The organism is Bradyrhizobium sp. CB1717, from assembly GCF_029714325.1.
In the GTDB taxonomy this organism is placed as follows: Bacteria; Pseudomonadota; Alphaproteobacteria; order Rhizobiales; family Xanthobacteraceae; genus Bradyrhizobium.
This window is the reverse complement of record NZ_CP121666.1, coordinates 1252185-2154079: the sequence shown is the minus strand read 5'-3', so window position 1 is coordinate 2154079 and position 901895 is coordinate 1252185. Positions and strand designations below refer to the sequence as shown.

Sequence of the window (901895 nt, the reverse complement as noted above, 5' to 3'; positions counted from 1 at the left end):
GCACGCAGCCGGCTGAGCCGGCGCCGACGATGACGTAGTCGAATTCGGGATCTGACGGCGTGAGGGAGGAATTTGCGTTCATGCGCTACTGTTCTTCTTGTTGGTGGGGGCGTTTCCAGCTCGTGAGTAGCACAATCATGCGCGCAGTCGCAGCGCCTCGACCAGCGACTTGAACGCACGGGCATATTCCGCGCCCGCCCTTGCGATGTCGGCGCGGCCGGCGCAGGCGACTGCGGCCTCAGTCACGGCGCCGAGCAGCAGGCGCGCCAGCGGCTCGACCGGCTGTCGGGCGATCAACCCGGCTTCCATCGCAGAGGAAAGCGCGCGCGGCATCTTGCCGCCAAAATGCTGCGCGTCGATCTCGCGCCAGCGTTCCCAGCCGAGCACGGCGGGGCCATCGCGCAGGATGATCTGGCCGGTCGGTCCCTTGGCGGTCGCGGCAAAATAATGCTGGGTGCCGGCGACCATCGCGGCGAGCACGTCCTTCTCGGCCCGCGCCGTGCGGTCGATCTCGGCAACGAGATCGCGCGAGACCTGGTCGAACACGGCTTCGAACACCGCCTCCTTGGTCTTGAAGTGATGATAGACCGCGCCCTTGGCGACGGAGGCGCCTTCGGCAATCTCGTCCATCGTGGTGGCGGCAAAGCCCTGCGTCCCGAACAGCCGGCGCGCCGCCGTCAGGATCGCCTCCGATGTTGCCGCCCGCCGCTCCGCCTGTTTCGCCATGAGTCTCGTCTAATGCATGATGGGTTGAAGTCGAAGCGAGTTCGCGATCAGCGGCGGTCTCTCCGTTCCCTCCCCCCTTGCGGGGGAGGGTCAGGGAGGGGGCCACACGGGGACTCTATCGATCGCGCATGCGCTCGGTGCATCATCAACAACTGGCACTCTTTGCTGGGCCACCCCTCTCCCTAGCCCTCCCCCGCAAGGGGGGAGGGAACGCACCTTCGTTGCAGCGCTAGTCTCATCCCATCAGGCTGTAATCGAATTCGGCGCAAGCGGCCAGTTGACTTTTCGACTATCGGTCGGTATTTACCGACTATTAGTCGGTTTTACTCGTGAGGTCGCCATGCCCAGCCGTGACATCGTCGAAGCTTTTGCGAAGCGACTGGAGGATGGGGACTTCGTCGGCGCGATAGAACAATTCTACACGCCGGATGCCGCCACCTATGAGAACAACGCTGCACCTACGATCGGCCGCGACAAGCTCGTTGCCAAGGAGCGCGGCGTGCTGGCAGCCTCCAAGGAGGTCAAGGCGGTCCGCGTCGGGCCAAGCCTGATCGACGGCGACCACGTCGCCTCGCGCTGGATTTTCAGCTTCACCAATGTTGAAGGTGTCACGCGGACGCTAGACGAGATCGCATGGCAGACCTGGCAGGGCGACAAGCTTGTCGAGGAGCGGTTCTATTACGACCCGAAGCAGCTGGGGCGATGATGTTCAGAGCACTGCTGTCATTGCCCGGCTTGACCGGGCGATCCAGTATGTTGAAGAGCTCGCTCTCGCCAAATCCGCCGCGGTGTACTGGATGCCCCGGTCCCGTCTCCGCCAAGGCTACGCCGGGACCACAAGGGTGCCTCTGCTCGTCGGAGCTTTAGCGAAGGCGGCAAGCCCGGGCATGACAGCCGGGGTGGCGAAACGGCGCGCTACGTTTGCAAGCGCTTTCGTGATCGATGTCAGCTTGGATCGCCAGATGCGATCATCGCGTCTGCGAGCTTGCGCATCAAGCGCACGAGGTCCTCGACATCCTGATCGTCCCAGCTCGCGAACATCCCGCCGACGATGCGTTCGCGCGCCCGGTCCACCGCGTCGGTCATGGCCTTGCCGCTCGGCGTGACGGTGGCCTCGCTGACGCGGCGATCCGTTTCGCTGGCGTGGCGCTTGACCAGGCCCAGGCTTTCCAGCTTCGCGACCTGCCGGCTGACCGTGGTGTAGTCCCGCCCCATCCGATCGGCGAGATCGACGACGCCGATCGGACCGCGCCGCTCGATGCCGACGAGCAGCGGAAACAGGGCGCGATCGAGCGATATGCCGGCCTCGCGGATCATCATCTCGTCACCCTGCCGGCGGTTCATGACGCTGAGGATGTCGATCAACGCCTCGTGAAGCGAACGCACCTGTTTTTTAATATGTGTATTTTGCACCCTTCTTGACACTCCGGCTGCCCTCCACTTAATATGTGCATATTACACATATCGAGGATCCCATGACAAAGCAATTCACGGCGGATGTCCTGATCTGCGGCGCCGGCGCGGCCGGCCTGACGCTCGCCATCGAGCTCGCCCGGCGGGGTGTCTCCTTTCGGCTGATCGAGAAGAACGACGGTCCGTTCCACGGCTCCCGCGGCAAGGGAATCCAGCCGCGCACCCAGGAAATCTTCGAGGATCTCGGCATTCTCGACCGTATCGTCGCGGCTGGCGGCCACTACCCGCCGGAGCGCAAATACCTCGGCGACGGCAGCTTCATCGAGACGGAGATCGCGGAGCACATCGCCCCGACACCGGCCGAGCCCTACCACATGGCGCTGATGCTCCCGCAATTCCTGACCGAGGACGTGATGCGCGAACGCCTGCGCGAACTCGGCCAGCACGTGGAGTTTGGCCGCGAGCTGACCGGCTTCGAGCAGGACCAGGACGGCGTGACCGCGCGCCTGGCAGGCAGGGACGGCGAGGAGACCATCCGGGTGCGCTACCTCGTCGGCGCCGACGGGGGCCGCAGCTTCGTGCGTCATGCGCTCGCTATCGGCTTTCCGGGCAAGACGCTCGGCGTGCGTGCCATCGTTGCAGATGTCGTGCTGACGGGGCTGGACCGTGGGGCGTGGCATCGCTTCCACGACGGTGCGATGGATCGGCAGATGGCGCTGTGCCCGCTGGCCGGAACGGAGCTCTTCCAGTTGCAGGCGCCGGTCCCGCTCGAAGGCCAGGTCGATCTGTCGGCCGAAGGGCTCTCGGCCATGATCGCCGAACGCACCGGGCGCAGCGATATTCGCGTTCACGCCGTGCATTGGGCATCGGCCTATCAGATGAACGCGCGTCTTGCCGATCGTTACCGGGACGGCCGCGCATTCCTGATCGGCGATGCCGCTCACATTCATCCCCCGACCGGAGGTCAGGGTCTCAATACCAGTGTGCAGGACGCCTACAATCTCGGCTGGAAGCTCGCCGCCGTGATCGGCGGGGCCGTCGCAGCTCTGCTCGACAGCTATGAGAGCGAGCGCCGTCCGGTTGCGGCCGCCATGCTCGGCCTTGCCACAAAATTGCTGGATGCCGCCAAGCGCGGCGACATCAGGCGCGGCCGCGAGGTGCAGCAACTCGACATCGGCTATCCCGGCTCGCCGCTCGCGCTGGAACAGCCGGAGCGCGTGTCGGGCCTGCTCGCGGGAGATCGTGCACCGGATGCGCCGCTGCGCGGCGCGGCCGGACAGCCGATGCGGCTGTTCGAGTTGCTCAAAGGGCCTCATTGGACGCTGCTTGGCTATCAGGCGAGACGCGACGCGGTGCCGGCGCGCACGGGATTGCGCATCCACTGCATCGGCCCGGATGGCGAACTCGTCGACGAAGGCCAGCACTTCCGCGGCGCCTACGCCGTCTCGCCCGGGGACTGGGTGTTGATACGTCCCGACGGCTACATCGGCGCCTTCGTGGGCTCGCAGCAGACCGAGGCGCTCATGCGATTCCTGCACGAACAAGGCGTGGTCTGACGAATCGTTCTATTGCGATCCGAAGCGATCGGGGCGGTGATCGCGCCCTTCCTGACACCGGTGTCATCGCCCGGCTCGACCGGGCGATCCAGTATTCCAGAGAACGGCATTGAAGAGCTCGCTCTCGCCACATCCGCCGCGGCGTACTGGATGCCCCGCCGGAGCCTGTCATCGGGCTCGCCGAAGGCGAGACCCGGTGGCGGGGCATGACAGCGGAACTAGTAGCGAACTTGTTCCTTCCGTTACATCCGTAACGTAAGGCGCCGCATTTGTATCGATTTGTTATCGATACCTTCCTTTGAACACGCAGAAGTGGTCGCGACCACCCTGGCAAGCGTGGATAATTCATAGTTCGTCAAAGGTTTGCGGAGAATTCTTCGGATCGAGCCGGACAAACGGCCCTGCTGCTAGGCTCTGGAATGCGGACTCAACTGACCAGCTATTTCGCGCGGCTGTTCGCCGGCGATCTGTCGGCGTTCGGCGGTCCCGCAACGGACGAGGCCGTGGCGGGCCACATCCGCGCCGAACAGATGTCGCTGGTGCTCGGCTATTCGGTCGGCATCATGCTCGCCAATGCCTGCAACGCCATGGTGCTGGCCATCGCGCTGTGGGGCTCGCCGGACCGGACGTTCGCCCTGATCTGGGCGACCACGGTAGCCGTCGCCGCGATCGCGTTCGGCCTGCAATCCCACGGCGCGCGGCGCATCACCAAGCCACACTTCGTCTCGCAGCGCGCCATGCATCGGCTGGTGCGCAATGCCTTTCTGCTCGGGGCGGCCTGGGGCATCGTCCCGGTCGCCTTCTTCGCCAATGCCTCGACCGGCGGCCAGCTCGTCATCACCTGCCTGTGCTCGGGAATGCTGGCCGGCGGCGCGCTCGCCTTCGCCACGATCCCGATCGCGGCCATCGCCTTCACGGCCCCGATCTTCGTCGGCATCGCCATCTGCCTCGGCAGGAACGGCGACCTCGCCTTCCTGCTGATCGCCTTCCTCGTCGTGGTCTATGGCAGCGTGCTGCTGCGCGGCGTGTTCGTCAATTCGTTCTCGTTCGCACGGCGCGTGATGCGGCAGATCGAGGCCGAGCGCACGGTGCGACAGGACCCGCTGACGCAACTGCCCAACCGCTTCGCCTTCAACGAGACGCTCGATGCCGCGCTGAAGCGCCTCGCGCTGTCGGGCGAGGAGTTCGCGGTGCTGCTGCTCGATCTCGATCGCTTCAAGGAGGTCAACGACAAGTTCGGCCATCCCGCCGGCGACGAATTTTTGGTTCAGGCCGCAAGCCGACTACAGCGCTGCACCCGCGCCGCCGAGCACGTCGCGCGCATCGGCGGCGACGAGTTCGCCCTGGTGATGGCCAATCTGGCGCGGCCCGAGGATGCACTCGAGATCGCCGAGCGCTTCGTTGCGGCCTTCGACGAGCCGTTCCAGATCGAGGGCCGCCAGATCGTCGGCGCGACCAGCGTCGGCATCGTGCTGGCCCCTCGCGACGGCAACATGGCGCTCGACCTCATGAAGAACGCGGACGCTGCGCTCTATCGCGCCAAGAAGGCGGGACCGGGCACGGTCTGCTTCTTCGAGCAGGCCGACGACAGGCTGTCCCGCGACCGCAAGGCGCTGCAGTCGGACCTCGAGGGTGCCATCGCGCGCAACGAGCTGTTCCTGGTGTTTCAGCCGTTCCTCGATCTCGGGAGCAATCGGATCACCGGTTTCGAGGCGCTGCTGCGTTGGCAGCATCCCTCGCGGGGCCTCGTGCCGCCGAGCGAGTTCATCGCCATCGCCGAGGAGACCGGGCTGATCCACGAGATCGGCGAATGGGTGATCCGGCGCGCCTGTGCGACGCTTTCGGACTGGCCCGAGGACATCAGGGTCGCCGTGAATTTCTCCGCGGCACAGTTTCACAACACGGCCATCCTCCAGACCATCGTGCAGGCCCTCGCCGATGCGAAGGTCTCTCCCAACCGCTTCGAGATCGAGATCACGGAATCGATGCTGCTCTCGAAATACGGCTCGGCCGCATCGATCCTGAACGCGCTGCTGCAACTCGGCGTCACCGTGGCGCTCGACGATTTCGGCACCGGCTTCTCGTCGCTGACTTACCTGCGCAAGCTGCCGTTCAGCCGCATCAAGATCGACCAGTCCTTCATCCGCGACATGCTGGTGCAGCCGGACTGCGCCGCGATCGTGAAGTCGGTGATCTCGCTGGCGCGCGACCTCAACATCGCCGTGGTTGCCGAAGGCGTCGAGACCGCCGACCAGCTCGAATATCTGCGCCAGATCGTTTGCGACGAGGTGCAGGGCTATCTGATCAGCCGGCCGGTATCGGCCGATAACGTACTGGCGCTGCTGAATACGAAGAAGCTTCGGGCGGTCTTCGCGGCGTAGACACGCTGCACACACACATCAGCCTGCGGGCGGGACGCGAAACCCGCAGCGCCCGATCGTCATTGACCCGCATCCATCCTCGACCAAAGCCGAATAGCACTGCGAGGTCCACGCGCCTAGATTGAACGCGTAAAGGCAGGTTGTCGGCGGGCAAGCAGGGGAGACCGCATGATGAGCAGCTTCCTTCGACGCTTGTGGCAACGGCGCAAGAAAAAATCGCTGGGTAATACGGAGCCTGCTTCGGACAGGACCGCGTCTTCTTTCGAACAACTCGAAGGCAGGGATCGGCGACACCTGCTGCAAGCGCTGTCGGTCCTCGCGACCGGCAGTGCGCTGACTGGGATATCACACCCGGCCGAAGCAAGAGATTCAAGCGATTTGCCGCCGCCGAGACGCGCGCTGACCGGCCGCGACGAGGCCGGCAAGTCGGTGCTGACGTCTTTCGACGTGACGCCGAAGGTGGTCGAGATCGATGCAAATCCCGGACTGACTTTCTATGAACTGTATATGACCGAGGGCGTGCCGGAGCTCACTGGTCGAGAGCCAGATCCGATGTTGAAGGGAACGAAAGCCTTTCCGGGTCCCGGAGGCACGATGTTTCGTCTCATCTCCTATCCGCCGAAGCGCCCCGAAGGCTGGAAACCGCCGCCTGGAGTCACCTTCGAGAGCGGGCTCAGAGAAATGTCGGAGAAGATCCCTGCCATGGGAGATCATTTTGACCGCGCCGCTCCGGGGATGCACACATCGGACACCATCGACTACGGGGTCGTGGTTCGTGGCGAGATGACACTGGAGCTGGACGACGGGCAGAAAGTCCATTTGCGTCAAGGCGACTGCATCGTCCAGAACGGAACGCGCCATCGCTGGCGCAACCCGTTGCCGGAGCCCTGTCTCATGGCGTTCATCTCGGTCGGCGGGAAGCGCGCCTGACACAGAAGAGTCGGGTGACCGCAGTGGGGCTCGGCTTCCAGGCAAAGCGGACGCGACGAATTGATCGTGACACGTCCTGTGACCAGGCTTGGTCAGACCGCGTCGGCCCGCAGCAGCGTGTCCACCGTGATGGTGCCGCGCGCGCGGGAGACGCAGGCGCAGATCTTCTGGTTGCTCTGTTTCTGGTGATCGCTGAAGAAGACGTCGCGATGGTCGATCTCGCCGTCGACCTCCACGACGTCGATGGCGCAGAGGCCGCATTCGCCGCGCTTGCAGTCGTACATGACGTCGTGGCCGCTGGCGTTGAGCACGTCCAGCATCGAGCGTTCGCGCGGGATCTCGAGCTCGACATTCGAGCCCTTCAATCTCACGCGAAAAGTTTCGGTCGGCAGCGTGCCGCTGGAGCCGAAGGTCTCGTAGCGGAGAGCGGGCAGCGGATGGCCGGCGCCGATCCAGGCGTGACGCGCGGCATCGAGCATCCGCATCGGGCCGCAGAACAGCGCCAGCGCGCCTTGCGGAAGTGAAGCAAACAGAGCGTCGAGATCGAGCCGCCGGCCTTCATCGCTGGCATGGACGACCAGGCGCTCCCCGAGCATGGCGGCGAGATCGTCGAGATAGGCGGCCTCACGGCGCGAACGCACGGCATAATGCAGCGTGACGCTTGCCCCGCGCCGGGCCAGCGCCTGCGCGGCGCCGAGGATCGGGGTGATGCCGATGCCGCCGGCGATCAGGCAATAGTTTTCCCGCGCCCAGTCCACCGCGAGCAGCGATGCGGGCTGGGTGATGTCGAGCCGCGCACCCGCCTGCAAGGACCACATGTAGCGCGAGCCGCCGCGGGAATCATCAGTGCGGCGCACCGCGATTCGAAGGCCCTGCGACGAGGCCTCGCCGACCAGCGAATAGGACCGCGTCTCCGGCTGGCCGTCGATGGTCACGCTGACATTGATGTGGCTGCCGACCGGATAGGCCGCGCCGTCGAACTGATCGGGGCGGATCAGGAATTCGCGGATGCCGGGGGCGAGATCGCGCGTCGAGACGAGCGTCGCCGGGGTCCAGGTTTCGATGAAGCGCATGGCGACTGCCCTCAATCGGTTGCGGTCTTGATCAGCGCGAGCGCAGGCAGGAGGTCGAGATGGGTCCGGTTGCGCAGCGCGAGCCTCAAGTTGCGAACCGCAAGCCGGGCATGCTCGCGCATGATGGCTTCGGCGCGCGCGCCTTCGCGGTTCTCGATCGCGTCGATCACGACGCGATGGTGCTCCTGCCCGATGATCAGGATCTGCTGCGCCTCGGGAAGCGCCGACTGCGCCATCACGAAGCCGCTTGGCGACGCGAACGGCAGTGCCGAGGCGCGGTCGATCTGGCGGATCAGCGGCGGGCTGCGCGACAATTCCGTGAGCACCGCATGGAAGCGGGCATTGAGCGTGACATAGGACGAGAAGGCCTCGATCGAGATCGGCACCTGGCGCAGCAGCTCGTCGATCGCCGCGAGGCACTCCTTGAGCGGCTCGAGCTCGCGCGCGGAGACGCCGCGCTCGGCGGCAAAGCGCGCAGCGAGGCCTTCCAACGTGCCGCGCAGCTCGATGGAATCGGAGATGTCGCGCTCCGAAAACGCCTTCACCATGAAGCCGCCGGAAGGGATCCCCTCCAGCAGGCCCTCCTCCTCCAGCCGCACCAAGGCCATGCGCACCGGCGTGCGCGAGGCGCCTGTGGTCTCCACCGCCTGCAGCTCGGAGATGCGCTCGCCGGGGCGCAAGGAGCCCGACAGGATCTGGTCGCGCAGCGCGAGCTGCGCCTTCACGGTCTGCGAGATGGAGCGGTCGACCTCACGCTCGGGCGCTACTTTCATTTGTCCCTACTCCGCGGCCTGAAGGCGCGGCGGCGGATTTTCCTTCGCCACCATCCTGTCGATCAGCTTGCGCGTCCACATCGCGCCGGCGTCGATGTTGAGATTGTAGAACACGCGATCGGGATTCTCGTCCATGGCGCGCTGCTGCGCTTCCAGGATCATCTCGTCCTCGCGGAAGATGCCGGAGACGCCCTCGCGGATCTCGGTGGTGATGCGCTGCTCGCCGATCTGATAGTTGCGCACGAAGGCCCAGAAATAATGGCAGGTCTTCTCGGTCTCCGGCGTGATGGTGTTGAGCACGAAACCGTTGACGCCCTGCGAGCGGTCGCCTTCCGGCGCGCCGGTGCCTGTCGGCGCCACGCCGACGTCGATGGCGATGGTGCACGGCGCCTCGAAGCGGATGATCTGCCAGCGGTCGACGAGACCGGACTTGCCGAGCTGCTTGGCCCAGAACGGCGGCGCCTCGATGCCGCGCATCCAGCGCGTCACCGTCACAGTTTTCTCGCCATGGGTGACGTCGAACGGCGCCTCGGCGACCGCATCGTTACCGATGGAGGAGCCGTGCACGAAAGTCTCGTGGGTGAGGTCCATGAGATTGTCCAGCACGAGGCGGTAGTCGCAATTGACGTGGATGGTCTTGCCGTCGCCGGCCCAGGCCGGATCGTCGTTCCAGTGCATGTCGGGCACGAGCGCGGGATCGGCCAGCGCGGGATCGCCCATCCAGAGCCAGATGTAGCGGTGGCGCTCGACCACGGGATAGGCGCGCACGCAGGCGGACGGGTTGATGGTCTCCTGCGAGGGCATGAAGGTGCAGCGGCCCTGCGCGTTGTACTTCAGGCCATGATAGCCGCAGACGACAGTGTCGCCCTCGAGCCGGCCCTTGGACAGCGGCACGAGGCGATGCCAGCAGGCATCCTCCAGCGCGGCCACCGAGCCGTCGGCCTTGCGGTACATCACGATGTGCTTGCCGCAGATCGTCCGCGGCAACAGCGCCGGCTTCACCTCCGCATCCCAGGCGGCGGCGTACCAGGCGTTCATGGGGAAGGGTTTTGTCATAGGTCTCACTCCCACGGCTTATGTATGCGTTATGTATACAATAACGGGGAGATAGAATTGTTCAAGGCCAAAATAGGCGTATCAAATTACCTATAGCCTGTTTGATGTATACATATCTAACCAGTACGCCGCGGCGGACATTGGGTTCACACAACTGGGGCCGCGGCGCACTGGATCACCCGCTTTCGCGGGTGATGACAGCGGAGAATACGGCAGCCCCTCCCTCGGAGAGGCGCAAGAAAGGCGCGCCGGCCGCAGGGCCCTTACGCCCCGAACACCTTCGCCAGCCCGGCCTGAGCCTCTTCCTGAATCCGCTTCAGGTGTTCGGTGCTGCGGAAGCTTTCTGCATAGATCTTGTAGACGTCCTCGGTCCCCGACGGCCGCGCAGCGAACCAGCCGAAATCGGTCTCGACCTTGATGCCGCCGAACGGCTGGCCGTTGCCCGGCGCCTTGCTCAGCGTCGAGCGAACCGGATCGCCGGCGAGATCCCTGAGGCCGAGCTGCTCGGGGGTGACGGATTTGAGGATGTTCTTCTGCGGTGTCGTGGCCGCGACGTCGATGCGCGCGTAGTGCGGCACGCCGAATTCGGCGGTGAGGTCATTGAACAGCTGGCTGGGATCGCGGCCGGTCTTCGCCATGATCTCGGCGGCGAGCAGGCCGAGGATGATGCCGTCCTTGTCGGTGGTCCACACCGTGCCATCGCGGCGCAGGAACGAGGCCCCTGCACTCTCCTCGCCGCCGAAGCCGAAGCCGCCGCTGACGAGGCCATCGACGAACCATTTGAAGCCGACCGGCGTCTCCACCAGCTTGCGGCCGAGCTTCTTGGCGACGCGGTCGATGATCGAGCTCGACACCACGGTCTTGCCGATCGCGGCATCCCTGCCCCAGTCCGGGCGGTGCGCGAACAGATAGGAGATCGCGGTCGCCAGATAATGGTTCGGATTCATCAGGCCGCCGGTGCGCGTGACGATGCCGTGGCGGTCGGCGTCGGTGTCGTTGGCAAAGGCGACGTCGAAACGGTCGCGCATGCCGATCAGGCTCGCCATCGCGTAAGGCGAGGAGCAGTCCATGCGGATCTTGCCGTCCCAGTCCGCGGTCATGAAGCGGAAGGTCGGGTCGATCGCTTCGTTCACGACCGTGGCGTTGAGGCCGTAGCGCTCGATGATCGGATGCCAGTAATGCACGGCGGCACCGCCGAGCGGATCGACGCCGATCCTGATGCCGGCGGATTTGACCAGGTCGAGATCGACGACATTGCCGAGATCGGCGACGTAAGGCGTGATGAAGTCGTACGGACGCACGTTCGCGGCCTTGCGCGCCCTGGCGTAGTCGATGCGCTTCACGCCCTTGAGGCCGTCGGCGAGATAGGCGTTGGCGCGCTTCTCGATCACGGAGGTGGCGTCGGTGTCGGCGGGGCCGCCATGCGGCGGATTGTATTTGTAGCCGCCGTCCTCCGGCGGATTGTGCGAGGGCGTGATGACGACGCCGTCGGCAAGGCCGCTGCTGCGGCCCTTGTTGTAGGTCAGGATCGCGTGCGAGATCACGGGCGTCGGCGTGTAGCCGCCGTCCTTGTCGATCATGATGTCGACGCCGTTGGCGGCGAACACTTCGACGGCGCTGACCAGCGCCGGCTCCGCCAGTGCATGGGTGTCGATGCCGATGAAGAGCGGGCCGGTCAGCCCCTTCTCCTTGCGGTAGTCGCAGATCGCCTGCGTGGTCGCGAGGATGTGGCCCTCGTTGAAGGTGTTCTTGAACGAGGTGCCGCGGTGGCCGGAGGTGCCGAACGCCACCCGCTGCGCCGGATCCGCAACATCGGGCTTGCCCGCAAAATAGGCCGTCACCAGCCTTGGAATGTTGGTGAGCGCGTCCGGCGAGACCTGCTTGCCCGCCGCGGGATGAACATCAGCCACTGAATGATCCTCGTCTTGTCGTGAGTGCGGGACACCATAGCATCGGCCGGACCGCCGCCAAATGCACAACACGCGCGAGGGGCTGGCCGTTCCTGAGATCATGCTATGGTCTTTCAGATCGGGGCTTTTTCGAGTCGGGGCATGACGACGCTGTTTCACAGGCTCTTGGTTGTTCTGATGGCCTGGCTCGTGATGGCCGGCATCTTGCCCAATGCGATGGCTGCGGAATTCTACACAGAGGATCTGCGCATCCCGATGGCGGAGGCCGGGGCGCAGGGGCTGGAGGCGTTCCTGGTTCGCCCCGCGGGGACAAAGCGCTATCCGCTGGCGCTGCTCAGCCACGGTTCGCCGCGCAAGTTCGAGGATCGCGCGACGATGTCGGCGCACAAGTATTACGGCATCGCGCTGGAATATGCCCGGCGCGGCTTTGCCGCGCTGATCGTGATGCGGCGCGGCTACGGCACATCACCCGGCGGCCGCGTCGACAGCGTCGGCGGCTGCGCCAATGCCGCCTATTTGCCGGCGGCGGCGGTTGCGGTTGCCGACTTGCGCGCGGCGATCGATGCGATGGCACGTCGGACCGACGTCACCACGTCAGGCATGATCGCGGCGGGCCATTCCGCCGGCGGGCTCGCCACCGTCGCGCTGACCGCGCAGGCACCAAGCGGCCTCGTCGCCGCGATCAGCTTCGCCGGCGGCCGCGGCTCGCGCGACGACGACGACGTCTGCAACGAGGATGGGCTGGTGCAGGCCTTCGCCAGCTTCGGCAAGACCTCGCGCGTGCCGATGCTGTGGGTCTACGCGACCAACGACAACTTCTTCGGTCCCGATCTCGCGCGCCGGCTCTATGACGGGTTTCGCGGCAATGGCGGCACCGCAAAATTCGTCGCAGCGCCGGCCTACGGCGACGATGGACACTATCTCTATTCCGTGGCCGGCCGCCCGCAATGGACGCCGTATGTGGACACGTTCCTGCGCGAGCGCGGGCTGAACCACGACATCCTGAGCCCGCCCGATCCGCTGCCTCCGCCGGGCCGGCTCAACGAGGCCGCGCGCGCCGAGTTCGCGCGCTATCTCGCCAGCACGCTGCCGCACAAGGCGTTTGCGGTGTCGCCGAACGGCGGCTACGGCTGGCGTTCGGGGCGCGCCACCGCCGACGAGGCCCAGCGCGATTCGCTCGCCGCCTGCCTGAAATGGTCGCCGACCTGCACGCTCTATGCGGTCGACGACCGGCTGGCCGGGCCTGCGCAGAAGGCATCGGCGGACCAGAGCGCCCGCGCGCGATAGGGGCTAGGGCCGTTCGCTGAGTGCGAGCTTGTAGCCGACGCCGGTGACGGTCGCGATGACCGGCGTGCCGCTGCCGACGAGCTTGCGGCGCAGCCGCGCCACCAGCGCATCGACGGTGCGGATGTCGACCTCGGCCTGGCGGTTGCTGACGACTTCGATCAGATAGTCGCGGCTGAGCGGCCGACCGTCGGCGCCGACCAATGCGGCGAGCAGGTCGAATTCGGCGCGCGTCAGCGCCACCGGCTTGCCGTCCGCGCCGAGCAGCTCGCGCCGCGTCAGGTCGATGATCCAGTCGCCGAAGGCGATCGAATTGTGGTTGCGCGCCGCCTTGCGGTCGATCGAGCGCCGCCGCAGCACGCTGCGCGCGCGCGCGAGCAGGTCGCGCAAATTGATCGGCTTGGTGACGTAATGATCGCCCGCGATCTCGAGGCCGAGGATGCGATCCACATCGGTGTCGCGGCGGGTCACGAAGATGATGCCCGCATTGCTGGTCGCCTGGATCTCCTTGGCGAGCTCGAAGCCGTCGCCGTCGGGCAGCTGCACGTCGAGGAAGACGAGATCGGTGCGCGAGCGCAGCGCCTGGCGGCACTCCGCAACGGAGCCGGCACCGACCACGTCGAAATTGTTGTCGTTGAAATAGCCGACCAGCATGGTCCGCGTTACCGGATCGTCTTCGACCACGATCAGCCGCTCACGGCCTGCGGGACGCAAGTCCTGACGTGCGGAATCAGCCACGATGTTGGATGTCCTGTGTGCGGGCGCCCCGGCCTGAAAAGTCACGCCGTCGCGCAACGCATTGTCTTGTGAACGTACATTCACAGCTGGTTCGAGCCCCCGAAATTGCCTGCCGAATATTAGGCGTGTTGTGCTGCCCAAACAATATTGGTCACAGTGTTGGCGCATTAAGTATGAATTGCCCCACACTTCTCATCCGATGCATCATTATGCCGACATGGCTCGCGCCGGCGCCCGCGGTGCCAGCTCGACAGCGCCAATCCCGTACATCCGCCTGCGGATTCAACCGCCGGTTAACGTAAAGAAAGCCTTCGGCTTCGGGAAAGCCGGCCGGGCCTCTATGGTCCCGCCTGCAGATGGGAAACCCGAAGGAGCAGGCGTGATGCAGGGGCAGCCCCGGCCGGTTGCCGGTCGAACCGAGAGAGCCGCAGCGCCCTTCGGCCGTTCGCACAGCCTCGACTTCCTGCGCGGTCTTGCCATCGTCGGCGTGATGGCGATCCACGTTTCCCAATCTTTTCCATCGAACATCCGTGCCGTCGACTTCGCCTTCATGTGCGGCTGGACCGGCGTCAACGTGTTCTACTTCGTCAGCGCCATGACGATGTGCCTGATGTGGACGCAGCGCACGGAGACGAACCCGACGCGCAAGTTCTACATCCGCCGCTTCTTGCGCATCGCGCCGCTGTTCTGGCTCGCGATCCCGCTCTATCTCGCCGTCAACGGCACGGGCCCGAGCGCTAACGCGCCCAATGGCATCGGGCCGCTCCAGGTGATCCTGACCGCAACGTTCCTGCACGGCTTCTGGCCGGACAGCGTCAACAGCGTCGTGCCGGGCGACTGGTCGATCGCCGCGGAGATGACGTTTTATCTCATCTTCCCGCTCCTGATCACCGCGTTCGGCGCGCGCCGCCACTTCTATCTCGGGCTGGCGATCGTGCTGCATCTCGTCAATGTCTGCCTGTTCAAGCCGTTCGCCTTTGCGCTGTTCTCGGCCTATTACGGACCGGGACACGAAGCCTTCGTCTGGAACGCGCTGCATATCAGCTTCCTGAACCAGCTTCCGGTCTTCCTCGTCGGCTGCGCACTGTTCTTCGCGCTGCGCGACGGCTTTGCGAAGTCGGACGCCGCGATCTTCGCCCTCTTCATCGCGCTGTCCCTCATCGCGGATCGCGCCACCGGCTCTCATGAGTTCAACTATCTGATGATCAACCTCGTGCTCGGCGCGCTGGTTGCCGGCTGCATTCGCCTGGCGATCCGCTGGTCGCCGATCGAGGCGCTCGGCCGCAATTCCTATTCGATGTACCTGTCGCATTTCGCCGTGATTTACGGCCTGCGCCAGGTCTGGCCGCTCGCGGACGGGCTGGTCTCGCTGCTCATCGCCTATGCCGTCACCGCCGCGCTCAGCTACCTCGTCGCGCGCGCGACCTGGCAGCTGATCGAACGGCGCGCGCAGGATCTCGCGCATCGTCTGACGACCGCGGGCTCCGGCAGCTCAGCCAGGCGGCTTGACATCGCCGCCTCTGCGACAGCCATGCGTTGAACGCTCCTGTCTCCATGCTCGGCGGCCTGTGCGGCTTGCCTCGCTGCCCGCTTCGACTCTACTGTGAAGGATCGTCACGCTGGAGTAGCCGCCATGGAAGTCATATTGCTCGGCACCGGCGGCCCGCGCCCGGACCCGCGCCGGATGGCGACGACCACGCTGATCAGGCTCGGCGAGGAGAACATCCTGTTCGACGCTGGCCGCGGCGTCATGGTGCAGCTCCACAAGGCCGGCGTGCCGCTCGGCGCCATCGACACGGTCTTTCTCACCCATCACCACTTCGACCACATCGGCGACCTCTACGACGTGATGCTGAATTCATGGATGCATGGGCGCAAGGACGAGCTGCGCATCTTTGGGCCGCCCGATACCGAACGGCTGGTCAACACACTGGTCACGCAGGTCTACGACAAGGACATCGCCTGGCGCGATCAGGGCGAGCCGACCTTCGGCGGCTGGAAGCCGGTCGTCGCAACGGACATCATTCCGGGCCGCGTTCTCGACACCGGCCGCTGGAAGGTCAGCGCCGAGCTCGTCTCGCATGGCGACGGCCTCGACATGTCGCCGGCGTTCCTGGCGCGCTGGATGTGTCTCGGCTACCGCTTCGAGGCGGAGGGGAAAGTCATCGCGATCTCCGGCGACACGGTCCCCTGCCCCGGTCTCGAGCGGCTGGCTGAGGGCGCAGATCTGCTCGTCCAGGTCTGCTTTCTCGCAACGCCCGAGATCAACAACGAACACTTCCGGCGGCTAGCGAAATACACACTCGCCTGCGGCGATACGGTCGGCAAGGTCGCGGCCAAGGCTGGCGTGAAGAAGCTCGCGCTGACCCATCACCGGCCCCGCACCGACGATGCCATGCTGAACGCGCTGCTCGCGGATGTGCGACAAGACTATTCGGGTCCGGTCGTGATCGGCGAGGACCTGACGCGGATCGAGGTCTGAGGACGCCGATCTCAGGATGATGCGACGTCGATCCGGAACGACAAGCGCTCTTCCGCGCCAGGCGCGATATGCATTAGGCCGGGTTTGTCGCTGAACTCGCCGTCGAAGCCGGCGGGGCTGGCATGGCCGCGCCAAGGCTCGATGCAGAGGAACGGCGCACCCGACGGTTTCGACCAGACACCGAGCTCGCGAAAACCCTGCCAGGACATCTTGAGCCGGGGCCCGGTCGATGTGCTCGCGCCTGCGGCAAAGCGAACCGCGTTGCTCTCGATCCGGTCGAAGATGATGGCGTCGTCGACGAACAGGGATTCGGACAGAGGCAGCACCGTGTCTTTGACGGGGGTTGCCTCCGCCGCCGCGCACAGCAGGCCGCCGTCGAGACGACGGATCGGAGACGACTCTGGCTTCGAGAAGGTCAGCGCATAGCTTTCCTTGGACACACCGGGCTGAAGCGGCCAGTTGAAGGCGGGATGGCCGCCGAGCGACGCCGGCAGGATTTCCTTGCCGGTGTTCGCAACCGTAAGCGAGAGATCGAGACCGGTCTCGTCGATCGTGTAGATGGCGGTCAGGCGGAACGCGAACGGATAGAGCGCGCGCGTCGCTGCGCTGTCTTCGAGCACCAGCACGCAACGGTGCTCACTGCGCTCCGCCCACTGGAAGCGGCTGTCGCGCGCAAAACCGTGCTGGGTCATCCGATAGGTCTTGCCCTTGTGCCGCAATTCGTCATTGGCGAGACGCCCGACGATCGGAAACAGCAGCGGCGCGTGGCGCGGCCAGGCCGGTTCGGCCTGCCAGACGAATTCGACGCCGGCCTCGTTCCTCAGCGAGCACATTTCAGCGCCCTGCGCCTTGATGGTCGCGGTCAGCCCGCCGCTGCGGATCGTATGCGTGTCGTCGGTCATGACAATCTCCATGGCGGCAGCGAGGCTGACGGGCCAAGGCGCGGCCTGATGCGGCCGCATCATATCGCACCAGAGACGATTTCGCCCGCCCCAGGACGAGGCGGGCGAAGCTCGAACTTCAAACGGCTCGCTTAAGCCTGCGCCGGCGGGCGGCCGACGCTCTCGTAGGTGAAGCCGGCGGCCGCCATCTCTTCGGGGCGATAGATGTTGCGGAGGTCGACCACGACGGGCTGCGCCATGGTCGCCTTCAGCCGGTCGAGATCGAGCGCGCGGAACTGCACCCACTCGGTGACGATGACGAGGGCATCGGCGCCTTGCGCGCAGGAATAGGCGTCCTCGCAATAGGTGATGTTGGGCAGCTCAGCCTTCGCCTGCTCCATGCCGACGGGATCGAACGCCTTCACGTTCGCGCCCATGTCGATCAGGCCGGTGACGAGTGGGATCGACGGCGCATCGCGCATGTCGTCGGTGTCGGGCTTGAAGGTCAGGCCGAGCACGGCGATGGTCTTGCCGCGCAAGCCTCCGCCGAGCGCCTGACTCACTTTCCGCGCCATGGCGCGCTTGCGGTTCTCGTTCACGGCAAGCACGGATTCGACGATGCGCAAGGACACGTCGTAGTCCTGCGCGATCTTGATCAGCGCCTTGGTGTCCTTCGGGAAGCACGAGCCGCCGAAGCCGGGACCGGCATGCAGGAACTTGGTGCCGATGCGGTTGTCGAGGCCAATGCCGCGCGCGACCTCCTGCACGTTGGCGCCGACCTTCTCCGAGAGGTCCGCGATCTCGTTGATGAAGGTGATCTTGGTCGCGAGAAAGGCGTTCGCGGCGTATTTGATCATCTCCGCGGTGCGGCGCGCCGTGAACATCAGCGGCGCCTGGTTCAGCGACAGCGGGCGATAGATGTCGCCCATCACCTTGCGGCCGCGCTCGTCCGAGGTGCCGACCACGACGCGGTCGGGGAACTTGAAGTCGCGGATCGCCGCACCCTCGCGCAGGAATTCGGGGTTGGAGGCGACCACGACGTCCGCCTTCGGGTTGGTCTCGCGGATGATGCGCTCGACCTCGTCGCCGGTGCCGACGGGCACGGTCGACTTCGTCACCACGACGGTGAAGCCGGTCAGCGACTGCGCGATCTCTTTCGCGGCGGCATAGACGTAGGACAGGTCGGCGTGACCGTCGCCGCGGCGCGAGGGCGTGCCGACCGCGATGAACACGGCGTCCGCATCGGCGACCGGCTTCGACAGGTCAGTGGTGAAGTCGAGCCGCTTGGCCTTGACGTTGGTTGCGACCAGCTCGTCGAGGCCGGGCTCGTAGATCGGGATCTCGCCGCGGTGCAGGGCCGCGATCTTCCTCTCGTCCTTGTCGACGCAGGTGACGTCGTGACCGAAATCCGCAAAGCAGGCTCCGGACACCAGTCCCACATAGCCCGTTCCGATCATCGCGATTCGCATGAAAAACTCTTTCCGTTGAAGACGGATGTTCCACTGAACACCCTAGACCATTTCTCTATCAGGCCGCACGCACAACATTAGGGCAGGTTGCATCGCACAGCGAATAATCCTTAGCCGCCGCGCGTGACAGGAATTGCGGACATCCTCTGAAATACGGAACATGCAATTGTGCATTCTACGTATGCGAGAGATACGCCGCATATGCGCGCGTCAGGCCGTCGTGAAGCGACGTCGTCGCGCGCCAGCCGAGTTTTGCCAGACGGCTGACGTCGAGCAACTTGCGCGGGGTGCCGTCGGGCCGCGACGTGTCGAAAGAGATCTCACCGCTGTAGCCGACGATGTCGGCGACGAGGCGCGCGAATTCGGCGATGGCGATGTCCTCGCCGGTGCCGATGTTGACCAGTTCCGCGCTGGAATAGGTCTTCATCAGGTGCACGCAGGCATCTGCCATGTCGTCGACATAGAGGAACTCGCGCCGCGGCGTGCCGGTGCCCCAGACCACGACGCTCTTCGCGCCCGACACCTTGGCCTCGTGGAAGCGGCGGATCAGGGCGGCGACGACGTGGCTCATTTCGGGGTGATAATTGTCGCCGGGGCCGTAGAGATTGGTCGGCATCACGCTGATGAAATCGCAGCCGTATTGGCTGCGATAGGCCTCCACCATCTTGATGCCCGCGATCTTGGCGATCGCATAGGGCTCGTTGGTCGGCTCCAGCGGGCCTGTCAGCACCGAGTCCTCGCGCAGCGGCTGCGGCGCCAGCTTCGGATAGATGCAGGAGGAGCCCAGGAACATCAGCTTCTCCGTGTCGTTCCGATGCGCGGCCTGGATCACGTTCGCGGCGATCGCGATGTTGTCGTAGATGAACTCGGCGCGCAGCGTATCATTGGCGACGATGCCGCCGACCTTTGCGGCGGCAAGGAACACCACCTGCGGCCGCACCCTTGCGAACCAGTCGAACACCGCGGCCTGGTTGCGCAGATCGACCTCGCCCCTGGCCACCGTGACGAGCTGGACGTCCTCCGCTCCGAGCCGGCGCACGAGCGCGCTGCCGACCATGCCGCGATGGCCGGCGACGTAGACGCTCTTGCCCCTCAGCTCAAACGCTGTGTTGGCCACGGCCTGCATCCCGCTTCGCCTCGGCCAGATCGCTTCTCATCATCTCCGCGACGAGCTCCGCAAACGTCCGCTTCGGCGTCCAGCCGAGCACCTCGCGCGCCTTGCTGGCATCGCCGATCAGGAGATCGACCTCGGTCGGGCGGAAATAGGTCGGATCGATCTTCACGACCGTCTTGCCGCTCTTCTCGTCGATGCCGGTTTCCTCGACGCCCTTGCCGCGCCAGACGATGCGGCGGCCGACCTGCGCGAACGACAGCTCGACCATCTCGCGCACCGAGTGCATCTCGCCGGTGGCGAGCACGAAATCATCCGGCTTGTCGGCCTGCAGGATCTTGTGCATGCCCTCGACGTAATCCCTGGCATGGCCCCAGTCGCGCTTCGCCTCGAGATTGCCGAGATAGAGCGTGTCTTCCAGACCCATCTCGATGCGCGACACGCCGCGCGTGATCTTGCGCGTCACAAACGTCTCGCCGCGGATCGGGCTCTCATGGTTGAACAGGATGCCGTTGGACGCGAACATGCCGTAGGCTTCGCGGTAGTTCACCGTGATCCAGTAGCCGTAGAGCTTGGCGACGCCATAAGGCGAGCGCGGATAGAACGGCGTCGTCTCCTTCTGCGGAATCTCCTGCACGAGACCGTAGAGCTCGGAAGTCGAGGCCTGGTAGAACCGCGTCTCCTTCTCCATGCCGAGGATGCGGATCGCCTCCAGCAGGCGCAGCACGCCGAGGGCGTCGGCGTTCGCAGTGTATTCCGGGCTCTCGAAGCTGACGGCGACGTGGCTTTGCGCGGCGAGATTGTAGATCTCTGTGGGGCGGATCTGCTGCACCAGGCGGATCAGATTGGTCGAATCCGTCATGTCGCCATAGTGCATCAGGAACGGCACGTTGCCGACATGCGGGTCCTGGTAGAGATGGTCGACGCGGGCCGTGTTGAACGAGGACGAGCGCCGCTTGATGCCGTGCACGACATAGCCGAGCGACAGCAGATATTCGGCGAGATAGGCGCCGTCCTGGCCGGTCACGCCGGTGATGAGAGCGATCCGCTCAGCCATGATCCGCTCAGCTTTGGGCCTGCGCCAGGTTCCGGGTCAAAAGGGGTTCGGAGGACGGATAACCACCGTTCGCGCCCGCTGACAAGGTCACCGGCGGCCAAAAGCGCAAGAACCACCGTAAAGCCGGGCGTCACGGGCGGCACGCAAGGTGCCGCCGATCGCGGAATCAGAGGCCGTGATACCCGCGGTACCATTCGACGAAGCGGCCGAGGCCGTCTGCAATCGACGTCGACGGCGAGAAACCGACGTCGCGCTGGAGGGCGGAGATGTCGGCGCGCGTCTCCAGCACGTCGCCGGCCTGCATCGGCAGCAACTGGCGGATCGCGGGCTTGCCGATGATCTTCTCCAGCGTCTCGACGAACTCGATCAGATTGACCGAGCGGTTGTTGCCGATGTTGTAGACGCGATACGGCGCATAGCTCGACGAATTTTCCGGCTGCTCCGCGTTCCACGCAGGATTCGGCGCCGCGGGCCGGTCGAGCGTGCGGATCACACCTTCGACGATGTCGTCGACATAGGTGAAGTCGCGCCACATGTCGCCGTTATTGAAGATCTTGATCGGCTCATTGGCGAAGATCGCGCGCGTGAACAGCCAGGCGGCCATGTCGGGCCGGCCCCACGGACCGTAGACGGTGAAGAAGCGAAGGCCGGTCACCGGCAGCTTGTGAACATGCGCGAACGTGTGCGCCATCAGCTCGTTCGCCTTCTTGCTCGCGGCGTAAAGGCTGACCGGGTGGTTCACCGAATGCTCGGTCGAATACGGCAAGGTGCGGTTGGCACCGTAGACGGAGCTCGACGAAGCGTAGACGAGATGCTTGAGGCCATGGCGCCGGCCGGCCTCGAGCACGGTGACGAAGCCGTCGCAATTGGCGCGGATACTGGTGATGGGATCGTCGATCGACGCACGCACCCCGGGCTGCGCCGCCAGATGCACGACGCGGTCGGGCGAGACCTCGTCGAACACGCGCGTCACCGCGGCGAAATCAGCAAGATCGATCTCGTCAAATCTGAAACCCGGACGGTTCTCGAGCGTTGCAAGACGCGCACGCTTCAGCGCCGGATCGTAATACGGTGTGACTGCATCGATGCCAACGACCTGCTCGCCGCGCGCCAACAGCCGTTCACAAACGTGCATTCCGATAAAGCCGGCAGCACCGGTCACGATCACTGGCCGCAAAGTTGTCACCTCGTTCATTCCGCGCATGCAATGCCAGACCAGGACATGAGAGGCAAGGTTTGGACGATTGCGACAGTCATCAAATCAGGCGTCCATGTAAGCGCATCGAAATGTGTAGGAAACATGATGGCGCCATGCATCGTCGCATGCTATCGGCCTCGCGAAGATGCTCGGACGATAGCGCCAACTGTGCTACAGGTCATAGATCATCTCTTCGGCGCGAATGCTTAGTCTTGAGGCAACGCTCGCGCCAGACACTCACCAAGAACAAGTCCCCCACCAAGAAAAGATCGGCTTTGAAACTTTCCATCAACGGCAGGTTCCTGTCACAATCGCTTACGGGCGTGCAGCGCTACGCCGCCGAAATCGTCAAGGCGATGGACCGCTTGCTCGCGAGCGGAGAGGCTCCACGACAACTGGTGGACGCAGAGTGGCAGATTCTCGCGCCACCGAATGCCCAGACGCTTCCCGGTCTTCGCCGCATCAACGTCAAGCAGGTCGGATCGTTGCAGGGCCACGCGTGGGACCAGATCGACCTGGCGCGCGCAGCCGCCGGCACGCGCCTCATCAGCCTTGCCAATTCCGGCCCGGTGCTCCATCGCGACCATCTGGTCGTGATTCACGACGCGCAGGTTTTCAGGCGGCCGGACTTCTTCAGCTGGCGCTACCTCGCCTTGCATCGGACGCTCGACCATTTGCTGGCCCGCGCCGCAACGATCGCAACAGTTTCCGCATTTTCGCGCAACGAACTTGCCGAGGTGCTGTCGCTGGATCCCGCCGCGATCCCCGTCATTCCAAACAGCGCAGAGCACTTCGCGACCGTCGCGCCGGATTTCTCGATCATCGATCGACTGCGTCTTGCGCCCCACCAGTTCTTCCTCTTCGTCGGCTCGATGACGAAGAACAAGAATGTCGACACCGCCGTTCGCGCCGCCGAGCGGCTCGGCCGCGCCGATTTTCCGCTGGTGGTGGTCGGAGGCGACAACAGCAAGGTGTTTGGCGACAGCGCCACCGAATCGCGCACCGGCATCGTTGTCGCCGGCCGCCTGACGGACGAGGAAATCGCGGCGCTGTTCGCCCGGGCCGCGGCGTTCGTTTTTCCGAGCCTCTACGAGGGCTTCGGCATCCCTCCCCTGGAAGCGATGTACTTCGCCTGCCCGGTGATTGCGAGTTCCGCCGCGGCGGTGCGCGAGACTTGCGACGATGCCGCCGTCTATTTCGATCCGCTCGATGCGGACGGGCTGTCGGCGCGAATGCACGAAAGGATTGTACTCGGCAGGATTTCGCCTGCGGAACAGGAGAGGCAGCAAAAGCGCCTTGCGACATATTCCTGGGCCAAGTCGGCCGCAGCAATGCTCGAATTCCTCGCCAAACCGGCTCCGCAAACCGCATCGGGGCGCCTCGTACAATGAAGCGGCCCAAATATTGCTGCTTGGCGGCGCTAGATGTGTGTCCGCAAGATCCGGCGCCTGCAAGTCAAGGAAGGAATGACCGTTGTCCAGCGGCCTGAAAATTCTGCATGTCGCCGAGACGGTCAGAGGCGGCATCGCGACCTATCTCAACGAGTTGCATCCGCATCAGTGCGCCAGCTTCGGCCGCGGCAACGTCAACTATGTCGTTCCGTCCGACCATCGCGGCGATCTGGTGAACATCGAGGATGATGCCGTCACCACGTTTCCGCGCGAGGGCCGCAACGCGCTCGGCCTGTTTCGCATGCTGTTCGCGACGATGCGCGCGGTCCGGCAGCTGCGGCCCGACATCATCCATCTTCACTCCTCGTTCGCCGGGCTCGTGGTGCGCCCGGTGCTCTGGCTGACCTATCGGCGTTCGCGAATCGTCTATTGCCCGCACGGATGGGCGTTCGGCCGCGAGACCGGCCGCCTCAGCCGCGAGGTCACCAAGTTCACCGAGCTCGTGCTGTCGAAATTCACCCATCGCATCGTGTGCATCTCGGAGAGCGAGCGGACCGATGCCATGCAGGTCGGAATCGCGGCGAATCGCCTCGTTCTTGTGCACAACGGGATTTCCAGGCAGCGTCCCGTGCTCGACCAGAGCGCAGCGCCGTGGCGGTCGGAGAAGATCAAGGTCCTCTTCATCGGACGCCTCGACCGCCAGAAGGGGTACGACCTCCTGATCGAGGCCGCGCGCGCGCTCGGAAATACGCTCGACGTGCGTCTGATCGGCGCTTCGGTCGTCAGCAAATTCCACCGAAGCGACCTGCCAGCCAACGTGACATTTCTGGGCTGGATGAATCGCAACCAGATCGAGGCCGAGCTGGACCAGGCCGACATGGTCGCGATTCCCTCGCGCTGGGAGGCGTTTGGGCTGGTCGCGATCGAGGCAATGCGTGCGGCCAAACCGATCATCGCCTTCCGCATCGGCGCCCTGCCGGAAATCGTCGAAGACAGCGCGACGGGCGTACTCTGCGACGAAGTCTCGGCGGAAAAGCTGGCCGAAGGTTTTCAACGCGCGACGCGAATGGACCTGCCTGCGGTCGGCCGGGCCGGCTATGAGCGCTTCGCCCGCCTCTACGACATCGAGCAGACGCACCGGACCTTGAGTCAGGTCTATGCCGACGTCCTGCACATGCGCCAGAGCGAATCCGGGCAGCAGGCGAAGCTGCAGTCCGACCTTCCGAACAATCTACGACCGTGATGACCGGCCGATCAGGCCATGCGGCGGCCATCTTCCTGCGCGAACTCGCCGTCGGTCACCCGATTGTCGGAGAACGACCAGGCGATTGCGGACGCAACGATCATCGCGCAGGTGAGAAAGCCTGCTGCGAACAGCAGTGATCCGGTCTGCAACATCGTCTTCGCCTTCCCTGTTGTTTGACCGTGCAACTAGCCGGATCAGGATTAGGAAGACCTTACGGACGCCAGCGTGACGCCAGCTTCCGAATCTAAGCGTTAACGGAGGCGAAATCCCGCCGCAGAAATTTCCGCCGGCAGCCGATCACGAGAGCACTCGAACCATCGGCGCGCGTGCGACCAACAAGTTCGACAACAGCCTCAATCGTGACATTGATCCGACACGTGTACGTCTAGTTTGCAAACTGCTTATAAATCAGGAACCCGTCGCACAGATTTTGAACAGCCATCCTTACGTGAATCGCAGTTCGCAAGTGGCAATAAGGTCACAGCCATGAGTGCTTTACCATAAAGTCGAAGACGTAGCAGTGACTCAGCAGCACGGGATTTGTACGGTGTTTCCGATTTTAAATGAGTACGAGGGAATGGCGGTGGCTAAGACCGAACGTTTTTCTTTTGATTTCGGGATTAGCCGAATCCTGGCAGTTGCTGCGATCAGCGTATCCCTGGCGGGTTGCGCGGGCTTCATTCCCCTGGACGCTCCGGATGCCGTGGCCACGCAAACAAATGCCGCGCTCGTCACCGAGCCGTCGGCGCCGCTGTCCTACGCCCTGATGCCGGTCAATCCGGCGATCATGCAGGCGACCAATGCGTTCACGGACTCCTCCGGAATGGTGTTCTCGCGTCTTCCCGGCGGCAATTATCGCGACGTCACGATCGGCATCGGCGACATCGTCACCGTGACCGTGTACGAGGCCCAGGCCGGCGGCCTGTTCATTCCGCGCGAAGCGGGCGTGCGGCCGGGCAATTTCGTCGATATTCCGAGGCAGCAGGTCGACCAGTCCGGCAACATCAACATTCCCTACGCCGGATCGATCAAGGTCGCCGGGCTGACGCCGCGCGCCGTTTCGAACATCATCCGCGAGCGCCTCAAGGACCGCGCCATCGACCCGCAGGCCGTCGTCAGCGTCGCCGAACAGCGCGGCAACCAGATCAGCGTGCTCGGCGAAGTCAATTCGCCGCTACGCTTTCCGGTCGACCCGGGCGGCATTCGCCTGATGGGCGCGATCGCGCGCGCCGGCGGTCCCAAATATCCGTCCTATGAGAGCACGATCACGATCAAGCGCGAGGGCCGCACCTACAGCGAGTCGATGTCGTCGGTGGTGCACCACCCCGACCAGGACGCCCTGCTGGCGCCGGGCGACGTCGTCTTCCTGACCCGCATCCCGCGCGTCTACATGGTGTTCGGCGCGACGCCGTCGCCAGGTTCGATCGGCGGCACCAACAACCGCCGCTTCTCGTTCGAGAACGACAACATGTCGCTGGCTGAAGCCATCGCGAAGGCGGGCGGTCTCGACGCGGCACGCGCAGACTCCAAGTCCATCTACGTCTACCGGTTCGAGCCGAAGCCGCTGCTGCAGCAGATCGGCGTCGACGTCTCGCAGTTCCCGACCAAGACCGTTCCCGCCGTCTACAAGTTCGACATGAGCAAGCCGGACGGCTGGTTCCAGGCGGATACGTTCCGGATGCGCGACCATGACGTGATTTCGGTCGCGGAATCGCCGTCGATCGAATTCATCAAGCTCATGAACCCGCTGAACGCGGCAACCACCAATGCGGACAACATCAGCTCGGTGGTCGTGAACTCCAAATAGCCCAACTCAGCGCGCTCAATGACGAGCGCGCAGACAAGGTCGCCTCACCCCATTGGGGCCACACAAGAGGACTAGCCTTGTCGGGTTGACGCGAGCAGGAGTGGATACGAGCGTGACGGAGCAAAAGAGGAAACGCGCGACGCGTCGTTTCCGGACGCTGATATGTGGGCTCTGCGCCGCGGCCGGCCTCGTCTATCCTGCGAACGCGCAGAATGCGCAACCACTCGATCAGCGCTTCCTGCTGGGCGTCGGCACGCATCAGGGCCTCGGAGGCGTCACCAGCGCCCGCGGCTACGTGCCCGCCATCGCCATCAAGCAGATGAAGGAACTCGGGGTCACCTCGTTCCGGGACGACTTCCCCTGGTCGGATTTCGAGCTGCCCGGCAAGCGGCTCGGTTTCAATGCCCTGAACGGCCGCCTCGAGACCCAGATCAGGACCAGCGGCGGCATCCCGCTGCTCATTCTCGGCGCCGGTCATCATCTCGTCCCGAACTCCGATCCACCGACGACCGACGAAGCGCGCCAGCGATTCGTCGCCTACGCCGCGACCGCCGCGCAAGCGGTCGCGATGCGGCAGCCGATCTTCGAATTGTGGAACGAGTACAATCTGCGCGCGCGCGCAGAGCCGCAATTCACGGTCGAAAATTACGTGACGCTTGCCCGTCTGGTGCAGCCCGCGGTCAAGCAAGCGGCCCCCTCCGCGCCCTTCGTGATCGGCGCGCTCGGCGACGATCCCGGCTGGAAATTCACCGACGCGCTTCTGAAGACCGACGTGGCCCGCATCGCGGACGGCATGTCGATCCACATCTACAACCATTGCCTGCCGCCGGTCGGGCGCACCGCGACCGAAGCGATCGAACGGCTGGAAAACTTTCATCGGCGCGTCGCACAGGCGACCGGCAATCCCGACTATCCGATCTATCTGACCGAGACGGGATGGCCGACACCAAACGCGAAATGCGGCGTCAACGAGCAGCTGTCTGCCGACAACATGGCGCAGATGATCCTCTGGGCATCGACCGCAGGTCCCTGGCTCAAGGGAATATGGCTCTACGAGCTGAAGGACAGCGGGACGAAGCCGGGCGATCTCGAGGACAATTTCGGCATCTATCATTTCGACAATTCGCCGAAGCCCGCGGTGTGCTCCATTCGCGAAAGCTGGGCCTTCGTCCGCAACAGCCTGAAGGCGACGCGAACCACGCCGGCGCCGGGTGTCGTGCAGATCCGCAGCGAGAGCGGATCGGACACGAAATTGGCGCTGTGGTCGGAGAATCCGTCGAAGCGCTTCGAGGTTCGATTAAAAAATGCAGAAGCGAATGTCGAGATCGGCTATGTATGTCAGCAAGCGGCAAGTTCTGCGCCTGGCGCGTGGACGGCGTTGTCGACGACGCCGCTGCTTGTCAGCGTCAAGGGCTCGGCCGTGCCGGATTTCGAGATTCGGCCATCGAACTGACGCTGCGGCTGGCTGCTGAATCCGGGGCTCCCCTTGAAGATACTGATCGTTAACACGCTCTATCCGCCAGAAATCATCGGCGGTGCCGAAGTGTCCGTGTCGTTGCTGGCGGAAGCGCTGGTCCAGCGCGGTCATCAGGTTTCGGTGGTCTGCCTTCAAAACAAGCAGGATCGCAGCGTCGACGACATCAAGGGCGTGCGGGTGTATCGTGTGCCGCTGGACAACGACTACTGGCCGTTCAGCAACGACAGGAAGCCTTCTTCAGTCCAGCGTCTGAAGTGGCATCTTCAGGATACCTGGAACCGCAAGTCCGCGGCGCGCTTCGCCGAAATCCTCGACATCGAGAAACCGGAGGTCGTCCACACCAACAACCTCACCGGATTTTCGGTCTCGTTGTGGTCGGAGGCCAAGCGGCGCAACATCCGGATCGTACATACGCTGCGTGACTACTCCCTGCTCTGCAAGCGTTCGACCTTGTTTCGCGGAGACGCGACATGCACGCAGCGTTGCACGATGTGCGCGGCCATGACCTCGCCCTATCTGCTGGCCTCGCGCATGGTCGACGCGGTGGTCTCGAACAGCCAGTTCGTGCTCGACCAGCACACCAAGCTGAAATATTTCCCCGGCACCGACGGCCGCGTGATCTTCAACATTGCCGATCCGAGCTCGGTGGTGCCCTCACCGTCCTCGAGCTCGGACGATCTGATCTTCGGGTTTATCGGCCGGCTCGAGGCCGAAAAAGGTATCGAAGTAGTCCTAAAAGCCACCGAGCAGCTCCCCAACGAGGGGTGGCAGCTGAAAATTGCCGGAAAGGGGCTTGAGGACTACGTGCGGGCGCTCAAGAGCCGCAGCAGGGGCAACATCGAATGGCTCGGCTTTGCCCGGGCGGCCGAATTCTATGCCAGCATCGACGTCTGTCTGGTGAGCTCGGTCTGGCCGGAGCCGCTGCCGCGGACGTTGATCGAAAGCATCAACGCGGGCCGGACGACGATTTGTTCGACCGCGGGAGGGATTCCCGAGATCGCGGGGTTTTCCAATATGGTCGGGTCCTACGAGCCCAACGACCATAAGCGACTGGGAGAATTGATGCTGAAGGCCCTCAACGAGAGATCGCGCTGGAAGGTTGCGCGGCCTCCACAGCCGGGATTTGCCGAAAGGTTCTCGGCAGATTCGGTGACAGGACAATATTTGGACGTCTATTTGAATAACAATCGAACCAACCGGCAATAAGCCGAAACGGAGATTTCAGAAAGCCATTTGGCTGGAAAGCTGGACAGACCTTTTCCGATGAAGATCCTTATCACGTCATCCCTCTATCCGACGCCGTTGGCTCCGAAGGTGGTCGGTGGCGCGGAAACATTCGTCCGCCGCCTCGCCGAGACCCTGGTGGGGCAGAACGACAGCGTGGAAGTGATACGTGCCGCGTCTGTCTCGAACCAGCCAATGGAAAGCTGCAACGGCATCGACGTGTATTCGGCGCCCGTGCACAATATCTATTTCCCCTTCGCCAAGCAGCACAGCTCGCCCGCGCGCGGCATCTGGCACGCGATCGAGGACTGGCAGCAGATGTCGGAGATCGTCGCAGCCAGGATCAAGGCGTTCAAGCCTGATATCCTGCACTCAAACAATCTTTCCGGGCTGACCACGGCCGTATGGCGGACCGCGGCGGAGCTCGGCATTCCGGTTCTGCACACGCTTCACGATTACTATCTCACCTGCCCCCGCTGCTCGCGCTTCTCGGACGGGCACGCCTGCGAGGCGAGCTGCATGAGCTGCCAGCTGCTGACCTTTCGCCGCCGCGGCGCGACGAGACATCTGGACGCCGTCGTCGGCGTCAGCCAGCGCATTCTCGACATCCATACCCGGCTCGGTCTCTTCACGCAGACACCGCTCAAGATCGTCATTCGAAACGCCTCGACGGCCGACGTCGGCAGCGAAGAGACGGCCATCGTCGACGGCACCGTCACCTTCGGCTTCATCGGCCGGCTGACCGAAGAAAAGGGCATCTACAATCTCGTTCGCGCCATCGCGACGCTCCCGCCCGAGCGGATCCGGCTCGTCATCGCGGGGCACGCCTCCGAGAGCCAGCGCAAGCAGATCAAGGAGCTGGCCCCGAACGCGCGGATCGAGTTTCTCGGCTTCGTGCAGCCGAAGCAGTTTTACGAACAGGTGAACGTCGTGGTCGTGCCCTCGGTCTGGGAAGATCCAAGCCCGCTCGTCGTCGCCGACGCGCAAGCCGCTTGCAAGCCCCTGCTCGGCACCCCCTTCGGCGGCATCCAGGAATCGATCAAGCCCGGTTTGACCGGCTGGCTGACGTCACCCGATCCGGCCTCGATCGCCAAGAGCATTCTGGCGATCGTCGAATCTCCTGAGCAGATTCAGGAGATGAGCGGTCGATTGAAGTCCGGCATCGATAAATGGGCCTTTGACGACGTGGTCACCGGTTATCGCAACGCCTTCGACCAGATCATGCGCAGCCGCGGCATGGCTCGCACCTGAGACAGGCGGACTGAGATGCCGCTGACGCCCCTCGACCATTCCCCCCTATTCCCTCACGCGCATCGTCAGACATGACCAGCCTGCTCGCATTCGGCAGCTATATCTACCAGAGTGCGTCCGCGATCATTCTGATCTTCGCCGTCAGCCATATCCTCTCTCCGGCCCAGTACACCTCGTTCTCGCTGGCGCTGGCGACGAGCCAGCTGTTCTGCGTCTTCGTGTTCGAATGGCTGCAACTGGCCGGCGTCCGCTTCCTCGCCGCCGCTTCAGGCGCAGAGGCGGCGCGTCTGCGGTTCTCGCTGTTTGCCGCGGGAGGGCTCAGTGCGCTGGTTCTGCTGCTCGTCGGCAGCGTGGCTGGGCTGTTGGGTACGCTCGAGGCAGGCGTCGTCGCCCTGGCGCTGGCGCTGGCCGTGCTGCAAGGCGGCACCGATCTGTATTTCATGATCGTGCGCGTGTCCGATCGGCTGGCGACAGCATCAGCCCTGCTGATCCTGCGCGCCAGCGTACTTCTGGCCGGCGCGGTTGCGGCCGCGCACCTCCACGGCACCGCGGCGGCGACGCTGTGCGGCATCGCCGCGGGCTACGGCGCCGTGCTTCTCGTGAGCCTGGTCGTACATCGCATCTCGCTGCAGCGACCGTCGCGGCATGCGATGCTGGCGGATTGGGGCAATTTCTGCCGCTATGGCATCATGGCCGCGGCCGCCTCCGTCATCCATCTCTCCGTCCCCGTCACGCTGCGCCTGATCGTGATCGCCACGCTCGGCCGGGCCTCGACGGGAGCCGCCGGCTTCTCGATGGCGATCGACCTCCTGCAACGGCCGTTCTCCGTTCTGGTGGCTGCCATTCACACCGTCTGCTACCCCAATGTCGTCGTTCAATTCGAGCGCAGCATCGACGGCGAAGCGCGCAGGACGACCGCCCGCATGCTCGACTTCATCCTGTGTGCGACGATCGTCATGCTGGGCGGGTTGATCGGCCTTCTGCCGGACGCGGCGCACCTGTTCGTTCCGGCCGATCTACTGGTCGATTTTCTCGGCGTCGCACCGGTCGCCGCGATCTTCTATTTTCTCCACACCCATCTTCAGGCCACGCTGGCGATCGTGCCGCATTTGACCAAATCGGCAACGCGGCTGGTGGTCGTCGCGGCGTGCCAGCTGGTGCTGGTGTCAGCGGCAGCTTCGATCGGCGCGTTGCTGCATATATCGGTCGCGGGACAAATCGCGAGCGCGGCACTGGCCACCGCGCTCGTCATCCTCTTCGCCAGCGGCCCGCTGATCCGGTTCCGGGCGGCGCCGCGCGCGCTGCTGATCGTTGAGGCAACCGTCGCAGCCGCCGCGGTCGCCATGCTCGCGACGGCCCCCTCGGATTCCCTGCTCTGGCTTGCGGGGAAGATCGCCGTTGCCGGCCTCGCCGTCGTCCTGGTGACGTGGCGAGGCGACCTGCTGGCTTCGGCACGCAGCTAGAGCAAGCCTAGATCAAGCCTTCACCGCGTGAGCCAGCGCAGTGCCGCTGGTATCTCCGGTCAAGCCGTAGATCCTGAGGGTCTCGTCGACCATCGGCCCGACGCCGAAATATTGCTGGGCGCGCGCAAGGGCATTGCGCGACAGCGCAGCGCGGGTTGCGGGATCTGCCACTTTCTCAAGCGCCCCGACGAGCGCATCGACGTCCTCGAACGGCACGATGAAGCCGGTCTGACCTTCGATGATCTGGTCCGTCGCGCCCCCCGCCGGGGTGCGCACGGGAACCAGCCCCGTCGCCATGGCTTCGGCAACGCCGAGCGGGAATCCCTCGAACCGGCTCGGCAGCGCGAACACGTCGGCGGCCCAGAGGATCTCGCGGACGTCGCCCATGAAGCCGAGGAACTTGAAGGTGTCCTTGTCCTTCTCATCGGCAAAGGCAAACGACTTGATTTCCTTCTCGCGCTCGGCGCCGCCGCTGCCGACGAAGTAGCACTTGATATCGATGGGCGAAGGCGTGGCGCGGTCACGGATCTTGCGCGCCGCCTTGATGAGAAGGTCGTGGCCCTTCACCCAGGCGAGACGGGCCGCCAGCAGGCACATGAACTCGCCCTCGGCGACGCCGAATTTCGCGCGGGCATCGCGGCGCTCGGCATCCGACGGCGGGCGGAAATGCACGGTATCGACGCCGCCATACACCTTGGCGATCCGGTTCTTGCCGAACAGCACGTAGCGCCTGAGATGCCGGAGCGATTCCTCCGACATCAGAATGAGGGTGTGCGGAAAGAACAGGTTGAAGAACAGGATCTGGACCGGGCTGAACGTCGACTGCGGCGCATTCTGCACCTTGTCGATGTTCCCAAGCACCGATGGATGATAGGTCGCCACGCAGCGCGCGCCGGTCAGCAGCGACAGCAGCCGCCCCCACATCAGCATGCCGAGCCCATGGACGTTGATCACGGAGATGTCGTTCTCCCGGATCAGCTTCCAAAGCTGGATGAAGATCGCCAGCGCGGGCAGCTTGCGAAGTCCGGGAACGACGTGCCACTGCTTGACGGCCGCCGCCAGCTTCTGGCGCTTGTATTCCGACTTCTCGTCCGACCGCACGATGCCGGAGACCAGGTGGATCTGCACGCCGCGGGCGTGCAGCCCCGTGGCCAAGGTCTCGCAATAGGATGCAATCCCGTCATTGCAGTTCACGACCTCAACCAGAAACATGACATTCGGGGCGCCCGACATGGGATCCTTCATGGGAATGGCCTTCTACTCCGTTCGATCAACGAGACTTTAACCTGTGCTTAGCGGCAAATTTCGTGCCGTGCCAGCGGTTTGCCCGCAATAGCTTTGCGCGCCTAACATATTGACGTTGCGGATCTGCGACAGTCGACAGGCCGGCAAAAGCGGCTTCAGAAGCCGCGTTTCTTCAGTTCAGCGGCTTCCTCCGGAGTGAGCTTGCCCCCCGCAAAGCGCGACACGAGGTAGAGCGCGACCTTCGGTCGGTCCAAATCGTACATCAGGCCAAAGCGGTTTTCCGGAGGCTTCTTGGCCGGCTCGTCGACGATTTGGTAGATGTTGATGGCATCGACCACGACGTCCTTCTGGTCCCTGATCGCCGTCAACATACCGTTCAAATTCCGCAGACAACGCTCGGTTGCAGCGTCCCCAGGAGCGTTGCCGTAATCGGGCTTGTAGATCTCGCCGCAATTGACCTCGTTGAAGAGAACGTGCCGGCGATAGGACGCGAGCTTCTTGAACAAGTCGAAGCGCGGGTTCCAGCCGTTCCAGGCATGACGCATATCCTGTCCCAGCACTTCATAGTAATGGTAGGAAATCAGGTCATAGTGCACGCCGCGCGACTCCATGAAATCCAGGAAGCCGAACATCGTGGAGGTGGTGTTCAGGATCTTCTTCAGGTGCAATCCGCTCTCCTGGTTGATCCGGTCGATCGCGTCAGACGCCCCGCGCAGAACGGCGGCCCAATCCTCCATGGCCGGCATCTCGAACTCCGCAGCGGTCATCCCCTGGCCGAAAAGGCGCTTGTCGTTGCGGTCGCGCGCAACGAGATTGATCTCGTTCTCCAATTCCCACTGATCGATCTCATTCTTGAACTGTTTCACGAACGCATACGTCCGGTTGTATCCCTGCTGATACAATGCCTCGCGATCACCGGCAGGATACAGGCCTGCATCGGTGCGATCGCCCCAACGGAACGGGAAGCCGAAGACCGGCTGCAGTCTTATCCCGTAAGCCTTGGCCAGCTGGAATGTCTTCGCGAACGCCGGACCTCCCGTCTGCTCGTTGTCCTTCGTCAGGTTCACGCCCCATCTGATCACGGTGAAGCCGCGCTCCCTCATCACGCGAAAGAACGGCTCGGGATCCTTTCGCATCGCTGCGGGTCCGTTCAGGCCCCACTCCAGAGCCTCGGCAGACGACGACACCGACGCGCTCGTCGCCGCGACAAAAAGAAGCGCGCTGATCTTTGCTAGAAAGTTCCATCGCATCCGAATTCCTGGCTCCTCGCAGCTCTCGGGAAACTTCGGCAGACTCCAGTCGAGCCTTCGACGCCAGAACAGTCGTCACATTCGAAGTTCGGCCCGTGCATTTACGGCAACCCGCTTCTAGGCAATTCGATCTGCTCTGGCCATAGGCTTAATGGCGCTTAACACAATCGAGCTCGATGCTGCCTGCGCGACAAGCAGATGCGCTTTGATTGAGCAGCGGCACAACATCGATGCAACATCGTCGTTGCCTCGCCATCGCGACGTCATGCTGCAAGCACATTAGCGTGGTCTTCACAGATGAAGCTCAGTGTAAGCAAGCAGAGATTCGTGCGCTGTGAGCGCCGCGCAGGAAAGTCTCAACGAGAGAATTTCCGGGGTGCTTTCATTTTTACCGATCTCACCAACTCGAAAAACAGAGATTGGCCGATACGACAGACACAGGCGGCAACGAACTCTCGCGTTCCAGAAAAGGCTCTGAAATACCGATGACCACCGCATCACCAGATCAGACGATCCTGTCGGCGAGCACCTTCATCAGTTCCATCGGCGTCAATACCCACGTTGGTTATGGGTGGGGAGGCTACAACAACCTCGCACTCGTAGAGGACAACCTCAAATATCTCGGTGTTACGAAGCTGCGCGACGGACTTGCGACGAGCCCGGCCGCCCAACCGGTCATCGATGGCCTCGCCAAGGACGGGTACAAGTTTGACCTCGTGGTCCAGTCGAAGGTTGCGATCGGCGGCACCTCCGCGCTCCAAGATTATCTCGATGCGGTCAAGGCGTTCGCGACCAGCCATCCAGGCAGTGTCATCGCGCTCGAGGGCCTCAACGAGGTCAACGTCGATGAATTCAACTACGACGGAACCTTGACCATAGAGGCCGCGGCGCGGTTCCAGACCGCCTACTACAACGCCATCAAGGCCGACGGCACGCTCAGCAAGATTTCGGTCTACAACCTGTCGCTGGGTTACAACGACACCACCGACTACGCAAAGCTCGGAGACCTCTCGGGCTCGACGGATTACGCCAACTCCCACGCATATGTCAGCACGAGCCTGACGCCCGCGGCCGCCCTTCAAGCCCTGCTCGGCAATGCCACGTCGGTGACCGGCACCGATCCGGTCGTGATCACCGAGACCGGCTACACCACCAAGAGCGACACACCTTATATTGGCGCCAACGAGAACGTGCAGGCGAAGTCGATCCTGAACACGTTGGTCGATGCCTACAAGGACGGCGTCAGCACAACTTATCTCTATCAGCTGCTCGACGCTTCGGCGAGCAACGATCCCACGGACTCCGAATCGCACTGGGGCCTGTTCAACAGCGACGGAACTCCGAAGCTCGCCGCGACCGCGGTCCACAACCTGACGACGATCCTGGCCGACGACGGCAAGGGCGGCAATGCGCCGACCGCGTCGCTGAACTATACGCTCGACGGCCTGCCTCCGAGCGGGAACAGCATGGTTCTCGGCAAGAGCAACGGCGCCTACGAACTGGTGGTGTGGGCGGAACCCAAAGTCTGGAACGACGCGACCGACACCGAGATCTCGAACCCGACCAGTTCCGTTACGGTGAACCTCGGCAGCGTCCATCACCTGATCAGCGTCTACGATCCGCTGAAGGGCAGCACCCCGATCGCCACCTATACCGACGTCAGCCAGATCGTGGTTCCGGTCTCGGACCACCCGCTGATCATCGAGATCGACGCTCCGACAGGAGGCGGCACGACGCCGCCCGCCGTGACCGATGTCAGCGGAACCGCTGAGGACATCGTGTCGCAGATGTCCGAGCTGAACGGCTCGGCTTCGCTTCAGACCATCACGCTCACCGACACGCACGTGCTTCCGGTCGCCTCGATCTCGACCATGGAGTACATGATCTCGCACTATACGAAGGCGCTGGCGGCGATCCAGGGCGGCTACCAGTTCTCCGTCACCAATTCGACCGACACCTGGAGCGTGACCAAGGTCTACGACTCCTCGGCAAGGCTTGTATCGACGAGCACATCCAACTTCACGAACGGCGTCATCACCAGCAAGGCCACGATCAATACCGACGGCTCGACGGAGAGCATCGCCTACATCGACGGCAAGATGGTGCGTGACGTCACGGTCACTGCGATCGGCGACAAGGACACCAAGACCTACGATGCGAGCGGCAATTTGATCGCGGACCTCGTCCAGAACAAGGACGGATCCTCCTCGAACACGCTCTACTCGGCCGGCGTCAAGACCAAGATGTACGTCACCAATGCCGACCGCACGCACGACAACTACTATTACAACATCACCGGCCAGTCCTACACGACCGAGCACGACCAGCTCGACGCCAGCGGAAGGCTGCTCTCCGTCGTCCGCACGCATGCCGACGGCTCCATGGCCTACAGCCAGGTCTTCAACAGCGACGGCAGCAAGGTCACGACCCTGTACGACTCCACGGGGCACAAGACCACGATGATCACCGTCACATCGGCGGCGACCACGACCAACCTCTACACCACGGATGGCTCGCTCAAGCAGACGATCGTGCAGACGACCTCCGGCAACGTGACCACCACGAACTACAATGGTTCGCTGCTGGCGTCCGTCTACGTGGTCAATGCCGACGGGTCCAAGGATTCGAAATTGTATGACGCCAAGGGCGTCATCGCGAGCGACCTGCTTCAAAACGCCGACGGCTCGTCGTCGAACACGCTCTATACGGGGGGCGTCAAGACCAAGACCTATGTCACCAACGCCGACGGCAGCCGCGACAACTATTATTTCAACATCACCGGCCAGTCCTATACCAGCGAGCACGACCATCTCGATGCAAGCGGCAAGGTGCTGTCGGTGAGCCGAACGCATGCCGACGGCACCATGGCCTACAGCGAGGTGTTGAACGGCGACGGCAGCAAGGTCACGACCCAGTACGACTCCACGGGCCACAAGACCTCGGTCGTCACCACGACGTCGACGGCCACCACGACCGAGTTCTACACCACCGCCGGCGTGCTCAAGCAGACGGTCGTGCAGACGACCTCCGGCAACGTGACGACGACCAACTACAATGGCGCGCTGCTGGTGTCGGTCTACGTGGTGAACGCCGACGGCTCGAAGGACTCGAAGCTCTACGATTCCAACGGCATCATCGCGAGCGACCTCGTTCAGAACAAGGACGGCTCGTCCTCGAACACGCTGTACACGGCCGGCGTCAAGACCAAGGCCTATGTCACCAACGCCGACGGCAGCCGCGACAACTACTATTACAACATCACCGGCCAGTCCTACACGACCGAGCACGACCACATCGATCCAAGCGGGAAGCTGCTGCTGGTCAGCCGCACCCATGCCGACGGCTCGATGGCCTACAGCCAGGTGCTGAACAGCGACGGCAGCAAGGTCACGACCCAGTACGACTCCACCGGCCACAAGACCTCGGTCGTCACCGTCACGTCGTCAGCCACGACGACCGATACTTACGACCCGTCGTCCGGCGCACTGAAGCAGGAGATCGTCAAGACGAGCTCCGGCGACACCACGACGACGAACTACAACGGCACGCGGCTGGCATCGGTCTACGTGGTCAACGCCGACGGGTCAAAGGACACCAAGCTGTACGACTCCAACGGCATCATCGCCAGCGACCTGGTCCAGAACAAGGACGGCTCGTCCTCGAACACCGTCTATTCGGCCGGCGTCAAGATGAAGCTCTACGTCACCAATGCCGACGGCAGCCACGACAATACCTTCTACAACATCACGGGCCAGAGCTATACGACCGAGATCCAGCACCTTACCGCGGCCGGCACGCTGACGACCCTGACCCGGCTACATGCCGACGACACGCTTGCCTACAAGCAGGTGATCAACAGCGACGGCAGCAAGGTCACCGATCTCTACGACAGCACCGGTCACAAGACGAGCGAGATCCTCAACGGCACCGATGGGTCGACCACGACGGACACCTACGATTCGTCCGGCGCGACCACCCAGCACGTCGTCAAGACCGCCGGCGGCGATGTCACGACGACGAATTACGCGAACGGGCTGAATTCGTCGATCTATGTCGTCAACGCCGACGGCACCAAGGAGACCAAGCTGTTCGACAGCAGCGGCAGCCTCTCCAGCGACTACGTGCTGAACAAGGACGGGTCGAATTCGACGACCATCTACACGTCAGGCGTCAAGACCAAGGCCTACATCAACAATGCCGATGGCAGCCACGACAACTACGCGTACAACATCACCGGCAAGAGCTACGTGACCGAGCACCAGCACCTCGATTCCTCGAACAAGGTGACGCTACTCGAACGCTCCCACGCGGATGGCACGCTCGACTACACGCAGGTTCTCAAGTCGGACGGCAGCAAGATCACGGATGTTTACGACAGCACCGGGGTCAAGACGACGGAGACCATCAACAACGCCGACGGCAGCTCCGACATCTTCAAGTTCCAGCTCTCGGGCCTGCCGGGCGCCGTCGAGCACGACAGCTACAATTCCAGCGGCTCTCTGCTCGCGATCGACGTGACCAACAGCGACGGCACCCACAGCGTCACCGCGGTGAGCGCGGGACTGACGCTGGCCGGCGGAAGCGGCAACGACGTTTTCTCCGCGGCGCCGGGCACCACGACCGTCATGTTCGACGGCGGCAACGATCAGATCAAGAGCTTCCACGCCGGAACAGCGTCCAACCACGACACGATCGAAATCCTGAAATCACTGGTGGCCGACTACAGCCATTTGCAGATTTCGCAGTCGGGCTCGGATACGCTGATCCAGCTCTCGACGAACGACTCGATCCTGTTGAAGAACGTGAATTCGACGACGCTCGATCACGGCAATTTCCTGTTCGTCTGACACGATGACAAGCGCCGGCAGGTGTGAACCTGCCGGCGCAATGACGGCACCCACAGCGTCACCGCGGTGAGCGCAGGACTGACGCTCGCCGGCGGAAGCGGCAACGACGTCTTCTCCGCGGCGCCGGGCACCACGACCGTCATGTTCGACGGCGGCAACGATCAGATCAAGAACCTCCACGCCGGAACAGCGTCCAACCACGACACGATCGAAATCCTGAAATCACTGGTGGCCGACTACAGCCATTTGCAGATTTCGCAGTCGGGCTCGGATACGCTGATCCAGCTCTCGACGAACGACTCGATCCTGTTGAAGAATGTGAATTCGACGACGCTCGATCACGGCAATTTCCTGTTCGTCTGACACGAAGACAAGCGCCGGCAGGTGAGCCTGCCGGCGCGATCTCTGTGACAACAGGACGAGCGACTTCAGTAGGACCGGAGCGCAGTGGCCGCGCAGATGTCGAACTCCCGGCCGGCAGTCATTTCCGTACGGCTGCGTCCTCAATCTCCATGACTGTACGATCGGGCGCCGACAAGCGCAGTCGTGCAGGCCATTTGATTTTCTTGAGAAGTTTCCTGGCGCCCAGCGCCGGGCGTTCGACACACCACCATGAAAAGGCTGCAAAGCAGACAGTTGCTACGACAGCCGCTGCCGATCCCAGGTTCAGACCCGGCCACAGATGAGCAAAGGCCTGCTGAAGCGGGAACCCGTACAGATAGATGCCGTAAGAATAGTCTCCGCTGAGCATGACCTTGTTTCGAGCGGGATTGGCAACCCCCAGGAACACCGTCACGTATGTCAGCGGGACTGCTACGACAAGGTCGCCATTGGGAAGGCGGAGCAAGAAATACGAAACCGCCAGGGCGATGCCGAACAGCGCAAAAGACCACTTGATCTTGCTCGCGTAAAAGTAGAACAGCACGCCAACCAGAAACGATATCGGCAGCACCGCGGCCTTGGCAGTCAATGGCGACTTCGCCTCATGAACGCTGTACCAATACATCGCGAAGAGATGTGCTGCGACAATTGCGACGATCAACAGCGTCCTGCTCTTCTTCAAACCTGCAAACGCAAGTGCCCCGAGCACAATGTAGCAATCCAGTTCCCACGGGATTGTCCAGAGCTGCTGATTGACCATGTTCGGCCGCGGATTATCCAGAAACACGCCGGGCAGCGTGAAATGGATATATCCAATGATGTTCAGGAGGTAAGCCCAGAACTTGGGGTGCGAAAAATACTCGGAGAGCGGTAGCGCCGTGAACAAGGCGCCGATCACAAACGCGCTCAGGACAACTTCCGCAATCAGCGCAGGCGCAAGCCTGATGATACGGAGTGCAAAGAATTCCGGCAAGGTTTGCGTCCGCACCAGGCTGCCGGCGACCAAAAAGCCGCTCAGTGCGAAAAACATAGGCAATATGCAGGCCACCAGCGGGCGAACAACGGGCGTGAGATAGGCGCTGGCTGCCTCGTCGCCCAAACCAGTCTGGAAGATATGTACCGCGACTACGCTCAAAGCGAGAGCCAGTCTGAGATAGTCAAATCCAGTTGGCCGACCATTGGCCGCTGCAATCTTGTCCTCAAGCGTCATCGAATATTTCCAGAACTGCATTTGCCTAAACTCATAATGATTGCAGATGAGAAGCAATGCAACATCATTAGAGATGATCAGCAATGCATGTTGGTGCGAGGGTTTCACGCACGCATTGAGATCGACGACGGAACTGCCCGCATGCGGCTCAGAGACGTTCTGCGCCCGCGCTTGCTCCGTGGATTGAATCGCGAAGCGCTGATCGTCTCTCGTCAACGTCAGGAGAAAAGCCGTTCGTGATCCTCGGAGCGCCAAACATTCGCCGCGCCAGAGATTGTTGTGCTCACGCTCATGCGCAAGCGATTGCCTCCTGCCGTCGACGAACAACCAGACGGCAGGATGCGCGCGCCCGTCGCGCTGCTTCAGGCGCGCATGCGGCCCGGTGCTTGCGAGCGCACGACCCGCGCGGGTGCTCCCGCAGCGACGGAGTGCGGCGGAACATCACGCGTCACGACCGCATTGGCCGCGACGTTGGCGCCTTCGCCAATCGACGTCGGGCCGACGATGACGGCGCCGGTATAGATGACAACATTGTCGCCGATGGTCGGGCAACCCGGCTCATCCCAGGCGCGCCGTCCGAGCGTGACATTGTGATACAGCATCACGGAACGGCCGATCCGGGCGCCCTCGCCGATCACGACGCCGGTCGGATGCGGCAGAATCAGACCCGGCCCGATCTCTGCGAGAACCGAGATGTAGCAGCCGCGGCGCATCAGCGCTCGCACCAGCAGCCAGGTGATCTGATGCCCCCAGCGGGTCTGGAAGCGCAGCATCTTGGCTATCCGCCAGGTCGTGATCACGGCAAAGCCCGGGCTCGTGAGCAAGGCGATGAAGGCTGCCCCGACACCGGACTTGCCGGTGTTCGCCATCAGGTCCTCGCGCCACGGAATTCCCGCCTGAGGCTCGCTCCCCATTCCCGCTCCTGAAGACATCCACCAATCTCTACTAACTTGCCGAGGGAAGATTTGCCTGAATCGACGGAGCCGACCCACCAAGCAGCGACTGCACGCTGCTCCAGATCCGGCGCCTGAAGACCACATAGCTGCCGAGCACGATCAGCACATAGACCGCCGTCGCAATCAGCCAATGCGACAGGCTTGCAACATCTGCCTTCGTCGCGACGAGCGCACACGCGGCGCCGAGCGTCGTGGCGACGGTGGCCGGCATCAGGGCCCCGAACAGCGATGCATAAGGGACCGCGCAGCTCCTGGCTCCGATCACCAGCATGAGCGCGCAAACCAGGATCGATACGACCAGATACACGACAGCCACGGCCGTCAGCCCGAACGGCAACGCGATGAGGAAGGCGAGAATCATGCTGGCGCTGTTGGCGGTGCTCACCCAGAACTGAAGTCGTGCCTTGTCGTGCGCCAGCAGAACCGGGCCGGCATAGGCCGCGATCGACTGCGCGGCGCCCGCCGGCGCGAGAATGGCGATCAGCGGCAACACTTCCTGCCAGTGCGCCGACAGGAATGTCGCAACGGGATATTTCAGCCCGAATGTCAGATAGATCATCGCCGGGAACGTGATCATCGCCGTCATGCCGAGAACCGCGCAGATCGCCGCCCTGCGCCGCTCCTGTTCCCGCTCGCCGTTCATCCGGCTCAGGGTCGCCATCAGAACTCCGCCACCCGGCCACGAGAGGATCATCAGCGGCAGCGTCATGAACTGGAAGGCGAGACCGAACAGGCCGACCGCCGCCGCGCCCAATTTGGCGCCGATCATGAGATTGCCGACGTTTCTCGCAGCGAAGTTGAGGACGTTCGAAGCCAGCACCCAGCCGCCGAACGACAGCATCAGGGCGACGCTGCGCCATTTGAAGGACAGGTGAATGTGGCTCCTGGTGTTCACATAGAACGCGACGGCGCGTACCGCCTGCATCAGGACGTAATACGCGATCAGCGCCCAGATTCCCCAGCCCAGCACGGCGCCAGCCACGCCGACGATCGCAGCAATGAGGGCCGCTCCGGCCTCGATCAGGGCGATCGTCTGATACCGCAGGGACCGCTCCAGAACCGCGCGCGGTCCCATCGCGGAGATCGACAGCACCACCGAGCCCGAGAGCGCGGCCAGCACGGCCGGCAAGCCCGGCATATTGACCGCGGCGCCGAGCGGCTTCGAGGCTGCGGCCAGCACCAGGGCGCAGCCGATCCCGATCGCAACCATCAGGGTTGTCGCGGCACCGGCTTCCTCCTTCGTCAGCGAGCTCCGCTGGATCATCGCGCTCGACAGCCCGAGATCGGTCAGCATGGAGATGAAGGCGATGAACGGCAGCGAAAACGCCACGAGCCCGAATTCGGTCGGCGTCACGAAATAGGTGATCAGCAGCGTGATGAGGAACTGAACCGCCGACTTGACGACGTTCACGCTCGACATCGAGAGCAGATTCTTGATGATCATGACGTCACCCGTGCAGGATCCGGCTGAAACGATGGCATGGGGACGCGCTCAACCAACATAACGGGCTTCACGACGCACTCCGAAAAACAGGCCCCGCAGCGCCGGATCGAGCAAGCGGCGGAGTCTCACCTCGATCAGCTCGTAGCTGACCGTACCCGCTATCAGTGACGCCATCAGGCCGAGGCCCGCAAAGGCGGCCCAGAGCAGCCACAGATTGACGCCATGCGCCGCCAGCTTCACGCCGATGATCTGCAACGGGAATAGCGCAAAAGGATGGACCAAATAGAGGCTGTAACTGATCTTTCCAAGGAACTGGAGGAACCTGCCGCTCAGCGCCACGGCAACACCGGAGTCGGGAGCAAGGACCATTCCAAACAGCAGCGCCCCCGGGACCAGCCCGACCAGCGGATGCACATGTTCGATCGACACGTACATGGCGGCGCCGCAGACGATGCCGGCCAGTACCCCGCGCCAGCCGCCGATTCGGATCCGCCAGTCGATCAGACTGAACAGCAATCCGACGAGGAAGAAGGCGGCGATCGGCCGGAAGACAATGCCGGCAACACCGAGCAGGATGAACGGCGTCGCCAGCAGCCAGTTCCTGCGCTGAACCGCCATCACAAAGACAATCGCGAACAGAATGTAGAACGCCCATTCGTAAGCCAGCGTCCAGGCGTTCTGCTGGCCGATCGGCAATCCCAGCGCGTCCGGCAAGAACGCAAGATTGACGAAGAACAGCTTGAGATATGTCGCCAGGTCGATGCCCTTGAAGAACTTGTAGCCGACCAGGGGGCCCGCCGTGAACAGGATCAGATGCAGGATCACGAAGACGGGCAGGATTCGCAGGGCGCGATCGAGAAAGAACTTCGCGACACTGCGGTGGCGCATGAGGCTCGCCGGGATCAAGAAGCCGCTGATCATGAAGAACAGCTCGACCCCGTGCCCACCCATGTTGACCGTGGCTTCGAGCCACGGCCAGATCGGAGGCAGGAAGCCCGCCAGCAGCGGCATGTCCTGCAGATGCACGATCAGCACGCTGAGCGCCGCGACGCCGCGCAGCCCCTGGATCGCCTCCACGAAATTCTTGCTGTCTCCGCTCACTGCTGCGATCCGATCCCGAGATGAAGGAAAGTTCCGGACCGGAGCCCGCGCTGCGCACCGCAGCTCATTGCATATGGCAACATGGCCTCACGCCGGCCGCGAAACCAGATCATCGACATCAGGCGCCAGCGGCGCCGCGCTCGAGGCGATCCTGTCAGCCCTCCCCTTTTCTCGCGCGAAGACCTCGCTGAAGACCACACTCAGCATGATCAAGCCGCTTGCCGGACCATAGGCCAGGACAGTGATGGTGAAGAGATTCATCGCGACAGCGAAAGAGAGCTTGTAGATGTCCCTGGTCCTCGCGACCGCGAGAATGACCAGGATCACGAACACCACGAAGATCGGCCCGAACATCAGATACGTGCCGAGGTAGAAATTATCCACCGGCACGTAATAGCTGAGCTTGTTCGAGAACAGCAGTTGCGGATAGTTGAAGCATCCGAGGCCGCAGCCGAAGAAGAAGCCCACCGGCATGAGATCGGCCATGTAGACGAATGGCAGTTGCCAGCTGTTGTTGACGCGGTCCTGCAGGCTGTACAAGCTGCGCGATATGCTGACGAGCGAGCTGCCGGAGAACAGGGCCATCAGCAGCGCGGGTACGAGGATCGACAGGAACGACAGCAGCGCCATTCGGCGCAGCATGGGAAACTTCTCGCGCTCGGGCAGAAGCCGGACAATGACCAGACAAACGACGTAGATCACCATCACGCCCAGCGAGGTCTTGCTGGTCGTCAGCTTGATCGCATAGAGGCCGACCGGCGCCCAAAGCAGGCACCACAGCAGGCTGCGGCGCACCGACGTCACCACGTAGGTGATGAACACGAAGAAGGCGGCCATGGTGCTGTCGGCCGCAAGGCCAGCCAGCCGCGTCTCCGACGCCGCCCACCAGAGCCGGCTCGCCTGCCGCGTCCCTCCGAAGGTCTCGTAGGCGAAACCGACCCACGGCAGCTGAATACGGGAGGACAGGAAAATGCCGAAAATCGTGAGGTAAAAGAGGGGATGAATCCAGGCCAGCAGTCGCCGGTACTCGCCGAAATTGCGGCCGCAGAAGCAGAACCCCACGAACACCGGTGCGATCATCTTGAACGACGATATCATGCCGGTGAAGTAGCCGAGGAAAACGTATCCGAGATAAAGCGCAAACGCGATGTAGAACAGCGTCAGGATCGCAACCAGGCTTCTCCCCACCAGGATGTAGCGCTGGATGAACGCGAGGATGCAAACCATCGCGAAGATGTCGGGCAGGAACCAGATGGGGTCGATCTTGGCGACCGCCAGGTAATAGCGCAATGCGCCGGCGAGCGCGTCGCGATAGAAGTAGAGAACCAGCGCGATCGCCTCAAGATTGAAGGTCGAGCCGCTCGCCTGCGCGCCATCGTCGATGGGCGGTTCCGCGAAGCGGAAGCCCGGAGCAACAAGCGTTGAAGATGATGGATGAGCGGCCATCGATTCACTCGGCTGCGGCGAGCGAATTGGCTGGACGGGGCTTGAGCAGCCCGAGAACCAGCCGCGACCCCGGCATTTCGATGGTGGCGTAGGTCAGGTTCGAAAGCGCGAGCACCGCGCCAACGAAAGCGACGAGCAGCACCGAGGCTGGCAGGCCGGGCAGCAGACCATCCAACGACTGGAAACGGGCCGTTCCAACGCCGCGCGCAAAATATTCGAGCAGAACGAGCACCAGCGCGTGGACCATGTAGATCGAATAGGACCGCTTGCCCAGCCACACCAGCGGCTTCGCCGTCAGCAGTTCGGGCAAGGGACGATCGGGGAACACCATCAGCGACCCGAGCAGGATCGCAAAGACAACCGGCGCGACGAAGCTGATGACCGGCAGCCACCCGACCACCGAGATGATCACGATCGCCGTAACCGCCGCGCCGATCTGCACGGCCGACTGAAGCACAGGGCTCACGTCCGGCCGCACCATTGCCGCCGCGCGAACCGTCAGCACCCCGAGGAAGAAGCTGAGAATGCAACGAACGATGCCGAACTGATAATGAAAGTCCAGGGTTTCCATCCGCAGCACGAACAGGATGATTCCGAGGCTGCCCACAACGAGCAGGATCGAGAGGGCGTAGACCATGCGGACGTTCCTCGCGGCCTGCGCCACGAGCATGACGGCTGCGAAGACGAGGTAGGTGTAGAACTCCGCACTGATGCTCCAGCTCGGCCCGTTCCAGCTCAGATAGCCGATGATGCCGGACGCCTGCAGCAGCAGGAGGTTCACCACGAAGGAGACGTAGTTGTTGACCACCATCTCGGGTGACGCGAAGTGCAGGACGCCGATCGCCACCAGGCCCATCTTCATCAGTCGAAACGACAGGAAGGCGAGCAACGTCGCGAGGTGAAGCGGATAGATTCGCGCAATACGCCGCGAGACGAAGTCACGGAAGTCGAACCCGCCGAATTCCGACTTCATGTAGCTCATCGAAATGACGATGCCGCTGAGCACGAAGAACAGGTCGACGCAGAGCCACGAATTATGAAAGAACGCGACGTCGATCCACGCCCGATGCGGCAGGATCGTCTTCAGCAGCTCCGAGCCGACAAAATGGTGAACGACGACACACAAAGCCGCGATACCTCGAACGCTGTCGAGCGGCACGTAGTGAGCTTTGGGCTTATGAACCGGCAAGGCAGAGCACCTGACAATGAGCTAGAGCAAAATGCTGCGTCGCAACATAATGCCTTTCTTCGACCTGCGGTTCAACTGGCAACACCCAAATTGAACCGAGATTTATCGAGATGCTTAGCGCTCATCGTCGCTTGATGTTCGGCCGTTGCATCCATTGATGGTAAACGCGCCGATCGTGCTGAAATCGTGACAGGCTGCGCAATAACTTGATCTCGCGCGAAGTTCTGATAGCTCCGTCTGCGCTGAGCTGAATGACAGAGGGGCCTTTGGGCGCGATATCGCGATTTTTCGCCACAGCCGTGTTTGTGCTGGCGCCACTTCCGCTCGGATCCCTCGACCTCGTGTGGATTTGCTTCTGGAATTTTCTGCTCGTTTGCAGCCTGTTGACGGCTGATCTCTCCGTCGTGAGCCGTCGCAATGCCATGCTGCTGATTCCGGTGGCAATCGCCGTCACAACAGTGGGCGTCATGATCGCGTTACAAATGTGGAGCGCCCCTGCTGCACAATCGGCAGTCATCTGGGAACTGCCACGACGACTGTTCGGCATCGCATTGCCGGACCGCCTCTCCGCGACCGCGCGCGGTCCGTGGCTGGCGTTTGGTTCGGTCCTGCTGCTGTCGCTCGCCTTCACCCGCGCAATCATTCTTGCAAGCGATGCGGGAGCCGCGCGCTCGCTGCTACGCATACTGGCGTGGGCGGGCTGCCTGTATGCACTCTATGGAATTCTCGCCGAGCTGATCGCGCCTGACATGGTCCTGTTCAGGCAGAAGGACGCCTATCTGGGCTTTGCCACGGGAACGTTCGTCAACCGAAATACGGCGGCGACGTTCTGGGGCACCTGCGCTCTGCTGTTTCTGGTGCCGCTTCTGCGCAGCATGCACCGTCAGGAAGGCGGCGCGCCAGCGCAACCGAACTGGCGATCGCGGCTGGAAGAGGTCCTTTCCGCGCCGATAGCGCTCGGCGCAGGCTTCGCGATCTGCACGATCGCGCTCGCCATGACTGGATCACGGGCGGGCCTGCTGCTGTCGGTCGGTGCGTTCGCGCTCGCCATCGTCCTTTATCTCATTCCTCTCGAGCTCGGCAGATCGAGGAAATGGCTGGTCATCGGAGGTTCGGCGGCGGCGGCGCTGGTGCTGTTGCAACTCGTCGGCGGCCTCGTGGCCGGCCGAATCATCGAATACGGGCTGATCGATCCTCAGCGGCTTGCCGCCTATCAGACATCGGCGGGAATCATCGCCGATCACCCGCTGCTTGGCATTGGACTGGGCAACTTCGAGGCGGTTTTTCCCGCCATTCGGCCCGCAGCACTCGGCAGTCTCGGCATCTGGGATCGCGCTCACAGCACACCATTGGAAATTGCCGTCGAATTGGGCATTCCCGCCTTCGCCGTGATCGCGCTCGTCAGCCTCTGGTGCTTTTACCATTTGTTCACCGGCAGCTTGCGCCGGAAGCGTGATCGCTACATACCCGTTATCGGCGCAAGCGTCGCCGTGTTGGGGGTTACACATAGCTGCATCGATTTCTCGCTACAAATCCCCGGCTACGGCGTGTTTTTCGCGGCCGTTGTCGGATGCGGCCTCGCGCAATCGCTACCGTCACAATTTCGAAAAGAACGTGGCAAGTTGGTGCAAATCGAGTTAAACTGAAAATATTGGAATTGGGCAGGGCAATGATTTGGAATTTTGATAGGCGCTTTGGCGCGATCGTCGGAGCACTGGCGATGTTCGCCGGAACGTCGGCGGCATTCGGCGCAACGGGTGTCAGCTCGGGCTGCGTTGCCAACACCGGGATCGTTTCAGCGGAACGTGCGACCGACTTTCTCGCCAATCCGAGCGGCTTGCTCGACCAGTTCAAGGACGGACAAGGCGGCCTCGCATCGGCTGTTCGCGACCTCCTGACCGCCCGCCCCGAGACCGTCGAGGGCATTGTCTCCCTGGCGAAGGCCAGCAGCGCGGATCAAAGCCGCGCCATCGGCGCCGGCCTCGGCACTGCCGCCTCAACCTGCGTCCTGTCGCAGCCTCAGGTTGCCCAGTTGATCCAGGAAGCGGTCCTCAGGACAGAAAATCCCGACCTCATCACGTCATTCACCAGCATCACCGGCGATATCCCGACCGAAGCGACGAACGGCGCCGATCCGACCGGCGAGACGACGGCCGGAGGCGGCCCGGGCGCGACCGCTGCGGAAGCCCGCGCTGGCGCGGCAAGCTCGACGACGCTCACGGCCCTGAATCAAGCCGGCCCCGGCGCGGCGTCGCAGACCCTGTTCGCGGCGACGACGACTTCGATTCTGACGACTTCGGTTCTGACCTCGGTGAGCCCGTCGCGCTGATGACGGGCAGCGCTGCGTTGGCAGCGCATTAACCACCCCGCTCCGGCCGGTCCAGCGACCGGCCGATTTCGCTACAATTGTAAATTTCCGCGGAACCAAAGTTCAAATCGTTTGTGAGATACCCGTAGCGTCAACAAGAAAAGACGAGACGGGGATGTCATGAGCTGGATCATCAAATCGCTGGTCGCGATCGGGATCGCGTCGACCGGTGCCGCCGCCAAGGCCGAAATCGTGAACGACAGTTCGCTCAGTCAGGCGAAGGGTGCGTTCATCCGCGAGTACGACAATGCGCTCGCGCCGCTGCAGTTCGTCAAGTTCTGCATGAACAACGGCAGCGAATGCGCCGCCGACGCCGCAGAGCGGACCCTGCCCTCGGGCGAGCGGGCCATGAACACGCTGCGCGAGGTGAACAGCGCGGTCAACGCGTCGATCACGCCGATGCAGAAATCGACCAATCCGATGGTGGCACGCTGGACGATTGCGCCGTCCGCCGGCGACTGCAACGACTACGCCGTCACCAAGCGTCATCAGCTCATCGAGATGGGCTGGCCGAGCTCGGCGCTGCGACTTGCAGTTGTGCTAACAAATGGCGGCCAGGGCCATCTCGTGCTGGTCGCGCGGCTCGCCGACGGCGACTTAGTCCTGGACAATCTGTCCGCTTCGGTGCGCCCCTGGAATGCGGCGGAATACGAGTGGATCTCGATGCAGTCCGCCGGCAATCCGCGGTTCTGGGTCGCGATCGGCGAGCATGGCGAGCGCCTTCGCGCCACCCGTCTCGCGATGCTGCGGACCGTCCAATAACCGCACGACGTTTCAGTCTACCCGCCTCTCAGTCACAAGTTCCGGCAGGCGCGAGGAGATGGTCGATGGACCGTCCCTCGCGCCTTTGTCGTGGGTAGTGGTGTTTGCCTAAGAATCGTGCTTCACGCATGCGGACATGTGCAAACATGTCGCTGAATCTGCCCGATCGCAGCACAAGCTTCGTTCATGTTGAATTGCGGTGGCAAGGATGGCAATTCGGTCCGCGCTGGTTTATATTTTGCGCCGCACAAGAATTTGACATAGTTTTGGGCCATCAAGGACCTACGGCCTAAATCCCCCACACTGCCATCAATCCTTCGCAACGAGATATGAGCGCGATCCTCCTCAAACTCGATAGCTTGTTGCGTGGCCATGCTGTGGCCTCACGGATCGCTGCAGCCCTCGTCGTTGCACTGTGCGCGAGCTTCGCAACGCCGGTGCAGGCTCAATGCGTCGACCGCGCCGAGCGCGCCCCTCCGGCCGCAGTCAGCGCCTTCATCGCGGACCCGACGGTCATTCTTCGATCGTCAAAGAACGACAGAGACAAGCTGACGGGCCGGCTGACCGGGGTGCTGGTGACGGATATCGCTGCACTCGATTCGGTTCGTGCGATGCTGCGCGAGGCCAGCCAGGCCGATCGCATTGCCATCGGCGCCGGGCTTCATCGTGCTGAAGACCGTTGCGTGTCCACCAAGCCCGACGTCGCACGCAGGATCAGCGAGTTCGTCGCCAAGCTGCACGACGGCGCCGTGCTCAAGGGATATTTCGGGGACCAGGATGCGGCGACGGCGCCCGCGCCGGGCAGCCCCGCTCCACCTGCAGTGCCGGCAGGCTCAAGCTCGAGCGCCGGTCTGATGTCGGGTGAATGGAAGACCGAACTCGCCGATCCGTTCAAACCCGTCCCCCTTCCCGAGTGACAACCTCAAGATTTCCAGAAATGTTTCAGCCACGAGATCAGTTTCCGCACCGCCCGAGATATGCCATCGAGGTCGGTGGCACGACGCTCAGCGCCGAGCGCGCTCTGGACATCGTGCGACGCCAGTGGCCGCTGATCGCGGCCGTCGTGGCCGGCGCGCTCGCACTCGTTCTCGTCTACCTTATCGCCGCGACGCCGATGTACACGGCGAATGCGCGTATCCTGATGGACACGCGTCAGACCCAGGTGCTGGATAAGGACAGCGGAACGGCGAATGCGCTGATCGACCCGGGTTTCGTCGACAGTCAGGTCGAGATTCTCCAGTCCGACGACTTGCTGCTGTCGATCGTCCGGCGCTTGAAGCTTACCGAAGACGCGGAGTTCAACGGCTCGGAGCCCGGATTGATTCCGCTGGTCATCGGCAAGGTCATCGGGCTGTTCGGATCGGACGGCCCTCCCAGCAAGGAGCGGGTCGAGCGGGGCGCGGTCGAGCTGCTCCAGAAGAATCTCAAGGTCGAGCGCGTGCTGACGACCTATGTTCTCTCCATGAATTACCGCTCGATCGATCCGAACAAGGCTGCGAAGATCGCCAACGCGATCGCGGACGCCTATATCGTGGGTGCCCTGGAGGCGAAGTATCAGTCGACCAAGCGCGCCGGCGAATGGCTTCAGCAGCGCAGCGCCGAGCTGCGCGAGCAGGCGACGGCCAGCGACCGCGCCGTGCAGACCTTCAAAGCTGAGAACAACATTGTCGGCACCAGCCGCGGCCTGATGAGCGAGCAACAGCTCGCCGACGCCAACTCGCAGCTCGTCACTGCGCGCGCGGCAACGGCAGAAGCCAAGGCTCGCCTTGACCGGATCGAGGCGCTGCTCGACAAGGATCTGGTCCAGCCGACGGTCACGGACGCCCTCAACAACACCGTCATCACGCGACTTCGCGCCCAATATCTCGACCTCGCGGCCCAGTACGCCGACTGGTCGAGCCGTTACGGCAAGACGCACCAGGCTGCCATCAACCTGTCCAACCGCATGGAAGAGTTGCGCAAGGCGATCGCGGACGAAGTCCGCCGCATCGCGGACGCCTATCGCAGCGAATACGAGATTGCCAAGAGCCGCGAGACGTCGCTGGACGAAAATCTCAAGAATCTGGTGTCCCAGGCCAGCAGCACCAGCCAGGCCCAGGTCAAGCTGCGCGACCTCGAGAGCGCGGCGGACACCTATCGCAACCTCTACAACAACTTCCTCGAAAAGCTCCAGAACGCGACGCAGAATCAGAGCTTCCCGATCAGTGAAGCCCGCATCATCAGCACGGCGGTCAAGCCGGACAAGAAGAGTTCGCCCAAGACGCTGCTGGCGCTGGCCGGCGGCCTCCTCGGTGGCCTCTGCTTCGGCTTCGGTGCCGCCTTCACGAAGGAGCTGATGAGCGACGTGCTGCGCTCTCCGAGCGACGTCGAGGACCAGCTCGGGGTGAAATGCCTCGGTGTCCTCCCCGACATTCGTCCGGCAAGAACGTCGGCGGACCATCCGGAAGCGAACGTATCCAGTTACGTCGTCGAGCACCCGTTCTCACGATTTGCCGAGACGCTACGAAACATCAAGGTGTCGATCGACGTCGCGCGGCTCTCGCGCGAGGTCAAGGTGATCGGCATCCTCTCGTCCCTGCCGAAGGAAGGAAAAACGACGGTCGCCGCCAATTTCGGTCATTTGACCGCGTTGACCGGCCACCGCACGCTGCTTATCGACGGCGACCTCCATACGCGCTCGCTGACGCGGGCGCTGGCCCCCCATTCCAAGACCGGCCTCGTCGAGGCCCTCAAGGATCCGCGCTCGTTCGGCTATCACATCCAGCGCAGCAAGGAGAGCGGGCTCGACTTCCTGCCCTCCGTGGTCGCATCGCGCATGGTCAATTCGGCGGACGTGATCGCCTCCAAGGCAATGGCCGACCTGCTCGCGGTGGTGCGCGAGGAGTATGAGTACATCGTCATCGATCTGGCGCCGGTGATGCCGGTGACCGACGCGAAGGCGGTCAGCCATCTCGTCGACGCCATGGTCTACGTCATCGAGTGGGGCCGCACGAGCCGCAACGCGCTGCAGGAGTCGATGGCGAGCTCCGAAGGCATCCAGAAGAAGCTCCTCGGCGCCGTGCTCAACCGCGCCAATCCGAAGATGCTGAAGCGGATCGAGGCGTACAAAGGCTCGCACTACAACAGCTATTATGTCGAGGGAGCCTAGCGCCACCGAACCGGCAGCGCAGGCGGGAGAACGGGCGTTTCGCTGGCTTCTGCGCGGCTCGACCGTCGCACTCGCTGCGGTCACGCTGGTCTGGATTGCTGCCGTCGTCCCCGATGTGACCAATCCCGCGGTTCCGCAAATCGCAGGCCGCGTCGCGCGCGGCGAGCGCTATGATGTCGATCGGTTGAGATGGATCGTCGCGGACAATCTGCCGTCCGCGCGCCGGTTATGCAGCGCCAAGACGCTGCGCGAACTGCTGCTGCTGCAGCTCGCGATCGCCGACGAATCCGCGCGCACAGGCAACCCGAAACAGATCGACGTCGACACCGACGCGGTCGCGTCCACGAGCCGGGCCTTGCTGGCGTGCGCACCGACCGAAGCGCTGGGCTGGTTCGGCAGCTACTGGGCCGAAATTCGCCAGGTGGGCTTTGGACCGCGAACGGCGGAGCTGCTCGACCTGTCCTATCGCTTCGCGCCGCACGAGGCCTGGCTCCAGCTCATCCGCGCCCCGCTGGCGCTTCGCGTCTTCCACGCGGCCTCGCCCGCGCTCAAAGATTACGCCACCCAGGACTTCGCCGACATCTTCCAGGCCCGCCTGTTCCCCAGCGCCGCCACGCTCTATCAGGCGGCAGGGACGGAGGCGCGGATTGCGCTGCTCGACCGCACTTGCACGGCCCCCGAAGCCGATCGCGACCTGTTCTCGCATTTCGTCGCGGAGAAGGGACTGCGGATACGTCACCGCTGCTATCCAGCCGACGGCGACGGCTTTCGTGTGAGCCGCTAGACCTATTTCAGCTCGGTACGCGGCTCACCCTGCGAGCGGGTTTCGGGCAGGTATTGCAGGAAGAACGCGGTCGGCCCGCGGGTGCGCCAGCCGTGTCCGTTCGCAGCCCATCCCTGCGGGATCGCGATCGCACCACCGAACGCGGTCGGGCCGAAATTCCAGAGCGACGGGGTGTGGATGGCGGTGTGGTTGAAGCCCGATGCCGTGTCGAGTTCGCCAATGATCAGGAATTGCTGGTTCTGCTCTTTGGACGGAGACTGCTACAGTCCCCCGGTTCTCAACTGCAGCCCGGCTCAGTAGGCTTCCTGGTGAATCAGCGCCAGTGCGGTCTTCAGGATGATCCTGATGTCGAGCCAGATGCTCCAGTTACTGACGTACCAGACGTCGTACTCGACCCGCTTTTCCATCAGATCGATGGTCGGCGTCTCGCCGCGGAAGCCGTTGACCTGGGCCCAACCGGTCAGGCCCGGCTTCATGTGATGCCGGTAGACGTAATTGCTGATGAGCTGGTCGTAGTAGTTGTCGTGCGCTAGCGCATGCGGGCGCGGCCCGACCAGCGACATCTCGCCGCGCAAAACGTTCCAGAGCTGCGGCAACTCGTCGATGCTGGTCCGCCGCAGCACGCGGCCGACACGGGTCACCCGCGCGTCGCTCTTGGTCGCCTGCGTGACGACATGACCGTTCTCCGCAACGGTCATCGAGCGGAACTTCCAGATCTCGAACTGCTTGCCGTTGAAGCCGCGCCGGAACTGCTTGAAGATCACCGTGCCCTTGGAATCGAGCTTGATCATGATCGCCGCCGTCACCAGCAGCGGCGCCAGCAACAAAAGGGCGAACGAGGCAATGCCGATGTCGAGGCAGCGCTTCTGCGCCTGCTCGAACACGCTGAGCGGCGCACGCTGGATCTCGATCGCGACCGTGCCGCTGACGGGCTGGAACGGACGCGAGACCAGATCGGCGATCGGAAAATCCGGCAGCAGACGGATCGGCTGCGGAACGACGCGCAGGTGCTGGCTCAGCTTCTGGAGAAGCGGCATCTCGTCCCAGTCGATGACCAGGAGATATTCTTCCACGTCCGCGGTCCGGGCCTGACGAATGATGTCGCGGATCTCGCGATCCCAGCCTGCGCCCTCCTCGGACGGCTCGAGCACGAAATGCCGCACGACGTTGAAGCCGTGCTTGCGCAGATCCTTGAAGCGGGTCGAGGTGAAATCGAGCGGCTTGAGGCTGAGCAGCACGACCTTGCGGTCGACGAGACGGCCTTTGGCATAGCTCGAGGTGAGGCCCAGGCGCCACAACGCGCGCAGTCCGCCCAGGGCAATGCCGCCGGTCGCGGCGAAGAGCAGCGTGGTTCCGCGCGACAGATCCGCAGACGATTTGAGCAAGAACGCCTCGACGGCGAGAATGGTCAGCGAGATCAGCCAGACCGCCAGGCTCTTGCGCAGCTGCCACATCGTGTTCAGCAGGCGATGGTGATCGTAGACGCCCTGGAAGTAGGCGATCATCACGAACACCGCGGCGACGACGAGACCGGCTCCGACGGATGAATCCTGCTCGACCACCAGCGCGCGATACAAACCGCTCGCCGCGAAATAGCTGAGCAGCACCGCGACGAAGTCACCGGCGATCAAAGCCACCTGGAGGGGTCTCTGGAGGGCACCGCGTCGGTTCGATATACCCGAATAATAGTTTTCCGAACCGTAAGTTGCTACAGCCATCCGAACCTCGCTGCCTCGTCACGCTTCTCGCAATCAATGCGAGCAAATCGATCCAAATTCTCGACGTGCGCCGAAGTATATCTTAACTAAACAAAGCGACATTGCGGCAGTGCACCGAAAAAATCAAATCGATTTTTATGCAATGCAGCGTCGCTGCAAGAGAATGCTCAAACTACTGTCACACACGTGACAATTCTGCGGGCATCACGCCACGATTTCCGTCAAATCGCGTCATTTGCGCGCAGCGCGTCGCGCGCATTTGAACGACTGTTCAACCATGCCGCTTAAGCCGTTATTAGCTCGCGGCCATTAACACTCGTGACCAATTCGGGGAGTTGTGTCGTGAGTACGGTTGCCGTTTTCAGCTTGTTGATTGGATCGTTGCTGGGAGGCCGATTCCGCATCTTCATCCTGCCGCCTATCATCGTTGTCGGTGCGGCGATCCTCGGTGCGGGCTTGACTTGGCAAGGACATGATTCGGCTCACACCGTTGTGACGATTCTTGTTTTTGCGGCCGTGCTCCAGCTTGGCTATTTCTGCGGCGCGGCTCTGGTCCGCGCACGGGCGTCCGCCTATCGCGGCAAGGCCGCGCCCTCGTTCGACGGCCGTAGCTTCGGCTAGTCGGCTGGACGCGCTGGGGATCGACGGCTCGCCACGCGCGAGATATCGGTCAGTAGCACAAATCAACCTTCAGAAGCGGAAGCTAGGGAAAAAGCGGCTCGTGGCGCGCCGTTTTCGCCGATAGCATATTGACATCCCGGGCGAAGCTCTCTGAAAGAGTTGCACCCCATGCCCACGACCGCGCCCAAAAATTCGCCACGGCCGAAGCTACCCAACGGCGTGCGCATCTATGCGATGAGCGACATCCACGGCTGCGCGCATCTGCTCGAACAGATGTTTGCCGTCATCGACGCGGACATGGCGAACAGCCGGCCCTATCGCGCCATCGAGGTCTTCCTGGGCGACTACATCGACCGCGGGCCGGATTCGCGCCACACCCTCGACCTCCTGATCAGCCGCAGCCGCCGCCGCAACACGGTGTTTCTCAAGGGCAATCACGAGGCCTATTTCACGTCGGTGCTGGAGGATCCCTCGCGCACCGCTGACTGGTTTCAATTCGGCGGACTGCAGACCTTGATGTCGTACGGCGTGTCGGCGGCGCCCGGCCTTAGCAAGGACGAACAGTCCGACCTCGTGCGCGAGCTCACATCCGCGATGCCGCCGGAGCACATCGCATTCCTGCGCCAGTTGCGGCCGACATTCACATGCGGCGACTTCTTCTTCGTCCATGCCGGGGTGCGCCCGGGCATCCCGCTCTCCGAACAGCGCGAGTCCGATCTGTTGTGGATCAGGGACGAATTCCTCCAGAGCAAGCGGCGGTTCGGCAAGTACGTCGTGCACGGTCACACGCCGGTGAAGCAGGCCGAGCTGCTGGAGAACCGCGCCAACATCGACACCGGCGCATATGCCACCGGAAATCTGACGCTGCTGTCCATCCAGGGCAACAGCATGCTCGCGATCTAGCGGCCTGCGCCCAACACTCTAATTGGTGGAGCTTGCCGGAGGCTTGTATTCCGGAAAGCGGCTCAGCATCGCCGCCTTCAGGAACTTGAAATGCGCGATCGAGGCGCCAAGCTCCTTGAGCCGGCGCTGGCCGTTCAGGATCTCCTTGTCGAACAAATCCTGGTGATGGTTGTCGAGTGCCTCGCGCTCGAGATATTCGTCGTCGCCATTGCCGATGGTCACCGCCGCACGCGCCAGCACGTCTTCCACCCGGCGGTTCAAGCCCGACTGCTCCCGTTCCGCCGCGTGGAGCGCATCCTCGATCGCGCTCATGATGGCTTCGATGCGCGTGCGATCGGTTTCGGCGTCGCGCTCGGGCGAGCGCGCCCGGAAGGTCTGCTCTCCCCCGAAACGGTCTTTCAGGAAGTTATGGGTGCGGGCCCGCAAGAAGAGCTGAAACATGCGTGCATTTTCCGGTTCGAGGCGCCAGACCAGAAAATGGGTCCGGGATGGTTAATAAAGGTTGAATCCTTCACGCCGTTCGGTGCGGCTTTGCGCCATCCAGGCCTTCCAGGCACCCTCGTGCTTCTCGTAGAGCTCAAGCCGGCGCCGCTCGCCGGCATCCAACCACGTATCGCGGCCGTCGGACGCCAGCTGCACCCGGCCCGGCGCCTGTCCGCTGTCGAGCCGCTCGAACTCGAACGTCTCCTCGGGCGTCAGGCCAATCAGGACGCGCCGGCCTCCCGCATCGACGAAATACCGCCGCGGCGCGGTGTTCGTCGAACTGGTGAAGGCGTCTACCCGCGTGCCCGTCATGATCCACTCCCCCTGCCGCGATACAAACCGGCGCGCCACGCCGGTTGTAAATCATAGAAATACTCGCAAGCACTCTCGCCGACGTGATGCGCCAGTCTCGTCTTCGAGTTGTGTCGAGATCATGATGAGCGCCGCTGATTTTCTTGCCACGCCCGAGATTTATTTGGGCAGCACCGTGCTCGCGAAGCGATCGGTCGCGCGCTCAGCTGAAGAACCAGAGGAACAACCTCACCAGCAACAGCGTGATGAAATACACCCATCCCGCCATCGCAATCAGCGCAACGCTGAAAAATGCGCCTTCAAATGCCCACTCTCTGATCTTCGTGAGAGGAATCGCCGCTCGCGCTTTTTGAAGCATCTCGGTCTTCTGATTTGTTTGATTTGTTCGTGGTCGTTGGCGCGACCATAGCCGAACGAATTCGACGATCTCGTGACGTCTCGCCTGAGCGAAGCGCAATGCTGCTCGTCGAGATTGAGTGCGGCACGCGCGCCGTCGCGACTGGATCGATTCTGGTTCGGCACGGTTGCGATCGGCGCCGCGTGGTGATTCAATCCAAATCGACTCCGCCCTCGGCGAAGCGCGGCCGTCGCGACAACGATTCTGCCGTCGCACTCAAGTGATCGTGGCGAGACGATGTCTGCGGGTTTGACGCCGCGCCCATCACTCGCGGATGCCGCGCTTGGCGCGCCGGCTCCGATGGCCCTGGCTTCGGACAAAGTTGCGCGGCCCGATCGGCTTCGTCACGGGTCCACGACCTCACGCCACGCCGTGAATCGCGGCGAGGTCGAACGCGAGCCGCGGCCCTTCGAACTCCATTGCGACCATCGGCGCGCGCGGATCGGCCATGGCCGACGAAAACCCCGTGGTACTACGGAGCGGCGCACGCCGATTTCATCGCGGTAAGGTTGAGCGGTTAGCTTAATCCGCGGTGTTTGTTGCGAATGCCGAAGGATCGCATATCCATCTCCGCACCGGGCTTTCCCCAGGCCCGGCCCCACCAAGCAAAGCCGTCGAGCGAACGTGGGTCCGCTTGGCGGCTTTGTCGTTGTGTCGACGAGAGGATGATTTCGGTTATGGCGCGCAGGCCCTGGTCGTTCAAGGAAGACCGCCGGCTGATGGAGTTGGCCAAGTCTTCGACATCGCTGGAAGAGGCGGCGAAACTTCTCGGTCGCTCGCCCGACGCGATCAAGCGCATGGCCTTGCGCCTCGGCCTGTCGCTGAAATCCAAGAGCACCAAGAAGAACTGACGCCCGCCGCACCGGCCATGCACGACAGTTCACGGACGAGCGCGCCTCCCCGCATCAAGCGACGACGGAAGGCCGCCAAACGGCGCAATCCGAATACCTCCAGCACACTCGATCTCTCCGCGCCGGGATGTTAAGCTCCCCGGCGACGAAGATTGAGCGTCGTTTTTCGGCGGAGAATGATCGCGCGACCGGCTGCGATATCCGCCCGATCGGTTGTTGGAGGAATGCATCATGTTGTCCCGCGCACTCGCCGTAGCCCTGCTCCTGGCTCTGCCTTCAATGGCGTCGGCGCAGGTCCCCGTACGGTTCGGATTCCCGAACGGTGCGCCATGGTGCGCCTTTGGCTTCGATTGCAGGTTCCTCAACTACCGGGAATGCGCGGACTGGATCTATGACCCGGCGCGGAACTGCCTCAAGAATCCGTACTTCGCGGCCCACTACCCGACCAATGTCGACAAGGGCTGGTCCTACAATCGGCGCTGAACGTCACGTCCCGCGAACGACTTTGTCACCGTCAGGCGCGTGGCTTCGCGCCTGAGCGTTCATCCGCTGAAGGTTCATGAACTTTAACGATGTTCTTGGCTTTCGAAAGCGGCTGGCCGGCAGAGCCTTTATGCTGGCGCCATGCGCCGCAACCATCTCATCGCAGCCGCGGGAATCTGCCTCGCGCTCATCATCTACGCCACGCTCGCCAAGCTCGCGGGCAGGCCGGTGCTCGTGGGCCACGCGGAGGCCTATTGGGTCGTCGTCATCGAGCGCTTCAGCGCCTATGGCCTGTTGGGCTTCCTTCTGTCGTTCCTGTTACCCGGGCGGCTCAAGCTGGCTTGCATGTTCGTGGTGGCCGTCGCGATCGGACTCGAGGTTCTGCAAGCAGTAACGCCGGATCGCGATCCGCGGCTCGTAGATGTGCTGCAGAAGGCCGCCGGCGGCAGCGTCGGCGTCCTGCTGGCCCAAACCATCCTGGCTTTCCTGCCGCGGTCGCCGTCCTAGGAGTGCAGGTGACGCAGCGGAGTTACGCCACGCCGCGCCTGAAGCTCTCCTGCTCGGTCGCGAGAACGCCGGACATCTGCCGATGGGTCTCGCGCAGCGCCGCGATCGCATCGTCGAGCGCGAAGTCGGCCTCGCGAATGGTCTCGAAAAACCGGGCCATCATTACAGGGTTCAGCTTGACGCGGGTATTCCCGTCGCGGCTCTTGCGGCGGTCGAGCGACAGATGCAGCGCCTGCAGCCGTGCTTCGGCAGCACTGCAGCCATTGAGTGTCGCGAATTCATCATAAGTCATCCAGATCTGAGGCATGTCCCTGTCCGCCTTTTGTTATGGGCCTCAACCTAGAGGTCACCTCTAAAAGCAGGGTTGCTGCAGTGCAGTCTCGCGATGTTTTCGCGACAACAGCGTCAATGCAAAGCTAAGACGCCGGCGCTTCAGGACAGGGGAGTCTTGGTCGGCGTGAACACGGGGCGTGGCCGGGTACGGTTGTCGAGGCCCTTCGGCAGCTTGTCGGTATTGAGCTTCACCACCGCGCACCGGGCGTCGGAGGCCGGGGCATCCTCCTGGCTGTAGATCAGCGTTGCCTCGAACTTCACGCCGGGTGCTTCCCTGGCCGTTCCCGAACAGGTCGCCAGCAGGCCGTTGCACACACCCGAGAGATCGACCTGGACCTGGTCCGGCCCGAACACATTCGACGGACCATCGGTGTGCCGGTTCACGGTCAAAACCGCCGAGAAGCGCTTCTCATCGACACGATACGAGCCGCCATAGGTGAAGAAGCTGTCGCTGCCTGAAATCCGGCCCTCGGCGAGATCCACCACGCCAGTGCCCTGGCCACGCGCGGTCCTGAACCAGGCCGCGTATTTGCCGTCTCTCAACATACGAAATTTCTCGACGCGAAGTTGACGGGCTATTTGCGACCAACTCTGGGGCGCGACAATGGCCAACCCGCCGGCGCTGTCGACAAGGTTAACGCCCCGAAAACCCGATCCGTCGAATTGCGGCCGAGGCGCGAGGCGACGCGGGCGCGGACATCAAAACAATTCTATGCCGTCATCGGCGGCCTCAACCGCCTCGACGCGCCGCGTGGCGGCGATCGACGCAAGCCCGAGCGTCTGCAAGAGTTCACGGTGGACGTCCCGCTCGCGCTCCATCGTGTAGCGCGCGAAGAGATCGTCGAGCAGAGCCTCGTCCTGCGCTCGCGGCTGCAACCGCTGGGTGCCCGCGCCCGCACTCTCGAGGCGCGCCGCAACAGCAGGCAGGGCGGCGGAGCCTTCGCCAAGCGTGGTCATCAGGCCTTGCGCCGAATTCATCAGGCCTTCGAATTCGGCGCCTTCGTCGACGAGCCGGCTCATCAGCTTGTCCAGCCGTTCGTTGCCCGCCTCGACCTCGCGCAGCGCCTGGAGGATTTGCGGCTCGAGCTGGGCGAGTTGCGTGGGATCACCCTGCACGCGCAGCTCCTTCAGCTCTCTTGCCGAACGCTCGATGCCGTCGAGCACGGGTCTCAACCGCGCCGCGCCCGCCGAGACCTGGTCCGCGGTCGCCTTGAGCTCGTTGGCGATGACGACGAAGGCGCTGCCGCGGCTGCCGAGATGGCTTGCCTTCAGGCCGGCATTCATCCCGATCAGGGTGATGTCGACGGTGGCCTCGGCAAGGTCCGATATCGCCTGGCGAAACTTCGCCAGCGTGTCCTCGACGATCGCGAGCGCGTCGTCGACCGAACGGCCGGCGCCCTCGCAAGTGGAGATCAATGTCGAGGCATGTGCCAGCGTCTGCTTGATGCCCGTCAGGAACGACGACGAGCCGCCGTCCTCACCGCCGAACAGCGTGCGGCCATGGCCGACGACGCTGCCCGCATCGTTCAGGATCGCCGTCAGTGCCCGGACGATCTGTCCGATGTCACTGCCGAACTCGCGCTGGGCGTCTATGAGCAGGGCCGCCTGCAACTGGCAGATCGCGCGCGCGCCGTCGTCGCTTGCATCCGGTTCGGGCACGAGGCTCGGGGCCGAGCTCGATGCAAGGCCGAGACCGTGACAGACATGCTCGAGGCGCTGGCGCGTGCTGTCGCCGGCCTGCAGCGAGATGATCGCGCTGCCGACCGCCTCGGCGATCTTCCTGGTGCTGGCGCCAGCGAGGTCGGCCAGATGGCTGCTCTTGCTGCGCTGGTCGCGCAGTCCGCTATACGCCGCGCCGAGCTCTGCGCTCTCCGATACCAGCTGATTCCGGTAGCGGCTCTCGAACTCCTTCTGCCGACCGGAGGCGGTGGCGACGGCTTCCGACAGGCGCTGCTGGTCTTTTCCGCACTCCTCGAGCGAGCGCTGCACGGCCTTTCCGAGGTCATAAGCTTCTTGGGTGAAGGCGAGAAAGCCCTCACGATCGCCGTCGAGCGAGGCCGCCTCGATCCGCGCACTGCGCGCGATGATAGTGATCATCTGGATGTGCTTGAACAGCGGCTTCAGCAGCGAGGACGCCTCGGCGGTGCTCGTGCCGATCGTCGCAAGCAGGGCGCTCTCGGCCGGCAGCGCCTGCGCCAGCTCGCTGAGCCGGGCGGAGATCTCCTGCAACGCGGTCGCGGCGCCTTCGATCTCGGCGCCCGAGAGCTCCCCGGAGAGCGTCGCGAGGCCCTGGTTCAGCTCCTTGAAGATGATGTGGCCGCGGCCGAGCTCGTGACCGACCCGCGCGAAGACGTCCTCGATGCGCGACGAGACGTCCTCGATCGCGGCGATCGCCTCGGTGAGCGTGTGGGGTGGAATGGCGGGCATCGCGCTCAACCTGCCATCACGGCATGTCCGGCCTGGTACCAGGCCATGATCTCGCGCGGGATATTGTGCAGCGAGACGACCTTCTCGACGCCGCCATGGGCGATGGCTTCCCTGGGCATGCCGAACACCACGCAGCTCTCTTCGTCCTGCGCCCGGGTCGAGGCGCCGAGCTTGCGCATCTCCAGCATGCCGCGCGCGCCGTCATCGCCCATGCCGGTCATGATGACGCCGAGCGCATTGGCGCCGGCATGCTGGGCCGCCGAGCGGAACAGCACGTCGACGGAGGGGCGATGCCGCGACACCGGCGGGCCGTCCTTGATCGCGATCTGGTAGCGCAGGCCGATGCGCTGGAGCAGCATGTGGCGGGCACCGGGCGCGATATAGGCACAGCCCGGCAGCACCGGCTCGCCGTCCTCGGCCTCCTTGACCCGGATCTGGCAGACGCTGTCGAGGCGCCTGGCAAAGGCCGCGGTGAAGCCCGCCGGCATGTGCTGGACGATGACGATGGGCGGGCAATGCGGTGGCAGCATTTCGAGGACGTCGTTGAGCGCTTCGGTGCCGCCCGTCGAGGCGCCGATACACACGATGCGTTCCGTCGTCGGCCGGACCTTGCCCTGCACCGGCGGCGGGATGATGGCGTCGGCCGTCAGCTTCCGCTCGATCACGCGGCGCTCCGAGCGCGGACGGACTCGCGCACGCGCTGCCGATTTGACCGCCTCGCGCAACCGCGTCGAGCATTCGAGCAGCGCCTGCCGCGTGTCGATCTTCGGCTTCGGCACGATGTCAACCGCGCCCGCCTCGAACGCCTCGAACATCACGTTCGAACCCTCTTCGGTCAGCGAGGAGCAGATGATCACCGGGATCGGACGTTGCGCCATGATCTTGCGCAGGAACGTCATGCCGTCCATGCGCGGCATTTCGAGATCGAGAATGATGACGTGGGGCAGCTCCTTCTCGAGGCGGCGGGCCGCGACGAAGGGATCTGAGGCGGTCGCCATCACCTCGATATCAGGGTCTTCGGAAAGGATGGTCTGGAGGATTTGGCGCACCGACGCCGAATCGTCCACGATCAGCACGCGAACTTTCTCCCTCGGCATTGTGGTTGCGCTCCGGCTAGACCTGGAAAATGGTTGGCTGAACTTGCTTCAAGCCCGGCACTGCACTGTGAATCATCGATTCCGAATGTCCGACCAGCAGATAGCCGCCCGGCCGCAAATGGCTGCACAATTGCTGGATCACCTTGCGCTGCGTCTCGCGCTCGAAATAGATCAGGACGTTGCGGCAGAAGATGATGTCGACGTCGCGATCGACGGGATAGGACGCATCCATGAGGTTCATCCGCATGAAATGCGTCATGCGCCGCAGCTCCGGCACAACCCGCACCTCGCCCCGCGACTTGTCCCGTGACGACAGGAAGTATCGCTTCACGAAGTTCTCAGGCACCGGTGCGAGCACATCGCGGGTGTAGATCGCGGTCTTGGCGAGACGCAGCACGGCCGTCGAAATGTCGGTTCCGAGGATGCGATACTGCAAGCGCGAGCCGTTTCGCGTCATGTCGTCCAGCACCATCGCCGTCGTATAGGCTTCCATTCCGGTTGAGCTCGCCGAGCTCCAGATCTTCAGGTTCGCGTTCCTGCGGCCATGCGATTTGAGCAAAGCGGGAACGGCGACGTCCCGCATGAAGGTGAAGTGCTGGGGTTCGCGGAAGAAGTCGGTCTTGTTGGTCGTCACCACATCGATCAGGTGGGTGAGCTCGGTGTCGAAATGGTCGGCCTCGAACAGGTTGTCGACATATTCGTTGAGGTCGGAAAAATTCAACGCGCGCACGCGCTTGTGCAACCGCCCCTCCAGCATCAGCCGCTTGCCTTGCGGCAGCTTGATGCCGACCTGTCCCTCGATCAGTTCGGCAATGGTCCGGAAGTGGCGGTCCGACAGATGCACGGCCGTATCCTGCACGGCGGGCATCATGGCTGCATGCCTCGGTCCGGGACGGCCGCCTGCACTGAATGTCGGGCCGAACGGGCCATCTTGAATCCTACACGTCTACGCAATGACTGAAGACAGATCGGCCCTCCGATTGGGGGGCCGATCCCACAAAGAAACTCAGCGTTGGAACTCGGCGTCGCGGTCATCCTCGCCGTCGTTCATGTCGAAGGCGAAGCCGCCGCCGCCGGCGACCTTCACCGCGCGCGCGGGCCTCGCCATCGGCTTCTTGGCGGGACGCTCCGCCGCCGCCATGGTCGCCGCCTTGGCGCGCAACTGGGTCACGGCCCGGTCGATCGGTGCGGCCTGGCCCTTTCCACCCTGCTCGATACGGAAATAGGCGATGGTCGACTGGAGCTGCTCGGCCTGGGAGGCAAGCTCCTCCGACGTCGAGGACACCTGCTCGGAGGCGCTGGCGTTCTGCTGGCCGACCTTGTCGAGCTGCTGGATTGCCTGGTTGATCTGCGCCGAGCCGACGTCCTGCTCGCGGCAGGCCGCGGTGATCTCCTCGACCAGCTCCGCGGTCTTCTTGATATCAGGAACGAGCTTGGCGAGCATGGCGCCCGCCTCCTGCGCCACCTTGACGGTGTCGGTCGAGAGCGTGCCGATCTCGGCTGCGGCCGCCTGGCTGCGCTCGGCAAGCTTGCGCACTTCGGATGCGACGACCGCAAAGCCCTTGCCGTGCTCGCCGGCGCGCGCGGCCTCGACTGCCGCGTTCAGCGCCAGCAGATCGGTCTGGCGTGCGATCTCCTGCACGATGGTGATCTTCTCGGCGATGGTCTGCATCGCGTTGACGGCGCGCCCCACGGCTGCACCGCTGGCCTCGGCGTCCTTGGCGGACTGTGCGGCGATCTTCTCGGTCTGGTTGGCGTTGTCGGCATTCTGCTTCACGTTCGAGGCCATCTCCTCCATCGAGGAGGAGGCTTCCTCCGCGGACGAGGCCTGCTCGGTTGCACCCTGCGAGAGCTGCTCGGCGCTGGCGGAGAGCTCCTGGCTGCCGGCGGAGACGTTCTGCGCCGCGGTCAGGGCTTCCGACACGATCTGCCGGAGCTTTTCCACCATGCGCTCGAGCGCGAGGCCGAGCGTGTCCTTGTCCGACAGCGGCTTGGCTTCGACCATGAGATTACCCTGCGCGATCTCGTTGGCGAGGGCCGCGGTGGCATTCAGGTTCACCGTCATCGCGTTCAGCGACTTGATGAGGTCGCCGATCTCGTCGTTGCTGGAGGACTCGATCTTGCGGCTGAGATCGCCGATCGCGACCGCGTCGGCGAGGCCGACGGCCTGGGCCAGCGCCCGGCTGATGTTCATCGCAATCCAGGTCGCGGCGACGGCAGCGACCAACAGCGAGGCGATGACCAGGCTCATCAGCAGCAGCTCTGCACGCGAGCCGTCCTGCTTGGCCTGTTCGGCCTGCTCGGCCATGTTCTTCTTGACGTTCTTGATGTAGGCGTCGGCCGCTTCCAGCGCGTCAGCGACGAACTTGCGGCCGTCGTGCATGGAACGGTCCAGCGCCTTCGGCTTGTCCGTCTTCGCAAGCCTGACCGTCTCATCCTGATAGGCGTTCAGCTTGGCGAACGCGACGTTGAAGCCTTCCATCAGCTTCTTGCCGCCTTCGCTGGCGGCGGCGTAGATCTCGTCCTTGGACTTGGCGACCGCTTCGCGGTTCTTGGCGAGGTCGGCGACGAACTGGTCATACTCGGCATCGGACGCCGCCAGGATCGAGTTCTTCTCGGCGCGCACCAGGAACAAAACGCCTTCCTTCAGTTCGGCAGCCTTCTCCATACGGCCCGCGCGGGCGACGAGGACCTCGGTGATGCCGACCATGTCGGCCAGCTTCAAGTAGCCGACCGCACCGGCGATCATGGAGAGCAGGATGACGACGCCGAAGGCGCTGGCAAGCTTGGCTTTGACGGTGAATCTCATTGTGGGGCTCGTTGGTTCGAATTGGGGTGCTTACGCTTGGCCACGCTTCACACTTGCAAACTCAGGCGGCGCGCGGCGCATCGGCGCCGGCATCGCTTGCTTCCGGGATCCTGTCGTTCGCCATCAGCTTGGCGAGGTCGAAGATGACGACGAACTTTTCGCCCTTGCGGCCGATGCCGACGGCATAGTCGGATTGCCACTTACCGCCGACCTCGGGGATCGGCTCGATCGCCTGCTCGTCGATATCGGTGACCTCGAACACGCAGTCGGCGACGAAGCCGACGCCGACCAGACGGTCCTTCATCGGTACGTCGAGAATGATGATGCGGGTGGCTTCAGTGGCCGCGACGCTGGGCAGGCCGAGCTTGGTTCGGAGGTCGACGATCGGATAGCCGCTGCCGCGCACGTCGATCATGCCGAGCAGGAAGCTCGGTGCATGCGGCAGCCGCGAGATCGGCCGCATGTCCAGGATTTCGCGGACGTTGCGGATGCTGATGCCGAACGTCTCGCCAGCGAGCCCGAGCGTCAGATATTGCGAGGTTGCGGCCATGATGCAGTCCAGGGGGTCCGAAGGTTTTGGAAACGAGCACGGTCCGGCGCGAAGCCGGACCGGTCGATCAGCGTTGGAACTCGGCGTCGCGGTCGTCTTCGCCGTCATGCATGTCAAAGGCGAAACCGCCGCCACCGGCGACCTTCATCGCGCGGGCCGGCTTGCGGACGGGCGCGGGCTTCTTCGCGCCGCGATCTGCTGCCGCCATGTGCGCCGCCTTGGCGCGGAGCTGGGTGACGGCGCGATCGATCGGCGCGGGTGCGGCGCTCTCGCTGCGTCCGGCATGCTCGATCCGGAAGAACGAGATGGTCGACTGGAGCTGCTCGGCCTGCGAGGCGAGTTCCTCCGAGGTCGAAGACACCTGCTCGGACGCGCTGGCGTTCTGCTGGCCGACCTTGTCGAGCTGCTGGATCGCCTGGTTGATCTGCGCCGAGCCGACGTCCTGCTCGCGGCAGGCCGCCGTGATCTCCTGGACCAGAGCGGCGGTCTTCTTGATGTCGGGTACGAGCTTGGACAGCATGTGTCCTGCTTCCTGCGCGACCTTCACGCTTTCCGTCGACAGCGTGCCGATGTCGGCGGCAGCGGCCTGGCTGCGCTCGGCGAGCTTGCGCACTTCGGAGGCAACCACCGCAAAGCCCTTGCCATGCTCGCCGGCACGCGCGGCTTCGACCGCCGCGTTGAGCGCGAGCAGGTCGGTCTGGCGGGCGATTTCCTGCACGATGGTGATCTTCTCGGCGATGGTCTGCATCGCCTCGACGGCGCGGCCGACGGCGACGCCGCTGGCCTCGGCATCCTTGGCCGACTGGCCTGCGATCTTCTCGGTCTGGTTGGCGTTGTCGGCGTTCTGCTTCACGTTCGAAGCCATTTCCTCCATCGATGAGGAGGCCTCTTCCGCGGACGAGGCCTGCTCGGTCGCGCCTTGCGAGAGCTGCTCGGCACTGGCGGAGAGTTCCTGGCTGCCGGCGGAGACGTTGCTGGCCGCGGTGAGCGCTTCCTCGACGACCTGCCGAAGCTTCTCGACCATCAGGTTCAGCGATTTGACGAGGTCACCGATCTCGTCATTGCTGGAGACGTTGATGGTTTGGCTGAGATCGCCGCTCGCAACCGCGCCGGCAAGGCCGACCGCGCGACCAAGGCCGCGGGCAATACTCATCGAGATCCAGATCGCCGCGATCAGACCGATCGCGACCGAGGCCAGCACAGCCGAGATCAGCATCATGTGGGCCCGGTTGCCGTCCTCGTGAGCCCGTGCCGTCTGGTCGGCCATGTTCTTCTTGACGTTGGTGATGTAGACGCTGGCGGCTTCCATGGCTTCGCCGACCGCCTTGCGAGCCTCAATCGACGAGCGCTCGATGGCCTTCGGCCTGTCGGTCCTGGCGGTCCTGATGACGTCGTCCTGAACGGCATTCATCCGGACGTAGGCGGCGCCGAAATTCTCAATCAGCTTCTTGCCCTCGGCGGAGGCCGCGGCATGGATCTCCTCCTTCAGCTTCAGCAGCGTCTCGCGCTGCTTGGCGATCTCGGCGGTGAAGCGATCGGCCTCACTATCCGGCGCGAGAAGCAGATTCTTCTCGGCCCGGACCTGGGATAGAATTCCCTTTTCGATTTCCGCCGCACGATCCATCCGGCCGGCGCGCGACACGAGGCTGTCGGCGGTGTCGATCATCTCGCTGAGCTTCACATAAGCGAGGCCGCCCGCCGCCATCGAGAGCATCAGGACCACGCCGAACGCGCTGGCAAGCTTTGCCTTGACCGTAAATCTCATTTCCAGCCCCTACCCCAGTCTCGCCCGAGACCTCATTTCAATTCAGGATGCGTTCCATGTTGGGAACGATGACAAACTCTTCACGCCATTTGGCGATGAAGCGAATGAACTCCGGCTTCCAATGCATGCCGACGCGCGGCGTCTGCTGCACGTCGGTCTGCGATATCTCCGTGACCTCGTAGACCTTGTCTGCGGTCACGCCGACCAGAACAGGCTCGCCGTCGAGCTCGAGCTCGATCACGACGATGCGCGTGTCGGCCGAATTGTCGAGCTGCGACATGCCGAAGCGGAGGCGCAGATCGGCGAGCGGAATGACGTTGCCGCGCACGTTGATCACGCTGGGAACGAAGGCCCGGGCGCCGGCGACCTTGGTCACGGGCACGGGATCGATGATCTCGCGCACGAGGCCGGCGTCGAGCGCGAACTTCTCCTCGCCGAGCCCGATCATCACGACCTGCATCGCACCCGTCTGATGCTCTCCGGCCAAGCTATCGTTCATCACGCCGCCTCGCTGATGTGCTGCTTCTCGACCTTCGACTGCGCCAGCGTGACGAGCTGGGCGACGTCGAGGATCAGCGCCGCCGTGCCGTCACCGAGAATCGTCGCGCCGGAGAAGATCGTGACGTCGGAATGCAGCTTGGAGAGCGACTTGATCACGGTCTGGTGGTTGCCGATGATCTGGTCGGCGACGAGGCCGACACGGGTCTCGCCGGTCGAGATGATGATCGTCTTCTGGTGCTTGTCCGGCGAGCCTGAGGCCGTCAGAAGCTCGCGGAGGCGCAGGAACGGCACGAGGTTGCCGCGCACGTTGAGGAAGTTGCGGCCGCGCGAACGCTCGTCCTCGGCCGTCAGCTCGACGCATTCCTCCACCGCCGACAGCGGAATGATGTAGCGGCCTTCGCCGACGCGGATCAGGAGACCTTCGATGATCGCGAGCGTCAACGGCAGGCGCAGCGTCACCGTGGTGCCCTGGCCCGGCCTGGTCGACAGGTCGATCGAGCCGCGCATGTTCTCGATGGTGCGCTTGACCACGTCCATGCCGACGCCGCGGCCCGACAGCGCCGAGATGGTCTGCGCGGTCGAGAAGCCCGGATGGAACAGGAACTGGTGGATCTCGTGGTCGGTGAGCACGGCGCCGGCGGCGATCAGGCCCTGCTCTTCCGCCTTGGCACGGATGCGCGCGGTGTTGAGGCCGCCGCCATTGTCCTTCACCGTGACGAGCACCTGCGCGCCGGAATGAACGGCAGCGAGCTCGATCCGGCCCTGCTCGGTCTTGCCGTTGGCAGCGCGGGTTGCGTTGTCCTCGATGCCGTGGTCGATGGCGTTGCGGATCAGGTGCACCAGCGGATCGGCCAGGCACTCGATCATGGTCTTGTCGAGCTCGGTGTCTTCGCCCGTCGTGACGAATTCGACGGGCTTCGACAGATCGCGCGACAGATCGTGCACCAGGCGGCGGAAGCGGCCGAACAGCGAGCCGATCGGCACCATGCGGGCGCCCATCGTGGTGTCGCGCAAGGAGGACGCGAGACGCTCGATCTCCTCGGCGATCATCTTGATCGAGAGATCGGAGCCGGAGGCGGCGAGCTGGCTGAGCCGCGCCTGGGCAATGACGAGCTCGCCGACCCGGTCCATCAGCTCGTCGAGGCGCTCGGCCTGGACGCGAACGGTGGCGATGCCGCGCTCTTCGCGCTTGGCCTCGGCCTTCGGCTCCGGCTTGGCTTCGGGCTTCGGCTCAGCTTTTGCGACAGGCTGCTCCGCAATCGGGGCGGCAGCAATCTCGACCACCGGCGCAGCCATCTCGGCCATGGGCACCGGCTCCTCGTCGAGGAGCAGGAACAATGGCGCCGGGGCCGGCGCTTCGATCTGCGCGAGCGGCGAGAGCGTCAGCTTCATCTCGTCCTGGACGAACATGAAGACGTCGTCGATCGCATCCTTGTCGCAGGCCGCGTGCAGCTTGACGTCCCACTTCAGATAGCAGTCTTCCGGCTCCATCTCGTCGAGGAACGGGATGCCATCGGTGACCGGCACGACGAAGCAGGGGCCGAGCTTGCAGAGATCCTCCAGCAGGTCGAGCGGGTTGGAGCCGTTGCGCAGGATGTGGGATTCGAATTCGAGATAAAGATGCCAGCCGGCCTGCTTGCTCTCAGCTGACGCCAGCGGCGGCGCTTCCGCGATCGCGACGACCGGAGCTGCGGGCTGATCCGCCGAGACGAAGCGCCTGAGGTCGTCGAGGATGGCTTCGCCGATGATATCGTCGGTCGACTGGGGATCCTCGATCAGGGTGCGGATGTAATCCTTGGCAGCAAGGGCGACCGAGATCAGCTCCTGGGTCGGCTTGATCTCGCCCTTGCGGACGCGATCGAACGCGGTCTCGAATTCGTGGGTGAAGGAGGCGACCTTGTCGAAGCCGAACATGGCTCCCGAACCCTTGATCGTATGCAGGGCGCGGAAGGCGGAATCGACCAATTCGCGGTCGTCGGGACGCTGGCCGAGATCGAGCAGAGCCCCTTCCAGGACCTCGAACAGCTCGCTGGCTTCCTGGCGGAAGACCTCGGTCGGGTCCATCGCGCTCATGCGCGCACCAGCTTGCCGACGACGGCGAGCAACTGCTCCGGCTTGAACGGCTTGGTGATCCAGCCGGTGGCGCCGGCGCTCTTGGCTTCCTGCTTCACCGAATCGTTGGATTCGGTAGTCAGGAACACGATGGGCATGCCGACCGCGCTCGGCAGCTTGCGCAGCGCCCGGATCAGCTCCAGCCCGTTCATGACCGGCATGTTGAGATCGGTGATGACGAGGTCGAGCTTGCCGGCCTGGGCCTTGGCGAGCCCTTGCGCGCCGTCACCGGCCTCGATCACGCTGTGACCGGCCGGCTCGAGCACGACCTTGATCATCTGCCGGATGCTGGGGGAATCGTCGACCGTGAGAATCGTGGCCATTAAGTGCCATCTTTCTTTTGCGGGAACTGCTGATCGATCATCGCATCGCTGGCGAAGCCGGCGCGGCGAAGGGTGTTGCGCAGAGACTGGGAGAATGAGGTGAGCACCACCGGGCGGCCCTGGGCCTCGCCCGTCTTGGCGGTCGACAGCAGAAGCTGGATCGAGGTCACGTCGGCCTTGTCGACGCTGGAGCAGTCGATCTCGAGCCGGTCCTGCCGGCCGAAAGCCTCGCGGATCAGGTCATAGACACTGCGGATCGCAGCGATACTGCAGTCTGCAGGCAGCCGTAGGGACCACTTCGGCTCAGTGACATCAGACGACATTCGTCCCCCAAAATTTCCGGGGACTCACTGCACGCATGGCGCGAATCCCGCGCGACGACTATTCGGTATGGAGAGTGTGCAAACCCCTAATGGATACCTCCGTACAACTACGGGTCACAATTCGAAGAACTTCGCGTATGCACGCAGGCCTGCATGGCTCGCTCAAATCTCATGCGCCGCGCGCAGTCATGAAGCAGCTTGCCGCCGGTGAAACGTTTGCTTCGCGTTAAATCGCAAAGGCTAGTTGTTGAGGTCATACCTCGCCATCCGAACAAGTCCGCAGCCGATGCTGACCCAAGCGCTTCTGGTTGACGACAGCCGCTCCGTCCTCAACTTCCTGAAACGACACATCGAGGCCGAAGGTCTGGTCGAGGCCACCACCTTCCTCGATCCCGTGGACGCGCTGGTCTGCGCGCGCGAGCGCGTCTTCGACCTCGTGCTGGTCGACTACGAGATGCCGCACATGGACGGCATCAGCTTCATCCGCACGCTCCGCACCCTTCCCGGCTGCGCCGACATCCCGATCGCGATGATCACGTCGCGCCAGACCGACGACGTGAAGATGGAAGCGCTGCAGGCTGGTGCAACCGATTTCCTGCCCAAGGCACCGCAGAGCGTCGAGATGACGGTGCGTCTGCGGAATTTGATTCAGCTTGGTGCAGCCGTACGCAAGCTCAACGATCGCGCCGCGCATCTGGCCAGTGAAGTCGCAGCCGCGACTCGAAAGCTCGGCGAGCGCGAGGAGGAGATCATCCTGCGGCTCGCGCTGGCGGTCGAATACCGCGACAACGACACCGGCGAGCACACGCTGCGGGTCGCCCGCTACAGCCGCATCATCGCCGAGCAGCTCGGCCTGCCGGTCCGGCTCTGCCGCGACATCTATCTGGCCGCCCCCCTGCACGACGTCGGCAAGGTCGCCATTCCCGACAACATCCTGCTCAAGCCCGGCAAGCTGACCGACGAGGAGATGGCGGTGATCCGGACCCACGCCAGGATCGGCGAACGGATCCTGGCGGACTCCAGCTGCGAGCTGATCCAGCTCGGCGCACAAATTGCCGCAGGCCATCACGAGCGCTGGGACGGCGCGGGCTATCCGAACGGCCTCAAGACGGACGAGATCCCGGTTGCCGCACGCGTGGTCGCGGTCGCCGATGTCTTCGACGCGCTGACGACGCGGCGGCCGTATAAGGAGCCGATGCCGCTCGAGGTGGCGCGCAATTACCTGATCGAAAACGCGGGACGGCAGTTCGACCCGGCCTGCGTCGAGGCCTTTCTGTCGCGCTGGGACGAGGTCGTGAAGATCGCCGCCGGACAGCAGGCGACACCGTTTGTGAAGACCGAGCCCACGCTCGCTCCTATTATAGAGAGCGCAGCGGAGAGCCGTCCGGTCGAGGAGCGCGCGCCCGGGGCGGTCCCGGCCATCTGACATTATCCATCCCGCCAACAGCTTGCCGCAGCTCCGGTTTCTCCGGTCGCCGGGTTGAACCTGTTCCTGCTAGAGTGGCACCAATAATAAAGAGTGATTCTGGTCACACTTGCCTGGGCGCGCCGCTGCTAAGCATCGGACCTGGACGGGGACCGGCAATACATCGGTCGAATTGGATGAGAGCTCCCATGAGAAGTCTGATCGGCGTCGCTGTCGGCGCGTTCTGTGTTGCGGCCCCCGCCTTGGCGGAGACCCCGGCCGCAATTGTCGAGGATGTACAAGGCAAGGTCGACGGCATCGCCTTCATGGACTATGTGGCGCCGGGCAAGATCATCAAGCTCGGACCCAAGGCGAGCATCACGCTCAGTTACCTGAAATCCTGCCAGCGCGAGACGATCAGCGAAGGCGTCGTGCTGGTCGGCGCCGAGCAGAGCACGGTGCAGCTCGGCGAGGTCAAGCGGGAAAAGGTGCCCTGCGACACCAATGCGGCAAAACTGTCCGAGCGAGAGGCCAACCAGAGCGCCGCGACCACCTTCCGCACGATGCGCTCGGATGCCAAGGGCTCCCCAGCCAAGCTGCCGACGCTCTACGGCACAGCCCCGCTGGTGCAGGCCAAGAGCGGCAGCACGCTGGTGATCGAGCGCACCGATGGCAAGGAGCCCACCATCACCGTGCCGCTCAAGAACGAGGTCATGGTCGGCGGCAAGTTCTATGATTTTGCCAAGGCCGGGAAGTCGCTGACGCCGGGCGGCAGCTATCTCGCCATCCTCGGCGCCAAGCGCTACGCATTCCAGGTCGATGCCAGCGCCACGTCATCGCCGACGCCGATCGTCGGCCGCCTGCTGCGGCTCGAATAGGCGGCCTAGCGACGGCGCGATGCGGCGGATCGGCAGGCGGGACATCGTTGCGGCGATCCTGATCGCGCTCCTTGCGGGCGCGGTCTTCACGTCACCACCGCTTCAGACGCTGCAAGGTTTCTCCCTCGACATCCTCACCGCGCTGCGCGGCAAACTCGTCCCCGACCGCCGTGATCCCGCGACGTCGCCGGTCGTCGTGGTGGCGATCGACGGGGAGACCTACGACACGCCGCCCTTCAAGGGATCGCCGACGCAGACCTGGACGCGCGAGATCGGCCGGGTGCTCGGCAGCATCTCCGAGGGCGGCGCCAAGGTGATCGGCTTCGACGTCATCTTTCCGAGCTCGATCGAACAGTCCGAGATTCCCTTTGGCGAAGCGCCGCTCGGCACGCGCATGAAGGGCTTTGACCGGGACTACCTCATCGCGCTGCGGCAGCTCTCCGACAGCGGCAAGCTGGTGCTCGGCGAAATCCTGAGCAACGACCATCCGGACAGGCCCTACCGCGCGCAGCAGCTCGCGGTGAAGAACAATATTCGCGCTCTCAACGTCCATACCGACACCGACGACGTGATCCGGCGGATGCCCCTGAGCTTCTCCATCGACGGCAAGCGTGTTCCCGCGATGGCGGTCGAGCTCGCTGCCCGAGCGCTCGACGCCAAGTCCGAGATCGCGCCGTCGGGTGAGACGAACTTGTCCGGCTATGCCGTCCCGAGCGCAGTGCCCAACACGCTGACGCTCAACTTCCGCGGCCTCGGCCGCGACGTCCCGGCCTATTCATTCGCCGACCTGCGCGCCTGCGCCGACAAGGGCGACCGCGATTTCTTCCACCGCGCATTCGACGGCAAGGTCGTACTGCTCGGCACCATCCTGAATTTCGAGGACCGCAAGCTCACCTCGATGCGATTGTCCGGCGGACATGACGGCTCGCCGGCGCCACGATGCGCCCTGCCCTCCCCCACCGGCACCGCGCAGAAGGCCCGTAGCGACATCGCCGGCGTGTTCGTACATGCCGCTGTCGTTCGGAATCTGATCGAGCATGACGCCGTGACCGAGCTCGGCTTTCCGGCACGAACGATTCTCACGATTGTGCTTGCGGCGATCATCGCCTGTGCGGCCTGCATGCTCGCGCCTGGCGGCGCGCTGATCGCCTGGCTCTCCGTCACCGCCGTTTACACAGCCGTGGCCGTCGGCGCGTTCGTGCATGCGCTGGCGCTGCCCCTGACGGAGCCTGCGCTCGCAAGCCTCGTTGCCCTCGCGATGATGATCGGCTATCGCTTCGTCCTTGCCGATCGCGACGAGCGTTTCCTGCGCAAGAGTTTTGCGCTCTATCTCGCGCCCGAGGTGATCGAGACCATGGTCGCCTCCGGCAAGATGCCGGCGCTCGGCGGCGAGATGCGCAACGTCACCATGTTCTTCTCCGACCTCAGCGGCTTCTCCTCGATCGCAGAGACGATGACGCCGGGCGAGCTGGTGACGCTGATGAACGAATATCTCTCCGCCATGACCGACATCATCGAGGGCCATGGCGGCTACGTCGACAAATATATCGGCGATTCCATCGTCGCGATGTTCGGCGCGCCCGCGGATGATCCCGCCCACGCAAGCAACGCCATCCGCGCCGCGTTGAAATGCCACGAGAAGCTGGCAGAGCTCAACGCCAACAACCCCGCCTTCGCCGGTCACGGCCTGTCACACCGCATCGGCCTCAACAGCGGCGAAGCCGTGGTCGGCAATATCGGCTCCCGCCGCCGCTTCAACTACACCGTGATGAGCGACACCGTGAACGTCGCCTCGCGACTCGAAGGCGCCAACAAATATTACGGCACCGCGATCATGGCCTCGGAAGCGACGGTTGCGCAGACCGGCGACACCTTCGCCTGGCGCGAGCTGGATGCAATCAGGGTAATGGGCCGCGGCGAAGCGATCAGGGTGTTCGAGCCGCTGGCGGACAGGGGCGCCGAGAAGGCCGCGCAGACGAAGGTGGCGGCGGCCTATGCGGAGGGGCTGGCCTGCTGGCGGGCAAGGGAGTTTGCGAGGGCGGCTGATGCGTTCGGGCAGATGGCGGAGAGCGATCCGGCATCGGCGCTGTTTGCAAAACGCGCGAAAGTGCTAACGCAGAATCCGCCGCCGCCGGACTGGACACCGGTCAATACGCTGGAAGGGAAGTAGCCGAGAGCACTAGCTTTCCCTCTCCCCTTGTGGGAGAGGGTGGCTCGCCGCGTAGCGGCGAGACGGGTGAGGGGTCTCCCTCCGCGCGCACTCTCACATTTGATTTTGCGGAAACACCCCCTCATCCGGCGCTTCGCGCCACCTTCTCCCACAAGGGGAGAAGGGATGGCAGCATCGCGCGCGGCGAGATCATGCCCCTAAAACGGCAGACCCACATAATTCTCCGCAAGCAGACGCTGCGCCGTCTCCGACGAGAGCAGATAGTCCAGCTCGGTCTGTTGCAGCCGATCCTCATATTCGATCCGGTCGGGGAAACGATGCAGCATCATCGTCATCCACCAGGAGAAGCGCTGCGCCTTCCAGATCCGCGCCAGTGCCTTGGCGGAGTAGCCTTTGAGGCCGGAATCGTCACCGCGCTGATAGTGCGCGAGCATGGCGTGATAGAGATAATAGATGTCGGAGGCGGCGCTGTTCAGTCCGCGCGCGCCGGTGGGCGGCACGATGTGGGCGGCATCGCCGGCGAGGAACAGGCGGCCATAGCTCATCGGTTCGGCGACGAAGCTGCGCAATGGTGCGATGCTCTTCTCGATCGACGGCCCCGTGATCAGGCGGCCTGCGACGTCGTCCGGCAGGCGGCGCTTCAGCTCGGTCCAGAAAGCATCGTCGCTCCAGTCCTCCACCTTGTCGGTCAGCGGCACCTGGATGTAGTAGCGGCTGAGCACCTGCGAACGCAGCGAGCAGAGCGCAAAGCCGCGCTCGTGCTTCACATAGATCAGTTCGGGCGACACCGGCTTCGTGCGCGACAGCACCCCGAGCCAGCCGAACGGATAGACCTTCTCGTATTCGCGCAGCACGTCCTTCGGGATCGATTTGCGGCTGACGCCGTGAAAGCCGTCGGCGCCGACGACGTAGTCGCAATCGACGCGGATGGTCTCGCCATTCGCGCGGTAGGTCACGTAGGGCCGGTCCGAGGTCAGCTCGTGCGGCGTCACATCCTCGGCATTGTGCACGACCTTGCCGCCAAAGCGGTCGCGCGCCTCGTAGAGATCGCGCGTGAGCTCGGTCTGGCCGTAGACCAACACCGAATTGCCGCCGGAATGCTTGTGCAGGTCGATATGGGACAGCGCCCCGTCATGGGCAATCTCGAATCCGTTGTGGATCTCGCCCTCGCGGTCCATCCGCTCGCCGCATTGCGCCTCGCGCATCAGCTTTGCAAAACCGTGCTCGAGCACGCCGGCGCGGATGCGGGCGAGCACATGATCGCGGCTGTATTTCTCCAGCACGATCGTGTTGATGCCCTTGAGATGCAGGAGCTGGGACAGCAGCAGCCCGGACGGCCCACCGCCGACGATACAGACCTGAACTTTCATTTTTGCGTCCTCCCGTCGGCACTTTTTTGCAGATTTGGCTGTGCAAACCGATGGAGGGTTTCGTCATTGTCTTGTACTATTCGAACATGCGAAGCGCGGCCCCCGCCCCGGCGATCCGGGTCTACAATCTGTTCGGCGAATCCGGCGATCTGCCCGACGTCGTGCATTGCGAGACGATTGCGTCTCGCTCGGTGCTGCATGACTGGACCCTGGCCGTGCACCGTCATGCCCGGCTGCACCAGGTGCTGCTGATCGAGCGCGGCGGCGGCGAGGCGACGCTCGACGGGCGGGTGGTGCCCTTGAAGCCGATGCAGATCGTCAACGTGCCGGTCGGACACGTCCACGGCTTCCGCTTCGAGCCGGATACCCAAGGCTGGGTCTTGACCATCGCCGCCGAGATCCTGGACGAGGCGCTGCTCGCCGCCGAAGGCCTGCGTGGACCCTTGTCGCGATCTGCCGTGGTACGCGGTACGCCACAGATCCGCACCACCATGAAGCAGATTTTTGCCGAGCACGCCGCGCGGGATTTCGGCCGCGCCCATGTGCTGCGCGCGCTATCGGCGGCCATGATCGGACTGGTGGCCCGCGCGATCACCAGTGAGAGCGGCGGCAATGGCACTGCGGAAAGCGGCCTGTTCCGGCGTTTCGAGGCGTTGCTGGAGCAGCATCATCTGGAACGCTGGAGCGTTGCGGACTACGCAGGCGCACTGTCGATCACGCCCACCCATCTCAACCGGATCACCCGGGCGGCAACGGGCGATACCGCCTCGCACCTGATCCTCAACCGGCTGATCCGCGAGGCGCGGCGCAACCTCGTCTACACCAACCTGCCGGTCTCGACGATCGCCTACGCGCTCGGCTTCGAGGATCCCGCCTATTTCAGCCGGGTCTATGCGGCCGCCACGGGATTGTCGCCGCGCGCCTTTCGCGCGCAGCTTCACGACGGCGAAGCCTGACACATCGGACGAAAGACCACGCGCGCTGATGGTCGGAGGCCACGCCGCAGTCGCGTTGGTTGCCGGCGCGCCCCACTTACCTTCGTATATGGGGCGCTATCCTTTGGATAGAGGCCCCTTACCTCAGTACAATTGAGCAGGGAATGCGCTCGCCTTAGCGTGGCTGCATTCGGCGCCCTGGCGCTGGTGGCATCGAACCCTCCCTAACCTTGGCGCAAGGCGGCCACCCCTGTCCGGTCGCCGGCGCCGCTTTTTCGGCAAGCCACCGGCGCCTTCAGTGTTTTCCGCCGACACACGGTGCCCTGCGGCCGAACAGGCTGGCTTCGTGCGGAACTGGAGATTTGTCCATAATGTCTTCAATTGGGAAGATCGCACTCTTTATCGATGGCGCCAATCTCTATGCCACCTCCAAGGCGCTCGGCTTCGACATCGATTACAGGCGTCTGCTCGGCGAATTCCAAAGCCGAGGCACGCTGTTGCGCGCCTTCTACTACACGACCGTCATCGAGGATCAGGAGTTCTCGTCAATTCGTCCGTTGATCGATTGGCTCGACTATAACGGATACACTGTCGTCACCAAGCTCACCAAGGAGTTCGTCGACGCAAACACCGGCCGCCGCAAGGTGAAGGGCAGCATGGATGTCGATCTCGCCGTGAGTGCGATGGAGCTTGCCGAACATGTCGATCAGATCGTGTTGTTCTCGGGCGATGGGGATTTTCGTTCGCTGGTGGAATCCCTGCAACGCCGCGGCGTCCGCGTGACGGTCGTCTCCACGCTCTCTACTCAGCCCCCCATGATCGCCGACGACCTGCGCCGGCAGGCGGACGTCTTCATCGATTTGGCCGAGCTGAAACAAAAGGTGGGGCGCGATCCGGTCGACCGCCCGGCATCGCGCGAGGTGCGGCAGCCACCGCAATTCCTCGCGCGCGGAACGATCAAACGCGACGACCGGGTCGAGTGACCCTGCGCGACGATCGCCGGATCGTCACACGTCGAAGAACACCGTCTCCTCCGGCCCCTGCAAATTGATCGTGAAGGAATACACGACCTTGCCGGCGCGCTCGCTGCGCGTTGCGATCAACGTCTTGCGGCGCATCGGCTGCTCGATCAGGTTGAGCACGGGATCGGCGGCATTGGCGGCCTCTTCGTCCGAGAAATAGAGCCGCGTGTTGAGACCGATATTGATGCCGCGCGCGACGATCCAGACATTGACGTGTGGCGCGCATTTGCGTCCCGTCTTGTCGGTGATCGCGCCGGGCTTGATGGTCTCGAAGGTGACGAGGCCGCTGTCGAAGTCGGAACCGGCGCGGCCCCAGCCGCGAAACTCCTCCTCCAGCGCGCCGGCCGAGCGATCCGCCGGATGGTTGTAGCAGCCGGCAGCATTGGCCTGCCAGATTTCCAGCAGCACGTCCCGGAGCGGCGAACCTGCGCCGTCGAGCACCCTGCCTTCCAGCGTGATGCGTTCGCCCTTGGTGTTCGGCATCACCAGCACGTTGGAAAAGTTCTTCTCGAAGATGTCGAAGCCGGCCATCGCGGGGATCAGGCCGATATGGACGTAGGGCCCGGCGGTCTGCGAGGCGGTTTCCTTGAGATAGTTGAGCGGCTGCGGCATGGACTTAGTTCCCCGCGGTGCGATTTTCGAAATAGGTGGAGCGCTGGCCGCGCAGGACGATGTCGAAGCGATAGGCGAGCGAGTCGAACGGCGTCGAGGCGTTGAGGTCGAGCGGCGCGACCAGGCGGTCGAGCGCATCCTTGTCCGGAATGGTCGTCAGGATCGGGCAGACCGGGATCAGGGGATCGCCCTCGAAATACATCTGGGTGATCAGCCGCTGCGCAAAGCCCGAGCCGAACACCGAGAAGTGGATGTGGGCGGGGCGCCAACTGTTGACGTAGTTGCGCCAAGGATAGGGGCCCGGCTTCACGGTGCGGAAATAATAGTAGCCGGTGTCGTCGGTCAGGGCGCGGCCGCAGCCGCCGAAGTTGGGATCGACCGGCGCCAGATACGTGTCCTTCTTGTGCCGGTAGCGGCCACCGGCATTGGCCTGCCAGAATTCGACCAGCGTGTTCGGAACGCCCCGGCCGGTCTCGTCCAGCACGCGGCCGTGGACGATGATGCGTTCGCCGACGGGATCGCCGTCCTTGGCGTAGTTGCGGATCAGGTCATTGTCGAGCGGGCCGAGATCGTTGTGGCCGAACACCGGTCCCGTGATTTCCGAGACCGAGTTCTCCAGCGACAACAGCGCCTGGCGCGGGGAGCGCAGCACCGAGGATTTGTAGCCGGGCGCATGTGCCGGCGGATGGATCGAGCGGTCGCGCTGAAAGAAGCCGCCATCGCCGAGCGGCGGCGTGAACGGATCGGGGCGGTTGAGGCGGGGATCCTGCAAGGCTGTCGCCTGGGCATTCATCGGCGTTATCTCTCCCTGTGGCGCCGGTCCGGGCGCGCGGCTTATTGAACGATAATGCTGCCACCCATTCTCAAGATAAATAGATCGATTATAATGAATTCCATGAAAGAAATCGATCATTTGGCCCTCGACGGCCACGCCCTCGAACTGTTCCTCGCGGTGCTGGAGGAGGGATCGGTGACGGCGGCGGCAACCCGGCTCGGCCTGACGCAATCCGCGGTCAGCCACGGGCTGAACAAGCTGCGGCAGATCGCGGGCGACCCGCTGTTCGCCAAGTCCGGCCGCGGCATCGTCGCCACGGCGCACGCCCAGGCCCTCGCGGCGAAGGCGCGCGCGTTGATCGACGAGATGCGCAGCTTTGCCGGCGGCGTCAGCTTCGCGCCGGCACAGGCCCAACTGTCGCTGACGATCGCCGCCAACGACTTCCAGCGCGACCTGCTGCTGCCGCGCTTCTTCGGCCATGTCGCCGACCAGGTGAAGAACCTGAACCTGCGCGTCATCCCCTCGCAGTCCCCCTCGCCCGCGATGCTGCGCGAGAACCGCTGCGATCTCATGATCACGCCGCTGCCGCCGTCCGGCGTCGACATCGTGCAGAAGCGGCTGCTCAGCGATCACTACGTCTGCTACTATGATCCCAAAGCGCGCGCGGCGCCTTCCGACCGCAATGCCTATCTCGCGGCGCGCCACATCACCGTCGTCTATACCGACAATGAGCGGCTCGACTTCGACCGCCGCCTGGCCGCCAACGGCTTCCACCGCGACATCGCGATCTCCGTGCCGAGCTTTTCCGGCGTGCCCTCGTTCCTACGCGGCTCGCAGATGCTCGCGAGCATGCCGAGCCTGCTCGCGTCCGGCGTGATGGGCGGCTTCGCGCAAGCGCGCATTCCGTTGGCCTCGCGCACCCGCACGCTGGCCGAGCTTCCGATGTTCATGGTCTGGCACCAGCGCTACCAGAAGGACCCCGCGCATCGCTGGATTCGGAGCCAGCTCGAGACCGTCGCGACGACGGCAGCCGGAGACTGAGCCCCCGCTCCAATTTCGGGAAAGCCAGCCCCTCGCCAAACCCACTGGTTGGGCGGGGGCCGCCACGCTAGAATTGCCCCATGACAGTGACCGATATTGCGAGCCGAACCTACAATCACAGCTGGCGGCTGGATCCCATCATCCGCAGCCTGCTTGATACCGACTTCTACAAGCTATTGATGTTGCAAATGATTCGGGAGGATTACCCGGATCAGCAGGTGACCTTCTCGGTCATCAACCGCTCGCGCCATGTGCGGCTCGCCGAGATCATCGACGAGGGCGAGCTGCGCGCCCAGCTCGACCACGCCCGCACCATCCGCTTCACCAAGAAAGAGCTGATCTGGCTGGCGGGTAACACGTTCTACGGCAAGACCCACATGTTCTCGGCGGACTTCATCCGCTGGCTTGCCGAATTCCGCCTTCCCGAATACGAGTTGCGCAAGGTCGACGGCCAGTATGAATTGCACTTTCATGGGCCGTGGACCCACACCTCGATGTGGGAGATTCCGGCGCTCGCGATCCTGAACGAGCTGCGCTCGCGCGCGGCGATCAAGGGCCGCGGCCGCTTCGAGCTCGACGTGCTCTATGCCCGCGCCAAGGCCAAGCTGTGGACCAAGGTCGAGCGGCTGCGCAAGCTGGAGAATTTGCGGCTCTCCGACTTCGGCACCCGCCGCCGCCACGGCTTCCTCTGGCAGCGCTGGTGCGTCGAGGCGGTGAAGGAAGGCCTGGGCTCCTCCTTCATCGGCACGTCCAATGTGCTGCTCGCGATGGACAACGATCTCGAAGCGATCGGCACCAACGCCCACGAACTGCCGATGGTCGCGGCTGCGCTTGCCAAGGACGACGAGGAGTTGCGCTGGGCGCCCTATCGCATTCTCGACCAGTGGCGCCAGACCTATGGCGGTAACCTCCTGATCGCACTGCCCGATGCCTTCGGTACCAAGGCCTTCCTGCGCGATGCGCCGGAATGGGTCGCCGACTGGACCGGCTTCCGCCCCGACAGCGCACCGCCGATCCAGGCCGGCGAGGAGATCATCGCCTGGTGGGAGAAGAAGGGCCGCAACCCCAGGGACAAGCTGCTCGTGTTTTCCGACGCGATGGACGTCGGCTCGATCGAGGAGACGTATCACCATTTCACCGGCCGCGTGCGACTGTCGTTCGGCTGGGGCACCAACCTAACCAACGACTTCGTCGGCTGCACGCCGGACGGCTCGTTCAATCTCGATCCGATCTCGCTGGTCTGCAAGGTGTCGTCGGTCGACGGACATCCCGCCGTCAAGCTCTCCGACAATCCGGAGAAGGCAACCGGCCTGCCCTCGGAGATCGAGCGTTACCTGCGCGTGTTCGGCGACGCCGGCCGCGTACGCAAGCCGGTGCTGGTCTAGCAATCCTCTCGGTCGGGTAAACAGCACGCGACGAATGCGCGGCATTGATTGGCCGATACCGCGTCAGTTCCGCTTTCTCGGTATTTGAAGCGATCTGCGGCCATCCGCTTCACGACGCCTTCACCCTGCGACGCAGTCCCTGCATTTTTCAGGTCGAGTTAAGCAACCTTCTCCTCTACTTGACGTTGCAGGCGCAACCGCTCCGCTGGGGTCGTTGAGCGATTTGGGGAACGCAGGGTGTTTCGCAGAACAGCGTCGTCGACGAAGGAACGCAGCTTCCTTCACGTCATCAAGCTCGTCTCGCCTTTCGTGATGGTCGTCGTGCTCCAGGCGACGATTGCAGGATTCAGCCTCGAGGTGATGTCGTCGGTCCGCGCCTATGTCGCGGGTGAAGCGCTATGGTCGCGCTCGCAGAAGAACGCGGTCTATTTCCTCAATCTCTATCTGCATTCGGGCGAACCGAGCCAGTTCGCGCAGTATCAGGCCTCGCTCGCCGTGCCCATCGGCGACGAGTTCGCACGCTGGGCGCTCGAGCGCGCTCCGGTCGACGTCGAGGCTGCCCGCATCGGCTTCCTGCAAGGCGGCAACCATCCCGATGACGTTCCGGGATTGATCTGGCTGTTTCGCTACTTCAGTGGCGTCAGTTTCCTCCAGGAAGCGATCCGCGAGTGGACCGCCACCGATCCCATGCTGCTGGAGCTGAGCGTCTTCGGCGAGGTCATCCGGTCCGAGCTGGCGAAGGGCCCCGTTCGGGACAACGGCCGTCTGCAATTCCTGTCGGCGAGGCTCTCGGAGCTCAACGCCCAATTCACGGTGCATGCCAAGCGCTTCTCCACTGTGCTCGGCGAAGGCTCCCGCGCCATCAAGGTGACGCTCACCTGCATCAACATCGCGACCGCCGCGACCCTGATCCTGCTCCTGATCTGGCACACGCGACGGCTGGTGCTGCAGCGACAGGCCTTCGAAGACGCACTACATGCGGAGAAGGAGCGCCTCGCCTGGCAGGCATCGCACGACTGGTTGACAGGCCTTTCCAACCGCCGCGCCTTCGAGGCGCGCCTGCAAGGCGAGCTGGACAATGTCGCGGCGGGTCCGCTGGGGCTGATCCTGCTCGACCTCGACCAGTTCAAGAACGTCAACGACAGCTGCGGCCATCTCGCGGGCGACCGCCTGCTCTGCCAGGTCTCCAGCCTCCTGCAACGGGACCGACGGCCGCATGATCTGGTGGCCCGGCTCGGCGGCGATGAGTTCGGCCTGATCCTGCCACAGTGCTCGCCGTCGAACACCGTCGACATCGCCGAACGGCTGCGACGATCGCTCGAGCTGTTCAGCTTCACCTGGGACGATCGCGGCTTCGCGGTGACCGCCAGCGTCGGCGTCACCTGCATCGCCGACCGCGACACCACGCTCGAGGAGGCGATGCGGCGCGCGGATGCCGCCTGCTACCGCGCCAAGGAAAAGGGACGCAACCGGGTCCAGGTCGACAGCGGGCGGCCGGACGTCCTCGTCGTTGCAGCCCGGCCGCGTGAAGCCGTCGTGGCGCGAGGCTGATCGGGCGCCGGCGGCCCCTCCCACCCGCTTGCGGACGTCATCGAACGGCGTCGAGACGGCGCAGCTATGTGACACCGCAGCCACATTTCTCCCAAAATTGCCTCGCCTTCGCATTACGCCATACCGCCTTGCGCGCCGATCCACGATGGCGGAGACCTCCGCCGCTAAGCATAGCACCGGCCAACGTTGCGGCTCGAATCCACTCGGACCGTGCCGTGAGAGGAGTTTGCAGGTGCTTTGGAATGGTTTGTTGCCCCCGCCCGGGATCCGTCGCGCGAAGACGTCTCGGCACGCGCTTCTTTTGAGCACCGCGGTCGGTGCCTTCGGCATGGCTAGCACGCTGCCATGGTTCGCCGCGCCCGCAGAGGCGGCGTGCGCGATCACCGGAAGCGGTACACAACTCGGGCTCCAGTCGGGCGATTTCGTCACCTGCACCGGCGCGGGGAACACCGCCGTTCAGACCAACCCGGCAGTCAGCGGCGTCACGGTCAATATCGGCGACGGCGCCGCGACAACCCTGGACGGCGCGGCCTCTCCTGGCATCGCCTTCGATACGGCATCGAACAGTGTGATCAATATCTTCAACAGCGCAGCGATCACCTCCGCCAATTCGGGCATCGCGCTCTCCGGCGGCAGCAACAACACCGTGACCGTAGAAGCCGGTGCGACCGTTGGTACGACGAGCCTCGGTTCGATTGCGGTCGTTGTCGATGGCTCGAGCAACAACAACGTCATCATCGGAGGTACTGCTGGAAATCTGACCTCCGGAACGACGGGCCTCGGCATCACCAACGCCGCGGGCAACAATCAGGTCAGCATTCTGTCGGGTGGCGTCGTCCAGGCGAACAACAACAACGCCGTCAATCTCAACGGCGCGGGCGACGGCAACGTCATCAACAACGCCGGCACGATCTCGAGCGCTTCGAACTACGCGATCTTCGGCTCGGCGAGCCAGGACACCGTCATCAACTCCGGCACGATCAGCGGCAATTTCGCCAACAGGGCTGTCGACCTCAAGGACGGCAACGACGTCTTCGAGCTGCGCGCAGGCTCGAACATCACGGGCTGGGTTCTGGGCGGCAACGGAACGGACACGCTGCGATTCGGCGGAACGGCCGACAGCACGTTCGACCTCAGCACCTACGGCGCCGCCAAGCAGTTCCGGCAGTTCGAGGCGTTGGAAAAAACCGGCAGCTCAATCTGGACGCTGACGGGCTCGACCACGGACACAGCAACCATGGATGTCCAGGGCGGCAGCCTCATCGTCAACGGCGGGATGCCCAACGTTGCGACGACGGTCAGCGGCGGCACCCTCGGCGGCAACGGCGCCATCGGCGATCTCACCGTGCTGTCGGGTGGCAGGGTCGCACCCGGCAATCTCGGTAAGCTCACGAGCTACGGCAATACCACGTTCAACGCCGGCTCGACCTACGCGATCTCCGTCAACGCGGCCGGACAATCCGACAAGATTGCCGCCGTAACCGCGACGTTGAACGGCGGCACCGTCGCCGTCACCACGCTTGCGGGCGCCTACGCCTCCTCGACGCAATATACCATCCTCAGCGCAGTGAGCGGCCTGACCGGAACCTTCTCCGGCATAACGATCAACGGATATAATCCGCAGTTCTTCACCTCCGCCCTCAGCTATGACGGGTTCTCTGTCTTCCTGACACTCAACTACAACACGGCCGCCTTCTCCACCGTCGCCCAGACGCAGAACCAGAAGGCCGTGGCGGGCGCACTGAGCGCATTCGGCGCGAACCTGCCCTTCCTCTCCTCCTTCGCAGGCCAGAGCGACGCCCAGCTCCGCTACAATCTCGATCAGCTCTCGGGCGAAGCTGCCACCGGCGCGCAGCAGGGCGCGTTCCAGTTCACCAGCCAGTTCCTCGGCCTCATGCTCGATCCGTTCGTGAGCGGACGCGGTGGCACGAGCGCCGGCGACACCGCGCTCGGCTTCAGCCCGGAGCGCGCCGCGCTGCCGGAGGATATTGCCCTCGCCTACAACAAGGTTCTGGGCGCCCCGCCGACGAAAGCTCCGGCCTTTGCGGAGCGCTGGACGGCCTGGGGCACGGCGTTCGGCGGCACCAATCGCACCAGCGGCGATCCCGTCGTGATCGGCAGCCATGATTTGAGCGCGCGCGCCGCAGGCGTTGCGGCCGGTGCCGATTATCATGTCAGCCGCGATGCGCTGATCGGCTTCGCGCTCTCGGGCGGCGGCACGAAATGGGACCTCGCGCAGGCGATCGGCGGCGGCAAGAGCGATGCGATGCAGGCCGGCGTCTACACCGCCATACGCAACGGGCCGGCCTATTTCGCTGCTTCTCTCGCCGCGGCCAATCATTGGATGTCGACCGACCGGCTCGCACCGTTCGGCAATCAGCTCACCGCGAAGTTCGACGCACAAACCGTCGGTGGCCGCATCGAGGGCGGCTATCGCTTCGCCACGCCGATCGGCGGCTTCACGCCATACGCTGCAGCGCAGGCGCAGGCGTTTCGCACGCCGACTTACACCGAGACCGATCCGGCCGGCAGCGGCTTCGGCCTGACCTATCAGGGACGCACCGCCTCCGACACCCGGAGCGAGGTCGGTGCGCGTTTCGATCGTGCGACACTGCTCACGCCGAACTCGGTCCTCACGTTGCGCGGTCGCGCGGCCTGGGCGCATGATTGGGTCAGCGACCCGACGCTCGTCGCTGCATTCCAGGCGCTGCCTGGCGCGAGCTTCATCGTGAATGGCGCGACGCCGGCAAAAGACGCCGCGCTCGCGTCCGCCGGTGCCGAGCTGAAGTTTTCGAACGGCGTCGCGCTGTCCGCCAGGTTCGACGGCGAGTTCGCGGCGCGCAGCACCACCTATTCCGGCACTGCGAGCCTGCGATACGCCTGGTAGCGGCGACGCCTCATCGAGATAACCCTGCGCCGACCGGCCGAATCCCGAGACCGGCAAGATGCGCGTCGATAAACTGTTCGATCTGCTGGCGCAGCATCTGCGGCGGCACGGCCACCATACGCTCCTCGAGGCCGAGCGAGATGATGCCGTGCACCGCGGAGAACAGGGTGCGCGACAGCAGCGCGATCTTCACGTCATCCGCATCCGGTAGCACCCGCACCAAAGGCGGGTGCATCAGCGCGAAGGCGTCCATCACCATCTGAAGGATGTCGTCCGGATAAGGACGATCGTCCTCCATCCGATGCTCGAACAGCGAGCGCAGCAGATTGGCGTGCTCCGCAAAGAATTCGAGATAGGTCTCGGCAAGCCCATAGAGCTGGCGAACGGGATCCTCTGCCGGGACCCCACGCAGCCGGGCCGTGAGCGCCTGAACGGTCTCCCGGTTGACGGTCAGGATCACCCCGTCGAAGTCGCCGAACTCGTTATAGACGCTGCCGACCGAGCACCCGGCGGCCTCCGCGACGTCCCGAACCTTGAGTGATCTCAATCCCTTAAGCGCAATGATGGTGCGGGCGATCTCCAGGATCTGGAGCCGGCGCCGATTTTTTTTCTGGTCCCGCAGCGATTCTTCTTGAACATTGTTCATTTTCAAGCTACCAATGTGAACATTGTTCAACTTAACCCGGAGACCTGCAAAATGCAAACCCTCGCTGTTGATATCGCCGCCACCTTCGTCGATGACGCCGCAGCCCTCGTGACCGACCTCGGCCGGGCCCTGCTCAAGTTCGCGATGGGCCCGATCGATCGCATCGCGAACGCCTGCGACATTGCCGGCGTGCTCGCCGAGCGGCGCGCGACCTTCCGGATGTGGCGGGCCAACCGTGGCCGCGTCCGTCGCGAAGGCCGCCGGTTCAGCCTGCTTGGTCGCCTCTCGCCCTTTCGCCACCTCGCCCATCTCACCTGAGACGCGCGCCGCGAAACGGCTCGAATGCAAGGAAAGGCCGCAATGAAGGGCTTACCATTTGCCGACATTCGCAGCCGATGTCGCGAGCCTAACCGGTGCGGTTCAGTTTTTGCTCACGGCCCGTCGCATATCCGGGTCAGAGCGGCCCTTCCGCCCAAAGCTGACGTGGCCGCAACGGGAAATTTGCGAACCTAACGAGACCATTTGGAGACCAACAGGATCAGAGGGACCAAGGGGACAGAGCAGACCGACGACAACAGTCACTCTGCAATCGCTCGTCCCACGCCCTTCCGGTCGTGACACTTTCACCGCCAAAGCAACAACCTCAGGCTGCCTTTCCAAAACAGGACTAGTCATGATCAGGGAATTGATGTCGTCACGCCGCTTCGCGCCGCTGTTCTGGGCGCAATTCTTTTCGGCGCTCAATGACAACGTGCTCAAGAACGCACTCGTCATCATCCTGCTTTACAGTGCCGCGACCGGCCATGGCGATGCGCTGGTGACGGTGGCAGGCGCCGTCTTCATCTTCCCCTACTTCATCCTGTCCGGGCTCGGCGGCCAACTCGCCGACAAATACGTCAAGTCCGTCGTCGCACGGCGGCTCAAATTCGTCGAGATCTTCGCCGCAGGTTTTGCCGCCGCCGGCTTCTTCCTGCATTCGGTGCCGCTGCTGTTCGCAGCGCTCGCACTGTTCGGCACCATCGCCGCCCTGTTCGGCCCCGTGAAATACGCCATGCTGCCGGACCAGCTCGAGCTCGGCGAGCTCGCGACCGGCAACGCGCTGGTCGAAGGCGCGACCTTCATGGCCATTCTGCTCGGCACCGTCGCCGGCGGCCAGTTCGTGGCCGGCTCGGCGCATATGGGCTGGGTCGCATCCGCCGTGATCGTGCTGGCCCTGCTGTCCTGGGCTTTCGCCTCCCGCATTCCGCAGACAACGCCCTCCGCGCCCGATCTGCCCGTCGACGCCAATCCCTGGACCTCGACGCTCGGCCTGCTCAAGACGCTCTACGCCGACCACCGGCTGTGGGACGGCACCGTGATCGTCTCCTGGTTCTGGCTGGTCGGGGCCATCGTGCTGTCGCTGCTGCCGGCGCTGATCAAGGAGGTGGTCGGCGGCACCGAGGGCGTGGTGACGCTATGTCTTGCGATCTTCGCGATCGGCATCGCCATCGGCTCGCTGTTTGCCGCAAGCCTGAGCCACGTTCGCCCGAACCTCGCGCTGGTGCCGATCGGCGCCGTCATCATGGGGTTTGCCGGCCTCGATCTCGCCTGGGCCATCGGTGTGACCACCAAGGGCCAGGACATCACCGCGGTCGATTTCGCGACCTCGTTCGCGGGGCTGCGCATGCTGGCCGACTTCGTCGCCTTCGCGTTCGGCGGCGGCCTGTTCGTCGTCCCGTCCTTCGCCGCGGTCCAGGCCTGGTCGGAACCTTCCGAGCGCGCCCGCATCATCGCCGCCGGCAACGTGCTCCAGGCTGCCTTCATGGTGATCGGCTCGCTGTTCGTCGCGCTGTTGCAGGCGGGTGGGCTGCATGTCGGCTGGATCTTCTTCGGCCTCGGCCTCGCCAGCTTCGGCGCGGTGTGGTTCGTGCTGACGAAATGGGGCAAGGAAGGCGTGCGCGATGCCGGCGGACTCTTGTTCCGCGCCCTCTTCCGCACCGAGGTGCGTGGCCTCGAAAACCTGCCGCCTCCGGGCACGCGCATGCTGATCGCGCCCAACCATGTCAGCCTGATCGACGGGCCGCTGCTGCACGCCGTGCTGCCGATCGACGCGAGCTTCGCGGTCGATACCGGCATTGCCAAAGCCTGGTGGGCCAAGCCGTTCCTGCGCGTGGTCAAGCATTACACCATGGATCCGACCAAGCCGCTCGCCGCCCGCGACCTGATCAAGCTCGTCGCCGCGGGCGAGCCTGTCGTCATCTTCCCGGAAGGACGCATCACGGTCTCCGGGTCGTTGATGAAGGTCTATGACGGCACCGCGATGATCGCGGACAAGGCCGACGCCGTCGTCGTGCCCGTCCGCATCGAAGGCGCCCAGCGCTCGCATCTCAGCTACCTCAACTCTAGCCAGATCAAGCGCTCGTGGTTTCCGCGGGTGACGGTGACGATCCTGCCGCCGGTCAAGCTGCCGGTCGATGAGGCGCTGAAGGGCAAGGCACGCCGCAATGCCGCCGGCGCCGCACTCCAGGACGTGATGATCGACGCGATGGTCAAGAACGCCATGCTCGATCACACCCTGTTCGAGGCGCTCGGGCACGCCTATCGCGACCGCGACACCGGCAAGGTGATCATCGAGGACGCGCTCGGCACCAAGCTGACCTATCGCAAGCTGATCCTCGGCGCGCAGGTCCTGAGCCGGAAGCTGGAAGACGGCACCTCCGCCGGCGAGAATGTCGGCGTGCTGCTGCCGAACTCCGCGGGCGTCGCCGTCGTCTTCATGGCGCTGCAAAGCATCGGCCGCGTGCCGGCGATGCTCAACTTCTCGGCCGGCCCGGTCAACGTCCTCGCCGCCATGAAGGCCGCGCAGGTCAAGACCGTGCTGACGTCAAAAGCCTTCATCGAGAAGGGCAAGCTCGACAAGCTGATGGCCGCGATCTCCGCGGAAGCGCGAGTAGTCTATCTCGAGGACGTTCGCGCCTCGATTGGCCTGGCCGACAAGATCAAGGGCCTGCTCGCGGGCACCAAGCCGCGCGTGTCCCGCCAGGCGAATGATCCGGCCGTCGTGCTGTTCACCTCGGGCTCGGAGGGCACGCCGAAGGGCGTGGTGCTGTCCCACCGCAACATCCTCGCCAATGCCGCGCAGGCGCTGGCGCGGGTCGACGCCAACGCCAACGACAAGGTGTTCAACGTGCTGCCGGTGTTCCACTCCTTCGGCCTAACCGGTGGAATGATGATGCCGATGCTCGCGGGCATTCCGATCTACATGTACCCCTCCCCGCTGCACTACCGGATCGTGCCCGAGCTGATCTACCAGACCGGCGCCACCATCCTGTTCGGCACCGACACGTTCCTCACCGGCTATGCGCGCTCGGCGCATGCCTACGACTTCCGCACCCTGCGTCTCGTGATCGCCGGTGCCGAGGCGGTCAAGGACCGCACGCGGCAGGTGTTCATGGAGCGCTACGGCATCCGCATTCTCGAAGGCTATGGCGTCACCGAGACGGCGCCGGTGCTGGCGATGAACACACCGATGGCCAACCGTCCCGGCACCGTCGGCCGCCTGTCGCCGCTGATGGAAAGCCGTCTCGATCCGGTCCCCGGCATCGAGGAAGGCGGCCGCCTCTCGGTGCGCGGGCCGAACGTGATGCTCGGCTACTTGCGGGCCGAAAATCCCGGCGTGCTGGAAAAGCTTCCCGAAGGCTGGCACGACACCGGCGACATCGTGGCGATCGACGCCGCCGGTTTCATCACCATCAAGGGCCGCGCCAAGCGCTTTGCCAAGATCGCGGGCGAAATGGTCTCGCTGTCGGCGGTCGAGGCCATCGCGACGGCGCTGTGGCCGCAGGCCGCTTCGGTCGCCGTGTCGATCCCGGACCAGCGCAAGGGCGAGCGCATCGTGCTGCTGACCACGGAGAAGAATGCCGAGCGCAGCGCGATGCAGGGCCAGGCCAAGACGATCGGCGCCTCCGAGCTGACCGTTCCCGCGACGATCATGGTGGTCGACAAGGTGCCGCTGCTCGGCACCGGCAAGACCGACTATGTCACGGCAACGACGATGGCCCGCGAGCAGGCGTCCTCGCCGGAGCGGGAGGTCGCGTAGGACAGATGGACGAGGCGCCTCAATCAGGCGACGCGCGATGCCCCGGAGTGGTTCTGCTTCACGGCATCGCGCGGACCTCGGCGTCCTTGACCAAGCTGGAACGGGCGCTCGAAGCGAGCGGGTTCGCGACACTCAACATCGACTATCCCAGCCGGCGCAAGCCGATCGCGGCCATCACCGACGACATTCATCCTGCGATCGCCCGTTTCGCCGAACGTGACGCGCCGCTGCATTTCGTCGCGCATTCGATGGGCGGCCTCGTCGCGCGCGCTTATATCGCAAGACACCGCCCGGCCCGGCTTGGCCGCGTCGTGATGCTGGGCACGCCGAACAGCGGCAGCGAGGTCGCCGACCTCCTGCGGGGATTTCCGCCCTACCGCGCATTCTATGGGCCAGCCGGCCTCGAGCTCACCACCACGCCTGCGACCGTGCCGAATGCCCTCCCCGCCATCGACTATCCGGTCGGCGTGATCGCCGGAACCCGCTTCATCGATCCCGTCGCCGGCCTCTTGGTTCTGCCGAAACCGAATGACGGACGCGTATCGGTGCAGAGCACGATGCTGGCCGGCATGACCGACCATGTCGTCGTCAAGGCGTCCCACACCGGGCTTCCGCGTCACGCCGCCGCGATCGAACAGACCATCGCCTTTCTGCGCGACGGCCACTTCCGGCCGACCTGATTAACTAGCCGAGCGCCGCTCCTGCGCGTAACGCACCAGCGCGGCGAAGCGATAGATGCCGTGCACGAACTTGCCGTAGGGCATGGTGATGAACAGTGCGAACACGGCGCCGAGGTGCAGCGCGAGCAGCGGCCCCATCGCGGCCGTCTCGCGCAGGATCAGCAGCAGCATGCCGGTGAGCCCGGTCAGGCACAGCATGGTGATGAAGCCGACGTCCATGCCGTAGCGGCTCTCGTCGAGCAACGCCGGATCGCGCCGCACCTTGGCCGTGAACAGGCCGACCGGGCCGATGATCAGGCCGATGCCGCCCAACGTGCCGAGCACGACCGGCAAGTCCCACCACGGATATGGCGCCTCGCGCCCGAGCAGATAGTGATAGAGCGTCGCGACCGAGGTCGCCGCAAAGCACAGCAGGAAGCCGTAGAAGGTCAGGTGGTGATACAGCTTGCGCCGGTCAGTTGGCTTGTCGTCCTCGTCGTAGCAGCCGACGCCGCCGCCATGGAGATAGCGCAGCTCACCGGCATCGCGGATCGCCTGGAAGATCGAGCCGCCGTCGGCGCGGCCACCGATGGTTGGACCGATGTCGCGCCAGAACGCGCGCACGCTTATGACGAGGGCCAGGATGGCATACAGGAAGGCGGCGCTGAACAGCGCAGCCATCGCATTGTGCGGCATCAATCTGTAGAACGCGCCGGGCCCGGTGTGGACGCCGAACAGCACGTTGCGATCGTTGAGACCGGCGAAGCCGAGGATGAACGCCGCCATGCTGAGCGCGGCGACGATGCTGATGACGAGGCCGTTGCGCGCGAAGGCGCCGGACAGCGCCTGCGGCCAGGCATAGGCCGCATAGGACTCGGCGCGCGCGACCGCGAGCGTCTTGGGAACGTTGACGTTGAACTCGTGCGGCGGCGAGAACTGGCAATCGACATAGCAGGCGCCGCAGGAATGGCAGAGATTGGCGAGATAGTTGAGATCTCCGTCGGAGAAGGCGCGCCGCATCTCCATCGCCGGAAATACTGCGCACAGTCCCTCGCAGTAGCGGCAGGAATTGCACACCGTCATCAGACGGTCGGCCTCGTCGAGGATTTTGGTTCCGTGCATGGCTCTACTTCGTCAGGCCCTTCGCCTCGAGCCATTTCTGGATCAGGCCCGCGACCTCGAGGTTGTTCTTGTCCATCATCACCATATGCGAATTGCCCTTGATGCCGGCCTGCGGGAGGTCGACAATGTCGACGCTGCCGCCGGCCGCCTTGATCGCGTCCGCAAAGGCGACGCCGTTGGCACGGATCTTGGGCCAGCGGGCATCGCGCTCGATATAGTCGCCATAGATGATGAGGGTCGGAATGTTCTTCAGCACATCCGCCTTGGCGGGGTCTCCGATGCCGGCCGGCTCGATCGCGATCAGCGCCTTGACTTTGTCGGGCCGTGCCTGCGCCGCCTTGAAGCCGAAGCTGCCGGCCTGGCTATGGAACAGGATCACCGACGGGCCGACGCGATCGATCTCGGCGATATAGGCCGCGACGGTCGCATCGTCCGTCGTCGTCCAACGCGGCACGTTCTGCTTGACGAAGTTCTCGTAGCCCTCGACCGGAAACTGGTTGCCCGGCAGCACCTTCCGCTTGGCAGGATCGGGATCGTAGGAGTTCGGCCCATCGCCGATGCGGAAACGCTCGAACGGATTGGCCGTGGTGAGGAAGACCGGCTCGCTCTTGAAAATGTCAGGATATTGCGCCCAGCCTGCACGTCCCCGCTCCACCGCATCGGAATTATAGACCGCCCATCCCTTGCGCAGAAAGTAGTTCAGCCAGCCTTCGCGTCCGTCGGGCGTGGTCTCGTAGGTGACGCCGGTCAATCCGCCGCCATGCCACATCAGCAGCGGATAGGTCCCCTTCTCATTGGCGGGCAGGAAATATTGCACGTACATCTGCTCGACCTGATACGTGCCATTGGGATCGACCTTGGCCGGCACGCCGCCGGGCGTGAACATGACCTCCTTCACCGGCTTGCCGGAGATTTCGACGAGACGCCCGCCGACATGGAACGAGCCCATGTCGCGCAGGGTGATGGGCTCGGCGGCGCGGGCGTGGCCGGCGATCAGCAGCGCCGTGATCGAGGCAATGGCAATGCGCGACATGGTTTCTCCCTTTGTCTTTCTTCTTGATCGCTAGTTCTTGGCGTGGCGTGCCGCTTCCCGTCCCGCGATGCGTCCGAACACGCTGCCGATGGTCATGCCCATGCCGGCCGCATAGCCCTTGCCGAGCACATTGCCCGCCATGATCTCGCCGGCCGCGAACATGTTGGCGGACGGCTTGCCGTCAGCCATCAGCATCCGCGCCTCCTTGTTCACGCGCGTGCCGAGATAGGTGAAGGTGATGCCGGGCCGGACCGGATAAGCGAGATAAGGCGGCGTCTCGATCTTGCGCGCCCAATGCGTCTTGGGCGGCGTGATGCCCTCGGTCACGCAGTCATCCAGGATCGTGTGGTCGAAGGTGCCGGGGCGCACCGCGGCGTTGAACTCGGTGATGGTCTTTTCGAGCGCGGCCCGATCGAGCTCCAGCTTGCCGGCAAGCTCGGCGATGGTCTGTCCGGCGATCGGCGGGAACAGCGTCGGCATGAAGCTCGTCACGACAGTGGAGTCGAAGATGATGTAGGCGATCTGGTCCGGCTGGGCCGCGACCAGTCGGCCCCAGATGGCGTAGCGCTTCGGCCAGATGTCCTCGCCCTCGTCGTAGAAGCGCTGGGCGTGCTTGTTGACGACGATGCCGAACACGACGGAGTCGTGGCGCGTGATGATGCCGCCGTCGAATTTCGGCGCGCGGGCGTCGATCGCGACCGCATGGCACTGCGTGGGATCGCCGACCTCCTGCACGCCCTTGTCGAGCAGCATCTTCAGGATCGAGCCGCGATTATAGGGCGTGCCGCGGATCAGGAAATTGTCGGCGGCCTCCCCCCAGTATTGCTTTAGCCATTCGATGTTGGCCTCGAACCCGCCGGCGGCGGCGACCAACGAGGTCGCGCGGATCTCCGTCTCGCCGTTGATCGGCCGGTTGAGGCGCGCGGCGAGGAACATGCCGTCCTCGATCACGAGGTCGGTGACCTCGGCGTCGTATTCGACATCGACGCCGAGCCGTTCGGCGGTGAGATAGAGCGCATTCAGCATTGCCCGGCCGCCGCCGAGGAAGAACGAGTTGGTGCGGCCGAGGCTCAGCGTGCCGCCGAGCGAGGGTTGCCAGCGCACGCCCTGCTCCACGATCCAGTTCAGGATGTCCTTGGACTCCCGGATCATGTGACGGGCCAGTTCCTCATCCGTCTTCCCGCCGGTGACGCGCAACAGATCCTCCCAGAACTCCTCCTCGGTGTAGGGGCCGGTGAGGATTTCCGTGGCGGCGTCATGGGCGCAGCGCATGTTGCGGGTGTGACGGGTGTTGCCGCCGCGGTAGAATTTTGGCGCGCCTTCGAGCACGAGGACGGAGGCACCGCCTCGCCGGGCGCTGATCGCCGCGCACAGCGCCGCGTTGCCGCCGCCGATCACCAGCACATCGTATTTGCTGCTCATGCCGTCTGCCCGATGCGACGAGGTCGGAGAAGTTCTGCCCGCCGGCAGGCCTCGCTACGCCAGCCCGCCATTGCGCACTTTTGTATACAAAGATATACAGAACATCCGCAAGCGGCATCTCTGCATGGGCAAGATGCGCCTTGCGCTCCGAGGGGAACATGGCCAGACGTCCGGCAAAGGCAAGCGGATCAATCGCCCGCGGCGCTGGTGTCGCGCTGGGCGAAGCCGTGTTCCGCTCGCTGTGCGAGGCGCTGCAGGCCGGCAGCTACCGCGCCGGCGACCGCCTGCGCGAGGAGGAGGTCGCCCAGCGGCTCAAGGTCAGCCGCACACCGGTGCGGGAAGCACTGGGCCGGCTCGCGGCGCGCGGTTTCGTCGAGCCCGCCGGTGGCCGCGGCCTGATCGTGCGCAACCTCGACATTTCAGAGGTGCTCGAGCTCTACGCCATGCGCGAGATCATGGAGGGTGCCGCCGCGCGCCTCGCCGCCGGGCATGCCTCGGCCACGGAGATCGACGCACTCCGGGATATCGAACAGGTCTTTGTCGAGGCGTCCACGACCGACACCGCCGAGATGGCGAGGCTCAACCGCGCCTTCCACGAGGCGATCTGCCGCGCCGCACGCAACCGCTATCTCGACAACGCTTCGCGGGAATTGCAGGACTGGATCGCCCTGCTCGGTCCGACCACCTTCACAGTGACCGGACGCCCCTCGACCAGCCATGGCGAGCATCAGGCCATCATCGACGCGATCGCCGCGCGCGACGGCGACAAGGCCGAGCAGCTTGCGCGCGCGCATATCCGGGAAGCGCTGCGCTGCCGGCTGAAGCTGTTGCAGAAGCAGTAGACGAGCCGCTCACGCGAGCACGTCCGCGACGACCGCCTTCAGGACATCCCTGACGTCACCGGGCTTCAGCCGCACCTGCAAGCCACGCTGGCCGCCATTGAGATAGACGAGGTCATGCAAGAGCGCGCGCTGCTCGATCACGGTGCGCACGAGCTTGCGCTGCCCGAACGGGCTGATGCCGCCGACCTTGAAACCGGTGACGCGTTCGGCCTCCGGCGGCTTCATCATCTGCGCCGACTTGCCGCTCGCGGCCGCCGCTAGCTTCTTCATCGAGACCTCCTGATCGGACGGCACGATGACGCAGACCGGCTTGCCGTCCACCAGCGCCATCAGCGTCTTCAGGACACGCGCGGGGTTCTCACCGAGCGCGGCGGCGGCCTGGAGCCCGATGCTCTCGGCGTCGGGATCGTAGTCGTAGGTGTGAACGGTGAAGGCGACGCGAGCGGCTTCAAGCGCGCGCGTGGCTGGGGTGACTTTGGACATGGGTGATGTCTAGCATCGGTGCGGCGCGGCGCGAAGCGACGAGGGACGCTCGGCACGATCTCTCCCCGAGGTCGTCCTGGCGAAAGCCAGGACCCATTACCCCAGGGGGGAGTTTGGAGCACACTTGGCGCCCGGGAGTGCTACCGCCCCAATCGAGAGATCACGCGGTATGGGTCCTGGCTTTCGCCAGGACGACACCTGAGTGTTCGGCTGACACCAGAACCACGCAACCTAGGTCGAGACTACTCCGCCGCGTCGCGCATCTCCGCGCGCTCGGCCCGGGCCGCGCAGAACTTGAACTCTGGGATCTTGCCGAACGGATCGAGCGCGGGGTTGGTGAGCAGGTTCGCCGCCGCCTCCGCGTAGCAGAACGGCATGAACACCATGTTCTCCGGCACGTCGCGGTCGGAGCGGACCTTGACCTCGACGGCGCCGCGCCGGGTCTCCAGACGAATGAAATCGCCCGGCGCGAGCTTCTTCTTGCGCATGTCCTTCGGCGACATGAAGGCGACCGCCTCCGGCTCGATCTGGTCGAGCACCTGCGCGCGGCGCGTCATCGAGCCGGTGTGCCAATGCTCCAGCACGCGGCCGGTCGACAGCACCATCGGATATTCGGCGTCGGGCAGCTCGTCCGGCGGGATGACCTTGGCCGGCACGATCTTGCCGCGGCCGCTCGCGGTCGGGAAGCCCGTGGTGAAGATGATCTCGTTGCCGGGCTTGTTCGGATCGTCGGCTGGATAGGTGACGGCGCCTTCGCGCACCAGCCGCTCCCAGCTGATGTTCTTCAGCGACGGCATCAGCTCCGCCATCTCTGTATAGACGTCGCCGGGGCCGGCATAATTCCAGGGCAGGCCCATGCGCTTGCCGATCTCCTGGATGATCCAGAGATCCTGCCGCGCATCGCCCGGCGGCTTGATCACCTGGCGCGCGAGCTGCACGCGGCGGTCGGTGTTGGTGAAGGAGCCGTCCTTCTCGGCGAAGGCCGAGGCCGGCAGGATGACGTCGGCGTGGAACGCAGTCTCGGTGACGAAGAGATCCTGCACCACGAGATGATCGAGCATGGCGAGCGCGTGGCGCGCATGCTGCAAGTCGGGATCGGACATCGCGGGGTTCTCGCCCTCGATATACATGCCCTTGATCTCGCCGGCGTGGATCGCGTTCATGATCTCGACCACGGTCAGGCCGCGTACGGGATCGAGGTCCTGCTGCCACAGCTTTTCGAATGCACCGCGCAGGTCGTCGCGGCCGACCGGCTGGTAATCCGGCAGAAACATCGGGATCAGGCCGGCGTCGGAGGCGCCCTGCACGTTGTTCTGGCCGCGCAGCGGATGCAGGCCGGTGCCGGGACGGCCGACCTGGCCGGTGATCAGCGCCAGCGCAATCAGGCACCGCGCATTGTCGGTGCCGTGGACGTGCTGGCTGATGCCCATGCCCCAGAAGATGATCGACGATTTTGCCCGCGCATAGGTGCGCGCGACCTCGCGCAGCGTCTGCGCCGGGATGCCGCAGATCGGCTCCATCTTCTCCGGCGTGAACTCCTTGATCTTCTCCTTGAGGTCCTCGAAGCCCTCGGTGTAGCCGGCGATGTACTGGTCGTCGGTCAGACCCTCGGTGATGATCGTGTTGATCATCGCGTTCAGCATGGCGACGTCGGAGCCGGGCTTGAACTGCAGATGCCTGGTCGCATGACGCGACAGCGACTGCCGGCGCGGATCCATCACGAACAGTTTTGCGCCGTTCTGCTTGACCGCGTTCTTGATGAAGGTCGCGGCGACCGGATGGTTCACGGTCGGGTTGGCGCCGATCACGATGATGACCTCGGCATCCATCGCGGCGGAGAACGGCGCCGACACCGCACCGGAGCTCAGGCCTTCGAACAGCGCCGCGACCGAGGAGGCGTGGCACAGGCGGGTACAATGGTCGACATTGTTCGAACCAAATCCGGTGCGCACCAGCTTCTGGAACAGGTAGGCCTCTTCGTTCGAGCCCTTGGCCGAGCCGAAGCCGGCCAGCGCCTTCACGCCCTTCTCGTCGCGGATCTTGACGAGGCCCTTGGCCGCGATGTCGAGCGCCTCTTCCCAGCTCGCTTCACGGAAATGGGTGAAGGGATTGGCCGGATCGACCTGGTCGTTGGCGTCCTTCTTCGCATTCGGCAGCCGCACCAGCGGCTTGGTCAGGCGGTGCGGATGGTGGATGTAGTCGAAACCGAAGCGGCCCTTGACGCAGAGGCGATTGTGGTTGGCGGGGCCGTCACGGCCTTCCGCGTAGATCACCTTCTCGTCCTTGACCTCATAGGTCACCTGGCAGCCAACGCCGCAGAACGGACAGAGCGAATCGACCTTCTTGTCCGCATAGGTGACGCGAGTCTGGTTGTCGTCGAGCATCACGGCCGGCATCAGGGCGCCGGTCGGACAGGCCTGCACGCATTCGCCGCAGGCAACGCACGTGGACTCACCCATGGGATCGTCGAAGTCGAACACGATCTTCGAGCCATGGCTGCGATAAGCCATGCCGATGACGTCGTTGACCTGGACCTCACGGCAGGCGCGCACGCAGAGGCCACACTGGATGCAGGCATCGAGATTGACGCGCATCGCCGGATGGCTGGCGTCGGTCTCCCAGCGTTCGGCGGCGGGGAAGCGGCTCTCGGTGACGCCGGTCGTCTCGGCCCAGTGCCAGAACTTCGAATCCGGATCGTGCGAGGTCTCGCGCGCCGGCTGGTCGGCGACGAGCAGCTCCATCACCATTTTTTGCGCCGACACCGCACGCGCGGATTCCGTCTTCACCTTCATGCCGACGGACGGCGTGCGCTTGCAGGACGCCGCCAGCACGCGCTCGCCCTCGATCTCGACCATGCAGGCGCGGCAATTGCCGTCGGGCCGATAGTCGGGCGCCGGCGAGTAGCAGAGATGCGGAATGTCGCGACCCTGACGTTTGGCGACCTGCCAGATCGTCTCGCCGGGATTGGCCTCGACCTGCTTGCCGTCGAGCTCGAACGTAATCTTCGTCATTCGGCCGCTTCCTTGAACTCGTCAGGGAAATATTTGATCACGGAGGACAGCGGATTCGATGCCGCCTGTCCGAGCCCGCAGATCGAGGCATCGCGCATCGCCTGGCTCAATTCTTCCAGCAATGCCCGGTTCCAGACCGGCTTCTGCATCAGCAGCGCCGCCTTCTGGGTTCCGACGCGGCACGGCGTGCACTGGCCGCAGCTCTCGTCCTCGAAGAACTTCATCAGGTTCAGCGCGGCTGCGCGCACGCTGTCCTTCTGCGACAGGATGACGATCGCCGCCGAGCCGATGAAGCAGCCGTATTTCTCCAGCGTGCCGAAATCGAGCGGGATGTCGTCCATCGATGCCGGCAGGATGCCGCCGGAGGCGCCGCCGGGCAGATACGCATAGAACTGATGACCGTCGGCCATGCCGCCGCAATATTCGTCGATCAGCTCGCGCACGGTGATACCCGATGGCGCGAGCTTCATGCCGGGATTTTTCACGCGGCCCGAGACCGAGAAGCTGCGGAGGCCATGACGCTCATGGCGGCCGTGGCCCTTCCACCAATCGGCGCCCTTCTCGACGATGTCGCGCACCCACCACAGCGTCTCGATGTTGTTGATCAGCGTCGGCAGACCGAACAGGCCGACCTGGAACGGATAAGGCGGCTTGTGCCTGGGCAGGCCGCGCTTGCCCTCGATGCTTTCCAGCAGCGAGGATTCCTCACCGCAGATGTAAGCGCCGGCGCCGCGGCGCATGTGCAGCGTCGGACCGCCCGCGGGCAGCTTTGCGATCTCGCGCTCGAGGAGCTCGCGCGAGGCCGGATATTCGTCGCGCAGATAGATGTAGACGTCGGAGGCCTGCACCACATGCGCGCCGATCAGCATGCCCTCGATGAAGCGATGCGGGTCGCTTTCGAGATAGACGCGGTCCTTGAACGTGCCGGGCTCGCCCTCGTCGCCGTTGATCGCCATCAGCCGCGGACCGGGCTCGCCCAGCACGGCGCGCCATTTGCGTCCCGTCGGGAAGCCGGCGCCGCCGAGGCCGCGCAGCGAGGCATCGTCGAGCGACTTCAGGAGATCGTCTGTCGACAGCGCGCCCGAGCGCAGGCGGCCCAGCAGCTTGTAGCCGCCGCCGGCCACATAGGCGTCGTAGTCGACATAATCAGGCAGATGCGCGTGGGTGTCGCCGGCATTCGCGGCCGCCATCACATTGGCGACGGTCGCATGGTCGACGAAGTTGTGGCCGACTTCGGCGGCAGGCGCGGTATCGCAGCGACCGACGCAGGGCGCGCGCACGACGCGGATGCCGGGGCCGGACGCACTCTGAAGATCCTCCAGCAGCTTCTCGCCGCCGAGCATGGCGCAGGTCAGCGAATCGCAGACACGGATCGTCAGCGGCGGGATGTTGGGCTCGCCCTCCTTCACCACGTCGAAATGCGCGTAGAAGGTCGCGGTCTCGAACACTTCGGCGAAGGCGAGCTTCATCTCGTCGGCGAGCGCGGCAAGGTGCGCGGCCGATATCTGGTGATATTTGTCCTGGATCAGGTGCAGATATTCGATCAGGAGGTCGCGCCGCCGCGGCCTGTCGCCGAGCAGCTGCTCGATCTCGTGCGCGGCGATCGGATCGACCTGCCGCCCCTTGGGCGTGGCCTTGGCGCGTCGGCGTCCCTCACCGGGATGCTCGAACGGGCGGACCTTCTGCGCGTCGTGGCTCATCGATTCGTCTCGATCTCGTCTTTTAGAACGGCTCCAGTTCTAGCTTCTGGCATGCCAGATGCCAAGCAAATTATCATGCTCGCGGAAGCAGTTAAGCGCAGCCAAAGGGCAACCCTGGATCGCTGCCCGGACACGGCCTTGCGTTCGTCCAACGCGCCAACTGATAGAACGAAGCCTGAATTGGTCTGGAGATCAATAAAGGCTTCCTATGCTGCGATAGCGAAATCGTATCGAGCTCCCGCTCCGAGGCTACAGGTGACCCACCATGCCCCCGACGCTGATGGGTCAGCTCTTTCCCATGCACTCCTCGATATAGAACCAGCGGTCATCGCCAGCCAGCCCCTTGGACTTCACCTCGGCGCGGCAGGCCTTGAGCTTCGGCTTGTTGGCCGCCCACTTGGCCTTCATGTCCTTCAGCTTCTGCATAGTGAGCTTGATCTTGCCCGGCTTGGCTTCGGTCGTCGCGGCCGGTGCAGCGGGTGCGGTTGCGGTCTGTGCAGACGCGGTGTGGAGGCCCGCGGCCAGCAGCATGGCGGCGAGGCAGATACGGGTGCGAAGCATAGAGGTCCCCTAAGTCTCATTCTTGGTGATGTCTAAAAGGCGAACGCCGCGGGACGCCGATGATGAGCATCCCGCGACTGTGTTGATGGCGATCAGAATATCTTGACCGCGCTCTCCAGCGTCTTCCAGACACCCCAGAGCAGGGGAACGCCGACGAAGGCCCAGAAAAGCGCCGCCTTGGCGTCGAGCCCGCCAAAGCCGATGCCGTAGGAGCCGTGCGGTCCCGCGGCCGCCGCGCTGGCACTGGCCGCCTGCAGCTTGGCAACGTCGGCCTCCTTCATGTGCCACTTCGCGTCGACCGGCTTGACCAGATAGTTGCAGATCAGGCCCGCGATCAGCATCGCGCACAGGATGTACATCGTCGTGTTGTAGAGCTGGTCGCGCGGCACGCCGGCCGCGAGCTGGAACTCGCGGATGTAGTTCACGACGACCGGGCCAATGATGCCGGCCGTCGACCACGCCGTCAGCAGCCGGCCGTGGATGGCGCCGACGAACTGGGTGCCAAACATGTCGGCCAGATAGGCCGGCACGGTGGCAAACCCGCCGCCATACATCGACAGGATGATGCCGAAGCCGAGCACGAACAGGAGCTTCGAGCCCATCGCCGCAAAGGTCGGCGCCAGCGCGTAGAGCACGATGCCGAGGATGAAGAACGTGTAGTAGGTGTTCTTGCGCCCGATCTTGTCCGACAGCGACGCCCAGAAGAAGCGGCCGCCGATGTTGAACAGCGACAGCAATCCGGCGAAGCCCGCGGCGATCGCGGCGATCTGCGCCTTCTGCCCGGCATCGAGTGCGTTGAAGCCGACGTCAGGCAGGCCGATCAGCTTGCCGCCGAAGATCTCCTGGAGCATCGGCGAGGCCATGCCGATCACGCCGATACCCGCCGACACGTTCAGGCAGAGCACCCACCAGATCAGCCAGAACTGCGGGGTCTTGTGCGCGTCGTTGAGATGGACGTTGTTCTTCGAGATCATCGCGTTGGCCTTGACCGGCGGGGTCCAGCCCTCGGGCTGCCAGCCGGGCGGCGGCAGGCGATAGCGGAATGCGCCGATCATCATGAACACGAAGTAGATGACGCCCATCGCGACGAAGGTCTCCCAGACGCCGACCGAGGTCGGGGTCTTGAAATAGTTCATCAGCAGGTTCGCCAGCGGCGCGCCGATCATGGCGCCGCCGCCGAAGCCCATGATGGCCATGCCGGTCGCCATGCCGCGGCGGTCCGGGAACCATTTCACCAGCGTCGACACCGGCGAGATGTAGCCGAGGCCAAGACCGATGCCGCCGATCACACCCGAACCCAGCCACATCAGCCAGAGCTGGTGGGTGTAGATGCCGATCGCGCCGAGGAAGAGTCCGCCGCACCAGCACAGCGCCGAGACGAAGCCGGCCTTGCGCGGACCGACCCGTTCGAGCCAGCCGCCCCACAGCGCGGCGGAGACGCCCAGCAGCACGAAAAACAGCGTGTACATCCAGCCTAGGCTTGCAACCTTCCAGTCGCAGGTGGTGGTGAACAGCTCCTGCACCAACGACATGTCTGCGCACGCCTTCGGCGCGGTCACGCCGATCGCGCGCGACAGCGGCAGCCAGAACACCGAGAAGCCGTAGGCCATGCCGATGCAGAGATGGATGCACAGCGCTGCCGGCGGCACCAGCCAGCGATTGAAGCCGGCGGTCGCGATCGTGCGTTCACGATCGAGGAAGCCGGAGGCACCAACAGGTGCAAGAACGGTATCGGCAGTTGTCATAAGCATTACCTCCAAAGCGTGGCCTTGCCGGCGCATCCGTTTGAGACCGGTCGCACGCGTGCTGGGCAGCCGCGCATGACCGGTCGAACTTCATGCCGAAGTGGAATCGTCTCGCGCGCATCTCGTCGTGTGCGCCAAGCAAGCTGCTGATCGCGGGTGATGTCCCTTCGCCTCGCAAGCAGCGTTGCAGTGACGGCTATCGCGCCCTCATCCCCCTCAACACCCTGTCTTGGAATGAGCAACGCGCGTGCCAGATATCGCGCCATGACGAATCAATGACTTCCCGCAGCGCAACGTGCCGCGCGGGACAAAATGTCCTGAACTCCTCGGACAAAATGTCCAATCAAGTCGCCTCGGGCAGCCACACCGTGAATGTACTCCCGGAACCGACGCGGCTCTCCGCGGTGATCTGTCCGCCCTGGCGCTTGATCAGCGTCTGGCTGATGGAGAGGCCCAGCCCGGTGCCTTGCCGCCGTTTCGTCGTGTAGAAGGGATCGAAGATCTTTTCGATCACCTCAGTGCTCATGCCGATGCCGGTGTCGGCGACCTCGATGGCGACGCCTTGATGGCCGTCGCGCTCGGCATCGAAGGCGCGGAGCGTCAGGGTTCCGCCATCCGGCATGGCGTGGATCGCGTTGACGATCAGATTGACCAGCACCTGCTGCAGCTCGTTGCGGTTCATCAGCACCAGACGGCTGGCGCGGTCGTCCCTGATGACGGCGATGTCGGTCTTGTTCAGGAGATGCTGCACCAGCGGCAGACAGTCCGACATGATGCTCGCCGGCGCATGGCGCTCGACATAGCCGGCATATTCCTCCGGCCTTGCAAACTGCAACAGCTTGGTCACGATCTGGCTGATGCGGTGAATCTGCTCGTCGAGCAGGCGGAACTCGACCTTCGCCTTGTCGGCATCAGCCCCGAACACACTGCGGATGACGTCGAGATTGCCCTGCATCACCGCGATCGGATTGTTGATCTCGTGTGCGACGCCCGCGGTGATCTCGCCGATCGCAGCCAGCTTCTCCGACATGATGAGCTGCTTGGTGGTTGTCTCGAGCTTGAGATTGGCGTGCTCGAGGTCCCGGGTCCGCTCCCGCACGCGGACGTTCAGCTCCTCGTTCCATTCGCGGAGCTGCCGGTCGCGTTCCTGGATCTGGTCGAGCAGGCTGTCGAGATGAACCGCGACGCGGCCGATCTCGTCACCCGAGACAGGCATCTTGGTGCGGGCGGAGAGGTTTCCCCGCTCCACCTCGCCAATCGTCGCGGTGACCCGCTCCAGCGGCATGAAGATCGAGCTCGCCCAGCGCAGAAAGATCGGTACGGTCGCGGCAGTGATCGCAATGAACGCCGCGATGACAATCACCAGCGTCTGGTACTTGGCTTCGCTGAAAGGCTTTTCCAGAAAGCCGACATAGAGCATGCCGACGCGCTTGCCATAACTGTCGACCAGCGGCTCGTAGGCGGAAATGTACCAGTCATTGACCACAAAGGCGCTGTCGAGCCAGGTGCGTCCCTCGCCCAGTACGGCGGAGCGTACCGCCGCCGAGACGCGCGTGCCCAGCGCGCGCCGCCCCTCGAACAGACGGACGTTGGTCGAGATCCGCACGTCCTCCAGGAACAGCGTCGCGGTGCCCTGGCTGCCCTCCGGCAGGCTCGCCGCGCGATAGACGAGGTCGTTGATCGTGTCGATGAATTCGAGATTCTGGTTGAGCAGCGTGCCTCCGACCAGCGCCGCGGCGCCGCCGTCAGGCAGCATCGCGCGGCTCGCCGCATGCACGACCATGCCGCGCGTCTCCGTGCTGCGGTCAGTCGGCACCGCGTTCGGCGTCGGCACGAGGTCCAGGCGCGCGCGCTCGGCCAGGGTCGGCGAGATCGCGGCGAGCTCGTCATTGGAAAAAATGTCGATGCCCGTCGCCGGAACCTGACCCGACAGCGCCGACATGATGATCGGCCAGTCGTTTCTCGGTTGATGCTGCAACGGCGGCGATGAGGCCAGGATGTCGCCGCGGCCGTTGGTCAGATACAGGAAGTCGAGACCGATTTCCTTGCGGGTCTCGTCGAGCAGATCGCGCAGGGAGCCGCGCGCATCCGGCGCCAGCACCTCGTGGAAGCGGGCCGACAGGCCGAGCGCCCGGAGCTGGACGCCGGTCTTTTCGAGGATGCGGGCGAGATATTGGTGGGCGATGGTGAGATCGCCGTTCACCTTGGAGATCAAGGTCGCGTCGAATTTTGCGTTCCAGCGATAGATCGCAACGCCGAGCAAGAGCGGCAGGATGACCAGCATCGGCAACAGCGCGATCGCGAGCAGCCGGAAGCGCACGGAGCGTCCCCGCACGGGCTCATCGCTGCGGCCGGCCGCATCAGACATCCCACAACGCGCATTTGCGGTCGATGGTCTTGCGCGAGATACCGAGCCGCCGCGCCGCCTCCTCGCGATTGCCACTGACCTCTTTCAGCACGCCGAGAATGTGACGGCGCTCGAGCTCCGCGAGACTGTCGGCAGGCGCGGACTGGCCGTCGTTGCGGGGACCGGCGAAGTCGTCGGGGAAAGCGCCGAGAATCAGCGTGCGCTCGATCAAATTGCGCAGCTCGCGCACATTGCCCGGCCAGTCATAACTTGCGAGCGCCGCGCGCACCGAAGCGTCGATCGGGACCGGTGGCATGCCGAGCTGCGTCGACAGCTTGCTCATGAAGATGGCGGCGAGCTCCTGCACGTCGTCGCCGCGATCCTTCAGGAGCGGCAGGTGGATCTGCATCACGTTGAGGCGGTAGAACAGATCGGCTCGAAAGCGGCCCTTCTCGACCTCCTTCTGGAGCTCGGCATTGGTTGCGAAGATGAAACGCAAGTCGACCGGAACCTCGCGCTCGGATCCGACGGGACGGACGCGGCGGTCCTCGAGCACGCGGAGCAGCTTGCTCTGCATCGGCAGCGGCAGCTCGCCAATCTCGTCGAGGAACAGCGTGCCGCCATGCGCATACAGGAACAGGCCTTCGCGCCCGGAATCGGCGCCGGTAAAGGCGCCCTTGATGTGTCCGAACAGCTCGGCCTCGATCATGTCGGGCGGGATCGCTGCGCAATTCACGGGCACGAAGGGCTTGTCGGCGCGGTCGGACAGCGAGTGGATCGAGCGCGCTGCCACTTCCTTGCCGGTGCCGGATTCGCCGGTCAGGAGAACCGAGGTCGGCAGGCGCGCAACGCGTGCGATGGTCTCACGCACGCGTAGCGTCGGCGCCGACTGTCCGATCAGGTTGTCGCGCAGGAAGGTGCGGTCGGACGAGGCGCGCAAGGCGTAGCGCAGGACATAGTTCTCGCGCTGGAGGCGGACACGGTCGAGGCATCGCGCCACCGCGTTGAGGATCTGGTTGGAGCGGAACGGCTTGAGCACGAAATCGGCCGCGCCGGCGCGCAGGGCCTGGATCGCGGTGTCGAGGTCGGCATAGGCGGTGATCAGGATCGCGTCGGCGAAAAAGCCGACAGCGCGCTGCTCTGCGAGCCAATCGACGCCATTCTTGCCCGGCATGATGTTGTCGAGAATGACGACGTCGTAGCGGTTGGAATCGAGCTTGCGCGAGGCCTGATCCGTGTCGGCCGCCTCGTCCACCAGCTTGCAGCGCGGCGCAAGCGTGCGCGACAGGAAATTGCGCATGCCCGGCTCGTCGTCGACGATCAGGATGGAGGCCTGCGCCAGTGCGCTGAACTCGGGACCTGTGGCCGTCTTGCCGAGCTTGACGGCAGGCTCGCGGGCCGCCGCGGAACCTGCAGCTGCGCTTGCCTTCGATGTTGAGAGATTCATGCCCGACGTCTTAGGTTTGAGATCATCCACCGCAACAACCGGGCCTTTTCGCATTGCAGCGAAGCTCCCGCCGTTCCCCAGGGGGCGCAGCATAGTCAAGCGTTGCGGCCGTGAACATTCGCCTTTCTACGGGCCGTCGCTCTTTTCGACCAGGAACACGATGCGCGCCTCGTTGCGCTCGGTGATCTCGACCTTGTCGCCGGTCTCGCGGATCAGGTTGGGGATGTCGATCACCGAGAGGGGATCGGTGCAGTGGACCTCGAGCTGGTCCCCTGCCTTGAGCGGCTTGAGCGCCTTGCGGGTCTTGAGGGCCGGTAGCGGGCATTTCAGCCCGGTGAGATCGAGAGTCGTCCTGGTCATCGCGGCAACATGGCGGGACGGGCAGGCGGCGTCAACGCGGGCATCAGATCAGGCCGGCGTAGGGCAGGAAGCCGACGCTCTGCCCGGGCTCGACGCCCGTGACGGCTTCACCGAGCTCGACCAGGCCGTCGGTCTCGAACAGCGACGACAGCAGTCCGGCGCCCTCGCGCGGGAACTTGGTTACCTCGAGCGTACCGTCCTGCCCCTTGCGGAGGAAGACGCGGACATATTCGCGCCGGCCTTCCTTCTTCCTGTAGGTAAACGCAGCCCGCACCGGGATCGGCAGCAGCGGCTCCGGGAGGGCACCCGCCAGCGCCAGCACCGTCGGCCGCACCACATGGACGAAGGTGACGAAGCTCGCGACGGGATTGCCGGGCAGGCCGATCAGCGGCGTGCCGCCGATGATGCCCATCGCCACCGGACGGCCCGGCTTGATCGCCATCCGCCACAGCACGAGCGAGCCGACGCTCTCGACCGCCGCCTTGACGTGGTCCTCCTCGCCGGTCGAGACGCCGCCGGTGGTGAGAATCAGATCATGCGCGCCTGCTACCTCCTTCAGGCCGCTCGCAAGCGACGTTCGCTCGTCGCGCAAAATGCCGAGATCGCTGACCTCGCAACCGAGCCGGCGCAGCATTGCCATCAGCATGAAGCGATTGGAATCGAACAGCTGCGCGGTCGCGCGCGGCTCGCCCGGCGAAGCCAGCTCGTCGCCGGTCGAGAACACCGCGACACGGATGCGCCTGACCACATCGAGCCTGACAAGGCCGAACGCCGCGGCAAGCGCGATATGCTGCGGCCGCAAGCGCTGGCCGCCGCGCAGCGCAACCTGTCCCTTCGGAATGTCCTCGCCGGCGGGGCGGACATTCGCGCCCGGCTTCAGCCCCGGCGGAAGCACGATCCGGCCGGAATCGTCGATGCGGACATCCTCCTGCATGAAGACGGTTTCGGCCTCCGGCGGCATCGGCGCGCCCGTGAAGATTCGCGCGGTGTGGCCGGGCTTGATCGGTGCCTGCGCAAGACCACCGGCCTGGATGCGGCCGTCGAGCGGGAATGCCTGCTCCGCAGCTTGCGGAAGGTCCGCGTTGCGCACGGCATAACCGTCGACCGCAGAGTTGGTGAACGGCGGCAGCGGCAAGGGCGCTGCAATATCGCGCGCCAGCACGCGCCCGTCAGCATCGACGAGCGCCACGGTTTCCAGATCGACAATCGCGTTGACGCGCGCCGTGATCAGGCCAACGGCCTCGTCGACCGACATCATCGGTCCGCCGAAGGCAAAGCAATCGTCCGACAGTTGCGCCATGGTGCCTCGTCAGCGTGTCGCGGCGCTTCTTGCCACCGCTTCCTCGACCGGCATCGCCGCACGCAGCAGCAGCGCGGCCACAGCGGGGATATCATCGAGATGGACGGTCGGCAGCCGGGTTTCAATGGCGGTGTCGGTCGCGATCCCGGCAATTCCGGGATCGTCGGGAAACAGCAGCGGCTTGCCATTGGCGGCGCGATGCACCTCGATCTTGCGATGCGGCTCGCGTTTGAAGCCCTCGACCACGACGAGATCGACCGCAGAGAGCTTGCTCAATAATTCCGGCAGCCGCGGCTCCGCCGCGCCCCGCAATTCATGCATCAAGGCCCAGCGGTTTGACGAGGCAACCAGCACCTCCGCCGCCCCCGCCTCGCGATGCCGCCAGGAATCCTTGCCGGGCACGTCGACGTCGAACTGGTGATGCGCATGCTTGATGACGGAGACGCGCAGGCCTTGCGCGTTGAAATTCGGGATCAGCCGCGTCAACAGCGTGGTCTTTCCCGCACCGCTCCAGCCTGCAAGGCCGATGACTTTCATAACCCTTCGATCTCCGCCAACGGCTCGCCAGCCGATGGAACCACCAGCCTCTCCCCGTCATTGCGAGCGCAGCGAAGCAATCCAGACTGTCTCCGCGGATGCATTTCTGGATTGCTTCGCTCCGCTCGCAATGACGAGCGGAGGCATTTTACCCATTCCCAGCCATGCTTATATCGGCTTGAGCGGAATGTCATGCTAACGTCGCGGCCATGATGAAGATCGACAAAGCCCCGGTGCCCATGATCGTCCCCAATCCGGACGACCCGCGCCTGACCCAGAGCGTGACCGGCACCGATCAGACCGGCGCCAGGGTCGAGATCAAGGTGCCGATGGAGCGGCCACTGACGCTCTACCTGAACGCCCAGGAGATCGTCACCATGATGACGATCGGCGACTATCCGGAATATCTGGCGCTCGGCTACCTGCTGAACCAGAACATGCTGAAATATAATGACGTGGTCACTGAGGTCGAATACGACGACGACCTCCAGGTGGTGGTGGTGCGCACCGAGCACCACACCAATTTCGAGGCCAAGCTGAAGAAGCGCACGCAGACCTCGGGCTGCGCGCAAGGTACCGCCTTCGGCGATCTGCTCGAAGCCGTTGAGAGCGTCGCGCTGCCGAAGGCCGAGCTGCGCACATCCTGGCTCTACCAGATGACGCAGACCATCAACACCATGCCCTCGCTGTACCTCGAGGCCGGCGCGATCCACGGCTGCGTGCTGTGCAAGGAAGGCACGCCGCTCTGCTACACCGAGGACGTCGGCCGGCACAACGCCGTCGACAAGATCGCCGGCTGGATATACCGCCACGGCGTCGACCCCTCCGACAAGATCCTCTACACCACCGGGCGGCTAACCTCGGAGATGGTGATCAAGACCGTGCGGATGGGCATTCCGATCCTGGTGTCGCGCTCCGGCTTCACCGCCTGGGGCGTCGATCTCGCAAGGCAAGTCGGGCTGACGCTGGTCGGACGGACGCGCGGAAAGCGCTTCATTGCGCTCGCGGGCGAGGAGCGCATCGTCTACGACCAGAACCTCGCTTACGTCGAGGAGGAATCGGCGAAGCACAAGCGCAAGGGTGAAGGTGGTGACGATTGAAATTCCCGCCACGAGTGTTCCGCCGACCGTTGGCGTGCTGCTGGCCGGTGGCCTCGCGCGGCGCATGGGCGGCGGCGACAAGCCGATGCGCACCATCGGCGGCCGCACCATTCTGGAACGCGTGATCGCGCGCCTGAAACCTCAATGCAGCGGGCTGATCCTCAACGCGAACGGCGATCCCGCGCGTTTCGCAGCCTTTGGCCTGCAGGTCGTCGCCGACGACGTGCCCGGCTTTCCCGGACCGCTCGCCGGCATCCTCGCCGCGCTGGACTGGACCGCCGCGAACCGGCCTGACGTCGCATGGGTGCTCAGCGCCGCCGGCGACTGCCCGTTCCTGCCGCGCGATCTGGTCGCACGCCTGCACGAAGCTCGAAGCCGAGAGAACGCGCAGCTAGCAGTGGCGGCATCCGGCGACCAGTCGCATCCGGTGATCGGCTTGTGGCGTGTTGCCCTGCGCGACGAGCTGCGTCATGCACTGGTCGTCGAGGACCTCCGCAAGATCGATCGCTGGACCGCGCGATATCCGCTCGCGACGGTGACTTGGCCGGCCGAGCCGCTCGATCCGTTCTTCAACGCCAACACGGTCGAGGACATCGCCGAAGCCGAACGGCTGGCGGCGCTGGATGACGCGTTGTAGCGAACTTACGATTTGGGAAACTCGCCGAGAAGCTGCGTCCAGATGATCGCGAAGGCGATCAGGCCGCAGAGGCCGACGACCGTGGAGAATCGCGGGAGGCGCCCGATGGCGACCAGCAGCCAGGCCGGCAGGAAGAACAATCCGAAGATCATGCCGAGCGGGAACACCGCCAGCCATTGAAAGCCGGTGCCGTCGCCCTGCGGGACATGGGCGATGAAATAGAAGGTGTAGAGCCAGAACAGCGTCCCGGCAGCTGCGACGTACGCGGCGATCTTGCGGAAATTCAGGGGAGTTGTCGCGGTCATGGCTTGGCTCATAGGCCTTGGTCGCGGCGGCGGCCCTGCGAGTTCATGGAGCCTTTGAACTGGACCGGGCAAGGGAGCGACCACAGATCGGGAAATTGCCCCCGGATGAGCCATGGCCGCCTCTCTCTTGACTACCATCTTCGAATTCGTCGAATTCGTGTTCGATCTTTCGGATACGGTCGAACGCACGAAGCAGCTGAGCAAGCCTGACATCGTCGAGGTCCCGCCGGACCCGAAGCCGCTGTCGCCTGCCGCGCAGCGTGCACTTGCCGAAGCAGAAGAGCGCGAACGCCTGCGCGATCAGGCGGCCAGCGGCACCGACCAGGCGTCGTAGCCGTAGACCCAGCTCGTATCGGTCCTTTCCTTCAGCCAGATGTTGGCGCGCGAGGTCTCCTGCACCCGCGTGGTCCGCCCTTTCCGCGTCGCCTCGAAGCGGCGGAATGCGTCGGCAACACCGTCGCGATCTACACCGGCGAGGCAGCGTGAAAGAACGGCCGCGTCCTCGATCGCCATGGCCGCGCCCTGCGCCATATAGGGCGTCATGAGATGGCAGGCATCGCCGAGCAGCGTCACCTTGCCGTCGGCCCAGCGATCGAGCGCCTCGCGGTCCATGATTGCCCATTTGTGCACGTCGGGACACGCCGCGAGCACCTGCCCGACCTGTGGATGGAAGCCTTCGAAGGAGGCACGCAGATCGCGGACGTTGCCCTTCGCCGACCATGACTCGATGCGGAAATCCGGCTCGGGCTGGCTGGTGACGAGATAGACTTCGCTACGATCCGGCCTGACGTAGTAGATCACGATGTGGCGGTCCTCGCCCCACCACTTCGTGCAGTCGTCGATCTTCTCCCCGCCGAGCAGAGCGGCGGGATAGGTGGTGCGATAGGCGATGCGGCCGGTGAACCTGGCCGGCGCGGTGTCGAACAGGATGTCGCGCACCGACACGCCGTCCGCGCCGACCACGGCATCGGCAACGGCGCTGGTGCCGTCGGCAAAGGTGAGCCGGACGCCATCGCCAGTGTCATCCAGACCGGCCAGCTTGTGGCTCAGCCTCACAACTTCGCGCGGCACCACGCTCGCGAGTGCCGCGTGCAGATCGCCGCGATGAGCCAGCAGATAGGGCGCGCCGAACTTCTCTTCCGCGCTCTCACCAAAAATCATGTCGAACTTGATGTCGCCGCTCTTCCAGTCGCGATTGTTCCAGGACCGCGGATAGAAGGAGCGCTCGCGCATCCGCGCCTCGAGCCCGAGCGCGCGCAGCACCTTCATGGCGTTGCAGCCGATCTGGATGCCGGCGCCGATGCGGGCGAATTTGGAGGCCTGCTCGTAGACCGTGACGTTGACGCCGACGCGTCTCAGCGCCGCGGCGGTCGCAAGCCCGCCCATGCCGGCACCGACGATCGCAACCGAAAGCGGCCTTGCCATCGCGTCCCCCACCCTGTCGCGCGGCTTGCATACCGCGTCGTCTACGCAGTCCGGAAGCCCGCGTGCTCCAGTGCGGCGCGCGCCTCGTCCGAGCCGAGCGCATCGAGAAACGCCTGCACCGCCGGACGGTCTTTGCGCGCCGTCACCAGCGCGAAATCATAATGCTCCTCCGCGAGCGGAATGAAACCGAGGCCGGCCGCATGGGCGACCGGCGCAATGGTCATGCCCCAGTCGGCGCGGTGCTGCGCGACGGCCGCGGCAACGGCGTTGTGCGAACGCGGCTGGTTCCAATAGCCCTCCGGGCGTGCACCGCCGAGCAGCCGGTCGATCAGGATGCGCGTGCCGGCGCCCTGGTTGCGGTTGACCATGATGCAGGCGGCGTCAGTGAGCGCGGCGGCGACAGCATCCTTTGCGCCCAGGCCCTCGAACCGCGTGTCGCCCTTGCGGAAGACGATGCCCTGCATCCGCCGCCAGCCGGGGACGAGCACGAGGCCCTCGACGAGATAGGGCGTGTTGTAGGTCTCGCTCTTGTCGTCGAACAGATGGATCGGCGCGAGATCGCATTCGCCGCGCTTGGCCGCCGCAAGGCCGCCGAGGCTGCCGACCGCGATCGAGCGCACGGTCAGGCCGGCATGCGCGAGCTGCGCGGTGACGAGATCAAGGCCGGTGCAATGGCTGCCGACAATGACGAGATCTGGCACCCGCACATGCGGCGTGAACAGTGTCACCTCGGTCTCGGTGCCCGCCGGCATCTGGTCGGCGAGCGCGTCGATGCGCAGGAAGCCGTCGGCCTGTGCGAAGGACGTGATCGCGCCAGAGCCCTTTCCGGAGGGATAGGCGATCAGGCTGTTCTTGCCCTCAACCAGCGAGACCATGACGAATTCGGTTCGGCCGAGCTCGGAGGCGATACGGACCGGCACGGTCGCGCTGACCTTGGCATCGGAGCGCGGCGGCAGCCCGGCCATCCTGCGCAGCACCGGCACGATCATGTCGTGGAAGGTGAACATCGCCGAGGTCGGAAAGCCCGGCAGGATCACCACCGGCTTGCCGTCGCACACCGCAAGGCACAGCGGCTTGCCGGGCTTGAGCGCAACGCCATGCGCGATGATGCCGGGCTGGCCGAGCCGGCCGATGATGCGATGGGACAGATCGCCCGCGCCCTTCGAGGTGCCGCCCGAGAGCACCAGCATGTCGGCGTCTTCAAGCGCGCGCCGCATGGCGGATTCGAGCTTGGCCTCATCGTCGGGAATGGCGCCGAGGAAGATCGCCTCGCCGCCGTTCTCGTCGATTGCAGCCGCGACGATCGCGCCGTTGGTGTCGTAGATTTCTGCGGGGGCGAGCGCCTCGCCGGGCTGCACCAGCTCGTCGCCCGTGGAGATGACTGCGACGCGCGGCTTGCGCGCCACGGTCACCTCCGCGATCCCGCAGGCCGCCAGCATGCCGATCTCGCGCGAGCCGATGAGGGTGCCCGCACGCAGCAGCGCCTCGCCGCGCGCAATGTCGGAGCCGGCGTAGGAGACGAACTGCCCGGGCGAGACGGCACGGCGGACGTCGATCGCATCGGGTCCGGCCGGCTGGGTGTGCTCGACCATGACGACGGCATCGGCGCCGCGCGGCAGCGGGCCGCCGGTGGCGATCGGTGTGGCGGTGCCTGCGCCGACCTGCATCCTCGGCGCGGTGCCGCAGTGAATGGTCTCGGCGTTCAACGAGAGCCGAACGGGTGCGCCTTCACCCGCGGCGGCGAGATCCGCCGAGCGGACGGCAAAGCCATCGACGTTGGAACGATCGAACGGCGGCACATCGATAGGCGCAGCGATGTCCTCGGCAAGCGCTGCGCCGAGCGCAGCAGCGAGCTTGCGCGGCTCGCTCGGGATCGCGCGCGGGAACAGCGCCGCCTCGAAGCGCGCCAAGGCCTCCTCGCGCGAGAGGATCTTGAGGAACTGCTCCTGTTCGAGCGCGCTGCGGCCTTGCGATTGCGGGATCATCGACATGCCGGAACCCATATCACTCCTGCATCAGATAAGCATCGACGGGCGTAGCCGCCGCAAATCCCTCGTGGCTGGCGGGAGTGATCAGCCATGCATCCGCACGGGCGATGGCCTGGAGCGGCCACTCTCCCACCGCAAGCGGCATCCACGCATGTTGTTCCTCGGCCAGCAGCGCGATTTCGGCAATGCCCACCGTGGATGCGATCTTTCGCGCGAGCGGCAGAGTCATTTGCCGGCGCGGCTGCCGTGCCGACAGACGATCGACGAGCGGAAGCACCAGCGCCAGCCAGGCCGCAAGCGCATGATCGGGCGAGCCGGGCAAGGCAACGACGGGAACCTTGCCAAGCCGCCCGACCGCAGCGGTGCGGCCGGGCTGAACCGCAAGGCCATGGGCGAGCACCTCGCCGCGCCGGGCCAATGCGCTCACCGCAGCATCCCGGCGACCGAGGCCGCTGCCGCCGACCGTCAACAACAGGTCGCAAGTGGACGCATCGAGCACATCGGCAATCGATGCGTCATCGCATGCGGCGGCCTCAAGCGTCTGCACATCCAGTCCAGCTGCACGGGCGATGCCGGCGATCATATGCGCCGTCGTCGTCGCGCCCGGTACGTTGACGATGCGCAGCCGCGGTCGCCGCACGCTCAGCCCCTCCACCGCCGCGACGCCCGCAAGCAACAGGTCGGCCGGACCGACCGGGTATCCCTCCGCACCGGCCGTCGTGCCGGCGGCAATGTCGGCTCCGGCGCGCCGGATACCCTGCCCCGGCACGCCCTCCGCCAGCACTTGCACAAGCGGCCCCGATACCTCCACGGCGTCGGCATCGAGCACGCAGTCGCATCCCTGCGGCATCGCATCGCCGGCATCGACCCAGACAGGGGCCGTCGCCAGAGGCAGCGGCGCATAGGCGGACGCGCCGACGAGATCGTTGGCGCGCAGCGCCCAGCCGTCTGCGGCGGCGATGTCATGAGGCGGATAGGCCGCCATCGGCGGCGCGCCCGCGGCGACGCAGCCAAGGGCCACGGACAGCGGCAATGCGACCGGCGCGACCGGATCAACGCCTCGCAGCAACGCGGCGAGTGCGGTGTCGAGCGGCGTCAATGATGACGGCAGGCGCTGGGTCATGCGCCATGATGGATCATGCCTCGCCCGGTTTGGCAACCGCAGCAGATGAGGATCTCAGCCGCCCGTCTTGTCCGCATTTGGAAAGAACAGCTGCTGGCCGTCGACCTTGTAGGCGGCGATCGCAGCCTGCCCCTCCGGCGAGATCAGCCAGTCGACGAAGGTTTGCCCCAGCTCCTTCTTCACGTTCGGGAACTTGTCGGGGTTCATCAGCATCACGCCGTATTGGTTGAGCAGCCGCTTGTCGCCTTCAACGACGACATCGAGATCACCGCGATCCCTGAAGCCGATCCAGCTGCCGCGGTCCGACAGCACATAGGCGTTCGCGGTGCGTGCAGCCTCGAGCGCCGCGTCCATGCCCTGCTTGGCCTCGCGATACCAGGCGCCCTTGGCGGCGGCGATGTCGATGCCGGCGACGATCCAGAGCGCGAGCTCTGCAGCGTGGGTGCCGGAGCGATCGCCGCGCGTCACGAACGGCGCGCCCTTGGCCTCGATCGCCTTGAGCGCGGTCGCGATGTCCTTGCCCTTCACGCCGGCGGGATCGCTCTTCGGCCCGATCAGCACATAGTCGTTGTACATCACGTCGAAGCGCTTCACGGCAAAACCGTCGGCGACGAATTTTTCCTCCTGCGGCCGCGCATGCGTCAGCACGACGTCCGCCTCGCCCTTTCGCGCGCCGTCCAGCACCTCGTCGGCGCGCCGCGCGATCACCCTCACATCGATGCCGGTCTTGTCGCGGAAGATCGGCAGCAGATGATCGAGCAGGCCGGACTCCTGCGTCGATGTCGTCGTGGCCAGCACGATCGCGCGATCCTCCGCGAAGGAGGCCGCAACGCCCACAGCAAGGCCGCAGAGAAGCGCGAATGCGACGGACAGGCGGCGAGCGGCCATGAGTTGGTTCCCTTCGATATGACGCGATCATGATGATGGATTGCGCCGCACTCGTGACGCCAATCGCGCTCCGCCCGGGATATTTCGGCAACGAATAACGCGGCTCGGCGATCGCAAACGGCCCGTTGCAAAAGCATTCGCGACGGCCGCAGGGTCCGCACCATTCGAACGCTTCAGGATCGTTCACCAAAGCAGAAATCGCGTGCGCGGATGTGTTGCAAAGCAACGAGATGATCGGGCATGGTTCCCGCGGACACAAAATGAACTGCAGAATTCCACCTGCGACGAACGTCCAAAAAGAAGCAAGAATTTGCATAGGAATGCAGGATGGAATTCCTGACGACCAGTGAAGCCGCTGACTATCTCCGACTTGGCGAACGCAAGCTCTACGAACTCGTCACCACCGGTGCGATCCCCTGCAGCAAGGTGACCGGTAAGTGGCTCTTCCCCCGGCACGAGCTCGACCTCTGGGTCCTCTCGGGCCTCGCGCGTCCGGCGGGCATGCTGACCACCGAGCCGCCGCCCGTCATGGGCGGCAGCCAGGACGAGCTGCTCGATTGGAGCCTGCGCGAATCCGGCTCGGGCCTGGGATCGATGAGCGAGGGCAGCGCGCGCGGACTCGAGCGCCTGCAGCGCGACGAGGTGATGGCCGTGGCCCTGCACTTCCACAGCCTGGATGCCACCGGCAATCTTGCCGCCGACGCCAGTGTGACGGCGTTGCGGGACGCTCCGGACCTGCATGACGCGCTGCTGGTCGCATTCGTGCGCCGCGAGCAGGGCCTCGTGCTGCCGCCGGGCAATCCGAAACGGCTGCGCGGGCTCGCCGACGTGCTCGCGGTCGGCGCCAGGATGGCGATGCGACAACAGGGCACAGGCGCGCAGATGCTGCTCGACGCGCTGCTGAAGCGCGCGGACGCCACGACGCGCGATTTGCGGCGGGTGGAGACGCCCGCCCTCACCGGGCCGGATCTCGCCGAAATGGTCCGCGCCGGACAAGCCGATTGCGGGGTCGCGACGCGCGCGGCGGCGCGCTCGGCCGGCCTCGATTTCGTGCCGCTGGTCTGGGAGAACTTTGATCTCGCGATGCGGCAACGCAGCTATTTCCGCCCCGCGATGCAGGCGCTGATCAGGTTTCTCAGCGAAAGACGGCTGCGGCAGCGCGCCGAGGAGTTGACCGGCTACGACCCCTCGCCGGCGGGACAGATCCGCTTCGCGGCCTGACGTTGACGCCCACCCCTGAATAGTTGCAAAAGAAACCAATTCAGCCGGGCCATACCCGGCAAAAGCAACGCCGGCCAACGCGCCGGATCAGGGGAGGACAAACGTGAAGCGAGCGAGATTTGGACTGCCGGTCGCGGCTGCCTTTGCGGCAGCGCTGCCGCCGGGCGCCGCCATGGCGCAGGTATCCGACAACGTCGTCAAGATCGGCGTGCTCACCGACATGAACGGCCCGGCCTCGGCGCCGACCGGCCAGGGCTCGGTGACCGCGGCGCAGATGGCGATCGACGATTTCGGCGGCACCGTGCTCGGCAAGCCGATCAGCGTCGTGGTCGGCGATCATCAGCTCAAAGCCGACATCGGCGCCTCGCTCGCGCGGCGCTGGTTCGACGTCGACCAGGTCGACCTGATCGTCGACGTACCGGTCTCCGCGGTCGGGCTCGCGGTGCAGAACATCGCCAACGAGAAGAAGCGACTGTTCATCACCCACTCCACCGGCACCGCGGATTTCCACGGCAAGTTCTGCTCGCCTTACGCGATCCAGTGGGTGTTCGACACCCGCGCGCTCGCGGTCGGCACCGCGGATGCCGTGGTCAAGCGCGGCGGCGACAGCTGGTTCTTCATCACCGACGACTACGCCTTCGGCCATTCGCTGGAGCGCGATGCCTCCAGCGTCGTCACCGCCAATGGCGGCAAGGTGCTGGGTTCGGTGCGGCCGCCGCTGGCAACGCCGGATCTCTCCTCCTTCGTGCTGCAGGCGCAGGCCTCCAAGGCCAAGATCATCGGCATTGCCGCCGGCCCCCCCAACAACATGAACGAGATCAAGACCGGCTCGGAGTTCGGCGTGTTCAAGGGCGGCCAGCAGATGGCGGCGCTGCTCGCGCTGATCACCGACATCCACGGCCTCGGTCTGCAGGCCGCGCAAGGCCTGCTCCTGACCACCTCGTTCTACTGGGACATGGACGACAAGACCCGCGAATGGTCGAAGCGCTATTTCGCCAAGATGAACAAGATGCCGTCGATGTGGCAGGCCGGCGTCTATTCCAGCGTGATGCACTATCTCAACGCCATCAAGGAGACCGGCACCGACGACCCGCTCAAGGTCGCGGCAAAGATGCGCGAGAAGCCGATCGAGGATTTCTTCTCCCGCAACGGCAAACTGCGCGAGGACAATCTGATGGTCCACGATCTCTGGCTGGTGCAGGTGAAGACGCCGGAGGAGAGCAAATATCCGTGGGACTATTACAAGATCCTCACCACCATCTCCGGCGACAAGGCGTTCGGCCCGCCGGACCCGGCGTGTCCGCTGGTGAAGAAGTGACGGTGTAGCGTCATTCCGGGGCGCGCAACAGCGCGAACTAAGGTGCGCAATTGCGCACCTGAGAATCTCGAGATTCCGGGTTCGGTGCGTTGCACCGCCCCGGAATGACGGTCGCTTTAGGCGACCGTCATTTCACCACGCCGATCTCGCGAAAATACTTCACGACGCCCGGATGGATCAGCTCCGGCCGCGGCGCGGCCGCGACGGTGTTCGCCGCCGTGGTCTCGCAGGCCTGCGCGAGTGCCTTGCAGAACGTCGCCTCGGCGCCGTGCAGCGTCTTCGCCAGGCGATAGGCGACGTCGTCGGGCAGATCCTCGCGGGTGAGGACAAAGCTCCACGAGCCGAGCGAGGCGATCGGCTCGGACTGCTTGGGGTAGCTGCCCGCCGGCACGGTCAGCGGCTTCAGGAACGTATGCCTGGCGCGGATGCGGGTGATCTCCTCCGCGCTTGGAGCGATGAAGCGCGCGCCTGACGCGCTCGAGGCCACCGCGGCAAAGCCGGGCCAGCCGATGCCGGCGCCCCACAGTGCGGCGACGCGGCCGTCCTCGACCATCGCGGGGCCATCGCCGGCGCGGTCGAGATAGATCGCTTTGAAGTCCTCGTCCTGCTTCAAGCCGAGACCGTCGAGCACATAGCGCGCCAGGATCGGCAGGCCCGAGCCTTTGGCGCCGAACGCGACGGGCTGGCCGACGAGATCGGCAATCGTCCTGTAGGGACTGTCCGCGCGCACCACGAACATGCCGGGGTTGGAATAGATCGCGGTGAGAATCTTCAGCCGCACCGGCGCGCGGCCGATGCCCGCAAAAGCCTCATAGGCCGGCTCGCCTGCGACCAGAGCGAGATCGAGCTCGCCCTTCTCCAAGAGCGGAATGTTCTCGTTGCTGCCCTTGGTGTTGCGCGGGGCGATGGTGATGACCGGATCGGCCGCGTTCATCACCTCGGCGAAGGCGTTGCCATAGAGCGGGAAGCCGCCGCCGGGCGTCGCCGTGCCGAGGCTGAGTGTCGTGGTCGGAATGGCGTTGCCTCCGGTCTGGGCAGCGGCGGGGCTTACGAGCAGCGCCGCTGCGAGAAGGATGATTGCGAATCTCATGGGCGTTCCCGGCGGGCCTGCGTCAACACCGACTTGCGACGATGTAGGCAGCCGCGCGTTTTTGTGAAAGCATGCCCCCAACGACAATAGAACAATGGGAGGTGTCATGTTGCGAATTTTGCGTAACGGTGTTTTCGGGCTCGCAGTTCTCTTAGGTCTTTTCAGCACAACCCCTCCCGCCGCGGCCGCCTATCCCGACCGCCCCGTGCACTGGATGATCGGCTTCGCCGCCGGCGGCCCGGTCGACATCGTGGCGCGGATCATGGCGCAGGCGCTCTCGGATCGCCTCGGCCAGCAATTCATCGTCGAGAACCGCACCGGCTCCGGCGGCAACATCGCGGCTGCGGCCGCGATCAACGCAGCCCCCGACGGCTACACGCTGCTGTTCGTCGCGCCCAACAACGCGATCTCGACCTCGCTCTACAAGAAGCTGCCGTTCGACTTCCTGCGCGACACCGTGCCGGTCGCGAGCATCATGCAGCTCACCAACATGCTGGTGGTATCCAACGCGTTTCCCGCGAAGACGGTTCAGGAGTTCATCGACTATTGCAAGGCCAATCCGGGCAAGATCTCCTATGCCTCGTCCGGCAACGGCACCTCGGTGCACATGTCAGCCGAGCTGTTCAAGGTGATGACCAAGTGCGACATGATCCACGTGCCCTATCGGGGATCCGCGATCGCCTTCCCCGACATCATCTCCAACAAGGTGCAGCTGATCTTCGACAATTTGCCCTCCGCGCTGGAGCAGGCGAAGGGCGGCAATGTCCGCGCCCTCGGGGTGACCTCGCCGCAGCGCTGGCCGAGCGTGCCCGACGTGCCCGCCATCGCCGAGACCGTGCCAGGCTTCGAATCGGTCGGCTTCTACGGCATCTCCGCGCCGAAGGGCACCCCGAGCGAGGTGATCGAGACCCTCAACAAGGCCATTGGCGACGCGCTGAAGGACCCGAAGGTGATCGCCCGCCTCGCCGAGACAGGCGGCATCCACAAGCCGATGACGCCCGCCGAGTTCGGCAAGCTGGTCACGGACGAGACCGAGAAGTGGCGCAAGGTGGTGGAGTTCGCGGGGGTGTCGGTGGACTAGCGGCGACTCGGCGGCGGGGCTTGCCGCGCGCCGGCAGGACGTTTGAGGGGACCAACAGGCCCTCTCAAACAAAAAGTGCGAAAACAACCCCATGCACAGTAGAAGAGCTAAGCAATTACAGTGGGTTACGGAAACGAACAGACAAGCCGCCACTTGAGCGGTTTGACCCGTCGGGCAAAACAGGATTATAAGGGCATCATCGCAAATTTCGGGTATTCAAAAATTTCCGGCGATGCCGCGCTGACGTTTCCATTCGCCAGAGCGAGCATTGCACCCCCGCCTCCATCCCTGTAAACGAACCGCGCACCGTTGCCGGCCGCACTCCCGCAGCCGTCCCGCGGCGGGGCCTGTAGCTCAATGGTTAGAGCCGGCCGCTCATAACGGTCTGGTTGCAGGTTCGAGTCCTGCCGGGCCCACCAGCCTTCGCTCGCTTCGCGAGCTTCGGCTAGGCGAGCCAGCGCCACGGATGCCAAGCGAAACGAGTGAAGGCTGCCGCGCCAAAGGGCGAAGGCGGGCGCCTGGGCATGCGAGCTATGGCTTGGCAAGCCACGCGGGGTTATCGCACCAGAAGCGCCTCATCGCGTTGCTCGCTGCCATACTGCAGCAGTCCGCAAACGGCCGAAAAGCCGCCTCTGAGCATCTCTTGCAACTGCGCGGACCAAGGCCCCGCAGAAGTGTAACAGTCGGCTTTTACTCACGAGCGGCCCGCTTGTAGTGCGCCGGCGTCACGCCGGTAGCGCGTCGAAATGCTCGCGTGAAACTGGATTGTGACGAGAACTGGCAATCAAAGGCGACCTCAGTGAGCGACAGCTTCCCCGCCATGAGGAGCTTCTTGGCGCGCTCTAGCCGGCGTTCCCTAACGTAGCCATGCGGCGGCGTCCCGACACTGGCCGCAAATGCGCGCGTAAAATGGAACACGCTCAGACATGCGATGCTCGCGAGATCGCTCACCGTAATTTCCTCAGTGAGGTGATCTTCAATGTAGGCGAGAACGCGCCGCAATCTAACATTGTCCAGCCCGAATTTTGGCTCGCGCTGCAGGCGGTGCCGCGGACTTTCCGAATGCTCGTGCAGCAGCCGCGCAGCCAAAAACAGCGACGCAGTTTCGACCAGCATACGCCCGGATGGCGTGGGATCTGACATTTCTCGCAGCACCGACAGAGCAATCTGGTTGATGACGCTGTCTTGTACACCGGACATATAGCGGATCGATTGTCCGGGGAATTGAGGCAGGTTGAACTCGGTCTCCAGGCGGCTGAACGCGATTCTTGGAAGATACAAGTGAGCGACTTCCAGTTCCGGCGAAGCGATCCGGATCGCGTCTGCTCTGGCGGCCATAGGATTGAGCCAGATCGTCCCGTTGGAGGGACGGACTTGCCGCAGCTCGGCTCCGACTTTGCAGGTCACGGCTCCCTTGTCCGAGCCGTTGACCATGACCGCCACCTCAACGTCCTGACCTTCAGCCCCGGGGCCTTCACAGCTAGAGTGAGATCGAAACTCTGCGAAGAGCGTCGACCATCCCAAATGATCCGACGACCTCAGGAGTCGGGAGGCAGGGTATTTTTTGGAACCTTCTAAAGACAGGGTATCCAACATGTCAGCCAAAAACGTCGTAACAAGCCATCATCTGCTTGAGGGTACGGAAGCAAACCACACAACTACGCATCCACGCCAGCACACAATGTGCGTAGTAACAAACCCGTGTTCAGCGCCCGACAATTCGACATCGGCATTTCCATGGGAGCAGTTCGTCCGCGGGGAAATCCATTTCACCGTCGGACGCGTCGAGGCGCTTGCGCTTCTACGACCCGACGCGATGTGGCGCCATGACGAGAGATCGATCTCCCTTGCCGCGTCCACTACGTGCGCCTATTCGCGTGTGATCCGACACTGTCTCATAGAGAAACCAGCTGCGCCCCTCGGCTTCGTCGATCCAGGTTTCGAGCAGACTCGTCGTCGCGATGTCATGACCCTCATCGCATTTCCTGTGGAGGCGACGCATTGCCGACTCGAGTCGCAGGCTGTCCTCTCTCAACTCGGAAAGCATGGCTTGCGGGTCGAGATCCTCGGCTTCGCTGTCAATGATGCTTTGGAGACGGGCGATGTGCCCAATCGAACGAAGGGTCGTGCCGCCGAGCTTGCGGACGCGTTCGGCTAGCGGATCGGCGATGTTTAGAATTTGGACACTCTGCTCATCGAGGAGAAGATGATAGTCGCGAAAATGTGGACCGTTCATGTGCCAATGAAAGTTCTTTGTCTTGAGATAAAGAGCAAACACGTCGGCCAACAAGCTATTCAGCGCAGCGCCGATTTCGCTGACAAGATTGACCGGCAGATCATTGAATTCCTTCGTCGCGCTCATTCGGGCGCTGCTTTCGCTCATAGTTGTTGGCATGGCCATTCGATCCCTCACTTCTTTTGAGATTCGTTGATCGATTTTGTATTTCTCGAGATAGGCCTGAGGGGCGGCCAGGGTCGCCATGACTGAAGACCAGGGGCTGACCACTGCGCCAATCCTTGTAGTAGATCCCGGTCTCGTCCCTGGTCGTGGGGAGTCCTGCTTTGAGTTGATCCGTGTACGGGGGCGATGGAAATGGGCGCGGCGGCCAAGCGCCGCCGCGCAGCGGACTGTCAGTTCGTCGCAGCTTCGAGATGCCGCCGCACACCCTGACTGACCTGATCGATCGCAGCCTCGGTGGAGGGAACATGTCGCAGCGCGTTCAGCAGCACGAAATCGTGAATCGTCCCGTTGTAGCGAACGGCATCGACGCTGATCCCGGCGTCCTTCAGCTTGCGCGCATAAGCCTCACCCTCGTCACGCAGCGGATCGTTTTCGGCCGTGATGACGAGCGCGGGCGGCAGCCCTTCAAGCGCGTGGGTGTCGGCGCGGAGCGGCGAGACATAGGGATTGTCGCGGGTCTTGGTGTCAGGAGCGTAAAGGTCCCAGCCATACTTCATGAAAGCACGGGCCAGGAAACGGCCGGTCCCGTACTCATGGTAAGACGCAGTATCGACGCTAGCGTCGGTCGCCGGAATGAGGAGCACCTGGTAGCTGATCCTGGGTCCCTTGCGATCCTTGGTCATGAGAGCAAGTGCGGCAGCCATGTTGCCGCCGACCGAGTTGCCCGCCACGGCAATTCGGGTGCCATCGGCACCAAACTCCCCGGCGTGCTCGGAGACCCACTTCAGTGCGGCATAGCACTCGTCGAGCTGGGTCGGAAATTTGGCCGCCGGCAAGGGGGTGTACTCGACGAACACGCCGATCTGCCCCGAGCCGACGACGAGATCGCGCAGCAGGCGCTGATGGTTCTCGAAATTGCCGACGATCCAGACGCCGCCATGGATGAAGAGCAGCACACCGGGCTTTCCGCTCACGTGCTCGGGCTTCATGATGTACAACTTCACGGCACGACCATCTTGCGTGACGGTCTTCTCGATTGTCGTGACGCCTGACATGTCGACGGATGTCTGCGATTGGAGCCCGGTGAGAACGTCCTGCGGCTTTGGCTGCGGCAGATCCCAGAACGGACTGTTGTCCTTATTGATCTTCGCCAGGAATGAGCGGATCTGGGGATCGATCCTGGGGTCAGTCGCGGCGTTCGGAGCCGCTGAGGCGATCTGGGTCATGAGGCTTGCTCCGATTGTCAAGGCTGCGAGTTTGGCAGTTCGGTTCATGGATTGGTCCGGATGTTTTGTGGCACATGAAGGCTTGCACGAGATCGTTTACGGGCCCTACCGAGGGCCTTCTGTCCCGTCGCGGCTGTTGTATTGATCGAATTTGCTGTCGCGGCGATCGTGGGCCAGTTACACCAATGTCCTGGGCTTCAGGAGGTCAGGAAGCCCAACCCGATGCAGCATCTCGGCGCGCACGCGGTCGATCACCGCAAAGCTGACGCTTGCACCGTCCTCAGTCGGGTCATAGTGGATCCGGAACGGACGCTTGCCAAAGGGCATGCCGACCACCTTGACGATCTCGTCGGCCACCCCATTGGGGTCTGCGTCGTCGGGGACGATGGCGGCGAAAGCCTTGAGCACCTCCTCGCCGAAGCCCTTGTAGGGACCCAATTCATATTCCGCGACACGCGCCTCGTCGGCCGGACGCCCCGAATGCAGGAAGTGGTTCGTGCCCTTGGTGAACGCACCGGGCACCACGATCGTCGTTTCAATGCCCCAACGCGAGAGCTCGCGCGCGTAGAGGACGGCCAACGAGTCCATAGCGGCCTTGGCCGCGAAGTAAGGGGCGAGGTAGGGCGGCGTTCCGCCGGCCGAGCTGCTGCTCGACACCCAGACCATCAGGCCCTGTTTCGCCGCCCGCATATGCGGAACGACGGCGCGGTTGACGCGCTGCGTGCCGAGCACGTTAACGTCGTACTGCTGCGCAAACTGCTCGGGCGTAAACGCTTCGGCGGGGCCAAACATCATGTGACCGGCGTTGTGGACCAGCACATCGACTTTGGCGCTGTCAGCTACGATCCTCTTGATCGCCGCATCGACGGACGTCTCGGACTGAACGTCAAGCTCTATTGTGCGCAGGTCGATGCTGTCGCGCTTTGAGGCTTCAGTCAACTCGGCCGCGTTCTCTGCGTTGCGGCCGGCGACGTCACGCATGGAGGCATAGACGGTGTGTCCGGCTTTGGCGAGCGCCTCAGCGGTCAGGCGGCCGAAGCCGCTGGAAGCGCCAGTGATGAGAATGACTTTCTTGCTCATGACGAAATCTCCTTGATGACAGTGGTGCTGTTGCCGTTGGGGACCGCGCATAGTCGGATGCTGCCGTTGGTGCGGAGCCGGGCCGTCGATCTACGTGCCGCTCAGCACATGCCGCCGTTGGCACGGATCGTCTGGCCATTGATCCAGCCGCCCTCGGGGCCGACAAGGAAGGCGATCACGCGAGCGATATCCTCGGTCCGCCCGAGGCGTTCGAGCGGATTCAGTTTCGCCATGTGATCGATGAGATCCTGGCTCTTGCCGTGCAGGAAGAGCTCGGTCGCGACCGGGCCGGGAGCAACGGCGTTGACGCTGATACCTCGGCCGCGCATCTCTTGCGCCAGAACCTGCGTCAGGCCTTCGACGGCGGCCTTGGTGGCAATGTACACACCGTAGGTCGGCAGACGCACGCCGATCACGCTGGAAGAGAAGTTGACGATACGTCCTCCGTCGCGCAAGCGCTTGGCCGCCTCACGGCACGGATTAAACGTGCCCTTGAGATTGATCGCGATAATCTGGTCGAAGGTCTGATCGTCAACCTCGGCTATTTTGGCTAGTTTCATGATGCCAGCGCAGTTGATGACCACGTCGATGCCGCCAAACGCCGCTTCGGCCGCATCAAACATCGATGCGACCGCAACCGGATTTGCAACGTCCGCCTTGACAGCGATGGCTTTGCCGCCCGCCGCCTCAATTTTTGAGACAATTTCCTGGGCGGGAGCCGCGTTGCCTACAAAGTTCACCACGACCCGGAAGCCATCGCGCGCGAGACGCTGCGCGACATCGGCGCCGATACCGCGCGACGAACCTGTAATGATGGCGACTTTGTCTGACGATTGGCTCATAACCCCGTGTCCTTTCAATTCAGCATGCGCTGATGTGTCTTGTGGCGCATGGAGGCTTGCACAAGTGATTTATGAGCCCTGTCGAGAGCCTTCTGTCCCCTCCCTGCTGTTGTATTGACCGAATTTGCTGGACCAACTGGCCTGCTGGCAAACTACGACCAGTAAGCGCTCGCTTCGGTGGGAGGCGGGCGTCTCAAACAGAAGAGCCTCACCGGCAGGGCAGCGCACCAGTTTCGCACCAGACACAGCGTGAACAAAACGGGTTGAACGCGATCGAACCCAAACGAAAACGCGAGAAAATCAACGAAAACGATCGATATCCCGTCGCTCATAACGGTCTGGTTGCAGGTTCGAGTCCTGCCGGGCCCACCAGCCTTCGCTCGCTTCGCGAGTTCCGGCTGGGCAAGCCCGTGCAACGAACTCCCAGCGAAGCGAACGAAGGCTGTCAAGCCGAAGCCTGCAGGGCGAAGGCGCACCGGATTCGGGGACATGCGCTGCCGAGAGTTCGCCGCTTCCGCTTGATGGGATGTTTTGTGCACTGTCACCGTTTGCCGAAACCCGCTTCCGAAGCTGCCAGCGTGCTTGCACGCAAGACAGATCGATTCCCGCTGAGTGGTGCCGGCGACGTGAACACATACGCATTATTTGCGGAGCTATTTTCCCAACTGACAAGAGCGGGTGGGCGCGCGGGCATCATCGTGCGGACTGGTATCGCGGCCGATAGCTCAACAAGCGTATTTTTTCCGCGATCTTGTCGTCAATCGAAGGCTCTTCAGCTTCCATGATTTTCAAACCGGCCTCGGTCATTTTGACGACATCGGTCACGCACGATTCAAATTTTGTTTTTTGACCTTGGGGCAGGCAAACATCCGCCCGCGTGGTCGTTGCCACCGTGCGCGGCGATGAACATGGCGACGGCCGACCGGCAATAGGATTCGATTTCGTTGTCGTCCTCTGCTCTCGCCTGATCGAAGCGTGCGATCATCAGGAGATCGGATCCTTTGAAAAGCGCGGCAAACAAGCGGGCGGACCGGAGAGGATCGGGCACGTTCAGAACCGCCTTCACGTGCAGCTGACGCAACAGGGCCTCGATTTGGCCGATGACATGGGCGGGGCCGGCTTCGAAATGGAGCCTGCTTAACGCGTTTTGACTCGTCTTGTCGGCCATGACCATGGCTTCGACACTGCGGACGTCTGATCTCAACAGCGTGCGAAGCAGTAATGATCCCACCGCCATGAGCGTATCTTCGACCGAAGCCTCGACGCCTTCAAGAAGGGTCTGTGGTGCAAACAACTGATGGCAGCCGGCCGCCATGGCCGCGCTGAACAGCGCCTCCTTGTTCTCGAAGTGCCTGTAGATGCTGAGCTTCGATATCTTCGCCCGCTGGGCGACCTTGTCCAAGGTCGTCGCTTGAAAACCCAATTCCACAAAGAGTTCGCGCGCGGCGTCGAGGATCGTTTGGCCAAGCGCCTCGTTGGCGGGCCGGCCGCGCCGGCCCTGGCTGTTTTCGGTCACAACAATTCCAGTACTTGACAGTATTCTAATTCTTGCATTACGATACCATGAAGTATCTGAAATGTGCAAGCCAATGGGTAGGTTTCAATTTGTCCATGCAACGACGAGCCCTGCTGAAGTTGGCTGCGCTTTCCACCATCGGCCTCGCCCGCGCTCAGGCCACCGCCAAGCCCAACCCGCCTCCCTCCATCCACAACACGGATCCCATCACCATGGATGACGTCATCATCATCGGCGGCAGCTTTGCCGGTCTCGCCGGCGCCCTGCAGCTCGGCCGTGCCCGCCGCAAGGTCACCGTTCTCGATACCGGTCTGCCGCGCAACCTGTTCGCAGCCCACTCGCATGGCCTGCTCGGCCACGATCACAAGCCGCCGCTGGATATCCTGGCCGAGGCGCGGCAGCAGCTGGCGCGTTATCCCACGATCAAGCTGGTCAGTGCCCGGGCCGAAAGCGTCTCCGGCGCCATCGACGATTTCAATGTCCTCACGTCCGATGGCCAAAGCTTTGCGGCGCGTCGTCTGATCCTGAGCTATGGTGTCGCCGACCAGATGCCTGATGTTCCGGGCTACGCCGAAAGCTGGGGCACGTCCATCGTGCCCTGCCCCTATTGCGACGGCTTTGAAGTCGCCGGCCAGCATTGGGGCCTCGTCTGGTCCAGTCCGCAGTCTCACAATCAGGTCAGGCTGTTCCACGATTGGACCGACAAGTTGATTCTCTTCGCCGATGGTCACGACATTCCGCCCGATATCCGGGCCGATCTGGCGCGCCGCAACGTACCTGTCGTCGATGGCCGGATCGTCGAGATCGCCCATCACAAGGGCCATATCGCCACCGTCAATCTCGATACCGGCCGCAATGTCGCGGTCGACATCCTGTTCGCCAATCCGCGCAACAAGCCGTCCGCAAGCCTGCATGAATCACTGGGCCTTGCCACCGTGGCGACGCCCGCCGGCATCGTCCTCAAGGTCGACGAGCGCCGTCAAACCAGCATGCCTGGCATCTACGCCGCCGGCGACCTCGCCACGCCCTTCTTGCCCTCGGTCACCCAGGCATCATCGCAGGGCGCGATGGCGGGCATCTTCGCCCAGCAGTCGATGGTGGTTTGAGAGCACAGATTGGAGATGAGCATGGCCGTGGAACCGGACAGCGCGGGTGTGCGCTTCCCTCCGCCCTTCGTCTATCTGGGAGCGCTGCTGTTGGGGCTGGCGGCGGAGCGGTTCGTCACCCTGCGCTCTTTTGGCATCGACTGGCGGTTGCTGGTCGCGACGGACGCGCTGCTGTTCGTTGCCGGCGCGGCGATGATGCTTGCGGCGGCGGGGCTGTTCCGGCGGCTGGGCACCAACGTTCCGCCGTCGCAGCCAACGACCCTCATCGCAACGACCGGTCCTTATCGGTGGACCCGCAATCCCATGTATCTCGGCATGGCGCTTATCTATGCCGGCCTTGCGATCGGCTTCGACGGGCCGATCGCCTTCGCCTTGCTCCCGTTGGTGCTGATCGCGATCCAGACGCAGGTGATCGCCCGCGAGGAGCGCTATCTCGAAGCGAAGTTCGGGGACGACTACCGCCGCTACAAGGCCGAGGTTCGCCGCTGGCTCTGACTACTGCGCCGCTGCCGTCTGCGTGGCCGCCCGTCAGCCAGCTTTCCCAACAGATCGCCGTCGTTACCCGGAGCAGCTTTCAATATCTGGAAAGTATCCATCCGTCTTGCAGAGCCGTCGGCCATCCAACAACAGGGGGCATCAATGGTCTACAGTCTAATTGTCAAAAAAGAGATCCGCAGGAGCTTCGATCATGTCAACAACCAGCGTTGGGATGATGCTGCAAAGGGCCTAACACCAAACGCGTATCACTGGGTTGCCGGAGATCATGCGTTGGGGGGTGAGCGACATGGAAAGCAATCGGTGAAGCAGTGGTTCGAGCGCATGGGCCGTGTTTTCCCGAAGCTTCACATAGATATTGAGCAGGTCGAGGTGACGGGTTGGCCATGGAATACCACAGTGTTCGTCAAGTGGCGGGCCAACGCGAGGCTACTTGACGGCCAAAGCTCGTATGTGAACAGGGGCGTCCACGTCTTCAGGTTGCGATGGGGCAAGGTTTATTCGATTGAGGAATACTTCGACTCGCAGGCTGCAGAACGAAGCCTCGCTATCCAAGCTCGTGCCGGTTTGGATGAAGCTGCGGCTGGACCAATCGTGAGCTAACGCGGATCATTCGTGTGATGCCGCCATCAGCGCACAGATTCCCTTCTCCGGTTGCCGCGGGCGCGGTTGTCCTTCGAAGTTCGGCGCAAGGCGGCACCGATCTCGACGCAAGAGGCGATCACACGCAGGTCTGGCGTCTTATCGCTGGTGGAGGCGGGATCGCTGGGGACGATGCGCGCTTTGGCATCGGAGCGCTTAGTCAAAAGCGCATCAAACAAGGATATGTCATGGCACAGCACAATGCCGATCGGGTCGCCGACTGGAATGGCCAAAGCGGGGAGCGCTGGATCGCCCACCAGGCCCGGCTCGACGCCAGGCTGGCGGTGTTCGGCCAGGCCGCGATCGAAGCCGCCGCGCCCGCGGCGGGCGAGCGCGTGCTGGACGTCGGCTGCGGCGCGGGCGCGTCGAGTCTGGCACTGGCCGCGCGCGTCGGCGCGGGGGGCCAAGTGCTGGGCGTGGACATATCCGAACCGCTGATCGCCCGGGCGCGCGCGCTTGCGCCAGGGGATACGCCGGCCCTGTTCCGCGTGGCCGACGCCAGCAGCGCCGAGCTGCCCGAGGGGGCGTTCGACATCCTGTTCTCGCGTTTCGGGGTGATGTTCTTCGACGATCCGACAGGGGCGTTCGCCCATATGCGCCGCGCGCTCAAGCCGGGCGGGCGGGTCGCTTTCGTCTGCTGGCGTGGCGCGGCCGAGAACGATTGGGTGCGCCTGCCGATGGGCGCGATCAAGGGCATCGTCCCGCCGACGGCGCCGCCCGATCCCGAAGCGCCCGGCCCATTCTCGTTCGGCGATCGGGAGCGGGTGGCTCGCATCCTGACGGCGGCCGGCTTCACCGATATCGCTATCGCGCCCTTCGATGCTTCCGTCCCGTTTGGCGAGGGCGCGACGCGGGACGCGGCGATCGACGACGCGGTGAAGATGACGTTCGAGGTCGGCCCGCTGTCGCGCGCGCTCGCTGATCAGCCAGAGGACATCCGCGCCCGCGCCTCGGCCGCGGTTCGTGCCGCCTTCGCGGGCCGCGCCGGCGAGCGGTCGGTGATGATCAACGGCGCGACGTGGATCGTCACGGCGCGCAATCCCGCAAGCTGATAGCGATTAGCAAGGGAGACGCCCCGCTCGGTGGAGGGGGGCATCTTTGGCCGGTCACGACCTCCTGAAGACGGACCGAATTTGACGAATGCGTCACTGAGGATCCGCCGCTTCAGCTTGCAGAGTTTTGTGCACTGTCACCGTTATCGGGGGGCGCGGCAAGCGGAGGCCCTATTGCAGCTTTTCGACCTTTGCCGGCAGGTCGGGATATCGGCCAATTCTGTAGGTCGCGTTCTTGCACGTCAGAACCCAGACATCGTAATCCGGCTTTGACAGCTTGACGTCGCGCGTTGCCTTCTGCGGCTGGTCGCAATCGAAGCCTTGGCTGCGGATTTGAGCTGCGAGCGTACTCGTAGCGGTTTGCGCTTTGGCAACGTGTCCGAAACGCTCGCCGCTCGACAGCACGGCGAGGAAAAGAATGGCCAAGAGCGGAAGAGTTTTCTTTGTGCGTTCCATGCTTGCCCTCCTTTGGGGGTGCGATCACCGTTCGCCCGGCCACCATGTTTAGCCGGATCGCTCACCGACCTCTATGTTCGTCCTGCGTTCGCAGTTTCTCGGAAATCCCTTTCGCAGTTTTCTGATCTCAGGTCCTCCGCATCTCAGCATATCCTGGCATTGTCGCCCTCGTCACAAGTATGGCCGGGCCAGCCCCGGACCGATGGACCGAACCATATTGGAATGCCGCCCCAGATGATCCAGCGGCCATCCGGTTCAACCGGAAGCCTCATAGGCACGCGGATTTTGACGCGTGGCTCGCGAGCCACGGCGGATGACGTGAGCATGGCGATCGCGATCAATCCAATCGACAAGAGCTTGATTGTAGTCATTGAACTTGCCTTCCAGCCCTTGATGGGGCTGCAACCTTAACCCGTTTCTTCAACCCTCGTGCAGGCGAACCTGTGCCGCCTCGCTCAATCATTGGCGTTCCAACTTGGAACATTCGCCCGCGCAGCCCTTCGCAAAGCCATCTGAGCGTTTCGAAGCTAACGCTCGTTGTTGGAGATCTTCAGCCACGCCAAGGTGCACAAACGGCAGCCGTCGTTCGGGAGCACTTACCGCTGTTACCCTGCTCGTCAAACTCGCGACGTTTGAAGGGGCATGATTTCGGGCGCGTCCCCATCAACAGGAGAAACATACCGCGCTCGGCTTGGTACTTGGCTTCGGCACGGGTACTTTCCCAACCCTGCAAGGCGGTGTCGCCTAAGGGGGCACATACCCGCCATTCCCACTTACGACGGCGAGCGGTCTGTCTGTTGATCGCCCCATATATGGTAGTCTGACCTATTGCGAGGTTCACCATGAGGAAGACGTTATCGGCTCTCGCTGCCGCCGCGACTTTGGCCGCTTTAGCAGGCTCGCCAGCGTATCCGCGCGATGATTACGGACCCGGCGGCAATCCGTATCCGCGCACTTATCCCGGACCACCACGCGGCACGCCGTACTGGTCGGGCTATGTCGATGCCCCGGTTGGCGAGGCGATGCCTCCCTGCCACTGGAATACCCAGCGCTTCTGGGACGGGCAGGGCTGGCGGGAGCGCCGCGTGCGAACCTGCGGCAGCGATCCAGCTTGGCCTTCCAGGCCTTAGAAGCCGAAGACGGCTCGCGCAGCGACGCACAATGCCGCCGCTCCTGGCATCGCCAACGTGGTCAGTGCGATGAATAGACGATCGTGCAGCCCCATCGAGCAGGCAGCGATTACGGTGACAGTGCTGGACTGCAATTGCCGTCGAACGCGGCCGGCTTGAGCTGCACGAAAGCGGGACTTGCGTGCGATTGCTGAGCCAAGGCGAGGATCGCTATGCTCGTATCAGCGGTGCCGCAGACCGCCATGCACATTCGGAGAGTGGGCCGTGATCAGGTTTTTGTGCTTCCGGGCCGCCGCTTCGGCCTCGCGTGCAAGTCGTTCAGCCTTTAGCCTCTCGCGGTTCGCATGAAACGCCGCTTGGGTGCGTTCATACTCGGACATCGTCACTTTGGCATCGGTTTCCTTGAAGAGCCTTTGCGCCTCACGCTGGGCGGCAGTGGGCGGCTTCCATCCGTAATTGTGGGCGGTCATTCCCTCCTCCTTCGGTGATAGCCGTAAGGGCTTGTTGGGTCCGACCGTCAAAGTCTCTTCCTGTTTTTCAGTTACCGCAATCGAATATTGGCCAGTCCTTCCTGCGCCGGCCATAGATCCGCCCGGCTGGATCACAGCCACCTGCAATGGGATTCCGATCTCATCACTTCGCGCGGACGGCGCACAGCCTTGATTGCTCCGGCGCTGCCGAAAGCTAGCTGGCAGAGACGGCCCCGGCCGTGGGGTTTCGTGGGGGCGTTGAGGCCGGGGCCGTTTGGGGTGCTTGGACTTTGGGGAAGATCAAGCGACTATGAGCTTACTCAGCTCGCAGCGCCGTTCTGTTCGTTTCAACACATTGTCGGTACTCTTCCGGATAGGAACAGCAAACTCTTGCGCAACGAATGACCGAACGGGGCTGCGGCGGCCTTTCGACGATCCGATTGAGGTGGGTAGCCGCAAGCTGGTGACGCTGCGCGATGCCAGGGAACACATCGCCGCACTGCCGAAGAAGGAGCACGACACGCCGGCCCAATCGTCGATTACCTCAAGTCACTTTCGGCAGGACACTCCCCAGGGCTATCGCACCAGCTTCGCAGCAGAAACAACCTGAACGAATCGCAATGAACGCGATCGAATGTTGATGAAAGTGCTGAAAGATCAACGAAGCTGACCGTTATCCTCGCGCTCATAACGGTCTGGTTGCAGGTTCGAGTCCTGCCGGGCCCACCAATAAATCGATCACTTTGCCGGGCCGCGACAAGCACTTCACTTCCGCTGAAGCGGGCGCAGGGGTTGTCGCGGGTTCGGGCTTGAAGAATGCGGAAAGTGGGTTCGCAGACGCGGACGACGTCGAGAGAGCTGCAAGAAATACAGAAGCGGCGGAACAAGATCGCAAATGACCGGACATGAAAACCTCCGGTATTGCGCCCCCTGCCCCGACACGAGCTTTGGCCGCGGCCTAGGTCGCAATACGGTTCAAATCCGGCAATGCGGCGGATTCATTTTCGCCGCAGGCGAGATGAGTGCGGAGCGGGGGAATTGATGTAAAGGCTGTAACCACACCCGAACGGATGTAGCCGATGTTACGGCTGCCGGACGAGCGCTATGTCCGAACTGACGGCTGGGCATTCGACCTTCCCGGGACGACATTCTCTCCGGAGTGCAGAACCCGTCCGATCGCACGGAGCGATTGCGATGAGGGAGGCCACGATGGATTTTACGCGGATGTCGGATGGAATCCGGCTGCATCACGCCTCTCATCGCCACGATGGGTACGATGGCGCGGACGAATTGGGCCCTGCGTCGAGTGCTCCGTTCGTGGCTGACCCGGTCGGCGGTGGCGCCCTGGTCCATCGTCCCGGCCCGTTTGCTGGTCCTGGAGCATACGCCGCGAGCGCGAATACCCATCATAGAGACTCCGACCCGGTTCAATCCAAACATCCCCCATCGGGTGGCGAGATGGGCGGCCACGCCGGCAACCACGCCGCAGAAGGCCTGGATGTTTCGTCCACGAAGCCTCCTGCCGGCGCATCCTTTCCCGAGAAGGGCATTGCTTCGCTCGAGAGCGGGGCGAACACGGCAGGGAACGGCGGAGATGGCTTCTTTTACGGAAGTATCATTCACGCGTCCCTGTTGATCTACGAACCGATCAACATTTCGATCAGCGTGGGATACGGCTCGGTCGCCCTGGCCAACCAGTCCAACGATTTGAATGTCGATCAATCCGCTTTTCAAATGGCCGGCGTCGGCGGCCATGGCGGCAATAACAACATTGCAGCGGGTGGGAGCATCAGTACGTTTTCAGGCTCCGGCGTGATCGCGAGCGGCGACAACAGCGCCGGAAACGGCGGCAGCGGCCATTTCTCGGGTGCGATCGTGGACGCTCCCGTGGTGATCTATCATCCGATCAATATTGCGTTGGCGAGCTCGGGCGGCACGGCACATGCAAGTCAGTCGAACACGGTCGACATCGACCAATCGGCCACGCAGATCGCGGGCGTCGGCGGAAGCGGCGGACATGGCAATGTGGCCGCCGGCGGCAGCGTCATCACGCTCGACCCCAGTTGGGGATCGAGCATCTTTGACGTTCAAACGGGCGGAAGCCAGGCCGGCAATGGCGGTGACGGCATGTTCTACGGGGAACTCGTCCATACCTCGTTTGTCGTGTACAACCCGATCAACATCGCAATCGCGGGCTATGGCTCCAGCGCTTACGCGGTCCAGATAAATGATGTCTCCGTGGATCAATCCGCGGTTCAGATCGCTGGCATTGGCGGGCACGGCGGCAACGACAACGCCGCAGCTGGCGGCCATGCAAACCTTCTCTCCCATAATCCGTGGGGCGGGTCCGATACGATCGCGACCGGTTCGAACAGCGCAGGCAATGGCGGCAACGGTTATTTTGCGGGCAGTCTGATCGACGTCAGCGTCGCGATCTATGCACCCATCAACATAGCAATCGCAGGTCCACATTCGACGGCCGTGGCCGATCAGGTCAACAACGTGCACATCGACCAGAGTGCGACCCAGATCGCCGGCGTTGGCGGGGACGGCGGCTCCGGCAACCTCGCGCTGGGTGGCGATGCCGCGCATCTCTTGTCGGATCTTCACCTGGTGGCATAACGAAACATCGCATCGCTCGCATGGCCGATCGCATCGCGGCACGCGCCGTCGCCGCTCTTCGCATGCAAAGCCCGCGCAGAGGCGCCCTCCGCTGACAAAATGTCGTACTTTCGTACGTAGGCCCATCAAACCGGATGGTGTCCGATTTGACATCTATCGTTCCCGCGCACGGGCGGATCAGACTTGCCGTGCGCGTCCGCCTGATCGGGATGGATGTTGCACGACAGCCAACAAAACGACGGAGGCCTCAAATGATGCCAAAGGCAATCAACATCTCGGATACGATCAAGGTCAAATCGATCGATACCGGTGGTCAAAGTGCCGGAAATGGCGGCGACGGTACTTTCAAGGGAGCCATCATCAGCAAGCCGACTGTCAACTACGATCCGACCAACAAGGCGGAAGGCGCCGACGTGCACGTGAGCACCGGCGATCACGTCAAACAGACGGCGGATTGGGATGCCGGCGGCGCCAACGCCAAGGCCTCGGTGTTCTCCAAGGCTCATGGCGGAGACGCCGAGTCGAACGGCAGCCAGAAGTCCTACAGCGGCTACGATACCTCCAAGGTCTACGCCAACACGGATGCCACCCAGATCAACAAGCTCGCGGTGGACCAGCACCAGGAAGTTGTCGCCGGCATCGGCGGCGATGGCGGAGACGGCAACTTCGCATGGGGTGGCGGGGTGACCTTCCATCTCGACACGCTCTGACGAGCCGCTCGTCCGACTGGCGGGACCGGCTGCCGCGGCCGCCGGTCCCGGATTTCACGCCAAAGATCTACCGATGCCGTTGCCGGATTGCGTTGACCATCGGTCAAGTGCGCCGGACCTCGATTTCAGGCGGTGACGATCATGCTGATGCCGCCCATTCGGTTGCCCATCCTGCCGCAGATCCGGACGCCACTGCACACAGCCCTCCGGTCCTGCGTGGGACCGCTAGGTCTCGTATTCGCATATAGCTGCAGTTACAATCTGCTACTGTTTGCACCCTCCATCTATCTTCTTCAGATCTACGACCGGGTGTTGTCGAGCCGGAGCGGCGACACGTTGCTCCTGCTCACGCTCATAGTCGCGATCACAGTGGTCGTCGGCGGCGTGTTCGATGCATTGCGGCGCGCCGTCCTTGGACGCCTCGGCGCCTGGCTCGACGATCGCCTTCGTCCCTGCGTGCTTTCGGCCGGCCTCGAATCGGCGTTTCGCAGCGATTGGACGCAAGCGTCGGGCGCATATCGGGACCTCACCGTGCTGCGCCAGTTCGTCGAGTCCGGCTCATGTACGATGCTGTTCGACGCGCTCTGGGCGCCCTTGTTCCTCCTTGTCCTCGTTCTGATCCATCCCCTGCTTGGCGTGGTGGGCGCCTGTTGCGTCGCCTTCCTGTTCGCACTCACGGTCGCCGGAGAGCTGGTCACGGAAGACGCTTTGCTCAGGTCCAGCGCCGCGCTCTCCAGAAGCTACGGTCGCCTTCAGACTGCCGCGAGCAACATCCACATGATCCGCGCCATGGGAATGTTCGATAGCGCTGCGCGCATGATCCACCGTGACTCGCAGCACGCGCGCAGAGAGCACGACGTGGCGCTCCGGCGAGGCGAGATCGTCTCACTGGCCGCCAAGCCGGTTCGCGCGCTGTCGCAGGTCTTGATCATGGGGGCTGCCGCGTGGCTCGTCCTCGATCACGGAAAAAGTCCGGCAATCATCTTTGCTTCTACGCTGATGTTCAGCCGGGCGCTCGCGCCGGTCGAAAGTGCGGTCGCAGGCTGGAAATCACTCGTGACGGCCGTGAGCGCCTGTCAGCGGCTCGGCGCACTTCTCGCCGCATTCCCGGTCGCCCGGCAGGAGAGCGCGGGCGTTTTCCCGCCGCAGGCGCGAAGCGGCCTCGTCGTCGACAATGTGGGCGTGTGGCTTGCGGGGACCGACCATCTTCTGCTGAACGGCGTCTCCTTCAGCCTCATGCCCGGAGAATGCCTTGGCATTATCGGTCCGTCCGGGTCAGGCAAGTCCTTGCTCGGCCAGGTGATCGCCGGGCTCTCGATGCCGACGCATGGCCGTGTCCTCCTCGACAATACCGACGTCTCGCTGCTTCGCGAGGGCCGAAACGGCGACGGCCTCGGATATCTCCCTCAGGACATCAATCTGATCGGCGACACCATCAACGACATCATCGCACGCCTTGAAGATGCGGACCGGCGGAAGGTCGTCGAAGCGGCCAAGCTCGCCGGAATCCATGGGGCGATCATGCGCCTGCCGCAGGGTTACGACACGGTGGTTCACAGTGAAACAATCTTCTCACGCGGGTATCGGCAGCGCCTCGGTCTTGCCCGCGCATTTTTCGGCAGTCCACGCCTCATCGTTCTCGACGAACCCAACGCCAGCCTCGACTACGGGGGCGAGCGAATGCTCCTGGATGCCATCGAGCGCATGAAGCTCGCGGGCGTCATCCTCGTCGTCGTCACTCACAGGATGGGTCTCCTCGCCGCCACGGACAAGATTGCCATCATGGAAGACGGTGCGGTCGCCGCGTTCGGCGACAGCGAGGACATCTTTGAACGGCACCTGAGCCGACCCCAGGTTACTTCGCAGGTTGCGCCATGATCTGGAATTCTCTCACCATCTGGAAGCATCCTGCCGTCTCGAGACTTCCCATGATCTGGGACCGGCTCATGCGAGCGCCGGCGTGCCCCCCGCCCGCCCGACGATCTGGCGTCGTGGTAACCGCAATCGACGATTTCGAGCCTCTGGAATTTCCATGGTGCTCGACGCCTACGCCGACCTCGCCACGCGGAAGGCTTCGCGCTATCACCGTCGCGGGCAATCTGCTGGTGCTCTGCTTCATGCTGGGGCTTGGTACATGGGCGAGCCTCGCGCCTCTCGAGAGCGCCGCGATCGCATCCGGCGTCGTGGAATCGGAATCGAGTCGCAAGACGATCCAACATCTGGAAGGTGGTATCGTCAGCAAGATCCTGGTTTCGGATGGCGATAGCGTGCGCAGCGGCCAAACGCTGGTCGCGCTGGAGGATACCCGGGCGAGCTCGGAGGTGCAAAGTCTTCAAGGTCAATTCTGGGATGCAGCTGCTCGTGCCGCACGGCTTCAAGCAGAGCAGCAGAGATTCGAGAGGATCGCAATTCCGGACGCGCTGGAACAGGACAGCAGGCAGAGCGGAGTCGCCGCCGCTGCAGTGTCGGCCCAGCAATTCATTTTCCAGGCACGCCTGCAGGTTCACGAGTCGCAGCTTGCGGTCATTCGCGAACGAAGGCGTCAGGTCGAGAAGGAGATCGAAGGTCTCAAGGCCCAGGAAACCGCCACCGGGCAGCGGGTCGACATCGTTCGGGAGGAGCTGGACATGGTCGCGACCCTCGTCAACAAGGGGCTCGAACGGAGGCCGCGGCTTCTGAACCTGCAGCGGGAGCTGGCCGACGTTGAGGGCCGCCGCGGCGAGATCGCCGCGCAGATTTCCCGCGCCGCGCAAGTCATCAGCGAACAACAGGCCACCTTGTTCAAGCTCGAGAGCGAGAGGCAGAACGAGATCGCACAGTCGCTTCGTGAAGCACAGAACCAGATATTCCAGCTCCGCGAGCGGTTGCTTGCGGCCAGGGACCAGCTATCGCGAACGGAGGTCAAGGCGCCAGAGGACGGCGTGATAACCGATTTGCGGATTCATACAGCCGGTGGCGTCATCGGAGCGGGCGCTCCGCTCATGGACCTGGTGCCCCGGCAAGACCGTCTCATCGTGACCGCGCGCCTGAGGCCCGAGGATATCGATGTGGTTCATCCCGGCCTCAATGCCGAGGTTCACCTCGTACCGTACAATCAGCGTCGCGTGCCTCGCCTGAAGGGAACTGTCGTGCACGTGTCCGCAGACCGGCTCCTCGACAAGCGTACCGACCAGCCATATTACGCGACCAAAATCCGGATCGACGACGCGCAGATCGTCGCAAACGACATCCCGATCGTCCCCGGCATGCCGGTTCAAGTGTTCATCACGACAGGGCGCGGTACCGTGGCTCTCTACGCGCTCAGGCCCCTGCTCGACAGCTTCCGTGGTGCATTCAGAGAGGACTAAGTCTCCTGCATCGGACCTGCGCCGGGGTCGTGGTCGCGACCCTGCGCCGGCAACCGGCCGCGCCAGCGGAGCACGGCTTCCGTCCGATTGTGCGCAGCACATTTCCGCATGATATGCTGGATGTGCATTTTGACTGTGCTTTCCGAGAGGTTCAATTTGGCGGCGATCAGCTTGTTGGGCAGGCCGAGCTCCAATTCCGCCAGAACCTGTTGCTCACGAGGCGTGAGATCCGTCACGCTCCTTTCGATAGTCACTCCGGCTCCCTCGTTCACAAGATATGCGCGCGCAAGCCCGCGTGCATCTGGCGCCTCGAAATCCGGTATCCTGTTCATCCCGGCGACGGGCAACGGCCTGTAGACGCCGCCGACCAGGACAAGACGCAGGCCAGCTATGGCGATCTCGATCGGCAGCGAGGTAGAAAGAAAGCCGCGCACGCCCCGCTGCATCGCGGCCTGCACGGTCGGCTCGTCGTCATGGTTCGACAGGATTGCAACGGCGGCGTTGGGACAACACTCCGCGACGAAGGCGAGACTGCCCTCAACCGAGGGATCGTCGATGGGCTTGTCTGCGATACTCAGCACCACCAGACGAACATCGCGGGTTGACGTGGAGTCCAGGCTTTCGACCGTTGCCATGTCGAGGATCTCGAATTCCGCCAGTTCCCGCCTGAGGACGCTCAGAATACATGTGCGAGGCAACAGGAGCGGTTCGACGATTACCAGAACCGGAAAGTGAAGCGATCCATCGAGCCGCTTTGAGGAGTTGGTTATGTCGTCCATGATTTCCTCGAGATGAAAAGAGCTTCCGCCAAATTCCCATTCCGTATTGCGTCTCCCCTGCTGCTGCATTCAGCCTGAATGAACATCACGAGAGCGGCGCAGTGCCGCCGCCAGTGTTATCCACTGCGGGTTTACCTGGCGCCTGGGTGGAAATTCTTTCCGCTCAAATCATTTGGGCGCGTACCGCGCGGTGACGCAGTCGACGCATTCCCTAATTGCAGATATTTCGATACGCCGTTGACGCCGCCGACCCCGACTTGCCGTCGACGACATATGCTTCATCCTCCTTCACGAGATAAAGAAACGGTCTCTCTCCGGTCTCGCCGCCTGATGTGCTTCTTCCCTTCACACGCCCGCAAATCGTATCCACGGGGCGTCCAAGCGTGTTCTTTCGCATCGTGCGCTTCATTTCGGTGAATTCGGCCGATCCTGGATCCTCCATCTTCGTGGCGATGGTGACCTTCGCCTTTTCCAGGACAGAATCCGATACTTCCGCGGGCCGTTCGGATGCCGGGACGCTGACCCTCGTCCGCGGTGACGCCGCTTTGGCGAGGTCGACCGATCCGCTCTTCTTTGGTGATGATTTCTTGCCGGACGTTCCCGGAGTTGCAGAATTCGATTTGACGATCACGGGATCCGGCGCCAATGCCGTCGGCGTTGGCTGCGCAGGTCGGGCGACCGCAACCCGGTCGAAACAGGGTCGTGACGCACACCCAAGGAAATACCCTCGGGAAGGCGCGAACCAGCCAAAGCCGATCAGGACTCCTGCCAGCACTCCAACAAAAAGCAGTCCCATGCGATTCCCTCCCCGGGAGCTCGGCTCGCACTTGCAAGTAGGACTAATTCCGCGCTGGTGATCCATCTGTTGCGCAAAAGCGTTAAACGCCTATTAAGCGCGCAGTGGCCCGATTTGGTCCGGTCTTGGACCCCTCTGCAACTTGCGTGTTCGAAGGTCCGCTTTGCACCACCAAAGGCTGCCGATGACCGGCTTATGGCCCACAGGCCAATTCCGGAGCACCGCACCAGTTTCGCACCAGAAACGCGTGAGCGAAACGGAGCGAAGGCGACTGGGATCGAGCAAGACCGCAGGAAGAACAACGAAGCTGACCAATATTCTCCCGCTCATAAACGCCTGGTTGCAGGTTCGAGTCCTGCAGGGCCCACCCGCACATCAACTGGTAGTAGTTCAGCTGTCGTCAAAACGATCCAAAAACCGAGCCTAGTATCAAGACAGCCACAAGCGCGATAATGCAGCTGACGATCACCGTCATCACCATGTCGAGATAGCTTTCGCGGTGAGTCAGGCCACTGATTTGCAATAGCAGCAATACCGTACCGTTGTGCGGAAGCGCGTCCAGGGTACCCGCGCTCATCGTCGTTATACGATGCATCAATTCGTGATCGATGTGATGCTCAGCGGCAAGACGCACGAAGTCGTCGCCAAACGCATTGAGGACAATTGCCATGCCGCCGGAAGCAGTACCAGTCAGCCCGGCCAGCACATTCATCGAAACGGTCAATGCGACCAGCGGTCCTCCAGAAACCGAGAATACCGCATCGCGAACCGTCGCAAATGCCGGCAACGCGGCAACCACTGCGCCGAAGCCGACAAGACTAGCGATCATCAGCATCGGTAAGGCCGCAGAATTTGCGCCAGCGTCGAGACTTTCGCGGAGGGATGGCAAGCGTCGCAAGTTGATGAGGAGAACGGTCACGTTTGCTGCCGCGAGAGCCACGACAACGGACCAGACACCAGACACGGCCCCGATTGTAGTCCCGCCCCACTGGTCCTTGGACAGGAACGAAAAATCGAGCCGCGGGAATACGACAAGCGACATTAGGAAATTCGTGACGATAACGACGACGAGGGGCAGCACGGCTAGGGCGAAGCTCGGTCCGCTCTCGGCCCGCTTGCCATGCGGCAACTCGGCCGGGTCGAAGTCGCCCGCCGGCGCCGCCTGCTCGCGAACCATCTCGCTAACGACAGGAGCAGTTTCCGCCTCGCCGCCGTAGCCTTCGCCAGCCTTGCGCGCGGCCGCCTCAGCGCGGCCAAGCCACCACATGCCAAAGGCGAAGATGATGGCCGACGCGATGATACTCAGTCCGGGGGCCGCGAAGGTGGTGGTGCCGAAGTACGGCATCGGAATGGCGTTGTTGACCGAAGGCGTGCCCGGCATCACCGACATGGTGAACGTGAATGCACCGAGGCCGACGGTTGCCGGCAACAACCGGCGCGGGATATCCGCGGCCCGGAACATCTCATGAGCCATGGGCACAAGCACGAAAAATGCCACGAACACACTCACGCCGCCGTAGGTCACAATGGCCGAGGCGATCACCACCGCGAGTATCGTGCGGCTGGTTCCCAGCTTGTTGGTCAAATATTGCGCGATGGAACTGATCGAACCGCTGTCGCCCATAAGCTTTCCGAACAGCCCGCCCAGCATAAACATGGGGAACCATTGAGCTACGAACCGCGCTGCGCCGCTCATGAACGTCTGCGTCCAGTGGGCGAGCAGCGGTTCGCCTGAGAAACTGGCCGCGATGAGGGCTGCGATGGGAGAAACCAGCAGAACACTGACGCCCCGATACGCGAGCCACATGAGGAGGGCTAAGCCGAGCAGTACCCCAAAGAGTCCCATGGTTCACTTTCTCCGAATCGAGGCCGATGATTGAGCCGTCGCTGTCTTGCTTACGGACCGCCCCAATCAAGCAGGCTTTTCGGCATCGCGCGTAACGGCAGATGCCGGCTCCAGGCGTTGCCGCGGCAGCAGGAACAGCCACGTCACAAGGACGAAAGGGGCCGTCAGCGCCGGAATGGCGAACGGGGTCAGCGCAACGTTCAAGGCTGACTGGGTGATCACCGTGAACACCGTGGCGAGGGCCGTGTAGGCCACGACGCGCCAACTCGGCTGATAGAAGACGGTACCAAGTGCGATCGCTGTCAGGACCGGGCTGAATCCAAGGAGACCGCCGATGATCAGGTCGCTCTCGGCGCCGAAAAGATGAGCCGTCAGTACAGCCAATATCGCGCCTCCGAGAGCGAAGGCAGCAGCTGAGAGCGAGCTCACGGCGAGCCCCGCAAGCAGGAGCAGCGCTGCGATGGCACTGGCTTTTAGAAAGACTTGCGAAATGCTCAGGAACATTCCCTGGGCAAGATCAATCAACTGGAGCGGGCTGGCTTGGTAGGGCTGGAACGCGGTGACTATGCTGCCGGACGGCAGTGCTCTTCCCGCGAGGCCGGAAAATCCATACGTGGCCAACAAGAGAAGCCACGTTGTGAGCACGAACGGAAATGTGAGTGCGCCACCCCATGGTTTGACGACGTTGGTGGTGGCAAGCATCACGACGACGGATACGGCCGCTCCGAGTATCACATACACCCAAAGCAGCGCTCCGGGAGCCAGGAACGTCGCCAGCGCAAGGCCGACGAGGATGCCGTTGAAGCCATAGAGCCCGGAATGGAGCGACTCGGTATCGACGCGAAGCCAATGCGCCGTCAGGTTTGACACGACGACGGCGAGGACGCCCGCAATTGCTACTTGGGGCACACCAGCTACGTATGACCCCCAGGCGATTGCGGCCAGAAAGAGAATCCCCGTCAGCGGGTTGTCCTGAAACATGACTTGCCCGATGCTGCGCAAATTGATGTCCAAGAATCGCAATCCACCTGACGAGGCGCAAAGGCTTTCCCAGCTTGCCAAGATCTTTTCCATTGCGGCCTCCTCGAACGTGTCGTCCCGCTGCTGGCGGTCAACCGTTGGCATCGCCGATCCGCTAACGCCACAGATAGGGCGGAGGTAGTGCGGCGCCGATGACCTCTTCACGTACCACTCCCCAGAACTCGCGTACCTTGGCCTTCACCTGCGTGGTTTCGCGGCCCAGCACCTTGTAGATCAGGCCGGCATCATTCGGCAGATGACAAGCGCCGAACGCCAGGCCATCCGCAAGGTTCACACCGGCCCCCGCCCGCTCGTGGATGCGTTCGGCCGTGTCTTTGGGTGCGCACAGGATCACGTTGGCGAACACGTCAAAGGAGTCCATCACGCCGGTCTGCCGCATCCCGTATCGCCGCGGCTCGATCACCAGCTTCTCCGTGAACAACGCACGACCATCGGGACGCACCGCGGACGTCGCTATCGACAATACCGTTGCTCCGAAGCACTCGTCGGGATGATGGTGCTTGCGGCCCGGCTGAATGATCTCCGAAAGGAGGAGTGTGGCCGACGGAGCAACGGAGATCTGTGTGTCGCTGAGAAACCGCGAATGCCGATGCGGGATCACGGGGTCGGGAAGAAACTCCAGATAGGCGTCATCCGCAAGCGTAATGGTCTGGCTCTGCGCCGCATAGTTGGCGTCCATCGCGTGAATCTTGGTCGCCGATTGCGAGGTGACGTGCGCCTGTGCGCGTGGACCCAAGGTGACGTCGAGAGCAAGCCTGTCCCCCTGGAGCACGCAGCCCGTGGTCGTGATGAGGAACACGAAGGCGAGCCCCGGCATTCCTTCGTCGCAATGGAGCGCACGCTGAACCATGTAGGGCGAGCGGCGCTCCAGGTTCGCCAAGATCGTGTGGCCGGAGCGGCGCTCGAAGCCCAGACGTAGGAAGCCCGTCTTTCCGACGGTACGGCTCCTCATCTGCAGTGGCTCATCCTGAAACAGGGCGAATTCCGGCCTCGATGCGCCAAGCGCTTCAGCGCGACTCCAAGGAGGGAGGGCCGCCGGTATCATGCTGTCCGCCGTGACCGTGGCTTGATGTCGAACAGGAATTCCCGCTCGATCCGCGCGACCAGTTCCGGAATCCCCTCCCCCGTCTTGCAGTTCGTGAACAGGAACGGCTTGAGGCCGCGCATCATCTGCGAATCCCGCCTCATCACGTCAAGGCTGGCGCCGACGTGAGGCGCAAGATCGGTCTTATTGATGACCAGGATGTCGGAATGGGTGATCCCGGGTCCGTTCTTGCGGGGGATCTTGTCGCCGGCGGCGACGTCAATGACATAGATGAAATAGTCCACCAGCGCCGGCGAGAACGTCAGCGTCAGATTGTCGCCTCCACTTTCGATCAGCACGACATCGCTATCCGGAAAGCGCCGCTCCATATCCTCGACGGCGGCGAGGTTCATGCTTGGGTCTTCGCGCACCGCCGTATGAGGGCAGGCACCCGTCTCCACTCCGATGATGCGCTCCTGGAGCAGAACGCCCTTGAGGGTCCGCTGGACATGCTTGGCGTCTTCGGTCGTGACCACGTCGTTCGTAATGATGAGTACCTTGATGCCGAGATCGAGCAAACGCGGTGTAATGGCTTCCACGATTGCGGTCTTGCCCGACCCGACCGGGCCGCCGATGCCTATGCGCGTGATACTGTTCGACATTGGAAACTCCATGCGACGTCAGTTCATGAACAGGCGAACATGCGCTCGGGCGTGGACAGCGGCCAGAATTTCCGTCAACGGAGCAAAGCCTGCCATGTCGGCAAGCCGCGCCGCTGCCGCGGTCGCGTACATCTCTGCTGCCTGTCCAGTGAGCTCGTAGAGAATCTTCTGCGTGTCCACGTGGCTGACCCTCATCAGCCGCAAGGCGGCGCCGAGGATCGTCGTCGCGACGCCATACTGGTGCACGACAAACGCCTGGCTGGCAGGCAGCCTCTGTACGGCAAAGCAGATCGCCAGCGCCGTGGGGTAGCAACCTGGAGTTACGGACGATTCAATGCATTCGCGCCACCTGCGAAGCAGCGGCACGCCCACCACTTTCACGCCCATTTCTGTGAACTTCTTACCCATGCGAACCGACATGACCCGCGCCTCATCGGACAGCTTGCGCGCGTAGACCTGCGCATCGATTCGGACGAGGGTGTCGACGTCGTCGGCAGTTGCCGCGCGATGCGCAGCGATCAGGGCGATGCAGTCGCCACGCGCCGCCTGCTCGATGGCGGTATGCGCGAACGCGCGAAGTGTGGCCACGTCGGTGACGACGCCCTCCTGAACCGCGGATTCCAGGCCGGAAGAAAACGAGAATGCGCCAATGGGGAACATCGAGTCACCAAACTGCAGCATCCGCGAAAGGAATGCGGCGCTGTTCGACGCTTCGGCGCAGTCACTCTCGATGGTCACGTGCAGAACCGGTCGTTGCCGGCGATGTTTGCCCCTGAACGGCGGCTCCCGGATGGGCGTGGACGTGCGTCGGCGGATGCCCATGCACGTGTCCCGTCTCGGCCTCGACACCGGCGTAGCTGTCATGCGCGTGTGAATGCACCGGTCCTTCCGCGCCGCCGAAAAGCCGACGTGATTCATGCGGAGCGAGGTAGGGAACGACCTCTCGGCCAGGCACGAACTCGTAGCGAATGCCGTCAAAACGATGCGTATTCATGACGGACGCCATGACCTTGCGATCGACGGTCAGCGGGACGTAAACGAGGTTGTCCTTGACCAGCGCCGGCCAGTGTTGATTGCCCATCGCGTGGCCCAATTCAACACATGTGCGCATTGCCACTTCGGGCGAGAGACTCGTCAGATCGTGCAGATGCACGATCATTACGTCGCGCAGCTCGATTCGCGCGACGAGTGCCGAGAGCGCCTGGGCATCCCACAGCAGAACGTCGCCATCGCGGATATGCGTGCCACGATCGATGGAGACTGCGACCTCAGCGCCTTTTGTGGTCGTCTTGCGGAAGCGGCTCTTTTGCGCCTCCCACTGGTCGATCTCGATCAGGTCTATGTCGGCAGCGGCCAAACGCCCGGTCCATGCCGGATCACCGATATTGCCCAGAACGGTCTCGATCAGGATCACGGCAGGCTCCTCAGCTAAAGAAATACTTCTGGTTCAGCGAGATCGCCTTCAAGGGAGGAACGGTCGCGTGCTTGCCGTCGACGGTCACGGCGAACGTTTCCGGACTGACCTCGATCTTCGGCGTCCCGGCATTTCGAACCATGTCGCGCTTGCCGATCTTACGCACGTTTCTCACCGGCATCACCTGCCGGCGGAGCCCCAGGCGATCCTTGATCCCGGCGGCATGCGCCGCACCGGAGACGAACGTGATGCAGTTGGCCGCCAACGCATCACCATAGGCACCAAACATGGGCCGATAGTAGGTGGGCTGCGGCGTTGGCAAGGACGCGTTCGGATCGCCCATGACCGCCCAGCTTATAAAGCCGTTCTTGATGATGATCTTGGGCTTGGCGCCGAAGAACGCCGGCTCCCAGAGGACGAGGTCAGCGATCTTGCCGACCTCAACCGATCCCAGCACGTCTGCGATACCGTGCGTGATCGCCGGATTGATCGTGATCTTCGCCACGTAGCGCAGCACCCGGAAATTATCGTTGCCCGGCGCATCCTCCGGCAGCTTTCCGCGCCCGGTCTTCATTGCATCGGCGGTCTGGATGCAACGCAGCCAGCATTCCCCGATGCGTCCCATGGCCTGCGAATCGCTTGAGAACATCGAGATGACGCCGAGATCTTGAAGGACGTTTTCCGCGGCGATGGTCTCGGCGCGGATGCGGCTCTCAGTGAATGCCACATCCGACGGGATGTCGGGGCTGAGGTGGTGACACACCATGATCATGTCATAGAGCTCCGCCTGCGAATTGATGCCGTAGGGGAGCGTGGGGTTGGTCGAAGACGGCAGGACGTTGGGAAGGCCGGCGATCTTGATGATATCCGGCGCATGGCCGCCGCCGGACCCTTCGGTATGGAACGAATGAACCGTCCGCCCCTCGAACGCCTCTATCGAATCGTCGATGAAGCCGGACTCGTTCAGCGTGTCGGTATGGATGCACACTTGAGTGTCGGTCTCGTCCGCGACGGTGAGCGCGGACCGAAGTACTGCCGGGGTGGTGCCCCAGTCTTCGTGACATTTCACGCCAACCGCGCCCGCTTCGATCTGTTCAACCAGAGCCGCCTTGCCGTGTCCGTGCCCCTTGCCTAGGATGCCGACGTTGAGCGGCCAGTTTTCGAACGCGCGTAACATCATCCTGATGTTTCCGGGACCCGATGTCACCGTCGTCGCATTTGAGCCGTCTGAAGGGCCCGTACCGCCGCCGATCAGCGTCGTAGTGCCGTTTGAGAGCGCCGCCTCCGCCTGCTGAGGAGAAATGAAATGAATGTGCGTATCGATCCCGGCGGCGGTCAGGATTAGGTGTGAGCCTGAGATAGCATCGGTGGCCAGTCCGATCTCAAGGCCAGGCGTAACGCGATCCATCGTCTGCGGATTGCCGGCCTTGCCGATCGCACAGATGCGGCCATCCCTGATGCCAACATCCGCTTTCACGACGCCCAGAACCGCGTCGATCACGGTCACGTTGGTAATCACGAGGTCAGGAGCACCGCCCGCGCGGGTCACCTGATTATCCATGCCCATGCCCTCACGCATGCTCTTGCCGCCACCGAAGACGAGCTCGTCGCCGTAGCCGCCACGCAAATCGCGCTCGATCTCGACGAACAAGCCCGTATCGCCCAAACGGATGCGATCACCCGTCGTCGGACCGAAGAGGCCGACATATTCTTGCCGAGACATGGTAGGCATACTGGCCCTCGTTCAAGATTTGCCTTTCGACGCGACGTCACGCCTTATTTCGAGCGGAAGCCTCGCTTCGTCGCCTGCGCCACCGCCTTGGATTTGACCGAGGCGGCGTCCTGGCCTGCGGTGGGACCGTCGACGAGATTGTTGAAACCATAGACGGCGCGTTTGCCGCCGTAGGGAACCAGCTGAACATCGCGTTCGTCACCGGGCTCGAACCGCGTTGCCGTCGATGAAGGAATGTTCAGGCGTAACCCGAAGGCCGCAGCGCGATCGAATTCCAGCGCAGGATTGACCTCGAAAAAGTGGAAGTGCGATCCGACCTGGATCGGGCGGTCACCCGCATTGCGCACCTTGAGCGTCGTCACCGGACGGTCGGCATCGAATGTGATCGCCGCTGAACTGCACACGTAACCGCCGACCGGTACGTCCTCTGTCGCCGGGTCGATCGTTGCGGCAACAGCGGGGCCCACTTTTGGTCCAGCCATGTTAGCCTCCTGTCAGGCACTCACTGGATGGGCGTGTGCACCGTCACCAAGCGACTGCCGTCGGTGAACACCGCCTCGATCTGCACCATTGGAATGAGATCGGCGACGCCATCCATCACATCAACCTTGGTCAGAGCGGTACGCGCCTCATTGGTGACGTCTTCGATTGTCTTCCCGGCGCGAGCACCATCCAGGGCGACCGCCGAGATGACAGCGACCGCTTCTGGATAGTTGAGCTTGAGGCCCTTGGCTCTTCGTTTTAGTGCAACATCTGCCATCATGTAGACGAGCAGCTTGTCGAACTCTCTCGGAGTCAGCTGCAAAGGATCCTCCCAAGGCCGGGCCGCCGGGGAAAAGGCAGTCAGGTTGAAATATTGGCGGGCCGGCCCTGCAAGGATCATCCGGTGTTCTACTTGGTTTCGTATCGGAAACTACTTAGTGACCAAGTGTCGTCGCGCGCGGCTCCTGTGTTCCTCAGTGTGATGGAATTTGATGAACATCATACCGCGGCTATGATGGGCCTCGTGGGTCTGGGCGTTCGCGCTGTACGCGGACCATCCCGCGGTCGTGTCGACCGCCTTGGCGATGATGTCGTTTGCTTGAACTTGACGCCGCGGAAAGACTCTTCCGCTCGGCCCTTCGCCACGGTGAACTCCGCGCCTCGCGGCAATCGGTCTCTTTTTCTTGAAGGCGATCCGAACCGGTTCCTGCAAGATTTGCCGACCTTGCGAGCGCACACCGACTACCAGGACAAGTTGGTGCGCGCCGATCTGCACCGCGGGCTATCCGGAGCCACTATCGACACCGCTTGGCCTGACTATCACGGTGTGGTGTTGACTGCCCCTCGCAGCTTCGCCACGTCTGCCGTGGTCACGGCTGACGCAGCATTCGACCAGCTTTGGCGAACAAATGTCCCAAGTGCAGCGACCTCATCATCCTTCAACCGCCAGCCGAAGCCCGGCATGACAAGCCGCTCTGGACGCTCGCTTGTGGACGGTATCGCATCGCCGTTTAGGATGAGCGAGATCAAGCCGCCCGAGCGCTGCCACCGGTACGGACGGCGCGAAGGTCTCGTTGAGGGACGCGCCCCTTTTTCATTCATGATCGGGCTGCCAGGAATGTTCATTCGCTTACTATGTGGGTCGTCGGCTGCAAACGCCTTTTGGTTGAAAGCGCCCGCTATGATCCCAATCGACGATATTGCAAACGGCTCTCGCGTCAGCTCGTGTTCGCGATGCCTCTCAGCATCCTAAGCTTGCTGGACGAGCGCATGCAACGCTTTGACCGCGGCCTCCCGGTCCTCCACGGGGACAAACAGGCTGACCGAATGCGGTGACAACACGTACCTGTCAGGGACAATCCCGTGAGCCCCAAGAACCTGCAACGCGCTGAACGGCAATTCCGACGAGATGCCGCCGAAGCAGGTGAGACTCACCGAGCTTGACGCTTCGCGCTGCTTGCGCAGATCCTTGGCGTGCTCCAGCGTGCGCAACAGGGCATCCAACCACTCCGTATCGCACGCCACGGTCATGCTGGTCTTTCCTGCGGCGAAGTGTGATGCAAGGAGCTGCGGCCACGACAGGCTGTTTTGCTTGAGATGCTGCGCGAGTTTCTCGAAACCGTGATTGAGATCCCTGGAATCGATTTCCACATGCTCAATACGAGCGATCGAGTTGACGGCGAGAACCTTCCCGTTTTCCATGCCTAAAACCTCTTTCATCACTTGCGTGCTGTGTTCGACGCCACCCCACTGCTTGAGGACCAGAGGCACATCCTGACTTTGCGCCAGCGCTACGCTGCGAAAATGCAGGATCTTTGCACCCCAGAAACACATCTCCGACAGGGATGCGAAGTCCACGTGCCGCAGGGGCCTTGCATCCGGCACGATGCGCGGATCGGCCGAACAGATTCCGTCGACCTCCTTGATGATTTCACAGCGTTCGGCTTTCAGCGCAGCGGCCATCGCGACGGCCGTGGTGTCGCTGCCGCCCCGGCCGAGCGTGGTGATTTCCCTGGTCGCCGGGTTCACGCCCTGGAATCCTGCCAGCACCACAACGCGTCCGCGATCGAGCTCCTCGAGCACGCGAATGGGCCGTACATCCAGAATTCGCGCGGAGGAATGGGAGTCGTCGGTCATCACGCCGGCCTGGCTGCCGGTGAAGCTGATCGCAGGCACGCCGAGATCGGAAAGCGCCATGCTCATCAGGGACATGCTGATGCGCTCACCGGTCGTCAGCAGCATATCGAGCTCGCGTCGGTTGGGAGCAGGGCTCACCTGATAAGCCATCTGAATCAACTGGTCGGTGGTCGTGCCCATGGCGGAGACGATCGCCACGACACGATGACCGCGGCCGTGCAGGTCGGCGAGACTGCGCGCAACCGCGCGAATCTTCGCCGGTGTTTCAAGACAGACACCACCATATTTCTGCACGATGACGGGATGATTGCGCATCTAACCTCGCTCGGAAGCCTTGCTCGTCTCGCCCATCGAACCGACACCGCCTATCCAGGTGCCGACGACCTCAAAATTCGGATTGAAGGCGACAAGATCCGCGCGGTATCCCGGCGCGATCCGTCCAAGCTCGGAGCCAAGGCCCAGAAATGAAGCGGGCGTCCGGGACGCCATGATGAGGGCATCGACGAGCGAGATTCCGATGAGCGCAATTGCGTTGCGTACCGCCTCGATCATGGTGAGGTGAGCGCCCGCGAGTGTGCCATCCCGGCCAGTCAGGCGACCGTTCTGCAACGTGATCTCCCTGCCCTGAAGCATGAATTGCCGGTCGTTCGTCCCCGCCAATGGCATGGCATCGGTGACCAGCATCAATCGATCGCGTCCCTTACAGCGGAAGGCAACACGCAAAGCGGTGGGGTCGACGTGGATGCCGTCGCAGATGATTCCTGCGAACAACCGGTCATCGCCCAGCGCGGCGCCCACCAGGCCCGGCTCCCGGGCGTTCAACTGCGACATGGCATTGAACAGATGGGTCACCCCCGAGACACCGCGATCGACCGCCTGCCCGATTTCGGCTGCGGTGGCGTCGCTGTGACCGGCCGCGATACGCAATCCGGCGCCGATCAATTCATCGATCATGGACGCGGGCACGCATTCCGGGGCCAAGGTCACAATGGAGCGACCGCGGTCCCCGAAACTCTTGATGGCGGCGAGGTCGCGCCGATCGGGCACGCGTATCTCGGCGTCCGGGTGAATGCCCTTGCGGGACCTGTTGAGGGCCGGACCTTCCAGATGAAAGCCGAGCACGCCAGGAATTTCGAGGCACGCCTCGGCTGTTGCAGCCAATCGTTCGATGACCTCGCTTCGATCGGAGATGAGGGTCGGCAAGCAGCCCGTGGTGCCGGCCTCGCGGTGCGCCTCGACGATGCGGCGAACGCCGGCCTCGGTTGGCTGGTCGTTGAGAAGAACGCCACCGCCTCCGTTCACCTGGATGTCGATGAATCCGGGTGCAAGGACCGCGTCCCGGGGAAGGCGGATCGACGCTCCCGCGGCCTCGTCGAAGCGGATGCTTTCAATCCGTCCCTGCGCGATCCTGACCGATCCCGGCCCGCGCATGTCGATGCCATCAAAGATGTGCTGTGCAGCAATCGTGAGAGAGGCAGAACCAGCGTGGCCCATCTGTATCGATCCGGGAATGGCCGTCACGGACTCGTGAGGCGAATCTCGCACAAGAGTTCATATGTACGCCACGGGGACCTTGTCAGGACCCCAAGCGAAACCTTCGCGTTAACTTTCCATGGGAACAAAAGGTACCACGTATCTCGGCATTGATGGCGGCGGAACCCGCTGCCGCGCCCGGATCGAGGACGAAAATGGCAAGGCGCTCGGAGAGGCGAGCTCGGGGCCGGCCACAACGCGGATCGGCGTCGACAAGGCCTGGCGGTCCATCATGGAGGCCACCGAAGCAGCGGCCACACGGGCCGGACTGAGCCGTGAGGATTTCGCCCAAATGCACGCCGGAATTGGCCTTGCCGGTATTGGTCGCCGGGGCGCGAAAGCAGCGCTCGGCGAGATCGCGCATCCCTTTGCGTCCGTCAACTTCATCAGCGACGGCCTCGCGGCCTGTCTTGGCGCCCATAGCGGCGCGGACGGAGCCATCGTCGTGGCCGGCACAGGCTCGGTCGGTGTCGGCCTCGTCGACGGCCGCGAGGTCCGTCTCGCCGGTTACGGTTTTCCCGTGTCGGACGAAGGCAGCGGCGCCGACATCGGCCTGCAGGTTGTCCGATTGGCGCTGCGCGCCGCGGATCGCCGCGGCGAGTTGACGCCATTGCTTTCAGAGGTGCTGGGCGCATTCGATGATGATCCCTATCAGGCGGTGGCCTGGTCCGAAGAAGCCAGAGCCGCAGACTACGCCGCATTCGCACCGATCGTGATGCGGCACGCCAATCAGGGTGATCCAATCGGCCGTCGCATTGTCGAACGCGCGGCCGATGCCATTGGCGATCTGCTCGATCTATTCCTGGCGAGAGGAATCGACCGGCTCTCGCTGGTGGGTGGGCTCGCAGAAGCCACTACGCCCTGGCTGACGCCCGACCTGCGCGCCCGCCTGAAGCGTCCTGACGGCGATGCGGCGGCCGGCGCGTTACTGGTGGCGCGAGGGCGGCTTGCACTACCCAGAATGGAAACCGAGCATGAGCCGGCTTCAAAATTCCGCGTTTGATGGCGCATGGATCAACAATATGGCCACCGAAGAAGTCGATCCCCGCTTTGCCGATCTTGATGCATGGTCGCTGGCCACGGCGATGGAGGCGATGTGGGAGGGCCAGCTTGCGGCAGTCGCTGCGATCGGCCATGCCCTCCCCGCGATCACCGCGGCGACCGAAGCGGCCAAAGCGGCGCTCGGCGATCACGGTCGCCTTGTATATGTCGGCGCCGGCACCTCGGGGCGCGTGGCGGTCCAGGACGGCGCCGAGCTGACGCCGACCTTCGCCTGGCCCAAAGAGCGCGTCCGCTTCGTCGTCGCCGGCGGAGACAGTGCCTTCGTCACAAGCATCGAGGGCGCGGAGGATGACATTGATGATGCGATCGCGCAGATCAATGCCGTGCGGCTCACAGCTCATGATGTGGTGATTGCGGTCGCCGCCAGCGGGACAACGCCGTTCACGGTCGCGGCGCTGCAGCAGGCAGGCTCCTGCGGTGCGGTGACGGTGGGTGTCGCCAACAATCCCGGCACCGCACTGCTGGCATCGGCCAAGTTTCCTATCCTGATCGAGACTGGCCGCGAGCTGATCGCCGGCTCCACGCGGATGAAGGCCGGCACTGCGCAGAAGGTCGTGCTCAACCTGATCTCCTCTGGGATCATGCTGCGTCTCGGCCGGGTGTATCGCGGCATGATGGTGAACATGCAGCCGACCAATGCCAAGCTGAAGCGGCGCGCCGAGGCCATGGTGGCGCAAATCGCCGACTGCGATCCGTCGCACGCGGCACGCTCGCTCGAGCAGGCCGAAGGAGACGTCAAGACGGCAGTCCTTCTGGCGCTGGGCGTCGACAGGGCTGATGCCGAGACCATTCTGAAGGACGGCGACGGCAATCTCCGGCGCGTGTTTGCCGAGCTCGCCAGGGATCGAGACTCCGATCGGAACTCGGATCGGGACTCGCATCCTGACCGGCATCCCAAGGCACCGGCGGCACGCAAGCAGGGCGGAGCGGTTAAGTCGTGATGACATCCGCGATGGCGAGTGAAATCCTGGAAAGCACCGATACTGTCGCGAAAATCGTTCGCGGCCGTCCCGCCACGCGCGACATCGCGCAGCGAATTGAGATAGGCTCGGCCCCCCTGTGCGTCGTGTGTGGTCGGGGAAGCTCCGGGCATGCCGGAGTTTTCCTGAGATACCTTGTCGAGACGCGGCTTCGCCTTCCCGTTTCAGCAAGTGCTCCCTCGGTGATCACGGCATTTCGCACACCCCTGATGCTGCGCGATGCGCTGTTCATCGTGATCTCGCAATCCGGGCGCAGCCCGGATCTCGTCGCAGCGACAAGGTCGGCGCGCGCTTCGGGCGCCCGCACCATTGCCATCGTCAATACGACCTCGTCGCCGGTGGCTGACGAAGCAGAGTTCGTCGTTCCGATCGAAGCCGGCCAGGAGCATTCAGTTGCAGCGACAAAGACCGTCATCGGCTCGATGGCCGCCAGTGCCGGACTGGTTGCCGAGCTGGCGCAAGATCGTGCGCTGCGGTCAGCCCTCGACCGGCTGCCCGAGCGCCTGCGCCATGCGCTGGCGCTCGACTGGTCCGGGATTGCCGATGATCTCGTCAAGGCGTCAGCGGTGTTTGTGGCAGCTCGAGGCCTGGCGCTGGGCTCGGCGCGGGAGATCGCGCTCAAGCTTTCGGAAATCCTGCGCCTGCCCTCCATCGGCTTGAGCGCCGCCGAGTTGCAGCATGGGCCACGTGCCGCGCTGTCGCCGCGCACGCCCGTTCTCATGATGCGCCTCATGGATGAAACTGCGGCCAGTGTGGACGCACTTGCAGAGGAATTGCGTGAGCAAAAGGTCGCGCTGCATCTCTGCGGCGGACCGCACGGCTCGCTGCCCTGGCTGGCCGAGGACGACCCTGCCACCGACGCGATCACCATGCTCGTTCCGGCCTACCGGATGATCGAGCAGGCGGCATGTGCCCGCGGATTTGACCCGGATCGTCCGCCTCGCCTGAGCAAGATTACCGAGACGTTTTGACAGCTGACCGATCGCGGGCCTATTGGCCCGAAGCCGAGGTTGTCCGGTCCCGCGCTAGCGTTCGCGCCAAGCGCGCATCAACTGATCGGAGAGCGGCTTGACGAGGTACGACATCACCGTGCGCTGACCGGTCTGGATGAAGGCTTCGACCGGCATGCCGGCGATCAGCTTCAGCTCGCCCAGGCGCGCGAGCTCCGCCTCGGGAACGGCGATGCGGGCGACGTAGAAGCTCGCCGTGCTCTTCTGGTCGACTGCGACGTCGGCAGAGACGTTGCTCACCTCGCCGTTGAGTTGAGGCGTGGTGCGCTGATTGAAGGTCGTAAAGCGCAGCAGCACCGGCTGGCCGACCGACAGACGATCGATCTCATGCGGGGGAATCCGCACCTCGACGACGAGCGCATCATGGGCGGGGACGATGAGCATGATCTGCTCGCCGGCGCTGATGACGCCGCCGACGGTGTGCAGCGCCTTGATGCACGGTGCCGTCCTGCGGCGCCCGAATATCGATGCGCTTGAGCTGATCCTCGGCTGCCACGCGTTTCTCAACCAGCTCCGAGGTTTTGGCGCGGATCTCGGCGAGATCCTTTCCGACCTCGCTACGCAGATCCTGATCGATCTGCATGATTTGCAGCGTGGTCTCGGTGATCCGGCCCTTGGCTTCGGCGATGGCGGCGACCAGCGCGCCGCGTTCGCCATGCAGGCGCACCGCGTCGCGCTCGAGCGTGGTCAGGCGCGTGATCTGGACCAGATTCTTTCGCCACAGGTCGCGCACGCCCTGAAGCTCCTGGTCGATGAAGATGGTTTCGCGGTCTTTCGCCTGGATCTGCTCGTCGAGCCCGCGGATCTGCTCTCGAAGCTGGCCGATGCGCTCATCGAGCTGCGCCTTCTTGCCGGCGCGGGCGGTGCGGCGCAGCTCGAACAGTTTACGCTCGCCGACGATCAAGCGGGCGACGTCCGGGTCAGCGGCACGTGCGACGAGCTCCGTGGGAAAGCCGAGCCACTCCTGGCCGTCGCGCTCCGCCTCGAGCCGCGCCCGGCGCGCCGTCTGTTCGTCGAGGCTCTTTACGACGATCAGGAGATTGGCTCGCGTCACCGTCTCGTCGAGGCGCACGATCACGTCGCCGGCCTTCACCTGGGCGCCATCACGCACGTTGAGTTCGCCGACCACGCCGCCGGTCGGGTGCTGCACTTTCTTGGTGTAGCTGTCGACCACCAGCGTGCCGGAGCCGACGACGGCGCCGGCCAGTTCCGTGGTCGCCGCCCAGCCGCCGACGCCGCCGGCAAGAATGACGACTCCCGCAAGGCCGGCGCGCAGGTGCTGGCGGATCGAGAGCGGAACCACGTTCATCGGCTCGCGGTTCATGGACCAGCTCCCTCGGTCACGACCTTGAGCGGCACTGCTGGCCGCGGCTGCATCATCTTGGCCAGCAGCGCGTCCTTCGGTCCGAACGCCTGCATGCGCCCCTCGGCCATCACGATCAATTGGTCCACGCCGGCGAGCGCGCTGGTGCGATGCGCGACGACGATGACAATGCCGCCGCGCGCGCGCACGCCGAGAATGGCTTGCGTCAGGGCCTGGTCGCCCTCGGCGTCGAGATTGGAGTTGGGCTCGTCGAGCACCACCAGGAAGGGGTCGCGGTAGAGCGCGCGGGCAAGCGCGATGCGCTGCCGCTGCCCGGCAGAGAGCGCCGCGCCACCTTCGCCGATCGGGGTGTCGTAGCCCTTTGGCAATCGCAGCACCATCTCGTGCACGCCGGCCGCCCGCGCGGCCGCGATCATCGCCTCCGCGTCGGGGGCCGGCTCGAAGCGGTTGATGTTCTGCGCCACCGTGCCGGCGAACAGCTCGACGTCCTGCGGCAGATAGCCGATGTGGCGGCCGAGCGCCTCGGAGCTCCATTGGTCGAGCGCGGCGCCGTCCAGCCGCACCTTGCCGCGCGCCGACACCCACACGCCGACGATGGCGCGCACCAGCGACGACTTGCCCGATGCGCTCGGACCGACGATGCCAAGCCCCTGTCCCGGGGTCAACGCGAAGGACGCTTCCTGGACAACGACGGTCTGTTCGCTCGGCGGCACCACGGACACGGCCTCGACGGCGAGCGCTTTGCATGGTGGAGGCAACGGCGTCTTCTCGTCCTCGGCCGGAAGCTGCGCCCAGTGCTGCTGCAGACGTTTCCAGCCCTGTCGGGCCGCGATCAGGCTCTTCCAGTGGGCGATGGCGAGCTCGACCGGAGCGAGCGCGCGCGAGGCGAGGATCGAGCCGGCGATGATGATTCCGGCGGTCGCCTCCTGGATGATGACGAGATAGCCGCCGACGCCAAGCACAGCCGATTGCAGCACCATGCGCAGCACCTTGGAAACGGCGCCGAAGCCGCCGGTGATATCGGCGGCGCTACGCTGGATAGCCATGTAGCTGTCATTGGCCTCCGCCCAGCGCGCGGCAAGGCGCCCGCGCATTCCCATGGCCTGCAATGCCTCTGCATTCCGGCGGCTGGCCTCGGCGAGCGCATTGCGCTGCGCGATCTGGCCGGTGACCTCCTTGGTGCGTTCGCGCGTCAGCCGGTTGGTCAGGAGGGTCAGGGACACGAGCAACAGCGATCCGATCGACGCCGTGAGTCCGATCAGCGGATGAAACAGAAAGCAGATCGCGAGGTAGAACGGGATCCATGGCAGATCGAACAGCGCGGTCGGGCCGAGCCCGGAGAGATAGCTGCGCACCTGGTCGAGATCGCGCACCGGCTGCAGCCCATCGCCGCTCGCGCGTGCCCGCAACGGCCAGCGCGCGACGATGTCGTAGGCGCGCGCCGAGAATGCACGGTCGAGCCATTCGCCGATGCGGACGAGGATGCGCCCGCGCAGAATGTCGAGGAACGCCTGGAACGAATAGAGCGCGCCGACCAGTGCGGCGAGGCCGATCAGCGTCGGCACGCTGCGGCTAGGCACCACGCGGTCGTAGACTTCGAGCATGAAGAACGAGCCGGTCAGGTACAGCACGTTCAGCATGGCGGTGATCAGGCCGAGCCCGACCAACACGCCGCGACAGGCCTGAAGCGGCGAGGACCGGAGACGCGCGTGTGGTGACTGATTGAAGTCAGGTTCTTGAAATTTCATGCAGCATGACCCGCCCGATGTGAGGTGCCGGCTGCGCGCCAAAGCTGCGCGCAGCCGGCGGCTTGCGGTTCAGACGTTGATGACGCCGTCGTGGTTTCCGTCGATCTTGACGGAGAAGCTGCTGGACGCCGTATCCCCGTCGGCATCAGCGATCTGAACGGTGAAGTCGAGCTTTTCGTCGGGCGCCGGCTGCGACTGGATCAGGCTGAACCCGCCGATATCGAACGTGTTGTTATCGTTGCCGGCAATGCCGTCATTGACGCTGATGTTTTCGATCAGGACCCGGTCGTGGGTCGTTGCACCCGTCGACCACGACACCTTGTCGCCGGTGCTCAGCCCGGTGATGATCAAGTTGCCGTCCTGGTCGATCGTGGCAACGGGAGTAAATGACGTGTTGCCCGTCTTGACGACGAAGTCGGTGACCGATGCCGACGTGATGTTGACGTGCTGGTCGTTGGTGAGCCCGTCGATGAAATTCACCCCCGCTTCCTTGGCGGTGTTGAAGGCCGTGATCTTGACGGTGACGGGACCAATGCCCGGGTTGGTCTGGTTGACGGTGAAGGACGCGCCGGTCGCATTGAAGACGTTCTGGAAGTCGATGTTGGCTTCGACGTCCGCCTCGTTCTGGTCCAGATTGGGCACGAGGAAATTCGTATTCGTACCCGTCACGTAGGTGATGTACGCGCCTTCAGTGGGGTAGTTGGCGTTGTCATTGAGCTGGTTGCCGTTGACACCGAACGAGGTGGTGCTGCCGGCCTGACTGATATTGAGCACGTCCTTGGTCGTGATGTTTCCGCCCTGGGACTGGTTCAGCGGATTTTCCCCAACCACCACGATCTGGGTGGAGTTCGGATCGCCGAAGGTCATGAACAGATTGCTGCCGGAGGGCGCGCCGGCAAAGCTGAAGCTGATCTCCGCGGGCGGGGGATTCTGCAGGACGTCGAAGGTGTAGTTGCCGCCGGACAAGGTCAGCTTGAAGAAGTCGATGTCGTTTGCAGTGTGAGTGCCGCTGTTATCAACGTCCTTGTAATAGGTAGCGACAGTGTCGCTGTTCGAGAGATCCCGGAGCAGCGTCATCTGCGAGACCGTGCCATCGAGGATCGTCAGGCTCGCCGGCGAGCTCGTGATGCTGTAGGTCGCCGGATCATCCGCTCCGACCACTCCGTTGAGCGTCTTGGTTACGGTAGAGAGAGCAGAGAAGTCCACCTGCCCATCGGCGATGGGCCCGATGGTCGGCCCGTCGTCCTGGAACTGCACGGCATCGCCGATGCCGGTCGAGCTCGTCGCCGTATCGCCGTCGCCGTCTGTGACCGTCACCACCGCCAGCAGCGCACTGTCGGTGATCGACACCGAATCGTCGGGATTGGTGGTGGTCGGGTGCTTCAGCGAAGCGTACTGCGCCACGCTGACGACGCCGCTCGAGCTGTTGATCGCCACCGCGAAGGCCGCCGCCCCGGCGGCGCCGCCGATGCGGCCGACCACAAGGCTGCCTTCCTTGAACAGGAAGATGCTGGTGCCGTTGGTGGTGTCGAGGCCGGAATCCACCCCGGTGGCAGAGACATCCAGCGAGAACGCAATCGTTCCGCCCTCCTGGTCCGCGCCAAGCGAGCTTCCGGTCGAGCTCACGACAGCGTTTGGGTCCTGCGCATAACCGGTCGGGCTGAGGTCGGTACTGACATTGCTGACGCCAGCAAACAGCGCGATCACGCCTGCCGCGGTGGTGTCATCGGCATCTGCCTGGATACCCGCGGTCTCGTCATGCGCCACCGTCGGTGCGCCCTGCGCGATCCCCGCCGTCGGGCCGTCGTCCTGGAACTGCACGGCATCGCCGATGCCGGTCGAGCTCGTCGCCGTATCGCCGTCGCCGTCTGTGACCGTCACCACCGCCAGCAGCGCACTGTCGGTGATCGACACCGAATCGTCGGGATTGGTGGTGGTCGGGTGCTTCAGCGAAGCGTACTGCGCCACGCTGACGACGCCGCTCGAGCTGTTGATCGCCACCGCGAAGGCCGCCGCCCCGGCGGCGCCGCCGATGCGGCCGACCACAAGGCTGCCTTCCTTGAACAGGAAGATGCTGGTGCCGTTGGTGGTATCGAGGCCGGAATCCACCCCGGTGGCAGAGACATCCAGCGAGAACGCAATCGTTCCGCCCTCCTGGTCCGCGCCAAGCGAGCTTCCGGTCGAGCTCACGACAGCGTTCGGGTCCTGCGCATATCCGGTCGGGCTGAGGTCGGTGCTGACATTGCTGACGCCCGCAAACAGCGCGACCACGCCTGCCGCGGTGGTGTCATCGGCATCTGCCTGGATACCCGCGGTCTCGTCATGCGCCACCGTCGGCGCGCCTTGCACGATCCCTGCCGCCGGCCCGTCATCCTCGAAATGCACGGACGTGCCGACCACGGCGCTCGTGGCGTTGGCGCTGCTCAAGCTGAAGCCGCCGATATCGAAGGTGTTGTTGTCGTTGCCGGAAATGCCGTCGGTGGCGCTGATGTTCTCGATCAGGACGCGGTTGTGCGTTCCGCTCGTGGTCCACTGCACCTTGTCGCCGCTGCTCAGGCCGGTGATGATCAGGTCACCGTTGGCGTCGATCGAGGCGGCCGGAGTAAATGACGTCTTGCCGGACTTGACCACGACGTCGGTGAGCGAGAACGAGGTGATATTGACGTGCGCGTCGTTGGTGAGTCCGTCGACGAAATTCACGCCGGTTTCCTTGGCGGTGTCGAAGGCCGAGATCTTGACTGTGACGGGCCCGATGCCCGGGTTCGTCTGGTTGACGGTGAAGGACGCAGTGCTCGCATTGAAGACGTTCTGGAAGTCGATGTTGGCTTCGACGTCGGCCTCGTTCTGGTCCAGGTTGGGCACGAGGAAGTTCGTGTTCGCGCCCGTCACGAAGGTGATGTACGCACCTTCACCGGGGTTGATCTGGTTGCCGTTGACGCCGAACGAGGTGGTGCTGCCGGCCTGGCTGATATTGAGCACGTCCTTGCTCGAGATGTTTCCGCCCTGGGATTGATTGAGCGGGTCCTTGCCGATCACCACGATCTGGGTCGAGTTCGGATCGCCGAAGGTCATGAAGAGGTTGCTGCCGGACGGCGCTCCGGCGAAGCTGAAATTGATAACCTCGCTGGCCGCGACCTTGAGGTGGGTGCCCAGGTCAAGGGAGTCATCGGGGTTGGTGCCATCCGGATGCTCCAGCGCCTCGTACTGGACGCTCCAGAACTTGCCGCCGCTCACCGGGCTCCCGGTCTCCTCGAGATAGACCGCGAAGACGATGGCGCCGGCCGCAGTCTTTCCGAGCACGATGTTGTCGTTCTGGGTATCCGTGTACAGAAATACCTCTTCGCCGTCATTGGTGAAGAGGCCGCTCGTGTCGCCGTCCAGCGCACCGCCGCTCCCGTCCGTGAAGGAGATATTGCCGACCGACCCCGTGACGCCGCTGATGGTGATGACGTTGCCGGTGCTGACCCCGTGGTTGATCTCTGTGGCCGGAGCGCCCAGTGCCGTCAGCCGACTTGAAAACGCGGTCGGGAGGGCCGTGTTGGTATCGTCATTCTGCAGGCCGGCGGTTTCGTCGAGGGTAACGGTCGTGCCGGTGACGGTGACTGTAAGTGCCATGATATCCATCCTCCAAAATGACTACGGTGAGGTATGCACTCCAGAAATTTCACGCGCGGGCTCTTCGGCGATCCACCGTGTTTGCCACGAGGAGCCGTCGGCTCGTTGCGAACGATAGGCCAAAGGAAATGGGGCGTAGCGAAGCTACGCGCCTACTTCGCGCCCGCCCTTCCTACCCTGCTTGAAGGATCAGTGCGGAAAACGAACACCGGCAAGAAAATGATCAAACACTTTTGCATGCTATGCTCCCTCGATCTGCTGCAAACCGCTTCGAAGGCAAGTGGAGAGGCAAACGAGACGCCGTAGCTGAAATTGCAACATCAACGCATACGAAGCGGCCTGCCCGCGTGACCAAATGTAAAATCTGCAATCGTTGACGCGTAGCGCTCGCGGAAGACATTCGAGGCAGGCCTACGCATCGAAGTTCCCCAGTTAGACGCCAAGAAGGTTCCCGGTAAATGGGCGAAAAGGCATTACCGATTTCGGGGTAAGACACCCCGCCGCACCGACTGTTCTGACAGGACGACGGCGATGTTGCCGTACACGCCTGCAGAGAACACTGATGCAGCCAACGGGAGCAAGTGCCGGCGCAGCCGCAGCCGCTGCTTGAGAATGTCCGTCAAACGGAGGTATCCGGCGGCCCCTCCCGCACGTCCCTCATCCCTCCACCCGATACAGCCGCCAGCGCTCCGGCACGCCCTTGAGCCTGTGCACGCCGTGATCCCTGAGGCTGATCGCGGACTGCGCTTTCAAGAGCTCCTTCACCGCGCTCGAGACCAGGACCTCGCCTGCGCGCGCCTTGGCGGCGATGCGGGTGCCGATATGGAAGGCGAGGCCGACCATCTCGCCGCCGCTGATCGTGTACTCTCCGGCGTGCAGGCCCACCCTGATCTCGAGGCCCAGCGTGCGCACGGCCTTCTGGATTGCGGTCGCGCAAATGATGCCGGCGGCGGGCGCCTTGAAGGTCGCCAGCACGCCGTCGCCGGTGGTCACGACCTCCTTGCCGCGCGAACTCTTCAGCTCCTTGCGGACGGCGGCGTAATAGAGGCCCACAACCTTGGTCCAGCGCGCGTCGCCGAGCTTGGCGGCCTTTGCTGTGGAGCCGACGATGTCGACGATCAGGATGGTGGCGAGCGCCTGCTTGAGCTCGGCGCTGCGTGCAGCCGACGGGCGCCGGTTCGCGATGGCCCCGGTCAGCGGCTCATAGCGGTGGTTGCGTCGCCGCGCGATCGCGGCCCTGACATAGTCCTGGGCACGCTGCGCCGTGCGGCAGCGGATCGTCTTCTCCTGCGGCACGCGCGTCCAGTAGACCGTGCGCACGGCACCCGCGCCATGCACCTCCACGGCGCCCCACTTCAGGAAGATCGTCGAGCCGGCACGCCTGATGCACCACGCTTTCGACGTGTACCCGGAGACGTTCGACTGATGGACACCGATGCGAAGGAATTTGGGCATGAACGGGTGGCTGATCGCAGGACAGTCTGGGCGGACCCGGGCCAAAAGGTAGTCGGACATTCCTGCGTTGGCAACGGTGCTTCCCGGCCCGCTACTCGGTTCTCCGCATCCTAAGCTCCCCTGCCGTTGCCCTGCTTGCCGATCGTGCAGCGCCACCCAGCCAGACGTTCGGCCGGATGCTGCGCCATCCATTCGGCGAGCTGCGGCGCGCCCATCAGGCAGGACTGCATCGTCACATCGGCGAAGTCCGACGTCGTGACGATCTGTTCATGACAGTCCGTCGGAGAGGCAAGACGACAGAGCACGGCAATGATCCGGATCATCTCACGCAAGCTCCCTCGACCAGTCGTAGCCGGCTCCGGCGGACGAGCGCGCCACCGACCTGTCTGCATCGGCGCTCGAGGCCTTTTCGGCGCGCCGCTGATAGTCGTCGGCCAGAATCTTCAGCCGCGTCGCAACCGCATCGTCGGTCATGCTTCGGGCCGCGCGGAGCAGGCTCTGCGCCGTTTCCATGTAGGCCTTGCCTCGTCGTGACATCTGGAGCGTCATGGGGTCCTCACGCGGTTCTCTGCAAGCGTATCGAAGGCGACGGGAAAGCGGCCCACCCAGTCGCGGTCGTCCTGGCGGCGCGTCGCGAAACGTTCGACGCACTTCTTCGAGCAAAGAGGCCTGCGCCACGCGTAGTACCGAACGAGACCGAATCTGCCGTCGCAGACCGCACATCGCCCGGTTCGACCATGAAGATTCTCGGAGCAGGTTGGCATTGAAGCCTCCTCTTGTTGTCACGCCAGATGCCGCCAATCACCTCTTCTGTTGCACCGGGAGTTGTCTCGGTTCCCGATGAAGCGGGCGGCATTCACCGCCAACGAACTCACCTTACGAGTCCCGCGCGGCAATCTCTTTCAACAAGGTGCCCTCAATTGCCCGTCCGCACGACGCGCGGCTCCGCGGATGAAGGGTGAGCCGGCAAACCCTGCGTTTGCGCAGCCGACAGGCCTGGCCAGAACACGCTTGGCCGCAAGGTCCGGATTTTCGTTCGATCTCGGAAACGTCACGAGAAGGCAGGCGCGGTCGCGGGCGCGACGGCGCTAGGCGCAGGCATTCAAGCCGGCCCTGACCGGAAGACGACATGGAAGCGGGTGACGCGACCGCCGGTCTCGCGCGCGTCAGCTAGGAAACGCAAACAGCTCGATCGGATCGCTGAAGCCACGCACCTCGTATTTGCCGACGCGTTCCAGCTCAAATTTCGGCTGTACGAACTCGGCGAAGTCGCGCGACAGCAGCACGTTGCGCCCGAGCTGCTTGGTAAGCGCTTCGAGACGCGAGGCCATGTTGACGGCGGGGCCGATCACGGTGAAGTCGAGCCGGCTCGACGATCTGATATTGCCGTACATGACGTCGCCGACATGGACGCCGATGCCGTAGTTCAGTGGCGCGCGGGCACTGCTCCTGTTGCGCTCGTTCAGCGCGGCCATGGCTGCCCTCGCTTCGCTCACGGCATGCAGCAGGTTGGCGCAGGCATCGGGCTGGCTCAGCGGAAAGATCGCGAGCAGGCCGTCGCCGATAAATTTCAGGATCTCGCCGCCATGCCGCGCGATCGGCTCCGACATCGCGTCGAAATAATCGTTGAGGAGATCGATGACGTCGTCGCGCGGCCAGTTGTCGGAGATTTTCGTGAAATCGCGCAGGTCGCAGATCATGATCGCGGCGCGCACCGTGGTGCCGGTGCCGCGCCGGGTGGCGCCGGCCAGGATCAGCTCGCCGGCATGGGCGCCGACATAGGTCTCCAGCAGCGTTCGCGCCAGACGGTTCTTGATGCGGATCTCGCTGACCAGTGCCAGCACCGGCAGCACGTTCTTCAGGGCCGCGATATGCGCATCCTCGAAACCGCCGGGCCGGTCGGTCGCGAAGGTGACGAAGTGGCGCTTGCCGAGCGTGTGATGGAGCGGCCAGGCAACGTAGTCGGTCAGGCCTTTCGCGCGCATCTCGTCATAAAGCGCGTGCTTGCGGCCGAGCGACGGATCGCCTTCGAGCTTTTCGCGGAGCTCGGTCGCGCCGTCCATCATTTCGTTGATAGGACTGCCGATGAACTCGGATCGCTCGAGCACGTCGAAGTCGACCCGCGTTATCTTCGCCTCGCGCATGCCGTCCGACCACATGAAACCGGCGCCGAGCCATTGCGGATGCTGGATCCGGACGTGCATCGTCGACCGCTTGAGCGGAATGCCCGCCTGCTGGAGGCGGATGCACATCTCCGCGAAGATATTGTCGATGAAGCGCTCGTCGCGCGTGCCGTTGGTGAGCCAGTGGACGACGCCGTCGGACAGCGTGGGGGAATTTTGGTGTGGCGCATTCATATCCGGCCCCTTCGCGGCGGTCTGCATCGAGCAGATATCGTGCGCCGGCGCCGCGGCGTCAACCTAGCCAGTTGCACGGATTGTGCCAGGGGCGGTTGCAGCCTAGCCGACGGGCTGGATCGACGCCAAAACCGCCACGCCTGAAACGAGCGCCAGACTGGACGCCTCGGTCAGCTCGACCTTCAGCGTACATTCGTGCGAAATCGCAAAATTCTCCCCGCCGAGACGGATGCGGCAGTCGCCATGCGCGACGTAGACCAGATGCGTGCCGGCGGACAATGGCCGTTCGTCCGGTTCCCTCAGCGCCACGAGCTCGATCTCCGCAACTCCCCGCCGCGCCATTAGGTTCACGACCTCGACGGGACCTGCTTCCAGCGCGGTGACGATCTCGAGCTCGCCGGTGAAGCGCACCGCCGTAAAGGGTTCACGCTCGTCGAATTCCTGCGTCGGCGACTTCAGCACCAGCCCGCGCCCCTTGACGACCATCTGCAGGCGGTCGATGCCGGGCATGTGGGAGAACGGACCGGGCGCCACGATCGGCGTGGAGGCAAAGCGCCAGAGCAGGCTGTTCCAGTCCTTCACCGGGCTGTCTGCACGATGGGCGCCTGCAATATCGGTGAATATGCCGCCGCCGTTCTTCCAGGGCGAGCGAGTGTAGTGTTCGGGTTTCAGCAGCGTGGTTTTCATGTGTTGGGGTCGTCCGGGATCGCAGAGGAGATATCACGCCCGCATCATGCGCGTGGCGAGCTTGCTTTGCCAATCCATTCGACGGCCGTCCCCGATTCAGCGGCTGGACGCCTTGACCAGCGGACATTTGCTCTCCGCGAGCGGCCAGACCGTCTCTTCAGGCGGAATCTTGCCCACGATCTCGAAATAGTCCCAGGGGTATTTCGAGTCCGACGGCTTCTTGACGCGGACCAGATACATGGTGCGCGTAATCCGGCCATCCTCGCGAATGCGCGCATCCTCCGAGAAGACGTCCCCGACGGGGAGCGCTTTCATCGCGGCTGCGACCTTGTCGGCGTCATCGGTGCCGGCGCTGGCGACGGCTTTGAGATAGTGGCGCACAGCGCCATAAACGCCGGCATGCAGCATCGACGGCATCATCCCGGTTTTCGCGAAGAACGTCTTCGACCAGGCGCGCGTCGCCTCGTTCATGTCCCAGTAGGACGCCGTGGTCAGGTAAGTGCCCTGCGCGTCCTTGAGACCGAGGGAATGCACGTCCTGAAGGAACAGGATCAGCGCGGCGAGACTCTGGCCGCCTTGCGTCAGGCCGAATTCGCCGGCCTGCCGCATCGCGTTGACAGTGTCGTTGCCTGCATTGGCGAGGCCGATGACCTTGGCGCCGGAGGATTGCGCGCTCAGCAGGAATGAGGAGAAGTCCGGCGTGTTGAGCGGATGGCGGGCCGCACCCAGCACCTTGCCGCCCGAGGCGGTGATCACGCTGGTCGCGTCCTGCTGGAGCTGATGGCCGAAAGCATAGTCCGAGGCCAGAATGAACCAGCTGCTGCCGCCGGCCTTGACCACGGCAGACGCGGTGCCGTGGGAGACGGCGTAGGTGTCGTAAGTCCAGTGGAAGCCGTAGGGCGAGCATTGCTCATTGGTGAGCGCCGTCGTGCCGGGACCCGAGTAAAGGACGATCCGCTTCTTTTCCCGGGCCAGGCCCTGGACCGCAAGCGCAACGCCCGAATTCGGCACATCGACGATCGCATCGACGTCCTCGACGTCGAACCAGCGGCGGGCGATCGCGGAGCCGACATCGGCCTTGTGCTGGTGATCGGCGGAAATGATCTGGATCGGCTTGCCCAGAACCCGGCCGCCGATTTCATCGGCCGCCATTTCCGCGGCGACCAGCGAGCCCTTGCCGGTGATGTCGGCGGTGACGCCGGCCATGTCGGTGAGCACACCGAGCTTGACGACGTCGCCACTGACTTGTGCCTGTGCGGCAACGGGAAACGCAGACAGCAGCAGAGCGCGCGCAATCCAATTCATCTGTCGTCCCCCTCGATGCGATATCTCAGCATTTGACGGCGTCGAGCCAGGCCAGGATCATGGCGGCCAGATCGTCGCTGTTGTTCTCGATCATCATCATGTGACCGTTGCCCTCGATGCCGCGATCCGGAAGCCAGACGAATTCTGCGCCGAGATAGCCGGCCGTCGCCGCATCAACCTCGCGCGGATGGCGGGGATCGCGGTCCCCGGTCACGATCATGATCGGCGTGGACCGCAGACGCATGGGATCGCCGATCCTGAGCCCGCGGCCGGCGATGTTGAAGCGCTCGTTCAGGATGCGTGCACTCTCCGGCGCGAATGAGCGGCAGTAGTTTTCGAACGCGCCCTGCGGAAAGCGCGGCGCATTGGCCCAATAGGCCGCGGCAAAGTCCGCCGTCAGCCGCACCGGCATGGTTTCATCCGAATAGACCGGGTGGCCGGCGCTGGCATCGTCACGCAAGGCGAGGATCGATGCGGGATCGTCGGGCAGATCGCGCAGCAGATTGGCCGGCGGCCCCGGCGCGATGCCGATCACGGCGCGGACGAGATCGGGACGCCGCTCCGCCATCCACCATGCCATCGGCCCGCTCGCCGAATGCACCAGCAGCACGGCAGGGCCGATCTGCTCGACCAGCGCCAGCAGCGAGGTGGCGACGTCAGCGGTGCCCAGCCGCGGAAAATCCGCCGGCTGCGGCGAACGGCCGTGGCCGGGCCAGTCCGGCACGAACACATCCCGGCCGGCCGCGGCGAACCGCACCGCCCAGCCCGGCCGCCCATCCGGCGTCGCCAGATAGCAGGTCCCGGTGTGACCGCCGCCGTGAACCATGACGACGGGCGCCCTGCCCGTGGCCGCGCGCGGTGATGGCACATGATCGACATAGACCGGATGCGCCGGCGTTCCCGCATAGAAGCACCGAACCTCGCTCTCGCGCGATGGGTCTCCAGCGCTCCGCCCGGCCGGCGTCGCCTCCATCCGTTCCTCCACAACTATCGACGACGGCCGTTCTTGCGGGTCGCGCGGCGATGTTAAGATCATGCCGGATCGAAAAGCAATCAGAAAGTCTCATATGAGACCATCTCGAAAGTCACCGAACGGCACGACCAAAGGCCTCCCACCGGAGCGGGAGCCGCTCGCGACGGTGATCGGGGGGACCGAGCTCCAGATCGCGTATCGGATGGGTTACGTGCTGAACTTCTACCGCGAGCCGTCGTTCCGGCGGATCGAGATGGAACTAGGTCTGACGCGACCGGAGATCGTCACCCTGATCTTCCTGAACTTCCGCGAAGGCGTGACCGCTAGCGAGATCTGCGAATTCTCCGGCCATCTCAAGGCCAATATCAGTCGCGGCATCATCGCACTGGAGAAGAAGAAGCTGATACGGCGCGCCGCCGACAAGACCGACAGCCGCCGTCAGCAATTGTTCATGACGGCGGCCGGCCGCGCGCTCTACGCGCGATACATCCCGGTCCTGCGCGAGCGGGAGCGCGCCATGCTCGCGTGCCTTACGCGGGCCGAGCGCAACGAATTCGAGCGCCTGCTCGACAAGCTCGCCGCGCACGTGCCGCAATGGGCCGCGCTCGACGAGCTCTGAGACCAGAACAAAGCAGCAGGCGGATGCCCGCTCACTCCCCCTTGCCGCCCTTCAGCTTCGGCAGGGTCTCGACGATCTTCTGCTTGCCGTCGATGATCTCGGCGAGGAAGCTGGCGCGGTCGATGTCGCCGTTCTGGTCCCAGCTGGCTTCCATCAGCATGCCAGGGGCCTTGTCGGGCGTCAGGGTCAGGCCTTTCATGGCCGCGCCGAAGGCCTTGCTGTCGAACTTGCCGATCTTCTCGGTGACGTATTTGACGAGATAGACCGCGGTATAGCCCTTGATGCCGTTGTGATCGGGCCGGTACTTGTAGCGCTCGCTGAACTTCTTCGTGAAGTCCTCGATCGCCGGCACAGGTGCATCGGCGGACAGGCCGACATGGCCGCGCACGCCATTGGCGGCGGGGCCGGCGAGCTCGACCACCTTCTGGCTGAGCAGCGTAGTCTCGCCGAACAGCGGCGTCGACAGGCCCTGCCGCTTCGCCTCGATCAGGAAGCGGGCGCTTTCCTCCTCGTTGGTGTAGACGAACACGGCATCCGCCTTGGCGCCCTTCAGCTTGATGACGTCGGAGCCGAAATCGACCTGGCCCTGCTCGGTCGAGATGTCGGCTGGGACCTCGATGCTGCGCGCCTTCATCTCCTTCAGAAAATTGTCGCGGCCGCCCTTGCCGAAATCGTTGTTGACCCAGACCAGGGCCACCGACTTCACCTTGAGCTTGTCGTGCAGGTAGTTGGCGATCTTCGGCATCGAGAATTGCTGGCCGAAGGCGGTGCGGAAGACCCAGGGATTGCCCTGCGTGGTGATATCGGCGGCCTCGGCGCCGACGATCTGCGGAATCTCGGCTTGTTGCGTCAGCGCCATGTTGACCTTGACCGAGCCGGAATAGATCGGCCCGAGCACGACGTAGGGGTCCTTGTCGAGGACCTTCTGCACCTGCGCGCGCGAAATGCCGGGGTTGCTCTGGGTGTCCAGATGCTCGGTCTGGATCTTGCGGCCCAGAATGCCGCCGGCGTTGTTGATCTCGTCGACGGCGAGCGCAACGCCGTCGCGCCAATTGGTGCCGGACACCGCGCCGGGCCCGGACAGCTCGATGACGTCAGGGATGTACACGGTGCTCTGCGCCTGCGCGACGCTTGCCCACAACGATGCCGCAATCGCGATGCCGACCGGCCCTGCAAGATGCCTCATGACGTCCTCCCTGCCATTTTGCTCTGTTGTTGTCTCGTTTGATCCGTCCCGCCGTCGAAGCCGAGCAGCCTTGCCGGCGTTCGCCACAACAGGCGATGCTGATCGCCGGGATCCGGAAACAATTGTGTCAGCACCGCGAGCAGCGGCCCGTAGTCGAGCCGTTCGGCTGCGCGCAGGAACGGATAGTCCGAGCCCCAGACGCAGCGGTCGAGCGTGAAGGCCTCGACCAGCGCTGAGATGAACGGCCAGGTGTCTTCATAGGGATGGGGCTGCTGCGAGAACTTGTAATAGCCTGAGAGCTTGATGTGCGCGTCGCGCGCGCGGCCGATCGCCAGCAGCGCCTGGAACGCCTTGCCTTGCAGGCCCTGCGCGACCGATGGCCGGCCGCAATGATCGAACACCAGGCGCACGTCGGATTTTTCGATCAGCGGCAACAGGTCGAGCAACTGGTCCTGCTCGACCTGGATCTGGAGGAACAGGCCGAGGCTCGTCAGCTTCTCCAGCAGCGGCGCGGCCTCGAGATAATAGGCGGCGCCGTGGAACGGTACGTTGAAGGCGACGCCGATCACGCCGGCGGCTTTCAGCCGCTCGAGCTCCTTGATGTCGACATCGTTCTCGACGACGGCGACACCGCGAAAGCGGCCGCCGCCCTGCTTCAACGTGTCGAGCAGGATGCGGCTGTCGCTGCCATAGCCGGTATTGGTCGCGACCACGAGCGCGTGCCTGACATCGAAGGCGTCGAACACGCGGAGCAGCTGCGCCGCGGGCGCGATCTCCTGCCCGCTCGGCCGATATGGCGTATCGTCAGCATAGGGAAAGCGGACGGGATCGATGGCGTGGATGTGGCAATCGATCCTGGGAGACACCGGCAGCGTCATGGCGCAAAGCTCCCCGGCGGTTCAGAACGTCGCCTCGATAGCCTTGATCAGCTCGGGCGTGACGTCAGGCATGACACCGAACCAGGCCTTGAAGGCAAGCCGGGCCTGGTTCAGCAGCAGGCCGAGCCCGTTCACGGTGACGCAGCCGCGCGCGCGGGCCTCGGCGAGGAACGGCGTCTCGAGCGGCGTGTAGATCAGATCGGCGGCGAGCGTTTCCGCCCGCAAGCGCGACAGGTCGATCTCCAGCGCGTCCTTGCCGACCATGCCGCGATCGGTGCAGTTGACGAGCAGCGCGACATCGCCAAGCGCCGCGCCGCGATCGTCCCACGCAACCGTGCTCACGGCAGAGCCGAATTCCCTTGCGATCGCCTGGGCCTTCTCGGCCGTGCGATTGGCGATGCGGATCTCACGCGCGCCGTTCTCGAGCAGCGCGACGACCACCGCGCGCGAGGCGCCGCCGGCGCCGAGCAGCAGGATCGGCCCGGCATCGCCGCGCCAGTCGGCCCTGGCGTCGCGCAGGCTCTGCACAAAGCCGTTGCCGTCATTGTTGAAGCCGGAGAGCGTGCCATCCTGTTCGACGACGATGGTGTTGACGGCGCCGATGCGCTTTGCCGTCTCGTTGACGCGGTCGAGCAGCGGCATCGCCGTCTGCTTGTGCGGCATGGTGACGTTGCAGCCGCGGAAGCCGAGCGCGACGAGGCCGCGGAGCGCATCCTCGAGCCGCTCCGGCTTGACCGCGAGCGGCACATAGCTGCCGCGGATGCCATGCGCCTTCAGCCAGTAATTATGAATGACCGGCGAGCGCGAATGCGCCACCGGCATGCCGATGACGCCCGCCAGTCCAAAGCCATCCGCCTGCGACATGCTGCGCTTCCATCCTCGGGCTGCCGGCGCATTTTCGCGGGGGCAGCTTGTTCCTCCATGGCCACGCCTTTGGCGCCCGACCATGCTATTTGGTCATTTGTCCAATTCTATTAGGCGGAACGGCTATCGGACGCAATGTGAATCTCGGGGTGGCTGCGCCGCGAATGCGGATCGATGGGACCGCGTGTCAGCTCATTCGTCCCACAAGCGAGACGTCATCCTGAGGTGCGCGCCCTTGCGCGCCTCGAAGGATGGGCCGCAAGCGCCTGTGGCCCATCCTTCGAGGCTCACCTTGCGATGCGAATGCATCGCAAGGTGAGCACCTCAGGATGACGTTCAGTGGGTGTGGTGAACACCGTAGCCCGGATGGCGTAATCCGGGGGCGGCTCCGGCGATGAGAGCGCGGCTTTCGATGAATCATACACCGCCATCTGCGAGCCGGCGTCGGCGCGTCATTTCGACGTCAGTGCCGCTATCGGACGCCAGCCGGCGTCAGGCGCGGCCGCGATGAATTGCCGGCAACGATCACGCATCAGTTCGGCGGGGCGATCATGAGCGCGTTGCTTCAGCACGGCCTCGAAATCGGCGAGCGCGGCGGCAAACCGGCGCGCCTGATAGTTGGCGAGACCGTGCTCGTAATCCGCGATCCAGCCGGCTTCAGTCACGCCTTCATCCACGATTCCGATCAGCTCGTGGACGGAGAGCCCCTCCTCGCGTCCGTAAACCGCGATGCTCTCGATCTCGCGCGTGAGGACGGCGCCGCGCGCCAGGCGTTCGGTCGCCTCGCCGATCAGGATGCGCGTTCCATAGGATTTGTTGGCGCCTTCGAGCCGGCTGGCGACGTTCACGGCATCACCGATCACGGTGTAGTTCAGTCGCAGCTCCGAGCCGATATTGCCGACCAGCATGCGGCCCGAGTTAATGCCGATGCGGATCTGAAGCGGCTGGCCGAGGTCGTCGACAAGGCCGGACTCGTCCATTGCCCTGCGGCAGGCCAGCGCGGCGCGACAGCAGCGCACGGCGTGATCTCCTTGCGGCTGCGGCGCGCCCCAGAATGCCATCACGGCGTCGCCGATGAACTTGTCGATGGTGCCGCCATTGGCGACGATGATTTCCGACATGAGGTCGAGATAGCGTGACAGCAGCGGCACGACGCGATCGCCCATTCGCTCGGACAGTCCGGTGAAGCCGGCGATGTCGATGAACATCACGCTGAGCTCCTGGATGCTGCCGCCGGGCCTTGCCTCGACGCCTTGACGCAGCAGGGCACGGACGAGATCGGCGGGGATGAACTTGCGGAACGCGGACAGGCCGGCGGCCATCTCGGCGATGGCACCCGACAGGGTCGCAATTTCCTTGAGCCGCGACGGATGGCGGCGGACCTGCTCCAGCGCAAATGCTTCGACATGGCGAAGCTCGCCGACGACGCGCGACAGCGGCGCCGCAATGACGGAACGCGCCAGCACCGCCGACGCCAGCGCCGCGAGCACGGCGCCGACGGCAAGGCCGAGGATCAGACGGTGAAGCGTCGTCTCGACGGGTCCGAGAAATTCGGCCTCCGGGATCACGGTTGCGAGCGACCAGCCGGGAAACGGCAGCGGCGTCAGCGCGACCTCGTAGGCCGCGCCGCCCGATGTCAGGCGGCTCCGCCAGGCCTCCCTGCGGCCGGCCTCGCCCGCCTTGTCGAGCGCTGCACGCGCCAGCGGGAGCAGGGTGATGTCGCCGCGCGCAGGGTGCAGCTCGTCGGCATCCTTGTCCGGGGCTGCGACGAGCTCACCGCTGCCATCGACGATGAAGGCGGTTCCCGTACGACCGACCTCGAGCTGCGACAGGAATCGCGCGAGCCTCGTATATTCGATCACAACCGCCAGAACGCCTTGCCGCTCCTGATAGACGTCGATCGGTCCCGCAAAGGCAATCGACGGTCGCTCGCCGGTCGGATGGTCCATCACCCTGAACCATTGCGGGTCGTCCGCGGTGAGCCCGGCCTTGAACCAGGCCTGATCGGCCACGCGGAACTCGGTCGGCTCGAAACGGCGGCTCGCGAATTCGATGTCGCCGGGCACGACGTCATATTCATCGACGCGGCGCTGACCCGGATGATCGGTCAGCGAGATCTCCATCATTTCCAGCCGGTGATCGCCGAGCTTGTGCGCGGCGAAGAACGAGCCGTCGGGCCATCCGAAGGCGACCCAGGAGATGGTGGCCTGCGACTGCAACTGCGAGAGAAAGACGAACTCGCGCTTGTCGGCCTCTCGGGTATCGAGCACGTTCTGGAGGAACAGGGTGCGGATCGCAGTATGCGCGGCGCGCGCCTCGTCGACGATGGCCGAGACCTCCTTGCGCACTGCCGCCACGATCTGCTCGTTGATGGTGGAGGCGAGTTGCCGGCTGGTCGCCTCAGCCGTGCGCCACCACAACAGGCTGGATAGGGCAGCCGTGAGCAGGATCGCGGCCAAGACCAGGGCGGACACCGCGAGACGAATGCTGACCGTCAGCCTTGCAACCGCCTGAAGCCTCCGTCCCGGATCGACATTCATCGCCGTTTTCGCCTTCGCGGACCTGCGCATCCTCTGACATCGCTCTACGGTGCCGGGCGCCATTCGTTACGTCTGGCAGGCGCGGCTCATCCCCGCCAATGCCCTGCGGCTAACGTCTCGATAGAGCCAAGGCATTGGATTTGCGCCGGCGCTTGCCCGTTAATCCCGGCCCAAGCGCACCAACCGGGCGCCCCGACCAATCGGCCTCACGGACTCGTGAGCATCCCGGCAGTAACGCCGGCTGCGCGCGAAACGAAGAAGACCATGCGCCTTCGCCTGCCAGGCGATGCATCTGAAAAGGAGAACTTCGATGTCTGCCAAATACGTCGTCACCACGCTCGCTCTCGCCGGCGCCATGTCGACCGCGCTCGCGACCCTCGCCGCCGCCGGCCCGCTGACCAAGGCCGAGGCCGATGCCGCCATCGCCGCCAAGAAGGAAAAGTGCTTCGGCGTCGCGCTGAAGGGCCAGAACGATTGCGCGGCCGGACCGGGCACGACCTGCCAGGGCACCTCGACCGTCGACTTCCAGGGCAACGCCTGGAAATTCGTCCAGGGCGGCACCTGCACCAGCATCGAGCTGCCGGGGGGCAAGAAGGGCTCGCTGAAGCCGGTCTGACGCGGCCCGGCCAGTCCATCACGCCAACACCCAAGGAAGCGGAGACGCATCATGATCACGGCCACCAAGCCCGCCACCGTGCCGCTCCGCTTTTCACTTCCGATCGGCGGTGTCGCCGGAACCAGCTTCAAGCCCGAGCACCTTCCGGCCATTCTCGAAGCCGGCCCGCAAGCCGGCTTCTTCGAGGTGCACGCCGAGAACTACATGGGCGCGGGCGGAGCGCCGCATCGCGCGCTCGAAACGATCCGCCGCGACCATGCACTGTCCCTGCACGGCGTCTGCATGTCGATCGGCGGGCCGCAGCCGCTCGACAAGACCCATCTGGCGCGCTTCCGCAGCCTTGTCGCGCGCTATCAGCCGGCGCTGGTCTCCGAGCATCTGGCGTGGTCGACGCATGAAACCAGCTTCTTCAACGACCTCCTGCCGCTGCCCTATACCGCGGCGACGCTGGCCAGCGTCTGCGATCACATCGACGAGGTGCAGGAGGCGATCCGCCGTCCGCTGCTGCTGGAGAACCCGTCGACCTACGTGACCTTCCGCCAGTCCACGATGAGCGAGACCGAGTTCATTCGCGCCATCGTGCGGCGCACCGGCTGCGGCCTGCTGCTCGACATCAACAATGTGTTCGTGTCCGCAACCAATCACGGATACTCCGCGCTCGACTATCTCGCCGATTTTCCGCTGGCCCACGTCGGGGAGATTCATCTCGCCGGCCACGCGGAGCAGGCCGACGACGACGGCAATCCCCTCCTCATCGACAGCCATGACGGCCCGGTCGCGGATGCCGTGTGGAAGCTGTACGAGATCATCGTCGCGCGGCACGGCCCCGTGCCGACGCTGATCGAATGGGACAGCAAGATCCCGGAATGGCCGATCCTGCGCGCCGAAGCCGCCGCCGCGCAGGCGATCCTCGATCGCTGCCAGACGGCCGCAGGAACGGAGGATCGCCATGCGGCCTGAAGCTGACCTCGGATTTGCCGCGGCCTTCGCGCCGCCGCTGCTCGACCCCGCGCGTGACGCGCCGACGGCCGTGATCGGCCGAAACGGCATGCCGGCAGGCCGACGCTATGACGTCTACCGCAACAACGTCACGGTGAGCTTGATCGATGCGTTGGCTGCGATCTATCCGGCCGTGCAGCGCGTCACCGGCACCGATTTCTTCCGCGCCATGGCGCGCTTCCATGTCCGCAGCACCCCGCCGGCCTCGCCGTTGCTGTTCGAATATGGCCGCGACTTCCCGGACTTCATCGCCGGGTACGAGCACGCGCAGGCGATGCCTTGGCTCGCCGACGTGGCCCGCATCGAACGCGCCTGGCTCGACGCCTATCATGCTGCCGACGCATTGCCGCTGGCGCCGGCGCGGCTGTCTGCCATTGCGCCGGAGCGGCTTGGCGATCTCGTCTTCACGCCGCATCCGGCCGCACGGATCGTACGATCACACTATGCGGCCGTGACGATCTTTGCCGCCAACCGCGACAGCACGCCCGCGGCGCGCATCGACGCGTCGACGCCGGAAGACGCCCTGATCACCCGTCCCGCCTTCGACGTCGTGGTACGCCACCTTCCGCCCGGCGGCGCCGTCTTTGCCGCCAGCCTGATGTCCGGCGAGCCGCTCGGCGCGGCCGCAATGGCGGCGTTCGACGCATCAGCCGACTTCGACATCGCCGCGAACATCGCCGGCCTGATCGAAGCCGGCGCGTTCATCTCAATTGCCCTAGGAGATCCGGCATGATTACGGACCAGCGCATGCCCGCGAGCGGCAGCCTTCAACCCCTCGGGCTGCTCGTCGACAAGGCCAATCAACTGGTGCAGACGCTTGCCACCCCGTCGCTGGTCCAGCTCGTGCTGCGCGTTGCGCTTGCCGTGCCGTTCTGGCGCTCGGGCATGCTCAAATGGGCCGGCTTCCTGCGGCTCAACGACACCGCCGTGACGCTGTTCAGCGACGAGTTCATGCTGCACCTGCCGGGCGGGCCTTATCATTTTCCGGCGCCGGCGGTGATGGCCTTCCTGTCGGGCTCGGGCGAGATCATGTTCCCGATCCTGCTGTTGCTCGGACTGGGCACGCGCTTTGCCGCGCTCGGACTGTTGTTCATGACAGTGATCGTCGAGCTCACGGTGCCCGACGGCTGGCCGATCCATCTCACCTGGGCGGCCATGGCGCTCGGCATCATGGCTTACGGGCCGGGGAACGTCTCGCTCGACCATCTCATCTGTCGCGCGCGATCGCAGGCACGATGAGCGTCGTTGATGCGTAGCCCGGATGGAGCGCAGCGCAATCCGGGGCTACTCTCGCGAGAAGGCAGCGGCAGCGGCCCCGGATTACGCTTTCGCTCCATCCGGGCTACGAAGAAGGCGAACGACGCTGCCCTTTACATCCCACTCAACCCGCTATCCACCGCGAGCGTTTGCGCGGTGACGTAAACACTTTCGTCCGACAGGAAGAACAGCACGGCGTAGGCGATCTCCCAGGCCGTGGCCTGGCGGCCGAACGGGATGTGGCCCTTGCCGCGCGAGGGGCGGCCGGCGCCGGCTTCGCGGCCGTTGGGAGTGTCGACGAGGCCGGGATAGACGAGGTTGGCGCGGATGCCGCGGCGCGATCCGAGATGGGCGATGTTGCGCATCAGGCCGCCGAGCGCGGCCTTGGAGGAATCATACACCGCCATCTGCGAGCCCGCCTTCAGCGCGGCGATGGAGGAGATGAAGACGATGGCACCGCCATTGTCGAACTTCGGCATGGCGGCGCGGCAGCACAGCATGGGGCCTCGGACATTGACGTCGTAGATCTTGTTCCACTCTTCGGGGCTGACGGCATCGAGGCCGACCTTGCCGAAGGTGCCGATGTTCAGCACCATGCCATCGAGGCCGCCCATGGCGCGATGGGCGTCGTCGATCATGCTGAGGACGTCGTCTTCGCGCGTGACGTCGGCGGCAATGGAAAAGGCCTCGCCGCCTTCGTCGGTGATGCGCTTGACGGTCTGTTCGGCGGATGTGCGGTTGAGATCGGCAACCGCGACCTTCGCGCCCTCGCGTGCGCACAAGATGCTCATGGCGCGGCCGTTGCCGATCGGGTCGGTTGCGGCATCGAACACGCGCTGGCCGCCGCCGACGATGAGGATGCGGCGACCTTTCAGGCGCCCCCTGCCCGGCGCCTCGCCCGAGGACTCCGCGCTGAGCGGACGGACGTAGCGCTCCGGCTTGGTCTCGGTATCCGTCATCTCAGCCGCCCTGCTTCTTGCCGCCGTCATAGACCTTCATGCCGGCCGCGGGATCGAGATCGGTCTCGGTCGCTTCAGTCAGGCGCGCCATCATCATGTAGAAGCCGAGCGCGACGATGGATTCGACGATCTCCTGGTCGCTGAAATGTTTTCGCGCGGCAGCGAAGGTGGCCTCGGGCACGCGGACGTTCTCGACGACCTCGCGGCCGAACTTCAGCAGTGCGCGCTCGGCATCGCTTAAGCCGGCGGCATCATAGTCGGAACGCTCCACCGGATCGACCTGTGCCTGTGTGCAGCCGACGCCGAGCGCGATCGGCACGTGCTGGCGCCATTCATAGGCACCGCCCTCCAACTGCGCAGCCTGGAGGATCAGGAGCTCGCGGTTGACCGCGCTGAGCTTCTGCTTGTGCAGGATCGAATTGCCGAGCCGCATCGCCGGGATCATGTTGGCCTCGGCATGGGCCATCATGCGGAAAATGTTGAGCTTGACCGGCATGCGGTCGAACGAGGCGCGGATGTCGCCGCCCGTCGTCTCCGGATCAATCAGGGGCAGCCTTGCCACGCGTCTCTCCCTTGGGCTTTCGTTTCTTGTTGTCGGTGTCATTGCCCGCCGCGATCAGCGACAGGAAGAAGGCGAGATAGCGGTCGATCGCCTCGATCACCTTCGGCCGCGGCGACGGCACCGCACCCATCACGTAATGCTCGAGGCGGATGTAGATCAGGCCGGCCGCGAACAGCCGCGCGGTCTCGCGCGGATCCGGCGTCGAGATCAGGCCGGCGAGCGCGAAGCCGCGGAAATAGTCCGTCATCAGACTCTGCTCGCGCGCATAGAAGTGGTCGGCGAATTTGGCGCGGATGCCGGGCACGCGGTTGCGCTCGGCGGTGATGACCTTCTGGAACTGATGCTCGCGCGGGTCGGACCATTGCTCGACGAGGTCGAGCGCGAACTGGCGGCAAAAGGCGGCGGGCTGGCGCGCGAGCTGCCTGTAGCGCGGCTCCTCCAGCCGGCTCGCCGAGCTGGCCGGGCCGTGCTCGCTGACGATCGCTTCCAGGATCGCGGCCTTGCCGGAGAAATGATTGTAGAGGCTGCTCTCGCGGATGCCGACGCGGCGCGCCAGCTCCCGCATCGAGGCGCCGCCATAGCCGCTCTGCGCGAACAAATTGAGCGCTTCGGTGAGGATGCGCTCGCGCGTCGTGGGCGCAGCCGCTTCCGCCGCGCTGGAGGTGTGGACAGCCATGTGGACTTGACTAACGAACGATCGTTCGCTAGTCAACCGTGCGAACGATCGTTCGTTTTCGATACGACGATCGCCAGCCACGACGCAGCCAGAGCTCTGCACGAGCGGGTGGCATTCAACTCCGCTCGATAAGCGGAGAGCAATTGGGGGAACAACACCATGGCGCGCCTCGCTCGCCTTTTGCCCGCGCGGCAAATCATCGTGACGCTTCGCATCGTCACGTCGTCACTGCTGATCTTGTCTGCGGCACCGTCCGCACACGCCGAAGACCCCGCCGCCTATCCTACGCACAAGATCAAGATGCTGCTTCCCTACGCGGCCGGCGGCGGCGGCGACGTGGTCGGCCGGCTGCTCGCCGACAGGATGGGCAAGACGCTCGGACAGAGCATCTATATCGAGAACCACACGGGAGCGGCCGGCACGCTCGGCACACAGATGGTGGCGGCGTCGCCGAACGACGGCTACACCATCACGGTCGGCGGCATGACCACGCACGTGCTGGCGCCGGCGATCTATCCAAAGCTGCCCTACGATTCCATCAAGGATTTTACGACCATCGGCCGCGTCGGCGTCTCCTCGATCATCCTGGTGGCGACCAGGGATTTTGCCGCCAACGACATCAAGGGCCTGATCGCGCTCGCCAGGAAGGGCGAGCCGATCCAGTACGGCAGCTGGGGCATCGGCTCGACCGGGCAGTTCTGCGCGGAGATCCTGATGCAGCAGACCGGCATCAAGATGGAGCACGTGCCGTTCAACGGCATCGCCAAGCTTGCCGGCGACCTGCTCGGCGGCCACATCTCGCTGGCGACGCTGGACGTTGCGACCGCGACGCCGCTGGTGAAGGACGGCTCGATCAAGGCGCTGGCCGCCTGCGGCGAGCGCTCGCCGAGCCTGCCTGACGTCGCGAGCTACAAGGAGCAGGGCGTACCGTTCGACCGCAGCCTGTCCTGGGCGATGTACGCGCCCGCGGGTCTCGCTCCGCCGATCGCACAAAAGCTGTCGGCGGCACTGAAGGACGCGCTCGGCGATGCCGAGGTCAAGGAGAAGCTGCTGAAGCTCGGCATCACGCCGCAATTCGTCTCCGGCGAGGAGCAGCGCGACATCAACGCCCGCGACATCGCGGCCTGGAAGCAGGTTGCCAAGGACGCGGGCATCGAGGTCAAGTGAGCAACGTGACAGGAGGAGCGCGGGCATGAGCCGTATCTTCGGCGCGGTGCGCCAGAACGGATATGTGGTGCGGGACATCCACGCCGCGATGAAGCACTGGATCGAGGTGATGGGCGTCGGCCCCTGGTATTACATGGACCGGGTCAAGACCGACTGGTTCCGCCATCGTGGCCGGGACTCATCGGTCGAGATGAGCATTGCGCTCGCCAATTCCGGCGATCTGCAGATCGAGCTGATCCAGCAACGCAACGACGCGCCCTCGCTGTACAAGGAGTTTCTGGACGCCGGCCACGAAGGGCTCCAGCACATGTCGTACTGGAGCCATGACTATCAGGCGCTCTACGACAAGGCGATCGGGCTCGGCTACAGGGTCGGCCATGAGGGCCAGATCGGCGGCGACAAGGGACGCTTTGCCTATTTCGACACGCAGGCGCATCCGGGCACCGTGATCGAGATCTCCGACATCAGCGGCACCAAGGGTCCGTTCTTCGAGAAGGTCTGGCAGGCGGGCTTGAACTGGGACGGCACGCGGCCGATCCGCGAGGTCGGCGGCGGGAGGTCGTAGGACCGGTCGCCGGCCCGGCGATGTTGTTCGAATCGTGCAAGACGCGGCAGGAACCGGCGCGATTTACGTCGTTGCTGGCACGACAGAGAAGAAATCCATGCTAACTTGAGCCTCGTGTCCGAACCTTCAGCGAGGCAAGCATGTCCAACACTGACAAGGTTTTCGCCGGCTCGATTCCGAAAATCTATGACGAGTATCTCGTCCCGCTGATCTTCTCCGTCTATGCGCAGGACATGGCACGACGCGTCGCCGCTCGCTCTCCTTCCGTGCTGCTCGAGATCGCCGCCGGCACCGGCGCCGTGACGCGCGCCGTGGCGGCGGCGCTTCCGCGCGGCGTCCGCTATGTCGCGACCGATCTCAACGAGCCGATGCTCGCGGTCGCCGCGCAGCGCCAGGCGGATGATGATCCCATCACCTGGCGCCAGGCGGATGGAATGGCCCTGCCCTTCGGCGATGCCGAGTTCGACGTGGTTTGCTGCCAGTTCGGCGCGATGTTCTTTCCGGACCGCATCAAGGCCTACGGAGAGGTGAAGCGGGTCCTGAATCCGGGCGGCACGTTCGTGTTCAACGTCTGGGATCGCATCGAGGACAATGTGCTCGCGCACGAAGCGACGGTCGCGCTCGCAAAGCTGTTTCCCGACGATCCGCCCCGTTTCATGATCCGGACGCCGCACGGCTATCACGACAAGGCCGTCATCAGAACCGATCTCGAACGTGCGGGTTTCCGCGACATCTCGATCGAGACGCGATCCGAGATCAGCCGCGCACCGTCGGCCGAATACGTCGCGATCGCGCTCTGCCAGGGCACGCCGCTGCGCAGCGAGATCGAGGCCAGGGACGCCGGCAAGCTTCAGGCTGCAACCGACATCGTTGCCGAGGCGCTCCGGACGCGCCATGGCTCCGGAGCGATCGACGGCAAGATCCAGGCGATCGTGATCGAGGCACGTCCGTAGTTACGGGCTTCGGTCTGGCAGGCCGAGGCCGCGCGCCTTACCACCAGTTCCGCTGCATCGGCTGCGTCGATTGATAGTACTGGTACCCGCCGCGCTGCCTGCGCGGATTGACCGGTTGCGCGTACGGATCGCGCTGCTGGAAGAAGTAGCCGAAGCCGTTGCCGCCATTGTCCCAGCCGTCATCGCTGGCAATGTCCATCGACGGCGCGGTCGGCTTGCGCGTGATGAAGCCGCCCTGGGGATGGTTGCTCAGCACCGCGACGAATTCGGTGCGGTAGTTGGTCTCGCTGCTCAGCGGCTCGTCCGAGATGATGATCGAGGAGCGGGGCAGCGCGGTCGGGCCGATGCGATCCCACACCTCCTGCGGGATGGTGATGCGATCGAGCGCGTTCTTGGCGTCGTCGCCGCTTTCGATCGTGACCACGCTCCAGCGCAGGCCGGCATCGGTCTTCGCCATCGCTGTGAAGATGTGTGTGCCGAGCGGCTGGTCGGGATTGCGGATCGTGACGGGGACCTCGATGCTGGTGTCGAACACCTCGCCGCCGCCGTCCGGCGCCGGCTTGTGCGTGTTCCGCCGCACATAGAGTTTCTGCGTCGCGCGGCTGATATAGACCGAGACCGGCTCGAGCGCGAGCTTGGCATCGGTCGCGGCCTTCACCGCGTCGGCCTTCTTCGCCGCAGCTACCTTCGCCGCCTCTTTCGTCGCAGCGACCGCGTCACGCTTCGGCTGCGCCGCGGCCTTGGCGGCATCGAGCTGCGTCGTCGCATCGGCGGCCTTCGTCGCCGCCTTCTGCTTCAGCTCCTCGGCCTTGGCGCGGGCCTGATCGGTCTTTGCATTCGCAAGCGTCTTGTCGGCGAAGGCGAGCTCGGCATCGGCGCGGGCCTTCTGCTGCTCCAGCTTGCGCAGCGATGCCGGGAGCGAGGCCGCCTCCTTCGCTGCCGCGGCCGCAGCCTTCTTGGTCTCGTCGGCGGCCCTCGTGGCTTCCTCGGCCTCGGCCGAGAGCTTGTCGGCCCGGCTCGGTACCGCCGCAATGGCCTCCCGCTTCGGCACGAACAGCGACGGGTGCGAGAAATCGACCGGCGCCGCGTCGTTCGGCGAGATGATCACGCGCATGCCGATGTTGGTCCTGTCGAACAGGTTCTCGGCAAAGCCGAACGGCATGCGCACGCAGCCATGCGAGGCGGCATAGCCGGGCAGCGGCCCGCCATGCAGCGCGATGCCATTCCAGGTGATGCGCTGCATGTTCGGCATCCAGGCATCGTCATACATGGTCGAGCGGTGGTCCTTGTCCTTCTCGACAATGGCGAAGACGCCGGCCGGCGTCTCGCGCCCGGTGGTGCCGGTCGAGACCGGCGCACGCAGGATCCAGCCGTCGGCGTCGTAGAAGGTGACCTGCTGGCTCTTGATCGACACGATCGCCATGATCGGCTCGCCGGCCTCGCGCTGCGCCACCGCCTCGGCCGGCTGGCGCGCCTGCTTGGCTGCGGACGCCGGGCCCAGCGTCGCCAATGCGACCATCGCCGCCAGCGTCACAATTCCGGGAGGCCCCCAACGCCGCATCGCCACGGTGGATTGCGCCGTTGTCATCAGGTTTTTCATGCCATCCTCGGTCGGAATGCCAATCCGCGCGTGCCGGTCAAATGTCAGTTTGCGATCTCTAAATTAAGAAATCACAGCCGCCATACGTTCCGTCTGTGGCGAGATTCGGCACGATCCGGCGGCAAATCTCTCATATACGACGGCCCGCACGGGCGGAAGGGCGCTTGCGGCCGGGGCTGGTCCGGAGCTGGCCGTCCACCGCTGCGGCAGAATGTCCGGGGGCGGCCGGTGGTTGGCCTGGCCTGACGTCGGGGCGGCGAGACCACGCCAGACAGAGGCACGCTAGACGCCCAGCGCCTTCCGGTTGAAGGTCCGCAGGACACGGACCGACAGCGTGCGCACATTCGCGACATTGAGCAGCCAGGCCGCGGCGGCGTAAGCAAGCCCGCCGGCAAGGCTCACGATGATCAGCGCGACGAGGCCGGTGCCGCTGGCCTGGGAGCGCGCGAACAGGATCGCAGCCGCCATCGCCGCTGCGGAGACGGCCACGCCGGCGAGGCGGCCCGCGTCGAACGGCACGGGATGGGCGCGGTGCATCAGGACAACCGCGACGACGAAGCCGATCGCCTCGGTCGCAAGCGTTGCCAGCGCGGCGCCATAGATCCCGTAGCCCGCCACCAGCGCGAACATCAGGGCCACGCTCACCACCAGCGTAAGGAAGGACTGCGCCGCCAGCATGAAGGGACGCTCGGCGAGCTGAAAGCTGATCTGGACGTAGAACTGGTTGGCGATGCCGAACAAGCGGGCGAGCACCAGGGTCGGCAGCAGCGCCGACACGCCGGCGCGGAAATCGACGCCCACGAGCGTGCCCGCAACCTGGTCGGTTGCGAGCGCCAGCCAGATCGCGACGGGCGCGACGACGACGAGCAGCAGCTCGAGGCTCTCGGTCAACCGCTCGCGCGTGACCTCGCTGTTGTTCTCCGACAGCGACCGGAACACGAGAGGCACGGTCGCAGCGGCAACGCTGGACGCGATCATCACCATGAACTGGCGCGGCAGGTCGGCGGCAACGCCGAAGATGCCCGCGGCGTCCTTGCCGAGGAGATAAGCGACGATGAGACGGTCGCAGCTCGAATACAGCGCGACCGAAAGTCCGGCCAGCGTCAGCGGCAGGCCGTAGCGCGCGAGCTGCATGAACTGGCTGCGCTGGAAACGCGCGATCCTGGTGCGGTCGCCGACGAGATTGAGGACGATGCCGGTGAGCGAGCCGAGGCCGAACGCGGCGAGCAGGCCAAGGCCGCCCCAGCCGAGCCAGATGCCGACGAGCCCGAAGCCGACGCTCGCAACGCTGCGCACGATCGAGATCGCGGCGAAACGATACGGACGCAGCTTGGCGCGTTCGAACTCCTGGCCGACATCGACCGCGTTGGCCATGATCGCAACGAACATGCTGGCAAGCAGCAGCTCGACGCTGACATCGCTGCGGAACAGGAACACGAGCGGGGTGGTGGCACAAAGCACGGCGACCGTGAGCCCGAAGGCGACCATCGCCGTGCCGCGAAAATCCACCTCCGCCGACATCGCCTGATAGCGCGACACCGACAGTTTGATCCAGGCAAAGAAGACCGCACCGAGAATGCCGGCAAGGCTGATACCGACGACGTAGACGCCGTATTCCGCCGGGCTCAAAAGCCGCGTGTAGGCGGTGACCGCGAAGAAGCCCACCGCCGCCGGCAGGATGTAGGCCACGAGGTAAATCGAGAAATGGCGATTCAGCATGCGAGCACGGGACCGGCGGCGCCTTGAGGATTAACGAAGCGTTAAAACAGTTGGCCTTTGCTGCGGTCATCGCACTGCGCCGCCAGCACCGGCCAAGATAGTCGCATCAGCCTGCAATTCGGATCGCGAATGAAACGTGTCAGCGGTTATCGCGCGTTAGCGTTAAATTTGCCCTGTCCTTGTAGGAACCGGCGGGATCACGGAAAAGAAGCAATAATATCAAAAGGTCGCCCGACCCATCCGATGCGTGGACGTGACTGACATGGACGTTGCCGAGCGAACACGGGCGCACCCCACCTCCTCGCCGCATGGCGGCACTGACGCTCCGCTTGTTCCGGCGGATTTCGGCGCGCAAAGGCGCGACAGGATGGTCCTCAACCTCTTCTTTGAAGAGCGGGACGACCGCTGGTTTCCTGGTGACCGTCACATCCGGCCGCTGCTGCGGCGCCTGGTCAAGGGCGAGTCCTTCATCAGCGGACAGCGGCGCGTCCTCCTCAATCTGTGCGCGGGCCTCGACCGGCTCGGCATCCGCTACCGCGTCAACGACTATCGCTACATCCAGAAGCATCCGGAGGAGCTCGCCTGCATCCTCGGGCGGCCGTTCGTGCTCGACTGGTTCAAGTGGAAGAACCCGCTCCTGCTCGGCGTCGCCATGTATGACCACCCGGTCGATGCACCGGAACGCCTGAAGGACCTGCAGGTGAAGCGCGTCCTGGTGCCGTGCAGATGGTACGCCGACATGTTCCGTCCACACTGGCCCCATGTCGATGCCTGGCCCGTCGGCATCGACACCGACCTGTGGACGCCGACGCAGGTCGACCGCAAGAGCGTGGACGTGCTGCTCTATGACAAGGTTCGCTGGGACTATGAGCGATATGAGTCCGAATTGATCGAACCGATCCGCAGGCATCTCGAAGCCAGCGGCCGCACGATCGAGGTGATCCGCTACGGTCACTACAAGGAAGACGACTACAAGGCGGCGCTGGCGCGTTGCCGCAGCATGATCTTCCTGTGCGAGCATGAGAGCCAGGGCATCGCGTGCCAGCAGGCGCTGTCGAGCGGCGTTCCCGTCTTTGCGTGGGATCGCGGCGGGCCGTGGCAGGATCCGAAGTATTTTCCGCAGAAGGTGAGGTACGAAGGCGGGGTGTCCTCGGTGCCCTACTTCGACGCACGCTGCGGCATGACCTTCACCGATGCGGCCGGTTTCGTCTCCACCTGGAGCGAGTTCTGGTCGCATGTGAGCGCCGGCGACTTCGCGCCACGCGACTACGTGACCGAGAATCTGACGCTCGAGAAGGGCGCGCTTCACTATTACGAGATCGCCGAAGCCGTGATGCAGAACCACGCGTGACCAGGCTCGACAGACGCCAATTTCTCCTCGGCAGCGCCGCGACGCTCGCGGCGGGCGTCTCCGCGTCGGCCTTACCGGCCTCGAAGCTCGCCCAGCGCCGTCGGGGCTTTGGTGCGGCGGCCACGCTCTGGGACCTGCAGGCCGACCCCAGGCTCGGCGAAGCCATCAGCACCTATTGCACGCAGGTGGTGCCGGTGCTCGAACTGAAATGGCCGATGCTGCGGCCGGACGCGCACACCTTTGCCTTCGAGCGCGCCGATGCGATCCTGGACTTCGCGCAGGCGAACGATCTGACGATGCGCGGACACACGCTCGCCTGGTATCACGACATTCCGGACTGGACCAAGCAGATCAAGGACGCCAAGGGTGTCGAGCGCACCTATCGCGACCACATCGGCACCGTGGTGTCGTATTACAAAGACAAGCTGACGTCGTGGGACGTCGTCAACGAGCCGATCCCGGACAATCCAAAGGGGATCACCGACCGACGTGATACGTTCTGGACGCAGCATCTCGGCAAGGGCTGGATTCCGCTGGCGTTCCGCACGGCGGCCGCCGCCGACCCATATGTGAAGCTCGCGATCAACGAATACGACATCGAGTCGGCGAAGGACTCCTTCATCGCCAAGCGCGCGGCCTATCGCAACCTGATCATGGAGCTGCTTGACCAGGGCGTTCCGCTGCATGCCGTCGGGCTGCAATCGCATCTGCATGCCGAGCTCGAGATCGACACGCATGGGCTCGCCGAATTCGTCACCGAGCTGCGCTCCTGGGGCCTCGAGGTTCTCGTCACCGAGCTCGACGTCGACGACCAGAAGCTGACGGGCGGTCCCGCGGAGCGCGACGCCATCGTCGCCAAGCGCGTCGACGATCTGCTGACGGCCGTCTCGGCCAGCGGCCCGGTGCGCTCGATCCTGACCTGGGGCCTCTCGGATCGCTACAGCTGGATCAACGGCACCTTCGCCCGAACGGACAAGCAGCCGAACCGCCCGCTGCCGCTCGACGGCGAGTTCAAGCCAAAACCGTTCATGGACGTCATCAGCAAGTTCACGAAGGACGTCTGAAGCCTAGCGTGTCTTGGAAGGCTAGCACGTCTTGGGCGTCTCGAACGCGGGCGCGTCTCCGATCTGATCGGGAGCCAGGCTCGGACTGCGCCTGTCAGCCGAGTTCAGCCTGAAGACGTCGCGAATGTCGTCGATCGAGGTCGACGAATAGGACTGGATGCAGAGCGCGACCTGCTCGGGCGAAGCTGAGCGCATCATCGCTTCGATCGCCGGCCGGCCGAGCCGGGTGTCGTCCCAGTGCGACACCGCGATGCTGTCTTCCGTGACCCGATGGGTGGCCAGATGCTCCGGCGAACTGGCGACGAAGTTTCCGTAAAGCAGATACTCGGAGAATTTCTTCTTCCGACACAGTGCCAAAGCCCAGCTCAGGCCCGTCGCCGACTTGATGGCGTCGGTCATCGCGCGCGCGGTGTCCTTGTCCCAGACCAGCGCGTTGCCGACATAATCGTCGGCCGGGAACGCGCGCTCCCTGACACCGAGAAGCTGGTCGACGGTGCGCAGCCACAGCACATGCAAGGGGTGGTCGGCGTCGATCCCCTTGCGCGTGACGAAGAGCGGCGTCTTCTCGCCGCCGGCATACTGGCCGACGTTGAATTCCCGGAAGAACAGATTGTCCGAATCCAGGATGCAGACGCGCTGCTCGGGCGCGTTGAGGACGCCGGCGATCTTCAGGATCTGTTGGATGTGCCAGCCATGCACGGGCGACGACAGCAGCGACAACCAGACGCGTCGTTTGCTGATGAACTGCAGCGACGGCGGCAGCGCGAACAGCCATTTCGGCAAGTAACGCGAGGCCGGAACGATCACGCGCTTGTCGGACGCAAAGCGGTCAAACAGCGGCACATCCTCATCGTTAACGAGAACATAATGCCGCGTATATCCCGTCAGCCAGGTGTCGATGCTCTCGCCAAGCAGCGAAAAGCGTTCGATATCCTTGGCATAGCTCGCAGTCAGCAGGGCAACGGAATGCATGGGCGCGCTCGGATGGCGATCAGGCCGCACTCATAGCGGCGGCGGGAGGCGCTGGAAACTCACAAACGGAATCAAGGTAAAATGAAACGAAGCGTTAGCCATCCGACGGCAGGCCCTGCTCAATCCCCCGGAAGCGTAGTGGCGCGAGGGCTGATGCCCGCTGCCACCAGTCGGCGACGCGGTCGTCGAGCGCGGTCACACCGCGGCCATGGCCGGGAAAGATGCGGATCTGCTGCACGGCCTCGGCTTCGAAGCCCCTGCCGCGCCGCGTGATCATGAGGGCGGCGCCCTCGCGATCCCGCTGGGTCAGCGGCACCAGGAGGCGGCCGCGCGGACGGAGCGACTGGAGCCAGAGCGGATGCGGATGCGGAAAGCCGGCATGCACGATGATCACGTCGGCGGCCTCGCCGACGTCCTTGCAACCGTCGCCGTTGACGACCGTGACGTTTCCGTAGCCGCGCAGATAGTTCGTTGCGCGAGCCGCGAGCCGTTCGTCGTATTCGATCGCGTGCACGCTGCCCTTGGGGCCGACCATCCTCGACAGCACTGCGGAGAAATAGCCGAGGCCGGCGCCGATCTGCACGACACGGTTCCCCCGCTTGACGTCGAGCACGTCGATGAAATGCGCCCACAGGCTCGGCAGGCCGGTGTCGAGCCTGCGGCGCGCGTCGATCGCGACCAGCACGTTCTCATAGAGATGAACGGGATCGGCGTCCGGCGTCAGCCGGTAGCTGCGCGCCGCCTCGCTCTTGATACGCCAACGGCCTCCGGGCAGAAAATCTTCGCGCGGAACGGCAGCGAGCGCTTCGAGCAGGCGGGGCGAGGAAATCCGCTCGCGCCTGGCAATCAACTCCACGTAGCGCGCACGCGCGGCGGCAAGATCGCTCATCTCGCCGCATCGGCCTGTTCACGGACCGGCACATCCGCATCGAGCTCGTTGACCAGCTGCATCGCCTGCTTGAGGTCCGGGGTGTAAAAACCCTCGCTGAACCTGTTGACGATCGGCACGAGCAGCAGACGAGCGTGCTCCCGCTTGCCGGCTTGATGCGACAGCCGCGCCAGGCTGACGGCGGTGCGAAGCTCCCAGGACAGCGCGCCCTGCTTGCGTGCGACATCCAGCGACAGGCCGAACAGCTCCTCGGCCTCCTGCACCGAGGCGGGGTCGCCGTCCGACAGGGTGATCTCGCCCTGCAGGCGATAGACCTCGGCGAGGTAGGAATGATCGCCCGTCCGCCTGGCGGTCGCGAGCGCGCCGTCCAGCGCGCGCAAGGCGGCATCGCGCATCCCGACCTTGGCATAGGCTTCAGCGAGCAGGCAGCGGAACCAGCAGCCGGCGAGCCAGGAATCCATCGCCTCGTATTCGTCGAGGCCGAAGCGCATCTGGCTAAGACCTTCGTCAGCCTCGCCGAGCTGCGTCAGTGCCCATCCGCGCAGGATCGCGGCCTGCTGCTTCCAGTGCAGGAAATTGTGCTCGGTGGCGATGATCATGGCGCGGTTGGCATGGTCGCGCGTGCCCTCGACGTCGCGCAAATGCTGGCAGAGATAGGCGCCGAACACGAGCGCGAAGGCGAGCGTGAAAGGATGGCGGATCTTCTCGGCATTGGCGATCGCCTGCTCGCTGTGCTGGCGCGCTGCGTCGGGCCGGCCGAGGAACCAGAGCAGATAGCCGAGATAGGACAGCGAGACGACGCCGGGATCGGTGCCGTGCCGCTCCATCAGATCGGAATGCAGGTCGGGGCTGTAGAGGTTGATGCAGCGATGCAGATGATGCTGCGAGGCGGCAAAGCGGCCGCGATAGAGCATGGTCATCGCGATCGAACGGTGCGCCTCGATCAGATAGCCGGTCTGCTGCGCCGGCTGCGACCGCTCGTTCAGCCGCTCGCGCTTGGCGAATTTCAGGAGCTCGACGCTGAGATCATGCGCGCGGGTGAGATCGGCGCGGATGAAATGGCAGACCCAGAGGCCGCGGGTCGCGGCGAAGGCCTTCTCGTCGTCGTCGAGCTGCTGGCCGAGCTCGAGCGCGCGGGTGTAGTTCTCCTCGACCTCCTGCACCGCGTAGCCCTTGGCGGCGATCAGCGCGTTGCCGAGCGCGATCCGCAGCTCGAGCTCCATCTCGTCGGCGCCCTGCATGCGTGCATTAGCCTGCACGACGCTCAAGCCGCGGCGCAGATGGCCGATCGCCTCCAGATTGGCGCCGCTCCTGGCCGCCTGCTTGCCGGCCTTGAGCCAGAAGCTCGCGGCACCCTCGCTCTGGCCGGATTCGGTGAGGTGATGGGCCAGCAGCTCCGGCTCGCGATCGGTCTTCTCCGGATACATCTCGGCGAGCACCTGCGCGATGCGCGCATGCAGCTTGCGCCGCTCGCTGTGCAGGAGGCTCGCATGCGCGGCGTTCTGGATCATCACGTGCTTGAAGGAGTAGAGCGCATCCGGCGGATGGCCGCGCCGCATGACCAGCCCGGCCTCCTCCAGATGATTGAGCGCGGCCTCGATCTGCTCCGCCGGCGTGTTGGCGACGGCCTGCAGCGTCTCGTAGGAGAACTCGCGGCCGATGGTGGCGCCGATCTGCGCGATCCGCTTGAACGGGCCCATCCGATCGAGCCGCGCCATCAGCGAGTCCGTCAGCGTTGCCGGGATCGCGAGCTGCCGCCACGGGCCCGACAGCACGTAGCGCCCGTGCCGCTCGGTCAGGAGATTGGATTCCAGAACGGTTTTGGTGAGCTCTTCGAGGAACAGCGGCACGCCGTCGGTCTTGACGATGATCTCCTCGACGACCTCCTTGGGCAGCTCCCGTCCGGCGACGCGCTCGACCAGCGTCGTGCGCAGCTGCCGGCTCAGGCGATTGAGCACCAGCGTGGTGATGTGCGAATGCGCGTTCCAGCTCGGCTGGAATTCGGAGCGCGCGGTGATGATGACCAGGATCGGCCGGTTCTGCACCCGGTCGACGAGCAGGTCGATCACCTCGCGGGAGGTCGGGTCGATCCAGTGCAGATCCTCGAACGCGATCACCAGCGGCATCTCCCGCGCGAGGCCGAGGAAGTGATTGACCAGCGCGGCGACGGTCGCATCCTTCTGCTGCTGCGGCGACAAATCGAGCGGCGGATAGCGATCTCCGGTCGGTATCGACAGCAGCGCGGCAAACAGCGGCGTGACCTGCTCGATGTCGCCATGCGCGGCGGCGATCGCGGTCTCCAGGCTCGCCAGCGTCAGCGCGGAGGTATCCTCGCGGTCGAGGCCGAGCGAGAATTTGAGCTGCTCGGCGAACGGATAGAACGCGGTCGAGGTGTAGTAGGGCGAGCACTGGAACGAGACCTGACCGTGCCGGTCGCCCGATATCCGCTCGAAGATCTCCTGGATGATGCGCGACTTGCCGATGCCGGGCTCGCCGAACTTGACCACGACCTGGCCGTCGCCGTCCTTGGCCTGCTGCCAGCGGCCCATCAACAGCGCAATCTCCTCCTCCCGGTTGACGAGCGGCGTCAGCCGCGCGCCCATCGCCGCGGCGAAGCGGGTCTCCACCCGCGTAGCTCGCACCACGTGCCAGGCCTGCGCCTTTTCCGAGATGCCCTTCAGCGCATGGACACCGAGATTGCGGTAGTCGAACTTCCCCTTCAGGAGCGACTGCGTCGAAGCGGAGATCACGACGCCATTGGGCGGCGCCAGGGCTTGCAGGCGCGCGGCAAGGTTGACGGTTTCACCGACCGCGGAGTCGCGCTCTTCGGTGCCCTGCCCGACGAGATCGCCGACCACCACGAGACCGGTCGCGATCCCGATGCGGACGGCCGGCGAATGGCTGAGCGCACCGCGCGGCTCGATCGCGCGTGCGGTCGACAGCACCCGCACGATCTCCAGACCTGCACGCACCGCGCGCTCAGCGTCGTCCTCATGTGCGGTCGGATAGCCGAAATAGACGAGAATGCCGTCGCCGACGAAACGGGCGGCAAAGCCCTCGTAATGCTTGACCACGCGGACGCAGGTCTCGCGGAAGCTCGCGATCATGTCGCGCACGTCTTCCGGATCGAACTGCACCGAGAGCGAGGTGGAATCGACCATGTCGCAGAACATGGTGGTGAGCTGACGCCGTTCGGCCCCGACCTCCGCCCGGGTCTGCGGACGTGCCGCCGCGGCCGGCGGCTCCGCCGTTTCAGCCTGGAATAGCGCCGCCATCGCCCGCTGCAGCCGCTTGCGATCGCCAAGCGGCAATCCGAGCTCGACCAGGTCGGATTCGGTGAGATCCCCCAAAACGTCGAGATCGAGGCGGTGCTGTGCGAAAAGGTCGGAGTAGTGGCCGAGGCCGACGCCCTCGAGCCAGCGCTTCAGCCCGCCTTCCGCTGCCGTACCCGGCTCATTCTCCAGCATGGTGATTCTGCCCGACCTTCACTCCGTCGAAGGGCTTTGGGGCCCCTCAACCACAGATTTTGGGGCCCGAACTTCACCTCAGACTGGACGCGTTCCCTAACTCTTGAGAAGAATAGCTCAATCAGATCAAAAGGGAATGGCATTGTCGGACATTGCATCCGGAGCGGGATCGGTCGGCGCGAGCCTGGAAACGAAGATCTTTTCCCATATCGGCGGCCTTCTCGACTTCCACGCCCGCAGGGCTCCTGCGGCGCCCGCTATCCTCGCCCCTGGACGGCCAGCCCTCACCTATGGCGCGCTTGGCGAGCGGACGCACGATCTCGTGCACACGCTGCGTGGGCTCGGCATCGCGTCTGCGGACCGGGTCGCCGTCGCGCTGCCGCGCGGCGCCGACAGCGCGCTGGCCCTGATCGCGGTCGCCTCAAGCTGCGCCTGCATCCCCGTCAATCCCGACCTAACCGCGGACGAGCTGCAACGCTATTTCAGCGAATTGAAGCTGACGGCGCTCGTCACCCGCGCCGACATGAACTCACCCAGTCGCGACGTCGCCAAGGCGCTCGATATCACGGTGATCGATTTCGTGCCGGGGCCGAAAGACGATCTCGGCGGCTGTACATTCATGGGCCCGGCCGTCGGGCCTGCAAGTGCGAGCGGCGCCTCGCGCGGCGACGACGACGCCTTCATCCTGCTGACGTCGGGCACGGCGGCGCGGCCGAAAATGGTGCCGCTGACGCATCGCAACGTGTGCCTCTCTGCCTACAATGCCGGCCGCGTGCTGTCGCTCACATCCCATGATCGCCTGCTCAACGTCCTGCCGCTGTTTCACGCCCATGGCTTGATCTCCGGCCTTCTGACCGCGCTCGCTGCCGGCTCGAGCGTGATCTGCACCGACGGCTTCGACGCCGCGTCCTTCTTCGGCTGGATGCGGGAGCTGCAACCGACCTGGTACACGGCAGTGCCGACCATTCATCGCGCGCTGCTGACGGCGGCGGAAGCGAACCCCGATCGCGTCCGAGCCTCGTCACTGCGCGTGATCCGCTCGGCCTCGGCCTCGCTGGCGCCCGCTATCCTTGCCGGACTGGAGGCGACGTTCGGCGTTCCCGTGCTCGAGACCTACGGCATGACGGAGGCGGCCTCGCAGATCGCGGCCAATCCGTTCGAGCTGCGCAAGGTCGGATCGGTCGGCCGCGCCGCGGGGCCCGAGATCGCGATCATGGACGAGGCGGGCCGCGCGCTCGCGGGCGGCGAGCACGGCGAGATCGTGCTGCGCGGCGCGAATATGACGCGTGGCTACTATAATGACGAGGCGGCGACAGAGGCCGCCTTCCGCAACGGCTGGTTCCGGACCGGCGATCTCGGCTATCTCGACACCGACGGCTATCTCTTCATCGTCGGCCGCATCAAGGACGTCATCAACCGCGGTGGACAGAAGGTCTCGCCGCTCGAGGTGGAAGACGTGCTGCTCAGCCATCCGGCGGTGCTCGAGGCCGGCGTGTTCGCCGTCCCGCATCCGAAGCTCGGCGAGAACGTCGCTGCCGTCGTGGTGCTGCGGCAAAATTCCGAGGCGAGCTCGGACCAGCTGCGCCAGTTCGCGCGAAAGCGTCTTGCGGCCTACAAGGTGCCGAGCCTGATCCGCAGCGTGGCGGCGCTGCCGAAAGGCGCCAGCGGCAAGGTCAAGCGCAACGCGCTGGCCGGGTTGATCGCGGAGACCGCGGATGCCGGCGAGACGCGCCTGCCGCGCAATGCGCTGGAGACCCAGCTCGCGGAGATCTGGGCCGGCCTCCTGGAGCTGCAGCAGGTCGGCATCGACCAGGACGTCTTCGCACTCGGCGCGGACTCGCTCGCGGTGACGCAGATGCGCTCGCGCCTGCGCGAACGCTTCAGCGTCGACTTCTCGTTCGAGGACATCTTTGATTGCGCCACGGTCACGGCGCTTGCGGCCCGGATCGAGACGGCAGCAACGCATCGCGACGTGGCGCTGCCGGCCTGGCGTCAGGCCGCTGCAGTGACGGCGGACGTGCCGCTGTCGTTCCAGCAGCAGCGGATGTATCTGCTGTCGCGGCTCGATCCGACGCGCTACAATTACAATGTCGTCGAAGTCGCGATGCTCAACGGCCTGGTCGACGTCGCCGCACTCTCTGCGAGCCTCGCCGCGATCTGCGCGCGTCATGAGGCGCTGCGCTCGGTCTTCATCGAACGGCAGGGCGAGCCGGCGCAGCGCGTGCTGCAATCCCCGCCGCGGTTCGAGCCGATCAAGCTCAAGCCCTGCCCCACGGACAAGCGGGCGACAATCATCCGGCGTGAGGCGCTCGAGCTCGCGCAATACAAGTTCGACCTAGCGCACGAGCCGCCGCTGAAAGTCACGCTGCTGTCGTTCGACAAATCCAGCCACGCGCTTGTCGTCAACGTCCATCACCTCGTCACCGACGGCTGGTCGCAGCGGTTGTTCTGGGAGGAGCTCGCCGCCCACTATGCCGCAGCACACAAGAAGGACGTGGCGGCGCTGCCCTCGCCCGCCTTCCAGTATCGCGACTTCGCGCTCTGGCAGCAGGGCTGGGCGCAGACGCCGGCCGCGAAGGAGCAGCTCGATTACTGGCGGGCGCAGCTCGACGGCGTCACCACGCTGCCGCTGCGGACCGACCGGCCACGGCCGGAGGTCTGGAGCGGTCATGGCGCCCGGCACTATTTCGAGTTCTCCAAAATCCTCTCGGGCGACGTCCGCGCGCTGAGCCAGGCCCAGGGCGTTACGCCCTTCATGACCCTGCTCGCGGCCTTCCAGTGCCTCCTGTTCCGGCACACTGGACACGAGGACGTCGCGACGGGATCGCTGATCGCCAACCGCAACCAGATCGAGAGCGAGCGGCTGATCGGGCTGTTCGCCAACACCCTGATCCTGCGCAACGATTTTGGCGGCGATCCGAGCTTCGGCGAGATGTTGCGGCGGGTGCGTCAGGTGACGCTGGATGCCTACCGCAACCAGGACCTTGCGATCGAGGAGGTGCTGCGCGCGCTGCAGGTCGCGCGAAGGACGGACGGCAATCCGCTGTTCCGGATCATGTTCATCCTCCAGAACGCCTCGATCGAGGCGGCGCGCTTCCCCGGCCTGTCGACGCGGCGGCTGGAGATCGATCCGAAGGTGGCGCGCTTCGACATCACGCTCGAGCTGGTCGAGGCCGACGGGCGATTTACTGGCTTCTTCGAATACGCCACCGATCTGTTCGACGCGGCAACGATCGAAGGCATGGCCGCGCAGTTCAAGACCCTGCTCAAGGCCGTCATCGCCGATCCGGAACAGCGCATCTCGCGCCTGCCGCTGCTGACCGAGGCCGAACGCCGGCAGGTGCTGGCGAAAGGCCACGGCGTGCCGGCCAACTTCGCCGCGCGCGGCAATCTGAGCGAACGCTTCGAACGCCAAGCGAAGAAGACGCCGAACGCGATCGCGGTGTCGGACGGTCGCGCATCCCTGAGCTATCGCGAGCTGGCGCGCCGCAGCCAGGCGATCGCGCGCTGGCTCCTGCGCGAGGGCGTGGGGCCCGAGACGGTGGTCGCCCTGCTCGCCGAGCGCGGCCCCGATCTGCTCGCTGCGATGATCGCGGTGCAGCGCGTGGGCGCGGCCTTCCTGAACCTCGATCCGGACCAGCCGACCGCACGGCTCACGACCATCCTCGGATCGAGCTGTGCCCGCGTGCTGCTGACCGGGCGCGCCCAATCGGCCCTGGTCGAGGCGCTGCTCGAGCCGCTGGTCGAGCGCATTCAGGTCGCCGAACTCGACGACACCATCGCGCCTGGGATGACCAAGCCGGCCCGCGCCGCGCGGCGGGCAGCCTCGAGCCTTGCCTATCTCATCTATACGTCCGGCTCCTCCGGCGCGCCGAAGGGCGTCATGATCGAGCAGCGCGGCCTGTCGAACCATCTGGCCTCGCTGATTGCCGAGCTGAAGCTGTCGCCTAAGGACGTGATCGCGCAGACCGCCCCGCAGAGTTTTGTCATTTCCGTCTGGCAGTTCCTCGCCGGCCCCATGGTCGGCGCGCGCGTGCATGTCTGCGGCACCGCGACCGTGCAGGACCCGATCCTGCTCGCCCGGGAGATCGAGCGCGAGCACATTTCGGTGCTCGAGATCGTGCCCTCACTGCTCCGCGTGATCCTCGATCGCATGGACGAGGCGCAGGTCCGGCGCGTCTTCGCGAAGTTGCGGGTCCTGATCTCGACCGGCGAGCCGCTGCCGGTCGATCTCTGCCGCGCCTGGTTCGCTCGCTGCCCGAAAGTGCCGCTGATCAATGCCTATGGGGCGTCGGAATGTTCCGACGACGTGTCGCTGCATCGCCTGACCAAGGCGCCGGCGATAGCGACGGGCAACGTTCCAGTCGGCGCGCCGCTGCCAAACACCCAGCTCTACGTGCTCGACGCCAACCTCCAGCCGCAGCCGGTCGGCGTGACCGGCGAGCTCTGCATCGGCGGCGCCGGCGTCGGCCGCTACTATGTCAACGATCCCGCGCAGAGCCGGCAACGTTTCCTGCCCGATCCGTTTTCGCGCCAGGCAGGCTCCCGCCTCTACCGCACCGGCGATCTCGCCCGCCGCCGCACCGACGGCACGATCGAATGCCTCGGCCGCGCCGACCATCAGGTCAAGGTCCGCGGCTACCGCATCGAGCTCAAGGAGATCGAGAACGCGCTTGCCGACCATCCTGACGTGCGCACCGGCATCGTCGAGCCGCGCCCCGAGGCCGGCGGCGATGTCAGACTGATCGCCCATATCGTCGCCAGGCCCGGCAGCCGGGTCAGCGCCAGCGAGCTGCGCGAATTCCTGAAGAGCCGGCTGCCCGGCCATGCCATCCCGTCCGCCTTCCTGTTCCTGGACCAGGTGCCGCTCAACGCCCATGGCAAGATCGATCGCTCCGCGCTGCTGGCACCCGCACAACAGGAAACCTCCGCGCCAGATGCTGCCGCCGTGCCAGCGCGGCATTTTACCGAAAAGGTGCTCTCCGACATCTGGATCGACCTGCTGAAGGTCGAGAGCCTCGGGGTGACAGACAATTTCTTCGATCTCGGCGGCCACTCGCTGCTGGCCGGCCAGGCGATGGCGCGCGTCGCCCGGGCGCTCGGCGTGTCGCTGCCGATCAAGACCATTTTCGAGGCGCCGACGGTCGCAGAGCTTGCCCGTCGGGTCGACGAGGCCCTGGCAGCGAAACCGCACAAGCCTGCCGCAAGCGTATCGCGGCTGATCGAAAGCGGTCCGCCGACGCTCTCGATCGCGCAGGATCAGACGATTCGGATCGAGCAGAACCTGCCGGGCCTGCCGCTGTTCAACCTGCCCTTCGCCTTCCGGCTCGACGGCCCGCTCGATCCGGCCATCCTCGCGCAAGCATTCGGCGACATCGTGCGCCGCCATGAATCGCTGCGGACCGGTTTCGGCTGGAACGGCGAAGAGCCCGTCAGCCGCATCGCCGCTCCCAGCGAGCTCGGGCCCGTCCTCACCGTCGAGGTCATCGGCGACGGGCGGCCGCACAACAACAAGCGGCGCAAGGCGCTCGAGCTCCGGAAAATCGATCTGCTGATCGAGCAGGAGACTTATGCCCCATTCGACATCGCACGGCCGCCGCTGCTGCGGGCGCGGCTGTTACGGCTCCATGCCGACGACCACGTGCTGCTGCTGACGCTGCATCATGTCATTGCCGACGGCTGGTCGATCGGGGTGCTGTTCGAGGAATTGTCCAGCCGCTATGCGGCGCTGGCCGGGCGCCCCGCGGCGCCGCTACTGAGGCCGCCGCCGGCCTTTTCGGACGTCGCGCGCTGGCAGCGGTGGTGGTGTGGCACCGACGCTGCCCGTCGCCAGGCCGCCGACTGGACGGAGAATCTGCGCGGCGCGGCTCCGATCTTCGAGGGCGAAGCGGACCCCGGCGCGTCCACCGGGCACCATCCGCTCCGGCTCGAGGCCGATCTGATCGCGCGACTCACCGCGTTCGCCAGTCAGCACAACGCAACGCTGTTCATGTGCCTGCTGACTGGCCTGAAAGCCCTGCTGCTGGCGCGGACAGGCCGCACCGACATCTCGGTTGCCACCGCCATGGCCAATCGCGCCCAGCCGGACACCGACCGCATCGTCGGCCCGTTCGAGAACACGGTGATCGTCCGTACGACCATCACCGCGGATCTGTCGTTCGCGCAGGCCCTGAGCCGGGTGCGCCAGAGCGTGCTCGATGCGCATGCGCGGCAGGAGCTGCCGTTCAACATGCTGGCCGACCATCTGGAGCGGGAGGGGATCGACCCGGCCGCACTGCTCCAGGTCTATTTCACGCTGCAGAATCCGCTGCGCCAGCCGCTCGATCTGCCGGAGATTGCAGTGCAATCGATCGGAAATATCGCGCGCGAGGGCCAGCCGGTGCTGCCGATCGACCAGACCTGGCTGTCGCTGATGCTGAAGGAGCGCCCGACCGGAATCACCGGTTCATGCAATTACAAGCACGAGCTCCTCGACGGCGGCACGGTCCGCACATGGATGGCGGATCTCGTCGCGCTGCTGGCGGCGGCCGTCGACCAATCCGGCACACCACTCGGCCAACTGCTCGCGCGCAAGGCGGCATGACCGGCCGTACACGAGGGCGAATACAGGTTCACTCGTCAAAGCTGTGCATGATCAAGTTGCATCTTGATTATTTGGCGCCATCGCGCAAGATTATTCCTGCCTTTTTGATTTGGACGATTATTTTCAACCGGGGGAGTGCGTTATGGGTTTCATCAAATTTACCAAGGGCACCTCGTTGAGCGACAAGGACCGCAAGGCCTTGCAGAAGCTGCTGACCAACGAGAAGAAGAAGCTCCAGGCCGCGATGAAGGACGTCGACGCCAGCCTTTCGATGCTGGGCGGGTCGAAGAAGGCCAAGAAGAAAAAGTAAGACTAGTCGGCAGGGGCGCCGCACCAATCTTCAGGCTTCATTTTTCGGCCTCCGGTTTTCAAATTGGGCCGCTCGCTCGTCGAGTTGGGGTCTCGCACAAGCTTGCGCCTGTAAACCGGCCTGCAAATCGACAAGAATTTGCCTGGGTGGACCGCTAAGACCGGTCCACTGGTTGATTCTTGCTCAGTTGATTCTTCCGTCAGCGCCGGGGATTTGGCCTCTGCCTGACGCCAAAGGCCCAATTGATGGCAGACGACAGAATTGAACTGTTTGTCGGACTGATCGCGACCATTGACGCGCCGGGCGCAGCCGATGCGTGCCGACGGCTGCTCTCGGTCGACGAACGGATCCGCGCCGACCGCTTCAAGTTCGAGCGGCATCGGCGGCAATATATATTCGCACATGCCATGCTGCGCCTGGCGCTGTCCCAGATCGCGCCGAATGTCGCTCCCACCGACTGGTCCTTTGGGGCCGGCCGCTATGGGCGCCCGTTCGTCGCATCGCCCAAAACCTCGACCGCGCTGCATTTCAGCCTGTCGCACGCCGACGGCTGCGTTGCCTGCGTCGTATCCGGGCATGAGGCGGTCGGCGTCGACGTCGAAACAGTGTCACGGCGCGTCGCCCCGCTTTCCACCGCGAATCGCTTCTTTGCGCCGGAGGAGGTCGAAACGCTGCGCAGGCTGCCGGAGCCGGCGGCGATCGAGCGCTTTTTCGACTATTGGACGCTCAAGGAGGCCTATCTGAAGGCCAGGGGCTTCGGGCTCAACCTACCGCTCGACGCCTTCGCGATGCAGGTTTCGCGCGAGGCCATCGAGATCAGCTTCAAGCCCGATATCGTCGACGATCCCTCGGGATGGCGCTTCTCACTGTGCTCGCCCTCGCCCTCGCATCGCCTCGCGATCGCCGACGGCTCCCGGGCGCACGGCGGCCTTCCCATCAGCCGCAATGCCTGGCCGCTCCAGGAAGCGGCTGAATGACGACCTCGCGGCTGCGCGTCTTTCCCGCGATCTCGCGCAACCGCGATCCCAAGCAATATGTCGGTGAGCTGATGCGGGTGGCAGAGTTCGCCGACCGCAACGGCTTCGAAGGCATTCTGCTGTTCGAAGGCAACGACGTGTTCGTCGAGCCCTGGGCCATGGCCCAGCACATCATGGCGGAAACGACGCGAAGCTCGCCGCTGATCGCCGTCAACCCAATCTACATGCACCCGTTCACGGCAGCGAAATTCGTCTCGTCGTTCGCGCAGCTCTACGGCCGCAAGGTCTACCTCAACATGATCACGGGGACCGCGGTCAGCGACTTGCAGGGCCTCGGCGACGAGCAGACCCATGCCGACCGCTATGTCCGGCTCGGCGAGTTCGTCGCGCTGATGCGCCAGCTGCTCTCGAGCTCGCGGCCGGTGACTATCGAGGGCCGGTTCTACCGTGCGAGCAACCTGCAACTTCGTCCACGCCTGCCGGCGGAGCTGATGCCGGAATTTTTGATCGCCGGTCAATCGGAAGCAGCGCAGCGCGTGGCCAAGGAGACCGGCTGCATCAAGATGCAGATGCTGCCGCCCGATCTCGATGATGGCTTCGCGGCACCCGGCATGAACTTCGGCATCTTCGCACGCGAGAGAAGCGACGAGGCCCGGCAGGCGGCGAAGGCACGCTTCCGCAACAACCCCGATGATCGCGAGCTGCTCGCGCTCACCGTGGAGAACAGCGACTCCGTATGGAAGCGGCGGCTGTATGAGGGACGAAGCGGCGAGCTTCAGGACAATGGCTACTGGCTGCTGCCGTTCCTGACCTTCCAGGCCGACTGCCCCTATCTCGTCGGCAGCTACGAGGAGATCGGCACGAGGCTGAAGGCGTTTGCGGCGAAGGGACTGACCACGATCATGCTGGACATGGTCGCGGACGAGATCGAGATGCAGCACGTCCGCAAGGCGCTGGCGGCGAGCGGGATGTTTTAACTACTGATCACACTGCATCCACATCGTCATTGCGAGGAGCCCTTGCGACGAAGCAATCCGGACTGATGTCCGGGAAAGATTCTGGATTGCTTCGCTTCGCTCGCAATGACGGAGAATGACGGTCTATTCAGCGAAAATCACCTTGCCTCTTCAAATCCCGCCAGCACCGAAGTCAAATTCGCGCCGAGGATATCCGAGAGATAGCCGCCTTCCTGCACGAACACGGTCGGCAGGCCCAGCTTCGCGATGGCCTGGCCGATGCGGCGGAAGCCGGGCGTGGTAACGGCAAGGCCCTTCAGCGGATCGTGCTCGGAGGCGTCGAGACCGAGAGCGATGACGAGAGCGCCGGGCGCAAAGGACTCGATCGCCTTGCGCGCCACGTCCATCGCCTGCATGTAGCCGTCGTCGCCGGTGCCGATGGCGAGGGGAATGTTGAGATTGGCGCCGAGGCCGGGACCCTCGCCGCGCTCATGCGCATAGCCCCACACATAGGGATAGTAAGCGACGGGATCGGCATGGATCGAGATCGTGTAGACGTCAGGCCGCGCGTAGAAGATGCCTTGCGTACCGTTGCCGTGATGGACGTCGACGTCGAGGATCACGACGCGCTCGTGCTTGAGCCGCAGATGCGCCGCCGCGATCGCGCTGTTGTTGAGGAAGCAGAAGCCGCCGGCCAAGTCGCGATAGGCGTGATGGCCCGGCGGACGGCAGAGCGCGTAGGTCGCGTCCTCGCCGTCCATCACCATCTGCGCCGCCGTGACCGCAACGTCCGTTGCGGCACAGGCCGCCGCCCAGGTGCCCGGACCGATCGGCGCCGCGGTGTCGGCGGTGTGCCAGCCGAGCTTGCCGACGATATGGGTGGGATAGGTCGCGGCGTGGCGCACGGGATGGATGTTGCCGATCATCTCTGGACCGGAATCGCCAAGCGCGGTCCAGGCGTCCCAGGCTTCGCTCAGGAACGTCAGGTATTCCGGACTGTGAATGCGCGCCCGCGGCCCCTGCCCGAACTTGGTCGGCTCGACCAGTTGATGCTTGCCGTCCTTCAGGCCCTTGAGCAGCCGGTCGGCGCGCTCGGGCTGCTCCGTGGTGCGCTTGACGACGCCGCGCACCAGGAAGAATTGCGGATCGTGGCTGCGATGCAGTTCGGTATGGACGGCTTTCACTCAAACACTCCGTGGTCGCGTGCTGCACTCTCGTTCTGACGCGTTTTCTTTACGCGAACCGGTATCCACTTCGCTTGAAAACGCTTTGACGGTGCCACAGATGTCTTGATGCCTGCGACGGCCGGATGCAAGCAAGAAGAATGCCGTCCTCGCGCCACTGTTCTGCGCGGGAAGCAGACCGGCTTTAAGCGGCTCGGCTCAGCAGCGCCCGCGCTGAAGGCAGTGCTCACGGCCTTGCTGGTCGGTGCGGAAGGCCTCGATGAAGCCGCCCTGACGCTGGGTGACGAAGACGGTCTTGCCGTCGCTGCCGCCGAAGGCAAGGTTGGTCGGCTCCTTGGCCCTCAGCGGGATCTCGCGCTCGACCGCGCCGGTCGGCTTCATCAGCGCGATCGTGCCCTTGAGGATGCGCGCGACGTAGAGACGGCCGGCAATGTCCGTGCGCAGGCCGTCGATGGTGTCGGGCTGAAACGCCTTGACCAGTCTTGCCGCAGTGAGCTCGTTGCCGTTGATCGCATAGGACCAGATCTGGCCGCTGCTGGATTCACCGACATAGAGCGTCTTGCCGTCGGGACTGAGATCGATGCCGTTGGTGGTGCCCATCGCGCGCGGCGCCGACATCACCTGCCCGTGCACCGATCCGTCCGCGGCTTTCGCGATGCGCCAGATGTGGCCTTCGCGCCCCTTCCAGTTCGGATCGCTCGCATAGATCGTGCCGTCGCGGGCGATGGTGATGTCATTGGGCTGGTTCATCTCGTCGGAGTGGAACCAGACGGCAGGCTCGGTCGCGCCCTTCGCCATCGCGAAGATGTTGTGCTTCTTGTAGTCGGCGATGAACATGGTGCCGCTGCGATCGAAACGGATCGCGTTGCCGACGCTGCCTTCGGGGAGCGTCGTGAACAGCTCCGACGCCGCACCGCCCGCGGGCAATTTGCCGATGGTGCCGGGCTTGCCGAAATTGACGACGAACAGATTGCCGTCGAGATCGGCGGCGGGCCCTTCGATGCCAAAGGTGTATTCGCTGGCTGGCGTCACCTGCACGCTGTCGAACAGTGTTGTTTCGGCAGCGGCCGGCGGCGTCGCGACAAGCAAAATGCTACTGCACAGGCACCAGAAATTCCTGCCGGATGTAATAGCCATCGTCGTCGGTGCACTCGCCGTTCAGATAGGGATCGGCCGGCCGGAAGAATCGGCTGAAGCCGGGTCTGTCTACAGCGCTCCTTTGTGTCACGACGACGACCTTTGCGGCCGGTATTTCGCCGCATTCCTTGTTGGTTTTGCTGAAAAACTTCCGCTGCGGCGGGCCAGGCTTGATCCGCATCCGCGTGCCCGGAACCATTTTGGCGACGAGCAGGTCCGCGGTGTCGAGCAGGCGCGTGTAACCGGGCTCGGTCTTCGGCAGGCTCTCGCCGCCCGGTGGCATCAGCTTCTCGGCCCCGAGGCCGCGCAGGCGCGTGCGCAGCTTGCCGGCATCGGGATCGCCCGGATAGATCCAGCCGTCCTGCGCCAGCATGAAGCGCAGCGCAGTTGCGTCCTTCTCTGCGTCCGTTTGACCAGCCTTCAGGCCGAAATCGGAATGGCAGCCGAGGCAATGCTTCTCGACAAGGCCCTTGCGCAACGTGGTGAGGCGAACGCTGTTCTGTGCGTCCCTGGCGACGAAGGCCGCGAGCTGGTCGACCATCGCCTGGCTGCGCGTGTCGCAGGGGAGCGGCTGAGGCGGATTGCCCGCGGCGCGATCGATCCGGATCACGGTCTGGTTCTTGTCCTCGACCAGCCAGATGGCGCCGTCCTCCGCGACCGTCATGCCGACCGGCGCGCCCTGCGGCCGCGCGCCGTTGACGCGGTGCCAGCCGGCAATCAGTTCGTCGAACGGCGCGGCGGCGACGTCGGTGCCGTCGGCCTGAAAGCTGTGCGTCGGATCGGCGGCGCAGCTGACGTGGTAGCGCACCGGCGGAGCGCTCAGCCTGGGAAAGCCGTGATCGTCGACATCGTAGATGAGGACACGGCTGCCGGTCGGACGATAGCCGTGCAGGCCGACCAGCAGCTTGCCCTCCAGCTCCGGAAATTTGGCGCCGTGGTAATAGAGCATCGCGAGCGGCGCACCATGCGGCGGCATCAGCGAGAGCGGCGGCTTGTAGAGCGCATTGGCCGTGCAGAACGATTTGTAGATCCCCGATTGCAGCACGAGCTTGAATTCGGGGCTCGGCGTCGACAGGTCGTAGCAATAGGGCCAGCCGTAGTGCCTGCCCTGCTCGATCGCGTTGATCTCCTCGTTCGGCTTGAAGATATCGGGCAGGTCGCGGCCGTTCTCGCCTTGCAGGAAGGCGTAACCGGCATCCGGAAAACTCGGGTGCAGCGCCAGCGCCATCGAGTTGCGCAAGCCGCGCGCATAGACGGTGTGCGGCGGATCGAGATCGCCGGGCTTCAGTGCCGGGAAGTCGCCGCTTGCGGGTGGCGTGAACAGCCAGATCGCGGCCATCGCCGAGCCGCCTTCGGTCGCGGCACAGGGCTTCGTGATCGGCGCCGGCGTGATGCAGTCGTCGCTATGCGAGCCGACATTGACGAACAGCCGGCCGTCGCGATCGAAGACGAACTGCTTCAGCGGGTGCGCGCTCTCGTCGAGCCTCGTGCCGTCAGGCAAGGTGATCCGGCGCCCGGGCATGTGGCGGATGATGGTCTCGACCGTGCTGCGAGGGTTATCCGCCAGCGGGTCGAACCGGAAGATCGTCTCCGCGGTCGAGGCATAGAGCTTCTTGTCCGGGCCAATCACGAGGCCGAACGGGTATTCGAGCCCCGTCAGTAGCTCCTTGAACCGCTTGCCCTCTCCAGCGCGCGGATCGAGCAGCAGCAACCGCCCGTCGGTGTGACCCCAGCCGCCCATGTCGGCGACCACGAACAGGTCACGGCCGGGCACCTGGACGATCGAACGCGGGAATTTGAGGCGGTCCTCCTCGCTGGCAACGAGGCCGGCGCAAAATCCGGCCTTCATGTCGAGCTGAATCCGGGGAAAGGCGAGGTCGCCGCTGCCGCAGCTGTCCGAACCGATTGCGTAGCCGCTCTTCCTGTCCGGCTCGGACGAAGCCGGGCCGAAGCCGAGCAGCGCGGCGGCCAGGACTGCCAGCAGGCGCAGATTTCGCCATTCGCTCCCGAAGGTGAACTGGTTCACGGTGCCCCCGACTTCCCGGGGACGCTTGTTCCATGGCGCCCGAGCGCCGTCCAGTCATCACTCGCCTGTGATTAAACCTGTAACGAGCTTGGTGGCGACCAATCTCCGTAAATTCCCTTACCGGGCTCGACCCGAATGTTTCGCGAATGCTTGGGGTGGTATCGGTTTGCCGTCCCAATCGCTTTCTACAGGAGGCGCTTATGGTCCAGGTCTATTTTCACTGCTCCAACACCGAGGGCACGCTGATCGACCGCTACGGCGCCGCCGTCGCCAGTCTGACCGAGGCGCGCGACCGCGCGACCCAGATCATGCACTCGATGATCCAGACGCCCGGTGCCGAAGACTGGCGCGACTGGGTGATCCACGTCAGCGATGACGATGGCGAGGAGATCTTCGATCTCCCCTTCACCGCCATGCTCGGCAAGCCGCACTGAGGTCGGTGCCATGTTGCTCGCTTCACTCAGCCTGCTCCGCCAGCCCCTGACTTTCGTCGCCAGCAAATGGCAGACGCTGGTGAGGGTCGCCGGCAACCCCTACCGCCCCGAGCTTCATTACATGCGCGGGCCCGGCCCGAAATGGCGCGCCAAATATCAGGCCAGCCGGCTCGACCGGTCGCTCTGAGCGCCGCGCCTTCGGCGCTTTTCAGCCGATTTCCATCTCTTCGTCATCATGGCCGGGCTCGCCCCGGCCATGATGCGTTTGGGGACCGCACCGCCCTTCACCGCCCCGTAAACTTCGCCTTGCGCTTCTCGACAAAAGCGGTGCGGCCTTCCACGGCATCCGCACTCCTGCGGATCGTGGCCTGCAGCTCGATCTCGCGGCCGAACTGCGCCTCGTAGGTCGAATGCTCGCTCTCCTCGACCAGCGCGCGGGTTGCGACCAAAGCGCGCGTCGGGCCCTCCGCCAGGCGGCGCGCCAGCACCAACGCCTCGTCCATCAGCTTCTCGTCGTCGACGACCTGCCGCACCAAGCCGATCTCCTGCGCGCGCTCCGCCGTCAGCGGCTCGTTGAGCAGCATCAGCTCGAGTGCGCGCTGCCGGCCGACCAGGCGCGGCAGCAGCCAGGTCGAGCCGAGATCGGGCACCAGCGCAATGCGGCTGAACACTTGAATAAAACTCGCCGACCGCGCCGCGACGATGATGTCGCCAGCCATCGCAAGGCTGAAGCCGCCGCCGGCCGCCACCCCGTTGACGGCGACGACGACGGGCACTCGACATTCGCGCAGCGCCCGGAAGGCCGGCCAGTAGAAGCGCATCACGCCCGCCGCGATGTCCTCGCCGAGCGCCTCGGACGCCTTCAAATTCTGCCCTGAGCAAAAACCGCGCCCGGCCCCGGTGAGGACCAGGGCACGCACACCCTCGTCCTGCGTCATCCCGGCGATGGCGGTGGCGAGCGCGCCGAGCAGATCCGGCGTCATCGCGTTCAGGCTCGCGGGCTCGTCGAGGGTCAAAATCCCGACCGCGCCATCCCGCGCTTGTTTCACACCTGCCATGTCGCGTCTCCTTTGGATGTTCTCGTTGGCGGCAATGTGCCATTGTCCGCGCGCTCCGCCAATGCGGAGCCTCGACGTCAGCGCAACGAAGCCATGACAAAGACAACAAGACACAGATCAAGACGACACCATGCCTCATCAGTTCAGCCTCGCCCAGACTGTCCGCAAACCCGCCGTCACCTCCAAGGGCGGCATCGTCGCCGCGCAGTCGCGGCGGGCGGCCGAAGTGGGCGCCGAGGTCCTGGCGACGGGCGGCGACTGTGTGGACGCGATCGTTGCAACCACCATGGCGCTGAACGTGCTGGAGCCCTGGAACAGCGGCATCGGCGGCGGCGGTGCCATGGTGCTCTACCGCGCCAAGGAAAATCGCTATGAGGTGATCGACTACGGCATGTGTGCGCCGCAGAGCCTGCGCACCGCCGATTATCCACTCAGCGGTGAAGGCGCGGCCTCCGATCTGTTTCCCTGGCCGCGGGTGAAGGACGATCGCAACATCCACGGGCCAGGCTCGGTCGCAGTGCCCGGCGTCGTCGCCGGCATGGAGGAGGCGCATCGCCGCTACGCGAAGCTGCCGTGGAAGGATCTGGTCGCGCCGGCCACAGCGCTCGCCGGCGAAGGCCTGCTGGTCGATTGGTGGACCACGCTGACGATCGCGAACTCGGCGGCCGACCTCCGGCGCTATCCCGCAAGCGCAGCGACATTCCTGAAGGACGGCCTGCCGCCAAGTTCGCCCTGGGGCATCAAGTCCGAGACACGGCTGCCGCTGGAGAGTTTGAAGGCGACGCTGTCACATCTCGCCGACGCCGGCCCGCGCGATTTCTACCAGGGCGATCTCGCCAGGAGCATCGCCTCCGACATCAAGGCCGACGGCGGCTCGCTGTCGGTGGAGGATCTCGCCGCGTTCCGCAGCCATCCGCGCGAGCCGCTGGCGATCCCCTATCGCAGCGGCAAGGTGTTTGCGACGCCGGAGCTCACGGCCGGGCCGACCATGGCGCATGCGCTGCGCCTGTTGCAGCAAAGCCTGAAGCCCGCCAGCGCGCCGGACACGGCCGCCTATATCGAATATGCGCTTGCCCTGCAGGCAGCCTTCCGCGAGCGGCTCAAGGACATGGGTGATGCCGACGGCAAGCGCTCGCTCGGCGCCGAATATCTTGCACCCGCCTGCACCACTCATTTCTCCGTGGTCGACCGCCACGGCAACATCGCGGCGGTGACGCAGACGCTGCTCTCGTCGTTCGGCTCGAAATACGTGACGCCGCACACCGGCATCGCCATGAACAACGGCATCATGTGGTTCGATCCGACGCCGGGCACCACCAACTCGCTCGCAGCAGGCAAGCGCTGTCTCACCAACTACACGCCCGTCATCGCCGAAACCGCGGACGGCAAGCGCCTCGCAGTCGGCGCCTCCGGCGGCCGCCGCATCCTGCCGTCGGTGATGCAGCTCGTCTCCTTCGCGATGGATTTCGGCATGGACCTCGATGCCGCCATCCACCAGCCTCGCATCGATGCCAGCGAAGGCGCGGTGGTGATCGGCGATTCCCGCCTGCCGGCGGAGGTACGCCAAGCTCTCGCCGCGCGCTTCGACTATGAAGAGAGCCGCGTGCAGGCGCTGCCGCAGAAATTCGCCTGCCCGAGCGTGGTGATGCGCGACGGCGAGGTCAATTCCGGCGCGGTCGAGATCTTCCAGCCCTGGGCCGACGCGGTGGCGGAGACCTAGAGTCCGTTGACGAGAGAGCGTGCCAGCGGTGAGCCGCGGGCACGTCACAAGCGCGAATGTGCCAGCACGCGTTGAGCGGATGCGCGATCGTGCATCTCCGCGAGCGTCACGACTCCTCCACATTTGCAAGGAACTTAGCTGCGCGTCGTTCGTTCATCGAACGGACAAGTGCGCTCGCCCCACTGGAGGACACATGAAGAAACTTGCGCTCGCCGCGTCGCTGATCGTTGCAGCTGGCCTCACACTCACCAGTCCCGTGCTAGCCAAAGGCGGCCATGGCGGTGGACATGGTCATGGACATGGCCATTCGATGGGCCATCATCACCATGGCGCGCCGTACGGATGGTACCATGGGCGCAAGGTCGGCTGGCGCGGTCACGGGTGTCCGCCCGGACTGTGGAAGCAGGGCCGCTGCTGACGCGATCCGCAATTTTCTGCAAGGCGCCGCCCCTCACAAGGCGGCGCCTTCTTCATAGGCCGAGCCGGTCCCGCACGCGGCCCGCAATCACGGCGGTCGCGACGCCAACCGGCCAGAACGCGTGCATCGGGATCGGCTTGATGCCCGTGATGGGCATGTCGAGCTCGGCCTTGGTGCCGCCGATCAGCCGTCGGGCGAGCTGCGCGCCCATCGCCGTCGAGAGCGCAACGCCGCGGCCGTTGCATCCGAGCGAGATCAGGATGCTCTCCGCGGGCTCGTGCACGTGCGGATAGTGGTCCTTGGTGATGGCGAGCCGGCTATTCCAGCCATGGGTCCAGGCGACGCCCTTGATTTGGGGCCACAGCCTCTCCGCATAACGCATGAGATAGGTGACGTCGTGCGGAGAGTTGATCCACCGCATCGGGCCGCGTCCGCCCATCAGAAGGCGGTTCTGCTGGTCGATGCGATAATAGACGGTGATGTGGCCGCTTTCGTAAAGAACAGGGCGCGTCGGCATGATCGAACGGGCGACCGCGTCGGAGAGCGGCGCGGTGGCGGCGATCGAGGAAAACACCGGAACGATGGTGCGGCGGAGCGCCGGCCAGAGATCGTCGGTAAAACCGTTGGTGGCGAGCAGCACTTTCTCCGCATGCACGACCGCGCGCGGCGTCTCGATGCGCCAGCGGCTGCCGTCGCGGCGAAGCGACAGCGCCGGAGTTTCGCCATGGACTTTGGCGCCCGCCGAGATCGCGGCGCGCGCAAGGCCACGGGCGTAGCTCAGGGGATGCAGATCGCCGCCGCGGGTATCAAGCATCGCACCGATGTAGCGGTCGGTGCCGGTCATCTCGCGCAGTTGCTCGCGGTTCAGATACGTCACGGGCATGCCGCGGCGGATGCATTGCTGTGCGGTGTTTTCGATCGCAGCAGCGCTGGCCAAATGATAGGCCGCGCGCAGGGTGCCGTTCTGCCGCGCTTCACAGGGGATCTGGTAGCGGCGGATCAGGTCGTGCGTGAAGTTCGTGGTGCCGTAGGAGAACTCGATCATGCGGCGGCCGAGCTCGGCGCCGAAGTCCGCCTCGATCTGATCGGGGTCGTGCTTCAATCCGGGATTGGTGTGGCCGCCATTGTTGCCGGATGCGCCCCAGCCCGGCTCCTGCGCCTCCAGCACCAGCGCCTCGACGCCCTGCTCAGCCAGATGCAGCGCGGTGGACAGGCCGGTATAGCCGCCGCCAATGATTGCGACGGAAACGCTCTTGTCTGTATCGAGCGGCGGCGCCGCGACCGGCGCGACGGCGGTGTCGGCATAGAGCGAGGGCGGCAGAGGCAGGCGCGCATTCATGGCGAGAACCGATCAGAGCGGGTGCAGCACACGGCGCAAGAAGTCCTGCGTGCGCGCGTGCTGCGGTTGATTGAGCACCGATTTCGCCGGCCCCTGCTCGACAATGACACCGCCGTCGATGAACAGCACGCGGTCAGCGACGTCGCGGGCAAAGCCCATCTCGTGGGTGACGACGACCATGGTCATGCCGTCGTCAGCGAGCTTGCGCATCACGCCAAGGACATCGCCGACGAGCTCGGGATCGAGCGCCGAGGTCGGCTCGTCGAACAGGATGGCCTTGGGCTGCATCGCCAGCGCCCGCGCGATCGCGACGCGCTGCTGCTGGCCGCCGGAGAGCTGCGGCGGATGGGCATCGGCCTTCTCGGCGAGCCCGACCTGGGCGAGCAGCGCGCGGCCGCGCTCGAGCACCTGGGCACGCGGCTCCTTCTTCACGAACAGCGGACCCTCGACCACGTTCTCCAGCGCGGTGCGATGCGGGAACAGATTGAAGCGCTGGAACACCATTGAGACCTGGGTGCGGATGTTCACGATCGATGGCGCGTCGCGGTCGACCTTCAGCCCCTCGACGCTGATCTCGCCGCGGTCGTAGCTTTCGAGCCCGTTGATGCAGCGCAGGATGGTGGACTTGCCCGAGCCGGAGGGCCCGATGATGCAGACCACCTCGCCCTTCTCGACGGAAGCCGTGATGCCCTTGAGCACCTCGACCTTGCCAAAACTCTTGTGGACGTCGCTCAGCTCGATCATCGCTTGCCGGCCCGCTTCTCGAAATGACGGACCAGCAGGATCAGCGGGATACTCATGGTGAGATACATCAGCGCAACCAGCGTGAACACGTTGGTGTTCTTGAAGGTCGAGGACGCGATCAGCTTGCCCTGCAGTGCGAGTTCGGCGACTGTGATGGTCGAGGCTTGCGAGGAGTCCTTCAGCATCATGATCATCACGTTGCCGTAAGGCGGCAGCACGATGCGCACGGCCTGCGGCAGCACCACGCGGCGCATGGTGAGCCACCAGCCCATGCCGATCGACTGCGCCGCCTCGATCTGTCCCTTGTCGATCGCCTCGATACCGGCCCGGAAGTTTTCGGCCTGATAGGCCGAATAGGCGATGCCAAGCCCGAGGATGGCGGCCTGCAAGGCCGACAGCGTGACGCCGAGATCCGGCATCACGAAGTAGAGGTAGAACAGCAGCACGATGATCGGGATGCCGCGGATCACGTTGATCAGGCTGGCGCTGAGCATCGACAGCGCCTTGATGCCGGAGACCCGCATCATCGCCCAGATCAGACCAAGTACCGTCGAGAGCAGCAGCGAGCCGATGGTGACGACGATCGTCAGCGCGACGCCGTTCATCAGGATCGGGAAGAACTCGGCGGCGTCGTGCAAGAAACCCTTCATCGGGCAGCCTTCGATCGATCAGGTCTAGCCAATCAACCCTGCGCCTTTTGGCCCCACTTCTCGAGGATCTTGTCGATGGTGCCGTTGGCCTTCAGCTTTGCCAGCGAGGCATTGATCTTGCCGAGCAGCGCGGTCTCGCCCTTGCGCACGCCAATGCCGACCGAGCCGACGGTGACGGGCTTGTAGCCGTCGACGAGACGCACCTCAGGGAAGCCACCCTGCTTCAGATTGTAGGCGAGGATCGGATAGTCGGCATAGCCGGCCTTGAGGCGGCCGGTGTTCACGTCGCGCAGGATGTCGGGAATGGTGTCGTACGCTTTCACGTCGGCAAACAGGCCGGTCTTCTTCAGCGCGTCGACGAAGGCGGTGCCCACTTGCGCGCCGACCGTCTCACCCTTCAGGTCTTCCTGCGTGGTGTAGGCCTTGGTGTCGGTCTTCGGCACCACGAGGCCCTCACCGTAGCTGTAGATCGGGTCGGAGAAGTCGACGACCTCCTTGCGCGGCGCGGTGATGAACATCGCAGCCGCAATGATGTCGATCTTGCTCGAGGTCAGCGACGGGATCAGCGCCGAGAACGCCATCGGCTCGATCTGCACGTTGAGGCCGGCATCCTTGCCGACCTCGGTGATGATATCGACCATGATGCCCTGGATGGTATTGGTCTTGGTGTCGAGGAAGGTGAAGGGGATGCCTGTCGGCGTCGAGCCGACCTTCAGCACCTGCTGCGCCGAAGCCGGCGCCACGGCCGTCAGTGCGAGCGCCGCGACTGCGGCCTGAACAAAACGCTTCATCGCATCCCCCTTTGGGTCCGGCCGGTGCCGGCGCTCGCAGATGTCTTGATCGCAGACGTTGCGGGCCAAGCCGTTTCGGCCTATTTTCACCAATATGAAAATTTGGTCACACTTTCGCTGATGATGCAAGCGGTTTTCATGCACATGAAGGAAGCGGTTTGACGTGAGCGGTGGCAAAAGAATGCGCAAACCGGCCGCCGCGAAGCCGGCCAGGAAGGTGAAGGCCAAGGCCGTCGCCAAGCCTGTCACCAAGCCGGCCGAGCCCGCGATGGACATCGCGGTCGGTCGGCGCATCCGCGATCTCAGGCGCGCCAGGCAGTTCTCGCTGGAGACAGTCGCGGCCCGGACGGATCTGTCGATCGGCTTCCTCAGCCAGATCGAGCGCGGCCTGTCGTCGCCGTCGCTGCGCGTCCTGGCGACGCTTGCCGACGTGCTCGGCGTCGGCATCGCCGCACTGTTCGGCGCGAGCCCGAGCGCCGACGGCGCATCCGACCAGGTGGTGACGCGCGGGCTGCAGCGGCCCGAACTCAAGCTCTGGCGCACCGGCGTCTCAAAACAATTGCTGAGCCCGGCGAGCGCCGACAATAGGCTCAATCTGTTCCTGGTGCATCTGGAGCCCGGCGGCTCCACCGGCGACGAGCTCTACACCCATGACGGCGAAGAAGCCGGCCTCGTGCTCGAAGGCGGGATGATGCTGACCGTGGACAGCGAGACCTGGTCGCTGAAGACCGGCGACAGTTTTAGATTTGCGAGCCGGCGGCCGCACCGGTTTTCCAATCCGGCGCAGGATGCGAAGGCTGTGGTGCTGTGGGTGAACTGCGTGACGGGAGCGGGGTAGTTTCGTCGAACGCGGTCTGCTGGCATGATGTGAAGGCATTCTTCAGGACAAGGGCCCCGTCGATGGATGACCTCATCATGGCTGCGATCCGGCGGCGGCTGAAGACGAAACCCACTGATCTCGGCCAGCCTCCGCGCACGGGACTGATCCCCGCCAAGATCGGTGATATTGCCTCCGACGAACAGCATCTTCGTTTCAGGTTCCCGCCCCTCCTGAAACGAATGTACGCGGATATCGGCAACGGAGGTTTTGGTCCGGGATACGGGCTCATCGGACTGACGAACGGCGTTCCCGACGACACCGGCAAGACCGCTGTTGCGATTTACGATTTGTTTCGGAGCGATCCGGAGTTGGCTTGGCCGAATGGCCTGCTGCCGATCTGCCATTGGGGATGCGCCATCTATTCCTGCGTCGATTGTCTCGACCCGGATTTCGGGATGCGGATCTTCGATCCCAACGGTCATGATGGCGACGACTGGAGCGACGCGTTCTTCGAGGAGTCACTCAGTTTCGAAAACTGGATCAGCTCGTGGGCATCCGGCGTCAATCTCTGGGACGCCATGTACGGCGATGATGGCCACATCGCCCGGATCCTGTCCGCGCGTCGGAAGGAGCCTTGAGCCGAGCGCGACCAAATCGTCCCGTCATCCTGAGGTGCTCGCGCAGCGAGCCTCGAAGGATGCACGGCCCCGAGAGAGCCGGGCCGTCGCCCTTCGAGGGCCGCTACGCGGCCGCCTCAGGGTGACGGTGATGGAATTGGATGCACGGCTGCTTCCACATCGTCATTGCGAGCGAAGCGAAGCAATCCAGACTTTTACCGCGGAGGCAGTCTGGATTGCTTCGTCGCCAGCGCAAAATTGCTTCGCAATTTTGTCGCGGGCTCCTCGCAATGACGAGGGGATAGAGTGTTATCCAAACCGATACTTGTACCGATCCACCGACAGCGCACTGACGTCGATGTCCGGCTTCTTGCCGGACAGCATGTCGGCGAGCACGCGGCCCGAACCGCAGGACATGGTCCAGCCGAGCGTGCCGTGGCCGGTGTTGAGGTGCAGGTTGGCGAAGTGGGTCGGGCCGATCACGGGCGGGCCGTCCGGCGTCATCGGACGCAGGCCGCTCCAGAACGTCGCCTTGGAGAGATCGCCGCCGCGCGGGAACAGATCGGTCAGGGAATGATCGAGCGTGGCGCGGCGCGCGTCGTACAGCTTGCTGGAATAGCCCGAGATTTCGGCGGTGCCGCCGACGCGGATGCGATTGCCGAGACGGGTGATCGCGACCTTGTAGCTCTCGTCCATCACGGTCGATTCCGGCGCGCCGGAAGCGTCCTTGATCGGCACCGTGATCGAATAGCCCTTCACCGGATAGACCGGCAGCGAGATGCCGAGCGGCGCGACGAGCCGCGGCGACCAGCTGCCGAGCGCGAGCACGTAACTATCTGCCTGCAACAGGCCGGCACTGGTCGCGACACCGCTGACACGCGCGCCGTCGGTGACGATGCGATCGATACCGGTGTTGAACATGAAACGCACGCCGAGCGCCTGGGCGTGCTTGGCCAGCGCCTGCGTGAACATGTGGCAGTCGCCGGTCTCGTCCTGCGGCAGGCGAAGCCCGCCGGCGAACTTCTCCTTCACGCCGGCGAGCGCCGGCTCGACCGCGATGCAGCCCTCGCGGCTCAGCACCTCGAAGGGCACGCCATACTGCTTGAGTACGGAGATGTCTTCGCCGGTGCCATCGAGCTGGGACTGGTAGCGGAACAGCTGCAGCGTGCCCTGCGAACGCTCGTCATACTGGATGCCGATGTCGCGGCGCAGATCGCGCAAGGCATCGCGGCTGTATTCCGCGATCGGAATCATCCGGCTCTTGTTGACCGCATAGCGCTCGCTGGTGCAGTTGCGCAGCATCTTGAGCAGCCAGACCCACATCACGGGGTCGAGCTTCGGCCGGATCACCAGCGGGCCGTGCTTCATCAAGAGCCACTTGACCGCCTTCACCGGCACGCCGGGACCGGCCCAGGGCGAGGAATAGCCGGGCGACACCTCGCCGGCATTGGCGAAAGAGGTCTCCAGTGCCGGCTCGGCCTGACGGTCGACGACCGTCACGTCGTGGCCGGCACGTGCGAGGTAGTAGGCAGAGGTGACACCGATGACACCGCTGCCGAGGATCAGAACTTTCACGCTTGGTCAAACTCCCGCGGCATCACGCTCGCCTCTGCAAGGAAACAACTCGCAACGGCGAGAGCAATTATCAGGCCACCTTCTTGATGGCGTCGCCGAGGATCGAGACCATCTGGTCGATGTGGCTCTTCTCGACGATGAGCGGGGGCGACATCGCGAAGCTGTCGCCGCTCATGCGCAGATAGAGGCCGGTGTTGAAGCAGTCGACCATGACGTCATAGCCGCGCGCGCCGACGACGCCGTCGCGCGGCGCCAGCTCGACCGCGCCCATCAGGCCGCAATTGCGGATGTCGACGACGTTGGGCAGACCTTTGAGCGAATGCAGCGCATCGCGCCAGTATTCGGCAATCGACGCACCGCGCGTGAGCAGGCCTTCGTCCTTGTAGATGTCGAGCGTCGCGATGCCGGCGGCGCAGGCGGTCGGATGCGCCGAATAGGTGTAGCCGTGGAACAGCTCCATCTGATTCTCGGGGCCGACCATCATGCCGTCATGCACCTTGCGGCTCGCAAACACGGCGCCGCAGGGAATGGTGCCGTTGGTGATGCCCTTGGCCGTCGTCATCAGGTCAGGCGTGACGCCGAAGAAGTTGGCGGCGAACGGCGTGCCGAGGCGGCCGAAGCCGGTGATGACCTCATCGAAGATCAGCAGGATGCCGTGCTTGTCGCATATCTCGCGCAGGCGCTGCAGATAGCCCTTCGGCGGCGGCAGCACCGCGGTCGAGCCCGGGACCGGCTCGACGATGACGGCGGCGATGGTCTCGGCGCCGTGCAGGGCCACCAGACGCTCGAGATCGTCGGCGAGCTCGACGCCATGCTCGGGCTGGTCCTTGGCGAAGGCGTTACGGGTGAGATCGTGGGTGTGGCGGATGTGGTCGACGCCCGGCAGCAGGGTCGCAAACGCACGGCGATTGGCGACCATGCCGCCGACCGAGGTGCCGCCGAAGCCGACGCCGTGATAGCCGCGCTCGCGGCCGATCAGGCGGGTGCGGCTCGACTGGCCGTTGGCGCGATGATAGGCGAGCGCGATCTTCAGCGCGGTGTCGACCGACTCGGAGCCGGAGTTGGTAAAGAAGATGCGATCGAGGCCCTTCGGCGCGATCTCGGCGAGGCGCTCGGCAAAGTCGAAGGCCAGCGGATGGCCCATCTGGAACGTCGGCGCGAAGTCCAGTGTCATCAGCTGCCGCTCGACCGCGGCGGCGATCTGCTTGCGGCCGTGGCCGGCATTGACGCACCAGAGGCCGGCGGAGCCGTCGATCACCTTGCGGCCGTCGACGGTGGTGTAGTGCATGCCCTCGGCGGAGGAGAACAGGCGCGGCGCCTTCTTGAACTGCCGGTTGGCCGTGAACGGCATCCAGAACGAGTCGGTCTTGATAGTGTTCGGAATCTGATGAAGGGTCACGGCCGCGCTCCTTTGCTGACATGCTAGCAGAGCCACGGCTTGAAAAGCGCAACAAGTCCTTTTCTGGTGGCCTGCAAGCCATTGATTTCACTGGGGCGGCCGGTCCATATTTGCGCGATCCGCAACACCTGCAACACGGGACTTGGCCATGAGCGTCGACATCGGTGGACGGCTGCGATTCATCCGGGCGCGCCACAAGCTGTCGCAGCGTGAGCTGGCCAAACGCGCCGGCGTCACCAATTCGACGATCTCGCTGATCGAGTCCAACCAGATGAACCCGTCGGTCGGCGCGCTCAAGCGCATCCTCGACGGCATCCCGATGGGGCTCGCCGAGTTCTTTGCGCTGGAGCCGGAGTCCAGGCGCAAGATCTTCTACCGCGCGGAGGAACTGACGGAGGTCGGCAAGAAGCCGATCTCGTATCGGCAAGTCGGCGACAATCTGTTCGGCCGCAGCCTGCAGATTTTGAAGGAACGCTACGAGCCCGGCAGCGACACCGGACGCGTGCATCTCGTCCATGACGGTGAGGAAGGCGGCATCGTGATATCAGGCAAGCTCGAAGTCACCGTCGAGGACGAGCGCCGCATTCTCAATCCAGGCGATGCCTATTATTTCGAGAGCCGCCGCCCGCATCGCTTCCGCTGCGTCGGCGGCAAGGCGTGTGAAGTAATCTCGGCGTGCACGCCGCCGACGTTCTGACGCAGGATCGGCGCATCCGGTATCCTACGGAGCTACCGGTTTCTTACGGAGCTTGAGCCATCTCAATTTCCGCGGCCCGCACCGCTATATATCACGAACCGTAGCCGAGCAGCCTGGCGCCGAGGTGCTGAGGTTATGGCCCCGGACGTTTGAGCTTTTTTGGGCACTCCGGGGCCGCTCCGTAACAGGTCTCGCAGATGAAGATCACGCTCGCCAACGCAGAAGCCGCACTCGACGAAGTCCAGCGCGATGCCGACAAGCTCCGCTCGCAGGAGCTGCGCAAGGCCATCGCCGACTACATCGAGATGCAGCGCGAGGCGCTCAAGGCGGTCCGCAAGAAGCTGCATTAGCGAGACGCGGCGGAGCGAGAGGATCTCGCCCCGCATTCTGTCTCAACGCTGCGTCAGCAACTCCTCGATCCGGATCGGGAAGCGGCGGACGCGTACGCCGGTGGCGTGCCAGACGGCGTTGGCGACCGCACCGGCACTGCCGGTGATGCCGATCTCGCCGACGCCCTTGATGCCGAGCGCATTGACATGCGGATCGTGCTCCTCGACCGTGATGACGTCGAGCGGCGGCACGTCGGCATTCACGGGGATGTGGTACTCGCCGAGATTGGCATTCATGATCCGGCCGCTGCGGCGGTCGGTGATGGCTTCCTCGTGCAGCGCGAACGACATGCCCCAGATCATGCCGCCGAACAGCTGGCTCTTCACCAGGTGCGGATTGACGATCCGCCCGGCGGCGAAGGCGCCGACCATGCGGGTGACGCGGACCTGGCCGAGCTCGGGATCGACCTTCACCTCCGCGAACACCGCGCCATGGGCATGCATCGCATATTCCTGCATCGCCGCAGGGTTCGGCGCACCGGTGCCGCGCGCTTCGACCTCGGCGACGCCGGCACGCGCCAGGATCTCGGCATAGCTCTCGCTGCGGCTCTCGTCGTCACGACGGACCAGCCTGCCGTCCCGCGCGATCACCCCCGCATTGCCGGCGCCGAACAGCGGCGAGCGTTCGTCTTTCGTGGCGAGATCGGCGAGCTTTGCAATCACGGCCGCGCCGGCGCTGTGGATCGCCGCACCCGCGGTTGCCGTGTGCGCCGAGCCGCCGGCAATGCCGGCATCGGGCAGGTCGGATGTGCCGGCCTTGAACTCGACGCGGTCGATATCGAGGCCGACGGCATCGGCCGCGATCTGGGCGAGGGCCGTCCAGGCGCCCTGCCCCATGTCATGCGCGCCGATCTCCATGAGGCCAGAGCCATCGCGGCGGATCGCCGCGCGCGCTTCGGCCTGGAACATCAGCGCCGGGAAGGTCGCGGTGCCCATGCCCCAGCCAACCAGAAGACCGGCGTCATCGCGCATTTGCCGCGGCTGAAGCGGACGCTTTGCCCAGCCGAACCGCGCCGCGCCCTGCTCGTAGCAGGCACGCAGTGCCTTCGAGGAGAAGGGCCGTCCGGTCATCGGCTCGACCTCGGCGTAGTTCTTCAGGCGGAAGGCGAGCGGATCGATGCCGCAGGCCCAGGCCATCTCGTCGATCGCGCTCTCGAGCGCGATCGAGCCGGTCGCCTCCCCCGGGGCGCGCATGAACAGCGGCGTGCCGGTGTTGACGCGCACCGCATCGTGCGAGGTGCGGATTGCAGGCGCCGCATAGAGCGTGTGCGAGGCATCGGCGGCGGGCTCGTAGAAATCGTCGAACGTGCTCGACACCGTTCGCGCGTGATGATCGAGCGCGGTCAGGCGTCCCTCGCCGTCGGCGCCGATGCGTAAGCGCTGCCGCGTCGGTGCGCGGTGACCGACCGGGCCGTACATCTGCTCACGGCGCAGCACCAGCTTCACCGGCCTGCCGACGAGCTTTGCCGCCATGATGCCGAGCGTTGGTGGCCCGGCCATCAATCCCTTGGAGCCGAACCCGCCGCCGAGGAACGGACTGCGGATGTGGATCTTGTCGTGCGCGATGCCGAACAATTCGGCGATGCGCGCCAGCGACAGCATCAGGCCCTGTGTCGGCATGTCGATCTGCAGACGGTCGCCGTCCCAGGAGGCAACGATCGCATGCGGCTCCATCGCGTTGTGATATTGCGGCGGCGTCTCATAAGTCGCGTCGATCTGCTTTTCAGCCGTGGCGAGGCCAGCCTCGACATCGCCGCGGTGGCTTTCCGTGGGATTGCCGACACCGACGACCGGCGGCACGAAGCTTTCGCCGGCATCGAGCCCCACGAGCGCCGGCAACGTTTCGTAGCGCGGCGCCAGCAGCAGCGCGCCTTCCGTCGCCGCCTCCAGCGTCTCGGCAATCACGACGGCGATCGGCTGGTTGGCGTAGCGGACCTCATTGCTTTGCAACACCTCCATCCGAAACACGAACGGATTGGTCTTGATTTCAGGATCGATTGCGAGCTCAGGCTTGTGGTCCGGCGTCATGACGTCGACGACGCCGGGATGGCGCTTGGCTGCCGCGACATCGAGCGAGACCACGCGGCCGCGCGAAATGCTCGCGACCGCCATCACCGCAAACAGCATGCCGGGCGGATGATTGTCGGCGGCGTAGGTCGCCTGTCCCTTGACCTTGAGGACGCCGTCGCGGCGGGTCAGCGGCTGGCCGATGTTCGAGCCGTGCCGCAAATGAGCGGGCGCGCTGGTGAGATTGAGCTCAGGCATGGATGGCTCCGGACATGGAGGCAAAGGGAGAAGCCGGCAGCGCGGGGATACGCGCGGGCGTACCGGCAGCGGCAAGTAGCAGCGCGCGCACGACGATGCGGCGCGCCAGCTCGATCTTGAAGGCGTTGTCGCCGGACGCCTTTGCGTCGGTGAGCGCGCGCCAGGCCGCCTCCTGGAAGGCGTCGGCCGTCGGTGCGACACCCCTCAGAACGTCCTCCGCGGCACGGGCACGCCAGGGCTTTGCGGCGACGCCGCCGAGCGCAAGCCGCGCGTCGGCGATCCTGCCGTTCTCGATCCGCAATGCAGCCGCAGCCGAGACGACGGCAAAGGCATAGGACGTACGCTCGCGGACCTTGAGGTAACGCGCGTGCGCGGCAAAGCCGCGCGCTGCGGGCGGCAGCCGCACCGCGACAATGAGGTCGCCGGGCTCGAGCGCCGACTCACGCTCGGGCGTGTTGCCGGGCAGGCGATGCAGCTCGTCGAGCGCGATCTCGCGCCGTCCGTTCCTGCCTTCGATCTCGACGACGGCGTCGAGCGCGACGAGCGGCACGCAGAAATCGGACGGATGGGTGGCGATGCAGCTCTCGCTCCAGCCAAGCACGGCATGACCGCGGTTCTCGCCGTCGCGAGCGTCGCAGCCGGTGCCGGCCTTGCGCTTGTTGCAGCGGCTGGCGGTGTCGTAGAAATACGCACAGCGCGTCCGCTGCAGCAGATTGCCGCCGACGGTCGCGGCATTGCGCAGTTGCGCGGACGCGCCGGAGAGCAGCGCTTCGGCGACGGACGGATAGGATCTTGCGAAATTTGCGTCGTGCGCGAGATCGGCGTTGCTGACGAGGGTGCCGATGCGCAGCGATCCATCGGCGAGAGTCTCGATCTGATCGAGCCCGTCGAGATGCGTGACATCGACGAGGCGATCCGGCCGGCTGACGCCGCCCTTCATCAGATCGAGCAAATTGGTGCCGGCGGCGAGATAGACCGCGCCCGGCTGGGCGGCGGCGGCAACGGCTTCAGTGACCGTGGCGGGCCTGACATAATCGAACGGTTTCATGCGGAGCGCCTCTGGTTGGTTTCGTCCATGCCGGCCTGCGCTTCCCTTACGGCATCGACGATGCCGGCATAGGCGCCACAGCGGCACAGATTGCCGCTCATGCATTCGCGGATGCGTTCGGGATCGTTGCCGGCCTGCGCCTCTTGCATCATGCCGATCGCGCTCATGATCTGGCCGGGGGTGCAGAAGCCGCATTGAAAGCCGTCGTGGGCGATGAAAGCGGCCTGGACCGGGTGAAGCTGGTCGCCCCGCGCGATGCCTTCGATCGTGAGGATGTCGGCACCGTCATGGCTGATGGCGAGCGCGAGGCACGAGTTGATGCGCTTGCCGTCGACGAGGATGGTGCAGGCGCCGCACTGGCCGCGGTCGCATCCCTTCTTGGTTCCGGTCAGATGGAGGCGCTCACGCAGGAGATCGAGCAGCGTGACGCGCGGATCGTCGAGGACGAAGTCGCGCCGCGCACCGTTCACGGTGAGGCTGATGGAGTGGTTCATACAAGGCTCCGATCAGATATGGACATGGCTCATCGGGCAGCGCGCCACCGCCGTGGCCGCCGTCGATTTCGAGTTGACCGGGCGGAGCCGGGCCAACATCTCGGCGAAGATACGGAGGCACCCTCCGCTTAACAAGGGCCGCGGAAAAATATTTGGAATTCGTCAAAGCCCGTGCGCATACAACGCGATGCAGCCAGCCAAGGGTTCAACAAGGGTTCAATCTAACCAATTCGTGATCTACATTGCCTGACATGGACGACCACACCGACCAGACCCGAAAACCCCGCGCCGATGCCGTACGCAATCGCGAGCGCGTGCTCGAAGCGGCCAAGGCCGTGTTCAGCGCTGGCGGCCCTGAGGCGAGCCTGGAAGCCGTGGCCAAACGCGCCGGCGTCGGCATCGGCACGCTCTACCGGCATTTCCCGACGCGCGAAGATCTGTTCGAGGCGGTGTACCGGCGCGAGGTCGAGCAGCTCAGCGAGCTCGCCGAGCAATTGAAGACTACGAAGGATCCGATCGACGCGCTCAGGCGCTGGCTGCGCTCAGGTGTCGAATTCGTTGCCACCAAGAAGGGCATGGTGGCAGCCCTGGCACTCGCAGTGCAGAGCGGGTCCGAGCTGCATGCCTTCTCCTTCGAGCGACTGACCACGGCGATCGGCTCGCTGCTCCATCGTGCCGTCGCGGCCGGCGAGATGCGCGCCGACATCAGTCCCGAGGACTTGCTGCGCGCGTTCTTCGGCATGTGCTACATGCACGACCAGCCCGGCTGGCAGTCCTCGGTGCTGCGGATGCTCGACGTGTTCGTCGACGGTCTGCGGGTGCAGATGGCCGCCAAGGCCAAGCCGCGCCCCACGGCGAGGTCAGCGAAACCGGCGGTGAAACGCAAGCGATAGCGAGCCCGTATTTCCCATTGGGCGTGCTAGGATCAGCACCGCCGGGATTTCAACGCGGAGCCTGTCATGCGCATTGCCGCCTTGCTGGTCGCTCTTACTGTTGCCCTTGGTATTGCGCTTGGCCCTGTCGCAGCACGCGCTGGCGATGTCTCGGCGGCACAGGGCGTCATTCAAGCCCAGGAGCGGGCCTTTGCCCGCGACGATGCGGCCGCGGCCTATTCCCACGCCGCGCCGGCGATCAAGGAGATTTTCCCCGCCCCCGACATCTTCATGTCCATGGTGCAGAACGGCTACGCGCCGGTCTATCGTCACAAGAGTTTCGAATTTGGCGAGAGCAAGAGCGAAGGCAGTTGGATCGCACAGCGCGTCCATATCATTGATGCCAATGGCGAAGCCTGGGAGGCGCTCTACACGCTCGAGCAGCAGCCGGACGGCAGCTACAAGATCACCGGCTGCTCGCTCCTGAAGGCGGGGCAGGCAGTCTAAGTCGCAAAGCCCGGTCCGGTCTTCACCAAGCCCATCCGCGAGCGGATCAGCAGCAGCACGACGATGCCGATATTGAGCGCGTTCCAGGCGACGCCGTTGGCGAAGGCCGCGCCGTAGGAGCCGGTAGCATCGAAGATCACGCCCGACACCCAGCCGCCGAACGACATGCCGAACACGGAAGCAAAGATCACGATGCCAACGCGGGTTGCCGCTTCGCTGGCCGGCATCGCCTCGCGCACGATGATGGCGTAGCTCGGCACGATGCCGCCCTGGAACAGGCCGAACATCGCGGAGATCAGATACAGCGAGGTCAGGCTGTCGAAGAACAGATAGAACACCAGCGCAAAGCCCTGCGCCAGCGATCCGACCAGCAGCGTACGGATGCCGCCGATCTTGTCGGCGAGATAGCCCGAGCCGATGCGACTGACGATGCCGCAGCCCATCATCAGCGACAGCATCTCGGCGCCGCGCGCGACGCCATAGCCGAGGTCGCCGCAATAGGCGACGATGTGGACCTGCGGCATGGCCATGGCGACGCAGCAGGAGATGCTGGCGATCGAGAGCAGCACCGTCAGCGTGTTGGTCGACAGCCTGAGATCGACCCGCGGCGGCGGTGCCTTGGCGTGGTCGTGGACCGCGTCGTCGCCCATCTGCGCGCGCAGGACCAGCACCAGGATCGTCATCAGGCTCACGCAGACGAGGCCGATGCCGATATGGGTGTGGCGCCAGCCGATCGACTGCATGCCCCAGTTGACGATCGGGGGCCACATCGTCCCGGCGAAATAATTACCACTGGCGACGATGGTCACGGCGAGCCCGCGATAACGCTCGAACCAGTGCGAGGCCTCCGCCATCAGCGGCGCGAAGGTCGCGGATGTTCCGAGCCCGATCAGGAAATACGCAGCGATGAACTGCCAGAGCTGCGTCGAAAGTCCCGCCAGCGTGTTGGCGACGCCGAGGAAGGCGATGCTGATCGCCATCGCAGGCACGATGCCGAACCGGTCCGTGATCTTGCCGGCGATGACGCCGCCGAGCCCGAAGCCGAACATCATGAGGGTGAAGGCCAGCGACACCGCGCCGCGCGTAGCCGCGAATTCGGCCTGCACCGCCGGAATCATCACGACGATCGCCCACATGCCGACGCCGCCGATCGAACCGATCACCAGCGCAGTGACGAGTCGCATCCAGGCCTGACGGGAATCAGGGCTGAATGAGTCTGGTCTTTGTTCGGGATGATTTGGCGCGTGCACGGGCCGGACCATGGCCCGCGGATCGCCACACGGTCAAGCAACGTGGCGATATATTGGGCATGCGCGGTGCACTGCGGTAAGAAGGAGCTTGGCGAACGCGCGATTTGCCATTAGTTTGCAATCAGCGTGTGCAACCTTGCCGCGCGAGGAGCCTATTGGCGGAATGTTGTTGCGATTGACGCGATCGATGCGGATCAGGGTGGGGCGGATCATCGCCCTCGCCTATCTGTTCTGCGTGCTCGCGCCGGCAGCAAGCCTTGCCTTGGGCAATGGCCCTGCGCCGTGCCTTGACGACGCACTCCTCGCCGGTCCCGTGCCGGCGCATCACCAGATGGCGAGCCATCAGCATGGCGATGCCTCGCACGAACATGCGGGAACTCACGCGCATCACAAGACCGCCGCGAAAGACACACCCGCTCCACATCATCATGGCGGCAAGGGAACCGTTGGTCCGTGCTGCGCGATGATGTGCGTGAGCGCGCTGCCGGCCGATCTGCCCAGCGTCGCCACGCCGGTCCAGCCGACGTCGACCTGCGCGCCCGAGATCGTGGTCAGCCTGCACAGCGCGGCGCCGCCCCAGCACTACCGCCCCCCCATCGCCTGATCTGACGCAACGACGTCGGTCCGAGCGCGCTTTTGCGCGCGCGAACCTGTGGTTTCCAGATCAGGGATGAATCATGCTTGCGCTTTCCGGGGCGAAGTCCGCCGCCGCATCTGCGGTGGGTGGACGACACTTTCGATTCAATTGGCTGCTGCCGGCCTTTGCCGCGCTGGCGCTGTCCGGCTGCATGCCGGCAACGACACAAGTTGCCAGCGCCGACCCCGCCGATCCCGCGGCGAAGGTAGCACGCGTCGGCTATCGCTCGACCATCGCGCCCTACAGCAGCCTGCGGCCGGCGACACCGGCGCCGTGGCGGGACCGCAACGACGCCGTCACGCCGCAGCCGAAGCAAGACCGGTAGGAACGCGCCATGGCACATCATTTTGCGCGCAGCCTGCTCGTGCTCGCTGCGTTCGGACTCTCCGGCTGCGTGGCGTTCTCGCCGGACGGCGGCATGACGACGGTCTCGGAGCTCACCAGCCAGACCATCAACAAGGACGTTGCCTTCGTGCGAACGGCCGAAGGTGCCGAGACCGTCACCGCGACCGTCCGCCGGTTGCTGGCGCGCACGCTGACCATCGAACCGGCCGTGCAGATCGCTCTGCTCAACAACAAGGGGCTGCAAGCCGCTTACAACGAGCTGGCGCTGGCCGAAACCGAGCTGGTCGAGCAGAGCCTGCCGCCCAATCCCGTGTTCTCGATCTCGCGGATTTCGGGCAATGGCGCGAGCGAGATCGAGCGCCAGGTTGTCGGCGACATCCTCGCCCTCGCAACACTGCCGTTCCGCTCCGAGATCGCGCGCGACCGCTTCCGTCAGGCGCAATTGCGCGCGGCGCTGGCGACGCTGCGGCTCGCTGCCGACGTGCGCCGCGCCTATGTCCGCACTGTTGCCGCCAACGAGATGGTGGCGCTGCTGACCGACGCGAAGGCGACGGCGGAATCGACCGCCCAGCTTGCGGTCAAGCTCGGCGAGACCGGCTCGCTCAACAAGCTCGACCAGGCCCGCGAGCAGGTGTTTTATGCCGAGACCACCGCCGATCTCGCGACGGCGCGGCAGACGGCGACGAGCGCGCGCGAAAGACTGGCGCGGCTGATGGGGCTGTGGAACGACGGCCTCGACTTCCGTCTGCCCAACCAGTTGCCGCCGCTGCCGCGCCGTCCGCAGGCCTTGCCCTCGATCGAGGCCGATGCGGTGGCCCACCGCATCGACCTGCAGATCGCGCGGCTCGAGCTGACGGCGCTGGCAAAATCGCTGAACCTCACCGAGGCGACGCGTTTCGTGACGCTGCTCGATCTCGCCGGCATCTCCCGTCGCACCCAGGATCCGGAAGGGCCGCCGTTCCGCGAACGCGGCTTCGACGTGCAGTTCCAGATCCCGATCTTCGATGGCGGCGAGGTGCGGGTGCGGCAGGCGGCCGAGACCTACAATCTCGCTTTCAACCGCCTGACCGAGCGGGCCGTGAATGTCCGCTCCGAGGCGCGCGATGCTTATCGTGTCTATCGCTCGACCTACGACATCGCCGGCCACTACCAGCGCGAGATCGTGCCCCTGCGCAAGATCATCACCGAGGAGATGCAGCTGCGCTTCTCCAGCATGCAGGTCGACATCTTCGCGCTTCTGACCGAGGCACGGCAGCGCCTGGCGTCACTGCGCGGCGCGATCGACGCCAAGCAAAGTTTCTTCCTCGCCCAGTCCGACCTGCAGACCGCCGTCAATGGCGGCGGCGCGCCTGCTGGCGGCGGCGAGACTTCAACCACCATCGCCGCGGCAGCGCCAGCCGACGGCGGCCACTGAGATGGAGGCCAAGATGTTTTCCCGCCGAGGATTTTTGGGCACCGCCGCGCTTGCCAGCGCGTCGGCCATCAGCGGCCGCGTCCAGGCCGCATCGATTCCGGAAGCGCCCACCATGGACAAGGTGGTGATGCAGCCTCCGCTGCATCCGATCAGCGGCCCCGACTATCGCCCCGTGGTGACGCTGAACGGCTGGTCGCTGCCGTTCCGCATGAACGGCGACTGGAAGGAATTCCATCTCGTCGCCGAACCCGTGGTGCGCGAGTTCGCCGAAGGCATGAAGGTGAATCTGTGGGGCTATAACGGCCAGTCGCCGGGCCCGACCATCGAGGCAGTCGAGGGCGACAAGGTCCGCATCTTCGTCACCAACAGACTGCCCGAATACACCACCGTGCACTGGCACGGCATGATCATCCCCAGCGGCATGGACGGGGTCGGCGGATTGAACCAGCCGCACATCGATCCGGGCAAGACCTTCGTCTACGAGTTCGAGATGAAGAAGAGCGGGACCTTCATGTACCACCCGCATTCCGACGAGATGGTGCAGATGGCGATGGGCATGATGGGCATGGTCGTCGTGCACCCGCGCGATCAAAGCTTCCGCCCCGTCGACCGCGACTACGTCTTCGTAATGAGCACCTATCGCGTCGACCCCGGCACCTATCTGCCGCAGGTCAACGAGATGACCGACTTCAACATGTGGACCTGGAATTCGCGGGTGTTTCCGGGGATCGATCCCCTGCCGGTGCGGCTCGGCGACAAGGTGCGCGTGCGCATCGGCAATCTCAGCATGACCAACCATCCGATCCATCTGCACGGCCACAGCTTTGCGGTGACCTGCACCGACGGCGGCTGGATCCCGGAGAGCGCGCAATATCCGGAGACGACGACCGACGTTCCGGTCGGCGCGGTCAGGGTGTTCGACGTGCTCGCCGACAATCCCGGCGACTGGGCGTTCCACTGCCACAAATCGCACCACACCATGAATGCGATGGGGCACGAGGTGCGCAACCTCATCGGCGTGTCGCGCAAGGATCTCGCCAAGGCCGTCGGCAAGCTCGCACCTGACGGCATGGCGATGGGCTCGACCGGCATGGCCATGGGCAACATGGAAATGCCCGCGCCCGACAACACGCTGCCGATGATGACCGGCACCGGTCAATTCGGTCCGATCGAGATGGGCGGCATGTTCACGGTGATGAAGATCCGCGAGGACCTCGCGCGCGACGATTACCGCGATCCCGGTCCGTACAAATTCCCGCAAGGCACCGTCGCCTACGAGGTCACGGCGCCGGCCGCGGAGCCGGCGCGGCAAAAACCAGGCAGTCCGCCGATGAAGAACATGAAGATGTGAGCGTTTCGATGAACCACCAACTGGAGACTACAATGAAAAAGACCGTCACATTCGTCCTCGCGCTGGCAGCGCTCTCGATCTCGTCCGCCGGCGCGCACGAAAATCACGGCCAGGCGTCCTTTTCAGCGGGCGAGCCCGGCGATCCCAAGAAGCCGGCGCGCACCATCGAGGTCTCGCTAAGCGAGATGTCGTACGAGCCGTCGAAGATCAATGTGAAGCGCGGCGAGCAGATCCGCTTCGTGCTGCGCAACGTCGGCAAGGAGGACCACGAGTTCCTGCTGGCGACCACCAAGGAGAACCTCGCGCATGCCGAGGTGATGAAGAAGCATCCGCACATGGAGCACGACGAGCCGAACGGGGTGCGGCTTGCGCCGAGCAAGACGGCCGAGATCGTCTGGAAATTCACCAAGGCCGGCACATTCGAATTCTCCTGCCTGATCCCCGACCATCGCGAGTACGGCATGGTCGGCCACGTCACCGTGAAATGAGCCAAAGGAGAGAGCCATGAACAAGATCATCCGCATCGCTGCAGCGCTCGCGCTGAGCGCAGGCCTGGCCTTCGGCGCGGTCGCGGCGCAGAGCGCTTCGATCAGCGGCGAGATCAAGAAGATCGACGAGGGCGCGGGCAAGATCACGCTCAAGCACGGCCCGGCCAAGAGCCTCGGCATGGAGGAGCCCATGACCATGGTCTACCGCGTCAAGGACCCCGCCATGCTCAAGCAGGTGAAGGTCGGCGACAAGGTGACCTTCGAGGCCGAGGAAGCGACCTCGGGGTACACGGTGACGAAGATGGAGAAGGCGAAGTAGGGGGCGGCCCCTCTCAACCGTCATTCCGGGGCGGTCCGCAGGACCGAACCCGGAATCTCGAGGTTCCGGGTTCGGCTCTGCGAGCCGCCCCGGAACGACGTCCGGATAGTCCCCGAAACACCCCGGTCTGCCCCCTGCCATCCCCTCCGTTAACCCTTTGCTAACCATACACCCGGCAAGAATTGCCCAGTGAAGTCGAGTGTCGTCAGCCGCGTAGAACGGGAGCTCCCGTGGACGCCAGTGCGGTGCCTCACTTTCGGAACGGCGGCCCATCGGCCGCCGCGCAGACGTTTGGGGCGCGCGGCCGGCAGTCGCGCGGGGAGGCAGCTACCATGGTCGACGTCACCGCGGGACAGGGCGTAGGCGCAGCAAAGCCCGGCATCCCCTCCCTCAACGAGATCGTCAATATTCTCAAGCGCGGCGACATCGCGCTGGCGCTCGGCATTCTCACCATCCTGGTGGTGCTGATCCTTCCCCTGCCCGCGATCGTGCTGGACCTGTTCCTGGCGATCTCGATCACGCTCTCGATCCTGATCCTGATGACCTCGCTGTTCATCCAGGCGCCATTGGAATTCTCGGCCTTCCCGACCATCCTGCTGATCTCGACCATGCTGCGCCTGTCGCTCAACATGGCCTCGACCCGCCTGATCCTGTCGCACGGCCACGAGGGCACGGACGCCGCCGGTCACGTCATCGAGGCCTTCGGCAGCTTCGTGATGGGCGGCAATTTCGTCATCGGCATCATCGTCTTCGCCATCCTGATCATCGTCAATTTCGTCGTCATCACCAAGGGTTCGGGCCGCATCGCCGAAGTCGCCGCGCGCTTCCACCTCGACGCCATGCCCGGCAAGCAGATGGCGATCGACGCCGACCTCTCCGCCGGCCTGATCGACGAGAAGGTCGCCAAGCAGCGGCGCAAGGAGCTGGAGGACGAGAGCGGCTTCTTCGGCGCCATGGACGGTGCCTCCAAATTCGTCCGCGGCGACGCCATCGCCGGCCTTTTGATCGTCTTCATCAACGTCGTCGGCGGCATGATCATCGGCGTGGCGCAGCAGGGCATGTCTTTCGCCGACGCCGGACGCAGCTACACGCTGCTGACGGTGGGTGACGGCCTCGTCACCCAGGTGCCGGCGCTGATCGTCTCGACCGCCGCGGGCCTGCTCGTCTCCAAGGCCGGCGTCTCCGGCGCCGCCGACAAGGCGCTGATGAAGCAGTTCTCCGGCTATCCGCAGGCGCTGGCGATGTCCTCGGCGGTGATGCTGGTGCTGGCGGCGCTGCCGGGCATTCCGACCATTCCCTTCCTGGCGCTCGGTGCCGGCGCCGGCGCGCTGGCCTGGCACGCCCGCAACCACAAGCGCACCGCCGCGAAGGCCGAGGAAGCCGCCACCGCCGCGCCTGCCGCCGGTGCACCGGGTGCGCCCGGCGCGGCCGCGGCGGAAGAGCCGATCTCGGCTGCGCTGAAGATCGACGACCTCAAGATCGAGCTCGGCTATGCCCTGCTGCCGCTGGTCAACGGGCCAGACGGCACCGACCGCCTCACCGAGCAGATCAAGGCGCTGCGCCGCTCGCTCGCGATCGAGATGGGTTTTGTGATGCCGGCGGTGCGCATCCTCGACAACGTCCAGCTCGAAGCCAACACCTACATCATCAAGATCAAGGAGGTCGACGCCGGCACCGGCAAGATCTGGCCGAACCAGTTCATGGTCATGGACCCCGGCGGCAGCCAGGTTCAGGTGCCCGGCATCCACACCACCGAGCCGACCTTCGGCCTGCCCGCAACCTGGGTCGATGCCAGCCTCAAGGAAGAGGCCTCGCTCAAGGGCTACACCGTCGTCGACGCCGCGACCGTGCTCTCGACGCATCTTACCGAGCTGCTCAAGGCCAACATGTCGGACCTGCTCTCCTATGGCGAGGTGCAGAAGCTGCTCAAGGAGCTGCCGAAGGAGCAGAGCGAGCTGGTCAAGGACATCGTCCCCGGCCAGGTCACGGTCTCCGGCATCCAGCGCGTGCTCCAACTGCTGCTCGCCGAGCGCATCTCGATCCGCGACCTCTCGACCATCCTCGAGGGCATTGCGGACTCGCTCGCCTTCTCGCGCAATCCCTCCACCATGGTCGAGCACGTCCGTGCTCGCCTTGCCCGGCAGATCTGCGCGCAAAACACCTCATACAACGGCTATCTGCCGCTGATCGCGCTGTCGGCGCGCTGGGAGCAGGCCTTCGCCGAATCCATCATCGGTCAGGGCGAGGAGCGCAGCCTCGCGATGCAACCCTCGAAGCTCTCGGAGTTCATGACCGCCGTGCGCGAGGCCTTCGAGCGCGCCGCCCGCGAAGGCGAGGCACCGGTGCTGGTCACCTCTGCGGCAATTCGTCCCTTCGTGCGCTCTCTCGTTGAGCGGTTCCGCGCCCAGACCACCGTGCTGTCGCAGGCTGAAATCCACCCCAGGGCGAGGTTGAAAACGGTCGGAAGCATCTGATTTGCCTTAAGAAGCCGTGTGTTTTTCGGCCACAGGCAAATGGTTTTTGAGTTCCTGGCGCCTTGTGGACCAAAGCCCCAAAAGGCTCCCGGAAGGCACATTACAGCTTTGAAATAATTATAAAAAAGAGCGATCAAGAGCCGTTTTTGATCGCGATCTTTCACGTCCTGTCACGCTCTTGTGATCGCCTCTTGGGAACGAATCCGCCCAATACTACGTTGTTGGGCACCGGAAGCATGAACCTGCCTCAAACGGCCGGCGACTACTTCGGGTAGGTGGCGGCAGGAGGCTTCCATGAACCACTCGATCTACAGCGCCGATCGCGCGACCCATTTGAAGATTGTGGTCGTCGCCCTCGTCGCAGGGATCGCGGTGGCGGGCTTCGGCATCACGGCACGCTCGGGTTCGGATGAAGGTCTGACCCAGACGGCCCGCGTCATCAAGGCCGGCAAGCCGGTCGTTATCACCAGCTCGAACGCGTCCCTCGTTCGATAAGGAGATCTGACAAGTTTTGTGAATTCACGCGGCTCTTTACCAGCCCCCCAAAGTCGCCACGTGGATATGTAGACGACCCCAACCCCAAGTCGACTACGGAAAGCGCCCGCCCCCCACGGGCGCTTTCTCACGTCTGGGGTAACTCGCGTGATTGCGAATTCGCGCCTCAACCTCGTCATTGCGAGGAGCTCTTGCGACGAAGCAATCCAGGCTGCCTCCGTAGAAGCAGCCTGGATTGCTTCGCGACGCTCGCAATGACGGTGTTTGGGGTACGGGCGCGGCTTCTCAATTCGCAACTTCATCGCAGACACATCTTCGCCTCCTCGCGGCTCATCTCGCCCGAGCTTTGCCTGGCCGCTTCACCCTCAAATGAAAGAGGGCGCAGGGAAGACCGGGTGCCGGCTGGCACCCGCGGTCCACTGTGCGAGGTTGCAGTCAGAAGATTTGCACAGCGGCATACAGGTGAAGCCTGAACATCCGGCCTTCCCTGCGCAGTGGTTTGACCGCTTATGTCGTGATCTCCCCGGGGAGCGATGCACTATTGCCCCCGTCGCCTTGCGGATGATCGATGCGAGAGCCCGGTTGGGCCGCGCATCACCACAAGACTTGGCGCACAAACCCCGGGCGCCAGGACCACACGATTTTGCCGTACGCCGATCACACCGGTCGTGTGCGCGACGTTTTTGCTCACGGTCGCCCGCCCTGCAAAACCCTTCGCGCCGATGTGACCCACGTCCACCGCCGCCCGGCCCACGTTCGTGACGATCGCGATACGCCCCTCTTCCTCGGGCCGGGTTGCGGCGACACATACGTCATTTCCGAATTTCGGTAAAGTGGAATATTTTTGCCGGCGGATATTGCCCCACGCCTCGTGTGTTTTGCCCGTCAGGCAACGCAAGGGATTGTGGATTGCCGGGCGTGCCTTGACAACGAATGGCTTTGCCCGGTCCCGGGCCCGAAATGGTTCGCACTGCGCCATCGATCGTCGAGAATTCGACATGGACTATCAAACGCATATGGCTCGCCGGATTAGTAGTGATAAGTAGCTTCTCAATTGTATTTTTGGTCGATGGTTGAGCAACGGGTGGTGCGTTTTGTCCGACAGGCAACGCAAGGCTGGCAGGCGACGCTGCCTCGCGCCAAAAACCAGAAGGAGCGGCTGACGCCGCTCCTCGAAGCATGACGAGTCGAGTTCAGGGGGTTTGTGGAGCTGGACCGGGTACCCTGGGTACCAAGCCACCACCCCCTCCAGTGACCTCGTCCAACTGTTCGTCCTTGAGGGCCCCATTCTCTATCTTGTCGACGGGCTCGCGGCTTTTGTTCGCCGGCTTCGAGTCAACGCTCTCGTGCTCGCTGGTCATCGTGCAATTCTCCAGGTGAATAAACTAACGGACCAAATGTCGTCCTTCCGAATACAAGAATACTTTCGCTTTTTTTCCGGAACATGTCGAGCACCGACGAAAACAGCTTCGTGGCATCGCTTGGCTTGGTGGATGCCCCGTCCGTCTCAGCGGCGCCCTCCATAAGTCGGCGGCGGCGCCTGCACGGTCGGTGCGGCCGCCGCGAACAGCTCTTCCTTGCTGCCCGTCAGCGGCGGATAGATGCGCTTGCAGTTGATGGCCTGCTTGGTCGCCTTCGCGGCCGCGCCGGTGGTGCGGACCTCGCGATCCCACCCTTCCGTGTAGAGCGCGCCCCAGCCGCCGAGATCGAGCACGGTGACGTACCAGTCGATCCGCAGCGGCAGCATCGGCTCACCGACGAGATCGGCGACCACATTGTGGCCGGCGAAGCGGCCCATGGGCCGGGCGAACTGGCAGGACATTACGGTCGGATGCAGCCCGTCGACGACGCTGGAGGCGACGTCGCCGGCCGCGAACACGCCAGGCAGATCCGCAACGCGCAAGAAGGGATCGACCAGCAGGCGCCCGAGGCGATCGCGCGCGCCCGGAAAGTTTTCGGCCAGCCGGCTCGCACGCATGCCCGCGCACCAGATCACCGTCTGCGCCGCAACGAACTCGTTCGAGCTCAGACGAATGCCGGCGGCCTCGATCGAGACGACGCGCACGCCGAGCCGCGTCTCGATATCGAGTGACGACAAGGCCGTTTCGATGACGGGACGCGCATGCACCCCGATGGTGGCGCCGACCGCCGGGTTGGGATCGACCAGGATGATGCGGCGGCTGCCGATGATGCCGGCACGCGCCAGCCTGTCAGGCATTTCGGCCGCGACCTCGATGCCGGTGAAGCCGGCGCCGACCACCACGACGGTGGATCGCCCCGGCGACGGTGCGCTGCGCCCGAGCGAAATCAGATGATCCTCGAGGCGAAGCGCCGCGGCATAGGCATCGACATCGAAGGCATGGTCGGCAAGGCCCGGAATGTCGGGACGCATGACTTCGCTGCCGAGCGCCAGCACGAGGCGGTCATAGCTCAGCGTCTCCTCCCCGCCGCTGGTGACGAGCGATATCGTACGATGCGCCGGATCGATGGACTCGACCTCGCCGAGGCCATGCGTGACGCCGATCGGATCGAGCAATTGCGCGAGCGGAAGCGCGACCTCGCTGAGGTCGGTCTCGTAATTGCGCACGCGGATGTTGTGATAGGGGTTGCGGTCGATGAGGCGGATCTCGATGTCACGGCCGCCTGCGCCGATCTCGTCGCGCTTACGCGCGGCGCCGATGGCCGCCCACAGACCCGCAAACCCGGCGCCGAGCACGACGATACGCGCCATGTCCGCCTACTCGCACTTTCCAAAGAGAATCCTGCGGCCTGCCCGCGCGGCTAGATATAGCCCATTCGTCGGGATCGACCAACTGCGGCGGCGCTGGGCCGCTGCACAAAAACCTTGGCCTCACGCCTCGCGCAGTTCCGACGGCGTCGCGCCAAAGCGCTTGCGGAAGGCGCGGTTGAAATAGGACAGGTCGGAGAAGCCCGAGGAATGCGCGATGTCGCTGATCTTGCGCGCCCTCGCGCGGGGATCACTGAGCTGCTTTCGCGCCAGCAAGAGGCGCTGCTCCAGCACGAATTCGGTGAAGGTGGTGCCGGCCTGCTCGAACAGGCGCTGCGCCTGGCGCGGGCTGAGCCCCGAGCGTGTCGCGACTTCGGCGAGGCAGAGATCGTTGCGGCCGAGCGCGGCCATCACGTCGGCCTGCATCAGGTCGAGGCGGGCCGCCGCGTGCCCGCGGCCGCGCGCGAGGCTTGCATGCTCGGCATCGGTGCCGAGCAGGAGACCGACGAGATCGACCATGTGCTGCGCGGTCAGGCGCTGGCCGACGGCGTCGAGATGCGGCGCGTGATTGGCGGCGAGCGCATGGTAGCGGAAGATGGTCTCGGCGACCGCGCCGTCGGAGAGCACTTGCGACAGCTTCTCCTCGGCGCGCGGATTGATGTCGAGCAGCGCGCGGCGCGGCATGCGGATGCTGGTGAAACGATCCTCAATGGTGTGGCCGACGGTACCGGTGATGCCCATGTCGACGAGCACCATCTGCGCTGGCGCAAGCTCGACGGTGTGGCCGTTCTGCCCGACGCGGACGAGGCCCGCATGCGCCGCGATCAGCACGAGATCGTCGCTGCCGTCGGCAAGGTGGCTCTGGCTGCGCGAATATTGCGCGGAGGCGCCTTCGGGGATGGCGAGCACGATATTGTCGACCACGCTGACCTGGAGCCGGCAATCGATGCTGTCGCCATGGCTCGGTCCGATGTCGAGGCCGCAGGCCCCGACGGCCCTGTCGCGCCAATGTTCGAAGGCCGGACCAATCGGCAGGCCCACATATTGGTGAATGAAGATGCCCGGCGTTTTCGCTGCATCCATCTGATGTCTCGCCCCTCTTCGGCACAATGATCGGCCGCGCCGACTGCAAATTCCGGGGATTTGACGCGGCGAATTGCGGGGAGGTTCAAACCGGGACGGGATTTGGCCGGGCTTGTCGAAATGCGACGTCGGGATGGACGGGGGCGACAATTGGGGGCGCGCTCTCGTAGCCCGGATGGAGCGCAGCGAAATCCGGGACGGTCTTTCCGCGTCGCGAGGCCCCGGATTTCGCTTCCGCTCCATCCGGGCTACGACGGGCTCGCCCGGACCGTCGATTAAGCCACTACTTCTTCGCAGGCACCTGCGGCTGGGCCGGCGGCACGGTCTCGATCAGCTTGCCGGAAAACACCGGCGCGGAGGTCGGCTGGCCGCTGGGCGAGCCGCCGGCCTGCTCGACGGTGACGGCATAGGTCGCGCCGTTGACGAGATCGGCATCGTAGCCGGCGAGCAGCGGACGCGCGGTGAACTCGCCTTGGCCGATCACGCCGAGCGAGCGCGGACGCGGCAGCTTGTCGGAGATCAGCCAGAGCTCGAAACTCTTGCCGGGCTCCGGTGTGGCGCCGACCTTGCGCACGGTGAAATTCCGCGTCGCGCCGTCGATGGTGAGGATGAAGGCCGGGCCGCCGCCCTGGCCCTGCAGCAGCGCGACATATTGCGCGGACGCGGCGAGCGGTGCCGGTGCCTTGACCTCGACGGTCTGGATGCGCGGTGCGGGGCGCAACGCGCCGGGCAGCGCGTCGGGCTGGAAGATCTGGAGCGACAGCGTCACCAGCAGCGCGGCCGCGAGCGCACTGAGGACGGATGCGATGCTGCGCCAGCGCTTCACGCGGCCTTCGAGCCGGATCACATTGCTGTTGTCCGCGATCGGCGCCCGCGGCTCATGCACCACGCCCGGATCCGGCGCATGGACCTGCGGCATGAAGATCGGCGTGACATCGGACAGCGTATCGGAAGCCGGCCGCGCCGCTTCCGGCGGCTCCGCTGCGGCAGGCTGCGGCTCGGCCGGCGGCGCGCTGTCCAAAGACGGCGGCAACACAGCGTCAAACGGGGAAGGTTCCGGCGCAGGCGCGGGAGGCGGCGTGGCTTCAGCCTGCGCGGGCTGCTCCTGTGCAAAGCCCGTCCGCGCGAGCTCGGCCCTGATGTTCTCCCACACGATCGGACGCGGCTCGATCGTGCCGACCATCTGGTTGAGGACGCCGAGCCGATAGGACCAGGCCTGCACGATTTCGGCGAACGCCTTGTCCACCGCCATCATGGTCTGGACCTGCGCGCGCTCGTCGGCGTCGAGGGTGCCGAGCGCATATTCCGCGGCGAGCGCGATATGGTCCTCCGTGTAGGCCATCAATTGCAGTCCAGAACCTTCCTCGTCGTCCGAGCCATCACAATCCGAGGCACTCCCGGATATCCAGCATGCTGCGCCGCAGCCACGTCTTCACCGTGTTGACGGGCGCGACAAATTTCTCCGCCAATTGCTCGCGGCTCCAGCCGTTGTAATAGGCGAGCAGCACGAGCTTCTGGCGGTCCGGCTCGAGCCGGCCGATGCATTCCAGGAGCCGCTTCAGCTCCTCGGTCATCTCCCGGCGCGCCAGCGGATCGGGACTGTCGGCCGCAACCTCCATCGCCTGAGGCTCTTCCTCGATGGAGGCTTCCGACTTCTTGCGCACGATGTCGATCGCACGGTTGCGCGCGATCGACGCCATCCACGTGATCGGCGACGAGAGCGCCGGATTGAACTGGCCGGCACTGTTCCAGATCTTGACGTAGGCCTCCTGAATGACCTCCTCTGCGAGATCCTGCCGACGCAAGATACGGAGCACGACGCCATAGAGTTTCGCGCGCGTAGCGACGTAGAGGCGCTCGAACGCGGCCTGATCGCCCCTGGCGACCGCCTCGATCAGCCCGACCAGCTCTGCTGGCGTCAGCATTCAGCCCCCCAACACGTGGGCCGTCGCGTTCCGCGCAGGCCCCGGCACTTCGCTACCATAGCGCGCGGCAAAGCCGACCACCAAGGGGCGTGGCGCCGCGCTGTGGACAGCCCATACGAAAACCCGGACCTTGCGGGTCCGGGTTTCCTAAATTCTCGACGGTTCGGGCGACTACCGCGTCAGGCAACCGCGCCGATGCGGGCGCGCATCAGGCCGATGCTGTCGAGGTCGGCCTGCTCGCGGGCGTTCTCCTCGGCGCGTTCGCGGGCCTGGTCGCGCTCGTCGAGGAGCTCGACCTTCTTCAGCTCCTCGAAGGCCTCGGCCAAAGCGGCCTTGGCCTCGTCGAGCTGGCCCTTGAGCTCGTCGGCCGAGCGGGTCAGGTTCTCGCGGCGCTGGATCGCGGCTTTGGCGTAGGTCGGATAGGCGAAGTGCGAGGGATCGTTGATCCCGGCACGGTCCTGCTCGGTCTGGATCTCGCGTTCGAGATCGACCGACATCCGCTGGAAATCGGCGATCATGGTCTCGATCTGGGTGACCCGGCGGCGCTTCTCGTCGACCTGAAACTTCTTCAGGCGGATGAGGGTATCACGTGACTTCATCGACTCGTACTCCCCAGAAGTCCCCTAGCTGCACGACATACACACATTGGGACGGCACCGGTCTCCCCACAGGCCCGATTAGGGCCAAGACCGGCTCTGCTACTCTGTGGGATCGGATGATGAACTGACAAAGTTAGCGTTCCGTTTCCAAATTGCCGAGGATTTGCGCCAACTGCCGATAGCCGTCCGCCAGTGAGGCATTTTCGTCCTTGCGCTGCCGCAGGAACGCTTCCAGCGGCTCGTGCAGCCGGATCGCCTCGTCGACCTCCGGGCTGGACCCCGCCCGGTAGGCGCCCAGCCGGATCAACTCCTCCATGTCGGCATAGGTCGCCATCACCGCCCGCGCCTTCTGGATGGTCGGCCAGAACTGCGGATCGGCCGATTTCGGCATGGTGCGGGAGACGGATTTGAGGATGTTGATGGCGGGGTAGCGGCCACGCTCGGCGATCGAGCGCTGCATCACGATGTGGCCGTCGAGGATGCCGCGGACGGCGTCCGCGATCGGCTCATTGTGATCGTCGCCGTCGACCAGCACGGTGAAGATGGCGGTGATGGCGCCTTCGCCAAGGCCCGGCCCCGCCCGCTCCAGGAGCTTGGGCAGCTCGGTGAACACGGTCGGCGTATAGCCCTTGGCGGTCGGCGGCTCGCCGGCGGACAGGCCGATCTCGCGCTGGGCCATGGCAAAGCGCGTCACCGAGTCCATGAGGCAGAGCACGTCCTGGTCCTCGTCGCGAAAATACTCGGCGACCGCGAGCGTCAGATACGCCGCCTGGCGGCGCATCAGCGCCGGCTCGTCGGAGGTTGCGACCACGACGACGGAGCGTGCGAGGCCCTCCTCGCCGAGATCATCCTGCAGGAACTCCTGCACCTCGCGGCCGCGTTCGCCGATAAGCCCGATGACGCTGACGGCGGCATCGACGTTGCGCGCGAGCATCGACAGCAGTACCGATTTGCCAACGCCGGAGCCTGCGAAGATGCCCATGCGCTGGCCGCGGCAGCAGGTGAGGAAGGTGTTCATCGCGCGCACGCCGAGATCAAGCGGCGCGCCGACGCGCTTCCTGGAATGCGCCGGCGGCGGCGTATTGCGGAACGGCATCGGCGAGGAGCCCTGCGGCAGCGGCCCCTTGCCGTCGATCGGCTCGCCCAGCGCATTGACCACGCGGCCGAGCCAAGCCGACGAGGGCCGCACCTGGTTGGCCGCATTGGCGATGACCGCCTTGCAGCCGCGGCGCACGCCATCGAGCCCGGCGAACGGCATCACCACGGCGTTGTTGCCGGAGAACCCGATCACCTCGCAGGGGATGGAACGGTTGGCGCCGGTCTCGATCACGAGCCGCGCACCGACCGACATCGCATGGATGGGACCTGCCACCTCGACCATCAGGCCGCGCACGCCGACCACACGGCCATAGATGTTGACGCCGTCGATGTCGCCGATCTGTTCGGCAAGAGCCTTCATACAAGGGCCTTCATGCAAGAGCCTTCATAAGGGGCGCGCCTTCATAAGAGGGCTTTCATGAGGTGATCGCCGTCGTGCTCCGGGCCTTCACGGTGAAACTCTTAAGTTTCGCCATATTTCTGAACGGCGCTTAACTCCGTGTTTACCCGCATCATTAATCATTGCGTCACTGTCTTTGTGACTGAGCGTGACTCCCCTTCAGAAGAAGGCTGAGTCGCGGGAGTCGGTTAGGCCCGTCTCTTAAAGTGGAGCTTGAACAGATCGGGGTAACGAAAGCTGCTTCCAGCGCAAGACCTTAGGGCGATTCGACAAAAATTGCACCGGGGGGACTTGCGTTCCAGAATCAGAGTTTGTTAACCATCTGTTGTCAGGATCCGAATCAGTTGTTCAAAGGCGTTTTGTTGAGTGCCGCGAATGCGGCCGACCTGACGCCCAGGAGCGGCGACTATGGGGAACTGGCATGCGCGTTTTGCTGATTGAAGATGACAGCGCCGTCGCGCAGTCGATCGAGCTGATGCTGAAGTCTGAGAGCTTCAACGTCTACACGACCGATTTGGGGGAAGAAGGCGTCGATCTCGGTAAACTTTACGATTACGACATTATTCTCCTCGACCTCAACCTGCCCGACATGTCCGGCTACGACGTGCTCAAGCAGCTCCGGGTCTCCAAGATCAAGACACCGATTCTGATCCTCTCCGGCCTCGCCGGCATCGAGGACAAGGTCAAGGGTCTCGGCGTCGGCGCCGACGACTACATGACCAAGCCCTTCCACAAGGACGAGCTGGTGGCCCGCATCCACGCGATCGTGCGGCGCTCCAAAGGCCATGCCCAGTCGGTCATCCAGACCGGCGACCTCGTCGTCAACCTCGACACCAAGACGGTCGAAGTCGGCGGCCAGCGCGTGCACCTGACCGGTAAGGAGTACCAGATGCTGGAGCTGCTCTCGCTCCGCAAGGGTACGACCCTGACCAAGGAAATGTTCCTCAACCACCTCTATGGCGGCATGGACGAGCCCGAGTTGAAGATCATCGACGTCTTCATCTGCAAGCTCCGCAAGAAGCTCGCCAACGCGTCCGAAGGCCGCAACTTCATCGAGACCGTGTGGGGCCGCGGCTACGTGCTGCGCGAGCCGCACGAGCACGAAGAGCGCATCCCCGCCTGATCCTGGGTTTACGTCGCAAGCCCCCGGGGGCTTGCTCCTCCCAGCCTGGACCCCGCCGCAAATGGCGGGGTTTTGTTTTTAGGGGTGTCTTCTCCCTCTCGCGACTTGGGCGCGCGCCTCGTCCTTCGAGATGGCCACAGAGACATTGCCGCCATAGACCTGCCCTCTGTTAACGTTTGAACCGCTATCCTCCTCTCGCCGACGAATGGTCGCTGCACGATGGGGGAACGATGATCCTGCAATCACTCGCCGGCCTGCTCGCCTTCCTGGTCTATTTCTGCACCGGGCTGATTGCGATCGTGGCGTATCTGTTCGTCTATACCCGCATCACTCCCTACAACGAGTTCCAGCTGATCCGCGACAACGAGCCGGCCGCCGCGATCGCGCTCGGCCTCAGCCTGCTCGGCTTCGTGGCGCCGCTGGTCAGCGCCATCGCGCATTCGGCCAATGTGCTGGACTGCCTGATCTGGGCAACAATCGCGCTGATCGTGCAAATCATCGTGTTCTTCCTCGTCAAGGTGCCGGTGCCGAACCTGTCGGCGCGGATCGCCGCCGGCGAGCTTGCGCCGCCATCTGGCTCGGGCTGTCGTCGCTCGCCGCGGGCCTGCTGAACGCCGCCTGCATGATCTACTGACATGGTAGCGAAGTGATATGGCCAACAAGCCCCCCAGCCAGGAGTTTAGCAGGCGCCGGCCGCGCCTGCCGGCGGACCTGCCGCTGCCGCCGAGGGAGCAGCCGGTGAAGCGCTCCGGACATGTGGCGCTGCTGGTGATGGGCACGATCGCGGTCGGCACCACCGCCTACACGCTGATGCCGCGGCAGAGCTGCGACCCCCCTCCTCCCGGGACGGATCCAGCGGTGCAGACGAGCACCGCGTGCACCAGCAGGAGCAGCTCCTCGGGCGGCAGCGGCGGCTCGGGCTCATCGTCGCGATCGAGCTTCTTCAGCAGCGATTCCTCGAGCCATTCCTCGTCGAGCACGTCATCCGACTCCGGCCACAGCAGCGTGAGCCGCGGCGGCTTCGGCTCGTTCGGGCACGGCTTCTCGGGCGGCGGCTGACCCATGCAGCGCATCATCTGTCTGGAGCGCGACGACTGGCGAGAGACCGCAGCGCAATGCGGCTTCGTCTTCCACACCATCGGCGGCGACCGCTATTGGGACGAGCGCGCCTATTACGGTTTCACGCTCGACGAGATCGAGCGCTGTATCGAGACGCCGACCGGCGAGATCGACGCAATGTGCCTGGAGCTTGCCGGCCGCGTGATCGGCGACGAGCGTCATCTGCGGCGCCTGAAGATTCCGGAAGCGTTCTGGGATTTCATCGCCGCGAGCTGGAAGCGCGACGACCGCAGCCTTTACGGCCGGCTCGACCTGAAGTTCGACGGCAAGGGGCCGGCAAAGCTGCTCGAATACAACGCGGATACGCCGACCTCGATCTTCGAGGCGGCCGTGTTCCAATGGACCTGGCTCGAACAGGCAATCGAGCGCCGCATCATTCCCTCGCGCGCCGATCAGTTCAACTCGATCCACGAGCGCCTGATCGCGGCATGGAAGACGATCGCCGCCGGCCGCCATCTGCATCTCACCGGCGCCACTGACAATGACGAGGACGCCGGCACGCTCGCCTATCTCGAAGACACCGCGCGCCAGGCCGGACTCTCGACCACGCTGCTCGACATCGGGCAGGTCGGCTGGCGCGAGGAGCCCGGCGGCTTCGTCGGTCTCGACGATGCCGACATCGCGCTCGCCTTCAAGCTCTATCCCTGGGAATGGATGTTCCAGGACGCCTTCGGCGCAAAGCTCGAGGACGCCGCGACGCGCTGGATCGAGCCGCCATGGAAGGCGGTGCTCTCCAACAAGGGCATTCTGCCGCTGCTCTGGGAGATGTTTCCGAACCACCCCAACCTGCTGCCGGCCTTCTTCGAGGATGATCCACGCGCTGCCGAGCTCGGCAGTTCCTATGTGCGCAAACCATTGCTGTCGCGCGAAGGCGCCAATGTCACGCTGGTGTCGGGCGGCACGCCGCTCGACGAGCAGGCGGGCCCCTATGGCGCTGAAGGTTTCATACGGCAGGCGTTGGCACCGCTGCCGAATTTTTCAGGCTTCTATCCGGTGATCGGAAGCTGGCTGGTGGACCATGAGCCGTGCGGCTTGTCGATCCGCGAGGACGAAAGCCCGATCACGGGCAACAGCTCGCGGTTTCTACCGCATGCGATTTTGTGAGACGCGCTCGCGCCCCCGTCGATGAGGGCGCGCGAGCGCGAAGGTTATCGCGTCGGATCAGGGCGTCTTGACGATGAATCGTCCGTCGTACAGGAAGGCGCCCTTGAAGCCGCTCTTCGCACTTTCGAAACCGCCGGTGCCCGTCGCGTTGGCGTACATCCCGGTGCCGGACAGGATCGTATATTCGCCCTTCGCCTTGCCGTCCTTGATCGCACCGGTGTAGCGCGCCGTGATCGAGGAGCCATCGTCGAAGGTGTAGGTGCTGTAGCCGAACATCGGCCCGGAGCCCTTGAGCAAATCACTGGAGTTGACGAAATCCTTCACGGCGATGCGGCCGTCCTTGAAGATGGCGACGCCAAACATCTTGCCGGACATGACCGTCTGCCCTTCGACATTCGCGACCTCGGTGACCTTGACGTCCACCGGCTTGGTGACGAGCTTGAATTCGAGCACTTGCTCACCGGCGCGAGCGGTCGCCGGCAACGAAAGCGCAATCAATAAAAGGTACGAGGCACAAGACATTCGCATGGTATGCCCTCCTCAAATTCGTTCATGATGGAATGGAATCCCGCTCGGTTGGGCGGGACCATCGGCAGCATAGCACAACCTTCAGACTCTCATCAGGGCCGCAAACATGTTGCATCGCGGCGCGAGCTCTGTTGCGCGGTAGCCGAGTAATTCGCGAGCGCTCGAACGCGCGTGCAGCGTCGCGCGTCAGGCGTCGCCGATCGTTCGCGGCAACGGCGTTCTGTCAGATTGCCGGCGTTCGGCCACTTTACCTCGCCGCGGCGACCTTCAGCGGCTGCGGCATCAGTCCGCCCATCGCCCGGCCGGAACGCGCGGGGTTGAGCTGATAGAGGCCACGGCGCTCGGTGATCGGGCGGAACGCGTCGGTGATGCCGACGACGGATTCGGCAGCGCCGAGCAGCAGCGTGCCGTCGGCCTCCATCGCCTTCGCCATGCGCTCGAAGATCACCGCCTTGGTGTCCTGGTCGAAATAGATCAGTACGTTGCGGCAGAAGATCACGTCGAACGTGCCGAGATGGGAGAAGTCCTGCAGCAGATTGAGCTGGCGGAACTGCACCATGGCGCGAATGTCGGCGTTGAGCTGCCAGAGCTCGCCGACTTGCGTGAAGTATTTCATCAGATGCTGGATCGGCAGGCCGCGCTGCACCTCGAACTGGCTGTAGACGCCGGCCTTGGATTTCTCCAGCACCTCCTGCGACAGATCGGTGGCGACGATCTCGATGCGCCAGCCGGCGAGAGCCGCCCCCATCTCCTTCACGCACATCGCGATCGAGTAAGGCTCCTGCCCGGTCGACGAGGCCGCCGACCAGATGCGCATCGACTTGCGCGCGGCGCGGGCCTGGATCAGGCCGGGCAAGATCGTCTCGCGCAGATGATCGAATGGAATCTTGTCGCGGTAGAAGAAGGTCTCGTTGGTGGTCATGGCTTCGACCACGTCGGTCGCAAGCCGGCCGTCGCCGTTCCTGATCTTGAGCACGAGATCGGGAATGCCGGGAAGGCTCGCCTTGCGGGCGAGCGGCAGCAACCGGCTCTCGACCAGATATTGCTTGTCGGGCGAGAGATCGAGACCCGAGCGCTCTTTCAGGAACTTGCGCAGATAATCATAGTCCGTCGGGGTCACGAGCGGTCTCCCGCGAACAGGCGGTTGACCTTGGCGCCGATCTGGTTGAGCGGCAGGATCGCCGCGCAGATGCCGGCATTGGCAGCGGCGCCCGGCATGCCCCAGACCACGCTGGAGGCTTCGTCCTGCGCAATCACGCTGCCGCCGGCGGCAACGATGTCCTTGCCGCCGCGCATGCCGTCCGAGCCCATGCCCGTCAGGATCACCGAGAGGATGGCGCCGTGCCAGATGTCGATGGCGGAGGTGAAGAGCGGATCGACCGCGGGCTTGCAGAAATTGACGGCGGGCCCGTCGTCGAGCGCGATCACCGTGTCCGCGCCGCTGCGTGCGAGGCGCATGTGCTTGCCGCCGGGCGCGAGGTAGATGCGTCCCGGCTTCACCGGCTCGCCGTCAACCGCCTCGGCGGCCGGGCGGCGGCTCGAACGCGCCAGATGCTCGGCAAGAATGGTGGTGAAGGTCGGCGGCATGTGCTGGGTGACCAGCACCGGGAAACGGTCGATCACTGGCCCGAGCTCGGTGACGAGCGCCATCAGCGCCTGCGGACCGCCGGTCGAGGAGCCGATCAGCAGCACCTTCGGTGCCTGGGTCGAGAACGGACGCGTCGACAGCGCCCCCGACGACGGAGCATGCACGGCCGGAGCGGGCGCCGGCGCGACAGGCCGCGCGATCGCCGGCGCGCGCGCAGCCGGGGCCGGGCTCGCCGGCGCGAGCGGCGGGCTCGCGACCGCAGGCTTGCGGCGCAGCCGCGCACCGAGATGGCGGATCTTCTGGATCAGGTCATGATGGAAGGTGTCGGCGGCCGACGCCTCGCGCGTCGATTCCGGCTTCGGAATGTAGTCGGCCGCGCCGAGCGACAGCGCCTTGAAGCTGATCTCCGCGTTGCGGCGGGTCAAGGTCGAGGCCATGATGATGACGAGATCGCGCTTTTTCGCCAACAATTTCGGCAGCGCCGAGATGCCGTCGAGCTCGGGCATTTCGATGTCGAGCACCGCGACATCGGGGTTGATGCGTTCGAGCTGGTTGACCGCCTCGAGCCCGGTGCGCAAGGACGCAGCGACCTCCATGTCGTGCTCGGCGCCGATCCAGCGCGAGATCAGACCGCGGATGACGACGGAGTCGTCGACGATCATCACCCGCAGCGGCCCGGCTTCGCGCGACGTGCCCGTGGTCGAATTACCTGCGAACGCAACACTCATTACTCACCAACTCAGACTGAAACGGTTCAGTTGAAAACAATCGCCGAAGGATCCGTTCAGCCTCCGGGCGTTCGCTCAGATAAGTCCGACTTCCTGGAACTTCGCCGTCACGATGTCCTTGTCGAACGGCTTCATGATGTACTCGTTGGCGCCGGCGTGCAGCGCACGTGCAATATGCGCAACGTCGTTCTCGGTGGTGCAGAACACCACCTTGGGCTGGTCGCCGCCGGGCATGCGGCGGAGATGACCGAGGAACTCGTAGCCATCCATGACCGGCATGTTCCAGTCGAGCAGCACCGCGTCGGGCAGTCCGCGCTTGCAGGCCTCCAGCGCCTTCTCACCGTCCTCGGCTTCGAGGATCTGGAAGTCGAGGCCCTCCAGGATCCGGCGCGCAACCTTGCGGATGACGCTGGAATCATCAACGACGAGACAAGTTCGCATGTGAACCTCTGCTTCTTCCTATCCCCTTGCGGGGACACTTCCAATTACTGGCACGTCGGCGGCAATGCCGCCGTATCAAGCCGCCATCATCTCGGGCGCGAGCTCGAGGACGCGATCGACGTCGAGCACGACCATGAGCTGGCCGTCAAGGCGGTGGACGCCGCCGGCGAGCTTGGCCATGCGGGGATCGAGGTTGACGGGGTTCTCCTCCATGCCGGCCTCGGGCAGGCGCAGCACCTCGCCGATCTGGTCGATCAGCAGGCCATAGGATTCACCGCGCAAATCGACGCCGACCGCCATCGGGGTCTTGCCGTCCTCGTCCCTGGGCAGGCCGAGACGCGAGCGCATGTCGACCACGGTGACGATGCGGCCGCGCAGGTTCAGGACGCCCGCGATCTCGCGCGAGGACAAGGGCACGCGGGTGACGCGCTCGGGCATGAACACGTCCTGGACGCGGGAGATCGGCAGGCCGAACAGCTGGCCGCCGATCATCGCGGTGACGTACTCGACCATGGCGCCTTCGCTGGACTGGGTCTTCTTGGTCATAGGCGTATCTCCTGATCCCTGTCCTGCTTATGCCGCGGCCCGGCTCAGCTCGGAGGCGCCGGCGGCGCCTGCGGTCTGCTCCTTCAGCGCCGCGATCAGACCGGGACGGTCGAACTTGGCGACGTAGTCGTGGAAGCCGGCCTGACGGCCGCGCTCGATTGCCGCCGGCGACACCAGCGCCGACAGGCCGATGATCGGCGTCGCGGCGAGGTTGTTGTCGGAGCGGATGGTCTCGGCGAACTCGAACCCGTTCATGTCGGGCATCTCGATGTCGGTCAGGATCACGTCGAAGCTCTGCGCGCGCAGCGCAGCCAGGCCCTCCTGCGCGGTCGGCGCGGTGCGGACGCGGTAGCCGGCCGCCTTCAGCACCGGCGCCAGCATGTTGCGGAAGAATGCGGAGTCGTCGACCAAGAGCACCGACTGCGAGTGCATCGACGGCTTCATCTCCTTGCGGGTGAACCAGTCGGCGAACGCCATCGGCAGGAAGTGGCCGACGTCGATCACCTCGGTGGCCTGGCCCTTGATCACGGCCGAGCCGAGAATGCCCTGGCTGGAGCCGCCGACCTCGATGTTGAGCCGTTCCTCGACGATGTCGATGATCTCGTCGACGACGAGGCCCATGGAGCGGCCGTCGTCGGCGAACACCAGGATCGGCTGGGCGCCCTGGCTGGCAATGGTGACGCCTTCCATGGCCACCAGCGGCATCAGCTGCTCGCGGTACTGCACCATGTAGCGGCCGTTGGAGAACTCGATCTTGTCGGCCGGCAGCTCTTCCAGGCGCGTGACGAGGCCGAGCGGGACCGCCTTGGGCTGCGACGAGCCGGCGCGGAAGACGAGCAGCGAGGTGGTCTGCTCGCCCGAGCCGATGTGGTGCGCGCCGTTCTCGTCGCCCATGTCATGGGCCGAGGAGCCGGCGGCGCCGAGCGCCTTGGCAATGCCGTTGGGATCGATGATCATGATGACCGCGCCATCGCCCAAAATGGTGTTGCCGGAGAACATGTCGATGTGACGGAGTTTCGTGGACATCGGCTTGACCACGATCTCTTCGGTGTGGAACACGCCGTCGACGACGATGCCGAAGGTCTGGCTGCCGACCTGCGTCACCACGATGAAGCCGTTCTCGGGATCGCTGGCCGCGCCGTCGTCGATCTTGAGGAGCTTCTTGAGGTGGATCAGCGGCAAGAGCTTGTTGCGCAACCTGAGGACCGCCGTGTCCTTGATGCGCTCGATGCGGTGCTCGGAGTTGGCGCGGGCGCGGACCAGCTCGACCACCGAGAGCTGCGGAATGGCGAAGCGATCGCCGGCGGCCTCCACGATCAGCGCCGAGACGATGGCGAGCGTCAGCGGGATCTTGATGGTGACGCTCGAGCCTTCACCCGCCACCGACTTGATGTCGATGGTGCCGCCGATCTGGTCGATATTGGTGCGCACCACGTCCATGCCGACGCCGCGGCCCGAGACCGAGGTGATGGCGGCGGCGGTCGAGAAGCCCGGCGCGAAGATGAACTTGTGGATCTGGGCTTCGCTCATCTTCTCGAGCTCGGCCTCGGTGACGAGACCTGAGGAGATCGCCTTGGCCTTGATCCTCTCGGTGTTGAGGCCGCGGCCATTGTCGGCGATGCAGATGATGATGTGGCCGCCTTCGTGATAGGCGGACAGGCGAATGGTGCCCTGCTCGCCCTTGCCGCTCGCCAAACGCTCGGCGGGGGTCTCAAGACCATGATCGGCGGAGTTGCGCACCATGTGGGTGAGCGGGTCCTTGATCAGGTCGAGCACCTGGCGGTCGAGCTCGGTGTCGGCGCCGTGCATCTCCAGCTCGATCTGCTTGCCGAGTTCGCTCGAGAGGTCGCGGACGATGCGGGGCAGCTTCTGCCAGGCATTGCCGATCGGCTGCATGCGCGTCTTCATGACGCCTTCCTGCAGCTCGGCGGTGACGTTGGAGAGGCGCTGCAAGGGCACCTTGAACTCGGTGTCCTCGTTGCGGCGGGAGATCTCGAGCAGCTGGTTGCGGGTCAGCACCAGCTCGGAGACCATGGTCATCAGATGCTCCAGCGTATCCACGTTGACGCGGATCGACTGGTTGGCGATGCGGTCGCCCTCGCTCGCGGTCTCGTCGGCCATCGACTTCTTCGGCGCGGCTTTTTCCTTGGCGGGCTTGGCGGCTTCCTTCGCGGCAGGGGCCGGCGCTTCAGCAGCGGGTGCGGGCTCCGCCTTGGCGACGGGCGCAGGGACCGGCGCTTCGATCGCGGTCTCGCGGAACGCGCGCTCGAGCTCGTCGAGCGAGACTTCGCCCGGGCGCAGCGGACGCTCCAGGGTCTGCTCGATCAGCGAGCCCGTGGTCATCTCTTTGGCCGGCGCAGCGGCAACTGGTGCTTCCGGCGCCAGCGGCGGCGCTTCGGCAACGGGAGCTGCACCGGCCGCCATGGCGGCCATGCCCTGCTCGACCATCGCTTCCAGCTTGTCGATGAGGTCGCGGTCGTTACCCTCGGGCTCGGCTTCGGTCGCCTCGAGCCCGGCCAGAATCTCCTTGATGCGGTCGATCGAGGACAGGATCACCGTCACCGCTTCGGCGGTCACAGGCATGCCGTCGCGAAACTTGCCCATCAGCGTCTCGCCGGCATGCGCCAGCGCTTCGAGCCGCGGCAGGCCGAGGAAGCCGCAGGTGCCCTTGATGGTGTGGACCAGGCGGAAGATGTTATCCAGGATCTTGGCGTTGTTCGGCTCCTGCTCGAACTTCACCAGCTGATTGTCGACGGTGTCCAGGCTCTCGCTGGTCTCCGTCAAAAACTCCCGCAACAGATCATCCATGAAAACAGGCCTTCATACAGGGAGGGCGCGCACGAGGCGTGATGCGCCATTTTCCGAATGGGGCCAGCTTCACCGCAAAGCGTTTAATAATGGTTGAGTATGTGGAAAAGAACGGAACCAACAAAGAGATAAGGCGCTCCGGACAAGCCGAAGCGCCTCGTAAAGATTGGCTTAACCTCTGAGCGCGCGGTCCGCGCGTTTACGAAGCGGTAACGATGATGGCTTCACCCTCGGGCTTGAGCGTCACGGTGAGCCCGCAGGCCTGCGCGAGCAGCCGCGTATAATAAGGCTGGATCGCGTGCGCATCCGCGGCAGGTCCCCGTTCGCCGCTCAGGAGCTCGGAGATGTTCTGCGGCAGGCGCGCATTATGTCCGGTCGCGGTGATGCGGAAGCTCATCGTCTCGCCCTCGCCGATCGGATCGACCGTCAGCATGCCGCCGCGCGGGATCGTATGCTGGGAAACGACCAGCATGTTGAGCAGCAGCTTGACGCGATTCTTCGGCAGCAGGAGCCGCGGCAGATTCCACGTGATCGAGCACTTGCCGTCCTCGATGTGGCCCTTCGCCATGGTCTGGGCATCGCCGAGGTCGATCTGGGCGCCGGACGAGCCGGCGGCACCGAAGGCGAGACGGCAGAACTGGAGGCGGGCGGAGGCGGTCTTGGCGCTCTTGCGAATCAGGTCGAGCGCGAACTCGCGGTCCTCCGGCTTGGGATCGTCGTCGAGCACTTCGAGCCCGTTGACGATGGCGCCGACGGGGCTGATGAGATCGTGGCAGACCCGCGAGCACAGCAGCGCGGCGAGTTCGAGCATATCGGGAGCAGTAGCGGTCGCGGGCGACGAGGCGTCAGACATATAATGGGGTCCTGGAGGGTTCCTGGAATTGCACGGCGCTGGACGCCGCGAATCACGCATGCTTGACGGATGCTGCGGGTTCTAACATTCGCCAGCCGGTGACAGCTAGCTTGCGATAGGTTCGAAGCGGCCATAACAGCGCGGGCGAATCAACTGAGAGGGCAAGACTTGCCGATGAATGAGGCATGCAGGTGAGGATCATCGAGGCCGAGGCCGCATCCGGATTGATGGAGCCGCTCACCGCGCTGGTGGTAAAGGCGGGCGAAGCCATCCTCGCCGTCAACCGCGCGGCGATGCGGGTCGACGGCAAGCAGGACGGCTCGCCGGTGACCGAGGCGGACCTTGCCGCCGACCGCATCATCGCCGACGGCCTGGCCCAGCTCGCGGGCGACGTCCCGACGCTCTCGGAAGAGCGGACCCAGCTCGCCGCTCCGCCGTTCCAGGGCAGTTTCTTCCTGATCGATCCGCTCGACGGCACCAAGGAGTTCGTCGCCGGCCGTGACGAGTTCACCGTCAATCTCGCGCTCGTGACCCGGGGCGTTCCCTTGCTGGGGATCGTCAGCGCCCCCGCACTCGGGCTGCTCTGGCGCGGCATCGTCGGCCGCGGCGCCGAGCGCGTGCGGTTTGACCGCGCGGCCATTGGTGACGCCGAGCCGATCCACACCCGCAAGCTGCCGGCACCGGGCGCGCCCTGGGTCGCGGCGGTGAGCCGGTCGCATGGCGATCCCAAAAGCGAAGCGTTCATCGACAACAGGCCCAACGCGCTGAGAAAGACCTGTGGCTCGGCCGTGAAATTCGGCCGGATCGCGGAAGGCAGCGCCGACATCTATCCCCGGTTCGGGCCGACCTCGGAATGGGACGTCGGGGCCGGCTGCGCGGTCGTGACCGCCGCCGGCGGCAGGGTGACCGATGGCAAGGGCGGCGAGCTCAGCTTCGGCCAGCGGCGCGATACCGGCTTCATCATCCCGGAATTCGTCGCCTGGGGCGACCCGCAGGCGGTAGGCCGCTACTGACCGAGCTGCTCCTGGAGCGCCGGCCACCGCTTGCCGACCTCATAGAGGAAGCGCTCCGGATCGGCGGCGAAGGCGTCGCGATTGGCTTCCCGGCTGAACAAATAAAGCCGTTGCGCCACGATCGCGAAGAAGCGGGGGTTGCCGGCGACAGTGACGCCGCGGGCGATGTCGGCGGGGTCATAGCCGCCAAACTGTGGACCATAGACCTCGGGATGGGCCAGGAAGGAAGCCCGGTTGCCCTCATTCCGGAAGCGCCAGACCGCGCCCCAGAGGTTGGCCTCGAACTCGGCCGTGCCCTGCTCGGCGGCGCCGTCGACGAAATAGCCGACCGGGTCGAAACCTTCGATGGCGACGCCGCTGAACCGGTTGACGACGATCCGCTCGGTGGTGGCAGCCTGGGCCGGCAATCCCGGGCAGGCGATCCAAATGGCCGCCAGCAGGCCGAGGAGACGGCCGATCAAGGCAATTCCGGGGCGCAAAGGGCTATCTTCCTGCCGTTGTGCCGTCATAGTTGCTGCGGATAACATCCGAGTCGAGGGGACATCCGGCGCAACCTAGGGCCGTGCCTGTTGGCGTCAGGTTAAGGAAGCGATCGGATTCGATACCAGGGGTTCTTTTATGACTTTCGCATCACGCCTTGCTGCGCTCGCGCTTGCCGCGATGGTCGGCTGGATCGTGCCGGCCTCGGCCCAGCAGGCGCCGCCGCCCAATCTGCCGCCGCCGCAGCGCACTCCGACGCCCAGTACCTATGGGCCGGACGAGCTGGTGACGGCCGGCCACCGCTTCTTCGGCAACGTCTCGCGCGGGCTCGCCTCGATCATCGAGAAGGCGGTCAGCCAATGGGGCCTGCCGAACGGCTACATCCTGGGTGAGGAAGGCTCCGGCGCCTTCGTCGCCGGCCTGCGCTACGGCGAGGGCACGCTCTACACCAAGAACGCCGGCGACCTCCGCGTCTACTGGCAGGGTCCCTCGCTCGGCTTCGACTGGGGCGGCGACGGCGCGCGCACCATGACGCTGGTCTACAACCTGCCCGCCACCAACGCGATCTACCAGCGCTTCGCCGGCCTCGACGGCTCGGCCTACATCATCGGCGGCTTCGGCATGACGGCGCTCACGGCCAACAACATCGTGCTGGTGCCGATCCGCTCGGGCCTCGGCCTGCGGCTGGGCGCCAATATCGGCTACCTCAAATACACGCCGCGCGCGACCTGGAACCCCTTCTAGGGCTCCTTCCCATCCTGTGAGGGATCAAGGTTAACGACAGGCCGGGGCTGGCTTTTTGCCGGCCCCGCATGCATTGTCGTTGGTGAATTTTTCCTTAAGCTTCGGAGTTCTGGCCCATGGTCGAACCGATCATGTACCTGGCGATCGGTTTCCTGCTGGCGATGCTGTGCGGGCTTGCCATCGTGCCGCTGGTGCATAACCGCGCGGTGCGCCTGACAACGCGCCGGCTCGAGGCCGCCACCCCGCTGTCGATGGCGGAGATCCAGGCCGACAAGGATCAGCTCCGCGCCGAATTCGCCATGTCGGCGCGACGGCTCGAGATGAGCGTCGAGCAGCTCAAGAACAAGACCACGAGCCAGCTCGCCGAGCTCGGCAAGAAGAGCGACGCCATCAACCGCATGAAGATCGAGCTGGGCGAGAAGAACGCCACGATCTTCGCGCTGGAGGCGCGCGAGAAGGCGGTGAAGGAACAGCTTCGGGCCACCGAAGAGGAATTCGCCGCCAAGACGGAAAGCTTGCGCTCTGCCGAGAATGCGCTGACCGACAAGCAGCACGAGCTCGCCAAGATCAATTCCGAACTGTCGGACCGCTCGATGATGGCGGAGAGCCGCCAGGTCGAACTGGTCGCGGTGCGCACGCAGATCGAGGAGCTGAAGAACCGCGTCGGCGATGCCGAGAAGGAATTTGCCGCTACGCAAGCGCGCCTCGCGCAGGAGCGTACCGAATCCGAGACCGCCTCGCGCGAGCTCGGCGATGCCCGCGGCCGGGTCGAGAATCTGAGCCAGCGCGTCACCGATCTCGATCGCCAGCTGATCGTGCAGGTCAAGGAGGCCGAGATGCTGTCGGGGCGCGTCGCCGACCTCGAGGGCCGCCTTGCGACGCAGGGCAAGCTGCTCGCCGAGCGCGACTACGAGAACAACCAGCTGCGCCAGGCCAACGAGACCTCGGAGCGCACCGCCAAGGAGCTGCGCGTCGAGATCGCCGCCCTGAGCGGCGGCAAATCATCGGCCGCGTTCGAGGGGCTGCGCGCGGAAAAGGCCGCGCTGGAGGAGCAGCTCCGCTCCGCGCGCGACGAGCGCGCAAAGCTGCAGCGTGACATCAACGCGATCCAGCAGCAGGCGGAAAGCTCCTGGGCGACCGAGCGGATGGAGAACGCGCTGCTGCGCGAGCGCATCAACGACATCGCCGCCGAGGTTGCCAAGCTGGCGATGCAGCTCGAAGGCCCGAACTCCCCGATCGAGGCGCTGCTGGCGGCCGAGGCCGGCCAGCCGCCGAAGCCGGTGCCCCGCCCCGCCAACGACGCCACGACCAATGGCGCGGCAGCAAGCCCCCTGCCCGAGGGCGGCGGAACGCTGGCCGAGCGCATCCGCGCGCTCCAGGCCCACGCCTCCCGCGCCCGCCAGCAGGGCGCGTAAAGCGGGCCGAAAAGGCGGTTTCCCTGGCGAATTGCGTGATCGAGCAAGGTTTTCCGGATCCATGGCGCCTGGAAACTTGACACCTCAAGCCCGCACTTCTAAATCGCGGGCTCCAATGCGTCGGCCGGTCGAAAGTCCGGCCGCCTGCATGATGGTCCCGGGCGCATAGCTCAGCGGGAGAGCGTTCCCTTCACACGGGAGAGGTCCAAGGTTCGATCCCTTGTGCGCCCACCATTAAAACCCCTGTTATTCCAGAGCTTTTCGTAATTATGTCGCCTTGGCCTATTCGGCAGGTGCAGGCACGAAAAAGCAGAACTAAGCAGCAACACGCGGGGAATGACGGGGGAATTTGTTCTCGCCGTGTTCTGGGGTCAGAGGAGCTTTGCTCCTACTTCTTCATCCCATTCCAACTCGCATAACACTTCGGTATGCACCGACGTTTCCGCAGTTAAGTATTTGGCGTTCTCGGTCAGAAGCTTCCGAGCGGCCTCCTCCGCCTTAGCTTTCGAATCGCAGCGCTCACTGAAGCTTGCGATCACTTCTCCAGTCCGCTGAACCGCATCCCATTGCAATATCTCGACATGTGCGTACCAGACACCTCGTCCAGTGCGCCGGCGACCTTGAATCTCCCGATAACGGTCGGCGGCTTCGGCAATGCCGAGCCATAGCGGTCCATCCGCTTCGGTCTTAGCAATCTCGCGCGCCTCGAACGCAGCGCCCTTCAGAGCCGGCTCGCTTAGCCATTGGAGCTTGTTGGCGATGCTAATCAGGCTCGTCCTGATCTCGCGGATCGCCTCTTTGGCCTCGTAGGTCACTTTGGGAGGCTTCGGAGTGGACCCCTTGGCCCGCTCTATGCGAGGTTGGGCCGCGCTCTTACGCCGCCAGATATCATCCGCAATGGCCTCCAGGTCCTCCTTCGAGAGCATCCAGCGGTTCTCCCGCTCCCACTTCTCGCGATTGAGCTTAGGGGTGAGATCGACGATTTTGGTCTGCGGCTTACTCAGAGACTCTTCGAGCGCCATACCCGTTTCGAGCGCGGCGAAGCCAGAAGCAACCAGGTCCTTGTGTACCTGGCCCTTCTCATCGAACGTCAGGAAGCTCCCCTGCGCTCTCTCGATGCGCACCGGCTTCTTTCCCTCGTTCTCGATGATGACGTCAGCAACCTTCTGCTTAGTGCCCGCGTACTGCGGCATCGCATCTTTGCCTCGGATCAGACCCATCATCACGCGCTGCGAGATGCTCTGGAGGCCGTCCTCCGCAAAAAGATAAAACCGAATTGAAAGACCCATGCGACCCGCCCTGCCCGATCGAGCGGACATGTTTCCGCACGTCTTTGCGCCGGGCAACTCCTAAAAGATGGGAGATTTCCGACCGCCTGCGGCTTGCGCTGATGCGGTGCCCCATCTGTCGTGCAGGCCTGGCTGATCAGCCTGCTCTCGTCGATAAGCTCGACGGCGGGGTCTTCACTTGAGATTTCTGGAGGCGGCGTTTGACCGCGCGAATGACGCCTTCGACCGCCTCAATCGGACGCAAGCCGTAGCGGCTCGGGCGTCATGTCGGATCGCATACGATTTCCTCCGTCGTTTCAGCCGCGCCGGCTTGCACTACAGATCAATGACGATGTCGCCCTCGGGCCGCGAGCAGCAGATCAGCACGTTGCCATCGGTCGGCGCGTCGATCGGCTCCGGCCGATAGCTGATCGTTCCCGCCACAAGTCCGGACTCGCAGGCGTGGCAAACTCCGGTTCGGCATGACCAGCGCACGGGCACGTCACAAGCCTCTGCCAGGTCTAGCAAGCTCGGAAAGGACGCTTCCCACCGGACATTGAGGCCACTGCGCGCAAAGGAAACCATCGGTCCGGTGTCGGGAGAGCCCGCGGGCAGATGTGGCGGCGGGCGCGTGACTGGCGCAATGCCAGGTGTACTGCCCGGCTTGGCGCTAAACATCTCCGTACGAATGTGAGCGCGTGCGACGCCCAGCGCTGTCAATCCGGCAGTCAGAGCGTCCATGAAGGGTTGCGGCCCGCAGATATAGAATTCGGCGTCGCGGGGGATGTCGAGCTTCCGAAGCACTTCGGCATTCAGGTGCCCAGCAGCATCGAAGTCCACGTTGGGGCGATCTCCGGGATCCGGCGAACTGTAGCAGATGTAACTGTGCCGGTGGGGCAATGCGTCGAGCAGCAGGCGCGCCTCAGCGGCGAAGGGATGCTCGCGGCCGTTGCGGGTCCCGTACAACCACCAGACCTCCCGCATAGATACTTCGGCCGCGAGCACATGGAGCATTGCGAGCACAGGCGTCACGCCGATCCCGGCGCTGAGCAAGACGAGGGGCCTGTCGCCTTGCCGCAGCGTGAAACTGCCTCGCGCGGCGCTTGCCTGCACGATGTCGCCAACCTCGAGTTGGTCGGCGACATAGGAGCTGGCCGCGCCGCGCGCTTCCCGCTTGATGCTGACACGATAGGACGGCGCGGCGGGATTTCCCGATAGCGAATAGCTTCGCATCAGCGCAGGCGCGGAAGCCGGCCCAAACCGAAGTACAAGGAATTGTCCGGGAAGCGCGGCAACGACGGACTGTCCATCCGCCGGTTCGAGCACCAACGACGTCACCGCCTCGCTCTCCCGCAGTTTGCGCGCGACGCGAAACGGGCGGAATCCGCGCCAAGCCGGCGGCGGCCCGGACGCTGCGACAAGGCCGGGGTTTCCATTCGCCGCGCCATCCTTGCGCTGCTGCTCCAGCAGCGACTCAAAGGATTTCCGCCAGCCCGCGCTCAATGCCGGAATGCGCAGCGCTCGCTCCAACCTGTCGCGGGGATGACCCGGCGTGTAAAGCAGCGCGTTGATCTCGAAGACGGTCATGCGCTCGGCGCCGACCGATATCCGCGCAATCTCGTCGCCGGCCTCCACCTCTCCTTCCTCGATCACACGAAAATAGAAGCCGGGCCTGCCATGCTTGACCAGCAGCGCGGCCATTTCCGGTTCATTCATGCGAATGCCAACCCGGTAACAGGTGACGCGCGGCTGCGTTACTTCGAACAGCGCGACGCCGATCCGGTAGCGGTCACCGATGCACACTTCGGAATCGGCGAGGCCCTCCACCGTGAAGTTTTCACCGAATTGTCCGTAAGCAAGATCATTTCGACCAAGTTCGCTCCGCCAATACTGCAGGGAATCCAATTGATATACGAACACCGCGCGGTGTTCGCCGCCGTGGCCCGCAATGTCGCCTTGTCCGTCGCCGTCGATGTTAAGCCGGCGCACCATGCGCGGACCTTCGACCGGCTCTTTACAAACCCCGGTATGGACGGTTCTGCCCCGCCATGAGATGTCACGCGGCAAACCGACATTGACTGAAAGCAAGCGTGGCACTGTGGTTCTCCTCTCAGCTGGACGCTGGCAGGGCGACTTGTTCGTCGAGAGTTTAATAAATGTATGGTATGCACCTTTGCTCAGAAGTGTCGACCCGAGACGGGAGGCTGAGATGGATGATCACGAAAAGCTGTCTGCTTTGCACCGCCACTGGGATGCCTCGGACGCGGGTGAGTTCGAGGCCGAGCATGAAATCTACCGCGAAGATGCGGTGCTCGATTATCCACAATCGGCCGAACGCATCCATGGCCGGCGCAACATCCAGGAAAGCCGCTTCCTGCAGCCCAACAAGAAGCACTTTGCGGTGCGGCGGATTCTCGGGGGCGGGGATCTATGGATCACCGAGTTCGTCCTGACCTATGACGGGATACCGTCTTACGCGGTCAGCATCATGGAATTCCACGAGGGGCGCGTTGCTCACGAAACGCAATATTTCGGCGACCGATTCGATCCGTCGCCCTCGCGTGCGCACCTTGTTGTGCGTTCGGATTGATCGCCAAAATCTCGGGATCCTCCAATTTGATGGATGTCAGCTTTTGGGCCCGTTGCTGACCTTCGCGCGCTGAGCCGTTATGTCTGCTGCAGGAGATGAGCCGACCCTGTTGAAGCAGTCTGCCAAGGGCAGCTTCCAAACCGGACCAAACACCGGAGCATCCAATGCAATTGCATCCGTCACGCGACGGATGTATTGATGTCACGACTCACTTTCTAGTGTCATGCCTAATCAGTTTTTAGTGGAGAGCATGATGAAGACAGGAATTGCTACAGCGTCAATTTTCGCAGCAACGGTCTTGACTGCCAACGCTCAAATGCCCCGAATAGAGGTCTATCCGATCACTTCTGTCACTCTCAAAGACCCAGATCTTTTGGCTGGTCGAAGAGATGGGCAACTGGTGACCGTTGCAGGTGAGTTGCGCATCCCAAGAACTAAGACTGAAAAGTTGCCTGCTGTGGTCCTACTTCACGGCTCAGCCGGTATAGGGGCATGGATGGAGGATTGGTCGAAGGAGTTACACCAACTCGGCATAGCATCATTTGTAGTCGATAGCTTCTCAGGACGCGGGATCGTCACGACTGTCAATGATCAAGCACAGCTTGGGCGCCTCAACATGGTTGTCGACGCCTATCGGGCTCTCGACGTGCTGGCCAAGCACCCGCGAATCGACCCAAACCGCATCGTCGTAATGGGCTTTTCGCGAGGAGGACAGTCGGCACTCTACTCGTCCATGAATGTATTGTACGAAACGCTCGGCCCGGCCAACAACTTGCGTTTTGCAGCACACATTGCCTTCTATCCGGACTGCACGACGACGTATCTCAAAGACGGCGACGTGAGCGGCAAGCCAATACGCATCCTCATTGGCACGGAGGATAACTACAGTTCCATTGACGCCTGTCGCAGCTATGTGGATCGACTAGCAAAAGCGAGCAAAGACGCCACGATGATTGAGTATCAAGGTGCGCATCACAACTTCGATATTCCGGTCTTTAAGACACCCGTAGTTTCGAGGGGGGCGATTGTGGTGCGCCGGTGTCGCTTGGCGGAGGATAACGATCATACAATAATCAATCGTGAGACACAGAAGCCTTTCACCTATAACGATGCTTGCGTCGGAAGAGACCCGACTCTCGCTTATGACGAGGCTGCAACCAACCAAGCTCGCGTGTTTATAGGGGAGTTTTTAACGCAAACTTTTCAATGAGGCGGCTGCATTTCGTGCTTTTGCAAAGAGCGTCCACTTCGCCTACTGGGCCATCGCGTCAGTTGGCGCAGTGCTGCGACATGTCCAGTGCCGGGGGGGGGGACCGGAAGTCACGAACTCAGGTGCAGACCGACGCGATTGACCCAATGGAGACATCGCAGCCTTTGTGTTTGGTGCTATGATTGGGCCGCCAACGGCAAATGCAGCATCTAAGTTTAGGGGATTCCCATTGGGGCCTAAAAACGAGTCCGGACTTCAACGCAAGCCTCTCGTCGGCGAACGGGCTCTGGAACGTGCCGAGCGCTTGGCCAATCTGCTGGCCTCCATAGTTGAGTCTAGCGACGACGCGATTGTGAGTAAGAATTTAGATGGCGTTATTACAAGCTGGAACAAGGCGGCCGAGCGCATTTTCGGTTACCCGGCCACCGAGGCGATCGGGCAGCCCATTACACTCGTGATCCCGGAGGACCGGCTCAGCGAAGAACGGGAGATTTTAACCCGCATCCGACGAGGTGAGCGCATCGACCATTTTGAGACTGTCCGGCGACGTCGGGATGGTAGCTCAATCGTCGTTTCGCTGACTGTTTCTCCTGTCAATGATGCCCACGGCAACATCGTCGGCGCATCAAAGATCGCTAGAGATATTACCCAGCAGAAGCGAACTCAGGAGCAGATTAGCATTCTGGCTCGCGAGGCGGAGCACCGAAGCAAGAACATCCTCTCGAACGTACAGGCAATTATCAATCTTTCTCAGTCCGACACCTCCGAGGGTCTCAAGCAAGTGATCAGCGGGCGTATCCAAGCGATGGCAAATGTTCATTCGCTGTTTGTTGAAACGCGGTGGATAGGAGCCGAAGTCTCGGCGATCGCAAAGCAGGAGTTGGCCCCTTATCTCGAAGAGGGCCAGGAGAAGCGGATTGTGATAGAGGGGCTGCAAACGGTGTTAGAACCCACCGCTGCGCAGGCGGTTGCTGTGGTCCTGCATGAATTAGCAACCAATGCCACCAAGTATGGAGCGCTATCTAACGCAACAGGCCGGATAGAATTGGCCTGGTCGCGTACCGAGGATGGACAGCTGATGCTCCGCTGGACCGAATTGGGCGGACCCAGGGTAAATGCGCCCCAACGCAAGGGATTTGGTAGTCGCCTCATCGAAGGAACGATCAGCCCACTTGGCGGGAAGGTGCTCTTTGAGTGGCGCGCGGAAGGGCTTGTTTGCGAAATCGCCGTTCCGACGTGAAAATTCCAATCGAACGGGGCTTCGCTACCTTCACGGTGGCAACTTCTGCTCATGGCCCCTTAGCTGACCTGTCGATCTGCGCATCCAATGTCCGCTTGCTTGGGCGGCGCGGACGAAGCTATGCCGGAATCTGCAAGATGAATTAATGAGTGCACGCCCTAATCTAGCTCGAGCCGGATCAACTCCGATCGGCTCTGCGGTGGAAATGGAAAGGGCGAGACTTTGTTATCAGCCTCTCCCTTAGCCTAACCTAAACCTATAAAGCCCGGCATCCGACCGAAGAGCGCTAGAGCTTTGTCTGAGAATCAGGACACGGGGTCTTCATCTGCAATCTCTAAAGCGTAACGCCGCAACATGAAGCACGTCGATCTCCGTCCCTACGCCGATCCAGAGACTGCCGCGCGCAAGCTAGTCGAAATCGCTGCCGCCACGCACGCCGTCCAAGACGGCAGGATCTACATCGAGCGGATCAACTCGAAATTCGTTGCGCTCCTGAATGGCAGCAAGGGCCATCCCGAGTTCGGCGCCGGCCTCGCATACGCCAAAGAGCGCGGTTGGCTCGAGGTGCACGAGAGCGGCACTTACGTGAAGCTGATGCCGCCGGGAGAGGATCTGCTGGCTCGTTAGCGCGAAGGGCTCTCCGCCACCCTCGCTTCTCGCTTTTCCATCTGCTCCTTGACGTAGAGGAGGATCATTCGCCGGGTGTCCGGGTCAGTTATTTTCTGGAATGCTTTGAGCAGTCGCAGCATTTCCAGATCTTCGATTCTGTTCGACATTGCAAAAGCCTCGATGGAAAAAAGCAGCCGTCCACATCGGGAAAAACATGCAACACCTCGGGTGCTATGGGAACACAGAACTCAGTCTGCACGGTCCGCTTTCCACACGCTCGACGCGCAGTAGCCCGCGCGCGTTCTGGGCGGCTCGACGGAGTTGGCCCGTATCATGCGAGCGCTGAACCGGAATTGCGTCCCCGAACCCGAAGGGCAAAGATCCGCACTGGGGACGACGCAAGCTGAAAGGGACAAATGCGAGGCCGCCAACAGAGGCGCCCTAATTCAACTTCTGGCGTAGCCGCTTGATGATCTCCCGGAGATCGGCCGCATATTCCTCGACAATCCGACGCGCCTCAAGCGCGTCGGATTGGCTTCCTTACCTTCCTGCTTGTCAGGAGCGGGCATGACCTGGATGGTCCGCCCGGGAAGATCGGGAACTTTGATCTAGCTCAGGCATGCAACGTCCTTGGCGGTGCGGATATGCCCCAGCGCGACGGGCGAGTTCCTCAGGTCCTACGCCGATTCACAGCTGTTATCGACGGAATCGTCCCTTTGGGCTCGAAATAAGGGCTTCCATTCAAAGACGAGCCCGCCGACCGACGCGGCCTCAAGCTGGCGGTGCGGCCTGATGATCCCGAGAGGGGAAGGAGAGCTTTGATCCAGGGCCACGCCAGATCACTATTCTTGAGTTGTAATTCGTGGTAATGCACGCAATGCCACGGAGGGATAAACATGGACTCCGAGAAGCGGCCACCATCTTGCACCGATCAGTTTGACAAGCCACTTGAGCCTAAGTCGGGCTCGGACCGGTGGATAGACAGTTTCATGAAGCGCCTGATCGAAGTGTTGGATCGTATCGCGGGCAAGAAGTAAGGTCGCCGACTGAGTCGGCATCTTTAGTAAATGCCACCGCCAGCACCGCGCCGCGCGGTCAGGCCGACGTCTCACGTGTCAGACGGGCAATTTTTCGCGGACCGTCCCAAACCTCGACAGCAGGGTGAGCATCGAGCAACTTCTCGGCTCGTTCTTTGGCGGCTTCATCAGTAGGACTGTCGATTTCATACACCGCGCGCGCAACACCGGATAAATCGACTGCATACGCAACGTATCACATGGCATTTTTCCCCATTCAGGGAGATTCCGTTACGATTCTTCTGTGCTCGTGGAGTTCCTAGTGAGGACGGGAATTTGTCGCTTAGGTCGCGCTTCAGGCGCCGATCAAGATTTACCGATGGAACACGGGGTGCCGGTTGCTCGGCTGGTACGTGAGAAGGAACCAGGACAACAACGGTTGCCTATCTTGGACTCCGATCAGTGGAGTTCTGCGTATGGCCTCGCCGTCAATCATGACCGGGCGTGGTCGCGTTCAACACATGGTCGCGCGACGTGACAGATGATATCGCAGATGAACTGCGCCCGCGTTGCGCGGATGAAGGAGAGATGCCGGCGGCTTTGGCGGAGTTCTTGGATCAACATGGCGGCTGAGTGAGACATGCGCCCCAACCTAATGGCGGCGACGTTCTCTCCGTCGTCAGTGGTAAGGTCGTCTATCTCGCAGGTCGCGATCTTGCCGACCATGACGGCGGCGCCGATCACATCGCCGGGGGCGCTTCTCGCCCTTAGGACCTCTTGGCATCGATGACGGTCCGTTCGTTCTTGCAGACGGAGCAGATGCCAGCTCCCCGCGTGAAATCGCTCGTCGTCCCTAGCGCGGCCGTGATCTGAGCGGAATGCGCATGGGCCGTCAGACCGAGCGCATCTACAATACAGCCGTCGCAAATCGGTGCACCGTGAATGGTTACGTGGTCGTTTATGCGTTGAGCAACCAGGGCCATCCCGATAGGCTAATGCTTAGCGGTAAGCTTCGCAAGGGAGGGGCAAATGGCGGTAAAGAAAACGCACGTCTCGGTCTATGACGAGCGGGGAACGCGCGGGAAGCGAATAAAGACCGGTCAGGGTTGGCGGCTTGTCCGCGTCCGCGGAAACAAGCAGTTCGTGGGATCGCTGCTGAAGACCGTCAAAGTTGGCGATGAGACAATCGCGATCTTCCGACTCCGGAAATATTCAAACTGAGACACTGCCTGCGCTCCCGACGCCGAGGCAGCTGGTCATGCTGGAAAGGGAGCTCTGTTCCCATCGAACGCTCCCGACCAGTGCACTGTCAGCCTATTCCAACCAGCCTGGAAGCCAAGAAGCGTGAAGCTGCTCGCCCCGGCGAAAATCTCCTCGCCTTAATGGGAACGTCTCCGTTCCGAATGCTTATCCGGGAATGGACGAGTCGGAGCTCGCGAAGCTGGAGGCGCTGCCATGAAGCGCCATGCCATGAGCAAGTCTTTCGGTAATGGCGCCGGCCACGTTCTGCGCCGGCACAACAGCGCCATGCTGCAGTTCAGCTGGTACGGCAAGCCCGACGGATCGGCCAGATATGTCGAGCATGCCAACCGCTACGCCCGCAATGGCGTGGAGTATTCCAGCCTCGCCGCCCTCCTCCGCGCTGTCGAGGCCGAGCACGCTCAGAAGAAGCCCTGATATGGAGCGCGAGGGACAAAAGGTCAAAAGGACCTCGTACAGCGCAGCGATTGACTTGCAAAACGAATGGAGACGGCCCCGGTCCTGAGCTTGGAGGAGAGGATATCAGGCCGGGGCCGCTAAGTAGCGCCAGGCCCCGAGCTCGGACCAAGCGATGTGGACTCATATCAAGGCGCACCGCGTAGTTCTGTTCGCTTCCGCACTGTTCCAGGCAGAAACTCGCACGGGCAGCGGCTTCCAACGAACGGGTCTGCTAGGACGGGAACGATTGACCGATTGCCAAGTTTTCCCGATGCCCTTCGGTAGGGCAACTCGAACGGCCCCCGGCTTCCCAAGCCCCCCTGCGAGCCGGGGGCCTTTTTCTCGCGCCGATTTAGACACCAATCCACATTGGTTATTGCCGGGACCGAATTTTTCGGGAAAACTCGGCAATGCCGGGGCTGGCGAAGCGATTTCATTTCGGAATTATTGAGACCCGGCAGGGACCGCTGTTCAAAGCAGCGGTCCTTTGTTTGTGAAAGCCTACTACTCTTAGCGTTGCATCAACGCGAGAAGCCGTTGTCGGTCTTGCTGACGCTGGCGCTGGACCCCGCGCATTATTTCGAGTTCGGCCTTGGCCTCACCGACATCCTGCCCCTCTCGTTTCAGATCAAATATAAGCGCCTCTTGCCTGGCCATCCGTCGTTCCGCTTCGACGACTTCATGTTCCAGTCGCCTCAATTCATCGAAGAGCGCATCGTTGAACATCGAACCGGCGCCACGCAGAAGAGAGACACTACCCCGCACAGCCTTTCGCCGCTGGAAGGTTGCCTGACAGAATGCGCCAAGCACAGCGAAGCTAGACCCCTGGGAAAACCTAGTGTGTACACTTTTGAACAAAGGCGATGCCTTTTTCGCGATCGGACGCCGCGAGCGAAGACTAAGACACCATATGTCGCCGGACTTCACCTGGCTGCATGTTCAGTGCGGCGGCGGCGCTCGCGTCTAGCTCTCGTTGAATGAGGCTGGCTGTCCATCCCTCGGGGATGGCATCGAGCACGTAATCAACCGCCTTGTCGCGTTCGGTCGCGGCGAGCCAAATCTGGCACTCGCCGTTGTCAGTGATCACCTGAACTAAATGAACCCGTTGCATGACGGCCTAATGCACCGGTTCGGGCTTGGTTTCTTAAGGACACGCCCGCGCGGGCCAGGATTAGACACGTCCGGAGTGGGTGCCACTTTCGGACAATCGTTATTCTTTATTGGTGGTCGTAAAATCGGGCGGCCTCCGGGCTAATCCCCAGCCTCGGTGCCCCGGAGCGCAGGCGGCCTCGCCATGTGTAACAGCGTTGGCGGGGCCGCTGCGCGTCTGAGTGGCGCCCGCACGGACGAGAGCCGCCAAACTGTGTGGCGGCCCTTTTCTGGCGCGGCGCCATCCACTCCACCTTGGAGAGACTATCTGGCCAGGAACGACTCTCCAGCGGACAGGATTAGGTTTTGGTCTGTGGCGATACCAGGTCTCGCCATCCACCCGGGACGGCCCATCGTTCGACAGCGAGCGGCGGGCGCTGGCCTGTTTCCGAGCGCGGTGGTCTAGTTTTGATTTTCGCAGTGGCTAATTTGAATTGTGTCCACTATGGAACCGACAACCGCGCATCGGCGTATTTAGATTAAGTTCCAGTAAGCCCCACGGATTAGGACCCGTATTGGAGGTTGCGATGAGTGAGCGGCGTCGGTTCAAGCAAACAAGCACACTTGAGGTCCGTCTAGCCGAAGAAGCAATTCGCCTACGTGATGAAGCCAAATCGCTTCCACCTGGGGCGGCTCGCGAGGAGCTGCTGCGAAAGGCGCGACAGGCGGAAACCGGCTCGCACATGAGCGAGTGGCTGCGCTCGCCCGGCCTACAGCCGCCGAAGTAAAGCCCATGCTCATCGCGTTTCCCATTGCGCTTCCGCTTATAGTGTAATGGGAGGCGCAGATGGATCATCGCGGAATAGAATTTTCGGTCGTCCAATCGCTTTCTCCCAAGGGGTGGAAATGGATTGTTTACCTTGGCCATATGGAGAAGGTTGGAGGCACGCACTTCGATCGCCAGAGCGCAATTAGGCGAGCCAAGCGGTTCATCGACGATTATCTTGCGAAGAAGGAATGTCCAGAACAGAAGTAAGGCCGCCTCAGTTGGCGGCCTCTTCATTCATCGAAGCCCTCTGTCACCGGCGTAAGAGGGTCCCAAGTGCTTACTCAGGCGAGCAGCGACCCCGCCAATGCTGTTACACATGGCGAGGCCGCCTGCGCTCCGGGCCGGTTGGAGTGCGACCCGAAGCCGACAGATATTACTGCTGCATGCTTCAGGATGCTAATGCTCCAAAGGAGCACTCAATTAGGATTGTCCTAATCTGGCAGCACGCGTGTCCTTATTACGAGGCGCTCCGATTTGCAGTGTGCTTCCAAACGGTCGGCCCCGCTGTCCGCTTGCCGAGTTCGGCGGAGCTGTTCAAGCCCCTCTTCGATCAATCGGAGATCATCGTGAACGTACTTGGTTGCAGGGCCGGACATGGATTGGAGCAATTCGCGCCGAAGATCTCTCATATCTTCCAGGGCCTGCTGGTTCCTCAAGCGGACGTAAACCGAGACGACTGCTTTACACGACATGGCATTCCCAGATTGAACGGCAGTGGCAAGATGGAGCGCCCAGCCCGCCCGGCTGTGGCGAGCTGGGACTTAGTCGGCAACAGTCTCGCGAAGGAGGGCACACAAGACTGATCATTGAACTGGCCTTCGGGGCGCTCGTTCCTAACAGCGATGGCGTCTCATCGGCCGAGCCGCCGCTCAGCCTTCTTGCGGCTGCTGCCGACCTTCTATCGCTTTCTTCACCGCGGAATCTTCCTCAGCGAACCTCGTAATCCGGTGCGGTCCTAACTAGGAAGTCGCTCATTAAATTTAGGACACGGTATCTTTTTGGACTGCGGAAGTGAATCCCGAGCAGGAGGATGCCAACGGCGCGCCGCATTTAGTCTGGTGCGTCGGGCGGTCTCGGTGCGTCTCGGATCCAGCCCCCAGAGATGCCCGGGGCCGTTCGTACTCCGCAATATCGGCGGACTCATCCTCGAGGAGTTCCGCGACGGTGCGGCCTTTCGCGAGACCGACGAAGGCATCGACCATTCCACGCTGATCGACGACCTGCTCACCGGGCAATATGACCGGGTGCTTCGCGTCGTCGCGTTCAACCCGGTCGAGGGCTGGTCGCGCGACGCATCCGAGGACATCGCGCGCGAGCTCGAGCGCAGGATGGCTGCTGAAGGTCACGAGATCTCGGACGCTCTGAAGGATTTCATCGAGAGCCAGCTTGGCCGCTCGATCGGCGTGCAGCTAGCGCTTCCACTCCGGTCCTAAAGCACCAGACACACCAACCAGACCGAGAGCGAGCAGCAGACCGCAATTCCAAGGTATGGCAATGCAATTGTCATCGGTCCCTCACTGACGAAATCCCGACGCTCAAATCGAACGCAAGATTCGCATATTCGCGGCCGCGTGACTATCTCGTTCTCATGCCCAGCACATTCGAGTTTTGCCTACCGACCGCGGCCAAGGCCGTCCCCGATGGCCCCGACTGGTTCCACGAGATCAAGTATGACGGGTACCGCCTGCGCGTCGAACGCAGCGGCCGCAGCGTGCGCCTCATCACCAGGAACGGCCACAACTGGACCGACCGCTATCCCTGGATCGTGCAGTCGGCGCTGCGCAACCGCGAGCAGCAGTTCGTCATCGACGGCGAGGCTGTGGTGCTCGGCGTCGACGGCGTCTCCGACTTTGACGCGCTGCACTCGCGACGGCACGACGAGGAGGTGCAGCTTTACGCGTTCGATCTCCTTGCGCTCGGCGGCGAGGATCTCAGGCCCCTGCCGCTGGAGATGCGCAAGACCAACCTCGCCCGGCTGCTCCGCGGCCGGCCCGACGGCATGTTCGTGGCGCCGTTCGAGAGCGGCGCGATCGGGCCCGATCTGTTTCGCGCGGCCTGCGACCTCCGCCTCGAGGGCATCATCTCCAAGCGCCGCGATCGCCCCTACATCGCCGGCCGTACGCGCGAATGGGTCAAGGTGAAGAACCGGACGCATCCGGCCATGAGCCGCGAGTTCTAAGTCCGCTCACAAACGAACACCGGAAGTCTCGCGGCTTAACTGTGATCGGTGGCTTGCGACCCGTAGGAGGGCGTCATTTCTGGCAGGACTCAAGTCCTCCCCGTCTCTTTTCTCCAATGCGACGCTGGAGAGTTGTAAATAGGTTTAGCAGCTTCTCTCCGTTTAAGTCGCCGTGCCCATTGATGAGTCCAGAACTCGCGGAGAGAAACCAAAACGGGGCCTTCCGCTGCGAAAAATGATGCGCTCGTTCACAGACGGTGATCTCCCCGCTTTCGGCTATCGAAGCATTGTGGGTCAAAAACGATTCGGAATTTCCTATCGTTGTTAGGGCGTTTCGCCACTGATCAGGTCGGACCTGATTGGTTGTTACTGTGCCACCCAGGACGCCGAGCGGGAATAAAATTCTAGTTGCCCAGTCCGCTTCTGATCCCACTGCCACCATGACAGGGGAATAAAAAGGATCGTTTGGATACTCGGACCAGAGGGAATGCAAAGATGCAAATCGCGTTGCCTCAATAGCTGGGTTTATTAAAACCACCAGGTCCCCGAACCCCGCAACCGAAGGGGCGAGCCTATTGTGAATCACATCAGCTCCATAGCGGAGCGCAAAAGACTGAGAGTTCGCTTGAAAGACGATCAAACCTCCGAAGCTATGGCCGATTACGTACATCTTTGGAACCGGTCCCTCCGACAGTTGCGTATCAAGCGCCATTTGTTGGTCCGCCTTAACCTGCCGCAAAGTTGCAAAGAATTCCTGCACGGCCCCTGATGCAATTCTGTGGGCGGCAGCTTTTCGCGACCAAAACGTAAGAACGTTTAGCGGGAAGCGAAGCGTTTCCCCTGGCCAGCCTATGAATACGCCGACAACTCTTCGACCATTGCTTTTCTCTGCTTCCAATCTCAGAAAATCCCTGAACTGATTCACATGAGCATCTTTTGGATGGGCGTTGTGCTGCCATCCATGGACGAACACAAAGACTTCAACTTCAAGCGGGGAGGCGTTAATCGTGTCACGAATGAGTCGAAGGGCTTTAAAAGATTGCCGCTGATCAAAATAGGCGCCTTGGTCATCAAATTCGACGAATGCAAGAGGTGGCCCGCCGACTTCTTGCTCGACTGAGCCGCAAATATCGTCCGGGCCACACTTTGGTCCAATCTCGTGAAAGGACCTATTGGGGGTTCTGTGAAAAGCAAAAATTATACAAAGAAGCGCAAAAAGGGCGGTGATACGCCTACGTCTAGATCTCAATAGTCGCCGAAGCGAGCGATGAGTGAAAGCGAGTGTCGACGTCAATAGACGAACAATATTAGACTTGAGGAAGAGAAAGGATCGTAGCGCGGATTTTGACCAGATCATTGGTTCGGCTCGCTGCTCGACGAGGATCTCTCCCCCACTCATTCTCTGTATGCAGCTTTAGCTAGCGGTCCCGTACCTCGTTGGCCCTCGCTGCCGGTTCATCGTAAGCGGACTATGGCGAAGCCGGCAGGCTGTGCATCGTCCCAGGTCGGCTAGCCGCGCCTACGTGTTTGATCCCGCCAAGGTCGGATTATGTTCAGGGTATACGTGCGCCGTCATAAGTATTGCAATTCTGACCCGTGCATTGGACGACGAGGGTGTTATTCGGCCAACAGTCATATTGCTGAAGAGTGCCGGCTGGAACATAGCGGACCACAAGGTTGAAACGGACCCATTGCCCTGTTGGCCTATTCTTAGGAACGACAGCATAGAGGCCCAGACCGTCTTCACCAGTCCTTTGAATTGATCCGTTGAAAGTAGACGGGCCTGTGATCGAACCATTCTTTATGTCGATCGCAGCCTTGCAGATTGTGTAACCGTTCGGGGAGTCAAATTTGGCGTAATACTCCTCGCCAGGATGTCTATCAATGCGAGCAGTCGTTGCTACGTTTCCTGAGCGATAGTATTGCCGCGACTGCTGCGCCGCTGCGCGGATGGCCGCGGCTTGGCTCGAGCAGTCAACTCCATACGCTGCGCAGCCGGCTGTTATAAGCGCTTGTGCTTCTTGCGAGCCCAACTCCTTCCAAGTTTTCAAAAGGAAACCGCCACCTTCCCATGCTTGGAAGGTTTCTGGGCGATCGATCGGCTGAGCTGAAGCGGAAACACTGATCCAGAGAAAGGTAGCAATCAACGTCGCTAGACGAAGCATGGGACATCTCCATTTAGGAAGTTGCGCACTCTCCTCATGGCAAGCTCAGGAACCGTCCACGTCGGAACGGCCGAATGCCATGACTATAGTTTTTGTTTCACTCTCTATCTCGGCGAGCGTCACGCCTTCCGGTGCATTTGCGGACTATCTGCTCCAGGTCGTGCCGAGTTTGAAATCTAGACTCTTGCCATCCCCCGATAACACGGCCTCCGTTCCTGGATTGCCCCACTTCTGCACCCAAAACGTGCGACCGGACCTAAATTCTCCCACGGCCTGATGGTCGCATTCATTGATAAAATGCAGTGTTGAACCGTCTTGTATTACGCGCGGGTCCCTAACTACCTGACCGCACCCGCCGCAACCCCTTGTACATTTCCAGTCTCCTTCAATTGACGGCGCTGTCCCTTGCGCCGAAGCCGAATTCGCAGCAAAGGCCAAAACTATCGCGCTAAAGAGCAGCCTGAGTTGCATGTTGATCTCCCCGAGAGATTGTAGACGGATATTCTACAACCAAGAAAAGTCGCAAGACTATCCCCTGAACCGTTTGCCGCTGACGATTGCGGAGTACCCCGAAATCGCGAGCGACTTCGGAACTCTAAAGGAAGTTTGCCGGAAGCAACTGATGTCGCCGGTTGGCCCAACGCGGACCTCTAGGGTGAGGCACGCTACGCGCCGCTATCACGGGCGGAGCGGATCTTAGCAGATCGAAAAAGGCCGACATCGGGAGGGATATCCGAGCTGGTCGGTCGCCTCAGCCAGCGATCAATATCTGAGACGTGGGGACGCGCTCACCGGAAGCTACTCGTCGCTCTAAATCGTTGCGGGCGGTCTCCGGCAGCGCCGAAGACGAAAGAGCAACCAAGGCGCGCCATGACAGCCGACAGGTGATTTCGTCTCGCTCGCCATAGTACCGGGCAACGCGCATCAAATCGGAGATTCTGGAGGCGTCAAGGTCGCACTTTGCGCGCGCCAGCTCGCCGAACTTCCGGTTATTCGGTGTCTGCTCCCTTAGGGCTAAGAGCTTGCGCCCGAGCTCGATTTTGGCTTGGTTCTCAGCAACACGAGTGACCGAGCGCGGCAACTTCTTCTCGGCCCTCGGCCGCTCCTGCTTTGGTGGCGCGGCGAAGATGATGGCCAGCTCCCGGAAGAGGCCAGCCGCCACGCCATGGCGCTGTGGGACGGCCTGGCGGTTCGCTCGGGCTTGAGCGCGGATTTCCCCTAGGTCGATTGAATCGAGGGCATCGAGCCACGCCAAGCCTTTCTGAGGCCATTCTGGATGGGCCAGCATCACGTCGCTCAGCCCTCGCAGGACGAAGTCATTCACATGGGATGAGTTGCCCTCGGTCTCTAGGAGCGTCCGTAGGAGCAGGACAAAGTGCCCTTCGCCATGATCTTTGTAGAGCGCATGGAGGACCGACTCGGCTTTCGTTTGCCCTGGCTGAAGGCGCTGATTTGTTGGGATGATTTTCAAGCCCAGCTCGGCGCAGAGCTCCCGCACTCGCGAATAACGGGCCAGTTTCCTGCCTTTCCGGCAAGCTTGGGCGGCTCGGGGCGCTCTGTCCGGCTCTAGCTGCATCAACTTACGCTCCTGATCAGTTCTCTTGCGGCCCGCATCAACGCAGATACCTCTCGCCGTCTCCCGATCGCCTCAGCCGAGTAATATCCGTGCTTGAAGTTGTGCTTGTTGCCCTTTGGAGCTCCGGGCGATGGTCCACCATGCATCCTGCAGCGACCGTTAGGCATCGCGAGCGACTGGCACGGCTTCCCGCTCCTGGTTTTCGCTCCGCATCGCATGGGGTTGATCCTCCAATTTCCCAAGCCCCCCGGCCCCCTGGGCTTCCACAACACCAACTACAGCCTGTCCGCCCGCGTGGACGTGCACATGCTCAACGGTCACCTTCTGCTGCCCCTTGCCTCGGTGCCGGTTAAGCGCCTCAAGAAGGGTGGCAAAAGTGCGGGAGAGCTTGTTGGCCTGCGTGAGGGCTTCAGAGCGCCCCACGAAGGGCTGTTCAGGGAGCATCGCTCTCCGATGGCATTCCATAGCGGCATTGTGTGTGCCGATCATCTGAGCCATCAGCATCCCCTCGAACTCGTCTTGGGGCTTCATGCAAAGCAGGCCGACCAGGACGCCCTCTTCCCGCTTGGCATCGTCAGCCGCCTTGTTCGTCTTCCAAAGTGTAGAGATTGCCTGACTGGCTACGATCTCATTCCAGTCGTCAGCTTCGGACCCTCCGAAGGGTTTGAGGGCTCCCTTGAGGGCCTTACGCAGGTCCAGAAATATCGTCCTCGGTATAGCCGCGATTGGGTCATTCTCCTCCGGTTGCTCGGACCCCGACGACGGGGTTGTCACGGGAGCAGAGGCTTTCACCGGGCGCGCACGAGCCTTCTTGGGCTGCGCCGAGCCTGCTTTTGTCTTCCGCTTGGGGGTGGACGCCATTGGAGATGCTTTGATTTGCTTTACATGCCGAGCCGGTCAGCGATGGCCAGGATCAGTGCGCGGTTCTGCTGGTCCGGCGTATAGTGCTCCCACTGGCAGCGCTGTTGATCTTCCGCGCCTTGATTTCGATCGCAGCCGCCATCTGGGCCATTTCAGTCGTTGCTTCGTCGTGCGCCTCGATGGTTCTCTCGGTCACCTCGACCAACTTCGGCATTTGCATGGGCTCGAGCAGGGCTATATCGAACCCGAGGATTTGATGTTCTCGCCTGTTGGCGGCGATGCGCTTCTGCCCCGCCTCGATCTGCTGCCAGGCAGCCACCGCTCGGCGGTGGGCGGCATTGAGCTGCCCCATCGCGTCGTTGAGAGGCTGCGCCGCCTTAGACTTTGCCACCTCAGCAGCACGCTGAGCATCGAGCTTCCTGAGCCTCAGCAGGTCGTTGTGGCTATAGCCTCCGATGTCTACGCTTTGCCCAAAGTGTCCGCGGACGCGGGAAACTATCGCGTCGTATTCCGTCCGCTCGGGATTTTGATACATCTTAATTCCTTGTTCCGTTCACTGCCGTTCGAGCAATCATTGTGATGGCTGCGCCGATGTGCTCGCCGTCTACGCCGCTCAGCATTCCGTAGAGGAGCAGCAGGAGTTGGTCCGGCATGAACCAGGCTCTTAGCGCTAGCGCTGATGCCACTTCCGCTTCCAATGTCCTTGCCCGATCCCATTCGCTCTCCGGCAATCCGGCGGAAATCAGTTCTTCATCTGTCAGTCTTGGCGGAATGGCGCCTACCTTGGCTGCCAACAGCAGAGTGTCGAGAAATCCACGCTCGACATCACCTAGATCACCGAACATTCCCATCAAGACGTGTGCCAGGAAGAACGGCGAGCCCGCGTCTAGCGAATAACGAACCGCTTCCCGGAAATGTTCACGCCCTGCCAGGTAGTCGAGCTCAAAGAAGGCCGTTCGATCGGGTACCCAGTATCGGATAATTCCGCCGGTTTTCACGAATGAGGGCAATTGACCCGCCGACGCGTCAGCTACATCTTGAGGAGTAAGACGGATCAAGTGCATCGCCCTCCAACACTGGAAAAGGCCCTAGCTGCCGCCATGTCCCGAGAACCGATCCTCACCCGAACCGGCCGCGTGGTGGTCCCTGCGATTGCCCTGTCGTTTGCGGTCATGGCCTCGGCGCGCGCTCTTGGTTTCGAAGGCACCGTTTTGGGTACGCTTGGTGTTCTGTTCATAACGCACATCATCTCCGGGATTGCGAACGCGATCTTGGAGTATCGGCGTCGTCAAGAAGCCTATTGCGCAGAGCTGGACCGGATACGGCGGTGGCAAGAGACGCAGCCTGACCCACTTGGTCGAGACGTTTCTGAAGACCAGACAACCTTAGACGGTCGGATAAAAGCTCTCCTGTCAGGGCATTGAAGTTGTGGTCGCCAATCTTGCGGGTGAGAAGCGGCGCGATCTGGCTGTACGCGTCGGAGTAACGCTGAGCCCTTGCCCCCTCTAGGATCGTCTGGGGTTTCATCCACTCAGGAATAAAGGAGGCTGGCCTGGTGATATCCAGGTTGGACACATAACCCATTTCGCTCGGGGTCGGCAGCATCGCGCCCACGCGCTCTCGCTTCGGCGTAGTCTGGCTACCGCCGATTACATTCTCGACTTTTCCCTTACCTAGGACCTCCGCCTCGAGGTCGCCGACCAACTTGTCGGCTCGCTTTTGTCCGAAGAGCAGCTCTAGCTTCTGCCGTCCAGACTTGCTGAGCAGCATGTTGCGAGCTGTCGTGTCGCCGCGTACGCTGTTGTCAATCACCTGCTGAATGGCATCGCGAGCGCCCTGGAGGCGAGCTGCGCGCTCCGGCGTCGAGAGATTGATCAGCTCATGCGCAAGCTCATCGTATCGAGTGTTTCTCGCAAAAGTCTTCTGGCCCTCCTCGATTTGATGAAGCAGTTCTGACTGCTCCGCAAACTTCTCACGTGCCTTTTGCCAAATCTTGCCAGCCGGTGTCTTGTCAATCTCCGAGAGAAGCTCACCCTTCAGGTTGAGCAACTCGCGCGCCAGCTCTTTGTCGGGCTTCGTCCGATCAAGCGCTTGAGTGACACGGCGATCGAGACCGCGCTTCACATAGTCCCAAGTTTCAGCGGTAGGAAATTCTTTCTGCGGCCCACCAGTGAAGAACTTACGATTAATGGGCCTCCCAGAGATCCCGGAAAGCTCCTCCGCCAAATCGAACGCACCGGCCTTTTCCAACCGCGGAATAAGCGCCTTGATCTCCTCGGTCGGCTGCACCGCCATGGTGCGGAACTGATTGTACAGCGCGTCGGTACCGCTACTCCGCGCCTTTTCAATCGCTCTGGTCATGTCAGCGATCGGCACATACGGGACAGTGTTTTGGTCCAGCGACTGCTCGATGCGCTGCGCTTGCCCCGCAGCGCGCTGCCTATACGCATCCCGGACAACTTGCTTGTGAGGACCGGGAATGTCCGCGAGCCCGCCAGCAAGGTCTGTGGTGGCCTGGTTCACGTCCGCAAGCATGCCGGCGGGGCCGAACTTCCTTTGTGCCTCGGCGATTGAGGCCGGAGTCTCGCCCTCCAAGGCGTTCACGAGCATGTTGCGGCCAACAGAATTGACACCAGCCAGTTCGCCCGTTCGCCGTGGGAGCCACTGCATTAGCTTATTTGCCCCCGACGAAATCGCCTCGCCGGCCATGGGCCCGATAGCGCCGCCCACCATCGCGAGCGGGACAGGCCCCAGGAAGCCCTGATCGAGCGGGTTGTTGCCCTTCAGAAGCTGGTTCGCAGTTTCGAGCACTCCCATGCCTCCAGCGCCCTGGTAAACACGTGCGCCAAGTGAGTTGCCCTTAAGCCCCATCATCCGCGCGCCGATACCGGTCTGAGAAGCCGGGCCCAACAGCATCATCGCGCCTGCAACGTCAGCAGCGGTTGAGGCGACCGGATGCTGTTCGGCGTACTGGTGGTTAGCTTCGTCCTGCTTGGCCAGGTTGGCTTGGTACCTATCGGCAAAATTCGGCTCACTACCAGGCCGCTTCTCACCTGTGACGAGATCAGAAATTGTCTTCGGCTTCACGAATAGCGGCTGAATGGCCGCGCCGGCTGCCGCCGTTGCCTTATCGAACAAGGGCCCTACGATCGGGATGCTGGACACCATCCGGTTATTGAAGCCGGACATGTCGGCCACGTCGCCACGCGGCCGTGGACGTTCAGCTGCCTTGACCTTAGCCTTTTCCACCGGCGCAGCATCAGCCTTGCGCTCGTACCGACTGAAAACATCGTCATCAGTCGCTGGGACAGATGAAGCCTTCGGTTTCACATCCCGCGAATAACGATCAAAGATATCGTCACTCACGGTGCACGTCCCCTAGCAGCTTCCACTTCTCGGCAATCCGCATGCCTTCCTTGACCTTCTCACGCTCGGCCTCTGGCAGCTTGCGAACGGCCTCCTGGCCCTTCTTGTCCATGATGTCGTAGACGAAGGCGCGCGGGTCCTGCTTCGTCGCCCACTGGAGCATGAAGCGGTTGAAGGTGCCGGGCTGGGCCTTGCCCGCCTGCACAAGGTCGTTGAATTCGAGCGCCGCGGCCTGCTGCATGCGCTCGATGCCAAGCGCCACCTTGGCGAGCTCCGTCGCGGAGAGCTTGTCCATGTGCACGTTCGGGTTGGACGTGACGGCGGTAGCGAGGCCATCGTTCGTCTTTGGCCCGAGCGTCGCGGCAGCCTGCGAGGCATACTGCGTGAAGTACTTTTTGAGCTCGTTGTAGTCCTTGATCTTCTCTGGATCGATGCCGGCGAGTTTGCCGGCACCTAGAGACTGCGCGGTCGATTTGACCTCGTTCCAGCGGTCCGACAACGGGCCGATATCTTCTGGACGCATGCGCTCTAGGATAGGGATCGACTGACGAAGCGGATTGATCCGCTGAGCATACCTTCCCGCGTTAGTCATCGCCTCGTTGTAAGACTGAGCAGCGCCCGTGAGAGCCGTTTCCTCGCCTGGCGCAAGCTTGGTTACCGGCCGCGCCGCGCTGAAGCGATCGTTGAAGCTGGGCGCCTCGTACACACCAGACTTCACGCCCTCCTCGTCTCCGACCACCTTGGCGCTGGAGGGGACCTTGGCGCGAGCAGGAGCGCCATTGGCCGCTGGGACCGCACCACCGGCGGCCGGAGCCGCGGCGACGCGCGGCGCGCGTGCGGGCACCGCTGGGGCCGCAGCGGGCGGTTGAATGGGCGGGTTGCCATACGTTCCCATCGTCGTCTCTCGTCCGTAGTTCGGACTGTTGGGATCGCTATTGATAGTCGGCTGCCCAGGCGGCAGGGTGTTGGGGACGTAGCCCCGATCCTCGATGTAGTTCTTGAACGAGGGCAGGCCGACTAGCTTGTTGCCGCCACCAGTCGCCATAGCTTCTGTCTCGCCGATATAGGCCTTGCCTTTCTGCCAAGCGTCGAGTGTCTGCCCGTGCACATTCCTGATCGCTTGGGCCTGCATGCGAGGATCTGATGGGAACCCTTGCATGAACTGAACGGCGTGCTGGGCGGTCATTGCATCGCCTTTTGTCAGCCGACCAAGAGTGTCCCAAAGCTTGCCAGTGACATCCTTGGTGCCGAGATCAGGATCAGCCAACAGCCCCGATGCCGCGTTGTTGACCATGCCGAAACGCTCGGTGGCGAGCTTGATGTTGTTCAGCTCGACCTCTTGCCGCGCCCTCTGAGTCGCCAGGAGCTGATTCTGAAAGTCAAAGGGCCCCGCATTCATCGCATCGCGATACAGAGACGTGTCGAACTGGCCGAAATCTGCCATCGGTTAGCCTTTCAAATCCTCTGATTTCCTCTAAGCGTCGCGGTGGCCGCTCGTGGCCGGCAGTAGCTATCATCGGGCATTTGCCGTGCCGCAAGCGCGGCCAAGACCAAAACAGATGACATTCCTGGGCTCCCTAGAACTTCGTGTTATCGACCACCAGACCAGTGGTCGGCGCACCCGCATTGTTGATGGCATTTGTGCACCCGTTCGGATTTATCCGCCCCACCACCGTCACGTTAGCGGCACTGCCACCTTGCCTAGTGATAACTGAAGTGCAGTTGGAGCCGCCGGTCACGCCAAAGATCTCCACGGTGGTATTAGCCCCAGGAATGTTGACGAAGATCGGTGTGGCGACGTTCTCCGAATGCCAGCCGCGGATGCTGACGATGCCGCCGGTGGAGATCAAGATACCCGAGCCGGTGTAGTTCGTCGCGCTCTCGACGATGGTATCGGTGAAGGTGATTGCGGCTGCGCCGTAGGTGACGGAAACGGCTTGAGCATTGACTGAGGAGGCGCTCGTTGTGCAGAACAGGCCTCGAACGACGAAATTGGCAGCGCCGCCGAAGCCGGTGTCGCCGAGCAGGCACATACGCTTGCCGGCGTAGATGGTAACGTTCTCGACGATGACGCCCTGCTGCGAGTTGTTGGTATAGAGCATGGCCACGCCGGCATTCGGCGTGCCATTGCCTGTGAACAGTTGGATATCGCTGATCCTACCATTGAAGCAGGCGCGCAGGGACGAGGGATTACAAAGGGTAACGAAGTGTGTGCTTGGGCTGTCGCTGTCACACTGTTTTAGCAGAGATGACAATTGGCCAACGCCGCGGAGCCAAGAGCCATCTGCAGTAATTAGGCCGCCACAGATTTTATAGGTGCCCTTCGGGACAATGATAGTTGAGCCCAGGTAGCCGCCGGCATCGGCAGACCCGACCCCATTAAGGGCGTAGATTTCCGCAGAGGTGAAAGCTGCAGCGTTGTCGGTGGCGGGTCCGTCCCCGCCAGATGCGGTCCAATCACCCCTGGCACCGAATTGGAGCACGTTGAGATAACCTGGTTGATCCGGGGCAATTTGCCACCGGTTTCCCGCGGTGTCGGTGAAGCTGCCAAGTGGCGCGCCGACGGTCGCAACAGTCCAGGTAAAACCTGACCCCGTGCCGCCGATGTACGCATTGGAAACTGTCAGGACATCGCCGACCACGCAGCCGGAGCCCTTGAGCCCGATAAGTGCCACCGCGGTGACTGCGTTGCCGGACACCGTGACGTTGGCCTGAGCAACACAATGGCCCGACGAAGCCAGTGGCACGCCGGTATAGCTGCCGTTAGTGTAAGCCGATCCAGCCGCGGAGATAGTGCCAGTCTGCGGAGCAGCGTCCAGGAAGCCAGAGGAAGCGTTGACCTTCTGCAGGATAGCGCCGCCACCATCACCAGGAAGCGCATAGCCCTGCGTTGTGACCCCGTTGAACGCCGATAGGTCGAGCGTGGCGGCGACTGCGCGGCTCGGCAACACCGGGTTGATGCCACACTGCCAGCCAGTGCCGGAAACCCACTTCGTAAACTGGTACGTAAGCGTACAAGCGGTCAGGGTGATGTCGGACGTGGTTGCACCATCCAACGAGCCCTTCATGGTGTTCGCGGGGCCAGGAATGATGTTTCCATTTGCAACGAACGGACTGCTTGGGGAGGCGCCGCAATCCTTGAGAAGTCCCGTGGTGCCGTCGTAACAGGCGAAGTTGTTGTTGCCGACAGGTGCAGTCGGCATGATCGAGTTGATCAGATCATTCTGAAAAGCGCGGACACCAGACGGCGTGATCTGGCCGGTGGTTTGGTCCGGGAAGGTCGTTCCGACTTCAGTGTTGAGCTGCGCTTTTGTCTTTTGAGCATGCCCTGGCGCGCCCAAGCTCACGGTGATGGCGAGCGACACACCAATGAAGATCCTTAACCGAGGCCCGAGCGTCATCGGCCACCCTCGAAGCTTCGGGAGAACGATCCAGCCTCAAACCCGCCGCCAGGCTTCTCGATGGCGAGACCCCAGACGACGCCTACGATGATGAGCAAGCCGAGCGCCAACGCGCGGGTCAGATTGATCATGCTGCCCCCTCGTTCCGTCACGCAAACGCCCAGGCGATGTTATCGCCGTCGTTCACAAACATGTCTTGCCGGCCAAACGACGGATCGTAAAAGCGGCGCGGCGTGACCCCATCCGTCACCTGCGCAAGGGTTGCGTTCTGGCCGATCACGAAGAAAATCGGAGCACTTGCCCAAATGGAAATAAGCGGCTGGAAATTTCCTGGTCTCGACTGAGGCGCCCTTGCGGTCGAAGCCTGCGCTGTCGCCATGGTCTGCGATGCGGTCTCCGACCCAAGCAGTGCGGCCGGGCCAAGACCCTTGGCGTTTGCACCCGCGCCAACTGCCCCAACGCTGCCATAGCCAAACTCAATATGAACTCCGGTAAGTGCCATTAGGCCGCTCCCAACTCAACCTTGACCCCATCCCGTTCAAGGCGGTCAAGCATCGCCAAACGGATGTAGTCAGCGCGGCTCGTGAGCTTCTGCGCAGCAGCTCGGTCTAGCGCTGAGGTGAGCCCCTCAGTTGCCCTCACCTGCAACATCACGTTCAAACTCACTGATCTTGTAGTCATGAACGGTCCGAGAAAGTTTGGTAGCTTCCCACTCGCCCGAGTGAGGACGTGGTCCATCCAACCGAGTGGACGGCGGGCGACTTCTCACATTGACCCAGGAACCGGGCGCGAGCTTGCTCGCGAGCAGCAGGTGCACTTCTCTGCGATTTGAATACGTACGAAAACACCGAATGAGCCTCGTTGTGACGGCTAGCCGCAAGTCAGGTGCGGCGCATGCGATAGGGAATACACGCGCATGACACGAAGGCGGTAACGTGCTTTTCCGGCATTTCCGATTGTTCTGATTATCTGTGCCCGCTCATAACAAATCGGCGCTCTGGGACCCAGCTGCGGTAGCGCTCAGGTTGCCGCATTCCGCGCGCGATGACGGTTGTGGCGTCGAGCATGATCGATCTCAGCTCCGACTCTCGGCTTCGCAGCCACCCACTCTATAGTCATTGCTTTCTTGGGATGCGTCGGAACTACGCTGCGCAAAAAGATGCGCCTGCGTCGCCGCGGGTCAAAGGACAAGCCGTGTCAATCCACCGCAAATGCACAAAACAGTCGGCATTGCGGAAATTGATGCATATCGCTATCTTCGGTTGTTTTCGATATTCAATATTTTATTCGCGTTGGGTGGACGAAATGGTCTCTCGAACTGCTGAAAAAATAGCAGGTGCACTCTCATTGGCTGTCGGTGGGGCCCTGTTGATCCTTTGGTTTAACCATCCGCGCGAAGCGGTGCTGATCAAAACCAAGGAAATCTCATCGGAGATGTACGAGCTTGAGGCCGAAAAAGAATTGACCTCTCCCAACACGTATCGACTGGCTTCGGCTGATCCTGAACCAGCGCTGCGCGTCATCCAAACCAATCTGGCCATTGAATACACCGAACAAGTACCGAGAGGCTCTGCTGCTCATGTTACAGTTCGAGTGTCCCAGGAAAGACGGATCAAATCACTGTCAGAGAGGCCGAGGCCTGACAGGGTGTTTCCGATCGATCGCTTGGAGTGGCCGATCAATCTAACATTAAACGTTCATGGAAGGTCGGAAGCCAAAACCTTGGGAAAGGGTTCGCCGCTACCTGCCAAACTCATATGGGTGCCTGCTATAGATCCCGAATTGACGAACGTCGTCGCAATACTGAGCGTGAGACATGACATCGGAAACAATCCCAAGCTTGAGAAAGCGGCCCGCCAGAATGTCGCCTCCACTCAAACGAAAGTTAGCGTAAACGACCAAGGATCCGCAGTCAGCGGCACAGCGGACGACGTTCCTTTGGAAATATCGTTCACCAAGTTTGGGTTGCCGGCGTGGCTGTGGGAGTACGTCACGTTAGGAGGGTCTGTCCTGAGCTTTATTTTTGGCTGCGCATTTCTTACCGGCATCGCTTCTCGGGTATGGTCTCGCTTGTTTGGACACCCCCGAGCCGCAAATTATACGTAATCTTTGCGTGCGTGGCGCGAGAAATGCGCAACAAAACTAACACCGAGCCGACTTCGCGCAAGTCCATGAAGGTTGCTCGCTCAAAGCGAGCTCAATAGCCAACGCAGCTTCGAACGCGAACGCGTCTTTCCGCGATTTCCGGTTCTTCGGATTATTTTTTCGGGAGCGGCACGTTCAGCCTTGCGAAGTAGCCAGTGATGAGCGGATCTTCGCGGTTGCCGGTGAGATATTTGGCGAGCGCGCCTGTGTTGCCATCTAGAAGCATTTGTAATGCGATGCAGCTGACGCGCCAGCGCCCGCCAATAAGTCGGCCTAGTCCATATGCTTCGCACCAGTTGATGATGGTCCGCTGCGTCACGCCAGCTCTCGCCGCAGCACGGGCTGATGTCAGGGCTTCTTGCGGAACAAACGGTTCAAGAGTGTGCCAATCCTCCATAACTAGCCGTTCCGTGCTGTCCGGCCGCGCGTCGCCAGCTGATCGGCGAGCTCGTTCATCCGATCGCCATTATGGCCTCCTACCCACTTCCAGCCGATCGAGCGGCCCGCTGTCATGGCATCCAGCTTCCGCCAGCGATCGGCATTCGCCATGTCGGTGCCGTTCTTTTTGAAGTCGCGCGCCCGCCACTTGTGTCGCCACATCGTCATGCCCTTGATCAGATATTCCGAGTCCGAGATCACGATCGCACGGCAGCCGTCCGGCAGGGCTTCAATCGCCATGATTGCAGCTGCCAACTCCGCGGCGTTGTTCGTCCCGCGCCATCCGCCGCCGAACAGCTCCACCCGGATTCCATCCGCGAGGATGACAGCGCCCGCGCCGACCACGCCGGGATTCGTCGGAGCCGCGGAGCCATCGCACCAAATGTTGACCTCAACCGCGCCAGAAACGACCTCGCGCGCTTTAGCAAGATCGGATGTGCGAAGAGCGTATTTCGGGGCGAGCGTATCAGCAGGCACCATAGGCCGCCCTAGGGGCATCCTGAAAGGGGCCGGTTTCGGCTGGGCAGGCTTTGCCTTTTTCGCGGAAGGCAGAACGCCGTGCCTAGCAAGGTTGGTGGCCTCGCGGCCGAACGGGTCTCGGTCCAATCGGGAATACCAAGGTTCGAACGTGGGACGGCGCTTATTCCAATTCATGCGGCTGCTCATGCCCGAGCCTCCGCCTGGGGGAATGCTACCCGAACGGTTGGCAGATCTGGTTCAGTGTGGGATTCCCCACCCGAAAACTCCGGCCTCCATGGAATTGACCTTTCTTCCCCGTAATAAATACCCGACCTGTCAACTTGCTCAGGCCGGCGAAGGCCGCCAGGCCTCGGCCCCTTGGGGCCGGCGCGAAGCGCATCTCGCCCGCTACGGGGACTCGGTGACACTGATTCATGCCCCCTTAATACATAGAAAGAAACAGGGCACGATTCAGTGCCACGCGCCTTTTCGCGGCGCCGGAACCACGTTCTGCGAGAAATACCCTCCGCCTTCCACGGTTCGGCCCGGTTGATGCTTTCGGCGTGGGGTTTGGCTCCCTTGGCCTTCCTGCGGTTTCTCTCGCGCTGCCGGCGCTTCTCTTTCTGCATGGCGTTGCGCTGGCGCTTGGTGAAGTCGACCGCGCCGATGGTGTGGACTTCCAACAATTGGCGATCGGCGAAGGATAGGCCGATGCGCTTCGCCATTTGGTCGGCATCCTGCCAGCTGGCGGTCAGCTCCGCGGCCTCCGCCATGGCCTCCGCTTCCGGCAATGCCCATGGTGCGCGGCCATTGATGAAGCCCGTGAGCTTTTCCATGACAGAACCTCCGGCGAAGGACAGGCAGTCGGCGAAGGCTTGCAACATGTGCCGGCCTTCAGCATCGTCCGGAAGGAACGTCCCGTACCAATGATGGAAGATCCGCTCCATCTCTCGGATGCGAAGCTGGGCAACGGCCGAGCGCTTATGGCGGCGCTGACGATCGCGAGCAACCGCGTCGTATCGAAGGGCGATTAGCCGATGCTGCGTCGCCTTGGGTAGTGCTCGGACAGCGGGACACGTCATTTAGCGCCCCTCTTGGTTCAAGAGGGCAGTGGCATCGCACCCGACGTCGGCGCGCGCGTCTTTCAATTCAGTCGCGCCTGTGCTATCGAACAGATTATTCAAGTGAAGTACTCCTATCTGACCCGGCGGCGTTCCAGCGCTTGCCGGGTTTTCGTTTGGGGATTTGTCGAAGTGCGAGCAGGTGCCCGCGTTCCTGGGGCTACGCCGCTTGCCGGATTTCAGCGGTGTTGCGGATTTCCGGGCCGAACTTGGCCAACGCCCAGTCGTCAAGGCCCTGACGCGAATAGAGCGGAAACCGCCCAGCCTTCCGGAAAGGAGGGCCTTTCGAGCTAACACAGGCAAGCTTCGCCAACGTTTTTGGCGAACATGGGATCCCAAATTTTGCGGTGATGTATTCTGCGGCTTCAGTCCTTCGCAGCGGGCGCTCGTCGATCATTTTTCTCCTCACGGGTTCGCCGTTCAACGTGAGGAATATCGCCGCAAACGACGGCAAAGTGGATGGATTACTCTGGAGTTTGATGGAGAACTACGGAGCTGCCTTGCGCCCACTTTCCTTATATGCGCGAGCGAGACGTCTCGCCTTGCTCTCCCGTGAGCCGCCCCCATGGGCGCGATCGGCGACGGAATCGGCGGCCGCTTGAATGGATGCAACTTCCAGATTGAGCAGCTTTCTCTCCATTTCATCTAGCAGGCCCGCATCAACCGCGCTGTAGAGGCGCTTCCTATCTCTCGATGTTGTCACTGGTTCGATGGTCGCCGGTTTGGCCGGTTGCTCCGAAAGCCACGCTAGAAACCCAGCTTTGTCCCCGATGCGAACATCGAACCACCTGGCAAGATGCAGGCGATCGAACTTTGCATCATCTTGTGCGGGGACACTGGAGGCATCCAATTCCAGCACATTGCTGCCGCGCCCAATTCTATATTCTGCGTCGAAATAGGCCCGCGCTATAGTTTCGACCCTCTCCGAGTTTTCACCGAGCATCCCCACAAGGGGAAAGGTACCATCTGCCGCGGCCCGACATAGCGCCCTGCATGCTTGCGACCGCCGCGCGGCAGCCTCAACGGCGCCTTGGGATGGCTCACCGGCGCCGAAGGCCATCATGTCAATCGCTTCCAAGAGCCAGTTCGTCCGCAGCCCACTAGCTTGCCTGATCGCCTCTATGATGGTCCCAGGCCTAGCCCAAGGCGCGGCGGCAAAGGCATGCCAGTGCTCAAGTTCTTCGCGCGCCGCAAGCGTCCTCGGATCTTCTGGCGCTGACTCGAGCGACCTAGCAAAGTCGTCCGGGCCAAACTTACTCTCGTCGGGCATCGCACCTCCGCGGGCGCATCCGCAATGTGGCCACCGCGGCAGGCCGGTGCGGTACCGGCTGTTCGACCCGTCGGTCTAGCCGCGGCGATCGGACGTGGCTCAGATCTTTAGAGCGATGAGCGCACGAAGATATTCGGTACCGTTTGCAGGAGCATGATCAAAGCCAATGCGCGAGAGATAGGAGTTCGCAGCTTCAACAAACCCTTCTTCCTGCTCATATCGCTGAGTCAGAAGGCTGAGCTCAGCTCCATCACTACGCTCCAGATCGCTTGCCAACCGGTCCAAAAGTGCCGCCGCCTTTGCGTTCCGCGCGTCTTCTGGATGCTCCCTGGCTTTCGTACGTCGCCATTCGGCGGCGCATTGCAAGCTAATGATCTCGCTCTCGAAATCAGGCATCGGCGTACTCCTCAGTTATGCGGCTGAGCATCCAGCAGCGTTGGATCGACCCACAAGGCAACAGCTTCAGCCCATTTTGCGCCGGATGTCGCCAAGCGCAGCAATGTCAGGGCTATGGAACGACGGATCTGCGCTCTCCAAGAGCGCTTCGAGACGGGAGATTCTGGCTCGTAATTCTTCGAGTGCATCCGTATCCGCCTTATCCTGGACGCGCCGCTTTGTGAGCGCCCGCAATTGCTCGAGCTCCTCGCCTCGGATGCTCACGCGGCAATCTTGATACCAAACGTCGCGAATTCGCGAGGGATTCCAGTTCTTCAGTTGACGCCCCACACGACGCAAAGCCGATTTGACGCTCTCGCCGGCGGGCCCCCTCCCTGCCAGCTCCCGGATCAGTGTAGAGGCCTCTTGCAGCGCAAGCTCACTCGTCATCGCTAACGACGCCTTATCCCGAAATTCCGACATTCTCTGTGCTCTCCTGTTCAGGAGATGGCGCAGAAGTTGGCCTACTCACATTTCTTGCGGACCGTTCAGTTTGGCGACAGCACGGACCGCGAATTACGATTTCTCCTCGGCGCCCTCGCGCCGCTCCTGCTCACAAGAGGATAGAGATAATGAGGGTGCGATACCGGGCGAACCCAACGCCGAAGACTGAACGGAAGACTCAGTTGGCCGCTGCGATAAGCCGGTATCGTGAATGGGATGCAGAAATGACCCGTCAATTCGGGCCATCGTATCATTTGGCGCTTGGTTTCCCGGTGCACTGAATGTGGGAGCGCCGGGACCGAACAAATCCGGCCGCAGCTCTTCACGGGAAATGCCGCTGATGCGCTCTATCGGAATCACCCTCTCCGCCGGAATCCGAGACCACTGATAAATGGCCTGCCGATTGATCTTCAATGCCTCGGCGAGGGCGGTAACGCCGCCAGAGAGGCGGGCTGCTTTTTTGACGGTCTCATGCATGAGGGCTATGTCTAGCATACTAGACGGGGGTTCGTCCAGCAAAACTAGACAATGCGCTTTAATTCTAGACATGGCATCCCATCCCAATGAGAACAATTGGGAAAAGACTTGCCTTCGGCCTGGAGCACCGCAAGCGGTCCGCTTCAGCGCTGGCGCGCGCCCTCCATGTAAGCAGGGGAGCAGTCGATAATTGGCTTAAAGAGCGAAATGACCCGTCTACGGACAACCTTATTGAGGCTGCCATGGACCTTCAGATGAGCTTCGAGTGGCTCTCCACTGGCAGGGGAGACCCCTTCGATTTTCGGCCTCCGTCAGCAATGAAACACCTCCAGGGAATTTTAGAGTACCGCCCGGTTGTTACCCAGGTCGTCCGCGCGCCATTCTATGGTGACAGATTTGCAACTGTCCCTCTCATCCCAGCAAGAGCGGACTGGGCAGTCTCAGATACATGGCTCTTGCATGATCCGTGGCGCGATATGGAAACAATCCTCGTAGCGAACGATAAACGAGCACCCAAGGCCGATCTTCGCGCTTTCAGGTGCGACGGGGATTATATGGGCGGCGTGGGAATTGCGGCTAATGACATCGCTGTGGGCGTAGCCCCGTCGAGCGCCAGCATCGAGCTGAGAAGCGGGCAACTGGTGGCGTCGAGCCGCCGCATCACCGACGATGAGATTGAAATCTCATTGCGCGAAGTCAGCATGGAGGGAGCTATCGCAAGCCTTCAGACACGCCCGCTGAAAGGAAAGCCTGACATCTTGCGGATGCGCGAGCCATTCTCCTCGGAATGGGAGGCGAACGACAACGATGGGCGCATGGTTACGATTCTCGCATTCATCGTGCGCATTATGAAGGATGTAACAATTTAGTCTAGCGCACTAGACAGTTTGTCTAGTTTGCTATACATTATTGAAGTCAGCCACGGAGGACTTCAAATGGACGCTAATTTAAGGCCCAACCTTGCGCCGATCACGAGCCGGGGAGGCACTTCGCAGCCTGCGATCAATTTCGCCTGCCCCGCCACATCGACCACCCTCAGCATGCTCACCGCGAGCCTTGAAGCGGCCGTCGAAGAGGCGAACAGATGGGGCCCTCTCGAGGCCGACCTAGAAGAGGAATTCCTTCGATCGCTGCCGCCACCGCCGAAGGTCTTCGCCGGCAGAGTGAGCGAAATGAGGGTCATTCAAGAGGGGGAGCCTGACATCGTGTCTCCGGCCCGCGATCGGTTTTATCAAAGCCGTGAGCGAATCTTGGAAGATTACTCAAATGCCCTCTCCAAGGCGGTGGGCGCCCCGAGCCATCAGGCGATCAAATCGAGATTTGATGCTCTGCTCGCCGAGTTCGATCGACAGAAGGAAGCTCTGCCACACCCGAAGCCGTCAAAGGCACTGCGAGACGCGCGGCGGAAGGCTAGGATAGCCTACAGCAATTTGAACGCGGCCGAGATGGCAGTCCTAAATTACTGCCCCCAGAGCCCTCAGGAGGTCGCAGACCTTCTCGCCTTCTGCAGCCGCGACAACGAGATCTTTTCGGACACACTTGATCTCAAGCAGGTGATGCAGAACGCTGCCGAGGCTTTGGCCGAGTGCACCAGAATGGTGTGAGGAGCCCAGAATGACCGATGCTGAGCTGACCGAGTTCGCGGAGGACTTCCGCGAATCCGTCTTGGATGGCGGGCCGAGCGACATGATGTGCGCCGCTGTGTGCTGGCCGCTCGTGCCGCTGCTCAACATGAGCGGAGTGAAGTGCCGCTCGATCGAATCCGACCTGGGCGAGCTGAACCACGTCTGGATCTTGCTGGAGGACGGGCGGGCCTTGGACCCGACGCTAGACCAATTCAATTATCTGTTCGATGAGAACTACCCAACGGTGTATCTCGGGATGCCGACCAAGTACCACCCGCAGCCACCAAGATGAGAGTACGCCCATGAGAAAGCCAATGGAGATCATGTCCACGCGGGTAGCGCCCGCAACCATGGAGATGGTCAATGCGAACGAGAGACTACCGCCGCCATCAGACCGAACGCCATATGCGGCGCCGTCTGAAGGAAGACAGGAACCAGCACTACACCGATCTGAATTGCGCGTGCTGGACCGATCCGAAAGCAATGGCGCGGTTCAAGGAGCAGCCAAAGCAGGATTGCTGGTGCTGTCGGAATCCTCGGCACTATCCGGGGCTCGACAAGCGCCTCACCATACAGGAACGGCGCGCTTTCTGTGCGCCTATTGAACGCGACGCATGATGCCCTGGAGCGAACGTCTCTGCGGTAAGGACCCCAACTCGCTGATCCGTTCGAGTTCATGGGCGGCTAAGGCAAGGAGCAGCCGCCGTGCGGCAGATGACACTAAGCGACCTCATTACCTTGGCCGATTCCAACCACGATCTCATGGATGGCACCATGGGGCCGCTGCGTTCGGTCATCACCAGCCATGACGTGGTGATTGGCATTTGGCCGGACCGCGCTCAGCCGGAGGGCTGGGGCACGAGGGTCCTCAAGGGGCTTCCCGTGATCCAAGAAGCGGCTGGCAGCGTCGCGGACTATCAATGCAGGCTCACCGCAATCAGGTGTGAGAGCGCCTCTCAGGCCCACGGCTTGGCGCTCGTTTTCGGCGATCAGAATGATCATAGTGCAGGAGTACCAGTCGATGACGGACGATCCGGTCCACGCGAAGCTTGATCTCTTGGTCCACTCCGCGATGGAGGCCAGAGGAGAGAGCGACCGAGCCCGCGGCGCTGTCCTTAGAACCCAGTGGCTAACCTGTGCGATCTGCGTTTTTGCCGTCCTGGCCGCCGCAGCCGCCATCTTCAAGTCCATGCCGGCTTGAGCGGGGCCCCGCTTGGACCAACTCCCATCCGAGACGCCCAAAACCATGGATGAGGCCGCAGCCTTCTTCCGGGTCAGCCGCCGTTGTTTCCAGGACTTCTTGCGCGATCACCCGTTTTACCGGACGATGGGGCGACGAAAGCTCTTCTTCCCCGAGCATCTGGCCCGCCTCAAGGAAGCATTATCAGAGCCATGCCCCTCAGCCTCCGACCACCGCGGAAAGGTAAGACGCCGAATTACGAGATCCGGGGCACCTACCTCGGAGTCCACGTTGAAACAACTGCAGGCACTCCTGAACTTCGGGTCGCCAAGCGGGTCCTCAAGGGCATCAAAGAGGCAATCGAACGTGGTGAATATCGGAAGCGTGAGGAGGTAGCCCCTGAGGCGCCAAAGCCGCCGACATTCGCCGACGCCACCCTCGCCTATCTCAAGGCAGGTGGCGAGGCCAAGTTTCTCGGCAAGATCATCGAGGCAACCGGCGACCACGCGTTACGCGACAAGCCTCTCGCCGAGATTGACCAGCTCGCGATCGACAACGCGGCCCGCGGGGTCTACCCGCTCGCCCCTGCGACCACCCTCAATCGGCAGTTCTACACGCCGGTCTCAGCCGTGCTGAAGCACGCCGGGATCGAGCTCAAGATTAAGCGGCCGAAAGGCTGGCGCGGCAGCAAGGCGACCGAATGGCTCGAGCCGGATCAGGCTTTCGAGCTGATCAGTGAGGCGTACCGTATCGAGCCCGAATTTGGCCTGTTCTGCCTCACCCTGCTCTACACTGGGATGAGGCTAGGCGATGCCACGGAGGAAGCCCTCCTGCGTGGCCTCCGGCTCGACCAGGCCCTGCTCTACCTCGGCGCCACGAAGAACAGCGAGCCCCGTCCGGTGCATCTGCCCCCGATCGTGGTGGAAGCCTTCCACAAGCAGCCGGCGCGCCCTGTGAGGCCGCGCAAGGCATCCGGAGTGGTTTTGGCGAATGGTGCGGCAGGCCGGGATAGAGCCGGCGCTGGAGTGCCATTTCTAGAGCGTCACCCGGACGAGAAGCTGTTCCGCTTCTGCAAGGGCGGCAGGCTTTACAAGATGCTCTACTTGGCGCTGGACCGTGCCGGAATAGTCCTGCCAAAGCGCATGCGGGGCTTCCACATCTTCTGCCACACCTACGGGACCTGGATGCACCGGTATGGCGGGTTGGACACGTACGGCCTCACCCGGACTGGGCGGTGGAAAGATCCAGACTCTGCGGACAGGTACAAGCACACGATGGCCAGCGCAGAGGCGAGACGGGCCGATCTATTGCCGGTGCCGAATACGAAACGAGCCACTTCACGGAAGCGCGTATGATGTATCGTCTGGCGACAATTCTGGGCTTCTTGTTCGCTCTTTCTTGTCACTCCGAAGCATGGGCGGGCTGCCCCGACGGCACCGTCGAGATGTCTCCGGGGCAATGTGTTCCCACTGCAATCGGCGAACTCGGCGGTGATGATGATGAACCGACGCCACCGGCTGCCGTGGGTTCGGCTTGCGATACCAAGGAGTTGCTAGAGAACTTCAAGTGGTTTCATGGCGACGCACCGAAGAACTCCCACACTGCTGAAGTGAGAGGAATTTTGATGCGCATCGCGAACTACGACACCGCAACCGCGATCAAGAGCATGCGTGCTGCCTACAAGGAGGGACAGCATCATAAAGCGACGGTGGCCGCCCTTGTTGATTATTGCGACGATGAGTCCGTCCGACGAACCGCCTACAATTTCGTAGAAGCTGGCCGGCTACAAAAATGCGGCGATCCTGCGCCCGCCCTTTCGGCCACATGCATGGACATTCGCGAAAACATCAGGTGGGCGCTTGATGATGCCGAGACATGCTTCATCTATGCTCACTGGTATATGAAGTTAGCGCTTGCAGAGATTACGATGCCTCTCCGCGAGCGAGGTCAATTGATCCGAGAGGGATTCAAGATAGCTCAAGGGCACAAGCAGGAGGTGTTCGACTCGATCGACTATATTGGGGATGCCCTGCTTGTCGAAATGGTCCGTAACTACGACAAGAAATCCCACCTATTGGAAGGCCATGATTACAGGAAGTACAATGGAGCCGAAGCGGCTTGTCCTGGCATAAAGAAGCGGTTTCGCCACTGGACGTACGGCAGCCCTCCATAACCTCCTGCCCTCGTTAGGAAAACGCGAAATTGGTTAAGGACCACGCCAGCGGTCGCGCTGTGCGTGGCGGATCGAGTATGGTCTATTTGCGACCTACTAGAAGCTGCACTATCGTTGGAGCCCAACCGACCTGTGCGAATTAAGCGACAGTTCACGGTAATCGACGGTGGAAAAAATTAACCTGCGTTAATTCCTGTAATTTCAACGACTTAGCCTACAGGCGACTTCAAATTTATGTTGACAAATGGCAGCCAATCCACTATATCCACAGCCGTAATCGCTGAGCGGGTGACCCTCAGCTCCCCGTCGGTCACGGCCGGCGGGGTTTCTATTTCTGAGCCCCCTCCAAAAGCTAGGGCGGCCCTCTACGTAGACGGTTTCAACCTCTACCACGCCATCGATGCGCTAAAGCAGCCTCACCTCAAATGGCTAAACCTCTTTAGCCTTGGCTCCCGCATTCTGAATCGCAACAAAGAGCAGTTGGTGAAGGTCCGCTACTGCACGGCCCTAAAACCGGGCGATAGTGAGAAGAATAAGAGGCATCGCGAATACATTACCGCGTTGAAGTGGTTCAACGTGAAAGTTCAAGAAGGCCACTTCATCGAAGATGAAATCGATTGTCGTCGGTGCGGACATACATGGGATGCCCCAAAGGAGAAAGAGACCGACGTTAATGTCGCGCTCCTTCTTTTCGATGATGCGTATCAAGACGTGTTTGACGTCGCCTACCTTCTTACGGCTGATTCAGATCAGGGCGCGACGGCGCGAATGCTTAAGCGCCGTTTCCCAGAGAAGCGATTGATAAGTGTTGTGCCGCCGGGGATGGACGCCAGCAAAGCCATCATGACCTACGCGGACGGTCGATACACGTTGAACGCGGACCTGATTGAAGAATGCCTCTTGCCAGGAATGGAGATCGATACCTCTCGCGGAGGTCAAGTCGCCTTCCAACGCCCAAAGGAATATGAGCCCCCAGCCGGATGGGTGGCCCCGGCGCTGCGTCCCAAGAAGGCGAAAAAGCAAGTGTCCTAATTCGCCTCTGCGGGTGTCATGAATGAGACAGAAGGTAGCTCTTGCTTTCACGGTCGTCGTAATCGTGGTCAGCACATACTTTCTGTACGACGACTATACGAAGTGCCAGCAGGAATACCATCGTGGCTGCGCTCCAGCCGTCGGCAGTGGTCCAGTCTCAAAATGAGGTGTCCTAATCTGCCAGCGCGGATGTCCTAATTAGGACAACACCCGCCCAACGAAAGCGGGGAAAAGACGGGGAAATCGCACCTGCCATTAAATTCGCCAGCCGGATCAACCACAAGCGTGGCCTTCACACGGGAGAGGTCCAAGGTTCGATCCCTTGTGCGCCCACCATCCATCCCCTGCCCCCATGCCGGTTGCGGACGATCATCCACGCTTGGAGGCGTTCGGCGCCGTCCAAATCAAAAATGTCAAAAACAACCCCATGCACAGTAGCCGGCGTCAGTCGGATCAATGTGTTACGCCTTTTCCGAATCCCACTTGCTCCGTCGGGCAAAACAGGGGCATGATGGCATGATCCCGCGAGAGGCTAGCGTGCGGTTCTAATGCGCCAGCAGGACAGGCAAATCCGCGTGCTCCATGATATAGCTGGTCGCCCCACCGAAGATCATTTGCCGCAGGCGAGTGCGGGTGAAGGCTCCCTTGATCAAGAGATCGCAGCCGTGAGCTCTGGCGGCATCGAGGACCGCCTCTCCGGTGTCGCGATTCTCCAGCTCAACCCTTATCACATGGGCTGCAACGTCGTTGTACCGCAGCTGTTGGACGATCCGATCGGCAGATGGTCCTGGTACCCCTTGGCCGCCAATAACGGTCAGGACCGATACCCTTTCGGCCGAACGAAGCAACGGCATGGCAAATGCGTTTGCCCGAGCTTGCTCGGTACTACCGTTCCAGTGGATCATGATGTTCGTCGCGATGCTTCTTGATGCGTTCAATGGCGCCAGCAGGACCGGCCTGCCGCTCTCGAACAACGCGGATTCGATCGCGCGACGGTGAGGGCCCGCAGCATCAGCGTCGGACCGTGCCATCACGATCAGATCGAAAGCGCGTCCATAACTCCCGACGAAGTCTTCGCCCTCAGGCGCGTTTTCCAACCAGCCGAAGCATGCTCCGCTCGATCCCGCAGCCGCTCGAGGAATATCGTGCCTCAGCATGAATGCCTCGAAAAAGTTGCGCATGTCGTTCAATTCGGCTTCGCTCTTCTCCTGGTACGAATCTAGAGGAATGCCGGTGGCCAATTCTGCGGTTAGATATCGGGGGATGCCGAACCGGAGTGGAAAAGCTTCGACGTAGGCGCCGGAACGTTGCGCGAGGCCCACGACGACATCGAGCGTGGATGGCATCATCGAAATATTTTGGAGCGGAACCAAGAGCGTCTTCATTCGTACCTCCCGGTGTTTTCGGTGAACACAGACGTAGGATGCCTAATCTCACTTGGGATAGCGGCGACCATGGTCTCACCTTGCGAGCCGTTCCGGTTTGTCATCGACCACGACAAGGGTTCCGGTCATGCCGCCTGCTCGAGCCTCGTATCGATCTCCTGGCGCAGCGCGGCGAAGTCGATTGGTTTGGTCAACAGGTCGGCTGCGCCGCTCGCCAGCGCTTTACGCTTGGTCTCGGCATCACCGTAGGCCGTGATCATGATGACCGGTACATCGGGGAGGGCCGAGCGCACGATAGGTAGCATCTCCAGCCCGCTCATTCCGGGCATGTTGATGTCGGACAGGATCAGAATCAGGGTGGCATCCTCTATCTCGGCCGCACGCGCCAGGGCCGCGGGTGCGGACGATGCGAACTCCATGAGAAAGCGGCCGGCGCGCAGATCGCGCCGAAACTGCTGGCGGAACAACGCCTCGACGTCCGGCTCGTCGTCGACGACCAGTATATAGACGCTCAACTTCTGCCTCCGGTCTGCAATGGTGCCGCCAGCGTACGCGGCAGCGTAATGATGAACTCGGTATAATCGCCAGGCGCGGTATCGACTTCGATGCGGCCGCCGTGCTGCTTCACAACGATGTCGTGGCAGATTGACAAGCCGAGTCCGGTTCCTTCGCCCGCGGGCTTGGTCGTGAAGAATGGGTTGAATATCTTCTCTCTCACCTCGGCTGGGATGCCGGCGCCATTGTCGCGAATCCGGATTTCGACGGCGCCGCCGAGACTTGTGGTCGTCGCGCGCAGTCTCGGCTCGAAGCCGTCGCCGACGGCGTCCCTTTGTTTGCTCGCCGCGTAGAATCCGTTGGAAATGAGATTGAGGAACACCCGCGTGATCTCCTGCGGATACAGCTCGATCGCCCCTGCAGACGGATCGAGACTCCTTTCAAGCGTGATATTGAAACCTGCTTTTTCAGCGCGCGCACCGTGATAAGCAAGATTGAGACTTTCCTCGACGATGGCGTTGATATCGGCCGAGCGGCGTTCGCCGGACCCCTCGCGAGAGTGCAGAAGCATATTCTTGACAATGGAATCGGCGCGCCTTCCGTGCTGCACGATCTTTTCCAGATTGCCTTGCAGCGTTTCTATCAGCGCGTCGATGTCCCGCCTTGCTGCCTCGCCGAGTGCGACTGAGCGCAGCCCGTCGCCGAGCTCGTCGATCAGCTCGGAGGAAAGCGCGGCAAAATTATTGATGAAATTGAGCGGGTTCTTGATTTCATGTGCGATGCCGGCGGTAAGTTGCCCGAGCGAGGCAAGCTTCTCGGTCTGGATCAACCGATCCTGCGCATTTCGCAATTCCTCGAGCGATTGCCACAATTCCATGGTGCGCTCGCGCAGTTCATTCAGCAGGGCGCGCATTCTCGATCGCGATCACGGCCTGGTGCGCGAAATTGGACACGAGCTCGATCTGCTTGTCTGTGAAGGGTTTAACTTCCTGGCGGAAGATCGTGATGGTGCCGACCAGTTCGTCTTCCTTGAGCATCGGCACGATGACGAGGGTCCTTGCGCCGGCAAGGTCGGCAAGCGCGCGAACGTTCAGGTTGCCTTCGACGTAGGGCGGCTGAGTCCTGATATCGTCGATATGAACCGTCTGATGAGTTTTCTCGACGGTGCCGAGCCCGCTCGCCGGATGTGGGCGAATGCTCTGGTATAGCCGGGTATCGACATAGGCTTGCGGCGCGTTGTGAAGTGCGACCGTGCGAAAGCCGCCGTCCTCGTAGAGATTCATGGTGCCGAAGCCGGCGCCGCAAATTCGCGTCGCATTCTCCAGCATCTTTTGGAAAACCGGAGTCAAGGCGCCCGACGAAGCGCTTATGATTTCCAGCACCTCCGACGTTGCCGTCTGCCGCTCCAGCGATTCGTTCAGTTGCTCGAACAGACGCACGTTGCCGATGGCGATGACGGCCTGATCCGCAAAGGTCTGCAGCAGGTTGATCTGCTTCTCGCCGAATGGGCGCACCTCCGTACGCCGCAGCACGATCGCACCCATGCTCTCGCCTTCGCGCAAAAGCGGCACACTCAGAACGGTGCGAACGTTGGAGCGAAGCGCAAATTCCCGCCCTGTCGGGAATTCCTCCCCTTCGGGCCCGAGCAGGTCGCGCACATGGATGGTACGGCGGTCGACAATGGCCCGGCCACTGGGCGATTTGACATTGATCAATCGCCGGCTCCACACCACGGGAACTTGTCCATGGTGCGCCTGGACAACGATCTCGTCGCCATCCCTCAGAACGACCAGCGCATCATATGCCTCGCAAAGTCCGCATGCGCTTTCCACGATGGCCTTGAGCACCGGACCGACCTCGGTCGGCGAGGACGCGATAACCCGCAGGATATTGGCGCTGCCGGTCTGGTATGTCAGCGCCTCAGACAGGTCTCGCGTCCTGGTCTGCAATTGTTCGAAGAGCCGTACATTCTCGATGGCGATCACGGCCTGGTCGGCAAAGCTCTGCACGATCTCAATCTGTCGCGGGGTAAACGGGCCCGGCTCCGGTCGCGCCAAACTGAGCACCCCGATCGCGGCGCCCTCGCGTACCAGAGGTATGTTGAGGGTCGCGCGATAGCCGCCGATTCTCGCGAGGTCAGGCCGCGAGAAGTCGCGGTCTTTCATGAGATCGGCGACATGGTCGACCCGGCCAGTGAGCGCTGCCCGGCCGCTCGGCGTGTCGCGGCTCGGCGCAAGCGGTTGGCTCTTGCGTAGCGCGACCCATTCCGGTGGGTTGTTATACGCGGCCTCCAGATGCAGCAGCCCATCGCGAATGAGATAGATCGCTGCTCTGGGGTCGCCGCAGAGCCGTGCGGCCGAGCTGACAAGCGTCTCGAGAACATTGGGCAAGTCGAACGCCGAACGGCTGATTACCTTGAGCACGTCGGCCGTTGCGGTCTGCTGGCGCAGCGACTCGCTGAGATCCTCGGTGCGTTGGCGCAACTCCTTGAGCAACCGCGCATTCTCGATGGCGATCACGGCCTGATCGGCAAATGTGGCTGCGAGCTCGATCTGCTTTTCCGTGAAAGGCTGCACGCGCTTGCGAGCGATCACGATCGCGCCGATCGGCTCATTCTCGCGCAGGAGGGGAACACCGAGCGCCGTGCGCTGACCAGCCATGGTGATGGACTCGCGCAGGCCGTATTCGGGATCGGCCGCGACATCGAGGACCTGCACCGGACGGCGTTCGAGCACGGCCCGACCTGTGACCGTGCTCTGTCCGGGGGTAATCGGGTGCCCTCGCAGAAACTCGATGTAGTCCTCGGAAAAACCTACCGCGGCTCCGGCCAGATATTCATCGCCCTCGCGGCGCATGATGAATGCCATCTCCGCTTCGCACAGCCGCGCCGCCGAATCGACCAGCGTGTTGAGCACGGTTTGCAGGTCGAAGGTCGAGCGGCTGATCACCTTCAGCACATCGGCAGTCGCAGTTTGCTGCTGAAGCGATTCGGCGAGATCGCGCGTCTTCGCCTGGACCTCATCGAACAGCCGGACATTCTCAATCGCGATCACGGCCTGATCGGCGAAGGTGGAGACCAGGTCGATCTGCTTGTCCGTGAACGAGTTCACGATCTTGCGGCCCAGGAACAGCACGCCGATCGCTTCCCCGGACCGAAGCAAAGGTACGCCCAGGAGGGTGCGATAACCGCCTGCCCTCTGCTGCTCGGGATAGGCGTATTCGGGATCGACCAGGGCATCCTCAATCTGGACGGCTTTGCCGCACAGCAGGACGCGCCCAACCACGCTGCCGCGTCCGGCATTGAGCCGAATGCCCGCCGAGACCTTGGCCCACTCGGGCGAGAAATTGTACCGAGTTGCATGATGGTAGGCGCCGTCGGTCTCCTGCCGGACGATTGCCGCCATGTCGGCGCCGCTCAGCCACGCCGCCGATTCCGTCAGCGTGTCGAGAACCTTTTGCAGATCGAACGTCGACCGGCTGATCACCTTCAACACATCGGCGGTCGCGGTCTGCTGCTTCAGAGCCTCACTCAGGTCATTGGTGCGTTGCTGAACCTGATTGAACAGCCGCGCATTCTCGATGGCGATAACGGCCTGATCGGCGAAGGTCTGCAAAAGTTGAACATGACGTGGACCGAAGGTACCGGGCTCGACTCGCGTGACGCTGATCATGCCGATCACCGCGTCGCCGGTCGTGAGCGGAACGAACAACATGCTGCGAAACCCGCGGGCGCGCGCGATGAATTTGATCTCGTTCGTCAGCGCTTCAGTGTCGGGGGTCGGTACCACGTTACCCGCCTGGGTTCTTGCGAAACCCTCAAAATCGGCGATCGGCCTCGGAAACATATTCTTCAGAGTCTCGTCGGCGGCAGAATTCGTCGGCGTGAATGCACTCAAGTGGGCAGTGCCGTCGATGAAGCGGAATACGGCCGTCGAAAAGCCGCCGAGCAAGGCATTGGCCCGCTTCGCGATTGCATCGAAGACCGGCTTCACCTCTGATGGCGAACTGGCAATGATCTTGAGAATGTCCGCGGTGGCGCTCTCACGATCTTGTGCGGCGCGCAATTCGGCGAGGAGCCGCGCGTTCTCTTGCTGCAAATCCACCACCACGTCCTGAGGAAGCGCGGCCATGATGAAAATCCACGTCGCCAGCCAGTTCGGGCCGACTTAAAATCTGATCAAGGAAAGCGTCAGGAATTATTCCACTCTCGGGTGCTTCCGACCAGACGTATCGTGAGTTGATTTTCCATCAACTACGCGTCGGCCCGAGCTTAGGAATACCTCAGCTTCCTCCCGGCGGTGGTCCTTGATCGCGCTGGATCTCGGGGCCTCAAGGTTTGATCCCTCGCGCGCCCCCCAATACTCCTCCTGAACCATGCCGATTGTGGAGATCACGACGCGTACGGCGGACAAGCCGCGCGCGATGACGGAGCAAGCTTCAAGCAGCCCGCTGCGGCCGCCACGCCGCGTAGAGACCGACGAGGGTCCCGATGGCGACCAGCGCCGCCGCCAGCAGCACCTGCAATTGCCCGTCATCGGTGGGGCCGACGGACGACACAAGCCTGGTCACGACGACGAACAGAATGCCCACCGAGGCCGCCGCGGCCACGCACAGATGCGCGAGCTCTCGCGTCAGGTTGCCGCCGAGAAGTCCGAGTGCCGTAAAATACATCGCGCAAGCGTTGGGGTGAACGAACAAGGCAACGCGCGCGTAAGGACCGTAGGTGTCGAGGAGAGACTCGCATCGGCTCAGTGCCGCTTTTGAGGCGACCCGCTGCAGGAGCGGTCTGAAGAAACGCGCCTGTCCGTAACTCAAGACGGCGCCCACGATGATGGCCAGCCACGCCATGATGAAAACGGGCATGTCCGCGGACTTCGGACTGAGCGCCACCGACATCAGGATGAGCGCGGTCCCGGGAAAATAGCCAAAGTAAGGGAAGACCGACTCCAGCAGCACACAGACGAACATGAAGACCGGAAACCATGCTGAACCGGCCGCCCCTTGGACGACGGCGTTCAAGTCGAAGAAGTTTGTCTTGTACAGGACGAGGTACATGCACATGGCAAGTCCCGCCAGTGCGTAGAACGGCAACGCTCCCGACAGAAACCGTTTCATTCAACTATCGGGCTTCGTTTCACGGACACGGCGGGAGCCATCTTACGCAATCGATACAATCTCGATCTCCTGCGTGCCCGCCCCCACGACGTCCCCCACCGCCTTCCCCATCAGCGACCTCGCGACCGGCGAGACGAACGAGATCGAGCCGGCCTTCGGATCGGCCTCGTCCTCGCCGACGATGCGATAGGTCTGCACGCGGCCGTCGGGGCGGCTGAAGGTGACCGTGCTGCCGAAGGCGACGATGTCGGTCGAGGTCGGAGTAGGCATCACCCGCGCCGTGCGTAGCCGCTCCGTCAGATAGCGGGCGTCGCGCAACGGCACCGCCGACTGCCGGCGCTTCTCGTTGACGTCGTCGATGGCCTGCGCGGCCTCATAGGCCTCGCGCGCTCGCTGGAGCTGCGTCTGCAAGGCCTGCAGGCCGGCTTCAGTCACGAGGTTCGGATGGGGCGAGATCGGGCGATCCGGCAACAGCGTCTCGGACGCGGTCTCGGCGCTTTCTTCCTTGGTGAAGGCGACGCTCAATTCAAGAATCCTGTCGAACTGTCTGGTCGCGGCGCCGCGCGCCGCCACTAGGCCCGGTTATATCTCAAGTGCGACAAAACGGCGGAGTTTGACGACGAGATCCGGCATCGCCTGGCGGAACCTGGTCGCGTTCTGGAAGCTGGTGGAGAACGGCGCGAAGGTGATCATCGCGTTCCAGTGCCGGTAACCATAGACCGTCACGGAAGCGCCGGTCGCCGGGAAATCCTCGATCTTGCGGAGTTCGCCGAGCACGAGATCGGCAATCGCTTCCGCCGGCAGCAATTGCCTGCCGTCCGGCGTCGTGGCGATCCTTACGGGCGGTTCGGCCGGCTTGGTTGCCGCGGGCGCGGCATTGGTCGCATGGTCGGGCCTGGGCGATTCGGCATCGGGGCTGGACGCCGCGACCGGCTCGAATGCATGCGTCGGGGCCGTCGGTGGAACCTCGGTGAGCGGCGGCGGAGCAACGATGTCTGCGCGCTTGTTGCCTCCGAGGATGCTGCTGATCATGGCCACGAGGCCAGCATCCTTCACGTCGTCGCTCATTACGTCCCCCGGCACGCCCTTCGGCCTTGACGTACTTTAGCACCGCTCCGGCAGACCGCCACAATGGTTATGCAGTCCGCCTTTGCTTGACCTGGCCAGCTCGCCTGCAGTCCATCCTTCGAGACGCCCGCCTGCGGCGGGCCTTCAGGATGAGGTTACGTCTTGCGGCGAGATGTCAGACCCTCATGGTGAGGAGCCCACCGAGGCGGGCGTCTCGAACCATGAAGGCCATGCAATCCGTCACTGCTTCTCGAACGGAATATATTGCTGGTACTGCTTCGGGACCGAGCTGCGGTAGCGCGCGGGCACGGTGCCGCTGTCGATCGAATGATCGATCTCCTGCTGCCGGGTCATCTTCTTCTTTGCCGGCTTCTTCGATGCGCTCTTCTTGGAGTCGGATGGCCGGCTGGCATCGGTGGTCGCGCCCGGCGCCGTCGTCGCGGCTGGCGCAGTGGTTGTCGCCGCAGGCGCCGCGGTGCCGCCGGCAGCCGGTGCGCTCTGCGCCAGCGCGAGCGATGATTGCGCGAGAAGCGCCAGCGCTGCTGTCGCAGCCAGCAAATATGATCTTTGCATCAGAACCTCCAAAAATTGACCTGACCCAAATGAGGAAAAGCGTAAGCTTTCGGGAGAGGCGCGCGCAAGTCCGTCGACGATAGGTCGGAACCAGGTGGCGAACTGTGGCCGAGATCACATTGTTCGCCGCGGCTTGCCTCATCATGGACGCATGTTGAACGCGCCGCCCACTGCGGACACCAAGACGAGCACGACAAAGTGTCGGACAAGTCGCGGAACACGCAAGTTGAGCTGGTGTTCCTCATCCCCCGTTCTCGAAGGAGACTGAAATGCGTCGCACCATCCTCACCCTCGCATCATTCGCAGCGCTGATCGCCGTAGCATCCCCGGCGGCCCAGGCGCATCCTGCAAACGATCGATATTGCCTGCAGGGCCGCATCTGGGGCTATCCCGGCAACTGCCAGTTCGCGACCTATCAGCAGTGCCAGGCCTCCGCCTCCGGCACGTCGGCCTATTGCGGCGTCAATCCGCGCTACGCGTTCTCGCAGCAGCGTTACTACTGATGTGATTGCGGCGTGCGCGCTGTCACGCGCGCGCCGCCACAATCTTCACGTGACGACGATCGACCGCGCCGACAGCCGGGCGAGTCGATATCGCACCCGCGGCTCGCGCACGTCGATGACGAGAATGTTATCCGTCATCGCTTCGGGAAAAATTTGCAAAGCGCGGCCGCAGCTTGCCCGCACCCCTCCGCTTCGGAACAGCATCGACATCGCGCACAGTGTGAAGCCGCGGCTTGTGGCGCGCCAAAATCCCTGATCTAGCTTCGCCTGCATATTCTGCTCTGAACAACTTTAGCTTTATTCGTTCCGTCGTGACTTTTTTTCAGGGAGGTGTTTTCAATGAGCAGCCGCCACGCAATTGCTCCGCGCGGATTGAACGCAACCCGTTCGCCGCTTTCGCAAGGCCGCTTCGGCCGCATGTTTCGCAAGCTCACTCCGGCAAAATTCGGCGCCAGCGACTCCGCCAACATCGCCAACCTTTCGGCGCTGGCCGACAAGATGGTCGGCAAGTTCGATGAGCCCAAGGACGGACCGGACGCGGAGGAGAGCGGCATTCCCTCGCTCTACACCTATTTCGGCCAGTTCATCGACCACGACATCACCTTCGATCCGGTCAGCTCGCTGACCAGGCAGCAGGATCCCGACGGGCTCGTCGACTTCCGCACGCCGTCATTCGACCTGGACAACGTCTACGGCCGCGGGCCGAACGACCAGCCCTACATGTATGACGGCAACAAGTTCCGCCTCGGCGAGAAGCTGAGCGGCACGGGCGTGGCCGACAGCCACGACCTGCCGCGCTTCAAGGGCCGCGCGCTGATCGGCGATCCCCGCAACGACGAGAACAGCATCGTCTCGCAGTTCCAGGCGCTGATGCTGCGCTTCCACAACCGCATGGTCGACGACAATGACAGTCTGTCGTTCGAGGAGGTGCAGCAGCGCGTCCGCTTCCATTATCAATACGTCGTGCTGAACGACTTCCTGCCGCGCATCGTCCACGCCAGCGTGCTGGACGAATTGAAGACCTCAGGGCACTACGACCGCAGCAAGCTCGCCCACTACCACTGGAAGACCTATCCGTTCATGCCGGTCGAGTTCTCGGTCGCGGCCTACCGGCTCGGACACTCCATGATCCGCCCCGGCTATCGGCTGAACGATGCGGACAACATGCTGCTGCAGATCTTCCCCGATCCGAACAATCCCGATCACAACGCGCTGACCGGCTTCCGTGCCATGGGCCCGGGACGCGCCATCGACTGGGGCCGCTTCATCGATCTCGACACGCGGCCCTACGGCGTCGAGGACGACGACACCAATCCCGACAACAAGCGGCGGCTGCAGTTCGCCTATCGCATCGACGCATCGCTGGTCGATCCGCTGCGCAAGCTGCCGCCAGAGGTCGCATCCAATCCGGCGTCGCTGGCGCTGCGCAATCTCGAGCGCAGCTGGCGGCTCGGCCTGCCCTCGGGCCAGGCCGTCGCCAGGGCGATGAACCTGACGCCGCTGACCGACGATCAGATCATCATCGGCAAGGCCGTCGACGAGCCCGGCCCTGACGATCCGCAAGCTCCGATCGCGACCATTGCGAACGGCGTGTTCGCCGGCAACTGCCCGCTGTGGACCTACATCCTGGCCGAGGCGCGGCAATTCCAGACCGCCGTGATCATCCCCGCCACCGGTGCGCCGGCAGGCGGAATCAACACGCCGCAGCTCGGCCCCGTCGGCGGCCGCATCGTGGCCGAGGTCTTCCTCGGCATGCTGTTCGGCGATAATTCCTCCGTGCTGTCGCTCGACCCGCAATGGACGCCGGTGACGGGCTCGGGCTTCGCGCTGAAGGACCTCGTCGCCTACGCGCTCGGCCAGGGAGATCCGCTGCACTGAGCGCGCGACGGAAGACGATGTAAGGGCCGCTCGCGTCACGCGGGCGGCCCTGTACTCACCAGTCGCGTCCGGTTTGCTCTTTGAAGGCGACATTGAAAACGACATGCATCATGTCGGCCTTGGGCCAGAAGCTGACCTCGCGATTGGCTTATGGGCCCGGCATCATCATGGTCGGCGTTTCCAGCAGGGAAAAGTCGTAGCCCTCGCAGCTAACATTCGGGTTGGTGGGCGCAAACATGCCGAGCGGGTTGTCCTTGAACAACCAGGCATGCAGATCATAGTGCACAAACTCCTTTGGAATGAGCGGCTCATGTCCTTCCATCGGGCCCATAAAGGGTTGGTCGAAGAGAGAGGGATGCTGCGTGGTATCTGCCGTCAGGGGCACCAGCCACTCAACAGCTACGAGCTTCAATTCCTTGCCCACGGGCTCGTAGATCAGGACGTTGGGCTTCATCGGATCGGGAGCGCCTCGCACCGTGAGATTGACAAAGTGCACTCCCATAGCGCCTTTGGCATACTCCATGTGGTGCGGTATTTTCTCGCCAGAATAATGCACGCAGCCCACCGTCGACAGGTAGCGGTCGCGCACGGCTACCTTGTAGTCCTGGTATTTCTCCAGCGATTTGCGCAACGTGTCGAGTTGAGCCTTGTAAGGCTCTTCTGCCGCAATTGGTCCGAGTGCTGCACCGATAAAGGCAAGACCTAGCGCGGCGACGAAGGTACCACGGACAGATTTGCGCATGTTCCCTCCTGGCTTTTCATCAATGCGATGTCGGAATGAGCTGACCTAACAAGGGTGGGCGTTTTTGCCATTTCCAACAAGACGGTAACAACCTCGCGGCCCGCCAATCGCGATGGAAAAATGGTGGTACTCCGTCTTGGGCGTACATGGGCCTCGGATCGCTCAGCCGACGGACCGCGTTCTTCATCGGTCGACTGTGAAGAGGATATCTCAATCGGGTCAAAAGCAGTCGTTGTTGGTCAGGCGGGGCGACTTCCGCCTTGTCCTCGATATCCGACGCTTGAAGGCACACGCCCTAATGCGCGGCCCCTAATCCGTTCTCCTCCAGCCGCGCCGCGAACCAGCGCGACAGCGGGTCGTCGACGGCGCCGCTGACATAGACCTCCGACATCGTCACCTGCTGCTTGTCCAGCACCAGCAGCACGCCGATCCAGTAGGGAAACCAGACATGCACGTCGGTGAGCGCCCGCAGCTTGTGCTGGTCGTGCTCCAGCGGCGTGTGATTGCTCGCCTTGCGGATCTCGACCGTGAGCAGGTTGTTGGGAATCTCGCGCTGGTGCACGGCGACGTCGGGGTAGATCGACTTGCCCAGATGATCGTCCGTCGAGATGATGGTGCCGTGGGGCAGATGCAGCGTGCGCTCGCCGAGCCGGTCGTAATTGCAGTCGACGGCCCAGCCCGAGAACTGGCGCTCCAGATAGACGGCGAAGCGGTGCGTGATCGCGCGCTCGCCGATGTCCTTCTCGAACAGGAATCCCTCGTGGGCGTAGAAGTCCCGGAGCGCCGCGGTCACCTTGTTCAGCTCGGTCTGCATCGTGCCTCCGGGCCCATCCCGCGCACCTAGTTCGGTGTCGTCCCGGCGAAGGCCGGGACCCATACCGCGAGGTCTATCGAGTGTACACGGTGCACGTACCGGACTCCGAGTCTTCGCCAAACCTCTCCCTGGGGTTATGGGTCCCGGCTTTCGCCGGGACGACGTCGGGAGAGAAACTTAGGCAACTACATCTGGACTTCGATCAGCCGCGGCCCGGGCTCGGCGACGGCCTCGGCCAGCGCCTTGTTGAACTCGTCGGCATTGGTGACGGCACGGCCGGGCACGCCCATGCCCTTGGCCAGCGCCACGAAGTCCAGCGTCGGCCGGTCGAGGCGGAGCATGTCGTTGGCGCGCTGGCCGGGCTCGCCGGCGCCGACATTGTCGAACTCGCCGCGCAGGATCTGGTAGATGCGGTTGGCGAACACGATGGTGACGATGTTGAGGTTCTCGCGTGCCTGGGTCCACAGCGACTGGATCGTGTACATCGCGCTGCCGTCGCCGACCATGGTGATGACCTTGCGGTCCGGGCAGGCGATCGCAGCGCCAATCGAGAGCGGCGTCGAGAAGCCGATCGAGCCGCCCATGTTCTGCAGCCAGTCGTGCGGAGCCGCCGCCGCGGTCGGCGGGAAGAAGCCGCGACCGGTGGTCAGGGACTCGTCGACCATGATCGCGTTCTCGGGGATCGCACAGGCGATCGCCTGCGCAATCGAGGCGAAATTCAGCGCGCCGGTCGGCTTGACCAGTTCAGCCAAGGCCTGCGGCTTGACGTCCTTCGCGCTCGCCTTCACCGCGCCGGCCAGCGCCTCGAGGGCTGCGACCGAATTCTCGCCCCAGGAGGTCATGCGATGCACCTCGCAGCCCTCGGGCTTGAGCATGCTCGGCTTGTTCGGATAGGCGAAGAACGCCACGGGATCGTCGGACTCGACCAGCACGATGTGACGGAATTTCGCCAGCATCGGCAGCGCGTTCTCGATCACGTAGTGGATGCGGTCGATCGAGTAGCGGCCGCGGCCGCGCGCCATCTTCGGGCGGAAGGTCGGGCCCATCACGGTGCAGCCGGTCTTGCCCGCGATGCGCTCGGCAAGCGCCAGGCCCTGCTCGCTCAGCGCGCTGCCGGTCATCAGGAGCAGCGTGCCCTCGCCGTCACCGTGCAGGATCTTCGCGGCTCGCTCGACCGCCTGCGGCGAATAGCTGGCGCGCTGCTGCTCGGCCGGCACCTCGGCGATGCCGTCGGCCTCGTTCCAGGCGGTGTCGGCGGGCAGGATCAGGGTCGCGATCTGCCCCGGGGCGCTTTTGGCGGCGGCAATCGCCGCGGCGCCGTCGGCGGCGACCGACTTGGAATTCGGCGAGGTCCGGACCCAGGACGACATCGGCCGGGCCAGGCCCTCGATGTCGGAGGTGAGCGGGGCGTTGTAGTCGATGTGGTAGACGGCGTGCTGGCCGACGATGTTGACGATGCCGGAATTGGCCTTCTTGGCGTTGTGCAGGTTGGCAAGGCCGTTGGCGAGGCCGGGACCGAGATGCAGCAGGGTCGAGGCAGGCAGGCCCTTCATGCGATAATAGCCGTCGGCCGCACCCGTCACCACGCCTTCGAACAGGCCGAGCACGCAGCGCATGCCGGGAACGCGGTCGAGCGCCGCGACAAAATGCATCTCGGAGGTGCCGGGGTTGGTGAAGCAGACGTCGACTCCACCCTTGACCATCGTCCGCACCAGGCTTTCCGCACCGTTCATTCTTTTTGCTCCCGCTACCGGCGATTTCCAGTGATCATCCGATCAATCATTGTTCGCAGGCCTCGTCAAAGCAATAGCGGCCGTTGCGGCCCTGCCCCGCGCCGCGACACGCCGGCTTGGCTAACGCCCCGTTCCGATGGGATCGGAACGGGGCGTTAGATTCTTGTTTTGACGCGTTTTCTTTATGCGAACCGGTATCCACTTCGCTTGAAAACGCTCTGACGCTTTCCGGCAATCTGGCCCGGTTGCCGATTTGGTAACGCCAATCGTTAAGCATGGCCTGCCTCACGGGGGCGTGGCTTGCGAAACCCTCGCAAATATGGCCTCTGACGTTCGTTGAATCGATTTTTTCCGGGGGAGACAATGATCCGGTTTTTTGCCGCGCCGATTGCCGCCATCGCACTTTTGACCGCCACGGCCGGCGGCGCACTCGCCGAGGAGTTCGACTCCCGCGACATCATGGGCGGCGGCCCGAACTTCTTCCGCGGCGGCGCGAGCCCGATCCCCCGCTCCACTGTCATGTACAACGGCAACTATGCCCCCGGCACGATCGTGGTGAATACGTCCGAGCGGCGGCTGTATCTGGTGCTCCAGAACGGCCAGGCGCTGCGCTACGGTATCGGCGTCGGCCGCGACGGCTTCCGCTGGGGCGGGGTGCACAGGATCACCGCCAAGAAGGAATGGCCCGACTGGACGCCGCCCTCGCAGATGCTGGCCCGCCGGCCCGACCTGCCGCGCCACATGAAGGGCGGCATCGAGAACCCGCTCGGCGCCCGCGCCATGTATCTGGGATCGACGCTCTATCGTATCCACGGCTCCAACGAGCCGGAGACGATCGGCCAGGCGGTCTCCTCGGGCTGCTTCCGCATGACCAATGACGACGTCACCGACCTCTACAGCCGCGTCTCGGTCGGCACCACTGTGGTGGTGCTGAACAACTGACCGAACAGCCACAGCAGGAACCTGCAGGGCGCGTGAATTTGCGGTCTTGTGTGCGCGACGCGAATACGGCAGCGTCGCACAACGATGAGCGCATTGGACCTGCCCTCGGCTGCCCTTCGCATCGCCCTGCTGGCGCTCACCACGCTCACCTGCGTGCCTGACACCGCTACCATGGCCGCCGCGGGCGAACTGCCCGCGATCGCGTCACGCCAGCGCGCCGAGAAGAAGAGCTTTACCGACAACGAGATCGTCGAGGGTTTTCTCAAGACCGCGTTCGGCGCCGAATATCACCTCGCCGGCCGCGTCGATCGCATCCGCAAGTTCGACGGGCCGGTGCGCGTGTTCGCCGAGAGCGATCGCGCCGACCGCAAGACACAGCTGGCAAAAGTCGTCGCCGACATCGGCAAGCGCGTGCAGCATCTCGACATCGCCATGATCGACAGCAGCGAGGCGGCGAATGTGCGGGTGAAGCTGGTGCGCGACCGCGACCTGTTCCGCACCCTCACCAGCTTCTACGGCGTCGAGAAGGCGCGCGAGATCCGCTCCTCGCTCGATCCGCAGTGCCTGTCCGGCTTCCGCAAGAACGACAATTTCGAGATCGAGCATTCCGACGTCATCCTCACCGTCGACAACGGCGATTTCACCTTCCTCGACTGCGCCTATGAGGAGCTCCTGCAATCGCTCGGGCCCATCAACGACACCGCGAGCGTGCCGTGGACGATGTTCAACGACAACGTCTCGATGGGCTATTTCGACGTCTACGACCAGTACATCCTCAATTTGCTCTACGACCCCCGCATCAAGCCCGGCATGACGGTGCCGGAGGTCAAGGCCGTGCTGCCCGAGGTGCTCGCGGATGTCAGGGCGTGGGTTAAGCGGGTGAATGATCTGAGGGAGTGACCTTCGCGCAGTGACGCTTTTTTCCCTCTCCCCTTGTGGGAGAGGGTGGCTCGCCGCGATAGCGGCGAGACGGGTGAGGGGTATCTCTCCGCGAGTCCCACTCCCACTGACGCGTGCGGATGGATACCCCTCATCCGGCGCTTCGCGCCACCTTCTCCCACAAGGGGCCTGTTGCGTAATTCGCCAGTTGTGATTCCCTAGGGCAAAGCCTTGAGGGGATGACGATGGCGGTTAAGCGGACGGGACAGCCGAGCTTTGTGGAAGCACTGATGCCGAAGGGGGCCGGCGCCAATGCAGCGCTGGATCGGCTGGCTGGCCTGGTCAAGTGGTACCGGTTCGAGAAGCTGATCGGCCATCTGCGGGATGAAGGGAGCCCCGGTCGTCCAGGCTATCCGGTGCTGGTGCTGTTTCGTGCGGTGCTGTTGCAGTCGCTCTATGGTCTTTCGGAACGCGAACTCGAGGAAGCGTTGGGCGACCGGTTGTCGTTCAAGCGCTTCGTCGGTTTGAGCCTCGAAGATGCGACGCCCGACCACACGGTTCTGAACCGCTTCCGGAACCAGCTCGTCGAACAAGGGCTGTTGGAGAAGCTGTTTGGCGAGCTGGATCGCCAGCTCGAGAATGCCGGGGTCATCCTCAAGCGCGGCACGATGCTGGATGCGACCTTGATCCAGGCGGTGTCAACCCCTCCGAAGCAGGATCGTCCCTCAAACGACCCAGATGCCCGGTTTACCAAGCGGCAGGGCAAGGGTGGTTCGACCTTCGGCTACAAGGCTCACATGGGTGTCGACGAGGGATCCGGCCTGATCCGCGCAGTCCTGACCACGCCCGCCAATGTCAACGACACAACGCCGGCCGACGAACTGATCCGTGGCGATGAAGCCGTGGTGTGGGCCGATGCAGCCTACGACACCCATGCCCGACGGGCTCGGCTGAAAGCGGAAGGCAAGAAGCCCCGCATCGCCCGTCGTCCCAACCGACATCACCCGGAGCTACCGCCTCGGCTCAAACGCTACAACCTCCTCATCGCGCGCCGACGAGCCCAGGTCGAGACCACCTTCGCCACTCTCAAACGCCGCATGCGGCTGACCTGCATCCGCTATGTCGGTCTCATGAAGGCAAGCGGGCAGGTCCTGCTTGCCTCCATCGCGTTCAACATGAGGCGCTGGGCCGCGCTCGCCGCCTGAGACGCCCGCCAAGGGCACCAAGTACAGATCTCGGCCTGACAATCGGCGTCAACACAGCCCTCTCTCCCTACGTCTCCTGCCTCAAAAGGCCGTAGCGCAACAGGCCCACAAGGGGAGAAGGGAAGAAGAGAGAGCCTACTGCACGAGATCAGCCACGGTGGTCGCCGCCTTCAGACCCGTGCCGGTGAGGACCGCGACCGTGGTCTCGTTCGCCTTGATCGATCCAGCCGCGGACAGTTTGTCCAGTGCCGCAGCCGCGCTGGCGCTGGTCGGCTCGGCGAACAGGCCCTGCCGCGCGAGACGACGCAGGGCCGCGACGATCTCGTCCTCGGTGATCGCGACGGTGCCGCCGCCGCTCTCGCGCAAGGCGGCGATGATCTCGCGCAGGCGCAGCGGATTCTTGATCGCGGTGCCTTCGGCGATGGTCTTGTGCACCTCGCGCGCGACGGGCGTGTCGACGCCGGCCTTGAAGCTCGCATCGATCGGCGAGCAGTTTTGCGGCTGCGCCGCGAACAGGCGCGGCAGCTTCGCGATCTGCCCGGCCTTCAGGAGCTCGCGGAAGCCGAAGGCGCATCCCAAGAGACTGCTGCCGGCACCGACGGGGACGATGACGTTGTCAGGGGCGCGAAAGCCGAGATCCTCCCAGATTTCATAGGCGAGCGACTTGGTGCCTTCGAGGAAGAACGGCTGCCAATTGTGGCTGGCATAAAACGTCTGGCTCGACTGGCGGATGGCCTCCGCTTCCGACTCCTCGCGCGGGCCTTCGACGAGCTGCACCGTCGCGCCGTAAGCGCGCACCTGCGCGATCTTCGCCGGCGACGTCGAGGCCGGCGCCAGGATCTTCACGCGCATGCCGCCGGCAGCACCGAGCCCCGCCATCGACGAGCCGCCATTGCCGGACGAGTCCTCCAGGATGGCTGAGATGCCGATCTGGCGCAGGAAGGACAGCATCACCGCGGAGCCGCGGTCCTTGAAGCTGCCGGTCGGGTTGAACCATTCGAGCTTGAACAACGGGCGCAGGTCACCCCAGTCCTGCTGAACCAGCGGCGTGCAGCCTTCGCCGAGTGAGATCGGCTTTGCGATCTCGACCGGCAGCGCCGCCCGGTAGCGCCAAAGCGACCGCGCGCGGCCATCGATGTCCTCGCGCGAGATCCCCGCCCCCGGCGTCACCAGCAGCGGCGTGCGCTCGTCCGAGCACCAGCGCGGCTGGTCGAGCGGGTAGAGCTTTCCGTTGCGGGGGTCGATGTAGGCGGCGGTGGGCATGGGCGGTCTCCAGGGCGATCCGCTCGATATGTCCGAATATGCAGCTTTTATCCAGCCGCCTGTTTCGGGGGCGTAGCGACACCCCTTCAAAAATTCGAACAATTACATACATATAGGGCGCATTCGGGCGCTTTTCGTCGATCCGGACGAGCAGGAGGGCGCCGCTGGCCGCGCGCCACGATTAACTTGTCTGTCGTGCCTCGCCGCTACAATATGTTGGATTGAGCTTGCGTCGCCGGTGCTCCGCACCGGCATGGCAAGCGAGCCAGGCCCGTCCAAGCGGCGGGCCGTTGGCTTTTTGGGAGCCTGGACATGAGCCGCGCGAACCGTACCGACCACATCCGCCTGACCTCCCATCCGGAGCCGGGCCGGAAGGCCGCCTTCCCGATCCATTGGGGCGCCACTGACGCGCGCGCCCGCGGGCCGATCATCGGCACGGTGTCGCGCGCCGGCGATCGCAACGTGATCGGCAGCCATGGCGGGTCCTACGCGATGTACCGGGCGCTCGCGGTCTCCGCCGGCGCGCTCGATCCGATCCGGCGCCCGGATCTCACCAACACCTTTCCGGCCGCGACCATCGGTCCGTTCGAGCAATGGCGTGATCCCGCAAAGATCGTCGCGCTCGATCCCTGGGGGCACTTGGTCGCGGAGAATTTCGGCAAGGACATCGCCGAGGGTGTCGATATCCGCCCGAGCATCGCGGTGACGCGGGCGCGGCTGGACCTCCCGGAGATCCGCGAGGCGCTGGCGGCAAAGCGGCTGCGCGCGGACGGCGAGGTCGTGCATGCCAATGGCAGCGTCTCGGTGGTGAAGATTGCGATCGATCCGGTCTGGTACCTGCCCGGCCTTGCGGCGCGCTTCGGCACCGGCGAGACCGAACTGCGGCGCACGCTGTTCGAGCAGACCGCCGGCATGTTCCCCGAGCTCGTGACGCGCCCGGACTTGAAGGTGTTTTTGCCGCCGATCGGCGGCACCACCGTCTACATGTTCGGCGATGTGGCAAAGCTGCCGGACCATCGCACAAAAATCACCTGCCGCGTGCATGACGAATGCAACGGCTCCGACGTGTTCGGCTCCGACATCTGCACCTGCCGGCCATACCTCATCCACGGCATCGAGGAATCCGCGCGCGGTGCGCAGGAGGGCGGGCTCGGGCTCGTGGTCTACAACCGGAAAGAGGGCCGCGCGCTCGGCGAGGTCACCAAATTCCTGGTCTACAACGCCCGTAAGCGCCAGGAGGACGGCGACGCCGCCGCGGCCTATTTCGAGCGCACCGAATGCGTCGCCGGCGTCCAGGACGCGCGCTTCCAGCAATTGATGCCCGATACCATCCACTGGCTCGGCCTGAAGCGCATCGACCGCTTCCTGTCGATGAGCGACATGAAGTACGACGCGCTGACCTCGCAAGGCATCGACATCGTCGAACGCGTGCCGATCCCGCCGGAGCTGATCCCGGCCGACGCCTATGTCGAGATCGCAGCGAAGAAAGCCGCCGGCTACTACTCGACCGACATCGCGCCCGAGAAGGACGTGGACGGCGTAGTCGGCCGCTCGCTGGAAAAATACTGATCGCGCGATGGCGGAAGCTTTGGAATTGCAGGCCCGTTCGCTGCTCACCGCAAAGGCGGTGCGCGCGCGCGCCGGGCAGATGCTCGAGCTTGGCCTTGCCGGCGGGCTTACACATTTCACCATCGATCTCGATCGCATGGACGGCGTTGCCGAGGCCGTGCTCGCGGTCACGCGAAAAGCCTATCCGACGCTGGATGTCCCCTTCCACGCGCGGTGGCGGCACTTTGTGCTTGGCGGCATCGACCGCTGGGCGCGGCTGGCGGATGCTGCATCGTGGCCGGACCGCGCGGCGCGGGCGCGCGCCGAGTTCGACCTTGCGATCGTCAGCGTGCTGCTCGACGCCGGCGCAGGCGCTGCGTGGCGCTACCACGATGCGGTCACTGGCGAAGCCATTGGGCGATCCGAAGGGCTTGCGATTGCGAGCCTCGACATGTTCGCAAGCGGGCTCTTCTCGCATGATGCCCGCGCGCCGTTCAGGGCCGACGCGGACGTGCTGGCAAGGCTGCCCCTCGCCGCCCTCACCTCCGCCTTTCAGGTCAGCGATGGCAATCCGCTGCTCGGGCTTGAAGGACGCACCGATCTGCTGCGGCGCCTCGGCAAGCAGGTCTCGGAGCGTGCCGACGTGTTCGGACTGCGCGACACGCCGCGGCCGGGCGGGCTGTTCGATCATATCGCGGCGCAAGCCGTCGGCGGAGCAATCGGCGCGCCCGCCATCCTGTCGGCGGTGCTGAACCAGCTCGGGCCAATCTGGCCGTCGCGGCTCGAGCTCGCGGGCGTCCCGCTCGGCGATTGCTGGCGGCATCCGGCGATCAAGGCCGACGATGCGACAGCAGGCCTGGTGCCCCTGCACAAGCTGTCGCAATGGCTGAGCTATTCGCTGATCGAGCCGCTGCAGCGCGCGGGCTTCGCGGTTACCGACATCGACGGGCTGACCGGGCTTGCCGAATACCGCAATGGCGGCCTGTTCGTCGATCACGAGGTGCTGCGCCTGCGCGATGCCGCGGATGCCGAGCGTGCGCATGCAGTGGATTCCCTGCTCGTCGTGGAATGGCGCGCGCTGACGGTTGCGCTGCTGGATCGTCTTGCCGAACTCGTTCGCGCCAAGCTTGGCCGGACACCCGAGACATTACCGCTCGCCAGCATTTTGGAAGGCGGCAGCTGGGCCGCCGGCCGCGCCATTGCGTTTGCGCGCCGCCCCGATGGTTCGCCGCCGCTCAAGGTGATCAGCGACGGCACGGTTTTCTGACCCTCTCCCCTTGTGGGAGAGGGTGCCTCGCGAAAGCGCGGCGGGTGAGGGGGTGTCTCCGCGGACACCTCTCTCATTGGAGTTCGCGGAAACGACCCCTCATCCGGCGCTTCGCGCCACCTTCTCCCACAAGGGGAGAAGGGAAAAGCAAGAGCAACCGATCATGGAAGGCGTCACGATCGTCGATCACCCGCTGGTGCAGCACAAGCTGACCCTGGTGCGGGACAAATCCATCTCGACCAAGTCGTTCCGCGAGCTGATCAAGGAGATCGGCATGCTGCTCTGCTACGAGGTGACGCGCGACCTGCCGCTCGCCGACACCGTCATCGAGACGCCGCTGGCGACGATGCACTCGGCCAAGATCGCCGGCAAGAAGCTGGTGTTCGTGCCGATGCTGCGCGCCGGCACCACCTTCGTCGACGGCATGATGGACCTGGTGCCGACCGCGCGCGTCGCGCATATCGGCCTCTACCGCGAGCCGGAGAGCTTTGCCGCGGTCGAGTATTTCTTCAAATCGCCGTCGGACCTCGGCGAGCGCCTCGCCATCGTGGTGACGCCTGTCGTCGCCACCGCCAACACGGCCGTCGCGGCGATCGACCGGCTGAAGGAACGCGGCGCCAGGGACATCCGTCTCGCCTGCCTGATCGCAGCGCCGGAAGGTCTCGAGCGGCTGCGTGGCTTGCATCCGGACGTACCGATCTGGACCGCGGCCGTGGACGAAGGCCTGGACGAGAACGGTTTCATCCTGCCCGGCCTCGGCGACGCCGGCGACCGCGCTTACGGGACGCGATAAGCGCGAAGCAGATTCTTGTTTGACGCGTTTTCTTCACGCGAACCGGTATCCACTTCGCTCGAAAACGCTCTAAACCTTCCCGCTGCCGCAGATCAGCTTCAGCGCCTGCCATTCCTTGTCGGTCAGCAGCGGCGGGCCGCTGGCGGGGCGATCTTCCTTCGTCATGCGGGCAAGGCGGTCCTCGGTCAGCGGATGGCTCGCGAGGATATTCGTCAGACCCGAGCCGCCTTCCTTGCCGGTGATGCGGAACATCAGCTCGGCCGCGGGCTTCGGCGAGCGGCCGAGCGCATGCATGATCTCGATCGCGAACGTATCCGCAGCGGTCTCGGCTTCGCGCGAATAGGAGGCCTCGACCACGCTGCGCGAGGCGAAGATCACCGCGGACGAGCCGGTGACGTCGCCGAACAACAGGCCGATCAGGAACGACGTGCCGCCGTTGTAGATGAGGCCGCGCATGTTGTCGTGATGCTTGAGATGGCCGAGCTCGTGGGCGAGGATGCCAGCGATCTCGTCGGGGCTGTCGGCCTTGTCGAGCAGGCCCTTCAGCAGGAACACCTTGCCGCCGGGCAGCGCGAACGCATTCGGGATCGGGGTCGGCAGCACGCCTGCCGTCATGGAATCGTCGTCGAGGCCGGCGGCATCGCGCAGGCGGTTGACGAGCTTGGTGAAGGCGGCCTTGCCCGCGGCATCCTCGCAGACGCTGCGGCCGAAGATGGTCTTCACCTGCACTTCGGCGGCATCGCCGATCCGACGTTCGACTGGCTTCGGCACCAGCGGCGCGAGACGGTCGGCGGCGAGTGGCACGCCGAACAGCACGACGCAGACGATGGAGACGGCAGCCGCCACCGACCAGCCGACGATCTTGGCGATGCCGCGGCGCGAGGTCTGGTGCTCGTCGAGCCGGATGCAGCGGGCAGCCACGTCCGCCGCCAGCGCAACGTCGCGGATCTCGAGCCGCGCCAAAGGCGGTGCAGCGGTGCAGGCGAGACGCAGGACGCCAGCCGGACTGTCGGCGCGGCGGATGTCGGCATAAGCCCAGTGCACGGGCGTTCCGCCCTCCTCGACGATCTCGAGCGCATCACTGAGCGTCAGCGTCACCTGCCGCCTGCGGCTGGATACGCCGTCGAAGAAAACCGTCGGCTTTGCCGACTGCGCCGGGGCCCCGGTGGACACATCACTCACAGCTCAGAATCCCGCGACATCGAGCCCGTCGGCAAAGCCTTCGCCGAGCGCGCTGGCAAGCTCGCCGCTGCCGCGCACATCCGCGGCGGCCGCGATGTTGTGCACCTCGACGGTCTCCAGCACCTTGGCCCAGAGATCGCGCTGAAGATAGACGCGCATCACGATGTTGATGGCAAGGGCGACCGCGAAGTAACCGATGACCATGATCACCAGCATCGGGATGCTCTTGGCGGGATCGCCGGACCCGAACAGCTGCTCGGCCGAGAGGCCGCTCAGCTGGACGACAAGCGCGGTGGCGCCGCCGAGATAGGCGCCGAAGATCATCGAGAGCAGCACCCACCAGCCGATCACCTTCCAGTACAGGCCGTAGAACGCGTTGTGCGGAAGCTCCGAGGAGAGGCTGACGCCGCCGATGCGGATGCCGTCCAGCCACCAGCGCCACTCGCGCGCCTTGAACTCGGCATAGAAGAACGGCGCGAGCGGAAAGATGATCAGCGCGATCGGGCTCAGCAGCCACAGCCACCAGCCGCGCTTGAAGAAGGTCCAGCCATTGCCTTCGAAATCGCCGCGCAAATCGCCGTAATGGGTGTGCCGCATCTTGTAACGTTCGAGTGACGCCTCGCGCCAGGGCAGCGCCAGGCCGAGGGTCAGGAACACGAGCGAGCCCCACGCCATGGCGCGGAACGAATAGGCCCAGCCCGAGCCGTCCATCCAGAACCGCACGCCGCGCCAGACCGTGCGGGTCAGGCGATAGCGCCGCGCGCGAAAGATCGCGAACTGCCCGAAGGCGTAGAAGCTGATGAACAGCGGCGTCGAGGCAAAGCCCTGCCAGCGCTCGAACTCGATGCCGATGAGGAAGTAGGCGAGATAGATCGGCACCAGGATCGCAAGCGCGAACAGGAAGCCGACCAGCAGCTCCTTGCCGCGACCGGTATATTCGGCCGCATCGCCGTCGATCGCGGTGTGCGTCCACAAATGACGGCGGATGTCGGTGACCAGCCAAAACCGGTAGAAACCGAAGGTGACGAGCTCCAGCATGGCACCCTTGGTGACCATATTGAAGAACCCGGGCCGGTTGCCGGTGAAATCCACCCGGGTCGGCGGCAACGGCGGCGGGACCGGTTCGGAGCCGATGGGGGTCCATTGCATGTCGTTCACGGCGGCAACCTCGGGGTGCGGACCTGTCGGGGTCAAACTTATAGATCAGAGATTGGTCGATCCCCAAGATGGGCGGGTTCGATTTACCCCGATTCCAGGTCGATTTCTTGCATGATTTCATGACGAACGGCGTGCGGCAGGTCACGTCGGCGATGTCCCCGGACCCTCTCGCAAGGGTTGGATGTGGCAAAACTCTCCCTTGCTCCGGCGCAGACAACGGGTTGTAATTGCAAATCAAATACCGCAGCGCAGAATTCAAAAAAGACGCGCGGAGGAACGCCAGGGAGAACGGTCATGCATGGGACCATCGAGAACGCGTCCAAGCTCGATGCACTTCGCGAGCGCGCATCGACATTGCCGCTGGAGCAATTCGATCCCGGCGATCCGGAACTGTTCAGGACCGATACGTTCTGGCCCTATTTCGATCGCCTGCGCCGGGAAGATCCCGTGCACTACTGCAAGGACTCGATGTTCGGCCCGTACTGGTCGGTGACGCGGTACAACGACATCATGGAGATCGAGACCAACCATGCGGTGTTCTCCTCGGCCTCCGCGCTGGGCGGCATCACCATCCGCGACATCGATCCGGATCTGCGCCGCGAGAGTTTCATCTCGATGGACCCGCCGCGCCATGCCGCGCAGCGCAAGACGGTGGCGCCGATGTTCACGCCAACGCATCTGGACAATCTCGCGTTCAACATCCGCGAGCGCTCGGCCGAGTGCCTGGACAATCTGCCGCGCGGCGAGGTGTTCGACTGGGTCGACCAGGTCTCGATCGAGCTCACCACGCAGATGCTCGCGGTGCTGTTCGACTTCCCCTGGGAGGACCGCCGCAAGCTGACGCGCTGGTCGGATGTCGCCACCACCATTCCCGGGCCTGACGGCCTCGTCGGAAGCGAGGACGAACGGCAGGCCGAGCTGACGGAATGCGCGGGCTATTTCTCGAGGCTGTGGAAGGAGCGCATCGAACAGCCGCCGAAGAGCGACCTGTTGTCGATGATGGCGCATGGCGCCGCGACGCGCGACATGGACGCGAAGAACTTCCTCGGCAATCTCGTCCTCTTGATCGTCGGCGGCAACGACACCACGCGCAACACCATGTCGGGCTCGCTTCTCGCGCTGAGCCAGCATCCGGAGCAGTATCGCAAGCTGCGCGAGAACCCGGCGCTGCTCGACAGTTTCGTGCCGGAGGTGATCCGCTGGCAGACGCCGCTGGCGCATATGCGGCGCACCGCGCTCGCCGATTTCGAGTTCCGCGGCAAGCAGATCAAGAAAGGTGACAAGGTCGTGATGTGGTATGTCTCGGGCAACCGGGACGAAGAGGCGATCGAAAAGCCCTACGATTTCATCATCGACCGCGCCCGCCCGCGCACGCACCTCTCCTTCGGCTTCGGCATCCACCGCTGCGTCGGCCTCAGGCTTGCTGAACTCCAGCTCAAGATTATTTGGGAAGAGATTCTCAAGCGCTTCGACCATATTGACGTGGTCGGCGAACCCAAGCGGGTCTATTCGAGTTTTGTGAAGGGACTCGAGACGTTGCCGGTGAAGATTGCGGCGTGATGCGTGAGAACTCCCTCTCCCGGCGGGGAAAGGCGATGCGAGAAAACACTGGAGCTACGATCATGAATATCCAAGCACCGGTTAGGGTGGACAAGGCCGAACGCATGCACAGGGCGCGCGAGGAGGCCTATGCGACGCCGCTGTCGCAATTCCATCCCGGCGCGCCACGGCTGTTCCAGGACGACACGCTGTGGCCGTGGTTCGAGCGGCTGCGCAAGGAGGAGCCGGTGCATTACTGCACCAATGCGCCGATCGAACCGTATTGGTCGGTGGTGAAGTACAACGACATCATGCATGTCGACACCAATCACGGCATCTTCTCGTCGGACTCCACGCTCGGCGGCATCTCGATCCGCGACGTGCCGGAAGGCTACGACTATCCGAGCTTCATCGCGATGGACCAGCCCCGGCATTCGGCGCAGCGCAAGACGGTATCGCCGATGTTCACGCCGACACACCTGGACGAGCTGGCCAAACTGATCCGCCAGCGTTCGCAGACCGTGCTCGACAATCTGCCGCGGAACGAGACCTTCAATTTCGTCGAGCGCGTCTCGATCGAGCTGACGACGCAAATGCTGGCGACGCTGTTCGACTTCCCCTGGGAGGAACGGCGCAAGCTGACGCGCTGGTCCGACGTCTCCACCGCGCTGCCCAAGAGCGGCATCGTCGCCTCGGCCGAGGAGCGCCGCCGCGAGATGGACGAGTGCTACGCCTACATGTCGAAGCTCTGGAACGAGCGCGTCAACTCCGCGCCGCGCAACGATTTGCTGTCGCTCATGGCCCATAACGACGCCACGCGCCACATGGACCCCGACAACCTCATGGGCAACATCATCCTGCTCATCGTCGGCGGCAACGACACCACGCGCAACACCATGACCGGCTCGGTGCTGGCGCTGAATGAGAACCCGGAGCAGTACGAGATGCTGCGGAAGAATCCCGCGCTGATCGATTCCATGGTGCCGGAGGTGATCCGCTGGCAGACGCCGCTCGCGCATATGCGGCGCACCGCGCTTGCCGATACCGAGATCGGCGGCAAGCATATCAAGAAGGGCGACCGCGTCGTGATGTGGTACGTCTCCGGCAACCGCGACGAGGAGATGTTCGACCGACCGAACGATTTCATCATCGACCGCCCGCGCCCGCGCACGCACCTCTCCTTCGGCTTCGGCATCCACCGCTGCGTCGGCATGCGCCTCGCCGAACTGCAGCTGCGCATCGTCTGGGAGGAGATGCTGAAGCGGTTCGACCGGATCGAGGTGGTCGGCGAGCCCAAGCGGATCTATTCGAGCTTCATCAAGGGGTATGAGACGCTGCCGGTGAGGATTCCGGCCTGAGCTCTATCCTCCGTCATTGCGAGCGCAGCGAAGCAATCCAGAATCCCTCGGCGGAAACAGTCTGGATTGCTTCGCTGCGCTCGCAATGACGAGTTCCGGGATGCACATCCCCGTCTCATTCGCAGTGCCCGGCCCAGCTATAAAATTTCGGCATGACAGCTCGCGCCAGATGCGAAGGCACGATGGAGCGCGACTGTTCTACGACACGGCATCTAACTCAGCTTGATGTCCCACACGCCTTCCTTGCGGCAGGCGGCGACCTCCTCGCGCAGGAGCGCGGTGATGGCGAGCGAGGCCGTCGAGGGCGGGCGGTCGATCGGAGAAGCGAAAATGAGCTCGCGCGTCATCGGCTTGGACACGGCGGTGGTTTCCAGCCGCCCCTCCGCGACCTCGCCGTGGACCGACGAGGGCGGCAGCAGCGCGAAACCGAGACCCTCCTCGACGAGGCTCGTCAGCACGCGGAACGAATCCGCCTCGAGCTGGACGTCGAGCTTGATCTTGCGCTGGGCCGCGGCGTGCTCGATCAGCGCGCGGAGGCCGTGGGAATGACTGGGCAGCACCAGGCGTTGCCGCAGCAGCCAGCCGATGTCGACGCTCTTCTTGCGCGCGAGACCGCAGCCGCCCGGGCCGACCGCGACGATGTTGTCGCGACCGAGGCTCTGCACGTTGAGATGCAGATCGGCCGAGCGGCCGTAGAGGATGGCAAGATCCATCTCGCCGCGATGCAGCCATTCGACCAGGTGCCCGCTGTAGCTCTCGACGATGCGCAGCGAGATGCCGGGAAACTTTTCGACGCAGCGCCGCGCAAAGCGCGCCGACAGAACGCAGCTCACGGTCGGAACCAGGCCGAGCACGACCTGGCCGGACGGCGGCCCCTTCGCGGACTGGATGTCGTCGCGGATCTGGTCGATCTGCCGCACGATGCCGGAGGCGCGCGCGAGCAGAAGGCGCCCCGCTTCCGTCAGCACCATGCCGCGGCCGTTGCGGGTGAACAGCTCGGTGCGCAGCTCGTGTTCCAAGAGCTTGATCTGCCTGGAGAGCGCCGGCTGCGCCACGCGCAGCGTGTCGGACGCCTTGGAGAGGCTGCCGAGCTCCGCCACGCAACTGAAGGTCCTGAGCTGCCGGAAATCCATGCTTGCCAATCCTGGAAGGCTACTCCATACGCTATAACAAATGAGCATAGGGGGCTGGCGTTGTTTTCACAACGCCTGAGGATCGGCCGGCGTTATCTTAACTGCCGCACCCAACGGGAAACGCCATGAGTGAACAACACCACACCGAAGATCACGCCGACATCCGCGAAGCCGTCGCAAAGCTCTGCGCGCAGTTTCCCGGCGAATACTGGCGCAAGCTCGATCGCGAGATGGCCTATCCCAAGGCTTTCATCGATGCGTTGACCGAGGCCGGCTATCTCTCGGTGCTGATCCCGGAAGAGTATGGCGGCGCGGGGCTGAAGCTGTCGGCTGCGGCGGCGATCCTCGAGGAGATCCAGCGCGCGGGCTGCAACGGCGGCGGCTGTCACGCCCAGATGTACACGATGGGCACCGTGCTGCGGCACGGCAATGCCGAGCAGAAGGCAAAATACCTGCCGAAGATCGCGAGCGGCGAATTGCGCCTGCAGGCCTTCGGCGTCACCGAGCCGACCAGCGGCACCGACACCTCCTCGCTGAAGACCTTTGCGCGCAAGGAAGGCAACGACAGCTACATCGTCAACGGGCAGAAGATCTGGACCAGCCGCGCCGAGCATTCCGACCTGATGGTGCTCTTGGCGCGCACCACGCCGAAGGAGCAGTCCAAGAAGCGCACCGATGGTCTGTCGGTCTTCATCGTCGACATGCGCGAGGCCAAGAACAACGGCCTCGAGATCCGCCCGATCCGCACCATGATGAACCACGCCACCACCGAAGTGTTCTTCACCGACATGAAGGTGCCGGCCGAGAACCTGATCGGCGAGGAAGGCAAGGGTTTCCGCTACATTCTCTCCGGCATGAATGCCGAGCGCATCCTCATCGCTGCCGAATGCATCGGCGACGCCAAATGGTTCATTGCGAAGGCGACGAACTACGCCAAGGAGCGCGCAGTGTTCGGCCGGCCGATCGGCCAGAACCAGGGCATCCAGTTCCCGATCGCCAAGGCCTACGCCTCGATGCGCGCGGCCGAATTGATGGTGAAGGAGGCGACGCGCAAATACGAGGCCGGGCTCGACTGCGGCGCGGAGGCCAACATGGCCAAGATGCTCGCGGCCGATGCGTCGTGGGAGGCGGCGAACGCCTGCATCCAGACCCATGGCGGCTTCGGCTTTGCCGAGGAATACGACGTCGAGCGCAAATTCCGCGAGACACGGCTCTACCAGGTGGCGCCGATCTCGACCAACCTCGTGCTGTCCTACGTCGCCGAGCATGTGCTCGGCATGCCGCGCTCGTACTGAGGTTGCGCCATGGGAGCACTTGACGGGATCAGGGTGATTGCGGTCGAGCAGGCGGTCGCGGCGCCGTTCTGCTCCTCGCGCCTGGCGGATGCCGGCGCGGAGGTGATCAAGATCGAACGGCCCGAGGGCGATTTCGCCCGCGGCTATGACGCGGCGGCGAAGGGCCAGAGCAGCTACTTCGTCTGGCTCAACCGTGGCAAGCAATCGGCGGTGGTCGATCTCGCGACGAAAGAAGGCTGCGCAGAGCTGGAGAAGCTGATCGCCAGCGCCGACGTGCTGATCCAGAACTTGAAGCCGGGCTCGATGGACAAGCTCGGCTTCTCGCGCGAGCGGCTTTTGAAGGACTATCCAAAACTGATCTCGTGCACGATCACCGGCTATGGCGACGAGGGCCCCTACGCGCATCGCAAGGCCTACGACCTGCTGATCCAGGCCGAGAGCGGGCTTGCCTCGATCACCGGCAACCCCGATGGCGCCTCGCGCGTCGGCATGTCGATCGTGGATGTAGCGACCGGCGCCACCGCGCATGCCGCGATCCTGGAAGCGCTGATCGGGCGCGGCCGCACCGGCAAGGGTGCCGACATCCGCATCTCGATGTTCGACGTGATGGCGGACTGGTGCACCGTGCCGCTGCTCAATGCGGAGGCCGGCAATCCACCCAAGCGCATGGGCCTGCGCCATCCCTCGATCGCGCCCTACGGCGTGTTCACCTCGAAGGACGGCAAGGACATCCTGATCTCGATCCAGAGCGAGCGGGAGTGGAAGACGCTGTGCGTGAAGGTGCTTGATAAGCCCGACCTGCCGGCCGATCCCCGTGTCGCCAACATGGTCGAGCGCGTGCGCAACCGCGACTTCACCGACAAGACCGTCGCCGACATCTTCGGCAGGATGACGCGCGACGAGCTCTTGAAGCGGCTGTCGGATGCCGACATCGCCTTTGCCGAGGTCAACACCATGGCCGACCTCACCAACCACCCGCATCTGCGCCGCATCGAGGTCGACACGCCGAACGGCCGCGTCAGCTATCCCGCGCCGGCGCCGATCATTGTCGGTGAGAGCCGCAGCTATGGCGCCGTGCCGGCCATCGGCGAACGTCCATCCAAGAAATAACAAGAGCGAGGCATCATGACCGAGAAGCTCGACATCGATCATCTGCGGCAGTGGATCGGCCGCAGCACTGAGGCCACCGACATCGTCACCGCGCAGCTCGTCATGGGCCTGCGCGCGACGCTGTTCCAGGAGGTCGGCGAGCCCAAGAAGGGCGATGCCGCGCCGTTCACGGTGCATTGGTGCCTGGCGCAGCCGGTGTTTCCGATGTCGATGCTGGGGCCCGACGGTCACCCGACCCGCGGCGGCTTCCTGCCGCCGGTGCCGCTGCCGCGCCGGATGTGGGCCGGCGGCGAGATCGAGTTCCTGCAGCCGCTTCGCGTCGGCGATGAATCGACCCGCACCTCGCGCATTGCCGACGTTCAGGTGAAGACGGGATCGACCGGCACGCTGTGCTTCGTCTCGGTCGAGCACAGCATCTCCTCTCCGCGCGGCACCGCCATCCGCGAGCGGCAGGACATCGTCTATCGCGAGATGACGAGCAGCGCGCCGGCCGGCGGCAAGGCGCCGCCTCCGCCGCCCAAGGCGCAGCACCGCGAGACCCATGTCTCCGATCCCGTGCTGCTGTTCCGCTATTCCGCGCTGACCTTCAACGGTCACCGCATCCATTACGACCGCGACTACGTCACCAAGGTCGAGGGCTATCCTGGCCTGATCTTCCACGGCCCGTTGCAGGCCGCGCTGATCATCGAGATGGCGGCGAAGTTGCGTGACGGCAGGGCGCCGAAGAAGTTCACCTATCGCGGGCTTCAGCCGCTGTTCGAGGGGACCGAGTTCTCCGTCAACGCCAATGACAGCGGCGAGAGCATGGAGCTGTGGACCGCGAATGCGGAAGGGCAGCCGACGATGAAGGGCACGGCGGTGTGGTAGGGCTCTCTCCTCGTCGTTGCGAGGAGCGAAGCGACGAAGCAATCCAGACTGCCTCCGCGGAAAGATTCTGGATTGCTTCGCTTCGCTCGCAATGACGGGTGGGCTGGTAGCGCGCCAATAAACAAGGGACGGAAACCATGGCCAAGAACGGCAAGACCGGCAGCAAGTCCGTCACCGTGAAGCAGGCGACGCTCGACCTGCTGCGATCGTTCGGCATCGACCGTGTCTTCGGCAATCCCGGCTCGACCGAGCTGCCGTTCCTGAGCGACTGGCCCGATGACATCGACTACGTGCTGGCGCTGCAGGAGGCCTCCGCGGTCGGCATGGCCGACGGCTATGCGCAGGCGACGCGCAATGCCGGCTTCGTCAATCTGCATTCGGCGGCCGGCGTCGGCAACGCCCTTGGCAACATTTACACCGCGCACCGGAACCAGACGCCGCTGGTGATCACCGCGGGTCAGCAGGCACGCTCGATCCTGCCGCTGCAAGCCTTCCTCTACGCCGAGCGCGCGTCGGAGTTTCCGCGGCCTTACGTCAAATACAGCGTCGAGCCGGCGCGGGCCGAGGACGTGCCGGCTGCGATCGCACGCGCCTATTACACCGCGATGCAGCCGCCCTGCGGGCCGACCTTCGTCTCGGTCCCGATCGACGACTGGGCGCATGCCTGCGCACCGGTCGAGGCGCGCAAGGTCAGCCGGGAGATCGGGCCTGAGCCGGAGGCGATGAAGGCGCTCGTTGCCGCGCTTGGTTCGGCAAAGCACCCCGCCCTCGTCGTCGGCCCCGGCGTCGATCGCGCCGGCGCGGTCGACCTGATGGTGCGGGTGGCCGAGAAGGCCAAGGCCGGCGTCTGGGTCAGCCCGTTCTCGGCGCGCTGCTCGTTCCCGGAGCGGCATCCGCAATTTGCGGGCTTCCTGCACGCCTCGCCCGCGCAACTGTCCGATGCTTTGCGCGAGCACGATCTCGTCGTCGTCATCGGCGCGCCGGTCTTCACCTTCCACGTCGAGGGCCATGCCGCGATCTTCGATGGCGGCGCGACGATCTTCCAGATCACGGATGATGCGGATGCGGCGGCGGTCACGCCCGTCGGCACCAGCATCGTCGCGACGATGAAGCCGGCGCTGAGCCTGCTGCTTGACCTCCTGCCCGAGAGCGAGCGCGCCACGCCCAAAGGTCGCACGCTGCCGCCGGCGCCGCAGGCCGCCGATCCGCTGCCGGTGGAGTTCCTTCTGCATTCGCTGTCGCAGGCGATGCCTGACGGCGCCTCGCTGGTCGAGGAAGTGCCCTCGCACCGGCCGGCGATGCAAAAATTCCTGCCGATGCGCGGCCAGGACAGTTTTTACACCATGGCGAGCGGCGGCCTCGGTTATTCCCTGCCCGCCGCGGTCGGCATGGCGCTAGGCAAGCCGAAGCAACGTACGGTCTGCCTGATCGGCGACGGCTCGGCGATGTATTCGATCCAGGCGCTGTGGACGGCCGCGCAGCGCAAGCTGCCGCTGACCATCGTCGTCATCAACAATTCCGGCTACGGCGCGATGCGCTCGTTCAGCCAGGTGATGCAGGTCAGGAATGTGCCGGGGCTGGAGCTGCCGGGAATCGACTTCGTGCGGCTCGCGGAGGGTATGGGGTGCCATGCCGTGCGGGTGAGCAAGGCGGCGGAGCTCGGCGAGGCGTTGAAGCGCGGCATGGCGTTCGCGGGCACGAGCCTGGTGGAGGTCGTCGTGGATTCTGCGGTGCCGGTGCTGTACGGGCAGAAGCATTAGGGGCGCACGCCCCATCCACATCGTCGTCCTGGCGAAAGCCAGGACGACATCGAGATTTTAGCTCGCACCCGAAACTACGACGCCAAAAATCCCCCGTCCGCCGCGAGCACGTGTCCGACCACGTAGGACGACGCGTCCGACGACAGCCATACCACGGCTTCCGCCACCTCCTCCGGGCTGCCCATCCGCCGCAGCGGCAGGCCGGCGCTGACGGTCGCGACATCGCCGACGCCGGCGCGCAGCATCATGTCGGTGACGACGCGGCCGGGCGCAATCGCATTGATGCGGATGCCGCGCGGGGCGTTCTCCATCGCCGCCGAGCGCGTCAGCGAGATCGCGGCAGCCTTGGAGGCCGAATAGAGCGAGAAGCCCGGATTGGGATTGCGCATGCCGCTGACGGAGGCGTTGACGACAATGCTGCCGCGGCCTTTCGCGAGCATCGCCGGCAATTGATGGCGCAGACAGAGAAACAGCGCGCGGACATTGGTGTCGAACACGCTGTCGTAGATGTCGGTGCCCTGCTCTTCCAGCGGCGCACGGCGCTCCTGGAAGCCGGCATTGTTGAAGGCGACGTCGAGCCGGCCGCAACGCTCAACGGCAGTGCGTACCAGCCGTTCGACATCCTCCTCGCGCGTGATGTCGGTCCTGAGCGCGATCGCTTCCACGCCGAGCTCGTGGCACGCCGCGGCGGTCGCCTCGATCTCGGCTTCGCGCCGGCCGGCAATGACGACCGCTTCCGCCCCTTCGGAGGCCATCCTCAGGGCCGTGGCGCGGCCGATGCCGCTGCCGCCGCCGGTGACCAGGCAGACCTTGCCCTTCATCCGCAGGCCGGCTGGCAAAGTTCCGGTCATGGTCCACTCCAAAACGCTTGCGCGCGCCGCTGCGCGCATATAGTTGTATGATACAACTATACACGGAGAGTCAAGAGATGGCCGAGCTTGCGCTGATCGACGACATCCGCGCCGCCTCGCGGCTGATGGTGCGCGAGCTCGGCTTCATGGATGCGACGGTGGCAGCGTCGGACTATCCGCCGTCGGCGGTGCACACGATCCTGGAGATCGGCATCCGCGGTCCCATGACGTCGGGCGAGCTCGGCGATTTCCTGCGGCTGGAGAAATCCAGCGTCAGCCGCCTGGTACGCAAGCTGATCGATTGCGGCGAGCTCAGGGAGACGCCGGACGAGCTTGACGCGCGCAGCAAGCTGCTGTCGCTGACGGCGAAGGGCCGGCGCACGCTAGAGGCGCTGCACGCGTTCGGCCGTCAGCAGGTCAGCGGCGCGCTTGCGGCACTGACGCCGGCGGAGCAGCGCACGGTGCGCGAGGGGATGATGCTCTATGCGCGGGCGTTGAGGGCGAGCAGGATGGAGGATGAGGTGGAATCGACCGCCTAATCAAAGGTGTCGTCCTGGCGAAAGCCAGGCCCCATTACCCCAGGGAGCAGTTTGGCGAAGACTTGTCGTTCGGTACTTCTATCTCGGCAAGATCGATGGACCTCGCGGTATGGGTCCTGGCTTTCGCCAGGACGACACCGAATTTGCGGCAACAGCCTTCCCCTACTTCCCGAACTCCTCCCGCATCTTGGCCTGGATCTTGGCCATGCCGCCGATCCAGCGGTCGTAGTTCTCGGTCTTCTTGCGCATATAGCCGAGCACCTGGGGGTGCGGCAGGATCAAAAACGTCTCCTGCTCGAGGCCGGCGAGCACGTCTTTTGCGACCTGCTCGGGCGTGAGGTCGCCGTCGCCGGATTGCGGGCCCTTGGGGATCGCGCGGAGCATGTTGGTGTCGACGCCCTGCGGGCAGAGGATCGAGACCTTGATATTGTCAGCCTTGTGCGAGATCGCGAGGTTCTCGGCAAAGCCGACCGCGGCATGCTTCGTCGTCGAATAAGCGGGGCTGCCGACCTGCGACAACAGACCTGCGGCCGAGATCGTGTTGAGGAAATAGCCGCGGCCGCGCGCCTTCATGCGGGGGATGAGATGCCGTGCCGCATAGACATGAGCCATGACGTGGATCGCCCAGCTTCGCTGCCAGGGTTCGTCGGAGGCGCCGCCGGCATTGACCGACATCGGATCGAAGCCGCCGCCGATGCCGGCGTTGGAGCAGAACAATTCGATCGGGCCGAACTGCCGCTCGGTCTCCTCGATGACATGGGCGATGTCCTTTTCCTGCGCGACATCGCATTTGAACGCGGCGCCATCGACCATGGCGGCGACGGCCCTTGCATTGGCGGCGTCCATGTCCGCGACGACGACCTTGGCGGCGCCCGCCTTGTGAAAGGCCTCGCACAGCGCCTTGCCGATGCCGTTTGCGCCGCCCGTGACGACCACGACCTTGCCGGTCACCTGCATGCGACGTCTCCTCTTGTCTGTATTGTCTTGCACCGCTTTACCGCGCCGCTTATTCCGCGTCGCGGGTCCTGCTCAGCTCAACACGAGGTCGAGCACTGCGGTATAATGGCATGCCGCGCCGGCCAAGACAAAGCCGTGCCAGATCGCATTCTGGAAGCGCAGCCGCCGCCAGGCATGGAAGATCACGCCAAAGCTGTAGAGAAGCCCGCCGGCAAGGATGAAGCCCAGCACCAGCGCGGGCAGCGCCTTGACCACGGGGCCGTAGAGCATGACGCCGCTCCAGCCCATCGCGAGATAGATGCCGACCGAGACGCGGTCGAACCGTCCGGGGAAGAAAAGCTTCAGCACGATGCCGAGAATGGCGACGCACCAGACGCCGGCAAGCAGCACCAGTGCGAACACGCTGTCCTTCACTTCCAGGATGAACGGCGTGTAGGTTGCGGCGATCAGCAGATAGATCGCGGAATGGTCGAAGCGCCGCAGCAGCCATTTCGCCGGCGACACCGGCCAGAGATTATAGGTCGCCGACAGCACCAGCATCGACAGCAGGCCGGCGACATAGATCGAGACGCCGACGATGTCCGTCGCGTCGGAATAGACCGTCGTCAGCACCACCAGCACGGTCGCGGCGATGAGGCCGGAGAGCACGCCGATCGCGTGGACGACGCCATCTGCGATCAGCTCGGCGCGGTCGTAATCCCAGCCGATCACGTCGGCGGCGGCGTGGACGGAGGAGGACGCAAACTGTTTCAACTGGAACACGGTCATGGCAATCCGCAACAGCTAGAGGCAATGCCCTCTTGTATGGGTGTTTGGGGACCGGCGCGTCGTTCAAACGGCTGATTTGCCGACAAAGGCGGTGGAAGTATGAAAGCTTGATTTTCCTCAACCAGTTGCCACTTTTGTGACTAATCCGATTTGCGTACCCCTCGCCCGAGCCCCCTCACGTTCATATGGCATTCAGTTTCCAGGATATGGTCGAGGAGGCGCGGCTGTCGGCCCGGGCGCTGATCGACTATGGCGAGCATTTCTTCAACCCGACGGTGCGGCTTGGTGTCACCGGCCTGTCGCGCGCCGGTAAGACCGTATTCATCACCGCGCTGATCCATGGGCTGACGCGCGGCGGCCGGTTTCCGGTGTTCGAGGCCTATGCCTCGGGCCGGATCGCACGGGCGCATCTGGCGCCGCAGCCTGATGATGCCGTGCCGCGCTTTGCCTATGAGAACCATCTGCGCGCGCTGGTCGAGGAACGGCGCTGGCCGAATTCCACCGTCGACATCAGCGAGCTCCGCCTCGTCATCGACTACCAGCGCCCGAACGGCGCCGACCGCACGCTGACGCTCGACATCGTCGATTATCCCGGCGAATGGCTGCTCGACCTGCCGCTGCTGCAGAAGAGCTACGAGCAATGGTCGGCGGAGAGCCTGGCGCTGTCGCGCGAGGCGCCGCGCGCGCATCTTGCGAGCGAATGGCACGCGCATCTCGCAACGCTCAAACCCGAGGCGCGCGAGGACGAGCAGGCGACGCTCACGGCCGCAAAACTCTTTACGAACTATTTGCGCGCCTGCCGCGACGAGCGCTTTGCGATGAGCCTGCTGCCGCCCGGCCGCTTCCTGATGCCAGGCAATCTCGCCGATACGCCGGCGCTGACCTTTGCGCCGCTCGACGTGCCCGCGGGCGGACAGGCGCCCGAGGGATCGCTATGGGCGATGATGGTGCGGCGCTTCGAGGCCTACAAGGACGTCGTAGTGCGGCCTTTCTTCCGCGATCATTTCGCGCGGCTCGATCGTCAGATCGTGCTGGCCGACGCGCTCGCCGCGTTCAACTCCGGCCCCGAGGCGCTGCACGATCTCGAAGCGGCACTGGCCGGCATTCTCGACTGTTTCAACATCGGCCGCAGCACGATCCTCTCCAGTCTGTTCCGGCCGCGCATCGACCGCATCCTGTTCGCCGCGACCAAGGCGGATCACCTGCACCATTCCAGCCACGACCGGCTCGAGGCCGTGCTCCGCCGCGCCGTCTCGCGTGCCGTTGCGCGTGCGGAAGATACCGGCGCGGCGATCGATGTCGTGGCGCTCGCCGCCGTCCGCGCCACAAGAGAAGCTCAAGTCGCGCATGGCCGCGACAAATTGCCGTCGATCCTGGGAACGCCCGCCGCGGGCGAGAGCGCCGGCGGCGAATTCTTCGACGGCAACACGGAGGTTGCGACCTTTCCGGGCGACCTGCCGCTGGATCCCGAGCCGCTGTTCAATGGCAGGGACGCGTTCCAAGGGTTGTCGACACATGCCGCCGAAAAGAGCGATTTCCGTTTCCTGCGCTTCCGCCCGCCCAAGCTCGAACGCGAGAGTGGCGGCGAGCCAGTGCTGCCACATATCCGCCTCGACCGTGCCTTGCAGTTCCTGATCGGAGACAAGCTCGCATGAACGACCGATCGAAGCCACGGCGGCCGGCGACATTCCGGCTCGACGATCCCGGCGTCGTCGTCACGGAAGCCGACGAGACCAGCCGGCTCGGTCGCGCCACCATCCAGATCACGCCGGAGCCCGATCCATCGACATTTCCGGTGCCGGTTCAGGCCGCGCTGCCGGCGCGGCGTGGCTTTCCCTGGGGCACGGTGTTCTGGTCGGGGCTCGCGGGATTGACGCTGCTCGGCGTCGGGCTCGGGGTGGTGCATCTGATCGAGGACCTGTTTGCGCGCAGCGAAACGCTCGGCTTCGTCGGCGTTTCCTTCGCCTTCGTCACCGCGCTCGCGCTTGCTGTCGTGATCGGGCGCGAGGCCTTCGGGCTGGCGCGGCTTGCGACCATCGAGAAGCTGCATGCACGCGCAGCCGCGGTCCTTGCCAGCGACGACCGCAAGGAGAGCCGCGTCATCGTGCAAGACCTCCTGAAGATCGCACACCAGAACCCGCAGCTCGCCCGTGCCCGCGCCACGCTCGAAAGCCATGCCGGCGAGATCATCGACGGCGCCGACATGATCCGGCTCGCCGAGCGCGAACTGATGTCACCGCTGGATATCGAGGCGCGGCGGCTGGTGTCGTCAGCGGCGCAAAAGGTCTCGATCGTCACCGCGGTCTCGCCGCGCGCGGCGATCGACGTGCTGTTCGTGTTCGTCGCCGCGCTGCGCCTGATCCGCCAGCTCGCCTATCTCTATGGCGGGCGTCCCGGCGCACTCGGCATGATCCGCCTGCTCCGCCACGTCATCGCCCATCTCGCCATCACCGGCGGGATGGCCGCGAGCGACAGCCTGGTGCAGCAGATGCTCGGCCACGGCATCGCGGCAAAACTGTCGCAGCGGCTGGGTGAAGGCGTGCTGAACGGCCTACTGACCGCGCGGCTGGGCCTCGCCGCGATCGACGTGACGCGGCCGCTGCCGTTCGCGGCGCTGCCGCCGCCGAAGCTGTCGGATCTGGCGACGGATTTGTTGCGGAAGAAGGATGACGAGGAGTAGCGCTCTTGCTTACCCTCCCGTGGAGGGGGAGGGTCGGCTCACATGGAGCGCAGCGAAATGTGAGACGGGGTGGGGTGACGGTCTCTCCACCTCGAACACTGCCCGCGAGGAGAGATCACCCCACCCCGCTCGCGCTTCGCGCGATCGACCCTCCCCCTCCAGGGGAGGGTAAGAGAAGGCGCGCTAGGCACGCGCCCGCTTCTCGAATTCCCCCGCCAGCACGCGCCACCAAAACAGCGGCGAGTCCTTCGGCGGCGACAGCTCCGGGGTCCAGCCGGAGAGCTTTTCGATCACATAGGTATCCGTCACAACGCCGCGCCAGCGGCGCTCGACTTCGCCGAGCGGCTCGCGTTTCGCCGGGATATTCTCCCACTGCGGCGAACGGTTGTCCGGCACACGGCCGACATAGATGCCGGCATGTCCCCTGATCTTGTCCATGCCCGGATCGGCAAAATCCTGGAAGCGGCCGCGCTCGTTGATCTCGATGACGGGCACGCGGCCCCGGAACAGCCAGCGCATCATGGCGTAGGTGCGATAGTCCGTGGTCGCGATCCAGGTCGCGCCTGTTTCGTCGAGGGCGGCCTGCGCGCGCGCCGCGACCTGCTCGTAGCCGGCCTCCGCACCGATCGGATCGATCTTGCCGAGCAGATTCCAGGGGGCCGCGACGTAATAGAGGAACACGATGACGACGAAGGCGGTGCCCGAGACGATCGCCGTCTTCGCCCAGAACAGGCTCGACCGGATCATCCGCGCCGACCATTTTTCACGCGGCAGCATGACCAGGTTCACGGCCGCAGCCGCAAAGCCGACCGGCCACATGAACATCGGCCAGGTGTCGCCGACCCGCAGCGTCAGCGATTTCACCAGGAAATAGAGAAACGGCACCAGCACCGCAGTCGACAGCAGGATCGCAACCGGCTCGCGCGTGCGATAGCCGCGCCATGCGGTCATCACCAGGCCCGTCAGCACCACCGGCAGCATGACAAAGCCGACGAGGCCGAATTGCAGGCCGATGTAGTCGCCGACCGTGCGCAGCGAGATGCCGTAATTGGTGGTGGCGCGCACGCCCTGGAAGCGGATCGAAGCCCAGTCGTGCTGCACGTTCCAGATCAGCACCGGCGAGAACACAGCGAGCGCGACCAGCACCGCGAGATAGGGATAAGGGCTGCGCAACCAGCGCCAGCGCCAGTCCGGCACCAGCAGAAAGGCGGCAACCGCCGGCGCGAACATGACCACGGTGAATTTCGACAGCATCGCGAGGCCAGCGAACAGGCCGGCCGCCAGCCACCAGCGGCCGTCGCCGCTCTGCGCCAGCCGCACCAGGGACCATATCATCGCCACCGCGAACGGGATCATGGCGACATCAGGCGCGACCTTGGCCATCAGCAGGCCGTAATAGAGCGCGGCCTCCGACATCAGCACGGCGAATACGACCGCGCGAATGTCGTGCGTGAGGCGGCGGACGATGTCGGCGAGCAGCAGCTGCGTCACCAGCATCGCGACGATGCCGCCGAAGCGGACGCCGAGCGTGGTGTCGCCGAAGATCGCGGTTCCGAAACGGATCAGCCAGGCGATCCCCGGGGGATGATCGAGGAAGCTGAGCGCAGCCTCCTTCGACCAGGTCCAGTAATAGGCTTCATCCGTGCGCAGCTCGATCGCGGAGGCGTAAACGATGCGAAGCGCGGTCATCGCCGCGATGATCAGCACGGCAACAAGGATGAGCCGGCGCTCGGCGCCGTCTGGCTTCGCGGAGATGTCGGGAGCGATCGTCACGGCCGCGCTTTTCCCCGACTTGGGAGGGGGAGTCAATGTAGGGGGGCGTTGCGGTCGGTGTCTGCCGTTCCGGGCAGACTCGTAGGGTGGGCAAAGGCGCTCTGGCGCCGTGCCCACCACTTCCAATGGTGGGCACGCTCCGCTTTGCCCACCCTACGATACTTACCGTTGCGTAACCTTGCCGCGCATGTGATCGGCCAATCTGTCCGCGGGCGGAATTAAACGCTAGGCTGGCTGTTCTCCTTGATGAACTGATACAACCGAATCATGGCCACCGCTCCCGTCCATATGCCCGAACTCGTCCGCGCCACCAGCGTGCGGCAGGTGCGGCTCGTCTGCGGCATCATCCTGTTCTCTTATGTGGTCAGCCATTTCCTGAACCATGCGCTCGGCAACATCTCGGTCGACGCCATGGAGGCCGGTGTCTACTACCACATGCTGTTCTGGCAGTTCCTGCCTGTCGCGATCGTGTTCTACACGGCGGCGCTGACCCATATGGGGCTCGGCGTCTACGCGCTGTATCAGCGCCGGCAGTTCCGCTGGAAGACCATCGAGCCATTGCAGCTCGTGCTGGGACTGAGCATCCCGGCCCTCGTCATGGCGCATGTGATCGGTGTGCGGCTGGGCCAGACGCTGTACGGACACCAGAAGCACTATCCGCAGGAGCTCCATCTGTTCTTCATCGGCGCGCCCGGCCGGCTCTGGCAAATGACGATCCTGCTCCTGATCGCCTGGATGCACGGCTGCATCGGCATCTATTTCTGGCTTCGGCTGAAGCCGTTCTTCGCGCGCGCGGCGCCCTATCTGCTCGCGGCCGCCGTGCTGATCCCGACGCTGTCGCTGCTCGGAATCTACCAGGGCGGCCGCAGCGTCATGCTGGATGCCGACGACGGCGAATGGCGTACCCACAATCTCACGCGCCGCCAGCTCGGCTCGGTCGCCGAAGCCAATACGCTCGACCGCATCGCCGGCGGCCTCACCGCCGGTTATTTCGGATTGCTGGGACTGGCGCTGGCGGCGCGCGGCGTGCGGGCCTGGCGTGAGCGGCGCGGCGGCATGATCGCGTTGTCCTATGGCAACGGCAAGACGGTGCGCGTGCCAAAAGGCCTCTCCGTGCTGGAGGCGAGCCTGCGCCACAACGTGCCGCATGCCAGCGTCTGCGGCGGCCGCGCCCGCTGCTCGACCTGCCGCATCCGCGTCATCGGCGACCATGGCGCCCTGCCCCAGCCGTCGCAGCGCGAGGCCTTCGTGCTGGCCCGTGTCGGCACCGCCGATCCGTCGATCCGGCTGGCGTGCCAGCTGCGTCCGGAATGCGACCTCTCGTTCTTCCAGCTCTTCACGCCCCATACACATGCAGCGGACGGGCAGGCCACGACGCCGGCGCGCATTGGTCAGGAGCGCTATCTCGTCAGCCTGTTCGTCGACATGCGCGGCTCGACGCAGCTCGCCGAGAAGCGGCTGCCGTTCGACACCGTCTTCATCGTCAACCGTTTCCTCGGCGCGGTGTCGCAGGCCGTGATCGCGAATGGCGGGCAGCCCAACCAGTTCGTCGGCGACGGCATGCTGGCGCTGTTCGGGCTGTCGGCGGATCCGCAAGAGGCCTGCCGCCAGGCGCTGAAGGCTGCCAGCAGCCTCGCCGCAAACATCGACGAGTTGAACCGGCTCCTCAGCCACGATCTGCGCGAGCCGATCCGCTTCGGCATCGGCATTCACGGCGGCGAGGTCATCATCGGCGACATCGGCTACCGCGATCACATCGTCTTCACCGCCCTCGGCGACGCCGTCAACGTCGCCGCGCGCCTCCAGGACATGACCAAGACCCTCGCCTGCGAGGCGATCGTCTCCGAGGAAGTGCGCCGCACCGCCGGCCTTGCCGACGACGCCCTGCCGCAGCAGGAGGTCGCGATCCGCGGCCGCGACGAGCCGATGGCGGTGCGCGTGGTCGCGGATGCGAGGGAGCTGGCGGTGCTGGTCGATCGCGGCGCGCTGGTGGCGGCTTAAGACATCCACGAAGGCGGTGCGCTCCCTCTCCCGCTCGCGGGAGAGGGCTGGGGAGAGGGTGTCTCCGCAACGGGGCAGTCCCCTAGAGGAGAAAGCCCTCACCCGGCGCTGCGCGCCGACCTCTCCCGCAAGCGGGAGAGGTGCACCGCAGCTGCGGCTATAGCTCGGCTCAATCTCGTTACAAGCGTAACACCGGCTTGCTGCAATGCAGCGGCATGGGCTTGCTGCGAAAGCACGAATTGACTTCATCCGAGTCGTTGCGACAGATGAGCGCGGGATCGCGATGATGACCGCTGGTCCAACGATAAGCTCCGGGAGGAGACCACATGTTCGATCGACGCGACCTGCTCAAAGGAGCGGGGCTTGCCGCTATGGCGGCCACACTGAATTCCACCAAGGCGCTGGCCCTGGACACCGTCACCCTGCCCTTCGTCAATGGCGAACGTCCGCTGGTGAAATATCCGCAGAAGCGGCCGATGATCGGGCTCACCAGCCGGCCGCCGCAGCTCGAGACGCCATTTGCGGTGTTCAACGACGGGCCGCTGACGCCGAACAACGCCTTCTTCGTGCGCTACCACCTCTCCGACCTGCCCTACAATCTCGACCCCGACAAGTTCACGCTGGAGGTCAAGGGCAAGGTCGACAAGCCGCTCAAGCTGTCGCTGAAAGACATCAGGAAGATGAAGGCGACCGAGATCGTCGCCGTCAACCAGTGCTCCGGCAACAGCCGCGGCTTCTTCGAGCCGCGCGTCGCCGGCGGCCAGCTCGCCAATGGCGCGATGGGGTGCGCACGCTGGCGCGGCGTGCCGCTCAAGGCCGTGCTGGAGATGGCGGGCGTGCAGGCCGGTGCCAAGCAGGTGACGTTCAACGGCATGGACGGCCCAGTCAGCGACAAGACGCCCGACTTCATCAAGGCGCTCGATATCGATCACGCCACCGACGGCGAGGTGATGCTGGCCTATGGCATGAACGGCGAGGATCTGCCGTTCCTCAACGGCTTTCCGCTGCGCCTGGTCGTGCCCGGCTATTACGGCACCTACTGGGTCAAGCACCTCAACGAGATCACCGTCATCGACAGCGTCTATGACGGCTTCTGGATGAAGTCGGCCTATCGCATTCCCGATACGCCGAACAATGCGATCGAGCCGGGAACCGCGCCGAAGGCGACGATCCCGATCAACCGCTTCACCATCCGCTCCTTCATCACCAGCGTGCCCGATGGCGCCAAGCTGAAGGCGGGGACTGTGACTCTGCGCGGCATCGCCTTCGACGGCGGCAAGGGCATCAAGGATGTTCAGGTCTCCACCGACGGCGGCAAGACCTGGGCGAGCGCGAAGCTCGGCAAGGACCTCGGCAAATACGCTTTCCGCGAATGGAAGCTGCCGGTGAAGCTCGCGGCCGGCGCCGTCGAGCTCAAGGTCCGCGCCACCGGCAATGGCGGCGAGACCCAGCCGGATACGCCGCGCTGGAACCCGGCGGGTTATTTGCGCAACGTCGTCGAAACCGTCCGCGTCAGTGTGGCCTGAGGGGGAGAAATGATCATGCAGCGCACCGTTCTCCTAGCCGCCTCGCTCGCCCTCGCCGCCGCAGTGGGTTCGGCGCTCGCAGCGCCGGTCAACTACAAGACCCCCGACGAGGTCGCCGCGTTCAAGCCCGGGCCCAATCTCGAGGTGGTGCAGGGCAATTGCACCGCCTGCCACTCGTCCGACTACATCAACACCCAGCCGCCGATGAAGGACAAGAAGGGCTTCTGGCAGGCCGAGGTGACCAAGATGATCAAGGTCTATGGCGCACCGATCGACGACGCCGATGTCGGCAAGATCGTCGATTATCTGGCCGCGACTTATTGACGGACGCGACGCGGCGCGCGGGCCGATTGACCGCGAAACGGGCAAAACCGGCAAAAACGCCGCGAAGTTGAGCGGAATTCGGCAAAAGGCGGATGTGGTTTGAGCTACCAAGCCTGCCACATTCCGCGTATCCTGTTAGGACCGAACCGGCCGGTTGGCGGGGACTGGCGGTTCGAGATCTCGGAGGAAGACCCGCGGAGAAGTCGTGATGGCTAAAGGTACGGTCAAGTGGTTCAACCCGACGAAGGGTTATGGATTTATCCAGCCTGCGTCGGGAGGCAAGGATGTGTTCGTGCATATCTCGGCAGTGCAGAAGGCCGGTCTGTCGACCCTGAACGAGGGACAGACGGTTGAATACGAAGAGATCGCAAACCGGGGCAAGACCTCCGCAGAGAACCTCAAAGTATAAGCCCGCCAGCATTTGCTGCCTCCCGGACCGCTTCCGGGAGCGAGGCCAAAAAAATTTTGAAGACGGCCAGTGCATTCGACGACAGGCGTTGCGACTGCACACGGAGGGCTATTTTCCCGCGAAGACCGCTCATTCAACGCCACGGCAATGACAATCGCGACGGCACTTCGCTAACCCACCGGCAACGGTGCGTCGCGCTTGATCTCCTCCATCACCGCATAGGTCCGCGTCTCGCGCACGCCCGGCATCGACAGCAGCGTCTCGCCGAGGAAGCGTCGATAGGCGGTCATGTCAGCAAGCCGCGCCTTCACAAGATAGTCGAAGCCGCCGGCAACCATGTGACACTCCAGCACTTCAGGAGCGAGCTTCACCGCGCGCGCAAAGCGCTCGAAATTGTCGGGCGTGGTCTTGTCGAGCAGGACCTCGACGAACACGAGCAAGCCGAGACCGAGCCGGTGCGGATTGAGCCGCGCGCCGTAGCCCTCGACAAAGCCCTTACGCTGCAGGCGCTTCAGCCGCTCGCCGATCGAGGTCGGCGACAGGCCGATGCGTTCGGCGAGCTCGACATTGGCGATGCGTCCATCTTCCTGCAAAATCGAGAGGATCTTCCGGTCGATTCGATCCAGTTCCATATTTTATCTTGTAGATGTTATATCTGACTTCATTTTCTAAGGCAAAATCGCTAATTTGTCTATCGAACTACGGTAGCGCGGCCCTTATCCTGGATTTGAGCCACAGGACACGCCATGCCGAACATTCCGCCGCCCTTCACCGCCCCCTACGCCCCCGATGATGCCGAGATCGCCGCACGGCTGCTGCCGGCCTCGCATCTGGCCCCGCCGCAGGAGGCGCGGATCGACCGCACCGCGACGCGGCTGATCGAGGCGATCCGCAAGCGCGACGACCGGCTCGGCGGCGTCGAGGACATGCTGCGGGAGTTCGCGCTGTCGACCAAGGAGGGCCTCGCGCTGATGGTGCTGGCCGAGGCGCTGCTGCGCGTGCCTGACGCGCGCACCGCCGACCAGTTCATCGAGGACAAGCTCGGCGAGGGCGACTTCATCCATCACGAGACCAAGTCCACGGCGTTCCTGGTCAACGCCTCGGCCTGGGCGCTTGGCCTGTCGGCGCGGGTGATCCAGCCCGGCGAGACGCCCGACGGCACCATCGGCCGTCTTGTGAAGCGGCTCGGCGCGCCGGCGGTGCGCACCGCCACGCGCCAGGCGATGCGGCTGATGGGCAATCATTTCGTGCTGGGCGAGACCATCGAGCAAGCGCTGGAGCGGGGACGCCCGCGCTCCGGCCAGAAGCCGCGTTATTCCTTCGACATGCTCGGCGAAGGCGCGCGCACGGCGGCGGACGCCAAGCGCTATTTCGATGCCTATGCCAGTGCGATCGAAACGATCGGCAAGGCGGCAGGCGATCATCCCCTGCCCGACCGGCCGGGCATCTCCGTAAAACTCTCGGCGCTGCATCCGCGCTTCGAGGCGATCAGCCGCGACCGCGTGATGGCCGAATTGGTGCCGCTGCTGCTGGACCTCGCGCAGCGCGCCAAGGCGCATGATCTCAACTTCACCGTCGATGCCGAGGAGGCCGACCGGCTGGAGCTGTCGCTCGACGTGATCGCGGCAACGCTCGCCGATCCCTCGCTCAAGGACTGGGACGGCTTTGGCCTCGCGATCCAGGCCTATCAGAAGCGCGCCAGCGCGGTGATCGACTACGTCGATGCGCTCGCCCGCGCGCACCACCGCAAGCTGATGGTACGGCTGGTCAAGGGCGCCTATTGGGACACCGAGATCAAGCGCGCGCAGGAGCGCGGGCTCGACGGCTATCCCGTGTTCACGCGCAAGGCGATGACGGATCTGAATTACGTCGCCTGCGCGACGAAGCTTTTGGCCTTGCGGCCGCGCATCTTCCCGCAATTCGCCACCCACAACGCGCTGACGGTCGCGACCGTGCTCGAGATGGCCGGGGGCAGCAGCGGCTTCGAATTCCAGCGCCTGCACGGCATGGGCGAAGCGCTCTACGAGCAGCTTGCCAAGGACCACCCTGATATCGCCTACCGCACCTATGCGCCGGTCGGCAGCCATCGCGACCTGCTGGCCTATCTGGTGCGGCGGCTGCTGGAGAACGGCGCGAACTCATCCTTCGTGGCGCAGGCCGCCGATTATCGCGTACCCATGTCGGCGCTGCTGCAGCGTCCGGCAGACGCGATCGTGCGGCCGCAAGCGGCGGCGCATCCCAGAATTCCGTTGCCGTGCGATCTGTTCGCGCCGGAGCGGCGCAATTCGCGCGGCGTCGAGTTCGGCGCGCGTGCCGCGCTCGATCAGTTGCTGACGGCGGTGAAGGCCGGGGCGATCGATCTCAAGCCGATCGCTGACGCAACGCCTGAGCAGGCCAACGCAGCGGTCGCAGCAAGCCGCGCCGGTTTTATCGCCTGGAGCCGGACGCCTGCGGGCACACGTGCGGCGGCCCTGGAGCAGGCTGCGCATCTGCTGGAGAGCCGCGGCGCTCATTTCATCGCGCTGCTCCAGCGCGAGGGCGGAAAGACGCTCGACGACGCTTTATCCGAGCTGCGGGAGGCCGCCGACTTCTGCCGCTATTATGCTGCGCAGGGCCGAAAACTGTTCGGCGTTGAGGCCGCCATGCCGGGCCCGACCGGCGAGAGCAATGCGCTTGGCCTGCGCGGCCGCGGCGTCTTCGTCGCGATCTCGCCCTGGAATTTTCCACTGGCCATTTTCCTCGGCCAGGTCACGGCGGCGCTGATGGCCGGCAACAGTGTCGTCGCAAAACCTGCCGAGCAGACACCGCGCATCGCGCGCGAGGCGGTCGCCCTGCTGCACGAGGCCGGCATTCCCAGGAGCGCGCTGCATCTCGTCACCGGGGACGGCCGCATCGGCGCGCTGCTCACCGCGCACCGGGATATCGCCGGCGTCGTCTTCACCGGCTCGACCGAGGTCGCGCGCAGCATCAACCGGACGCTCGCGGGCAAGGACGGGCCGATCGTCCCGCTGATCGCCGAGACCGGCGGCATCAACGCCATGATCGCGGATGCGACCGCGCTGCCCGAGCAGGTCGCCGACGATGTCGTGACCTCCGCGTTCCGCTCCGCCGGCCAGCGCTGCTCGGCGCTGCGGCTGTTGTTCGTGCAGGAGGACGTCGCCGACCGCATGATCGAGATGATCGCGGGCGCGGCGCGCGAATTGAAGATCGGCGACCCCGCAGATGTCGCGACCCATATCGGGCCGGTAATCGACGTTGAGGCCAAGCAACGCCTCGATGCGTATATCGCACGGATGAAGACCGAGGCGCGGCTGCACTTTGCCGGCTCCGCGCCCGAGGGCTGCTTCGTCGCCCCGCACATTTTCGAGCTCAGGGACGCCAGTCAGCTCACCGAGGAGGTGTTCGGCCCGATCCTGCATGTGGTCCGTTATCGCGCCGAGAACCTCGGCCGCGTGCTTCAGGCGATCGAACGAACCGGCTACGGGCTGACGCTCGGCGTCCACTCCCGCATCGACGACACCATCGAAGCCATCATCGAACGCGTCCAGGTCGGCAACATCTACGTCAACCGCAACATGATCGGCGCCGTCGTCGGTGTGCAGCCGTTCGGCGGCAACGGCCTGTCCGGAACCGGCCCCAAGGCCGGCGGCCCGCACTATCTCGCACGCTTTGCGACCGAGCAGACCGTGACGATCAACACCGCGGCAGCGGGCGGCAACGCTGCGTTGCTTGCGGGGGAGGAGTGAAGCCCTGCGCCTGGCGCCGTTGCATCCCGCCGAAACATCGGTCTAATGCTGCCAGACTTGGCCTGCGCGAATTCCAGCGCACGGGAAACGACAAGAGCGAGGGAGCAACGCCGCGATGGACAAGGGCATTTTTGCGGGGCTGAAGGTTCTGGACTGCGCGAGCTTCATCGCAGCGCCCGCGGCCGCGACCGTGCTGTCGGATTTCGGCGCCGACGTCATCAAGATCGAGCCGCCCGGCGCTGGCGACCCCTATCGCAATCTGCCCAACCTACCCGGCTATCCCACCGGCGAGCACAATTTCGCCTGGCTGCTCGAGGCCCGCAACAAGAAGAGCATCGCGCTCGACCTCGCAAAGCCGGAGGCGCAGGCCGTGCTCTACAAGCTGGTGGAAGAGGCCGACGTCTTCATCACCAACATGCCGCCGCCTGTCCGCACCAAGCTCGGCATCACCTACGACCATCTCGCCCATCTCAACGACCGGCTGATCTACGCCTCCTTCACCGGCTATGGCGAGAAGGGCGAGGAAGCCAACAAGCCCGGCTTCGACAGCAACGCCTATTGGGCGCGTTCCGGCCTGATGGACCTTGTCCGCGCCGACATCGATACCACGCCGGCGCGATCGGTCGCCGGCATGGGCGACCACCCCTGCGCCATGGCGCTGTACAGCGCCATCGTCACCGCGCTGTATCAGCGCGAGAGGACCGGCAAGGGCTCGCATGTCGCCTCCAATCTGATGGCGAACGGGGTGTGGGCGGCGAGCGTGCTGGCACAGGCAAAGCTCTGCGGCGCCAAGTTCAGCGAGCGGCGACCGCGCGAGCGCGCGCTGAACGCGGTCGCCAACCACTACCAGTGCAAGGACGGCCGCTGGCTGATCCTGTCGCTGCTGAACGAGGAGAAGCAGTTTCCGACGCTGACCAAATGCCTCGGACGCGAAGACCTGATCAATGATCCCCGCTTCGCCACCAAGGCCGACCGTCATGCTCGCTCGGTCGAGCTGATCAAGATATTGGACGAGACCTTCGCCACCAGGGATCTCTCCGAATGGCGAAAAATCCTCGACGGCAATGGCCTCGTGTTCGGCGTCGTCGCCATTCTGGACGACATCCCGAACGACAAGCAGATGCTCGACAACGAGGTGCTGGTCCCGTTCGAGAACGACACCATGCTCACCATCAACAGCCCGATCTGGATCGACGGCGTCAAAAAAGTCCAGCCGCGCAAGCCGCCCGCCGTGGGCGAACACAGTGACGAGATTTTGCGCGGGGCGGGATACGACGAGGCGGCGATCAAGCAGCTGCGGGGTTCGGGAGCGGTGGGGTAGGTCACGGCGTAAGGCAGGCCACGCTCGCGACACACACCGCCGTCGTCCCGGCGCAGGCCGGGACCCATATCCCAGAAAGGAAGTTGTCGCACGAAGCTGGTCACTCCGAGTCTTCGCCAAATCACGTTCGGTGGTTATGGGTCCCGGCCTTCGCCGGGACGACGATGACGTGATAGCTTGCCTTCACAACTGCCATCGCTGCGAGGTCCCATGCCCCTCTATCGCCTGCACTACTTCCCCGAATCCGGCAACAGCTACAAGCTGGCGTTGATGCTGACGCTTTGCGGCGAAGCGTTCGAGCCGGTGTGGACCGACTTTGGCGGCGGCGTCACCCGCACCGCGGAATGGCGCAAGGCCGTCAACGAGATGGGCGAAATTCCCGTGCTCGAAGTGGACGGCGTGAAGATGACGCAGACCGCGCCGCTTCTGCTCAAGCTCGCCGAACAATACGGCCGTTTCGGCGCCGAGACGGAGGAGGAGAAGTTCGAGCTGCTGCGCTGGCTGTTCTGGGACAACCACAAGCTCACCGGCTACATGGCGACCTACCGCTTCATGCGCGCCTTCACCGAGAAAAACGATCCGCAGGTGCTGAAGCATTTCCGCCGGCGGCTCGACGATTTCCTCGGCATTCTCGACGGACATCTCCAGCAGAACGCCTTCGCGATCGGAGCCAAGCCGACGGTCGCCGATATCTCGATGATGGCCTATCTGCATTATCCGAGCGATGAGCACGGCTTTGATTTCGCACAAGGTCATCCCGCCATCCACGCCTGGCTTGGCCGCATGGCCGCACTGCCCGGCTGGATGCCGGCCTATGAGCTGCTGCCGGGAAAGCGGATGACGAATTACGCGAAGTGAGCACTCTTTCTTCTCCCTCTCCCGTTCTTACGGGGGCGCGGCGAGCTTCGCTCGAAAGAGTTTGCGCGGCTTACCTCAGCGCCAGCCAGCCGAGCGTGAACAGGATGCCGCCGACGATTACGACCACCGCGACCGCCCAGATGCTGACGCGAGCGCTGCCGGTGATCTGCTTGGCTTCCTCATTGCGCGCGATCTCGCGATTGCGCATCTTGTTGGCTTCGCTCGTGTCCGTCATGGGTCATCCAAACCAGGTTGGAGGCGGCCTAACGCGTCTTGATGAAGCACATGCCGATGCGGCGCGAGGCCGCGGCAGCCTGACAGGTCAAGCCTGTAGCACAGCTCCATGACGTAAAACTCGCGTCCCGCGTTCCCGATCCCGCATCTTGCAGGGAACAATGCGCGCCCCAGCCGTCCTGATATTCGGTGCCGGCCAGCTCCGCGCTGCCGCGAGTCTGCGGCCGGCTGGCAAATCCGCGTGAGAAATCAGGGCGTTTGCCCGCGGCGAACGCGGTCAGGATGTCGCGGCGGCGCACCTGGTCGCCGACAAAATGCGGCGAGGCCGGCACGATGGTGGAATTGGACGGCTTGTCGGCGAGCCAGTCGACGCCCGGGAAATGGAAGCCGCCGATGCCGCGGGTCTGGTGGCAGCCGGCGCAGGTGACGTCGTTGAGGCGGCGCTGGAAGCCCGCGACCGAGCGGATGTTCTGCAAGTCACCGCGCGCGGCCGCCTGCTTCAGCGCGCCGACCACGTCGTCGTCGGTGAAGACCGGATTGTCCTTGCCCTCCCCTTTTCCTTCCCTTTGCATCATGCCGAACTCCGGCTGCAACGGCGAAGCATCGAGGCCGGTCGGCGTCGGCACGACCGCGGCCTTGGCGAGGAATTTCTCGGGGATCAGCACTGTGCCGCGATCGAACTCGCGGAGATTTTCCGGCGCGAGCAGCCAGGACTTGAAATCGCGCCGGAGATCGTTGTCGGCAAGGATCCGGTCGCGGTCGATCTGGTTCTCCAGCGTCGATTCCTCGAACGTCTTCGTCGTGGCGTTGTACTTGAAGACCTTGAGCAGATAGTCCGAGCGGAAATCGTGCAGCGCCGATTTCGGCGCGATCGAGATCTGGATGTTGGTCTCGATGCGATCGAGCATCGCGTCGTGAGGATAGAAGCGGCCGCCGATCAGCCCCTGCCAGTCGCCATTGTCGAGCCAGCGCCGCGCGACCTCGGCGCAGCTGACCGGATTGCCGCTCGCATCCGTCTGGCGCGCGTCGCGGGCCTTCAGCACCAGATTGAACGTCATCGGCAGCCGCGCCGCCGTCTTGGCCCCATCAGGCCCGGCATCGAAACGCGTCAGCCGATAGATCAACCTCATCTCGCCGCAAGACTCTTCCGACACATAGGCGCGGTCCATGCGGTTGACGATGCCGGCCAGCACGAAACGCGTGTTCGGAGATTTCAGCACGGCCCGATCGAACAGCTGCACGTCAACGCCTTCGCCGACGCCGATGGTCTCGCTTGGAAAGGCGACTTTCTGCTGCGCGATGTAGCGATCGAACTCTGCATCGATCGCGGGCGGAATGTCCTTCAGCTGCGGCAGCCAGGCGAACAGCAGATCGGTCGTCAGCGGAAAATTCGCGTTGCGCTCCGGCCATAACAGGCGCGAGATCGTCAGCTGGTCGTCCTGGTCGAGCTTGCGCAGCAGGTCGGGATCGGTGATCGCGGTGCCGCGCGCCAGCTGCGCGTTCTCAGCCGCCGAGAGCGACATGACGCCGCCGAACAACACGACGACAGCAACGAGAATTCTCAATGCGCGGCTCATGCCTCAAGTAACACCGCGCAAGCGCGCCTATTCAAGCAAAAAGGCGCTTCACATGGTGGTGAAGCGCCTCTTCCAAAGTCGAATATCGAACGCTTAGCGTGCGACGATCAGGCCCTTGCTGGTGACGACCACCCAGCGGCCGTCCTGGCGGCGGATCGCATCGACGCGGCCAACGCCGGGGATGGGATCGCCGGCATAGACCTCATAGAGGCCGTCGCGGCCCTCGATCAGGGCGCCGCCATTGGCGACGTCGCGCAGCCTCCAGCCTTCGAGCGTCGGCAGGCGGCCGACCTCGGTCTTGGGCGCGGCGGGAACGGGCGCCGGAGCGGCAGCCGCGGTCGCAACCTGGGCCGGCGCGATAGAGCCGGTGGTCTCCTTGGGCGCCGCGGCGGCCTGCGCGGGAGCGGCAGGCGGCGTGGCGCGGAGCTTGTCGACGGTCTCGGACAGCTTTGCCAGCTTCGCCATCGGCTCGGCCTGCGCCTTCTCGAGCTTGTCGAGACGGTCATTGGCGCGGTTGAACTGGGTGAGGCCGGTCTTGGAGCTGTGCTCGACATTCGCCTTGAGCGCGACGAGGTCGGCATCGATCCGCGCGACGGATGCGTCCAGCGCGCTGGTATCGGCGACCTGCACCGGCGCGGCGGCCGGGGCTGCGAAGTGCATCATGCCAGCCGTTGCCAGCGCGCCGCTGATCGCACCGACGCTGGCCGCGATCGCCACCACCGCGGCCATGGCCGAGAGGCGACGCTTGCTGCCGGCCTCGCGTGGCTCGTCCGCCTTCACATGCGGGGCGAACTCCTCGCGTTCCCAGGCGCGGTCGGCAGGCGGCATGACGATGAGCTTGCCGAGCTTCGGCTCGGGCTTTGCTTCAGCCTTCGGCTCGACCTTGGCTTCGAACTTCGGCACGTCGATCCGCGGTGGCTCGATCCTTGGCGGCTCGACCTTGATCGGGTCTGGCTTCGGCGGCGCTTCGTGGTCGGGGGCGATCGAGGGGGCGTCGATACCGGCAGCAGCCTCGACGGCCTGCGGCGCTGCGGCGTCGACAGCACCGGAATCCTGGGCAGCCTGCTCAGCCATTGGTTCGCTCACGGCTCAAATACTCCAGTCTGGATTGACCTTTTGGTAACTTTCATTGCTTGCGAAATCCTTACCTTCGGACCCGCTTACCGAAATTTTAGGAACTCATCCGGGGCTGAATTGGGCCGGGAACGTGGAACCGATGTGGCGGGCGTGAAACAGTTTGTAATCGGGGCAAGATGAACGGCCGCGGAATGGACGCTGGGCGCCCTTTGAGGGCCGCTCCGCTCGCACCTCGGAGTGTCGGCGAGAGGGTCGGGCCCCGCAGCTTCCACATCGTCATTGCGAGCGCAGCGAAGCAATCCAGAGTCTTTCCGCGGGGACGGCCTGGATTGCTTCGCTGCGCTCGCAATGACGGAGTGCCTTCTACCAGCCCGTCACATCACCACTGGTGCATCCGGCAGCTCGTTCGCATGCGGGCCCTGCGGCGGGAAGTGCCGTGCCAGCTCGCGCGACACCGCCGCGATGCCGGCGATCACGCCGCGCTCGAACTGGCCGGACCTGAACTCGGACTCCATGGCCCGGCAGATGGTTTCCCAGCCGGCCGCACCGACCTTCGCGTCGATGCCGCGGTCGGCGATGATCTCGACGTCGCGGTCGGCGAGCAGGAGATAGATCAGGACGCCGTTGTTGTGCGCCGTGTCCCAGATGCGCAAATGCGAGAACAGGTCGAGCGCGCGCTCGCGTGCCGGCTGGTTGCGGAACAGCGGGCGGCCGTCGAGCGCACCTTCGACGACGAAGCGGACCTGGCCGGAATGGGTGGTCTCGCCCTGCCGGATCGCCCGTTCGATGCGGTCGAGCGCGGCTTGCGGGAAGATCTGCCTTGCCCGCCAATGATGCTGCACGAGGTGTCTGGCAATGCGCTTGATGCTCATGACCGCTACCAGCTCCCCGAGGCGCCGCCGCCGCCGAAGCTGCCGCCTCCGCCGCTGAAGCTGCCGCTGTCACTGGACGACGAACCGCTGCTCCAGCCGCCGGACGAGGAGCCGCTCGACCAGGAACCGCCGCGCGAGCGGCCTGTGCCCGGCGTGATCGCCGAAAACAGATCAGCGACGAATCCGATGATGAAGCCGAGACCACCCAGCGCGAGGGCAAGTGCGAAAGACCCGAGGATGATCCAGGTCAGCGCGGCGATGATGCCTCCGGTGACGAAAGATCCGAGCAACCGCCCCAGCGTGGCACGGAAGAACCCGCCCACCCCGATGGAGGCGAACAGCGTCACGATGAAGAGCGGCGCGAGGTCGTCCAGGCTGCCGAATTTCACGGTGGGCGAAGGAACCGGCAATGGCTCGCCATCGATCACCCGCATCATGCGCTCGACGCCATCAGTGATGCCGCCGGCAAAATCGCCCGTCCTGAATTTCGGTGTGATGATCTCGTCGATGATGCGCCGCGAGGTGACGTCGGTCAGCGCGCCTTCGAGGCCGTAGCCGACCTCGATGCGCAGGTGACGGTCGTTCTTGGCGACGATGAGGATCGCGCCGTCGTCGACCTTCTTGCGGCCGAGCTTCCAAGCCTCGGCGACGCGGATCGAGAACTGCTCGATCGTCTCCGGCTGCGTGGTCGGCACGATCAGCACGGCGACCTGGCTGCCCTTGCGCGTCTCGAAATCGCGCAGCTTTTGCGTGAGCGCAGCGATGTCGGCGCTGGAGAGCGTGCCGGTCTGATCGACCACGCGGCCGGTGAGCTGGGGAACGGCGACGTCGGCGGAGGCGGGGAATGCGAAGGCGAGGAGAAGTGCGACGATGAACCACACACCCGCTGTCATCGCCCGGCTTGACCGGGCGATCCAGTATCCCAGAGCCGCCGGCGGACTACGGAGAAGCCGCGGCGTACTGGATTCCCCGCTTTCGCGGGGAATGACAGCGGTGGGTGGGGCGAAGCGCATTCGCAAAATCGAACGCGGCTACTTCGACGGCGCAGGCGCCGGGTTGAAATCCACCTTCGGCGCGGTCGAGATTTCCTTCTCGTTCTCGACCGAGAAGTTCGGCTTCTCCTTGTAGCCGAACGTCATCGCGGTGAGGTTGGTCGGGAACGAGCGGATGGTGACGTTGTAGTCCTGTACCGCCTTGATGTATCGGTTGCGCGCCACCGTGATGCGGTTCTCAGTGCCCTCGAGCTGGGACATCAGATCCTTGAACAGGGCGTCCGACTTCAGCTGCGGATAATTCTCGGTGACGACCAGGAGGCGCGACAGCGCGCTGGAGAGCTCGCCCTGTGCGGCCTGGAATTTCTGGAACGCTGCGGCGTCGTTCAGCACCTCCGGCGTTGCCTGGATGCTGCCGACCTTGGCGCGGGCGTTGGTAACCCCAAGCAGCACGTCCTTCTCCTGCTGCGCAAAGCCCTTCACCGAGTTGACGAGGTTGGGCACGAGATCGGCGCGGCGCTGATACTGGTTCACGACCTCGGACCAGTTGGCCTTGATCTGCTCATCCCCGCTCTGGATCGCGTTGTAGCCGCAATTGGTCAGGCTCAGCGAAGCCAGCGCCGCCAGCACGGTGAGGATCTTGCGCATTAAATTTCTCCCGGTGGAATCTCGTGCAAACTACCAGAAGGGCTTCGCCGAGTGTCGAGATTTCTTCCGTCATTCCGGGGCGCGAAGCGAACCCGGAATCTCGAGATTCCGGATTCGATGCTTCGCATCGCCCCGGAATGACGGCAGCAGATGCCCGCACGCCAGCCAACTGACGCAAGCCTCTTGCCTATCCGCAGGCGACATAGTCAACTCTCGGCAACAAGACGAAAAACGCCAGGGGGGGAACGCGATGAACTCGTTCGAGACCATCCTCGTGGAGAGGCCGGAGCCGGCGATCACGCGGGTCGTGATGAACCGGCCCGAGGCGCGCAACGCACAGAACCTGCAGATGACCTACGAGCTCAACGCCGCCTTCGATGCGGCGGTGCAGGACGATGCGGTCAAGGTCATCATTCTCGCCGGCAGCGGGCCGCACTTCTCGTCCGGCCACGATCTTCGTCCCGGCGGCAAGAACACCGCCGGCGTCGATTTCCCGCCGATCGGAAATTGGGGCGGCTTCGCTGAACCCAACGCTCACGGCCGCTTCGCGCGCGAGCAGGAAATATATCTCCAGATCACCCGGCGCTGGCGGAACCTGGCCAAACCGACCATTGCCGAGGTGCACGGCAAGTGCATCGCGGGCGGCTTGATGCTGGCCTGGGCCTGTGACCTCATCGTCGCCAGCGACGATGCGCAGTTTTGCGATCCCGTCGTCACCATGGGTGTCTGCGGCGTCGAATGGTTCGTGCATCCCTGGGAGCTGGGTGCGCGCAAGGCCAAGGAGTTTTTGTTCACCGCCGACAGCTGGAGTGCGCAGGAGGCGCACCAGCTCGGCATGGTCAATCAGGTGGTGCCGCGTGCGGAATTGTCGGCGCGCGTGCTGGAGCTGGCGCGGCGGATCGCAGCAAAACCGTCCTTCGCGCTGAAGCTGACCAAGGAGGCGGTGAACCGCTCGGTCGACGTGATGGGCCAGCCCGCCGCGATCGACCAGGCCTTTGCGCTGCATCAGCTCTGTCACGCCCATAATCTCCAGGAGTTCGGCATGATCGTCGATCCATCCGGCTTGCATCCCTCCGTGCGCAAACCGCCCGCGGCCGCGGAGTAGATGCGATGGACCTGAACCTCAGTGACGAGCAGCGGCTGCTGCGCGAGAGCGCGGACCGCTTCGTGGCCGAAAGCTACGATGCGGACCATCGCCGCAAGATGGCGAGTGATCCGCTCGGATACAGCCCCGATGTGTGGAAGCAGTTTGCCGAGCTCGGCTGGTTGGCACTGCCGATTCCCGAAGAGTTCGGCGGGCTCGGCGCCGGCGCGGTCGAGATCGGCATCTTGATGGAAGCCTTTGGCCGTGGCCTGGTGTCGGAGCCCTATGTGGCAACGGTCGTGCTGGGCGCGACGCTCATCGAGCGATGCGGCAGTGCAGCCCAGAAGCAGGGAATCCTGCCCAAGGTCGCCGACGGCTCACTGAAGCTCGCCTTTGCGCATTCCGAACGCACGGCACGGTTCGATCTCGCCAAGGTCGCCACCACCGCGAACAAAACGGCGCAAGGCTGGCGCCTTGCCGGAAACAAGATCACCGTGCTCGACGGCCACGCCGCCGACGAGTTCATCGTCTCCGCGCATCTCCATGATCATCAGGGACCATCGGGGCGGATCGGCCTGTTCCTGGTCCCGGCGACGGCGGCAAGCCTTATCATCAGCGACTATCCCCGCCTTGGTGGCGGGCGCGCCTGCAACATCGAACTGTCGGATGTGCATCTGCCAGAGGATGCCCTGCTCGGCGACGGACACGACGCGCTCCCCGCGATCGAATGGGCCGTCGACCGCGCCATGGCGGCGCTTGGTGCGGAAGCCGTCGGCATCATGCAGACGCTGCTGGACACCACGCTCGAATACACCAAGATCCGCAAACAATTCGGCCGGCCGCTCTCGGCCAACCAGGTGATCCGCCATCGCCTCGCCGACATGGCGATGCAGGTCGACGAGTCACGCTCGATGGCGCTGCGGGCTGCGTTGAAGGTGGATGCTGCGCCGGTCGAACGGGCGCGGGCCGCGTCGGGCGCGAAGGCGAAGATCGGCAAATGCGCGCGCTTCGTCGGCGAACAGTCGATCCAGCTTCACGGCGGCATGGGCGTCACCGAGGAGCTCGAGGTCGGCGCCTATTTCAAGCGGCTGGTCGCCTTCGACACGCTGTTCGGCGGCAGCGCGCATCATTATGCCCGCCACGCGCAGCTCGGCCGCTCGGCCTGACACTGGGAGAGCCTCATGGACTTGTCGTTCAATGCCGAGGAGCGCGCCTTCCAGAGCGAGGTGCGCGGCTTCATTGCGAAAAACCTCACCGAAGAGATGAAGCGCGCGACCGCGCTGACGCCATCGGTGTTCTCCGACCCCGACATCGGCATGGCCTGGCAGCGCGCGCTGCACAGGCAGGGCTGGGGCGCGCCGGGCTGGCCGGTCGAATATGGCGGACCGGACTGGACGCCGGCGCAGCGCTGGATTTTTGAGACCGAATCCGCGCGCGCCGGCGTACCGAATGTCAACGTGATGGGCGTGAAGATGGTGGGGCCCGTCATCATCGGCTTCGGCTCGCCGGAACAGAAGAACTTCTACCTGCCGCGCATCCTCTCCGGCGAGGACTACTGGTGTCAGGGCTATTCCGAGCCGGGCTCCGGCTCGGACCTGTCCTCGCTGAAGACGCGCGCGGTGCGGGACGGCGACGACTACATCATCAACGGCACAAAAATCTGGACCACGCACGCCCATCATGCCAACCGCATGTTCGCACTGGTGCGCACCAGCGACGGGCCGCGCCAACAGGACGGCATCAGCTTCATCCTGATCGACATGAAGACGCCGGGTATCACGACGCGGCCGATCCTCACCATCGGCGGCGACCACGAGGTCAACCAGGTGTTCTTCGACGACGTGCGCGTGCCCGTGGCCAATCGCGTCGGCGAAGAAGGCAAGGGCTGGACCTACGGCAAATATTTGCTGGAGTTCGAGCGTGGCTCCGGCATCGCCTCGGCCAAGCTGCGCGAGGGGCTGAAGGCGATCGCGGATCTTGCTGCGTCCGATTTGACCGGGCGCGCGATCGACAGCCCGGACATCGCAACGCGCATCTCGGAGGTGGAGGTCGACATCGACGCGCTGGAGATGACCGAGCTGCGCGTGCTCTCGGCGCTGCAGACCGGACAGAATCCCGGCGCGGTGTCGTCGATCCTGAAGCTGCGCAACAGCGAGATCCGCCAGGCCGTGACGCGCCTCGGCGTCGACGTGATCGGCCACGACGCCCTCGCGGTCGAACCGATGCGCCCGCTCTACAGGCTCAACCACGAACCGGCGATCCCGGAGGACATGCTGACGGTGGTGCCGGAATATCTCAACGGCCGGGCGTACACGATCTTCGGCGGCACCTCGGAGATCCAGCGCGACATCATCGCGAAGATGATGCTGGGGATTTGAGGCTACGTCTCTCTCCACCGTCATTGCGAGGAGCCCTTGCGACGAAGCAATCCAGAATCTTTCCGCGGACGGAATCTGGATTGCTTCGCTGCGCTCGCAATGACGGTGCACGTGGGAGTGTTACCCGGCCGCCTTCGCGTCCCTGATCGCCTGCCAGATCTTCTGCGGCGTCAGCGGGGTGTTGAGCTGCGTGATGCCGAGTTCGGCCAGCGCGTCCATCACGCCGTTGGTGACGCAGGGAGGGCCGCCGATGGCGCCGGATTCGCCGCAGCCCTTGGCGCCGAGCGGATTGGTGCGGCAGGGCGCGGTATCGTCGAGCGTCACCACGATCGGCGGCACGTCGTCGGCGCGCGGAATGCAGTAATCCTGGTAGCTCGCGGTGAGGAGCTGGCCGTCGGCATCGTACGAGACGCCTTCGTAGAGCGCCTGGCCGATACCTTGCGCGACGCCGCCGTGGATCTGGCCAGTGACCAGCATCGGGTTAACCGCGACGCCGACGTCGTCGACGGTGGTGTAGCGCACGACCTTGGACACCCCGGTCTCGGGGTCGATCTCGACCTCGCAGATATGCGTGCCGTTCGGCCAGCTCGGTCCATCGACCTCGCCTTCGGAATCGACGCTGAGCTTGGCGCCGCTTTCCTTCTCGGCGAGATCGAACAGGCTGATGCGGCGGTCGGTGCCGACCACGGTGAGCATGCCGCCCTGGTACTCGATGTCCTCGATAGAGGTCTCAAGCACGTTGGCCGCCTTCTCGCGCGCCTTCTGGATCAGGTCGTTGGAGGAGACCGCAACCGCGGTGCCGCCGACGAACAGCGAGCGCGAGCCGACGCTGCCGAAACCCATGGCGAGATCGGTGTCGCCCTGGACGACGTCGATCCTGTCGAGGGGAATGCCGAGCGAGTCGGAAATCATCTGGGTGTAGGTGGTCTGCAGCCCCTGCCCCATCGCCATGGTGCCGGAATGCAGCACCACGCGCCCTTGCGAGGTCGCGTGCAGGCTGACCTTCTCGGTGTGGGCGCGGCCGCCGGTCCATTCGATGTAGGAGGTGAGCCCGCGGCCGTAGAGCATGCCCTTCTTCTTGGCGGCCTTCTTGCGCGCGGCAAAGCCGTCCCAGTCGGCGAGCTTCACGGCACGGTCGAGCATGTGGGCGAAGGCGCCGGAATCGTAAACCTGCCCGGCCGCGTTGGTGTAGGGCAGCTGCGCCGGCTTGATGTAGTTGGCTTTGCGGATCGCACGCGGATCCATGCCGATCTTTCGCGCGGCGGCGTCGAACAGGCGCTCGACGATGAAGACCGCTTCAGGACGGCCGGCGCCGCGATAGGCACCGACCGGCGCAGTGTGGGTCATCACCGACTGCACCTCGAAATGCACCAGCGGCAGGTCGTAGACGCCGGTCTGCACGAACGGGCCGAGCACCAGCGGAATGATGTTGGCCGCGCCCGAGGAATAGGCGCCGGTGCAGCCGATCGACTTGACGCGATAGGCCAGCACCTTGCCCTTCTCGTCGAGCGCGAAGGATGCCGTCGAGGTGAGATCGCGGCCGTGGGTGCCGCCGACGAACTCGTCGGTGCGGTCGCCGCGCCAGCGGATCTTCTTGTTCAGCTTGGTCGCGGCATAGGCGACGATGCCGTCCTCGGGATAGAGGTTGGTCTTCTGGCCGAAGCCGCCACCGATGTCGCCGACCAGCACGCGCACGCTGTCCTTGGGACGCTTGAGCACGGCTTCCGCCAGCACGTCGCGGGTCGAGGCCGGCGTCTGCGACTGCACGTGCAGGAGGAGACGGCCGGTCTTCTTGTCGATCTCGGCAATGGTCGAGCGCGGCTCCATCGCGGAAGGCACGAGACGCTGGCTGACGAGATCGAGCGCGACCGTATGCGCAGCCGTGGCAAAGGCCTCGTCCACCTTGGCGGCATCGCCGTAAGCCATCGCGCCGACGATGTTGTCGGGCGCCTCCGGCCACACCACGGGCGCGCCGGGCTTCACCGCCTCGACCGGATCGACCACCGCGGGCTGCACGTCGTATTCGACCACGATCGCTTCAGCCGCGCTCTGCGCTTCCGCGCGGGAGGCGGCGACCACGGCCGCGACCGCTTCGCCGGCGTAGCGCACGATCTCATGGGCGAGCAGGCGGCGCGGCGGCACCGTCATCGGCTTGCCGTCGGGACGCTTGAAGATGCTCAAGGTCGGGATGGCGCCGATGTCGTCCTTGACGAGGTCGGCACCGGTGTAGACCGCGGTGACGCCGGGCATCGCGACCGCCGCGCTGGTGTCGATCGAGACGATCTTCGCATGCGCATGCGGCGAGCGCAGCACGTACAACCACAGCGCGCCGTCTTCCGGCTTGTCGTCGATGAATTGCCCCTTCCCGGTCAGCAGCCGCTGGTCTTCCAAACGCTTGACGGGCTGGCCCGCTCCGAAACGCAAATTGCCGGGAAGAATGTTCATTCCGTGGGGTCCTCAGGGTCTTTTCGAAACTGCGGGCAGCCTTTTAGCGGATCGATCAGGGGCATGCCAGCCGCGGTTTTGGGCGGGATATCCACGATTTCGGCATGCCGTCCGTTAAATCTGCGATTCCGTAGGGTGGGCAAAGGCGCGCTCTTCGCGCGCCGTGCCCACCACTCTCAACAACGGGCAAATGGTGGGCACGCTACGCTTTGCCCACCCATCATGGGGACGACCACTCGCTACGCCAGCTCCCGGAGCGCCGCTTCCACCACCTTGCGCGCATCGGCCGTCAGCGGGGCCTGTGGCGGGACGGGATCGCCGATGTCGTAGCCCTGAATTGCAAGGCCGGCCTTGATGCAGGCGGCGAGGTTGAAGCGGGCGAAGGCTTCGTTGATGCGCCAGAGCCGGCGCTGGAGCACCATGGCCTCGTCCCAGCGGCCGGCCCTGCAGAGGTCGTAGAGCTTAACGCTCTGGCGCGGGATGATGCAGGCCGGACCCGCCATCCAGCCGAGCCCGCCGATCAGCATGACCGCCGCCGGAATATGGGCGGAGGCCGAGAACACGCGCAAACCATCGCCGCAGCGGTTCATGATCGAGAGCAGCCGGCCGGTGTTGGTCGAGGCGTCCTTGATGTAGCCGATGCGCGGATGCTCCGCGAGCCGCGCGATCACGTCGAGGGTGAGGTCGGAGCGCTGGAATTGCGGATTGGTGTAGATGACAACGGGAATGTCCACGGCGTCCGCGATGGCGCGGAAGTAGGATTCGACCTGGGCATCGGCGAGCGGGAAATAGGCTTCCAGGATCGCCAGGATGCCGTCGGCACCGAGCTTCTGATAGGCCCGTGCCTGCGCCACCGCATCCGCGGTCGAGGTGGAGGCGACGCCGGCCACGACCGGCACGCGGCCCTTTGCGGCTTCGATCGTGGTCTGCACGATCGCGCTCCGCTGCGCGGCATTGAGATAAGCGAACTCGCCGGTCGAACCGAGCGGCGTCAGTCCGTGCACGCCGGCACCGATCAGGTCGTCGCAGAGCTTTGCGAGCACGTTCGTCCGCACCGTGCCGTCCGCATCGACGGGGGAGACGAGGTAGGGAAAGACGCCGTGGAATTCGGACATGTCGGGGGCTCCGGAAGCTGGCACCCCAGAGGTATTAGCAACCCCCGTCCCGGCGATCAAACCTTGAGCAAGCGTACCCGCGTGCCCCAGGGATCGATCGCCTCCACGCCGTTGCTTAGCGCCGTGACGTTCACACCGCCCTTGCGCAGGCGCTCTTCCTGCGCGGCGAGCAGCTCCTGCTTCGCCATCACCAGCGAGAACCAGGCAAGACCGGTCGTGGAATCGTCGCGCTGGCCGGCGCCCTGGCTCTGCCAGACATTCATGCCGAGGTGATGGTGATAGCGCCCTGACGACAGGAACGCCGCGCCGTTGCGCTTGCGCGTCGGGTCGAGGCCGACCGTGCCGTGATAGAATCGCTCGGCCTCGGCGAGATCGCCGACGCGCAGATGCATGTGGCCGACGCGCATACCGTCCGGCGCCTTGGCGTAATCAGGGACGCGCGTATTGGTCAGCGACAGCAAATCGGGAATGTTGAGCTCGTCCGTCGCCATCTTCACGCTGCCCTCGCTCCACTGCCACTGCGAGGGATCGCGATCGGCATAGACCTCGATGCCGTTGCCTTCGGGGTCGTCGAGATAGACGGATTCGCTGACGAGGTGATCGGCAAAGCCCGACAGCTTCACGCGGTGCGAGGCGGCGTGGACCAGCCAGCGTGCGAGGTCCTTGCGGGTCGGCATCAGGAAGGCGGTGTGGTAGAGGCCGGCGGCGCTGCGCGATTCAATCGCGGCATCGGGACGGGCTTCCAGCACCAGCAGCGTGATGCCGCCAGTGCCGAGCTTCGCGCCCGCTGCCGAGCGGTCCATAACGGTGAGCCCGATCACGTCGCGGTAGTAGTCGGCAACCGTATCGAGATTCTTGACCCGGAGCGTCACCATGCCGACCCGCATCGGCGTGCGGCTGGCATAGGTCGGGCCGCCGCCCTGCGGGTTGCCCTCGGCACGCGCCGCGGCTGCGGCCGCCATCGCAAGCGAGGTGGCACCGGCGAGGTGAAGCAGGGTGCGGCGGGTGAGATCGATGGTCATCAGTCGGGGCTCGCTGAAATCCTTGAGGCCATAGGGCGCAATTTTCGGGATTGCTACACGTTCCCGTGAGGCGCTCCCAATCACATGTTCGTCGGCCGTGGTCCTACGGAGGCCTGCCTCTTTCCTGGCCACCCGGCCAGTTTCGCAATCGCTCGCGGCATCCCAGATTGAGGACAACTTACAGGAGCCCGCCATGACCGATCTCAGCCCCCTGTCCTCACTGTCGTCCGCGCTCGCGGACGTGGTGGCGCGCACCGCGCCGTCCGTCGTCTCCGTGCATTCGCATCGCTCCCGCTCGACCGGCTTCGTCTGGAAGAGCGGCCTGATCGTCACCGCCGACGAGGCACTGGCCGACGAGGGCGAGGTCGAGATCGGCCTCGACGACGGCGGTCGGGTCGCCGCCACGATCGCCGGCCGCGACCATACGACCGACATCGCGCTGCTCCGCGCCAACATCGCTCTCACGCCGGTCAAGCTCGCCGCCACGGTCCCGCCGCTCGGCGCGTTGTCAATCGTTGTCGCCACCCATCGCGAGACGCCGAGCGCGGCGCTCGGGATGATCTCGGCGTCCGGCAAGAGCTGGCGCTCCTTGCGCGGGGGCGACATCGATGCCCGGATCGAGCTCGACGTCCGTCTGCGCGAAAGCCAGCAGGGCGGCCTGGCGCTCGACGCATCGGGCGCAGCCTTCGGCATGGCCGTGCTCGGGCCGCGGCGAGTGCTCGTCATTCCGACCGCGACGATCGAGCGCATCGCTCCGCAGCTCGAGACGCGCGGCCGCATCGCCCGCGGATATCTCGGCCTCGGGCTCCAGCCGGTGCGGCTCGACGACGGCATCGGTGCGATGGTGATGAATGTCGACAAGGCCGGACCTTCGGCCGCGGCCGGCATCCGCCAGGGCGATGTGATCGTCGCAGTCAACGACCAGAAACTGTCAGGCGTGCGCGCGCTGTCGCGGACGCTGGGTCCGGCCAGCGTCGGCGCCGTGGTCGATGTCGCGGTGCGCCGCGGCGGCGAGCCGGTCAGCTTCAAGGTCACGGTCGGCGAGAGGCCGGAGGCGTGAGCGCGGACAAGACCGCCGAGATCGTGCTCGCGCTGGAGATCGACGATCCTGCGCTGGCCGATCGCCTGACGGCGCTGCTCGGCAATGTCAGCGGGATTCGCCTCGCCGGGCCCGGTGAGCAGGCCGCGGCGACGGTCGTCGCCCGCGATCCGCGCAGCATGCCTGAGGACATCGCGCTGACGCAGCGCGAGCTCGACGTGCTGGCGCTGATGGCCGAGGGCTCGTCCAACAAGATGATCGCGCGTCAGCTCGGCATCTCCGTACACACCGTGAAATTCCATGTCGGTTCGCTGCTCGACAAGCTGGATGCCACCGGCCGCACCGATGCGGTCGCGCATGCGGCACGCCGCGGCGTGATCGAGCTCTGAGCGGCGTGGATCAATCGCCGACGGCAATCTGCGCCAGCGCGCGCATGCGGTCGGTGTCGACGACGCGGCCGTGGCTGATGACGACGCGCGGGGGGCTGTGGAAACGCAGCGCCTCGGTGACGTCGCCCTGCTCGAGGATGACGAGATTGGCCGCGCAGCCGAGCCCGAGGCCGTAGCGTTCCAGATTCATCGCCGTCGCTGCGCGCGTGGTGATCATGTCGTAGAGCGTCTCGAGCTCGCTCTTCCCGGTCATCCAGAGCAGATGCGAGGCGAGGAACGCCACTTCCAGCATGTTGTTGCGGCCAAGCGGATAATAGGCGTCGGAGATATCGTCCTGGCCGAGGCAGACATTGATGTCGGCGGCCAGCAGCTCCTTCACGCGCGCATGCAGCGGCCCGTTGTGGGGATTGCTCACGACGCTGACGCGGGCCTTTCCGAGCAGCCCCATCAATTCGCGGAGGTAATTGTCGGGATAGAGCGCCATCGCCCGGCAATGATGCGCGAGCGCCCGGCCCTCGACGCCGCGGGCGATCACCGCGCGCGCCATCATGTCGAGCGTGCGCATATTGGCGTCGCCGACATCATCCAGCAGCATCGAGACGTCGGCCCCGTGCTGGGCCGCAAGGTCGAAGCAGAAATCGATGTGGCGACGCCGGTCCTCTTCATCGGCTTCGATCCAGGGGATGCCGCCGACGATATCGGCCCCGAGCGTCATCGCCTTGCGCATCAGATCGTCCGCGCCGGGCTCGCGAAGCAGGCCGTCCTGCGGGAAGGCCACGACCTGAATATCGACGATGCCGCGAAATTCCTCGCGAATGGCGAGCAGCGCCTTGATACCCTCGAGCCGGGCCTTGGTGTCGACATCGGCGAAGGCGCGGATGTGGAGATTGCCGTGGAGCGCGGCGAGCGCCACCGCACGCCGCGCGTTCGGGACGATCCAGGACGCGTCATAGTTGTTCTTCACCACCGCGGCGAGCTCGACCGCCTTCGCCGCCTCGCTCATGCCGCCGCCCTGATAGGCCGCGAGCGCCGCCTCCGACATCATCGGCAGGGTCCAGACCTTGCAGAGATGCAGATGCGGATTGACGAAAGCGGGCGTGACCAGACCGCCGCGGGCATCGACGAAGGATTGGGCGCCGGTCTGCAGCCGGCTGCCGATTGCGGTGATCACGCCATCGGTGATTCCAATGTCGACGATCTCGCGGCTGCGCGTGCGGGCGTTGGTGATGACGAGGTCTGGCAGGCGGGACATTGCAGGACTTCCACTCGATACCAGGGCGATCATGCAAGTTGGGTGCCGGTATGCGGAAACCGCAACCGGACGGTCAGACCCGGCGCATTCTCATGCAGTGCAATCTCGGCGCCATGAAGGCGCGCGACGGCGGCGACGAGGCTGAGACCGAGGCCGTTGCCCGGCGTGTAGCGGCTCTGCTCGAGCCGGTAGAAGCGCTTGAAGACGTGATCGCGCGCCTCGGTGGGAATGCCCGGTCCGTCGTCGGCGATCGCGATCACCGCGCCACCATCGGCGCTGCGGCAGGTCACCGTCACCTGCCCGCCCTTGCGGCCGTGCTTGATCGCGTTGTCGACGAGATTGGCGACGGCGTCGAACAGCAGGTCTCGGTCGCCCGTGATCGGCACTTCGCGGTCGCCGTCGAGACTGAGGCGGGTTGCGACCTGTTCGGCGGCGGCGTCGTAGAGCTCGACGACCTCGCCGGCGATCTCGGTCAGGTTCAACGCACGAAAGGCGCTCCGGCGTGCGCGGGTCTCGATCTCCGAGATTCGCGTGATGGAGGCGAACATGCCGAGCACGGCATCGAGATCGGCGATGGTGTCGCCGATCAGCGCCGCGTCGGCCTCGCTGTTGCGCGGCGTATGATAGGCCTTCTCGAGCCGGCCGCGCATGCGCGTCAGCGGCGTGCGCAAATCGTGGGCGACGTTGTCGCTGACCTGCTTGACCTCGCCCATCAGCGTCTCGATGCGGTCCAGCATCTGGTTGAGGTTTTCGGCGACACGGTCCCACTCGTCGTGGCTGCCGCGCAACGGGATGCGCCGGTCGAGGCCGGACAGCATGATGGCACGGCTGGTCGCGTTGATCTCCTCGATCCGCCCGACCGTGCGCCGCGTCACCAGCACCGCCGCAAGGCCGGCGAGGACGAGGAGCAGCACGGCGACCGCGACCATCGCGAGCTCGATCATGCCGGTGAAGCCGCTGTGATCGCCGGCGTCACCGACGCGGCTTTGCACATAGCCGATCGTGCCGACATAGACGTAGGCCATGATCGCCGCGACGATCAGCCCGAATGCCGCGATCGCCATCAGCGCCAGACGGAAGGTCGAGGAGCGGAGCGTCTTAGCCAGGAGCACGGAGGCAATATCCGATGCCGCGGATGGTATGGATCAGCGGATAGGCCTGGGCATCGTCGACCTTGCGGCGGACGCGGCCGACATAGACGTCGATGATGTTGGTGGAAGGATCGAAATGCAGGTCCCAGACGTGCTGGAGCAGCATCGCGCGGGAGACGACGCGGCCCTCGTTGCGGACGAGATATTCGAGCAGCTGGAATTCGCGCGGCAGCAGCGGAATCTTGCGGCCGCGGCGGCTGGCGCTACGTGCGATCAGGTCGATGGCGAGGTCGCCGACGCGCAGCAGCGTCTCCTTGGCGATGGTGTCGCTGCGCCGGCCCAGGGCCTCCAGCCGCGCCAGCAGCTCGACGAAGGAAAACGGCTTGACCAGATAGTCGTCGCCGCCGGCGCGCAAGCCCCGGACGCGGTCGTCGACCTCGCCGAGCGCGGAGATGATCAGGAAGGGCGCTGCAATGCCGTCGTCGCGCAACTGGCGCATCACGGTGATGCCGTCGATGTCGGGCAGCATGCGGTCGATGGTGATCACGGCATAGTCGCGCGCGACGCCGTGGCTGAGGGCCTCGCGCCCGGTGGCGGCGAGATCGACGTCATAGCCAGAGGTCGTCAGCTCCTCGACGAGCTGGCCTGCGGTTTCCGGATCGTCCTCGACGACCAGGATGCGGCGGTGACCTCCGGTCATGCGAAACTCCGCGCGACGATCGCCACCAGACTATCCCGTTCCGGGGCTGAGCGGAACTGCCCGATGGCGATCGCGACAATGGTGCGGTACGGCGATGCGACTACCAATAGTCTCCGCACACATTGACCCATTGCCACCCATAGGGCGTCCAGCTCCTGCGCCAGCAGCCGTCGTCGTAGTAGTTGGCATAGATGAACGGCGCGCCGACGAAGGCGAACCGACGGAAGTGATGACGGTGGAAGAAGGCATGGCGGCCGATGAAGGGCCTGCCGTGCCAGCCCGTGCCGGCAAACCGCGGTCCGAAGGCGGCGCGGGTCGCCAGCGGGGCTCCGGCAAAGCGGGGGCCGATGGCGGCGCGGGCGGCCATCGGCGAACCAACGAAGCGGGCACCACCGAAATGGGCGCCGCCCATCCCGCCAAATCGCATGCCGCCGCCACCCATGCCGCCACCGCCGACATGCATGCCACCACCACCGAAGTGGCCACCGCCGCCAAAGCCGCCATGGCCACCACCGCCGAAGCCGCCGTGACCTCCGCCACCCATGCCGCCACGGGCGAGCACTGGTGAACCGAGCGCCATCATCGCGGCGACCGTCACCGCAGTGAGGCCTTTGAGAAGCCTGTTGTCCATCGAAGCATCCTCCGTGCTGCGCGGCGGTATTTCTGCCGCGTCAGAAGGATCAGATGAGAGGAAGGGACACGCACCTTCAACTTACAAACGCGCCAGATTCTGACGCGGAAGTTAGGGAAGCGGAGCTCCGCTCTCTCCTCGTCATTGCGAGGAGCCCTTGCGACGAAGCAATCCAGACTGTTTCCGCGGCGGAAATCTGGATTGCTTCGCTGCGCTCGCAATGACGACGTGGAGAGAGTTTTCCATACGTCGAGCAGCTAACCTCTCCCCGCAAAGAGCGGGGAGAGGTTGAAGATTCACGCCCGCTTCCCGTTGCTCTTCTCCGCAGCCCTGCGCATGGCCTCGGCAAGCGCGCCGCCGCCGGAGGATTCCTGCTTGCGCGGCGCGGACGAGGTCATGCGGCTCGCGTTGCGCTGGCCGTTGTCGCGCTGCATGCCGGGGGCGTCTTTCTTGGCGCCGACCTCGTCGTCGAGCCGCAGCGTCAGCGAGATGCGCTTGCGGGCGACCTCGAAGTCCAGCACCTTCACCTTGACGATGTCGCCAGGCTTCACCACCTCGCGCGGATCCTTGATGAAATTCTTCGACATCGCCGAGATATGGACGAGGCCATCCTGGTGCACGCCGATGTCGACGAAGGCGCCGAAAGCGGCGACGTTGGTCACGGTGCCCTCGAGGATCATGCCCTTCTTGAGATCCTTGATCTCCTCGACGCCTTCCTTGAACACGGCGGCCTTGAATGCCGGACGCGGGTCGCGGCCGGGCTTTTCCAACTCGCGCAGGATGTCGGTGACGGTCGGCAGGCCGAAGGTCTCGTCGACAAAATCCTTCGGCTTCAGCGTGCGCACGATCTCGCTGCTGCCGATCAGCGCCTTGATGTCGCTCTTGGTCGCCTCGAGAATGCGTCGCACCACCGGATAGGCTTCGGGATGCACGCCTGACGCGTCGAGCGGGTCCTCGCCGCCGAGGATGCGCAAAAAGCCCGCGCACTGCTCGAACGCCTTCGGACCCAGCCGCGGCACGTCCTTGAGCGCCTTGCGCGACTTGAACGGGCCGTTGGCGTCGCGATGCGCCACGATGCTCTGGGCAAGGCCCGAGCCGACGCCCGACACGCGCGCGAGCAGCGGGGCCGAAGCGGTGTTGACGTCGACGCCGACGGCGTTCACGCAGTCTTCCACCACGGCATCGAGCGATTTGGCGAGCTTGGCCTGGCCGAGGTCGTGCTGATACTGGCCGACGCCGATCGCCTTCGGCTCGATCTTGACGAGCTCGGCGAGCGGATCCTGCAGGCGCCGCGCGATCGAGACCGCACCGCGCAAGGTGACGTCGAGGCCGGGCAATTCCTCCGAGGCGAAGGCCGAGGCCGAATAGACCGACGCGCCGGCTTCCGACACCACGATCTTGTTCATCTTCAGCTCGGCGAGGCCCTTGACGAGATCACCCGCGAGCTTGTCGGTCTCACGCGAGGCGGTGCCGTTGCCGATCGCGATCAGCTCGACGCGATGCTTCATCGCGAGCCGGCCCAGCGTCGCCAGCGACTCATTCCACTGCCGCTGCGGCTCGTGCGGATATATCACCGCAGTATCGACCACCTTGCCGGTGGCGTCGGTCACCGCGACCTTGACGCCGGTGCGGTAGCCGGGGTCGAGCCCCATGGTGGCGCGGGTGCCGGCGGGCGCGGCCAGCAGCAGGTCGCGCAGATTGGAGGCGAACACGCGCACCGCCTCGGTTTCGGCCGCATTCCAAAGCCGCATGCGCAGGTCGATGTTGAGATGCACCTGGATCTTGGTGCGCCAGGCCCAGCGCACGGTGTCGATCAGCCAGCGGTCGCCGGCACGCTTGAGGTCGGCGATGCCGAAGCGCTTCATGATCTTCAGTTCATAGGCGCTGGGCACGCCGGGCGGCGGTGCTTCGGCCTCGGGCTGGATCTGGAGATCGAGGATCTCCTCCTTCTCGCCGCGGAACATCGCGAGGATGCGGTGCGACGGCAGCCTGGTCAGCGGCTCCGAGAAATCGAAATAGTCGGCGAACTTTTCGCCCTCGGTCTTCTTGCCGTCGCGCACCTTGGAGGCCATTCGCGCGTTGGTCCACATCTCTTCGCGAAGCGCGCCGATCAGGTCGGCGTCCTCGTCGAAGCGTTCGACCAGGATGGCGCGGGCGCCGTCGAGCGCGGCGGCAGCATCCGCAACACCCTTCTCGGCGTTGATGAAGCCTTCCGCCACGACCTTCGGATCGTTGCCAGGCTCGGCGATGAGCTGATTGGCGAGCGGCTCGAGTCCGGCTTCCTTGGCGATCTCCGCCTTGGTGCGGCGCTTCGGCTTGAACGGCAGATAGATGTCTTCCAGGCGGGCCTTGCTGTCGGCGGCCATGATGGTGGCTTCCAGCGCGGCATCGAGCTTGCCCTGCTCGCGGACCGATTCGAGGATGGCCTTGCGGCGGTCCTCGAGCTCGCGCAGGTAGACCAGGCGCTCCTCCAGGGTGCGCAATTGCGCGTCGTCGAGCGCACCGGTCGCTTCCTTGCGGTAGCGGGCGATGAAGGGAACCGTTGCGCCGCCGTCGAGCAGCGTCACCGCCGCCTCGACCTGCTCCGCCCGAACCCCAAGCTCCTGCGCAATTTTCTGGTTGATATTTGCCACGCGAGAATCCCTCTATCCAAGCACGCGACGCAGGGGCGAACCACCGGCCGCGGGACGCCGCTTATGGACCAACCAAGGTTGATTCATCAAGGTGCGGCGCGCAACCGTCGACAGAGGATTTTTTTGCTGGATCGATGCGATCTCGCCACAATCGTGGGGACGGCGAAGGCTGCGCACATACTCCGCCGTCGTCCTGGCGAAAGCCAGGACCCATACCCCGGAATCCATCGATTGCTGACGGTATGAGTACCGACCACGAATCTTCGTCAAACCACTCCCTGGGGTAATGGGTCCTGGCTTTCGCCAGGACGACACCGAGAATGGCGCACATGGCCTCGGTATCTTGACAGCCGCCCTATTACCCAGGCTGTTTGCGCAGCCGGACCACCGAACTCCAAGGACCAGTCATGCGTGCAACATCGGTCGGCGTCTACAAGATCGCCACCACGGGCCCCGGCGACATCTCCGGCCTCATGGCCATGATCGGCTCCGGCGCGATCGATCCGAAATCGATCCTCGCCATTCTCGGCAAGACCGAGGGCAATGGCGGGGTCAACGACTTCACCCGGGAGTACGCCGTCGCCGCGCTGTCCACAGCACTGGCGCCGCAACTCGGTCTCACCCCGCATCAGGTCGAGCAGCGCATCGCCTTCGTGATGTCCGGCGGCACCGAAGGCGTGCTGAGCCCGCATATCACGGTGTTCACGCGCCGCGAGGCCGAGCGCCCGGCGGGCCTGTCCGGCAAGCGCCTGAGCATCGGCATGGCGCACACGCGGGATTTCCTGCCCGAAGACCTTGGGCGCTCCGCACAGATCGCGGAGACGGCCAAGGCTGTGAAGGCCGCGATGGCGGATGCCGGCATCCTCGAGCCCGCCGACGTGCATTTCGTGCAGATCAAGTGCCCGCTGCTGACCAGCGAGCGTGTCGCGGCGGCAAACGCGCGCGGCAACAAGACGGCGACGACGAGCTCTTACAGCTCGATGGCCTATTCGCGCGGCGCCTCCGCGCTGGGGGTTGCGGTCGCGCTCGGCGAGATCGGCCCCGACGTCCGCGACGAGGACGTGCTGAGCCGCTACGAACTGTACTCGAACGTCGCATCCACCTCGTCCGGGATCGAGCTGATGCACAATGTCGTCATCGTGCTCGGCAACTCGGAGTCGTCAGCGAGCGCATTCGAGATCGGACACGCGGTGATGGACGATGCGATCGACGCGCCGGCTGTGGTATCGGCATTGAACAGCGTCGGGCTTGGCGTCGCACCGCAAACCAGCGCGGGCCGCGCGCTCGTCAACATCTTCGCCAAGGCGGAAGCTTCGCCTGACGGCAGCTTGCGCGGCTTTCGCCACACCATGCTCGAAGACACCGATATCAGCTCGACGCGCCACGCCCGCGCTGCAGTCGGCGGCCTGATCGCAGGCCTTGCCGGCACCGGCGCGGTTTACGTGTCCGGCGGCGCCGAGCATCAGGGCCCGGCCGGCGGCGGCCCGGTTGCGGCGATCGCGCGACTGTCGGATTGATAGAGCGAGCATCCCGGATCGTCCGACCTCTCCGCCCGGCGCAACCCTGCCCCTCGCGCCGGCTCAGTTGATTCACGCGGGCCATTGCGAAAAAGGTGGCGCCGCACCTTAAGGGGATTTTGACTGCATGACTTTGCCGATGAGCTGGAATGAATGGGCGCAGCACGATGGCGTGGCGCTGGCGGCGCGCGTCCGCAAGGGCGAGCTGACGGCGAAGGAATTGGCGCGCCAGGCCGCCGCCGGCGTCGCCAAGGTCAATCCGGCACTGTCGGGCGTGGTCGAGCTGTTCGAGGACGTGATCGCCGATCCTGCCAAGGACGGCGCCAATCTCGCAGGCCCCTTCGCCGGCCTGCCTTTCCTGATGAAGGATCTGGGACCGACCATGAAGGGCCGGCTCCAGGAGATGGGTTCGCTGCTGATGCGCGGCAATCGCGCCGCGGCCGACACGTTCCTCACCGGTAAATTCCGCCAGGCGGGGCTCAACCTGATCGGACGCACCACGACGCCGGAATTCGGCGTATGCAGCTCGGCCGACAATCCCGCCGTCTATGTCACCCGCAATCCCTGGAATACCGACTACACCACCTGCGGCTCGTCGGCGGGCAGCGCGGCGATGGTCGCCGCGGGCGTCGTGCCGATCGCGCATGCGACCGACGGTGGCGGCTCGATCCGCATTCCCGCCGGCGTCAACGGCAATATCGGCCTGAAGGTCTCGCGCGGCGTGTTCTCGCTGGCCCCGCACATGTCCGATCTCACCGGCCTCGTCTCGATCCAGGGCTGCCAGTCGCGCTCGGTGCGCGATACCGCCGCCTTCGTCGATCACGCCCGCGGGCCTGCGCCCGGCGAGTTCATGCCGTTCTGGACCACCGCGCAGCCCTATTCCGAGATGATCAAGCGCGATCCGACAAAACTTCGCATCGCGCTGTCGCACACCTGGGGCGATTACACCGCGACGCCCGAGCTCGCTGCCGAGTTGGAGAAGACCGGCCGCTTCCTCGAAGGCCTCGGCCATCACGTCGATTACGCGCTACCCGAGCTCGACTTCCGCGCCGCCTTTGCGGCGCAGACGACCTGCTACATCTCGAATTTCGCGGTGGTGATCTCCAACATGCTCGCCGCGCGCGGGCTGGAAAAGCCGCCGGAAGATCTGATCGAGCCCATGAACATCAGGATCTGGGAAGCCGGCCGCCACACGACCTTCGCCGAGCGGGCGAAGATGCAGGCCGTGTTCAACACGACGTCACGCGGCTTCGGCGCGTTCTTCGAGCAGTGGGACGTGATCCTGACGCCGATCACCGCGCTGCCGACGCCGAAGGTCGGCACCAGGGAATATCTCACCATCTCCGACAACCCTGACGTGCTCGACTGGTTCGGCAATCTCTGGCGCTTCTTCGCCTTCACGCCGCTCGCCAATCTCTGCGGCATGCCCGCAATCTCGATGCCGATGGCTGCCCAGGACCACGGCCTGCCGCTCGGCATCCAGGCCATCGCCAAGCAGGCCAATGACGGCCTGCTCTTGCAACTCGCCGCCCAGATCGAGCGCGCGCTCGACGGCAAGTGGAACGGCGGCAAAAAGCCGAAGGTGCATGTGAGCTGAGGCGAAGCTATTTGCTTCGAAGGGCGGCGCGCTTGCGGCCATCCTTCGAGACGCCCGCCGTTGGCGGGCCCTCAGGATGAGGTTTCGCGGCGAGAATATCAGACCCTCATGATGAGGAGACCGCGAAGCGGTCGTCTACGGACGACGCTTCGCGTCGCCGCGAGAACCATGCAGGCCCGCGCGACGGCCTTCAGTTCTTCATCGCCGGAATGTCCTCCGCCGGCTGCTGCTGGCCCTGCTTGTACATCGCGAGCGCCTTGTCGAGCGCTTCGCGTAGCGCGAGCGCTGCAGGGACACTGCAGCGCAGATGCGCGGTCTGGACCACGTCGACCCTGACGGCGGCACCGACCGGCATCAGCAGGTTCGCGGCGAGCTCGATCTGGATCGCACCATTGTGATGGCCGAAGCAGGATGCACCGTCGAAATAGATGATCGGCGCCCGCTCCGAGCTCGAGATCGAAATAGTGGCGAGCCCCTGGGTGGTGCCGGGTGTCTCGGGGTCGGTCATGGGTGCTCCTTGCGGGCATTGGACGAACGAAGCGCCCACCATCGTTGCTTTGGCCTGCCCTGTCGAGGCCAAACCGCCCCCCGGGGCCGGCGTCCCGGGCGAGGCGTATTTGGGGTTTTGCGCGGCGGCGGGCGCTGGTCTAGAACAGCGCCATGTCCACTGTACCTGCCACGCTCCCGTTCGAGGAACTCGCCGAGGCCATCAAGGGCCGCCGCTCCGACTACGGCCATATCAGCGGGCTTCAGCTCGATCGCTTCGCACCTGGCGAGGCCTGGTCCAGCCTGCCCTATCGTCCCGTCTTCGTCGGCGACACCGAGACCGGCGTTCTGCATGGCGGCGTCGTCACCGCGATGCTGGACGAGAGCTGCGGCATGGCGGTGCAACTCTCGCTCGACGGCACGCGCGCCATCGCAACCCTCGATCTGCGGATCGACTACCAGAAGCCGGCGACGCCCGGCCTCGACATCAAGGCGCATTCGGTCTGCTACCGCACCACGCGCTCGATCGCCTTCGTGCGCTCCACCGCCTATCAGGAATCCGAGGACGATCCGGTCGCGACCGCGACCGCCTGCTTCATGATCGGCGCCAACCGCACCAACATGCTCGCCGACCGCCGGATGGATGCGCGCAGCATTCCGACGCTCGAGGCGCCTGAGGATCCCGATGGTCCGTTCGCACGCAGCCCGTTCGCGCGCGCTCTCGGCATCCGCGTCAACGACGACGGCACGCTGACCATGCCGTTCTCGCCAAAGATCATCGGCAATCCGATCCTGCCCGCGATCCATGGCGGCATGACCGGCGCCTTCCTCGAGACCACGGCCATCATCGGGGTCGCGCGCGAACTCGGCGCCGCCACGCCGCCCAAGCCGATCGGACTCACTGTCAACTATCTCCGTTCCGGCCGCGCGCTCGATACCTTTGCCAACGTCTCGATCGTGAAGCAGGGCCGTCGCATCGTGACCTTCGAGGCGCGTGCCTGGCAGGACGATGCGGACAAGCCGATCGCCACCGCCTTCGGTCATTTCATGCTGCGGCCGACGCCCGGAAGTGACGAGGAATAGACGTATTTTCCCTTGACGGAGGGGGGCCGGGCCACAACGATAGCGCGGTTCCTGCGAGAGGTATTGGATTGCGGCATCCGATCGACATCGTTGCCATGTTCGCTGCGATCTGGCTGCTCGCCTCGATGGTGCTCGACGCGCTGACGCCGAAGGAGCTGACGGCGATCATGATCGCCATCGCGATCGGGCCCGCCATCGTCATCACCGCCGTGTTTTACTATCTGCGCTGCCCGCGCACGGATTTCGCAGTGATCTTCGCGGCACTCTGGCTGATCTCGGATATCGCCATCGCCTTCATCTCGCCGAAGGAGCTGCCGCATTTCCTGATCGTGCTCGGCTTCGCCCCGGCCCTGCTGATCGGCATCGTGCTGCACTGGCAGCGCTTCCAGCGCCGCCACGAGCAACTGCCCGCGCCGTCGGTGAAGCGCAGTTAGCGCGGCAGCAAATTCGTCTTCGCGAGATCGAGCACCTCGTCACCGCGGCCGTTCATCACGGCACGCAGCACCCAGAGGCTGAAACCCTTGATCTGCTCGGGCGTGATGGTCGGCGGCATCGACAGCTCCTGCTTTGCGGTGACGACGTCGAGCAGTGCCGGCCCGTTATGGGCCAGCATCTCCTTCATCGCGCCCGGAAGCTCGCCGGGGTCCTCGACGCGCTTCGCAAAGATGCCCATCGCGCGTGCCATCGCCGCGAAGTCGGGGTTCTCCAGGTCGACATTGGTGTCGACGAAACCGGCCGCCTTCATCTCCAGCGCGACGAAGCCGAGCACGCCGTTGTTGAAGACGACCACCTTCACCGGCAGCTTCATCTGCGTCAGCGTGATCAGATCGCCCATCAGCATGGTGAAGCCGCCGTCGCCCGACAGCGAGATCACCTGGCGGCCGGGCTGGGCGGCCTGCGCGCCGATCGCCTGCGGCATGGCATTGGCCATCGAGCCGTGCACGAACGAGCCGATCAGCCGGCGCCGGCCGTTCATGTCGAGATAGCGCGCGGCCCACACCGTCGGCGTGCCGACATCGGCGGTGAACACGGCGTCGTCGGAGGCGTGGTCGCTGATGATTTTTGCGAGATATTGCGGATGGATCGGCTTGCTGCCCGGCGTACCCTTGGCGAGCGAGTCCAGGCCTTCGCGCGCCTTCCTGTAGTGGGCGATGGCATCGTCGAGATGCCGGCGCTGCGTCTTGGTCTTGAGCAGGGGCAGCAGCGCCTCGATGGTCAGCTTGACGTCACCGACGAGACCAAGGTCGATCTTGCAGCGCCGCCCGAGATTTTCCGGGCGGATGTCGATCTGCGCGACCTTCGCGTCGGTCGGAAAGAACTGCTTGTAGGGAAAATCGGTGCCGAGCATCACCAGCGCGTCGCAGGCATGCATGGCGGCGTAGCCAGAGGAGAAGCCGATGAAGCCGGTCATGCCGACGTCGTATGGGTTATCGTATTCGACATGCTCCTTACCGCCGAGCGCATGCACAATCGGGCTCTTCAGGGCTTCGGCCAACTGCATCAGCGGCGCATGCGCGCCGGCGCAGCCGCGGCCGCAGAACAGCGTGATGCGCTCGGCACCGTTCAGAAGATCGGCGAGCGCCTGCAGCTCATCCGCCTGCGGCACGACCTTCGGTGCCGCCAGCGCAAGCCCGCGCGCCGTCGACAGCGCACGCTTGGGCGGCGAACGGAACGCGACATCGCCGGGCATGGCGACGACGGCGACGCCGCGCAGGCCCACCGCCGCGCGGATGGCGTTTTCCAGCACGTAAGGCAGCTGGCTCGGGTCCGAGACCAGCTCGCAATAATGGCTGCATTCGCGAAACAGATTCTGCGGGTGGGTCTCCTGGAAATAGCCGCCGCCGATCTCGGCGGTCGGAATTTGCGCCGCGATCGCCAGCACGGGGACGCGGCTGCGATGCGCGTCGAAAAGGCCATTGATCAGATGCAGATTGCCGGGGCCGCAGGAGCCGGCGCACACCGCAAGGCTGCCCGTCATCTCGGCTTCACCGGCGGCCGCGAAGGCTGCGACCTCCTCGTGGCGAACATGGATCCATTCGATGGTACCGCGGCGGCGCAGCGCCTCGGTCAGGGCGTTCAGGCTATCGCCGACAATGCCGTAGATGCGCTTGACGCCGGCCTGTTCGAGCGTTGCCACGAACAGATCGGCCACGTTGTTGATCGCCATGTCGGTCCCCTGCTGTCGCCAGTCGCACGTCTACGATGCTCGAATCTCAGCATCGCGGCACAATGCGGCACAATAAGCCACGGCAGGATCACGGCTAGTTTATTGCCGGTTCAGTCTTTCACAATCGCCCGATCATAGGCCGCGATCGTCACCCTTGCGCGCGCTGCGACATCGGCTGCACTCATGCCGGGCTTGTAGAGGCTGGAGCCGAGCCCGAACGCCGTCACACCACCCTTGATGTACTCGGCAAAGTTCTGGTCGGAGACGCCGCCAACGGCGGCGATCATCACGCCTGCCGGCAGCACGGCGCGGATCGCGGCGATGCCGGAGGCACCGAGCACGCTCGCCGGAAAGAATTTGAGGCCCGATGCGCCGGAGCGCGCCGCCAGCAGCGCCTCGGTCGGCGAGAACACGCCCGGCAACGTCACCATGCCGTGCTGATGCGCGCGCGCCAGCACGTCGGTGTCGACATTGGGCGAGACCATCAGCCTGCCGCCGACATCGTTGAGACGATCGACGTCTGCGGCAGTCAGCACCGTGCCGGCGCCGATCAGCACGCCAGCGGGAGCGAGCTTCACGGCAAGCCCGATCGAGCGGAACGGATCGGGCGAGTTCAGGGGAATCTCGATCGCGGTCATGCCGGCCTCGATCAGCACGCCGACGATCGCCTCGGTCTCTTCGGGCTTGACGCCACGGAGGATCGCGACCAGCGGGCGCTGCATCGGCGGAAAGGGAACGCTCATCTCAAAAGTCCTTCTATTTCGTCCAGATCGCCGCTGCCGCCATCGACAGGCCACGGCGGACCGCTTCATCCGCATCGATCGGCTGCACGTTGACCGACAGGGCATCGAAGGCGTGCCGGTACAGCGTCGCCAGGCGGCCCGAGGCAATTAGCGTGATGCCTGCTTTCGGCACCGTGCCGCTAAGCCCTGCCGCCAGCTCGGCACCGATCAAGGTGCCCGACAGCGTTTCGCGCGCCGCAGCCGGCGTGCCGCCGAACAGCAGCTGCCTTGCGCGCGCGCCGAACAGCAGGTTCGCCGCAAAGGCGGGTGCTTCATACGCAGCTTTCACCGCCATCTTGAAGCTCGAAACGTCCTCGGCGTCATCGGCGCCGGCGACCGCGAGCGACAGGATGGTCTCGCGCGAGACCACGCTGAAGAGCTCGCCGGTCATGAAGGTGGAAAAGCGCATGACCGTGCCATCAGTCACGCGCACCCATTTCGAATGCGTTCCTGGCATGCAGACCAGCGCCTCGCCGGCGGCCTGAAGACCGAGCGCGCCAAGCAACTGCGTCTCCTCGCCGCGCATCACGTCCGGCGTTTTTGCGTCGCGCTGGGCGATGCCAGGCAGGATGCGGATGTCGCGGGCCTCGCCCGGCACGCGCGCGGCCTGCTGCAGGACGGCGGAGAGCGGCGCCGGCGTGTCGACATAACCGGCCTCGACCCATCCCGTCTTGGCGCCGGCCATGCCGCAGACGAGAACCGGCAGATGCGCGGGTGCCTCGACTGCAGCAAGGTGCGATTGCAGCACACCGGCAAAGCCGGCCTTCGCCGCGGCCAACATGCCCTCGCCGCTGCGCCGCTCCGACAGTATCTGGCCGGCGCGATCGACCAGCCACAGGCGAAAACTGCTGGTGCCCCAGTCCACCGCGACATAGGCGGGTTCGGTCATCGTATCCTCGTCTCACCGGCAAGACGCCGTCTCGCGACAATGAGACGGTGCCTTGGAAATCTGCCCCGGGATATCGGCTATTGCGGCCGCAAACCAGCCTTTTCTCGCAGGTCTGAGGCGCGAGGCGCGCTGGCACACCGCTTGCTGAAGCGTCTCCACTCACATCCGTGAACCGCGCAGCAAGACGCGTCAATTATGGAGAGGAAACCCATGGAGATCGGCTATTTCACGATGCCTTCGCATCCGCCGGAGTGCGGCCTGAAGGAAGGAAACGACTGGGACCTGCAGGTCATGCGCTGGCTCGACGAGCTCGGCTATCAGGAGGCCTGGGTCGGCGAGCACCACACCGCGCCCTGGGAACCCAATCCCACGCCGGACCTGCTGATCGCGCAGGCCTTGATGCAGACCAAGAAGCTTCGCATCGGACCGGGCGGCTTCCTCTTGCCCTATCATCACCCGGCCGAGCTCGCCAACCGCGTCGCGATGCTCGACCACATGTCCGAAGGCCGGCTCAATTTCGGCGTCGCGGCCTCGGGGCTGCCGAGCGACTGGGCGATGTTCAACGTCGACGGCATGAGCGGGCAGAACCGCGACATGACGCGCGAGGCGCTGGAGATCATCCTGAAGCTCTGGTCCGATCCCGCGCCCTTCACCTACAAGGGCAAGTTCTGGACGGTGACCAAGCCGGACACGATGTTCGATTTCCTGAAACCCCACATCAAGCCGCTGCAGGCGCCGCATCCGCCGATCGGCGTCGCCGGTCTGTCGAAGAACTCGGACACGCTGAAGCTTGCGGGCGAGCGCGGCTTCATTCCGATGAGCCTCAACCTCAACCCGGCCTATGTCGGCAGCCACTGGGATTCGGTCGAGATCGGCGCGGCCAAGACCGGGCGCAAGCCGAACCGGCAGGACTGGCGGCTGGTGCGCGAGGTGTTCGTTGCCGATACGGATGAGGAGGCCTGGAGGCTCTCGACCGGCGACATGATGGGCCGGATGATGAGCGAGTACTTCCTGCCACTGCTCGGCCATTTCGGCTTCAAGGATTATCTGAAGCACGCGCCCGACGTGCCCGACAGCGATGTGACCGTCGAATATTGCGCCAAGCGGAACTGGATCGTCGGCTCGCCCTCGACCGTCGCCGAGAAGATCGAGAAGATCTACGACGAGGTCGGCGGCTTCGGCGTGCTGCTGGTGTTCGGCTTCGACTACAAGCACAAGGCCGAGGCCTGGCACCACTCACTCTCGCTGCTGAAGAACGAGGTGATGCCGCGCCTGACGCATCTCGGCTCCGCGAAGAAGGCGGCTTGACCCGATGCGGGTGCGGCGCGATCGTGCCGCACCCGCATTCATTTGGGAGATTTCCGCGTGTCGGTGGACGCCAAGGATTTCAAGCAGGCGATGCGCCAATGCGCCGGCGCCGTGGCGCTGGTCACGGTCGGTGCCGAGCATGGCAAGCGCACAGGCCTGACGGTGACATCGGCCTGCTCGCTGTCGGACAACCCGCCGTCGCTGATCGTCTGCGTCAACCGCAATGCCAGTGCGCACGCGCGCATCCGTGAGGAAGGCGCGTTTGCGATCAACTTCCTGCACGAGGATCACGCGATGCTGGCGCTGACCTTCAGCGGCCAGAAGGGCGTCAACGGCGACGACCGTTTTGCCTTCGGGCAGTGGACCCGCGGCGCAACCGGCGCGCCGCTGCTGACGGATGCGGTCGCCGCGTTCGACTGCGTGCTGGCGCAGGAGTTCGAAACGAAGACGCATTCGATCTTTGTCGGCGAGGTCCGTGGCGTCTCGCATGCGGATGCCGCCAAGCCGCTGGTCTATCTGCGCGGCCATTTTCACACGCCGCACGAGATGCGCGAGACGGTCGCGCTCGGCGACCTCGATGCACGGCATCTAAGCTGGACGGATTTTTCGTAGGGGCGTTTACGCTCCAAGCGCGGTGCCCTTCCTTCTCCCCTTGTGGGAGAAGGTGGCGCGAAGCGCCGGATGAGGGGTTCTCTCCGCGAACTCAGATGAGAGATGTGCTCGCGGAGAGAACCCCTCACCCGTCTCGCCGCTACGCGGCGAGCCACCCTCTCCCACAAGGGGAGAGGGGACGAAAGAGCACTACTGCGCCGTCTCGATCTTCATCGCTTTGATCTTGCGATACAGCGTTGCACGGCTCAGCTTCAGTGCACGCGCTGCTTCCGTCACGTGGCCACCATGCTTGCGTAGCGCCTCGACGATCGTGGCGCGCTCGGCCGCCGCGAGATCCGGCTCCGTCGTCCTTCCACCAAACGGCGGCAGATCGAGATCGGCATCCGTGATGACACTGTTCTCCGCCGTGCAGCCGGCGAGCCGCAGCACGTGACGGAGCTGGCGCATGTTGCCGGGATAGGGATAGGCCGAAAGCAGTGCCCAGGCCTCGTCCGACAGCCGGCAGTTCGGCGCCTCCTCGCGCGCGATCTGGCGGATGATGTCGTCGCGGTCGGCGCGCTCGCGCAACGCCGGCAGGTGCACCTCCATGCCGCGGAGACGGAAATAGAGGTCGGCGCGGAAGGCACCCTCTTCCGCCATGCGGCCGAGATCGCGGTGGGTGGCGCTGATCAGGCGGATGTCGACGGCTACAGGCTTGAGCGCGCCGAGGGGCCAGACCTCGCGGTTTTCCAGAACGCGCAAGAGGCGCGTCTGCAGCGCGATCGGCATGTCGCCGATCTCGTCGAGGAACAGCGTGCCGCCATCGGCCTGCACGATCAGCCCCTTGGAGCCCTCGCGCCGCGCGCCGGTGAAGGCACCGGCCTCATAGCCGAACAGCTCGGCATCGATCAGGCTTTCCGGCATCGCCGCGCAGTTCAGCGCGACATAGTTGTTGCGCGCGCGATTGCTCGCGGCGTGGATGGCGCGGGCGAACACGTCCTTGCCGACACCGGTCTCGCCATGCAGCAGCACCGGCAGATTGTGATCGCCGATGCTTCGGAGCCGCTTCACGCTCTTGACCAGGCCGGGATCGCGGCCGGCGAGCCGATGCAACGCGTCGAAACGATCGGCGGGCGCATCGCGGCGCGGCGCCTGCAATTTTGCACGCAGCGGCGGGGCAACATGCCCCTGTCCCAACGGGCTGCCGTCGGCGTGGCGCAGCTCGACCATCTCGTCCGTGCCACGCGCGGCATGATGATCGAACCTGATGTAGCGCGACAGATCGATGCCGGAGGCGATCAGGCCGTCTGTGAGGCCGAGCAGCGCACGCGCCGAGCGGCAGGCGCCGACGATGCGGCGGTCCTCATCATAGGCGATGAGGCCGCTACCGCCGTCGCCGGGCACGGTCGCGATCCAGGCATTGCGGAAATGGCCGCGGAAGATCGCGCCTTCCATCCGCCGCGTCGCCTCCATCGTCACCGCGAGCGCGAGCTGATGCGCGGCGCGCTCGAGATCCTCGCGGCAGGAGGTGATGTTCACCGCGCCTGCAAGCCGCCCGGCCTGGTCGAACAGCGGCGCCACGGCGCAGGAGAACATGTGCCATTGCGCGCGAAAATGCTCGTCGCGGTGCACCAGGATCGGCTTCTGCTCGGCGAGCGCGGTGCCGAGCCCGTTGGTGCCCTCAAAAGTCTCGGCGAAGTTGGAGCCGGTGTAGATCTTCCAGTCCAGAAACATCTTTGCGTCGGCTTCGCCCGGCAGGCGGCTGAACAGCATGGTCGCGTTCGCATCCGCGAGATTGACGCAATAGCCGGCGTCGCGCAGCACACGGGCGAGATCGTCGAGCTCGGGCGTGGCGAGCCTGATCGTCTCTTCCATGGGCTCGGCGATGTGACGGATCTCGGCTTCGGTCAGCGTCTGCGGCGGGCCCTGGCGGGCGGGATCGAGCTTGTGGCTGATCAGGCAGCGTCGCCAGGAATCGGCAATCCGCGAGGAGGCATCGACGTCGGCCAAGCGGTCAGTAACCTGATTGGCGACGGACAAGACACGGGCGACATGGTTCGAGGCCGAAAGGCTGGCCATCGCGGACGTCTCCACCCTGTATTATTGTGCAAAGTCTGGCACCACGGATGGGGATGTCAATCGGGAACAGGGAACGCAGCTATTGCTGCACCGCCCTCACCACGTGTCGATGCACGGCCGCTTCTTCGCCGTCCGCGCCGGCGGCTTCGGCACTGAGCGCAAGCCCGCCATGATCCAGCGCCGCGTCTCGGCGGGGTCGATGACGTTGTCGATCTCGAACACCGAGGCGATCGAGACCGCCTTGCCGTTGGCGTAGAGCTCGGCGACCTTGTTGCGGTAATAGGTCTCGCGCTCCTCGGGATCGGCGATCGCCTCCATCTCCTTGCGGAAGCCGAGACGGACATAGCCCTCCAGGCCCATGCCGCCGAACTCGCCGGTCGGCCAGGCCGCGGTGAAGAACGAGGCGTGGAAGCCACCGCCGATCATCGACTGCGCACCGAGGCCATAGCCCTTGCGCAGCACGATGCCGAAGAGGGGCACGGTGAGGCTGGCGCCTGTCACGAACATGCGCGAGACGTGGCGCACGATCGCGGTCTTCTCGGCCTCCGGGCCGACCATGAAGCCGGGCGTGTCGCAGAGCGAAACGACGGGTAAGTCGAACGCATCGCAGAGCTGGAGAAAGCGCGCGGCCTTGTCGCCGGCATCGGCATCGATGGCGCCGCCGAGATGGCGCGGATTGTTGGCGATCAGGCCGAACGGTTTTCCTTCGATGCGGATCAGCGCGGTGATCATGCCGACGCCGTAGTCGCGGCGCAGCTCCAGCACCGAGTCCTTGTCCGCGACGAGGTCGATCACACTGCGGATGTCGTAGACGCGCAGGCGGTTCTCGGGGATGGCGCGGCGGAGCAGGCGCTGGTCGGCGGCTTCCCAATCCGTCACCGCGCCCTGGAAGTAGGAGAGGTATTTTTGCGCGATGCGCGTCGCCTCCTCCTCGTCCTCGACGAGAATATCGATGACGCCGTTCGGCGACTGGAACGTAACCGGGCCGACCTCCGCCGGATGATAGACGCCGAGCCCGCCGCCCTCGATCATCGCCGGGCCGCCCATGCCGATCGAGGCGTTCTTGGTGGCGATGATGACGTCGCAGCAGCCGAGCATCGCCGCGTTACCGGCAAAGCAATAGCCGGAGACGACGCCGATGACCGGCACGAGGCCGGAGAGCCTTGCGAACTGCACGAAGGAGGGACCGTCGAGGCCGGTCATGCCGAGCCGGTCGGTGTCGCCGGGACGCCCGCCGCCACCCTCGGCATAGAACACCAGCGGCACGCGCCAGTCCTCCGCCAGCGTCAGCATGCGGTCGATCTTCTTGTGGTTCATGTGGCCCTGCGTGCCCGCAAGCACGGTGTAGTCGTAGGCCACGACGATGCAGCGCGCGCCTTCCGGACCGAATTTCCCGGCATTGACGGTGGCGACGCCCATGACGAGGCCGTCGGCCGGCGTGTTCTTGATGAGATCGTCGAGCTTGCGCCGGCGCCGCTGCGCCGCAATCGCAAGGCTCCCGTATTCCATGAACGAGCCGTCGTCGACGAGCTGAGCGACATTCTCGCGCGCGGTGCGCTGGTTGGTGTTGCGGCGGCGCTCGACCGAGGCGGGGCGGTTTTGGTCGAGCGTATTGGCCTGGCGCGCGATCAGCTCGGCGAGATCGGCGCGGATGTGGTCGAGATCGATGTCGGCTTCCGCCGCCGCGCTGTCGGCCGCGACGTCGAGCGGCTCCAGATACATGATCGCTTCGCCATGCATCAGCGTGACGCCGTCGCCGGCGACGAGTTTTGTCACACGCCCACCCTGCTCGGCCATGACGAGGTGCTCCATTTTCATGGACTCGATTACGGCGAGCTGCTGGCCGGGGCGCACGACCTCGCCTTCCTTGACCTGAATGGTGACGATGGTCCCTTGCAGGGGCGCTGCGACCATGACCGCGCCTTCGGGCACGGCTGGCGCGACATGCGCTTCCGCACCGTGACCGACGCGGTCGGTCGCCGCAAAGTAGAGCGGCTTGGCCGCTCCTTCCTCTGCCTCGACCAACTTTGCGATGTTGCGATCGATAAAATCGGTCGCAATACGGTTCGTCCTGAAGTCGGGATGCGCCAGCACCGCCTGGAGGAAGGCGCTGTTGGTGACGACGCCGTCGATCCGGAACTCGCGCAGGGCGCGCGACGCCTTGGCGACCACATCATGCCAGGCCTCGCCTGGCGTATGCACGATGACTTTCGCCAGCAGCGAGTCGAACGCCGCGCTGGTCTTGTAGCCGGCATAGCCAAAACTATCGACGCGGACGCCCGGTCCCGACGGCGGCTCGAACACCGCGAGCACGCCGCCGGTGGGGTGGGTCGCGCCGGTCTCGTCCAGAGTCTCCATGTTGACGCGGAGCTGCATGGCATAGCCGCGCGGCTTCGGGATCGAGCCTTGCGCGAGGTCGAGGGAAGCCAGCGAAGCGCCCGCGGCGACCGCGAGCTGGGCGCGGACGAGATCGAGGCCGAGCACCTCTTCCGTGACGGTGTGCTCGACCTGGAGCCGTGGATTGGCCTCGATGAAGGCAAAGCTGTCCTCGGCGGTGCCGTCGACCAGGAATTCAAAGGTGCCGAGATTGTCGTAAGCTGCCGCCGTCGCCAGCTGCTTCGCAGCCTCGATGATGCGGCCGCGTAGGGGATCGCTCAGCGACGGGCTCGGCGCCACCTCGACCAGCTTCTGGTGCCGGCGCTGGATGGTGCATTCGCGTTCCCAGAGATGGGAGATCGCGCCGTGCCGGTCGCCGATGATCTGGACCTCGATGTGACGCGCCTGCCGGATCAGGCGCTCCGCATAGACACCATCGAAGCCGAACGCCGCCTTGGCCTCGGACTGGCAGCGCGCATAGGCCTCGGCCAAATCCGCAGCGTTCTCGACCACGCGCATGCCGCGGCCGCCGCCGCCCGCCATCGCCTTGATCACGATCGCCGCATTGCTGCCGAGCGAGGTGAAGAATGCCGAAATCTCCTCCAGCGACGAGGGGCCGCTGGTGCCGGCGATGATCGGCACGCCGCAGCGCTTGGCCAGTTGCCGCGCCGCGACCTTGTCGCCGAACAGTTCGAGCGCCGTCACCTTCGGCCCGACGAAGGTGATGCCGGCGTCAGCGCAGGCTTTTGCGAATGCCGCGTTCTCGCTGAGAAAGCCGTAGCCGGGATGCACGGCATCGCAACCGACAGCCTTCGCCGCCTTCACCACGGCGTCGATGTCGAGATAGGCCCGCGCGCCGCGGCCGGGGATTTCGACCGCCTCGTCGGCGACCCGGACATGCAGCGACAGCGCATCGTCGGCGGGATGGATCGCGACCGTCGCGATGCCGGCATCGGCCGCCGCGCGCGCGATGCGGATGGCGATCTCGCCGCGGTTCGCGATCAGTAGCTTTTTGAACGACATCGTCTCTCTCACTCAGACAGCAGCAGGAAGATTTGGATTGAGGTCCTGCTTCTTCACCTTGCCCGTCGCCGTCAGCGGCAGGGCTTCGATAATACGCACTTCCGGGATCTTGTAGATGGCCATGCGCTCGGCGCACCAGGCGCGCAGGTCTTCCGCGGAGATGGTGCCGACCGCCTCCGGCTTGAGCTGGATATAGGCGACCGGCACCTGCCCCTTATCGAGATCGTCGCGCCCGACCACGCCCGAGCCCAGCACCTTCGGATGCTGGCCGAGCAGCGCCTCGATCTCCGGCGGGAATACGCTCATGCCCTTGACCTTGAGCATCTCCTTGCGGCGGCCGAGGAAGTGCAGAAAACCGTCCTTGTCGATGGTACCGATGTCGCCGGTGCGCAGCCAGCCGTCGACGAGCGACTCCGCGGTCGCCTCCGGCTTGTTCCAATAGCTCTTGAGCAGCGACGGCGTACGCACGCGGATCTCACCTTCGGCGCCGAGCGGCAGCAGCGCGCCGGTCTCGAAATCGGTGATCTTGAACTCGGCGCCGGGGACCGGCAGGCCGACGAAGATCGGCTGGTTGTTGAGATCGAAATCGTCGTCCTGGAAACCGGCGGTAAACGTGTTGGAGGTGTGGGTCTCGGTCATGCCCCAGGCCGCCTCCATCAGGATGGTGCCGGTGAGGTCCTTCCAGCGCCTGCGATAGTCGGCGTTGAGCTTCTTGACGAAAGAGACGACGCGCACCTGCTTCAACGACGACAGGTCGAACTCGCGCCAGCGCGGATGGTCCATCAGCTCGACCGCTCCGTCCACCGGCATGGCCGTGATGGTGACCTTGTACCTGTCGATCGCGGCCATCGCGCCGACGGCGTCCCAGCGCGCGAGCAGCACCAGCGTCGCGCCGGAGAACAGCGGGAAGATCAAGCCAAAGTTCTCGCCGGCGATCCAGAATTCCGGAAAGAACGACAGGAATACACTGCTCTCGTCCGACAACACCGAAATGCCGTAATTGGCGGCCGCCGTGTAGACCATGTCGCGATGAGTATGGACGCATCCCTTGGGCATGCCGGTCGTGCCGCCCGTGTAGTTGAGCGCGGCGACATCATCGAGGCCGGGCGGCGGCAGCGGCGTGGGCGCCGGCATCGCGGCGAGCGCCGGCAGCAGGTCGGTGGCGCCCGGGACCGCGACGCGCGGCGCGCGGATCGAGTCCGGCGTCGGGAACGCCGGCACAGACGGCACCACATCGGCAAAGCTGGTGACGATGATCTCACGCAGCTTCACATCGGTCCTCACCTGCTCGACGACGGGAACGAGCTGGTCCAGCGCCACGATCACTTCGGCCTGGGTGTCGTTGAGCTCGTAGGACAATTCGAACGCGCGCGACAGCGGGCTGACGGGGACGTGGACCGCGCCGAGCTTCAAGATGCCAAAGAACACGATGTGGAATTGCGGGCAGTTCGGCAGGAAGACGGCGACGCGATCACCCTTGTGCACACCCTTCGCCTGCAGCAGCGCCGCAAAGCGATCGCTCTGCCGATCCAGATCGGCATAGGTGGTGACGTGCCCGTAGAAGATCACCGCGGGCCGCTCCGGGCTCCGCTTCGCCCAGGCGCGCAGATATTCCGTCAGGGGAACTTCGCCGTGCAGATAGTTCGGCGAGCGCGGCATGCCGTTCGGCCAGGCCTTGTCCGACAGGCCGCGCAAGGTGGCGAGATAGTCCTTCTCGTTGAGGCCTGCACTCATGGCGTCTTTTCCCGTGCTGCTTTTCTTATCGCGAGGGACACAATCTGCCGTCACTCGACCTCGTTACACGTCGAGCACGGCAGAGTTCATGTCAAGGAAAACAGTTTTCCGCAGCACGGCCGATGCCGCGACGCGGAAAAACCAGACACTACGAGCTGATGAGACGAATGATCCGCCGCACGGCGGACGGGATCGGCGCGATAACAGGCACGGTGAACATCGGCTGAAGCTCGCGCGCCGCTTCGCCCAGCGGCCCGCCGCCGATGATCACCGCCTCAGCGCCGTCCTGTGCAATGCAGGCCTCGACCGCGCCGGCGAGCGCTGCGCGCAGCCGCGCCGGATCGCGCATCAGCACCTCGGGATCGCCGCCGGCAAAGCGCGAACCGGTATAGCGCGAACGCAATCCCAGCGTATCAGGCAATGCATCGATCTTCGCTTTCAGCAGCGGCGTCGTGGTCGCGACGCCGAACCGGCGACCGTTCTCGGCGGCTTCCAGCATCGCGGATTCGCCGATGCCCACGGCAGGCAGCGTCATCGCCGCCTTGATCCCGGCGAGGCCTGGATCGCCGAATGCCGACACGATGATGCCGTCGCACTCGCCGCCACGGACACGCGCAATCTCCTCGACCTCTGAAGCAGCAGCCGCCAGCGCATCCGCCGAGACGATCATCGCGGGCGCACGCGTTGCCGTGGCGCCGACAATATCGAAATCATCGGCGGCAGCGGACCTGGCGATCGCCATCATCATCGTGGTGGTCGCCTCATTGCTGTTCGGATTGATCAGAAGGATGCGGCGGCGCCGGTCGGAGTCTTGGCCCATCCCCCCGCTATACTAGGCCGCACGCACGCCCGCAACGAAGGTGCTGACCTCGTCCTGGAGCGATTGCAGCTTCTGCGACAGCCGGCCGCTCGATTGCAGCACGAGGCCGGCGGCCTGACCGGTCTCGGCGGTCGCGTCGGTGACGCCGGAGATATTTTGCGAGACCTGGTCGGTGCCGGAGGCCGCCTCCTGCACGCTGTGCGCGATCGCCTGCGTCGCGGCGCCCTGCTCCTCGACCGCGGCCGCGATCGACGAGGAGATCTCGTTGACCTCCATGATGGTCTTGCGGATGCTCTCGATGTTGCCGACCACCTGGTTGGTCTCGGCCTGGATCGCTGTGATCTGCGCGCCGATCTCGTCGGTCGCCTTCGCGGTCTGGCTCGCCAGCGACTTCACCTCGCTCGCGACCACCGCAAAGCCCTTGCCGGCCTCGCCCGCCCGCGCCGCCTCGATGGTGGCGTTGAGCGCGAGCAAATTGGTCTGCGAGGCGATCTGGTTGATGAGGTCGATGACCTCGCCGATCTTGTGCGCAGCGGCGGCGAGCCCCTGCACGGTATCGTTGGTGCGCTGGCCGTCGGCGGCGGCCTTGTCGGCCACTGATGCGGCCTGCGCGACACGCTGGCTGATCTCGGTGATCGAGGACGACAGCTGGCCCGCGGCGGACGCCACCGTCTGCACGTTGGCCGAGGCCAGCTGGCAGGCAGTCGCGACGAAGCTCGCGCGATCGGTCGCCTTGTTCGCCGTCTCCGACATGCCTTGCGCGGCCTGCTGCATCTCGCGCGCTTCGTTGAAGACGTCGCGGACGACGGCCTGGACGCTCGCCTCGAACTTGCCGGCGAGATCGGCCATCGCCTTGCGCTTCTCGCCATCCGCCTTGCGCTTCAGCTCGTTCTGCTCGGCATGCATCTGCTGCACCGCCGACGCATTGTTCTTGAACACCGCGAGCGCCTTGGCGAGCCCGCCGACCTCGTCGCGACGATCCGTATAGGGTACCTCGAACGCGCTGTCGCCGGCGGCGAGGCGCTCGGTCAGCGCTGTGATCTTCGCGAGCGGCTTTGTGACACTGCGGCCGATCACGAACGAGGCGCCGAGGACCACGACCAGCACCGCCAGACAGATGTAGGCGAATGTCATCGCGTTCTGGCGGAACACGGCGTCGACGTCATCAAGATAGATGCCGGTGCCGATGATCCAGCCCCAGGGCGTAAAGCCCTTCACATAGGAGATCTTTCCGACCGGCTGGTCGAAGCCGGGCTTCGGCCAGAGATAGCCGTAGAAGCCCGCGCCCTTCTTGTTGACGACGTCAACGAAGCCCACGAACAGCGCATTGCCGGCCGGATCCTTCATTCCGGAGAGATCCTTGCCGTCGAGCTCGGGCTTGATCGGATGCATGACCATCCTGGGGGTCATGTCGTTGATCCAGAAATACTCGACCTTGTCGTAACGCAGGCTCTTGATCTCGGCCATCGCCGCGGCCTGCGCCTGCTCGCGCGGCAGTTTTCCTTCGCTCTCGAGCTTCTGGAAATGAGCCAGGATGCTGTAGCCGACGTCGACCATGTGCTGCGTCTTGGCCTGACGATCGGCGATCATCTGCGCGCGCAAGGTCGAAAGCGCGACCGGCGCCAGCACGATCATGCCGAGCAGGCTGATGCCGACAATGAGGACCAGCTTGAAACTGATGCGGGAGAAGATCATCGGGGCTCGCAAGAATTGGAAGGCTGATATGCCAATTTATCCCGCGCCCCTTAGCAAAGCTTTAAGCATTCGGGTTCCCGAAGGCCCGCTGAAACACGGCTTCGCCGGCCGTACCGCGGCCCGGCTCTTTAGATCTAGAAGACCTCGATATCGGCCCTCGAAGCGTTGACTTGGCGGACCCTCTGGCCGAACGATCGGTGCAGATCATCGGCGCAGCCGAAGCGCTGCGCGCCGCCAAAGGCCAGAGGCTCAATGTATCAATCGACATACGCCAAGCCCCTCGAACTGCCCGCACTGACCGCAGCGGAGCGGCTCTTCGTCTGGGGATTTCGTGCGAAGGCGCGAAGCGGCGGCGCCGTTCCGACGGCGGCCGACATCCAGCAGGTGTACGACCACTTTCGCGTTGGCGACGCCGTGCCGTCGCTGGAATCCATCATCGAGATCTTCGCCTGCACGGCGCATACGGCGATCGAGGTGCACTGTCCCACCTGTCCGCGCATGTCGGAGAGCGAGTGCGGAATCTTGCGGGCAATCGCCGCTGCGCAGAAGGAGCGCGACGACGTCGCACGCGAGCAGTTCGAGTGCTGGCTACCGCCGGTGGGCGCGGATTGGGCGCTGGCGCCGGTGCGGGGACTCGCGACCATCTTCCGCATGGCCGGCCTCATGCTGCCCGACCGGCACGTCTCCTCACGCGACCATGACCGGACGATGGCGATGAAGAGCTGGTTCGTGGGCAGCGCCACATTGCACTGACGAGATCGTTCATGATGCAGGCCATTTGCGATTCTGCGCTGGATCCGGAAGCCGGTCCGTCGCGGCTCTGTCCGCTGCAGGCCGCGCTTTCGACCCCTCGAAGCGTCGAAGGCTATGATGATTTCTGCCGCGTCGCGCTGTCGCTGTTCCGCTTCATTGGAGCTGCCTATGCGACCGGCGCATCGGATTGCTGGGAGGCGGCCTATCGCTTTGCCGACGAAGCGCCCGGCATTGCCGACAGCCCGCTGCTGGTCGCGCGCGCAGCTGCGCTGGTCAGGATCCTGCGCAGCGGCCGGCCGTGCGAACTGTGCTTCATGCCGCCGTCATGCAAGCGCCTGTCGAAGGACGAGGCGGAGTTGATGCGATTGCTGGCGATCGCACGTAGCAAGCGGCCCGGCGAACTTGAATCGGTCGTCAGTCAATTCGTCGGCAACGAGAACGAGATTGCGGCAACACGAGCAGTCAACGCGCTTGCGGTCTGCTGAGCTCTAGCCGCCCTTCTTGTCGAGCATGAGATCGATTGTGTGTGCAGCGATCTTGCGCAGCTGAGCTTCGTCGCCGTAAGCGCGCTCGAGCACGGCGAGACCGCGCGTCACGGTGACGATGTGCAGTGCTGCGGCCGCCGGATTGCCGTTGAACTCGCCTCGTTTCGCACCCGCCGACAACGTGTCCTGAACAAGCGCGGTGATGCGGGAAACGAGACTCGCAAAGGCCTGGCGTGCCTCTTCATCCAGCCCTTCGCCTTCCACCGCGCCGAGCTCCATCAGGCCGCGCGTGGTCGGACATCCCCGCGGCGGCGAGCCGGAGCGGAAATTGCTGATGGTGAGGTCGAAGAACGCGGTGAGACGTTTGCGCAAGGACCCCGTCCCGAGCGCCTTTTGCAGGGCGAGCAGATAGTCGCCCGCGTAACGCTCATAGGCCTGAAGGAACAGCGCTTCCTTGCTGCCGAACGCATTGTAGAGGCTGCCGCGCTGGACACCGGCGTCGCGCGCGATGTCCGACAGCGAGGTACCGCGAACGCCCTTGCGCCAGAACTGGTCGAACGCGATGCGCAGGACGTCGTCGTGATCGAATTCGCGCGGCCTCAAATGTTGCTCCTTCAAAAGTATTTGACACAGCGTCAAGAACATGGTTTCTCGACATCGTGTCAAAAACAAATTGGGATTGATATCCCGTTTCGTCAATAAGCCGGCGGCCGGCGCGGATGATGCGCCTGGCCGATCAGGCTCGCATGCAGAGGGACGTACGATGCCTCTCCTCCACATCTCGATGCGCGCCGGAAAGCCGGAGGCCTATCGCCGGGCGATCCTCGACGGTCTCTACCGCGCGATGCGCGAGGCGCTGAACGTGCCTGATGGCGACGAGTTCATGACCATCAGCGAGCTTTCGCCCGCGAACTTCCGCTGCGGCAATGCCTACGGCGTCAACCGCAGCGAGGACGCCGTGCTGATCCAGATCACCGTGTTCGCCTCGCGCACCCCCGAGCAGAAGAAGGCGCTGTACCGGCGGATCGCCGAGCTGCTCGGCGAGAGCCCGGGCATCCGGCCCGAGGACGTGTTCGTGAACGTGCTCGACGCGCCCAAGGAGAACTGGTCGGTGGGGCACGGCATCGCGCAATTCGCGTGAACGTGCCGGGCGCGGAATTGCCGGCGCCTCTTGAGAATTGACCGCCGGCGCGTTCGACGAGCCGCTGGGTGCGACGCCGGATCGGCATGTGCACTGGACGTCCCGCGCGGCGTGGTATGTGCACGGCGACGGATTGCCGGTGGAGGATTGAGGCTCAGCTTCCCGCATGCGCCCCGTGGTGACCGTGATAAGCACTCGGCGAGGGCCAGGTCCACCCCTTCAATGCCGTTCGATCCGGCTCGAAGATTTCGATCTTGAGCGGATGGCACGCCGCGGCATCGCTGGAATGGGTTGCGCTGCAGTCTCCACCGGGACAAGCCGACAATGCTCCGAGCAGATCGATCTCCGCGAAAAACTCGATGAAGTCGCCGGGGCGGACCGGGCTTGCCTTCATGAAATACTGGTGCGTGTCCTTGGTGAAGCCGGTGCACATGAAGACGTTGAGCACGTCGTGGACATGATGCTCCACTGCATGCGGCTCCATCTTCAGTTCGGTCGCCAGCGCACGCGACAGGTTGGAGTGACAGCAAAAATCGTAAGCCGTGCCGTTCAACAGGAGATTTGTATAAGGGTCGCAGCGCGTGCCGATCACATCGTGAATGCCGGCGCCGTCCGCGTCGAAGCCGTACCAGCCGAGCGTATCGTGACTGATGGTCGCCATCGGCCGAAGATAGGGCATATTGCTCCAGAGCCGGTCACCGGTGCCGACATGCGTGCCATGGAGCGCCCGGGTCTTGCCGCTGAAGAAGCGCTCGGAGAGATCGTCCGCGTTCCAGAGATTGAGGTCGCCGACCTGAGGGCCTTCGATACTGACGATGCGGAAGAACTGGCCGCGCACCACGCGAAAGGCACGGGCATCGCGTGGCGGCACGATGAGCTCGTGCGTCTTGACCATCGCACGGCGGGCTGCTTCGAGCGCGGCCATATCCGGCCCGGGCATCGTCCCGGCCGGATAGACGATGGCCGGCTTGGCAGCGCGGCGCGAGGCGGCATCAGCGGGGGCTGGCGGGATATTTGGAGGCATTGTTCAGTCTCGGATCGACTCGGCAAGAGGAGAGGCGGTGGCTGACGGCGGAAGCGGTTGACCCTACCGCCTCGCCTCAGCCGCCGGCAACGCACGCTTCCATGGTCCAGTCGAGCTCGGCCTGCGAGAGCACGCCGAGCTCGGCGATGAAGACGATCCGCGTTCGCGGCACGCCTGTCGGCGGCGCCTCGCCCGGCGCGAGCGTGGCGCGGCCGCCGGCGAACTGGAACACCATCTGGCGTCCCGGTTGCTCGACGGTCTCGAACAGACCTTTTGCGCGCGCGAGCTTTGGTGCGAGCCGGCCGATGGCCTGCTGCAGGCGCGGCAGCGAGATCGGCCGGTCGGAGGTCCAGCTCAGCGTCTCGAAACGTTCCTCGGCCGGCCGTTTCGGTCCCGGCTCGCGCGGGGTTGGCGCGCGATCGACGGCTGCGGGGAACAATAGCGCAGACGGAATCTCGCCGTGGTTCGCATCGACCACTACGGCGGGGACACGCTGGGCGCGGATGGCTTCGCGCATCCGCGCGGCTGCGCCCTCGTCCGCCAGATCGAGCTTGCTGAGCGCCACGATATCGGCGACGCGCAATTGCGACCGCAGCAGCGCGTCATCGAGGGCGGCTGGCGGTGTCCCCGCGTCGAGCACACAAAGCACGGTTTCGAGCGGCGCCTCGCGCAGGATCACCGGGTCCATGAGGTTGCGCACGATGTCGGCGGGATCGGCGACGCCGCTGGTCTCGATGACGATGTACTCAGGCCTGGGATCGCGCCGCAGCAGGGTCGCAAGCGTGCGGAGCAGATCGCCTTCGAGCGAGCAGCAGATGCAGCCATTGGCAAGGCTGACCACGCCGTCGCTCGCGCCCGCGATCAGCTCCGCATCGATGTTGATGGCGCCGAAATCGTTGACCACGGCGGCGATCCGTCGCCCCTCTGAATGCGCGAGCAGATGGTTCACGACCGTGGTCTTGCCGGCCCCGAGAAAACCCGTCACCAGGAGAACGGGGACCGGCATGGCTTAGCCCTCGACGACGGGGCGGCGCACCGGCTTCCCCGGCCGCGCGTTCACGTCCAGAATGCCGTCGCTGATCAGCGGCTGACCGCTGACGATCAGGTGCCGCACGCCTTCCGACGGGCGGTTCATCGCCGTGAAGGTCGCGCGGTCCGACAGCTTCTCGTAATCGAACACGACGATGTCGGCATCGGCATCCTTGGCAAGCCGGCCCTTGGCGCGCATCGCAGGCGTGCTCTGCGACAGGATCTCCGCCGGGATCAGCGCGCATTTGCGCACGCCTTCCAGCAGCGACACCGCTTTGCGCTCGCGCACCCATTCACGAATGAACTTGGTGAAGCAGCCGGCCGAGCGCGGATGCGAGGTGGCGTCATCAGGCAGCGGCCAGGCGTCGCCAGTGTAGGTCTTGCCGTCCGAGGTCGTCCACGGCATCGCATCGGAGGCAATGGCGCCGCCGGGATAGAGCACCGACATGTCGAGCAGGTCGCGGTGATGCGCATTGTGCTCGGTATCGAGGATGTGCCAGAGCACCAGCGATGACGGCTCTTCGGCCTGAGCCTTGAGCAGCTCCTCGCGATCGTGGAAGCGGTAGCCGTCGGTCACGCGCTGCACGGAATCGTACCCGGTGCCGTTGCGCTCGACGAATTGGGGATCGCTGAAGAAGGCGGCGGCGAGCACGGTCGAGCCGGTGCCGTAAGGATAGGCTTCGACCGTGATCGGCAGGCCCTGCGCCTGCGCCTTCTCGACCAGCACGCGGCAGCGCTCGATGTCGGTCTTGCTCGACGAGTTGAAATGGCAGATGTGCATGTGCGCGCCGGTGGCGCCGGCATAGCCGATCAGGCGGATATAGGCTTCCACCGCGCTCTCGGGGTCGATGCGCGACATGAAAGCGACGTGGGTAAAGGTCGGCACGTCCTGCTTCGCGGCGAGCTGGCACACCGCGGTCAGCTCCTGCACGCCGGCGCCCGGCGCATAGGCATTGAGGATGCCGATCCCGATGCCGCCCTCGTTCAGGCCGCGGTTGAGGCGTTCGAGAATGCCGGCGACTTCCGCATCGGTTGCGACGTTGTCCATCCAGCGGCGATCGCGCATGGCGTTGCCGAACGCCTCCAGCGAGCTCTCCGCATTGGAGCCCGTCATGGCGCCGATGCGGGCAAAGGCCCAGTTGGTGGCGGCGCCATAGTTCAGCACGCGGCCCTTCCGCGCCTGGCGCTCATACCAGGACCCGACCGGCAGCACGCCGGCTTCGAGATCAAGCGTCGTCGTGACGCCGTCAAAAGCCTGCATGCGGTCGGCCGGGATCGACTGGCCATGGGCATGGAGATCGATGAAGCCGGGCGCGACCACCAGGCCAGTGGCGTCGATCACCCGTTCGGCGCCGCCAAGCCCCGTGCCGACAGCGGCGATCTTGCCGTCCACCACCGCCACATCGCCGATGGCATCCATCCCACTCGCGGGATCCACCACCCGGCCGCCAGAGATCACCAAACCGCTCATCTCGTCACTCCGAAAAGCCATTGCAAAAACCTCCAAAGGCCCGGCAGCAGCTCCGGAGGCACGTCGGCGCGCATAGTGCAGATTCTGGAGAGAACGACCACCACCACCGATGCCGATGCTGCATGCTTGTAAGTGAGGCCGATGAACGCAGGGCGTGTATCGGGACCGGAGCGCAACAACGCCGCTGCGTCAATTCGCCGGTCCAATCGGCACGCGCCCGCGCTCTCGCGGCAGGATCTGCCCGAGCTGTGCTTCGCTTCACACCCTCTCTTGGGAAAGGGCGCAGGGAAGACCGGGCGCCAGCTGGCACCCATAAGACCCCTGCCCTGAACGAATGCACACGCAATGCACAGGGGAGACACAGGGCAGCCGAAACCAGGCCTTCCCTGCGCGATGGTCTGACGGCCTATGCCGCGCTCTCCCGGGAGCCAAGTTCCTTCTGGCCTCCCTCGCCTCCGCGAAAGTCACGGCACCGCGCCAGTTGACGCGATGACGCCTTCGCCAGGGCTTGACCGTAGCAACGACGGCCAGGACCACACGGTTTCGCCGTACGCGGACTGACCCTGCTTCGCCAGAGGCACCACAGGACTTGAGCGCCGTCCGTCTTCGCGGTCCGCGCCATGCTCACGAGGTTCATCTCGCCCTGCACGCGCAAGCTCCGCCTTTAACGCCGCCCGCGTCCACCGCAACCCAGCCCGCGCTCGAAACGACGTACGACCGCCCCTTTGGTGGGCTGGGATGGGCGACACATACGACAAATCCGAATTTCGGTAAAGTGGAATATTTTTGTGGCGAGAGGTTGACAGTGACACGGGCTGTTTTGCCCGACGTCAGTAGCTCCCATCCACCCCCGCCGACACCGCACTGCGGATCGGTCTTCACGATCGGCGCGGCACGCGGACGCTATGGTGCATGCATCCGCGAAGTAACTCTGCACGGTCCTGCCGTCTTCTCGCCCCCATTGTCATTCAGTGAGACAGGCGGGGCGGCTTACGGTGGGCATAGTTCCCTGGGGTTCCGTGTGATCGTCCGACGTCTTCTGCAACCCGACTCCCGTCATTCTGTTTCGCGCCGCGCTCTCCTCGGCGGACTTGCGTCGGCAGGGAGTGCCCTCGCGCTCGGCGGATGCGCTGGCTTAGGCGCGACCGGCGCGCGCTTCGACGCGTCGTCCCTCTCCGTTGACCCCACGTTGCTCGTCACCACCACGCGCAAGCCCGTGGGCGGCGGCCGCACCAAACCCTGGTTCGGGCCGGAGCGCGCGACGAGCATGACGGTCGCGCGGGCCAGGCTGGTGGCCCCGGACGAGAGCCGTCTTTCCCTCGCCTCGGTGGGACTCGGCGATTGGCGTCTCGATCGGATCGAACCGGTGTCGGCCGACGCCGGCGATCTCGCTGCGCAGGCCGGCGGAGGCGACGTGCTGATCTACGTGCACGGCTTCAAGCAGACATTCGAGACGGCGGTGCTGGATGCCGCCCATCTCTCCGATGGGATCAAGTTCCGCGGCCGGACCATGGCATTCTCCTGGCCCTCCAAGGCAGGACTGTTCGACTATGCCTATGACCGCGACAGCGCGATGTGGTCTCGCGACGATTTCGAGCGCGTGCTCTCTGCGCTCGTGTCGGCGCCAAGCAGCGGTCGCGTGCACATCGTTGCGCACAGCATGGGAACCATGCTGACCCTCGAAAGCCTGCGTCAGCTCTATGCGCGATACGGCGACACGGTCACGAGCAGGATCGGCGCGGTCGTGTTTGCCGCGCCCGATATCGACATGGACGTGTTCTCGTCGGCCATCCAGCGCATCGGCCCGCTGGCCGGCAAGATCACCGTGATCGCCGCGACGAACGATCGGGCACTCGCGCTGTCGGGCCAGATCGCAGGTGGAATGACCCGGGTCGGCGCCGCCGAGAAGGCCGCCATCGCGCGGCTCGGTGTGCGTGTGGTCGATGCCTCGCAGGAAGGCTGGGGCATCATCAACCACGATCTGTTTCTTTCGAATGCGGACGTGCAGCGGGTGATCCGCCGCTCGATCGACGGCACGACGGCGTAAGAGAGCACCCGCGCCGAGCCGCGCGAAAAGCCTGCTCCTGCGCACGCTCGCTGCGGCTCCGAGGGGAAATGAATTGCAGCTTGCGGATGGAAGACCTATGTTGGGTCTCTAGTCAGGCAGCCGCCCATCGTATGGCGAGAGTCTGCAGGGTCGACCTCACGGTGGATGGTTTCCATTCAGCATCGGAGGTGATGCCATGGCCATTGCTCCCACGCTCCAGAAATACCTCGCCGCTGAGAACATCCAGTACGAGGTGATCCCGCACGAACTCAGCATGACGTCCGCTCGAACGGCCCAGGCATGCCATATCTCGGGCGACCGCCTCGCCAAGGGCATCGTGTTGCGGCGCGATGGCGGATACATGCTGGCGGTCCTGCCCGCATCGCACCACCTCCGCCTGTCGGACCTGAGGACAAGCCTCGGCGACAATGTCCACATGGCCGATGAAACCGAGATCAATCGGCTGTTCAGCGACTGTGCACACGGTGCAGTCCCTGCCGTCGGCAAATGCTACGGATTGGATATCATCGTCGACGACAGCATCGAGGCACAGCCGGACATCTATATGGAAGCCGGCGATCATGAGACGCTGCTTCATATGGGTCACACGCAGTTTGCGCGCCTGACGGCCAACGCACCGCACGGGCGCTTCAGCGCGCATGACTGAAGATTTTGTACACCGCCCATTGCCCTTGCTATCCTGGGCGGGAACTCTGGCCGCGAAGCGCCGTCATACCTGAGCAGGTGGCGGCGAGAGCGCTCGTCTGGTCGGAGTTCGGAAGATGGGGGTGCCGCTGCATTGCATCAACGCGACTGAAACCCACGAACGGAGGCGCGCCATGAAGGTCAAAGACGTGATGCACAAGGGTGTCGACTGGGTCAGCCCCGACACCCCAATCACCGAGCTTGCCAAGCTGATGCGGGCGCATGACATCGGCTGCATTCCGATTGGCGAGGATGACAAGCTGGTCGGAATGGTGACCGACCGCGACATCGTCTGCAAAGGACTCGCGAGCCACGGCTTCGATGCCGGCCGCGCGAAAGCGCGCGACGTGATGACCGAGGGCATCCATTGCTGCCGCGAGGACGATGACCTCGCCAAGGCGATGCATCACATGGAGAAGCTGCAGGTCCGCAGGCTCCCGGTGATCAACAAGAGCAAGCGGATGGTCGGCATCATCAGCCTGGGTGACGTCGGTCATTCCACGTCGGGTGATATGCTGACCGAGACCGTCAGGAGCGTTTCGGCGCATCACTGAACTTGCGGCCAGGACTTACGGCAGGGCTTCTCTCGCGATCGCCGCTCGAACAGGCGTTGAGGGGAGCCCGAGCCATGCGCTCGTCATGCAACAATCGCGCGGCGCGGAAGCGACGGCGCGATGTGGCGCATTTTGCGCCGGAGTGAATGCAAGGCGGGTCCACTCGATCTCGTCATCAGCGGCGGCGCTGCGGCGCGCAAACCTACCACGATCTGTTTCTTTCGAATGCGGACGTGCAGCGGGTGATCCGCCGCTCGATCGACGACACTACGGGTGATAGAGCGCCCGCGCGGCCGGCCTACGCGATCAAACGCTGCACCAATTCCGACTCACTCGAATACGTCAGGAGCGCCTCGTGAGTCGCTCGAGTAATCCCAACATAGGTCACCCGGACACACTCCTCGACGGTCTCGCCGTGGCGGCCGAGCAAGCCCAAGCCGGCAATGGCGACGCAGGGAAACTCCAGCCCCTTCGCGGTGTGCATGCTCAAGAACCGCACGGCCACCCGCTTGACCGAAACTCTGTTGCGGTTGTCCTTGGCCATATCGATCGGCACATCATGCCTGGCGAGTATCTGCCCGACCCGCCCGCCGATCCAGTGCTCGGTGTAGAGACACGCCATCTGCGACCACTCGTACCCGGCCTTTTTCCTATCGAGAAACCACTCGGCGACGCAGTGAGCCTCTGCGTCGATGCTCACGCACCGCCGTACGGCGGGCTCCACTCCCTGCCGGCCCGCATCTTCGGGCAGCAGGATGGCGCGCTCATCGTCGGCCGTGATGCCCGGAGCGCCAATGACGTCTGCAGCGAAGCGTTTCGCGAAGGCGACGATTTGCGCAGTGTTGCGGTAGTTGACTTTCAATACGCTCGTTCTGCCCTTGGCCTCAATTCCGAGTTGGCTCCATACCGGGCGTTCGCGCCCTTTGTAGATGGCTTGGATGTCGTCGTAGACGACCATCAGCGCCTTCGTGCGCCCGCAGGCGGTCGAACTGCGGCATGGACAGCGGCTGTTCGGGACGCGGATGAACCATGCGCCACAATCTGGTCCGGAATTCTTCGGGATCCACGGTCTCCGTCATTTCATCCTTGAAAAGACACAGATGCTCGGCCAGCACCTCCTTGAGATTGGTCTGATCGAACTGCTTGCGCGTGATGTTCGTGAATACGGCCCCAAAGCCGAACGGAACAATGGACCGGCCCGCGAAACGATGACCGGGCGGAAACAACAATTGCCCGTCGCGCTCCAGCGTGCGCACGACCTCGAACGTATACCTGCGCGCCTGCTCGAGGGGATTGCTCTCCCGTACAACACCACGACTGGTCAGCAACTCGACCTTTGTCTTGTCCGCCGAAACAATCGTCTCCAGGCGCCAGTCTTTCACCTCGAGCACGAGCAGGCCGTTCGCGGGGTGAACGATGATGAAATCCGGATGCCGGTTGAGGGGGCCGACAGGGAGATAGTGCCAAACGACAGCGTTCTCTTCGAGGAAGTCCTTGAGTCGTTCCGCCAGTCGTAGCTCCCCACGACTGTCGAAGCGTGCGAAGCCGAGACTGGGGATCAGGATGGCCATGTGACGACCGCGAGCGCCATTGCGGACCACCTTGTGAGGCTACGTGCGTAGCAGGGCGGTCTCTCCAGGCTCACATGGTTGCCTAGAGTGTGCAGGTTTTCAATGGCTTCGGATTTGTCTGGCGCTCCCTAGGGGAATCGAACCCCTGTTTCAGCCTTGAGAGGGCCGCGTCCTAACCGCTAGACGAAGGGAGCGTGAGGGACAGGACATAGCCGCGAATTTTGCCCACGGCAAGGTGGGATTCACGGGTTTCAGATGGCCTTTTCCACGGTCGTCCTGGCGAAAGCCAGGTGAACTCGGGGGGACCCATGACCCCGAATGGTGATGGTTAAGGCACTTCGGAGTCATGATCTCGTTCACCCAACTGGATTCGGTGGCTATGGGTCCTGACCTTCGCCAGGACGACGCCGGGGTTTTGGCGAATATCCGGGCGGCCTCACGGCTCGTTGGCGAATTTCAGCTTTCCGGCCGGCCTCAAGGTGTGGGCGTCAAAAGTGCGGATCTCGGTGACCCCGCCGATATCGAGCGTGATCACCAGGCGGTCGCCGGCGACCCCGGTCGCGACGATCCTGGCGCCCTTGGGCAGGGTGGCGGTGACGTCGCCGGCGGCTTCGACCGCCCTTCCCTCCGACTTGAAAAGGCGGTAGCCCACCGCGATCAGCACGGCGCAGATCGCCAGCGCCGTGGTCAACCCCGCGATCAGCATCATCCGCCGCACCCGCGCGAACAGCGCGGCCTGCTCGGGGGTCGGTTCGGGAATAGCGGTTTCGGTCGTCATGGAAAGTCTTGGCCCTAAAAGTCTTGGCTCTGCGCAGAGGTTGGAGGTTGTCGTCGCCGGCGACGAGGGTTCGCCCCGGCTCGACCGCGTGCTAGCGGCGCACCTCGCCGACCTGTCGCGATCGCGGCTGAAAGCCCTGATCCTGGCGGGCGCGGTGAGCCTGAAGGCTTCCGCCATCCGCGACCCCGCTTATCACGTCGCATCCGGCGATACGATCATAATCGACGTGCCGGAGGCGGCGCCCGCCGAGCCGAAAGGCGAGGATATCGCCCTCGATATCGTGTTCGAGGACGACGACATCATCGTCATCAACAAGCCCAAGGGGCTGGTGGTCCACCCCGCGGCCGGCCACGAGACCGGCACGCTGGTGAACGCGCTGATCGCCCATTGCGGCGCTTCGCTGTCGGGCATCGGCGGGGTGCGCCGGCCCGGCATCGTGCACCGGCTGGACAAGGACACCACAGGGCTGATGGTGGTCGCCAAGAACGACCTCGCCCATGCCTCGCTGTCGGCCCAGTTCGCCGACCACGGCCGCACCGGCGAGATGAAGCGCGGCTACATGGCCTTTGCCTGGGGCGTGCCGAACCGGCATCGCGGCACAGTCGATGCGCCGATCGACCGCCACCCGCACGCCCGCGAGAAGATGGCGGTGCGGCAGGGCGGCCGCGAGGCGGTCACCCATTGGGAGATCCTGGAGAGCTTTTCGGCGCGCGACGGCAAGCCGATCGCCGCCCTGCTGTCCTGCGAGCTCGAGACCGGGCGCACCCACCAGATCCGCGTCCACCTCGCCCATATCGGCCACCCCCTGATGGGGGACGCCGTCTATGGCCCGCATTTCAAGACCAAGGCGAACCAGCTCGGGCCGGAATCGCAGGGCGCATTAACCGCGCTCGGGCGGCAGGCCCTGCATGCCTATCTGCTGGTATTGGAGCACCCGAGGACGGGAGAATTACTCCACTGGGAGGCGCCTCTGCCGGAGGATTTGCTTCTCCTGGAGGGCGCACTGAAAGCGGCGCTATGACGCAGGTCGTTTAAGAAAGGCGTTACATTACAAAAAGTTATAGCTGCCACACGGGGACGTGACGTCAGCAATCCTTCCCTTTTCACCCCCCCATGGGGTATATTGCGCCTGCGTTGGAAATGACCAGCGCGGAACATCGCAGCCCGGCCGGCTTTGACACAGCGGTCGTCTGCCTGGCCCGCCGCTATCGGGGGCCTGAACCTTTGGAGGGCGCACTATGGCCCGTACCGCTGCTTTGCCGGTCCTCAATGGAGAATCCGGCCTTTCTCGCTACCTCGCCGAGATCCGCAAGTTCCCGATGCTGGAACCCCAGCAGGAATACATGCTCGCCAAGCGTTGGCGCGAGCATGATGATCGCGACGCGGCGCACCAACTCGTCACCAGCCATCTCCGCCTCGTGGCCAAGATCGCCATGGGCTATCGCGGCTACGGCCTGCCGATCTCCGAGGTCGTCTCGGAAGGCAATGTCGGCCTCATGCAGGCGGTGAAGCGTTTCGAACCCGAGAAGGGGTTCCGTCTCGCCACCTACGCCATGTGGTGGATCAAGGCGTCGATTCAAGAGTACATCCTGCGTTCCTGGTCGCTCGTGAAGATGGGCACCACCGCGAACCAGAAGAAGCTGTTCTTCAACCTGCGCAAGGCGAAGAGCAAGATCAACGCGCTGGACGAGGGCGATCTCCGCCCCGACCAGGTCGCGACCATCGCCAAGCGCCTCGGCGTGACGGACCAGGACGTGATCGACATGAACCGCCGCCTCGGTGGCGACGCGTCGCTCAACGCCCCGATCCGCGACGACGGCGAAGCCGGCGAATGGCAGGACTGGCTGGTCGACAACACGCCCAACCAGGAAGCCCTGATGGCGGAGCACGAGGAGTATGATCACCGCCGTGACGCGCTGAACGGCGCCATGGGCGTGCTCAACCCGCGCGAACGCCGCATCTTCGAGGCCCGTCGCCTCGCCGATGAGCCGATGACGCTGGAAGACCTTGCCGCCGAGTTCGGCGTGTCGCGCGAGCGCGTCCGCCAGATCGAGGTCCGCGCCTTCGAGAAGGTGCAGTCCGCGGTCAAGGGCACGATCGCAAGGCAGGAACAGGCCGCGCTGGAAGCCGCTCACTAAGCGGGCTTGCGCGGCAAGAGATTGGCGGATCGAAAGAGACGAAAAGCCGGCGGCAACGCCGGCTTTTTTCTTTGCGTGTGAGCTGCGGCATGTTTCGCGGCGATGCCGGGGGCATCTTGAACGCCCGTGACGGGTGGCCCGACAAACTCTTGTCGGGCCACATCCGGAGAACGGACACGCGCCGTGTCGATCATCCTGCAATCCACCGTCGGCGGCTTCGAAGCCCAGTTCATGCGCAAGCTGCCGCTGGTCGAGCAGGCGATGCGCGAGCACGGGCTCGAGCCGTCCGAGTTCGTGATCTCCAAGGACTATGCCTCGACCGCGACAGTGCCGTTCGTCGGTCCCTTCTTCTACGATTACAGCGTGTTCTTCGGCGAGGAGACATTCACCGTCACCGAGCCGAACGACATGGTGTTCCTGGACTACTTCTTCAAACGCGTGCTGGCTGCGGACGGCCCGCCGGAAGTACCGCGGCGGCCGGGCCTGATCCGGCGGTTGTTCAGCTGGATGGCGCAGCCGGTTTAACTGCTCTTCCCCCCTCCCCTTGCGGGAGAGGGTGGCTCGCCGCAGAGCGGCGAGACGGGTGAGGGGTTATCTCCGCGCGTGGCTCTCATGCGATTGAATTCGCGGAGAGAGACCCCTCATCCGGCGCTTCGCGCCACTTCTCCCGCAAGGGGAGAAGGAAGAGCACACCGCCGACGCCTCACCGGCCTACTCCCCCCAAATCCTCGCCAGCGTCGCGAGCCAGCAGCCTTCGCAATAGCGCGCGTCCTTGTAGTCGATCCAGTTGTGCGCATAGACGTGGTCCAGCGGGATGTCGTAGCGCGCGCGCAGCACCTTCACGAGGATCTTCCATGCCGCGACCTGCGCCTCGGTCGGTCCCGTCGTGACGTCAGGATAGTTGCCGGCGAACTCGACGCCGATCGAATTGTCGCGCACGACCTGGCGATAGGTCGGCTTGTTATCGATATACTTGTTGTCGTTGCGGTTGGCGCCGTCGCCGTGGGTCGGCACCAGGGTCTCGGCGACCGCCCAGTAGACCGTGCCGTCGGTCTCCACCCACACCGTGACGCCGCGGCGCGTCGGATTCCTCGATTGCTCCGCGGCGCCGCCGCGGGCCGAGCCCGCCGGCCCCTCGGTCTGGTGCACGATGATGTTGCGCCACGGATGGGCGCTGCGGACATCGCCCCAGGGCGCGAGCCAGACCATCTTCAGGCCGGGAATGTCGGGCGTGCCGGGGGCGCGCGCGATCTTCGCGAACTCGGCGTCGGTTGCGGCGGCTGGCGAGATCAGAAGAGCGGCGAGGATGGCCGCGAGCAGGCGAGACTTCATCATGCGGGGTCCAATGACGGACCAGATCGTAGCAGGCTTTACGCGAATGTGCGCTTGCCCTCGGCCGGGCTGATCGGCTCCGGCGCGAGCGGCGGGGCCGGATCGTAGACCGCAAAATCGTTCTTGCCGTTCTTCTTGGCGGCATAGAGGGCGTGGTCGGCATGCGCGATGAGGCGGTCCGGGAATTGGCCGATGCCGCGGTCCCACTCGGCGACGCCGATCGAGATCGCAATCGGGATCTCCTTGGCCGTGCAGGCGGCGGCATCCTGGCGGCAGACCTCGAGCACGCGGCGGGCGATCGCGGCAGCCTCGCGCAGGGACGACGACGGCAGCACGATGCAAAACTCGTCGCCGCCGGTGCGGGCGAGCATGTCGCCGGGCCGCAACCGCGTCTGCGCCATCAGGGTGAAGTGGCGCAGGCATTCGTCGCCCGCGGCATGGCCGTGGGTGTCGTTGATGGTCTTGAAGCCGTCGAGGTCGATCACCAGCAGCGAGAACGGCTCGCCGCTGCGCTCCGAACGGGCGCATTCCTCGGACAGGCGCTGCAGCAGATGGCGCCGGTTGGCGACGCCGGTGAGATCGTCGAGCAGCGCGAGGTCGGCGACCTCGCCCCGCAGCCGGTCCATCGCCATCAGCAGGAAGCCGAAATTGAGCGTCATCGACAGGAACAGCAGCCCCAGCACCATGACGGCATGGTTCTGACCGCCCGCGACGGCCGAGAAATCATAGCCGAGCAGATTGCCCACCGTACGCACCAGCAATAGCCCGATGATGCTGAGAATGACGATGCCGGACAGCCGCGCGCCCGGGCTGACGCGGCCCTCCGGCGGCAGCAGCAGCAGATGCAGCGCCAGCACCAGCGGCAGCCCCTGCCCCACCGTGTAGCTGAGCATGCGCAATTGCATGTGCTCGAAGCCGATCATGAAGAACACGACGCCGGCAAGGCTCAGGCATTGCGCTGCGATCATGATGCGCCAGGAGACCGGCCGGTCATAGAAGCGCTGAATGCCCATGGCGGCGAAGCAGCTCGCCGCCATGACGCCAGCAGCGCCAAGCAGCAGCGGCACGGGGGATGTGACGAACAGGCGGATCAGGGCCGTCATCGCGCCGGCCGCGCCGACGAAGGATGATGCCATCCAGAACCGCGCGGCGGCGAATTTCGGATAGGAGCGCGTCACGTAGGCCCAGATCAGGCCGAGCGCGAGGAAGTTGACGACGAAGACCGTCCACAGTGTCGGTACGTTCAGCATGGCGAGCGCAGCGCGCACAGCGTCGCGTCCCCCATTCCTGGCAGCCGTCCGTCCATGACCCATCCCCGTCTTCTTGCGGGGAACAATGCGCGGGTCGCACTTAACGGAGTCTCACCGCGATCCTTCAAAGCGCGCCTTTGGTTTTGGATTCATGAACGGCGCGGCCGCGTTGTCGGATCGTTAGGCATGTCGCCGCTGTCCGCGCGACGCGTTCGATGCGGATTCGCAGACAAAAATCACCCGAAAATGCATCTGAGCTGTGGATAACGCGATGACACGGATGTGACAGCACAGGGCAGAGCCCTGCGAATCTGCTGAGTTTATGGTCGAGGATATTGCGAGGCTGGCCCTCCGCCGAGCATCCCTCGTGTCGCGTTCCACCATTAAACCCTAAGAGGATACTATGGCTAAGAAAGCGAAGAAGGCGGCGAAGAAGAAGGCGAAAAAGGCCAAGAAGGCGAAGAAGAAGTAACGAGGCTTCTTTTTCTTTGCCCGGGTGGAGCCTCGCTCCGCCCGGGCTTCGGGATAGATTGGTTCGAAGGTGGCGGGCGCGAGGCTCGCTTTTTTATTGGCTGCTTTGCGACGAGCTCCGCTCTCTCACTCCCTCTCCCCGCCCTTCGCGGGGAGAGGGCGGGGTGAGGGGCCTCTCTCCACACGCGCGATTGTCGCGGGACCTGTACCCCCTCACCCGCATCCCATCTGCGATGGGATGCGACCTCTCCCCGCAAGCGGGGAGAGGTTGAAACCTATCGCTCCGCGAACGCCAGCTTGGCGCCGAGTGCGGCAAAGCCTGCCGCAAAGCTGCGGCGCAGCCAGGCCATCACGGCGGGGCGGGAGATGACGCGCTCGCGCACCGAGGCGGCGCACAAGCCATAAATGGCGAACACCACAAAGGTCATCGCCATGAAGGCACCGCTCAACTCGAGCATCCGCGCCAGCACATGGGCCTCGTCCGCCGCGACGAACTGCGGCAGGAAGGCGAGGAAGAAGATCGACAGTTTTGGATTGAGGATGTTGATCAGGAAGCCGGTGACGACGACCCGGCCGCTCGACCGCTCGCGGATCTCGCCCTCAACTGCCAGCGCCCCGGTTTCGCGCAGCGCCTGCCAGGACATGTAGAGCAGATAGAGCACGCCGCCCCATTTCAGCGCGGCGAAGGCGAGCGCGCTGGTATGGAGCACGGCGGCAAGCCCGAGCATCGCAGCACACATGTGCGGCACGATCCCGAGCGTGCAGCCGAACGCGGCAGCGAGGCTGGCGCGCGAGCCGCGCGTCAGTGCCGCCGCCAGGGTATAGAGCACGCCGGTGCCAGGCGAGGCGACGACGATGAGCGAGGTGAGCAGGAAGGACCAGGACATGAGCCAAGGCTATCACCGCAGCTCGCGGCAGGAAAGTCGGCCCATGCGATCGGCCGTCAGGACAGTTGCGCGATCTCGGCCTCGCGCAGCACGTCGAGCGGCGCCCAGGGCTTGGCCCAGAATTTCGCACCATCGGGCAAGGGCTGCCTCAAGGGACGGCCGGAGGTGACGACGACGTCGAGCCGGGGATTGCGGTCCTTGGCGACATACGCAAGCTCGACGCCGTTCATGCGACCCGCAAGCTGCACGTCGGTCAGCATCAGGCAGAGCGCACCGGCGTTCTTCTCCAGCACGCGTTCGGCCGCCTCGGCGCTTTCGCACTGGATGACCTGATAGCCGCTCTCTTCCAGCAGGAGACACAGCATCTCGCGCTGCATGGCGTCGTCTTCAACGATGAGCGCTGTCGCGCGAAATGGCTTTGCTTGTCCCATCGACGGCTCCCAAATACCTGCGTTGGTAACGTATGTTAAAAACCCCAAGCGGCTACGGTTCGGTTTCATTTCAAAAAAATGTAAATCGTGGTTCCATCATCGGGGACTTGACGGGGGAGATCATGACTGCGATTCGCGGCGCCGCCGCCATTACGGGAGCTGCGAGCGGCATCGGCCGCGCGCTGGCCATCGAGCTCGCCCAGCGCGGCTGCGACCTCGCGCTTGCCGACCGCGACGAGGCCGGGCTGAGATCGCTCGCCGCGGAACTCGGCACGAGCCGCAAGGTCAGCGTCATCGCGTCGATGTCGGCGAGGCGAGCGACATCGCGCGCTTCGCCAGCGAGGCGACGGCGGCGCATCCCACGCTCGGCATCGTCGTCAACAATGCCGGCGTTGCGCTGCTGGGGACGTTCGAGGAGATCGACCAGGCGCAAATGGCGTGGCTGTTCGGCATCAATTTCTGGGGCGTGGTGCACGGCACGCGCGCCTTCCTGCCGCATCTGAAGACGCTGCCGGAGGCGCATGTCGTCAACATCTCCTCGATCTTCGGCATCATCGCGCCGCCGGGACAATCGGCCTATGCCGCGGCGAAGTTCGCGGTGCGCGGCTTCTCCGAGAGCGTGCGCCACGAGCTTGCGGTGGCGGGCAGCCCAGTGAAGGTCTCGGTGGTGCATCCCGGCGGCATCGCCACCGCGATCGCGCGCAATTCCCGCACCGGGGCCGGCGTCACCGACAATGCGCGCCGCTCGCAGATGATCGAACGGTTCGAGACCGCGGCGAAGACCACGCCGAAGGACGCCGCGCTGCGCATCCTCAAGGGCATCGAGAGGAACGAGCCCCGCATCCTGATCGGCAATGACGCAAGGTTCATGGACCTGTTGCAGCGCTTCCGCCCTGGGACATATTGGGCGCCGCTGCAACGGCGGCTGGAGAAGATGGCGAAGGGGAAGTGAGCCGGGGACGCGATGGCATTGCCTCGCCCTCCGCTGCCGTAGGGTGGGCAAAGCGTAGCGTGCCCACGACTTCCGACAACTGATGGAAATCGTGGGCACGGCGCTTCGCGCCTTTGCCCACCCTACAAGACCGTGTGTGTACTCACTGCCCGGCCAGCCGATCCGCGAAATACCCGATCGTCTTGCGGTAGACCACTGCCCTGTTCCACTCGCGCATCGCCTCGAAATTCGCGGTGCCTTCGCCGTAGGGCTGGCCCATCTTGAAGCCGCTCGTGTGCAAGAGGTTCGCGGTTGAGGCGAGCACATCAGGAACGCTGTGGCGGAGATCGACATGGCCGTCGCCGTCGAAATCGACGCCGTACTTGATGTAGGACGACGGCAGGAACTGGGTCTGGCCGATCTCGCCGGCATAGGCGCCGATCAGGTCGCGCAGCGGCAGGTCGCCGCGCTGCACGATTTTGAGCGCAGCGAGCAGCTCGCCCTGGAACAGGTCGGTGCGGCGGCAGTCATGCGCGAGGGTCGCCAGCGTGCGGATCACCGGCAGCTTGCCGATGTCGCCCTTGCCGAAATCGCTCTCCAGTCCCCAGATCGCGACCAGGATGTAGCGCGGCACGCCGAACTGCTGCTCGATGCGCGAGAGCAGCGCGGCGTGACGCTGCAGCAGCGCCCTGCCGCCATTGATGCGGCCCGGGCCGACGCGGGTCGAGACATACTGCTCAAAGCTCTTGTTGAAGGTGTAGCGCTGGCGCCGGTCGAAGGCGAGCACGGCGCCGTCCTGGGTGATGCCGCTGAACGCTGCGCTGGTCACGTTTCCCGAGACGCCGGCGCCTTGCGCTTCCGAGGCCATGGTGGCGATGAAGCTGTTGAAGTCGCCGCCGCAGCGCGCGGCCTGCGCCGAGCCGCCGGCCAGACCAAGGAAGCAGGCAGCGGCCAGAGCGTATCTCAACATGTCGAGCGATCCCCCCAAGAAATCCCAGTGCGAAGCAGCGCGCGATCATGCCCGGGAAAGCCGCCAGCGTCAAAGCGGCACGCTTGATCCGCATCAACGTGTCTGGCGCCCCGCTTTCTAGACTGGCGGGGAGAGCCGTCCAGGAGAAGTGCCAATGACCGGAATTCCCTTGACCGCCGAGCAGATCCGCAATGCGCCCGCACCGGTGCGGCAATGGATCGAGCAGGAGGTAATCAATTCGCTCGACCTTGCGTCGCGCACACCCGCAGCGGTGCCGCCGCAGGCCGCACATCTCGTCGCCTGCAGCGTGGAGGACATGGCCGGCGTGCTCGAGCACATCCGCGGCGTTTTTCCTGCCGTGAACGCGCTGTTCGAGCTCGGCCGTCCCGGCATCAGCTTCGGCGAGCCCGCGGTGATGACGTTCCGACTGATGGACATCCTGCATCACACGCGCCTGCAGGACATCGGCCAGGTCATGACGTGCCTCGAGATGCTCAACCAGGCGCTGACCGAGGTGAGGAAAGACGCCACGGTGCGGTTCTGCGGCTTCGACAATGAGGGCAACTGCCTGATCGCACCTCAGACGCAAGCGTGCATCGCGACGCTATGGCAGACCATGATGGAGCGCCAGCAGGCGGCGCAGGCAGGCGAGACCGCCAGCCGGATCGCGCCGGCGGCTTGAGAGCGACGACATCGTGGTGCGAGCGACACGACGCGCGGCGTAGCTCGCAACTCCGTCGCGCTCCGGAATGACGGATGAGAGAACAACCTCTACGATGCGGGCGCTGGTGTAGGAGGCGATGAGCCATGCCTGACAATCATCAATCTCGACCAACCCGCCTCCTGCGCATCCCGCTGTTCCGCCTGCTTGCCATCAACCTCGCGATCGGTGCCTGCGCAGCAGTGCTGCTCGTCGGCGGGCTGCTCTGGCTCAACCCCGGGCATCTGCGCGAGCTGATCTTCGCCGACCGCATGCCCGGCATCGCGCTCGTTCTGCTGCTCGCCTCGTTCCTCATCACCTTCGGTTCCGCCGCAATGGGCAGCGCGATCATGGCGCAGGGACGCAAAGAGGATGATGGTGGGCACAGCGGCGGGGACAGATCGCGGCTCGCCGTTCAGGAGGCGGCGCAGCGCCCGCGCACGCCTTGAGAATACCCACGCAGTGATGGAACTCGGCTCCGCCCAAGGGAACCGCATGTCTGCACGTAGACGGGAAGACGTGCAGCGGGGCGCAATTCTCTACAAGGCGTGCAACGCCCGCTGCATTGCGAGAACCTTCAATATGAACAAAGCGCTTTAATGATCCAAACAATTGCTTCGACGTGCATCGGAACTTAACTTTACGATCACCGCATATCTGCTGCGCTCGCTGCGACACCAACGCTCCGACGATTTGGCTTGCCACGGCATGACGCAACCTATAGTCTTCTATTTTAGGTTGTTGCCCTGCCAGCCCCGGGCGACGCTGAAGACCAAAAATAGACGGCGGGCTTTGCGGCCCGCCGTTTATTGAGGGTTCGCACCGGACCTTCGAAAAGCGCGCAGCGCTTCCCTCCTGCAAGAAAATGCCGCCGATCGACGGCGCGGAGCCCTCCGCAAGACCACGGCTTGCATGCCGACAATCGCGAAAGCCATTTGACTGCGGCGTCCTGATCGACGACAAGCCGCCATGGCCAAGAAACCCGGAACCAACCCCAAAGGCGAATTCGCCTTCTTCAACGTCGTCTATGAAGACGGCTCCCAGCGCTCCAATCGCCGCGTGCCCACCGAGTTGCTCGGCGGCCTCGACGGCGACGAACCCGCCCGCAGCTTCATCATGGAGCAGGACCGCGAGATCGCGGAGAAGAGCGGCCGCCCGCCGCTGGCGATCAAGAGTCTCGACCGGGTGGGCGCGAAGAAGAAGTAGGTCGATACAGGCAGGCGCTTACCAGCGCCCGCTCCACTTATTCCAGGCAAACAGCAGATCGGCAAAACGGTCGTAAAAGAACCGCGTGAACGGCAGCGCCACGCGATTGCCGAACAGCGCCGCAAGCCACCCCTCCCCCGGCGTTATCAGCCACAGCGCAATCGCGACATCCGCGCCGACGATGAGCCGGCCGGCCTCATCGGTCGCGTGCAGGCGACGCCTGATGTCGTCGAGCGAGGCGCCAAACCGCGCCAGCGCATCCGGCTGCTCGTTGATGTCCTTGAACTCGACCGTGCCCGCGCGCACCAGCGCCAGCAGCTTGTTGCGCTGCCAGTCGATGCCAGCATCACAGACCGGGCAGCGGGTGTTGTACCAGACGGTGAGATGGGAGTCGGACATAGCCTGACGGGGTTAAGACCAAGCGGAAAGAGGCAAAGGCAGAAACGAGCAAAACAACGGCATCGCGTACTTTGCGGCTTACTATCGCCCCGAAGAAATCCCGCCGCCAGCGCAAACAAAAACGGCGGGCTTTTGGCCCGCCGTTTTCGTTTGGATGGATGCCCGGGGTCAGGCCCGGCACGACAATCCGAATTTAGTTGTCCAGGAACGACCGCAGCTTCCTCGACCTTGACGGATGCTTCAGCTTGCGCAGCGCCTTGGCTTCGATCTGGCGGATGCGCTCGCGCGTCACCGAGAACTGCTGGCCGACTTCTTCCAGCGTGTGGTCGGTGTTCATGCCGATGCCGAAGCGCATGCGCAGGACGCGCTCTTCGCGCGGAGTGAGCGAGGCGAGCACCCGCGTGGTGGTCTCGCGCAGGTTGGACTGGATCGCGGCGTCGATCGGCAGGATCGCGTTCTTGTCCTCGATGAAATCGCCGAGATGTGAATCCTCTTCGTCACCGACTGGCGTTTCGAGCGACAGCGGCTCCTTGGCGATCTTGAGAACCTTGCGGACCTTTTCCAAGGGCATGCCGAGCTTCTCAGCGAGCTCTTCCGGGGTGGGCTCGCGGCCGATCTCGTTGAGCATCTGGCGGCTCGTGCGCACGATCTTGTTGATCGTCTCGATCATGTGCACGGGGATGCGGATGGTGCGCGCCTGGTCGGCAATCGAGCGGGTGATCGCCTGCCGGATCCACCACGTGGCGTAAGTCGAGAACTTGTAGCCGCGGCGGTACTCGAACTTGTCCACTGCCTTCATCAGGCCGATGTTGCCTTCCTGGATCAGGTCGAGGAACTGCAGGCCGCGGTTGGTGTACTTCTTCGCGATCGAGATCACGAGACGGAGGTTGGCTTCCACCATCTCCTTCTTGGCCTGGCGTGCTTCGCGCTCGCCCTTCTGCACGGAGTGCACGATCTTGCGGAACTCGACGATCTCGAGGCCGGTGAGGGCAGCGAGCTGATGCACCTCGTGGCGAAGGTCCTTGATGCGGTCCTTCTCGTGGTGGACGAAGTTCTTCCAGCCCTTTGCGGAAAGCTTCGAGACGCGGTTGAGCCAGCGCGGATCGAGCTCCGAGCCGGTGTAGTTGCGCAAAAAGTCTTCGCGCGCGACGCCGTGGCTGTCGGCAAGGCGCATCAGGCGGCCCTCGTGCGAGACGAGGCGCTTGTTGATGTCGTAGAGCTGCTCGACGAGGCTGTCGATGCGCGCCTGGTTGAGGCGCAGCGACTTCACCTCGACGATGATCTCGTCCTTGAGCTTGCGGTACTTGCGCTCCTGGTGCGGCGACAGCGAGGGCCCGTGCGAGGTGCTCTCGAGCTGGTTCTGGATGTCCTGCTCCTGGAGCTTGCGCAGCTTCTTGTAGCTCTCGGCGATCTTGTCGAAGATCTCGACGACCTTCGGCTTGAGCTCGGCCTCGATCGCCGCGAGCGACATCTGGTTCTCGAACTCGTCGTCCTCGTCCATGTCGGCTTCGGCGGCGACCTCGCCCGGATCCTTCTCGGCTTCGCCGTTGCCGGCGGCGGGAGCGGCGCGGAACGGGGTCGGCGACGGCGGCGCGGCGGGCGGCGCGACATGCGCGGGCGCAGCACCGGTCGCGGCTGCGGCCTCGCCGCCTTCGGCAGAGGCTTCGCCGCCTTCGCCGGCGGGGCCGCCGATCATCGCGGTGTTCATGCCGCCCTTGGCGTCGGGACCGGCATAGGTCGCTTCGAGATCGATGATGTCGCGAAGGAAGATCTTGCCTTCGTTGAGCTCGTCGCGCCAGATGATGATGGCCTGGAAGGTCAGCGGGCTTTCGCACAGCCCTGCGATCATCGCCTCGCGGCCAGCCTCGATGCGCTTGGCAATCGCGATTTCGCCTTCGCGGGAGAGCAGCTCGACCGTGCCCATCTCGCGCAGATACATGCGCACGGGATCGTCGGTGCGCTCGCCCGGCTCGCTCTTCTTGACCTCGGTGACGGCCTTCTGGGTGACCTCGACGAGCTCGTTGTCGGTCTCGTCCTCGCCGCCCTCGTCCTTGTCCTCCTCGCCTTCGCTGTCGTCGGCTTCGGTGACGTTGATGCCCATGTCCGAGAGCATCGACATGATGTCCTCGATCTGTTCGGGCGAGGTCTGGTCGGACGGCAAGACTTCATTGAGCTGATCGAAGGTCACGAAGCCGCGCTTCTTGGCCTGCTTGATCATCTTCTTCACTGCCGCATCGGACAGATCGAGCAAGGGCGAGGGCGCGTCCTGGGAATCCTTCTCGGGAGCATCCGCTGCCTTGTCGTCTTTTTCCTTGTCCTTCGCCTGCAGCGTCTTTGCCTTGGTGGCCATCCATTGCTCCTAAACGCGCTTCATGCGAGACGTTCGCCGCGCCCGCTTGAATTCACTTGAACCTGTTGCTCGACGCTCTCGCTTCGGCAGCTCTCGACACGGAAAGGGCGGCGCGCATGTCTCTCGCCACCCCCAACTCTCTCTCGCCGGAATTGCCTAACGCTTCGTGAGCCTCTTTGTCGCGGCGGATGCAGGTGTAGTGCCAACAGCTATTGCGCGGATTCATTCCTGACGCGTCTGTTCTGCCTGCGGCCGCCTCTGGGCCAAAGTGCTACAAGACCGTTAAGCCTCGATTAACCCTGTTTTTGCCGCCAAACCTTGGATTTGGCGAGTCTTTTAGCGGTTCCGGCCCCGGCCGTCCGCATGATTCTTTCATCACACGCTCTTCTGGAACCGACCCGACAGCTCGCCAAAACCCTCGATCAGGGCCTCGGTACCGTCGACTTCGGCCATCCGGGCCTTGACGTCACGCAGCCATGCCAAACTGGCCTCGCTGGGGTCCTCCCCCAAGGCCAGCTCGGCGTCCTTCAGCTCTCTAAGTAGTGAATGCCATTGCCGATGCAAGGCAACCAGCTGATGCCAGGTGGCAAGAACGTCGTCCCTAGCGGCCCCCTCGCGGGCGCCCCACACTGCCGCGGTGGTGATAGCGTTCTCAACCCTTTGAAGTAACGGGGTAAATCCGCCCTTCTCAAGGTCGGCGCGCATCTTCTCGGCCTGCTCCCCGGGGTCCGGAGAATGATGATGGTCGTTGGCGAAGGCAGCGATAATGCCGGCCCGGAGCTTGTGGGCCTCGGGATGGGCCAGCTCCAGGGCGGCCACCTCCTCCAGGTGGTCGTGTAGCAGCCAGGGATGGTTGATCAGGATTTGCAGGATCAGGGCCTCGCGGCGGGAAATGGCACTTCTCTGTCCGCGCATGATCGGGCTGGCCGCCAGCTGCGGGCTCGCCGCCTGGTAGGGGCCGGAGGGCAGCAGGGTCGGACCGGGGGCGCCGCGGCGGCCGCCGCCAAATCCTCCACCGAATCCCTGGCCGCCGAATCGATTCGCACCGCCCCCGCCCCGCGGCTGGAACGACCGGCCGCCCTGACCGGGGCGGAAATTGCCGCGCCCGCCAAAGCCGCCGCGCCCGCCTTCGGGAGCGAAGGTGCGCTGCAGCCGCTCGACGAAATCGTCGCGGTAATAGCGCCGCACCACCTCGTCGCGGATGCCGTTGGACAATTCCTTGATGCGCGCTTCCAGCGCGGCACGACGCTCCGGGGTGGCAAAATTGCCGCCTTCGAGCTCGCGCGACCAGAGCATGTCGGCCAGCGGACGCGCGGCCGCAATCACCTCTTCCATCGCGCCACGGCCGCCGGAGCGCACGAGATCGTCGGGGTCCTGCCCTTCCGGCAGCAGCGCAAAACGAAGACTCTTGCCGGGCGCAAGGAAAGGCAGCGCAAGATCGGCAGCGCGATAGGCCGCCTTCTGTCCGGCGCGGTCGCCGTCGAAGCAGAGGATCGGCTCGTCCGCCATCTTCCAGAGCAGCGCGAGCTGGCTTTCGGTCAGCGCGGTGCCGAGCGGCGCAACGGCGCCTGAAAAGCCCGCGGTGACCATGGCGATGACGTCGACATAGCCTTCGACCACGATCAGCGATGCGCCGTCATGGGTGGCTTTGCGCGCGGTCTGGTGGTTGTAGAGATTGTCGCCCTTGTGGAAGAGCGGGGTCTCCGGCGAGTTCAGGTATTTTGCCGGAACGTCCTTCTCCAGCGCGCGCCCGCCGAAGGCGATGACGCGGCCGCGCAAATCGGTGATCGGAAACATCACGCGATCGCGGAAGCGGTCGTAAGGAACGGGAATATCGTTGCCGGCCACGAGCAGCCCGGTCTCGACCATGTCGTCGACGGAGATTCCGAGCTTGCCGAGATGCTCCTTCAGCGCGAAGCGATCGGGCGAGGCGTAGCCGAGACGGAACTGCAATTGCGTCGCCGGCGAAATGGCGCGGTCCGCGAGATAGCCGCGCGCTTTCGCGCCGACTCGCGAGGCCAGCGTCTCCGCAAAATACTTGGCGGCGAGATCCATGACGTCATGCAGCGAGCGCCGCCGCTGCTCCTCGCGCGCCGCGTTGGGCGTCACCGCCGGCAGCGGCAGGCCCGCCATGTTCGCGAGCCGCTCGACCGCCTCGGCGAACGGCAGGCCGTCGGTTTCCATCACGAAATTGATGATGTCGCCGTGCTTGCCGGAGGAGAAGTCGTGGTAAAAACCCTTCTGGTCGTTGACGTAGAAGGACGGCGTCTTCTCCTGCTGGAACGGCGACAGCCCCTTCCACTCCCTTCCCGCCTTCTTCAGCTTGACGCGCTTGCCCACGACTTCGGAAACCGAAAGCCGGGCACGAAGCTCGTCGAGAAATTGGGGCGTGAAGCGCATGGCGTCTGTCTAGCGCGAAACCGTGTGAGTCGGGCGAAGGATCAGGGATATAGGGACGGCCTCGCCAAAAGTCAGGTTTAGGCGGGTTATCCGGGTTATTCGACCTATGCACAGGGCTTCCGTCATCTCCCCGTCATTCCGGGGCGATGCGAAAGCATCGAGCCCGGAATCCATGGCGCCGCCGGGATGCTCGGAGAAATGGATTCCGGGCTCGCGCCAAGTGACGCGCCCCCGAATGACCGGCGAGAGCCACTTGAACCCCGCCCGGTTCCACGCTTCCATACCCCCATGTTCAGGACCTTTCGAGGCGGCCACAGCGGGGGCTGGCGCGTCACCTCGATTTCATCGGTGACGGGCGAGCCCCTGCCCTTCATGCCGGCGCTGTCGGTGACCGACAGCGACGCGGTCTCGTTGCCGCTGGTGCCCTCGCGCAATGCCTGGCGGCTGGTCGGCGTTGCCAGCAGCTTGCGCTACACCGAGCGGTCCGAGAAGCAGCAGCTCGTGGCCGTGCAGGCCGGGCTTGGCCGCCCTGAGGCCACCAGCGCAGCGCTGATCCCGATCCGCAAGTCGCAGGCCTGGTGGGAACTGACCCAGGAAGAGCGCCGCAATATCTTCGAAGACCGGTCGCATCACATCGCCGGCAGTCTTCGTTTCCTGCCCGCGATCGCGCGTCAGCTCTATCACTGCCGCGACCTCGCCGAGCCCTTCGATTTCCTGACCTGGTTCGAGTTCGCGCCCGCGGATGCCTCGCTGTTCGAGGAGCTGGTGGCGATGCTCAGGCAGACCGAGGAATGGAGCTACGTCGAGCGCGAGGTCGACGTGCGCGTGGTGAAGGAAGTGCTGTCGGCGTAGAACCACGATGACGGTGCGCTCCCCCGCCCCGTTCTTACGGGGAGAGGTGAAGTCCGCATCTGCGATCAGTGGTTGAGGAAGCGTCCCGACGCGATGCGGGGCAGATCGGTGACGGGCCAGTTGTAGATATAGGTCCAGGCCTTCTCGGATGTGCCGTCCGGCAGCGTCACGTCGATCAGCTCGCGCAGATATTCGGTCGGCTCGGGAAAGCCTTCGCCGCAGGCTTCATACATGTCGAGCTCGCGCAGCAGCTCGTCGGCCACGCGCATCTGAAAGAGCTCGCCATGGACGAGGTCGGAGGACGCGTCCGACAACAGCAATCCCGGATAATGCTTGATGAGGAACAGCCGGCCGCGGCAGGTTGCCTCGCCGATGAAGTCCGCGTGCTGCGCAAGCAGCCGCGCCATCGGATGGTCGAAGCCGCGCATCAGGGTGCCGTAGACGAAGAGACGGTTGGGGGTCATGGGGGGTCTATAGCTGCGATTGATGCGGAGCGACAGCTTTACAAACCGCCGTCGTCCTGGCGAAAGCCAGGACCCATAACCACCGAATGTGGGAATGGGCAACCTGATGGCGACATCGCGCCACACTAAGGCCAGGACGACGTTGGGGAAGCATCGTGCCCGCTACCGTCATTGCGAGGAGCTCTTGCGACGAAGCAATCCAGGCTGTCACTGCGGAAACAGATTGGATTGCTTCGCTTCGCTCGCAATGACGAGCTTGGACCCCCTCACCCCGCCTTCACCACGTCCGCGCCGACCACCTCCTCGCTCACCACCACGAATTTCTTCAGCTCCATCCGGCCGAAGCTCGTCGACAGCGCGACGTCGGCGGCGTCGCGGCCGGTGGCCATCAGGATGCGGCCGATGCGGGGGGTGTTGTGGCGGGCGTCGAAGGTGAACCATTGGCCCGAGAGCCAGGCCTGAAACCAGCCGGAGAAATCCATCGGGAACGGTTCGGCCGGGATGCCGATGTCGCCCATGTAGCCGGTGCAGTAGCGCGCGGGGATGCCCATGCAGCGGCAGAGCGCGACGGCCAAATGCGCGAAGTCGCGGCAGACGCCGGTCTTCTGCTCGTAGACGTCGTGCGCCGACTTCATGTGATGGGCATGCTCATAGCCGAAGGTGACATGCTGATGCACGAATGCGGTGAGCGCCGCGACTCGATTCCAACCGGGCTCCGTCTTAGCGAACAGCGACCAGGCGATGTCCGTGAGCTTGTCGGTCTCGCAATAGCGGCTCGGCATCAGATAGAGCAGCAGTTCGTTCGGCAATTGCTCGATCGGAATCTGCTGCGCATCCGGCATCACCTCGTCGGGCAGGCCGCTGTCGCGCACCAGCGCGCTGCCCTTCAGCGTCACGCCGCCGGCCGGCGCCATGAGGCGGCCGCACACATTGCCGAAACCATCGTGATAGAAGCGGATCGGAACGTCGGGCTCGGCAACCACCGTCTCCCGGCCGATGATGTCGGCCTGCCGCGAGGGGTGGATGTTCAGCATGATCACCATCGGCGTCGGCTGCACCGCCGCGTAGGTGATCTCGAAGCCGACCCTGATCTCCATCTACGAAACCTCTGTCTCCATCTCTGCATCGCTGTCCTGGTCGTCCGAGACCACCTTGATGTTCACTTCCATCTCGTCGAAGGCGTCCTCGGAGCCGATATAGACGCCATGCAGCGGGATCGCCTGACGCGGGTCGCGGGCGACCGCGACGCGGATGAGGTCGCGGGTGCCGACGATGCCGTTGGTCGGATCGAACTCGATCCACCCCGCGCTCGGCAAGTACACCTGCACCCAGGCGTGGGTCGAGCCGCCGCCGACATGGCGCTGCGCGATATCCTCGGGCACGAAGATGTAGCCCGAGACGAAGCGCGCGGCGATGCCGAGCTGGCGCAGCGCCTCGATCATGAACAGCGCATAGTCCCGGCAGGTTCCTGTGCCCGACTGCAAAGTATGAAGCGGATGCTGCGTGCCGGGCTCGTGACGCTTGCGGTATTTGAACTGCTTGCGGATGGCGTGCGTCATGCCGCTCAGGATCTTGAAGGTCGGCGTCGGCGCCTCCTCGTCGAGGAAGCCGCGCGCCCATTCTCCGATCTCGGCGTCGGGATCGGCATATTGCGGCGTGATGTACTGGACGAGGTCGGCAAACTCCTCGTCGTCATAGACGAACGGATAGAAATAGGCGGCATCGTCCGCGGTCAGCGCGAACTCGTCGACCGGATTGTGCTCGACGGTAACGTGCCAATCGAAGGTCAGATGATCCGCGCGCTCGTCGAAACTGGCGATCGCAACCGAGTTGCCGAACACGTCGTGGATCCAGCGCAGCGACATCGGCTCGGGCGAGATCTCGAGCCTGGATTCGAGCACGCGCAGATCATGCCCGTCGCGCGGACGCAGCATGATGCGGTGTTCGCCGAACGCCACGGGGCGGTTGTAGCGATATTCGGTCTTGTGATGAATCGTGAGCAACGGCATCGTCCGGCAATCATGGTGATTTTGGGCGGACCAATCTATACCGATTCCTGCCCAATTTTCGGGGTGACTGCTTTTTCCATAGGCAATCAGGATGGCTTTAGACACAGCCGGCGCGGCCGATCAACTGCTCGGCGAGGGTGACATTCCGCCAGTGCATGAGGTGAATGCGGAAGGCACATCGCCCTTCCTGCTGACCTCCGATCACTACGGACGGGTGCTGCCGCGCGCGCTCGGCGATCTCGGCATTCCCGAGAGCGAGCTCGTCAGGCACATCGGCTGGACATCGGCATCGCAGGGGTCGCCGAGCGCCTCGCCCACATGCTCGATGCGCATCTGATCGCGCAGCGCTATTCGCGGCTGGTGATCGACTGCAACCGTCCTCCCGGCGTTGCGAGCTCGATCCCCGTGATATCAGAGGCAACCACGATCCCGCGCAACGAGGCGATCTCCGACGCCGAGCGCGCCGCGCGGCGGCGCGAGATCTTCGAGCCCTATCATCATCGTATCGACACGACGATCGGCCGGCGCCTGCACGACAAGCGCCCGACCGTGCTGGTGTCGCTGCACAGCTTCACGCCTGTTTATGCCGGTGTCGCCCGGCCCTGGCACATCGGCGCGCTGTACAATCGCGACCCCGTGCTGCCGCGGCTGTTGCTGAAACATCTTCGCAGCGAGAGCGATCTCGTCGTCGGCGACAACGAGCCCTATGCGGTGAGCGACCTCACCGACTACACCATCCCCGTGCATGGCGAAGCCCGCGGCCTCGCCAACACCGGCATCGAGATCCGCCAGGACCTGATCGCGGACCAGTCCGGCCAGCAGCAATGGGCGGAGCGGCTGGCGCGGATTTTTGCGGAGATCGAAGTGGAGCTGCGGGCGGAGAGGTTGGTCGACTAGCCACCCCGCGTTGCGACGAACAGCGCCAGCGCGGCGAAGATCGCGGCGATGCCCCACAGCACGTAGGCCATGCGGCCGTCGCCGCGGGCCTCTAACGTGGCTTCGGCCGGATTGTCGGGATTGACGCGGACCTCGACGGTCGCGCCGTCCTGGTAGCGAGACATCAGCTTCTTCAGCATCTCGTCGGAAGCCGACGGCGTTTCCGCCGCGACGCGCGCGCATTCATTGGTGTAACTGATGTTCTGGTAGCGATAGGTGTAGGTCACGCGCTTGCCGAACATCTCGAGGCCACGCGCCTCGCCGGGCTCGCTGGCCTCGTGATACTCCTCGATGCCCGACAGCTTGATCGTGCCCGGCACGACCGGCCAGCGCGTCGCCATCGACGCCTGCCGCTGCACGGCCCACGCCATCAGCGCGATGACGAGGCCGAACGCGCCGAAGGCGACGACGAGGCCGGCAAGGTCGGGCCGGCCGATGTGATGGGCGAAATATTGGTAGCTCTGGTTGAGGCCGAAGACCGAGCCGAAGATGATGGCGAGCACGATCGCCGAGCCGATGCCGAGGCAGCCCCACAGCCCCTTCGGCAGGTCCCGCTCCAGCACCGCCTGATCGGGATGGCGCGGATTGTAGTAGACGGAGACGATGCTGCCGGCCGGATATTTCGCCAGCTTCTCGGCGACCTGGAAATTGCCGAGGTCCTCGCCGATCGAGATGCGGCTGCCGCGCAGCTTGCGGCCGCCGACCGAATATTCGTAAGTGACGTTGGCGAAGTTGCGGCTCTCGGTGCGGTAGCCATCCTCGCGCTCGTCATCGGACACCTTGACCTCGCGCACCTCGGCGACCGAGGTGATGACCTTGCCCGCGGCTTGCGGCCAGCTTCGCGCCTCGCGCGCCTGCCAGGTCTTGACGATGGCGGCAATCAGGATGAGCGCGAGCGGCGCAAGCAGCATCGCGTAGACGAGCGGCGGCAAATTCGGCACGGTCAAAATCCTTGGGTCAACGGCAATGCTTCCTTGGACGCATCACCGCCGCCGCAGGTTCAACCGGGCTGTCTGCTCATTTGGCCCTTGTCAGCGCCAGCCAGATACCGCCGCCGATCATGAAGCCGCCGGAGATACGCGACATCATCCGGGTGCGGCGGGCCGAGAAGAATTTCCGGGCGCGGCCGGCTGCGATGGCATAGAGCGCGTCCGTCATCACCGCGGTGACCATGAAGGTGGCGCCGAGCAGCGCGACTTGCGGAAAGTGCGGCTGGCTCATGTCCATGAACTGCGGAATGAAAGCGCCGAAGAACACCAGCACCTTCGGGTTCGACAGCAACACCAGGAAGCCTTGCAGGAAGAACCCGCCGCGCGGCGGCGGAGGCGGCGCGTCGACATCGACGCCCTCGACCGGCGCCCAGATCAGCCTGATGCCGAGCCAGACCAGATAGGCCGCGCCGGCAAAGCGCACCCAGTCGAACCAGTAGCCCATGGTCGCCATCAGCGAGGTCAGGCCGATCGCGACGATGCCGATGACGATGGCAAGACCCGCTTGCGCGCCGGCAACGTTGGTCAGCGCCGCGCGCGTGCCATGGCGCAGGCCGTTGGCGATGACGAGCGTCACGATCGGACCCGGCAGCAACGCCAGCGCAATGCAGGCGGCGACGAAGGCGAGATAGGCTTGCATGGACATCATGGGGAGGACTCGGCTGAGGGCGGATTGGGGGTATTAATGCATGGGATGGGCGGGAACGGAAGCGAGATGAGCGCAGGGCGCGCGGCAGTCAGCGGTGTCATACCCCGCGAAGGCGGGGTATCCAGTACGCCGCGGCCTCTCCGTATCACACATGCGTCTCTGGAATACTGGATCCCCCACCTTCGCGGGGGAATGACAGCGGAGAATGTGGAAGCGGGCGTACGAGCATCACCGACCGTCCAATGCTTCGGCCATCCACCTCTTCATCTCCTCCGTTTCCAGGAACACCAGCGCCGCACGCTGCACGGCATTCGCCTCGCCTGCGCCTTGCGCCACCGCGACCAGCAGATCGCAGCGGCGCGACAGCGCGAGGCCGGCGGCGGCGTGGCGGGTGCCGTCGGGCATGTCGAGGTCGTAGTGCCTGATGCGGCCCTGCATGGCGGCGATGCCCACGGCGTGCCCCGGTGCGACGGGGGCAAAGCGCGGACTGATCAGGTCGATGTCGGTGACGCGGTCGACCTCGTCGTCATCGGCAACGCCAGTGTCGCAATTGCAGAAGCCGCGCTTGGCGCGGATGTAGAGCTCGGCACCATCGCATCCGCCGGCGATACAGCGGAACGCGCGGCCCGCGGGCCAGCCGTCGCGGGGAAACGGCCACGCGATCTCCCGCCATCGCCCGCCGCGCTCCGTCCCATCGGCATGCATGCTCGCAACCGCACCGAGCGCGATCACCGCAGCCGCGATGTTCATTGCGTGCCGCATCAGTTCCTCGGCAAACCGGCCACAGCGCGCGCGGGACCCGTCAGTTCGAGAATGTGCAGGCCGGTATTGGCGCGGTCGACGATGTAGATGTAGCCGCGATCATCGGTCTCGACATTGTTGGTCTGGATCGCGACTTTGCAGCGCTCGCCGCCCTCGACGGGAATGCAGCGCTTGTCGGTCGCCGCAGTGATCGCCGGGATGAAATAGCCGACTTCCTTCGGATGATAGGGATCGCGGATATCGAGCGCGCGTACGCCGGCGTTGAAGAAGGCGATGAAGGCCAGCTTCTTGTAGTAGACCGGCGTCATGCTCTCGTTCGACGAATGCGAGCCGAACCGGCCGCCGCGCTGGCAGAACTGCCCGCTCGCCTCCGGCACGGTATAGCTCGAGATCATCATCGGCCGCGTCTCGGTGGTGACGTCGGCAAACCACACCATCTGCCGCGCCTCGCCGCATTCGTTGAGGATCGCCTCGTCCACGATCATGACGATGTCGCGCGTCTTGCCGTCCTTGTCCTCGGCAAACTCCGCAACCGGCATGTCGAGCATCGGGAACGTGGTATGGGCGCCATTGAAGGCGGACATCGGCATGCGCGCAATCTCGGGAAAGCGGAGATTGTCCGCCGTTGGCTCCTTCGGCCCGCTCAACAGCTTCTCGCGATCGACGATCTGCAATATGCCGCCCTTGTTGGTGCCGTAGCCGAAATAGACGCGGTTGCCGCTCGGCCCGGTCGAGATCGGCCCGTGTAATTCGGTCGGCACCGCGCCGGTCGAACCCGGCTCCTGACCCGGCAGGCCGAAGTCGCGGATCTTCTGCGGATGCGCGGGATCTGAGAGGTCATAGACCTGCGTCATGCGGCGGGTGCGCCAGTCCGGCGCACCCGAGACGAGAAAGGCGATGCCGGTTTCGCATTCCCACCAGCTCTTGTGCGTGTCCTTCAGGCCGGCGATGCGCGTGATGAGCACGGGGCTGGCGGGATCAGTGACGTTCCAGATCTCATGCGCCTCGCTGCCGAAGGTGCGCAGCATATAGACTGCGCTGGGATCGCCCTTCGGCAACGCCTTGCCGTCGCAGACCCGCACCATCTGTGCGCCGCCGGACTCATACTTGCCCTCCTGCCCCGGCAGATGCCGCAGATACTTTGGACGCGCGGGATCGGTGACGTCGACGATCGAGGTTCCGTTCGGCTCCGCCTGCCCCGTCATCGGATTGACGGGCGCGGGCACATCGTCGGTGCCGCCGTGATGGCCGATATAGGCGATCCAGCGATCGCCCTGATGGTGGATGGTTGGCTGATAGGCGCTGCGCGCCTGGAGGTCGTTGGTGCCGACCAGCTTCATGTTGGAAGCCTCCGGCGGCGCGCCGATGGTCTGCTTCTGCGCGTAGGCCGCGGTGCCGCAGGCGAAAAGAACGAGGCCTGCGGCAGTCAAGACACAACGGAACATCAATGTCCTCCCGGAACCAATCTGCGTTGGCTGAGATGAAAGGCTAACACAGGCATTTGCGAGCGACCAAAACACGATTTCGCGGCGGTCATTCCGGGGCGCACGAAGTGCGAACCCGGAATCTCGAGATTCCGGATAACCGCTGCGCGGTTTCCGGAATGACGTCGGGCTTGACATGCAACCATTTGGTTGCCTATTATCACCGCCATGGATGAAGTCTTCAAAGCGCTCGCCGACGCGTCCCGACGCTCGCTCTTGGACAGGCTTCACGCCAGGAACGGCCAGACGCTGAACGAACTTTGCGAGGGACTCGCGATGACGCGGCAGGCCGTCACCAAGCACCTTGCCATTCTCGAAGAGGCCAATCTGGTCACGACCATCAGGCACGGCCGCGAGAAGCTGCACTACCTCAACCCGGTGCCGATCCATCAGATCGGCGAACGCTGGATCAGGAAGTTCGAGCGCGACAAGCTCGTCGCGCTCGGCGAGTTGAAACGCCAGTTGGAGAAGCGCGATGAGTAAGCCGCAATTCGTCTATGTGAGCTATATCGAGACCACGCCGGAAAAACTGTGGGAGGCGCTGACGTCGAGCGCGTTCACCAAGCAATACTGGTTCGGCGCCGAGGTGAAATCGGACTGGAAGGTCGGCTCGCCCTTCGCGCTTCTGCTCGATGGCGAGGTCACCGATTCCGGCGAAATCCTCGAAGCCGATCCGACGCGGCGCCTCTCTTACAGCTTCAAGCACCACAAGTTCGAGGAACTGCGCGGCGAGCCGATCTCACGCGTCCTCTTCACCATCGAACCATTCGGCGCGCTCGTGCGTTTGACCGTGTTGCATGACGGCTTCGTCGAGGGCGGCAAATATCTCGGCGCCGTCTCCAACGGCTGGCCGGCGATCCTGTCCCAGCTCAAGAGCCTGCTCGAGACCGGCAAGCTGCTCGGCATTCCGCGCGCAGCCCTGAACAAGGGATTCGATGCAAAATGAACCTCGATCAATTCAGGCCGCTCACGGTCTACACCATCTACATCGCCGCGACGCCGGAGAAGGTGTGGGAAGCGCTGACCTCGACCGAGTTCAGCAGGCAGTATTTCTTCGGCAATGCCGTGGAGGTCGAGCCGCGCCTTGGCGGCGCGTTCATCGTGCGCACGCCTGATGGCGCGCTGCACATCAGCGGCGAGGTCCTCGCCTATGACCCGCCGCGAAAGCTCTCCGTCACCTTCAACGTCAACTGGCCGGAGCTGATCGAAAAGCTCGGCCCGACGCTCGTGACCTACGAGATCGAACAGGTCGGCGATGCGGTTCGTCTCACCATGAGCGAAGGCCATGACCGGCCGCTCAGCGACGATATACTCGAAGGTGGACGGCAGGGTTGGCCGGCGATCCTCTCCAGCCTCAAGAGCGTGCTCGAGACCGGCAAGCCGCTGGTGGTGAAAATGGGCCCGCCGCAGCGGATGCTCGACGCGTTGAGGGCGATGGGGATCAAGACGCCGTAGATGCGCCGAGGGTCTCCGCGAACTCGGTATCGTAGGGTGGGCAAAGGCGCACTTGCGCCGTGCCCACCACTGACCCAATACAGCACAGACGCGGTGGGCACGCTTCGCTTTGCCCACCCTACGGCACCGCCCAAGGGGTGGAGGGAGCGATAAGCTACACCGGCACCACCAGCCGCCGGTACAAATGCCACGTCGCGTGCCCGAGCACGGGCAGTGTCACGATCAGGCCGAGAAAATACGGCAGCGCCGAGACGATCAGCAGCATCACGATCACGGCGGCCCAGCCGATCATCGGCAGCGGGCTGGTCACCACCGCCCGCACGCTCGTCACCATGGCCGTGACGAAATCGACCTCGCGATCGAGCAGCAGCGGAAACGACACCACGGTCAGCGAGAACAGGATCAGCGACAGCGCGGCGCCGACCGCGTTGCCGATGGCCAGGAACAGCAGGCCTTCGTTGGTCGTCAGCACCACCGTCATGAATTCCTGCAGGCTCGAGAACGAGGCATGCAAGCCGAGCAGCAGCGCGATCAGCAGCCGCACCTGGTACATCCAGATCACGAACACGAACAGCGTGACGAACGCCATCCAGCCAATTTCGCTGCGCGCGCGGACCGCCGACCAGATCGCGCCGAACGAAACCGGCTCGCCCCGCTCGCGGCGGCGGCTGACTTCGTAGAGGCCGATCGCCACGAACGGGCCGATCAGCGCGAAACCGGCAGCCAGGGGATAGACCAGATAGACCATGCCGAAGGCGGTGAGGCAGAGCATGATGGCGATGCCGCCGGCGGCGTAGAGCGCGCCGAAGCAAAGCCCGTAAAGCGGCAGCGCCTGGAAGTCGCGCAGACCCTCGACCAGCGCCTCGGCGATGTCGGTCGCCACGACGGGACGCACGACCGGATCGACCTTGCCCGAGATGGACATCAGCTTCCTCCTGATTTGCCGGCGCGATCTCCGTCGCACGCGACCTCGATATTAACGCCCTCCCGCACCTCGCGCACGCGCAAGTTGACCACGGAACGACGGTATCGCGGTGAGCCCGCAGCGCCTCCTCGGCCACCCGCCAAGCGTGTGCGTCAAAATCTTTCCTCGCTTTTCGGCACGATGCCTATGGACGGAGCGGAGGGCGGTGCCGCAAATTGTACCTCCGCCCCCCACACGCGATGACCAGAGTGGACCATTCGACCGATGAGCTTGCGTACCCGGCTACTGATCCTCGTCATCGCGGCCATGCTGGTGCCCGCGGGCCTCGTCGGCTTGCGCTTCATGCAGAACCGCAGCAGCGACATCAACGCCGCCCTGACCAATCTGGCGGCGGCGGCCGACGAGATTGCAAGCGACCTGAACGAGAAGATCCAGGGCACCGCGCAGCTTCACTATGGTCTAGCCCGCGCCCGCGACCTCGACACCCGCGACAAGGCGGCGTGCTCGGCGTTCCTGTCGGAAGTGCGCGAGGAATACCCGCAGTTCACCGGAATATTGACCATCGATCCCGACGGCAGCCTGTTCTGCGACTCGCTGCGGACCAACCGCAGCCTCGATCTCCGGGATCGCGCCTATTTCAAGCAGGCCCTGGCCTCGAACCGCGTCGTGCTCGAACCGGTGTTTGGCCGTTTGACCGGAATATCGGTGCTCCAGATCGCTTATCCGGTGCGGACGGAAGCGGGCGCATTGAAGCTGATCCTGCTGGCTTCGTTCAACCTGCGCAAATTCGCGGAGTTTCACCACAGGCGCCTGCTCGCCGAGAAGGATGTCCTGCTGGTCGACGGCAAGGGCACGGTTCTGGTCGCTCCCTCCGGAGCAGGCTGGTCCGTGCCCGTCGGCGGGTCGATCGCGGGATCCGAACTGTTCCGCTTCGCGGCAGCGCCCGACCGGGAGTCCTTTCACGAGGTGACCGATGGCGAGGGCCGCACCCATGTCTGGAGCGTCGCCGCCCGCTCGCCATCGACCCGGGATGCCGGTCTCTACATCCTGGTCGGACGGTCCAAGGATGGACTGGTCGCGGCGGCGAACCGCCGGCTCTACGAGGACCTGGCGATCCTCACCGTGGCCTCGCTGCTGCTGCTGGCGGCGGTCTTGATCCTCGCGACCGTGAGCGTTGGGCGCCAGGTCGGACGGCTCGCCGCGATGGCGAAGAAGCTCGGGCGCGGCGATCTCAGCGCGCGGATTCCGCCGCCCCATCCGGGCGGCGAGCTCGGGGGGCTGATGACCCTGCTCAACGACACCGCCGAATCGCTGCAGCAGCAACGCGCCGCCATCGCCGACCTCAACCAGAAGCTCAGCCAGTCGCAGAAGATGGAAGCCATGGGCCAGCTCACCGGCGGCGTGGCGCACGATTTCAACAATCTCCTGACCGTCATTCTCGGCAACTCGGAGCATCTGGCCGACCAACTGGCGGGCAACAAGGAATTGCACCGGATCGCCGGCGACATCGCGACCGCCGCCGAGCGCGGCTCCGACCTGACGCGGAGCCTGCTCGCCTTCGCGCGCAAGCAGCCCTTGAGGCCGCGCGACATCGACATCGCCGGCAAGCTGCTCGAAATGGAACCGTTGCTGCGCAGATCGCTGGGCGAGCACGTCGAGTGCACCTTCGCGCTCGATGCGGATCTATGGATGACCAGCGTCGATCCCGGCCAGCTGGCGACCGCGCTGCTCAACCTCGTGCTCAACGCGCGCGACGCTTTGCCCGACGGCGGCAAGCTGACGGTCGAGGCGCGCAACATCTCGCTCGGCGACTCCGACCTCGACGTCAACGGCGAGCCGCGGCCGGGCGACTACGTCATGGTGGCCGTGACCGACACCGGCACCGGCATGACCGCCGAGGTGGCGAGCCGCGCCTTCGAGCCTTTCTTCACCACCAAGGAGGTCGGCAAGGGCACCGGGCTCGGCCTCAGCATGGTCTACGGTTTCGTGCGACAGTCCGGCGGGCTGGTGCAGATGCAGTCCGAACCGGGACACGGCAGCGTCGTCAGGCTGTTCTTTCCCCGTCTTGCGACGCCGCCGGCCGAGGATCCATTGCCGGCAGAGCGGACCGCAGCGCCCGATGGCAGCGAGACCATTCTCGTCGTCGAGGACGACGACATGGTGCGGGCCTATGTCGAGAACGAGCTGAAGGCGCTCGGCTACCGCGTGATCGCGCGGTCGAACGGTCCCGCGGCGCTGGACCTGTTGCGCCAGCGCGGCGACGTCCATTTGCTGTTCACCGACGTCGTGATGCCCGGCGGCATGTTCGGACCGGAGCTTGCGCGGCAAGCAACGGCGCTGCGGCCCGGGCTCAAGGTGCTCTTCACCTCCGGCTACACGCAGGATCCGGTCAAGACGCCCGACGGGGTCGGCAACGCCCGCATCCTGACAAAGCCGTTCCGGCGCAAGGATCTTGCCGCGATGCTGCGGGCCGCCCTGTCGGCGCCGTCGCGATAAATCAGGACGAGAACGCGAGCTGGAGCGCCACGCCGAGATTGGCCGCGAACAACGCCGCGTCGATGACGAAGATCCGGAGCATCGGGCCTTTCAACACGGGCCAGTAAGCGACGCCGACACGTCCGCCGCGCATCAGCACGGGAAGGTTGTAGACGAACTGGCTGAAATGGCAGGCAGAGAAGAACAGGAACAGCACGAGCTGCGCCTGGACCGGCTGGAAGAACAGCGGACGCGCAGCCAGGAGATAGAACGACAACAGCCCGATCGGCAGGTTCATGCCGCCGAGGAACGCGACGCTCGCTGCCAGGGTTGGCGCGATCGGATTGCTGCGCTCTTCCCGCGGCAGCAATATCTTCAGCGTATTGCGTTGGGCGATGCTGAACTGGATGAAGGCACCGACAAACCAGAGCGTGTTGAGGAGCAGAACGATATCCAAGAGACGCATGACTATTTTCCGTAAAAAGCTTCGCTGCGGATCACACGGCCCGCATCGTCGAAGTCCATGAATTCGCTGGCGCGCGTGCCACCCAATTGCCACCACACCGTCAGCCGCGCGATCGTCTCGTCCCAACTCCAGCTGACGATCTTCAGGTCCGCGCTTTCGATGTGGCCATAGGCTTGCCGCCAATAGGCGCGGATGTTCTCCGCGCCGGTGACGGTGGGCGATCCGGTCAGTTCGAGCGCGAGAGGACTGCGCATCTGCGCATCGTCGGCGAAATGCGCGACGACCGCGTCGATATCGACCTTGCACCAGTTCGCGCACCATGCCGCGACGAAACGTTCGGCCGCCGCGCGATCCATCTTCCCTGCGCTCATGGCAGAGCCCTCCCCTGACCCGTTGGCCGGAAAGTGGCAAAGCCGCGCTCTCATGTCAACCATATTGACTTGAGAAGCGGGTCAATTGTTGTCGGCGATCGCCTCCATGACGGTCATCCAGGCCGCCGTACCAGATGCCCCGGCGCGATCGAACGCCTGGCGCATGACCTTGCGCTCGTGGTCCGATGCCCTTTGCTCGATGCGTTGCCCCGCAGCCGTCAGGCGCAGCAATTTCGAGCGATGCTGCTCGGGCGAGCGCTTCGACGTCAGGAGCTTGCGCTCCAGCAGCAGGTTGAGCGGCCGGTTCAGGGCCTGCTTGGAAATGCCGAGGATCTCGATCAGCGCGCCGATCGCGATATCGGGCCGGCGCGCCACGACGTAGAGGATGCGATGGTGCGGGCGCGACAGACCCTGCTTGGCGAGATAGTCGTCGGCCTCCAGCGTCATCCCGCGCCAGCCGTAATACATGAGCTCCAGCGCCGCATCGAGATCGTGCAGCTTCGCGAGCGAAGCGCGATGCAGCCCCGCGGCTTGAGACGTCTTCGGCATGGAAAAAACTAACCCCTCGCCCGCAGCTCGCGCCGCAGCACCTTGCCCGTGGCCGTCATCGGCAGCGTCTCGGCGAACTCCACGTAGCGCGGATATTCGTGCGCGGCGAGCTGCACCTTCACGAATTCCTGGATCTCGCGCGCGAGCGCGTCGTTGCCGGTAAAGCCTGGACGCAGCACGATCCACGCCTTGATCGACTCGGTACGGATCGGATCGGGGATGCCGACCACGGCGGCCATCGCCGCCGACGGATGCTTCATCAGCGTGTGCTCGATCTCGGACGGGCCGACGCGATAGCCGGCGGTGGTGATGACGTCGTCCTCACGGCTGACATACCAGAAATAGCCGTCCTCGTCCTGCACGCCGAGATCGCCGGTGAGCAAAAACTCGCCGGCATACTTCTTCGCCGTCGCCTCCGGATTGCGCCAGTATTCGAGCATGGTGACCGGGCACGGCTGGCGCACGCCGATGATGCCGCGCTGACCGCGCGGCAATTCCTCGCCCTTGTCGTTGACGATGCGGACGTCGAAGCCCGGCGTCGCCTTGCCCATGGCACCGGGGCGGATCGGAAAGAGATTTGAGTTGCTGCCGATCACGAGGTTGCACTCGGTCTGGCCGAACACCTCATGCGCGTCGATGCCAAAAGTCTCGCGCACCCATCCCAGCAATTCGCCGCCGAGGGATTCGCCGCCCGTAAAAATGCTGCGCAGCCTGACGCCGGGATGCTTCACGCCGGCCTGGCGCATCAGCTTCAGCGCGGTCGGCGGCAGGAAGACGTTGCGGACGGAAAGATCGGCCATCATCTGCATCGCCGCCTGCGGCTCGAATTTTCGCGCGCGATGGCCGACCAGCGGGATGCCGTGATACCAGAATGCCAGCAGGCCGTTGACGAGGCCGCCGATCCAGGCCCAGTCGGCCGGCGTCCACATCAGATCGCCGGGCCGCGGCAGGAAGTTGTGACACATCTCCACATTCGGGAGATGGCCGAGCACGACGCGATGCGCATGCAGCGCGCCCTTCGGGTTGCCCGTGGTGCCGGAGGTGTAGATGATCAGCGCGGGATCATCGGCCGAGGTGTCGACGTTTGCAAAATCTTCGGACGCGGTCTCGATCGCTGACCAGAACGGCTTTGCGCCGGCGTGGACGGCGCCGCTCGTGACATAGATGTCCTGCAGATAGGGCAGCCGATCGCGGATCTTCGTGAGCTTCTCCCAGCCAGCCTCATCGGTGATGATGGCTCTTGCCTGCGAATTCGACAGGCGGAATTCCAGCGCGTCCTCGCCGAACAGCGCAAACAGCGGGATCGAGATCAGCCCGGAGCGGAACGCGGCCATATGCGCGATCGGGAGCTCCAGCGACTGCGACAAAAAGACCGCGACGCGGTCGCCGCGGACTAGCCCATCCGCCTTCAATACATTGGCGAAGCGGCGCGACATGTCCGCGACCTCGTCGAATGAGGTGCGCGTGGTGACGCCGTTCTCGTCGACATAGATCAGCGCGAGGCGCCCGGTGCCGTCGGCATGGCGATCGCAGCACGCCTCCGCCATGTTGAAGCGCGCGGGGATGTCCCAGCGGAAGTTGCGATAGAGCTCGTCGTAGGTTGCGGCTTCGGTCAGCATCGGCTTGGTCGTCTTCCCGGTGTCTTGTTGTTATTGCACAGGTTCACCGCACGGTCGCGAAGAACTTCCTGACATCGCGCACGAACAGCTCCGGCTGCTCGAAGGCGGCGAAATGGCCACCCATCTCCATCTCGCTCCAATGGGTGATGTTGTGGAAGTTCGGTTCCATCCAGCGTCGCACCGGCGTGATGATCTCCTTCGGGAACACCGCGACGCCCGTCGGCACCTTGACGACCGGCGTCGTGCGGCGCTTGCCGAAGCTCTCCCAATAGAGCCGCACCGACGAGGTCGCCGTCTCCGTCGCCCAGTACAGCATGACGTTGTCGAGCAGCTCGTCCCTAGTGAAGATGTTTTCGGGATGGCCGTTGCAATCGGTCCAGGCCCAGAATTTTTCCAAAATCCAGGCCGCCTGCCCGCTCGGCGAATCCGTCAGGCCATAGCCGAGCGTCTGCGGCCGCGTCGACTGCTGTCTTGAATAGCCGGAGTCGAGATCAACGTAGTGCTTGAGGCCGACGAGCGCGCGCTTCTCCTCCGCTGTCGGCTCGCCCTCGACCTTCGGCGCCGCGTTGAAGGCGAGCGTGATGTGGATGCCAGCACAGTGCTCGGCGTCCTGCGCGCCGAGCGAGGTCGTCACTGCCGAGCCCCAGTCGCCGCCTTGCGCGCCGTAGCGTGCATAGCCGAGCACGTCCATCAGCTTCGCCCAGGTCGCCGCGATGCGGTCGACGCCCCAGCCGGTACTCTTCGGCTTGGCGGAGAAGCCGAAGCCCGGCAGCGAGGGACAGATGACGTGGAAGGCATCGGCGGGACTGCCGCCATGCGCGACGGGATCGGTGAGCGGCACGATCACCTTGTGGAATTCGACGATCGAGCCGGGCCAGCCATGGGTGATGATCAGCGGCAGCGCGTTTGGCTCTTTCGAACGCACATGGATGAAATGGATGTCGAGCTCGTCGATCTCGGTGGTGAATTGCTCGAAGCGATTGAGTTTTGCCTCGCGGGCGCGCCAGTCGTAGCCATCAGCCCAATAGGTGCAGATCTCCTGGATCCATTGCAGCGGCGCGCCCTGGCTCCAGTCATCGACGAGCTCCGCCTCCGGCCAGCGCGTGCGCGCGAGGCGCGATTTGAGGTCAGTGAGGATGTCGTCGCTGATGGCGATGCGGAACGGTTTGATGGCGCCGGTCATCGGTTGGCTCCCCATTTTTCTTGTCGAAAGAGAGTAGACCGAACTGATGCCGCATCAAAGATACCCATCCTCCCCTGGAGGGGGAGGATCGGTTCGCATAGAGCGAAGCGGCATGCGAACCGAGGTGGGGTGACAGTCTCTCCGCGGAAACGCTGCCCGAGTGGAGAGATCACCCCACCCCGCTCGCGCTACGCGCGATCGACCCTCCCCCTCCAGGGGAGGGTACGAACGAGCTAGCCCGACAGCGCGGCCTTCACCAGGCCGCTCGCCTTGCCGAAATCCATCTGCCCCGCGTATTTCGCGCGCAGCACGGCGATGACCTTGCCCATGTCCTTCATGCCGGCGGCGCCGGTTTCAGCGATCGCGTCCGCGATCGCCTTCTTCACCTCGTCCTCGGACATCTGCTTCGGCAGATACGCCGAAATCACCGCGATCTCTTCCCGCTCTTGCGCGGCGAGCTCGGCGCGGCCGCCCTTGTCGTAGAGCTCCACTGATTCCTGGCGCTGCTTGATCATCTTCTGCAGCACCGCGAGCAGGTCGGCGTCCGTCAGCGGCGGCTTGCCCTGGCCGCGCGCGTCGATGTCGGCGTTCTTGATGGTCGAGTTGACCATGCGCAGCGTGGACAGCTTGCGCTCGTCCTTGGCCTTCATGGCCTCCTTGACCGCATTGTTGATGTCGTCGCGCAGCATGATCGCCTCGTTTGGAAACAGTCCGGAAAGACTCGTGGTCTACAACAAGATCGGGGGTCAATATAGGTGCTTGCATGAAGACCGGAAAGCATCTCGCCATGTTGGCGGCCTGCCTCGGGGTGCTCTGGGCAAGCCGTTTCGGCCCCTATTCCTGCGGCGCGCTGCCGGGCTTCACCAGCGAAACCAGCTCGTCCTGGCTCGCCGTCGCCGTGAATGGCCTCTTTCTGATCCTTCTGCTGTACCTGCCGGTCTACGATTTCATATCCCCCAAGCTCGGCTGGGAGACGAAGTTCAATCCGCTCGTGGTCTACGAAGGCGAGCACTCGACGAATCCGGTATCGACGAAGGCCCGGCGCGTCCTCTACGTGGTCGATGTTGCCGTGGCGGGCTTCTTCCTCCTGCCGCTGTGGACCAAAGCCGCCTATTGCGGGTGAGCGGCTAACTCGCGAACCATTCGGTGAGCGCCTGCGCCGTCGCTTCCGGCTGTTCCGGTTGCGGCAGGTGCCCGCAGCGCTCGAGGATCACGAGCCTGGCGCCGGCAATGCCCTCCGCCATCTCCTTCGAGAACGCGTTGGGGATCGTGTTGTCCGCGTCGCCCGTCAGCACCAATGTTGGACACTTGATGGCTGAAAGCGTCGGGCGTGAGTCCACTCGCGCGATGATCGCGGTCTGCTGCCGCAGATAGCCCTCGACGCCGACGTCCTCGCCCTGCTCGTGCACGAGCTGGCGGATGCTTGCATCGTCACGGCGCGATGGGTGCACCAGTTCGGGAAACATCTCCTCGCGCGCCGCGCGCAGCTCGCCGCGCCTGGCGCGCTCCATCAGGCCGCGCCGGCGCGCGGTCGCCTCCGGCGTATCGGGTCGGGCCTGGGTGTTGATCAGTGCAAGCTTCAAAACCCGCTCGGGCGCCTGGCGCATGATCTCGAGCGCGATGTAGCCGCCCATGGAATGGCCGGCGAGCGCGAAGCGCGGCGGCGCCTCGCCCAGGACCCGGGCGGCGATCGCCGCCATGCTGTTGTCGCGGATATGGTTGGCAATCATCACCGGACCGAGCCGCCACAAGGCAGGGAGAACCGGGGCATAGATCCGGGCCGAGGAAGCCAGCCCCGGAATCAGCAGAATCGGGGTGGTCTGGTCCATTATTGCCTCGCAAGCCCCTCAAATTGCCGGAAATTATGCGGCCGAGCTTAAGTGGCCGAGACCGGCTGTCAAATATGCAAAAACGCATGTGAATCGGCCCCCTCCCGCTTTGACGGGCGCGTGTTGGGGGCTTATGAAACGGGCTCATGACACAACATGACAACGATCCCGCTTGGCCGGACCACAAACCGACCGCGCTCCTCGTGCTTGCCGATGGCACGGTGCTCGAAGGCTTTGGTCTCGGCGCCGAGGGCCACGCCGTCGGCGAGGTCTGCTTCAACACCGCGATGACCGGCTATGAGGAGATCCTCACCGATCCCTCCTATGCCGGCCAGCTCATCACCTTCACCTTCCCGCATATCGGCAATGTCGGTACCAACGAGGAAGACATCGAGACGGTGAACATGGCCGCGACGCCCGGCGCGCGCGGCGTGATCCTGCGCACCGCGATCACCGATCCTTCGAACTACCGCGCCACCAAGCATCTCGACGCCTGGCTGAAGGCACGCGGCATCATCGGCCTCTCCGGCATCGACACCCGCGCCCTGACCGCGCTGATCCGCAGCAAGGGCATGCCCAATGCCGTGATCGCGCATTCCAAGACCGGCGAGTTCGACCTGCACGGCCTCAAGGAAGAAGCGCGCGAATGGCCCGGTCTCGAAGGCATGGACCTCGTGCCGATGGTCACGAGCGGCCAGCGCTTCACCTGGGACGAGACGCCGTGGCTGTGGGACAAGGGCTTTGGCCGGCAGGAGAAGTCCGAGTTCAACGTCGTCGCCATCGACTACGGCATCAAGCGCAACATCCTGCGCCTGCTCGCAGGCGTCGGCTGCAAGGTGACGGTGGTGCCGGCGACGACCTCGTCCGAAGACATCCTGGCGATGAAGCCGGACGGCGTGTTCCTGTCCAACGGCCCGGGCGATCCGGCCGCGACCGGCAAGTACGCGGTGCCTGTCATCCAGGACGTGATCAAGTCGGGCACGCCGACCTTCGGGATTTGCCTCGGCCACCAGATGCTCGGCCTCGCGGTCGGCGCCAGAACCAAGAAGATGCATCAGGGCCATCACGGCGCCAATCACCCGGTCAAGGACGAGACCACCGGCAAGGTCGAGATCACCTCGATGAACCACGGTTTCGCCGTGGACGAAAAGACCTTGCCGAAGGGCGCGACGCAGACCCACATCTCGCTGTTCGACGGCTCCAATTGCGGCATCCAGCTCGACGGCAAGCCGGTGTTCTCGGTGCAGTATCACCCCGAAGCCTCGCCCGGCCCGCGCGACTCGCACTATCTGTTCCAGCGCTTCGCCGATCTGATGCGGCAGAAGAAGAGCGCGTAAGGCGCGTTCTCCGCGAAACACTTCACGACAAAAGCCCGGGCTCGCCCCGGGCTTTTTCGTCATTCCGGGCTCGACGCTGCGAGTCGCCCCGGAATGACGGTGGAACGAGGAACGCCGTCTCACGCCGCTCGTTGATCCCTGGTATCCTCCGCGCGGGAGTCTGATCATGTCCGTCGTCCGCGACAAGGCCGAGCCGCTCGCCATCGTGTTCGAGGATGACGGGCTCGTGCCGAACAACATCCTTCCATTCCTGGTCTACCAGGGCGCGGTGAAGCTCGATCCGAAGCAGCCGGAAGAGACCGTCGAAAACCTGTTCGAAGCGAACGGATGGGGCGGGACGTGGCGCAACGGCGTCTACGACTATCTGCACTATCATGCGACGGTGCATGAGGTGCTCGGCGTCGCGCGGGGCAATGCCCGCGTCCGCTTCGGCGGAGATCATGGCCAGGAGCTCGAGATCAAGGCCGGCGATGTCGCGATCCTGCCGGCCGGCACCGGGCATCAGTGCATCAAGGCGAGCGATGATTTCTGCATCATCGGCGCCTACCCGCCAGGCAGCAAGATGGAGATCACGCGGGCGACGGCGGAGAACCACGCGAAAGCGCTGAAGACGATTCCGAAGGTTGCGCTGCCGCCTGCTGATCCCGTGACGGGGAAGGATGGCGCGCTGATGCGGTTGTGGGGGTAGCAGCACGCGCAGTGCCGTAGGGTGGGTTAGCCGAAGGCGTAACCCACCACCATCCATCTCCGAGGAAGCAGAAGAGGTGGGTTACGCTACGCTAACCCACCCTACAGCAGTGCCTACGCCGCGTTGCTGCCTTCTTGCCGGGTTGCCTCGAACAGGAACCATGTCCGACGCTCGGTCTCGTCGATGAAGACTTCGAGGATGCTGGCGCTGGCGACGTCGCCGGCCTCGTCGCAGACGTCGTGCGCCTTGCGCATCGCTGCCGCGACGTGCTTGTTGTCCTGCATCAGCTCGCGCAGCATCTCGCGTGGCGGGACGTAGTCCTCGTTGTTGTCCTTGATGGTCTGGAGTTTTGCGACCTGGCCGATCGATTTCAGCGTGGTGCCGCCGATCTTGCGGACGCGCTCGGCGAGCTGGTCGGTGGTGGCGAAGATCTGGTCCGACTGCTCGTCGAGCAGCAGATGGTAGTCCCGGAAGTGCCGGCCGCTGACGTGCCAGTGGAAATTCTTGGTCTTCAGATACAGTGCGAACGCGTCGGCCAGAAGCACGTTCAGTTGCTCCGAGACCTTCTTGACCCCGTCTGGCGACAGATCGGTGGGGGTGTCGAGATCGGGCGAGACCTTGTTGTTGGTTTTGCTCACGGGAAACCTTCCTGTTAGGACGCGGACATTGACGGCGCGCCGTCGCACCCCTAACGCAAGGCGGGCAGCCCCAGTTCCTTGGCAGGAACCCTTTGGCCGGGACCCTCGGATACCATGGACGATTGGATCGATTATTACGACTCGACGCATACGATCTATGTCAGCAAGCTGCATCGCGACTTGCACTTCCAGATCATTGCGCGGGACATCATCGGCTACATCACCTCGCCCGAGGCGACCGTGCTCGACTACGCCTGCGGCGAGGCGCTGTCGGCGAACCAGGTGGCGGCCGCCTGCGGCAAGCTGATCCTGGCCGAACCGGCGCCGGGCGTGCGCGGCCGGCTGATCGCGCGGTTTGCCCCCAACACCAAGATCCGCGTCCGCTCGCTCGATGACGTCCGCAAGATGCAGGACCAGTCCGTCGATCTCGTGGTGATGAACTCGGTCGCGCAATACATGACGGGCGAGGAGCTCGATGCCGCGCTGCTCAATATCCGGCGATTGCTGACGCGGTCCGGGAAGCTGGTGCTCGGCGACATCCTTCAGCCCCAGGTCGGCATGTTCAGGGACGTGATTGCGCTGCTCGGCTTCGGTCTGCGTCACGGCTTCCTGAAGGACGCGCTGATCGGGCTGATCAGCACTGCACTGTCGGATTACCGTCAGTTGCGCTCGAAGATCGGGCTGCAGCGCTACAGCGAGGACGAGATCACTGCGAAGCTGAAGGCGGCCGGCTTCGCGGTCCAGCGCGCCCATACCAATATCGGCCACAATCGCTGGCGCATGACCTTCGTCGCGCGACCTCCCATGGTTCGTTAAGCATAACAATTAGCCGTTGTGGCTTGTCGCACCGCAACTGGTAATGATCGCGCCGGCCCGGTGGCGGAAGCGTCTACGCGAGGGCGGTGCAACGCTCTTCATCCTGGTTCAAATCCAGGCCGGGTCTCCAGCCTTCGCTGCTTACGCAGCTTCGGCTAGGCAAGCCAGCCTTGCCGCGCCATAGCTCGCAGAGCGGCGGCGGGTTCGGCTGGGCGAAGACGGGCTTTGCCTCCACGCGCAACCGTCTCATTTTCGGTCAACCTCGACCAATTCGCAGCCGGACACGAGCGGCAGCCGGTCGGCATCCTTGGCTGCGGAGCTGAGCACGGCGTCGAGCAGGCCCGGGAAGCGCGCCTCCAGATCCTCACGGCGCAACCGCATGAAACGGTTGGTGCCCGCCAGGCGCGTCCGCATCAGGCCGCAGTCGCGCAGCTTGGCGAAGTGATAGGCGAGGTTCGACTTGCCGCTGAGCGCGCTGAAGTCACTGCAGCGGAGTTCGCTGCTGACACGTTCCTGCTGGGCGAGCTGGTAGACGATCGCCAGACGGATCGGATCGCTCAGGCAATCCAGCACCATCGGCAGTTCGATTTGCTCGCGGGTGGGATGGTGGGGCGTGCGGCTCATGGTCCGAAAATCATAGCGATGCGACCGCAATGTTCAATAGTTCTTGAACTAATTGACACTGATATCGCTTCGTTCAATAGTTCAATAAACGTTGAACATAGGAATTGTTTGCAATGAGCGTCTTCTGGCTGGCCCTCGGGGCCTTTGCGATCGGCACTGAAGGCTTTGTGATTGCTGGGCTTTTGCCTGCGATTGCGAGCGACCTGTCGATCTCGGTCTCGGCCGCGGGCCAATTGGTCACCGCCTACGCCCTCACCTACGCCGTGGGCTCCCCCATCCTGGCGGTCGCGCTGAACAACATCGACCGCCGCACCGTGCTGGCCTTGGCACTGACGACCTTCATTGCCGGAAACCTCGCGGCGATGGTGGCCTCCAACTACGCCCTGCTGCTGGCCTCGCGGATGCTGATGGCGCTGGGGTCCGGGCTGTGCATGCCGACAGCGCTCGCCGTATCGGTCGCCGTCGCCTCGCCCGAACGGCGTGGCCGCGCGGTGGCATTGGTGACCTCGGGCCTCACGGTTGCGACCGTCATCGGCGTTCCCCTCGGCAATCTCGTCGGGAGCTTGTTCGGCTGGCGCGCGACTTTTGCCATGGTGGCGCTGATCGGCGCTGTCGCACTCGCCGGCCTGCCGCTTGGCCTGCCCCGCGGCCTGCCGCGCAACACGGCTTCGCTCAGCGACCGGCTGGCAGTAGCGCGGCACGGCAACGTGCTGGTCGCGCTTGTGATCACGATTTTATGGGCGCTCGGCGGCTTCACCGTGTTCACCTATTTCGCGGTGCCGCTGCGCGGCCTCGGCTTTGATGCCTCGCAGATCAGCCTGGCGCTGCTGGTGTTCGGCGGCGCGGCTGCGATCGGGAACATGCTCGGCGGCGCGCTGGCCGACCGGCTCGGCACGCTGACCACCGCAGCCCTCGGGCTCGCCGGCATGGCCGCTGCGCTGATCCTGCATTCGCTGGTCCTCAAATTGATGCCCGGGCAGGCGCATTACGCCGTGCTGGGCGCGATCTTCCTGTGGGGCATCTCGGGCTGGGCGTTCTATCCGGCCCAGATCGCCAGCATCATCCGGATCGAGCCGCAGGCCTCGATGATCGCGCTCTCGCTCAACGCCTCCTCGATGTATCTCGGCTTCGCCATCGGCGGGGCCTTGGGGGGAGCGGTGCTGGCCACCCTGTCGCCGACCGACCTCGGCTGGATCGGCGGATCGAGCGTCGCGGCCTCGCTTCTGGTGCATCTCGCCCGTGGCTGGCAGGCCCGGCCAAAACCGGTCAAAATTGCCGGTTGATGGGCGTTTTTCGGGGTTTCGCCGCCCCGAAAACTGGTCTAAGACCCACCCGCGCGCGAGGGAGACCCCCGCGCTCTCGCTCAAGGGACGCGCGGCAAGCGCGCCCTTTTTTTGTGCCCAAAATCCAGCCCGCGAGCGGTGATGCCTAAACGAACCGACATCTCGACCATCCTGATCATCGGCGCCGGCCCCATCGTGATCGGCCAGGCCTGCGAGTTCGACTATTCGGGCACGCAAGCAGTGAAGACGCTGAAGGAAGAGGGCTATCGCATCGTCCTCGTCAATTCCAACCCGGCCACGATCATGACCGACCCGGAACTGGCCGATGCGACCTATATCGAGCCGATCACGCCGGAGATCGTCGCCAAGATCATCGAGAAGGAACGTCACGTCATTCCCGGCGGCTTCGCGCTGCTGCCGACCATGGGCGGCCAGACCGCGCTGAACTGCGCGCTGTCGCTGCGCCGGCAAGGCACGCTGGAGAAATTCGACGTCGAGATGATCGGCGCCACCGCCGATGCGATCGACAAGGCCGAGGATCGCCAGCTCTTCCGCGAGGCCATGACCAAGATCGGGCTCGAGACGCCGAAGTCGCGGCTGGCCAATGCGTCCGAGCTGAAGAAGTCCTTCCGCGACAAGTACCACGCCGAACGCGAGAAGCTGTCGGGCGCCGCGCTCGAAGAGCTCGACCGGCAATGGACCCTCGGCGAGAGCGACCGTCGCAAGCGTTACCAGGAATACGCCTTCGGTCAGGCCATGATGGCGCTGTCCGAAATCGGCCTGCCCGCGATCATCCGGCCCTCCTTCACCATGGGCGGCACCGGCGGCGGCATCGCCTACAACAAGGAAGAGTTTCTCGACATCATCGAGCGCGGCCTTGACGCGTCCCCCACCAACGAAGTCCTGATCGAGGAATCCGTCCTCGGCTGGAAAGAGTTCGAGATGGAGGTGGTGCGCGACAAGAAGGACAATTGCATCATCGTCTGCTCGATCGAGAATTTCGATCCGATGGGCGTGCACACCGGCGACTCCATCACGGTGGCTCCGGCGCTGACGCTGACGGACAAGGAATACCAGATCATGCGCGACGCCTCGCTGGCGGTGCTGCGCGAGATCGGCGTCGAGACCGGCGGCTCCAACGTGCAGTTCGGCGTCAATCCGGAAGACGGCCGCATGGTCGTGATCGAGATGAACCCGCGTGTGTCGCGTTCGTCCGCGCTGGCCTCGAAGGCCACGGGCTTCCCGATCGCCAAGGTCGCGGCAAAACTCGCGATCGGCTACACGCTGGACGAGATCGCCAACGACATCACCGGCGGCGCGACGCCGGCCTCGTTCGAGCCGACGATCGATTACGTGGTAACCAAGATCCCGCGTTTCGCCTTCGAGAAATTCCCCGGCGCCTCCTCGACGCTGACGACCTCGATGAAGTCGGTCGGCGAAGTCATGGCGATCGGCCGCACCTTCCAGGAGAGCCTGCAGAAGGCGCTGCGCGGACTGGAGACCGGCCTCACCGGCCTCGACGAGATCGAGATCGAAGGACTCGGCCGCGGCGACGACAAGAACGCGATCCGCGCCGCATTGGGCACGCCGACGCCGAACCGCATCCTGCAGGTCGCGCAGGCGATGCGGCTCGGCTGGTCGAACGAGGACATCTTCAATTCCTGCAAGATCGATCCGTGGTTCCTCGGCGAGATGCGCGGAATCGTCGACATGGAGGAGAAGGTCAGGAAGCACGGCCTGCCCGGCAATGCTTTCGGCATGCGCACCCTCAAGACCATGGGTTTCTCGGACGCGCGACTTGCGGTGCTCGCGCAGACGACGGAGGCCGAGGTCACCGCGAAGCGCCACGCGCTCGGTGTCCGTCCGGTCTACAAGCGCATCGACACTTGCGCGGCTGAATTCGCCTCGCCCACCGCCTACATGTACTCGACCTACGAGTCGCCGTTTGCAGGCAGCACCGCCGACGAGAGCACGCCGTCGGACAAGAAGAAGGTCATCATCCTCGGCGGCGGCCCGAACCGCATCGGCCAAGGCATCGAGTTCGACTATTGCTGCTGTCACGCCTGCTTCGCGCTGCATGATGCCGGCTATGAATCCATCATGGTCAACTGCAACCCGGAGACGGTGTCGACCGACTACGACACCGCGGACCGGCTCTATTTCGAGCCGCTCACCGCCGAAGACGTGCTGGAGATCATCGCGAAGGAGCGCTCGAACGGCACGCTGCACGGCGTGATCGTGCAGTTCGGCGGCCAGACCCCGCTGAAGCTCGCGCGTGCGCTGGAGGCCGCCGAAGTGCCGATCCTCGGCACCTCGCCCGATGCGATCGACCTCGCGGAAGACCGCGACCGCTTCAAGCGCGTGCTCGACAAGCTTCGCCTCAAGCAGCCGAAGAACGGCATCGCCTATTCGGTCGAGCAGGCGCGGCTCGTCTCCGCCGATCTCGGCCTGCCGCTGGTGGTGCGTCCGTCCTACGTGCTCGGCGGCCGCGCGATGCAGATCATCCGCGAGGAGAACCAGCTCAACGACTACCTGCTCGGCACGCTGCCGGAGCTTGTGCCCGCCGACGTCAAGGCGCGCTACCCGAACGACAAGACCGGGCAGATCAACACCGTGCTCGGCAAGAACCCGCTGCTGTTCGACCGCTACCTGTCGGATGCGACCGAGATCGACGTCGACTGCCTCTGCGACGGCAAGGACACCTTCATCGTCGGCATCATGGAGCACATCGAGGAAGCCGGCATCCATTCCGGCGACTCTGCCTGCTCCCTGCCGCCGCACTCGCTCGACACCAAGATGATCGCGGAGCTGGAGCGGCAGACGCGCGAGCTGGCGCTCGGCCTCGACGTCGTCGGCCTGATGAACGTGCAATACGCGATCAAGGACGGCGAGATCTACGTGCTCGAAGTCAATCCGCGCGCCTCGCGCACGGTGCCGTTCGTCGCCAAGGTGATCGGCACACCGGTCGCCAAGATCGCGGCGCGGATCATGGCCGGCGAGAAACTCGCCGACTTCAAATTGAAGAAGGCCGATCTCAAGCATGTCGGCGTCAAGGAATCGGTGTTTCCGTTCGCCCGCTTCCCCGGCGTCGACACGGTGCTCGGCCCCGAGATGCGCTCGACCGGCGAAGTCATGGGCATCGACCGCTCCTTCGCGGTGGCATTCGCCAAGAGCCAGCTCGGTGGCGGCACGCGGGTACCGCGCAAGGGCACGGTGTTCGTCTCGGTGCGCGAGAGCGACAAGGTCCGCATTGCCGACGCGGTGCGCGAGCTGCATACGCTCGGCTTCAAGGTGCTGGCGACCTCGGGCACGGCGCGCTTCCTGACCGACCAGGGCATCCCGGCGGAGAAGGTGAACAAGGTGCTGGAGGGACGGCCGCACATCGTCGACGCCATCACCAATGGCGACGTCCAGCTCGTCCTCAACACCACCGAAGGCCCGCAGGCGCTCGCCGACAGCCGTTCGCTGCGGCGCGCGGCCCTCTTGCATAAAGTGCCGTATTACACCACTCTTTCCGGGGCCGTGGCGGCCGCGCAGGGCATCCGCGCCTATCTGGGCGGGGACCTTGAGGTTCGTACCCTGCAGAGCTACTTTTCGGAAACCTGATCGCGAGCGGCGGTGAACCCGCCGCTAAGTGATTGGCAATGAAGCTACAATGGCCGGAGGAACTGTCCCGGCCATGTGGTTGTTCTGTTCCGGCGCCAGACCCACATAACGTTCCGGTGGCGGCGTGTTCAGCCCCGGAAATATCGACGAATCAAGGTTGCCGCGCCCCTCTGTGGGGCGCGCCGGCCGAAGGACGAGAGAAGAGATGGAAAAGGTTCCGATGACCCAGGCCGGCTTTGTCGCGCTCGGGGAAGAATTGAAGAAGCGCCAGTCGGAGGACCGTCCGCGGATCATCGAGCACATCGCCGAGGCGCGCTCGCACGGAGACCTGTCGGAAAACGCGGAATACCATGCCGCGAAGGAAGAGCAGTCCCACAATGAGGGCCGCATCGCCGAGCTCGAGGACAAGCTCGCGCGCGCCGACATCATCGACATCTCGAAACTGTCCGGCGACACCATCAAGTTCGGCGCCACCGTGACGCTGGTCGACGAGGACACCGAGAAGAAGACGGTGTGGCAGATCGTCGGCGAGGTCGAGGCCGACGCCAAGAAGGGCCGCATCTCCATCACCTCGCCGCTCGCCCGCGCGCTGATCGGCAAGAAGAAGGGCTCGACCGTCGAGGTCAATGCCCCCGGCGGCGCCAAGGCGTATGAGATCACCAAGGTGGAGTGGCGGTAAGCATTTGCCGCTGCGGGTAAGATGACGTTTCGAAAAGGCCGCGCGATGCGCGGCCTTTTTGTTTCGGGGTGTTGTGCGCGACGTGAACTCGCACTCTCACCGCGTTATTGCGAGCGCAGCGAAGCAATCCAGACTGCCCTCTGCGGAAAGACTCTGGATTGCTTCGCTGCGCTCGCAATGACGGAGCAGACCGCGAGCTGGTCTTCACCTTCTCCCCGCCTGTGGGGGGAGGTCGGAGTAGAGCTACCGCCGTCCCTTCACCTCGAGCGGCACCGCCGCCTCGTATTTCGAATTATGCAGCACCAGTGACGTCCGCACGTTGCGCACGTGCGGAGCGGCGGTCAGGTGCGTCACGAAATCCTGGAACGTCGCCATGTCTGGCGCGACGCATTTCAGGATGAAATCGACCTCGCCCGACAGCATCCAGCACTCCCGCACCAGCGGCTCGGCGCGGACGAACTCCTCGAAGGCGCGCAAGTCAGCCTCGGCCTGGCTGGACAGGTGCACGGCCGCGAACACCGTGACGTCGAAACCCAGCTTTCGCGCATCCAGCAGCCCGCGATAGCCGTGGATGTAGCCCTCCTCTTCCAGCGCCCGGACCCGGCGCAGGCAGGGCGGCGGCGAGATGCCGACGCGCTTGGCCAGCTCGACATTGGTGATTCGACCGTCGGCCTGAATCTCGGTGAGAATTTTCAGGTCGATCTCGTCTAGGCTCCGCGACACGTGATTGGAACTCCTGGCCTTTGCGGCGGTATTGGGTGGGTCTGTCGCAATCCTCATAGCTTAGTCCGCACGGTTAGCGCAATTTTATTGCGCGTGCAGCGCAATCGAATTTTGTTCCCTGTTGGAAAAATCCGCCGACAGGGAATGCAATTCTTGCATAGCTCACCAGAAGGCTTAGATTAGCTCTGATATTTCAGCGCCTCCGCGAGGCCTCCCGGCACGTTCCGCGCCCGCGCTGCAAATCCCCCGTGAAAGGCGTCCATCGAAATGTCCGCTCCTGTTCATGCAAAGGTCGTCATTATTGGCTCCGGCCCCGCCGGTTACACCGCCGCGATCTACGCCGCGCGCGCGATGCTCGAGCCGATCCTGATCCAGGGCATCCAGCCGGGCGGCCAGCTCACCATCACCACCGACGTCGAGAACTATCCGGGCTTCGCCGACGTGATCCAGGGTCCCTGGCTGATGGAGCAGATGGAGAAGCAGGCGGTCCACGTCGGCACCAAGATCGTCACCGATCTGGTCATCAAGCTTGACACGATGCAGCGGCCGTTCCGCCTCACCTGCGACAGCGGCGACGTCTATCTCGCCGACGCCGTCATCCTCGCCACCGGCGCGCAGGCGCGCTGGCTCGGGCTGCCGTCCGAAGCGAAGTTCCAGGGCGGCGGCGTCTCGGCTTGCGCCACCTGCGACGGCTTCTTCTACCGCAACAAGGAGGTCGTGGTGGTCGGCGGCGGCAACACCGCGGTCGAGGAGGCCCTGTACCTCACCAACCATGCCTCGCAGGTCACCATCGTGCATCGTCGCGATCACTTCCGTGCCGAGCGCATCCTGCAGGAACGCCTGTTCAAGCACCCGAAGATCAAGGTGATCTGGGACTCCGCCGTCGACGAGATCTGCGGCACCGAGAACCCGAACAAGGTCACCCATGTCCGCCTGAAGAACGTCAAGACCGGCGCGCTCACGGACGTGAAGACTGACGGCATCTTCATTGCCATCGGCCATGCCCCGGCGACCGAGCTGGTCAAGGGTCAGGTCAAGCTCAAACCGTCGGGCTATGTCGAGGTCGCCCCGAACTCGACCGCGACCTCGGTGCCCGGCCTGTTCGCCGCCGGCGACGTCGCCGACGAGACCTATCGCCAGGCCGTAACGGCCGCCGGCCTCGGCTGCATGGCAGCACTCGAAGCCGAACGTTTCCTGGCCCTGCGCGCCAGCGAGCGCGCCGCAGCGGAATAAAGATCATGCCCCGAACACGCGACGGATTTACGGATATGGACTGGGACAAGCTGAAGGTGTTTCACGCGGCGGCGGAAGCGGGCAGCTTCACGCATGCGGGCGAGCAGCTCGGCCTGTCGCAATCGGCGGTCTCCCGCCAGGTCTCGGCGCTGGAGCAGGAGCTATCGGTCTCGCTGTTCCACCGCCACGCCCGCGGCCTGATCCTCACCGAGCAGGGCGACCTGTTGTTCCGCACCGCGCATGACGTGTTCATGCAGCTCCAGGCGGCGCGCGCGAAACTGACCGACAGCCGCGAGCGGCCGAGCGGCGATCTCAAGATCACCACCACGCCCGGCGTCGGCATCAACTGGCTGATCCCGCGGCTCGGCGAATTCACCGCGCTCTATCCGGAGATCCGCATCTCGCTGATCGTCACCGACGAGGAGCTCGATCTGTCGATGCGCGAGGCTGACGTTGCCATCCGCACCCGCAAGCCGACGCAGCCGGATCTGATCCAGCGCAAGCTGTTCGCGATGGGATTCCACGCCTATTGCTCGCCGGAATACATCAAGCGCTTCGGCACGCCGCGGACGCTGGAGGAACTCGACTCCCACCGCATCATCACGCTCTCCGACGGCAACTTCGCGCCGCATCTGCAGAACCGCAACTGGCTGGTCGAAGCCGCGCGCAACGGCTCGGGTCCGCGCGAGGCGTACTTCAAGGTCAACAACATCCTTGGCCTCGTGCGCGCCTGTCAGCAGGGCCTCGGCATCGCCGCGCTGCCCGACTATCTGGTCGAAGAGCAGAGCAAGCTCGTACAACTGTTCGGCGAATCGGATTCGATCCAGCTCGACACCTATTTCGTCTATCCCGAGGAGTTGAAGACAGTCGCGCGCGTGCAGGTGTTCCGCGACTTCGTGGTGAGCAAGGCGCAGCGCTGGCCGTCCTGATTTCCGCATGTCTGACATGCGGCCTCGGCTGTTGCTGCATGGCGCTCGTCAAGCCCATACTGTTTGCACGCTGAGCCTTCGCGTTGCGCATTTGTCCCCCTCCTCCAGTGGCGCGGGAGTTCAGTAATCCCTCTTGGAAGGTGATTGTGTCGGCCTCACGTGGCCAATACCTAAGCCGGGCCCTTCGGGTCCGGCTTTTTTTCTGCCGAATCCGGCGTTCGCCTTCCGCGTGTATTGACAGTTCCACCTATCCCCCGCATCATTTGCAAATGATCACGAAGTCGTGCGCACGCGTTTCGAAAAAAGGCCCCCATCCGGGGACCTCGGAGTTTTGCGCGCGCTTTTAACGGCTTCGTCATCGCGAGCTAAATCCCGAAAACCCCGCCGCCTGGACGGGGTTTTTTCATGTGCCCTCCGTCTCAGGTTTTTCCCGAGAAGGAGATGGAACATGACCGGACTACGCGAACATTTGCACGGGCTCTGGCTGCCGCTGGTGACGCCGTTCCGTGATGGCAAGCTGGACGAGACCTCGCTGCGAAGGCTGACGCGGCATTACAGCGCCCAAGCCGTCGACGGCTTCATTCTGGGGGCAACCTCGGGAGAAGGCATGACACTGCGGGAGGGCGAGCTCGAGCGCCTCGTCGCAATCGTCCGCGACGAGATGGCATCCGGCCGCCGCAACGTTCCGATCTGCCTCGGCCTGTCGGGCGCCGACACCGCACGGCTGAAGGACCGCCTCGATGAAACCGCGGACTGGCCGATCGAGGGCTACCTGATCGCGAGCCCTTATTACGTGCGGCCGTCGCAGCGAGGGTTGCTGGCGCATTTCGAGACGCTCGCCGACCACGCGGCGTGGCCGATCGCGCTCTACAACATTCCCTATCGCTGCGCGGTCAACATCACCAACCAGACCATGCTGCGGCTCGCCGAGCATCCCAACATCGTCGGCCTCAAGGATTGCGGCGCCAGCCGCGAGCAGTCGATCGCACTGCTGCGCGACAGGCCGAAGGGTTTTCGCGTGCTGACCGGCGAGGACGCGAACTATCTCGAGGCGCTCACCGACGGCGCCGACGGCGGCATCGTGCTGTCCGCTCATGTCGAGACCGCGACGTTCGCGGCGGTGTACACTGAAGTGAAGCGCGGTAACCATGACGCAGCGCAGGCGCGCTGGAATGAGGTCGCCGAGCTGACGAAGCTGCTGTTCACCGAGCCGAGCCCCGCGCCGGCGAAGTACTGGTTATGGCGCAGCGGTTTGATCGACAGCCCCGAAGTGCGCCTGCCGATGGTGGAGGTGAGCAGCGAGCTTGCCGCCACGATCGATCGCGAGATCGAACGGCGGATGAAAGTCGCGGCGTAGCGCTTCCTTCGCCTCGCCCCGCTTGCGGGGAGAGGCCGGAATTTGCGCCTGCGCAAATTCCGGGTGAAGGGGAGCTTCCACGAGGCCAGCTGCCAACGCATTTGCGGAGGCAGCCCCTCACCCCACCCTCTCCCCGTAAGAACGGGGAGAGGGAGTGAAGCAGCGTGCCCGCTTGGTTAACCGCGCACCAACACCCTTCGCGCCTGCCGCATGGTGCATCCACGGCTCGTTTACGAGACCGCGCCTATCGTTCTTCCCAAAGTCGACCAAAAGGGGGGAATGACCATGGGGTATCGCACCCGGCCTACGGCCGCGCAGCAATTCGCGCCCGCCGATCTCATGCAGGGAATTCTCGTCGTCTCGTCGTTCGGGTTCTGGGCGGTGGTGCTCGGCCTGGTGCCGGTGCTGGTGTTTCGGGTCTGGCTGGCCTGAGGCAGCGACCCGCGCGGATGGTTAAACGCAAGTGGCAAATGCGCTCAAAATGCGAGCGGGCTTGCAAGCCGGAAATTTAAAACATCCCGCGTAGCGTGATGCCCATAAGCGAAGAAATCGCGGGGGCGTTTGTGAATAGTCATAATGAAATGGCGTCGCATTTCGGCGCCGGACAGCAGCACCTGTCCACCGAGGAGAGCTTCACCACCGGGGACATTCTCTGGGCCGTCGGCATCTGGTCGGTGATCCTGACCCTGTCGCCGGTCATCGTGTTCTACATGCTGATGGTGGCGTAAGCCTCATCTCGGGATTCCGGGTCTGGCGCTGACGCGCCATCCCGGAATGACAAGAGAAGCCCGGAAACGCAAAACGCGCGGACCTTCCCGCGCGTTTTCCGTCCGGGGAATGATTTATGAAAATTACGCCGCCTGCTTGTGCATTGCGCCGGATGCCGACGCCGAGCCGCGAATGGCCTTGACCGAACGCTCGATCGCCGCCCACAACCTTGCGATTTCCTGAGCCGCGCGGCTCTCGGCCTGATACTCGCGCGCGCCTTCGCCGTGGCTGAGCGCCATCAACAAATCCGAACGATTGGTGATCTGACCGCCCCACACCGGAGCGCGGAATTTCGCCAGCGCCTCGCGGGCGATGGTGACGATCGGGCTTTCGGCTTCGTCGCGCTTGGCGGGAGCACCGTTGAGCACGACCGCGTAGGGCTTGCGCGCCGCGCGGCACATCTGGATGGTTTCCTGCACCGCGTTGACGTCGAACACGCCGGGACGGGCGGGGATGACCACCATGGTGGCATTCTTGATCGCGTCGTCGACGACGGCCGAGAGGTTCGGCGGCGTGTCGATCAACACCCATTCATAACCGTCGCGCTTGGCAGCGGAGACGATGCCGCTGACCGAGTTCACGGCGGCCTTGATCGGCGGCTCGTTGGTACCGCGCAGCTTGTGCCACAGCGTCAGCGAGCCCTGCGGATCCGCGTCCACGAGCATCACCTGCTTGCTCGCCTTGATCTGCGCGGCGAGATGTGCAGCCAGGGTACTCTTGCCCGAGCCGCCTTTACGCGATGCAAAAACAATAACGTTCATACCCTTGGCCTCCAGATTGACCCCAGGCTGCGAAAATGAATCAGCGCGCTGATTCGGGAAAGAAAAATTTACCGGGAGTTGCTTGGCCGCCACGAAATAACAAGTCGTGTTGGCTTTTGAGTCACACTGCTGCACGCGACGAGACACAAACCGCAATGAATCGCGCTTGAAGCGTGCATATGTGCGGTTTTTGAGCAGCGCGGCGGCAAAACCGAATGCAACCTTGCCGGGCAAACCTTCTTCCAACTCTTTTCGGCCGCATGTAGCGGTAATCGCCGCAGGTCCGCGCGCTTGGGCTGCGAACAAAACGAGTCCGGCGCTGTCGCAGGGCTGACGCCGCAATCATCTGGTTCGAGGATCGAAGAAACCGCTTTCACGCCTCCCGCGATCGGAGGACAGCGCGGGACATGCAAATGCCCGGGGCATCGATCGTGACGAGGCGCCCGGGCATCAGCAGGTTTCAAACAAGGAACGCGCGTGCGGGGCGCTCAGCCCTCGTCGGTTTTCTTCTTCTTGCTCGCCTTCGCCGCCGGCTTGCTGCTCTTCTTCGCCGACGATGCGCTCCTTGACGTAGCCTTGGGCGCGATGTTGGTCGGCCGGCCGGCGCGGGTCTCGCCGGGCTCGGGGCCCTGGCGGAAGAACGCCTTGCACTGCGGCGACAGCTGCGCCTTCTTCTGGATCATGCAGGCGGTGATGGCATCGACGTTCGGAACGAACTCGCCGCACAGCCGCATCGCATCCGGCGTGCAGGCCTGCTGCTGCTCCGGCGTGTAGGCAAAGCCTGCACCCGGCTGAACCAGCGCGGCCAGGGCAACCCCGGCGATTGCAGCAAGAACGGATTTCCCAGAGCGAAGCGCCGGCATCGATCCCCCCAATGTCTGACCGGGGCGGAGTGTGGGTGAACCGCGGTTCGTTGGCAACGAGGGCCAAGGCGAAAGCTCAGACGTGTGCGGTCTCGGCAACAGGCGGCGGTTCGCCACAACCTCCGCTGTCGTCACCCGGCTTGACCGGGTGACCCAGTATTCCAGAGACGCCTGACGTTCCCCGAGGGGCCGCGGCGTACTGGATCCCCCGCTTTCGCGGAGGATGACAGCTGTGTGTGGGGGAAGACTGCGGCTAACCCTCTGACGAGACTGGCGAGATCGGCTCCTCTCGCCGGCCCCGGCGCCCTCAAAACAAAAACTGCGAAAACAACCCCATGCACAGTAGCCGGGCCTTGATGATCCTACGGATTTTACGAATCCGTTTTGACTCGTCGGGCAAAACAGGGGCATAATGCCAGCATCGAAAATTGCGTGGGGTGGTCGGCCGATCCCCGTGAGGTCAAAGGGGCGCATGGCCACCATCCTGATCGTCGCACCGGTGTTCGCCCTGATCGCGGCGGGCTATGCCGCGGTGCTGTTTCGCTTCGTCTCCGAGACCGCGCACAAGGGCATCTCCGAATTCGCCTTCAGCATCGCGATCCCCGCGCTGCTGTTTCGCACCATCGTCGTGTCGGAATTCCCCGACGTCAGCCCCTGGCGGATGTGGGGCAGCTATTACGGCGCGCTCGCGCTGACCTGGGTCGCGGCGCTGATGCTCTCGGCCCTCTTGCGCGCACGGCGCGAGGATCACGAAGACGGCGTCGTGTTCGCGATCGGCTCGGTCTACGGCAACATCGTGATGCTCGGCATTCCGCTGGTGCTCTCCGCGCTCGGCAATGAGGCCGCAGGCCCCATGGCGCTGATCCTGTCGGTGAACACGCCGCTGCTCTGGCTCTGCGGCATCCTGCAGATGGAGCTCGTCAGCCAAAAGCGGACCGGCTCGCCGCTGTCGATCATCTGGCCGGTGCTCGCCGATCTCTCACGCAATCCGCTGATGCTGGGAATAGGCTTCGGCGTGGTCTGGCGTTTTACGGGCCTCGGCCTCAATCCCGTCGTCGACCGGACGATCGAGCTGCTGGCGCAGGCGGGCTCGCCGGCCGCGCTGATCGCGCTCGGCATCAACCTGTTCCGGTTCGAGGTGAAGGGCGAGAAGCTGAGCATCCTCGTGCTGTGCGCGCTCAAGCTGCTGGCGATGCCGGCCGCAGCGTTCGCGCTGGCAAAGCTGCTCGCCCTGCCGCCGGTTGCTGCCGGCGTCATCGTGCTGTTCGCGGCGATGCCGACCGGCGCCAACGCCTACATCTTCGCGGTCCAGTATCAGCGGCTGGTGAACCCGGTGTCGGGCGCGGTGGCGCTGGGCACGGTGCTGGCGGCGGTGACGTTGCCGGTGGTGGTGATGATGGTGGCGGGGGCGAGGTAGGGCGCCTGACGACTGCGAAAGCCGCTATTCAATACGCTGGCCCACGCGCCAGGCCATCTCCCAGAAGTCTGCCTCGAGCCGGGTGGCTTCCTTGAAGATCGCAATCAACTCGGCCTCGCGGGCCGGCGTGGCGTAGAGATCGGCGAGGTGCTCCAGGTGCGCCCGCGCTTTGGCAGCGACCTCCTGGTACGGCACGCCGGCGTACTCGGCGATCCAGACCCGGTAGGCGTTGGTCGCAGCGTCCGCATCGGGGCGCGAGGTGAGCCGCGATGCGATCTCCGCGTACCCGATCACGCAAGGGGCAAGCGCCACCTTGAGTGCCAGCAGATCGCCGCGCATTCCCGCGTCGAGCACGTAGCGCGTATAGGCCAGCATCTCGGCCGCCGGAGGGGCCCGTTCAAGGTCGGCCGGGGATAGACCCCAATCGGCACAGAGCTTCACGTGCAGGTTCATCTCGACATCGAGGATGGCCGAAAGGCCGGCCGCGGTTTCGCGCATGTCGGCAAGCCTGGGCGACTTGTAGACCGCGAGCGCGTAGGAGCGAGCAAACTCGATGAGGAACAAATAGTCCTGAACGAGGTAGTGACGAAACGCCGCTTCGGGGAGCGAGCCGTCCGCCAATGCGTTCGTGAAGGGATGCTCGGTGTAGGCCCGCCACTCAGCGGATGCCTCTGTCTTGAGACGCTCGAAGAAACTCACGATCTTTTTCGCCCGGCTTGTTTTTGGCTCGCTACCGATAGCGTATTGCGAGCCGCGGAGCCACGGTGACAGCGCACAAATTGGCTTTGAGCAGCGTTACCGAAGGAGCACTCCCCGGGTCGAGAGTTTTGTGCACTGTCACCGTAATCCCGTAATCCCGGCGAGCAGGTTCCATGAGAATTTGGTGCGCGAATTGAAACCGCGTACTCCGCTCGTTGGTTGGAGAATAATAGAAACTGTTCTCGGAGATCCCCCCATGAGCGACCAGGATATGCTCATCCTGTCCGGATTGGCCGGCCTCGCGTGGTGGACGTACGTGTTTCTGCCGCTGGTCTTTTTCTATGGCTGAGGACGGGTTGTCGCGATTCGCGTTATGCACTGCGGTGAGGTAGCTGCTTCGGTACTGCGCCTCGTGGGTGCTGGTAAGTCGCGAAACCGAGATGATCAGTTTTCGATGTGCTTCACCGTCGAGATCGGCCATCGACCTTCATGTCCCGCGACCGAGATGCGAGTGCTCATCATCGAGATAGACGCCGTCAATTGTGCCGCCCTTGCCGTCGGTCAAGACGACGGCCCTGCCGACCAGTTCCTTCTCGGCAGCGTGCAATTCTCGCAGGATGTTCATGGCACGCCGATCGCCAGTGCTCGATGCACTCGTGCACGAAAAACCTACAGGTGCCGAGAAGTTTCCTGCGCGTAGGAATGCACTAAAGTGGTGCATGTACCTGCATACTCTTTTTCGTTGACCGGCGGCGGCGATTGCGGTGACAGTGCATTAAATTGATCTTCGGAGCACGCCCGTGCACCATCGGTAGTTTAGTGCACTGTCACCGTAATCACGGTGGTGGTGTGGGTGGTTAGGTAGCGGCGTGCAGTTCACGGGCTACTTCATTCGAAAACGATTGCGTAGCGCCAGACCAAGCAAAAAGAGTAGAGCTACACCCGATATTGACTGCAGCGCGCCGATCGCCCGCGTCGTGTCCGATAGGCATTCGACCATATCCATCGTCATGATCTCTCGCCTATCAGGCAAGAAAACGAAAATATTTGCAAAGCTCAGTTTAACGGCAAGCCTGACCGGCATCCGCATGCCGCAATGTATTGGCGTCAGCGCAAAAGCCGCAGCACCTGCTGCGAAAACTCCAAATAACCACAACGACGGCCGCACCACACTGCTCCCGTACGCTGAAGCATCATCAGCGTGATGTTCTTGTGCTTGCTGCCGCCGAGACTTTCGAGATAGGCGATCCCCTTCGGGGTGCGCAGCTTTTGGACGCTCATATAACGAAGAAAGGTCTGATAGGCCGGACCGTCTGCACTCGGATGTTTGAAACCGGTGAAATAGTCCAGCGCCTTTGGCCCATCGTTGTCGAGCTTGCCAAAAAAGAACCGCTCGATCTCCGTGTTGGTGATCCGCCCCCATTGTATCGTGTAGAGATCATCCTCGGCGAATATCTGCGCTGGCGACCACTCATGGACATCATGACGCGTGTACTTATGACCACCGGGGCTCGTGACCTCGTCGGGTGAAGGTCCAACCGAAAATATTTGTTTTGCCCCGATAGCATGAAGCGGCGCTGATACCACTCGGGGACGTAGTGATTATGCCGGTAGTCGGTGGAAGTCATTTTAGCGCACGAACGAATATCGTCTCCGAATCAGGGAAAGGAACCTGATCAAGATATCCTATCTATGCTTGTTTCATGGAGTTGAGGCACGGTTTGCGCGAGCGCTATCAGCAGTCCACCGGCCGTGGGCCGCCTTGGACGGTCAGAAGACCGCAGCGTTCACCTAAGATCGGACGCGCAGCGAATGCTCTGGATTTTCGCTGGTACAGTTGGGTGGGCTCGAACCACCGACCTCCTGTTCCACAGACAGGCGCTCTAACCAACTGAGCTACAACTGCATCCTTGCGAGCCGCCCTGGGGGACGCCTGAAAAGGCCTGACGCCGAGGGAGCTGGACGGGGCGGAAACTAGGTGCAACGGCTCCGTTTGGCAAGGCCGCTGCCGGGCTAAAATCCGGCCAAAATCACCTTATTCCAGAACAAAACCCGGGCCCTGGGGCCCGGGTTTCTTAACTTGATCGATCCGCCGGTCCGCTCAGGCGGCGGGCTTGTAGAACTTCGCAGCACTCGCCTTGATCGGCTCGGCGGTCTCGTTGGCGACGCGCTGGCTGATCTCGACCAGCTCCTTGGCCTGGGCCTGGAAGGTCTCGAGCTGCTTGCGGGCGTGGCCGTTCCAGAGCGCGAACGCGTCCGACGGCGACTTGGCGCCGAGCAGCTCCTGGGCGAAGTCCAGCGAGGCCGTGGAGTTGGCCTTCATGAACTCGACCAGCTTGGCTGTGTACTCGCTGGCGCCCTTGGAGGCGCAGGTGAACACGGCCTCGACGGTGCCGTTGTGGGTCTCGGCCACGTCCTTGAACTTGGCGTAGCTTTCGCGGGCCTGCGACACGCCCTTCTCGGCGAACGCACGCATCTGCTCGGGGACCTCGAACGGAATGATCGAGGCAGAAAACGGATCAGTCGCACCTGTCATGGTTGTCCCTCACGCTAATCTTGCAAAAAATGGAGTGAGCCTTACGGCGCGCCCGCCGGCCAACCGGGGCCATCTGTTGGCGGGTACGAAGACTGGATACGCGAAACAAACGAGATGACTCGCCCAGCGCCCAGCATTGTGGCTGCCTAACATGTCAACATTGTGCAGCGCAATGCATCGGGCGGGTGCGGCGCGAAATTTAATCTCGGGGAAGGCGAGGTTCCTCAGGGAGGGAACCCGAGGTTGAGGTAGTCGGGTGCGGGAGGCACGGTGAAGGCAGCGGGCTTTCTTACCCTCCCCTGGAGGGGTCCGGGACGAGCGAAGCTCGCCCGTGGGTCGGCTCGCAGCGCGTAGCGATGCGAGACGGGGTGGGTGACAGTCCCTCAACGGAGGCGGTGCCCGAGGGGAGAGATCACCCCACCCCGCTCGCGCTGCGCGCGATCGACCCTCCCCCTCCAGGGGAGGGTCGGCACCGCATCGTGCGGCGGGCAGCCAGCTCAGCCTCGGCAGCCGGCCTGATGATCGTCGCGCCCAGCGAATCCTGCGGATGCAGGCGGGCTGCGGCTTGCGGGTTCGACCGGATTAAGGTTATCGCGGCTTTGGACCTGCCTTTCGGGGCCGGGGCCGTGGACCTGCCCGCGCCCGCGGGCGATACTAACCCTTTCTTAAGGCTGCCATTCCGGCAAGCCGCCCCGCCAAGACGCCGACAGCGAGACGTGAAGCCGGTTGGATGAGTAGTTCGGATTTCCAGTTGCGAGGTGTGGGCGATCCGCGGCTGGCCGTGCATTCGACCTCGCAGCTCCCCACCTGGCTCTTCGCGATCGACGGCACCCGCGTGCTGTGGGCCAATCCGGTCGGCGCAAGATTGTTCGGCGCGGCCCATGCCACGGCCCTAGCAGAGAAGATTTTCGGCCCCGCCGACAGCCACCGCCGCCAGGTCGCCCGGCTCGCCCGCCAGTTGCCGGCGAGCGGCGGCGTGCGGCTGGAGCGGCTGCGCGGCTTCGGCGCCCGGCTCGGCACCCTGATGACCTGCGCCTGCGCGCGGCTCGACTTCGCCGACGGCAAGAACGGCGTGCTCGTCACCGCGCTGGATCCGACCGGACAAGCCATGCCGCTGGTCGAGCGGCTGCATCGGCTGGTCGAGGCCGCGAAGGTGCCGATGGCGGCGTTCGCGCCCGACGGCCTGTTCGTCGGAGCCAGCGAGGCCGCCCGCTCCCTGCTCGGCTTCCGCGACCTCGACGAGGCCGGCCTCGAACAGGCGCGCAGCGATGCGCTGAGAAGCGGCCGCGTCGAGACGCCGATCGGCATCGGGCAGATGGTGCTGCAACGGGTCGGCACGGGCGCCGATGTCGGCCTGGTCGCGCTGATCGAGCCGGCGGCGGCGCAGACGGCGGCTGCGAGCACGGATGCTGCGCGCGAAGCTCCCGTGCCTCCCGCCACGGCGCCGGAGAATGTGCAGTCTGCACAGCCGAACGAGGCATCCGGCATCACGCTGTTCGACGCCTTTGCCGAGCCGGCCGAGACGGCTGCGGCGAGCGAGCCGCCGGCAACGGAAACGACCGGCGAAGCCAGCGACACCGCGCCAAAGACTCCGGTTGAAAACCCGCACGCAGCCATTGTGCCGCCGCAGGCCGTGCCCACCACTGGTGGCATGGTCGAGCCGCCGCCCGCTCCCGCAGAGCCACCGCGCCAGCATCCGCTGCGTTTCCTCTGGCAGATGGATGCGGAGGGCCGCTTCGTGCTGGCGTCCAGCGACTTCATCCGCCTGATGGGCGCGCACACCGCGGCCGGCTTCGGCCGCCCCTGGCGCGAGATCGCCGAGGAATTTTCGCTCGATCCCGAGGGGCGCGTCGCGCAGGCGCTGGCCAGCCACGACACCTGGGCCGGGATCACCGTGAACTGGCCGGCCGACGGCGGCGAGCATCTGCCGGTCGAGCTCGCCGGCCTGCCGGTCTACGACCGCGATCGCAACTTTGCGGGTTTTCGGGGCTTTGGCGTCTGCCGCGATCTCGACGGCCTCAACCGGCTCGATGCGCTGCGCCGCTTCGAGCTGCTCGTCGAACCGCACGGGCCGCAAAGCCCGTCCGCCGATAGCGTCGAGCCGGAGCCCGAGCCGGAGGCAGCGGCGCCGCCGATCGAGCCACCGGCACCTGAGCCTGAGCCGACACCTGAGCCCGTCGCTGAACTGCCCGAACCAACCACCGAAGCGAATTCACACCCAACCGACTTGGAAACGCCAGTGGAAACGCCTCCCAACGTCGTGCCGTTCCGCAGCCCCGGCGATACCAGATCGCCGACGCTGACGCCGGTCGAGAACAGCGCGTTCAACGAGCTCGCGCGGCAATTGTCCGAGCGGCTCGAACGCGAGCGCGAGAGCATCGCAGCAGCCGGCGCCGAGCCGGCGGCCGCGGAGATCACAGCCGAGCTGCCGCCCGAGCCTGAGCCCGAACCTCTGCCGCCGCCCGCCCCAGCCGAATGGCTGACCGAGGCGGCGCCGCCGGCGCGCGGCACCAGCCTGCGCGACCGCACGCTGCTCGACCTGTTGCCTTCAGGCATTTTGATCTATCGCCTCGACCGCCTGCTCTACGCCAACCCGGCGTTCCTCGCGCGCATGGGCTATGACAACCTCAGCGCGCTGGAGCATGCCGGCGGGCTGGACGCGCTCTATGTCGAGCCGGGCGTGTCGTCGGCCTCTAGCACCTCGCAAGGCGGCACGCCGGTGACGATCAGCGCGACGCTTGCCAACGGCGAAGCGCCGCTGCCGACGACCGACGCGCATCTGCACAGCATCGACTGGGACGGCGACAGCGCGCATGCGCTGATCTGCGCGCTGCCGCAAGCCGCACCCGCTGCCCTGGCGGTCGCAGCGCCGCCCGTCGTTGCCGAGCCCATCGTCCCCGAGTCCTTTCCCTACGCGCCCGATCTCGAGCCTGCGGCCGGCGATGCCGACGCGGAAGATCTCGCCGCGATCCTCGACACCACGGCCGAGGGCATCGTCATGTTCGATGCCGAAGGCAACATCCACGCCTGCAACCGCAGCGCCGAGGCGCTGTTCGGCTATGACGGCGAGGCGCTGCTCGAGCAGAATCTGGCGACGCTGTTCGCGCCCGAGAGCCAGCAGGTCGTCGCCGACTATCTCGACAGCGTGAAGGGCCAGGACATCGCGAGCCTGCTCGACCACGGCCGCGAGGTGCTGGGACGCGAGAAGAAGGGCGGCGTCATTCCGCTCGCGATGATCATGGGCCGCACCCGGCCCGACGGCCCGAACTTCTTCGCCGTGTTCCGCGATCTCTCCCAGAGCAAGAAGGGCGAGAGCGAATTGACGCAGGCGCGCCGCCTCGTCGACGGCGCGGCGAATGCCAAGGCCGACATGCTGGCGCGCATCAGCCACGAGATCCGCACCCCGCTCAACGCCATCATCGGCTTTGCCGAGGTGATGATCTCGGAGCGCTTCGGCACGCTCGGCAACGAGCGCTACGGCGAATACATGAAGGACATCCGCGCCTCCGGCGAGCGCGTCATCGCCATCATCGACGATCTGCTGGAGCTGTCGCGGATCGAGACCGGCAAGCTCGACCTCACCTTCGCCAATCTCAACCTCAACGACCTCGTCGAAGCCTGCGTCACCGTGATGCAGCCGCAGGCCAATCGCGAGCGCATCATCATCCGCACCTCGCTCGCGCATGCGCTGCCGCAGGTGAGCGTCGACGCGCGCGCGATGCGGCAGATCACCATGAATTTGATCTCGAACTCGATCCGGCTGGCGAGCGCCGGCGGCCAGGTCATCGTCTCCACGGCGATGACCGACCGCGGCGAGATCGCGCTGCGCATTCGCGACACCGGCCATGGCCTCTCGGAGCGCGAGGTCGCCGCCGCCATGGAGCCGTTCCGCACCCCGCCGCCAGGGGATGCCGCCGACAATTCCGCGCTCAATCTGTCGCTGACGAAAGCGCTGGTCGAAGCCAATCGCGCCCGGTTCAACATCAAGAGTTCAGGGAATTCCGGCACGCTGATCGAAGTGGTGTTCGCACCGGCGCTGGCGAAGGCGTAGATCACGCCCCCGACACGCAGCTGCTATTCGAGGGATCGGATCCCCCGCGGATCGCGCCACTGGTTCGAGGCGACGTAGTCGATCTCGCCGCGCGTGGTGCCGATATCCATGAGCTCCCTGTCACTCAGGTTGCACAGGTCGGCCCGCACCCTCTCGTGGCTGCGCCATTGCTGAAATGCATGCCAATATCGCTTGAAGAAACTGGAAACGTGCCGCGCCCTTGTCGCGGTCCGTCCTGGTCCTGCTGCACCATAGGTTATGCTCATCACAGCATCTCCCCCGGGTGTTGCTTTTCATCGGATGTGTGTGCCAGGCGATGCGAGATAATGCTCGGCGTACGGCTGACCTGCGAAGGGTACCCTGCCGCGGTGTTCCCGAATGTGAACAGGTTCACATGACCAATACGGTTTTCGCCGAATCGTGCGCAATGAAAAAGGCACGGCGCCGCAAGCGCCGTGCCTTTCGTTAGTCCAGGCGTTCAGATCAGCTGTAGATCTCGAACAGGCCGGCGCCGCCCTGGCCGCCGCCAATGCACATGGTCACCACGCCCCACTTGGCCTTGCGCCGCGCGCCTTCCTGCAGCAGATGGCCGGTGAGACGCGCGCCGGTCATGCCGAAGGGATGGCCGATCGCGATCGAGCCGCCGTTGACGTTGTACTTGGCGGGATCGATCTCGAGCTTGTCGCGGCAATACAGGCACTGGCTGGCGAAGGCCTCGTTGAGCTCCCACAGATCGATGTCGTCGATCTTGAGGCCGGTGCGCTTGAGGAGCTTCGGGATCGCGAACACCGGACCGATGCCCATTTCGTCGGGCTCGCAGCCGGCGGTTGCCCAGGCGACGAAGCGGCCGAGCGGCTTGAGCCCGCGCTTCTCGGCGTCCTTGGCTTCCATCAGCACCACGGCGGCGGCGCCGTCGGAGAGCTGGCTGGCATTGCCGGCGGTGACGAACTTGCCGGGGCCCTTCACCGGCTCGAGCTTGGCGAGGCCCTCCATCGTGGTCTCCGGCCGGTTGCATTCGTCGCGATCGACGACGTAGTCGACGATGCTCTCGGCCTTGGTCTGCTTGTCGACGACCTTCATCTTCGTCTTCATCGGGACGATCTCGTCCTTGTACTTGCCCGCCTGCTGGGACGCGGCCATGCGGCGCTGCGATTCCAGCGAGAACTCGTCCTGGTATTCGCGGCTGAGCTTGTAGCGCTCGGCGACGATGTCGGCGGTGTCGATCATCGCCATGAAGATGTCGGGGGCGACCTTGAGCAGTTCCGGATCGACCCATTCCTTCGGCGAGCCGCCGCCGGGGATCGAGATGCTCTCGACGCCGCCGGCGACGATGCAGTCGGCGCCATCGGAGCGGATCGAGTTCGCGGCCATCGCGATCGTCTGCAGGCCCGAGGAGCAGAAGCGGTTGACCGAGACGCCGGCCGTGGTCTTCGGCAGGCCCGCGAGCAGCGCGGCCTGGCGGCCGATGTTCGGCGCGCCATGGGCGCAATTGCCGAGATAGCAGTCCTCGACATAGTCCTTCTCGACGCCGGCGCGGTCGACCGCATGGTGGATGGCATGCGCCGCGAGCGACATCGGCGGCGTGATGTTGAACCCGCCGCGGCCGGATTTTGCGAGGCCCGTGCGCGCATAGGAAACGATGACGGCTTCACGCATTGTTTTCTCCCTTGTCGAACGATTTTGAACGGAGCGTAGTTACGAGGCGTCCTGGACGCCATTGGTACACTGAGATTGGCTGGTGCGGGGAAAATAAAAACGCCGCCTCCGGCGATGGAGACGGCGTTGTTCCGCGTGTCGGAATATATGATGGCCGTCATTCCGCGGTGTGCACACCGCGGGACGACCGCGCCTTAGAACGTCAGCGCCTTGGCCTGCTTGACCTGCGGCAGGGCCTGCACCTTGGCGAGCAGGTCGGGCGGCACCGCGCCGTCGACCTCGACCAGCGCAATGGCATCGCTGCCGGGAGCGACGCGGCCGAGATGGAAGGTGGCGATGTTGATCTTGGCATCGCCGAGCAGGCTTGCGAACCTGCCGATGAAGCCCGGCTTGTCCTCGTTGGTGATGTAGATCATCGACTTGCCGAACTCGGCGTCGACCCGGATGCCCTTGACGTCGACGAGGCGCGGCTTGCCGTCGTGATAGACGGTGCCGGAGACCGAGCGCTCCTGACGTTCGGTCGCGACGGTCACGGTGATCAGGCTCTCATAGTCGCTCTGGGCCGCGCGCACGATCTCGTCGACGACCATGCCGCGCTCCTTGGCGACGACGGGCGCCGAGACGACGTTGACCTCGCCCAGCATCGGCCGCAGCAGGCCCGACAGCACCGCGGAGGTGATCGCCTTGATCTTCATCTCGGCGACGTGGCCCTCATAGGTGATCTCGACCTTGAGGATGCCTGACTCAGTGAGCTGGCCGGCGAACGAGCCGAGCTTCTCGGCGAGCGCGATGAACGGCTTCAGCTTCGGCGCTTCTTCCGCGGTGATCGAGGGGAAGTTGACAGCGTTCGAGATCGCGCCGGTCAAGAGGTAGTCCGACATCTGCTCGGCGACCTGGAGCGCGACGTTCTCCTGCGCTTCCGTGGTGGAGGCGCCGAGATGCGGGGTGCAGATCACGTTGGGATGGCCGAACAGCACGTTGGAGGTCGCAGGCTCCTCGACGAAGACGTCGAAGGCGGCACCCGCAATGTGCTTGGAGTTGAGCGCCTCGACCACGGCCTGCTCGTCGACGAGGCCGCCGCGGGCACAGTTGATCAGGCGCACGCCCTTCTTCATCTTGGCGATCGCGGCCGCGTCGATGATGTTCTTGGTCTTCTCGGTCAGCGGGGTGTGCAGCGTGATGAAGTCGGCGCGCTTGAGGAGATCGTCGAGATCGACCTTCTCGACGCCGATGTCCTTGGCGCGCTCGGGCGACAGGAACGGATCGAAGGCGACGACCTTCATGCGCAGGCCGAGCGCGCGGTCGGCGACGATCGAGCCGATATTGCCGCAGCCGACCACGCCGAGCACCTTGCCGGTGATCTCGACGCCCATGAAACGGTTCTTCTCCCACTTGCCGGCCTGGGTCGAGGCGTCGGCCTGCGGGATCTCGCGGGCGAGCGCCAGCATCAGGGTGATGGCGTGCTCGGCGGTCGTGATCGAATTGCCGAACGGCGTGTTCATCACGATGATGCCCTTGGCCGTGGCGGCGGGGATCTCGACATTGTCGACGCCGATGCCGGCGCGGCCGATCACCTTGAGGTTGGTTGCCTTCTCGAGGATCTTGGCGGTCGCCTTGGTCGCGGAGCGGATCGCAAGGCCGTCGTAATTGCCGATGATCTCGGCGAGCTTGTCCTTGTCCTTGCCGAGGTTGGGCTGGAAGTCGACCTCGACGCCGCGGTCCTTGAAGATCTGCACGGCGGCGGGCGAGAGTGCGTCGGAAATGAGAACTTTGGGTTTGGTCATGGGGATGTCTTCCTTCACACCCTCCCCTGGAGGGGGAGGGTCGGCGCGAAGCGCCGGGGTGGGGTGAAGCTGCAACAAAGAAAATTGCCGGTGCGCCGTGTGGAGAGATCACCCCACCCCGCCGCACCTGACGGTGCGTCGACCCTCCCCCTCCAGGGGAGGGTCAGAACATCACGCCGCCTTGGCGAGCGTGGCCTTGGTCTCGGCGAAGGCCCAGTCGATCCACTGCGTCAGCAACTCGACGTCCTTGGCTTCCACCGTGGCGCCGCACCAGATGCGCAAGCCCGCCGGCGCATCGCGGTAATAAGCGAAGTCGTAGCCGGCGCCTTCCTTCTCGACCAGCGCCACCAGCTTCTTGCTGAACTCCGCCTGCGCGTCGTCCGAGAGCGAGGTGATCGCGGGATCGGTGAACTTCAGGCACACCGAGGTGTTGGAGCGGATCGAAGCGTCCTTGGCGAGGAAGTCGATCCACGGCGTCTTCGCCTTCCAGTCGGCGAGCACCTTGGTATTGGCGTCGGCGCGCGCGATCAGCGCCTTGAGGCCGCCGATCGACTTGGCCCAGTTCAGCGCGTCGAGATAGTCCTCGACGCAGAGCATCGACGGCGTGTTGATGGTTTCGCCGACGAAGATGCCTTCGTTGAGCTTGCCGCCCTTGGTCATGCGGAAGATTTTTGGCAGCGGCCAGGCCGGCTTGTAGGTCTCGAGCCGCTCCACCGCGCGGGGCGACAGGATCAGCATGCCGTGCGCGGCTTCGCCGCCGAGCGCCTTCTGCCAGGAGAAGGTGACGACGTCGAGCTTGGCCCAGTCGAGAGCTTGCGCGAACGCGGCGGAGGTCGCGTCGCAGATGGTCAGGCCTTCGCGGGTCGCGCTGATCCAGTCGGCGTTCGGCACGCGCACGCCCGAGGTTGTGCCGTTCCAGGTGAAGACGACGTCGCTCTTGGGATCGACCTTGGAGAGGTCGGGAATCTCACCGTAAGCAGCGTTGAGCTTGGTGACGTCCTTCAGCTTCAATTCCTTGACGATATCGCTGACCCAGCCCTCGCCGAAGGATTCCCAGGCGAGCGTGGTGACGGGCCGCGCACCGAGCAGCGACCACAGCGCCATCTCGACCGCGCCGGTATCGGAGGCCGGCACGATGCCGATGCGATAATCGGCGGGCACTTCAAGCACTTCGCGCGTCAGATCGATCGCGAGCTTGAGCTTGGTCTTGCCGACCTTCGCGCGATGCGAGCGGCCGAGGGCTGCGTCCTTGAGATTTTGGGCGTTCCAGCCGGGGCGCTTGGCGCAGGGGCCGGAGGAGAAATGCGGCACGGTCGGCCGCGAAGCGGGCTTCGCTACAGTCATGATCTACCCTTCCAGATAGTAAGCCTCCCGTTGGGGGGAGGTGTCCCGCGGCGGCTGATACGGGAAACGGGAAGAGTCGTCAAGGAAGTTCGGGCGTCTCACGCTGGAGTGAAGGCGCCTCGGGGGCGATTTCCGGGGACTCGACGGCAGTGAGCGCATTCAGCAAGTCCGTGGCCTCGCTGATCAATTGCGCGGCACGGCGGCGGCTGCCGACTTTCAAAATGCACTTGTCGTTGGCCTGCACAACGTAGTCGTTGCCGACCTTGATCATGGAATAGCTTGTCATCGAAATCCCCGAACCGACCGAGCCCGGTGTCTGACGCTGCCTAGCACCGATCGTTCCCGCGTCCACGTGAACGACGGACGGGTAGTTTATCAGCTCTTAAGATGAACGAACGCACGCTCCGATTTCGCTGATCACGCAACGCTTGCGAGGTGTTGCCTCAAAAGCGGACAGTCATGCCGACATGGCTCGCTGTGAATCCCAGCCGCATGTAGAAGCGCTGCGCATCGACGCGCGTCTGATGCGTCAGCAGTTCGACCAGATTGCAGCCGCGCGCCTTCGCTTCCGCGATGGCCCATTGCACCAACTGCTCGCCGATGCCGCGGCTGCGACAATCAGTGGCAACGCGCACGTCTTCGAGCAGTCCGCGGATGCCGCCCTGCGAGCTGATGCCTGAGAGAACAGCGAGTTGCAGGCAGCCGACCACCCTGCCCTCGCTTTCAGCAACGACGAGCGTCAGATTTGGATCGCGCTCGACCCGCTCGAATGCCGCGTAGTAGGACGCAGGCAGCGGATCCTCCACGCGCTCGCGCGCGCGCCCGAGATGGTCATCGGCGAGCATCGCCACGATCGCCGGCACGTCCTCGCGGCGCGCGGGACGGATCGAGACGGACTTATCGTTCATACGGGAAACTCCAAAAAACTCAGCGCCAAGACTCAGCGCGAAGACTCAGCGCGAAGACTCAGCGCGACGCCGGCAGGCCGAGAAAGGCCTCGGCCTCGCCGATCCAGCGGCGGATGGCCGCATAGCGACCGAGATCGAAACCGCCTTCATGCGCGACGCGCGTATAGGCGAGCAGCGAGACGTCGGCGAGCGATACCATATCGCCGGCGAAGAAGCGGCCGGTGGCGAGATGCTGCTCCATGCGGTCGAGCGCCGCATAGCCGCGCTTGACCTTTTCAGGATCGAGCTCGGAGGCGTCCTTGCCGAGATAGACGATGAGGAAGCGGCACACGGCGATATAGGGCTCGTGGCTGTACTGCTCCCAGAACAGCCATTCGTCCATCTTCGCCGCAGCGAAAGCGTCACGCGGAATGAGGACGCTGTCGCGGGCGAGATAGCGGATGATGGCGTTGGACTGTGCCAGCGAGCGGCCGTCGTCGAAGGCGACGGTCGGCACCTGGCCGGCGGCGTTCATCTTGAGGAATTGCGGCGTGCGCGTCTCGCCCTTGCTTGTGTCGATCTCGATCCACTGATAGGGCAGCGCGAGCTTGTCGCAGACCCACTTCACCTTGAGACAATTGCCGGAATTGCTGTCGCCGTAGATCTTCATCGCTGCCGCCCCGCTGTCGGAACGACAGAGCATCAGGACGAAGCGAAGCTGTCAACAGGAAGCGGACCGCTCAGAACTTGTAGCCGAGGCCGAGGCGCGCGTTATTCAGCGTCACCTGCGTGTTCATGACGGGAGAGAATCTCACATATTCATATTCGACGCGCGCGAACAGGCCGTCCCAGATGCAGTATTCGAGACCGAGACCGGCGGTCCAACCCACTGCGAAATTATTGGTCCTGTGCTGCGTCTGGGTCTGCGATTGCGCCGGAACGGGGTTGGTCGGGCCGATGATCGTGATGACATTGCCGAACGCATCCGTGACCGTCGAGTCCTGCCGCAACGTCACGTTGCTCGTCACCGTGCGGGACACGTCCATGCGTCCGACGGCCGCTCCGGCGAACATGTAGGGCATGAAGCCGCCGCCGTCCCAGCCCATGCGCCCGCGCAACGTGATCATGTCCTTGACCTGTGCCGCAGCGGTACCGGTCAGTGTCACGCCATAGTTGTTGGTGATGCCCGGGGGGCGCGTTTCGCCGGCCGGGTTGACGATCATGAGCGAGTTCGAGCCCGACGTCGACGTCGCGAGATTGTTGAAATAGGTGTAGGTGCCCTCGAGGCTGAGGATGGCATCATACCATTGCCAGTTGCGGCCGATGAAACCACCGAAATTGGTGCCTTGCGTGTTGGTCTTGTTCATCAGCGACCACGTCGACGTCGGCTGCTGGAGAACGCTGTCGCGGAAGATGAAGTTGGTCAGCCCGACCACGCTCTGGCTGAAATCGCTGGCGTCGCTGGTGTAGCCGGCGTTGGCGCCGACATAGAAGCCGTCCCAGTTGCGGGACGTCTTCGACAGGCCGTCGGTGATGCCGCCGCGCAGGACCGGGAGATCCGGCATATCGGCCGCGTGTGCGGCAGACACCGTCCCCAACATCGCCGCCGCCAACAAAAGCCTACGCATCGCAACGCTCCAAATCGGACTCGAACTTTCGCCATGATCATGGCTCGTTAACCTTAACCAATGGTTGCCTCCGGCGATTTCGCCGCCGTCGGGCCATGAAAAATCCGCAAAGCAAAACGGCGCGGGATGATCCCGCGCCGTTAAGAGACGTTAAGCGATGGGCTTGAGGATCAGCCCTTGGTGACGAGCGGCTGCGGCACGTAGGCCGGCGGGCTGTTGAGATCCCAGCGCACGCCGAGCTTCAGATCGTGCGAGGTGAGCTCCTTGATCTTGATCGAGGTCGGGCCCGAAGCGCTGTTGTCGAACAGGCGGAAGTTGCCGGGCGCTGCGTCGCCGAGGTTCATGTAGCTGTAGGCCAGTTCGACGGTGAACCCGGGATTGACCTTGTAGGCGAGACCGGCGTGGGCGGCCCAGGCAAAGTTCCACTTACCGTTGTCGGCGAAGTAGGCGACGCTGTTGGACAGCGCGCCGCCGCTGAATGAAACGCCGTCGTCGCGGAAGCCGCTGATCTTGTTGTAGGAGCCGCCGACACCGGCGCCGATGAACGGGGTGATGCACCACCAGGTGCCGAGGTCAACATAGGCATTCGCCATGACGACCCACTCGGACTTGCTGCCGGTGTAGTTGTTGACGCCGACGAAGCCGGGTCCGAAGACGTTGTCGCTGCCGTGCAGGTTGGCCTTGCCACGGTACTGGCCGATCACGTCGGCGCGGAACCAGTTGTTGAAGCGATAGCCGACGCCGAGATCGAACAGCGGCGACGAGTCGAATCCGAGACCTTCCGTCGACTTCGTATAGCCGGCCGGCAGGGAGGCATCGATGCTCTTGGCGCGCTGGTTGGTCATGCCGACGTCGCCGCGGAGATACCAGCCGCCGAAGTCGGCGGGCGGAGCCGGCGGGGCGTACATGGGAGGCGGCGCCGCGATCGGCATATCGGCGGCAAACGCCATCGACGAGATCAGGGTTGCCGCACCCGCGGCAAGGAGAGACTTAACGCTACGCATTGGGCTTCGTCCTTATGGCCGGTGAGGCAAAATGCAGACGCCCCACGTTCTGGAAACTCACGACCCGGACGATGGCAGCAAATGTTTAAGCGCCACTTAACCCTAATTTTTAAGGTTGATTTTTTCTCACTGCACACGCGGATGCGGTGCGAGCGTTGCAAAAATGCAGCGCTCGGCGCTGCACGCCCGCCCCAATTGCTAACGATCGATGAAGCCGCAAGGCAGCAAGGAAAGGTTTGTTAACGCGCGGGCTGCTGCAGCTTGGGCAAGAAGACCGCCAAAAGTCCGATCGCCGGCAGGTACGCGCAGACCTGGTAGACGAACTCGATCGAGGTGTGATCGGCGAGCTTGCCGAGCACGGCGGCCCCAAGCCCTCCGATACCGAAGGCGACGCCGAAGAACACACCGGAGATCATGCCGAAGCGGTGTGGCACCAGCTCCTGCGCGAACACGATGATCGACGACGTCGTCGAGGAGATGATGAGGCCGATGATGACCGACAGCACCGCGCTGGCATAGAGCCCGGCATAAGGCAGCGCCAGCGTGAACGGCAGCGCGCCGAGGATCGAGATCCAGATCACGATCTTGCGGCCGAAGCGATCCCCCAAGGGGCCGCCGAAGAACGCGCCGACCGCGTTCGCCGCGAGGAAGATGAAGAGATAGATTTGCGCGGCCTGCGTCGACACGCCGAACCGGTCGATCAGATAGAAGATGTAGTAGCTCGACAGGCTCGATACGTAGAGCTGTTTTGAGAACAGCAGCGCCACCAGCACGAGAAGTGCAACGGCAACACGGCGCGAGCTCGGCGCGCCGGGCTGGGTGTGGACGGGCGCAACCTTCTTGGTCGTGATCTGCGGCGCGTACCAGCGCCCGATGCGCCAGAGCACGACGATCGCGAGGAACGCGATCGAGGAGAACCAGGCGATGCTGCCCTGCCCGAACGGCACCACGATCAGCGCGGCCAGCACCGGCCCCATCGACGTGCCGAAGCTGCCGCCGAGCTGGAACACCGATTGCGCAAAACCGTAGCGGCCGCCGGAGGCGAGCCGCGCGATGCGCGCGGATTCCGGATGAAACACCGCCGAGCCGAGGCCGACCAGCGCGGCGGCGGCGAGGATGATCAGATACTGGTGCGCGACGCTGAGCAGCAACAAGCCGAAGAAGGTCGAGGCCATGCCGATCGACAGCGAATAAGGCTGCGCCTTCTTGTCGGTGTAGTGCCCGACCACCGGCTGCAGCAGCGAGGCCGTGAACTGGAAGGCGAGCGTGATCATGCCGATCTGCGCGAAGTCGAGCGCGTAGGTGTCCTTCAGGATCGGATACACCGAGGCGATCAGCGACTGCATGGTGTCGTTGAGGAAGTGCGAGAAGCTGATGCCCGCCAGCACGACATAGGCCGGCCCCGCGCTCGGCTTGGCAACGGGCGCGACGTCGGCAACGACGACGGGCTCGGTCAGCGTTTCCTCTGAGACGACGACAGGCTTGTTCAATGCAGCGATCCCGGCAGGCGCGGCGAACCGCCGCATCCGCTCATTACGATGCGGCGCGCGGTGGAACCACCGCCAAACGCAAATGGCTGGGATGCGTGGGTCTTACCCTCTCCGCGAGTCCGATATCGTAGGGTGGACAAAGGCGCCCTTGCGCCGTGCCCACCATCTTTCCTATACGGCTCCAGAAGCGTGGGCACGCTGTCGCTTTGCCCACCCTACGATACTGCCCGTGGGGTGCGATCACGCCACCCCGCTGGTGCTTGAAAGACCTTACGCCGCAGCCTGGCCCAGCGCCGAGACGATGGTATCGACGACGTCCTCGACCAGATGGCGGTCCTCGCCTTCGCCCATGACGCGGATCACCGGCTCGGTGCCGGAGGAGCGGATCAGAAGGCGGCCGTGGCCGTTGAGGCGCTTCTCGCCGTCGGAGATCGCCGACTTGACGTCGGAATCGTCGAGCGGCTTCCCGCCCTTGTGGCGGACGTTCTTGAGGATCTGCGGCAGCGGATCGAAGCGGTGGCAGACCTCGGACACAGGACGGCGCAGCTTCTGCACCACGGCGAGCACCTGCAGGGCAGCGACAAAACCGTCGCCGGTGGTGGCGTAATCGGACAGGATGATGTGGCCGGACTGCTCGCCGCCGAGATTGTAGCCGCCGTTCAGCATCTGCTCGAGCACGTAGCGGTCGCCGACCGGCGTGCGCATGAGATCGAGCCCCTGCCCCTTGAGGAAGCGCTCGAGGCCGAGATTGGACATCACGGTGGCGACGATGCCGGGACGCGACAGCCGACCGTCTTCCTTCCAGCTCTGCGCGATCACCGCCAGCAGCTGGTCGCCGTCGACGACGTGGCCGCGCTCGTCGACCAGGATGACGCGATCGGCGTCACCGTCGAGCGCAATACCGATGTCGGCGCGCATCTCGCGCACCTTCTTCGACAGCGCTTCCGGCGAGGTCGAGCCGCAATCCTTGTTGATGTTGAAGCCGTCGGGCTCGACGCCGATCGGCACGACGTCGGCGCCAAGCTCCCACAGCGCTTCGGGTACCACCTTGTAGGCGGCGCCGTTGGCGCAATCGATCACGACGCGCAGGCCCTCGAGCGAGAGATCGCGCGGCAACGTGCGCTTGGCGAATTCGATGTAGCGGTCATGCACGCCGTCGATACGGCGGGCGCGGCCGAGGCTCGCACTCTGTGCGAGACGCTTGTCGATGGGCTCGTCGAGCAGCTGCTCGATCTGCCGCTCGACGTCGTCGGAGAGCTTGAAGCCCTGCGGCCCGAACAGCTTGATGCCGTTGTCCTCGAACAGATTGTGCGAGGCCGAGATCATCACGCCGAGATCGGCGCGCATCGACTTGGTCAGCATCGCAACCGCCGGCGTCGGCATCGGGCCGACCAGCAGCACGTCCATGCCGACCGAGGTGAAGCCCGCGACCATCGCGTATTCGATCATGTAGCCGGACAGGCGGGTGTCCTTGCCGATCACGACCCGGTGGCGGTGATCACCGCGCTGGAACGCAAGGCCTGCGGCCTGGCCGACCTTGAGCGCGAGCTCCGGCGTGATCAGTCCGTTGGCGCGGCCCCGAATCCCGTCCGTCCCGAAATATTTGCGACTCATATGGTCCCCCGAGCAACAACCAGGGATCCCCTCTACAACCACGGGCTGCCGAACAGGCCCCGCATCCCTGATTTGCTGAGGTCTTATAAAGCCATCGCGGCTAACTTGGCTTCAAAAAATATAATGAATCATTACGGAACCGGCGCCGCGGCCGCCTTGGTAACACATTGTTAACATTATAGTTCCGGTGTGACCAGCGGAAAGCAGGCGGAACTCGCCCTAATCCGAGCGCTTCACATGGCCGTCGCCGCGGCTCGGCGCCGGCTGGGTGACGTTGACGGGATCGGAGCCCGGAAAGGTCTCTTCCAGCCCCTCCTCCAGCGCGTCCTCGAGATCCTGCTTCTCCTTGATCTCTTCCGGCGAAGGTCTCGCGTGCGGCTTCGTCATGGCGGCCTCCTCTCAAACGATTTGGCTGTGCATCCAACCATGCTAGATGACCCCTCGATCTTCCGATGCAAGACTCTTGGGTAAAGACGGGCCGGGAAACGTTCATGAAGCACATCACCTGTATCGACGATCTTCGGGCGCTGCATAAGCGCCGCGTGCCGAAGGCCTTCTTCGACTATTGCGACCGCGGCTCCTATGCCGAGGAAACGCTGCGCGCCAACCGCGAGGACATGCAGGCGATCAAGTTCCGCCAGCGCATCCTGGTCGACGTCTCCAAGCGCGACACCTCGACCACGATCCTCGGCGAGCCCTCGACCATGCCGCTGATCCTCGCGCCCGTCGGCCTGCTCGGCATGCAGCATGGCGACGGCGAAATCTACGCCTGCCGCGCCGCGCAGGCCGCCGGTATCCCGTTCACGCAATCGACCATGTCGATCTGCTCGATCGAGGACATCGCTGCCAATGTCGAGAAGCCGTTCTGGTTCCAGCTCTACGTGATGAAGGACCGCGGCTTCATCAAGGAACTGATTCAGCGCGCGGCAGCAGCCAAGTGCAGCGCGCTCGTGCTCACCGTCGACCTGCAGGTGATCGGCCAGCGCCACGCCGACATCAAGAACGGCATGACGGTGCCGCCCGAATGGTCGCTGTCGAAGCTGCTGGATTTCGCCAGCAAGCCCGCCTGGGTCTCCGGCGTGCTGCAGGGCAAGCGCCGCACCTTCGGCAACATCGCCGGCCACGTGAAGAACACCGAGGATCTCAACCGCCTCGCCGAGTGGACGGCGTCGCAGTTCGATACGTCCTTGAACTGGAAGGACGTCGAGTGGGTCCGCAGCATCTGGCCGGGCAAGCTCGTCATCAAGGGCATTCTCGACGTCGAGGACGCCGAGGAAGCCGCCAAGACCGGCGCACAGGCCCTCGTCGTCTCCAACCATGGCGGCCGTCAGCTCGACGGCGCGCCGTCCTCGATCGAGGTGCTGCCGGAGATCGCGGACGCTGTCGGCGACAAGATGGAGATCATGTTCGACGGCGGCATCCGCTCCGGCCAGGACGTGATGCGCGCGCTCGCGCTCGGCGCAAAGTCCTGCATGATCGGCCGCGCCTATGCCTACGGCCTCGGTGCCGGCGGCCAGGCCGGCGTCGCCAAGGCGATCGACATCATCCAGAAGGAGCTGCTCACCACCATGGGCCTGTGCGGCGTCAACCGGATCGACGAGATCGACGATCACGTGATTGCGGTGTAGCCGCAGCGGCAGTGCCGTAGGGTGGGCAAAGCGAAGCGTGCCCACCAATGTCCGTAACACGCAAGAAGACGTGGGCACGGCGCAAGTGCGCCTTTGCCCACCCTACGGGTTCTCGACGTGACGGAATGCCGTCGCCACAAACTCCGCTGTCGTCCCGGACAAGCGCAGCTTCCGACAACGCGCAGCGTTGTCGGAAGCTGCGCGCTGATCCGGGACCCATAACCACCGGCGGGTGTGGTTTACGGGGACTCGGAGTGACCCGCTTCGCTTAGGGCGCGCTTGTCCGGGACGACAGCTGAGATTGTGGAGACAGTGTCCCGCCTCACATCGGCGGCGTAATCCCATCCCGCCCGACATTCACCCGGTTGGCCTCCAGCGACCCATCCTCCTTTTTCGCTGCGCCGAAGATGATCAGCCTGGCGCCCGGCTTCACGTCCGACTTGTCGGTGGCGACGAAGGTGACGATGGGCGTATCCGGCGGCACCACGACTTTCTTCTCGCCGTCCTTGTATTTCAACGTGATGTTCTGGCCGTCGGTGCCCTTCACCGTCTGCGCCACGGTGGCGTTGGTCATGGTCGAGTTGGCGCGGGCATCCCAGGGGCGGAAGCCTTCGGCGGCGCCGCGCTGGTTCTCGGGGAAGATGTGCACCGCGATCGCCTTCTGGGTGCCGTCGGGCTCGGGCATGGCGGTGACGCCGATATAGGAGCCTTCCTTGATCTCCGACAGCTCGGTCTTGACCACGGCGAAGACGGCGACATTGTCGGTCATCTTCACCTTCACATCGCTGCCCTCGCGGGTCTTGATGCCGAGCAGGTTGCCGTCGACGCTCTCGATGGTGCCGCGGATGCGCACCGTCGGCGCCTGCTGCGCCAAGGCGATCGAAGCAAAGGCAACGGCGAAGAACGCCGCGAGCGAAGGCGATTTCGACATGGTGTTTCTCCGGGGAGTTGGCTGGACCGGGAATAAACACCGCGCGTGCCGTCCTATTCCAACGGTCCGTAGCCCGGATGGAGCGCAGCGCAATCCGGGACAGACGTACCGCGGAGAAGGTCCCGGATTTCGCTACGCTCCATCCGGGCTACGAAGGGCGCATCACATCGGCGGGGTCAGACCATTGAGGCCGACGCTGACGCGGTTGGTCTCGAACGAGCCGTCCGGCAGCTGCTTCATGAAGGCGATCACCTTGGCGCCGGGCTTCAGCTCGCCCTTGTCACCGGGCACGAAGGTCACGACCGGCGTGTTGTCGGGAACAAACACCTTCTTCTCGCCGTCCTTGTACTTGACCAAGAGCGTATGGCCGTCATTGCCGACCACGCTCTCCGACACCGTCGCATTGGTCATGCTGGAATTCGGCTTGAGATCGTAGGGCCGCGAGCCTTCGCCGGTGCCGCGCATGCTCTCGGGAAACACGTGGACCTCGACCGCGTTCTGGCCGCCGTCCGGTCCCGGCACGGTGGTGGCGCCGACGAAGGATCCGACCTTGATGTCGGCGAGTGAAATCTTTGTAATTCCCGACACGCTGACGTCAGGGGCGATACGCAGCTTGACGTCCTCGCCGCTGCGCGACTTGACCTGCATGGTGTCGCCGCTGACGCTTTCGATGGTGCCGCGCACGCGCGTCGGCACCGGCGCCTTCTGCGCGACGGCCGCAAGAGTCGAGACGGTTACCATCGCGACGGCGACGAGCGGGCGTATCAAGGTTGTACGTTGAATAGTCATGACGGTCTCCGATTGTCCCACGGGGATAGAACTCCGGAGGTGGTGTGCTATTCGCCGTTACCCTCTCAAGTCTTTGTGAGATCGGCCTCGACCAGCGCCCGCAGCTCAGGCGTGACTTGCGGCCTGCGGCCAAACCACAGCTCGAAACCGCGCACCGCCTGGTGCAGCAGCATGCCGAGCCCGTCGGCGGTCTTCAGCCCGCGCGCCTGCGCGGCGGCCAGCAACGGCGTCACCAGGGGAACGTAGACGAGATCGGCAATGACGGCTTCTTGCGGCAGGCGTGACACGTCGACGTCGAGTGACGGCTGGCCGTGCATCCCGAGCGAGGTCGTGTTGACGAGAAGTCTTGCGCGCGGCAGCACGTCGCCGATCGCGTCCCACGTCACAGGCTGCACGTTCGGACCGAACTGTCCTGCAAGCGTCTCGGCCCGCGCGATGGTGCGGTTGGCGAGATGGATGCGCTTGATGCCGCGCTCGCGCAGGCCGAACACAACCGCGCGGGAGGAACCGCCGGCGCCAAGCACCAGCGCTTCTTCCGCCTTGTCCCAGCCGGGCGCGCTGGCATCGAGATTGCCGATGAAACCTTCGACGTCGGTGTTGGTCGAGCGCAGCTCGCCGTCTTCGAACCACAGCGTGTTGGCGGCGCCGACGGCCCGCGCGCGCGCGTCAGGTGTCGAGAGCCCGAGCACGGCCTCCTTGTGCGGGATGGTGACGTTGGCGCCGACAAAGCCGCGCAGCGACAGGCGCAGCACGAAATCGCGCAAATCCTCGGGCGGAACCGCCTCGATGACGTAGCCGCCTTCAATGCCGAGCGTACGCAGCCAGTAACGATGGATCAGCGGCGAGCGCGAATGCGCGGCCGGCCATCCGATCAGGCAGGCTGCGGGAGCCTTGGTCACGGTCGTCCTTCCCCTCAGTCGTTTCCGTGACGATCCATTTCGCGTCCCGCGGGCGCTGTCAAGCGCGCGGGAGCCGCATCGCGGCGCAGCAGCAGGAGACGATCAAATCACCCTGAGCGAGACGTGCGCGCCGTCAGCCCGCCGCGGGCTTGTCGGCCGCTCGACTCTTGATGTCGGCGACGGCGCGCTCGAGGCTCGTGCGATAGCGCGCGCGCGGCGGCGTCACGCCATGGGTCAGCAGCGCGCGACGGACGGCGGGCGAGGCGCCGGTGATGAACAGGCGGATGCCCTGGCGGTGGGCCTTGGCGGCGACCCGCCCGAGCACGTTCGCCGCCGTCGAGTCCAGGAACGGCACCGCGGCGAAATCGACCACGAAGGCCTTGCGCTTGTCGGCGATGCCGTCGAGCACGCCGCCGATCGCCGAGGCCGCGCCGAAGAAGAACGCGCCGGTGATGCGATAGACCAGCACGTCGCGATCGACCGCAAGCGCGGGGTCGTAAGGCACGCGCTCGCCATTGCCGTCGTCGGGACGGTCGCCCGGCACCAGCGGGGAGCGTTCCTCGATGCCGGTCATCTCCGCCATGCGGTGGATGAAAAGCACTGCGCCGAGCGCGAAGCCGACCAAAATGCCTTCGGTGAGATCGCGGAAGATCGTGAGCAGGAAGGTCGCGAGCAGCACCACGGCATCGCCCCAGGAGGAGCGCAGGAGCGTGGCGAATTCCTGCTTCTCCGCCATGGTCCAGGCGACCACCACGAGCACCGCGGCGAGCGCGGCGAGCGGGATGTAACTGGCGAGGGGCGCAGCGATCAGCATGAACAGCAGCAGGAAGACCGAGTGCAGCATGCCCGCCAGCGGCCCGCGCGCGCCGGCGCGGATGTTGGTGGCCGTGCGCGCGATCAGGCCGGTGACGCAGATGCCGCCGAACAGCGCCGAGCCGATATTGGCCGCGCCTTGCGCCACCAGCTCGCAATTGGAGCGGTGACGGCGTCCGGTCATGCCGTCAGCCACCACCGCCGACAGCAGCGATTCGATTGCCGCCAGCAGCGCAAAGGAAATCGCGTCGGGGAGCACCGCTTTCGCCTTCTCCAGCGAGAACACGGGGAGTGCCGGCGAGGGCAATTCGCGCGGAATGCCGCCGAAGCGCGAGCCGATGGTCTCGACCGGCAGCGAGAACGCCGCGCATGCGACGGCCGCGAACACGACCGCGATCAGGATGCCGGGCCAGGACGGCCGCCAGACCCGCAAGGCCGCGATGATGGCGATGCTTCCGAGCGCAACGACAACCGCCGACGGATTGACGGTGTGGAGGCCGCTCGCGAGCGCGGCGAGCTTTGGCACGAACTCGCTGGGCTCCTTGCCCGCCAGCGTTATCCCTGAGAGATCGCGGAGCTGGCTCGCAAAAATGATCACCGCGATGCCGGCGGTGAAGCCGACCGTCACCGGATAGGGAATGAACTTGATGTAGGTGCCGACGCGCAGGAGCCCTGCGGCGATCAGGAACAGGCCCGCCATCATGGTGGCGAGGATCACGCCGTCGACGCCGTGCCGCTCCGCGGTCACCGCGACCAAGACGATGAAGGCACCCGCAGGACCGCCGATCTGGAAGCGGCTGCCCCCGAGCAGCGACACGATGAAACCGCCGACGACGGCGGTGTAGAGGCCGCGGTCCGGCGTCACGCCCGAGGCGATCGCGATCGCCATCGACAGCGGCAGCGCGACGATCGCGACCGTCAGGCCCGCGAACACGTCGGCGCGAAAGTCCGCGATGCCGTAGCCTTCACGCCAGACGGTGACGAGCTTTGGCAGGTAGAGTTCGGTGAAGGTCGGCCTGCGAAGCTGGTGCAGCCGGCTTGCGTGATCGCTGGTGATGCTCATGCCCCGAAGTGCTCCGCTGCCCACAACGCTCCGATGCATCGTGCGGCCGCGTGCGTCGGCGCGACGGTGCGTTAGTTCAAACTGCTCGAGGCATGATCATCACGAGATCACGCCCCGACCCGACGCGGCGGCCCCGGCTCCTTCAGCCGAACGCCGCGCCCGCCGCTGTCGCTGCGCGCCTGCTCGCCGATCAGCTCGACGCCGGCCCGGTCGAACGCCTCGACCACCCTCATCAAGGTCTCGACCACGCCGCGCACATTGCCGGTCGAGGCCTCCATCCGCTGGATGGTCGGCAGCGACACGCCGGCGAGCTCGGCCAGGGTTTTCTGGTCGATGCCGAGCAGCGCACGGGCGGCCCGCATCTGGAACGAGGTGATCACCTTGGCCTCACGTATCAGGAGTTATAAGTGATATCTTGCACATATACAATGATGTAAAATACATCATTTGTGGGCGAATGCAAGAGACTGCCTGTCTGTCTTCTCCGTCATTGCGAGGAGCTCTTGCGACGAAGCAATCCAGACCTCCTCGGAGACAGTCTGGATTGCTTCGCTGCGCTCGCAATGACGGTAGGGAGGAGAGCGCGAGAGTCCAACGTTCACCGCACGTGTGAGAACAGCCCCTCACCCCTCCCTGTCCCCGTAAGAACGGGGAGAGGGAGTGAGAGAGGCGTACGTCCCTCACTGCGCGAGAGACAGATTCACGCCGCGTGCTGATGCGCGGCGATGATCTGGTCGGCGGCGCGGCCCGTGACTTCGGCCATGTGGTCGAACTGGCGGGTGAAGCTGCCGGCGCCTGCTGTCGCGGAACGCAGCTCGACGATGAGCTCGCCGATCTCGGCTTCCGGCATCATGGCGCGGACGCAGTCCCAGCCGCTCCAGCCGTCGCGGGTGTCGAAGCCGAGGATCTGGCCGCGCCGCGCCGACAGGATCGCGTTGATCTTGGCGGTGGCATCGGTCGGACAGACGATCTCGACCACGTGGATCGGCTCCAGCAGCACCGGCTGGCATTGCGGCAGGCCTTCGTTGAGCCCGACCCGCGCTGCCGTGCGGAAGGCGAGATCGGAGCTATCGACGCTGTGATAGGAGCCGTCGGTCAGCGTCACCTGCACGTCGGTGACGGGAAAGCCGAGCGGACCGCGCGTGAGGCCATCGACGACGCCCTCCTCCACCGCCGGGATGTAGTTGCGCGGCACCGCGCCGCCCACCACCTTCTCGGCGAACTTGAAGCCGTCGCCGCGCGGCAGCGGCTTGATGTCGAGCACGACATCGCCGAACTGACCGTGGCCGCCGGACTGCTTCTTGTGACGACCCCGCTGGGTAATCGGCTTGCGGATGGTCTCCTGGTAGCCGATCGCGGGCGGATGCGAGGTGACCTTGACGCCGAAGCGATCGCGCAAGCGCTCGCTGGCGACGCGCAGGTGCATCTCGCCCTGGCCCCACAGCACGGTGTCGTGGGTCTTGGGATTCTGCACGATCAGGAGCGAAGGATCCTCCTCGTGCAGCCGCGTCAGCGCCTGGCCGAGCTTGACGTCGTCCTTGCGGTCGGTGGCCGCAACCGAGATCGCGAGCACGGCCGATGTCGGCTCCGCCGTGACCAGCGCCTCCGGCTGCGTCTTGCCGCTCGAGACCATGTCGCCGGTCTTGACCGGATCGAGCTTGGCGAGCGCCACGGTGTCACCGGCTTCCGCCGAGGCACGCTTGGTGTCGTAGGCGCCGTTGACGGCGAGGATGCCGGAGATGCGCCCCGCGCCGCCGGAGGAAGATTGCAGCGTGGCGCCGTCGTCGAGATGGCCGGCGACGAGCCGCGTCAGCGACAGCTTTCCGCCGTGCTGCGAATGCAGCGTCTTGAAGACGTAGCCGAGCGCGTCCTTGCTCTCGGGCGCACCGAGGCGCTTGGCGGTCTCGGCGATGCCGGGCGCCTCGTGGCGCAGCGCCTTCATCAGGCGCAGCACGCCGTTTTCGCGCGCGGCAGCACCGATCAGCACCGGGCAGATCAGCCCTTCGCGCAGTTCGCGGGCGAGATCGTCGAACACGGCATCGCGGGGCGGCTGGATGTCCTCCAGCAACTGCTCCATCAGGGCGTCGTCGTGATCGGCGAGCTTCTCCAGCATCGAGAAGCGGGCTTCCTTCTCGCGGTCGAGATCGCCGCCTTCGAGCGCGACCACCTCGGAGGCCTTGTGCTCGCGATAGATGAAGGCGCGCTCCAGCGCGAGATCGACGAAGCCCTCGATCAGCTCGCCCTTCCAGATCGGGATCTGGCGCAGCACCAGCGGCACGCGGGAGGCGGGCTGCAGCATCGCGAGGGTCTCGCGGATGCGCTGATTGGCGCGGTCGATCTTGTTGAGGAACAGGAAACGCGGGATCTTCAGCTCCTCCAGCTCGCGCAGGATGATCTGAAGTTGCGGCAGCTTCTTCTCGTCGGCCTCGCAGACCACGATGGCGGCATCGACCGCGGGCAGCGCGGCGCGCATGTCGTGGGCGAACTCGACGGAACCGGGACAATCCAGGAAGGTGTAGCTGTCGCCCATGAAACTCGTGGTGGCGGCAGTGAGGCCGACGGTCATCTTGTGATGACGGGCCTCCGGGGAGGCGTCGCCGACGGAAGTTCCGGCGTCGACACTGCCGGCGCGCGGGATTGCGCCCGTTCGCGCCAATATTGCTTCAAGAAGTGTGGTTTTACCGCTTTGGAAAGGGCCCACCAGCGCGATGCACCGTGGACCTCGGGGACTTCTGACGTCTTGTCCCATTTCGCCGCCTCCTTTGTGTGGAGCTCGGCCCATGATTGGGTCGGCAAACGCAGATGCTCTGCCCGTCCCTCAGATTTGGCAAGCATCAAACGTCGCTGCGGTGCGTCGTCCGTAAAATCGCGCCGCTTCGCGCGGCGCGATCACACGCAAAAGTGTTAACGGCCCGGACGCAGTTCCAGGCTTTCGAGACCGGCGGCGACGCTGAGGCCGACCTGGCCCTGCACGCTGAGCGGCTGGAGCGCGATCGAGTTGTTGGAGCCGCCGATCAGCACGTTGCCGCCGACGCCGACGCCGAGCGCGGCGCTGCCCTGCGCGCCAGCATAATTGCCGGAGAGGTCGCCGGGACCGAGCCGGTCGACCGGCGCGAACACGCCCCAGGCCAGCGTGGTCTCCTGGGTGATGCCGATGTCGAGGCCCACTTTCCGGATCGTCGCGACATAGCGGTCGTCAGGCAAGCCGTCGGCGCGCAGCACGCATCCGAGATTGGTCACCGATCCCACGATGAAGCCGACGCTGGCGCCGCCGCGGCATTCGAGCACGCCGACCCGGACCATCCGCTGCTGCTGCGCGCTGCCGCCGGTGACCGAGGCAACGAGGCTCGTGGCGACGAGCCCGGCGAAGATGAACGAACGGCGCATGAATGTCTCCGGCGATGAATAGGATGCGAGCAGGAAGGACGCGGCACACGCCGCGCGATGGTCTATGCCACAAGAGCCGCGGTGGTGCCAGATAGCGCGCGACCAGAAGCGTGCAAACAATAAAAAGGCCCGCACGAAGCGGGCCTTTTCAATTCGCACTGTCTTCGGCTCAGCGCAGATTGCCGCAGAAGCGCTGGATGCGCTTGCAGGCGTCTTCGAGGTCGGAGGTCTTGGTCGCGTAGGAGATGCGGAAGGCCGGGCCGAGGCCGAAGGCCGAACCCTGCACCACGGCGACGCCTTCGGTCTCCAAGAGCTCGGTGACGAACTGCTCGTCGTTCGAGATCACGTTGCCCGACGGCGCCTTCTTGCCGATCGTGCCGGCGCAGGACGGATAGACGTAGAACGCACCCTCGGGACGCGGGCACTCGATGCCGTTCGCCTGGTTGAGCATGGAGACGACGAGGTCGCGGCGCTCCTTGAACACCTTATTGTTGGCGGGGATGAAGTCCTGCGGACCGTTCAGCGCTTCCACCGAGGCCCACTGCGCGATCGAGCACGGGTTCGAGGTCGACTGCGACTGGATGGTCGACATCGCCTTGATGAGCTGGGCCGGGCCGCCGGCATAGCCGATGCGCCAGCCGGTCATGCAATAGGCCTTCGACACGCCGTTCACCGTGAGCGTGCGGTCGTAGAGGCTGGGCTCGACCTGCGCGACCGTGGTGAACTGGAAATCGTCATAGACGAGGTGCTCGTACATGTCGTCGGTCATCACCCACACATGCGGATGCTTGACCAGCACGTCGGTGAGCGCCTTCAGCTCGGCCTTGGTGTAGGCAGCTCCCGTCGGGTTCGACGGCGAGCACAGGATCACCCATTTGGTCTTCGGCGTGATCGCGCGCTCGAGCGCCTCGGCCCCGAGCTTGAAGCCGGTCGCGGCGGTGCAGACCACCGGCACCGGCTCGCCGCCGGCGAGCGCCACCATTTCAGGGTAGCTGACCCAATAGGGTGCGGGGATGATCACCTCGTCGCCCGGATTGATGGTCGCCATCAGCGCGTTGTAGAGCACCTGCTTGCCGCCGGTGCCGACGATGATCTGGTTCGGCTTGTAGACGACGCCGTTCTCGCGCTGAAACTTCGCGATGATGGCTTCCTTCAGCTCGGGGATGCCGTCGACCGCGGTGTACTTGGTCTTGCCGGCCTCGATGGCGCGGATCGCCGCGAGCTTGATGTTGGCGGGCGTGTCGAAGTCGGGCTCGCCGGCACCGAGGCCGATGACGTTGCGGCCCGCCGCTTTCAGCGCGCGTGCTTTATCCGTGACCGCGATGGTCGCGGACGGCTTCACACGGTCGAGCGCAGCGGCAAGGAAGGACATCGTCATCTCCTGACAAGCGTCGTGAACCCTTTGGCCTCACGACTCTGATTGTGGGAATGGAGCTACCCTAAAACGTGTGCCGCTGCACCGCAAGAAACTTCGGCCCGATCCCGCAAAAGTTTACGAATTTCGCCGCTTCGAGGCGCAATTTCCCGCAATTTTCCGTAACTTTGCCGCGCAAACCCCTCATATCCGGCAAGGCTTGTCCTCGGAGCAATTTCAGGCCGTTCGGGCGCCAAGAACCGACCGCGAGGCTGACGTTTTTCGAGGACGTCCGGGAGCCTTCAGCCGAGCGTCGACACCCGGCTCGATCACGGCCGCTCAACGGCTCGCTCGATGCGAGGCGCAACGCGTCCAAGCGTTGACGCAAGCGTGATCTTGATTTGCGGCGTCGCGCGGAAAAGATCTTCCGCGGCATTGCAGTGCGGTAGGGTTTTCGAGTTTTTCTATTGGCCGGCTCTTGCGGCGGATTCGCATCGGCATCATTGTTTAGCCGCGGCGCGTGGGCAGGACGCGTCGCACTTCCCCGTCCAAGGTTTAGAACTCTCAGAATGTACAAGCTCTATTCGATGCAACGCTCCGGCAACAGCTACAAGGTCCGCCTTGCGCTGGCGCTGTTGAACGTACCTTACGAAGCGGTGGAGGTGGACATTCTGCGCGGCGAAAGCCGCACGCCGGACTTCCTGTCCAAGAACCCGTCGGGCCAGGTGCCGCTGCTCGAGGTCGGCGAGGACCGCTTTCTCGCCGAGTCCAACGCCATCCTCTGGTACGTCGCCGTCGGCACGCCGCTCGCACCGGAGAACCGCATCGACCGCGCCGAGGCGCTGCAATGGATGTTCTTCGAGCAGCACGCGCTCGAGCCGAATATCGGCGCCGCCTATTTCTGGCTATCGCTGGTGAAGGGCGGCCGCGACCTGCAGACCCACGCGCTGGAGGACTGGATGGAGCGCGGCTATGGCGCGCTCCAGGTGATGGAGAACCACCTCAAGACCAGCCCCTACTTCGCCGCCCGCCAGCTCACGGTCGCCGACATCGCGCTCTACGGCTACACCCACCTCGCCGATCGCTGCGACTTCGACCTCGAGGCCTTCCCGGCGATCCGGGACTGGCTCAACCGCGTCGAGGCCGCCCCCGGCTTCGTGTCGATGGACTGGCGTCCGGCCGACATCGACGACCCCGCCAGCATCGCGGCGGGGGCCTGAAAATTGGTGCAGCGCTGGGGAATAGCGGGCACAGCGTTAATCTTTGCCGCAATCCCGCCATCTTTGCCGCGGCAGCTGCCGCAATATTGCCGGTTGAAATGGTGAAATTATTCGGCGTCGCGGGTGATTCGCTCGCACGTTGAAGGATTTAGACCATGACTCGGGCGTCCGGCACGGCAGGCTTTCAGGGCCAACCCGCTACCGTTTCGTCTTCCCGGCTGACCAATGCGGTCGCGGCCTCGCTTGCCGTCGCTGCGCTTTCGCTGTGCCTGATCGTCACCCTGACAGTGCTGTCGACCAAGGCGACCATGGCGATGGGCCTGCCGGTCTGATTCCCGTTTCATCCTGGACTCGCCTTCAAGGTGCCGCGCGGCCCGCGCTGACCGGCATCGCGACGGGACGTCGATGAAATCACCTGTGGTCGTCGTTGCAATTACCCTGACCGCGGCCATCCTGGTCGCGGCATCGCTGTTGATTTTCACCGGCATGCGCAAGAGCTCGGGCACCTCGACGCTGAATGCGCCGGCGTTGCAGCAGCGCGTCAGGCATTCGCATTTGGTCTAAAATCATCCGAAATCTTGGCGCGCCCGCGCAAGCCGCCCTTAAGCACTCCGCACGATTCCTCACCGCGCCGGCGCAACAATCGGTCAGTGTTGCGGCGTTCCCTCGTTCAGGGAGGAACGAGACAGGCCATGCGGTCCGGATGGCGCGCAATCTGCGGCCCGATGCTGACGGTAGCGATCACGCTGCTGGCGATCCTGCTCGATCGCTCCATTCACATTCCCTCGCCTGCCCCACTTTTCGTCTGCGTCGTCGCACTTGCCGGCGCGCTGGCGGGTTTCGCCTCCGCCATGGCCAGCGCGGCCCTCGCGGTCGCCGGCGCGGCGCTGTTCTTCGCCGGCCATCGCGCCGTGCCCTTCCATGCCAGCGCGGACTTGGTCGGCCTGCTCGCGGTGACGGCCTTCGGCACCGCAGGCATCACCGGCCTGATGCGCGAGCGGCTGCTCGCCGCCTTCGCCACCGAGCGCCAGAGCCACGCCACCGCCGCGCGGCTGTCGGCCGCACTCGACCAGGTCGACATCGGCATCGTGCTGCTCGACACGGAGACGCGGGCCGAATTCATCAACCGCGCCTTCCGCGATTATTTTGCGGTGCCGGACGACATCGCCGACGGCAAGCCGCCCTTCATCGCGCTGATGTATCACAGCCGCGACACCGGCGCGTTCGAACTGCCCGAGGACGAGCTCGGCACCTTCATCGCACAGCGCATGGAGATGGTGCGGATCGGCGATGCGACGCCGATCAACATCAAATTGCGCAATGGCGAGGTGCTGCGCTTCGTCTGCGCCGCGCTGCCCGACGGCGGGCGCATGCTGAGCTACACGCCGGTTACCGACCTCGTGCGCCACACCGATGCGCCGGCGCGCGCCGACTACTACCGCTCGCTGCGCGATCCCCAGAGCCGCAAGCTGATCCGGTATCTGCGCGTCGCGGAGTGATGTTGCTTCAGCGTGCGAACATCAAATGCCGGCGCCCGCGGAAGCAGCCCCTCACCCCACCCTCTCCCCGCAAGAGCGGGGCGAGGGAGCGAAAGACCGGTGCGTCCCTCACTCAAACAAGCATTTGCTGTCTTAACCTCTCCCCGCCCTTCCGCGGGGAGAGGTCGGATTGCCCCGGCGACGCGAAGCATCGTCCGGCCCAATCCGGGTGAGGGGCATGGCACACTGTCGCCATGACTGCATGCCCCTCCGACTCCCAAGATAATTGATCGCCTTGCCCTTCATCACGTATGAAGGACGCTTCATCGATCGCGGAATTCTCACATGTCGCTCATCATTCGCTCCGTCACGAGGCAGGACTACGATCAATGGCTCCCGCTCTGGGACGGCTACAACGCTTTCTACGGCCGCTCGGGCCCGACCGCGCTTGCAGGTGAGATCACGAAGATGACGTGGCAGCGCTTCTTCGATGCCTATGAGCCGGTGCACGCGCTGGTCGCCGAAAGCGACGGCAAGCTGCTCGGACTGACGCACTATCTGTTCCATCGCAGCACCACCGCGATCGAGCCATCCTGCTATCTGCAGGACCTGTTCACGCTCGAAGCCGCCCGCGGCAAGGGCGTCGGCTCGGCGCTGATCCATGGGGTGTATGAGCGGGCGAAACTGGCGGGTTCGCCGCGGGTCTACTGGCAGACGCACGAGACCAACGTCACGGCGCAGAGCCTGTACGACAAGGTCGCGGAGCGCTCCGGCTTCATCGTCTATCGCAAGCTGTTCTGATCCCCGCGCACAGCCTGTGGATAACTTGGCCTGTCACCGGCGCGTAACATAGCGGGACTACGCTGCACCTGCGTCTGATCAGGCCCCCCGTCACCGATCAAGCGCCCCAAAGCGGTCCCCGTCAGTCGCCGCGTCTGACAGGGGCCGCATTTTTTGTGCGCGCTGCCGGCATGGCAGCAGCGCGGCGGGCAGCTTGCTGCTGCGGCACACGGCGGTCAGAATGCCCGCCGCTCATCTCCGACAGGATCTTTCATGGAAATTCGCAATCTCGGCGCCTCCGGCCTTCGCGTGTCCGCGGTCGGGCTCGGCTGCAACAATTTCGGCCAGCGCACCGACCTCGAGACCTCGCGCAAGGTCATCCATCGCGCGCTCGACCTCGGCATCACGCTGTTCGACACCGCCGACATCTATTCGAACATGGGCGGCTCGGAGACCGTGCTCGGCACCGTGCTGGGCGATCGCCGCAAGGACATCGTGCTGGCGACGAAATACGCCAAGCCCATGGCCGAGGACGGCACCAAGCAGGGCGCCTCGCGCCGCTACATCATGGAGGCCGTGGAAGCGAGCCTGAAGCGACTGAAGACCGATTACATCGATCTCTATCAGCAGCACGATTACGACCCGCTGACGCCGATCGAGGAGAGCCTGCGTGCGCTGGACGATCTGGTCCGCCAGGGCAAGGTCCGCTACATCGGCAATTCGAATTTTCCGGCCTGGCGGATCGCGGAAGCGGAGTACGTCGCGCGCGCGATGAATGTCAGCCGCTTCGTCTCCTGCCAGGACGAATATTCCCTGCTCGTGCGCGACATCGAGAAGGACCTTCTGCCGGCCGCGACGGAATACAAGCTCGGCCTGTTGCCGTTCTTCCCGCTCGCGAGCGGGCTCTTGACGGGCAAATACAGGAAAGGCGAAGCCGCGCCTGCCGACACCCGCTTCGGCAAGGTGCCGCGGCTGCGCGACCGCTACGTCACGCCGCGCAACGAGGACATCGTCGAGAAGCTCCAGGCCTTTGCGCAAGCGCGCGGCCACAGCATGCTCGAGCTCGCCTTCTCCTGGCTCGCGGCGCGCCCGCAAGTCTCGAGCGTGATCGCCGGTGCCACCCGCGTCGAGCAGATCGAGGAGAACGTCAAGGCGATCGCCTGGAAGCTCAGCGCCGACGAGATGGCCGAGATCGACAGGATCACGCTGGGCTGATTGCTTGCGGCGCGGCGCGCTACTTCGCGCCGCGTCCCACCGTCTGCATCACCTCAAAGCCCTCGAACTGGGGATGACCGAGATAAAGCGGCTTGTTGTCGCCGGCCCGGTGATGCGCGGCGCGAAACGCCTCGGACTTGGTCCAGGCCTCGAACGCGGCATGGTTCGCCCACACCGTGTGCGAGGCGTAGAGCGTGTGATCCTCGAGCTCGGGGCCACGCAGCAGATGGAATTCGACGAAGCCCGGCACCTTGTCCAGATGCGTATCGCGAGTAAGCCAGACCTGCTCGAAGGCAGCTTCGGAGCCCTTGGCGACGCGGAAGCGGTTCATGGCGATGTACATGGGTGGTGTCTCCTGTAAGCGGCAATTGTGAGGAACGCACCGCCCTCTCACTCCCTCGCCCCGTTCTTACGGGGAGAGGGTGGGGTGAGGGGCTGCTGCCGCGAGTTCAGTTTGAATTGTAGGCGAAGTGCGTGATGCGCGCATGGTCAATGTGGGAGTCGGATGGACTACCCTCTTGGCAACAGCATGCCCTGCCCCTCACCCGGATTGCTGCGCAATCCGACCTCTCCCCGCAGAAGTGCGGGGAGAGGTTAAGTCACACCTCCTGCCGTCGCGAGTTCAGCCTGAATTACGGTGAGAACACCTTCGATATTCCCAAGGACATCGTTGTTCCAGAAGCGAAGCACCTTGTACCCCTTCTCTCTCAAGCGTTCGTCACGAATTGCATCTGCCGCGGATTCATTGTGCTGTCCACCGTCGACTTCGATGATGAGCCGTTTCTCGCGGCATACGAAGTCGCAGATGTAGCCGATGATCGGCTCCTGCCTGACGAATTTTTGCCCATCGATCCTCCGATTGCGAATGCGGTTCCAGAGAACGGTCTCGGCATCTGTTTGATCCGCACGCAAGCGCCGTGCGAGTCGGATGACTTTTTCGCTATGGCTGCGCATTGCCCTGCCCCCACCCGTGATGGACGCACCGCTCTCTCGCTCCATCGCCCCGTTCTTACGGGGAGAGGGTGGGGTGAGGGGCTGTCTCCGCGAGTTTGGTGTGAATTGTAGATGCGGTCCGCTCAACCGCAATGGTCTTGCGAGTCGGAGGGATTTGGTTCGTGGCAACAGTGTGCCCTGCCCCTCACCCGGATCGCGCCGGACGATGCTGCGCATCGCCGGGGCAATCCGACCTCTCCCCGCAGAAGAGCGGGGTGGGTTAAGCCACCAGCCCCTTCATCGGTCTTGCGCCTGCGCTGTCCGGAAACACCGTCTCCGCCAGCACACGATCGGACAGGCCAAACTGGTCCTGCAGCACGCCCTTGATCACCGCGCGCAGGTCCGTTGTGGGCTTGAGGTCACGGGCCTCATACAAGTTCGCGAGCTTGAGGCCCGGCCAATCCGAGATGACGCGGCCGCCTTTCACGGCGCCGCCGGCGAGCAGCGCGATGGTGCCGGTGCCGTGATCGGTGCCGTCGGTGCCGTTGATGCGCGCGGTGCGGCCGAACTCGGTGGCGACGACGACGACGGTGTCGCGCCAGCGCTCGCCGAGGCCGCTCTCGAATTCCGCGAGCGCACCGTCGAGCCCGCCGAGCAGGAAGGCGAGACGCCCCACGGGGCCGCCCTCATTGGCGTGCGTGTCCCAGCCGTCGAAGGCGAGCGCGGCGATGCGCGGGCCATCGTCGGCCGCCATCAGCTTGGCCGCGCCGCGCGCGACCTGGCGCATCTGCGCGACCTGATTGCCGCCCTTCGGCTTCATGTCGTCGCCGCTTGCGACCTTGTCGAGCTGCAAGCCTTGCGACAGCGCCGAGGCCAGCGCGGGATCGCGGTGTCGGTAGAGATCGACGAGCCGCATCGCGGTGTCGTCGTCGGCCTGCGGCAGCGCGACCGGCGCCCAGCCGACCGTCGGCGCATTGCCGCGCAATACCAGCGGCGTGGTCGGACCGACCGCAAGCCCACTCGAAACGCGCTCGCCGCGCGGCAGCGCCTCCAGCGCACGGTTGAGCCAGCCGGACTGCACGCGGCCCGGGCCGGCGTAGCCGCTTTCGAGCACGTCCTGGCCGTCGAAATGCGAGCGGTCGCGATAGGGCGTCGCCACCGCATGGATCACCGCAGCATGCCTGTCGCGATACATGCGCGCGAACTCCGGCATCGCCGGATGCAGCGCGAAGAAGCTGTCGAGCATGATCGCGGGATGCGGGCCATCGACCGTGAGGGCGATCGAACCGTGCAGGCCGGCGTAATCGGGGTCACCGAGCGGCGCGACGCTCGAGAGCCCGTCGAGTGCGCCGCGCAGGATCACGACGATCAATCTGGCATCACGCCCGCCAGCGGCGCGCGCGAATTTCGGCAAGTAAGCCCACGCCGCGAAGGAGGCGCCGCCGAGCAGAAGGCCGCGGCGCGAGGTGAGGAGGCGGTTCTCGACGCAGTCGATCATCTTCATCTCCTCTGCATTTCCGGGGACATCAGCAGCAGCGCCAGCGCCTGCTGGCGCGACTCTGCGCGCTCGATGGTGCGGCGCGTCTCGATCGAGGCCGCATCGGCCGCGGCGAATTCCAGCAGGTCGAGCGGGTCGATGTTGTTGCCGAGCCGCGCGCCCATTTGCGCGGCGATGTCGAGCCTGAGCTTCATGCCTTCGGGCGCGGCCCAGGCGGCGCTGGTATCCGGGAAACCGTTTGGCCCTGCCGGCGACCACAGCGGCTGTCCGAGCAGGTTGAGATTGTTCAGATACGCCCCGGGATCCTCGGGCACCCGCGCAAGCAGCCGGCCGCTCGCGACCAGGAAATCGTAAGGGCTGCGCATCTTGGTCAGCGGCGCTTTCCAGGCCTCGTCGGCATCGACCAATGCGGTTGCCATCGCCTTGAGATCGCCGTCGGTCCTGACGAAGACATCGCGCAGCCGCGCGACGAGCGCCGGCGGTGGCTCGTCGGCGACGAAGTGACGGACGAACTTGGTCGCGATGAAATTCGCGGTCGATGGATGGCGGGCGATGTCGGCGAGCGCGGCTTCGCCCTGCGCAAGGCCGGTCGGCTCATAGGTCTTGCCGAGCAGCATTTGCGGCCCGGGCTGGTGCGCATTGGTGTTGAACACGAAGGAGCCTGGTGTGCCGAGCTGCCCCTGCCGGCCGGCATAGGTCCAGCCGGTGATGATGCGCGCGAGCGAGGTGACGTCCTCCTGCGTGTAGCCGCCGCCGACGCCGAGCGTATGCAGCTCCATGATCTCGCGCGCGAGATTTTCGTTCAGCCCGCGCTTGCGGTTTTGCCCTGCGCGCGAGTCCGGACCCAGCGATTGCTGGTTGTCGAGGAAGAACAGCATGGCCGGATGCTGCTCGACGGCCTTGAGCATGTCGGCGAAGCGTCCGAGCACATGCGGCCTGATCGCCTCGCGCTCGAACGCGCCGGCCCAGATCCGCGCCAGCTCGCCCTTGCTCGCGGAGATGCAGAAATGGTTGGACCAGAACACGACGAGACGCTCGGTGAAGCCGCATTCGACCAGCGTCGCGCGCTGCAGGCGCGCGAGCGCCTCGGCACGAAAGGTTTTCTGGATCACGTTGAGCGGTTGCGGCGCGGGTTTTGCGGCCGGCGGCGTGGCCGCGTTGGGCTGCATCGTCTCGGGCCTGGCCGGCGCCTCAGCCGGCTTCGCGTCCGCCATCTGGCCGGCGATCTCGGTTGCGGCTGTGTTCAGTGAGAGGTTGCGGCGCAGAGCGGGCTTCTGATCGGCGGGCGCCTGCGGCGGCGTCTCCGCGGGCGCGGCGGCCTTGGCAGTTTCCTTGGCAGTTTCCTTGGCAGCCTCGCGCGCCTGCTTGACCTGGTCCTGATAGGCAAACACCGCCTGCCCGAGTTGCGGCGTCGATTGCAGGCCCGGCGCCTCCAGCAGCACGCCATTGGGACGGGCCAGTTCCGCCTTTACAAAGCCGCGCGGATCGGATGCTGCATTGATGAGGTCGCCGGAGGCACCGCCGCGGGCGCCGAAGCCGAAACGGTTGAGCGCAACGAGGGCGGCTTGCGAATCGCGGGCCATCGATTTGTCCTTCGCGGATTGCCAACCGCTTTCCTGATGCGTGCTCGGCGCATAATATACCGCAGCAACAGATGAACCCGACATGAAAATGACGGTGCAGCTTTTGGGCAAATCATGACAATTCCGAAAGAAATGCCGTCAGCGCCGGCACTTGCGCGCCGCCTCATCTGCGCCCGCTGCGGCAGTGAATTCGGCTGCGATTTGTCGGGCAATTGCTGGTGCGCAGAGGAGACGGCGCGGCTGCCGATGCCGGTCAAGGGCGAGGATTGCCTGTGCCGGGAGTGCTTGCGCAAGGCTGCAGCGGAGGCGAGCGCTGCTCGCTAGATGCGAGAGAGATCGCCACACCTTCGGTGTCGTCCCGGCGAAGGCCCGCCCTACACCTCAAACCCCGGCGATTTGCGCGCCATGCCGTCGAACGCATCCAGCAATTTCTCGCGCCAGGCGTAGACCGGATCGTCCACCTCCAGCAGCTTGAACGGGCTCACCACGCGCGCCCATTGGAAACCACCGAACACGATGTAGTCGGCATAGTTCGGCGCCTGCCCGCCGAGGAACGGCTGCGTCTTGAACGTCTGGCGCATGATCTCCAGCGATTTGCGGAACGCGACGATGGCGGTGTCGCGGCTCGCCTGGACCTCTTCCAGGCCCTTGCCGAACCGCGCCTCGCGCGACTTCCGGAAATAGGCGGCGTCGACCTCGGCGAGATTGTTCGGGATGTCGGCGATAACAAGCGGAGAGAGACCGCCGACGATGGCGATGTCACCCCACGCATTGATCATGCGCGCCATGGCCCGCCCGCCCTCGCCGCCGAACAGCGACGGGCGATCCGGGAAATTGTCCTCGAGGTAGTTGGCGATTACCCAGGAGTCGACCACCGGCTTGTCGTGATGCAGCAACACCGGCACCCTCTCCGAGCCGTGCGGCGCGATCGCGCTCTTCTCGGTGAAGCGCCAGGGCAGCGTCTCCGCCGACAGGCCCTTATGCGCGAGCGCCATCCGCGTGCGCCAGCAATACGGGCTGAAGGGGCGCGCGGCGTCGGTGCCGACGAGTTCGTAGAGTTTGAGTGACATGGTTGGTCCCGTTGATTGGCGAACAGTGTGGTCCGAAAGGCAAGGATGCAGTTGCATAAATTTCGTAACATCCTACCGGGCTGTCAATCAACGAGCACGCTCATGCCCGGCAAGACTGACGGCGCGGAGATGCCACGACTTGTTGAGCCGCTTCCGGATTGGACCTAAGCTCGGGCATTTCAGACATCGGGAGGCATTGCAATGACGAGAACCATTCCACGGCGCGATTTCCTTCTGGGCTCGGCAGCGCTCGCCGGAGCCGCGGCCGCCAACGCCTTCACCTGCATCGAGATCGCGAGCGCCGCGCCGATTGCCGTTCCGACCGTCGACAAGCTGTCGATCCGCGTGCTGGTGGATTCGAGTTTCGACCTGTTCTTCCGCCCCAAGCAGATCAACGGCGTCTCGATCGCGCCGGCCGCGCGCGGCAGCGATTTCCGCAAATCGCTGCACAATGAATGGGGCCTGTCGCTCTGGCTGGAATCCGAAGGCGGCGGCAACCAGCGCACGCTGATGCTGGACTACGGCTACACGCCGGAGGTGCTGCTCAACAACATGGCGCTGATCGGCGTCGATCCGGCCAAGCTCAACGCGCTGATCGTCAGCCACGGCCATTACGATCATTTCGGCGGCCTGAACGGCTTCCTCGACAAGTTCCGCGACAAGCTGCCCGCCGACCTCAAGCTCTATGCGGGCGGCGAGGACAATTTCTGCCATCGCCTCAACCCGACGCCGACGCAGGGGCAGTTCGCCGATTTCGGCACGCTCGACCGGCGGCAGCTCGCGGCGCAGAAGGTGACGACCGTGCTGTGCGAAACGCCGACGGTGATCGCGGACCATGCTTTCACCACCGGCAAGATCACCCGGCGCAGCGGTGAGCGCGTGCTGCCGAACACGCTGGTCGAGTTCGGCATCAAGGACGGGCTGGGCTGCAATGTCGGCCACTATCTGCCCGCGGAGATGGAGGGCAAGATCGTGCCGGACGAGCACATCCACGAGCACGCCACCTGCTTCAACGTGCGGGATCTCGGCCTCGTCGTGATCTCGTCCTGCGGCCATGTCGGCATCGTCAATTCGGTGAAGCAGGCGCAGGAGGTGTCGGGCATCCAGAAAGTGCACGCCATCGTCGGCGGCTTCCATCTCGGCCCCGCGCCCAAGGACTACCTCACGCAGGTCGTGAGCGAGATCAAGGCGCTCAATCCTGATGTCGTGGTGCCCATGCATTGCAGCGGGCTCAACTTCGCACAGGAAGCCAATGCCCAGATGGAGGGCAAGGTGGTGGTGACGACGACGGGCAGCCGCCTCACCTTCGGGCTGTGATGCGAGGCGCGCGCGCCTGGCTGTGCGTGATGCTGATGCTCGCCTGCGCGGGCGCGGCGCAGGCGCGCTCGGCCGCCGAGACCATGGACATCCTGATGTGGAATCGGGAGCCGGTCGGCGGCCCGTTCGAACTGGTCGACCAGACCGGCAAGCCGCGCAGCGACCGCGATTTCCGCGGACGGCTGATGCTGGTCTATTTCGGCTTCACCTATTGCCCCGACGTCTGTCCGACCGATTTGATGGCGATCGGACAGGCGCTCGAGCAGCTCGGGCCGGATGCCGACGCGGTCCAGCCCGTCTTCATCACGCTCGATCCCGAACGCGACACGGCCGAGCATCTCGCCGAATATGTGCCGCTGTTTCATCCGCGGCTGCTCGGGCTGACCGGCAGCCTCGCCGCGATCGGGACAGCGGCAGAGGCCTACAAGGTCTATTTTGCCAAGATCCCGATCGGCAAGAAGGCCGGCGACTACACGGTCGACCATACCTCCTTCATCTACCTGATGGACCGCGACGGAAGATATCTCGGCTTCTTTCCGCCGGGCACCTCGGCCGAGCGCATGGCCGAGATCATCCGGCCGCGGCTTGCGGCGCCTTCGCGGTAGCGCTGGCTGGATGCGACGGGCTCACCGCCCGTTGGTTCGCAGCAGCCTCTCGCCGCCTTCCGTCACCGCGATAACCAGCCCCACACCGGGCAGCGTCTCGCGCGCGACGTAGCCGCGGTCGGCGGCGTCTTCCCAGATGGTGAGGCGCGGGCACGAGGTCTTCCAGGTCGAAATCACCTCGGCATAGGCGCGCGGCTCGCGCGCGACCCATTCGACGAAGTCCAGCACCAGCGGATCGGCGGTCTCGCTCATTGCAAACCTCCCTTGTCGAAAGCGGCCAGCACTGGCGTGCGAACCAGCAGCCAGCCGCCATAGGCGATATAATAGCAGGCGATGGTGGTGATCAGCTTGTTGGACCAGGCGATGAATTGCTGGTCGGTCATGGCTTCGAGGATGCGCCGTGCCAGCGTGGTACCGAGCATCGAGGCTGCGATGGCGACGCCGGCCAGCACGGGATCGAGGCTCGCCGCCTGATCGATGATGCCGCCGAAATAGACCAGCTTGGTGAAATGGCTGACGAGCTGGCACATCGCTTTCGTCGCGACCTTCTCGCGCCGGCCGAAGTCGCCGCCGAGGAAGAAGGTGTCGAGCAACGGCCCCGACACGCCGGTCATCAGCATCAAGCCCATGCAGATCGTGCCATAGACGGTGCCCTGCCAGAGCCTGTCAGGATCCGGCTTGATGTTTGACGGCAGCAGCCGCGCCATGAACGGGGTGACGCCGAGCAGGAGCAACGCCGTCGGCTTGTCCGGCACGTAGCGGGTGATGGACCAGGCGGCGAGCGCAATGGCAGCGCCGACCATGTAGTTCGCGACCGGCCGCCAGCGGATATGCGCCCGCCACAAGAACGCACGCCAGCCGTTGGAGGCCATCTGCGTGATCGCATGCAGCACCATCGCGGTCGGCAGCGGCATCAACGCCAGCAGCACGCCGATCAGGATCAGCCCGCCCGCCATACCGAACAGCCCCGACAGAAACGCGGTGCCGACCATCAGCAATCCAAGGGCAGCGATCATGTGGGCGTCACGATGGAGTTCTCCTGGTGGCGAATAAGGGAAGCAGATTGCGTGCACTCCCTCGTCCCGCTTGCGGGGAGAGGCGAAGAAGCCGCGGCGCTCTCGACAAATCAGCCTAAATCTACGCTGCAAGTTGTGCCTCGCTTGCCCCTTCTCCGCAAACTGAGTTATCTTGCCCTGGCATCAGCTTTCCTGAGGGTGAATCATTTGCGGCGGCTGCTGTTTCTCAACGGCATCAAGGCATTCGAGGCGGCGGCGCGGACCGGCAGTTTTGCTGCGGCCGGGCTCGAGCTCAGCGTATCGGCGGCCGCCGTCAGCCGCATGGTGCATCTCTTGGAAGAACGCCTCGGCGTCGCGCTGTTCGAGCGCAAGGCCAACCGCCTGGTGCTGACGCAGGCCGGCCGCGCCTATCAGAGCGGGCTGACCCCGATCTTCGATGCGCTGGCAAGCCTGACCGCGCAGGTGACGGCGCCGTCCAGCGTGCGCGTGCTGACCATCGGCGTCGGCCACACCTTTGCGATGCGCTGGCTGATCCCGCGGCTGTCGGAGTTTCGCAGCGAGGAGCCCGACATCGAGGTGCGCTTCACCACCGGCGGCGCGCTGGTGCCGTTCGGCGAGGACTGGAATTGCGGCATCAAGCTCGGCACCGGCGACTGGCCCGGCCTCGTCGCCGAGCCGCTGTTTGCCGGCGACCTCACGCCGGTCTGCGTTCCCCGCCTCGCCGCCTCATTGAAGCGGCCGGCCGATCTCAGGGGACCGAGCCTGATCCGCGTCGCACATTCGCCTGAGGACTGGCCGATCTGGCTGAAGGCCGCGAACCTGCCTCGCATCAACGCGCGCGGGCCGGAGTTCCAGTTCTACGGTCAGGCGCTGCAAGCCGCCGCCGACGGTCTCGGCATCGCCATGGGGATCAGGCCCTATATCGACGACGATCTCGCCGCCGGGCGTCTGGTCGCCCCGTTCGATCTCTCCGTCCCCAAGGGCATGCGCTGGTACCTGCTCTATCGCAGCTTCCAGACCGAGCAGCGCGACTTCGCCGCGTTCCGCCGCTGGATCATGCGCGCGGCATCGGAACCCGCGACCCGCCCCGTGCGGCGCGCCGGCCGCAGTTCCGCGCGGAACTGACGCCGTTCAGGCAAAAAAGCCGGCCCCTTGTGAACGGCTTCACATCCACAAATCCGCAAACGTGGTCCCTTGCCCCTCCAACAAGACACGTACGGACCACTTTGGGGACTAGCAATGACGACCCTCTACGACGGCTTTGACATCGAATCCTTCGAAGCTGGCAAGGGACTGTGGCACGCCCGCATCCGGCGCGCCGATTTCAGCCCGGTTGCCATCGACGGCGTGCTGTTTCCGGCCATGGAGGTCGGCTTCGCCTGGCCCGACCAGGACGCCGCGATCGCCGACGCCAAGCATCACATCGATCGCTTCCGCCGGCGCGCCGACAGCGACGACGAATAGGCCTTTCAGCACAGCGCGGCGCGCAACGAGGAACCGGTGATGTCGTCTATCGAGATCGAAGAGACCCAGCCGCTGGCCCGATCCTACGCCCGATCGGTGCTGTCGAGATGCCCCGACTGCGACGGCGATCTCACGGTGCTCCGTGTGATCGGCGGCCGCGCCGGATGCGAGTACTGGACCATGCGCTGCACCGATTGCGGCGGCATCCATCTCGACGTCCTGAAGCCGCGCGGTACGACTGAGGACGACGACGGACCGCTGCCTGCGGCGTAAAGGCGCCAGCCCTTCACATGTCCAACCGCTAGCGGCCGCCAGCGATGCCGCCGATAAAGGCCGTCGCCCGCCCGGCGATCGCCGACGACAGCGCGCGTTCCGACAATCCGCAGAAGAATCCGATCAGGATCGCGACACTGCCGGTCTTGGCGAACCAGCTCGCCTGAGTGTCGAGATCGCCGATTTTGACATTGATCGCGCCTGTCCAGAACAGGAGGCAGGCGGCCATCGTCAGCACCACCACGAAAATGACGCGCAACGGCGCATCGAGCAGTTGGTCTTCGGGCGTCGCGAGCTGCTCGAACGTCAGATTGATCTGACGCACCGAGAACGAGGCCCAGGTCCCCAGGGACGCACCGGTCGCGGCAAGCAGGAACGACCTGTGCGCATACCACCATGAGTCGCAAGGCCCGGCATTGTCACACGCGTGGTTCCTGGCCGCGACGTACATGATCAGAAACACCGCTGCAAAGCTGAAGGACCATCCGCCAAGGCGGCGCACATACCTGTTCAGGATTTCCCGGGCTTCCCGCGCAACGAATTCCTCGCGGAGGCTGTTGATCGCGAGTTTCGCGAGCTGGGTGTGCGGCTGCTCGAGCCCGATCCGCGCGATTCCAATCAGTTTGTCGATATATTCACCGAGCAGCCGCAAGCCCCGCTGATCGTCCTCCTCGCGCGGCCACCATCGCGAGTGAGCCCGCGCACGTATCTGACGGCAAACCGCATCGATGATCGTCTCGGCCCTGCTGATCTCGACATAGAGGTCGCGCTGGTCCTGCGTCGGCTGGTCGTTGGGGGCCGGCAGTCCGTCCGCAACGGTTATGTCGAGCGCGACATTGTACCTGTCATCCCGGTCTGTGCCGCGCACAGCACTCACGGTGAAAAGCTTGCGTTTCAGCCGGGCGCGCTGCGCCGCGTAAAAGCCGGTGGCGTAGGACACGTTGGCTGCCGCCACACCCGACCTGACCTCCGCAGCTTTCCAGAAGGAAAAGGTCTCCTTGAGCTTGTCGATCGCCTCGGCGCGCTGCGCGCGACGCGCCTGCAGCGCGGGCTCCAGATAATTGGCACGCAAATCCGCGGCCTCATCGGCGGCGAAACCGTCGATCGTCTCCTGATGCGCGTCGAGATAGGCCTGCTCGGCTTGATCAGGCATATAATTGACGACCGCGATTCCGACCTCGCCGGCAAAGCGCGGCGTCGCGGCGTCTACGAGTGTCACGTCCGGGACGCTGGTGTTGACTCGCCTCGCGATCTCGACAGAGCGATCGGTCGTCGCGGCGATGTCGACGGGGCCGTTGACCAGTTCATCTCCGACCGCGCGCAGCACCGCAATCTGCGCCGCCCTGAACGCTACGCGGGCCTGCAGGATGCTGTCGCGAACATGGGCCCTGGTATCGGCCGCCGCCTGCGCGACGAGCTGATCGAGCGCGCGCGCAATGTTGTCGAGGATCGCTCGCTCCGCATCGTTCGGCGTATGGGCTTGCGCTGGCGCGATCTGAAAATCACCGGGAATTCTCGCTGGGTTTCGGTTTCCGATCGTGAACGGCATCACTCGGGCCTGTACTTCTTGTTGGGGCAATCCTTTTGGCCGCAATTGATTTGCACCCGCGGACGGTTCTCATCCTCATCGGCCGGGCGGATGATGTGCTGAAAATATTCATTGAAGGGGCGCGCGTGCAGTTTAGGGGGCGCTTTTGCCGCGCGCTGTGCCTTGGATTTCACCAGGGACTTCATCAAGGGCGCGGTTTCGATGCCGGGCGCGATGACGGCCGAATTGTCGAAGAGATCGAGGAGCTCGGCATAAAGGAGCTCCTCATAGTCGGTCCGATCGTCCGGACGCTTGTGCAATTCCGCGAGAAGCAAGCTCAGTGCAGGCCCCAGCATCTGCATGTCCTCCCGGTTCCATTCAAGTCGATTTATTCACATCTATCAACCCAAAATTGAACTTGCCGCGAGCCGGCCGCGCGGCCGACGCGGCCCCGGTGCCCCTGGCCGCGGTGCCTGAAATGAGGTGCCGACGGCGGGACCACCGCTGTCGGCGCGTGGCGCGCAGACCTGCTGCCAACCTGCTGTCAGCAGCCTGAGCTTGGCGGGTCATTCGCCCTTTATTGAGGGGCGGACTCGTCCCATATTCGCCCCATGGCGAAGAAACCTGCTCCCCCGAAATCCCCCAAATCCAAGGCCCCGAACTCGAAGGCGCATCGGCCTGACGTGCAGCCGATCGGGCCGGCGCTGGCCGAATTGCTCAATCCCGCGATCAATCGCGGCGATGCCGGGCTTGGCTCGGGCACCGGCCTGCAGCCGCCGCCGGACAATTCGCGCGACCGCCGCGCCGGAGGCGAGGCCGCCGCGCATCGCGCACGCGCCTCGACGCCGAAGGACTTCCCCAGCGACCGCCCGGCGGGCCTGGACGAGGCACCGCAAGCCAATTACGGCACCGCCGCAACGATCCCGACGCTCGATCCGGAACTGGCGCGTCAGCTCGGTCTGCCCACCGAAGAGGACGACGCGGAAGCGCTGGCGCGTCCGCCGCGTTCCAAGATGGAAGCGCTCGGCGTCAAGGCGACTGCCGACGCGCTGGAGTCGCTGATCCGCGAGGGCCGTCCGGAGTTCCGCAAGGGCGACGGCTCCATGAAGGTGTGGACGCCGCACCGGCCGCCGCGCCCTGAAAAGTCCGAAGGCGGTGTGCGCTTCGAGATCAAATCGTCCTACGAGCCGCGCGGCGACCAGCCGACCGCGATCAAGGAGCTGGTCGAAGGCATCAAGCGCAACGACCGCTCGCAGGTGCTGCTGGGCGTCACCGGCTCCGGCAAGACCTACACCATGGCCAAGGTGATCGAGGCGACGCAGCGCCCGGCGCTGATCCTGGCGCCGAACAAGACGCTGGCGGCCCAGCTCTACGGCGAGTTCAAGAACTTCTTCCCCGATAACGCGGTCGAGTATTTCGTCTCGTATTACGACTACTACCAGCCGGAAGCCTACGTCCCGCGCACCGACACCTATATCGAGAAGGACTCCTCGATCAACGAGCAGATCGACCGCATGCGCCACTCGGCGACGCGCGCGCTGCTGGAGCGCGACGACGTCATCATCGTGGCGTCGGTGTCCTGCATCTACGGTATTGGCTCGGTCGAGACCTACACCGCGATGACCTTCGCGCTGAAGAAGGGCGAGCGCATCGACCAGCGCCAGCTCATCGCCGACCTCGTCGCGCTCCAGTACAAGCGCACCCAGGCCGATTTTACCCGCGGCACCTTCCGGGTCAGGGGCGACGTCATCGACATCTTCCCGGCGCACTATGAGGACCGCGCCTGGCGCGTGAATTTGTTCGGCGACAGCATCGAGACCATCGAGGAGTTCGACCCGCTCACCGGCCACAAGCAGGACGAGCTCGAATTCATCAAGATGTACGCCAACTCGCACTATGTGACGCCGCGCCCGACGCTGGTGCAGGCGATCAAGTCGATCAAGTTCGAGCTGAAGCAGCGGCTCGACCAGCTGCACGACCAGGGCCGCCTCCTCGAAGCGCAGCGGCTGGAGCAGCGCACCACCTTCGACCTGGAGATGATGGAGGCGACGGGGAGCTGCGCCGGCATCGAGAACTATTCGCGCTACCTCACCGGACGCCGCCCCGGCGAGCCGCCGCCGACGCTGTTCGAATACGTGCCCGACAACGCGCTGATCTTCGCCGACGAGAGCCACGTCACCATCCCGCAGATCGGCGCCATGTTCCGCGGCGACTTCCGCCGCAAGGCGACGCTGGCCGAATACGGCTTCCGTCTGCCGTCCTGCATGGACAACCGCCCGCTGCGGTTCGAGGAATGGGACATGATGCGGCCGCAGACCGTCGCGGTGTCGGCGACGCCGAGCGGCTGGGAGTTGAACGAGAGCGGCGGCGTGTTCGTCGAGCAGGTCATTCGCCCCACAGGCCTGATCGATCCGCCCGTCGACATCCGCCCGGCCCGCACGCAGGTCGACGATCTCGTCGGAGAGGTCCGTGCCACAGCCCAAGCCGGCTATCGCTCGCTGATCACGGTTCTCACAAAACGCATGGCGGAGGATCTCACCGAATATCTGCACGAGCAGGGCATTCGCGTCCGCTACATGCACTCCGATATCGACACCATCGAGCGCATCGAGATCATCCGCGACCTCCGCCTCGGCGCCTTCGACGCGCTGGTCGGCATCAACCTCCTGCGCGAAGGCCTCGACATTCCCGAATGCGCGCTGGTCGCGATCCTCGACGCCGACAAGGAAGGCTTTCTGCGCAGTGAAACGTCCTTGATTCAGACCATCGGCCGCGCCGCGCGCAACGTCGACGGCAAGGTGATCCTCTATGCCGACCAGATGACCGGCTCGATGGAGCGCGCCATCGCCGAAACCAACCGCCGCCGCGAGAAGCAGGTCGAGTACAACACCGCCAACGGCATCACGCCGGAGAGCGTGAAGAAGCAGATCGGCGACATCCTCAACTCGGTCTACGAGCGCGACCACGTGCTGGTCGAGGTCGGCGGCCACGACATGACAGACGACGTCATCTCGATCGGCCACAACTTTGAGGCCGTGCTGGCAGATCTCGAAACAAGGATGCGCGAGGCCGCCGCCGACCTGAATTTCGAGGAAGCCGCGCGCCTGCGCGACGAAGTCAAGCGCCTGCGCGCGACCGAGCTTGCGGTGGTGGACGATCCCACCGCGAAGCAGCGCACTGTTGCGGGCAAGGCCGGTGCCTATGCCGGCGCGAAGAAATACGGCGACGCCGCCAACCTCCCCGTCAGCGCGATGAAGAAGAAAACGGTGAGCTCCGCGCTGAAGGCCAGCGGCGCCGGCAGCGGCTCGAAAGTACACAAGCCGCATCTCGACGAGATGCACGGCCCGGAATCCCTGCCCTACCGCGCCAACCAGACGCTGCCGTCAAAGCCGTTCGGAAGTACGAGCCGGATCATTCAGCCGACGGATTCACGGCAGTCGGGGCCGGAGTTCGGGCCGGCGCCGAAGTCGACGGGTGGAGCGCCGGGGCGAAGGGGTGGGTGGAAGAAGAGGTAGGGGGCGCAGGTTTATCGGCGACGTTCGTGGTTATAGATTCTCAGATGCGCAATTGCGCGTCATAGCTCGCCGCTCTGCGGCGCCCCGGAATGACACGCGGAAAGATTACCCCCTCACCCCACGCTCGCCGTCACCACCGCCATCACCGACAGCAGCAACACGATCGTCATGAGCTGGAGCGAGGCGGCCGGCTGGGTGCGCCAGGCCGTGATCTTGGCGGAGAGCGATAGATGGGCCTCGAAGAATTTCGGCTCGTAGACGGTCTTGAAGACGGCGGGAGAACTCGGGCCGAGGGTCACGGCCAGCATCGCGTGGGCGAGCGAGGCGATGGCGACGAAGATGGCGACGCCGGGGTCGCCGACGAGGTCGTGGTTGCCGACGAGCTTGAGCAGGAAGGCCGCAGTGGCGAAGGTCGGGAAGCTCTGCAGTGTCGCGGTCAGCGCGAGGCCTTCGAGCGCGTTGTGCAGGCGGGACTTTCTCGCGGCGGCGATGGCGGCCATGGCACGTCTCCCTGATGACATGGGGATGACGGTAGCTGCGGCAGGCGCAGGCTGATGTGAGATGGGTCACGCGCCTTTACGGCTTCGCCGTTCACACGAATGTAGCCACGAACTCCGCTGCGTTCCCTCCCCCCTTGCGGGGGAGGGCTAGGGAGAGGGGTGGCTCCGAGAGAGGTCAGCGTTCGTGGCCACCCCTCTCCCCGTCCCTCCCCCGCAAGGGGGAGGAAGTGAGAGGCCAGCGGCCGCCTCACTCGCCGGGAAGGACAGCCCTACAGCTTCCCCTGCCCGTTCACCTGGCTCCGCTCTTGCCGCTGCCTCTCTAGGTTCCCTTGCGCGGGCTTTGCACGAGGTGTCGGCTGATATGCACGCGGCGTCATCTCTGGGACGCGATAGCTGCTCGTTTTCTTGCAGGCGAACAGGCGCACAACCCGTCATTGCACCCCCATGAACCGGGCATTGCGCCCGCGCGTCATAGTCTGCAATCAGCCTGTGTTCTTGCGAATTGAAGCACGCGCGGGCTGCGCGATAGCGTTCGCGGGTCATGGCAATGAGGGCGACGCGGCATGACGGTGGAATCGTTGAACAGGCAGCGGGTCGTGCATCTGCTCGACGCCTTCGCGCGCGGCGATATCGAGGCCGCACTGGCGTGCTGCACCGACGACGTCGACTTCCTCACCCACGCGCCGATCGACGTGCTGCCGCACATGGTGCCGCGCCACGGCAAGCAAGAGCTGCGCGAGCTCTGGCAGACGGTCTGGTCGCGCTATTCGGAAGTTCGCTACAAGGCGCCGCACATCCTCGCCGACGGCGACGCGGTCGCGACCTACTTGCAGACCTATTTCAGGAAGCGCAGCAACGGCCGCATCGTGCAGTTCGACATGGCGGTGTTCTACACCTTCCGCGGCGGGCTGGTGGTCGAGATCCGCGAGATCATCGATTCCTACGACCTGGTGCAGCAGGTGCTGGAGCGCGAGATCGGGCCGCTGATCACGGGGGCGGGGGTGGACAGGTAGCACTGTTGTCGTCGCGCCCCTCCCGCGTATTCCCCGGCGTCGTCCTGGCGAAAGCCAGGACCCATACCCACCGGCTTCTGCAATGGGCAGGCTGGTGGTCGTGATGTGCCGCCACACTGGCATTCGGGGTAATGGGTCCTGGCTTTCGCCAGGACGACACCGAGCGGGTGGCGCTCGCTCGCGCATCTCTACCAAGCCGTTTGAACCTCCCTCCCCGCCTCGCAGACCTACTCCGGGGCGTTGTGCACGCCGGCTGGGGTGATGGGCCGATGAAAGTCGTGTTGCTTGCTGTTTTGGGGCTGTTCCTGGGAACGCTGGGCGGCGCCGCGCTCGGCATCGGGGCCGGGCTCGCTTTCGTCGAAATCGCGCAAACCTCGAATTTCGAAGGACAAAACGGCATGCTGGTGTTCTTCACCTTCATGCCTTTGGGCGCTGCGATCGGCGGGATCGGCGGCGCGGTGCTGTTCGGCCTGCTGGCATTGCGGGACGATGCGATCGCCATCGAGCGGGAACCCGTCGTCCACGGGGATCGGTAGACGACCCCGGGGACCGGTAGATTACGGGGTTTTGTTGTAAATCTCACAAAGCACAGTCAATTGTGCATTGCGAAAACGTGAATTGCGTTTTGGCCGAAATCGAGTATTTCGTTCGCATACAAATGAGTTGAGCGCCCCGCGGCACCTTTACGGTGCATGGGGTTGTTTTCCGTTTTTTCTGCAAGCCAGCGTCAGGACTGCCCAAATGACAGAGCACAGCCTCTGGCGTTTCTCGCGCGCATTGCACCGTGCGATCAACGACCGGCATTTTGAGGATATCGAGACCCTGATCGACGAGGATGTCGAGTGGGCGCTCTATGGCCCGATCGACATGTTTCCATTCCTCGGCGCGCGCCAGGGCAAGGACGCCGTGCTCGACGTCATCCGCCAGCTCGCCGACAATTTCCAAGTTCGTCGCTTCGACCGGGAGAGCATCATGCTGGGCGTGGATTCCGCCGCCTCGATGCTGCGCTATTCGCTGACGGCGCTCGATTCCAACAAGCCGATTTCCTTGCGCGTCGCGCAATTCGCCCAATTCAGGGCGGGCAAGCTCATCAGCATGCGGGTGCTGATCGACACCTTCGACCTGGTCGAGCAGGCACTCGGCCGCGCCATTCATCTGCCGAAGATGACCAGCGTCGGCTGAGGGGGACGCCAACGGGCCCCGCTTTTCGGGACCGATGAAAAGGCGACCGCGACGTCCTGGCCTCCAGCCCCGCCGGATGCCGTCGCTGGCAAGCCGTCATCGGGCGCGCGCCCTTCGCGCGGCCCGTTGGTTCGCGTCCCCAGCCAAGCGTCTCAAGCCAGGCGTCTCGAGGCGAGTCGCCACAATTTCGCAACGATAGGTGAGCATCCTCGCTGCGGAATGGCGCATGGCGGATGGCCGCACTATATTGGCGGCAGCATGCGCTGGGGTTCGCGGGCAGGACGATGGAATTCTCGACGGGTTTTGGCTGGGCCAGGCTGCCGGTGCTGGCGGCCGCATTCATCTTGGGATCGCTGCTGACCGTCTCGGCGCAGATCATTCCGCCCTTCTCCCCCGGCCCGGCCGCGGCGTCCGACGAGGAGGAGGCCGAGACGGCGGAGGCTCCCAGCGCCAACGACCCTGACGTGATGAAGGGCATCGACGTCGACAAGCTCGACTGGAGCCAGCTCGCCATCGACGCCGGCACGCTCAACGACATCATCGCCGCCAAGAAGCGCGCGCAGGCCGCGGCCAATAGCGGACTGAACTGGTCGTCGAACGCCAACACCAATGGCTCCTCGGCGGTGACCGTGAAGCAGTCGGTGTTCGAGTTCTGGGATACGCGGATCGGCGCCGACATGACGGTGGCGAGCGAGCCGCGGACGATGTCCGAGCTCCTGGCACAAAAGGCCGCCAATGGCGGCAGCCTGCCGCAATCCTCCGGCAGCGCCTGGGCGACCGCGACCGCGCCGGGCGCGGGGGTGATCTGGGACAAGACCGCGGTCGAAGCCCGCGTCGACCCCGGCTCCGAGCAGAGCAAGATTGGGGCGTCGCTGACCAAATCGATGCCGCTGTCTGGCGACACACAGCTGACGCTGCAGAACGGCTACAGCGTCAACCAGCAGGGCACCACCGCCGTCCCCGGCATCGGCGGCCACATCACGCGCAATTACGAGACCGATCAGTCCGCCAAGGTCACCATCACCGACACCGGCACCAGCATCAGCGCGGGCCAGACGCTGTCGACCACCGACGACAAATGGCTACGCAAGTTCGGCGCCGAGCAGAAGCTGTTCGACAACGTCACCGTCTCCGGCTCGGTCGGCGAGACCTCGCAAGGCGCGATCAACAAGAGCGTGACGGCGGGATTCAAGAAGAGCTGGTAGTATCTTCGCCTCTCCCCGCAAGCGGGGCGAGGGAGCGAAGCACCGGCCGAGCCGCGCATTCGCCTCGCCGCGCCTCCGCCGTTAAGACTCCCCTAACCATACGCCACGGCAAAGCCCCCGAATCGTCCGCCCTTGCCGTATCTCGGCCAAGTTGCGGTCAAAATCCGACGCCCTAGTCGGGCTGACCGAATTCGTCGTGCGGGGGACACTCGCGCTGCGCTCAACGCGAACAGGGGAACAACGATGAACGCCATTCGTCCGGAAAAGATCGAGGCCGCCGAGACCGAGACCGCCGTCGACAGCAATCTCGCCGCGGTAACCGAGGTCGAAGCCGGCATCCGTGATTTCGTCCGCAACGACATCGCCTATCTGCGCCGTCCGGCGTCGACCACCGACGCGCCGCCGCTCGATGCGAGCGCGGAAGCGACCGTCACCAATGTCAACTCGCTGATTCAGCGCGTCGCTGGCACCTCCCTCGCCGAGATCGAGAATCTGATCTCCGAGCTCGAGAGCCTGCGTGACCTGCTCCATGCCGAAGGCCAGCGCGTCCAGCGCGAGATCTCCGGCTACGCCCAGCTCAGCCAGGCCGCGATGAAGTCGACCCGCATGATCGCCGACAACGTCGCGCAGTGGAAGCGCGCCGCCGACGGCCTGCGCAACAGCTGATCGCTGGTCTCAAGCGTCATTGGCCGCCGCGTTCCCGGAAGGGGGCGCGGCGGTTTTGATTTGTGGGGATGTCTCGTGCCCCGGACGCGGTGCGGCACGCAGTGACGCGCCGCAGAGCCGGGGCCCACAGTCAGGATGAACACGCGGCGCGATGGAGCCCGGCTCTGCGCAGCAGCGCTGCACGCTGCAGCGCGTCCGGGACACGAGGGTGTACTTTTGAACCCTCCGCCGCTCCCCGGCGACCAATGCCAAGCGCCCGTGCCGTCGCGGCCGGGCTCAGGGGACATGTCAGATGGAAAGCATTCGGCCCGACACCACGGACCCCATACCGCTGCGGCCCGCGCCGAACCAGTTCGGCACGATCATGCTGCGCTTTGTCGGATTGCTGGCGGTTGCGATCGCGGTGCTGGCGTTCGTCTATAGCCGCTGAGGCGGGGCTGAGAGCCCCGGAACTTTAACAGACCGTTACCGGTCAGCGTCCACGGTCGAGGCTTCCAGGGTGTAGCCGCCGTCGGCATAGCCCTTCACCACCATGCCGGCGACCAGCATCACGGCCAGCGTCGCGGTCGCAAAGATAAATCCAACAAACTTGAGTGCGCCGCGGTCAGCCATGGTCCTCGTCCCCTGTCTCTGTCTATTCGTTCAAATAGACAGCGACAGGTTCATAATTGGTTAGCAACTTGATGGTTCCGGCAATTGCTTCGCGGTAACCATGTTGCGCAGGCTTATGGCAGCCGGTCCGAACAGCGTCCATAGCGCGCGGGCAACAGTTGGTTGGTTTCTGGATCCGGCAGTGTTCCCCTCCCCATGACAATCTAGCAACGCGCGGGATGCGCATTGCTGCGCCCTCGCCCCTTGTGGGAGAGGGCAGCGACGCAGGTGGACGCAAACTCGCTTGGGTGAGGGGTCTGTCTCGGCAGGCGCGTTCGCGGAGAGAACCCCTCATCCGGCGCTTCGCGCCACCTTCTCCCGCAAGGGGAGAAGGGAAGAAGAGCAATCGCTCGATCGATTCTAAACTACGCGCCCTTTCGCAGCGGCACGAAGGCACTTGCGGTGACGGAGTAGACCTCCTCGCCGCGCTGGTTGGTGCCGGTGGTGCGGGCCGTCAAAATGCCCCAGCCGGGACGCGAGGCGGAGCTGCGCTTGTCGATGACTTCGTTGACGTAAGAGACGGTGTCGCCGGCGAGCACAGGCCTGATCCAGCGCAGGTCGCGAAAGCCCGGCGACGGCCCCCAGACCGCGACCTCCTCGCCGCGCGCTGCGGCCTCGCGTGCCAGACGTTGGCCGTCGGCGACAAGCAGGCTCATGCAGGCCGAGCCGACATGCCAGCCCGAGGCCGCGAGCCCGCCGAACAGCGAGTTCTTGCCTTCCTCCTCGTCGAGGTGAAAGCGCTGCGGATCGAACTTCGCGGCGAACGTCTTGATGGACTCCGCCGTGAACGTATAGGCGCCGATCTCGCGGCGCTGTCCGATCGCGATGTCTTCGAAGAACCGCATCAGACCGCTCCCTCGCGCCGCTTGATCAGGATCGGCGAGGTCATCTCGGCGAGCGCCTGCCCCGCGGCGTTGCGCGCGGTGCACTTGAACTTGACGATGCCGAGCCCGGGGCGGCTCTTCGAGACCCGCGCCTCCAGCACGTCGACATCGAGCGTGAGATCGTCACCGGGGCGCAGAGGTGACAACCAGCGCACCTCGTCGACGCCGGGAGACCCCAGTGACGCGGCGCGGGTGATGAAACCGTCGGCCATCATCCGCATCATCAGCGAGCAGAGGTGCCAGCCCGAGCCGGACAGGCCGCGCAGCATGCTCTTGCTGGCTGCCTCCTCGTCGAGGTGCATCGGCTGCGGATCGAACTCGGCGGCGAAGGCCAGAATCTCGTCGCGGGTGACATGGCGCGGGCCGAACGTTCCGAACCGGCCGGGAGGGAAATCTTCGAAGGTCAGGGTCATCTTGGGAAAGCTTTGCGGGAATGACAGATTGTGGCCGCACTTTGCGGCAATCTCAACCCGCCGTCCCGCATGGCTCGTGCTACATACGGGGGATCGGCGTTGATTTGAGTCGGATCGATCGGCAGCCGAAACCCGATTTGACGTCCCGATTTGCTTGGGGAGAGCCATGTTTTCATTCAGCGACCTGTTCCAATGGGACCGCTTCATCACGCCGACGATCATCAAGACCTTCTACTGGCTGGTGATCGCGCTGATCTGCCTGTTCGGCCTCTCGGGCATCTTCTCCGGCCTCGCTGCAATGGCGATCAGCCCGTTCGGCGGCTTCCTGGTGCTGCTGTCGTCGATCGCGAGCGTCGTGGTCGGGATCGTGTTCTCGCGCATCGTCGCGGAGCTGATCCTGATCGTCTTCCGCATCAACGAGCATCTCGGCGCGATCCGGGACCAGGGCGGCGGGATGCGGTGAGGCGGGCGCGGGTGCCGTAATCACCGGCCTCGTAGGGTGGGCAAAGGCGCACTGCGCCGTGCCCACCATTCTTCGATTTGAGAGAGATGTGGTGGGCACGCTTCGCTTTGCCCACCCTACGAGGCCGCTCTTTGCGGCTTACGTATTGAACCGGAAATGCATCACGTCGCCGTCGGCGACGACGTATTCCTTGCCTTCGAGGCGGAGCTTGCCGGCATCGCGGGCGCCGGCTTCGCCGTTCAGCGCGACGTAATCCTCATACGCAATGGTCTCGGCGCGGATGAAGCCTTTCTCGAAATCGGTGTGGATCACACCGGCCGCGCCCGGCGCCTTGGTGCCGCGATGGATGGTCCAGGCGCGCGCTTCCTTCGGTCCCACGGTGAAATAGGTGATGAGCTGGAGCAGCGAGTAGCCGGCGCGGATCAGGCGGTCGAGGCCGGCCTCTTCAAGACCCAGCGTCTCCAGGAAGTCGGCGCGCTCTTCACGCGAGATCGTCGCGATCTCGGATTCGATCTTGGCGGAGATGACGACGGCGACGGCGCCTTCCTTTGCCGCCTGCTCCTCGACCGCCTTGGAGAAGGCGTTGCCGGTCGCGGCCGAGCCTTCCTCGACGTTGCAGACATAGAGCACGGGCTTGGATGACAAGAGGCCGAGCATCGAGAAGGCGCGCTCCTCCTCGGCCTTGCGCTCGACGAGGCGCGCGGGCTTGCCGTCGCGCAGCAGCACCAGGGTGCGGTTGACGAGGTCGAGCTGCTCCTTGGCGTCCTTGTCGTTGCCCTTGGCCTTCTTGGTGAGGTTGTCGACGCGCTTCTCGAGGCTGTCGAGGTCGGCGAGCATCAGCTCGGTCTCGATGGTCTCGATGTCGGCGAGCGGGGCGATCTTGCCCTCGACATGGGTGATGTCGGAATCCTCGAAGCAGCGCACGACATGCGCGATGGCGTCGACCTCGCGGATGTTGGCCAAAAACTGGTTGCCGAGGCCTTCACCCTTGGAGGCACCGCGGACGAGACCGGCGATGTCGACGAAGGTCAGCCGGGTCGGGATGATCTGGCCCGACTTGGCGATCGCCGCGAGCTTGTCGAGCCGCGGATCGGGCACGGCGACCTCACCGACATTCGGCTCGATGGTGCAGAACGGATAGTTCGCAGCCTGCGCCGCGGCCGTCTCGGTCAGCGCATTGAACAAGGTCGACTTGCCGACATTGGGCAACCCGACGATCCCGCATTTGAATCCCATGGTGGTCCTCGTAGGGTGGGTTAGCGAAGCGTAACCCACCAATTTCCTTGCCGTGACATGGTGGGTTACGCCTTCGGCTAACCCACCCTACGCATTCATCACTTCGAACGATGGATCGCCGGATCAAGTCCGGCGATGACAGGTGCTATTCCTTGCCGTTCTCGTCCTTGGTCAAAAATCCCTTCGCCTGCATGGCAAGATGCACCCTGTTGGCAAAGGTTGCGTCCGTGCCCTTGGCGATCAGTGCGGCATGCTCGGCGACCGCGTCGCAGAGCGTCGCCACCCATTCGTTGTCGGCCTTGGCGAAGTCCGACAGCACGTGGCCGTGCACCATTTCCTTGACGCCGGGATGACCGATGCCGAGCCGCACCCGGCGATAGTCGTTGCCGATATGCGCCGAGATCGAGCGCAGGCCGTTGTGGCCGGCGATGCCGCCGCCGATCTTCACCCGCACCTTGCCCGGCGGCAGTTCGAGCTCATCGTGGAACACGGTGACGTCGCCCGGCGCGATCTTGAAGAAGCTCGCCGCCTCCTGCACTGCGCGACCGGAGTCGTTCATGTAGGTCGTCGGCTTGAGCAGGATCACGCGCTCAGTGCCCAGCGCCCCTTCCGAGGTCTCGCCCTGAAAACGACGGCGCCATGGCGAGAAACCATGACGCCGCGCGATCTCGTCGACGGCCATGAAGCCGATATTGTGCCGGTTACGTGCGTATTTCGCGCCGGGATTGCCGAGCCCAACAAAGAGTCGCATGACGCGGCGCGCCCCTCGCTCGGCGCGCGGCTAGAGACCGCGCGCCAGCTTTGAGAGATTACTTCTTCTTGTCGCCGCCGGCGGGCGCCTTGGCAGCCGCCGGAGCAGCAGCACCAGCCGCCGGAGCAGCCGCGCCAGCCGCTGGAGCAGCAGCGCCCGCAGCCGGAGCCGCGCCACCAGCAGCAGCTGCAGCCGCAGCCTTCTGCTCTTCGGCGTAGCCGGACGGCGGCACGATGGTCACGAGGGTCGCGTCCTCGCGGGTCAGCGCCTTCACGCCGGCCGGCAGCTTGACGTCCGACAGATGCAGCGAGTGACCGATTTCGAGCGAGCCGACATCGGCCTCGATGTACTGCGGGATGCTCTCGACGCCGCATTCGAGCTCGATGGCGTGGGCGACGATGTTGACGGTGCCGCCGCGCTTCACGCCCGGGGAGCCTTCCGCCTTCACCACGTGCAGGGGCACGCTGATGCGGATGGTGGCGCCTTCGCCGAGCCGCATGAAGTCGACATGGATCGGGAAGTCCTTGACCGGATCGAGGTGGTAGTCGCGCGGAATCACGCGGTGCTTCTTGCCCTCGAGATCGATGTCGACCAGCGTGGTCAGGAACCGGCCGGCGAGGATGCGCTGGCGCAGTTCACGATCTTCGATCGAGATCGTGACGGGGGGCTGGTTGTTGCCATAGATCACTCCGGGCACTCTCCCGGCGCGACGCTCAGCCCGGGCGGCCCCCTTGCCGCTCTTCGGACGTGCGGTCGCCTTCAATTCCTTGACGGTCGTCGCCATGTCGTTAAGTCCTTGTTTTTTCAAAAGTTAATGGGCCGCAAGGCGGCCCATGGCATGGTCCACAGCAAGCCTCCAGGGGTGCGGGGGCCGCGGACGTGGCGGGCTTTTACCCGGAAGATGCGGAAATGACAAGGAGAATGGGCTGGTGGAAGGTACCGGATCTGCCGTCATTCCGGGGCGGTCGCGACAGCGGCCGAACCCGGAATCTCGAGATTCCGGGTTCGATGCTTCGCATCGCCCCGGAATGACGCCGGGAGGCGTCACCCGCCGAGCTTGGCCTCCAGCGCAGCAATCCGCGCCTTCAGGGCCTCGTTTTCTTCACGCGCCAGGCGGGCCATGTCCTTGACCGCCTCGAACTCCTCGCGCTTGACGAGGTCCATGTCGCGCAGGAATTTTTCGGCCTGGGTGCGCATCACCGTGTCGAACTCGCGCTTGACGCCCTGAGCCGCACCGGCGGCGTCGTTCATCAGGCGGCCGATCTCGTCGAAAAACCGGTTGCTGGTCTGGGTCATGTCGGTCTCCTGGCGGCCTTGCGATAAACTTTGCGCGAACATTCGAAAAGACAATGGCAATCCGCACCGAACGGTTCAAGAGCGAAGCGGCGGTATCCTTGTCATGCCCCGGTTTCCTTGCAATCGTATTCAACGTCCCGGCATAAGAAGAATCAGAAGGCGTATCAGATGATCGACCAGCAGATCGCGATTCCCACCAAGGACGGCCACACCGCAACCTTCATCAGCCATCCCGAACGCGGCGGACCGTTTCCGGTCATCCTGTTCTACATGGATGCGCCGGCGATCCGCGAAGAGCTGCGCGACATGGCGCGCCGGTTCGCGACATCAGGCTATTACGTGATGCTGCCGAACCTCTATTACCGTTCCGGCGTGATGGAGCTCGGCGCGCTGCCGGCCGACCCGAACGCGCCGGAGCGCAAGCGCATGTTCGCGCTGATGGGCTCGCTCACCATTCCCATGATCATGGACGACACGCGCGCCCTGCTCACCTATGCCGAGGGCCAGGCGGCCGCCAACACTGAGATCGTCGGCACCGTCGGCTATTGCATGAGCGGACGCTACGCCGTGAATGCCGCCACGCACTTCCCCGACCGCGTCAAGGCCGCCGCCTCGGTCTACGGCACGCAGCTTGCGACCGACCAGGACGACAGCCCGCATCTCGCAGCAAGCAAAACCAAAGCCGAGCTCTATTTCGCCTGCGCGGAGACCGACATCTACGCGCCGACCGAAATCATCGAAAAGGTCAGGCAGGGCATGACCGGGACCAAAGCCGAGGTCGAGATCTATCCAGGCACGCATCACGGTTTTGCCTTTCCCAAGCGTCCGGTCTACGACCGCGACGCCGCGGAGCGGCACTGGGAGCGTTTGCTGGCGCTCTATCGCCGCAATCTCGTCTAGACATAGAAGGCGTGATGCCCTTTCTGCTCATCGACTTTCCCTCGTTCAGTCCAATCGCACTCCAGATCGGGCCGTTTGCGATCCGCTGGTATGCGCTTGGCTATATCTGCGGGATCACGTTCGGCTGGCTCTATGCCCGCGCACTGATCAAGAACGACAAGCTGTGGGCCGGCTCGTCGCCGATCAGCCTGGTGCAGATCGACGATTTCATCCTGTGGGTGACGCTCGGCATCATCGTCGGCGGCCGCACCGGGTACGTCCTGTTCTACAATCTGCCCTTCTTCATCGAGCACCCGGCCGCCATCTTCAAATTGTGGGAAGGCGGCATGTCCTTCCATGGCGGCTTCCTCGGTTGCGTCGTCGCGGTGATGTGGTTCGCCCGGAAGAACCGCATCTCGATCCTGTCGCTCGGCGACATCACCTGCGGCGTCGCGCCGATCGGGATTTTTCTGGTGCGGCTGACCAACTTCATCAACGGCGAATTGTGGGGCCGCGCTGCCGACCCCAGCCTGCCCTGGGCCATGATCTTTCCGACCGGCGGTGACGTGCCGCGCCATCCGAGCCAGCTCTACGAGGCAGGCATGGAGGGGCTGCTGCTCTTCATCGTGCTCGCCGTGATGATCCGCCGCGGCGCCCTGAAGCGGCCGGGGCTCATCCTCGGCAGCTTCATCCTGATCTACGGCCTGACCCGGATCATCGGCGAGCATTTCCGCGAGCCGGACGTCCAGCTCGGCTACCTCTGGGGCGGGTTAACCATGGGCATGCTGTTGTCGATCCCGATGCTTATTGTCGGCCTCATACTTATTGTATTGGCAGTGCGGCGCGGTGCGCCGGAGCCGATCGAGGCCGTTCGTTAATTCATTTCGAGAAAGCACGCCGTGACCGACCAGCCGCTACTCAACGAGATCAAGGCACTGATCAAAGCCTCAGGTCCCATGCCGGTCTGGCGGTACATGGAACTGTGCCTGATGCATCCGCGCTATGGCTATTACGTCTCGCGCGATCCACTCGGGCGTGAGGGCGACTTCACCACCGCGCCCGAGGTCAGCCAGATGTTCGGCGAGCTCTTGGGCCTGTGGACCGCCTCGGTGTGGAAGCAGATGGGCTCGCCGCAATTCCTCCGGCTGATCGAGCTCGGCCCCGGCCGCGGCACCATGATGGCGGATGCGCTGCGCGCGCTCCGCGTGCTGCCGCCGCTCTACCAGGCGCTCCACATCCACATGGTCGAGGTCAATCCCGTGCTGCGCGAGCGGCAGAGCGCGACGCTGGCGGGCGTGCGCAACATCTCCTGGCACGACAGCATCGACGACGTGCCGGAAGGACCGGGCATCATCCTCGCCAACGAATATTTCGACGTGCTGCCGATCCACCAGATGGTGAAGGGCGAGAACGGCTGGCACGAGCGGGTGATCGAGATCGACCCGAACGGCAAGCTGCAGTTTGGCGCGGCGTCCGAGCCGACGCCGCGCTTCGAGGTGCTGCTGCCGCCTCTGGTGCGCGCCGCCCCCGTCGGCGCCGTGTTCGAATGGCGGCCGGACGGGGAGATCATGAAGCTCGCCACGCGCGTGCGCGACCAGGACGGCGCTGCCCTGATCATCGACTATGGCCACTTACGCAGCGATGCCGGCGACACGTTCCAGGCCATCGCGCGCCATACCTTCACCGATCCGTTGAAGGCGCCGGGCCAAGCCGACGTCACCGCCCACGTCGATTTCCAGGCGCTGGCGCGCGCGGCGGAAGATGTCGGTGCACGGGTGCACGGCCCGGTGACGCAAGGCGACTTCCTCAAGCGCGTCGGCATCGATACCCGCGCCGCCGCCCTGATGCAGAAGGCGACGCCGGAGGTGGCCACCGACATTTCGGTCGCACTCAAGCGCCTGACCGATACGGGGCGCAGCGGCATGGGCTCGATGTTCAAGGTGCTCGGCATCTCCGAGCCGCGGCTGTCAGGCATTGCCGGCCTCAGCGATCTCGAACACGCCGGAGGAAATTGATGACTGTTGCCTCGTCGCTGCTGTCGGCGGTGCCCGGCCTGCGCCATGCTTTCTTCACCCGCGAGGGCGGTGTCTCCGGCGGCATATATGCCGCGCTGAACGGCGGGCTCGGCTCCAACGACGACCAGGCCCTCGTTGCGGAAAACCGCCGCCGCATGGCCGAGCATGTCGGCGTCGCGCCGGAGCGCTTCATCAGCCTGCATCAGATCCATTCGCCCGACGTGCTCATCGCCGAACTGCCGTGGCCGAGCGGACCGCGGCCGAAGGGCGACGCGCTGGTCACGAAGACGCCCGGCATTGCGCTCGGCGTTTCCACCGCCGATTGCGGGCCGGTGCTGTTCGTCGACCCCAACGCGCGCGTGATCGGCGGTGCGCATGCCGGCTGGAGGGGCGCGCTGACAGGCGTGCTGGAATCAACGATCTCGGCCATGGAGAAGCTCGGCGCCACGCGCAGCGGCATCATCGCCGCGATCGGCCCCTTGATCCGCCAGGACAGCTACGAGGTCGGCAACGAGTTCGTCGCGCGCTTCATCGAGGCCGACGCGGACAACGCGGTGTTCTTCATTCCCTCGGTGCGCGAGGGTCACGCGATGTTCGATCTCGCCGGTTTCATCCGCAAGCGGCTGGAGGCGGCCGGCATCCTGATGATCGACGACCTTGGTCTCGACACCTACGCCGACGAGCGCTTCTTCAGCTATCGCCGCTCGGTGCATCGCAAGGAGCCGGATTACGGCCGGCACGTTCACGCGATCGCGCTGGAAGCGTGAACACAAGAGCAACCTCGTGTCATTCCGGGGCGTACCTGGACCGGATGACAGTGGTCTATGTCGCCTCTGCCCTAGACCTTAATCGATTTTAACGATATCGCTGCCCTCCATAATGAGGGACGCGTCGTTCATCTTGGGCCGTGCGGGTTCGCGCGTGCTGGCGGTCATGCTGCTGGCGGCGGCGGCCGCGCTTGGCGGCTGCGCCGGTGGCGGCGGCAATGCCGCCAATTCCTATGCGATGGCGCCGAGCACCGGCTCGGGAGCGACGGTGGCATTCGAGTCGATCGACGGGCCGCCACCCCAAGTGTTCGACCGCATGGTTGGCGTACTCGACAGCGAATCCAAGCTGCGCAGCCTCTCCGTGGTCTCCCGCGAGGGGACGGCGGCCTACCGCGTGCGCAGCTACCTCTCCGCCCAGGTGGTGCGCGGCAAGACCGTGATCGCCTGGGTCTGGGACGTCTACGACGCCAACCAGCAGCGGGCGCTGCGCCTCTCCGGCGAGGAACCGACCTCGGCCAAGGGCGGCCGAGATGCATGGGCGGCGGCCGACGACCTCGTGCTGCGGAAGATCGCCCAGGCCGGATTCAGCGGACTTTCCAACATGATCAACGGAGCGCCGGATACACCTAGCGCGGCTCCCGGCCTGCGCGGACCGGCGGTGGCGAGCGTGATCAAGGAGAGCCCAGTGCCTGACCTGCCGGCCTCGGCGCTCGGCTATGCCGAGTGATAACCCCCGCTAAACCACGGGCTCAAGATGCAGCCAAGCCGTTGGCCGGACTCAGGATTTCAAAGGGAAAACGTAGCATCCCGGGTTGCCATTGCGGCCCCCGGCCTGATATTTCCTCGCCCGTCGTAACCGTGCTCCCAGTGGGTATTTTCTGATGTTGAACGTCGTATCCAGCAAAGCGCGGGAGGAAGCGTCCATGTCGGCCAAGAACGGCTCCATCAAGCTCGTCGCCGGCAACTCCAATCCGGCACTCGCCCAGGCCATCGCGCAGGGCCTCAACGTGCCGCTGACCAAGGCGGTGGTCCGGCGCTTCGCCGACATGGAGATCTTCGTCGAGGTCCAGGAGAACATCCGCGGCTCGGATGCCTTCATCATCCAGTCGACCTCGTTTCCTGCGAACGACAATCTGATGGAGCTGCTGATCATCACCGACGCGCTGCGCCGCTCCTCGGCGCGCCGCATCACCGCTGTGATCCCCTATTTCGGCTATGCCAGGCAGGACCGCCGCTCCGGCTCGCGCACGCCGATCTCGGCCAAGCTCGTCGCCAATCTGATCACCCATGCCGGCGTCGACCGCGTCATGACGCTCGACCTGCATGCCGGCCAGATCCAGGGCTTCTTCGATATCCCGACCGACAATCTGTTCGCTGCCCCCCTGATGGTGCGCGACATCCGCGAACGTTTCGACCTCGGCAAGGTGATGGTGGTCTCGCCCGACGTCGGCGGCGTGGCCCGCGCCCGCGGCCTCGCCAAGCGCATCAACACCCCGCTCGCCATCGTCGACAAGCGTCGCGAGCGTCCGGGTGAATCCGAAGTCATGAACGTGATCGGCGACGTCTCCGGCTACAGCTGTATCCTGGTCGACGACATCGTCGATTCCGGCGGCACGCTGGTGAATGCGGCCGACGCGCTGATCGCCAAGGGCGCCAAGGATGTCTACGCCTACATCACCCACGGCGTGCTCTCCGGCGGCGCGGCCGCCCGCATCTCCGGCTCGAAGCTGAAGGAGCTGGTGATCACCGACTCGATCCTGCCGACCGAAGCGGTGACCAAGGCGCCGAACATCCGCACGCTGCCAATCGCCAGCCTGATCTCGGACGCGATCGCGCGCACCGCCGCCGAAGAGTCGGTGTCGAGCCTGTTCGACTAGCTTTCCGATCCAAAAGGTCTCGTAGGGTGGACAAAGGCGCGACGCGCCGTGCCGACCTTATTCTCGTTGCGATGCGAGCGGCGCCTCACGTCGCAAAGCCCGGGAGCACCACGTCGTTCAAGAGTGCGATCAACACGGCGGCCTGCTCCTGCCCTGATCGCCCATAATTTCCACAGTGGATCACGAAGGCGAGATCACGCGCTGGAATTACATACAGATATTGGCCGCCCCAGCCGACAGCACCGAACCAGTGCAGCGGCTGCGCGGTGGCGAAATCGCCGATGTACCATTGATAGCCGTAGTCGCGGCCAACCCGGGTCTGGACGACAGGCGTCGTCACGCGCTTGACCCAATCGGCCGGAACGACGGACTTTCCATTCCAGCGGCCATTCGCCAGCATAAGCTGACCAATCTTGAGAAGATCGCGCGGCAGGAGACGCGCCCCTGACGCAGCGCGCGGCTCGCCATCATGGCCGACGCTCCAGTCGGACGGGCCGAAGCCCAGGGGATCGAACAGCACGCGGCGGCAATAGGCCGGCAGGGCTTGACCAGTGCCTTTGGCGATGAGCCGGCCGAGCAGCGCGGTGGCGCCGCCGCAATAGGTCCATTTCGCGCCGGGCTCGCCGACGATCGGGCGCCCGAGAATGAAACGATAACGATCGGGCGCGGCTTCCATCGCAATCTCGCTGTTGCGTGGATCGCCATAGGGAATGGTGAGCTCATCCCATTCAAGGCCGAGCGTCATCGAAAGCAGATGATGGATCGTGAGCTTGTCTCGGCCTGGCTGTGCTGCGAGATCGGCATATTCCGGAAACTGCGCATAGAGCTTTGCGTCCGGCGCCGGCACCTTGCCTTCACTAAGCGCGATCCCATAGGCCAGTCCAACGACGCTCTTCGATACCGAACGAAGATCGTGCAGCACGTCAGGACCAAACACGACGTTGCCGAGCGTTCGGTCCCACCTTTGATCCTCGCCCTCCCCATAGTGCTCGAACACGAGCTTGCCGCCCTGGCTCACCAGGAGCGCGTGCAGACCGGGCACCTTTCCCGCCTGCACGAGCGCGGCGAGACGCTCGGCCGCATCGGACGAAGCGGCAACGGCCGGAACGACCCATGGCAGAGCCACACTCGCGCCAAGACCAGCCAGCAGATGACGACGGTTGAGAGAAGCCATAGCTCGTTTCCTCCAGAATGGGGTATTCACAGGTACCTTGCAATACATAGTACCTTGCTATATAAGCTTCTTCGAAAGCGGTGTAGTCAAGGAGGAAATGGCCGACTCGACGAATCAGGTTCAGCTCAAGAAGGGCGCGCTGGAACTCTGCGTGCTCGCTCTGCTCGCGCGCGGAGAGAGCTATGCCTACGAGATCGCGAGCACGCTGTCGGCCGGCGTCGGCATGGGTGAAGGCACGATCTATCCGCTGATGCGGCGAATGCAGGACGACGGGCTGGTCGACACCCGCCTTGAGGAATCCAGCAGCGGCCCGCCGCGCAAATACTACCGTCTGACGGCCGCCGGCCGCGCCGCCTTCACGGCGCAGAAGCGCGAATGGCGAAGCTTTACCGACGCAGTCGACCGCCTCCTCGGAGACGCCAGATGACCCGCGACGACTTCCTTCACATCCTCGCCGATGGGCTCACTGGACTGCCCGCGGCCGAGATCGACGATATTCTGTCCGACTACGCTGCCCATTTCGGGGAGGCCCGCGCCTCAGGGCGAACGGAGCAGGAGGTTGCCTCCGCGCTCGGCGACCCACGACGACTGGCGCGCGAGCTGCGCGCCGAGACGGGACTGCGCCGGTGGGAGAACCATCACTCCTTCCGCAACTCCACGGCCGCTGCTGGCGCTCAGTGGCCTCGCCGTGGTCGACATCGTCTTGCTGCTGCCATTGTTGCTTGCCGTTCTACTCATCCTGCTCCTGATCGCTTTCGTCATGTGCGTGCTGGGGATCGTCGGCATCGGGTTGCTGATCAGTGTCTACAAGCATTTTGGCGACGGACACGTGGTCAATGTGATCTTGCGCGGGCTCGCAGGCGTCGCGTTGGTAACCACGGGGGCGGGCTTCGCTGCGCTATTGGCGCTTGGACTCAACGCCGCCGTCAGATGGCTCGGCAATTATGCACGGCTGCATTATCGGCTGCTCAAGCCGGATCAGCCAGTCGCGTAGGTCAGACGAAGATGCATCGTCAACCGGGGCGGCGCAGCCGCCGCCCCGGAAACAATCGTGTTGTGCCTACCCCACGATCCCCGCCGCGACCTGGCCGCGCAGGCGCTCCAGGCCGTGCAACGTCTCCGCACAGGCTGCCGCGACCTCGACGCCCTTGATGGCGAAATGCCTGCGGAAGAAATCGTAGTGCACTTCGGTCTCGTGGAATTGCTGCGGCGTCAGCACCGCCGAGAACACCGGCACCTCGGTGCGCAGCTGCACGTCCATCAGCGCCTTGATCACTGTGTCGGCGACGAACTCGTGGCGATAGATGCCGCCGTCGACGACGAGGCCGGCGGCGACGATCGCGGTGTAGCGCCGAGTCTTGGCGAGCAGCTGCGCGTGCAGCGGAATCTCGAACGAGCCCGGCACCTCGAACACGTCGACATGGGTGAGGTGACGCGCCTCGGCTTCCTTCATGAAGGCGATGCGGGCTTCCTCGACCACGTCGCGGTGCCAGCAGGCCTGCACGAAGGCCACCCGCTGCGGTTTGGCGAAGCGCGGATGCGCGGGTGCCGGCTCCTGCGGAACCGGCGGCGGCGTTTGGGTGGGTTGGGACGTTTCGGTTTGGGGATCTTGCAACATCTGATTCATGGCTTTCCTCGGTTCAAGGACCAGAATCAGGGCACACGGAACGACAAACAGCCGCATCCTCACGATGCGTCTGCCACCGACCGTTCTCTTTCATCCGGACTTTAACCGTCGGCTTCGGAATTGCACCGAATCTGCTGACCCTTCCCTTCGGACAAGACCTCGGAGAAGGCGCTCGCGGGCTTGGGCCTTTCGGCCCTTACCGCCGGTGGGGACTTTCACCCCGCCCTGAGAACATCGGCCGTCCGGAATGAACGGCCTGACCGGAAATATGACGCCGGCCGGCGGCGACAGCAAGCGCGTTCCCCATGGGGAAAGCGCATGGTGCCATGCCATCGTGGCGGGCGGCCTCGCGGGACGGAATTAACGATTGGCGCCAGCCGCTCGAATCCGATTCCGGTTTGTTCTCATCCGTCCGGATCGCGACTCCCACGTTAACAATTGTGGCGGAGATGAGCTGTGGACGACCGAGTCCTGGCTTGTGGACGGACTCGCGACCCCGTTGCGCAGATTCCGCAAATCACATCACTTGATCCGCGACAGGCCCGCGCTGATCCGAGGGATAGCAAGAGCGACTCCGAGGAGATCGCTAGAGCGACTCCGAGGGGACGCCGTAGCGTTTAGGGAGCGCGCGCCGGGCCCAACCGCGTGCGTATCAACGACAACAAGAAGGCAAGAGGTCGAGACGGCATGTCCCTGCTCGAAGGCAACATCGATTCCCGAAACCATCCGCTCGCGGTGGTCGAGGATATCGCTGCCAGCAACAACTGGCCGTTCGAACGCTCCGGCGAAGACGAACTCACGATTGTCTCCAAGGGACAATGGACCGACTACCAGATCTCCTTCACCTGGATGGGCGAGATCGAGGCGCTGCATCTGGCCTGCGCGTTCGACATGAAGATACCGCTCGCGCGGCGGAGCGAAGTGCAGCGGCTCGTCGCCGCCGTCAACGAGCAGCTGTGGGTCGGCCATTTCGATCTGTGGACCAACACCGGCATGGTCATGCACCGCCAGGCCCTGGTGCTGCCGGGCGGCCTCACCGCCTCGCCCGCGCAATGCGAGGCCATGCTCGCCGGCGCGATCCACGCCTGCGAGCGCTACTTCCCTGCGTTCCAGTTCGTGGTGTGGGCCGGCAAGACCACGACCGAGGCAATGGACGCGGCGATGTTCGATACGGTGGGCGAGGCGTAAGTCTGCAAGGGAGCCAACGCTCCCTCCCCAACGTCGTCCTGGCGAAAGCCAGGACCCATACCGCGAGGTCTCTCCGTATCTCGCAATACTTGTTGCTCTGCCCGCCATCCACTAGAACCAGCCGGGGTAATGGGTCCTGGCTTTCGCCAGGACGACGGCGGATTTTGTGGCAACAGCGATGGCAAACAGCACCCTTCAAAACATCACCGGCACCATCCTGCTCGCCGGCGCCGGCAAGATGGGCGGCGCGATGCTGACCGGATGGCTGGCGGGCGGGCTCGACCCGCGCCGCGTCGCGGTAGTCGACCCGTTCATCTCGCCCGAGATCACGGCACTTGCCGCCAAGGGCGTCGCGCTCAATCCCGACGTGAAGGCCGCGGGCACAGTCGAGACCATGGTCGTCGCGGTGAAGCCGCAGATGTTCCGCGAGGCCGGCGCGAAGTTGAAAGCTTTCGTCTCGGACAAGACCTCGGTGGTCTCGATCATGGCGGGAACCACGATCGCCTCGCTCGAGGAGGTCTGCGGCGGCGCCGTGGTGCGCGCGATGCCGAACACGCCGGCTGCGATCGGCCGCGGCATCACCGTCGCAGTTGCGGCGAAGACCGTCAGCCCCGCGCAGCGCGCGGTGGCGGACGCGCTGCTGCGTGCCACCGGCTCGGTCGAATGGATCGAGGATGAAGGCCTGATGGACGCGGTGACCGCCGTGTCCGGCTCGGGCCCGGCCTATGTGTTCCTGCTCGCCGAGGAGCTGGCGCGGGCCGGCTTGGAGGCGGGGCTACCCGAAGCGCTCGCGACCAGGCTTGCGCGCGAGACCGTCGCCGGCTCCGGCGAGCTACTGCACCAGTCGGAGCTCCCCTCCGCCACGCTGCGCCAGAACGTCACCTCGCCCGGCGGCACCACGGCCGCTGCGCTCGGCGTGCTGATGGGCGAGCCGGGATTGCGCGATCTGATGATCCGCGCGATCGCGGCGGCGACGAAGCGGTCGAAGGAACTGGCGAAGTAAACAGGTGCCGTAGGGTGGGCAAAGCGAAGCGTGCCCACCAACTTCATCGCGGTTGAGGAACGATGGTGGGCACGGCGCTTTGCGCCTTGCCCACCCTACGATTTCGAGCCAGCGGCCAGCCGCTTGTTGAACATCTCGACATTGACGAGCCCGCGTGCGTGGCGGCCCTCGCCGAGCTTGCGCGCGCCCTCGAATGCCTCGACCTCGAAGCGGATGACGCGGCGCTCGACGGCAGTCACCTTCGCGGTGGTCCGCACCGTCGCGCCGACCAGCGCTGCTGCAAGATGGCGGATGTCGACCTCGGTGCCGACGGTGACCCAGCCCGGCTGAAGCGCGGCGCGGATCGCATCGCCCGCGGTCATCTCCATCTCGAGGATCATCATCGGCGTCGCATACACCATGGGCATGCCGGGCACGAAATGCCCGACAGTGCGCTCCACTGGGACCACCAGGGTGCGCTCGGCGCTCATGCCGATCTTGATGAAGTCGCGTGCGTCCATGGTCACTCCATCCGTCATCCCGGCGAAGGCCGGGACCCATAGCCACCTGACGTAGTTTGGCGAAGACTCGGAGTTGCCGGCCCGCGCCGCAACTTCTCCCTGGGGTTATGGGTCCCGGCCTTCGCCGGGACGACAGTTGTGTTTGACGCTACTGCGTCGGCTACTTCTTCGCAGCCGCCGCGCGCTCCACGAACGTCTTGCCGCCCTTCATCTTGTGGCGGAGCGGGGCTTCGTTGATCTGGATGACGACGGCATCGGCGTCGACGCCGAGGTTCTTCACCAGCGCCTGGGTGATGTCGCGCATCATGCCGGCCTTCTGCTCGTCGGTGCGGCCCTCGGCCATGCTGATGGTGATCTCAGGCATCGTTGTCTCCCTGCTGCTGGTCGTCATGGCCGGGCTTGTCCCGGCCATTCATCATTTGAAAGATGGATGCGCGGGTCAAGCCCGCGCATGACCAATGGAGCGAATGGCTAGCCCCAGCTCACGTCATGGCGCGCGAGGACTTCACGCACTTTTGCGACGAGATCGGCTTCGCTGCACGAGAACTGCGCCGGGCGGGTCTCGCGCCATTCCTGATTGGAAGCGATCGCCGCGGCTGCCTTCGCGCCTTCGACCAGATCCTTGATCTGCACCTCGCCACGCGCCTTCTCGTCCGAGCCCTGGATGATGACGCAGGGTGAGTTGCGGCGATCGGCATATTTGAGCTGGTTGCCCATGTTCTTGGGATTGCCGAGATAGAGCTCGGCGCGGATGCCCGCGGTGCGCAAGCTTGCCACCATCTTCTGATAGTCGGCGACACGGTCGCGATCGAACACGGTGACGACGACGGGCCCGAATTCGGGCCGCGTGTCGAGCTTGCCGAGCAGCGTCAGCGCCGCCTGCAGCCGCGAGACGCCGATGGAAAATCCGGTCGCCGGCACCGGCTCGCCGCGGAAGCGCGAGACGAGGCCGTCATAGCGGCCACCGCCGCCGACGGAGCCGAAGCGCACAGGGCGGCCCTTCTCGTCCTTGGTGTCGAGCAGCAGTTCGACCTCGTAGACCGGGCCGGTGTAATATTCGAGGCCGCGCACCACGGACGGATCGATCTTGATGCGGTCCGCGCCGTAGCCCGACGCCGTCACCAGCTTCGCAATCTCTTCCAGCTCGCTGACGCCGGCTTGACCGATCTCGCTCTTGGCGAGGTAGGTTTCTGCGGCGGCAACGGCCTCTTTCCAATCGTCGCGCGGCCTGGTGATGGCGAGAACGACGTCAGCTTCAGCTTCGCTCAAATTGGCGCCCTTGGTGAAGTCGCCCTTGCCTTCCTCGCCACCATCCCATCGTCCGGGACCAAGCAATTTGCGCACTTCGTCGGCGGAGAACTTGTCGAGCTTGTCGATGGCGCGCAGCACGGTCAGCCTGCGGCCTGCGTTCTCGGCACCGGCGAGCCCGATGGCTTCGAGAACACCGTCGAGCACTTTTCGGTTGTTGACCTTCACGACATAGGAGCCGCGCGCGATGCCCAGCGCTTCCATCGTGTCGGCCGCCATCATGCAGATCTCGGCATCCGCCGCCGGCGTCGCCGAGCCGACCGTGTCGGCATCGAACTGCATGAACTGGCGGAAGCGGCCGGGGCCGGGCTTCTCGTTGCGGAACACGTAACCGGCGCGATAGCTGCGGTAGGGCTTGGGCAGCGTGTCGAAATTCTCGGCGACGTAGCGGGCGAGCGGCGCGGTCAGATCGTAGCGCAGGCTGATCCACTGCTCGTCGTCGTCCTGGAACGAGAACACGCCCTCGTTCGGACGGTCCTGGTCGGGCAGGAATTTGCCGAGCGCGTCGGTGTATTCCATCGCCGGCGTTTCCACCGGCTCGAAACCGTAGAGCTCGTAGACGGCGCGGATCTTCTCGACCATCTCGCGCGTCGCCCGGATCGCGGCGGGATCGCGATCCTCGAGCCCGCGCGGCAGGCGCGCCTTCAGTTTCTGGGGTTTTTTGGGTTTCTCGGCCATGCGCGGCGTTTACCAGCCGGGGCGCGAGGCGGCAACCGGGCTGTTCTTCACCTCGCCCCGCTTGCTGGGAGAGGGTAAGAGAGAGCTTGCCCTACGGCCGCTCCATCCGGGCCCGGAGCGCGTCCGCGTCCGCCTTCGGCAGCGACTTCAGCGTCGGCTTGATGGTCTCGCCGCCGACGATCTTGCCGTTGCGCATGAACATCCAGTCCGAGATGTCGGCTTCGCTGAACTTGACCTCGTCGCCTGCGTGCTTGCCCGGCAGATCGCGCGGCTCATTGGCGAACAGACCGGAATAGCTGCCGTCGGGCTGCTTCTTCACCTCGCCGATCCAGATGTGCTCGCCGCCCTTGCGGGTCGAGAAGCGGACTTTCAGGGCGTGCCCGGTCTCCGACGATTTTGGCGCGTCATAGGAGGCCCAGAAGGTCGGCAGCGAGCCGCGGGCGCGGGCAATCGCGGCATTCATCTTGGGGGCGGTGGTGCGCACGTCGACGATCGGCGAGCGGTCCTGCGCGACCACCTCGTGCGTGGGGCCGATGGTCAGGATGCCGAAAACGGAGACGCCGGTGATGGCGGCGAGAACCACCCATTTCATGGGTTGGGAGAGTTTGGATGCCATGTTCGCGATGTCCAGGATGCTTGTTGTGTCCTGGCTTTGTCGCATGTCGGCAGCAGCACGTTCAGTGCGCAATAAGCCACAAACGTTGCGCGTCTTACCCTCCCCTGGAGGGGGAGGGTCGGCTCGCATCTGAGCATAGCGAAGATGAGAGACGGGGCGGGGTGACGGTCTCTCCACTCTGCGCACCGCCCGTGTGGAGAAATCACCCAAGCTCGCTCGCGCTTCGCGCGATCGACCCTCCCCCTCCAGGGGAGGGTGAAGAGATCAAAACACCTTGCGGATCCAATTGTGCGGATCGTTGGTGCGGCCGTACTGGATGTCGACGAGCTGCTTGCGCAGGCCCATGGCGACGGGGCCGGCGGCGCCGCCCGAGATCTCGAAATCGCCGCTCACCGAACGCACCTTGCCGATCGGCGAGATCACGGCGGCGGTGCCGCAGGCGAAGGCTTCCTTGAGCCTGCCGGAGGCCGCATCCTTGCGCCACTGGTCGAGCGAGTACGGCTCCTCGCGCACGGTCTTGCCGGCATCGCGGGCGAGCGCGATGATGGAGTCGCGGGTGATGCCGGGCAAGATCGTGCCGAGCGGCGGCGTCGAGAGCGAGCCGTCGTCGAACACGAAGAAGATGTTCATGCCGCCGAGTTCCTCGATATAGCGGCGCTCGACCGCGTCGAGGAAGACGACCTGATCGCAGCCGTGCTGGATCGCTTCCGCCTGGGCGCGCAGGCTCGCGGCATAGTTGCCGCCGCATTTGACGGCGCCGGTGCCACCGATCGCGGCGCGCGTATAGTTCTCGGAGACCCAGATCGACACCGGCGCAGGCCCACCCTTGAAGTAGGAGCCGACAGGCGAAGCGATCACCGCAAAGATGTATTCGGACGACGGCTTGACGCCGAGGAAGGTCTCGCTCGCGATCATGAAGGGGCGCAGGTAAAGGCTGCCCTCGCCGCCCGGCATCCAGGCGCGATCGATGCGCACGACCTGCTCGACCGCCTCGATGAAGACGTCCTCGGGCAATTGCGCCATCGCCATGCGGTCGGCGGAATCCTTGAAGCGCCGCGCATTGGCGTCGGGACGGAACAGGTTCACACCGCCATCGTCGCGCTTGTAGGCCTTGAGGCCTTCGAAGATTTCCTGGGCGTAGTGCAGGACCGCGCCGGCCGGATCGAGCTGGAAGTTGGCGCGCGCCTCGACGCGGGCCTCATACCAGCCGCCCTTGGCCTGGTTGTAGCGGACGATCGCCATGTGGTCGGTGAAGACCCGCCCGAAGCCGGGGTCCACCAGCTTGGCGACACGGTCCTTTTCGGACGTCGGATTGGTTGCGGGCTGGATGTCGAATTTCATGCTCATGTCCTTGCCTCCCGCTGCCGGTGGCGGCGCTATTCTGGCGCCCGCCTGCCCGTTTCGGGGCCGGCTGGCTTGATTGGGTTTCTGGCCGGACCGCCGCCAGCCATGTTACGGCCGGTTTCCGTGGCCAGCATGTCGCCGAGGACATGCTTTTGCGGAAGGCGGAAGTCCAGTATGTTTTGCCGAAATGCCGCTCGACAATCGCACGGTAGATCTGCTTCGGCCGTCGCCGCCTGTCCGGCTCTCTCCGGCCGCCCTGCTACGATGCCACCCGATGCGAAACGATCTAAAATTTCGTGCGGGTCGATCCTTTTGTAACATTGAACCCAAGATACGTCAATATGCCTGACATAAATTTCGCGACTCCCCCTCAAGACGCTGCCGCGCACCGGCCGGCCGCAGGTGATGGAGGCAATTTGCGCTGGGATATCATCGAGCTGCTGTTCTTCGCCTATCGCGATTTCGTCGGTGATCCCGACCAGGAACTCGAGGCGTTCGGCTTCGGCCGGGCCCACCACCGTGTCATGCACTTCGTCTACCGCTATCCCGGGCTGAAGGTCGCCGACCTGCTCGACGTCCTGCGCATCACAAAACAGTCGCTCGGCCGGGTGCTCAAGCAGCTCCTGGACGAGGGCTATATCGTGCAGAAGACCGGCGACAATGACCGCCGCCAGCGCCTGCTCTACGCGACGCCGAAGGGCGAGGCGCTGGTCCAGAAGCTCGCCGGGCTGCAGACCACGCGGATCACCAAGGCACTTGCCGAGATGGGTCCGCAGGACGCCGAGACGGTCAAGCGCTTCCTGCGCGCGATGATCGACCGAGACGATCCGGACAAGGTGCTCGAGACGATCTTCGCCTCCGTCAATCAAGACTCGAAGGAGTGACCGTGCCGCTCGCAGCCACGCTCGCCCGTCCGCCGGTGCAACCGGCCGACGATGCCCCGCATCTGCTGCTGGTCGACGACGACCGCCGTATCCGCGACCTGCTCTCGCGCTTTCTCGCCAGCGAGGGCTACCGCGTCACCACCGCGGCAAGCGCGGGTGACGCGCGCTCGAAACTGCTGGGCCTGCATTTCGACCTCTTGATCCTCGACGTCATGATGCCCGGCGAGACCGGCTTCGATCTTGCCCGCTTCATCCGGACCTCCTCCTCGGTGCCGATCGTGATGCTGACGGCGCGTCACGAGGCCGAAGCCCGCATCGAGGGCCTGCAAATCGGCGCCGACGACTACGTCGCAAAACCATTCGAGCCGCGCGAGCTTGCGCTGCGCATCAACAACATCCTCAAGCGCGCCGCGCCGCCGCAGCAGGCCGCGACGGTCGAGAAGATCGCGTTCGGTCCCTATGTCTACCATCTCGATCGCGGCGAGTTGCGCCAGGGCGAGGAGGTCATCCACCTCACCGACCGCGAGCGCGAGATGCTGCGCATTCTCTCGGAGACGCCGGGCGAGACCGTGCCGCGTAGCGCGCTGACCGGCAATGGCAGCGTCAACGAGCGCGCCGTGGACGTGCAGATCAACCGCCTCCGGCGCAAGATCGAGACCGACCCGGCCAATCCGCTGTTCCTGCAGGCGGTGCGTGGCATCGGCTACCGGCTGGTGGCCTCACCATAGATCAAGTGAAGCGCGCTAGATGAGCACGATCGATACCGGCCTGACGCTTCTGAAGAGCGCCGCCGGCCGCGTCTCCGCCGCCAATGGCTGGATGGGCAACGCGTTCAAGGGCTGGATGCCGACCGGCCTCTATGCCCGCGCGCTGCTGATCATGATCGTGCCGATGGTGATCCTGCAGACCGTGGTCGCCTTCGTGTTCATGGAGCGGCACTGGAACACGGTGACACGACGGCTGTCGGCCGCGGTGGTGCAGGACATCGCCGCGCTGATCGACGTCTATAAGAGCTATCCGCAGGACAAGGACCGCGCGCAGCTCAAGAGCATTGGGCAGCGGTTGCAGTTGGTGGTCGATTTCCTGCCCGCCGGTGACATGCCGCCGCCGGGACCGAAGCCGTTCTTCTCGCTGCTCGACCAGACGCTGTCGGTGCAGCTCGGCCGCCAGATCGGCCGCTCGTTCTGGATCGACACCGTCGGCCGCTCCAACCTCGTCGAGATCCGCATCCAGCTCGACGATGCCGTGATGCGCGTGTTCGCGCAGCGCAGCGCCGCCTATGCCTCGAACTCGGAGATCTTCCTGTTCTGGATGGTCGGCACGTCCTCGATCCTGTTGATCGTCGCGGTGCTGTTCCTGCGCAACCAGATCAAGCCGATCCTGCGGCTTGCGGACGCCGCCGAAAGCTTCGGCAAGGGCCGCGAGGCGCCGAATTTCCGCCCGCGCGGCGCGCGCGAGGTGCGGCGCGCGGCGGTGGCCTTCCTCGAGATGAAGTCGCGCATCGAGCGCACGATGGAGCAGCGCACCGCGATGCTCGCCGGCGTCAGCCACGATCTGCGCACCATCCTGACCCGCTTCAAGCTCGAGCTGGCGCTGATCGGCGACAGCCCCGAGCTCGAAGGCATGCGCAAGGACGTCGACGAGATGTCGATGATGCTGGAGGATTACCTCGCCTTTGCCCGCGGCGATTCCGGCGAGCAGTCACAACCGACCGACATGGCGCAGGCGCTCGAGGAGCTGCGCAGCGACGCCGAGCGCCACGGCCACACCGCGACCGTGGCGTTCAACGGCCTGCCCGTGGTGACGGTGAAGCCGGCCTCGTTCAAGCGCTGCCTCGCCAACCTCGTCACCAACGCGGCGCGCTACGGCAAGAGCATCGCCATCACCGGGCAGCGCGATCACCGTTATTTGACCGTGACGGTCGACGACGACGGCCCCGGCATTCCCGCCCATCTGCGCGAAGAAGTGTTCAAGCCGTTCCTGCGGCTGGACAATGCCCGCAACCAGGACGAAGGCGGCACCGGCCTTGGCCTTGCGATTGCCCGCGACATCGCCCGCTCGCATGGCGGCGACATCACGCTGGGCGACAGCCCGCTGGGCGGATTGAGGGCGAGTGTGCGGATACCGGTGTAGCTGCCTTCTTCCCTTCTCCCCTTGTTGTGGGAGAAGGTGGCGCGAAGCGCCGGATGAGGGGTTGCTTCAGCGTACTCCAAAGCAAAAGATTCAGCCGCGGAGACAAACCCCTCACCCGTCTCGCCGCTACGCGGCGAGCCACCCTCTCCCACAGGGGAGAGGGAAAGAGCATCGCGGCTACGATCCCGCCCTACTTCGGCAGCAGCGCCTTCAGCTTGTCCATGTCGCGCACATTCATCTTGAAGCCGCCGGGCATCACGATGTCGCCGGGCTTCTGGTCCGGCTTGCAGGCACCTAACCACTTCGCTTGCAGCGTCATGGTGGTATCGCGCCCCGCAGCGCCGGCGACGCCGCCTTGCGCATGCGAGGAAGACTTCACTGTGTAGGCCGAGTTGAAGTCGCCTGTGATCTCGGCATGCGAAGTCGTGCTGACGCCGGCGACGCTGCACTCGGAATCGCTGACATAGCCGCTCGCAGTCTTCTTGATCTCCTGCTTGGCGCAGACTTGCTTGGCCATCGGCGAGACGTTGTTGCTCATCTCCTTGTCGACGGTCTCGTCGGTGCAGTGCTGCATGGTCATTTCGGGCACGGGCGAGCCGCTCGTGACCAGCTTCATTTCCCAGAGGCCGGCCTTGCGCACGGGCAGATCGTCGGCAGATGCACTGCCTGCCGACACTACAACGCAAAGGGCCGAGCCGAGCAAAGCGAGTTTGCGCGTCATGTGGGAAGCTCCCGGCTAAGAGACTGCGACGTTACGACGACGCCTCAGTAGAGCGTGCGGATCGGCCGATCGGCGGCGCCATAGGGCACCCAGCGGCAGGAGAACGAGATGTATCCGCCCTCATAAGCCTGCACGCCAAGGAATTTGACGACCTTGCCGTAGCGCGCGCAATGATCGACCGCGACCTGCCGCGCATCGACCTGGTTTGCCATCGAATAGGCGATGATGCCGCCGGTGTCGTTGCCCTTGAACGGCGGCACTGGAAGGATATCGGCGCGCGCCGACTGGCTCGCCATCATACCCAAGGCAAGAAGGCCCGCGGCCGCAATGATTCGCATTCCCGTCACTCCAATTGGTTGGCGCCAGTTTACGGTGCCGGGGCCAAAGTGAAAAGAACCGAGGCCGGCCGGCCGCGACGTTCTGGTCAACTCCTGGCGAAGTGTTGCCGCGCTGCACTTGACCTCTTCCGGCCTTCGCGGCACCGTCCGAGCTTCGAAGACCCAGCTGTCCGGATTGCCCATGCGCGCCCCCTCCTTCAAATCGCTCCGCTTCGCCGCCTTGCTCGGCCTCATGTTCGGGGCGCTGTCGCTCGGCGAGGCCCGGGCCGCCAATCCGCTGGAGCTGAACTTCTGGCTGAGCGGGCCGCGCTATGACGGCGCCGTCACCGATTGCGACAAGGCGCTGCCGACGATCGCCACCCAGTTCTGGGAGAAGGAAAGCTCGTTCTGGAATTCCTCCTTGAAGATCACGGGCTTCTCGGCGGTTCGCGAGATCGCTTTCCGGCCCTGGCAGTCCGACAATATCCCGCGCCGCTATTGCACCGGCGAGGCCATGCTCACTGACGGCAAGGTCCGCAAGGTGCATTTCTCGATCATCGAGGATGGCGGCTTTGCCGGCTACGGCAATGGCGTCGAATGGTGCGTGGTCGGGCTCGATCGCAACTGGGCCTACAACCCGGCCTGCCGCGCCGCCAGGCAGTAATTCGAAATCCCTGATTCGGCCCGATCAAGCGGCCGAACCACCGGCGCCCGAAATTTGTTCTTGAAATGTTCTCGTCGCCTGCTAGGCTCGATTGCACAGCCTAGTTGAGGGCGTCGCCATGTTCCATTCCAGATTGCGTTCGTTCTCCCGTCTTGTGATCTCACTCGCCCTTGCCGCCGGGCTGGCGTCGCTCGCCGACGGCGCGAAAGCCCAGGACAAGCGGCAGAACGCGCCGGGCGAATTCGATTTCTATGTGCTGTCGCTGTCATGGTCGCCCTCGTTCTGCGAGGAGGCGGCCGAGCGCGGCGGCCGCTCGCAGATCCAATGCAGCGGCCGGCCCTACGCCTTCGTGGTGCACGGGCTTTGGCCGCAATATGAGAACGGCTTTCCGGAATATTGCCAGCGGCCGGCGCCGCGGCTGAGTCGCAGCATCGTCTCCTCGATGCTCGACCTGATGCCGGCGCCGGGCCTGATCTTCAACGAGTGGGACAAGCACGGCACCTGCTCGGGTCTGGCCGACCGCAGCTATTTCGAGACGATCCGCAAAGCGCGAGCCGCGATCAAGATCCCGGCCGAGTATCTCGATCTGTCGCAGGCCAAGACCGTGGCCCCCGGTGACGTCGAGGAGGCCTTCATCAAGGCCAATCCGGGCCTCAGCAGCGCCGCCGTCTCGGTCACCTGCAACCGGACGCGATTGTCCGAGGTGCGCATCTGCCTCAGCAAGGACCTGCAATTCCGCGCCTGCGAGGAGATCGACCGCCGCGCCTGCCGCCGCGACCAGGTGACGATGCCGCCGATCAGGGGTGGGTAGTTCCCCGTCATTGCGAGGAGCTCTTGCGACGAAGCAATCCAGCCTGCCGCCGCCGATGGATTCTGGATTGCTTCGCTGCGCTCGCAATGACAAGGGGATAGGATCGCGCAAGACAACGTAGCCCTATCCCATGAACTATCGCCACGCCTTCCACGCCGGCAACTTCGCCGATGTCATCAAGCACATCGTGCTGGCGCGCATCATCACCTATCTGCAGGAGAAGCCGGGGGCGTTCCGCGTCATCGACACCCACGCCGGTGCCGGCCTCTACGATCTCGAAAGCGACGAGGCGCGCCGCGGCGGCGAGTGGCTGACCGGCATCGCGCGGCTGATGCAGGCGCGCCTGTCGAACGAGACCATCGCACTGACAAAACCCTATCTCGACATCGTCCGCGCCTTCAATCCGAAGGGCGAGCTCAAGGCCTATCCCGGCTCGCCGCTGATCGCGCGCGGTCTGCTGCGGCCGCAGGACCGCCTCGTCGCCTGCGAGCTCGAGCCGAAGGCACGCAAGGCGCTGATCGACGTGCTGCGCCGCGACGAGCAGGCGCGCGTGGTTGATCTCGACGGCTGGATGGCGCTGCCGGCCTTCGTGCCGCCGAAAGAACGGCGCGGTCTCGTGCTGATCGACCCGCCGTTCGAGGCCAAGGACGAGTTCGAACGGCTGGGCGAAGCCTTCTCGGCAGCCTTCGCGAAATGGCCGACCGGTATCTATGTAATCTGGTATCCGGCCAAGAACCGCCGCGCCACCGACACGCTGGCACAATCAGTGGCGCGGCTCGCAGCCGCAGCAAAACCACCGGGCAAATGCCTGCGTCTCGAATTCAGCGCCGCACCGCAAGCCGATGGCGGGCCCCTCACCTCGACCGGGCTTTTGATCGTCAATCCGCCCTACACGCTGCACGGCGAGCTCAAGACCATTCTGCCCGAGCTGGAAATGCCGCTCGGCCAAGGCGGCGCTGCCAGATTCCGATTGGAGGTACCCAAACAGTCGTAACGCTCCGGCATTCTTGGGAAAAAGATGCAGTAGCGGTAGTCAATCCGCAAAGAACCGTATTATGCTGTTTCCGTGACTGGCTTTACGTTCCGCTTCCGCGAATGGTTGCGGCGGAGTGAAGGCCTAAGAAAGATCCCGCCGGGCCAATGAGGTCCGACCAAGGATGGCCAGCTCTCCCGGGCTTCGTAAGGCCCGGTCATGTCGTGTCGTGTGTCTGCGTCGCGACGGAGGAGCATTAAGGGGGAATTTCCCGATGGCCATGACGGGAACAGTTAAGTTCTTCAACGGCGAGCGCGGCTACGGCTTCATCAAGCCTGATGACGGCGGTCGCGATGTCTTCGTACATATTACGGCTGTAGAGCGTGCGGGACTGAAAGACCTTGCCGAAGGACAGCGTATCACTTTCGAAGTCGAACCGGACAAGAAGGGGAAGGGACCCAAGGCGGTCAACCTGGTGATCCTCTCCTAGCGAGCCTGCCGCGAAACGCTTGATGCGAAAGCACCTGGCGCAAAAAAATCCCGGCCGCGAGCGGCCGGGAGGTTGTGGTCCGGTATTTTCTTCTTCAGCTATCAGAAGTGATAGTTCACGCCTGCGCGCACAACGCTGGCGCTGTAGCCGTTCGACACCCCGGTAATTGCGAACTGGCTCGTCGACAGGTCGATGTAGAGATATTCGAGCTTCGCACTCCAGTTCGGCGCGAGGCCGACTTCCGCACCTGCACCGATGGTCCAGCCGGCGGTGGTGTGCGACTCCGTCCAGCCGAAGGTCTGCGCGCGCAGCTCGCCGAAGGCAAGGCCCGCGGTGCCGTAGAACAGCACGTTGCTGAAGGCATAGCCGGCGCGGCCGCGCAGCGTGCCGAACCACGGATTGGAGAACTTCCACGGTGCGAAGGTGTCGTCGGCACCGGCCGCCTGGATGTCGCCCTCGACGCCGAACACCCACGGGCCGTTCTGGAAATTGTAGCCGGCCTGGACGCCGCCGACGAAGCCGGACGGCTTTGCGGGGTTGTTGTCGACCGAGCCCCATTCGTAGCCGATGTTGCCGCCGAGATAGGGACCAGCCCAGCTATACGCATTGAGCGGCTGGTTCACGGTATAGGGCGCGCGCCCTCCATAATTCATGTCGGCGGCCCCTGCCGAACCCGTCCAGCCGGCTGCAACCAACGCGGCTGCGCCCACAACGAGCCTCTTCATCACTCAACTCCAACGCAACTGCCGCAACCGGTGCGATACCAGGCGCCGCCGCGCGCGAGGCAAAACCGCATGGTTACGGAACCAAGACCCTTTCGCGTAGGATTTATCGAGAGTTTTAAGTTAAAGGGCTGCTAAGCCGGGTTACCGCGCTGTTAACAGGCTTAAGCAAGCGTTACCGGGAACTGCGCCCCCATCCTGTGTGTGCGGCATGACCGGAACTTCAAATCGGCACCCCCAGCGCCTAAATTCGTCCCATGGTTCACGATTCCACCGACAATCCGGACGACAGCGCGCGCAAATCGCGGCAAGCGGCAGCGAACGACGCGCCGCCCGGGAGCCCGGCGGCGCCGGACGTCGATCCCGCCACCGCAGGCGGCGACGACGAGGACGATGCGCTGCTGCCTGATATCCTCGAAGAGAGCGGCGCGATCGGCGAAGAGCCGCTGGCGACCGGCCACGAGGCGATCGAGCGCGCGGTCCGCCTCGCCCCGACCTCGCCCGGCGTCTACCGCATGCTCAACGCCAATGCCGACGTGCTCTATGTCGGCAAGGCCAAGAACGTCAAAAAGCGCCTGTCCAACTACGCGCGCCAGAGCGCGCCGCAGCCGGCGCGCATCCTGCGCATGATCGCCGCCACCGTGACGGTGGAGATCGTCTCGACCAACACCGAGACCGAGGCGCTGCTGCTGGAAGCCAACCTGATCAAGCAGCTGCGGCCGCGCTTCAACGTGCAGCTGCGCGACGACAAGTCGTTTCCCTATATCCTGATCACCGGCGACCATTGGGCGCCGCAGATCCTGAAGCATCGTGGCGCGCAGACCCGGCCCGGGCGCTATTTCGGCCCGTTCGCCTCTGCCGGCGCGGTCAACCGCACCATCACGGCGTTGCAGCGGGCGTTCCTGATCCGCTCCTGCACCGATTCCTTCTTCGAGAGCCGCACCCGGCCCTGCCTGCTCTACCAAATCCGCCGCTGCGCCGGTCCCTGCACCCGCGAGATCGACTTCGGCGGCTATACGACGCTGGTGCGCGAGGCGAGCGACTTCCTCTCCGGCAAGAGCCATGCGGTGAAGCAGGAACTCGCCGGCGAGATGGAGAAGGCCTCAGGCGAGCTCGAATTCGAGCGCGCAGCGCTCTACCGCGACCGCCTCGCCGCGCTGTCGGCGATCCAGTCCCAGCAGGGCATCAATCCGCGCACGGTCGAGGAAGCCGACGTGTTCGCGGTCCACCAGGAAGGCGGTTTCTTCTGCGTCGAAGTGTTCTTCTTCCGCACCGGCCAGAACTGGGGCAACCGTGCCTATTTTCCGCGCGCGGAGAAGACCTTCACGCCGGAAGAGGTGCTCAGCTCCTTCCTCGCGCAGTTCTACGACGACAAGCCGCCGCCGAAGGTCATCCTGCTCTCGCACGAGATCGAGGAGAGCGAGCTGCTCGCCAACGCGCTCGCGATCAAGGCCGGCCACAAGGTCGAGGTCACCGCGCCCAAGCGCGGCGAGAAGAAGGAGCTCGTCGCCCACGCGCTGACCAATGCGCGCGAGGCGCTCGGCCGCAAGCTCGCGGACACCGCGACCCAGAGCCGCCTGCTCGACGCCATGGCCGCGACGCTCAGCCTGCCGCATGCGCCCAAGCGCATCGAGGTCTACGACAACAGCCACATCCAGGGCACCAATGCGGTCGGCGCCATGATCGTCGCCGGCCCCGACGGCTTCGTGAAGAACCAGTACCGCAAGTTCAACATCAAGTCGGAAGGGATCACGCCGGGCGACGACTTCGCCATGATGCGCGAGGTGCTGGAGCGGCGCTTCAAGCGCCTGATCAATCCACCCGAAGAGGGCGCCAAGGTCAAGGACGACGACTTCCCGCAATGGCCCGACCTCGTGATCATCGACGGCGGCCGCGGCCAGCTCAACGCGGTGCGCGAGATCTTTGCCGCTCTCGGCCTGACCCAGGTGTCGCTGATGTCGGTCGCCAAGGGGCCGGACCGCGATGCCGGGCGCGAAACCCTGTTCATGCCGGAGCGCGAGGCAATCAAGCTGGAGCCGCGCGATCCCGTGCTCTATTTCATCCAGCGCCTGCGCGACGAGGCCCACCGCTTCGTCATCGGCTCGCACCGCAAGCTGCGCAAGAAGGACATCCGCGAGGCCGGTTTGCAGGAGATTCCGGGCATCGGCCCGTCACGCAAACGTGCCTTGCTGCACCATTTCGGAACCCTGAAGGAGATCGAACGGGCCTCGATCGCCGATCTCGGCAAGGTTCCGGGGGTGAGCGCCGAAAGCGCCCGCAGGATTTTCGAGTATTTCCATCCCCAGCCGGGGTGAACTAAAGGGGAGCCAAGGGGCGCCATGGTCATAAGGTCGTCGCATCCGGCGTCGCATTTGTGCGCGGGACGGTTGACCTTCAGCCTTGAGCGGTATTGGTAGGACGGATGAACATCGCCACGACACGAGGGACAACCAGCCGCGCGATGTCCCTCCCCAACATCCTGACCTATGGCCGGATCGCCGCGATCCCGGTCGTGGTCGGATGCATCTATGCGCAGTCGATTCTGGATCAGCCGCTGTGGCTGCGCTGGGTCGCGGTCGCCATCTTCATTGCGGCCGCGGTCACCGACTACCTCGACGGCTATTACGCGCGGATCTGGAATCAGCAATCGGCATTCGGCCGGATGCTCGATCCGATCGCCGACAAGCTGCTGGTCGCGTCCTGCCTCTTGATGCTGGCCGCCGACGGCATCATCCATGGCTGGTCGCTATGGGCCGCCATCGTGATCCTGTGCCGCGAGATCCTGGTCTCGGGCCTGCGCGAATACCTCGCCGCGCTCCGCGTCAGCGTGCCCGTGACCAAGCTTGCGAAGTGGAAGACCACGGTTCAGCTTGTCGCGATCGGCTTCCTGCTCGCGGGACCTGCCGGCGACGAGGTGGTGCCCGTCGTTACGATGATCGGACTGGCGCTGCTGTGGGCCTCGGCGATCCTGACCATCTACACCGGCTACGACTATTTCCGCGCCGGCATCCATCACCTCATCAAGGAGGACGAGGGATGAAGGTGAAGTATTTCGCCTGGGTGCGCGAGCGCGTCGGCAAGGCCGAGGAGACCATCGAGCCGCCGGCGACCGTGCGTACCGTGGAGGAGCTGATCGCCTGGCTGTCCGGCCGGAGCGATGCTTATGCGTACGCGTTCGAGAAGCCGAAGGTGATCCGCGCCGCAATCGACCATGCCCACGTCAAGTCGGACGCCGCGATCGCGGGCGCACGCGAGATCGCGTTCTTCCCGCCGATGACCGGCGGCTAGGCGCATGAGCTGCCCGGTCACCATCCGCATCCAGGAAGACGATTTCGACATCGCCCGCGAGATCGCGGTCCTGACCAAGAGCCGCAACGACATCGGCGCCGTCGTGAGCTTCTCAGGCATCTGCCGCGCCGACGACGACAGCGCCCAGGTCGCCGCGCTCACGCTCGAGCATTATCCGGGCATGGCCGAGGAAGAGATCAGGCGCCATGCCGACGAGGCCATCTCGCGCTGGCCGCTCAACGGCGTCACGGTGATCCACCGCGTCGGGCGATTCATGCCGGGCCAGAACATCGTCCTGGTGCTCACTGCCTCGCAGCACCGCCAGGCCGCATTCCAGGCCGCCGAGTTCCTGATGGACTATCTCAAGACCAGCGCCCCGTTCTGGAAGAAGGAAGAGAGCGCCACCGGCACCGGCTGGGTCGAGGCCCACGCCCGCGACGACGAGGCCGCCGCACGCTGGACCAAATCCTGATGGCAAAAGTTGCGAAAAAGACCACGCGCGGCCGCGCCGCGCCGAAGCTTGCGAAGGTGGGGCCCGGCGAGCTTCTCACGCTGCTCGACTTCGTTCGCTACGCGGTGAGCCGCTTTGTCGAGGCGAAGCTCGCCTTTGCCCATGGCACGACCGATCCGGTCGCGGAAGCCGTTTTCCTGATCTCTGAGGCGCTGCATCTCACTCCCGACCAGTTCGAGGGCTTTGCCCACGCGCGTATCACCGTCGCGGAAGGCAAGACCCTCCTCGATCTCATCCATCAGCGCGTCACGACGCGCAAACCGGCCGCCTATCTCGTCAACAAGATCTACATGCGCGGCCTGCCCTTCTATGTCGACGAGCGCGTCATCGTTCCACGCTCCTTCATCGGCGAGCTCCTGGATTCGCATTTCAGCGACGAGGGCGGACCCGGCTCGCTGATCGACGACCCCACCGCCGTCGAGCGCGTACTCGATCTCTGCACGGGATCGGGATGTCTTGCGATCCTCGCCGCGCATCACTTCCCGAACGCTGACGTCGATGCCGTCGACATCGCCAAGGGCGCAATCGAGGTCGCCGCGCGCAATGTCGAGGACTACGGGCTCGAGGACCGGATCACGCTCTATCGCGGCGACCTGTTCGCCCCACTCGGCGATGCACGATATGACCTGATCATTACCAACCCGCCTTACGTCGATGCCGAAGGCATGGCGGCATTGCCGCCGGAGTGCCGGGCCGAGCCAAAACTCGCCTTCGACGGTGGCGCCGATGGTCTCGACGTGGTGCGGAAGATCCTGCGCGATGCGCCCGATCATCTTGCGCCCGGCGGCGGACTGATCTGCGAGATCGGCCGTGGCCGCGAGTTGGTCGACGAGGCCTTTCCGGAACTGCCGCTGCTGTGGCTGGACACCGAAGACTCCGAGGGCGAGGTGTTCTGGATTTCGGCCGCCGATCTCCGCTGATCCGCCTCGGCCGCCTTACTTCGACGGAACAAGTCAAATCCCGTCACGTTCATCCCCCGATGCATTGTCTCGCTGTCGGAGGATGTCCCCATGCTTGCGCCATCGGGCGAATTGCTGCGCGCCGGCGTGGCGCTCAAGCTCAATCACGTCAAACGCGCTGCTCGATCCTATCTGCGTGACCAGACCAGCCAAGCCACCGGCAAGGTGACATCTTACGCGGTGGCTGGCGGGCTGTTCGCGGTCGCGGGCCTGTTCGTTGTCGCAGCCTTCTTCGTCGGGCTGATCGCCCTCTACCGCTGGATCGCCATCCACTACGGGCAATTCTGGGGCTTTGGCGCCGCCGGGGCAGTGCTGCTGGTCCTGGCTGCGGTCTGTGCCGGGGTGGCAATGGCGCAGATGAGGCGCAAGCCCAAGCCGATCGTGCCGCTTGCGAGCCGTCTGCGCGTGGCGGTCGCGACGCCACGGATCCCGCGCGGAACGGTCAAGCAGGCGGTGAAGGAGGTCGCGACGACGATTCCTCTCGCGCCGCTCGTACCCGGCGAACGCCGTCATGGCGGGCCTTGGCCAGCTCGCACCAAGCGGCCCGTGCAGCTTGGCCTGATGCTCGCGGCGGTCGGGCTGCTCGGCGTCACGGCAGCGCGCCGGCGACGCCACGGACAACGGTTGGAGACGTGACATGCTGGTGCGGCGCTCCGAGCCAATCGACAGCTGGCTGCTGATGGCGGCCACCGCCGTCTTCGTGCTCACGGCGGAGCGCTACTTCCAGGATTCCGGCCTGACCCGGCCGAGACCTCCACCAGACCACCGCAAGCAAGAGGCGAATTCGCCGGAAACCCACCCGGCGCGCGCGGCTGTGCAGCCCCACCGCGGACGTCATGCGAGGAGCCCGTTCACGATTCCCTGGGCGGGTTGGAAGGATATTTTCTGGCGTACCTATCAGCGCATCGACGAGGATCGCCTGCTCGCCACAGCGGGCGGCGTCGTGTTCTTCGGGCTGCTCGCGATCTTCCCGGCCGTCACCGCACTTGTCTCCTCTTACGGTCTGTTCGCCGATCCCTCGACGATCAGCGCCAATCTGCAGACGCTCGCGACCATGCTGCCAGAGGGTTCATTCCAGATCGTCGAGGAGCAGGTCTCGCGCGTGGTGTCGCATGGCAATACGACGCTTGGGGCCACCTTCCTGCTCGGCCTTCTGCTGGCGATCTGGAGCGCCAATGCCGGCGTGAAAGCCATCTTCGACGCCCTCAACGTCGCCTATGAGGAGCGCGAGAAGCGCAGCTTCATCAAGCTCAACATGGTGTCGCTGGCCTTCACCGTGGGCGGCATCGTGGCGCTGCTGCTGATGGTGGGCGCGGTCGTCGCCTTCCCGCTCGCGCTCAACCATCTCGGCATGGCGCCCGAAAGCAAGCTGATCGTGGCGCTGGCACGGTGGCCGCTGCTGTTCGTCATCCTGCTGGTGGCGCTCGCCATCCTCTACCGCTTCGCGCCCAGCCGCGATGCGCCGCGCTGGGAATGGCTGAGCGTCGGCGCGGTGACGGCCGCCATCCTCTGGATCGCCGGCTCGGCGCTGCTGTCCTGGTATCTCTCGGAATTCGCCAACTACAACGCGACCTACGGCTCGCTTGGCGCTGCGATCGGCTTGATGATGTGGATGTGGATGTCGGCGATCGTCATCATGTTCGGCGCCGAGCTGAACTCGGAGATCGAGCGGCAGACGCTACGCGACACGACCACCGGTCGCCCCAAGCCGCTCGGCACCCGCGAAGCCGTCCCGGCCGACACGGTCGGCGCCGCCGCGCCATCTTGACCGGTGGCGGTCAGGCCGGGAGCCGGCCTGACCGCATCCCGAACGTATCAGCGCCGGGTGATCACGGCTTCCAGATATTCGCTGTGCACGACGATCGTACCGTCGTCGGCATGGTTGAACTCTCCGAGCAGCGCCAGCAGATCGCGCTTCAGCGCCGCCTGACCGGTCTCGTCGAGCGCGGCAAACGCCTTCAGCGTGGGTCCGTAGAACGTCTTGAAGATTTCGAGCCAGTGCTCCGGCGAGCGATAGCGGAACACGAACATGCGCGGTTCGGCGGCAATCTCGGACGCCTGGCTCGCGAACATCTCTTCAAGTCGCGCCTGTGTGCCCCACAAGGCCGGCGACTTCACGCCCGCAGGCGGCGGCAGATGCTTGCCGATGGTCTTGAACAGCTGACCGATGAAACCCTGCGGCGTCCAGTTGGCGAGGCCGATCTTGCCGCCGGATTTGCAGACCCGCGCGAGCTCGGAGGCCGCCTTGTCCTGGTCCGGCGTGAACATCACGCCGAAGGTCGAGAGCACGACGTCGTAGCTGGCGTCGGCAAACGGCAGCGCTTCGGCATCCGCCTCGCGGAATTCGATCATGAGATGTTCGGCCGCCGCCCGCTCGCGCCCGCGCTTGAGCAGCGCCGGCACGTAGTCGGTGGATGTGACGTCGCACCAGCGCCGCGCCGCGGCCAGCGTCGCATTGCCGTTGCCGGCGGCGACGTCCAGTACCTTGCTGCCGGCGCGTATGTCGAGTGCCTCACAGAGCTGTTCGCCGACGATCTGCAAGGTGGTGCCGACGACGGCATAGTCGCCCGACGACCAGGCGCCGTGCTGGCGCTGCTTGACGGCGGCAAGATCGGGCTGGGCTGTGGCTGGCTTGAGCACGGCGGATGTCGACATGGCAGTCTCCTGCGGTTGAAAACGCCGGGACGATAGGGCGCATGCGGTTCGCTGGCCTTGAGAGCGGCGTTATTTTACGCTGAGAGCGCCTTGATTTCCGAACGGGAGCCGAGGGGGAATTGTGACGTTTCAGTTCGAGGATTTCCTGCTCGACCCCGAGCGCCGCGAATTGCGGCACGCGGACACGCTCGTCGCGCTCGAACCGCAAGTGTTCGATCTGCTGACCTACCTCGTCCGCAACCGCGAACGCGTGGTGACGCGGGACAACCTGCTCGATGCGATCTGGAACGGCCGCGTCGTCTCGGAATCGACGCTGACGAGCCGGATCAACGCAGCGCGCCGCGCGGTCGGCGACAATGGCGAGGAGCAGCGGCTGATCCGCACCGTCGCGCGCAAGGGCGTGCGGTTCGTCGGCGCGGTGACCGAGCTGGCCGGCGCCGCCAGACCGGCTGGGCCAGACGAACCGCCCGCGCCGCCGACGGGTCTGCCGCTGCCCGATCGCCCCGCGATCGCGGTGCTGCCCTTCACCAACATGAGCGGCGAGGCCGGGCAGGACTATTTCTCCGACGGCATCAGCGAGGACATCATCACCGCGCTGTCGAAGCTGCGCTGGTTCTTCGTCATCGCGCGCAACTCCTCCTTCATCTACAAGGGCCGCACGGTTCATTTGCGGCAGGTCGCCGAAGAGCTCGGCGTGCGCTACGTCGTCGAGGGCAGCGTCCGCAAGGATGGCGAGCGCGTCCGCATCACGGCGCAACTCAACGACGTCGCCACCGGCAGCCATCTCTGGGCCGAACGCTACGACCGCGAGCTCGCCGACGTCTTCGCCGTCCAGGACGAGATCACCGAGGCGATCGTCGCCGCGATCGAGCCGCAGCTCTATGCCGCGGAGAATTTTCGCGCCCAGCGCAAGCCGCCCGACAGCATGGATGCCTGGGACCTCGTCATGCGCGCGCTCTCGCACTACTGGCGCGTGACGCGGCAGGATCACGTGGTGGCCCAGGCCCTGCTCGAAAAGGCCATCGCGCTCGACCCCACCTACGGCAAAGCGCTCGGCCTACTCGGCACCAGCTACATGTTCACGGCGCATATGGGCTGGATGGACATGGCCATCGCGATACCCGCCGCCGAGCGCGCGGCGCGGGCCGCGATCCGCGCTGACGACGAGGACGCCTGGGCGCACAACGCGCTCGGCCACGTCCATCTGTTCGCGCGACGGTTCGAGGACTCGCTGGCCGAGTTCGAGACCGCGCTCCGGCTCAATCCGAACTTTGCGCTGGCGCAGGGCTATCATGGCCTGGCGCTCGGCTATTGCGGCCGCTGGCAGGAGGCGGACGAGGCGGCGCGCCGGGCGATCCGCCTCAGCCCGCGCGATCCCTATGCCCCGGTCTATTTCGGCATCGCCGCCTATGCGCGTTTCCTCGGCGGCGACGACGAGGAGGCCATCCGCCTGGCGCAGGAGGCCTTGCGCCAGCGCAGCGACTTCGTCGGCGCACACCGGGTGCTGACCGCGGCCGCCGGCATGGCCGGGCATCGCGAGGTCGCCGCGGCGGCCTTGAGGGAACTGCGCCGCGCCCAACCGAACGTCTCGCTCGCCTGGATCGCCGAGTTCATGCCGATCAAGCTCGCCCATGACCGCGAGCGCTACCTCGAAGGCTTTCGCCGGGCTGGCCTCACTTGAAGTCCGAACAGGCCGCTATCCCCTCGAATCAACAATGATGTTAAGCTCATGCGGCTTGGGGGAGCATGAGGCGTGACGGGTTCGCAAACTGGCCCGTGTTTCCCCGGGTGAGGCTGTCAGCTCTTGAGGCGTAACGCGCGGCATGATTCGCATTTCGACGATCTTCATCGCCATCTGCATGGTTCTGGTCGCGGCTTCGCTCGGGCTGGTGCTCTACGCGGTCGCCGGCATCAGCGGAACCGAATCCGCGATCGTGGCGCTGACCGCGCTGACCTTCCTGATCCTCTACAACGCGGTGTCGATGCGGCTGCGCGACCGCAGCGACGTCGGCGGCCAGATCGCCGATCTCTCCCGCGGCACGGCCGACCTCGCCCGCCAAGTGGCGGAGTTCGGCCGCCGGCTGGCGGCGATGGAGGGGCGCATCGCCTCGTCCAACTCGACCAATTCCGACCGCATCCAGTCGGTGGTCGGCGAGATCAACGAGCTCGGCGGCCTGGTCAGGCAGCTCGCTTCCACCGTATCGGCGCATGAGGACCTGCTGGCTGGTGCCGCGCCTGGGCCTGCGGCAGCGCAGGTGGCGAGACCGGAGCCGGAAGCGCCGATCGACCTGATCGCGCCGTTCGAGGAGCGACAGCCCGCGCCGCCGCCGCTTTCCCCCGCGCCTCCCGTGGTGCAGCCGCGGCCGGCGGTTCAGACCCAGACCGTCAATGCGGTCCAGGCCGCCAACGGACGCAACCAGACCCAATTGCTGGCGACGCTGCGCAACGCGATCGACGAGAACCGCATCGACATCTTCCTCCAGCCGATGGTGACGCTGCCGCAGCGCAAGGTGCGGTTCTACGAAGCGGTGACGCGGGTGCGCGATGAGCGCGACCAGCTGATCGCTGCCGAGGATTTCATCAGCATCGCCGAGGCCTCGGGGCTGATCGGGCGCATCGACAACATGGTGATGCTGCGCTGTGTGCAGGTGCTGCGGCGCCTGATGGTGCGCAACAAGGATGTCGGCGTGTTCTGCAACGTCGCGGCCTCCACGCTCGGCAATTCCACCACCTTCGCGCAATGCCTCGACTTCCTCGAGGCCAACCGGGCGCTGGCACCATCGCTGGTGCTGGAATTCAAGCAGTCGACCTTCCGCAATCTCGGTCCGGCCGAGACCGAGAACCTCGCCGCGCTCGCCCAGCGCGGTTTCCGCTTCTCGATCGACCATGTCACGGATCTCCGGATCGAGCCGCGCGAGCTCGCCGACCGCGGCGTGCGCTTCATCAAGGTGCCGGCCACGTTGCTGCTCGACCCCAGGCAGGCCTCAACCTCCGACATCCACCCGTCCGACCTCTCGGACCTGCTCGGCCGCTTCGGCATCGACCTGATCGCCGAGCGGATCGAGGGCGAGCGCGCCGTGGTCGATTTGCTCGATTATGACGTGCGGTTCGGCCAGGGGTTCCTGTTCGCGCCGCCCCGGCCATTGCGGCCGGAGGGGGCATCTGCTACCGGCGGGGCCTCGCCGAACCTGGCGCAGGACACTCAGGGACCCAATGGCTCCGGCACACAAAGCTCAGGCGCGACGTCTTCGGCGCCTCCGCCCCAGCGTATCACCGGCAACGCGGCGCTCGCGCGCCGCATCTGATCGGCCGCGCGCGTCATGACCACGCTGCATTTCGCCGAAAGCCTGCGCGAGCTCGTGGGCGGGGTCGATGTCGTGCTCAGCGACATCTGGGGTGTCGTTCACAACGGCCTCGAATCCTTCCCCGAGGCCTGCGAGGCGCTGCACACCTATCGCAGCCGCGGCGGTACGGTGATCCTGATCACCAACGCGCCGCGCCCGGCCGACTCCGTGCAGCGGCAATTGCGCAAGCTCGGTGTTGCCGACGAGACCTATGACGCGATCGTGTCGTCGGGCGACCTGACCCGACTCTATGTCGCCGAGCATCCCGGCCGCAAGATGTTCTGGCTCGGCCCCGAGCGCGACAATTCGATCTATCGCGGCCTCGATGCGAAAACCGCTCCGCTGGAAGAAGCCGACTACATCGTCTGCACCGGCCTCTATGACGACGAGACCGAGACCGCCGAAGACTATCGCGGCATGATGTTGAAGGCGCGCGAGCGCAAGCTGACGCTGGTCTGTGCCAACCCCGACATCGTGGTGGAGCGCGGCGACCGGCTGATCTATTGCGCCGGCGCGATCGCGGAGCTCTACCGCGAGCTCGGCGGCGAGGTGATCTTCTACGGCAAGCCGCACCGCCCGATCTACGAGCGCGCCATGGCGCTGGCAGGCGAGCGCCAGGGCCACATGATCGACCGCAGACGCGTGCTGGCGATCGGCGATTCCGTCCGCACCGACTTAACTGGCGCGCGCGAATTCGGCATCGACTGCCTGTTCGTCACCCGCGGCATCCATGCCGAGGAGTTCGAAGGCCTCGACCAGCTCGACCCGGCCTCGGTGATGGAATTGTTCGGCCACCCGCCGAAGGCGCTGATGCGCGAATTGAAGTGGTGATGACCTAACTTCTGTCATTCCGGGGCGCGCGAAGCGCGAACCCGGAATCTCGAGGTTCTCAGGTGCGCAACTGCGCACCATAGTTCGCCCTTCGGGCGCCCCGGAACGACGGCGGATAACGCCGAATGCCCGGGACAAGCCCGGGCATGACGATCTCTACAGATAGCTGTTTGTGGTCAGGCGACGCTTACGCGCTCGCCATGTCCGGGAAGACCGCCTCGATCTTGGTCTTCAGCGTCGCCGCGTTGAACGGCTTGACGATGTAATTGTTCACGCCGGCCTTCTTGGCCGCGATCACGTTCTCGGTCTTCGATTCCGCCGTGATCATGATGAAGGGCGTGGTGGCGAGGTTCGGGTCCGCGCGCACTTCGCGCAGCAGGTCGTAACCCGTCATCGGCTCCATGTTCCAGTCGGAGATCACGAGCCCGTACTTCTTGCCGCGCATCTTGTTCAGCGCCGCCGAACCGTCGCTGGCATCATCGATATTCTCGAAGCCAAGCTGCTTCAGCAGATTCCTGATGATTCGGATCATGGTGCTGTAGTCATCAACCACCAGAACCGACATCGACAAATCAACCGCCATCTCGACTCCCCCAACGCATACCCAGGAATATTACGATCGGACCTGCCAGGCGGGAGGCCCGTCCAGTTCCACGTTCCAAGGACTAGCACCAAGGCGTTAAACAGCCCGTTAACTGGGGGCGCCCCCGAAGAATTGTAATCCTGCTCAACTAGGCCCTCCTCCCCCGCTTGACTTCATCGGGCGGGTCGCGCCACGGTCCCGGCCGGTTCCGCCGGCTCGAGAATTCCCCTGATGGCCCCGCAATTTACCGTTGTTCGCGACACCACGCCGGATTCCGCTATTCCCCGGGGCGCCGTGGTCGCCATGGGCAATTTCGACGGGGTTCACCTCGGCCACCGGGCCGTCATCGCGGCCGCGCTGGAAATGGGCCGGACGCATGGCCGCCCTGCGCTGGCGTTGACCTTCGAGCCGCATCCGCGGCGGTTTTTCAGCCCCAACACCCCGCAATTCCGCCTGACGGACGAGCGGGCCAAGCTGCGGCTTCTGGCCGGCACCGGGCTCGCCGGCGCCGTGGTCATGACCTTCGACAAGGCAAGGGCCGGCACCAGCGCACAAGACTTCATTCACCATGAGCTGATCCGGCGCCTTGGCGTCAGCGGCATCGCGGTCGGCTACGACTTCCATTTCGGCAAGGGAAGGGTCGGCTCGCCGGGCCTGCTTGTGAACGAGGCACCCCGGCTAGGCATCGAGGTCGACGTGCAGCCGCATGTCGATATCGACGAACGGCCGGTGTCCTCCAGCGCCATCCGGATCGCGCTCGCCGAAGGTCAGCTCGACGAGGCCACCACCATGCTGGGCGCGCCCTGGTTCATCACCGGCGAGGTGATCCATGGTGAGAAGCGCGGCCGCGACCTCGGTTACCCCACCGCCAACATCCGCCTGGACGCCAATTGCGGTCTCAAGCACGGCATCTATGCGGTGCGGGTCGGCCGCGGCACCGAGCGGCTGGACGGGGTGGCCAGCTTCGGCCGCCGCCCGACCTTTGATAATGGCGCGCCCCTGCTCGAAATCTTCCTGTTCGACTTCAAGGGCGACCTCTACGGGCAGACGCTGGACTGCGCGTTCGTCGGCTTCATCCGCGAGGAGCTGAAATTCGACAGTCTGGAGGCCCTGATCCGCCAGATGGACGACGATTCCGCCCGCGCCCGCACGATCCTGGCCGCCGCCCCGGACGCGTTTCCGCGGCTCGGTATCGTCGACTGAGGCCGAAACGGGCCCGCCGGACCTTTGCGCTTCCTCCGCCCGGCTGCTATGGAGAGCCCATGTTTGCGCGGCGCATCATAGGGATTAGCGGCCCGGCTTCCGCCTGAGCTTTTGGCTCGGCGCAAGACCGGGATTTCGTCGTTTCACCCCCGCGATTCCATGTCGCCATCCGTTCCCGCGCCCTTCCGAGCCAGTCAGCCTCATGTCCGAAAAGCCGCAAAAGTCCCAGAAGTCTGAAGTCAACGACTATTCCAAAACCCTGTACCTGCCGCAGACCGAATTCCCGATGCGCGCCGGCCTGCCGCAGCGCGAGCCGGAGATCCTGAAATACTGGAACGACATCGGCCTCTACGACAAGCTGCGCAAGGAGGCAGAGGGGCGCGACAAGTTCGTGCTGCATGACGGGCCGCCCTACGCCAACGGCAACATCCATATCGGGCACGCGCTGAACAAGATCCTCAAGGACGTCGTGACCAAGAGCCAGCAGATGCTCGGTTTCGACTCCAACTATGTGCCGGGCTGGGACTGCCACGGCCTGCCGATCGAATGGAAGATCGAGGAGGAGAACTACCGCAAGAAGGGCAAGCAGAAGCCCGATTTCCGCGACTCCACTGCGATGGTGGCATTCCGGAAGGAATGCCGCGCCTATGCGACGCACTGGATCAACGTGCAGCGCGAGGAGTTCAAGCGCCTCGGCATCATCGGCGACTGGGATCATCCCTATCAGACGATGAGCTATCCCGCCGAAGCGCAGATCGCGCGCGAGCTGATGAAATTCGCGGCCAACGGCACGCTGTATCGCGGCTCCAAGCCGGTGATGTGGAGTGTGGTCGAGAAGACCGCGCTGGCTGAAGCCGAGGTCGAGTACGAGGACTACACCTCGGACATGGTCTGGGTGAAATTCCCGGTCACCTCGCCCGCGCATGGCGTGCTGGCCTCCGCCAGCGTCGTGATCTGGACCACCACGCCCTGGACGCTGCCGGGCAACCGGGCCATCTCGTTCTCGCCGAAGATCGCCTACGGCCTCTACAAGGTGACGGATGCGCCTGCGGATAATTGGGCCAGGAACGGTGATCTCCTGATCCTGGCCGACGCGCTCGCGGCGGACGTGTTCAAGCAGGCGCGCGTCACGGCTTACGAGAAGGTGCGCGACATTCCCGGCGACACGCTGGATGCCGTCGAATGCGCCCATCCCCTACGCGGGCTCGGCGGCGGCTACGAGTTCGTCGTGCCGCTGCTCGCCGGCGAGCATGTCACCGACGACACCGGTACCGGTTTCGTGCACACCGCGCCGAGCCACGGCCGCGAAGACTTCGACGTCTGGATGGCCAACACCCGCGAGCTCGATACGCGCGGCATCCCGACCGCGATCCCCTACACCGTCGACGAGAACGGCGCCTACACCGCGCAAGCCCCCGGCTTCACCGGCAAGCGCGTGCTCAACGACAAGGGCGAGAAGGGCGATGCCAACGAGGCCGTGATCCAGGCGCTGATCGAGCGCGGCAAGCTGCTCGCGCGCGGCCGCCTCAAGCACCAATATCCGCATTCGTGGCGCTCGAAGAAGCCGGTGATCTTCCGCAACACGCCGCAATGGTTCATCGCGATGGACAAGGACATCAGCGAGGACGGCCACGCGAAGAAGGGCGACACGCTGCGCGCCCGCGCGCTGCATGCGATCTCGGTCACGCAATGGGTGCCGCCGTCGGGCGAGAACCGCATCAACGGCATGATCGCCAACCGTCCGGACTGGGTGATCTCGCGCCAGCGCGCCTGGGGCGTGCCGATCGCCGTGTTCGTGCGCGAGAAGGCGGACGGCTCGGCCGAGATCCTGCAGGACGAGATCGTCAACCAGCGCATCACCGAGGCCTTCATGGAGGAAGGCGCCGACGCCTGGTACATGGACGGCGCCCGCGAGCGCTTCCTGGGATCGCGCGCGAACGAGGACTGGAAGAAGGTCGACGACATCTGCGACGTCTGGTTCGATTCCGGCTCCACGCACGCCTTCGTGCTCGAGGATCGCCAGAACTTCCCGCAGCTCGGCAACATCGTCCGCAAGGTCGACGGCGGCAACGACACCGTGATGTATCTCGAAGGCAGCGACCAGCACCGCGGCTGGTTTCACTCCTCGCTGCTGGAAAGCGCGGGCACGCGCGGCCGCGCGCCCTACGACATCGTGCTCACCCACGGTTTCACGCTCGACGAGAACGGCCGCAAGATGTCGAAGTCGATCGGCAACACCGTCGAGCCGCAGAAGGTGATCAAGGATTCGGGCGCGGACATCCTGCGCCTCTGGGTCTGCGCCACCGACTATGCCGACGACCAGCGCATCGGCCCGGAGATCCTGAAGAACACCATCGAGACCTATCGCAAGCTGCGCAACACGGTCCGCTGGATGCTTGGAACGCTGCATCACTTCAAGCCGAGCGAGAAGGTCGCTCATGCCGAGATGCCGGAGCTCGAACGGCTGATGCTGCACGAGCTTGCCAAGCGGGCCGCCGTCATTCGTACGGCTTACACGGCCTTCGACTACAAGACCGTCGTCGCCACGCTCTCCGCTTTCCTGAACAGCGAGCTGTCGGCGTTCTACTTCGACATCCGCAAGGACACGCTGTATTGCGATCCGCCGTCCTCGCCGGCGCGCAGGGCGGCGCTGACGACGATCGATCTGTTGTGCGAGTCCGTCCTGAAGTGGCTCGCTCCGATTCTGAGCTTTACCGCCGAGGAGGCCTGGCGGATGTACAGGCCGAAGGCCGAACCGTCGGTCCATCTCACGGTGTTCCCCGATGCAATGGACGCATTCCTCGACGACAAGCTCGCCGCGAAATGGGAGATCATTCGCGACGTCCGCCGCGTCGTCACCGGCGCGCTCGAGCTCGAACGCGCCGCCAAGAACATCGGCTCCTCGCTCGAGGCCTCGCCGGTGATCTATGTCGCCGACCGGACCATGCTGATGACGCTGTTCGACACCGATCTGGCGGAGGTCTGCATCACCTCGAATTACGAGGTGCGCGAGGGCGAGGCGCCGGCTTCGGCGTTCCGTCTCGATGCCGTGCCCGGCGTCGCCGTCGTGGTCGAGAAGGCGGTCGGCACCAAATGCGCGCGCTCCTGGAAGATCTCGCCGACGGTCGGCGAAGACCCCGAATATCCCGACGTCACCCCGCGCGACGCTCAGGCGCTGCGCGAATGGAAGGCGCTGGGGGTGAGCGTCTGATGCCGGCATGACCCCCCTCCGCGCCGGCATCCTCTCGGCCGTGGTCACGGTCATCCTCGACCAGGCTTCAAAACTCTGGCTGCTGAACGGATTCGACCTCGCCCGGCGCGGCGTGGTGAGGGTGACGCCGTTCTTCGACCTCGTGCTGGCCTGGAACATCGGCATCAGCTTCGGCTGGCTCCAGAACGACGGCCAGGCGGCGCAGATCGCGCTGATGGCGGTCAAGGCCGTTGCGGTGGTCGCGCTGGCGATCTGGATGGCCCGCTCGCACACGCTGCTCGCCACGGTCGCGCTCGGCCTGATCATCGGGGGCGCCATCGGCAACGGCATCGACCGCCTGGCCTATGGCGCGGTGGTCGATTTCGCCCTGTTTCACATCGATATCGGCGGAAATACCTATAATTGGTACGTGTTTAACCTCGCGGACGTGGCCATCGTTGCTGGGGTGGCAGCGCTATTGTATGATTCCTTCCTGGGGGTACCCGCCGCAAAAGCGCCCTGATCCCGGCCGATACGACCGGCACGTGGAACCTTGCTTTTGCGAGGGTTAAGCCGCTTGCGAGCGGCAAACTGCCACAATTTGGAACAGGTACAGTGATGCGCAGCTCGAAGACCAGCGGTTCGATGGTTCGAGATCCCCGGGCGGGGTTCTGGCAGGCATTGAAATTATCCGCCGTTGCGCTCGGCATCGGTCTCGTCATGTCGGCAGGCGCGGCCCGCGCCGGTGACGACGGCGACGATGAAGACGACATGACCTTCGAAGAGAAGCTCATCGACAACCTGATGTCCGGCATCGGCGCCAAGAGCATGGAAAAGAAGGGTATCGAGTACCGCGAGCGTTCGCCGCTGGTGGTGCCGCCGAAGCTCGACCTGCCGCCGCCCGCCGGAACCGAAGCCAAGAATGCGCCGAACTGGCCGAAGGACCCCGACGAGAAGCGCCGCAAGGAGGCCATCGCCCAGCGGAAAAAGGCCGTCAAGGCGACGGAGAACTGGCAGGCCGCCCAGCCGCTGACGCCCGCCGAGATGAAGGCCGGCCAAGTCGCCGCCCCGGAGCGCACGAGCAACGATCCGATCCAGCCGGGCACCAACGGCAACCCCTCGCTCAGCCCCGCGCAGCTCGGCTACTCCGGTGGTCTGTGGAACATGATGAAGGGCGGTAACAGCTCCGAAGAGAAGAAGTTCACCAGCGAACCGCCGCGCCAGTCGCTGGTCGAGCCGCCGCCCGGCTACCAGACGCCGTCCCCGAACTACGCCTATGGCGCCGGGCCGGACAAGTCGCGGCGGACCTACTTCGACATCATGTCGGGCAAGGACAAGGAACAATAGCGTTCCTCGTCAGTCGCATCATTCCGACAGACGCCAAGCCGGCGCCGGCGGCTCCTGCACGCCGGACGCGGCCTATAGATTGCCTATCAGTAACTTGCCTACGCGTTGAGTTCTCTGCTTCGTGACGCGAAGCCTCAGCCGCACGGTATACCATGCCGTGCCTTCCGAGCCGGACATCCGGGCTCGGCCTGTCATAAGGATCATGATGTCCGCTAACCGATCGGCTGCCTGCCTCCTTGCCGCGCTGCTTTCGACCAGTGTCCTGTCGGCCGGCACCGCCGTTGCCCAGACCACGGTGACATCGGCACCACCCGCCAGCTTCACGCTTCCCAACGGCCTCCAGGTCGTCGTGATCCCGGATCACCGCACGCCCGTGGTCACGGAGATGATCTGGTACAAGGTCGGCTCGGCCGACGAGACGCCGGGCAAATCCGGGCTCGCACATTTCCTCGAGCACCTGATGTTCAAGGGCACCTCGAAGCATCCGGTCGGCGAGTTCTCCCAGACCGTGCTCCGCGTCGGCGGCAACGAGAACGCCTCGACCTCGGTCGACTACACCAACTACTACCAGCGCGTGCCGAAGGAGCAGCTGCCGACCATGATGGAGTTCGAGGCCGATCGCATGACCGGCCTGATCCTCAAGGACGAGAACGTGCTGCCCGAACGCGACGTGGTGCTCGAAGAGTACAACATGCGCGTCGCCAACAATCCCGAGGCACGGCTCAACGAGCAGATCATGGCCGCGCTCTATCTCAACCATCCCTATGGCCGGCCGGTGATCGGCTGGCATCAGGAGATCGAGAAGCTCGATCGCGAGGACGCGCTGGCCTTCTACCGCCGCTTCTACGCGCCGAACAACGCGATCCTGGTCATCGCCGGCGACGTCGAGGCCGCCGACATCCGTCCGCTGGTCGAGCGCAATTTCGGCTCCATCCCGGCCCAGCCCGCGATCCCGGCACGCCGCGTCCGCCCGCAGGAGCCCGAGCCCGCCGCCCCGCGCACCGTCACGCTGGCCGACCCGCGCGTGGAGCAGCCGAGCCTGCGCCGCTATTATCTGGCGCCCTCCGCAACCACGGCCGCAGCCGGCGAGAGCGCGGCCCTCGACGTGCTGGCGCAGCTGATGGGCAGCGGCAGCAACTCCTATCTCTACCGCGCGCTCGTCGTCGACAAGCCGCTCGCAGTCTCCGCCAGCGCCAGCTATTCGAGCATCTCGCTCGACCCGACCCAGTTCGCGATCTCCGCCGCGCCCAAACCAGGCGTCAGCTTCGCCGACGTCGAGCAGGTGATCGACGGCGTCATCGCCGACATCGCGCAGAACCCGATCCGCGCCGAGGATCTGGAGCGCGTGAAGACCCAGCTCATTGCCGAGGCGATCTATGCCCAGGACAATCAGGCCGTGCTGGCGCGCTGGTATGGCGGTGCGCTGACCACGGGCCTGTCGATCGAGGACATCAGGAGCTGGCCCGACCGCATTCGCGCGGTCACCGCCGAGCAGGTGCGCGCAGTTGCGCAGAAATGGCTCGAGAAGAAGCGCTCGGTGACGGGCTATCTGATCAAGGACACTGCAGCCGCCAAGCGCGAGGAGAAGCGTTCGTGACCTATCCCTTCCTTCGCGCAAGACACTTCGCACTGTCCCTCGCCACCGGCGCGGCGCTCGCGCTCGCCACGGTCTCGCCGTCGCAGGCGGCGGCAAAGATCCAGCGCCTGGTTTCGCCCGGCGGCATCGAGGCCTGGTTCGTGCAGGACGCAACCGTACCGCTGATCGCCATGGAATATTCCTTTGCCGGCGGCTCAGCGCAGGATCCCAAGGACAAGTCGGGCGTCGCCAATCTGGTCGGCGACCTGCTCGACGAAGGCTCCGGCGATCTCGACTCCAAGACCTTCCACGAGCGGCTCGACCGCCGCGCCATCGAGCTCTCCTTCAGCGCCAGCCGCGACAGCTTCCGCGGCAGCCTGCGCATGCTGCGCGACAACAAGGACGAGGCCTTCGACCTGCTCAGGATGGCGCTGACCTCGCCGCATTTCGACACCGCCGATGTCGAGCGCATCCGCTCGCAGGTTCTCTCCGGCCTGCGCCGTGAGACCACCAACCCGTCATCGCTGGCGAGCCGCAAGTTCCTGGAGGTCGCCTTCGGCGATCATCCGTACAGCCGCCAGAGCAACGGCGCGCTGGACAGCGTGCCGACCATCACGGTCGCCGACCTCAAGGACTATGTCGGCCGCGTGCTCGCCAAGGACGGGCTGAAAGTCGCTGTCGTCGGCGACGTCGATCCGGCGACCCTCGGCAAGCTGCTCGACCACACCTTCGGCAGCCTGCCCGCCAAGGCCAATCTCGTGCCGGTACCCGACGTCGACGCGACCAAGCCGCCGCAGCGCGCCTTCGTGCCGCTGGACGTGCCGCAGACCGTGATCACCTTCGGCGGCCCCGGCGTGAAACGCAGCGACCCCAACTTCATGGCGGCCTACGTCGTCAACCACATCCTCGGCGGCGGCGGCTTGTCCTCGCGGCTCTATCGCGAGGTCCGCGAGAAGCGAGGCCTCGCCTATTCGGTGTTCGAATCCCTGCTCTGGATGGAACATTCGGCGGTCTTCATCGGCAATACCGGCACCCGCGCCGACCGCGCCGGCGACACCATCGACGCCATCGAGAAGGAGGTGCGCCGGATCGCCGAGGAGGGTCCGACGCAGAAGGAGCTCGACGAGGCCAAGTCCTACCTCAAGGGCTCGCAGATGCTGGCGCTCGACACCTCATCCAAGCTGGCGCAGGCGCTGCTGCAGTACCAGCAGGACAAGCTGCCGATCGACTATATCGAAAGGCGCAATGCCATCGTCGATGCGGTGACCCTGGATGATGCCAAGGCGGCCGCCAAGCGGCTCTGGGGCCAGGGCCTGCTGACGGTCGTCGTCGGCCGCGCCCCACAGGCCGCCGCGCAGCCCGCGGCCACGGCGCCCAAGTCAAATTAGCAAGTCCAACTAGCAGTCGAACTGACCGCATCTCCATACGCTTCCTGAAATGGCCGGGCTCGCCCCGGCCATTTGCGTTTTCCATGAGCGCCATTGCCGAACCTGGACGTCCGCGATATGTCCGGGCATCACGAATGGTGCCATCATGCTGCGGATATCCCGCGATCTCGTCATCGACGAGGACGACATCGAGATCGGCTTCGTCCGCGCCTCCGGCCCGGGCGGGCAGAACGTCAACAAGGTCGCGACCTCGGCCCAGCTGCGCTTCGACACGCGCAAGCTGACCTTGCCCGAGGATGCAGCGATCCGGCTCGCCCGCATCGCCGGCCAGCGTATGACCAAGGACGGCGTCATCGTGATCCACGCCCAGCGCTTCCGGACCCAGGAGCGTAACCGCCAGGACGCCATCGACCGCCTCGTGGAAATCCTCAAGGAGGCCATGGTGCGGCCAACGCCGCGGCGCGCGACGCGGCCGACCTTCGCCTCCAAGCAGCGCCGGCTCGAAGGCAAGAAGCGCCGCAGCGACGTCAAGGCGGGGCGCGGCGGCCGCTTCGACGACTAGTTGGCACGGCAAAAAACTCCGGCCGCAAGGCGACCGGAGTTTTGCCGTTTCACCCGCTGACTAGTAGCGCTTGGACGGGGCTGCGCCGCCAGTCGCGGCATCGTCGGCCGTTCCCTTGTGCGCAGCGCTGCCCGTGGTGCCGACCGCGCCCTTCGTTCCTTTGCTCGACTTCATGCCGGTCTTCTCGCCCGCTGCGCCCGGCTGAGCATCCATCTCCTCATCGCCGCTGCCCATCGTGCTGCCTTGCATGGGCTTGCTTTGCACGGTGCCGCCAGGCCTCGCGCCGGACGACGTCCCTTGCGCGAGAACGGGCGTCGCAACGAGGGCCGCGAGAGCGCATGCGATTGCAGAGGTCTTCACCAACTTCATCCATTATCTCCTGGATTTTTTTCGCGATGAACGGTTCGGCTGCCTTCTGCGCCGTTCGCCTGCACCGGACCGGTTCATCGCGTAGAGAGTTCGAACGGCGCGACCGCCATGCAATGCGCACGGTGTGGTGATCGTTTAGGGATTTGACGGCGCTTTCGCGGAATTGTGCTCCGCATATAAGGCGGCGCGGAACACCACACGCCACAAGCATCTCCGCGCGCAGCGAAACAGCCCGCTACTACCACCGCATGTTTGGCCGCGCCTAGTGTTTGCGCACGGTGATGTCGATGGCGGATTCTTGGCGATGCGCGTGGTCGTGCTGGGATTGTGCACCGCGATGGTGCTGTTGGTCAGGGTTGCCGATGCGCAGATGCCGTTGCCGGCCGCAAAGCCGCCGGATGGTGCCACATTATTCAAGCAGCAATGCGCGGTGTGTCACACCTTGAGCCTGTCGGAGCCGATGCGGCAAGGCCCGCCCCTGGTCAAGGTCGTCGGCCGGCCCGCCGGCAAGGCCGAAGGCTTCCACTATTCGGACGGCCTCGCCAAGGCTGATTTCAAGTGGGACGAGACCCGGCTCGATGCGTGGCTGGCCAATCCGCAAGCCGTCATTCCCGGCGTGATCATGGCCTACCGGCAAGCCAAGCCGGAAACCCGCGCCGCCATCATCGCCTTTCTCAAGGAGCAGAACTGAGTGGCAAAGCCAGTCCATTCCATGATCCGCGTGCTCGACGAGGCGCGCTCACTCGACTTCTACAGGCGCGCCTTCGGCCTGGAGGTCGCCGACCATCTGAAGTTTTCCGACTTTGCCCTGATCTATCTGCGTCACCCCTCCTCACCTTTCGAGGTGGAGCTGACGGTGAATTTCGATCGCAAGGAGCCGTACGCGCTCGGCGACGGCTACGGCCATCTCGCCGTGGTGGTCGAGGATCTCGATGCCGAGCATGCACGCTTCGAGCGCGAGAAGCTCGCACCGGGACCCCTGCGCGACTTCAAGCACGACGGCCGGACGCTGGCGCGCTTCTTCTTCGTCAGCGATCCCGACGGCTACAAGATCGAGGTGATCCAGCGGGGCGGACGCTTCGGCTGATCACATCACAAAATCCAAATCACAAAAATCCGGAGGAATGCCATGAGAGAAGTCGATCGTCGAAGCAAGCACAGCCGCCGCGTCTTTCTCAAGGGCGCGGCGACCGCCGTGCCGGTCGTAACGGTCGCGACCAGCGTCGCCGTCAGCATCGAAGGCGCCTGGGCCGATGATGCGAGCGCGCTCTCGCCCGCGACCATGAAGACGCTGCTGAAGGTCGCGCGCGACATCTATCCGCACGATGTCCTCGGCGACAGCTATTACATCACCGCGATCAAGCCGTGGGACGGCAAGGCGGCAAAGGATCCCGCCGTCAAAGCGCTGATCAGCGACGGCATCAGCCGGCTCGACCAGAACGCGCGCGATCGCCACAAGGTCTCTTATGCCGAGGTGCCATGGGAAGCCGACCGCGTTGTGCTGCTGAAGGAGATCGAGGGAAGCGACTTCTTCCAGAAGGTGCGCGGCGACCTCGTCGTCTCGCTCTACAACCAGAAAGAGGTCTGGCCGCGGTTCGGCTACGAGGGCTCCTCCGCCGAGCATGGCGGCTACATCAATCGCGGCTTCGCCGACATCGACTGGCTGCCGAAGGCTTAAGCTCACCCAACGGTTCAGGAGAACGCATATGGCCAAATTCGATCTGAACGACTCCAGCGTTGTGGTGATCGTCGGTTCCGGTGCCGGCGGCGGCACGCTGGGCAACGAGCTCGCGCAGAAGGGCGTCAAGGTGGTGATCCTGGAAGCAGGTCCGCGCATCGAGAACCAGGACTTCGTCAACGACGAGTGGGAGAGCTTTTCCCAGCTGGCCTGGACCGACGCGCGCACCACGTCAGGGACGTGGCGCGTCGCCAAGGATTTTTCGGGCCTGCCCGCCTGGATCGTGAAGGCGGTCGGCGGCTCCACGACACATTGGGCCGGCGCCTCGCTCCGCTTCGACGAGCACGAGTTCAGGGTGAAGAGCACCTATGGCAACATTCCCGGCGCCAACCTTTTGGACTGGCCGGTGACGCTTACAGAGATGGAGCCATGGTACGCCAAGGCCGAGAACAAGATGGGCGTGACCCGCACCAACGGCATTCCCGGACTTCCCGGCAACAACAACTTCAAGGTTCTGGAGGCCGGCGCGAAGAAGCTCGGCTACAAGACCGTGCACACCGGCAACATGGCGATCAACAGCCAGCCGCGCGACGGTCGCGGCGCCTGCCAGCAGATCGGCTTCTGCTTCCAGGGCTGCAAGTCGGGCGCGAAATGGTCGACGCTCTACACCGAGATCCCCAAGGGCGAGGCGACCGGAAATCTCGAAGTCAGACCCAGCAGCATGGCGGTCAAGATCGAGCATGATTCCAGCGGCAAGGTGACCGGCGTCGTCTATGCCGACGAGACAGGCGCCATGCAGCGCCAGAAGGCGCGCATCGTTGCGGTGGCCGGCAACTCGATCGAGAGCCCGCGGCTGCTGCTCACCAGCGCCTCGACCATGTTCCCCGACGGCCTCGCCAATTCATCGGGACAGGTCGGCCGCAACTACATGCGCCACATGACCGGCAGCGTCTATGCCGTGTTCGAGAAGTCGGTGCACATGTATCGCGGCACCACCATGGCCGGCATCATCCGCGACGAAGCCGCCAACAACCCGAAGCGCGGCTTCGTCGGCGGCTACGAGATGGAGACGCTGTCGATCGGCCTGCCCTTCATGGCGGCGTTCCTCAATCCCGGCGCCTGGGGCCGTTCGTTCACGTCGGCGCTCGACGGCTATCCCAGGATGGCCGGCATGTGGCTGGTCGGCGAGGACATGCCGCAGGAGACCAACCGCATCACGCTCGACCCCGTCGTGAGGGACAAGTTCGGCCAACCGGTCGCAAGCGTGCATTTCGACGATCATCCCAACGACGTCGCGATGCGCGCGCACGCCTACAAGCAGGGTGCGGCCGTCTACGACGCCGTCGGCGCCACCGTGACCTATCCGACGCCGCCTTATCCGAGCACGCACAATCTCGGCACCAACAGGATGAGCGAAAAGCCGCGCGACGGCGTGGTCAACAAGTTCGGGCAGAGCCACGACATCAAGAACCTGTTCGTCTCCGACGGCAGCCAGTTCACCAGCGGCGCGGCCTGCAATCCGACGCTGACCATCGTCGCGCTGGCGATCCGGCAGGCGGATTACATTGCGGGGGCGATGCAGAAGAAGGAGATCTGATCGTACGCTCTCCCCGTCATTGCGAGCGAAGCGAAGCAATCCAGATTGCCGGCGCGGAAAGATTCTGGATTGCTTCGTCGCAAGTGCTCCTCGCAATGACGACGTGGAGGGAGTCCCCGTAGCCCGGATGGAGCGCAGCGTAATCCGGGGCCGTCGCCGCTTGTGGCACAAATCCCCGGATTGCGCTGCGCTCCATCCGGGCTACGCACCTTTGTTGGGACAGCTATTCGGCCGCGTCGAGAATTGGCGCGACGGTCGCCTTGAAATCCTGGACCGGGGTGACGCTCCGGGACCGATAGATCAAGCACGAGCAGCGCAACAGCGAAGCGAAATTGTTGACCTCGCCGTGATGGTCGAGCACCTCGTTGTAGAGCGTGGTCAGGAACTTGCCGAGGCTCATGCTCTCCTTGGCCGCGATCTCCTCCAGCGTGTCCCAGAATGCCATCTCCAGCCGGATCGAGGTGCAATGCCCGCCGATCCGTAACGACCGGGTCTGGGATTCGTAGTCGCGTTGGGGCTGATGCGCGAAGAGATGGCACATGGCGTCCTCCCGTCCTGTTGCCATTTTTTCACGATGCTACACGTCTGCCCGGCACCCCACAATCAGAACGGTTACCGAAAGCCGCGTCATCCGGGTTGCGCGATTTTCTCGAACGGCCAATGTCTTCAATGTGATAGACAGGCCTCTTCCCCAGATCACCACACGGCTGTTGCCCAACACATGCTTTTGACGCAACACGGCCTAGAATAGCGCTGTCAGCGAATCCAGATTCGAGCCCATGCCCGTCCGCCAGCTTCCAGAACAGGTCGTCAACCGCATCGCCGCCGGCGAGGTGGTCGAGCGGCCCGCGAGCGTGGTCAAAGAGCTGGTCGAGAACGCCATCGATGCCGGCGCGAGCCGGATCGACGTCTTCACCGATGGCGGCGGGCGGCGCCGGATCGGCATCACCGACGACGGCGGCGGCATGACCGCGAAGGACCTGTCGCTCGCGGTCGAGCGCCATGCCACCTCCAAGCTCGACGACGAGGATCTACTCCAGATCCGCACCCTCGGGTTCCGCGGCGAGGCGCTGCCCTCGATCGGCTCGGTCGCGCGTCTCTCCATCACCACGCGCCACGCCAGCGAGCCGCACGCCTGGGCGCTTACCGTCGAGGGCGGCGAGAAGTCCGAGATCATGCCGGCCGCGCTGGCACATGGCACGCGCGTCGAGGTTGGCGACCTCTTCTATGCGACGCCGGCACGGCTGAAATTCCTGAAGACCGACCGCACCGAAGCGGAAGCCATCCGTGAGGTGGTGCGGCGCCTCGCCATGGCGCGGCCCGACGTCGCCTTCACGCTCGCGGGCGAGGAGCGCGCGCCGGTGACCTGGGCCGCTGCCCTGCCCGGCGGCGCCGGCCGCCTGACGCGGCTCGGCGATATCTTAGGGGCTGAATTCCGCAGCCATGCCATCGAGGTCCATGCCGAGCGCGAAGGCGTCGTCGTCGCCGGCTATGCCGCGGCGCCCGCGCTGACCAAGGCCAACGCGCTCGGGCAATATCTCTTCGTCAACGGCCGCCCGGTGCGCGACAAGCTGATCCTGGGTGCGGTGCGCGCGGCCTATTCCGACTATCTGCCGCGCGACCGTCATCCGGTGCTGGCGCTGTTCGTCACGCTCGACCCGCGCGAGGTCGACGCCAACGTGCATCCGGCCAAAACCGAGGTGCGCTTCCGCAATGCCGGCCTCGTGCGCGCGCTGATCGTACACGGATTGAAGGAAGCGCTGGCGCGCGAGGGCCGGCGCACCGCCGCCAACAGCGGCGAGAGCGCGCGGTCCTCGTTCCGCCCCGCGTTCACGCCACAGCGCCCGGCGAGCTGGGACTGGCGCGCCTCGCCATCCGCCCCGGTCGCGCCGATGCCGTCATTCGACGGCGCAGCTGCGCCGGCTTTCGCCGAACGCGCGCAGGCCGCCTTCGATGTCGGCGCGCCCAGCGCGGATGTGCGGATCGAGACGCAGCCGGTGGCTGACTTGGTTGACCGCCCACTCGGCGCGGCGCGCACGCAGATCCACGAGACCTACATCGTCTCGCAGACCCGCGACGGCCTCATCATCGTCGACCAGCACGCCGCGCATGAGCGTATCGTCTACGAGCGGCTCAAGGCTTCGCTCGCCGCAAACGGTGTGCAGCGGCAGATCCTTTTGATCCCCGAGATCGTCGAGATGGACGAAGCCACGGTGGAGCGCCTGCTGGAGCGCAGCGAGGAGCTTGCCTCGTTCGGCCTTGCCATCGAATCCTTCGGCCCCGGTGCGGTCGCCGTGCGCGAGACACCGTCGCTGCTGGGCAAGACCAATGCGGGCGGGCTCTTGCGCGATCTCTCCGAGCACATGGCCGAGTGGGACGAGGCGCTTCCTCTCGAACGCCGCCTGATGCACGTCGCCGCCACCATGGCCTGCCACGGCTCGGTGCGCGCCGGCCGTCGGCTGCGGCCGGAAGAGATGAACGCCCTGCTCCGCGAGATGGAGGACACCCCGAACTCCGGCCAGTGCAATCACGGCCGGCCGACCTATGTCGAGCTGAAGCTGAGCGACGTGGAGAAGCTGTTCGGGCGGAGGTAAAAGTGCCGTAGGGTGGGCAAAGCGAAGCGTGCCCACCACCTTTCACGATCATGGAGAGCTGGTGGGCACGGCGCGTTGCGCCTTTGCCCACCCTACGGCAGCGAGACTACGGCTTCCTCAAAAACACAAACTCCGTATCATCGTACGCCCGCCGCTCCAGCTCCTCGAACCCTTCCGGCGTCACGAACTGCGCGGCCTTCGCCTCTTCCACCACCAGCAGCGCGCCCGGCGTGAGCCAGCCGCCGTCGCGCAGACTCGCCAGCGCCTTGTCCGCAAATCCCTTGCCGTAGGGTGGATCGAGGAACACCAGCGAGAACGGCTCGACAGGATGCGCGGGACCGAGATCGGTCGCATCGCGGCGATAGACTTTGGTCACGCCGCCGAGGCCGAGCGACTCGACATTATTGCGCAGCAGCGCCCGCGCTTCCGCGCCATTGTCCACGAACAGCGTGAACTTCGCGCCGCGTGACGAAGCTTCGATGCCGAGCGCGCCGGTGCCGGCGAAGAGATCGAGCACGCGCGCATCTTGAATCGGATCGTCATAGGCGTGCACGAGGATGTTGAACACGGACTCGCGCAACCGGTCCGCCGTGGGGCGAATGTCGCGCGAGGACGGTGAGGCGAGATTGCGCCCCTTCAACCTGCCGCCGACGACGCGCAAGGCTAGTCCTCCCGCGGCGTCAGGTCGCGCTTGCCGTGATAGCCACGCTTGGGACGGCGCGGCGGGCCGTAGCCGTTCGCCTCCATCTCGTTGCGCTCGCGCGCCTCCTCGCTGCCGGTGCGCTGCACCAGCACGCGGCGGCCCTTGCTGTCGTTGATGACGGCGCGCTTCATCGGCTTCTTCGGCGCATCGTCGCCGCGCCCGGCGGATTTCGACGGCACGTCGAACTCGGCGCCCGACTTCTCGATCACCTTGTCGCCGAGCTGCTCGCGCAGCACGCGCGACTTGATCTCGTCGACCTGGCCTTCGGGGATCTCGCCGAGCTGGAACGGGCCATAGGAGACGCGGATCAGCCGGTTCACCTCGAGCCCGAGATGGGCGCAGACGTTGCGGACCTCGCGGTTCTTGCCTTCGCGGATCGCGAACACCAGCCAGACATTGGCGCCCTGGTCGCGCTCCAGCGTCGCCTCGATCGGACCGTATTTGACGCCCTCGATCTCGATGCCATTCTTGAGCTCGTCGAGCTGCGCCTGGGTGACGTCGCCATGGGCGCGGACGCGGTAGCGGCGCAGCCAGCCGGTGTCGGGGAGCTCGAGCGTGCGCGCGAGGCCGCCGTCATTGGTGAGCAGCAGCAGGCCCTCGGTGTTGAAGTCGAGCCGGCCGACGCTGATCAGGCGCGGCAGGCCTTCGGGCAGGTTGTCGAACACGGTCGGACGGCCTTCCGGGTCGTCATGCGTCGTCATCAGCCCGCGCGGCTTGTGATAGAGGAACAGCCGCGTGCGCTCGCGCGGCGGCAACGGCTTGCCGTCGACCAGGACGACGTCGTTCGGCGTGATGTCGAGCGCCGGCGAGTTGATGACGCGGCCGTTGACGGTGACGCGGCCCTGCGTGACCATTTCCTCGGCGTCGCGGCGCGAGGCGAGCCCCGCACGCGCCAGCGCCTTGGCGATGCGCTCGCCGGCCTTCTTCGGCTTCGGCGCTTCGTCGCGACGCGGACGGCCCTCGAAATCACGATCGCGCTCACGATAGGCGCCGCGGCCACCGAAGGCGGGACGCTTCTCGAAGATCCGGCTGTCGTCCTCATTGTCGCGACGCGGACGGTCGCGGAAGCGGCCTTCGCTGCGCGGATGCTCCTGCCAGTCCATGCGGCCTTCCGGCCGCTGACGCGGGCGATCGAATTTCGGACGGTCACCACGTTCGCTGTCATGGTCACGGGGCCGATCGAATTTCGGCCGATCGCGGAACGGACGATCGCCAGACGCGCGATCATCGCGCGAGCGCGAGAAGCGCGGACGGTCCTCGCCGCGGCCGCCCTCGCGACGATCGTCGCGCTTCTGCCAGGGCTTGTCCTCGCCGCGATCGCGACCGCCAAAATCCTTGCGCGGCCCACGATCCGGTCCGCCACGCGAAAATTTCCGGTCCTCGAATTTGCGTTCGGGACGCTCGCCGCGAGGCGCGCGATCACCGCGATCGAAATTCGGGCGGTCTCCACGCGGCTTGAAGCTGCGCTCGCCACGATCCTCGCGCGGCCCGCGGTCGCCGCCGCGCGAAAACTTCCGCTCGCCGTCGAACTTGCGCTCCGGCCGGTCGCCACGCGGCGCATAGGGCCGCTTGTCGCCGAACTTCTTGTCTCCGGTCCGGCCGGCGGGGCGGGAATCATCGCGATCCCTGCGCGGCGGACGGTCGTCGCGCCCATAGGACGGACGATCACCACGCGGCTTAAACGACCGCTTCTCGCCATCACGCGCGCCGCGATCGGAGAACGGACGATCACCGCGTGGCTTGAAGCTGCGCTCACCGCGCTCCTCACCGTCGCGCTTGAAGCGCGGACGGTCGGAAAAATCGCGGCGCGGGGCATCGCCGTCCTCGCGGCGGCGGAAGGGGCGGCCCTCGCGACCCTCGCGGGGCGGCCGGCTGTCGCGATCCCCCTTGCCCTCGAAGCCGCGCTTGGCGAACTTCTTCTCGGGGCCACGCGGCTTGCCGCTACGGCCCTTGGCCGGGCCTCGCCGGCCGCGGGAATCGTTGTCTTTGTCGCTGTCGCGAGGCATGAATAATCTCACTCAGGGGTGGCGCGAGGGCATTATGCGCGCTCGTTCCGAGCCGCATGCTCAGGCAAAACCGGTATTCACTCTTGCTGAAGGCGGAGCTACTAGCAGGTTTCTGGCGATGATACGAGGCTTGAAAGCCCCCTCTTTCATGGATTTGGCGCTTCTGACGGCCGAAAATGCCGGAAAAGCGGGCGAAGTTCCGATCGGATGCGTGGTGGTCCGCAATTCCGAGGTCATCGCCACCGCGGCGAACCGGACGCTGACCGACCATGACCCCACCGCCCATGCCGAGATCGTGGCGCTGCGCGAGGCGGCGAAAAAGATCGGCAGCGAGCGCCTGGTCGACTGCGACCTCTACGTGACGCTGGAGCCCTGCACCATGTGTGCGGGCGCGATCTCCTTTGCAAGGGTCCGCCGGCTCTATTACGGCGCGGCCGACCCCAAGGGCGGCGCGGTCGAGTCAGGCGTGCGCTTCTTTGCCTCGCCCACCTGCCACCACGCGCCGGACGTCTATTCCGGCGTCGGCGAGAGCGAGGCGGCGCGGCTGCTCAGGGAGTTTTTTCGGGAGCGAAGGTAGGCCCCTGCACCCTCCCCGTCATTGCGAGCGTAGCGAAGTAATCCAGCGTCTTTCCGCGGAGACAGCCTGGATTGCTTCGTCGCAAGGGCTCCTCGCAATGACGAGGTGGATCAAGCCGAGAAAAACTCCCGCAGCGCCTTCGCGGTCACATCGGGGTTCTCCTCGGTGAGGAAGTGCCCCGAATCCACCGGCATGCCGTCCACGTTCGTGGCCCATTGCTTCCACGTGTCGAGCGGGGTCGCTGCGGCCTGGGCCACGCCGGCATTGCCCCACAGCGCCAGCATCGGCACCGTGATCTTCTTGCCGGCCTCGAAATCGGCCTTGTCGAGGTCGTAGTCGAAATAGGCGCCGGCGCGGTAGTCCTCGCACATCGCGTGCACGCGGGCGGGATCGCGGAACGGGGCGATGTAGTGCTCGAGCGCGCGCTCGTCGATCGCATCGAGCGTCTTTGATTTGGTCTGGCTCGCCATCTTGAAGCGCAGGAAGAACTCGCCATTGCTCGATATCAGCGTCTCCGGCAGCGGCGCGGGCTGGGCGAGGAAGGTCCAGTGATAGATCTTCAGCGCATAGGCGCGGTTCATCCGTTCCCAGTAATTATAGGTCGGCAGGATATCGAGCACCGCCAGCTTCGACAGCCGGCCGGGATGGTCGAGCGCCAACCGATAGGAGACGCGGCCGCCGCGGTCGTGGCCGGCGAGCGCGAAGTGCACGTGGCCGAGCTGCTCCATCGCCTCGACCATGGCCTTGGCCATCGCGCGCTTGCTGTAGGGCATGTGCAGCGCATCGCTCGCGGGCATGTCGGACCAGCCGTAGCCCGGGAGGTCGGCGATGATCAGCGTGAACCTGTCGGCAAGCTCGGGCGCCACGCGGTGCCACATCACATGCGTCTCGGAGAAGCCGTGCAGCAGCAGCAGCGGCGGGCCCTCGCCGCCGACGCGGGCGAAGATGCGGCCGAAGGAGGTGTTGATCCACTCGGAGGCGAAGCCGGGATAGAGGTCGGCGAGATCGGACATCTTTCTGCATCCTTGTCTGGTCGTTGCCGGGGCCCCCCGACAAAAAAATGTCGAAAACAACCCCATGCACAGTAGCACGGCGTCATCGGCCGGATGGCTAACCCCAACAGCCGACTACGTATTTCTGGAATGTCGATGTGGCGGCGCGGTGGCGCAAATGTCGAGATTCCGGATCGGCGCGTTGCGCGCGCCGTCCGGAATGACGAGCTAATTCCAGTGACGAGCTAACCCCTCGCCTTCTCCGCCTCCACCGCCTGCCAGCCGATGTCGCGGCGGCAGAAGCCGTCCGGCCAGTTGATGCGGTCGACGGCCTGGTAGGCGCGCGCCTGCGCCTCGGTCACGGTCTTGCCCAGCGCGCAGACATTCAGCACGCGGCCACCATTGGCGAGGATCGCGCCGTCCTTGGCCACGGTGCCGGCGTGGAAGATCTCGACGGTATCGACCCTGGCGGCGTCATCGAGCCCCTCGATGCGAGTCCCTTTTTGATAGTCGCCGGGATAGCCCTTCGCCGCCATCACCACGGTGAGCGCGGATTCCGGATGCCAGCGCAGGTCGAAATGCTTCAACTCCCCGTCGCAGGCGGCGATGAACGCCGGCACGATGTCCGACATCATGCGCAGCATCAGCACCTGGCACTCGGGGTCGCCGAAACGCACGTTGAACTCGAACAGCTTTGGGCCCTGCGTCGTCAGCATGATCCCGGCGTAGAGGATGCCGCGGAACGGCGTGCCGCGCTGCTTCATGCCGGCGACCGTCGGCAGGATGATCCTGGCCATGATCGCGTCGTGGATCGCGGGTGTCACCAGCGGCGTCGGCGAATAGGCACCCATGCCGCCGGTGTTCGGGCCGACGTCGTGGTCGAACACGCGCTTGTGGTCCTGCGCGGACGCCAGCGGGATCGCCGTCTCGCCGTCGCACAGCGCGAAGAAGCTGATCTCGCGGCCCGGCAGAAATTCCTCGATCACGACTTCAGTGCCGGCCTCGCCGAAGGCGCCCTCGAACATCATGGCGATGGCGTCCTCCGCCTCGCGCACGGTCTTGGCGACGACAACGCCCTTGCCGGCGGCCAGGCCGTCGGCCTTCACGACGATCGGCGCGCCCTGGCTCTGGACATAGGCGCTCGCATCCTTGGCATTGGTGAAGCGCTTGTAGGCGCCGGTCGGAATGCCGAATTCGGTGCACAGCGCCTTGGTGAACCCCTTGGAGCTTTCGAGCTGGGCGGGGATCTTGCTTGGCCCGAATGCCTTGATGCCGGCAGCAGTGAGGTCATCGACGATGCCGGCGGCCAGCGGCGTTTCCGGGCCGACCACCACGAGCTCGACCGCATTCGTCTTGCAGAAGTCGATCACGGCCGCATGGTCGGCGACGTCGAGCGCCACGCACTCAGCCTCGCGCGCGATGCCGGCATTGCCGGGCGCGCACCAGAATTTGGTCACCAGGGGGGAGGCCGCGATCTTCCACGCCAGGGCATGTTCGCGGCCGCCGGAACCGAGCAGGAGAATGTGCATCGAAGGCTCAGAAATGAGGGGTTTGCTGGGGCCGGAGGTCGCACGAATCGCGACGGGTCTCAAGGGGGCTGAGCCGATCACCCCCGTCATTCCGGGGGCAGCGAAGCGCCGCTGGTCTTACCCTCCCCTGGAGGGGGAGGGTAAGAGTTCGTGCCAGCTTCGGACGATCAGGCCTGCTTCCCCGCAATGATCTCCTGCAACGTCGCAACATGCCGCGCGAAGGCGCCGCGGCCGGTTGCTGTGGCGGTGACGGTAGTTTGCGGCTTCTTGCCGACGAAGGCCTTCTCCACCGAAACGTAGCCGGCCTTGGCGAGCGTCTCGATATGGGCGCCGAGATTGCCGTCGGTGGCGCCAGTCAGCTTCTTCAGGCGGGCGAATTCCAGCCCGACCTCCGCAGGCAGCGCGTTGAGCGCGGCCATGATCTTCAGCCGCAGCGGCTGGTGGATAATGTCATCGAGCTCGGCCATCTCTAGCTCCGCCGCATCCAGAGGCCGCCGACGAACAATCCGCCGCCGTTGACGACCGCCATCCACAGCAGGAACGGCATGCCGGGAATGTAAACATATCCGATCAGCGTCAGCGCGATGATCGCGGCGCCGATCACGATGAAGGCGGTGCCGAACCACACACCCGCCAACATGTAGAACAGCATGATGTAGACCGGCCAGAATGTCGTCTGCTGGCGCGGCGTGAATTGGCCGAACACGCAGCAGAAGATGCCGAACGCAACGATGAACAGGAACGTCAGCAGATAGCGGCGATCGAAGGTGCGGATGCGGGATTGCGCATAATTGTAGGCGCTGATGGCGAAGAGCCCGGCGGTCGCGAGGACGTAGACGCCGATCCAGAAATAAAGTCCATAGCGCGGCCAGAGCCAGGCGGAGATGTTGCCGACGAAGACGAGCACGCCCCACATCAACATGATGAGACCGGAGAGCCGGTAGATTAGCGATTGCCGCACGCGGCGGACGGTATCGTCGATGTCAGCCAGTGCATCCGTGGCCTGCTTGCTGTCGATCATGACTGCCCGCTCCCCCGAGTTGCCACGTCCTCGGCGATCGCGGAAACCGCCTTCGGGTTGGTGACCATGCCCATGTGGTTGATGCCGTCGATCACCTTGACGTCCACCGACGGCTTCACCGCCTGCACGGCCTCCGCATATTTGCCCGAGATCATCATCTCGTCCTCGGCGCCGCCGAAGATCGTCATCGGATGCGTCACGCCCTGCAGATCGAGGCGATAGCCGCGCGTCGCAAAATTGCGCATCAGGCGATCGGAATAGGTCGGCACCAGGATCCGCTCGGAATTCGCAGGCACGGCGAATGCCAGCACCGGCAACTGCGAGCAGCAGTCGATGCCGAGCTTGCGCAGCGCGGCGAGGCCGAGAAGGCGTGGAATGTCGGGATTGGCCCAGCCGCCGGAATTGGGCCTGTTGGTCGGCGCGTCGTAGCCGAGATAGGGCGCGATCAGCACGGTGCGAACGAACAGGTCCTGCATGATCGGCGTCGCGGCCACCCGCAGCGAGAAGCCGGCGCCGGCTGAATGACCGATCAGGGTCAGCGGCAGATCGGGCGCGCTCTTGCGGACATGCGCGACGAAGTCGACCAGATCGTCCTCGAGCTGGCCGACATAGCCGATATCTCCGCGGGTGCCCGAGGCGCCGTGACCGCGCATGTCGAGGGCCCAGGTCTCGACGCCGCGCGCGGCGAGCGCCGCCGTCAGCGCGTGGTTGACGGTAGCAGACGAGGCCGAGGAGCCATGGATGAAGATGGCGGCGCGGTCCGTGGCCGTCCCCTTCGGCGCGTAATGGCGGAAGCCGAGCCAGGTACCGTCGCGGGCCTGGAATCGCTCGAGCGACGGAAGGGTGGACCAGTCGATGCCCTTGACCGAGTCCGAGACGGAGCGCATCTCGGCGGGCCGCTGCAGCGGCGTCGCGATCAGGGCCGTCAGCAGCAGCGCCACGGCGCCGACCGCGCACAGACCCCATTTCAGCAAGCTCAGAGCACCTCGCAGCAACTGCATCGCCATGGCCAACCCCCACCGAACTCACCGTCAATAGAGAACTCTATAATACAGAGTACTCTTCCAATCAATCCCGAGATTGGCGCCGCGCCGCGAAAATCCTTAACGTCAGGTCTGACCCCAAAATGCCGAATCGTTTGCCGATGCCGCCTGCGGAACAACTTCACAACGCACCCGAATTCACCGTCTCCGAGCTCTCGCAGTCCCTGAAGCGGACCGTCGAGGACACCTATGGCCATGTCCGGGTCCGCGGCGAGATCTCAGGTTTCCGTGGCGCCCATTCCTCCGGCCATTGCTATTTCGCGCTCAAGGACGAGAGCGCCAAGATCGAGGCGGTGATCTGGAAGGGCGTGCACGGCCGCATGCGCTTCAAGCCCCAGGAGGGGCTGGAGGTGATCGCCACCGGCAAGCTGACGACCTATCCGGGCTCCTCGAAATACCAGATCGTGATCGAGGCGCTGGAGCCCGCCGGCATCGGCGCGCTGATGGCGCTGATGGAGGAGCGCAAGAAGAAGCTCGCCGCCGAGGGCCTGTTCGACGAAGCGCGCAAGCAGCTGCTGCCCTGGCTGCCTGAGGTGATCGGCGTCGTGACCTCGCCGACCGGCGCGGTGATCCGCGACATCCTGCACCGGCTGGAGGATCGCTTCCCCCGCCACGTGCTGGTGTGGCCGGTCAAGGTGCAGGGCGAAGGCTCGGCCGAGCAGGTCGCGGCCGCGATCCGCGGCTTCAACGCGCTGCCTGAAGGGGGCAAGATTCCACGGCCCGACGTGCTGATCGTCGCGCGCGGCGGCGGCTCGCTGGAGGATCTCTGGTCGTTCAACGAGGAGATCGTGGTGCGCGCGGCGGCCGAAAGCATGATCCCGCTGATCTCGGCGGTGGGGCACGAGACCGACATCACGCTGATCGATTTCGTCGCCGACAAGCGCGCGCCGACGCCGACGGCGGCGGCCGAGATGGCCGTGCCGGTGCGCAGCGAATTGTTCGTCGAGGTCGCCGATCTCGGCCGCCGTACCCGCGCCTATTGGCAGCGCGCCCATGAGAGCCGCCGCAGCGAATTGCGTGCTGCCGCGCGGGCGCTGCCGGCGGCCGGCGATCTGCTCGCCATCCCCCGGCAGCGGCTGGATTCGGCGGGCGCGTCGCTGCCCCGCTGCCTCAAGGCCAACACGCATGCGCATTTCCGCAGGTTTACCGCAGCAAGTTCAAAACTGACGCTGCGCGTGCTGCACGGCCAGATCTCGCAGGCCGATCACCGCCTCACCGTCTGCGGCGAGCGGCTCGGCCTGTCCGCGCGATCGCTGCTGCGGCAACGTCGCGACCGCTTCGCAGGCCTGGAGGTGCGCCTGCGCGCCTCAAAGCTTTCGAATGCGCAGGCGCAGCGCAACGCGATTGCCCGCCAGCGCGAGCGCACGCATCGCCTCGCCGAACGCGCCGGCCGCGCGCTCCTCACGCTGCTGCAGCGGCTGGAGGCCCGCGTCGAGAACAGCGGCAAGCTGCTCTCCGCCCTGTCCTACCGCAGCGTACTCGCGCGCGGCTTTGCCCTGGTGCGCGATGAAGCCGGCCATCCCGTGCATGCGGCCGAGGCGATCGGCCCCGGCGCACGCGTCGAGATCGAGTTCGCGGACGGCCGTGTCGGCGCGACCGCGGATGCGGATCGGCCGACGCCCGCGGCAAAGCGCGCGCCGTCGCAACCGAAGCCGGCCACGCAGGAGACAAAGCCCGCGCCGAAGCGCGTGGCGAAACCGGTCGATCAGGGCAGCTTGTTCTGAGGCGCGACCAGCGAGCGCTCTATCCCCGTCATTGCGAGGTGCCCTTGCGACGAAGCAATCCAGAATCTCTCTGCGGATAGATGGATTGCTTCGCTGCGCTCGCAATGACGTGCGGAAGCAGCGCGCAACCCACTCAGCTCCGTCATCCTGAGGTGCGAGGCTTGCGATGCAAACGCATCGCAAGGTGAGCCTCGAAGGATGTACGGCCGGGATGCAGCCGGGCCGTCGCCCTTCGAGGCTCGCCGAAGAGGCGAGCACCTCAGGGTGACGGGACTGGCAGGGTAAGCTTCAGCGGCAGGACAATCCCGCGTCGATCGTGGTCCAGAAGCCGCAATGTTCCGGCGCGAGCATGGGTGCGCCGGCGTGGGCCTCGTACAGGAAGATCGCGACGGTGAAGACGATCAGGGCGGAGGCGAAGAGCGTGATGCGGTTGCGCATGTGAGATGCGTTTAATCGACATCGTGGTCGAATGATGGCACGGCCACGTACTGAAACCGCGGCCATGCGCGATCCGTAGATTCACAGTCGGCCATTTTCCGTGCAGGGCGGTGGTCGATGCGGGGCTGTCCGTGTGATGTTGTTCCCCGGGCGGCCCCGCTTGGCTGGGAGCCGTAGCCCGGATGGAGCGCAGCGTAATCCGGGGTCGCGCCAATCACTGCGACCTTCCCGGATTTCGCTTCGCTCCATCCGGGCTACGACACTACGAAACCTTCATCACCGCGCCAGCCATTGTGCGACTTCCTTCTGCGACTCCGCGCGCGCCTCGGCATCCGTGCCGAGATGGCCGTGCTCGGGCGCGGCGGCGTCGCTGCTGCCGCTGGCCGCGTGCAGCGGCGTGTTGGCGCGGTCGAAATCGTGATAGGCGCCGGGATAGACCACGATGCGCGCGAGCGCGCTGCGGCCATGCGCGCCGTCCACCATCTGGCGGCAGGCCGGCGGCGACGACACGTCGTCATTGCCGCCGATCAGCAGCAGCGTCGGCACGCGCGCGCTCCAGCCCAAACCCGCCGAGATCCGGCAATCCGGATAGAACGCGATCGCGGCGCGGAAATCGGGTCCCTGATCGCGCGACGTGCTCTGCGGGCGCACGGCCCAGAGCAGCGCGCTGGCGCCGTTGGCCCAGCCCATCAGGCTGATGCGGTCGCGCGCGACCCAGGCCTGCTTCATCAGCCAGGAGCGCGAGGCCGCGATGTCGGCGACACGCTCGCGCCGCGCCTTGACGTGACTCTCCTTGACGCGACACTGCGGCCCAAGCTCGCGCGAGCCGTAGCTGTCCGGCAGCAGCACGGCATTGCCGTCCCTGAGCAGGCGCTCGGCCCAGTCGCGATAGCGCGGCAGCACGGGATCGGAATGGCCGCCGAGGCCGCCGCAGCCATGCAGCGCGATCACGGTCGGAAACGGCCCCTCACCCTCGGGCTTGTAGAGCTGCGCATGCAGGATTCCCGAGGCGAGCGGAATCTCGACCTGATGCGGCGCGGGTGCCGACGCCGCGTGTGCGGCCGGTATCAGGAGCATCAGGAACAGAGCGGTCAGTCGAAGGCGCATCGGACTCTGCGGTAAGAGGTGCCGCACTGCCTCAAGCACTATCACGCGGAAACGGCGGCAAAACATCACAAACCGGTGGGTTTAACGGGCGGACAAGCCACCCTATCTATGCTACATCCCGTCCAACACATCGTGCCCTTACGGGCCTTCCACGGAGACTTTCGACCGTGCTGAACAAGTTCGGCTCTTCCGGCCATGGCGAAGCGCAGGTGCAATATCTCGACGGCGATTTCCGCGTGATCTCGCCGGGGACCTTCGTGCGCTGCGCCATCACCGACACGCGGATCCCGCTCGACGAATTGAAGTACTGGAGCGTCGATCTGCAGGAAGCCTACGCCACGCCCGCCGCGGTATTGCAGCGGCATTTTCCCGGCGCGCTGAAAGCGTGATCCCGTAGGGTGGGCAAAGGCGCGCAGCGCCGTGCCCACCATCTCGCCCTGATCGCGAGCAGCATGCTGGGCACGCGTTGCTTTGCCCACCCTACGGCATCGCGCCTGTTCATTGCTCCGTGGCATCTCCGCCTACGCACGTCTTGATAAAACTCTTCCTGGGCTCACCGACGACCTTCTGATCGATCGCCTGCTTCAGGCAATCGACCCGCGCCTGCGCCATGCACAGCTGCATCTGGTCGCGCTTGTCCTGTCCCTTCAGGTTTTGCGTCGAGCCGAGACAGGTGACGCGCTTGGCCGCAGGAACCGGCACGGTGGTCGGAGCGGCAGACGGCGTCGTTTGTGCAAACACGGGCGCAACAATCAGACACACAAGGCCGGCGGCGACGGCGAAGGACGGCAGTTTCATCGAACTCTCCTGATCGTCCGAGATCGATAGGGGTTTTGCGATGAATGAGGCGTGAATGGCGAACTGCCGCAGGGTGGGTTCGCAGACTGCCGTAGGGTGGGCAAAGCGCAAGCGTGCCCACCGCTTCGATTATCGACTGAGGCAGCATTGTTGGTGGGCACGCTGCGCTTTGCCCACCCTACGGGACTGCCGACCTGCACGCCTCACCGCGACATGATCCTCATCGTGGCGATCCGCGTTGCATCGAATCGTGCTTGCACTCCGAGGTAAGTCATTTCGCTTTGTGGTTGGATTTTTCGTCTCCGGCCGGCGTCTTTAAGTTGTTTGACGAAGTCTTGCTGAAACAAAGTGCTGCTAATCTTCGTGCTAGGTAATTAGCCCTGTACATTTTTATCGCACAGACAATCAGGTCAACCAAACGGCCGTTGAGCTTTGGAATTGGCGCAGTCTGTGAACGGGCTCATATCGAAGAGCCATCTGACGGGCGACTGATCACCTCGTATCTGTAAATTCAAAGTCAATCGATGGGGGTGATCATGCCCATCATACTGGACTTGCTCTATCGCGAATATTGCCGCGCCCGCCTCGCCGAAATGCGCAAGCAGCTTCTGATCGCAGCCGAACGCTTTGAAGCACTCGAAGCGGACTATCTTCTCTCGGATCGGAGCGACGACGAGAAAGCGGCACACCGCAGGACCGGCCACGGCGCGCCGAATTGAAGCGGCCAAGACCGGCAATCTCTCCCGCGTGGCAGTGACCAAGCAATTGGCAACAGTTTGGGAGCCAGCGATGAATACACCCGAATGCTATACCGTCATGGTGACCTGCGTCTCGTGCCTGACCATCGTCGGAATGATGCTCGTTGGGGCTTGGTGAGCATGACTGGCTGCTGAAGCGGGTAGCTTTAGCGAGTGCGGAACGCAGTTGGTGGGCACGCTTGGCTTTGCCCACCCTACGAGATCAGCGTCTGGAGAAGCGCCGCTCGCGCGCCTTGTAGAGATGGTCGCTGATCAGGTGGCGCAGCTTGGCCGGGTCGTCGAATTCGAGCTGGACCGCGAACGGCACGATGCCGACGAGCACGCCTTCGCTGCCATGCAGGCGCGCAAGATCCTTTTCCGTCGTCACCAGCGTCAACTGCTCGCGCTGTGCTTCCGCCGCGAGCGCGGCGAGCTCCTCCCGCGAGAACATGTGATGATCATCGAAGCGGCGCGTGCGCGCGACCTCGATGCCGCTGGCCTGCAACGTGCGGAAGAAGCGCGCGGGATCGCCGATACCGGCGAAGGCGAAAACGCGCTTGCCGAGGAGCTGCGCGAGCGAGGCCGCATCCGGCTTCAACCGCGCGCGCAGCTCGGGCTTGTTGCGCTTGGCAAGCTCGGCGGCGACATCGTTGGCGGCGCGGCCGTCGCCGATCAGCACCAGCGCATCGGTGCGCGCGAGCTGCGCCTGCAGCGGCGCACGCAGGGGACCGGCGGGAAACACCGCGCCGTTGCCGAGGCCACGCTCGCTGTCGATCACGATCAGCGAGGCATCCTTCAAAAGACTCGGGTTCTGGAAACCGTCGTCCATCAGGATCACGGTCGCGCCTCGCGACTTCGCCAGCGCCACACCATCGAGGCGGTCGCGCGCGACGGCAACGGGAACGTCGCGCGCCATCATCAAGGGCTCGTCGCCGACGTCGGCCGCGGTGTGGCGCGCGCGGTCGACCATGACAGGGCCCTTCAGGCGCCCGCCATAGCCGCGGCTCAGCACCACCGGCGTCTCGCCGAGCTCACCCAAGAGCTTGGTCAGCGCCAGCACGGTCGGCGTCTTGCCGGCGCCGCCAACATGATAATTGCCGACGCAGATCACGGGGATGCCGGCGTCGAAGCCCTCGCGCAGCATGCGCCGTTCGGTGATCGCGCCGTAGAGCGCACCGAGCGGCCAAAGCGCGTGCGATTGAAGGGAACGTGGCCGGTACCAGAAGGCCGGCTCACGCATTGGCGGCTCCCATCTCGATCCGCAATTGCAGCAGATAGGGCTCGAGCGCGGTCATGGTGCGGTTGAGCGCGCCGCCGAGTTGCTCGACGACGCCGGCACCTGCCTGCTGCATCTTGTCGCGCAACGTGGGATCGGCCAGCAGCTGGCCGAGCTGCTTGACCAGCGCTTCCGGCGTGTCGGCCTGGCGCGCGCCGCCGCTCGCATCGAGCGCCTCGTAGACGTCGGTGAAGTTGAAGACGTGCGGGCCGTGGACGATGGCGGCCCCTAACTTGATCGCCTCGATCGGGTTCTGCCCGCCGTGGCGGATCAACGATCCGCCCATGAACACGATGGGCGAGAGGCGATAGAACAGGCCGAGCTCGCCCATGGTGTCGGCGACGTAGACGTCGGTCGCGGCCGTCGGCAGCTCCTCGCGCGAGCGCAAGGCGGGCTTGAGGCCCGACGCCGTGACGAGACCTGCAATCGAGGAGCCGCGATCGGGATGCCGCGGCACGATCACGGTCAGAAGCTGCGGAAAGAAGCCGACCAGGCTGCGGTGCGCCGCGACCAGCATCTCGTCCTCGCCCGGATGGGTCGAGGCGGCGACGATGATCGGCCGCCCGCGCGTCATCGCCATCAGCCGTTCGAGCTTGGTGGGATCGGCCGGCGGCGCCGGCACGTCGAGCTTGAGATTGCCCGTGGTGACGACGTCGCGGCTGCCGAGCGTGGAGAAGCGCTCCGCATCGGTCCTGGACTGCGCGAGACAAATATCGAACCGCGACAGCAGCGCCGAGATGGTGCCGTGCATGCGGCGCCAGCGCGGGAAGGAGCGCGGCGACATCCGCCCGTTGATCAGCACCATCGGCACCCGCCGTGCGGCGCCCGCCAGGATCAAATTCGGCCACAGATCGGATTCGATGAACAGCGCCAGCGACGGCTTCCAATGGTCGAGGAAGCGCGCGACATAGCGCGGGGAATCATACGGCACGTATTGATGGATGACGTCGGGCGGAAAGCGTTTTGCGACGACCGCCGCCGAGGTGACCGTGCCCGAGGTGAGCAGGATGCGCAGATTGAGATCGCGCAGGCGCTCGATCAGGGCGGCGGCGGCCAGCACCTCGCCGACGCTGGCGCCGTGGATCCAGACCAGCGGGCCGTGCGGCCGGACGTCGCGGGACAGGCCGCGCCGCTCGCCAACCCGCGCGGGGTCCTCCTTGCCCTGCTTCAAGCGCCGCTTGATCAGTGCAGGCGCGAGCGGCACGAGGCCCGAGGCCAGGCGCCGATACATCCGCAGCGTGATGGGCAGCGCAATGGGCAGCGATTTAGGCATCTTCCGGTCCCGGGCGGCCGAGCTGCGCATAGGCGCGCCGGGTCGCCTCGTTCAGCGTCTCTTCCAACTCCTGCCGCAGCGCTTCCATCATCGCGGCGTCGGCATCTGCGGGAACGTGGATTTCCTTGATGCCGACCAATGCGCCCCGCCCGAATGGCAAATTGATGGTGGTGCGGTCCCAGTTCTTGAGCCGGATGAAGCGGCTGGTCGCCATCGCGAAAGGCATGATCGGCCGTCCCGATTCCCGTGCCAGCATGATGATGCCGAGCCCGGCCACGCGGGAGCGCTTGGGGACATCGGCGGTCAGCGCGACATTACAACCGTCCTGGAGCGTCCGCACCATTTCCTTAAAGGCGCCGACCCCGCCCTTGCGGTGGAAGGCGCCGCCGTGATCGCCGGAACCACGGATGGTGCCGATGCCGAGCCGCTCGGCGGCGATGGCATTGAACTCGCCGTCGCGATGCCGGGAGATCAGGACCCTGGCCTTGTACCAGTCCTTGTTCTTGATGAAGGGGGTGAGGAAGTGCTGGCCGTGCCAGAAGGCGAAGATCGCCGGGATCTGCGGCTCGACGATGTCATAGACGTCGGGCGGATCGAACGTGAACTTGTTGGTCCGCCAGACAAAGCGCAGATATTCGGCCGCCAGGACCCCGACGGCACGCTGAACGAAGCTGCTTCGCAGCGTATTGCGAAGCAGTTTTTTCAACGCGCCGGTTCTTGATTGGGGTCGAGCAGCCGGTGGAGATGGACGATGAAATAGCGCATCTGCGCATTGTCGACCGTGCTCTGGGCCTTGGCCCGCCAGGCGGCGTGGGCCGTCGCATAGTTCGGATAGAGGCCGACGATCTCGACGTCGTCCAGGTTCTTGAAGGTGTTGTGCTCGAGATCGACGAGCTCTCCGCCGATGACGAGATGAAGCAGTTGCTGCGGGGCACTATCTGGCATGGGTTCTCTTTCTAACGGACTGCCCGGCAAAGCAGTGGTCGACAGGCGCGCGAAAGCGCTTCAGGGCAAGGGACGGTTTCGAAAATGCGCGACAATGCTCGCATGACGATCGCGTCCCGCTGCCACCAGCACCCCGTGCGCCACTTCCCGGCGGTTATAGAGGATGGGATCTCCGGAGAGGTCGCTCATCCTACCATCCGCTTCCTGCACGATCAAATCGGCCGCCGCAAGGTCCCAATCATGGCTGTTGCCGCCCGCAAAAGCCGCATCCAGCGCGCCATGGGCGACCCGGCAGAGCCGGAGCGCAAGCGAGCCGATTCGCGGGTGCAGCTTGATGTCACCGAGTGACGGCTTCAGACGCTCGACCAGGGGTTTTGGCCCGGCGACACGCGAGAAGTCGAGCTCGGAGCCGGACGTCGCCTGCACGGCTTTGCCGTTGAGCGTCGTACCTTGCCCCCGGACCGCGAAGAAGAACTCGTCGCTGGCCGGCGCGAACACCGCGGCGAGAACGGGCGTGGCGTCCTCGACCAGCGCGACGCTGACGCACCATTCGTCATGGCCGCCCAGATAATTGCGCGTGCCGTCGATGGGATCGACCACCCATGTCAGCCGGCGCGACAGCCGGGTGGCGTCGTCGGCGCTTTCCTCGGAGAGCCAGCCGTAATCCGGGGTCGCGGCGCGCAGGCGCGCCTCGAGCAAATCGTTGACGGCGATGTCGGCTTCCGAGACCGGCGAGGACGCGCCCTTGATCCACTTCTTCAGCTCGGTACGGAACATCGACTGCGCGAGCGCACCCGCCTCCCGCACCGTGTCTTTCAGCAGCGCCGCATCGCGGGTCAGGATGGTCGCGTCGAGCGAGTTCGCGTCAGCGTCCGCCAAGCGTCAAACCCTCGATGCGCACCGTCGGCGCATTGATACCGTAGCGGAATTCGAGATTGTTCGCCGGCTGCATCGACTTGAAGATCTCGAACAGATGGCCGGCGATCGTGACCTCGCTGACGGGATAGGTGATCTCGCCGTTCTCGATCCAGAAGCCGGAGGCGCCGCGGCTGTAATCGCCGGTGACGCCGTTGACGCCGGAGCCGATCAGGTCGGTGACGTAAAAGCCCTGCTTGATATCGGCGATCAATTCGGTCGGGCTCGGCGTGCCGGCTTCGAGGTGCAGATTGTACGGCCCCGGCGAGGGCGAGGACGAGACGCCGCGATGCGCGTGACCGGTGGTGGCCAGCCCAAGCTCGCGCGCGGTGGCGCAGTCGAGCAGCCAGGTCGTCAGCACGCCTTCGTCGACGAGGGCGGTCTTCTTCACCGCGACGCCTTCGGCATCGAAAGTCTGCGAGCGCAGGCCGCGCTTGCGCAGGGGATCGTCGATGATGCGGATGTTCTTGGCGAACAGCTGCTGGCCGAGCTTGTCCTTCAGGAAGCTGGTCTTGCGCGCGATCGAGGCGCCGTTGATGGCGCCGACGACGTGGCCGACCAGCGAGCCCGCAACGCGCGGATCGAACACCACGGGCACCTTGCAGGTCTCGACCTTGCGCGGATTGTAGCGCGCCACCGTGCGCTCGCCGGCGGAGCGGCCGACGGTTTCCGGCGACAGCAAATCGGCGCCGTGCGGCGCGGAGGTGAAATCGTAGTCGCGCTCCATGCCGGTGCCTTCGCCGACAATCGCGGTGGCCGAGATGCCCTGGCTCGAGCGCAGATAAGAGCCGTGGAAGCCGGTCGAGGTGACGAGCACCATGCCGCCCATGCCGGCGGAGGCCGAGGCGCCGCCGGATTTTGTGACTCCCTTCACGGCGAGTGCGGCAGCTTCAGCGGCGAGCGCACGGCGCTCGAGCTCGCTGGTTGCGGGCACATCGGGATCGAGCAGATCGAGATCGGGGAAGTCGCGCGCGAGCAGCGCGGGATCGGCGAGGCCGACATATTTGTCGTCGGGCGCAACCTTCGCCATCGCCACCGCGCGTTCGGCGAGCTTGGTCACGGCATCGCCGCTGACGTCGTTGGTCGAGACCACCGCCTGACGCTGGCCAACCAGCACGCGCAGGCCGACATCGTCGCCCTCGGACCGCTCGGATTCCTCGACACGGCCGTCGCGCACCTCGACCCCATGCGAGACGCCGCGCACCGCGACCGCATCGGCCGCATCGGCGCCTGCGCGTTTGGCCGCCTCCACCAGCCGCTGTGCGAGATCGGACAGCGCGGACTGATCGAACAGGTCGCGATTGGCCTTGGAAGAATCCTGGGGCGAAAGCGTCGAGCTTGGTGAAGGGTTCACAAACGAAATCCTGTTGGGGCGGGGTTCGGGCTCGGAACGACCGAACCCACCAGATGTGCCCAAATGGTGCGGACTTCAAGCATTTTCGCCCCCCAAAAAGCTCAGATTCGCTTTTCCGGCGCAACGTCTCGTCAATCATGCGCGCCAAGGTCTTGTCAATCATGAGCAGCAGGTGACGTCGGGTTAACCAGCCTTTTTAAGCGGTTTCGGAAACGGCCGCGCTAAGGTCCTCGCATCGACCGGGAACATAATCCCGGCGGGGAGAACGAAAGCCGTGAGGCGTCAAACATCAACATGCGGGGTCGCTCCCGCCGGGTCGAGCCGCAGCTTGCGGCTCGACCCCCTTTCCCTTCCGGTCCGCTTCGACGCGCATGATCCGCGCGCCGACGGATATACGAGGCAAATCGAGCTTCATCGCGAGCGTGTCGTGCTGCGCCGTGCCGTCCGCGGCATGCAGATGGCGATCAACGTCCGGGTCAGCGATTTCACCGGCGTCGCGCTGCGCGGCAATGACGAGGCGCAGGCGCTCGTCCTCGTCCATCGCGACCCCTCGCTCTCCGTTCCGCTGCTGGTCGGCGCCGAAGCCAATGAACTTACCGAGGCCTGGGCGATCTGGAGCGAGATCTTCGCGCTTCCGCAGCTCGACGAAGGCGCGCGCAAGCCTGCAGCCCGCCGCCGCCGCGCCAACGCGATCCGCGCCCGCCGTCCGAAATTCCTGATGCGCCGGCGCACCGGCATGGTGCGCGAGCTTGCCGTTCATCGTGACGAACGCGAGATCATCGCGAGGAATTGAGCGGCAATCACGGTGCCGTAGGGTGGGCAAAGCGAAGCGTGCCCACCTCTTCCGTCGAAATCCGAGAAAGATCGTGGGCACGGCGCAAGTGCGCCTTTGCCCACCCTACGAGACCTACGAAGCCCGCATCACCGCGTCCGCGAGCAATCCCGCAAGCAGCAGCAAGCCCGCATGCTTGTTCGACTTGAACAGGCGCAGGCAGAGCGCGCCATCGGCGATGTTCAGCCGCACGATCTGCCAGACCAGATGCAGGGCAAAAGCCGCAAGACCGAGCCAGGCCGGCCAGCGCACATCGCCTGAGGCCAGCGCGACGCCGATCAGCACCACTGCAAGTCCATAAAACAGGATCAGGGCCTGATGCGTATGCGCGCCGAACAGACGCGCAGTGGACTTGACGCCGATCAGCGCGTCGTCCTCGGCATCCTGATGCGCATAGATGGTGTCATAGCCGATCACCCAGGCGATCGACCCGGCGTAAAGCACCAGGGCGGTGAGGTCGAGGCGTCCGAAGGTGACGGCAAAGCCCATCAGCGCGCCCCAGGAGAAGGCAAGTCCGAGGAAGACCTGCGGCCACCAGGTGATGCGCTTCATGAAAGGATAGACGGCGACGACCGCGAGCGAGGCGATGCCGGTCGCGACGGCAAAGCGGTTGAACTGGAGCAGCACGACGAGACCGACCAGCGCCTGCGCGACCAGGAAGGCCAGCGCCTGCTTCACGGTGATCTGCCCCGCGGGCAACGGCCGCGAGCGGGTGCGCTCGACCCTGGCGTCGAGGTCGCGGTCGGTGATGTCGTTCCAGGCGCAGCCCGCCCCGCGCATCACGAAGGCGCCGATGAAGAACAGGACGATGGTGAGCGGCAGGCGGCTGACGTCGTGCGCGATGCCGGCGGCGAGCGCCGCGGACCACCAGCATGGCATCAGGAGAAGCCAGGAGCCGATCGGACGATCGAAGCGGGACAATCGCAAATACGGCTGCGCCCATTGCGGCGCGAGCGTATCGACCCAGTTGCCGGTGGAGTCGGCAACGCGGGCGGATGTGTCGCTCATCGGGTCAGGACGTTGCCGTTGAGCGTATCGAAGGTGCTGCCGCCCTTCTTGCCGGCATTGGCCTCGGGCGCCGAGCCCGAGCCCAGCACCTCGCTCAGCGATGGGCCGGCCGGACCGCGCGGCTGGTTCTGCATCTGCTGCGCGACGTTGCAGACCTTGGTCTGCATGGCCTCGGTGTTCTTGTGGCCGTCCTTCATCTGCGCGCCGACGTTCGGCGGGATTCCGCATTTGGCGGCGTTGGTCTCGATGTACTTGATCATCTTCGTTTCAGCTTGGCTGAAATTGCGGATCAGCTTGCAGGCCTCGTCCGGCGGCGCATGACGGTCGCTCGCGGCCTTGATCGCCTTGCCGCGCTTCTCCGCCTCCTCGCGCAGGGGAACGAAGGCCTTCATGCAGTCCTCACCCGGCGCTTGCGTCGGCGGGGCCGCACTGAAAGCGCCAGCGCCGCCGACCGGCGCTGCGCCGTTCACCGGAAACGAGGATTGCGGCGCCGTGCCGACGGAGGCGGTCGGGGCCGAGCCGTTCACGGGCGGAAACGCCGAGCTGCTCGCGGCCTGGTTCGGCAGCGGCGCAGGGAAGGCGCTTTGCGCATAGGCGCCCGCGGCACCCATGGTGACCATGGCGGCAGTGATCGGAACCATCAGATGACGGATCATCAAGGCAGTCTCTCCGGCAGGAGCTTACGGGGTTCGGCGTCTTCCCGATTGAAGCGCAACCAGCGTGCTCGCGTTTTTACGATTCCCGCCGGCGCTTAACAACCCGTCGAATAGGGCAAGAGCGCGGCGCGGGGACGCACCGATTCGGCGATATTTACCCCCAAAACTACTGGTTTCGGTTAAGAACGGCCCCAAATTGGACCTTTGAACGATGCCATCCCACGATTTTCGCGCTCCCCGTCTGTTCATCGACGCCCCCCTCGCCCAGGACGCCAGGGTCCCGCTCGACCGCGACCAGAGCAATTATCTCGGCAATGTGCTGCGGCTGGCGGCCGGGGCCGAGGTTTTGGCGTTCAACGGCCGTGACGGCGAGTGGCAGGCCGCGATCGAAGGCCGCAAGCGGCCGGACGGCCTCGTCATCCTCCAGCAGACCCGGCCCCAGGACGCCCTGGCCGACCTCACCTACGTCTTCGCCCCGCTCAAGCATGCCCGGCTCGACTATATGGTCCAGAAGGCCATCGAGATGGGCGCCGCCAGCCTGCAACCGGTCCTGACCAAGTATACCCAGGCCTCCCGGGTCAACACCGAGCGGATGCGCGCCAATGTGGTCGAGGCGGCGGAGCAATGCGGGATCCTCAGCATCGCCACCGTGAGCGAGCCGGTGCCGCTGGAGCGGTACCTCAGCCAGCGCCCTGCCGACAGGCTGCTCATCTTTTGCGATGAGGCGGCAGACATCCAAAATCCCATTCAGAGCCTGCAAGGCGCGCGCGAGGCCGGACAAGGTATCGACGTGCTGATCGGCCCCGAAGGCGGTTTTGCCGAGGAAGAGCGGGCGCTGCTGCTGCGGCAGCCCAGCATCCTGCGGCTGGCGCTCGGCCCCCGCATCATGCGGGCCGACACCGCCGCCGTCGCCGCGCTGGCGCTGGTGCAGGCGGTGCTGGGCGATTGGGGCGGCAAGACCGCCTGATCCCGACGCATTGCCCGCCCGTTAAGCGATTGATCCTTTGGAGGTCGAAACCGCTGTCGGGCCATGCTAAGGGCTGCGCCAATTCGCCTCCCCTGCTCTGCCCGGTTCCACCGGGACGATGGACCCCTGAGATGACCGCGACTGCCACCTCAAATGCTGCCGGCTCCGCCGCCTGGGCGGATACGCTGCTCTTGTCGTTCGCGCAGGCCGGCTATGTCAGGGCCGAGCCCGCCATCCTGCAGCCGGCCGAGCCGTTCCTGGACCTCTCCGGCGAGGACATCCGCAAGAGCCTGTACCTGACGAGCGACCTCTCCGGCGAGGAGCTCTGCCTGCGCCCGGACCTGACCATTCCGGTGGCCCGGGATTACCTCGCTTCTGGCCGGGCCGGCCAGCCGGCCGGGTTCAGCTATCTCGGGCCGGTGTTCCGTTACCGCAGCGGCCAGGCCAGCGAATTCCTGCAGGCCGGCATCGAATCGTTCGGCCGTCAGGATCGCGCCGCGGCCGACGCCGAGATGCTGGCGCTGGCGCTGGAGGCGACGGCCGCCTTCGGCGTCCGCGACGTCGAGATCCGCACCGGCGACGTCGCGCTGTTCAACGCGCTGCTCGACGCGCTCAATCTCTATCCGGTCTGGCGCCGCCGCCTGGTCAAGGATTTCAACCGCAAGATCAGCCTGGAGCAGGATCTGGAGCGGCTGGCAGCCGCGGCCACTGCGACGCGCAGCGAATATGAGGGCGTGCTGGCGGCGCTTGCCGGCTCCGACCGCAAGGCGGCGCTCGCCTTCGTCACCGATCTGATGTCGATCGCCGGCACGACCAATGTCGGCGGCCGCACCACGGCCGAGATCGCCGACCGCTTCCTCGAGCAATCGACACTGAAGGGCGGCGCGCTGCCGCGCGAGGCCATCACCGTGCTCAAGCGCTTCCTGTCGATCGCGGGCAATCCCGACGACGCCGTCGCCCAGCTGCGCGCGCTGACGACTGACGCGAAGCTCGATCTTGCTGCGGCGATCGACCAGTTCGAGAGCCGCGTCGGCTTCATGGCCGCGCGCGGCATCGACGTGAAGCAGACGCGCTTTTCGACCGCGTTCGGACGCGGGCTCGACTATTACACAGGCTTTGAATTCGAGCTGCATCACAGCGGCAACGGCGCCGAGCCGCTGGTCGCCGGCGGCCGCTATGACGGGCTGATGACCCAGCTCGGCTCGACAGAGCCGATCCCTGCCGTCGGCTTCTCGGTCTGGGTGGACGCGCTGAACCGGATCGGCCGCAAGGTGGGAGCTTAAGTCATGAGCGCGCCATTCGTCCTGGCCGTTCCCTCCAAGGGCCGCCTGCAGGAAAACACTGAAGCCTTCTTCGCCCGTGCGGGCCTCAAGCTGTCGAAGGCCGGCGGCGCGCGCGACTATCGCGGCACCATCGCAGGGCTGGACAATGTCGAGGTCGCCTATCTCTCGGCGAGCGAGATCGCATCGCAGCTGTCGCGCGGCTTCGCCCATCTCGGCGTCACCGGCGAGGATCTGGTGCACGAGAACATCGCCGACGCCGACAACCGCGTCTCGCTGATCGAGGGGCTCGGCTTCGGCTATGCCGACGTCGTGGTCGCGGTGCCGCAGGCCTGGATCGACGTCCGCACCATGGCCGACCTCGACGACGTCACCACCGGCTTCCGCGAGCAGCATCACATGCGGATGCGGGTGGCGACCAAGTTCGTCAATCTCACCCGCGCCTTCTTCCAGAGCCACGGCATCACCGATTACCGCATTGTCGAGAGCGCGGGCGCAACCGAAGGCGCGCCGGCGGCCGGCAGCGCCGAGCTGATCGTCGACATCACCACCACGGGCGCGACGCTGGCCGCCAACGGCCTGCGGGTGCTCGACGACGGGGTGATCCTGCGCAGCCAGGCCAATCTGGTCGCCTCCAGGGAGGCCGACTGGTCGCCGCAGGCGCGCGAGACCGCGCGCGTCATCCTCGATCACATCGCAGCAAGGGCGCGCGCCAACAAATACCGCGAGGTCCGCACCCGCTTCCGGCAGTGCGATGCCGCCCTGCTCGGCGAAGCCCACAGCCGGTTCGGCGTCGAGGCCCCGTTCGGCGGGCCGACCTCGTCGGGCATGCTGACGCTGCACTGCCCCCCGGGGCAGCTCTATGCGCTGGCGAGCTTCCTGCGCGAGCATGGCGCCGAGACCGTCTCGGTGGTCTCGCTCGACTATGTGTTCGACCGTGAGAACCCGCTGTTCGCCAGGCTCGAGGCGTTCCTGCGGCGGTGAGCCCAAACTTTGCTGAGCAGCTTCGTTCAGCGTAGCGACAGCAAACGGCGGCTACCATATGCTGCTCTGATGACCTTAACGCCTCTGGAACCCTAATCGATGACGCTGGGCTCTGACGTTTCCGCCCTGACGACCACCGCGGCCAACTCCGCCGCGAAGGGACTCTCGATTGTCGTCCCCGTCTACAACGAGGCGGCGGGCCTCGCCGCCCTGCACCAGCGCATCTGCGAGCTCGCACGGACCTTGCGGGAGCGCTATCGCCTCGCTTGCGAGGTCGTCTATGTCGACGACGGCAGCGCGGACGCGACGCTGTCGATCGCCCATTCGCTGCCGGCTGACGCGATCAGCGTCCAGGTGGTGTCGCTGTCGCGCAATTTCGGCAAGGAGGCGGCGCTGATGGCCGGCCTCGACCATGCCCGGCTCGGCGCCGTGATGTTCATGGACGGCGACGGCCAGCATCCGCCGGCCCTGGTCGAGCAGCTGGTGCGGCACTGGATCGATGACGGCTATGACGTCGTCTATACCGCCAAGGCGCATCGCGACAACGAGACCTTCCTGCGCCGCCTCGCCGTGCACGGCTTCTACGCGCTGATCAATTGGGGCGCGCGCCAGAAGATCCCCGAGGACGCCGGCGATTTCCGCCTGCTGTCGCCGCGCGCCGTCGCAGCGCTCAAGCAGTTGCCGGAGCGCAACCGCTTCTTCAAGGGCCTCGCCAGCTGGATCGGCTTCCGCCAGATCCGCGTCGACTACGAGCCGGCGCCGCGCGCCCATGGCGTCACCACCTTCAACGCCGCACGATTGCTCGGTCTGTCGATCGAGGGCCTGACCTCGTTCTCGGTGGCGCCGTTACGTTTCGCCAGCCTGCTCGGCGTGGTGCTCGCGGGCGGCGCCTTCCTGTTCGGCCTGTCGATCCTCTGGGAGGTCTGGACCACCGGCAAGCAGGTGCCCGGCTATCCCTCGCTCGTGGTCGGCCTGATGACGATCGGCGGCGTGCAGCTCATCATGATCGGCATCGTCGGCGAATATATCGGCAAGATCCTCTCCGAGCTGAAGGCGCGCCCGATCTACTTCGTCGCCGAGCACAGCGAGAAGCATTTCGAGGCCGACAGGGCCCAGGAAGCTTCAAGCCAGGACGCTTCAAGCCAGGACGCCTCGAGCAGGACGGCGGCCGAATGAGCAGCGCCGCGAGCCCGCGGCGAATCTGGCTCTGCGCCGACGATTACGGCATCAGCCCGGGGGTCAACCGCGCCATCCGCGACCTGATCGAACGCGGCCGCCTCAACGCGACCTCGGTGATGATGGTCGGAGCTGCGATCGAACGCAGCGAGGCCGAGGCGCTGCAGGCTTCAGCGAAAACAAGCTCGCGCTGCGCGATCGGCTTGCATGTCACGCTGTCGGCGCCGTTCCGACCGCTCACAATGCATTTCCGTCCCCTCGATGGCGACATGTTCATGCCGTTTCCAAAGCTGCTGCGCGCCGGCCTTGCGCGGCGGCTCGACCGCGAATTCTTTCGCAATGAGGTGAAGGCGCAGCTCGCGGCCTTCATGGACGCCTTCGGCCGCACGCCTGATTTCGTCGACGGCCATCAGCACGTGCAGCTCTATCCGCAGGTGCGCGACGGCTTTGTCGATGCGGTCGCCGAGGTTGCGCCACAGGCCTGGGTGCGCCAGGGCGGCCGCAACCTGCCGCTGGCGCAGCGGCTGGCCTCGCCCAAAGCCATGGTGCTCGACATCCTCAGCGCGCAATTCCGCCACCGCGCCGGCCGCGCCGGCCTCAGCTTCAATCCCGGCTTCGCCGGCGCCTATGATTTCACGCGCGCGGCCGATTTCGGCGCGTTGATGCGGCAGTTTCTGGAAGGCCTGCCCGACGGCGGCCTCGTGATGTGCCACCCCGGCTTCGTCGACGACGTCCTCACCAGCCTCGATCCGATGACCGACGTCCGCGAGCGCGAGCATGCCTATCTCAAGGGCGATGCCTTCGCCCGCCTGCTGGCCGACAGCAACGTGACACTGGCATGAAACCGGCGAAAAGCGGCCCAGGGGCAGCTTAGGGGCAGCGAAGAGGCAGCTTGTCGCATACCGAAATTTAATCCGGCCGGCACTGTTGGGGCCATAATGGAACCCTACATCTTCTGCGCGCTTGGTTTTGCGCGAAGGAGACAGATCATGACGCCGCAGGAACGCCAGCTCGTCGACGACCTTTTCGACCGGCTTTCAAAGCTGGAAAATGCACCGCGCGATCCCGACGCGACCGCCGCGATCTCCGACGGGCTGCGCAAAGCGCCCGGCGCGGTCTACGCACTGGTGCAGACCACGCTGCTGCAGGACGAAGCGCTGAAGCGCGCCCATAACCGCATCCAGGAGCTGGAAGCGGCCCAAGCGCCCGAGCAGACGCAGTCCGGCGGCTTCCTCGACACCATGCGCGACACGCTGTTCGGCGGCAGCCCGTCGCGTGGCTCGGTTCCGAACGTGCCGCCGCGTGAGCAGCGCCCGGTCTGGAACACCGGTCAGGCGATGCAGCAGTCCCAGCCGGGCTATGGTGCGCCGCCTCCCTATGGACAGGCTTACGGGCAAGGCCCGGGTCAGGGCCAAGCCCCCGGTTATGGCGCCCCGCCGGCCGGCGGTGGCGGCGGCTCGTTCCTCGGCACGGCGGCGGCAGCCGCGGCCGGCGTGGTCGGCGGCTCGCTGCTGCTCTCGAGCATCCGCGGCATGATGGGCGGCTCGCACCAGCAGGCTTTCGGCGACAGCAACGCACTCGGCGACCGCAGCGCTGGCGGAAGCCCTTGGGGCGGCAGTGACCAGTCCGGCGGCTCGCTCGCGCGCGATGCCGGCCTCAACGACATCGGATCGAACCGCGACTCCCGTCAGGGCTTCGTCGACCAGGCCTCGAACGATCGCGACAACAACGACCAGAACTACGACGACGATCACGACGACAACGTGGACATGGCCGACGACAGCGATTTCGGCGGCGACGACGACGGCGGCAGCGATTACGCGTGAGGCTGCTCGATAGCTTCGCAACCAAAAACGGCCGCCCGGAAGGCGGCCGTTTTCATTTTCCAACTCTTGCTCAGAACCTCTTCCCTTCTCCCCTTGCGGGAGAAGGTGGCGCGAAGCGCCGGATGAGGGGTTCTCTCCACTCGCAAGACCGTTCGTGAGGATAGAGACCCCTCACCCGGCTTCGCTTCGCGAAGCCACCTCTCCCGTAAGTAAGGGGGAGAGGGTCAGCAGCGAGCGCTTGGCTACATCACCACGACCTTGGTGCCGACATTGACGCGGCCGTAGAGGTCGATGACGTCTTCGTTGCGCATGCGGATGCAGCCGGAGGAGACGTTGGTGCCGATGGTCCAGGGCTCGTTGGAGCCGTGGATGCGGTAGAGTGTGGAGCCGAGATACATCGCGCGGGCGCCGAGCGGATTTTCCGGGCCACCTTCCATGTGCCTGGGCAGATCGGGCCGGCGCGCGATCATTTCCGCCGGCGGGGTCCAGTCCGGCCATTCGCGCTTGGCCGTGATCGACTTCACGCCGGACCAGGTGAAGCCGGGACGCCCGACGCCAATGCCGTAGCGCATCGCGCGGCCGTTGCCCTCGACGAGATAGAGAAACTTGTTCGGCGTATCGACCACGATCGTGCCGGCGCTTTCATTGCCGCTATAGTCAACAAGCTGTTTCTCGAACTTCGGATCGAACGGGCGCTGCCGCGGGTCGATCGCCTCCTGCTGCAGACCTGCACCTTGCTGATATCCACCCTGCATCTGCGGCTCGCCCATCGGCGGCAGGCGGCGCTGGTCGTAATAGCCCGGCTGCTGCTGATACACCGGCCGCTCGGGCGCATAGGCCGGACCGCGGCCCGGACCATCGCCGAACAGGAACTCGATGAAGCCGCCGCCCATGTTTGCATTGGAGGCGACGCGCACCGGCGCCGGCGGCACGCGCGGCTGATAGAGCACCGCGGGCGGATCGTTCGGCACTGTGTTGTCGAAGGCGCTGGCACCGCTGGTGCCGGCAATGAAGGAGCAAGCGCTGCCGAGCAGCGCGACAGACATTTTCTTGAACATCGACGTACTCTGTACTGTTTCGTCTAGATCACATGCGTCGTGCAGGTCTGGTGGCTGATCCGCGCCCGCGACGTGGTCAATAAAAAGCAAAAGCCGTTTTGTTTGGTAAACGTATCGGGCGTTTCGATTCACCACGTCGCGAGCGGACCTGCAATTTGGCGATCAGCGTTTATTTTCGATGAACGCCGCGCGAGCATGGTTAATCGCTTCTTTGCGCGCCGTCGCGCGCGGCCGCAATGACAGTTCCGGCTGTGAACTTCGTGTTAAATCGCTTCTGCCTACAAAGACGCGTGAGTGAGGTGGGGGGAGTGTCCTGATGGCTGTTCACCGCAAGCGTTTTCGTGTCGAGGATATCGCCGGTGGCGAGATGCCCATTCTAGATGTAACTGAAGAGGCAGGGCCGATGCACAGCGAGATCATGGCCGAGCTGCGCGCGATCCGCGCCCAGATGGCGAAGGGCATCACGGCTGCCCCGCTGACCGGCAGCGCCGCGATGGCGGCGATCGACGCGTCGACGGCGCATGAGCTGTCCGAGGCGCGCACCATGCTCGAGACCTACCGGGCGCAGATCGAGCAGTGCGAGAAGCTGAAGGTCGAGCTCGACCTCATTCACGACGCCATCGACCGCACCAAGCGCGAGATCGCGACCCTGCATGGCAAGAGCTTCGACGGCGGCGAGATGGCCAAGGTCAATGGCGAGCTCGGCGCGGTGGTCGGCGGCACCGAGCAGGCGACCCAGCAGATCCTCGAAGCGGCCGAGTCGATCGACCAGGCCGCCAGCGCGATGTCCAAGGTGGACTCGGCCGATCAGCAGAAGCGGCTCGCCGACGACATCCAGGAGCGCGTCATCTCGATTTTCGAAGCCTGCAACTTCCAGGACCTGACCGGCCAGCGCATCAGCAAGGTCATGACCACGATGAAGTTCATCGAGCAGCACATCAATGCGATGATGGAGATCTGGGGCGGCGTCGACGCGATCAAGGCCCATGTGCCGGCGCCCGTCGACCAGCGCAGCGAGGACGAGAAGCTCCTCAACGGCCCCAAGCTCGCCGGCGACGTCGGCCACGCCTCCCAGGACGACATCGACGCGCTGTTCGACTGAGCGCGCGAGACAGGAAAAAGCAAAACGCCGGCGCAAGCCGGCGTTTTTGTTTTTGGATCTGTCTCACACCGTCATTCCGGGGCACGGGAAGCGTGAACCCGGAATCTCGAGATTCCGGGTTCGGTCCTGCGGACCGCCCCGGAATGACGGGGAAAAATCACGCCCTTGGCGCGCAGCGGACGTAGACCATGTTGCCGTAGCGGGTGGCGGCGTCCTTGTCGATGAAGCGGGTGATCAGGACGCGACCATCGAAGGAAACGATCTCACGGTCCTGATCGCCGGGGGTGGGACCGGCCGGGCCAATATAGTTCTTGCCGCTGGGCGAGCCCTTCAGGCGCAGCTCCTGCGGCGTCGCCTGGTCGGCCAGATGCATGATCACGCCACCGGAGGAGCCGGCGGTGATCACGTAAGGATTCTTGCACTGGGACCGAGCCGCGGCCTCGGTGCGGGCGCGGTCGGCCGGGTTCTGGAACGAGGCGAGGCCCCAGCGGCCGACGATCTCGTCGGCGCGGATGGTCGCCGGCATTTCCGGACCGGTGCCGGGCTCCGCCTCGGGCGGCGGCGACGACGACGAGAAGGACGGCAGGCTCATGCCGCCGCCGCAGGCGCCGAGCAGCAGCGCCAGGCAAGAGGCAGCCGCCAGGTTGGCGACCGTGCGCGCGTGAGCTGAACTGATCATGGCATTCCCCCGAACAAGACCATGGCCGCACCCCTCCCGCAGCCAAGCGCAAAACCGCTGCCGGAGCAATGACGTCCTTTGACACGCCGGCGCCCCGAACAAATTTCCAATGCCACCATCCTATATCCGCCTCACCAATCGCTTAACCACCTTTGCTTGACAGGATCGCGGCCAAGCCATATTCCCGGGCGCACTATTAGCACTCGGAAAGCCCGATTGCTAAGCGCGCCGTTCGATCCTCGGGACGAGGGGGAACGGAAGCGCCGCCCCACCCACTTCCACTACTTCCGAAGCGAGCCTCCAAAGGGAAACGTCATGGCTAAATCCAAATTTCGTCCGCTGCATGACCGTGTCGTGGTCAAACGTATCGACGCCGAGGAAAAGTCCAAGGGCGGCATTATCATTCCGGACACCGCCAAGGAAAAGCCGTCCCAGGGCGAGGTTGTCGCCATCGGCCCCGGCGGCCGCGACGAGACCGGCAAGCTGATCCCGATCGACCTCAAGGTCGGCGACCGCGTGCTGTTCGGCAAGTGGTCGGGCACCGAGGTCAAGATCGACAACGAAGAGCTCCTGATCATGAAGGAGTCGGACATCATGGGCGTTCTGGCCTAAGGCCATCCGCCTGAACGGCCGCTGAATGCGCGGCTGTCATGCCCGGGCAAAAGCGCAAAGCGCGTCTTCGCGCTAGATGACCCGGGCATCGATCATTCCGTCGCACAGCACCAAACAAGACACATCACGAAACACGAGGGATTGCAGAAATGGCTGCCAAAGACGTCAAGTTTTCCGGAGAGGCGCGCGATCGCATGCTGCGCGGCGTCGACATTCTCGCCAACGCCGTCAAGGTGACGCTCGGCCCGAAGGGCCGCAACGTCGTCATCGAGAAGAGCTTCGGCGCCCCCCGCATCACCAAGGACGGCGTCACCGTCGCCAAGGAGATCGAGCTCGAGGACAAGTTCGAGAACATGGGCGCCCAGATGGTGCGTGAGGTCGCCTCCAAGACCAACGACCTCGCCGGCGACGGCACCACCACCGCGACCGTGCTGGCCCAGGCCATCGTGCGCGAAGGCGCCAAGGCGGTTGCCGCCGGCATGAATCCGATGGACCTCAAGCGCGGCATTGACTCGGCGGTTGCGGCCGTCATCAAGGACATCGAGAAGCGCGCCAAGCCGGTCGCCGCCTCCTCTGAGGTCGCCCAGGTCGGCACCATCTCGGCCAACGGCGATGCCGCCATCGGCAAGATGATCGCGCAGGCGATGCAGAAGGTCGGCAACGAGGGTGTCATCACCGTCGAGGAGAACAAGTCGCTCGATACCGAAGTCGACATCGTCGAAGGCATGAAGTTCGATCGCGGCTATCTCAGCCCCTACTTCGTCACCAACGCCGAGAAGATGACCGCCGAGCTCGAGGACGCCTACATCCTCCTGCACGAGAAGAAGCTCTCGGGCCTGCAGGCCATGCTGCCGGTGCTCGAAGCCGTGGTGCAGTCGGGCAAGCCGCTCGTCATCATCGCCGAGGACGTCGAGGGCGAGGCGCTGGCCACCCTGGTCGTCAACCGCCTGCGCGGCGGCCTCAAGGTTGCCGCCGTGAAGGCGCCGGGCTTCGGTGACCGCCGCAAGGCCATGCTCGAGGACATCGCGATCCTCACCGGCGGCCAGCTGATCTCCGAGGATCTCGGCATCAAGCTCGAGAACGTCACGGTGAAGATGCTCGGCCGCGCCAAGAAGGTGGTGATCGACAAGGAGAACACCACGATCGTGAACGGCGCCGGCAAGAAGCCCGACATCGAGGCCCGCGTCGGCCAGATCAAGGCCCAGATCGAGGAGACCACCTCGGACTACGACCGCGAGAAGCTGCAGGAGCGCCTTGCCAAGCTCGCCGGCGGCGTCGCGGTGATCCGCGTCGGCGGCGCCACCGAGATCGAGGTCAAGGAGAAGAAGGACCGCGTCGAGGACGCGCTCAACGCCACCCGCGCCGCGGTGCAAGAAGGCATCGTCCCCGGCGGCGGCGTCGCGCTGCTGCGCGCCAAGAAGGCGGTGGGCCGTCTGTCCAACGCCAATGCCGACGTCCAGGCCGGCATCAACATCGTGCTGAAGGCGCTGGAAGCCCCGATCCGCCAGATCTCCGAGAACGCCGGCGTGGAAGGCTCGATCGTGGTCGGCAAGATCCTGGAGAACAAGTCCGAGACCTTCGGCTTCGACGCCCAGAACGAGGACTATGTCGACATGGTCGAGAAGGGCATCATCGACCCCGCCAAGGTGGTGCGCACCGCGCTGCAGGACGCCTCCTCCGTGGCCGGCCTCCTGGTGACCACCGAAGCCATGGTCGCCGAGCTGCCGAAGAAGGAAGCTCCGCCCGCCATGCCCGCCGGCGGCGGCATGGGCGGCTTCTGAGCCCGTCCTCATTTTACAGCACCAACGAAGGCCGCCTCCGGGCGGCCTTCTTTTTTGCCGACGCTACCCCGAGCTTTCCGATTCAACCGGCGGCCAAAACCCACTACGGTGACGCCGATTCTGATTGTTTGGGCATGATCTTTTCGGAAAACCGCTTCACACTTTTCCCGATCATGCTCCACTGCCCGAGGATTTCGTCGATGCGCGCGCTCTTGGTCTGTTCGACTGCCCTATTGGCGGCTCTGCTCGCCGTCTCGCCCGAAGTCGTCTCCGCCCAGATGAAATTGTCGCCCAAGGCCACTGCGCCGGGCGGAACCGAGACGCGCTATTTCACCTCGATCGACGGGCTGATGGACGGCAATGCCGACGTGATCCTGAAGGAGACGCGCCAGGGCAAGACGGTCACCGCAGCCGTGCTCGACGTCTGTTACCCGGTCGCGAAGAATTCCGAGCGCAAGGACCGCTTCGTCGTCAATCTCCAGGTCGCCGGCCAGAACCTGACCGGCACGACGCAGAGCATCAATGAGAAGTCGCCCGTCAGCGTCAAGCTGCTGCGCAAGCAGAGCGGCGACACCTTCGAATTCCGCGGTCAGATCAGCATTGGCCAGGCCGTGACCGAGGTCACCTCGCCCGACAATTCCGATCTCAGCGAGAAGGAGTTTCAGGACAACCAGACCTCCGATGACGGCATCACGTCGCAGCCGAAGGATTTCACCGACGTCTCGCCGGAGGCGATCGCGGTGAAGGTCAAGCTGGATGCGGCAACCGAGTTCCTGAAGAGCCTGAAGGGCCAGGCGGTCGAGGTGACGCTGGCGAGCCTCAATGTCGGCTGCGACGCGCTGCGCGCCGGCGAGCAGACCATCAACATGTCGGTCGACCCGGAGCGCGCCGCCGCGCTGCTGGCAAAATTCAAGACCATGCCGGGCGTCACCGCGGCAGGCTGGACTGCGGGCATGACCGAGATGGACCGCACCATCCGTTTTCCCGCCGCCGACTGGCGCGACGGCGACAAGATCAACCGCGACAGGCTCGCGGCCGCAGTCGCGGGCGTGCTGAGCAGGACGCTGGCGGCAAAGCCGGTGTCGCAAAGCTTCAACCCGGCGACCGGCAAGCTCAAGCTGGTGTTCAAGCGGCCGAACCAGGATCACCCGGCGCTCGAGCTCACCGACACGATCGAGGTCGCAGGGCTCGTCTCGCCCGACAAGCCCGGCACCACCGACAAGCTGATGCTCTGGATCGGCAGCCCCGCGACCACGACCAGCGACGAGAGCAGCGGCGCCAAGCTCAACCTCTCGGACGACGCCTCGGCCGACGAGGAAGGCGATTTGCCCGACGACAACGGCTCGCTCGAGGCGCTCGTCAAGGAGCTGAAGGGCCAGCGCTGGGACGCCGACAAGTCGGTGTGGAAGTAGTCGGACGCCGCCCCCCCGTGCGCAATGGCGCACTAGGCGGGGCATGACAGCAAGCTAATTCCCGTTCACGCGAAAGCGCAGCGGCTTGGGGCCGATCAGGGTCAGCACCTCGCCCTGGCGCTTCCAGGTCTCGACGCTGCCGAGCGCCGCGACCAGCTCATCGTCGGCCTGGGCCTTGGCCTGCGGACAGGACCGGTCCTGGATCTGGCCGGGGACGAAGATCACGGTGTTGCCGGCGACCGAGAACTGGCCCTTGCCGCCCTTGCACCAGAGCTCGAGCACGACCTCGCCATTGTCGCCGATCTCAATGTTCGGAATCCGCTTCGAGCCCGCCTGCGGCAGCGCCTCCAGCGTCATCTCGGTGCCGAACGGAAAACCGTCCTCGGCACGCGCGAGCGTGGACATCGCCAGCATTGCAAACACAGCACACACCATCTGCTTCAGCGAAACCATGACACCTCTCGACCGACCTGATTTGCCGCACCTTCTATAAGACGGCAGCGCCATTGAGAAGGTTCGCCTGCGCGCAATGCAAAAATCCCCGCGAGAGCGAACCTCGCGGGGATTTGCCTCGAGGCGAGATGCCGACTGCTACTTCAGGACCATTGCCGTGAACGGCCAGACATAGGCCTGCAACGTCACGAGCACACCGACCAGACACGCCAGCACGATCGAGTGCCAGAACACGAAGCGCAGGATGGTGCCCTCGTGGCCGTACCAGTTGGTGGCGGTGGAGGCGACCACGATCGACTGCGCGTCGATCATCTTGCCCATCACGCCGCCGGAGGAGTTCGCCGCCGCCATCAGCACCGGCGACAGACCTAGCTGCTGGGACGTGATCTTCTGGAGGTTGCCGAACAGAATGTTCGACGACGTATCCGATCCGGTCAGCGCCACACCCAGCCAGCCGAGCAGCGTGCCGAAGAAGGGATAGAGCACGCCGGTTGCGGCGAAGGCGAGACCGAGCGTGGCGTCGACGCCGGACAGCCGCGTCAGCGTGCCGATCGCGAGCATCGCCGAGATCGTGATCAGCGAGATCGCGCACAGGCGGATGGTGCGGCCGTACTCGGTCAGCAGCCGTCCGGGACCGACGCCCATCAGGAAGCCCGAGATGATCGCCGCGATCAGCATGCCGGTGCCGGTGAACGACAGATAGGTGAAGCCGAACACCGCGGCTTCCTTGGTCGGCGCCGGCGCCACCGGCGGCATCTTGTTGATCATCTGGTGCAGCTCGGGCACCGGATAGTTCCAGACGAAGATCGAGTTCGCCCAGGTCTTGAACGCACCATTGCCCCAGACCAGCATCACGATGCAGACGATGATCCACGGCAGCAGCGCGCTCCACATCTCGCTCTGCGTCAGCGGCGTCTTGTCCAGCGGTTTTGCCGCCGCCATGGTCGCGGCCGATTCATCATTGCCGCGCAGCGCCGGCGACAGCCAGAGCTGCCTCGGCTGCCAGACCTTCAGGAACAGGATCAGCGCGCCCATCGAGATCAGCGACGCACCGATGTCGACGATCCACGGATTGATGAAGTTCGAGATCACGAATTGCGGGATCGCGAACGACACGCCGGTGACGAGGATCGCCGGCCAGACGTCCTTCATGCCCTTCCAGCCTGCGAACGCCCACACCACCCAGAACGGGACGATCAACGAGAAGAACGGCAATTGCCGTCCGACCATCGCGCCGAGGATATAGGGATCGAGCCCGGTGACCGAGGCGAGGCCCTGGATCGGCGTGCCCAGCGCGCCATAGGCGACCGGCGCGGTGTTGGCGATCAGCGACAGGCCTGATGCCGCGAGCGGCGAGAAGCCGAGGCCGATCAACACGGCGCCGGTGATCGCGACCGGCGTGCCGAAGCCCGAGGCGCCCTCGAAGAACGCGCCGAACGAGAACGCGATCAACAGCAGTTGCAGCCGCCGGTCCTCGGTGACGCCGCCGACCGCACGCTTGAGCAATTCGAAGCGCCCGGTGGAGACCGTCACCTGATAGAGGAAGATGACGTTGAGGACGATCCAGCCGATCGGGAAGAAGCCGGTCACGATGCCGAGGATCGAGGCGCGGATCGACATGTTCGCCGGCATGGTGAAGACGAAGATCGTGATCAGGTTGGTCACGATCACGGCGATGACGGCCGCGATATGCGCCTGGACGCGGCCGCTCGCGATCAGCACCAGCAGCGTGACGACGGGCACCGCCGCCGCAATCGTCGACAGCACCGGGCTGTTCAGCGGATCATAGATTTGATTCCACATGGTCTTCCTCCCCACGCATGTTTGCGGCAGACGGCCCGCGTGGAGAACCGATCCTGCCTTTTCGCTGTAAGCGATAACCCCGGGCTGGACGCGAATTCCTCGTGAGTGCGGCGGTTCCCCTCCGCTCACAAGCTCGCGAAATCCCAGAGCACCCCGCCCCGCGCCGTCGAGCCCATGCTAGGGTTGCGGGCTGCGACAATCCAACGCAATTTGCTGAACTTGCGACTTTAGTCTAAGCGCGCCCATTTCCGCCATTGCCTCAAGTCTTTGGCTCAGGGCATTTGTGCACATCCCCTCGAGGAGACAGAGCTCTGTGAACAACATCCGCGCCACGCTCGCGATCGTCTGGCGAATCGCCATCCCCTATTTCCGATCCGAGGACAAATGGGCCGGCCGTGGCCTGCTCGGCGCCGTCATTGCCATGGAGCTGGCGCTGGTGGCGATCGACGTGCTGGTGAACCAGTGGCAGAACAGGTTCTACAGCGCTCTGCAGGCGAGCGACTGGGACGCCTTCGTCACGCAGATCTGGATCTTCGTCGCCCTCGCCTCCACCTATATCGCGCTGGCGGTCTACAAGCTGTACCTGAACCAGTGGCTCCAGATCCGCTGGCGGCAATGGCTGACCCGGCACTATCTCGGCGAATGGCTCGAGAACGCCACGCATTACCGTATGCAGCTCAAGGGCGATGCGGCCGATAACCCGGACCAGCGCATCACCGAGGACGTCAAGAACTTCGTCGAGCAGACCTTGACGATCGGGCTCGGCCTGCTTTCCTCGATCGTGACGCTGTTCTCCTTCGTGATCATCCTCTGGGGACTCTCCAACGCCGCGCCGCTGCACCTGTTCGGCACCGATCTGATGATCCCGGGTTATCTGTGCTGGGGCGCGCTGATCTACGCGATCTTCGGCACCGCGCTGACGCACTGGATCGGCAGCCCGCTGGTCAACCTCAATTTCGAGCAGCAGCGCTATGAGGCCGACTTCCGCTTCAACCTCGTCCGTGTCCGCGAGAACTCCGAGCAGATCGCGCTGCTGAGGGGCGAAGGCGCCGAACGCGGCCGGCTGCTGGATCGCTTCGGCTTCGTGATCGGCAACTGGTACGCCATCATGAGCCGGACCAAACGGCTCACCGCGTTCACGGCGAGCTATCAGCAGGCCGCCGTGCTCTTTCCCTATGTGCTGGTGGCGCCCGCCTTCTTCGCCAAGAAGATCCAGCTCGGCGACATGATGCAGACCGCATCCGCCTTCTCCAGCGTACAAGGCGCGTTGTCGTTCTTCGTCACGGCTTACCGGTCGCTGGCGGAATGGCGCGCGATCGTCGCACGCCTCGACGGCTTCGAGATGTCGGTCGCCTCCTCCACAAACCTGCCGGCGCATGAGCCTGCGATCGCCCTCAAGGCCGCGGGCGGCCGCCGCATCATCGCCCTCGAGCAGCTCTGCGTGAACCTGCCCAACGGTACGCCGCTGGTTGCCGCCGATGCCTTTGCCATCCAACCTTCGGAACGCGTGCTGGTGACCGGACCGTCCGGCTCCGGCAAGTCGACGCTGTTCCGGGCCATCGCGGGCATCTGGCCGTTCGGCACCGGTGCCATCCTCGTCCCCGAAAAGGCCAGGCTGATGATGCTGCCGCAGCGCCCCTATTTCCCCGTCGGAAAGCTGCGCGACGCCGTGGTCTATCCGGCCAAGCCTGATACGTTCGAGGCCGCTCGTGTGAGGGACACGCTGATTGCGGTCGGGCTGCCCAACCTCGCCGGACGCCTCGAGGAGGACGGTCACTGGAACCGGATGCTGTCGCTCGGCGAGCAGCAGCGCCTCGGGCTCGCCCGCGCCCTGCTGCATGCACCCGACTATCTCTTCCTGGACGAGGCCACGGCGTCGCTGGACGAGCCTTCCGAGGCGCGGCTGTACCGGCTGCTGGCGGAGAAGCTGCCGCAAGCCACCATCGTCTCGATCGGCCACCGCTCGACGCTGGATGTCTTTCACACCCGCAAGGTGGCGACGGTGCAGGACGGCGAGATCCATGTCCTCGGCGATGCTGCCGCGCCGGCCGAGAGGGAGCCGACGGCAGCGCGCTGAGGCGCAGGGGCGTCTCTCGCCTACAATCGCGTTCAAAAGAACCGGATGGGCGGCTTCCTTGCGGTCTAGCTAAGGGACGCCGCCCTCAACTCGGGCCTCGTCATTGCGAGGAGCTCTTGCGACGAAGCAATCCAGACTGCCTAAGGCGGAAAGACTCCGGATTGCTTCGCGGAGCCTGTCATCGGGCCGCGCTTCGCGCGGACCCGGTGGCTCGCAATGACGGAGTGTGAGGCAGCGGCGCCGCTCTCCCGGCTCGCATTTCGGACCGCAGACGCCCCAAAGCAAAAGGGCGGCAGGTTGCCCTGCCGCCCTGGTGAGTAGTCCCGGGAAGAAACTTACTTCAGGTTGGTCATCGCCGTCAGGTCGAACGACAGCTTGGCGATGCCGGCCGCGCCGCACCAGTTGGAGCCGACGCCCGACGGATTGATCGGGGTCACGAAGGTGCCGCTCGACGCCGTGATGTTGCCGCGTGCCGAGAAATCGCTGGTGAAGGCGTTGCAATCGCCCTTCGACAGGTCGGTGTCGGAGTAGCGCAGATCCAGCGTCATGACCTTGTAGGTGAAGCCGATGCCGATGTTCCAGGTGTTGTAGTCGGCGTATTTGATGCCGTTCGGGAAGGCCGGCACGCCGTAGAAGCTGTCGGAGGTGCCGAGCCACTGACGGCCGAACTCACCCGACACGTACATGCCGACGCCGCTCGAGCCGAACACCGTGCTCGGCGCCGTATACTTGCCGACGATCGAGGTGTAGTTGCCCCAGGCGCCCGAGTTCAGATAGCTCGGGGTGTAGTATTCGTTCACGCCGAACGACCAGTTGTCGTTCACGGTGTAGGTGAACTTGCCGTAGACTTCGAAGAAGCTCAGGTCCTTCTTGATCACGTTGGTGTTGAGCAAGGCCTTCTCGGCGCACTCGGCGCCCTGGAAGACGCCGGCGTTGTCGATGCCGGTGCCGCCGAAGTAGCAGGTGCCGCCCGGATACAGGTAGCCCCACACGCCGATGTCGAAGGCGAACGCACCGAAGGTCGGGCGGATACCGCCGTAGACGTCGATCTCGGCCGCAGCACGGTTCGGGAAGGAAATGCTCTCACCGGCGACGCCGACATAGAGCTGGAGGTCCTTGGTAACGTTGTAGCGAGGCTCGAAATAGGCCGCGACCGACGGCTTGTGGTTCGACTGGGTGATACCGCGGAAGATGTAGTCGCTCATGATCGCGCCGCCGAAGGCGATATCCCAAGGATCGAAAGCCACCACCGGCGGGGCCTTCTTGGCCTTCACCGCCATGTCTGCCGCGAAAGCCGAACCCGTCGTCACCATTGCCAGCGCCGTTGCCAACAAAGCCACTTTTTTCATTTCGATCCCCATCTACCCGTTCTTACTTCCCAGTCGGATCCCGGAAGCCCCCCGGGGTCGTGCGACCTGTCTGCAAAATTGCGTTACTGCGACAATCTGGAGCGAGGGATGCGAACGGTGAAGCAAAAAGCGCGGGCATCTGCCGACTTTTTAGGCGTTTTAACGTTTGCGCGAAAGGTTGTCGGCCTGTGTGGCTTCTCGACCACATCATTTGCACTCCAGAGTGCATAAGGGGTGCGTGCAAGTACGGATGCCTTCAGCTCCGTGGTACCGACGCAACGAATCAACTCACCCCGAAGAATCGACAGCATCCGCCCCCCATCCGGCGATGCAAAAAGGCCGCAGCGTCGCCGCCGCGGCCTTTCCGGTGTCGATCATGGCCGGGGAATTGAACCTGGCTTTTCAGCCTAGCCCTGTCCCTCGGCAGGCGTCGGTTCCGCAGAAGACGAAGGCATCGCCCAGCTCGTCTCGGCGACGGGCTCGGGCGCCGGAGCTGCCGCCGGCGCTGACGGCTTCGGCGCGGGAGCTGCCTTCGCCTTCTTCGGTGCCGCTTTCTTTGCAGTCTTCTTGGCGGCCTTCTTCGGTGCAGCCGTCTTGGCCGCCGCCTTCTTTGCTGTCTTCTTGGCAGCCTTCTTCGGGGCGGCCTTCTTGGCAGATTTCTTCGCGGACTTCTTGGCTGCCTTCTTCTTCGTCGCCTTCTTCGCGGACTTCTTCGCCGCTACAGCCTTCTTGGCCTTTTTGGCCTTCTTGCTTTTCTTCTTCTTCGCTTTCGCCATCGTGGTCCTCCTGTTGCCGCCGAACAATGGTCGATCGGGCGCCTTCAGTCGTCACCTCGGGAGGAAAGTTCAGGCTCTGAAAGCTCAAACTTGCGCGTTCAGTGCCGGCCGCGACCCGCCCGTAGCCCAATCGAGAAGCTCAATCGTGTGTACGACCGGAACTGACGTGCCACTGGCAATCTGCACCATGCAGCCGATATTGCCCGCGGCAATCATGTCCGGCTTGACGCTTGCGATGTTGGCGACCTTGCGATCGCGCAACCGGCCCGCAAGCTCGGGCTGGAGAATGTTGTAGGTCCCCGCCGAGCCGCAACACAAATGGCTCTCGGGTACATCTTTCACCACGAATCCATTCTTGGAAAGCAATTCTTTCGGAAGCCCCGTGATTTTCTGTCCGTGCTGCAACGAACATGCAGAGTGATAGGCGACGACGATGTTGTCTTGCCGTGCAGTCGATTCCAATCCGAGGCCGGCGACGTATTCGGTGATGTCCTTGGCGAGAGCGGACACCTTCGCCGCATCGGCGGCAAGCGCAGCGTCCTCGCGCAGCAGATAGCCGTAGTCCTTGATGACCGTCCCGCAGCCGGAGGTCGTCACCAGGATGGCATCGAGCCCCTCGCCGGCCGCCTCCGCGGTCCATGCCGCAATGTTGGCACGCGCCCGCGCCAATGCATCATGGTCGTTGCCGAGGTGATGGGTCAGCGCCCCGCAGCACTGCTCGTCCCTGACCAGGACGACCTCGATGCCGTGGCGGGTGAGCAGGCTGATGGCGGCCTGGTTGATGCGCGGCGCCAGCACCTGCTGGGCGCAGCCCTGGAGCAGCGCGACCCGGCCGCGCTTCTTGCCGAGGGCTGCGAACACGCTGCCCGGGAGCGGCCCCGGTGACGGCAGCCGGTGTGGGGCCAGCGCCAGCATCGCCTTGATGCGCTGGATCAGGCCGGGCGTGGCCGAGGGCCGCGGCGTCGGCAGGAACACGGCGAGCGGACGGGCCAGCCGCGCCAGTATCATGCTCAAGCGAAAGCGCTGCGGGTCCGGCAGAACGAAGGCCAGCACCTGGCGCAGCAGCCGCTCGGCCAGCGGCCGCTGATAGCGCTGCTCGATCCTGACCCGGGCCTGGTCGACGAGGTGCATGTAGTTCACGCCCGAGGGGCAGGTCGTCATGCAGGCCAGGCACGACAGGCAGCGGTCGACATGCTTGACCACCTCGGCCGTCGGGGTCTGGTCCTTCTCCAGCATCTCCTTGATCAGATAGATGCGGCCGCGGGGGCTATCGAGCTCGTCACCGAGCAGCACATAGGTCGGACAGGTTGCAGTGCAGAAGCCGCAATGGACGCAGGCGCGCAGGATCTTGTCGGCTTCCGCGATATCGGGATCGGCGAGCTGCGCGAGTGAGAATTCGGTCTTCATGCCGCAGCGCCCCGGCTCAGGCGTCCCCGGTTGAGAATGGTCTTCGGATCGAAACTGGCGCGCACCCGCTCGCTCAGGGCGGCGATGCCGGGCGCCTGCGGATGGAATACGTCGACGTCGCGCCTGACATCCTCGGCCGCCCGGATCAGCGTGGCGTGCCCCCCAGCCGCATTCGCGCACGCACGCACGACCGGAGCATGCGCGTCGCCCTTCGGCGGCAATGCGGCCCAGATCAAGCCGCCGCCCCAATCATAGATCACGTCGCCGCCGGTCTCGCGCGCCAATTGCGTCCCGAGCGCCGCACCCGATGCCGGCGGGCAGACGATCCGCCAGACCGGCCAGGCCCCCAGCGCGCCGCCGGCCGCAAACGGCAGTACGTCACGCAGCGTCGCCCACAGTGCGGACGATGCGGCATCCTCCACCAGGGTCGCGGTTCCGAACGGCGTCAGCAATTCACGCAGCGAGCCGGCGCGGTGGGTGGCGGAGGCGGTGATGCCCTCGAGCCGCAATACGGTCAGCGCCTCGCCCTGGCCTGCAACGTCGCCAAGCCCGTCGGTCCTGGCCCGGAGCGCCGATTTCGGCAGGTGCGCGGCACCGGAGACGTCAAAGGGTGAGCCCAGCGCCGCGGTCATCGCCTTGTTGGCGACGGCATCATCGAGCCCGCGCAGCAGCAGCGTCCGCTCGGCCTCCGGCTTCGGCATCACCTTCAGCGTGACCTCGGTCATCACCGACAGCGTGCCCCAGGACCCCGCGAGCAGCTTGCAGAGGTCGTAGCCGGTGACGTTCTTCACCACCTTGCCGCCGGTCTTGAAGCTGTCGCCGAACCCGGAAACAGCATGCGCGCCGAGCAGGTGATCGCGCGCCCCGCCCGCCCGGATGCGCCGCGGCCCGGCGAGCCCGGCCGCGATCATGCCGCCGATGGTGCCCAGCGCCGGCGTGCCGAACAGCGGTGCGGTGTTCATCGGCTCGAAGGCGAATTGCTGGTTCTTGGCATCGATCAGCGACAGCACGTCGGCGAGCGGCGCGCCGGCCTGGAGCGTCACGATCAGCTCGTTCGGCTCGTAGGAGGTGACGGCATTGAGCGCGGAGACGTCGAGCACCGCATTGGTCGCCATCGCATGCCCAATGCCGCGCTTACTGCCATGACCGATGATCTCGAGCGGCTGCTCATTGGCAATCGCCGCGCGCACCACCTCTTCGACGTCTTTGGCGTCTCGAACTTTGAGCGTATCCACGACTGAGCCGGTATCCAAGTTTAGAGCGGAAGGCAAATTTGCAACATCGGACGCCGTGCCTCAAGCCGTCGATTGGTTGGAAGCATCCACGTCCGTCCAATCGCCATTTCGCACGCGCTGTCGAACTGACTCTTGGTCGTCGACCTTCCGGGTGTGAACCTCGGCGAGGACTTCACCCGAGACGGCGTCGACATAAACGGCCCAGAACGAGGACGATCCGATCGTGCCCCGGTTGCCAGCGACCAGGATTTCCCAGAGGTGAGGGTGGTCGTTGAGCGACCTGAGGGTCATGGCTCCCATGCGCCCTCCGTCAAATCCGTCGGGAATGGGCCAGTCTGCCATGATCGCCGTGATGTCGGGGCTGTCGAGCCACTTTTCGGGCAAGTGAATTGCCCTCGCCATACGGTCCGTCGCGTAAGACGGTACTGAATCGGCCCTGAACGACAATCGGCCATCGTTCATGAGGACAGCCTGCACCGTGTCACCGCTGTCACCGTAGCGCCACCAGACCTGCCAAATGCCGCGACCTTCGGGCACCGCGGAGCCGAAGGTCGTCACCATTGTCAGGCTCCAGGGTGGCTTGAAGCGCGCCATGAACGGGGTGATGAGGTTCAGGGCCTCGCGCGCGGTCGGAGCCGGGTCTGGGAACAAGATCTTCCGATTTGGTGGAAGCTGAAACCGCGCCGCGGCGCCGGCCGGCTTGGTGCCGAGCTTGCGACCGGCCCGGTCGAGAAGGTCCTGCGTGTCGTTCTGCGCCAGATCGGGGGACTGCCATTGGTAAGCCGGAAGACCAAGCAGTTCACCGAACCGATAAGCCGGTTGCGCGCCCATCGCCTCCTCATGGTTGAACGGACGAAGCAGCGGTTCGAGCGCCTCCATTGCGACAAAGGGAGCGAGCGCGAGCGGATCGAACTGGTCGCGTTCGACCACCGGCTGCGGGTCCCACCAGCACGCGAACTGGACCAAGGGACGTTCCTTGTCCGCGAGCGCGAAGCTCCAGCCGTGATCCTCGGCATAACAATAATACAGGACCGGAAGGCCGGTCAGCTTCGCAAGATGATCTGCGAAGCGCGCTTCACCGGCACTCCGGTACGCGGCCAGGCCAGCGTAGGGAACGAAGGTCAGCCATCCATTCGCCGGTCCAAAGACGATGCCGGCGGCCTTGGCCTGGCGCAGCAACTTCTGCGCATCAATGCCCTCGCCTAGGCGAATATGATAGCTGACGCTGAATTCGCTCATTGCTGAGCTAGAACCTGGGAATATCCGGAAACGCCAGCTTCCCCGCATGCACATGCATGCGGCCGAGCTCGGCGCAGCGGTGCAGGGTCGGAAACACTTTTCCGGGATTGAGCAGGCCCTGAGCGTCGAAGGCGCATTTCAGGCGCTGCTGCTGGTTGAGATCGATCTCGGTGAACATGTCGCCCATGAGATCGCGCTTCTCGATGCCGACGCCGTGCTCGCCGGTGAGCACGCCGCCGAACTCGACGCAGGCGCGCAGGATGTCGGCACCAAAAGCCTCGGCGCGCTCGATCTCCCCGGGCTTGTTGGCATCGTAGAGGATCAGCGGGTGCAGATTGCCGTCGCCGGCGTGGAACACGTTGGCGCAGCCGAGCTGGTATTTTTCCGAGAGCTCGCGGATGCGCGCCAGCGCCTTCGGCAGCGCGCCGCGCGGGATCGTGCCGTCCATGCAGAGATAGTCGGGCGAGATGCGGCCGACGGCCGGGAACGCGGCCTTCCGGCCGGCCCAGAACAGGTTGCGCTCGGCTTCCGAATTGGAGATCTGCAGGGTCACCGAGCCGCAGCCTCTTGCGATGCTCTCGACCCGCGTGATCAGCTCGTCGACCTCGATCTTGGGACCGTCGAGCTCGATGATGAGCAGCGCTTCGACGTCGAGCGGATAGCCGGCATGGACGAAGGCTTCCGCGGCGTGGATTGCCGGCTTGTCCATCATCTCCATGCCGCCGGGAATGATGCCGGCGCCGATGATGCGCGCCACGCATTCGCCGGCCGCCTCGACCTGCGCGAATCCGACCATCAGCGCGCGCGCCGTCTCCGGCTTTTGCAGGATGCGCACCGTGATCTCGGTGATGACGCCGAGCAGGCCTTCCGAGCCCGTGATGACGCCCATCAGATCATAGCCGGCGTTCTCGCACCCCTTGCCGCCGATGCGCAGAATCTCGCCGCTCATCAGGACAATCTCGCAACCGAGCACGTTGTTGGTGGTCATGCCGTATTTCAGGCAATGCACCCCGCCGGAATTCTCCGCGACATTGCCGCCGATCGAGCAGGCGATCTGCGAGGACGGATCGGGCGCGTAATAGAAGCCGGCATGCGCGACCGCCTGGCTGATCGCGAGGTTGGTGACGCCGGGCTCGGTGACGACGACGCGGTTGTCGAAATCGATCTCGCGGATGCGCTTGAACTTGCCGAGCCCGAGCAGCACGCCGTCTTCCAACGGCAGCGCGCCGCCCGACAGCGACGTGCCGGAGCCGCGCGGCACCACCTTGATGCCGTGCGCGGCACAATATTTCAGGACGAGCGAGACCTGCTCGGTCGTATCGGGCAGCACCACGACCATCGGCGGCTGCCGATAGGCGGTCAGCCCGTCGGATTCATAGGCCCGCATCTCGGCGGCACTGTCGATCACGCCTTCGCCAGGCACGATCGCGCGCAAGGCGGCGACGATCTCGCTGCGACGCGCCAGCACTTTCTGGTCGCTCGCGGGCATCATGATGGCCATATTACGAAGCCTTCGTCCGACGGAGGAAATTGTCCCGGCAAATCAATCATGTCTTGCCGTCTTTGGGTAGGGTCCTCCGAAGGTCGCATTGCTTTGTTGCAGCGCAAGTTCTCTCTGGGGCAAGTCGGCTATCAGGAAACCTGTCAAAGTTTCGCGGCTTGTCCACCTGCAGCGGACCTGCCAAAACCACGACCCTCCATCTGACCCGGGAAGAGACGAAGAGCACCCTATGACAAAACTGACTTTCGGCGCGCTGGTTGCCCTCGCCATGACGGCCGCAGCGTCCACCGCCATATCGTCCAAAGCGATGGCGCAGGACGCAGCCGCGGGCAAGACGTCGTTCAACAAGTGCCTGGCGTGCCACGCGATCGGCGAAGGCGCCAAGAACAAGGTCGGCCCCGAGCTGAACGGCCTCAACGGCCGCAAGTCGGGAACTGCGCCGGACTACAGCTATTCGGATGCGAACAAGAATTCCGGCATCACCTGGGACGAAGCAACCTTCAAGGAATACATCAAGGACCCCAAGGCCAAGATCCCCGGCACCAAGATGGCGTTCGCCGGCATCAAGAACGAGACCGAGATCAACAATCTCTGGACCTTCATCTCGCAGTTCGACAAGGACGGGAAGATCAAGCAGTAAGCGGGCGAACGGCGGCCGCCGGAGCTTCGGTTCTGATCGAATCAGAACCGAGGCTCCGGCTTCTTGTTTTGAAGTGCTTCTTCAGGCGAAGCCGGAACCCGCTCCGCTCGAAAGCGCTTTAATCGGCGGCCGCCTGCGCCGGGACGATGTTTCCGATCATCGTCTCGATCTCCGTCTTCACCAGATCCGGCACGGCGTTCTGCACCATGTGGCCGAGATCGGGCAGCACGATCAGCTTCGCATTCGGCACCAATGCTGCGAACGGGCGCGCATGGATGCTGGTTTTCACCGTCTTGTCGGGTTCGCCCGCGATGATCGTGACCGGCGCCTTGATCTCGCCATAGCGCGCGACTTGCGCGGTCACCGCCTCCTTCAGCGTCACCAGATCATAGGCATTGGCGATGAACTCGCGCGGGCGCAGCAACAGCGGCGTCGCGGAGTCCTGCACGAAACCATCCGGCATAACTTGCGGCAAGAACACGTTGCGCGCCCCGGCCTCAGTGACGAAATAACCGAGCGGCAGCGTGATGGTGTAGGCGAGCAGCGGGCCGATCACCGGCATTGCGATGAGCTCGTTGTAGCGGCCGACGCCGCCGCGCCAGGGATGGGTGACGGGGGCCAGCATCACGAGGCCGGCGACGCGGGCCGGATGATCGAGCGCGATCCGCGCGCCGAGCGCGCCGCTCCAGGAATGCACGACGAAGACCGCGCGCTCGATCCCGAGCTTTTGAAGCGCCTCGTCGATCATCCGCGCCTGGACCTGCGGCGTCGAATCCTGCCGCCGCGCGCGCGTGCTCCAGCCGTGGCCGGGACGGTCGATCAGGATCACGCGATGGTTCTGGGCGAGGCGGTCACCGAGCGGACGCCGCATCGCTTCAAGGTTGGAGCTCGCGCCATGCAGCATCACGATCGGCAGGCCGGGCTCGCGCGGACCGATGTCGACGACGTGAAGCACAGCGCCATCGACCTCGACCATGCGGCCCTGCGGCGGAAAGGCGCGTTGCACGGCGAGGACACCCGCCTGCGTAACCAGCGCCAGCAGAACCAGCGCCGTCACGACTGACATCACGATCATGGAGAGAATCCGGGCGATCCAGGGCACTTCACAATTACGAGCGTGGCACGTGGCAGTTTCGCCCCGGGCCCTTCGGCACTTCCACAGAAATTAAGGGGGCTGTGGATATGTCCACAATTGCCAAACAGAAAAAGCGAATGGAATCAATGATGTTGCCCTGCGACACGCAAGCTTCGGACCAGCTTCATGCGACCGTCATCGCGGCTTCCATATAATCGCCACGGTCGGTTCCGCCATTTAGGCGCGGGTGGGCGCCGATCCTCCTTGCAGCCTTCAGGGATGCGGGAAAGGCCGGCAGGATTTGTCCTGGTTTGAACCGGAGAATTTCGATGAGCTTCAGATCGAATGACACTGCAATCGACGAAATCGTCGCAAGCTGCAACGGCGACCTGCGCGGGGCCGTGCGGGCGCTGCTGCTGATCAACGAGCATCTCGAGGCGGAGCTTGCCAAGGCCTACGCCGCGGCCGCAGATCGCGGCCTCGCCGAGCGCGGCGGCAGCGTCCTGCATTAGTCCTGGTTCGTACTGTCCTCGGCCTTTTCGTCGTCGGCGGCGGGTGCGGGACAGGCGCGAATCGGGGAGCGGGCAAGCTTGGCATCGGCCCTGGACTTGTAGGGACCGTCGCCGAACCAGATATCGCCGATGATGACCGGATTGCTGGTCACGATGTCGCATTTGCCGGTGGCGCGATTGCCGACCACCCAGAACAGTCCGTCGGCAAAACTCATCGTTCCCGACGCGAGCAGCAAGCTACCCGCAAAGATCAAACGCTTCATGGCTTTGCTCCTGCGATGCAGGTAAGCCCGTGGCGGCGGCGGCAATAGACCTCAAAACGCCGCGCTTGCGATCGTGGTTAATCCGAAGGCGCCGCATTCCCTCAACAACTGATCGAGTTCGAGGCTAGATGTCGCGGCCTTCGACCTTCTCGGTCAGCGCCTTGACCTGGTCGGGGATCTTCTCGAGGTGCGGATTGACGGCCAGCGCCTTGCGATAGGCCTCGAGCGCACGCTTCTCGTCGCCGACCTCCTGCATGATCATACCGAGGCCTGCGAGCGCGCCGAAATGGCGGGGCTCGCGGATCAGCACCTCACGGATGTCGGCGAGCGAGCGGCCGTAATCGTTCTGCATGTAATAGAGCGTGGCGCGCCGGTTCCAAGCCTCGATGTAGTCGGGCCTGAGCTTGATCACCGAATCCAGCAGCTTGATCGCGATCTCGATCTTCTGCGCATCGACCGCGGTCTTGGCCCGCGACATCAACAGCGCCGCGGTGTCGCTCGGGGTCTGCAGCCAGATCGCCCAGATCCGCGCCTCGACATGCTTGGCGCTGGCCTCGTCGGGCGCCGCCTTCAGCGCGCCGAACAGGAAATCGAGATTCTTGCTGCGGTCGACCTTGGGCAGCTTGGACGGCGCCTCCGGCAGCTTCTTCTGCTTGCCGGGCGGGCTCGGCGGCTCAATCTGCTGCGCCAGCGCCGGAGCAAGGCCAGTGGCGCCCAGAACGAGAGCCAGGCACAGCGTGCGCACGAAAGGGAATCTCACTGCCATGGTGAAAGTCTAAACGCGCAAAGCCGCCCTTGCAAAGCAAAGGCGGCGTCAAACTCGTGTGAGACCGTGGTCTTGCGGGGCGCGCGAAGGCGACCGCGAGGGCAAACTCAGCCGCCCAGATCAGCCTTGGCGAGCCTTGAAGCGGCGCTGCACCTTGTTGATCACATAGACCCGGCCCTTGCGGCGGACCAGGCGGTTGGCGCGATGGCGACCGCGCAGCGATTTCAGCGAGTTACGGACCTTCATGGCAGAATCCTGAACGTTCGAAAGGCCGTGTTCGGCACTACCGTTTCGGCACGCGCGAATGTGGCAAAATGAGATCTTTCCCGCCGGCGGACCGACCGCCCGGGACGGGGCGGTTCTTAAGGCATGGCGGGAGGTGATGTCAATGTTAACTGCCCGGTTCCGGGCCAGCAAATTCTTGAAAACAACCCCATGCACAGTAGAAGCGGCCGGATCGGCCCGATTTAACTCACCAGAGGCCAGGCACAGCAACGACTTTTGGGGGCTGCGGTTTTGCTTCCAGCAACGCCTTGCCAAATTCGTTATATCATATAATCAATTTGGCAACCCGTCGGGAGGAAACCAATGCCGAAGCTGAAGCTGCCCAATATCGACGACGTCGTCGCCATCGACATCCACACCCATGCCGAGGAGCCCTGCGGCTGCCACGCCGACGACGGCTACGACGACTTCCAGGCGCAGATGGCGGAGTACTTCAAGTCGCCGAACAAGCATCCGCCGACGGTGCCGGAGACCGCGGCCTATTATCGCTCCAAGAACATCGCCGCGGTGATCTTCCCGGTTGATGCCGAGCGCGAGACCGGCTTCCGTCGCTACAACAATTACGAGATGCTGGAGGTCGCCTCCGACCATCTCGACGTCCTCATCCCGTTCGTCTCGATCGATCCGCACAAGGGCAAGCTCGGCGCGCGCGAGGCGCGCAAGCTGATCGAGGAATACGGCGTGCGCGGCTTCAAATTCCACCCGACCATGCAGGGCTTCTACGCCAACGACCGCATGGCCTATCCGCTCTATGAAGAGATCAACAATGGCGGCGCGATCGCGCTGTTTCATACCGGCCAGACCGGCGTCGGCTCGGGCATGCCCGGCGGCATGGGCATGCGGCTGAAATATTCCAACCCGATGTACATGGACGACGTCGCGGCCGATTTCCCCGACCTCAAGATCATCCTCGCCCACCCCTCCTTCCCCTGGCAGGAAGAGGCGCTGTCGGTCGCGACCCACAAGCCGAACGTCTATATCGACCTCTCGGGCTGGTCGCCAAAATACTTCCCGCCGATCCTGGTGCGCTACATCAACTCGATTCTTCAGGACAAGATGCTGTTCGGCTCGGACTGGCCGGTGATCACGCCGGACCGCTGGCTGTCGGACTTCGCCAAGATCGACATCCGCGACGAGATCCGGCCGAAGGTGCTCAAAGCCAACGCGCGCAAGCTGCTGGGTATCTAGGCGGGTCCTCGTCGCTGCGCATTGAGGGCTTCGATCCCGTTGATCGAAGCTCACGTTCAGACGAAGACGTCAGACCTGCGCCAGGCCTCCATCGACGAAGACCTCGCCACCGGTCATGAAGCTGCTGTCCGAGGACGCCAGGAACGCGGCCACCGCTCCCGTCTCGGAGGGATCGCCCACGCGTCCGATGGGCGTGGCGCTTCCGAGCGCATCGAACGCTTCCTCGCCGACCACCTCCAGCGCCAGCTCCGTCTTGGTCGGTCCCGGCGACAGCACGTTGACGCGGATGCCGGTACCGCGCAGATCAAGCGCCCAGCTGCGCGCCAGATTGCGGATCGCAGCCTTGGTCGCGCTGTAGATACTGAACTGCGGCGTCCCCATCACGCCCGTGCTCGAGCCGGTGAGGATGATCGACGAGCCCTTCGTCATCAGCGGCAGGGCCTTCTGCACCGTGAACACCAGCCCTTTCACATTGAAGTCGAAGATCTGGTCGTAGTGTTCGGGCGTGATCTCGCCCAGCGGCGCAAACGATCCGGTCCCGGCGTTGGCGAAGAGAATATCGAGCCCGCCCCGCTCGGCTTTCACCGCCGCGTACAGCCTGTCGAGGTCGGACGGGTCGGTCACCGAGCCCCTGACGGCGCGCGCCGAGGGCCCCAGCTGGGCAACGGCGGCATCGAGCGGCTCCTGGCGCCGTCCGAAGAGATAGACGAACGCGCCTTCGTCGACGAACCGTTTCGCCGCTCCAAGTCCGATGCCGGTTCCGCCGCCGGTCACCACCGCCGTCTTGCCCTGTAGTCTGCTCATGATGTGCTCCTTCATTGAGGTTGCACTGAGCTGGCGGCATACCCACCTATCGACAAGTATGCACCTTTTGGTAAGTGCCCAAAAATGTCGTCAGATCGTTCAGACCCCGTCTCCCCGCAGGCGCAAGCTCAAGCAGACGTCCAGCGTTGCACGCCAAATCTGCCCGGCTTCACCTGCGGCCTGGATGCGACTTTGCGGGTCGTCTCGGGCAAGTGGAAGCCGCTGATCCTGTACTTCGTCGCGCAGGACGGACCAACCCGTTACGGCGAGCTTCGGCGCGCCATCCGCGACGTCAGCGACAAGGTGCTGATCCAGCAGCTGAAGGAACTGGAGGCCGATGGCCTGGTGAAGCGGACAGACTACAAGGAAGTGCCTCCTCGGGTGGACTATAGCCTCACGCCTCTGGGCCAGAGCCTCGCCCACGCTCTTGTGCCGCTCTGCGCGTGGGGCACCGAGCACATGGCTGAGGTCAGCCGGGTCTTCGCCGATCGAGAGAACTGGACGCGGCCCGGGCGTCGGCCGGCTGTCTAGCTCGCGCGGCTCCTCGTCCAGGCCTGCTGCGACCCTGACTGCGGGGCCGCGTTGGCGCAACTCGCGCTGAACGCCGAGAGTCCTGGAAGCACGGACTAGATTTGCTTCAAAGGCTCAAACTGCGGCTCGTGCAGGCAACAGCCAGCGAAAGACAACGATCGCGGCACCGGCGCCGATGACCTCCGCGGCGATGAAGCCGAGAACGTCGTGTGGCCTTATGCCTGCGAATGAGTCCGTAAAAGCACGTGCGATGGTCACCGCTGGATTGGCAAAGTCGGTCGCCGTGAACCAGAAGGCACCGCCGATGTAAGCGGCGACAACGCCACCGACGGATGCCGGACGAAGCCGCGAGCAAACCCATACCGCCCCCAGCAGTCCGAATGTTGAGACGAACTCGCTCAACAAATTGGAAAAGCCGCTTCGGTCGTTGACCGAGACGGAAAAGACCGGCGCTGCAAACATTGCATTCGCCACACCCACTCCCACCAACGCGCCGACGAGCTGAACGGGAACGTATGAAGCCCCCGTTCGGAGGGGCAAATCGCCTCTGATGACGAGCGCGGCGGTAACCAGCGGATTAAAATGAGCTCCGGACACAGGGCCCAACCACTCGATCAGCGCATATAGCGCCGCGGCTGTCGCCAGTGCATTGGCAATGAGCGCGACAGCCGTGTTGCCGCTTGCCAGCCGGACCCCGAGAATGCCGGAGCCCACCACGGCAATTAGCAGAAAGCAGGTCCCGATCCCCTCCGCCGCGAGTCTCTGCGACAAATTGAAATCGGGAAAATGGGATGTCGAGCCCTCGCATGCCGTCACGTCAGACAACCTGAAAGATCTTGTAGGCCACCGCGCCCTCGACGAGATATCCGGTTCCGACACACACGATGTCGTTCATCCAAGCGTAGGACGACGAGCCTGTTTCGAACAACGGTTGCGTGCGGAAATAGTAGCGTGAGGGATCGACCCTGTAGCGCTTCGCCGGATCGGCCATGTCGGCCTTCAGTTCGGGCGGCGTGATCCACCGTCCACCATATGTCATGTAGATCAGTTCGTTATCGTCGGTACGTAAGGTCAGACGCACGTCGAGGGCCATCTCTCCGTTGGGCCGGAAGAGGGCCCAGTCGCCGCCGCCAGCAAGAACCTCACCGCGCACGCGCTCTCCGGCGAACGATCCCCCCGCGGCGCCGAACAGCACCCGCCTGCCAACCGGCGTCTCACCAAAGGAAAGACGTGGATTGAGATCAACGACTATGTCGAACAGCGGCACCGTCTTGATATCGGCAACAGGTCTTATGCGCGGATCCATCGTGCCATGCTCCATTGCGTTAACGTGTAATGCCGGCTCAGGTGACTAGAAAACTTCGCCAAAGAGCTTCAGGCGGACCTGATCGGTCGAGACACCCGACTGCGCGCACAGGGCCGAGAGATCGAAAAAGAAGTATTCGCTTGCAATGAGGTCATTGCGGAAGGTGAAGCGGATAAAGACCGGAAGTTCCGCGCGCTTTCCGTTGGGAGTGACCCCAAAACGGTCTCCCGTCATAGTCATTCGCACCTGGCCCCAGCAGACCAGCGTCTCGGCGTCGTTGGCGTGGCCGGACAGCACGACGTTGTAATCCGGGAACGACTTGAAGAACCGCGCCAGCGCCGCCTCGTTTTCCGCAAGTCCCTTTGCACGGGTGCCGAACGCGGGTCCTTCGAGCACCATATCCCTGTCGAGGAAGGTGAGTGCAGAGGCAACGTCTTGCCGACTCTTGGCAACAGCCAACCCCTGGGCCAGCACGAACATCCGCTCTCCATTCAAGGCAACCTCCTTCGGACTAACATACCAAAGACATTTGGCATACCGCATGTATGCAATATTCAATTTGCATGTTTCATGTCAAGCGGTATGTACGCAAACATGAATAAGTATTCTGATGACCAACGAACGCGCCGTGAGGAATATGCCGAAGCAACCCGGCAAGCGCTGCTTGCTTCGGGACGGGAAATATTCGCCCGCGAGGGCTATCAGGCCGCGGGCATCGAGGCGATTTCGAGGGCTGCGAGAGTGACGCGCGGTGCCTTCTATCATCACTTCGAGGATAAGAAGGCTCTGTTCGACGCCGTCGTCGTTTCGCTTCAATCGGACGCAGCTTCACGCGTGCAGGAGATCTCAAAGCGGAAGTCGAAGATATGGGAGCGGCTCTACAACGGCATCGACGCGTATCTGGATGTTTCGATCGAGCCTGCTTACGCGCGAATTGTGGTTCAGGAAGCGCCAGTCGTTCTGGGCAATGCCCGCTTCGCCGAGATCGAGGAGCAGTATCCAATGGCGCTTCTGAAGGCGACCCTGAGGGCGCTCAAGCGCGAAGGTGAGCTAGTCTTCGATGATATAGATTTGCTTGGACACATGCTTGACGCGATCATTTGCGAGCTGTCGATCATGCTTCCCATGTCATCCGACCCCAAGAAAACCCGCGCTCACGGCCGCAGAATCATTGAGGGCTTGCTCGGCTCGTTTCGCCGTAAATAAGCGTTGACTGGTACTTGGGGGGCGACGCTCCGAGTTCCGCTTTGGGTCCAGGAGCCGCCGGTCACGGTTAAGTAGCAGACTTCCGTTGTTCCCTGGTAAGCTGGCGACGATGCACACTCCCGATCGGAGTTTCTTGTGACCACACCGGCCCGGAAGGAAAGCTAATGAGCATCAAAGCCGTCGTCTTCGACGCCTACGGAACGCTCTACGACATCCAGTCGGTCGCTGACGTCACCGAGGATGCGTTTCCGGGCTATGGCGAGATCATCACGCAGATCTGGCGCATCAAGCAGCTCGAATATACCTGGCTGCGCTCGCTGATGCAGCGCTACCAGGATTTTGGCGCGGTCACCCGCGACTCGCTCGCCTATACGCTGCGCGTGCTCGGGCTCGCCTATGACAGCGAGGCCTTCGAGCGCGTGATCGAGAAATATCTGCATCTCGATCTGTATCCGGATGCAACAGACGCGCTTGCGGCCTTGAGGCCGCGAAAGCTCGCGATCCTCTCCAACGGCAGTCCGGATATGCTTGATACGCTGGTGCGCAACACCGAGCTCGACCGGCTGCTCGATGCCACCATCAGCGTCGATGCGAAGAAGATATTCAAGCCGAGCCCGCAGGCCTATGAGCTGATCGGTGAGGTACTCGGCACCGCGCCGGATGAGGTGCTGTTCGTCTCCTCCAATCCCTGGGACGCAGCGGGCGCAAAATCCTTTGGCCTCAACGTCGCCTGGATCGAACGGGTGGCGCCGGAAGCCATGGCGCTGGCTTGCGTCGAGAACGAACTCGTGGCACCGCTGACGATGTTCAAGGCGATCCGCACCCAGATGGACGAGCTTGGCTTTGCGCCGGACCACCGCGTCCGCGCACTGTCCGAGCTGGCAAGTATCATCTAGGGATCACCCAGGATCGCCGCCCGCCCGTGAGACTGGAATGAGCCTGGAATCCGTTCGCGCCTTCTTCGCAGAAAAAGCCCCCGACATCTCCGTCATCGAATCCCCGATCAGCTCCGCCACCGTGACGCTGGCGGCCGAGGCCTATGGTGTCGAGCCGGGACGGATCGCCAAGACGCTGTCCTTGCGGATCGGCGAGCGCGTGATCCTGATCGTCGCCGCGGGCACCTCGCGCATGGACAACAAGAAGGTGAAGACGCAGTTCGGCGGCAAGCCGAAGATGCTGGGACTGGAAGAGGTCGCCGAGATCACCGGCCACGAGGTCGGCGGCGTCTGTCCGTTCGGGCTGAAGGCGCCGCTGCCGGTCTATTGCGACGTGTCACTGAAGGCGTTCGACGTGGTGGTTCCGGCTGCGGGCTCGACCCACAGCGCAGTGCGCATCACGCCGGAGCGGATGGCCGAGCTGACTGCCGCCGAATGGGTCGATGTCTGCGAGGTCAGGCCGTAAGGCTGATACGACTCCGACAGCCGCGAACATACGAACTTTGGCTGGCAGCGCTTCATTGCCGGGCTGTGACGGCCTGCCGCCACAACCGGCCATTGGCCGCGGTGGCACCGGATACGATGCCTGATGCATTTGCCGGTCAAGGCGGCTAGCATGGGGACCATGGCCGACGACAAGGTGAAACGACGACTGACCACCGTGCTGTGCGCTGATGTGCACAGCTATTCTCGTCTCATGGAAGCAGACGAGACCGGAACGTTGGAGACGCTCCGGCGCTACTTCACCGCCATGGCGCGATTGGTCGAGCGTCATGACGGCCGCATCGTCAATACCTGGGGCGATGCCGTGATCGCCGAATTCGCCAGCGTCGTCGAGGCTGTGCAATGTGCGGTCGAGATTCAGCAGGAAATTTCGAATCAGGATTCGGACCCACCCCAGGTGAACCCGATGCGGTTTCGCATCGGCATCAACCTCGGCGATGTGATGGTCGACGGCACCAACATCTATGGTGACGGGGTCAATATCGCGTCACGCCTGCAAGAGCTCGCCGACCCCGGCGGCGTCGTGATCTCGAGCTCCGTCTACGATCAGGTGCACAACAAATTATCCGTTGGCTTCGACTGTCTCGGCCAGCGGCCCATGAAGAACATTGCTCCGCTGACCAGCTATCGGTTGACCTTAGGTGGCCAAACCGCAGGGCGAGGGAGCTTCGCGATCGATGAAAGCCCAACTCCCCGGGAGACAGCTCGTGCTCCGCGGATCGGCGACAGGCATGAGCCATCTTCGTCGACGAATGTCGTCTCGGATTGGCTAAGAAAGCTGCCCCGCCCGGTTGCGGCAGCCCTCACGGTGTCGGCTTTCTTAATTCTGATCAATCTGTTCACTGGCGCGCATAAAATCTGGTTCCATTGGCCAGTCGCAGCCATTCTCTTCGGTGTCGCCTTGCGGACGGTGCTTGGACATCGACCTGAATCGGACAGCAAGGGCGAGCGCTGAACGAGACGGCACGACCGCATGCCCGCGCCCATCATGCTCCAGTCAGCGCCTAATCGTCCTCATCGTAAGGCCGCGGCGGTGCATACGGAGGCGGCGGCGCATTGTTGTAGCGCGGCGGCGGCATAGCGCGGCCGCGCGGAAGCGGCTGCTGCGGCTGGGCCTGATTGTTCGACTGGAACACCGCGCGGCATGCGCTCGACAGAAGCGGCGTGTTCTGCTGCAAGCAGGCCACGATGCGGTTCGTGTCCGGAATCTGGTCGCTGCACAGGCGCCAGACATCCGGCGTGCAGGCCATCTGCTGTTCCATCGTGCCACGATATTCCTGGGCGGACGCCGCGCCCTGCGCGACGATGCCGCCGATCGCGAGCGCCACACCCAGCGCAATCCGCTCTGTTCGCATGTCCCGATCCTTCTCGATTCCCTACGATTCTCATCAATCAATGAGGCGGGAGCCGGTTCTGGACCAACAACAAAATGTGAAAGCGCGCCTGGAACCTACTCCACCTTGCCGATCTTCTTCACCGCCGCGATCAGCCGCGCGCTGTCGGCCGCCACGAATACGGAGAAGGCCGGCGCGTCCTGATAGGCGACGAGACTGCCCGAGGCCTCAAAGATCTTGAGCACGTCGGGGCTCGTCATCACCTGCGCCATCGCTTCGCGCAGGCGCGCCGCGATCGGCGCAGGAAGAGAGCTTTGCGCAAACAGCCCGGCCCAGATGTACATCTCGACGTCCTTGTAGCCGAGCTCCTGGAAGGTCGGCACGTCAGGGAAGCTCGCGATGCGCTGCGCGCCGCAATTGCCGAGCACGCGCAGCTTGCCGTCCTCGACCTGCGGCTTCAGCGTCCCCGGTGCCGCCGCGATCGCCTGTACGGTGCCGCTGAGCAACGCCGTGAGCGCAGGACCCGCGCCGCGGAACGGCACGTGCATGAGCTTGATGCCGGCGCTGTTCGCAAACATTTCCATCGCCACATGCAGCGTGCCGTAGGGCCCCGACGAGCCATAGGTGATCTGGCCTGGACGCTTCCTCGCATCCTCGACGAAATCCTGCGCGGTCTTCCAGGGCGCCGACGCGGGCACCGCGAGCAGCGTGGGGTCGGCCAGCACGCGCGCGATCGGCATGAATTGCGAGACCTCATAGGCAACGGGACGATCGAACAGCCGGTCGGCTTCGGGGAGCACCGCGAGCGAGGACAGCGTCATCAGCAGCGTATAGCCGTCGGGCTCGGCGCGCGCCGCCGCGGCATTGCCGACCGATCCGCCGCCGCCGCCTGCGCGGTTGTCGACGATGACGGGCTTGCCGAGGACCCGCTCCAGCGCCATCGCCACCGGGCGCGCCGCGAGATCGGCCTGGCCGCCGGCCGGGAACGGCACGATCATGGTGATGTTGCGCGCTGGATAGGCTTGCGCGAAGGCCTTGTCCGGCCAGGCAGCCCGCAGCAACGGCAATGCCGCAGCCGCGCGCAAGAGATCGCGTCGATCCATGGTGGTGCCTCCCCCAGATTTTCTTTGTTTCTCCGGCCAGCCTAGCGTGGCGGCCGGCAAGAACAAGTCGTTTACCAGGCCTTAACCATGTCCGGCCGGGTGCGGAACGCATCGGCGGACCTGCGGGTTGCCCTTCCCGGGAGGGAGTGATGCACAATCTTGGGACTATCGACGTCGCTCTGGACGAGATGCTGGTCAATCTCGCCGCGATCGTCTTGCGGCTTTCGGAGCCGAACGTGACGCGAACGCCGGAAGCGCGGCGGGCCCTGGCGAAATCCGTCCATCAATACGCGGTGTGCGCAGCCAACTCGACCGACCCGCGTGTCCACGAGTTGAAGACGCGATTGGAAGGGACGCTGAAGCCGAACCTGCGCATCGTCGCGATCAACGGCGTGAAGGTATCGTAGTCCGACACCGTCATTGCGAGCGCAGCGAAGCAATCCAGAATCCCTCCGTGGTGACACTCTGGATTGCTTCGCTGCGCTCGCAATGACGAGATCGTCGGGACCGCTCGCTCTACGCCCCCTTCACTTTCCCGCGCGGCCGCCGCTTGCACGTGCCCGGCAGCTTTGCCGCGAGGAAATCGCCGAGGGCTTCGACGCGTGCGGGGCGCGGGCCGCCGGGCGGGGTCACCAAATGCACGGCGCCTTCGGCCTGCTTCCAGTCCTTCAGGATCACTTCGACCGCGCCGGAGGAAATGGCCTCGCCGACGATGAATTCGGGCAGCTCGGCGATGCCGAGGCCTGCGATCAATGAGGGCATCACCGCTTCGCCGTTGTTGACGCGGAGCGGGCCGCCCGGACGTACGCTGGCCTGCTCGCCGGCCGAATTGGTGTAGTGCCAGATGTTGGGCGTCGACATGTAGGCGTAGCTGAAGCATCTGTGCTCGGCGAGATGCATCGGATGCGTCGGGCGGCCGTGACGCTTCAGATAGGACGGCGCCGCCACGGTGAAGCGCGGCATGGTGAAGAGCCGGCGCGCGATCAGCGAGGAGTCCGGCAGCCGCGCGATCCGCACCGCCATGTCAAAGCCCTCGCCGATCAAATCCACCGTCGCATCGCTCAAGTGAAGATCGACCGAGACTTCCGGATAGGCCTCGAAGAACTCCGGCAGCAGCGGCGCCACCGCCTTGATGCCGAATGTCATGGGCACCGCGAGCCGCACCAGGCCGCGCGGCGCCACCGATTGCGCCAGCGCCTCGTTCTCGGCCGCCTCGCCGTCTGCAAGCAGTCGCGCCGCGCGGTCGGCGAGCTTGTGGCCGGCATCGGTCAGCGCGAGCCGGCGCGAGGTGCGGTTGAACAGGCGGGCGCCGAGCCGCTCCTCCAGCCGGGTCACGGCCTTCGAGACCGTCGCCTTGGACATCGCAAGCTCGCTCGCGGCCCCCGCAAACGACCGTAATTCCACGACTTTTGCGAAAATAGCGAGCGCCTCGAAGTCCGGGAGTTTTGCCATGGGAGCCGATCCAATCGGGGTATTTCAGGAAACAATGCGTTTCAACAGTTTCTATTTCTATACCACAGGCGGAGGCTTATCCAAGGGTCAATCGCAAACCCACGGACCGGAGAAATCCAATGACCAAGAAGCTCTCAGGCAAGGTTGCCCTCGTTACCGGCGGCTCGCGCGGCATCGGCGCGGCCTCTGCCCGCGCACTCGCCGATCAAGGCGCTGACGTCGCCATCAGCTATGTCGCCTCGCCCGACAAGGCGGAAGCCGTCGTCGCCGAGTTGAAGTCCAAGGGCGTCAAAGCGCGCGCCTTCAAGGCCGACCAGGCCTCGGCGAGGGACGTGACGCAGCTCGTCAACGACGTCGCCAAGGAATTCGGCCGTCTCGACATCCTCGTCAACAATGCCGGCGTTGCAGCGGGCGGCGCAATTGACGACGCCAAGGCCGACATCGACGCCCTCGCCCGTCAGGACCAGGTCAACGTGCATGGCGTGATCGCGGCGATCCGCGCCGCCTCGCAGCTGATGGGTGAAGGCGGCCGCATCGTCACCGTCGGCTCGATGCTGGCCGACCGCGCCTCGTTCCCGGGCCTTGCCGACTACGTCGCCACCAAGGCGGCCGTCGTCGGCTACACCAAGGGCGCGGCGCGCGACTTGGGTCCGCGCGGCATCACCGTCAACGTGGTGCAGCCCGGCTCGATCAACACCGACATGAATCCGGATGACGACCGCGATTTCGCGGAGGCCCAGCGCAAGCAGCACGCGCTGCAGCGCTTCGGCCGGCCCGAGGAAGTCGCCGCCGGCGTGGTCTTCCTCGCAAGCCCGGAAGCCTCCTTCGTCACCGGCACGGTGCTCAATGTCGACGGCGGGTTTGGCGCGTAACGCCAAACCCCTCCCCTCCAATCAGGACCACTTCAATGATCGAACTCAGACCTTTCGCAAAACTCGGCGGCGCCGACCACGGCTGGCTCAAGGCCAAGCACCATTTCTCCTTCGCAAGCCACTATGACCCGAACAACATGGGACATGGCGCCTTGCGGGTGTGGAACGACGACGAGATCGCGCCGAACACCGGCTTTCCCGCCCATCCCCACGCCAACATGGAGATCATCACCTATGTGCGCGAGGGCGCGATCACGCACCAGGACAGCCTCGGCAACGAGGGCCGCACTGAAGCGGGCGACGTGCAGGTGATGAGCGCCGGCAGCGGCATCCGCCACTCCGAATACAATCTCGAGCCGACCAAGACGCGGATCTTCCAGATCTGGATCGAGCCGACCACGCGCGGCGGCCAGCCGACCTGGGGCTCGAAGCCTTTCCCCAAGGCGGATCGCTCCGGCAAGCTCGTCACCATCGCGAGCGGCTTCGAGGATGACACGGACGCGCTGCCGATTCGCGCCGATGCGCGGGTGCTCGCCACCACGCTGAAGGCGGGCGAGAGCGCTGAGTACGCGCCGCAGAAGTCGCGGCATCTCTACCTCGTGCCCGCGGCGGGTTCCGTCGAGATCAACGGCGTGCGCGTCAACGCCCGCGACGGCGCCGCGATCCGCGACGAGGCCAGGCTGAAGATCACCGCTCTCGAAGACTCCGAGCTCGTGCTGGTCGACGCGGCGTAAGCGGCAGCGGGCGACATCATCTGCCGTCATTCCGGGATGGCGCGAAGCGCCAGACCCGGAATCTCGAGGTTCTCAGGTGCGCAACTGCGCACCAGAGTTCGATGCCCTGCATCGCCCCGGAACGACGGAGCAATCACGAACACTCAACTCATCACCCAACGGAGACCATCATGACCAAAGTTCTCGTCCTCTATTATTCCGCCTACGGCCACATCGAGGCGATGGCCAATGCCGTCGCCGATGGCGCGCGCGAGGCCGGCGTCACCGTCGACATCAAGCGCGTGCCCGAGCTGGTGCCGGCCGAGGTCGCCAAAGCCTCCTACTACAAGCTCGATCAGGCAGCCCCGATCGCCAAGATCGAGGATCTCGCCAATTACGACGCGATCATCGTCGGTACCGGCACCCGCTTCGGCCGCATGGCCTCGCAGATGGCGAACTTTTTGGACCAGGCCGGCGGGCTCTGGGCCAAGGGCGCGCTGCACGGCAAGGTCGGCGGCGCCTTCACTGCCAGCGCGACCCAGCATGGCGGACAGGAGACGACGCTGTTCTCGATCATCACCAACCTGCTGCATTTCGGCATGGTCGTGGTCGGCATGAACTACGGCTTTGCCGGCCAGATGAAGCTCGACGAGGTCACGGGCGGTGCGCCCTACGGCGCCACCACGATCACCGGCGGCGACGGCAGCCGCCAGCCCAGCGCCAACGAGCTCGCCGGCGCGCGCTATCAGGGACGGCAGATCGCGGAGACGGCCAAAAAGCTGCATGGCTGATGCGACACGGGCGGCATTCTCCTTCGGGAATGCCGCCCCATATGCATGAGCAGGATATTTCACCCAAAGCGAGACGAATGGCTTTCGAACTCTTGTTGATCGCGCAGATGATCCGCAAGCCCGCACAGGCACTGGCGCGGCGCTGGTACTGCCGCAGCCTGTTTCGCGCCTCGCGCGGCCGCTTTCACTGCGCCGGGTGCACGGGATCGTGAGGCGGCAATTCCGCTAGGCCTGCGTGATGTCGGCGTGAGGCTGAACTGACACCACTGGCATGGGCGCCGGCGCGGTCGACAGCCACCAGCCCTCACCGGCAAACCAGCATGTCTCGTCGGGAGCGCCCTCCCGCCGCAGCGACTGTACGCCCTCCCATCCTTTCAGGAACGCCTCGGCCAGTCGCCGGGCGGCATCCGCATCCTGCAATCCCGCACAGCCGATGAACTGGGCGCGGCTGAGGAATTTCGCAGGCCAGATCGCGCCGTCATCCGGGCGGGTGATCATCAACATGCCGCCGAGCGTACCTTCGGGCGCGAGCGGAAACACCAGCCGGCCACCGGGCCGCAGCGCCTCGAGCCATTCCGCCGCCGGCTGCGCCGCGCCCGCGCAGACATAGATCACGTCCGCAGCCGGCAGATCGGATCCGATGCCCGAACGGTCGCGCACGTCGACATGAGCGACATCCTTCAGATTGTCGCGCGCAAGTCCCGCCAGACGCTCGTCGATCTCATAGGCATGAACGCGGCCACGCGGACCCACGAGATGCGCGAGGATCGCGGTGTAATAGCCGCTGCCCGCGCCGATCTGGATCACAGTCTCGCCCTCCCTGACGGCACAGCCGGTGAGCCAGTAAGCGTGTGCACTGGGCATGCCTATATTGAGGCCGCGCGCCGGATCCAGCGCAAGCAGCGCGTTCTGATAGAGGAAGGCGGGATCGTCATCGGGCGTCACGACGTAAGGATGCCCACCAAAAGCGATCGACCACGGCCCGGGCCCGACGAACGGCTCGCGCCTGACGGTCCGAAAGGCCTCCTCAAGCCGGGGATCCGCAGACTTCGCCGCGGTGCAGATCAACTGCGCATAGAATGCGCGATATTTTGCCGAACGATCTTCCATGTCGCCTCCGGAAAACGAGGGCGACGATAGCACAACGGGTGCGGCAACCGGAAGTTTCGACGACTTTGTGACGGCGCGGTGACGTGCCGGCCGTGGATCACACCTCAACTGCGTTCGGTTTTCTTCCTGACGAGGTCCTTGCCGATCGGCCGCGCGGGTTCGCTCCGCAGCACCAGCGAGGTCGTCACAGCGCCGAAACCGGCAATGCGATCGACGATCGTCTCGAGATCCTCCGGCGCCGGAACGAGCACCTTGAGCACGAAGCAGTCATCGCCGGTCACGCGATGGACCTCGATGATGTGGGGAATTTCGCTGAACCGCTTGAGGCAGGTCTTGATGTGCTCGTGCGAGGTGCGCAGGCGCACCAGCGCCATCAGGCCGAGCCCGAGCGCACGCGGATTGATGCGGGCGCCATAGCCTTCGATGATGCCGGCTTCCTCGAGCCGCTTGACGCGTTCGGAGACGGCCGGCTGGGACAGCCCGACGGAACGGCCGAGCTCGGACAGCGGCACGCGCGCATTGGCTTGCAGCGCCTCGAGGATCTTCAGATCCTTGGCATCGATGCTTCCGAAGCGATCCAACAAAATTCTCCCTTCCACCTTGAGATCATCGGCAGATGGTCGATTCCGCCGATGACTTGCCATGTGATGCAGGACCGCGGTCGGTCACACTGCGACGTCATCTCAGATATCACGGGACGTTCATGCACGACATCATCACATTGCCCGGCCTCGGCGGCTCCGGCGACACCCATTGGCAGACGCTGTGGGAGCGCACCGATGCGCGCTTCACGCGATTCCAGCCCGCGAGCTGGGACCAGCCGGACCTCGACGACTGGGCGCAAGCCCTGGAGCGCGCGGTCGCGCGCTGCGCCAGGCCGCCCGTCCTGGTCGCACACAGCCTCGCCTGCCTGCTGGTGGCGCATTGGGCCGCGCGCTTCCCGTCCGCGATTGCGGGGGCCTTTCTGGTCGCCGTGCCCGATCCGGATGGCGGAAATTTTCCCGCGGAGGCCATGGCGTTCAAGCCGGTGCCGGAGCGCGCGCTGCACTTTCCCGCTCTGATCGTCGCGAGCACGAATGATCCATATGGAGCGCTCGAGGTGACGCGGCGGCGGGCGCAGGACTGGCAGTCCGGCCTGATCGTGCCCGGTGCGCTCGGCCACATCAATGCCGCGAGCGGGCTCGGCGACTGGCCGCAAGGACGCGCATTGCTCGACGCCTTTCGCGCAGGCCTTCCAAGGTGACCGCGAAACAGACGGCGCCCGTCAGCGCGCGCCCTTGCCCATCGCCCGCGCGGCAAAGGCGGCGAGCCTGGGGTGACGGCGCAGGCCCTGCGCGGCGTGATCGCGCCAGGCAAAGGGCAGTCCGCGCCAGGACAGCGCGACGCTGGCATCGGTCAGCGGCACCTGCTCGGCGCCAAGGCGGCGCTTGTAGTCCTGATTGCCGACGCTGAGGTCGAAGCGGCGTACGCCCTCGGCATGCAGCGCCGCCATGGTGCGCTCGGTCACGAGCAACCCGGGCGAGCAGCTCGACCAGGACTCGCCTGCGTGGCTGATGCGCAGCAGGAAATAGGTCGCACCGTATCTCACGCCGAGCGTGGTGGCGACGACGGCCTCGTCGCACACCAGCGCCGAGATGACGGCATAACCCTCCGCGACACCCTGGCGCGCCACCTCGCGATAGAACCGGGCATGGGTGTCGTCGTTGAGAACGAAGCGCGAGCCGAGCTTGCGCATCCGCGCCTGCTGCTGGACATCCATCACATCCAGCAGCTCGTGCGCCCGCGCTACATCCGCGGCGATCTCGAACCGCGCACCGGCGTGACGGCTGAAGACGCGCCAGCAGCGCGGCATCTGCATGCGCTTGATCGAGGCCTGATAGGCTTCATAGTCGTCGCCGATGAGCACGAGGTTGCCGTTGACCGAGCAGGATCCGGCGCGGCCGAGCGACACCAGCGGGTTCGGCTTGCCGGCGACCTGCGCCGGCATCTTCTTCAGCCGCAGCAGGTCGAAGCCGTCGGGCAAGGCGCGCAACGCCTCGACCAGCGCCTTGCCGATCGAATCCATCGGCGCAGCATCGAGCGCCAGGATCGGCGCGTTGTTGTCGCAGACGCCGAGGTCGGCGAATTCGACGATGCGGATGCCGCGCCTGACATGGCTAATCATCGGCACGACCGCAATGTCCTTGCCGGTCGCGACATCGGAGATCACGGCGATCAGCGGCGCAACGTCGCCAAAGGCCTCGTACCAGGCACCCAGCCAGTGACCATGCTGGAAAGCGGTGCGATGGCCGGCGTTCAGGCGCGCGGCAGCCTGCCGCCAGTCACGCAGGAAATCGACCGCGATTCCCGACGTGCTGGACACAAGGCCATCTGGCTGCTCGACGCTGAGAAACGTCATCCCCGGGGACATACGATTACTGAATGTTTCGAGATAGATTATGTTTTGCCGCAGACCACAAGCGACGTCGCTGCTTATCGTTAAGCACGTGCAACCACGGCGCCGCGACTGCGACAAGCTGTCAGCGCTGGGGTTCCGTTTGATCAACGCACTGGAACCTTGCGAGGAAGTGCAGGCCGGCGACCGCGAGGGCGAACATGAACCAGATCGGATTCTGCCGTTCGAGCAGGAAGGTCTCGGTGGCGCCGTAGTACAGGCCGAACAGCCAGACGGTCAGGAACAGCTTTGCCAGCGCGCTGCTGCGATTGTGAGCCTGGGCCGACTGGAAATTGCCGAGCGGCGCGAGCACGAAGACGAGGATCACCAGCAGCAATCCCGGGAGGCCGATGGTGACCGCGAGGTCGAGATAGGAGTTGTGGCTATGCGCGGCCGATGTCGCCCATTCGGCGCCCTGGGCGGTCTGCCGCGCGGAGACGTCGTCCCAGAACGCCGCATAGCCGTGACCGATGAGCGGCTTTTCGGCGACGGCCGCGAGCGCGAACTCCCAGATGGCGGAACGGCCGGTGAAGGTGGGATCGAGCGGAAGCAGCCGCGTCATCGCCCCGAGCGCCGGGCTCAGCACGCTGCCGACCGTCAGCAGGTTCATCGCGATCAGCGGCACGAAGCAGATGAGCCGCTTCAGCCACAGGCTGCGTGTGACATAGACCAGCGAGGCCAGCGCATAGATCGCAAGGCACAGCACCGAGGAGGTCTTGCCACCGGTGAAGATCAGGAAGATGCCGGCGAGCACGGCGATCGCCGGCCCCATCACGAACGATCCGACCGCGGACAGGTAGATGCCGACATAGACCAACACGGTCATCACGGGCGAGGCGACGTTCTTGTGGCCGAAGCTGCCGCGCCAGTCGCCGGCGAGCTGCGGCTCGGTGACGTCGAGCGCGGTATGGATCGAATATTGCGGGGCGAGGACAACGCCGAGGTAGCACAGCGCGAGCAGCGCGAGTGCGGCGGCGCCGAGGCACGAATTGAAGCTGCGCTGCGTCGGCGGCAAGAGCGGCAGCAGAACGGCGAGCGAGGTTACGCTGGCCGCGAGCACGAAACGCTGGATCGAGACGCCGCGGCTCTCGGAGAGGACGATGTTGATCAACAGCCAGCCGACCAGACACACATGCAGCGGTGTCACCAGGCTCTTCAGCGCGGGTGCATCCGTGACCGCGACGAGCAGCACCGCAACCGCGGCCAGGAGACCCCAGGCGACATAGGTGAGCGCCATCCGTCCGCCGACGACGGTGGCCGCGTCCTCGTTGCGCAGGTCGGGAAACGGATCGAGCGTCACCAGGATGAGAAGCAGGGCCGCAATCGCGACGAGACAGCGCGCCGCCCGGATGGCGTTCAGCCCGGCAAGGCCCTCGCGCAGGATGTGGCCGAGCGATGGGGCCTCGACGTCGGTGGTGTCAGCGGCGCTGCGATCCATGGCTCAATGCAGGTGGTGAAGCCGGCGGAAGCCTCACGTCCTACCGCATCCCCGTTAACCGTCCGTCAACCAGTGCGGCCGAGCGGCGCTGGCGCGCTCCTCCATATTTCCGCAAGCTCAATGCAGTCGACTTAACGTTACTTGACGAAACCGGCGACGCGCAGATCTCGCCCGCAATGATTTGCCGGCAATGCGAGTATCATCCGGCACGAGCTTTTCGATCGCGGGTCCTGCCAGCGCGCAGATCGCCCCGGTTAACGGATCATTAAGAACGAGCCGCCGCTTGATCACCGCCGAAGACATTCTCGAATTGCCGGCCTCATCTCGCGTGGCGACGCCGGCGCGTCCGCCGCTGCAGGTCGGCTCGACCATTTCGGTGTCCGTCGTCATTCCCGCCAAGAACGTCGCCGCCTATATCGGCGAAACCCTCGCCAGCGCGCTGTCGCAGGGCGAGGTGAGCGAAGTGATCGTCGTCGACGACGGTTCGACCGACGAGACCGTCGCGATCGTTCGCGCCATCCGTGACCCGCGGCTGCGCTTGATGAGCAACGACTCCGCCGGCGTGTCGGCCGCGCGCAATCTCGGCGCGCGGCATGCGGGCGGCGAGTGGCTGCTCTTCCTCGATGCCGACGACCGCCTGCGCCCCGGCGCAGTGGCGGCACTGCTCGCGACGGCGCGCGACGCTCCACGCGCGGTTCTCGTCTACGGCGACTACAACACCATTGACAGCGAAGGACGGCAGATCGGTCGGCGGGACCTGTTGAAAGGGCGCCGCAAGCCCTCCGGCGACGTGCTGGCACGGCTCGCCAGCGGCAATTTCATCGTCAATGGCGGCATCGCGCTCGCCCGTGCCGAGGCCTTCCGCGCCATCGGCGGCTTCGATACCTCGCTCAGATATTGCGAGGACTGGCATTGCTGGTGCCGCCTCGCCGCAATCGGCGAATTCGAGTTCGCACCGAAGCTGCTGCTCGATTATCGCCTGCACACGGCCAACACCATGAACGCGGCGGTACGGACGCCGAAGGATTTCTTTCCCGCGATCGCGCGGGTCTTCGACGATGGGCTGATCCTGGCGAGACTGCCCGCGGGCGCGGCAGCCGGGCTGCGCCTCGCCGCGGAGATTCATCTCGTCACTTATTCGGCGATGCAAGCGGTCCGCTTCGGCAGGTATCGCGACGCCCTTGGCTATCTGGCGATGGTGGGCCGGCGCTCGTTCAAGGCGCTGCCGCGCGCCGCGGCCAGGACAGCTCTCGCCCGCTTCGGCATCTAACCCTTCTCTGCGGCGTCAGGATAGGATCTTCGAGGCTTCATAGGGCTTCGGCTCGATGCCGAATGCTGCCAGCATGGAACCGAACGCGACCAGCGCGGGATGCATGGCGACGACCGTCTTCGAGGTCGCCAGCAGACGTGCCGTACGCAGCAGCGACAGCGGCAGGCGGCCGAGCATCTGCGCGAACACCCGCGCCCGCGCCGCCGCGCTCCGCGCGGCCTTGTACTGCACACGATAATTGATCGCGCCAATGCGCAAGCCCCGCCTGGCGATCCAACCGAAGCTGGTGCGGCTTTGCGGCACGGTCTCTGTGATGACCGCCTCCGCCGTCCAATGAAACAGCATGCCGGCGTCGCGGCACCGCACGAAGAAATCGCAATCGCCACCGCCGAGGAAGTTGAAGCGCAGGTCGAACGCGGGCTTGTCAAACCGCTCAAACGCGGCGCGGGTGATCAGGCAATTGCCGCAGCCATAGATCAGCGGCACCGCGCCGCTGTAGTCGTAGGCCGGGCAAAAGGCGGGATGACGCGCGAGCCACGGCTTGCTGTCGTCGTCGAAGACCGGCAGCACCGGGCCGCCGACGACGTCGGCGCCGGTCGCCTCCGCGGTGCGGACCATCAGCTCGAGCCAGTCGGGTGATGCGATCTCGTCGTCGTCGATCATCAGGAAGCGGGTCGCGGCGGGAAACAGCGCCTGCGCCGTCTCGAACGCGGCGTTGATCGCCTGGCAATTGCCCTGCCGCCGCTCGACGATGCAGATACCCTGGAGCCTGCCGTCGGCGAGATATTCCGCGGCGACCGGCGCGCTCTCGCGCTTTGCCGCGTCGTTCTCGACCATGACGACGGCAAAGGAACGCGGGGTACGCTGGCTTGCGAGCGAGTCCAGCGTCAGCCGCAGATGCTGCGGGCGGCGGAAGCAGGGAATGCAGACGACGATGCCGACCGACAGGTCGATGACGCGCGAGCTCGCGACGATTTCCCGATTGGGATCGCGCACGGCATCCGATATCCGGCTGGCAGACAGGTCTGTCGGGATCAGTGTCATGGCGTTCTAGATGCCCGAGATATGTTGAAAAAGCCCTGCGCCGGTCGCTTGCGCCAAGGCTGTCGTCCCGCGACGGTACAGCGTCGCGGGACAGTTGCGTCTCGAAGTGGACAGCCGGCGCGAGGCGCGAGGTGGCACCACGCAGCGGATCGTCCGACAATGCAGACCCGACGCCATGCACTTAACCGTTTTCACGTGCTTCCCCGGCAAATCCATGCGCACGTGGTACTGCAATTCGCAGTCCATCATGTGCCGGAGGCGCGATGCGGACGATGCCGTAGTTAACGCCCATGCGCATTAACCCGTCCGTAAGCACCACGACCGGTGGAGCGGCGCGGCATCGGATTTGCTCTTCGGGCATGCGAGTTTTTTCCTGTAAATTTGAATAGAACAAGCGCGGTCAGAAAATATGAACAAGCCAGCCACGATCGATTTCGCGACAGCCACGGCGATCGACGCCCCCGCCACCACCTCGCACGTCCAGGCGCTGCATGATCTGGTCCCCGGCGAAGCCCGCGACAGTCTGCTCGCCGTTCACGGCGTGCTGCGTCGCGAGCTGCCACAGGGCCGTCTCGCCATCTATGAAGCCGGCGGCGGCTCGTGCAGCATTCTGCCGCCGGAATTGCTGAGCCGCAGCAAGGTCACCGTCGTCGACATCGACGAGGACCAGGTCCGCAACAACACATATGCGGACGAGGCCATCCTCGGCGACGTGCAGACCTACAGCTTCGGGAGCGAAACCTTCGATCTCGTCATCTGCTACAACGTGATCGAGCATCTGCCCCATGTCGACGCAGCGCTCCTGAACTTCCGTGATGCGCTCAAGCGCGGCGGGATGATCCTGATCGGCGCGCCCAATCCGCGCTCGCTGTCCGGCGTCGTCACCAAATATTCGCCGCACTGGTTCCACGTCTGGTTCTACCGGCACATCCGCGGCATCAAGGATGCCGGCCTGCCCGGCGAGCCGCCGTTCCCGACCTTCTTCCATCCACTGGTGACGCTGCCGCGGCTCGAAGCGTTCGCGGCCGCCAATGGCCTCGAGATGATCTATCGCCGCGAGGTCGAGAGTCCGCGCTATCCCGAGATGCGCCGGCGCAAGCCGCTGTTCGCGGCGCTCGTCGATGCCGGCGCCGCCGTGCTGAACGCCGTGCTCCCGCGCGGCACCGACGTCCGCCGCGGCGATTATCACGTCATCCTGCGGAAAAACTGATCCATGCGCGCGCAGCCACTTGCGAGCCGAGCGGAGCCTCGCGGCCTCGTTGCGCGCGGTAACGAACCGTTAATCTCTGAGGGACTTCGGCGTCACTGCGACGCGTCGAACGGTGGCACGCGCTTAAACGCTTTGTTTGCCATTTCGGTGAATAGTCCCTCAATGAGTATGGTTAATTTTCCCTGTTGCGTTGATTGGGCACCTATATCCCTGGTGCGTGGCGTAAAGCGAAGAGTAACCCCTCAGCCCGCGGCCGTTGGAATGAAAGCTGGGGACGATGCTGGACTATAACCAGCCGATAGATCGGGCGAGACCAGAGGCCCCGCAGCAGAGGCCTGAGGCCGGCTTCAGCGCGCTGGAGCTGGTCAACCTGCTTTGGCGGCGCAAGGTCGCGATTGCGGCCGCCGCCCTGCTCGGCGCGACGCTCGCGGTCACGGTCGGCAAGAGCCTGACGCCTCGCTACACCGCCACAGCCCAGCTCTATGTCGATCCGCGCGAACTCCAGCTCGTCGATCGCGAGCTCACGCCCCGCGCGCAGGACGTCTCCGGCATGTCCATGGTGGTGGAGAGCCAGGCGCGCCTGATCACCTCCAACAGCGTGCTGCTCCAGGTGATCCAGCATGCGGGTCTCGACAAGGATCCCGAATTCGGCGGCGGCGACGGCAAGAGCCTGATGTCGTCGCTGCTCGGGCTGGTCGGCCTGCAGCCCCGCGGGCCCTCCGCCGCGGAAACGAAGGAAGTGCAGCTCGCGGCGCTCGACGCGCTGAACCGGCACATCACGATACGCAAGACCGAGAAGAGCTTCATCGTCGACATCGAGGTCTGGTCGACCGATCCGGCGAAGGCGGCGATGCTCGCCAACACGCTGACCAACGTCTACCTCACGGAGTCCCGCAACTCGCAGGCTTCGGCGGCACGGCGCGCCACCAGCGACCTCTCCAGCCGCCTGAAGGAGCTGCGCGAGCGGCTGCGCAATGCCGAGACCGCACTTGCGACCTACAAGGCGCAGAACAATTTCGTCGGCACCCAGGACGCATTGATCAGCGACCAGCAGCTCTCCGCCAGCAACCAGCGGCTTTCCGCCGCGCGCGCCGCGACGATGGACGCGCAGGCCCGGCTCGACCAGATCGAGGCGAGCCGGCGCACGGCGGCGGATGCCGGCGCAATTCCCGAAGCGCTGCAATCGCCGACGATCGCGAACCTGCGCGCGCAATATGCCGAGGCCCGCAAGAAATATGCGGAGCAGGCCGGCGAGCTCGGCCCGCGCCATCCGGCGCTGCGCCAGACGGAGAAGCAGGTCGAGGATCTCAAGCGAACCATCAGCGAGGAGATTGATCGCTTCGCCCAGTCGGCCAAGAATGATCTGACGCGCGCCCGCGATTTTGAGGCGTCGCTGAACCGCGCGCTTGAAGCGCAGAAGCGACAGAGCGTGCAGCTCAGCCAGGCCGCGGTACGCCTGCGCGAGCTCGAGCGTGAGGCCGATGCCAGCCGCGACGTCTATCAATCCTTCCTCAAGCGCTCGCGCGAAACCGAGGAGCAGGAGAGCCTGAACACGTCGGCCGCCCGCGTCATCGGCGAGGCCACCGTGCCGCAGCGGCGTTCGTTCCCGCCGGCCATGAGCCTGTTCGCCATGATCGGCTTCATCTTCGGCGCCATCGCTGCGTCGGGCTGGTTCGCCGCGGCCGAGCTGCTGTTCGCCGGCGCGCCGGCACCTGCACCCGCTCGCCGTGAGCGCACACCGGCGCCGCAAGCTCCGCGCGCTCAAGAGCCGCCGCGGCCCAGCGAGATTGCGCAGCCGCAGCAGGTCTCGCGAGCTCCGGAGGTCGCGCAGGCTCCGCCGGAAGTTGCTGCGCCACCGCTGCAACCTTCAACGGTCGAAAGACCTCTGATCGAAAAGCCGCTGATCGCGCGCCTTCAGGAAGCCGACGTCATCCACACGCTTGGCGCCATTCTCGCCACCGGCGGCGGCGTCGACCTGACGCGGCTGGGCTGGCCGACGCTGCGTCCCGGCTTCCCCCTGACGAGCCTGCTCAATGCCTGGCGCGACATGCGCGCGGCGGTGGCCCGGCGCGCCGGCGGCAAGGCGATGCCGGTCGTCGCATTGCTCGGTCCCGGCGAGACCACCGGACGCAGCGTGACCGCGCTGAACTTTGCGCTCGCAGCCGCGCGTGACGGCGCCCGCGTGCTGATGATCGATGCCGACCATCTGGCGCATTCTCTCTCGAACAAGATCAACCGTAACGGCAGGAGCGAGCCGAGCAGGCTCGGCTGGCTCTCGAACGGCAGCAAGGCCGCGCGCGAGATCAAGACGGTCAACGGCATCTCGGTTCTGCCGGCCGCCGAAGGCGATGCCGGCAAGGCAGCTGAAGCCATCCGCAAGGCGATCGCGCAGGCGCGCTCCGCCGGCGGCTATGACCTCGTGATCCTCGACGGTCCCGTGACGCCGCTCGCCGCCGGCAGCCGCAAGCTGCTCGACGAGGTCGATGCGCTGGTGGCGGTGCTGCCGACCAGCCTGGACATCAACGACGGCCTGGAGGAGATCCTGAGCACGCTCGGCCGCGCCGAGCGCAAGCTCGTCGGCGTCGTGCTCGACGAGCTCACCCCCGCAACCCAAGCGCGCCAGCGAGGCAGACAATATGCTTGAGCGCCGCGTCAATCTGGACGGACGGGCCGCAACCGCCGACGTGCCACGGATCACCGTCGGCGGCCTCCGCATGGCCGCGCTCGACCTGGAAGCCACCGCCGATTTCATGATCGAGGCCACCGATCCGCAAAATCGCATCGGCCGTCCGCTGTACCTGACCTCGGCCAATGGCGAGGTGCTGGCGCGCTGCTCGACCGAACCGCAGACCGAGCGCCTGTTCCGCGCCGCCGATTTGATCAATGCCGACGGCCAGCCGCTGGTCGCAGCCTCGAAACTGCAATCCTGGTTTCCGCTGCCCGAGCGCGTCGCGACCACGGACCTGTTCCACGTCGTCGCGCGCAAGGCCGAAGCGGTCGGCCGCACCTTCTACATGTTCGGCGCCAGCGAGGCCGAGAACGCCGCGGCGGTCGCCAACGTCCGCAATCTGTATCCGAACCTGAAGATCGTCGGGCACAGCCACGGCTATCTGCGCGGCGAAGCCCTGCGCGCGAAAGTCGAGGAGATCAACGCGCTCGCGCCCGATTATCTCTGGGTCGCGTTCGGCGTGCCCAACGAGCAGGCATTCGTCGAGGAATTCACGCCGCTGCTCACCAATGTTGGCGTTATCAAGACATCCGGCGGCTTATTCAACTTTTTGTCGGGCAGCCGGTCCCGCGCCCCGCAATGGATGCAGAAATTCGGACTCGAATGGGCCTGGCGCACATGGCTCGAACCACGCCGCCTGTTCTGGCGCTATTTGACCACCAACCCCCGCGCGCTCTATCTTCTCTTCAGCCGCAAACGGCCTTTCAATCGCTGAGAGAAGAGTAGCATACGACATGACCGATCGACCGACTGTCCTCGTCACAGGAGGCGCAGGCTATATTGGCTCGCATGCCTGCCGCGCACTGACCGCCGCCGGCTATCAGCCCGTCGTTTATGACAATCTCTCGACAGGTCACCGCAGCTTCGTCGCCGGTCCCCTCGTGACCGGCGATCTGCTCGACGGCGCGGCGCTGGCGCGCGCCTTCGCCGAGCACAAGGTCACAGCGGTGATGCATTTCGCGGCCGCCAGCCTCGTCGGCGAATCCATGACCGACCCGCAGAAATATTACATCAACAACGTGCAAGGCACGTTGTCGCTGTTGCAGGCGATGCGCAACGCCGGCTGCCATCGCATCGTGTTCTCCTCGACTGGCGCAGTCTACGGCAATGCCGATTCCAAGGAGCTGCCGGAAGACTTCCCCTGCGCGCCGATCAACCCCTACGGCGCATCGAAATGGATGATCGAGCGCATGCTCGCCGATTATCGCGCAGCCTACGGCGTCGGTGCCTTCTGCCTGCGCTATTTCAATGCCAGCGGCGCCGATCCCGCCGGCGGCATCGGTGAACTGCGCGACAACGAGACCCATCTCATTCCGCGCGCGATGATGGCGCTGCAGGGCCATGTCGACTTCGCCGTGTTCGGTGACGATTACGACACGCCCGACGGCACCGCGATCCGCGACTACATCCATGTCACGGACCTTGCCGCCGCGCACGTCGCCGCGCTGAAACTGCTGGAAACGGGACATGCCGGCGGCAGCTTCAACCTCGGCACCGGCGCGGGCTTCTCGGTGCGCCAGATCCTCGACGCCATCAGGCAGGAGACCGGGCGCGAGGTACCGCACACCGTCAAGCCGCGCCGCGCCGGCGACCCCACTTACCTGGTCGCCGATCCCTCCGCCGCGCGAAAAGTCCTGAACTTCGTGCCGCGTCATTCCGACCTGCCGACGGTGATCCGCACCGCCTGGGCGTGGCACCAGAAGGCCCATCCGCTTAAGGCTCGTTAAGCAACCGTAACATCCGCACCTTGCCTGCCGAGCCTCCAAACGGCTAAAATGGAGGTTCGCTGCCGCCGTTGGCGTATCGCCGACGGCCGCATTTTTGGGCATCACCGACGATGAGGTCGGGATGCATGGCTCCCGCCGGTTGCGCGAGCCGATTTTTCCGGGCGTCAGGACCACAATCGAATCTGCGTGACGGCCTGTCATCAGGCGCGGATTCGAAGGAGTATCGATCCAATGCATCAGGCTGCACGCCTGGAGTTCGAGCGCGTGATGGATGAGTTCGTCCGCTGGCATGTCGTGCCCGAGAACGAGCGCTCGCCCGCGCCTGCCTGGTGGTGGGGACCCGCCATGGCGGTGGTCGACGATCAGGAGCCCATGAGCAGCACATGGTGCGCCGAGCTCGGCCTGAACAAGGGTACGGGCTTTGCCGACGGCGCGCGCACGATTCTGGCGCTGTTCGTCGAGCAGACGTCGCTGACGGGGCCCCAGGATTTCCCGAGCATCGCGGAGGGCGCGGATCACGACGTCCGCGAGCTGCACCCGCAGCCGTCAGACGACAGCGCGTTTCAGCCGTAGCGCCGCAGCCGCGGTGGCAACCGGATCCGGCTCGGGCTGAAGCGGCGGTGCGACCGGCAGCACCATCGGCCGCAACAATTCGGCCATCTGCTTCGCCGGCAGCGGCTTCGAGATCAGGAAGCCCTGCATCTCGTCGCAGCCGTGGCTGCGCAGGAACGCCTCCTGCTCGGCGTTCTCGACGCCTTCGGCGACGACCGTCATGCCGAGCGCCTTGCCCATGCTGATGATCGCCTGCGCGATCGCCTGATCCTCCGAATCCTGCGGCAGGTCTCGCACGAAGGAGCGGTCGATCTTGATGGTGTCGATCGGGAAGTGCTTCATCAGCGACATCGACGAATAGCCGGTGCCGAAATCGTCGATCGCAAGGCGGATGCCGCGGCTCTGGATCGCGTCGAGCACCTTGAGCGCACGCCCGACATTGCGCATCATCATGCTCTCGGTGACCTCGAGCTGGAGCAGCACCGGCGACATGCCGGAGGCCGCCAGCGCCTCGTCGACATCCTGCAACAGATGCTCGTCGGCGAACTGCCGCGGCGACAGGTTCACCGCCATCGACAGCGGCAGCAGGCCGCGGCGTTGCCAGGCCATGGCCTGCGCGCAGGCCTCGTTCAGCACCCAGCGGCCGATCGGCACGATCAGCCCGGTTTCCTCCGCAAGCGGAATGAACTGTGCGGGCGAGACGCTGCCGAGATCGGGATGGGTCCAGCGCAGCAGAGCTTCCACGCCGGTGATCTGGCCGGTCTCCATGTCCACCTTGGGCTGGTAGTTCAGCGAGAACTGCTCGCGCTCCAGCGCCCGGCGCAGCGCGCTTTCCAGCGACAGCCGCTCAATGGACTGGGTCTTCACTTCCTTGGAGAAGAAGCGGCAGCCGTTCTTGCCGTCTTCCTTGGCGAGATACATCGCCATGTCGGCGTTCTTGGTCAGCGTCTGAGCGTCGGAGCCGTTGTCCGGGTACATCGCGATGCCAATCGAGGCCGTGGTGTGGCACTCGTGACCGGCGAGCTCCATGGGCTCGGAGAGCGCCGTAAGCAGCCCGGTCGCGATGCGCTGGACGTCGTCGATCTCGCCGCACTGGTCGAGGATGACCACGAACTCGTCGCCGCCGAGACGCGCCACCACGTCGCTGGCCCGCAGCGCCCCGCGCAAGCGGTTCGCCACTTCGAGCAGCAGCAGGTCACCCGCTTCGTGGCCCAGCGAATCGTTGATGACCTTGAAACGGTCGAGATCGATGAACAGCACCGCAAAACGGTGGTCGTGGCGCTGCGCGGTGTCGATCGCCGCACGCAGCAGCCCGTTGAAGGTCTCGCGGTTCGGCAGATCGGTCAGGCTGTCGTGCGAGGCGAGATACTCGATCCGCTCGTCCGCCTGGTTCTTCTCGTCGGCGCGATCGAAATTCTCCATCGCGAAGGAGACGTTGTCGGCGAGGCGCTGCAGCAGCTCGACGAACTCTTCCGTGAAGGTATTCGGCTCAGTCGACATGTAGATCATGACGCCGACGGCACGATCGTGCGCGATGAGCGGGAACGCCGCGCCCGACCGCGCGCCGTCGCCGCGCACGATGGCATGGAAGACACGGACGCGATCGTCGTTGAGGTAGTCGTTGCTGATGCAGGGCTGGCGGGTGCGGAACGCCGTGCCGCTCATGCCGCGCCCTTCGGGACGCTCGGGGTCGATGGAGAGGCGGATGTTGCGGGTGGTGTCCGCGGACGGTCCGGCCGCCGCCACGATCTCGAGCTGATCGCTGCCGTCCATGGCCAGCGCGATCGTCGTCGAGGTGAATTTCGCGCCGTTCGAGGCGGCGAGGCAGACGAGGTCGAACAGCTCGGCACGCGACTTGGCCCGCATGATCGCCTCGTTGGTGGCGCTCAGCGCCGCGAACATGCGCCTCAGGCGTTCCTTCTGCGCCTCGGTGCGCGCCTTTTCCTCGGCGCGGTCGAAATTGTCGAGCGCGAACGAGACGTTCTCGGCAAGCCGCCCCAGCAGTTGAATGAGATCCTGCGTGAACGCGCCCTCATCGCGCGAGAGGAACAGCAACACGCCGACAGCCTCGCCGCCGTTGCTGAGCAACGGGAAGCAGGCGCCTGATTTCGTCCCTTGCATGCGCGCGATCTGGTGCCAGTGCGCGGTGCGGATGTCGGTGAGGATCTCATTGGCGATGCAAGGCGCGCGCGTACGGAAGGAGGTGCCGGAGAGCCCGCGTCCCTCCGGGTCGTCGGCCGAGGTCGAGAAGCGCCATTCCTTGATCAGGCCGCAGCTCTCACCCTTGGTCATGGCGATGTCGAGATAGTGTCCCGTCGTATCCACCATGGCGATGGTCGCGGAGGAGAAGGTGCCGCCGAGCACCGCCGCCTCGCAGACCACCTCGAACAATTCGGCGCGGGTCTTCACCCGCATGATCGCCTCGTTGGTCGCGCTCAGCGCCTCGAGCATGCCCCTGAGACGATTGCGCTGCATCTCGGCCTTGGCCTTCGCCTCGGCGCGGTCGAAATTCTCCAGCGCGAAGGAGACGTTGGCCTGGAGCCTGCGCAGCAGCTCGACGAGTTCGGGCGTGAAGGCGCCGCACTCCGGCGAGTTGAACAGGAATACGCCCTCGACCCGGTCGCCGTTGAACAGCGGTAGCGCCGCGGAGGACGCGATGCCGTTGCGGCGGGCGCTGGCCTGCCATGGCGCGATGCGGTCGTCGGCGAGCACGTCGTTGCTGACGGCCGGCCGGCGCGTGCGGAATGCGGTGCCAGTCAGCCCGCGTCCTTCCGCCACCTGCTCGGAGATCGAGAACTTGAAGTTGCGAACCTGGTCGGCATTCGGTCCGTAGCTGGCGACCACGCGCAGCAGCTCGGCGCGCTGGTCGACCAGCGCGATGCTGGCGGAGGTGAACTTGGCTCCTTTGGCCGTCGCCTCGCAGACGAGGTCGAACAGCTCGGACCGCGACCGTGCGCGCAGGATGGCCTCGTTGGTGGCACTGAGCGCCGCATACATGCGCGCCAGGCGCTCTTCTTCCGCCGCGATCCTGGCCTTCTCGGCCTCGCGGCCGAAATTCTCGATCGCGAACGAGACGTTCTCCGCCATGCGCAGCAGCAGCGCGACGATCTCCTCGTCCTTGGCCCAGGAGCGGCTGATGAAGAACAGCAGCACGCCGACGCTTTCGCCGCGCTTGATCAGCGGCGCGACCACGCAGGCGGCGACGCCGGTGTTGACGTTGGCCTGCTCCCACGGCGAGCCCTTGGTGCGGCTGGCGAGATCGTCCTCGACGACGGCTTTCTGCGTCCGGAACACCTCGCCGGAGATGCCCTTGCCGAAGGGATTTTCCGGGTCGACCGAATAGCGCGCCTGGGTGACGAGCTCGAGGTTCTGCCCGGTGGCCGCGACAGGCTTCATCCAGTGCGAATCCGGCTCGCGCAGCAGCACGATGGTCGCGAGCGACTTGCCGCTATGCACGGAGGCGTCACAGACGAGCTGGTACAGCTCCAGCTCGGTCTTGGCCCGCAGGATCGCTTCGTTGGTGGCGCTGATGGCACCGAACATGCGGTTGAGCCGCCGTGTCGCCCGTTCGCTGATCTGCTGCGCGGTCTCGCGCGCGAAATTGTCCAGCGCGTAGGAAATGTTGGCCGACATGCGCTCGAACAGCGACACCATCTGCTCGTTCAGCGAGTTGGCCTCGCTGCGCGTCACGTACAGCACGCCGACGCTCTTGCCGTTGCAGAGCAGCGGCAACGCCGCCGCCGCACCGATATGCGCCTTGGCGGCCCCCTTACGCCACGCCAGCGAGCGCGGATCGTTCAGATAATCGTTGCTGATGCACAGCTTCTGATCGCGAAATGCCTCGCCGCCGACGCCCAATCCTTCCGGTGTGCCGGCGTCGGTCGTGATCACGAGCGAGCTCAGCCGCGGGATATCGTCGCCGCAGCCGGCCGCAAAGCGCAGCCGCCGACCATCGGGGCCCACCAGGAACACGGCCACGGCCAGAAAGTCCCCGCTCGAAAAGCCGGCGTCGCAGACCTTCTGGTACAGCTCGTCCGGCGATCTCGCATAGAGGATCGCTTCATTGATGGCGCTCAGCGCCGCAAAGGTGCGCGCGAGTGTCGTCGGCACGATCTCAGCTCCCGGGCATTTCTGCCTATTTCTCCCGGTACCTTTATGAGCGGCGATCGCCTAAGTGGTGGTTATTCCGCCGGGCAAACCGTCGATCAAAGTGAACGAGCTGCGAACAAGCGGCGCTAAACTCTCGAAAATACCGCCGTGCGGGGCAAATCTTCGACCAAAGGCGTGTTCCGTCACGAATTTGCAGCCCTGTATTGGTTTACAGGAGATTGATATCGCTCTGGCGCTTTGAGACGATGGCCCCCAACAACAGCCCGATAAGGGCACCACGTCGGGGAAACGCCATGCCGCTCGTCAGGGCCGACCGCCTCACGCGCATCAGCGCCGCGCTGCTCCAGGCGGCCGGGGCTTCCGAGGAAGAGGCCGACGCCGTCGCGACCGGCTGCGTCAACGCCAATCTCGCCGGCCACGATTCCCACGGCGTGATCGCCGTTCCCACCTATATCGACCGCATCAAGGCGGGGCACATCGTTCCCGGCGCCAAGTGGACCATCGTCCAGGAATCGCCGACCACGACCGTGATCGACGGCCATTGGGGGTTTGGCTTTCACGTCAACGCCAAGGCGATGGCGCTGACCATCGAGAAGGCGAAGACGGCGAACGTCGCCGCCTGCACCGTGTTCCGGCAAAGTCATGTCGGCCGCCTCGCCGCCTATCCCTTGATGGCGATGCGCGAAGACATGATCGGGATTGCGGCGGCGGACTCCGGCCGCTCGCCGAAGCACGTGGCCCCGTTCGGCGGCAAGGAAGCGCGGCTCGGCACCAACCCGATCTCGATCGCGGTGCCGTCCGATCTCGATACGCCGTTCTATCTGGACATGGCGACGTCGGCGGTTGCGGCCGGCAAGATCCAGCTCGCGGTCGCGCGCGGCGACGAGATCCCGACCGGATGGATCATCGATGCGGAGGGACGGCACACCACCGACCCGACCCAATACCGCAAGGGCGGCGCGCTGCTGCCGCTCGGCGGCACCGAGGGCTACAAGGGCAGCGGCCTCGCCGCCATGGTGGAGGTGCTGTGCGGCCTGCTCACCGGGCTCGGCTTCGGCGTCGAGCCGACGGGGCGGCACAATGACGGCTGCTTCATGGCCGTATTCAACGTCGCCGCATTCCGGCCGCTCACCGAATTCAAGCGCGAGGTCGCCGAGTTCGCGCAGTACCTGAAATCGACGCCGCCCTCCGAGGGCAGCAAGGGCGTCTACTATCCGGGCGAGATCGAGGGCGTGCGCGAGCAGCAGCGGCTGCGCGACGGCATCGAGATCGAGGATGCGACCTGGGACAAGCTGCGCACGCTGGCGCGCGAGTATCGGCTCGACACGGTCCTTGGCCTCGCCTGACACTATCAGGAGAACAGCAGCATGAATCGGCAGATGGTACTGGTCGGCTTCCTCCAGGCGCAGAACTGCACGAACTTGCCGAGCTCGTGGCGGCATCCGGACTCGCGCTCGGACTCGATGTCGGCGGACTATTACCAGGAGATCGCAAAAATCCTCGAAGCCGGCAGATTCCACATGGCCTTCTTCGACGATCGCCTGGCGATGCCGGACCGCTACGGCAACGATCACGCCCACACCGTCGAATACGGCATCCGCTGCGTGAAGATGGACCCGCTGATCGTGCTGACCACGATGGGCATGGTCACCGAGAGGCTCGGCCTTGGCGCAACCTGCTCGACCACCTACTACGAACCCTTCGACGTCGCCCGCCGCTTTGCAACGCTCGACCTGATGTCGGGCGGACGCGCGGGGTGGAACGTCGTCACCTCGCTCAACGACGGCGAGGCGCTCAACATGGGGCGCGACTCCCATCCCGAACATGATTCCCGCTACGACCGCGCCGACGAATTCATGGAGGTCGTGCTCGGCCATTGGGACACCTGGGAGGACGGCGCGCTGATCATGGACAAGGAGAGCGGCCGCTTTGCCGATCCCACCAAGGTGAAGCGGCTCGATCACAAAGGGCCGGCCTTCAAGTCCCGCGGCCCGTTCACCGTGCCGCGGTCGCAGCAGGGTCATCCCGTGATCATCCAGGCCGGCGCCTCCGGCCGCGGCCAGCGCTTTGCGGGCCGCTGGGGCGAGGTGATCTTCACCGCCGCGCGCAACCTCGCCGCCGCCAAGGAAGGCTATGCGGCCGTGCGCAACGAGGCCGCGAAGGCCGGCCGCGATCCCGACCAGATGCTTCTCTGCAATTTGACGACACCGGTCTGCGCCGCGACCAAGGCCGAAGCCGAGGACAAGATGGCGCTGATCAACAAGCTGCCTCTTGAGATCGACGCACTGTCGCTGCTCGCCGAAGCGCTCAATTACGACTTCGCCTCCAAGGATCTCGACGAGCCGCTGACGACGGAAGACTTGAAGAGCATGCAGGGCATTTTGGGAATCCGCGACGGCGTGCTGAAGACATCAGGCAAGAGCAATCCGAGTGCGCGCGACTTCGTCACCTTCTCCGGCCGTGGCCGGGTGCATGACGCCATGGTCGGCGGCCCCAGGGAGATCGCGGACAAGTTAGAGGAAATGTTCGTCGAGCGCGGCTGCGACGGCTTCGTTATCGCCGCGACCTATGTGCCCGGCTCCTACGCCGATTTCGTGCAGCATGTCGTGCCGGAGCTACAGCGGCGCGGACTGTTCCAGAAGGACTATCGCGGCAAGACGCTGCGCGAAAATCTCGGGCTGAAGCGACCGGCCGCCGGCGCCTGGAAGGTGCAGCCGCGCGATGCCGCGGAATAACGGGAGGATCCAACATGCGCTGGCTGAAATTCACCGCCGCGGACAAGACCTCCTGGGGGATCGTCGAGGGCGATCAGGTCATCGCGATCGACGGCGACCCATTCGGCGAATGGCAGCGCACCTCGCGCACGCATCCGCTCGGTGACGTCAAGATCGAGCTGCCGCTGATCCCGCGCACCTTCTATTGCGTCGGCCTGAACTATCTGAAGCACCTGAAGGAAGCCGCCGACAAGCGCGGCGAGGTGCCGGCCGTGCCCGACCGCCCCGAGATCGGCTATCGCGCGCAGAACGCGCTGATCGCGCATGACGAGGAGGTCGTGATCCCGTCCCTGGCGACGGACAAGATCCATTATGAAGGCGAGCTCGTCGTCGTCATCGGCAAGAAGGTGAAGCACCTCACCAAAGAGAACGCGATGAACTGCGTGTTCGGCTACACCATCGGCAACGACGTCAGCGAGCGCAGCTGGCAGAAGGCGGACCGCAGCCTGTGGCGCTCGAAGAACGCCGACACGTTCAAGCCGATGGGCCCGTGGATCGAGACCGAAGCCAATCTTGCGAAGATGCAGACGATCGTCCGGGTCAACGGCAAGGAGACCAACCGCTTCTACACCAACGACATGATCTTCGGCGTGGTGCCGTTCCTGATCGAACTGACGAAATACTTCACGCTATGGCCCGGCGACGTGATCTGGATGGGCACCGATGGCGCCTCGCCCGACATCACGCACGGCGACGTCGTGGAGATCGAGATCACGGGCGTCGGCACGCTGCGCAACAGATTTGTGCGGGAGCAGCGGTAGATCAGCTGGTGCCGCCTGAGCGGCCCTTCACATGATCGATAAAGGCCCGCAACTTCGGCATGATTTGTCGGTGACCGGGATAGTACAGGAACACGCCTGGTGTCATCGGCGCGAATTGCTCCAGGACGGGAACGAGCTTTCCCGCCGCCATGGCACCCGTGGCCAGCGGTGCGGGCACCTGCGCAAGACCCACGCCTTCGACGGCGGCTCCGAGCATCGTGGGAAAATCGTTGGCGATGAAAGGTCCCGAAACCACGATCTCGATCGAACGACCGTTGTCGTCGAGCGACCATGACGCGAGCGCACCGTTCGATCGTCGCAATCTCAGGCACGCGTGCTCACGCAGATCGTCCGGCCGCTCGGGCCGACCGCGGCGGGCGAGGTAAGCCGGGCTGCCGAGGATAATGAGCGGCAGCGGATTCGTCAGGCGCACCGCGACCATGTCGGGGGCGATGAACTGGCCCAACCTGATGCCGGCGTCAAAGCCTTCGGCTGCGAGGTCGACCAGCTCTTCGCTCGCGGCAAGCTCCACCTCAATCTCGGGAAATTCCCGGCAGAACGACGCGATCAACGGCTCCAGCAGGATCGGGACGACGGAGCGCGGTACGGTGAGACGCAGGAGCCCGGCCGGTCGCTGTCCGAGCTCGCGCGCCGCACCGCTGGCGGCGACGAGCTCCTCAAAGGCGGGTCTGGCGCGCGCAAGGAATCTTTCGCCGGCTTCGGTCAAACCGACACTGCGGGTGGTGCGGATGAAGAGCGCGGCGCCAACGCGCGCCTCGAGCGCGCGTATCGCCTGACTGATGGCCGACGGCGTGACCCCGAGTTCAGCGGACGCTCGGCGGAAACTGCGATGTTGGGCGACACTCAGGAACGCCTCCACGCCGTCCAATGCACCGTGCCTGACTGTGAAGTTCTGCTTCATAGCCCGTCAACATTATCGCGAATAGTGCTGCGCGGAAAGAGCTCCTAAATCCGAACTGGAATTGAGCCGCACCCACGCGCGCATCGTCATTTGCAGCACCACGGCTGTCGCCGTGACCGGAGACGTGACGTCGATGAACACAATCCGCAGCGTCGTTTTGGCACTTTCCCTCATCCTGACAGGAGCTACTTCCATGACCGATCCTTCACGTGCCCAATCACAGACCGCATCGCCGACAACCGCGGTCTTGGTCATCCTGACCGTCAAGCCGGGCATCACCCGCGAACAGGTGATGGCCGTCATGCCCGACGAAGTCAGGCAGACCGTTCAGCTCTACCTCAATGGGATGGTTCGAGAATGGTATTCGCGGTCCGACGGTCGCGGAGCCGTATTCCTTCTGAACGTCAAAGACGTTGCCGAGGGACACGCGATCATGGATGGCTTGCCGCTCGCCAAGCAAGACCTTGTCGACCACGAATACGTCGCAGTCGGTCCGCTGATGCCGCTCGGTCTGCTGATGGCAAAACCCTGAGCGTCCGCCGGCGCCGGACCGACCGGCTTCGACTGCACCCGGCCGGACAGGCCACCACAAGGGAATCCGAACGTGCCGCAAAGCTTCAACCTTCCATTCGTGCTCAGCGTCGCCGGCGCTTTCCTGACAAGCGCGGTGGTGGCTTCGATCTACGTCTGGCCGGCACTCCGCGCCATGCCGCGCTACGAGGCCCTGAGACTTCTCGCGGCCTTCCACGCGTTCAGGTTCTTCGGCATGAATTTCATGGTGGCGGGATTCGTATCGGCGGAGTTGAGCCCGAATTTCGCAGCCGAGGTCGGATGGGGAGATCTGATTGCCGCCACTCTCGCCCTCATTTCGATGGCAGCACTCTCGTGGCGATGGTCGTTCGCCGTTCCGGTGGTCTGGGCATTCAACGTCTGGGGCACGCTGGACCTTCTCAACGCCTACTATATGGGCGTGACGAAAATCCAGGACCCCGGCCTGTTCGGCGCCGGTATTTACGTTCCAGCCCTCTACGTGCCGCTGCTGCTCGTCAGCCATGTTCTCGTCTTCATGATTCTGCTGAGGACCGGATCAGAAGAGAAAGCGGCCTGATCTGGCCGCTGGTCGCGATCTCCTGCGTCCGCCACAACCGATCTCTTTCGAAGGAACGCCGATGAACAGCGACGCTGCTTCCGTTGCCGCCCCGACCCAGCCTCCCATTCGGCTCGGCTTGATGTGGACCGTCCTGTTCACGATCCTGTGGACCTGGCTGATCTACTCGGTCCCCGCACTTCCGGAGAGCGGTTTTCCCGCCCTCGGCGTTCGGCTGCTGGCCCATGGGCTCATTGCGCTCGGCCTGTGGCTCGGGGTCGAAAACACCGCGTTGACGCCGGAGCAACGCCGGGCGACCTGGCTGGTCGTCATGGTCCCCTTCACGCTTTGGGCTGCCCTCGCCTGGACGGCAGCCATCAATGGTGCATTCCGCGCGGGTGCATCCTCCTTGCCGCTGCTTCCCATGGCGATCCTGCTGCCCGTGATCGTCGGCGCCCCGGCACTGATGCTATCGAAGCGGGTGGGACAATTGCTCGATGCAATGCCGACGACGTGGCTCATTGCCCTTCAGGTCTATCGCATCTTTGGCAGTCAATGGCTCGCTTACTGGCTGCGAGGGGCGCTCCCGGGCTTGTGGGCATTGCCGGCAGGAGCAGGCGACGTGCTGACCGGACTGTTCGCCGTGCCGGCGGCGCTCGCCTTGGCAGCCGGGACGACTGAGGGGCGGAAAGGTGCGATCGTCTGGAATATCTTCGGCCTCGCAGACTTCGCAGTCGCGATTCTCCTGGGAATGGCGATGTCACCTGGCCCGCTCCAGTTGATCGTTCTCGATGGCCCGGGCATGGCGGTAGACACCTTTCCGAACGTGCTGACCCCTGCCTTCGTTGTGCCAAGCTCGATCCTGCTGCACGCACTGTCGCTCCGCCAACTGTGCCGGCACAGCCGGGCGAAGACAGTGTGAGTCCTATCGTTGTCTCAAAACGGCAGCGCCACGCCGGTTTTGATCTCCTTCAGCACCACGTTGCTGCGGACGTAGCGGATGCCGGGAATGCGGAACATGAACTCGTCGAGGAAGCGGTTATAGGCGGCCATGTCCTGCACGACGACGCGCAAATGATAGTCAGCATCGCCCGTGGTCGCGAAACATTCCAGCACCTCGCGGCGCGTTGTGACCCTGGCCACGAATTCGTCGACGAATTTCGCATCATGCCGCTCCAGCGAGACGTGGAGAATGGCCGACATCGTAAATCCCGCCTGCTCGCGCGCGACCAGCGCCGCATAGCCCTGGATGACGCCGCTCTCCTCCAGCGCCCGCACCCGGCGCCAGCAGGCCGAGGTGGACATGCCGACCTCGTCGGCGAGTTGCTGGTTGGTGGCGCGCCCATCCTTCTGCAGATGGGCGAGTATTCGGATGTCCTGTTCTTCGATCATGGCGACCTCTCAAGTCGGGAACATCTACCAGATTTGATGGAACTGCGCAAAATTCTACCGAATTTGTGATCTATGCGGGATAAATAGGTAAGACCTACCAGCCTTCCAGGCATAACCTTCCATCATCAGGGGGATGCCGCGAGGTCCGCCATGGACGCCATTCCGTCACTCGACAGTTACGATCTCTCCGACCGCTACGATCGCGAGGAAGGCCGCGTCTTCCTCACGGGCACGCAGGCCATCGTCCGCATCGCGCTCGATCAGGCGAGGCGAGACCGCGCGAACGGCCTCAACACCGCCGGCTTCATCTCCGGCTATCGCGGCTCGCCGCTCGGCGGCGTCGATCTCGAACTGTGGCGCATCCAGGAACGGCTCAAGCGAGACCGCATCGAATTCCTCCCGGCCGTGAACGAGGATCTCGCGGCGACTGCCGTGCTCGGCTCGCAGCAGGTCGAAACGCAAGCAGACCGTGAGGTCGATGGCGTGTTCGGGCTCTGGTATGGCAAGGGCCCCGGCGTCGATCGCTCCGGCGACGCGCTCAAGCACGGCAACGCCTACGGCTCCTCGCCGCACGGCGGCGTGCTGGTGGTCGCCGGCGACGACCATGGCTGCGTCTCCTCGTCGATGCCGCACCAGTCCGATGTCGCCTTCATGAGCTGGTTCATGCCGACGCTGCACCCGGCCGATGTCGGCGAATATCTGGCGTTCGGCGAATATGGCTACGCGCTGAGCCGCTTCTCCGGCATGTGGGTCGGTTTCAAGGCGATCTCGGAGATCGTGGAATCAGGCGCATCCGTCGCGCTGCGCCCGCCGCGCCTCTTCCGCACGCCGGACTTCACGCCGCCGCCCGGCGGCCTGCACTATCGCTGGCCCGACCTGCCGGGCCCGCAGATCGAGGAGCGGCTGGAGGCGAAGAAGCACGCGGTCTATGCCTTCGCCAAGGCCAACCCGATCGATCGCCACATCTACGACATCCCCGGCGCCACCTACGGCATCGTCACGACCGGCAAGGCCCATCTCGATCTGATGGAAGCGCTGCGGCTGATGGGCCTCGATGAAGCCGCCTGCCGCAGCATCGGCATCGACGTCTACAAGGTCGGCATGGTCTGGCCGCTGGCCTTGCACGACGCCATGGATTTCGTGAAGGGCAAGCGCGAGATCCTCGTGGTCGAGGAGAAGCGCGGCATCATCGAGAGCCAGTTCAAGGAATATTTTTACGACTATCCCGGCAGCAAGCCCGAACGCATGGTCGGCAAGCATGACGAGCGAGGAGCACGGCTGATCTCCTGGATCGGCGAGTTGTCGCCGCGCGCGCTCGCGAGCGTGCTCGCGCGGCGGCTCGATCCGATGTTTCCGGGCCTCAATCTCGCCGCCCGCGCCGCCGCCTTGATGCCGGAGGCCGCGCGCACGATCAACGTCAGCGGCGCAACGCGCACGCCCTATTTCTGTTCGGGATGCCCGCATAACACATCGACGAAAGTGCCCGAGGGATCGAAGGCGCTGGCCGGCATCGGCTGCCACTTCATGGCGAGCTGGATGGACCGCGAGACCTCGTCGCTGATCCAGATGGGCGGCGAAGGCGTGAACTGGGCGGCTTCATCACGCTTCACCGGCCACAAGCACGTGTTCCAGAACCTCGGCGAAGGCACCTATTATCACTCGGGCTCGATGGCGATCCGGCAGGCGATCGCCGCCAAGGCCAACATCACCTACAAGATCCTGTTCAACGACGCCGTCGCGATGACCGGCGGCCAGCCGGTCGACGGTCCGGTCAGCGTGCATGCCATCGCGCACAGCGTCCGCGCCGAAGGCGTTGAGCGCATCGCGCTGGTGTCGGACGATGCCGGGCATTTCGACCCGGCGGACCTGCCCAGCGGCGTGACCATTCATCCCCGCGAGGAGATGGACGCCGTGCAGCGCGAACTCCGTGACGTCTCCGGCGTGTCCGTCCTGATCTACCAGCAGACCTGCGCCACCGAGAAGCGGCGGCGTCGCAAGCGCGGGCAGATGGCCGATCCAAAACGCTTCGCCTACATCAACGACCTCGTCTGCGAAGGCTGCGGCGACTGCTCGGTCGAATCCAACTGCCTCAGCGTCGAGCCGAAGGAGACGCCATTCGGCCGCAAGCGGCAGATCAATCTGTCGGCCTGCAACAAGGATTTTTCCTGCCTCAACGGTTTCTGCCCGAGTTTTGTGACCGTCGAAGGCGCGACGCGGCGGAAGAAGAGCGCGAGCCAGATCGACGCGGCCGGCCGCGCCGCCACGCTTGCTTTGCCCGCCCCCGCCACACTTGACCGGCCCTACGACCTGCTGGTGACCGGCGTCGGCGGCACCGGCGTGATCACGGTCGGCGCGCTGATCGGCATGGCCGCGCATCTGGAACGTCGCGGCGTCTCGGTGCTGGACTTCACCGGCTTTGCGCAGAAGTTCGGCCCGGTGCTGAGCTATATCCGCCTCGCCGCCTCACCGGAAGCGCTGCATCAGGCCCGCATCGACCAGGGCGCGGCCGATGCGCTGATCGGCTGCGATCTCGTCGTCAGCTCCTCGCCAAAGGCGTCCGGCACCTATCGCCGCGGCACGCGCGCCGCCGTCAACACCGCGGAGATGCCGACCGGCGACGTCGTCCGCTTCCGCGACGCCGATCTCGCCTCGCCTGCCCGCCTGCGCGCGATCCGGCAGGTCGTCGGCGACGGCAATCTCGACACCATCAACGCCAACGCTCTGGCCGAGCGGCTGCTCGGCGATGCCGTCTACGCCAACATCATCATGCTGGGCTTTGCCTGGCAGCACGGCCTTATCCCCGTCTCGCTGCCGGCGCTGCTGCGCGCGATCGAGCTGAACGGCGTCGCGGTCGACCGCAACAAGCAGGCCTTTGCCTGGGGCCGGATCGCCGCGGTCGATCCGGACTTTCTGCCGGAGGCGGGCGATGCAGCCAAAGCCGAGACACTCGACCAGCTCATTGCCCGGCGCGCCGATTTCCTCACGGCCTATCAGAACGAGGCCTATGCGGCGCGCTACCAAGCGATCATCGCAAGAGTCCGCAATGCCGAAACCGGCCTGAACAGCGAGGTGCTGACCGAGGCGGTCGCCCGCGCACTGTTCAAGCTGATGGCCTACAAGGACGAGTACGAGGTGGCGCGGCTGCACATGCAAAGCGGCTTCCTCGACGAGTTGAAGCGCGAGTTCGAGGACGGTTTTAGCGTCCAGTACCATCTTGCCCCACCGTTCCTGTCGTCCAAACGCGACGCCCGCGGCCGCCCGCGCAAGCGTGCCTTCGGCCAGTGGATCCAGACGCCGCTCGCCGTGCTCTCGCGATTGAAGGGATTACGCGGGACGCCGTTCGATCCGTTCGGCTACACCGCGGAACGGCGCGCCGAGCGGGAGCTGATCGCCTGGTATGAAGGCCTGATCGAACGCGTGCTCGGCAAGCTGGACACGCCGCATCTGTCCGATCTCGTCGCGATCGCCAAAGGCCCGATGGACATCCGCGGCTACGGACCGGTGAAGGACGCCGCGATCGTGAAGGTGAAGGCCGAGATCGAACGGCAATTTGCTGAACTCGACACACCCTCGCCGGCGAGGATGCACGCCACCGGTTGACGCGGCACCGGCGAGGCTTCAGCCTCTGAACCCGAGGGGCGCCCTGCTGGCCCCCTGCGATCGGGTGACGCATCATGGATTTCGACCAGTTGACACTGACCGAGGCCGCGGCCGCCCTCGGCGCCGGGACAATTCACGAGCACCGCGCTCACCCGGGAGGCCCTGGCTTGCGCCAAGGCCAACGCCGAGCTCAATGCCTTCGTCACGCTGGACGAAGCAGGTGCCTTGAAAGCCGCCGCGGCGTTCGACGCGACGGGTGATAAGGCAAAACCGCTCGGCGGCGTGCCCATCGTGATCAAGGACAATATCGAGGTCGCCGAAGCATGGCCCGCAACCGTGCTTTCGAACCTAAAGCGCGGTGAGATTTGGATGAATCGTCATCACGCTTTAGGTTGTTGTTGGCGCATGATCCTTCCGGAAAACCGCTTCGCACTTTTCCGGATCATGTTTTAGCCGGCGGGACAGGATGACGATCGCGGCCCCGATCCCGGTATTTCGATCGGCGTGGGCGCACCTTCCTTGTCGCCGTCGAACACGATCAGGACGCGCAGTCCGGTTGACGTCTTGTCCAGCGGCAGGAGCCCCTCCGGCTTTCGCTTTGGGTCAAACGGCAATTCCTTCAACAGCTCGACCGAGTCAGATGCACCGTCCCACGCGAAAACGGCGTAGGCCCCGGGCCCGTCCGCGACCGGACCTGCCAGGACGAGAATACGCTCGCCAAATGGCGCGAGATCGCGCACGCCACGCCCGTCGCCGAGCGAAAGCCGGTGCAGGCGATGGTCCGAACTTTTTCCGTTGCCAAACAGGTTAGCCACCTCGACCGACAGAACGAGGGCGCAGTTGCCGTTCAGCACGGGGCCCCGGAATCCCGCGAGCAGCGTCCGATCGTCCTTGATCGCCACGCCTTCGATCGTCAGGCCGTTGGTCTCCAGCCGCAGATCCATGAAGGGGAGAAGGGCAGGCTCGCTCGCAATGACGTCCCTCAGTCTCGGCGTAGGCTGAATGTCCGACGCATTGCCGTCTTCGCCGGTCGTGCGGAACCGGACGATCTGGCTGCTTGCGGCGATCTTCGCCTGAATCTTGGCAGCATCTGTCTTGGGATTCAGCTTGTGATCCTTGTCCCGCGGATGCCCATGCGAGCCGATGACGTAATAGAAGCCGTTGGAGAAGGCCACGCCTTCCCCATCAAGCTCGAGCGCCTTGTCCTTGAATGTGTTCTTGATCAGATTGACCGAACTGCCGGCAATGAGCTTGCCGTCGGTCAGTTGGACGAATTGGGCATCCTGGATGTTGTCGTCGATGACCAGGCACGAACGGGGGAAGCCGTCCGGCTTGGTGCAGGCGATGCCGCTGACATCCTCGGACTTGTCTCCGTCCTTGCCGAGCAGCTTGTTCTTGACCGGCCACGCGTCGTCGGCAGCGCCGCGACCAGGCTCCGCGATGCCGGCCGCTACGAGGCCGAGGAGCAAAGCTGCAATCCACCCCGTTCTCGCGATGGTCATCGGCGCCTCCTTCGGTCAGCGGCGGTCGGTCGAATATCGTCAGATCATCCAGCTTGCACCGCAATGGTCGCCGCCAATGCCTTGCGGAGCTCTGTGGCAATCGAGCGCTGCCGGCGCACCGTCTTTCGATGTGACTGGAAGCGAAGGACCGGAAAGCGGGCTCGAATGAAACGTCGCGTCGAACAAACAGGATTGAGCCGCACCGCAGCGGCCTCAAATGTCTATATCTTAGGTTGTATTTTTCCAGATACCCCGGCGATGTCAACTCATAACTTTCCGGCTGCCGTACACCTGCGACATAACGACCTCACGAATACGGGTTGATCAACTTCTGCTGCTCGGCGCTGTGATGCACGAGCAAGTCGATGAAGGTCCTGACCTTCGCCGACAGATGATGGCGGTGCGGATAGACCGCGTTCATGGACAGCTCAACCGTCCGATATTCCGGCAACAGGCGCACGAGACGGCCGGCCTCGAGGTCGTCCTGAATGAGAAACCCCGCCAAGAGGCAGACGGCAGCGCCCCCCAGCGCGACCTTCCGCAGCGCCTCGCCGCTGTTGGTGACGAAGCTGCCGGAGACGCGCACGGACGCCGGCGCGCCTTTGCGATCGAGAAAGCGCCATTCATCGCCAAACGGATAGTTCAGGTGACGACCGCAATTATGCGTGGTGAGCTCGTCGAGCTTCTGCACCCGGCCATGCTTCTCGAGATAATCGTGGGAACAGCACAGCACGTGACGCCAGGTGGCGAGGCTCCGCACGATCAGGCTCGAATCCGGCGGCGGGGTCATGCGCAGGGCAACGTCATAACCTTCCTCGATGAGATCGACATCGGCCTCGCCCATGCGCAGATCGATCTTGAGCTCCGGATAGGCCGACAGGAGGTTTGCGACCACCGGCGTCACGAACGGCACCATATGGGTGGCGACGTGAATGCGCAGCGTGCCGCGAGGCACCGACTGCAATTCGCCCGCGATGTCGTCGGCCTGTTCGATATCGGCGAGGATCTGGACGCAGCGGTCGTAATAGGCCTTGCCGATCTCGGTGAGGTTGACCTTGCGCGTGGTGCGGTGAAGCAGCCTCACCCCGAGCCGGTCTTCCAGGGCCTGGACGTGATTGCTCACCATGGTGGTCGACATGTTGAGCTTGCGGGCTGCTGCGGAGAAGCCGCCGGTCTCGACCACCCGGCTGAACACTTCGAGGCTGGTCAATCGATCCATGGCCGCGTGATTATCCACTTCTGATCGACAATCGCAGGAAATTCGCCCCGGATCATCCGTTCGCACACCTAGCTCGTCTCGTCTGCAGCTTCGCCTGCAAGAGGACGCGCGCATCAGCAGCAATCGCGCGAGAGAGGCGGCAATCGCTCTGGGGCAGTCGCGGCCCTGGCCCGGTAGACCATGAGAACCAGGCAGCGGCTCCGATTATCCACCTCTAATGGATAATCCTTCCAGAATTTAGCCAATTATCAGCGGAGCCGGCAAGACCGATAGTCTCAGCGAGCCGACAGGAGATCGCAATGTCCGAGATGCCCCGCACCGAGACCTTCCAGCAAGCAACTGAAATCACTCGCGATTACGCCAAAGCACCGCCGGCTGTCCCGGCCCGGAACATGGTCCGGCGCGCAGCCTTGGTGCTCGCCCTCCTCGCAGGCACGGCAACCATGGTCTACTACGGACACGATTACTGGACCTACGGCCGCTATCTCGAGACCACGGACGACGCCTATGTGAAGGCGGACTCCACGATCATCGCGCCAAAAGTCTCCGGCTACATCGCCAAGGTGCTGGTCGGCGACAACGCGAAGGTCAGGGCTGGCCAGCTCCTCGCAAAGATCGACGACCGCGACTTCAAGGCGGCGCTCGACCAAGCCCGAGCCGACGTCGCCGCTGGCGAAGCCTCGGTGCGCAACATCGATGCTCAGCTCGAGCTGCAGCAGCCGGTCATTGAACAGAGCACCGCCGACGTTGCGGCTGCGGATGCCAATCTGAAATTCGCGCAGGAGGAGCGCGCCCGCTACGACGACCTCATGAAGTCGGGCTCCGGCACGATCCAGCGCGCACAGCAGACCGACGCGGCGCTGCGCGCCAGCAACGCGCAATTGCAGCACGCGAAATCGGGCCTCGTGGCGGCGCAGCGCAAGGTCGACGTGCTCACCACCCAGCGCGCCCAGGCCACGGCCCAGCTCGAACGCGCCCGCGCGGTCGCGCAGCAGGCGGCGTTGAACCTGTCCTATACCGAGATCACCGCGCCGGTGGACGGCACCGTCGGCGCCCGCAGCTTGCGCGTCGGCCAGTATGTGCAGGCCGGCACGCAGTTGATGGCGGTGGTGCCGCTCGATGCAGTTTATGTCGTCGCGAACTTCAAGGAGACGCAGCTGACGCATGTGCGGCCAGGCCAGCCGGTCGAGCTCCACGTCGACAGTTTTCGTAATCGCACGCTGCACGGCCACGTCGACAGTCTTTCGCCGGCCAGCGGACTCGAATTCGCACTGCTGCCGCCCGACAATGCCACCGGCAATTTCACCAAGATCGTGCAGCGCGTGCCGGTAAAGATCGTGCTCGACGATCACAGCCTCACCGGCCTGCTGCGGCCCGGCATGTCGGCGGTGCCGACCGTCGACACCAAGGCGACGGTGCTGGCCGAACGCGAGACGGCCAAGCGCCTCGCCGACAACGCGACGCGGCCGAACGGCAGTTGAAGGCAGGAAGGCTCCGAAGGGATTGTCAAATCCTGGCGGATGATCCTTCCAGAACTTCCTCGATTATCGAAACCACCCGCCTGACGCATCCTGTCTCCGTACCCGAGACGAGGCTTCCATGAGTACGCTCCAACCGACCGTCAACGCTGCGTCCACCGCCACCATCTCCCCCCCTGTTGCGCCAACGACGCCGGCGGTTTCTGCAAAAACCTGGATCGCGGTGATCGGCGCCACGCTCGGCGCGTTCATGGCCGTACTGAACATCCAGATCGTCAACGCCTCGCTCGCCGACATCCAGGGCGCGATCGGCGCCGGCATCGACGACGGCGGCTGGATCTCGACCTCCTATCTGATCGCCGAGATCGTGGTGATTCCGCTGTCCGGCTGGCTCGCGCAGGTGTTCTCGATCCGCATCTATCTGCTCACCAATGCAGTCCTGTTCCTGCTTCTGTCGGCCGCCTGCGCGCTGGCGCAGGACCTGCCGCAGATGATCGTGCTGCGCGCGGTGCAGGGATTTACCGGCGGCGTGCTGATCCCGATGGCCTTCACGCTGATCATCACGCTGCTGCCGCGCGCAAAGCAGCCGGTCGGACTTGCGCTGTTCGCGTTGTCGGCGACGTTCGCGCCGGCGATCGGCCCCACCATCGGCGGCTATCTCACCGAGAATTTCGGCTGGCAGTACATCTTCTATGTCAACCTCGTGCCCGGCGCGATCATGGTCGGCATGCTCTGGTACGCGCTCGAGGCAAAGCCCATGAAGCTCGCGCTGCTGCGTGAGGGCGACTGGGCCGGCATCATCACCATGGCGATCGGACTCTCGGCGCTTCAGACCGTGCTGGAGGAAGGCAACAAGGACGACTGGTTCGGCTCGCCCTTCATCGTCAAGCTCTCGGTGATCGCCGCCGTCGCGCTGACCGCCTTCCTGGTCATCGAGCTCACCGTGAAGAAGCCGCTGCTCAATCTGCGCCTGCTGGTGCGCCGCAATTTCGGCTTCGGCATGCTCGCGAACTTCCTGCTCGGCATCGCGCTGTACGGCTCGGTGTTCATCATGCCGCAATATCTGGCACGGATTCAGGGCTACAATGCCGAGCAGATCGGCATGGTGCTGGCCTGGACCGGATTGCCGCAGCTCCTGCTGATCCCGCTGGTGCCGCGCCTGATGCAGAAGTTCGACGCGCGGATCATCATCGGCGTCGGCTTCGTGCTGTTCGCGGCCTCGAACTTCATGAACATTTACATGACCAACGACTACGCCGCCGACCAGCTGTTGTGGCCGAACGTCGTTCGCGCCATCGGCCAGGCACTGGTGATGGCACCGCTCTCGGCGGTGGCAACCGCTGGCATCGAAGCCGAGAATGCAGGTTCCGCCTCCGGCCTGTTCAACATGATGCGCAATCTCGGCGGCGCCGTCGGCATCGCGCTGCTCCAGACTGTCTTGACCAAGCGCGAGCAATATCACTCCAACGTGCTGATGCAGTCGGTCTCGGTGTTCGAGCAGGCTACCCGCACGCGGCTGGAACAGCTCACGCAATATTTCATCAATCACGGCATCCTCGACCGTGCGGACGCGTCGCATCGCGCCTATGTTGCGATCGGCCATATCGTGCAGAAGCAGGCCTATATCTTCGCCTTCAGCGACACCTTCTATCTGCTCGGCATGGCGCTGATCGTCGCGCTCATTGCCGTATTCTTCCTGAAGAAGCCCGGCCAAGTCTCGGCCGGCGGTGCCCACTGATCCCAACCGGAGACAAGGAGAACGACCATGAAGCCCCGCATGAACTACTACCAGGCCGCACCCGATACGATCAAAGCACTGATGGCGCTGGAAGAGCAGATCCAGTCGACGGGCCTGGAAAAATCGCTGATCGAGCTGGTCAAGATCCGGGCCTCGCAGATCAACGGCTGCGCCTTCTGCATCAACATGCACACCGAGGACGCGCGCAAGCGCGGCGAGACCGAGCAGCGCATCTATCTGCTCAATGCCTGGCGCGAATCCCCGCTCTATTCCGACCGCGAGCGCGCCGCGCTGGCCTGGACGGAAGCCGTGACGCTGATCTCCGAGACGCACGCGCCTGATGACGTCTACGAACAAGTTCGCGCGCAATTCTCCGACGCGGATACGGTGAACCTGACCATGCTGATCGGGGCGATCAATGCGTGGAACCGGATCGCGATCGCGTTCCGCGCCGTGCATCCGGTGAAGGTGAAGGCTTCGGTGGCGTAGGCGGCGGCGCCGCCTCGCGCGCAAATCTCGTAGGGTGGGCAAAGGCGCACTTTGCGCCGTGCCCACCATCTTTCCATGAATTTAACGAAAGGTGGGCACGCTTCGCTTTGCCCACCCTACGGCAGCTACGGCGCCGCCTAGACCGCCGTCGCCTTGGCGAACTCCACATAGATCTCGCGCAGCCGCGTGGCCATCGGGCCCGGCTTGCCGTCGCCGATCGTCTTGCCGTCGACTGCGATCACCGGCTGCACGAAGGAGGATGCGCTGGTGATGAACGCTTCCTTGGCGGCGAGCGCCTCGGCGACCGTGAAGGACCGTTCCTCGACGCGGAGCTGGCGCTCCTCGGCAAGCGCGATCACGGCCTTGCGGGTGCAGCCCGGCAGGATCGCGTTGGAGTTCTTCCGGGTGACGATGACGTCGTCCTTGGTGAGGATGAACGCCGACGACGAGCCGCCTTCGGTCACATAACCATCCTGCAACATCCAGGCCTCGCCCGCGCCGGCCTCGGCCGCAGCCTGCTTCGCCAGCACCTGTGCGAGCAGCGCTACGCTCTTGATGTCGCGCCGCTCCCAGCGGATGTCGGGCACCGTGATCACATTGATACCGGTCTTTGCGACGGGAGCGTTGATGATGTCCTTCTCCGAGGTGAACATCACCAGGCTCGACCTGACGTCAGCCTTGGGGAACGGGAAGTCGCGGCCCTTGTCGGCGCCGCGTGTGACCTGGAGATAGACGAGGCCGCTCGTGACCTTGTTGCGCGCGATCAGCTCTTTCTGGATCTCAGTGATGCGCTCGATCGTCTCCGGCAGCTTCAGGCTGATCTCGCCGACCGACCGCTCCAGCCGCGCCAAATGAGAGGCATTGTCGACCAGCTTGCCGTCCAGCACGGCCGAGACCTCGTAGATGCCGTCGGCGAACAGGAAGCCGCGGTCGAGAACCGAGATCTTGGCTTCCGAGAGCGGGACGAATGAGCCGTTGACATAGGCGAGCGGGTCCAAGGCAGGTCTCCTGGGAGGGGAAAAGGGGGATTTGGCGCGCTTATACGCGAATTGGAGGCGCCGGGCACCCTCGTTTCGTCATTCCGGGGCATTCGCGCAGCGAATGAACCCGGAATCTCGAGATTCCGGGTCTGGTCCTTCGGACCATCCCGGAATGACGGCAGTGGTGATCAATGCGACAGGATCTTCGACAAGAACTTCTGCGCGCGGTCGCTGCGGGGCTTGCCGAAGAAGTCGTCCTTCGGGGCGTCCTCGACGATCTCGCCGCGGTCCATGAAGATCACGCGATTGGCGACCTTACGGGCAAAACCCATCTCGTGGGTGACGACCATCATGGTCATGCCTTCACGGGCGAGGTCGACCATGACATCGAGCACCTCGCTGACCATCTCGGGGTCGAGCGCCGAGGTCGGCTCGTCGAACAGCATGACGATCGGATCCATCGCGAGCGCGCGCGCAATCGCAACGCGCTGCTGCTGACCGCCGGAGAGCTGCGCGGGGAATTTCTGCGCCTGCTCCTTCAGGCCGACGCGCTCAAGCAGCTGCATGCCCTTGGTGACCGACTTGTCGTGGCCGCGGCCAAGCACCTTTTCCTGCGCGAGGCAGAGATTGTCGATGATCTTGAGGTGCGGGAACAGCTCGAAATGCTGAAACACCATGCCGACGCGCGAGCGCAGTTTCGGCAGATTGGTCTTGGGATCGTTGACCTTGGTGCCGTCGACCGAGATGTCGCCGCTCTGGAACGGCTCCAGCGCGTTGACACATTTGATCAGCGTCGACTTGCCCGAGCCCGAGGGGCCGCAGACGACGACGACCTCGCCCTTGGTGACGCTGGTGGTACAGTCGGTCAGCACCTGGAAGGTCGGGCTGTACCATTTGTTGACGTGGCTGATTTCGATCATGACCGACACGCTCTAGCGAATGATGGCGATGCGCGACTGCAGACGGCGAACGCCGAAGGACGCGATACAGGAAATGGTGAAGTAGACGACGGCGGCAAACAGATACATTTCGACGAGGCGCCCGTCGCGCTGCGCGACCTTGCTGGCCGCGCCCAGGAAGTCCGGGATCGACAGCACGTAGACCAGCGAGGTGTCCTGGAACAGCACGATGGTCTGGGTCAGCAGCACGGGGAGCATGTTGCGGAACGCCTGCGGCAGCACGACGTAGCGCATGGTCTGGGCGTAGCTCAGGCCGAGCGCGGAGGCCGCGGCCGGCTGCCCGCGCGAGATCGACTGGATGCCGGCGCGCATGATCTCGGAGAAATACGCCGCCTCGAACATGATGAAGGTGATGAGCGAGGACGCGAACGCGCCGACGCTGATCGGGCGCGAGGCGCCGGTCAGCCACTGCCCGATATAGGGCACCAGGAAGTAGAACCAGAAGATGACCAGCACCAGCGGCAGCGAGCGCATGAAGTCGACATAGAGGCCGGCGATGCGCCCGAGGGTCTTGTAGCCGGACAGCCGCATCAGGGCGATCGCCGTGCCGAAGATCAGGCCGCCGAGCGCTGCGAGCGCGGTCAGCGTCAACGTGAAGGTCATGCCCTCGTAGAACAGGTAGGGCAGCGACCGGCGGATGACGTCGAAATCGAAACTCCCGAGCATGGCGCTATTTCCCCGTGATGTAGCCGGGGATCGCGACGTAGCGCTCGAGGAAGCGCATCGCGGTCACGACGACGGCGTTGACGAGGAGATAGAGGATGGTCGCGGCCGTGAAGGCCTCGAACACCTGGAACGAGAATTCCTGCATCGAGCGCGCCTGTCCGGTCAGCTCGATCAGGCCGATGGTGATGGCGACCGCCGTGTTCTTGATGGTGTTGAGGAACTCGGAGGTCAGCGGCGGCAGGATGATGCGGAACGCCATCGGCAGCAGCACGTAGCGATAGCCCTGCACGGTGGTGAGCCCGAGCGCGGTCGCGGCCATCTTCTGGCCGCGCGGCAGCGAACCGATGCCGGCCTGCAACTGCACGGCGACGCGCGCCGACATGAAGAAGCCGACGCCGATCGCCGCCGTCCAGAACGGCGCGTTCGGCAATTGCTTCAGCCACAGGCCGGCGGCCCTCGGCAGCAATTCCGGCAGCACGAAGAACCACAGGAAGAGCTGCACCAGCAGCGGCATGTTACGGAAGAATTCGACCCAGCAGAAGCCGAACCAGTACGCGCCCCGCGACGGCAGCGTGCGCATGACGCCGACGATCGAGCCGAAGATCAGCGCGATGATCCAGGCGAGCAGCGCCGTCTTGATGGTCAGCGCCAGTCCCGACAACAGCATGTCGAGATAGGTGCCGGTCCCCATCGGGTTCGGCTCGAAGAAAATTCCCCAGTTCCAGTGGTAGTTCACGTGTCCCCCGCGCGAACGCGCCCATCACAATTGTCCGGGCGCCTATGCAAATGTCCGGCCACTCCCTCCAGAATGGCTGGAATTTCTTCCCTCTCCCCGCTTGCGGGGAAAGGGCTAGGGTGGCCTCTCCCCGCAAGCGGGGAGAGGCCAACAACATATCTTACTTGTAATCGTCCGGGTTCGGCGAGTCCGTCGGCTTGGCGAACTCGTTCTTCAGTTCCGACGAGATCGGCGTGTTCAGGTTCAGCCCCTTCGGCGGGATCTTGGTCGTGAACCACTTGGCGTAGATCTTCTCGCCCTCGCCCGAGGTATAGACCGCAGCGGTTGCCGCATCGACCACCTTCTTGAAGGGCGCGTCGTCCTTGCGCAGCATGATGCCGTAGGGCTCGGGCTTGGAGAACGCGTCCTTGGAGATCGCATAGTCATCCGGCGACTTCGAGCCGGCGACGAGGCTGGCGAGCAGGATGTCGTCCATGACGAAGGCGACCGCCCGGTCGGTCTCGACCATCAGGAAGGCTTCGGCGTGATCCTTCGCCGGGATGATGTTGGCGCCGAGGCCCTTCGCGACGTTGGCTTCGGTGAGCTGCTTGATGTTGGTGGTGCCGGCGGTCGAGACCACCGTCTTGCCCTTGAGATCGTCGATCGACTTCAGGCCGCTCGACTTCTTGAATACGTAGCGGCTGGCGGTCAGGAAGTGGGTGTTGGTGAAGGCGACCTGCTTCTGGCGCTCGGCATTGTTGGTGGTCGAGCCGCATTCGAGGTCGATGGTGCCGTTGGCCATCAGTGGGATGCGCGTCGCCGAGGTCACCGGGTTGAGCTTGACCTCGAGCTTGTCGAGCTTGAGCTCCTTCTTCACGGCGTCGACGATCTTGTAGCAGATGTCCATCGCGAACCCGACCGGCTTCTGGTTGTCGTCCAGATAGGAGAACGGGATCGAGGAGTCGCGGAAGCCCAGCGTGATGGCGCCGGTGTCCTTGATGTTCTTCAGCGTGCCGGTCAGCTCCTGGGCCCCGGCCTGGCTGACGGCAAAGGTCGCGGCGAGCGCGAGCCCGATGTGACGGAAATGTTTCACTTTTTTCTTCCCCTTTCAGGATGATGCGGCCGGATGCAAGCACAAATCGGGCCGGATTAGAATGTGACTTTCGGCTGGAATGGCGGCTCAGGTTAACGGCTCAGGCGAGTGGCTTTGGCAATTCCCCGAGATCCCAGAACAGCCCGGCCATCACCGTCAAGGCCTCTTCAGTCAATGGCAGCAGGATGTGCTCATTGGGCGCATGCTGGGAGCAGCCGGGATAGGAGTGCGGGACCCAGATCGTCGGCAGGCCCAGGATTTCGGAAAAGACGTCGTTGGGCAGCGAGCCGCCGAAATTCGGCAGCACCGCCGGCGCCTTGCCGGTGGTCTCCTGCACCGAATCCGCCGCCCATTTGATCCAGGGGCTGTCGAAATCGGTGCGCGATGCAGCAAAGCTCTGCGCCGCCCGCACCTCGACCATCGGAAAGCCCTTTGCGACCAGATGCGCACGGACGGCCTCGATCAGACCTTCGATCTTGGTGCCGACCACGAAACGCAGTTGCAGCACGGCATTGGCGTGGCCGGGAATGGCATTGGCCGGCTTCTCGATATTGCCCGAGGACATCGCCAGCACTTCCAGCGTGTTCCAGGCATACAGCCGCTCGGCCGCCGACAGCCCCTCCTCGCCCCAATTCTCCGCCAGCGCCGGCTCGTCCGCGGTCGGCACCACCTCGACGTCGGCAAGGTAGCTGCGGATCTGGTTGGTGAGGCGCGGCGGCTTCAGGGCCTCGAGCTGGAGGCGGCCGTGGCCGTCGACCAGTGTCGAGATCGCGTTGACCAGGATGGTCGCGGGGTTGGCGAGCACGCCGCCCCAATTGCCGGAATGATGACCGCCATCACGCAGATTGACGTCGAGATGGATGCGAATGCCGCCGCGGCAGCCAAGGAAGAGTGTCGGGCGATCTGCGGACAAGCGCGGGCCGTCGGAGGCCATGAACAGGTCGGCCTTGAGCGTGTCTCGATTGAGGTCGCAGACCTTGCCGAGATCGGGCGAGCCGATCTCCTCGCCCATCTCGACGATGAATTTGGCATTGAAGCCGAGCTTGCCGCCACGGGCCTCGCGCACCGCGCGAAGCGCCGCCATGTTGATGCTGTGCTGGCCCTTGTTGTCGGCGGTGCCGCGGCCATAGAGCCGCGTCCCCGAAACCGTCGTGCGCCAGGGATCGCGCCCCTCGCGCCATTCGCCTTCCATGCCGTCGACGACGTCGCCATGGCCATAGACCAGCACGGTCGGCAGCGAGGCGCTCTCGTGGTGCTCGGCGAACAGGAACGGCGCCTTGCCGCTCGGGGATTCGACGATGCGACTGGTGAAGTCGAGCGCGGCGAAAGCCGGCTGCATCTCCTGTTCCAGATAGGCGCGCAGCTCTGGGCCACGCGACGGATTCTGGCTCTCGGTCTTGTAGGCGACGCGGCGGTCGAGTTCAGCGAGGAACGCGCCGGACTTGAAATCGTCGCGGGCGCGGGCGATGGCGTCGGCTCTGGTCATTGCTTCCGTTTTCAAGGTTTCGACGCGGGCGAACGTAGCGGGCTACACTGGCCATCGAAAGTGGCGGGGGCTTGGACAGTTCTTGTAGTTCTCTTGCGATTTCGTTCTTGCTCTCTTGAGATTGGCTTGCCAAGAGCGGGAGCGCCGCTGGTTTTGGCCTTGCCAAGCGCACGCGATATGCAAGAACTTCGCCAGATTGGGGCGCACATCTATCATTCGAAGAGCGCTCAGTACAGGGCGCCGAGGGACCAGCATGGCCAAAGAGATCAGGCTCAACGCTTTTGCGATGAATTGCGTCGCACACCAGTCACCGGGCCTGTGGACCCATCCGCGCGACCGCACCGCCGACTATAATCGCCTGCCCTACTGGATCGATCTGGCCAGGACCCTGGAACGCGGCCGCTTCGACGGGATGTTCCTGGCCGACGTGCTCGGCGTCTATGACGTCTATGGCAACAGCCCTGACGCAGCCTTGCGCAATGCAGCGCAAACGCCGTCGAACGAGCCTCTGCTGCTGTTGTCGGCGATGGCAGCCGTGACGAAGAATCTGGGCTTCGGCGTCACCAGCAATCTGTCGTTCGAGCCGCCCTACCCGTTCGCACGGCGGATGTCGACGCTGGATCATCTCACCGAGGGACGGATCGGCTGGAACGTCGTCACCGGCTATCTCGACAGCGCCGCGCGCGGTGCGGGCAAGGAGAAGCAGACCGGGCACGACGACCGCTACGACATTGCCGATGAATATATGGAAGTCGTGTACAAGCTCTGGGAAGGCAGCTGGGAAGACGACGCCGTTTTGCGCGACCGGGCGCGAGGCATCTTCACCGATCCCGCGAAAGTTCATCGCGTCAATCATGAGGGCGCGAACTACCGCATCAACAACACCATTCACCTCAGCGAGCCGTCGCCGCAGCGCACGCCTGTGCTGTACCAGGCCGGCACCTCGCCGCGCGGCCGGCAGTTCGCCGCGCGTCACGCCGAATGTGTGTTCATGTCGGGGCCATCGGCCAAGGTGATCGCCCCGCGCGTCTCCGCGATCCGCCAGGAGGCTGCCGCGCTCGGCCGCAACCCGGCCGAAATCCTGATGTTCTCGATGATGACGATCATCCTCGGACGGACGGAAGCCGAGGCGAAGGAAAAATACGCCGATTATCGCCGCCACATCAGCCCCGAAGGGGCGCTGGCGCTGATGTCAGGCTGGACCGGTGTCGACTTCTCCGGCTACGACCTCGACCAGCAGGTGCGCCACGTCCAGAACGACGCCGGCCGCAGCGCGATGGACAACGTCACCCGCGCCGACCCCGATCGGATCTGGACCGTGCGCGACGTCATCGAGCATGTCGGCATCGGCGGCGCCGGTCCTGTCGTCGTGGGAACGCCGGAAATGGTGGCGGACAAGATCGAGGACTGGTTCGAGAAGACCGACGTCGACGGCCTCAACGTCGCGTTCGCGATCTCGCCCGGCGATTTCGAGGACATTTCCGACATGCTCGTGCCCGAGCTGACCAAGCGCGGACGGTACAAGCCGGAATACGCCAAGGGCACGCTGCGGGAAAAACTGTTCGGCGACGGCCGTGCGCGGCTCGACGCACCGCATCCGGCGGCGGGGTATCGTGTGGGGAAGAAGGGGTAGCGAGTCGCGCTTCGTTTGCGATCAGCCGCGCTGCATCTGCAAGCACCGCTGCGTTCCCTCCCCCCTTGCGGGGGAGGGCTAGGGAGAGGGGTACCACACGGCACACTCTCTCCGTAACGCGCACATCTTCTAGACGACAGCAACACCGCCTCCTCGGCCACCCCTCTCCCCCACCCTCCCCCGCAAGGGAGGAGGGAGCAGAGCGGAGTGCGCGGCAGCCCCTACACCTTCCCGTCCACCATCACCTCGATCAGCTTCGTCCCCGGTCGGCCAAACGCCGACGCCAGCGTCGCCTTCAGCTCGCTGACATCGCTGACCTTGATCGCCTCGCAGCCGAGCGCCTTGGCGACACCGGCGAAATCCACGGGCGGATCGACGAAATCCATGCCGACGTAATTGTCGTCGCCATGGAAGGCGAGCAGGCGCTGCTTGATGATGCGGTAGCCGCCATTGTTGGCGATGACGACGTTGAGCGGCAGCTTGTGATGCGCCGCCGTCCACAGCGACTGGATCGAATACATCGCGCTGCCGTCGCCGGAGAAGCACACGACGGGACGATCCGGATTGGCAATGCTGACGCCGACGGAGGCCGGCAGGCCCCAGCCGATGCCGCCGGAGGCAAGGCCGTGATAGCCGTAGCGGTCGCGGTGCGGACGCAGCGCCGTTACCTGACGGCTGGAGGTGAGTCCTTCATCGACGAGGATGGCATGGTCGGGCATGGCTTCGACCATTTGCAGCACCAGGAAGTCGGGATCGATGGGGTTGCGGCCCGCACTCTTTCCGATCTGCTCGACCAGCGCGGCACGCCGCGCGGTCCAGTTCTTCGGCGCGATCTCGGCGAGGCGCTGTTTCGCGCGGCTCGCGAGTGTCGCGCCGCCCATCTCCTTCAGCACCGGGATCAGCGCCCGCAGCGTCTCCTTCAGATCCGCCTTCAGCGCGATCTCTGCGCCATAGTTCTTTGCGATCTCCCAATCGGCGAGGCCGACCTGCACGATGCCGAGTCCGTCAGGCAGCGCATCGACCTCGCTATAGACCGACATCCGCAGGGGATCGCCGCCGAGTGCGATCAGGAGATCGTAAGGCGCGAGCATATCGCGCGCCGCCTTCTGCACGCGCGCCAGCGTGCCGACGAAGCTCGGGCTCTCCGAGAGGAAGTGCGAGCCATAGGGCGTCGAGGATTGATAGGCGGCCGCGCCGAGCAACTCGGCCAGTTCAGCCGCCTCCTTGAGCGCATCGCTCTTCACCACCTCGTCCATGGTGACGATCACAGGGCGCTCGGCCTTGAGCAGCCGTGCGGCAAACGCCTTCAGCGCTTCATCCGGTGGTCTTGTGCGCGCGTCGATGCGGGTGGAGCGACCGAGATCGATCCCGGCCTCGCTGTTGAGGATGTCGCCGGGCAGCGAGATGAACACCGGCCCGGTCGGCGGCGTCATCGCGACCTTGGCGGCGCGGCGCACGATGCGCGGCAGATCCTCCAGCCGCGTCACCTCGACCGCCCATTTCACCAGCGGCTCGGCCATCCGCACCAGCGGGCCATAGAGCACCGGCTCCATCAGGCCGTGGCCCTGCTCCTGCTGACCCGCGGTCAAAATCATCGGCGTGCCCGTGAACTGGGCGTTGTAGAGCGAGCCCATCGCGTTGCCGAGGCCGGGGGCGACATGGACGTTGCAGGCGACGAGCTTGCCGGAGGCGCGGCTGTAGCCATCGGCGATCGCGACCACCAGGCTCTCCTGCATCGCCATCACATAGGTGAGATCGGGATGATCCTTGAGCGCATGCATGATCGGCAATTCGGTGGTGCCGGGATTGCCGAACAGATGCGTGATGCCCTCGTCCTTGAGCAGCGCGAGAAAGGCGGAGCGGCCGGTGATCTTGTTCTTCATGTTTCCTCCAGGAGCGGACGTTGCCGCAAGGACGGAGGCATGATGGCCGAAGTTTTGGCAGCCGCGCAAGGAAGCGCGGTCATGGCTGCGTTGCGTGGGAGAGGCGCTACATCTCCTCACGCCCCAGCTCGAACGGATCTTCTCCGCCCGCGCGCTTCTTCTTTTTCGAGCGCTGCCAGACCACGCCCGGAAAGCCCTTCAGCGGCACCAGGGGCTCGCCGGTATAGGCCCATTCCTGCAGCTCCTCGATCGCGATGTGATAGAGCGGCTGGCGGCCGGTGCGCTCCTTGAACAGCGCGCGGGGGACGTTGACCATGTGCGGGCCGCGCGGGCGCTCATAGGCGATCGGTGTGCCGCAATGCGAGCAGAAGCTACGGGCGGTCTTGGTGGCCTTGTCCTCGTAACGGGTCAGCGCAGTCTTGCCGGAGGTGATGCGAAAGCGCTTCTTCCAGCTTCCGACATAGGTCGCGTAGGCCGCGCCATGGGCGCGGCGGCTACTGGCCGAGTGATCATGCCAGGCCCAGCGCGCCGGCACGTCGATCTCGAAGGTGACCTTGCCGCAGAGGCACTGGCCGGTGGCTATTCCTGCGGCGGCGGCTTTGGCCATGGTTGCTTTCTCCGTCGTCATTGCGAGCGCAGCGAAGCAATCCAGGCTGCCTCCGCGGAAAGATTCTGGATTGCTTCGCTGCGCTCGCAATGACGGAATTTGTGGTGCGGTCGGAGCAACACAATAGTCCTGTAGCCCGGATGGAGCGAAGCGCAATCCGGGGATCCTGATGCGGGGACGGTCGGTCCCGGATTTCGCTTCGCTCCATCCGGGCTACGAAGACACGCCTACGCCGGCGTCAGCTCGTCATACACAGGATAGTCCGTATACCCCTTCTCCTCGCCGCCGTAGAACGTGGCGCGGTTGTACGGCGTGATCGGATAGTCGTGCCGAAGGCGCCGCGGCAGGTCGGGATTGGAGATGAAGATGCGACCGAAGGCGATGATGTCGGCATGGCCATCGGCAATCGCTGCGTTCGCGCTCTCGCCGGTAAAGCCGCCGGCGGTCATCAGCACGCCGCTGTAGAGCGGGCGGAACAGCATCATGGCGGAGGGCACGTTCTCCCAGTGGACGTCGGCGCGGCCGGTGCCGCTGGAGCGCGGCTCGATGAAATGCAGGTAGGCGAGACCCAGCTTGTCGAGCGCCTTCACCACATGCGTGTAGAGCGGCATCGGATCGGGTTCGCCGGAATCATTGGCGATGCCATGCGGAGACAGCCGCACGGCGACGCGGTTCGCGCCCCAGACGTCGATCGCGGCCTGCGTGACCTCGAGCAGCAGCCGCGCACGGTTCTCGATCGATCCGCCATATTGATCGGTGCGCTGGTTGCTGCGCGACTGCAGGAACTGCTCGAGCAGATAGCCATTGGCGCCGTGGATCTCGACGCCGTCGAAGCCGGCGGCCAGCGCGTTCTTCGCGCCCTGCCTGAAAGCCTCGACGATACCCTTGACCTCCTCCGTCTCCAGCGCACGCGGCGTCTCGTAATCGGCGATCTTGCCGTCGGCCGTCATCGCCTTCATGCCCTCGGCCTTGATGGGGATCGCCGAGGCCGAGACCGGCAACTCGCCGCCATGGAAGGAGGAATGCGAGACGCGGCCGACATGCCAGAGCTGGAGGAAGATGACGCCGCCCTTGGCGTGCACCGCATCCGTCACCTTGCGCCAGCCGGCGATCTGCGCCTCCGAATAGATGCCTGGCGTCGCCGGGTTGCCGCGGCCGTGCGAGAGCACCGGCGAGGCTTCGGCAATGATCAGGCCGCCCTTCGTGGCTCGCTGGGCGTAATATTCGGCGTTGAGCGGCCGCGGCGAAAAGCTCTCGCGTTCGGCGCGCATGCGCGTCAACGGCGCCATCGCGACGCGATGCTCGAGCTTGTACGGACCGACCTGCAACGGTTGAAACAACGCCTCGAATTTCATGCGGACCCCGGATGTCTATGAAAGGATGCGGATCATATAGCGAGGGGCGGCTCCTCGAAAAGGCGCCGCCCCTGCAAAAGTGCATATTCCCTCCCGCGGAACTCGGGAAGGAATAGATGTTACGCCGTCTTGATCCAGACGGCCTTCACGTTGAGATATTCCTCGACGTGCTGCTTGCCGGACTCGCGGCCATAGCCGCTCATCTTGTAGCCGCCGAACGGCACCGCCGGATCCATCGCCTGGTAGCAGTTCACCCACACCGAGCCGGCGCGCAGGCGCTTCGCGACCGCATGCGCCTTGGTGACGTCGCGCGTCCACAGGCCAGAGCCGAGGCCGAACGTGGTGTTGTTGGCGCGCTTGACCAACTCGTCCATGTCCTTGAACGCGATGGCGGAGATGACGGGACCAAAAATCTCCTCCTGTGCGATCCGCATGTTGTCCTGGACACCGGCGAACACCGTCGGCGAGACGAAGAAGCCCTTCGACAGCGCACCTTCGGTGACGCGGCCGCCGCCGGCGAGCGCGCGTGCGCCTTCCTTCTGGCCGATGTCGAGATAGCCGGTGACGCGCTCCAGCTGCTGCTCGGACACCAGCGGGCCGATCTGCACGTTGGGATCGAGGCCGTTGCCGACCTGCAGCTTCTTGCCGAACTCGGCGACGCGGCCGACGAACTCTTCGTAGATCGCCTGCTCGACGAACAGGCGCGTGCCGGCGCTGCAGATCTGCCCCGAATTGGCGAACACCGCCATCGCCGCGCCCGGAACGGCGGCGTCGAGATCCGCGTCGGCAAATACGATGTCCGGCGACTTGCCGCCGAGCTCGAGCGAGACGCGCTTGAGGTTGCCGGCCGAGGCACGAATGATCGACTGGCCCGTGACATGCGAGCCGGTGAAGGCGACCTTGTCGACGTCGTGGTGCGAAGCAAGCGCGGCGCCCGCGGTCTCGCCGTAGCCGGGCACGACGTTGACGACGCCGGGCGGAATGCCTGCCTCCATCGCCAGTTCGGCGATGCGCAGCGAGGTCAGCGGCGCCTCTTCCGCGGGCTTGAGCACCACGGTGCAGCCGGTCGCGATCGCAGGCCCGATCTTCCAGATCGTCGCGGAGAGCGGGCCGTTCCAGGGAATGATGGCGCCGACGACGCCAATCGGTTCCTTCAGCGTATAGGAGAAGATTTCGCCGGGCAGCGAGTTCTCGATGGTCTCGCCGTGGATCGCCGTGGTCTGGCCGGCGTAGTAGCGCAGCATGCCGATGGCACGCAGGCGATAGGCGCGGGTGCGACTGAGCGGCGCCCCCATGTCGAGCGTGTCGAGCTGCGACAATTCATCGAAGTTCTTCTCGACGAGGTCGGCGAGCCTGAGCAGCAGGTTCTGCCGCTCGAACGGCTTCACCTTGCTCCAGGGTCCCTCGAAGGCGCGGCGGGCAGCGGCGACCGCGCGGTCGATGTCTTCCTTGTCGCCCTCGGCGACCGTCGCGAGCAGCTCGCCGGTTGCGGGATTGCGGGTCTCGAAGCGCTTGCCGGAGGCCGCATCCACCCACTTCCCGTCGATCAGCATCTGCTTGTAGGACCCGTTGGCGAACGGGTGGCGCGTGATCGGAATAGCCTGCGACACAGCCATGGCTGCACTCCCTGTCAGGTCATTGATTGGGTTCGATCTCGGTGGGACCGTTAGGTCGGGAAGAATACAGCGGTGCCGGAGGGGCGTAAAGGCGGCGTGGAACGAAGACCTCCCATGCCGACTTGTGCAGGCTCGCGCCAGCGCCATGTTATAGCTCGACCGAGCCCCCTGCTGCGGAGACGAGCCATGCAACACCCCGCCATCATCAAAGACAATGTTGCCGTGATCACCGGCGGCGCGTCCGGCATCGGATTTGCGGCCGCCATGGCTTTCGCGCGTGCCGGCATGAAGGTGTGCATCGCTGACGTCGACGAGGCGCGGCTGGCGGAGGCCGCAACAAAACTGTCATCCGTCACGTCTGCCACACATGTGATGACGTTCGCCGCCGACGTCAGCCGTGCCGAAAGCGTGATGGAACTGGAACGCGCCGTCGGCGCGCATTACGGCGGCACCGACGTCCTCATGAACAATGCCGGGATCCAGCCCGGCAGCACGCTGTTCGGCGAGCCGGACCATTGGCAGCGCATCATCGGCGTCAACATGTGGGGCATCATCAACGGCTCGCGCATCTTCGCGCCGAACATGATCGCACGCGGCAAAGCCGGTCTCATCATCAACACCGGCTCCAAGCAGGGCATCACCACGCCGCCCGGCGATCCCGCCTATAATGTCTCCAAGGCCGGCGTGAAGGCGTTTACGGAAGCGCTGCAGCACGAGCTGCGCAACACAGAGGATTGTCACATCAGCGCGCATTTGCTCATTCCCGGCTTCGTCTTCACCGGACTGACCGCAAAGGGCCGCACCGAAAAACCGGCCGGCGCCTGGACGCCGGAGCAGACCGTGGATTTCATGCTGGCACGGCTGGAGGCCGGCGATTTCTACATCCTGTGCCCGGACAACGACGTGCCGCGCGCGCTGGACGAAAAGCGCATGCTATGGGCGGCCGGCGACATCGTCGAGAACCGCCCGCCGCTGTCGCGCTGGCACCCGGACTATGCGGACGCGTTCAAGAGGTTTGTGGAGGGGGAGTAGAGGTCGCCTTCCCTTCTCCCCTTGTAGGAGAAGGTGGCGCGAAGCGCCGGATAAGGGGTTGCATCCGCAAGCAAAACTCAGATGGTGACTCGCGGAGAGAGCCCCCTCACCCGTCTCGCCGCTACGCGGCGAGCCACCCTCTCCCACAGGGGGAGAGGGTAAAAGACCTACAGCGTCTCTTGCTTGTGCCCGCAATTCTTGCAGGCGAACTTGACGCGAGTCTGGCCTTTTTCCGCCTGCACCCGGTTCGGCGCGCCGCACTTGCCGCAGACCGCCTCGATGCGGGTCGAGCCCTGCTTGACGACGATGGTCTTCTTTTCCATCGATTCGCGGATCAGGCGCTCGGCCTCCTCACGCAGGGACTGTTTCGACAAAGCTCATCTCCGCCTCTGAAAGCGCGAGAGCCATATCGCACCTGCTTTGAAATCACAATCGGCAATGCCGGCCTAGACCTCGACAATCACGTAGCTGTCTTCGACATGCACCGGAAACGTCTCCGCAACATAGGGGCCCTTCTGCAATTCCTCGCCGCGCTCCACCGCGACCGGGTATGACCGGATCTTGACGCGTTTCGGATCGAACCAGGACTGGCCGTTGCGCATGTCGAACTCCCAGCCGTGCCAGGGACAGCGCAGCATCTCGCCGACGCGTGATCGTTCATAAACCCCGGGCTCGGGCGAGGTCAGCCGCGCCACGCAGGCGGCCTTCTCCAGCGGCGCGCCCTCGTGCGGGCAGCGGTTCAACAGCGCGAAGAACTCGCCATTGACGTGGAACACGACGATATCGCGGCCGGCGATCTCGACGACCTTATTGCCGCCGGGCGGGATCTCCGAAATGGTCGCGACGATGTGACGGGCCATGCTGGTCTCAGAACTTGTAGACCGCACGCGCATTGGCGCTGAAGATCTTCTTCCGCTCGGCCTCGGTCAGCGGCGTCTTGAAGGCGAAGCGCGGATCGTCGAAATCCCAGTGCGGATAGTCCGACGAGAACAGCAGGCGATCGATGCCAACCCATTCGATCAGCGCGCGCAGATGCCGCGCCTCGTCCGGCTCGTCGATCGGCTGCGTCGTGAACCAGAAGTTTTCACGCACATATTCCGATGGCTTGCGCTTCAAATGCGGCACTTCGCTGCGGAAACGTTCAAAGTGCTGGTCCATCCGCCACACCGCCGACGGGATCCAGCCGAAACCACCCTCGATGAAGACGATCTTCAGCTTCGGGAAGCGCTCCGGCACGCCTTCGATGACGAGGCTCGCAAGCTGCGCCGCGATGGTGTGCGCATTCGACTGGTGCTCCTCGACATAATAAGACGGCCAGCCGCCGCCGGTCGGCGCGTGGCCGCCATAGCCGCCGACATGGATGCCGAGCGGCAAGTCCAGCTCCTGCGCACGCGCATAGATCGGCCAGTAGCGGCGGCGGCCGAGCGGCTCGTTGGCGCGCGGCGAGACGTTGATCTGGATGTACTCGCCGATTTTGGCGCAGCGCTCGATCTCGGCTATCGCGAGGTCCACACCGTCCTGCCCGACCAGGATCGAGGCCTTCAGGCGCGGATCCCGATGCGACCAGAACGCCAGCTGCCAGTCGTTGATGGCGCGCTGGATCGCGGCGCCTAATTCGAGGTTCTGCTGCGAGAAGATGAAGAGATCGAGCACCTGCAGGATGCCAAACTCGACGTCGAGCGGATCGAGATGCTGCTTTTGCATGAAGGCGAGATCGGAGCCGGGCGGCCCGCCGGTCGGCGGCCAGGCATCGCGCCGCGCAATCAGCGGCGAGGAACGCGGATAGGGCGTGGTGAAGAGATAGGGCGTGCGCAGATGGCTACCATATTCCTTCAAATGCTGCTGCCAGCGTTTTGGCAGGAACTCGTTGAGGTCCTCGACCGAGTGCAGGCTCGGATGCACGTCGCAATCGACGATGCGCAGCTTTGATGCGGCAGGCTTCTCGTCGTCGCGTAGCGGACGGTCGATGACTTCACTCATGCGAACCTCCAATAATCAATTCAGCGACAGCCGCGGAAACGTCTCCAGCGGATTGTCGACGCACATTTTCGCGATCAAGCTCTTCGGCAGGTTCGGCGGGATCGGATCGTCGCCGTCGAACTGCCAGTGCGGATAGTCGGACGCAAACAGGAACATCTTTTCCGAGCCGATCTGGTCGATGATCTCCTCGACGCTTCTGGCATCACCGGGCGCATCGAACGGCTGCATGGTGACGCGGAAATTGTCGCGGATGATCGACGCCGGCTCGCGCTCGACCCAGGGCACCTCGACGCGCACGCCGCGCCAGGTCTTGTTGGCGCGCCACATGAAGGCCGGCAGCCAGCTCACGCCCGACTCCATCAGCACGACTTTCAGATCAGGAAATTTGCCGAACACGCCCTCATAGATCAGGCTGAGGATCTGCGCCTGAAACGCCTGCGCCTCGACGAAGTAATATTCGTAGCGATGCGACGGCCAGCCGGCCGAGCTCGGCGCCTGCCGATATTGCGTGCCGGCATGGATTGCGAGCGGCAGCTTGTGCTTCTCCGCGAGCTGGTAGATCGGCCAGAAATGCCGCCGTCCCAGCAACGTTTCGCCCTGCGCCAGCACCAGGATGGAGACGAAGCGGTGGTCACCGGCGCGGCGTTCGATCTCCTCGATCGCGAGATCCGGCGCCTGCATCGGCACCACGATGGAGGCGCGCAGGCGTGGATCGCGCGACAGCCACTCGGCGGCGATCCAGTCGTTGATGGCCTTGCAGAAATCGGCGGCCATATAGGCGTCGAACACGGCCTGCGCGCCATAGAGCACGTTGAGGATGGCGTGGCTCGCCCCCAGCTGATCGAACGCGCCCTTCTGCACCATCGCGAGATCTGAGCCTGCCTTGCCGCCATTGGCCGGCCGCCAGTCGGCGCGGCCCGAAAGCGGCATGCTCGGCGGATAGGAGGTGAGATCGAGCCCGTCGATGGCGCGGCTCACCACCTGCTCTTTCCAATGGTCGCTGAGATAGGGAAGCAGCGTCGTGCGCGTGCCACCAACCGCAGGATGGATGTCGCAGTCGATCCGCGTCGCCGCCATGGAGGTTTCCTCGCACAGTCTTTATTGGCGGCATTCTTCGCGCCGCCCGGACAGAGTGCGTCGGCCGGCGCCGCTGCGCAAGGCCGCACGCCCGCGCGATCCGTCATGGCTCGGTTGCATTTCGCAGGCGCGATATGCGGATCGGGCACGCGGTGGATGCAACGGCACCCACCGCGTCAGATTGCAAGCCGCTTCCAGGCGTTCGCCTCAAGCCGCCTTGGAAACCTCCATCAGCAGACGTTCGGCCTTGGCATCCTCGATGCGGTTCACCAGCCGGCTGCTCTCGTGATTGTCGCGCACGGTCTTGGTCAGCGTGATGCAGGTCTGGATCAGCATCACGATGCCCATGGTGAGATAGCCCTTCATCCAGAGGTCGAGCGGCAGGAAGAAGACGCCGATGGCAACGAGGAAGGCGGAGGCTGCGAAAGACGCGTAGGTGAAGGTGACCCAGGCGCTGCTATGGGGCTGGCCGTTCTGGTTCATGATGATCTCCTATTGGTTTAAATGATGATGAAATCTGAGTTCAGGCCGTCTGGGTGCGCTTGGATTTCAGCCGCGCAAGCACGTCGTCCGCGGTCGTCTTGAGCCGGGGGCCAAAACCCTGCTCGGCGAGTCGCTCGGCAGTAGCGAGGGGACCGGTGGCCGCATCGAGCTCGACCAGCGCGTCGTCGGCAGCCTGGGCTTCCATCTGGCGCTCGCGCAGACGCCTCAAGGTGCTCTCGGCTTCCGGCAGCGTGGATTCGTAAGGACGCGCCGCCTCGATGCCGCTGCGGCGGAGCGAGCGCACCGCTTCCGAGGCACGGGCGAGGCGCCGGCCGCGATCGAGCTCGGTGATGCGGGCCTGCGCATTTGTCACGTGCCGCTTCAGCCTGATGATCTCGGTCGCGAACAGCGCGCGTGCCGTCATCGCCGCATCGCGATCGGCTTCGAGGCCTGCGATGGCTTCGGCCGCTTCCTTGGCGAGATCCTCGCGGCCGCCATCGAGCGCGGCAATAGCGCGGGTCTCGAGATCGGTGATGCGGGCGCAGGTCGCCTCGAGCTTGCGGCCCTCCTGCTGATCCTGCGCAATCGCCAGCGCCAGCGTACGCTTGCTGCGCTCGAGGGCGGCGGCGGCATCGCGCATCTGCTGGTCGAGGATCAGCAGGGCCGTGCGGTCCTCCAGCTCCTCGCCCGCGGCGGCCACGCTGCCGCGGAAAAGTGTCACGACGGTCTTGAACATTGTCTGCTCCCTGTTATGAGCGTTGCTCACAAATGCTTTGTAGCAGGAATCTTGAACATCGTTCAATAAATATTTGAGCGACGCTCAAAAACTTGGTTAAGAATGACTAAGGCCTTGGAACGTCGAGAGAAACTGCGGATCGACCTGGTCCAGGCGGCCGAGCGGATGATCGCCGGGCGGGGGCTGGCGGGTCTGAAAACCCGCGATCTGGCCCGCGAGATCGGCTGCGCCAATGGCGCGGTCTACAATCTCGTCGCCGATGTGGACGAGCTGGTCCTGCGGGTCGGCTCGCGCACGCTGCATCGCCTCGACGAGGCGCTCAGCGCGGCGGAAAGCACCGGTGATCCTTCGCCCCAGGAGACGCTGGTCCGCATCGCCATTGCCTATTGCGATTTCGCCGCCGAAAACCTCGAGCTCTGGCGCGCATTGTTCGAGCACCGCATGGCGCCCGACAAGATCCTCCCCGACTGGTCCGTCAACGACCAGCTGCAGTTGTTCCGCCACATCTATCATCCGCTGGCGCTGCTGTTTCGCGAGCGTAGCCAGGAGGAGCTCGGCATCACCGCGCGCAGCCTGTTCTCGGCCGTGCACGGCATGGTGGCGCTGGGACTGGAGCAGAGGCTGGTCGCGGTGCCGCTGCCGGCGCTGCGCAAGGAGATCGCAGGCCTCGTCCGCGCGATGATCGACGGGCTGGTCGCGCGCACGGAGTGAAAAGGATCGGCGGCGGCTGACTAAAATTTCGCCTGTCGCATCGCGGGTGGTGCGCTTAGCCTTCGGGCCGTCCCTCACCTCTCCCCGGAGTTCCTCATGCCCCTCCTCATCCGCGGCGGCACCGTCGTCAATCACGATCATTCGCGCCGCGCGGACGTGCTGATCGACGGCGAGACAATCGTGGCGGTGGGCGCATCGCTCGATGCGCCGGCAGGAACCGAGATCGTCGATGCCTGCGGCGCCTACGTCATCCCGGGCGGCATCGATCCGCACACCCATCTCGAAATGCCGTTCATGGGCACCGTCACCGCCGACGATTTCGAATCCGGAACCAAGGCGGCACTGAGCGGCGGCACCACCATGGTGGTGGACTTCTGCCTGCCCGATCCGGGGCAGTCCATGCTCGCGGCCTATCAGGAGTGGCGGCACAAATCCGAGAAAGCGGCCAGCGACTACGGCTTCCACATGGCGGTGACGTCGTGGTCGAAGCAGATCTATGACGAGATGGAGACCGTGGTCAAAACCTACGGCATCAACACCTTCAAGCATTTCATGGCCTACAAGGGCGCGCTGATGGTGAACGATGATGAGCTCTACAACTCGTTCGCGCGCTGCGCCCATCTCGGCGCCATGCCTGTCGTCCATGCGGAGAACGGCGATGTCGTCGCCCTGATGCAGGAGGCGCTGATTGCGCGCGGCGTCACCGGCCCGGAGGGCCACGCCTATTCACGGCCGCCGGAGGTGGAGGGCGAAGCCACCAACCGCGCCATCATGATCGCGGACATGACCGGCACGCCGGTCTATATCGTGCACACCAGCTGCCGCGAGGCGCATGAGGCGATCGCCCGAGCACGCGCCGTCGGCAAGCGCGTCTATGGCGAGCCGCTGATCCAGCACCTGCTGCTGGATGAAAGTGAATACCAGAACAAGGACTGGGATCATTCCGCGCAGCGGGTGATGTCGCCGCCGTTCCGCGACAAGCAGCATCAGGACAGCCTCTGGGCCGGCCTGCAAGCCGGCTCGCTCCAGGTGGTCGCGACCGACCATTGTGCCTTCACCACCGAGCAGAAGCGGTTCGGGCTCGGCGATTTCAGAAAAATCCCGAACGGCACCGGCGGCCTCGAAGATCGCCTTGCGTTGTTATGGACCGCGGGCGTCGCCACGGGACGGCTGACGAAGGAAGAATTCGTCGCAGTGACGTCGGCAAACATCGCCCGCATCCTCAACATCTACCCGCGCAAAGGCGCCGTCGCCGTCGGCTCGGATGCCGATCTCGTGGTGTGGGACCCCAAGGCGAGCAAGACCATCAGCGCCAAGCGGCAGATGAGCCGGATCGATTACAATGTGTTCGAAGGCTTTGCCTGCATCGGCGGGCCGGCCGCGACGCTGTCGCGCGGCCGTGTCGTCTGGAAGGAAGGCGATTTGCGCGCCGAAGCCGGCGACGGCCGCTATATCGAACGCCCGGCCTTCTCGCCGGTGCATGTAGCGAATTCCACATGGAAAGAGCTGACCGCCCCGCGCGCGGTTTCGCGCGGAGCGGTGACACCGTAGCGCCTCGCAAAACCTCTCGGTCAGAAGCGATAGTTCACGCCGGCAGTCACAGTGTGGATTGTGTCCTTCAAGTTTCCTCTGAAGGTCACCAGAGGCGCGGCGTTCGTCAGGAAGAAGTCATTGGCGCCGAAATCATAGTAGTCGTACGCGAAATTGGTCGACCAGTGCGGCGCGAATGCCCACTCGAGACCAACGCCGGCGGTCCAGCCAGTGCGCGTCACGGTTGCCTTGGGATCGACCGGGACTCCCAGAAGCGGCGGCGTGACGACATTGTCGATCTTTTCCCGCGTCCAGGCGACGCCGCCGCGGCCATAAGCAAGCCAGTTGCCGGCAAAGCCATAGCCGAGCCGCGCGGTCGCCGACGCCAGGAAGTCGTTGCTGACGGTGAACTGCGTCGGGATGACCACGCCGCCGAAACTGCCGAGACCGGGTGTCTTGCTGGTCAGGCTGGACCAGGCGGCGCGGGCCTCGACACCGACAACCCAGGCCGATGCAAACTGGTAGTCGCACCCGATTTGTCCGCCGCCGATGAAACCAGTGGAGCTGAAATCGCCCGAGCTCCTGATCTTGTCGTTGCTGAAGTCGCCTCCCGCATGAACACCGACAAAGCACCCGGTCCAGGTAAACTGCCTCACCGCCACCGGAGCCTTGACCGCCAGATCGGCGGCAATTGCGGCACTTCCACATCCCAGAAACGAAACCAAACAACCCACGCCCACCGCCGCAAGACGACGCATTCCCAAGCCCCCGCCAATTCCAAAAGCAACGATGCTCTTGTTGCAGGAAATGGGTTGCCGCGACAGGCTGACACTCCTTTAAAGTTGTCATTTGCGTTGATGTGTGGCTAAGACGCCACTACGGAGACTGCGTCGCTCGATTTCAACTTGTCGCTGGCGCCGCAATCGCCAACGACGTCGCGCTCGTTGTCGCAAGCCCCTATGGCATGCACCTTGCCTCCTTGAATGGCCAATCGTCCCAAGGAGGTATCGATGAGTCCATCGTCTTTCGATCTGAGCCGCCGCAGAGTCGTGCTTGGCGCCCTCGGCGTCGCTGGAATGACGGTCGCCCCGTCACTTGCCTCGGCACAGGGCCGAGCCGAAACGCTGCTGGTGGTGCAGGAGCTCGGGCCGAACTCGCTGGACATGCAGGGCGTCGGCTCCAACCAGACCGTGAACGGCCTGTCCTGGAATTGCTACGACCGCCTGCTGACCTACGCCTCCAAGACACTGCCCGATGGGACGGTCTCGTACGACCGCGAAAAGCTCGCGCCTGAACTTGCCGAGAGCTGGGAGGTCGCGGCCGACGGCATGTCCTGCACCTTTAGCCTTCGTAAGGACGCCAAATTCCACGACGGCACGCCGGTTACCGCCAAGGACGTCAAATGGTCGTTCGACCGCGCCGTGAAGGTCGGCGGCTTCCCGACCTTCCAGATGTCGGCGGGGTCACTGGAGAAGCCCGAGCAGTTCGTGGTGGTCGACGATTACACCTTCCGCATCGACTATGTTCGCAAGGACAAGATGCTGCTGTTCAACGTCGCCGTGGTCGTGCCTTTCATCATCAATTCAGAGCTGGCGAAGAAGAACGCGACTGCAGAAGATCCCTGGGCGTTGACCTGGCTCAGGAACAACGAAGCCGGCGGCGGCGCCTACAAGATCGAGAGCTGGAAGCCCGGCAGCGAAACCGTGCTGGCCCGCTTCGATGACTGGAAGAGCGGACCGCTGCCCAAGGTCAGGCGCGTGATCGCGCGCGACGTCCCCTCCGCCGGCACCCGCCGCGCCATGCTGGAGCGGGGCGATGCGGATATTTCCAGCGGCTTTGCGCCGCGCGATTTCGAGCAGATCATCAAAGAGGGCAAGGTCAAGGTCTCGGGCGTGCCGATCCCGAACGCGCTCTGGTATGTCGCGCTCAACACGGCAAAGCCGCCGTTCGACAATGCCAAGCTGCGACAGGCCATCGCCTGGGCGATGCCGTATGAGCAGATCCAGACCAGCGCCTTCTTCGGCCGTGCCGTTCCCATGTACGGCGGCGCAGCCGACGTCTCAAAACCGGTCTGGCCGCAGGCGTTTCCCTACGTCACCGATCTCGACAAGGCCAAGGCCTTGATGAAGGAAGCAGGTTTCGAATCCGGCCTGGAGACGACGCTGTCGCTGGACACGGGCACGGCCACCGTCGGCGAGCCGACCGCGATCCTGATCCAGGAGAGCCTCGCCAAGATCGGCATCAAGGCGGGAATCGAAAAAATCCCCGGCGCGAACTGGCGCACGACGCTGAACAAGAAGGAGCTGCCGCTCGCGCTCAACCGCTTCAGCGGCTGGCTGGATTATCCCGAGTACTACTTCTACTGGAATTTCCACGGCAACAACTCGATCTTCAACATCTCCTCCTACCAGAACCAGCAGATGGACGCGCTGATCGACAAGGCGCGCTTCACCACGGACGCCGCAGAATACGACAGATGCGTGAAGGATTTCATCGCGCTCTGCATGCGCGACGTTCCCGTCATTCCGCTCAACCAGCCGATCCACGACGTCGCCATGCAGAAGGCCGTCACCGGCTACGAATTCTGGTTTCACCGCGAGCCGGACTACCGTCAGTTCGCCAAAGGCTAGTTCTGGCGAGCGATGCTGATTGCCGAAGAGGCGCGTGCCTGCGCGGTCGGAAAGCCGCGCTCCAGCCGCGCCGCGCTCGCATGCAACATCGCCGCATCGAGCCTGCCCTGCCGCGATCCCTCCAGGGCGCAGGCAAAGACCCGGTAGAACTGCGCGCCGTCATAGGCGACCAGCAGCAGATCGACGCCGGCATTGATCGCCTCGACCACGGCCTTGCAGACGTCGTTCTGATAGATCGCGCCCATCACGAGATCGTCGGTCATCACCATGCCCTGGTAGCCCCATTTGCCGCGGATGATCCCATCGACGACGCGCTTGGAATGCGACGCGGCGCGATCGGGATCGACGGCCGTGAGCGTGACATGGCCCACCATCAGCGCGCTGCGCGAGTGCGACAGCACTTCGCGGAATGGGAGCCAGTCGGTCACCTCCAGTTCCTTCACCGGCGTGTTGAGACTGGCGCGGAAATGATGCGTGTCGGTGCGCACGCGGCCGATGCCCGGGAAATGCTTGAGCGTGGCGCCGACGCCCGTCTCTTCCAGCCCGCGGACATAGGCGCTTGCGATCGTGCCGACGACGACGGGATCGGTCGCTATCGCGCGCTGGCCGATCAGGGTGTGGAAATCGAGGCGGTTGCGCCGCTGCGGCGGCTTGAGGTCGAGCACCGGCGCAAGATTGAGGTTGACGCCGAGGCCCGCGAGCTCGCGGCCGTGGATGCGACCGAACTCTTCGGCCTTGGCCTGCTGCTCGTCGGGAGCAAGCCCGGTGAGCGTCGCCAGCGCCGGCAGCTTTGTCAGCGGCGGCGCGAGATGTCCGACGATGCCGCCCTCCTGGTCTGCCGCCACGACCAGCGGCGCCAGGCCAGCTACACGGCGCTTGTCCTGGAGCGTCGCGATCTCGGCCCGCAGCGCCTCGATGGTCCGGCCGCGGATATTGTGCCGCGTGACATAGATGCCGCCGATCAGGCCCTGCTCGGCCAGGCGCGCCACCTCGGGAAAGGAGGAATAGCCGACCATGAAGTGTGGCCCGAGCTGACGCGCCTCGGCGGCGCTGACGGCAAGGACATCGTGCTTGCGCAGCTCGAACTTCAGATGCGCGGTGGACATCAGCAGCGGCGGCAGGCACCAGAGCGTGACGAGCAGCTTGCCCGCGATGCTGCGCCACCGTCCTCTCCGCAGCAGGACGATGACGATCATGATGCTTGCGGCGACAAGCGCGGTGTTTCCGCCGCCACGCAGCGGGACCAGATAAGGATCGTTCTTGTTCGCGGCCGCGAATGCAACGACGGGCGCGGCGAGCCAGAGCAGGATGAGACCGATACGGCGAAGGAATTGCATGATGCACCACATGCGATGGTGATGAATGCTTCGCACCTATCAAGGCGATCTGCGCTGCGCGAGGGGCAAAAGCGCACCTGCACGAAAACTGCAAAAGACTCCTGAAACCGTGCAGACGAAGACCCCGGCTTCTGCGCAAGCGCCGTGCAGACTGCACGATATCGATATTCACGAAAGGTCATTTGCGCATGACGAGCCTGGCTACGACGCCGACGACTGACATCCAACCGATCAGGCCCTCGACAATATCAGTCAAGCTCGCGATGGCGCTGGTGCTCGCCGCGCTCGCCGACTGGCTGTTCTATGGCCAGCGGGCCGGGCTGTCGCTGGTGATCTTTGCAGTCGCGATCGTCTGCGCCTCGCTGCTCGCCAACCACGCATCCCTGGACATCCGCCGCGCGGCGATCGGTGCTGCCGTCATCGTCCTTGGTCTCGTGCCTGCCATCGAAGAGCTCAACACGCTTTCGTTCCTGATCCTCATTGCAGCACTGGTCATCGCCCTGTTGCTGGCAACCAATCCTGAAACGACCGGACTTGCCGACCGAGCCCGCGCGCTGCGAAACTTCGTCCTGTTCGGCCCCTTCAGAGTCTTCCCCGACGCGCTCCAGGTCTTCAACATATCGGCGTTCACCCGCGGCATCGCGCTGTGGCTGATGCCGGTGGTGCTGGGCACCGTGTTCGTCGCGCTGTTCGCTGCGGCCAATCCGGTGATCGAGCAATGGGTCTCGCTGCTCAATCCAAAGATCATCCTCGAATATGTCAGCGTCCCGCGCGTGCTGTTCTGGATCCTGATGCTGGCGCTGGTCTGGCCGTTCATCCACGTGCGCTGGCGGCGCAGGAAGATTGCCGCCCAAACCGATGTCACGGAGCCGGAGCCGCTTGCGCCCTTCATCTCGCCGGAGTTTCTGGGTCCTTCCAGCATCCTGCGCTCGCTGATCCTGTTCAACCTGCTGTTCGCAGCGCAGTCCGTGCTCGACGGCATCTATCTCTGGGGCCATGTGGCCCTGCCCGACAACATGACTTATGCGGCCTACGCCCACCGCGGCGCCTATCCGCTGATCGTGACCGCCCTGCTCGCCGCGGCCTTCGTGCTGGTGGCGATGCGTCCGGGCGGGCCAGCCGAGAAATCGAATGTGATCCGCCCGCTGGTCTATCTCTGGGTCGGGCAGAACGTGCTGCTGGTCGCCTCCTCCATCCTTCGGCTCGATCTCTATGTCGGCATTTACATGCTGACCTATTGGCGGATCGCGGCCTTCATCTGGATGGGACTGGTGGCGCTGGGACTGATCCTCATCGTCGCGCGCATCGCGCTCAACCGCTCCAACAGGTGGCTCGTCTGCGCCAATCTCATCGCGTTAACGATCGTGCTGTACAGTGTTTCGCTGCTGAACTTCGATGCGTTCATTGCCGACTACAATCTGAAGCACAGCAGTGAAACGGGGGGCAAGGGCGTGAAGATCGACGCCGACTATCTCCTCACATTGGGCCCGCAGGCGCTGCCTGCAATCGACAGGGTCATCGCGCTTCGCGGCGGCGATTACTGTCTTGCGGGACGTCGAGATCGGCTTGTAGAAAGTCAGCGGCAGGATCTGGCCTGGCGGGCCTGGGGTTTTCGCAGCTGGCGGCTGCAGCGTCGCCTCGATGCTCAGGCCAAAAGCCAGCCCGGCAGTCAGCCGGCAGGGTGAGCGGAGAGTTTCTTGGCGAATCGTATTCTCATCGTCGACGACGAGGGCCACATCCGCGAGGTCATCCGCGTCGCCCTGAAGAAGGCCGGCATGGACGTGATCGAGGCGCGGGACGGCAAGGAGGCGCTGAGCCGCTTTGCCGCCGACAGGCCCGATCTCATCGTGCTCGACATCGGGATGCCCGAGTTCGACGGCCTCGACGTCTGCCGCGAGATCCGCAAAGGCTCGGACGTGCCGATCCTGTTCCTGTCGGCGCGCGACGAGGAGATCGACCGCATCCTCGGCCTCGAGATCGGCGGCGACGATTACGTGACTAAGCCGTTCAGCCCGCGCGAGCTGGTGGCTCGGGTCAACGTCATCCTGCGCCGCCTCAGCCCGCGCAACGGCGAGGCCAAAACAAGTCCGGGCGCGCTGGCGCAAGGCGGCCTGCTGATCGATCCCGAGCAGCACGTCGCGACCTTCGCCGGCACGCCGCTGAAGCTGACCGCGATCGAGTTCGGCATCCTGCGCGCCTTCCTGACCCGGCCGACGTCGGTGTTCAACCGCGAGCAGCTGATGCGGGCGGCCTATCAGCTCAACATCCAGGTCTCCGACCGCACCATCGACAGCCACATCCGCAACATTCGCGCCAAGCTCGCGGCGCTCGCCTGCGACAACGTCATCGAGACCATCCACGGCGTCGGCTTCAAGCTCGGCCGCTGCGAGAAAGAGGCATGAGCGCGGCGCCTGACAAATGGCGCCCGTCGCTGGGGCTGGTGATCTTCGCGGTGCTGACGACCGTCGGCGTGCTGCCGCTGGTCGGCCTGTTCTTCTTTCGCCTCTACGACAACCAGCTGATCCGCCAGACCCAGGCCGAGCTGATCGCGCAGAGCCGCGTGCTGGCGACGATCTATGCGCAGGAGGTCACGGCACGGCTCGACAGCGGCCTCACGCTCGGCCCCGAGGTACCGCCGAACGTGCTGCCCGATCCCGGCGACCAGGTCACGCCGATCCGGCCCGCGCTCGACCTCACCGCCAACGACCTATTGCGGCGGCGGCCCGATGCGCTACCCGCGCCCCGGCCGGCGCAAGCAGCCTACGTCGAGATCGGCGCCAAACTGACGCCGATCATCCGCGAGACCCAGAAGGTGACGCTGGCGGGCTTTCGCATCCTCGATCCGCAGGGCGTGGTGATCGCCGGGCGGCAGGAGGTCGGGCAGTCGCTTGCCCATATCGAGGAGGTCGCGGACGCACTGCACGGGCAGTACCGCGCGACCTTGCGCAACCGCGTGCCGGACAAGCCGCCGCCGCCGATCTATTCCTTCAGCCGCGGCCTTGGCGTGCACGTGTTCTCGGCGATGCCCGTGATCGTCAACAACCGCGTCGCCGGGGTGATCTACACCACGCGGACACCGAGCAACATCTTTGACCATCTCTACCAGGAGCGGGCTAAGTTCGTCCTGGCCGGGCTGGCCGTGATCCTCGGCACGATCCTGATTGGCCTCGTGTTCTCACGCACCATCACGCTGCCGATGCGCGAGCTGATCGACCGCGCCGCCAGAATCGGCCGCGGCGACCGCGAGGCGTTCAGGCCGCTCCGGCACTACGGCACGCGCGAGTTCGCCCAGCTCTCGCACAGCTTCCTCGGCATGGCCGAGCAGCTCGCAAGGCGTTCCGACTATATCGCGACGTTCTCGGCCCACCTCACCCACGAGCTGAAATCGCCCCTGACCTCGATCAAGGGCGCGGCCGAGCTGCTGCAGGATTCGGTTCAGGGCAAGGCCGGCAGCCTGACGCCGGCCGAGCAGAACACCTTCATCGCCAACATCCTGTCCGACACCCAGCGGCTGGAGGCGATGGCGCAGCGGCTGCGGGAGCTCGCCCGCGCCGAGAGCCTGCCGCAGAACGAGCGCACCGAGCTTGCGCCCGTCATCGCCGACCTCAAGAGCCGGTTTCCGGCAAGCTCGATCGAAGCCAGCGGCAGCCTCGACCGGGCGATCGGCATGTCCTCGGAGAAGGCCCTGATCGTGCTGTCGCACCTCACTGACAACGCGGTGCGGCACAAGGCCGGTACAATCAGGCTGGAGGCGGTCGACGCGCGGACGACCCTGCTTGTGACGTTCAGCAATGACGGCGAGCCGATTTCGGCGCCGAACCGCGACAGGATCTTCGATGCGTTCTTCACCACCCGGCGCGACCAGGGCGGGACCGGAATGGGGCTGGCGATCGCGCGTGCGGTGATGGCGAGCCATGGCGGCTCGATCAGGCTCAAGCCCACCGACCAGGGGGCGGCCTTCGAGCTTCAATTCCCTGTCGCCTAGATCGCGAACACCCAGGCGGCGACGATGGCGCCGATGGTGACGAGACCTGCAATGGTCCAGCCGGCGGCGTATTCCAGCTCAGGATGACCGGTAGCCCGCATGATCTCTGCCGGATCGGCGGTATGCTTCTCTGCCATGACAGCCTCGCGCGTTTTTTCCCGCGTCATTAGATAAGTCGCACCAACCGCGAATAGGTTCCATCACGGAAATGCGAGGAATGACTCAGCAGCTAGATTTGTTCGCCGGTCCGCAAGCGGGCCCGACCGGCCTTCGCTATGCGGATAATTTTATCGATGCCACCGCCGAGCAGGAGCTGATCGGCCGCATCGCAGCATTACCGCTTCAGCGCTTCCAGTTCGGCGCGTTCGAGGGCAATCGCCGGGTGGCCTCCTTCGGCTACCGCTATGACTACGCACTGCAACGGCTCACCGAGGCCGATCCGATCCCCGTGTGGGTGCGGCCCGTTGCACGGCAGGTCGAGGCATGGGCGGGGCTGGCGGAGGGCAGCGTGCAGCAAGTGCTGTGCACCGAATACGAGGCCGGCGTCGGCATCGGCTGGCATCGCGACAAGCCGCATTTCGACAAGGTGCTCGGCCTGTCGCTGGGCTCGCCATGCAAATTCCGCTTCCGCCGCCGCAGCGGCGACAGATGGGAGCGCCACACGCTCGAGGCCCTGCCGCGCTCGCTTTATCTGATGGATGGCGAGGCGCGCTCGCAATGGGAGCACAGCATTCCGCCGGTCGAGGCACGGCGCTACTCCATCACCTTCCGGACGATGAAGCAGCGGTAAGCAGGCCCTCCAAAACAAAAACTGCGAAAACAACCCCATGCACAGTAGAAACCGCTTTCCCGCTTGAGGCGGGGTCGCGCAGCGCAACGGTTTGACACATCGGTGCAAAACAGCCGTTCCGCGCAATCGTCACGAGGCTCGCGTCTTGCCTTCCAAATCCGGTTGCATGCTAGACTGGATGCCATCCACGGCAGGAGGAAAGCATGGCCGACAACAAGGCAAAGCGGGGCGGCGCCGATCGCGCCCTGATCGCGCTCACCGAGAAATACGAAGTCGCCTACTGGTCGAAGAAGTTCAAGGTGACCCCGGCCAAGCTGAAATACGCCGTCAAGAAGGTCGGCCGCTCCGCCAGGAAAGTCGAGGAGTACATCAAGCTCCAGAAGCACCGCGCCGCCGACAAGAGCCGGATCGCGCTCGGCGAGGCGTATGAGGTCCGCTACTGGTCGAAGAAATTCAAAGTCACCCCGGCCAGACTGAAGGCCGCCGTCGCCGCGGCCGGCCACTCCTCCAAGAAGGTCGAGGCCTACCTTGCGGCCAAGAAGGCGGCGAAGAAGGGCAAGAAAGCCGTCAAGAAGACCGCGAAGAAGACCGTCAAGCGGAAGAAGGCCGCCTGAAGTTCCGGGAGAGAGGGATGAGATCCGGTCCAGAGATGCTCGCCTGCGCCCTCGTTGCCGGCGCATTCCCCCTCGCCGGCGCCGCCGCGGCCACGCCCGCAAAGGTCTCGGGCGCGACCGCGCTGGCACTCGCGGGCGTGATCGCGCCGCTGTCCCCGGACCTGACCGGCGCCGAGAGGAAGGCGGTGGCGATGCTGTTCGCCGCCAATGCCGACATTCCCTACAAGAAGGCCATCGTGGTGACCGCGGACCGGATCGTCTGCCGCACCGGCAATGTCGACATCACCATTCGCAATTGCGAAGTGACCTTCGGCAAGAAGGTGAAAACCGTCAACGGCTCCACCGCCAACGAGATCTTCGCCACCGAAGCGCTGGCCGGCGTGCCGCCCGACGGCGCGGCGGGATCGAATTTCGAGAGCCTCTCCAAGCTGAGCTGCACGATCGATCCCAACGCGATCAGGCGCAAGGACGGCAGCGGCGCGGATTGCACCTTCCAGCCGGGGAATTGATGCAAGGCAAGACGCACGAGCCGCAAGTGCCGTGAAATCGCCTCAACACCAGCCAACTAATAAGGCGAATTGAGAAGACAGGCCCAGGGAGCGAGCCAATAACAGGCGCGCAAGGCCGGCACCATGATGAAGAATTACCTCGCATTTTTGCTGCTTTTGACCGTGACTGCCGCCTCCGCGCATGGCCCGCTGCCGGCTCGGCTGACGGCGCCGTCAGATCTTGTCCCGGCAGGCCTCACCGATTCCGACACCACCGCCGGCGGCACCGCCCGGCTGTGCGAGCAGGTCAGCTTCTCGCGCGGCCTGCGCTACGGCGAGAGCGAGGCCCAGGTGCTCGATGTCGCCACCAGTGCGACCAAGGCGGACACGCCGCGCCCGGTGCTGCTGTTCGTGACGGGCGACAGCTTCACTGGCGATCACGCCGCGCCGGAACTGGCGCGTCAGATCCAGGACCAGGCCATGTGCTTTGCCGCGCGCAACGACATGATCGGGGTCCGCGTCAACTATCGCCTGGCGCCGGCGGCGACCTGGCCTGTCGGCGCGACCGACGTGGCTGCGGCGCTGTCCTGGATCCACGGCAATATCGACCTGTTCAACGGCGATGCCCGCGAGATCGTCGCGGTCGGCTATGGCGCCGGCGCCTTTCACGTCGCCACCCTGCTGGCGCATCCGGAGCTCCAGACCGACCGCGCCGATGTCGCCGGCGTCGTGCTGGTCTCGGGCATCTACCGTGTCGGCAAGGACGCCAGCGACAGCGAGAAGGCCTATCTCGGCACGGACGCGACCCAGTACGACAAGCGATCGGTGTTTCCCGGCATCCTCAATGTCGACGTCCCCATCGTGCTGGCCTGGGCCGCAGACGATTCCGCTGGCCTCGTGGCGCAAGGCGAGACGCTGAAGAAGACACTCTGCGGCGCCGGCCACTGCCCGCGCAGCGCACTGCTGCGCAGCCGCGACGGCATCGCTGCGGCGTTCGGGCTGGACGGCTCCGGCGACAGCCTTGCGGAGCCGACGCTGCTGCTGGTGCACCAGCTTGAGGCGCGGGGGTTGCCGTAGCGCGTTGCGTATAGCTCGCTTATTACTCCGACCGTTTGCTGGGCCACCCCTCTCCCCCGCCCTCCCCCGCAAGGGGGGAGGGAGCGAGCGGAGTGCGCGGCTGCGCTGTGCTTCATCATCGCAGGGCAATCGATAGATGAGGTCAAAAGATAAGAGCTGGATCTCGCCAAGACAAAGGTGCGTTCCCTCCCCCCTTGCGGGGGAGGGCTAGGGAGAGGGGTGCCACACGGGGACTCCCTCAATCGGAGAGCGCGTCAACACGCCTGCCGCTTTGATCGCTCTGTCATGCGTCGCATTGAAGCGGGCAACCACGCCATAGCTTCGCCAAACGCTTGACGTAGATCAACCCGCCTTGGTGCGGATTGAGCCGACCTCGTTGGGGGCCAACGACAAGGGTTCGAACATGCGCGTCATCGGCAGGATGCTGTTCGTTTCCGTGATTGCCGTCGCATCGCTCGGCGCGATGTCGCAGCAACAGCATTCAGAACAACTGCCAAGCGACAAGGAGATCCGCATCGGCAATGTCATGCCGTATTCGGGACCGCTGTCTGAGTTCGGCGCAATCGGCCAGGCGGAAGCCGCCTATTTCGACATGATCAACGCGCGCGGCGGCATCAACGGCCGCAGGATCCGCTTCATCACGCGCGACGACAATTCCGATCCGGCAAGCGCGCTGGAGCTGACGCGCAATCTGGTCGAGAAGGACGACGTGCATGTGATGTTCGGCTCGTTCGGCACGCCCGGCAATATCGCCACGCGCTGGTACCTGAACGAGAAGAAGATCCCGCAGCTGTTCGTCGCCTCCGGCGACGAGGAGCTGAGCCAGGCCAGGGCTTTTCCCTGGACCATGGGCTGGCAGCCGTCGTTCCGCTCGGAAGGGCGCATCTACGCCAACTACATCCAGGCCTATTATCCCAGGAAGAAGATCGTCGTGCTCTGGCAGAACGACCAGTTCGGGCGCCAGCTCTACAAGGGCATCCAGGAAGGCCTCGGTGACCTCAACCGCCACGTCCTCGTCGACATCGCCTTCGACATCAACGACGAGCATCTCGAAGGACACGTCTCGATCCTGAAGCGCACGGGCGCCGACATCTTCGTCTTTCTCGGCGTACCCTCGACCGCGTCCAAGGTGATCAAGCTGGCGGCGTCGCTGAAATGGCGCCCGGTCTTCATCGTGAATGATGCCTCGGCCACGATCGCCAATGCGATGGCGCCGGCGGGCCTGGAGAATTCGGCCGGCGTGATCTCGGCGGCCTTCCTGAAGGATCCGAGCGATCCGGCCTGGAAAGACGATCCCGCCATGAAGGAATGGTTCACGTTCATGGACAGGTATCATCAGGTCGAAAGCACCAACAGCAGCGCGGCGGTCTACGGCTACGCCGCGGCCGAGGCGCTGACGCAGGTGCTGAAGCAATGCGGCGACGACCTCTCGCGCGACAACATCATGCGCCAGGCGGCCTCGCTCAGGGACTATCAGCCGTCCGTTGCCTTGCCCAACATCAGGATGAACACCTCGCCCGAGCGCTATCTGCCGATCCGGCAGATGCGGCTGGTGCAATTCGACGGCCGCTCGTGGCAGCCGTTTGGCGAGGTGATCGAGACGGCGTTCACGGAAGGTGCGGCAAGGTGAGGTGACTCAGTTAGCGCAGTTGCCTGTGCCGATTACTGACACCTTTTCCTGAGCCACCCCTCTCCCCCGCCCTCCCCCGCAAGGGGGGAGGGAGCGCAGCGGAGCGCGCGGCGACACCCCACCTCAATCCGACTTTCGCAAATTGACTAGAGCGAACTCCCGCCACGACAAAGGTACGTTCCCTCCCCCCTTGCGGGGGAGGGTTAGGGAGAGGGGTGCCACACGGGGACTCTCTCCATGAGAAAAGCGGCTACGTGAGCCCGCCCCTCACGTCGGCTTCAGCGAGGCCAGCGCGTTCTCCAGCAGTGAGCGCACGCGGGCGGCGTCGCCTGATTTCACCACGGCCGGGTCGAGATAGAGCTCGAGGCCCGGCGCACGCTCGGTGATGATGCCGCTCTTTTCCGCCGCGGCGTCGTTCAGCGCGTCGACCGAATAGGGAATCACCTCGCGGCTGATGCCCTTCATGGTGATCGCGGGCAGCGCGTGGGCGCGGACGATGTCGCTGACGAGGGCGAAGGTCTCGTAGCTCAGCACGATGCCGCCGGGCTCGGCGATGGACTGCAGGCGCGCGGCGAGGTTCGCTTCGGCACCGATGATGGTGTAGTCCATGCGGTCGGTGCTGCCGAAATTGCCGACATTGCAATAGCCGGAATTGATGCCCATGCGCGAGCGGAACGGCTGCTCGATGCCGGAGGCCCGCCATTTCGCATTGAGCTCGGCAAGGCGCTGCTGCATGCGCCAGGCCATCTGCAGACAGGCCTGTGCGTCGGCGCGGTCGCCCCTGGTCTCGGGATCGCCGAAGAAGATCAGCATGGCATCGCCGATGAACTTGTCGATGGTGCCGCCGTATTCGAGCGCGATCGCCGACATCTCGGTGAAATATTCATTGAGCAGCTGCGTCAGCTGCTCCGGCTGGAGCCGCTCCGCGGTCGCCGTGAAATTCTGGATGTCGGAGAAGAAGATGGTGAGCTTCTTGCGCTCGGTGTGGATGGTGACGTCCTTCTGGCCGGAGAAGATGCTCTTGTAGACCTGCGGCGGGATGTAGCGCGAGATCTTCATCGACAGCGAGGCCAGGAAGTCGTTGGCGGATTCGAGCTCCTTGTTCATGGTCTTGATGCGGCGCGCCTGGCGGCGCTGCAGCGACAGGAACGACAGGCCACTGCCGGCCGCGATCAGGAAATAGGCGAGCAGGAACTTGAACGAGAAGATGTTGGCGGCGATCGGCTGGGCGATGATCACCTCCTGGATGCCGCGGACATCACCCACCTTCCAGTCCTTCTTCGGGCTCTCGGGATGGCTGTTGTGGCAGCTGACGCAGGCCGGCCCCATGGTAACAGGCGCGATCAGGCGGACCTTGTCTGAGAACAGCGAGGTCTCGGTCTCCACGATCTTCTGCTCGGGATCCCTGCGCAGCGCATCGAGCCCGTCCTTCTCGAACTTGTCGAGCTGGTGCGGGGCGCGGTTCTGGAACGGGAAGTCCGAGACGAAGCGATAGGTGATGTTCTCCTGCTGGGCGCCGATCACCCGTCCCAGCTCGAGCGACAGCGTCGCCGGGATCGGGATCGCGCCGGGGACGGCTTCGTAATTGTGAACGACCCTGGTGGTGCCGTTGGGATTGGCGAGCACCCGCCCGACCACATTGGTCGCGTAGTAGCTGCGCACGCTCGTGATCACCGAATTGAGATCGGCGGCCTGCCGGCGCAGCGCGGTCTTGGAGAGCTCAGTCAGGTCCAGCCACACCGCGAGCGGCAGGGCAAGCAGCAGGAAGGCGATCACGGCGCCGATGAGGATGCCGCTCTTGCGCTGTTCTTCGGAGATCTCTTGTTTCACTCTGTGGCTCCGTCGTGTGCGATTTTGTCGCAAAGTCGAGGGATTTGCGGCAAGGAATGCGGCGGCACAGAGCCAATAAAAGCAGGCCGGCGCAACCCCATTTCATGGTGGTCGCGGCAGGCGGCTGTTCGTTTCATCACAACCGTTTAAGATCGGCATGAACCTGCATTCACTCCGCCGGGAGATTCCATGACCGAGACCGTTCGCATCAAACGCTTCCACGCCCGCCCCGTGATTGTGCCGATGAACCTGCCGCTCCAGACCTCGACCGGAGCCGTCGCAAAGGCGCCGCTGGTGCTGATCGACTGCGAGACCGACCAGGGCGCGGTGGGGCACGCCTATCTGTTCTCGATCACGCCGTCGGCATTGAAGCCGCTGACCGCGATGGTCATGGAGTTGTCGGAGCTCATCGCCGGCGACGAGCTGCTGCCGTTCGAGATCGAGCGCAAGCTGACCCAGCGCTTCACCCTGCTGGGCCTCGCCGGCCTGCAGCGGCTGGCGCAATCCGGCATCGACATGGCGGCCTGGGATGCGCTGGCGCGCAGCAAAGGCCTGCCGCTCGCCCGCCTGCTCGGCGGCGCACCGAAGCCGGTCAGGGCCTACAATTCGAAGGGCCTCGGCATCATGCCGGCGGGCGCCGCGGTGGAGGAAGCGCACAAGCTGCTGGCCGAAGGTTTTCACGCCGCAAAGATCCGCGTCGGCCGGAGCGATGCGCGGGAGGACCTTGCCGTGGTGCGCGCGGTGCGCAAGGCCGTTGGCGACGAGGTGACGCTGATGTGCGACTACAACCAGGCGCTCACGGTCACCGAAGCGATCCGCCGCGGCGAGATGCTCGACGACGAGGGCCTCGCCTGGATCGAGGAGCCGATCCGCCACGACGATTACGCCGGGAACGCCCGCATCGCGGATGCGCTGCGCACGCCGGTCCAGATCGGCGAGAACTTTGACGGCGCGTTTGCGATGCAGTCCGCGCTGTCGGCGGAGGCCTGCGACTACGTCATGCCCGACGTCCAGCGCATCGGCGGCGTCACCGGCTGGCTGCGTGCCGCTGCGCTCGCGCACGCCGCCGGCATCGAGATGTCGACGCACCTGTTCTCGGAAGTCAGCGCGCATCTGCTCTGCGTGACGCCGACCGCACACTGGCTGGAATATGTCGACTGGGCCGATGCGGTGCTGGCGAGCCGGCTGACGATCAAGGACGGCTTTGCGCTGCCGAGCGAGGAGCCGGGCAACGCCATCGCGTGGGACGAGGCGGCAGTGAAGAAATATCTGGTCGGATGATTGCGGGTCCCGCCGCAAGTACCGACGTCGTCCTGGCGAAAGCCAGGACCCATACCGCGCGATCCATCGGTGAGAGGCGGTGCGGGTACCGGCGCCGGGACAGTCTTCGCAAAACTGCTCCCTGGGGTAATGGGTCCTGGCTTTCGCCAGGACGACATTGGAGATTGCGCAACTCTCCACCACCGTCATTGCGAGGAGCACTTGCGACGAAGCAATCCAGACCGCTACCGCGGAGAGATTCTGGATTGCTTCGCTGCGCTCGCAATGACGGAGGGAAATCAACACGCGCGTTGCGCGGAGACAACAAGCGGACTAACGATCCCCCATGACCACATGGCGCCCTCATCCCCACATCCGCGTCGTCGCGATCGGCCTGCACTGGGGACGGGCGGCTGCTGGCGGCCGAGGTTCGCGACGATGCGGGGCGGATCAAGGGCGTGCGTCCGCTCGGCGGCGCGATCGACTTCGGCGAGAGCTGGCGGGCCGCGCTGGTGCGGGAATTCAACGAAGAGCTCGGCATCGACGTCATCATCACGGGCGAGCCCTTGATGCTGGAGAACATTTTCGTGCACGAGGGATCGACCGGGCACGAGGTGATGTTCATCGCCGAGGTCGCGTTTCCGGAGGACGCCTTCAACGGCCAGGACCGCATCGACTTCCGCGAGGATAACGGAGAAGAGATCGTCGCGCGCTGGTTCGACCTTCGCGATCTCGACGTGGATGGCGGGCCGAGCCTCTATCCGACCGGGCTGAAAGGCCTGCTGCTCGGGAACAAGGGCGCGACTTGAACGCGTCGCTGCCTCCACGTCGTCATTGCGAGCGCAGCGAAGCAATCCAGACTGCTACCCGCGGAAAGATTCTGGATTGCTTCGCTGCGCTCGCCATGACGGAATGTGGGGCGACAGCATGGCCCGCAACACTACCACACTTCCGCGCCCGGGATCTTCTTCCGCACCGCCATGCGCTGGATCCAGATGCAGCGACGGACGGATCTGTTGGAACGGCCGACGGCGGATATCCCCTCGCCGGCCTGCAGCAGCGGCGCCACGTTCTGGCGCAGCTCGCGGCAGCGCTGGAGCTCGGCCTGCCAGTCGATGATCGCGGCGTCGGCGCGTGACGCCATCAGCGCCAGCGCCGCCACGGCAAGACAGCTGGTCCGCATCTTTCCTCTCACTGTGATCCACCTCCGTCGCGCCGATAACGGAAGTCGCAATAAGACGCGCCCTGCATGATGGTCTGCGTGCGCGTGAGCCTGACGTCGGAGCCGAACCCGTCCGCAGTCGCGAAGTCCGCGGTGCAGATCAGGAGGAAGCCTAGCTCGGGTTCGCCGAGCGCCTTGTAGAACTCGGCATAGGCGCAGCGCGTCACGTCGAATGCAAAGGCGTCCGCCGTCTCTTCGATCACGTCATAGGCGAGCGCATCGTCGCGGGCATAGGTCCTGAAGGCCGAGGACACGGCCTTGCCGAGATTGCTCTCGTTCTTGGCTTTCCAGAATTCCTCGCCGAAGCCGCGATAGAGATCGCCGAGCGCCTTGCGCACGATCGCGTTGGCGCGGGCCTCGCCGAGCTCGGCCTGCAATGCCTTGACCAGCGGCACCAGCACCTGGGCCTGGATCTTTGCCTGTTCGATGACGGACACGGTCATGGGCGGGCTCGCGTCGCGAAGGGAGAGGCGTAGCCCGGATGGAGCGTAAGCGTAATCCGGGACAGCGCGGTCGCCAGGATGCACTTGCCCCGGATTGCGCTTCGCTCCATCCGGGCTACGAAGGCATTGGATGATAGCGCAGCTTGATGCCGGCGGCGAGAGCTTGCGGTTGCCACACGACGTCCGAAGGCCCACGCGTCCGTGATGTCACGACGTCCGCCGATCGTGCGATCCTGAAACGTCACCGCGTCCACGGATGGTATGACGACCAGCATTCAAATGCCGGTAATGACGAGAGGTGAACATGATCCGACCCGGGATGTCTCAAGATAGCGCCAGGCCACGACCATTGGTGCGACGTCGTCCTCTCGCGGCCATCGCCGCAGCATTCCTACTCGCGGCGGCGTTCTGGCCGGCCGCACCCGCGCTGGCCGCAGAGAACGAGGCGGAGGCACGCGCCATCTTCGAGAGGTTCATCACCGCGCAGAATGCGCATAACGCGGACGATGTGAAGGCCCTGCTCTGGAATTCGCCGTCGACGCTGCTGTTTGCCAGAAACATCGAGACGCGAGGACGCGATGCCGTCGCCGACCGCTTCAGGACCTATTACGAGGGCACCTGGCACCTCGAACCCGACATGTCGAAATTCCACGTCGCCGTGATCTCGAACGAGGTCATGCAGGTCCTGGTGCCGATCGTCTTCACGCGCGGCCTGCCCGGCAAGCCGCCGCAACAGAACACGTTCCTGATCAGCCAGACCTATGTCCGGGACGCGAACGGCTGGTCGGTTGCCTCGATCATGCCGATCGCGAATACCGAACTGAAGTAGCGGGATGCAGCATCCGGGCTGCGGCTTCAGCTCCGCAGCAATCGCAGTGCCCGGCCCTTGTGCAGGGCGACGTGGTCGGTCTTGTCGCTCTTGATCTCGTATTGCGGATCATCGGGCGAGGCGTGGTGCGTGTAGCCCTTGTAGTCGACGTCCTTGGTGTGGACGCGCAGGACATGGCCGCGCACCCGGCCGGCCTCGGAATTCCAGCTGACGTGGTCGCCGCGCTTGAAGGTTTTTACGGAGGTCTTTGTGGGCCGCTTCGGCATGGCCGAACAATGCCGGAGTGGGCGGGCGTGTTCCGGGGGGAGCGGAGGATGACGCAGCACTCCGTCTACGCTCTTCGAGCTACGCCGGACACGCTTCGCATCGAGATTGTTTCTTGGTGGCTCGCCGAGCTGTAGCTCGCGGCAGCAAGCCCGCTTGCGCCCTTTGGGCTTCGGCTCGGCATCCTTCACTCGCTCCGCGAGCGAAGGATGGTGGGCACGACAGGGATCGAACCTGTGACCCCTACCATGTCAAGGTAGTGCTCTCCCGCTGAGCTACGTGCCCTAATAGTCCACTTACGTCGGGTGGGGTCCCTATAACGGCTCAGGGGACCCGGCGCAAGGACGGAACGGGGCCGATTTAGGCCGCCAGCATCTTGTTCACTTCGCTGACCAATTCGCGCAGATGCACGGGCTTGGACAGCACCTTGGCGTTCTTGGGGGCGTCCGAATCCGAGTTCAGGGCGACCGCGGCAAAGCCGGTGATGAACATGATCTTGATGTCGGGGTCGAGTTCCGAGGCCCGGCGGGCGAGCTCGATGCCGTCCATTTCCGGCATCACGATGTCGGTCAGCAGCATCTCGAACGGCTCTTCCCGCAGCCGCTGATAGGCGGCCATGCCGTTGTCATGGGACGAGACCTGAAAACCGGCGTTTTCCAGCGCCTTGACCAGGAAACGGCGCATGTCGTTGTCGTCTTCGGCGAGCAGGATCTTTGGCATGGCAGGAAACGTCGAATCCCCAGAGGATATCAGCAGAGGTCACTTAGCCCGACAGAGGGTAAATTTGGGGTGAAAATCTTTACCATGGGCCGGCTGCGCTGCCTGCTCTTTGTGGACCCGAACGGGCTCCGAATCAATCGAGCCGGACCAGCCGGTCCCCACCCCGATGCCCGCACGGTTAAGACATGTTCCAGCGTCCATCACATCTTTTCGCTTGGCAGAATGGTTGCGATTCCGGACAATGACGACACATAAGAGCCGCTCGACCGGCCGAATCATTCGATCCGGGGCCATGCCGGGTGGTGCGGCGCCAAGGGGGCGAAGCCTGAGTAAGGGACGAAGCCTGAGAAGATGACCCGGTTTGACGGCGAGATGTCGCCAGCGTTCGAGATCTTCGAGCCCGCCGAATGGCGCGCGCCTGTCATCTTCAACTCGCCCCATTCCGGCTCGACCTATCCGGACGAATTCCTGGCGGCATCGCGGATCGACCTGCCGACGCTGCGGCGCTCGGAAGACTCGTTCATGGACGAGCTGATCGGCCATTTGAGCGCGCGCGGCTTTCCGACCGTGCGGGTCAACTTTCCGCGCTCCTATGTCGACGTCAACCGCGAGCCCTATGAGCTCGATCCCCGCATGTTCACCGGGCGCCTGCCGAGCTTCGCCAACACCCGCTCGATGCGGGTCGCCGGCGGCCTCGGCACCATTCCGCGCGTGGTCGGCGACGGCCAGGAGATCTATCGCGACCGCATCCTGGTCGACGACGCGCTGGGGCGGATCGAGACGCTGTACAAGCCCTATCATCGCGCGCTGCGCCGGCTGATCAACAAGGTGCACCAGATGTTCGGCACCGTGGTGCTGGTCGACTGCCATTCGATGCCCTCGGTCGGCGTCAGCCGGGACGAGCCGCGCCGGCCGGACGTCGTGATCGGCGACCGCTACGGCACCAGCTGCACACCGCTGCTCCCTGACAGGGTCGAGGAGACCATGACGGGGCTCGGCTATTCGATCGGCCGCAACAAGCCCTATGCGGGCGGCTTCATCACCGAGCATTACGGCAATCCCGCCAGCGGCCTGCACGCGGTCCAGCTCGAGCTCAATCGCGCCATCTACATGGACGAGCGGCGACGCGAGCGCAGCCCGCGCTTTGCGCAAGTCGCCTCCGACTTCGCGGTGCTCGCCGACGTGCTGGCCACCACGATCCCCTTCGGCGATCTCGGCCCGTTCCAGGCCGCGGCGGAATAGACGACAGCTTTTTCTTCGCGCGTCCGGCGCGCGCATCGGGCGCGAACGCATTTGCGCTTCGCCTTGCTGCGCGCTTTGAAATGAAAGCAGAGGCCCCAAGAAAAAAGGGCCGCTTCTAATGAAGAAGCGGCCCAAGTCTAGGGAGGAAACGCCCAAGGAGGGCAGCGGTAACGCAGAGCGCTACCGCACCGCAACAATATGCGGCCGCGGCGCACAAAGTGCAAGGGCTTTTGAGCGGTTTCCCATGCACTACGCACATGGCTCAATTGCTTTAAGAGAAACCTGGATTCAGTTTCTTTGATAAGGAATTTCAATGGGTTGATAGTCATTTGCATACGAACAAGGCATGGTCGGAACTAAGTTTTCAACTCTGTGATCGATATTTGGCCAGCAGATGACTCGAATGAGGCAGAGGCCATCGGCATTCAAAATACCAGGGTGCAAATCAAGACAGCGCTGCACGCGGGAGGCGAATTGAGCTAGGCAGGAGCGAGCTTCACACTGACTTTCGTTTTGAGGAACTCACCGTGACGGTGATCGACTTCTCCGCCTTCATCGGACGGCTCGCCACCGCCTCCGGCGAAACAATCCTGCCGTTCTTCCGCACCTCGCTGTCCATCGACGACAAGAGCAAGACCAAGGATTTCGACCCCGTCACCGAGGCCGACCGCGCCGCCGAGGCGGTGATGCGGCGGCTGATCAAGGCGAGCTTCCCTCAGCACGGCATCGTCGGCGAGGAATTCGGCAATGAGCGCGAGGACGCCGACTATGTCTGGGTGCTCGACCCCATCGACGGCACCAAATCCTTCATCGGCGGCTTCCCGATCTGGGGGACGCTGATCGCGCTGCTGCACAAGGGCTCGCCGGTGTACGGCATGATGCACCAGCCCTTCATCGGCGAGCGTTTTTCCGGCGACAACGGCTCGGCCAATTACAAGGGCCCCTCCGGCGAGCGCCGGCTCCAGGTCCGCCGCTGCGCCTCGCTGTCGGAAGCGACGACCTACACCACTTCGCCGCTGCTGATGAACGAGCGCGACCGCGCCATCTTCGGCCGCATCGAGCAGGGCGCGCGGCTCTCGCGCTATGGCGGCGACTGCTACTCCTATTGCATGCTGGCGGCCGGCCACGTCGATCTCGTGGTCGAGACCGAGCTGAAGCCCTACGACATCGCGGCCTTGATCCCGATCGTGACCGGCGCCGGCGGCGTCGTCACCACCTGGGAAGGCAAGCCGGCCCAGGGCGGCGGCCGCATCGTCGCCGCCGGCGACGCAAGAGTTCACGAAGAAGCGCTGAAGCTGCTCAACCAATAACAAACGCGAGCGGGGGCTTGCATGACCATCTCACGCAGGCTGCTCGTTGAATTGTTCTTGGGACTATCCCTGCTCCTGCCGTCAGCGGCATCGGCGCAGAACTTTCCCGCAAAACCGATCAAGCTGATCGTGCCGTTCCCGGCCGGCGGCCCCAACGACATCATCGCCCGCGTGATCGGCCAGCGCATGTCGGAGTTGTCGGGACAACCGGTGCTGATCGACAATCGCGGCGGCCAGGGCGGCGTGCTCGGCACCGACGCGGTCTCCAAGGCCGCGCCCGATGGCTACACCATCGCGATCTCCTCGGCCGGCGCGCTCGCGATCAGCCCGAGCATGGAGCGGGTCGCCTACGACACCCAGACCGACCTCACGCCGGTGACGCTGGTTGCCACCGTGCCGGAAATGCTCGTCGTCGCCACCAATGTGCCCGCCAAGGACATCGGCGAATTGATCGCGCTGGCGAAAGCGCAGCCCGGAAAGCTCAACTTCGCCTCCTCCGGCCCCGGCAGCCTGCCGCATCTCGCCGGCGAATTGTTCAAGCTGACGGCGAAGATCGACATCGTGCACGTGCCCTATCGCGGCGCCGCGCCGGCGGTGAACGATCTGCTCGGCCAGCAGGTGCAGATGACCTTCCTCGATCTCCCGGTGCTGCTGCCGCAGGTCAAGGCGGGTGCGCTGCGGCCGATCGCGATGGGCTCAGCCGAGCGCGCCCCGACCGCGCCCGAGGTGCCGACCATGGCGGAAGCAGGCTTTGCTGATCTGCGCATCGAGAACTGGTACGGCATGGTGGCACCGAAGGGCACGCCGAAGGAGATCGTCACGGCGCTGCATGCACTGGCGACCAAGGCGATGGCGGATCCGGCGGTGAAGGAGAAGCTTAGCCAGCAAGGCGCGACGCTGGTCGGCGACGAGCCGGAGCATTTTCGCTCATTCATTGCCGATGAGACCAAGAAGTGGGCGAAGGTGATCAAGGACGCCGGGGTGGAGACGGCGAAGTAGTCTTGTCTTCCCCCGGAGGTTAAGAGCCGACCTATCTCAACGCTACAGGTGCGTTCCCTCCCCCCTTGCGGGGGAGGGAGCGCAGCTGAGTGCGCAGCTGCAGCGTCGGCTCGCATCAGCACGCTCACACCGCCTCTGCCCGCAGATGCTCCACCAGCATCTTCGCCGGCCTTGGCAGCGTCTTGAAGCTGCGCGCGCAGATCACGAGCTTGCGGTTGGCCCAGGCGTCGCGCAGGCGGACCATGGCGAGCGGCATCAGCCTGGCGCAGCGGCGCGCGGCGGATATCGGCACCAGCGCAATGCCGACATCGGCGGCGACCATCTGGCAGATCGCGTCGAAGTCGCGCAGGCGCGCGCGGTAATGCGGGCGCATGCCGAGCCGGGCGGCGTGCTTCGAAATGTGCATCTGCAGCGCGGTGGCGCTGGTGAGCCCGACGAAGTCGCAAGCGCCCGTCTCCTGAAAATCGATCTGGCGGCGGCCGGCGAACGGGCCGCGCCGCGACGTCACCAATGTCAGGTGATCCTCGCTGAACACGAACCGCTCGATATGGTCGGGCAGCGCGTGCTCGGCGGCGAAACCGAGATCGGCGGCGCCGGCGGTGATCGCGGCGGCGATGTCGGTGCTCTCGCGCTCCTCGATGTCGACGGCGACATCGCGATGCTCGTGCAGGAATCCGGCCAGTGCCTTCGGCAGATGCTCCGACAGGCCGGAGGTGTTGACGAGGAAATGCACGCTCGCGCGCACGCCGCTGGCAAAGCCGGCGAGATCGCCGCGCATGGCGTCGACCTGGTGGATCACGAGCCGGGCATGGTCGAGCAGACTCTCGCCGGCCGCGGTCAACTCGACGCCGCGGCGCCCGCGCTTGAGCAGCGCGACGCCGAGCGCATCCTCCAGGCCCTTGATGCGCGCGCTGGCCGAGGCCAGCGCCAGGTGCGACCGCTCCGCGCCGCGCGTGATGCTGCGCTGGTCGGCGACCGCAATGAAGAGCTGGAGATCGACGAGATCGAAACGCATGGCGGGCCTCTCCTTAGCCTTCGTCCTACACGAAGGCTGTCTCCGTAACCTTCAGATTGTGCCCGGGCGCCGCATCGGTCAATGTGCCGGCATGATCGACCCGCTTCTCATTGTCATCGCCGCCGTGTTCCTGGCCGCCGGATTCGTCAAGGGCGTGATCGGGCTCGGCCTGCCGACCGTGTCCATGGGCCTGCTCGCGGTGAGCATGACGCCGAGCCGCGCCATCGCCATCGTGATCGTGCCGGCCATCGTCACCAACATCTGGCAGACTTTTGTCGGCCCGTATTTGCGCGACATCCTCAAGCGGCTGTGGCCACTGATGATCGGCACCGTGATCGGCTGCTGGCTCAATGCCGGCGCGCTGACCGGCCCCCATGCGCGCTACGGCACGATCGTGCTCGGCGTCCTGCTAGTGATCTACGCGATCATCGGGCTCAGCAAATTCAAGTTCCAGGTCGCGCCCGAGAACGAGAAATGGGTCGGCGGCGTGGTCGGCGTGATCACCGGCGTGATCTCGGCCTCAACCGGCGTGCAGGTGATCCCCTCGATGCCGTTCATGCAGGCGATCGGCATGGAGAAGGACGAGCTGGTGCAGGCGCTCGGCGTGTTCTTCACGACCGCGACGCTGGCGCTCGCCTTCAACCTCACAGCCGGCGGATTGCTGACGCCGGCCAATGCCGTGCCCGGCGCCGTGGGCCTTGCCATGGCCTTTGCCGGCATGTTCATCGGCCAGTCGGTGCGGGCGCGGATGCCGGCCGAAGCGTTCCGCCGCTGGTTTTTGATCGCGATGATTTTGCTGGGGCTTTATCTGGCCGGCAGCGCGCTGGCGAAGGAGTTCGCGTAAGGCAGAACGTAGGGTGGGCAAAGCGAAGCGTGCCCACGCATTTTGTGTGGCCGAGAGAGGTGGTGGGCACGGCGCAAGTGCGCCTTTGCCCACCCTACGCAGCTCCCATCATCCGCTCGAACGAGTTACCGGCTCTCCAGCATGGCGACGCGGATGCCGAGATAGACGAAGAGGCCGCCGAGCGCGCGATTGACCCAGGCGATCGCGCCCTCCGAGCTCCGCAGGCGGTGGGCGGCCTTGGCCGCGAACGCGGCAAGCACCAGGCACCACAGTGTCCCCGTAAAGATGAAGATCAGGCCGAGCGTCAGGAAGGCGAGCGGCTTGTGGGGCGCATCGGCTGCGACGAATTGCGGCAGGAAGGCCAGGAAGAACAGCGCGACCTTGGGATTGAGCGCGTTGGTGAAGACGCCTTGCAGGAACACCCGCCGCAGCGAGCTCCGCTCCGGCTCGTCGATGGCCGACGCCAGCGCCGGACGCGACCACAGCATCTGAAGGCCGGTCACGACCAGATAGGCCGCGCCAACCAGCTTCAGGATAGAGAACGCCGTCGAGGAGGCCATCAGCAGGGCCGAAAGGCCGATCGCCGCGCCCGCGACATGGAAAAAACAGCCGCAACTGATGCCAAAAGCGGCGGCGGCGCCGCCCCGCCAGCCCATCTGCATGCTGCGGCCGATCACATAGACGCTATCGGGCCCCGGCGTGATGTTGAGCAGTATGCCCGACAGGATGAACAGCCAGATTTCGTGAATGCCCAGCATCTAAAATCCCCCGCCCAACCCGCCTTGCGGCCCTGAAAGGGGGGCTTAATCGGTTGGCTCCGCCCCGTCCACCGCCGGGATTGCGTAGGATTTACTTCGAATTTGCAATGCGGTTGATACTTTCACTCGGCCTCATCTGCTTTATAAAGGCAGGGTTCTTGAAATGCAGGATTCGAGGCGACTGCCACGCCGTGGCCGGTCTTCGATCCCTTGGAGCTCCCGGGATATGGAAAGACGTCTGGCAGCCATCGTCTGCGCCGATGTCGCCGGCTATTCGCGCATGATGGGCAGCGACGAAGCCGGCACCCATGCCGCCTTCAAGGCCCATCGCGCCGCGATCCACCCCATCATCCTCAATCACGGCGGACGCGTCGTGAAGAACACCGGCGACGGCTTCCTGCTGGAGTTCGCCTCCATCGTCGGCGCCACCGAGGCGGCGATCGCGATGCAGACGGTGATGGCGGAGCGCAACCACCATCTCCCGGCCGAGCGCACCATGCAATTCCGGCTCGGCATCCACATGGGCGACGTCATCGCCGACGAGGACGAGGTCTTCGGTGACGATGTCAACATCGCCGTCCGCCTCGAATCCGTGGCGAGCCCCGGCGGCTTCGCCATCTCGGCCAAGGCCTACCGGGAGGCGTGCAAGCATCTCACCGTGCCGCTGACCGATGCCGGCAACCATCGCTTCAAGAACATCAAGGATGCGGTCGGGGTCTTTACCTGGATGCCCGAGGGCGCGCCGGCGCTCGCGCCCGAGCTGCGGGAAGCATCCGCCCTCTCGCAGCAGTACCGCACCGCGATCGTCGGCGTGCTGCCCTTCGCCAATCTCAGCGACGCCCAGGACGAATATTTCTCCGACGGCCTCACCGAGGATCTGATCCACGCGCTCTCGCTGCAATCCTTCTATCGCGTGCTGAGCCGCAACTCGACCTTCGCGTTCAAGGGCAAGAATTTGAGCACGCGCCTGATCGCGCGCGAGATCGACGCAACCTATCTGATCCAGGGCTCGGTGCGGCGCGCCGGCGCCAAGATCCGCGTCACCGCCGAGCTGATCGCGCCGGAGACCGGCGAGCAGCTCTGGACCGGCCGCTACGACCGCGACATCGGCGATTTGTTCGCGATGCAGGACGAGATCACCACCAATCTGTCCGCTGCCATCGCCACCGAGATCGTCCGCGCGGAAGCTTCGGCGCCGGCGCGGCTCTCGACCGACGTGACCGCCTGGGACCGCTTCCTCAAGGGACTGTCGCATTACTACCGCCAGACCAAGGAAGATCTGGCCGCCGCCGTCGACCTGTTCCGGGAGGCCATTGGGCTCGATCCCAAGCTGTCGATCGCGCATGCTTATCTTGCCACGATCCAGATCCAGAGCATCCAGTTCGGCTGGGTCAAGGGCACGCGGGAGATGTGGGCCGAGGCGATGCATCTCGCCGAGACCAGCGTCCGGCTCGACCCGCGCTCCTCCTTCGCGTTCTCGATCCTGTCCTGGGCTCATGGCATGGAAGGTCATTACGAGGCCGCGATGGACGCCGCCAAGCGTGCGGTTGCGCTCAACCCCTACGACAACGGCGCGCGCGGGGTACTCGGCATCTGCCATTTCATCATCGGCGAGCATCGCGAGGCAATCGAGCTGTTCTCGATGGCCTCGCAGCGCGACAACAGCGACCCGCGCTACCAATGGGCCGCGCTGAACGCCTTCAGCCATTATCTCCTAAGACAATATGACGCGACCCTGTCATGGGCCCGCGAGCAGCTCTACATCAACCCGAACCACATGCAGGCGCTGGCGATCCGCGCCGCAGCGCTGGCGCAACTCGGCCGGACCGACGAGGCCGACGAGGCCATCAAAGTGCTCATGACGAACTACCCGACCCTGAATGTCGACCGTCACCTGCGCAATTTCCACTGGAAGCGGCCCGAGAATCTCGCCCATTACCGCGAGGGACTGCTGAAGGCCGGCGTGCCGCTCGGCAAGCTGACCCTGGTCCAGAGCGACGTCAAACGCGCCGCCGAGTCCTGACGGGCCGGCCGCGGTCCCGCCCTTCGGGGCAAATGACTCGCGCCCGCTGTTGTTGACAGGACAGTGAAATCAGCCACACTTCACCACACGCTGAAGTAGTATAGTCTGCTGTCGGTTTGTTAGGACTTTCCGCGCTTGATCGGCGCGTCTTTTTTGCGATTCGCTGTTTTCAGGATTTTGGGCCATGCATGACCGCTCTTCGAAGCCGCCCTTCGACCCCTCGATCCAGGTCTCGCCGAACAATCCCTGTCCATTCCTGCGCGGCCTCGTCGGCGAAGGCTTCGTCGACGGCGGGACCGTCCCGCTCCGGACGCTGTCGCAGACCATCGCGAATGCAAGCGGCGAGGCTGGGCTGAAGAAGACCTCGGCCCGCATCCAGGTCCGCGGCGTCGCGCTGATCGCCAACGGCGCCTGTCACATCCTGCAGAGCATCTTCTGGGGCGCACAGCTCGATGGCTTGCGCGGCGGCCCGCTCGACAAGCTCGGCGCCGGCTCCCGCATCCTCGGCGTCGACGGGCACGTCAACGAGGACGAGATCGCCCGGCTTGCCAGTTTTGGCGGCACCTATACCGATCCCGATGGCGGCACCGAGACCGGCCTCAACGCCTCGCAAATCCAGATCTTCATGAAGGACAACCTCAAGCGCGCCGGCAAGCAAGCACGCTGGTACTACCCCATCCTGATGAAGTTCGAATGGCCGATCCTGCTCAAGATCATGGGCAAGGGTCAGGGTGATGACCGCTATCTCAGCGTGGCCGAGGTGAGGACGTTGTTCAACGAGCGCAAATTCCCTGACAGGATCACCCAGCGGGTCGTCAGCCAGCCGGTCACGCCGCCCTCGCTGATACTGCGCGCGGCCGGCGGACTGTTCGCCGCGCTCCTCGTCTTTGGCATCGTGGCGCTGCGCTTTCCCGATCAATTCCAGCCGATGCTGCCCGGCATCCTCGGGAACCTCGTGGCCCCGCCATTGCCTACGCAGGTCGAACCGCGAGCCGCGTACTGGCTCGAGCAGAACTGGGCGCTGGAGGACCGGCACTGGTTTCATCACACCAGCCAGGGCACCGCGACCTTCCCGGTGCCCTATAGCTGGTTCATGGCGCTCGAGCAGCCGCGGCTTCATTTCTTCGCAAAGCCCGGGATGCTGCATGACAGCGACCATCTGCAGCGCTTCGGCTTCATCCCGAGCCCGCAGACGATCAACACCGACGACGCCACGCTGCGCCGGTTCGGCTATGCCAACGTCTACGACAAGACGAAGCCGGTGCCGGCACGGCTCTGGGATCCGCCGGTCAACTGGGGTGCCCAGGCTGAGAACGTCGGCGGCCTGCCCGTCGGCTTTGCGCGCATGACCGGCGTACCCGATCCCGCGACCGGCAAGGTCGGCGAGGACCGGATCGGCCTGACCTGCGCCGCCTGCCACACCGGCCAGATCCACTACAAGGGCATCGACATCCGCTTCGACGGCGGCCCGGCGATGACCGACCTCAGGAAGCTCGAGGTCACGACCGGCCTGTCGATCGCCTACACGCTCTACGTGCCGGGCCGCTTCACGCGCTTCGCCGATCGCGTGCTCGGCCCCTCCGCCAGCGATGCGGACCGCGATGCGCTGAAGCAGAAGCTGAGCGCGATCGGCACGTTCCTGGTCGACTGGGAGAAGACCTACGCCAAGACCATCGAGGGCAAGACGCGGTTCAACGAGAAGACCAAGCGGGACGAGCCGCAGCAGGACACCGAGGAAGGCTATGGCCGCCTCGACGCGCTCAACCGCATCGGCAACCAGGTCTTCTCCCAGGACATGGCGCTCAGCGGCCTCAGCGGCTTCGAGAAGAATCTGCATGCCAAGGACGCGCCGGTCAGCTTCCCGCCGATCTGGACCGTGCCCTGGCTCAAATACGCGCAATACGACGCGTCCATCGAACAGCCGCTGATCCGCAATGCCGGCGAAGCGCTGGGCGTGACCGCGCTGCTCAATTTGTCCGACAACTCTCCCAAGGACACGCTGTTCCGCTCGTCGATGGACATCAAGAATCTGAACTGGATCGAGGATCTGCTGAAGGGATCGGCGCCCTATCCGAAAAAGCAGCTCTCCGGGCTGACATCGCCGAGATGGCCGTCGGACATCTTCGGTGATGATGCCTGGAAGATCGATGGCGACCGCGTCAAGCGCGGCCGCAAGCTCTATGCGGAGATCTGCACCGAATGCCATCTCGGTCCGGTCAACGATCCCGTGTTCGACACCGAATTTCCGAGCCAGAGCATCTGGTCCTCGTCACGCTGGGAGACCATCGGCGACGACAAATTCCTGAACGAGGTACAGAAAAGCGCCAAGGGCATGGGGACCGACCTCGCTCAGGCCAGCGTGCTGGCGACGCGGACGGTTCAGGTGCCGGGCTTTCTCAAGCTCGATCCCACGCAGAATCTCAATGCCTGGTGGAACTGCAATCTGCCGGATATTTCGTCGACCGACATGCCCTACTCGATCGGCCTAATGGTGCTCGTCGACATCGTCGCCCGCAAGGCGATGGACGATGCCAAGATCGACCCGAAGGTCCAGCAGGCCTGGTGGGGCAAGCGCAAGAACTGCCCGAATCCCGGACCGCAGCCGCCCGACAAGAAGGAGCCGGGGCCCTGGTATCGCGCGCGCCCGCTCAACGGCGTCTGGGCCACCGCACCTTACCTGCACAACGGATCGGTGCCTTCGCTGTACTGGATGCTGAGCCCTGCATCCGAGCGTCCCAAATCGTTCTGCATGGGTGGTGGCCGCGACTACGATCCGAAGCAGGTCGGCTTCGCGGTCGCCGACGGCGAGAGCTGCAAGACCGGGCAGTCGCGCTTCTCGACGCGCGCGTCTGACGGCACCGACATGTACGGCAACAGCAATGCCGGCCACTCGTTCGACGGCACGCCGGGCCCCGGCAAGGACGGCACCATCGGCCGCGTGCTCAAAGAGCAAGAGCGCTACGACCTGATCGAGTATCTGAAGACGCTGTAGGGCCTATTCCTTCGCCTCCCCCCGCTCTTGTCCGCCGAAGCTTCAGCGAAGGCGGATGCGGGGGGAGAGGGCGGAATGCATCCACGCCGTCATTGCGAGGAGCACTTGCGACGAAGCAATGACGGAGAAGGAGGACACTCCGCGAGTTCTCACCGGCCCTGCGGAGCCCTCTCATTTGAACAGCGGCGTGCCCGGCACGAAGGCGTCGAAGGCCGCCCAGAACTGAGAGCGGTAGCGGTCCTGCTCCTGCAGGATCTCGTGCTTGGCGCCGGCGATCACGAGATGCGAGCCGGCGCGCAAATGGTAGGCGAACTCCTCGATCGCCGCGGTCGAGACCACGGTGTCGTTGGAGGCCGCCAGCATCAGGATCGGCTGGCGGATCTCTGAAGGGTAATTCATGCCCTTGAAGGTCTGCATGGCACGGAAGGCGGTGTCGGCCCAGGCGACCGTGGGTGACGCGAGCCCGAGCGTCGGATCTTCCTCCAGGATCGCGGCGTTGCGCGCATAGCGCACGGGATCGCTGGTCAGGGGATTGTTGATGAAGGGGTCGAGCCCGGTGATGCGGTCGCTGCCGCCGGGGACGTAGCGGCCGCCCATCCCCATCAGGCGCATCGTTCTCAGCAGCGCCCGCGCCGGAAACGCGGTGGTCCGACCGGGCAGGTCGATCATCGGCGCCGACAGCACCATGCGGTCGAACCAGCGCTTGCCGGCATGCGCCACGCGCAGCATCACCGTGCCACCCATGGAGTGGGCGAGCGCGAAGAAGGGCGGCGGGCAATCCGGCAGCACCACCTGCTGCACGAAGGTCTCGACGTCGATCTCGAAATCCGAGAAGTCGCGCACATAGCCCTTGCGCGGATCGCGCAGCCGCCGCGAGGAATGGCCCTGCCCGCGCCAGTCGATCATCGCCACCGCAAAGCCGCGGTCGCGCAGGTCGCGCACGGTCTCGAAATATTTCTCGATCTGCTCGCTGCGCCCGGTGAAGACGCAGACCGTGCCTTTGCGGTTCGCCGGCGGCGCCCAGCGGGCAAAGCGCAGCTCGGCGCCATCGGGGGTCTTGATGGTGCCGCTGACGACGTTTTCGGGAACGGGGTTGGACGGGATCGAGAGCAGCGTCATGGTTGGGAGGGCTTGGCGCGAAGTGCTGCAAATCAAGGGGCGGGAGCGCCGAAAAGGCGCTGTTGCCGCCCTCTTGAACGCCGTCTCACCCCACCCATATCACCTTCGTGCAGGCCGCTACCAGTGTTTCGGAACCGGAACATCAGGCTGCACACAGAACTAAAGCCCGGCCCGATGGCGGGCGGGTTACCCAACAGTCGCTCAATGGAGGACTTGACCATGCGTACCTACGATCTCACCCCCTTCTATCGTTCCACCGTCGGCTTCGACCGTCTCTTCAACCTGCTCGACCAGGCCAGCTCTGACGGCAGCCCCGGCTATCCCCCCTACAATATCGAGCGCACCGGCGAGAACGCCTACCGCATCACCGTCGCGGTCTCGGGCTTTGCCAAGGACGAGCTCTCCATCGTCGCGAAGGAAAACACGCTGACGATCAAGGGCGAGAAGGTCGCCAACGAGAACTCCAAATCCGAAGTGCTCTATCGCGGCATCGCCGCGCGTGCCTTCGAGCGCGCCTTCCAGCTTGCCGACTTCGTGCAGGTGAAGGACGCCTCGCTCGAGAACGGCCTGCTTCACGTCGATCTCGTCCGCGAGATTCCCGAGGCCAAGAAGCCGCGCCAGATCGCGATCAACACCAGCGCCCCGAAGGCGCAGGTGATCGAGAACGCGGCCGCGCAAGCCGCCTAAGCCGCACACGACTTCCAGGTTGCGAAAACGCCCCGGTGCCCCGGGGCGTTTTTTGCCGTTTTGCTGTCGTCCCGGCGCAGGCCGGATGTTTGGATACCTTTTCGCACCGCATCACAGACTGGTGAGCCGCGTAACACCGCTGTCCGTCCCTCCGTCCTTTGGGCATCGAACCCAAGAACACGGAGAACGATGATGACTTTCTGGCGCAGCCTTTTCGTCGCCGCGAGCCTGCTGGCGGCACCTCTCAGCCTCGCTCATGCGCAGACACAGCAAACGGTGAAGGCGAAGAACGTCGTGCTGGTGCACGGCGCCTGGGCCGACGGCTCGAGCTGGTCCGAGGTGATCCCGATTCTCCAGGCGGCCGGCCTGCATGTGACGGCCGTGCAGAATCCTTTGTCGTCGCTCGCCGACTCCGTCGAGGCGACAAAGCGTGCGCTGGCCGAGCAGGACGGGCCAACCGTGCTGGTCGCGCATTCCTGGGGCGGCACCGTGATCAGCCAGGTCGGCACCGACCCGAAGGTCACCGGGCTCGTCTATGTCGCCGCACGCGCCCCCGATGCGAACGAGGATTTCGTTGCGCTGTCAAAGCAGTTTCCGACCGGCCCCGTGCGCGCCGGCATCGTCGAGCGCGACGGCTACACCAAGCTGTCGGAAGAGTCCTTCCTGAAATATTTCGCCAATGGCGTGAAGCCGGAGCAGGCCAAAGAACTCTATGCCGTGCAGTGGCCGACGGCAGCCTCGATCTTCGCCGGCCGCACCACGGAAGCGGCGTGGCATAGCAAGCCGAGCTGGTATGCGGTGTCGAAGAACGACTACACCATCAACCCCGATCTCGAACGCTTCCTCGCCAAGCGCATGAACGCCACCACGGTCGAGCTCGACGCCGGGCACCTCTCGCTGGTGTCGCATCCGAAGGAGGTGGCGAATTTGATCCTGGACGCGGCGGGGTATCCGCGGAGCTGAGGTGATTGCGTGAATGCAAAAGGCGCCTGAATCTCAGGCGCCTTTTGTTTTGCTCAGCCGTCGTCCTGGCGAAAGCCAGGACCCATTACCCCAAGCAGGCATTTGGCGAATACTCGTCTTTCGGTATTAACACCTCGCTTCAACCGACAGACCTCGCGGTATGGGTCCTGGCTTTCGCCAGGACGACACCGGAAATGTGGCGCGAGCTTGCGTCAAACCACCAGCGACTAATCCAGCCCCTGCGCCGCCGGCATCTCCTGCGTCGGCTGGATCGTCGGAGCAGGCTTGGCCTCGCCGACGGTTGGCACGGTGGCTTGCGGCGCGGCCTCGGCGGGCTTTGCCTGCACGGCGGCGGTCTGCTGCGGAGCTTGCGCCTGTGCAGGTTGAGCCTGCGGGGCCTGGGCCTGCGGCGCTTGGGCCTGCTGCGCCGTGGGCTCGACCGGTTTTGCGGCAGCGACCGGCGTCTCGCCACGCGGCGGAGCCGCCTTGGGCAGCGGCACGGTGCGCTTGGCAACATGCGGGATTGGAGCCGGCGGGCGCGGCGGGCCGCTGCGGATCATGGTCGGCGGCGGCAGCGCGGTTTGCGGGCCGTAAGCGCCGACCGCGCGCTCCTCATAAGGCGGCGCCATGCCGTAGGCATCGGCCGCCGGCATGAAGCGGATGATTCTTCCGTCGCGGGCATCGATCACCAGCCGGCCGTCGTCGCCGCGGGGGTCGATCACCGCAATGGTGTAGACGCTGCCGCGCAGCCGCGGGATGCCGAGCGGCGAGAAGCCGTTTTCACGCAGCACCGCGTACACCTCGGTCGACGGCAACAGTGCCGGGGCCGGGCCACGCTCCTCATAGCCGTAACCGTAGCGCGGCGGCGGGGGCGGCGCGGCTTCCGGCGGCGCATAGGGGCCGTCGAAATCCGACACCGCGATCATGGCCCCTCCCGTAATACCGTTCGCTGGAACTTGCGCTTGGGCCGTGCTTGCGGCCAGCGCCAGCGCGGCGGCGGCCACACATCCTGTGAAAAACTTCATGGTCGAGACGCTCCTGTCAGGCCCCCGTGCGGAGTGCGCTCTTTCGCTTCTTGCGGCGTGACGCGCCTTCCGAAGGGCCGATCCGAAGCTTCATTGGGGATTTCGGCGTCCACAGGGCCGGATCAGGGCGCGTTTGCTTCAAAACCGGGGCCGCGCAACTTTCGGAAAGCGATTGATTGACATATCGGGAATCGGGACTTCCGCGTGCTTGTGTGGTAGACAAAAATTTGGCAAGGTGATGGTTAGGACAGGAAAGCTGTCTTAAATTTGCTTGCGGTTCCGGCACAGGGATTGCAACGAAAGTCGGTGCTCTCGAGCACCAAGAAGGCAACAGGCAAAGCCGTTCTCGGGGACGAAGAACGCCTAGGCCTGAATTTAAGAAAATGCGGCTCGCAACGGACGAGCGGTGACCCAGAGGCGGGTGCCGCGGTACGCCCAAGGTGCGCCGACGAGAGCGGTGAGGCAGCTTGCCGCATGGAGAGGATTGGAACAATGAACGGGTCGCAATTCGAGCGCGCAAACATCGTGGCAGAAGAGCTGTCGGCGACGGTCGCCTCGAAAACGACCGATCCGATTCAGGAGCACAATTCGCGGCCCAAAGCCGAAGGTCTCTACGATCCGAGCCTGGAGAAGGACTCTTGCGGCGTCGGCTTCATCGCCAACATCAAGGGCAAGAAGTCGCACGAGATCGTCTCGGACGCGCTCAGCATCCTCTGCAACCTCGAGCATCGCGGCGCCGTCGGCGCCGACCCGCGCGCCGGTGACGGCGCCGGCATCCTGGTGCAGATCCCGCACGCCTTCTTCAGCCGCAAGGCCAAGGAGCTCGGCTTCACGCTGCCGGCGCCCGGCGAATACGCCATCGGCGCGCTGTTCATGCCGCGCGACACGGCCTGGCGCAACGTCATCAAGAGCATCATCGCCGACCAGATCAAGGAAGAGGGCCTGACCCTGCTCGGCTGGCGCGACGTGCCGACCGACAATTCCTCGCTCGGCGTCACCGTGAAGCCGACCGAGCCCGCCTGCATGCAGGTGTTCATCGGCCGCAACGGCACCGCCAAGACCGAGGACGAGTTCGAGCGCCGGCTCTACATCCTGCGCAAGTCGATCTCGCAGGCGATCTACCAGCGCCGCGACCGCGGCCTTGCGGGCTATTACCCCTGCTCGATGTCCTGTCGCACCGTGATCTACAAGGGCATGTTCCTCGCCGACCAGCTCGGCAAGTACTATCCCGATCTGCACGAGGCTGACTTCGAGAGCGCGCTCGCGCTCGTTCACCAGCGCTTCTCGACCAACACCTTCCCGGCCTGGTCGCTGGCGCATCCCTACCGCATGATCGCGCATAACGGCGAGATCAACACGCTGCGCGGCAACGTCAACTGGATGGCGGCGCGCCAGGCCTCGGTGAGCTCCGAGCTCTACGGCAAGGACATCAACCGGCTCTGGCCCATCTCTTACGAAGGCCAGTCGGACACCGCCTGCTTCGACAACGCGCTCGAATTCCTGGTGCAGGGCGGCTACTCGCTGCCGCACGCCGTCATGATGATGATTCCGGAGGCGTGGGCCGGCAATCCGCTGATGGATGAGAAGCGCCGCGCCTTCTACGAATATCATGCCGCGCTGATGGAGCCGTGGGACGGCCCCGCCGCGATCGCCTTCACCGACGGCCGCCAGATCGGCGCCACGCTCGACCGCAACGGGTTGCGGCCGGCGCGTTATCTCGTGACCAAGGACGACCGCATCGTGATGGCGTCCGAGATGGGCGTGCTGACGATCCCCGAGGACCAGATCATCACCAAGTGGCGCCTGCAGCCCGGCAAGATGCTGCTGGTCGACCTCGAGCAGGGCCGCCTGATCCCGGACGACGAGATCAAGGCCGAGCTCGCCAAGAGCCATCCCTACAAGGAGTGGCTGGAGCGGACCCAGATCGTGCTGGAAGAGCTGCCGAAGGTGCCGACCACCGGCGTGCGCTCGAACCTGTCGCTGCTCGATCGCCAGCAGGCGTTCGGCTACAGCCAGGAAGACATCACCATCCTGATGACGCCGATGGCGGCCACCGGCGAGGAAGCCGCCGGCTCGATGGGCAACGACACGCCGATCTCGGCGCTGTCGGACAAGGCCAAGCCGCTGTTCACCTACTTCAAGCAGAACTTCGCGCAGGTCACCAACCCGCCGATCGATCCGATCCGCGAGGAGCTGGTGATGAGCCTCGTCTCGATCATCGGGCCGCGGCCGAACCTGTTCGACCTGCAGGGCATGGCGACGACCAAGCGCCTCGAAGTGCGCCAGCCGATCCTGACCGATGCGGATCTCGAGAAGATCCGCTCGATCTCTGACGTCGCCGAGTCGCACTTCAAGTCGCGGACGCTGGACACCACCTTCCACGCCGGTCTCGGCGCGGCCGGCATGGACCAGGTGCTCGACGAGCTCTGCGCGCGCGCCGAGAGCGCGGTGCGCGAGGGCGTCAACATCATCATCCTGTCCGACCGCATGGTCGGCACCGACCGGGTGCCGATCCCGGCACTGCTGGCCTGCGCCGCCGTGCATCATCATCTGATCCGCGTCGGACTGCGCACCTCGGTCGGTCTGGTCGTCGAATCCGGCGAGCCGCGCGAAGTGCATCACTTCGCCTGCCTTGCCGGCTACGGCGCCGAAGCGATCAATCCTTATCTCGCGTTCGAAACCATCATCGCGATGAAGGACCGCCTGCCCGGCTCGCTCGACGACTACGAGATCGTCAAGCGCTACATCAAGTCGATCGGCAAGGGCCTGCTCAAGGTGATGTCCAAGATGGGCATCTCGACCTACCAGTCCTATTGCGGCGCGCAGATCTTCGACGCCGTCGGCCTTAAGGCGGACTTCGTGTCGAAGTTCTTCGCCGGCACGCATACCCGCGTCGAGGGCGTCGGTCTCGCCGAGATCGCGGAAGAGGCCGTGCGCCGCCATGCCGACGCGTTCGGCGAGGCGCTGGTCTACAAGGGCGCGCTCGACGTCGGCGGCGAATATGCCTATCGCAGCCGCGGCGAGGACCATGCCTGGACCGCCGAGTCGGTCTCGCTGCTGCAGCACGCCGCGCGCGGCAATTCGCAGGAGCGCTATCGCGCCTTCGCCAAGATCCTGAACGAGCAGTCGGAGCGTCTTTTGACGCTGCGCGGCCTGTTCCGGATCAAGAACGCCGAGGAAGAGAAGCGCAAGCCGATCCCGCTCGACCAGGTCGAGCCGGCCAAGGACATCGTCAAGCGTTTCGCCACGGGTGCTATGTCGTTCGGCTCGATCTCGCGCGAGGCGCACACCACGCTCGCAATCGCCATGAACCGGATCGGCGGCAAGTCGAACACCGGCGAAGGCGGCGAGGAAGCCGACCGCTTCAAGCCGATGCCGAACGGCGATTCCATGCGCTCGGCGATCAAGCAGGTCGCCTCGGGCCGCTTCGGCGTCACCACGGAGTATCTCGTCAACTCCGACATGATGCAGATCAAGATGGCGCAGGGTGCCAAGCCCGGCGAAGGCGGCCAGCTGCCCGGCCACAAGGTCGACGCGACCATCGCCAAGGTCCGGCACTCCACGCCGGGCGTCGGCCTGATCTCGCCGCCGCCGCACCACGACATCTACTCGATCGAGGACCTGGCGCAGCTCATCTACGACCTCAAGAACGTCAACCCGACGGGCGACGTTTCGGTCAAGCTGGTCTCCGAGATCGGCGTCGGCACGGTGGCCGCGGGCGTCGCGAAAGCGCGCGCCGACCATGTCACCATTGCGGGCTTCGAGGGCGGCACGGGCGCTTCGCCGCTGACCTCGATCAAGCATGCCGGCAGCCCCTGGGAAATCGGTCTCGCCGAGACCCACCAGACGCTGGTGCGCGAGCGGCTGCGCAGCCGCATCGTGGTCCAGGTCGACGGCGGCTTCCGCACCGGCCGTGACGTCGTGATCGGCGCGCTGCTCGGCGCCGACGAGTTCGGCTTCGCCACCGCGCCGCTGATCGCGGCCGGCTGCATCATGATGCGCAAGTGCCATCTCAACACCTGCCCGGTCGGCGTCGCCACCCAGGACCCCGTCCTGCGCAAGCGCTTCACCGGCCAGCCCGAGCACGTCATCAACTACTTCTTCTTCGTCGCAGAGGAAGTCCGCGAGATCATGGCGAGCCTCGGCTTCCGCACCTTCAACGAGATGGTCGGCCAGGTTCAGCTGCTCGACCAGACCCGCCTGGTCGCGCACTGGAAGGCCAAGGGCCTCGATTTCTCGAAGCTGTTCGTCAAGCAGAAGGAAGAGAAGGGCCAGAAGATCTATCACTCCGAGCGCCAGAACCATCATCTGGAGGCGGTGCTCGACCGCTCGCTGATCGAGAAGGCGACGCCTGCGCTCGACCGCGGCGCGCCGGTGAAGATCGAGGCCAGGATCAACAGCACCAATCGCTCCGCGGGCGCGATGCTGTCGGGCGCGGTCGCCAAGATCTACGGCCATGCCGGCCTGCCGCACGACACCATCCATGTCGGCCTCAAGGGTACCGCGGGTCAGGCGTTCGGCGCGTGGCTGGCGCAGGGCGTCACCTTCGAGCTCGAAGGTGAAGCCAACGACTATGTCGGCAAGGGCCTCTCGGGCGGCAAGATCATCGTCAAGCCGCCGGCCAACAGCGGCATCGTGCCGGAAGAGAGCATCATCGTCGGCAACACCGTGATGTACGGCGCGATCCAGGGCGAGTGCTATTTCCGCGGCGTTGCCGGCGAGCGCTTCGCCGTGCGTAACTCCGGCGCGGTGGCCGTCGTCGAAGGCGCCGGCGATCATTGCTGCGAATACATGACCGGCGGCATCGTGGTCGTGCTCGGCAAGACCGGGCGCAATTTTGCGGCCGGCATGTCCGGCGGCATTGCGTACGTGCTCGACGAGACCGGCGACTTCGACAAGCTCTGCAACCTCAGCATGGTCGAGCTCGAACCGGTGCTGTCCGAGGAGCTGATCAACGCCGGCACCTATAATCACGCCGGTGACCTCGAGGCGCATGGCCGGGTCGACGTGTTCGCCAATCTGCTCGCCTCCGACGTCGAGCGGCTGCACGTCCTGATCTCGCGCCACGCCAAGGCGACCGGCTCCAAGCGCGCCGCCGAGATCCTTGCCAACTGGAAGGACTGGCTGCCCAAATTCCGCAAGGTGATGCCGGTCGAGTACCGGCGCGCGCTGCGCGAAATGGCCGCCAACGCGGACGCCGAGCCGAAAATCGCGATCGGGGCGTAGGTACTATCAGCGCCGTCATTGCGAGCGCAGCGAAGCAATCCAGACTTTCTTCCTTGATGCAGACTGGATTGCTTCGTCGCTTCGCTCCTCGCAATGACGGTTGAAGAAGCAACAAACGAATTAAGCGGCAGGGACTTCGGGTTTAATGGGCAAGATCACGGGTTTTCTGGAAATCGAACGGCACGACCGCAAGTACACCCCGGTCGCCGAACGCGTGAAGCATTACAACGAGTTCGTCGTTCCCTTGAGCGAGCGGGAAGTGCGCGACCAGGCGGCGCGCTGCATGAACTGCGGCATTCCCTATTGCCATGGCACCGGCTCGGTCGCGCCCGGCACGCCCGGCTGCCCGGTCAACAACCAGATCCCCGACTGGAACGACCTCGTCTACCAGGGCAACTGGGAAGAGGCCTCGCGCAACCTGCACTCGACCAACAATTTCCCGGAGTTCACTGGGCGCATCTGCCCGGCGCCGTGCGAAGCGTCCTGCACGCTCAACATCGACGACAACCCCGTTACCATCAAGACCATCGAATGCGCGATCGTCGACCGCGCCTGGGACAATGGCTGGCTGAAGCCTGAGATCGCCGCGGAGAAGACCGGCAAGAAGGTCGCCGTGATCGGCTCGGGTCCGGCCGGCATGGCCTGCGCGCAGCAGCTCGCGCGCGCCGGCCACGACGTCCATCTGTTCGAGAAGTACGCCAAGGCCGGCGGCCTGCTGCGCTACGGCATCCCCGACTTCAAGATGGAGAAGGGCATCATCGACCGCCGCGTCAAGCAGATGGAAGGCGAAGGCGTCACCTTCCACTACAACAGCCATGTCGGCGCTGACGGCAATGTCGATCCGCGCGAGATGCTCAACGAGTATGACGCGGTGGCGCTGACCGGCGGCGCGGAAGCCCCGCGCGACCTGCCGATCCCCGGCCGCGACCTCCAGGGCATCCACTACGCCATGGATTTCCTGCCGCAGCAGAACCGCCGCGTCTCCAGCGAGCCGCTGGACGGCGTCCAGGAGATTTTGGCCGGCGGCAAGCATGTCGTCGTCATCGGCGGCGGCGATACCGGCTCGGACTGCATCGGCACCTCGCTGCGCCAGGGCGCGCTGTCGGTGACCCAGCTCGAGATCATGCCCGCCCCGCCCGAGCGCGAGAACAAGGGCCTGACCTGGCCGAACTGGCCGCTGAAGATGCGCACCTCCTCCAGCCAGGCCGAAGGCGCCGTCCGCGAATACGCCGTGCTGACGCAGAAGTTCACCGGCGAGAACGGCCAGGTCAAGAAGCTGCACTGCGTGCACGTCGACGACAAGTTCAAGCCGATTGCCGGCACCGAGTTCGAGCTCGACGCCGAGCTCGTCCTGCTCGCGATGGGCTTCGTTCACCCCGTGCACGAGGGCCTCTTGAAGCTGCTCTCGGTCGAGCTCGACCCGCGCGGCAACGTCAAGGCCAACACGCTCGACTACCAGACCTCGCGCCCGAACGTGTTCACCGCCGGCGACATGCGCCGCGGCCAGTCGCTGGTGGTCTGGGCCATCCGCGAGGGGCGGCTGTGCGCCCGGTCGATCGACACGTTCCTGATGGGGAAGACGGATCTGCCGCGCTGAGTTTTTTGCTTGGCCGCCAAATCAGCAAACGGTGTCATCGCCCGGCTTGACCGGGCGATCCAGTATCCCAGAGACGGTTGTAATTGAATCGATAGGTCGCGGCGTACTGGATGCCCCGGTCAAGCCGGGGCATGACAGCGGAGTGGGTGGCGAGAGCGGCCCGACACCGGCGCCGATGCAGTCAAGCACGCCTCGCCGTCCCCCCTCAATTCTGCAGCCTCACCCCCAACATCACCACCGTCCCCTGCGAGCTGGACCCCGCCTGGTTCGAATCCAGGATGTCGTGCCGTAGCGTGCCCTTGATCCAGACGTTGCGGTTGAGCTTGTAGATCAGGTTGCCTTCGAGCGAATAAGTTTTGTCGTTGCGGTTCTGGTTCTGGTAGTCGTAGGTGCCGTAGGTGAACTTGCCGATTGCGGTGAGCCAGCGGCGGAAGTCGTGATCGACTTCGGCGGCGTAGGTGTGCACGAGCACGCCGGAGGAGCCGGGGACCGTGGTCTCGTTGATCTGTGTATCGGTGAAGAACTTCACCGTGGTGAGGCCGCTCGCATTCCAGATCAGCGAGCCTGCGGTGAGGAAGCCCGCGAGCTGGCTGAGGCGCGGGTCGACATAGTTGCGCGCGGAATAGCCGACCGAGATCTCGCCGGTGAGGATGCGCGAGAATTCGAAGGACGAGCCGACCTTGGCGTAGCCGCCGTTTGAATCGCGGAAGAAGCCGTTGCGGTCGGCAGCCTGGTCGTGGACGCGGGTGTCGCCCTGGATTTCGACGAACGGCTTCAGGCCCGGCTTCAGATCGTAGGAGAAGCGGCCGACGCCGCCATACTGGTTGAAGTCGCGGTCGTTGTTGCTGAAGGTCGAGCCGTCGGTGAGCTTCGAATCCGTGTAGGCGGTGCGATCGACGGTGGCGCCGGCGGCGACCTGGAAGCGGTTGAAGGTCTGGTCGAAGCCGATCGTCGTGCCGTAGGTGGCATAGACCGGATATTTCTGCAGGCCGGCCTGCACGTTGGGGCTGCCGGGATTGTCGGTGGCGAGCCGCAGGCGCAGCTGCGAGGTCAGCTTGAGATCCCGGCTGACGTCGACGCGGCCGTCGACATGGCCGGTGAAATCCGGACGGTCGATCTCGACCGGCGATGGCGAGGCAAAGCCGTTGATCGTCGCCGGCATGTTGTTGGTGTAGCCCGAGAACGAGCCGCGCAAATCCGCGACCAGCGCGTGGCGCTCCCAGTCGGACGCGACAAGGAGATCAGGCGCGACGACATAGACCGGCGATCCGACCGGCTTGTTCAAGCGCGCCGGGTTGGTGTCATAGCCGGCGGAGAGCTCGAGCCCGCCCTTGATCAGGAAGCTGCCGGCGTAATCGCCGACCGCGCCGAACGCGTCGTCATCGGCCTTGAGGCGGCGGCGCAGCGGCTGGCCGGGCACGTTGCCGGCCATCGCCGGGGCGACCGGTGTCTTGTGCGCATTCTCGGATGGCGGCGGCGCGATTCGCGGCGGACCCAGCGTCCTGACCGGCGTTGCCGGCGGCGGCGGCGAGCCGGGGCCGAGCGCGCGCCTCGGCTTCGGCTGGCCGGGATAGAGCTTTGGCTGCTGGCGCTTGCGGTTCAAGGAGTCGTAGCCGGAGCCGCTGGCGCCATTGGCAGCCGGCAGGCCGTAGGTCGGCACCTGGCCGACACGGGAGGTTGCCGGCGCCTGCTGGCTCTTGCGCGGATCGGCATTGGGATCGGGCAACGCCGGCAGCGCGTCCGAGGGCGCCTGCGGCACGGCCGCCGTGCGGCGCGTCGGCAGCGTGTCGGGCGAGGCAAAGCCGCCGCGGTTGGGATTGAACAGGTCGGGCGTGAAGCTCTGGGCCGCTGCCGGGGCGCTGCCGAGGGCCGTCAGCGCGAGGCACGGCAAAGCGGCGCGCAGAAAATGCGCGCGTTTGCTCCGGCCCATGCCTGGAGACGACCCCACGATGGAATAACTCCAACGAAATCAAACACTTTCAAGACGGCCTCCAACCGGCTGGCGGGAACCCATCGTTAATGGAGTTAAAACAATTATGGTTAATGACCGGTTGAGGGCATAAGGGCTCTCGTCGCCTCGCTGGCCGCGGCGTGCTAAGCAGGCGCCAACGGGCGAACGCCCCTCCTCCCTGGACCCAAGCATGCCGAGTTCGAAACCGCTGATGACCCAATCATCCGGCTCCACCTCCGATAGCGTCGAATCCGCGCTCCGCACGCTGGAGACGGAGAGCGGCGGCATCAACGCCCTCGCCGCCGCGCTGCGCGGCCCGCTGGGCGCGACTTTCGCCAAGGCGGTGGAGCTGATCCGCAACGCCAAGGGCCGCGTCATCGTCACCGGGCTCGGCAAGTCCGGGCACATGGCGCGCAAGATCGCGGCGACGCTGGCCTCGACCGGCACGCCCGCCTTCTTCGTCCACACCGCGGAAGCCGCCCATGGCGACCTCGGCATGATCACCACTGATGACGTCATCATGGCGCTGTCCTGGTCCGGCGAGCAGCCGGAGATGAAGACGCTGGTGAACTATTCGGCGCGCTTTGCGATCCCGATGATCGCGGTGACGTCGAACGCCTCGTCCTCGCTCGGCCAGGCCGCCGACATCGTGATCGAGCTGCCCAAGGCGCGCGAGGCCTGCCCGCACAATCTGGCGCCGACCACCTCGACCATGATGCAGGTTGCGATCGGCGATGCCATCGCGATCGCGCTGCTCGAAGGCCGCGGCTTCACCGCGCTGGAGTTCGCGCATTTCCACCCCGGCGGCAAGCTCGGCGCGATGCTGAAATTCGTCCGCGACTACATGCGCACCGGTGCCGAAATCCCGGTCAAGTCCGAAGGCACCAAGATGTCGGACGCCGTGGTCGAGATGTCGGCCAAGGGCTTGGGGTGCGTCTGCATCGTCAACGATGCGGGCGAGGCCGTCGGCATCATCACCGACGGCGATCTGCGCCGCCACATGCGGCCCGACCTTCTGACGGTGACGGTCGACGAGATCATGACCAGGCAGCCGAAGTCCGTGCCGCCCTCGATGCTCGCGAGCGAGATGATCGAGGTGCTGAACACCGGCAAGATCACCACGCTGCTGGTGACCGAAGCGGACAAGGTGGTGGGGATCGTGCACCTGCACGATCTGCTGAGGGCGGGCGTGGCGTAGGGTTTACCTGTCATCCCGGGGCATCGCGAAGCGATGAGCCGGGGATCCATCGTGCCGCCGAGTTTGTCTCGCTATGGATTCTCAGATGCGCAATTGCGCATCATAGCTCGCGCCAAGTGGCGCGCCCCCCGGAATGACAGCGAGAGTGAGGCCCGCAACTCTCTCCCCGTCATTGCGAGCGCAGCGAAGCAATCCAGACTGCCTCCGCGGAAAGATTCTGGATTGCTTCGCTGCGCTCGCAATGACGGCGGTTAGAGAGCGGCCGGAAACCGGGCCGCCTTCTCCTCCAGCGGCAACCGCAGCCCGTTCGCCAGATACGACACCGTGCGATAGAAGCCGCACAGGAGCATGATCTCGAGGATCTGCGCCTCGTCGTAATGCGCCGCGAGTGCTGCGAATTCCTCCTCATTCAGCGTCGCGCGGTGATGCAGCGCATCGACGGCTGCGATCAGCGCCTGCTCCGCCGAAGACCAGCAGGCCGATGTCGCATCACCCTGCACGGTGGCACGGACCTCTTCCTCGCTGAGGTTTGCCGGCCCGGCAAAAATCGCGACATGCGCGCCCCATTCATATTCGCATTTGTTCAGCGCGCAGGTGCGGTCGATGACGATCTCGCGCTGGCGCAAAGACAGCGGCCCGGGATCGAGCAAGCCGCCGGCGCGGAACTTGTCCCAGGCGCGCGTGTGGCCCGCCATCACCCGGAACAGCACCAGCGGCGGCGCGCCGCGCATGATGCGGTCGAACTGCGCCTGGATCTCCGGGGGATAAGGCGGCGTGAGCGGCGCGATGCGCGGCGAAGCCTCGGACATGGCGGAAGACATGGGCGGCCTTCTTTGCTACAATTATCGTAGCAATAAGCTACACTATTTGTAGCATAGCGCGAGGGACCGCCGATGACGAAACAGGCCGACTCAAAGACACGCAGCGTCCGCGGCTCGCGCACGGGCCGGCCGATCATGGCGCTGCTCGACCTGCTCGGCCGACGCTGGACCTTGCGGATATTATGGGAATTGCGCAGCGAGCCGCTCACCTCGCGCGCCCTGCGCACCGCCTGCGACGAGGCTTCGCCCACGGTGCTGCAAGCGCGGTTGACGGAGCTGCGCGAGGCGGGATTCGTGGAGCTGGGCGACGGCGGAGGCTATGGGCTGACCGCGCTGGGGCGCGACCTGTACGAGACGTCCATGCCGCTGTACCGGTTTGCGGAGCGGTGGAAGAAGAGTTGAGCACTTCTCTTACCCGCCCCTGGAGGGGTCCGGGACGAGCGTAGCACGCCCGTGGGTGGCTACGCATGGAGCGACGCGAAATGCGTAGCGGGGTGGGGTGACGGTGCCACCACATCCGACAGTGCCGAGTGGAGAGATCACCCCACCCCGCTCGCGCTACGCGCGATCGACCCTCCCCCTCCAGGGGAGGGTAAGCGAAACTACGCCGCCGCGACCGTCAGGTTGGCGCCATCCACCTGCACCACCTTGACCCGCGTGCCCGCGGGCGTATCGGGGCCGGCAACACGCCACACCGTGTCGCCGATGCGCACGGTGCCGCTGCCGTCGATGATCGGCTTCTCCAGCGTGAACTCGCGCCCGAGCAGCGCCTCGGTGCGCTTGTTGAGGAACGGGCTTGCACTCTCATCCACCTTCGGCCGCGCGAGGCGGCGCCAGACCGGGACGGCGGCGGCGGCGAACACCGCGAACATCACGAGCTGGATCTGCCAGGACAGAAGGACGGCGAACGAGATCAGGCCCACCAGCAGTGCCGCGAGTCCGAGCCAGAACAAAAAGACGCCCGGCGCCATCGTCTCCAGCGCCATCAGGATGAAGCCGAAGATCAGCCAATTCCAGCTGCCGAGCGATACGAACATGTCGGTCATGACACGACCTCTGAATATTGGCGCATGCCCTTGTCGCAAGGCATGCGCCGGTGACTATCCCTGCCGCGGCGGTACCGCCGGCGGCGTGCCGCTGGTCGGCGGCACCGAGCCGGTCCGGCGCGCGGCGGCGGCCGCGGACGCCGCGCTTTCGCCGAACGTCGCCTTCGCGATCTCGCCAATGCCGGCGAGCGAGCCGAGCATGCTGGTGGCTTCCATCGGCAGCATGATGATCTTCTGGTTCGGCGCGTCGGCGAACTGGCCGAACGCCTTGATATATTTGTCGGCGATGAAATAGTTCAACGCGGCGATGTCGCCCTTGGAAATGGCTTCCGACACCGCCTGCGTCGCCTTGGCTTCGGCCTCCGCCAGACGCTCGCGCGCCTCGGCGTCGCGGAAGGCGGCCTCGCGGCGGCCTTCGGCCTGGAGGATCTGGCCCTGCTTGGCGCCCTCGGCGCGCAGGATCTCGGACTGGCGCTGGCCTTCGGCAGCGAGAATGTCGGCGCGCTTGACGCGCTCGGCCTTCATCTGCCGGCCCATGGCTTCGACGAGGTCGGCCGGCGGCACGATGTCCTTGATCTCGATGCGGTTGACCTTGACGCCCCAGGGCGAGACCGCGGCGTCGACCACGCGCAAGAGGCGCTCGTTGATCTCGTCGCGGTGCGACAGCACCTGGTCGAGGTCCATCGAGCCCATCACCGAGCGGATGTTGGTCATGGTCAGGACCGTGATCGCCTGGTTGAGGTTGGCGACCTCGTAGCTCGCTTTGGCGGCATCGAACACCTGGAAGAAGGCAACGCCGTCCACCGTCACGGTGGCGTTGTCCTTGGTGATCACCTCCTGCTCGGGAATGTCGATCACCTGCTCCATCATGTTGATCTTGCGTCCGACGCGATCGAAATAGGGTACGATCAAATTGAGCCCGGGGCTCAGCGTCTGGGTGTATTTGCCGAACCGCTCGATGGTCCAGTCATAGCCCTGCGGCACCGTCTTCACGCCGGCGAGCAGCGTGACGATGACGAGCAAGACCAGAACAATCGCGAAAATGTCGAAACCGCTCATAACTCCTCCAAGGCGGAAAGGAAGCTGGGAAAAGGCCCTTTCCGGCGCTGTCATTGGTCGGGATCACAACCCTACCGGTTCAGCGGTCGCAATTCACGTCGGTATCGGCGCGATTCCACACAAGACGCACAGCGAGAGAACGGTCACGATATGTATTTGCGACAGGCTCTTGAAAGCGCGCGGGCGCAGACCTAACAGCAGAAATTAACGAATTCGGGCGAGGCGTCCGCCACGGACGGCTTCATTCGATCACGTCATTCGCAATTGCGAGCAGCCCCGGGGAAAGCGTGACGCCGAGCGCCCTCGCCGCCTTGAGGTTGATCACCAGTTCGAACTTGGTGGGGTTCTGGACCGGCAGGTCGGCCGCCTGCGCACCCTTGAGGATGCGGTCGATATAGCCCGCGGCGCGCCGGAGCTGCTCGGCGCTGTCGGTGCTGTAGGACATCAGCCCGCCCTCCTCGACAAAGCTGCGGCTCCAGAACACCGCCGGCACGCGCGCCTGCGCGATCGCCGCCAGCAGCTGCGCGCGGTTGGCCATGGTGAAGAAGTCCGGCAGGATCAGCAGGCCGCCGTCGTGCCGCGAAGCCAGCGCCGCGATCGAAGCGGCATCATGGACCGGCGCGGGTTCGACCGTCACGTGAAGCGTCCGTGCGGCGTCCTCGATCGTGCGCAGCATCAGGGGCGCGAACGGCGCGGTGGCGGGATTATAGACGACGAAGACGCGGGACACTTTCGGCGTGACCTGGGTCAGCATCTCCAGCCATTTGCCGGCCAGCGGGCCGTCGTAATCGGTGAAGCCGGTGACGTTGCCGCCGGGATGCGCGAGATTTTGCACAAAGCCCTGGCTGACGGGATCGGTGACGACGGCGAACACGATGGGGATTGTCGTCGTGCGTTGGCGCAGCTCTTCGACCGAGGGCGTGCCGACCGCGAGCAGGATGTCGGGCTTGAGCGCGATCAACTCGTCGGCGAGCCCGGCGATCCGCGCACGGTCGCCGGCGCCGCTGCGCCAATCGATCCTGAGATTGTCGTGCTCCTTCCAGCCGTGGCGGCCGAGCGCTTCGACCAGGATGGCGCTGCGCGTCTGCCCGATCACATCGTCGGCGGCCGTGACCGAGAGCACGCCGAGCCTGCGCGTTGCGTTCGGCTGCTGCGCCAGCACCGGGGCCGGCAGCGCGGCGATCATCCCAAGAAACGCCAGGCAGTCGCGGCGATTCATGGGGCGAACCATCAGATCCAACCCTGGAGCTCGCGCAGCACCAGGGTGCGGATCACGTCCATACCGGGTTCAGTATCGTTGAGGCAGGGGATCGCGGAAAACTGCTCGCCGCCATTGTGCTTGAAGATCTCGGCATTCTCCTGCGCGATCTCCTCCAGCGTCTCCAGGCAGTCGGCGGAAAAGCCGGGCGTGACCACCGCGATGCGGCGCACGCCTTCTGTCGCGAGCCGCTCCATGGTCTTGTCGGTGTAGGGCTGCAGCCACTCGTCATTGCCGAAGCGCGACTGGAAGGTCAGCAGCAGTTTTGTCTCGTCCATGCCGAGGCGGCGGCGCAGCGCCTCGGTGGTGGCGATGCAGTGCTGCTGATAGGGATCGCCCTTTTCGACATAGGATTTCGGCATGCCGTGGAAGGACGCGACGATCAGCTCGGGCTTGAACGGGAGCGTCGCCAGATGCGTCTCGATCGAAACAGCGAGCGCCTCGATATAGGCGGCATCCTCGTAGTAAGGCGGCGTCACCCGCAGCGTCGGCTGGTTGCGAAGCTGCGCGAGCACGCGAAACACCTCGTCGCAGACCGTGGCCGAGGTCGAGGCGGAATATTGCGGATAGAGCGGCACGGCGAGGATGCGCTCGCAACCCTCAGCGATCAGCGCGTCGATGCCCGACTTGATCGAAGGATTGCCGTAGCGCATCGCCCAGTCCACGACGACGTTGCTGCGATCCGACAGCGCGGCCGCGAGCTTGTCGCTTTGCGACCGCGTGATGGTCTTCAGGGGGGACTCGTTCTTCTCGGTGTTCCAGATCTTGCGGTAGTCGAGCGCCTTGGTGCGAGGACGGCTGCGCAGGATGATCCCGTTCAACACCAGCTTCCAGACCAGACCCTGGTCCTCGATGACGCGGGCGTCCGAGAGGAACTCCTTCAGGTAGACCCGGACGCCGGGCGCGTCGGCCGTATCGGGCGTGCCGAGATTGACCAGGAGCACGCCGACGCGCGGCAGGGCGGATCGGGTGGCCGGGTTCGCAGTCTCGAGGGGGACGACGCTATTCATGGCTCGTTGGGTCGCGCGTTGGTCCGAACTTGTCAAGATGAGGGCGGTTTCGCTAGGGTCGCACCCAAGCGGGGGAGGGACGATGACGCTCGCGGAATGGTGCGTATTCGGGGCGCTGCTGCTCTATTTGTCCACGATCGCCTCGATCAAATGGATCAGGTTTCGCCGCTTCGACAATTCCCGGCCGCGCGATCCCGCGTTCTATGAGGACGCCATCGCGCAGCGCGCCCTGGGCGCCCACCAGAACGGCATCGAGACCTTTCCGTTCTTCGCCTTCACGGTGCTGCTTGCCGAATTCAGGGACTCGCCGCAGCGGCTGATCGACGAGCTCGCCGCGCTGTTCCTGATCGTGCGCATCGCCTATGTGCTGACCTATCTCGGCAACCGCCCGACGCTGCGCTCGATCCTCTGGAGCATCGGCTTTGCGATCAATCTCGGGATTTTCTTCATGCCGATGCTGAGGCGGTTTTTGCCGGTGTGAGGCGGCTTCACGCCGAAAGATGGCGTTCCCGCGTGGCGATGAGATCGCGGATCCATGCCGGGATCGGCACCGGCCGATGGGTTTCCTGATTGGTGTAGACCCACACGATCTCGCCGCTCACCAGCGCGTCCGCGCCACCTTTCCGGAAAATGGCAAGCTCGAAAACGAGGCTCGAATTGCCGATCCGCGCCACGCGCGCGCCGACGTCGAGCTCCCAGTCGAACCGGACCGGCGCCTTGTATTCGATCAGCGACTTCACGACATGGAAATCGATGCCGGTCGCCTTTGCGTCCGCATACTGGTCGTAGCCCAGCGCGCGGAAATATTCGGTGATGGTGGTGTCGAAATAGGTCAGGTAATGCGCGTTGAAGACGACGCCCTGGCCGTCGATCTCGGAATAGCGCACCCGGAACGGGTGAAAGAACCAGAATTGTTCGCGCGACATGGAATCCCCCGACCGAGATATTTCAGGCTCGTCATTGCGAGGAGCCCCTGCGACGAAGATAATCCAGACTGCCGCCGCGGAGACATTCTGGATTGCTTCGCTGCGCTCGCAATGACGGAGCAAGGCGCTCGACCGTCTTGCCCAATTAGCGCCGCGAAGTGCAGATGCGCCCTCAAAAACACGTCGTCCGTTCGGCCGCGATGTAGCCGAACAACAGGCCGACGCCGAACAGCAGCACGAGGGCGGCGGCGCCGAACTCGATGCCGCGCATGAACAGCGCGCCGCCGCCGTCGCGGCCTGCGCTGAGGCGCGCGGCGACGTCCTTGGCGGAGACGGCGATAACAGCGATGGCCGCGACCGTGATCGCGGTGCCGAGCCCCATCAGGAAGGTTGCGGCGATGCCGGCCCAGAACAGGCTCTGGGCCAGCGCGAACACCAGGACCAGGATCGCGCCCGAGCAGGGGCGGATGCCGACGGTGAGGATCGCCGCGAAGCCGCGCCGCCAGCCGCCGGGGCCGGCGAGCTCGCTCGGGGTGGGGCCGTGGGAATGGCCGCAATGCTCGTCATGGACGTGGTCATGCCCGTGATGGTCATGGGCATGGGCATGGGCATGTGCATGATCATGATCATGATGATGATCGTGCTCATGATGATCATGCGCATCGTGATGATGGTGATGGCCGTGATCATGATGGTCATGCGGCACGCCCGCGATCGCCGGCACCGGCTGGGCCGCCTGCAGCGCGCGGAGGAAGGTGCGGCCCTTGACCCAGACGAGGCGCAGGCCGAACAGCGCGATCAGGGCGTAGCTCGCGATCTCGATCGCCCCTTCCGCCTTGCACATCGTCTTGGCGGTCGCATTCAGCACCCAGGCGGAGATACCGACGATCAGGATCGCCACCAGCGACTGCATCAGCGCCGAGGCAAAGGACAGCGCGATGCCGCGCCGCGCGGTCTCGCGGTTGGCGACGAGATAAGAGGCGATCACCGCCTTGCCATGGCCGGGACCGGCGGCGTGGAAGATGCCATAGGCGAACGAGATGAACAGCAGCGTCCACACCGCCGAGCCGTCGGACTTCGCGGCGCGGATGGTCGACGACATCTGGCGATAGAATTCCGACTGCTTTGCCAGGAGCCAGCCAATCAGGCCGCCGGCCTCGGGTTCGGCCGCCTGCGCCGGCCGCGGCGCGCCAAAGGGGTTTTGCGCGAGCAGATCGTGAAGCGCGGCATCGGCCGCGACCATGACCAGCAGAACGGCAGCGCAGGCGATCAGCCCGCGGGTGAGCGGGGAGAGATGCTGCTTCAAGGGCAATCCACCGTGATCTTGTTGGCGAACATCATGCCGAAATTGCTGTTCTCGCCGTTCAGGAAAGTCTGCTCGTTCAGCTTCTGGGCGGTGGCCGAGCCGTCGCTGGGACGGTCGAGCTTCATCTGGCAACCCGCGGGCGCGCCGACCAGCTTGACCGGATTGTCCTTGGCCATCTGGAAGTCGATGAAGAAGGAGCGGTCGAACACTTCGAGCACCAATTGCCTCGGCTTGACCGGGTTCTTCAGCGGCAGCGTGAAGTGCAGGGTCAGGACCGTGTCCTTGTAGTCGAGGAAATAGTCGACCGGCTCGTTGAACCGCTCCTTCTTGCCGTCAGCCTTGGCGAAGGTGAAATAGGCATATTCCTTCAGCGACTCGACATTGGTCTGCGCCAGCGGCCCGAGCTCCTCGCGCGTATAGGCGCCCTTGGTCTTGCTCTCGAGCCCCTGCACCGCATAGGCCGAGAACATGTCGTCGAAGGTCCAGGCGTGGCGCACGCCGGTGATGCTGCCGTCGGCGGCATAGAGCAATTCGCTGGTCGCGGTGATCCAGACATGCGGATGCGCGCTCGCCGCGCCCGCCGCAAGCGTGAGGCCGGCGGCGAGCAGCAGACCTAACAGGCGGCGCATGCGCATCAGGCCGCCTTGGCGTCGTCGAGCAGGCCGCGACGGCGGAGCAGCGCGTCGGGCTCCGGCGGGCGGCCGCGGAACGCCTCGTAGGCGGCTTCCGGATCGACCGATCCGCCCGACGAATAGATGTCGTCGTGCAGGCGCTTTGCGACGGCCGGATCAAAGATGTTGCCGGCCTCCTCGAACGCGCCGAAGGCGTCGGCGTCCATCACCTCCGACCACATGTAGCTGTAATAGCCGGCGGCGTAGTGGTCGCCGGTGAAGATGTGACCGAACTGCGTGGGCCGGTGACGCAGCGCGATCTCCTCGGGCATGCCGATCTTCTCCAGCTCCTTTTTCTCGAAGGCGCGGACATCCTGCGCGGCGGCAGCCGGCTGGGTGTGGAACTCGAGATCGACCAGCGCCGAGGAGACGAACTCGACCGTGGCAAAGCCCTGGTTGAACTTTCGCGCGGCCAGGAAGCGCTGGAGCAGGTCGTCGGGCAGCGGCGCGCCGGTCTGGTAGTGACGGGCGAACTTCTGCAGCACCTCGGGCCGCTCCTGCCAGTGCTCGTAGAGCTGCGACGGCAGCTCGACGAAGTCGGTGAACACCGAGGTGCCCGACAGCGAGGGATAGGTCACGTTGGAGAGCATGCCGTGCAGGCCGTGGCCGAACTCGTGGAACAGGGTGCGGGCGTCGTCGGGCGACAGCAGCGAGGGCTCGCCGTCGGCGCCCTTGGCGAAATTGCAGATGTTGAGAATGAGCGGCGCGACGTCGCCGTCGAGCTTCTGCTGGTCGCGCAGCGAGGTCATCCAGGCGCCGGAGCGCTTCGACGGCCGGGCGAAGTAGTCGCCGTAGAACAACGCCTTGTGCTTGCCGTCCGGCCCCTTCATCTCCCAGACCCGGACGTCGGGGTGCCAGACCGGAACGTCCTTGCGCTCCTCGAAGGTGACGCCGAACAGGCGCGTGGCGCAGTCGAACGCGGCGGCGATCATGTGGTCGAGCGCGAGGTACGGCTTGATCGCGGAATCGTCGAAATTGGCCCGCTGCAGGCGCAGCTTCTCGGCGTAGAAGCGCCAGTCCCAGGGCGCGAGCTTGAAATTGCCGCCCTCTTCCGTGATCAGCGCCTGCATCTCGTCGCGGTCGGCGAGCGCCCGGGCGCGGGCCGGCTTCCAGACTCGCTCCAGGAGGCTCCGCACCGCCTCCGGCGTCTTGGCCATGGAGTCCTCGAGGCGGTAGGCGGCGTAGGTCGGGTAGCCCAGGAGGTTGGCGCTCTCCTCGCGCAGCTTCAGGACCTCGACGATGGTCGCGTTGTTGTCGTTGGCATTGCCGTTGTCGCCGCGGGCGATGAAGGCCTTGTAGACCTTCTCGCGCAGGTCGCGCCGGGCCGAGCTCTTCAGGAACGTCTCGACCGAGGAGCGCGACAGCGTGACGATGGCCTTGCCGGCCATGCCGCGCTCGTCCGCCGCGGCCTTGGCGGCGGCGACGAAGCTCTCAGGCAGGCCCTGGCGATCGGCCTCCCCGAGCTCCATGAACCAGTCCTGCTCGTCACCGAGCAGATGATGGCTGAAGCCGGTGCCGAGCTGGGCCAGCCTCTCGTTGATCTCGGCCATCCGGACCTTGGCCTCTTCGGAGAGGCCGGCGCCGGCGCGGTGGAAGCGGGTGTAGGTGCGCTCCAGCAGGCGGAGCTGCTCGGGCGAAAGACCGAGCGCGGTGCGGTTCTCGTGCAGCTGGGCGATGCGACCAAACAGCACGGCGTTCATCATGATCGGATTCCAGTGCCGCGCCATCCGCAAGGAGACTTCCTTGTCGATCTCCAGGATGGCCGGGTTGGAATGCGCCGAGACGAGGTCGTAGAACACCGCCGCAACCTTGCTCAGCAGCTTGCCGGAGCGCTCCAGCGCCGTGATGGTGTTGGCGAAGTCGGGCGCCGCGGGATCGTTGGTGATCGCCGCGATCTCGGCGGAATGATCGGCGAAGGCCTGCTCGAAGGCCGGGAGGAAGTGCTCCGGCGTGATCTCGTCGAACGGCGGGGTCGCAAACGGCGTCACCCAGGCCTTCAGCAGCGGATTGATCCCGGAGTCCGTGGTTTGGCGGGGTTCTGACATCGCAAGTCCCGATTTTTGTGGCTCGATTGTTACGGCCAGCTATAGCACGCGATGGGGCTTTTTTGAGCCATTTGGCCTTGCTCCCGGGCGCCTTTTCGGGGAGATTGCGGCCCTCGAAGACAGGACCCCTGAGCCCCATGAACGCGCCTTCCTCGTCGTCCCGCCAGATCGTCTGGCCCAGCGTCATCACCGTCATCAGCGCCGCCATCCTGATCGGCGCGGAGGTGTTCGGCGCGGCCTTTGCCGGCGGCTGGGCGCTCGCGATCCTGTTCGGTCTCGGCGATCAAGGCGCCCACATCCTGCAGGCCGTGCTGTTCGCGCTCGGCGTGCTCGTGATGACCGCCTTCATCCGCGGTGCTCAACGCGTCGAGCCCTTCACGAAGCGCGGCTGACGCTTCACGCGCGTGAGCATCACGCGCAGCGCAGCGAAAACTTAACGCTCGTTCATCTTCAGCGTCGTTCGCGCAACAGCGCGCAAGCAGACGTTAGGCAATTCTGTCCGCAGCCTAAAAAAATTCTTGCGAACCAGAGTCAAAACGCTTATGTGCGGACTTGCCCAATTTCGCACGTGCCTGTGGTCGTGTGTCAGTCGGTAGGTATCCGGACAAGAGGCCGGACAGCCGCCAAGGGGTGAAGAAGCCGAGGGGCTCTTCGGAAGTGCGGAAGTCGAGGACCGAAAGGTCGAACGACCGAAGCAAACCCGGAGCGTCCAGCATCTCTCTCAAAGAGATGCCTAGTCGAAGGTGACTTCGCTCTTTGCAACCGTGACTGGCAGCCGGAGGCGAACCGGCGCACCCCGCTCTCAACGGGGGACGCGACTTAAAGCAACGACGGATCGGGCTTTTTTGGTCTCTACCGGCATTCCAACGCCGGCGCGGGCTACTGAAAAGGCTTGTCCTTCATTGCCAGGTGTGCGGGCGGGAATCTCTCCCAACCAATCCACGGCAGCACAGTCTGGTTTGAGTTTTTTGGCCTCAGCGCGCCTCCATCGCGCGATGTGGCCGAAGCACTCTCATCAGACGTCACGTTGATGCGGATCCCGTCGCTGGGACCGTTGGAGAGTGCCATGACCGAACGAATCCAGGAATTCCTGCGTAACCGCCGCAAGGAAGGTCTCGACACCGAGCCGTGCCTCGTCGTCGACCTCGAGGTCGTGCGCGACAATTACCAGAGCTTCGCCAAGGCGCTGCCCGACAGCCGCGTGTTCTACGCCGTCAAGGCGAACCCGGCGCCGGAAGTGCTCTCGCTGCTGGCCTCCATGGGCTCCTGCTTCGACACCGCGACCGTCGCCGAGATCGAGATGGCGCTGACCGCTGGTGCGACGCCCGACCGCATCTCCTTCGGCAACACGATCAAGAAGGAGCGCGACATCGCGCGCGCCTTCGCGCTCGGCATCCGGCTGTTCGCGGTGGATTGCGTCCCCGAGGTCGAGAAGGTCGCCCGTGCCGCTCCCGGCGCGAAGGTGTTCTGCCGCATCCTCTATGACTGTGCCGGCGCCGAATGGCCGCTGTCGCGCAAGTTCGGCTGCGACCCGGAAATGGCCGTCGAGGTGCTCGACGTCGCCAAGCGCCTGGGCCTGGAGCCGTGCGGCATCTCCTTCCATGTCGGTTCGCAGCAGCGCAAGGTGAAGGCGTGGGACCGTGCGCTGGCGATGGCCTCGCAGGTATTCCGCGACTGCGCCGAGCGCGGCATCAACCTCTCCATGGTCAACATGGGCGGCGGCTTCCCGACCAAGTACCTGAAGGACGTGCCGCCGGTCGTCACCTACGGCCGTTCGATCTTCCGCGCGCTGCGCAAGCACTTCGGCAACCAGATTCCGGAGACCATCATCGAGCCGGGCCGCGGCATGGTGGGCAACGCCGGCGTCATCGAATCCGAGGTCGTGCTGATCTCGAAGAAGAGCGACGAGGACGAAGTGCGCTGGGTCTACCTCGACATCGGCAAGTTCGGCGGTCTCGCCGAGACGATGGACGAGTCGATCCGTTATGCCATCCGCACCCGTCACGACGGCGCGGACATGACGCCGTGCGTGCTCGCCGGTCCGACCTGCGACAGCGCCGACGTGCTGTACGAGAAGAGCCCGTATCCGCTCCCCGTCACGCTCGAGATCGGCGACAAGGTGCTGATCGAAGGCACCGGGGCCTATACGTCGACCTACTCGTCGGTGGCGTTCAACGGCATTCCGCCGCTGAAGACGTACCACATCTAAGCCGCCTCGCTTTTTCAGAGGCCTGACGAACCCGGGAGCCGGCTTGCCGGCTCCTCCCTGACATCTCGATTTTCTGACGACGTCTTGGACAGGCGTGCTGATCGCACGCCGGTTCAAGCGGGGACTGACGCGCCATGACTGCTTTTCGGAAGCCACAAGTCGCCCTCACCTCGAAAGCCGCTCCGTTCGCGATCCGTGCGGAACGTGCTGTCGACGTCGCCGCCCGTGAAGCGCTGCTGGATGCCTGCTTTGGCGAGAACCGCCATGACCGCACCTGCCAGCGCCTGCGCGACGGACGCGCGCCCGCCACAGGCCTTGCCCTGTCGGCGATGCGCGAGGGCACGCTCGTGGGAACCGTGCGGCTGTGGCATGTCAGCGCCGGAGGCAGGCCCGCTCTGGTCCTCGGACCATTGGCGGTGGACCCTGCCTGCCGCGAGCTCGGGATCGGCGCCGCGCTGATGCATCAAGCGCTGGCCGCCGCCCGGGCGCGCGGGCATGAAGCCGTGATCCTGCTCGGCGATGCCCCATATTACGCCCGCTTCGGCTTCGCGGCCGAGAAGACCGGCGCCCTGGTGCTGCCCGGCCCGTTCGAGCGCGACCGCCTGCTGGCGATCGAATTCGCCGAAGGTGCGCTCGATGGGGCCGCCGGGATGATCGTCCCGACCGGCGCGGCCCTGCCCAAACGGAGGTCGGTTCGTCCCCTCCAGGCGCAGGCGGCCTAACGGATCGCTCTCATAGCGACGACCGAAGCCGCATCGAGCGGCAACGCCCGGCCGCGCCTGCGCCAAACCCGTTCCTTGGGGGTTGCGCAGGCGCCGGAAACGCCCTTTAACCCCGCGAAACACCCCTTCAGTCGAGGCCCATGACCATGTCCCGTCGCCTGATTTCCACCGGCTCCCCGCTCGAGAAGACCGTCGGCTACAGCCGCGCCGTGATCGACGGCGAGTTCGCCTTCGTCGCGGGAACCACGGGCTATGACTACACCACGATGACGATGCCGGCCGATGTCACGAGCCAGTCACGCAACTGCTTCAAGACCATCGAAGCCGCCCTGAAGGAGGGCGGATTCGAAATGGCCGATATCGTCCGTGCGACCTACTACGTCACCGACGCCAGCTACATCGATGCCCACTTCGCCGTCTGCGGTGAAGTCCTCGGCGACATCAGGCCGGCTGCGACGTTGCTGGTCGTCACCGCTCTCGCCAAGCCCGAGATGAAGGTCGAGATCGAAGTCACCGCCAAGCGCCGCAGCGCCTGATCCACCCCTCACCATCGTCTGCCAGCACGTTCCGGAGAAACTATTCCATGAGCCCTCCCTCGCAGATCTACGCGAAGATCACCGGTCCCATCGTTATGGTCGGCTTCGGCTCCATCGGCAAAGGCACGTTGCCGATGATCGAGCGGCATCTCGATTACGACAAGTCGCGCGTCACCGTGATCGACCCCAAGGACGAGGGCCGCAAGGCGCATTGCGAGAAGCAGAATGTGCGCTTCATCCAGAAGGCCGTGACGAAAGACAATTACCGCGAGCTGCTGACCCCGCTGCTCACCGAAGGCGGCGGCCAGGGCTTTTGCGTCAATCTGTCGGTCGATACCGGCTCGACCGACATCATGGAGCTCTGCAACGAGCTCGGCGCTCTCTATATCGACACCGTCAACGAGCCCTGGCTCGGCTTCTATTTCGATGCGTCGAAGGGCCCGGAAGCGCGCTCCAACTACGCGCTGCGCGAAGTGACGCTAGCCGCCAAGAAGGCGCGCCCGGCGGGCTCGACCACGGCCGTCTCCTGCTGCGGCGCCAATCCCGGCATGGTCTCCTTCTTCGTCAAGCAGGCGCTGCTCAATGTCGCCGCCGACCTGAAGCTCAATGCCCCCCGTCCGAAGACCAAGGCCGAGTGGGCCGATCTGATGCGGCAGGCCGGCATCAAGGGCATCCACATCGCCGAACGCGACACCCAGCGCTCGAAGAAGCCGAAGGAGCCCGACGTCTTCGTCAACACCTGGTCGGTGGAAGGTTTCCTGTCGGAAGGCGTGCAGCCGTCCGAGCTCGGCTGGGGCACTCACGAGAAGTGGATGCCCGAAAATGCGCGGACCCACGAGGCCGGCTGCGGTGCTGCCATCTATCTGATGCAGCCCGGTGCCAACACGCGCGTGCGCACCTGGTGCCCGACCCGCGGCGCGCAATACGGCTTCCTCGTCACCCACAACGAGTCGATCTCGATCTCCGATTACTTCACGGTGCGTGATGCATCGGGCAAGGCGGTCTACCGGCCGACCTGCCACTATGCCTATCATCCGGCCGACGATGCCGTGCTGTCGCTGCATGAGATGTTCGGCCGCGCCGCGAAGATGCAGGAGAAGCACCACATCCTCGACGAGAACGAGATCGTCGACGGCATCGACGAGCTCGGCGTGCTGCTGTTCGGCCACGACAACAATGCCTATTGGTACGGCTCGCAGCTCTCCATCGAGGAGACCCGCGCGCTCGCGCCCTACCAGAACGCCACCGGCCTGCAGGTGACCTCCGCCGTGCTCGGCGGCATGGTCTGGGCGCTGGAAAACCCGAACGAGGGCATCGTCGAAGCCGACGAAATGGATTTCGATCGCCTGCTGGAAATCCAGCTGCCCTATCTCGGCCCGGTGAAGGGTTTCTACACCGACTGGACGCCGCTGACGGATCGTCCGGGACTGTTCCCGGAGGATATCGACACCAGCGATCCCTGGCAGTTCCGGAATATCTTGGTGCGGTGAGGCGCCAAACTTCGCGCCCCACGCTCAACTGTCATGCCCCGGCTTGACCGGGGCATCCGGTACGCCGCGGCTTCTCCGCATGCCATCGCTGTCTCTGGAATACTGGATCGCCCGGTCTTCGCCGGGCGATGACACCGTGTACGTCTAGAGAACTCGCTCCTTCGCTACTTCTTCTCAATCGGCGGCGCGATCTTCTCCGCGGGAGCCGGCGGCAGCGCCGGCTTGGTCGCCGCGCCCTGTGTCTGCGGCTCGGGGCGTGCCGGCTCGGGGGCGGGTGTGGTCGGCCGGTCGCCGCCGGGCTTGGCTTCCGCGGGCGTCTTGCCCTGCTCGTCGGACGGCGTGCCCTGGAGCGGCTGCGTCGCCTGCGCCAGCTCCGACCGGCTTTCGGCACGGATTTGTGCCAGCGACATCACCGACACCACGACGCCTGCTGCGAACAGCAAACCGGCAATTGTCAGGTCGAGCTTCAATCTGCGCTTATTATCTGGGCCGGGCATGTCGATCACCGCCTTTGTCCGCGGAATCAACGAAACCAGGGCGTGCCGGTTCCGAGACCGAAAGCCGGGAACCACCCATCACGCGCCCAAACGCCGCCCTCACTCCGTCGTGCTGACTTCCCAGGTGGCGTGACGCACGCCCGGCAGATGCTGCAGATCGGTCGCCACCGCGTTCAGCTCGTTCGGATCGACCGCGGTCGCGACCAGCTTGGCGACGATCTCCAGATTGTCCTCGCCGATCTCGGCGACCTCGACATCGGCGACCGGGTATTTCGCGGCCTCGAGCTTGTCGACGAGACGGTCGCGCATGTCGGGCAGGGCGTCAGTCGCGACCGCCAGCTTGAAGTAATAGGTCGCCTCCAGCGCCTTCTCGTTCAGCGGGATGCGGTTGATGGCGTTGACCAGCGGGCGCAGCATGGTGTTGCCGGCGATGACGAACACGGTGAGCGCCGCGGCCTGGGCAACCATGTCGGCGCCGGCGCAGGAGCCGACCGCGGCCGAAGCCCACAACGTCGCCGCGGTGTTGAGCCCACGCACGTCCATGCCCTGCTTCATGATGACGCCGGCGCCCAGGAAGCCGATGCCGGAGACCACGTAGGCGATCACCCGCACAGCACCGTCGGCGCCGTCCAGATGCATGGCGAGATCGACGAAGGCGGCAGCGCCGACCGCGACCAGCACATTGGTGCGCAGGCCGGCGGTGCGCTGGCGGTATTGCCGCTCGGCGCCGATCAGCGTGCCCAGCACAAAGGCCGTGGTCAGGCTGACCAGCGTGTCGGCGAAATCGGCAAGCTGGAAGGTCGTCAGAAACCGCATGAATGTGAGCTGCCGTAGGGTGGGCAAAGCGAAGCGTGCCCACGGCTCCCGTCAAAGCAAAAAGATCGTGGGCACGGCGCAAGGGCGCGCCTTTGCCCACCCTACGGCGGGAACGATGACAGATTAAAGCTCCAGCAGACCGCCATCCCCATTTTCATCCGCGAACGCCAGCAGCGTGCCCTTGGCATTCCAGGCGAGCGCCGCGACCGGCGGGGTGCCGTTGCGGCGGACCAGGATCTCGGCGCCGTCCTCCATCCGCACCATCAGCACGGTGCCGTCGCTGTAGCCGGCGGCGAGGATGTCGTTCTTGGGATGGCAGGCCACCACCGAGACGCGCGCCTGCAGCGGCGCGAGCATCGCGGGCTCCTTGCCCATCGGACCGTCCTTGCTGGCGAAGGGCCAGATGATGACGGTGTCGGCGCCTGAGGTCGCCAATCCCTTGCCGCCCGCGCTCCAGGACACCGAACGGACCCGGCCGGGATAGCCGGTCATGCGCATGTGCCTGTTATCGGCGAGCCGCCAGCCATGCAGCGCCGGCTCGTGCATCGCAGTGACCAGGAACTTGTTGTCGGGGCTGAAGGTGACCGCGTGGTGCGAGCCGGCCCAGGGCAGGAATTCGGCCGAGCCTTCCATGTTCGGAAACCACAGCGTGGCGCCGTTGTAATGCGCGATCGCGAGCCGCAGTCCCTTCGGCGCAAACGCAAGGCCGCCGACGGTCGAGGGCACCTCGAGCGACTTCTCCTCGGCCTTGCCGCTCTTGACGGTCGCCGTCTTGCCGGCCGACCAGGCGAAGGCACCATCGGCGTGCAGCGCAACCGCATCGATCCAGCGACGCTTCGGGTCGGTGGCGAGCAGGGTCACCTCGCCCTTGGCATCGAGCGAGACGACCTTGCCGTCGTCGCCACCCATGACGAGGCGCTTGCCGTCGGAGGCGGCGGAGAGAATGCCGCCGCTGTGCACGGCGACCGTCGTGATCTCGCCTTGCGCGTCGACGAACTTGACGTTTTCCTCGCCGCCGACGAAGGCGGCGCGATCCCTGAGGAAATGCACCGAGGTCACGCCCATGCCAAGCACGATCGGCTTGACGCGGTCGGTGACGGAGACGATCGAGGCGGAATCGGGGGGCGGCGAAAACTCTTTCATCACGAGACGATGCAGCTCTCGAAGCCTTCGCGAATGGCCTTTTCCGGCAATTCGCGGCCGATGAAGACGAGACGGCTCTCGCGCGGCTCGCCCTCCTTCCACTTCCGCTGGTGGTTGCCCTCCAGCATCATATGGACGCCCTGGAAGACGTAGCGGTCGTCGTCGTCGTGGAAGGCGAGGATGCCCTTGGAGCGCAGGATCTTGCCGCCCTCGACCTGCACCAGGTTCTGCAGCCAGGGCATGAACATGTTGGGATCGAGCGGCTTGTCGGTCTTGAGCGACAGCGACTGCATGTCCTCGTCGTGATAGTGCTTCAGGCCGTGACCGTGATCATGGTGGTGATGGTCGTGGCCGTGATGATGGTGATGGTCGTGGTCATGATCGTCGGCCTCGAGGAAATCCGGCTCGATGTCGAGGATGCGGTCGAGGTCGAACGCGCCGCGGTCGAGCACGTCGGCCAACGCCACCGAGCAGCGCTCGGTGCGGTGGAGTTTCGCATAGGGATTGATGCCGCGGATGCGGGCCTCGACCTCGGCAAGCTCGGGCTTGGTGACGAGATCGGTCTTGTTCAGCACGATGACGTCGGCAAAGGCGATCTGGTTCTTGGCCTCGGGCGCGTCCTTCAGGCGGTCGGACAGCCATTTGGCGTCGGCGACGGTGACGACCGCGTCGAGCCGGGCGTTCTTCTGCACGTCCTCGTCGACGAAGAAGGTCTGGGCGACCGGGGCGGGATCGGCAAGGCCGGTGGTCTCGACGATGATGGCGTCGAACTTGCCTTTGCGCTTCATCAAGCCGTCCATGATACGGACGAGATCGCCGCGCACGGTGCAGCAGATGCAGCCGTTGTTCATCTCGAACACTTCCTCATCGGCGCCGATGATGAGGTCGTTGTCGATGCCGATCTCGCCGAATTCGTTGACGATGACGGCGTATTTCTTGCCGTGGTTCTCCGACAAAATGCGGTTCAAAAGCGTGGTCTTGCCGGCGCCGAGATAGCCGGTCAGGACGGTCACGGGAATTTTCTGAGAGGTCGCTTCAGACATAACAACTCCGGACTTTAAGGCTTTTTCGCGCGACGCGAGGCGGGGTGGCCCCTGCCCTAATGGTCAAGCGCGCTGGTCAGGGCCTTTATATTGTGCCTGACCATGTCAATGTAAGTGGGTGCAGGCCCCTTTTCGCCGGTCAAACCGTCCGAAATCAGGGTCCCGCCGACCTTTGCGCCGGTCTCGGCGGCGATCCGGCGGATCAGGCGGTCATCGCTGATATTTTCCAGGAACACGGCGGGGATTTTTTGGGCCCTGATCTGGCCGATGATGGCCGCGATGTCCCGCGCGCTGGGCTCGGTTTCCGTGGAAACGCCCAGGGGGGCGATGAACTGGATGCCGTATTCGGCGGCGAAATAACCGAAGGCGTCGTGGGTGGAGATCACCTTGCGCCGCTCCGGCGGAATTTTGGCCACGGTCTCGCGGACCTCGCGGTCCAGCGTTTCGAGCTTTTCCAAATAGGCCTTGGCCTGGGCGCGGAAGAACTCCGCGTTGTCCGGGACGGCCGCGGCCAATGCATTGGCGATGTCGGTCACGTAGACCTTGGCATTGGGAACGGACTGCCAGGCGTGGGGATCAGCGGCCGAGCCGAGTTTGAGGGGCGCGATGCCGGCGCTCGCGGTGACCACCTGCGCCTTGCCGCCTGCGGACTGCACGAGGCGCGGCAGCCAGCCCTCCAACCCAAGCCCGTTGACGATGACGAGCTTCGCTTCCGCGACCCGCTTCGCGTCGGCGGGCGCCGGCGTGTAGACGTGGACGTCGCTGTCGGGCCCGACCAGTGTCGTCAGGTTGATGCGGTCGCCACCGACATTACGAACGAAATCGCCGAGGATCGAGAAGCTCGCAACGACGTTGAGCCGCTCGGCGGCGTGCAGCGGCGAGGCGATCATCAGCAAGGCCAGGAGCACAAGGAAGCGCATCGCCGTCACGCTTCCAGATGCCGGCCGGGAAACAGTTGCCGGACGATGCCGCCGACGCGGCCGAACAACACGGAGACGATGTACAGCGCCGTCGCCACCAGAATGATCGCGGGGCCCGATGGCACGCGGGTCTGGAAGGACAGCACGAGGCCGGCATAGCCCGCGACGGCAGCAGCGACGACAGCGATGCAGATCATCGCGGTGAGATCGCGCGACCAGAACCGCGCGATGCCCGCGGGCAGGATCATCAGGCCCACCGCGAGCAGCGTACCCAGCGCCTGGAAGCCGTTGACGAGGTTGATGACGACCAGCGCCAGGAAGGCGAGATGCGCGGGGCCCCCGGCCCGGCTCACCGTGCGCAGGAATAGCGGATCGACACTCTCGATCACCAGCGGGCGGTAGATCACCGCGAGCACCAGCAGCGTCACCGTGGCGTTGAAGGCGACCACCAGCAGGGTCTGGTCGTCCATCGCGAGGATGTTGCCGAACAAGACATGGAGCAGGTCGATATTGGTGCCCTTGATCGAGACGATGGTGACGCCGAGCGCCAGCGAGGCGAGATAGAAGGTCGCGAGCGATGCGTCCTCCTTCAGCCCGGTCGAGCGCGCGACGACGCCGGCGAGGATCGCGACGGCAAAGCCGGCGATCAGGCCTCCGGCCGTCATGGCGAACAAATTGAGGCCGGAGAGCAGGAAGCCGATGGCCGCACCGGGCAGGATCGCATGCGCCATGGCGTCGCCGACCAGGCTCATCCGCCGCAGCATCAGGAATACGCCGATCGGCGCGCCCGCCAGCGACAGCGCGATCACGGCGGCCAGCGCCCGCCGCATGAACTCGAACTCGGTGAACGGGCCGATCAGCGCGTCATAGACCATCTGCGATCACGCGGCCCGCGAGCTGGTATCATCGGCCGCGCAGGCCGCGGCCGTGTCGTCGAAGGCCTCGCACATCCGCATCGCGACCATCAGATTCTCCGGCGTCAGCACCTCTGCCGTCGGTCCCCAGGCCACGGGGCCCCGCGCCAGCACCAGCGTCTCGCTGAAATGGTTGCGCACCATCTCCATGTCGTGCAGCGCGGCGAGCACGGTGCGGCCCTCGCCGTGCCAGTGCTTGACCAGTGCGAGCAGGTCGGCGGTGGTCTTGCTGTCGATGGCGTTGAAGGGCTCGTCGAGCACGATCAGGCTGGCGTCCTGGAGCAGCACGCGCGCAAACAGCACGCGCTGCATCTGGCCGCCGGAGAGCGTGCCGATCGGGCGGTTCTCGAAGCCATTGAGACCAACGGACGCGATCGCGCGCAGGATCTTGTTCCGCGCCGCCTTGCCGATGCCGCCGAACAGGCCGGCGTTGCGCCACAGCCCGGTGCCCACGAAATCGAACACCGAAATCGGGAAGCTGCGGTCGATCTCCGCGCTCTGCGGCAGATAGGCGATGTCGCGGGCATCGAGCCCGCCGAGATGGATGCTGCCGTCGAGCGGCCTCAGGATGCCGACGATGCCGCGCAGCAGCGTCGACTTGCCGGCGCCGTTCGGGCCGATCACGGCGACCAGCGCGCCCGGGGCGACCTCGCCGCTGAGATGGTGCACAGCCGGATGCCGGTCATAGCCCAGCGTGACGTTGTGGAAATGCAGCGCTGCCATCCTCACCTCATCGCCAGGAAGACCACGCCCCAGAGCACGGCGCAGACGGCGAGCGCAGCCGCGAGGCGGCCCGCCATGGTCATGCGCAGGATCGACCAGGGCGCCGCCTGGGCCGGATGCGGCGAGGCCGCGTCGTGGACATGGGCGTGGGTATGGTCGTGCCCATGCGCATGCGCGTCGTCATGGGAATGGCCGTGGGCATGATCGTGCTGGTGGGCGTGGGATGCGGCGGGAACCATTTGGGGATGTTATATTATAACATTACGCGTGTCCACGACCCAGCTGTCATTCCGGGATGGTCCGAAGGACCAGACCCGGAATCTCGAGATTCCGGGTCCGGCTTCGCCGTCCCGGAATGACGCCCAAAATTCAGGGCTTCCCGATCACCATGGCGATGGCGGCGGCCACGAACGGGAAAGGCACCGAGACGGCGCAGCGGAACCAGACGAACCGAGCCGGCATGAACGGGATTTCCCACAAGATCACCCGCTGGAAGGCGAACAGCGCCCAGGCGACGACATAGGCGACCACCTGTGGCACCCCGCCGCCGGACTTCAGCGCCACGGTGCCAATGGAGAAGCCGATCACGGGACCGCCGGGCGTGGCCGCGCCGGCGACCACGGCGGAGGCAACCCCGAGCCAGCCGCTATCCGGGCCGAGCCAGCCGGTGATCACCTCCTGCGGGATGATCGCGGCGATGTAGCCGGAGCCGATCACGCCGAGCGCAATCCGCGGCACGATGTTGATGAAGTCCATCGAGCCTTCGCGCAAGGACGCCTTGAACACCGGCGGGCCGCGGCGAAAGGCGATCAGGCCGACGCCGAGCACCGAGCCCCACAGCAGGATGTCGATCAGGAGCGCCGCGCTCAACTCTCGTCGTCCTTCGCGAGCGGCTGCGGATAGAGCCGGACATAGACGAAGCGGCCGAGGGCGCCCGCGAGCACCGGCAGCGGCAGCGAGATCAGGATCCGCCACAGCGTGAAATCGGTGCCCATGATCGGGATTTCCCAGGCGACCGCCCGGCCGTAGCCGATCAGGGTCCAGCTCACGACCATGGCGATGGTGGCGCCGAAATCGGCGCCGACCGCGAGCAGCGCACTCGCCACCGGATAGGCGGTGAAGGGCCCGCCGGGCAGGATCGCGCCAAAGGCGGTGCCGATCAGAAGGCCCATCAGGCCGGATTTCGGCCCGAGCGAGCGCGAGACTTTTTCGTGCGGCAGGATCTCGGAGATGAAGGCCCCGAGCAGGCAGCCGGCCAGCACGCGCGGCAGGATGCCGCCGAACAGGGACAGATCGTGGGTGAGGATGTCCAGAACACCGTCGGTGCCGTCACGCCGCCAGACCAGAGCCGCGCTCACCGCCACCAGGGCCGCGATGATGATGGTCGACCAGCCGATCGGCTTGCGCACGCGTCCCGGCCGCGGCTCGGACTCCGCGTCCTCGGCAGGCGCCGGGGCTTTCGGGGGAAGTTCTGACAACGGGTGTGGAGCGGCTCGAGGGTGATGCCCGTCCTGATTAAGGGCGCCGCCAACGCGATGCAAACGGTACGATCACAGGCCGATACGCGCACCGCGCAGGGCAATTCCGCACAGCAAAAAGGCGGCCGCGTCAGCGACCGCCTTGTTGTTTCCGTCATTCCGGGGCGATGCGCAGCATCGAACCCGGAATCTCGAGATTCCGGGTTCGGCTTCGCCGCCCCGGAATGACGCGACCGGCTTACGCCTTGTCGAACAGGGACTCGACGTATTCCCAGTTCACGAGGTTCTCGACGAAAGCCTTGAGATAGTCGGGACGGCGGTTGCGGTAGTCGATGTAGTAGGAGTGCTCCCAGACGTCGCAGCCGAGGATCGGAGTGGCGCCGTGCACCAGCGGATTCTCGCCGTTCGGGGTCTTGGAGATCTCGAGCTTGCCGTTCTTGACCTGGAGCCAGCACCAGCCGGAGCCGAACTGGCCGACGCCGGCCGCCTGGAAGTCGGTCTTGAACTTCTCGAAGCCGCCGAGGTCCTCGTTGATCTTCTTCTCGAGCTTGCCCGGGAGCTTGGTGCCGCCGCCATTGGGCTTCATCCAGCTCCAGAAGTGGATGTGGTTGTAGTGCTGGCCGGCATTGTTGAACACCGCGGGGTTCTTGCCGAACGAGCCCTTGACGATCTCTTCAAGGGACTTGCCTTCCCATTCGGTCCCCTTGAGCGCGTTGTTGCCGTTGGTGACGTAGGCCTGATGATGCTTGTCGTGGTGATATTCCAGCGTCTCCTTCGACATGTACTGGCCGAGGGCGTCATAGGCGTAAGGGAGTGGGGGCAGCGTAAAGGTCATGGGTTCTTGTCCGCAACTGGTGGGGAACGTTCTAACGGTCACCCCTTATAGAAGGTTCCGCCGCCATTAAATACCTCTGAATTTGCGAAAAGGCGTGATGGGGCGGCCTCGCCCGGATGCACAAATTCGTCGCAACGGGCCGCCGTCGATCAAACCTGCGATCCGTCATAAAATATCATTGCCTTTGAAGCGCTTACGACAGAACAAACGCGCCACCAAGCAGAGCTGTGAAGGACGACGCCATGAGCATCGAGATCGACATTTTGAACGGCGACGCCTCATGGCCACTCGCAAAGCCGCTGCTCAGCGCGGTCTGGGGCCAAGACGCCGCGGAGAAGCCGGCCTGGAGCCACGTCAAATGGGCCAATGCCGATCTGCGCGTGCTGATCGAGACTCCCGAGGACGGGCTCGTCTGCCATGTCGGCGTCTACTTCCGCACCGTCACCTGGAATGGACAGAAGGTCCACGTCGGCGGCATCGGCGGCGTCTGCACGCGCGAGGACCGGCGCGGCCGCGGCTATGCCACGATCGCGATCGACGCGGCAGTGCATACCATGCGCGCCAACGAGGCGGTCCGCTTCGGGCTGCTGTTCTGCGAGCCGCACAATTTCGCGTTTTACGAGGCCCGCAAATGGCAACCCTTCAAAGGTGACGTCTATTGCGAGCAGCCGGAGGGGCGCATTCGCTTCGACTACATGGCACCCTACGTCTTCGACATCGTCCGGGCCCCGACGCTGGGCACCATCGACCTATGCGGCCTGCCCTGGTGAGCCCTGCGTGAGACGGGGGCTGGCGCGGGTGTCGCACGCCCTATAAGATGTCGATCATCATTCAATATTCCGCACCGTGGCACATGACGATCGACGCCCCTGCAGACGCTGTCCCGCCGGTTGCGCCGGTCGCCTCCCCCATCGCCAGCCTGCTGACTGCGCCGATCCTGCCGACGCTGCTCCGGCTCGCGATCCCCAACATGATCGCGATGGTCGGCAGCACGCTGGTTGCGATTGCCGAGACCTCCTATATCGGCCGGCTCGGCACCATCCCGCTGGCTGCGATCGCGCTGGTGTTTCCGTTCGCGATGCTGACGCAGATGATGAGCGCGGGCGCGATGGGCGGCGGCGTGTCGTCGGCGATCAGCCGCGCGCTCGGCGCCGGCAATCGCGACCGCGCCGCGACGCTGGCGCTGCATGCCGCCATCATCGGCCTGTGCGGCGGACTGTTCTTCACGGTGATGATGCTGGTGTTCGGCCGCTCGTTCTTCACGCTGCTCGGCGGGCGCGAGCGCGTGCTCGAGGAAGCCAGCGGCTATTCACAGGTGCTGTTCTCCGGCGCTGTCGCGATCTGGCTCGTGAATACGCTGGCCTCGGTGATCCGCGGCACCGGCGACATGCGCCTGCCGTCGATGACGCTGATCGGGGCGAGCGTGCTCCAGATCGCGCTCGGCGGCACGCTGGGTCTCGGCCTGTTCGGCGTACCGCAATTCGGCATGCCCGGCGTTGCGAGCGGCCAGCTGATCGCGTTCAGCTGCTCCGCGATCTTCTTCCTCTGGTATCTCCTGTCCGGCCGCAGCCGGCTGCAGCTCGACTTCCGCGCGTTCCATTTCGAGCGCGCGATGTTCCTGGACATCTTGAAAGTGGGCGCCGTCGCCTGCCTGTCGCCGCTCCAGACCGTGCTCACCATCCTGATCTTCACGAAAATCCTCGCGACCTTCGGCACCGAGATGCTGGCCGGCTACGGCATCGGCTCGCGGCTGGAATTTCTGCTGATCCCGATCACCTTCGCCTTCGGCATCGCCTCGGTGCCGATGGTCGGCATGGCGATGGGCGCCGGACATGTCGCGCGCGCGCGGCGCGTGGCCTGGACGGCAGCAGCGGCCTCGGGGCTTACGGTCGGCACGATCGGCCTCGTCGTCGCGCTCGATCCCGCGCTGTGGGTGTCGCTGTTCACGCGCGATCCCGGCGTCACGGCGGCGGCGCACAGCTATTTCCACTGGGCCGGCCCGGCCTTCGTGTTCTTCGGCATGGGCGTGTCGCTGTATTTCTCCTCGCAAGGCGCCGCACGTGTCGGCGGTCCGGTGTTGGCCTCCACCGCGCGGCTGCTGATCGTCGCGATCGGCGGGATCGGCCTCATGACGGCGCAGGCGCCGGCCTGGACGTTGTTCGCGCTGGTCGGCGGCGCCATGGCCGTGTTCGGGCTCCTGACCGCAGCCTCGGTCGCGTTCGCGCGCTGGGGCAAATGAGCGCAGGCAAATCACGCGCAGGAATGTGATTCAATCCGGCGTTGCACTATCCTGCCGGGCTGCTATGGAGGCGCCTCCATTTTTCAGGGCCGCTCCATGTTCAGCAGATTCGCCATCCTCTCCGTCATCCTGACTGCGCTGCTTGGCGCGACTGCCGCACATGCGCAGAGCGCCGACGGGACCTGGCTCACCCAGGCCGGCGATGCCCGCGTCAAGATCAGCAAGTGCGGCGGCGGCATCTGCGGCCACATCGTCTGGCTGCGCGAGCCCATGGACACCGCGACCGGCCAGCCCGCCAGCGACAGCAAGAATCCCAATCCCGCGCTCGCCAAGCGTCCGATGATCGGCCTGCCGCTGTTCAGCGCCATGCAGCCATCAGGCCCGAACAAATGGTCGGGCCAGATCTACAATGCCGATGACGGCAGCACCTATGCGAGCAGCGTCACGGTGACGGGCGCGGATTCGCTGCGGGTCGAAGGCTGCGTCGGCGCGCTCTGCGGCGGCGAGACCTGGACGCGCGCGGGACGCTAGCTCGCCGCCGCCATCATCGCCTTCAGCGCCGTCGCCGCCGAGGCGTAGCCGCCCCGCGCGCCGTCGATGAAGTGGACGTGATCGCTGCGCAGCGCCGACGGCGTGAAGCAGGTCATCATCGCGGCATCCTGCTGATAGAGGCCGTAGCGCACGACGCCGTCGCGCGCAGCGGCCGCGAGACGATCGCTCAACGCGCGTTCGAGCTGCGGCGTGCAGTCGAGGATCATGCGCAGGCCATCGTCATATTTCCTGAAGTCGGAGTTCTCGACCACCTGGCGCCTGTAGATGTTGGGCACAAAGCCGCCGACCTTGAGATCGAAGCGCATGATCAGATAGACGAACAGCGTATAGGCCAGCACGCTGGCTCTACGCGCGAGCAGCGGACCGCCGCGCCTGGTGCGGGCTTCGAAGTCCAGCCCCTGCGGCGGCCATTTCAGCGGCGGGCCCTGCGGCGGCACCGGGCGGCCGCCCTCCGGGCTGCGCTCGACGAGATGGATGATGTCCTCGATCACCTTGCGGAAGGCCTGCGGATCGACACCGCGCGACGGCATCACCAGCACCGACAGGATCAGGCCGCGCGCAGCCGGCATCACCTCGAAGCGGCACGACAGGCCCGAGAGGTCCGGCTGCGAGCCGGCGGGCGCTTCCGCCACCGCGAACTCGCCGCGCTTCATCGCGGCATCGGCCCAGGCGAGCCCGCCACCGGAGAACATCGCATAGGACAGGTTCGGCGACGGGCCGAAACGCGCGACGCGCACATCGAGCCCTTGCGCCCGGATGGCGCTCACCGGCACCAGCGCGACGCGCATCTTCAGATCGAGATCCTCGCGGACCCAGGTCGCGGTCGCGGCCAATGCCTCGCGCGCAGCATCGAGATCCGACGGCGCGACCGCAAAGCTCGCTCCGTCGCCGCCGAACACGAAGGGGAATTCCCGCCCCTCCAACGCATTCGTCACCGCCGCGATCACGGCGGCGCCGGCCATGTTGACCGCCTTGTAGCGCTGCGCCGCGATCGCCTTGGTGGAATCGACGATGTCGGCGACACCGATGCTCCAATCATCGGGCAGCGGCGCATAGAGCGCGGGGTCCATCAGGCTGGTGAAGCCGCGGAAGACGGGGATGCCGCCGTAAAAGGATTCGCCTGATGTCATCGGGTGGTGCCGGATGGTTGGGAAGCGTCCGAAATCAGATACGTGGCAGGGTCGATCGGGGTTCGCTTCCCGATCATTGGCCGAAATGGAGCCGGACAACAAGATCGCACCGCGCCGCAATGCCGCAGTTCGTCATTGATCGGCATCAAACAGCCTCCCGCGAATGACGTTTACGGTTGATCCATCTGCAACGGTCGCGCGGGGATGATCGGGGTGTCTGATTTCGGCAGCAAGGACTTCGCCTCGCCGGTACGCCGGCGCACCGGGCTCGATGCGATCAGCGCCGTGAAAATGCCGCAGATGCTCACCGCCACCGTGGATGCCTGGGCCGAAGCCCATCAGCTGTCGCGCTCGGATGCCATCTGCAAGCTGGTCGAGCTCGGCCTGAAGATCGCGCCCGCGGTACCTGCATCAGCACGCTCGGTCGCATCCGACGCCGACCGCATCGAGGAGCTGGCAGTGCACGAGATCGAGGGCCTGCTCGATCCCGCACTGCCGGAGGACGAACGCGAACGCCGCATCCGCCGCCTCACCGAGGGCCCGCCGGAATTCTCACACGAACGGATTGACCTGCCGAAGCATCGGACGTGAGCGCCAACGCGCGCTAATGCAGCTTCTCGTCCTGGCGCTTGCGCAGTGCGGATGCGGGGACGTCGTGGCAGCCGACCAGACGCACGAATTGCTGCGGATACATTTCGTGGCCGTGAGCGCCGGAATTCTGATGCGACATCGGCGGACAGCGGACGTCGTCCGGCTTCGCGCACGATGGCTCCGTCAGAGCCTGACTTGAAGCGGTCATGTTTGAAATGGCCATCGACTGCTCCCCTTCGATTAGGGCAGATCGATTGACGTAACCCAATCGATTGCGAGGCATCTTACGACCAAATCCGGCTTGCTGTCATTGCGCCGGATCAACGCAATTGTGGCAGCGCGGTTCCGCTTACGCCGTATTTCCCGCGTCGATCGTGAACACCGTGCCGGTGACGTTGCGGCCGCCCTCGCCCAGGAGATATTCCACCATGCGCGCGACGTCATCCGTCTCCGGCAGACGGCGCAGCGCGCTGCGGCCGGCGATGCGCTTGCGGCCTTCGTCGGAGAGATTGTGCGTGAGCTCGGTGGCGATGAAGCCCGGCGCGATCGCATTCACGGTGATGCCGAGCTTGCCGACCTCGCGCGCGAGCGAGCGGGTGAATCCGGTCGCGGCCGCCTTGGTCGCTCCATAGACGGAGAGGCCGTTATAGCCGGTCGTCGCGATGATCGAGGAGATGTTGATGATGCGGCCGGCCCCGTCAGCCATCATCTGCCGCGCCACATATTTGGTCAGGATGATCGGCGACAGCACGTTGAGCTGGACCAGCGCCTCGATCTCGGAATTGTGCATGGTGGCGAGCAGGCCTTCGGTGCCGAGGCCGGCATTGTTGACGAGCCCGTAGATCGGACCGAATTCGTCGCGCACCAGTTTTGCGAAGGCCGGGATCGCGTCGATCACGGCGAGATCGCAGGCGCGGAAATGCAGGCGGCCGTCGGATCCGGCAATGGCAGCCTTGAGCTCGTCGCTTTCGCGCCGCGCGGCCGCGATCACGTTGAAGCCGGCAGCGACCAGGCGTTTGCCGATCGCGAGCCCAATGCCGCGGCTGCCGCCGGTGACGAGAACGTTATGCATCTGTGCGCGCCAGTTTTCCGGCCGGGGTGACGTCGAGCGCTTCGACGAAGCGGATCACCGCAGGCACCTTGTGGGACGCGAGCTGGGCACGGCACTGCTCCAGGATCTGGTCGCGGATCTCCTTCACCCGGGCTTGATCCGTGCCGTCAGCCAGGATCACGTCGGCGACGACGATGCCGCCGGTGATCGGGCTCTTGCGCGATTTCGCCCGCGACATCCGCACATCAGGATGACGGTTGATCACCGCCTCGATCTCCTCGGGGTGGACCTTCAGTCCGCCGATATTGATGATGCCGCCGCGGCGGCCGACAAAATAATAGCGGTCGCCGCGCAGCTCGACAATATCGCCGCTGTCGACAAACCCGTCCTCATCGGTGAGCGCTGCGGCATTGCGGCCGATATAGGCATGGGCCGTGCGCGTCGAGCGGATGCGCAGCGAGCCGTCCACGACCTTCATCTCGACGCCATTGCGGTTGCCGAGATAGTCGGCCGGAAAGCCTTCGAGCCCGTCATTGACGGCGAAGCCGACACCGGCCTCGGTCGAGGCATAGGCGTGGCCAACGGAGGAATTGGGGAATGCCGCCTTCAGGCCGTCGAGCACGGCCTGATCCGCGATCTCGCCAGAGAGACGAACATATCGGGGTGAGAACTGCGCGGCCGAACCGCTCATCAAGAGCTTGCGCCAGTGCGACGGCGTGCCGGAGATGTGCGAGACGCCGCGCGCATTCAGCCGCGCGACATGATCGGCGAGCGCTTCATGCGGATCGGACAGCACCAAGGAGCCGCCGGAGAGAACGGCGCGAAGGAAGATCTGCAGGCCGCCATAGCGGCGGATGTCGTAGAACGTGGCCCAGACCGGCGCAGGTCCGCGCGCGGGGCCTTCGGCGACGATGGCACCGGTCAGCGCTTCCAGGGTGTGGCCGGCGATTTTCGGCACACCGGAGGTACCCGAGGTCAGCATCAGCCATTCGGTGGCGCGCTCGGTCTTGGCCGGCGCGGCGGCTTGAAGCGGCAATTGTGCGGTGACGATGAGCGGCACGCCGGTCTCCGCCCAGCGATCGGGCTCGTCGGTGACGACCGCATCGATCCCGGCATCGGCGATCAGGGCGTCGAGATGCGCTGGGTTGAGGTCCGGCGGGCACAGCAGCATGCGACGGGCGATACCGTCGAGCTCAATCATGGCAAGGCCCGACCGGAGCTGGTCGGACAGCTTGAGCAGCACGGCGCGGCCTGACAACTCGTGCAGCCGGCCGGCCAGGACCGTCTGCGACAGGATGTCGGTCAGCGACACGACATCATGCGCATCGGAGATCGTGCGGCCCTTCAGCTCCGCGCCGAGACGGTCGCGAAGCGCAAAGATCTCACGCGGGGACATTTTCATAGGCCCGCACGAAATCGCCCACCGTGGCGGGGAACGCGGCATCCTCGGAAATGGTGAAGGGATCGACGCCGGTCTCGTCTTCGAGGCGGGCGACCAGAATGGCGAAGGCGAGCGAGTCGAAGCCCGTCTCGTGCAGCGACAGATCGTCCGAGAGTGCGGGAAGCGTAACGTGCTGTTCCTTGGCGATCTGCTGGATCGCCTCAATGACCTTGGACCGTACCGACATGGCTGGCTCTCTTTTGTTATCGCTCGTCCGTGTAGCGGCGGCTCTTGATGACCGCCTCCCCATGGCCGTCTGTTTACCCGACAGAAGTAAATGGCTTCTTGGACAATTCAGATAAAATTGGACCTATCTCCTGATTTTGGCTGCGCTACAGCCGGATCGCACCCTCCGAGATTGCCGCATAGGCCTCCCCGTCCAGCGCGACATAAGTACCCGACTTCGGTTCGAGCATGAACAGCGGATCGGAGATCGCACCCGGGTCAAAGCCCTCGCGGGCGAGCTCACCCTTCTTCTGCTTGAAGGTCTCGGTGGCATCGAGCTCGCGCGAGATGCGGATGAAGACAGGGCGGGCGTAAGCCGGCAGGCGCTGAGCTAGATGGGCAGGCAGTGCGGCGATGTCAAAGCCCTCGTTCACGACGATCGCACTCATGCCGGCGCGGCCGTCGGTGCCGGGGATGCTGACGCCATAGGTGGTGGCATCGATCACGCCGGTGAAATCGCGCACGGCGTCGTTCACTTCGGAGGTCGCGACGTTCTCGCCCTTCCAGCGGAAGGTGTCGCCGATGCGGTCGACGAAATGGAAGAAGCCCTTGTCGTCGAGCCGCATCAGATCGCCGGTGCGGAACCAGGCATCACCCTTGGCGAAGACGTCGCGCAAGATCTTCTTCTCGGTCTCGCCGGCATCGGTGTAGCCCTCGAAGCGGCCGCCGCCCTGATCCGCGGTACCGATGCGGCCGATCGCTTCGCCGGCCTCACCGCGGGCGCAGGCGAGGCAAAAGCCGTCTTCATTACGCAGCGGCGCGCCGCTGTCGGGATCGAGCTTGACGATGCCAGCCGGAAAGCGATGCGCGAGCAGCGGCGGAATGCGACCGATCGCGCCGACCTGGCCCTCCACGTTGAACAGCGAGAAATTGCCTTCGGTGGCCGCATAGAATTCGAGGATGCGCGGAATGGCGAAACGCGCCTGAAAATCCTCCCAGATGTCACCGCGCAGGCCGTTGCCGCAGGCAAGCCGCAGCCGATGCCGGTTCTCGTATTCCGACGGCGGCGCCTTGAGCAGGTAGCGGCAGAGCTCGCCGATGTACTGGAACAGCGTGCAGTCGTGCCGCACGATATCGGGCCAGAAATTCGAAGCCGAGAATTTTTCGGCGATCACCACCGAGCCGCCGGCAGCGAGCATGCTGCAGGGCGCGACGATGCCGCCGACCGAGTGGAACAGCGGCAGGCAGTCGTAGAGCCGGTCCTGCGGCGTTGCGCCGGTCAGACCGGCGAACCAGAAACCCCAATTGAGGATGCGGCGGTGACTGATGCTGGCCGCCTTCGGCAGGCCTGTCGTGCCGGAGGTGTAGATCAAGAGCGCGCGGTCGTCGATGGTGACGTCGCCATGCTCCTCTGCCAGGAGCGGACCGTCGTCGAGCGCGGCAAGCGCGACGTCGATGGCGCGCTCGCTGCGGGCATCGCCATGTGTCCAGATCTTCGCTTCCGTCTTCAGATGCGGCTTCGCGCTCTCGAGCGTCGCCACCAGATCGTGCGCGACGATGATGTGCAGGGGCCTTGCGACATCAAGGCAATGCGCGAGCGATTGGCCGACGAGCTTGGTGTTGATCAGCGCGACCACGCCGCCGATCCGGCTGATGCCGAGCCAGGCCGCGGCATAATCGATGCCGTTCGGCATGATCAGCGCAACGGTATCGCCCTTGGCCACACCGACCGAGCGCGCCCAGCGCGCATAGCGCGTAACCCGTTTCGCCAGGCCTTGATAATCAAGCGTTGCGTCTTCGGTGACCAGCGCGATGCGGTCAGGCTGACGCCGCGCCCAATCGTCGACGACGTCGGCGAACAGGCGGCCCGGCAGCGTCTCGATCCGCGCGGTGAGCTCGATGGCTTTCAGCCAGATCCTGGATGCCGACGGCGCGCGCGCGGCTTTCGGTTGCTCGATGACGCCGGTGGTCATGCCGTTCATTCTTTCGGAACCTGTCTGCTGGTTTGGGCAGCTTAGCTGGCGCGCCCTGCCCAGGTGTTAAGAGACAAGGTAAAAGCCGGTTAGTGCGCGATTAACTCTAGTCATCCTTTACCAAGCCGGCGGGAACGGCGTGCGGCCTGGTGGGAATCTTGCGATAGCAAATCCAGTCATTCGGGCGCGCTGCGCTTGTCCCCTCTCCCCGCAAGCGGGGCGAGGTGAACTGGGGGCATTTATGATCAGCAGACGACATTTCCTTCAGACCGCCGCCTGTGCCGCAGCCACGCTCGCTGCGCCGCGTGCGTTTGCGCTCGGCAACCCCTCTTATCCCTCGCGCAGCGTGAAATGGGTGGTGCCCTATGCGCCGGGCGGTGCGACCGACGTGCTGTCGCGGCTGATCTGTCAGCGCCTGTCCGATCGGCTCGGCCAGACCTTCGTGGTCGAAAACAAGCCCGGCGCCGGCAGCAATATCGGGACGCAGGCCGTGATCGCCGCGGCCCCTGACGGCTACACGCTGCTGCTGACCTCGACCGCGAACGCGATCAATGCCTCGTTCGATCCGGCGCTGCCGTATGATTTCGCCAAGGGCATCGCGCCCGTCGCGGGCGTCGCGCGGATTCCGCTGGTGCTGGTCGTCAACAATGATCTGCCGGTGAAGAACATTGCCGACTTCATCGCCTACGCCAAGGCCAATCCGGGCAAGATGTCGATCGCCTCCTCCGGCATCGGCACCTCGCTGCATCTGTCCGGCGAGCTGTTCAAGTCGCTGGCCGGCGTGCAGTTCACCCACGTGCCCTATCGCGGCTCGGCGCCGGGCCTGACCGACGTGATGAGCGGCCAGATCCAGGGCATGTTCGACAACGTCACCTCGTCCTTCGAGCTGGTGCGCGCCGGCAAGCTACGCGCGCTCGGCGTCACCACGCGCGAACGCTCGGAGATCCTCCCCGACGTGCCGCCGATCGCGGACACGCTTGCCGGCTACGAGTCGAGCTCGTTCTACGGCGTCGGCGCGCCGCACGGCACGCCGCTCGAAATCGTCGACCTCCTCAACCGCGAGATCGACACCGCACTCTCCGACGGCGAGATCAGGGCCCGCATCGCCGAGCTCGGCGCGATCCCGCTGCACGGCAACGCCGGCGCGTTTGGCGGCATGCTGACGGCGGAGACCGAGCGCTGGCGCAAGGTGGTCGAGCTGTCGGGCATCCGGAAGGAATAGCGACCCGGCCTCGCCGCGGCTAGGCGATCCCGGGCAAACGGGCTATCCTTTGCTACCCTGCGTTGTCGGAGTTTGAAGGGAGGCGACCGTGGCTCTCGATCCGTCAGAGTTTCCCGTCCAGGCCGCACCGTTCGAGCAGCCACTGACGAATTTCGCCAGCCGCGTGAAAGGCGGGCAGGCCAGGGTGGTCGCGATCGGCTCGTCGACCACGGCGGGCGAAGGCGGCATCGCTCCCTATCCGCAGCGGCTGCTGGCGGCTCTTCGGATCAAATTCCCGAATGTCGCAATCGAGGTGATCAATCGGGGCGTCGGCGGCGAAGACGCTCCGTTGGAGCTGAAGCGGTTCGAGCACGACGTCTTCGATCTGAATCCCGATCTCGTCATCTGGCAGGTCGGCACCAATTCAGTGTGGCAAGCCGACGGTCCGTCGTTCGCGGACACCACGAAGGCGATCCGGGACGGTGTCGACCAACTGCTCGGCGCCGAGCGGATCGACGTGATCCTGATGGACCTTCAATATGTGCCGGCAGTGCTGACACCGGCCAAGCGCAAGAAGGCGGACGCCATGGTCGAGGCGATCAGCCAGATCGCGCACGACAAGGGCGTCAACGTCTTCCGCCGTTTCGCGTTGATGAAGGGCTGGCACGAGGTCGCGAAGATCTCGTTCGACCGCCTGGTGGACCCGGGCGATGACAGCAGGCTGCATGCCAGCGACTGGACTACGGACAAGATGACCTGGCAATTGGCCGACGTGATCGCCACCGCGACCGACAAGCCCCCTCACGGCACCTGAGGCGCGATCCGCAAAAAGGGAGTGCTAGCCGCTTCTCCCGCGGCGCGGACGCGGCGGCGGTGCGTTGACCGGATAAAACGGATTGAGATCGCAGGTGGCGGCACGGCCCGCGGCCGTGCCGCGGCACTGCGACAGCGATGCGAAGGAGCAATCGTACCATTCCCCGCCGCCGCTACTCGCGCCGGAATAGACGTGCATGCAGACGGGAAAACGGGGGTCGAAGGTCTGCGCGTGCGCCGGCGCGGCTGCGAGCACCGCGCCGGCGATCACGACCTGGCCGAACGAGAAACGCATGACGAACGCTCCTGCGCTCTGGATTGCTCAGTATACCTTCTTCTGACGCTTGCGCAGAGGCGGCGGCGGTTCATCGAAAGCGTAATAGGGATTGAGGTCGCAGCTCGCGGAGCGGCCCGACGCCGTGGCGCGGCACTGCGGCAGCGAGGTGAAGGAGCAGTCGTAGTAGTCGCCGCCACCGCCCCAGCCGCCCGGCGTGTAGACGTGCATGCACACCGGATAGCGCGGATCATAGGTCTGCGCGCCGGCATCTGCAGCAGCAAACAGCGCGACAATCGCGGTGAGGGTCAGGATCGGCAAACGCATGGAGACATCCTCGAATCGGTGGCGTCGGCAGATCTGATACCGACGGTCTCCTATGGCATAACACCGCGCCGGAGGCGACTGTTCCCAGAGACATATGACGGCAAGGTGAGGTGGGTTGTCGCGACGCGGTCGTCATGGCCGGGCTTGCCCCTGCCATGACGATCAACGAAACCGCGCGAAGCTAGCCCAGCCCCTGGAGCACCAGCCGGTTCAGCCTCGCGGCAAACGCCGCGGGGTCTTCCGGCAGCTCGCCGTCCAGGATCTGCGCCTGCTCGAGCAGGAGCAGGCTGAGATCGTCGACCGCCTTGGAGCCGACTTGTGCCCGGGTGATCGCGCCCACCATCGGATGGCGCAGATTGATCTCGAGCACCGGCTTGGTGCGCATGCCGCGGTTCTGCTGCGACAGGATGCGCTCGAGCTCGCGGCTCGGGCCCTGACTGTCCGCGACGAGGCAGGAGGCCGAGCTGGTGAGGCGCGTCGAGGCCTTGACGTCGCTGACGCGCTCGCCGAGCGCGGCCTTGATCACGGCGATGGTGGCCGCTTCATCGGCGACGGGCTCGTCCTTCTTCGCCTCGTCCTTGTCATCGAGGCGCGGGATCAGGTCGAGATTGAGATCGCCCTGGCTCAGCGACTTCAGCGGCTTGCCCTCGAACTCCGTCGGCATCGAGGTCCAGAAGGCGTCGACCGGATCGGACAGCAACAGCACCTCGATGCCGCGCGCGGTCGCAGCTTCAAGCCGCGGGTTGGACTTCAGCCGCTCGATGCTGTCGCCGACGAGATAATAGATCTCGGTCTGGTTCGGCTTGAAATCGGCGACGACCTGTTTCAGCGACCGCTTCTCGCCCGACGTGGTGGTGAAGCGCGACAGCGCCAGCAGCTTCTCGCGACGCTCGAAATCCTCGTAGATGCCTTCCTTCAGCACCGCGCCGAAGGCGTCCCAGATCCTGGCGAAGTTCTCGGCATCCTTGTCGGCGAGGCTTTCGAGCTCGGATACGACGCGAGTCGCCACGGCTTTGCGGATCTGCGCCAGCTGCGGATTGTTCTGGAGCATCTCGCGGGAGATGTTCAGCGGAAGATCCTCGCTGTCGACGACGCCGCGGATGAAGCGCAAGTAGCCGGGCAAGAGATCGGCATCGTCGGTGATGAAGACGCGGCGGACATAGAGCTTGACTCGGCCCTTGCGGTTCGGCTCGAACAGGTCGAACGGCTTGGTCGACGGCGCAAACAGCAGCACGGCATAGGAGTAGCGCCCTTCGGCGCGGTAGTGCAGCGTCATCGCGGGATCGTCGAAGGCCGAGGCGATCTGCTGATAGGCCTTCTTGTAGTCCTCCGGCGTCAGCTCGGATTTCGAGCGCTGCCACAGCGCGCTCGCCGAGTTGATCTGGCGCGGCTCGCCCTCTTCGGGGACGAGCTCGATGGGAAACAGGATGTTGTCGGAATAGGCGCTGACGATGCGCTCGATCTCGTAGGTTTCGAGATATTTCTTGGCGTCGTCCTTGAGATGCAGGACGATCTCGGTGCCGCGCACGACGCGCGCCGCGTCCTCCTCGCTCGCCCGGGCGATCTCGAAGCCGGAGCCGCCGGAAGACGTCCAGGTCCAGACGTCGCTCTCGCCGGCGCGGCGGCTGATGACGACGATCCTGTCGGCGACCATGAAGGCGGAATAGAAGCCGACGCCGAACTGGCCGATCAGGCCGAGGCCGTCCTTGGCCTCCTTCAGCCTGGACACGAAGGCCTTGGTGCCGGAACGGGCGATGGTGCCGAGATGGTCGATCAGCTCCTGCCGCTCCATGCCGATGCCATTGTCGGCGATCGTGAGCGTTCCGGCCGTCTTGTTCGGGATGATGCGGATCTTGAGCGCGTCCCCCTCGCCCAGCAGCGCCGGCGTTGCGATCGCCTCGTAGCGCAGCTTGTCGCAGGCATCCGAGGCGTTGGAGACGAGCTCGCGCAGGAAGATGTCGGTCTCCGAATAGACGGAATGCACCATGAGGTGCAGAAGCTCGGAAACCTCGGCCTGGAAGGGCTGCGTATGCACAGCCGTGTCTGACGTCGTCATGCGTTTACCCGGTCAAATCAAAGGGAAAGCCCGGATATAACGCGATGAGAGGGCGGATCAAGAGGACATGAGGAACTTGGCCCCTGCCTGCGGCAGAGGCAATCCCGCCCAAGGACGGTGGGCGATCAGGTGACGCAACGGCCGGGCTGGAGCAGCTTGGCGACCTCAGTCAGGGAGCTGACCATGGGCTCGCAGGCGATCGTCGGCTTGTTGCTCCGGCCCTGCTTCTTCTGGCTCTGGTTTTGGTTCTGGAGCAACACCGGCGGCTTGGCGTTGCCGGTCTCGATCACCGCGGGGACCCGCAGCAGCACCGAGGTATCGGCGAGGTCGTTCAGCCGCATCGACACGGTGCGGGTGGGAACCGCTGCCTGCTTGATCTCTGCCTGCCGGTCGGACTTGCCGGCCCGGTTGACGTTGTGGCCCGGCTTGTCAGACTTGTCGGCGACCGCTTGCCAGCGGTCGGCCAGATCGTGGCCAGAGGCGAGTTGCACGGCGCCAAGCGTTGCGGCAATCGCGGCGGCGCTCAAAAATACCTTTTGAATCTGTGACATGGCTGTCAATCCCTCGCCCCATGGCGATCAAGGGAACAACGCGAGCCGAGGACCGGGGGTTCTCGACCGTCACGATCACTTAACCGTGTGCGAAAAGCTTGGGGCGCCCATGCAAATAAATTCGCAACCGCCTGGAACGACTCCGGCAGTCGGGAGTCGTCTCTGCAGCCGGCTATTCCCCCCTGCCCCATAAGCCGGCGACGTAGGGCGCGACTGTGGTGATGCCAGTCGCGCCTTACTTTTTTCTTTTCGGCCGTGGATTTTTGGCGCCCCGCGGCTGCCTCATGAGGAAGTTCGCCCGTCCCCGAAGTCCATGACGGGCGGCAGAGGTTTCCGATCCAATCATCGTCCTGAGATCACAGCGGTTTGAGGGGGCCGGCGGTCCGGCATATTTGCTGAATTCGGGACCAAGCTTCGCCGCGAGCGGCAGGTTAATAGGATCGCGAGCACCAAGGCGCACGGAAAGCATGCTTGATTTCGGAAACGTCCGCTAGATTAGCGGCGACGGCTCAAAATTATGACTTGGCCCTACTATCATTTTGACCCCCTGCCTGCGCGTGGGCATGATGGAAGCGCGAACAGTGCGTTCGGCACTTGTCTGATCCGCCACCAGTAATCGTGGATTGGAATATTGCCATGGAGCAGGAGCGGCGAGTTCGGCTTGAACGCAGGTTGTCAGCGATAATGGCCGCTGACGTGGCGGGCTATTCGCGGCTGATGCACCATGACGAAGAAGCAACCCACTCCAAATTGACACGTCTCCTTGCCGAAGGGGTCGCACCTGCAATCTCCGAACACGGTGGTCGGATCGTGAAGAACACCGGCGACGGGTTCTTGGCAGAGTTTCCAAGCGCGGTCGAAGCGGTTCGCGCCGCAGTCCAGTTTCAGACTCGCATCAGAGAACTCACAGCCGCCGATGCGGATGAGCGGCGAATAGCCTTTCGCGTCGGCATCAATGTAGGCGATGTGATTGTCGAACCGCATGATGTTTTTGGTGACGGCGTCAATATCGCGGCACGGCTAGAGAGTATCGCCGACCCCGGCGGTATCTGCATTTCCTCGTCTGCCTACGATCACATCCGGGGCAAGGTCGGCATCGAGTTTACAAATCTTGGAGAGCAGACTTTCAAAAATATCGATCTTCCGATCCAAACTTATGCCGCCCTCCTGGATGGCCTCTACCCGCAAAGCCCCGTTGGGGCGAGGGTACCCCGCTCACCGCCTCGCCTCTCGATTGTCGTGTTGCCTTTCGCCAATCTTAGCGGCGACCCCTTGCAGGATTATTTCGTCGATGGTGTGACTGAGAGCCTGACCACCGACCTGTCGCGCATCAGTGGATCGCTCGTGATCGGCCGTCACACTGCATTTACCTACAAAGGCAAACCGATCGACCTGAAGCAGATTGGCCGCGACCTCGACGTTCGCTACGTGCTCGAAGGGTCGGTACAGCGCAGCGGAGACCGCTTTCGAGTGAACGTCCAACTGGTCGACACCGAAACAGGAAGCCACCTCTGGGCGGACCGCTTTGACAAACCCCTCGCCGATCTTTTCGAGATGCAGGACGAAATTGTGTCGAGATTGGCCAACGCGCTTAATGCCCAACTCATCGCGGCCGAGGCACGGCGGGCGGAACGCTCGTTGCAACCGAGCGCATTGGACTTTTATTTCCAAGGAATGGCTCTTTGGAACAAGAGTTGGACTTCTCCTCACCTGAGGCAGGCTCGAAGCTTCTTTGAGCGGGCCTTGGGACTTGAGCCTGACAACGTTGAGGCATTGGTAGGGATCGCGTTGGTCGATGCGGCAATGGCTGGTGTTGTTTTCGCTGATGACCCTTGCCGATACTTTGCGGCTTCAGAGGCCGCTTCAATGAAAGCGCTTTCCTTAGACCCGCAACACGCCCTCGCTCACATGGCTTTAGGCGTCGTGCAAGTATGTACGCAACGCGCAGAGAAAGGAGTTGCCGAATGCGAGCGCGCATTGGCCCTGAACCGAAATTTGGCGGAGGCTCATGCTCTCTTTGGCGTCGCCAAAATGCTTCTCGGTTGCCCTGAAGAAATGGAGGGATACGTACAAGACGCATTGCGCCTATCCCCACGTGACGACGGAGCACATCGGTGGCTGTGCTGTGTTGGCTTAGCTAAATTGTGTCTCGGAGCCGAGGTCGAGGCAATTGAGTGGTTGCGGCGAAGCATAAAAGCCAACTCAAACTACCCCGTGGCCCATTTTGTGTCTGCGGCGGTTCTAGCCCTCGTCGGAAAGATGGACGATGCGATGGCGGCTAAGCGAGACGGACTTGCACTCGATCCGGATTTCACCATTCGTCGCTTGCGGAATGTTTGGCTTTCCGACGATCCTACATTCCGCGCGGGAAGCAGGCGCCTCGTCAAGGGCCTGCACATGGCGGGCGTGCCGGACTAGTTGCGACTCCAGCTGCGCCTTAATGTCGTCTGCGCCTTACTTCGCTTTCCCCGCCAGCCAGTCCCGCCCCTCGCCATAGAGCTTCTCGACCTCGGCACCGGTAAGGCCCGGCATATCGCGCTTGACCTTGTAGCCGATCAGCTCCTGCATGTAGGCGAGGTGGCGGTAGCCTTCGGGAAGCGCGGCGAGCGCCTGCTGATCGAGTCGCAGCGTCGCGGCGGGATCGACCGGGTCGATCCGGTCCTTCTCGTAGATCGGCTGGCGGCGGACGATGCCCCATTTGCCAATGCCTGATTGGTCTTGCCGCTTCTCCAGGAAATCGTAGAAGCGGCCGGTGCAGACGACGTCGCAAAGCACATCATGTACAGGTGCGCGCTGCGAGATCGTCATCTTGGTCTGGGCGATCGCGCGTTCGCCGGACAGGTCGATGCTGGTGCCGCCGAGGAAATGCAGGATGCGCACGCCCCTGGCGAACCCCTCCTGGCTGACGCGCATGAAATCCCGCGCCGGCCCTTGAAACCAGGTGGCGGACATCCAGCCTTCTTCGTGCCAGACGGTCGCAAAACGCTCCCAGTCACCGGCGTCGCGCCACACCGCCCAGTTCTCGACGAGGTCGCGGATGGCGAGGCGATCGAGCAACATTTGGTCCATGGGTGCATCTCCGGCTGGGATCAATGCATGAGGTTTGAGCGGCGAATTCGATGGCCGTCAAGCACGGCAGAGAGGCATGAAAAATCCGGCGTGCCTTGCAGCACGCCGGATCAAATCATCATCGCCAGTTGTAGGCGAACGGCGCTTCGTCAGGCCGCCGGCACCTTCGGTGCGCGGTTGCGGGAGTTACGCTGGAAGAACAGCGCCTGGCTCGCGACCGCCGACACCATCGCCGGCTGGAACGGTTTTGAGATCAGGAACGCGGGCTCCGGGCGTTCGCCGGTGAGGAAGCGCTCCGGATAGGCGGTGATGAACACCACCGGCACCTCGAAGGTGCGCAGCAATTCGTTGACGGCATCGAGCCCCGACGAGCCGTCGGCGAGCTGGATGTCGGCGAGGATCAGGCCGGGCCGCTTGTTCTTGGCGAGCGCCACCGCGTCGGCATGGGTGCGTGCGACGCCGACGACATTGTGGCCGAGATTCTTCACCAGGCTCTCGAGGTCCATGGCGATGAAGGTCTCGTCCTCGATGATCAGCACGTCGGTGGCGATCTCGGCCGCCATCTCGCGCCCTGCGGCATCCGCCAGACGCCGCGTCTCGGCAACGTCGGTGCTGAGGATGAAGGCGACTTCCTCTTCCGAAAATCCCTCCAGCGACAACAGCAGGAATGCCTGCCGCGGCAGCGGCGTGATGTTCGACAGCCGACGCTCGGGCGGCATCGGCAGGGTCGTCACCTCAGCATCGTCGTTGACGGACACCGAATTCCAGATCTGGGTGAACAGCCGGAACAGGCCCGCGCGGGGCCCATGGCTCTCGTCGAGGACCGACGGATCTCCCAGCATGGCTTCCAACATGGCTGCGACATAGGCGTCACCGGAGGCCTGGCTGCCCGTCAGGGCGCGTGCGTACCGGCGCAGCAACGGCAAGTGTTCAGCGACAAGCTGTGAACGGGACATCCCCACTCCATTCATCTTCGGGCCGACCTCAGAGAAACAGGAACAACGAGGGGAGGCCCGGGTTCCCCTGCTGGGCTGATTACGCCTCAGGACAAGAAAAGTTCCGCGACAGGGGGAACTTTTTGACGAACCTGGAATTGTGCCTATCCAGGGAACGGCTCCCGGTTGAGAAAACTTCTCGATTTTACAGTAACTTAACTCGGGGAAACGTGGAACAGGTCATGAAAGATCTCAAGTCTCAAGCCAGCAAAAGCACGACCCCCGGCAAGGGAGGCCTCACTCCGGAGATCCAATCCCGGATCGGGCATCAACTGCGCGCCATGTACGACGACGTCGTGCGGCAAGGGGTTCCGGACCGGTTCGCGGAACTGATCAAGAAACTTGATGCGCCGGGAGGCGCACCCCAAGTGGAAATTGGTGGGGGCTCCAACGACAACAACAATGGGAGGGATTAATGCCTCTCACGGAATCCCTGCGTAACGACATCCTTGCGGCCGTGCCAAGTCTGCGCGCGTTCGCGATCTCGCTCAGCGGCAACGCTGACCGCGCCGACGATCTGGTTCAGGAAACGCTGTTGCGCGCGCTCGCCAACATCGACTCCTTCCAGCCCGGCTCCAACCTGCCGGCCTGGCTGTTCACGATCCTGCGCAACCTGTTTCGCTCCGACTATCGCAAGCGGCGGCGCGAGGTCGAGGATGCCGAGGGCAATTATGCGAAGACGCTGAAGACGCAGCCCTCGCAGAATGCGCATCTCGAGTTCGAGGAGTTTCGCGGTGCGCTCGAGAAGCTTCCGCAGGACCAGCGCGAGGCCTTGATCCTGGTCGGTGCCTCCGGCTTCTCCTATGAGGATGCGGCCTCGATCTGCGGCTGCGCGGTCGGCACGATCAAGAGCCGCGTCAATCGCGCGCGCTCGAAGCTCGCCGCGCTGCTCTATGTCGACGGCGCCGAAGACTTCGGGCCTGACGAGACCGTGCGCGCCGTGATCGGCGGCAGCGGCGGATAGCGCAGCCATCGGGCCACAGCAGACATGTGAAGGCGGCCGTTCGCGCGGCCGTCTTCGCGTACGTCCTCACTCCTCCACGAACGTCACGGTATCAGGCACGCTCGCGCGCGAGGTGCGGTAGCTGTTGACCTTGTGGGCGTGGTCGGCATAGCCGAACGAGATGCCGCAGACGACGCGGCGGTCGTCCGGCAGGTTGAAATGGCGGCGGATCAGGCCGGAATGGCGCGCCAGCGCCGCCTGCGGGATCGTGCCGAGCCCGAGCGCCTGCGCGGCCAGCATGAAATTGGAGACATAGGCGCCGCAATCGATCGCGCCGTAGATGCCGAGCGCCTCGTCGGTGTGGATGATGGCGACATGCGGCGCGCCGAAGAAATTGTAGTTCTCCAGCGCCTGTTTTGCGTAAGCGCTTCTGTCGCCGCGGGCGATGCCGAGCGTGTTGTAGAGTTGGAAGCCGCTTTCGCGGCGGCGCTCGAGATAGACCCCGACATATTCGCGCGGCGGGATGAAATCGTAGTCGTCGCCAAGGCCCTTCGAGGCCTCCGCGTGGATCGCCTTGCGAAAACGCTCCTTGGCCTCGCCGCTGGCGATGATGACCTGCCAGGGCTGGCTGTTGCACCAGGACGCAGTACGCTGCGCGGTGGTCAGCACATGCGCGATGGTGGCGCGGTCGACCTCCTTGGGCAGGAAGGCGCGGACCGAGTAGCGCTCGTTGAGGAGCTCTTCGAGCACGCCGATGCGGTCGTTTTGTTTCACAGTAGCGTCCATGGATCAGCTCGCGCTCTTCTCGTAGGGTGGGCAAAGGCGCATCGCGCCGTGCCCACCGACAGACTTACCCCGGAGCATCTGGATATGGTGGGCACGCTTCGCTTTGCCCACCCTACGAGATACCGCGAGAGGTGAGATCACCGTCCCTTCGTCGGGATCTTGTTGTACGGCACGTCCTTGTCGACACGAATATCGCCCGGCAGGCCCAGCACGCGCTCGGCGATGATGTTGCGCAAAATCTCGTCGGTGCCGCCGGCGATGCGCATCGAGGGCGAAGACAGCAGCATCTGCTGGAACTGGCCCTGCACCGTCTCCTCGTCACTGCCGGTGAGAACACCGGCCGCGCCCTGCAGGTCCATCGCAAAGGTCGCGATGTCCTGCAGCATCATGCCGGACACCAGCTTGCCGATCGAGTTCTCCGGCCCCGGCCGCTCGCCCTTCGACAGCGCCGAGATGGTGCGGTAGCTGGTGTATTTCAGCCCGCTCGACTTCGCCGCCCAGCTCGCCAGCTTCGAGCGCACAGCGGGATCGTCGATCGCAAGCCCGTCCTCCAGCATCAGGTTGGAGCAGAACTCGAACATCTCAGGCACGCCGGTCGCGAGCCGCGAGCCGATCGACATGCGCTCGTTCATCAGCGTCGTCAGTGACACGCTCCAGCCCTCGCCGACGGCACCGAGACGCTGGCTGTCTGATATCACGACGTCGGTGAAATAGACCTCGTTGAACTCCTGCATGCCGTTGGCCTGCTTGATCGGCCGCACCTCGACGCCGGGGCTCTTCATGTCCAGGAAGAACATGGTGAGGCCCTTGTGCTTGGGCACATTCGGATCGGTGCGCGCGATCAGAAGACCATAGTCGGAATAATGCGCGCCCGAGGTCCAGATCTTCTGGCCGTTGACGACCCAGTTGTCGCCCTTCTTCTCCGCGCGGGTGCGCAGGCCCGCGACGTCCGAGCCGGCGGACGGCTCGGAGAACAGCTGGCACCAGATCTCCTCGCCCGAGGCGAGCTTCGGCAAATAGCGGCGCTTGGCATCTTCGTTGCCGAACGCCATCACGGTCGGCCCGCACATGCCCTCGCCGATCTGGAACGGCTGGGTCAGCTTGCCGTAGACGCCCTCCTCCTGCTGCCAGATCACGCGCTCGATCGGGCTCGCGCCGCGGCCGCCATATTCCTTCGGCCAGTGCAGGCAGGCCCAGTTGCCCTCGAACTTCTTCTTCTGCCAGGCCTTGCCGACATCGACGATGTCATGCTTGGCAAGCCGGATGCGGCCGAGCGAGGACTTTGACAGCTCGCCATGCAGCTCCTTCGGCGCATTGGCCTCGACCCATTTGCGCGCGGTCTCGCGGAATGCGGCTTCCTCCGGGGTGTCGTCGAAATTCATGGCGGACCTCTACCCTCTTCCCTTCGTCGGGATCTTGTTGAACGGCACGTCCTTGTCGACACGGATATCGCCGGGCAGTCCCAGCACCCGCTCGGCGATGATGTTGCGCATGATCTCGTCGGTGCCGCCTTCGACGCGGGTACCCGGCGCACGCAGCAGCATGGCCTGGAAACGGCCGGCGAGTTCGGCATCCTCGCCGCTGACCACGCCGGCAGCACCTTGCAAGTCCAGCGCATAGGTCGCGACATCCTGGATCATCGAGCCCGCCACCAGCTTGCCGATGGAGTTTTCCGGTCCCGGGCGCTCGCCTCTCGACAGCGCCGAGATCGCGCGCATGCTGGTGTACTTCAACCCGCTCGCCTTCACCGCCCAGTTCGCCAGCTTCGAGCGCACCGCACGATCCTCGATCGCCGGACCGTCGTCGAGCATCAGGCTGGAGCAGTATTCAAACAGCTCGGGAAAACCGGTCGAGACGGCCGCGCCGATCGCGCTGCGCTCGTTCATCAGCGTGGTCAGCGAGACGTTCCAACCGTCGCCGACTTCGCCGAGGCGCTGATGGTCGGGAATGCGGACGTTGGTGAAATAGACTTCGTTGAAGTCGGAGGCGCCGCTCGCCTGCTTGATCGGCCGCACCTCGACTCCGGGGCTCTTCATGTCCAGGAAGAACATGGTGAGGCCCTTGTGCTTGGGCACGGTCGGATCGGTGCGGGTGAGCAGGATGCCGTAGTCGGAATAATGCGCGCCCGAGGTCCAGATCTTCTGGCCGTTGATGATCCAGTCATCGCCGTCCTTCTCGGCGCGGGTACGAAGCCCCGCGACGTCGGAGCCACCGGCGGGCTCGGAGAACAGCTGGCACCAGACCTTCTCGCCGGAAGCGAGCGGCGGCAGATAAGTGCGCTTATGCTCCTCGCGCGCGAACGCCATCATGGTCGGCCCGCACATGCCGTGGCCGATGATGAACATGCGGGAGAGCTGGCCGAACGGCCCTTCTTCCTGCTGCCAGATCACGCGCTCGATCGGCGACGAGCCGCGCCCACCATATTCCTTCGGCCAGTGCAGGCAGGCCCAGCCGGCATCGGCCTTCTTCTTCTGCCAGGCCTTTGCCACTTCAAGAATGTTGGCGTTCTTGAGCACGGTGCGGCCGAGCGAGGATTTGCGCAGCTCTTCCTCGTATTGCTTGGGCGCATTCGCGCCGATCCAGGCGCGGGCGGTGGCGCGGAATTCGGCTTCCTGCGGGGTGTCGTCGAAGTTCATAATCTCATCTCTCTTCCGTCATTCCGGGGCGATGCGAAGCATCGAACCCGGAATCCAGAGGTTACCGTCTCATCTCGAGATTCCGGGTTCGCGCTCCGCGCGCCCCGGAATGACGACAGGAATTTACGCCGCGTTCTTCTTCCGCATGCGGTCGATCAGTTGGTCTTCCCAATAGGACAGACTGCCGAGCCCGAGCGCCATGGCGTTGGCGCGGCGGTAGTACATGTGGCAGTCGAACTCCCAGGTGAATCCCATGCCGCCGTGAACCTGGATGTTGTTCTTGGCGCAGTGCTGGAACGCCTGCGTCGCGCTGATGCGCGCAGCGGCTGCCGCTTCCGGCAGTTCGGCCGCGTTCGTCGACAGCGCCCAGGCGCCGTAATAGCTGTTGGAGCGCGCCAGCGTCGCCGAGACATACATGTCAGCCAGCATGTGCTTGACTGCCTGGAACGAGCCGATCTGCCGGCCGAAGGCGATGCGGTCGAGCGCGTAGTCGCGGCCCATTTCCAACGCGCGGTCGGAGCCGCCGACCTGCTCGAAGGCGCACAACACCGCGGCACGGTCGAGCACCTGGGTCAAAATGCTCCAGCCTTCGCCGGCGGCGCCAAGCGGCTCGGCCTTGCAGTCCTTGAAGGTGAGCTCGGCCTGCCCGCGGGTCGGATCGAGATTGGTGAGGTTGTTGACCTCGACGCCGCCGGCCTTGAGATCGACCAGGAACAGCGAGATGTCGTTCTCGCGCCCGCTCGATCCGGTGCGGGCGGCGACCACTGCGAAGTCGGCGATGCCGCCGTCGGCGACGGGCTTCTTGACGCCGTTGAGCACGCCATTGGCGGCCGTCAGCTTGACGTTCTTCGGCGCCGGATTGCCCTTGCCCTCGAACAGCGCCAGCGTGCCGATCGCCTCGCCCGAAGCGATCGCCGGCAACCATTTCTTCTTCTGCGCATCGCTGCCCGCGATCAGCAGCGCTTCGGCGGCAAGATAGACGGTCGAGGAGAACGGCACCGGCGCATTGGCCCGGCCCATCTCCTCCGCGATCACGCAAAGCTCGAGATGGCCGGCACCGGCGCCGCCGAACTCTTCCGGGATGGCAACGCCGAGAAAGCCCATCTCGGCAAGGCCCTTCCACAGCTCCTTGTCATAAGGCGCCTTGCCGTCGAGCACGACGCGCACCGCCTTTGGCGAGCACTTTTCCGCGAGGAATTTGCGCGCCTGGTCGCGGAGCTGCTTCTGGTCGTCGGAGAAATCGAAGTTCATGGCGGGCTACCTTTTTATTGCTGTTCTGTAGGATGGGTGGAGCGAAGCGATACCCATCAATTGTCTGACTAGGGCGATGGGTTTCGCTGCGCTCTACCCATCCTACGGTGTTCATCGCAGCACGATCACGTCTTCATCCGGCTTGTCGGCATAGAGCCGCTCCACCAGCGCCGCGCGGCGTTCGAGGCCGGCGCGCTGGTTGATGTAGCCCTTGTCGGTGAGTTCGTTGCCGTCGATCGAGGGCGGCTCGACCATCAGCATCGCGCGCGCGATGATGCGGCTGCTGGCGCCCTCGCATTCCTTGTTATGAGTTTCCAGGCCACGCCTGAAGCAGGCGATCACTTCGGGGTGCTTCACCGCATCCGCAAAGCTCAGATCGGGATTGCCGACGAGCTGGCGGCAGGCATGCAGATTCGGCCAGGCGAGCAGGCCGATGAAGGCGCGATCCTGTCCCGCGACCAGCGCATCATGCACGACGGGCGTCGCCGCCGCGATCGTGTCGGTGCGGAGCGAGCCGACATGGACGAAGGTGCCGGTGGTGAGCTTGAAGTCTTCCACCACGCGGCCGGCGAAGATGATGCCCTTCAGCGGATCGGCATCGTCGACGAAGATGCCGGCATCGCCAATGCAGTAAAAGCCTTCCTCGTCGAACATCTTCCTGGTCAGCTCCGCCTGGCCGAAGTAGCCGGGCGTGACGTTGACGCCGCGCAGCCGCAGCTCGTATTTCGAGCCGCACGGCACCATCTTCAATTCGACCCCGGGGAACGGCAGGCCGATCAAGCCGACGCGCTCGGTGTCCCAATAGGTGCCGGTCGAGGTCGGCGCGGTCTCGGTCGAACCCCAGCCGGTGTAGAACACGATGCGCTCGCCGGTGGTCTTCACCGCCAGCGCCTGCATGCGCTCGTAGAGATCGTCCGGCAACCGCGCGCCGCCATACGCCATGATCGAGAGGTTCTTGAAGAACGAGCGGCACAGCGCGTCGTCCTTCTCCATCGCCGCCGCCAGCGCGGCATAGCCGGCGGGCACGTTGGCGTAGTAGGTTGGCGAGATCTCGCGCAGGTTTCGCAGCGTCTCCTCGAACTGGCCCGGCATCGGCCGGCCGTCGTCGATATAGAGCGTGCCGCCATCGACCAGCACGGGGTGGAACGCCGCGTTGCCGCCCATGGTGTGATTCCACGGCATCCAGTCCAGCATGGTCGTGACAGGACCGTCAGGCGTGCGCGGCCGCACCTGCATCATCATCGCCGCATTGGCGCACATCATCGCTTGCGTGTTGATGACGGCCTTGGGCATGCCCGTCGAGCCCGACGTGAACAGCAGCTTGCCGACGGTGTCGGGCGTGATCTTCGCGATCGATGCATCGACGTCCTTCGTCACAGGCGTCGCCGCGAGCTCGGCGAAGCTGACGCTCTTGATGCCGTCGCAGGGTCGCGCAACGTGAACCACGGTGACGCCGGTGAGGTCGAGCGCTTTCAGCGCCTTCTCGAAGGTCGGGCCGTCCTGCACCATCACCACGGCCGGCTTGACCAGGTCGAACAGGTACTTCAGCTTGACGTGATCGTGGCTCATCAGCGAGTAGGCCGGCGACACCGGAGCCGCCGGGACGCGCGCCTGCATCGCGGCCTGCGTCATCAGCGCATGCTCGATCGAGTTGCCGGAGAGGATCGTGACCGGACGTCCCTGCAGCTTAAGATCGAGCAAACCTTGCGTCAGCGCGTCGACGGTGCGCTTGGCTTCGCCATAGGACACTTTGCGCCATTCGCGGTTGGGGCCGCCGCGCTGCGCGAGCCAGATGCGCCCGGGCGCTTCCTTCGCCCATTTCGCCAGCGATGCCGGGATGTGCGTCTCGTAAGCTTGCAAGGGGATGCGCGACTTCAGCACCACCGTGCCGTCGGCGCGGCGCTCGACGTCGATGTCGCGCTTGAGCCACTCGACCTTGCGAAAGGCGGGCTTCGTGATCACCGCCGCCGCACTTCCACTCATTTTGCGTCTCCCGGAATTACTGTCCTTTGCGGATCTTCGTGGTTCAGCGCCTGATATAGACAGGCTTTCGCTTCTCAAGGAAGGCCCTGATGCCTTCCGAAAATTCCTCGGAGCGGCTGCACAGGACCTGATTGCGGTCCTCCATCGCGATCGCCGCTTCCAGCGATCCCGCATCGACGCTCATGTTGAGACATTCTTTTGACAGGCGCAGCCCAACGGGCGAGGCCGTCATCATCGCATCGACATAGGGCTCGGCCGCATCATCGAGCTTGTCCTCGTCGACGACCTCCGAGACGAGCCCGACCGCAAGCGCACGCTCGGCGCCGATGAAGCGCCCGGTGAGGATCAGCTCGGAGGCGACGGAGACACCGACGAGCCGCGGCAGGAAATAGCTGGTGCCGATGTCGCAGCCGCCGAGACCGAGCTTGATGAAGGCGCAGTTCATCCGCGCCGACTTCGCGGCGATGCGGATGTCGGACGCCAGCGCCAGCGCAAAGCCGCCGCCGGCCGCCGCGCCCTGCACCAGGGTAAGGATCGGCTGCGGACAGCGCCGCATCAGCATCACGATGTCGGCGATGCGGCGCTGCGAGTCCAAGGACTCCGTGACGCCGGGCGGCTCCTGCTGCCCGGCACGACGCGCCATCGCGGCCTTCAGATCAAGGCCCGCACAGAAATTCTTGCCGGCGCCCCGGAGCACGACGACGCGCGTATCGCGGTTGCGCTGCAGGCCCTGGAAATAGACGTTGAGCGCGTCGATCAGCGCAGGATCGAGCGCGTTGAGGCTTTCAGGGCGATTGAGCGTCACCCGGTCGACGCCGTCGTTGTGCTCGATCAGCAGCGGTTGGGACATGGGCGCTCGCACTTTCGTGTCACACGGGGACCGTCTCCCACCCTCCCCTGGAGGGGGAGGGTCGTCTCACATTGCGCGCAGCGAAATGTGAGACGGGGTGGGGTGAAGGTCTCTCCGCGACCAACACTGCCCAAGTGGAGAGATCACCCCACCCCGCTCGCGCTTCGCGCGATCGACCCTCCCCCTCCAGGGGAGGGTAAGAAGAGCACTGCTTACCTTGGCGCCATCCGGATCGCGCCGTCGAGACGGATGGTCTCGCCGTTCAGCATCGGGTTCTCGACGATGTGCACCGCGAGCATGCCGTATTCGTTGGCATCCCCGAGACGCGAGGGATGCGGCACCTGGGCCCCTAAGCTCTTGCGGGCCTCTTCGTTCAGACCCATCAAGAGCGGCGTGAAGAACAGGCCGGGCGCGATGGTGTTGACGCGGATCTTCTGGCTGGCGAGGTCGCGAGCGGCCGGCAGCGTGAGGCCGACGACGCCGCCCTTCGAGGCCGAATAGGCGATCTGGCCGATCTGGCCTTCATAAGCCGCAACCGAGGCGGTGTTGATGATGACGAGGCGCTCGGCGAACAGCCGCAGGCAATTGAAGGTGCCGATCAGGTTGACGTTGATGATGCGCGCGAACTTTTCCAGCGGGTAGACGCCGTCGCGGCCGACGATGCGCTGCGAGCCGCCGATGCCGGCGCAGTTCATCAGCACGCGGGCGACGCCGTGCGCGGCTTCCGCTTTCGCGATCGCCGCCTTGATCTGCTCCTCGCTGGTGACGTCCGCATGCAGCGCCACGCCCTTCACCTCAGCGGCGACCTTCTCGGCGTTCTCCTTGCTCTGATCGATCACGCCGATCTTGGCGCCCTTGGCAGCCATGGCGCGGGCGGTCGCGGCACCAAGGCCAGAACCACCGCCGGTGATGAGAACGGCTACGTCTTTCAATTGCATCGTAAGCTACCTTTCCTTGGGCGTTTCTTCTCTGGGCTTGAAAGAGTTCTGCCGGATCATCCGGCAGCGGCAGCTTCCCCGGCTTGCGTGAGGATGCCGCCGCAGATCAGCGTTTCCATGTGTCTGATGTATTGCCGGCAGACTTCGTCGGTGACCGGGCCGACGCCGGTCGCGCGGGACATCGCGTGCCGGCCGAAGAACAAGTGGTCGCAGGCGCCGATCAGGCTGGTGTAGAACAGCACCGGATCGGTCTTGCGGAATTCGCCGCTGCTCTCGCCTTCGGCGAGCAGGCGGCGGTGAAAGTCGAGGAGCGGTGCGACAAAGAATTTCGAGACCTCGTCGGCGGAGCCGGCGCTGGTTTCGTGCAGGAGATAATGGATCAGCCGGTTCATGTAGGGGAACCGGTAGTAGGCGCGGATGATGCCGCCGATATGCAGCTTCAGCTTCGCCGTCGCCGTGATCGGTTGCGCCAGAAGATATTCGAGATTGGAGAGCTCAGTCGCGGCGTTGCGCTCGAGCAGCGCCAGCAGCAGGCCGTCCTTGTTGCCGAAGTGATATTTGACCAGCGCGGCGTTGGCACCGGACTTCTGGGCGATGTCGGAGAGCGAGATCTCGATCGAGGAGCGTTCGATCATCAGCTCGCTGGCGGCCACGAGCAATTTCTCTGCCGTGGAATTTTTTCCGCTGGGGAGCCTGTTCGGTACGCTGGTAGCCACGGAAATCCCTGTTTTGGCCGCGTGAAGCGGGGCGCAGATAAGCGCAAGCAGCGCCTCATCACAAGAGTTAATTGATCGATTGACTAAATGATCTCCCGCCCGTTTAATCCGCCCCGACAACCAAACCATCCAGAAGAAATTCAGGGAGAAACCGATATGGCCGAGGCTTACATCGTCGCCGCCGCGCGTACCGCCGGCGGGCGCAAGGGGGGCCGCCTCGCCGGCTGGCATCCGGCCGATCTCGCAGCGAAAGTGCTGGACGAGCTGGTCGACCGCACCAAGGTCGATCCTGCTTTGGTCGAGGACGTGATCATGGGCTGCGTGATGCAGGTCGGTGAGCAGTCCAACAACGTCGCGCGCAACGCGATCATGGCCTCGAAGCTGCCGGAGAGCGTGCCGGGCACTTCGATAGACCGCCAGTGCGGCTCCTCGCAGCAGGCGCTGCACTTCGCGGCCCAAGCCGTGATGTCCGGCACCATGGACGTCGTGATCGCCGCCGGCGTGGAATCGATGACGCGCGTGCCGATGGGCCTGTCGTCGCAGCTTCCGGCCAAGAACGGTTTTGGCAATTACAAGAGCCCGGGCATCGAGGCGAGATATCCCAACATCGTGTTCAGCCAGTTCACCGGCGCGGAGATGATGGCCGAGCGGTACGGCCTCTCCAAGGACGAGCTCGACGAATACTCCTACAATAGCCATCAGCGCGCGATCGCGGCGACGCAAGCCGGTCACTTCAAGAAGGAGATCGTGCCGCTCGAGATCACCCGCGCCGACGGCAGCAAGGACACCCACCACATCGACGAAGGCATCCGCTTCGACGCCACGATCGACGGTATCAAGGGCGTCAAGCTGATCGCCGAGAACGGCAAGCTGACCGCGGCCAGCGCCAGCCAGATCTGCGACGGCGCCTCCGGCGTCATGGTGGTGAACGAGAAGGGCCTGAAGCACCTCGGCGTCAAGCCGCTCGCGCGCATCCACCACATGACCATGATGGGCGGCGATCCCGTCATCATGCTGGATGCGCCGCTGCACGCCACCAAGCGCGCGCTGGAGAAGGCCGGCATGAAGATCGGCGACATCGACCTGTTCGAGGTCAACGAGGCCTTCGCCTCGGTGCCGACCGCGTGGCTGAAGACCACCGGCGCCGATCCCGAACGTCTCAACGTCAACGGCGGCGCCATCGCGCTCGGCCATCCGCTCGGCGGCTCCGGCACCAAGCTGATGACCACGCTGGTCCACGCCCTGCACCAGCGCGGCAGGCGCTACGGCCTGCAGACCATGTGCGAAGGCGGCGGCATGGCTAATGTGACGATCGTCGAGCGGCTGTAGTCGCCGTTGCACCGCTTAGGCGTTGCCACACTAAACGTGTCGTCCCGGCGAAAGCCGGGACCCATAACCACCGAGTGCGTGGTTAGGGCGAGCTGGGGCGACATCGCGCTTCAACAATCTGGATCGGTGGTTATGGATCCCGGCTCCCGTGCGCAATTGCGCACTAGGCCGGGATGACACCTTTTTTGTTGTGAGACCTTCGCGATGACCCACCCCTCCATCTACGCCCGCACCACGCCCGACAAGATCGCCTACCAGATGGCAGGCACCGGCAAGGCGATCACCTATCGCGAGCTCGACGAGCTCTCGAACCAGGGCGCGCAGCTCTTCCGCTCGCTCGGGCTGAAGGCCGGCGACCACATCGCGCTCTTGATGGAGAACCGCCTCGCCTTCATGGAGCTCTGCTGGGCGGCGCAGCGCAGCGGGCTCTATTATACCGCGATCAGCCGCTATCTGAAGCAGGACGAGATCGACTACATCATCGGCGATTGCGGCGCCAAGGTCGTGATCACGACGCCGAAATGCGCCGACCAGATCAAGGCCCTGATCAAGGGCGCACCCGGCGAGCCGATCTTCTACATGATGGACGAGCCGCTGCCCGGCTTCCGTTCCTACGACAAGGAAGCCGCGGCGCAGCCGACCACGCCGATCGCGGACGAGGTCGCGGGCTACGACATGCTGTATTCCTCGGGCACCACGGGCCGGCCCAAGGGCATCAAGAAGGCGTTCGAGGGCAACAGGATCGACGTGCCGAACGCCTTCCTGCGCGTGCTCTGCGCCGACATGTGCGGCATGAACGCGGAGAGCACCTATCTCTCGCCGGCGCCGCTCTATCACGCGGCTCCCTTGCGCTTCAACATGATGGCGATCGTGCTCGGCGGCACCTCCATCATCATGGAGCATTTCGACGCCGAGGAATTCCTCAAGCTCGTCGAGAAGTATGAGGTCACGCAGTCCCAGCTGGTGCCGACCATGTTCGTACGCATGCTGAAGCTGCCGGACGAGATCCGCACGAAGTACGACGTCTCCACGCTCAAGGGCGCGATCCACGCCGCGGCCCCCTGCCCGGTCGATGTGAAAGCGAAAATGATCGAGTGGTGGGGCCCGATCCTGATCGAGTACTACGCCGGCTCGGAAGGCAACGGCGTCACCGTCTGCAACTCGCAACAATGGCTGGAGCATCGCGGCAGCGTCGGCCGCGCCGTGGTCGGCAAGATCAAGATTCTGGACGAGAACGACGAGGAGCAGCCGGTCGGCGAGATCGGCACGGTCTATTTCGCCGATGCGCCCGCCTTCACCTATCACAACGATCCCGAAAAGACGAAGAAGGCCTACAACGCCAAGGGCTGGTCGACGCTCGGCGATATCGGCTATCTCGACAAGGATGGCTTCCTCTTCCTCACCGACCGCAAGTCCTACATGATCATCTCGGGCGGGGTGAACATCTACCCGCAGGAGACCGAGGACGTACTCATCACCCACCCCGAAGTCGCCGATGTCGCCGTGTTCGGCGTGCCGAACGAGGAGATGGGCGAGGAGGTAAAGGCGGTCGTTCAGCCGCACGACATGACGCGCGCCGGCAAGGCGCTGGAGGCCGAGCTGATCGCATTCTGCAAGACCCGCCTCTCCGCCATCAAGTGCCCGCGCTCGATCGATTTCGAAGCCGAGCTGCCGCGTACGCCGACCGGCAAGCTGGTGAAGCGGCATCTGCGCGACAAATATTGGCCGAAGACGGCGGCAAAGATTTAGGGGGGTCTTCTTACCCTCCCCTGGAGGGGGAGGGTCGCTGTGCATGCAGCGAAGCGGAATGCGCAGCGGGGTGGGGTGATCTCTCCACACGAAACACTGCCCCAGTGGAGAGATCACCCCACCCCGCTCGCGCTGCGCGCGATCGACCCTCCTCCAGGGGAAGGTGGCAGCAATCTCAATCAAACAGACTCGGCGTGTGGTTCACCAGCGCGCCTTCGATCTCGAGCATCTTCAGCTTCGTCACCACGCCACCATTCGCCGAGAAGCCGCCGGGCTTGTTGCCGGCCGCCAGCACGCGATGGCAGGGCACGACGATCGGACACGGGTTGCGGCCGAGCGCCTGGCCGACGTCGCGCGACAGCTGGACGCCGCCGAGCTGCTTGGCGATGTCGCCATAGGTGACGGTCTTGCCCGGCGGAATGGTGCGGGCGATCTCGTAGACGCCGCGGTTGAAATCGGGCACGCCGTCGAGATCGAGCGGGATGTCGGTGAGATCGTCGGGCTCACCGGCGAGCAGCTTGACGATGCGGTCGATGGCCTGCTGCACCTCGGGCGTCGGCTCGGCTTCGGTGGCATCAGTGTGGCGCTGGCTGATGCGGGTGCGGATCTTCTCTTCGCCGCCCATCGGCAATTGCGTGCCGTTGATGCCGCGCGGGCCCCAGGCGATGGCGCAGAGGCCGATCCTGGTGTCGAACAGGGCAAAATGCTGGTCGGTCATGGCTTGGTTCCTGAGCTTGCGTCCTTGTCGCATGCCCCCAATGTGATCTCCGCCCAAATCTAGGCTTGGAAATAGTTGCGATCCACCCGGTTTCCGGGAATCTTGCACAGGAGTTCCAGTCCTCTCGCGAGCCCAGAATGCAAAGCCTTCACGTCAATGGATACGACATGCCCTATCTCGACGTGGGCGAGGACAAAGGCCGCGCGCCGCTGGTCTGTGTGCACGGCTCGCTCTCCGATTTCCGCATCTGGGGCTGCGTGCTGGGGCCGCTGACGCAGCGGCATCGGGTGATCGCCGTGAGCCTGAGGCACTTCTTCCCGGAAAAATGGGACGGCGTCGGCGACACCTATTCGATCGCCCAGCACGTCGACGACGTCATCGCCTTCATCGAAAAACTCGACCTCGGCCCGGTCGACCTGATGGGCCATTCCCGCGGCGGGCACATCTGCTTCCGCGTGGCGCAGCGCCGGCCGGATCTGCTCCGCCGGCTGATCCTGGCGGAGCCCGGCGGCGAGCTCGATGCCAGCCTCGACCCTGACTATGTCGGCGGTCCCTCGCCGTTGCTGGCACGCTTCACGGCGTCGGCCGAGAAGATCGCGGCCGGCGACGTCGACGGCGGCCTCGCCGTGTTCGTCGACACGCTGGAAGGCGCAGGCACCTGGCCGCGGCTGCCGGCGATGGTGAAGCAGAATTTGCGCGACAACGCCACGACGCTGATCGGCCAGGTCCGCGACAACCGCCCGCCGTTCTCGAAGGCGGATGCGGAGCAGATCAAGATGCCGACGCTGTTCATCCTGGGCGCGCGGACCAAGGGCCTGCTGCCAAAAGTACTGCATGCACTGGCCGCGCACGTGCCCTATTCCAAGACGGCGATCATCCCGAACGCGACACATCCGATGTTCGAGCAGGCGCCGCAGAAATATTCCGAAGTGGTCCTCGACTTTCTGGCGAGCTGATCATGCAGAGCTTTCCCGTCAACGGTTACGACATGGCCTATCTCGAAGTGGGAGAGGGCCCGCCGCTGGTCTGCGTGCACGGCACGTTAGGAGATTTCCGCACCTGGTATTCGGTGCTCGGCCCGCTGTCGAAGGACCACCGCGTGCTCTCGGTGAGCCTGCGACATTTCTTTCCCGAGCATTGGGATGCCGTCGGCGACGACTACAAGATGGCGCAGCACGTCTCGGACACGATCGCCTTCATCGACCAGGTGACGCCTGGTCCGGTCGATCTGATGGGCCATTCGCGCGGCGGGCACATCGCGTTTCGCGTGGCGCAGGCGCGGCCTGATCTGCTGCGAAAGCTGGTGCTGGCCGAGCCCGGCGGCGATCTCGACGCCAGCCTGCCCGTGCCCGAGGGCACGCCCGCGCATGCGCCGCTTGCGGAGCGGACAGCGCGCTCGGTCGAGATGATCCGGGCCGGTGACCTCGAAGGCGCGCTGCAGAACTTCTACGAAGGCATCGAGGGCGACGGCTCCTGGCGGCGCGTGCCGGCGGCGGCCAAGCAGCAACTGCGCGACAACGCACTGACCTTCCTCGGTCAGATCAACGAGCAGCGCCGGCCTTACACACTCAGCGACGCGCAGGCGATCAAAACGCCGACGCTGCTGATCGGCGGCGGCGCCACCACCGGCAGCCTGTCGGTGCTATGGCGCGTGCTGGCCGAGCATATTGTCGGAGCCAAGACGGCGGTGATCCCGAATGCCGGCCACTGGATGTTCGAGCAGGCGCCGCTGGAGTTCGGCGAGGTGGTGAACAGGTTTTTGGCGGAGTGACTTTCCCTTCCTTCTCCCCTTGTGGGAGAAGGTGGCGCGAAGCGCCGGATGAGGGGTTCTGTCCGCGGTCACATTTGTAAATGAATCTGCGGAGAAATACCCCTCACCCAAGTGAGTTCGTGTCTCCTAGCGGTGCTGCCCTCTCCCGCGAGGGGAGAGGGCACAGTGACTCACACCTTCCACACCCCCACCGGCATCTTGATCGTGGCGTTCAGCCGGTTCCAGACGTTGATGACCGCGATCGAGAGGATCAGCGTCGCCAGCTCGCGCTCGTCGAAATGCTTGGCGGCCTCGTTCCAGATCGCATCGGGCACCGGATCCTCGCGATCGGCGAGGCGCGTGACGGCTTCGGTCAGCGCCAGCGCGGCGCGCTCGGCTTCGGAGAAATAGGGCGCATCGCGCCAGGCCGACACGGCGAACAGGCGCTCGTCGGTCTCGCCCAGCTTGCGGGCCACCTTGGGATGCATGTCGACACAGACGCTGCAGCCGTTGATCTGGCTGGCGCGCAGGTGCACCAGTTCCAGGAGCTTTTCCGGCAGGCCCTGCTTGGTCAAATTGCCGAGGGACTGCAGGACATTCATGGCCTCGGGCAGAACCATGACGGGGTGATTCATGCGGGCGTGCATCATTTTCGTCTCCATCTCGCAAATTTCGAAGGTTCCGGTCACATCGGCCGGATTGGCTTCGTCATGGCCATGACGGACCGCGATGAGGGAATGTGACCAATGACCCAAAAAAACTTCGAAGAAAATTTTCTGGTGCGCCAGTTCGAGGCCGACAGGGACCATTTGCGCGCGGTCGCCTACCGGATGCTGGGGTCCCGCGCCGAGGTCGACGACGCCGTGCAGGAGGCCTGGCTGCGGGTCAGCCGCTACGACATGTCAGACGTCGCGAATTTGCGCGGCTGGCTCACGACCGTCGTCGCGCGCATCTGCCTCGACATGCTGCGCGCACGGAAATCGCGCCGCGAGGATCCGATGGGCCCGCACGTGCCGGAGCCGGTCGACGAAACGCGGCAGCAGGAGGCGGAGACGGCGGATTCCGTCGGCGCTGCGCTGCTGGTCGTGCTGGAGACATTGCAGCCGGCCGAGCGGCTGGCCTTCGTGCTGCATGACATGTTCGCAGTCCCCTTCGAGGAGATCGCGCCGATCGTCGGCCGCTCTGTCGACGCCTCGCGGCAACTGGCCAGCCGCGCGCGGCGGCGCGTGCAGGGCGCGCCGGTGCCCGAAGCAAACCTGTCGCATCAACGCGGAATCGTCGATGCGTTCCTCAAGGCGTCGCGTGAAGGCGATTTCGAGGGCCTGCTCGCCGTGCTCGATCCCGACGTGGTGTTTCGCGCCGACCAGGCCGCAGTGCGGCTCGGCACGCTGGCCGAGATCCGCGGCGCCGACGCCGTCGCGCAGCTCTACAAGGGCCGCGCCCAGGCCGCGCGCACGGCGCTGGTCGACGGCGCAATGGGCGTCGCCGTCGTCTTGGATGGACAGTTGCGCATCGTGCTGCGCGTGACATTCGAGGGCGACCGGATCGCGGCGATCGAGGCGGTGGCTAATGCGGAAGAGATCAGCACGATGGAGGTGAAGGTGCTGGAGCGCTAGGCCGGCGTGGCATCGCGCCGTTGCGAGTGCTAGGCTTTCCGCACAATCGCGCGGGGCTACGCGCAAGATGCAAGAGGACATGTCGATGAAAACCCGGTTCATTCCCATGCTCGCCGTGCTCGGCTTCGTTGCCGGCAGCACCACCGCGCTCGCGGCCGCCGACGAGAAGCTGAAGGCCGCGGCCGAGCAGGAGAAGGCGCCGCTGATCGAGACCTTGCGCGACATGGTGATGATCGAGAGCGGCAGCAGCGACGTCGAGGGCCTGAAGAAGATGGCCGACTTCACCGAAGGACGCCTGAAGGCGCTCGGCGCCGCCACGGAGCGGCGCAAGACCACGGCAGGCGCCGGTGCCGACATAGTGATCGCGACGTTCAAGGGCACGGGCACGCGGAAGCTGATGCTGATCGCGCATATGGACACGGTCTATCAGCGCGGCATCCTTGCGAGCGAGCCCTATCGTGTCGATGGCACGAAGATCTTCGGCCCCGGCATCGCCGACGACAAGGGCGGCATCGCCGTGGTGCTGCATGCGCTCAAGATGCTGAAGGACGCCGGCTGGAACGATTACACCACGCTCACGGTGTCATTCAATCCGGACGAGGAGGTCGGCTCGATCGGGTCGGGCGAGATCATCGCCGAACTCGCCGACCAGCACGACGTCGTGCTCTCCTGCGAGCCGACGGCGGCCTCGCCGCCGGCGAAGAACGACTCGCTGCTATTGGGTGCCAGCGGCACCGCGACGGGCGTCCTGAAGGTGAAGGGCCGCGCGGCGCATGCCGGCGCCGCACCCGATCGCGGCCGCAACGCGCTGATCGAGCTCTCGCATCAACTGCTGCAGACGCAGGACGTCGCCAAGTCGATCCCGGGCACCCAGCTCAACTGGACGACGGCGAAGGCCGGCACGGTGCGCAATCAGATTCCGGAAGATGCCGAGGCCGGCGCCGACATCCGTCTCACCATTCCTGACGGCATCGCCAGGCTCCAGGCGGCGCTGGACGAGAAGATCAAGGATCGCCTCGTGCCGGACACCGAGACCACCATGAAGATCGTGGCCGGCCGTCCGCCCTTCGTCGCCAGCGACCGCGGCCGCGCGCTGGCCGAGATGGGACAGGCGATCTATGCCGAGATCGACCGCAAGCTCGACATCGCCGAGATGACCGGCGGCGCCACCGATGCCGGCTATGCCAATCGCAGCGGCAAGGCGGTGGTGGTCGAGAGCTTCGGCCTTGCCGGCTTCGGCTATCACGCCCGCGACGAGTTCATCGACACCAACTCGATCGTGCCGCGGCTCTATCTGATGAGCCGGATGCTGATCGAGCAGGGCAAGAAAAAGTAGGCGCTGAGCCTCGTCGGGTCTTTTTGCTCGAAAACAACCCCATGCACAGTAGACGGGCGAAGCAATATCAATAGCTTAGGCGGCAACAAAAAGAGCGGCTGGCGCGGCCTCGGGCCGTGCTTGACGCCCCCGCCCTCTCGCAGTAGCTTCGAATACGGAATTCCGTATTCCCTCTTCGGAGCTGCCGGCGTGATTCCACTCGACCCGCTCCCGAACCTGATCGACCAGGTCTATGCGCGCATCCTGGAGGCGATCTCCGACCGCACGCTTCAGCCCGGCCAGCGCATCCGGCAGAACGAGCTGGCCGACAAGCTCGGCGTCTCGCGCCAGCCGGTGTCGCATGCGCTGCATCTGTTGCACCGGCAGGGTCTCGTCGCCGAAAGCGGCAGGCGCGGCTTTGAAGTCACCCAGCTCGATCCCTCACGCATCCGCCAGCTCTACGAGGTGCGCGGCGCCATCGATGCGCTCGCGGCGCGGCTTGCCGCTCAGCGTGCTGCGGGCGATGCGGCGGGACGCGCGCGACTGGAGACGGCGCTCGCCGCCGGACGCGGCATCGACCGCACCACGTCGCTCGCCGAGCTCATCGCGCTCGACGTCGAATTTCATCGCGCGATCTATCAGCTCGCCGGCAATCCCGTGATCGAGGAGACCATCGCGCCGCAATGGCCGCATATGCGCCGCTCGATGGCGACCGTGCTGTCGGAGCTCGACTATCGCGACAGCGCCTGGGCGGAGCATACCGATATTGCCGGACACATTCTGAGCGGGGACGCGAAGGCCGCCGAACGCGCTGCGCTTGCGCACGCGCAGACGGCGGGACGGCTGACCGAGGAGAGATTGAGGGCAACGGACGCCGCGGCGGCGTAGCCGTCTTCCGGGCGACGCGCAGCGTCGAGCCCGGAATCCATTGGACGGCATAGGCTGCGAATGGATGGATTGCTCGCGACTTCGTCGCGCCCCGGAATGACAACAAAAAACAACACAAGGAGGACGACCCATGAAACTGTCCCAGGAGCAATTGGAGTTCTTCCAGCGCGAGGGCTGGCTGTTCCTGCCCGAGCTGTTCAGCCAGGAGGAGGTCGATTTGCTCGCGCGCGAGGCGGTCGGCATCTACGACGCCAACCGGCCGGAGGTCTGGCGCGAGAAGAGCGGCGCGCCGCGCACGGCCTTTGCCGCGCATCTCTACAACGAGGCCTTTCGCACTCTCGGCGCGCATCCGCGCATGATCGAGCCGGTCGAGCAATTGTTCGGCGAACCCGTCTACATGCACCAGTTCAAGATCAACGCGAAATCGGCCTTCACCGGCGACGTCTGGCAATGGCACCAGGACTACGGCACCTGGAAGCGCGACGACGGCATGCCGGAGCCGCGCGCGATGAACATCGCGATCTTCCTCGACGAGGTGATGCCGATCAACGGCCCCCTGATGCTGGTGCCGCGCAGCCAGAACGCCGGCGATCTCGAAGCCTCGCACGACCTCGCCACCACCTCCTATCCGCTGTGGACGCTGGACGAGGACACCGTGACGCGCCTCGTCAAGCAGGGTGGCATCGTCGCGCCCACCGGCAAGCCCGGCGGCATGCTGATGTTCCACGGCAATCTCGTGCATGGCTCCAGCGGCAACATCACGCCCTACCCGCGCAAGATCGTGTACCTGACGCTGAACGCGGTCTCGAACTACATCCGCACGCCGACGCGGCCGGAATACATCGCGCATCGCGATTTCGCGCCGATCAGGACGGTGGACGACGATGCGCTGGTGCGGCTTGCGCGAACGCCGCGACAGGCCGCGGAGTAACCTGTCATTCCGGGGCGCACGAAGCGCGAACTAGGATGCGCAATTGCGCATCAAAGCTCGCGACTTCGTCGCGCCCCGGAATGACGATCTTTGATTTTAGCAATCTCGGACATCCCCCATGAACCTCTTCCGCCTCCTGCAAGCCCGCGCGTCCGCCGGCAAGCCTGTCCGTGTCGCGCTGATCGGCGCCGGCAAATTCGGCTCGATGTTCCTCGCACAGGTGCCGCATACGCCGGGACTCGAGGTGCCCATCATCGTCGACATCGACCGGGAGCGCGCGCGCGAGGCGTGCCGCACCGTGGGCTGGGACGCTGATCGCATCGCCCGCACCGTGTTCACCGATGACGGCGCGCGCGCCATCGCCGGCGGGGCGATGGACGTGGTGGTCGAAGCGACCGGCAATCCCGCCGTCGGCATCCGCCATGCGCGCGCCGCGATCGCGGCGGGCAAGCATGTCGTGATGGTCAATGTCGAAGCGGACGTGCTGGCGGGCCCGCTGCTCGCCGAGGAGGCGCGGAAAGCGGGCGTGGTCTATTCGCTCGCCTATGGCGACCAGCCGGCGCTGACCGCTGAGATGGTCGACTGGGCTCGCGCCACCGGCTTTCACGTCGTCGCCGCCGGCAAGGGCACAAAATATCTGCCGGCCTATCACGACGTGACGCCCGACGGCATCTGGCAGCATTACGGCCTGACCGCGGGCGAAGCGCAGTCGGCCGGCATGAACCCGCAGATGTTCAACTCCTTTCTCGACGGCACCAAATCGGCGATCGAGATGGCCGCGATTGCGAACGCCTGCGGCCTCGACGTGCCGACGGAGGGATTGCTGTTTCCGCCCTGCGGCGTGGACGATTTGCCGCACATCATGCGGCCGCGCTCGCGCGGCGGCGTGCTGGAGCGGTCCGGCGTGGTGGAAGTGGTCTCTTCGCTCGAGCGCGACGGACGGCCGGTGTTTCGCGACCTGCGCTGGGGCGTCTATGTCGTGCTGGAAGCGCCGAACGACTACGCCGCCGACTGCTTCAAGCAATACGGGCTGAAGACCGACGCCAGCGGGCGCTTTGCCGCAATGTACAAGCCCTATCACCTGATCGGACTCGAGCTGAACATCTCGATCCTGTCGGCCGCGCTGCGCGGCGAGGCTACCGGCCAGGCTTTCGGCTTCCGCGGCGACGTCGCCGCCGTGGCCAAGCGCAATTTGCGCGCGGGCGAGATGCTCGATGGCGAAGGCGGCTATACGGTGTGGGGCAAGCTGGTGCCGGCCGCCGCGAGCCTGAAGGCGGGCGCCCTGCCGATCGGCCTCGCACATCGTCTGAAGCTGAAGCACGACGTCGCTCATGGCGAGATCGTGCGCTGGAGCGACGTCGAGTTCGATGCGAACAACGAGACGATCCGGACACGGAAGGCGATGGAGGCGGCGTTCGCGAAGGAGGGGTAGCGCGTTGGGTTGAAGTCGTATCGAGTTCGGCCGACAGCAGCGCTCTCTCCGTTCCCTCCCCCCTTGCGGGTCAGGGAGGGGGGCCGCACGGGGATTCCATCCGCCGCGCATCGCGATCGTGCATTGATCAACAACCGGCACCTTTTGCTGGGCCACCCCTCTCCCTAGCCCTCCCCCGCAAGGGGGGAGGGAACGCACCTCCGTTGACGACAGTGAATCCGGTCCCAACGACGAATGCCTTTACGTCTCACCGCAAGCTCACCGCCACCGATGCCCAATAGAGCAGCAGTTCAACTTTCGTCTGCCTCGCATTCGCAGTTGCGAGCGCGGCATGAGGCTTGATTGTCGCTGGCTGACAGGTCATCCTTGCTGACGGAACCGCAATGATCGGAATTCCAATAAAAAGAGCCCGTCAGGGCCTTCGGAAACGCCTCACAAGTCTCAAACAAAACAACGTCGATCTCGACGGCAAGACGACACCAAAGATCGTTCCCTGACGTCGAAGCATCGGCATAACGGAGGGAAGTGCATGGAACGTCGTAAATTCCTGACGGCAGGCGGATTGGGCCTGGCCGCGAGCGCTGTTGCTGCGCCGGCTATCGCGCAAGGTTCGCCCGAGGTCAGGTGGCGTTACGCCACGAGCTGGCCGAAGTCGCTCGACACGCTCTATGGCGGCTGCGAATATTTCACCAAGAAAGTCGCCGAGATCACTGACAACAAATTCCAGATCCAGCCGTTTGCGGCCGGCGAAATCGTCCCGGGCCTGCAGGTGCTGGACGCGGTCTCGAACGGCACCGTCGAGATGGGCAACACCGCGCTCTATTATTACTGGGGCAAGAATCCCGCCTTCACCTTCGCCACCGCGCTGCCGTTCGGGCTGAACACGCGCCAGCAGATCTCCTGGCTGCTGTGGGGCGGCGGGCAGGAGCTCGTGAACGACCTCCTGAAGGAGCACAATTGCTACGGCATTCCGACCGGCTCCACCGGCGCCCAGATGGGCGGCTGGTTCCGGAAGGAGATCAAGTCGATGGAGGACATCAAGGGCCTCAAGATGCGCATCGGCGGATTTGCCGGCACCATCATGGCCAAGCTCGGCGCGGTGCCGCAGCAGATCGCCGGCGGCGACATCTATCCGGCGCTGGAGAAAGGCACGATCGACGCCGCCGAGTGGGTCGGCCCCTACGACGACGAGAAGCTCGGCTTCGTGAAGGTCGCGAAGTACTACTACTATCCCGGCTGGTGGGAAGGCACGAGCCAGGGCCACAACATCATGAACCTCGACAAGTGGAATGCGCTGCCCAAGCACTATCAGGCTGCGATCGATTCCGCCTCGCGCGACACGTTTACCTGGATCACCGGCAAGTACGACGCATTGAACGCGCCGGCGCTGAAACGGCTCCTGGTGTCGGGCGCCATCCTGAAGGCATTCCCGCAGGACGTGCTCGAGGCCTGCTACGGTGCCGCCAACGAGATCTATGCCGATCTCTCCAAGAGCAATCCGCATTTCGGCAAGATGTATGCGAGCCTCACCGCCTTCCGCGGCGAAGCCCTGCCCTGGTTCCAGGTCGCCGAGCTGAGCTTCGACAGCTTCATGATGCGGATGCGGACGAAGACGTGAGGCGCTGAGCGGCACACGACTAAAGAATGAGAAGCCCCGGAGATGGCGACATCTCCGGGGCTTTCTCGCATTTTGGCGCGACGGTGCTGCTCTTCCCTTCTCCCCTTGCGGGAGAAGGTGGCGCGAAGCGCCGGATGAGGGGTACCTCTCCGCAGGTCCAACTCTCATTTGAATTCGCGGAGAGAACCCCTCACCCGTCTCGCCGCTCCGCGGCGAGCCACCCTCTCCCGCAAGGGGAGAGGGTAAGAAGGCGCATGTGCCGCGACTCGCCTTCGCAACTGCGAGCGTCCCGACGGCGCTTGATTATCGCTAGGCGAACGGTCATCCTCACCTCGGAACCGCGACGTGCGGGATCCACAAAGAGCCCTGAAGGGCCTTCGGAAACGCCAAAAACAATCGTCATAACACCACGTCGGTACCCGGCGAAGCCAAGACGACACCAAGATCGTTCCCTTAGTCGAGGACATCGGCGCAACGGAGGGATACGCATGAAACGTCGTGAATTCCTGAAAGTGACAGGTGCAGGGCTGGCGGCGAGCACCGCGATTGCCGCGCCGGCCATCGCACAAGGCTCGCCGGAGGTGAGATGGCGCCTCGCCGCGAGCTGGCCCAAGGCGCTCGATACGCTCTATGGCGGCTGCGAATATTTCTGCAAGCGCGTCGCCGAGGTCACCGACAACAAATTCCAGATCCAGCCGTTCGCGGCCGGCGAAATCGTCCCGGGCCTGCAGGTGCTGGATGCCGTGTCGAACGGCACCGTCGAGATGGGCAACACCGCGCTGTACTACTACTGGGGCAAGAATCCCGCCTTCACCTTCGGCACGTCGCTGCCGTTCGGGCTGAACACGCGGGCGCATATTTCCTGGCTGCTGTTCGGCGGCGGGCAGGAGATGCTCAACGACCTCTTGAAGGAATACAACACGATCGGCATTCCGACCGGCTCGACCGGCGCCCAGATGGGCGGCTGGTTCCGGAAGGAGATCAAGTCGATGGAGGATTTCAAGGGATTGAAATTCCGCGTCGGCGGCTTCGCCGGCACGATCATCGCCAAGGTCGGCGGCGTGCCGCAGCAGATCGCCGGCGGCGACATCTATCCGGCGCTGGAGAAGGGCACGATCGACGCGGCCGAATGGGTCGGCCCCTATGACGACGAGAAGCTCGGCTTCGTGAAGGTCGCGAAGTTCTACTACTATCCGGGCTGGTGGGAAGGCACCGGCCAGGGCCACAACATCATGAATCTCGACAGGTGGAACGCGCTGCCCAAGCACTACCAGTCCGCGATCGAGATGGCCTCGCGCGACACCTTCACATGGGTCACCGGCAAGTACGACTACGTCAACCCGCCGGCGCTGAAGCGCCTGCTGGTGGCCGGCGCGATCCTCAAGCCGTTCCCGCAGGAGGTGCTCGAGGCCTGCTACAATGCCGCCAACGAGATCTATGCGGATCTCACCAAGACCAATCCGCACTTCAAGAAGATGTATACGAGCCTGTCGGCGTTCCGGAATGAATCGCTGGCCTGGATGCAGGTCGCCGAGCTCAGCTACGACAGCTTCATGATGCGGATGCGCACGCGGACGTGAGGCGCCGGATGGCGAACAAGGTCAGGAACGACGAAAGCCCCGGAGATGTCTCCGGGGCTTTTGGTTTGATCTTCCGATCCGTCCAAGCAACGTGGTCGGTGCAGCTTGATAGTACGGACACCCGTTCCGACAAAGGTGCGTTCCCTCCCCCCTTGTGGGGGAGGGAACGGAGAGAGCGGTACCGTCGACCGTTTCGAATCCAACCCGCCGTACCCTAGACCAACCCGCCGGCGTCGGCGACCCGGCGCTGGTGATAGTCGGTGTCGCCAAAGGTGTTCTCGATCATGGTCAGGCGCTTGAAGTAGTGGCCGATCTTCGCCTCCATGGTCATGCCGATGCCGCCGTGGAGCTGGATCGACTGCTGTCCCACGAACTTCAGCGACTTGCCGATCTGTACCTTGGCCGCGGCGATGGCGTTGCTGCGCTCCTTGGCGTTCTCGAAATCGTTCGCCATGGTCGCGAACATCGACATCGAGCGCGCCTGCTCGGCTGCGACGAACATGTCGGAGGCGCGGTGCTGGAGCGACTGGAACGAGCCGATCGCGACGCCGAACTGTTTTCGCGTCTTGATGTACTCGACAGTGGTCTTCAGCGACTCGTCCATCAGGCCGACCGCCTCGGCGCAGAGCGCGACGCGGGCCTCATCGACCACGCGCTCGATCAGCGCGAGCGAGTCGTCGGGATTGCCGATCACGGCATCCGCACCGACCTCGACGCCGGTGAGGGTGATGTCGGCGGCGTGCAGGCCGTCCTGGGTCGGATAGGACTTCTTCGTGACGCCCTTGGCATTGGCCGGGACCAGGAAGACGCCGATGCCGGTCTTGTCACGGCGGTCGCCCTTGGTGCGGGCAGTGACTAGAAGCGTGTCGGCGTTCTCGCCGTTGAGCACGACGAACTTCTCGCCGTCGATGACCCAGCCGTCGCCCTTCTTCTTCGCGGTCGTCGAGACGTCGAACAGATCATAGCGCGAGTTCTTCTCGAGCTGGGCAAAGGCGAGCGTCTTGCTGCCGTCGATGATCCCGGGCACGTGCGCGGCCTTCTGCGCATCGGTGCCGGCATGGCGCAGGAAGCCGCCGCCGATCACGACCGTGGCCAGATACGGCTCCAGCACCAGCGCCTTGCCGAGCGCTTCCATCACGATCATGGTCTCGACACCGCCACCGCCGAAGCCGCCATCGGCCTCGCTGAAGGGCAGGCCGAGCAGGCCCTGCTCGGCGAGCTTGAGCCAGACGGCTTTGCTCCAGCCGCCCTTCTCCTTCATGTACTTCTTGCGCTGCTCGAAATCGTAGGAATCGGTCAGCAGACCGTCGATGCTTTCCTTGAGAAGCCGCTGCTCCTCGTTCAGGTCAAAATCCATGTTTTTGGTTCCTCGTACCCGGAATTTTTGCTTCGTCATTCCGGGACACGCGCGACAGCGCGGGGACCCGGAATCCAGAGGTTGTGGCGCGAGATTCCGGGTTCGCGCTGACGCGCGCCCCGGAATGACAGCGGTTAAAGCCCCAGCACCGCCTTGGCGATGATGTTGCGCTGGATCTCGTTGGAGCCGCCGTAGATCGAGACCTTGCGGTTGTTGAAGTAGCTCGGCGCGATCTGGGCGGTCCAGTCCATGGCTTCGTTCGAGCCGTCGTCGCCGTGCACGTCGTAGGGCGCGGCGAACGGGCCGATCACTTCCATCAGAAGCTCGGTGGTGGTCTGCTGGATCTCCGAGCCCTTGATCTTGAGCACGGACGACGCCGGATTGGGCTTGCCCTTGCCGTGCTTGCCCTCATCGGCGACGACGCGAAGCTGCGTCAGCTCGAGCGCCTTCAGCTCGATCTCGCACGCCGCGAGCTTCTCGCGGAAGGCGGCGTCCTGGATGATCGGCTTGCCGGCGGATTCGACCTTGGAGGCGAGATCCCTGATGCGGCGCAGCCGCTCCTTGGAGACGCCGACGCGGGCGATACCGGTACGCTCATTACCGAGCAGGAATTTGGCGTAATCCCAGCCCTTGTTCTCCTCGCCGATCAGGTTCTCGACGGGCACCTCGACGTCGTCGAAGAAGACTTCGTTGACCTCGACGCCGCCATCGATCGTCTGGATCGGACGCACGGTGACGCCCTTCGACTTCATCGAGAACACGATGAAGGAGATGCCCATCTGCTTCTTGGCGTTGTTATCGGTGCGGCAGAGGCAGAAGATCATGTCGGCATGCTGGGCGAGCGTGGTCCAGGTCTTCTGGCCGTTGATGATCCACTTGTCGCCACGGCGCTCGGCTTTCGTCTTCAGCGAGGCAAGGTCAGATCCCGAGCCGGGCTCCGAAAAACCCTGGCACCACCAGTCGTCGACATTGGCGATGCGCGGCAGGTACTTCTTCTTCTGCTCCTCGTTGCCGAAGGTGTAGATGACGGGGCCGACCATGCTGACGCCGAAGGCGAGCGGCTGCGGCGCCGGATAGGACTGCAGCTCCTCGTTGAAGATGTAGTGCTGCACGGAGGTCCATCCCGTTCCGCCGTACTGCGTCGGCCAGTGGCTGACGCCCCAGCCCTTCTTGTTGAGGATGCGCCACCACGTCACCATCTCGTCCTTGGTGAGATGACGGCCCTCGACCAGCTTGCGCCGCGTATCCGGCGGCACGTTGTCGCGGAAGAACGACCGCACTTCCTCGCGAAACGCCTGCTCTTCTTTCGTGAATGCGAGATCCATCGGATCCTCCTGTGAAACGTTATTCCCTATTCGTCATTCCGGGGCGCGCGCAGCGCGAACCCGGAATCCAGAGATTGTGGCTCGAGGTTCCGGGTTCATTCGCTGGCGCGAATGCCCCGGAACGACAGTGACTACTGCAACACCTCGAACAAACCCGCCGCGCCCATGCCGCCGCCGACGCACATGGTGACGACCGCATACTTCGCCTTGCGGCGGCGGCCCTCGATCAAGGCGTGGCCGGTGAGGCGCGCGCCCGACATGCCATAGGGATGGCCGACCGAGATCGCGCCGCCGTTGACGTTGATCTTCTCGGGGTCGATGCCAAGCTTGTCGCGGCAATAGAGCACCTGCACCGCGAAGGCTTCGTTCAGCTCCCAGAGGCCGATGTCGTCGACGGTGAGGCCGTGGCGCTTGAGCAGGCGCGGCACGGCGAAGACCGGGCCGATACCCATCTCATCCGGCTCGCAGCCGGCCGAGACGAAGCCGCGGAAGATACCGAGCGGCTTGAGGCCGCGCTTTGAAGCTTCCTTGTCGCTCATGATCACGGACGCGCTGGCGCCGTCGGAGAGCTGGCTGGCATTGCCGGCGGTGACGGTGAAGCCGTCGCCGCGCACGGGCTTGAGGCCGGCGAGACCTTCGGCGGTGGTCTCCGGGCGCGGGCCTTCATCCTGCGACAGCGTGACTTCCTTCATCGACACGGCGCCGGTCGCCTTGTCGGTGACCGCCATCTGCGTCGTGATCGGGGCGAGCTCGTCCTTGAACTTGCCGCCCTGCTGCGCGGCGGCGGTGCGGCGCTGGCTCTCCAGCGAATATTCGTCCTGCTTCTCGCGCGAGATGCCGTAGCGCTTGGCGACGATTTCGGCGGTGTCGATCATGGGCATGTAGACCTCGCCCTTGATCTTGAGCAGCGCGGGATCCTGCGCGTGGAAGCCGTTCATCTTGTCGTTCTGCACGAGGCTGATCGATTCGCCACCGCCGCCGACCGCGATCTCGACGCCGTCGAAAATCACCGAGCGCGCGGCGAGCGCGATCGCCTGCAGACCCGAGGCGCATTGCCGGTCGATGGTGGTGCCGGCGACGGTGACGGGAAGGCCGGCGCGGAGCAGCGCCTTGCGCGCAATGTTGCCGCCGGTCGCGCCCTGCTGGAGGGCCGCGCCCATAACGACGTCCTCGATCTCCTTCGGATCGACCTTGGCGCGCGCGACGGCCTCGCCGATGGCGTGGCCGAGCAGGGTTGCGCCCTCGGTCGCGTTGAGCATGCCGCGATAGGCCTTGCCGATCGGGGTGCGGGCGGTGGAAACGATGACGGCGTCGGTCAAGAGCGACCTCCTGGTTGCTTGGATTGTGATGGTTTCTGCTGCTGGCGCAACTCGTGGCGCGACAATTTTCCGACCGGCGTGCGGGGCAGATCGGCAACGAACTCGACTGCGGCCGGCAGCTCGTGCTTGCCGAGCTTGCCGGCGAGCTGGGTGCGCAGCTCGTCGAGCGAGAACGGTTTTGCATGGGGCTTGAGCTTGATGAAGGCTTTTGCGGCTTCGCCGCGGTACTGGTCGGGGATGCCGAGCACGATCACCTCGTGCACGCCCGGAATGGTGTAGATCGCCTGCTCGATCATCTGCGGATAGACGTTGAAGCCGCCGGAGATGATCATGTCCTTCTTGCGGTCAACCAGGAAGAAATAGCCGTCGGTGTCGACATAGCCGATGTCGCCGGTGAGGAAGCGGCCGTCGACGAAGGCGTCCGTGGAGCCCTCCGGCTTGTTCCAGTAGCCCCTGGTGACGTTCGGGCCCTTGATGCGGATCTCGCCGACTTCGCCCGGCGGCAGCACACGCCTGGGGTCGTCGAGCGCGACGACGTCGAGCTCGATGCCGGGCAGCATCAGGCCGATCGAGCCGGGCTTGTCCGGCCCCGTCGGCGGATGGCCGGTGCCGGGCGAGCAGGTCTCGGTCATGCCCCAGCCGCTGCGCAGCTTCTTGCCGACCTTGCGCTCGAAGAAGCTCGCGATCTCCACCGGCAGCGGTGCGCCGCCGGAGCCGATCGTCGCCAGCGAGGAGAAGTCGCGCTTGTCGAGGTCAGGGAGCGCTGCGATCGCGATCCACATCGTCGGCACGCCCGGGAAGTACGTCGCGCGCTTGACCTCGATGTCGCGCATCACGGCTTCGACGTCGAAACGCTGATGCAGCGAGATCAAATTGCCGCGGCTGAGCGAGGACAAGAGCACCACGGTGAGCGCGTAGATGTGGAACAGTGGCAGCACGCAGATCACGCGCTCGATCACATCGCCGCGCGCGGCGCGCGCCGGCTTGCCCCAGACATCGTAGATCGACACCGCCGAGGTGAGATTGCCGTGGGTGAGCATCGCGCCCTTGGGCAGGCCGGTGGTGCCGCCGGTATATTGCAGCAGCGCGACGTCCTCGGCCGTGACTTTCGGCCATTCTGCCGGAGCGGTGGCGCCTTCGACGAAGGTCTTGAAGGTGACGATGCGGGGATCATCGGGGATCGCCGCCTGCGGCGTGCCGGCCTTGCCCCAATTGTCGTCCTCGCAGACGACGAGCTTGTCGATCAGGCCCTTCTCCAAAAATTTAAGCGCGGTCGGCAGCAGCGCCTGGAGGTTCGAGGTGACGAGCAGGCGCGAGCCGGAATCGGAGACCTTGTGGGTCAGCGCGATCTCGCCATCGAGCGGCGACAGATGCGCGACACGGGCGCCTGCCTTCAGCGCGCCGAAGAAATTGACGGGATGGTCCGGCGTGTTGCCGAGGAACAGCGCGACGGAGCTATTCCTGCCGATGCCCGCGCGCAGGAACGCGGCGGCGGCGCGCTCGGCCATCGCGGCGAGCTCGGTGTAGGCGATTGCACGGTCGCGGAATTCCAGCGCGGTGCGCGGGCCGTAAGTCGCCGCGGCTTTCGACAGGAGGTCGGGCAGCGAGCCCTGGGCGATGGTGTCGTCCCACCGCACGCCCTCGGGGTAAAACTGTTCGCCGGGATGGGTCATTAAAGTTCGTTACTCTTCGCTGCCTGGACAGCAATTCCATGTGAGGCAGGCACTGGCGGTTGGGCTCCCTCCCCCCTTGTGGGGGAGGGGTGGGGAGAGGGGTAGCCACAAACTCGAACCTCGCCCGGAGCCACCCCCTCCCTGCCCCTCCCCCACAAGGGGGGAGGGAACGGAGAGAGCATCGCCTCGGACGAAATATCGGCAGCCGCAGCACCCAATCTGATCACGCCGCTTTCGACGCAGCGGCCAGCGAGGCGAAGGTCTTGCCTTCGGCCGCGAGCTTCTTCAGCAGCGGGGCGGGCTCGAGGCTCGGATCGTTGGTCTCCTTGGCGTAGAACGACAGGCGATCGGCGATGTGCTTGAGGCCGACGGTGTCGGCCCAGAACATCGGGCCACCGCGATAGATCGGCCAGCCATAGCCGTAGAGCCAGACCACGTCGATGTCGGAGGGGCGCGCGGCGATGCCTTCTTCGAGGATCTTCGCGCCCTCGTTGATCATCGGATACATCATGCGCTCGAGGATCTCCTCGTCGCTGACGACGCGCTTCTTGCGCCCCAAGCGCAGCAGCGTCTCGTCGATCAGCTTCTCGACCTCGGGATCGGGCAGCGGCGCGCGGGAGCCGGCTTCGTACTTGTAGTAGCCCTTGCCGGTCTTCTGGCCGAAGCGGCCGGCTTCGCACAGCGCGTCCGCGATCTCCGACTTGATGCCGCGATCCTTGCGCGAGCGCCAGCCGATGTCGAGGCCGGCGAGGTCGCCCATCGCGAACGGCCCCATCGGCATGCCGAACTTGGTGACGACGGCGTCGACCTGCTGCGGCAGCGCGCCTTCGAACAGCAGCTTCTCGGACTGCTTGCCACGCTGGGCCAGCATGCGGTTGCCGACAAAGCCGTCGCAGACGCCGACCACGGCCGGCACCTTGGCAATTTTCCGCGCGATGTTGACGGCCGTCACCAGCGCGTCGGGCGCGGTCTTGTCGGCGCGCACGATCTCGCACAGCTTCATGACGTTGGCCGGCGAGAAGAAGTGCATGCCGAGCACGTCCTGCGGACGCTTGGTCGATTTCGCGATCTCGTCGATGTTCAGATACGAGGTGTTCGAGGCGAGCACCGCGCCCGGCTTGACGTACTGGTCGAGCTTGCCGAACACCTCCTTCTTCACCGCCATGGTCTCGAATACGGCCTCGATGACGAGGTCGGCATCGCCGACATTCTCGATGCCGACGACGCCGTTGATCAGCGCCATGCGCTTGGCGGGCGCATCGGCCGGGATGCCGCCGCGCGCGGCGGTCGCTTCCCAGTTCTTCTGCATGATGCCCATGCCGCGCTTGAGCTGCTCCTCGCCGGTCTCGATCAGCGTGACGGGCACGCCGGCATTGGCAAACGACATCGCGATGCCGCCGCCCATGGTGCCGGCGCCGAGAATGGCGACACGGTTCACGGGGCGCGACTTGGTGCCCTCAGGAACGCCCGCGATCTTGGCCGCTTCGCGCTCGGCGAAGAAGGCGTAGCGCTGCGCCTTGGACTGGTCGCTGGCGACGAGCTTGAGGAAGCCCTCGCGCTCCTTTTTCAGACCTTCGTCGAACGGCAGGTCGATGGCATAGCCGACGGCGTCGGCGGCCGCGAACGGGGCTTCCAGGCCGCGCGACTTCTTGGTCATGGCGGCGACCGCATTGGTGAAGATCGAGCGGTCGGCCTTGGCGGCCGCGATCTTGGAATCGTCGTCGCGCAGGCGCCGCAGCGGACGCTTCTCCGCAATGAGCTTGCGGACGAATGCCTCGCCGCCGGAGGCCGGGCCCTCGATGATCTCCTCGATCAGGCCGTTCTTGAGCGCTTCCGCGGCCCCGATCGGGTCGCCGCCGACGATCATCTTGACCGCAAGCTCAGGCCCGACCGCGCGCGGCAGGCGCTGGGTTCCGCCGGCGCCGGGCAACAGGCCCAGCTTCACCTCGGGCAGGCCGAGCTTGGCCTCCTTCACCGCGACGCGGAAATGGCAGGCGAGCGCGACCTCGAGGCCGCCGCCGAGCGCGGTGCCGTGGATCGCGGCCACGACCGGCTTGGCCGAATTCTCGATCTCGGCGAGGACGTCGTTGAGGGCGGGCGGCTTCGGCGGCTTGCCGAATTCGGTGATGTCGGCGCCCGCGATGAAGGTGCGGCCGGCGCAGGTCAGCACGATGCCCTTGATGGCGGGATCGGCGACGGCGGCCTTGATGCATTCCAGGATACCGCCGCGGACCGCGGCACTCAGCGCATTGACCGGAGGGCTATCGACCGTGACGATCCCGACTTCGTCATGACGCTCAAGCTTGACCACTTCGCTCACGGTTTCCCTCCTTGGTGGGGATTTACTTTTGTTCGATTTCGCGGTGCGGAATTTAATTCCGCATCTTGACGGCAGGGTTATTTTGAAGCACGTGGCTTGTCAACGACTCCGCGCAAGAAGCAGATCAGGGATGAAGCGTACAGGAAAGAAGACTGCGAACGATCGGAATTTCGTCGTCGCGCTTTCCCGCGGACTGGACGTATTGCGCGCATTCCAACCCAATGACGGCCTGCTCGGCAATCAGGAGATCGCGGCGCGGACCAATCTGCCCAAGCCGACCGTATCGCGGCTGACCTATACGCTGACCAAGCTCGGCTATCTGACGCCGGTTCCCCGTTTCGAGAAGTACCAGCTCGCGCCCGCCGCGATGTCGCTCGGCTACGCCGCGCTCGCCAATCTCGGTGTTCGGCATTTGTCCGAGCCGTTCCGCGAGGAAGTGATGCGCGCCACCGGCGGCGCCGTCGCCGTCGGCGGCCGCGACCGTCACAGCATGATCTATTTCGGGCAGAGCCGCGGCAGCGAAACGGTCGGCGTTCAACTTGACGTCGGCTCGCGCGTGCCGATTGCAACCAGCGCGATGGGCCGCGCCTATTTCTGGGCGCTCGACGAAGACAATCGGGCCGAAGTCTCGCGCATGCTGCGCGAACATTACGGCAGCCGCTGGCCCAAGATGCGCGATGGCCTCGAACGTTCCGGGGAGACCGTTGCGAAATACGGCTTTGCGATCTCCGTCGGCGACTGGCACGACGACATCGGCGCCGCCGGCGTCGCGCTCAAGCTCAACGACGGAACCGGACCTTACGCATTCAATTGCGGCGCGCCCGCATTCCGCTTCACGGAAGAGCGCTTGATCAACGACATTGGACCGCGTCTGCTTGCGATGGTAAGGAACATCGAAGCGGCACTCGGGGGTCTGATGCCGCATTCCAAAAAAGAAGTCAGCAAAAAGCTGAAATCAGGAGGAAAAGTTGCGCGTGTGGCCGAGGGGATCAGATAGCCTTTGTCATTACAGGGAGCGGTTCGCATCGCCCCTTCGCCCATTGAACATCGTGGGCGAGACGAGATGACGCAGGCACAGCTCGCGCAGGGCACATCGCCCCTGCTCGCGGTTCGCGACGTCAGCGTCGTGTTCGGCGGCATCATCGCGCTCAACGGCGTGTCCTTCAACATGCACAAGGGCCAGATCCTCGGATTGATCGGCCCCAACGGCGCCGGCAAGACAACGCTCTTCAACTGCCTCTCGCGGCTGTATCAGCCGTCGTCCGGCGACATCCTGATGGAAGGCGTCAGCATCCTGTCGCGCCCGCCGCACCGGATCGCCGAGATCGGCATCGGCCGCACCTTCCAGAACGTGGCGCTGTTTCCGAACCTGTCGGTGATGGACAACGTCCGCGTCGGCGCGCATTCGAAGACCTCCAGCGACATCATCAGCGACTCCCTGAAACTGGCGTGGGTCCGGCGCAGCGAGAACGACGTCAACAAGAAGGTGCACGAGATCCTCGCCTATCTCGATCTCGAGGACGTCGCCCACACCACCGTCTCAGGCTTGCCCTTCGGCACGCAGAAGCGCGTCGAGCTGGCGCGCGCGCTGGCTGCCGATCCGAAGATCCTGCTGCTCGACGAGCCTGCCGGCGGCCTCAACCACGAGGAAGTCTATGTGCTCGGCGACCTCATCCGCAAAATCCGTGACGAACGCCACATGACGGTGCTGCTGGTCGAGCATCACATGGGCCTCGTGATGTCGATCGCCGACCACGTCGTCGCGCTGAATTTCGGCAAGAAGCTCGCGGAAGGCACGCCGGCCCAGGTGCAGGCGGACCCCGACGTCATCAAGGCCTATCTCGGGAGCAAGGACCAATGACGACGCTGCTCAACGTCAAGGACTTGCGCGCCTATTACGGCCAGGTCCAGGCGCTCCATGGCCTGTCCTTCTCGCTGAACGAGGGATCGCTGACGACGCTGCTCGGTGCCAACGGCGCCGGCAAGACCACGACGCTGCGCGCGATCTGCAACATGGTGCGCTCCACCGGCGCGATCGAGTTCGACGGCAAGCCGCTGAGCAACCGCTCGACCGAGAGCATCGTGCGGTTCGGCATCGCCCATGTGCCGCAGGGCCGCGGCACCTTCACCACCATGACGGTGGAGGAAAACCTTCAGCTCGGGGCCATCACCCGCAAGGACAGCGCCGGCATCGTCTCCGACATCGAGCGCATGTACGCGCATTTCCCGGTGCTGAAGCAGCGCCACACCCAGCAGGCCGGCACGCTCTCCGGCGGCGAGCAGCAGATGCTCGCGGTCGCCCGCGCCCTGATGCTGCGGCCGCGGCTGATGCTGCTGGACGAGCCCTCCTTCGGCCTCGCGCCGCTGGTGGTGCGCGACCTGTTCGGCATCCTCGGCAAGATCAACCGCGAGGACAAGGTGTCGATCCTGGTGGTCGAGCAGAACGCCCAGCTCGCGCTCGAGCTCGCCGACCAGGCCTATGTGATCGAGACCGGCCGCATCGTGATGTCGGGCAATGCCAAGGACATCGCGAACAACGAAGAAATCCGCAAATCCTATCTGGGTTACTGAGGGAGCCGGGACAATGGAGCTGTTCACCAACCAGGTCCTGGCCGGCATCGCCACGGGCGCGATCTACGCCTGCATGGCGCTCGCCGTGGTCATGATCTACCAGGCCATCGACCATCTCAACTTCGCGCAGGGCGAGATGGCGATGTTCTCGACCTTCATCTCGTGGCAGCTGATGCAGTGGGGCGTGTCCTATTGGGCCGCGTTCGTGATCACGCTGATCTTCTCCTTCATCGCCGGCATCGCGATCGAGCGCATCCTGTTCAAGCCGCTCGCCAAGGCGCCGGTGCTGACCAACGTCGCCGGCTTCATCGCGCTGTACGCTATCATCAACTCCTCGGCCGGCCTGCTCTGGGACTTCACCATCAAGCAGTATCCGACCCCGTTCGGCTCCGCGCCGTTCCTGGGCAGCCAGCTGATTTCGACCCATCAGGCCGGCATGATCGGAGTCACCATCCTGCTGCTGCTCGGCCTCTACTTCTTCTTCCAGTACACCCGGATCGGCCTCGCCATGCGCGCGGCCGCTTCGGTGCCTGAATCGGCGCGCCTCGTCGGCATCAACACGAGCTGGATGATCGCGCTGGGCTGGGGCATGGCGACCGCGATCGGTTCGATCGCCGGCATGCTGATCGCTCCCGTGGTGTTCCTCGAGCCCAACATGATGGGCGGCGTCCTGATCTACGGCTTTGCCGCCGCGGTGCTCGGCGGCCTCACCAGCCCGTTCGGCGCGGTGGTCGGCGGCTTCCTGGTCGGCATCTTCGAGAACCTCGCCGGCACCTACATCCCCGGCGTCGGCAACGAGCTGAAGCTTCCGATCGCGCTCGCGCTGATCATCTCCGTCCTGGTCGTCAAACCCGCTGGCCTGTTCGGCCGGCACATCGTCAAGCGAGTTTGATCATGAGCGCTGCAGAAGAAGTCGTTGCAGAAGGCCACCAGGCGGTCGAGGCCGTTCCGAAGCGGGCCATGACGCTGGGCACCGGCACATCGCTGGTGGTGCTCGCCGCGCTTTTGATCGTGCCCGTCTTCGTCAAGAACTTCATCATCTTCCAGATGACGATGCTGCTGATCTACGGGCTCGCGGTGCTGGCGCTGAACATCCTGACCGGCGGTTCGGGCCAGTTCTCGCTCGGCCAGAGCGCGTTCTACGCGGTCGGCGCCTACACTTCGGCAGTGCTGATGGAGCACGCCAACATCAACTACGCGCTCACCATTCCGGTTTCCGCCGTGGTCTGCTTCGGATTCGGTTACCTTTTCGGCAAACCGGCCCTGCGGCTGTCGGGCGTCTATCTCGCGCTCGCGACCTTCGCGCTCGCCACCGCGATGCCGCAGCTCCTGAAGCTGAACTTCCTCGAGCACTGGACCGGCGGCGTGCAGGGCCTCGTCGTCACCAAGCCCGACGCGCCGTTCGGCCTGCCGATGTCGCAGGACATGTGGCTGTACTATTTCACGCTCCTCGTGACGATCGCGATCTACATCTTCTCGGTGAACCTGCTGCGCTCCCGCTCGGGCCGCGCCTTCATGGCGATCCGCGACAACGAGATCGCGGCCTCCTCGATGGGTGTCAACGTCGCGCTCTACAAGACGCTGGCCTTCGGCGTGTCGGCGGCGATCACCGGCGTCGCCGGCTCGCTCGGCGCCATCGCGGTGCAGTTCGTGGCGCCCGACAGCTACACCATCACGCTCGCGATCTCGCTGTTCCTCGGCATGGTGGTCGGCGGCGTCGGCTGGCTGCCCGGCTCGTTCGTCGGTGCGGCCTTCATCATCTTCGTGCCGAACATGGCGGAGAGCATCTCCAAGGGTCTCTCCGGCGCCGTGTTCGGCGTGCTCCTGTTCCTCGTCATCTACCTCGTGCCGCATGGCGCAAGGCAGATCGCAATCCTGGGCCAGCAACTCGCTGGAAAGCTCAGAAAGAACTGAAATCCATTCATCGTACAAAGGAGACCCGAATTGTCTTTTGGAAGAACACTGCGAGCCGCCGCGCTGGTCACGGCAACGGCGGCCATCACTTTCAACTCCGGCGCGGCATTTGCCCAAAAGAAATACGACACCGGCGCTTCCGATACCGAGATCAAGATCGGCAACATCATGCCGTACAGCGGTCCGGCGTCGGCCTATGGCATCATCGGCAAGACCGAAGAAGCCTATTTCAAGATGATCAACGACAAGGGCGGCATCAACGGCCGCAAGGTCAACTTCGTCACCTATGACGACGCCTATTCGCCGCCGAAAGCAGTCGAGCAGGTCCGCAAGCTGGTCGAGAGCGACGAGGTGCTGGCCGTGTTCAATCCGCTCGGCACGCCCTCGAACACGGCGATCCAGAAATACCTGAACGCCAAGAAGATCCCGCAGCTGTTCGTCGCCACCGGCGCCACCAAGTGGAACGATCCGAAGAACTTCCCCTGGACCATGGGCTGGCAGCCCTCCTACCAGAGCGAAGCGCAGATCTACGCGAAATGGCTGATGAAGGAGAAGCCGAACGCCAAGGTCGCGATCCTCTACCAGAACGACGATTTCGGCAAAGATTACCTCAAGGGCACCAAGGACGGCCTCGGCGCCAAGGCCTCGTCCATGATCGTCATGGAAGAGAGCTATGAGGTGTCCGAGCCCTCGATCGACGGCCACATCGTCAAGATCAAGGCCGCCAATCCCGACGTGCTGCTGATCTACGCGACGCCGAAATTCGCGGCGCAGACCATCAAGAAGACCGCCGAGCTCACCTGGAAGCCGCTGCAGATCCTGACCAACGTCTCGATCTCGGTCGGGAGCGTGATGAAGCCGGCCGGCTTCGAGGCCTCGCAGGAGGTGCTGTCGGCGGCCTATGCCAAGGACTCCACGGATCCGCAGTGGAACAACGACCCCGGCATGAAGAAGTGGAACGAGTTCGTCGACAAGTACATGCCCGGCGCCGACAAGACCGACACCGGCATGGTCTACGGCTATGGCGCGGCTTCGACGCTGGCCAAGGTGCTGGAGATGTGCGGTGACGATCTCACCCGCGCCAACCTGATGAAGCAGGCGGCGAGCCTGAAGGATTTTGCCCCGGACACCCTGCTGCCCGGCGTCAAGATCAACACCAGCGCCACCGACTTCGCCCCGATCTCGCAGCTGCAGATGCAGCGCTTCAAGGGTGAGAAGTGGGAACTGTTCGGCGAGATCATCAGCGGCGACGTCGCCTCCGAGTGACACGCTGACGTCATAGTCCTGGCATCATAGTCCGGACATCGATAGGCCCCCGCGAGCGATCGCGGGGGCTTTTTGTTGACGCCGGGCGTCAATCTTGTTCAATGCTGCCGATCCAGCCCGGGGTAGGAGAACAATGACTGCCGTTCGTTTTCAAGTTGTGGCCGTCTCGGCCGCCCTTGCATTGTGCACCGCGATGACGAGCCCGGTGCTGGCGCAGAAGAAATACGACAGCGGCGCTTCCGATACCGAAATCAAGATCGGCAACATCATGCCCTATAGCGGGCCGGCCTCCGCCTATGCCGCGATCGGCAGGACCGAGGAAGCTTATTTCAACAAGATCAATGCCGAGGGCGGCATCAACGGCCGCAAGATCAAGTTCATCTCCTACGACGACGGCTATTCGCCGCCGAAGACGGTGGAGCAGGCGCGCAAGCTGGTCGAGAGCGACGGGGTGCTGCTGATCTTCGGCTCGCTCGGCACCTCCACCAATGCCGCGATCCGCAAATACATGAACGAGAAGAAGGTGCCGCAATTGTTCGTGGCGAGCGGCGCGTCGAAATGGAACGATCCGAAGCAATATCCCTGGACCATGGGCTGGCAGCCGAGCTACGCGAGCGAGGCGCGGATCTACGCCAAGTACATCATGAAGGAGAAGCCGGACGCGAAAATCGCCCTGCTCTACCAGAACGACGATTTCGGCAAGGACTATCTGAAGGGACTGAAGGAAGGCCTCGGTCCGAAGGCCTCGATGATCGTGCTGGAAGACAGCTACGACACCTCGGAGCCCGCGATCGACGAGCACGTCGTGAAATTGAAGGCCTCGGGCGCCGACGTCTTCATCAGCATCACCACGCCGAAATTCGCCGCACAGGCGATCAAGAAGGCGGCCGAGATCAACTGGCATCCGATGCACATCATCTCCAACGTTTCGGCCTCGGTCGGCGGCGTGCTGGAGCCGGCGGGCCTCGAGGTCTCGCAAGGCATCCTGTCGGCCACCTACACCAAGGACGGCTCGGACCCGCAGTGGAATGCCGACGACGGCATGAAGAAGTTCTACAATTTCCTGGCGCAGTACGCGCCCAAGGCCAACAAGCTCGATGCCGGCGTGGTGTTCGGCTATGCCGCAGCCCAGACCATGGTGAAGGTGCTGCAGATGTGCGGCGACGATCTCACCCGCGAGAACGTCATGAGGCAGGCCGCCAGCATCCGGGATTTCGCGCCCGACACGCTGCTGCCCGACATCAAGATCAACACCGCACCCGACAATTTCGCCCCGATCGAGCAGCTGCAGATGATGCGATTCAAGGGCAAGAAATGGGAGCTGTTCGGCGACGTCATCTCGAGCGAGGTGAACCACTGAGCCTCCTCAACCCGAGATCGATCGAATAGGGCAAGTTCGTAGGGTGGGCAAAGCGAAGCGTGCCCACCATCTCTATCCAACCCCGACAGATCGTGGGCACGGCGCGAAGAGCGCGCCTTTGCCCACCCTACGAAACCGAAGATTGTTTGCTGTATATTCGTCAATCAGAGGGAGCGACGCCTTCTCGCACCCGCACACACGGGCGCACACCCACCCCTTGACTACTAAAGGAGCAGCCCCTGCGACGCCGTCGCGGGGGCTTTCTGTTGAAGGCCCCAGGCAAATCGTATTGAATTACGGCCGCGTCGCCAAAAACAATCAAGTCAAGAAAAGGGATGCACACACACCAAGAAAATTAGGGAGATAGGAATGCCCGCTGTCACCGGCAAACTTGCGGCCGCGTCACTGGCGCTTGCGCTCATTGCGGCCTCGGCCTCCACTGCATCGGCCCAGAAGAAATACGATACCGGCGCGACCGATACCGAGATCAAGGTCGGCAACATCATGCCCTACAGCGGACCGGCCTCCGCCTACGGCATCATCGGGCGGACCGAAGCCGCCTATTTCAAGAAGATCAACGAAGAAGGCGGCATCAACGGCCGCAAGATCAACTTCATCTCCTATGACGACGCCTATTCGCCGCCGAAGACGGTGGAGCAGGCGCGCAAGCTGGTCGAGAGCGACGAGGTGCTGTTCATCTTCAACTCGCTCGGCACGCCGCCGAACTCGGCGATCCAGAAATACATGAACTCGAAGAAGGTGCCGCAGCTGTTCGTCGCCACCGGCGCCACCAAGTGGAACGATCCGCAGAACTTCCCGTGGACGATGGGCTGGCAGCCCAACTACCAGAGCGAGACGCAGATCTATGCGAAGTGGCTGCTCAAGAACAAGCCGGACGCCAAGATCGCCGTGCTCTACCAGAACGACGATTACGGCAAGGACTATCTGAAGGGCCTGAAGGACGGCCTGGGAGCCAAGGCCGCCTCGATGATCGTCATCGAGGAGAGCTACGAGACCTCCGAGCCGACCATCGACAGCCACATCGTCAAGATGAAGTCGACCGGCGCCGACGTCTTCATGAACATCACCACGCCGAAATTCGCGGCACAGGCGATCAAGAAGAACGCAGAGATCGGCTGGAAGCCGCTGCACTTCCTCAACAACGTCTCCGCCAACGTCGGCAGCGTGATGAAGCCCGCCGGCTTCGAGAACGGCCAGGACATCATCTCCGCCGATTATCTCAAGGACGCTGCGGATCCGGCGTGGACGAACGACCCCGGCATGAAGGAGTTCCTGGCGTTCATGAACAAGTACTTCCCCGAGGGCGACAAGCTCGATAAGGGCACCATCGTCGGCTACGGCGTCGCGCAGACCCTCGTCCAGGTCCTCAAGCAGTGCGGCGACAATCTCACGCGCGAGAACGTCATCAAGCAGGCCGCCAACCTGAAGAACTTCCGCACCGAGGTGCTGCTGCCGGGCGTACAGATCAACACCTCCCCGACCGACTTTGCGCCGATCAGCCAGCTCCAGCTCGAGAAGTTCAAGGGCGAAAAATGGGAGCTGTTCGGCGACGTGATCAGCGCCGACGTCGGCGGCTAGAAGACTGAAATACACGACGACGAAAAACCCCCTGCGCTGATCGCGCAGGGGGTTTTTGCTTGCCCGCCGATTATGATCACGCGATTGCACAATCGAATGATGGTAAAGCCCGCTTACGCTTTCGCGGCCAATGCGGTAGGCATGTGACCGACACATTTGCCGCCAGCCTCTTCTGTCCGCCTAAGGCCTTTCGTCATGACCGACCGACGTCCCCTGCTCCGCGCGCTCTACGACGCCGCCGTTGCCGCCGCCCATCCAAATACGATTCTGGCGCCGCACTTGCGCCCCGCGCCCAAAGGACGCGTGATCTGCCTCGCCGCCGGCAAGGGTGCCGGCGCGATGGCCGCGGCGGCGGAACGGCACTATCTCGACACGTTAAAACTTGCGCCGGAGCGGCTGGTCGGCATCGCCACCACGCGCCATGGCTATGGCGTGCCGACGCGCCGCATCCGCGTGGTCGAGGCCGGTCATCCCGTGCCCGACGAGGCCGGCCTGAAGGGCGCGGCCGACACGCTGGCGCTCGCCGGCGAGGCTGGCCCTGACGATCTGCTGCTGGTGCTGCTCACCGGCGGCGGCTCGGCGAACTGGATCGCGCCGGTGGACGGCATCAGCTTTGCGCAGAAGCAGGCGGTCAACAAGGCGCTGCTGCGTTCGGGCGCGCCGATCGGCGAGATGAATGTCGTCCGGAAACACCTGTCGCGGATCAAGGGCGGGCGGCTCGCGCGGGCCGGCAGAAACGCGGCCGAGATCGTCACGCTCGCGATCTCCGACGTGCCGCATGACGACCCCTCCGCGATCGCCTCCGGCCCCACCGTGCCCGATCCGACCACGCTCGCCGACGCGCGCGCGATCGTGGCAAAGTACAGGCTCGACATCGACGATGCCGTGCGCCGCGCGCTCGACGATCCCGCCAATGAAAGCTGCAAGCCCGGCGATGCCGCCTTCGCGCGCGCGTCGTTCGAATTGATCGCGCGGCCCAAGCAATCGCTGGACGCCGCGGTGAAGCTTGCGAAGGAGGCCGGCTACGAGACCATCGATCTCGGCGCCGATCTCGAGGGCGAGGCGCGCGAGGTCGCGGCCAATCACGCGAAGCTCGCGCTTCAGGCCCGCGCGCAAGGCAAGCGCATCGCGATCCTCTCCGGCGGCGAGCTCACGGTGACCGTGCGCGGCAACGGGCGCGGCGGTCCCAACCAGGAATACGCGCTGGCACTCGCCGAGCTGCTCAAGGACACGCCGAACATTTCGGCGCTCGCCGGCGATACCGACGGCGCCGATGGCGGCGCCGGCCACCCGACCGACCCCGCCGGGGCGCTGATCGACGCGGCGACGTTTGCGAAGATGAAGGCGCAAGGGCTGCAGCCGCAGACCTATCTCGACAACAACGACGCGACGACGTTCTTCGAGGCGACGGGGGATCTGCTGCAGCCCGGCCCGACGCTGACGAACGTGAATGATATTCGCGTCATCCTGGTCGATTGAGAGGGCGCCCCACGCTCCGCTGCGTTCCCTCCCCCCTTGCGGGGAGGGAGCGCAGGGTGTCCCGCGGCTAGAGCCCAGCAGTTCAGAGACACGCGATTTCAGCTTCGCCGCCCGACAGCGGAGCCTCAAAACTCGTTCGCGATCTTCGAGAGCATCCCGATCAGGGCTTCGCGGTTGGCCTGGCCGAGCAGATCGTTCAGCCGCGCCTCGTGCTTGGTGGCGACGAGCTTCTTGGCCCGCGCCAGCACCGCCTTGCCCTTGTCGGTCAAGACCAGGATGTGCGAGCGGCGGTCGTTGGTGGAGCGGATCCGCGCGCAAAGGTCGCGGCTCTCGAGATTGTCGAGCATGGCCACGAAGTTCGGCCTGAGGATGCCGAGCGTGGAGGCGATCTCGGTCTGGTTACGGCCGGGGTTCTTCTCGACCAGCAGCAGCACCGAGAACTGCGCCGGCGTCAGCTGGAGCGAGGCCATGCAGCGCAAAAAGTTCTCGAACACCTTGAGCTGTGCCCGCTTCAGGACATAGCCGAGCTGCTCGGAAAGCTCGCCGAGCTGGAGGGCTTCCGTCTGCGGCTCGCCCGCGTCCTTGCGGCCCTTGGCCGCGTCGGCCGGCTTTTCGGAAGACTTTTCAGCGGTTTTGGAAACGGTCATCGCCTCGTGCTCGTAATCCCGCTAAATTCGGGACGGGTCGCTCCCCACCCTTGATGTTATATTTGATAATTGTTATGGACCATATCAAATATCGTCAGCGTATTTCAATGGCTGTGTGGGGACCATCCACCGCAATTGCGGAGGCCGGTCCCCAATCTTGAGGGGGAGCGTCCGGTCTTGAACACCACCATCATGCTGTTCCTGGTGCAGGACGGCATCACCAATGGCGCAATCTACGCGCTGCTCGGCCTGGCGCTGGTGCTGGTGTTCGCCGTCACCCGCGTCATCCTCATTCCCCAGGGCGAATTCGTCACCTATGGCGCGCTGACCTACGCCTCGCTGGCCGCGGGCCAGATGCCGGGCACGGCCAAGCTCGCGCTCGCGCTGGGCATCGGCGCCTTCGCCTTCGACCTGTTCGTGGCGCGCAAGGCGCTGCATGGGCGGCTGGTCGTCCGCAGCTTCATCACCAACATCGTGCTGCCTTCCATCGTGCTGGCGCTGACCATCTACTTCGCCGCGCAGAAGCCGCCGGTGGCGGTCTGCATCGCGCTGTCGCTGGTGATCGTGGCGATGATCGGCCTCTATCTCTACCGCATCGCCTTCCAGCCGCTGGCGCACACCTCCGTGCTGGTGCTGCTGATCGCATCCGTCGGCGTGCACCTCGCACTGCAGGGCCTCGGCCTGCTGTTCTTCGGCGCCGAGGGCCAGCGCGGGCCTGCCGTGCTGTCCGGCGCCTTCACCGCCGGCGCGCTGCGCTTCACCGGCCAGAGCATCACCGTCTACGCCATCACCATCGCCTTCATCGTCGGCCTCTGGCTGTTCTTCGGCCTGACGCTCTACGGCAAGGCGCTGCGCGCAACCGCCGTGAACCGGCTCGGCGCGCGGCTGGCGGGCATCCGCACCACGCTGTCGGGGCAGATCGCCTTCCTGCTCGCCTCGGTCATCGGCGCGCTGTCGGGCATCATGATCGTGCCGATCACGACGCTCTATTATGACTCGGGTTTCCTGATCGGCCTGAAAGGCTTCGTCGCCGCCATCATCGGCGGACTCGTCAGCTATCCCCTCACCGCCGTCGCGGCGCTGGTCGTCGGCATCGTCGAGGCGTTCTCGTCCTTCTATGCCTCCAACTACAAGGAAGTGATCGTCTTCATGCTGCTGATCCCCGTGCTGCTGCTGCGCTCGCTCGCAGCGCCCGCGGTCGAAGAAGAGAAGGACTGAGGCTAAGATGCAGAGCCGGCTTCCCATCCTCGTCTTCGCACTTGTCATGGCGGCGATCCCGTTCGTCCCGGGCATGCCGCCGTTCTGGATCGTGCTGCTCGACAATATCGGCCTTGCGGCCCTGGTCGCGATGGGCCTCGTGCTGCTGACCGGCGTCGGCGGCCTCACCTCATTCGGGCAGGCGGCCTTCGTCGGCTTCGGCGCCTACACGACCGCGGTGCTGTCGACGTCCTACGGACTGTCGCCCTGGCTGACGCTGCCGCTGTCGCTCATCGTCAGCGGATCGCTGGCGGTGCTGCTCGGGCTGATCACTGTCCGCCTCTCCGGCCACTATCTGCCGCTCGGCACGCTCGCCTGGGGGCTCGGGCTGTTCTACCTCTTCAGCAAGCTGGAATTCCTAGGGAGAAACGACGGCATCTCGGCGATCCCGCCGCTGTCGATCGGCACGTTCAAGATGCTCTCGCCCGGCTCGATCTATTACGCGATCTGGGTCGCCGTGATCCTCTCGGCCTGGCTCACAATGAACCTGCTGGACTCCCGCACCGGCCGCGCCATCCGCGCGCTCCGACGCGGCCATGTCGCCGCCGAGGCGTTCGGCGTGCACACGCCGCGGGCCAAGCTATTGGTGTTCATCCACGCCGCAGTGCTGGCCGGCCTTTCGGGGTGGCTCTACGCCCATCTTCAGCGCGCGGTGAACCCGACGCCGTTCGGCGCGCAGGCCGGCATCGAATATCTCTTCATCGCGGTGGTCGGCGGCGCCGGCTACGTCTGGGGCGGCGTGCTGGGCGCGGCGATCGTCGTGGTGCTGAAGGAGGTGCTGCAAAGCTATCTGCCGCTGATCCTGCCCGGCTCCGGCCAGGTCGAGACCATCGTGTTCGGCATCATGCTGGTGGCGCTGCTGCAGCTCGCCCCCGGCGGCCTGTGGCCCTGGCTGATCTCGTTCCTGCCCGAGCGCACCAGCGGCAAGAAGCCGGATACCTCGCTGAAGCTGGAGCAGCGCACCCGCGCGCCCGCCGAGGCCGGCGTCCTGCTCCAGGTCGAAAAGGCGCGAAAACAATTCGGCGGCGTGGTCGCGGTCAACAACGTCTCCTTCGACGTCCAGGCCAAGGAGATCGTCGCGCTGATCGGACCGAACGGCGCCGGCAAGAGCACCACCTTCAACCTGATCACCGGCGTGCTGTCGGCGACCTCGGGCTCGATCTCGGTGCTCGGCAGGAAGGTCGACAAGGCGCCGCCGCAGGAGATCGTCAAGCTCGGCATCAGCAGGACCTTCCAGCACGTCAAGCTGGTCCCCGACATGACCGTGCTGGAGAATGTCGCGATCGGCGCGCATCTGCGCGGCCATTCCGGCCCGATCGCCTCGATGCTGCGGCTCGACCGCGCCGACGAGGCAAAACTGCTTGCGGAAGCCGCGCGCCAGATCGAGCGCGTCGGCCTCGCCGAGCAGATGCACCAGCTCGCCGGCTCGCTCTCGCTGGGCCAGCAGCGCATCGTCGAGATCGCCCGCGCGCTGTGCGTCGATCCGATGCTGCTGCTGCTCGACGAGCCGGCCGCGGGCCTGCGCCACATGGAGAAGCAGCGCCTCGCCGCGCTCTTGCGCGAGCTGCGCGACGGCGGCATGAGCGTGCTCTTGGTCGAGCACGACATGGGCTTTGTGATGAACCTCGCCGACCGCATCGTGGTGCTCGATTTCGGCACCAAGATCGCGGAGGGCACGCCCGCCACGATCAAGACCAATCCCGAAGTGATCAAGGCCTATCTCGGAGTGGCGGCATGAGCGCGCTGTTGTCCGTCACCGACGCCCATGTCGCCTATGGCAAGGTCGAGGCCGTCCGCTCGGTCTCGCTCGAGGTCGGCGCCAATGAGATCGTCACCATCGTCGGCGCCAACGGTGCCGGCAAGACCACGCTGCTCTCGGCGATCATGGGCATTCTGCCGCTGAAAGGGCGCGTCGCCTTCGCCGGGCAGGATCTCGCCCGGCTCGACATCGAGGATCGCGTCGCGATGGGGCTCGGCCTCGTGCCGGAGCACCGCGAATTGTTCGTGACCATGAATGTCGAGGACAATCTCGAGCTCGGGGCCTTCCGCATCGAGCGGAGCCGCGCGAAATCCTCGATCGAGCGGGTCTATACGCTGTTTCCACGGCTCAAGGAGCGCCGCAAGCAGCTCGCCGGTACGCTGTCCGGCGGCGAGCAGCAGATGCTCGCCATGGGCCGCGCGCTGATGGGCGAGCCGAAGCTCCTGATGCTGGACGAGCCGAGCCTTGGCCTTGCCCCGATCATCGTCGCCGACATCTTCCGCATCGTGACCGAGCTCCGCACCAGCGGCGTCTCCGTGCTGCTGGTCGAGCAGAACGCGCAGGCCGCGCTGAAGATCGCGGACCAGGCCTATGTGATGGAGCTCGGCGAGTTCGTGCTCAGCGGCAAGGCCAGCGACATCGCGGCGAACGAGCGGGTGGCTGCGAGCTATCTCGGCTTCCAGCACGAAGGCGCGAGTGTGCTGTGACTCTTACCCTCCCCTGGAGGGGGAGGGTCGTTTCGCATGGAGCGAAGCGAAATGCGAAGCGGGGTGGGGGTGACGGTCTCTCATCGTCGTAAACTGCCCGTGTTGAGAGATCACCCCACCCCGCTCGCGCTTCGCGCGATCGACCCTCCCCCTCCAGGGGGGGTAAACGAGCGGCGCGTTACGATGCTCGCGCCCCCTTCAACGCCGCGATCTCCGCCTCCAGCTCCGCGATGCGCTGATCCCTCGCCGCCAGCGCGGCCGCGACATCCGGCGCATCGAACTTCTGCGGGATGTGCTGCGGGCAGTTGGTGTCCCAGGCCGCGATCTTGAAGAGGATGACCTGCTCCGGCCGCGCGCGGTAACCCTTCGGCATCAGCGACGTCGTCAGCGCCTCGTCGTCCTCGACCACACGTGCCTCGCCCCAGATCTTCACCCTCCGGCGATGGGCATAGTCCATTACGAAGATATAGGCCTTGGGGTTCTCGGACAGGTTTCCCTGCGTGATGTATTGCCGGTTGCCGGCATAGTCGGTGAAGGCGAGCGTCTGCTTGTCCAGCACCTTCAAGAACCCCTTCGGGCCGCCGCGGTGCTGGATGTAGGGCTGCCCATCGGCCGAGGCCGTGGCAAAGTAGAAGCTGTTGGCGTCAGCCAGGAATGCCGCGAGGTTCTCGTCGACCTCGGTGCGCCATCCCCGCTGCTTGGCATGGGCATAACCCTCGCGCGATCCCTTTCGGGTCTGAATCGATTTCACAGCCGGCGAGAAGGCGACGTCGCTGGCATAGGTGTGTACGGCAGTCATCGGAACATCTCCTGAAATTCCGGCGCATTGCTGCGTCTTCGCCCCCAAAATGGACCTTCCTGCGTTTAAAACAATCGACCGCCTTGACACTTGATCATTGCGATATATGCAATAATGGCCATGGACCGCCTCGAAGCCATGCACGTCTTCGTCACCGTCGCCGATCTGCGCGGCTTTGCGCCGGCGGCGCGAAAACTGCGGCTGTCGCCTTCGGCGGTGACGCGGCTGATCGCGGCGCTGGAGGAGCATCTCGGCGCCCGGCTGCTGCAGCGGACCACGCGGCAGGTGACGCTGACCGACGTCGGCACCCGCTATCTGGAGCGCGCGCGGCGCATCCTCGCCGATGTCGAGGAGGCCGACGGCTCGGCGCGGCAGGAGCGCAACCGGCCGAGCGGGCGGCTGGTGGTGTCGGCACCGGTCGGCTTCGGCCGGCTGCATGTCGGGCCGGTCATGACCGCCTATCTCAAGCGCCATCCCGACGTCGCCGCCGAGCTCAGGCTGTCGGACCACTTCGTCAATCTCGTGGAAGACGCCGTCGACGCCGCGGTGCGGATCGGCCACCTCGCCGATTCCTCGCTGGTGGCGCGCCAGGTCGGCGAGATGCGTCGGATCGTGGTGGCCGCGCCCGGCTATTTGAAGCGTCATGGCGAGCCGAAGATGCCGGAGGCGCTCGCCGCGCACCAGACCATCCAGTTCGGCCCGTCGGCCAGCTGGCACTTCGTGCAGGACGGCCGCGACATCGAGGTGACGCCGATCCCGCGCTTCACCAGCAACAGCGCCGACGCCGCCCTGCAATATGCCGAGGCCGGCGGCGGCGTGACGCGGGTGCTGGCCTATCAGGCCGCCGAGGGACTGAAGCGCGGGCGCTTGAAAATCGTGCTGGCGAAATACGAGCAGCCGGCGCTACCGATCCACATCGTCTACCCGACCTCTCGCCTGCTCTCGGCCAAGGTGCGCGCGTTCATCGATCTCGTGGTGGAGACGGCGGAGTGGCGGTTCGGGTGATGGTCTCGTGTCCCGGACGCGCCGCGCAGCGCTGCGTCCGGGGCACGACAGCGCAGTGTGCCGCACCGCCATCTCCACATCGTCATTGCGAGCGCAGCGAAGCAATCCAGAATCTGTCCGCAGTGGCAGTCTGGATTGCTTCGCTGCGCTCGCAATGACGGAGCAAGGGGCGACATCGCGGCCCACCGCACGAGAGTCACCCCTTCTTCGGCACCACCCTGAACGTTCCGCTGGCCCGCGCGATCACGACGTCGTCGGCCTTGATCAGGCACTGTGCGAAGCAGATCGTCTTGCCGGTCTTGATCACGTCGCTCTCGATCGAGGACCACTGGCCGATCTCGGCAGAGCCGACGAAATCGACCGAGAGCGAGACCGTCACGAACGACGTGGTCCAGCCGGTCGCCTGCGCGCAGCTGTAGCCCATGGCGTTGTCGGCGAGCGCGGTGATGAGGCCGCCATGGATCAGGCCACGGCCGTTGGTGTGTGGCTTCGCCAGCCGCAGGCCGATGATGACGGCCTTGTCGGTCTTCTTCGCGTAGAGCGGCTCCCAGGGCTCGGTGAGAGGGCTCTTGCGGAAGAGCGGCTCGAAGCCGTCAGGGATGTCGGTGGACGTCATGGCTGTCTCGCGTGTGTGTGGCTGCCGCCATTGAACGCGATGTGGATGACAGTTTCACCGCCTACAAAGTTTTAAACGGGATTTGCGGGGGTGTTTGAAACAGCCTCCGCTGTCATTGCAAGGAGCTCTTGTGACGGAGCAATCCAGACTGCGTCCGCGTAAACAGTCTGGATTGCTTCGCTTCGCTCGCAATGACGATGTGGAAAGAGCACGAAGTGCCGTAGGTTGGGCAAAGCGAAGCGTGCCCACGAGCTTTCGCGATTATGGGAAGATGGTGGGCACGGCGCTTTGCGCCTTTGCCCACCCTACGGCACCGACGGTGCGGCTCTAAAACGGCAGCCCCACGTAATTCTCCGACAGCGACGTCATCGCGGCCTGGGACTGCGTGACGTAGTCGAGCTCGGCGAGCTGGATGCGGGCGCCGATGGAGCCGGTGTCGGGAAATTTGTGCAGCATCGAGGTCATCCACCAGGAGAAGCGCACGGCTTTCCAGACGCGGGCCAGCGCCTTCGCGGAATAGGCGTCGATGCCGGCGCTGGACTTCTCGTCGTAGAATTCGCGGAGCGCGCTCGACAAATAATGAGCGTCGCTGGCGGCAAGGTTCAGGCCCTTGGCGCCGGTCGGCGGCACGATGTGGGCGGCGTCGCCGCACAGGAACATCTTGCCGAAGCGCATCGGCTCGGCGACGAAGCTGCGCAAGGGAGCGATGCTCTTCTCGATCGACGGTCCGGTGACGAGGCTGTCGGCCGCCTCCTGGTCGAGCCGCCGCTTCAATTCGTCCCAGAAGCGATCATCGCTCCACTGGTCGACATGGTCGTCGAGCGAGCACTGCACATAGTAGCGGCTGCGCCTCATCGAGCGCATGGTGCAGAGCGCAAAGCCGCGGGCGTGATTGGAGTAGATCAGCTCGTGACTGACCGGCGGCGTCTCGGAGAGGATACCGAGCCAGCCGAACGGATAGACCCGCTCGAACTCCTCGATCGCCGAGGCCGGGACGCTGGCGCGGCTGACGCCGTGGAAGCCGTCGCAGCCGGCGATGAAATCGCAATCGAGCGTGTGGGTGACGCCGTCCTTCACATAGGTTACGCGCGGGTGACTGCCGTCGAAATCGTGCGGCTGCACGTCCTTGGCCTCGTAAACGGACACTAGTCCTGCGGCCTTGCGCGCATTCATCAGGTCGAGCGTGACCTCGGTCTGGCCGTAGATCATCACCGTCTTGCCGGTCGCACTCTTCATGTCAATGCGGTGGCGGCGGCCGGAAAAGGCAAGCTCGATGCCTTCATGCACCAGGCCTTCGGCATGCGCCCGCGTGCCGGCGCCGACCTGGTCGAGCAGCGCGACGGTTCCCTCCTCCAGGAGGCCGGCGCGGATGCGGCCGAGCACATAGTCCGGGCTCTGGCGCTCCAGGATGAAATTGTCGATGCCGGATCGATGCAGCAGTTGCCCAAGCAACAATCCGGCCGGCCCGGCCCCGATGATTGCGACTTTTGTCCGCAATACTTGCTCCTCCCGATTCTGTAAGGTGCGGCGCGGCCGCGCTTGTCGCGCCGATCCGCGGACGATAATTATATCATATAATTGTTGGGCAAAAGGGAGAGCGCGTCGCGCTGACTGCGACAAATCCATGCAACATGGCTGACGTAGATGTCGCGTCAGTTCCGGCTTGAACGTGCCGGCCGATTATATAACATGTTAAATAATGAGCCCGGGCCAACGAAGCCCGGCTTTGAAAAGAGGGAGAAACGCGTGATGAGAAAAGCCTGTCTGGCTTTGCTGCTGGCAGCAAGCGTGAGCCCTGCGCTGGCGCAGGACAAGACCTTCGACCTGAAGGTCTCGCACTGGGTGCCGGCGTCGCACCCGCTGCAGAAATCCCTGGAAGACTGGGTGGCCGCAGTGAACAAGGATTCCGGCGGCACCATCACGGGCAAAGTGTTTCCAGCCCAGCAGCTCGGCAAGGCATTCGATCATTACGACATGGCGCGCGACGGCATCGCCGACGTCACCTATGTCAATCCCGGCTACCAGCCCGGCCGCTTCCCGATCATCGGCGCCGGCGAATTGCCGTTCCTGATTTCCGACGCCAAGGGCGGCTCGATGGGGCTCGATGCCTGGTACCGCAAATATGCCGAGAAGGAGATGAAGGACGTCAAATACTGCCTCGCCTTCGTCCACTCGCCCTCCTCCTTCCATTCCAAGACCAAGAAGATCGCGGTGCCCGAGGACGTGAAGGGCCTCAAGATCCGTCCCGCCCACGCCACCATGGCGAACTTCGTGACCTCGCTCGGCGGCACCAATGTGCAGTCTTCCGCGCCGGAAGTGCGCGACATCATCGAGCGCGGCGTCGCGGACGGTGTCACCTTCCCCTGGGGCTCCCTGGTGCTGTTCGGCATCGACAAGGTGACCAAGTACGACATGGAGGCGCCGCTCTACACCACGACCTTCGTGTTCGTGATCAACAAGGACAAATACAACGCGATGTCCGACAAGCAGAAGGCCGCGATCGACAAGAACTGCACGGTCGAGATGGCGGGCGCGGTCGGCGAGCACTGGGGCAAGTTCGAGGATGCCGGCATCGACAAGATCAAGGCGGAATCCGGCCACGAGGTCTACAAGCTGACGCCCGAGCAGATCGCCGCCTGGAAGAAGGCGGCCGAGCCGCTGGTCAAGACCTGGGGTGATGGTGCCAAGAAGGCCGGTGCCGATCCGGATGCGGCGCTTAGCGAGCTGAAGGCGTCGCTGAAGAAGTACAACGCGCTGGCGGAGTAGCGCCCAGCTGCGGCCGCGCGCTCGCTGCACCTCTCCCGCAAGCGGGAGAGGTCGGCGCGAAGCGTCGGGTGAGGGCTCTCTCGTCTGGGGGAGTCTTCGTTGTTGAGACACCCTCTCCCCGGCCCTCCCCCGCAAGCGGGGGGGAGCGTAGCTCCATCGCGGGCGCACCTCGAACTCGTCGGAAGGATTCTTTCTCCATGAAGCGCGCCTGGATGGATCGCTTTATCGACACGATCGAATGGATCGCGGCCGGCTTCGTCGGCATCGTTGCGCTCGACATCTTCCTGTCGGTGCTGTTGCGCAACACGCTGAACTACTCGATCCCCGACTCTTTCGACATCGGCCGCATGCTGCTCGGCATCCTCATCTTCTGGGGCATCGCGGCGACCTCCTACCGCGGCACCCACATCACGGTCGACCTCGTCTGGGGCAATGTCAGCCCGCGCTACCAGCGCTGGATCGACGTGTTCGCGACGCTGGTGCTGCTGTTCGTCGTCACCGTGCAGACCTGGACGCTGTTCGACAAGGTGCGCGGCACCTACAACGACAACGTCCTCACCTTCGACATGCATATGCCGACCTGGCCCTTCTTCGCGGTCGCGTGGATCGGCGATGGCGCGGCCGTGCTGCTGATCGCGATCCGCACTTACCGATTGATCTTCCATCCCGAGGAAATGCACGACCCCAAGCTGAAGGCGACGGAGTAACCATGAGCACCGATGCCGTCGCCGTTATCGGCTTCGTTTCCCTTTTCGTCCTGATGCTGCTGCGCGTGCCCGTCGGCATGGCCATGGGCCTCGTCGGGGTGTCCGGCTTCGCCTATCTCGTCAACGGGACGGCGGCGCTGAAGCTGGTCGGCCAGACCTCGATGCGCACGGTCACCGACTACACCTTCGGCGTCATCCCGATGTTTCTGCTGATGGGCTCCTTCGTCAGTAATTCCGGCATGAGCCGCGAGTTGTTCCGCGCCGCCAACGGCTTCGTCGGACATCTGCGCGGCGGGCTCGGCATCGCTACCGTCGGCGCCTGCGGCGGCTTTGCCGCGATCTGCGGCTCGTCGGTCGCGACCGCCGCGACCTTCTCCGCCGTCGCTTACCCGGAGATGCGCCGCTTCGGCTATCCGCAATCGTTCGCCACCGGCGTAATCGCGGCCGGCGGCACGCTCGGCGCAATGCTGCCGCCCTCCACCGTGCTCGCGGTCTACGGCATCATCACCGAGCAGGACATCGGAAAACTCTTCATTGCCGGCATCATCCCGGGCCTGCTGGCGATGACCATGTACATGATCACGATCTTTCTGATCGGATATTTCCGCCCCGACTTCCTGCCCAAGGGCAAGGTGCTGCCATGGCGCGAGCGCTTTGCGGGCCTGAAGGACATCTGGGCGCCGGTGCTGCTGTTCGTGTTCGTGATCGGCGGCCTCTACGGCCTGCCGTTCCTGCCGCGTTTCACGCCGACCGAGGCCGGTGGCGTCGGCGCCACCGGCGCGTTCATCATCGGCATGGTCACCGGACGGCTCGACCGCGAGAAGGTGCTGGCCTCGCTGCTGCAGGCGACGCGCACCGCAGCGGCCGTGTTCACCGTGCTGATTGGCGCCTTGATCTTCGGCTATTTCCTCACGGTGACGCAGACGCCGCAGAAGGTGACGGAGTTCCTCACCGGTCTCGGCCTCGGGCCCTACGGCGTGCTGGCCCTGATCATGGTGATGTATCTCGTGCTCGGCTGCCTGATGGACGCCATGGCGATGATCATCCTGACCGTGCCGATTATCTTCCCCGTGATCATGCATCTCGGCTTCGACCCGATCTGGTTCGGCGTCATCATCGTCATGACCGTCGAGCTCGGCCTGATCCACCCGCCGGTCGGCATGAACGTCTTCGTCATAAAAAGCGTGGTGAAGGACGTCTCGTTCTCCACCATCTTCAAGGGCGTGATCCCGTTCGTTGCGACGGACCTCGTGCGCCTGGTGATTTTGATTGCGTTCCCGCTGCTGGCGACCTGGCTGCCGACGCGGATGATGGCGCATTAGATGTGCGTGATAGAGCGGCGAGCTGTCTTCCCCTCTCCCCTTGTGGGAGAGGGTGGCTCGCCGCGATAGCGGCGAGACGGGTGAGGGGTCTCGCTCCACACGCAAGCCCGCAGTTGAATGCGCGGAGACAACCCCTCATCCGGCGCTTCGCGCCACCTTCTCCCACAAGGGGAGAAGGGAAGGTGGGGCGTCGCTAGCGCGATAGATTGGAGACAAGCGATGACCACACCGGCGCTCGAAACCAAATATGTCTTCACCATCACCGCAAAGATTGGCGAGGTCATCACCGCCGGCGAAACCGGCATCGGCGTGCGCCGTATCATCCCGATCATCGGCGGCGAGGTGACGGGCGCGATCACCGGAAAAGTGCTGCCGTTCGGCGCCGACTTCCAGACCATCCGTCCCAACGAGCTGATCGACTTAGAGGCCAAGTACGCCTTCGAGACCGACGACGGCGCCGTCGTCTATATCGAGAACAAGGGCATGCGCTTCGGGCCCGTCGAGCTGTTGCAAAAGCTCAAGCGCGGCGAACCGGTCGATCCGAAGCTGATCTATTTCCGCACCGTGCCGAAGTTCGAGACGGGGCACCAGAAGTACCGCTGGCTGATGCAGCACATTTTTGTCGGCTCAGCCGCGCGCCACGCGGACCGCGTGGTGATCGACGTGCATCAGGTGATGTGAGGGGCGGGCGGCCTTTCAACACGCTCAGATGTCGTCCCGGGACCCATACCGCGGATTCCATCGATTGCGGACGGTCGGAATACCGAACGACGTATCTTCGCCAAATTTCTCCCTGGGGGTATGGGTCCCGGCCCCCGTGCGCAATTGCGCACTAGGCCGGGACGACGCCCAATTTGGAGGACGGCTTTTGCCCTCCTGACCAGCCCCCTCCTTGACTCCCTCAAAATTCGTTATACAACATAACTATTCTGACAAGGACGCAAATGACACAGGGAAACGCCGATACCGCTGACGCGGGTACCTCCGGGCTGCTCCGGATCGAGCGGGCGGACCGGGTTCTGACCGTGGGTCTGAACCGGCCGGCCAAGCGCAATGCGCTCAATGACGGCATCATCCTGGAAATCGGCGAGTGTTTTGCCTCCCTGCCCGAGGACATCGGCGCGGTCGTCATCCACGGCATCGGCGACCATTTCTCCAGTGGCCTCGACCTCTCCGAATTGACCGAGCACGACGCCACCGGCGGCCTTCTGCATTCCCAGATGTGGCACCGGGTGTTCGACCGCATCCAGTACAGCCGCGTGCCCGTGATCGCGGCGCTCAGGGGCGCGGTGATCGGCGGCGGGCTGGAGCTTGCCTGCGCGGCGCATATCCGCGTCGCCGAGCCCTCGACCTATTTCGCCCTGCCGGAAGGACAGCGCGGCATCTTCGTCGGCGGCGGCGGCTCGGTGCGGCTGCCGCGGCTGATCGGCGTTGCCAGGATGATGGACATGATGCTGACGGGCCGCGTCTACAGCGCGACCGAAGGCGCCTCCTACGGCTTTGCGCAATATCTGACGGAGGCCGGCAACGGGCTCGGCAAGGCGCTGGAGCTCGCGACCAAGATCGCCTCCAACGCGCCGCTGACGAATTTCGCCGTGCTGCAGGCGCTGCCGATGATCGCGGAAGCCAACCCCCAAACGGGTCTCTTGATGGAATCGCTGATGGCCACCGTCGCGCAGAGCGATAAGGAGGCAAAGCGCAGGATCCGCGAATTCCTCGAGCACAAGACCGCGAAGGTGAAACCCAAATCATGAGCGCGCAGCCGTCCTCTTCCAGCATGGAGCGCGGCGCGAGCAATTCTCCGCTGCGGCCCATTTCGTTCGGCGATCCCGCCGTCAACATCGAGCGGCGCGACGACGGCACGATCTATCTGCGGCCGAAGCAGCCGCTCGGCGACTATCCGGTCCGCATCACCGACCGCCTGCATCATTGGGCGACGACGACGCCGGACCGCGTCTTCATGGCCGAACGCGAAGGCGGCCGCGGCTGGCGCAGGATCACCTATGCCGAGCTGCTCACCGCGAGCCGGCATATTGCATCGAGCCTGATCGCGCGCGGCCTGTCCGCGGAGCGGCCGGTCGTGATCCTCTCCGGCAATTCGATCGACCATGCGCTGCTGGCGTTCGGCGCGTTCTATGCCGGCGTTCCGTTCTGCCCGGTGTCGCCGGCCTATTCGCTGGTGTCGAAGGATTACGGCAAGCTGTCTTACCTGATGAAGCTGCTGACGCCCGGCCTCGTCTTCGCCGAGGACGCCGGCAAGTTCGCGGACGCGCTCGCCGCCAACGTCTCGCTCGGCACCGAGATCGCGGCATCCTACGGCACCGTGCCGGGCCGCGACGTCACCCTGCTCGCAGATCTCATGGCGACACCGATCCGCGGCGATCTCGACGCGGTGCATGGCAGGATCGGCCCCGACACGATCGCAAAGTTCCTGCTGACGTCAGGCTCGACCGGCAATCCCAAGGCCGTCATCAACACCCAGCGCATGATCTGCGCCAACCAGGTGATGCTGCGCGAGACGCTCGCCTTCCTCAAGGACGAGCCGCCCGTCATCATCGACTGGCTGCCGTGGAATCACACCTTTGGCGGCAACCACAATATCGGCCTGACGCTCTACAATGGCGGCTCGATGTATCTGGACGCCGGCAAGCCGGTGCCCGGCGGCATCGAGGAGACCGTGCGCAATCTCCAGGAGATTTCGCCGACGGTCTATTTCAACGTGCCCAAGGGCTATGAATCGCTGCTGCCTTATTTGCGCGACGACCAGGGCCTGCGCGCGAAGTTCTTCGACCGGCTGCATGCGATGTTCTTCTCGGGCGCGGCGCTGTCGCCGTTCGTCTGGAACAGCCTCGACGAACTCGCGGTGAAGGAGAAGGGCTATCGCGTGCCGATGCTGACCGGCCTTGGCGCCACCGAGACGGCGCCGTTCTTCATGTCGGTCAATCCGCGCACCAGCCGCTCCGGCCATGTCGGCCTGCCCGTCTCCGGCAACGACGCCAAGCTGGTGCCGAACAACGGCAAGCTGGAGGTCCGCGCCAAGGGGCCGAACGTGATGCCCGGCTACTGGCGCCAAGCGGACATCACCGCAAAATCCTTCGACGAGGAAGGATTTTACAAGATGGGCGATGCGCTCAAGCCCGCCGATCCCGATGATTTCAACGCCGGCTTCGATTTCGACGGCCGCGTCAGCGAGGACTTCAAGCTCGCCAGCGGCACCTGGGTCAGCGTCGGTCCCCTGCGCGCGCGCCTCACCGCCGCCTGCGCGCCGCTGGTGCGCGACGTCGTCATCGCCGGCATCAACCGTGACGAGGTCTCCGCGCTGGTCGTGCTCGACCTCGACGGCTGCCGCCTGATCAATCCGACGCTGCCGGCGGACGATCTCGTCGTCGCGACGCGCGACCGGCTGGTGCGCGAGGCCTTTCGCGAGCGCCTGACGCGCTTCCTCAGCCAAGCCACGGGATCCTCGACCCGGATCACGCGCGCGATCCTGATGGATACGCCGCTGTCGATCGACAAGGGCGAGGTCACGGACAAGGGCTCGATCAACCAGCGCGCCGTGCTGGAACATCGCACCGCAATGATCGACGAGCTCTATGCTGCCAATCCGTCGGACCGTGTGATATCGGTCGGATAAGAAACCATCGCCAAAGGAGAACGCCATGTTGTTGAAGGATCAGGCAGCCATCGTCACCGGCGGCGCATCAGGACTTGGCGCTGCCACAGCGCGAAAGCTGGCGGCGCAGGGCGCCAGGGTCGCGGTCTGCGATCTCAACGCCAAGCTCGCTGAAACCGTTGCCGCCGAGATCAAGGGCGTCGCCGTGACCTGCGACGTCTCCGACGCCGCTTCCGCTGAAGCTGCGGTCGCGCAGGCCAACAAGGCCCATGGCCCGGCGCGCGTGCTGGTCAATTGCGCCGGCATCGGCGTTGCAAAACGCGTCGTCGGCCGCGACGGTCCGATGGCGCTCGCCGACTTCGACAAGGTGATCAAGGTCAATCTGATCGGCACCTTCAACATGCTGCGCCTTGCCGCGACCGAGATGTCCAAGCTGGAGCCGCAGGCGACCGGCGAGCGTGGCGTCATCATCAACACGGCGTCCGTCGCCGCCTATGACGGCCAGATCGGCCAGTCGGCCTATTCGGCGTCCAAGGGCGGCATCGTCGGCATGACGCTGCCGATCGCGCGCGAGCTCGCGCAGTTCGGCGTCCGCGTGCTGACGATTGCGCCGGGCCTGTTCCTGACGCCGCTGCTTGCGAACCTGCCGCAGGAAGCCCAGGATTCGCTCGCCGCCGCGATCCCCTTCCCGCGCCGGCTCGGCCAGGCCGACGAGTTCGCCGCACTCGCGCTGCACATGGTCGAGAATGCGTATCTGAACGGCGAAGTGGTGCGCCTCGACGGCTCGCTGCGCATGGCGCCCAAGTAACTTCGTAAGCAAGGCGCGACACATGTTCGTGAACCGGCGCGAGGTCCAGATTCAGTGGGGCGATTGCGACCCCGCCAACATCGTCTATTACCCGCGCTATTTCGCGATGTTCGACGATTCGACCTCGACCCTGTTCGAGGTCGCCGGCTTCTCCAAGCAGGACCTGGTCCGCAAATACGGCCTGGTGGGCATCCCCATGGTCGACACGCGGGCCAAGTTCTACATCCCCTCGACCTATGGCGACTGGATCACCATCGAAACCAAGATCGAGAGCATCAAGCGCTCGAGCTTCGAGGTGAAGCACAACGTCTACAAGGGCGAGGCGCTGGCGATCGAGGGGTTCGAGACCCGCGTCCTGGTCGGCCGCGATCCTGCCAACCCCGACAAGCTGAAATCGGCACCGTTTCCGGCGGAAATGATCGCCAAATTCACGGGAAGCTAAATCGCCGCATCACCAAAAGACGGGGCTGAATTCACGTTCGATTTCTGCTTTCAAAGAAAACACGTCAAGGGAGGAATAGATGAAACGCTTTTACCTGACCGCCGCCATTGCCGCGGCGACGCTCGCTCTGCCGGCGCTGCCCGCACTGGCCCAGACCAGCGAAATCACCATCGGCATCACCACCACCACGACGGGCCCGGGTGCAGCCCTCGGCATTCCCGAGCGCAACGCGCTGGAATTCGTGCCGAAGGAGATCGGCGGCGTGCCGCTGAAGGTGATCGTGCTCGACGACGGCGGCGATCCCACCACGGCAACCACCAACGCCCGCCGCTTCGTGACTGAATCCAAGGCCGACATCATCATGGGCTCGGCGCTGACGCCACCGACGATTGCAGTCTCCAACGTCGCCAACGAAGCCGGTATCCCGCACTTTGGCCTGGCCCCCTTCCCGATCACGCCCGAGCGCATGAAGTGGTCGGTGGCGATGCCGCAGCCGATCCCGATCGTCGGCAAGGTGCTGTACGATCACATGAAGTCGAAGGGCATCAAGACCCTCGGCTATATCGGCTATTCCGACTCCTACGGTGACCTCTGGTTCAACGATTTGAAGGCACAGGCCGTGCCGATGGGCATGACCATCGTTGATGAAGAGCGATTCGCCCGTCCGGATACGTCGGTGACCGGCCAGGTGCTCAAGCTCGTCGCCGCCAATCCCGACGCGATCCTGGTCGGCGCCTCCGGCACCGCAGCCGCGCTGCCGCAGACCGAGCTGCGCGAACGCGGCTATCAGGGCCTGATCTACCAGACCCACGGCGCCGCCAGCATGGACTTCATCCGCATCGCCGGTAAGGCCGCAGAAGGCGTGCTGATGGCTTCGGGCCCCGTCATGGACCCCGAGGACCAGCCGGACGAAGCCGCCACCAAGAAGCCGGGCCTCGCGCTCAACACGGCCTATGAAGCCAAGTATGGCCCGAACAGCCGCAGCCAGTTCGCCGGTCATTCCTACGATGCCTTCGAGATCCTCAAGCGCATCATCCCGACCGCGCTGAAGACCGCGAAACCCGGCACGCCGGAATTCCGCGAAGCCATCCGCCAGGCGCTGCTCTCGGAGAAGGAGCTGGCGGCGAGCCAGGGCGTCTACAACTTCACCGAAAAGGACCGCTACGGCCTCGACGAGCGCTCGCGCATCCTGCTCACCGTGAAGAACGGCAAGTACACGCTGGTGAAGTAAGCCGCAGCGAGAGTTTTGGACGACGAGAGCCGGCCCGATGGGCCGGCTCTTTTCGTTTTTTGCTTTGAGAACAGCGAGCACATTGAATTCGGCCAACTGCAGCGCTCTCTCCGTTCCCTCCCCCCTTGCGGGGGAGGGGCAGGGAGAGGGGTGCCACACGGGGACTCTTTCCGTGCGCACCTGCCCTCGATGCATCATCAATAACCGACACCTTTTGCTGGGCTACCCCTCTCCCTAGCCCTCCCCCGCAAGGGGGGAGGGAACGCACCGTCACGGTGGCGCTAGTCGGGTCTCATCCCATCAAGCCGCCTGCCGCAGCGGGGTCCAGGCGAACTCCGGATAGTAATTGTCCATCATGCGGTCGACATACGCCGTGAGGTTCGGAAATCCCTCGGCCCGCTGCCGCAGACTGGACTCGAAGTACGGCGTCAAAATCCCCGCGAGCGCGCCGAAGGCTGTCGCATCGACGCCGCAGGGCTTGTTGCCCATCAGATAGGCCTTGTCGCCGAGCTGCACCGACAGCGCGAACAGCGAGCGGACGGCGAGATCGACGTCGTCATCGGGTGCGTGCCGGCCGAGGCCGGAGAGCAGATAGTTCTCGGCGACGCGGAACTGCGCGTCCTCGCGCAGCTTCTCGCGGTTGTGCTCCGGTGCGCCGTCGAAGAAATGCGCAGGCCCCTTGGCGAAATTGACCGGATCGACCCAGCGCGCGCCGACCAGCGCCCAATAGACGTGATGCTCGATCATCCGCTCGAACGCCCAGGCCTGGGCGCGCTCGGACAGCGACAGGCCGGCGTCGAAATCGAAACCATAACGGCGCTCGATATGGGCGCGGATGAAGGTGGAATCGGCCACCGCCTCGCCGCCATCATCGATGAACGGCAGTTGCCCCTTCGGGGAGGCGGGCGGCATCGCGCGCTCCTTCCGGTAGGGCAGCCCCGCCATCTTGAGCTGCACCTCCGTCTTGGTGACGAAGGGGCTGATTTCCGGCAGGCCGAAGCCGGTGCCAAAGCCGTAAAGCGTGATCATGAAAGCTCTCCTGAACCTGCCGAGTTTGACGGAACCTAGTGACGGGCTGCTGCCACCATGGTGGCAGCAGCCGTGATATCTTCTGCGAAACGGGCCCCCCGCCAGGCGCGGCCCATGACATGACGGACCAGCGCGTCCGCAGCCTGGGTCAGCGAGCGTGCCACCATGCTTGCGAGGGCAAATCGGAGGTCGACGGCCATGAGATCGAACGAAACGAAGCGACCGAACGCCTGGGCGGACCACAGTTGCGCCCGCAACATCGGAACAACCGGGCCGAAATGGGTTGGAACGATCATGGACAAATCCTCTTCAGTCGATGTGTTGTCCCGGTATAGACACCCCCTGCTGCCAACATCCTGTCAGCAGCCGCGCGCCGATTTCTGATCCGTCGTTCGAGAAGAGAATTGTCATGAGACGCGCCGACCGGCTGTTTCAGATCATCCAGGTGCTCCGGCGCACGCGTAAGCCGCTGACGGCGGACGCGATCGCGGCCGAGCTCGAGACCTCCAAGCGCACGATCTATCGCGACATCGCGACCCTGATCGGCCAGCGCGTGCCGATCCGCGGCGAGGCCGGCATGGGCTACATTCTGGAAAAGGGTTTTGACCTGCCGCCTTTGATGCTGACACCCGACGAGATCGAGGCGGCGGTGCTGGGCGCGCAATGGGTTGCGGGCCATGCCGATTCGGCGCTGGCGCGCGCGGCCGAAGACCTGATGGCCAAGATCGCCGACACTGTCCCCGAGCGCCTGCGTCCCTTCGTGCTGGAGCCGGCGAGCCGGGCGCGGCCGAGCTGGAACAGGGAGCCTGATCGCCTCGACATGGTGCGCACGCGCACCCAGATCCACGAGGGCAAGAAGATCATGCTGCGCTATCGCGACGAGCAGGGCCGCGCCAGCGAACGGATGATCTGGCCGATCTCGGTCGGCTATCTCGAAGCCGTGCGCCTGCTCGCGGCCTGGTGCGAGCTGCGCAGCGACTTCCGCAGCTTCCGCACCGACCGCGTGGTGGACGCGACCTATCTCGACGAAAGATATCCGGAGCGGCGCGACGTGCTGCGCGCGAAATGGCGGCAGAGCCTGGTCTGGGGTCCGCCAAAGGACACATGAGCGCTATGGAAGTAATCGATCTTTCGGCCTGCTGCCAGAGTTGCGGCGCCTGCTGCGGTTATTCGCAGAACTGGCCGCGCTTCTCGATCGAGAGCGACGAGGAGCTTGCCGCGATTCCGGAAGCGCTGGTCAACGATCGCCAGTCCGGCATGCGCTGCGAGGGTGACCGCTGCGCGGCGTTGCAGGGAGAGATCGGACAAGCGACCGCCTGCGGCATCTATGCGGTGCGACCGGAGGTGTGCCGCACCTGCATGCCGGGCGACGCCGAATGCGCGATGGCGCGGCGGAAGTTCAAGCTTCCAGCGATCGAACCAATTTAGGCCGGAACGGCTTCGCTGATCTCGTCGTCGATCTCGTCATCGAGCGGTGCGAGCACCGACAATGGCTTGGTCGACAGCGTGATCGGCTTGCGGCCCCCCGACAGCGACGGCGAGGCTTTGGCCGATCTCTCACGCGACAACGCGTAGAGCGTCGAGCCGACACGGCCCCCGTTGTCGATCAGGTCGCGCTCGCTGCAACTCGCTGCGATCGCGACCGCCAGCGAGTGCAGATGGCTGCGGCGGTAGCAGAACAGTGCCAGACGGGCGCGTGCGTCAGGGGAAACACTCTCAACCAGCCTCGGCAGGCCGCTCTCGCTGGCGCGATACATCTCGCCAAGGAGCTCGTCGCGAACCGGGCAGAAATCGCTTTCAAAGGCGTCGCGGCTTGAAAACATTGCAGTTCTCCCTCGTGTCGGGAAGATGCAGCGCAATTCTCTAATGAAAGGTTAACCACGCTGCCCGGTAGTCACCCGGGGTTCCCTTGCGCCCTGGCCGCGAATCGGAGGCGACGGTGGGGCCAGAAGCTCGTGAAGAGGTGCATAGCCCGGATGGAGCGAAGCGAAATCCGGGGCGGGTCTATCCGAAGATGCACCGGTCCGGATTACGCTTCGCTTCATCCGGGCTACGAACACGGCTGCTGCCGTCAGTTCGCCGCCATGAAGATGGAGAGGCCGAAGCCGGTCAGGTGATGGAGCGCCTGGTCGACGCCGATCAGGGTCCAGAACCAGGGATGCGCGAGGTCGACCCCGAAATTGGCGGAGACGAATCCCTTGGCGCGGTCGATCGTGATGTGGATCACGAAGTCGATGAAGGCCACGAACCAGAATTTCGGCGCGACGATCACGATCAGCGGCAACGCGACCGCAAGATGAACCAGGCAATGCACCAGCAGCGGCAGGGCCCAGCCGTGCTTCTGGTCCTTGCCGTGTGCCATCCAGGCGGTCTGGAGGACGAAATCGGCGATGATGTGCTTGAAGGTGAGCAGCAGCATCCAGCCAATGAGCGCTTCGACCGGAACCGCCGATGACATGGATGGAAACGACAAAGCTGACGCCCTCATTGACGTGACAAGAAAGATTGGAGCGTTCAGCGCAACTTCTTCTTGGACCGGTCAAATCGCCGGGACGAGCAATTTATGACATCTCCTGCGGCGGAATGCAGCCGGGGGGAACCGGAAAATCGCAAACTGTGGCTAACTGGTGATAGGATGACCAATCGCCGCGCCCGCGTCGAGTAAGGTTACCTTCGGCTCGAAATTTGCATTCCACTGTCGGCGCGCTATCATCGGCGGCAGAAAATATCGTTCTTTTTTCAGGCGTTTACGAATTACAGGGCGTCCGCAGTGATCACACGAGCGAGCCGCCTGCCACCGAAGAATAAGGCCAAGAGTGCTGCCATGAGTACTGAAGGCCCGAATTCGTCACCGGCCGAACCGCCGCCGCGGCGCCCCAAGGTGATCAAGACCAATCAGCAGCAGGTGTTACTCTACGTCGTGCTGACCCTGCTGTTGTCGCTCGCCACCGTCTGGGGCGGCCGCGCCCTGGTGCACAATTCAGAGACGCTGACCTTTGCCGTCGGCGCCCCCAACAGCGACGAGGCGCTGTTCGCCGCCAAGCTCGCCACGGTGTTGAAGAACAACGCCTCGCGCTTCCGGATCAAGATCGTCAATAGCGGCGACAACGCCAAGGCGCTCGCGCAGTTCGACCGCAGACAGGCCGACCTCGCCGTGCTGCGCACCGACGCCAAGGTGCCGCTGCGGGCGCGCACGCTCGCGATCCTCGAGCACGATCTCGTGCTCCTGCTCGGTCCCGGCAACAAGAAGATCAAATCGCTCGCCGAGCTGAAGAAGAAGAAGGTTGCCGTCCTCGCCGAGAACGAATCCTCGCTCGCCTTCGTCCGCGGCATCCTCGACATTCCCGAGGGACCCGATGCCGCGAAGGTCCAGATGGCGCCGCAGGGCGCAACGCTCGACAAGCTGTTTGCGCCGGCAAACGGCTTCGGGGCGGTGATCGCCATCGTCCACGCTTCGAAGGCCGTGCGGGACAAGTCCTATGAGCAGGTCGCCAAACGCGGCGGCTTCACCCTCAACGCGATCGACGAAGCCAAGGCGCTGGCCCGCAAATTCCCCGGCATTTCCGAGGAGACGCTGACGGCGGGAACGCTGTCGGCCTCGCCTGAAATTCCGGACGACGATCTCGATACGATCGGGCTCGAATGGCTGCTGGTCACGCAATCCCGGATGTCGGTGACCACGGCGGGCGAGCTGGCGCGCACCATCTACGAGAACAAGTCCGCCCTCGGGCTCGACAGCGGCTTCGCCAGCAGGATCGAGCCGGCCTCCGTCGAGAAGGACGCCTTCGTGATGGCGCATCAGGGCGCGGCCGATTACATCAACGACGACACCAAGTCGTTCATGGATAAGTACAGCGACATGATGTATCTGGGCGCCGCCGCGCTCAGCGTCATCGGCTCGATCTTCGCCGCGATCTACGCCAAGGTCACGAGGATCGCGCCGGAGAAGGCCAGCGAGCTCTCCACCGCCATTCTCGACATCGGCGAGCGCATCGAGCACGCCCATTCACTGGACCAGCTCGAATGCCTCCAGGACGAGCTGGAAGGCATCTTGCGCGGCGCCGTCATCGGCCTCAGGGACGGGACGATCAGTACCGACGGGCTCGACACCTTCAAGCTCGGCTACGAATTCGTCCGCGACGAGATCGGCATGCGTCGCGACTATCTCAAGCGCCACGCCGGCGAAGCCGAGAAGGCCGCCCGCGACGCCGCAGCGCCCCCGCTCGACGAGAGCAATGTCGTGGTGGTGAAGACCGCGCAGAGCGCTTGATCAGAGGGGGCGGGGTCCCCCACTCTCGTGTCCCGGCTCTGCAGCGCATCACCATAGCGCGTCGAAGACGCGCGTAAACGCGCTTGTGGTGCTGCGCTGCGTCCGGGGCACGAGGACTCGATCAATGGCCCCCTGGAACCGTCCCCATCCGCAACCGTTGGTTACCCGATACAACCGGAGAAACGCACCATGCGTATACTCCTCATGATCTTCCTCCTGGGAATGCTGGCGGCGGTGGGCTATTTCGCTTATTCCGCGATGGCGGTCGAAGGCGACCCGATCCCGACGGAAGGCTATGTGGCCCTCGCCCTGGGAGCCGGATTCTCCGTCATCGTCGGCATCGGCCTGATGGTCCTGCTGTTCTTCAGCAGCCGCCGCGGCTACGACGAGCCGCCGCATTTCAGGTAACGGCCCGGCCGGCCGCCGCCCCCGCCTTCGCCCCCCGATTCGACGATGCTGCCGCCCGCGCCCGTCGTTGACGGCCTTGGCGTGGGCGGGCACTTTGGCGCCGGGGTCCGAGCCGGGCCCACAAGAACCAAGACGAGCCGCCTTCCCGCATGTCCAAGCCGCTGATCTCCGCTCTGGCCCAGTTTGCGGCCGCCACGGCCGGCCGCAACATGACCAAGGCGGCCTATGTCGCCGTCGGCGTCGGCGTACTCAGCATGGTGCTGCTGACGGACAACCGGGCCAATGAGGCGCGCGGCTGGGTCCACGGCCTGCTCTGGGCCTGTCTCGTCTACTTCGTGTTCGAATGGGTGGTCCGGCTGCGCCACATGGCGCGAACGGGGCGCCTTGCGCTTTACATGTCCTCCTCCGCCGGCATCGTCGACGCGGTTGGGGCGCTGGCCGTGCCGGCCGCGCTGGTTCTCGGCGTCGAGCCGAAGACGGCCTGGCTGCTCAGCGTGCTCTGGGTGCTGAAGGTGGTGCCGGGCATTCCCGGCCTGCGCCAGCTCCGCCGCGTGCTGGTGCTGGAATCGGGGCCGCTGGTCAGCGTGCTCGTGATCTTCCTGATGGTGGTCTTCCTCGCCTCGGTCGCCGAATATTTCCTGGAGCGGGACGTGCAGCCGCAGACGTTCGGCAGCGTGCCGGCGGCGCTGTGGTGGGCCGTCGTAACCCTCACCACGACGGGCTACGGCGACGTCGTGCCGGTCACGCCGCTGGGGCGCATCGTGGCGGCGCTGGTGATGATCTCCGGCCTCGGCGTGTTCGGCCTCTGGACCGGTATTTTGGCGACCGGCTTTGCCGCAGAGACCCGCCGCGACAATTTCCTCAAGACCTGGGAATCCGTCAGCAAGGTGCCGTTCTTCGCAGCGCTCGGACCTGCCGCCATCGCCGACGTCACCCACATGCTGCGGACCATGGAGCTGCCGGCGCGCACCATGATCATCCGCAAGGGCGCGCAGGGCGACTGCATGTATTTCATTGCGGCAGGCGAGGTCGAGGTCGACCTGCCGGGTAAGAAGGTGCAACTCGGCGAGGGCGCCTTCTTCGGCGAGATGGCGCTGCTCGGCAACAACATGCGCGGCGCCAACGTCTCGACCACGAAGGTGTCGCGGCTGCTGGTGCTCGACCTCGTCGACTTCCGCGTGCTGATGGCGCGGCATCCCGATCTCGCCGAGACCATCGATGCGGAAGCCAAGCGCCGCGCGCTCGAAAACAAATAAAAGGAGACAAGAATGTCGGATTCCACCGACGCGGCATCAAGCCCGGTGCTCGAAATCAGGGGCGCACGCGCCACCGTCCGCCTGAACCGGCCCAGACATCTCAACCGGCTGCAGGCCGAGGATCTCGGCGAACTGGTCAGACTGTTCGACGCCGTCGAGGCCGATCCTGCCATCCGCGTGCTGGTGCTGACCGGCACGGGCCGCGCCTTCTCCGCCGGCTACGATCTCAACTCGGTCGCCGAGCGCGCGGTGAGCGCGAGCGAGCAGCAGAGCGCGGGCTCGGCGTTCGAAGTGGTCGTCAACCGTCTCGAGGATCTGGGCGTGCCGACGATCTGCCGGCTCAACGGCGGCGTCTATGGCGGCTCGACCGATCTCGCGCTCGCCTGCGATTTCCGCATCGGCGTCGACACCGCCGAGATGTTCATGCCGGCGGCGCGGCTCGGGCTGCATTATTACCCGAGCGGGATCAAACGCTACGTGACGCGGCTCGGCCTCGATAATGCGAAGAAGCTGTTTTTGACCGCGCAGAAGATCAGCGCCCCGGAGATGCTGCGCATCGGCTATCTCACCGCCATGGTGCCGGAAGAGACGCTCGACGAGGAGGTCGACAAGCTCGCCGCAATCCTCGCCGGTAACGCGCCGCAGGCGATGGCCGGCATGAAGCGCGCGATCAACGAATTCGCCCGCGGCGAGCTCGACGAGCAAGCCGCCGACCAGCGCCACCGCGACAGCATGCGCGGCGACGAAATCAAGGAAGGCATCAAGGCGTTCGCGGAGAAGCGGCCGCCAAAATTCTGATCACGCTCGTTTCGACCGCATTGCGCGCACCTGCGTGAGCTTGGGATCGCGGACGAGCGCCTGATAACGTTTGCTGTCGATGGCGTAGATCGCGATCCGCCCCTCACTGTCGGCATGAACGCCCCAGCCGAAGCGCTTGCCCAGGCTCGACGCCCTCATGCACGCCTGCCCCCGGGAGAAGAACGCTTCACGGGCCGCTTGCTTCTCCGCTTTCGTCGCCTTCGCATCGAGCTCGCGTCCCGGCGCAGATGTCGCGAAGATCACATCGTCGGACGTGTATTTGTAGGGCGCCTTGGCAATCATCCCGTATTGCAGGCACGCGACCGTCGGCTTTCCCGCACGCAGCGGCGGCTGCTCGCCGGTGCGCGCGGGACAGTCTTCAGCAACACGGATGAAGGTGTTTGAGCAGTTGGTCGTGTGCGTCGGCTTCGTCATCTACAACCCTGGTTCGTTCAGCCACCAGCAACCTTAGCATGCTGCGCGGCCATCTCCTCATCGGCCGCAGTGATGCGCTGGAACGCCGGGCGCGAGGTCATGCGCTCGGCATAGCGGACGAAGGCGTCCTTCTTCGGCACGATGCCGAACATCATGGTCCAGCTGAAGGCGACGCCCCACAACACGTCCGCCGCCGTCATGCGCTCGCCGAGCAGATACGGACCCTTCTCCAATTGCGTCTCCAGCGCACCGAGCATGGTGTCGTAATCGGCATAGGGCGATTGCGTGATCGGGGCCGGCTCGCGCTGCATGAACTTGTCGATCAGGGCCGGCTCGAAGGATGCGCCATAATAGGCGATCCAGCGCAGGTACGGACCGCGCAGCGGATCGTCCGGCCCGGGCGTCAGCCCCGCCTGCGGGAAGAGATCGGCGAGAAAGATGGTGATCGCGACCTGCTCGGTCACGAGCTCCCCGCGGTAGTGGATCGCCGGCACCTTGCCTAGCGGGTTGATGGCGAGATAGCCGGGCTTGCGCTGCTCGCCAGCCTTCATGTTGAGGATATGGAGATCGTAGGGCGACCCCAGTTCCTCCAGCAGCACCCGCGTGCCGGTGGCGCGGCTTTGCGGCGAATAATACAACGTGATGCGGTTCGGATCGGTCATGGCTGGTCTCCTCGGATGCCGTCTGGCGAGGCGCATCTTGTAGCGACCCATACCTGACATCCCTTGTCAGGTATGGTTTAAGACATCATGCGCGCGAGCCGGATGCTGTCGATCCTCACCACCCTCCAGGCCAGAGGGCAGGTCACCGCGCCTGAACTCGCGGAAGCCTGCGAGGTGTCGGTTCGCACGATCTATCGTGACATCGACGCGCTCGCGGCCTCTGGCGTTCCTGTCTATGCCGACCGCGGCGCGGAGGGCGGCTATCGCCTGCTCGACGGCTATCGCGTCCGGCTGAACGGCCTGTCGCAGAACGAGGCGGAAGCCCTGTTCCTGGCGGGACTACCGGGCCCGGCGGCGGCGCTGGGACTGGACGCGGCAATGATCGCCGCGCAGAACAAGCTGATGGCGGCGCTGCCCGCGAACTTGCGCGAAGACGCCGGCCGCATGCAGGAGCGCTTTCACCTGGATGCGCCCGGCTGGTTCGGCGAGGCGGAGGAGCCAACACATCTGCGCACCATCGCCGGCGCCGCCCTGCGCGGGACACTGATAAAAATCCGCTACCAAAGCTGGCGCTCGGAGAAGCAGCGCCGTGTCGCCCCGCTCGGCCTCGTGCTGAAGGGCGGCAGCTGGTATCTCGCCGGGCAAGTCGACGGCAGCGTGCGGACCTATCGCGTCGCGCGCGTGCTCGACTGCACCACGCTCGACGACCGCTTCGACCGGCCCGCCGATTTCGATCTCGCCGCCTATTGGCAGGCTGCGACACTTCGCCTCGAAGCGGAGATGCATCCCAATGTCGCGGTCGTCCGGCTGTCGCCATTCGGCGTCAAGCTGCTGGACGCGTTGAGCCAGCCTTACGTCAAGGCGCGCACGGAGATCGAAGAGAGCACTGACGCCGACGGCTGGCGCATCGCGCGGGTGCCGACCGGCAAGACGTCGTGGCACGCCGCAGCCGAATTGCTGCGGCTGGGCCCCGAGGCCGAAGTGCTGGAGCCGGCCGATCTCCGCGAGAAGATGGCCAAGATGACCCGGGCCATGGCCGCGCACTATGGCGCGGCGCGGAAAGCCTGACGGCGGCGCACCTCGCCGCAGCCGACGAAACAATCCTGAAACACGATTCTCAAGAACCGCCGTGAACGCATTCGCGGCTCAACCCGACCGAGATGCAGGGACACAACAACGGCCTCGCGCCACATTGGAGAATGAAGATGTTTCGTAAGCTCGCTCTTGGTCTGATCGCTGCCGGCTCGCTCGGCGTTGCCGCGCTCGCCCCCACCGCCGCCTCGGCCGGCGGTTTCCATCATCATCACTGGGGTCATGGCTGGGGCCCGGGCTATGGCTTCGGCGGCATCTACGTCAACACCGGCGTCAGCAACTGCTACCAGGAGCGCGTCGTCCAGACCCGTCACGGCCTGCGCGTCCGCGTCGTGAATGTCTGCGCCTACGGGATCTACTGATATCTCGCCCTCACGACAAAGCTCCGGTCGCATCGCGGCCGGAGCTTTTGCGTTTGACTAGCTACCCTGCCGCTGCCGGCGAAACCACGCCCAGGTCTCACGCGTCGTTTGGATGTAGCCGCGCCCGCGATAGACGATCTCGCCGTCGACGATCCCGTTCAGCTTCGGCAGGGCGTGAAAGGGAATCGAGGGATAGGCGTGATGCTCGACATGGTAGGGCATATTCCACGCGAACCATTTGACGATGGCACCGGTATAGGTGGTGCGGGTGTTCTGAAAGGCACTGCGGGTACGGTCGCAGCCGGTGTGCTCGGCATAGAGATAGGGCCGCAGGAAGAATTGCCCGATCACCAGCGGCACGATCCAGACCCAGAGCAGCAGCGCCGAGGCGAACCACAGCGAGAGCGCGAGCAGCAGGGCGTAAAGCGCGACATAGGCGCGCGCCTCGGCGACGATGGTGGCGCGCTTGTTTTCGGGAATCCAGGGCACGACGACCTTGCCGGTGACGGCATGGCCGAGCGTCAGCCGCAGACGCCCGGCGACCTGGAGCAGGCCGCTATAGGCGATCGCGAGCTGCGTGTCGGAGGCCGGCTTCACGCCGACGATCAGCTCGGGATCCTTCTCCGGATCCTGGGTGTAGCGGTGATGGTCCCAGTGGAACAGGCAGTAATATTCGTACGGCAATCCGATGATGAAGGCCGAGAGATAGCCGACCGCGAGATTGAGGCTGCGGCTTCTAAACGCGGTCTTGTGCGCGGTCTCGTGCACCGCCATGAACAGGAAGGCAACGACGTAGCCCTGCACCGCCATCAGCGGCAGCGCCCAGAGCACGCCATGGCGTGAGGTCACCATCCAGATCAGAGCGCCGACCAGCGCGATCGCGCCGTAATGTCCAAGACTTTGCGCTGCACCCCTGAGATTGGAGCGCACCGACAGCTCACGCAGCATCGCCGGGCTCAGCGGCTTCAGGCGATGCCCAGGCTCTGAAACGGTCGCGTCGGTCATGATCAGATGCCTGTGCTACTTGGCTAGGAGCGCTGCGATCTCGGCTCTGATGAAGGCCTGGTCGCGCGGGTTGGTGACGGGATTTCCGGCACGATGGCCGTGCAGCGACGGGATTGGATGCAGCACGGCTGACTTTGCATTGACCAGCTTGCCGAGCTCGTCCTCGTTGTCGCGGACGTCGAAATAGCGATCGGTCGCGCCCGGCATCAGCAGCATGTGCGCACCTATCGCGGCGAGCGCGCGATCGAGATCGCCGCCGAAAGCGGCGCAGCGGCTGATGTCGCCGCGCTGCCAGATGCCGATCTGCGCCAGGAGATCGTTGGCATCGCGCCGCGCGAAGGCCCCGTCCCAGGCGCGGACGAGATAGTCCTCCAGCGAGGTGAAGCCGGCCTCGCGCCAGAGCTCGTCGCGATAGAAGCCATGCGACATCGCCCAGCCGGCATAGACGCGCCCCATGGCGCGATAGCCGGCGACGGGCCTTTCGACGAAGCGGCCGTCGCGGAAGGCGGGATCGCCCGTCAGCGCCGCCTTCACGCTTTCCAGGAAGACATAGTTGTAGGGCGCGCAACGCGCGCTGCCGCAGACGACCGCTGCGCGCTCGACCATGTCAGGATGCAGCGCCGCCCAGTGATAGGCCTGCATGCCGCCCATCGACCAGCCATAGACCAGCGCAAGCCTTGTGATGCCGAAGCGCTCGGCCAGAAGGCGATGCTGAATAGCGATCGCGTCGTGATAGGTGACTTGCGGGAATGGCGCGGCCGAATTCGACGGCGAGGACGACAGGCCGTTGCCGAACAGGTTCGGGATGACGACGAAGTAGCGCGAGGGATCGAGCACGCCATCGCGCCCGATCAGCCACTCGGTGTCGACATGCTGCGCGCTAAACGAGGTCGGATAGAGGATGACGTTGTCCCTGGCCGGGCTCAGCGTACCGTAGGTCTTGTAGGCGAGCTGCAGCTTGGGGAAGACAGCGCCGGACTGGAGCGCGACGTCGCCGGCCTCGAAGATCTCGTAGTCGCGCTCAGCCATGATGCGTCCCACCCTCGCTCGCGTGGCCCCACAGCGCGCCGCGGCAGCGGCGATGCATCGATCATGCCGGCCTGCAGACGCGCCATTGCGCCACGCTCAATAACTGTACTGTTAGTACATTTATTCTCGCCCGGCAAGATAAATCCGAAAGGAGCGCTCTCAGGCGATGGCCGCGAGATATCGCGCCACCGATGCCGCGAACGCGGCCTTGGCACCATTGGCGATGTTGCGTCCCCACCAGGCGCCATAGATGCGATCGAAGGCGAGCGGCTCGACGGCAGCAGCGATCCGCCGCACCGCGGCTGCGTTGAGCGGCATGTAGTTCGGGTAGGAGTACATGAAGCTGACGAAGCGGCGGTCCATCGTCACCTGCGCGATGTCTCCGGTGAGCAGCGCGCCCCTGCCCTCCGCGCCGCGTGCCCAATGCAGCATGGTGGCGCCGGCGAAATGGCCGCCGGTGCGCAGCAGCAGCACATCGTCGGAGATACGGTGCCGATCGCCGGTCCAGTGCACGATCGATGGATGCGGACGCGTCACCCATTGGCCATCGTCCGCGTGCAGATAGACCGGCACGCCGCCGAACGCCTCGGTCCAGTCGGCGAGCGCTCCATAATAATGCGGATGCGAGATCGCGATCGCTTTCAGTCCGCCGAGCGCGCGGACATGAGCGATCGCCTCCGGCGTCGCCAGCGGCACGCAGTCCCACATCACGCATCCCTCTGCCAGCGGCACCAGCAGCGCGCGCTGGCCGATGGCAAAACTCGGCTCGAGCCCGAGACCGGTGAGGCCGAGATCGTCGCGCCAGACCACGCGGTGACGTTCCGCCAGCGTCTCGCGCGTCAGGAAGGTCTGCCCCTTCCAGTTCACGAATTGCCGTTCGTCCTCGCAGATCGGACAGGATTCGGGCGGTCGTCCGCTGTCCGAAAATTGCGCGCCGCAGGTTTCGCAAGTCCAGAGGGGCATGGTCAGGATCCGAAAAGAGGCCGGAACGGCGTGACAGGACATCGTCCCGCCGACGCAAGTGGCGAGGAACCAACGTTGTCAGCGTAGGTTACGTTCTGGTCCATGCCGGCGCAATTGGCCGGTCGTCACGATCAGCTTTGCACGAGACCTACTCGACGGCAGGAACATTTCAGCGTCTCGATGACATCGCGCCCCTCAACAACCCGCACCTGGCCGCTGTTTGCAGTCAATTTCTTCATGGCCGACATGCAGTCCGGCATCGGCCCCTTCGTTGGCGTGTTCCTGCAGGAGCGCGGCTGGGCGAGCGGGCTGATCGGCACCGCAATGACGATCGGCAACATCGCCGGCATGCTGATCACAACGCCGATCGGCGGCTTCATCGATGCAAGCCGCAACAAGCGCATGTGGGTCGTCATCCCCGGCATCTGCGTGGTCGCCGCATCCGCGATCATCCTCGTCTCGCAAAATTTCTGGGCCGTCACCGTCTCCCAAATCGCCCAATCGCTCGCGAGCGCCGCGATCGTGCCCGCGGTCACCGGAATCACGCTCGGCATTGCCAGGCAGAAAGGCTTCAACGCGCTGAACGGCCGCAACCAGGCCTTCAACCACGCCGGCAACATGGTCGGCGCGGCATTGTCGGGCTATCTCGGCTACAAGTTCGGCTATGTCGCCGTGTTCGTGCTGGCGGCGGTGTTCGGCGCCATCGCGATCGCCTGCGTGATGATGATCCCGGCGAGATCGATCGACGATCGCGCCGCACGCGGCAGCAGGGAGGACGACAGCAAGGCTCCGCCGGACGGCATGTCCGTCCTCCTCAAGCACAAGCCGCTTCTGGTGCTGGCACTGGCGCTCGCCCTGTTCCATCTCGGCAATGCCGCGATCGTGCCGCTCTATGGACTTGCGGCCGTGGCCGAGGGACAGGCCAACGGACCGAGCTTCGTCGCGACCACCGTCGTGATCGCGCAAGGCGTGATGATCGTGACCTCGCTCATCGCGATGCATGTCGCGGGCAAGCGCAACTACTGGCCGGTGATCCTCATCTCCTTCATGTTCTTGCCCGTCCGCGGTGTGCTCGCCTTCTTCGTCACGGGCTGGTGGGGCGTCGTGCCGATGCAGGTGCTCGACGGCATCGGCACCGGACTGCAAACGGTCGCCGTCCCCGGCATGATCGCACGTTCGCTCAACGGCACAGGCCGCATCAATCTCGGCCAGGGTGCCGTGATCACGGTGCAGGGTGTCGGTGCCAGCCTCAGTCCCGCGCTCGGCGGCTGGATCGCGCAATGGATCGGCTACGGCCCGACCTTCCTGCTGCTCGGCGGCTTTGGCCTTGCGTCGATCGCGATGTGGCTGGCCTTCAGAGCAGCGGTGAAGAAGTATTGAGACCAATCGTCGCGGGAATTCCTGGCACAATTCACGCGACAATCCGGGCTACCAGCAGACTGCGGCACCTGGTCACGGTCTCAACGCGCCGTTGCGAGTGGCTTATCACGCAATCCAGCGCTTTTCTCGTTGCAGCGCACTGGCCCGACGGCGAGGATACTGGCTGCAGCAAATCGCTCAGCGAACGATCCCCACTCGACCAATGACCCAGCCGCAACTCTCATTCGATGGCGACCCCAACGGTCCGGCCTATGAAAGATGGCGCGAGCAGTTTTGCCGTCAGGTAGCGAACGTCGATTTCGTGCCGGTCGGCGAAGGGCGCGTCCACCGGACCATTGCGCCGGCCATCCTTCCCCGTCTCAGACTCTCGGCGTCGTTCGGCACGCCGATGTCTTTCGTGTCGTTGGGAACGAACGATGAATTGGTGATTACGATGTCGCCCAATTCGGCGCTGAGCGGGACCATGGGAAAACGGCCCCTGGAGATTGCCGCAGGCGACGTCACGATCGGCGATCCCTCCATCAGGGGCGCGCACATTACTCAGACAGGGTTTGGTAATTTCCAGACCGCGCTGCTGCCGCGCAAGGCCCTGTTGCGCGCGTGCCCGAATGCCGAGGATATGATTGCGCGGTCGATCTCCGGCGCCAATCCGATCACGTCGATGTTCCTGCGATATTACGACCTTGCGCATGCGCATGCGGACAAGCTCGCCCCCGCGGAGCTCGACGCGGTCTCGCAGCACCTGTTCGACCTCTCCGTGCTGATGATCGGAGCGCGCGGTGATGTCGCCGACGAGGCGCGACTGCGCGGCCTTGCGGCAGCGCGTTTCGAAGCCATCAAGGCCGACATTCTGGCGCAGCTTGACAGCGCCGCACTGTCGCTGTCCGATCTTGCGGCCACGCACCGCATCAGCCCGCGCACGATCCAGTTGCTGTTCGAGAAGGCCGGCATCACCTATAGCGGCTTCTTGCTCGAGCAACGTCTGCTGCGCGCCGAGCGGCTGCTTCGGAACCCGGGCATGCGTTCGCGCAAGATCATCGAGATCGCGCACCTCGCGGGATTTCACGACGTCTCCTACTTCCATCGCGCGTTTCGCCGCCGCTTCGGAGCGACGCCCGACGATGTCAGGAAGCTGGCCGGCGAGGCCGATTAGGCGGGCTCGCCGCGAACGCGCCGGAACGGCGCCTGCTACGTCCCAAAGCTCTTCTGGACCGCCGTGTCGAGCGTCTCACCGCCGACGAAGCGCTGACGCAACTCGCGCTTGAGCAGCTTGCCGCTCGGATTCTTCGGCAGGGCATCCACGAAGATCACGCGCTTGGGCACCTTGAAATGGGCCATATGGCCGGCGCAGTGCTTGATGACGGTGTCTTCGTCGAGCGTCTCTCCGCTCTTGACCACGACGATGGCGGTGACCGCCTCGATCCAGCGCGGATCGGGCAGGCCGACCACGGCGACCTCGGAAACCCCTGGAATGCGGTAGACCATCTCCTCGACCTCACGGCTCGCGACATTCTCGCCACCGGTCTTGATCATGTCCTTGACGCGATCGACCACGGTGATGTGGCCCTCGTCATCGACGGTGGCGAGATCGCCGGAGTGAAACCAGCCGCCGCTGAACGCCGCCGCGGTCTTGACGGGGTCGTTGTAATAGCCGGAGAGCAGATGCGGTGAGCGATGCACGATCTCGCCGACTTCGCCGACCTTGACGTCCTCCATCGAAGTATTGACCACGCGCGTCTCGACATTCAGCACCGGCTTGCCGGCCGAACCGGCCTTGCGCAGCTGGTCCTCGGGCCGCAGCACGGTCGCGAGCGGCGCGATCTCGGTCTGGCCGTAGAAATTCCAGAATTTTACGGCGGGCAGCCGGCGTTGCAGCTCGAGCAGGACTTCCACCGGCATGATCGAGGCGCCGTAATAGCCCTTCTGCAACGTCGACAGGTCGGTCTTGTCGAAGTTGGGCGAGCGCAGCATCGCGATCCAGATCGTCGGCGGCGCGAAGAAGGACGTGATCTTGTGCGCCTGGATCAGCGCCAGGATGTTGTCGGCCGTCGGCTTGCCCGTGATCACGCCGGAGGCGCCGAGATAGATTTGCGGCCCGAGGAAGACGTCGAGCTGAGCGCAGTGATAGAGCGGCAGCGCATGCAGGAATTTGTCCTCGACACTCATGCCGCCGTCGATGACGCAGCTGACATACTGCCACATCACGGCTTCATGGGTCAGCATCGCGCCCTTGGGCAGGGACTCCGTGCCGCTGGTGTAGACGATCTGCGCGAGATCGCGGCTATCCACCGACGCTTCCAGGAACGAGCCGTCAGCATCAAGAAGATCCTCGAAGGTGGTGAGGCCGGCCGGAGCGGCGGCGGGATCCTCGCCCGGCAGCCAGATCATCTTTTCGACGGCGCAATCCTTCGCGCTTGCGGCCTTCGCCGGCTCGACGAAATCGGGCCCGGTCGCAAGCAGCTTGGCGCCGGAACTTTTCAGGATGAAATTGATCTCGTCCGGATTGAGCATGAAGTTGATCGGCACCAGCACCGCGCCGATCCGCGCCACCGCGAAGCGCAGCGCGGCAAAGGCGTGCGAGTTGCGCGAAAGCACGGCGAGGCGGTCCCCCTTCTTGACGCCGAGTCCAAGCAGGCCGCGGCCGAGCCGGTTGCAGATCGCATCCATCTCGGCAAAGGTCCAGCTGACATTGCCGCAGCTCACCGCGAGCTTGTTCGGCTCGCGGCCCGCGGAGCGGCGCAAGAGATCGCCGATGGAATGCTCGCGCGCTTTCGAGATGGTGGCTGCGGTGTCGCCGGTCATGTGTTCCTCCCTGTGAGGTCTTTGTTTGCAGGATTTGTTTCTTGAAAACTTGCGTTATCTACGCCGGGCCGCCTGCGCGTGCTCCATGTACATGTGCTCGACCGACCGATCGAGCGAGGCGATCTTCTCGAAACCGCGTCGCCAGTCCTGCAAGTGCCGGCGGGTCCACAGCACCCCGGCTTCGCGGTCACGCCGGCGGATCGCATCGATCAGATGGCGATGCGCCGCGACGAGGCGCGGGCCGCCTTCGGCGACGCCGGTCACGATCATCTCGGTGGTCGGATAGAACAGCTGCGCCGCCGGTTCGCGCGCGAGCTGAAGCACGCGGTTCTGCGAGGCTTTTGCGACCAGCACGTGGAATTCGGCGTCGCATTCAGCGAGTGCTGCGGGATTACCAACGACGGCCTCGCTGCGCGCGAGATTGTCGGCGAGCTCGGCGACGTTCTCCTCGCTCGCGCGCTCGACCGCGCCCTCGATGCTCGCGACCTCCAGCGTCATCGAGGCCTCGTAGAGCTCGCGGAAGGTCACTTCGTGCAGAACCAAAGCGCGGCTGAGGCGGCTCGCGAGCTTGCTATAGCGCGGCAGGCAGGCGTGCAGGCGGCGCGATGAATCGCGGCGGATCAGCCCGCCCTCCTCCAGCACGCGGATGCCTTCGCGAATGGTCGAACGGTTGACGCCGAACTGGCGGACCAGATCGTGCTCGGTGCCGATGGGATCACCGGGCTTGATGCGACCATTGACGATCTCGCGCTCGATGGCGTCGGCGACCTTCTGATAGGCCGGCGCGACATCGATCGGGCGGAACAGCGGCGCGACGGGCACGATAGCTCCTAATGGCGTTTGTCGGACAAACTATAGGTTCGGTCCGAAGCTGCGTCAAACCGCATCATTTATGCCGCAGATGCAGCAAATTGACTCCTGCGGAACCTCACTCTAACTTTGTCGGACAAAGGGACAGAATAGTCCCGCATAAGAGGAAACGTATCCATGAGACCTATCGCAGCCCTCGTGTCTGCGGCCGGCCTGCTGTCGGCCGCCCTGACCATCCCAGCCTCGGCCCAGCAGACTCCGCTCAAGATCGGCGTGCTCTCCGACTTCTCGTCGGTCTATTCCGACATCGGCGGCCAGGGGAACGTCGAGGCCACCAGGATGGCCATCGACGATTTTGGCGGCCGGATGTTTGGCGAGCCGATCAGCATGGTCTCGGCCGACGTGCTCAACAAGCCCGACGTCGCCTCGACCATCGCCCGCAAATGGTGGGAGACCGAGGGCGTCGATATGATCATCGACCTGCCGACCTCGGCCACCGCGCTCGCGGTGATGGAGCTGTCGAAGCAGTACGAGAAGATCATGATCGTGACGGATGCGGCAAGCTCCGACATCACCGGCAAATCCTGCTCGCCCTATACGGCGCACTGGACCTACGACACCTATGCCAACGCCCACACCGTCGGCAGCGCCATCGTCAAGAACGGCGGCGACACCTGGTTCTTTCTCACCGCCGACTACGTGTTCGGCCATTCGGTCGAGCGCGACACCGGCGACGTCGTGAAGGCCGCCGGCGGCAAGGTGGTCGGCAGCGTCAAGCATCCGCTCAATACCGCGGACTTCTCGTCGTTCCTGCTGCAGGCGCAGGCCTCCAAGGCCAAGATCATCGGGCTCGCCAATGGAGGCGGCGACACCATCAACGCGATCAAGCAGGCCGGCGAGTTCGGCATCGTCGCCGGCGGCCAGAACCTTGCTGCGATCGTGATGTTCATCTCCGACGTGCACAGCCTGGGGCTGAAGCTCGCGCAGGGGCTGATCATCACCGAGGCCTATTACTGGGACCTCAACGACAAGACCCGCGCCTTCGGCAAGCGTTTCCTGGAGCGCGTCAAGCGCATGCCGACCATGAACCAGGCCGCGACCTACAGCGCGACGCTGCATTACCTCAAGGCCGTGCAGGCCGCCGGCACCAAGGACACCAAGACGGTGATGGCCAAGATGCGCGAGCTGCCGGTGAAGGATGCCTTCACCGACAACGGCAGCTTGCGCGAGGACGGCCGCATGGTGCACAGCATGTATCTGTTCCAGGTGAAGAAGCCCGAGGAATCGAAGGGACCGTGGGATTACTACAAATTGCTTGCCGAGGTCCCCGCCGATCAGGCGTTCCGGCCGCTGAAGGATGGCGGCTGCCCGCTGGTGAAGTGAGATAAGCGGGCGGGCAACCTTCGGCTTCGTGCGATCGCTCCGGGACGAACCTCAGAGCTTGTGCCCCTTCTGGCGCAGCGCCTCGATGAGGCGCTGCTTCAATTCATCGGCGGCCTTCTGGCTGACGTCCTGGCTGATCTGTGCGCTCGCCTGCGCCAGCGCGTCCGACTTCTCCAGGAGCTTTCGGCCGGCGGGCTCGGCGTAGAAGCTGTCGATCTGGCGCAGCTCATCCACCGTGAAACTTTGGGCATAGAGCGCCGCGATCTGCTCGGTCATGGACGCAACGAACGGAGCATAGATTTCGGAGCCGGGCGCCGTGACCGCATCGTAGTCGCGCTCGATCTCCGGCCTGTCCTGGGAGACCACGGGCCGCAGCTTGAGCAGGAGCTGCGGCAGCAACGCGCGGTACTGGTCGGGGATCTTCAAGGTGACGACGAGCTTGCGCGCCGCGCTCATCGCGTCCGGCGACGGCGCCTGTGCCGCTGCGTCGCAGACGAGAAACAGGAGAGTGCCGGCGATCGTCAACAAACGTCTGGACATTGAGCTCTCCGTTGGACCTCTCCGTGAAAAGCGGGCGGCGCGATGCTTCAGCGGCTCGCAGGGGCGACGGTGGCGGTTGCGCTGCTCTCGGCCGCCATCTCCGGCTCCTCGACCTCCGTCACCTTCACGAACAGGTTCGGCACGCGCTCGGCGCGACCGAGCAGCCACGCGGCGCCGACCATGATGACGATGCCGACGATGGAGACAGCGAGCTGCTCCCAGACTCCCTTGTTGTACTGCGTCAGGATCCAGTGCGCCGAGAACGAGAGGAACACACCGAGGCAGAAGATCGGCAGTGAATGCTGGCCGCAGAGGATCACGGGACGCAGCCAGATGGCATGCAGCGCCCGCCATTTGCGCGAGATGAAATGGGTCACCCAGATCGCCAGCGCCAGGAAGTGCGTGAAGCGCAGCATGTCGAGGTCGGTCTTGTCGATCGGGTAGATCGCCTTGATCATCCATTTCGGGATCAGGGCCTCGAGCGCGTGGATGTGCCAGGTCATCACGATCAGCAGCGCGAACACCAGCCACGCCGCCGCGAGCGCCATCGCCGCCCTCGACCAGACCCATTTCGCGATCGTCTCGATCTGGCCGATGCCGCACCAGGCCGCGAACACGAACATCAGCTGCCAGCAGAACGGGTTGAAGTACCAGTGGCTGCCAGGCGGATAGGACGCCACGTTCCAGTCGAACCAGCGCGACAGAATGTAGAGCACCACGGAGGCCGCGAGCGTCAGGTTGGGCCGCCGCACCAGGCACCACACGATGAAGGGCGAGGCGAATACCAGCGTGATGTAGAGCGGCAGCACGTCGAGATTGACCGGCTTGTACTTCAGGACGATCGCCTGCCCGATCAGCTCGTCCGGATGCGACAGGAAATTGAACACGTTGAACTCGTGCTCGTACATCGGATTGTCGAAGCGGCGCGCGGTGCGGGCGATCTGCGCGGTGAACAGCAGGAACAGCATTATGTGCGCGACGTACATCTCGAGCGCGCGGCGCCACAGCCGCTTCAGCGCTGCGAGAAACCAGCCGCCCGCGACGATCGGCCCGTAGATCCAGCCGACGAGGTAGCCGGAGATGAAGACGAAGAACTCGGCGGCATCGCTGAAGCCGTAATTGCGCAGCGTCAGCCAGGCCACGACGTCGTGCGGGATGTGGTCGAGGAAGATCATCCACAGCCCGATGCCGCGGAAGAGATCGAGCCGCAGGTCGCGCTCGATCGGCGCAAGGAGTGCTGACTGGTCCCGTGTGATCATGGCCCCCGCCTCTTCGGGTGGGCGTCGCGCCATGGCGGCGCCGGCAAAATGGAATGCTAAAAAATGCGATTCAAAAGGTCACCTGACCCAATGGCCAGCTGCCCGCCCACGGTAGCCGACCTCTGTGCCTGCGCAAGGGACTTTGTGCGTCGTGGCGGCGCCAGCCACCGCCGGGCCGCGCGGAAGCGGCGGCAGACAGAAAAAAGTGCGAAAACAACCCCATGCACAGTAGATTCGCAAGAATAAGCCATTGATATCATTATGAAATAAAAACACCCCTCCGAGCGAGAGAAACGGCGTGGCGGTACGATCGCACGCCAAACCGTTGAGCGCCAAAGGTCAGGTCAGCTCGTCGCCGCGGGCGAGCATCTCGTTCAGCATTGCCTCGGCCTTGTGCCTCAGCGGCAGCGCGCCGCTATCGGAGGCGATCGCGATCGCCATGCGAAGTGCGGCCAGGATCGCGGCCTTGTTCGCCTCGCCCGAGGGCGGCGTCACCACGGCCTCGCCGAACAGCGCTTCGGCCTCGAGGCCGGAAAAGCCCTGCTGGCGGGCGGTGTTGCGGGCCTCGCGCAGCATGTTCTGGGCGGCCTTGATATCGCCGAGACGGTGGGTCGCGAGCGCAAGATAGATCGAGCTGCGCAGCACCGCCGAGGTATAGCCGACCGCCTTCGCCTCCTCGCGCGCCTCGGTCAGCATGCCGCGCGCCCGGTCGAACAGCCCCTGCTCGAGATAGGCGATGCCGAGATGGCAGGCCAGCACCGGCACGAACAGCCGGATGCCGTGCTTCTGCGCCAGGACGAAGCCGTCTTCGAGGATGGCGGCGGCCGCCGCCGGATCGTTCCGCCCGAGCTTCAGCCAGCCGCCGCTATAGGCGGCACCGACCCGGTCATAGGGGCGACCCGTCTCCTCCGCGATAGCAGCGGCCTCACGCTGGAGCTGCTCGGCAGTATCGAGCTCGCCCATGACGGTGTTGGCAATGCTGTTCATCATGCAGCAGAGCAGGAGCAAGGATCGCGGCGTCGTACCGATCGGGGCGCTCGCTGCCGAACCCGCGAGATGGGCGCGGGCCGTGGCCAGCATCGTCTCGGCATCGTGGTAGCGGCCGGCCAGAAAATACGCTTGCCCGAGACCATATTGCGCGAGATTCCGCCAGGCGGGATTGACCGAGCTTTCCGCCAGATGCACGACGTCTTCGCCGATCGCGACAGCTTCAACCGGCGTTCCATAGAAATTCTGCGCACCCGCCCTCATCGTCATGGCCGCGACCTTGCGTCCAATGTCATTGATCGCGTCGGCCCGTCGCTCGGCCTCGCCTCCCAGATCCAGAGCTTCGGCGACGCGCCCCGATCCGGCAAAGGCCAGCCGGGCCTCCATCCGGAGGTCAATGGCGTCCGCCTCTCGCGCGGGCGTCATTGGGGTCTTGTCGAGAGACCCCATCGCGATCTCGAAATAGTCGACCGCGTCGGCATAGGCCGAGCGCAGCAGGCATTTTCGGGCCGCGCTCCTGCCATGGTCGAATGCCTTCTGCCAATCCTTGGCCCTCGTTGCATGATAGCAGAGCGTGTCCGGCCCGTCGGCCCGTGCCTCATCGCTCTCGAGGGCTGCCAGTATGCCGGCATGGATGCTTTCGCGGACCTTTTCCACCATCGAATCGTAGGTCACTTGCCTGACCATCTCGTGCCGGAATTCGAGCGAGTCCTCCAGCTCGCTATCGATCCTGACGAGCAGTTCGGCCCGGTCGAGCGCGGTGAGGCAATCCTGCAGGACGTCCTCCGGCAAGCCCGCGACTTTCCGCAGCATGGCCTGGTTTGCCCGCGATCCGAGTGCTGCGGCGATCTGGAGCAGCGAGCGCTCCTGTCGTGACACGCGATCGAGCCGCGCGGCGATCACGCCCTGGATGCTGCTGGGGATGCCGAGTTCGTCGACAGGACGCGCCAGGGACAGGTCGCCCCACTGGCCGAGAAGCATGCCGCTGTCCTTCAGGCTGCGGCAGACTTCCTCGATGAACAGCGGAACGTTGGCCGTATGAGAGATGATCCGGTTCTTCAGCTCTGCGTTCGTCGTGGCCGGGCCGAGCATCTCCGTCAGCATGGCCAGCCCCGAATCGTCGTCGAGAGGCCGCATCGCCACGATTTCCGCGTGACAGCGCGCGATCCACACTGGCATTCCATTGGGCCGCGTCGTCAGCAGCACAAGCAAATCGGGGCATTGCAGCGCGGACAGGGTGGCCACGACCGTATCGCTGGCCCGGTCGATCCAGTGCACATCCTCGATCAGAAGAATCGTGCGCTGGCGACGGGCGACGCTCTCGACGATCGCGCAGCTTGCATCCGAAATCGCGCGGCCGCGCGCGTGAGGCTCCAGTTCGTCCCAGTGCGGATCGGAAATCGGCAGGTCCAGCACCGCGTCGACGGCTCGCTGCTGCACCGCCGGCAGTGCGTCCCTGGGATCGTCAACCCTGCTCTGATCAAGGATCGACAGCAGCAGGCGCTTGAGGGTGCTGTACGGCGCGCCCTGGAGATTCGGGCTGCACTCGGCATCGAGCAGCCGCCAGCCGCCGGCCCGGAGGTCCTGCGCGAACTCATGCGCAAGGCGTGACTTCCCGATGCCGGCGTCACCCATCAGCAGGACCGTCTGCCGGCCCGTGGCGACCCGTTCAGTAGCGCGCCACAGCAGGGCCCGCTCCGTCGTGCGGTCGACGAATCGAGAAACGCTGCGCGCGCGTCGGACCCGCCAGCTCGAAAGATCGCTTGCGCCCATGACGCGGTACACGGGCAGAGGTTCGCCGAAGCCACGGAGTGCCTTCCGACCCAGAAACTCAAAGCGGACATGGCCGTCCGCAAGCTCCTGGCAGGCTTCGGAGACGTAGATCTGGTTCGCTTCGGCCGCCGTCTCGAGCCGCGCGGCTAGATGCTGGGCGGCTCCACCGATCTCGTAGACCTTGGAAAACTCGTTGGCGACCATGTAGGCCACCACATGGCCGGAGTGCAGGCCGACCCGGACCTGAAGTCCGGGATCGCCCAAGCTACTGACACGCCGGACAAGCTCGATCGCCGCGTGGCAGGCCAGGGGCGCATGGTTGTCGTCGGCGATCGGGGCGCCGAATACTGCGGCCACCCCGTCGCCCAGCTCCTTGCTGACGATGCCGCCGAACTGACGCACCGCGCCTCTCATCGCCGCAAGAGCTGGTTCGAGGCGCGACACCGCCTCCTCCGGCTCCAGTTCGGCAACAAGACCTGTGGAATCGACGACGTCGGCACGAAGGATCGTCACGAACCGTCGTTCGCTGTCTGGATCGACGCGTTGACGGACCGCCGCCCCGCATTTGGAGCACCAGCTATCGCCTGGACTAATTGCCGACTGACATGCGAAGCAATGCATTCCAGCGCCTTAAACGAACTGCCTCGGCAGTCCTGCTCCAACGCCCGCGAGGCGTTTGGCGTACATTACCCATAGAGGAATGCATGGCAATTGGGCTTGCGGGATACGCGATGTTACCGGATGGTGGCTTGCTGGACGAAGTGCAGTCCTGGGTGGTACCGTGACTGCACACAACAAATTGTGTGATCGGGTTGCGGCGCGCTGCGTATTTCGGGCAGCCAGCGACAGGTTTTGACAAACAGACATATCGGGGAAAGAGGCGATGGCCGGACTGGTATATAGCGGCAAAGCATTTCGAGACTTGATGAACGCCAATTACTATCCCTTGGCGAACATGAAAAAGAGCGTCGCCAAGCTCAAGGCATCGGAGGACATCGACCTGCCGACCCTGGAATACGGCCAGTACCACCTGATCCTGAACCCGCCCTCGAAGTGGCCGCAGGGAAGCGCCAAATACTGGCACAAGGAGAAAGGCCGGGCCCGCGTCGACCTCAGCACCCAGCCGAATACGGTCCCCCTCTCCAAGGACGAGCCCGGCGTCATCCCCCTGACCCGATGCGACCTGCTCGATGCCTGCGTCCGGAAATGCTTCAACTCCGAGCCGCCGATCCCGATGAAGACGAAGATCATCACCCACGCAGCCAGCGATGCCTATGCTCACCGGCATGAGATCCGGCTGGAGTGGGAGTACCGCAATGGCGAGGACAAGGCGCCGACGCTGCTCAATCTGACGATGGTCTGCCCGCACAGGTCCTGATCAGAAACATTCTGCTTCGTTAAGAGAATGATCGACGCCCGCGCGCGACCGGCGCGCGGGCATTTTTGTCTGCCGGGACCATGGCATGTCGCCCCTGTCCCATCTCCCGTCACGGCCCTGTCGCACGAAGATGATCCGTTCCTCTTCAGCGTGTGCGCGAGTCGGCTCCGACGAAGGCGACCGTCGCGCGCGTTCGAGAGGAGCGGCCGATGCCCGTTGGACTGCTGGAGGTCGAAGGCACCATCGATGTCAAACAGTTCTGGCCGGCGGGGCGGTCGGACGCCGACACGACCAAGGTGGTGGTGACGATCGCGCCCGATGCGATCCGCTTCCGCAAGAACGACACGGCACCATTCCATCCGAGCCACGTCTTCGAGGGCGCCAAGGTCAAGGGCCGCACGTCGACGGCGCCGATCAAGAACGGCAAGCTCACCATTCGCCTCCAGGGCATCGACGCGCCGGAGCTGCACTACATGCCGTCGCCGCTGTCGGCCGCCGAGAAGAAGGGGCTGACCGATGCCAGGAAGCAGGCCTATCACGAGGTCACCCATTCGTACCGGCAATTCCTCGGCGCCACCGCGAGCAAGGCGCTGCACGATTTTCTCAGCCATGCCGGCGGGCCGACGCTGCCCTGCCGCGTGTTCACCCATGTCGATGCGCCGAACGAGGTGTTCGACACCTATGGCCGGCTGGTCGGCGACATCGAGGTGACCGTCGCGGGCGAAAAGGTCGACGTCAACCACTGGCTGGTCGCGCAGGGCTTTGCCTATCCGACGTTCTACTCCTCGATGAACGAGGACGAGATCGGGGCTTTCCTCGCCCTGACCAAGACCGCGCGCACCAAGAAGCTGCTGGTCTGGAAGCATCTCGCCAAGACCATTGGCGCCTTCGACTTCGACCTGCGCGAGCCCAAGGCGGGCGAGACCAGCGTGCTCGCGACCGACAAGGGCCCGGTGATCCTGCCGAAGCTCTACCGCCGCTACACCAACTGGTCCGCGCGCAAGAAGGCCAAGGTGACGAGCCAGACCTTCCAGAAGTTCTTGGGCGAAGGCTCCGGCGGCAAGCCCGACACCTGCTACGAGACCGGCGACTTCCTGCAAAACGGCGTGCACTCGGCGACGCCGCGGAATTTTGCGGAGTTCGTCGAGGGCGGCAAGACGATCAAGTTTCAGCCGGATGGGCTGGTGTTCGGCGAGGCACCGTCGACGCTGGTGGGAGCGGACGGGAAGGTGATCAAGGAGTTTTGAGGGAGCCGGCGGCTTCCGTCACGCTCTGCCCGCGCTTCATCGCGATTAGAGCTGCAAGACATGCGACTCCACGCGCGCCACAGCCCCTCCGAGCAGGCAGCCAACAGGCCTGCCGTCGGCGAAGCCGAGACGCACCCTTATCTCGGACAAGGCTCCCATGGCCCGCCCCTGCATGATGGTGATCCGCCCGCTGTCGCGTTCGACAAGTCCGTTCTTGAGCAACCCGAACGCGAGCGCCGCTGCGGCAATGCCGGTGGCCGCGTCCTCCGGATAGCCCGACGACTTCGGAAACTGCCGCGCCTCGAAGCGCCGTTCGCCCTGATGGTCCACGGCGTAGGGGTAAAGACCGGTGGACCCGATTCGTCCGCAACACGCTTCGATCTGCGCGGGGTCCGGCACCAGCTCGTTGAGCGCGCGGACGCCCTTCATCGGGATCAGCGTCTTCACCCGCGAGGTGACGGCGTTCTGGATGGGCAGGTCGAGCAGATCGCGGCGCGACAGCTTGAGCGTCGACAGAACGTTCTCCTCATCGGCACGCGAGAGATCGACAACCTTGCCGACAGGCTGGCTGATCTCGACGGACGGCTCACCCGAGCTGCCACGATCGACATAACCCGTCACCGCTCCGCTACGCGTCTCGATGCGAACCTGATCGCCGGACAACAGGCCCTTGGCCGCGAGCAGCCACAACGCGCCAATCGTCGCGTGACCGCACATCTCCATCTCGTGGCGCGGCACCCAGAAGCGGAAGGCATAGTCGGAATCGAGTCCCGGAGCCGGCAGCACGAAGCCGGACTCATGCCCGAAGTGCCGAGCCACCGACTGCATTGCCTCGGCGGGAAGGTTCGAGGCGTCGACAACGATCGGACAGGGGTTGCCGCCACGCCCCATGTGCGTGAACACGTTGACGAGTTCGACCTCGGTCATCGGATAGCTCACCCCACGATTGCCCCATCATCCTGAAAACAAAAACGGCCCGCATCAAGCGGGCCGTTTTCGTATCGGATCCGGTGAAATCCGAATTTGGTTGCGGGGATAGGATTTGAACCTATGACCTTCAGGTTATGAGCCTGACGAGCTACCGGGCTGCTCCACCCCGCGTTAAACCGTTGCTTTGCCTTCGTCGAAATGCCGGGGACGGTGGATGAGGGCCGGCGCTGTTCGCGTGGCTTTTCTCTTCCGTCCCAAAGGCTTCCTTGGAAGGCAATCCCGGGGCGAAGCCCTTCGGGTGCGGGGGGTATGTATCAAGGCGGGCTGCCTTTGGAAAGGGCTGCGGGGACGTTTTTTTCGACTTTATGACAGGCTGATGGACCGGATTCCGGTCGATTTGCCGTAGACTTGCCAGAAGTTCCGCAAAGGGCCAGCCTGCGGCAACAAAAATCGGGGCAAATGCCCTTTGAGGGGAGAGCGCCATGGACCACGCCTTGGATCGTCCCTTGGATCATCCCTTGGATCATCCCTTGGATCATCCCCAGACAAGCGTCCCGGTCGGAGCGCTGGAGGATGGCTTCCTTGCCATGGTCGCGCGGTCGCGGACGGGGCCAGCGCCTGATCTGGCCGAGCGGCTCGACCGGCTGGCGCGGCTGCGCACTGTGGTCGCCGACAATGAAGAACGCTTCCGGCAGGCGATCTCGGCCGATTTCGGCCACCGCTCTTCGGTAGAGACCACCATCGCCGAAGCCATGATGGTCTACAGCGAGATCCGGCATGCGACAAAACACCTGAAGGGCTGGATGGCGCCGCAGCGCATCGCCACCGCGCTGCAATTCCTGCCCGCGCGCAACCGGCTGATGGCGCAGCCGCTCGGCGTCGTCGGCATCATCGCGCCCTGGAATTATCCGCTCCAGCTGACGCTCGCGCCCGCGATCGGCGCGATCGCCGCCGGCAACCTGGTCATCATCAAGCCGAGCGAGCTCGCGCCGCACTTTTCCGCGCTGCTGAAGGAGACGGTGGCCGCGAAGTTCGATGCGACCGAGCTGCTGGTCACCGGCACCGAGGACGAGGTCGCAAAAGCCTTTGCCAGCCTGCCGTTCGATCATCTCGTCTTCACCGGCTCGACCCGGGTCGGTCGGCTGGTCGCGGAGGCCGCGGGACGCAATCTGACGCCTGTCACGCTCGAGCTCGGCGGCAAGTCGCCCGCGATCATCGACGCTTCCGCCGATCTCGATGAAGCCGCCGAGCGCATCGCCTATGGAAAGCTGCTCAATGCCGGGCAGACCTGCATCGCGCCGGACTACGTGCTGGTGCCGGAAAATTCCGTGCAGTCCTTCGCCGAGAAGGTGCGCGCGCAGATGCGGCGCATGTTCGGCAGCGACCCCGCCAGCAAGGACTACACCTCCATCATCTCCGACCGGCACTATGCGCGGCTGGAGGAACTCGTCGCCGATGCCGCCCAGCGCGGCGCAAAGATCCTGCAGCCGGCGAAGGCGGACGATCCCAACTGGAAGGCGCACCGCAAATTCCCGCCGACGCTGATCGTCGGTGCGAGCGAATCGATGGCGGCGATGCAGGAGGAGATCTTTGGCCCCGTGCTGCCGGTTCTGGGCACTCGTGATGCGGCCGAGGCCATCGCCTTCGTCAACGCGCGCGAGCGGCCGCTTGCGCTGTACTGGTTCGGTAAGGACCGCAGCGTGCGCGACGAGGTGCTGGCGCGCACGGTCTCCGGCGGCGTCACCGTCAACGACTGCCTGTTTCATTTTGCGCAAATCAACCAGCCAATGGGCGGCGTCGGTGCATCCGGCACCGGCGTCTATCACGGCGAATGGGGCTTTCGCACGTTCAGCAAGCTGAAGCCGGTGTTCTATCGCTCGAAATTCAATCGCCTCGCCGATCTCTATCCGCCCTATAGCGGCAAGATCGCGCGGCTGGAGAAGCTGATGCGGTTGATGTCGTAGCTGACACGAATACCGTCATTGCGAGCGCAGCGAAGCAATCCAGAATCCCTCTGCGGCGACAGTCTGGATTGCTTCGCTTCGCTCGCAATGACGAGAAGAGGCAGGGGGAAACAGCATTGACCGACACATTCGATTTCGTCGTCGTGGGTGCGGGCTCGGGCGGCTGCACCGTCGCAGGCCGGCTGTCGGAGGATACGGCGACATCCGTCGCGCTGCTCGATGCCGGCGGGCGGAACGACAATTGGCGGATCACCACGCCATTCGGGCTCGCTTTGCCGTACGGCGCGGCCAACTGGGCGTTCGATACCGTGCCGCAGAAGGGATTGAACGGCCGTATCGGCTATCAACCGCGCGGCAAGGGCCTCGGCGGCTCCTCGGCGATCAACGCGATGGTCTACATCCGCGGCCACAAATGGGATTACGACCACTGGGCCGCGCTCGGCAATGCCGGCTGGTCCTACGCGGATGTGCTGCCCTACTTCAAGCGCTCGGAGAACAATTCCGATTTCGACGGCGAATATCATGGCAAGGGCGGCCCGCTGCATGTCAACAGACTTCGCTCGGACAATCCGATCCATGACGTCTTCCATCAGGCTGCGCGCGAGGCGCAGTTCCGCATCCGCGAGGACTTCAATGAGGAGGACCATGAAGGGCTCGGCAGCTACCAGGTGACGCAGCGCAATGGCGAGCGCTGGAGCGCGGCGCGCGCCTTTGTGGCTCCCCACATGGACAAGCGCGCGAATCTGCGCGTCGAAACCGGGGCGCAGGCAACGAAAATCCTGTTCGAAGAAGGACGCGCAGTCGGCATCGAATATGTGCAGGACAGGCAGACAAAGCAGCTGCGCGCCCGCCGCGAGGTGATCCTCGCCTCCGGCGCCTTCCAGTCACCGCAGCTCTTGATGCTGTCGGGCGTCGGCGACGGCGATGCGCTTGCCGAGCACGGCATTGGCCTTGTGCATCATTTGCCGGGCGTCGGACGCAATCTGCAGGACCATCCGGATTTCGTGTTCGTCTACGCCTCCGACTATCCGCACTTCGTTCACTCGTCCCTTGGACGGCTGCCATCCCTGCTGCGCGCGATCCAGCGGTACCGCCGGGAGCGACGCGGACTGATGACCACCAATTTCGCCGAGTGCGGCGGCTTCCTGAAGACGCAGCCCCACCTCGACGTATCCGACATTCAACTGCACTTCGTCATCGCGATGCTCGACGACCACGGCCGCAAGCGTCACAAAGAGGCGGGCTTCTCATGCCATTTCTGTCTGCTCAGACCGAGGAGCCGCGGCAGCGTATGGCTGAAAAGCGCCGATCCGCTCGCAGCACCCATGATCGATCCGAACTTTTTGGGTGAGGCGGAGGATCTCGAGGCGATGGTCGCCGGCTTCAAGACGACACGGCGGCTGATGGAGACGCCGGCACTGCGCGCGTTGCAGAAAAAGGACATGTTCACCGCCAATGTGCGCACCGACGACGACATCCGCGCCGTGCTGCGCGAACGCGTCGACACCGTCTATCACCCCGTCGGCACCTGCAGGATGGGCACGGACGCGATGGCCGTGGTCGATCCCGCGCTGAAGGTGCATGGGCTGGAGGGACTGCGCGTCGTCGACGCCTCGATCATGCCGACGCTGATCGGCGGCAACACCAATGCGCCGACCATCATGATCGGGGAGAAGGCGGCGGATATGATCAGGGCGGAGATGCGGGCGAGTTAGGCGACGCTGCCGCGTCATCCTCCGCCGTCGTCCCGGCGAAGGCCGGGACGACGGCGGAGTAAATGGTGCCTTCCAAGCGATACAACCTTGCTCAATTCAACAAGAACCCGCCATCCACCGTCACCACGCTCCCCGTCATATACCGCGACGCCTTCGACGCCAGCAGCAGGATCGCGCCGTCGAGATCGGATTCGGCGCCGACGCGGCGCTGGGGGATGCGTTTGGCGAGGCGCTCGCCTGCGGGCGAGGACCAGAAGGCGTGATTCATTTCGGTGTCGATATAGCCGGGCGCAAGCGCGTTGATGCGGATGTTTTGCCCGGCGAGCTCCAGCGCCATCGCTTTGGTCGCCTGGATGATGCCGGCCTTGGAGATCGCGTAAGGCGAAACCGCCTTCAAGACGCCGGTGCCGAGCACGGAGGCGATGTTGACGATGTTGCCTTCCTGCTTGCGCGCGATCATGCGGCGGGCGATTTCGGTCGCAAGGAAATAGGCGCCCTTGAGATTGGCGCCGATCACGGCGTCCCAATCGGCCTCGGTCTGCTCGGTCGCGAGCTTTTCGATGGCGATGCCGGCATTGTTGATCAGCACCGTGACGGGACCAAGCGCAGCTTCCGCCGCATCGACAGCCTTCGCGATCGAGGCGGTGTCGGTGACGTCGAGCGCGACGGCGGCGGCACGGCCGCCCTTGCCGCGAATTTCGTCTTCGAGGCTCTTCAACTTATCCGTCTGCCGCGCGGCGAGCGCGACAGCTGCGCCATGCGCTGCCAGTACCCGGGCAAACTGCCGCCCCAGCCCCTGGCTTGCGCCCGTGACGAGGATGGTTTCTTTACTGACGTCGAATAGGTCTGACATGACGATGTCCTTGCGCGCAACCCCTGCTGTTTTGGAGCCATCAATACAGACGATTTTAACGATCTGAAACCGGAATGACCGGCCCGGCGTTCATTCGTTCCATCTAGTCAGGGTTGTGGTCATGAACAGTTTCGATCTCGCCGTCTACGCCGCGCTCGCCGTCGCGGTGGGCCTGGGTTTCAGGACCGGCCTGCTCCGCAGCGGCATGACCATCCTCGCCTATCTCATCGCCGCACCGATCGCGGTCGCGCTGATGCCGCTGATCGCGCCGCAGATCGCAGGCAATCCGAACGCGCCGCAGCTGCAGAACTGGATCTGGTTCTTCGGCATCTTTGTCGTCGTCGGCATGCTGTTCGGACATATTGGCCGCTTCGTGTTGGACGACACGGTCGGCGAGGCCGGGATCGGCGACCGGCTCGGCGGCGCCGCGCTCGGCGCCGTCAGGGTCGGCCTCGTCGCCACTACGCTGGTGCTGGTGTTCGACCGGATCGTGCCGGCGAACCACCAGCCGCCATTCCTCGCCGGCTCGCATCTGCGGCCGTTGTTCTCCACGGTCGGCCAGATGGGTTTCAAGTCACTGCCGCCGGAGGCAGCGTCCGTGATCGACCGCCTCAAGCAGGAGCGGCGTATCTGATCAGGCGCATTTGCATCGCTCGCGCCGGCGCGCATGCATTTTGACGCGGGCCCGTCTCTTATCAGCGGCTCCACAGTTGGTTAAGGTGGCCGCCGTCCAAAACCTGCCTGCTATTTTCGGGAGTGAAACAGTGGATCTTGGGATCAAAGGTCGCCGCGCCATCGTCTGCGCATCCAGCAAGGGCCTCGGCCGCGCTTGCGCCATCTCGCTGGCCGAAGCCGGCGTTCATGTCACGCTGACGGCGCGGGGCGCCGACGCGCTGAAGAAGACGGCCGACGAGATCCGGAAGGCCTATCCCGGCGTGACGGTCACCGAGATCGTCGGCGACATCACGACGCCTGCGGGGCGCGAAGCCGTGCTGAAGGCCTGCCCGGATCCCGACATTCTGATCAACAATGCCGGCGGCCCGCCGCCCGGCGATTTCCGCAACTGGACCCGCGACGACTGGATCAAGGCGATCGACGCCAACATGCTCACGCCGATCGAGCTGATCAAGGCGACCGTGGACGGCATGATGGCGCGCAAGTTCGGCCGCATCGTCAACATCACCTCGGCCGCGGTGAAGGCGCCGATCGACATCCTCGGCCTCTCCAACGGCGCGCGCGCCGGCCTCACCGGCTTCATCGCCGGCCTGTCGCGCAAGACGGTGATCAACAACGTCACCATCAACGGCCTCTTGCCGGGCCCGTTCGAGACCGACCGCCTGACCGGCACCGCGAAGGCCGAAGCCGACAAGCGCGGCACGACACCGGAGCAGATTCTGGCCGAGCGCGCCAAGCTCAACCCGGCGGGCCGCTTCGGCCAGCCCGATGAGTTCGGCTATGCCTGCGCCTTCCTCTGCGGCGCCAAGGCCGGCTTCATCACGGGACAGAACATTCTGCTCGATGGTGGCGCCTTCCCGGGCACGCTGTAACGCCCCTTCTCTCTCCCCGCTCCTGCGGGGAGAGAGCGCTTTGATCACCGCTGCTTCGTCGGCTCGTCCTCGTCCCGCTCGCTGGGATCGGAGGAATCGGCGGTGAGGCGCTCGTCGGTCCAGTCGATACCGAAGGCATCGAGACCATCGGCGAGCAGATCGCCCAGCATCGGTTCGCCGAGCAGGTACTGCACCGTTTCGTGCCGGGGCTTGCGATACTCGGACCGCGCTTCCACGGCGCGGGCACGTAAGTCATCCCAGTCATCGATCGTGCCGTCGCCACGACCGAGCCAGGTCAGCGCAACGAGATCGACCTGCTCGTCCTCGTTCAGGGCAACGATGAAGCCACCGATCTCGCTGGCGACCGGATCGGAGCCGTCATCCCCGAGCACATCGACCGCATCGTCATCGCTCGGGTTCGAGCCCGAATCGGGATCGACATCCCCTTCCTTGGCGTCGAATTCGCGCGCCTTCTCGATGATGAAGGCGACTTTCTCGGCGGAAATTGCAAGCTCTGGCATGGCAGCCTCTTTTGTCGTCGCATTCTCTTGGGGTTCCCGCGATAACGCCGCATCGCACCAGATGATCCATTGCGCTTGACGGCGGAAAACCGCATGTTTCGGCACCAAAACGAGAACATGGGAAGGCGCCCGATGCAGTGGAAAGTGGGCAGGGTCAAGATCACCAAGGTGGTGGAATTGGAGACGGTCGGCTCGACCCGCTTCATCCTGCCGCTGGCGAGCAATGATGAAATCCGGAAGCTGCCCTGGCTGATCCCGCATTTCGCCACCGAAGAGGGCCGGCTGAAGATGTCGATCCATTCGCTGGTGGTGGAAACGCCGAACCAGCGCATCGTGGTCGACACCGGCCTTGGCAACGACAAGCAAGGCCGCGGCGTCCCGACCTGGAACAACCGCACCACACCGTTCCTGGAGACGATGACGGCGGCAGGCTTTCCGCCCGAGAGTATCGACACCGTGCTCTGCACACATCTTCATGTCGATCACGTCGGCTGGAACACGAAGCTGGTCGACGACAAATGGGTGCCGACCTTCCCGAAGGCGCGTTACGTCTTCGGCCGCACCGAATACGAGCACTGGCGCGACCATTCCATCGAGCCGGACAAGGCCGCCGTGTTTGGCGATTCCGTGCAGCCGATCGTCGACGCGGACCGGGCCGATCTGATCCGGAGCGATCATCAGCTCTGCGACGAGATCAGCATGATCCCTACCCCGGGCCACAGTCCCGGACACATGAGCATGCTGATCCGGTCGGACGGCGAGCAGGGCCTGCTCACCGGTGACGTCGCCCATCATCCCTGCCAGATGGCGCATCTCGACTGGTCCTCGACCGCCGATTCCGACCAGGCGCAATCGGCGGCGACGCGGGCAGCGCTGTTCGGCCGCTTTGCCGACACGCAGACGCTGGTGATCGGCGGGCATTTTTCGGCCGGGCACATCAGGCGCGACGGGGACGCGTTCAGGTTTGTGGCGCTGCAATGACGCGATAGCCCCGCGGATTGCGCGGAGCGCAAACCGCGGGGCTAACCCACCACGTCTGCATCCTTGGAGAGAGAAGAGGTGGGTTACGCCCGGACTGCGCTTCGCGCAGCCCGTTCTAACCCACCCTACAAAGTAAGGGCTGCAATGCGCCCCGTTTTGAGCGGTTGAATTTCCCGCCGCCCTGTTCCATGAAGCTGTTTAACCGATCGGTCCATTTCCAGGGAGAAACGAGAATGAAGCTTGTTCGTTATGGCGAAAAGGGTGCGGAAAAGCCCGGCCTGATCGACAAATCCGGCCAGTTGCGCGACCTGTCGGCGCATGTGAAGGACCTCACGGGCGAGGCTTATTCGCCGGAGTCCCTGAAGAAGCTGGCGGCCCTCGACCCCGCCTCGCTGCCCGCCGTCTCCGGCAAGCCGCGATTCGGCGCGCCCGTCACCGGCATCTCGAAATTCGTCGCCATCGGCCTCAATTACAGCGACCACGCCAAGGAAACGGGCGCGGCGATCCCGACCGAGCCGATCATCTTCATGAAGGCCAACACCTCGCTCTCCGGCCCGAACGATGCGGTCGAGAAGCCGCGCGGCTCGACCAAGCTCGACTGGGAGGTCGAGATCGCCGCCATCATCGGCACCCGCGCCAAATATGTCTCGGAAGCCGACGCGCTGAACTACGTCGCCGGCTATTGCGTCTGCAACGACGTCTCCGAGCGCGCCTTCCAGATCGAGCGCCTGGGACAGTGGACCAAGGGCAAGTCGCACGACACCTTCGGCCCGGTCGGCCCCTGGCTCGCGACCAAGGACGAGATCAAGGACGTGCAGAACCTGTCGATGTGGCTCGACGTCAACGGCCAGCGCCGCCAGACCGGCTCGACCAAGACCATGATCTTCTCGATGGCCAAGTGCATCTCCTATGTCTCGCAGTTCATGACGCTGCTGCCGGGCGACATCATCACCACCGGCACCCCGCCCGGCGTCGGCCTCGGCATGAAGCCGCCGACCTTCCTCAATGTCGGCGACGTCGTGACGCTCGGCATCGAGGGCCTCGGCGAGCAGCGCCAGGAGATCATCGCGGCGTAAGCCTCCGCCCTCTCCCCGTCATTGCGAGGAGCTCTTGCGACGAAGCAATCCAGGTTCTTTCTACGGAGACAGTCTGGATTGCTTCGCTTCGCTCGCAATGACGAAAACAACCGCCGGATGTTCATCAGGATCGTTCCATGAAGCTCACCTTCTCCCCCGCCTCGCCCTTCGCCCGCAAGGTGCGCATCGCCGCGATCGAGCTCGGGCTGATCGACAAGATCGAGCTGACACCCGCAACCGTGGCGCCGGGCACGGCCAACGAGGACTATTCGAAGATCACGCCGCTGAAGAAGCTGCCGGTGCTGATCACCAATGACGGCGACGTCATTTTGGATTCCTACGTCATCGTCGAATATCTCAACGAGATGGCCGGCGGCAGCCTGATCCCGGATTACGGCCCGCAGCGCTGGAAGGCCAAGACCAATCACTCCCTGATCAACGGCATGCTCGATTCCATGCTGCTGTGCCGCTACGAGAAGATGGTGCGGCCGCAGGGCCTGCAATGGCAGGCGTGGTCGGACGACCATTGGAACCGGGCCTGGACCGGCATGGCGCGCTTCGAGAACATGCCCGACGTGCTGAACGGTCCGTTCGACATCTCGCAGATCGGTCTCGTCTGCGTGCTCGGCTATGCCGATTTCCGCTTCGCCGATTGCGGCTGGCGCAAGGCCTATCCGAAGCTCGACGCCTTCCACCAGAAGATGCTGAAGCGGCCCTCCGTGAAGATCTCGGTGCCGCCTCCAGCGTAACCTACGCGGGAGTTCTCATGAGCCTGAAATACACGGTCGGTGATCTCACCATCCATCGCGTCATCGAGCAGGAAACCTCGTTCGTCCCGGCGCTGGAGATGCTGCCGGGACTGACGGACGAAGTGCTGGCCGAGAACCGGACGTGGATGCGGCGGGCCAAGGCGCTCGACGACAACGATGTGCTGCTGCTGTGCTTCCAGTCCTATGTGGTGAAGACGCCGCACCACACCATCCTCGTCGACAGCTGCATCGGCAACGACAAGCCGCGCCCCAATCGTCCGAAATGGAACATGAAGACCGACGACACCTATCTGCGCGGACTCAGCGCCGCCGGGTTCTCGCCTGGCGACATCGACTTCGTGATGTGCACGCATCTGCATGTCGATCACGTCGGCTGGAACACGCGGCTGGAGAACGGCCGCTGGGTGCCGACCTTCCCCAAGGCGCGTTACATCTTCGCCAGGCAGGAATACGACCACTGGTTCGCGGAGAATGCGAAGACGGAGATTCCGCCCTTCGCCGACAGCGTGCTGCCGGTGGTCGAGGCTAACAGGCACGAGCTCGTCGGCAACGACCACCAGATCGGCGATCACGTCCGCATCCTGCCGACGCCGGGTCACACGCCGGGCCACATCGCCATCACGATGGGCCGCGGCAAGGACGATGCGGTATTTTCAGGCGATCTCATGCATTCGCCGTTGCAGACGCTCTATCCGGAGCTGTCGATCAAGTTCGACGTCGACCCGGCCAGGGCGGCCACGACACGCCGCAGCTTCCTGGAGCGCTATTGCGACACCGAGACGCTGTGCTGCACCGCGCATTTTCCGTCACCGTCGGTGGGGAAGATCCGGCGCAAGGGCAATGCGTTCGTGTGTGCGGCAGTGTAGTCTAGCGCGGCTCGCGCCGCGAACTCCCATCCTCCCCTGGAGGGGGAGGATCGGTTCGCATGCAGCGGAGCGAAATGCGAACCGAGGTGGGGTGACGGTCTCTCCTCGTTGAAACTGCCCGTGTCGAGAGATCACCCCACCCCGCTCGCGCTTCGCGCGATCGACCCTCCCCCTCCAGGGGAGGGTAAGGAGGACACGATGACCGCGCTCCCCGACATCCCCCTGCCCGCCGGAATCCGCTCGCGCTACATCGACGGCATCAACGGCTTGCGCATGCATGTGCTCGAAGCCGGCTTCGAGACAAAGGGCCGTCCCTGCATCCTGCTGCTGCACGGCTTTCCCGAGCTGGCCTTCTCCTGGCGCAAGGTGATGCCGGCGCTGGCCGCCGCCGGCTATCACGTGATCGCGCCGGACCAGCGCGGCTATGGCCGCACCACAGGATGGACCGCGGACTATGACGACGATCTCGCGCCGTTCTCTCTCCTCAACCTGGTGCGCGATGCGCTCGCTCTGGTGTCGGCCTTCGGCTACAGGCAGGTCGATCTCGCCGGGCACGATTTCGGCAGCCCGGTGGCGGCGTGGTGTGCGCTGATCCGGCCCGATGTGTTTCGCTCGGTGACGCTGATGAGCGCGCCGTTCGGCGGAGCGCCGCCGCTGCCATTCGACACAGTTGATCGTCCCGCAAAACCCGCGGCCGAAGACGCCGTTCATCGCGAGCTCGCCGCGCTGCCGCGCCCGCGCAAGCACTATCAATGGTACTACGCGACACGTCCGGCCAACGCGGACATGCAGCACGCGTCGCAGGGCGTGCATGATTTCCTGCGCGCCTATTATCATCACAAGAGCGCGGACTGGACCGACAACAAGCCGTATCCGCTGCAATCGTGGTCGGCGGATGAGCTGGCGAAGCTGCCGACCTATTATGTGATGGATCTGAACGAGACCATGGCCGAGACGGTGGCGAAGGAGATGCCCTCGCCGGCCGCGATCGCCGCGAACCAATGGCTGCCGGACAGCGACCTCGCCTATTACAGCGCCGAATACAGCCGCACCGGATTCCAGGGCGGGCTGCAATGGTATCGCTACGGCACGTCGGGCATGCTCAACAGCGAGATGCGGCTGTTCGCAGGCCGCAGCATCGACGTGCCGTCCGGCTTCATCTCCGGCAAGCAGGATTGGGGCACCCATCAGCGGCCCGGCGTGTTCGAGGCGATGCAGGGGCGCGGCTGCACGAAGATGCTCGGCTGCCATCTCGTCGACGGCGCCGGCCACTGGGTGCAGCAGGAGCAGCCGGCCGAGGTGAGCCGGTTGCTGCTCGATTTCCTCGCGAAGGCTGGCACGGCCTGATTTGACCCGGAAACCGCGGCGCCTTATATAGTTTAGAATAGTTCTAAACTATTGACGCAGGGCCGCCGTGAAGAATTTTGCCGATCTGACCGAGCGCGAGGTGCTGGCGGTCGCGATCTCCTCCGAGGAGGAGGACAGCCGCATCTACATGACCTTCGCCGAGGATTTGAAGGAGCGCTATCCGGACTCGGCCAAGCTGTTCGAGCAGATGGCCGAGGAGGAGCGCGGCCATCGTCACATGCTGCTGGAGATGTACGAGCAGCGCTTCGGCCAGCATCTGCCGCCGATCCGCCGCGATGACGTCAGGGGTTTCCTGCGCCGCCGCCCGATCTGGCTGACCAAGAACCTGCCGCTCGACACCATCCGAAGGGAAGTCGAGACCATGGAGCTCGAGGCCGAGCGTTTCTACGCGAAGGCTGCCGAGCAGGCCGAGGACGTCAACGTGCGCCGGCTGCTCGGCGACCTCGCCGAGGCCGAGAAGAACCACGAGCACACCGCGGCGCGGCTGACCGGCGAGATCCTGAAGCCCGACGTCCGCGCCGAGGAGGACCGCACCCGCAGGCGCATGTTCGTGCTGCAATATGTGCAGCCGGGCCTTGCCGGCCTGATGGACGGCTCGGTCTCGACCCTGGCGCCGCTGTTCGCGGCGGCCTTCGCCACGCATCAGAACTGGCAGACGTTTCTCGTCGGCCTCGCCGCCTCGATCGGCGCCGGCATCAGCATGGGCTTTGCGGAAGCCTTGTCCGACGACGGCTCGCTGACCGGGCGCGGCTCGCCCTGGCTGCGCGGCGTCACCTGCGGCGCGATGACGACGCTCGGCGGGCTCGGCCACACCGCGCCTTATCTCGTGCCCGACAGCTGGCCCAATGCATTCTGGATCGCGACGGGAATCGCCTGCGTCGTCGTGTTCTTCGAATTGTGGGCGATCGCCTTCATCCGCTCGCGCTACATGGACACGCCGTTCCTCCAGGCGGTGTTCCAGATCGTGCTCGGCGGCGCCATCGTGTTGGCGGTGGGGGTTTTGATCGGGGCGGCGTAGCAGCTTCACTCTCGGTGGCATAGCAATCGCGGTCAAACAGCGGTTGCAGCGTTCGGCCAAACTGCGCATCATCCTCCAACAACCGGAGCGGGAGACACGCCGTGGCCAGATCGGAATGGAGTTTCAGGAGCGCGGTCGAGCTGTCGGCCGCATTGAGCGCGAAGAAGGTTTCCGCGGTCGAGCTCACGCAGGATGCGATCGGCCGTATCGAGCGTCACGACGGCAAGATCAACGCGATCTGCGTCCGGGATTTCGATCGCGCGCTCGGCGTCGCGCGCGAGGCGGACGCCGCATTGGCCCGCGGCGAGCGCAAGCCGCTGCTCGGGCTTCCCGTGATGATCAAGGAATCCTTCAATGTCGCCGGCCTGCCGACGACCTGGGGCTTCGTGCCGCAAAAGGATTTCAGGCCGGCGGAAGACGCACTGGCGGTGGCCCGCATCAAAGAGGCCGGTGGCGTGATCCTTGGCAAGACCAACGTGCCGGTCGGCCTCTCCGACTGGCAAAGCTACAACGACATCTACGGTACCACGAACAACCCCTACGATCTTGGCCGCACCCCGGGTGGGTCGTCCGGTGGATCGTCGGCCGCCCTTGCCGCAGGTTATTGCGCGCTCGCCACCGGCTCCGACATCGGCGGCTCCCTGCGCGTGCCGGCATTTCATTGCGGCATCTTCGCTCACAAGCCGACCATCAATCTCTGCCCGGCACGCGGTGAGACCCCGCCGCCATTTCCAGCCCTTCCGCGCGAAGGCGACCTCGCCGTCATCGGCCCGATGGCACGCAGCGCTGCGGATCTCTCCTTGCTGCTCGACGTCATGGCCGGACCGGATCCGCTGGACGCCGGTGTCGCCTACAAGCTCGACCTGCCTGCTGCGCGACATCAGTCGCTGCGGGATTTTCGTGTCCTGGTGATCGACAGCCATCCGCTGCTGCCGACCGACCGGGATGTCCGCGGCGCGATCGACAGACTCGCAACCGATCTTGCGAAGGCCGGCGTGACTGTCGCGCGCGAGAGCGCGCTGCTGCCTGATTTCGCGGAGACGTCGCGGCTTTACATGCGCATGCTGCTGGGCTTCCTCGGCGCGTTCTTCCTGCCCGAGGAGCTCGCGGATTCGCGGGCACGGGCGAGCCAATTGTCGCCGGAGGACCGGAGTCTCGGCGCCGAGCGGCTGCGCGGCACGATTGCAAGCCACCGCGCCTGGGTGCTCGACGCCGGCAGCCGCGCCGGCCTGCGGGCGCAATGGCGCGCGCTGTTCAACAGCTTCGACGCGGTGATCTGCCCGATCATGCCGACGCCGGCCTTTCCGCATGATCATTTGCCGGAACAGGACCTGCGACGCATCAGCATCGACGGCACGGACTACCCCTATTCCGACCAGCTCGCCTGGCCGGGCATCGCGACGCTTCCGGGCCTGCCTGCGACGGCCGTTCCGCTCGGCCTGTCGAAAGACGGCTTGCCCCTCGGCGTGCAGATCGTCGGCCCGTGGCTGGAAGATCGCACGCCGGTGAAGCTCGCAGAGCTGATCGAGAGGGAGTTCGGCGGATTTGTGCCGCCGAAAATGTTTGACGATTAGTCCGCCCCGTCATTGCGAGCGCAGCGAAGCAATCCAGACTGCATCCGCGGAGACCTTTCTGGATTGCTTCGCTTCGCTCGCAATGACGGAGTAAAATAACATCGAGATTCCGGGTTCGCGCTCCGCGCGCCCCGGGATGACAGAGAGGAGGAAGCACCATGAGCCAGGACCTCGAACAGCTCACCGCGCTCAATCGCGACTACGTCGCCTCCGTTCAGAACTGCGACGTCAGGCGCTTCGACGAGATCCTGGCGCCTGAGTTCTACTGCTCCAATCCCGACAAGACGCTGGTCGATCGCGCCGCCTTCCTGGAGCAGACGGCGCGACCGATCGCGATCCGCAACCTGCATGCGTACGACGTCATCATCCGCATCATGGGCGAGTTCGCGATCATCCACGCGGCGACCAGCTACACCACGGCCGACGGCCAGCAGGCAACGGGCCGGTACACCGATTGCTGGGCAAAGAAGAACGGGACGTGGCTGGCCGTGTCCGCGCACGTATCGCGGTGAGGTCCTCACCTCTCCCGGCACTCCGCTGTCATGCCTCGGCTTGACCGGGGCATCCAGTACTCCGCGGCAGCAGTTCGTTCACGCAGCTGCTGCCGCGGAGTACTGGATCGCCCGGTCGAGCCGGGCGATGACACCTGTTTTGGGGCGGCACCGGCGGCGCCAGCGCTCAACTATCAAACATGATCACGCTGCGCAGCGTCTTGCCGGCTTTCATGTTGGCAAAACCCTCGTTGATCTCGGACAATTTCAGCTTGGCCGAGATCCAGTCCTCGAGGTGCAGCCGGCCGCGCAGGTAGAAATCGACCAGGCGCGGCATGTCGACGCGGAAATGGTTGGAGCCCATCGAGGAGCCCTGGATCCGGCGCTCGCGCAGGAAGTCGAAGCCATGCAGCTCGATCTTCTGGCCGAACGGGATCATGCCGACGATGGTGGCGGTGCCGCCGGCGGCGAGCATACCGAACGCCTGCTCGGCGGTCTCCTTGCGGCCGAGCACCTCGAAGGAATGATGCACGCCGCCATTGGTGAGATCGCGCACCTGCTTCACCACGTCGCCGTCGGCGGGATTGATGATGTCGGTGGCGCCCAGCTTGGTCGCGAGCTGGAGTTTTGCCGGATTGGTGTCGATGGCGATGATGCGGCCGGCGCCCGCGATCTGCGCGCCGTTGATCGCGGCCATGCCGACCCCGCCGCAGCCGATCACCGCCACGGTCTCGCCGGCCGTCACTTTCGCCGTGTTCACCACCGCGCCATAGCCGGTGATGACGCCGCAGCCGATCAGCGCGGCGAGATCGAGCGGCATGTCCTTGCGGATCTTCACGATGGCGTTCTCGTGCACCAGCATCTGCTCGGCAAAGGAGGAGAGATTGAGGAACTGGTGCAGCTTCTCAGGCTTCGACCATTGCATGCGGTTGGAGACGCCCGGCAGCATCTTCACCGTCGCATCGGTGCAGAGCACGGTGCGGCCGGTGGTGCAATTGTCGCACGTGCCGCAGAACACCGAGAGACACGTGACGACGTGATCGCCCGGCTTGACGTAAGTGACATCGGAGCCGACCTGCTCGACCACGCCGGCGGACTCATGCCCGAGCACCGCCGGCAGCGGATGCGGATAGAGGCCTTCCATGAAGTGCAGGTCGGAGTGGCAGAGGCCGGCAACCGCGGTGCGGATCAGGACCTCGCGCGGGCCGGGCTTCGGCAGGCTGACATCCTCGATGACCAGCGGCTGGTTGACTTCATAGAGGACGGCGGCCTTCATTGAACACTCCCTATCGCGTTTTTTGTTTGATCGCGGCGCTCAGCCTACGCCGCCAGAACCAGTTCGCCAACATCGCTCATGCCGGCTGGTCCGTCGCCGAACAGCAGCGCGGCGATCTTGGCCTGCGCGGCATTTTCCGTCAGCCGGAACGGATCGCTCGGCGACACGCGATGGTCGATGACGAGGCGCGACAGCAGCAGCCGGCGCGCATCGCCGCGCATCTCGTGGATGCGGTGCGCCTCCCAGGCCAGCGCGACCGCGCTGGCGACATGATAGAGCAGGCTGGTGGCGCGGCGCGCATCGGCTTCGTTCTCGGACTTGCCCGCGACCTCGCGCGCAAAACCCACGGCGCGATCGACAAGCCCGTGCAGATTGTCGCGCCAGGCCGGCGGCACCGAGGCGCTGTCGTCGAGCCGGGCATGCAGATCGGCGGCGAGTGCGGATTCCGCGCCGTGGCGGCCGACCGCGCGCCGCAGCGCGTCGATCGCAACGATGTTGCCGGTGCCCTCCCAGACCGAGCCGAGATGCGCATCGCGCAGCAGGCGGGCGGTGGCGAATTCCTCGATATAGCCGATGCCGCCGCGCATCTCGAGCGCATCGCCGCAGACCTTGCGTGCATCGCGTGTGGCGCGGAATTTAAGCGTCGGGGTCAAGATGCGCAGCAGCGCCGCCGCGTCCTGGCTGCCGGCTTCGGCACGGTCGAGCGCGTCCGCTGTGAGAAAGCTCATCGACAATCCCTGCTCGACCGGCAGCATGATCTTCAGCATCTGCCGTCGTCCAAGCGGCAGATCGATGATGCGCTGACCGAACACGACGCGGTTCTTCGCCACGGCAAGCGCGTCGTGATAGGCGCGGCGCATCAGCGCGGTGGATTTGACGCCGTTGGAGAGTCGCGACGAGTTCACCATCTCGGCCATCTGCACGAAGCCGCGGTCGAGCTTGCCGACGGCGTAGGCGATGGCGCCTTCGAGCTTGATCTCGCCCGAGGCCATCGAACGCGTGCCGAGCTTGTCCTTGAGACGCACGATCCGGTAGTGGTTCTGCGAGCCGTCGTCGAGGAAGCGCGGCATCAGGAACAGGCCGACGCCGCGCGTGCCGGGGCCCGCGCCTTCGGGCCGCGCCAGCAGCATCACCACCTTCGCATCGGCATTCGAGCAGAACCATTTTTCGCCATAGAGGCGCCAATGGTCGCCCTCCTGCACCGCGCGCGTGGTCAGCGTGCCGACATCGGAGCCGCCCTCCTTCTCGGTCATGAACTGGCCGCCCTGCGTCAGCTTGCTCATGTCGGTCGAGGTCAGGCCATCAAGATATTTCGCCTTCAGCGCCTCGCTGCCGAAATTCGAAAGCAGCTTCGCGCAGCCGTCGGTGACGTTGATCGGACAGCCCATGCCGAATTCGGTCTGGTTGAACAGGAAGGTGAAGGCATGCTTGGCGACGACCGGATATTTGTCCGGCCAGCCCATGATGCCCTTGCGGATCGAGAGCGCGTGGATGCCGAACTGGCCGAACGCGGCGTTCTCCAGCTCGCGATAGGCCGGATGATATTCGATCGACTGCACGTCGCGGCCGAACTTGTCGCGCTGGTGCAGCACCGGCGTGTGCCGGTCGGCGAGCCGCGCGCACTCGTCGAGTCGGCCGCCGGCGAGCTCGCCGAGGCGATCGAGATGCGGCTCGATGTGGCGGAACAGATTGTCCGGCAGATGGATTCGGAGCAGATCCGTCAGCGCCGGGTCGGCGCGGTAGAAGTTCATGCCTGACGTATCGGGCGCCAGCAGGCCGGATGGCTCGACCGCGACATGTTTTGGCTGCGCTGGGACCGGCTTGTGCATGATCGTCCTCTTCGTTTCCGCCTTACGGACATTTTGCGCTGTTTTGGCGCTTGCCGCTTTGAATGATGTCGATCATGCTCCTGTCGCGGATAGTGATAAAGCCGCAAATTGTCAGGGAGGCATGATCGCCGTGACGGAGCAATTCGCTCTGCGGAATTGTGATCGACCCGACTGGTTGTCCGCTCAGCCCATGCATAGATCAACGGCTCCCCGTCCTGAGAGATCACGCCATGGAACACCCGAAATACAAGATCGCGCTCATCGTCGGTGCCGGCGAAGGCCTGAGCGCCTCGCTGGCCCGGCTGCTGTCCGCGCAAGGCATCCGTGTCGCGCTCGCCGCGCGCAAGATCGAAAAGCTCGGCGCGCTCTGCAGCGAGACCGGCGCGAAAGCCTATGCCTGCAACGCCACCGAGCCTGATGAGGTCGAGCGGCTGTTCGGCCTGGTCGAGCGCGAGATCGGCACGCCCGATCTCGTCGTCTACAATGCCAGCGGGCGCACCCGCGGGCCGTTCGTCGATCTCGTCCCGGCTGACGTCGCGCAAGCGATCGCGGTCAGCGCCTATGGCGGCTTCCTGGTGGCGCAGCAGGCGGCCAAGCGCATGCTGCCGAACCAGCACGGCGCGATCCTGTTCACCGGGGCCTCGGCCAGCGTCAAGGGCTATGCACAGTCCGCCTCCTTCGCGATGGGCAAGTTCGCGTTGCGCGGCCTCGCCCAGAGCCTGGCGCGCGAATTGTCGCCGCAAGGCATCCATGTCGCGCATTTCGTCATCGACGGCGGCATTCGCAGTGCCGCGCGCACCGAACCTGCCGACAAGCCGGATTCGATGCTCGATCCCGATGCGATCGCGGCGAGCTATTGGAACGTGTTGCAGCAGCCGCGCAGCGCCTGGAGCTGGGAGCTGGAGCTGCGGCCCTGGGTGGAGAAGTTTTGAGGTCGAGCTGCCGTAGGGTGGGCAAAGGCGCATAGCGCCGTGCCCACCATGACGATCGAGGAAAAACAGATGGTGGGCACGCTACGCTTTGCCCACCCTACGAGATCGAGCAACAAAGCAACCGTCATTGCGAGGAGCGAAGCGACGAAGCAATCCAGACTATTTCCGCAGAGACAGTCTGGATTGCTTCGCTTCGCTCGCAATGACGAAAGAGAGGGAGGCGACATGACCACGGAAACCACCATCGACACCGGCACCAGTGAACTCCTCTGCACCATCCGCGACCGCGTCGCGGTCATCACGCTGAACCGGCCGGACGCACGCAATTCGCTGTCGGATGCGCTGACGCCGGCGCTGCGCACCATGATCCGAACCTGCGCCGAGGATCCGAACGTCGGCGCGCTGCTGCTCACCGGCGCGGGCGAAGCCTTCTGCGCCGGCGGCAACGTCAAGGGCATGGGCGCGCATCGCGACCCCAGGAAGCTGGAGATGTCGCTGGACGATCGGATCGCCGATCTGCAGGAGCGGCAGCGGCTGCTCACCGGCGCGCTGGTGTCGGTGCGCAAGCCGACCATCGCCGCCCTGCCCGGCCCCGCGGTCGGCGCGGGTCTCGCCATCGCCATGGCCTGCGACATCCGCATCGCCGCGCAATCGGCCTTCGTCGCCACCGGCTATGCCCGCATCGCGCTCAGCGGCGACTACGGCATCGCCTGGCTGCTCACCCGCCTCGTCGGCACCGCGCGGGCGCGCGAATTGATGTTCACCGGCGAAAGAGTCGATGCCGCGCGCGCCGAAGCGATCGGCCTCGTCAACCGCGTCGTGCCCGACGACAAATTGCAGACCGAGGCCTTTGCGCTGGCCAAATCGCTCGCCGAAGGCCCGCGCCTGGCACTGCGGTACATGAAAGACAATCTCGACGAGGCGCTGCTGTTCGATTTCGAAACCGCCAGGGATCACGAAGCCGAGCGACTGATGCGCCTGACCACAACCGCCGACCACAAAGAGGCTGTGCAGGCCTTCATCGAAAAGCGCAAGGCGGTGTTTGCGGGGAAGTAGCTTATCCGTAGCCCGGATGAAGCGAAGCGTAATCCGGGGCCGCCTTCGCTTGTGGCACGAATCCCGGATTGCGCTGCGCTCCATCCGGGCTACGCGGCAGGCGCCCGCGCAAAATCCACGAACGCCCGCAGCGCCGCGGGTAACTGTCGTCGGCTGGGGTAGTACAGGAAGAAGCCGGGATAGGCCGGGCACCAGTCGGTGAGCACGCGCACCAGCTTGCGCTTTGCCAGCAGCGCTTCGACCTGCTGCTCGAAGACGTAAGCGAGGCCAACACCGTCGAGCGCCGCATCGACCATCAGATCCTGGTCGTTCATCGTCAGCGGCCCCGTGACGTCGATGGCGAGCTCGATGCCGCCGCGCTCAAACTCCCAGTGGTAGAGCGCGCCGGAGGTGAAGCGGTAGCGGATGCAGGGCAGACCCTTCAGGTCGTGCGGCGTATTTGGCGCCTTGTGCGATTTGAAGAAGGTGGGCGAGCCGATCACGGCAAAACGGTGCCGCGGACCGATCGGCACCGCGATCATGTCGGCGGCGATGGTCTCGCCGAAGCGCACGCCGGCGTCGAAGCCGGCCGCGACCATGTCGATCAGGGAATCGTTGATGACGATCTCGACGCCGACATCAGGAAATTCCTTCAGGAAGCGCGTCACGATCGGCAGCAGCACGAGCTGGGCAGACTGGCGCGCGGCGGTGAAGCGCAACGTGCCGGCCGGCTTGCCGCGGAAATTGTTGAGGTCCTCGAGCGCGTCGTCGATGTCGCGGAAGGCCGGAGTGATGCGGGCGAACAGAAGCTCGCCCGCTTCAGTGAGCGCCACGCTGCGGGTGGTGCGGTTGACGAGCCGCAGGCCGAGCCGTTCCTCGACGTTGCGCAGGGCATGGGACAGCGCCGAGGGCGTGACGCCGAGCTCCGTCGCGGCCGCGCGAAAACTGCGATGGCGGGCGATGGCGAGGAAGGTCGCGAGGTCGGACGGGTCGATCCGCATTGGTGAATTTTTCTCAATAAGTCGGGAAATATATAGCGGATTATCTCATCTGTGGCCAGCCGCTACACCTTGCCCATCGGCTTCGGCGCATCGCCGGGGCGCAAATGGAAAGGGCAACATCATGCGTGTCTGGTTCATCACGGGAGCATCCCGCGGGTTTGGTGCTTTGATCGCAGAAGCCGCCTTGAAGGCCGGCGATGCCGTGGTCGCGACCGCGCGCGATCCTTCGACGGTCACGGCGCGCCTCGGCACGCACGATCGGCTGCTCGCCACCCGGCTCGACGTCACCAGCGAAGCAGAAGCACACGAGGCGGCGGGCCAGGCCGTGAAGAAGTTCGGCCGCATCGACATCCTCGTCAACAACGCCGGCTATGGCCTCTTGGGCGCGATCGAGGAGGCCAGCGATGCAGAAACGCAAAAGCTGTTCGGCACGAACGTGTTCGGCCTGCTCGGTGTCACCCGCGCGGTGCTGCCACATATGCGCCGCCAGCGTTCCGGCCACGTCATCAACATCTCGTCGGTCGGCGGCTACGCAGGTTTTCCCGGCTGGGGCGTCTATGGCGCCACCAAGTTCGCGGTCGAGGGAATCAGCGAAGCGCTGGCCGGCGAAGTCGCGCCGCTCGGCATCAAGGTGACCGTGGTCGAGCCGGGCTTCTTCCGTACCGACTTCCTCGACGAGAGCTCGCTGTCGCGCACCGCTCAGGTGATCGACGATTATCACGAAAGCGTCGGCAAGACCCGCGCGCATGCGGCCGACGTCAATGGCGGCCAGCGCGGCGATCCGCGCAAGCTGGCGCAGGCCTTCCTGAAGCTGGTCGATGCGAAGAACCCGCCGCTGCGCCTGCCGCTCGGCAGCGACACCGTGGAGCGGATCGAAGCGAAGAACGCGTTCGTCGCAAGGGAGCTGGCGGGGTGGCGGTCGGTCGCCACCTCGACCGACTTCACCAACGACGGCGCCTGAGCGAGGCAAAAAAATGCCCGGCTCTGGATGACCAGGGCCGGGCTTGCAGTGGTGTCAGGCCGAGGCTGAGGGGCTTTCGGCCTGACGGGAAAGGGCGGCGAGGCGCCAGCTCGCACACGGAATGTCTTTCGGTGCGACGCTGATTTCCTTGTCGAAGCGCACCAGCTTCCAGTCATCAGGATGATTGACGAAGGCGAAGCCGGATTTGCGCGCGAGCGAGATCATGGTCTCGTTGGAGCGCAGCGTGTCGCCGAACATATGCTCGGCGCCAAGCGCCGCGGCCCGGCACTCGAGGTTCTTCATCAGCGCGGTCGCGATGCCGTGGCCCTGCCAGCGGTCGTCGACCGACAGGCCGAACTCGAGCGTCGAGGTCTCGGCATGCAACGCATAGCGCGCCTCGGTGACGATGGTCTCGAACCCGTCGACCATCATTGTCGCGACGACAGTGAAACGCTCGCGCTCGCCGATCTCGAGGAAGTCGTGCAGCAGGGCCTTCGGCAATTCACTGATGGCGCCGAAGAAGCGGTTGTAGCGGGAGCGGGTCGAGAGCGAACGAAAATAGTGCTGAAGCTCGTCGGTGTCGCGCGGCTCGACGAAGCGGACGTTGAGCGCCGCACCGTCGCGGGTGCGCAGCGTGTCCGAATATTGCTTCAGGTCTTCGAGGCGGAGAGTGCTCATGACACGAGCCCTTCACAAAAAGGGACCGCCGGCGCCCCTGTCATCAGGCGGCGCCGGCCTGGCGGCCAATCAGGCCCGCCAGAAGGGTTTGTCGGCCTCGTAGGCGATGTCGGACCAGGACAGCCCGACGTCGTGGAGGTCGCGGGCGGTCCAGTGGGTCAGCTCGCGCCGGGTCCGATAGCGCTCGTGCCAGACGTGAAGGGTCTCGCCGATCTGGTAGAGCAGGCCGTGCGCATGATGATTTGTCATCGAATTGTCGGTCAAAGTAGACATTTTCAGCTCCTGGAGCTAAGTTGACCGCTAATATCTGCCTTCGAGTGCGCCGCGACAAACGACAATTTGTACCCTTTCGCATGAAATAACGTCATGCATCCTGCTGCCAGATGACTGCCAGATTGCCCTCCCTGAACGGATTGCGGGCGTTCGAGGCCGCCGCGCGCCATCTCAGCTTCACGCTGGCGGCCAGCGAGCTGAACGTGACGCAGACCGCGATCAGCCATCAGATCCGCAGGCTCGAGGAGGAGCTCGGCATCCGCCTGTTCATCCGCCAGAACCGCGCGCTGGCGCTGACGCCGGAGGCGCGCGACTATCTGCCGGGGGTGCGCGCGGCCTTCAACGATCTGCGCCTTGCCACCGACCGCCTGCTGCGCAAGGACGATGACAAGGTGCTGACGGTCTCGACGATCGCTTCGCTTGCCGCAAAGTGGCTGCTGCCGCGCCTGACCGATTTCCAAGAGAGCCATCCCGGCATCGACGTCCGCATCACCACCTCGACCAGCCTCGTCGACTTCCAGCGCGACAATGTCGATGTTGCGATCCGCTACGGCCGCGGCCAATGGCCGGGCTTGCGCGCCGACTGGCTGATGGCGGACGAGCTGTTTCCAGTGTGCAGCCCCTCGCTGCTGCGCGGTAACAAGCCGCTACGTCGCCCGGAGGATCTGAAGGACCACGTGCTGCTGCACACCAACGTCAGTGACGACTGGCGGCTGTGGTTGACCGCGGCGGGCCTTTCCGCCGGCATCTCCCGGCAGCCCGGCATCACCTTCGACATGACCTTGATGACGGTGCAGGCGGCGATCGACGGCATGGGCGTGGCGATGGGACGGACCTCCTACGTCCAGGACGACATCGCCAAGGGCCGGCTGGTGGTCCCCTTCAAGATCGCGCTGCCGGCGGATGCAGGGTTTTACCTGGTCTCTCCCGACGGCCGTCGAGAGGCACCGAAGCTCGCCGCGTTCCGCCAATGGATGCTCGCTGCAACGCAAAATAAAGCCTGAAAAATCATCAGCTTCCTCCGCAAAACGGATTGACTCGCCCCGCCCTGCGCGGGAAGGGGTAGGGCAGATTGTCGCAGCTTCAATCTGTCGCCTTGCCGTGAAATGAGTTCCGGTCCGGCCACGTCTTTCCAAGGGAGCAACGTCATGGCTGGACCAGCCGCCTCAACCAATCCGCCCGAGATCAAGTCGCGCATCGGCGCGATCCTGCGCGCCACCAGCGGCAATTTCCTCGAGCAGTTCGACTTCTTCCTGTTCGGCTTCTACGCCGCCGCGATCGGCAAGGCGTTCTTCCCCTCGAGCAACGAGACGGCGTCGCTGCTCAACACGTTCGGCGTGTTCTGGCTCGGCGCCTTGATGCGGCCCGTCGGTGCGATCGTGCTCGGCGCTTACATCGACCGCATCGGCCGCCGCCAGGGCCTGATCGTCACGCTCGGCATCATGGCGTTCGGCACCGTCGTGATCGCGTTCTGCCCGAGCTACGCGACCATCGGCATCGCGGCGCCGGTCATCGTGCTGGTCGGCCGCCTGCTGCAGGGCTTCTCCGCCGGCGTCGAGCTCGGCGGCGTGTCGGTGTATCTCGCGGAGATCGCAACGCCCGGCAATCGCGGCTTCTACACCTCGTTCCAGTCGTCGAGCCAGCAGGTGGCGATCTTCGTTGCCTCGATCCTCGGCTATCTCCTGTCCGAGGTGATGCCGGCCGACACGGTCGCGTCCTGGGGCTGGCGCATTCCGTTCTTCGTCGGCTGCCTGATCATTCCCTTGATCTTCTTCCTGCGGCGCACGCTGGAGGAAACGCCGGCGTTCCTCGCGATGAAGAAGCATCCGACCGCGAGCGAGGTGTTCGCCTCCGCGCTCGCCAACTGGCGCATCGTGCTGCTCGGCATGATGATCGCGATCCTGACCACGACGACGTTCTACTTCGTCACCGTCTACACGCCGACCTTCGGCAAGACGGTGCTGAAGCTGTCGACGCATGACGCGCTGCTCGTGACGCTGCTGGTGGCGGTCACCAACTTCATCTGGAACCCGGTCGGCGGCGCGCTGTCCGACCGCATCGGCCGCAAGCCGGTGCTGATCGGGATCGCCGGCCTCGCGCTGGTCACCGCCTATCCGGCGCTGTCCTGGCTGGTGGCTGCGCCGACCTTCGGCAAGCTGCTCGCCGTCGAGATGATGTTCTCGTTCTATTTCGGCATGTACAGCGGCACCATGCTCGGTGCCCTCGTCGAGATCGTGCCGGCGCATGTGCGCACCACCTGCTTCTCGCTCGCCTTCGCGCTTGCGGCTGCGCTGTTCGGCACCTTCACGCCGTTCGCCTCGACCTGGCTGATCGACTACACCGGCAACAAGGCCGCGCCCGGCGCCTGGCTGATGTTCGCCGCGCTACTCGGCATCATCGCAGCGTCGATCGTCTACCGCGACGGCGGCAAGGCGGTGCCGATCTATGACACGGCGGCGGAGCCGGTTGCGGGGCATTAGGTGTCATTCCGGGGCGCGCGTAGCGCGAGCCCGGAATCCATTTCTCCCAGCATTCCTGACGCTCGATGGATTCCGGGCTCGATGCTTCGCATCGCCCCGGAATGACAGTGGAGGGCTACAGCTCCACCACCACGTAATCGCTCTCGACCTTCACGGTGACAGTCTCGGCGACATACGGGCCCTTCACCACGCTTGCGCCCGGCTCGACATGGGCCGGATAGGCCTTGACGCGGAAACGGCGGGGATCGCAGTAGGACTGGCCGGTGCGGATGTCGAACTCCCAGCCATGCCAGGGGCAGCGGATGATCTCACCTAACTTCGTGTATTCGATCTCGCCGGGATTGCTCGACTGCGCGAGCCCAATCAGCGGGCCCTCGCACAGCGCCGCGCCCTGATGCGGGCAGCGGTTCATCAAACCGAAATATTCGCCCTTGATGTTGAAGATCGCGATCGGCCGTCCGTCGATCTCCAGGAATTTTCGCGTACCCGGCGGAAGCTCGTCGACCGGCGCAATCACATGACGCGCCATCAATTTATTCCGTAGAGCTTCTTCGCATTGCCGAGATAGAACGCCTCGCGATTGGCTTCGCTGACGCCCGCCGGCAGCACGCGCGAGGGCTCGTCATAGTCCCAATGTGGATAGTCGGTCGCGAATAACAACCTGTCCCAGCCGATCCATTTGATGACGTCGAACAGATCCTCGCGGCTTTCAGGATCCTCCATCGGCTGCGTCGTCCACCACACCTGCTCGCGGATATATTCCGAGGGCGGCCGCTTCACATGCGGCACTTCGCTGCGCAGCCGCTGCCAGGCCTTGTCGAGCCGCCATGCCAATGACGGCGCCCAGCCGAAGCCGGCCTCGATCATCACCATCTTCAGTTTCGGGAAGCGCTCGAACACGCCCTCCAGCACGAGGCTCGCCAGCGCCGATTGCTGGCATTGCGAGTGGCCGACCATCTCCTCGATGTAGTAACTCGGCCAGCCTGACGGCGTGATCGGGTTGCCGCCGAAGCCGAAAGCGTGCACGCCGACGGGAAGACCCGCCTCTTCCGCGGCCTGATAGATCGGCCAGTAACGGCGCTGGCCGAGCGGCTCGACGTTACGACTGAGCAAGAGCACCTGCACAAAGTTCTTGTCGCCGGCGCGCTCGCGGATCTCGGCGGCGGCCGACAGCCCGTCCTCATTGCCGACGACGATGGACGCCTTCAAGCGCTTGTCCTTGCTGGTCCATTTGTCGATCTGCCAGTCATTGATCGCCGAGCACAGCGCGGCCGAGAGCTCGTGATTGCGGATGCCCTGCCCGGTGTTGAGCGGATTGAGCACGCCAAGCTGCACATTATTGGGATCGAGCAATTGCTTCTGCATGAAGGCGAGCGAGGAGCCCTGCGGGCCGCCCTCCGGCGGATAGGCATCGCGGCGCGAGGCATTGGGCTGCGCCTTCGGGTAGGGCGGGCCCTCCATCATGCCCTGATAGGCATGGACGCCGTAGATCTCGAGATGATGCTGCCAGCGCTTGGCGAGGTAGGGATAGAGCTCGGTGCGGGTGGCGCGTGCCGGGTGGATGTCGCAGTCCGCGATCGCGGTTTTGACGGTCAGTGGGGAAGCGGCTTCTTGGTTCTCGCGGAACTGTATATTCATCGCCTTGCCTCCTTTGGCAGCGGGCTCACGTCAGGCGGGGATAGGTTGCATACGGATTGTCGATCATGATCTTGCGCACGAGATCGGGGGACAGACCTTCGGGCAGCGCGTCCTGGTCGTCGAACTGCCAGTGCGGATAGTCCGTGGAGAATAAGACCAATTCGTCCGACTGCATATGCTCAAACAGGCGAATTAATGTCTCGGGTTCCGGCGGCGCATCAAATGGCTGTAACGAGAAGCGGATGTTGCTGCGCACAAGTTCCAGCGGTGCGCGATCGACCCACGGCGTTTCCATCCGCACTCCGCGCCAGAACTTATGCAGCCGCCAGAGATAGGGCGCGATCCAGGAGACGCCGGACTCCAGCATCACCATCTTCAGCCGCGGATATTTGGCGAACACGCCTTCGACGATCAGGCTGGTGAGCTGGGCCTGGAACGCCTGGGCCTGACCGACATAATCCTCGATGTGATAGGAGCCCCACCCCACCGCAGTCGGCGGATTGTGATAGGCGGAACCGGCGTGGATGCCGATCGGCAGGTCGAGCCGTTCCGCGGCTTCATAGATCGGCCACAGCGCACGCTTGCCGAGCGGCGTGTCGCCCATGACAAGCATCAACACCTGCACGAAGCGACGATCTGGCGCACAGCGCTCGATCTCGGCGACGGCCTTCTCGACGCTCTGCGTGGGGATCACGATCGAGCCGCGCAGTCGTGAATCGCGGTCGAGCCATTCCTTCACAAGCCAGTCGTTCAGTGCGCGGCAGAAGGCGGCCTGCAAATCTTCCGAAAATACCATCTGCACGCCATAAAGCGGATTGCAGATCGCATGCTTGAGCTGGAAGGGATCGAGCACATGGCGCTGCATGGCCTCGAGGCTCTCGCCCGGCTTGCCGCTTTCGGGCCGCCAATCGGGTCGCGCCGTGATCGGCGAATTCTTCGGATAGGATTGCGAGACGAGGTCGACCATGCCGCGCGTCGTCACCTGATCGCGCCAATAGTCGTTCAGATACGGCAGCAGGCTGGTCAGATGCGGCACAGCCGGATGCACGTCGCAATCGATGCCGCCGGCGATCAGGGACGCCATGACGTCTCCCTTCTCACGTTTCCTCGCATGTCTCTTCTTGTACCCGCCATTCAAGCAGGCCTGCCCGTCGCCCGCAACTCGGCCAAGCATGCTGTCATATGCTAGGAAGGCTGAGCTCGGTTGCGAAGGAATAAGGAGTCTTAGGGATGAAAGAGCTCATCGGCATTGCGGAACAGGTCGCGGCAAAACTGATCGCGCGCAAACAGACCATTGCGGTCGCGGAATCATCAGCCGGCGGGCTGATCGCGGCCAGTCTGCTCGCGGTGCCCGGCGCTTCCGCCTATTTCCTCGGCGGCGCCGTGGTCTACACCCGCGATGCGAGGGGTGTGCTGATGGATATTTCGGATGAAGGAATGAAGGGCTTTCGCTCGTCCTCGGAACCCTACGCGCAATTGCTGGCCGAGCGGATGCGCAGCCGCTTCAATTGCGATTGGGGCCTGTCCGAGACCGGCGCCGCCGGCCCCACCGGCAACCGCTACGGCGACGCCGCCGGCCACAGCTGCATGGCGGTCGCTGGCCCTGAGTCAGAGGTGACGACGCTGGAGACGGGCAACAATGACCGGTTTGCGAATATGCAGGTGTTTGCAGCGACGGCGCTGAGGCTGTTGTTGAGGAAGCTGGAGGAGTAGCTGCACGATTGCTTGGCAGTGAGATAGAGCGGCCTCACCCCATCCCCGACGTCGTCCTGGCGAAAGCCAGGACGACGACGGGCCTACCGCCCCAAATGCCGCATGAAAATCCGCACCACATAGCCCTGCACCCTCGGCGCCTCGTCGTAGAGGTCCGACGCGATCCGCTCGATGGACTCGCGCAGGGACAGGAACTGCGCCTGCCGCGCGCTGCTTTCGGTGCCCTGCATGCCCGCGAGTTCGTCCATCGCAGCGTCGGAGATCTGGCACTGCACGACCTCGCCATCGTCCAGCATGGTGAAGCGAAAGGCCAGCCGTTCCAGATCATGGCCAATGATCTTGTCGCGCAAAAGTGGCATCAAGTCGTCCCGGTCGAGCCCCGCGCCGGACAATGCTGAAAATCTCACGCGCTGTCACCACCCGCGCCATGGGACATGGCGGTCATGCGACGCGCGTCAACAGCGCGCTCGCTGTCAGCCCGCCACGCTCCGACCTCAATAGACGAGCGCTGTTCCGGCCGGCTTATCCAGTGCCGCAGCCAGCGATCGATATTCCTCGCAGTCCGTTCCGCAGATGGATGCGATCCGACCGAGGTGATAGAGCGCTTGCTCGCGGTTGCCTCGCTCGAGCTGCCACAGTCCATAATATTGCCACGTCAGCACGTGGTTCGGATCTGCCTGCAACGCGCGCTCGTACCAGACCTGCGACTGTTCGTAGTCACCGAGCTTGCGATAGGCATAGCCGATGAGGTTGGCGACGTTCGGATGGTCGTCATGGCCGAGCGACTTCAACTGCGCGATCGCGGCCGCATAGTCGTTGCGCTCGTAGATGGTGTCATAGGCGGCGCGGTAGCCGGCGGCGAAAGCGGGATCGCCGATGCTGGACTGGTTGCCTTGCTTCTTGCCCTTCTGGGTTGCTTTGGCGCCCGGCCGCTTCGGATAGGTTGGCTGCGGCTTCTGATCCGAATAGGCGCCGGCATAGGGATCGGTGGAACTGATGCTGCCACCGCCTCCACCGCCGCCGCCTCCGCCCGCGGCAAATGCCGGCGAAATCCACAGCGCTGCCGCAAATGTGCCGAGTGTGACGAGCCTGATCATCCCTGTGAACATCTTCGTCTCCTGTCCTGCTTCAAGCGGCCCCGGACGAATCGATAACCCTGCCTCGACAGGGATATTCCGGGACGCTGCGCTCACGGAAACGTCAGCGTTCGTACGACAGTTCTGTTGTCCTTTACTGGAATGCCACTTCGGCAAAGCTTCTCAGCTTTCGCGAATGCAGGCGTTCGGATTCCTGCTGCTTGAGACGCTCCAGCGCTTTCAGGCCGATCTCGAGATGCTGGCCGACGCGGCGGCGGTAAAACTCGCTGGCCATGCCCGCGAGCTTGATCTCGCCATGCAGCGGCTTGTCGGAGACGCACAGCAGCGTGCCGTAGGGCACGCGGAAGCGGTAGCCGTTGGCGGCGATCGCGGCCGACTCCATGTCGAGCGCCACCGCGCGCGACTGCGACATGCGGCGGATCACCTCGGGGCCGGAAATCTCCCAATTGCGGTTGTCGACGCTGGCGACGGTCCCCGTGCGCATCAGGCGCTTGAGCTCAAAGCCTTCGAGGCCGGTGACGTCCTCGACCGCCTCCTCGAGGGCGACCTGCATTTCCGCCAGTGCCGGAATTGGGACCCAGAGCGGCAACTCGCGGTCGAGCACGTGGTCCTCGCGCACATAGCCGTGGGCGAGCACGTAGTCGCCGAGCCGCTGCGTGTTGCGCAGGCCCGCGCAATGGCCGAGCATCAGCCAGGCGTGCGGGCGCAGCACCGCAACGTGGTCGGTGACGTTGCGCGCGTTCGACGGGCCGGTGCCGATATTGATCAGCGTGATGCCGCGATAGCCCGGCGTAACGAGATGAAAGGCCGGCATCTGTGGTGTGCGCAAGGGCGCATCCCCGCTGGTGGCACCGCCACTGCGCGTGATGACATTGCCGGGCGCGACGAAGGCTTCGAGACCCGCCTCGCCGGATTGAAGTCGCTGCTGACAGAGCTGCGCGAAGGCATCGACATAGAACTGGTAGTTGGTGAAGATCACGAAGTTCTGGAAATGCTCGGGGTCGGTTCCGGTGTAGTGATAGAGTCGGCGCAGCGAGTAATCGACACGGGCGGCGCGGAACAGCGATAGCGGCTCCGGCGCGCCCGCCTGCAGCACGAAAGTGCCGTCTGCGATGGCATCGTCCATGGTCGCGAGGTCAGGCACGTCGAACGCATCGCGCAGCGAGCGCGTGACGGGCGAGTTCTCGCTGGTGGTTATGGCGGCTTCGATGTTGATGTCGCGGCGATAGGCGAAGTGGATCGGGATCGGCTCGGCCGACTCGCCGATCTCGACCGGCACGCCATGGTTCTGGATCAACAGACCGATCTGCTCGGTCAGATAGGCGCGGAACAGATCCGGCCGCGTGACGCTGGTCTCGTGCACACCGGGGCCGGCAACGAAGCCATAGGACAACCGGGAATCGAGCCGCGCATGTGTTGCGGTGGTGAGGCGGACGAAGGGATAGTAGGCCCGCACCCGCGTGGTGACGGCTTCGCCGCCAACATAGGCCTCGAACCGGTCGCGCAGGAATTTTGTATTGCGCTCGTAGATCTCTTCGAGCCGGGCGACGGCAAGGGACGCGTCGGAGAAGGATTTGGTGGCGATGGAGGGTGGGGATTGCATGGTTCGACCGCCCGGCTATTTGCGCTTGAGTCGAACTATAGCAAAGAAGGCGGTGCCGTAGGATGGGCAAAGCGAAGCGTGCCCACCAATCTGCGCGACGTGTAAAAGAACGTGGGCACGACGCATTGCGCCTTTGCCCACCCTACGGGACCGTCATCGCTGCCCCAGATCCCGGATGCGCGCTAAGCGCGCTCCGGGATGACGCGCTTTCGCGCGTCACTTCTCCCTGAAGGCCCGCATCAGCTGGTCGTGCAGCGGCTTCATCAGGTAGGACAGCATGGTGCGGTCGCCGGTCTGGACGAAGGCTTCCACGGGCATGCCGGGAATGATCTTGACGTCACCGAGGCGGGCGATCTCCTCCGGCGGCATCGAGACGCGGATGGTGTAGTAGCTCTGGCCGGTGCGCTGCTCGGTGGTGACGTCGGGCGAGACGCGGCTGACGACGCCGTTGAGCTCGGGCGTGGTGCGCTGGTTGAAGGCGGACAGGCGCAGCAGCGTCTTCTGGCCGATCTGGAGCTTGTCGATGTCGACCGGATTGACCTTGGCCTCGACCTGGAGGTCGTCGGCTTGCGGCACGATCAGCATCAAGGTGTCGCCGGCGGTGACGACGCCGCCGACGGTGTGCACCGTCGATTGCAGCACCATGCCGTCCTGCGGCGCGCGGATGTCGACGCGGCGAAGCTGGTCCTCGGCAGCGACCTTGCGCTCGATCAGCTCGCCGATCTTGTCGTTGGTCTCGCGCAGATCCTTGGAGACCTCGCTGACCATGTCCTTGTCGACCTGGATGATCTGGAGCTCGGTCTCGGTGATCTTGCCCTTGGCCTGCGCGCGCGAGGCGATGTACTGCGCGCGCTCGCCGTTGAGGCGGGCACTGTCGCGCTCGAGCTGGGTCAGTCGCGAGATCTGCACCAGACGCTTGTCGTAGAGATCGCGGACGCCGGTGAGCTCGTTCTGGACCAGCGCGATCTCCTTGTCCTTGGCCGTCTCCTGCGCGGACAGGCCCTCGATTTCTTCGTTGAGCTGCAGGACGCGCTCGCGGAGCTGCGCCTTCTGGCCGGCGCGGCCGTTGACGCGGACCTCGAACAGCTTGGTCTCGGCGGAGAGCAGCGCCTTGACGTCGGGATCGCCGCTGCGGTCGAGCAGGGATTGCGGAAACTCGATCTTGTCGAGACCGCGTTGCTCGGCCTGGAGCCGGGCGGTGCGCGCCTGCGCGGCGTCGAGATTCTTGGTGACGATGGAGAGGTTCGCCCTGGTCACGGTGTCGTCGAGCCGCACCACGATGTCGCCGGCCTTGACCACGTCGCCATCGCGGGCGCGCAGCTCGCCGACCACGCCGCCGGTCGGGTGCTGCACCTTCTTGACGTTGGATTCGACCACGATCTGGCCCGGCGCGATCAACGCGCCCGAGATCAGCACCGTCGATGCCCAGCCGCCGAGGCCGACGACGAGGACCAGTACGATGCCAAGGCCGAGCATCAGGTGAAACGTGATGGAATCACGCACGGTCTTCTTGGCGGGCTTCGCACCGCCGATCGCCACCGTGCTCATGATTTGGCCACTCCGCCTTCACTGACGACCTTGATCGGGGCCGGCGGCGTCACCCGCGGCTGCAGCACCTGGGCGAGCACCTGCTCCTTCGGGCCGAAGGCCTGCATGCGGCCATCGCGCAGCACCAGAATCTGGTCGACCGCCTCGACGCCGATGGGGCGATGCGCCACCACGATGACGATGGCGCCGCGCTCGCGCGCCGAGCGGATGGCGCGGGTCAGCGCCTCGTCGCCTTCGGTATCGAGGTTGGAATTGGGCTCGTCGAGCACGATCAGGAACGGACTGCCGTAGAGCGCGCGCGCCAGTGCCACGCGCTGCGCCTGTCCTGCGGACAGTGCTGTGCCCTGCTCGCCGACCTGCGTGTTGTAGCCCTCGCGCATCTTGATGATCATCTCGTGCACGCCGGCCTCCTTCGCCGCGGCGATGATGCCGTCGGAGGTGGCCTCGGGATCGAACCGGCTGATGTTCTGCGCGATGGTGCCGCCGAACAGTTCGACGTCCTGCGGCAGATAGCCGATGTGGCGGCCGAGCACGTCGCTTGACCATTGATCGAGCGCCGCGCCGTCGAGCCGCACCTTGCCGCGCACCGGCTGCCAGACGCCGACGAGTGCGCGGATCAGCGAGGATTTGCCGGAGCCGCTCGGCCCGATCACGCCGAGACCGTTGCCGGCGGCGAGCGCGAAGCTGACGTCCTGCACGATGAGGCGCTGGTCGCCCGGCGGCACCATTGCGACACCCTCGACCGAGAGGCGGCTGGTCGGCGCCTGCAACTGGGTCGGCATCGTCTGCGCCGGCATCTGCTCCAAGAGGCGCGTGAGGCGCTGCCAGCTCTGACGGGCCGCGACGAAGGATTTCCAGTGCGCGATGGCGAGATCGACCGGCGCCAGCGCGCGGGCGGAGAGGATCGAGCCGGCGATGATGATGCCCGCGGTCGCCTCCTGATGGATGACGAGATAGGCGCCGACGGCGAGCACCGCCGATTGCAGCATCATGCGCAGCACTTTCGCGACCGCCCCTAAGCCGCCGGCGACGTCGCTCGCACGCTGATTGCCGGCGAGATATTTTTCGTTGGCCTCGCTCCAGCGCTGGTTCATCCGGCCGGTCATGCCCATCGCCACCATCACCTCGGCGTTGCGGCGGCTGGACTGGGCGAGATCGTTACGCTGCGCGGCAAGGCCCATCGCCTCTTTCGCCGGCTGGCGGGACATGAATTCGGTGACCAGCGTCAGGCCCACCAGGATGATGGCGCCGACCAGAGCAGTCACCCCGATCAGGACGTGGAAGGCGAAGCAGATGGCGAGGTAGAGCGGCAGCCAGGGCAGGTCGAAGAACGCGCTCGGGCCCATGCCGCCGAGGAAGGAGCGGACATTGTCGAGGTCGCGCAGCGGCTGCAGGCCCTCGTTGCGGCTCCCGACCAGCAGCGGCAGGCGCACGATGGTGTCGAACACGCGCTTGTTGAGGGCATCATCAAGCGAGGTTCCGATCCGCCCGAGGATCCGGTTGCGGATCATGTCGAGCACGCCCTGCGCCATGTAGAGGAAGCTGGCGAGGATAATGAGGCCGACCAGGGTTGGAACGCTGCGGCTCGGCAGCACCCGGTCGTAAACCTCCAGCATGAAGATCGACCCGGTCAGATAGAGCAGGTTGATCACGCAGCTCATCAGGCCGACGCCGACGAACGCCGTGCGACAGGCGCGCAGCGCGTCAGCAAGCTCTGAACGGCGAACGCCGGGTACGGCTGCCATCAGTCTGATCTCTTTCGGGTATGGGGCAAGGCCCCTGATTTCAAAGGCAATTTCAGGAGTAATTGACCTGGATTAACATCGCGTTCTCGCCCCTTCGTCAACGCGGTTGATCAATCCAACCCCTGGTGGCCACATCTACTACCCCTGATGGCCCCGCGCGCAAGCCCGGAATCTCACAGGCTTGCGGCTTTTTCTTGCGGACCTGACGCCTTTCCCAAGACGGGGAGGCGCCAGGTTGGCTTGCGGCGCTAGAGCCGCCCGCCGCCGCGCACCAGGCGGACAACCAGCAGCAGAATGATGGCGCCGATCGCGGAATAGATGATCTCCGAGACCAGCCCGACGCCAAGATGGATGCCGAGCTTCGGGAACAGGAAGCTGGCGACGAACGCGCCGGCGATGCCGATCACGATGTCGCCGATGATGCCGAATCCGGCTCCGCGGACCACCTTGCCCGCGAGCCAGCCGGCGACCAGGCCGACGAACAGGATGACGATGAGGCTTTGGCCAGAAATGTACATAAGTTGAAGTCCCTCTCCGTGAACGGGCGCATGGAACCGGAACCGGGATGAATGGGGTCTGAATATCTTTTGCGGGCCCCCGCCCGCCCGTCCCGACAAAAAATGTCGAAAACAACCCCATGCACAGTAGAGGTGGCTTGGCCGGAATGCGGGCGGCGAACTGTGACAAGTCGGTGTTGTCGTGGGGGAATTTTGAAGAAGCGCGCGGTTTGACGCGCGGGACGCACTGCGCTCGAATTCCCTACCCTTATGAGGTGAGGGACGCATCACTCTCTCATTCCCTCCCCCCTTGCGGGGGAGGGGCAGGGAGAGGGGTGGCCACGGGCGAGGTCCGAGTTCGTGGCTACCCCTCTCCCCCGCCCTCCCTCGCAAGGGGCAGGGAGCGCAGTGTGCATGAGGCTGCACCACGGCTCACATCGATAGTGCGCTTGCGAGGGAGCGTACCGGCTACGTCGCGACCGCCGGCTCCGCCAGCACGCACCGCGCCGCCCGGCCCGGGCCGACCTCGACATTGGCCGGCAATTGCTCGAGGCAACGCGGCTGGGCCACGGCGCAGCGGGGGGCGAAGGAGCAGTTGTGGGGCTTCTCGGCCAGCGAGGGCGGCGTGCCGGGGATGGTCTCGAGCCGCTGCCCCCGCCTCGCGCCATGAATGGTCGAGGCAAGCAGGCCCTTGGCGTAGGGATGCACGGGGGTGCGGACGATGTCGCGCAAGGTCCCCTGCTCGACGATCTGGCCGGCATACATCACGGCGACGCGGTCGCAGATCTCGATCGCAACACCAATGTCGTGGGTGACGAAGATGACGGACATGCCGAACTCGCGCTGCAGCTCGCGCAGCAGCAAGAGGATCTGGATCTGCACGGTGGCATCGAGCGCCGTAGTCGGCTCGTCCGCGAGCAGGATCTTGGGGCGGCAGGCGAGCGCGAGTGCGATCATCGCACGCTGGCGCATGCCGCCGGACATCTCGTGCGGATAGGCATCGAGCCGTCGCTTGGCCGAGGGAATGCGCACGACCTCGAGCATCTCCAGGGCCCGCGCGCGACCCTCCGCATAGGACTTGCCTTCGTGGCGCACCACGCTTTCGGCGATCTGCGCGCCGATGGTGTAGACTGGGTCGAGCGCCAGCGCGGGCTCCTGGAAGATCATCGACACGGTCTGGCCGCGGAACGACGACAGCTGCTCGTCATTCATGGCGAGCACGTCCTGTCCCATCACGTTGACGGAGCCCGAAATCTGCGTGCGCTTCTTCGGCAACAGCCGCATCAGCGCACGCAGGGTCACGCTCTTGCCCGAACCGGATTCGCCGAGCAGGCCCAGTACCTCGCCGTCACCAAGCGAGAGATTGAGATCGTTCACGGCATAGACCGTGCGCTCGCCGGTGAAGCGGATGTTGAGGCCTGATATCTCGACGAGCTTTGTCATGACGGCAGTTTCGGCAATCGATCGTGATAGTCGGTTGCGCGCTGGAAGGCGGCGCCGATGGTGAGCAGGGTCGCTTCATCGAAGGAGCGGCCGATCAGCTGCATGCCGACAGGCAGGCCGCTCTTGGTGAAGCCCGAGGGCACGGTGAGCGACGGCAGGCCCAAGAAATTCACCGGGCGGGTAAACAGCGTCAGGCGCTGCACCATGGCCGGTGCGTTCGGTCCGCCGCCGACGTCGCTCTCCTCGATCGTCGGCGCCGGCACCGGGGAGGCCGGTGCGATCACCGCATCGACGCCCGCGGTCGCCGCATTGTGCGCGGCGAGCGCCGGGCCACGCCAGCGCATCGCCTCGAGATAGGTGATGGCAGGCACCGTGAGACCGTTCTGCAGCCGCATCAGGACCTGCGCGCCGTAATCCTGCGGACGCTCGATCATCCAGCGCTTGTGGAAGGCGGCAGCTTCCGCGGCGAGCACAAGCTGGCTTGCCGAGGACAATTGCCGCTGGTCGGGCAGCTCGACCTTGACGATGTCGGCACCTTCGCGCTTGAGCACTGCAATGGTCTCGTCGAGCACGCGCGCGACCTCGCTGTCGAGATCGTCGACGTAGAACGACGCGGGGACTCCGATCTTGAGTCCCTTCAGCGAGCCCTTGGCCGCACCGACATAGTCCGACAGCGGCTCATGGCTGCAAGTCGGATCCTCGGGATCGGGACCGGCCATCAGCGCCAGCAGCAGCGCGCAATCCTCTGCGGTGCGGGCGAGCGGGCCGACGGTGTCGAGCGATTGCGACAGCGGCATTGCGCCGGCGCGGCTGACGCGGCTCCAGGTGGTCTTGAGGCCGGTGACACCGCAGAAATGCGCGGGCATGCGGATCGAGCCGCCAGTGTCGGAGCCAAGTGCCGCATAGGTCAGGCGCGCGGCGACCGCCGAGCCGGAGCCCGACGACGAGCCGCCGGTGATATGCGCGACGTTCCAGGGATTGCGCACCGGACCGTAATGGGCGTTGTGGCCGGTCGGGCCATAGGCGAACTCGGCAAGGTGCAGCGTGCCGAGCCGGACCTGGCCGGCGTCCTTCAGCCGTTGCAGGGCCGTGGACGTCGTGGTCGCGACGAAATCGCGGCGGATCAGCGAGCCGCAGGTCGCAACATAGCCGGCGTCGTAATACATGTCCTTGTGCGCGAGCGGCACGCCGTGCAGCGGCCCGCGGGCGTTACCCTTGGCGAGCTCGGCATCGGCGGCCTCGGCCGCCTTCAGCGCGGCCTCCGCTTCGATCGACATGAAGGCGTTGAGATGCGGCTGCCATTGCGCGATGCGGTGCAGCAGCGCACGCGTCACCTCATGCGAGGATACCTGCTTCATCGCGATCGCACGCGCGACCTCGGTGAGCGTCATCAAGGCAGGTTCAAGGCTCATTTCGACACCTTCTGCATCTGCGCAACCACGTAGGACGCGGGCTCGAGGTCGAAAGGCAGCGTGCCGGCGATCGCGGCAAAGCCCTCGAAGGCCGGCCCGATGGCGTTGGAGATTCGCGTTGCGATCTCGTCGTCGACGGGAATGCCCGAGACTTGCGCGATGGGCTTGATCTCTTTTGGTGTCGGTCTTGTCATGCTGTTTCCCCTGCGGGCGCGTGGCTATGGCCTGAACCCGGGATCGCCATGTGGCACGCGGCCTCGTGGCCCATTGTATCGACGGCCGTGAGCTTTGGTGCAGCATTTGCGCAGAGCGGCTCCGCAAACGCGCAGCGGGTGTGGAAGCGGCAGCCCGGGGGCGGGTCGATCGGATTGGGCGGATCGCCCGTGATCGGCGGCTTCTCGGTGCGGTTATCAGGATCGGAGGACGGCATCGCGGCGAGCAGCGCGCGCGTATAGGGATGCGCCGGGCTGTCCCAGACCTGATCGACCGGGCCGAGCTCGACGACCTCGCCGAGATACATCACCAGCACGCGATCACTGATGTAGCGCACGACGTTGAGGTCGTGGCTGATGAACAGATAAGTCAGGCCGAACTCGCGCTTGAGATCGGCCAGCAAATTGAGCACCTGCGCCTCGACGGACTTGTCGAGCGCGGAGACGGCCTCGTCCAGGATCACCAGCCGCGGCGACAGCGCCAGCGCGCGCGCGATGTTGACGCGCTGACGCTGGCCGCCGGAGATCTCGTGCGGATAGCGGTTGGCGAAGTTTTCGGGGCGCAGGCCGACCTTGCCGAGCAACTCGCGGGCGAGCGCCCTCGCCGCGCCGTCCGCCATGCCGTGGACTTTCGGGCCGAAGGCGATCGATTCCTCGATTGTGAGGCGCGGATTGAGCGAGGCGTAGGAATCCTGGAACACCATCTGCATGCCGCGGCGTAGCTCGCGCAGCGACAGCGACCGCCCGACGGTCATGCCGTCATAGATGATGTCGCCGTCATCGCGCGGCATCAGATGCATCAGGAGGCGCGCGGTGGTGGACTTGCCGCAGCCGGACTCGCCGACGATGCCGACCGTCTCGCCCTTGGCGACGGAGAAGGAGACGTTGTCCACGGCACGCACGGTGCGCTTGGCGGCGAACAGCCCGCCGCGAACCGGAAAGTGCTTGGTCAGACCGTTGACCTGGAGCAGCGGCTGCGCGACGCCGCCTCGGTCCTCGACCTGCTCCAGCATTGCGACAGATGTGTTGCTCTCGCTCATGGCCTAGTTCCTGATGTCCATGGCGCTGCGCAGGCCGTCCGAGAGGAGATTGAAGCAGATCGAGACCGCGAAGATCATCGCACCCGGCAAGGCTGCGACCCAGGGGTTGACGTAGATCGCGGTGCGCAGCGTGTTCAGCATCAGGCCCCATTCCGGCTCCGGCGGTTTTGTGCCGAGGCCGAGGAAGGAGAGACCGGCCGCCAAAATCATCGAGACCGAGATCAGGCTGGTGGCATAGACGAAGATCGCGCCCAGCACGTTGCCGAGGATGTGCACGCGCATGATGGTGAAGGCCCCGGCGCCGGAGGCGCGCGCGGCCTCGACGAAGTCCATGTTGCGCACGCCTGTGGTGACGCTCTCGGCGACGCGGGTGATCTGCGGCACGAACACGATGGTGAGCGCCACGATGGAGTTGAGGATGCCGGCACCCAGCGCGCCGGAGATCGCGATCGCCAGCAGCACCGACGGGAAGGCATAGAACACGTCGACCGTGCGCATGATCGCGGTGTTGAGCTTGCCGCCGACATAGCCGGCGACGATGCCGAGCGAGGTGCCGATGCAGAAGGCCAGGATCACGGGCAGGATGCCGATCACCAGCGACAGCCGCCCGCCATAGATCAGCCGCGCCAGCATGTCGCGGCCGAGCTCGTCGGTGCCGAGCGGATAGCCTGTCGTGCCGATGTGACGGAGGCGACGGATCATCGAGCCCTTGTAGGGGTCCTCGAGACCCAGCCACGGCGCGAGGATCGCGGAGAGGAGGATCAGCAGCAGCACCAGCGCGCAGGCCATGCTGACCTTGTCCCGCATGATGCGGCGGCCGACGGTCGCCCAATAGCCGCGCGCCTTGGTGGCGGGCGCGGCCTGCAGCGCGGCATCGGCGGTGGCGGACAACGGAAGCTCGCTCATCGGCTAGCCCCGCTTGATGCGCGGGTCGATCGCGGCTTGCGCGATGTCGACCAGGAGGTTGAGGAAGACGAAGAACAGCGCCAGGATCAGGATCGTGCCCTGCAGCAGCGGCAGGTCGCGCTGGAAGATCGCCGAGTTGAGCAGGAAGCCCGAGCCCGGCCAGGAGAACACGGTCTCGATCAGGATCGAGCCGCCGAGCATGTAACCCAACTGGAGGCCCATCACCGCGAGCGCGGTGGGCGCGGCGTTCTTGATGACATGGCGGAACACGCCGGTTTCGCGCAGGCCTTTTGCGCGCAGGGCTTCGACGAAATCCTGGCTGAGGATATCGCCGGTGAGCGCGCGCACCGTGCGGGTGACGATGCCCATGGGAATCACCGAGGTCGTGATCGCCGGCAGCACGAGATATTTCAGGTGCGCCCAGTCCCAGGCCCAGGAGTTGGAGCCGCTGGGGCCGGCACCGACCGCGGGCAGCCAGTTGAGCTGGACCGAGAAGATGATGACGAGCAGCATGCCGAGCCAGTAATGCGGCACCGACACGCCGGCGATGGCGAAGGAGGTCGCGACCTTGTCGATCCAGGTCTCGCGGAAATAGCCGGCGATCAGGCCGAGCAGGATGCCCATGGTGAAGCCGATGATGGCGGCCGCGATCGCCAGCGTGACGGTGTTGCCGACCGCGCGCATGACTTCGGCGAGCACCGGGCGCCCCGTCGCGATGGAATTGCCGAGATCGCCATGCAGGGCACGGAGCAGCCAAAGCCCGAACTGCACCGGCAGCGGCCGGTCGAAGCCATAGGCGGCGCGCAGCTGCGCCGCGAGCTCCTGCGACGCATCGGCCGGCAGCACGGCAACGAGCGGATCGCCCGGCGTGATGTGCACGAGCAGGAAGCACACCAGCGCCACGCTGATGACGATGGGGACGACATAGACAATGCGTCTGGCGGTATAGGCGAGCACGTTACTTCTTTCTTCCTTCTCCCCTTGTGGGAGAAGGTGGCGCGAAGCGCCGGATGAGGGGTTCTGTCCGCGGACGAATTTGCATCAATTGAGAGGTCCGCATCCGCGGAGAGAAACCCCTCACCCGGCTTCGCTAACGCGAAGCCACCCTCTCCCACAAGGGGAGAGGGTGCACTGTGCGTGTGGCGCGAACTACTGCATCGACACCAGCGAGAAGTCGATGAACCAGCTCTTCGGCTGCACGACGCCGGTGACCTTCGGGCTCATCGCACGTGGGCCGACGTCGTGGGCGACGTAGAGGAAGGCGGCGTCATCGACGGAGGCCGCGTGCAGCTCGGCGAGCGCGGCGTCGCGTGCGGCCGGGTCAAACGTCTGGCGCGCCTTCTTCACCAGCTCGTCGAACTTGGGCTCGTTGATGAAGCCCCAATTGTTCGAGACCGGCGGCGCCATGCCCGATTGCAGGAAGCGCACCAGGGCGAAGAACGGGTCCATCGCCGCATAGGTGACGTTGGTCGCGTTCGAGCCGTTGGCCGAGGGATCCTTGGCGCCGCGGCGCCAGTTGGTGAACAGCGTGTTCCACTCGATGACGTCGAGTTTCACGTCGAAATAGCACTCGGCGAGCGCCTGCTGGAGATATTCGTTCATCGGCAGCGGCTGCATCTGTCCCGATCCGGACGCCGAGGTCTGGATCTTCACCGAGAGCTTCTTAGCTGGACCGAAGCCGGCCTCCTGCATCAGCTTCTGCGCAGCCGCCTTGTCGTACTTGATCTCGAAGCTCGGCTTGCCGCGCCAGGGATGGCCGGGCTCGAAAGTGCCGGACGCCGGCACCATCAGCCCCGCAAGCAGGCCGTCCTTGAGGCCTTCGCGATCGACGCAGAGGTTGGCCGCCTTGCGCACGCGGATGTCGTTCCAGGGCGACCCCTCGACGCGCGAGAACTGCCACGGCCAGACATGCGGCTGCTCGTTGGCGTAGAGCTTGAAGCCGCGCTGCTTCAGCTCGGGCAGCGCATCCGGCGCCGGCGCCTCGACCCAATCGACCTGCCCGGACAGCAGCGCCGCGGTGCGCGCATTCGCCTCCGGCATCGGCAGGAGCACCATCTTGTCGACCTTGGGCACGCGATCCTTGTTCCAGTAGCTCGCGTTCTTGACCAGCTCGAGCCGTTCGCGCGGGGTGAAGCTCGCCATCTTCCAGGGGCCGGTGCCCGCGGCGTCCTTGGCGAAGGCGGTCCAGGCGGCCTGCGACTTCGCCTTGGCATCGGCGCCTTCGGCCTTGTCGTAGAAATGCTGCCACTTCGCCGGGCTCGCCATGAACAAATTGGTGAGGTTGATCGGCAGGAAGCTGTCGGGCTCCTTGGTGGTGAGCTCGACCGTCATGTCGTCGATCTTCTTCGCGGAGGCCAGCGTCGGCATGCGCGAGGCCGTGACGCCGACCTGGCTGGCGTCGAATTGCGACGCGTCCTGCTTCAGCACCTTCTCGACGTTCCATACCACGGCGTCGGCATTGAACGGCGTGCCGTCATGGAAGGTCACGCCGGGGCGCAGCTTGAAGGTCCATTTGGTCTTGTCGGCATCGTCGACCTTCCACTCGGTGGCAAGGCCCGGGATCACCACGCTCGGCTTGTCGGCAGAGGACAGGTCCCAGCCGGTCAGCGCGTCATACATGGTGAGGCCGGTGAAGCGATTTCCTTCAAAACCCTGATCGGGCTGGCCGAGGGTGCGCGGAATATCGGCAGCAGTCATGCCGATGCGCAGCACCGTTTCCGCAGCGACCACGCGCGGCCATGCGGCCGCGCTGCCAAGCGCCAAGAGCGCGATCAGCGCCGCCCGTGTCTTCTTGTTCTTGATAAGCATCGCCTCGATCCTTCTTCGGCTTTCGATGATTAATTTTGATGCAATCGTATGCAATGGCTATGCCAAGGAGAAACTTTTTCTGCAAATTGCCCCTGCGACGACAAGTCCTTGTGATGACGCACGGGCGAAACAGGCGCACTGCCTATTCTGGCATCAAGATTGCAAGTTTGGCCCCAGATCCTCCCTGGAGCTTTGGGCCATGCGTATTCGTCTGTCGACCTGTCTCGCCGTGCTTGCGCTGACAGTTTCCGTAATCTCGGCGCGCGCCGAAACGGTGGTGCGCTACGGCATCTCGATGGCGGATATTCCGCTGACGACGGGGCAGCCCGATCGCGGCGCCGGCGCCTATCAGTTCACGGCCTACACGATCTACGATCCGCTGGTGGCCTGGGAGATGGACGTCGCCGATCGCCCGGGCAAGCTGGTGCCGGGCCTCGCCACCGAATGGAAAGTGGACGATGCCGACAAGACCAAATGGCGCTTCACCCTTCGCAAGGGCGTGAAGTTTCACGACGGCAGCGAGTTCAACGCCGACGCGGTGATCTGGAATCTGGACAAGGTGCTCAACGACAAGGCGCCGCAATTCGACAAGCGGCAGAGCGCGCAGGTGAAGACCCGCCTGCCCTCCGTCGCCAGCTACGCCAGGATCGACGACTTCACGGTGGAGATCACCACCAAGACGGTCGACTCCTTCTTCCCCTATCAGATGCTCTGGTTCCTGGTGTCGAGCCCGGCGCAGTATGAAAAGCTCGGCAAGGACTGGGACAAGTTCGCCAGCCAGCCCTCGGGCACCGGCCCGTTCAAGCTGACGAAACTGGTGCCGCGCGAGCTCGCGGAGCTCAGCAAGAATCCGGACTACTGGAACAAGAAGCGCATTCCCAAGGTCGACAAGATCGTGCTGGTGCCAATGCCGGAAGCGCTGACGCGCACCAATGCGCTGCTCGCCGGACAAGTGGACCTGATCGAGACGCCGGCGCCGGATGCCGTGCCGCAGCTCAAAGCGGCCGGCATGAAGCTCGTCGACAACGTCACGCCGCATGTGTGGAACTATCACCTCAGCGTGCTGCCGGGCTCGCCCTGGACCGACATCCGCCTGCGCAAGGCGCTCAATCTCGCCATCAACCGTGACGAAGTCGTCGGCCTGATGAACGGCCTCGCAAAACCCGCCAAGGGCCAGGTCGACCCGTCGAGCCCGTGGTTCGGCAAGCCGACCTTCGAGCTGAAATATGATCTGGCCGCCGCCAAGAAGCTGGTGGAGGAAGCGGGCTACTCCAAGGCAAAACCGCTGAAGACCACCTTCATCATCGCGCAAGGCGGCACCGGCCAGATGCTGTCGCTGCCGATGAACGAATTCCTGCAGCAGAGTTTTAAAGAGATCGGCATCGAGATCGACTTCAAGGTGGTCGAGCTCGAGACGCTCTACACGCATTGGCGCAAGGGCGCGGCGGACGAGATGAACGCCGGTATCACCGCCAACAACATCGCCTATGTCACCTCCGATCCGCTCTACGCCATCGTCCGCTTCTTCCACTCCGGCCAGATCGCGCCGGTCGGCGTCAACTGGGGCGGCTACAAGAACCCCAAGGTGGACGCATTGATCGACGAGGCCAAGCAGACCTTCGACAGCACCAAGCAGGATGAATTGCTGGCGCAGGCGCATGCGCTGATCGTGGATGATGCCGTGCTGGTCTGGGTCGTCCACGACACCAACCCGCATGCGCTGTCGCCGAAGATCAAGCAGTTCGTGCAGGCCCAGCACTGGTTCCAGGACCTGACGACGATCGGGGTGGAGTGAGGGGTGGGCTACGCGCCGCTCTCGTAGGGTGGGCAAAGCGTAGCGTCCCACCATGCTACGACGCGGAAGATAAGACGTGGGCACGGCGCTGACGCGCCTTTGCCCACCCTACGAGAACTGATGCTCGGCGCAGATAGCGTTAAGGATCAAACTGCACGCCAGACAAACGGTGTCGTCCTGGCTTTCGCCAGGACGACATCGAAGGTGTGGCCGCCTTCAAGGCCACACCTAACGCCCGCTACTTCGTCAGCAGCGCGTACGCCCCGGTCCAGTCCTCCGGCGGCGGATTGATCTGGAAATCCTTGATCCTCGCTTCGTAGAGCTTGAACAGCTTTTCCAGCGTGTCGGCGTCTTCGCTGCGGCGGCCGCGCTCGATCGCGTTCATCGCGCCCTGCCAGTCGCGGTTGCGGTAGCAGCCGAGCATCTCGATGGTGATGTTGCGCAGGCGCTGGAAGGCGGCCGAATGCATCACGTCCTCGCGGCCGGCGATGGCGTAGATCACCTCCGGCTCGGTCTTGCCCTTGACCATGATGAAGTCGAGCTCGAGGATCGCGAACTTGTCCTTGGCGGCGAGCGCCGTCCTGGAGCCGACGATGATCGGGAAGCCGTATTCCTTGGTCTGCCCTTCCAGGCGCGAGGCGAGGTTCACGCTGTCGCCGAGCACCGAATAGTTCTTCTTGAGGTCGGAGCCCATGTTGCCGACCACGCCGATGCCGGTGTTGAGGCCGATGCCGACGTTGAGCGGGATGTAGACGTGGCCGCCGTCGGCGGCTTCCTGCTCGCGCTCCTTGTTGACCGCATCGATCTGCTCGAGCATCTGGATCGCGGCTTCGCAGGCGTTGACCTGGTGCTCGGCATCGTCGAGCGGCGCATTCCAGAACGCCATGATGGCGTCGCCCATGTATTTGTCGATGTAGCCCTTCCGCTCGATGATGACGTCGGTCAACGGCGTCAGGAAGCGGTTCATCAGCGCGATCAGCCCCTGCGGATCGTGCTTGTAGCTTTCCGAGATCGTGGTGAAGCCGCGCACGTCGGAGAACATGATCGTCATCTCGCGCTCCTCGCCGCCAAGCACGAGCTTTTCCGGCGACTGCGCCAGCTGCTCGACCAGCACCGGCGACATGTACTGCGCGAACATGCCGCGGATCTGCACGCGCTGACGCTGCTCGCGCACGAAGCTGGCGAAGATCAGCGTCAGGTAGATCGCGGTTGTCGAGAGCAGCGGATAAGTGAAGTCGATGAGCTGGCGGTACTGCGCGTAGAAGAACCAGGATGTGCCGACCAGGATCGCGGCGAACATCGCACCGGCGAGCACCAGGCGCACCGGACCGAGATTCGGCGTGAAGATGATGACGAGCAGGCCAATGAACAGCGCAGCGATCAGCTCGA

Annotated in this window: 849 protein-coding genes, 7 tRNA genes, 11 pseudogenes and 1 riboswitch (2 of these 868 cut by a window edge); of the genes and pseudogenes, 402 read left to right on the top strand and 465 right to left on the bottom strand. The window is 64.6% G+C overall.

Going from position 1 to position 901895, the window contains the following annotated elements:
- Positions 1-82, bottom strand: a pseudogene (locus tag QA649_RS10230) (choline dehydrogenase); it reaches 1534 nt to the left of the window's first position.
- Between the two features lie 53 nt (positions 83-135).
- Entirely contained in the window at positions 136-726 is a 591-nt protein-coding gene (locus QA649_RS10225; RefSeq protein ID WP_283024066.1) for a TetR/AcrR family transcriptional regulator, read from the bottom strand.
- 340 nt (positions 727-1066) lie between these two features.
- Between QA649_RS10225 and QA649_RS10220 the strand changes: the two genes are divergently transcribed.
- On the top strand, positions 1067-1432 hold the full coding sequence (locus QA649_RS10220) for a nuclear transport factor 2 family protein (protein ID WP_283024065.1): 366 nt from the start codon (positions 1067-1069) through the stop codon (positions 1430-1432).
- Between the two features lie 239 nt (positions 1433-1671).
- On the opposite strand, the gene QA649_RS10215 is transcribed toward QA649_RS10220, so the two are convergent.
- Positions 1672-2091 (bottom strand): MarR family winged helix-turn-helix transcriptional regulator, encoded by a 420-nt coding sequence (locus QA649_RS10215; protein WP_283026005.1) that lies wholly within the window; start codon positions 2089-2091, stop codon positions 1672-1674.
- A 110-nt stretch (positions 2092-2201) separates the two neighbouring features.
- Here QA649_RS10215 and QA649_RS10210 point away from each other — a divergent pair, with 110 nt between their 5' ends.
- The 3 genes from QA649_RS10210 to QA649_RS10200 all read left to right on the top strand — a co-directional run bounded on the left by QA649_RS10210 (position 2202) and on the right by QA649_RS10200 (position 7006).
- Positions 2202-3695 (top strand): FAD-dependent oxidoreductase, encoded by a 1494-nt coding sequence (locus QA649_RS10210; RefSeq protein ID WP_283024064.1) that lies wholly within the window; start codon positions 2202-2204, stop codon positions 3693-3695.
- A 419-nt stretch (positions 3696-4114) separates the two neighbouring features.
- Positions 4115-6076: an EAL domain-containing protein gene (locus tag QA649_RS10205; protein WP_283024063.1), complete on the top strand. Its 1962-nt coding sequence runs from the start codon at positions 4115-4117 to the stop codon at positions 6074-6076.
- A gap of 168 nt (positions 6077-6244) precedes the next feature.
- On the top strand, positions 6245-7006 hold the full coding sequence (locus QA649_RS10200) for a cupin domain-containing protein (RefSeq protein ID WP_283024062.1): 762 nt from the start codon (positions 6245-6247) through the stop codon (positions 7004-7006).
- Positions 7007-7098: 92 nt separating this feature from the next.
- Here QA649_RS10200 and QA649_RS10195 read toward each other — a convergent pair whose 3' ends face one another.
- The 4 genes from QA649_RS10195 to pgm form a co-directional block, all read right to left on the bottom strand.
- Complete coding sequence (locus QA649_RS10195) at positions 7099-8079, bottom strand: PDR/VanB family oxidoreductase (RefSeq protein WP_283024061.1); 981 nt, start codon at positions 8077-8079, stop codon at positions 7099-7101.
- Positions 8080-8090: 11 nt separating this feature from the next.
- The gene (locus tag QA649_RS10190) at positions 8091-8852 is read right to left on the bottom strand and encodes a GntR family transcriptional regulator (RefSeq protein WP_283024060.1); all 762 of its coding nucleotides are present in this window, start codon (positions 8850-8852) and stop codon (positions 8091-8093) included.
- A 6-nt stretch (positions 8853-8858) separates the two neighbouring features.
- Positions 8859-9908, bottom strand: coding sequence for an aromatic ring-hydroxylating dioxygenase subunit alpha (locus tag QA649_RS10185; RefSeq protein ID WP_283024059.1), 1050 nt, complete (start codon positions 9906-9908; stop codon positions 8859-8861).
- Positions 9909-10171: 263 nt separating this feature from the next.
- Entirely contained in the window at positions 10172-11818 is a 1647-nt protein-coding gene (gene pgm / locus QA649_RS10180; RefSeq protein WP_283024058.1) for a phosphoglucomutase (alpha-D-glucose-1,6-bisphosphate-dependent), read from the bottom strand.
- Between the two features lie 141 nt (positions 11819-11959).
- On the opposite strand from pgm, the gene QA649_RS10175 reads away from it, so the two are divergent.
- Positions 11960-13105, top strand: coding sequence for an alpha/beta hydrolase (locus QA649_RS10175; RefSeq protein ID WP_283024057.1), 1146 nt, complete (start codon positions 11960-11962; stop codon positions 13103-13105).
- A 3-nt stretch (positions 13106-13108) separates the two neighbouring features.
- On the opposite strand, the gene QA649_RS10170 is transcribed toward QA649_RS10175, so the two are convergent.
- Positions 13109-13924 carry a response regulator transcription factor gene (locus QA649_RS10170; RefSeq protein ID WP_026312371.1) on the bottom strand — a complete coding sequence of 272 codons (816 nt, stop codon included), beginning with the start codon at positions 13922-13924 and terminating at the stop codon, positions 13109-13111.
- 298 nt (positions 13925-14222) lie between these two features.
- Between QA649_RS10170 and QA649_RS10165 the strand changes: the two genes are divergently transcribed.
- Together QA649_RS10165 and QA649_RS10160 are read left to right on the top strand one after the other, a co-directional pair.
- Positions 14223-15380 (top strand): acyltransferase, encoded by a 1158-nt coding sequence (locus QA649_RS10165; protein ID WP_283024056.1) that lies wholly within the window; start codon positions 14223-14225, stop codon positions 15378-15380.
- 93 nt (positions 15381-15473) lie between these two features.
- Positions 15474-16322: an MBL fold metallo-hydrolase gene (locus QA649_RS10160; RefSeq protein WP_283024055.1), complete on the top strand. Its 849-nt coding sequence runs from the start codon at positions 15474-15476 to the stop codon at positions 16320-16322.
- An 11-nt stretch (positions 16323-16333) separates the two neighbouring features.
- Here the strand turns inward: QA649_RS10160 and QA649_RS10155 are convergent, their stop codons facing one another.
- The 5 genes from QA649_RS10155 to QA649_RS10135 all read right to left on the bottom strand — a co-directional run bounded on the left by QA649_RS10155 (position 16334) and on the right by QA649_RS10135 (position 22035).
- Positions 16334-17224: an aldose 1-epimerase family protein gene (locus QA649_RS10155; protein ID WP_283024054.1), complete on the bottom strand. Its 891-nt coding sequence runs from the start codon at positions 17222-17224 to the stop codon at positions 16334-16336.
- A gap of 131 nt (positions 17225-17355) precedes the next feature.
- Positions 17356-18672, bottom strand: a complete 1317-nt coding sequence (locus QA649_RS10150) for a UDP-glucose/GDP-mannose dehydrogenase family protein (RefSeq protein ID WP_283024053.1) — start codon at positions 18670-18672, stop codon at positions 17356-17358.
- Positions 18673-18847: 175 nt separating this feature from the next.
- Entirely contained in the window at positions 18848-19798 is a 951-nt protein-coding gene (locus tag QA649_RS10145; protein ID WP_283024052.1) for a GDP-L-fucose synthase, read from the bottom strand.
- Positions 19770-20840 (bottom strand): GDP-mannose 4,6-dehydratase, encoded by a 1071-nt coding sequence (gene gmd / locus QA649_RS10140; RefSeq protein ID WP_283024051.1) that lies wholly within the window; start codon positions 20838-20840, stop codon positions 19770-19772. The genes QA649_RS10145 and gmd overlap by 29 nt, the downstream gene beginning before the upstream one ends.
- A gap of 166 nt (positions 20841-21006) precedes the next feature.
- Entirely contained in the window at positions 21007-22035 is a 1029-nt protein-coding gene (locus tag QA649_RS10135) for an NAD-dependent epimerase (protein ID WP_283024050.1), read from the bottom strand.
- Positions 22036-22313: 278 nt separating this feature from the next.
- Here QA649_RS10135 and QA649_RS10130 point away from each other — a divergent pair, with 278 nt between their 5' ends.
- Together QA649_RS10130 and QA649_RS10125 are read left to right on the top strand one after the other, a co-directional pair.
- Positions 22314-23429, top strand: coding sequence for a glycosyltransferase family 1 protein (locus tag QA649_RS10130; RefSeq protein WP_283026004.1), 1116 nt, complete (start codon positions 22314-22316; stop codon positions 23427-23429).
- 82 nt (positions 23430-23511) lie between these two features.
- The gene (locus tag QA649_RS10125; protein WP_283024049.1) at positions 23512-24672 is read left to right on the top strand and encodes a glycosyltransferase; all 1161 of its coding nucleotides are present in this window, start codon (positions 23512-23514) and stop codon (positions 24670-24672) included.
- Positions 24673-24683: 11 nt separating this feature from the next.
- Here the strand turns inward: QA649_RS10125 and QA649_RS10120 are convergent, their stop codons facing one another.
- Positions 24684-24827 (bottom strand): hypothetical protein, encoded by a 144-nt coding sequence (locus QA649_RS10120; protein WP_260385655.1) that lies wholly within the window; start codon positions 24825-24827, stop codon positions 24684-24686.
- A gap of 551 nt (positions 24828-25378) precedes the next feature.
- On the opposite strand from QA649_RS10120, the gene QA649_RS10115 reads away from it, so the two are divergent.
- The 5 genes from QA649_RS10115 (at position 25379) to QA649_RS10095 (ending at position 31897) form a co-directional block, all read left to right on the top strand.
- Positions 25379-26482, top strand: a complete 1104-nt coding sequence (locus QA649_RS10115; protein WP_283024048.1) for a polysaccharide biosynthesis/export family protein — start codon at positions 25379-25381, stop codon at positions 26480-26482.
- A 112-nt stretch (positions 26483-26594) separates the two neighbouring features.
- The gene (locus QA649_RS10110; RefSeq protein WP_283024047.1) at positions 26595-27935 is read left to right on the top strand and encodes a hypothetical protein; all 1341 of its coding nucleotides are present in this window, start codon (positions 26595-26597) and stop codon (positions 27933-27935) included.
- A gap of 33 nt (positions 27936-27968) precedes the next feature.
- Entirely contained in the window at positions 27969-29165 is a 1197-nt protein-coding gene (locus QA649_RS10105) for a glycosyltransferase family 4 protein (RefSeq protein ID WP_283024046.1), read from the top strand.
- 57 nt (positions 29166-29222) lie between these two features.
- The gene (locus tag QA649_RS10100) at positions 29223-30434 is read left to right on the top strand and encodes a glycosyltransferase family 4 protein (protein WP_283024045.1); all 1212 of its coding nucleotides are present in this window, start codon (positions 29223-29225) and stop codon (positions 30432-30434) included.
- Between the two features lie 71 nt (positions 30435-30505).
- Entirely contained in the window at positions 30506-31897 is a 1392-nt protein-coding gene (locus tag QA649_RS10095) for a hypothetical protein (protein WP_283024044.1), read from the top strand.
- Positions 31898-31909: 12 nt separating this feature from the next.
- Here the strand turns inward: QA649_RS10095 and QA649_RS10090 are convergent, their stop codons facing one another.
- Entirely contained in the window at positions 31910-33142 is a 1233-nt protein-coding gene (locus QA649_RS10090) for a glycosyltransferase family 4 protein (RefSeq protein WP_283024043.1), read from the bottom strand.
- Between the two features lie 155 nt (positions 33143-33297).
- Entirely contained in the window at positions 33298-34329 is a 1032-nt protein-coding gene (locus QA649_RS10085) for a glycosyl hydrolase 53 family protein (protein ID WP_283024042.1), read from the bottom strand.
- A gap of 548 nt (positions 34330-34877) precedes the next feature.
- Between QA649_RS10085 and QA649_RS10080 the strand changes: the two genes are divergently transcribed.
- Both QA649_RS10080 and QA649_RS10075 read left to right on the top strand, forming a co-directional pair.
- The gene (locus QA649_RS10080; protein ID WP_283024041.1) at positions 34878-39239 is read left to right on the top strand and encodes an RHS repeat protein; all 4362 of its coding nucleotides are present in this window, start codon (positions 34878-34880) and stop codon (positions 39237-39239) included.
- Positions 39240-39305: 66 nt separating this feature from the next.
- A complete protein-coding gene (locus tag QA649_RS10075) occupies positions 39306-39602 on the top strand; it encodes a hypothetical protein (protein WP_283024040.1) in 297 nt (98 codons plus the stop codon).
- A gap of 118 nt (positions 39603-39720) precedes the next feature.
- Here QA649_RS10075 and QA649_RS10070 read toward each other — a convergent pair whose 3' ends face one another.
- The 6 genes from QA649_RS10070 to QA649_RS10045 all read right to left on the bottom strand — a co-directional run bounded on the left by QA649_RS10070 (position 39721) and on the right by QA649_RS10045 (position 46966).
- The gene (locus QA649_RS10070) at positions 39721-41157 is read right to left on the bottom strand and encodes an acyltransferase (protein WP_283024039.1); all 1437 of its coding nucleotides are present in this window, start codon (positions 41155-41157) and stop codon (positions 39721-39723) included.
- A 35-nt stretch (positions 41158-41192) separates the two neighbouring features.
- Complete coding sequence (locus QA649_RS10065) at positions 41193-41744, bottom strand: serine acetyltransferase (protein WP_018644055.1); 552 nt, start codon at positions 41742-41744, stop codon at positions 41193-41195.
- 31 nt (positions 41745-41775) lie between these two features.
- A complete protein-coding gene (locus tag QA649_RS10060) occupies positions 41776-43230 on the bottom strand; it encodes a lipopolysaccharide biosynthesis protein (RefSeq protein ID WP_283024038.1) in 1455 nt (484 codons plus the stop codon).
- A 48-nt stretch (positions 43231-43278) separates the two neighbouring features.
- A complete protein-coding gene (locus QA649_RS10055; RefSeq protein ID WP_283024037.1) occupies positions 43279-44331 on the bottom strand; it encodes an acyltransferase in 1053 nt (350 codons plus the stop codon).
- A gap of 87 nt (positions 44332-44418) precedes the next feature.
- Complete coding sequence (locus QA649_RS10050) at positions 44419-45777, bottom strand: hypothetical protein (protein WP_260385667.1); 1359 nt, start codon at positions 45775-45777, stop codon at positions 44419-44421.
- A 4-nt stretch (positions 45778-45781) separates the two neighbouring features.
- Positions 45782-46966 carry an acyltransferase gene (locus tag QA649_RS10045; protein ID WP_283024036.1) on the bottom strand — a complete coding sequence of 395 codons (1185 nt, stop codon included), beginning with the start codon at positions 46964-46966 and terminating at the stop codon, positions 45782-45784.
- Between the two features lie 266 nt (positions 46967-47232).
- Between QA649_RS10045 and QA649_RS10040 the strand changes: the two genes are divergently transcribed.
- The 6 genes from QA649_RS10040 to QA649_RS10015 all read left to right on the top strand — a co-directional run bounded on the left by QA649_RS10040 (position 47233) and on the right by QA649_RS10015 (position 54028).
- Entirely contained in the window at positions 47233-48612 is a 1380-nt protein-coding gene (locus QA649_RS10040) for an O-antigen ligase family protein (protein ID WP_283024035.1), read from the top strand.
- On the top strand, positions 48537-49295 hold the full coding sequence (locus QA649_RS10035) for a hypothetical protein (RefSeq protein WP_283024034.1): 759 nt from the start codon (positions 48537-48539) through the stop codon (positions 49293-49295). Before QA649_RS10040 ends, QA649_RS10035 begins: the two co-directional genes overlap by 76 nt.
- A 159-nt stretch (positions 49296-49454) precedes the next feature.
- Positions 49455-50096 carry a transglutaminase-like cysteine peptidase gene (locus tag QA649_RS10030; RefSeq protein WP_283024033.1) on the top strand — a complete coding sequence of 214 codons (642 nt, stop codon included), beginning with the start codon at positions 49455-49457 and terminating at the stop codon, positions 50094-50096.
- A 329-nt stretch (positions 50097-50425) separates the two neighbouring features.
- Positions 50426-51013, top strand: coding sequence for a hypothetical protein (locus QA649_RS10025; RefSeq protein WP_283024032.1), 588 nt, complete (start codon positions 50426-50428; stop codon positions 51011-51013).
- Positions 51014-51033: 20 nt separating this feature from the next.
- On the top strand, positions 51034-53244 hold the full coding sequence (locus tag QA649_RS10020) for a GNVR domain-containing protein (protein ID WP_283024031.1): 2211 nt from the start codon (positions 51034-51036) through the stop codon (positions 53242-53244).
- A complete protein-coding gene (locus QA649_RS10015; RefSeq protein ID WP_283024030.1) occupies positions 53228-54028 on the top strand; it encodes a hypothetical protein in 801 nt (266 codons plus the stop codon). Before QA649_RS10020 ends, QA649_RS10015 begins: the two co-directional genes overlap by 17 nt.
- A 293-nt stretch (positions 54029-54321) precedes the next feature.
- Here the strand turns inward: QA649_RS10015 and QA649_RS10010 are convergent, their stop codons facing one another.
- Positions 54322-55746 (bottom strand): undecaprenyl-phosphate glucose phosphotransferase, encoded by a 1425-nt coding sequence (locus QA649_RS10010; RefSeq protein ID WP_349254061.1) that lies wholly within the window; start codon positions 55744-55746, stop codon positions 54322-54324.
- A 342-nt stretch (positions 55747-56088) separates the two neighbouring features.
- Between QA649_RS10010 and QA649_RS10005 the strand changes: the two genes are divergently transcribed.
- Both QA649_RS10005 and QA649_RS10000 read left to right on the top strand, forming a co-directional pair.
- The gene (locus QA649_RS10005; RefSeq protein ID WP_283024028.1) at positions 56089-56367 is read left to right on the top strand and encodes a hypothetical protein; all 279 of its coding nucleotides are present in this window, start codon (positions 56089-56091) and stop codon (positions 56365-56367) included.
- Between the two features lie 168 nt (positions 56368-56535).
- Positions 56536-57270: a metallophosphoesterase family protein gene (locus QA649_RS10000; protein ID WP_018644041.1), complete on the top strand. Its 735-nt coding sequence runs from the start codon at positions 56536-56538 to the stop codon at positions 57268-57270.
- Positions 57271-57288: 18 nt separating this feature from the next.
- Here the strand turns inward: QA649_RS10000 and QA649_RS09995 are convergent, their stop codons facing one another.
- From QA649_RS09995 to QA649_RS09985, 3 genes are all read right to left on the bottom strand, one after another.
- Complete coding sequence (locus tag QA649_RS09995) at positions 57289-57711, bottom strand: hypothetical protein (RefSeq protein WP_018644040.1); 423 nt, start codon at positions 57709-57711, stop codon at positions 57289-57291.
- 51 nt (positions 57712-57762) lie between these two features.
- Positions 57763-58065, bottom strand: a complete 303-nt coding sequence (locus QA649_RS09990) for a hypothetical protein (protein WP_283024027.1) — start codon at positions 58063-58065, stop codon at positions 57763-57765.
- A 202-nt stretch (positions 58066-58267) separates the two neighbouring features.
- Positions 58268-58423 (bottom strand): hypothetical protein, encoded by a 156-nt coding sequence (locus QA649_RS09985; protein ID WP_283024026.1) that lies wholly within the window; start codon positions 58421-58423, stop codon positions 58268-58270.
- Positions 58424-58521: 98 nt separating this feature from the next.
- On the opposite strand from QA649_RS09985, the gene QA649_RS09980 reads away from it, so the two are divergent.
- The 4 genes from QA649_RS09980 (at position 58522) to QA649_RS09965 (ending at position 60303) form a co-directional block, all read left to right on the top strand.
- A complete protein-coding gene (locus QA649_RS09980) occupies positions 58522-58686 on the top strand; it encodes a hypothetical protein (protein ID WP_283024025.1) in 165 nt (54 codons plus the stop codon).
- Positions 58687-59139: 453 nt separating this feature from the next.
- Positions 59140-59313: a hypothetical protein gene (locus tag QA649_RS09975; protein ID WP_183246004.1), complete on the top strand. Its 174-nt coding sequence runs from the start codon at positions 59140-59142 to the stop codon at positions 59311-59313.
- A 231-nt stretch (positions 59314-59544) separates the two neighbouring features.
- Positions 59545-59796 carry a hypothetical protein gene (locus QA649_RS09970; RefSeq protein WP_212346729.1) on the top strand — a complete coding sequence of 84 codons (252 nt, stop codon included), beginning with the start codon at positions 59545-59547 and terminating at the stop codon, positions 59794-59796.
- 141 nt (positions 59797-59937) lie between these two features.
- Entirely contained in the window at positions 59938-60303 is a 366-nt protein-coding gene (locus QA649_RS09965) for a VanZ family protein (RefSeq protein ID WP_283024024.1), read from the top strand.
- A 22-nt stretch (positions 60304-60325) separates the two neighbouring features.
- On the opposite strand, the gene QA649_RS09960 is transcribed toward QA649_RS09965, so the two are convergent.
- The 12 genes from QA649_RS09960 to QA649_RS09905 form a co-directional block, all read right to left on the bottom strand.
- Positions 60326-60610 (bottom strand): hypothetical protein, encoded by a 285-nt coding sequence (locus QA649_RS09960; RefSeq protein WP_283024023.1) that lies wholly within the window; start codon positions 60608-60610, stop codon positions 60326-60328.
- A 125-nt stretch (positions 60611-60735) separates the two neighbouring features.
- Positions 60736-61182: a hypothetical protein gene (locus QA649_RS09955; protein WP_283024022.1), complete on the bottom strand. Its 447-nt coding sequence runs from the start codon at positions 61180-61182 to the stop codon at positions 60736-60738.
- A gap of 153 nt (positions 61183-61335) precedes the next feature.
- A complete protein-coding gene (locus tag QA649_RS09950) occupies positions 61336-63063 on the bottom strand; it encodes a chemotaxis protein (protein WP_283024021.1) in 1728 nt (575 codons plus the stop codon).
- Positions 63064-63068: 5 nt separating this feature from the next.
- Positions 63069-64160, bottom strand: coding sequence for a chemotaxis response regulator protein-glutamate methylesterase (locus QA649_RS09945; protein ID WP_283024020.1), 1092 nt, complete (start codon positions 64158-64160; stop codon positions 63069-63071).
- Between the two features lie 16 nt (positions 64161-64176).
- The gene (locus tag QA649_RS09940) at positions 64177-65031 is read right to left on the bottom strand and encodes a CheR family methyltransferase (RefSeq protein ID WP_283024019.1); all 855 of its coding nucleotides are present in this window, start codon (positions 65029-65031) and stop codon (positions 64177-64179) included.
- A gap of 135 nt (positions 65032-65166) precedes the next feature.
- Positions 65167-66969 (bottom strand): methyl-accepting chemotaxis protein, encoded by a 1803-nt coding sequence (locus QA649_RS09935; RefSeq protein ID WP_283024018.1) that lies wholly within the window; start codon positions 66967-66969, stop codon positions 65167-65169.
- A gap of 61 nt (positions 66970-67030) precedes the next feature.
- Positions 67031-67519 (bottom strand): chemotaxis protein CheW, encoded by a 489-nt coding sequence (locus tag QA649_RS09930; protein WP_283024017.1) that lies wholly within the window; start codon positions 67517-67519, stop codon positions 67031-67033.
- A 67-nt stretch (positions 67520-67586) separates the two neighbouring features.
- Complete coding sequence (locus QA649_RS09925) at positions 67587-69284, bottom strand: methyl-accepting chemotaxis protein (protein WP_283024016.1); 1698 nt, start codon at positions 69282-69284, stop codon at positions 67587-67589.
- A gap of 37 nt (positions 69285-69321) precedes the next feature.
- A complete protein-coding gene (locus QA649_RS09920) occupies positions 69322-69783 on the bottom strand; it encodes a chemotaxis protein CheW (protein WP_283024015.1) in 462 nt (153 codons plus the stop codon).
- Positions 69783-71858, bottom strand: coding sequence for a chemotaxis protein CheA (locus QA649_RS09915; RefSeq protein WP_283024014.1), 2076 nt, complete (start codon positions 71856-71858; stop codon positions 69783-69785). Before QA649_RS09915 ends, QA649_RS09920 begins: the two co-directional genes overlap by 1 nt.
- The gene (locus tag QA649_RS09910) at positions 71855-72220 is read right to left on the bottom strand and encodes a response regulator (RefSeq protein ID WP_283024013.1); all 366 of its coding nucleotides are present in this window, start codon (positions 72218-72220) and stop codon (positions 71855-71857) included. The genes QA649_RS09915 and QA649_RS09910 overlap by 4 nt, the downstream gene beginning before the upstream one ends.
- Positions 72220-72543, bottom strand: coding sequence for an STAS domain-containing protein (locus QA649_RS09905; protein WP_283024012.1), 324 nt, complete (start codon positions 72541-72543; stop codon positions 72220-72222). Before QA649_RS09905 ends, QA649_RS09910 begins: the two co-directional genes overlap by 1 nt.
- A 286-nt stretch (positions 72544-72829) precedes the next feature.
- Here QA649_RS09905 and QA649_RS09900 point away from each other — a divergent pair, with 286 nt between their 5' ends.
- The 3 genes from QA649_RS09900 (at position 72830) to QA649_RS09890 (ending at position 76996) form a co-directional block, all read left to right on the top strand.
- Positions 72830-73969 (top strand): HD domain-containing phosphohydrolase, encoded by a 1140-nt coding sequence (locus QA649_RS09900; protein ID WP_283024011.1) that lies wholly within the window; start codon positions 72830-72832, stop codon positions 73967-73969.
- A gap of 188 nt (positions 73970-74157) precedes the next feature.
- Positions 74158-74826 carry a hypothetical protein gene (locus tag QA649_RS09895; RefSeq protein WP_283024010.1) on the top strand — a complete coding sequence of 223 codons (669 nt, stop codon included), beginning with the start codon at positions 74158-74160 and terminating at the stop codon, positions 74824-74826.
- Positions 74827-74845: 19 nt separating this feature from the next.
- Positions 74846-76996, top strand: a complete 2151-nt coding sequence (locus QA649_RS09890; RefSeq protein WP_283024009.1) for an adenylate/guanylate cyclase domain-containing protein — start codon at positions 74846-74848, stop codon at positions 76994-76996.
- Between the two features lie 197 nt (positions 76997-77193).
- Here QA649_RS09890 and pobA (QA649_RS09885) read toward each other — a convergent pair whose 3' ends face one another.
- Positions 77194-78366 (bottom strand): 4-hydroxybenzoate 3-monooxygenase, encoded by a 1173-nt coding sequence (gene pobA / locus QA649_RS09885; protein ID WP_283024008.1) that lies wholly within the window; start codon positions 78364-78366, stop codon positions 77194-77196.
- A 50-nt stretch (positions 78367-78416) separates the two neighbouring features.
- Here pobA (QA649_RS09885) and QA649_RS09880 point away from each other — a divergent pair, with 50 nt between their 5' ends.
- Both QA649_RS09880 and QA649_RS09875 read left to right on the top strand, forming a co-directional pair.
- On the top strand, positions 78417-79322 hold the full coding sequence (locus QA649_RS09880; RefSeq protein WP_283024007.1) for a helix-turn-helix domain-containing protein: 906 nt from the start codon (positions 78417-78419) through the stop codon (positions 79320-79322).
- A gap of 350 nt (positions 79323-79672) precedes the next feature.
- Positions 79673-80284: an NYN domain-containing protein gene (locus tag QA649_RS09875; protein ID WP_283026003.1), complete on the top strand. Its 612-nt coding sequence runs from the start codon at positions 79673-79675 to the stop codon at positions 80282-80284.
- A 24-nt stretch (positions 80285-80308) separates the two neighbouring features.
- Here the strand turns inward: QA649_RS09875 and pcaG are convergent, their stop codons facing one another.
- Positions 80309-80935: a protocatechuate 3,4-dioxygenase subunit alpha gene (pcaG, locus tag QA649_RS09870; RefSeq protein ID WP_283024006.1), complete on the bottom strand. Its 627-nt coding sequence runs from the start codon at positions 80933-80935 to the stop codon at positions 80309-80311.
- Positions 80936-80939: 4 nt separating this feature from the next.
- Positions 80940-81728, bottom strand: a complete 789-nt coding sequence (gene pcaH / locus QA649_RS09865; RefSeq protein WP_018644014.1) for a protocatechuate 3,4-dioxygenase subunit beta — start codon at positions 81726-81728, stop codon at positions 80940-80942.
- Between the two features lie 93 nt (positions 81729-81821).
- Between pcaH and QA649_RS09860 the strand changes: the two genes are divergently transcribed.
- The 4 genes from QA649_RS09860 (at position 81822) to QA649_RS09845 (ending at position 88574) form a co-directional block, all read left to right on the top strand.
- The gene (locus QA649_RS09860; RefSeq protein WP_283024005.1) at positions 81822-82751 is read left to right on the top strand and encodes a LysR family transcriptional regulator; all 930 of its coding nucleotides are present in this window, start codon (positions 81822-81824) and stop codon (positions 82749-82751) included.
- 80 nt (positions 82752-82831) lie between these two features.
- Entirely contained in the window at positions 82832-84136 is a 1305-nt protein-coding gene (pncB, locus tag QA649_RS09855) for a nicotinate phosphoribosyltransferase (protein ID WP_283024004.1), read from the top strand.
- Positions 84137-84373: 237 nt separating this feature from the next.
- Complete coding sequence (locus QA649_RS09850) at positions 84374-85687, top strand: GGDEF domain-containing protein (RefSeq protein WP_283024003.1); 1314 nt, start codon at positions 84374-84376, stop codon at positions 85685-85687.
- Between the two features lie 328 nt (positions 85688-86015).
- Positions 86016-88574: an autotransporter domain-containing protein gene (locus tag QA649_RS09845; protein WP_283024002.1), complete on the top strand. Its 2559-nt coding sequence runs from the start codon at positions 86016-86018 to the stop codon at positions 88572-88574.
- 10 nt (positions 88575-88584) lie between these two features.
- Here the strand turns inward: QA649_RS09845 and QA649_RS09840 are convergent, their stop codons facing one another.
- Positions 88585-89220, bottom strand: coding sequence for a TetR/AcrR family transcriptional regulator (locus QA649_RS09840; RefSeq protein ID WP_283026002.1), 636 nt, complete (start codon positions 89218-89220; stop codon positions 88585-88587).
- Positions 89221-89271: 51 nt separating this feature from the next.
- Between QA649_RS09840 and QA649_RS09835 the strand changes: the two genes are divergently transcribed.
- The 3 genes from QA649_RS09835 (at position 89272) to QA649_RS09825 (ending at position 93978) form a co-directional block, all read left to right on the top strand.
- Positions 89272-89538 (top strand): hypothetical protein, encoded by a 267-nt coding sequence (locus QA649_RS09835; protein ID WP_283024001.1) that lies wholly within the window; start codon positions 89272-89274, stop codon positions 89536-89538.
- A 355-nt stretch (positions 89539-89893) separates the two neighbouring features.
- Positions 89894-93298 carry an acyl-[ACP]--phospholipid O-acyltransferase gene (locus tag QA649_RS09830; RefSeq protein WP_283024000.1) on the top strand — a complete coding sequence of 1135 codons (3405 nt, stop codon included), beginning with the start codon at positions 89894-89896 and terminating at the stop codon, positions 93296-93298.
- 5 nt (positions 93299-93303) lie between these two features.
- Positions 93304-93978, top strand: coding sequence for an alpha/beta fold hydrolase (locus tag QA649_RS09825; protein ID WP_283023999.1), 675 nt, complete (start codon positions 93304-93306; stop codon positions 93976-93978).
- Here QA649_RS09825 and tcuB read toward each other — a convergent pair whose 3' ends face one another.
- From tcuB to tcuA, 3 genes are read right to left on the bottom strand one after another with little or no spacing between them, the layout of a single operon-like run.
- On the bottom strand, positions 93979-95079 hold the full coding sequence (tcuB, locus tag QA649_RS09820; protein WP_283023998.1) for a tricarballylate utilization 4Fe-4S protein TcuB: 1101 nt from the start codon (positions 95077-95079) through the stop codon (positions 93979-93981).
- A gap of 4 nt (positions 95080-95083) precedes the next feature.
- On the bottom strand, positions 95084-96112 hold the full coding sequence (locus tag QA649_RS09815) for an esterase (RefSeq protein ID WP_283023997.1): 1029 nt from the start codon (positions 96110-96112) through the stop codon (positions 95084-95086).
- Between the two features lie 30 nt (positions 96113-96142).
- The gene (gene tcuA / locus QA649_RS09810; protein ID WP_283023996.1) at positions 96143-97534 is read right to left on the bottom strand and encodes an FAD-dependent tricarballylate dehydrogenase TcuA; all 1392 of its coding nucleotides are present in this window, start codon (positions 97532-97534) and stop codon (positions 96143-96145) included.
- A 158-nt stretch (positions 97535-97692) separates the two neighbouring features.
- On the opposite strand from tcuA, the gene QA649_RS09805 reads away from it, so the two are divergent.
- Positions 97693-98376 (top strand): GntR family transcriptional regulator, encoded by a 684-nt coding sequence (locus QA649_RS09805; protein WP_283023995.1) that lies wholly within the window; start codon positions 97693-97695, stop codon positions 98374-98376.
- 9 nt (positions 98377-98385) lie between these two features.
- Here QA649_RS09805 and ybaK read toward each other — a convergent pair whose 3' ends face one another.
- From ybaK to mobB, 10 genes are all read right to left on the bottom strand, one after another.
- Positions 98386-98859, bottom strand: coding sequence for a Cys-tRNA(Pro) deacylase (gene ybaK, locus QA649_RS09800; RefSeq protein ID WP_283023994.1), 474 nt, complete (start codon positions 98857-98859; stop codon positions 98386-98388).
- A gap of 242 nt (positions 98860-99101) precedes the next feature.
- The gene (fdhF, locus tag QA649_RS09795) at positions 99102-101870 is read right to left on the bottom strand and encodes a formate dehydrogenase subunit alpha (protein WP_283023993.1); all 2769 of its coding nucleotides are present in this window, start codon (positions 101868-101870) and stop codon (positions 99102-99104) included.
- The gene (locus tag QA649_RS09790) at positions 101867-103570 is read right to left on the bottom strand and encodes an NADH-ubiquinone oxidoreductase-F iron-sulfur binding region domain-containing protein (RefSeq protein WP_283023992.1); all 1704 of its coding nucleotides are present in this window, start codon (positions 103568-103570) and stop codon (positions 101867-101869) included. The genes fdhF and QA649_RS09790 overlap by 4 nt, the downstream gene beginning before the upstream one ends.
- Positions 103571-103855: 285 nt before the next feature.
- On the bottom strand, positions 103856-104131 hold the full coding sequence (locus QA649_RS09785) for a hypothetical protein (protein WP_283023991.1): 276 nt from the start codon (positions 104129-104131) through the stop codon (positions 103856-103858).
- 92 nt (positions 104132-104223) lie between these two features.
- Positions 104224-105876: an OFA family MFS transporter gene (locus QA649_RS09780; protein WP_283023990.1), complete on the bottom strand. Its 1653-nt coding sequence runs from the start codon at positions 105874-105876 to the stop codon at positions 104224-104226.
- A 343-nt stretch (positions 105877-106219) separates the two neighbouring features.
- Positions 106220-108244, bottom strand: a complete 2025-nt coding sequence (locus tag QA649_RS09775) for a cache domain-containing protein (RefSeq protein WP_283023989.1) — start codon at positions 108242-108244, stop codon at positions 106220-106222.
- Positions 108237-109670, bottom strand: coding sequence for a sigma-54 dependent transcriptional regulator (locus QA649_RS09770; RefSeq protein WP_283023988.1), 1434 nt, complete (start codon positions 109668-109670; stop codon positions 108237-108239). The genes QA649_RS09775 and QA649_RS09770 overlap by 8 nt, the downstream gene beginning before the upstream one ends.
- A gap of 126 nt (positions 109671-109796) precedes the next feature.
- Positions 109797-110030, bottom strand: a complete 234-nt coding sequence (locus QA649_RS09765) for a sulfurtransferase TusA family protein (RefSeq protein WP_018643991.1) — start codon at positions 110028-110030, stop codon at positions 109797-109799.
- Between the two features lie 43 nt (positions 110031-110073).
- Positions 110074-111330, bottom strand: a complete 1257-nt coding sequence (glp, locus tag QA649_RS09760; RefSeq protein ID WP_283023987.1) for a gephyrin-like molybdotransferase Glp — start codon at positions 111328-111330, stop codon at positions 110074-110076.
- 9 nt (positions 111331-111339) lie between these two features.
- Complete coding sequence (gene mobB, locus QA649_RS09755) at positions 111340-111867, bottom strand: molybdopterin-guanine dinucleotide biosynthesis protein B (protein ID WP_283023986.1); 528 nt, start codon at positions 111865-111867, stop codon at positions 111340-111342.
- Between the two features lie 209 nt (positions 111868-112076).
- On the opposite strand from mobB, the gene QA649_RS09750 reads away from it, so the two are divergent.
- On the top strand, positions 112077-112967 hold the full coding sequence (locus QA649_RS09750) for a formate dehydrogenase accessory sulfurtransferase FdhD (protein ID WP_283023985.1): 891 nt from the start codon (positions 112077-112079) through the stop codon (positions 112965-112967).
- Position 112968: 1 nt separating this feature from the next.
- The gene (gene mobA, locus QA649_RS09745; RefSeq protein ID WP_283026001.1) at positions 112969-113604 is read left to right on the top strand and encodes a molybdenum cofactor guanylyltransferase MobA; all 636 of its coding nucleotides are present in this window, start codon (positions 112969-112971) and stop codon (positions 113602-113604) included.
- A 5-nt stretch (positions 113605-113609) separates the two neighbouring features.
- Here mobA and QA649_RS09740 read toward each other — a convergent pair whose 3' ends face one another.
- Positions 113610-113909 (bottom strand): hypothetical protein, encoded by a 300-nt coding sequence (locus QA649_RS09740; protein ID WP_283023984.1) that lies wholly within the window; start codon positions 113907-113909, stop codon positions 113610-113612.
- A 112-nt stretch (positions 113910-114021) separates the two neighbouring features.
- Here QA649_RS09740 and QA649_RS09735 point away from each other — a divergent pair, with 112 nt between their 5' ends.
- On the top strand, positions 114022-114243 hold the full coding sequence (locus QA649_RS09735; protein ID WP_283023983.1) for a hypothetical protein: 222 nt from the start codon (positions 114022-114024) through the stop codon (positions 114241-114243).
- On the opposite strand, the gene QA649_RS09730 is transcribed toward QA649_RS09735, so the two are convergent.
- The 4 genes from QA649_RS09730 to QA649_RS09715 are packed head-to-tail and all read right to left on the bottom strand — an operon-like array spanning position 114210 to position 119333.
- Positions 114210-115334, bottom strand: coding sequence for an FAD-dependent monooxygenase (locus QA649_RS09730; RefSeq protein WP_283023982.1), 1125 nt, complete (start codon positions 115332-115334; stop codon positions 114210-114212). The two genes, QA649_RS09735 and QA649_RS09730, sit on opposite strands and share 34 nt — an antisense overlap.
- Before the next feature lie 41 nt (positions 115335-115375).
- Complete coding sequence (locus tag QA649_RS09725; protein ID WP_283023981.1) at positions 115376-117337, bottom strand: molybdopterin biosynthesis protein; 1962 nt, start codon at positions 117335-117337, stop codon at positions 115376-115378.
- A gap of 1 nt (position 117338) precedes the next feature.
- On the bottom strand, positions 117339-118445 hold the full coding sequence (locus tag QA649_RS09720) for a molybdopterin-binding protein (protein ID WP_283023980.1): 1107 nt from the start codon (positions 118443-118445) through the stop codon (positions 117339-117341).
- Between the two features lie 54 nt (positions 118446-118499).
- Positions 118500-119333, bottom strand: coding sequence for a substrate-binding domain-containing protein (locus QA649_RS09715; protein ID WP_283023979.1), 834 nt, complete (start codon positions 119331-119333; stop codon positions 118500-118502).
- A gap of 327 nt (positions 119334-119660) precedes the next feature.
- Here QA649_RS09715 and QA649_RS09710 point away from each other — a divergent pair, with 327 nt between their 5' ends.
- Together QA649_RS09710 and QA649_RS09705 are read left to right on the top strand one after the other, a co-directional pair.
- Entirely contained in the window at positions 119661-120554 is an 894-nt protein-coding gene (locus QA649_RS09710; RefSeq protein ID WP_283023978.1) for a helix-turn-helix transcriptional regulator, read from the top strand.
- 103 nt (positions 120555-120657) lie between these two features.
- Positions 120658-121872 carry an ABC transporter substrate-binding protein gene (locus tag QA649_RS09705; RefSeq protein WP_283023977.1) on the top strand — a complete coding sequence of 405 codons (1215 nt, stop codon included), beginning with the start codon at positions 120658-120660 and terminating at the stop codon, positions 121870-121872.
- A gap of 127 nt (positions 121873-121999) precedes the next feature.
- Here QA649_RS09705 and QA649_RS09700 read toward each other — a convergent pair whose 3' ends face one another.
- Positions 122000-122962 carry a TAXI family TRAP transporter solute-binding subunit gene (locus QA649_RS09700; protein ID WP_283023976.1) on the bottom strand — a complete coding sequence of 321 codons (963 nt, stop codon included), beginning with the start codon at positions 122960-122962 and terminating at the stop codon, positions 122000-122002.
- Between the two features lie 106 nt (positions 122963-123068).
- On the opposite strand from QA649_RS09700, the gene QA649_RS09695 reads away from it, so the two are divergent.
- Both QA649_RS09695 and QA649_RS09690 read left to right on the top strand, forming a co-directional pair.
- Positions 123069-124043, top strand: a complete 975-nt coding sequence (locus QA649_RS09695) for a tripartite tricarboxylate transporter substrate binding protein (RefSeq protein WP_283023975.1) — start codon at positions 123069-123071, stop codon at positions 124041-124043.
- Between the two features lie 343 nt (positions 124044-124386).
- Positions 124387-124462 (top strand) — tRNA-Ile (locus tag QA649_RS09690).
- Positions 124463-124733: 271 nt separating this feature from the next.
- Here the strand turns inward: QA649_RS09690 and QA649_RS09685 are convergent.
- From QA649_RS09685 to QA649_RS09655, 7 genes and pseudogenes are all read right to left on the bottom strand, one after another.
- Positions 124734-125477 (bottom strand): AraC family transcriptional regulator, encoded by a 744-nt coding sequence (locus QA649_RS09685; protein ID WP_283026000.1) that lies wholly within the window; start codon positions 125475-125477, stop codon positions 124734-124736.
- 457 nt (positions 125478-125934) lie between these two features.
- Positions 125935-126426, bottom strand: a pseudogene (locus QA649_RS09680) (DNA starvation/stationary phase protection protein); the annotation flags it as partial.
- A gap of 248 nt (positions 126427-126674) precedes the next feature.
- Positions 126675-127670 carry an alpha/beta hydrolase gene (locus tag QA649_RS09675; protein WP_283023974.1) on the bottom strand — a complete coding sequence of 332 codons (996 nt, stop codon included), beginning with the start codon at positions 127668-127670 and terminating at the stop codon, positions 126675-126677.
- A 177-nt stretch (positions 127671-127847) separates the two neighbouring features.
- Positions 127848-128750, bottom strand: coding sequence for an SDR family oxidoreductase (locus QA649_RS09670; RefSeq protein ID WP_283025999.1), 903 nt, complete (start codon positions 128748-128750; stop codon positions 127848-127850).
- Between the two features lie 101 nt (positions 128751-128851).
- Positions 128852-129592 (bottom strand): SDR family oxidoreductase, encoded by a 741-nt coding sequence (locus QA649_RS09665; protein ID WP_283023973.1) that lies wholly within the window; start codon positions 129590-129592, stop codon positions 128852-128854.
- A gap of 693 nt (positions 129593-130285) precedes the next feature.
- The gene (locus QA649_RS09660; RefSeq protein WP_283023972.1) at positions 130286-130417 is read right to left on the bottom strand and encodes a hypothetical protein; all 132 of its coding nucleotides are present in this window, start codon (positions 130415-130417) and stop codon (positions 130286-130288) included.
- A gap of 7 nt (positions 130418-130424) precedes the next feature.
- Positions 130425-131108 carry a TetR/AcrR family transcriptional regulator gene (locus QA649_RS09655; RefSeq protein ID WP_283023971.1) on the bottom strand — a complete coding sequence of 228 codons (684 nt, stop codon included), beginning with the start codon at positions 131106-131108 and terminating at the stop codon, positions 130425-130427.
- 212 nt (positions 131109-131320) lie between these two features.
- Here QA649_RS09655 and QA649_RS09650 point away from each other — a divergent pair, with 212 nt between their 5' ends.
- From QA649_RS09650 to QA649_RS09640, 3 genes are all read left to right on the top strand, one after another.
- Entirely contained in the window at positions 131321-132214 is an 894-nt protein-coding gene (locus tag QA649_RS09650; protein ID WP_283025998.1) for an NAD(P)/FAD-dependent oxidoreductase, read from the top strand.
- A gap of 21 nt (positions 132215-132235) precedes the next feature.
- Positions 132236-132709 carry an isoprenylcysteine carboxylmethyltransferase family protein gene (locus QA649_RS09645; protein ID WP_283023970.1) on the top strand — a complete coding sequence of 158 codons (474 nt, stop codon included), beginning with the start codon at positions 132236-132238 and terminating at the stop codon, positions 132707-132709.
- Positions 132710-132853: 144 nt separating this feature from the next.
- Positions 132854-133312, top strand: coding sequence for a nuclear transport factor 2 family protein (locus QA649_RS09640; RefSeq protein ID WP_283023969.1), 459 nt, complete (start codon positions 132854-132856; stop codon positions 133310-133312).
- 26 nt (positions 133313-133338) lie between these two features.
- Here the strand turns inward: QA649_RS09640 and QA649_RS09635 are convergent, their stop codons facing one another.
- The gene (locus QA649_RS09635) at positions 133339-133530 is read right to left on the bottom strand and encodes a DUF736 family protein (RefSeq protein ID WP_283023968.1); all 192 of its coding nucleotides are present in this window, start codon (positions 133528-133530) and stop codon (positions 133339-133341) included.
- Between the two features lie 9 nt (positions 133531-133539).
- Between QA649_RS09635 and QA649_RS09630 the strand changes: the two genes are divergently transcribed.
- On the top strand, positions 133540-134403 hold the full coding sequence (locus tag QA649_RS09630) for a class I SAM-dependent methyltransferase (protein ID WP_283023967.1): 864 nt from the start codon (positions 133540-133542) through the stop codon (positions 134401-134403).
- Positions 134404-134574: 171 nt separating this feature from the next.
- On the opposite strand, the gene QA649_RS09625 is transcribed toward QA649_RS09630, so the two are convergent.
- A complete protein-coding gene (locus QA649_RS09625) occupies positions 134575-134859 on the bottom strand; it encodes a hypothetical protein (protein WP_283023966.1) in 285 nt (94 codons plus the stop codon).
- A 1351-nt stretch (positions 134860-136210) separates the two neighbouring features.
- The gene (locus QA649_RS09615; RefSeq protein WP_283023964.1) at positions 136211-136459 is read right to left on the bottom strand and encodes a hypothetical protein; all 249 of its coding nucleotides are present in this window, start codon (positions 136457-136459) and stop codon (positions 136211-136213) included.
- 310 nt (positions 136460-136769) lie between these two features.
- Between QA649_RS09615 and QA649_RS09610 the strand changes: the two genes are divergently transcribed.
- The 5 genes from QA649_RS09610 to QA649_RS09590 all read left to right on the top strand — a co-directional run bounded on the left by QA649_RS09610 (position 136770) and on the right by QA649_RS09590 (position 143138).
- Positions 136770-137069, top strand: coding sequence for a hypothetical protein (locus QA649_RS09610; protein ID WP_283023963.1), 300 nt, complete (start codon positions 136770-136772; stop codon positions 137067-137069).
- Between the two features lie 848 nt (positions 137070-137917).
- A complete protein-coding gene (locus QA649_RS09605; RefSeq protein ID WP_283023962.1) occupies positions 137918-139081 on the top strand; it encodes a hypothetical protein in 1164 nt (387 codons plus the stop codon).
- A gap of 251 nt (positions 139082-139332) precedes the next feature.
- A complete protein-coding gene (locus tag QA649_RS09600; RefSeq protein WP_035705682.1) occupies positions 139333-139791 on the top strand; it encodes a hypothetical protein in 459 nt (152 codons plus the stop codon).
- 141 nt (positions 139792-139932) lie between these two features.
- Positions 139933-141669, top strand: coding sequence for an ATP-binding cassette domain-containing protein (locus tag QA649_RS09595; protein ID WP_283023961.1), 1737 nt, complete (start codon positions 139933-139935; stop codon positions 141667-141669).
- A 113-nt stretch (positions 141670-141782) separates the two neighbouring features.
- A complete protein-coding gene (locus tag QA649_RS09590; RefSeq protein WP_283023960.1) occupies positions 141783-143138 on the top strand; it encodes an HlyD family type I secretion periplasmic adaptor subunit in 1356 nt (451 codons plus the stop codon).
- Here QA649_RS09590 and QA649_RS09585 read toward each other — a convergent pair.
- From QA649_RS09585 to nagA, 13 genes are all read right to left on the bottom strand, one after another.
- Positions 143135-143917, bottom strand: a complete 783-nt coding sequence (locus QA649_RS09585) for a response regulator transcription factor (protein WP_283023959.1) — start codon at positions 143915-143917, stop codon at positions 143135-143137. The two genes, QA649_RS09590 and QA649_RS09585, sit on opposite strands and share 4 nt — an antisense overlap.
- A 211-nt stretch (positions 143918-144128) precedes the next feature.
- On the bottom strand, positions 144129-144713 hold the full coding sequence (locus QA649_RS09580) for a hypothetical protein (protein ID WP_283023958.1): 585 nt from the start codon (positions 144711-144713) through the stop codon (positions 144129-144131).
- 400 nt (positions 144714-145113) lie between these two features.
- Positions 145114-146559: a GntP family permease gene (locus QA649_RS09575; RefSeq protein ID WP_283023957.1), complete on the bottom strand. Its 1446-nt coding sequence runs from the start codon at positions 146557-146559 to the stop codon at positions 145114-145116.
- A gap of 66 nt (positions 146560-146625) precedes the next feature.
- Positions 146626-147633, bottom strand: coding sequence for an urea transporter (yut, locus tag QA649_RS09570; RefSeq protein WP_283023956.1), 1008 nt, complete (start codon positions 147631-147633; stop codon positions 146626-146628).
- 61 nt (positions 147634-147694) lie between these two features.
- Complete coding sequence (locus tag QA649_RS09565) at positions 147695-148552, bottom strand: urease accessory protein UreD (RefSeq protein ID WP_283023955.1); 858 nt, start codon at positions 148550-148552, stop codon at positions 147695-147697.
- Between the two features lie 89 nt (positions 148553-148641).
- A complete protein-coding gene (gene ureG, locus QA649_RS09560; protein WP_283023954.1) occupies positions 148642-149286 on the bottom strand; it encodes an urease accessory protein UreG in 645 nt (214 codons plus the stop codon).
- 18 nt (positions 149287-149304) lie between these two features.
- Positions 149305-150024 carry an urease accessory protein UreF gene (locus QA649_RS09555; protein ID WP_283023953.1) on the bottom strand — a complete coding sequence of 240 codons (720 nt, stop codon included), beginning with the start codon at positions 150022-150024 and terminating at the stop codon, positions 149305-149307.
- Positions 150008-150700 carry an urease accessory protein UreE gene (ureE, locus tag QA649_RS09550; protein WP_283023952.1) on the bottom strand — a complete coding sequence of 231 codons (693 nt, stop codon included), beginning with the start codon at positions 150698-150700 and terminating at the stop codon, positions 150008-150010. The genes QA649_RS09555 and ureE overlap by 17 nt, the downstream gene beginning before the upstream one ends.
- Before the next feature lie 10 nt (positions 150701-150710).
- Complete coding sequence (locus QA649_RS09545; RefSeq protein ID WP_283023951.1) at positions 150711-152432, bottom strand: urease subunit alpha; 1722 nt, start codon at positions 152430-152432, stop codon at positions 150711-150713.
- Positions 152433-152476: 44 nt separating this feature from the next.
- Positions 152477-152914, bottom strand: a complete 438-nt coding sequence (locus QA649_RS09540) for an urease subunit beta (protein ID WP_283023950.1) — start codon at positions 152912-152914, stop codon at positions 152477-152479.
- Between the two features lie 20 nt (positions 152915-152934).
- Positions 152935-153237 carry an urease subunit gamma gene (locus tag QA649_RS09535; RefSeq protein ID WP_283025997.1) on the bottom strand — a complete coding sequence of 101 codons (303 nt, stop codon included), beginning with the start codon at positions 153235-153237 and terminating at the stop codon, positions 152935-152937.
- Between the two features lie 926 nt (positions 153238-154163).
- Complete coding sequence (locus QA649_RS09530; RefSeq protein WP_283023949.1) at positions 154164-155366, bottom strand: aspartate kinase; 1203 nt, start codon at positions 155364-155366, stop codon at positions 154164-154166.
- Positions 155367-156545 (bottom strand): N-acetylglucosamine-6-phosphate deacetylase, encoded by a 1179-nt coding sequence (gene nagA, locus QA649_RS09525; protein ID WP_283023948.1) that lies wholly within the window; start codon positions 156543-156545, stop codon positions 155367-155369.
- 118 nt (positions 156546-156663) lie between these two features.
- On the opposite strand from nagA, the gene QA649_RS09520 reads away from it, so the two are divergent.
- Genes QA649_RS09520 through QA649_RS09510 form a run of 3 tightly spaced genes read left to right on the top strand, consistent with a single transcriptional unit; the run spans position 156664 to position 159597 of the window.
- The gene (locus tag QA649_RS09520) at positions 156664-157587 is read left to right on the top strand and encodes a BadF/BadG/BcrA/BcrD ATPase family protein (protein ID WP_283023947.1); all 924 of its coding nucleotides are present in this window, start codon (positions 156664-156666) and stop codon (positions 157585-157587) included.
- 19 nt (positions 157588-157606) lie between these two features.
- The gene (locus QA649_RS09515) at positions 157607-158587 is read left to right on the top strand and encodes an N-acetylmuramic acid 6-phosphate etherase (protein WP_283023946.1); all 981 of its coding nucleotides are present in this window, start codon (positions 157607-157609) and stop codon (positions 158585-158587) included.
- Positions 158587-159597: an SIS domain-containing protein gene (locus QA649_RS09510; protein WP_283023945.1), complete on the top strand. Its 1011-nt coding sequence runs from the start codon at positions 158587-158589 to the stop codon at positions 159595-159597. Before QA649_RS09515 ends, QA649_RS09510 begins: the two co-directional genes overlap by 1 nt.
- A gap of 54 nt (positions 159598-159651) precedes the next feature.
- On the opposite strand, the pseudogene QA649_RS09505 reads toward QA649_RS09510, so the two are convergent.
- From QA649_RS09505 to QA649_RS09460, 10 genes and pseudogenes are all read right to left on the bottom strand, one after another.
- Positions 159652-160960: pseudogene (locus QA649_RS09505) on the bottom strand (HlyD family type I secretion periplasmic adaptor subunit).
- Entirely contained in the window at positions 160957-162708 is a 1752-nt protein-coding gene (locus QA649_RS09500) for a type I secretion system permease/ATPase (protein WP_283023944.1), read from the bottom strand. Before QA649_RS09500 ends, QA649_RS09505 begins: the two are co-directional and overlap by 4 nt.
- Positions 162709-162777: 69 nt before the next feature.
- Positions 162778-166323 carry a DUF5801 repeats-in-toxin domain-containing protein gene (locus QA649_RS09495; protein WP_283023943.1) on the bottom strand — a complete coding sequence of 1182 codons (3546 nt, stop codon included), beginning with the start codon at positions 166321-166323 and terminating at the stop codon, positions 162778-162780.
- A gap of 657 nt (positions 166324-166980) precedes the next feature.
- Positions 166981-167778 carry an adenylate/guanylate cyclase domain-containing protein gene (locus QA649_RS09490; RefSeq protein WP_283023942.1) on the bottom strand — a complete coding sequence of 266 codons (798 nt, stop codon included), beginning with the start codon at positions 167776-167778 and terminating at the stop codon, positions 166981-166983.
- Positions 167779-167888: 110 nt separating this feature from the next.
- A complete protein-coding gene (locus QA649_RS09485; RefSeq protein ID WP_260385767.1) occupies positions 167889-168101 on the bottom strand; it encodes a hypothetical protein in 213 nt (70 codons plus the stop codon).
- 1 nt (position 168102) lies between these two features.
- Positions 168103-168327 carry a hypothetical protein gene (locus tag QA649_RS09480; RefSeq protein ID WP_283023941.1) on the bottom strand — a complete coding sequence of 75 codons (225 nt, stop codon included), beginning with the start codon at positions 168325-168327 and terminating at the stop codon, positions 168103-168105.
- A gap of 617 nt (positions 168328-168944) precedes the next feature.
- Entirely contained in the window at positions 168945-170135 is a 1191-nt protein-coding gene (locus tag QA649_RS09475; protein WP_283025996.1) for an adenylate/guanylate cyclase domain-containing protein, read from the bottom strand.
- Between the two features lie 102 nt (positions 170136-170237).
- Positions 170238-170822 carry a HutD family protein gene (locus QA649_RS09470; RefSeq protein ID WP_283023940.1) on the bottom strand — a complete coding sequence of 195 codons (585 nt, stop codon included), beginning with the start codon at positions 170820-170822 and terminating at the stop codon, positions 170238-170240.
- 96 nt (positions 170823-170918) lie between these two features.
- Positions 170919-172127 carry an ABC transporter substrate-binding protein gene (locus tag QA649_RS09465; RefSeq protein WP_283023939.1) on the bottom strand — a complete coding sequence of 403 codons (1209 nt, stop codon included), beginning with the start codon at positions 172125-172127 and terminating at the stop codon, positions 170919-170921.
- A 25-nt stretch (positions 172128-172152) separates the two neighbouring features.
- Entirely contained in the window at positions 172153-173100 is a 948-nt protein-coding gene (locus tag QA649_RS09460) for an alpha/beta fold hydrolase (protein WP_283023938.1), read from the bottom strand.
- 94 nt (positions 173101-173194) lie between these two features.
- Here QA649_RS09460 and QA649_RS09455 point away from each other — a divergent pair, with 94 nt between their 5' ends.
- A complete protein-coding gene (locus QA649_RS09455; protein ID WP_283023937.1) occupies positions 173195-173719 on the top strand; it encodes a MarR family winged helix-turn-helix transcriptional regulator in 525 nt (174 codons plus the stop codon).
- Positions 173720-173750: 31 nt separating this feature from the next.
- Here the strand turns inward: QA649_RS09455 and QA649_RS09450 are convergent, their stop codons facing one another.
- The 4 genes from QA649_RS09450 to QA649_RS09435 all read right to left on the bottom strand — a co-directional run bounded on the left by QA649_RS09450 (position 173751) and on the right by QA649_RS09435 (position 179187).
- Positions 173751-174905: an ABC transporter substrate-binding protein gene (locus tag QA649_RS09450; RefSeq protein WP_283023936.1), complete on the bottom strand. Its 1155-nt coding sequence runs from the start codon at positions 174903-174905 to the stop codon at positions 173751-173753.
- Positions 174902-175783, bottom strand: a complete 882-nt coding sequence (locus tag QA649_RS09445) for an amidohydrolase family protein (protein WP_283023935.1) — start codon at positions 175781-175783, stop codon at positions 174902-174904. The genes QA649_RS09450 and QA649_RS09445 overlap by 4 nt, the downstream gene beginning before the upstream one ends.
- Before the next feature lie 21 nt (positions 175784-175804).
- Positions 175805-176647, bottom strand: coding sequence for a shikimate dehydrogenase (locus tag QA649_RS09440; protein ID WP_283023934.1), 843 nt, complete (start codon positions 176645-176647; stop codon positions 175805-175807).
- A gap of 452 nt (positions 176648-177099) precedes the next feature.
- Positions 177100-179187 (bottom strand): adenylate/guanylate cyclase domain-containing protein, encoded by a 2088-nt coding sequence (locus QA649_RS09435; protein ID WP_283025995.1) that lies wholly within the window; start codon positions 179185-179187, stop codon positions 177100-177102.
- A gap of 310 nt (positions 179188-179497) precedes the next feature.
- On the opposite strand from QA649_RS09435, the gene QA649_RS09430 reads away from it, so the two are divergent.
- The 4 genes from QA649_RS09430 to QA649_RS09415 are packed head-to-tail and all read left to right on the top strand — an operon-like array spanning position 179498 to position 182041.
- On the top strand, positions 179498-179803 hold the full coding sequence (locus QA649_RS09430; RefSeq protein ID WP_283023933.1) for a DUF2282 domain-containing protein: 306 nt from the start codon (positions 179498-179500) through the stop codon (positions 179801-179803).
- 51 nt (positions 179804-179854) lie between these two features.
- Entirely contained in the window at positions 179855-180763 is a 909-nt protein-coding gene (locus QA649_RS09425) for a DUF692 domain-containing protein (RefSeq protein ID WP_283023932.1), read from the top strand.
- A complete protein-coding gene (locus tag QA649_RS09420; protein WP_283023931.1) occupies positions 180753-181535 on the top strand; it encodes a DNA-binding domain-containing protein in 783 nt (260 codons plus the stop codon). Before QA649_RS09425 ends, QA649_RS09420 begins: the two co-directional genes overlap by 11 nt.
- Entirely contained in the window at positions 181532-182041 is a 510-nt protein-coding gene (locus QA649_RS09415) for a DoxX family protein (RefSeq protein WP_283023930.1), read from the top strand. Before QA649_RS09420 ends, QA649_RS09415 begins: the two co-directional genes overlap by 4 nt.
- A 131-nt stretch (positions 182042-182172) precedes the next feature.
- Here QA649_RS09415 and QA649_RS09410 read toward each other — a convergent pair whose 3' ends face one another.
- The 3 genes from QA649_RS09410 to QA649_RS09400 are packed head-to-tail and all read right to left on the bottom strand — an operon-like array spanning position 182173 to position 184256.
- The gene (locus QA649_RS09410) at positions 182173-183018 is read right to left on the bottom strand and encodes an SDR family oxidoreductase (protein ID WP_283023929.1); all 846 of its coding nucleotides are present in this window, start codon (positions 183016-183018) and stop codon (positions 182173-182175) included.
- 1 nt (position 183019) lies between these two features.
- The gene (locus tag QA649_RS09405; protein WP_283023928.1) at positions 183020-183580 is read right to left on the bottom strand and encodes a carboxymuconolactone decarboxylase family protein; all 561 of its coding nucleotides are present in this window, start codon (positions 183578-183580) and stop codon (positions 183020-183022) included.
- Positions 183558-184256 (bottom strand): TetR/AcrR family transcriptional regulator, encoded by a 699-nt coding sequence (locus QA649_RS09400; RefSeq protein ID WP_283023927.1) that lies wholly within the window; start codon positions 184254-184256, stop codon positions 183558-183560. Before QA649_RS09400 ends, QA649_RS09405 begins: the two co-directional genes overlap by 23 nt.
- A gap of 201 nt (positions 184257-184457) precedes the next feature.
- Between QA649_RS09400 and QA649_RS09395 the strand changes: the two genes are divergently transcribed.
- The 3 genes from QA649_RS09395 to QA649_RS09385 all read left to right on the top strand — a co-directional run bounded on the left by QA649_RS09395 (position 184458) and on the right by QA649_RS09385 (position 186941).
- Complete coding sequence (locus tag QA649_RS09395; protein ID WP_349254077.1) at positions 184458-185423, top strand: tripartite tricarboxylate transporter substrate binding protein; 966 nt, start codon at positions 184458-184460, stop codon at positions 185421-185423.
- 25 nt (positions 185424-185448) lie between these two features.
- On the top strand, positions 185449-185988 hold the full coding sequence (locus QA649_RS09390; RefSeq protein ID WP_283023925.1) for a VOC family protein: 540 nt from the start codon (positions 185449-185451) through the stop codon (positions 185986-185988).
- Positions 185989-186128: 140 nt separating this feature from the next.
- Positions 186129-186941 carry a class I SAM-dependent methyltransferase gene (locus QA649_RS09385; RefSeq protein WP_283023924.1) on the top strand — a complete coding sequence of 271 codons (813 nt, stop codon included), beginning with the start codon at positions 186129-186131 and terminating at the stop codon, positions 186939-186941.
- Positions 186942-186978: 37 nt separating this feature from the next.
- On the opposite strand, the gene QA649_RS09380 is transcribed toward QA649_RS09385, so the two are convergent.
- The gene (locus QA649_RS09380) at positions 186979-188541 is read right to left on the bottom strand and encodes a L,D-transpeptidase (RefSeq protein ID WP_283023923.1); all 1563 of its coding nucleotides are present in this window, start codon (positions 188539-188541) and stop codon (positions 186979-186981) included.
- 282 nt (positions 188542-188823) lie between these two features.
- Positions 188824-190260: an oligosaccharide flippase family protein gene (locus QA649_RS09375; RefSeq protein WP_283023922.1), complete on the bottom strand. Its 1437-nt coding sequence runs from the start codon at positions 190258-190260 to the stop codon at positions 188824-188826.
- 262 nt (positions 190261-190522) lie between these two features.
- Here QA649_RS09375 and QA649_RS09370 point away from each other — a divergent pair, with 262 nt between their 5' ends.
- Positions 190523-191611 (top strand): glycosyltransferase family 1 protein, encoded by a 1089-nt coding sequence (locus QA649_RS09370; protein WP_283025994.1) that lies wholly within the window; start codon positions 190523-190525, stop codon positions 191609-191611.
- Positions 191608-192675, top strand: coding sequence for an endo-1,4-beta-xylanase (locus QA649_RS09365; protein WP_283023921.1), 1068 nt, complete (start codon positions 191608-191610; stop codon positions 192673-192675). Before QA649_RS09370 ends, QA649_RS09365 begins: the two co-directional genes overlap by 4 nt.
- 21 nt (positions 192676-192696) lie before the next feature.
- Here the strand turns inward: QA649_RS09365 and QA649_RS09360 are convergent, their stop codons facing one another.
- The 3 genes from QA649_RS09360 to QA649_RS09350 all read right to left on the bottom strand — a co-directional run bounded on the left by QA649_RS09360 (position 192697) and on the right by QA649_RS09350 (position 198003).
- Positions 192697-193647 carry a DUF6492 family protein gene (locus tag QA649_RS09360; protein WP_283023920.1) on the bottom strand — a complete coding sequence of 317 codons (951 nt, stop codon included), beginning with the start codon at positions 193645-193647 and terminating at the stop codon, positions 192697-192699.
- Between the two features lie 94 nt (positions 193648-193741).
- Positions 193742-194536: an rRNA adenine N-6-methyltransferase family protein gene (locus tag QA649_RS09355; protein WP_283023919.1), complete on the bottom strand. Its 795-nt coding sequence runs from the start codon at positions 194534-194536 to the stop codon at positions 193742-193744.
- Positions 194533-198003: an AAA family ATPase gene (locus QA649_RS09350; protein WP_283023918.1), complete on the bottom strand. Its 3471-nt coding sequence runs from the start codon at positions 198001-198003 to the stop codon at positions 194533-194535. Before QA649_RS09350 ends, QA649_RS09355 begins: the two co-directional genes overlap by 4 nt.
- A 136-nt stretch (positions 198004-198139) precedes the next feature.
- On the opposite strand from QA649_RS09350, the gene QA649_RS09345 reads away from it, so the two are divergent.
- The 4 genes from QA649_RS09345 (at position 198140) to QA649_RS09330 (ending at position 206850) form a co-directional block, all read left to right on the top strand.
- A complete protein-coding gene (locus QA649_RS09345; protein WP_283023917.1) occupies positions 198140-204586 on the top strand; it encodes a non-ribosomal peptide synthetase in 6447 nt (2148 codons plus the stop codon).
- Between the two features lie 142 nt (positions 204587-204728).
- On the top strand, positions 204729-204896 hold the full coding sequence (locus QA649_RS09340; RefSeq protein ID WP_018646185.1) for a hypothetical protein: 168 nt from the start codon (positions 204729-204731) through the stop codon (positions 204894-204896).
- A 245-nt stretch (positions 204897-205141) separates the two neighbouring features.
- On the top strand, positions 205142-205873 hold the full coding sequence (locus QA649_RS09335; protein WP_283023916.1) for a 4'-phosphopantetheinyl transferase superfamily protein: 732 nt from the start codon (positions 205142-205144) through the stop codon (positions 205871-205873).
- Positions 205870-206850 (top strand): LLM class flavin-dependent oxidoreductase, encoded by a 981-nt coding sequence (locus QA649_RS09330; protein ID WP_283023915.1) that lies wholly within the window; start codon positions 205870-205872, stop codon positions 206848-206850. Before QA649_RS09335 ends, QA649_RS09330 begins: the two co-directional genes overlap by 4 nt.
- 137 nt (positions 206851-206987) lie before the next feature.
- On the opposite strand, the gene QA649_RS09325 is transcribed toward QA649_RS09330, so the two are convergent.
- The 3 genes from QA649_RS09325 to QA649_RS09315 all read right to left on the bottom strand — a co-directional run bounded on the left by QA649_RS09325 (position 206988) and on the right by QA649_RS09315 (position 211176).
- Positions 206988-208013: a histone deacetylase family protein gene (locus QA649_RS09325; RefSeq protein WP_283023914.1), complete on the bottom strand. Its 1026-nt coding sequence runs from the start codon at positions 208011-208013 to the stop codon at positions 206988-206990.
- A gap of 198 nt (positions 208014-208211) precedes the next feature.
- On the bottom strand, positions 208212-209150 hold the full coding sequence (locus tag QA649_RS09320; protein WP_283023913.1) for an SMP-30/gluconolactonase/LRE family protein: 939 nt from the start codon (positions 209148-209150) through the stop codon (positions 208212-208214).
- Positions 209107-211176 carry a PQQ-dependent sugar dehydrogenase gene (locus tag QA649_RS09315; RefSeq protein ID WP_283023912.1) on the bottom strand — a complete coding sequence of 690 codons (2070 nt, stop codon included), beginning with the start codon at positions 211174-211176 and terminating at the stop codon, positions 209107-209109. Before QA649_RS09315 ends, QA649_RS09320 begins: the two co-directional genes overlap by 44 nt.
- A gap of 200 nt (positions 211177-211376) precedes the next feature.
- On the opposite strand from QA649_RS09315, the gene QA649_RS09310 reads away from it, so the two are divergent.
- Together QA649_RS09310 and QA649_RS09305 are read left to right on the top strand one after the other, a co-directional pair.
- The gene (locus QA649_RS09310) at positions 211377-211610 is read left to right on the top strand and encodes a hypothetical protein (RefSeq protein WP_018646193.1); all 234 of its coding nucleotides are present in this window, start codon (positions 211377-211379) and stop codon (positions 211608-211610) included.
- A 10-nt stretch (positions 211611-211620) separates the two neighbouring features.
- Entirely contained in the window at positions 211621-211797 is a 177-nt protein-coding gene (locus QA649_RS09305) for a hypothetical protein (RefSeq protein ID WP_260385799.1), read from the top strand.
- Between the two features lie 97 nt (positions 211798-211894).
- On the opposite strand, the gene QA649_RS09300 is transcribed toward QA649_RS09305, so the two are convergent.
- Positions 211895-212668 carry an enoyl-CoA hydratase-related protein gene (locus tag QA649_RS09300; RefSeq protein ID WP_283023911.1) on the bottom strand — a complete coding sequence of 258 codons (774 nt, stop codon included), beginning with the start codon at positions 212666-212668 and terminating at the stop codon, positions 211895-211897.
- A gap of 130 nt (positions 212669-212798) precedes the next feature.
- Here QA649_RS09300 and QA649_RS09295 point away from each other — a divergent pair, with 130 nt between their 5' ends.
- Positions 212799-214388, top strand: coding sequence for a gamma-glutamyltransferase (locus QA649_RS09295; RefSeq protein ID WP_283023910.1), 1590 nt, complete (start codon positions 212799-212801; stop codon positions 214386-214388).
- Positions 214389-214858: 470 nt separating this feature from the next.
- Here QA649_RS09295 and QA649_RS09290 read toward each other — a convergent pair whose 3' ends face one another.
- Genes QA649_RS09290 through QA649_RS09275 form a run of 4 tightly spaced genes read right to left on the bottom strand, consistent with a single transcriptional unit; the run spans position 214859 to position 218330 of the window.
- On the bottom strand, positions 214859-216145 hold the full coding sequence (locus QA649_RS09290) for an FAD-binding oxidoreductase (protein WP_283023909.1): 1287 nt from the start codon (positions 216143-216145) through the stop codon (positions 214859-214861).
- Between the two features lie 12 nt (positions 216146-216157).
- Entirely contained in the window at positions 216158-216889 is a 732-nt protein-coding gene (locus tag QA649_RS09285; RefSeq protein WP_018646199.1) for an amino acid ABC transporter ATP-binding protein, read from the bottom strand.
- Positions 216886-217539, bottom strand: coding sequence for an amino acid ABC transporter permease (locus QA649_RS09280; protein WP_018646200.1), 654 nt, complete (start codon positions 217537-217539; stop codon positions 216886-216888). The genes QA649_RS09285 and QA649_RS09280 overlap by 4 nt, the downstream gene beginning before the upstream one ends.
- Positions 217540-217571: 32 nt before the next feature.
- The gene (locus QA649_RS09275; RefSeq protein ID WP_283023908.1) at positions 217572-218330 is read right to left on the bottom strand and encodes an ABC transporter substrate-binding protein; all 759 of its coding nucleotides are present in this window, start codon (positions 218328-218330) and stop codon (positions 217572-217574) included.
- Positions 218331-218511: 181 nt separating this feature from the next.
- Between QA649_RS09275 and QA649_RS09270 the strand changes: the two genes are divergently transcribed.
- Complete coding sequence (locus tag QA649_RS09270; protein WP_283023907.1) at positions 218512-219168, top strand: XRE family transcriptional regulator; 657 nt, start codon at positions 218512-218514, stop codon at positions 219166-219168.
- 62 nt (positions 219169-219230) lie between these two features.
- A complete protein-coding gene (locus QA649_RS09265) occupies positions 219231-219788 on the top strand; it encodes an SMI1/KNR4 family protein (protein WP_283023906.1) in 558 nt (185 codons plus the stop codon).
- A gap of 288 nt (positions 219789-220076) precedes the next feature.
- Here the strand turns inward: QA649_RS09265 and QA649_RS09260 are convergent, their stop codons facing one another.
- Together QA649_RS09260 and QA649_RS09255 are read right to left on the bottom strand one after the other, a co-directional pair.
- Positions 220077-221342, bottom strand: coding sequence for a D-amino acid dehydrogenase (locus QA649_RS09260; RefSeq protein ID WP_283023905.1), 1266 nt, complete (start codon positions 221340-221342; stop codon positions 220077-220079).
- 70 nt (positions 221343-221412) lie between these two features.
- Positions 221413-222741: an aspartate aminotransferase family protein gene (locus tag QA649_RS09255; RefSeq protein ID WP_283023904.1), complete on the bottom strand. Its 1329-nt coding sequence runs from the start codon at positions 222739-222741 to the stop codon at positions 221413-221415.
- A 148-nt stretch (positions 222742-222889) separates the two neighbouring features.
- On the opposite strand from QA649_RS09255, the gene QA649_RS09250 reads away from it, so the two are divergent.
- Complete coding sequence (locus QA649_RS09250; protein WP_092217613.1) at positions 222890-223438, top strand: cupin domain-containing protein; 549 nt, start codon at positions 222890-222892, stop codon at positions 223436-223438.
- Positions 223439-223635: 197 nt separating this feature from the next.
- Positions 223636-223788 (top strand): hypothetical protein, encoded by a 153-nt coding sequence (locus QA649_RS09245; RefSeq protein ID WP_167526364.1) that lies wholly within the window; start codon positions 223636-223638, stop codon positions 223786-223788.
- 42 nt (positions 223789-223830) lie between these two features.
- On the opposite strand, the gene QA649_RS09240 is transcribed toward QA649_RS09245, so the two are convergent.
- From QA649_RS09240 to QA649_RS09230, 3 genes are read right to left on the bottom strand one after another with little or no spacing between them, the layout of a single operon-like run.
- Complete coding sequence (locus tag QA649_RS09240) at positions 223831-226092, bottom strand: xanthine dehydrogenase family protein molybdopterin-binding subunit (protein WP_283023903.1); 2262 nt, start codon at positions 226090-226092, stop codon at positions 223831-223833.
- Positions 226085-227140 carry a xanthine dehydrogenase family protein subunit M gene (locus QA649_RS09235; protein ID WP_283023902.1) on the bottom strand — a complete coding sequence of 352 codons (1056 nt, stop codon included), beginning with the start codon at positions 227138-227140 and terminating at the stop codon, positions 226085-226087. The genes QA649_RS09240 and QA649_RS09235 overlap by 8 nt, the downstream gene beginning before the upstream one ends.
- Positions 227137-227634, bottom strand: coding sequence for a 2Fe-2S iron-sulfur cluster-binding protein (locus QA649_RS09230; RefSeq protein WP_283023901.1), 498 nt, complete (start codon positions 227632-227634; stop codon positions 227137-227139). The genes QA649_RS09235 and QA649_RS09230 overlap by 4 nt, the downstream gene beginning before the upstream one ends.
- A 251-nt stretch (positions 227635-227885) precedes the next feature.
- Here QA649_RS09230 and QA649_RS09225 point away from each other — a divergent pair, with 251 nt between their 5' ends.
- Entirely contained in the window at positions 227886-228527 is a 642-nt protein-coding gene (locus QA649_RS09225) for a TetR/AcrR family transcriptional regulator (RefSeq protein WP_283025993.1), read from the top strand.
- Between the two features lie 66 nt (positions 228528-228593).
- Positions 228594-229013: a DUF4864 domain-containing protein gene (locus tag QA649_RS09220; protein ID WP_283023900.1), complete on the top strand. Its 420-nt coding sequence runs from the start codon at positions 228594-228596 to the stop codon at positions 229011-229013.
- Here QA649_RS09220 and QA649_RS09215 read toward each other — a convergent pair.
- Positions 229010-230275: an MFS transporter gene (locus tag QA649_RS09215; protein WP_283023899.1), complete on the bottom strand. Its 1266-nt coding sequence runs from the start codon at positions 230273-230275 to the stop codon at positions 229010-229012. The two genes, QA649_RS09220 and QA649_RS09215, sit on opposite strands and share 4 nt — an antisense overlap.
- Before the next feature lie 175 nt (positions 230276-230450).
- Between QA649_RS09215 and QA649_RS09210 the strand changes: the two genes are divergently transcribed.
- The 8 genes from QA649_RS09210 (at position 230451) to QA649_RS09175 (ending at position 237786) form a co-directional block, all read left to right on the top strand.
- Positions 230451-230867: a hypothetical protein gene (locus QA649_RS09210; protein ID WP_283023898.1), complete on the top strand. Its 417-nt coding sequence runs from the start codon at positions 230451-230453 to the stop codon at positions 230865-230867.
- A gap of 73 nt (positions 230868-230940) precedes the next feature.
- Complete coding sequence (locus QA649_RS09205; protein WP_283023897.1) at positions 230941-231225, top strand: hypothetical protein; 285 nt, start codon at positions 230941-230943, stop codon at positions 231223-231225.
- Between the two features lie 9 nt (positions 231226-231234).
- Complete coding sequence (locus tag QA649_RS09200) at positions 231235-232659, top strand: TolC family protein (protein WP_283023896.1); 1425 nt, start codon at positions 231235-231237, stop codon at positions 232657-232659.
- Between the two features lie 13 nt (positions 232660-232672).
- On the top strand, positions 232673-234010 hold the full coding sequence (locus QA649_RS09195; RefSeq protein WP_283023895.1) for a copper oxidase: 1338 nt from the start codon (positions 232673-232675) through the stop codon (positions 234008-234010).
- 32 nt (positions 234011-234042) lie between these two features.
- Positions 234043-234498, top strand: coding sequence for a cupredoxin family protein (locus QA649_RS09190; RefSeq protein WP_283023894.1), 456 nt, complete (start codon positions 234043-234045; stop codon positions 234496-234498).
- Positions 234499-234514: 16 nt separating this feature from the next.
- The gene (locus QA649_RS09185) at positions 234515-234817 is read left to right on the top strand and encodes a copper-binding protein (protein ID WP_283023893.1); all 303 of its coding nucleotides are present in this window, start codon (positions 234515-234517) and stop codon (positions 234815-234817) included.
- A 332-nt stretch (positions 234818-235149) separates the two neighbouring features.
- The gene (gene flhA, locus QA649_RS09180) at positions 235150-237291 is read left to right on the top strand and encodes a flagellar biosynthesis protein FlhA (RefSeq protein WP_283023892.1); all 2142 of its coding nucleotides are present in this window, start codon (positions 235150-235152) and stop codon (positions 237289-237291) included.
- A gap of 294 nt (positions 237292-237585) precedes the next feature.
- Positions 237586-237786, top strand: a complete 201-nt coding sequence (locus QA649_RS09175; RefSeq protein WP_018646220.1) for a hypothetical protein — start codon at positions 237586-237588, stop codon at positions 237784-237786.
- A gap of 1507 nt (positions 237787-239293) precedes the next feature.
- On the opposite strand, the gene QA649_RS09170 is transcribed toward QA649_RS09175, so the two are convergent.
- The 6 genes from QA649_RS09170 to fliI all read right to left on the bottom strand — a co-directional run bounded on the left by QA649_RS09170 (position 239294) and on the right by fliI (position 245580).
- Positions 239294-240517: an NAD(P)/FAD-dependent oxidoreductase gene (locus QA649_RS09170; RefSeq protein WP_283023891.1), complete on the bottom strand. Its 1224-nt coding sequence runs from the start codon at positions 240515-240517 to the stop codon at positions 239294-239296.
- Between the two features lie 120 nt (positions 240518-240637).
- Positions 240638-241597 (bottom strand): AraC family transcriptional regulator, encoded by a 960-nt coding sequence (locus QA649_RS09165; RefSeq protein ID WP_283023890.1) that lies wholly within the window; start codon positions 241595-241597, stop codon positions 240638-240640.
- A 283-nt stretch (positions 241598-241880) separates the two neighbouring features.
- Positions 241881-242939 carry an anti-sigma factor gene (locus QA649_RS09160; protein WP_283023889.1) on the bottom strand — a complete coding sequence of 353 codons (1059 nt, stop codon included), beginning with the start codon at positions 242937-242939 and terminating at the stop codon, positions 241881-241883.
- 37 nt (positions 242940-242976) lie between these two features.
- Positions 242977-243522: a sigma-70 family RNA polymerase sigma factor gene (locus tag QA649_RS09155; RefSeq protein ID WP_283023888.1), complete on the bottom strand. Its 546-nt coding sequence runs from the start codon at positions 243520-243522 to the stop codon at positions 242977-242979.
- Positions 243523-243701: 179 nt separating this feature from the next.
- Positions 243702-244121: a flagellar export protein FliJ gene (gene fliJ, locus QA649_RS09150; RefSeq protein ID WP_008562039.1), complete on the bottom strand. Its 420-nt coding sequence runs from the start codon at positions 244119-244121 to the stop codon at positions 243702-243704.
- Between the two features lie 133 nt (positions 244122-244254).
- The gene (fliI, locus tag QA649_RS09145; protein ID WP_018646225.1) at positions 244255-245580 is read right to left on the bottom strand and encodes a flagellar protein export ATPase FliI; all 1326 of its coding nucleotides are present in this window, start codon (positions 245578-245580) and stop codon (positions 244255-244257) included.
- A gap of 460 nt (positions 245581-246040) precedes the next feature.
- On the opposite strand from fliI, the gene ctrA reads away from it, so the two are divergent.
- From ctrA to QA649_RS09125, 4 genes and pseudogenes are all read left to right on the top strand, one after another.
- Entirely contained in the window at positions 246041-246742 is a 702-nt protein-coding gene (gene ctrA / locus QA649_RS09140; RefSeq protein WP_008138878.1) for a response regulator transcription factor CtrA, read from the top strand.
- Positions 246743-246972: 230 nt separating this feature from the next.
- Positions 246973-247376, top strand: a pseudogene (locus QA649_RS09135) (DUF350 domain-containing protein).
- Between the two features lie 17 nt (positions 247377-247393).
- Positions 247394-247801 (top strand): hypothetical protein, encoded by a 408-nt coding sequence (locus QA649_RS09130; RefSeq protein ID WP_283023887.1) that lies wholly within the window; start codon positions 247394-247396, stop codon positions 247799-247801.
- A gap of 3 nt (positions 247802-247804) precedes the next feature.
- Positions 247805-248965, top strand: coding sequence for a glutathionylspermidine synthase family protein (locus QA649_RS09125; protein WP_283023886.1), 1161 nt, complete (start codon positions 247805-247807; stop codon positions 248963-248965).
- Between the two features lie 57 nt (positions 248966-249022).
- On the opposite strand, the gene QA649_RS09120 is transcribed toward QA649_RS09125, so the two are convergent.
- The 7 genes from QA649_RS09120 to QA649_RS09090 all read right to left on the bottom strand — a co-directional run bounded on the left by QA649_RS09120 (position 249023) and on the right by QA649_RS09090 (position 256457).
- The gene (locus tag QA649_RS09120; protein WP_246754501.1) at positions 249023-249418 is read right to left on the bottom strand and encodes a hypothetical protein; all 396 of its coding nucleotides are present in this window, start codon (positions 249416-249418) and stop codon (positions 249023-249025) included.
- A gap of 322 nt (positions 249419-249740) precedes the next feature.
- A complete protein-coding gene (locus tag QA649_RS09115; RefSeq protein WP_283023885.1) occupies positions 249741-250613 on the bottom strand; it encodes a protein-glutamate O-methyltransferase CheR in 873 nt (290 codons plus the stop codon).
- On the bottom strand, positions 250610-251809 hold the full coding sequence (locus tag QA649_RS09110; RefSeq protein ID WP_283023884.1) for a chemotaxis response regulator protein-glutamate methylesterase: 1200 nt from the start codon (positions 251807-251809) through the stop codon (positions 250610-250612). Before QA649_RS09110 ends, QA649_RS09115 begins: the two co-directional genes overlap by 4 nt.
- Before the next feature lie 75 nt (positions 251810-251884).
- The gene (locus QA649_RS09105) at positions 251885-252250 is read right to left on the bottom strand and encodes a response regulator (RefSeq protein WP_007600538.1); all 366 of its coding nucleotides are present in this window, start codon (positions 252248-252250) and stop codon (positions 251885-251887) included.
- Between the two features lie 75 nt (positions 252251-252325).
- A complete protein-coding gene (locus tag QA649_RS09100) occupies positions 252326-252796 on the bottom strand; it encodes a chemotaxis protein CheW (RefSeq protein WP_283023883.1) in 471 nt (156 codons plus the stop codon).
- Positions 252797-252823: 27 nt separating this feature from the next.
- Positions 252824-255604, bottom strand: coding sequence for a hybrid sensor histidine kinase/response regulator (locus QA649_RS09095; protein WP_283022855.1), 2781 nt, complete (start codon positions 255602-255604; stop codon positions 252824-252826).
- A gap of 199 nt (positions 255605-255803) precedes the next feature.
- Positions 255804-256457 (bottom strand): histidine phosphotransferase ChpT, encoded by a 654-nt coding sequence (locus QA649_RS09090; RefSeq protein ID WP_026312619.1) that lies wholly within the window; start codon positions 256455-256457, stop codon positions 255804-255806.
- A gap of 185 nt (positions 256458-256642) precedes the next feature.
- Between QA649_RS09090 and QA649_RS09085 the strand changes: the two genes are divergently transcribed.
- A complete protein-coding gene (locus QA649_RS09085; protein WP_283023882.1) occupies positions 256643-257470 on the top strand; it encodes a 3'(2'),5'-bisphosphate nucleotidase CysQ in 828 nt (275 codons plus the stop codon).
- Here the strand turns inward: QA649_RS09085 and QA649_RS09080 are convergent.
- On the bottom strand, positions 257464-257949 hold the full coding sequence (locus tag QA649_RS09080) for a YHS domain-containing (seleno)protein (RefSeq protein ID WP_283023881.1): 486 nt from the start codon (positions 257947-257949) through the stop codon (positions 257464-257466). The genes QA649_RS09085 and QA649_RS09080 overlap by 7 nt on opposite strands.
- 139 nt (positions 257950-258088) lie before the next feature.
- On the opposite strand from QA649_RS09080, the gene QA649_RS09075 reads away from it, so the two are divergent.
- The 3 genes from QA649_RS09075 (at position 258089) to QA649_RS09065 (ending at position 260343) form a co-directional block, all read left to right on the top strand.
- Positions 258089-258694 carry a DUF1134 domain-containing protein gene (locus QA649_RS09075; protein WP_018646986.1) on the top strand — a complete coding sequence of 202 codons (606 nt, stop codon included), beginning with the start codon at positions 258089-258091 and terminating at the stop codon, positions 258692-258694.
- Between the two features lie 116 nt (positions 258695-258810).
- Positions 258811-260109, top strand: coding sequence for a hypothetical protein (locus tag QA649_RS09070; protein ID WP_283023880.1), 1299 nt, complete (start codon positions 258811-258813; stop codon positions 260107-260109).
- A gap of 159 nt (positions 260110-260268) precedes the next feature.
- Positions 260269-260343 (top strand) — tRNA-Val (locus tag QA649_RS09065).
- 137 nt (positions 260344-260480) lie between these two features.
- Here the strand turns inward: QA649_RS09065 and QA649_RS09060 are convergent.
- Together QA649_RS09060 and QA649_RS09055 are read right to left on the bottom strand one after the other, a co-directional pair.
- On the bottom strand, positions 260481-261398 hold the full coding sequence (locus QA649_RS09060) for a hypothetical protein (RefSeq protein WP_283023879.1): 918 nt from the start codon (positions 261396-261398) through the stop codon (positions 260481-260483).
- A 315-nt stretch (positions 261399-261713) separates the two neighbouring features.
- Positions 261714-263474, bottom strand: coding sequence for an MOSC and FAD-binding oxidoreductase domain-containing protein (locus tag QA649_RS09055; protein WP_283023878.1), 1761 nt, complete (start codon positions 263472-263474; stop codon positions 261714-261716).
- Between the two features lie 112 nt (positions 263475-263586).
- Here QA649_RS09055 and QA649_RS09050 point away from each other — a divergent pair, with 112 nt between their 5' ends.
- The 4 genes from QA649_RS09050 (at position 263587) to QA649_RS09035 (ending at position 267044) form a co-directional block, all read left to right on the top strand.
- The gene (locus tag QA649_RS09050; protein WP_283023877.1) at positions 263587-263967 is read left to right on the top strand and encodes a nuclear transport factor 2 family protein; all 381 of its coding nucleotides are present in this window, start codon (positions 263587-263589) and stop codon (positions 263965-263967) included.
- A 253-nt stretch (positions 263968-264220) separates the two neighbouring features.
- Positions 264221-265177, top strand: coding sequence for a dienelactone hydrolase family protein (locus tag QA649_RS09045; RefSeq protein WP_283023876.1), 957 nt, complete (start codon positions 264221-264223; stop codon positions 265175-265177).
- A 229-nt stretch (positions 265178-265406) separates the two neighbouring features.
- Entirely contained in the window at positions 265407-266417 is a 1011-nt protein-coding gene (locus QA649_RS09040) for a PAS domain S-box protein (RefSeq protein WP_283023875.1), read from the top strand.
- 354 nt (positions 266418-266771) lie between these two features.
- Complete coding sequence (locus tag QA649_RS09035; protein WP_283023874.1) at positions 266772-267044, top strand: hypothetical protein; 273 nt, start codon at positions 266772-266774, stop codon at positions 267042-267044.
- On the opposite strand, the gene QA649_RS09030 is transcribed toward QA649_RS09035, so the two are convergent.
- Positions 267041-267193, bottom strand: a complete 153-nt coding sequence (locus QA649_RS09030) for a hypothetical protein (RefSeq protein WP_283023873.1) — start codon at positions 267191-267193, stop codon at positions 267041-267043. The genes QA649_RS09035 and QA649_RS09030 overlap by 4 nt on opposite strands.
- 1878 nt (positions 267194-269071) lie before the next feature.
- Here QA649_RS09030 and QA649_RS09025 point away from each other — a divergent pair.
- Entirely contained in the window at positions 269072-269263 is a 192-nt protein-coding gene (locus QA649_RS09025; protein WP_283023872.1) for a hypothetical protein, read from the top strand.
- A gap of 234 nt (positions 269264-269497) precedes the next feature.
- On the top strand, positions 269498-269719 hold the full coding sequence (locus QA649_RS09020) for a hypothetical protein (RefSeq protein WP_283023871.1): 222 nt from the start codon (positions 269498-269500) through the stop codon (positions 269717-269719).
- A gap of 531 nt (positions 269720-270250) precedes the next feature.
- On the opposite strand, the gene QA649_RS09015 is transcribed toward QA649_RS09020, so the two are convergent.
- Together QA649_RS09015 and QA649_RS09010 are read right to left on the bottom strand one after the other, a co-directional pair.
- The gene (locus QA649_RS09015; RefSeq protein ID WP_283023870.1) at positions 270251-270466 is read right to left on the bottom strand and encodes a hypothetical protein; all 216 of its coding nucleotides are present in this window, start codon (positions 270464-270466) and stop codon (positions 270251-270253) included.
- Positions 270467-270638: 172 nt separating this feature from the next.
- On the bottom strand, positions 270639-270851 hold the full coding sequence (locus QA649_RS09010; protein WP_283023869.1) for a hypothetical protein: 213 nt from the start codon (positions 270849-270851) through the stop codon (positions 270639-270641).
- Between the two features lie 565 nt (positions 270852-271416).
- On the opposite strand from QA649_RS09010, the gene QA649_RS09005 reads away from it, so the two are divergent.
- The 3 genes from QA649_RS09005 to QA649_RS08995 all read left to right on the top strand — a co-directional run bounded on the left by QA649_RS09005 (position 271417) and on the right by QA649_RS08995 (position 273837).
- Positions 271417-271617: a hypothetical protein gene (locus QA649_RS09005; protein WP_283023868.1), complete on the top strand. Its 201-nt coding sequence runs from the start codon at positions 271417-271419 to the stop codon at positions 271615-271617.
- A 1117-nt stretch (positions 271618-272734) separates the two neighbouring features.
- Positions 272735-273091 (top strand): hypothetical protein, encoded by a 357-nt coding sequence (locus tag QA649_RS09000; RefSeq protein WP_283023867.1) that lies wholly within the window; start codon positions 272735-272737, stop codon positions 273089-273091.
- A 155-nt stretch (positions 273092-273246) separates the two neighbouring features.
- Positions 273247-273837: an RNA ligase family protein gene (locus tag QA649_RS08995; RefSeq protein WP_283023866.1), complete on the top strand. Its 591-nt coding sequence runs from the start codon at positions 273247-273249 to the stop codon at positions 273835-273837.
- Between the two features lie 73 nt (positions 273838-273910).
- Here QA649_RS08995 and QA649_RS08990 read toward each other — a convergent pair whose 3' ends face one another.
- The 12 genes from QA649_RS08990 to QA649_RS08935 all read right to left on the bottom strand — a co-directional run bounded on the left by QA649_RS08990 (position 273911) and on the right by QA649_RS08935 (position 285708).
- The gene (locus QA649_RS08990; RefSeq protein ID WP_283023865.1) at positions 273911-275194 is read right to left on the bottom strand and encodes an alpha/beta fold hydrolase; all 1284 of its coding nucleotides are present in this window, start codon (positions 275192-275194) and stop codon (positions 273911-273913) included.
- Between the two features lie 196 nt (positions 275195-275390).
- Positions 275391-276002, bottom strand: a complete 612-nt coding sequence (locus QA649_RS08985) for a hypothetical protein (protein WP_283023864.1) — start codon at positions 276000-276002, stop codon at positions 275391-275393.
- Between the two features lie 751 nt (positions 276003-276753).
- Positions 276754-277473, bottom strand: coding sequence for a hypothetical protein (locus QA649_RS08980; RefSeq protein ID WP_283023863.1), 720 nt, complete (start codon positions 277471-277473; stop codon positions 276754-276756).
- A 104-nt stretch (positions 277474-277577) separates the two neighbouring features.
- The gene (locus QA649_RS08975) at positions 277578-277796 is read right to left on the bottom strand and encodes an HGGxSTG domain-containing protein (protein ID WP_283023862.1); all 219 of its coding nucleotides are present in this window, start codon (positions 277794-277796) and stop codon (positions 277578-277580) included.
- Positions 277738-278439: a hypothetical protein gene (locus QA649_RS08970; protein ID WP_283023861.1), complete on the bottom strand. Its 702-nt coding sequence runs from the start codon at positions 278437-278439 to the stop codon at positions 277738-277740. The genes QA649_RS08975 and QA649_RS08970 overlap by 59 nt, the downstream gene beginning before the upstream one ends.
- Positions 278440-278491: 52 nt before the next feature.
- Complete coding sequence (locus QA649_RS08965) at positions 278492-278974, bottom strand: hypothetical protein (protein WP_283023860.1); 483 nt, start codon at positions 278972-278974, stop codon at positions 278492-278494.
- A 1-nt stretch (position 278975) separates the two neighbouring features.
- Positions 278976-279497 carry a hypothetical protein gene (locus QA649_RS08960; protein ID WP_283023859.1) on the bottom strand — a complete coding sequence of 174 codons (522 nt, stop codon included), beginning with the start codon at positions 279495-279497 and terminating at the stop codon, positions 278976-278978.
- Between the two features lie 187 nt (positions 279498-279684).
- A complete protein-coding gene (locus QA649_RS08955; RefSeq protein WP_283023858.1) occupies positions 279685-281805 on the bottom strand; it encodes a hypothetical protein in 2121 nt (706 codons plus the stop codon).
- The gene (locus QA649_RS08950; protein ID WP_283023857.1) at positions 281798-283249 is read right to left on the bottom strand and encodes a hypothetical protein; all 1452 of its coding nucleotides are present in this window, start codon (positions 283247-283249) and stop codon (positions 281798-281800) included. The genes QA649_RS08955 and QA649_RS08950 overlap by 8 nt, the downstream gene beginning before the upstream one ends.
- Before the next feature lie 133 nt (positions 283250-283382).
- Entirely contained in the window at positions 283383-285206 is a 1824-nt protein-coding gene (locus QA649_RS08945; RefSeq protein ID WP_283023856.1) for a hypothetical protein, read from the bottom strand.
- On the bottom strand, positions 285203-285337 hold the full coding sequence (locus tag QA649_RS08940) for a hypothetical protein (RefSeq protein WP_283023855.1): 135 nt from the start codon (positions 285335-285337) through the stop codon (positions 285203-285205). The genes QA649_RS08945 and QA649_RS08940 overlap by 4 nt, the downstream gene beginning before the upstream one ends.
- Before the next feature lie 17 nt (positions 285338-285354).
- Positions 285355-285708 carry a hypothetical protein gene (locus tag QA649_RS08935; RefSeq protein ID WP_283023854.1) on the bottom strand — a complete coding sequence of 118 codons (354 nt, stop codon included), beginning with the start codon at positions 285706-285708 and terminating at the stop codon, positions 285355-285357.
- A 563-nt stretch (positions 285709-286271) separates the two neighbouring features.
- On the opposite strand from QA649_RS08935, the gene QA649_RS08930 reads away from it, so the two are divergent.
- The gene (locus QA649_RS08930) at positions 286272-287312 is read left to right on the top strand and encodes a hypothetical protein (RefSeq protein ID WP_283023853.1); all 1041 of its coding nucleotides are present in this window, start codon (positions 286272-286274) and stop codon (positions 287310-287312) included.
- A gap of 151 nt (positions 287313-287463) precedes the next feature.
- Here the strand turns inward: QA649_RS08930 and QA649_RS08925 are convergent, their stop codons facing one another.
- The 8 genes from QA649_RS08925 to QA649_RS08890 form a co-directional block, all read right to left on the bottom strand.
- Positions 287464-287670 carry a hypothetical protein gene (locus tag QA649_RS08925; protein ID WP_283023852.1) on the bottom strand — a complete coding sequence of 69 codons (207 nt, stop codon included), beginning with the start codon at positions 287668-287670 and terminating at the stop codon, positions 287464-287466.
- A gap of 80 nt (positions 287671-287750) precedes the next feature.
- The gene (locus tag QA649_RS08920; protein ID WP_283023851.1) at positions 287751-288455 is read right to left on the bottom strand and encodes a ribonuclease H; all 705 of its coding nucleotides are present in this window, start codon (positions 288453-288455) and stop codon (positions 287751-287753) included.
- Complete coding sequence (locus tag QA649_RS08915) at positions 288452-289195, bottom strand: hypothetical protein (RefSeq protein WP_283023850.1); 744 nt, start codon at positions 289193-289195, stop codon at positions 288452-288454. Before QA649_RS08915 ends, QA649_RS08920 begins: the two co-directional genes overlap by 4 nt.
- Positions 289196-289529: 334 nt before the next feature.
- Positions 289530-289766: a hypothetical protein gene (locus tag QA649_RS08910; RefSeq protein WP_283023849.1), complete on the bottom strand. Its 237-nt coding sequence runs from the start codon at positions 289764-289766 to the stop codon at positions 289530-289532.
- A gap of 90 nt (positions 289767-289856) precedes the next feature.
- Positions 289857-290639: a hypothetical protein gene (locus QA649_RS08905; protein ID WP_283023848.1), complete on the bottom strand. Its 783-nt coding sequence runs from the start codon at positions 290637-290639 to the stop codon at positions 289857-289859.
- A 99-nt stretch (positions 290640-290738) separates the two neighbouring features.
- On the bottom strand, positions 290739-291035 hold the full coding sequence (locus tag QA649_RS08900) for a hypothetical protein (RefSeq protein WP_283023847.1): 297 nt from the start codon (positions 291033-291035) through the stop codon (positions 290739-290741).
- Between the two features lie 66 nt (positions 291036-291101).
- Positions 291102-291497, bottom strand: coding sequence for a hypothetical protein (locus tag QA649_RS08895; RefSeq protein ID WP_283023846.1), 396 nt, complete (start codon positions 291495-291497; stop codon positions 291102-291104).
- A 93-nt stretch (positions 291498-291590) separates the two neighbouring features.
- The gene (locus tag QA649_RS08890; protein WP_283023845.1) at positions 291591-291995 is read right to left on the bottom strand and encodes a Cro/CI family transcriptional regulator; all 405 of its coding nucleotides are present in this window, start codon (positions 291993-291995) and stop codon (positions 291591-291593) included.
- 242 nt (positions 291996-292237) lie between these two features.
- Here QA649_RS08890 and QA649_RS08885 point away from each other — a divergent pair, with 242 nt between their 5' ends.
- The 7 genes from QA649_RS08885 (at position 292238) to QA649_RS08855 (ending at position 298005) form a co-directional block, all read left to right on the top strand.
- Positions 292238-292864: a hypothetical protein gene (locus QA649_RS08885; protein ID WP_283023844.1), complete on the top strand. Its 627-nt coding sequence runs from the start codon at positions 292238-292240 to the stop codon at positions 292862-292864.
- A 171-nt stretch (positions 292865-293035) separates the two neighbouring features.
- The gene (locus tag QA649_RS08880; protein ID WP_283023843.1) at positions 293036-293599 is read left to right on the top strand and encodes a hypothetical protein; all 564 of its coding nucleotides are present in this window, start codon (positions 293036-293038) and stop codon (positions 293597-293599) included.
- Positions 293600-293609: 10 nt separating this feature from the next.
- Positions 293610-293912, top strand: a complete 303-nt coding sequence (locus QA649_RS08875) for a hypothetical protein (protein WP_283023842.1) — start codon at positions 293610-293612, stop codon at positions 293910-293912.
- Positions 293913-294325: 413 nt separating this feature from the next.
- Positions 294326-294673, top strand: a complete 348-nt coding sequence (locus QA649_RS08870) for a hypothetical protein (RefSeq protein ID WP_283023841.1) — start codon at positions 294326-294328, stop codon at positions 294671-294673.
- A gap of 339 nt (positions 294674-295012) precedes the next feature.
- Positions 295013-296155, top strand: a complete 1143-nt coding sequence (locus QA649_RS08865; protein WP_283023840.1) for a site-specific integrase — start codon at positions 295013-295015, stop codon at positions 296153-296155.
- Positions 296152-296973, top strand: a complete 822-nt coding sequence (locus QA649_RS08860) for a hypothetical protein (protein WP_283023839.1) — start codon at positions 296152-296154, stop codon at positions 296971-296973. Before QA649_RS08865 ends, QA649_RS08860 begins: the two co-directional genes overlap by 4 nt.
- Positions 296974-297261: 288 nt before the next feature.
- On the top strand, positions 297262-298005 hold the full coding sequence (locus QA649_RS08855; RefSeq protein ID WP_283023838.1) for an NYN domain-containing protein: 744 nt from the start codon (positions 297262-297264) through the stop codon (positions 298003-298005).
- Positions 298006-298550: 545 nt separating this feature from the next.
- On the opposite strand, the gene QA649_RS08850 is transcribed toward QA649_RS08855, so the two are convergent.
- From QA649_RS08850 to QA649_RS08820, 7 genes and pseudogenes are all read right to left on the bottom strand, one after another.
- Positions 298551-299390: a universal stress protein gene (locus tag QA649_RS08850; protein WP_283023837.1), complete on the bottom strand. Its 840-nt coding sequence runs from the start codon at positions 299388-299390 to the stop codon at positions 298551-298553.
- A 125-nt stretch (positions 299391-299515) separates the two neighbouring features.
- Entirely contained in the window at positions 299516-299905 is a 390-nt protein-coding gene (locus QA649_RS08845) for a response regulator (protein ID WP_283023836.1), read from the bottom strand.
- Positions 299902-304015 (bottom strand): annotated as a pseudogene (locus QA649_RS08840) (GAF domain-containing protein). The gene QA649_RS08845 and the pseudogene QA649_RS08840 overlap by 4 nt, the downstream one beginning before the upstream one ends.
- Before the next feature lie 307 nt (positions 304016-304322).
- Positions 304323-305000: a hypothetical protein gene (locus tag QA649_RS08835; protein WP_283023835.1), complete on the bottom strand. Its 678-nt coding sequence runs from the start codon at positions 304998-305000 to the stop codon at positions 304323-304325.
- Positions 305001-305042: 42 nt separating this feature from the next.
- The gene (gene greA, locus QA649_RS08830; protein WP_283023834.1) at positions 305043-305525 is read right to left on the bottom strand and encodes a transcription elongation factor GreA; all 483 of its coding nucleotides are present in this window, start codon (positions 305523-305525) and stop codon (positions 305043-305045) included.
- A 57-nt stretch (positions 305526-305582) separates the two neighbouring features.
- Complete coding sequence (locus tag QA649_RS08825) at positions 305583-306068, bottom strand: hypothetical protein (RefSeq protein WP_283023833.1); 486 nt, start codon at positions 306066-306068, stop codon at positions 305583-305585.
- 240 nt (positions 306069-306308) lie between these two features.
- Complete coding sequence (locus QA649_RS08820) at positions 306309-306641, bottom strand: hypothetical protein (protein WP_283023832.1); 333 nt, start codon at positions 306639-306641, stop codon at positions 306309-306311.
- A gap of 269 nt (positions 306642-306910) precedes the next feature.
- Between QA649_RS08820 and QA649_RS08815 the strand changes: the two genes are divergently transcribed.
- Entirely contained in the window at positions 306911-307144 is a 234-nt protein-coding gene (locus QA649_RS08815) for a DUF3551 domain-containing protein (protein ID WP_283023831.1), read from the top strand.
- A 45-nt stretch (positions 307145-307189) separates the two neighbouring features.
- On the opposite strand, the gene QA649_RS08810 is transcribed toward QA649_RS08815, so the two are convergent.
- The gene (locus QA649_RS08810) at positions 307190-307417 is read right to left on the bottom strand and encodes a hypothetical protein (RefSeq protein WP_283023830.1); all 228 of its coding nucleotides are present in this window, start codon (positions 307415-307417) and stop codon (positions 307190-307192) included.
- A gap of 66 nt (positions 307418-307483) precedes the next feature.
- Here QA649_RS08810 and QA649_RS08805 point away from each other — a divergent pair, with 66 nt between their 5' ends.
- Positions 307484-309022 (top strand): heme peroxidase family protein, encoded by a 1539-nt coding sequence (locus tag QA649_RS08805; protein ID WP_283023829.1) that lies wholly within the window; start codon positions 307484-307486, stop codon positions 309020-309022.
- A 148-nt stretch (positions 309023-309170) separates the two neighbouring features.
- Here the strand turns inward: QA649_RS08805 and QA649_RS08800 are convergent, their stop codons facing one another.
- From QA649_RS08800 to QA649_RS08790, 3 genes are all read right to left on the bottom strand, one after another.
- Complete coding sequence (locus QA649_RS08800; RefSeq protein WP_283023828.1) at positions 309171-309764, bottom strand: hypothetical protein; 594 nt, start codon at positions 309762-309764, stop codon at positions 309171-309173.
- Between the two features lie 295 nt (positions 309765-310059).
- Positions 310060-310578, bottom strand: coding sequence for a hypothetical protein (locus QA649_RS08795; RefSeq protein WP_283023827.1), 519 nt, complete (start codon positions 310576-310578; stop codon positions 310060-310062).
- A gap of 185 nt (positions 310579-310763) precedes the next feature.
- A complete protein-coding gene (locus QA649_RS08790; RefSeq protein WP_018643689.1) occupies positions 310764-312311 on the bottom strand; it encodes an acetolactate synthase large subunit in 1548 nt (515 codons plus the stop codon).
- A gap of 363 nt (positions 312312-312674) precedes the next feature.
- On the opposite strand from QA649_RS08790, the gene QA649_RS08785 reads away from it, so the two are divergent.
- From QA649_RS08785 to QA649_RS08775, 3 genes are all read left to right on the top strand, one after another.
- On the top strand, positions 312675-313253 hold the full coding sequence (locus QA649_RS08785) for a L,D-transpeptidase (protein WP_283023826.1): 579 nt from the start codon (positions 312675-312677) through the stop codon (positions 313251-313253).
- Between the two features lie 84 nt (positions 313254-313337).
- The gene (locus QA649_RS08780) at positions 313338-314153 is read left to right on the top strand and encodes a DUF2927 domain-containing protein (RefSeq protein ID WP_283023825.1); all 816 of its coding nucleotides are present in this window, start codon (positions 313338-313340) and stop codon (positions 314151-314153) included.
- Between the two features lie 218 nt (positions 314154-314371).
- The gene (locus QA649_RS08775) at positions 314372-315337 is read left to right on the top strand and encodes an IS5 family transposase (protein ID WP_283020138.1); all 966 of its coding nucleotides are present in this window, start codon (positions 314372-314374) and stop codon (positions 315335-315337) included.
- A 135-nt stretch (positions 315338-315472) separates the two neighbouring features.
- On the opposite strand, the gene QA649_RS08770 is transcribed toward QA649_RS08775, so the two are convergent.
- Complete coding sequence (locus QA649_RS08770) at positions 315473-316600, bottom strand: threonine synthase (protein ID WP_283023824.1); 1128 nt, start codon at positions 316598-316600, stop codon at positions 315473-315475.
- A gap of 312 nt (positions 316601-316912) precedes the next feature.
- Between QA649_RS08770 and QA649_RS08765 the strand changes: the two genes are divergently transcribed.
- The 3 genes from QA649_RS08765 to upp all read left to right on the top strand — a co-directional run bounded on the left by QA649_RS08765 (position 316913) and on the right by upp (position 320208).
- Positions 316913-318169, top strand: a complete 1257-nt coding sequence (locus QA649_RS08765) for a GTP cyclohydrolase II (protein WP_283023823.1) — start codon at positions 316913-316915, stop codon at positions 318167-318169.
- A 7-nt stretch (positions 318170-318176) separates the two neighbouring features.
- Positions 318177-319415, top strand: coding sequence for a URC4/urg3 family protein (locus tag QA649_RS08760; RefSeq protein WP_283023822.1), 1239 nt, complete (start codon positions 318177-318179; stop codon positions 319413-319415).
- 163 nt (positions 319416-319578) lie between these two features.
- Entirely contained in the window at positions 319579-320208 is a 630-nt protein-coding gene (upp, locus tag QA649_RS08755; protein ID WP_212348577.1) for a uracil phosphoribosyltransferase, read from the top strand.
- Between the two features lie 69 nt (positions 320209-320277).
- On the opposite strand, the gene QA649_RS08750 is transcribed toward upp, so the two are convergent.
- Positions 320278-321390 (bottom strand): M48 family metallopeptidase, encoded by a 1113-nt coding sequence (locus QA649_RS08750; protein ID WP_283023821.1) that lies wholly within the window; start codon positions 321388-321390, stop codon positions 320278-320280.
- A gap of 3 nt (positions 321391-321393) precedes the next feature.
- The gene (locus QA649_RS08745; protein WP_283023820.1) at positions 321394-322539 is read right to left on the bottom strand and encodes a YjgN family protein; all 1146 of its coding nucleotides are present in this window, start codon (positions 322537-322539) and stop codon (positions 321394-321396) included.
- Positions 322540-322842: 303 nt separating this feature from the next.
- On the opposite strand from QA649_RS08745, the gene QA649_RS08740 reads away from it, so the two are divergent.
- Both QA649_RS08740 and QA649_RS08735 read left to right on the top strand, forming a co-directional pair.
- Positions 322843-324108 (top strand): cytochrome P450, encoded by a 1266-nt coding sequence (locus QA649_RS08740; RefSeq protein ID WP_283023819.1) that lies wholly within the window; start codon positions 322843-322845, stop codon positions 324106-324108.
- Between the two features lie 62 nt (positions 324109-324170).
- Positions 324171-325445 carry a cytochrome P450 gene (locus QA649_RS08735; RefSeq protein ID WP_283023818.1) on the top strand — a complete coding sequence of 425 codons (1275 nt, stop codon included), beginning with the start codon at positions 324171-324173 and terminating at the stop codon, positions 325443-325445.
- Positions 325446-325657: 212 nt separating this feature from the next.
- Here QA649_RS08735 and QA649_RS08730 read toward each other — a convergent pair whose 3' ends face one another.
- Positions 325658-326578: a LysR substrate-binding domain-containing protein gene (locus QA649_RS08730; protein ID WP_283023817.1), complete on the bottom strand. Its 921-nt coding sequence runs from the start codon at positions 326576-326578 to the stop codon at positions 325658-325660.
- Positions 326579-326703: 125 nt separating this feature from the next.
- Here QA649_RS08730 and QA649_RS08725 point away from each other — a divergent pair, with 125 nt between their 5' ends.
- From QA649_RS08725 to mdlC, 4 genes are all read left to right on the top strand, one after another.
- A complete protein-coding gene (locus QA649_RS08725) occupies positions 326704-327873 on the top strand; it encodes an acyl-CoA dehydrogenase family protein (RefSeq protein ID WP_283023816.1) in 1170 nt (389 codons plus the stop codon).
- 9 nt (positions 327874-327882) lie between these two features.
- Positions 327883-328983: a CaiB/BaiF CoA-transferase family protein gene (locus QA649_RS08720; RefSeq protein ID WP_283023815.1), complete on the top strand. Its 1101-nt coding sequence runs from the start codon at positions 327883-327885 to the stop codon at positions 328981-328983.
- 15 nt (positions 328984-328998) lie between these two features.
- On the top strand, positions 328999-329850 hold the full coding sequence (locus QA649_RS08715; RefSeq protein WP_283023814.1) for a MaoC family dehydratase N-terminal domain-containing protein: 852 nt from the start codon (positions 328999-329001) through the stop codon (positions 329848-329850).
- Positions 329851-329987: 137 nt separating this feature from the next.
- Positions 329988-331610, top strand: a complete 1623-nt coding sequence (mdlC, locus tag QA649_RS08710) for a benzoylformate decarboxylase (RefSeq protein WP_283023813.1) — start codon at positions 329988-329990, stop codon at positions 331608-331610.
- A gap of 74 nt (positions 331611-331684) precedes the next feature.
- Here mdlC and QA649_RS08705 read toward each other — a convergent pair whose 3' ends face one another.
- On the bottom strand, positions 331685-332461 hold the full coding sequence (locus QA649_RS08705; protein ID WP_283023812.1) for a glucose 1-dehydrogenase: 777 nt from the start codon (positions 332459-332461) through the stop codon (positions 331685-331687).
- 77 nt (positions 332462-332538) lie between these two features.
- Here QA649_RS08705 and QA649_RS08700 point away from each other — a divergent pair, with 77 nt between their 5' ends.
- A complete protein-coding gene (locus QA649_RS08700; protein ID WP_283023811.1) occupies positions 332539-333000 on the top strand; it encodes a MarR family transcriptional regulator in 462 nt (153 codons plus the stop codon).
- A gap of 162 nt (positions 333001-333162) precedes the next feature.
- Here QA649_RS08700 and QA649_RS08695 read toward each other — a convergent pair whose 3' ends face one another.
- Complete coding sequence (locus QA649_RS08695) at positions 333163-333957, bottom strand: SDR family oxidoreductase (RefSeq protein WP_283023810.1); 795 nt, start codon at positions 333955-333957, stop codon at positions 333163-333165.
- Positions 333958-334029: 72 nt separating this feature from the next.
- Positions 334030-334725 carry a hemolysin III family protein gene (locus QA649_RS08690; protein WP_018643709.1) on the bottom strand — a complete coding sequence of 232 codons (696 nt, stop codon included), beginning with the start codon at positions 334723-334725 and terminating at the stop codon, positions 334030-334032.
- A 185-nt stretch (positions 334726-334910) separates the two neighbouring features.
- Here QA649_RS08690 and QA649_RS08685 point away from each other — a divergent pair, with 185 nt between their 5' ends.
- Together QA649_RS08685 and QA649_RS08680 are read left to right on the top strand one after the other, a co-directional pair.
- Positions 334911-336380: a YcjX family protein gene (locus QA649_RS08685; protein WP_283023809.1), complete on the top strand. Its 1470-nt coding sequence runs from the start codon at positions 334911-334913 to the stop codon at positions 336378-336380.
- Positions 336377-337405 (top strand): TIGR01620 family protein, encoded by a 1029-nt coding sequence (locus tag QA649_RS08680; RefSeq protein WP_283023808.1) that lies wholly within the window; start codon positions 336377-336379, stop codon positions 337403-337405. The genes QA649_RS08685 and QA649_RS08680 overlap by 4 nt, the downstream gene beginning before the upstream one ends.
- A 183-nt stretch (positions 337406-337588) precedes the next feature.
- Here QA649_RS08680 and QA649_RS08675 read toward each other — a convergent pair whose 3' ends face one another.
- Positions 337589-339094, bottom strand: a complete 1506-nt coding sequence (locus tag QA649_RS08675; protein ID WP_283025992.1) for a glycosyltransferase family 39 protein — start codon at positions 339092-339094, stop codon at positions 337589-337591.
- Between the two features lie 351 nt (positions 339095-339445).
- Here QA649_RS08675 and QA649_RS08670 point away from each other — a divergent pair, with 351 nt between their 5' ends.
- The 4 genes from QA649_RS08670 (at position 339446) to QA649_RS08655 (ending at position 343438) form a co-directional block, all read left to right on the top strand.
- On the top strand, positions 339446-341179 hold the full coding sequence (locus QA649_RS08670) for an adenylate/guanylate cyclase domain-containing protein (protein WP_283023807.1): 1734 nt from the start codon (positions 339446-339448) through the stop codon (positions 341177-341179).
- A gap of 326 nt (positions 341180-341505) precedes the next feature.
- Positions 341506-342705, top strand: coding sequence for a molybdopterin-dependent oxidoreductase (locus QA649_RS08665; RefSeq protein ID WP_283023806.1), 1200 nt, complete (start codon positions 341506-341508; stop codon positions 342703-342705).
- Positions 342706-342720: 15 nt separating this feature from the next.
- The gene (locus tag QA649_RS08660) at positions 342721-343029 is read left to right on the top strand and encodes a cytochrome c (RefSeq protein WP_283023805.1); all 309 of its coding nucleotides are present in this window, start codon (positions 342721-342723) and stop codon (positions 343027-343029) included.
- A gap of 208 nt (positions 343030-343237) precedes the next feature.
- A complete protein-coding gene (locus QA649_RS08655) occupies positions 343238-343438 on the top strand; it encodes a cold-shock protein (RefSeq protein WP_008563500.1) in 201 nt (66 codons plus the stop codon).
- 170 nt (positions 343439-343608) lie between these two features.
- On the opposite strand, the gene QA649_RS08650 is transcribed toward QA649_RS08655, so the two are convergent.
- Entirely contained in the window at positions 343609-344070 is a 462-nt protein-coding gene (locus QA649_RS08650) for an Lrp/AsnC ligand binding domain-containing protein (protein ID WP_283023804.1), read from the bottom strand.
- A gap of 114 nt (positions 344071-344184) precedes the next feature.
- Here QA649_RS08650 and putA point away from each other — a divergent pair, with 114 nt between their 5' ends.
- From putA to QA649_RS08635, 3 genes are all read left to right on the top strand, one after another.
- Positions 344185-347184 carry a bifunctional proline dehydrogenase/L-glutamate gamma-semialdehyde dehydrogenase PutA gene (putA, locus tag QA649_RS08645; RefSeq protein ID WP_283023803.1) on the top strand — a complete coding sequence of 1000 codons (3000 nt, stop codon included), beginning with the start codon at positions 344185-344187 and terminating at the stop codon, positions 347182-347184.
- Positions 347185-347299: 115 nt separating this feature from the next.
- Positions 347300-348505, top strand: coding sequence for a CoA transferase (locus QA649_RS08640; RefSeq protein ID WP_283023802.1), 1206 nt, complete (start codon positions 347300-347302; stop codon positions 348503-348505).
- A 210-nt stretch (positions 348506-348715) separates the two neighbouring features.
- Positions 348716-349363: a glutathione S-transferase family protein gene (locus QA649_RS08635; protein ID WP_283023801.1), complete on the top strand. Its 648-nt coding sequence runs from the start codon at positions 348716-348718 to the stop codon at positions 349361-349363.
- 70 nt (positions 349364-349433) lie between these two features.
- Here QA649_RS08635 and QA649_RS08630 read toward each other — a convergent pair whose 3' ends face one another.
- The 6 genes from QA649_RS08630 to QA649_RS08605 all read right to left on the bottom strand — a co-directional run bounded on the left by QA649_RS08630 (position 349434) and on the right by QA649_RS08605 (position 354763).
- Positions 349434-349598 (bottom strand): hypothetical protein, encoded by a 165-nt coding sequence (locus QA649_RS08630; protein WP_283023800.1) that lies wholly within the window; start codon positions 349596-349598, stop codon positions 349434-349436.
- 28 nt (positions 349599-349626) lie between these two features.
- Positions 349627-351174 (bottom strand): hypothetical protein, encoded by a 1548-nt coding sequence (locus QA649_RS08625; protein WP_283023799.1) that lies wholly within the window; start codon positions 351172-351174, stop codon positions 349627-349629.
- A gap of 93 nt (positions 351175-351267) precedes the next feature.
- The gene (locus QA649_RS08620; RefSeq protein WP_283023798.1) at positions 351268-352248 is read right to left on the bottom strand and encodes a hypothetical protein; all 981 of its coding nucleotides are present in this window, start codon (positions 352246-352248) and stop codon (positions 351268-351270) included.
- 377 nt (positions 352249-352625) lie between these two features.
- Positions 352626-353123: a TPM domain-containing protein gene (locus QA649_RS08615; protein ID WP_283023797.1), complete on the bottom strand. Its 498-nt coding sequence runs from the start codon at positions 353121-353123 to the stop codon at positions 352626-352628.
- Between the two features lie 5 nt (positions 353124-353128).
- Positions 353129-354016, bottom strand: coding sequence for a YgcG family protein (locus QA649_RS08610; RefSeq protein ID WP_283023796.1), 888 nt, complete (start codon positions 354014-354016; stop codon positions 353129-353131).
- A gap of 138 nt (positions 354017-354154) precedes the next feature.
- Entirely contained in the window at positions 354155-354763 is a 609-nt protein-coding gene (locus QA649_RS08605; protein ID WP_283023795.1) for a LemA family protein, read from the bottom strand.
- Positions 354764-355013: 250 nt separating this feature from the next.
- Here QA649_RS08605 and QA649_RS08600 point away from each other — a divergent pair, with 250 nt between their 5' ends.
- From QA649_RS08600 to QA649_RS08590, 3 genes are read left to right on the top strand one after another with little or no spacing between them, the layout of a single operon-like run.
- Positions 355014-355868 (top strand): enoyl-CoA hydratase, encoded by an 855-nt coding sequence (locus QA649_RS08600; protein ID WP_283023794.1) that lies wholly within the window; start codon positions 355014-355016, stop codon positions 355866-355868.
- Positions 355869-355873: 5 nt separating this feature from the next.
- Positions 355874-357013 (top strand): acyl-CoA dehydrogenase, encoded by a 1140-nt coding sequence (locus QA649_RS08595; protein WP_283023793.1) that lies wholly within the window; start codon positions 355874-355876, stop codon positions 357011-357013.
- Between the two features lie 15 nt (positions 357014-357028).
- Positions 357029-358225, top strand: coding sequence for an acyl-CoA dehydrogenase family protein (locus QA649_RS08590; protein ID WP_283023792.1), 1197 nt, complete (start codon positions 357029-357031; stop codon positions 358223-358225).
- 120 nt (positions 358226-358345) lie between these two features.
- Here the strand turns inward: QA649_RS08590 and QA649_RS08585 are convergent, their stop codons facing one another.
- From QA649_RS08585 to QA649_RS08575, 3 genes are all read right to left on the bottom strand, one after another.
- Entirely contained in the window at positions 358346-360670 is a 2325-nt protein-coding gene (locus QA649_RS08585; protein ID WP_283023791.1) for a xanthine dehydrogenase family protein molybdopterin-binding subunit, read from the bottom strand.
- A 239-nt stretch (positions 360671-360909) separates the two neighbouring features.
- Positions 360910-361785: a dihydrodipicolinate synthase family protein gene (locus QA649_RS08580; RefSeq protein WP_283023790.1), complete on the bottom strand. Its 876-nt coding sequence runs from the start codon at positions 361783-361785 to the stop codon at positions 360910-360912.
- A gap of 56 nt (positions 361786-361841) precedes the next feature.
- On the bottom strand, positions 361842-362807 hold the full coding sequence (locus QA649_RS08575; protein WP_283023789.1) for a VOC family protein: 966 nt from the start codon (positions 362805-362807) through the stop codon (positions 361842-361844).
- A 193-nt stretch (positions 362808-363000) separates the two neighbouring features.
- Between QA649_RS08575 and QA649_RS08570 the strand changes: the two genes are divergently transcribed.
- Both QA649_RS08570 and QA649_RS08565 read left to right on the top strand, forming a co-directional pair.
- The gene (locus QA649_RS08570) at positions 363001-363867 is read left to right on the top strand and encodes a S1C family serine protease (protein WP_283023788.1); all 867 of its coding nucleotides are present in this window, start codon (positions 363001-363003) and stop codon (positions 363865-363867) included.
- On the top strand, positions 363864-364235 hold the full coding sequence (locus QA649_RS08565) for a helix-turn-helix transcriptional regulator (RefSeq protein ID WP_283023787.1): 372 nt from the start codon (positions 363864-363866) through the stop codon (positions 364233-364235). The genes QA649_RS08570 and QA649_RS08565 overlap by 4 nt, the downstream gene beginning before the upstream one ends.
- Positions 364236-364245: 10 nt before the next feature.
- Here QA649_RS08565 and QA649_RS08560 read toward each other — a convergent pair whose 3' ends face one another.
- The 5 genes from QA649_RS08560 to QA649_RS08540 all read right to left on the bottom strand — a co-directional run bounded on the left by QA649_RS08560 (position 364246) and on the right by QA649_RS08540 (position 370542).
- Positions 364246-365487, bottom strand: coding sequence for an amidohydrolase family protein (locus QA649_RS08560; protein ID WP_283023786.1), 1242 nt, complete (start codon positions 365485-365487; stop codon positions 364246-364248).
- Positions 365488-365516: 29 nt separating this feature from the next.
- Positions 365517-366599, bottom strand: coding sequence for a HAMP domain-containing sensor histidine kinase (locus tag QA649_RS08555; protein ID WP_283023785.1), 1083 nt, complete (start codon positions 366597-366599; stop codon positions 365517-365519).
- A complete protein-coding gene (locus QA649_RS08550; RefSeq protein ID WP_018643736.1) occupies positions 366586-367278 on the bottom strand; it encodes a response regulator transcription factor in 693 nt (230 codons plus the stop codon). Before QA649_RS08550 ends, QA649_RS08555 begins: the two co-directional genes overlap by 14 nt.
- A 100-nt stretch (positions 367279-367378) precedes the next feature.
- Positions 367379-367909: a hypothetical protein gene (locus QA649_RS08545; RefSeq protein WP_283023784.1), complete on the bottom strand. Its 531-nt coding sequence runs from the start codon at positions 367907-367909 to the stop codon at positions 367379-367381.
- A gap of 296 nt (positions 367910-368205) precedes the next feature.
- Positions 368206-370542 (bottom strand): Tex family protein, encoded by a 2337-nt coding sequence (locus QA649_RS08540; protein WP_283023783.1) that lies wholly within the window; start codon positions 370540-370542, stop codon positions 368206-368208.
- A 407-nt stretch (positions 370543-370949) separates the two neighbouring features.
- Here QA649_RS08540 and QA649_RS08535 point away from each other — a divergent pair, with 407 nt between their 5' ends.
- Together QA649_RS08535 and QA649_RS08530 are read left to right on the top strand one after the other, a co-directional pair.
- Positions 370950-372059: a ring-opening amidohydrolase gene (locus QA649_RS08535; protein ID WP_283023782.1), complete on the top strand. Its 1110-nt coding sequence runs from the start codon at positions 370950-370952 to the stop codon at positions 372057-372059.
- Positions 372060-372186: 127 nt separating this feature from the next.
- The gene (locus tag QA649_RS08530; protein WP_283023781.1) at positions 372187-373656 is read left to right on the top strand and encodes an amidase; all 1470 of its coding nucleotides are present in this window, start codon (positions 372187-372189) and stop codon (positions 373654-373656) included.
- Between the two features lie 190 nt (positions 373657-373846).
- Here QA649_RS08530 and QA649_RS08525 read toward each other — a convergent pair whose 3' ends face one another.
- Positions 373847-374164 (bottom strand): hypothetical protein, encoded by a 318-nt coding sequence (locus QA649_RS08525; protein ID WP_283023780.1) that lies wholly within the window; start codon positions 374162-374164, stop codon positions 373847-373849.
- A gap of 152 nt (positions 374165-374316) precedes the next feature.
- Here QA649_RS08525 and QA649_RS08520 point away from each other — a divergent pair, with 152 nt between their 5' ends.
- Together QA649_RS08520 and QA649_RS08515 are read left to right on the top strand one after the other, a co-directional pair.
- Positions 374317-375225, top strand: a complete 909-nt coding sequence (locus QA649_RS08520; RefSeq protein ID WP_283023779.1) for a PaaI family thioesterase — start codon at positions 374317-374319, stop codon at positions 375223-375225.
- A 68-nt stretch (positions 375226-375293) separates the two neighbouring features.
- Positions 375294-375659, top strand: coding sequence for a hypothetical protein (locus QA649_RS08515; protein WP_283023778.1), 366 nt, complete (start codon positions 375294-375296; stop codon positions 375657-375659).
- On the opposite strand, the gene poxB is transcribed toward QA649_RS08515, so the two are convergent.
- The 3 genes from poxB to QA649_RS08500 all read right to left on the bottom strand — a co-directional run bounded on the left by poxB (position 375656) and on the right by QA649_RS08500 (position 379063).
- Positions 375656-377392, bottom strand: a complete 1737-nt coding sequence (poxB, locus tag QA649_RS08510) for a ubiquinone-dependent pyruvate dehydrogenase (RefSeq protein WP_283023777.1) — start codon at positions 377390-377392, stop codon at positions 375656-375658. The two genes, QA649_RS08515 and poxB, sit on opposite strands and share 4 nt — an antisense overlap.
- Positions 377393-377502: 110 nt before the next feature.
- Positions 377503-378135 carry a 2-dehydro-3-deoxy-6-phosphogalactonate aldolase gene (locus tag QA649_RS08505; RefSeq protein ID WP_283023776.1) on the bottom strand — a complete coding sequence of 211 codons (633 nt, stop codon included), beginning with the start codon at positions 378133-378135 and terminating at the stop codon, positions 377503-377505.
- Positions 378136-378148: 13 nt separating this feature from the next.
- The gene (locus tag QA649_RS08500; RefSeq protein WP_283023775.1) at positions 378149-379063 is read right to left on the bottom strand and encodes a 2-dehydro-3-deoxygalactonokinase; all 915 of its coding nucleotides are present in this window, start codon (positions 379061-379063) and stop codon (positions 378149-378151) included.
- A 210-nt stretch (positions 379064-379273) separates the two neighbouring features.
- On the opposite strand from QA649_RS08500, the gene QA649_RS08495 reads away from it, so the two are divergent.
- Positions 379274-380371, top strand: coding sequence for an LLM class flavin-dependent oxidoreductase (locus tag QA649_RS08495; RefSeq protein ID WP_283023774.1), 1098 nt, complete (start codon positions 379274-379276; stop codon positions 380369-380371).
- Positions 380372-380428: 57 nt separating this feature from the next.
- Entirely contained in the window at positions 380429-380983 is a 555-nt protein-coding gene (locus QA649_RS08490) for a flavin reductase family protein (RefSeq protein ID WP_283023773.1), read from the top strand.
- A 189-nt stretch (positions 380984-381172) separates the two neighbouring features.
- Here QA649_RS08490 and QA649_RS08485 read toward each other — a convergent pair whose 3' ends face one another.
- The 5 genes from QA649_RS08485 to QA649_RS08465 form a co-directional block, all read right to left on the bottom strand.
- A complete protein-coding gene (locus QA649_RS08485; protein ID WP_283023772.1) occupies positions 381173-383041 on the bottom strand; it encodes a sigma-54-dependent Fis family transcriptional regulator in 1869 nt (622 codons plus the stop codon).
- Between the two features lie 96 nt (positions 383042-383137).
- Positions 383138-386440, bottom strand: a complete 3303-nt coding sequence (locus tag QA649_RS08480; RefSeq protein WP_283023771.1) for a carboxyl transferase domain-containing protein — start codon at positions 386438-386440, stop codon at positions 383138-383140.
- Positions 386441-386452: 12 nt separating this feature from the next.
- Complete coding sequence (locus QA649_RS08475; protein WP_283023770.1) at positions 386453-388174, bottom strand: AMP-binding protein; 1722 nt, start codon at positions 388172-388174, stop codon at positions 386453-386455.
- Between the two features lie 148 nt (positions 388175-388322).
- Entirely contained in the window at positions 388323-388994 is a 672-nt protein-coding gene (locus tag QA649_RS08470; RefSeq protein ID WP_283023769.1) for an aspartate/glutamate racemase family protein, read from the bottom strand.
- A 12-nt stretch (positions 388995-389006) separates the two neighbouring features.
- Entirely contained in the window at positions 389007-390689 is a 1683-nt protein-coding gene (locus QA649_RS08465) for a cache domain-containing protein (RefSeq protein ID WP_283023768.1), read from the bottom strand.
- 252 nt (positions 390690-390941) lie between these two features.
- On the opposite strand from QA649_RS08465, the gene QA649_RS08460 reads away from it, so the two are divergent.
- Together QA649_RS08460 and QA649_RS08455 are read left to right on the top strand one after the other, a co-directional pair.
- A complete protein-coding gene (locus tag QA649_RS08460) occupies positions 390942-391442 on the top strand; it encodes a hypothetical protein (RefSeq protein ID WP_283023767.1) in 501 nt (166 codons plus the stop codon).
- An 11-nt stretch (positions 391443-391453) separates the two neighbouring features.
- Complete coding sequence (locus QA649_RS08455; RefSeq protein ID WP_283023766.1) at positions 391454-391927, top strand: hypothetical protein; 474 nt, start codon at positions 391454-391456, stop codon at positions 391925-391927.
- A gap of 3 nt (positions 391928-391930) precedes the next feature.
- Here QA649_RS08455 and QA649_RS08450 read toward each other — a convergent pair whose 3' ends face one another.
- Positions 391931-392530 (bottom strand): TetR/AcrR family transcriptional regulator, encoded by a 600-nt coding sequence (locus tag QA649_RS08450; RefSeq protein WP_283023765.1) that lies wholly within the window; start codon positions 392528-392530, stop codon positions 391931-391933.
- 160 nt (positions 392531-392690) lie between these two features.
- On the opposite strand from QA649_RS08450, the gene QA649_RS08445 reads away from it, so the two are divergent.
- Positions 392691-393068 (top strand): tautomerase family protein, encoded by a 378-nt coding sequence (locus QA649_RS08445; RefSeq protein WP_283023764.1) that lies wholly within the window; start codon positions 392691-392693, stop codon positions 393066-393068.
- A gap of 154 nt (positions 393069-393222) precedes the next feature.
- On the opposite strand, the gene QA649_RS08440 is transcribed toward QA649_RS08445, so the two are convergent.
- The 3 genes from QA649_RS08440 to QA649_RS08430 all read right to left on the bottom strand — a co-directional run bounded on the left by QA649_RS08440 (position 393223) and on the right by QA649_RS08430 (position 396592).
- Positions 393223-394092 (bottom strand): DUF1989 domain-containing protein, encoded by an 870-nt coding sequence (locus QA649_RS08440; RefSeq protein ID WP_283023763.1) that lies wholly within the window; start codon positions 394090-394092, stop codon positions 393223-393225.
- 76 nt (positions 394093-394168) lie between these two features.
- Positions 394169-395098: a GTP-binding protein gene (locus QA649_RS08435; RefSeq protein ID WP_283023762.1), complete on the bottom strand. Its 930-nt coding sequence runs from the start codon at positions 395096-395098 to the stop codon at positions 394169-394171.
- A gap of 3 nt (positions 395099-395101) precedes the next feature.
- Entirely contained in the window at positions 395102-396592 is a 1491-nt protein-coding gene (locus tag QA649_RS08430) for an amidohydrolase family protein (RefSeq protein WP_283023761.1), read from the bottom strand.
- A 1021-nt stretch (positions 396593-397613) separates the two neighbouring features.
- Between QA649_RS08430 and QA649_RS08425 the strand changes: the two genes are divergently transcribed.
- The 3 genes from QA649_RS08425 (at position 397614) to QA649_RS08415 (ending at position 399898) form a co-directional block, all read left to right on the top strand.
- Positions 397614-398639: an alpha/beta fold hydrolase gene (locus tag QA649_RS08425; protein WP_283023760.1), complete on the top strand. Its 1026-nt coding sequence runs from the start codon at positions 397614-397616 to the stop codon at positions 398637-398639.
- A 196-nt stretch (positions 398640-398835) separates the two neighbouring features.
- A complete protein-coding gene (locus tag QA649_RS08420; protein ID WP_283023759.1) occupies positions 398836-399306 on the top strand; it encodes a YbaK/EbsC family protein in 471 nt (156 codons plus the stop codon).
- Between the two features lie 172 nt (positions 399307-399478).
- Positions 399479-399898 carry a CBS domain-containing protein gene (locus QA649_RS08415; RefSeq protein WP_283023758.1) on the top strand — a complete coding sequence of 140 codons (420 nt, stop codon included), beginning with the start codon at positions 399479-399481 and terminating at the stop codon, positions 399896-399898.
- 298 nt (positions 399899-400196) lie between these two features.
- Here the strand turns inward: QA649_RS08415 and QA649_RS08410 are convergent, their stop codons facing one another.
- The 4 genes from QA649_RS08410 to QA649_RS08395 all read right to left on the bottom strand — a co-directional run bounded on the left by QA649_RS08410 (position 400197) and on the right by QA649_RS08395 (position 402247).
- A complete protein-coding gene (locus tag QA649_RS08410) occupies positions 400197-400856 on the bottom strand; it encodes a 3'-5' exonuclease (RefSeq protein WP_283023757.1) in 660 nt (219 codons plus the stop codon).
- Complete coding sequence (locus QA649_RS08405) at positions 400783-401469, bottom strand: nuclease-related domain-containing protein (protein ID WP_283023756.1); 687 nt, start codon at positions 401467-401469, stop codon at positions 400783-400785. The genes QA649_RS08410 and QA649_RS08405 overlap by 74 nt, the downstream gene beginning before the upstream one ends.
- Positions 401470-401588: 119 nt before the next feature.
- Positions 401589-401663 (bottom strand) — tRNA-Glu (locus QA649_RS08400).
- A 242-nt stretch (positions 401664-401905) separates the two neighbouring features.
- Positions 401906-402247, bottom strand: a complete 342-nt coding sequence (locus QA649_RS08395; protein ID WP_260388189.1) for a hypothetical protein — start codon at positions 402245-402247, stop codon at positions 401906-401908.
- On the opposite strand from QA649_RS08395, the gene QA649_RS08390 reads away from it, so the two are divergent.
- From QA649_RS08390 to QA649_RS08380, 3 genes are all read left to right on the top strand, one after another.
- On the top strand, positions 402246-403268 hold the full coding sequence (locus QA649_RS08390) for an RluA family pseudouridine synthase (RefSeq protein ID WP_283023755.1): 1023 nt from the start codon (positions 402246-402248) through the stop codon (positions 403266-403268). The genes QA649_RS08395 and QA649_RS08390 overlap by 2 nt on opposite strands.
- 217 nt (positions 403269-403485) lie before the next feature.
- Complete coding sequence (rpoH, locus tag QA649_RS08385; RefSeq protein ID WP_018643767.1) at positions 403486-404385, top strand: RNA polymerase sigma factor RpoH; 900 nt, start codon at positions 403486-403488, stop codon at positions 404383-404385.
- Positions 404386-404568: 183 nt separating this feature from the next.
- Positions 404569-404910, top strand: coding sequence for a hypothetical protein (locus QA649_RS08380; protein WP_283023754.1), 342 nt, complete (start codon positions 404569-404571; stop codon positions 404908-404910).
- A gap of 186 nt (positions 404911-405096) precedes the next feature.
- On the opposite strand, the gene QA649_RS08375 is transcribed toward QA649_RS08380, so the two are convergent.
- From QA649_RS08375 to QA649_RS08360, 4 genes are all read right to left on the bottom strand, one after another.
- A complete protein-coding gene (locus QA649_RS08375; protein WP_283023753.1) occupies positions 405097-405720 on the bottom strand; it encodes a peptidoglycan recognition family protein in 624 nt (207 codons plus the stop codon).
- Positions 405721-405755: 35 nt separating this feature from the next.
- Positions 405756-406967, bottom strand: a complete 1212-nt coding sequence (locus QA649_RS08370) for a GGDEF domain-containing protein (RefSeq protein ID WP_283025991.1) — start codon at positions 406965-406967, stop codon at positions 405756-405758.
- A 746-nt stretch (positions 406968-407713) separates the two neighbouring features.
- Positions 407714-408325 (bottom strand): LysE family translocator, encoded by a 612-nt coding sequence (locus tag QA649_RS08365; RefSeq protein WP_283023752.1) that lies wholly within the window; start codon positions 408323-408325, stop codon positions 407714-407716.
- A 56-nt stretch (positions 408326-408381) separates the two neighbouring features.
- The gene (locus QA649_RS08360) at positions 408382-408756 is read right to left on the bottom strand and encodes a response regulator (protein WP_283023751.1); all 375 of its coding nucleotides are present in this window, start codon (positions 408754-408756) and stop codon (positions 408382-408384) included.
- A gap of 122 nt (positions 408757-408878) precedes the next feature.
- Between QA649_RS08360 and QA649_RS08355 the strand changes: the two are divergent.
- Positions 408879-409708, top strand: a pseudogene (locus QA649_RS08355) (SDR family oxidoreductase).
- Between the two features lie 142 nt (positions 409709-409850).
- On the opposite strand, the gene QA649_RS08350 reads toward QA649_RS08355, so the two are convergent.
- Positions 409851-410657 carry a lytic murein transglycosylase gene (locus tag QA649_RS08350; RefSeq protein ID WP_283023750.1) on the bottom strand — a complete coding sequence of 269 codons (807 nt, stop codon included), beginning with the start codon at positions 410655-410657 and terminating at the stop codon, positions 409851-409853.
- 154 nt (positions 410658-410811) lie between these two features.
- On the opposite strand from QA649_RS08350, the gene QA649_RS08345 reads away from it, so the two are divergent.
- From QA649_RS08345 to QA649_RS08335, 3 genes are all read left to right on the top strand, one after another.
- Positions 410812-411339, top strand: a complete 528-nt coding sequence (locus QA649_RS08345) for a hypothetical protein (protein WP_283023749.1) — start codon at positions 410812-410814, stop codon at positions 411337-411339.
- 125 nt (positions 411340-411464) lie between these two features.
- Positions 411465-411806, top strand: a complete 342-nt coding sequence (locus QA649_RS08340; protein WP_283023748.1) for a hypothetical protein — start codon at positions 411465-411467, stop codon at positions 411804-411806.
- A gap of 520 nt (positions 411807-412326) precedes the next feature.
- Positions 412327-412563, top strand: a complete 237-nt coding sequence (locus QA649_RS08335; RefSeq protein ID WP_212341679.1) for a hypothetical protein — start codon at positions 412327-412329, stop codon at positions 412561-412563.
- Positions 412564-412581: 18 nt separating this feature from the next.
- On the opposite strand, the gene QA649_RS08330 is transcribed toward QA649_RS08335, so the two are convergent.
- The 3 genes from QA649_RS08330 to dnaG form a co-directional block, all read right to left on the bottom strand.
- Entirely contained in the window at positions 412582-412962 is a 381-nt protein-coding gene (locus QA649_RS08330; protein ID WP_283023747.1) for a DCC1-like thiol-disulfide oxidoreductase family protein, read from the bottom strand.
- Positions 412963-413155: 193 nt separating this feature from the next.
- Positions 413156-415312 (bottom strand): RNA polymerase sigma factor RpoD, encoded by a 2157-nt coding sequence (gene rpoD, locus QA649_RS08325; RefSeq protein ID WP_283023746.1) that lies wholly within the window; start codon positions 415310-415312, stop codon positions 413156-413158.
- 375 nt (positions 415313-415687) lie between these two features.
- Positions 415688-417712, bottom strand: a complete 2025-nt coding sequence (gene dnaG, locus QA649_RS08320; protein WP_283023745.1) for a DNA primase — start codon at positions 417710-417712, stop codon at positions 415688-415690.
- A 288-nt stretch (positions 417713-418000) separates the two neighbouring features.
- Here dnaG and QA649_RS08315 point away from each other — a divergent pair, with 288 nt between their 5' ends.
- Positions 418001-418564: a chlorite dismutase family protein gene (locus QA649_RS08315; RefSeq protein ID WP_283023744.1), complete on the top strand. Its 564-nt coding sequence runs from the start codon at positions 418001-418003 to the stop codon at positions 418562-418564.
- Positions 418565-418629: 65 nt separating this feature from the next.
- On the opposite strand, the gene QA649_RS08310 is transcribed toward QA649_RS08315, so the two are convergent.
- The 3 genes from QA649_RS08310 to QA649_RS08300 form a co-directional block, all read right to left on the bottom strand.
- Positions 418630-419028 carry a gamma-glutamylcyclotransferase family protein gene (locus QA649_RS08310; RefSeq protein WP_283023743.1) on the bottom strand — a complete coding sequence of 133 codons (399 nt, stop codon included), beginning with the start codon at positions 419026-419028 and terminating at the stop codon, positions 418630-418632.
- A gap of 266 nt (positions 419029-419294) precedes the next feature.
- Positions 419295-420125 carry a transglutaminase family protein gene (locus QA649_RS08305; RefSeq protein ID WP_283023742.1) on the bottom strand — a complete coding sequence of 277 codons (831 nt, stop codon included), beginning with the start codon at positions 420123-420125 and terminating at the stop codon, positions 419295-419297.
- Complete coding sequence (locus QA649_RS08300) at positions 420126-421037, bottom strand: transglutaminase family protein (protein ID WP_283023741.1); 912 nt, start codon at positions 421035-421037, stop codon at positions 420126-420128.
- A gap of 91 nt (positions 421038-421128) precedes the next feature.
- Here QA649_RS08300 and QA649_RS08295 point away from each other — a divergent pair.
- Positions 421129-421934 (top strand): annotated as a pseudogene (locus QA649_RS08295) (N-formylglutamate amidohydrolase).
- Here QA649_RS08295 and QA649_RS08290 read toward each other — a convergent pair.
- The 4 genes from QA649_RS08290 to QA649_RS08275 all read right to left on the bottom strand — a co-directional run bounded on the left by QA649_RS08290 (position 421931) and on the right by QA649_RS08275 (position 425818).
- The gene (locus QA649_RS08290) at positions 421931-422914 is read right to left on the bottom strand and encodes a DUF3592 domain-containing protein (RefSeq protein ID WP_283023740.1); all 984 of its coding nucleotides are present in this window, start codon (positions 422912-422914) and stop codon (positions 421931-421933) included. The pseudogene QA649_RS08295 and the gene QA649_RS08290 overlap by 4 nt on opposite strands.
- A gap of 76 nt (positions 422915-422990) precedes the next feature.
- Positions 422991-423611, bottom strand: a complete 621-nt coding sequence (locus QA649_RS08285; RefSeq protein WP_283023739.1) for a LysE family translocator — start codon at positions 423609-423611, stop codon at positions 422991-422993.
- A 228-nt stretch (positions 423612-423839) separates the two neighbouring features.
- Positions 423840-424373 (bottom strand): hypothetical protein, encoded by a 534-nt coding sequence (locus QA649_RS08280; RefSeq protein ID WP_283023738.1) that lies wholly within the window; start codon positions 424371-424373, stop codon positions 423840-423842.
- On the bottom strand, positions 424373-425818 hold the full coding sequence (locus QA649_RS08275) for a hypothetical protein (protein WP_283023737.1): 1446 nt from the start codon (positions 425816-425818) through the stop codon (positions 424373-424375). The genes QA649_RS08280 and QA649_RS08275 overlap by 1 nt, the downstream gene beginning before the upstream one ends.
- Positions 425819-426025: 207 nt before the next feature.
- Here QA649_RS08275 and QA649_RS08270 point away from each other — a divergent pair, with 207 nt between their 5' ends.
- Genes QA649_RS08270 through QA649_RS08260 form a run of 3 tightly spaced genes read left to right on the top strand, consistent with a single transcriptional unit; the run spans position 426026 to position 427312 of the window.
- Positions 426026-426340 carry a metalloregulator ArsR/SmtB family transcription factor gene (locus tag QA649_RS08270; protein ID WP_283023736.1) on the top strand — a complete coding sequence of 105 codons (315 nt, stop codon included), beginning with the start codon at positions 426026-426028 and terminating at the stop codon, positions 426338-426340.
- Positions 426333-426803 (top strand): SRPBCC family protein, encoded by a 471-nt coding sequence (locus QA649_RS08265; protein ID WP_283023735.1) that lies wholly within the window; start codon positions 426333-426335, stop codon positions 426801-426803. The genes QA649_RS08270 and QA649_RS08265 overlap by 8 nt, the downstream gene beginning before the upstream one ends.
- The gene (locus QA649_RS08260; protein WP_283023734.1) at positions 426800-427312 is read left to right on the top strand and encodes an SRPBCC family protein; all 513 of its coding nucleotides are present in this window, start codon (positions 426800-426802) and stop codon (positions 427310-427312) included. Before QA649_RS08265 ends, QA649_RS08260 begins: the two co-directional genes overlap by 4 nt.
- A gap of 154 nt (positions 427313-427466) precedes the next feature.
- Here QA649_RS08260 and QA649_RS08255 read toward each other — a convergent pair whose 3' ends face one another.
- On the bottom strand, positions 427467-428237 hold the full coding sequence (locus QA649_RS08255) for a DUF2189 domain-containing protein (protein ID WP_283023733.1): 771 nt from the start codon (positions 428235-428237) through the stop codon (positions 427467-427469).
- A gap of 264 nt (positions 428238-428501) precedes the next feature.
- On the opposite strand from QA649_RS08255, the gene QA649_RS08250 reads away from it, so the two are divergent.
- Positions 428502-430733, top strand: a complete 2232-nt coding sequence (locus QA649_RS08250; protein ID WP_283023732.1) for an ATP-binding protein — start codon at positions 428502-428504, stop codon at positions 430731-430733.
- Position 430734: 1 nt separating this feature from the next.
- Here the strand turns inward: QA649_RS08250 and QA649_RS08245 are convergent, their stop codons facing one another.
- From QA649_RS08245 to QA649_RS08220, 6 genes are all read right to left on the bottom strand, one after another.
- Positions 430735-431178, bottom strand: a complete 444-nt coding sequence (locus QA649_RS08245) for a hypothetical protein (RefSeq protein WP_283023731.1) — start codon at positions 431176-431178, stop codon at positions 430735-430737.
- A 2-nt stretch (positions 431179-431180) separates the two neighbouring features.
- Positions 431181-431549 carry a nuclear transport factor 2 family protein gene (locus tag QA649_RS08240; RefSeq protein ID WP_283023730.1) on the bottom strand — a complete coding sequence of 123 codons (369 nt, stop codon included), beginning with the start codon at positions 431547-431549 and terminating at the stop codon, positions 431181-431183.
- Positions 431550-431630: 81 nt separating this feature from the next.
- Positions 431631-432098, bottom strand: a complete 468-nt coding sequence (locus tag QA649_RS08235; protein WP_283023729.1) for a MarR family transcriptional regulator — start codon at positions 432096-432098, stop codon at positions 431631-431633.
- A gap of 8 nt (positions 432099-432106) precedes the next feature.
- Positions 432107-433717 carry an acyl-CoA synthetase gene (locus tag QA649_RS08230; protein ID WP_283023728.1) on the bottom strand — a complete coding sequence of 537 codons (1611 nt, stop codon included), beginning with the start codon at positions 433715-433717 and terminating at the stop codon, positions 432107-432109.
- 43 nt (positions 433718-433760) lie between these two features.
- The gene (locus QA649_RS08225) at positions 433761-434900 is read right to left on the bottom strand and encodes an epoxide hydrolase family protein (protein ID WP_283023727.1); all 1140 of its coding nucleotides are present in this window, start codon (positions 434898-434900) and stop codon (positions 433761-433763) included.
- Between the two features lie 233 nt (positions 434901-435133).
- Positions 435134-435589: a GatB/YqeY domain-containing protein gene (locus tag QA649_RS08220; protein ID WP_283023726.1), complete on the bottom strand. Its 456-nt coding sequence runs from the start codon at positions 435587-435589 to the stop codon at positions 435134-435136.
- 74 nt (positions 435590-435663) lie between these two features.
- Between QA649_RS08220 and QA649_RS08215 the strand changes: the two genes are divergently transcribed.
- Positions 435664-436023 carry a hypothetical protein gene (locus QA649_RS08215; RefSeq protein ID WP_283023725.1) on the top strand — a complete coding sequence of 120 codons (360 nt, stop codon included), beginning with the start codon at positions 435664-435666 and terminating at the stop codon, positions 436021-436023.
- Positions 436024-436027: 4 nt separating this feature from the next.
- Here QA649_RS08215 and QA649_RS08210 read toward each other — a convergent pair whose 3' ends face one another.
- On the bottom strand, positions 436028-436729 hold the full coding sequence (locus tag QA649_RS08210) for an alpha/beta hydrolase (RefSeq protein ID WP_283023724.1): 702 nt from the start codon (positions 436727-436729) through the stop codon (positions 436028-436030).
- Positions 436730-436875: 146 nt separating this feature from the next.
- Between QA649_RS08210 and carA the strand changes: the two genes are divergently transcribed.
- Positions 436876-438066, top strand: coding sequence for a glutamine-hydrolyzing carbamoyl-phosphate synthase small subunit (gene carA / locus QA649_RS08205; RefSeq protein WP_283023723.1), 1191 nt, complete (start codon positions 436876-436878; stop codon positions 438064-438066).
- 166 nt (positions 438067-438232) lie between these two features.
- The gene (locus QA649_RS08200; protein ID WP_283023722.1) at positions 438233-438754 is read left to right on the top strand and encodes a cupin domain-containing protein; all 522 of its coding nucleotides are present in this window, start codon (positions 438233-438235) and stop codon (positions 438752-438754) included.
- Between the two features lie 113 nt (positions 438755-438867).
- Here the strand turns inward: QA649_RS08200 and QA649_RS08195 are convergent, their stop codons facing one another.
- The gene (locus tag QA649_RS08195; RefSeq protein WP_283023721.1) at positions 438868-439392 is read right to left on the bottom strand and encodes a DNA starvation/stationary phase protection protein; all 525 of its coding nucleotides are present in this window, start codon (positions 439390-439392) and stop codon (positions 438868-438870) included.
- Between the two features lie 114 nt (positions 439393-439506).
- Here QA649_RS08195 and QA649_RS08190 point away from each other — a divergent pair, with 114 nt between their 5' ends.
- Positions 439507-440208: a class I SAM-dependent methyltransferase gene (locus QA649_RS08190; RefSeq protein ID WP_283023720.1), complete on the top strand. Its 702-nt coding sequence runs from the start codon at positions 439507-439509 to the stop codon at positions 440206-440208.
- A gap of 54 nt (positions 440209-440262) precedes the next feature.
- Positions 440263-440338 (top strand) — tRNA-OTHER (locus tag QA649_RS08185).
- Positions 440339-440454: 116 nt separating this feature from the next.
- Here the strand turns inward: QA649_RS08185 and QA649_RS08180 are convergent.
- Complete coding sequence (locus QA649_RS08180; protein WP_283023719.1) at positions 440455-440832, bottom strand: ArsR family transcriptional regulator; 378 nt, start codon at positions 440830-440832, stop codon at positions 440455-440457.
- Positions 440833-440945: 113 nt separating this feature from the next.
- On the opposite strand from QA649_RS08180, the gene QA649_RS08175 reads away from it, so the two are divergent.
- The 3 genes from QA649_RS08175 (at position 440946) to greA (QA649_RS08165) (ending at position 446400) form a co-directional block, all read left to right on the top strand.
- Positions 440946-442115, top strand: a complete 1170-nt coding sequence (locus QA649_RS08175) for an MFS transporter (RefSeq protein ID WP_283023718.1) — start codon at positions 440946-440948, stop codon at positions 442113-442115.
- Positions 442116-442256: 141 nt separating this feature from the next.
- Positions 442257-445721 (top strand): carbamoyl-phosphate synthase large subunit, encoded by a 3465-nt coding sequence (gene carB / locus QA649_RS08170; RefSeq protein ID WP_283023717.1) that lies wholly within the window; start codon positions 442257-442259, stop codon positions 445719-445721.
- Positions 445722-445926: 205 nt separating this feature from the next.
- The gene (greA, locus tag QA649_RS08165; protein ID WP_018643807.1) at positions 445927-446400 is read left to right on the top strand and encodes a transcription elongation factor GreA; all 474 of its coding nucleotides are present in this window, start codon (positions 445927-445929) and stop codon (positions 446398-446400) included.
- A 243-nt stretch (positions 446401-446643) separates the two neighbouring features.
- Here greA (QA649_RS08165) and QA649_RS08160 read toward each other — a convergent pair whose 3' ends face one another.
- Positions 446644-447123, bottom strand: a complete 480-nt coding sequence (locus QA649_RS08160) for an Lrp/AsnC family transcriptional regulator (RefSeq protein WP_026312113.1) — start codon at positions 447121-447123, stop codon at positions 446644-446646.
- 267 nt (positions 447124-447390) lie between these two features.
- Between QA649_RS08160 and trxB the strand changes: the two genes are divergently transcribed.
- The 5 genes from trxB (at position 447391) to QA649_RS08135 (ending at position 451370) form a co-directional block, all read left to right on the top strand.
- Positions 447391-448356 (top strand): thioredoxin-disulfide reductase, encoded by a 966-nt coding sequence (trxB, locus tag QA649_RS08155; protein ID WP_283023716.1) that lies wholly within the window; start codon positions 447391-447393, stop codon positions 448354-448356.
- Positions 448357-448361: 5 nt separating this feature from the next.
- Positions 448362-449285: a LysR family transcriptional regulator gene (locus tag QA649_RS08150; protein WP_026312114.1), complete on the top strand. Its 924-nt coding sequence runs from the start codon at positions 448362-448364 to the stop codon at positions 449283-449285.
- Between the two features lie 448 nt (positions 449286-449733).
- On the top strand, positions 449734-450642 hold the full coding sequence (locus tag QA649_RS08145) for a 4-hydroxy-tetrahydrodipicolinate synthase (RefSeq protein WP_283023715.1): 909 nt from the start codon (positions 449734-449736) through the stop codon (positions 450640-450642).
- Between the two features lie 285 nt (positions 450643-450927).
- Positions 450928-451074 (top strand): hypothetical protein, encoded by a 147-nt coding sequence (locus QA649_RS08140; RefSeq protein ID WP_283023714.1) that lies wholly within the window; start codon positions 450928-450930, stop codon positions 451072-451074.
- Positions 451075-451172: 98 nt separating this feature from the next.
- Positions 451173-451370 carry a hypothetical protein gene (locus tag QA649_RS08135; RefSeq protein WP_349254060.1) on the top strand — a complete coding sequence of 66 codons (198 nt, stop codon included), beginning with the start codon at positions 451173-451175 and terminating at the stop codon, positions 451368-451370.
- A 123-nt stretch (positions 451371-451493) separates the two neighbouring features.
- On the opposite strand, the gene QA649_RS08130 is transcribed toward QA649_RS08135, so the two are convergent.
- Positions 451494-452171, bottom strand: coding sequence for a ParA family protein (locus QA649_RS08130; protein WP_018643814.1), 678 nt, complete (start codon positions 452169-452171; stop codon positions 451494-451496).
- A 488-nt stretch (positions 452172-452659) separates the two neighbouring features.
- Positions 452660-453034 carry a hypothetical protein gene (locus tag QA649_RS08125; RefSeq protein WP_283023712.1) on the bottom strand — a complete coding sequence of 125 codons (375 nt, stop codon included), beginning with the start codon at positions 453032-453034 and terminating at the stop codon, positions 452660-452662.
- A 472-nt stretch (positions 453035-453506) separates the two neighbouring features.
- Here QA649_RS08125 and QA649_RS08120 point away from each other — a divergent pair, with 472 nt between their 5' ends.
- Positions 453507-454451, top strand: coding sequence for an AEC family transporter (locus QA649_RS08120; protein ID WP_283023711.1), 945 nt, complete (start codon positions 453507-453509; stop codon positions 454449-454451).
- Positions 454452-454475: 24 nt separating this feature from the next.
- On the opposite strand, the gene tenA is transcribed toward QA649_RS08120, so the two are convergent.
- The 6 genes and pseudogenes from tenA to QA649_RS08090 all read right to left on the bottom strand — a co-directional run bounded on the left by tenA (position 454476) and on the right by QA649_RS08090 (position 457686).
- Positions 454476-455150 (bottom strand): thiaminase II, encoded by a 675-nt coding sequence (gene tenA / locus QA649_RS08115; RefSeq protein ID WP_283023710.1) that lies wholly within the window; start codon positions 455148-455150, stop codon positions 454476-454478.
- A 31-nt stretch (positions 455151-455181) separates the two neighbouring features.
- A complete protein-coding gene (locus tag QA649_RS08110; protein ID WP_283026261.1) occupies positions 455182-455631 on the bottom strand; it encodes a hypothetical protein in 450 nt (149 codons plus the stop codon).
- Positions 455595-455775: pseudogene (locus QA649_RS08105) on the bottom strand (PRC-barrel domain containing protein). The gene QA649_RS08110 and the pseudogene QA649_RS08105 overlap by 37 nt, the downstream one beginning before the upstream one ends.
- 482 nt (positions 455776-456257) lie before the next feature.
- Entirely contained in the window at positions 456258-456737 is a 480-nt protein-coding gene (locus tag QA649_RS08100) for a hypothetical protein (RefSeq protein WP_283023709.1), read from the bottom strand.
- Between the two features lie 242 nt (positions 456738-456979).
- Positions 456980-457056: transfer RNA gene (locus QA649_RS08095), tRNA-His, on the bottom strand.
- 195 nt (positions 457057-457251) lie between these two features.
- Positions 457252-457686, bottom strand: coding sequence for a phasin (locus QA649_RS08090; RefSeq protein ID WP_283023708.1), 435 nt, complete (start codon positions 457684-457686; stop codon positions 457252-457254).
- Positions 457687-458416: 730 nt separating this feature from the next.
- Here QA649_RS08090 and QA649_RS08085 point away from each other — a divergent pair.
- A complete protein-coding gene (locus QA649_RS08085) occupies positions 458417-461737 on the top strand; it encodes a PAS domain-containing protein (RefSeq protein ID WP_283023707.1) in 3321 nt (1106 codons plus the stop codon).
- 23 nt (positions 461738-461760) lie between these two features.
- On the opposite strand, the gene QA649_RS08080 is transcribed toward QA649_RS08085, so the two are convergent.
- From QA649_RS08080 to QA649_RS08025, 12 genes are all read right to left on the bottom strand, one after another.
- On the bottom strand, positions 461761-462003 hold the full coding sequence (locus tag QA649_RS08080; protein ID WP_283023706.1) for a DUF1127 domain-containing protein: 243 nt from the start codon (positions 462001-462003) through the stop codon (positions 461761-461763).
- A 217-nt stretch (positions 462004-462220) separates the two neighbouring features.
- Positions 462221-463393, bottom strand: a complete 1173-nt coding sequence (locus tag QA649_RS08075) for a thiolase family protein (protein WP_283023705.1) — start codon at positions 463391-463393, stop codon at positions 462221-462223.
- A 194-nt stretch (positions 463394-463587) separates the two neighbouring features.
- Positions 463588-465177 (bottom strand): phosphoglycerate dehydrogenase, encoded by a 1590-nt coding sequence (gene serA / locus QA649_RS08070; protein ID WP_283023704.1) that lies wholly within the window; start codon positions 465175-465177, stop codon positions 463588-463590.
- A 171-nt stretch (positions 465178-465348) separates the two neighbouring features.
- Complete coding sequence (locus tag QA649_RS08065) at positions 465349-466521, bottom strand: phosphoserine transaminase (RefSeq protein ID WP_183246344.1); 1173 nt, start codon at positions 466519-466521, stop codon at positions 465349-465351.
- Positions 466522-466600: 79 nt separating this feature from the next.
- Positions 466601-466807, bottom strand: coding sequence for a hypothetical protein (locus QA649_RS08060; protein ID WP_018647493.1), 207 nt, complete (start codon positions 466805-466807; stop codon positions 466601-466603).
- Between the two features lie 157 nt (positions 466808-466964).
- A complete protein-coding gene (locus QA649_RS08055) occupies positions 466965-467429 on the bottom strand; it encodes a GNAT family N-acetyltransferase (protein ID WP_283023703.1) in 465 nt (154 codons plus the stop codon).
- Positions 467430-467487: 58 nt separating this feature from the next.
- Positions 467488-468078: a glutathione S-transferase family protein gene (locus tag QA649_RS08050; protein WP_283023702.1), complete on the bottom strand. Its 591-nt coding sequence runs from the start codon at positions 468076-468078 to the stop codon at positions 467488-467490.
- Between the two features lie 70 nt (positions 468079-468148).
- The gene (locus QA649_RS08045; RefSeq protein WP_283023701.1) at positions 468149-469036 is read right to left on the bottom strand and encodes an outer membrane beta-barrel protein; all 888 of its coding nucleotides are present in this window, start codon (positions 469034-469036) and stop codon (positions 468149-468151) included.
- 170 nt (positions 469037-469206) lie between these two features.
- Positions 469207-470040: an outer membrane beta-barrel protein gene (locus QA649_RS08040; RefSeq protein WP_018647497.1), complete on the bottom strand. Its 834-nt coding sequence runs from the start codon at positions 470038-470040 to the stop codon at positions 469207-469209.
- 239 nt (positions 470041-470279) lie between these two features.
- A complete protein-coding gene (locus QA649_RS08035; protein ID WP_283023700.1) occupies positions 470280-471530 on the bottom strand; it encodes an MFS transporter in 1251 nt (416 codons plus the stop codon).
- A 270-nt stretch (positions 471531-471800) separates the two neighbouring features.
- Positions 471801-473144: a phosphoglucosamine mutase gene (glmM, locus tag QA649_RS08030; protein WP_026312717.1), complete on the bottom strand. Its 1344-nt coding sequence runs from the start codon at positions 473142-473144 to the stop codon at positions 471801-471803.
- Between the two features lie 219 nt (positions 473145-473363).
- Complete coding sequence (locus tag QA649_RS08025) at positions 473364-473531, bottom strand: hypothetical protein (RefSeq protein WP_283023699.1); 168 nt, start codon at positions 473529-473531, stop codon at positions 473364-473366.
- 104 nt (positions 473532-473635) lie between these two features.
- Between QA649_RS08025 and QA649_RS08020 the strand changes: the two genes are divergently transcribed.
- Positions 473636-474772: an alpha-hydroxy acid oxidase gene (locus tag QA649_RS08020; RefSeq protein WP_283023698.1), complete on the top strand. Its 1137-nt coding sequence runs from the start codon at positions 473636-473638 to the stop codon at positions 474770-474772.
- A 322-nt stretch (positions 474773-475094) separates the two neighbouring features.
- Here the strand turns inward: QA649_RS08020 and QA649_RS08015 are convergent, their stop codons facing one another.
- From QA649_RS08015 to QA649_RS07980, 8 genes are all read right to left on the bottom strand, one after another.
- Complete coding sequence (locus QA649_RS08015) at positions 475095-475703, bottom strand: hypothetical protein (protein WP_283023697.1); 609 nt, start codon at positions 475701-475703, stop codon at positions 475095-475097.
- A 162-nt stretch (positions 475704-475865) separates the two neighbouring features.
- On the bottom strand, positions 475866-476492 hold the full coding sequence (locus QA649_RS08010) for a hypothetical protein (RefSeq protein WP_283023696.1): 627 nt from the start codon (positions 476490-476492) through the stop codon (positions 475866-475868).
- 65 nt (positions 476493-476557) lie between these two features.
- Positions 476558-477391 (bottom strand): shikimate dehydrogenase, encoded by an 834-nt coding sequence (locus QA649_RS08005; RefSeq protein WP_283023695.1) that lies wholly within the window; start codon positions 477389-477391, stop codon positions 476558-476560.
- Positions 477392-477524: 133 nt separating this feature from the next.
- The gene (locus QA649_RS08000) at positions 477525-479267 is read right to left on the bottom strand and encodes a SulP family inorganic anion transporter (RefSeq protein ID WP_283023694.1); all 1743 of its coding nucleotides are present in this window, start codon (positions 479265-479267) and stop codon (positions 477525-477527) included.
- A 107-nt stretch (positions 479268-479374) separates the two neighbouring features.
- Complete coding sequence (locus QA649_RS07995; RefSeq protein WP_018647504.1) at positions 479375-479647, bottom strand: helix-turn-helix transcriptional regulator; 273 nt, start codon at positions 479645-479647, stop codon at positions 479375-479377.
- 320 nt (positions 479648-479967) lie between these two features.
- Entirely contained in the window at positions 479968-482016 is a 2049-nt protein-coding gene (locus tag QA649_RS07990) for an elongation factor G (RefSeq protein WP_283023693.1), read from the bottom strand.
- 155 nt (positions 482017-482171) lie between these two features.
- A complete protein-coding gene (locus QA649_RS07985) occupies positions 482172-482654 on the bottom strand; it encodes a DUF992 domain-containing protein (protein ID WP_283023692.1) in 483 nt (160 codons plus the stop codon).
- Between the two features lie 169 nt (positions 482655-482823).
- Entirely contained in the window at positions 482824-484026 is a 1203-nt protein-coding gene (locus QA649_RS07980; RefSeq protein ID WP_283023691.1) for a pyridoxal phosphate-dependent aminotransferase, read from the bottom strand.
- Between the two features lie 551 nt (positions 484027-484577).
- Between QA649_RS07980 and QA649_RS07975 the strand changes: the two genes are divergently transcribed.
- The 6 genes from QA649_RS07975 to QA649_RS07950 all read left to right on the top strand — a co-directional run bounded on the left by QA649_RS07975 (position 484578) and on the right by QA649_RS07950 (position 488701).
- Entirely contained in the window at positions 484578-485228 is a 651-nt protein-coding gene (locus QA649_RS07975) for a glutathione S-transferase family protein (protein ID WP_283023690.1), read from the top strand.
- Positions 485229-485383: 155 nt separating this feature from the next.
- On the top strand, positions 485384-485560 hold the full coding sequence (locus QA649_RS07970) for a hypothetical protein (RefSeq protein WP_283023689.1): 177 nt from the start codon (positions 485384-485386) through the stop codon (positions 485558-485560).
- Between the two features lie 73 nt (positions 485561-485633).
- Positions 485634-485792, top strand: coding sequence for a hypothetical protein (locus QA649_RS07965; RefSeq protein ID WP_018648309.1), 159 nt, complete (start codon positions 485634-485636; stop codon positions 485790-485792).
- Positions 485793-485920: 128 nt separating this feature from the next.
- Entirely contained in the window at positions 485921-486727 is an 807-nt protein-coding gene (locus QA649_RS07960) for a PAS-domain containing protein (RefSeq protein ID WP_283023688.1), read from the top strand.
- Between the two features lie 324 nt (positions 486728-487051).
- Positions 487052-487507: a GNAT family N-acetyltransferase gene (locus QA649_RS07955; protein ID WP_283023687.1), complete on the top strand. Its 456-nt coding sequence runs from the start codon at positions 487052-487054 to the stop codon at positions 487505-487507.
- Between the two features lie 252 nt (positions 487508-487759).
- Positions 487760-488701 carry an aldo/keto reductase gene (locus QA649_RS07950; RefSeq protein ID WP_283023686.1) on the top strand — a complete coding sequence of 314 codons (942 nt, stop codon included), beginning with the start codon at positions 487760-487762 and terminating at the stop codon, positions 488699-488701.
- Positions 488702-488720: 19 nt separating this feature from the next.
- Here QA649_RS07950 and QA649_RS07945 read toward each other — a convergent pair whose 3' ends face one another.
- The 4 genes from QA649_RS07945 to QA649_RS07930 all read right to left on the bottom strand — a co-directional run bounded on the left by QA649_RS07945 (position 488721) and on the right by QA649_RS07930 (position 492715).
- The gene (locus tag QA649_RS07945) at positions 488721-489044 is read right to left on the bottom strand and encodes an antibiotic biosynthesis monooxygenase (protein ID WP_254149031.1); all 324 of its coding nucleotides are present in this window, start codon (positions 489042-489044) and stop codon (positions 488721-488723) included.
- Positions 489045-489295: 251 nt separating this feature from the next.
- Entirely contained in the window at positions 489296-489655 is a 360-nt protein-coding gene (locus QA649_RS07940; RefSeq protein ID WP_283023685.1) for an endonuclease domain-containing protein, read from the bottom strand.
- A gap of 259 nt (positions 489656-489914) precedes the next feature.
- Positions 489915-491132, bottom strand: coding sequence for a DUF1501 domain-containing protein (locus QA649_RS07935; RefSeq protein WP_283023684.1), 1218 nt, complete (start codon positions 491130-491132; stop codon positions 489915-489917).
- 2 nt (positions 491133-491134) lie between these two features.
- Complete coding sequence (locus tag QA649_RS07930) at positions 491135-492715, bottom strand: DUF1800 family protein (protein ID WP_283023683.1); 1581 nt, start codon at positions 492713-492715, stop codon at positions 491135-491137.
- A 114-nt stretch (positions 492716-492829) separates the two neighbouring features.
- On the opposite strand from QA649_RS07930, the gene QA649_RS07925 reads away from it, so the two are divergent.
- Positions 492830-493039 carry a cysteine-rich CWC family protein gene (locus tag QA649_RS07925; protein ID WP_283023682.1) on the top strand — a complete coding sequence of 70 codons (210 nt, stop codon included), beginning with the start codon at positions 492830-492832 and terminating at the stop codon, positions 493037-493039.
- 50 nt (positions 493040-493089) lie between these two features.
- On the opposite strand, the gene QA649_RS07920 is transcribed toward QA649_RS07925, so the two are convergent.
- Positions 493090-493785 carry a glutathione S-transferase family protein gene (locus QA649_RS07920; RefSeq protein ID WP_283023681.1) on the bottom strand — a complete coding sequence of 232 codons (696 nt, stop codon included), beginning with the start codon at positions 493783-493785 and terminating at the stop codon, positions 493090-493092.
- Between the two features lie 201 nt (positions 493786-493986).
- Between QA649_RS07920 and QA649_RS07915 the strand changes: the two genes are divergently transcribed.
- Positions 493987-495102, top strand: a complete 1116-nt coding sequence (locus QA649_RS07915) for an MBL fold metallo-hydrolase (RefSeq protein ID WP_283023680.1) — start codon at positions 493987-493989, stop codon at positions 495100-495102.
- Positions 495103-495131: 29 nt separating this feature from the next.
- Entirely contained in the window at positions 495132-495707 is a 576-nt protein-coding gene (locus QA649_RS07910; protein WP_283025990.1) for an SCO family protein, read from the top strand.
- A gap of 21 nt (positions 495708-495728) precedes the next feature.
- On the opposite strand, the gene QA649_RS07905 is transcribed toward QA649_RS07910, so the two are convergent.
- Positions 495729-495959, bottom strand: coding sequence for a hypothetical protein (locus QA649_RS07905; RefSeq protein ID WP_018648319.1), 231 nt, complete (start codon positions 495957-495959; stop codon positions 495729-495731).
- On the bottom strand, positions 495956-496723 hold the full coding sequence (locus tag QA649_RS07900) for a sulfite exporter TauE/SafE family protein (RefSeq protein WP_283023679.1): 768 nt from the start codon (positions 496721-496723) through the stop codon (positions 495956-495958). The genes QA649_RS07905 and QA649_RS07900 overlap by 4 nt, the downstream gene beginning before the upstream one ends.
- A gap of 207 nt (positions 496724-496930) precedes the next feature.
- On the opposite strand from QA649_RS07900, the gene QA649_RS07895 reads away from it, so the two are divergent.
- The 3 genes from QA649_RS07895 to QA649_RS07885 all read left to right on the top strand — a co-directional run bounded on the left by QA649_RS07895 (position 496931) and on the right by QA649_RS07885 (position 498460).
- Entirely contained in the window at positions 496931-497848 is a 918-nt protein-coding gene (locus QA649_RS07895; RefSeq protein ID WP_283023678.1) for a LysR substrate-binding domain-containing protein, read from the top strand.
- Positions 497849-497962: 114 nt separating this feature from the next.
- Entirely contained in the window at positions 497963-498187 is a 225-nt protein-coding gene (locus QA649_RS07890; protein ID WP_130365388.1) for a hypothetical protein, read from the top strand.
- Between the two features lie 39 nt (positions 498188-498226).
- The gene (locus tag QA649_RS07885) at positions 498227-498460 is read left to right on the top strand and encodes a hypothetical protein (protein WP_283023677.1); all 234 of its coding nucleotides are present in this window, start codon (positions 498227-498229) and stop codon (positions 498458-498460) included.
- A 28-nt stretch (positions 498461-498488) separates the two neighbouring features.
- On the opposite strand, the gene QA649_RS07880 is transcribed toward QA649_RS07885, so the two are convergent.
- Together QA649_RS07880 and QA649_RS07875 are read right to left on the bottom strand one after the other, a co-directional pair.
- Positions 498489-500009: a hypothetical protein gene (locus QA649_RS07880; RefSeq protein ID WP_283023676.1), complete on the bottom strand. Its 1521-nt coding sequence runs from the start codon at positions 500007-500009 to the stop codon at positions 498489-498491.
- A complete protein-coding gene (locus tag QA649_RS07875) occupies positions 500009-500350 on the bottom strand; it encodes a hypothetical protein (RefSeq protein ID WP_283023675.1) in 342 nt (113 codons plus the stop codon). Before QA649_RS07875 ends, QA649_RS07880 begins: the two co-directional genes overlap by 1 nt.
- 249 nt (positions 500351-500599) lie before the next feature.
- Between QA649_RS07875 and uvrB the strand changes: the two genes are divergently transcribed.
- Positions 500600-503503, top strand: a complete 2904-nt coding sequence (uvrB, locus tag QA649_RS07870; protein ID WP_283023674.1) for an excinuclease ABC subunit UvrB — start codon at positions 500600-500602, stop codon at positions 503501-503503.
- Positions 503504-503616: 113 nt separating this feature from the next.
- Here the strand turns inward: uvrB and QA649_RS07865 are convergent, their stop codons facing one another.
- Positions 503617-504003, bottom strand: a complete 387-nt coding sequence (locus QA649_RS07865) for a hypothetical protein (protein ID WP_283023673.1) — start codon at positions 504001-504003, stop codon at positions 503617-503619.
- 563 nt (positions 504004-504566) lie between these two features.
- On the opposite strand from QA649_RS07865, the gene QA649_RS07860 reads away from it, so the two are divergent.
- The 6 genes from QA649_RS07860 (at position 504567) to QA649_RS07835 (ending at position 508499) form a co-directional block, all read left to right on the top strand.
- Complete coding sequence (locus QA649_RS07860; protein ID WP_283023672.1) at positions 504567-505016, top strand: nuclear transport factor 2 family protein; 450 nt, start codon at positions 504567-504569, stop codon at positions 505014-505016.
- Between the two features lie 269 nt (positions 505017-505285).
- Positions 505286-505552, top strand: a complete 267-nt coding sequence (locus QA649_RS07855; protein WP_283023671.1) for a hypothetical protein — start codon at positions 505286-505288, stop codon at positions 505550-505552.
- 205 nt (positions 505553-505757) lie between these two features.
- The gene (locus tag QA649_RS07850; protein ID WP_283023670.1) at positions 505758-506198 is read left to right on the top strand and encodes a nuclear transport factor 2 family protein; all 441 of its coding nucleotides are present in this window, start codon (positions 505758-505760) and stop codon (positions 506196-506198) included.
- Positions 506199-506482: 284 nt separating this feature from the next.
- Positions 506483-507403 (top strand): hypothetical protein, encoded by a 921-nt coding sequence (locus QA649_RS07845; protein ID WP_283025989.1) that lies wholly within the window; start codon positions 506483-506485, stop codon positions 507401-507403.
- Positions 507404-507646: 243 nt separating this feature from the next.
- The gene (locus tag QA649_RS07840) at positions 507647-508069 is read left to right on the top strand and encodes a hypothetical protein (protein WP_283023669.1); all 423 of its coding nucleotides are present in this window, start codon (positions 507647-507649) and stop codon (positions 508067-508069) included.
- A 292-nt stretch (positions 508070-508361) separates the two neighbouring features.
- Positions 508362-508499, top strand: coding sequence for a hypothetical protein (locus tag QA649_RS07835; RefSeq protein WP_018648329.1), 138 nt, complete (start codon positions 508362-508364; stop codon positions 508497-508499).
- A 35-nt stretch (positions 508500-508534) separates the two neighbouring features.
- On the opposite strand, the gene QA649_RS07830 is transcribed toward QA649_RS07835, so the two are convergent.
- From QA649_RS07830 to QA649_RS07820, 3 genes are all read right to left on the bottom strand, one after another.
- The gene (locus QA649_RS07830) at positions 508535-508681 is read right to left on the bottom strand and encodes a hypothetical protein (RefSeq protein ID WP_018648330.1); all 147 of its coding nucleotides are present in this window, start codon (positions 508679-508681) and stop codon (positions 508535-508537) included.
- A 404-nt stretch (positions 508682-509085) separates the two neighbouring features.
- Entirely contained in the window at positions 509086-509565 is a 480-nt protein-coding gene (locus tag QA649_RS07825; protein ID WP_283023668.1) for a MaoC family dehydratase, read from the bottom strand.
- Positions 509565-510017, bottom strand: a complete 453-nt coding sequence (locus QA649_RS07820; protein WP_283023667.1) for a MaoC family dehydratase — start codon at positions 510015-510017, stop codon at positions 509565-509567. Before QA649_RS07820 ends, QA649_RS07825 begins: the two co-directional genes overlap by 1 nt.
- Before the next feature lie 166 nt (positions 510018-510183).
- Between QA649_RS07820 and QA649_RS07815 the strand changes: the two genes are divergently transcribed.
- Positions 510184-510480 (top strand): DUF4282 domain-containing protein, encoded by a 297-nt coding sequence (locus tag QA649_RS07815; protein ID WP_018648333.1) that lies wholly within the window; start codon positions 510184-510186, stop codon positions 510478-510480.
- 138 nt (positions 510481-510618) lie between these two features.
- Here QA649_RS07815 and ychF read toward each other — a convergent pair whose 3' ends face one another.
- The 4 genes from ychF to QA649_RS07795 all read right to left on the bottom strand — a co-directional run bounded on the left by ychF (position 510619) and on the right by QA649_RS07795 (position 513763).
- On the bottom strand, positions 510619-511716 hold the full coding sequence (ychF, locus tag QA649_RS07810; RefSeq protein ID WP_018648334.1) for a redox-regulated ATPase YchF: 1098 nt from the start codon (positions 511714-511716) through the stop codon (positions 510619-510621).
- A gap of 145 nt (positions 511717-511861) precedes the next feature.
- Positions 511862-512467 (bottom strand): aminoacyl-tRNA hydrolase, encoded by a 606-nt coding sequence (gene pth, locus QA649_RS07805; protein ID WP_283023666.1) that lies wholly within the window; start codon positions 512465-512467, stop codon positions 511862-511864.
- Positions 512468-512525: 58 nt separating this feature from the next.
- Positions 512526-513251, bottom strand: a complete 726-nt coding sequence (locus tag QA649_RS07800; RefSeq protein ID WP_260388101.1) for a 50S ribosomal protein L25/general stress protein Ctc — start codon at positions 513249-513251, stop codon at positions 512526-512528.
- Positions 513252-513511: 260 nt separating this feature from the next.
- Complete coding sequence (locus QA649_RS07795) at positions 513512-513763, bottom strand: accessory factor UbiK family protein (RefSeq protein ID WP_018648337.1); 252 nt, start codon at positions 513761-513763, stop codon at positions 513512-513514.
- A 168-nt stretch (positions 513764-513931) separates the two neighbouring features.
- Here QA649_RS07795 and QA649_RS07790 point away from each other — a divergent pair, with 168 nt between their 5' ends.
- From QA649_RS07790 to QA649_RS07765, 6 genes are all read left to right on the top strand, one after another.
- Positions 513932-514663: a dienelactone hydrolase family protein gene (locus tag QA649_RS07790; RefSeq protein ID WP_283023665.1), complete on the top strand. Its 732-nt coding sequence runs from the start codon at positions 513932-513934 to the stop codon at positions 514661-514663.
- 14 nt (positions 514664-514677) lie between these two features.
- Positions 514678-515520 (top strand): prolipoprotein diacylglyceryl transferase, encoded by an 843-nt coding sequence (lgt, locus tag QA649_RS07785; protein WP_283023664.1) that lies wholly within the window; start codon positions 514678-514680, stop codon positions 515518-515520.
- 21 nt (positions 515521-515541) lie between these two features.
- Complete coding sequence (locus tag QA649_RS07780; protein ID WP_283023663.1) at positions 515542-516657, top strand: SAM-dependent methyltransferase; 1116 nt, start codon at positions 515542-515544, stop codon at positions 516655-516657.
- Positions 516657-517424 (top strand): peptidoglycan editing factor PgeF, encoded by a 768-nt coding sequence (gene pgeF / locus QA649_RS07775; protein WP_283023662.1) that lies wholly within the window; start codon positions 516657-516659, stop codon positions 517422-517424. The genes QA649_RS07780 and pgeF overlap by 1 nt, the downstream gene beginning before the upstream one ends.
- 112 nt (positions 517425-517536) lie before the next feature.
- A complete protein-coding gene (locus QA649_RS07770; protein ID WP_283023661.1) occupies positions 517537-518151 on the top strand; it encodes a hypothetical protein in 615 nt (204 codons plus the stop codon).
- 196 nt (positions 518152-518347) lie between these two features.
- Positions 518348-519301: a ribose-phosphate pyrophosphokinase gene (locus QA649_RS07765; protein ID WP_026312887.1), complete on the top strand. Its 954-nt coding sequence runs from the start codon at positions 518348-518350 to the stop codon at positions 519299-519301.
- 85 nt (positions 519302-519386) lie between these two features.
- Here QA649_RS07765 and QA649_RS07760 read toward each other — a convergent pair whose 3' ends face one another.
- Complete coding sequence (locus tag QA649_RS07760) at positions 519387-520475, bottom strand: serine hydrolase (protein ID WP_283023660.1); 1089 nt, start codon at positions 520473-520475, stop codon at positions 519387-519389.
- Positions 520476-520572: 97 nt separating this feature from the next.
- Here QA649_RS07760 and QA649_RS07755 point away from each other — a divergent pair, with 97 nt between their 5' ends.
- The 3 genes and pseudogenes from QA649_RS07755 to QA649_RS42930 all read left to right on the top strand — a co-directional run bounded on the left by QA649_RS07755 (position 520573) and on the right by QA649_RS42930 (position 521469).
- Positions 520573-520902, top strand: a complete 330-nt coding sequence (locus tag QA649_RS07755) for a PadR family transcriptional regulator (RefSeq protein ID WP_254123263.1) — start codon at positions 520573-520575, stop codon at positions 520900-520902.
- Positions 520851-521081: pseudogene (locus QA649_RS42935) on the top strand (DUF1700 domain-containing protein); the annotation flags it as partial. The gene QA649_RS07755 and the pseudogene QA649_RS42935, both read left to right, overlap by 52 nt.
- Before the next feature lie 82 nt (positions 521082-521163).
- The gene (locus QA649_RS42930; RefSeq protein WP_349254096.1) at positions 521164-521469 is read left to right on the top strand and encodes a hypothetical protein; all 306 of its coding nucleotides are present in this window, start codon (positions 521164-521166) and stop codon (positions 521467-521469) included.
- Between the two features lie 66 nt (positions 521470-521535).
- Here the strand turns inward: QA649_RS42930 and QA649_RS07745 are convergent, their stop codons facing one another.
- Positions 521536-522102: a 6,7-dimethyl-8-ribityllumazine synthase gene (locus tag QA649_RS07745; protein WP_283023659.1), complete on the bottom strand. Its 567-nt coding sequence runs from the start codon at positions 522100-522102 to the stop codon at positions 521536-521538.
- Between the two features lie 78 nt (positions 522103-522180).
- Positions 522181-522339, bottom strand: a riboswitch (FMN riboswitch).
- Between the two features lie 450 nt (positions 522340-522789).
- Between QA649_RS07745 and QA649_RS07740 the strand changes: the two genes are divergently transcribed.
- On the top strand, positions 522790-523290 hold the full coding sequence (locus tag QA649_RS07740) for a YbjN domain-containing protein (protein ID WP_283023658.1): 501 nt from the start codon (positions 522790-522792) through the stop codon (positions 523288-523290).
- Between the two features lie 178 nt (positions 523291-523468).
- Entirely contained in the window at positions 523469-524293 is an 825-nt protein-coding gene (gene proC / locus QA649_RS07735; RefSeq protein WP_283023657.1) for a pyrroline-5-carboxylate reductase, read from the top strand.
- Between the two features lie 95 nt (positions 524294-524388).
- Here the strand turns inward: proC and QA649_RS07730 are convergent, their stop codons facing one another.
- The 5 genes from QA649_RS07730 to QA649_RS07710 all read right to left on the bottom strand — a co-directional run bounded on the left by QA649_RS07730 (position 524389) and on the right by QA649_RS07710 (position 528742).
- Positions 524389-524793, bottom strand: coding sequence for a hotdog domain-containing protein (locus QA649_RS07730; RefSeq protein WP_283023656.1), 405 nt, complete (start codon positions 524791-524793; stop codon positions 524389-524391).
- Between the two features lie 160 nt (positions 524794-524953).
- Positions 524954-525157: a tautomerase family protein gene (locus QA649_RS07725; protein ID WP_025033847.1), complete on the bottom strand. Its 204-nt coding sequence runs from the start codon at positions 525155-525157 to the stop codon at positions 524954-524956.
- A 107-nt stretch (positions 525158-525264) separates the two neighbouring features.
- Entirely contained in the window at positions 525265-526779 is a 1515-nt protein-coding gene (gene hisS / locus QA649_RS07720) for a histidine--tRNA ligase (protein WP_283023655.1), read from the bottom strand.
- Positions 526780-526870: 91 nt separating this feature from the next.
- Positions 526871-527395 (bottom strand): DUF2314 domain-containing protein, encoded by a 525-nt coding sequence (locus tag QA649_RS07715; RefSeq protein ID WP_283023654.1) that lies wholly within the window; start codon positions 527393-527395, stop codon positions 526871-526873.
- Between the two features lie 264 nt (positions 527396-527659).
- Positions 527660-528742, bottom strand: a complete 1083-nt coding sequence (locus QA649_RS07710; RefSeq protein ID WP_283023653.1) for a branched-chain amino acid aminotransferase — start codon at positions 528740-528742, stop codon at positions 527660-527662.
- A gap of 413 nt (positions 528743-529155) precedes the next feature.
- On the opposite strand from QA649_RS07710, the gene QA649_RS07705 reads away from it, so the two are divergent.
- The 3 genes from QA649_RS07705 to QA649_RS07695 are packed head-to-tail and all read left to right on the top strand — an operon-like array spanning position 529156 to position 531756.
- On the top strand, positions 529156-529623 hold the full coding sequence (locus QA649_RS07705; RefSeq protein WP_035668473.1) for a MarR family transcriptional regulator: 468 nt from the start codon (positions 529156-529158) through the stop codon (positions 529621-529623).
- A complete protein-coding gene (locus tag QA649_RS07700) occupies positions 529620-530351 on the top strand; it encodes a response regulator transcription factor (protein ID WP_283023652.1) in 732 nt (243 codons plus the stop codon). The genes QA649_RS07705 and QA649_RS07700 overlap by 4 nt, the downstream gene beginning before the upstream one ends.
- 19 nt (positions 530352-530370) lie before the next feature.
- Positions 530371-531756, top strand: coding sequence for an ATP-binding protein (locus QA649_RS07695; RefSeq protein WP_283023651.1), 1386 nt, complete (start codon positions 530371-530373; stop codon positions 531754-531756).
- 190 nt (positions 531757-531946) lie between these two features.
- On the opposite strand, the gene QA649_RS07690 is transcribed toward QA649_RS07695, so the two are convergent.
- Both QA649_RS07690 and QA649_RS07685 read right to left on the bottom strand, forming a co-directional pair.
- On the bottom strand, positions 531947-532477 hold the full coding sequence (locus QA649_RS07690; protein WP_018648362.1) for a DUF3617 family protein: 531 nt from the start codon (positions 532475-532477) through the stop codon (positions 531947-531949).
- Between the two features lie 44 nt (positions 532478-532521).
- Positions 532522-532815 (bottom strand): hypothetical protein, encoded by a 294-nt coding sequence (locus QA649_RS07685; protein WP_212341843.1) that lies wholly within the window; start codon positions 532813-532815, stop codon positions 532522-532524.
- Positions 532816-532996: 181 nt separating this feature from the next.
- Between QA649_RS07685 and QA649_RS07680 the strand changes: the two genes are divergently transcribed.
- The 4 genes from QA649_RS07680 to QA649_RS07665 all read left to right on the top strand — a co-directional run bounded on the left by QA649_RS07680 (position 532997) and on the right by QA649_RS07665 (position 535732).
- Complete coding sequence (locus QA649_RS07680) at positions 532997-533458, top strand: hypothetical protein (protein ID WP_283023650.1); 462 nt, start codon at positions 532997-532999, stop codon at positions 533456-533458.
- A gap of 118 nt (positions 533459-533576) precedes the next feature.
- Positions 533577-534269 carry a ribonuclease T2 gene (locus tag QA649_RS07675; protein ID WP_283023649.1) on the top strand — a complete coding sequence of 231 codons (693 nt, stop codon included), beginning with the start codon at positions 533577-533579 and terminating at the stop codon, positions 534267-534269.
- Positions 534270-534399: 130 nt separating this feature from the next.
- The gene (gene rlmJ, locus QA649_RS07670; protein ID WP_283023648.1) at positions 534400-535263 is read left to right on the top strand and encodes a 23S rRNA (adenine(2030)-N(6))-methyltransferase RlmJ; all 864 of its coding nucleotides are present in this window, start codon (positions 534400-534402) and stop codon (positions 535261-535263) included.
- A gap of 253 nt (positions 535264-535516) precedes the next feature.
- Positions 535517-535732: a cold-shock protein gene (locus tag QA649_RS07665; RefSeq protein ID WP_008544396.1), complete on the top strand. Its 216-nt coding sequence runs from the start codon at positions 535517-535519 to the stop codon at positions 535730-535732.
- Positions 535733-535833: 101 nt separating this feature from the next.
- On the opposite strand, the gene QA649_RS07660 is transcribed toward QA649_RS07665, so the two are convergent.
- Entirely contained in the window at positions 535834-536457 is a 624-nt protein-coding gene (locus QA649_RS07660) for an outer membrane protein (protein WP_283023647.1), read from the bottom strand.
- A 254-nt stretch (positions 536458-536711) separates the two neighbouring features.
- Here QA649_RS07660 and uvrC point away from each other — a divergent pair, with 254 nt between their 5' ends.
- The 7 genes from uvrC to QA649_RS07625 all read left to right on the top strand — a co-directional run bounded on the left by uvrC (position 536712) and on the right by QA649_RS07625 (position 542980).
- The gene (gene uvrC, locus QA649_RS07655; protein WP_283023646.1) at positions 536712-538769 is read left to right on the top strand and encodes an excinuclease ABC subunit UvrC; all 2058 of its coding nucleotides are present in this window, start codon (positions 536712-536714) and stop codon (positions 538767-538769) included.
- A 107-nt stretch (positions 538770-538876) separates the two neighbouring features.
- Positions 538877-539494 (top strand): CDP-diacylglycerol--glycerol-3-phosphate 3-phosphatidyltransferase, encoded by a 618-nt coding sequence (pgsA, locus tag QA649_RS07650; RefSeq protein WP_018648369.1) that lies wholly within the window; start codon positions 538877-538879, stop codon positions 539492-539494.
- Positions 539491-539742 (top strand): molybdopterin converting factor subunit 1, encoded by a 252-nt coding sequence (gene moaD, locus QA649_RS07645; protein ID WP_260388078.1) that lies wholly within the window; start codon positions 539491-539493, stop codon positions 539740-539742. The genes pgsA and moaD overlap by 4 nt, the downstream gene beginning before the upstream one ends.
- Before the next feature lie 4 nt (positions 539743-539746).
- A complete protein-coding gene (locus tag QA649_RS07640) occupies positions 539747-540214 on the top strand; it encodes a molybdenum cofactor biosynthesis protein MoaE (protein ID WP_283023645.1) in 468 nt (155 codons plus the stop codon).
- A complete protein-coding gene (gene prmB / locus QA649_RS07635; RefSeq protein ID WP_283023644.1) occupies positions 540214-541173 on the top strand; it encodes a 50S ribosomal protein L3 N(5)-glutamine methyltransferase in 960 nt (319 codons plus the stop codon). Before QA649_RS07640 ends, prmB begins: the two co-directional genes overlap by 1 nt.
- Positions 541174-541263: 90 nt before the next feature.
- Entirely contained in the window at positions 541264-541848 is a 585-nt protein-coding gene (locus tag QA649_RS07630; RefSeq protein ID WP_283023643.1) for a phage holin family protein, read from the top strand.
- Between the two features lies 1 nt (position 541849).
- Entirely contained in the window at positions 541850-542980 is a 1131-nt protein-coding gene (locus tag QA649_RS07625; RefSeq protein ID WP_283023642.1) for a YihY/virulence factor BrkB family protein, read from the top strand.
- 47 nt (positions 542981-543027) lie between these two features.
- Here QA649_RS07625 and QA649_RS07620 read toward each other — a convergent pair whose 3' ends face one another.
- Complete coding sequence (locus QA649_RS07620) at positions 543028-543867, bottom strand: class I SAM-dependent methyltransferase (RefSeq protein WP_283023641.1); 840 nt, start codon at positions 543865-543867, stop codon at positions 543028-543030.
- A 121-nt stretch (positions 543868-543988) separates the two neighbouring features.
- On the opposite strand from QA649_RS07620, the gene QA649_RS07615 reads away from it, so the two are divergent.
- From QA649_RS07615 to QA649_RS07605, 3 genes are all read left to right on the top strand, one after another.
- A complete protein-coding gene (locus tag QA649_RS07615; protein WP_283023640.1) occupies positions 543989-545548 on the top strand; it encodes a winged helix-turn-helix domain-containing tetratricopeptide repeat protein in 1560 nt (519 codons plus the stop codon).
- A 142-nt stretch (positions 545549-545690) separates the two neighbouring features.
- Positions 545691-547172: an EAL domain-containing protein gene (locus QA649_RS07610; protein ID WP_283023639.1), complete on the top strand. Its 1482-nt coding sequence runs from the start codon at positions 545691-545693 to the stop codon at positions 547170-547172.
- A 15-nt stretch (positions 547173-547187) separates the two neighbouring features.
- A complete protein-coding gene (locus QA649_RS07605; protein WP_283023638.1) occupies positions 547188-548042 on the top strand; it encodes a TIGR01459 family HAD-type hydrolase in 855 nt (284 codons plus the stop codon).
- A 187-nt stretch (positions 548043-548229) separates the two neighbouring features.
- Here QA649_RS07605 and QA649_RS07600 read toward each other — a convergent pair whose 3' ends face one another.
- The gene (locus QA649_RS07600; RefSeq protein WP_007596883.1) at positions 548230-548625 is read right to left on the bottom strand and encodes a response regulator; all 396 of its coding nucleotides are present in this window, start codon (positions 548623-548625) and stop codon (positions 548230-548232) included.
- A 231-nt stretch (positions 548626-548856) separates the two neighbouring features.
- On the opposite strand from QA649_RS07600, the gene QA649_RS07595 reads away from it, so the two are divergent.
- The 7 genes from QA649_RS07595 to arfB all read left to right on the top strand — a co-directional run bounded on the left by QA649_RS07595 (position 548857) and on the right by arfB (position 557891).
- The gene (locus QA649_RS07595) at positions 548857-549828 is read left to right on the top strand and encodes a bifunctional riboflavin kinase/FAD synthetase (RefSeq protein ID WP_283023637.1); all 972 of its coding nucleotides are present in this window, start codon (positions 548857-548859) and stop codon (positions 549826-549828) included.
- A gap of 202 nt (positions 549829-550030) precedes the next feature.
- Complete coding sequence (gene ileS, locus QA649_RS07590; protein ID WP_283023636.1) at positions 550031-553039, top strand: isoleucine--tRNA ligase; 3009 nt, start codon at positions 550031-550033, stop codon at positions 553037-553039.
- Between the two features lie 7 nt (positions 553040-553046).
- Positions 553047-553541: a signal peptidase II gene (gene lspA, locus QA649_RS07585; RefSeq protein ID WP_283023635.1), complete on the top strand. Its 495-nt coding sequence runs from the start codon at positions 553047-553049 to the stop codon at positions 553539-553541.
- A 95-nt stretch (positions 553542-553636) separates the two neighbouring features.
- Positions 553637-554365, top strand: a complete 729-nt coding sequence (locus QA649_RS07580; RefSeq protein WP_283025988.1) for a hypothetical protein — start codon at positions 553637-553639, stop codon at positions 554363-554365.
- A 205-nt stretch (positions 554366-554570) separates the two neighbouring features.
- Positions 554571-555962 carry a pitrilysin family protein gene (locus QA649_RS07575; RefSeq protein WP_283023634.1) on the top strand — a complete coding sequence of 464 codons (1392 nt, stop codon included), beginning with the start codon at positions 554571-554573 and terminating at the stop codon, positions 555960-555962.
- The gene (locus QA649_RS07570) at positions 555959-557329 is read left to right on the top strand and encodes a pitrilysin family protein (RefSeq protein ID WP_283023633.1); all 1371 of its coding nucleotides are present in this window, start codon (positions 555959-555961) and stop codon (positions 557327-557329) included. Before QA649_RS07575 ends, QA649_RS07570 begins: the two co-directional genes overlap by 4 nt.
- 145 nt (positions 557330-557474) lie before the next feature.
- Positions 557475-557891 carry an alternative ribosome rescue aminoacyl-tRNA hydrolase ArfB gene (gene arfB / locus QA649_RS07565; RefSeq protein WP_283023632.1) on the top strand — a complete coding sequence of 139 codons (417 nt, stop codon included), beginning with the start codon at positions 557475-557477 and terminating at the stop codon, positions 557889-557891.
- Between the two features lie 60 nt (positions 557892-557951).
- Here the strand turns inward: arfB and QA649_RS07560 are convergent, their stop codons facing one another.
- A complete protein-coding gene (locus QA649_RS07560; protein ID WP_283023630.1) occupies positions 557952-558260 on the bottom strand; it encodes a hypothetical protein in 309 nt (102 codons plus the stop codon).
- Positions 558261-558564: 304 nt separating this feature from the next.
- Between QA649_RS07560 and QA649_RS07555 the strand changes: the two genes are divergently transcribed.
- From QA649_RS07555 to QA649_RS07540, 4 genes are read left to right on the top strand one after another with little or no spacing between them, the layout of a single operon-like run.
- Complete coding sequence (locus QA649_RS07555) at positions 558565-558951, top strand: c-type cytochrome (RefSeq protein WP_283023629.1); 387 nt, start codon at positions 558565-558567, stop codon at positions 558949-558951.
- A complete protein-coding gene (locus QA649_RS07550; protein WP_283023628.1) occupies positions 558952-559347 on the top strand; it encodes a VOC family protein in 396 nt (131 codons plus the stop codon). It abuts the gene before it with no gap.
- A 42-nt stretch (positions 559348-559389) separates the two neighbouring features.
- Positions 559390-559938, top strand: a complete 549-nt coding sequence (locus QA649_RS07545) for a gluconate 2-dehydrogenase subunit 3 family protein (protein ID WP_283023627.1) — start codon at positions 559390-559392, stop codon at positions 559936-559938.
- Positions 559939-559966: 28 nt separating this feature from the next.
- On the top strand, positions 559967-561535 hold the full coding sequence (locus QA649_RS07540) for a GMC family oxidoreductase (protein ID WP_283023626.1): 1569 nt from the start codon (positions 559967-559969) through the stop codon (positions 561533-561535).
- Between the two features lie 223 nt (positions 561536-561758).
- Here QA649_RS07540 and QA649_RS07535 read toward each other — a convergent pair whose 3' ends face one another.
- Positions 561759-562076 carry a ribbon-helix-helix domain-containing protein gene (locus tag QA649_RS07535; protein ID WP_183242904.1) on the bottom strand — a complete coding sequence of 106 codons (318 nt, stop codon included), beginning with the start codon at positions 562074-562076 and terminating at the stop codon, positions 561759-561761.
- Positions 562077-562314: 238 nt separating this feature from the next.
- Between QA649_RS07535 and mutL the strand changes: the two genes are divergently transcribed.
- A complete protein-coding gene (gene mutL, locus QA649_RS07530) occupies positions 562315-564129 on the top strand; it encodes a DNA mismatch repair endonuclease MutL (RefSeq protein WP_283023625.1) in 1815 nt (604 codons plus the stop codon).
- Positions 564130-564235: 106 nt separating this feature from the next.
- Here mutL and rsmD read toward each other — a convergent pair whose 3' ends face one another.
- Positions 564236-564790 (bottom strand): 16S rRNA (guanine(966)-N(2))-methyltransferase RsmD, encoded by a 555-nt coding sequence (gene rsmD, locus QA649_RS07525; RefSeq protein ID WP_283023624.1) that lies wholly within the window; start codon positions 564788-564790, stop codon positions 564236-564238.
- Between the two features lie 2 nt (positions 564791-564792).
- Positions 564793-566838, bottom strand: coding sequence for a pseudouridine synthase (locus QA649_RS07520; protein ID WP_283023623.1), 2046 nt, complete (start codon positions 566836-566838; stop codon positions 564793-564795).
- Between the two features lie 118 nt (positions 566839-566956).
- On the opposite strand from QA649_RS07520, the gene QA649_RS07515 reads away from it, so the two are divergent.
- Positions 566957-567415 carry a nucleoside deaminase gene (locus QA649_RS07515; protein ID WP_283025987.1) on the top strand — a complete coding sequence of 153 codons (459 nt, stop codon included), beginning with the start codon at positions 566957-566959 and terminating at the stop codon, positions 567413-567415.
- A 110-nt stretch (positions 567416-567525) separates the two neighbouring features.
- Here QA649_RS07515 and QA649_RS07510 read toward each other — a convergent pair whose 3' ends face one another.
- From QA649_RS07510 to QA649_RS07490, 5 genes are all read right to left on the bottom strand, one after another.
- Positions 567526-568428, bottom strand: coding sequence for an alpha/beta hydrolase (locus tag QA649_RS07510; RefSeq protein WP_283023622.1), 903 nt, complete (start codon positions 568426-568428; stop codon positions 567526-567528).
- 224 nt (positions 568429-568652) lie between these two features.
- A complete protein-coding gene (gene purD / locus QA649_RS07505) occupies positions 568653-569936 on the bottom strand; it encodes a phosphoribosylamine--glycine ligase (protein ID WP_283023621.1) in 1284 nt (427 codons plus the stop codon).
- Between the two features lie 167 nt (positions 569937-570103).
- Positions 570104-570403, bottom strand: coding sequence for a transcriptional regulator (locus QA649_RS07500; protein WP_283023620.1), 300 nt, complete (start codon positions 570401-570403; stop codon positions 570104-570106).
- Positions 570404-570405: 2 nt separating this feature from the next.
- Positions 570406-570957 (bottom strand): hypothetical protein, encoded by a 552-nt coding sequence (locus QA649_RS07495; protein ID WP_283023619.1) that lies wholly within the window; start codon positions 570955-570957, stop codon positions 570406-570408.
- Positions 570954-571964, bottom strand: coding sequence for an alpha/beta fold hydrolase (locus tag QA649_RS07490; RefSeq protein ID WP_283023618.1), 1011 nt, complete (start codon positions 571962-571964; stop codon positions 570954-570956). The genes QA649_RS07495 and QA649_RS07490 overlap by 4 nt, the downstream gene beginning before the upstream one ends.
- Before the next feature lie 137 nt (positions 571965-572101).
- Here QA649_RS07490 and xseA point away from each other — a divergent pair, with 137 nt between their 5' ends.
- A complete protein-coding gene (gene xseA / locus QA649_RS07485) occupies positions 572102-573724 on the top strand; it encodes an exodeoxyribonuclease VII large subunit (protein ID WP_283025986.1) in 1623 nt (540 codons plus the stop codon).
- Between the two features lie 288 nt (positions 573725-574012).
- Here the strand turns inward: xseA and QA649_RS07480 are convergent, their stop codons facing one another.
- A complete protein-coding gene (locus tag QA649_RS07480; RefSeq protein ID WP_211407658.1) occupies positions 574013-574162 on the bottom strand; it encodes a hypothetical protein in 150 nt (49 codons plus the stop codon).
- Positions 574163-574438: 276 nt separating this feature from the next.
- Positions 574439-575269, bottom strand: a complete 831-nt coding sequence (locus QA649_RS07475; RefSeq protein WP_283023617.1) for a dienelactone hydrolase family protein — start codon at positions 575267-575269, stop codon at positions 574439-574441.
- A gap of 167 nt (positions 575270-575436) precedes the next feature.
- Between QA649_RS07475 and QA649_RS07470 the strand changes: the two genes are divergently transcribed.
- Positions 575437-575658, top strand: a complete 222-nt coding sequence (locus QA649_RS07470; RefSeq protein WP_018648404.1) for a DUF2093 domain-containing protein — start codon at positions 575437-575439, stop codon at positions 575656-575658.
- Positions 575659-575767: 109 nt separating this feature from the next.
- Here the strand turns inward: QA649_RS07470 and QA649_RS07465 are convergent, their stop codons facing one another.
- Complete coding sequence (locus QA649_RS07465; RefSeq protein ID WP_283025985.1) at positions 575768-576067, bottom strand: hypothetical protein; 300 nt, start codon at positions 576065-576067, stop codon at positions 575768-575770.
- Between the two features lie 524 nt (positions 576068-576591).
- Here QA649_RS07465 and QA649_RS07460 point away from each other — a divergent pair.
- On the top strand, positions 576592-576786 hold the full coding sequence (locus tag QA649_RS07460) for a hypothetical protein (RefSeq protein ID WP_283023616.1): 195 nt from the start codon (positions 576592-576594) through the stop codon (positions 576784-576786).
- A 241-nt stretch (positions 576787-577027) separates the two neighbouring features.
- On the opposite strand, the gene lpxK is transcribed toward QA649_RS07460, so the two are convergent.
- The 6 genes from lpxK to QA649_RS07430 are packed head-to-tail and all read right to left on the bottom strand — an operon-like array spanning position 577028 to position 582567.
- Positions 577028-578044, bottom strand: a complete 1017-nt coding sequence (gene lpxK / locus QA649_RS07455; protein ID WP_283023615.1) for a tetraacyldisaccharide 4'-kinase — start codon at positions 578042-578044, stop codon at positions 577028-577030.
- Positions 578037-579383, bottom strand: a complete 1347-nt coding sequence (locus QA649_RS07450) for a 3-deoxy-D-manno-octulosonic acid transferase (protein WP_283023614.1) — start codon at positions 579381-579383, stop codon at positions 578037-578039. The genes lpxK and QA649_RS07450 overlap by 8 nt, the downstream gene beginning before the upstream one ends.
- Positions 579346-580059 carry a lysophospholipid acyltransferase family protein gene (locus QA649_RS07445; RefSeq protein WP_283023613.1) on the bottom strand — a complete coding sequence of 238 codons (714 nt, stop codon included), beginning with the start codon at positions 580057-580059 and terminating at the stop codon, positions 579346-579348. Before QA649_RS07445 ends, QA649_RS07450 begins: the two co-directional genes overlap by 38 nt.
- Positions 580056-580298, bottom strand: coding sequence for a DUF4170 domain-containing protein (locus QA649_RS07440; RefSeq protein WP_018648410.1), 243 nt, complete (start codon positions 580296-580298; stop codon positions 580056-580058). The genes QA649_RS07445 and QA649_RS07440 overlap by 4 nt, the downstream gene beginning before the upstream one ends.
- A 60-nt stretch (positions 580299-580358) precedes the next feature.
- On the bottom strand, positions 580359-581177 hold the full coding sequence (locus QA649_RS07435; RefSeq protein WP_283023612.1) for a 3'(2'),5'-bisphosphate nucleotidase CysQ: 819 nt from the start codon (positions 581175-581177) through the stop codon (positions 580359-580361).
- Positions 581164-582567, bottom strand: a complete 1404-nt coding sequence (locus QA649_RS07430; RefSeq protein ID WP_283023611.1) for a TldD/PmbA family protein — start codon at positions 582565-582567, stop codon at positions 581164-581166. Before QA649_RS07430 ends, QA649_RS07435 begins: the two co-directional genes overlap by 14 nt.
- Positions 582568-582841: 274 nt before the next feature.
- Between QA649_RS07430 and QA649_RS07425 the strand changes: the two genes are divergently transcribed.
- Positions 582842-583360 carry a DUF6101 family protein gene (locus tag QA649_RS07425; protein ID WP_283023610.1) on the top strand — a complete coding sequence of 173 codons (519 nt, stop codon included), beginning with the start codon at positions 582842-582844 and terminating at the stop codon, positions 583358-583360.
- A gap of 114 nt (positions 583361-583474) precedes the next feature.
- Here the strand turns inward: QA649_RS07425 and ubiA are convergent, their stop codons facing one another.
- Together ubiA and QA649_RS07415 are read right to left on the bottom strand one after the other, a co-directional pair.
- Positions 583475-584407: a 4-hydroxybenzoate octaprenyltransferase gene (ubiA, locus tag QA649_RS07420; protein WP_283023609.1), complete on the bottom strand. Its 933-nt coding sequence runs from the start codon at positions 584405-584407 to the stop codon at positions 583475-583477.
- Positions 584404-585063 (bottom strand): hypothetical protein, encoded by a 660-nt coding sequence (locus QA649_RS07415; RefSeq protein ID WP_283023608.1) that lies wholly within the window; start codon positions 585061-585063, stop codon positions 584404-584406. The genes ubiA and QA649_RS07415 overlap by 4 nt, the downstream gene beginning before the upstream one ends.
- A 211-nt stretch (positions 585064-585274) precedes the next feature.
- Between QA649_RS07415 and QA649_RS07410 the strand changes: the two genes are divergently transcribed.
- The 6 genes from QA649_RS07410 (at position 585275) to QA649_RS07385 (ending at position 591296) form a co-directional block, all read left to right on the top strand.
- A complete protein-coding gene (locus QA649_RS07410; RefSeq protein WP_283023607.1) occupies positions 585275-586030 on the top strand; it encodes a 16S rRNA (uracil(1498)-N(3))-methyltransferase in 756 nt (251 codons plus the stop codon).
- 131 nt (positions 586031-586161) lie between these two features.
- A complete protein-coding gene (locus QA649_RS07405; protein ID WP_283023606.1) occupies positions 586162-587313 on the top strand; it encodes an ATP phosphoribosyltransferase regulatory subunit in 1152 nt (383 codons plus the stop codon).
- A 3-nt stretch (positions 587314-587316) separates the two neighbouring features.
- Positions 587317-588294, top strand: a complete 978-nt coding sequence (hisG, locus tag QA649_RS07400) for an ATP phosphoribosyltransferase (RefSeq protein ID WP_283023605.1) — start codon at positions 587317-587319, stop codon at positions 588292-588294.
- Positions 588295-588393: 99 nt separating this feature from the next.
- Positions 588394-589470 carry a glycosyltransferase family 2 protein gene (locus QA649_RS07395; RefSeq protein ID WP_283023604.1) on the top strand — a complete coding sequence of 359 codons (1077 nt, stop codon included), beginning with the start codon at positions 588394-588396 and terminating at the stop codon, positions 589468-589470.
- Entirely contained in the window at positions 589467-590312 is an 846-nt protein-coding gene (locus QA649_RS07390; protein WP_283023603.1) for a ChbG/HpnK family deacetylase, read from the top strand. The genes QA649_RS07395 and QA649_RS07390 overlap by 4 nt, the downstream gene beginning before the upstream one ends.
- A gap of 147 nt (positions 590313-590459) precedes the next feature.
- Complete coding sequence (locus QA649_RS07385) at positions 590460-591296, top strand: DUF2076 domain-containing protein (protein WP_283023602.1); 837 nt, start codon at positions 590460-590462, stop codon at positions 591294-591296.
- Between the two features lie 242 nt (positions 591297-591538).
- Here the strand turns inward: QA649_RS07385 and QA649_RS07380 are convergent, their stop codons facing one another.
- Entirely contained in the window at positions 591539-592354 is an 816-nt protein-coding gene (locus QA649_RS07380) for a L,D-transpeptidase (protein ID WP_283023601.1), read from the bottom strand.
- A gap of 316 nt (positions 592355-592670) precedes the next feature.
- On the opposite strand from QA649_RS07380, the gene QA649_RS07375 reads away from it, so the two are divergent.
- Positions 592671-593456 (top strand): protein phosphatase CheZ, encoded by a 786-nt coding sequence (locus QA649_RS07375; protein ID WP_283023600.1) that lies wholly within the window; start codon positions 592671-592673, stop codon positions 593454-593456.
- 157 nt (positions 593457-593613) lie between these two features.
- Here QA649_RS07375 and QA649_RS07370 read toward each other — a convergent pair whose 3' ends face one another.
- Positions 593614-594135 (bottom strand): hypothetical protein, encoded by a 522-nt coding sequence (locus tag QA649_RS07370; RefSeq protein ID WP_026312898.1) that lies wholly within the window; start codon positions 594133-594135, stop codon positions 593614-593616.
- 315 nt (positions 594136-594450) lie between these two features.
- Between QA649_RS07370 and QA649_RS07365 the strand changes: the two genes are divergently transcribed.
- The 3 genes from QA649_RS07365 to QA649_RS07355 all read left to right on the top strand — a co-directional run bounded on the left by QA649_RS07365 (position 594451) and on the right by QA649_RS07355 (position 597940).
- Positions 594451-594747, top strand: coding sequence for a co-chaperone GroES (locus tag QA649_RS07365; protein ID WP_211414217.1), 297 nt, complete (start codon positions 594451-594453; stop codon positions 594745-594747).
- Between the two features lie 149 nt (positions 594748-594896).
- Positions 594897-596528 carry a chaperonin GroEL gene (gene groL / locus QA649_RS07360; RefSeq protein WP_283023599.1) on the top strand — a complete coding sequence of 544 codons (1632 nt, stop codon included), beginning with the start codon at positions 594897-594899 and terminating at the stop codon, positions 596526-596528.
- Between the two features lie 200 nt (positions 596529-596728).
- Positions 596729-597940, top strand: coding sequence for a hypothetical protein (locus QA649_RS07355; RefSeq protein ID WP_283023598.1), 1212 nt, complete (start codon positions 596729-596731; stop codon positions 597938-597940).
- Between the two features lie 54 nt (positions 597941-597994).
- Here the strand turns inward: QA649_RS07355 and QA649_RS07350 are convergent, their stop codons facing one another.
- Positions 597995-598393, bottom strand: coding sequence for an META domain-containing protein (locus tag QA649_RS07350; RefSeq protein ID WP_283023597.1), 399 nt, complete (start codon positions 598391-598393; stop codon positions 597995-597997).
- Between the two features lie 138 nt (positions 598394-598531).
- The gene (locus tag QA649_RS07345; protein ID WP_283023596.1) at positions 598532-600196 is read right to left on the bottom strand and encodes an L-lactate permease; all 1665 of its coding nucleotides are present in this window, start codon (positions 600194-600196) and stop codon (positions 598532-598534) included.
- Positions 600197-600509: 313 nt separating this feature from the next.
- On the opposite strand from QA649_RS07345, the gene QA649_RS07340 reads away from it, so the two are divergent.
- A complete protein-coding gene (locus QA649_RS07340; protein ID WP_283023595.1) occupies positions 600510-602273 on the top strand; it encodes an ABC transporter ATP-binding protein/permease in 1764 nt (587 codons plus the stop codon).
- A gap of 335 nt (positions 602274-602608) precedes the next feature.
- Here the strand turns inward: QA649_RS07340 and QA649_RS07335 are convergent, their stop codons facing one another.
- The 6 genes from QA649_RS07335 to QA649_RS07310 all read right to left on the bottom strand — a co-directional run bounded on the left by QA649_RS07335 (position 602609) and on the right by QA649_RS07310 (position 609780).
- Entirely contained in the window at positions 602609-603622 is a 1014-nt protein-coding gene (locus tag QA649_RS07335; protein WP_283023594.1) for a TorF family putative porin, read from the bottom strand.
- Positions 603623-604029: 407 nt separating this feature from the next.
- Entirely contained in the window at positions 604030-604398 is a 369-nt protein-coding gene (locus QA649_RS07330) for a histone (RefSeq protein ID WP_260388038.1), read from the bottom strand.
- Between the two features lie 84 nt (positions 604399-604482).
- Positions 604483-605805, bottom strand: a complete 1323-nt coding sequence (gene glcF, locus QA649_RS07325) for a glycolate oxidase subunit GlcF (protein WP_283023593.1) — start codon at positions 605803-605805, stop codon at positions 604483-604485.
- On the bottom strand, positions 605802-607040 hold the full coding sequence (locus tag QA649_RS07320; RefSeq protein WP_283023592.1) for an FAD-binding protein: 1239 nt from the start codon (positions 607038-607040) through the stop codon (positions 605802-605804). The genes glcF and QA649_RS07320 overlap by 4 nt, the downstream gene beginning before the upstream one ends.
- Before the next feature lie 60 nt (positions 607041-607100).
- A complete protein-coding gene (locus QA649_RS07315; protein ID WP_283023591.1) occupies positions 607101-608279 on the bottom strand; it encodes a hypothetical protein in 1179 nt (392 codons plus the stop codon).
- Positions 608280-608286: 7 nt separating this feature from the next.
- On the bottom strand, positions 608287-609780 hold the full coding sequence (locus tag QA649_RS07310) for an FAD-linked oxidase C-terminal domain-containing protein (RefSeq protein WP_283023590.1): 1494 nt from the start codon (positions 609778-609780) through the stop codon (positions 608287-608289).
- A gap of 229 nt (positions 609781-610009) precedes the next feature.
- Between QA649_RS07310 and cycA the strand changes: the two genes are divergently transcribed.
- On the top strand, positions 610010-610420 hold the full coding sequence (gene cycA / locus QA649_RS07305; protein ID WP_283023589.1) for a cytochrome c-550 CycA: 411 nt from the start codon (positions 610010-610012) through the stop codon (positions 610418-610420).
- Between the two features lie 118 nt (positions 610421-610538).
- Here the strand turns inward: cycA and QA649_RS07300 are convergent, their stop codons facing one another.
- A complete protein-coding gene (locus QA649_RS07300; RefSeq protein ID WP_283023588.1) occupies positions 610539-611495 on the bottom strand; it encodes an alpha/beta hydrolase in 957 nt (318 codons plus the stop codon).
- Between the two features lie 329 nt (positions 611496-611824).
- On the opposite strand from QA649_RS07300, the gene QA649_RS07295 reads away from it, so the two are divergent.
- The gene (locus QA649_RS07295) at positions 611825-612007 is read left to right on the top strand and encodes a hypothetical protein (RefSeq protein ID WP_018648440.1); all 183 of its coding nucleotides are present in this window, start codon (positions 611825-611827) and stop codon (positions 612005-612007) included.
- Here QA649_RS07295 and QA649_RS07290 read toward each other — a convergent pair.
- The 3 genes from QA649_RS07290 to ykgO form a co-directional block, all read right to left on the bottom strand.
- Entirely contained in the window at positions 612004-612270 is a 267-nt protein-coding gene (locus tag QA649_RS07290; protein WP_283023587.1) for a hypothetical protein, read from the bottom strand. The two genes, QA649_RS07295 and QA649_RS07290, sit on opposite strands and share 4 nt — an antisense overlap.
- 124 nt (positions 612271-612394) lie before the next feature.
- On the bottom strand, positions 612395-613036 hold the full coding sequence (locus QA649_RS07285) for a tetratricopeptide repeat protein (RefSeq protein ID WP_018648442.1): 642 nt from the start codon (positions 613034-613036) through the stop codon (positions 612395-612397).
- Positions 613037-613156: 120 nt separating this feature from the next.
- Positions 613157-613282, bottom strand: a complete 126-nt coding sequence (ykgO, locus tag QA649_RS07280; RefSeq protein ID WP_006611362.1) for a type B 50S ribosomal protein L36 — start codon at positions 613280-613282, stop codon at positions 613157-613159.
- Positions 613283-613624: 342 nt separating this feature from the next.
- On the opposite strand from ykgO, the gene QA649_RS07275 reads away from it, so the two are divergent.
- A complete protein-coding gene (locus QA649_RS07275; RefSeq protein WP_011090280.1) occupies positions 613625-614509 on the top strand; it encodes a 4-hydroxyphenyl-beta-ketoacyl-CoA hydrolase in 885 nt (294 codons plus the stop codon).
- Positions 614510-614578: 69 nt separating this feature from the next.
- Here the strand turns inward: QA649_RS07275 and QA649_RS07270 are convergent, their stop codons facing one another.
- Positions 614579-615313 (bottom strand): SDR family oxidoreductase, encoded by a 735-nt coding sequence (locus QA649_RS07270; protein ID WP_283023586.1) that lies wholly within the window; start codon positions 615311-615313, stop codon positions 614579-614581.
- A 159-nt stretch (positions 615314-615472) separates the two neighbouring features.
- Between QA649_RS07270 and QA649_RS07265 the strand changes: the two genes are divergently transcribed.
- The gene (locus QA649_RS07265; RefSeq protein WP_283025984.1) at positions 615473-615844 is read left to right on the top strand and encodes a helix-turn-helix domain-containing protein; all 372 of its coding nucleotides are present in this window, start codon (positions 615473-615475) and stop codon (positions 615842-615844) included.
- Positions 615845-615958: 114 nt separating this feature from the next.
- On the opposite strand, the gene QA649_RS07260 is transcribed toward QA649_RS07265, so the two are convergent.
- Genes QA649_RS07260 through QA649_RS07250 form a run of 3 tightly spaced genes read right to left on the bottom strand, consistent with a single transcriptional unit; the run spans position 615959 to position 617630 of the window.
- Entirely contained in the window at positions 615959-616660 is a 702-nt protein-coding gene (locus QA649_RS07260; RefSeq protein WP_283025983.1) for an aquaporin, read from the bottom strand.
- 1 nt (position 616661) lies between these two features.
- On the bottom strand, positions 616662-617150 hold the full coding sequence (locus QA649_RS07255) for a DUF3237 domain-containing protein (protein WP_283023585.1): 489 nt from the start codon (positions 617148-617150) through the stop codon (positions 616662-616664).
- A 45-nt stretch (positions 617151-617195) separates the two neighbouring features.
- Complete coding sequence (locus QA649_RS07250; RefSeq protein WP_283023584.1) at positions 617196-617630, bottom strand: ester cyclase; 435 nt, start codon at positions 617628-617630, stop codon at positions 617196-617198.
- A 114-nt stretch (positions 617631-617744) separates the two neighbouring features.
- On the opposite strand from QA649_RS07250, the gene QA649_RS07245 reads away from it, so the two are divergent.
- The 4 genes from QA649_RS07245 to QA649_RS07230 all read left to right on the top strand — a co-directional run bounded on the left by QA649_RS07245 (position 617745) and on the right by QA649_RS07230 (position 620750).
- Positions 617745-618356: a TetR/AcrR family transcriptional regulator gene (locus QA649_RS07245; protein ID WP_283023583.1), complete on the top strand. Its 612-nt coding sequence runs from the start codon at positions 617745-617747 to the stop codon at positions 618354-618356.
- Between the two features lie 164 nt (positions 618357-618520).
- Positions 618521-619252, top strand: coding sequence for a haloacid dehalogenase type II (locus tag QA649_RS07240; RefSeq protein WP_283023582.1), 732 nt, complete (start codon positions 618521-618523; stop codon positions 619250-619252).
- A gap of 37 nt (positions 619253-619289) precedes the next feature.
- A complete protein-coding gene (locus QA649_RS07235; RefSeq protein WP_283023581.1) occupies positions 619290-619757 on the top strand; it encodes a YbaK/EbsC family protein in 468 nt (155 codons plus the stop codon).
- 159 nt (positions 619758-619916) lie between these two features.
- The gene (locus QA649_RS07230) at positions 619917-620750 is read left to right on the top strand and encodes an adenylate/guanylate cyclase domain-containing protein (RefSeq protein WP_283023580.1); all 834 of its coding nucleotides are present in this window, start codon (positions 619917-619919) and stop codon (positions 620748-620750) included.
- Between the two features lie 49 nt (positions 620751-620799).
- On the opposite strand, the gene QA649_RS07225 is transcribed toward QA649_RS07230, so the two are convergent.
- On the bottom strand, positions 620800-621150 hold the full coding sequence (locus tag QA649_RS07225) for a hypothetical protein (RefSeq protein WP_283023579.1): 351 nt from the start codon (positions 621148-621150) through the stop codon (positions 620800-620802).
- A 95-nt stretch (positions 621151-621245) separates the two neighbouring features.
- Positions 621246-622232, bottom strand: a complete 987-nt coding sequence (locus QA649_RS07220; protein ID WP_283023578.1) for a tripartite tricarboxylate transporter substrate binding protein — start codon at positions 622230-622232, stop codon at positions 621246-621248.
- 149 nt (positions 622233-622381) lie between these two features.
- Between QA649_RS07220 and QA649_RS07215 the strand changes: the two genes are divergently transcribed.
- Positions 622382-622639, top strand: a complete 258-nt coding sequence (locus tag QA649_RS07215; protein WP_283023577.1) for a hypothetical protein — start codon at positions 622382-622384, stop codon at positions 622637-622639.
- A gap of 109 nt (positions 622640-622748) precedes the next feature.
- Here the strand turns inward: QA649_RS07215 and QA649_RS07210 are convergent, their stop codons facing one another.
- Positions 622749-623684, bottom strand: a complete 936-nt coding sequence (locus tag QA649_RS07210; RefSeq protein ID WP_283023576.1) for a LysR family transcriptional regulator — start codon at positions 623682-623684, stop codon at positions 622749-622751.
- Positions 623685-623803: 119 nt separating this feature from the next.
- Here QA649_RS07210 and QA649_RS07205 point away from each other — a divergent pair, with 119 nt between their 5' ends.
- From QA649_RS07205 to QA649_RS07190, 4 genes are all read left to right on the top strand, one after another.
- Complete coding sequence (locus QA649_RS07205; protein ID WP_283023575.1) at positions 623804-624556, top strand: 3-oxoacyl-ACP reductase family protein; 753 nt, start codon at positions 623804-623806, stop codon at positions 624554-624556.
- A gap of 35 nt (positions 624557-624591) precedes the next feature.
- Positions 624592-625290 (top strand): pirin family protein, encoded by a 699-nt coding sequence (locus QA649_RS07200; protein ID WP_283023574.1) that lies wholly within the window; start codon positions 624592-624594, stop codon positions 625288-625290.
- A 170-nt stretch (positions 625291-625460) separates the two neighbouring features.
- Positions 625461-626060, top strand: coding sequence for an NAD(P)H:quinone oxidoreductase (wrbA, locus tag QA649_RS07195; RefSeq protein ID WP_283023573.1), 600 nt, complete (start codon positions 625461-625463; stop codon positions 626058-626060).
- 77 nt (positions 626061-626137) lie between these two features.
- The gene (locus QA649_RS07190; RefSeq protein ID WP_018648458.1) at positions 626138-626272 is read left to right on the top strand and encodes a hypothetical protein; all 135 of its coding nucleotides are present in this window, start codon (positions 626138-626140) and stop codon (positions 626270-626272) included.
- 13 nt (positions 626273-626285) lie between these two features.
- Here the strand turns inward: QA649_RS07190 and QA649_RS07185 are convergent, their stop codons facing one another.
- Positions 626286-627170 (bottom strand): class I SAM-dependent methyltransferase, encoded by an 885-nt coding sequence (locus QA649_RS07185; protein ID WP_283023572.1) that lies wholly within the window; start codon positions 627168-627170, stop codon positions 626286-626288.
- Positions 627171-627274: 104 nt separating this feature from the next.
- Entirely contained in the window at positions 627275-627751 is a 477-nt protein-coding gene (locus QA649_RS07180) for an Lrp/AsnC family transcriptional regulator (RefSeq protein ID WP_128266222.1), read from the bottom strand.
- A 122-nt stretch (positions 627752-627873) separates the two neighbouring features.
- Here QA649_RS07180 and QA649_RS07175 point away from each other — a divergent pair, with 122 nt between their 5' ends.
- Positions 627874-628413, top strand: coding sequence for an alpha/beta fold hydrolase (locus tag QA649_RS07175; RefSeq protein WP_283023571.1), 540 nt, complete (start codon positions 627874-627876; stop codon positions 628411-628413).
- 21 nt (positions 628414-628434) lie between these two features.
- On the opposite strand, the gene QA649_RS07170 is transcribed toward QA649_RS07175, so the two are convergent.
- The gene (locus QA649_RS07170) at positions 628435-629568 is read right to left on the bottom strand and encodes a GNAT family N-acetyltransferase (RefSeq protein WP_283023570.1); all 1134 of its coding nucleotides are present in this window, start codon (positions 629566-629568) and stop codon (positions 628435-628437) included.
- Positions 629569-629689: 121 nt separating this feature from the next.
- The gene (locus tag QA649_RS07165; RefSeq protein ID WP_283023569.1) at positions 629690-631042 is read right to left on the bottom strand and encodes an O-antigen ligase; all 1353 of its coding nucleotides are present in this window, start codon (positions 631040-631042) and stop codon (positions 629690-629692) included.
- A gap of 283 nt (positions 631043-631325) precedes the next feature.
- Here QA649_RS07165 and QA649_RS07160 point away from each other — a divergent pair, with 283 nt between their 5' ends.
- On the top strand, positions 631326-632312 hold the full coding sequence (locus tag QA649_RS07160; RefSeq protein ID WP_283023568.1) for a glycosyltransferase: 987 nt from the start codon (positions 631326-631328) through the stop codon (positions 632310-632312).
- 15 nt (positions 632313-632327) lie between these two features.
- On the opposite strand, the gene QA649_RS07155 is transcribed toward QA649_RS07160, so the two are convergent.
- Positions 632328-633356 (bottom strand): glycosyltransferase family 2 protein, encoded by a 1029-nt coding sequence (locus QA649_RS07155; protein WP_283023567.1) that lies wholly within the window; start codon positions 633354-633356, stop codon positions 632328-632330.
- A gap of 409 nt (positions 633357-633765) precedes the next feature.
- Between QA649_RS07155 and QA649_RS07150 the strand changes: the two genes are divergently transcribed.
- From QA649_RS07150 to QA649_RS07130, 5 genes are all read left to right on the top strand, one after another.
- On the top strand, positions 633766-634566 hold the full coding sequence (locus tag QA649_RS07150) for a class I SAM-dependent methyltransferase (protein ID WP_283023566.1): 801 nt from the start codon (positions 633766-633768) through the stop codon (positions 634564-634566).
- Between the two features lie 277 nt (positions 634567-634843).
- Positions 634844-637210: an exopolysaccharide transport family protein gene (locus tag QA649_RS07145; RefSeq protein ID WP_283023565.1), complete on the top strand. Its 2367-nt coding sequence runs from the start codon at positions 634844-634846 to the stop codon at positions 637208-637210.
- A complete protein-coding gene (locus QA649_RS07140) occupies positions 637203-638009 on the top strand; it encodes a WecB/TagA/CpsF family glycosyltransferase (protein WP_283023564.1) in 807 nt (268 codons plus the stop codon). Before QA649_RS07145 ends, QA649_RS07140 begins: the two co-directional genes overlap by 8 nt.
- A gap of 19 nt (positions 638010-638028) precedes the next feature.
- Positions 638029-639021 (top strand): UDP-glucose 4-epimerase GalE, encoded by a 993-nt coding sequence (gene galE, locus QA649_RS07135; protein WP_283023563.1) that lies wholly within the window; start codon positions 638029-638031, stop codon positions 639019-639021.
- 231 nt (positions 639022-639252) lie between these two features.
- Positions 639253-639594 carry a hypothetical protein gene (locus QA649_RS07130; protein WP_283023562.1) on the top strand — a complete coding sequence of 114 codons (342 nt, stop codon included), beginning with the start codon at positions 639253-639255 and terminating at the stop codon, positions 639592-639594.
- Here QA649_RS07130 and QA649_RS07125 read toward each other — a convergent pair.
- On the bottom strand, positions 639568-643683 hold the full coding sequence (locus tag QA649_RS07125) for a GAF domain-containing protein (protein ID WP_283023561.1): 4116 nt from the start codon (positions 643681-643683) through the stop codon (positions 639568-639570). The two genes, QA649_RS07130 and QA649_RS07125, sit on opposite strands and share 27 nt — an antisense overlap.
- A gap of 293 nt (positions 643684-643976) precedes the next feature.
- Between QA649_RS07125 and QA649_RS07120 the strand changes: the two genes are divergently transcribed.
- From QA649_RS07120 to QA649_RS07110, 3 genes are read left to right on the top strand one after another with little or no spacing between them, the layout of a single operon-like run.
- Positions 643977-645029, top strand: coding sequence for an Ldh family oxidoreductase (locus QA649_RS07120; RefSeq protein WP_283023560.1), 1053 nt, complete (start codon positions 643977-643979; stop codon positions 645027-645029).
- 21 nt (positions 645030-645050) lie between these two features.
- Positions 645051-646418 (top strand): LLM class flavin-dependent oxidoreductase, encoded by a 1368-nt coding sequence (locus QA649_RS07115; protein WP_283023559.1) that lies wholly within the window; start codon positions 645051-645053, stop codon positions 646416-646418.
- 14 nt (positions 646419-646432) lie between these two features.
- Positions 646433-647218, top strand: coding sequence for a fumarylacetoacetate hydrolase family protein (locus tag QA649_RS07110; RefSeq protein WP_283023558.1), 786 nt, complete (start codon positions 646433-646435; stop codon positions 647216-647218).
- A gap of 1 nt (position 647219) precedes the next feature.
- On the opposite strand, the gene QA649_RS07105 is transcribed toward QA649_RS07110, so the two are convergent.
- Positions 647220-648140 carry a LysR family transcriptional regulator gene (locus tag QA649_RS07105; protein WP_283023557.1) on the bottom strand — a complete coding sequence of 307 codons (921 nt, stop codon included), beginning with the start codon at positions 648138-648140 and terminating at the stop codon, positions 647220-647222.
- Between the two features lie 61 nt (positions 648141-648201).
- On the opposite strand from QA649_RS07105, the gene QA649_RS07100 reads away from it, so the two are divergent.
- The 3 genes from QA649_RS07100 to QA649_RS07090 all read left to right on the top strand — a co-directional run bounded on the left by QA649_RS07100 (position 648202) and on the right by QA649_RS07090 (position 650149).
- Positions 648202-648672, top strand: a complete 471-nt coding sequence (locus tag QA649_RS07100; RefSeq protein WP_283023556.1) for a hypothetical protein — start codon at positions 648202-648204, stop codon at positions 648670-648672.
- A gap of 72 nt (positions 648673-648744) precedes the next feature.
- Positions 648745-649248, top strand: coding sequence for a hypothetical protein (locus tag QA649_RS07095; protein WP_283023555.1), 504 nt, complete (start codon positions 648745-648747; stop codon positions 649246-649248).
- A 61-nt stretch (positions 649249-649309) separates the two neighbouring features.
- Positions 649310-650149: an MFS transporter gene (locus QA649_RS07090; protein WP_283023554.1), complete on the top strand. Its 840-nt coding sequence runs from the start codon at positions 649310-649312 to the stop codon at positions 650147-650149.
- Positions 650150-650163: 14 nt separating this feature from the next.
- On the opposite strand, the gene QA649_RS07085 is transcribed toward QA649_RS07090, so the two are convergent.
- On the bottom strand, positions 650164-650619 hold the full coding sequence (locus QA649_RS07085) for an Lrp/AsnC family transcriptional regulator (RefSeq protein ID WP_283023553.1): 456 nt from the start codon (positions 650617-650619) through the stop codon (positions 650164-650166).
- A 150-nt stretch (positions 650620-650769) separates the two neighbouring features.
- Here QA649_RS07085 and QA649_RS07080 point away from each other — a divergent pair, with 150 nt between their 5' ends.
- On the top strand, positions 650770-654219 hold the full coding sequence (locus QA649_RS07080) for an indolepyruvate ferredoxin oxidoreductase family protein (protein WP_283023552.1): 3450 nt from the start codon (positions 650770-650772) through the stop codon (positions 654217-654219).
- Positions 654220-654293: 74 nt separating this feature from the next.
- Positions 654294-654537: pseudogene (locus QA649_RS42925) on the top strand (amidase family protein); the annotation flags it as partial.
- 131 nt (positions 654538-654668) lie between these two features.
- On the opposite strand, the gene QA649_RS07070 reads toward QA649_RS42925, so the two are convergent.
- A complete protein-coding gene (locus QA649_RS07070; RefSeq protein WP_283023551.1) occupies positions 654669-655721 on the bottom strand; it encodes a DUF3616 domain-containing protein in 1053 nt (350 codons plus the stop codon).
- Between the two features lie 307 nt (positions 655722-656028).
- Positions 656029-656940: a LysR family transcriptional regulator gene (locus QA649_RS07065; protein WP_283023550.1), complete on the bottom strand. Its 912-nt coding sequence runs from the start codon at positions 656938-656940 to the stop codon at positions 656029-656031.
- A gap of 299 nt (positions 656941-657239) precedes the next feature.
- Between QA649_RS07065 and QA649_RS07060 the strand changes: the two genes are divergently transcribed.
- From QA649_RS07060 to QA649_RS07050, 3 genes are all read left to right on the top strand, one after another.
- Positions 657240-658421, top strand: coding sequence for an HlyD family secretion protein (locus tag QA649_RS07060; RefSeq protein ID WP_283023549.1), 1182 nt, complete (start codon positions 657240-657242; stop codon positions 658419-658421).
- A 118-nt stretch (positions 658422-658539) separates the two neighbouring features.
- Positions 658540-660156: an MDR family MFS transporter gene (locus QA649_RS07055; RefSeq protein WP_283023548.1), complete on the top strand. Its 1617-nt coding sequence runs from the start codon at positions 658540-658542 to the stop codon at positions 660154-660156.
- Positions 660157-660183: 27 nt separating this feature from the next.
- On the top strand, positions 660184-660645 hold the full coding sequence (locus QA649_RS07050) for a carboxymuconolactone decarboxylase family protein (RefSeq protein WP_211406204.1): 462 nt from the start codon (positions 660184-660186) through the stop codon (positions 660643-660645).
- Between the two features lie 137 nt (positions 660646-660782).
- Here the strand turns inward: QA649_RS07050 and QA649_RS07045 are convergent, their stop codons facing one another.
- From QA649_RS07045 to QA649_RS07020, 6 genes are all read right to left on the bottom strand, one after another.
- Positions 660783-661643 carry a D-amino-acid transaminase gene (locus QA649_RS07045; protein WP_283023547.1) on the bottom strand — a complete coding sequence of 287 codons (861 nt, stop codon included), beginning with the start codon at positions 661641-661643 and terminating at the stop codon, positions 660783-660785.
- A 170-nt stretch (positions 661644-661813) separates the two neighbouring features.
- Positions 661814-662545: an amino acid ABC transporter ATP-binding protein gene (locus tag QA649_RS07040; protein ID WP_018648485.1), complete on the bottom strand. Its 732-nt coding sequence runs from the start codon at positions 662543-662545 to the stop codon at positions 661814-661816.
- A 12-nt stretch (positions 662546-662557) separates the two neighbouring features.
- Complete coding sequence (locus tag QA649_RS07035) at positions 662558-663250, bottom strand: ABC transporter permease subunit (protein ID WP_080134882.1); 693 nt, start codon at positions 663248-663250, stop codon at positions 662558-662560.
- Positions 663251-663254: 4 nt separating this feature from the next.
- On the bottom strand, positions 663255-663986 hold the full coding sequence (locus QA649_RS07030) for an amino acid ABC transporter permease (RefSeq protein ID WP_283023546.1): 732 nt from the start codon (positions 663984-663986) through the stop codon (positions 663255-663257).
- 160 nt (positions 663987-664146) lie between these two features.
- Positions 664147-665058, bottom strand: a complete 912-nt coding sequence (locus QA649_RS07025; RefSeq protein ID WP_283023545.1) for an amino acid ABC transporter substrate-binding protein — start codon at positions 665056-665058, stop codon at positions 664147-664149.
- Between the two features lie 100 nt (positions 665059-665158).
- Positions 665159-666544: a M20 family metallopeptidase gene (locus QA649_RS07020; RefSeq protein WP_283023544.1), complete on the bottom strand. Its 1386-nt coding sequence runs from the start codon at positions 666542-666544 to the stop codon at positions 665159-665161.
- 253 nt (positions 666545-666797) lie between these two features.
- Between QA649_RS07020 and QA649_RS07015 the strand changes: the two genes are divergently transcribed.
- Positions 666798-668177 (top strand): LLM class flavin-dependent oxidoreductase, encoded by a 1380-nt coding sequence (locus QA649_RS07015; protein ID WP_283023543.1) that lies wholly within the window; start codon positions 666798-666800, stop codon positions 668175-668177.
- Between the two features lie 221 nt (positions 668178-668398).
- Here QA649_RS07015 and QA649_RS07010 read toward each other — a convergent pair whose 3' ends face one another.
- The 4 genes from QA649_RS07010 to QA649_RS06995 all read right to left on the bottom strand — a co-directional run bounded on the left by QA649_RS07010 (position 668399) and on the right by QA649_RS06995 (position 673638).
- Entirely contained in the window at positions 668399-670060 is a 1662-nt protein-coding gene (locus tag QA649_RS07010; RefSeq protein WP_283023542.1) for a thiamine pyrophosphate-binding protein, read from the bottom strand.
- 106 nt (positions 670061-670166) lie between these two features.
- Positions 670167-670667: a GFA family protein gene (locus QA649_RS07005; protein ID WP_283023541.1), complete on the bottom strand. Its 501-nt coding sequence runs from the start codon at positions 670665-670667 to the stop codon at positions 670167-670169.
- 227 nt (positions 670668-670894) lie between these two features.
- Positions 670895-672022: an alkene reductase gene (locus QA649_RS07000; protein WP_283023540.1), complete on the bottom strand. Its 1128-nt coding sequence runs from the start codon at positions 672020-672022 to the stop codon at positions 670895-670897.
- A 119-nt stretch (positions 672023-672141) separates the two neighbouring features.
- On the bottom strand, positions 672142-673638 hold the full coding sequence (locus tag QA649_RS06995; protein WP_260387994.1) for an aldehyde dehydrogenase family protein: 1497 nt from the start codon (positions 673636-673638) through the stop codon (positions 672142-672144).
- A 186-nt stretch (positions 673639-673824) separates the two neighbouring features.
- On the opposite strand from QA649_RS06995, the gene QA649_RS06990 reads away from it, so the two are divergent.
- Positions 673825-674670 carry an SDR family NAD(P)-dependent oxidoreductase gene (locus tag QA649_RS06990; RefSeq protein ID WP_283023539.1) on the top strand — a complete coding sequence of 282 codons (846 nt, stop codon included), beginning with the start codon at positions 673825-673827 and terminating at the stop codon, positions 674668-674670.
- A gap of 167 nt (positions 674671-674837) precedes the next feature.
- On the opposite strand, the gene QA649_RS06985 is transcribed toward QA649_RS06990, so the two are convergent.
- The 6 genes from QA649_RS06985 to QA649_RS06960 form a co-directional block, all read right to left on the bottom strand.
- On the bottom strand, positions 674838-675044 hold the full coding sequence (locus tag QA649_RS06985) for a hypothetical protein (RefSeq protein ID WP_018648496.1): 207 nt from the start codon (positions 675042-675044) through the stop codon (positions 674838-674840).
- Between the two features lie 72 nt (positions 675045-675116).
- Positions 675117-675530 (bottom strand): Rieske (2Fe-2S) protein, encoded by a 414-nt coding sequence (locus QA649_RS06980; RefSeq protein WP_283023538.1) that lies wholly within the window; start codon positions 675528-675530, stop codon positions 675117-675119.
- Between the two features lie 7 nt (positions 675531-675537).
- Positions 675538-676650 (bottom strand): amidohydrolase family protein, encoded by a 1113-nt coding sequence (locus QA649_RS06975; RefSeq protein ID WP_283023537.1) that lies wholly within the window; start codon positions 676648-676650, stop codon positions 675538-675540.
- Positions 676651-676665: 15 nt separating this feature from the next.
- Entirely contained in the window at positions 676666-677727 is a 1062-nt protein-coding gene (locus tag QA649_RS06970) for an amidohydrolase family protein (protein WP_283023536.1), read from the bottom strand.
- Positions 677728-677934: 207 nt separating this feature from the next.
- Positions 677935-678210, bottom strand: coding sequence for a YiaA/YiaB family inner membrane protein (locus QA649_RS06965; protein WP_283023535.1), 276 nt, complete (start codon positions 678208-678210; stop codon positions 677935-677937).
- Positions 678211-678250: 40 nt separating this feature from the next.
- Positions 678251-678946: a PspA/IM30 family protein gene (locus tag QA649_RS06960; RefSeq protein ID WP_283023534.1), complete on the bottom strand. Its 696-nt coding sequence runs from the start codon at positions 678944-678946 to the stop codon at positions 678251-678253.
- 102 nt (positions 678947-679048) lie between these two features.
- Here QA649_RS06960 and QA649_RS06955 point away from each other — a divergent pair, with 102 nt between their 5' ends.
- Positions 679049-679657, top strand: coding sequence for a TetR-like C-terminal domain-containing protein (locus QA649_RS06955; RefSeq protein ID WP_283023533.1), 609 nt, complete (start codon positions 679049-679051; stop codon positions 679655-679657).
- A 96-nt stretch (positions 679658-679753) separates the two neighbouring features.
- Positions 679754-681208 carry a dihydropyrimidinase gene (gene hydA, locus QA649_RS06950; protein WP_283023532.1) on the top strand — a complete coding sequence of 485 codons (1455 nt, stop codon included), beginning with the start codon at positions 679754-679756 and terminating at the stop codon, positions 681206-681208.
- Positions 681209-681228: 20 nt separating this feature from the next.
- Here hydA and QA649_RS06945 read toward each other — a convergent pair whose 3' ends face one another.
- Positions 681229-681945 carry an outer membrane protein gene (locus QA649_RS06945; RefSeq protein ID WP_283023531.1) on the bottom strand — a complete coding sequence of 239 codons (717 nt, stop codon included), beginning with the start codon at positions 681943-681945 and terminating at the stop codon, positions 681229-681231.
- Between the two features lie 252 nt (positions 681946-682197).
- Between QA649_RS06945 and QA649_RS06940 the strand changes: the two genes are divergently transcribed.
- Positions 682198-683817, top strand: coding sequence for an ABC transporter substrate-binding protein (locus QA649_RS06940; protein ID WP_283023530.1), 1620 nt, complete (start codon positions 682198-682200; stop codon positions 683815-683817).
- Here the strand turns inward: QA649_RS06940 and QA649_RS06935 are convergent.
- The gene (locus QA649_RS06935) at positions 683814-685154 is read right to left on the bottom strand and encodes a glycoside hydrolase family 3 N-terminal domain-containing protein (protein ID WP_283023529.1); all 1341 of its coding nucleotides are present in this window, start codon (positions 685152-685154) and stop codon (positions 683814-683816) included. The genes QA649_RS06940 and QA649_RS06935 overlap by 4 nt on opposite strands.
- Before the next feature lie 188 nt (positions 685155-685342).
- Here QA649_RS06935 and QA649_RS06930 point away from each other — a divergent pair, with 188 nt between their 5' ends.
- Genes QA649_RS06930 through QA649_RS06920 form a run of 3 tightly spaced genes read left to right on the top strand, consistent with a single transcriptional unit; the run spans position 685343 to position 689139 of the window.
- On the top strand, positions 685343-686839 hold the full coding sequence (locus QA649_RS06930) for a DUF4173 domain-containing protein (RefSeq protein ID WP_283023528.1): 1497 nt from the start codon (positions 685343-685345) through the stop codon (positions 686837-686839).
- Between the two features lie 12 nt (positions 686840-686851).
- Positions 686852-687556: a response regulator transcription factor gene (locus tag QA649_RS06925; protein ID WP_283023527.1), complete on the top strand. Its 705-nt coding sequence runs from the start codon at positions 686852-686854 to the stop codon at positions 687554-687556.
- Positions 687553-689139 (top strand): ATP-binding protein, encoded by a 1587-nt coding sequence (locus QA649_RS06920; RefSeq protein ID WP_283023526.1) that lies wholly within the window; start codon positions 687553-687555, stop codon positions 689137-689139. Before QA649_RS06925 ends, QA649_RS06920 begins: the two co-directional genes overlap by 4 nt.
- Here the strand turns inward: QA649_RS06920 and QA649_RS06915 are convergent.
- Positions 689136-689276, bottom strand: coding sequence for a hypothetical protein (locus tag QA649_RS06915; protein ID WP_212289919.1), 141 nt, complete (start codon positions 689274-689276; stop codon positions 689136-689138). The genes QA649_RS06920 and QA649_RS06915 overlap by 4 nt on opposite strands.
- Before the next feature lie 80 nt (positions 689277-689356).
- Here QA649_RS06915 and QA649_RS06910 point away from each other — a divergent pair, with 80 nt between their 5' ends.
- The 5 genes from QA649_RS06910 to QA649_RS06890 all read left to right on the top strand — a co-directional run bounded on the left by QA649_RS06910 (position 689357) and on the right by QA649_RS06890 (position 693738).
- The gene (locus QA649_RS06910) at positions 689357-689929 is read left to right on the top strand and encodes an alpha-ketoglutarate-dependent dioxygenase AlkB (protein ID WP_283023525.1); all 573 of its coding nucleotides are present in this window, start codon (positions 689357-689359) and stop codon (positions 689927-689929) included.
- 203 nt (positions 689930-690132) lie between these two features.
- The gene (locus QA649_RS06905) at positions 690133-690543 is read left to right on the top strand and encodes a DUF3606 domain-containing protein (RefSeq protein ID WP_283023524.1); all 411 of its coding nucleotides are present in this window, start codon (positions 690133-690135) and stop codon (positions 690541-690543) included.
- Between the two features lie 17 nt (positions 690544-690560).
- On the top strand, positions 690561-691052 hold the full coding sequence (locus tag QA649_RS06900; protein WP_283023523.1) for a hypothetical protein: 492 nt from the start codon (positions 690561-690563) through the stop codon (positions 691050-691052).
- 126 nt (positions 691053-691178) lie between these two features.
- The gene (locus tag QA649_RS06895; RefSeq protein ID WP_349254076.1) at positions 691179-692108 is read left to right on the top strand and encodes a carboxylesterase family protein; all 930 of its coding nucleotides are present in this window, start codon (positions 691179-691181) and stop codon (positions 692106-692108) included.
- 403 nt (positions 692109-692511) lie between these two features.
- A complete protein-coding gene (locus QA649_RS06890) occupies positions 692512-693738 on the top strand; it encodes an ABC transporter substrate-binding protein (protein ID WP_283025981.1) in 1227 nt (408 codons plus the stop codon).
- 267 nt (positions 693739-694005) lie between these two features.
- Here the strand turns inward: QA649_RS06890 and QA649_RS06885 are convergent, their stop codons facing one another.
- Entirely contained in the window at positions 694006-695568 is a 1563-nt protein-coding gene (locus QA649_RS06885) for an adenylate/guanylate cyclase domain-containing protein (RefSeq protein WP_283023521.1), read from the bottom strand.
- A gap of 189 nt (positions 695569-695757) precedes the next feature.
- On the opposite strand from QA649_RS06885, the gene QA649_RS06880 reads away from it, so the two are divergent.
- Positions 695758-696849, top strand: a complete 1092-nt coding sequence (locus QA649_RS06880) for an enolase C-terminal domain-like protein (RefSeq protein ID WP_283023520.1) — start codon at positions 695758-695760, stop codon at positions 696847-696849.
- Positions 696850-697174: 325 nt separating this feature from the next.
- Positions 697175-697637: pseudogene (locus QA649_RS06875) on the top strand (NUDIX hydrolase).
- Positions 697638-697768: 131 nt separating this feature from the next.
- Here the strand turns inward: QA649_RS06875 and QA649_RS06870 are convergent.
- Entirely contained in the window at positions 697769-698011 is a 243-nt protein-coding gene (locus tag QA649_RS06870) for a hypothetical protein (RefSeq protein WP_018648518.1), read from the bottom strand.
- Positions 698012-698019: 8 nt separating this feature from the next.
- A complete protein-coding gene (locus QA649_RS06865; protein ID WP_283023519.1) occupies positions 698020-698493 on the bottom strand; it encodes an L-2-amino-thiazoline-4-carboxylic acid hydrolase in 474 nt (157 codons plus the stop codon).
- 352 nt (positions 698494-698845) lie between these two features.
- On the opposite strand from QA649_RS06865, the gene QA649_RS06860 reads away from it, so the two are divergent.
- A complete protein-coding gene (locus QA649_RS06860; protein ID WP_283023518.1) occupies positions 698846-699322 on the top strand; it encodes a DUF4440 domain-containing protein in 477 nt (158 codons plus the stop codon).
- 26 nt (positions 699323-699348) lie between these two features.
- Here QA649_RS06860 and QA649_RS06855 read toward each other — a convergent pair whose 3' ends face one another.
- The 3 genes from QA649_RS06855 to QA649_RS06845 all read right to left on the bottom strand — a co-directional run bounded on the left by QA649_RS06855 (position 699349) and on the right by QA649_RS06845 (position 700306).
- On the bottom strand, positions 699349-699588 hold the full coding sequence (locus tag QA649_RS06855; protein ID WP_283023517.1) for a DUF2945 domain-containing protein: 240 nt from the start codon (positions 699586-699588) through the stop codon (positions 699349-699351).
- Positions 699589-699796: 208 nt separating this feature from the next.
- Positions 699797-699871: transfer RNA gene (locus QA649_RS06850), tRNA-Val, on the bottom strand.
- A gap of 75 nt (positions 699872-699946) precedes the next feature.
- Positions 699947-700306 (bottom strand): cell cycle two-component system response regulator CpdR, encoded by a 360-nt coding sequence (locus tag QA649_RS06845; protein ID WP_007597092.1) that lies wholly within the window; start codon positions 700304-700306, stop codon positions 699947-699949.
- Positions 700307-700657: 351 nt separating this feature from the next.
- On the opposite strand from QA649_RS06845, the gene QA649_RS06840 reads away from it, so the two are divergent.
- From QA649_RS06840 to QA649_RS06830, 3 genes are all read left to right on the top strand, one after another.
- On the top strand, positions 700658-701548 hold the full coding sequence (locus tag QA649_RS06840; protein WP_283023516.1) for an N-formylglutamate amidohydrolase: 891 nt from the start codon (positions 700658-700660) through the stop codon (positions 701546-701548).
- A 527-nt stretch (positions 701549-702075) separates the two neighbouring features.
- Positions 702076-702858: a histidinol-phosphatase gene (gene hisN, locus QA649_RS06835; protein WP_211406168.1), complete on the top strand. Its 783-nt coding sequence runs from the start codon at positions 702076-702078 to the stop codon at positions 702856-702858.
- 21 nt (positions 702859-702879) lie between these two features.
- Positions 702880-703857 (top strand): tripartite tricarboxylate transporter substrate binding protein, encoded by a 978-nt coding sequence (locus QA649_RS06830; RefSeq protein ID WP_283023515.1) that lies wholly within the window; start codon positions 702880-702882, stop codon positions 703855-703857.
- Positions 703858-703981: 124 nt separating this feature from the next.
- Here the strand turns inward: QA649_RS06830 and QA649_RS06825 are convergent, their stop codons facing one another.
- A complete protein-coding gene (locus QA649_RS06825) occupies positions 703982-704872 on the bottom strand; it encodes a LysR substrate-binding domain-containing protein (RefSeq protein WP_283023514.1) in 891 nt (296 codons plus the stop codon).
- Positions 704873-704963: 91 nt separating this feature from the next.
- Between QA649_RS06825 and QA649_RS06820 the strand changes: the two genes are divergently transcribed.
- Positions 704964-705716 carry a sulfite exporter TauE/SafE family protein gene (locus tag QA649_RS06820; RefSeq protein ID WP_283023513.1) on the top strand — a complete coding sequence of 251 codons (753 nt, stop codon included), beginning with the start codon at positions 704964-704966 and terminating at the stop codon, positions 705714-705716.
- 125 nt (positions 705717-705841) lie between these two features.
- On the opposite strand, the gene QA649_RS06815 is transcribed toward QA649_RS06820, so the two are convergent.
- A complete protein-coding gene (locus QA649_RS06815; protein ID WP_283023512.1) occupies positions 705842-706474 on the bottom strand; it encodes a LysE family translocator in 633 nt (210 codons plus the stop codon).
- A gap of 226 nt (positions 706475-706700) precedes the next feature.
- Here QA649_RS06815 and QA649_RS06810 point away from each other — a divergent pair, with 226 nt between their 5' ends.
- Positions 706701-708497 carry a tetratricopeptide repeat protein gene (locus QA649_RS06810; RefSeq protein ID WP_283023511.1) on the top strand — a complete coding sequence of 599 codons (1797 nt, stop codon included), beginning with the start codon at positions 706701-706703 and terminating at the stop codon, positions 708495-708497.
- Positions 708498-708681: 184 nt separating this feature from the next.
- Entirely contained in the window at positions 708682-711489 is a 2808-nt protein-coding gene (locus QA649_RS06805; protein ID WP_283023510.1) for a di-heme-cytochrome C peroxidase, read from the top strand.
- Between the two features lie 171 nt (positions 711490-711660).
- On the opposite strand, the gene QA649_RS06800 is transcribed toward QA649_RS06805, so the two are convergent.
- Complete coding sequence (locus QA649_RS06800; RefSeq protein WP_283023509.1) at positions 711661-712608, bottom strand: alpha/beta hydrolase; 948 nt, start codon at positions 712606-712608, stop codon at positions 711661-711663.
- A gap of 219 nt (positions 712609-712827) precedes the next feature.
- Here QA649_RS06800 and QA649_RS06795 point away from each other — a divergent pair, with 219 nt between their 5' ends.
- A complete protein-coding gene (locus tag QA649_RS06795; RefSeq protein ID WP_283023508.1) occupies positions 712828-713295 on the top strand; it encodes an Hsp20 family protein in 468 nt (155 codons plus the stop codon).
- 192 nt (positions 713296-713487) lie between these two features.
- Positions 713488-714258 (top strand): alpha/beta hydrolase, encoded by a 771-nt coding sequence (locus QA649_RS06790; protein ID WP_283023507.1) that lies wholly within the window; start codon positions 713488-713490, stop codon positions 714256-714258.
- 227 nt (positions 714259-714485) lie between these two features.
- Here the strand turns inward: QA649_RS06790 and QA649_RS06785 are convergent, their stop codons facing one another.
- Complete coding sequence (locus QA649_RS06785; protein WP_283023506.1) at positions 714486-715283, bottom strand: hypothetical protein; 798 nt, start codon at positions 715281-715283, stop codon at positions 714486-714488.
- Between the two features lie 492 nt (positions 715284-715775).
- On the opposite strand from QA649_RS06785, the gene gltB reads away from it, so the two are divergent.
- Both gltB and QA649_RS06775 read left to right on the top strand, forming a co-directional pair.
- Entirely contained in the window at positions 715776-720509 is a 4734-nt protein-coding gene (gltB, locus tag QA649_RS06780; protein WP_283023505.1) for a glutamate synthase large subunit, read from the top strand.
- 145 nt (positions 720510-720654) lie between these two features.
- On the top strand, positions 720655-722106 hold the full coding sequence (locus tag QA649_RS06775; RefSeq protein WP_283023504.1) for a glutamate synthase subunit beta: 1452 nt from the start codon (positions 720655-720657) through the stop codon (positions 722104-722106).
- Positions 722107-722311: 205 nt separating this feature from the next.
- Here QA649_RS06775 and QA649_RS06770 read toward each other — a convergent pair whose 3' ends face one another.
- The gene (locus tag QA649_RS06770; protein ID WP_283023503.1) at positions 722312-724054 is read right to left on the bottom strand and encodes an outer membrane beta-barrel protein; all 1743 of its coding nucleotides are present in this window, start codon (positions 724052-724054) and stop codon (positions 722312-722314) included.
- 193 nt (positions 724055-724247) lie between these two features.
- On the opposite strand from QA649_RS06770, the gene QA649_RS06765 reads away from it, so the two are divergent.
- On the top strand, positions 724248-725255 hold the full coding sequence (locus tag QA649_RS06765) for a KpsF/GutQ family sugar-phosphate isomerase (RefSeq protein WP_283023502.1): 1008 nt from the start codon (positions 724248-724250) through the stop codon (positions 725253-725255).
- Between the two features lie 251 nt (positions 725256-725506).
- On the opposite strand, the gene QA649_RS06760 is transcribed toward QA649_RS06765, so the two are convergent.
- Entirely contained in the window at positions 725507-726064 is a 558-nt protein-coding gene (locus QA649_RS06760; protein WP_283025980.1) for a carboxymuconolactone decarboxylase family protein, read from the bottom strand.
- 84 nt (positions 726065-726148) lie between these two features.
- Here QA649_RS06760 and QA649_RS06755 point away from each other — a divergent pair, with 84 nt between their 5' ends.
- Positions 726149-726478 carry a helix-turn-helix domain-containing protein gene (locus QA649_RS06755; RefSeq protein ID WP_283023501.1) on the top strand — a complete coding sequence of 110 codons (330 nt, stop codon included), beginning with the start codon at positions 726149-726151 and terminating at the stop codon, positions 726476-726478.
- Positions 726479-726678: 200 nt separating this feature from the next.
- Here QA649_RS06755 and QA649_RS06750 read toward each other — a convergent pair whose 3' ends face one another.
- The 4 genes from QA649_RS06750 to hemH form a co-directional block, all read right to left on the bottom strand.
- Positions 726679-727122, bottom strand: a complete 444-nt coding sequence (locus QA649_RS06750) for an NfeD family protein (protein ID WP_283023500.1) — start codon at positions 727120-727122, stop codon at positions 726679-726681.
- A 54-nt stretch (positions 727123-727176) separates the two neighbouring features.
- Positions 727177-728181 carry an SPFH domain-containing protein gene (locus QA649_RS06745; protein WP_283023499.1) on the bottom strand — a complete coding sequence of 335 codons (1005 nt, stop codon included), beginning with the start codon at positions 728179-728181 and terminating at the stop codon, positions 727177-727179.
- Between the two features lie 241 nt (positions 728182-728422).
- Positions 728423-729400, bottom strand: a complete 978-nt coding sequence (locus QA649_RS06740) for an ABC transporter substrate-binding protein (protein ID WP_283023498.1) — start codon at positions 729398-729400, stop codon at positions 728423-728425.
- A gap of 11 nt (positions 729401-729411) precedes the next feature.
- Positions 729412-730449 carry a ferrochelatase gene (gene hemH / locus QA649_RS06735; RefSeq protein ID WP_283023497.1) on the bottom strand — a complete coding sequence of 346 codons (1038 nt, stop codon included), beginning with the start codon at positions 730447-730449 and terminating at the stop codon, positions 729412-729414.
- An 82-nt stretch (positions 730450-730531) separates the two neighbouring features.
- Here hemH and QA649_RS06730 point away from each other — a divergent pair, with 82 nt between their 5' ends.
- Positions 730532-730930, top strand: coding sequence for an MAPEG family protein (locus QA649_RS06730; RefSeq protein ID WP_283023496.1), 399 nt, complete (start codon positions 730532-730534; stop codon positions 730928-730930).
- Between the two features lie 7 nt (positions 730931-730937).
- On the opposite strand, the gene QA649_RS06725 is transcribed toward QA649_RS06730, so the two are convergent.
- The 4 genes from QA649_RS06725 to QA649_RS06710 form a co-directional block, all read right to left on the bottom strand.
- Entirely contained in the window at positions 730938-731375 is a 438-nt protein-coding gene (locus QA649_RS06725; protein WP_283023495.1) for a thioesterase family protein, read from the bottom strand.
- Between the two features lie 172 nt (positions 731376-731547).
- Entirely contained in the window at positions 731548-732681 is a 1134-nt protein-coding gene (locus tag QA649_RS06720) for a nickel/cobalt transporter (RefSeq protein ID WP_283023494.1), read from the bottom strand.
- Positions 732678-733316 (bottom strand): DUF1007 family protein, encoded by a 639-nt coding sequence (locus tag QA649_RS06715; protein ID WP_283023493.1) that lies wholly within the window; start codon positions 733314-733316, stop codon positions 732678-732680. Before QA649_RS06715 ends, QA649_RS06720 begins: the two co-directional genes overlap by 4 nt.
- On the bottom strand, positions 733316-735397 hold the full coding sequence (locus QA649_RS06710; RefSeq protein WP_283023492.1) for a M3 family metallopeptidase: 2082 nt from the start codon (positions 735395-735397) through the stop codon (positions 733316-733318). The genes QA649_RS06715 and QA649_RS06710 overlap by 1 nt, the downstream gene beginning before the upstream one ends.
- 137 nt (positions 735398-735534) lie before the next feature.
- Between QA649_RS06710 and QA649_RS06705 the strand changes: the two genes are divergently transcribed.
- The 5 genes from QA649_RS06705 (at position 735535) to QA649_RS06685 (ending at position 740354) form a co-directional block, all read left to right on the top strand.
- A complete protein-coding gene (locus QA649_RS06705) occupies positions 735535-735789 on the top strand; it encodes a hypothetical protein (protein ID WP_018648548.1) in 255 nt (84 codons plus the stop codon).
- A 674-nt stretch (positions 735790-736463) separates the two neighbouring features.
- Positions 736464-737606 (top strand): type III PLP-dependent enzyme, encoded by a 1143-nt coding sequence (locus QA649_RS06700; RefSeq protein ID WP_283023491.1) that lies wholly within the window; start codon positions 736464-736466, stop codon positions 737604-737606.
- Positions 737607-737740: 134 nt separating this feature from the next.
- Complete coding sequence (locus QA649_RS06695) at positions 737741-738328, top strand: N-acetyltransferase (protein WP_283023490.1); 588 nt, start codon at positions 737741-737743, stop codon at positions 738326-738328.
- 146 nt (positions 738329-738474) lie between these two features.
- Complete coding sequence (locus QA649_RS06690) at positions 738475-738864, top strand: RidA family protein (RefSeq protein ID WP_026312917.1); 390 nt, start codon at positions 738475-738477, stop codon at positions 738862-738864.
- Positions 738865-738911: 47 nt separating this feature from the next.
- Positions 738912-740354 (top strand): homospermidine synthase, encoded by a 1443-nt coding sequence (locus QA649_RS06685; RefSeq protein ID WP_018648552.1) that lies wholly within the window; start codon positions 738912-738914, stop codon positions 740352-740354.
- Positions 740355-740518: 164 nt separating this feature from the next.
- Here the strand turns inward: QA649_RS06685 and QA649_RS06680 are convergent, their stop codons facing one another.
- From QA649_RS06680 to QA649_RS06635, 10 genes are all read right to left on the bottom strand, one after another.
- The gene (locus tag QA649_RS06680) at positions 740519-740851 is read right to left on the bottom strand and encodes a hypothetical protein (RefSeq protein ID WP_260387890.1); all 333 of its coding nucleotides are present in this window, start codon (positions 740849-740851) and stop codon (positions 740519-740521) included.
- A 99-nt stretch (positions 740852-740950) separates the two neighbouring features.
- Positions 740951-741667 carry an MgtC/SapB family protein gene (locus tag QA649_RS06675; protein WP_283023489.1) on the bottom strand — a complete coding sequence of 239 codons (717 nt, stop codon included), beginning with the start codon at positions 741665-741667 and terminating at the stop codon, positions 740951-740953.
- Between the two features lie 123 nt (positions 741668-741790).
- Positions 741791-742810 carry a WD40 repeat domain-containing protein gene (locus QA649_RS06670; RefSeq protein ID WP_283023488.1) on the bottom strand — a complete coding sequence of 340 codons (1020 nt, stop codon included), beginning with the start codon at positions 742808-742810 and terminating at the stop codon, positions 741791-741793.
- Entirely contained in the window at positions 742810-743853 is a 1044-nt protein-coding gene (locus tag QA649_RS06665) for a GTP-binding protein (RefSeq protein ID WP_283023487.1), read from the bottom strand. The genes QA649_RS06670 and QA649_RS06665 overlap by 1 nt, the downstream gene beginning before the upstream one ends.
- Before the next feature lie 56 nt (positions 743854-743909).
- The gene (locus QA649_RS06660) at positions 743910-744773 is read right to left on the bottom strand and encodes a metal ABC transporter substrate-binding protein (protein ID WP_283025979.1); all 864 of its coding nucleotides are present in this window, start codon (positions 744771-744773) and stop codon (positions 743910-743912) included.
- 5 nt (positions 744774-744778) lie between these two features.
- Complete coding sequence (locus tag QA649_RS06655; protein WP_283023486.1) at positions 744779-745648, bottom strand: metal ABC transporter permease; 870 nt, start codon at positions 745646-745648, stop codon at positions 744779-744781.
- Between the two features lie 6 nt (positions 745649-745654).
- Positions 745655-746410 (bottom strand): ABC transporter ATP-binding protein, encoded by a 756-nt coding sequence (locus QA649_RS06650; RefSeq protein ID WP_283023485.1) that lies wholly within the window; start codon positions 746408-746410, stop codon positions 745655-745657.
- Between the two features lie 2 nt (positions 746411-746412).
- Positions 746413-746649: a hypothetical protein gene (locus QA649_RS06645; RefSeq protein ID WP_260387885.1), complete on the bottom strand. Its 237-nt coding sequence runs from the start codon at positions 746647-746649 to the stop codon at positions 746413-746415.
- Positions 746650-746779: 130 nt separating this feature from the next.
- On the bottom strand, positions 746780-747280 hold the full coding sequence (locus tag QA649_RS06640) for a hypothetical protein (RefSeq protein WP_183242509.1): 501 nt from the start codon (positions 747278-747280) through the stop codon (positions 746780-746782).
- Positions 747277-747888, bottom strand: coding sequence for a permease (locus QA649_RS06635; protein WP_283023484.1), 612 nt, complete (start codon positions 747886-747888; stop codon positions 747277-747279). The genes QA649_RS06640 and QA649_RS06635 overlap by 4 nt, the downstream gene beginning before the upstream one ends.
- A 24-nt stretch (positions 747889-747912) precedes the next feature.
- Between QA649_RS06635 and QA649_RS06630 the strand changes: the two genes are divergently transcribed.
- Positions 747913-748116 (top strand): hypothetical protein, encoded by a 204-nt coding sequence (locus QA649_RS06630; RefSeq protein WP_283023483.1) that lies wholly within the window; start codon positions 747913-747915, stop codon positions 748114-748116.
- 10 nt (positions 748117-748126) lie between these two features.
- Here the strand turns inward: QA649_RS06630 and QA649_RS06625 are convergent, their stop codons facing one another.
- Entirely contained in the window at positions 748127-748723 is a 597-nt protein-coding gene (locus QA649_RS06625; RefSeq protein WP_026312923.1) for a superoxide dismutase, read from the bottom strand.
- A gap of 242 nt (positions 748724-748965) precedes the next feature.
- Here QA649_RS06625 and QA649_RS06620 point away from each other — a divergent pair, with 242 nt between their 5' ends.
- From QA649_RS06620 to QA649_RS06610, 3 genes are all read left to right on the top strand, one after another.
- Positions 748966-749493: a GNAT family N-acetyltransferase gene (locus QA649_RS06620; RefSeq protein ID WP_283023482.1), complete on the top strand. Its 528-nt coding sequence runs from the start codon at positions 748966-748968 to the stop codon at positions 749491-749493.
- A gap of 83 nt (positions 749494-749576) precedes the next feature.
- Entirely contained in the window at positions 749577-750962 is a 1386-nt protein-coding gene (locus QA649_RS06615) for an MATE family efflux transporter (protein ID WP_283025978.1), read from the top strand.
- A gap of 96 nt (positions 750963-751058) precedes the next feature.
- Complete coding sequence (locus tag QA649_RS06610; RefSeq protein ID WP_283023481.1) at positions 751059-751493, top strand: DUF2147 domain-containing protein; 435 nt, start codon at positions 751059-751061, stop codon at positions 751491-751493.
- Here the strand turns inward: QA649_RS06610 and QA649_RS06605 are convergent.
- The gene (locus QA649_RS06605) at positions 751490-752644 is read right to left on the bottom strand and encodes a DUF3095 domain-containing protein (RefSeq protein WP_283023480.1); all 1155 of its coding nucleotides are present in this window, start codon (positions 752642-752644) and stop codon (positions 751490-751492) included. The genes QA649_RS06610 and QA649_RS06605 overlap by 4 nt on opposite strands.
- Before the next feature lie 204 nt (positions 752645-752848).
- On the opposite strand from QA649_RS06605, the gene QA649_RS06600 reads away from it, so the two are divergent.
- Positions 752849-753235 carry a hypothetical protein gene (locus tag QA649_RS06600; protein WP_283023479.1) on the top strand — a complete coding sequence of 129 codons (387 nt, stop codon included), beginning with the start codon at positions 752849-752851 and terminating at the stop codon, positions 753233-753235.
- A 13-nt stretch (positions 753236-753248) separates the two neighbouring features.
- Here QA649_RS06600 and QA649_RS06595 read toward each other — a convergent pair whose 3' ends face one another.
- From QA649_RS06595 to QA649_RS06575, 5 genes are all read right to left on the bottom strand, one after another.
- Complete coding sequence (locus tag QA649_RS06595) at positions 753249-753458, bottom strand: hypothetical protein (protein ID WP_018648569.1); 210 nt, start codon at positions 753456-753458, stop codon at positions 753249-753251.
- 126 nt (positions 753459-753584) lie between these two features.
- Positions 753585-754307 carry an SDR family NAD(P)-dependent oxidoreductase gene (locus QA649_RS06590; protein WP_283023478.1) on the bottom strand — a complete coding sequence of 241 codons (723 nt, stop codon included), beginning with the start codon at positions 754305-754307 and terminating at the stop codon, positions 753585-753587.
- The gene (locus tag QA649_RS06585) at positions 754300-755682 is read right to left on the bottom strand and encodes a fatty acid--CoA ligase family protein (RefSeq protein ID WP_283023477.1); all 1383 of its coding nucleotides are present in this window, start codon (positions 755680-755682) and stop codon (positions 754300-754302) included. The genes QA649_RS06590 and QA649_RS06585 overlap by 8 nt, the downstream gene beginning before the upstream one ends.
- The gene (locus QA649_RS06580) at positions 755669-755914 is read right to left on the bottom strand and encodes an acyl carrier protein (protein WP_015688794.1); all 246 of its coding nucleotides are present in this window, start codon (positions 755912-755914) and stop codon (positions 755669-755671) included. The genes QA649_RS06585 and QA649_RS06580 overlap by 14 nt, the downstream gene beginning before the upstream one ends.
- 145 nt (positions 755915-756059) lie before the next feature.
- Entirely contained in the window at positions 756060-757874 is a 1815-nt protein-coding gene (locus QA649_RS06575; RefSeq protein ID WP_283023476.1) for a long-chain-acyl-CoA synthetase, read from the bottom strand.
- 232 nt (positions 757875-758106) lie between these two features.
- Between QA649_RS06575 and QA649_RS06570 the strand changes: the two genes are divergently transcribed.
- Both QA649_RS06570 and QA649_RS06565 read left to right on the top strand, forming a co-directional pair.
- Entirely contained in the window at positions 758107-759087 is a 981-nt protein-coding gene (locus QA649_RS06570; RefSeq protein WP_283023475.1) for a tripartite tricarboxylate transporter substrate binding protein, read from the top strand.
- Positions 759088-759175: 88 nt separating this feature from the next.
- Positions 759176-759880: an SGNH/GDSL hydrolase family protein gene (locus QA649_RS06565; protein WP_283023474.1), complete on the top strand. Its 705-nt coding sequence runs from the start codon at positions 759176-759178 to the stop codon at positions 759878-759880.
- A 24-nt stretch (positions 759881-759904) separates the two neighbouring features.
- On the opposite strand, the gene QA649_RS06560 is transcribed toward QA649_RS06565, so the two are convergent.
- The 4 genes from QA649_RS06560 to QA649_RS06545 all read right to left on the bottom strand — a co-directional run bounded on the left by QA649_RS06560 (position 759905) and on the right by QA649_RS06545 (position 763087).
- Positions 759905-760174, bottom strand: coding sequence for a DUF3551 domain-containing protein (locus tag QA649_RS06560; protein WP_283023473.1), 270 nt, complete (start codon positions 760172-760174; stop codon positions 759905-759907).
- 27 nt (positions 760175-760201) lie between these two features.
- On the bottom strand, positions 760202-760480 hold the full coding sequence (locus QA649_RS06555; RefSeq protein ID WP_283023472.1) for a DUF3551 domain-containing protein: 279 nt from the start codon (positions 760478-760480) through the stop codon (positions 760202-760204).
- A 181-nt stretch (positions 760481-760661) separates the two neighbouring features.
- Entirely contained in the window at positions 760662-762536 is a 1875-nt protein-coding gene (htpG, locus tag QA649_RS06550; protein WP_283023471.1) for a molecular chaperone HtpG, read from the bottom strand.
- Positions 762537-762661: 125 nt separating this feature from the next.
- Positions 762662-763087 (bottom strand): hypothetical protein, encoded by a 426-nt coding sequence (locus QA649_RS06545; RefSeq protein WP_283023470.1) that lies wholly within the window; start codon positions 763085-763087, stop codon positions 762662-762664.
- Between the two features lie 636 nt (positions 763088-763723).
- Between QA649_RS06545 and QA649_RS06540 the strand changes: the two genes are divergently transcribed.
- A complete protein-coding gene (locus QA649_RS06540) occupies positions 763724-765505 on the top strand; it encodes an adenylate/guanylate cyclase domain-containing protein (RefSeq protein WP_283023469.1) in 1782 nt (593 codons plus the stop codon).
- A 36-nt stretch (positions 765506-765541) separates the two neighbouring features.
- Here the strand turns inward: QA649_RS06540 and QA649_RS06535 are convergent, their stop codons facing one another.
- Together QA649_RS06535 and QA649_RS06530 are read right to left on the bottom strand one after the other, a co-directional pair.
- Positions 765542-766156: a nuclear transport factor 2 family protein gene (locus QA649_RS06535; RefSeq protein WP_283023468.1), complete on the bottom strand. Its 615-nt coding sequence runs from the start codon at positions 766154-766156 to the stop codon at positions 765542-765544.
- A 149-nt stretch (positions 766157-766305) separates the two neighbouring features.
- Positions 766306-767112, bottom strand: a complete 807-nt coding sequence (locus tag QA649_RS06530) for a response regulator (RefSeq protein ID WP_026312585.1) — start codon at positions 767110-767112, stop codon at positions 766306-766308.
- Positions 767113-767333: 221 nt separating this feature from the next.
- Between QA649_RS06530 and QA649_RS06525 the strand changes: the two genes are divergently transcribed.
- Positions 767334-767567, top strand: a complete 234-nt coding sequence (locus QA649_RS06525) for a NepR family anti-sigma factor (protein WP_283023467.1) — start codon at positions 767334-767336, stop codon at positions 767565-767567.
- Positions 767567-768115, top strand: a complete 549-nt coding sequence (locus tag QA649_RS06520) for a sigma-70 family RNA polymerase sigma factor (protein ID WP_018646832.1) — start codon at positions 767567-767569, stop codon at positions 768113-768115. The genes QA649_RS06525 and QA649_RS06520 overlap by 1 nt, the downstream gene beginning before the upstream one ends.
- A 66-nt stretch (positions 768116-768181) precedes the next feature.
- On the opposite strand, the gene QA649_RS06515 is transcribed toward QA649_RS06520, so the two are convergent.
- The 8 genes from QA649_RS06515 to QA649_RS06480 form a co-directional block, all read right to left on the bottom strand.
- The gene (locus QA649_RS06515; protein WP_283023466.1) at positions 768182-768880 is read right to left on the bottom strand and encodes a nitroreductase; all 699 of its coding nucleotides are present in this window, start codon (positions 768878-768880) and stop codon (positions 768182-768184) included.
- Positions 768881-769017: 137 nt separating this feature from the next.
- The gene (locus QA649_RS06510; protein WP_283023465.1) at positions 769018-770262 is read right to left on the bottom strand and encodes an acyl-CoA dehydrogenase; all 1245 of its coding nucleotides are present in this window, start codon (positions 770260-770262) and stop codon (positions 769018-769020) included.
- A 9-nt stretch (positions 770263-770271) separates the two neighbouring features.
- On the bottom strand, positions 770272-771516 hold the full coding sequence (locus tag QA649_RS06505) for an acyl-CoA dehydrogenase (RefSeq protein ID WP_283023464.1): 1245 nt from the start codon (positions 771514-771516) through the stop codon (positions 770272-770274).
- 123 nt (positions 771517-771639) lie between these two features.
- Positions 771640-772767 carry an acyl-CoA dehydrogenase family protein gene (locus QA649_RS06500; protein WP_283023463.1) on the bottom strand — a complete coding sequence of 376 codons (1128 nt, stop codon included), beginning with the start codon at positions 772765-772767 and terminating at the stop codon, positions 771640-771642.
- Between the two features lie 111 nt (positions 772768-772878).
- Complete coding sequence (locus QA649_RS06495) at positions 772879-774750, bottom strand: AMP-binding protein (protein WP_283023462.1); 1872 nt, start codon at positions 774748-774750, stop codon at positions 772879-772881.
- A gap of 43 nt (positions 774751-774793) precedes the next feature.
- Positions 774794-775600 (bottom strand): enoyl-CoA hydratase/isomerase family protein, encoded by an 807-nt coding sequence (locus QA649_RS06490; RefSeq protein WP_283023461.1) that lies wholly within the window; start codon positions 775598-775600, stop codon positions 774794-774796.
- 212 nt (positions 775601-775812) lie between these two features.
- Positions 775813-776538, bottom strand: coding sequence for an SDR family NAD(P)-dependent oxidoreductase (locus tag QA649_RS06485; protein WP_283023460.1), 726 nt, complete (start codon positions 776536-776538; stop codon positions 775813-775815).
- Positions 776539-776594: 56 nt separating this feature from the next.
- Positions 776595-777197 carry a TetR family transcriptional regulator gene (locus tag QA649_RS06480; RefSeq protein ID WP_283023459.1) on the bottom strand — a complete coding sequence of 201 codons (603 nt, stop codon included), beginning with the start codon at positions 777195-777197 and terminating at the stop codon, positions 776595-776597.
- 213 nt (positions 777198-777410) lie between these two features.
- On the opposite strand from QA649_RS06480, the gene QA649_RS06475 reads away from it, so the two are divergent.
- The gene (locus tag QA649_RS06475) at positions 777411-778583 is read left to right on the top strand and encodes an acetyl-CoA C-acetyltransferase (RefSeq protein WP_283023458.1); all 1173 of its coding nucleotides are present in this window, start codon (positions 777411-777413) and stop codon (positions 778581-778583) included.
- A gap of 204 nt (positions 778584-778787) precedes the next feature.
- The gene (locus QA649_RS06470) at positions 778788-780332 is read left to right on the top strand and encodes an acyl-CoA synthetase (protein ID WP_283023457.1); all 1545 of its coding nucleotides are present in this window, start codon (positions 778788-778790) and stop codon (positions 780330-780332) included.
- A 175-nt stretch (positions 780333-780507) separates the two neighbouring features.
- Here QA649_RS06470 and QA649_RS06465 read toward each other — a convergent pair whose 3' ends face one another.
- Positions 780508-781050, bottom strand: coding sequence for a methylated-DNA--[protein]-cysteine S-methyltransferase (locus tag QA649_RS06465; protein ID WP_283023456.1), 543 nt, complete (start codon positions 781048-781050; stop codon positions 780508-780510).
- Between the two features lie 137 nt (positions 781051-781187).
- Here QA649_RS06465 and QA649_RS06460 point away from each other — a divergent pair, with 137 nt between their 5' ends.
- Complete coding sequence (locus QA649_RS06460; RefSeq protein WP_283023455.1) at positions 781188-782006, top strand: alpha/beta hydrolase; 819 nt, start codon at positions 781188-781190, stop codon at positions 782004-782006.
- A 2-nt stretch (positions 782007-782008) separates the two neighbouring features.
- Positions 782009-782821, top strand: a complete 813-nt coding sequence (locus tag QA649_RS06455; RefSeq protein WP_283023454.1) for an alpha/beta hydrolase — start codon at positions 782009-782011, stop codon at positions 782819-782821.
- Positions 782822-782991: 170 nt separating this feature from the next.
- Here the strand turns inward: QA649_RS06455 and QA649_RS06450 are convergent, their stop codons facing one another.
- Positions 782992-783447 (bottom strand): carboxymuconolactone decarboxylase family protein, encoded by a 456-nt coding sequence (locus QA649_RS06450; RefSeq protein WP_283025977.1) that lies wholly within the window; start codon positions 783445-783447, stop codon positions 782992-782994.
- A 99-nt stretch (positions 783448-783546) separates the two neighbouring features.
- Between QA649_RS06450 and QA649_RS06445 the strand changes: the two genes are divergently transcribed.
- The 7 genes from QA649_RS06445 to QA649_RS06415 all read left to right on the top strand — a co-directional run bounded on the left by QA649_RS06445 (position 783547) and on the right by QA649_RS06415 (position 792180).
- Positions 783547-784416: a sigma-70 family RNA polymerase sigma factor gene (locus tag QA649_RS06445; RefSeq protein WP_283023453.1), complete on the top strand. Its 870-nt coding sequence runs from the start codon at positions 783547-783549 to the stop codon at positions 784414-784416.
- Positions 784417-784501: 85 nt separating this feature from the next.
- Complete coding sequence (locus tag QA649_RS06440; protein WP_283023452.1) at positions 784502-785752, top strand: M20/M25/M40 family metallo-hydrolase; 1251 nt, start codon at positions 784502-784504, stop codon at positions 785750-785752.
- A gap of 189 nt (positions 785753-785941) precedes the next feature.
- Positions 785942-786619, top strand: coding sequence for a GntR family transcriptional regulator (locus tag QA649_RS06435; RefSeq protein WP_283023451.1), 678 nt, complete (start codon positions 785942-785944; stop codon positions 786617-786619).
- A 130-nt stretch (positions 786620-786749) separates the two neighbouring features.
- A complete protein-coding gene (locus QA649_RS06430; protein ID WP_283023450.1) occupies positions 786750-787550 on the top strand; it encodes a phytanoyl-CoA dioxygenase family protein in 801 nt (266 codons plus the stop codon).
- A 118-nt stretch (positions 787551-787668) separates the two neighbouring features.
- Positions 787669-788982: a Gfo/Idh/MocA family oxidoreductase gene (locus QA649_RS06425; protein ID WP_283023449.1), complete on the top strand. Its 1314-nt coding sequence runs from the start codon at positions 787669-787671 to the stop codon at positions 788980-788982.
- Positions 788983-789511: 529 nt separating this feature from the next.
- Positions 789512-790600 (top strand): TRAP transporter substrate-binding protein DctP, encoded by a 1089-nt coding sequence (gene dctP / locus QA649_RS06420; protein ID WP_283023448.1) that lies wholly within the window; start codon positions 789512-789514, stop codon positions 790598-790600.
- Between the two features lie 488 nt (positions 790601-791088).
- Positions 791089-792180: an ABC transporter substrate-binding protein gene (locus QA649_RS06415; protein ID WP_283023447.1), complete on the top strand. Its 1092-nt coding sequence runs from the start codon at positions 791089-791091 to the stop codon at positions 792178-792180.
- Positions 792181-792394: 214 nt separating this feature from the next.
- Here QA649_RS06415 and pimD read toward each other — a convergent pair whose 3' ends face one another.
- The 5 genes from pimD to QA649_RS06390 all read right to left on the bottom strand — a co-directional run bounded on the left by pimD (position 792395) and on the right by QA649_RS06390 (position 800174).
- Complete coding sequence (pimD, locus tag QA649_RS06410) at positions 792395-793537, bottom strand: pimeloyl-CoA dehydrogenase small subunit (protein ID WP_283023446.1); 1143 nt, start codon at positions 793535-793537, stop codon at positions 792395-792397.
- Between the two features lie 134 nt (positions 793538-793671).
- Positions 793672-794862 (bottom strand): pimeloyl-CoA dehydrogenase large subunit, encoded by a 1191-nt coding sequence (pimC, locus tag QA649_RS06405; protein WP_283023445.1) that lies wholly within the window; start codon positions 794860-794862, stop codon positions 793672-793674.
- Between the two features lie 131 nt (positions 794863-794993).
- On the bottom strand, positions 794994-796181 hold the full coding sequence (locus tag QA649_RS06400) for an acetyl-CoA C-acyltransferase (RefSeq protein ID WP_283023444.1): 1188 nt from the start codon (positions 796179-796181) through the stop codon (positions 794994-794996).
- Positions 796178-797854 carry a dicarboxylate--CoA ligase PimA gene (pimA, locus tag QA649_RS06395; RefSeq protein WP_283023443.1) on the bottom strand — a complete coding sequence of 559 codons (1677 nt, stop codon included), beginning with the start codon at positions 797852-797854 and terminating at the stop codon, positions 796178-796180. Before pimA ends, QA649_RS06400 begins: the two co-directional genes overlap by 4 nt.
- A 223-nt stretch (positions 797855-798077) precedes the next feature.
- Positions 798078-800174: a 3-hydroxyacyl-CoA dehydrogenase NAD-binding domain-containing protein gene (locus QA649_RS06390; RefSeq protein ID WP_283023442.1), complete on the bottom strand. Its 2097-nt coding sequence runs from the start codon at positions 800172-800174 to the stop codon at positions 798078-798080.
- 130 nt (positions 800175-800304) lie between these two features.
- Here QA649_RS06390 and QA649_RS06385 point away from each other — a divergent pair, with 130 nt between their 5' ends.
- The 9 genes from QA649_RS06385 to QA649_RS06345 all read left to right on the top strand — a co-directional run bounded on the left by QA649_RS06385 (position 800305) and on the right by QA649_RS06345 (position 810363).
- Positions 800305-801171: an IclR family transcriptional regulator gene (locus QA649_RS06385; protein ID WP_283023441.1), complete on the top strand. Its 867-nt coding sequence runs from the start codon at positions 800305-800307 to the stop codon at positions 801169-801171.
- A 66-nt stretch (positions 801172-801237) separates the two neighbouring features.
- Entirely contained in the window at positions 801238-802035 is a 798-nt protein-coding gene (locus tag QA649_RS06380; protein WP_018646805.1) for an ABC transporter ATP-binding protein, read from the top strand.
- Positions 802032-802745: an ABC transporter ATP-binding protein gene (locus tag QA649_RS06375; RefSeq protein ID WP_283023440.1), complete on the top strand. Its 714-nt coding sequence runs from the start codon at positions 802032-802034 to the stop codon at positions 802743-802745. The genes QA649_RS06380 and QA649_RS06375 overlap by 4 nt, the downstream gene beginning before the upstream one ends.
- Before the next feature lie 13 nt (positions 802746-802758).
- Positions 802759-803637, top strand: a complete 879-nt coding sequence (locus QA649_RS06370; RefSeq protein WP_283023439.1) for a branched-chain amino acid ABC transporter permease — start codon at positions 802759-802761, stop codon at positions 803635-803637.
- A 2-nt stretch (positions 803638-803639) separates the two neighbouring features.
- Positions 803640-804659, top strand: coding sequence for a branched-chain amino acid ABC transporter permease (locus QA649_RS06365; RefSeq protein WP_283023438.1), 1020 nt, complete (start codon positions 803640-803642; stop codon positions 804657-804659).
- A 30-nt stretch (positions 804660-804689) separates the two neighbouring features.
- The gene (locus tag QA649_RS06360; RefSeq protein ID WP_018646801.1) at positions 804690-805925 is read left to right on the top strand and encodes an ABC transporter substrate-binding protein; all 1236 of its coding nucleotides are present in this window, start codon (positions 804690-804692) and stop codon (positions 805923-805925) included.
- A gap of 133 nt (positions 805926-806058) precedes the next feature.
- Positions 806059-807285, top strand: a complete 1227-nt coding sequence (locus tag QA649_RS06355) for an ABC transporter substrate-binding protein (RefSeq protein WP_283023437.1) — start codon at positions 806059-806061, stop codon at positions 807283-807285.
- Positions 807286-807654: 369 nt separating this feature from the next.
- Positions 807655-808884 (top strand): ABC transporter substrate-binding protein, encoded by a 1230-nt coding sequence (locus tag QA649_RS06350; protein WP_283023436.1) that lies wholly within the window; start codon positions 807655-807657, stop codon positions 808882-808884.
- Positions 808885-809079: 195 nt separating this feature from the next.
- Positions 809080-810363: a glycerate kinase gene (locus QA649_RS06345; RefSeq protein WP_283023435.1), complete on the top strand. Its 1284-nt coding sequence runs from the start codon at positions 809080-809082 to the stop codon at positions 810361-810363.
- A 125-nt stretch (positions 810364-810488) separates the two neighbouring features.
- Here QA649_RS06345 and QA649_RS06340 read toward each other — a convergent pair whose 3' ends face one another.
- Positions 810489-811010: a MarR family transcriptional regulator gene (locus tag QA649_RS06340; RefSeq protein ID WP_018643295.1), complete on the bottom strand. Its 522-nt coding sequence runs from the start codon at positions 811008-811010 to the stop codon at positions 810489-810491.
- Positions 811011-811187: 177 nt separating this feature from the next.
- Here QA649_RS06340 and QA649_RS06335 point away from each other — a divergent pair, with 177 nt between their 5' ends.
- From QA649_RS06335 to QA649_RS06325, 3 genes are read left to right on the top strand one after another with little or no spacing between them, the layout of a single operon-like run.
- A complete protein-coding gene (locus tag QA649_RS06335) occupies positions 811188-812228 on the top strand; it encodes a branched-chain amino acid ABC transporter permease (protein WP_283023434.1) in 1041 nt (346 codons plus the stop codon).
- Positions 812229-812235: 7 nt separating this feature from the next.
- Positions 812236-814005, top strand: a complete 1770-nt coding sequence (locus QA649_RS06330; protein WP_283023433.1) for a branched-chain amino acid ABC transporter ATP-binding protein/permease — start codon at positions 812236-812238, stop codon at positions 814003-814005.
- Positions 814002-814733: an ABC transporter ATP-binding protein gene (locus tag QA649_RS06325; protein ID WP_283023432.1), complete on the top strand. Its 732-nt coding sequence runs from the start codon at positions 814002-814004 to the stop codon at positions 814731-814733. Before QA649_RS06330 ends, QA649_RS06325 begins: the two co-directional genes overlap by 4 nt.
- A gap of 178 nt (positions 814734-814911) precedes the next feature.
- Here QA649_RS06325 and QA649_RS06320 read toward each other — a convergent pair whose 3' ends face one another.
- A complete protein-coding gene (locus tag QA649_RS06320; RefSeq protein WP_283023431.1) occupies positions 814912-815532 on the bottom strand; it encodes a pyridoxamine 5'-phosphate oxidase family protein in 621 nt (206 codons plus the stop codon).
- 120 nt (positions 815533-815652) lie between these two features.
- Between QA649_RS06320 and QA649_RS06315 the strand changes: the two genes are divergently transcribed.
- The gene (locus QA649_RS06315; protein ID WP_283023430.1) at positions 815653-816537 is read left to right on the top strand and encodes a LysR family transcriptional regulator; all 885 of its coding nucleotides are present in this window, start codon (positions 815653-815655) and stop codon (positions 816535-816537) included.
- 196 nt (positions 816538-816733) lie between these two features.
- On the opposite strand, the gene QA649_RS06310 is transcribed toward QA649_RS06315, so the two are convergent.
- Positions 816734-817153, bottom strand: coding sequence for a PaaI family thioesterase (locus QA649_RS06310; protein ID WP_283023429.1), 420 nt, complete (start codon positions 817151-817153; stop codon positions 816734-816736).
- Positions 817154-817480: 327 nt separating this feature from the next.
- On the bottom strand, positions 817481-818650 hold the full coding sequence (pobA, locus tag QA649_RS06305) for a 4-hydroxybenzoate 3-monooxygenase (RefSeq protein WP_283023428.1): 1170 nt from the start codon (positions 818648-818650) through the stop codon (positions 817481-817483).
- Between the two features lie 252 nt (positions 818651-818902).
- Between pobA (QA649_RS06305) and QA649_RS06300 the strand changes: the two genes are divergently transcribed.
- The 9 genes from QA649_RS06300 (at position 818903) to QA649_RS06260 (ending at position 828042) form a co-directional block, all read left to right on the top strand.
- Positions 818903-819919, top strand: coding sequence for a TRAP transporter substrate-binding protein (locus QA649_RS06300; protein ID WP_283023427.1), 1017 nt, complete (start codon positions 818903-818905; stop codon positions 819917-819919).
- A 197-nt stretch (positions 819920-820116) separates the two neighbouring features.
- Complete coding sequence (locus QA649_RS06295; RefSeq protein ID WP_283023426.1) at positions 820117-820626, top strand: TRAP transporter small permease; 510 nt, start codon at positions 820117-820119, stop codon at positions 820624-820626.
- A gap of 2 nt (positions 820627-820628) precedes the next feature.
- Positions 820629-821948 carry a TRAP transporter permease gene (locus tag QA649_RS06290; protein ID WP_283023425.1) on the top strand — a complete coding sequence of 440 codons (1320 nt, stop codon included), beginning with the start codon at positions 820629-820631 and terminating at the stop codon, positions 821946-821948.
- Positions 821949-822167: 219 nt separating this feature from the next.
- Complete coding sequence (locus tag QA649_RS06285) at positions 822168-822629, top strand: DUF3237 domain-containing protein (protein ID WP_283023424.1); 462 nt, start codon at positions 822168-822170, stop codon at positions 822627-822629.
- Between the two features lie 263 nt (positions 822630-822892).
- Positions 822893-823702, top strand: coding sequence for a crotonase/enoyl-CoA hydratase family protein (locus QA649_RS06280; protein WP_018643307.1), 810 nt, complete (start codon positions 822893-822895; stop codon positions 823700-823702).
- The gene (locus QA649_RS06275) at positions 823699-825582 is read left to right on the top strand and encodes a feruloyl-CoA synthase (protein ID WP_283023423.1); all 1884 of its coding nucleotides are present in this window, start codon (positions 823699-823701) and stop codon (positions 825580-825582) included. Before QA649_RS06280 ends, QA649_RS06275 begins: the two co-directional genes overlap by 4 nt.
- A gap of 25 nt (positions 825583-825607) precedes the next feature.
- Complete coding sequence (locus QA649_RS06270; protein WP_283023422.1) at positions 825608-826369, top strand: SDR family NAD(P)-dependent oxidoreductase; 762 nt, start codon at positions 825608-825610, stop codon at positions 826367-826369.
- 22 nt (positions 826370-826391) lie between these two features.
- Positions 826392-826811 carry a thioesterase family protein gene (locus QA649_RS06265; RefSeq protein ID WP_283023421.1) on the top strand — a complete coding sequence of 140 codons (420 nt, stop codon included), beginning with the start codon at positions 826392-826394 and terminating at the stop codon, positions 826809-826811.
- 79 nt (positions 826812-826890) lie between these two features.
- Positions 826891-828042 carry an ABC transporter substrate-binding protein gene (locus QA649_RS06260; protein WP_211405420.1) on the top strand — a complete coding sequence of 384 codons (1152 nt, stop codon included), beginning with the start codon at positions 826891-826893 and terminating at the stop codon, positions 828040-828042.
- A gap of 300 nt (positions 828043-828342) precedes the next feature.
- On the opposite strand, the gene QA649_RS06255 is transcribed toward QA649_RS06260, so the two are convergent.
- A complete protein-coding gene (locus QA649_RS06255) occupies positions 828343-829071 on the bottom strand; it encodes a glutathione S-transferase family protein (protein ID WP_283023420.1) in 729 nt (242 codons plus the stop codon).
- 35 nt (positions 829072-829106) lie between these two features.
- Entirely contained in the window at positions 829107-829367 is a 261-nt protein-coding gene (locus QA649_RS06250) for a hypothetical protein (RefSeq protein WP_283023419.1), read from the bottom strand.
- A gap of 113 nt (positions 829368-829480) precedes the next feature.
- On the opposite strand from QA649_RS06250, the gene QA649_RS06245 reads away from it, so the two are divergent.
- Positions 829481-830179, top strand: a complete 699-nt coding sequence (locus QA649_RS06245) for a YafY family protein (RefSeq protein WP_018643314.1) — start codon at positions 829481-829483, stop codon at positions 830177-830179.
- 5 nt (positions 830180-830184) lie between these two features.
- The gene (locus QA649_RS06240) at positions 830185-830499 is read left to right on the top strand and encodes a YkgJ family cysteine cluster protein (RefSeq protein WP_283023418.1); all 315 of its coding nucleotides are present in this window, start codon (positions 830185-830187) and stop codon (positions 830497-830499) included.
- Here the strand turns inward: QA649_RS06240 and QA649_RS06235 are convergent.
- Positions 830496-830894 (bottom strand): hypothetical protein, encoded by a 399-nt coding sequence (locus tag QA649_RS06235; RefSeq protein ID WP_260387830.1) that lies wholly within the window; start codon positions 830892-830894, stop codon positions 830496-830498. The two genes, QA649_RS06240 and QA649_RS06235, sit on opposite strands and share 4 nt — an antisense overlap.
- Before the next feature lie 248 nt (positions 830895-831142).
- Positions 831143-831490, bottom strand: a complete 348-nt coding sequence (locus tag QA649_RS06230) for a DUF3307 domain-containing protein (protein ID WP_051122990.1) — start codon at positions 831488-831490, stop codon at positions 831143-831145.
- 405 nt (positions 831491-831895) lie between these two features.
- Between QA649_RS06230 and QA649_RS06225 the strand changes: the two genes are divergently transcribed.
- From QA649_RS06225 to QA649_RS06210, 4 genes are all read left to right on the top strand, one after another.
- Positions 831896-833341: a TAXI family TRAP transporter solute-binding subunit gene (locus QA649_RS06225; RefSeq protein ID WP_283023417.1), complete on the top strand. Its 1446-nt coding sequence runs from the start codon at positions 831896-831898 to the stop codon at positions 833339-833341.
- Between the two features lie 189 nt (positions 833342-833530).
- A complete protein-coding gene (locus QA649_RS06220; protein ID WP_026312046.1) occupies positions 833531-833749 on the top strand; it encodes a hypothetical protein in 219 nt (72 codons plus the stop codon).
- Positions 833750-833898: 149 nt separating this feature from the next.
- Entirely contained in the window at positions 833899-835005 is a 1107-nt protein-coding gene (locus QA649_RS06215; RefSeq protein ID WP_283023416.1) for a cyclic nucleotide-gated ion channel, read from the top strand.
- 12 nt (positions 835006-835017) lie between these two features.
- Complete coding sequence (locus tag QA649_RS06210) at positions 835018-835803, top strand: enoyl-CoA hydratase/isomerase family protein (RefSeq protein ID WP_283023415.1); 786 nt, start codon at positions 835018-835020, stop codon at positions 835801-835803.
- Here QA649_RS06210 and QA649_RS06205 read toward each other — a convergent pair whose 3' ends face one another.
- Together QA649_RS06205 and QA649_RS06200 are read right to left on the bottom strand one after the other, a co-directional pair.
- On the bottom strand, positions 835804-836238 hold the full coding sequence (locus tag QA649_RS06205; RefSeq protein WP_283023414.1) for a DUF6157 family protein: 435 nt from the start codon (positions 836236-836238) through the stop codon (positions 835804-835806).
- 17 nt (positions 836239-836255) lie between these two features.
- On the bottom strand, positions 836256-836900 hold the full coding sequence (locus QA649_RS06200; protein WP_283023413.1) for a glutathione S-transferase family protein: 645 nt from the start codon (positions 836898-836900) through the stop codon (positions 836256-836258).
- An 87-nt stretch (positions 836901-836987) separates the two neighbouring features.
- On the opposite strand from QA649_RS06200, the gene QA649_RS06195 reads away from it, so the two are divergent.
- Together QA649_RS06195 and QA649_RS06190 are read left to right on the top strand one after the other, a co-directional pair.
- Positions 836988-837968 (top strand): YafY family protein, encoded by a 981-nt coding sequence (locus tag QA649_RS06195; protein ID WP_283023412.1) that lies wholly within the window; start codon positions 836988-836990, stop codon positions 837966-837968.
- A gap of 137 nt (positions 837969-838105) precedes the next feature.
- The gene (locus QA649_RS06190; RefSeq protein ID WP_212342234.1) at positions 838106-838354 is read left to right on the top strand and encodes a hypothetical protein; all 249 of its coding nucleotides are present in this window, start codon (positions 838106-838108) and stop codon (positions 838352-838354) included.
- A 57-nt stretch (positions 838355-838411) separates the two neighbouring features.
- On the opposite strand, the gene QA649_RS06185 is transcribed toward QA649_RS06190, so the two are convergent.
- The 3 genes from QA649_RS06185 to QA649_RS06175 all read right to left on the bottom strand — a co-directional run bounded on the left by QA649_RS06185 (position 838412) and on the right by QA649_RS06175 (position 841351).
- Positions 838412-839359 (bottom strand): fatty acid desaturase, encoded by a 948-nt coding sequence (locus QA649_RS06185; RefSeq protein ID WP_283023411.1) that lies wholly within the window; start codon positions 839357-839359, stop codon positions 838412-838414.
- 15 nt (positions 839360-839374) lie between these two features.
- The gene (locus tag QA649_RS06180; protein WP_283025976.1) at positions 839375-840391 is read right to left on the bottom strand and encodes an alpha/beta fold hydrolase; all 1017 of its coding nucleotides are present in this window, start codon (positions 840389-840391) and stop codon (positions 839375-839377) included.
- Between the two features lie 156 nt (positions 840392-840547).
- On the bottom strand, positions 840548-841351 hold the full coding sequence (locus tag QA649_RS06175) for an MBL fold metallo-hydrolase (protein WP_283023410.1): 804 nt from the start codon (positions 841349-841351) through the stop codon (positions 840548-840550).
- A gap of 180 nt (positions 841352-841531) precedes the next feature.
- Here QA649_RS06175 and QA649_RS06170 point away from each other — a divergent pair, with 180 nt between their 5' ends.
- The gene (locus QA649_RS06170; RefSeq protein ID WP_283023409.1) at positions 841532-842731 is read left to right on the top strand and encodes an MFS transporter; all 1200 of its coding nucleotides are present in this window, start codon (positions 841532-841534) and stop codon (positions 842729-842731) included.
- A gap of 463 nt (positions 842732-843194) precedes the next feature.
- Complete coding sequence (locus tag QA649_RS06165) at positions 843195-843884, top strand: AraC family transcriptional regulator (RefSeq protein WP_283023408.1); 690 nt, start codon at positions 843195-843197, stop codon at positions 843882-843884.
- 35 nt (positions 843885-843919) lie between these two features.
- Here the strand turns inward: QA649_RS06165 and QA649_RS06160 are convergent, their stop codons facing one another.
- Together QA649_RS06160 and QA649_RS06155 are read right to left on the bottom strand one after the other, a co-directional pair.
- Positions 843920-845533, bottom strand: coding sequence for an acyl-CoA synthetase (locus tag QA649_RS06160; protein WP_283023407.1), 1614 nt, complete (start codon positions 845531-845533; stop codon positions 843920-843922).
- A gap of 54 nt (positions 845534-845587) precedes the next feature.
- Entirely contained in the window at positions 845588-846355 is a 768-nt protein-coding gene (locus QA649_RS06155; protein WP_283023406.1) for an FCD domain-containing protein, read from the bottom strand.
- A 165-nt stretch (positions 846356-846520) separates the two neighbouring features.
- Between QA649_RS06155 and QA649_RS06150 the strand changes: the two genes are divergently transcribed.
- Positions 846521-847726, top strand: a complete 1206-nt coding sequence (locus QA649_RS06150; protein ID WP_283023405.1) for an ABC transporter substrate-binding protein — start codon at positions 846521-846523, stop codon at positions 847724-847726.
- Positions 847727-847777: 51 nt separating this feature from the next.
- Here the strand turns inward: QA649_RS06150 and QA649_RS06145 are convergent, their stop codons facing one another.
- The 3 genes from QA649_RS06145 to QA649_RS06135 form a co-directional block, all read right to left on the bottom strand.
- Positions 847778-848266, bottom strand: coding sequence for a DUF2059 domain-containing protein (locus QA649_RS06145; protein ID WP_283023404.1), 489 nt, complete (start codon positions 848264-848266; stop codon positions 847778-847780).
- A gap of 47 nt (positions 848267-848313) precedes the next feature.
- Positions 848314-849525: an OpgC domain-containing protein gene (locus QA649_RS06140; RefSeq protein WP_283023403.1), complete on the bottom strand. Its 1212-nt coding sequence runs from the start codon at positions 849523-849525 to the stop codon at positions 848314-848316.
- A gap of 339 nt (positions 849526-849864) precedes the next feature.
- The gene (locus tag QA649_RS06135; protein ID WP_283023402.1) at positions 849865-852906 is read right to left on the bottom strand and encodes an adenylate/guanylate cyclase domain-containing protein; all 3042 of its coding nucleotides are present in this window, start codon (positions 852904-852906) and stop codon (positions 849865-849867) included.
- Positions 852907-853168: 262 nt separating this feature from the next.
- Here QA649_RS06135 and QA649_RS06130 point away from each other — a divergent pair, with 262 nt between their 5' ends.
- Both QA649_RS06130 and QA649_RS06125 read left to right on the top strand, forming a co-directional pair.
- Positions 853169-853663 carry a hypothetical protein gene (locus tag QA649_RS06130; RefSeq protein ID WP_211405395.1) on the top strand — a complete coding sequence of 165 codons (495 nt, stop codon included), beginning with the start codon at positions 853169-853171 and terminating at the stop codon, positions 853661-853663.
- A 209-nt stretch (positions 853664-853872) separates the two neighbouring features.
- Positions 853873-854910 carry a thermonuclease family protein gene (locus QA649_RS06125; protein WP_283023401.1) on the top strand — a complete coding sequence of 346 codons (1038 nt, stop codon included), beginning with the start codon at positions 853873-853875 and terminating at the stop codon, positions 854908-854910.
- Between the two features lie 45 nt (positions 854911-854955).
- Here the strand turns inward: QA649_RS06125 and QA649_RS06120 are convergent, their stop codons facing one another.
- A complete protein-coding gene (locus tag QA649_RS06120) occupies positions 854956-855837 on the bottom strand; it encodes a PhzF family phenazine biosynthesis isomerase (protein WP_283023400.1) in 882 nt (293 codons plus the stop codon).
- 97 nt (positions 855838-855934) lie between these two features.
- Positions 855935-856011 (bottom strand) — tRNA-Met (locus tag QA649_RS06115).
- Positions 856012-856322: 311 nt separating this feature from the next.
- Between QA649_RS06115 and QA649_RS06110 the strand changes: the two genes are divergently transcribed.
- Together QA649_RS06110 and QA649_RS06105 are read left to right on the top strand one after the other, a co-directional pair.
- Complete coding sequence (locus QA649_RS06110) at positions 856323-857804, top strand: coniferyl aldehyde dehydrogenase (protein ID WP_283023399.1); 1482 nt, start codon at positions 856323-856325, stop codon at positions 857802-857804.
- A gap of 116 nt (positions 857805-857920) precedes the next feature.
- Positions 857921-859519, top strand: a complete 1599-nt coding sequence (locus tag QA649_RS06105; RefSeq protein WP_283023398.1) for a GMC family oxidoreductase N-terminal domain-containing protein — start codon at positions 857921-857923, stop codon at positions 859517-859519.
- Positions 859520-859610: 91 nt separating this feature from the next.
- Here the strand turns inward: QA649_RS06105 and QA649_RS06100 are convergent, their stop codons facing one another.
- Positions 859611-860372 carry an SDR family oxidoreductase gene (locus QA649_RS06100; protein ID WP_283023397.1) on the bottom strand — a complete coding sequence of 254 codons (762 nt, stop codon included), beginning with the start codon at positions 860370-860372 and terminating at the stop codon, positions 859611-859613.
- 121 nt (positions 860373-860493) lie between these two features.
- On the opposite strand from QA649_RS06100, the gene QA649_RS06095 reads away from it, so the two are divergent.
- Complete coding sequence (locus tag QA649_RS06095; protein ID WP_283023396.1) at positions 860494-861006, top strand: CvpA family protein; 513 nt, start codon at positions 860494-860496, stop codon at positions 861004-861006.
- 130 nt (positions 861007-861136) lie between these two features.
- A complete protein-coding gene (locus QA649_RS06090) occupies positions 861137-861919 on the top strand; it encodes an SDR family oxidoreductase (RefSeq protein WP_283023395.1) in 783 nt (260 codons plus the stop codon).
- 44 nt (positions 861920-861963) lie between these two features.
- Here the strand turns inward: QA649_RS06090 and QA649_RS06085 are convergent, their stop codons facing one another.
- The gene (locus QA649_RS06085) at positions 861964-862440 is read right to left on the bottom strand and encodes a DUF3775 domain-containing protein (RefSeq protein ID WP_283023394.1); all 477 of its coding nucleotides are present in this window, start codon (positions 862438-862440) and stop codon (positions 861964-861966) included.
- 132 nt (positions 862441-862572) lie between these two features.
- Here QA649_RS06085 and QA649_RS06080 point away from each other — a divergent pair, with 132 nt between their 5' ends.
- From QA649_RS06080 to QA649_RS06045, 8 genes are all read left to right on the top strand, one after another.
- Positions 862573-863421, top strand: coding sequence for an MBL fold metallo-hydrolase (locus QA649_RS06080; RefSeq protein WP_283023393.1), 849 nt, complete (start codon positions 862573-862575; stop codon positions 863419-863421).
- A 233-nt stretch (positions 863422-863654) separates the two neighbouring features.
- Positions 863655-864497 (top strand): fumarylacetoacetate hydrolase family protein, encoded by an 843-nt coding sequence (locus QA649_RS06075; RefSeq protein ID WP_283023392.1) that lies wholly within the window; start codon positions 863655-863657, stop codon positions 864495-864497.
- Between the two features lie 137 nt (positions 864498-864634).
- On the top strand, positions 864635-865246 hold the full coding sequence (locus QA649_RS06070; protein ID WP_283023391.1) for a glutathione S-transferase family protein: 612 nt from the start codon (positions 864635-864637) through the stop codon (positions 865244-865246).
- A 17-nt stretch (positions 865247-865263) separates the two neighbouring features.
- Complete coding sequence (locus QA649_RS06065) at positions 865264-866133, top strand: MBL fold metallo-hydrolase (protein ID WP_283023390.1); 870 nt, start codon at positions 865264-865266, stop codon at positions 866131-866133.
- A gap of 198 nt (positions 866134-866331) precedes the next feature.
- The gene (locus tag QA649_RS06060) at positions 866332-867480 is read left to right on the top strand and encodes an alpha/beta hydrolase (RefSeq protein ID WP_283023389.1); all 1149 of its coding nucleotides are present in this window, start codon (positions 866332-866334) and stop codon (positions 867478-867480) included.
- A gap of 67 nt (positions 867481-867547) precedes the next feature.
- Entirely contained in the window at positions 867548-868519 is a 972-nt protein-coding gene (mbfA, locus tag QA649_RS06055; RefSeq protein WP_283023388.1) for an iron exporter MbfA, read from the top strand.
- A 101-nt stretch (positions 868520-868620) separates the two neighbouring features.
- Complete coding sequence (locus QA649_RS06050; protein ID WP_283023387.1) at positions 868621-870093, top strand: amidase; 1473 nt, start codon at positions 868621-868623, stop codon at positions 870091-870093.
- 158 nt (positions 870094-870251) lie between these two features.
- Positions 870252-870605 carry a nuclear transport factor 2 family protein gene (locus QA649_RS06045; RefSeq protein WP_283023386.1) on the top strand — a complete coding sequence of 118 codons (354 nt, stop codon included), beginning with the start codon at positions 870252-870254 and terminating at the stop codon, positions 870603-870605.
- Between the two features lie 166 nt (positions 870606-870771).
- Here the strand turns inward: QA649_RS06045 and QA649_RS06040 are convergent, their stop codons facing one another.
- Both QA649_RS06040 and QA649_RS06035 read right to left on the bottom strand, forming a co-directional pair.
- Positions 870772-871860: a Zn-dependent alcohol dehydrogenase gene (locus tag QA649_RS06040; RefSeq protein ID WP_283023385.1), complete on the bottom strand. Its 1089-nt coding sequence runs from the start codon at positions 871858-871860 to the stop codon at positions 870772-870774.
- Between the two features lie 44 nt (positions 871861-871904).
- Positions 871905-873689 carry an acyl-CoA dehydrogenase family protein gene (locus QA649_RS06035; protein WP_283023384.1) on the bottom strand — a complete coding sequence of 595 codons (1785 nt, stop codon included), beginning with the start codon at positions 873687-873689 and terminating at the stop codon, positions 871905-871907.
- A gap of 230 nt (positions 873690-873919) precedes the next feature.
- Between QA649_RS06035 and QA649_RS06030 the strand changes: the two genes are divergently transcribed.
- Both QA649_RS06030 and QA649_RS06025 read left to right on the top strand, forming a co-directional pair.
- Complete coding sequence (locus tag QA649_RS06030) at positions 873920-874621, top strand: SDR family NAD(P)-dependent oxidoreductase (protein ID WP_283023383.1); 702 nt, start codon at positions 873920-873922, stop codon at positions 874619-874621.
- A gap of 225 nt (positions 874622-874846) precedes the next feature.
- Positions 874847-875677 carry an enoyl-CoA hydratase gene (locus QA649_RS06025; protein ID WP_283023382.1) on the top strand — a complete coding sequence of 277 codons (831 nt, stop codon included), beginning with the start codon at positions 874847-874849 and terminating at the stop codon, positions 875675-875677.
- A gap of 89 nt (positions 875678-875766) precedes the next feature.
- On the opposite strand, the gene QA649_RS06020 is transcribed toward QA649_RS06025, so the two are convergent.
- Positions 875767-876657, bottom strand: coding sequence for a LysR family transcriptional regulator (locus QA649_RS06020; protein ID WP_283023381.1), 891 nt, complete (start codon positions 876655-876657; stop codon positions 875767-875769).
- 121 nt (positions 876658-876778) lie between these two features.
- On the opposite strand from QA649_RS06020, the gene QA649_RS06015 reads away from it, so the two are divergent.
- Positions 876779-877618 (top strand): oxidoreductase, encoded by an 840-nt coding sequence (locus QA649_RS06015; RefSeq protein ID WP_283023380.1) that lies wholly within the window; start codon positions 876779-876781, stop codon positions 877616-877618.
- A gap of 54 nt (positions 877619-877672) precedes the next feature.
- Here the strand turns inward: QA649_RS06015 and QA649_RS06010 are convergent, their stop codons facing one another.
- Both QA649_RS06010 and QA649_RS06005 read right to left on the bottom strand, forming a co-directional pair.
- The gene (locus QA649_RS06010; protein ID WP_283023379.1) at positions 877673-878296 is read right to left on the bottom strand and encodes a GNAT family N-acetyltransferase; all 624 of its coding nucleotides are present in this window, start codon (positions 878294-878296) and stop codon (positions 877673-877675) included.
- Positions 878297-878365: 69 nt separating this feature from the next.
- On the bottom strand, positions 878366-878569 hold the full coding sequence (locus tag QA649_RS06005; protein ID WP_018643363.1) for a DUF1127 domain-containing protein: 204 nt from the start codon (positions 878567-878569) through the stop codon (positions 878366-878368).
- Between the two features lie 110 nt (positions 878570-878679).
- On the opposite strand from QA649_RS06005, the gene QA649_RS06000 reads away from it, so the two are divergent.
- Together QA649_RS06000 and QA649_RS05995 are read left to right on the top strand one after the other, a co-directional pair.
- A complete protein-coding gene (locus QA649_RS06000) occupies positions 878680-879573 on the top strand; it encodes a transcriptional regulator GcvA (RefSeq protein WP_283023377.1) in 894 nt (297 codons plus the stop codon).
- A 144-nt stretch (positions 879574-879717) separates the two neighbouring features.
- Complete coding sequence (locus tag QA649_RS05995; RefSeq protein WP_283023376.1) at positions 879718-881049, top strand: MFS transporter; 1332 nt, start codon at positions 879718-879720, stop codon at positions 881047-881049.
- A gap of 115 nt (positions 881050-881164) precedes the next feature.
- Here QA649_RS05995 and QA649_RS05990 read toward each other — a convergent pair whose 3' ends face one another.
- The 3 genes from QA649_RS05990 to QA649_RS05980 are packed head-to-tail and all read right to left on the bottom strand — an operon-like array spanning position 881165 to position 883771.
- Positions 881165-881578, bottom strand: a complete 414-nt coding sequence (locus QA649_RS05990) for a Rieske (2Fe-2S) protein (RefSeq protein ID WP_183249224.1) — start codon at positions 881576-881578, stop codon at positions 881165-881167.
- Positions 881578-882687 (bottom strand): amidohydrolase family protein, encoded by a 1110-nt coding sequence (locus QA649_RS05985; protein ID WP_283023375.1) that lies wholly within the window; start codon positions 882685-882687, stop codon positions 881578-881580. Before QA649_RS05985 ends, QA649_RS05990 begins: the two co-directional genes overlap by 1 nt.
- A gap of 25 nt (positions 882688-882712) precedes the next feature.
- Complete coding sequence (locus QA649_RS05980) at positions 882713-883771, bottom strand: amidohydrolase family protein (RefSeq protein WP_283023374.1); 1059 nt, start codon at positions 883769-883771, stop codon at positions 882713-882715.
- 146 nt (positions 883772-883917) lie between these two features.
- On the opposite strand from QA649_RS05980, the gene QA649_RS05975 reads away from it, so the two are divergent.
- Positions 883918-884400, top strand: coding sequence for a CinA family protein (locus QA649_RS05975; protein WP_283023373.1), 483 nt, complete (start codon positions 883918-883920; stop codon positions 884398-884400).
- 83 nt (positions 884401-884483) lie between these two features.
- Here QA649_RS05975 and QA649_RS05970 read toward each other — a convergent pair whose 3' ends face one another.
- From QA649_RS05970 to QA649_RS05910, 13 genes are all read right to left on the bottom strand, one after another.
- Positions 884484-884759, bottom strand: a complete 276-nt coding sequence (locus QA649_RS05970; protein ID WP_283025975.1) for a DUF1488 family protein — start codon at positions 884757-884759, stop codon at positions 884484-884486.
- 135 nt (positions 884760-884894) lie between these two features.
- The gene (locus QA649_RS05965) at positions 884895-885509 is read right to left on the bottom strand and encodes a tetratricopeptide repeat protein (RefSeq protein ID WP_283023372.1); all 615 of its coding nucleotides are present in this window, start codon (positions 885507-885509) and stop codon (positions 884895-884897) included.
- Positions 885510-885630: 121 nt separating this feature from the next.
- On the bottom strand, positions 885631-887100 hold the full coding sequence (locus QA649_RS05960; RefSeq protein WP_260387790.1) for an AMP nucleosidase: 1470 nt from the start codon (positions 887098-887100) through the stop codon (positions 885631-885633).
- A 216-nt stretch (positions 887101-887316) separates the two neighbouring features.
- Positions 887317-888648, bottom strand: a complete 1332-nt coding sequence (locus tag QA649_RS05955; protein WP_283023371.1) for an HlyD family type I secretion periplasmic adaptor subunit — start codon at positions 888646-888648, stop codon at positions 887317-887319.
- On the bottom strand, positions 888645-890393 hold the full coding sequence (locus QA649_RS05950) for a type I secretion system permease/ATPase (protein WP_260387789.1): 1749 nt from the start codon (positions 890391-890393) through the stop codon (positions 888645-888647). Before QA649_RS05950 ends, QA649_RS05955 begins: the two co-directional genes overlap by 4 nt.
- A 248-nt stretch (positions 890394-890641) precedes the next feature.
- Positions 890642-890911, bottom strand: a complete 270-nt coding sequence (locus tag QA649_RS05945; protein ID WP_018643375.1) for a GlsB/YeaQ/YmgE family stress response membrane protein — start codon at positions 890909-890911, stop codon at positions 890642-890644.
- A gap of 447 nt (positions 890912-891358) precedes the next feature.
- Positions 891359-892333 carry an ABC transporter ATP-binding protein gene (locus QA649_RS05940; RefSeq protein WP_283023370.1) on the bottom strand — a complete coding sequence of 325 codons (975 nt, stop codon included), beginning with the start codon at positions 892331-892333 and terminating at the stop codon, positions 891359-891361.
- A complete protein-coding gene (locus tag QA649_RS05935) occupies positions 892330-893745 on the bottom strand; it encodes an amidase (RefSeq protein ID WP_283023369.1) in 1416 nt (471 codons plus the stop codon). Before QA649_RS05935 ends, QA649_RS05940 begins: the two co-directional genes overlap by 4 nt.
- A complete protein-coding gene (locus QA649_RS05930) occupies positions 893742-893939 on the bottom strand; it encodes a hypothetical protein (protein WP_283023368.1) in 198 nt (65 codons plus the stop codon). Before QA649_RS05930 ends, QA649_RS05935 begins: the two co-directional genes overlap by 4 nt.
- A complete protein-coding gene (locus QA649_RS05925; RefSeq protein WP_283023367.1) occupies positions 893936-894997 on the bottom strand; it encodes an oligopeptide/dipeptide ABC transporter ATP-binding protein in 1062 nt (353 codons plus the stop codon). The genes QA649_RS05930 and QA649_RS05925 overlap by 4 nt, the downstream gene beginning before the upstream one ends.
- Positions 894998-895000: 3 nt before the next feature.
- Positions 895001-895903 carry an ABC transporter permease gene (locus QA649_RS05920; RefSeq protein ID WP_283023366.1) on the bottom strand — a complete coding sequence of 301 codons (903 nt, stop codon included), beginning with the start codon at positions 895901-895903 and terminating at the stop codon, positions 895001-895003.
- A 3-nt stretch (positions 895904-895906) separates the two neighbouring features.
- On the bottom strand, positions 895907-896860 hold the full coding sequence (locus tag QA649_RS05915; RefSeq protein ID WP_018643381.1) for an ABC transporter permease: 954 nt from the start codon (positions 896858-896860) through the stop codon (positions 895907-895909).
- A 192-nt stretch (positions 896861-897052) separates the two neighbouring features.
- Entirely contained in the window at positions 897053-898711 is a 1659-nt protein-coding gene (locus QA649_RS05910; protein ID WP_283023365.1) for an ABC transporter substrate-binding protein, read from the bottom strand.
- A gap of 199 nt (positions 898712-898910) precedes the next feature.
- Between QA649_RS05910 and QA649_RS05905 the strand changes: the two genes are divergently transcribed.
- Positions 898911-900506: an ABC transporter substrate-binding protein gene (locus tag QA649_RS05905; RefSeq protein ID WP_283023364.1), complete on the top strand. Its 1596-nt coding sequence runs from the start codon at positions 898911-898913 to the stop codon at positions 900504-900506.
- 238 nt (positions 900507-900744) lie between these two features.
- On the opposite strand, the gene QA649_RS05900 is transcribed toward QA649_RS05905, so the two are convergent.
- Positions 900745-901895: the 3' portion of an adenylate/guanylate cyclase domain-containing protein gene (locus tag QA649_RS05900; RefSeq protein WP_283023363.1), read on the bottom strand. Its footprint extends 1081 nt past the window's final position; 1151 of the gene's 2232 nt are visible here — the last part of the coding sequence; its start codon lies off the right edge, out of view; it ends in the stop codon at positions 900745-900747.

Excerpts from the sequence above, each read along its gene's own strand:
- QA649_RS10225 (WP_283024066.1), bottom strand. The coding sequence starts at position 726 with ATGGCGAAACAGGCGGAGCGGCGGGCGGCAACATCGGAGGCGATCCTG.
- QA649_RS10220 (WP_283024065.1), top strand. The coding sequence starts at position 1,067 with ATGCCCAGCCGTGACATCGTCGAAGCTTTTGCGAAGCGACTGGAGGAT.
- QA649_RS10210 (WP_283024064.1), top strand. The coding sequence starts at position 2,202 with ATGACAAAGCAATTCACGGCGGATGTCCTGATCTGCGGCGCCGGCGCG.
- QA649_RS10205 (WP_283024063.1), top strand. The coding sequence starts at position 4,115 with ATGCGGACTCAACTGACCAGCTATTTCGCGCGGCTGTTCGCCGGCGAT.
- QA649_RS10200 (WP_283024062.1), top strand. The coding sequence starts at position 6,245 with ATGATGAGCAGCTTCCTTCGACGCTTGTGGCAACGGCGCAAGAAAAAA.
- QA649_RS10195 (WP_283024061.1), bottom strand. The coding sequence starts at position 8,079 with ATGCGCTTCATCGAAACCTGGACCCCGGCGACGCTCGTCTCGACGCGC.
- QA649_RS10190 (WP_283024060.1), bottom strand. The coding sequence starts at position 8,852 with ATGAAAGTAGCGCCCGAGCGTGAGGTCGACCGCTCCATCTCGCAGACC.
- QA649_RS10185 (WP_283024059.1), bottom strand. The coding sequence starts at position 9,908 with ATGACAAAACCCTTCCCCATGAACGCCTGGTACGCCGCCGCCTGGGAT.
- QA649_RS10175 (WP_283024057.1), top strand. The coding sequence starts at position 11,960 with ATGACGACGCTGTTTCACAGGCTCTTGGTTGTTCTGATGGCCTGGCTC.
- QA649_RS10165 (WP_283024056.1), top strand. The coding sequence starts at position 14,223 with ATGCAGGGGCAGCCCCGGCCGGTTGCCGGTCGAACCGAGAGAGCCGCA.
- QA649_RS10160 (WP_283024055.1), top strand. The coding sequence starts at position 15,474 with ATGGAAGTCATATTGCTCGGCACCGGCGGCCCGCGCCCGGACCCGCGC.
- QA649_RS10155 (WP_283024054.1), bottom strand. The coding sequence starts at position 17,224 with ATGACCGACGACACGCATACGATCCGCAGCGGCGGGCTGACCGCGACC.
- QA649_RS10150 (WP_283024053.1), bottom strand. The coding sequence starts at position 18,672 with ATGCGAATCGCGATGATCGGAACGGGCTATGTGGGACTGGTGTCCGGA.
- QA649_RS10145 (WP_283024052.1), bottom strand. The coding sequence starts at position 19,798 with ATGCAGGCCGTGGCCAACACAGCGTTTGAGCTGAGGGGCAAGAGCGTC.
- gmd (WP_283024051.1), bottom strand. The coding sequence starts at position 20,840 with ATGGCTGAGCGGATCGCTCTCATCACCGGCGTGACCGGCCAGGACGGC.
- QA649_RS10135 (WP_283024050.1), bottom strand. The coding sequence starts at position 22,035 with ATGAACGAGGTGACAACTTTGCGGCCAGTGATCGTGACCGGTGCTGCC.
- QA649_RS10120 (WP_260385655.1), bottom strand. The coding sequence starts at position 24,827 with ATGTTGCAGACCGGATCACTGCTGTTCGCAGCAGGCTTTCTCACCTGC.
- QA649_RS10100 (WP_283024045.1), top strand. The coding sequence starts at position 29,223 with ATGAAGATCCTTATCACGTCATCCCTCTATCCGACGCCGTTGGCTCCG.
- QA649_RS10095 (WP_283024044.1), top strand. The coding sequence starts at position 30,506 with ATGACCAGCCTGCTCGCATTCGGCAGCTATATCTACCAGAGTGCGTCC.
- QA649_RS10090 (WP_283024043.1), bottom strand. The coding sequence starts at position 33,142 with ATGAAGGATCCCATGTCGGGCGCCCCGAATGTCATGTTTCTGGTTGAG.
- QA649_RS10080 (WP_283024041.1), top strand. The coding sequence starts at position 34,878 with ATGACCACCGCATCACCAGATCAGACGATCCTGTCGGCGAGCACCTTC.
- QA649_RS10065 (WP_018644055.1), bottom strand. The coding sequence starts at position 41,744 with ATGGGGAGCGAGCCTCAGGCGGGAATTCCGTGGCGCGAGGACCTGATG.
- QA649_RS10060 (WP_283024038.1), bottom strand. The coding sequence starts at position 43,230 with ATGATCATCAAGAATCTGCTCTCGATGTCGAGCGTGAACGTCGTCAAG.
- QA649_RS10050 (WP_260385667.1), bottom strand. The coding sequence starts at position 45,777 with ATGGCCGCTCATCCATCATCTTCAACGCTTGTTGCTCCGGGCTTCCGC.
- QA649_RS10035 (WP_283024034.1), top strand. The coding sequence starts at position 48,537 with ATGCGGCCTCGCGCAATCGCTACCGTCACAATTTCGAAAAGAACGTGG.
- QA649_RS10030 (WP_283024033.1), top strand. The coding sequence starts at position 49,455 with ATGAGCTGGATCATCAAATCGCTGGTCGCGATCGGGATCGCGTCGACC.
- QA649_RS10025 (WP_283024032.1), top strand. The coding sequence starts at position 50,426 with ATGAGCGCGATCCTCCTCAAACTCGATAGCTTGTTGCGTGGCCATGCT.
- QA649_RS10020 (WP_283024031.1), top strand. The coding sequence starts at position 51,034 with ATGTTTCAGCCACGAGATCAGTTTCCGCACCGCCCGAGATATGCCATC.
- QA649_RS10015 (WP_283024030.1), top strand. The coding sequence starts at position 53,228 with ATGTCGAGGGAGCCTAGCGCCACCGAACCGGCAGCGCAGGCGGGAGAA.
- QA649_RS10010 (WP_349254061.1), bottom strand. The coding sequence starts at position 55,746 with ATGGCTGTAGCAACTTACGGTTCGGAAAACTATTATTCGGGTATATCG.
- QA649_RS10000 (WP_018644041.1), top strand. The coding sequence starts at position 56,536 with ATGCCCACGACCGCGCCCAAAAATTCGCCACGGCCGAAGCTACCCAAC.
- QA649_RS09995 (WP_018644040.1), bottom strand. The coding sequence starts at position 57,711 with ATGTTTCAGCTCTTCTTGCGGGCCCGCACCCATAACTTCCTGAAAGAC.
- QA649_RS09990 (WP_283024027.1), bottom strand. The coding sequence starts at position 58,065 with ATGACGGGCACGCGGGTAGACGCCTTCACCAGTTCGACGAACACCGCG.
- QA649_RS09985 (WP_283024026.1), bottom strand. The coding sequence starts at position 58,423 with ATGCTTCAAAAAGCGCGAGCGGCGATTCCTCTCACGAAGATCAGAGAG.
- QA649_RS09980 (WP_283024025.1), top strand. The coding sequence starts at position 58,522 with ATGCTGCTCGTCGAGATTGAGTGCGGCACGCGCGCCGTCGCGACTGGA.
- QA649_RS09975 (WP_183246004.1), top strand. The coding sequence starts at position 59,140 with ATGGCGCGCAGGCCCTGGTCGTTCAAGGAAGACCGCCGGCTGATGGAG.
- QA649_RS09970 (WP_212346729.1), top strand. The coding sequence starts at position 59,545 with ATGTTGTCCCGCGCACTCGCCGTAGCCCTGCTCCTGGCTCTGCCTTCA.
- QA649_RS09965 (WP_283024024.1), top strand. The coding sequence starts at position 59,938 with ATGCGCCGCAACCATCTCATCGCAGCCGCGGGAATCTGCCTCGCGCTC.
- QA649_RS09960 (WP_283024023.1), bottom strand. The coding sequence starts at position 60,610 with ATGCCTCAGATCTGGATGACTTATGATGAATTCGCGACACTCAATGGC.
- QA649_RS09955 (WP_283024022.1), bottom strand. The coding sequence starts at position 61,182 with ATGTTGAGAGACGGCAAATACGCGGCCTGGTTCAGGACCGCGCGTGGC.
- QA649_RS09950 (WP_283024021.1), bottom strand. The coding sequence starts at position 63,063 with ATGCCCGCCATTCCACCCCACACGCTCACCGAGGCGATCGCCGCGATC.
- QA649_RS09945 (WP_283024020.1), bottom strand. The coding sequence starts at position 64,160 with ATGCCGAGGGAGAAAGTTCGCGTGCTGATCGTGGACGATTCGGCGTCG.
- QA649_RS09940 (WP_283024019.1), bottom strand. The coding sequence starts at position 65,031 with ATGATGCCCGCCGTGCAGGATACGGCCGTGCATCTGTCGGACCGCCAC.
- QA649_RS09935 (WP_283024018.1), bottom strand. The coding sequence starts at position 66,969 with ATGAGATTCACCGTCAAAGCCAAGCTTGCCAGCGCCTTCGGCGTCGTC.
- QA649_RS09930 (WP_283024017.1), bottom strand. The coding sequence starts at position 67,519 with ATGGCCGCAACCTCGCAATATCTGACGCTCGGGCTCGCTGGCGAGACG.
- QA649_RS09925 (WP_283024016.1), bottom strand. The coding sequence starts at position 69,284 with ATGAGATTTACGGTCAAGGCAAAGCTTGCCAGCGCGTTCGGCGTGGTC.
- QA649_RS09920 (WP_283024015.1), bottom strand. The coding sequence starts at position 69,783 with ATGAACGATAGCTTGGCCGGAGAGCATCAGACGGGTGCGATGCAGGTC.
- QA649_RS09915 (WP_283024014.1), bottom strand. The coding sequence starts at position 71,858 with ATGAGCGCGATGGACCCGACCGAGGTCTTCCGCCAGGAAGCCAGCGAG.
- QA649_RS09910 (WP_283024013.1), bottom strand. The coding sequence starts at position 72,220 with ATGGCCACGATTCTCACGGTCGACGATTCCCCCAGCATCCGGCAGATG.
- QA649_RS09905 (WP_283024012.1), bottom strand. The coding sequence starts at position 72,543 with ATGTCGTCTGATGTCACTGAGCCGAAGTGGTCCCTACGGCTGCCTGCA.
- QA649_RS09900 (WP_283024011.1), top strand. The coding sequence starts at position 72,830 with ATGCTGACCCAAGCGCTTCTGGTTGACGACAGCCGCTCCGTCCTCAAC.
- QA649_RS09895 (WP_283024010.1), top strand. The coding sequence starts at position 74,158 with ATGAGAAGTCTGATCGGCGTCGCTGTCGGCGCGTTCTGTGTTGCGGCC.
- QA649_RS09890 (WP_283024009.1), top strand. The coding sequence starts at position 74,846 with ATGCGGCGGATCGGCAGGCGGGACATCGTTGCGGCGATCCTGATCGCG.
- pobA (WP_283024008.1), bottom strand. The coding sequence starts at position 78,366 with ATGAAAGTTCAGGTCTGTATCGTCGGCGGTGGGCCGTCCGGGCTGCTG.
- QA649_RS09880 (WP_283024007.1), top strand. The coding sequence starts at position 78,417 with ATGGAGGGTTTCGTCATTGTCTTGTACTATTCGAACATGCGAAGCGCG.
- QA649_RS09875 (WP_283026003.1), top strand. The coding sequence starts at position 79,673 with ATGTCTTCAATTGGGAAGATCGCACTCTTTATCGATGGCGCCAATCTC.
- pcaG (WP_283024006.1), bottom strand. The coding sequence starts at position 80,935 with ATGCCGCAGCCGCTCAACTATCTCAAGGAAACCGCCTCGCAGACCGCC.
- pcaH (WP_018644014.1), bottom strand. The coding sequence starts at position 81,728 with ATGAATGCCCAGGCGACAGCCTTGCAGGATCCCCGCCTCAACCGCCCC.
- QA649_RS09860 (WP_283024005.1), top strand. The coding sequence starts at position 81,822 with ATGAATTCCATGAAAGAAATCGATCATTTGGCCCTCGACGGCCACGCC.
- pncB (WP_283024004.1), top strand. The coding sequence starts at position 82,832 with ATGACAGTGACCGATATTGCGAGCCGAACCTACAATCACAGCTGGCGG.
- QA649_RS09845 (WP_283024002.1), top strand. The coding sequence starts at position 86,016 with ATGGCTAGCACGCTGCCATGGTTCGCCGCGCCCGCAGAGGCGGCGTGC.
- QA649_RS09840 (WP_283026002.1), bottom strand. The coding sequence starts at position 89,220 with ATGAACAATGTTCAAGAAGAATCGCTGCGGGACCAGAAAAAAAATCGG.
- QA649_RS09835 (WP_283024001.1), top strand. The coding sequence starts at position 89,272 with ATGCAAACCCTCGCTGTTGATATCGCCGCCACCTTCGTCGATGACGCC.
- QA649_RS09830 (WP_283024000.1), top strand. The coding sequence starts at position 89,894 with ATGATCAGGGAATTGATGTCGTCACGCCGCTTCGCGCCGCTGTTCTGG.
- QA649_RS09825 (WP_283023999.1), top strand. The coding sequence starts at position 93,304 with ATGGACGAGGCGCCTCAATCAGGCGACGCGCGATGCCCCGGAGTGGTT.
- tcuB (WP_283023998.1), bottom strand. The coding sequence starts at position 95,079 with ATGCACGGAACCAAAATCCTCGACGAGGCCGACCGTCTGATGACGGTG.
- QA649_RS09815 (WP_283023997.1), bottom strand. The coding sequence starts at position 96,112 with ATGTCGCGCATTGCCATTGCCTCGATCACGGCGCTGCTGATCGCCGGC.
- tcuA (WP_283023996.1), bottom strand. The coding sequence starts at position 97,534 with ATGAGCAGCAAATACGATGTGCTGGTGATCGGCGGCGGCAACGCGGCG.
- QA649_RS09805 (WP_283023995.1), top strand. The coding sequence starts at position 97,693 with ATGGCCAGACGTCCGGCAAAGGCAAGCGGATCAATCGCCCGCGGCGCT.
- ybaK (WP_283023994.1), bottom strand. The coding sequence starts at position 98,859 with ATGTCCAAAGTCACCCCAGCCACGCGCGCGCTTGAAGCCGCTCGCGTC.
- fdhF (WP_283023993.1), bottom strand. The coding sequence starts at position 101,870 with ATGACGAAGATTACGTTCGAGCTCGACGGCAAGCAGGTCGAGGCCAAT.
- QA649_RS09790 (WP_283023992.1), bottom strand. The coding sequence starts at position 103,570 with ATGAGCCACGACGCGCAGAAGGTCCGCCCGTTCGAGCATCCCGGTGAG.
- QA649_RS09785 (WP_283023991.1), bottom strand. The coding sequence starts at position 104,131 with ATGCTTCGCACCCGTATCTGCCTCGCCGCCATGCTGCTGGCCGCGGGC.
- QA649_RS09780 (WP_283023990.1), bottom strand. The coding sequence starts at position 105,876 with ATGACAACTGCCGATACCGTTCTTGCACCTGTTGGTGCCTCCGGCTTC.
- QA649_RS09775 (WP_283023989.1), bottom strand. The coding sequence starts at position 108,244 with ATGTCTGATGCGGCCGGCCGCAGCGATGAGCCCGTGCGGGGACGCTCC.
- QA649_RS09770 (WP_283023988.1), bottom strand. The coding sequence starts at position 109,670 with ATGAATCTCTCAACATCGAAGGCAAGCGCAGCTGCAGGTTCCGCGGCG.
- QA649_RS09765 (WP_018643991.1), bottom strand. The coding sequence starts at position 110,030 with ATGACCAGGACGACTCTCGATCTCACCGGGCTGAAATGCCCGCTACCG.
- glp (WP_283023987.1), bottom strand. The coding sequence starts at position 111,330 with ATGGCGCAACTGTCGGACGATTGCTTTGCCTTCGGCGGACCGATGATG.
- mobB (WP_283023986.1), bottom strand. The coding sequence starts at position 111,867 with ATGAAAGTCATCGGCCTTGCAGGCTGGAGCGGTGCGGGAAAGACCACG.
- QA649_RS09750 (WP_283023985.1), top strand. The coding sequence starts at position 112,077 with ATGATGAAGATCGACAAAGCCCCGGTGCCCATGATCGTCCCCAATCCG.
- QA649_RS09740 (WP_283023984.1), bottom strand. The coding sequence starts at position 113,909 with ATGACCGCGACAACTCCCCTGAATTTCCGCAAGATCGCCGCGTACGTC.
- QA649_RS09735 (WP_283023983.1), top strand. The coding sequence starts at position 114,022 with ATGGCCGCCTCTCTCTTGACTACCATCTTCGAATTCGTCGAATTCGTG.
- QA649_RS09730 (WP_283023982.1), bottom strand. The coding sequence starts at position 115,334 with ATGGCAAGGCCGCTTTCGGTTGCGATCGTCGGTGCCGGCATGGGCGGG.
- QA649_RS09725 (WP_283023981.1), bottom strand. The coding sequence starts at position 117,337 with ATGGGTTCCGGCATGTCGATGATCCCGCAATCGCAAGGCCGCAGCGCG.
- QA649_RS09720 (WP_283023980.1), bottom strand. The coding sequence starts at position 118,445 with ATGACCCAGCGCCTGCCGTCATCATTGACGCCGCTCGACACCGCACTC.
- QA649_RS09715 (WP_283023979.1), bottom strand. The coding sequence starts at position 119,333 with ATGGCCGCTCGCCGCCTGTCCGTCGCATTCGCGCTTCTCTGCGGCCTT.
- QA649_RS09710 (WP_283023978.1), top strand. The coding sequence starts at position 119,661 with ATGGAATTCCTGACGACCAGTGAAGCCGCTGACTATCTCCGACTTGGC.
- QA649_RS09700 (WP_283023976.1), bottom strand. The coding sequence starts at position 122,962 with ATGAGATTCGCAATCATCCTTCTCGCAGCGGCGCTGCTCGTAAGCCCC.
- QA649_RS09695 (WP_283023975.1), top strand. The coding sequence starts at position 123,069 with ATGTTGCGAATTTTGCGTAACGGTGTTTTCGGGCTCGCAGTTCTCTTA.
- QA649_RS09685 (WP_283026000.1), bottom strand. The coding sequence starts at position 125,477 with ATGGTCAACGGCTCGGACAAGGGAGCCGTGACCTGCAAAGTCGGAGCC.
- QA649_RS09675 (WP_283023974.1), bottom strand. The coding sequence starts at position 127,670 with ATGACCCAGATCGCCTCAGCGGCTCCGAACGCCGCGACTGACCCCAGG.
- QA649_RS09670 (WP_283025999.1), bottom strand. The coding sequence starts at position 128,750 with ATGAGCAAGAAAGTCATTCTCATCACTGGCGCTTCCAGCGGCTTCGGC.
- QA649_RS09665 (WP_283023973.1), bottom strand. The coding sequence starts at position 129,592 with ATGAGCCAATCGTCAGACAAAGTCGCCATCATTACAGGTTCGTCGCGC.
- QA649_RS09650 (WP_283025998.1), top strand. The coding sequence starts at position 131,321 with ATGGATGACGTCATCATCATCGGCGGCAGCTTTGCCGGTCTCGCCGGC.
- QA649_RS09645 (WP_283023970.1), top strand. The coding sequence starts at position 132,236 with ATGGCCGTGGAACCGGACAGCGCGGGTGTGCGCTTCCCTCCGCCCTTC.
- QA649_RS09640 (WP_283023969.1), top strand. The coding sequence starts at position 132,854 with ATGGTCTACAGTCTAATTGTCAAAAAAGAGATCCGCAGGAGCTTCGAT.
- QA649_RS09630 (WP_283023967.1), top strand. The coding sequence starts at position 133,540 with ATGGCACAGCACAATGCCGATCGGGTCGCCGACTGGAATGGCCAAAGC.
- QA649_RS09625 (WP_283023966.1), bottom strand. The coding sequence starts at position 134,859 with ATGGAACGCACAAAGAAAACTCTTCCGCTCTTGGCCATTCTTTTCCTC.
- QA649_RS09615 (WP_283023964.1), bottom strand. The coding sequence starts at position 136,459 with ATGACCGCCCACAATTACGGATGGAAGCCGCCCACTGCCGCCCAGCGT.
- QA649_RS09610 (WP_283023963.1), top strand. The coding sequence starts at position 136,770 with ATGAGCTTACTCAGCTCGCAGCGCCGTTCTGTTCGTTTCAACACATTG.
- QA649_RS09605 (WP_283023962.1), top strand. The coding sequence starts at position 137,918 with ATGGGCGGCCACGCCGGCAACCACGCCGCAGAAGGCCTGGATGTTTCG.
- QA649_RS09600 (WP_035705682.1), top strand. The coding sequence starts at position 139,333 with ATGATGCCAAAGGCAATCAACATCTCGGATACGATCAAGGTCAAATCG.
- QA649_RS09595 (WP_283023961.1), top strand. The coding sequence starts at position 139,933 with ATGCTGATGCCGCCCATTCGGTTGCCCATCCTGCCGCAGATCCGGACG.
- QA649_RS09585 (WP_283023959.1), bottom strand. The coding sequence starts at position 143,917 with ATGGACGACATAACCAACTCCTCAAAGCGGCTCGATGGATCGCTTCAC.
- QA649_RS09580 (WP_283023958.1), bottom strand. The coding sequence starts at position 144,713 with ATGGGACTGCTTTTTGTTGGAGTGCTGGCAGGAGTCCTGATCGGCTTT.
- QA649_RS09575 (WP_283023957.1), bottom strand. The coding sequence starts at position 146,559 with ATGGGACTCTTTGGGGTACTGCTCGGCTTAGCCCTCCTCATGTGGCTC.
- yut (WP_283023956.1), bottom strand. The coding sequence starts at position 147,633 with ATGGAAAAGATCTTGGCAAGCTGGGAAAGCCTTTGCGCCTCGTCAGGT.
- QA649_RS09565 (WP_283023955.1), bottom strand. The coding sequence starts at position 148,552 with ATGAGGAGCCGTACCGTCGGAAAGACGGGCTTCCTACGTCTGGGCTTC.
- ureG (WP_283023954.1), bottom strand. The coding sequence starts at position 149,286 with ATGTCGAACAGTATCACGCGCATAGGCATCGGCGGCCCGGTCGGGTCG.
- QA649_RS09545 (WP_283023951.1), bottom strand. The coding sequence starts at position 152,432 with ATGCCTACCATGTCTCGGCAAGAATATGTCGGCCTCTTCGGTCCGACG.
- QA649_RS09540 (WP_283023950.1), bottom strand. The coding sequence starts at position 152,914 with ATGGCTGGACCAAAAGTGGGCCCCGCTGTTGCCGCAACGATCGACCCG.
- QA649_RS09530 (WP_283023949.1), bottom strand. The coding sequence starts at position 155,366 with ATGCGCAATCATCCCGTCATCGTGCAGAAATATGGTGGTGTCTGTCTT.
- nagA (WP_283023948.1), bottom strand. The coding sequence starts at position 156,545 with ATGGGCCACGCTGGTTCTGCCTCTCTCACGATTGCTGCACAGCACATC.
- QA649_RS09520 (WP_283023947.1), top strand. The coding sequence starts at position 156,664 with ATGGGAACAAAAGGTACCACGTATCTCGGCATTGATGGCGGCGGAACC.
- QA649_RS09515 (WP_283023946.1), top strand. The coding sequence starts at position 157,607 with ATGGCCACCGAAGAAGTCGATCCCCGCTTTGCCGATCTTGATGCATGG.
- QA649_RS09510 (WP_283023945.1), top strand. The coding sequence starts at position 158,587 with ATGACATCCGCGATGGCGAGTGAAATCCTGGAAAGCACCGATACTGTC.
- QA649_RS09500 (WP_283023944.1), bottom strand. The coding sequence starts at position 162,708 with ATGAAATTTCAAGAACCTGACTTCAATCAGTCACCACACGCGCGTCTC.
- QA649_RS09495 (WP_283023943.1), bottom strand. The coding sequence starts at position 166,323 with ATGGCACTTACAGTCACCGTCACCGGCACGACCGTTACCCTCGACGAA.
- QA649_RS09490 (WP_283023942.1), bottom strand. The coding sequence starts at position 167,778 with ATGCCCAAATTCCTTCGCATCGGTGTCCATCAGTCGAACGTCTCCGGG.
- QA649_RS09485 (WP_260385767.1), bottom strand. The coding sequence starts at position 168,101 with ATGATCCGGATCATTGCCGTGCTCTGTCGTCTTGCCTCTCCGACGGAC.
- QA649_RS09480 (WP_283023941.1), bottom strand. The coding sequence starts at position 168,327 with ATGACGCTCCAGATGTCACGACGAGGCAAGGCCTACATGGAAACGGCG.
- QA649_RS09475 (WP_283025996.1), bottom strand. The coding sequence starts at position 170,135 with ATGAATGCGCCACACCAAAATTCCCCCACGCTGTCCGACGGCGTCGTC.
- QA649_RS09470 (WP_283023940.1), bottom strand. The coding sequence starts at position 170,822 with ATGAAAACCACGCTGCTGAAACCCGAACACTACACTCGCTCGCCCTGG.
- QA649_RS09465 (WP_283023939.1), bottom strand. The coding sequence starts at position 172,127 with ATGAATTGGATTGCGCGCGCTCTGCTGCTGTCTGCGTTTCCCGTTGCC.
- QA649_RS09460 (WP_283023938.1), bottom strand. The coding sequence starts at position 173,100 with ATGGAGGCGACGCCGGCCGGGCGGAGCGCTGGAGACCCATCGCGCGAG.
- QA649_RS09455 (WP_283023937.1), top strand. The coding sequence starts at position 173,195 with ATGAGACCATCTCGAAAGTCACCGAACGGCACGACCAAAGGCCTCCCA.
- QA649_RS09450 (WP_283023936.1), bottom strand. The coding sequence starts at position 174,905 with ATGAGGCATCTTGCAGGGCCGGTCGGCATCGCGATTGCGGCATCGTTG.
- QA649_RS09445 (WP_283023935.1), bottom strand. The coding sequence starts at position 175,783 with ATGACGCTGCCGGTGTCTCCCAGGATCGATTGCCACATCCACGCCATC.
- QA649_RS09440 (WP_283023934.1), bottom strand. The coding sequence starts at position 176,647 with ATGTCGCAGGCGGATGGCTTTGGACTGGCGGGCGTCATCGGCATGCCG.
- QA649_RS09435 (WP_283025995.1), bottom strand. The coding sequence starts at position 179,187 with ATGAATGTCGATCCGGGACGGAGGCTTCAGGCGGTTGCAAGGCTGACG.
- QA649_RS09430 (WP_283023933.1), top strand. The coding sequence starts at position 179,498 with ATGTCTGCCAAATACGTCGTCACCACGCTCGCTCTCGCCGGCGCCATG.
- QA649_RS09425 (WP_283023932.1), top strand. The coding sequence starts at position 179,855 with ATGATCACGGCCACCAAGCCCGCCACCGTGCCGCTCCGCTTTTCACTT.
- QA649_RS09420 (WP_283023931.1), top strand. The coding sequence starts at position 180,753 with ATGCGGCCTGAAGCTGACCTCGGATTTGCCGCGGCCTTCGCGCCGCCG.
- QA649_RS09415 (WP_283023930.1), top strand. The coding sequence starts at position 181,532 with ATGATTACGGACCAGCGCATGCCCGCGAGCGGCAGCCTTCAACCCCTC.
- QA649_RS09410 (WP_283023929.1), bottom strand. The coding sequence starts at position 183,018 with ATGACGGATACCGAGACCAAGCCGGAGCGCTACGTCCGTCCGCTCAGC.
- QA649_RS09400 (WP_283023927.1), bottom strand. The coding sequence starts at position 184,256 with ATGGCTGTCCACACCTCCAGCGCGGCGGAAGCGGCTGCGCCCACGACG.
- QA649_RS09390 (WP_283023925.1), top strand. The coding sequence starts at position 185,449 with ATGAGCCGTATCTTCGGCGCGGTGCGCCAGAACGGATATGTGGTGCGG.
- QA649_RS09385 (WP_283023924.1), top strand. The coding sequence starts at position 186,129 with ATGTCCAACACTGACAAGGTTTTCGCCGGCTCGATTCCGAAAATCTAT.
- QA649_RS09380 (WP_283023923.1), bottom strand. The coding sequence starts at position 188,541 with ATGAAAAACCTGATGACAACGGCGCAATCCACCGTGGCGATGCGGCGT.
- QA649_RS09375 (WP_283023922.1), bottom strand. The coding sequence starts at position 190,260 with ATGCTGAATCGCCATTTCTCGATTTACCTCGTGGCCTACATCCTGCCG.
- QA649_RS09370 (WP_283025994.1), top strand. The coding sequence starts at position 190,523 with ATGGACGTTGCCGAGCGAACACGGGCGCACCCCACCTCCTCGCCGCAT.
- QA649_RS09360 (WP_283023920.1), bottom strand. The coding sequence starts at position 193,647 with ATGCATTCCGTTGCCCTGCTGACTGCGAGCTATGCCAAGGATATCGAA.
- QA649_RS09355 (WP_283023919.1), bottom strand. The coding sequence starts at position 194,536 with ATGAGCGATCTTGCCGCCGCGCGTGCGCGCTACGTGGAGTTGATTGCC.
- QA649_RS09350 (WP_283023918.1), bottom strand. The coding sequence starts at position 198,003 with ATGCTGGAGAATGAGCCGGGTACGGCAGCGGAAGGCGGGCTGAAGCGC.
- QA649_RS09345 (WP_283023917.1), top strand. The coding sequence starts at position 198,140 with ATGGCATTGTCGGACATTGCATCCGGAGCGGGATCGGTCGGCGCGAGC.
- QA649_RS09340 (WP_018646185.1), top strand. The coding sequence starts at position 204,729 with ATGGGTTTCATCAAATTTACCAAGGGCACCTCGTTGAGCGACAAGGAC.
- QA649_RS09335 (WP_283023916.1), top strand. The coding sequence starts at position 205,142 with ATGGCAGACGACAGAATTGAACTGTTTGTCGGACTGATCGCGACCATT.
- QA649_RS09330 (WP_283023915.1), top strand. The coding sequence starts at position 205,870 with ATGACGACCTCGCGGCTGCGCGTCTTTCCCGCGATCTCGCGCAACCGC.
- QA649_RS09320 (WP_283023913.1), bottom strand. The coding sequence starts at position 209,150 with ATGGCTATTACATCCGGCAGGAATTTCTGGTGCCTGTGCAGTAGCATT.
- QA649_RS09310 (WP_018646193.1), top strand. The coding sequence starts at position 211,377 with ATGGTCCAGGTCTATTTTCACTGCTCCAACACCGAGGGCACGCTGATC.
- QA649_RS09305 (WP_260385799.1), top strand. The coding sequence starts at position 211,621 with ATGTTGCTCGCTTCACTCAGCCTGCTCCGCCAGCCCCTGACTTTCGTC.
- QA649_RS09300 (WP_283023911.1), bottom strand. The coding sequence starts at position 212,668 with ATGGCAGGTGTGAAACAAGCGCGGGATGGCGCGGTCGGGATTTTGACC.
- QA649_RS09295 (WP_283023910.1), top strand. The coding sequence starts at position 212,799 with ATGCCTCATCAGTTCAGCCTCGCCCAGACTGTCCGCAAACCCGCCGTC.
- QA649_RS09290 (WP_283023909.1), bottom strand. The coding sequence starts at position 216,145 with ATGAATGCGCGCCTGCCTCTGCCGCCCTCGCTCTATGCCGACACCGCC.
- QA649_RS09285 (WP_018646199.1), bottom strand. The coding sequence starts at position 216,889 with ATGATCGAGCTGAGCGACGTCCACAAGAGTTTTGGCAAGGTCGAGGTG.
- QA649_RS09280 (WP_018646200.1), bottom strand. The coding sequence starts at position 217,539 with ATGAAGGGTTTCTTGCACGACGCCGCCGAGTTCTTCCCGATCCTGATG.
- QA649_RS09275 (WP_283023908.1), bottom strand. The coding sequence starts at position 218,330 with ATGAAGCGTTTTGTTCAGGCCGCAGTCGCGGCGCTCGCACTGACGGCC.
- QA649_RS09270 (WP_283023907.1), top strand. The coding sequence starts at position 218,512 with ATGCGCAAACCGGCCGCCGCGAAGCCGGCCAGGAAGGTGAAGGCCAAG.
- QA649_RS09265 (WP_283023906.1), top strand. The coding sequence starts at position 219,231 with ATGGATGACCTCATCATGGCTGCGATCCGGCGGCGGCTGAAGACGAAA.
- QA649_RS09250 (WP_092217613.1), top strand. The coding sequence starts at position 222,890 with ATGAGCGTCGACATCGGTGGACGGCTGCGATTCATCCGGGCGCGCCAC.
- QA649_RS09245 (WP_167526364.1), top strand. The coding sequence starts at position 223,636 with ATGAAGATCACGCTCGCCAACGCAGAAGCCGCACTCGACGAAGTCCAG.
- QA649_RS09240 (WP_283023903.1), bottom strand. The coding sequence starts at position 226,092 with ATGCCTGAGCTCAATCTCACCAGCGCGCCCGCTCATTTGCGGCACGGC.
- QA649_RS09235 (WP_283023902.1), bottom strand. The coding sequence starts at position 227,140 with ATGAAACCGTTCGATTATGTCAGGCCCGCCACGGTCACTGAAGCCGTT.
- QA649_RS09230 (WP_283023901.1), bottom strand. The coding sequence starts at position 227,634 with ATGAACCACTCCATCAGCCTCACCGTGAACGGTGCGCGGCGCGACTTC.
- QA649_RS09225 (WP_283025993.1), top strand. The coding sequence starts at position 227,886 with ATGGACGACCACACCGACCAGACCCGAAAACCCCGCGCCGATGCCGTA.
- QA649_RS09220 (WP_283023900.1), top strand. The coding sequence starts at position 228,594 with ATGCGCATTGCCGCCTTGCTGGTCGCTCTTACTGTTGCCCTTGGTATT.
- QA649_RS09215 (WP_283023899.1), bottom strand. The coding sequence starts at position 230,275 with ATGGTCCGGCCCGTGCACGCGCCAAATCATCCCGAACAAAGACCAGAC.
- QA649_RS09210 (WP_283023898.1), top strand. The coding sequence starts at position 230,451 with ATGCGGATCAGGGTGGGGCGGATCATCGCCCTCGCCTATCTGTTCTGC.
- QA649_RS09205 (WP_283023897.1), top strand. The coding sequence starts at position 230,941 with ATGCTTGCGCTTTCCGGGGCGAAGTCCGCCGCCGCATCTGCGGTGGGT.
- QA649_RS09200 (WP_283023896.1), top strand. The coding sequence starts at position 231,235 with ATGGCACATCATTTTGCGCGCAGCCTGCTCGTGCTCGCTGCGTTCGGA.
- QA649_RS09195 (WP_283023895.1), top strand. The coding sequence starts at position 232,673 with ATGTTTTCCCGCCGAGGATTTTTGGGCACCGCCGCGCTTGCCAGCGCG.
- QA649_RS09190 (WP_283023894.1), top strand. The coding sequence starts at position 234,043 with ATGAAAAAGACCGTCACATTCGTCCTCGCGCTGGCAGCGCTCTCGATC.
- QA649_RS09185 (WP_283023893.1), top strand. The coding sequence starts at position 234,515 with ATGAACAAGATCATCCGCATCGCTGCAGCGCTCGCGCTGAGCGCAGGC.
- flhA (WP_283023892.1), top strand. The coding sequence starts at position 235,150 with ATGGTCGACGTCACCGCGGGACAGGGCGTAGGCGCAGCAAAGCCCGGC.
- QA649_RS09175 (WP_018646220.1), top strand. The coding sequence starts at position 237,586 with ATGAACCACTCGATCTACAGCGCCGATCGCGCGACCCATTTGAAGATT.
- QA649_RS09170 (WP_283023891.1), bottom strand. The coding sequence starts at position 240,517 with ATGGCGCGTATCGTCGTGCTCGGCGCCGGGTTTGCGGGTCTGTGGGCG.
- QA649_RS09165 (WP_283023890.1), bottom strand. The coding sequence starts at position 241,597 with ATGGATGCAGCGAAAACGCCGGGCATCTTCATTCACCAATATGTGGGC.
- QA649_RS09160 (WP_283023889.1), bottom strand. The coding sequence starts at position 242,939 with ATGGCCTACACGGAGGACCATATCGCGCTCGCCGCGGAATATGCGCTC.
- QA649_RS09155 (WP_283023888.1), bottom strand. The coding sequence starts at position 243,522 with ATGCTGACGCCAGCAGAGCTGGTCGGGCTGATCGAGGCGGTCGCCAGG.
- fliJ (WP_008562039.1), bottom strand. The coding sequence starts at position 244,121 with ATGAAGTCACGTGATACCCTCATCCGCCTGAAGAAGTTTCAGGTCGAC.
- fliI (WP_018646225.1), bottom strand. The coding sequence starts at position 245,580 with ATGAAGGCTCTTGCCGAACAGATCGGCGACATCGACGGCGTCAACATC.
- ctrA (WP_008138878.1), top strand. The coding sequence starts at position 246,041 with ATGCGCGTTTTGCTGATTGAAGATGACAGCGCCGTCGCGCAGTCGATC.
- QA649_RS09130 (WP_283023887.1), top strand. The coding sequence starts at position 247,394 with ATGGCCAACAAGCCCCCCAGCCAGGAGTTTAGCAGGCGCCGGCCGCGC.
- QA649_RS09125 (WP_283023886.1), top strand. The coding sequence starts at position 247,805 with ATGCAGCGCATCATCTGTCTGGAGCGCGACGACTGGCGAGAGACCGCA.
- QA649_RS09110 (WP_283023884.1), bottom strand. The coding sequence starts at position 251,809 with ATGAGTGTTGCGTTCGCAGGTAATTCGACCACGGGCACGTCGCGCGAA.
- QA649_RS09105 (WP_007600538.1), bottom strand. The coding sequence starts at position 252,250 with ATGCGAACTTGTCTCGTCGTTGATGATTCCAGCGTCATCCGCAAGGTT.
- QA649_RS09100 (WP_283023883.1), bottom strand. The coding sequence starts at position 252,796 with ATGACCAAGAAGACCCAGTCCAGCGAAGGCGCCATGGTCGAGTACGTC.
- QA649_RS09095 (WP_283022855.1), bottom strand. The coding sequence starts at position 255,604 with ATGGATGATCTGTTGCGGGAGTTTTTGACGGAGACCAGCGAGAGCCTG.
- QA649_RS09090 (WP_026312619.1), bottom strand. The coding sequence starts at position 256,457 with ATGTCTGACGCCTCGTCGCCCGCGACCGCTACTGCTCCCGATATGCTC.
- QA649_RS09085 (WP_283023882.1), top strand. The coding sequence starts at position 256,643 with ATGCAGGTGAGGATCATCGAGGCCGAGGCCGCATCCGGATTGATGGAG.
- QA649_RS09075 (WP_018646986.1), top strand. The coding sequence starts at position 258,089 with ATGACTTTCGCATCACGCCTTGCTGCGCTCGCGCTTGCCGCGATGGTC.
- QA649_RS09070 (WP_283023880.1), top strand. The coding sequence starts at position 258,811 with ATGGTCGAACCGATCATGTACCTGGCGATCGGTTTCCTGCTGGCGATG.
- QA649_RS09060 (WP_283023879.1), bottom strand. The coding sequence starts at position 261,398 with ATGGGTCTTTCAATTCGGTTTTATCTTTTTGCGGAGGACGGCCTCCAG.
- QA649_RS09050 (WP_283023877.1), top strand. The coding sequence starts at position 263,587 with ATGGATGATCACGAAAAGCTGTCTGCTTTGCACCGCCACTGGGATGCC.
- QA649_RS09045 (WP_283023876.1), top strand. The coding sequence starts at position 264,221 with ATGAAGACAGGAATTGCTACAGCGTCAATTTTCGCAGCAACGGTCTTG.
- QA649_RS09035 (WP_283023874.1), top strand. The coding sequence starts at position 266,772 with ATGAAGCACGTCGATCTCCGTCCCTACGCCGATCCAGAGACTGCCGCG.
- QA649_RS09030 (WP_283023873.1), bottom strand. The coding sequence starts at position 267,193 with ATGTCGAACAGAATCGAAGATCTGGAAATGCTGCGACTGCTCAAAGCA.
- QA649_RS09025 (WP_283023872.1), top strand. The coding sequence starts at position 269,072 with ATGGCGGTAAAGAAAACGCACGTCTCGGTCTATGACGAGCGGGGAACG.
- QA649_RS09020 (WP_283023871.1), top strand. The coding sequence starts at position 269,498 with ATGAAGCGCCATGCCATGAGCAAGTCTTTCGGTAATGGCGCCGGCCAC.
- QA649_RS09015 (WP_283023870.1), bottom strand. The coding sequence starts at position 270,466 with ATGTTCAACGATGCGCTCTTCGATGAATTGAGGCGACTGGAACATGAA.
- QA649_RS09010 (WP_283023869.1), bottom strand. The coding sequence starts at position 270,851 with ATGCAACGGGTTCATTTAGTTCAGGTGATCACTGACAACGGCGAGTGC.
- QA649_RS09005 (WP_283023868.1), top strand. The coding sequence starts at position 271,417 with ATGAGTGAGCGGCGTCGGTTCAAGCAAACAAGCACACTTGAGGTCCGT.
- QA649_RS08995 (WP_283023866.1), top strand. The coding sequence starts at position 273,247 with ATGCCCAGCACATTCGAGTTTTGCCTACCGACCGCGGCCAAGGCCGTC.
- QA649_RS08990 (WP_283023865.1), bottom strand. The coding sequence starts at position 275,194 with ATGATCTGGTCAAAATCCGCGCTACGATCCTTTCTCTTCCTCAAGTCT.
- QA649_RS08985 (WP_283023864.1), bottom strand. The coding sequence starts at position 276,002 with ATGCTTCGTCTAGCGACGTTGATTGCTACCTTTCTCTGGATCAGTGTT.
- QA649_RS08975 (WP_283023862.1), bottom strand. The coding sequence starts at position 277,796 with ATGCGATGCGGAGCGAAAACCAGGAGCGGGAAGCCGTGCCAGTCGCTC.
- QA649_RS08970 (WP_283023861.1), bottom strand. The coding sequence starts at position 278,439 with ATGGCGTCCACCCCCAAGCGGAAGACAAAAGCAGGCTCGGCGCAGCCC.
- QA649_RS08965 (WP_283023860.1), bottom strand. The coding sequence starts at position 278,974 with ATGTATCAAAATCCCGAGCGGACGGAATACGACGCGATAGTTTCCCGC.
- QA649_RS08950 (WP_283023857.1), bottom strand. The coding sequence starts at position 283,249 with ATGGCAGATTTCGGCCAGTTCGACACGTCTCTGTATCGCGATGCGATG.
- QA649_RS08945 (WP_283023856.1), bottom strand. The coding sequence starts at position 285,206 with ATGACGCTCGGGCCTCGGTTAAGGATCTTCATTGGTGTGTCGCTCGCC.
- QA649_RS08940 (WP_283023855.1), bottom strand. The coding sequence starts at position 285,337 with ATGATCAATCTGACCCGCGCGTTGGCGCTCGGCTTGCTCATCATCGTA.
- QA649_RS08935 (WP_283023854.1), bottom strand. The coding sequence starts at position 285,708 with ATGGCACTTACCGGAGTTCATATTGAGTTTGGCTATGGCAGCGTTGGG.
- QA649_RS08930 (WP_283023853.1), top strand. The coding sequence starts at position 286,272 with ATGATCGATCTCAGCTCCGACTCTCGGCTTCGCAGCCACCCACTCTAT.
- QA649_RS08920 (WP_283023851.1), bottom strand. The coding sequence starts at position 288,455 with ATGAGCAGCCGCATGAATTGGAATAAGCGCCGTCCCACGTTCGAACCT.
- QA649_RS08915 (WP_283023850.1), bottom strand. The coding sequence starts at position 289,195 with ATGGAGCGGATCTTCCATCATTGGTACGGGACGTTCCTTCCGGACGAT.
- QA649_RS08910 (WP_283023849.1), bottom strand. The coding sequence starts at position 289,766 with ATGATCGACGAGCGCCCGCTGCGAAGGACTGAAGCCGCAGAATACATC.
- QA649_RS08905 (WP_283023848.1), bottom strand. The coding sequence starts at position 290,639 with ATGCCCGACGAGAGTAAGTTTGGCCCGGACGACTTTGCTAGGTCGCTC.
- QA649_RS08900 (WP_283023847.1), bottom strand. The coding sequence starts at position 291,035 with ATGCCTGATTTCGAGAGCGAGATCATTAGCTTGCAATGCGCCGCCGAA.
- QA649_RS08895 (WP_283023846.1), bottom strand. The coding sequence starts at position 291,497 with ATGTCGGAATTTCGGGATAAGGCGTCGTTAGCGATGACGAGTGAGCTT.
- QA649_RS08890 (WP_283023845.1), bottom strand. The coding sequence starts at position 291,995 with ATGCATGAGACCGTCAAAAAAGCAGCCCGCCTCTCTGGCGGCGTTACC.
- QA649_RS08885 (WP_283023844.1), top strand. The coding sequence starts at position 292,238 with ATGGACCTTCAGATGAGCTTCGAGTGGCTCTCCACTGGCAGGGGAGAC.
- QA649_RS08880 (WP_283023843.1), top strand. The coding sequence starts at position 293,036 with ATGCTCACCGCGAGCCTTGAAGCGGCCGTCGAAGAGGCGAACAGATGG.
- QA649_RS08875 (WP_283023842.1), top strand. The coding sequence starts at position 293,610 with ATGACCGATGCTGAGCTGACCGAGTTCGCGGAGGACTTCCGCGAATCC.
- QA649_RS08865 (WP_283023840.1), top strand. The coding sequence starts at position 295,013 with ATGCCCCTCAGCCTCCGACCACCGCGGAAAGGTAAGACGCCGAATTAC.
- QA649_RS08860 (WP_283023839.1), top strand. The coding sequence starts at position 296,152 with ATGATGTATCGTCTGGCGACAATTCTGGGCTTCTTGTTCGCTCTTTCT.
- QA649_RS08850 (WP_283023837.1), bottom strand. The coding sequence starts at position 299,390 with ATGAAGACGCTCTTGGTTCCGCTCCAAAATATTTCGATGATGCCATCC.
- QA649_RS08835 (WP_283023835.1), bottom strand. The coding sequence starts at position 305,000 with ATGAAACGGTTTCTGTCGGGAGCGTTGCCGTTCTACGCACTGGCGGGA.
- QA649_RS08825 (WP_283023833.1), bottom strand. The coding sequence starts at position 306,068 with ATGAGCGACGACGTGAAGGATGCTGGCCTCGTGGCCATGATCAGCAGC.
- QA649_RS08820 (WP_283023832.1), bottom strand. The coding sequence starts at position 306,641 with ATGCAAAGATCATATTTGCTGGCTGCGACAGCAGCGCTGGCGCTTCTC.
- QA649_RS08815 (WP_283023831.1), top strand. The coding sequence starts at position 306,911 with ATGCGTCGCACCATCCTCACCCTCGCATCATTCGCAGCGCTGATCGCC.
- QA649_RS08810 (WP_283023830.1), bottom strand. The coding sequence starts at position 307,417 with ATGCAGGCGAAGCTAGATCAGGGATTTTGGCGCGCCACAAGCCGCGGC.
- QA649_RS08805 (WP_283023829.1), top strand. The coding sequence starts at position 307,484 with ATGAGCAGCCGCCACGCAATTGCTCCGCGCGGATTGAACGCAACCCGT.
- QA649_RS08800 (WP_283023828.1), bottom strand. The coding sequence starts at position 309,764 with ATGCGCAAATCTGTCCGTGGTACCTTCGTCGCCGCGCTAGGTCTTGCC.
- QA649_RS08795 (WP_283023827.1), bottom strand. The coding sequence starts at position 310,578 with ATGCAGACCGAGCTGAACAAGGTGACCGCGGCGCTCCGGGACTTCTAC.
- QA649_RS08790 (WP_018643689.1), bottom strand. The coding sequence starts at position 312,311 with ATGAACGGTGCGGAAAGCCTGGTGCGGACGATGGTCAAGGGTGGAGTC.
- QA649_RS08785 (WP_283023826.1), top strand. The coding sequence starts at position 312,675 with ATGATCCGGTTTTTTGCCGCGCCGATTGCCGCCATCGCACTTTTGACC.
- QA649_RS08780 (WP_283023825.1), top strand. The coding sequence starts at position 313,338 with ATGAGCGCATTGGACCTGCCCTCGGCTGCCCTTCGCATCGCCCTGCTG.
- QA649_RS08775 (WP_283020138.1), top strand. The coding sequence starts at position 314,372 with ATGACGATGGCGGTTAAGCGGACGGGACAGCCGAGCTTTGTGGAAGCA.
- QA649_RS08770 (WP_283023824.1), bottom strand. The coding sequence starts at position 316,600 with ATGCCCACCGCCGCCTACATCGACCCCCGCAACGGAAAGCTCTACCCG.
- QA649_RS08765 (WP_283023823.1), top strand. The coding sequence starts at position 316,913 with ATGAGCCGCGCGAACCGTACCGACCACATCCGCCTGACCTCCCATCCG.
- QA649_RS08760 (WP_283023822.1), top strand. The coding sequence starts at position 318,177 with ATGGCGGAAGCTTTGGAATTGCAGGCCCGTTCGCTGCTCACCGCAAAG.
- upp (WP_212348577.1), top strand. The coding sequence starts at position 319,579 with ATGGAAGGCGTCACGATCGTCGATCACCCGCTGGTGCAGCACAAGCTG.
- QA649_RS08745 (WP_283023820.1), bottom strand. The coding sequence starts at position 322,539 with ATGCAATGGACCCCCATCGGCTCCGAACCGGTCCCGCCGCCGTTGCCG.
- QA649_RS08740 (WP_283023819.1), top strand. The coding sequence starts at position 322,843 with ATGCATGGGACCATCGAGAACGCGTCCAAGCTCGATGCACTTCGCGAG.
- QA649_RS08735 (WP_283023818.1), top strand. The coding sequence starts at position 324,171 with ATGAATATCCAAGCACCGGTTAGGGTGGACAAGGCCGAACGCATGCAC.
- QA649_RS08730 (WP_283023817.1), bottom strand. The coding sequence starts at position 326,578 with ATGGATTTCCGGCAGCTCAGGACCTTCAGTTGCGTGGCGGAGCTCGGC.
- QA649_RS08725 (WP_283023816.1), top strand. The coding sequence starts at position 326,704 with ATGAGTGAACAACACCACACCGAAGATCACGCCGACATCCGCGAAGCC.
- QA649_RS08720 (WP_283023815.1), top strand. The coding sequence starts at position 327,883 with ATGGGAGCACTTGACGGGATCAGGGTGATTGCGGTCGAGCAGGCGGTC.
- QA649_RS08715 (WP_283023814.1), top strand. The coding sequence starts at position 328,999 with ATGACCGAGAAGCTCGACATCGATCATCTGCGGCAGTGGATCGGCCGC.
- mdlC (WP_283023813.1), top strand. The coding sequence starts at position 329,988 with ATGGCCAAGAACGGCAAGACCGGCAGCAAGTCCGTCACCGTGAAGCAG.
- QA649_RS08705 (WP_283023812.1), bottom strand. The coding sequence starts at position 332,461 with ATGACCGGAACTTTGCCAGCCGGCCTGCGGATGAAGGGCAAGGTCTGC.
- QA649_RS08700 (WP_283023811.1), top strand. The coding sequence starts at position 332,539 with ATGGCCGAGCTTGCGCTGATCGACGACATCCGCGCCGCCTCGCGGCTG.
- QA649_RS08695 (WP_283023810.1), bottom strand. The coding sequence starts at position 333,957 with ATGCAGGTGACCGGCAAGGTCGTGGTCGTCACGGGCGGCGCAAACGGC.
- QA649_RS08690 (WP_018643709.1), bottom strand. The coding sequence starts at position 334,725 with ATGACCGTGTTCCAGTTGAAACAGTTTGCGTCCTCCTCCGTCCACGCC.
- QA649_RS08685 (WP_283023809.1), top strand. The coding sequence starts at position 334,911 with ATGGCATTCAGTTTCCAGGATATGGTCGAGGAGGCGCGGCTGTCGGCC.
- QA649_RS08680 (WP_283023808.1), top strand. The coding sequence starts at position 336,377 with ATGAACGACCGATCGAAGCCACGGCGGCCGGCGACATTCCGGCTCGAC.
- QA649_RS08675 (WP_283025992.1), bottom strand. The coding sequence starts at position 339,094 with ATGACCGCGCTTCGCATCGTTTACGCCTCCGCGATCGAGCTGCGCACG.
- QA649_RS08670 (WP_283023807.1), top strand. The coding sequence starts at position 339,446 with ATGGCCACCGCTCCCGTCCATATGCCCGAACTCGTCCGCGCCACCAGC.
- QA649_RS08665 (WP_283023806.1), top strand. The coding sequence starts at position 341,506 with ATGTTCGATCGACGCGACCTGCTCAAAGGAGCGGGGCTTGCCGCTATG.
- QA649_RS08660 (WP_283023805.1), top strand. The coding sequence starts at position 342,721 with ATGCAGCGCACCGTTCTCCTAGCCGCCTCGCTCGCCCTCGCCGCCGCA.
- QA649_RS08655 (WP_008563500.1), top strand. The coding sequence starts at position 343,238 with ATGGCTAAAGGTACGGTCAAGTGGTTCAACCCGACGAAGGGTTATGGA.
- QA649_RS08650 (WP_283023804.1), bottom strand. The coding sequence starts at position 344,070 with ATGGAACTGGATCGAATCGACCGGAAGATCCTCTCGATTTTGCAGGAA.
- putA (WP_283023803.1), top strand. The coding sequence starts at position 344,185 with ATGCCGAACATTCCGCCGCCCTTCACCGCCCCCTACGCCCCCGATGAT.
- QA649_RS08640 (WP_283023802.1), top strand. The coding sequence starts at position 347,300 with ATGGACAAGGGCATTTTTGCGGGGCTGAAGGTTCTGGACTGCGCGAGC.
- QA649_RS08635 (WP_283023801.1), top strand. The coding sequence starts at position 348,716 with ATGCCCCTCTATCGCCTGCACTACTTCCCCGAATCCGGCAACAGCTAC.
- QA649_RS08630 (WP_283023800.1), bottom strand. The coding sequence starts at position 349,598 with ATGACGGACACGAGCGAAGCCAACAAGATGCGCAATCGCGAGATCGCG.
- QA649_RS08625 (WP_283023799.1), bottom strand. The coding sequence starts at position 351,174 with ATGAGCCGCGCATTGAGAATTCTCGTTGCTGTCGTCGTGTTGTTCGGC.
- QA649_RS08620 (WP_283023798.1), bottom strand. The coding sequence starts at position 352,248 with ATGGCTGAGCAGGCTGCCCAGGATTCCGGTGCTGTCGACGCCGCAGCG.
- QA649_RS08615 (WP_283023797.1), bottom strand. The coding sequence starts at position 353,123 with ATGAGCATCAAGCGCATTGCCAGACACCTCGTGCAGCATCATTGGCGG.
- QA649_RS08610 (WP_283023796.1), bottom strand. The coding sequence starts at position 354,016 with ATGACAGCGGGTGTGTGGTTCATCGTCGCACTTCTCCTCGCCTTCGCA.
- QA649_RS08605 (WP_283023795.1), bottom strand. The coding sequence starts at position 354,763 with ATGCGCAAGATCCTCACCGTGCTGGCGGCGCTGGCTTCGCTGAGCCTG.
- QA649_RS08600 (WP_283023794.1), top strand. The coding sequence starts at position 355,014 with ATGAACTCGTTCGAGACCATCCTCGTGGAGAGGCCGGAGCCGGCGATC.
- QA649_RS08595 (WP_283023793.1), top strand. The coding sequence starts at position 355,874 with ATGGACCTGAACCTCAGTGACGAGCAGCGGCTGCTGCGCGAGAGCGCG.
- QA649_RS08590 (WP_283023792.1), top strand. The coding sequence starts at position 357,029 with ATGGACTTGTCGTTCAATGCCGAGGAGCGCGCCTTCCAGAGCGAGGTG.
- QA649_RS08585 (WP_283023791.1), bottom strand. The coding sequence starts at position 360,670 with ATGAACATTCTTCCCGGCAATTTGCGTTTCGGAGCGGGCCAGCCCGTC.
- QA649_RS08580 (WP_283023790.1), bottom strand. The coding sequence starts at position 361,785 with ATGTCCGAATTCCACGGCGTCTTTCCCTACCTCGTCTCCCCCGTCGAT.
- QA649_RS08575 (WP_283023789.1), bottom strand. The coding sequence starts at position 362,807 with ATGACCATCGATCTCACCCGCCGCACCCTGCTTCACCTCGCCGGTGCC.
- QA649_RS08570 (WP_283023788.1), top strand. The coding sequence starts at position 363,001 with ATGACCGATCTCAGCCCCCTGTCCTCACTGTCGTCCGCGCTCGCGGAC.
- QA649_RS08560 (WP_283023786.1), bottom strand. The coding sequence starts at position 365,487 with ATGTCCCGCCTGCCAGACCTCGTCATCACCAACGCCCGCACGCGCAGC.
- QA649_RS08550 (WP_018643736.1), bottom strand. The coding sequence starts at position 367,278 with ATGACCGGAGGTCACCGCCGCATCCTGGTCGTCGAGGACGATCCGGAA.
- QA649_RS08545 (WP_283023784.1), bottom strand. The coding sequence starts at position 367,909 with ATGGACAACAGGCTTCTCAAAGGCCTCACTGCGGTGACGGTCGCCGCG.
- QA649_RS08535 (WP_283023782.1), top strand. The coding sequence starts at position 370,950 with ATGCGTGCAACATCGGTCGGCGTCTACAAGATCGCCACCACGGGCCCC.
- QA649_RS08530 (WP_283023781.1), top strand. The coding sequence starts at position 372,187 with ATGACTTTGCCGATGAGCTGGAATGAATGGGCGCAGCACGATGGCGTG.
- QA649_RS08525 (WP_283023780.1), bottom strand. The coding sequence starts at position 374,164 with ATGACCGACCCCGAGACACCCGGCACCACCCAGGGGCTCGCCACTATT.
- QA649_RS08520 (WP_283023779.1), top strand. The coding sequence starts at position 374,317 with ATGTCCACTGTACCTGCCACGCTCCCGTTCGAGGAACTCGCCGAGGCC.
- poxB (WP_283023777.1), bottom strand. The coding sequence starts at position 377,392 with ATGGCGATCAACAACGTGGCCGATCTGTTCGTGGCAACGCTCGAACAG.
- QA649_RS08505 (WP_283023776.1), bottom strand. The coding sequence starts at position 378,135 with ATGAGCGTTCCCTTTCCGCCGATGCAGCGCCCGCTGGTCGCGATCCTC.
- QA649_RS08500 (WP_283023775.1), bottom strand. The coding sequence starts at position 379,063 with ATGACCGAACCCGCCTATGTCGCGGTGGACTGGGGCACCAGCAGTTTT.
- QA649_RS08495 (WP_283023774.1), top strand. The coding sequence starts at position 379,274 with ATGGAGATCGGCTATTTCACGATGCCTTCGCATCCGCCGGAGTGCGGC.
- QA649_RS08485 (WP_283023772.1), bottom strand. The coding sequence starts at position 383,041 with ATGGCCAGCCTTTCGGCCTCGAACCATGTCGCCCGTGTCTTGTCCGTC.
- QA649_RS08480 (WP_283023771.1), bottom strand. The coding sequence starts at position 386,440 with ATGTCGTTCAAAAAGCTACTGATCGCGAACCGCGGCGAGATCGCCATC.
- QA649_RS08475 (WP_283023770.1), bottom strand. The coding sequence starts at position 388,174 with ATGAGTGCAGGCCTCAACGAGAAGGACTATCTCGCCACCTTGCGCGGC.
- QA649_RS08470 (WP_283023769.1), bottom strand. The coding sequence starts at position 388,994 with ATGGGCCAAGACTCCGACCGGCGCCGCCGCATCCTTCTGATCAATCCG.
- QA649_RS08465 (WP_283023768.1), bottom strand. The coding sequence starts at position 390,689 with ATGATCTTCTCCCGCATCAGTTTCAAGCTGGTCCTCATTGTCGGCATC.
- QA649_RS08460 (WP_283023767.1), top strand. The coding sequence starts at position 390,942 with ATGTATCAATCGACATACGCCAAGCCCCTCGAACTGCCCGCACTGACC.
- QA649_RS08455 (WP_283023766.1), top strand. The coding sequence starts at position 391,454 with ATGATGCAGGCCATTTGCGATTCTGCGCTGGATCCGGAAGCCGGTCCG.
- QA649_RS08445 (WP_283023764.1), top strand. The coding sequence starts at position 392,691 with ATGCCTCTCCTCCACATCTCGATGCGCGCCGGAAAGCCGGAGGCCTAT.
- QA649_RS08440 (WP_283023763.1), bottom strand. The coding sequence starts at position 394,092 with ATGCCTCCAAATATCCCGCCAGCCCCCGCTGATGCCGCCTCGCGCCGC.
- QA649_RS08435 (WP_283023762.1), bottom strand. The coding sequence starts at position 395,098 with ATGCCGGTCCCCGTTCTCCTGGTGACGGGTTTTCTCGGGGCCGGCAAG.
- QA649_RS08430 (WP_283023761.1), bottom strand. The coding sequence starts at position 396,592 with ATGAGCGGTTTGGTGATCTCTGGCGGCCGGGTGGTGGATCCCGCGAGT.
- QA649_RS08420 (WP_283023759.1), top strand. The coding sequence starts at position 398,836 with ATGGCCATTGCTCCCACGCTCCAGAAATACCTCGCCGCTGAGAACATC.
- QA649_RS08415 (WP_283023758.1), top strand. The coding sequence starts at position 399,479 with ATGAAGGTCAAAGACGTGATGCACAAGGGTGTCGACTGGGTCAGCCCC.
- QA649_RS08410 (WP_283023757.1), bottom strand. The coding sequence starts at position 400,856 with ATGGTCGTCTACGACGACATCCAAGCCATCTACAAAGGGCGCGAACGC.
- QA649_RS08405 (WP_283023756.1), bottom strand. The coding sequence starts at position 401,469 with ATGGCCATCCTGATCCCCAGTCTCGGCTTCGCACGCTTCGACAGTCGT.
- QA649_RS08390 (WP_283023755.1), top strand. The coding sequence starts at position 402,246 with ATGGAAAGTCTTGGCCCTAAAAGTCTTGGCTCTGCGCAGAGGTTGGAG.
- QA649_RS08395 (WP_260388189.1), bottom strand. The coding sequence starts at position 402,247 with ATGACGACCGAAACCGCTATTCCCGAACCGACCCCCGAGCAGGCCGCG.
- rpoH (WP_018643767.1), top strand. The coding sequence starts at position 403,486 with ATGGCCCGTACCGCTGCTTTGCCGGTCCTCAATGGAGAATCCGGCCTT.
- QA649_RS08375 (WP_283023753.1), bottom strand. The coding sequence starts at position 405,720 with ATGATGAAGTCTCGCCTGCTCGCGGCCATCCTCGCCGCTCTTCTGATC.
- QA649_RS08370 (WP_283025991.1), bottom strand. The coding sequence starts at position 406,967 with ATGCTGAACGTACCGACACTGTGGACGGTCTTCGTCGTCAACTTCCTC.
- QA649_RS08365 (WP_283023752.1), bottom strand. The coding sequence starts at position 408,325 with ATGTCCTGGTCCTTCCTGCTCACCTCGCTCATCGTCGTCGCCTCGCCT.
- QA649_RS08360 (WP_283023751.1), bottom strand. The coding sequence starts at position 408,756 with ATGGGACAAGCAAAGCCATTTCGCGCGACAGCGCTCATCGTTGAAGAC.
- QA649_RS08350 (WP_283023750.1), bottom strand. The coding sequence starts at position 410,657 with ATGTTGAGATACGCTCTGGCCGCTGCCTGCTTCCTTGGTCTGGCCGGC.
- QA649_RS08345 (WP_283023749.1), top strand. The coding sequence starts at position 410,812 with ATGACCGGAATTCCCTTGACCGCCGAGCAGATCCGCAATGCGCCCGCA.
- QA649_RS08340 (WP_283023748.1), top strand. The coding sequence starts at position 411,465 with ATGCCTGACAATCATCAATCTCGACCAACCCGCCTCCTGCGCATCCCG.
- QA649_RS08335 (WP_212341679.1), top strand. The coding sequence starts at position 412,327 with ATGGCCAAGAAACCCGGAACCAACCCCAAAGGCGAATTCGCCTTCTTC.
- QA649_RS08330 (WP_283023747.1), bottom strand. The coding sequence starts at position 412,962 with ATGTCCGACTCCCATCTCACCGTCTGGTACAACACCCGCTGCCCGGTC.
- rpoD (WP_283023746.1), bottom strand. The coding sequence starts at position 415,312 with ATGGCCACCAAGGCAAAGACGCTGCAGGCGAAGGACAAGGAAAAAGAC.
- dnaG (WP_283023745.1), bottom strand. The coding sequence starts at position 417,712 with ATGCGCTTCACGCCCCAATTTCTCGACGAGCTTCGTGCCCGGCTTTCG.
- QA649_RS08315 (WP_283023744.1), top strand. The coding sequence starts at position 418,001 with ATGTTCAGGACCTTTCGAGGCGGCCACAGCGGGGGCTGGCGCGTCACC.
- QA649_RS08310 (WP_283023743.1), bottom strand. The coding sequence starts at position 419,028 with ATGACCCCCAACCGTCTCTTCGTCTACGGCACCCTGATGCGCGGCTTC.
- QA649_RS08305 (WP_283023742.1), bottom strand. The coding sequence starts at position 420,125 with ATGGAGATCAGGGTCGGCTTCGAGATCACCTACGCGGCGGTGCAGCCG.
- QA649_RS08300 (WP_283023741.1), bottom strand. The coding sequence starts at position 421,037 with ATGCCGTTGCTCACGATTCATCACAAGACCGAATATCGCTACAACCGC.
- QA649_RS08285 (WP_283023739.1), bottom strand. The coding sequence starts at position 423,611 with ATGATGTCCATGCAAGCCTATCTCGCCTTCGTCGCCGCCTGCATTGCG.
- QA649_RS08280 (WP_283023738.1), bottom strand. The coding sequence starts at position 424,373 with ATGCGGCACGCAATGAACATCGCGGCTGCGGTGATCGCGCTCGGTGCG.
- QA649_RS08275 (WP_283023737.1), bottom strand. The coding sequence starts at position 425,818 with ATGTTCCGTTGTGTCTTGACTGCCGCAGGCCTCGTTCTTTTCGCCTGC.
- QA649_RS08270 (WP_283023736.1), top strand. The coding sequence starts at position 426,026 with ATGGATGAAGTCTTCAAAGCGCTCGCCGACGCGTCCCGACGCTCGCTC.
- QA649_RS08265 (WP_283023735.1), top strand. The coding sequence starts at position 426,333 with ATGAGTAAGCCGCAATTCGTCTATGTGAGCTATATCGAGACCACGCCG.
- QA649_RS08260 (WP_283023734.1), top strand. The coding sequence starts at position 426,800 with ATGAACCTCGATCAATTCAGGCCGCTCACGGTCTACACCATCTACATC.
- QA649_RS08255 (WP_283023733.1), bottom strand. The coding sequence starts at position 428,237 with ATGTCCATCTCGGGCAAGGTCGATCCGGTCGTGCGTCCCGTCGTGGCG.
- QA649_RS08250 (WP_283023732.1), top strand. The coding sequence starts at position 428,502 with ATGAGCTTGCGTACCCGGCTACTGATCCTCGTCATCGCGGCCATGCTG.
- QA649_RS08245 (WP_283023731.1), bottom strand. The coding sequence starts at position 431,178 with ATGCGTCTCTTGGATATCGTTCTGCTCCTCAACACGCTCTGGTTTGTC.
- QA649_RS08240 (WP_283023730.1), bottom strand. The coding sequence starts at position 431,549 with ATGAGCGCAGGGAAGATGGATCGCGCGGCGGCCGAACGTTTCGTCGCG.
- QA649_RS08235 (WP_283023729.1), bottom strand. The coding sequence starts at position 432,098 with ATGCCGAAGACGTCTCAAGCCGCGGGGCTGCATCGCGCTTCGCTCGCG.
- QA649_RS08230 (WP_283023728.1), bottom strand. The coding sequence starts at position 433,717 with ATGCTGACCGAAGCCGCAACCTACGACGAGCTCTATCGCAACTTCCGC.
- QA649_RS08225 (WP_283023727.1), bottom strand. The coding sequence starts at position 434,900 with ATGACCGGCGCCATCAAACCGTTCCGCATCGCCATCAGCGACGACATC.
- QA649_RS08220 (WP_283023726.1), bottom strand. The coding sequence starts at position 435,589 with ATGCTGCGCGACGACATCAACAATGCGGTCAAGGAGGCCATGAAGGCC.
- QA649_RS08215 (WP_283023725.1), top strand. The coding sequence starts at position 435,664 with ATGAAGACCGGAAAGCATCTCGCCATGTTGGCGGCCTGCCTCGGGGTG.
- QA649_RS08210 (WP_283023724.1), bottom strand. The coding sequence starts at position 436,729 with ATGGACCAGACCACCCCGATTCTGCTGATTCCGGGGCTGGCTTCCTCG.
- carA (WP_283023723.1), top strand. The coding sequence starts at position 436,876 with ATGACACAACATGACAACGATCCCGCTTGGCCGGACCACAAACCGACC.
- QA649_RS08200 (WP_283023722.1), top strand. The coding sequence starts at position 438,233 with ATGTCCGTCGTCCGCGACAAGGCCGAGCCGCTCGCCATCGTGTTCGAG.
- QA649_RS08190 (WP_283023720.1), top strand. The coding sequence starts at position 439,507 with ATGGACGATTGGATCGATTATTACGACTCGACGCATACGATCTATGTC.
- QA649_RS08180 (WP_283023719.1), bottom strand. The coding sequence starts at position 440,832 with ATGAGCCGCACGCCCCACCATCCCACCCGCGAGCAAATCGAACTGCCG.
- QA649_RS08175 (WP_283023718.1), top strand. The coding sequence starts at position 440,946 with ATGAGCGTCTTCTGGCTGGCCCTCGGGGCCTTTGCGATCGGCACTGAA.
- carB (WP_283023717.1), top strand. The coding sequence starts at position 442,257 with ATGCCTAAACGAACCGACATCTCGACCATCCTGATCATCGGCGCCGGC.
- greA (WP_018643807.1), top strand. The coding sequence starts at position 445,927 with ATGGAAAAGGTTCCGATGACCCAGGCCGGCTTTGTCGCGCTCGGGGAA.
- trxB (WP_283023716.1), top strand. The coding sequence starts at position 447,391 with ATGTCCGCTCCTGTTCATGCAAAGGTCGTCATTATTGGCTCCGGCCCC.
- QA649_RS08150 (WP_026312114.1), top strand. The coding sequence starts at position 448,362 with ATGCCCCGAACACGCGACGGATTTACGGATATGGACTGGGACAAGCTG.
- QA649_RS08145 (WP_283023715.1), top strand. The coding sequence starts at position 449,734 with ATGACCGGACTACGCGAACATTTGCACGGGCTCTGGCTGCCGCTGGTG.
- QA649_RS08140 (WP_283023714.1), top strand. The coding sequence starts at position 450,928 with ATGGGGTATCGCACCCGGCCTACGGCCGCGCAGCAATTCGCGCCCGCC.
- QA649_RS08135 (WP_349254060.1), top strand. The coding sequence starts at position 451,173 with ATGCCCATAAGCGAAGAAATCGCGGGGGCGTTTGTGAATAGTCATAAT.
- QA649_RS08130 (WP_018643814.1), bottom strand. The coding sequence starts at position 452,171 with ATGAACGTTATTGTTTTTGCATCGCGTAAAGGCGGCTCGGGCAAGAGT.
- QA649_RS08125 (WP_283023712.1), bottom strand. The coding sequence starts at position 453,034 with ATGCCGGCGCTTCGCTCTGGGAAATCCGTTCTTGCTGCAATCGCCGGG.
- QA649_RS08120 (WP_283023711.1), top strand. The coding sequence starts at position 453,507 with ATGGCCACCATCCTGATCGTCGCACCGGTGTTCGCCCTGATCGCGGCG.
- QA649_RS08110 (WP_283026261.1), bottom strand. The coding sequence starts at position 455,631 with ATGGCCGATCTCGACGGTGAAGCACATCGAAAACTGATCATCTCGGTT.
- QA649_RS08090 (WP_283023708.1), bottom strand. The coding sequence starts at position 457,686 with ATGACAGGTGCGACTGATCCGTTTTCTGCCTCGATCATTCCGTTCGAG.
- QA649_RS08085 (WP_283023707.1), top strand. The coding sequence starts at position 458,417 with ATGAGTAGTTCGGATTTCCAGTTGCGAGGTGTGGGCGATCCGCGGCTG.
- QA649_RS08080 (WP_283023706.1), bottom strand. The coding sequence starts at position 462,003 with ATGAGCATAACCTATGGTGCAGCAGGACCAGGACGGACCGCGACAAGG.
- QA649_RS08075 (WP_283023705.1), bottom strand. The coding sequence starts at position 463,393 with ATGCGTGAAGCCGTCATCGTTTCCTATGCGCGCACGGGCCTCGCAAAA.
- serA (WP_283023704.1), bottom strand. The coding sequence starts at position 465,177 with ATGACCAAACCCAAAGTTCTCATTTCCGACGCACTCTCGCCCGCCGCC.
- QA649_RS08065 (WP_183246344.1), bottom strand. The coding sequence starts at position 466,521 with ATGACTGTAGCGAAGCCCGCTTCGCGGCCGACCGTGCCGCATTTCTCC.
- QA649_RS08060 (WP_018647493.1), bottom strand. The coding sequence starts at position 466,807 with ATGACAAGCTATTCCATGATCAAGGTCGGCAACGACTACGTTGTGCAG.
- QA649_RS08055 (WP_283023703.1), bottom strand. The coding sequence starts at position 467,429 with ATGAACGATAAGTCCGTCTCGATCCGTCCCGCGCGCCGCGAGGACGTG.
- QA649_RS08050 (WP_283023702.1), bottom strand. The coding sequence starts at position 468,078 with ATGAAGATCTACGGCGACAGCAATTCCGGCAATTGTCTCAAGGTGAAG.
- QA649_RS08045 (WP_283023701.1), bottom strand. The coding sequence starts at position 469,036 with ATGCGTAGGCTTTTGTTGGCGGCGGCGATGTTGGGGACGGTGTCTGCC.
- QA649_RS08040 (WP_018647497.1), bottom strand. The coding sequence starts at position 470,040 with ATGCGTAGCGTTAAGTCTCTCCTTGCCGCGGGTGCGGCAACCCTGATC.
- glmM (WP_026312717.1), bottom strand. The coding sequence starts at position 473,144 with ATGAGTCGCAAATATTTCGGGACGGACGGGATTCGGGGCCGCGCCAAC.
- QA649_RS08025 (WP_283023699.1), bottom strand. The coding sequence starts at position 473,531 with ATGACGAAGCCGCACGCGAGACCTTCGCCGGAAGAGATCAAGGAGAAG.
- QA649_RS08020 (WP_283023698.1), top strand. The coding sequence starts at position 473,636 with ATGAAGCACATCACCTGTATCGACGATCTTCGGGCGCTGCATAAGCGC.
- QA649_RS08015 (WP_283023697.1), bottom strand. The coding sequence starts at position 475,703 with ATGTCGAAATCGCCTTCGCTCGCGGCGTTCTTCGCCGTTGCCTTTGCT.
- QA649_RS08010 (WP_283023696.1), bottom strand. The coding sequence starts at position 476,492 with ATGACTATTCAACGTACAACCTTGATACGCCCGCTCGTCGCCGTCGCG.
- QA649_RS08000 (WP_283023694.1), bottom strand. The coding sequence starts at position 479,267 with ATGAGCATCACCAGCGATCACGCAAGCCGGCTGCACCAGCTTCGCAGG.
- QA649_RS07990 (WP_283023693.1), bottom strand. The coding sequence starts at position 482,016 with ATGGGACAAGACGTCAGAAGTCCCCGAGGTCCACGGTGCATCGCGCTG.
- QA649_RS07985 (WP_283023692.1), bottom strand. The coding sequence starts at position 482,654 with ATGCGCCGTTCGTTCATCTTCGCCGGGCTCGTCGCCACGAGCCTCGTT.
- QA649_RS07980 (WP_283023691.1), bottom strand. The coding sequence starts at position 484,026 with ATGTCCTTCCTTGCCGCTGCGCTCGACCGTGTGAAGCCGTCCGCGACC.
- QA649_RS07975 (WP_283023690.1), top strand. The coding sequence starts at position 484,578 with ATGTACAAGCTCTATTCGATGCAACGCTCCGGCAACAGCTACAAGGTC.
- QA649_RS07970 (WP_283023689.1), top strand. The coding sequence starts at position 485,384 with ATGACTCGGGCGTCCGGCACGGCAGGCTTTCAGGGCCAACCCGCTACC.
- QA649_RS07965 (WP_018648309.1), top strand. The coding sequence starts at position 485,634 with ATGAAATCACCTGTGGTCGTCGTTGCAATTACCCTGACCGCGGCCATC.
- QA649_RS07960 (WP_283023688.1), top strand. The coding sequence starts at position 485,921 with ATGCGGTCCGGATGGCGCGCAATCTGCGGCCCGATGCTGACGGTAGCG.
- QA649_RS07955 (WP_283023687.1), top strand. The coding sequence starts at position 487,052 with ATGTCGCTCATCATTCGCTCCGTCACGAGGCAGGACTACGATCAATGG.
- QA649_RS07950 (WP_283023686.1), top strand. The coding sequence starts at position 487,760 with ATGGAAATTCGCAATCTCGGCGCCTCCGGCCTTCGCGTGTCCGCGGTC.
- QA649_RS07945 (WP_254149031.1), bottom strand. The coding sequence starts at position 489,044 with ATGTACATCGCCATGAACCGCTTCCGCGTCGCCAAGGGCTCCGAAGCT.
- QA649_RS07940 (WP_283023685.1), bottom strand. The coding sequence starts at position 489,655 with ATGCGCAGCCATAGCGAAAAAGTCATCCGACTCGCACGGCGCTTGCGT.
- QA649_RS07935 (WP_283023684.1), bottom strand. The coding sequence starts at position 491,132 with ATGATCGACTGCGTCGAGAACCGCCTCCTCACCTCGCGCCGCGGCCTT.
- QA649_RS07930 (WP_283023683.1), bottom strand. The coding sequence starts at position 492,715 with ATGGCCCGCGATTCGCAAGCCGCCCTCGTTGCGCTCAACCGTTTCGGC.
- QA649_RS07925 (WP_283023682.1), top strand. The coding sequence starts at position 492,830 with ATGACAATTCCGAAAGAAATGCCGTCAGCGCCGGCACTTGCGCGCCGC.
- QA649_RS07920 (WP_283023681.1), bottom strand. The coding sequence starts at position 493,785 with ATGTCACTCAAACTCTACGAACTCGTCGGCACCGACGCCGCGCGCCCC.
- QA649_RS07915 (WP_283023680.1), top strand. The coding sequence starts at position 493,987 with ATGACGAGAACCATTCCACGGCGCGATTTCCTTCTGGGCTCGGCAGCG.
- QA649_RS07910 (WP_283025990.1), top strand. The coding sequence starts at position 495,132 with ATGCTGATGCTCGCCTGCGCGGGCGCGGCGCAGGCGCGCTCGGCCGCC.
- QA649_RS07905 (WP_018648319.1), bottom strand. The coding sequence starts at position 495,959 with ATGAGCGAGACCGCCGATCCGCTGGTGCTGGACTTCGTCGAATGGGTC.
- QA649_RS07900 (WP_283023679.1), bottom strand. The coding sequence starts at position 496,723 with ATGATCGCTGCCCTTGGATTGCTGATGGTCGGCACCGCGTTTCTGTCG.
- QA649_RS07890 (WP_130365388.1), top strand. The coding sequence starts at position 497,963 with ATGACGACCCTCTACGACGGCTTTGACATCGAATCCTTCGAAGCTGGC.
- QA649_RS07885 (WP_283023677.1), top strand. The coding sequence starts at position 498,227 with ATGTCGTCTATCGAGATCGAAGAGACCCAGCCGCTGGCCCGATCCTAC.
- QA649_RS07880 (WP_283023676.1), bottom strand. The coding sequence starts at position 500,009 with ATGCCGTTCACGATCGGAAACCGAAACCCAGCGAGAATTCCCGGTGAT.
- QA649_RS07875 (WP_283023675.1), bottom strand. The coding sequence starts at position 500,350 with ATGCAGATGCTGGGGCCTGCACTGAGCTTGCTTCTCGCGGAATTGCAC.
- uvrB (WP_283023674.1), top strand. The coding sequence starts at position 500,600 with ATGGCGAAGAAACCTGCTCCCCCGAAATCCCCCAAATCCAAGGCCCCG.
- QA649_RS07865 (WP_283023673.1), bottom strand. The coding sequence starts at position 504,003 with ATGGCCGCCATCGCCGCCGCGAGAAAGTCCCGCCTGCACAACGCGCTC.
- QA649_RS07860 (WP_283023672.1), top strand. The coding sequence starts at position 504,567 with ATGACGGTGGAATCGTTGAACAGGCAGCGGGTCGTGCATCTGCTCGAC.
- QA649_RS07855 (WP_283023671.1), top strand. The coding sequence starts at position 505,286 with ATGAAAGTCGTGTTGCTTGCTGTTTTGGGGCTGTTCCTGGGAACGCTG.
- QA649_RS07850 (WP_283023670.1), top strand. The coding sequence starts at position 505,758 with ATGACAGAGCACAGCCTCTGGCGTTTCTCGCGCGCATTGCACCGTGCG.
- QA649_RS07845 (WP_283025989.1), top strand. The coding sequence starts at position 506,483 with ATGGAATTCTCGACGGGTTTTGGCTGGGCCAGGCTGCCGGTGCTGGCG.
- QA649_RS07840 (WP_283023669.1), top strand. The coding sequence starts at position 507,647 with ATGAACGCCATTCGTCCGGAAAAGATCGAGGCCGCCGAGACCGAGACC.
- QA649_RS07835 (WP_018648329.1), top strand. The coding sequence starts at position 508,362 with ATGGAAAGCATTCGGCCCGACACCACGGACCCCATACCGCTGCGGCCC.
- QA649_RS07830 (WP_018648330.1), bottom strand. The coding sequence starts at position 508,681 with ATGGCTGACCGCGGCGCACTCAAGTTTGTTGGATTTATCTTTGCGACC.
- QA649_RS07825 (WP_283023668.1), bottom strand. The coding sequence starts at position 509,565 with ATGCGGTTCTTCGAAGACATCGCGATCGGACAGCGCCGCGAGATCGGC.
- QA649_RS07820 (WP_283023667.1), bottom strand. The coding sequence starts at position 510,017 with ATGACCCTGACCTTCGAAGATTTCCCTCCCGGCCGGTTCGGAACGTTC.
- QA649_RS07815 (WP_018648333.1), top strand. The coding sequence starts at position 510,184 with ATGTTTTCATTCAGCGACCTGTTCCAATGGGACCGCTTCATCACGCCG.
- ychF (WP_018648334.1), bottom strand. The coding sequence starts at position 511,716 with ATGGGATTCAAATGCGGGATCGTCGGGTTGCCCAATGTCGGCAAGTCG.
- pth (WP_283023666.1), bottom strand. The coding sequence starts at position 512,467 with ATGCGACTCTTTGTTGGGCTCGGCAATCCCGGCGCGAAATACGCACGT.
- QA649_RS07800 (WP_260388101.1), bottom strand. The coding sequence starts at position 513,251 with ATGGCGACGACCGTCAAGGAATTGAAGGCGACCGCACGTCCGAAGAGC.
- QA649_RS07795 (WP_018648337.1), bottom strand. The coding sequence starts at position 513,763 with ATGACCCAGACCAGCAACCGGTTTTTCGACGAGATCGGCCGCCTGATG.
- QA649_RS07790 (WP_283023665.1), top strand. The coding sequence starts at position 513,932 with ATGATCGACCAGCAGATCGCGATTCCCACCAAGGACGGCCACACCGCA.
- lgt (WP_283023664.1), top strand. The coding sequence starts at position 514,678 with ATGCCCTTTCTGCTCATCGACTTTCCCTCGTTCAGTCCAATCGCACTC.
- pgeF (WP_283023662.1), top strand. The coding sequence starts at position 516,657 with ATGACTGTTGCCTCGTCGCTGCTGTCGGCGGTGCCCGGCCTGCGCCAT.
- QA649_RS07770 (WP_283023661.1), top strand. The coding sequence starts at position 517,537 with ATGAGGGACGCGTCGTTCATCTTGGGCCGTGCGGGTTCGCGCGTGCTG.
- QA649_RS07765 (WP_026312887.1), top strand. The coding sequence starts at position 518,348 with ATGTCGGCCAAGAACGGCTCCATCAAGCTCGTCGCCGGCAACTCCAAT.
- QA649_RS07760 (WP_283023660.1), bottom strand. The coding sequence starts at position 520,475 with ATGGCTTCTCTCAACCGTCGTCATCTGCTGGCTGGTCTTGGCGCGAGT.
- QA649_RS07755 (WP_254123263.1), top strand. The coding sequence starts at position 520,573 with ATGGCCGACTCGACGAATCAGGTTCAGCTCAAGAAGGGCGCGCTGGAA.
- QA649_RS07745 (WP_283023659.1), bottom strand. The coding sequence starts at position 522,102 with ATGAATCAGATGTTGCAAGATCCCCAAACCGAAACGTCCCAACCCACC.
- QA649_RS07740 (WP_283023658.1), top strand. The coding sequence starts at position 522,790 with ATGTCCCTGCTCGAAGGCAACATCGATTCCCGAAACCATCCGCTCGCG.
- proC (WP_283023657.1), top strand. The coding sequence starts at position 523,469 with ATGGCAAACAGCACCCTTCAAAACATCACCGGCACCATCCTGCTCGCC.
- QA649_RS07730 (WP_283023656.1), bottom strand. The coding sequence starts at position 524,793 with ATGGACGCACGCGACTTCATCAAGATCGGCATGAGCGCCGAGCGCACC.
- QA649_RS07725 (WP_025033847.1), bottom strand. The coding sequence starts at position 525,157 with ATGCCTGAGATCACCATCAGCATGGCCGAGGGCCGCACCGACGAGCAG.
- hisS (WP_283023655.1), bottom strand. The coding sequence starts at position 526,779 with ATGGCCGAGAAACCCAAAAAACCCCAGAAACTGAAGGCGCGCCTGCCG.
- QA649_RS07715 (WP_283023654.1), bottom strand. The coding sequence starts at position 527,395 with ATGGCATCCAAACTCTCCCAACCCATGAAATGGGTGGTTCTCGCCGCC.
- QA649_RS07710 (WP_283023653.1), bottom strand. The coding sequence starts at position 528,742 with ATGAGCATGAAATTCGACATCCAGCCCGCAACCAATCCGACGTCCGAA.
- QA649_RS07695 (WP_283023651.1), top strand. The coding sequence starts at position 530,371 with ATGAGCACGATCGATACCGGCCTGACGCTTCTGAAGAGCGCCGCCGGC.
- QA649_RS07690 (WP_018648362.1), bottom strand. The coding sequence starts at position 532,477 with ATGACGCGCAAACTCGCTTTGCTCGGCTCGGCCCTTTGCGTTGTAGTG.
- QA649_RS07685 (WP_212341843.1), bottom strand. The coding sequence starts at position 532,815 with ATGCGAATCATTGCGGCCGCGGGCCTTCTTGCCTTGGGTATGATGGCG.
- QA649_RS07680 (WP_283023650.1), top strand. The coding sequence starts at position 532,997 with ATGCGCGCCCCCTCCTTCAAATCGCTCCGCTTCGCCGCCTTGCTCGGC.
- QA649_RS07675 (WP_283023649.1), top strand. The coding sequence starts at position 533,577 with ATGTTCCATTCCAGATTGCGTTCGTTCTCCCGTCTTGTGATCTCACTC.
- rlmJ (WP_283023648.1), top strand. The coding sequence starts at position 534,400 with ATGAACTATCGCCACGCCTTCCACGCCGGCAACTTCGCCGATGTCATC.
- QA649_RS07665 (WP_008544396.1), top strand. The coding sequence starts at position 535,517 with ATGGCCATGACGGGAACAGTTAAGTTCTTCAACGGCGAGCGCGGCTAC.
- QA649_RS07660 (WP_283023647.1), bottom strand. The coding sequence starts at position 536,457 with ATGAAGAGGCTCGTTGTGGGCGCAGCCGCGTTGGTTGCAGCCGGCTGG.
- uvrC (WP_283023646.1), top strand. The coding sequence starts at position 536,712 with ATGGTTCACGATTCCACCGACAATCCGGACGACAGCGCGCGCAAATCG.
- pgsA (WP_018648369.1), top strand. The coding sequence starts at position 538,877 with ATGAACATCGCCACGACACGAGGGACAACCAGCCGCGCGATGTCCCTC.
- moaD (WP_260388078.1), top strand. The coding sequence starts at position 539,491 with ATGAAGGTGAAGTATTTCGCCTGGGTGCGCGAGCGCGTCGGCAAGGCC.
- QA649_RS07640 (WP_283023645.1), top strand. The coding sequence starts at position 539,747 with ATGAGCTGCCCGGTCACCATCCGCATCCAGGAAGACGATTTCGACATC.
- prmB (WP_283023644.1), top strand. The coding sequence starts at position 540,214 with ATGGCAAAAGTTGCGAAAAAGACCACGCGCGGCCGCGCCGCGCCGAAG.
- QA649_RS07630 (WP_283023643.1), top strand. The coding sequence starts at position 541,264 with ATGCTTGCGCCATCGGGCGAATTGCTGCGCGCCGGCGTGGCGCTCAAG.
- QA649_RS07625 (WP_283023642.1), top strand. The coding sequence starts at position 541,850 with ATGCTGGTGCGGCGCTCCGAGCCAATCGACAGCTGGCTGCTGATGGCG.
- QA649_RS07620 (WP_283023641.1), bottom strand. The coding sequence starts at position 543,867 with ATGTCGACATCCGCCGTGCTCAAGCCAGCCACAGCCCAGCCCGATCTT.
- QA649_RS07610 (WP_283023639.1), top strand. The coding sequence starts at position 545,691 with ATGATTCGCATTTCGACGATCTTCATCGCCATCTGCATGGTTCTGGTC.
- QA649_RS07605 (WP_283023638.1), top strand. The coding sequence starts at position 547,188 with ATGACCACGCTGCATTTCGCCGAAAGCCTGCGCGAGCTCGTGGGCGGG.
- QA649_RS07600 (WP_007596883.1), bottom strand. The coding sequence starts at position 548,625 with ATGGCGGTTGATTTGTCGATGTCGGTTCTGGTGGTTGATGACTACAGC.
- QA649_RS07595 (WP_283023637.1), top strand. The coding sequence starts at position 548,857 with ATGGCCCCGCAATTTACCGTTGTTCGCGACACCACGCCGGATTCCGCT.
- ileS (WP_283023636.1), top strand. The coding sequence starts at position 550,031 with ATGTCCGAAAAGCCGCAAAAGTCCCAGAAGTCTGAAGTCAACGACTAT.
- lspA (WP_283023635.1), top strand. The coding sequence starts at position 553,047 with ATGACCCCCCTCCGCGCCGGCATCCTCTCGGCCGTGGTCACGGTCATC.
- QA649_RS07580 (WP_283025988.1), top strand. The coding sequence starts at position 553,637 with ATGCGCAGCTCGAAGACCAGCGGTTCGATGGTTCGAGATCCCCGGGCG.
- QA649_RS07575 (WP_283023634.1), top strand. The coding sequence starts at position 554,571 with ATGTCCGCTAACCGATCGGCTGCCTGCCTCCTTGCCGCGCTGCTTTCG.
- arfB (WP_283023632.1), top strand. The coding sequence starts at position 557,475 with ATGCTGCGGATATCCCGCGATCTCGTCATCGACGAGGACGACATCGAG.
- QA649_RS07560 (WP_283023630.1), bottom strand. The coding sequence starts at position 558,260 with ATGAAGTTGGTGAAGACCTCTGCAATCGCATGCGCTCTCGCGGCCCTC.
- QA649_RS07555 (WP_283023629.1), top strand. The coding sequence starts at position 558,565 with ATGCGCGTGGTCGTGCTGGGATTGTGCACCGCGATGGTGCTGTTGGTC.
- QA649_RS07545 (WP_283023627.1), top strand. The coding sequence starts at position 559,390 with ATGAGAGAAGTCGATCGTCGAAGCAAGCACAGCCGCCGCGTCTTTCTC.
- QA649_RS07540 (WP_283023626.1), top strand. The coding sequence starts at position 559,967 with ATGGCCAAATTCGATCTGAACGACTCCAGCGTTGTGGTGATCGTCGGT.
- QA649_RS07535 (WP_183242904.1), bottom strand. The coding sequence starts at position 562,076 with ATGTGCCATCTCTTCGCGCATCAGCCCCAACGCGACTACGAATCCCAG.
- mutL (WP_283023625.1), top strand. The coding sequence starts at position 562,315 with ATGCCCGTCCGCCAGCTTCCAGAACAGGTCGTCAACCGCATCGCCGCC.
- QA649_RS07520 (WP_283023623.1), bottom strand. The coding sequence starts at position 566,838 with ATGCCTCGCGACAGCGACAAAGACAACGATTCCCGCGGCCGGCGAGGC.
- QA649_RS07515 (WP_283025987.1), top strand. The coding sequence starts at position 566,957 with ATGATACGAGGCTTGAAAGCCCCCTCTTTCATGGATTTGGCGCTTCTG.
- QA649_RS07510 (WP_283023622.1), bottom strand. The coding sequence starts at position 568,428 with ATGTCCGATCTCGCCGACCTCTATCCCGGCTTCGCCTCCGAGTGGATC.
- purD (WP_283023621.1), bottom strand. The coding sequence starts at position 569,936 with ATGCACATTCTCCTGCTCGGTTCCGGCGGCCGCGAACATGCCCTGGCG.
- QA649_RS07500 (WP_283023620.1), bottom strand. The coding sequence starts at position 570,403 with ATGGCCGAGCTCGATGACATTATCCACCAGCCGCTGCGGCTGAAGATC.
- QA649_RS07495 (WP_283023619.1), bottom strand. The coding sequence starts at position 570,957 with ATGATCGACAGCAAGCAGGCCACGGATGCACTGGCTGACATCGACGAT.
- QA649_RS07490 (WP_283023618.1), bottom strand. The coding sequence starts at position 571,964 with ATGGCGATGCAGTTGCTGCGAGGTGCTCTGAGCTTGCTGAAATGGGGT.
- xseA (WP_283025986.1), top strand. The coding sequence starts at position 572,102 with ATGCCGCCTGCGGAACAACTTCACAACGCACCCGAATTCACCGTCTCC.
- QA649_RS07480 (WP_211407658.1), bottom strand. The coding sequence starts at position 574,162 with ATGCGCAACCGCATCACGCTCTTCGCCTCCGCCCTGATCGTCTTCACC.
- QA649_RS07475 (WP_283023617.1), bottom strand. The coding sequence starts at position 575,269 with ATGCGCCTTCGACTGACCGCTCTGTTCCTGATGCTCCTGATACCGGCC.
- QA649_RS07465 (WP_283025985.1), bottom strand. The coding sequence starts at position 576,067 with ATGAAACTGCCGTCCTTCGCCGTCGCCGCCGGCCTTGTGTGTCTGATT.
- QA649_RS07460 (WP_283023616.1), top strand. The coding sequence starts at position 576,592 with ATGGGGGTGATCATGCCCATCATACTGGACTTGCTCTATCGCGAATAT.
- lpxK (WP_283023615.1), bottom strand. The coding sequence starts at position 578,044 with ATGCGTGAGCCGGCCTTCTGGTACCGGCCACGTTCCCTTCAATCGCAC.
- QA649_RS07450 (WP_283023614.1), bottom strand. The coding sequence starts at position 579,383 with ATGCGCAGCTCGGCCGCCCGGGACCGGAAGATGCCTAAATCGCTGCCC.
- QA649_RS07440 (WP_018648410.1), bottom strand. The coding sequence starts at position 580,298 with ATGCCAGATAGTGCCCCGCAGCAACTGCTTCATCTCGTCATCGGCGGA.
- ubiA (WP_283023609.1), bottom strand. The coding sequence starts at position 584,407 with ATGAGCGACACATCCGCCCGCGTTGCCGACTCCACCGGCAACTGGGTC.
- QA649_RS07415 (WP_283023608.1), bottom strand. The coding sequence starts at position 585,063 with ATGATCCGTCATCTGATGGTTCCGATCACTGCCGCCATGGTCACCATG.
- QA649_RS07410 (WP_283023607.1), top strand. The coding sequence starts at position 585,275 with ATGCCATCCCACGATTTTCGCGCTCCCCGTCTGTTCATCGACGCCCCC.
- QA649_RS07405 (WP_283023606.1), top strand. The coding sequence starts at position 586,162 with ATGACCGCGACTGCCACCTCAAATGCTGCCGGCTCCGCCGCCTGGGCG.
- hisG (WP_283023605.1), top strand. The coding sequence starts at position 587,317 with ATGAGCGCGCCATTCGTCCTGGCCGTTCCCTCCAAGGGCCGCCTGCAG.
- QA649_RS07395 (WP_283023604.1), top strand. The coding sequence starts at position 588,394 with ATGACGCTGGGCTCTGACGTTTCCGCCCTGACGACCACCGCGGCCAAC.
- QA649_RS07390 (WP_283023603.1), top strand. The coding sequence starts at position 589,467 with ATGAGCAGCGCCGCGAGCCCGCGGCGAATCTGGCTCTGCGCCGACGAT.
- QA649_RS07385 (WP_283023602.1), top strand. The coding sequence starts at position 590,460 with ATGACGCCGCAGGAACGCCAGCTCGTCGACGACCTTTTCGACCGGCTT.
- QA649_RS07380 (WP_283023601.1), bottom strand. The coding sequence starts at position 592,354 with ATGTTCAAGAAAATGTCTGTCGCGCTGCTCGGCAGCGCTTGCTCCTTC.
- QA649_RS07375 (WP_283023600.1), top strand. The coding sequence starts at position 592,671 with ATGGCTGTTCACCGCAAGCGTTTTCGTGTCGAGGATATCGCCGGTGGC.
- QA649_RS07370 (WP_026312898.1), bottom strand. The coding sequence starts at position 594,135 with ATGATCAGTTCAGCTCACGCGCGCACGGTCGCCAACCTGGCGGCTGCC.
- QA649_RS07365 (WP_211414217.1), top strand. The coding sequence starts at position 594,451 with ATGGCTAAATCCAAATTTCGTCCGCTGCATGACCGTGTCGTGGTCAAA.
- groL (WP_283023599.1), top strand. The coding sequence starts at position 594,897 with ATGGCTGCCAAAGACGTCAAGTTTTCCGGAGAGGCGCGCGATCGCATG.
- QA649_RS07355 (WP_283023598.1), top strand. The coding sequence starts at position 596,729 with ATGCGCGCGCTCTTGGTCTGTTCGACTGCCCTATTGGCGGCTCTGCTC.
- QA649_RS07350 (WP_283023597.1), bottom strand. The coding sequence starts at position 598,393 with ATGGTTTCGCTGAAGCAGATGGTGTGTGCTGTGTTTGCAATGCTGGCG.
- QA649_RS07345 (WP_283023596.1), bottom strand. The coding sequence starts at position 600,196 with ATGTGGAATCAAATCTATGATCCGCTGAACAGCCCGGTGCTGTCGACG.
- QA649_RS07335 (WP_283023594.1), bottom strand. The coding sequence starts at position 603,622 with ATGAAAAAAGTGGCTTTGTTGGCAACGGCGCTGGCAATGGTGACGACG.
- QA649_RS07330 (WP_260388038.1), bottom strand. The coding sequence starts at position 604,398 with ATGGCGAAAGCGAAGAAGAAGAAAAGCAAGAAGGCCAAAAAGGCCAAG.
- glcF (WP_283023593.1), bottom strand. The coding sequence starts at position 605,805 with ATGAAGACCGAATTCTCACTCGCGCAGCTCGCCGATCCCGATATCGCG.
- QA649_RS07315 (WP_283023591.1), bottom strand. The coding sequence starts at position 608,279 with ATGAGCGAATTCAGCGTCAGCTATCATATTCGCCTAGGCGAGGGCATT.
- QA649_RS07310 (WP_283023590.1), bottom strand. The coding sequence starts at position 609,780 with ATGGCCATCATGATGCCCGCGAGCGACCAGAAAGTGCTGGCGCGTCGC.
- cycA (WP_283023589.1), top strand. The coding sequence starts at position 610,010 with ATGACAAAACTGACTTTCGGCGCGCTGGTTGCCCTCGCCATGACGGCC.
- QA649_RS07300 (WP_283023588.1), bottom strand. The coding sequence starts at position 611,495 with ATGATCGTGATGTCAGTCGTGACGGCGCTGGTTCTGCTGGCGCTGGTT.
- QA649_RS07295 (WP_018648440.1), top strand. The coding sequence starts at position 611,825 with ATGAGCTTCAGATCGAATGACACTGCAATCGACGAAATCGTCGCAAGC.
- QA649_RS07290 (WP_283023587.1), bottom strand. The coding sequence starts at position 612,270 with ATGAAGCGTTTGATCTTTGCGGGTAGCTTGCTGCTCGCGTCGGGAACG.
- QA649_RS07285 (WP_018648442.1), bottom strand. The coding sequence starts at position 613,036 with ATGGCAGTGAGATTCCCTTTCGTGCGCACGCTGTGCCTGGCTCTCGTT.
- ykgO (WP_006611362.1), bottom strand. The coding sequence starts at position 613,282 with ATGAAGGTCCGTAACTCGCTGAAATCGCTGCGCGGTCGCCATCGCGCC.
- QA649_RS07275 (WP_011090280.1), top strand. The coding sequence starts at position 613,625 with ATGCCGAAGCTGAAGCTGCCCAATATCGACGACGTCGTCGCCATCGAC.
- QA649_RS07270 (WP_283023586.1), bottom strand. The coding sequence starts at position 615,313 with ATGAGCAGACTACAGGGCAAGACGGCGGTGGTGACCGGCGGCGGAACC.
- QA649_RS07255 (WP_283023585.1), bottom strand. The coding sequence starts at position 617,150 with ATGGATCCGCGCATAAGACCTGTTGCCGATATCAAGACGGTGCCGCTG.
- QA649_RS07250 (WP_283023584.1), bottom strand. The coding sequence starts at position 617,630 with ATGTTCGTGCTGGCCCAGGGGTTGGCTGTTGCCAAGAGTCGGCAAGAC.
- QA649_RS07245 (WP_283023583.1), top strand. The coding sequence starts at position 617,745 with ATGAATAAGTATTCTGATGACCAACGAACGCGCCGTGAGGAATATGCC.
- QA649_RS07240 (WP_283023582.1), top strand. The coding sequence starts at position 618,521 with ATGAGCATCAAAGCCGTCGTCTTCGACGCCTACGGAACGCTCTACGAC.
- QA649_RS07235 (WP_283023581.1), top strand. The coding sequence starts at position 619,290 with ATGAGCCTGGAATCCGTTCGCGCCTTCTTCGCAGAAAAAGCCCCCGAC.
- QA649_RS07230 (WP_283023580.1), top strand. The coding sequence starts at position 619,917 with ATGGCCGACGACAAGGTGAAACGACGACTGACCACCGTGCTGTGCGCT.
- QA649_RS07225 (WP_283023579.1), bottom strand. The coding sequence starts at position 621,150 with ATGCGAACAGAGCGGATTGCGCTGGGTGTGGCGCTCGCGATCGGCGGC.
- QA649_RS07220 (WP_283023578.1), bottom strand. The coding sequence starts at position 622,232 with ATGGATCGACGCGATCTCTTGCGCGCGGCTGCGGCATTGCCGTTGCTG.
- QA649_RS07215 (WP_283023577.1), top strand. The coding sequence starts at position 622,382 with ATGCACAATCTTGGGACTATCGACGTCGCTCTGGACGAGATGCTGGTC.
- QA649_RS07210 (WP_283023576.1), bottom strand. The coding sequence starts at position 623,684 with ATGGCAAAACTCCCGGACTTCGAGGCGCTCGCTATTTTCGCAAAAGTC.
- QA649_RS07205 (WP_283023575.1), top strand. The coding sequence starts at position 623,804 with ATGACCAAGAAGCTCTCAGGCAAGGTTGCCCTCGTTACCGGCGGCTCG.
- QA649_RS07200 (WP_283023574.1), top strand. The coding sequence starts at position 624,592 with ATGATCGAACTCAGACCTTTCGCAAAACTCGGCGGCGCCGACCACGGC.
- wrbA (WP_283023573.1), top strand. The coding sequence starts at position 625,461 with ATGACCAAAGTTCTCGTCCTCTATTATTCCGCCTACGGCCACATCGAG.
- QA649_RS07190 (WP_018648458.1), top strand. The coding sequence starts at position 626,138 with ATGGCTTTCGAACTCTTGTTGATCGCGCAGATGATCCGCAAGCCCGCA.
- QA649_RS07185 (WP_283023572.1), bottom strand. The coding sequence starts at position 627,170 with ATGGAAGATCGTTCGGCAAAATATCGCGCATTCTATGCGCAGTTGATC.
- QA649_RS07175 (WP_283023571.1), top strand. The coding sequence starts at position 627,874 with ATGCACGACATCATCACATTGCCCGGCCTCGGCGGCTCCGGCGACACC.
- QA649_RS07170 (WP_283023570.1), bottom strand. The coding sequence starts at position 629,568 with ATGACGTTTCTCAGCGTCGAGCAGCCAGATGGCCTTGTGTCCAGCACG.
- QA649_RS07165 (WP_283023569.1), bottom strand. The coding sequence starts at position 631,042 with ATGGATCGCAGCGCCGCTGACACCACCGACGTCGAGGCCCCATCGCTC.
- QA649_RS07155 (WP_283023567.1), bottom strand. The coding sequence starts at position 633,356 with ATGACACTGATCCCGACAGACCTGTCTGCCAGCCGGATATCGGATGCC.
- QA649_RS07150 (WP_283023566.1), top strand. The coding sequence starts at position 633,766 with ATGAACAAGCCAGCCACGATCGATTTCGCGACAGCCACGGCGATCGAC.
- QA649_RS07145 (WP_283023565.1), top strand. The coding sequence starts at position 634,844 with ATGCTGGACTATAACCAGCCGATAGATCGGGCGAGACCAGAGGCCCCG.
- QA649_RS07140 (WP_283023564.1), top strand. The coding sequence starts at position 637,203 with ATGCTTGAGCGCCGCGTCAATCTGGACGGACGGGCCGCAACCGCCGAC.
- galE (WP_283023563.1), top strand. The coding sequence starts at position 638,029 with ATGACCGATCGACCGACTGTCCTCGTCACAGGAGGCGCAGGCTATATT.
- QA649_RS07130 (WP_283023562.1), top strand. The coding sequence starts at position 639,253 with ATGCATCAGGCTGCACGCCTGGAGTTCGAGCGCGTGATGGATGAGTTC.
- QA649_RS07120 (WP_283023560.1), top strand. The coding sequence starts at position 643,977 with ATGCCGCTCGTCAGGGCCGACCGCCTCACGCGCATCAGCGCCGCGCTG.
- QA649_RS07115 (WP_283023559.1), top strand. The coding sequence starts at position 645,051 with ATGAATCGGCAGATGGTACTGGTCGGCTTCCTCCAGGCGCAGAACTGC.
- QA649_RS07110 (WP_283023558.1), top strand. The coding sequence starts at position 646,433 with ATGCGCTGGCTGAAATTCACCGCCGCGGACAAGACCTCCTGGGGGATC.
- QA649_RS07105 (WP_283023557.1), bottom strand. The coding sequence starts at position 648,140 with ATGAAGCAGAACTTCACAGTCAGGCACGGTGCATTGGACGGCGTGGAG.
- QA649_RS07090 (WP_283023554.1), top strand. The coding sequence starts at position 649,310 with ATGAACAGCGACGCTGCTTCCGTTGCCGCCCCGACCCAGCCTCCCATT.
- QA649_RS07085 (WP_283023553.1), bottom strand. The coding sequence starts at position 650,619 with ATGATCGAAGAACAGGACATCCGAATACTCGCCCATCTGCAGAAGGAT.
- QA649_RS07080 (WP_283023552.1), top strand. The coding sequence starts at position 650,770 with ATGGACGCCATTCCGTCACTCGACAGTTACGATCTCTCCGACCGCTAC.
- QA649_RS07070 (WP_283023551.1), bottom strand. The coding sequence starts at position 655,721 with ATGACCATCGCGAGAACGGGGTGGATTGCAGCTTTGCTCCTCGGCCTC.
- QA649_RS07065 (WP_283023550.1), bottom strand. The coding sequence starts at position 656,940 with ATGGATCGATTGACCAGCCTCGAAGTGTTCAGCCGGGTGGTCGAGACC.
- QA649_RS07060 (WP_283023549.1), top strand. The coding sequence starts at position 657,240 with ATGTCCGAGATGCCCCGCACCGAGACCTTCCAGCAAGCAACTGAAATC.
- QA649_RS07055 (WP_283023548.1), top strand. The coding sequence starts at position 658,540 with ATGAGTACGCTCCAACCGACCGTCAACGCTGCGTCCACCGCCACCATC.
- QA649_RS07050 (WP_211406204.1), top strand. The coding sequence starts at position 660,184 with ATGAAGCCCCGCATGAACTACTACCAGGCCGCACCCGATACGATCAAA.
- QA649_RS07040 (WP_018648485.1), bottom strand. The coding sequence starts at position 662,545 with ATGATCGAAATCAGCCACGTCAACAAATGGTACAGCCCGACCTTCCAG.
- QA649_RS07035 (WP_080134882.1), bottom strand. The coding sequence starts at position 663,250 with ATGCTCGGGAGTTTCGATTTCGACGTCATCCGCCGGTCGCTGCCCTAC.
- QA649_RS07020 (WP_283023544.1), bottom strand. The coding sequence starts at position 666,544 with ATGACCAGAGCCGACGCCATCGCCCGCGCCCGCGACGATTTCAAGTCC.
- QA649_RS07015 (WP_283023543.1), top strand. The coding sequence starts at position 666,798 with ATGGCCAAAGAGATCAGGCTCAACGCTTTTGCGATGAATTGCGTCGCA.
- QA649_RS07010 (WP_283023542.1), bottom strand. The coding sequence starts at position 670,060 with ATGAAGAACAAGATCACCGGCCGCTCCGCCTTTCTCGCGCTGCTCAAG.
- QA649_RS07005 (WP_283023541.1), bottom strand. The coding sequence starts at position 670,667 with ATGGCCAAAGCCGCCGCCGCAGGAATAGCCACCGGCCAGTGCCTCTGC.
- QA649_RS07000 (WP_283023540.1), bottom strand. The coding sequence starts at position 672,022 with ATGAAATTCGAGGCGTTGTTTCAACCGTTGCAGGTCGGTCCGTACAAG.
- QA649_RS06995 (WP_260387994.1), bottom strand. The coding sequence starts at position 673,638 with ATGGCTGTGTCGCAGGCTATTCCGATCACGCGCCACCCGTTCGCCAAC.
- QA649_RS06990 (WP_283023539.1), top strand. The coding sequence starts at position 673,825 with ATGCAACACCCCGCCATCATCAAAGACAATGTTGCCGTGATCACCGGC.
- QA649_RS06980 (WP_283023538.1), bottom strand. The coding sequence starts at position 675,530 with ATGGCCCGTCACATCGTCGCGACCATTTCGGAGATCCCGCCCGGCGGC.
- QA649_RS06975 (WP_283023537.1), bottom strand. The coding sequence starts at position 676,650 with ATGAGTGAAGTCATCGACCGTCCGCTACGCGACGACGAGAAGCCTGCC.
- QA649_RS06970 (WP_283023536.1), bottom strand. The coding sequence starts at position 677,727 with ATGGCGGCGACGCGGATCGACTGCGACATCCATCCTGCGGTTGGTGGC.
- QA649_RS06965 (WP_283023535.1), bottom strand. The coding sequence starts at position 678,210 with ATGAACCAGAACGGCCAGCCCCATAGCAGCGCCTGGGTCACCTTCACC.
- QA649_RS06960 (WP_283023534.1), bottom strand. The coding sequence starts at position 678,946 with ATGTTCAAGACCGTCGTGACACTTTTCCGCGGCAGCGTGGCCGCCGCG.
- QA649_RS06955 (WP_283023533.1), top strand. The coding sequence starts at position 679,049 with ATGACTAAGGCCTTGGAACGTCGAGAGAAACTGCGGATCGACCTGGTC.
- hydA (WP_283023532.1), top strand. The coding sequence starts at position 679,754 with ATGCCCCTCCTCATCCGCGGCGGCACCGTCGTCAATCACGATCATTCG.
- QA649_RS06945 (WP_283023531.1), bottom strand. The coding sequence starts at position 681,945 with ATGCGTCGTCTTGCGGCGGTGGGCGTGGGTTGTTTGGTTTCGTTTCTG.
- QA649_RS06940 (WP_283023530.1), top strand. The coding sequence starts at position 682,198 with ATGAGTCCATCGTCTTTCGATCTGAGCCGCCGCAGAGTCGTGCTTGGC.
- QA649_RS06935 (WP_283023529.1), bottom strand. The coding sequence starts at position 685,154 with ATGCAATTCCTTCGCCGTATCGGTCTCATCCTGCTCTGGCTCGCCGCG.
- QA649_RS06930 (WP_283023528.1), top strand. The coding sequence starts at position 685,343 with ATGACGAGCCTGGCTACGACGCCGACGACTGACATCCAACCGATCAGG.
- QA649_RS06920 (WP_283023526.1), top strand. The coding sequence starts at position 687,553 with ATGAGCGCGGCGCCTGACAAATGGCGCCCGTCGCTGGGGCTGGTGATC.
- QA649_RS06915 (WP_212289919.1), bottom strand. The coding sequence starts at position 689,276 with ATGGCAGAGAAGCATACCGCCGATCCGGCAGAGATCATGCGGGCTACC.
- QA649_RS06910 (WP_283023525.1), top strand. The coding sequence starts at position 689,357 with ATGACTCAGCAGCTAGATTTGTTCGCCGGTCCGCAAGCGGGCCCGACC.
- QA649_RS06905 (WP_283023524.1), top strand. The coding sequence starts at position 690,133 with ATGGCCGACAACAAGGCAAAGCGGGGCGGCGCCGATCGCGCCCTGATC.
- QA649_RS06900 (WP_283023523.1), top strand. The coding sequence starts at position 690,561 with ATGAGATCCGGTCCAGAGATGCTCGCCTGCGCCCTCGTTGCCGGCGCA.
- QA649_RS06895 (WP_349254076.1), top strand. The coding sequence starts at position 691,179 with ATGAAGAATTACCTCGCATTTTTGCTGCTTTTGACCGTGACTGCCGCC.
- QA649_RS06890 (WP_283025981.1), top strand. The coding sequence starts at position 692,512 with ATGCGCGTCATCGGCAGGATGCTGTTCGTTTCCGTGATTGCCGTCGCA.
- QA649_RS06880 (WP_283023520.1), top strand. The coding sequence starts at position 695,758 with ATGACCGAGACCGTTCGCATCAAACGCTTCCACGCCCGCCCCGTGATT.
- QA649_RS06870 (WP_018648518.1), bottom strand. The coding sequence starts at position 698,011 with ATGCGGACCAGCTGTCTTGCCGTGGCGGCGCTGGCGCTGATGGCGTCA.
- QA649_RS06865 (WP_283023519.1), bottom strand. The coding sequence starts at position 698,493 with ATGACCGTGTCCGTCATCGAACAGGCAAAGATCCAGGCCCAGGTGCTG.
- QA649_RS06855 (WP_283023517.1), bottom strand. The coding sequence starts at position 699,588 with ATGCCGAAGCGGCCCACAAAGACCTCCGTAAAAACCTTCAAGCGCGGC.
- QA649_RS06845 (WP_007597092.1), bottom strand. The coding sequence starts at position 700,306 with ATGCCAAAGATCCTGCTCGCCGAAGACGACAACGACATGCGCCGTTTC.
- QA649_RS06840 (WP_283023516.1), top strand. The coding sequence starts at position 700,658 with ATGACCCGGTTTGACGGCGAGATGTCGCCAGCGTTCGAGATCTTCGAG.
- QA649_RS06830 (WP_283023515.1), top strand. The coding sequence starts at position 702,880 with ATGACCATCTCACGCAGGCTGCTCGTTGAATTGTTCTTGGGACTATCC.
- QA649_RS06825 (WP_283023514.1), bottom strand. The coding sequence starts at position 704,872 with ATGCGTTTCGATCTCGTCGATCTCCAGCTCTTCATTGCGGTCGCCGAC.
- QA649_RS06820 (WP_283023513.1), top strand. The coding sequence starts at position 704,964 with ATGATCGACCCGCTTCTCATTGTCATCGCCGCCGTGTTCCTGGCCGCC.
- QA649_RS06815 (WP_283023512.1), bottom strand. The coding sequence starts at position 706,474 with ATGCTGGGCATTCACGAAATCTGGCTGTTCATCCTGTCGGGCATACTG.
- QA649_RS06810 (WP_283023511.1), top strand. The coding sequence starts at position 706,701 with ATGGAAAGACGTCTGGCAGCCATCGTCTGCGCCGATGTCGCCGGCTAT.
- QA649_RS06805 (WP_283023510.1), top strand. The coding sequence starts at position 708,682 with ATGCATGACCGCTCTTCGAAGCCGCCCTTCGACCCCTCGATCCAGGTC.
- QA649_RS06800 (WP_283023509.1), bottom strand. The coding sequence starts at position 712,608 with ATGACGCTGCTCTCGATCCCGTCCAACCCCGTTCCCGAAAACGTCGTC.
- QA649_RS06795 (WP_283023508.1), top strand. The coding sequence starts at position 712,828 with ATGCGTACCTACGATCTCACCCCCTTCTATCGTTCCACCGTCGGCTTC.
- QA649_RS06790 (WP_283023507.1), top strand. The coding sequence starts at position 713,488 with ATGACTTTCTGGCGCAGCCTTTTCGTCGCCGCGAGCCTGCTGGCGGCA.
- QA649_RS06785 (WP_283023506.1), bottom strand. The coding sequence starts at position 715,283 with ATGAAGTTTTTCACAGGATGTGTGGCCGCCGCCGCGCTGGCGCTGGCC.
- gltB (WP_283023505.1), top strand. The coding sequence starts at position 715,776 with ATGAACGGGTCGCAATTCGAGCGCGCAAACATCGTGGCAGAAGAGCTG.
- QA649_RS06775 (WP_283023504.1), top strand. The coding sequence starts at position 720,655 with ATGGGCAAGATCACGGGTTTTCTGGAAATCGAACGGCACGACCGCAAG.
- QA649_RS06765 (WP_283023502.1), top strand. The coding sequence starts at position 724,248 with ATGCCGAGTTCGAAACCGCTGATGACCCAATCATCCGGCTCCACCTCC.
- QA649_RS06760 (WP_283025980.1), bottom strand. The coding sequence starts at position 726,064 with ATGTCCGAGGCTTCGCCGCGCATCGCGCCGCTCACGCCGCCTTATCCC.
- QA649_RS06755 (WP_283023501.1), top strand. The coding sequence starts at position 726,149 with ATGACGAAACAGGCCGACTCAAAGACACGCAGCGTCCGCGGCTCGCGC.
- QA649_RS06750 (WP_283023500.1), bottom strand. The coding sequence starts at position 727,122 with ATGACCGACATGTTCGTATCGCTCGGCAGCTGGAATTGGCTGATCTTC.
- QA649_RS06745 (WP_283023499.1), bottom strand. The coding sequence starts at position 728,181 with ATGAGCGGTTTCGACATTTTCGCGATTGTTCTGGTCTTGCTCGTCATC.
- QA649_RS06740 (WP_283023498.1), bottom strand. The coding sequence starts at position 729,400 with ATGAATCGCCGCGACTGCCTGGCGTTTCTTGGGATGATCGCCGCGCTG.
- hemH (WP_283023497.1), bottom strand. The coding sequence starts at position 730,449 with ATGAATAGCGTCGTCCCCCTCGAGACTGCGAACCCGGCCACCCGATCC.
- QA649_RS06730 (WP_283023496.1), top strand. The coding sequence starts at position 730,532 with ATGACGCTCGCGGAATGGTGCGTATTCGGGGCGCTGCTGCTCTATTTG.
- QA649_RS06725 (WP_283023495.1), bottom strand. The coding sequence starts at position 731,375 with ATGTCGCGCGAACAATTCTGGTTCTTTCACCCGTTCCGGGTGCGCTAT.
- QA649_RS06715 (WP_283023493.1), bottom strand. The coding sequence starts at position 733,316 with ATGCGCATGCGCCGCCTGTTAGGTCTGCTGCTCGCCGCCGGCCTCACG.
- QA649_RS06710 (WP_283023492.1), bottom strand. The coding sequence starts at position 735,397 with ATGTCAGAACCCCGCCAAACCACGGACTCCGGGATCAATCCGCTGCTG.
- QA649_RS06705 (WP_018648548.1), top strand. The coding sequence starts at position 735,535 with ATGAACGCGCCTTCCTCGTCGTCCCGCCAGATCGTCTGGCCCAGCGTC.
- QA649_RS06700 (WP_283023491.1), top strand. The coding sequence starts at position 736,464 with ATGACCGAACGAATCCAGGAATTCCTGCGTAACCGCCGCAAGGAAGGT.
- QA649_RS06695 (WP_283023490.1), top strand. The coding sequence starts at position 737,741 with ATGACTGCTTTTCGGAAGCCACAAGTCGCCCTCACCTCGAAAGCCGCT.
- QA649_RS06690 (WP_026312917.1), top strand. The coding sequence starts at position 738,475 with ATGTCCCGTCGCCTGATTTCCACCGGCTCCCCGCTCGAGAAGACCGTC.
- QA649_RS06685 (WP_018648552.1), top strand. The coding sequence starts at position 738,912 with ATGAGCCCTCCCTCGCAGATCTACGCGAAGATCACCGGTCCCATCGTT.
- QA649_RS06680 (WP_260387890.1), bottom strand. The coding sequence starts at position 740,851 with ATGCCCGGCCCAGATAATAAGCGCAGATTGAAGCTCGACCTGACAATT.
- QA649_RS06675 (WP_283023489.1), bottom strand. The coding sequence starts at position 741,667 with ATGCGGTTTCTGACGACCTTCCAGCTTGCCGATTTCGCCGACACGCTG.
- QA649_RS06670 (WP_283023488.1), bottom strand. The coding sequence starts at position 742,810 with ATGAAAGAGTTTTCGCCGCCCCCCGATTCCGCCTCGATCGTCTCCGTC.
- QA649_RS06665 (WP_283023487.1), bottom strand. The coding sequence starts at position 743,853 with ATGTCTGAAGCGACCTCTCAGAAAATTCCCGTGACCGTCCTGACCGGC.
- QA649_RS06660 (WP_283025979.1), bottom strand. The coding sequence starts at position 744,773 with ATGCGCTTCCTTGTGCTCCTGGCCTTGCTGATGATCGCCTCGCCGCTG.
- QA649_RS06655 (WP_283023486.1), bottom strand. The coding sequence starts at position 745,648 with ATGGTCTATGACGCGCTGATCGGCCCGTTCACCGAGTTCGAGTTCATG.
- QA649_RS06650 (WP_283023485.1), bottom strand. The coding sequence starts at position 746,410 with ATGGCAGCGCTGCATTTCCACAACGTCACGCTGGGCTATGACCGGCAT.
- QA649_RS06645 (WP_260387885.1), bottom strand. The coding sequence starts at position 746,649 with ATGGTTCCCGCCGCATCCCACGCCCACCAGCACGATCATGCCCACGGC.
- QA649_RS06630 (WP_283023483.1), top strand. The coding sequence starts at position 747,913 with ATGCCCGTCCTGATTAAGGGCGCCGCCAACGCGATGCAAACGGTACGA.
- QA649_RS06625 (WP_026312923.1), bottom strand. The coding sequence starts at position 748,723 with ATGACCTTTACGCTGCCCCCACTCCCTTACGCCTATGACGCCCTCGGC.
- QA649_RS06620 (WP_283023482.1), top strand. The coding sequence starts at position 748,966 with ATGAGCATCGAGATCGACATTTTGAACGGCGACGCCTCATGGCCACTC.
- QA649_RS06615 (WP_283025978.1), top strand. The coding sequence starts at position 749,577 with ATGACGATCGACGCCCCTGCAGACGCTGTCCCGCCGGTTGCGCCGGTC.
- QA649_RS06610 (WP_283023481.1), top strand. The coding sequence starts at position 751,059 with ATGTTCAGCAGATTCGCCATCCTCTCCGTCATCCTGACTGCGCTGCTT.
- QA649_RS06605 (WP_283023480.1), bottom strand. The coding sequence starts at position 752,644 with ATGACATCAGGCGAATCCTTTTACGGCGGCATCCCCGTCTTCCGCGGC.
- QA649_RS06600 (WP_283023479.1), top strand. The coding sequence starts at position 752,849 with ATGATCGGGGTGTCTGATTTCGGCAGCAAGGACTTCGCCTCGCCGGTA.
- QA649_RS06595 (WP_018648569.1), bottom strand. The coding sequence starts at position 753,458 with ATGGCCATTTCAAACATGACCGCTTCAAGTCAGGCTCTGACGGAGCCA.
- QA649_RS06590 (WP_283023478.1), bottom strand. The coding sequence starts at position 754,307 with ATGCATAACGTTCTCGTCACCGGCGGCAGCCGCGGCATTGGGCTCGCG.
- QA649_RS06585 (WP_283023477.1), bottom strand. The coding sequence starts at position 755,682 with ATGTCCCCGCGTGAGATCTTTGCGCTTCGCGACCGTCTCGGCGCGGAG.
- QA649_RS06580 (WP_015688794.1), bottom strand. The coding sequence starts at position 755,914 with ATGTCGGTACGGTCCAAGGTCATTGAGGCGATCCAGCAGATCGCCAAG.
- QA649_RS06575 (WP_283023476.1), bottom strand. The coding sequence starts at position 757,874 with ATGAACGGCATGACCACCGGCGTCATCGAGCAACCGAAAGCCGCGCGC.
- QA649_RS06570 (WP_283023475.1), top strand. The coding sequence starts at position 758,107 with ATGATCAGCAGACGACATTTCCTTCAGACCGCCGCCTGTGCCGCAGCC.
- QA649_RS06560 (WP_283023473.1), bottom strand. The coding sequence starts at position 760,174 with ATGCGTTTCTCGTTCGGCCAGGTCGTGATCGCCGGCGCGGTGCTCGCA.
- QA649_RS06555 (WP_283023472.1), bottom strand. The coding sequence starts at position 760,480 with ATGCGTTTGCCGATCCTGACCCTCACCGCGATTGTCGCGCTGTTTGCT.
- htpG (WP_283023471.1), bottom strand. The coding sequence starts at position 762,536 with ATGACGACGTCAGACACGGCTGTGCATACGCAGCCCTTCCAGGCCGAG.
- QA649_RS06545 (WP_283023470.1), bottom strand. The coding sequence starts at position 763,087 with ATGTCACAGATTCAAAAGGTATTTTTGAGCGCCGCCGCGATTGCCGCA.
- QA649_RS06540 (WP_283023469.1), top strand. The coding sequence starts at position 763,724 with ATGGAGCAGGAGCGGCGAGTTCGGCTTGAACGCAGGTTGTCAGCGATA.
- QA649_RS06535 (WP_283023468.1), bottom strand. The coding sequence starts at position 766,156 with ATGGACCAAATGTTGCTCGATCGCCTCGCCATCCGCGACCTCGTCGAG.
- QA649_RS06530 (WP_026312585.1), bottom strand. The coding sequence starts at position 767,112 with ATGTCCCGTTCACAGCTTGTCGCTGAACACTTGCCGTTGCTGCGCCGG.
- QA649_RS06525 (WP_283023467.1), top strand. The coding sequence starts at position 767,334 with ATGAAAGATCTCAAGTCTCAAGCCAGCAAAAGCACGACCCCCGGCAAG.
- QA649_RS06520 (WP_018646832.1), top strand. The coding sequence starts at position 767,567 with ATGCCTCTCACGGAATCCCTGCGTAACGACATCCTTGCGGCCGTGCCA.
- QA649_RS06515 (WP_283023466.1), bottom strand. The coding sequence starts at position 768,880 with ATGGACGCTACTGTGAAACAAAACGACCGCATCGGCGTGCTCGAAGAG.
- QA649_RS06510 (WP_283023465.1), bottom strand. The coding sequence starts at position 770,262 with ATGAATTTCGACGACACCCCGGAGGAAGCCGCATTCCGCGAGACCGCG.
- QA649_RS06505 (WP_283023464.1), bottom strand. The coding sequence starts at position 771,516 with ATGAACTTCGACGACACCCCGCAGGAAGCCGAATTCCGCGCCACCGCC.
- QA649_RS06500 (WP_283023463.1), bottom strand. The coding sequence starts at position 772,767 with ATGAACTTCGATTTCTCCGACGACCAGAAGCAGCTCCGCGACCAGGCG.
- QA649_RS06495 (WP_283023462.1), bottom strand. The coding sequence starts at position 774,750 with ATGAGTGGAAGTGCGGCGGCGGTGATCACGAAGCCCGCCTTTCGCAAG.
- QA649_RS06490 (WP_283023461.1), bottom strand. The coding sequence starts at position 775,600 with ATGTCCCAACCGCTGCTGATCGAGCACAACGACGGCGTCGACCGGGTG.
- QA649_RS06485 (WP_283023460.1), bottom strand. The coding sequence starts at position 776,538 with ATGCAATTGAAAGACGTAGCCGTTCTCATCACCGGCGGTGGTTCTGGC.
- QA649_RS06475 (WP_283023458.1), top strand. The coding sequence starts at position 777,411 with ATGGCCGAGGCTTACATCGTCGCCGCCGCGCGTACCGCCGGCGGGCGC.
- QA649_RS06470 (WP_283023457.1), top strand. The coding sequence starts at position 778,788 with ATGACCCACCCCTCCATCTACGCCCGCACCACGCCCGACAAGATCGCC.
- QA649_RS06465 (WP_283023456.1), bottom strand. The coding sequence starts at position 781,050 with ATGACCGACCAGCATTTTGCCCTGTTCGACACCAGGATCGGCCTCTGC.
- QA649_RS06460 (WP_283023455.1), top strand. The coding sequence starts at position 781,188 with ATGCAAAGCCTTCACGTCAATGGATACGACATGCCCTATCTCGACGTG.
- QA649_RS06455 (WP_283023454.1), top strand. The coding sequence starts at position 782,009 with ATGCAGAGCTTTCCCGTCAACGGTTACGACATGGCCTATCTCGAAGTG.
- QA649_RS06450 (WP_283025977.1), bottom strand. The coding sequence starts at position 783,447 with ATGCACGCCCGCATGAATCACCCCGTCATGGTTCTGCCCGAGGCCATG.
- QA649_RS06445 (WP_283023453.1), top strand. The coding sequence starts at position 783,547 with ATGACCCAAAAAAACTTCGAAGAAAATTTTCTGGTGCGCCAGTTCGAG.
- QA649_RS06440 (WP_283023452.1), top strand. The coding sequence starts at position 784,502 with ATGAAAACCCGGTTCATTCCCATGCTCGCCGTGCTCGGCTTCGTTGCC.
- QA649_RS06430 (WP_283023450.1), top strand. The coding sequence starts at position 786,750 with ATGAAACTGTCCCAGGAGCAATTGGAGTTCTTCCAGCGCGAGGGCTGG.
- QA649_RS06425 (WP_283023449.1), top strand. The coding sequence starts at position 787,669 with ATGAACCTCTTCCGCCTCCTGCAAGCCCGCGCGTCCGCCGGCAAGCCT.
- dctP (WP_283023448.1), top strand. The coding sequence starts at position 789,512 with ATGGAACGTCGTAAATTCCTGACGGCAGGCGGATTGGGCCTGGCCGCG.
- QA649_RS06415 (WP_283023447.1), top strand. The coding sequence starts at position 791,089 with ATGAAACGTCGTGAATTCCTGAAAGTGACAGGTGCAGGGCTGGCGGCG.
- pimD (WP_283023446.1), bottom strand. The coding sequence starts at position 793,537 with ATGGATTTTGACCTGAACGAGGAGCAGCGGCTTCTCAAGGAAAGCATC.
- pimC (WP_283023445.1), bottom strand. The coding sequence starts at position 794,862 with ATGGATCTCGCATTCACGAAAGAAGAGCAGGCGTTTCGCGAGGAAGTG.
- pimA (WP_283023443.1), bottom strand. The coding sequence starts at position 797,854 with ATGACCCATCCCGGCGAACAGTTTTACCCCGAGGGCGTGCGGTGGGAC.
- QA649_RS06385 (WP_283023441.1), top strand. The coding sequence starts at position 800,305 with ATGAAGCGTACAGGAAAGAAGACTGCGAACGATCGGAATTTCGTCGTC.
- QA649_RS06380 (WP_018646805.1), top strand. The coding sequence starts at position 801,238 with ATGACGCAGGCACAGCTCGCGCAGGGCACATCGCCCCTGCTCGCGGTT.
- QA649_RS06375 (WP_283023440.1), top strand. The coding sequence starts at position 802,032 with ATGACGACGCTGCTCAACGTCAAGGACTTGCGCGCCTATTACGGCCAG.
- QA649_RS06370 (WP_283023439.1), top strand. The coding sequence starts at position 802,759 with ATGGAGCTGTTCACCAACCAGGTCCTGGCCGGCATCGCCACGGGCGCG.
- QA649_RS06365 (WP_283023438.1), top strand. The coding sequence starts at position 803,640 with ATGAGCGCTGCAGAAGAAGTCGTTGCAGAAGGCCACCAGGCGGTCGAG.
- QA649_RS06355 (WP_283023437.1), top strand. The coding sequence starts at position 806,059 with ATGACTGCCGTTCGTTTTCAAGTTGTGGCCGTCTCGGCCGCCCTTGCA.
- QA649_RS06350 (WP_283023436.1), top strand. The coding sequence starts at position 807,655 with ATGCCCGCTGTCACCGGCAAACTTGCGGCCGCGTCACTGGCGCTTGCG.
- QA649_RS06345 (WP_283023435.1), top strand. The coding sequence starts at position 809,080 with ATGACCGACCGACGTCCCCTGCTCCGCGCGCTCTACGACGCCGCCGTT.
- QA649_RS06340 (WP_018643295.1), bottom strand. The coding sequence starts at position 811,010 with ATGACCGTTTCCAAAACCGCTGAAAAGTCTTCCGAAAAGCCGGCCGAC.
- QA649_RS06330 (WP_283023433.1), top strand. The coding sequence starts at position 812,236 with ATGCAGAGCCGGCTTCCCATCCTCGTCTTCGCACTTGTCATGGCGGCG.
- QA649_RS06325 (WP_283023432.1), top strand. The coding sequence starts at position 814,002 with ATGAGCGCGCTGTTGTCCGTCACCGACGCCCATGTCGCCTATGGCAAG.
- QA649_RS06320 (WP_283023431.1), bottom strand. The coding sequence starts at position 815,532 with ATGACTGCCGTACACACCTATGCCAGCGACGTCGCCTTCTCGCCGGCT.
- QA649_RS06315 (WP_283023430.1), top strand. The coding sequence starts at position 815,653 with ATGGACCGCCTCGAAGCCATGCACGTCTTCGTCACCGTCGCCGATCTG.
- QA649_RS06310 (WP_283023429.1), bottom strand. The coding sequence starts at position 817,153 with ATGACGTCCACCGACATCCCTGACGGCTTCGAGCCGCTCTTCCGCAAG.
- QA649_RS06300 (WP_283023427.1), top strand. The coding sequence starts at position 818,903 with ATGAGAAAAGCCTGTCTGGCTTTGCTGCTGGCAGCAAGCGTGAGCCCT.
- QA649_RS06295 (WP_283023426.1), top strand. The coding sequence starts at position 820,117 with ATGAAGCGCGCCTGGATGGATCGCTTTATCGACACGATCGAATGGATC.
- QA649_RS06290 (WP_283023425.1), top strand. The coding sequence starts at position 820,629 with ATGAGCACCGATGCCGTCGCCGTTATCGGCTTCGTTTCCCTTTTCGTC.
- QA649_RS06285 (WP_283023424.1), top strand. The coding sequence starts at position 822,168 with ATGACCACACCGGCGCTCGAAACCAAATATGTCTTCACCATCACCGCA.
- QA649_RS06280 (WP_018643307.1), top strand. The coding sequence starts at position 822,893 with ATGACACAGGGAAACGCCGATACCGCTGACGCGGGTACCTCCGGGCTG.
- QA649_RS06275 (WP_283023423.1), top strand. The coding sequence starts at position 823,699 with ATGAGCGCGCAGCCGTCCTCTTCCAGCATGGAGCGCGGCGCGAGCAAT.
- QA649_RS06270 (WP_283023422.1), top strand. The coding sequence starts at position 825,608 with ATGTTGTTGAAGGATCAGGCAGCCATCGTCACCGGCGGCGCATCAGGA.
- QA649_RS06265 (WP_283023421.1), top strand. The coding sequence starts at position 826,392 with ATGTTCGTGAACCGGCGCGAGGTCCAGATTCAGTGGGGCGATTGCGAC.
- QA649_RS06260 (WP_211405420.1), top strand. The coding sequence starts at position 826,891 with ATGAAACGCTTTTACCTGACCGCCGCCATTGCCGCGGCGACGCTCGCT.
- QA649_RS06255 (WP_283023420.1), bottom strand. The coding sequence starts at position 829,071 with ATGATCACGCTTTACGGCTTTGGCACCGGCTTCGGCCTGCCGGAAATC.
- QA649_RS06250 (WP_283023419.1), bottom strand. The coding sequence starts at position 829,367 with ATGATCGTTCCAACCCATTTCGGCCCGGTTGTTCCGATGTTGCGGGCG.
- QA649_RS06245 (WP_018643314.1), top strand. The coding sequence starts at position 829,481 with ATGAGACGCGCCGACCGGCTGTTTCAGATCATCCAGGTGCTCCGGCGC.
- QA649_RS06240 (WP_283023418.1), top strand. The coding sequence starts at position 830,185 with ATGGAAGTAATCGATCTTTCGGCCTGCTGCCAGAGTTGCGGCGCCTGC.
- QA649_RS06235 (WP_260387830.1), bottom strand. The coding sequence starts at position 830,894 with ATGTTTTCAAGCCGCGACGCCTTTGAAAGCGATTTCTGCCCGGTTCGC.
- QA649_RS06230 (WP_051122990.1), bottom strand. The coding sequence starts at position 831,490 with ATGCTGCTGCTCACCTTCAAGCACATCATCGCCGATTTCGTCCTCCAG.
- QA649_RS06225 (WP_283023417.1), top strand. The coding sequence starts at position 831,896 with ATGAGTACTGAAGGCCCGAATTCGTCACCGGCCGAACCGCCGCCGCGG.
- QA649_RS06220 (WP_026312046.1), top strand. The coding sequence starts at position 833,531 with ATGCGTATACTCCTCATGATCTTCCTCCTGGGAATGCTGGCGGCGGTG.
- QA649_RS06215 (WP_283023416.1), top strand. The coding sequence starts at position 833,899 with ATGTCCAAGCCGCTGATCTCCGCTCTGGCCCAGTTTGCGGCCGCCACG.
- QA649_RS06210 (WP_283023415.1), top strand. The coding sequence starts at position 835,018 with ATGTCGGATTCCACCGACGCGGCATCAAGCCCGGTGCTCGAAATCAGG.
- QA649_RS06205 (WP_283023414.1), bottom strand. The coding sequence starts at position 836,238 with ATGACGAAGCCGACGCACACGACCAACTGCTCAAACACCTTCATCCGT.
- QA649_RS06200 (WP_283023413.1), bottom strand. The coding sequence starts at position 836,900 with ATGACCGATCCGAACCGCATCACGTTGTATTATTCGCCGCAAAGCCGC.
- QA649_RS06195 (WP_283023412.1), top strand. The coding sequence starts at position 836,988 with ATGCGCGCGAGCCGGATGCTGTCGATCCTCACCACCCTCCAGGCCAGA.
- QA649_RS06190 (WP_212342234.1), top strand. The coding sequence starts at position 838,106 with ATGTTTCGTAAGCTCGCTCTTGGTCTGATCGCTGCCGGCTCGCTCGGC.
- QA649_RS06185 (WP_283023411.1), bottom strand. The coding sequence starts at position 839,359 with ATGACCGACGCGACCGTTTCAGAGCCTGGGCATCGCCTGAAGCCGCTG.
- QA649_RS06175 (WP_283023410.1), bottom strand. The coding sequence starts at position 841,351 with ATGCCCCTCTGGACTTGCGAAACCTGCGGCGCGCAATTTTCGGACAGC.
- QA649_RS06170 (WP_283023409.1), top strand. The coding sequence starts at position 841,532 with ATGACATCGCGCCCCTCAACAACCCGCACCTGGCCGCTGTTTGCAGTC.
- QA649_RS06165 (WP_283023408.1), top strand. The coding sequence starts at position 843,195 with ATGGGAAAACGGCCCCTGGAGATTGCCGCAGGCGACGTCACGATCGGC.
- QA649_RS06160 (WP_283023407.1), bottom strand. The coding sequence starts at position 845,533 with ATGACCGGCGACACCGCAGCCACCATCTCGAAAGCGCGCGAGCATTCC.
- QA649_RS06150 (WP_283023405.1), top strand. The coding sequence starts at position 846,521 with ATGAGACCTATCGCAGCCCTCGTGTCTGCGGCCGGCCTGCTGTCGGCC.
- QA649_RS06145 (WP_283023404.1), bottom strand. The coding sequence starts at position 848,266 with ATGTCCAGACGTTTGTTGACGATCGCCGGCACTCTCCTGTTTCTCGTC.
- QA649_RS06140 (WP_283023403.1), bottom strand. The coding sequence starts at position 849,525 with ATGATCACACGGGACCAGTCAGCACTCCTTGCGCCGATCGAGCGCGAC.
- QA649_RS06135 (WP_283023402.1), bottom strand. The coding sequence starts at position 852,906 with ATGCATTGCTTCGCATGTCAGTCGGCAATTAGTCCAGGCGATAGCTGG.
- QA649_RS06130 (WP_211405395.1), top strand. The coding sequence starts at position 853,169 with ATGGCCGGACTGGTATATAGCGGCAAAGCATTTCGAGACTTGATGAAC.
- QA649_RS06125 (WP_283023401.1), top strand. The coding sequence starts at position 853,873 with ATGCCCGTTGGACTGCTGGAGGTCGAAGGCACCATCGATGTCAAACAG.
- QA649_RS06120 (WP_283023400.1), bottom strand. The coding sequence starts at position 855,837 with ATGACCGAGGTCGAACTCGTCAACGTGTTCACGCACATGGGGCGTGGC.
- QA649_RS06110 (WP_283023399.1), top strand. The coding sequence starts at position 856,323 with ATGGACCACGCCTTGGATCGTCCCTTGGATCATCCCTTGGATCATCCC.
- QA649_RS06100 (WP_283023397.1), bottom strand. The coding sequence starts at position 860,372 with ATGTCAGACCTATTCGACGTCAGTAAAGAAACCATCCTCGTCACGGGC.
- QA649_RS06095 (WP_283023396.1), top strand. The coding sequence starts at position 860,494 with ATGAACAGTTTCGATCTCGCCGTCTACGCCGCGCTCGCCGTCGCGGTG.
- QA649_RS06085 (WP_283023394.1), bottom strand. The coding sequence starts at position 862,440 with ATGCCAGAGCTTGCAATTTCCGCCGAGAAAGTCGCCTTCATCATCGAG.
- QA649_RS06080 (WP_283023393.1), top strand. The coding sequence starts at position 862,573 with ATGCAGTGGAAAGTGGGCAGGGTCAAGATCACCAAGGTGGTGGAATTG.
- QA649_RS06075 (WP_283023392.1), top strand. The coding sequence starts at position 863,655 with ATGAAGCTTGTTCGTTATGGCGAAAAGGGTGCGGAAAAGCCCGGCCTG.
- QA649_RS06070 (WP_283023391.1), top strand. The coding sequence starts at position 864,635 with ATGAAGCTCACCTTCTCCCCCGCCTCGCCCTTCGCCCGCAAGGTGCGC.
- QA649_RS06065 (WP_283023390.1), top strand. The coding sequence starts at position 865,264 with ATGAGCCTGAAATACACGGTCGGTGATCTCACCATCCATCGCGTCATC.
- QA649_RS06060 (WP_283023389.1), top strand. The coding sequence starts at position 866,332 with ATGACCGCGCTCCCCGACATCCCCCTGCCCGCCGGAATCCGCTCGCGC.
- QA649_RS06045 (WP_283023386.1), top strand. The coding sequence starts at position 870,252 with ATGAGCCAGGACCTCGAACAGCTCACCGCGCTCAATCGCGACTACGTC.
- QA649_RS06040 (WP_283023385.1), bottom strand. The coding sequence starts at position 871,860 with ATGAAGGCCGCCGTCCTCTATGAAGTCAACCAGCCGCTGGTCATCGAG.
- QA649_RS06035 (WP_283023384.1), bottom strand. The coding sequence starts at position 873,689 with ATGCACAAGCCGGTCCCAGCGCAGCCAAAACATGTCGCGGTCGAGCCA.
- QA649_RS06030 (WP_283023383.1), top strand. The coding sequence starts at position 873,920 with ATGGAACACCCGAAATACAAGATCGCGCTCATCGTCGGTGCCGGCGAA.
- QA649_RS06025 (WP_283023382.1), top strand. The coding sequence starts at position 874,847 with ATGACCACGGAAACCACCATCGACACCGGCACCAGTGAACTCCTCTGC.
- QA649_RS06020 (WP_283023381.1), bottom strand. The coding sequence starts at position 876,657 with ATGCGGATCGACCCGTCCGACCTCGCGACCTTCCTCGCCATCGCCCGC.
- QA649_RS06015 (WP_283023380.1), top strand. The coding sequence starts at position 876,779 with ATGCGTGTCTGGTTCATCACGGGAGCATCCCGCGGGTTTGGTGCTTTG.
- QA649_RS06010 (WP_283023379.1), bottom strand. The coding sequence starts at position 878,296 with ATGAGCACTCTCCGCCTCGAAGACCTGAAGCAATATTCGGACACGCTG.
- QA649_RS06005 (WP_018643363.1), bottom strand. The coding sequence starts at position 878,569 with ATGTCTACTTTGACCGACAATTCGATGACAAATCATCATGCGCACGGC.
- QA649_RS06000 (WP_283023377.1), top strand. The coding sequence starts at position 878,680 with ATGACTGCCAGATTGCCCTCCCTGAACGGATTGCGGGCGTTCGAGGCC.
- QA649_RS05995 (WP_283023376.1), top strand. The coding sequence starts at position 879,718 with ATGGCTGGACCAGCCGCCTCAACCAATCCGCCCGAGATCAAGTCGCGC.
- QA649_RS05990 (WP_183249224.1), bottom strand. The coding sequence starts at position 881,578 with ATGGCGCGTCATGTGATTGCGCCGGTCGACGAGCTTCCGCCGGGTACG.
- QA649_RS05985 (WP_283023375.1), bottom strand. The coding sequence starts at position 882,687 with ATGAATATACAGTTCCGCGAGAACCAAGAAGCCGCTTCCCCACTGACC.
- QA649_RS05980 (WP_283023374.1), bottom strand. The coding sequence starts at position 883,771 with ATGGCGTCCCTGATCGCCGGCGGCATCGATTGCGACGTGCATCCGGCT.
- QA649_RS05975 (WP_283023373.1), top strand. The coding sequence starts at position 883,918 with ATGAAAGAGCTCATCGGCATTGCGGAACAGGTCGCGGCAAAACTGATC.
- QA649_RS05970 (WP_283025975.1), bottom strand. The coding sequence starts at position 884,759 with ATGCCACTTTTGCGCGACAAGATCATTGGCCATGATCTGGAACGGCTG.
- QA649_RS05965 (WP_283023372.1), bottom strand. The coding sequence starts at position 885,509 with ATGTTCACAGGGATGATCAGGCTCGTCACACTCGGCACATTTGCGGCA.
- QA649_RS05960 (WP_260387790.1), bottom strand. The coding sequence starts at position 887,100 with ATGCAATCCCCACCCTCCATCGCCACCAAATCCTTCTCCGACGCGTCC.
- QA649_RS05955 (WP_283023371.1), bottom strand. The coding sequence starts at position 888,648 with ATGAGCACGGTGGCGATCGGCGGTGCGAAGCCCGCCAAGAAGACCGTG.
- QA649_RS05950 (WP_260387789.1), bottom strand. The coding sequence starts at position 890,393 with ATGGCAGCCGTACCCGGCGTTCGCCGTTCAGAGCTTGCTGACGCGCTG.
- QA649_RS05945 (WP_018643375.1), bottom strand. The coding sequence starts at position 890,911 with ATGTACATTTCTGGCCAAAGCCTCATCGTCATCCTGTTCGTCGGCCTG.
- QA649_RS05940 (WP_283023370.1), bottom strand. The coding sequence starts at position 892,333 with ATGACAAAGCTCGTCGAGATATCAGGCCTCAACATCCGCTTCACCGGC.
- QA649_RS05935 (WP_283023369.1), bottom strand. The coding sequence starts at position 893,745 with ATGAGCCTTGAACCTGCCTTGATGACGCTCACCGAGGTCGCGCGTGCG.
- QA649_RS05930 (WP_283023368.1), bottom strand. The coding sequence starts at position 893,939 with ATGACAAGACCGACACCAAAAGAGATCAAGCCCATCGCGCAAGTCTCG.
- QA649_RS05925 (WP_283023367.1), bottom strand. The coding sequence starts at position 894,997 with ATGAGCGAGAGCAACACATCTGTCGCAATGCTGGAGCAGGTCGAGGAC.
- QA649_RS05920 (WP_283023366.1), bottom strand. The coding sequence starts at position 895,903 with ATGAGCGAGCTTCCGTTGTCCGCCACCGCCGATGCCGCGCTGCAGGCC.
- QA649_RS05910 (WP_283023365.1), bottom strand. The coding sequence starts at position 898,711 with ATGCTTATCAAGAACAAGAAGACACGGGCGGCGCTGATCGCGCTCTTG.
- QA649_RS05905 (WP_283023364.1), top strand. The coding sequence starts at position 898,911 with ATGCGTATTCGTCTGTCGACCTGTCTCGCCGTGCTTGCGCTGACAGTT.